The organism is Streptomyces sp. NBC_00988, from assembly GCF_045162645.1.
In the GTDB taxonomy this organism is placed as follows: Bacteria; Actinomycetota; Actinomycetes; order Streptomycetales; family Streptomycetaceae; genus Streptomyces.
Genome location: NZ_CP108730.1, coordinates 11,555,893 through 12,375,414 on the forward strand (window position 1 = coordinate 11,555,893; position 819,522 = coordinate 12,375,414).

General features: G+C 69.3%; 635 protein-coding genes, 36 pseudogenes, 1 CRISPR repeat array and 2 riboswitches. Of the genes and pseudogenes, 347 read left to right on the top strand and 324 right to left on the bottom strand.

Translation table 11 applies throughout. The features are described 5' to 3' along the window. Positions 1-96: 96 nt before the first annotated feature. Both OG496_RS52060 and OG496_RS52065 read right to left on the bottom strand, forming a co-directional pair. Complete coding sequence (locus tag OG496_RS52060) at positions 97-1,104, bottom strand: LacI family DNA-binding transcriptional regulator (protein ID WP_405976016.1); 1,008 nt, start codon at positions 1,102-1,104, stop codon at positions 97-99. Between the two features lie 119 nt (positions 1,105-1,223). Beyond that, positions 1,224-2,477, bottom strand: a complete 1,254-nt coding sequence (locus OG496_RS52065) for an ROK family protein (protein ID WP_405976017.1) — start codon at positions 2,475-2,477, stop codon at positions 1,224-1,226. Positions 2,478-2,616: 139 nt separating this feature from the next. Between OG496_RS52065 and OG496_RS52070 the strand changes: the two genes are divergently transcribed. The 5 genes from OG496_RS52070 (at position 2,617) to OG496_RS52090 (ending at position 7,739) form a co-directional block, all read left to right on the top strand. Further along, entirely contained in the window at positions 2,617-3,903 is a 1,287-nt protein-coding gene (locus OG496_RS52070) for an MFS transporter (protein WP_405976018.1), read from the top strand. A gap of 55 nt (positions 3,904-3,958) precedes the next feature. Further along, positions 3,959-5,395 (top strand): carboxylesterase/lipase family protein, encoded by a 1,437-nt coding sequence (locus OG496_RS52075; protein ID WP_405976019.1) that lies wholly within the window; start codon positions 3,959-3,961, stop codon positions 5,393-5,395. Between the two features lie 72 nt (positions 5,396-5,467). After that, positions 5,468-5,965, top strand: coding sequence for a hypothetical protein (locus tag OG496_RS52080; protein ID WP_405976020.1), 498 nt, complete (start codon positions 5,468-5,470; stop codon positions 5,963-5,965). Between the two features lie 51 nt (positions 5,966-6,016). Further along, positions 6,017-6,613: a hypothetical protein gene (locus tag OG496_RS52085; protein ID WP_405976021.1), complete on the top strand. Its 597-nt coding sequence runs from the start codon at positions 6,017-6,019 to the stop codon at positions 6,611-6,613. A gap of 199 nt (positions 6,614-6,812) precedes the next feature. Then, complete coding sequence (locus OG496_RS52090; RefSeq protein WP_405976022.1) at positions 6,813-7,739, top strand: expansin EXLX1 family cellulose-binding protein; 927 nt, start codon at positions 6,813-6,815, stop codon at positions 7,737-7,739. 11 nt (positions 7,740-7,750) lie between these two features. Here OG496_RS52090 and OG496_RS52095 read toward each other — a convergent pair whose 3' ends face one another. After that, positions 7,751-8,656, bottom strand: coding sequence for a helix-turn-helix transcriptional regulator (locus tag OG496_RS52095; RefSeq protein WP_405976023.1), 906 nt, complete (start codon positions 8,654-8,656; stop codon positions 7,751-7,753). 96 nt (positions 8,657-8,752) lie between these two features. Between OG496_RS52095 and OG496_RS52100 the strand changes: the two genes are divergently transcribed. Together OG496_RS52100 and OG496_RS52105 are read left to right on the top strand one after the other, a co-directional pair. Next, positions 8,753-9,451: an SDR family NAD(P)-dependent oxidoreductase gene (locus OG496_RS52100; RefSeq protein ID WP_405976024.1), complete on the top strand. Its 699-nt coding sequence runs from the start codon at positions 8,753-8,755 to the stop codon at positions 9,449-9,451. A gap of 178 nt (positions 9,452-9,629) precedes the next feature. Continuing rightward, a complete protein-coding gene (locus OG496_RS52105) occupies positions 9,630-11,408 on the top strand; it encodes an FAD-binding dehydrogenase (protein WP_405976025.1) in 1,779 nt (592 codons plus the stop codon). Between the two features lie 69 nt (positions 11,409-11,477). Here the strand turns inward: OG496_RS52105 and OG496_RS52110 are convergent, their stop codons facing one another. Continuing rightward, the gene (locus tag OG496_RS52110; RefSeq protein WP_405976026.1) at positions 11,478-12,134 is read right to left on the bottom strand and encodes a maleylpyruvate isomerase N-terminal domain-containing protein; all 657 of its coding nucleotides are present in this window, start codon (positions 12,132-12,134) and stop codon (positions 11,478-11,480) included. A gap of 60 nt (positions 12,135-12,194) precedes the next feature. Beyond that, a complete protein-coding gene (locus OG496_RS52115) occupies positions 12,195-12,920 on the bottom strand; it encodes a TetR/AcrR family transcriptional regulator (RefSeq protein WP_405976027.1) in 726 nt (241 codons plus the stop codon). Between the two features lie 198 nt (positions 12,921-13,118). On the opposite strand from OG496_RS52115, the gene OG496_RS52120 reads away from it, so the two are divergent. The 3 genes from OG496_RS52120 (at position 13,119) to OG496_RS52130 (ending at position 16,819) form a co-directional block, all read left to right on the top strand. Further along, positions 13,119-15,350, top strand: a complete 2,232-nt coding sequence (locus tag OG496_RS52120; RefSeq protein ID WP_405976028.1) for an MMPL family transporter — start codon at positions 13,119-13,121, stop codon at positions 15,348-15,350. An 84-nt stretch (positions 15,351-15,434) separates the two neighbouring features. Beyond that, positions 15,435-15,887, top strand: a complete 453-nt coding sequence (locus OG496_RS52125) for a MarR family winged helix-turn-helix transcriptional regulator (protein WP_405976029.1) — start codon at positions 15,435-15,437, stop codon at positions 15,885-15,887. Beyond that, positions 15,887-16,819, top strand: coding sequence for an NADP-dependent oxidoreductase (locus tag OG496_RS52130; RefSeq protein WP_405976030.1), 933 nt, complete (start codon positions 15,887-15,889; stop codon positions 16,817-16,819). The genes OG496_RS52125 and OG496_RS52130 overlap by 1 nt, the downstream gene beginning before the upstream one ends. Positions 16,820-16,831: 12 nt before the next feature. On the opposite strand, the gene OG496_RS52135 is transcribed toward OG496_RS52130, so the two are convergent. Next, positions 16,832-17,794, bottom strand: coding sequence for a GlxA family transcriptional regulator (locus OG496_RS52135; protein WP_405976031.1), 963 nt, complete (start codon positions 17,792-17,794; stop codon positions 16,832-16,834). A gap of 112 nt (positions 17,795-17,906) precedes the next feature. On the opposite strand from OG496_RS52135, the gene OG496_RS52140 reads away from it, so the two are divergent. Further along, positions 17,907-18,203: a putative quinol monooxygenase gene (locus tag OG496_RS52140; RefSeq protein ID WP_405976032.1), complete on the top strand. Its 297-nt coding sequence runs from the start codon at positions 17,907-17,909 to the stop codon at positions 18,201-18,203. 99 nt (positions 18,204-18,302) lie between these two features. On the opposite strand, the gene eno is transcribed toward OG496_RS52140, so the two are convergent. Next, on the bottom strand, positions 18,303-19,586 hold the full coding sequence (eno, locus tag OG496_RS52145; RefSeq protein ID WP_405976033.1) for a phosphopyruvate hydratase: 1,284 nt from the start codon (positions 19,584-19,586) through the stop codon (positions 18,303-18,305). Between the two features lie 100 nt (positions 19,587-19,686). On the opposite strand from eno, the gene OG496_RS52150 reads away from it, so the two are divergent. Continuing rightward, positions 19,687-20,553 carry a winged helix-turn-helix transcriptional regulator gene (locus OG496_RS52150; protein ID WP_405976034.1) on the top strand — a complete coding sequence of 289 codons (867 nt, stop codon included), beginning with the start codon at positions 19,687-19,689 and terminating at the stop codon, positions 20,551-20,553. Between the two features lie 62 nt (positions 20,554-20,615). Here OG496_RS52150 and OG496_RS52155 read toward each other — a convergent pair whose 3' ends face one another. Further along, positions 20,616-21,392: an SDR family oxidoreductase gene (locus OG496_RS52155; protein ID WP_405976035.1), complete on the bottom strand. Its 777-nt coding sequence runs from the start codon at positions 21,390-21,392 to the stop codon at positions 20,616-20,618. A 132-nt stretch (positions 21,393-21,524) separates the two neighbouring features. Beyond that, the gene (locus tag OG496_RS52160) at positions 21,525-22,469 is read right to left on the bottom strand and encodes a hypothetical protein (RefSeq protein ID WP_405976036.1); all 945 of its coding nucleotides are present in this window, start codon (positions 22,467-22,469) and stop codon (positions 21,525-21,527) included. A 96-nt stretch (positions 22,470-22,565) separates the two neighbouring features. On the opposite strand from OG496_RS52160, the gene OG496_RS52165 reads away from it, so the two are divergent. Further along, positions 22,566-23,390 (top strand): phosphotransferase enzyme family protein, encoded by an 825-nt coding sequence (locus OG496_RS52165; protein WP_405976037.1) that lies wholly within the window; start codon positions 22,566-22,568, stop codon positions 23,388-23,390. Between the two features lie 130 nt (positions 23,391-23,520). Here the strand turns inward: OG496_RS52165 and OG496_RS52170 are convergent, their stop codons facing one another. Both OG496_RS52170 and OG496_RS52175 read right to left on the bottom strand, forming a co-directional pair. Beyond that, positions 23,521-24,702, bottom strand: a complete 1,182-nt coding sequence (locus tag OG496_RS52170) for a permease (RefSeq protein ID WP_405976038.1) — start codon at positions 24,700-24,702, stop codon at positions 23,521-23,523. Between the two features lie 106 nt (positions 24,703-24,808). Beyond that, positions 24,809-25,399: a DUF2218 domain-containing protein gene (locus OG496_RS52175; protein ID WP_405976039.1), complete on the bottom strand. Its 591-nt coding sequence runs from the start codon at positions 25,397-25,399 to the stop codon at positions 24,809-24,811. Positions 25,400-25,607: 208 nt separating this feature from the next. Between OG496_RS52175 and OG496_RS52180 the strand changes: the two genes are divergently transcribed. From OG496_RS52180 to OG496_RS52200, 5 genes are all read left to right on the top strand, one after another. Beyond that, the gene (locus OG496_RS52180) at positions 25,608-26,186 is read left to right on the top strand and encodes a TetR/AcrR family transcriptional regulator (protein ID WP_405976040.1); all 579 of its coding nucleotides are present in this window, start codon (positions 25,608-25,610) and stop codon (positions 26,184-26,186) included. Positions 26,187-26,239: 53 nt separating this feature from the next. Next, positions 26,240-26,731 (top strand): hypothetical protein, encoded by a 492-nt coding sequence (locus tag OG496_RS52185; RefSeq protein ID WP_405976041.1) that lies wholly within the window; start codon positions 26,240-26,242, stop codon positions 26,729-26,731. Between the two features lie 208 nt (positions 26,732-26,939). Beyond that, positions 26,940-28,025, top strand: coding sequence for an ABC transporter substrate-binding protein (locus OG496_RS52190; RefSeq protein ID WP_405976042.1), 1,086 nt, complete (start codon positions 26,940-26,942; stop codon positions 28,023-28,025). Between the two features lie 85 nt (positions 28,026-28,110). Then, on the top strand, positions 28,111-29,358 hold the full coding sequence (locus tag OG496_RS52195; RefSeq protein WP_405976043.1) for a sensor histidine kinase: 1,248 nt from the start codon (positions 28,111-28,113) through the stop codon (positions 29,356-29,358). Continuing rightward, positions 29,355-30,002, top strand: coding sequence for a response regulator (locus OG496_RS52200; RefSeq protein ID WP_405976044.1), 648 nt, complete (start codon positions 29,355-29,357; stop codon positions 30,000-30,002). The genes OG496_RS52195 and OG496_RS52200 overlap by 4 nt, the downstream gene beginning before the upstream one ends. Here the strand turns inward: OG496_RS52200 and OG496_RS52205 are convergent. The 4 genes from OG496_RS52205 to OG496_RS52220 all read right to left on the bottom strand — a co-directional run bounded on the left by OG496_RS52205 (position 29,995) and on the right by OG496_RS52220 (position 35,452). After that, positions 29,995-32,046 (bottom strand): beta-galactosidase, encoded by a 2,052-nt coding sequence (locus OG496_RS52205; RefSeq protein WP_405976045.1) that lies wholly within the window; start codon positions 32,044-32,046, stop codon positions 29,995-29,997. The two genes, OG496_RS52200 and OG496_RS52205, sit on opposite strands and share 8 nt — an antisense overlap. A 138-nt stretch (positions 32,047-32,184) precedes the next feature. Continuing rightward, on the bottom strand, positions 32,185-33,525 hold the full coding sequence (locus tag OG496_RS52210) for a sugar ABC transporter substrate-binding protein (protein WP_366496277.1): 1,341 nt from the start codon (positions 33,523-33,525) through the stop codon (positions 32,185-32,187). Between the two features lie 46 nt (positions 33,526-33,571). Then, on the bottom strand, positions 33,572-34,522 hold the full coding sequence (locus tag OG496_RS52215) for a carbohydrate ABC transporter permease (RefSeq protein ID WP_328675352.1): 951 nt from the start codon (positions 34,520-34,522) through the stop codon (positions 33,572-33,574). Between the two features lie 3 nt (positions 34,523-34,525). Continuing rightward, a complete protein-coding gene (locus tag OG496_RS52220; RefSeq protein ID WP_399390974.1) occupies positions 34,526-35,452 on the bottom strand; it encodes a carbohydrate ABC transporter permease in 927 nt (308 codons plus the stop codon). Between the two features lie 293 nt (positions 35,453-35,745). On the opposite strand from OG496_RS52220, the gene OG496_RS52225 reads away from it, so the two are divergent. Beyond that, complete coding sequence (locus OG496_RS52225) at positions 35,746-36,741, top strand: LacI family DNA-binding transcriptional regulator (RefSeq protein WP_366496275.1); 996 nt, start codon at positions 35,746-35,748, stop codon at positions 36,739-36,741. A 64-nt stretch (positions 36,742-36,805) separates the two neighbouring features. Here OG496_RS52225 and gndA read toward each other — a convergent pair whose 3' ends face one another. From gndA to OG496_RS52240, 3 genes are all read right to left on the bottom strand, one after another. Next, positions 36,806-38,275 carry an NADP-dependent phosphogluconate dehydrogenase gene (gndA, locus tag OG496_RS52230; RefSeq protein WP_405976046.1) on the bottom strand — a complete coding sequence of 490 codons (1,470 nt, stop codon included), beginning with the start codon at positions 38,273-38,275 and terminating at the stop codon, positions 36,806-36,808. A gap of 144 nt (positions 38,276-38,419) precedes the next feature. Next, positions 38,420-38,962, bottom strand: coding sequence for a hypothetical protein (locus OG496_RS52235; protein ID WP_405976047.1), 543 nt, complete (start codon positions 38,960-38,962; stop codon positions 38,420-38,422). A gap of 54 nt (positions 38,963-39,016) precedes the next feature. Then, positions 39,017-39,550: a GtrA family protein gene (locus tag OG496_RS52240; RefSeq protein WP_405976048.1), complete on the bottom strand. Its 534-nt coding sequence runs from the start codon at positions 39,548-39,550 to the stop codon at positions 39,017-39,019. A gap of 158 nt (positions 39,551-39,708) precedes the next feature. On the opposite strand from OG496_RS52240, the gene OG496_RS52245 reads away from it, so the two are divergent. Beyond that, positions 39,709-40,572 (top strand): endonuclease/exonuclease/phosphatase family protein, encoded by an 864-nt coding sequence (locus OG496_RS52245; RefSeq protein ID WP_405976049.1) that lies wholly within the window; start codon positions 39,709-39,711, stop codon positions 40,570-40,572. Position 40,573: 1 nt separating this feature from the next. On the opposite strand, the gene OG496_RS52250 is transcribed toward OG496_RS52245, so the two are convergent. Both OG496_RS52250 and OG496_RS52255 read right to left on the bottom strand, forming a co-directional pair. Further along, positions 40,574-41,035, bottom strand: a complete 462-nt coding sequence (locus tag OG496_RS52250) for a hypothetical protein (protein ID WP_405976050.1) — start codon at positions 41,033-41,035, stop codon at positions 40,574-40,576. A gap of 197 nt (positions 41,036-41,232) precedes the next feature. Beyond that, positions 41,233-42,816: an NlpC/P60 family protein gene (locus tag OG496_RS52255; RefSeq protein ID WP_405976051.1), complete on the bottom strand. Its 1,584-nt coding sequence runs from the start codon at positions 42,814-42,816 to the stop codon at positions 41,233-41,235. A gap of 8 nt (positions 42,817-42,824) precedes the next feature. Then, positions 42,825-42,998, bottom strand: a riboswitch (cyclic di-AMP (ydaO/yuaA leader). A gap of 334 nt (positions 42,999-43,332) precedes the next feature. Here OG496_RS52255 and OG496_RS52260 point away from each other — a divergent pair. Further along, complete coding sequence (locus OG496_RS52260; protein WP_405976871.1) at positions 43,333-45,423, top strand: DUF1996 domain-containing protein; 2,091 nt, start codon at positions 43,333-43,335, stop codon at positions 45,421-45,423. A 99-nt stretch (positions 45,424-45,522) separates the two neighbouring features. Here OG496_RS52260 and OG496_RS52265 read toward each other — a convergent pair whose 3' ends face one another. The 5 genes from OG496_RS52265 to OG496_RS52285 all read right to left on the bottom strand — a co-directional run bounded on the left by OG496_RS52265 (position 45,523) and on the right by OG496_RS52285 (position 57,563). After that, a complete protein-coding gene (locus tag OG496_RS52265) occupies positions 45,523-46,968 on the bottom strand; it encodes a glyceraldehyde-3-phosphate dehydrogenase (protein ID WP_405976052.1) in 1,446 nt (481 codons plus the stop codon). 157 nt (positions 46,969-47,125) lie between these two features. Further along, entirely contained in the window at positions 47,126-47,452 is a 327-nt protein-coding gene (locus OG496_RS52270) for an SCO5918 family protein (RefSeq protein ID WP_405976053.1), read from the bottom strand. A 64-nt stretch (positions 47,453-47,516) separates the two neighbouring features. Next, a complete protein-coding gene (locus tag OG496_RS52275; RefSeq protein WP_405976054.1) occupies positions 47,517-49,085 on the bottom strand; it encodes a DEAD/DEAH box helicase in 1,569 nt (522 codons plus the stop codon). A 180-nt stretch (positions 49,086-49,265) separates the two neighbouring features. Then, the gene (locus OG496_RS52280) at positions 49,266-49,469 is read right to left on the bottom strand and encodes a cold-shock protein (protein WP_019056860.1); all 204 of its coding nucleotides are present in this window, start codon (positions 49,467-49,469) and stop codon (positions 49,266-49,268) included. A 252-nt stretch (positions 49,470-49,721) separates the two neighbouring features. Beyond that, complete coding sequence (locus OG496_RS52285) at positions 49,722-57,563, bottom strand: SDR family NAD(P)-dependent oxidoreductase (protein WP_405976055.1); 7,842 nt, start codon at positions 57,561-57,563, stop codon at positions 49,722-49,724. Between the two features lie 82 nt (positions 57,564-57,645). Between OG496_RS52285 and OG496_RS52290 the strand changes: the two genes are divergently transcribed. Further along, on the top strand, positions 57,646-58,083 hold the full coding sequence (locus tag OG496_RS52290; RefSeq protein WP_405976056.1) for a hypothetical protein: 438 nt from the start codon (positions 57,646-57,648) through the stop codon (positions 58,081-58,083). A gap of 30 nt (positions 58,084-58,113) precedes the next feature. After that, on the top strand, positions 58,114-59,043 hold the full coding sequence (locus tag OG496_RS52295) for an oxygenase MpaB family protein (protein WP_405976057.1): 930 nt from the start codon (positions 58,114-58,116) through the stop codon (positions 59,041-59,043). A 34-nt stretch (positions 59,044-59,077) separates the two neighbouring features. Here the strand turns inward: OG496_RS52295 and OG496_RS52300 are convergent, their stop codons facing one another. Then, on the bottom strand, positions 59,078-59,884 hold the full coding sequence (locus OG496_RS52300) for a class II aldolase/adducin family protein (protein WP_405976058.1): 807 nt from the start codon (positions 59,882-59,884) through the stop codon (positions 59,078-59,080). A 135-nt stretch (positions 59,885-60,019) separates the two neighbouring features. After that, the gene (locus OG496_RS52305) at positions 60,020-60,469 is read right to left on the bottom strand and encodes an Lrp/AsnC family transcriptional regulator (RefSeq protein ID WP_327398979.1); all 450 of its coding nucleotides are present in this window, start codon (positions 60,467-60,469) and stop codon (positions 60,020-60,022) included. A 177-nt stretch (positions 60,470-60,646) separates the two neighbouring features. Here OG496_RS52305 and OG496_RS52310 point away from each other — a divergent pair, with 177 nt between their 5' ends. From OG496_RS52310 to OG496_RS52350, 9 genes are all read left to right on the top strand, one after another. Continuing rightward, positions 60,647-61,792 (top strand): acyl-CoA dehydrogenase family protein, encoded by a 1,146-nt coding sequence (locus tag OG496_RS52310; RefSeq protein WP_405976059.1) that lies wholly within the window; start codon positions 60,647-60,649, stop codon positions 61,790-61,792. Between the two features lie 76 nt (positions 61,793-61,868). Further along, positions 61,869-62,630, top strand: a complete 762-nt coding sequence (locus OG496_RS52315; RefSeq protein ID WP_405976060.1) for an SDR family NAD(P)-dependent oxidoreductase — start codon at positions 61,869-61,871, stop codon at positions 62,628-62,630. A gap of 69 nt (positions 62,631-62,699) precedes the next feature. Beyond that, positions 62,700-63,839: a thiamine pyrophosphate-dependent dehydrogenase E1 component subunit alpha gene (locus OG496_RS52320; protein WP_405976061.1), complete on the top strand. Its 1,140-nt coding sequence runs from the start codon at positions 62,700-62,702 to the stop codon at positions 63,837-63,839. Then, the gene (locus OG496_RS52325; RefSeq protein ID WP_405976062.1) at positions 63,836-64,804 is read left to right on the top strand and encodes an alpha-ketoacid dehydrogenase subunit beta; all 969 of its coding nucleotides are present in this window, start codon (positions 63,836-63,838) and stop codon (positions 64,802-64,804) included. The genes OG496_RS52320 and OG496_RS52325 overlap by 4 nt, the downstream gene beginning before the upstream one ends. A gap of 13 nt (positions 64,805-64,817) precedes the next feature. Next, positions 64,818-66,140 carry a dihydrolipoamide acetyltransferase family protein gene (locus OG496_RS52330; protein ID WP_405976063.1) on the top strand — a complete coding sequence of 441 codons (1,323 nt, stop codon included), beginning with the start codon at positions 64,818-64,820 and terminating at the stop codon, positions 66,138-66,140. Between the two features lie 130 nt (positions 66,141-66,270). Beyond that, positions 66,271-66,966, top strand: coding sequence for an alpha/beta fold hydrolase (locus tag OG496_RS52335; protein WP_405976064.1), 696 nt, complete (start codon positions 66,271-66,273; stop codon positions 66,964-66,966). A gap of 66 nt (positions 66,967-67,032) precedes the next feature. Next, positions 67,033-67,638: a helix-turn-helix domain-containing protein gene (locus OG496_RS52340; protein WP_366495953.1), complete on the top strand. Its 606-nt coding sequence runs from the start codon at positions 67,033-67,035 to the stop codon at positions 67,636-67,638. Between the two features lie 60 nt (positions 67,639-67,698). Beyond that, positions 67,699-68,103: a RidA family protein gene (locus OG496_RS52345; protein ID WP_405976065.1), complete on the top strand. Its 405-nt coding sequence runs from the start codon at positions 67,699-67,701 to the stop codon at positions 68,101-68,103. Between the two features lie 45 nt (positions 68,104-68,148). Continuing rightward, complete coding sequence (locus OG496_RS52350) at positions 68,149-68,802, top strand: TetR/AcrR family transcriptional regulator (RefSeq protein WP_405976066.1); 654 nt, start codon at positions 68,149-68,151, stop codon at positions 68,800-68,802. A gap of 63 nt (positions 68,803-68,865) precedes the next feature. Here the strand turns inward: OG496_RS52350 and OG496_RS52355 are convergent, their stop codons facing one another. Then, the gene (locus OG496_RS52355) at positions 68,866-69,672 is read right to left on the bottom strand and encodes an SDR family NAD(P)-dependent oxidoreductase (protein WP_405976067.1); all 807 of its coding nucleotides are present in this window, start codon (positions 69,670-69,672) and stop codon (positions 68,866-68,868) included. Between the two features lie 172 nt (positions 69,673-69,844). Between OG496_RS52355 and OG496_RS52360 the strand changes: the two genes are divergently transcribed. After that, the gene (locus OG496_RS52360; protein ID WP_405976068.1) at positions 69,845-70,270 is read left to right on the top strand and encodes a nuclear transport factor 2 family protein; all 426 of its coding nucleotides are present in this window, start codon (positions 69,845-69,847) and stop codon (positions 70,268-70,270) included. An 89-nt stretch (positions 70,271-70,359) separates the two neighbouring features. Here the strand turns inward: OG496_RS52360 and OG496_RS52365 are convergent, their stop codons facing one another. The 4 genes from OG496_RS52365 to OG496_RS52380 all read right to left on the bottom strand — a co-directional run bounded on the left by OG496_RS52365 (position 70,360) and on the right by OG496_RS52380 (position 73,801). Beyond that, positions 70,360-71,403: a glycoside hydrolase family 5 protein gene (locus tag OG496_RS52365; protein ID WP_405976069.1), complete on the bottom strand. Its 1,044-nt coding sequence runs from the start codon at positions 71,401-71,403 to the stop codon at positions 70,360-70,362. 370 nt (positions 71,404-71,773) lie between these two features. Then, positions 71,774-72,601, bottom strand: coding sequence for an SAM-dependent methyltransferase (locus OG496_RS52370; RefSeq protein ID WP_366495947.1), 828 nt, complete (start codon positions 72,599-72,601; stop codon positions 71,774-71,776). A 79-nt stretch (positions 72,602-72,680) separates the two neighbouring features. Next, entirely contained in the window at positions 72,681-72,932 is a 252-nt protein-coding gene (locus OG496_RS52375; protein ID WP_366495946.1) for a DUF397 domain-containing protein, read from the bottom strand. After that, the gene (locus OG496_RS52380; protein WP_399391016.1) at positions 72,929-73,801 is read right to left on the bottom strand and encodes a helix-turn-helix domain-containing protein; all 873 of its coding nucleotides are present in this window, start codon (positions 73,799-73,801) and stop codon (positions 72,929-72,931) included. Before OG496_RS52380 ends, OG496_RS52375 begins: the two co-directional genes overlap by 4 nt. Before the next feature lie 240 nt (positions 73,802-74,041). Between OG496_RS52380 and OG496_RS52385 the strand changes: the two genes are divergently transcribed. Further along, a complete protein-coding gene (locus tag OG496_RS52385) occupies positions 74,042-74,488 on the top strand; it encodes an ATP-binding protein (protein ID WP_366495944.1) in 447 nt (148 codons plus the stop codon). Positions 74,489-74,528: 40 nt separating this feature from the next. Here the strand turns inward: OG496_RS52385 and OG496_RS52390 are convergent, their stop codons facing one another. Beyond that, a complete protein-coding gene (locus OG496_RS52390) occupies positions 74,529-75,815 on the bottom strand; it encodes a PP2C family protein-serine/threonine phosphatase (RefSeq protein ID WP_405976070.1) in 1,287 nt (428 codons plus the stop codon). Between the two features lie 199 nt (positions 75,816-76,014). On the opposite strand from OG496_RS52390, the gene OG496_RS52395 reads away from it, so the two are divergent. The 4 genes from OG496_RS52395 to OG496_RS52410 all read left to right on the top strand — a co-directional run bounded on the left by OG496_RS52395 (position 76,015) and on the right by OG496_RS52410 (position 79,406). Further along, positions 76,015-76,830 carry an SAM-dependent methyltransferase gene (locus OG496_RS52395; protein ID WP_405976071.1) on the top strand — a complete coding sequence of 272 codons (816 nt, stop codon included), beginning with the start codon at positions 76,015-76,017 and terminating at the stop codon, positions 76,828-76,830. 141 nt (positions 76,831-76,971) lie between these two features. After that, entirely contained in the window at positions 76,972-77,850 is an 879-nt protein-coding gene (locus tag OG496_RS52400; protein ID WP_399391024.1) for a SigB/SigF/SigG family RNA polymerase sigma factor, read from the top strand. Between the two features lie 141 nt (positions 77,851-77,991). Beyond that, positions 77,992-78,570 carry a hypothetical protein gene (locus OG496_RS52405; RefSeq protein WP_366495941.1) on the top strand — a complete coding sequence of 193 codons (579 nt, stop codon included), beginning with the start codon at positions 77,992-77,994 and terminating at the stop codon, positions 78,568-78,570. Positions 78,571-78,734: 164 nt separating this feature from the next. Continuing rightward, a complete protein-coding gene (locus OG496_RS52410) occupies positions 78,735-79,406 on the top strand; it encodes a TetR family transcriptional regulator (RefSeq protein ID WP_405976072.1) in 672 nt (223 codons plus the stop codon). A 3-nt stretch (positions 79,407-79,409) separates the two neighbouring features. Here the strand turns inward: OG496_RS52410 and OG496_RS52415 are convergent, their stop codons facing one another. Then, on the bottom strand, positions 79,410-80,195 hold the full coding sequence (locus tag OG496_RS52415; RefSeq protein ID WP_405976073.1) for a DUF2993 domain-containing protein: 786 nt from the start codon (positions 80,193-80,195) through the stop codon (positions 79,410-79,412). A gap of 29 nt (positions 80,196-80,224) precedes the next feature. Continuing rightward, positions 80,225-80,833 (bottom strand): TetR/AcrR family transcriptional regulator, encoded by a 609-nt coding sequence (locus OG496_RS52420; protein ID WP_405976074.1) that lies wholly within the window; start codon positions 80,831-80,833, stop codon positions 80,225-80,227. Positions 80,834-80,940: 107 nt separating this feature from the next. Here OG496_RS52420 and OG496_RS52425 point away from each other — a divergent pair, with 107 nt between their 5' ends. Genes OG496_RS52425 through OG496_RS52450 form a run of 6 tightly spaced genes read left to right on the top strand, consistent with a single transcriptional unit; the run spans position 80,941 to position 88,178 of the window. Continuing rightward, positions 80,941-82,557, top strand: a complete 1,617-nt coding sequence (locus OG496_RS52425) for an MFS transporter (RefSeq protein WP_405976075.1) — start codon at positions 80,941-80,943, stop codon at positions 82,555-82,557. Positions 82,558-82,616: 59 nt separating this feature from the next. After that, positions 82,617-83,579 carry an amidohydrolase family protein gene (locus OG496_RS52430; RefSeq protein WP_405976076.1) on the top strand — a complete coding sequence of 321 codons (963 nt, stop codon included), beginning with the start codon at positions 82,617-82,619 and terminating at the stop codon, positions 83,577-83,579. Next, a complete protein-coding gene (locus OG496_RS52435; protein WP_405976077.1) occupies positions 83,576-85,171 on the top strand; it encodes a bifunctional 3-(3-hydroxy-phenyl)propionate/3-hydroxycinnamic acid hydroxylase in 1,596 nt (531 codons plus the stop codon). Before OG496_RS52430 ends, OG496_RS52435 begins: the two co-directional genes overlap by 4 nt. 10 nt (positions 85,172-85,181) lie before the next feature. Next, on the top strand, positions 85,182-86,057 hold the full coding sequence (locus tag OG496_RS52440; RefSeq protein WP_405976078.1) for an alpha/beta fold hydrolase: 876 nt from the start codon (positions 85,182-85,184) through the stop codon (positions 86,055-86,057). After that, complete coding sequence (locus OG496_RS52445) at positions 86,054-87,076, top strand: VOC family protein (protein ID WP_405976079.1); 1,023 nt, start codon at positions 86,054-86,056, stop codon at positions 87,074-87,076. The genes OG496_RS52440 and OG496_RS52445 overlap by 4 nt, the downstream gene beginning before the upstream one ends. A 31-nt stretch (positions 87,077-87,107) precedes the next feature. After that, positions 87,108-88,178, top strand: coding sequence for a YbhN family protein (locus OG496_RS52450; protein WP_399391037.1), 1,071 nt, complete (start codon positions 87,108-87,110; stop codon positions 88,176-88,178). Between the two features lie 54 nt (positions 88,179-88,232). Here the strand turns inward: OG496_RS52450 and OG496_RS52455 are convergent, their stop codons facing one another. Continuing rightward, positions 88,233-89,018, bottom strand: coding sequence for an SDR family NAD(P)-dependent oxidoreductase (locus OG496_RS52455; protein ID WP_405976080.1), 786 nt, complete (start codon positions 89,016-89,018; stop codon positions 88,233-88,235). Between the two features lie 86 nt (positions 89,019-89,104). Here OG496_RS52455 and OG496_RS52460 point away from each other — a divergent pair, with 86 nt between their 5' ends. Then, positions 89,105-89,956, top strand: coding sequence for a helix-turn-helix transcriptional regulator (locus OG496_RS52460; RefSeq protein ID WP_405976081.1), 852 nt, complete (start codon positions 89,105-89,107; stop codon positions 89,954-89,956). Between the two features lie 6 nt (positions 89,957-89,962). Here the strand turns inward: OG496_RS52460 and dmpG are convergent, their stop codons facing one another. From dmpG to mhpD, 3 genes are read right to left on the bottom strand one after another with little or no spacing between them, the layout of a single operon-like run. After that, the gene (dmpG, locus tag OG496_RS52465; RefSeq protein ID WP_405976082.1) at positions 89,963-90,979 is read right to left on the bottom strand and encodes a 4-hydroxy-2-oxovalerate aldolase; all 1,017 of its coding nucleotides are present in this window, start codon (positions 90,977-90,979) and stop codon (positions 89,963-89,965) included. Continuing rightward, the gene (locus tag OG496_RS52470) at positions 90,976-91,911 is read right to left on the bottom strand and encodes an acetaldehyde dehydrogenase (acetylating) (RefSeq protein ID WP_405976083.1); all 936 of its coding nucleotides are present in this window, start codon (positions 91,909-91,911) and stop codon (positions 90,976-90,978) included. The genes dmpG and OG496_RS52470 overlap by 4 nt, the downstream gene beginning before the upstream one ends. Next, positions 91,908-92,750 carry a 2-keto-4-pentenoate hydratase gene (mhpD, locus tag OG496_RS52475; protein ID WP_405976084.1) on the bottom strand — a complete coding sequence of 281 codons (843 nt, stop codon included), beginning with the start codon at positions 92,748-92,750 and terminating at the stop codon, positions 91,908-91,910. Before mhpD ends, OG496_RS52470 begins: the two co-directional genes overlap by 4 nt. Positions 92,751-92,890: 140 nt before the next feature. Here mhpD and OG496_RS52480 point away from each other — a divergent pair, with 140 nt between their 5' ends. Then, positions 92,891-93,640: an IclR family transcriptional regulator gene (locus OG496_RS52480; protein ID WP_405976872.1), complete on the top strand. Its 750-nt coding sequence runs from the start codon at positions 92,891-92,893 to the stop codon at positions 93,638-93,640. Between the two features lie 59 nt (positions 93,641-93,699). Beyond that, positions 93,700-95,256, top strand: coding sequence for a hypothetical protein (locus OG496_RS52485; RefSeq protein WP_405976085.1), 1,557 nt, complete (start codon positions 93,700-93,702; stop codon positions 95,254-95,256). A gap of 70 nt (positions 95,257-95,326) precedes the next feature. Here OG496_RS52485 and OG496_RS52490 read toward each other — a convergent pair whose 3' ends face one another. Continuing rightward, positions 95,327-96,352: an Lrp/AsnC family transcriptional regulator gene (locus OG496_RS52490; RefSeq protein ID WP_366495927.1), complete on the bottom strand. Its 1,026-nt coding sequence runs from the start codon at positions 96,350-96,352 to the stop codon at positions 95,327-95,329. 115 nt (positions 96,353-96,467) lie between these two features. Between OG496_RS52490 and OG496_RS52495 the strand changes: the two genes are divergently transcribed. The 4 genes from OG496_RS52495 (at position 96,468) to OG496_RS52510 (ending at position 101,906) form a co-directional block, all read left to right on the top strand. Beyond that, complete coding sequence (locus tag OG496_RS52495) at positions 96,468-98,027, top strand: AbgT family transporter (RefSeq protein WP_405976086.1); 1,560 nt, start codon at positions 96,468-96,470, stop codon at positions 98,025-98,027. 55 nt (positions 98,028-98,082) lie between these two features. Further along, positions 98,083-99,267, top strand: coding sequence for a M20 family metallopeptidase (locus OG496_RS52500; RefSeq protein ID WP_405976087.1), 1,185 nt, complete (start codon positions 98,083-98,085; stop codon positions 99,265-99,267). A gap of 96 nt (positions 99,268-99,363) precedes the next feature. After that, a complete protein-coding gene (locus tag OG496_RS52505; RefSeq protein ID WP_405976088.1) occupies positions 99,364-100,104 on the top strand; it encodes a hypothetical protein in 741 nt (246 codons plus the stop codon). Positions 100,105-100,250: 146 nt separating this feature from the next. After that, positions 100,251-101,906 carry a carboxylesterase/lipase family protein gene (locus OG496_RS52510; protein ID WP_405976089.1) on the top strand — a complete coding sequence of 552 codons (1,656 nt, stop codon included), beginning with the start codon at positions 100,251-100,253 and terminating at the stop codon, positions 101,904-101,906. 12 nt (positions 101,907-101,918) lie between these two features. On the opposite strand, the gene OG496_RS52515 is transcribed toward OG496_RS52510, so the two are convergent. Next, positions 101,919-103,136: a chitinase gene (locus OG496_RS52515; RefSeq protein WP_405976090.1), complete on the bottom strand. Its 1,218-nt coding sequence runs from the start codon at positions 103,134-103,136 to the stop codon at positions 101,919-101,921. A gap of 235 nt (positions 103,137-103,371) precedes the next feature. Here OG496_RS52515 and OG496_RS52520 point away from each other — a divergent pair, with 235 nt between their 5' ends. From OG496_RS52520 to OG496_RS52535, 4 genes are all read left to right on the top strand, one after another. Beyond that, on the top strand, positions 103,372-106,746 hold the full coding sequence (locus OG496_RS52520; RefSeq protein WP_405976091.1) for a pyruvate carboxylase: 3,375 nt from the start codon (positions 103,372-103,374) through the stop codon (positions 106,744-106,746). Between the two features lie 148 nt (positions 106,747-106,894). Further along, positions 106,895-107,494 (top strand): isochorismatase family protein, encoded by a 600-nt coding sequence (locus tag OG496_RS52525; protein WP_405976092.1) that lies wholly within the window; start codon positions 106,895-106,897, stop codon positions 107,492-107,494. Positions 107,495-107,504: 10 nt separating this feature from the next. After that, complete coding sequence (locus tag OG496_RS52530; RefSeq protein ID WP_405976093.1) at positions 107,505-108,413, top strand: GlxA family transcriptional regulator; 909 nt, start codon at positions 107,505-107,507, stop codon at positions 108,411-108,413. 90 nt (positions 108,414-108,503) lie between these two features. After that, positions 108,504-109,118: a DinB family protein gene (locus tag OG496_RS52535; protein ID WP_405976094.1), complete on the top strand. Its 615-nt coding sequence runs from the start codon at positions 108,504-108,506 to the stop codon at positions 109,116-109,118. 3 nt (positions 109,119-109,121) lie between these two features. Here OG496_RS52535 and OG496_RS52540 read toward each other — a convergent pair whose 3' ends face one another. The 3 genes from OG496_RS52540 to OG496_RS52550 all read right to left on the bottom strand — a co-directional run bounded on the left by OG496_RS52540 (position 109,122) and on the right by OG496_RS52550 (position 112,734). Beyond that, positions 109,122-110,603 (bottom strand): UxaA family hydrolase, encoded by a 1,482-nt coding sequence (locus tag OG496_RS52540; protein ID WP_405976095.1) that lies wholly within the window; start codon positions 110,601-110,603, stop codon positions 109,122-109,124. A 203-nt stretch (positions 110,604-110,806) separates the two neighbouring features. After that, complete coding sequence (locus OG496_RS52545) at positions 110,807-111,685, bottom strand: SMP-30/gluconolactonase/LRE family protein (protein WP_405976096.1); 879 nt, start codon at positions 111,683-111,685, stop codon at positions 110,807-110,809. A 116-nt stretch (positions 111,686-111,801) separates the two neighbouring features. Then, the gene (locus OG496_RS52550) at positions 111,802-112,734 is read right to left on the bottom strand and encodes a LysR family transcriptional regulator (RefSeq protein ID WP_366495914.1); all 933 of its coding nucleotides are present in this window, start codon (positions 112,732-112,734) and stop codon (positions 111,802-111,804) included. Between the two features lie 137 nt (positions 112,735-112,871). Between OG496_RS52550 and OG496_RS52555 the strand changes: the two genes are divergently transcribed. Next, entirely contained in the window at positions 112,872-114,074 is a 1,203-nt protein-coding gene (locus OG496_RS52555; RefSeq protein WP_365302876.1) for a mandelate racemase/muconate lactonizing enzyme family protein, read from the top strand. Positions 114,075-114,107: 33 nt separating this feature from the next. After that, positions 114,108-114,866, top strand: a complete 759-nt coding sequence (locus OG496_RS52560; RefSeq protein ID WP_405976097.1) for an SDR family NAD(P)-dependent oxidoreductase — start codon at positions 114,108-114,110, stop codon at positions 114,864-114,866. Positions 114,867-114,887: 21 nt separating this feature from the next. Here OG496_RS52560 and OG496_RS52565 read toward each other — a convergent pair whose 3' ends face one another. Then, the gene (locus OG496_RS52565) at positions 114,888-117,218 is read right to left on the bottom strand and encodes a glycosyl hydrolase family 95 catalytic domain-containing protein (RefSeq protein ID WP_405976098.1); all 2,331 of its coding nucleotides are present in this window, start codon (positions 117,216-117,218) and stop codon (positions 114,888-114,890) included. Positions 117,219-117,279: 61 nt separating this feature from the next. After that, a complete protein-coding gene (locus OG496_RS52570; RefSeq protein WP_366495911.1) occupies positions 117,280-118,431 on the bottom strand; it encodes an ROK family transcriptional regulator in 1,152 nt (383 codons plus the stop codon). A 405-nt stretch (positions 118,432-118,836) separates the two neighbouring features. On the opposite strand from OG496_RS52570, the gene OG496_RS52575 reads away from it, so the two are divergent. The 5 genes from OG496_RS52575 to OG496_RS52595 all read left to right on the top strand — a co-directional run bounded on the left by OG496_RS52575 (position 118,837) and on the right by OG496_RS52595 (position 126,615). Then, entirely contained in the window at positions 118,837-120,927 is a 2,091-nt protein-coding gene (locus OG496_RS52575; protein WP_405976099.1) for a fibronectin type III domain-containing protein, read from the top strand. Between the two features lie 52 nt (positions 120,928-120,979). Next, positions 120,980-121,993 carry a sugar ABC transporter permease gene (locus OG496_RS52580; RefSeq protein ID WP_366495909.1) on the top strand — a complete coding sequence of 338 codons (1,014 nt, stop codon included), beginning with the start codon at positions 120,980-120,982 and terminating at the stop codon, positions 121,991-121,993. 14 nt (positions 121,994-122,007) lie between these two features. Beyond that, entirely contained in the window at positions 122,008-122,946 is a 939-nt protein-coding gene (locus OG496_RS52585) for a carbohydrate ABC transporter permease (RefSeq protein ID WP_399391067.1), read from the top strand. A 59-nt stretch (positions 122,947-123,005) separates the two neighbouring features. After that, a complete protein-coding gene (locus OG496_RS52590) occupies positions 123,006-124,355 on the top strand; it encodes an ABC transporter substrate-binding protein (protein WP_405976100.1) in 1,350 nt (449 codons plus the stop codon). 76 nt (positions 124,356-124,431) lie between these two features. Next, entirely contained in the window at positions 124,432-126,615 is a 2,184-nt protein-coding gene (locus OG496_RS52595; protein ID WP_405976101.1) for an alpha-galactosidase, read from the top strand. A gap of 6 nt (positions 126,616-126,621) precedes the next feature. Here OG496_RS52595 and OG496_RS52600 read toward each other — a convergent pair whose 3' ends face one another. Then, positions 126,622-127,866 carry a cytochrome P450 gene (locus tag OG496_RS52600; RefSeq protein ID WP_405976102.1) on the bottom strand — a complete coding sequence of 415 codons (1,245 nt, stop codon included), beginning with the start codon at positions 127,864-127,866 and terminating at the stop codon, positions 126,622-126,624. A 438-nt stretch (positions 127,867-128,304) separates the two neighbouring features. After that, entirely contained in the window at positions 128,305-128,907 is a 603-nt protein-coding gene (gene wrbA / locus OG496_RS52605) for an NAD(P)H:quinone oxidoreductase (RefSeq protein ID WP_366495904.1), read from the bottom strand. 154 nt (positions 128,908-129,061) lie between these two features. Here wrbA and OG496_RS52610 point away from each other — a divergent pair, with 154 nt between their 5' ends. The 3 genes from OG496_RS52610 (at position 129,062) to OG496_RS52620 (ending at position 130,951) form a co-directional block, all read left to right on the top strand. Then, positions 129,062-129,547 (top strand): MarR family winged helix-turn-helix transcriptional regulator, encoded by a 486-nt coding sequence (locus tag OG496_RS52610; protein WP_405976103.1) that lies wholly within the window; start codon positions 129,062-129,064, stop codon positions 129,545-129,547. Between the two features lie 74 nt (positions 129,548-129,621). Next, positions 129,622-130,413 (top strand): acetoacetate decarboxylase family protein, encoded by a 792-nt coding sequence (locus tag OG496_RS52615; protein WP_405976104.1) that lies wholly within the window; start codon positions 129,622-129,624, stop codon positions 130,411-130,413. An 82-nt stretch (positions 130,414-130,495) separates the two neighbouring features. Beyond that, positions 130,496-130,951 carry a MarR family transcriptional regulator gene (locus OG496_RS52620; RefSeq protein ID WP_366495901.1) on the top strand — a complete coding sequence of 152 codons (456 nt, stop codon included), beginning with the start codon at positions 130,496-130,498 and terminating at the stop codon, positions 130,949-130,951. An 87-nt stretch (positions 130,952-131,038) separates the two neighbouring features. On the opposite strand, the gene OG496_RS52625 is transcribed toward OG496_RS52620, so the two are convergent. The 3 genes from OG496_RS52625 to OG496_RS52635 all read right to left on the bottom strand — a co-directional run bounded on the left by OG496_RS52625 (position 131,039) and on the right by OG496_RS52635 (position 134,311). Continuing rightward, entirely contained in the window at positions 131,039-132,580 is a 1,542-nt protein-coding gene (locus tag OG496_RS52625; RefSeq protein ID WP_405976105.1) for a GMC family oxidoreductase, read from the bottom strand. A gap of 94 nt (positions 132,581-132,674) precedes the next feature. Continuing rightward, a complete protein-coding gene (locus OG496_RS52630) occupies positions 132,675-133,553 on the bottom strand; it encodes an LLM class F420-dependent oxidoreductase (protein ID WP_405976106.1) in 879 nt (292 codons plus the stop codon). A 206-nt stretch (positions 133,554-133,759) separates the two neighbouring features. Next, positions 133,760-134,311, bottom strand: coding sequence for a DUF308 domain-containing protein (locus OG496_RS52635; RefSeq protein ID WP_366495898.1), 552 nt, complete (start codon positions 134,309-134,311; stop codon positions 133,760-133,762). Between the two features lie 234 nt (positions 134,312-134,545). Between OG496_RS52635 and OG496_RS52640 the strand changes: the two genes are divergently transcribed. Beyond that, entirely contained in the window at positions 134,546-137,038 is a 2,493-nt protein-coding gene (locus OG496_RS52640) for a flippase-like domain-containing protein (RefSeq protein ID WP_405976107.1), read from the top strand. 154 nt (positions 137,039-137,192) lie between these two features. Continuing rightward, positions 137,193-139,886 carry an ATP-binding protein gene (locus OG496_RS52645; protein ID WP_405976108.1) on the top strand — a complete coding sequence of 898 codons (2,694 nt, stop codon included), beginning with the start codon at positions 137,193-137,195 and terminating at the stop codon, positions 139,884-139,886. Positions 139,887-139,921: 35 nt separating this feature from the next. Here the strand turns inward: OG496_RS52645 and OG496_RS52650 are convergent, their stop codons facing one another. Together OG496_RS52650 and OG496_RS52655 are read right to left on the bottom strand one after the other, a co-directional pair. Then, positions 139,922-140,212 carry a WhiB family transcriptional regulator gene (locus tag OG496_RS52650; protein ID WP_405976109.1) on the bottom strand — a complete coding sequence of 97 codons (291 nt, stop codon included), beginning with the start codon at positions 140,210-140,212 and terminating at the stop codon, positions 139,922-139,924. A 68-nt stretch (positions 140,213-140,280) separates the two neighbouring features. Beyond that, on the bottom strand, positions 140,281-140,748 hold the full coding sequence (locus OG496_RS52655; RefSeq protein WP_366495981.1) for a DUF1003 domain-containing protein: 468 nt from the start codon (positions 140,746-140,748) through the stop codon (positions 140,281-140,283). Positions 140,749-141,007: 259 nt separating this feature from the next. Between OG496_RS52655 and OG496_RS52660 the strand changes: the two genes are divergently transcribed. From OG496_RS52660 to OG496_RS52670, 3 genes are all read left to right on the top strand, one after another. Continuing rightward, on the top strand, positions 141,008-141,472 hold the full coding sequence (locus OG496_RS52660) for a hypothetical protein (RefSeq protein ID WP_405976110.1): 465 nt from the start codon (positions 141,008-141,010) through the stop codon (positions 141,470-141,472). A gap of 327 nt (positions 141,473-141,799) precedes the next feature. Then, positions 141,800-144,613, top strand: coding sequence for an AAA family ATPase (locus tag OG496_RS52665; protein ID WP_405976111.1), 2,814 nt, complete (start codon positions 141,800-141,802; stop codon positions 144,611-144,613). A gap of 33 nt (positions 144,614-144,646) precedes the next feature. Next, the gene (locus OG496_RS52670) at positions 144,647-145,885 is read left to right on the top strand and encodes a PucR family transcriptional regulator (protein ID WP_399391087.1); all 1,239 of its coding nucleotides are present in this window, start codon (positions 144,647-144,649) and stop codon (positions 145,883-145,885) included. Here the strand turns inward: OG496_RS52670 and OG496_RS52675 are convergent. Beyond that, on the bottom strand, positions 145,882-146,877 hold the full coding sequence (locus OG496_RS52675) for a phospholipase D-like domain-containing protein (RefSeq protein WP_366495891.1): 996 nt from the start codon (positions 146,875-146,877) through the stop codon (positions 145,882-145,884). The two genes, OG496_RS52670 and OG496_RS52675, sit on opposite strands and share 4 nt — an antisense overlap. Positions 146,878-147,253: 376 nt before the next feature. Here OG496_RS52675 and OG496_RS52680 point away from each other — a divergent pair, with 376 nt between their 5' ends. The 8 genes from OG496_RS52680 to OG496_RS52715 all read left to right on the top strand — a co-directional run bounded on the left by OG496_RS52680 (position 147,254) and on the right by OG496_RS52715 (position 154,676). Next, on the top strand, positions 147,254-147,784 hold the full coding sequence (locus tag OG496_RS52680) for an FABP family protein (RefSeq protein ID WP_405976112.1): 531 nt from the start codon (positions 147,254-147,256) through the stop codon (positions 147,782-147,784). A 158-nt stretch (positions 147,785-147,942) separates the two neighbouring features. Then, positions 147,943-149,340: a condensation domain-containing protein gene (locus tag OG496_RS52685; RefSeq protein WP_405976113.1), complete on the top strand. Its 1,398-nt coding sequence runs from the start codon at positions 147,943-147,945 to the stop codon at positions 149,338-149,340. 345 nt (positions 149,341-149,685) lie between these two features. Next, positions 149,686-151,005, top strand: coding sequence for an ABC transporter substrate-binding protein (locus tag OG496_RS52690; RefSeq protein ID WP_405976114.1), 1,320 nt, complete (start codon positions 149,686-149,688; stop codon positions 151,003-151,005). After that, positions 151,002-151,955, top strand: coding sequence for a carbohydrate ABC transporter permease (locus tag OG496_RS52695; RefSeq protein WP_405976115.1), 954 nt, complete (start codon positions 151,002-151,004; stop codon positions 151,953-151,955). The genes OG496_RS52690 and OG496_RS52695 overlap by 4 nt, the downstream gene beginning before the upstream one ends. Then, complete coding sequence (locus tag OG496_RS52700) at positions 151,955-152,845, top strand: carbohydrate ABC transporter permease (protein WP_405976116.1); 891 nt, start codon at positions 151,955-151,957, stop codon at positions 152,843-152,845. Before OG496_RS52695 ends, OG496_RS52700 begins: the two co-directional genes overlap by 1 nt. Positions 152,846-152,849: 4 nt before the next feature. Then, positions 152,850-153,488, top strand: coding sequence for a hypothetical protein (locus tag OG496_RS52705; protein ID WP_405976117.1), 639 nt, complete (start codon positions 152,850-152,852; stop codon positions 153,486-153,488). 133 nt (positions 153,489-153,621) lie between these two features. Next, a complete protein-coding gene (locus OG496_RS52710; RefSeq protein ID WP_405976118.1) occupies positions 153,622-154,314 on the top strand; it encodes a DJ-1/PfpI family protein in 693 nt (230 codons plus the stop codon). 50 nt (positions 154,315-154,364) lie between these two features. Further along, complete coding sequence (locus OG496_RS52715; RefSeq protein ID WP_405976119.1) at positions 154,365-154,676, top strand: hypothetical protein; 312 nt, start codon at positions 154,365-154,367, stop codon at positions 154,674-154,676. On the opposite strand, the gene OG496_RS52720 is transcribed toward OG496_RS52715, so the two are convergent. Continuing rightward, positions 154,660-155,586: an ADP-ribosylglycohydrolase family protein gene (locus OG496_RS52720; RefSeq protein ID WP_405976120.1), complete on the bottom strand. Its 927-nt coding sequence runs from the start codon at positions 155,584-155,586 to the stop codon at positions 154,660-154,662. The genes OG496_RS52715 and OG496_RS52720 overlap by 17 nt on opposite strands. Positions 155,587-155,642: 56 nt before the next feature. Here OG496_RS52720 and OG496_RS52725 point away from each other — a divergent pair, with 56 nt between their 5' ends. Further along, positions 155,643-156,164: an adenylate kinase gene (locus OG496_RS52725; RefSeq protein WP_405976121.1), complete on the top strand. Its 522-nt coding sequence runs from the start codon at positions 155,643-155,645 to the stop codon at positions 156,162-156,164. A gap of 9 nt (positions 156,165-156,173) precedes the next feature. Here the strand turns inward: OG496_RS52725 and OG496_RS52730 are convergent, their stop codons facing one another. The 3 genes from OG496_RS52730 to OG496_RS52740 form a co-directional block, all read right to left on the bottom strand. Further along, complete coding sequence (locus OG496_RS52730) at positions 156,174-157,361, bottom strand: acyl-CoA dehydrogenase family protein (protein WP_405976122.1); 1,188 nt, start codon at positions 157,359-157,361, stop codon at positions 156,174-156,176. A gap of 79 nt (positions 157,362-157,440) precedes the next feature. Next, positions 157,441-158,526 (bottom strand): MSMEG_0565 family glycosyltransferase, encoded by a 1,086-nt coding sequence (locus tag OG496_RS52735; RefSeq protein ID WP_405976123.1) that lies wholly within the window; start codon positions 158,524-158,526, stop codon positions 157,441-157,443. Then, positions 158,523-159,359, bottom strand: a complete 837-nt coding sequence (locus tag OG496_RS52740) for a carbon-nitrogen hydrolase family protein (protein ID WP_405976124.1) — start codon at positions 159,357-159,359, stop codon at positions 158,523-158,525. The genes OG496_RS52735 and OG496_RS52740 overlap by 4 nt, the downstream gene beginning before the upstream one ends. A gap of 161 nt (positions 159,360-159,520) precedes the next feature. On the opposite strand from OG496_RS52740, the gene OG496_RS52745 reads away from it, so the two are divergent. Next, positions 159,521-160,726: an RNA-guided endonuclease InsQ/TnpB family protein gene (locus OG496_RS52745; protein ID WP_405976125.1), complete on the top strand. Its 1,206-nt coding sequence runs from the start codon at positions 159,521-159,523 to the stop codon at positions 160,724-160,726. Between the two features lie 13 nt (positions 160,727-160,739). Here OG496_RS52745 and OG496_RS52750 read toward each other — a convergent pair whose 3' ends face one another. The 8 genes from OG496_RS52750 to OG496_RS52785 form a co-directional block, all read right to left on the bottom strand. Next, a complete protein-coding gene (locus OG496_RS52750; RefSeq protein WP_405976126.1) occupies positions 160,740-161,591 on the bottom strand; it encodes a carbon-nitrogen hydrolase family protein in 852 nt (283 codons plus the stop codon). Continuing rightward, entirely contained in the window at positions 161,588-163,054 is a 1,467-nt protein-coding gene (locus OG496_RS52755; protein ID WP_405976127.1) for an MSMEG_0567/sll0787 family protein, read from the bottom strand. The genes OG496_RS52750 and OG496_RS52755 overlap by 4 nt, the downstream gene beginning before the upstream one ends. Next, positions 163,024-164,115: an MSMEG_0568 family radical SAM protein gene (locus tag OG496_RS52760; protein WP_405976128.1), complete on the bottom strand. Its 1,092-nt coding sequence runs from the start codon at positions 164,113-164,115 to the stop codon at positions 163,024-163,026. The genes OG496_RS52755 and OG496_RS52760 overlap by 31 nt, the downstream gene beginning before the upstream one ends. A gap of 10 nt (positions 164,116-164,125) precedes the next feature. After that, positions 164,126-164,647, bottom strand: a complete 522-nt coding sequence (locus OG496_RS52765; protein ID WP_033279770.1) for an MSMEG_0572/Sll0783 family nitrogen starvation response protein — start codon at positions 164,645-164,647, stop codon at positions 164,126-164,128. Between the two features lie 48 nt (positions 164,648-164,695). Continuing rightward, entirely contained in the window at positions 164,696-165,511 is an 816-nt protein-coding gene (locus tag OG496_RS52770) for an amidohydrolase family protein (RefSeq protein ID WP_366495874.1), read from the bottom strand. Positions 165,512-165,569: 58 nt separating this feature from the next. Next, positions 165,570-166,886 (bottom strand): MSMEG_0569 family flavin-dependent oxidoreductase, encoded by a 1,317-nt coding sequence (locus OG496_RS52775; RefSeq protein WP_405976129.1) that lies wholly within the window; start codon positions 166,884-166,886, stop codon positions 165,570-165,572. After that, positions 166,883-167,188 carry an MSMEG_0570 family nitrogen starvation response protein gene (locus OG496_RS52780; RefSeq protein ID WP_399391105.1) on the bottom strand — a complete coding sequence of 102 codons (306 nt, stop codon included), beginning with the start codon at positions 167,186-167,188 and terminating at the stop codon, positions 166,883-166,885. The genes OG496_RS52775 and OG496_RS52780 overlap by 4 nt, the downstream gene beginning before the upstream one ends. A gap of 144 nt (positions 167,189-167,332) precedes the next feature. Continuing rightward, positions 167,333-167,824 (bottom strand): hypothetical protein, encoded by a 492-nt coding sequence (locus tag OG496_RS52785; protein ID WP_366495871.1) that lies wholly within the window; start codon positions 167,822-167,824, stop codon positions 167,333-167,335. 195 nt (positions 167,825-168,019) lie between these two features. On the opposite strand from OG496_RS52785, the gene OG496_RS52790 reads away from it, so the two are divergent. Next, a complete protein-coding gene (locus OG496_RS52790) occupies positions 168,020-170,167 on the top strand; it encodes an MMPL family transporter (RefSeq protein WP_405976130.1) in 2,148 nt (715 codons plus the stop codon). Here OG496_RS52790 and OG496_RS52795 read toward each other — a convergent pair. Genes OG496_RS52795 through OG496_RS52810 form a run of 4 tightly spaced genes read right to left on the bottom strand, consistent with a single transcriptional unit; the run spans position 170,164 to position 173,932 of the window. Further along, positions 170,164-171,447: an NAD(P)/FAD-dependent oxidoreductase gene (locus tag OG496_RS52795; protein ID WP_405976131.1), complete on the bottom strand. Its 1,284-nt coding sequence runs from the start codon at positions 171,445-171,447 to the stop codon at positions 170,164-170,166. The genes OG496_RS52790 and OG496_RS52795 overlap by 4 nt on opposite strands. Further along, a complete protein-coding gene (locus OG496_RS52800) occupies positions 171,444-172,238 on the bottom strand; it encodes an amino acid ABC transporter ATP-binding protein (protein WP_405976132.1) in 795 nt (264 codons plus the stop codon). The genes OG496_RS52795 and OG496_RS52800 overlap by 4 nt, the downstream gene beginning before the upstream one ends. Continuing rightward, positions 172,235-172,990: an amino acid ABC transporter permease gene (locus OG496_RS52805; protein WP_405976133.1), complete on the bottom strand. Its 756-nt coding sequence runs from the start codon at positions 172,988-172,990 to the stop codon at positions 172,235-172,237. Before OG496_RS52805 ends, OG496_RS52800 begins: the two co-directional genes overlap by 4 nt. 9 nt (positions 172,991-172,999) lie before the next feature. After that, positions 173,000-173,932 carry a substrate-binding periplasmic protein gene (locus OG496_RS52810; RefSeq protein ID WP_405976873.1) on the bottom strand — a complete coding sequence of 311 codons (933 nt, stop codon included), beginning with the start codon at positions 173,930-173,932 and terminating at the stop codon, positions 173,000-173,002. 213 nt (positions 173,933-174,145) lie between these two features. Here OG496_RS52810 and OG496_RS52815 point away from each other — a divergent pair, with 213 nt between their 5' ends. Then, positions 174,146-175,336, top strand: coding sequence for a sugar diacid recognition domain-containing protein (locus tag OG496_RS52815; protein ID WP_366495866.1), 1,191 nt, complete (start codon positions 174,146-174,148; stop codon positions 175,334-175,336). Positions 175,337-175,341: 5 nt separating this feature from the next. On the opposite strand, the gene pepN (OG496_RS52820) is transcribed toward OG496_RS52815, so the two are convergent. Together pepN (OG496_RS52820) and OG496_RS52825 are read right to left on the bottom strand one after the other, a co-directional pair. Beyond that, positions 175,342-177,777, bottom strand: a complete 2,436-nt coding sequence (pepN, locus tag OG496_RS52820) for an aminopeptidase N (RefSeq protein ID WP_405976134.1) — start codon at positions 177,775-177,777, stop codon at positions 175,342-175,344. Positions 177,778-177,970: 193 nt separating this feature from the next. Continuing rightward, positions 177,971-178,720 (bottom strand): helix-turn-helix domain-containing protein, encoded by a 750-nt coding sequence (locus tag OG496_RS52825; protein WP_366495864.1) that lies wholly within the window; start codon positions 178,718-178,720, stop codon positions 177,971-177,973. 205 nt (positions 178,721-178,925) lie between these two features. Here OG496_RS52825 and OG496_RS52830 point away from each other — a divergent pair, with 205 nt between their 5' ends. After that, positions 178,926-181,790 (top strand): AfsR/SARP family transcriptional regulator, encoded by a 2,865-nt coding sequence (locus OG496_RS52830; RefSeq protein ID WP_405976135.1) that lies wholly within the window; start codon positions 178,926-178,928, stop codon positions 181,788-181,790. A gap of 25 nt (positions 181,791-181,815) precedes the next feature. Here OG496_RS52830 and OG496_RS52835 read toward each other — a convergent pair whose 3' ends face one another. Continuing rightward, positions 181,816-183,054 carry a CynX/NimT family MFS transporter gene (locus OG496_RS52835; RefSeq protein WP_405976136.1) on the bottom strand — a complete coding sequence of 413 codons (1,239 nt, stop codon included), beginning with the start codon at positions 183,052-183,054 and terminating at the stop codon, positions 181,816-181,818. A 139-nt stretch (positions 183,055-183,193) separates the two neighbouring features. On the opposite strand from OG496_RS52835, the gene OG496_RS52840 reads away from it, so the two are divergent. Next, positions 183,194-183,673: an Lrp/AsnC family transcriptional regulator gene (locus OG496_RS52840; protein WP_405976137.1), complete on the top strand. Its 480-nt coding sequence runs from the start codon at positions 183,194-183,196 to the stop codon at positions 183,671-183,673. Here the strand turns inward: OG496_RS52840 and OG496_RS52845 are convergent. The 6 genes from OG496_RS52845 to OG496_RS52870 are packed head-to-tail and all read right to left on the bottom strand — an operon-like array spanning position 183,670 to position 191,611. Then, the gene (locus OG496_RS52845) at positions 183,670-184,662 is read right to left on the bottom strand and encodes a PDR/VanB family oxidoreductase (RefSeq protein WP_405976138.1); all 993 of its coding nucleotides are present in this window, start codon (positions 184,660-184,662) and stop codon (positions 183,670-183,672) included. The two genes, OG496_RS52840 and OG496_RS52845, sit on opposite strands and share 4 nt — an antisense overlap. Continuing rightward, positions 184,652-186,088, bottom strand: a complete 1,437-nt coding sequence (locus OG496_RS52850) for a glutamine synthetase family protein (RefSeq protein WP_405976139.1) — start codon at positions 186,086-186,088, stop codon at positions 184,652-184,654. The genes OG496_RS52845 and OG496_RS52850 overlap by 11 nt, the downstream gene beginning before the upstream one ends. 5 nt (positions 186,089-186,093) lie before the next feature. Beyond that, positions 186,094-187,446, bottom strand: coding sequence for a Rieske 2Fe-2S domain-containing protein (locus tag OG496_RS52855; protein WP_405976140.1), 1,353 nt, complete (start codon positions 187,444-187,446; stop codon positions 186,094-186,096). Positions 187,447-187,476: 30 nt separating this feature from the next. After that, on the bottom strand, positions 187,477-189,423 hold the full coding sequence (locus OG496_RS52860) for a primary-amine oxidase (protein ID WP_405976141.1): 1,947 nt from the start codon (positions 189,421-189,423) through the stop codon (positions 187,477-187,479). Beyond that, complete coding sequence (locus OG496_RS52865) at positions 189,420-190,961, bottom strand: gamma-glutamyltransferase (protein WP_405976142.1); 1,542 nt, start codon at positions 190,959-190,961, stop codon at positions 189,420-189,422. The genes OG496_RS52860 and OG496_RS52865 overlap by 4 nt, the downstream gene beginning before the upstream one ends. Beyond that, positions 190,958-191,611, bottom strand: a complete 654-nt coding sequence (locus OG496_RS52870; protein WP_405976143.1) for a cyclase family protein — start codon at positions 191,609-191,611, stop codon at positions 190,958-190,960. The genes OG496_RS52865 and OG496_RS52870 overlap by 4 nt, the downstream gene beginning before the upstream one ends. 137 nt (positions 191,612-191,748) lie before the next feature. On the opposite strand from OG496_RS52870, the gene OG496_RS52875 reads away from it, so the two are divergent. Continuing rightward, on the top strand, positions 191,749-192,498 hold the full coding sequence (locus OG496_RS52875; RefSeq protein WP_366495854.1) for a GntR family transcriptional regulator: 750 nt from the start codon (positions 191,749-191,751) through the stop codon (positions 192,496-192,498). Between the two features lie 35 nt (positions 192,499-192,533). On the opposite strand, the gene solA is transcribed toward OG496_RS52875, so the two are convergent. The 13 genes from solA to OG496_RS52940 form a co-directional block, all read right to left on the bottom strand. Continuing rightward, positions 192,534-195,206: an N-methyl-L-tryptophan oxidase gene (gene solA / locus OG496_RS52880; protein ID WP_405976144.1), complete on the bottom strand. Its 2,673-nt coding sequence runs from the start codon at positions 195,204-195,206 to the stop codon at positions 192,534-192,536. Next, the gene (locus OG496_RS52885) at positions 195,203-196,660 is read right to left on the bottom strand and encodes an aldehyde dehydrogenase family protein (protein WP_405976145.1); all 1,458 of its coding nucleotides are present in this window, start codon (positions 196,658-196,660) and stop codon (positions 195,203-195,205) included. The genes solA and OG496_RS52885 overlap by 4 nt, the downstream gene beginning before the upstream one ends. Positions 196,661-196,671: 11 nt before the next feature. Then, entirely contained in the window at positions 196,672-197,523 is an 852-nt protein-coding gene (locus OG496_RS52890) for a creatininase family protein (RefSeq protein ID WP_405976146.1), read from the bottom strand. Between the two features lie 67 nt (positions 197,524-197,590). Continuing rightward, positions 197,591-198,049: a cytidine deaminase gene (locus OG496_RS52895; protein WP_405976147.1), complete on the bottom strand. Its 459-nt coding sequence runs from the start codon at positions 198,047-198,049 to the stop codon at positions 197,591-197,593. Then, positions 198,046-198,810, bottom strand: a complete 765-nt coding sequence (locus tag OG496_RS52900) for an amidohydrolase family protein (RefSeq protein ID WP_365302983.1) — start codon at positions 198,808-198,810, stop codon at positions 198,046-198,048. The genes OG496_RS52895 and OG496_RS52900 overlap by 4 nt, the downstream gene beginning before the upstream one ends. A 12-nt stretch (positions 198,811-198,822) precedes the next feature. After that, positions 198,823-199,806: an ABC transporter ATP-binding protein gene (locus tag OG496_RS52905; protein ID WP_405976148.1), complete on the bottom strand. Its 984-nt coding sequence runs from the start codon at positions 199,804-199,806 to the stop codon at positions 198,823-198,825. After that, entirely contained in the window at positions 199,803-200,816 is a 1,014-nt protein-coding gene (locus OG496_RS52910) for an ABC transporter ATP-binding protein (RefSeq protein ID WP_405976149.1), read from the bottom strand. Before OG496_RS52910 ends, OG496_RS52905 begins: the two co-directional genes overlap by 4 nt. After that, the gene (locus tag OG496_RS52915) at positions 200,813-201,502 is read right to left on the bottom strand and encodes an alpha/beta hydrolase (RefSeq protein WP_405976150.1); all 690 of its coding nucleotides are present in this window, start codon (positions 201,500-201,502) and stop codon (positions 200,813-200,815) included. Before OG496_RS52915 ends, OG496_RS52910 begins: the two co-directional genes overlap by 4 nt. 5 nt (positions 201,503-201,507) lie before the next feature. After that, the gene (locus OG496_RS52920) at positions 201,508-202,578 is read right to left on the bottom strand and encodes an ABC transporter permease (RefSeq protein WP_366495846.1); all 1,071 of its coding nucleotides are present in this window, start codon (positions 202,576-202,578) and stop codon (positions 201,508-201,510) included. Then, on the bottom strand, positions 202,575-203,486 hold the full coding sequence (locus OG496_RS52925; RefSeq protein ID WP_405976151.1) for an ABC transporter permease: 912 nt from the start codon (positions 203,484-203,486) through the stop codon (positions 202,575-202,577). The genes OG496_RS52920 and OG496_RS52925 overlap by 4 nt, the downstream gene beginning before the upstream one ends. Next, positions 203,479-205,134 carry an ABC transporter substrate-binding protein gene (locus tag OG496_RS52930; RefSeq protein ID WP_405976152.1) on the bottom strand — a complete coding sequence of 552 codons (1,656 nt, stop codon included), beginning with the start codon at positions 205,132-205,134 and terminating at the stop codon, positions 203,479-203,481. The genes OG496_RS52925 and OG496_RS52930 overlap by 8 nt, the downstream gene beginning before the upstream one ends. Positions 205,135-205,286: 152 nt before the next feature. Further along, a complete protein-coding gene (locus OG496_RS52935) occupies positions 205,287-206,090 on the bottom strand; it encodes an N-acyl homoserine lactonase family protein (protein ID WP_405976153.1) in 804 nt (267 codons plus the stop codon). Positions 206,091-206,269: 179 nt separating this feature from the next. Continuing rightward, positions 206,270-206,821 (bottom strand): CGNR zinc finger domain-containing protein, encoded by a 552-nt coding sequence (locus tag OG496_RS52940; RefSeq protein WP_405976154.1) that lies wholly within the window; start codon positions 206,819-206,821, stop codon positions 206,270-206,272. 100 nt (positions 206,822-206,921) lie between these two features. Between OG496_RS52940 and OG496_RS52945 the strand changes: the two genes are divergently transcribed. Beyond that, a complete protein-coding gene (locus tag OG496_RS52945) occupies positions 206,922-208,154 on the top strand; it encodes an MFS transporter (protein WP_405976155.1) in 1,233 nt (410 codons plus the stop codon). A gap of 132 nt (positions 208,155-208,286) precedes the next feature. Beyond that, positions 208,287-210,677, top strand: coding sequence for an ATP-binding cassette domain-containing protein (locus tag OG496_RS52950; protein ID WP_405976156.1), 2,391 nt, complete (start codon positions 208,287-208,289; stop codon positions 210,675-210,677). A 44-nt stretch (positions 210,678-210,721) separates the two neighbouring features. On the opposite strand, the gene OG496_RS52955 is transcribed toward OG496_RS52950, so the two are convergent. The 3 genes from OG496_RS52955 to OG496_RS52965 all read right to left on the bottom strand — a co-directional run bounded on the left by OG496_RS52955 (position 210,722) and on the right by OG496_RS52965 (position 215,911). After that, entirely contained in the window at positions 210,722-212,830 is a 2,109-nt protein-coding gene (locus tag OG496_RS52955; protein WP_405976157.1) for a bifunctional serine/threonine-protein kinase/ABC transporter substrate-binding protein, read from the bottom strand. Positions 212,831-212,891: 61 nt separating this feature from the next. Beyond that, positions 212,892-215,069, bottom strand: coding sequence for a bifunctional serine/threonine-protein kinase/ABC transporter substrate-binding protein (locus OG496_RS52960; protein WP_405976158.1), 2,178 nt, complete (start codon positions 215,067-215,069; stop codon positions 212,892-212,894). Continuing rightward, entirely contained in the window at positions 215,066-215,911 is an 846-nt protein-coding gene (locus tag OG496_RS52965) for a hypothetical protein (RefSeq protein ID WP_405976159.1), read from the bottom strand. Before OG496_RS52965 ends, OG496_RS52960 begins: the two co-directional genes overlap by 4 nt. A gap of 287 nt (positions 215,912-216,198) precedes the next feature. Here OG496_RS52965 and OG496_RS52970 point away from each other — a divergent pair, with 287 nt between their 5' ends. The 4 genes from OG496_RS52970 (at position 216,199) to OG496_RS52985 (ending at position 221,825) form a co-directional block, all read left to right on the top strand. Beyond that, on the top strand, positions 216,199-216,816 hold the full coding sequence (locus OG496_RS52970) for a VOC family protein (RefSeq protein ID WP_405976160.1): 618 nt from the start codon (positions 216,199-216,201) through the stop codon (positions 216,814-216,816). Between the two features lie 131 nt (positions 216,817-216,947). Next, positions 216,948-220,709, top strand: coding sequence for a CHAT domain-containing protein (locus OG496_RS52975; RefSeq protein WP_405976161.1), 3,762 nt, complete (start codon positions 216,948-216,950; stop codon positions 220,707-220,709). Between the two features lie 32 nt (positions 220,710-220,741). After that, a complete protein-coding gene (locus tag OG496_RS52980; RefSeq protein ID WP_366495833.1) occupies positions 220,742-221,098 on the top strand; it encodes a CATRA system-associated protein in 357 nt (118 codons plus the stop codon). 10 nt (positions 221,099-221,108) lie between these two features. Beyond that, a complete protein-coding gene (locus OG496_RS52985) occupies positions 221,109-221,825 on the top strand; it encodes a hypothetical protein (RefSeq protein ID WP_405976162.1) in 717 nt (238 codons plus the stop codon). A 169-nt stretch (positions 221,826-221,994) separates the two neighbouring features. On the opposite strand, the gene OG496_RS52990 is transcribed toward OG496_RS52985, so the two are convergent. Beyond that, positions 221,995-222,714: a hypothetical protein gene (locus tag OG496_RS52990; RefSeq protein ID WP_405976163.1), complete on the bottom strand. Its 720-nt coding sequence runs from the start codon at positions 222,712-222,714 to the stop codon at positions 221,995-221,997. Positions 222,715-222,954: 240 nt separating this feature from the next. Between OG496_RS52990 and OG496_RS52995 the strand changes: the two genes are divergently transcribed. Continuing rightward, complete coding sequence (locus OG496_RS52995; protein WP_405976164.1) at positions 222,955-223,908, top strand: helix-turn-helix domain-containing protein; 954 nt, start codon at positions 222,955-222,957, stop codon at positions 223,906-223,908. Here the strand turns inward: OG496_RS52995 and OG496_RS53000 are convergent. Both OG496_RS53000 and OG496_RS53005 read right to left on the bottom strand, forming a co-directional pair. Next, a complete protein-coding gene (locus tag OG496_RS53000; protein ID WP_405976874.1) occupies positions 223,869-226,238 on the bottom strand; it encodes an ATP-binding protein in 2,370 nt (789 codons plus the stop codon). The genes OG496_RS52995 and OG496_RS53000 overlap by 40 nt on opposite strands. A gap of 252 nt (positions 226,239-226,490) precedes the next feature. Beyond that, positions 226,491-228,644 carry a CATRA conflict system CASPASE/TPR repeat-associated protein gene (locus OG496_RS53005; RefSeq protein ID WP_405976165.1) on the bottom strand — a complete coding sequence of 718 codons (2,154 nt, stop codon included), beginning with the start codon at positions 228,642-228,644 and terminating at the stop codon, positions 226,491-226,493. Between the two features lie 92 nt (positions 228,645-228,736). Here OG496_RS53005 and OG496_RS53010 point away from each other — a divergent pair, with 92 nt between their 5' ends. The 3 genes from OG496_RS53010 (at position 228,737) to OG496_RS53020 (ending at position 234,339) form a co-directional block, all read left to right on the top strand. Next, a complete protein-coding gene (locus tag OG496_RS53010) occupies positions 228,737-229,057 on the top strand; it encodes a CATRA system-associated protein (RefSeq protein WP_405976166.1) in 321 nt (106 codons plus the stop codon). A gap of 19 nt (positions 229,058-229,076) precedes the next feature. Continuing rightward, on the top strand, positions 229,077-232,958 hold the full coding sequence (locus OG496_RS53015; RefSeq protein ID WP_405976167.1) for a CHAT domain-containing protein: 3,882 nt from the start codon (positions 229,077-229,079) through the stop codon (positions 232,956-232,958). Positions 232,959-233,496: 538 nt separating this feature from the next. Beyond that, positions 233,497-234,339: an MHYT domain-containing protein gene (locus tag OG496_RS53020; protein WP_366495826.1), complete on the top strand. Its 843-nt coding sequence runs from the start codon at positions 233,497-233,499 to the stop codon at positions 234,337-234,339. Positions 234,340-234,420: 81 nt separating this feature from the next. On the opposite strand, the gene OG496_RS53025 is transcribed toward OG496_RS53020, so the two are convergent. From OG496_RS53025 to OG496_RS53040, 4 genes are all read right to left on the bottom strand, one after another. Continuing rightward, positions 234,421-235,221, bottom strand: coding sequence for an aminoglycoside 3'-phosphotransferase (locus tag OG496_RS53025; protein WP_405976168.1), 801 nt, complete (start codon positions 235,219-235,221; stop codon positions 234,421-234,423). 10 nt (positions 235,222-235,231) lie between these two features. Next, positions 235,232-235,474 carry a helix-turn-helix domain-containing protein gene (locus OG496_RS53030; RefSeq protein WP_405976169.1) on the bottom strand — a complete coding sequence of 81 codons (243 nt, stop codon included), beginning with the start codon at positions 235,472-235,474 and terminating at the stop codon, positions 235,232-235,234. After that, positions 235,474-236,127 carry a DUF2975 domain-containing protein gene (locus OG496_RS53035; RefSeq protein WP_405976170.1) on the bottom strand — a complete coding sequence of 218 codons (654 nt, stop codon included), beginning with the start codon at positions 236,125-236,127 and terminating at the stop codon, positions 235,474-235,476. The genes OG496_RS53030 and OG496_RS53035 overlap by 1 nt, the downstream gene beginning before the upstream one ends. A gap of 136 nt (positions 236,128-236,263) precedes the next feature. Continuing rightward, positions 236,264-237,085 carry a methyltransferase domain-containing protein gene (locus tag OG496_RS53040; protein ID WP_405976171.1) on the bottom strand — a complete coding sequence of 274 codons (822 nt, stop codon included), beginning with the start codon at positions 237,083-237,085 and terminating at the stop codon, positions 236,264-236,266. 175 nt (positions 237,086-237,260) lie between these two features. Here OG496_RS53040 and OG496_RS53045 point away from each other — a divergent pair, with 175 nt between their 5' ends. Further along, positions 237,261-238,451: an RNA-guided endonuclease InsQ/TnpB family protein gene (locus tag OG496_RS53045; protein WP_405976172.1), complete on the top strand. Its 1,191-nt coding sequence runs from the start codon at positions 237,261-237,263 to the stop codon at positions 238,449-238,451. Here OG496_RS53045 and OG496_RS53050 read toward each other — a convergent pair. The 3 genes from OG496_RS53050 to OG496_RS53060 all read right to left on the bottom strand — a co-directional run bounded on the left by OG496_RS53050 (position 238,339) and on the right by OG496_RS53060 (position 241,945). After that, positions 238,339-239,496, bottom strand: a complete 1,158-nt coding sequence (locus OG496_RS53050) for a hypothetical protein (protein ID WP_405976173.1) — start codon at positions 239,494-239,496, stop codon at positions 238,339-238,341. The genes OG496_RS53045 and OG496_RS53050 overlap by 113 nt on opposite strands. 170 nt (positions 239,497-239,666) lie before the next feature. After that, positions 239,667-241,343, bottom strand: a complete 1,677-nt coding sequence (locus OG496_RS53055; protein WP_405976875.1) for an MFS transporter — start codon at positions 241,341-241,343, stop codon at positions 239,667-239,669. 161 nt (positions 241,344-241,504) lie between these two features. Then, on the bottom strand, positions 241,505-241,945 hold the full coding sequence (locus OG496_RS53060; protein WP_405976174.1) for a MarR family winged helix-turn-helix transcriptional regulator: 441 nt from the start codon (positions 241,943-241,945) through the stop codon (positions 241,505-241,507). A 72-nt stretch (positions 241,946-242,017) separates the two neighbouring features. Here OG496_RS53060 and OG496_RS53065 point away from each other — a divergent pair, with 72 nt between their 5' ends. The 3 genes from OG496_RS53065 (at position 242,018) to OG496_RS53075 (ending at position 244,770) form a co-directional block, all read left to right on the top strand. Next, positions 242,018-242,923, top strand: a complete 906-nt coding sequence (locus tag OG496_RS53065) for a PfkB family carbohydrate kinase (RefSeq protein ID WP_405976175.1) — start codon at positions 242,018-242,020, stop codon at positions 242,921-242,923. A gap of 55 nt (positions 242,924-242,978) precedes the next feature. After that, positions 242,979-243,173, top strand: a complete 195-nt coding sequence (locus OG496_RS53070; RefSeq protein ID WP_366495818.1) for a hypothetical protein — start codon at positions 242,979-242,981, stop codon at positions 243,171-243,173. A 130-nt stretch (positions 243,174-243,303) separates the two neighbouring features. Further along, positions 243,304-244,770, top strand: a complete 1,467-nt coding sequence (locus tag OG496_RS53075; protein ID WP_405976176.1) for an FAD-binding protein — start codon at positions 243,304-243,306, stop codon at positions 244,768-244,770. A 14-nt stretch (positions 244,771-244,784) separates the two neighbouring features. On the opposite strand, the gene OG496_RS53080 is transcribed toward OG496_RS53075, so the two are convergent. Next, the gene (locus tag OG496_RS53080; RefSeq protein WP_405976177.1) at positions 244,785-247,562 is read right to left on the bottom strand and encodes an ATP-binding protein; all 2,778 of its coding nucleotides are present in this window, start codon (positions 247,560-247,562) and stop codon (positions 244,785-244,787) included. A 204-nt stretch (positions 247,563-247,766) separates the two neighbouring features. On the opposite strand from OG496_RS53080, the pseudogene OG496_RS53085 reads away from it, so the two are divergent. Together OG496_RS53085 and OG496_RS53090 are read left to right on the top strand one after the other, a co-directional pair. Beyond that, positions 247,767-247,874 (top strand): annotated as a pseudogene (locus OG496_RS53085) (helix-turn-helix domain-containing protein); the annotation flags it as partial. Between the two features lie 79 nt (positions 247,875-247,953). Next, positions 247,954-248,634 carry an FAD-dependent monooxygenase gene (locus OG496_RS53090; protein WP_405976178.1) on the top strand — a complete coding sequence of 227 codons (681 nt, stop codon included), beginning with the start codon at positions 247,954-247,956 and terminating at the stop codon, positions 248,632-248,634. A gap of 55 nt (positions 248,635-248,689) precedes the next feature. Here the strand turns inward: OG496_RS53090 and OG496_RS53095 are convergent, their stop codons facing one another. After that, positions 248,690-250,093, bottom strand: coding sequence for a DHA2 family efflux MFS transporter permease subunit (locus OG496_RS53095; protein ID WP_405976179.1), 1,404 nt, complete (start codon positions 250,091-250,093; stop codon positions 248,690-248,692). A gap of 212 nt (positions 250,094-250,305) precedes the next feature. Here OG496_RS53095 and OG496_RS53100 point away from each other — a divergent pair, with 212 nt between their 5' ends. After that, positions 250,306-250,737, top strand: coding sequence for a MarR family transcriptional regulator (locus tag OG496_RS53100; protein WP_327398829.1), 432 nt, complete (start codon positions 250,306-250,308; stop codon positions 250,735-250,737). Positions 250,738-250,756: 19 nt separating this feature from the next. On the opposite strand, the gene OG496_RS53105 is transcribed toward OG496_RS53100, so the two are convergent. Genes OG496_RS53105 through OG496_RS53115 form a run of 3 tightly spaced genes read right to left on the bottom strand, consistent with a single transcriptional unit; the run spans position 250,757 to position 251,853 of the window. After that, positions 250,757-251,143 carry a fic family toxin-antitoxin system, toxin component gene (locus tag OG496_RS53105; protein WP_365611539.1) on the bottom strand — a complete coding sequence of 129 codons (387 nt, stop codon included), beginning with the start codon at positions 251,141-251,143 and terminating at the stop codon, positions 250,757-250,759. Further along, positions 251,140-251,439, bottom strand: coding sequence for a DUF1778 domain-containing protein (locus OG496_RS53110; RefSeq protein ID WP_329347919.1), 300 nt, complete (start codon positions 251,437-251,439; stop codon positions 251,140-251,142). The genes OG496_RS53105 and OG496_RS53110 overlap by 4 nt, the downstream gene beginning before the upstream one ends. Before the next feature lie 45 nt (positions 251,440-251,484). Then, positions 251,485-251,853: an NUDIX domain-containing protein gene (locus tag OG496_RS53115; protein WP_405976180.1), complete on the bottom strand. Its 369-nt coding sequence runs from the start codon at positions 251,851-251,853 to the stop codon at positions 251,485-251,487. Positions 251,854-252,171: 318 nt separating this feature from the next. Here OG496_RS53115 and OG496_RS53120 point away from each other — a divergent pair, with 318 nt between their 5' ends. The 5 genes from OG496_RS53120 to OG496_RS53140 all read left to right on the top strand — a co-directional run bounded on the left by OG496_RS53120 (position 252,172) and on the right by OG496_RS53140 (position 258,271). Further along, on the top strand, positions 252,172-254,376 hold the full coding sequence (locus OG496_RS53120; RefSeq protein ID WP_405976181.1) for an ATP-binding protein: 2,205 nt from the start codon (positions 252,172-252,174) through the stop codon (positions 254,374-254,376). A gap of 44 nt (positions 254,377-254,420) precedes the next feature. Continuing rightward, positions 254,421-255,374 carry an NAD-dependent epimerase/dehydratase family protein gene (locus OG496_RS53125; RefSeq protein WP_405976182.1) on the top strand — a complete coding sequence of 318 codons (954 nt, stop codon included), beginning with the start codon at positions 254,421-254,423 and terminating at the stop codon, positions 255,372-255,374. Further along, complete coding sequence (locus OG496_RS53130; protein ID WP_405976183.1) at positions 255,371-256,510, top strand: AAA family ATPase; 1,140 nt, start codon at positions 255,371-255,373, stop codon at positions 256,508-256,510. The genes OG496_RS53125 and OG496_RS53130 overlap by 4 nt, the downstream gene beginning before the upstream one ends. 75 nt (positions 256,511-256,585) lie before the next feature. Then, positions 256,586-257,032 (top strand): hypothetical protein, encoded by a 447-nt coding sequence (locus OG496_RS53135; RefSeq protein ID WP_405976184.1) that lies wholly within the window; start codon positions 256,586-256,588, stop codon positions 257,030-257,032. Between the two features lie 111 nt (positions 257,033-257,143). Continuing rightward, positions 257,144-258,271 (top strand): TDT family transporter, encoded by a 1,128-nt coding sequence (locus OG496_RS53140; RefSeq protein ID WP_405976185.1) that lies wholly within the window; start codon positions 257,144-257,146, stop codon positions 258,269-258,271. Here OG496_RS53140 and OG496_RS53145 read toward each other — a convergent pair. The 3 genes from OG496_RS53145 to OG496_RS53155 form a co-directional block, all read right to left on the bottom strand. Continuing rightward, the gene (locus tag OG496_RS53145) at positions 258,268-258,720 is read right to left on the bottom strand and encodes a DUF6884 domain-containing protein (RefSeq protein WP_405976186.1); all 453 of its coding nucleotides are present in this window, start codon (positions 258,718-258,720) and stop codon (positions 258,268-258,270) included. The two genes, OG496_RS53140 and OG496_RS53145, sit on opposite strands and share 4 nt — an antisense overlap. Further along, a complete protein-coding gene (locus tag OG496_RS53150; protein WP_405976187.1) occupies positions 258,717-259,757 on the bottom strand; it encodes a GlxA family transcriptional regulator in 1,041 nt (346 codons plus the stop codon). The genes OG496_RS53145 and OG496_RS53150 overlap by 4 nt, the downstream gene beginning before the upstream one ends. A 129-nt stretch (positions 259,758-259,886) precedes the next feature. Beyond that, positions 259,887-261,854: a Xaa-Pro dipeptidyl-peptidase gene (locus OG496_RS53155; RefSeq protein WP_405976188.1), complete on the bottom strand. Its 1,968-nt coding sequence runs from the start codon at positions 261,852-261,854 to the stop codon at positions 259,887-259,889. Between the two features lie 208 nt (positions 261,855-262,062). Between OG496_RS53155 and OG496_RS53160 the strand changes: the two genes are divergently transcribed. The 5 genes from OG496_RS53160 to OG496_RS53180 all read left to right on the top strand — a co-directional run bounded on the left by OG496_RS53160 (position 262,063) and on the right by OG496_RS53180 (position 265,558). Further along, positions 262,063-263,547, top strand: coding sequence for a toluene monooxygenase (locus tag OG496_RS53160; protein WP_405976189.1), 1,485 nt, complete (start codon positions 262,063-262,065; stop codon positions 263,545-263,547). Positions 263,548-263,561: 14 nt separating this feature from the next. Continuing rightward, positions 263,562-263,816, top strand: a complete 255-nt coding sequence (locus tag OG496_RS53165; RefSeq protein ID WP_366495802.1) for a toluene-4-monooxygenase system B family protein — start codon at positions 263,562-263,564, stop codon at positions 263,814-263,816. Further along, entirely contained in the window at positions 263,809-264,159 is a 351-nt protein-coding gene (locus OG496_RS53170) for a Rieske 2Fe-2S domain-containing protein (RefSeq protein WP_405976190.1), read from the top strand. The genes OG496_RS53165 and OG496_RS53170 overlap by 8 nt, the downstream gene beginning before the upstream one ends. Next, on the top strand, positions 264,156-264,470 hold the full coding sequence (locus OG496_RS53175) for an MmoB/DmpM family protein (RefSeq protein ID WP_405976191.1): 315 nt from the start codon (positions 264,156-264,158) through the stop codon (positions 264,468-264,470). Before OG496_RS53170 ends, OG496_RS53175 begins: the two co-directional genes overlap by 4 nt. Before the next feature lie 80 nt (positions 264,471-264,550). Continuing rightward, positions 264,551-265,558 (top strand): toluene hydroxylase, encoded by a 1,008-nt coding sequence (locus tag OG496_RS53180; protein ID WP_405976192.1) that lies wholly within the window; start codon positions 264,551-264,553, stop codon positions 265,556-265,558. 4 nt (positions 265,559-265,562) lie between these two features. On the opposite strand, the gene OG496_RS53185 is transcribed toward OG496_RS53180, so the two are convergent. The 4 genes from OG496_RS53185 to OG496_RS53200 all read right to left on the bottom strand — a co-directional run bounded on the left by OG496_RS53185 (position 265,563) and on the right by OG496_RS53200 (position 268,465). Next, complete coding sequence (locus OG496_RS53185; RefSeq protein ID WP_399391221.1) at positions 265,563-266,114, bottom strand: YciI family protein; 552 nt, start codon at positions 266,112-266,114, stop codon at positions 265,563-265,565. 84 nt (positions 266,115-266,198) lie between these two features. Then, the gene (locus OG496_RS53190) at positions 266,199-267,203 is read right to left on the bottom strand and encodes an alpha/beta fold hydrolase (protein WP_405976193.1); all 1,005 of its coding nucleotides are present in this window, start codon (positions 267,201-267,203) and stop codon (positions 266,199-266,201) included. A 50-nt stretch (positions 267,204-267,253) separates the two neighbouring features. Continuing rightward, a complete protein-coding gene (locus OG496_RS53195; RefSeq protein ID WP_366495797.1) occupies positions 267,254-267,898 on the bottom strand; it encodes a molybdopterin-dependent oxidoreductase in 645 nt (214 codons plus the stop codon). Positions 267,899-268,045: 147 nt separating this feature from the next. Then, on the bottom strand, positions 268,046-268,465 hold the full coding sequence (locus tag OG496_RS53200; protein WP_366495796.1) for a TOBE domain-containing protein: 420 nt from the start codon (positions 268,463-268,465) through the stop codon (positions 268,046-268,048). A 328-nt stretch (positions 268,466-268,793) separates the two neighbouring features. On the opposite strand from OG496_RS53200, the gene OG496_RS53205 reads away from it, so the two are divergent. The 3 genes from OG496_RS53205 to OG496_RS53215 are packed head-to-tail and all read left to right on the top strand — an operon-like array spanning position 268,794 to position 271,698. Next, positions 268,794-270,122, top strand: coding sequence for a methyltransferase domain-containing protein (locus OG496_RS53205; protein WP_405976194.1), 1,329 nt, complete (start codon positions 268,794-268,796; stop codon positions 270,120-270,122). A gap of 9 nt (positions 270,123-270,131) precedes the next feature. Next, a complete protein-coding gene (locus tag OG496_RS53210; RefSeq protein ID WP_405976195.1) occupies positions 270,132-270,821 on the top strand; it encodes a M24 family metallopeptidase in 690 nt (229 codons plus the stop codon). Between the two features lie 28 nt (positions 270,822-270,849). Continuing rightward, positions 270,850-271,698, top strand: coding sequence for an MOSC domain-containing protein (locus OG496_RS53215; protein ID WP_405976196.1), 849 nt, complete (start codon positions 270,850-270,852; stop codon positions 271,696-271,698). Positions 271,699-271,716: 18 nt separating this feature from the next. Here the strand turns inward: OG496_RS53215 and OG496_RS53220 are convergent, their stop codons facing one another. The 3 genes from OG496_RS53220 to OG496_RS53230 form a co-directional block, all read right to left on the bottom strand. Then, the gene (locus OG496_RS53220; RefSeq protein ID WP_405976197.1) at positions 271,717-272,340 is read right to left on the bottom strand and encodes a dihydrofolate reductase family protein; all 624 of its coding nucleotides are present in this window, start codon (positions 272,338-272,340) and stop codon (positions 271,717-271,719) included. 79 nt (positions 272,341-272,419) lie between these two features. Further along, positions 272,420-272,788, bottom strand: coding sequence for a roadblock/LC7 domain-containing protein (locus OG496_RS53225; protein WP_366495791.1), 369 nt, complete (start codon positions 272,786-272,788; stop codon positions 272,420-272,422). 86 nt (positions 272,789-272,874) lie between these two features. Then, positions 272,875-273,636, bottom strand: coding sequence for a hypothetical protein (locus OG496_RS53230; protein WP_405976198.1), 762 nt, complete (start codon positions 273,634-273,636; stop codon positions 272,875-272,877). Positions 273,637-273,752: 116 nt separating this feature from the next. Between OG496_RS53230 and OG496_RS53235 the strand changes: the two genes are divergently transcribed. Continuing rightward, positions 273,753-275,408 (top strand): IS1182 family transposase, encoded by a 1,656-nt coding sequence (locus OG496_RS53235; RefSeq protein WP_405976199.1) that lies wholly within the window; start codon positions 273,753-273,755, stop codon positions 275,406-275,408. A gap of 102 nt (positions 275,409-275,510) precedes the next feature. On the opposite strand, the gene OG496_RS53240 is transcribed toward OG496_RS53235, so the two are convergent. Continuing rightward, the gene (locus OG496_RS53240; protein WP_405976200.1) at positions 275,511-275,861 is read right to left on the bottom strand and encodes a hypothetical protein; all 351 of its coding nucleotides are present in this window, start codon (positions 275,859-275,861) and stop codon (positions 275,511-275,513) included. A gap of 161 nt (positions 275,862-276,022) precedes the next feature. Between OG496_RS53240 and OG496_RS53245 the strand changes: the two genes are divergently transcribed. Beyond that, positions 276,023-276,388, top strand: a complete 366-nt coding sequence (locus OG496_RS53245; RefSeq protein WP_405976201.1) for a hypothetical protein — start codon at positions 276,023-276,025, stop codon at positions 276,386-276,388. A gap of 471 nt (positions 276,389-276,859) precedes the next feature. Here OG496_RS53245 and OG496_RS53250 read toward each other — a convergent pair whose 3' ends face one another. Next, complete coding sequence (locus tag OG496_RS53250; protein WP_405976202.1) at positions 276,860-277,453, bottom strand: response regulator transcription factor; 594 nt, start codon at positions 277,451-277,453, stop codon at positions 276,860-276,862. Positions 277,454-277,833: 380 nt separating this feature from the next. Here OG496_RS53250 and OG496_RS53255 point away from each other — a divergent pair, with 380 nt between their 5' ends. Next, positions 277,834-278,772, top strand: coding sequence for a hypothetical protein (locus OG496_RS53255; protein ID WP_405976203.1), 939 nt, complete (start codon positions 277,834-277,836; stop codon positions 278,770-278,772). Between the two features lie 36 nt (positions 278,773-278,808). On the opposite strand, the gene OG496_RS53260 is transcribed toward OG496_RS53255, so the two are convergent. Then, entirely contained in the window at positions 278,809-281,673 is a 2,865-nt protein-coding gene (locus OG496_RS53260) for an AAA family ATPase (protein WP_405976204.1), read from the bottom strand. Positions 281,674-281,890: 217 nt separating this feature from the next. Here OG496_RS53260 and OG496_RS53265 point away from each other — a divergent pair, with 217 nt between their 5' ends. Next, positions 281,891-284,752 (top strand): AAA family ATPase, encoded by a 2,862-nt coding sequence (locus OG496_RS53265; protein ID WP_405976205.1) that lies wholly within the window; start codon positions 281,891-281,893, stop codon positions 284,750-284,752. 95 nt (positions 284,753-284,847) lie between these two features. Here OG496_RS53265 and OG496_RS53270 read toward each other — a convergent pair whose 3' ends face one another. From OG496_RS53270 to OG496_RS53295, 6 genes are all read right to left on the bottom strand, one after another. After that, positions 284,848-285,723, bottom strand: a complete 876-nt coding sequence (locus OG496_RS53270) for a sugar phosphate isomerase/epimerase family protein (protein WP_405976206.1) — start codon at positions 285,721-285,723, stop codon at positions 284,848-284,850. Positions 285,724-285,766: 43 nt separating this feature from the next. After that, positions 285,767-286,492: an SDR family oxidoreductase gene (locus tag OG496_RS53275; RefSeq protein WP_366495782.1), complete on the bottom strand. Its 726-nt coding sequence runs from the start codon at positions 286,490-286,492 to the stop codon at positions 285,767-285,769. Between the two features lie 348 nt (positions 286,493-286,840). After that, complete coding sequence (locus tag OG496_RS53280) at positions 286,841-287,536, bottom strand: response regulator (protein WP_405976207.1); 696 nt, start codon at positions 287,534-287,536, stop codon at positions 286,841-286,843. Positions 287,537-287,580: 44 nt separating this feature from the next. Next, complete coding sequence (locus tag OG496_RS53285) at positions 287,581-289,578, bottom strand: FtsX-like permease family protein (RefSeq protein WP_405976208.1); 1,998 nt, start codon at positions 289,576-289,578, stop codon at positions 287,581-287,583. 16 nt (positions 289,579-289,594) lie between these two features. Then, on the bottom strand, positions 289,595-290,278 hold the full coding sequence (locus tag OG496_RS53290) for an ABC transporter ATP-binding protein (RefSeq protein ID WP_405976209.1): 684 nt from the start codon (positions 290,276-290,278) through the stop codon (positions 289,595-289,597). Next, positions 290,275-290,649 carry a DUF4333 domain-containing protein gene (locus OG496_RS53295; protein ID WP_405976210.1) on the bottom strand — a complete coding sequence of 125 codons (375 nt, stop codon included), beginning with the start codon at positions 290,647-290,649 and terminating at the stop codon, positions 290,275-290,277. The genes OG496_RS53290 and OG496_RS53295 overlap by 4 nt, the downstream gene beginning before the upstream one ends. A gap of 153 nt (positions 290,650-290,802) precedes the next feature. Between OG496_RS53295 and OG496_RS53300 the strand changes: the two genes are divergently transcribed. Continuing rightward, the gene (locus OG496_RS53300; protein WP_405976211.1) at positions 290,803-291,978 is read left to right on the top strand and encodes a histidine kinase; all 1,176 of its coding nucleotides are present in this window, start codon (positions 290,803-290,805) and stop codon (positions 291,976-291,978) included. Positions 291,979-292,147: 169 nt separating this feature from the next. Here the strand turns inward: OG496_RS53300 and OG496_RS53305 are convergent, their stop codons facing one another. The 5 genes from OG496_RS53305 to OG496_RS53325 form a co-directional block, all read right to left on the bottom strand. Continuing rightward, complete coding sequence (locus OG496_RS53305; RefSeq protein WP_405976212.1) at positions 292,148-293,176, bottom strand: carbon-nitrogen hydrolase family protein; 1,029 nt, start codon at positions 293,174-293,176, stop codon at positions 292,148-292,150. A gap of 53 nt (positions 293,177-293,229) precedes the next feature. After that, positions 293,230-294,288 carry a nitrilase-related carbon-nitrogen hydrolase gene (locus OG496_RS53310; RefSeq protein ID WP_405976213.1) on the bottom strand — a complete coding sequence of 353 codons (1,059 nt, stop codon included), beginning with the start codon at positions 294,286-294,288 and terminating at the stop codon, positions 293,230-293,232. A 125-nt stretch (positions 294,289-294,413) separates the two neighbouring features. Beyond that, positions 294,414-295,433 (bottom strand): helix-turn-helix domain-containing protein, encoded by a 1,020-nt coding sequence (locus OG496_RS53315; RefSeq protein WP_405976214.1) that lies wholly within the window; start codon positions 295,431-295,433, stop codon positions 294,414-294,416. 106 nt (positions 295,434-295,539) lie between these two features. Beyond that, the gene (locus OG496_RS53320) at positions 295,540-298,014 is read right to left on the bottom strand and encodes a glycoside hydrolase family 2 TIM barrel-domain containing protein (protein ID WP_405976215.1); all 2,475 of its coding nucleotides are present in this window, start codon (positions 298,012-298,014) and stop codon (positions 295,540-295,542) included. Between the two features lie 83 nt (positions 298,015-298,097). Then, the gene (locus tag OG496_RS53325; protein ID WP_405976216.1) at positions 298,098-299,045 is read right to left on the bottom strand and encodes an alpha/beta hydrolase; all 948 of its coding nucleotides are present in this window, start codon (positions 299,043-299,045) and stop codon (positions 298,098-298,100) included. Between the two features lie 164 nt (positions 299,046-299,209). Here OG496_RS53325 and OG496_RS53330 point away from each other — a divergent pair, with 164 nt between their 5' ends. Beyond that, a complete protein-coding gene (locus tag OG496_RS53330) occupies positions 299,210-300,142 on the top strand; it encodes a LacI family DNA-binding transcriptional regulator (RefSeq protein WP_405976217.1) in 933 nt (310 codons plus the stop codon). A 283-nt stretch (positions 300,143-300,425) separates the two neighbouring features. Here the strand turns inward: OG496_RS53330 and OG496_RS53335 are convergent, their stop codons facing one another. The 8 genes from OG496_RS53335 to OG496_RS53370 all read right to left on the bottom strand — a co-directional run bounded on the left by OG496_RS53335 (position 300,426) and on the right by OG496_RS53370 (position 307,007). After that, positions 300,426-300,821 (bottom strand): hypothetical protein, encoded by a 396-nt coding sequence (locus OG496_RS53335; protein WP_405976218.1) that lies wholly within the window; start codon positions 300,819-300,821, stop codon positions 300,426-300,428. 199 nt (positions 300,822-301,020) lie between these two features. Beyond that, the gene (locus OG496_RS53340; protein ID WP_405976219.1) at positions 301,021-302,484 is read right to left on the bottom strand and encodes an aldehyde dehydrogenase family protein; all 1,464 of its coding nucleotides are present in this window, start codon (positions 302,482-302,484) and stop codon (positions 301,021-301,023) included. 51 nt (positions 302,485-302,535) lie between these two features. Beyond that, entirely contained in the window at positions 302,536-303,360 is an 825-nt protein-coding gene (locus OG496_RS53345) for a mycofactocin-coupled SDR family oxidoreductase (protein ID WP_405976220.1), read from the bottom strand. Positions 303,361-303,368: 8 nt separating this feature from the next. After that, positions 303,369-304,001, bottom strand: a complete 633-nt coding sequence (locus OG496_RS53350) for a histidine phosphatase family protein (protein ID WP_405976221.1) — start codon at positions 303,999-304,001, stop codon at positions 303,369-303,371. After that, positions 303,992-304,219 (bottom strand): hypothetical protein, encoded by a 228-nt coding sequence (locus tag OG496_RS53355; RefSeq protein WP_405976222.1) that lies wholly within the window; start codon positions 304,217-304,219, stop codon positions 303,992-303,994. The genes OG496_RS53350 and OG496_RS53355 overlap by 10 nt, the downstream gene beginning before the upstream one ends. A 3-nt stretch (positions 304,220-304,222) precedes the next feature. Then, positions 304,223-304,669 (bottom strand): Zn-ribbon domain-containing OB-fold protein, encoded by a 447-nt coding sequence (locus tag OG496_RS53360; RefSeq protein WP_405976223.1) that lies wholly within the window; start codon positions 304,667-304,669, stop codon positions 304,223-304,225. Continuing rightward, positions 304,666-305,877 carry a thiolase C-terminal domain-containing protein gene (locus OG496_RS53365; RefSeq protein WP_405976224.1) on the bottom strand — a complete coding sequence of 404 codons (1,212 nt, stop codon included), beginning with the start codon at positions 305,875-305,877 and terminating at the stop codon, positions 304,666-304,668. The genes OG496_RS53360 and OG496_RS53365 overlap by 4 nt, the downstream gene beginning before the upstream one ends. A gap of 5 nt (positions 305,878-305,882) precedes the next feature. Continuing rightward, positions 305,883-307,007 (bottom strand): amidohydrolase family protein, encoded by a 1,125-nt coding sequence (locus OG496_RS53370; RefSeq protein WP_405976225.1) that lies wholly within the window; start codon positions 307,005-307,007, stop codon positions 305,883-305,885. A gap of 159 nt (positions 307,008-307,166) precedes the next feature. On the opposite strand from OG496_RS53370, the gene OG496_RS53375 reads away from it, so the two are divergent. From OG496_RS53375 to OG496_RS53400, 6 genes are all read left to right on the top strand, one after another. Next, positions 307,167-307,853, top strand: coding sequence for a TetR/AcrR family transcriptional regulator (locus OG496_RS53375; protein WP_405976226.1), 687 nt, complete (start codon positions 307,167-307,169; stop codon positions 307,851-307,853). A gap of 198 nt (positions 307,854-308,051) precedes the next feature. After that, positions 308,052-308,876: an SDR family oxidoreductase gene (locus OG496_RS53380; RefSeq protein ID WP_405976227.1), complete on the top strand. Its 825-nt coding sequence runs from the start codon at positions 308,052-308,054 to the stop codon at positions 308,874-308,876. Between the two features lie 398 nt (positions 308,877-309,274). Next, on the top strand, positions 309,275-310,534 hold the full coding sequence (locus OG496_RS53385) for an amidohydrolase family protein (protein WP_366495758.1): 1,260 nt from the start codon (positions 309,275-309,277) through the stop codon (positions 310,532-310,534). 250 nt (positions 310,535-310,784) lie between these two features. Next, complete coding sequence (locus tag OG496_RS53390; protein WP_405976228.1) at positions 310,785-311,294, top strand: DoxX family protein; 510 nt, start codon at positions 310,785-310,787, stop codon at positions 311,292-311,294. Between the two features lie 80 nt (positions 311,295-311,374). Next, the gene (locus tag OG496_RS53395; protein WP_405976229.1) at positions 311,375-311,680 is read left to right on the top strand and encodes a DUF1330 domain-containing protein; all 306 of its coding nucleotides are present in this window, start codon (positions 311,375-311,377) and stop codon (positions 311,678-311,680) included. Further along, positions 311,673-312,644 carry an LLM class flavin-dependent oxidoreductase gene (locus tag OG496_RS53400; RefSeq protein ID WP_405976230.1) on the top strand — a complete coding sequence of 324 codons (972 nt, stop codon included), beginning with the start codon at positions 311,673-311,675 and terminating at the stop codon, positions 312,642-312,644. Before OG496_RS53395 ends, OG496_RS53400 begins: the two co-directional genes overlap by 8 nt. A gap of 65 nt (positions 312,645-312,709) precedes the next feature. Here OG496_RS53400 and OG496_RS53405 read toward each other — a convergent pair whose 3' ends face one another. The 4 genes from OG496_RS53405 to OG496_RS53420 all read right to left on the bottom strand — a co-directional run bounded on the left by OG496_RS53405 (position 312,710) and on the right by OG496_RS53420 (position 316,520). Then, on the bottom strand, positions 312,710-313,417 hold the full coding sequence (locus tag OG496_RS53405; RefSeq protein WP_405976231.1) for a TetR/AcrR family transcriptional regulator: 708 nt from the start codon (positions 313,415-313,417) through the stop codon (positions 312,710-312,712). 193 nt (positions 313,418-313,610) lie between these two features. Continuing rightward, on the bottom strand, positions 313,611-314,639 hold the full coding sequence (locus OG496_RS53410) for a TIGR03617 family F420-dependent LLM class oxidoreductase (RefSeq protein WP_405976232.1): 1,029 nt from the start codon (positions 314,637-314,639) through the stop codon (positions 313,611-313,613). A gap of 11 nt (positions 314,640-314,650) precedes the next feature. After that, entirely contained in the window at positions 314,651-315,421 is a 771-nt protein-coding gene (locus tag OG496_RS53415) for an enoyl-CoA hydratase (RefSeq protein WP_405976233.1), read from the bottom strand. A gap of 70 nt (positions 315,422-315,491) precedes the next feature. Beyond that, positions 315,492-316,520 (bottom strand): phosphotransferase family protein, encoded by a 1,029-nt coding sequence (locus tag OG496_RS53420; protein ID WP_405976234.1) that lies wholly within the window; start codon positions 316,518-316,520, stop codon positions 315,492-315,494. Between the two features lie 97 nt (positions 316,521-316,617). Between OG496_RS53420 and OG496_RS53425 the strand changes: the two genes are divergently transcribed. Next, complete coding sequence (locus tag OG496_RS53425) at positions 316,618-318,006, top strand: acyl-CoA dehydrogenase family protein (RefSeq protein WP_405976235.1); 1,389 nt, start codon at positions 316,618-316,620, stop codon at positions 318,004-318,006. Here the strand turns inward: OG496_RS53425 and OG496_RS53430 are convergent. From OG496_RS53430 to OG496_RS53475, 10 genes are all read right to left on the bottom strand, one after another. After that, entirely contained in the window at positions 317,987-318,670 is a 684-nt protein-coding gene (locus tag OG496_RS53430) for a TetR/AcrR family transcriptional regulator (protein ID WP_405976236.1), read from the bottom strand. The two genes, OG496_RS53425 and OG496_RS53430, sit on opposite strands and share 20 nt — an antisense overlap. A gap of 148 nt (positions 318,671-318,818) precedes the next feature. Beyond that, positions 318,819-321,278 carry a CaiB/BaiF CoA transferase family protein gene (locus OG496_RS53435; protein WP_405976237.1) on the bottom strand — a complete coding sequence of 820 codons (2,460 nt, stop codon included), beginning with the start codon at positions 321,276-321,278 and terminating at the stop codon, positions 318,819-318,821. 37 nt (positions 321,279-321,315) lie between these two features. Continuing rightward, positions 321,316-322,170, bottom strand: a complete 855-nt coding sequence (locus OG496_RS53440; RefSeq protein ID WP_405976238.1) for an SDR family oxidoreductase — start codon at positions 322,168-322,170, stop codon at positions 321,316-321,318. 30 nt (positions 322,171-322,200) lie between these two features. Next, positions 322,201-322,605, bottom strand: a complete 405-nt coding sequence (locus OG496_RS53445; RefSeq protein WP_366495752.1) for a MaoC/PaaZ C-terminal domain-containing protein — start codon at positions 322,603-322,605, stop codon at positions 322,201-322,203. After that, positions 322,602-323,033, bottom strand: a complete 432-nt coding sequence (locus OG496_RS53450) for a MaoC family dehydratase N-terminal domain-containing protein (RefSeq protein ID WP_405976239.1) — start codon at positions 323,031-323,033, stop codon at positions 322,602-322,604. The genes OG496_RS53445 and OG496_RS53450 overlap by 4 nt, the downstream gene beginning before the upstream one ends. A gap of 100 nt (positions 323,034-323,133) precedes the next feature. Next, on the bottom strand, positions 323,134-323,817 hold the full coding sequence (locus OG496_RS53455) for a PaaI family thioesterase (protein ID WP_405976240.1): 684 nt from the start codon (positions 323,815-323,817) through the stop codon (positions 323,134-323,136). Positions 323,818-324,009: 192 nt separating this feature from the next. Further along, on the bottom strand, positions 324,010-324,741 hold the full coding sequence (locus OG496_RS53460) for an ABC transporter ATP-binding protein (RefSeq protein ID WP_405976241.1): 732 nt from the start codon (positions 324,739-324,741) through the stop codon (positions 324,010-324,012). Further along, positions 324,738-327,515, bottom strand: coding sequence for an ABC transporter permease subunit (locus OG496_RS53465; protein WP_405976242.1), 2,778 nt, complete (start codon positions 327,513-327,515; stop codon positions 324,738-324,740). The genes OG496_RS53460 and OG496_RS53465 overlap by 4 nt, the downstream gene beginning before the upstream one ends. Positions 327,516-327,545: 30 nt before the next feature. Next, positions 327,546-328,760 (bottom strand): ABC transporter substrate-binding protein, encoded by a 1,215-nt coding sequence (locus tag OG496_RS53470; RefSeq protein WP_405976243.1) that lies wholly within the window; start codon positions 328,758-328,760, stop codon positions 327,546-327,548. 439 nt (positions 328,761-329,199) lie between these two features. Further along, positions 329,200-329,667 (bottom strand): hypothetical protein, encoded by a 468-nt coding sequence (locus OG496_RS53475; RefSeq protein ID WP_366495746.1) that lies wholly within the window; start codon positions 329,665-329,667, stop codon positions 329,200-329,202. Positions 329,668-329,814: 147 nt separating this feature from the next. Between OG496_RS53475 and OG496_RS53480 the strand changes: the two genes are divergently transcribed. Beyond that, positions 329,815-330,285, top strand: a complete 471-nt coding sequence (locus OG496_RS53480; RefSeq protein WP_405976244.1) for a hypothetical protein — start codon at positions 329,815-329,817, stop codon at positions 330,283-330,285. A 63-nt stretch (positions 330,286-330,348) separates the two neighbouring features. Here OG496_RS53480 and OG496_RS53485 read toward each other — a convergent pair whose 3' ends face one another. Both OG496_RS53485 and OG496_RS53490 read right to left on the bottom strand, forming a co-directional pair. After that, positions 330,349-331,782, bottom strand: coding sequence for an SRPBCC family protein (locus OG496_RS53485; protein ID WP_405976245.1), 1,434 nt, complete (start codon positions 331,780-331,782; stop codon positions 330,349-330,351). A gap of 69 nt (positions 331,783-331,851) precedes the next feature. Next, complete coding sequence (locus tag OG496_RS53490; protein WP_399391286.1) at positions 331,852-332,172, bottom strand: ferredoxin; 321 nt, start codon at positions 332,170-332,172, stop codon at positions 331,852-331,854. 251 nt (positions 332,173-332,423) lie between these two features. Between OG496_RS53490 and OG496_RS53495 the strand changes: the two genes are divergently transcribed. Further along, positions 332,424-333,407, top strand: coding sequence for an NAD(P)/FAD-dependent oxidoreductase (locus OG496_RS53495; protein ID WP_405976246.1), 984 nt, complete (start codon positions 332,424-332,426; stop codon positions 333,405-333,407). 57 nt (positions 333,408-333,464) lie between these two features. On the opposite strand, the gene OG496_RS53500 is transcribed toward OG496_RS53495, so the two are convergent. Further along, positions 333,465-335,054 (bottom strand): FAD-dependent oxidoreductase, encoded by a 1,590-nt coding sequence (locus OG496_RS53500; RefSeq protein WP_405976247.1) that lies wholly within the window; start codon positions 335,052-335,054, stop codon positions 333,465-333,467. 86 nt (positions 335,055-335,140) lie between these two features. Then, entirely contained in the window at positions 335,141-335,695 is a 555-nt protein-coding gene (locus OG496_RS53505; RefSeq protein ID WP_405976248.1) for a VOC family protein, read from the bottom strand. Between the two features lie 137 nt (positions 335,696-335,832). Between OG496_RS53505 and OG496_RS53510 the strand changes: the two genes are divergently transcribed. Both OG496_RS53510 and OG496_RS53515 read left to right on the top strand, forming a co-directional pair. Further along, positions 335,833-336,309: a HepT-like ribonuclease domain-containing protein gene (locus OG496_RS53510; protein WP_405976249.1), complete on the top strand. Its 477-nt coding sequence runs from the start codon at positions 335,833-335,835 to the stop codon at positions 336,307-336,309. A 31-nt stretch (positions 336,310-336,340) separates the two neighbouring features. Beyond that, positions 336,341-336,847 carry a MarR family winged helix-turn-helix transcriptional regulator gene (locus OG496_RS53515; RefSeq protein ID WP_405976250.1) on the top strand — a complete coding sequence of 169 codons (507 nt, stop codon included), beginning with the start codon at positions 336,341-336,343 and terminating at the stop codon, positions 336,845-336,847. Between the two features lie 27 nt (positions 336,848-336,874). On the opposite strand, the gene OG496_RS53520 is transcribed toward OG496_RS53515, so the two are convergent. The 13 genes from OG496_RS53520 to OG496_RS53580 all read right to left on the bottom strand — a co-directional run bounded on the left by OG496_RS53520 (position 336,875) and on the right by OG496_RS53580 (position 350,748). Further along, a complete protein-coding gene (locus tag OG496_RS53520; protein WP_405976876.1) occupies positions 336,875-338,020 on the bottom strand; it encodes a homoserine O-acetyltransferase in 1,146 nt (381 codons plus the stop codon). Further along, positions 338,017-339,378 carry a bifunctional o-acetylhomoserine/o-acetylserine sulfhydrylase gene (locus OG496_RS53525; protein ID WP_405976251.1) on the bottom strand — a complete coding sequence of 454 codons (1,362 nt, stop codon included), beginning with the start codon at positions 339,376-339,378 and terminating at the stop codon, positions 338,017-338,019. Before OG496_RS53525 ends, OG496_RS53520 begins: the two co-directional genes overlap by 4 nt. Before the next feature lie 307 nt (positions 339,379-339,685). Then, positions 339,686-340,243 (bottom strand): NADPH-dependent FMN reductase, encoded by a 558-nt coding sequence (ssuE, locus tag OG496_RS53530; RefSeq protein ID WP_366495734.1) that lies wholly within the window; start codon positions 340,241-340,243, stop codon positions 339,686-339,688. A gap of 56 nt (positions 340,244-340,299) precedes the next feature. Next, on the bottom strand, positions 340,300-341,055 hold the full coding sequence (locus tag OG496_RS53535; protein ID WP_405976252.1) for an alpha/beta hydrolase: 756 nt from the start codon (positions 341,053-341,055) through the stop codon (positions 340,300-340,302). A 1-nt stretch (position 341,056) separates the two neighbouring features. Continuing rightward, positions 341,057-342,091 (bottom strand): LLM class flavin-dependent oxidoreductase, encoded by a 1,035-nt coding sequence (locus OG496_RS53540; RefSeq protein WP_405976253.1) that lies wholly within the window; start codon positions 342,089-342,091, stop codon positions 341,057-341,059. Between the two features lie 15 nt (positions 342,092-342,106). Then, complete coding sequence (locus OG496_RS53545; RefSeq protein WP_405976254.1) at positions 342,107-343,447, bottom strand: LLM class flavin-dependent oxidoreductase; 1,341 nt, start codon at positions 343,445-343,447, stop codon at positions 342,107-342,109. A gap of 53 nt (positions 343,448-343,500) precedes the next feature. Continuing rightward, complete coding sequence (locus OG496_RS53550; protein ID WP_405976255.1) at positions 343,501-344,352, bottom strand: ABC transporter ATP-binding protein; 852 nt, start codon at positions 344,350-344,352, stop codon at positions 343,501-343,503. Then, positions 344,349-345,317: an ABC transporter ATP-binding protein gene (locus tag OG496_RS53555; RefSeq protein WP_405976256.1), complete on the bottom strand. Its 969-nt coding sequence runs from the start codon at positions 345,315-345,317 to the stop codon at positions 344,349-344,351. The genes OG496_RS53550 and OG496_RS53555 overlap by 4 nt, the downstream gene beginning before the upstream one ends. Next, positions 345,317-346,219, bottom strand: coding sequence for an ABC transporter permease (locus OG496_RS53560; protein ID WP_405976257.1), 903 nt, complete (start codon positions 346,217-346,219; stop codon positions 345,317-345,319). Before OG496_RS53560 ends, OG496_RS53555 begins: the two co-directional genes overlap by 1 nt. Positions 346,220-346,221: 2 nt before the next feature. Beyond that, positions 346,222-347,253: an ABC transporter permease gene (locus tag OG496_RS53565; RefSeq protein WP_405976258.1), complete on the bottom strand. Its 1,032-nt coding sequence runs from the start codon at positions 347,251-347,253 to the stop codon at positions 346,222-346,224. Between the two features lie 60 nt (positions 347,254-347,313). Then, a complete protein-coding gene (locus tag OG496_RS53570) occupies positions 347,314-348,873 on the bottom strand; it encodes an ABC transporter substrate-binding protein (protein ID WP_405976259.1) in 1,560 nt (519 codons plus the stop codon). Positions 348,874-349,366: 493 nt separating this feature from the next. After that, complete coding sequence (locus tag OG496_RS53575; RefSeq protein WP_405976260.1) at positions 349,367-350,299, bottom strand: DsbA family protein; 933 nt, start codon at positions 350,297-350,299, stop codon at positions 349,367-349,369. Then, entirely contained in the window at positions 350,296-350,748 is a 453-nt protein-coding gene (locus tag OG496_RS53580) for an RrF2 family transcriptional regulator (RefSeq protein ID WP_405976261.1), read from the bottom strand. Before OG496_RS53580 ends, OG496_RS53575 begins: the two co-directional genes overlap by 4 nt. 151 nt (positions 350,749-350,899) lie before the next feature. On the opposite strand from OG496_RS53580, the gene OG496_RS53585 reads away from it, so the two are divergent. The 5 genes from OG496_RS53585 (at position 350,900) to OG496_RS53605 (ending at position 354,698) form a co-directional block, all read left to right on the top strand. Beyond that, positions 350,900-351,406 (top strand): cupin domain-containing protein, encoded by a 507-nt coding sequence (locus OG496_RS53585; protein WP_405976262.1) that lies wholly within the window; start codon positions 350,900-350,902, stop codon positions 351,404-351,406. A gap of 139 nt (positions 351,407-351,545) precedes the next feature. Next, positions 351,546-352,175 carry a TOPRIM nucleotidyl transferase/hydrolase domain-containing protein gene (locus OG496_RS53590; protein ID WP_405976263.1) on the top strand — a complete coding sequence of 210 codons (630 nt, stop codon included), beginning with the start codon at positions 351,546-351,548 and terminating at the stop codon, positions 352,173-352,175. Between the two features lie 233 nt (positions 352,176-352,408). Beyond that, complete coding sequence (gene tnpA, locus OG496_RS53595) at positions 352,409-352,855, top strand: IS200/IS605 family transposase (RefSeq protein ID WP_405976877.1); 447 nt, start codon at positions 352,409-352,411, stop codon at positions 352,853-352,855. Continuing rightward, positions 352,839-354,050 (top strand): RNA-guided endonuclease InsQ/TnpB family protein, encoded by a 1,212-nt coding sequence (locus tag OG496_RS53600; protein ID WP_405976264.1) that lies wholly within the window; start codon positions 352,839-352,841, stop codon positions 354,048-354,050. The genes tnpA and OG496_RS53600 overlap by 17 nt, the downstream gene beginning before the upstream one ends. Before the next feature lie 84 nt (positions 354,051-354,134). Beyond that, positions 354,135-354,698, top strand: a complete 564-nt coding sequence (locus tag OG496_RS53605; RefSeq protein WP_405976878.1) for a class I SAM-dependent methyltransferase — start codon at positions 354,135-354,137, stop codon at positions 354,696-354,698. A 72-nt stretch (positions 354,699-354,770) separates the two neighbouring features. On the opposite strand, the gene OG496_RS53610 is transcribed toward OG496_RS53605, so the two are convergent. Then, a complete protein-coding gene (locus tag OG496_RS53610; protein ID WP_405976265.1) occupies positions 354,771-355,733 on the bottom strand; it encodes an NAD(P)H-dependent flavin oxidoreductase in 963 nt (320 codons plus the stop codon). Here OG496_RS53610 and OG496_RS53615 point away from each other — a divergent pair. Further along, on the top strand, positions 355,732-355,938 hold the full coding sequence (locus tag OG496_RS53615; protein WP_405976899.1) for a hypothetical protein: 207 nt from the start codon (positions 355,732-355,734) through the stop codon (positions 355,936-355,938). The genes OG496_RS53610 and OG496_RS53615 overlap by 2 nt on opposite strands. Here the strand turns inward: OG496_RS53615 and OG496_RS53620 are convergent. From OG496_RS53620 to OG496_RS53645, 6 genes and pseudogenes are all read right to left on the bottom strand, one after another. Beyond that, positions 355,876-356,376: pseudogene (locus tag OG496_RS53620) on the bottom strand (IS982 family transposase); the annotation flags it as partial. The gene OG496_RS53615 and the pseudogene OG496_RS53620 sit on opposite strands and share 63 nt — an antisense overlap. A gap of 252 nt (positions 356,377-356,628) precedes the next feature. Next, positions 356,629-357,228 (bottom strand): TetR/AcrR family transcriptional regulator, encoded by a 600-nt coding sequence (locus tag OG496_RS53625; protein ID WP_405976266.1) that lies wholly within the window; start codon positions 357,226-357,228, stop codon positions 356,629-356,631. Between the two features lie 82 nt (positions 357,229-357,310). Then, on the bottom strand, positions 357,311-358,621 hold the full coding sequence (locus tag OG496_RS53630; protein ID WP_405976267.1) for an MFS transporter: 1,311 nt from the start codon (positions 358,619-358,621) through the stop codon (positions 357,311-357,313). 283 nt (positions 358,622-358,904) lie between these two features. Then, entirely contained in the window at positions 358,905-359,516 is a 612-nt protein-coding gene (locus OG496_RS53635) for a hypothetical protein (protein WP_405976268.1), read from the bottom strand. Continuing rightward, positions 359,503-360,003 (bottom strand): sigma-70 family RNA polymerase sigma factor, encoded by a 501-nt coding sequence (locus OG496_RS53640; RefSeq protein ID WP_405976269.1) that lies wholly within the window; start codon positions 360,001-360,003, stop codon positions 359,503-359,505. Before OG496_RS53640 ends, OG496_RS53635 begins: the two co-directional genes overlap by 14 nt. 42 nt (positions 360,004-360,045) lie before the next feature. Next, positions 360,046-360,453, bottom strand: a complete 408-nt coding sequence (locus OG496_RS53645) for a hypothetical protein (protein ID WP_405976270.1) — start codon at positions 360,451-360,453, stop codon at positions 360,046-360,048. Between the two features lie 216 nt (positions 360,454-360,669). Here OG496_RS53645 and OG496_RS53650 point away from each other — a divergent pair, with 216 nt between their 5' ends. After that, the gene (locus tag OG496_RS53650) at positions 360,670-362,997 is read left to right on the top strand and encodes an FUSC family protein (RefSeq protein ID WP_405976271.1); all 2,328 of its coding nucleotides are present in this window, start codon (positions 360,670-360,672) and stop codon (positions 362,995-362,997) included. On the opposite strand, the gene OG496_RS53655 is transcribed toward OG496_RS53650, so the two are convergent. Further along, a complete protein-coding gene (locus OG496_RS53655; RefSeq protein ID WP_405976272.1) occupies positions 362,985-363,578 on the bottom strand; it encodes an NADPH-dependent FMN reductase in 594 nt (197 codons plus the stop codon). The genes OG496_RS53650 and OG496_RS53655 overlap by 13 nt on opposite strands. A gap of 112 nt (positions 363,579-363,690) precedes the next feature. Between OG496_RS53655 and OG496_RS53660 the strand changes: the two genes are divergently transcribed. From OG496_RS53660 to OG496_RS53715, 12 genes and pseudogenes are all read left to right on the top strand, one after another. Then, on the top strand, positions 363,691-364,527 hold the full coding sequence (locus OG496_RS53660; RefSeq protein ID WP_405976273.1) for a helix-turn-helix domain-containing protein: 837 nt from the start codon (positions 363,691-363,693) through the stop codon (positions 364,525-364,527). Between the two features lie 152 nt (positions 364,528-364,679). Then, positions 364,680-364,826 (top strand): hypothetical protein, encoded by a 147-nt coding sequence (locus OG496_RS53665; protein ID WP_366495711.1) that lies wholly within the window; start codon positions 364,680-364,682, stop codon positions 364,824-364,826. A 79-nt stretch (positions 364,827-364,905) separates the two neighbouring features. After that, positions 364,906-365,334, top strand: a complete 429-nt coding sequence (locus OG496_RS53670; protein ID WP_405976274.1) for an ATP-binding protein — start codon at positions 364,906-364,908, stop codon at positions 365,332-365,334. Positions 365,335-365,382: 48 nt separating this feature from the next. After that, positions 365,383-365,931 (top strand): AAA family ATPase, encoded by a 549-nt coding sequence (locus OG496_RS53675; RefSeq protein WP_405976275.1) that lies wholly within the window; start codon positions 365,383-365,385, stop codon positions 365,929-365,931. 281 nt (positions 365,932-366,212) lie between these two features. Next, positions 366,213-367,277 (top strand): LLM class flavin-dependent oxidoreductase, encoded by a 1,065-nt coding sequence (locus tag OG496_RS53680; RefSeq protein ID WP_405976276.1) that lies wholly within the window; start codon positions 366,213-366,215, stop codon positions 367,275-367,277. A 5-nt stretch (positions 367,278-367,282) separates the two neighbouring features. Next, a pseudogene (locus OG496_RS53685) lies at positions 367,283-367,819 on the top strand (AAA family ATPase). Positions 367,820-367,895: 76 nt separating this feature from the next. Continuing rightward, positions 367,896-368,005: riboswitch (SAM riboswitch) on the top strand. 232 nt (positions 368,006-368,237) lie between these two features. After that, a complete protein-coding gene (locus OG496_RS53690) occupies positions 368,238-369,872 on the top strand; it encodes an ABC transporter substrate-binding protein (protein ID WP_405976277.1) in 1,635 nt (544 codons plus the stop codon). Beyond that, on the top strand, positions 369,869-370,954 hold the full coding sequence (locus tag OG496_RS53695) for an ABC transporter permease (protein ID WP_405976278.1): 1,086 nt from the start codon (positions 369,869-369,871) through the stop codon (positions 370,952-370,954). Before OG496_RS53690 ends, OG496_RS53695 begins: the two co-directional genes overlap by 4 nt. A gap of 3 nt (positions 370,955-370,957) precedes the next feature. Further along, positions 370,958-371,938: an ABC transporter permease gene (locus tag OG496_RS53700; RefSeq protein ID WP_405976279.1), complete on the top strand. Its 981-nt coding sequence runs from the start codon at positions 370,958-370,960 to the stop codon at positions 371,936-371,938. Next, the gene (locus OG496_RS53705; protein ID WP_405976280.1) at positions 371,931-373,616 is read left to right on the top strand and encodes a dipeptide ABC transporter ATP-binding protein; all 1,686 of its coding nucleotides are present in this window, start codon (positions 371,931-371,933) and stop codon (positions 373,614-373,616) included. The genes OG496_RS53700 and OG496_RS53705 overlap by 8 nt, the downstream gene beginning before the upstream one ends. Then, the gene (locus tag OG496_RS53710) at positions 373,613-374,839 is read left to right on the top strand and encodes a dipeptidase (RefSeq protein WP_405976281.1); all 1,227 of its coding nucleotides are present in this window, start codon (positions 373,613-373,615) and stop codon (positions 374,837-374,839) included. Before OG496_RS53705 ends, OG496_RS53710 begins: the two co-directional genes overlap by 4 nt. After that, entirely contained in the window at positions 374,836-375,063 is a 228-nt protein-coding gene (locus tag OG496_RS53715; RefSeq protein WP_405976879.1) for a DUF6059 family protein, read from the top strand. The genes OG496_RS53710 and OG496_RS53715 overlap by 4 nt, the downstream gene beginning before the upstream one ends. Before the next feature lie 60 nt (positions 375,064-375,123). Here the strand turns inward: OG496_RS53715 and OG496_RS53720 are convergent, their stop codons facing one another. Genes OG496_RS53720 through OG496_RS53730 form a run of 3 tightly spaced genes read right to left on the bottom strand, consistent with a single transcriptional unit; the run spans position 375,124 to position 378,687 of the window. Then, positions 375,124-376,119, bottom strand: a complete 996-nt coding sequence (locus OG496_RS53720; protein ID WP_405976282.1) for a DMT family transporter — start codon at positions 376,117-376,119, stop codon at positions 375,124-375,126. Next, positions 376,106-377,653 carry a class I adenylate-forming enzyme family protein gene (locus tag OG496_RS53725; RefSeq protein WP_405976283.1) on the bottom strand — a complete coding sequence of 516 codons (1,548 nt, stop codon included), beginning with the start codon at positions 377,651-377,653 and terminating at the stop codon, positions 376,106-376,108. Before OG496_RS53725 ends, OG496_RS53720 begins: the two co-directional genes overlap by 14 nt. Then, on the bottom strand, positions 377,650-378,687 hold the full coding sequence (locus tag OG496_RS53730; RefSeq protein ID WP_405976284.1) for an FkbO/Hyg5 family chorismatase: 1,038 nt from the start codon (positions 378,685-378,687) through the stop codon (positions 377,650-377,652). Before OG496_RS53730 ends, OG496_RS53725 begins: the two co-directional genes overlap by 4 nt. Before the next feature lie 201 nt (positions 378,688-378,888). Between OG496_RS53730 and OG496_RS53735 the strand changes: the two genes are divergently transcribed. After that, positions 378,889-379,917: a helix-turn-helix transcriptional regulator gene (locus tag OG496_RS53735; RefSeq protein ID WP_366495696.1), complete on the top strand. Its 1,029-nt coding sequence runs from the start codon at positions 378,889-378,891 to the stop codon at positions 379,915-379,917. 109 nt (positions 379,918-380,026) lie between these two features. Here OG496_RS53735 and OG496_RS53740 read toward each other — a convergent pair whose 3' ends face one another. Next, entirely contained in the window at positions 380,027-380,929 is a 903-nt protein-coding gene (locus tag OG496_RS53740; protein ID WP_405976285.1) for a LysR family transcriptional regulator, read from the bottom strand. A gap of 186 nt (positions 380,930-381,115) precedes the next feature. On the opposite strand from OG496_RS53740, the gene OG496_RS53745 reads away from it, so the two are divergent. Both OG496_RS53745 and OG496_RS53750 read left to right on the top strand, forming a co-directional pair. Next, on the top strand, positions 381,116-382,054 hold the full coding sequence (locus tag OG496_RS53745) for a family 2A encapsulin nanocompartment shell protein (RefSeq protein WP_405976286.1): 939 nt from the start codon (positions 381,116-381,118) through the stop codon (positions 382,052-382,054). A 2-nt stretch (positions 382,055-382,056) separates the two neighbouring features. Next, positions 382,057-384,102 (top strand): family 2A encapsulin nanocompartment cargo protein cysteine desulfurase, encoded by a 2,046-nt coding sequence (locus OG496_RS53750; RefSeq protein WP_405976287.1) that lies wholly within the window; start codon positions 382,057-382,059, stop codon positions 384,100-384,102. Positions 384,103-384,193: 91 nt separating this feature from the next. On the opposite strand, the gene OG496_RS53755 is transcribed toward OG496_RS53750, so the two are convergent. Further along, positions 384,194-385,879 carry an ABC transporter family substrate-binding protein gene (locus tag OG496_RS53755; protein WP_405976288.1) on the bottom strand — a complete coding sequence of 562 codons (1,686 nt, stop codon included), beginning with the start codon at positions 385,877-385,879 and terminating at the stop codon, positions 384,194-384,196. A 161-nt stretch (positions 385,880-386,040) separates the two neighbouring features. Between OG496_RS53755 and OG496_RS53760 the strand changes: the two genes are divergently transcribed. From OG496_RS53760 to OG496_RS53775, 4 genes are all read left to right on the top strand, one after another. Further along, positions 386,041-387,027 (top strand): ABC transporter permease, encoded by a 987-nt coding sequence (locus OG496_RS53760; protein ID WP_405976880.1) that lies wholly within the window; start codon positions 386,041-386,043, stop codon positions 387,025-387,027. Then, the gene (locus tag OG496_RS53765; protein WP_405976289.1) at positions 387,024-387,923 is read left to right on the top strand and encodes an ABC transporter permease; all 900 of its coding nucleotides are present in this window, start codon (positions 387,024-387,026) and stop codon (positions 387,921-387,923) included. The genes OG496_RS53760 and OG496_RS53765 overlap by 4 nt, the downstream gene beginning before the upstream one ends. Further along, positions 387,920-389,728 (top strand): dipeptide ABC transporter ATP-binding protein, encoded by a 1,809-nt coding sequence (locus OG496_RS53770; RefSeq protein WP_405976290.1) that lies wholly within the window; start codon positions 387,920-387,922, stop codon positions 389,726-389,728. Before OG496_RS53765 ends, OG496_RS53770 begins: the two co-directional genes overlap by 4 nt. 421 nt (positions 389,729-390,149) lie before the next feature. Continuing rightward, positions 390,150-393,146 carry a helix-turn-helix transcriptional regulator gene (locus OG496_RS53775; RefSeq protein WP_405976291.1) on the top strand — a complete coding sequence of 999 codons (2,997 nt, stop codon included), beginning with the start codon at positions 390,150-390,152 and terminating at the stop codon, positions 393,144-393,146. Between the two features lie 315 nt (positions 393,147-393,461). Here the strand turns inward: OG496_RS53775 and OG496_RS53780 are convergent, their stop codons facing one another. Then, the gene (locus tag OG496_RS53780; RefSeq protein WP_405976292.1) at positions 393,462-395,108 is read right to left on the bottom strand and encodes an IS200/IS605 family accessory protein TnpB-related protein; all 1,647 of its coding nucleotides are present in this window, start codon (positions 395,106-395,108) and stop codon (positions 393,462-393,464) included. Then, a complete protein-coding gene (locus tag OG496_RS53785) occupies positions 395,101-395,676 on the bottom strand; it encodes an IS607 family transposase (RefSeq protein ID WP_405976293.1) in 576 nt (191 codons plus the stop codon). The genes OG496_RS53780 and OG496_RS53785 overlap by 8 nt, the downstream gene beginning before the upstream one ends. Before the next feature lie 148 nt (positions 395,677-395,824). On the opposite strand from OG496_RS53785, the gene OG496_RS53790 reads away from it, so the two are divergent. The 3 genes from OG496_RS53790 to OG496_RS53800 all read left to right on the top strand — a co-directional run bounded on the left by OG496_RS53790 (position 395,825) and on the right by OG496_RS53800 (position 404,688). Next, positions 395,825-400,069, top strand: coding sequence for a carboxypeptidase regulatory-like domain-containing protein (locus tag OG496_RS53790; RefSeq protein WP_405976294.1), 4,245 nt, complete (start codon positions 395,825-395,827; stop codon positions 400,067-400,069). Between the two features lie 23 nt (positions 400,070-400,092). Continuing rightward, complete coding sequence (locus tag OG496_RS53795) at positions 400,093-400,371, top strand: hypothetical protein (protein ID WP_405976295.1); 279 nt, start codon at positions 400,093-400,095, stop codon at positions 400,369-400,371. Positions 400,372-400,521: 150 nt separating this feature from the next. Beyond that, entirely contained in the window at positions 400,522-404,688 is a 4,167-nt protein-coding gene (locus OG496_RS53800; protein WP_405976296.1) for a beta-galactosidase, read from the top strand. Positions 404,689-404,866: 178 nt separating this feature from the next. Here the strand turns inward: OG496_RS53800 and OG496_RS53805 are convergent, their stop codons facing one another. Next, on the bottom strand, positions 404,867-405,133 hold the full coding sequence (locus OG496_RS53805) for a hypothetical protein (RefSeq protein ID WP_405976881.1): 267 nt from the start codon (positions 405,131-405,133) through the stop codon (positions 404,867-404,869). 334 nt (positions 405,134-405,467) lie between these two features. On the opposite strand from OG496_RS53805, the gene OG496_RS53810 reads away from it, so the two are divergent. Both OG496_RS53810 and OG496_RS53815 read left to right on the top strand, forming a co-directional pair. Beyond that, positions 405,468-406,259, top strand: coding sequence for a hypothetical protein (locus OG496_RS53810; protein ID WP_405976297.1), 792 nt, complete (start codon positions 405,468-405,470; stop codon positions 406,257-406,259). 945 nt (positions 406,260-407,204) lie between these two features. Continuing rightward, positions 407,205-408,773 (top strand): MFS transporter, encoded by a 1,569-nt coding sequence (locus OG496_RS53815; protein ID WP_405976298.1) that lies wholly within the window; start codon positions 407,205-407,207, stop codon positions 408,771-408,773. A 272-nt stretch (positions 408,774-409,045) separates the two neighbouring features. Here OG496_RS53815 and OG496_RS53820 read toward each other — a convergent pair whose 3' ends face one another. From OG496_RS53820 to OG496_RS53840, 5 genes are all read right to left on the bottom strand, one after another. Continuing rightward, positions 409,046-410,275: a PP2C family protein-serine/threonine phosphatase gene (locus OG496_RS53820; RefSeq protein ID WP_405976299.1), complete on the bottom strand. Its 1,230-nt coding sequence runs from the start codon at positions 410,273-410,275 to the stop codon at positions 409,046-409,048. Between the two features lie 191 nt (positions 410,276-410,466). Next, positions 410,467-410,892, bottom strand: coding sequence for a hypothetical protein (locus tag OG496_RS53825; RefSeq protein ID WP_405976300.1), 426 nt, complete (start codon positions 410,890-410,892; stop codon positions 410,467-410,469). A 92-nt stretch (positions 410,893-410,984) separates the two neighbouring features. Further along, positions 410,985-412,205 (bottom strand): low temperature requirement protein A, encoded by a 1,221-nt coding sequence (locus OG496_RS53830; protein WP_405976301.1) that lies wholly within the window; start codon positions 412,203-412,205, stop codon positions 410,985-410,987. A gap of 426 nt (positions 412,206-412,631) precedes the next feature. After that, positions 412,632-413,813: a PQQ-binding-like beta-propeller repeat protein gene (locus OG496_RS53835; protein WP_405976302.1), complete on the bottom strand. Its 1,182-nt coding sequence runs from the start codon at positions 413,811-413,813 to the stop codon at positions 412,632-412,634. A gap of 370 nt (positions 413,814-414,183) precedes the next feature. Further along, positions 414,184-414,867: a ScbR family autoregulator-binding transcription factor gene (locus OG496_RS53840; protein WP_366495673.1), complete on the bottom strand. Its 684-nt coding sequence runs from the start codon at positions 414,865-414,867 to the stop codon at positions 414,184-414,186. 1,055 nt (positions 414,868-415,922) lie between these two features. Between OG496_RS53840 and OG496_RS53845 the strand changes: the two genes are divergently transcribed. From OG496_RS53845 to OG496_RS53870, 6 genes and pseudogenes are all read left to right on the top strand, one after another. Next, complete coding sequence (locus OG496_RS53845; protein WP_405976882.1) at positions 415,923-417,161, top strand: IS256 family transposase; 1,239 nt, start codon at positions 415,923-415,925, stop codon at positions 417,159-417,161. Between the two features lie 1,043 nt (positions 417,162-418,204). Next, positions 418,205-418,348: pseudogene (locus OG496_RS53850) on the top strand (BTAD domain-containing putative transcriptional regulator); the annotation flags it as partial. A gap of 658 nt (positions 418,349-419,006) precedes the next feature. Continuing rightward, entirely contained in the window at positions 419,007-419,129 is a 123-nt protein-coding gene (locus OG496_RS53855) for a hypothetical protein (RefSeq protein ID WP_405976303.1), read from the top strand. Then, complete coding sequence (locus tag OG496_RS53860; protein ID WP_405976304.1) at positions 419,126-419,440, top strand: hypothetical protein; 315 nt, start codon at positions 419,126-419,128, stop codon at positions 419,438-419,440. The genes OG496_RS53855 and OG496_RS53860 overlap by 4 nt, the downstream gene beginning before the upstream one ends. Before the next feature lie 144 nt (positions 419,441-419,584). After that, positions 419,585-421,225 carry an IS1634 family transposase gene (locus OG496_RS53865; RefSeq protein WP_405969311.1) on the top strand — a complete coding sequence of 547 codons (1,641 nt, stop codon included), beginning with the start codon at positions 419,585-419,587 and terminating at the stop codon, positions 421,223-421,225. A gap of 73 nt (positions 421,226-421,298) precedes the next feature. Beyond that, a pseudogene (locus tag OG496_RS53870) lies at positions 421,299-422,301 on the top strand (IS5 family transposase). Positions 422,302-422,371: 70 nt separating this feature from the next. Here OG496_RS53870 and OG496_RS53875 read toward each other — a convergent pair. Beyond that, on the bottom strand, positions 422,372-423,043 hold the full coding sequence (locus OG496_RS53875) for a VOC family protein (protein WP_366499007.1): 672 nt from the start codon (positions 423,041-423,043) through the stop codon (positions 422,372-422,374). Positions 423,044-423,233: 190 nt separating this feature from the next. Here OG496_RS53875 and OG496_RS53880 point away from each other — a divergent pair. The 3 genes and pseudogenes from OG496_RS53880 to OG496_RS53890 all read left to right on the top strand — a co-directional run bounded on the left by OG496_RS53880 (position 423,234) and on the right by OG496_RS53890 (position 427,898). Then, a pseudogene (locus tag OG496_RS53880) lies at positions 423,234-424,478 on the top strand (IS701 family transposase). Positions 424,479-424,855: 377 nt separating this feature from the next. After that, on the top strand, positions 424,856-425,737 hold the full coding sequence (locus OG496_RS53885) for an NAD(P)H-binding protein (protein ID WP_405976305.1): 882 nt from the start codon (positions 424,856-424,858) through the stop codon (positions 425,735-425,737). A 793-nt stretch (positions 425,738-426,530) separates the two neighbouring features. Further along, positions 426,531-427,898 carry a cation:proton antiporter gene (locus tag OG496_RS53890; protein ID WP_405976306.1) on the top strand — a complete coding sequence of 456 codons (1,368 nt, stop codon included), beginning with the start codon at positions 426,531-426,533 and terminating at the stop codon, positions 427,896-427,898. A gap of 237 nt (positions 427,899-428,135) precedes the next feature. Here the strand turns inward: OG496_RS53890 and OG496_RS53895 are convergent, their stop codons facing one another. Beyond that, positions 428,136-429,101: a helix-turn-helix transcriptional regulator gene (locus tag OG496_RS53895; RefSeq protein WP_405976307.1), complete on the bottom strand. Its 966-nt coding sequence runs from the start codon at positions 429,099-429,101 to the stop codon at positions 428,136-428,138. A 100-nt stretch (positions 429,102-429,201) separates the two neighbouring features. Here OG496_RS53895 and OG496_RS53900 point away from each other — a divergent pair, with 100 nt between their 5' ends. Together OG496_RS53900 and OG496_RS53905 are read left to right on the top strand one after the other, a co-directional pair. Continuing rightward, on the top strand, positions 429,202-429,567 hold the full coding sequence (locus OG496_RS53900; RefSeq protein ID WP_405976308.1) for a VOC family protein: 366 nt from the start codon (positions 429,202-429,204) through the stop codon (positions 429,565-429,567). Between the two features lie 71 nt (positions 429,568-429,638). Next, positions 429,639-429,809 (top strand): annotated as a pseudogene (locus tag OG496_RS53905) (helix-turn-helix domain-containing protein); the annotation flags it as partial. 350 nt (positions 429,810-430,159) lie between these two features. On the opposite strand, the gene OG496_RS53910 reads toward OG496_RS53905, so the two are convergent. Then, positions 430,160-430,726 carry a class I SAM-dependent methyltransferase gene (locus OG496_RS53910; RefSeq protein WP_405976309.1) on the bottom strand — a complete coding sequence of 189 codons (567 nt, stop codon included), beginning with the start codon at positions 430,724-430,726 and terminating at the stop codon, positions 430,160-430,162. A 131-nt stretch (positions 430,727-430,857) separates the two neighbouring features. On the opposite strand from OG496_RS53910, the gene OG496_RS53915 reads away from it, so the two are divergent. Both OG496_RS53915 and OG496_RS53920 read left to right on the top strand, forming a co-directional pair. Then, positions 430,858-432,105: a sensor histidine kinase gene (locus OG496_RS53915; protein WP_405976310.1), complete on the top strand. Its 1,248-nt coding sequence runs from the start codon at positions 430,858-430,860 to the stop codon at positions 432,103-432,105. Beyond that, positions 432,102-432,800: a response regulator gene (locus tag OG496_RS53920; protein WP_405976311.1), complete on the top strand. Its 699-nt coding sequence runs from the start codon at positions 432,102-432,104 to the stop codon at positions 432,798-432,800. The genes OG496_RS53915 and OG496_RS53920 overlap by 4 nt, the downstream gene beginning before the upstream one ends. A gap of 698 nt (positions 432,801-433,498) precedes the next feature. Here the strand turns inward: OG496_RS53920 and OG496_RS53925 are convergent. Both OG496_RS53925 and OG496_RS53930 read right to left on the bottom strand, forming a co-directional pair. Then, complete coding sequence (locus tag OG496_RS53925; protein ID WP_405976312.1) at positions 433,499-433,975, bottom strand: hypothetical protein; 477 nt, start codon at positions 433,973-433,975, stop codon at positions 433,499-433,501. Between the two features lie 495 nt (positions 433,976-434,470). Continuing rightward, the gene (locus OG496_RS53930; RefSeq protein WP_405976313.1) at positions 434,471-434,755 is read right to left on the bottom strand and encodes a hypothetical protein; all 285 of its coding nucleotides are present in this window, start codon (positions 434,753-434,755) and stop codon (positions 434,471-434,473) included. A 625-nt stretch (positions 434,756-435,380) separates the two neighbouring features. On the opposite strand from OG496_RS53930, the gene OG496_RS53935 reads away from it, so the two are divergent. The 7 genes from OG496_RS53935 (at position 435,381) to OG496_RS53965 (ending at position 443,330) form a co-directional block, all read left to right on the top strand. Continuing rightward, positions 435,381-437,684 carry a glycosyl hydrolase family 95 catalytic domain-containing protein gene (locus tag OG496_RS53935; RefSeq protein ID WP_405976314.1) on the top strand — a complete coding sequence of 768 codons (2,304 nt, stop codon included), beginning with the start codon at positions 435,381-435,383 and terminating at the stop codon, positions 437,682-437,684. Between the two features lie 349 nt (positions 437,685-438,033). Further along, positions 438,034-438,459 (top strand): hypothetical protein, encoded by a 426-nt coding sequence (locus OG496_RS53940; protein WP_405976315.1) that lies wholly within the window; start codon positions 438,034-438,036, stop codon positions 438,457-438,459. Between the two features lie 125 nt (positions 438,460-438,584). Beyond that, positions 438,585-439,022, top strand: a complete 438-nt coding sequence (locus OG496_RS53945) for a TAXI family TRAP transporter solute-binding subunit (protein ID WP_405976316.1) — start codon at positions 438,585-438,587, stop codon at positions 439,020-439,022. A 136-nt stretch (positions 439,023-439,158) separates the two neighbouring features. Continuing rightward, positions 439,159-440,352 (top strand): sensor histidine kinase, encoded by a 1,194-nt coding sequence (locus OG496_RS53950; RefSeq protein WP_405976317.1) that lies wholly within the window; start codon positions 439,159-439,161, stop codon positions 440,350-440,352. Then, positions 440,349-441,008 carry a response regulator gene (locus OG496_RS53955; protein WP_405976318.1) on the top strand — a complete coding sequence of 220 codons (660 nt, stop codon included), beginning with the start codon at positions 440,349-440,351 and terminating at the stop codon, positions 441,006-441,008. The genes OG496_RS53950 and OG496_RS53955 overlap by 4 nt, the downstream gene beginning before the upstream one ends. A gap of 111 nt (positions 441,009-441,119) precedes the next feature. Next, positions 441,120-441,761 (top strand): GPP34 family phosphoprotein, encoded by a 642-nt coding sequence (locus tag OG496_RS53960; protein WP_405976319.1) that lies wholly within the window; start codon positions 441,120-441,122, stop codon positions 441,759-441,761. Between the two features lie 21 nt (positions 441,762-441,782). After that, a complete protein-coding gene (locus tag OG496_RS53965) occupies positions 441,783-443,330 on the top strand; it encodes a carboxylesterase/lipase family protein (RefSeq protein ID WP_405976320.1) in 1,548 nt (515 codons plus the stop codon). Between the two features lie 216 nt (positions 443,331-443,546). Here OG496_RS53965 and OG496_RS53970 read toward each other — a convergent pair. From OG496_RS53970 to OG496_RS53995, 6 genes and pseudogenes are all read right to left on the bottom strand, one after another. Then, a pseudogene (locus OG496_RS53970) lies at positions 443,547-444,122 on the bottom strand (nitroreductase family protein); the annotation flags it as partial. A gap of 385 nt (positions 444,123-444,507) precedes the next feature. After that, on the bottom strand, positions 444,508-445,242 hold the full coding sequence (locus tag OG496_RS53975; RefSeq protein ID WP_405976321.1) for an NADPH-dependent F420 reductase: 735 nt from the start codon (positions 445,240-445,242) through the stop codon (positions 444,508-444,510). Between the two features lie 105 nt (positions 445,243-445,347). Continuing rightward, a complete protein-coding gene (locus OG496_RS53980) occupies positions 445,348-445,941 on the bottom strand; it encodes a TetR/AcrR family transcriptional regulator (protein ID WP_405976322.1) in 594 nt (197 codons plus the stop codon). Between the two features lie 245 nt (positions 445,942-446,186). Further along, positions 446,187-447,026, bottom strand: coding sequence for a helix-turn-helix transcriptional regulator (locus OG496_RS53985; protein ID WP_405976323.1), 840 nt, complete (start codon positions 447,024-447,026; stop codon positions 446,187-446,189). 511 nt (positions 447,027-447,537) lie between these two features. Then, on the bottom strand, positions 447,538-448,287 hold the full coding sequence (locus OG496_RS53990; protein WP_405976324.1) for an SDR family oxidoreductase: 750 nt from the start codon (positions 448,285-448,287) through the stop codon (positions 447,538-447,540). 527 nt (positions 448,288-448,814) lie between these two features. Beyond that, on the bottom strand, positions 448,815-448,970 hold the full coding sequence (locus tag OG496_RS53995; RefSeq protein WP_405976325.1) for a hypothetical protein: 156 nt from the start codon (positions 448,968-448,970) through the stop codon (positions 448,815-448,817). A gap of 255 nt (positions 448,971-449,225) precedes the next feature. On the opposite strand from OG496_RS53995, the gene OG496_RS54000 reads away from it, so the two are divergent. Beyond that, the gene (locus tag OG496_RS54000; protein WP_405976900.1) at positions 449,226-449,414 is read left to right on the top strand and encodes a hypothetical protein; all 189 of its coding nucleotides are present in this window, start codon (positions 449,226-449,228) and stop codon (positions 449,412-449,414) included. Next, positions 449,384-449,776 (top strand): annotated as a pseudogene (locus OG496_RS54005) (Tn3 family transposase); the annotation flags it as partial. The gene OG496_RS54000 and the pseudogene OG496_RS54005, both read left to right, overlap by 31 nt. 75 nt (positions 449,777-449,851) lie before the next feature. Here OG496_RS54005 and OG496_RS54010 read toward each other — a convergent pair. Beyond that, on the bottom strand, positions 449,852-450,328 hold the full coding sequence (locus OG496_RS54010) for a MarR family winged helix-turn-helix transcriptional regulator (RefSeq protein WP_405976326.1): 477 nt from the start codon (positions 450,326-450,328) through the stop codon (positions 449,852-449,854). Positions 450,329-450,396: 68 nt separating this feature from the next. On the opposite strand from OG496_RS54010, the gene OG496_RS54015 reads away from it, so the two are divergent. Next, positions 450,397-451,320 (top strand): alpha/beta hydrolase, encoded by a 924-nt coding sequence (locus OG496_RS54015; protein WP_405976327.1) that lies wholly within the window; start codon positions 450,397-450,399, stop codon positions 451,318-451,320. A 646-nt stretch (positions 451,321-451,966) separates the two neighbouring features. On the opposite strand, the gene OG496_RS54020 is transcribed toward OG496_RS54015, so the two are convergent. Continuing rightward, entirely contained in the window at positions 451,967-452,899 is a 933-nt protein-coding gene (locus tag OG496_RS54020) for an NAD-dependent epimerase/dehydratase family protein (RefSeq protein ID WP_405976328.1), read from the bottom strand. A gap of 131 nt (positions 452,900-453,030) precedes the next feature. On the opposite strand from OG496_RS54020, the gene OG496_RS54025 reads away from it, so the two are divergent. Continuing rightward, complete coding sequence (locus OG496_RS54025; RefSeq protein WP_405976329.1) at positions 453,031-453,708, top strand: TetR/AcrR family transcriptional regulator; 678 nt, start codon at positions 453,031-453,033, stop codon at positions 453,706-453,708. A 299-nt stretch (positions 453,709-454,007) separates the two neighbouring features. Here OG496_RS54025 and OG496_RS54030 read toward each other — a convergent pair whose 3' ends face one another. Both OG496_RS54030 and OG496_RS54035 read right to left on the bottom strand, forming a co-directional pair. Continuing rightward, the gene (locus OG496_RS54030) at positions 454,008-454,220 is read right to left on the bottom strand and encodes a hypothetical protein (protein WP_405976330.1); all 213 of its coding nucleotides are present in this window, start codon (positions 454,218-454,220) and stop codon (positions 454,008-454,010) included. 394 nt (positions 454,221-454,614) lie between these two features. Then, the gene (locus OG496_RS54035) at positions 454,615-455,052 is read right to left on the bottom strand and encodes a MarR family winged helix-turn-helix transcriptional regulator (protein WP_405976331.1); all 438 of its coding nucleotides are present in this window, start codon (positions 455,050-455,052) and stop codon (positions 454,615-454,617) included. A gap of 161 nt (positions 455,053-455,213) precedes the next feature. Between OG496_RS54035 and OG496_RS54040 the strand changes: the two genes are divergently transcribed. The 6 genes from OG496_RS54040 (at position 455,214) to OG496_RS54065 (ending at position 465,627) form a co-directional block, all read left to right on the top strand. After that, entirely contained in the window at positions 455,214-456,311 is a 1,098-nt protein-coding gene (locus OG496_RS54040; RefSeq protein WP_405976332.1) for a substrate-binding domain-containing protein, read from the top strand. Positions 456,312-456,422: 111 nt separating this feature from the next. After that, positions 456,423-456,704: an FmdB family zinc ribbon protein gene (locus tag OG496_RS54045; protein ID WP_405976333.1), complete on the top strand. Its 282-nt coding sequence runs from the start codon at positions 456,423-456,425 to the stop codon at positions 456,702-456,704. A 46-nt stretch (positions 456,705-456,750) separates the two neighbouring features. Continuing rightward, positions 456,751-457,998, top strand: a complete 1,248-nt coding sequence (gene fmdA, locus OG496_RS54050) for a formamidase (protein WP_405976334.1) — start codon at positions 456,751-456,753, stop codon at positions 457,996-457,998. Between the two features lie 39 nt (positions 457,999-458,037). Further along, complete coding sequence (locus tag OG496_RS54055; protein WP_405976335.1) at positions 458,038-459,069, top strand: alpha/beta fold hydrolase; 1,032 nt, start codon at positions 458,038-458,040, stop codon at positions 459,067-459,069. Between the two features lie 2 nt (positions 459,070-459,071). Continuing rightward, positions 459,072-459,656, top strand: a complete 585-nt coding sequence (locus OG496_RS54060) for a DUF1097 domain-containing protein (RefSeq protein ID WP_405976336.1) — start codon at positions 459,072-459,074, stop codon at positions 459,654-459,656. An 823-nt stretch (positions 459,657-460,479) separates the two neighbouring features. Continuing rightward, positions 460,480-465,627, top strand: a complete 5,148-nt coding sequence (locus tag OG496_RS54065) for a family 43 glycosylhydrolase (RefSeq protein WP_405976337.1) — start codon at positions 460,480-460,482, stop codon at positions 465,625-465,627. 388 nt (positions 465,628-466,015) lie between these two features. On the opposite strand, the gene OG496_RS54070 is transcribed toward OG496_RS54065, so the two are convergent. Continuing rightward, entirely contained in the window at positions 466,016-466,744 is a 729-nt protein-coding gene (locus tag OG496_RS54070; protein ID WP_405976338.1) for a spermidine synthase, read from the bottom strand. A gap of 410 nt (positions 466,745-467,154) precedes the next feature. Continuing rightward, entirely contained in the window at positions 467,155-468,159 is a 1,005-nt protein-coding gene (locus OG496_RS54075; protein ID WP_405976339.1) for an NADP-dependent oxidoreductase, read from the bottom strand. 835 nt (positions 468,160-468,994) lie between these two features. Between OG496_RS54075 and OG496_RS54080 the strand changes: the two genes are divergently transcribed. Beyond that, on the top strand, positions 468,995-469,861 hold the full coding sequence (locus OG496_RS54080) for an alpha/beta fold hydrolase (protein ID WP_405976340.1): 867 nt from the start codon (positions 468,995-468,997) through the stop codon (positions 469,859-469,861). A 19-nt stretch (positions 469,862-469,880) separates the two neighbouring features. Here the strand turns inward: OG496_RS54080 and OG496_RS54085 are convergent, their stop codons facing one another. The 11 genes and pseudogenes from OG496_RS54085 to OG496_RS54135 form a co-directional block, all read right to left on the bottom strand. Beyond that, positions 469,881-470,273 carry a hypothetical protein gene (locus OG496_RS54085; protein ID WP_405976341.1) on the bottom strand — a complete coding sequence of 131 codons (393 nt, stop codon included), beginning with the start codon at positions 470,271-470,273 and terminating at the stop codon, positions 469,881-469,883. Between the two features lie 80 nt (positions 470,274-470,353). Beyond that, complete coding sequence (locus tag OG496_RS54090) at positions 470,354-470,926, bottom strand: TetR/AcrR family transcriptional regulator (protein ID WP_399398741.1); 573 nt, start codon at positions 470,924-470,926, stop codon at positions 470,354-470,356. A 506-nt stretch (positions 470,927-471,432) separates the two neighbouring features. Continuing rightward, a complete protein-coding gene (locus tag OG496_RS54095) occupies positions 471,433-472,350 on the bottom strand; it encodes an alpha/beta hydrolase (protein WP_405976342.1) in 918 nt (305 codons plus the stop codon). A gap of 63 nt (positions 472,351-472,413) precedes the next feature. Beyond that, positions 472,414-472,641 (bottom strand): hypothetical protein, encoded by a 228-nt coding sequence (locus OG496_RS54100; RefSeq protein WP_399398738.1) that lies wholly within the window; start codon positions 472,639-472,641, stop codon positions 472,414-472,416. Between the two features lie 276 nt (positions 472,642-472,917). Beyond that, positions 472,918-473,520: a TetR/AcrR family transcriptional regulator gene (locus OG496_RS54105; protein ID WP_405976343.1), complete on the bottom strand. Its 603-nt coding sequence runs from the start codon at positions 473,518-473,520 to the stop codon at positions 472,918-472,920. A gap of 40 nt (positions 473,521-473,560) precedes the next feature. Beyond that, a complete protein-coding gene (locus OG496_RS54110) occupies positions 473,561-474,646 on the bottom strand; it encodes an SMP-30/gluconolactonase/LRE family protein (RefSeq protein ID WP_405976344.1) in 1,086 nt (361 codons plus the stop codon). 125 nt (positions 474,647-474,771) lie between these two features. Next, complete coding sequence (locus tag OG496_RS54115; protein WP_405976345.1) at positions 474,772-475,587, bottom strand: oxidoreductase; 816 nt, start codon at positions 475,585-475,587, stop codon at positions 474,772-474,774. A 281-nt stretch (positions 475,588-475,868) separates the two neighbouring features. Beyond that, positions 475,869-476,408, bottom strand: coding sequence for an NAD(P)H-dependent oxidoreductase (locus OG496_RS54120; protein WP_405976346.1), 540 nt, complete (start codon positions 476,406-476,408; stop codon positions 475,869-475,871). Between the two features lie 90 nt (positions 476,409-476,498). Continuing rightward, positions 476,499-477,479, bottom strand: coding sequence for an aldo/keto reductase (locus OG496_RS54125; RefSeq protein ID WP_405976347.1), 981 nt, complete (start codon positions 477,477-477,479; stop codon positions 476,499-476,501). 377 nt (positions 477,480-477,856) lie between these two features. Continuing rightward, positions 477,857-478,340: pseudogene (locus OG496_RS54130) on the bottom strand (nitroreductase family deazaflavin-dependent oxidoreductase). A gap of 74 nt (positions 478,341-478,414) precedes the next feature. Next, complete coding sequence (locus tag OG496_RS54135) at positions 478,415-479,260, bottom strand: SDR family oxidoreductase (RefSeq protein WP_405976348.1); 846 nt, start codon at positions 479,258-479,260, stop codon at positions 478,415-478,417. Positions 479,261-479,511: 251 nt separating this feature from the next. On the opposite strand from OG496_RS54135, the gene OG496_RS54140 reads away from it, so the two are divergent. Further along, on the top strand, positions 479,512-480,471 hold the full coding sequence (locus tag OG496_RS54140) for a helix-turn-helix domain-containing protein (RefSeq protein WP_405976349.1): 960 nt from the start codon (positions 479,512-479,514) through the stop codon (positions 480,469-480,471). A gap of 333 nt (positions 480,472-480,804) precedes the next feature. Here OG496_RS54140 and OG496_RS54145 read toward each other — a convergent pair whose 3' ends face one another. Next, positions 480,805-480,969, bottom strand: a complete 165-nt coding sequence (locus tag OG496_RS54145; protein ID WP_405976350.1) for a hypothetical protein — start codon at positions 480,967-480,969, stop codon at positions 480,805-480,807. 428 nt (positions 480,970-481,397) lie between these two features. Here OG496_RS54145 and OG496_RS54150 point away from each other — a divergent pair, with 428 nt between their 5' ends. The 5 genes from OG496_RS54150 (at position 481,398) to OG496_RS54170 (ending at position 501,536) form a co-directional block, all read left to right on the top strand. Continuing rightward, complete coding sequence (locus tag OG496_RS54150) at positions 481,398-482,519, top strand: SDR family oxidoreductase (RefSeq protein ID WP_405976351.1); 1,122 nt, start codon at positions 481,398-481,400, stop codon at positions 482,517-482,519. Positions 482,520-482,597: 78 nt separating this feature from the next. Next, a complete protein-coding gene (locus tag OG496_RS54155; RefSeq protein ID WP_405976352.1) occupies positions 482,598-484,181 on the top strand; it encodes a PfaD family polyunsaturated fatty acid/polyketide biosynthesis protein in 1,584 nt (527 codons plus the stop codon). A 37-nt stretch (positions 484,182-484,218) separates the two neighbouring features. Continuing rightward, on the top strand, positions 484,219-490,122 hold the full coding sequence (locus OG496_RS54160; RefSeq protein ID WP_405976353.1) for an SDR family oxidoreductase: 5,904 nt from the start codon (positions 484,219-484,221) through the stop codon (positions 490,120-490,122). Between the two features lie 57 nt (positions 490,123-490,179). Further along, complete coding sequence (locus OG496_RS54165; protein ID WP_405976354.1) at positions 490,180-496,632, top strand: beta-ketoacyl synthase N-terminal-like domain-containing protein; 6,453 nt, start codon at positions 490,180-490,182, stop codon at positions 496,630-496,632. Further along, a complete protein-coding gene (locus OG496_RS54170; protein ID WP_405976355.1) occupies positions 496,629-501,536 on the top strand; it encodes an amino acid adenylation domain-containing protein in 4,908 nt (1,635 codons plus the stop codon). The genes OG496_RS54165 and OG496_RS54170 overlap by 4 nt, the downstream gene beginning before the upstream one ends. A 397-nt stretch (positions 501,537-501,933) precedes the next feature. Here OG496_RS54170 and OG496_RS54175 read toward each other — a convergent pair whose 3' ends face one another. Further along, positions 501,934-502,245 (bottom strand): hypothetical protein, encoded by a 312-nt coding sequence (locus OG496_RS54175; RefSeq protein ID WP_405976356.1) that lies wholly within the window; start codon positions 502,243-502,245, stop codon positions 501,934-501,936. Here OG496_RS54175 and OG496_RS54180 point away from each other — a divergent pair. From OG496_RS54180 to OG496_RS54225, 10 genes are all read left to right on the top strand, one after another. After that, positions 502,238-503,185, top strand: coding sequence for an ATP-binding protein (locus tag OG496_RS54180; protein ID WP_405976357.1), 948 nt, complete (start codon positions 502,238-502,240; stop codon positions 503,183-503,185). The genes OG496_RS54175 and OG496_RS54180 overlap by 8 nt on opposite strands. A 142-nt stretch (positions 503,186-503,327) precedes the next feature. Next, entirely contained in the window at positions 503,328-504,341 is a 1,014-nt protein-coding gene (locus tag OG496_RS54185) for a LacI family DNA-binding transcriptional regulator (RefSeq protein ID WP_405976358.1), read from the top strand. After that, entirely contained in the window at positions 504,341-505,210 is an 870-nt protein-coding gene (locus tag OG496_RS54190; protein ID WP_405976359.1) for a glycoside hydrolase family 43 protein, read from the top strand. The genes OG496_RS54185 and OG496_RS54190 overlap by 1 nt, the downstream gene beginning before the upstream one ends. Positions 505,211-505,555: 345 nt before the next feature. Further along, positions 505,556-506,911, top strand: coding sequence for an ABC transporter substrate-binding protein (locus tag OG496_RS54195; RefSeq protein WP_405976360.1), 1,356 nt, complete (start codon positions 505,556-505,558; stop codon positions 506,909-506,911). Between the two features lie 8 nt (positions 506,912-506,919). Then, positions 506,920-507,894, top strand: a complete 975-nt coding sequence (locus tag OG496_RS54200) for a carbohydrate ABC transporter permease (RefSeq protein WP_405976361.1) — start codon at positions 506,920-506,922, stop codon at positions 507,892-507,894. A 6-nt stretch (positions 507,895-507,900) separates the two neighbouring features. Then, positions 507,901-508,797 carry a carbohydrate ABC transporter permease gene (locus OG496_RS54205; RefSeq protein ID WP_405976362.1) on the top strand — a complete coding sequence of 299 codons (897 nt, stop codon included), beginning with the start codon at positions 507,901-507,903 and terminating at the stop codon, positions 508,795-508,797. A 4-nt stretch (positions 508,798-508,801) separates the two neighbouring features. Beyond that, complete coding sequence (locus tag OG496_RS54210; RefSeq protein WP_405976363.1) at positions 508,802-509,710, top strand: glycosyl hydrolase; 909 nt, start codon at positions 508,802-508,804, stop codon at positions 509,708-509,710. 112 nt (positions 509,711-509,822) lie between these two features. Further along, positions 509,823-512,576: a LamG-like jellyroll fold domain-containing protein gene (locus OG496_RS54215; protein ID WP_405976364.1), complete on the top strand. Its 2,754-nt coding sequence runs from the start codon at positions 509,823-509,825 to the stop codon at positions 512,574-512,576. Positions 512,577-512,670: 94 nt separating this feature from the next. Next, complete coding sequence (locus OG496_RS54220; protein WP_405976365.1) at positions 512,671-515,460, top strand: LamG domain-containing protein; 2,790 nt, start codon at positions 512,671-512,673, stop codon at positions 515,458-515,460. 86 nt (positions 515,461-515,546) lie between these two features. Then, positions 515,547-516,449 (top strand): hypothetical protein, encoded by a 903-nt coding sequence (locus OG496_RS54225; protein ID WP_405976366.1) that lies wholly within the window; start codon positions 515,547-515,549, stop codon positions 516,447-516,449. A 74-nt stretch (positions 516,450-516,523) separates the two neighbouring features. On the opposite strand, the gene OG496_RS54230 is transcribed toward OG496_RS54225, so the two are convergent. Together OG496_RS54230 and OG496_RS54235 are read right to left on the bottom strand one after the other, a co-directional pair. Continuing rightward, positions 516,524-518,911: an ABC transporter permease gene (locus OG496_RS54230; RefSeq protein ID WP_405976367.1), complete on the bottom strand. Its 2,388-nt coding sequence runs from the start codon at positions 518,909-518,911 to the stop codon at positions 516,524-516,526. After that, positions 518,908-519,600, bottom strand: coding sequence for an ABC transporter ATP-binding protein (locus OG496_RS54235; RefSeq protein WP_405976368.1), 693 nt, complete (start codon positions 519,598-519,600; stop codon positions 518,908-518,910). The genes OG496_RS54230 and OG496_RS54235 overlap by 4 nt, the downstream gene beginning before the upstream one ends. Positions 519,601-519,819: 219 nt before the next feature. Here OG496_RS54235 and OG496_RS54240 point away from each other — a divergent pair, with 219 nt between their 5' ends. Next, entirely contained in the window at positions 519,820-521,142 is a 1,323-nt protein-coding gene (locus tag OG496_RS54240) for a sensor histidine kinase (RefSeq protein WP_405976369.1), read from the top strand. Continuing rightward, the gene (locus OG496_RS54245) at positions 521,127-521,819 is read left to right on the top strand and encodes a response regulator (RefSeq protein WP_405976370.1); all 693 of its coding nucleotides are present in this window, start codon (positions 521,127-521,129) and stop codon (positions 521,817-521,819) included. Before OG496_RS54240 ends, OG496_RS54245 begins: the two co-directional genes overlap by 16 nt. Before the next feature lie 69 nt (positions 521,820-521,888). Here the strand turns inward: OG496_RS54245 and OG496_RS54250 are convergent, their stop codons facing one another. From OG496_RS54250 to OG496_RS54260, 3 genes are all read right to left on the bottom strand, one after another. Then, positions 521,889-522,020 (bottom strand): hypothetical protein, encoded by a 132-nt coding sequence (locus OG496_RS54250; protein ID WP_405976371.1) that lies wholly within the window; start codon positions 522,018-522,020, stop codon positions 521,889-521,891. Positions 522,021-522,285: 265 nt separating this feature from the next. Further along, entirely contained in the window at positions 522,286-523,731 is a 1,446-nt protein-coding gene (locus tag OG496_RS54255) for a tyrosine-type recombinase/integrase (RefSeq protein ID WP_405976372.1), read from the bottom strand. 114 nt (positions 523,732-523,845) lie between these two features. After that, complete coding sequence (locus OG496_RS54260; RefSeq protein WP_359614576.1) at positions 523,846-524,112, bottom strand: helix-turn-helix domain-containing protein; 267 nt, start codon at positions 524,110-524,112, stop codon at positions 523,846-523,848. 315 nt (positions 524,113-524,427) lie between these two features. Between OG496_RS54260 and OG496_RS54265 the strand changes: the two genes are divergently transcribed. Next, entirely contained in the window at positions 524,428-524,979 is a 552-nt protein-coding gene (locus OG496_RS54265) for an ATP-binding protein (RefSeq protein WP_359614574.1), read from the top strand. Positions 524,980-525,063: 84 nt separating this feature from the next. After that, positions 525,064-525,672 (top strand): hypothetical protein, encoded by a 609-nt coding sequence (locus tag OG496_RS54270; protein ID WP_359614572.1) that lies wholly within the window; start codon positions 525,064-525,066, stop codon positions 525,670-525,672. Positions 525,673-525,821: 149 nt separating this feature from the next. On the opposite strand, the gene OG496_RS54275 is transcribed toward OG496_RS54270, so the two are convergent. The 5 genes from OG496_RS54275 to OG496_RS54295 form a co-directional block, all read right to left on the bottom strand. Further along, positions 525,822-526,655 carry an aminoglycoside phosphotransferase gene (locus OG496_RS54275; protein WP_359614570.1) on the bottom strand — a complete coding sequence of 278 codons (834 nt, stop codon included), beginning with the start codon at positions 526,653-526,655 and terminating at the stop codon, positions 525,822-525,824. Next, positions 526,656-527,489, bottom strand: a complete 834-nt coding sequence (locus tag OG496_RS54280; protein WP_359614568.1) for an aldo/keto reductase — start codon at positions 527,487-527,489, stop codon at positions 526,656-526,658. Beyond that, the gene (locus OG496_RS54285; protein ID WP_359614566.1) at positions 527,423-528,613 is read right to left on the bottom strand and encodes a JmjC domain-containing protein; all 1,191 of its coding nucleotides are present in this window, start codon (positions 528,611-528,613) and stop codon (positions 527,423-527,425) included. The genes OG496_RS54280 and OG496_RS54285 overlap by 67 nt, the downstream gene beginning before the upstream one ends. A 9-nt stretch (positions 528,614-528,622) precedes the next feature. Beyond that, positions 528,623-528,814: a hypothetical protein gene (locus OG496_RS54290; RefSeq protein ID WP_359614565.1), complete on the bottom strand. Its 192-nt coding sequence runs from the start codon at positions 528,812-528,814 to the stop codon at positions 528,623-528,625. Positions 528,815-529,171: 357 nt separating this feature from the next. After that, positions 529,172-529,474, bottom strand: coding sequence for a helix-turn-helix transcriptional regulator (locus OG496_RS54295; RefSeq protein ID WP_359614563.1), 303 nt, complete (start codon positions 529,472-529,474; stop codon positions 529,172-529,174). Between the two features lie 318 nt (positions 529,475-529,792). Here OG496_RS54295 and OG496_RS54300 point away from each other — a divergent pair, with 318 nt between their 5' ends. Together OG496_RS54300 and OG496_RS54305 are read left to right on the top strand one after the other, a co-directional pair. Beyond that, positions 529,793-531,253, top strand: a complete 1,461-nt coding sequence (locus tag OG496_RS54300; RefSeq protein WP_359614707.1) for a carph-isopro domain-containing protein — start codon at positions 529,793-529,795, stop codon at positions 531,251-531,253. Further along, complete coding sequence (locus OG496_RS54305) at positions 531,250-532,212, top strand: FAD-dependent oxidoreductase (protein WP_359614561.1); 963 nt, start codon at positions 531,250-531,252, stop codon at positions 532,210-532,212. The genes OG496_RS54300 and OG496_RS54305 overlap by 4 nt, the downstream gene beginning before the upstream one ends. Positions 532,213-532,235: 23 nt before the next feature. Here the strand turns inward: OG496_RS54305 and OG496_RS54310 are convergent, their stop codons facing one another. Beyond that, positions 532,236-533,111: a phosphotransferase gene (locus tag OG496_RS54310; RefSeq protein WP_359614559.1), complete on the bottom strand. Its 876-nt coding sequence runs from the start codon at positions 533,109-533,111 to the stop codon at positions 532,236-532,238. After that, positions 533,108-534,487, bottom strand: coding sequence for a helix-turn-helix transcriptional regulator (locus tag OG496_RS54315; RefSeq protein WP_359614557.1), 1,380 nt, complete (start codon positions 534,485-534,487; stop codon positions 533,108-533,110). The genes OG496_RS54310 and OG496_RS54315 overlap by 4 nt, the downstream gene beginning before the upstream one ends. An 889-nt stretch (positions 534,488-535,376) precedes the next feature. On the opposite strand from OG496_RS54315, the gene OG496_RS54320 reads away from it, so the two are divergent. The 5 genes and pseudogenes from OG496_RS54320 to OG496_RS54340 form a co-directional block, all read left to right on the top strand. After that, positions 535,377-535,571 (top strand): hypothetical protein, encoded by a 195-nt coding sequence (locus tag OG496_RS54320; RefSeq protein ID WP_359614555.1) that lies wholly within the window; start codon positions 535,377-535,379, stop codon positions 535,569-535,571. A gap of 206 nt (positions 535,572-535,777) precedes the next feature. Further along, positions 535,778-536,278, top strand: a complete 501-nt coding sequence (locus tag OG496_RS54325; RefSeq protein ID WP_405976373.1) for a hypothetical protein — start codon at positions 535,778-535,780, stop codon at positions 536,276-536,278. 65 nt (positions 536,279-536,343) lie between these two features. Next, complete coding sequence (locus OG496_RS54330) at positions 536,344-537,582, top strand: IS256 family transposase (protein WP_405976882.1); 1,239 nt, start codon at positions 536,344-536,346, stop codon at positions 537,580-537,582. A gap of 456 nt (positions 537,583-538,038) precedes the next feature. Then, positions 538,039-538,950 carry a LysR family transcriptional regulator gene (locus OG496_RS54335; RefSeq protein ID WP_329257962.1) on the top strand — a complete coding sequence of 304 codons (912 nt, stop codon included), beginning with the start codon at positions 538,039-538,041 and terminating at the stop codon, positions 538,948-538,950. Positions 538,951-538,994: 44 nt separating this feature from the next. Further along, positions 538,995-539,246, top strand: a pseudogene (locus tag OG496_RS54340) (pyruvate formate-lyase 1-activating enzyme); the annotation flags it as partial. A 196-nt stretch (positions 539,247-539,442) separates the two neighbouring features. Here the strand turns inward: OG496_RS54340 and OG496_RS54345 are convergent. Further along, complete coding sequence (locus OG496_RS54345) at positions 539,443-540,585, bottom strand: IS630 family transposase (RefSeq protein WP_405969450.1); 1,143 nt, start codon at positions 540,583-540,585, stop codon at positions 539,443-539,445. Positions 540,586-541,005: 420 nt separating this feature from the next. Then, positions 541,006-542,148, bottom strand: a complete 1,143-nt coding sequence (locus tag OG496_RS54350; RefSeq protein WP_405969450.1) for an IS630 family transposase — start codon at positions 542,146-542,148, stop codon at positions 541,006-541,008. A gap of 511 nt (positions 542,149-542,659) precedes the next feature. Between OG496_RS54350 and OG496_RS54355 the strand changes: the two genes are divergently transcribed. After that, positions 542,660-542,797 (top strand): hypothetical protein, encoded by a 138-nt coding sequence (locus OG496_RS54355; RefSeq protein ID WP_405976374.1) that lies wholly within the window; start codon positions 542,660-542,662, stop codon positions 542,795-542,797. Positions 542,798-543,127: 330 nt separating this feature from the next. Then, positions 543,128-543,358, top strand: a pseudogene (locus tag OG496_RS54360) (IS5/IS1182 family transposase); the annotation flags it as partial. A 19-nt stretch (positions 543,359-543,377) separates the two neighbouring features. Here the strand turns inward: OG496_RS54360 and OG496_RS54365 are convergent. Together OG496_RS54365 and OG496_RS54370 are read right to left on the bottom strand one after the other, a co-directional pair. Then, positions 543,378-544,094: pseudogene (locus OG496_RS54365) on the bottom strand (alpha/beta hydrolase); the annotation flags it as partial. Then, positions 544,076-545,021 (bottom strand): annotated as a pseudogene (locus tag OG496_RS54370) (aminopeptidase P N-terminal domain-containing protein); the annotation flags it as partial. The pseudogenes OG496_RS54365 and OG496_RS54370, both read right to left, overlap by 19 nt. Positions 545,022-545,218: 197 nt before the next feature. Here OG496_RS54370 and OG496_RS54375 point away from each other — a divergent pair. The 7 genes and pseudogenes from OG496_RS54375 (at position 545,219) to pcp (ending at position 554,236) form a co-directional block, all read left to right on the top strand. Next, positions 545,219-546,805: pseudogene (locus OG496_RS54375) on the top strand (FAD-dependent oxidoreductase). A gap of 73 nt (positions 546,806-546,878) precedes the next feature. Then, complete coding sequence (locus tag OG496_RS54380; protein ID WP_405976375.1) at positions 546,879-547,775, top strand: dihydrodipicolinate synthase family protein; 897 nt, start codon at positions 546,879-546,881, stop codon at positions 547,773-547,775. A 27-nt stretch (positions 547,776-547,802) separates the two neighbouring features. After that, a pseudogene (locus OG496_RS54385) lies at positions 547,803-548,805 on the top strand (proline racemase family protein). 29 nt (positions 548,806-548,834) lie between these two features. Continuing rightward, the gene (locus OG496_RS54390; RefSeq protein ID WP_405976376.1) at positions 548,835-550,205 is read left to right on the top strand and encodes an aldehyde dehydrogenase family protein; all 1,371 of its coding nucleotides are present in this window, start codon (positions 548,835-548,837) and stop codon (positions 550,203-550,205) included. Positions 550,206-550,329: 124 nt separating this feature from the next. Then, complete coding sequence (locus tag OG496_RS54395; protein ID WP_405976377.1) at positions 550,330-551,046, top strand: GntR family transcriptional regulator; 717 nt, start codon at positions 550,330-550,332, stop codon at positions 551,044-551,046. 53 nt (positions 551,047-551,099) lie between these two features. After that, a complete protein-coding gene (gene pepN / locus OG496_RS54400; RefSeq protein WP_405976378.1) occupies positions 551,100-553,595 on the top strand; it encodes an aminopeptidase N in 2,496 nt (831 codons plus the stop codon). Beyond that, on the top strand, positions 553,592-554,236 hold the full coding sequence (gene pcp / locus OG496_RS54405; RefSeq protein WP_405976379.1) for a pyroglutamyl-peptidase I: 645 nt from the start codon (positions 553,592-553,594) through the stop codon (positions 554,234-554,236). The genes pepN (OG496_RS54400) and pcp overlap by 4 nt, the downstream gene beginning before the upstream one ends. Positions 554,237-554,280: 44 nt before the next feature. On the opposite strand, the gene OG496_RS54410 is transcribed toward pcp, so the two are convergent. Next, positions 554,281-555,258, bottom strand: coding sequence for a hypothetical protein (locus tag OG496_RS54410; protein ID WP_405976380.1), 978 nt, complete (start codon positions 555,256-555,258; stop codon positions 554,281-554,283). 232 nt (positions 555,259-555,490) lie between these two features. Between OG496_RS54410 and OG496_RS54415 the strand changes: the two genes are divergently transcribed. The 7 genes from OG496_RS54415 (at position 555,491) to OG496_RS54445 (ending at position 564,294) form a co-directional block, all read left to right on the top strand. Next, on the top strand, positions 555,491-556,429 hold the full coding sequence (locus OG496_RS54415) for a LysR family transcriptional regulator (RefSeq protein ID WP_405976381.1): 939 nt from the start codon (positions 555,491-555,493) through the stop codon (positions 556,427-556,429). A 106-nt stretch (positions 556,430-556,535) separates the two neighbouring features. Next, positions 556,536-557,519, top strand: a complete 984-nt coding sequence (locus OG496_RS54420; protein WP_405976382.1) for an ABC transporter permease — start codon at positions 556,536-556,538, stop codon at positions 557,517-557,519. Positions 557,520-557,581: 62 nt separating this feature from the next. Further along, positions 557,582-559,327: an ABC transporter substrate-binding protein gene (locus tag OG496_RS54425; protein ID WP_405976383.1), complete on the top strand. Its 1,746-nt coding sequence runs from the start codon at positions 557,582-557,584 to the stop codon at positions 559,325-559,327. Positions 559,328-559,422: 95 nt separating this feature from the next. Next, complete coding sequence (locus OG496_RS54430) at positions 559,423-560,400, top strand: ABC transporter permease (RefSeq protein ID WP_405976384.1); 978 nt, start codon at positions 559,423-559,425, stop codon at positions 560,398-560,400. Next, a complete protein-coding gene (locus OG496_RS54435) occupies positions 560,397-561,425 on the top strand; it encodes an ABC transporter ATP-binding protein (protein ID WP_405976385.1) in 1,029 nt (342 codons plus the stop codon). Before OG496_RS54430 ends, OG496_RS54435 begins: the two co-directional genes overlap by 4 nt. Next, complete coding sequence (locus OG496_RS54440) at positions 561,422-562,456, top strand: ABC transporter ATP-binding protein (protein ID WP_405976386.1); 1,035 nt, start codon at positions 561,422-561,424, stop codon at positions 562,454-562,456. The genes OG496_RS54435 and OG496_RS54440 overlap by 4 nt, the downstream gene beginning before the upstream one ends. Then, positions 562,453-564,294, top strand: coding sequence for an immune inhibitor A domain-containing protein (locus tag OG496_RS54445; RefSeq protein WP_405976387.1), 1,842 nt, complete (start codon positions 562,453-562,455; stop codon positions 564,292-564,294). The genes OG496_RS54440 and OG496_RS54445 overlap by 4 nt, the downstream gene beginning before the upstream one ends. Positions 564,295-564,365: 71 nt before the next feature. Here OG496_RS54445 and OG496_RS54450 read toward each other — a convergent pair whose 3' ends face one another. Together OG496_RS54450 and OG496_RS54455 are read right to left on the bottom strand one after the other, a co-directional pair. After that, positions 564,366-565,067, bottom strand: a complete 702-nt coding sequence (locus tag OG496_RS54450) for a hypothetical protein (protein ID WP_405976388.1) — start codon at positions 565,065-565,067, stop codon at positions 564,366-564,368. A gap of 61 nt (positions 565,068-565,128) precedes the next feature. After that, entirely contained in the window at positions 565,129-566,577 is a 1,449-nt protein-coding gene (locus OG496_RS54455) for an MFS transporter (RefSeq protein ID WP_405976389.1), read from the bottom strand. Between the two features lie 213 nt (positions 566,578-566,790). On the opposite strand from OG496_RS54455, the gene OG496_RS54460 reads away from it, so the two are divergent. Next, complete coding sequence (locus tag OG496_RS54460) at positions 566,791-567,993, top strand: IS110 family transposase (protein ID WP_405976390.1); 1,203 nt, start codon at positions 566,791-566,793, stop codon at positions 567,991-567,993. On the opposite strand, the pseudogene OG496_RS54465 reads toward OG496_RS54460, so the two are convergent. After that, positions 567,959-568,474, bottom strand: a pseudogene (locus tag OG496_RS54465) (potassium channel family protein). The gene OG496_RS54460 and the pseudogene OG496_RS54465 sit on opposite strands and share 35 nt — an antisense overlap. Before the next feature lie 136 nt (positions 568,475-568,610). Continuing rightward, complete coding sequence (locus OG496_RS54470; protein WP_405976391.1) at positions 568,611-571,712, bottom strand: endo-alpha-N-acetylgalactosaminidase family protein; 3,102 nt, start codon at positions 571,710-571,712, stop codon at positions 568,611-568,613. Positions 571,713-571,918: 206 nt separating this feature from the next. Between OG496_RS54470 and OG496_RS54475 the strand changes: the two genes are divergently transcribed. The 7 genes from OG496_RS54475 (at position 571,919) to OG496_RS54505 (ending at position 580,511) form a co-directional block, all read left to right on the top strand. Further along, a complete protein-coding gene (locus tag OG496_RS54475) occupies positions 571,919-573,142 on the top strand; it encodes an ROK family protein (RefSeq protein WP_405976392.1) in 1,224 nt (407 codons plus the stop codon). Continuing rightward, on the top strand, positions 573,139-574,305 hold the full coding sequence (locus tag OG496_RS54480) for a mandelate racemase/muconate lactonizing enzyme family protein (protein WP_405976393.1): 1,167 nt from the start codon (positions 573,139-573,141) through the stop codon (positions 574,303-574,305). Before OG496_RS54475 ends, OG496_RS54480 begins: the two co-directional genes overlap by 4 nt. A 93-nt stretch (positions 574,306-574,398) precedes the next feature. Continuing rightward, complete coding sequence (locus OG496_RS54485; RefSeq protein ID WP_405976394.1) at positions 574,399-575,961, top strand: ABC transporter substrate-binding protein; 1,563 nt, start codon at positions 574,399-574,401, stop codon at positions 575,959-575,961. A gap of 15 nt (positions 575,962-575,976) precedes the next feature. Continuing rightward, positions 575,977-576,930 (top strand): ABC transporter permease, encoded by a 954-nt coding sequence (locus OG496_RS54490; protein ID WP_405976395.1) that lies wholly within the window; start codon positions 575,977-575,979, stop codon positions 576,928-576,930. After that, positions 576,927-577,775, top strand: coding sequence for an ABC transporter permease (locus tag OG496_RS54495; protein ID WP_405976396.1), 849 nt, complete (start codon positions 576,927-576,929; stop codon positions 577,773-577,775). Before OG496_RS54490 ends, OG496_RS54495 begins: the two co-directional genes overlap by 4 nt. Continuing rightward, positions 577,772-578,497: an SDR family NAD(P)-dependent oxidoreductase gene (locus OG496_RS54500; RefSeq protein ID WP_405976397.1), complete on the top strand. Its 726-nt coding sequence runs from the start codon at positions 577,772-577,774 to the stop codon at positions 578,495-578,497. Before OG496_RS54495 ends, OG496_RS54500 begins: the two co-directional genes overlap by 4 nt. Positions 578,498-578,570: 73 nt before the next feature. Beyond that, positions 578,571-580,511: a right-handed parallel beta-helix repeat-containing protein gene (locus tag OG496_RS54505; RefSeq protein WP_405976398.1), complete on the top strand. Its 1,941-nt coding sequence runs from the start codon at positions 578,571-578,573 to the stop codon at positions 580,509-580,511. Positions 580,512-581,617: 1,106 nt separating this feature from the next. Here the strand turns inward: OG496_RS54505 and OG496_RS54510 are convergent. Further along, positions 581,618-581,956 carry a nuclear transport factor 2 family protein gene (locus tag OG496_RS54510; protein ID WP_405976399.1) on the bottom strand — a complete coding sequence of 113 codons (339 nt, stop codon included), beginning with the start codon at positions 581,954-581,956 and terminating at the stop codon, positions 581,618-581,620. A gap of 712 nt (positions 581,957-582,668) precedes the next feature. On the opposite strand from OG496_RS54510, the gene OG496_RS54515 reads away from it, so the two are divergent. Continuing rightward, positions 582,669-584,645 (top strand): protease pro-enzyme activation domain-containing protein, encoded by a 1,977-nt coding sequence (locus OG496_RS54515; RefSeq protein WP_405976400.1) that lies wholly within the window; start codon positions 582,669-582,671, stop codon positions 584,643-584,645. A gap of 843 nt (positions 584,646-585,488) precedes the next feature. Then, on the top strand, positions 585,489-585,971 hold the full coding sequence (locus tag OG496_RS54520) for a transposase (RefSeq protein ID WP_405976401.1): 483 nt from the start codon (positions 585,489-585,491) through the stop codon (positions 585,969-585,971). 83 nt (positions 585,972-586,054) lie between these two features. Here OG496_RS54520 and OG496_RS54525 read toward each other — a convergent pair whose 3' ends face one another. Continuing rightward, positions 586,055-586,690 carry an HAD family hydrolase gene (locus OG496_RS54525; protein ID WP_405976402.1) on the bottom strand — a complete coding sequence of 212 codons (636 nt, stop codon included), beginning with the start codon at positions 586,688-586,690 and terminating at the stop codon, positions 586,055-586,057. A 1,105-nt stretch (positions 586,691-587,795) separates the two neighbouring features. After that, positions 587,796-588,365: an NUDIX domain-containing protein gene (locus OG496_RS54530; RefSeq protein ID WP_405976403.1), complete on the bottom strand. Its 570-nt coding sequence runs from the start codon at positions 588,363-588,365 to the stop codon at positions 587,796-587,798. A 310-nt stretch (positions 588,366-588,675) separates the two neighbouring features. Between OG496_RS54530 and OG496_RS54535 the strand changes: the two are divergent. The 6 genes and pseudogenes from OG496_RS54535 to OG496_RS54560 all read left to right on the top strand — a co-directional run. Further along, positions 588,676-588,909: pseudogene (locus OG496_RS54535) on the top strand (hypothetical protein); the annotation flags it as partial. Positions 588,910-589,291: 382 nt separating this feature from the next. Next, positions 589,292-589,675, top strand: coding sequence for a site-specific integrase (locus OG496_RS54540; RefSeq protein ID WP_405976404.1), 384 nt, complete (start codon positions 589,292-589,294; stop codon positions 589,673-589,675). Between the two features lie 54 nt (positions 589,676-589,729). Next, the gene (locus OG496_RS54545) at positions 589,730-590,179 is read left to right on the top strand and encodes a hypothetical protein (RefSeq protein WP_405976405.1); all 450 of its coding nucleotides are present in this window, start codon (positions 589,730-589,732) and stop codon (positions 590,177-590,179) included. 334 nt (positions 590,180-590,513) lie between these two features. Then, the gene (locus OG496_RS54550) at positions 590,514-590,936 is read left to right on the top strand and encodes a hypothetical protein (RefSeq protein ID WP_405976406.1); all 423 of its coding nucleotides are present in this window, start codon (positions 590,514-590,516) and stop codon (positions 590,934-590,936) included. A 323-nt stretch (positions 590,937-591,259) separates the two neighbouring features. Continuing rightward, positions 591,260-592,087: a hypothetical protein gene (locus OG496_RS54555; RefSeq protein ID WP_405976407.1), complete on the top strand. Its 828-nt coding sequence runs from the start codon at positions 591,260-591,262 to the stop codon at positions 592,085-592,087. Further along, a complete protein-coding gene (locus OG496_RS54560) occupies positions 592,087-592,659 on the top strand; it encodes a hypothetical protein (protein WP_405976408.1) in 573 nt (190 codons plus the stop codon). The genes OG496_RS54555 and OG496_RS54560 overlap by 1 nt, the downstream gene beginning before the upstream one ends. Positions 592,660-592,924: 265 nt before the next feature. Here the strand turns inward: OG496_RS54560 and OG496_RS54565 are convergent, their stop codons facing one another. The 5 genes from OG496_RS54565 to OG496_RS54585 form a co-directional block, all read right to left on the bottom strand. After that, positions 592,925-593,605, bottom strand: a complete 681-nt coding sequence (locus tag OG496_RS54565) for a hypothetical protein (protein ID WP_405976409.1) — start codon at positions 593,603-593,605, stop codon at positions 592,925-592,927. After that, complete coding sequence (locus tag OG496_RS54570) at positions 593,602-594,108, bottom strand: sigma-70 family RNA polymerase sigma factor (protein ID WP_405976410.1); 507 nt, start codon at positions 594,106-594,108, stop codon at positions 593,602-593,604. The genes OG496_RS54565 and OG496_RS54570 overlap by 4 nt, the downstream gene beginning before the upstream one ends. A 31-nt stretch (positions 594,109-594,139) precedes the next feature. Further along, positions 594,140-594,424, bottom strand: coding sequence for a helix-turn-helix domain-containing protein (locus OG496_RS54575; RefSeq protein ID WP_405976411.1), 285 nt, complete (start codon positions 594,422-594,424; stop codon positions 594,140-594,142). Between the two features lie 245 nt (positions 594,425-594,669). Beyond that, positions 594,670-595,332 (bottom strand): response regulator, encoded by a 663-nt coding sequence (locus OG496_RS54580; RefSeq protein WP_405976412.1) that lies wholly within the window; start codon positions 595,330-595,332, stop codon positions 594,670-594,672. Beyond that, positions 595,329-596,492: a sensor histidine kinase gene (locus tag OG496_RS54585; RefSeq protein WP_405976413.1), complete on the bottom strand. Its 1,164-nt coding sequence runs from the start codon at positions 596,490-596,492 to the stop codon at positions 595,329-595,331. Before OG496_RS54585 ends, OG496_RS54580 begins: the two co-directional genes overlap by 4 nt. A gap of 117 nt (positions 596,493-596,609) precedes the next feature. Between OG496_RS54585 and OG496_RS54590 the strand changes: the two genes are divergently transcribed. The 3 genes from OG496_RS54590 (at position 596,610) to OG496_RS54600 (ending at position 599,021) form a co-directional block, all read left to right on the top strand. Then, entirely contained in the window at positions 596,610-597,410 is an 801-nt protein-coding gene (locus tag OG496_RS54590) for a hypothetical protein (protein WP_405976414.1), read from the top strand. A 322-nt stretch (positions 597,411-597,732) separates the two neighbouring features. Continuing rightward, positions 597,733-598,095: a BlaI/MecI/CopY family transcriptional regulator gene (locus OG496_RS54595; protein ID WP_405976415.1), complete on the top strand. Its 363-nt coding sequence runs from the start codon at positions 597,733-597,735 to the stop codon at positions 598,093-598,095. Next, positions 598,092-599,021, top strand: a complete 930-nt coding sequence (locus tag OG496_RS54600; RefSeq protein ID WP_405976416.1) for a M48 family metalloprotease — start codon at positions 598,092-598,094, stop codon at positions 599,019-599,021. The genes OG496_RS54595 and OG496_RS54600 overlap by 4 nt, the downstream gene beginning before the upstream one ends. Before the next feature lie 409 nt (positions 599,022-599,430). Here OG496_RS54600 and OG496_RS54605 read toward each other — a convergent pair. After that, positions 599,431-599,685, bottom strand: a pseudogene (locus OG496_RS54605) (sodium-dependent transporter); the annotation flags it as partial. A 268-nt stretch (positions 599,686-599,953) separates the two neighbouring features. On the opposite strand from OG496_RS54605, the gene OG496_RS54610 reads away from it, so the two are divergent. Then, positions 599,954-600,793: a hypothetical protein gene (locus tag OG496_RS54610; protein ID WP_405976417.1), complete on the top strand. Its 840-nt coding sequence runs from the start codon at positions 599,954-599,956 to the stop codon at positions 600,791-600,793. A 161-nt stretch (positions 600,794-600,954) separates the two neighbouring features. Continuing rightward, entirely contained in the window at positions 600,955-601,863 is a 909-nt protein-coding gene (locus OG496_RS54615; RefSeq protein ID WP_405976418.1) for a hypothetical protein, read from the top strand. Positions 601,864-602,159: 296 nt separating this feature from the next. Here OG496_RS54615 and OG496_RS54620 read toward each other — a convergent pair whose 3' ends face one another. Next, entirely contained in the window at positions 602,160-603,896 is a 1,737-nt protein-coding gene (locus OG496_RS54620; protein ID WP_405976419.1) for a hypothetical protein, read from the bottom strand. Between the two features lie 415 nt (positions 603,897-604,311). Between OG496_RS54620 and OG496_RS54625 the strand changes: the two genes are divergently transcribed. Then, the gene (locus OG496_RS54625) at positions 604,312-605,961 is read left to right on the top strand and encodes an alkaline phosphatase family protein (RefSeq protein ID WP_405976420.1); all 1,650 of its coding nucleotides are present in this window, start codon (positions 604,312-604,314) and stop codon (positions 605,959-605,961) included. 370 nt (positions 605,962-606,331) lie between these two features. Here OG496_RS54625 and OG496_RS54630 read toward each other — a convergent pair whose 3' ends face one another. After that, positions 606,332-607,327: a nuclear transport factor 2 family protein gene (locus OG496_RS54630; RefSeq protein ID WP_405976421.1), complete on the bottom strand. Its 996-nt coding sequence runs from the start codon at positions 607,325-607,327 to the stop codon at positions 606,332-606,334. 570 nt (positions 607,328-607,897) lie between these two features. Here OG496_RS54630 and OG496_RS54635 point away from each other — a divergent pair. From OG496_RS54635 to OG496_RS54650, 4 genes are all read left to right on the top strand, one after another. Then, positions 607,898-609,712: a hypothetical protein gene (locus OG496_RS54635; RefSeq protein ID WP_405976422.1), complete on the top strand. Its 1,815-nt coding sequence runs from the start codon at positions 607,898-607,900 to the stop codon at positions 609,710-609,712. Beyond that, positions 609,700-610,188, top strand: a complete 489-nt coding sequence (locus OG496_RS54640; RefSeq protein ID WP_405976423.1) for a hypothetical protein — start codon at positions 609,700-609,702, stop codon at positions 610,186-610,188. The genes OG496_RS54635 and OG496_RS54640 overlap by 13 nt, the downstream gene beginning before the upstream one ends. Before the next feature lie 282 nt (positions 610,189-610,470). After that, positions 610,471-610,923 carry a hypothetical protein gene (locus OG496_RS54645; RefSeq protein ID WP_405976424.1) on the top strand — a complete coding sequence of 151 codons (453 nt, stop codon included), beginning with the start codon at positions 610,471-610,473 and terminating at the stop codon, positions 610,921-610,923. A gap of 269 nt (positions 610,924-611,192) precedes the next feature. Then, entirely contained in the window at positions 611,193-611,393 is a 201-nt protein-coding gene (locus tag OG496_RS54650; RefSeq protein WP_405976425.1) for a DUF3761 domain-containing protein, read from the top strand. A gap of 415 nt (positions 611,394-611,808) precedes the next feature. Here the strand turns inward: OG496_RS54650 and OG496_RS54655 are convergent, their stop codons facing one another. The 3 genes from OG496_RS54655 to OG496_RS54665 all read right to left on the bottom strand — a co-directional run bounded on the left by OG496_RS54655 (position 611,809) and on the right by OG496_RS54665 (position 614,332). Further along, positions 611,809-612,660, bottom strand: a complete 852-nt coding sequence (locus tag OG496_RS54655; protein WP_405976883.1) for a hypothetical protein — start codon at positions 612,658-612,660, stop codon at positions 611,809-611,811. 326 nt (positions 612,661-612,986) lie between these two features. Then, positions 612,987-613,658 carry a hypothetical protein gene (locus OG496_RS54660; RefSeq protein ID WP_405976426.1) on the bottom strand — a complete coding sequence of 224 codons (672 nt, stop codon included), beginning with the start codon at positions 613,656-613,658 and terminating at the stop codon, positions 612,987-612,989. A 458-nt stretch (positions 613,659-614,116) separates the two neighbouring features. Beyond that, positions 614,117-614,332 carry a hypothetical protein gene (locus tag OG496_RS54665; protein ID WP_405976427.1) on the bottom strand — a complete coding sequence of 72 codons (216 nt, stop codon included), beginning with the start codon at positions 614,330-614,332 and terminating at the stop codon, positions 614,117-614,119. 92 nt (positions 614,333-614,424) lie between these two features. On the opposite strand from OG496_RS54665, the gene OG496_RS54670 reads away from it, so the two are divergent. The 10 genes from OG496_RS54670 (at position 614,425) to OG496_RS54715 (ending at position 627,396) form a co-directional block, all read left to right on the top strand. Next, positions 614,425-615,804 (top strand): IS1380 family transposase, encoded by a 1,380-nt coding sequence (locus OG496_RS54670; RefSeq protein WP_405976428.1) that lies wholly within the window; start codon positions 614,425-614,427, stop codon positions 615,802-615,804. A gap of 738 nt (positions 615,805-616,542) precedes the next feature. Then, a complete protein-coding gene (locus tag OG496_RS54675) occupies positions 616,543-617,802 on the top strand; it encodes an alginate lyase family protein (RefSeq protein WP_405976429.1) in 1,260 nt (419 codons plus the stop codon). A 143-nt stretch (positions 617,803-617,945) separates the two neighbouring features. Further along, the gene (locus OG496_RS54680; protein WP_405976430.1) at positions 617,946-619,106 is read left to right on the top strand and encodes a glycoside hydrolase family 88 protein; all 1,161 of its coding nucleotides are present in this window, start codon (positions 617,946-617,948) and stop codon (positions 619,104-619,106) included. Between the two features lie 106 nt (positions 619,107-619,212). Continuing rightward, positions 619,213-620,847 carry an FtsX-like permease family protein gene (locus OG496_RS54685; RefSeq protein WP_405976884.1) on the top strand — a complete coding sequence of 545 codons (1,635 nt, stop codon included), beginning with the start codon at positions 619,213-619,215 and terminating at the stop codon, positions 620,845-620,847. A 448-nt stretch (positions 620,848-621,295) separates the two neighbouring features. Beyond that, the gene (locus tag OG496_RS54690; protein WP_405976431.1) at positions 621,296-622,198 is read left to right on the top strand and encodes an AraC family transcriptional regulator; all 903 of its coding nucleotides are present in this window, start codon (positions 621,296-621,298) and stop codon (positions 622,196-622,198) included. Between the two features lie 96 nt (positions 622,199-622,294). Further along, positions 622,295-622,993, top strand: coding sequence for a hemerythrin domain-containing protein (locus tag OG496_RS54695; protein ID WP_405976432.1), 699 nt, complete (start codon positions 622,295-622,297; stop codon positions 622,991-622,993). Next, complete coding sequence (locus OG496_RS54700) at positions 622,990-623,868, top strand: LLM class flavin-dependent oxidoreductase (RefSeq protein WP_405976433.1); 879 nt, start codon at positions 622,990-622,992, stop codon at positions 623,866-623,868. Before OG496_RS54695 ends, OG496_RS54700 begins: the two co-directional genes overlap by 4 nt. 61 nt (positions 623,869-623,929) lie before the next feature. Next, positions 623,930-624,337 (top strand): hypothetical protein, encoded by a 408-nt coding sequence (locus tag OG496_RS54705; protein WP_405976434.1) that lies wholly within the window; start codon positions 623,930-623,932, stop codon positions 624,335-624,337. Between the two features lie 388 nt (positions 624,338-624,725). Beyond that, entirely contained in the window at positions 624,726-625,649 is a 924-nt protein-coding gene (locus OG496_RS54710) for a helix-turn-helix domain-containing protein (RefSeq protein WP_405976435.1), read from the top strand. 271 nt (positions 625,650-625,920) lie between these two features. Next, complete coding sequence (locus OG496_RS54715) at positions 625,921-627,396, top strand: aldehyde dehydrogenase (RefSeq protein ID WP_405976436.1); 1,476 nt, start codon at positions 625,921-625,923, stop codon at positions 627,394-627,396. 245 nt (positions 627,397-627,641) lie between these two features. Here the strand turns inward: OG496_RS54715 and OG496_RS54720 are convergent, their stop codons facing one another. From OG496_RS54720 to OG496_RS54735, 4 genes are all read right to left on the bottom strand, one after another. Continuing rightward, complete coding sequence (locus tag OG496_RS54720; protein ID WP_405976437.1) at positions 627,642-628,259, bottom strand: NAD(P)-dependent oxidoreductase; 618 nt, start codon at positions 628,257-628,259, stop codon at positions 627,642-627,644. Positions 628,260-628,389: 130 nt separating this feature from the next. Continuing rightward, positions 628,390-628,821 (bottom strand): ester cyclase, encoded by a 432-nt coding sequence (locus tag OG496_RS54725; RefSeq protein WP_405976438.1) that lies wholly within the window; start codon positions 628,819-628,821, stop codon positions 628,390-628,392. Continuing rightward, positions 628,818-629,264 carry an alpha/beta hydrolase gene (locus OG496_RS54730; protein ID WP_405976439.1) on the bottom strand — a complete coding sequence of 149 codons (447 nt, stop codon included), beginning with the start codon at positions 629,262-629,264 and terminating at the stop codon, positions 628,818-628,820. The genes OG496_RS54725 and OG496_RS54730 overlap by 4 nt, the downstream gene beginning before the upstream one ends. Next, positions 629,219-630,136, bottom strand: coding sequence for an oxidoreductase (locus OG496_RS54735; protein ID WP_405976440.1), 918 nt, complete (start codon positions 630,134-630,136; stop codon positions 629,219-629,221). Before OG496_RS54735 ends, OG496_RS54730 begins: the two co-directional genes overlap by 46 nt. Before the next feature lie 87 nt (positions 630,137-630,223). Between OG496_RS54735 and OG496_RS54740 the strand changes: the two genes are divergently transcribed. From OG496_RS54740 to OG496_RS54750, 3 genes and pseudogenes are all read left to right on the top strand, one after another. Beyond that, entirely contained in the window at positions 630,224-630,781 is a 558-nt protein-coding gene (locus tag OG496_RS54740) for a TetR family transcriptional regulator (RefSeq protein ID WP_405976441.1), read from the top strand. Positions 630,782-630,988: 207 nt separating this feature from the next. Continuing rightward, on the top strand, positions 630,989-631,666 hold the full coding sequence (locus OG496_RS54745; RefSeq protein WP_405976442.1) for a hypothetical protein: 678 nt from the start codon (positions 630,989-630,991) through the stop codon (positions 631,664-631,666). Continuing rightward, a pseudogene (locus OG496_RS54750) lies at positions 631,650-631,865 on the top strand (transposase); the annotation flags it as partial. The gene OG496_RS54745 and the pseudogene OG496_RS54750, both read left to right, overlap by 17 nt. Positions 631,866-632,001: 136 nt before the next feature. After that, positions 632,002-632,560: direct repeats of the CRISPR family, unit length 30 nt; unit sequence GTCCTCATCGTCCCTACGAGGGGTCACAAC. Positions 632,561-632,937: 377 nt separating this feature from the next. Here OG496_RS54750 and OG496_RS54755 read toward each other — a convergent pair. The 6 genes from OG496_RS54755 to OG496_RS54780 form a co-directional block, all read right to left on the bottom strand. After that, positions 632,938-633,249, bottom strand: a complete 312-nt coding sequence (locus tag OG496_RS54755) for a hypothetical protein (protein ID WP_405976443.1) — start codon at positions 633,247-633,249, stop codon at positions 632,938-632,940. Between the two features lie 135 nt (positions 633,250-633,384). After that, positions 633,385-633,681: a hypothetical protein gene (locus OG496_RS54760; protein ID WP_405976444.1), complete on the bottom strand. Its 297-nt coding sequence runs from the start codon at positions 633,679-633,681 to the stop codon at positions 633,385-633,387. Between the two features lie 539 nt (positions 633,682-634,220). Beyond that, a complete protein-coding gene (locus OG496_RS54765; protein ID WP_405856847.1) occupies positions 634,221-634,934 on the bottom strand; it encodes a ParA family protein in 714 nt (237 codons plus the stop codon). Positions 634,935-635,121: 187 nt separating this feature from the next. Beyond that, positions 635,122-635,691: a helix-turn-helix domain-containing protein gene (locus OG496_RS54770; protein WP_405976445.1), complete on the bottom strand. Its 570-nt coding sequence runs from the start codon at positions 635,689-635,691 to the stop codon at positions 635,122-635,124. Beyond that, a complete protein-coding gene (locus OG496_RS54775) occupies positions 635,688-636,332 on the bottom strand; it encodes a hypothetical protein (RefSeq protein WP_405976446.1) in 645 nt (214 codons plus the stop codon). Before OG496_RS54775 ends, OG496_RS54770 begins: the two co-directional genes overlap by 4 nt. Beyond that, positions 636,332-637,207, bottom strand: a complete 876-nt coding sequence (locus OG496_RS54780) for a hypothetical protein (protein WP_405976447.1) — start codon at positions 637,205-637,207, stop codon at positions 636,332-636,334. The genes OG496_RS54775 and OG496_RS54780 overlap by 1 nt, the downstream gene beginning before the upstream one ends. Before the next feature lie 472 nt (positions 637,208-637,679). Here OG496_RS54780 and OG496_RS54785 point away from each other — a divergent pair, with 472 nt between their 5' ends. The 3 genes from OG496_RS54785 to OG496_RS54795 all read left to right on the top strand — a co-directional run bounded on the left by OG496_RS54785 (position 637,680) and on the right by OG496_RS54795 (position 639,946). Further along, the gene (locus OG496_RS54785) at positions 637,680-638,135 is read left to right on the top strand and encodes a hypothetical protein (protein ID WP_405976448.1); all 456 of its coding nucleotides are present in this window, start codon (positions 637,680-637,682) and stop codon (positions 638,133-638,135) included. A 300-nt stretch (positions 638,136-638,435) separates the two neighbouring features. Then, a complete protein-coding gene (locus tag OG496_RS54790; RefSeq protein WP_405976449.1) occupies positions 638,436-639,098 on the top strand; it encodes a glycerol-3-phosphate acyltransferase in 663 nt (220 codons plus the stop codon). 39 nt (positions 639,099-639,137) lie between these two features. Then, positions 639,138-639,946 (top strand): IS5 family transposase gene (locus OG496_RS54795; RefSeq protein ID WP_405976450.1). Its coding sequence is split into 2 segments (ribosomal slippage): positions 639,138-639,486 and positions 639,486-639,946, totalling 810 coding nucleotides; the frame shifts between segments, so codons are not numbered across the junction. An 8-nt stretch (positions 639,947-639,954) separates the two neighbouring features. On the opposite strand, the gene OG496_RS54800 is transcribed toward OG496_RS54795, so the two are convergent. From OG496_RS54800 to OG496_RS54825, 6 genes are read right to left on the bottom strand one after another with little or no spacing between them, the layout of a single operon-like run. Next, positions 639,955-640,968, bottom strand: a complete 1,014-nt coding sequence (locus tag OG496_RS54800; protein ID WP_405976451.1) for a polyprenyl synthetase family protein — start codon at positions 640,966-640,968, stop codon at positions 639,955-639,957. Continuing rightward, entirely contained in the window at positions 640,965-641,597 is a 633-nt protein-coding gene (locus OG496_RS54805) for a glycerol-3-phosphate acyltransferase (protein WP_405976452.1), read from the bottom strand. Before OG496_RS54805 ends, OG496_RS54800 begins: the two co-directional genes overlap by 4 nt. Positions 641,598-641,615: 18 nt before the next feature. After that, positions 641,616-642,494 carry a UbiA family prenyltransferase gene (locus tag OG496_RS54810; protein WP_405976453.1) on the bottom strand — a complete coding sequence of 293 codons (879 nt, stop codon included), beginning with the start codon at positions 642,492-642,494 and terminating at the stop codon, positions 641,616-641,618. A 30-nt stretch (positions 642,495-642,524) separates the two neighbouring features. Further along, positions 642,525-644,774: a PEP/pyruvate-binding domain-containing protein gene (locus tag OG496_RS54815; protein WP_405976454.1), complete on the bottom strand. Its 2,250-nt coding sequence runs from the start codon at positions 644,772-644,774 to the stop codon at positions 642,525-642,527. 14 nt (positions 644,775-644,788) lie between these two features. Then, a complete protein-coding gene (locus OG496_RS54820) occupies positions 644,789-645,718 on the bottom strand; it encodes a class 1 isoprenoid biosynthesis enzyme (RefSeq protein WP_405976455.1) in 930 nt (309 codons plus the stop codon). Further along, positions 645,715-646,308 (bottom strand): hypothetical protein, encoded by a 594-nt coding sequence (locus OG496_RS54825; RefSeq protein ID WP_405976456.1) that lies wholly within the window; start codon positions 646,306-646,308, stop codon positions 645,715-645,717. The genes OG496_RS54820 and OG496_RS54825 overlap by 4 nt, the downstream gene beginning before the upstream one ends. Positions 646,309-646,914: 606 nt before the next feature. Here OG496_RS54825 and OG496_RS54830 point away from each other — a divergent pair. After that, positions 646,915-647,682, top strand: a pseudogene (locus tag OG496_RS54830) (IS256 family transposase); the annotation flags it as partial. Between the two features lie 55 nt (positions 647,683-647,737). Beyond that, positions 647,738-649,821: pseudogene (locus OG496_RS54835) on the top strand (ISAzo13 family transposase). A 15-nt stretch (positions 649,822-649,836) separates the two neighbouring features. On the opposite strand, the pseudogene OG496_RS54840 reads toward OG496_RS54835, so the two are convergent. Together OG496_RS54840 and OG496_RS54845 are read right to left on the bottom strand one after the other, a co-directional pair. Then, positions 649,837-650,632, bottom strand: a pseudogene (locus tag OG496_RS54840) (IS256 family transposase); the annotation flags it as partial. A 911-nt stretch (positions 650,633-651,543) separates the two neighbouring features. After that, the gene (locus OG496_RS54845; RefSeq protein WP_405976457.1) at positions 651,544-652,464 is read right to left on the bottom strand and encodes an aminoglycoside phosphotransferase family protein; all 921 of its coding nucleotides are present in this window, start codon (positions 652,462-652,464) and stop codon (positions 651,544-651,546) included. A gap of 339 nt (positions 652,465-652,803) precedes the next feature. Between OG496_RS54845 and OG496_RS54850 the strand changes: the two genes are divergently transcribed. Beyond that, positions 652,804-653,559 (top strand): DUF5131 family protein, encoded by a 756-nt coding sequence (locus OG496_RS54850; RefSeq protein ID WP_405976885.1) that lies wholly within the window; start codon positions 652,804-652,806, stop codon positions 653,557-653,559. On the opposite strand, the gene OG496_RS54855 is transcribed toward OG496_RS54850, so the two are convergent. After that, positions 653,531-654,652 carry a three-Cys-motif partner protein TcmP gene (locus tag OG496_RS54855; protein WP_405976458.1) on the bottom strand — a complete coding sequence of 374 codons (1,122 nt, stop codon included), beginning with the start codon at positions 654,650-654,652 and terminating at the stop codon, positions 653,531-653,533. The genes OG496_RS54850 and OG496_RS54855 overlap by 29 nt on opposite strands. 264 nt (positions 654,653-654,916) lie before the next feature. On the opposite strand from OG496_RS54855, the gene OG496_RS54860 reads away from it, so the two are divergent. Next, positions 654,917-655,762, top strand: coding sequence for an IS5 family transposase (locus OG496_RS54860; protein WP_405976459.1), 846 nt, complete (start codon positions 654,917-654,919; stop codon positions 655,760-655,762). A 294-nt stretch (positions 655,763-656,056) separates the two neighbouring features. Here OG496_RS54860 and OG496_RS54865 read toward each other — a convergent pair whose 3' ends face one another. From OG496_RS54865 to OG496_RS54900, 8 genes and pseudogenes are all read right to left on the bottom strand, one after another. Beyond that, the gene (locus OG496_RS54865) at positions 656,057-656,572 is read right to left on the bottom strand and encodes a hypothetical protein (RefSeq protein WP_405845571.1); all 516 of its coding nucleotides are present in this window, start codon (positions 656,570-656,572) and stop codon (positions 656,057-656,059) included. A gap of 30 nt (positions 656,573-656,602) precedes the next feature. Next, positions 656,603-657,064 (bottom strand): annotated as a pseudogene (locus OG496_RS54870) (transposase); the annotation flags it as partial. Positions 657,065-657,077: 13 nt separating this feature from the next. Continuing rightward, entirely contained in the window at positions 657,078-659,180 is a 2,103-nt protein-coding gene (locus OG496_RS54875; RefSeq protein ID WP_405976460.1) for an ISAzo13 family transposase, read from the bottom strand. A gap of 52 nt (positions 659,181-659,232) precedes the next feature. Further along, positions 659,233-660,030: pseudogene (locus OG496_RS54880) on the bottom strand (IS256 family transposase); the annotation flags it as partial. Positions 660,031-660,396: 366 nt separating this feature from the next. Then, positions 660,397-661,170, bottom strand: coding sequence for a thioesterase II family protein (locus tag OG496_RS54885; protein ID WP_405976461.1), 774 nt, complete (start codon positions 661,168-661,170; stop codon positions 660,397-660,399). A gap of 435 nt (positions 661,171-661,605) precedes the next feature. Further along, entirely contained in the window at positions 661,606-662,898 is a 1,293-nt protein-coding gene (locus OG496_RS54890) for a condensation domain-containing protein (RefSeq protein WP_405976462.1), read from the bottom strand. A gap of 94 nt (positions 662,899-662,992) precedes the next feature. After that, positions 662,993-665,029 carry a carbamoyltransferase C-terminal domain-containing protein gene (locus OG496_RS54895; RefSeq protein ID WP_405976463.1) on the bottom strand — a complete coding sequence of 679 codons (2,037 nt, stop codon included), beginning with the start codon at positions 665,027-665,029 and terminating at the stop codon, positions 662,993-662,995. A gap of 247 nt (positions 665,030-665,276) precedes the next feature. Beyond that, on the bottom strand, positions 665,277-665,528 hold the full coding sequence (locus OG496_RS54900; RefSeq protein WP_405976464.1) for an acyl carrier protein: 252 nt from the start codon (positions 665,526-665,528) through the stop codon (positions 665,277-665,279). A 337-nt stretch (positions 665,529-665,865) separates the two neighbouring features. Between OG496_RS54900 and OG496_RS54905 the strand changes: the two genes are divergently transcribed. The 20 genes from OG496_RS54905 (at position 665,866) to OG496_RS55000 (ending at position 705,299) form a co-directional block, all read left to right on the top strand. Further along, positions 665,866-666,789 carry a TauD/TfdA dioxygenase family protein gene (locus OG496_RS54905; protein WP_405976465.1) on the top strand — a complete coding sequence of 308 codons (924 nt, stop codon included), beginning with the start codon at positions 665,866-665,868 and terminating at the stop codon, positions 666,787-666,789. Between the two features lie 288 nt (positions 666,790-667,077). After that, positions 667,078-672,480: an SDR family NAD(P)-dependent oxidoreductase gene (locus OG496_RS54910; RefSeq protein ID WP_405976466.1), complete on the top strand. Its 5,403-nt coding sequence runs from the start codon at positions 667,078-667,080 to the stop codon at positions 672,478-672,480. Positions 672,481-673,026: 546 nt separating this feature from the next. Beyond that, positions 673,027-674,457, top strand: a complete 1,431-nt coding sequence (locus OG496_RS54915) for a condensation domain-containing protein (protein WP_405976467.1) — start codon at positions 673,027-673,029, stop codon at positions 674,455-674,457. Positions 674,458-674,517: 60 nt separating this feature from the next. Beyond that, entirely contained in the window at positions 674,518-674,733 is a 216-nt protein-coding gene (locus tag OG496_RS54920) for an MbtH family protein (protein WP_405976468.1), read from the top strand. Continuing rightward, positions 674,730-675,488 (top strand): thioesterase II family protein, encoded by a 759-nt coding sequence (locus OG496_RS54925; protein ID WP_405976469.1) that lies wholly within the window; start codon positions 674,730-674,732, stop codon positions 675,486-675,488. Before OG496_RS54920 ends, OG496_RS54925 begins: the two co-directional genes overlap by 4 nt. A 90-nt stretch (positions 675,489-675,578) precedes the next feature. Continuing rightward, a complete protein-coding gene (locus OG496_RS54930) occupies positions 675,579-678,998 on the top strand; it encodes an amino acid adenylation domain-containing protein (RefSeq protein ID WP_405976470.1) in 3,420 nt (1,139 codons plus the stop codon). 249 nt (positions 678,999-679,247) lie between these two features. Further along, complete coding sequence (locus OG496_RS54935; RefSeq protein ID WP_405976471.1) at positions 679,248-679,859, top strand: hypothetical protein; 612 nt, start codon at positions 679,248-679,250, stop codon at positions 679,857-679,859. A 77-nt stretch (positions 679,860-679,936) separates the two neighbouring features. After that, the gene (locus OG496_RS54940; protein ID WP_405976472.1) at positions 679,937-681,127 is read left to right on the top strand and encodes a cytochrome P450; all 1,191 of its coding nucleotides are present in this window, start codon (positions 679,937-679,939) and stop codon (positions 681,125-681,127) included. Between the two features lie 100 nt (positions 681,128-681,227). Continuing rightward, positions 681,228-682,979, top strand: a complete 1,752-nt coding sequence (locus OG496_RS54945) for a non-ribosomal peptide synthetase (RefSeq protein WP_405976473.1) — start codon at positions 681,228-681,230, stop codon at positions 682,977-682,979. Positions 682,980-682,982: 3 nt separating this feature from the next. Then, positions 682,983-684,386 (top strand): amino acid adenylation domain-containing protein, encoded by a 1,404-nt coding sequence (locus OG496_RS54950; RefSeq protein WP_405976474.1) that lies wholly within the window; start codon positions 682,983-682,985, stop codon positions 684,384-684,386. Between the two features lie 14 nt (positions 684,387-684,400). Beyond that, a complete protein-coding gene (locus OG496_RS54955) occupies positions 684,401-685,381 on the top strand; it encodes an alpha/beta fold hydrolase (protein ID WP_405976475.1) in 981 nt (326 codons plus the stop codon). 24 nt (positions 685,382-685,405) lie between these two features. Further along, the gene (locus OG496_RS54960) at positions 685,406-686,569 is read left to right on the top strand and encodes an acyl-CoA dehydrogenase family protein (RefSeq protein WP_405976476.1); all 1,164 of its coding nucleotides are present in this window, start codon (positions 685,406-685,408) and stop codon (positions 686,567-686,569) included. Between the two features lie 79 nt (positions 686,570-686,648). Then, entirely contained in the window at positions 686,649-689,828 is a 3,180-nt protein-coding gene (locus OG496_RS54965) for a non-ribosomal peptide synthetase (RefSeq protein WP_405976477.1), read from the top strand. A gap of 448 nt (positions 689,829-690,276) precedes the next feature. Then, the gene (locus OG496_RS54970; protein ID WP_405976478.1) at positions 690,277-694,902 is read left to right on the top strand and encodes an SDR family NAD(P)-dependent oxidoreductase; all 4,626 of its coding nucleotides are present in this window, start codon (positions 690,277-690,279) and stop codon (positions 694,900-694,902) included. Further along, positions 694,899-699,479: an SDR family NAD(P)-dependent oxidoreductase gene (locus OG496_RS54975; protein WP_405976479.1), complete on the top strand. Its 4,581-nt coding sequence runs from the start codon at positions 694,899-694,901 to the stop codon at positions 699,477-699,479. Before OG496_RS54970 ends, OG496_RS54975 begins: the two co-directional genes overlap by 4 nt. A gap of 9 nt (positions 699,480-699,488) precedes the next feature. Next, entirely contained in the window at positions 699,489-700,454 is a 966-nt protein-coding gene (locus OG496_RS54980) for a 3-hydroxyacyl-CoA dehydrogenase NAD-binding domain-containing protein (RefSeq protein ID WP_405976480.1), read from the top strand. 41 nt (positions 700,455-700,495) lie between these two features. Continuing rightward, positions 700,496-700,741 carry an acyl carrier protein gene (locus OG496_RS54985; protein ID WP_405976481.1) on the top strand — a complete coding sequence of 82 codons (246 nt, stop codon included), beginning with the start codon at positions 700,496-700,498 and terminating at the stop codon, positions 700,739-700,741. A 78-nt stretch (positions 700,742-700,819) separates the two neighbouring features. Beyond that, complete coding sequence (locus tag OG496_RS54990) at positions 700,820-702,031, top strand: hypothetical protein (protein WP_405976482.1); 1,212 nt, start codon at positions 700,820-700,822, stop codon at positions 702,029-702,031. Beyond that, on the top strand, positions 702,028-704,664 hold the full coding sequence (locus OG496_RS54995; RefSeq protein WP_405976483.1) for a condensation domain-containing protein: 2,637 nt from the start codon (positions 702,028-702,030) through the stop codon (positions 704,662-704,664). Before OG496_RS54990 ends, OG496_RS54995 begins: the two co-directional genes overlap by 4 nt. A 59-nt stretch (positions 704,665-704,723) precedes the next feature. Next, a complete protein-coding gene (locus OG496_RS55000; protein WP_405976484.1) occupies positions 704,724-705,299 on the top strand; it encodes a hypothetical protein in 576 nt (191 codons plus the stop codon). A 79-nt stretch (positions 705,300-705,378) separates the two neighbouring features. Here OG496_RS55000 and OG496_RS55005 read toward each other — a convergent pair. The 4 genes and pseudogenes from OG496_RS55005 to OG496_RS55020 all read right to left on the bottom strand — a co-directional run. After that, positions 705,379-708,756, bottom strand: a pseudogene (locus OG496_RS55005) (amino acid adenylation domain-containing protein); the annotation flags it as partial. A gap of 130 nt (positions 708,757-708,886) precedes the next feature. Next, complete coding sequence (locus tag OG496_RS55010) at positions 708,887-710,059, bottom strand: pyridoxal-phosphate dependent enzyme (RefSeq protein ID WP_405976485.1); 1,173 nt, start codon at positions 710,057-710,059, stop codon at positions 708,887-708,889. Positions 710,060-710,176: 117 nt separating this feature from the next. Beyond that, on the bottom strand, positions 710,177-711,937 hold the full coding sequence (locus OG496_RS55015) for an ABC transporter ATP-binding protein (RefSeq protein ID WP_405976486.1): 1,761 nt from the start codon (positions 711,935-711,937) through the stop codon (positions 710,177-710,179). Next, positions 711,934-713,718 carry an ABC transporter ATP-binding protein gene (locus OG496_RS55020; protein WP_405976487.1) on the bottom strand — a complete coding sequence of 595 codons (1,785 nt, stop codon included), beginning with the start codon at positions 713,716-713,718 and terminating at the stop codon, positions 711,934-711,936. The genes OG496_RS55015 and OG496_RS55020 overlap by 4 nt, the downstream gene beginning before the upstream one ends. Positions 713,719-714,204: 486 nt before the next feature. On the opposite strand from OG496_RS55020, the gene OG496_RS55025 reads away from it, so the two are divergent. The 12 genes from OG496_RS55025 to fxlM all read left to right on the top strand — a co-directional run bounded on the left by OG496_RS55025 (position 714,205) and on the right by fxlM (position 730,479). Then, the gene (locus tag OG496_RS55025; RefSeq protein ID WP_405976488.1) at positions 714,205-715,050 is read left to right on the top strand and encodes a metallophosphoesterase; all 846 of its coding nucleotides are present in this window, start codon (positions 714,205-714,207) and stop codon (positions 715,048-715,050) included. Beyond that, positions 715,047-715,766: a 4'-phosphopantetheinyl transferase gene (locus OG496_RS55030; RefSeq protein WP_405976489.1), complete on the top strand. Its 720-nt coding sequence runs from the start codon at positions 715,047-715,049 to the stop codon at positions 715,764-715,766. Before OG496_RS55025 ends, OG496_RS55030 begins: the two co-directional genes overlap by 4 nt. Positions 715,767-715,890: 124 nt before the next feature. Beyond that, the gene (locus tag OG496_RS55035; protein WP_405976490.1) at positions 715,891-716,685 is read left to right on the top strand and encodes a hypothetical protein; all 795 of its coding nucleotides are present in this window, start codon (positions 715,891-715,893) and stop codon (positions 716,683-716,685) included. 89 nt (positions 716,686-716,774) lie between these two features. Further along, positions 716,775-719,834, top strand: a complete 3,060-nt coding sequence (locus OG496_RS55040; protein WP_405976491.1) for an amino acid adenylation domain-containing protein — start codon at positions 716,775-716,777, stop codon at positions 719,832-719,834. 488 nt (positions 719,835-720,322) lie between these two features. Further along, on the top strand, positions 720,323-720,853 hold the full coding sequence (locus tag OG496_RS55045; RefSeq protein WP_405976901.1) for a transposase: 531 nt from the start codon (positions 720,323-720,325) through the stop codon (positions 720,851-720,853). A 32-nt stretch (positions 720,854-720,885) separates the two neighbouring features. Continuing rightward, entirely contained in the window at positions 720,886-721,275 is a 390-nt protein-coding gene (locus OG496_RS55050; protein ID WP_405971769.1) for a transposase, read from the top strand. A 41-nt stretch (positions 721,276-721,316) separates the two neighbouring features. Further along, positions 721,317-722,297, top strand: a complete 981-nt coding sequence (locus OG496_RS55055; RefSeq protein ID WP_405976886.1) for an IS3 family transposase — start codon at positions 721,317-721,319, stop codon at positions 722,295-722,297. Positions 722,298-722,930: 633 nt separating this feature from the next. Beyond that, positions 722,931-724,397: a group II intron reverse transcriptase/maturase gene (ltrA, locus tag OG496_RS55060; protein WP_405976492.1), complete on the top strand. Its 1,467-nt coding sequence runs from the start codon at positions 722,931-722,933 to the stop codon at positions 724,395-724,397. A gap of 265 nt (positions 724,398-724,662) precedes the next feature. Further along, positions 724,663-724,866: an FxLD family lanthipeptide gene (locus OG496_RS55065; protein WP_405976493.1), complete on the top strand. Its 204-nt coding sequence runs from the start codon at positions 724,663-724,665 to the stop codon at positions 724,864-724,866. A gap of 80 nt (positions 724,867-724,946) precedes the next feature. Next, complete coding sequence (locus OG496_RS55070) at positions 724,947-728,000, top strand: lantibiotic dehydratase (RefSeq protein ID WP_405976494.1); 3,054 nt, start codon at positions 724,947-724,949, stop codon at positions 727,998-728,000. Further along, complete coding sequence (locus OG496_RS55075) at positions 727,997-729,250, top strand: lanthionine synthetase C family protein (protein WP_405976495.1); 1,254 nt, start codon at positions 727,997-727,999, stop codon at positions 729,248-729,250. The genes OG496_RS55070 and OG496_RS55075 overlap by 4 nt, the downstream gene beginning before the upstream one ends. After that, positions 729,247-730,479 carry a methyltransferase, FxLD system gene (fxlM, locus tag OG496_RS55080; RefSeq protein ID WP_405976496.1) on the top strand — a complete coding sequence of 411 codons (1,233 nt, stop codon included), beginning with the start codon at positions 729,247-729,249 and terminating at the stop codon, positions 730,477-730,479. Before OG496_RS55075 ends, fxlM begins: the two co-directional genes overlap by 4 nt. A 268-nt stretch (positions 730,480-730,747) precedes the next feature. On the opposite strand, the pseudogene OG496_RS55085 reads toward fxlM, so the two are convergent. The 4 genes and pseudogenes from OG496_RS55085 to OG496_RS55100 all read right to left on the bottom strand — a co-directional run. Continuing rightward, positions 730,748-731,062: pseudogene (locus OG496_RS55085) on the bottom strand (hypothetical protein); the annotation flags it as partial. 2 nt (positions 731,063-731,064) lie between these two features. After that, positions 731,065-731,634: a hypothetical protein gene (locus OG496_RS55090; protein ID WP_405976497.1), complete on the bottom strand. Its 570-nt coding sequence runs from the start codon at positions 731,632-731,634 to the stop codon at positions 731,065-731,067. Further along, positions 731,631-731,972, bottom strand: coding sequence for a hypothetical protein (locus tag OG496_RS55095; protein WP_405969059.1), 342 nt, complete (start codon positions 731,970-731,972; stop codon positions 731,631-731,633). Before OG496_RS55095 ends, OG496_RS55090 begins: the two co-directional genes overlap by 4 nt. A gap of 5 nt (positions 731,973-731,977) precedes the next feature. Next, positions 731,978-732,919, bottom strand: coding sequence for a conjugal transfer protein (locus OG496_RS55100; protein ID WP_405976498.1), 942 nt, complete (start codon positions 732,917-732,919; stop codon positions 731,978-731,980). 714 nt (positions 732,920-733,633) lie between these two features. Between OG496_RS55100 and OG496_RS55105 the strand changes: the two are divergent. Next, positions 733,634-734,683 (top strand): annotated as a pseudogene (locus OG496_RS55105) (hypothetical protein); the annotation flags it as partial. A gap of 351 nt (positions 734,684-735,034) precedes the next feature. After that, complete coding sequence (locus OG496_RS55110; protein ID WP_405976499.1) at positions 735,035-736,129, top strand: hypothetical protein; 1,095 nt, start codon at positions 735,035-735,037, stop codon at positions 736,127-736,129. A gap of 253 nt (positions 736,130-736,382) precedes the next feature. On the opposite strand, the gene OG496_RS55115 is transcribed toward OG496_RS55110, so the two are convergent. After that, positions 736,383-738,209 (bottom strand): NACHT domain-containing protein, encoded by a 1,827-nt coding sequence (locus OG496_RS55115; RefSeq protein ID WP_405976500.1) that lies wholly within the window; start codon positions 738,207-738,209, stop codon positions 736,383-736,385. Between OG496_RS55115 and OG496_RS55120 the strand changes: the two genes are divergently transcribed. Beyond that, positions 738,153-738,335, top strand: coding sequence for a transposase (locus OG496_RS55120; RefSeq protein WP_405976887.1), 183 nt, complete (start codon positions 738,153-738,155; stop codon positions 738,333-738,335). The two genes, OG496_RS55115 and OG496_RS55120, sit on opposite strands and share 57 nt — an antisense overlap. Positions 738,336-738,486: 151 nt before the next feature. Here OG496_RS55120 and OG496_RS55125 read toward each other — a convergent pair whose 3' ends face one another. Next, positions 738,487-746,403: a SpvB/TcaC N-terminal domain-containing protein gene (locus OG496_RS55125; RefSeq protein WP_405976501.1), complete on the bottom strand. Its 7,917-nt coding sequence runs from the start codon at positions 746,401-746,403 to the stop codon at positions 738,487-738,489. Further along, positions 746,403-755,474, bottom strand: coding sequence for a neuraminidase-like domain-containing protein (locus OG496_RS55130; protein ID WP_405976502.1), 9,072 nt, complete (start codon positions 755,472-755,474; stop codon positions 746,403-746,405). The genes OG496_RS55125 and OG496_RS55130 overlap by 1 nt, the downstream gene beginning before the upstream one ends. Positions 755,475-756,280: 806 nt before the next feature. Between OG496_RS55130 and OG496_RS55135 the strand changes: the two genes are divergently transcribed. Then, on the top strand, positions 756,281-757,312 hold the full coding sequence (locus OG496_RS55135) for a hypothetical protein (protein ID WP_405976503.1): 1,032 nt from the start codon (positions 756,281-756,283) through the stop codon (positions 757,310-757,312). 69 nt (positions 757,313-757,381) lie between these two features. Here the strand turns inward: OG496_RS55135 and OG496_RS55140 are convergent, their stop codons facing one another. Together OG496_RS55140 and OG496_RS55145 are read right to left on the bottom strand one after the other, a co-directional pair. After that, positions 757,382-757,762, bottom strand: a complete 381-nt coding sequence (locus OG496_RS55140; RefSeq protein WP_405976504.1) for a DUF4164 family protein — start codon at positions 757,760-757,762, stop codon at positions 757,382-757,384. A gap of 849 nt (positions 757,763-758,611) precedes the next feature. Then, complete coding sequence (locus OG496_RS55145; RefSeq protein WP_405976505.1) at positions 758,612-761,203, bottom strand: WD40 repeat domain-containing protein; 2,592 nt, start codon at positions 761,201-761,203, stop codon at positions 758,612-758,614. Between the two features lie 305 nt (positions 761,204-761,508). Between OG496_RS55145 and OG496_RS55150 the strand changes: the two genes are divergently transcribed. The 3 genes from OG496_RS55150 to OG496_RS55160 all read left to right on the top strand — a co-directional run bounded on the left by OG496_RS55150 (position 761,509) and on the right by OG496_RS55160 (position 765,105). Beyond that, positions 761,509-761,760: an antitoxin MazE7 gene (locus OG496_RS55150; RefSeq protein WP_405976506.1), complete on the top strand. Its 252-nt coding sequence runs from the start codon at positions 761,509-761,511 to the stop codon at positions 761,758-761,760. A gap of 3 nt (positions 761,761-761,763) precedes the next feature. Next, entirely contained in the window at positions 761,764-762,144 is a 381-nt protein-coding gene (locus OG496_RS55155) for a toxin Doc (protein WP_405976507.1), read from the top strand. 201 nt (positions 762,145-762,345) lie between these two features. After that, positions 762,346-765,105 (top strand): alpha/beta fold hydrolase, encoded by a 2,760-nt coding sequence (locus OG496_RS55160; RefSeq protein WP_405976508.1) that lies wholly within the window; start codon positions 762,346-762,348, stop codon positions 765,103-765,105. Positions 765,106-765,129: 24 nt separating this feature from the next. Here the strand turns inward: OG496_RS55160 and OG496_RS55165 are convergent. Further along, a pseudogene (locus OG496_RS55165) lies at positions 765,130-766,050 on the bottom strand (IS701 family transposase); the annotation flags it as partial. A gap of 56 nt (positions 766,051-766,106) precedes the next feature. On the opposite strand from OG496_RS55165, the pseudogene OG496_RS55170 reads away from it, so the two are divergent. Further along, a pseudogene (locus OG496_RS55170) lies at positions 766,107-767,788 on the top strand (ISAzo13 family transposase); the annotation flags it as partial. Here OG496_RS55170 and OG496_RS55175 read toward each other — a convergent pair. Beyond that, positions 767,788-768,108, bottom strand: a pseudogene (locus OG496_RS55175) (transposase); the annotation flags it as partial. The pseudogenes OG496_RS55170 and OG496_RS55175 overlap by 1 nt on opposite strands. 144 nt (positions 768,109-768,252) lie before the next feature. Next, a complete protein-coding gene (locus OG496_RS55180) occupies positions 768,253-769,185 on the bottom strand; it encodes an aminoglycoside phosphotransferase family protein (RefSeq protein ID WP_405976509.1) in 933 nt (310 codons plus the stop codon). A gap of 1,186 nt (positions 769,186-770,371) precedes the next feature. Between OG496_RS55180 and OG496_RS55185 the strand changes: the two genes are divergently transcribed. Further along, on the top strand, positions 770,372-772,531 hold the full coding sequence (locus OG496_RS55185; RefSeq protein ID WP_405976510.1) for a tetratricopeptide repeat protein: 2,160 nt from the start codon (positions 770,372-770,374) through the stop codon (positions 772,529-772,531). A 39-nt stretch (positions 772,532-772,570) separates the two neighbouring features. Here the strand turns inward: OG496_RS55185 and OG496_RS55190 are convergent. Then, positions 772,571-772,759, bottom strand: a pseudogene (locus OG496_RS55190) (helix-turn-helix domain-containing protein); the annotation flags it as partial. Between the two features lie 415 nt (positions 772,760-773,174). Between OG496_RS55190 and OG496_RS55195 the strand changes: the two are divergent. Both OG496_RS55195 and OG496_RS55200 read left to right on the top strand, forming a co-directional pair. Beyond that, positions 773,175-774,257, top strand: a complete 1,083-nt coding sequence (locus OG496_RS55195; protein WP_405976511.1) for a hypothetical protein — start codon at positions 773,175-773,177, stop codon at positions 774,255-774,257. Between the two features lie 97 nt (positions 774,258-774,354). Beyond that, positions 774,355-774,981, top strand: a complete 627-nt coding sequence (locus OG496_RS55200; protein WP_405976512.1) for a sce7726 family protein — start codon at positions 774,355-774,357, stop codon at positions 774,979-774,981. Here the strand turns inward: OG496_RS55200 and OG496_RS55205 are convergent. From OG496_RS55205 to OG496_RS55220, 4 genes and pseudogenes are all read right to left on the bottom strand, one after another. After that, a complete protein-coding gene (locus OG496_RS55205) occupies positions 774,926-775,969 on the bottom strand; it encodes a beta family protein (RefSeq protein WP_405976513.1) in 1,044 nt (347 codons plus the stop codon). The genes OG496_RS55200 and OG496_RS55205 overlap by 56 nt on opposite strands. Positions 775,970-776,262: 293 nt before the next feature. Next, positions 776,263-776,853: pseudogene (locus OG496_RS55210) on the bottom strand (tetratricopeptide repeat protein); the annotation flags it as partial. Next, positions 776,850-777,248, bottom strand: a complete 399-nt coding sequence (locus OG496_RS55215; protein WP_405976514.1) for a hypothetical protein — start codon at positions 777,246-777,248, stop codon at positions 776,850-776,852. The pseudogene OG496_RS55210 and the gene OG496_RS55215, both read right to left, overlap by 4 nt. Next, positions 777,248-777,523, bottom strand: a complete 276-nt coding sequence (locus tag OG496_RS55220; RefSeq protein ID WP_405976515.1) for a hypothetical protein — start codon at positions 777,521-777,523, stop codon at positions 777,248-777,250. The genes OG496_RS55215 and OG496_RS55220 overlap by 1 nt, the downstream gene beginning before the upstream one ends. Positions 777,524-777,760: 237 nt before the next feature. Here OG496_RS55220 and OG496_RS55225 point away from each other — a divergent pair, with 237 nt between their 5' ends. The 4 genes from OG496_RS55225 to OG496_RS55240 all read left to right on the top strand — a co-directional run bounded on the left by OG496_RS55225 (position 777,761) and on the right by OG496_RS55240 (position 780,556). Continuing rightward, positions 777,761-777,904: a hypothetical protein gene (locus OG496_RS55225; RefSeq protein ID WP_405976516.1), complete on the top strand. Its 144-nt coding sequence runs from the start codon at positions 777,761-777,763 to the stop codon at positions 777,902-777,904. A gap of 259 nt (positions 777,905-778,163) precedes the next feature. Beyond that, on the top strand, positions 778,164-778,394 hold the full coding sequence (locus tag OG496_RS55230; protein ID WP_405976517.1) for a hypothetical protein: 231 nt from the start codon (positions 778,164-778,166) through the stop codon (positions 778,392-778,394). Next, positions 778,387-779,496, top strand: a complete 1,110-nt coding sequence (locus OG496_RS55235; protein WP_405976518.1) for a response regulator — start codon at positions 778,387-778,389, stop codon at positions 779,494-779,496. The genes OG496_RS55230 and OG496_RS55235 overlap by 8 nt, the downstream gene beginning before the upstream one ends. Before the next feature lie 580 nt (positions 779,497-780,076). Beyond that, on the top strand, positions 780,077-780,556 hold the full coding sequence (locus tag OG496_RS55240) for a peptidoglycan-binding protein (RefSeq protein WP_405976519.1): 480 nt from the start codon (positions 780,077-780,079) through the stop codon (positions 780,554-780,556). 233 nt (positions 780,557-780,789) lie between these two features. On the opposite strand, the gene OG496_RS55245 is transcribed toward OG496_RS55240, so the two are convergent. The 4 genes from OG496_RS55245 to OG496_RS55260 form a co-directional block, all read right to left on the bottom strand. Continuing rightward, a complete protein-coding gene (locus OG496_RS55245) occupies positions 780,790-781,692 on the bottom strand; it encodes a replication-relaxation family protein (RefSeq protein WP_405976888.1) in 903 nt (300 codons plus the stop codon). A 460-nt stretch (positions 781,693-782,152) separates the two neighbouring features. Then, positions 782,153-783,067 (bottom strand): hypothetical protein, encoded by a 915-nt coding sequence (locus tag OG496_RS55250; RefSeq protein ID WP_405968985.1) that lies wholly within the window; start codon positions 783,065-783,067, stop codon positions 782,153-782,155. Beyond that, complete coding sequence (locus OG496_RS55255) at positions 783,064-783,621, bottom strand: RNA polymerase sigma factor (RefSeq protein ID WP_405968984.1); 558 nt, start codon at positions 783,619-783,621, stop codon at positions 783,064-783,066. The genes OG496_RS55250 and OG496_RS55255 overlap by 4 nt, the downstream gene beginning before the upstream one ends. A gap of 605 nt (positions 783,622-784,226) precedes the next feature. Continuing rightward, positions 784,227-784,772, bottom strand: coding sequence for an IS1096 element passenger TnpR family protein (locus tag OG496_RS55260; protein WP_405968983.1), 546 nt, complete (start codon positions 784,770-784,772; stop codon positions 784,227-784,229). A gap of 1,203 nt (positions 784,773-785,975) precedes the next feature. Between OG496_RS55260 and OG496_RS55265 the strand changes: the two genes are divergently transcribed. Continuing rightward, positions 785,976-786,917 (top strand): hypothetical protein, encoded by a 942-nt coding sequence (locus OG496_RS55265; RefSeq protein ID WP_405968982.1) that lies wholly within the window; start codon positions 785,976-785,978, stop codon positions 786,915-786,917. On the opposite strand, the gene OG496_RS55270 is transcribed toward OG496_RS55265, so the two are convergent. Beyond that, complete coding sequence (locus tag OG496_RS55270; RefSeq protein WP_405968981.1) at positions 786,881-787,603, bottom strand: LiaF transmembrane domain-containing protein; 723 nt, start codon at positions 787,601-787,603, stop codon at positions 786,881-786,883. The two genes, OG496_RS55265 and OG496_RS55270, sit on opposite strands and share 37 nt — an antisense overlap. Positions 787,604-788,528: 925 nt before the next feature. On the opposite strand from OG496_RS55270, the gene OG496_RS55275 reads away from it, so the two are divergent. The 3 genes from OG496_RS55275 (at position 788,529) to OG496_RS55285 (ending at position 791,404) form a co-directional block, all read left to right on the top strand. Continuing rightward, on the top strand, positions 788,529-789,128 hold the full coding sequence (locus OG496_RS55275) for an RNA polymerase sigma factor (protein ID WP_405968980.1): 600 nt from the start codon (positions 788,529-788,531) through the stop codon (positions 789,126-789,128). A gap of 20 nt (positions 789,129-789,148) precedes the next feature. Then, complete coding sequence (locus tag OG496_RS55280; RefSeq protein ID WP_405968979.1) at positions 789,149-789,724, top strand: hypothetical protein; 576 nt, start codon at positions 789,149-789,151, stop codon at positions 789,722-789,724. A 75-nt stretch (positions 789,725-789,799) separates the two neighbouring features. Continuing rightward, on the top strand, positions 789,800-791,404 hold the full coding sequence (locus OG496_RS55285) for a zinc-ribbon domain-containing protein (RefSeq protein WP_405968978.1): 1,605 nt from the start codon (positions 789,800-789,802) through the stop codon (positions 791,402-791,404). A gap of 50 nt (positions 791,405-791,454) precedes the next feature. Here OG496_RS55285 and OG496_RS55290 read toward each other — a convergent pair whose 3' ends face one another. From OG496_RS55290 to OG496_RS55305, 4 genes are all read right to left on the bottom strand, one after another. Then, complete coding sequence (locus tag OG496_RS55290; RefSeq protein ID WP_405968977.1) at positions 791,455-793,257, bottom strand: tetratricopeptide repeat protein; 1,803 nt, start codon at positions 793,255-793,257, stop codon at positions 791,455-791,457. A gap of 346 nt (positions 793,258-793,603) precedes the next feature. Continuing rightward, the gene (locus OG496_RS55295; protein WP_405968976.1) at positions 793,604-793,933 is read right to left on the bottom strand and encodes a hypothetical protein; all 330 of its coding nucleotides are present in this window, start codon (positions 793,931-793,933) and stop codon (positions 793,604-793,606) included. Between the two features lie 349 nt (positions 793,934-794,282). After that, complete coding sequence (locus OG496_RS55300) at positions 794,283-795,413, bottom strand: endonuclease domain-containing protein (protein ID WP_405968975.1); 1,131 nt, start codon at positions 795,411-795,413, stop codon at positions 794,283-794,285. A gap of 86 nt (positions 795,414-795,499) precedes the next feature. After that, positions 795,500-796,531 carry a hypothetical protein gene (locus OG496_RS55305; RefSeq protein ID WP_405968974.1) on the bottom strand — a complete coding sequence of 344 codons (1,032 nt, stop codon included), beginning with the start codon at positions 796,529-796,531 and terminating at the stop codon, positions 795,500-795,502. Positions 796,532-796,934: 403 nt separating this feature from the next. On the opposite strand from OG496_RS55305, the gene OG496_RS55310 reads away from it, so the two are divergent. The 6 genes and pseudogenes from OG496_RS55310 to OG496_RS55335 all read left to right on the top strand — a co-directional run. Beyond that, positions 796,935-797,069: a hypothetical protein gene (locus tag OG496_RS55310; protein ID WP_405968973.1), complete on the top strand. Its 135-nt coding sequence runs from the start codon at positions 796,935-796,937 to the stop codon at positions 797,067-797,069. 91 nt (positions 797,070-797,160) lie between these two features. After that, a complete protein-coding gene (locus tag OG496_RS55315; protein ID WP_405968972.1) occupies positions 797,161-799,707 on the top strand; it encodes a type II toxin-antitoxin system prevent-host-death family antitoxin in 2,547 nt (848 codons plus the stop codon). After that, positions 799,707-800,279: a hypothetical protein gene (locus OG496_RS55320; RefSeq protein ID WP_405968971.1), complete on the top strand. Its 573-nt coding sequence runs from the start codon at positions 799,707-799,709 to the stop codon at positions 800,277-800,279. The genes OG496_RS55315 and OG496_RS55320 overlap by 1 nt, the downstream gene beginning before the upstream one ends. Positions 800,280-800,594: 315 nt before the next feature. Continuing rightward, the gene (locus OG496_RS55325) at positions 800,595-800,990 is read left to right on the top strand and encodes a hypothetical protein (protein ID WP_405968970.1); all 396 of its coding nucleotides are present in this window, start codon (positions 800,595-800,597) and stop codon (positions 800,988-800,990) included. After that, positions 800,977-801,576: pseudogene (locus OG496_RS55330) on the top strand (caspase domain-containing protein); the annotation flags it as partial. The gene OG496_RS55325 and the pseudogene OG496_RS55330, both read left to right, overlap by 14 nt. A 333-nt stretch (positions 801,577-801,909) precedes the next feature. Continuing rightward, a pseudogene (locus OG496_RS55335) lies at positions 801,910-803,385 on the top strand (Hsp70 family protein); the annotation flags it as partial. A 125-nt stretch (positions 803,386-803,510) separates the two neighbouring features. Here OG496_RS55335 and OG496_RS55340 read toward each other — a convergent pair. Both OG496_RS55340 and OG496_RS55345 read right to left on the bottom strand, forming a co-directional pair. Then, a complete protein-coding gene (locus OG496_RS55340) occupies positions 803,511-803,984 on the bottom strand; it encodes a hypothetical protein (RefSeq protein ID WP_405968969.1) in 474 nt (157 codons plus the stop codon). A gap of 485 nt (positions 803,985-804,469) precedes the next feature. Further along, positions 804,470-805,486 carry a PP2C family protein-serine/threonine phosphatase gene (locus OG496_RS55345; protein WP_405968968.1) on the bottom strand — a complete coding sequence of 339 codons (1,017 nt, stop codon included), beginning with the start codon at positions 805,484-805,486 and terminating at the stop codon, positions 804,470-804,472. Between the two features lie 243 nt (positions 805,487-805,729). Here OG496_RS55345 and OG496_RS55350 point away from each other — a divergent pair, with 243 nt between their 5' ends. The 5 genes from OG496_RS55350 to OG496_RS55370 all read left to right on the top strand — a co-directional run bounded on the left by OG496_RS55350 (position 805,730) and on the right by OG496_RS55370 (position 809,304). Next, positions 805,730-805,873, top strand: coding sequence for a hypothetical protein (locus OG496_RS55350; protein ID WP_405968967.1), 144 nt, complete (start codon positions 805,730-805,732; stop codon positions 805,871-805,873). A 433-nt stretch (positions 805,874-806,306) separates the two neighbouring features. Then, positions 806,307-806,966 (top strand): hypothetical protein, encoded by a 660-nt coding sequence (locus OG496_RS55355; protein ID WP_405968966.1) that lies wholly within the window; start codon positions 806,307-806,309, stop codon positions 806,964-806,966. A 531-nt stretch (positions 806,967-807,497) separates the two neighbouring features. Beyond that, the gene (locus OG496_RS55360; RefSeq protein ID WP_405968965.1) at positions 807,498-807,812 is read left to right on the top strand and encodes a hypothetical protein; all 315 of its coding nucleotides are present in this window, start codon (positions 807,498-807,500) and stop codon (positions 807,810-807,812) included. Positions 807,813-807,822: 10 nt separating this feature from the next. Beyond that, entirely contained in the window at positions 807,823-808,617 is a 795-nt protein-coding gene (locus OG496_RS55365) for a helix-turn-helix domain-containing protein (RefSeq protein ID WP_405968964.1), read from the top strand. A gap of 126 nt (positions 808,618-808,743) precedes the next feature. After that, positions 808,744-809,304 carry a hypothetical protein gene (locus tag OG496_RS55370; protein ID WP_405968963.1) on the top strand — a complete coding sequence of 187 codons (561 nt, stop codon included), beginning with the start codon at positions 808,744-808,746 and terminating at the stop codon, positions 809,302-809,304. Positions 809,305-809,434: 130 nt separating this feature from the next. On the opposite strand, the gene OG496_RS55375 is transcribed toward OG496_RS55370, so the two are convergent. The 3 genes from OG496_RS55375 to OG496_RS55385 form a co-directional block, all read right to left on the bottom strand. Further along, positions 809,435-809,779, bottom strand: a complete 345-nt coding sequence (locus OG496_RS55375) for a hypothetical protein (RefSeq protein ID WP_405968962.1) — start codon at positions 809,777-809,779, stop codon at positions 809,435-809,437. A gap of 420 nt (positions 809,780-810,199) precedes the next feature. Then, positions 810,200-810,469, bottom strand: coding sequence for a hypothetical protein (locus tag OG496_RS55380; protein ID WP_405976902.1), 270 nt, complete (start codon positions 810,467-810,469; stop codon positions 810,200-810,202). 71 nt (positions 810,470-810,540) lie between these two features. Then, positions 810,541-810,672, bottom strand: a complete 132-nt coding sequence (locus tag OG496_RS55385; RefSeq protein ID WP_405976520.1) for a hypothetical protein — start codon at positions 810,670-810,672, stop codon at positions 810,541-810,543. Positions 810,673-810,916: 244 nt separating this feature from the next. On the opposite strand from OG496_RS55385, the gene OG496_RS55390 reads away from it, so the two are divergent. Beyond that, positions 810,917-813,469 (top strand): NB-ARC domain-containing protein, encoded by a 2,553-nt coding sequence (locus tag OG496_RS55390; protein ID WP_405976521.1) that lies wholly within the window; start codon positions 810,917-810,919, stop codon positions 813,467-813,469. A 142-nt stretch (positions 813,470-813,611) separates the two neighbouring features. Here OG496_RS55390 and OG496_RS55395 read toward each other — a convergent pair whose 3' ends face one another. Both OG496_RS55395 and OG496_RS55400 read right to left on the bottom strand, forming a co-directional pair. After that, positions 813,612-814,499, bottom strand: coding sequence for a hypothetical protein (locus OG496_RS55395; RefSeq protein WP_405976522.1), 888 nt, complete (start codon positions 814,497-814,499; stop codon positions 813,612-813,614). A gap of 284 nt (positions 814,500-814,783) precedes the next feature. After that, on the bottom strand, positions 814,784-816,433 hold the full coding sequence (locus tag OG496_RS55400) for a hypothetical protein (RefSeq protein ID WP_405976523.1): 1,650 nt from the start codon (positions 816,431-816,433) through the stop codon (positions 814,784-814,786). Between the two features lie 272 nt (positions 816,434-816,705). Here OG496_RS55400 and OG496_RS55405 point away from each other — a divergent pair, with 272 nt between their 5' ends. Further along, a complete protein-coding gene (locus tag OG496_RS55405; RefSeq protein ID WP_405976524.1) occupies positions 816,706-817,524 on the top strand; it encodes an ETEC_3214 domain-containing protein in 819 nt (272 codons plus the stop codon). Positions 817,525-817,607: 83 nt separating this feature from the next. Here OG496_RS55405 and OG496_RS55410 read toward each other — a convergent pair. After that, positions 817,608-817,784 (bottom strand): annotated as a pseudogene (locus OG496_RS55410) (hypothetical protein); the annotation flags it as partial. Positions 817,785-819,522 lie beyond the last annotated feature (1,738 nt).

Below are 819,522 nucleotides of genomic sequence, written 5' to 3' on the forward strand. Positions count from 1 at the left end.
AGATAGACCTCGACATGCATTTTGGAATGTTCGGAAGTCTGCGCTTCGGCCCGGGCGAGTGTCAAGACATTCGGACCGGATGCGCACGAGTGGCGGTCAGGCGGAGCCGCTCAGCCGCAGTTCGCCCCGTACGACCAGGTCGTCGGCCGCAAGCGCTTCCCCTCCCGAGAGCAGCCGCGCGACCTGCTCGATGGCGAGGGCGCCGAGCCTGCGGGTGTCGAGGGCGACGCTGGTGAGCGGGGGCTCGACGAGCGCCCCGAGCTGCAGACCGTCGAAGCCGATGACCGCCAGCTCCTGCGGGATGCTCCTGCCGAGCCTGCGGGCCTCACGCAGGGCGCCGATCGCGATGATGTCGTTGAACGTGAGGACCGCGGTGACGTCGGGGTGGTCGGCGAGCAGTTCCCTGAGCGCCGACCCGCCGCCGTCGGCCGTCTGGTCCGCGGGGACCATCAGGCCGGCCTCGATCCCGTGGGCCGTAGCGGCCGTCGTGAACCACTCGTGCCGGATGCTCGGCTCGGCCCGGGTGTGGTGGTCGAGCATGCCGATCCGGGTGTGTCCCCGCGCGACCAGGTGGGCGACCGCGGCATGGACCCCTGCCGCGCCGTCGATCTGGATCGCGCTGAACCGCGTGCGCTGTTCCCGGCCGATGAGGACCACCGGCATGCCACGCGTGAACTTCTCCAGTTCGCTCTCGGGACAGCTGAAGTAGCCGATGACCGCGTCCACTTGGGAACTGATCACCTGGAGCGTGCCGAGCTCCTCCTCCGCCCGGTCCCCGGTGTCGTACACGACGACCTGCCAGCCACGGGTCCTGGCCGCCTCCAGCGCGGCGGCCGCGACCTCGGTGAAGAACGGGTTGAGCAGATCGGGGATCACCAGCCCGATGGTCATCGTGTCCTGGCGGACCAGACCCCGGGCGAACCGGCTCGGGCGGTAGCCGAGCGCGCGGGCGGCGTCGAGAACCCGCTGTTTGGTGACGCTGTCGATCTCGTCCTTGTCGTTCAGTGCCCGTGACACCGTCTGCCGGGACACCCCGGCGGACTTGGCGACGTCATTGATCGTGATTTTCCGGGGTTCCGTCCCCGTTGCCGACGGCACCACCATCGCCCACCTCCCGCTTCTCGCGAACGCCGGTGCGCGCGCAGAGCCCGAGTATGCATGTACGAGGGCGACCGGACGAAGCCACGACTGGAAGGTGGGGGACGATTTGTGTGGGCGTCGCGCTACGGGGACGGCACGGGAATCGGGGTCCGGGCGAGCGCCGGAACACTGGTGGGATCGTCGAGCAGGGCGTCCCGACAGGTCTGGAACGCGCCCCGCAGTGTGGCCTCGCCGCCGAGGACGCCGAAGGTGATCACCGGCTGCATGTCGGGCGCCAGGGCACGGCGTCCGGCGAGTCGTGCCTCCAGGCCGGGCATGAGCCAGGAGGCCCAGGTGGCGAGGTATCCGCCGAGGATGATCTCGCCCGCGTCGGTGACACCGGACACACCGAGGACGGCGGCTCCGAGCGCGTGCCCGGCCGTGCCGAGCCCGGCGACCGCGTCCGGATCGCCCGCGCGCAGCCGCCGGTCCAGCTCGTCCAGCGCCGCCTCGCCACCCTCCGACTCGGCTACGGCGTCCAACCTGGCCGCGTGGATGAGGGGTTCGGGGCCGATATAGGTAGCCAGGCAACCCCGTGTCCCGCAACGGCAGTCGGGGCCGTCGAGGGCGATCGGCAGATGTCCGATCTCACCCGCCATACCGTGACTCCCGCTGTGCACACGGCCGTTGACGAGCAGGCCGCCGCCCACGCCGGTGTCGGCCTTGATGTAGGCGACGGTGTCGGGGTGCTCGACGCCGTCGGTCGCGAGGGCGTGGTACTCGGCCAGCGCCGCCATGTTGGCGTCGTTCACCACATCAACTGGGCAGTCCAGCAAGGGGAGTTCGGCGACGACCAGGGCGCGCAGGTCGGTGCTGTGCCAGCCGAAGTCGATGGCGGCGGCGACCAGTTGGGAGGCTCCGACCACGGGTCCGGCCATGGCCACGGCGAGTTGGGCGAGATGGGCGTGCGGCGTCGCCTCTCGCACCGCAGCCTCGGCCGACCGCACCACGCAGCCGATGACCGCGGCCAGGGCGCGCGGATCGCCGTACGGCGCGTGATGGGGGGCCGACTCGCGGTGCAGGACGCGGCCCCGGAAGTCCGCCGCCATCACGTGTACGGACTCCAGAGTCACCTGCGCGGCGAGGATGACCACGCGCTCGGGGACCAGCCGCAGCAGCCGCCGGGGGCGGCCTCGCCCGGCGGACGGCACGGACCCCGCTTCACGCACCAGGCCGCGGTCGATCAGCTCCGTGACCAGCGCGGTGACGGTGGCGTGCACCAGTCCGGTGCCGGCGGCGACCTCGGTACGGGCGCACGGGCCGTGGGCGTCGAGGTACCGCAGCACGAGGGCCAGATTGCGGCGTCGTACGTCGGCGGAGTCGGCGGGGGCGTTCACGTCACCGATTGTGCCCCCGTATGACGGGATCTGGTCAGGGTGGCGAAGATATTTTTTTTCGAGTCTTGAAATAAATAAATCGGCGTGGCCATACTCCCGGCACCGGCAACGGTGCCGGTCCGTCCCCGTGGAGGCGTCCTTGTCCGCTTCGACCTCTTCCGCCCCCGCCACTTCCCGTACGGACGACACTCTGGGCAGCTCCCAGGTGAACGTCCTGATGTGGTCGATGGGTGCGGGATTCGCCGCTCTCTACACCGCCTACGCCGGTCTCGTCGTGGTTCTGCTCCCCGCTCAGATCCAGAACCTCGACGCCGCCGCGAAGGAATCGAACCTCGCGCTGGTGACGATGACCTCCTCCATCGTCACGCTCTTCGCCCAGCCGATCATCGGCGCCATCTCCGACCGGACCCGCGGCCGCCTGGGCCGCCGCACCCCCTGGATGCTGTTCGGCGCGGTCGGCTCGACCCTCGCCCTGCTGGCCATCTCGCACGCCACCACCCTGCTCTGGCTCACGCTGATGTGGGTCGCCGTCCAGGTGCTGCTGAACGTCATCCAGGCCCCGCTCACCGCCGTCATGGCCGATCGCGTCGCCCCGCGCCGGTTCGGCATCGTCTCCGCCTTCGTCGGCCTCGGCTCCAACCTCGGCGCCACGCTCGGCGTGATCGTCGCCGCCCGCTACGCCGGTCAACTCGGCCTGGGCTACGGCGTGATCGCCGCGATCGTCCTGGTGGTCGTGCTCGCGTTCGTCCTGCTCAACCGGGACCGGACCCACCCCGAGCCGCCGGAGCCCTTCTCCTGGCGGGAGTTCTTCAGCGGCTTCTGGGTCTCACCGCGTCAACACCCCGACTTCGCCTGGGCGTTCGTGGCCCGCATGACGTTCATCCTCGGCTACTGGGGCGTCGCCACCTACCAGCGCTACGCCCTCCAGGACTACGTCGGTCTGGACGCCGACGCCGTGGACAGCGCCCAGCAGCTGATGTCCGTGCTCGCCCTTGTCGGCACCCTCGCCGGCGCCATCCCGGCGGCGAAGATCTCCGACCGCACCGGCCGCCGCAAGATCTTCGTGGTCGGCGCGTCCGTCCTGCTCGCCCTGTCCATGGCCATCCCGCTGGTCAGCCCGACCCTGCCCGCGATGTACGCGTACGCGCTGGTCAGCGGCATGGGATTCGGTACGTACATGTCGCTGGACATGGCCCTGATGACCGAGGTCCTGCCCAAGGGCGCGGCGGCCGGCAAGGATCTCGGCATCCTCAACATCGCCACCAACGTCCCGCAGGCACTGGGCCCGATCATCGCCTCCGTCCTCATCACCTCGTTCGCCGCGGGCTCCGACAAACTCCCGGGCTACCGTGTCCTGTTCGCCTTCGCCATGGCCGTCGTACTGATCAGCGCGCTCGCCATCCGGCCGATCAAGAGCGTCAAATAGCGCACCGAGTATCGCCCCCAACCCGAACCCTCCACCTCCACAAGGAAGTTGCTCCGTGCCCCAGTCCGTACTCGCTGCCACGTCCCTGGGCCCCGTCCTCGGGACGTGGCAGCACACCACCGCCCGCTTCCTCGGCATCCCCTACGCCGAGGCCCCCGTCGGCGATCTCCGCTTCGCCGCCCCCGTCCCGACCAAGCCGTGGACCGAACCCCTCGACGCCACCCGGTACGGGCCCACCGCGCAACGCCGCCCTTTCATCCTCGACGGCCCCACCACCATCCCCGAGCCGTCGATACCGGGCGACGGGGTACTGAACCTCAACGTCTTCACCCCGGACCCGACCCCGGGCGCCGACCTGCCGGTCCTCGTCTGGATCCACGGCGGCGGCTACGTCGCCGGATCCGCCGCCAGTCCCTGGTACGACGGCTCCGCCTTCGCCCGCGACGGCGTCGTCCTCGTGTCCATCGGCTACCGGCTCGGCATCGAGGGCTTCCTCCACCTCGACGACGCCCCCGACAACCGTGCCGTACTCGACTGGATCGCCGCGCTGACCTGGGTGCGCGACAACATCGACGCGTTCGGCGGCGACCCCGGAAAGGTCACCATCGCCGGCCAGTCGGCGGGCGGCGGCGCCGCACAGACCCTGATGGCCAGCCCCTCCGCACACGGCCTCTTCCGCGCCGCGATCTCCCAGTCCGGCGCCGTCAAAGCCCCCCAGCACCGCCGAGATGCCCTCGCCGACTCGGCCCGCCTGACCCAACGCACCGGCGTCCCCGCCCTCGCCTCCGCCCTCCGCGACCTCACCGGCGACGAACTGCTCGCCCTCCAGGACGCGTTGGCCACACCCGCGGCAGGCCTCACGCTGGCGCCTTTCGCGGACGGGGAGTTGATCCCGGTCCCGGTCCCCGACGCCTTCGCGAACGGCAGCGCGGCCCCGGTCCCGCTCCTGCTCGGCTTCACCCAGCGCGAGTTCTACCCCCCGCCCGGAACCGCCCCAACACCCGTACCGACCGAGGCCGTTGACGCCATGCTGGCCGGCCACGGCCTGGGTCCCGACGCCGTGACGATGTACACAGCCCTCCAGGACAGGGCGGACCCGTCACTCCGCATGGGCCAGGCCCTGACCGACGCCATCTTCCGCGGCCCGTCCCTCGCCCTCGCCGAGTCCCACGCCCACCACCAACTCCCCACCTGGCTCTACCACTTCACCTGGGGCAGCGCCGCCCACTGCACAGAGATCCCCTTCGCCTTCGACCTCCTGAACGCGGAACGCGTCACGGCGGCGACGGGCCCGAATCCGCCCCAATCCCTGGCGGACGCGATGCACGCCGCGTGGGTCGCCTTCATCCGCGACCTGGACCCGTGTCCCAACTGGCCCCGCTACACCAACAAGCGCCGCACGACGATGACTTGGGACACCGTCCCGGAGGCTCTGGACGACCCGCTGAGCGCCGAGCGCCGTATCTGGACCACACCGCCGACCGCACCTTGAAAACCCGGTGGCGAAACGGCCACCTGGTCGTGGCACGATCGGCCTCCCATCAGCTGGACGGAGGCCGAAGCCATGACCGGGGAAGAGGCCAAGGCGCGGCTCGGGCGACTCGCCAGGGCTCGTGCCTTCGGCTGCCACGTGGGATCCGACCAGCTCATCCAGGCGGGCCTGGACGCACTCCTCGCGGATGTCGACAGCCCGTCCCTCGCCCTCCTGGCCGGCCTCGCACGAAGAGAGGAGCCCGAAGCACCCGAGCTCTTTGACCAAGTACTCAACGAACTGGGGCTGTCCTTCGAACCACCGGCAGACCCTACGGCCGCGCAATGGGCCCACGCCTACTGGCTGGCCGAGGAGATCACCGACGGCAGCCTCGATCCGGCCACCGGCGCCGATCTGATCTGGACCGAGGTCGCCGAGGCGCTCGACTACCCGGACGCACTCGCCCCGATCGTCCACTGCGCGATCGCGCTCGCCGGCCAGGACGACGACCGGACCGCGTCCTTCGAGGCTCTCCGACTCGACGCACTCCAGGCCGCGAGGGACCTGCTGGGCCACCGCCCCCCATCGTGAACAGCCAGATCATGCTTATGCTGCGCTGAGGCAGGGCGACGGGAGGCGTGTATGCACAAGCCCGGCATTCAGGTGCTGGTCAGGGCGACGGCGGCCGTGGTGGTGACGATGACCGCAGCGGCATGTGGGCACCAGGACTCGGCGACGACAGCAGCCCCGTCCGCGACCGCCTCCCCGGATTCCTCCGTGTACACCGCCGAGTTGGAGAAGAGCGACCTCTCCTGGAGCGGCAGCCCCAGCCCGTACAACGCGGAGGTGAAACTCGACGACGGCCGCCGCGTGGCCCTGCACTACCTGGACGGCAAGGGCCTCGTCGAGCAGCACTACAGCCCTCGGGCGAAGGCGTGGACCGAACCGAAAGTCATCTACCGCACCAAGACCGACGCGTGCCAGGGCATCCAACTGCGTACCAAGAACGGAACCGTCGCCGTGATCGCCGACTTCGGCTCCTACTGCTACGACGGTGAACCGCCGACAGAGTCCATCGCCGCCGTCGGCACCAGCAGCCTGACCGAGTGGAGCGTCAACGTCACGAAGGACTTTGATGGTTGGGAGCGGGCCACCGTCTCCGGCGACGGGCAGCAGGTCGTCTTCGGGCAGGACACAACTCTCCGTTGGAGCCGGGCCGACGGGTTCGAACGGCAGTAACTGGGCTTCAGGCCGGTGAGTTCGGTGGCGCGACCGCCGGCGGGGGTTGGTGCGCGTCATGAACCCCATAAGCACGACGACACGACACCTGTCCCCAACTACGCCCCCAGAGAAAGGGCTTGCCGCCGTCGCCGCGAGGCTGGCACGATCGCTGCCTTCCTCACCCCGAACAATGGGTGGCGGTCATCTAGGAGGTCCGGTGTCCAAGCGGTGGCTGTTCCTGTCGGCGGCCGCGGTGCTCATCGTGGTCTCCCTGGCCCTGGTGCTCCTGCCCGGCCACAAGAGCGGCGAGGAGGTCAAGGCCGAAGCCGGAAGCGCTGCGACCGAACCTCCCGCGACCAGCTCCAGCCCGGCCGACTCGCCGTCGCCGACCCGCACTTCCACCGCCTCCGCACGGGCGACCACCGCATCGAAGAAGCCGTCGGCGACCCCGTCCGCCCGCGCGACAACCAAAAAGCCGACCGCCACGTCGGCCACGAAGACCCGCCAACAGGCCTCCGGTACCGCTCCGTTGGCCGGACGTATCCGCCCCGGAGTCACCTACCGGGGAGTCGCCACCTTCTACGACGCGGACGGCGGCGGCGCCTGCCTGTACGACCCGAGCGGCGACGTCATGACCGGCGCGATGAACACCGCGGACTACGAGTCGTCCAAGGCGTGCGGGGCGTACGTACTCGTGCACGCGGCCAACGGCGCGACCATCACGGTCCGCATCACCAACGAGTGCCCGGGAGACTGCGCCCCCGGCCAGATCGACCTCAGCGCACAGGCCTTCGCCAAGCTCGCCGCCCCTTCGGCCGGCCGGATCCCGATCACCTGGAACCTGGCGAGCCCCAGCACCTCCGACACGATCTCGATCCGCTACAAGACCGGTTCCACCCCCTACTGGTGCGGCATCCAGGCGATCGGCCACCGAAATCCCCTGGCCCGCCTGGAAGTCGGCGTGGGCAGCGGCTGGCGTCAGTTGGAGCGCACCGACTACAACTACTTCATCTCCGAGGACGGCAGCGGCTGCGGCGGCGCGATCAGGCTCACCGACATCTACGGCGAACAACTCACCATCCCCGCACTCGCGGTGCGAGCGAACGTCACGCAGCACACGCAGGTCCAGTTCGCCAAGCACTGACCCGCTCGGAATCAGAAGGTGGGCGCGCGCACGCTGTCACCGGCCATCGCCCGCCGCAACCCGGCCTCGTCCGAACTCCCGGGCGCGGCAGTCAAGATGACGATCTTCAGGTCGGAATCGCCGTCCGTCAGGACATCACAGTCCACGTCCACCGGCCCGACCCCGGGATGCTCGACTGTCTTGCGGTCCTCCCGATGTGCGCCCACCGTGCCGCTCGCCCACAACCGTGCGAACGTCTCGTTGCCGGCGGTGAGTTGACCGATCAGCTCCGCCAGGCGGACGTCGTGCGGGAAGCGACCGGTGGCACGGCGCAGGTCGGAAACGATCGCGAGGTCCGAGGCGGCACCGTTCCGCACCAGCACCGGCCACGAGGCGACGCGTACGTCGGCGCCGGACCCGATCGGGAACCGCTCACGCGCGAAGTTCCGCTGCTCGGGCGGCTTGTCCGACGGGTCGCCGAGCAGCGCCGCCCACCCGGGGTTCCACCAGATCAGCTGCCAGTCGGCGGCGAACACGGCGACGGCGACGTTCCCGAGCCGGTTGAGCACCCGGTGCACCCCCGACGGCAGGTGATCGGGAATCGGCTCGCCGTTCGGCGGGACCAGCCCGGCCATGCGGTAGAGGTGCTCCCGTTCCACGGCGGTCAGTTGGAGGGCACGCGCGAGCGACGCGACGACCTGGGCCGAGGGCGCCGTGGACCGTCCCTGCTCCAGTCGCACCACATAGTCCACCGACATCCCGGCCCGCTCGGCGAGTTCCTCACGCCGCAGACCGGCCGCCCGCCGGGCCCGACCGGACGGCAGCCCCACGGCCGACGGGGACAACCGCTCCCGCCAGGCACGGATCGTCGCACCCAGCCCCAGACCCAGCCCGACCCCGACTCCTGACACCGGTTCCAGCCCCTCGTTCTTCGCCATGTCCTCCATCCTCCTCCACCTCCCGATCCTGGTAGTGCCGTTCCTGCGGTCGAGGCGTCCCTGGCAGCGCACCCGCGCGGTGGGCACGATCGACGCATGACCACCACGTTCATCACCGGAGCCAACAAGGGCCTCGGCCACGAGACCGCCCGCCGCCTCCTCGCCCTCGGCCACACCGTGATCGTCGGAGCCCGCGACGAGGAACGGGGTGCGGAGACCGCCGCCGCACTCGGTGCGCGGTTCGTCCGTATCGACGTCACCGACGACGCCTCCGTCACCGCCGCGGCAGCCGACGTCGCCGCACACGAAGGCGTCCTCGACGTCCTGATCAACAACGCCGGTGTGCACGGCCCGCACGGTGATCCCACCGACCTGACCGGCGCGGACGCGCTCGGCGTCTTCGACGTCAACGTCTTCGGTGTGGTCCGGACGATCACCGCGTTCCTCCCGCTGCTGCGCCGCTCACCCGACCCGGTGATCATCAACGTCAGCAGCGGCATGGGCTCGCTCGCCATCACCCACGACCCGTCGCGGATCGAGTCCTCCGTCGTCGCCCCGCTCTACACCGCGTCCAAGGCTGCCCTCACCATGCTGACCACCCAATACGCCAAGGCGCTCAAGGACGTTCGCGTCAACGCCGCCGATCCCGGCTACACGGCGACCGACCTCAACGGCCACAGCGGCCCCCAGACCGTCACCGAGGGAACCGACGCGATCGTGCGCCTCGCGACGGAAGAACCCGGCGCCGGCTCGGGCCGCTTCATCGACCGCGACGGCCCGCTCGCCCTGTCCTGAACCCCGCTCACCGCGTTCTGAACCCTGCTCACCCTGTTCTGAACCCCACTCGCGCAACACGGCCGACACAGCTTGGTTTCCCTGGGTGCTACCGGCGGTAACAACTGTGGTGTCGCGGCACGTTCCACGTGTCGGACACATCTCCCGCACCTCCCGTACCTGACCCGGAAGGCACCCCATGGAGAACTCGGCCCCCACAACGATCAGCAGACGAAGAGCCCTGACGGTGGCCGGCGGTGTCGCCGCCGGCGCCGCCCTCGCGGCGCACGCGGTACCGGCGTTCGCGGCCGACACCTCGTCCGCCGACGCCATCGTCGTCGGCCACGGCCTCGCCGGTCTCGTCGCGACCGCCGAACTGGTCGCCGCAGGAAAGAAAGTGCTGCTCCTGGACCAGGAACCCGAGTCCAACCTCGGCGGCCAGGCCTTCTGGTCCTTCGGCGGACTGTTCCTGATCGACTCCGACGAGCAGCGGCTCATGGGCATCAAGGACTCCCAAGAGCTGGCCTGGCAGGACTGGTTGGGCACGGCCGGCTTCGACCGCGGCATCGACGACCCGACCGGCCAGGACTACTGGGCCCACAAGTGGGCCGAGGCGTATGTGGACTTCGCGGCCAACGAGAAGCGGTCCTGGCTCTACGGCCTCGGCATCCGCTGGTTCCCGATAGTCGGCTGGGCCGAGCGCGGCGGCGGCCTCGCCGACGGACACGGCAACTCGGTGCCCCGCTTCCACGTCACCTGGGGCACAGGACCGGCCGTGGTCGAGCCGTTCGAGAAGCAGGTGCGGGCCGGGGTCGCCAGCGGCAAGGTGACCTTCAAGTTCCGGCACCGCGTCGACGAGATCGTCCGCACCAACGGCGCCGTGACCGGCGTCCGCGGCGCGATCCTCGAACCCAGCACCGCCCAGCGCGGCAAGGCCACCTCCCGCACCGTGGTGGGCGACTTCGAACTCAACGCCCCTGTGGTGATCGTTACTTCGGGCGGCATAGGCGCCAACCACGATCTCGTACGCCAGAACTGGCCGGCCCGGCTGGGCAACCCGCCCAAGACCATGATCACCGGTGTGCCCGCGTACGTGGACGGCCGGATGCTCGGGATCACCGCGTCGGCGGGCGGCCGTATCGTCAATCCGGACCGGATGTGGCACTACACCGAGGGCCTCAGGAACTACGACCCGATCTGGCCCGACCACGGCATCCGCATCCTCCCGGGACCGTCGTCGATGTGGTTCGACGCCACCGGCAAGCGGTTCTCCGCCCCCGACATGCCGGGCTACGACACCCTCCACACGCTGGGCTCGATCACCGCCAGCGGCTACGACTACTCGTGGTTCGTGACCACGAGCAAGATCATCGCGAAGGAGTTCGCGCTCTCCGGTTCGGAGCAGAACCCGGACCTCACCAACAAGGACATCCTGATGCTCCTCTCGCGCATCTGGCAGACGCCGGAGCCGATCGAGAAGTTCAGGAAGAACGGCGTCGACTTCATCACCGCCACCACGCTCTCCGAACTGGTCCTCGGAATGAACAAGTTGACTGGCGACGGCCTGATCAAACTGGCCGACCTCCAGCGGCAGATCGAGGCCCGGGACCGGGAGATCGACAACCCGTACTCGAAGGACGCCCAGGTGATGGGCATCCGCAACGCCCTTTCCTACCCCGGGGATTCACTCAGCCGCACGGCCGCGATCCACAAGATCCTCGACCCGAGCGCCGGACCCCTGATCGCCGTCCGCCTCAACATCCTCACCCGCAAGACCCTCGGCGGCCTCCAGACCGACCTCTCGGGCCGCGTCCTGGACGCCGCCGGTACGCCAATTCCCGGTCTGTATGCGGCCGGTGAGGTCTCCGGCTTCGGTGGCGGGGGAGTCCACGGCTACCGCTCGATGGAGGGCACCTTCCTCGGCGGCTGTCTGTTCTCCGGCCGCCAGGCGGGCCGTGCGGCGGCCGCCGCGATCTGAGTGTTACGGCCGCTCGCCGTCCCCTCGGCAACTCGGTCGGCCTCAGGCCGAGTTGCCGAGGGGACGGGACTATCCCAGGACGAGCGGCAACTTGGCGTCCAGTGAACCCAGTTGGGCTTTCTCCTCGTCGGTCGGAGCGCGCCGGCCGGTGCCGACGAGCAGAGCGGCCGTATCGGAGAACGACGACGGGAACGCGGCACCGGCGATCCTCTCCAGCAACTCCCGTGCCCCGGCGAGCACTTCCGCCGACGGATCCGCCGCATCCGGGAGATGTGCGACCAGGTCGAGGTGATGCAGGGTCCACTCAAGGACGTACGCGGAGAGGTAGTCGCCCGCGGTGAGAACCTCGTCCTGCGTGCTCACCCGCAGGCCGGGATCGACGAGCCGGGCGGCGCGGCCCGCGGCCGAACCGACGTCGTCCAGATGGAACTTGAGCAGCCAGGGCTCCTCGTACGCGGCGGCCAGCCGCACGATCAGTGCGTCGAGCGGGTCGTCGCCGGTGGGCCGTGTCCGCGTGACGGTCCAGTAGGTCACCGCGTCGCGGGTCGGTTCCGTGTCGGCGGGCGTCACGAGGGTGATCAGGACGTCCTGGGCGTCGATGACCAGATGACAGACCAGGTCCCGCACCAGCCACCCGGCACAGCCCGACGGCCGCGCGAAATCCTCGTCCGAGAGGTCCGCCACCGCCGCGAGCAGCGCGGTCCACGAACGTGAGAAGAGATCCACGTCGGCAAGCTAGTGCGACGTCGGCGCGGGCTGCAACCAGCGATGTTCAGGCGGACCGTGTCACGGGATCCTGCGGTGGATGTCCGCGAGCAGGTTCCGCATGGCCATGCGGAAGAGCTCGGCCTGGTGGTCGCCGAGGAAGGACGTGTGCCCGAACACCTCCAGGGCGACGAGGCCGTGCAGGTGCCCCCACGCGTTCATCAGCAGAGCGGTCGCGGGGGCGGGCAGATGTCCGTGGCCGTAGTGCGGCAGTTGCTCCAAGTAGGCCTGGAGCGAGGGCGAGAGCACGGGTACGTCTGCCGCGGCGAGTTGCTCCGTGCTGAACCCCTCGAAGAGCTCGCGCTCGAAGATCTCGCTCATCCGGCGCGAGGCCTGCGTGGTGGGGCCGTCGGCGGGGGCCGCGTAGTCCCGCAGCGGTGTGCCGTAGAGGAGTTGGAAGCGCTCGGGATGGGCGATGGCCCAGCGGCGGTAGCCCTCGGTCGCGATCACCATGCGCGGTACGTCCGGTTCGTCGGACGGGGTGTCGACGGCGGCCTGGACCGCATCGGCCAGGTCGTCGTACGCCTTGGTGACGAGCGCGGTGACGAGGGCGTCCCGGCTCGGAAAGTAGTGGTAGAGCGCCTGCACGGTCATGCCGAGGCTGCGGGCCACCGCTCTCAACGACAGGGCGGCAGGCCCGTGTTCGGTGAGGTGACGCTCGGCCGCGTCCACGATCTCCTGGGTGGCGGCGGCCCGGCGCCGTTCGCGCAACGAGGGCGGTGCGGTGGTGCGTTCGTCGACGGCCATGCGACGACCGTACGACGCCAACTCCTCTCGTGAGCCCTGGCGTTGCAAAGTGTGAGGAAAATCGAACACTGCCAAATCTTCTTGCTCCTCACTAACGTCGTGCACGGCGACGAAGAGTGCCCCGTTGATCAACTCCGGCTGTTTCGCGCCTCTTTCACCGTATGGACATCAAACGTATGGATATCTAAGGAGAACGGCGTGTTTGAACGCATAGCCGAACTGGCCATCCGCCGATCCCGGTTGGTGCTCGTCGTCGCCGTCGTGGCTGTGACCCTCATGGGCGTCCTGGGCGCCGGCGCGTTCGCCAAGCTGCAGGGCGGCGGCTACGACGACCCGGCCTCCCAGTCCTCCCGGGCCGCGAAGGTCATCGACCGGAAGTTCGGCGGAGAGACGAATCTGGTCCTGCTGGTCGCTGCCTCCGAAGGGCGCGTCGACGCCCCGGCTGCGCAGCGGAGCGGCCGGGACCTGGTGGCCGAGCTCAAGAAGGACCAGCACCTTGAGAACGTCATCTCCTACTGGGACACGGGCAGTTCGGACCTCCGCTCCAAGGACGGTCGCGACGCCATGGTGCTCGCCCATGTGAAGGGCGACGACACCCAGCGGGACGAGAACGCGAAGAGCGTCATCGACGCCTACACCGGGACGTACGAGAAGACACTCACCGTCCGGGCGGGTGGCGGCGCCGCCGTGACCAGCGGGATGGGCACCCAGTCGGGCGAGGATCTCGTCCTCGCCGAGTCCATCGCCGTGCCGCTCACCCTCGTACTCCTCCTGCTCGTCTTCGGCAGCATGGTCGCGGCCCTGCTGCCGCTGGCCATCGGGACCATCGCCATCGCGGGCACGTTCGCGGAGCTGTACGTCCTCGGCAGCGTCACCGACGTCTCCGTCTTCGCGATCAACCTGACCACCGCGCTGGGCCTCGGCCTCGGCATCGACTACGCCCTGCTGATGGTCAGCCGGTTCCGGGAGCAACTCGCGTCAGGGGCGAGCGTGGACGACGCCGTCCGGCGCACGGTGAGCACGGCGGGCCGTACGGTCGCGTTCTCCGCCGCGACCGTGGCGGCCGCGCTCGCCGCACTCCTGGTGTTCCCGCAATACTTCCTGCGCTCGTTCGGTTACGCCGGTGTCGGCGTCGTCGTCATCGCGGCCGTCAGCACCCTGTTCGTCATGCCGGCCCTGTTCGTCGTCCTGGGCCACCGGGTCAACGGCGGGCGGCTGCCCTGGGCGAACCGCACGCGTACCGCTACCCGCGCACCCCTGTGGGGACGGCTGGCCGCCACCGTGATGAAGCGGCCCGCGCTCACCGCGCTGCCCGTCCTCGCGGTCCTGCTGGTCGCGGCGAGCCCGCTCCTCGGCATCACCTTCGGCACACCGGACGAACGCGTCCTGCCCGAGAACGCCACGAGCCGCCAGGTCTCCTCCGTGCTGCGCGAGAAGTTCAACGGCAACGACGACTCCGCCCTCCACATCGTCATCGACAAGCCCCTGAGCAAGGCCCCGCTGGAGTCGTACGCGACCGAACTGTCCGGGCTCAAGGGCGTCGTCCGCGTCGAGACCAGCGCGGGAAACTACGCCGACGGACAGCCCGCGGCGACCGCCCCCGGCAACACCGCCCTGGCCCGCCCCGACGCACAGCAGCTCAACGTCGTGAGCACCCTGACACCGAAGTCCGAGGAGGCCCAGAGCCTGGTCCGGGACGTGCGGGCGGTCGCCCCGCCCGCCGGAACACACCCTCTGGTAGGCGGAGTGGACGCCGTACTGGTCGACTCCAAGCACTCCGTCGGCAGCCGGCTCCCGCTCGCTGTGGCCCTGGTCGCCCTCACCACCTTCCTCCTGCTCTTCCTGTTCACCGGCAGCGTCGTCCAGCCGCTGCGCGCGCTGCTTCTCAACATGGTCAGCCTGGGCGCGACCCTCGGCGTCATGACCTGGATCTTCCAGGACGGCCACCTCTCCTCCGTGCTCGGCTTCACGGCACAGCCCATGGACGTCTCCATGACCGTGCTGATGTTCTGCATCGCCTTCGGCCTCTCGATGGACTACGAGGTCTTCGTCACCAGCCGGATCAAGGAACTCCACGACCTCGGCGAGGACAACGAGTCCGCCGTGACCAATGGCCTCGGCCACACGGGACGCATCGTCACCGCGGCCGCCTGCCTGCTCGCGGTGAGCTTCTTCGCCTTCGGGACGGCCAAGCTCAGCTTCATGCAACTCTTCGGCCTGGGCAGCGGGTTGGCCATCCTCATCGACGCCGTCGCCGTACGCGGCATCCTCGTCCCCGCCGCGATGCGCCTGCTCGGCCACGCGGCCTGGTACGCGCCCGGCTTCCTGCGGAAGTTCCACGCGCGGTTCGGTCTGAGCGAGGGCGGGCCCGTGCCCGCGCCGGAGCTCGTCACCGAGCCGTCGTACGGGAAGGACTCGACGCAGGTCTGATCACGCGGGACCACAGGTAGCCAGCGAGATGCATTAGCTCTAATATGATTAGAGCTAATGCATCTCGCTGGAAGGACCCCGTCCGTGGACCTGCGGCAAGTCTTCGACGATCTCGTGCGCTTCGAGACCGACCTGTGGAACGGGATCGACGCCCGGCTCCGACAGGAGTGCGACGTGACCCTGGGCGGCCTGAACGTGATGCTCGTCGTCGAGCGCGAAGGTTCCTGCCGGGTGAACGACATAGCCGCCGCCCTCTCGATCACGGTCGGCGGCGCGAGTCAGGCCGTCGACCGGCTGGAGAAACTCGGCCAGTGCACCCGGCGCCCCCACCCCGCCGACCGCCGCTCCTCGATCGTCGAACTGACGTCGGGCGGGCGGGAGTTGGTGGCGGAGGCGGGTCCAGTGTTCGACCGCGAACTCGTGACACGGCTGTCCGCCCCACTCCCGGACACCGCACTCGGCCACCTGGCCAATGCGCTCGCCGTGCTGCGCGCCACCGCCCCACCCAGCTCAACACCCCTGACGAAGGAGACCTGATGAGCACCACCCAAGCGCGAGCAGTGCGCTTCGACGAGTACGGCGACCGTGACGTGCTCCGCGTCACCGAGGTGTCGATGCCTCAACCCGCCGCAGGGGAAGTCCTCGTGGAGGTACGGGCGGCCGGCATCAACCCCGGTGAGGCGGCCATCCGTTCGGGTGCGATGCACGAGCGGTTCCCCGCGACCTTCCCGTCCGGTCAGGGCAGTGACCTCGCCGGCGTCGTCACCGAACTCGGTGCGGGCGTCACCGACTTCGGCGTCGGTGACGAGGTTCTGGGCTTCTCCTGGCAGCGCTCCAGCCAGGCCACCCACGTCGTCGTACCGGTGTCGCAGCTCATCCTCAAGCCGGATGCCCTGAGTTGGGAGGTCGCCGGATCCCTCTACGTCGTCGGCTGCACCGCGTGGGCCGCCGTCGAAGCGGTGGCCCCCAAGCCCGGCGAGACCGTCGCCGTCTCGGCCGCCGCCGGGGGCGTGGGTACCGTCGTCGTCCAACTCCTCGCCGTACGGGGTGCGCACGTCCTCGGCATCGCCTCGCCCGCCAACGCCGACTGGCTCACCGCGCACGGCGCGACCCCGGTGCCGTACGGCGACCGGCTCGCCGGTGCGCTCACCGCGGCGGCGCCCGACGGGATCGACGCGTTCATCGACCTCTTCGGCCCCGAGTACGTCGAACTCGCCGTAGAACTGGGCATTTCCAGGGACCGGATCGAGACGATCATCTCGTTCCAGAAGGCACAGGAACTCGGCACCAAGAGCGCGGGCAGTGCCGACGCCTCCACCCGGGAGTTCCTCACGGAGATGGCCGACCTCGTCGCCTCCGGCCGTATCGAGATCCCCATCGCCGCGACCTACTCGCTCGACGACGTCCGTGACGCGTTCGCCGAACTGGAGAAGCGCCACACGCGCGGAAAGATCGTGCTCATCCCCTGAAGCGACCTGACATCACTTGCTGCCACGCAGCGCCGACGTCGTCTTCCCGGTGCGTTCGCGGAGGAGCACCCGCAGCGTGTTGGGGTGCTCGTAGCCGACCTTCCTGGAGATGGTCTCCAGGGAGAGGCCGGTGGTGCGCAGGAGGTGTGACGCGCGTTCGATCCGCAGGTCCTGGACGAAACGGATGGGGGACGTCCCGACCGTGCGCTGCACGGCACGCTGCAGGGTCCGTTCGCTGACGCCGATGGCCCTGGCCGCCTCGGGGATGCTGATGGGCTCGGCCAGATGCTCGCGGGTCCAGACCTCGAAGGCCGCGACGGTGGGATCGCTCTGGGCCAGCGCGCTGGGAATCGTGTACGCCGCCTGCGATGGCCGTTCGTCGACCACGAGGTAACGGGCGACCAGGTCGGCGAGCGCGGGGCTGCCCGCCCGGACGATCGCCAGCGCGAGATCGACATGGCCGAAGGCCGCGCCGGCGGTGGTGATGCCCTCGCAGCCGATGACCATCCGGCTGTGGTCGAGCTGGACCTTGGGGTATCGGCTACGGAAGGCCGGCGACAGCCACCAGGTCGTCGTGGCGCGCAACCCGTCCAGCACGCCCGCCTCGGCCAGCAGGAAGGTACCCGCGCACGCCGAGGCAATGGGCGTACCGCGGTTGCGAGTTCGGGCGATCAGCTCGCGGACGGGCAGGGACATGTCGCCGCCGACATGGTCGAGCAGCGCCGAAGGATCGCTCTCCCCGAGTGCCGGTACGACCAGGAGGTCGGCGGCATCGGCGACGTCGAGTGGCTCGGGCGCCACGAGGAGGCCGGCGCCTGTCCGTACCTGCGGAGTCGGGCCGACGAGGGTCACGTTCCAGGTGGGCGAGGACTCGTGGATCTGCCCGCCCAGCGCGTTGGCGTTGCTCAGCACATCGAGGATGGCCGAGAGACCGGAGTCGAACACTCCGTCGTAGACGACGACCGCTACCCGCATGGCGGAAACACTATCAACCGTGTCGTTTCTGCCGCTGATGTGATCACCAGGTGCCGCCATAGGTTCGTTGTGCGCCGGAAGCCCGGCGGTTCGTACGCGAGGAGTGGTCACAGTGAAGGTCGGTCTGTTGGTACGCATCGAGGCCAAGCCGGAGTACGCCGACGAGGTGGAGGCCATGCTGCGCGGCGCACAGGAGTTGGCCGAACAGGAAGAGGGCACGGTGGCGTGGTTCGCGTTCCGCGAGAGCGCCACCACCTTCGGGGTGTTCGACACCTTCGAGGACGAGGAGGGACGCCAGGCCCACCTGGCGGGGCGGATCGCCGCCGCGCTGGGGGAGGCCGCGCAGACGAAGCTCAGCGCGCTCCCGGTGATCGCCCCGGTCGACCTGCTGGGGGCCAAGGTCTCCTGACCGGAGCGGACGCCCGTGCGTCCGTCCGGCTTCGGGAACTCTTGGCCTGCCGCTGCCGAGGTGGTGACCCCGCGCGATGCGCGAGGGTCCTCTCCGGTGTCAGCGGCGCAGCCCCAGCGCGTCGCGCCCCGCGTACTGCGCCTGGTCGCCCAAGTCCTCCTCGATACGGACGAGTTGGTTGTACTTGGCGGTGCGGTCGGACCGGGACAGCGAACCGGTCTTGATCTGGCCGCAGCCGGTGGCGACGGCGAGGTCGGCGATGGTGGTGTCCTCGGTCTCGCCGGAGCGGTGGGACATGACGACGGTGTAGCCGGCCCGGTGGGCGGTCGCGACGGTGGCCAGGGTCTCGGTGAGGGTGCCGATCTGATTGACCTTCACCAGGATCGAGTTGGCGATCCCGTCCCGGATCCCGGCGCTCAACAGCGCCTCGTTGGTGCAGAAGACGTCGTCGCCGGTCAGCTGGCAGCGCTCGCCGAGCCGGGCGGTGAGCGCCTGCCAGCCGTCGTGGTCGTCCTCGGCCATCGGGTCCTCGATCGACGCGATCGGGTAGCGGTCGACCAACTCGGCCAGGTAGTCGGCGTGTTGGGCGGGCGTGCGACGGACGCCCTCGCCCTTGTAGTCGTAGACGCCGTCGTCGAAGAACTCGGACGTGGCCGGGTCCATGACGAGGGTGATGTCGGTGCCGGGCTTGTAGCCGGTCTTCTCGATGGCGTGGACGACGAAGTCGAGGGCCTCGTCGGCGGTGCGCAGATCGGGGGCGAAGCCGCCCTCGTCGCCGACGTTCACGCTGTGGCCGGCGGCGATCAGGTCGCGGCGCAGGGTGTGGAAGACCTCGGAGCCCATCCGGACTGCCTCGGCGAAGGTGGCCGCGCCGATGGGCGCGATCATGAACTCCTGGAAGTCGAGCGGATTGTCGGCGTGCGCGCCGCCGTTGACGATGTTCATCATCGGTACTGGCAGCAGGCGGGCGTCGACACCGCCGATGTAGCGGTACAGCGGCAGTCGGTGGGCGGACGCGGCCGCCTTGGCGGTGGCCAGGGAGACGCCGAGCAGGGCGTTGGCGCCGAGCCGCGACTTGCTGTCCGTACCGTCCAGTTCGATCATGGTGCGGTCCACGGCGGCCTGGTTCTCGGCGTCGAGTCCGATCACGGCGTCCGCGATGCTCTCGTTGACGGCGTCGACGGCACGCCGAACTCCCTTGCCGTGGAAGCGGGTCGGGTCCCCGTCGCGGAGTTCGACCGCCTCCCGGGCGCCGGTGGAGGCGCCCGACGGTACGCCGGCGCGGCCGAGCGAGCCGTCCTTGAGTTCGACGTCCACTTCGACGGTGGGATTGCCCCGACTGTCGATGATCTCCCGTGCGACGACCCGGCTGATGGCGGTCACGGTGCAACTCCTCACGCAGGGCCCGCGTCTCGGACATCGGCGGGCGGTAAGTTCCGTCTGGAAACAAAGTGAGTCCTGAAAAGGAACTTACTATGGGTGCATGAGGAAGCACAACGCCGACGAGACCTGCGGCATCGCCCAGGCCGCCGTGGTCCTGGGGGACTGGTGGAACGTTCTGATCCTGCGGGAGATCGCCCGCGGCCACGTCCGCTTCGACGCGCTGGCGGCCGAGATCGGCCTGTCCCGCAACGTCCTCACCGAGCGCCTGGGCCGGCTCGTCGCCCAAGGCGTCCTGCGCCGCAGCCTCTACCAACGGCGCCCGGTGCGATACGAGTACGTGCTCACCGATGCCGGACTCGCCCTGCTCCCGCTCCTCGTCGCCATGCAGGACTGGGGCGACCGATGGGTGCTCGGCGACGGAAGCCTCACCGCCACGGCTGCCGCTGACAGCGCCGAGCACGCCCGCGTGCACGCCCTGGCCGGCGCCCGCGTACCCGAAGACCTCCAACTCCCGGGCGTGCAGGGCACCGACCTGCCCGTGATCTCGCCGGATGCCGCCGCGACCGTGCTGTTCACCTACCCCGGCACGGGCGTCGACTGGGACGAGCGGATCCCCGGAGTGGCGGGCTGCACCCTGGAGAACCGCCTCTTCCGGGACGCCTGGCCCGACTTCCGCCGGGCGGGCGTGGACGTACGCGGCATCAGCACCCAACTCCCGCACGAGCAAGCGGAGTTCGCCCGCGTCGAGGAGATCCCGTACCCGCTCCTCTCCGACGCCCACCACCAACTGGGCGCGGCCCTACGGCTACCGACCTTCCGGGGCGCCGGCCGCCTCTGCCACAAACGCCTGATCCTGATCGTCGACGCCGAACGGACCGTACGGCACGCGATGTTCCCGGTCGAGGACATCCCGCACGGCGTGACGCGGAGCCTGCGGCTGGCTGAGGATTGCGCACGTGCGACGTGAGGGGGGCGTGGGCATGAGGGGGTGTCTGTCGGGGGCCGTCGCGGAGGTCGGCCGTCCGGGTGCTACGCGAATCCGCCGTTGCTCATGAGGAGTTGGCCATTGATCCACTGGCCTTCCGGTGAGCAGAGGAAGTCGACGAGGTGGGCGGTGTCCTGCGGGGTGCCAAGGCGGTTGAGCGGCGTCTGCCGGATCACGTGCACACGGCCCTCGTTGGTCATCCAACCGGTGTCCACCGGCCCCGGGTTGATGACGTTGGCGGTGATGCCAAGGTGGGCGAGTTCATGCGCGGCGGCCAGGGTGATGCGGTCCAGGGCGCCCTTGCTTGCGCCGTAGGGGAGGTTGTCCACGGTGTGATCGCTGGTGAGGGCGATGATTCGGCCGCTGCCCGGCGCGGCGGCGAACCGTCGGCCGTACTCGCGGATCAGCAGCCAGGTCGCGCGGGCGTTGACCGCGAAGTGCCGGTCGAAGCTCTCGACGGTGGTGTCGAGCAGGCCGGAGTCGACGGACTCGCAGTGGCACATCACCAGGGCCGTGACACCGCCCAGTTCGCGCTCGACCTCGTCGAAGACACGGGCCGGGGTGTCCGGGTCGGCGAGGTCCGCTTCAACTGCCGTGGTGGCGGCGCCGTGTTGAGTGAGGGTGTCGGTGATGGCAGAGGTCGCGCCGGCCTCGGGGCCCCATGTCATGCGTTCGTCGTAGGGGGTCCAGTAGGTGAAGGCGATGTCCCAGCCGGAGGCCGCGAGTTGACGTGCGATACCCGCTCCGATGCCCACGGTCCGGCCTACTCCGGTGATCAGGGCGAGCGGGCGGGTAGGTGGGTGGGCGGGGTTCGTCATCATGGTCGGAGATCGTTCATGACCGGGATTGGATCGGCAACTGCCTTTTGGGCAGGGCTGTTTCGGTGCGGTGTTGGCTGTACCGATGCCTCCACAGAGCAGGTCTGGACACTCACGCCGTTGGGCGCGGTGTGGTCAGGCCTCGATGCGAAGCCAGGTGTCGCCGGCGCGTAGCCAGAGAGAGCCGTCGCGCCCTTGACCGCAGCGCAGGACAACCCGCCCTGGCACTCGGATCTTGTGCCGCTCGGTCACGCTCCAGGTGTCGCCGCGCAGCTCGGCCCGGACGACTTCGGTTGTCGGCTCGTTGTGATCGCGTTTGGTCAGGACCGCCCGATCGCCGCGTACGGCGAATCCGTCCGGTTGGGGCACAGGGCTGGGCCAGCTGGACACCTCGCCCGTGGAGGGGGTGATGCGCGTGAGGAACGTGCCGCCGCGACGGGTGCCGGAGTACCAGATCAGCCACACCCGGTCGCCCTCGGTGGCGGCGGTGCAACCATGCAAAGGCCTGTCGGGGAGGCGGCCTTCAGGGGCCCAGATCGCTTCCCCTACGCCACTCCAGCCGGCAATCCCGCCCGACGACTCCGGATGCCCTCCGTAGATGCCTTCGTCACCGTGGGCCGTCCAGATCGATCCGTTGTGGTCGGCCACCAAAGCCTGGATGTCGTCGCCGATGCAGAAGGAGTCCTGCTGCTTGCCCTGCTCGCCGCTCGTCAGGGAGAACACAGCGGCGTTCGGCTTCCACGAACCCGTGTCCTCCTTGCGCGTGCGACCGCCCGCAACGAGGAGCCGGGAGTCCGGGAGAAGGGCGATGTGACTTGGCCAGACCCGCACACCCCTGATCGGTCGGCGTTGAACTGATCCGTCAGCCTGCCGGATCACCAACACCCCGTCGAACGGCAGCTTCGGGGCCCATCCCACCCAGCCCCTGATGTAGTGGATGTGGTGCAGGTACTTCCGGTGAACGAGCAGAACGGCGAGCTCTCCTGCCGGGCCGACGGTCCACCACAGAGGGCGTCGCCCTGCCCAGAGATCGAAGACAGACGGTGCCCACACCCTCTCGATCTCGGCGACCGCCGACATCGCATCCCCCCTTTTTCGACCGCGGCACGGTAACAGGCCGTCCACGTAAGCTACTTGATCGAGAATCCGCCTTCGCCGGTACGCAAGGAGATCGACATGTCCGCCGACTCCCGCCCGTACTCCGGCGAAGGGGATGCGGAGGCGGAGGAGCAGGAGTTGACCGGCGGCGGCACCGCCCGTGTCTTCCGCGTCGGTGAGACCGTACGGAAGCCGGTCATGCCCTGGAGCCCTGCCGTGCACCGCCTGCTGGACCACCTAGAACGTCAGGGCTTCGAAGGCGCTCCTGCCGCGCACGGCACCGACGAACAGGGCCGGATGATCCTGACGTACCTGACGGGCGACGTCGCCAACTACCCGCTGACCGACGCGATCCGCACCAGCCGGGCGCTCACCACCTCGGCCCACCTCCTGCGCCGCTACCACGACGCGACCACCGACCTGGCCCAACACCCCGGCGGCGACTGGCAGTTCGACGCGCTCGCCCCGGTCGAGGTGATCTGTCACGGCGACTTCGCCCCGTACAACTGCGTCTTCACCGGCGAAAGGGCCGTAGGACTCATCGACTTCGACGCCGCCCGGCCCGGCCCCCGCGCCTGGGACCTCGCCTACGCCCTCTACCGCTACTCCCCGCTCACCCACCCCGACAACCACGACGGCTGGGGTACGACCGAGCAACAGGCGTACCGAGCAAGGGACTTCCTCGACGCCTACGGCTGCAAGCGCCAGGAGCGGCAGTCGGTGATGGACATGGCCGCAACCCGGCTGCGGTCCCTCGCGGACTTCATGCGAGCAGCGGCCATGGCCGGTGACGAGAGCTTCCAGCGGCACGTCGAGGAGGGCCATCTCGCCCTGTACGTACGGGACATCGACTACATCCGCGACCGCGCCGACGTCTGGTCACGGCTCGTCGTCGGACCGTAGGCGGCTGGTTCGGTGATGCCGAAGCGGGCGGCCCTGTGGGTGCGCTTCGCAGTGCCGTGAGTCAGGCGTCGAGCGGACGAGGCCGCTTCACAGCGCGTACGGCCGGACGGATTCCGGCGCCGCACAGGTCCTAGTGGTGGTTGTGCTCGTGGTGCTCAGGCGCGTGTTCCTGCTCGCCCTGGTCCGGTGAGCCGCCCATCATCCGCAGCATGGCCGGGCCGCCGCTGCGCAGGAACCGTACGACCAGACTCGCGGCCAGCAGCAGGAAGACGATGTTGAGCCAGGTCGTGTAGTTCCAGGTGATCCCGTCGTCGGGGATCTTGGCGTCGGCCTGGTCCGGGATGAGCCCCAGGCCGCCGAAGGCGAACTCGACGATGTACCCGGCGACGGCCATCGCCGTGAAGAAGGTGACCAGCAGGAAGCCGGCCATCCGGGCGCCGTAGTACTTCCGGTAGATGTTCAGGATCGGCAGGATCAGCAGGTCGGCGTAGATGAAGGCGATCACCCCGCCGAAGCTGATGCCGCCCTTCCACAGGACCACCGCGAGGGGCACGTTGCCGATCGAGCAGACGAAGGTCGCGATGGCCACCAATGGTCCGACGAGCGGTCCGACCAGCTTCGCGGCGAGGGGATGGTCCGCGAGGAAGAACGTGTGCCAGAAGCTGTCCGGCACCCATGCGGCGATCGCGCCCGCGATCAGCAGTCCGGCCACCAGGTCGCGCAGGATCGCGGCCCACTCCATCACGAAGATGTGCGCCACGGACGTGAACCCGTCCCGCGAGAACAGCCGACGGACGAAGCTCCCCTCGCCCCCGATCGACATGTCCATCGCCGCATGCCCCTCCATGGAACCGGCCAGCCCGCGCTCCGCCTGCTCCTGCGCCCGGTCAAGCAGGCGCTGACGCAGGAAGAGGCGGAACAGCACCGCGAGGACGACGATCATGATCGGTCCGCCGACGAACTCCGCGGCGGTGAACTGCCAGCCCATCAACAGGGCCAGGATCACGCCGAGTTCGACGACCAGGTTGGTGGAGGCGATCTCGAAGGCCATGGCCGCGGTGAAGTTCGCGCCCTTGCGGAACAGGGAACGGGCGAGTGCGACGGCCGCGTACGAACAGGACGACGAGGCCGCGCCGAGCCCGGCGGACAGGGCCAGCGTGCGCGGCCGGTCGTCACCGAGCAGTCGTACGACTGTCGACCTACGCACCACCGCCTGCACGACGGCGGAGAGCGTGAACCCGAGGATCAGCGCCCAGGTGACCTCCCAGGTCATCGAACCGGCAATGGACAACGCGTGCCCGATCGCTCCCATGAACCCGCCCCTCTCCGGTGTGCGTCTGGCAGGACTATACCCCTAGGGGGTATGAAGTGCGCGTGACGGGGCCTGTCCGGTGGGTGTCGGTCGGGTACGGGTCGACCTATCCGATACGGCTTCCGTGGCGCCGTAGAGCGAGACCGCCCACGAGAGCCGCCTTCACCACGACGACCGTCACCAGAAACCCCACGACCCAGCCGGTCCATGGCGTGTTGGCCAGGACGGTTCCGCCGAGCGCGAGATGCAGGGCTACGGCGACGGCCGCCACGCCGATGACGATGAACCTGGTCCGGCCGCCGGGCCGTTGGTGTGGCAGAACTGCTCCCTCGGCGGGCGCGTCGACGGCCGCCCCGGACGCCCGCCACTCCACCCGCAACGGATCGCGCCTGCTGAACCTGCCGATGTGCGTGCTGACGAGATCCTGAAGCCGCTCCAGGTTCTCCTGGCCGTCGGCCTCGACGTGCACCCGCAGTGTGCCGGGGAGGGCCTGCAGGGTGCACTGCCCCCACGGCAGGCGGAGCGTCCCGTCGCTGTCGGTCCACTCGACCTGGATCTGGTCGGGCCGAAGCTCCGGGAGTGTGTGGGTGCGCGGGCGATGGGTCAGGTGGCGGCCCTTGTTGGCGAAGTGCTTGCAGAGTTGTACGAGGTAGCGGCTGGGGCGGTCGGTGAGGATGCGTGCTTCGGCGGTGAGCATGGGTTCGGTCCTCGGTTCGGGTGGGGCCAGGGGTGGGCGATTCAGGCGCGGGTGAAGGTGACCGGTCGGTCAGTCAGTCAGTCGGGCGGTCGGGTAGGCAGGCTTGCCGTCCGTCTCCTCGCCGACTGCCACTCCGACAGCTTTATCGAGACACTCTGTCGCTGTCAATGCATGGTGTCTCGATGGCGTCGAGACGTATGCTGGGGCCGTGCCGAAGCTCTGGAACGAGACCATCGAGGAACATCGCCGCGCCGTACGCGACACGGTGTTGGAGACCACGGCGGTGCTGGTGACCGAGCGTGGGCTGCGCTCGGTGACGATGTCGAAGATCGCCGAGGAGAGCGGGATCGGCCGGGCCACGTTGTACAAGTACTTCCCGGACGTCGAGTCGATCATGACGGCGTGGCACGAGCAGCAGATCGCCGGGCATCTCAAGGAACTCGCCGAACTCCGGGACGGCCCCGGCGGCGCGGGCGAGCGGTTGCGAGCGGTACTGGAGGCGTACGCCTTCATCCAGCAGCGGCGCCACGGCCACGGCCCCGAACTCGGCGCGCTGCTGCACCAGGGCGACCACGTCGTCGGCGCCGAGCAGCACCTCCACCGCTTCCTCCGCGAACTCCTGGCCGAGGGCGCCCAGGCCGGCGACATCCGCGCCGACGTCTCCCCGGACGAACTCGCGACCTACTGCCTCCACGCCCTCGCCGCGGCCGGCGTCCTGCCTTCCAAGGCGGCGGTACGACGACTCGTGTCGGTCACGGTCACGGGGCTGCGTCCGGCGCCGGAATGACCTAACTCCTGTATTTCGGGGGGCTGTTGGCGCGGTTGGCGAGACATAGGCGGTTGCGCCTGCACGCCGCGGACTTGTGCGTGATCGCCGGGGTGGCGGTACCGGACGAGTTGGCTCCCTTGGACGCGAGGGCGGGTGTCATGTCGCGTCAACGCGTCCGGTCGCTGCCCCAGGAGGACCGCACACAGCCGGTACTGGCATCGCGGGTGTACGAACGGTTCGAGCGAGGTCCTGGTGGTGTGCTCCTGCGCATGATCGGCAACCGGAACCTGAGCTGGACCGGGGTGGCCCGGACGTTTCTGTGTCTGACCGGCCGGTACTGGGCCGCGTCCACGGATACAGGGGTGGGCAACGGCCGCAAGGAACTCACCCCCGACCTGCTCGTCGACTTTGCGACGGTACTGAGTGTCCCCGCCGAAACCTTGTCCGTCGTCATCGGTGTCGACCTCCCCGACGACACCCCGCCCCGGAACCCGGCGGCGGCCGACACGGCGGAACTCCTCTTGGACATCCGCCGGCCGGAGGCCGTTCAACCGATCGGTTGAACGCGACTTCAACCCTTCGCACACCCCTCGCTCCGTACGGACGACGCGAACGGCCCCCGGGCGGCTGAAGAATCACGAATGACCATGGCGCCGGGCTTCCGCCGACGCAGCTCATGGCCTTCAAGCCCCCCTCAGAGAGGCCCCCAGAGTGTCCAGTTTTCTCAGTAGGCGACGTGTCCTTGCCGGTGGAGCCGGTGCTGCCCTCGGGATGAGTGTGCTCGGCGCCGCGGCCACGCCCGCCGTAGCCGCCTCGGGCGGGCGGTCCTCGCGGAGTGGTTCCGGAGCCGAGGAGACCCGAACGCTCGACGAGCTGTACCGGGCCGCTCTTGCGGACGGCGGCAAGTTGGTGGTCTATGCCGGGGGTGACACGCCGACCCAGCAGGACGCCACCAAGGCGGCCTTCAAGAAGCGTTTCCCCGCCATGGACCTGACGCTGATCGTCGACTACAGCAAGTACCACGACGTGCGCGTGGACAACCAGTTCGCGACCGACACCCTGGTGCCCGATGTCGTACAGCTCCAGACGCTGCAGGACTTCACGCGCTGGAAGGAGCAGGGCCGGCTGCTGCACTACAGGCCGGCCGGATTCTCGAAGGTCTACGACAAGTTCAAGGACCCGCAGGGCGCCTGGGTCGCCATCGGCGCGGTTGGTTTCAGCTTCCTGTACGACGTCGCCGCGGTCGGTGCGGATGCCCCTAAGACCCCGCTCGACCTGATCGACCCCAAGTGGAAGGGCAAGATCGCCTCGTCCTACCCGCACGACGACGACGCGTCCCTCTACCTCTACACGCTGTACGCGCAGCGCTACGGCTGGGACTGGGTCGCCGCGCTCGCCGGACAGGACGTGCGGTTCGCCCGGGGCAGCAACTCCCCGGGGGACGCGGTCTACGCGGGCCAGAAGGCGATCGGCGTCTCCACGGCCGGCACGCTGGTCTCCTCGAACCCCGTGAAGTGGGTCGTACCCGACGGCCACCCCTTCATGGCCTGGGGCCAGCGCGCCGCCATCCTGAAGCAGGCCAAGAACACGACGGCCGCCAAGCTCTATCTCAACTGGCAGCTGTCCGACGCCCAGCAGCGGGCGTCCTTCAACGGCTGGTCGGTACGGACCGACACCACGCTCCCGGCGGGACTGAAGCCGATCTGGGAGTACCCGAACGCGAACATCGACGGCTTCCCCCGCTTCATGGCCGACCGCGCGGAGGTCGAGCGCTGGAAGCAGACCTTCGCCCTCTACTTCGGCGAGGTCAAGGGTGATCCCTCGCCGGGCTGGCTGGGGCTGCACCCGGGGGCGTGACGGGTCCCTCTGTTCACACCGGTCATACAGGTGGTCGATAGACTCGGGGGTCCTGTCCGGATGATGTGGCCCAAGGGGATCCGCCGTGTCCGCTCGCACTCCGCTGACCGCTCGCGGCAGTCGGCACACCCTGGAGCACGTCTCCCATCTCTCGCTGTTCCTCGTCGTCGGGGCGGGCTTCGTCCGGCTCGCCCTGATCGACGTCCCGTTGTGCTGGTACATCGTGAGCCTCAGCGGAGCGCTGGCCCTGGTGTACGCGGGCGGGCTGACGTGGTGGGACCGGCTCGGGGTGCTCGGCAGGCGCGCCTGGATTCCCGTACTGCTCCTGCTGTGGACCGTGCTGACCCTCCTCACCCAGGCGCCGCTCACCACTGCCTACGTGTGGTGCGCCGTTCCGCTCGCCTGCGCCGCACTGCGCGTGCTCGGCCGGCGGGCCGCCGTAGTGACGGTGGCCGTGATCACCGTCGTACTCGTCGGGTCACTCGTCCGGTCCACGGGCCGGTTCGACGCCGAGGTCGCGCTCGTCCCCGTCGCGGCGGTGTGGGCGACCGTCGCCCTCTACCGGACCCAGCAGCGGGACGCGGCCGTCCGCCAGCGGCTCGTGGAGGAACTGCGGGAGACCCGGGACACGTTGGCCAAGCAGCAGCGCCAGGCAGGTGTACTCGCGGAGCGCACCCGTATCGCCCGCGACCTGCACGACACCCTGGCCCAGGAACTCGCCGGCAGCGTCATGCTGTTGCAGGTGGCCGAGCGCGACTGGGACGAGCGGCCGGACGTGGCACGCACCCGCGTCCGTGCCGTGGCCGACGGACTCGGCGCGAACCTGACGGAGACCCGGAGGATGATCCGCGATCTCACTCCCGCCGCCGTCGCCGAGGCGGGCCTGGAAGACGCGCTGCGGCTGCTCTGCGCCCGGTCGCGGACGGAAGGCGCCGGTGCTCGGGTCCAGTTCCGCGCGGTGGGCGCGTATCAACCGGTCCTCGACGAGCACACGGCCACCACCCTCTTCCGCGTCGCCCAGAGCACGCTGGCGAACGTACGCGAACACGCCCGCGCGGCAAGCGTGTTGGTCACCTATCGGCGACACCGGGACCGGGTGGAACTCGAAGTGAGCGACGACGGGCTGGGCTTCGACCCCGCCGCGGCTTTCACGTCCGGCGTCCGCGCGGACCGCGGCTTCGGGCTGCCCGCGGCGAGGGCGCGACTGCGCGAATGCGGCGGAGACCTCGACGTGAGCAGCATGCCGGGGCGGGGGACCAGGGTCCGCGCCACGGTGTCCGCCCCACCCCGGATCCAGCCCGCCGCGCCTCTCACCGCGGCGAGCACAGCATGACCGCCGCCCCGCTCCGCCTCCTGATCGCGGACGACCACGCCGTCGTACGGGCCGGGCTGCACGCCCTGCTCGACGGCGAACCCGATCTCGACGTGGTCGCCGAGGCCGGCAGTGGTGAGGAAGCCGTGCGCCTGGCAGCCCAGTTGACGCCCGATGTCGCGCTGATGGATCTGCGGTTCGCCGGGCCGGGGAGCGGGATCGACGGTGTCGAGGCCGTACGGAGGCTCGCCCAGCGGGCGCCGGGCGTGGCCGTCGTCATGCTGACCAGCTATGCCGGACGAGCCGATGTCGTACGGGCGTTGGAGGCGGGCGCCCGTGGCTATGTGCTCAAGGCGGGGCCGCCGGAGGAACTCTTCCAGGCCGTCCGTACGGCCGCCGGTGGCTCGGTCGGGCTGGCCTCGGAGGTCGTGGGCGAACTCGTGGGCCAAGTGGTCAGCCCCGCCCAGGAGTTGACCCAGCGCGAGGTCGAGGTCGTCCGGCTGATGGCGGAGGGCCGCAGCAACCGGGCCATCGCCGAGGCGTTGTTCCTCAGCGAGGCCACGGTCAAGACCCATCTCGTGCGGATCTACCGCAAGTTCAAGGTCGACAACCGGGCGGCGGCCGTGTCGGAGGCCGTCCGCCGCGGGCTGCTCGAACTCACCTGACGGGCCGGCTCACTACGGCGACCTCCCTGGGGGAGAGCACGGGGAAACCGTCCTCGCCCGCGCTGCCGACGAGCAGTTCGCCGGACAGTCCGGTCAACGGCACTGTCTCGTCAGTGCGGTTGACCAGGAACAGGTAGCGGCTGTCGGCGTTCCGGCGCACGGTCAGCTCGACAACTCCCCTTGCGGAGTCGGGGAGTTCACTGCCGACACCGGCGGGCGCGAGCAACTCGGGGAGCAGACCGGCGAGGCCCTCGCGGCCCAAGCGCGTGGAGACGTACGCGGCCGAACCCCCGCCCACCGTACGGCGGGTGACGGCGGGGCGGCCAGCGTACGTACCGCTGCTGTAGTGGGCCAGCACCTCCACCTCGGGGTCCGTCACCGTGATCCGGTCGGTCCACAGGGAGCCGGTGACCGTGCCGTCGAGGTCCACCTCGACCGTGTCGCCGTCGAGCAGCGGGCCGAACTCCTCGATGCGGATGCCCAACAGGTCGCGCAGGGCGCCCGGGTAGCCGCCGAGCCAGATGTGGTCGTTCTCGTCGACGACGCCGGAGAAGTAGGTGGAGACCAGGTGGCCGCCCTGTTCGACGTACCGGGTGAGTTCCTTGGAGAGGGCCGCCGGGATCATGTGCAGCACCGGCGTGATCACCACGTCGTAGCGGTCCAGGGCTGTCTGTGCCGTGACGATGTCGGCCCGGACGCCGAGGTCGAGGAGGGCCGAGTACCAGTCGAGCGCCTCTTGGCGGTAGTTGAGGCGGTCGGTGGGGTGCGAGTCCTGCTCGCTCGCCCACCAGGACTCCCAGTCGAAGACGATGCCGACCCGGGCCGTCTCGCGGTCCGACCCGGCGATGGGGGCCAACGTCCGCAGTGTGCAGCCGAGTTCGGCCACCGCGCGGAAGACCTCACTGTCGGCACCGGCGTGCGGAACCATCGCGGAGTGGTACTTCTCGGCGCCGGCCGCCGACTGGCGCCACTGGAAGTAGCAGACGGCGTCGGCGCCGTGCGCGACGTGCAGCAGCGAGTCACGGGCCAGGTCGCCGGGGCGCTTCGCGACGTTGACGGGCTGCCAGTTGACGGCGCTGGTGGAGTGCTCCATGAGGAACCACGGACGGCCGGCGGAGATGCCGCTGACGAGGTTCGCGGAGAAGGACAGCTCGTCGCGGTCCTGCGGACCGGGAACGACGTAGTGGTCGTTGGAGACGAAGTCGATCTCGGCGGCCCAGTCGGCGTAGTTCATGCCCTTGGTGTCGCCCATCACCATGAAGTTCGTGGTGACCGGAACGTCCGGGGTGATCTCGCGCAACAGGTCGCGCTCGGCGCGCAGATGGTCCTTGAGCGCGTCGGAGGAGAAGCGCTTGAAGTCGAGCTGCTGGGTCGGGTTCGGGAAGGAGGCGGCCAGCCGGGGCGGCAGTATCTGCTCCCAGTCGCTGTACCGCTGGGACCAGAACGCCGTGCCCCAGGCCTGGTTGAGCGTGTCGATCGTGGTGTAGCGGGCGCGCAGCCAGTCGCGGAAGGCACGGGCCGCGTCGTCGGAGTAGTCGTAGACGTTGTGGCAGCCGAGTTCGTTGGAGACGTGCCACGCCACCAGCGCGGGGTGGTCGGCGTAGCGTTCGGCCAACTTCCGTACCAGGCGCAGCGCGTGCTCGCGGAAGACGGGCGAGGTGGGACGCCAGTGCTGGCGGCCCCCGGGCCACAGGGTCTCGCCGGCGGCGGTCACCGGGAGGATCTCCGGGTGCTCCGTGCTCAGCCACGGCGGCGGGGACGCGGTGGCGGTGGCCAGGTCGACGCCGATGCCGCCCGCGTGCAGCAGGTCCATGACCTCGTCGAGCCAGCCGAAGTCCCACTCGTCCCGGGCCGGTTGGATGCGGGCCCAGGAGAAGATCCCCAAGGACACGATGTTGACGCCCGCCTCGCGCATCAGCCGGATGTCCTCGTCCCACACCTCCCGCGGCCACTGCTCCGGGTTGTAGTCGGCGCCGTAGGCGAGACGGGGGGTGGCGTCACCGTCCGGCCCGTGCCGCAACTGGGACAGGAGGGTGGAGATCATGATGGTCCTTCCGGTTACTGCACAGGCGGTACGAGATGCGTGGTGGGTTCCGGGCGGGCCGCCGCTGAGCGATCGCTGCTCAGCGGCGGCTCCCGGGGTGGTGCCGGTTACTTCTTCGAGCCGGTCACTTCGAGCGGGTCACTTGTTGACCGTGAAGCCCTGCTCGTTGCCGTACTTGACGGAGGCGTCCTGCCAGCTCTTCAGACCCTGGGCCAGCGTCGTACCGGAGATGTACGCCTTGCCGACGGTGTCGTTGAAGATCGAGTTGGCGTACTGCTGGAAGGGCAGGTACGACCAGTCGGAAGCGACCTCGGACGCGGACTGGGCGAAGATCTGGTTGGCCTTCTGCCCGCCGAAGTACGGGAACGTCTTGTTCTGGAACGCCGCGGACTGCTGCTCCGCCTTGGTCGCCGGGAAGGCGCCCTCGTTCACGCGGGTCTGGATGCCGGCGCCGGCGTTGGCGTACTGGACGAACGCGTAGGCGAGTTCCTTGTTCTTGCCCAGGGTGGGCAGGGTGAGGGAGCTGCCGCCGTTCTCCGCGCTGGCCTTGCCGCCCGCGGTCCACTGCGGCATCGGGGCCGCGCGCCAGTCACCGGAGGCACCGGCGACACCGCTGACGAAGTTGGCGGGCATCCAGGCGCCGGTGGTCAGGGTGGCGATGGTGCCGTCACCGAGGCCCTTGTACCAGTCGTCGGTCCAGCCGTTGATCGGCGCGAGGAGCTTCTCGTCGATCAGCTTCTGCCAGGTCTCCGTGTACTTCTTGGCGCCCGCGTCCTCGAAGTTGACCGTCACCTTGGTGCCGTCGACCTTGTAGGGGCGCGAACCGGCCTGCCACAGCATGCTGGTGGTGAAGCCCGCGTCACCGGCGTCGTTGGCGATGTACGCCTTCGGGTCGGCCTTGTGCAGCTTGCGGGCCGCGACGACGTACTCGTCCCACGTGGTCGGGACGGCGATCTTGTACTTGTCGAAGACCTTCTTGTTGTAGAACATCGCCATCGGGCCCGAGTCCATCGGCAGGCCGTAGACCTTGGAGCCGTCGCTCACCGCGTTCCACGGGCCGGCCGTGTACTTGGAGGCCAGCTTGTCGGCGCCATAGGGCGCCAGGTCGGTCAGGCCCTTGGTGAGGGAGTACTGGCTCAGCGCGAAGTACTCGACCTGGGCGACGTCGGGGACGCCCTTGCCGGCCGCGATCGCGTTCGACAGCGCGGTGTAGTGCTTGTCACCGGACCGGTCGCTGACCAGGTTGATCTTGACCTTGGGGTACTTCTTCTCGAAGTCGGCGGCGACCGTCTTCAGCGTGGGCTCCCAGGCCCAGACGGTGACCGAGCCGCCCTTCTTGAGGGCCGCCTGGATGTCCGAGGCGGAGACGGCCTTGGAACTGGAGCCGCTGTCGTCCGAGCTGCCGCACGCGGTCGCCCCCAGGGAGAGGACGGAGAGGAGGGCGAAGCCGCGCAGCAGGCGGCTGGTGGTTCTGCGCATGGAGGTGCTTCCACTTCTTCGTGGGTGGGACTACTTGAGGGTTGGGTTATTCCTTGACGCTTCCGGCGGCGAGTCCGGACTGCCAGTACTTCTGCAGCAGCAGGAACGCGGCGATCAGCGGCACGATGGTGAGCAGCGAACCCGTGATCACCAGGTTGAAGATGACGTCACCACCGATCGTCTGGGCCTGGGAGTTCCAGGCGTCCAGGCCCAGGGTCAGGGGGTACCAGTCCGGGTTCTTGATCATGATGAGCGGCAGGAAGTAGTTGTTCCACGTCGCGACCGTGGTGAACAGCAGGACCGTCACGACACCGGGCGCGAGCAGCGGCAGCGAGACCTGGAAGAAGGTGCGGATCTCGCCCGCTCCGTCGATCCGCGCGGCTTCGAGCAGTTCGACCGGGATGGCCTCGGTGGCGAACACCCACATCAGGTACAGGCCGAACGGCGAGACCAGCGAGGGGATGATCACCGCCCACGGGGTGTCCGTCAGCCCCATCTTGCTGAACATCAGGAACGTCGGCACCGCGAGGGCCGTACCCGGGACGGCGACCGCACCGATGACCACGGCGAAGATGGCGCGCTTCCCCGGGAAGTTGAACTTCGCCAGCGCGTAGCCGCCGAGGATCGACAGGAAGGTGGCACCGCCGGCGCCGAGCACGACGTAGAGCAGGGTGTTCAGCAGCCAGCGGACGAAGATGCCGTCGTGGTAGGTGAACGTGTCGTGGATGTTGGACCAGAGGGCGAAGTGGTGGGCGAACCACAGGCCGTTGGAGTCGGCGAGGCCCTGCTGTGTCTTGGTCGCGTTGATGACCAGCCACAGCAGCGGCACCACGGTGTAGACCAGGATCAGACCGGTGAGCACGGTCAGCAGCACGCTGCGCTTGGGGCGCCCGGGGGAGTGCTTCTTGCGCGGGGTGCGCAGTCGGGGCGCGCCCTTGTGGCCGCCGCCGGACGGCGCGGATGCGGAGGGAGAGGCGGTGGTGACGGGGGTGCTCATGGCTCAGGCTCCCTTGCGCATGCCGCGGAGCTGCACGACGTAGGCGATGATCATGGTGATCAGCCCCATGATGATGGCGACCGCCGCGGAGTAGTTGTGCTGCTGTCCGTTGAAGGACAGCGAGTAGGTGTAGAAGTTCGGCGTGTAGTCCGTCGTGATCGCGTTGCGCGCCAGCGGTCGCAGGATGCTCGGCTCGTTGAAGAGCTGGAAGCTGCCGATGATCGAGAAGATCGTCGCGATGACCAGGGCGCCGCGGATCGCGGGGAGCTTGATGGCCGTGATGACGCGGAACTGCCCGGCGCCGTCGATCTCCGCCGCCTCGTACAGCGAGGTCGGGATGACCCGCAGCGCGGAGTAGAAGATCAGCATGTTGTAGCCGACGAACTCCCAGGTGACGATGTTGCCGATCGACGCCAGCACCAGGTGCGCGGAGAGCGGGTCGGGAAGCGTGACGTCGAAGGCGCTGTTGATGTCACCCACGAGACCGAACTGCGTGCCGTACATGAAGCCCCACATCAGGGTGGCGACCACGGCGGGCACGGCGTACGGCAGGAAGATCGAGATCCGGAAGAAGTCCCGGCCGAACAGCCGGCCGCTGTCCAGGGCGAGCGCCACGAACAGGGCGATGCCGAGCATGATCGGCACCTGGATCACCAGGAACAGCGAGACCCGCTCCAGGGAGGACCAGAACTGGTCGTCCTGGAAGGCCTGCTTGTAGTTGTCCAGGCCGACGAAGTGGTTGCCGCCGATGAGCTGGTCGCGGAAGAGGCTGAGATAGATCGAGTACGCGATCGGAGCCAGGAAGACGAAGGCGAAGACCACCGCGAAGGGTCCGATGAAACCCCACCCTGTCCAGGAACGGCGGTCTCGTTTCGCCGACGGCCTGGCAGGAGGCCGAGTCGCGGCCGCAGGGGGTTGAAGCGTCGTCATGTAGTTCCTCGCTCGTCCATCTCGGAACCGGCGTCACACGCCGTCGCGATGTCGCGTAACCAGCACGGTCCAGAACGGCCCCGGGCTGTTATGTTTACGTAAACATCTGATGGCGGCATGTCTACACTGCCCCAATGTCGGTGGTCAAGGGTCGTTTGGTGAAACACGGCCCAGGCGATCGGATCGATATGTGAGGGATACAGGTGGACACAGTGGACGGTGCCTCGGGCGGTACGGAGAAGCCACGCAGACGCAGCGGGAAACGGTCGTCGAGACGCGCCCCGAGTGCGTCCATGGCGGATGTCGCACGCGTCGCCGGCGTGTCGTCACAGACGGTCTCCCGCGTGTCCAACGGCTTCGCGGGCGTCAACGAGGAGACCCGGCAACAGGTCCTCGCCGCCATGAAGGAGCTGGGCTACCGGCCCAACAGCGCGGCCCGCGCGCTGAAACGCGGTGAGTTCCGCACCATCGGCGTGATCACCTTCAACCTCTCCACCACCGGCAACATGCGCACCCTGGAGGCGATCGCCACCTCCGCCGCGCACGAGGGCTACGCCGTCACGCTCCTGCCGGTCGCCGTGCCCACCCAGGACGAGGTGCGCGGCGCCTTCTCCCGGCTGGGCGAACTCGCCGTCGACGCCGTCATCGCCATCATGGAGGTCCACCTCCTGGACGCGGCGACCATCTCCCTGCCGCCCCACGTCCAGGTCGTCGTCGCCGACTCCGACGCGGGCGACCGCTACAGCGTGGTCGACACCGACCAGAACGGCGGCGCGCGAGCCGCCGTACGCCACCTCCTCGACCTCGGCCACCGCACGGTCTGGCACCTGGCGGGCCCCGAGGAGTCCTTCGCGGCCCAGCGCCGAGCCGACGCCTGGAGCGCCGAACTCACCGACGCGGGACGGCCCGTGCCTCCCGTCGTACGCGGCGACTGGTCGGCGGAGTCCGGCTACCGGATGGGACTTGAACTGGCCCAACAGGCTGACTGCACGGCCGTGTTCGCGGCCAACGACCAGATGGCACTGGGCCTGCTGCGGGCCCTGCACGAGCGTGGCCGGCGCATCCCCGAGGACGTCAGTGTCATCGGCTTCGACGACATCCCCGAGGCCGGCTCCTTCCTGCCTCCCCTGACCACCGTCCACCAGGACTTCGCCGAGGTCGGCCGCCTGTGCGTCGAGGGTGTCCTACGGCGGATGCGGGAGCGCGGCGACCAGCACGGCACCACGCTGGTGCCCACGCAGCTCGTCATACGCGACAGCACGGCAGCGCCCGTCACCGCCGAGGAGTAGCGGGCGCGAAGAACTCCGGCCCCCCTGCCTGAGCAGGAGGGCCGGAACGTCATGCGTGGACGGCTCAGGCCGTCGTCTCCGGGCGGCCGGGCCGGGACCAGTGCGTGTGGAAGGCACCGGTGCGGTCCGTACGGCCGTAGGTGTGGGCGCCGAAGAAGTCGCGCTGGCCCTGGAGCAGGGCCGCCGGCAGCCGGTCGGCGCGCAGCGTGTCGTAGTGCGACAGCGCGGCGGAGAACGCCGGGACGGGGATGCCGCGGCGGGCCGCTGAGGCGACCACCTCGCGCCAGGGGACCTGCGCGTCGCCGATCTCCTGCGCGAAGCGCTCCTCGCCCAGCAGGCTGACCAGCCCCGGGTCGGCCGTGTACGCGGCACGGATGCGGTCGAGGAAGGAGGCGCGGATGATGCAGCCGCCGCGCCAGATCCCGGCGACCGCGGCGAGGTCGATCGACCAGTCGAACTCGGTCGCCGCGTCCTGGATCATCTTCCAGCCCTGGTCGTAGGCGATGACCTTCGAGGCGTACAGCGCCTGCTCGACCTGGGCGGTGAACCGGTCGGCCTCGGTGCGGCTCAGCGGGGGAGTGGTGCCGCCGGGCAGGCCACGGTAGGCGGCGCGCAGATCGCCCTGGCTGGACGAGGCGCGGGCGAAGGTCGCCTGCGCGATCGCGGTGACCGGCGAACCCAGCTCCAGCGCGGTCTGCACGGTCCAGCGACCGGTGCCCTTCTGACCGGCCGCGTCGGTGACGATGTCGACGAACGCCTTGCCGGTCTCCGCGTCGGTGTGACCGAGGACCTCGGCGGTGATCTCGATCAGGTAGGAACCGAGCCGCCCCTCGTTCCAGCGGCGGAAGACGTCCGCGATCTCGGCCGGGGTGTAGCCGCCGACCTGGCGCAGCAGGTCGTACGCCTCGGCGATGAGCTGCATGTCGGCGTACTCGATGCCGTTGTGCACCATCTTGACGAAGTGCCCGGCGCCGTCGGTCCCGATGTGCGTGGAACAGGGCTCACCGTCGACCTTCGCGCTGACGGACTCGAACATCGGACCCAGCACGGCGTACGACTCCGCCGAACCGCCGGGCATGATCGACGGCCCGTTCAGCGCGCCCTCCTCGCCGCCGGAGACACCGGCGCCGACGAAGTGGAGGCCCTGGTCGCGCAGGGCGGCCTCGCGGCGGCGGGTGTCGGCGAAGTGGGCGTTGCCGCCGTCGATGATCATGTCGCCGGGCTCCATGAGCGCGGCGAACTCGTCGATCACGGCGTCGGTGGCCGGACCGGCCTGCACCATGATCATCAGGCGGCGGGGCTTTTCGAGCGCGGCCACGAACTCCTGTGCCGTCTCGGCCGGGACGAAGGCGCCCTCGTCGCCGTACTCCTTCATCAGCTCATGGGTGCGGTGCGGCGACCGGTTGTGGACGGCGACCGTGTAGCCGTTGCGGGCGAAGTTGCGCGCGAGGTTGCGGCCCATCACGCCGAGGCCGGTGACGCCGATCTGGGCGGTTCCGTCGGCGGCGGGGTTGTGCGGTGCGGATACGTTCATGGGGTGCCTGTTCTCCGAGTCGGTGACGTGGCGGGTCGGCGCTGGGCGCCCATGACCGCAGGTACGTCTGTGATCGCGAAATGACTCGAAGTACGGGACCCCGATTCGTAATTCCTTCAGGCACCGCTTCCTCGGACCGGGCTCTCAGCAGCCCGAACCGGTCGGAGTGAACTCCACGCGCGCGTGCTCGTCCGCCGTGCGTGCCTTGTCGTAGGCGGCGCGCGTGACCTGGTACCAGACGTCGTCCTTGGCGGTGTTGCCGCCGACGTCGTCGAGGCTCACGCACCACCGCTCCGCGCGGACGATACGGGTGTACGTCTCGGTGCCGCTGCGTACCTTCTTGCACTTCCGGTACTGCTCCGTGGTGTACCAGGTACGGGTCTTCTTCTTGGCGCCCGATCCCGAACTGGACTTGTGCTGGACCTTCTTGGTGGCGGGCGTGCACTTGGTGACGGTGTGCGGCCGCGTGCCCTTCGCCGTCTGCCTGGCGAAGTGCCGGAGCGAGTCGCGGAGTCCGGTCACGGTGTCGGGGGTGGGCCGGGCCTTCTGCGGGGCGCTCGAACTGCCTTGCCCGACGCCGGACGCGGATCGCGTGCTGTCGTCGCTTCCGCTCCCACCGCCGCATGCGCTGAGCGCCCCGATCAGAAGTGCTGCCAGTCCGCCCACTACCAGTTGTTTGGTGAACATGCCCCCGCCGCCTGTGAATTGGAAACGGTCAGCCTAACTGATCATGGGGTGGCGTCAGGGGGAGGCGAGCGCGAACTGTCGCTGCGGCGAGGCTCCTACGGCGGCCGGAGCCTCCAACATGCCCTGAAGGCGCCGGAGTTGCCACGACCCGTTCGCCGTCGTCCGGGTCCGACCGCCGGCGAAGACATACAGCCGCAGCAGCAGGAACCGGGCGAGGCCCGCGAGTCCCGAAGCGCTGAGGTACACGACCTGCTCGGTCAGCATCCCCGGCGACGACTGCACCAGGTGCAGGACGAACATCGCGGCGCAGGTCACCCCGTAGGCCGCCGCGGCCGAGCCCGCTGACTGCCAGTGCCGGCGCCATCCGGCGTGCCGGCCCGAGCCGAAGGTGAAACGGGCGTGGAGTTCCGTGCACAGGAGGGTGGAGACGACGGTGATCAGCGCGTTCGCCAGCGCCCAGGGCAGCTGCTCGGCCAGCAGGGTCACGGCGCCGCTGGAGAGGAGCCCGACACCGCCGCCCAGCGCCACGAACCGGGCGAAGGAGGCGAGCGGGCCGGGAGCGGCCGGGGTCCGGGGCGCGTCGTCCATGGCGGTCTCCATCCGCTCCGTACGCTGCGCCTCTGTGATGCGGCCGCGTAAGTTTGCTTGACTTACTCAACTATAGCGGATTGGTTGAGTTACGCAAGTACATTTTCGCGACGGGGGAGCCCATCCCACAGGCGACCTACGTACAATGCGGCCTGATCATGGGTGAGTTACTGGTGAGATGCGCGACGTTCAACGTGCTGCACGGCCGGCGGATCCAGCCGGACGGCCGCCCGAACCCCGATGCCCCCGGCGATCCCTCGGCACCCCTCGCCGAAGCCGTCGCGTCGCTGGACGCCGATGTGGTGGCGCTCCAGGAGATCGACTGCCTCCAGGAGCGGTCGGGCGACGTCGATCAGGCGGCCGTCGCCGCCGACGCGATGGGCGCACGCGACTGGCGATACGCGACCGCGCTGCACTGCCGTTCCGTGCCGGGCCGGGGCTGGGTCTCCGACCCGGCCGAGCCCGGGATGCGCGTCTACGGCCCCGAAGGGCAGCGGCAGCCCGAAGTCCCTTCGCACGGACTGGCGTTGCTGTCCCGGCTCCCGGTTCACGAGTGGCGGGCCCTACGGCTCCCGGCGGCGCCCTTCGGCATGCCGCTGCGGGTGGCCGGGCGGGCCGCTCCGGTGCTGGCCCGGGATCAGCCCCGGGCAGCCCTGGCCGCCGTACTGGAAGGACCGCACGGCCCGTTCACCGTCGTGGCCGTCCATCTCTCGTTCGTGCCGGGGTGGAACATCGGGCAACTGCGCACCGTGCGCCGCTGGATCGCCGATCTGCCCCAACCCCAGATGCTGATGGGCGACTTCAACCTCTTCGGCGCGCTGCCCCGGATCACCCTCAACGGGATGGGGAGACGGCGCTGGCAGGACTCTGCCCGGCAAGCGACCTTCCCTTCGCACCGGCCGCTCGTGCAGCTCGACCACATCCTGGCGACGGGGCTCGGCGCGGACGCCGTAGGGGCAGCGCACGCACCGAGGACGGCGATCTCGGATCACCGGCCGCTGGTGGTGGAGCTGGCGCTCTGAGTCAGTTCCAGAGGGGGTAGGTCACGGTGTGCTGGAACTTGTCGGGCCTCGCGCCGGGGTACGTCAGGGTGATCTCGGTGTACTGCCGCGCCTGCGGGTGCCGCTTCCAGGTCTGCGGGGTGTCGAGCCGGACGGTGACCGGGAACGAGTGGAACTTGCCCACCGCGCAATAGGGATTGCAGTCGTTCACCACGTTGACGCCCGTGGCCGTCGCGGAGTTGTCGTTCCAGGACGTCCAACGCAGCGACGTGAGGCGGCTGTTGCCGTCGCCGCAGGCGAGCATGAAGTCGGTGGGGCGTACCTCGGGATGCCACAGGCAGTCGACCAGCACGGGATCCTGGAGCTGTCGGTGGGCGGTCACCGGGACAGTGGTCGGGGCTGCCGACGAGGAGGTGGCGACGGCCGGCCCGAGCAGGGCTGCGGCACAGAGCGTGACGATTCCGACCATGGTGTGTTTGTGCATGTCCGCTCCCGGCCGCCTCTTCGTCCTCGTCGCCCCGCACCAGCGGTGGGCCCGCCTGCCGGGGCACGGTCGTCGTGTCTCTGCCGACGCTACGACCGTGTCCCAGGATGCACCACTCGTACGGGTCTATGACGCGGTTGGCCGGGAGTGTCGCGGGGTGTGCGGTCAGGGCCGGGAAATGCCCGGCCCCGATCGGATCAGGCGGGCCGTACGGCGCCCCGGATGGCGGCGGCACCGGCGTAGAAGATCGACTCCTCGCGTATCGGCGTACCCGGGCTCGGCGCGTGGATCATCAGGCCGTTGCCGGTGTAGAGGCCGACGTGGTCGATGCTGTCGTAGAAGAAGATCAGGTCGCCGGGGCGGATGTCGGTGAGCGGGACGAGGGCGCCGGCGCCCGACTGTTCCTGGGCGGTGCGCGGGAGGAGGACGCCCGCGGCCTTCCAGGCGGCCTGGGTGAGGCTGGAGCAGTCGTACGCGTCCGGTCCCGCCGCGCCCCACAGGCAGGGCCTGCCGATCTGTGCGCGGGCGAAGGCGAGCGCGGTGCTGGTCTTGCTGAGCGTGGTGGGGTCCTGCAGCGCGGCGGGTGCCGGGCTGATGGTCGGGGCCGCGGGGAGAATGATCTCCGGGGCCATCGTCGGAGCCGTGGGCAGCGTGAACTCGGGAGCGACGGCCGGGGCCGCGGCGAAGGAGACCTCGGCGGCGGGCGGGGTCGGCTGCCACTCCTGCTGCGGCGGGCGCCAGTCCGGCTCCGGCGCGGTGTACGCGGGGGGCTGCTGGGGCACCATCGGAATCTGTCCGGTGGACCAGGCGGGTTGCTCGGTTGCCACAGGGAACTGCCCGGTGGACCAGGTCGGCTGCTCGGTCACCATGGGGACCTGCCCGGTCGACCAAGGCTGTTGTTGCTGGGGCACGAAGGGCATCTGCCCCGTGGACCAGGTCTGTTGCTCGGCCACGACGGGCATCTGCCCGGTCGACCACATCTGCTGTTCGGGGACCATGGGCATCGACCCGGTCGACCAAGTCGTCTCCGGGGCGGACAAGTTCGTCTGCGAGGGCGGCCAGGTAGCACTCGCCGGGGCCGGTTCGGTGCGCGGCGCCGCGATGTACGGGAGCAGCTCCAGGTCCGCGGTGAGCGGATCGAAGGCCGGCGCCGGGGCGGCCGCGACGGCGAATTGCTGTGCCTGCATGGAGGGCGTGGGCGGCACCTCGATGGCGGGCACGGGCGGCAGGTCGAGGACGGTCGCCTGCGGCATCTGAGCCATCTGGGGTGCCTGCGGTGCGGCGGGTGGCAGCGCGGCGATGGGTGCGGCCATCAACTCCGCGACGGGCGCGGCGAGTTGCGGGGCGGCTGGCTCCGGTACACCGGTCCCCGCGGTCAGTTCGGCCACGGCGCGGCCGGGCTGTGCTTCGAGCGCCCAGGCGCCGCCCTCGGACTGGGGGCGTCGTTCGGGGCGCTCGGGCCGGGCTGCCGCCGGACGGGCGGGAGTCCTGCTCGGCGGCAGGGCCGCCGGTACGGTCGGGCCGAGTTGGGCACGGGCCCGGTCGAACCACTGCTTGGTGACGGCGTCGAGGGCGGGGTCGGAAGGACGCGACGCGCTGGGACGGGGCTCGACGCGCTTGCGCGGACCCCCGGACATCTTGCGCGTGGCGTTGTAGTTTCCGGTGGCCGTCTCGGCCCTGTCGTAAAGGGAGTTGATCCGCCGCTGCACTTCGTCACGGCTGGGTCGGTCGTCCACGGTGGGGCCACTGCCTCCGGTGCGCGTACTTCGTTCTGCCGGCATGGCAGACGTGCTCCTTCCGTATCGCGCCTACCGAGTTAGCTGTCGGGTTCGGGCGGCCGATCACGGAAGGATTGCCCTACGACCCTTGCCCGGACGGGCAGTTGGGTCGATTCACCCCAAGTCGGTTGGGTCCCCGGCTCCGGCTGTCGCGAGCGACACACCGGATTCGGCGCAAACCGTGCGGCCCGGCGCTGATCGCCGGAGTAGGTCGTACGGTCTGAGCGTCAACTTAGCCAACGTGTGTGCCTCGTGTGAAGGTTGAAGCGCGATATGTCCGATACGTTTTTGTGACCTTTACCTCTCCCAAACGTGTCCTGGGCTGATGAGCCCGCCGGGCCGGGTGATCCATGTGAGGTCGCTATGAATTTCTGGGACGGTTGAACACACCGGCATCCGGCTCCGTATTGGAACGGGGGATTTCCATGCCGGGACGATCCGGGCCGACCGACACGTGTAGGAGCAACTTCCTTGGCACGCAACACGCGCAGACGCCCCACGGGCGCACGACGCGCGACGATGGCAGCAGTCGCCCTGATGCTGGGCGGCGGAGGACTGGTGGCGGCGAACGTCTACGCGTCGGCGTCCGAGGGCGGTTGGGGCGGTGACTCGTCCCAGCAAGGGTCTCCCGATGCGGCATCGAGCGGCGCGACGATCGACTGCCCGGACATCGGCACCCAGTTGACGACCGTCCCCGACGAGGCGAAGACCGAGGTCGACGCCCAACTCGCGCTTCTGGACCAGCAGATAACCGAGGCCTACCAGAAACTGAAGGACTCGACGGAGTCCATACGCCAGGACGCCTCCTTCGCCGACAACGCGATCATGAATCCGTTGAAGGAGAAGCGGGCCGCGACCATCGGGCGGATCGACGACGCCATCGCGCGGGTCGGGGACCGCCCCGAGGGACTCGATGCGCTCGCCGGCTGCACGCTGATCGCCCCCACGAACGGCGACGAGAACGGCAGCGGGGGTGACCAGAGCGGTAGCGCCGACCCGACCGGCCAGGACCAGCAGCAGGGCGACGGCCAAGGCCAGCAGGGCAACCAGCAGTCCACCAACGGGCCCGTCGCCTCGGACTACGCGGACATCACCTCCGTACAGCCCAACGTGAACACCCCGCAGGAGCAGGCCGACGCCTCCAGCGGCACGTTCGTCACCGCGTGCGGCGTGAACGAGAACGGCCTGTTCAACTCCGACAACGTGATCGTCGCGCCCGGAGTCACCAACGGCGCCCACCACTTCCACGACTACATCGGCAACCAGTCGAACAACGCCTTCGCGAGCGACGACGATCTGGCGAAGGCCGACACGAGTTGCGAGAACCCGGGCGACAAGTCCACTTACTACTGGCCCGTGTTGCGCCTGCAGAACGGCAAGCAGGAGCGGGACGCCGACAAGCCCGGCGGTGGCACCGAGGGCAACTCCGGTCAGATCGTCACCGCGAAGGCGGCCACGCTGACGTTCGTGGGCAACCCGAAGAGCAAGGTCGTCGCGATGCCGCGCCTCCTGCGCATCATCACCGGCGACGCCAAGGCCTTCGTGAACGGCCCGGCCAACGCCAACGCCTCCTGGAGCTGCACCGGTTTCGAGGACCGGCAGCTCAAGGACAGGTACCCGCTGTGCCCCGCGGGCAGTGACGTGGTGCGCACCTTCAAGTTCCAGAGCTGCTGGGACGGCCGCAACATCGACAGCGCCAACCACCGCACCCACGTGGCCTTCGAGGCCGCCGACGGCTCCTGCCCGGCGGGCTTCGAGGCCATTCCGCAGCTGGTGCAGCGGATCGTCTACGACGTGGACGCGCCGAGCCTCCAGGACGGCGGCAAGACGACCCCGCTGTTCGCGGTGGACTCCTTCCCCGAGCAGCAGCACAAGCCCGTCACCGACCACGGCGACTTCATCAACGTCTTCGACGAGGGCCTGATGAAGGACATGGTCAACTGCATCAACGACGGCGAGAAGTGCGGAGCCGGTACGGACAACGACCCCGGGGGCTCGGGCGACGGCTCCGGCTCCGGTGACGGCTCCGGTTCGGGTGGCGGCTCCGGGAACGGTGGGGGTTCCGGTGAGCCGCAGGAGTCCCCGTCGGCCACCGACACCGCTACGGCGGCGCCCACGGCCACCGCGTCCGACGAGCCCGCCGGGAACGGCGGCAACGAGGGGAACGGCGGGAACGGCGGGAACGCCGGGAATGGTGACAACGGCGGGAACGCCGGCAACGGTGACCAGCCCACCGCGGATCCCGCGACGAGCGCCCCGGACACCGAGACCAGTGCCCCCGAGCCCACCGACATCCAGACCACCGACCCCGGTGATCTGACGACCGCCGTCTCGGTCCCCAAGGCCGACACGAAGACCGAGGGGTCCAAGTCGTCCGAGACGCAGGGGAGTTCGGACAACGGCTCCGGCGGCGAGGTCGGCAGCGCCGTGACGACACCGCCCGCCTCGTCCTCGGGCGGGGAGAGCTACGCCGCCGTAGGCCCCAACCAGCCGCAGGCGCAGGGCGGGCTGGCGGAGACCGGCGCGAATCTGTGGCCCGCGGTGGCCGGTGCGCTGCTGCTCGTCGCCGGATTCGTCGTGCTGTACCGAGGTAAGCGCAGTACCCGCTGACACAGCGCACGTCTGTGCATGTCTGTGACAACGACGGCCCGGCCGCCCCCAAGTGGGGGTGGCCGGGCCGTCACACGTTCAGCGCTGGGTCGGACGGCCTCAGACGGCCGGTGCGGGGTACGTCGGGTACTCGACCCCGGAGACGTGCTGGACGACTCGGACGACCTGGCAGGAGTAGCCGAACTCGTTGTCGTACCAGAGGTAGAGGATCGCGTTGTCGCCGTCGACCTTGGTGGCGCCCGCGTCGATGATCGAGGCGTGGCGCGAGCCCATGAAGTCGCTCGACACCGCGTCGGGGGCGGTGGTGAAGTCGATCTGCCGTTTGAGCGGCGACGTCAGCGACACGTCACGGAGATAGTCGAGGACCTCGGCGCGGGTGGTCTCGCGGCCGAGCCGCAGGCTGAGGATCGCGATCGAGACGTCCGGCACCGGGACCCGGATCGAGCTGCCGGTGATCGGCGCCTTCAGGTCGGGCAGCGCCTTGGCCACGGCGGAGGCGGCACCGGTCTCGGTGATCACCATGTTCAGCGGAGCCGAACGGCCACGGCGGTCGGCCTTGTGGTAATTGTCCAGCAGGTTCTGGTCGTTGGTGAACGAGTGGACGGTCTCCACATGGCCGCGCAGCACGCCGTACTCGTCGGCCATCGCCTTCAGCGGTGGCACGATCGCGTTGGTCGTGCAGGACGCGCAGGACAGAATCTGCTCGTCCGGCTTGATCGTGTCGTGGTTGACGCCGTGCACGATGTTGGGGACGTCGCCCTTGCCGGGCGCGGTCAGCACGACCTTGTCGATGCCGGGCCGCAGATGCTGCGAGAGTCCTTCCCGGTCACGCCACTTGCCCGTGTTGTCGATGAGGATGGCGTCCTTGATGCCGTACGCCGTGTAGTCGACCTCGGACGGGTCGCCCGCGTAGATCACCTTGATCTCGTTGCCGTTGGCGATGATCGTGTTGCTCGCCTCGTCGACGGTGATCGTGCCCTGGAACTGGCCGTGGATCGAGTCGCGGCGCAGCAGCGAGGCCCGCTTCACGATGTCCTGCTCCCCGCCCTGGCGTACGACGACGGCGCGCAGCCGCAGACCGTTGCCCGAGCCGGCTTTCTCGATGAGCAGGCGGGCGACCAGGCGGCCGATGCGGCCGAAGCCGTAGAGGACGACGTCGCGGCCCTCGCGGCTCTCGATCTTGTTGGCGCCGGTGGCACCGGCGACGGCCTCGGCGGTGAACTCCTCGACGGAGAGGCCGCGTTCGTCGCTCCGGTGGGTCGCGGCGAGCATGCCGATGTCGATCTGTGAGGGGCCCAGGTCGAGCGTGGTGAGCGTCCGCAGGTAGGGGAGGGTCTCGACGACGGAGAGTTCCTCGCCGGCGATCTGGCGGGCGAACCGGTGGGTCTTGAGGATGCTGACCACCGACTTGTTGACCAGGGAGCGGCTGTGCAGCAGGACCGTGACGTCCCGCTCGCGGTGCAGCTTCCCGATCATCGGGATCATCGACTCCGCGATCTCCTCGCGGGTCTTCCAGTTGGTGAACGAGTCCTCGTTGACAGGCACAGGTTTCTCTTTCGAGCTAGGCGGCGCTCATATGCTAACCCGCTGTTCATCTGCCCGTTCAGCAGGGGTGCCGCCCGGCCTGTAGAAGGCCCGGAACGCCGAGAGGGCCCTGCCGACGCGCGTCGGCAGGGCCCTCTCGGCTGTACTGGTGTCGCTTCTACACGGTCTCCGACACGTCCTGGGTCGCGCCGCTGCCCAGCAGAGCCGACGCGTTCTCCAGCGGAGTGAGGACGTGCACGGGCGCCACCTCGGGCAGGCCGTGGCAGGTGAAGCCGAGCCGGGTCATGGCCCGGACGACCTCGCCGCTGTTGAAGTCACGGGGGTCCTGCCGGGTGATGACCTGCCCCACCTGCTTGACGGGGTAGCGGCGCCGCCCGATGGTCACGGACTCACCCGTGACCAGCTCGGGCTTGATGCCCTTCATCGTCTCCAGGACACCCATCTTGGTGAGGTCGAAGGGATACCGGGCGATGACACAGCGCATGTTGCCTCACAGAGAGAAGGAGGATCGGGGGCCGAACGGGCGCCCGAAGGCGCCGAGTTGGTCCTCAGGCCGCAGGACCGAAGGACGACCGTCGCTGCCCCCGGCTGCCGCTGCCGCCACCGCTGCCGCCGCGTCGCGCCGCACCACCGGCGGACGACCGGCCGCCTTCGCCGGCCGGACGGCCACGACGGCCCCGCGACGACGAGGAGGACGGGCTACGACGGGTGCGCTCACGCTCCACGACCGGGGCCTGGATGACGACCGGGACGCCGGACGGAGCCTGGGCGCCCGTGATCCGGGTCAGCTCCTCCTCGCCCGACCGCACCGAGGTGACCTCGGCGGTGACGCCCGCCATGGTCATCAGGCGGGTGAAGTCACGGCGCTGGTCGGGGGTGACCAGGGTCACGACACTGCCGGACTCGCCCGCACGGGCCGTACGGCCGCCGCGGTGCAGGTAGTCCTTGGGGTCGGTGGGCGGGTCGACGTTGACGACCAGGTCGAGGTTGTCGACGTGGATGCCGCGCGCCGCGACGTTGGTCGCCACCAGCGCCGTCACATGCCCGTCCTTGAACTGGGCGAGCGTGCGGGTGCGCTGCGGCTGGGACTTGCCGCCGTGCAGACCGGCCGCGCGGACGCCGTTGTTCAGCAGGTGCTTCACCAGCCGGTCCACCGCGTGCTTGGTGTCCAGGAACATGATGACCCGGCCCTCGCGCGCCGCGATCTCGGTGGTCGCGCGCTGCTTGTCCGTGCCGTGCACGTGCAGGACGTGGTGCTCCATCGTCGTGACCGCGCCCGCGGAGGGGTCGACGGAGTGGACGACGGGGTCGGTCAGGTAGCGGCGGACCAGGAGGTCCACGTTGCGGTCCAGGGTGGCCGAGAACAGCATCCGCTGGCCGCCCGTCTGCACCTGGTCGAGCAGCGCGGTGACCTGCGGCATGAAGCCCATGTCGGCCATCTGGTCGGCCTCGTCGAGGACGGTGATGGTCACGCTGTCCAGGCGGCAGTCGCCGCGCTCGATGAGGTCCTTGAGGCGTCCCGGCGTCGCGACCACGACCTCCGCGCCACCGCGTAGCGCCCCGGCCTGGCGGCCGATCGACATACCGCCGACGACGGTGGTCATCCGCACGCTGACGGCGCGGGCGTACGGGGTGAGCGCGTCGGTGACCTGCTGGGCCAGCTCGCGGGTCGGTACGAGGACCAGCGCGAGCGGCTGACGCGGCTCGGCGCGGCGGCCCGCCGTACGGGCCAGCATCGCGAGGCCGAAGGCGAGGGTCTTGCCGGAGCCGGTGCGGCCCCGGCCGAGCACGTCACGGCCGGCGAGGGAGTTGGGGAGCGTCGTCGCCTGGATCGGGAACGGGACGGTGACGCCCTCGTGGCCGAGCGCGGCCAACAGCTTGGCGGGCATGTCGAGTTCGGCGAACGACTCCACGGCGGGAAGGCCGGGGGTCACTGTCTTCGGCAGCGCGAACTCGCCCTGCAGGGCGACCGGTCGGCCACCGCCGCCCTTGGAGCGGCGCGGGGCGCTGGATCGGTTGCCGGACGGGGCCGCCGAGCGGTAGCCGCCGCTCTTTGCGGATTCCGGATTTCCATTACGCTTTCGCGAGAAGCGGTCATTCGTACGTGCGCGGTTCAAAATGTGGAACCTTCCTTGATATGGCACGTATCAAGGAATTCCCGCGGTGAATGAACGGCGCAGAGAATCGCAAGAACGAGCCGGTGGCTTCGGCGGAATATCGCCGAAAGCATGGAAAATGCAGCGAGCTGGGGCCCGCACCCCAAGGTGCGGGCCCCAGCTGCGAAGTAAACGTCGTCGTTACGCAGGAACGATGTTCTCGGCCGTCGGGCCCTTCTGGCCCTGCGCGATGTCGAAGGTCACCTTCTGACCCTCCTGCAGCTCGCGGAAGCCCTGGGCGGCGATGTTCGAGTAGTGGGCGAAGACGTCAGCGCCGCCACCGTCCTGCTCGATGAAGCCGAAACCCTTTTCCGCGTTGAACCACTTCACGGTGCCACTGGCCATTTTGTTCTCCTTCGGGGCGGTCAGCGGAGCCCACAGTGTGCGGACTCCGTGTCGCCGTGATGATCACCCCGCCGGAAAGAAACCGGACACACAAAAAAATGCTCCACCGTCCCGGAGGGCGGTGTGGGCATCTGAAGGGTTTGGCAACCACAACTGCAACTGAGATCAATAGTAGCACGGCGCGATCGGTCGTGTGCGGACGTTAATTTCATTTCTCATGTCGCCGACGTAGATATTGGGTTTCGTGCCGGACTACGCCAGCGCGTCGATCCAGTCACGGATGACCTTGGCCGTCGTCGCGGCGTCCTCCTCCAGCACGCTGAGATGCGTGCCGGCGGTGTCCGCGGTGTCCCGCACGCCCGGCCAGGACGAACGCCATTCCCGCGGCATGTCCGCCAGCGGCTCGGAGGCGCGCACGAGCAGGGTGGGCACCTCGGTGGGCTCGGGCTGCCAGCCCCGGAACATCCGGGTGTACGCGCCCAGCGACAGCAGCGTCAGATCGTCCACCATGGTGTCGAAGCTCTCGCCGACCATCAGCGGAATCCGCGCGGGCAGGGACAGCAGCCACGGCTCGGCCTCCCGGTCCGGGGTGACGTGGTACGAGTCGATCAGCACGAGCCCGGCCGGGGGAGCGCCGAGGTCCGTCAGCCGGGTGGCGAGCGCGTGGGCGGCCGTACCGCCCATGGAGTGGCCGACCAACACGTAACGCCGGTCGCCGAGTTGATGCCGTACGGCCGTGGCGTGCGCCTTCGTCAGCGACTCCAGGTCCCGGGCCACCGCGTCTCCGTCGTCGATGCCGGAGTGCCGTACTTCGAAGACGTCCCGCTCGCCCTCGAAACAGGGGGCGAGCCCCGCGTACCAGGGGCGGCCCAGGTTACTGGCGAAGCCGGGAACGCAGACGAGGGCCGGCCCCCGCGTACCGGCGGCCAGCCGCAACGGCGGCAGCGCGTGCCGGGCGGCCTCCTCGGACCCGAAGGCAGGCGCACCGATGGACGCGGTCACCAGAAGATGCATGGCCGATACGACGTCGCCGGTCTTGCAGACCTTCCTGTACAGGGTGGGCAGTGACTGCCCGGCGCCGCGCCCTCGCCCCCGCCCTTCGGCCCGGACCGGCGACGGGACGGTCGCGGCCGAGACCTCGTCCGACAGGCCGCCGCGCAGCTCGCCGTACAGGTGCTGGGCCAGCTGCTCGGTGTCCGGCCAGGCGTAGGCCACGGTGACCGCGAGGGGCGTCCCGGTCAGCAGGCTCAACCGGTTGCAGAGCATGACCCGCATCAAGGAGTCGAGGCCCAGTTCCGAGAAGTCCCGGTCGACCGCGTCGGCGTCCGTGTGCCCGAGCACACCGGCAACCTCGGTCCGGATCAGCGCCCGCAGCGCGGGCAGCCGCTCGGCCACGGGCAGTGCCGCGAGCCGGCCCCGCCAGGACCCGGCGGCACCGTCCGCCGGGACGGCGGAAGAGGCCGACTGCCGCTCCGCGCGCAACAGCCCGCGCAGCGGCGGCGGAACGACCGTCCCGGCCGGAATTGCCTTCGGCGAGCGGTCCAACGGCAGTGGCGCGAGGACCGGTTCACCACTGCCGAGCGCGGCGTCGAAGAGCGCGAACGCCTGCTCAGGGGAGACCGCGCGCACCGAACCGCCGTGAACCCGCCCGCTACGCGCCGCCATGCCCTCCTCGTCCGCCCACGCACCCCAGACCAACGACAGTGCGGGCAGGCCGAGTTCAGCGCGATGGCGGGCGAGTGCGTCCAGGAAGGAGTTCGCCGCCGCGTAGTTGGCCTGACCGGGATTGCCCAGCAGCCCGGCCGCCGACGAGAACAGCACGAACCGCGTCAGCGGCAGATCCTTCGTCAACTCATGCAAGTGCCAAGCCGCGTAGGCCTTCGGCCGCATCACCACCGCCAGCCGTTCAGGAGTCATCGAGGCCAGCACACCGTCGTCCAGGACGCCGGCCGCGTGCACTACGGCGGTCAGGTCGGGCCCGAACGTCTCGACTACGGCGGCGAGTTGGTCCCGCTCGGCGATGTCGCAGGCCACGAGGTCCACCTGCGCGCCCGCCTGCTGGAGAGCGTTCCGCAACTCCCGCGCACCCGGCGCCTGTTCACCACGCCGACTGAGGAGGACGAGCCGCCGAACTCCATGCCGGTCGACCAGGTGCTGGGCCAGCATCGCCCCCAGGGACCCGGTGCCACCGGTGATGAGGACAGTGCCCCCACCGAGAGAGCCGTCGGTCGCCGAACCGGGTGCGGTCGCCAGTCGGGGAACGCTCAACATGCCGTCCCGGACGGCGATTTGGGGTTCTCCGGTGGCGAGGGCGGCGGACATCTGTCGTAGTGACTCGGGGTCGTCGTCGACGTCCACGAGGGTGAGGCGCCCGGGGTACTCGGACTGCGCGGTCCGCAGCAGGCCCCAGACCGTGGCGGCGGGCAGGTCGGGGGAGGCCTCGGCGGCACCGCGTGTGACCACGGCCAGCCGTTTGGAGCCGGCGAGATGTGTTTGCAGCAACTCCATTGCCCGCACGGTCAGTTCGTTTGCTGCGGCGGCCGGGTCCGTGCTCGTGTCGCCGGGAGCGGACAAGGACGCCACGACCAACTCCGGTGTTTCCTCGGCCCAGGACGACTCGTCGTCGGCGGAGGCGAGGAACGCGGCCAGGTTCAGGTCGTCCGTCTCGGACATCGCTACGGCGGGTGCTTCGCCGGCGGTCGGAACGCCTGTCCAGCGCAGCCGGTACAGCTCTCCGCCCGGAGTGGGACCCATCTCCGGTGCCGGTCGAGTAGTCATCGACTCCAGCCGGGCCACCGGCGCACCCGTCGGGGTGGCGAGGTCGAGGGTGATCGAGTCCGGGCCGGTCGTCGTCATTCGGACGCGCAGGGCCGTCGCACCCGTGGCGTGCAGCGTCAACCCCCGCCAGGCGAACGGCAGTCGGGGCGCACCGGTCGGGGGTTCGGCGAGCAGCCCCGGGTGCAGGGCGGCGTCCAGCAGGGCCGGGTGCAGCATGTGGTGCCGGGCGTCCGCGACCGGCAACGGGCCCACCTCGGCGAACAGTTCCTCGTCCCGCCGCCACAACGCCGTGACCCCTTGGAACGCCGGACCGTACGCCAGCCCGGCCTCGGCCACCCGCTCGTAGGCACCGGAGAGATCCACCCGCGTGGCTCCCGCCGGCGGCCACGCCGTGAGGGAGAGCGCGCCGTCCAGGACGCCGGGAACGGCCGGGCCGAGCCGACCGGTCGCGTGCTGCGTCCAGGCACCGAGCGCGCCGGATTCCTCGGGCCGTGCGTACACGTCCGCGCTTCGGCGCCCGGAGTCGTCCGGCTCGCCCAGGACCACCTGGAGTTGGATGCCCTCTTCGTCGTCCTCGGGGAGGAACAGCGGGTTGAGCAGGGCGAGTTCCTCCAGTACGGCGAGACCGCACAGGTCGCCCGCGTGCAGCACGAGGTCGGCGAACGCGGCGCCGGGCACGAGGGCGTGCCCGCCCACGACGTGGTCGCGCAGCCACGGCTGGCCCGCGCCGGACAACCGGCCCGTGCACAGCAGGCGTTCGGTACCCGGCATCGTGACCGTCTGCGTGAGCAGCGGGTGCCCGGAACCGGCGCTCGCGTCGGCACCGGTGTCGGGCAGCCAGTAGCGCTGACGCTGGAAGGGATAGGTCGGCAGGCCGTCGACGCGTCGGGCGCCACTGTCGGCGTATACCCGGCGCCAGTCCAACCGCACACCATGAACGTGGAGTTGGCCGAGCGCGTCGAACACCGTCCGCGGCTCGGCGCCGTCCCGGCGGGCCGCAGGGGCGAAGAGAACTTCCTTGCCGGTCCCGGCCAGGCTCGCCGCGGCCTGGGCCGTGAGCTGGGCGTCCGGCCCGATCTCGGTGAACGCGATGACCCGTCCGTCGTGCGCCAGCCAGTGCACGGCGTCCCCGAACCGCACGGCCTCACGGGCATGCCGTACCCAGTAGTCGGCTGACCGCAGCTCGTCCCCGGTGGCCGGAAGCCCGGTCAGGCCCGACATCACCGGGATGGTGGGGGCGTGGTACGTCAACTTGCCTGCCACCCGCCGGAATTCGGCGAGCATCGGCTCCATGAGAGGGGAGTGGAAGGCGTGGCTGACCCGTAGCCGGACGGTACGACGGCCGCGTACGGCGAACCGCTCCGCGAGCGCGAGGACCGGCTCCTCAGCGCCGGAGACGACGACCGCGCGGGGGCCGTTCACCGCCGCGATCGTGACCCCGTCGGTCAGCTCGGGCGTCACCTCCGCCTCGGTGGCGTCGAGCGCCACCATGGCACCGCCCTCCGGCAGCTCCCGCATCAACCTCCCGCGTGCCGCGACCAGTTCGACGGCGTCCGCCTCGGACAGCACGCCCGCGCAGTGGGCCGCCGCCAGCTCGCCGACCGAGTGTCCGGCCAGGAACTCCGGCCGCACGCCCCAGGATTCGAGCAGCCGGAAGACGGACACCTCGAAGGTGAACAGGGCCGCCTGGGCGAAGTCCGTACGGTTCAGCAGCGCGCCCGCGTCGGTGTCCCGGAGGATTGAGCGGAGCGGACGTTCCAGGTGGGCGTCGAAGCGGGCGCACAAGGCGTCGAAGGTGGTCGCGAACTGCGGAAAGGTGTCGTACAACTCCTGCCCCATGCCCGTTCGTTGAGCTCCCTGGCCGGTGAAGAGCAGGGCCAGGCGGGCGGAGGGGTTGGTGGTGTGTGGCGGGGCGGATGTTGTCAGGGCGTCGAGGGCGGTCAGTGTCGCCGTTCGGTCGTCGGTGGGAACGGTGGCTCGGTGGGGGAGCGCGGCTCGCGTGGTGGCGAGCGTGAACGCCACGTCCGGCAAAGGGAGTTCGGGGTGCTCGCGCAGGAAGTCCGCGGTGCGTGCGGCCTGTTCGCGCAGGGCTGCCGGGCTCGCCGCCGAGAGCAGCAGCGGGGGTGTCACTGGGCGGCGAAGCGGCGGTTCGTCGACTACGGCCGCCTCCGGTTCCTCCAGGATCACGTGCGCGTTGGTCCCACCGATGCCGAACGCCGACACCGCCGCTCGTCGCGGGCGGCCGGGCTCGGGGAGCCACTCCTCGTCCTGGGACAGGAGTCGTACGGTGCCGGACGACCAGTCCACGTGGGGCGACGGCTTGTCGGCGTGGAGGGTGCGGGGGAGTCGGTCGTGGTGCATGGCCAGTACGGTCTTGATGACGCCGCCGACACCGGCCGCGGCCTGGGTGTGACCGAGATTGGACTTCAACGAGCCCAGCCACAGCGGGCGTTGGGCGGTGCGGTCCTGGCCGTAGGTGGCGAGGAGCGCGTGTGCCTCGATCGGGTCGCCGAGTGCGGTGCCCGTGCCGTGGGCCTCCACGGTGTCGATGTCGGCCGGGGACAGTCCCGCGTCGGCCAGCGCCGAGCGGATCACCCGCTGCTGGGCAGGGCCGTTGGGCGCGGTGAGGCCGTTGGACGCGCCGTCGGAGTTGACGGCCGAGCCGCGCAGTACGGCGAGTACGGGATGTCCGTTGCGCCGTGCGTCGGAGAGCCGTTCCAGCAGGACCAGGCCGACGCCCTCGCCCCAGGCGGTGCCGTCGGCCGCCGCCGAGAAGGGCTTGCAGCGGCCGTCCGGGGCCAGCCCGCGCAGTCTGCTGAACGCGATGAACGGGCCGGGCGAGGCCATCATCGTGACCCCGCCGGCGACGGCGAGCGAGCACTCCCCGTCGCGCAGGGACCGTACAGCCGAATGCATCGCGACCAGCGACGACGAGCACGCGGTGTCCAACGTCACGGCGGGCCCGCGCAGCCCCAGGGTGTAGGCGATACGGCCGGAGGCCACGCTGCCCGCCGAACCGAGGGCGAGATGCGCCTCCAACTCGTGTCCGCCGCGGTGCAGTAGACGGCTCGCATAGGTGGCGTGCATGACGCCGACGAAGACGCCGGTGTCGCTGTCGCGCAGACCAGCGGGGTCCATGCCCGCCCGTTCTAGCAGTTCCCAGCCGGTCTCCAGGAGCAGCCGCTGCTGGGGGTCGGTGGCGAGGGCCTCGCGGGGCGACATGTTGAAGAAGGCCGCGTCGAAGTCGGCCGCGCGGTCCAGGAATCCGCCCCGGCGGGTGACCGACTTGCCGAGGTGGTCGGGGTCCGGGTCGTACAGGTCGGCTACGTTCCAGCCGCGGTCGGCGGGGAAGTCGGAGGTCGCGTCGGTGCCGTCGGCGACCAACTGCCATAGATCCTCCGGGGATTCGACTCCGCCTGGGTAGCGGCAGGTCATGGCCACGATGGCGATCGGTTCACCGGGTTCGGCGTCATAACCGTCTCCGGTGGTAAGCGCGGGGCTGTCGCCGTGCAGCGCGTCACGCACCAGGGTCGCCACGGCGGAGGGCGTGGGGTGGTCGAACACCAGCGTCGCGGGCAGCGCGAGGCCGGTCGCCGTGCCCAGCCGGTCGCGCAGCAGGACAGCGCCGAGCGAGGTCAATCCCTGTTCGTTGAACGGCACTTCGGAGTCCAGCTCCCGCACGGGTACGTCGAGAGTCCGTGCCGTCACTTCGAGAACGAGGTCGAGTATCGCGTCGGACGCGGCCGCGAGCCGCTCGCGCAGCGCGGCCGAGGCGGTCGTACGTTCCGCGGCGAGGCGCTCCGGCAACTGCTCGGCGAGGACGGCCCGGGCGATTTTGCCGGACGCGGTACGGGGGAGGGCCGCGGTCGGATAGATCTCGTCCGGCACCTTGAACCCGGACAGCCGTTCTCGGCAGGCGGCGAGGGCCAGCGCCGTGTCGACCCCGTCCGGGCCGGGCACGACGAACGCCACCGGCACCTCGCCCAGCACGTCGTGCCGTCGGCCGACCACAGCGGCGTCGGCGATGTCGGGGCGGGCCAGCAAGACCCGCTCCACTTCGGAGGGGTTGATGTTCACACCGCCCCGGATGATCAACTCCTTGACGCGGCCGGTGACATGGAGCTGACCGTTCGCGTCGAGCCGACCGAGGTCCCCGGTGCGGTACCAGCCGTCGGTGAACGCCTCGGCCGTCGCGTCCGGGCGGTTGTGGTAGCCGGTCATCAGCCCGGGACCGCGCACCCAGATTTCACCCTCGTCCCCTTCGCCGGCCTCGGCACCGGTGGACGGATCGGTGATCCGGACGTCCAGCACCAGCAGCGGGAAACCACGCGAAGGGTCGTCACGGGGGTCGTCGAGCCGCTCGATCGCGATCTTTCCGCAGGTCTCTGTGGAGCCGTAGCCGTCCAACAGGGGCGCGGCCAGGGTCAGTTCGGCCTCGGTCCGCAACTCAGGGGAGCAGGGCGCGCCTCCGCTGACACACACCCGCAGCGAGGGAGGCACCGGACGCGCGGTCTCCCGTAGCGACTCCAGCAGGAGGCGGTAGGTGGCGGGCACCCCGCCCAGGATCGTGAACGGCTCGGCGGTCAGCGCCTCGGCGAGGTTCGCGCCGGGCGCGAGGACGCGCGCGGTCGCACCGACCGAGAGGACGCCCAACAGGCACACGGAGTGGCCGAGGGCGTGGAACATCGGCAACGGCCAGAGCAGCCGATCCTGTTGCTCCAGGCCGAACGCCGGTACGTAGGCCGCCGTCACCGACCACAGTCCCGAACGCTGCGTGGAGACAACGCCCTTGCTCTGCCCGGTGGTGCCCGAGGTGTAGTGGATCCAGGCGGGCTCGTCGATCCCGAGGTCGTCACGGGGTGCCGTACCCGAATCCGTACCGGCAAGACTCTCGAAGGCGATCGTGCCCTCGGGCTGGTCGTCCTGTCCGACGACGATCACCCGCTGTACGGAGGCGAGTTGGGCGGGTGGTTCCTCGCTCACCATCGCTACGGCGCCGCAGTCGTCGAGGAAGTACGCCAACTCCTCTTCCGAGGCGGCGGGGTTGAGGAGTACGCCGATCGCCCCGGCGCGCAGCACCCCGAGCCAGGTCTCCACCAGCTCCACCCGGTTGCCCAGATGGATCGCGACCCGGTCCCCACGCCGTACCCCGAGCCGAGCCAGATGCCCCGCCACCCGGCCGGTGCGCTGCTCCAACTCCCCGTAGGTGACGGCACGTTGGTCGTCCCGGTACGCGGTCTTCCCACCGATCCGAGTCGCGTGCTCCCGCAGGATGTCCGGCAGTGTTCGCACCGACTCGCCCCCGTGAATTGCCATTCCCACCCTTTCGTTCCCCCACCGCGAGCGGTCACCGTACGACAGTCGCCGTCGGACGGCTGCATAGGGCACGCTCTACGGCATGGTGATGTGCGAGTACTTCTCGGCCGCGAGTGACGAGGCCGCCGTGGGTGTCCTCGACGGACCGGGCGGGCCCGACGCGTCGGTGTTCGACGTGTTGTCCCTCAAGGGCATCGACCCGGTGGTCGTGATGGCGCGGCTCGAAGGCATCCTCACCGACTGCACCTACGACGAGGCACGCGCCCGCCCCCGCTCCGGGCAGCTGCTCTCGGACCCCGAGGCAGAAGGAGCCTTTGTCATCAGCGTCTCCGACACGCTCCGGGACGCGCTGGCCACGGCGTCCGGAGAGCGACTGGACCTGGCGGCAGGGCCGTTCGCGGCTGTCGAGGAACTGAGATTCACGCCCACCAAGACGTCGGAAGTGCTCCATCGGTTGTCCGGCCTGGCCAGGAGAGCCGCAGCGGAGAACCGGCGGCTGTACTGCTGGTGGGCCCTGTAAGAACCTCAACTCGGCAGTCAGGAGCGGCCCGTGACCACACCCGGCGACCCGTCGACACCCGAGCCGCTCGGGCCGTCGTCTCTGGCCTGGCGGTACTTCAGCGACTGGCGGGGCATGCTGATCGGCCTCTGGGCCGGGTCGATGCAGAACATGCATCCCGCCCTCGGTGCCGGAGTCGAGGAACACTCAGAGTTCTTCGAGGAGCGCTGGGAACGGCTGCTCCGTTCGCTCTACCCGATCGCCGGAGTGATCTACGACGGCCCGGACGCGGCCCGTACCGCCCGCGAGGTGCGCGACTATCACGTCGGTATCAAGGGAGTTGACGGCCAGGGGCGGCGCTATCACGCCCTCGACCCGGACACCTTCTTCTGGGCGCACGCGACCTTCGTCATGGTCCCGGTGCTGGTGTGCCAGTACTTCGGCCGGCCGCTGACGGAGGAACAGAAGGAGCAGTTCTACGCCGAGAGTCTTCAGTGGTATCGGCTCTACGGGGTCAGCGACCGGCCCGCTCCCGCCAACTGGGCAGGGTTCACCGTGTACTTCGAGCGGATGTGCGCCGACACCCTGGAGGACAACTGGGCGGCACGCGCCGTGCTCGACATCCGCCGCATCGGCAGGCCACCCTTTCTGAAGTGGCTGCCGGACGTGGTGTGGCGGGTGATCCGGGGTCCGCTGACCCGGCCCTTCGTCTGGCTCACCGTCGGGATGTATCCGCCCACGGTGCGCGCCAAGTTGGGCTACCGCTGGTCCCGTCGGAGCGCGGTCGGGCTGTGGCTGGTGGGCCGCACCGTCGCGCTCGGCTGGCACCTCGTGCCGTTCGAGCGGCGCTACCACCCGCGGGCCCGGGCCGGTTGGCGGCGGGCGCGCGGTCTCGCCGTAGGACCGGTCGAGACGCCGCGGCGGAATCTGCCTCCGGTGGAGCGCAGGGGTGATGGCAAGCACTACGCGCCCGATGTGTAGACGTACGTCGACGTGCGGTTGTGGTCGCGGTGTCTCAGCCCAGGACGTCGGGTTCTTCCTCCACCACGAGGTCGGCCAGGAGGTTGAAGTTGTGCCGGGCCATGTTGGCGTTGCTGAACTGCCGGTGGGCCAGGGTGACTTCCTCCTCGGTCATGACGCGGGGCTTACCGGCGGCGTCGGCCAGGAGCTGCATCTGGCAGGCGCGATCCATCGTGATGAACCACCACGCGGCCTCTTCGACGGACCGCCCGACCGTCAGCAGACCGTGGTGGCGGAGGATGGCGGCCCGCCGGTCGCCGAGCCGGACGGCGATCCGCTCGCCCTCGGTCCGCTCCAGCACCAGGCCCTTGTACTCGTCGAACAGCACGTGGTCGTCGTAGAAGGCGCAGGACTCCTGCACGATCGGGTCCAGGAGCTTGTCGAGTGACGCGAAGGCCCTGCCGTGGATGGTGTGGGCGTGTGCCACGGCCACGACGTCCGGGCGGGCCTGGTGGATGGAGGAGTGGATCCAGAAGGCCGCCTTGTTGGTCCGGCGTTCGCCCTCGACGACCCGGCCCTCCTCGTCGATGAGGAGCAGGTCGCTGACGCGGATCTTGGAGAAGTGCACCGCGTACGGGTTGACCCAGAACCTGTCGGGGAACTCGGGGTCCCGCGCGGTGATGTGTCCGGCGATGCCCTCGTCGAAGCCGTAGCGGGCGAAGATCCGGAACGCCGCCGCCAACTGCCGCTTGCGGTGGGCGCGTTCGGCCTCGACGGACTCGCGGCTCTCCGCCAGGCGAGGAATGTCCAGTTCCTCGGTGTTCTCGAAGTCGATGTCGTTGCTGCCGGTGGTGAGGGACATCGGTACGTCCTTTCCGGGTCGCGGCTCATGGTGCGCGGGTCACGAGGAATTTCTTTCAGGCTGCAACCATCTTCCGGTCCGTGTCAACCTCACAGGCAAGAAATGTTGCCTCCATGGTACTGGTGACCCGGCCCTTCAGTCGCCTCTGCGCCACGCGCCCAGCACCATCAGCGTCTTCGTGCCGATCACCGCGCCCGTGCGCCGGAGCCGGTCGATGACGTCTCTCAGGTGCTGCACGTTGGTCACCCGGACGCGGACCAGGGCGTCGGGGTCGCCCGCGACGGTGAAGACCTCCAGGGCCTCCGGGACGCTGGTGGCGGCCATCGTGATCGCCTCGACCTTGACGTCGCCGGCGAACCGCAGCTCGACGAACGCCTCGAAACCGGAGCCCAGCTTGCCGTGGTCGAGGGTAACCGTGTAGCCCGCGATGACTCCGACCCGCTCCAGCCGGTCGACCCGGCGTTTGACCGCCGACGGGGAGAGGCTGACCCGTTCCGCGATCTCCGTCATCGTCCGGCGGCCGTCCTCGACCAGCAGCTCCAGAATCGCGCGGTCGACGCTGTCGATGAGTGCCGTGTCGGTCATGTGGTCCTCCTCCGCGTGCGTGTTTTTTGCGGGTGAGCCTGTTCTGGCTCGGCTTTTTTGCATTACGTGCAAGATACCCGCAACTTAATTGCCAGCGCCTGTGTCCCGCCGGTCCACTGACAACGCCTGCAACTGGTCGGCGACCGCCGTTCGAGGGCGTGAGGAAGGGACCCAGCGGTGAAGGTTGAGCGCGAACTGCTCTCCGGCGAGGCCAGGGAGCTACTGGAGCTGACGGTCGACATCGCGGACAAGGAACTCGCCCCGCGCGCAGCGGAGTTCGAGGAAGAGGGCCGCTTTCCTCGTGAGGTGTTCGGGGTCCTGGGCCAGGCGGGGCTGCTGACCCTTCCGTTCGGCGAGGACGTCGGGGGCGGGGGCCAGCCCTACGCCGTCTACCTGCAAGTACTCGAAGAACTGGCCGCTCGGTGGGCCGCCGTCGCCGTTGGTGTCAGCGTCCACACCCTGTCCTGCCACCCCGTCTCGGCCTTCGGCTCCGCAGCACAGCGACAGACGCTGCTGCCGTGGCAACTCAGCGGCGCCGCACTCGGCGCCTACTGCCTGTCGGAGGAGCACGCGGGTTCCGACCCCAGTGCCATCCGGGCGGGTGCGACACGTGACGGCGAGGCGTGGGTGGCCCGGGGCACCAAGGCCTGGGTCACGCATGGCGGCGAAGCCGACTTCTACACCGTGTTTCTGCGTACGTCCGCGGACCCGCGCAACGGCATCTCCTGCTTCCACGTGGACGCCCGGTCGCCCGGCCTGAGCGCGGGTGCTCCGGAGCGCAAGATGGGACTGCGCAGTTCGACCACCGCGGTGATGCACTTCGACGATGTGCACATCCCCGGCGACCGGCTGATCGGGGAGCCCGGTCAAGGGCTGAAGATCGCGCTCTCCGCACTCGACGCCGGCCGGCTCGGCATCGCCGCGGTCGCGGTCGGCATCGCGCAGGCGGCGCTCAACCACGCGGTCGACTACGCCCGCGAGCGCCGGACGTTCGGCCGTCGCATCATCGAGCACCAGGGCGTCGGATTCCTGCTCGCCGACATGGCCGCGCGCACCGAAGCGGCCCGCGCCACCTACCTGGTCGCCGCCCGACGCAAGGACTCCGGCCAGGAGTTCAGCCGCCAGGCCAGCATCGCCAAACTCATCGCGACGGACACCGCCATGGCCGTGACCACCGACGCCGTACAGGTCCTCGGCGGTGCGGGATACGTCCGCGAGCACCCCGTGGAGCGCTATATGCGCGAGGCGAAGATCACGCAGATCTTCGAAGGCACCAACCAGATCCAGCGCATGGTCATCAGCCGCCATCTCGCCGACTCCTGAACTCGCCCCCGTGTCCTACGACTTGCGCATTCCCTACGACTTGCACGTTCCGACGACTTGAAGGAAGGCGGGCACCGTGACATCTCGCGATGCTGTTGCCGTCATAGCGGGAGGCGGCTCGGGGCTGGGGCGGGCGACCGCACACCGGCTGCACCGGCAGGGCCGTACCGTCGTGCTGTTGGACCTCCCGAACAGCCAAGGAGAGGCCGCGGCCGCCGCGTTGGGGGAGCGCGCACATTTCGTCGCCGCGGATGTGACCGATCCGGGTCAGGTCCGGCAGGCCTTCGCGTACGCGGCAGAGCGCGGGCCGGTACGTGCGGCGGTCAACTGCGCCGGAGTCGCGACGCCCGGCCGCATCCTGAGCAAGCGGGGAGTGCTGCCCGCCGAGGACTTCCGGCGCGTGGTCGAGATCAATCTGCTCGGCACCTTCCACGTGCTCGCCGCCGCTGCCGCTGTCATGGCCAACAACGCCCCGGACAACGGGGATCGAGGCGTCATCGTCTGCACCGCGTCGATCGCCGCCTACGACGGCCAGATCGGCCAGGCCGCGTACGCCGCGAGCAAGGGCGGGGTCGTCTCGCTGACCCTGGCCGCGGCCCGGGACCTCGCCGACTCGGCCATCCGTGTCGTCACGGTCGCGCCCGGGCTGTTCGACACCCCGTTGCTGTCGAGCCTGCCGGAGAAGGCACGGACCCAACTGGGCGCCGCCGTACCGCATCCGTCCCGTCTCGGTTCCCCCGACGAATACGCCGGCCTGGTCACCCACATCCTCGACAACCCGATGCTCAACGGCGAGGTCATCCGCCTCGACGGCGCCCTGCGCATGGCCCCGCGCTGAACCCCCGCACCGACAAAGCCCGTTGACCCGCCCTCCTCGTCGAGAGCGTCGCCCGGAGAGAGAACCCGCATGGCACACGCCGTACAAGACCCGCTGTCGGAAACGTCATTGGCCGATCCACCCATTCAACTGCTCGATCCAGCAGGGAGCTTGGGGACGGATCCTCGGCTGCCGCTCGACCCGGCGACCGTCGACCTCCCCGCCCTCTACCGCGACATGTCGCTCGTCCGCCGACTGGACACGGAGGCCATCGCCCTGCAACGGCAAGGGGAGTTGGGCCTGTGGCCGTCACTTCGTGGCCAGGAGGCGGCGCAGGTCGGAGCCGCGTACGCGCTGAACGACCGGGACATGGTCTTCCCCACCTACCGCGAGCACGGCGTGGCCTGGTGCCGAGGCCTCGACCCGGTGTCGCTACTCGGACTCTTCCGGGGTACCACACTGGGCGGTTGGGATCCCTACGAACATCACTTCAACCTGTACACGCTGGTCATCGGCGCGCAGACCCTGCACGCGGTGGGCTACGCGATGGGCCTGTACCGGGACGGCAGCACCGGCTCGGGCGACCCCGAGCGCGAGACGGCCGTGCTGGCGTTCCTCGGCGACGGCGCGCTGAGCGAGGGCGAGACGAACGAGGCGTTCATCTGGGCGGCCGCACAGAACCTGCCGGTGGTCTTCTTCTGCCAGAACAACCAGTGGGCCATCTCCGCCCCCTACAGCGTGCAGAGCCGGATCCCCGCGGCCCAACGAGCCACCGGATACGGCTTTCCGGGCATCCGCGTCGACGGCAACGACGTACTGGCCTGCCTCGCCGCGACGCGCCAGGCGCTGGACCGGGCGCGAAGCGGCGGTGGCCCGACGCTGATCGAGGCGGTCACCTACCGCGTCAACGCCCATACGACGGCCGACGACGCGACGCGATACCGGGCCGCCGAAGAGACCGAGGACTGGACCGCCCGGGACCCGCTGGAGCGGCTGCGCGCCCATCTTCAGTCGACGGGCGCCGCGACCGACGAGTACTTCACCGACCTCGAAGCGCGCGAACGAGACCTGGCCGAACAACTGCGCGCCGGCTGCCGCGCGTTGGCCGACCCCGACCCGTCCTCGCCCTTCGAGCACACCTATGCGCGGATGCCCGACGATCTGCGCCAACAGCTGCGCCAGCACGTGGAGTTCGTCTCCACCGGCCCACAGGACGGAGACCGGAAATGACCGTCTCCATGGTCAAGGCCCTCAACGACGGCCTGCGCCAAGCCCTTTCCGACGATCCCCAAGTCCTGCTCATGGGCGAGGACATCGGCCGGCTCGGCGGTGTGTTCCGCGTGACGGACGGACTGCGCAAGGAGTTCGGCGACCTGAGAGTGGTCGACACCCCGCTGGGCGAGGCAGGCATCGTCGGAGCGGCGATCGGCCTCGCGATGCGCGGCTACCGGCCCGTCTGCGAGATTCAGTTCGACGGCTTCGTCTACCCGGCCGCGAACCAGATCATCACCCAACTCGCCAAGCTCCGACACCGCTCGGCGGGCCGCATCTCCCTGCCTGTCGTGATCCGTATCCCCTACGGCGGTGGCATCGGCTCGATCGAGCACCACTCGGAGTCGCCGGAGACGTACTTCGCCCACACGGCCGGGCTGAAGGTGGTCACCTGCTCCACCCCGAACGATGCGTTCCACATGATCCAACAAGCCGTCGCCGAGGACGACCCCGTGGTGTTCCTCGAACCCAAGCGGCACTACTGGACCAAGGGAGAGGTCACCCCGGCCTCGGCGCTCCCGCTGGAGCAGGCGGTCATCCGCCGTGCGGGAACGGACGTGACGCTGATCGCCTACGGCCCGAGCGTGCCGGTCGCCCTGGAGGCGGCCGACGTCGCGGCGGAGGAGGGCCGCAGCGTGGAGGTCGTAGATCTGCGCAGTCTGTCTCCGTGGGACGTCACGACCGTCCGCGCGTCCGTGCACCGCACCGGGCGTGCCGTCGTCGTCCATGAGGCCGCCTTCTCCCACGGGTTCGGGGCGGAGGTCGCCGCGCGACTGCAGGACGAGGAGTTCCACTTCCTCGAAGCGCCCGTCGTACGGGTCGCGGGATACGACACCCCGTACCCGCCCAGCCGTCTGGAGTCGGACTGGCTGCCCGGTGTCGACCGGATCCTCAACGCCGTTGACCGCAGCCTGAGTTACTAGGAGGGGCGCCGTCGTGACGAGCCCGCAGCAGTTCTTGCTTCCCGACGTCGGCGAGGGTCTGACGGAGGCGGAGATCCTCGCCTGGTCGGTCCGGCCCGGTGACGTCGTCGAGGTCAACCAGATCATCGTCGAGGTGGAGACGGCCAAGGCCGCCGTCGAACTTCCCTCGCCCTATGCCGGGGTGGTCAGCGCCCTCCATGCGGAGGTGGGGGAGCTCCTTCCGGTCGGGAGGCCGCTCATCACGATCGACACCGAGGCACCGGGAGAGGCGACGAGCGGAGAACCGGACGGCGGGGCGGTGCAGCAGCAGCCGGATGCGGAACAGGCCGCACTGCTGGTCGGCTACGGCCCGCAGGACACCGGTAACGGCCGTCGCAGAAGGCGTCCCGCGCACTCCGTGCAGCCGCAACGTGCGGACAGCGTCGAGGTCAGCGCCCCGGAGTCTGCCGCAGCTCGGCCGGCGGCCAAACCGCCGGTCCGTAAACTCGCCAAGGACCTCGGGGTCGACCTGACGACCGTCGCCCCCACCGGGCCCGGGAACACCATCACCCGCGAAGACATTCACCAGGTCGCCCGAGGCGCGACCCCGCAGACCGCTTCCGCCCTGGCCCCTGACACCTCTCGTACCTCCGAAACTCGCGTACCGATAAGGGGAGTTCGCAAGCACACGGCCGCCGCCATGGTCGCCTCCGCCTTCACCGCACCGCACGTCACCGAGTTCATCACCGTCGACGTCACCGCCACCATGCGGCTTCGTGAACTCGTCGCCGGGCGCCGGGAGTTCCGCCATCTGCGGGTCACTCCGCTGCTGTTCTTCGCCCGGGCGTTTCTGATCGCCCTGGCCAAGACCTCTGAGGCGAACAGCAGTTGGGACGAGGCGGCGCAGGAGATCGTCCTGAAGCACTACGTCAATCTGGGTGTGGCGGCGGCGACCGAGCGTGGCCTGGTCGTGCCGAACATCAAGGGTGCGGACCGGATGTCCTTGCACGAACTGGCCCAGGCGCTGGCGGACCTCACGGCGACCGCCCGCGCCGGCCGCACTTCCCCTCAGGACATGACCGGCGGCACCGTCACGCTGACCAACGTGGGGGTGTTCGGTGTGGACACCGGTACGCCGATCCTCAACCCGGGGGAGGCCGCCATCCTCGCGGTCGGTGTCGTCCGCCGTATGCCCTGGGTCGTCCAGGACGGCGACGGGAACGAACGCATCGAGCCGCGCTGGGGCACCCAACTGGCGCTCTCCTTCGACCACCGGCTCATGGACGGCAGGCAGGGCTCCGAGCTGCTGGCCCATACCGCGCAGATCCTGCACGAACCAGGGCTCGCGATGCTGTGACGACTGCCGTGCCGGTCGGCCTGTTGGCCTGAGAGGCAACTTATTTTGCCCATGAGGTTGACGTGGGTGGGGCCGGACCGTGACTCTGTGGGGAGACCGAGGGGCTCTGGAATCTCAGGAGGAGCGGGCTATGGCTACGTTCGTACTCGTACACGGTTCGTGGGGTGGCGGCTGGTGTTGGGACCGGTTGCGCCCCCTGTTGGAGAGCGCCGGCCACACGGTTCTCACGCCCACGTTGACCGGCCTCGCCGAGCGGAGCGAGCTCTCCGCGCCGGACGTCGGCCTGGGTGTCCACGCGCGGGAAATCGCCGAACTCCTGGAATCCGAAGGGGTGGTGGACGCGATCCTGGTCGGACACAGCTACGGCGGGATGGTGATCACGGGAGTGGCCGCGCTCGCCCCCGATCGGGTCGGGCAGGTTGTGTACGCGGACGCGTTCGCCCCGGTGACCGGTGAGTCGGCGTTCACGATGCTGCCGTGGCTGGAGAAGGCGTTCTCCGAGTCGCCGGGGCCGGCCGAGTGGGAGGTGGCGGCTCTCGACCCCGGGTTGCTCGGGGCGGACGACGAGGCGACGGCGTGGCTTTCGAGCAGGATGACGCCGATGCCGCGCCTCACCCACGAGGAGCCGCTCGGTCCCGGGAGCGAAGACGCTCTGGCGAGCAGGGCGGTCACCTATATCTACTGTGCCGATCAGGCCCTCTTCACCGATATCGCCGCCTCGGCGGAGAAACGGGGATTCCGGGTCGTGGCACTGCACGACATCACCCACGTCGGCCTGCTGACGAGCCCGCACATCCTTGAGCGGGAACTGCTGAACCTCGTGTAGACGGGAGCCGTCCGATGTACCTGGCAGGCCCGCTCTATTGCCTCAGAGGCATGTTATTGTGCCGGAATGCCGATCGAGGACGACACTGATCTCTGGGTTGCCCAACGCCTCAAGGACATGCGGGGCGAGCGTGGCATCACCCTGACGACACTGGCTGAACAGACCGGCATTTCCTCGGCGCATCTCTCGCGCCTGGAGAAGGGCGTACGCAAGCCGTCCATCGGTGCCCTGCTGCAGATCGCCCGCGTTTACGGCGTATCCATCAGCGAGTTGGTGCAGGAGCCCGATCAGGACGACTTCCATCTGGTGCGTGCCGACGCGGCGATGACGCGTGACGGGCAGGACGGCCGCTACACCGTACTGAGCGGGCCGCGGGAAACCATGTCCGTCATCCGGGTCGAATTGGCAGCCGGTAAGAACACCAAGACCGCCCGGCACGTCGGCGAAGAATGGCTGCACGTGCTGTCAGGGGCGATCACTCTCGATATTTCGGGTGTATCGCTTCAGCTCGACACCGGGGATTCGGTGCACTTCGACTCGTCGAAGGAGCATCGTCTCACCAACAAGGACGATGCCGTCGCGACCGTCCTGATCGCATCAACAGCGGCAACCGTTCCGATGCGGCACCCCATTCCGGCGTCGTCACGTCGCAACTCGGCGGACTCGCGCTGAGCATTGCGTGAACGCGCAGGGTGCACGTCGGTGATTCCAGGAAAATGAGGAAGGCTCCCGATGCCGTCACCCGTCGCACTGAATCCTGCCGAACTCCCGCCTCTCACCGGCGTGATCTCCCACGGCCTGGCCATTCCTGACCTCGGACTCCTTTACACGTCCGGGCAGGTCGCGTGGGACGCCAAAGGGGAACTCGTCGGTCGGGACGACCTGGCGGCGCAGTTCAGCAAGGCCTACGAGAACATCGATGCGGTGCTCGCCGCCGGCGGTTCGAGCCGTAGCAAAATCATCAAGGAGACGATCCATCTCGTCGGGTACGACACCGACGACGCGGAGCAGTTGATCGGGCTCATCGCCGGCTCTCGGGTAGCGGGGCAGACGCCGCCCGCGAGTACGTGCGTGGGTGTGGAGACGCTCTTCGCCGAGGGCTATCTGGTGGAGATCGAGGTGGTTGCGACCTTGTGAGCCCCGGCTTCTGCCGGTGAGTGGTGGCCCCGGTAGCATTGATCGGTGACCAAGACGCCAGGCGCTGCCCCGACCAAGGTCGGCATCACACTCGACCGTGTTGTCGAGGCCGCGTTCGTCGTCCTGCAACGGGACGGCATCGCCAAACTGTCAGCGCGGGCGATCGCAGCCGAACTCGACGTCCGGATGAACACGGTCATGTGGCACATCCGGACCAAGGACCGGCTGCTCGGCCTGATGGCGGAATCCATTCTGGGCGAGGTCGACCTGGACAACCTGCGCGGCGACTGGCGCGAGCAAGTGGCCGAACTGCTCCGGCGGTTGAGGCAGGCGATGCTCGGACACCGGGACGGCGCCCTGCTCGTCGCCGGCACCTTTCCCGTCGAGCCGAGCACATTGGCCTTTTCCGAGCGGGTGGTGACGGTCCTCTTCGAAGGCTGCCCCACCCGCAAGTCGGCCGCGTGGACGTCGTGGAGCCTCTTCTATTTCACGCTCGGGCTCGTCCAGGAAGAACAGGCGACACCGGCCGCGTTCCACGACCGTCTGCGGGAAACGGTGGACGAGCAGCATTTCCCGGGCCTCCACTCGGTGCTGGAGGACTACGTCTCGATCGACTACAGCGAGCGCTTCGACTTCGGAATCGAGCAGATCCTTCAGTCGGCCCCGACGACCAAACCGCGGCCTCGCACCGCGAGTTGACGGTGCGTCGGGGGGCGTAGCGCTCGCTGCACTCTGATCGATGATGTGGCGTCGCGCTCAGGGTCAGAACGCGTTTTTGGAGACCTCGTCCCAGTTCCGCCACTCGTCGAGCCGCGCCTCGTACTCCTTGGTGATCCTTTCCAGCGGGCCCTGACCGAAGAAGATCCGCAGGGGCGGCTGTTCCGCGTCGACCACGGTGAGAATCGCCGCTCGCGTCGCGGTCGGGTCGCCTCGCCGGGAGGAAATGCCGCTCATGGCCGCGCGGAAATCGTCGTAGGCCGGAAGGTGTTCGGTCTGCACCGCGGAGGGCCCCGCCCATTCGGTGGCGTACCCGGCCGGTTCGACCAGGGTGACCTTGATGCCGAAGGCCTTCACCTCGGCGGCGAGGCTCGCGGTGAAGCCTTCGAGGGCGAACTTGGACGCGTGGTAGAGGCCGAGTCCGGGCAGCGAGGTGACGCCGCCGATGGACGACACCTGGATGATGCGGCCTGAGCCGCGGGCGCGGAGGTGGGGGAGTACCGCCTGGGTGACCCAGAGCGCGCCGAACACGTTGATCTCGATCTGGTCGCGGGCCTGCTGCTCGGACACTTCCTCGACCATGCCGAACAGGCCGTAGCCCGCGTTGTTGATGACGACGTCGAGCTCGCCGAACGTGTCGACCGCCTGCTGCACGGCCTCGAACGCGGCCGTCCGGTCGGCGACGTCGACGCGCAGCGGCAGCACCGCGTCGCCGTACTTCTCGACCAGGTCGTCGAAGGCGGCCTCGGAACGACTGGTCGCGGCGACCCGGTCGCCCCGTTCGAGCGCGGCTTCCGCCCACTCCCGGCCGAATCCCTTCGAGGCTCCGGTGATGAACCACGTCTTCGCCATGATTTTCCTCCTGGAGTGCATGCTCTTGTTCAGTGACCAACACGACAAGTGAACTTGGTCAGTGACCAAGATGTCAACTCCAAGTGGATCCCTTGTGCGGTGACCAAGTGGTGCGGTACGGTCTTGGTCGGCGACCAAGGTGATTTTGTGTGCGAAAGGATCATTCCGAGCAATGAACGCGACTGTGCGCTATCGGGATTTCTTCCACGGCATGTTCACGTGGATATCCGGTCTGAGTGAGGCCGAGAATGCCGGCACCCTCGACGACATTCACCGATTCTGGGCGGCTGACGCGCGCATCATCACTGGCGGTCACGTCAGGGCGGCCGGTATCGAGGAGCTGCGGAAGCACTTCGGGGTCTATCCCCAGCAATACGAAGAGGTGGAGATCCGGGAGCCGTACTACACGTACCTGGAGTCGGCGGACGAAGTCGTCATCGAGTACGACATCCTGATCCGCGGGCGACATGATGCAGGTGCCGCGGACGGTGGAGATACCGGCCGACAGGAATTCCGTGTGATGGCGATCTTCTCCATCACGGACGGCAGGATCTCGGAAATGCGTCAGGTCCCCGGCGTAAAGGCGGGAGACGCCTGACCGTCGCCGCGGCCCATGCCCAAAGTGCCCTGATCCGTGCCCCCGTCGCACGGGAGACACGGATCAGGGCATCGGATCGGAGCGGTGACTCAGGACTTCACGGGCTTGCCGCGGCCCCATGCCCACGCCAGGCGGTCGGCGCCGGACTGGTTCGTGGTGACCAGCCAGGGGCGGGCCGCGTCGCCGATGAGCTTCTGGATCGAGTACGTGTCGTCCGTGCGCAGGCCGGGCCAGTACACCGAACCCATGTCGAGCTTGCGGAACGTGTCGGTGTCGGCCTGGATGAAGTTGACCGAGTTGTCGGCGGGCGTCGGCACGTTGTAGTTCAGGCCCGTGGTCATCGGGGCGCCGAACTCGTCGGCCACGGTGCGGTTCGCGCAGTCGCCGAGGCGTTCCTTGAGGTCGCTCACCCACTGGTCGTAGGTCGCGTAGTCCTTCCAGAACCCGTAGTGGTGCAGCGAGAGATACGTGCCCTTCAGGCGCGGGTCGGCGCAGACCGTGGTGACGTGGTCGTTGTAGCCGGCGCCACTGACGAAGACGCGGTTGCGCGGCACCTTGGAGTAGGTGTCCAGCCACTTGGCGGCGAGGTCGGCCCACTCGGCGTCGGTGTAGCCGTGCGGCTCGTTCATCGGCTCGAAGTAGACCCGCTGGTTGTGCTGGTACGCCTTGACCACGGTGTTCCACATGGGCCAGTACGTGGCGGGGTCGTCGATGAAGCCGTCCTTGTTGGCCCCCGTCCCCTCCCAGTACGAGACGATGACCTTGAAGCCCTGTGCCGTCGCCGCGTCGATCACCCCGCGGTAGGACTTCCAGTAACTCCCGTTCACCGTGTACGGGTTGATGGGCAGCCGCACCGTGTTGGCACCGAGATTGGCACGGAACGCCGCGATCACCCGGGTCGCCTTGGCGTACGTCTGGGCGTAGCTGTCGGTGAGTGACAGGCCGGACAGGACGACCGGGTCGTCGGCGTAGTTGTCGCGCGGGTCGGCCCAGTTGACGCCCTTGAACTGGGACGTGTTCGTGCTCGGCGCGGCGGAGGCGGGGCTGCCGGCCAGCGTGGTGCCGGTGACCGCGGCGATCGCGACGGCCACGAAGGTGGCCCGCAGGCGGGTTCTGGCGGGGATGGTGCGCATCGACTTGCCCTTTCAGGAATGGCGACTCCGCGCATGGCGAGGCCTGCGCGCGGCTGAGCGGCCGTCGGAACAGATACCGGGCGGGACGGATGACGTCGGCTCGTCGTCCCAAGTCCCGGTGGGCTTGGTGGTGTTGGGGGAGTGCGGGCACGGTGGGCCCTGCTCGCCGGGAGCCTCCTGTCCTCCCTCCTCCACCGGCCGCCACGCGGTGTTTACGTAAACATCCTGCGGTCGGAACGCCGACCGGATCTGTCGGTCGGGCTGGACCTGGAGATGTTTACGCAAACATGGCGGCGCCGGAATCGTGGCATCCGGCACCGCCGTCGTCAAGGTTTCCCGCACGTAACATCGTTGGCGTCCTGCGGCAGGCCTACGGCTTGATGCCCACCCCGGTCCACAGGCTGACCTTCGCGTCCGTGGGCTCGTCCGCCTCGTCACGGTCCCCGCTCACGGGGGCGGGGCGCCAGCGGTGGCCGACGGCGAGGCCCGGGTCGAGCAGGTCGAGCCCGGTGAAGAAACGCGCGACCTCGTCCCGGGTGCGGACCTTCACCGGTGTCCCGCCCTCGGCGTAGATCGCGGTGACCTTCGCCCAGGGCTCGGGGTCGAAGTCCGCGGTGACGTGGCTGATGGCCAGTGCGCTGCCCGACGGCAGGACCGACAGCAGCCGGTCCACGAGCCCGTACGGGTCCTGCTCGTCGGTGACGAAGTGCAGCAGCGCGTTCAGGGACAGCGCGATCGGCTGGTCGAAGTCGAGTATCTCGGCCACTTCGGGGGAGTTGAGAAGCGTCTCGGGGTCGTTGACGTCCGCCTGGACGTATGCCGTGCGGCCCTGGCGGGTGCTGCGCATCAGGCGCTCGGCGTACTTGAGGACCAGGGGGTCGTTGTCGGCGTAGACCACCCGGGCCTCGGGCACCACGGACTGGGCGACCTGGTGCAGGTTCGGCTCGGTGGGGATGCCCGTGCCGATGTCGAGCCACTGGCGGATGCCGTGCTCCCGGGCGAGCGCACGGGTGGCCCGGTGCATGAACCCGCGGTTCTCCCGGGCGGCGACGAAGACGCCGGTGAAGACGCCTGAGACCGCCTCGGCCGCCTGCTTGTCGACCTCGAAGTGGTCCTTGCCGCCCAGGTAGTAGTCGTACATGCGGGCGGAGTGCGGCTTGCTGGTGTCGATGTCCCGCGCGGCGTGGGCGTTGGTCATGCTCTCCCTCTCAAGTGGTGTGCATCGGCGTCTCGGGCGGATCGCAGCCGGGCCGGCTCTCCATCGCCCATGCTCTGGTTCAGCCGGCCATCAGATGATCGGCCAGTCCCCGCTTGACCCCGTCGACGAACGCGGCCATCTCCTGGGGCGTGTAGATCAGTGCGGGTCCGGCGGGATCGGTCGACTGGCGCAACGCGACGCGCCCGTCGGCCAGTTGCTTGGTCTCCACGCACTGGCCTCCGTTGGGACCGCTCCAGGGGCATTCCCAGCCCTGGTCGCCGAGGTTCGACGCGGGCATCCCGTTGTAGACCTTGTCGTCCGTGGTGGTCATGAGTACTCCTTGCGCATGCGGTTCAAGAGCGCCTTGCTGTCCGCGGACGAGGTCAGCAGCGACATCCTGTTGTGCGCCTCCAAATGGGCCACGACATCGGACCGTTGGTCCAGATACATGGAGGCGGAGAGGATCTCGCTGTAGACGATGTCGGGCAGCTCGGGTTCCTGGAACCGGAAATAGGTGAAGGGTGCGCACGCCCCGACGTGGGCACCCGCCGAGAACGGGACGATGTCAACACTGACGTGGTCCAGTTCCGCAACCTCAAGAAGCCGGTCTATCTGGTCCCGCATGACAGCGGGACCGCCCACCACCCGGTGGAGCACGGCTTCTTCCAGCACCGCCCACAGCGTGGGCGAGTCCGGCCTCTCCAGCAGACTCTGGCGGCGCAGACGTAACTGCACCCGCCGTTCAAGGTCTTCGTCGTTGTCGTTCGGGAAGCCGCCGCTCAGCACGCCTCGCGCGTAGTCGTACGTCTGCAGGAGTCCCGTGACGTAGTGCGGCTCATAGGTACGCAGGGTCCTGGCGCCGGTCTCCAGGCTCACATAGGCGGTGAACCAGCCCGGCAGCACATCGCGGTAGGCGTGCCACCAGCCGGGCTCGTTGGCGCGGTCGGCCAGGGCGACGAACTCCTCGATCTCCTGGCGGTCGGCGCCGTAGGTCTCCAGCAGCTTCTCGACGTAGAGCGGCTTGAGGCCGACCTCGGCCTTCTCCAGACGGCGGATGGTCAGGGAGGTCACCCGCAGGGCCCTGGCGGCGTTCTCCAGGGACACGCCCGCACCCTGTCGCCGCTCCTGCAGCCGCCGGCCGAGGATCATGCGGAGAACAGTGGGTGCACCGGCGCCGGTGCCCGAACGAGCTTCGCTCACGCCCAACCTCCTGAGGGACTGTCACCGGCATTAGTCTGACAGCGACTTGCTGATGCCGCCAGACAGAAACCGACGTTCTGAAATTATCAGGGAGTCGGTTGCAGCTTGAACTGAGCTATGGGCATAGTTACTTGTGTGAGCGACCTGGGCCTCTCGTCGGAACACCCCACCTGCGGCAGGCCTGTTGCTGATGCCGCGCGTCTCCCGCCTGCGCCCGCCCCCGATGGAAGGCGAACCACCGTGTCCCCCCACACGACTCCCTCCCCGCAGCTCTTAGACGTCGTCAGGCCGGATCTGGCGCACTGGCTGGAACTTCCCGCGCACCGCTCCGGTGTCCGGACGGCCCGGCACGCCATGGGCGCGCAACTGGCCAAGTGGCGCCTGCCCGAAGGTGTGCGCGACGACGCGGTCCTGCTCATCTCCGAGCTGGCCACCAACGGGGTGTGCCACACACCCAGCGCGAGACTCCTGTGCGGTGTCGGGCTCGTCACCGACCGTAGTCTGCGCGTCGAGGTCCACGACCACGACTACACGGGCAGTGATCTCGCCCGCTGCGAGCCGTGTGTCGACGACGAGAGTGGGCGCGGACTGTTCATCGTGCAGGCCATCGCGGACACTTGGGGGGTCGACAGATCCGCGCTCACCGGCGGAAAAGCCGTGTGGGCCACACTGTCCACCGGCTACTGACGCCGGACACGTGGAGGGGGCGAGGACGCCCGCGGCCTGTTCAGGTGGTCGCGGGCGTCAACTCGGCCAGCAGCAGCGTCCGGTCGTCCGCACCGGGCATCGCCGACGGGGCGCGCAGCAGCCGCTCGCACAGCGAGGGGAACGCCTCCGGTCCGTCGGCCGGCGTGGGCTCGGCGGCGGCCGTGTCGAGCGCCCGGGCCAGACCGGCGATCTCCTGGTCGATGTCGGCGTGCCGCGACTCGACCAGCCCGTCGCTGTACAGCAGGAGCAGTGCCGGTTCGTCGATGGTCAGCACGGTGGCCTCGTAGTTGCCCGTGCCGAGTCCCAACGGGAGCCCCGCGCTGGCGAGCGTCACCGGTACGGCCGGTCCGTGCGGGCCGCGCAGCAGCGGCGGCGGGTGGCCGGCGCCGACCAGGGTGCAGGAGTGCGCCTGGGCATCCCACTCGGCGTATATACAGGTCGCGAAGGACGCGCCCGGGGTGTCGTAGGCCAACTCGTCGAGCCGGCGCATGAGTTCGGCCGGTTCCATGTCGAGCCGGGCCAACGTGCGCACGGCCGTGCGCAACTGGATCATGGCCACGGCGGACTCGGGGCCGTGGCCCATCGCGTCGCCGACGACCAGACCGACCCGGCCGCCGGGGCGGGGCAGGACGTCGAACCAGTCGCCGCCGATGATGTTGCCCTGGCCGGCCGGGAGATAGCCGTGCGCGATGCGGCAGCCGTGGAACGCCTGGGCCGGGTCCGGGAGCAGGCTGTTGCGGATGGCCAGCGCGGTACGGCGCTCGCGTTCGTAGCGGCGCGCGTTGTCCAGGGCGACGCTCGCCCGGGCCGCCAGCGACTCCACCGCCACGGCCTCGCCGGGCAGGAACGGGTCCCGGTCCGGGCCGCGCGTGCAGGCGACGAACCCGACGGTGGCGCCCCGCAGTTGGAGCGGGACGACGAGGAACGAAGCTGTTCCCAGCAGGTCGTCTATGCGCTGCGCGTCGCCGCCCGCGGAGGCCAGCAGCCGCTCGGAGGTGTGCTTGTCCACTCCGTCGAGGACCTGCGAGTGACCGCTGGCGAGGGCGCGGGCGTACGGGGTCTCGCGCGGGAAGACGACGACCTCGCCGACCGGCAGCACACCGTCCCAGCTCTCGGGCGCCTCCGTGCCCACCCGCACCGCCAGCCGACGCGCCTCGATCTGCGGCGGATCCACGGCGGGATACGCGTTCTCCTCCAGCACCCACCGCTCCAGCAGATACACCGACGCCGCGTCGCAGAACCCCGGCGTCAGCGCGTGCACGACATGGCTGCCGGTCAGCCGCAGGTCGAGCTCCGAGCCGATCACGTCCGCGGCGGGGGCGAAGGCCTGCCTGCGGCGTGGGGGCCCGGCAGGGGTTGCGTCACCGTGGTGACTGCGCGGTTGGTTCCGCAGGGTCGTGCCTTTCCGGGTGGGACCGGCCGCGTGGCGTGGGGCAAGCGGTCTGCCGTGCTTTCCTCGGCAACTATATGATGGCGCGTCAAGGAACCTGGGGCGAAAGGGAGTTGTGGTGACAGAGAGCGCAGGTCTGCCGCAGGGGATCGATCCTCGCAAGGCGAGTGTCGCCCGAATGTACGACGCGATGCTGGGCGGTGAACACAATTTCGCCATAGACCGCGAGGCGCTGGCGGCCTTCACCGCGATCGACCCCCAAGTGCGCACCCTGGCCCGCGCCAACCGCGACTTCCTCGGCCGGGCCGTGCGGTTCCTGGTCGACTCCGGCGTACGGCAGTTCATCGACCTCGGCTCGGGCATCCCCACCCAGGGCAACGTCCACGAGGTCGCGCAGGCCGCTAGCCCCGGAGCCCGCGTGGTCTACGTGGACAACGACCCGGTGGCCGTCGCCCACAGCACCTCCCTCCTCGCCGACAACCCGGACGCGGACATCGTCGACGGCGACATCCGCAGACCGGCCGACGTCCTGTCCTCCCCGCAGGTACGGAAGTTGATCGACTTCGAGCAGCCCGTCGCCGTACTGATGATCACGATCCTGCACTTCGTCACACCCGCCGAGGACCCGGCCGGCCTCGTCGCCGCCTTCCGCGACGAACTGCCCGACGGCAGCTGGCTGGCCATGAGCCACGCCACCAACGAGGACCGCCCGGACACGGCCGCGGCCGTGGGCAAGTTGTACAGCTCCAAGGCCACTTCGCCCGTCACGGCCCGTTCCTACGACGAGATCCTCGGCCTGTTCGACGGCTTCGACCTCGTCGAGCCCGGCCTGACCTACGTCCCCCTGTGGCGCCCGGACCCGGAGGACGAGATCCCCGAAAACCCCTCGGAGTACTGGGTCTACGCGGGCGTCGGCTCCAAGAACGCGTAGACCGCGGGTACTTCGGCTGGTACTTCGGTGAGGAAAACGAGGTGCGCGCCCCGGATTTGGCCGGATGAGGGGGAATGAGTCGCGGGAACCGGGGCAGGGGGCTCTTGTCGGCAGTTCCTTCGGACGAATGGGGTGGGCGTTATGGCAGCCGTGACGGCAGCGGAGGCACCGGCCACGGCAGGACGGCGGACCACGGTCGGGGAGGCGCTCCCGATGATCGCCGAGCCGTCGAAGGTGAGCCCGAAGGACGCGCGTGAGCTGTCGCGCCAGTTCTTCGACCGGCTGACCTCGCTGGAGGAGGGCACCCACGAGTTCCAGTACGTGCGCAACACCCTGATCGAGATGAACCTCTCCCTCGTGCGCTACGCGGCCGCGCGCTTCCGCAGCCGCAGCAACAACGAGATGGAGGACATCGTCCAGGTCGGCACGATCGGACTCATCAAGGCGATCGACCGGTTCGAGCTCTCACGGCAGGTGGAGTTCACGTCGTTCGCCGTCCCCTACATCGTCGGCGAGATCAAGCGCTTCTTCCGCGACACCAGTTGGGCCGTCCACGTGCCGCGCCGACTGCAGGAGGCCCGCGTCGAGCTGGCCAAGGCGACCGAGGAACTGCGGTCCCGCCTCGGCCGTACGCCGACCACGCGTGAGCTGTCCGAGCTGATGTGCCTCACCGAGGAAGAGGTCATCGAGGCCCGCAAGGCGTCCAACGGCTACACCTCCTCCTCGCTCGACGCGGCGCTCAGCTCCGACGCGGGCGCCGAGGGCGAGACCGTCCTGGCCGACGTCATCGGCGAGGACGACCCGGGGCTCGAACTGGTCGACGACCTCAGCTCCTTGGCCCCCCTCATCGCCCAACTCGACGAGCGCGAGCGGAAGATCATCCACATGCGCTACGTCGAGGAGCGCACCCAGGCCGAGATCGGCGAGGAACTCGGCATCTCCCAGATGCACGTGTCCCGGCTCATCAGCCGTATGCTCCGCCGCCTCCGTGCGGGGCTGCTCGACCCCGCGGTCGCCTGACGGGCGATCCGGCCCAACAATCCGGGCTGTTGGGTGATTTCACCCTCCCCGGATGTCCGTTCTGCGGCACTCTCGTACTGTGGCCGGGCCGGCACCTCAGGTGCGGGCCCGGCCGTCGCGGGGTTGCCGGAAGGGGGAGTTGTGGCGTGGCGGAGTGAGGAGTTCGGGGAGTCCCACGAGGGCATCGTGGGGGCGGTCCTCGCCGACGGCAGTGAGCCGAAGTCCGTGTATCTGGATGTGGGCAGCGGCAGTTCCATGTTCGAGACGCGTGAGTGGTGGGCCTACAACGGCTGGATGGGCCGGCCCAAGGCAGCCGGCTGGCGGGCCTCCTGCGCGTGCGGTTGGCGTGGGGACAGCCATCCCATCGACTGGGACAAGGTCGAGGGCCACGACCTCGACGACGTGGACACCTCCGACGCGTACGACGAGTGGTGGGAACACATCCACGCGGTCGAACGCCGGACGGTCCCGTTGCCGGAGGAACTCTCCGAGCTGATCGAGCAGTTGGAGGGACGGCTCGACGCGCTCTCGGACGCGGCGCCGGTCGCCGCGCTGAAGGCGGTGGCCATCCTGGAGCGCATGGCCGCCCGGGTCGGCAAGGAGGCGGCGTACGGGGCGCAGGCCGACGACGTGCCGGGCGAGGCACTCGGCAAGGCGCTCGGGCTGAGCGTGGACAACGCCCGGTCCCGGCTCGACCGGTACCTCCGCGCCTACTACTGACGGATGGACGGACGGCCGGCGGACACCGTGTCCTCGGCCGGGGACCGTGGGGGAGACCGGTTGCCGCCAGGGGTGCCGCGCCGCCATGGGGCCGAGTGTGCGTGCCAGACTGGACGTACCGCCCGCCCCCGTTCCGTAGCTCCCGCACTTCACCGAGGTTGTCCGTGACCAAGCCCCCGGCCCGAGTCCCCCAGCGAAGCAACGCGCGCTCCAACCGGGAACGCATCCTGGCCACGGCCCGCCGGGAACTCGGCCGGAACCCCGACATCACCCTGGAAGAACTCGCCCGCGCGTCCGGTGTCGTACGGCGCACGCTGTTCGGGCACTTCCCCGGCCGGGAGGCACTGCTGGAGGCGCTGGCCGAGGAGGCGTCGGAGGCCCTGCGGGACGCGCTGCCCGCCTACCCGGCGCCGTCCGACGCGGTGGCGGAGTCGGCCGAGCGGTCGTTCGCGCGCTTCGTCCTGTCGATGTGGACCGTGGGGGACCGCTACCGGCTCCTCCTGGCACTGGCCCGCCGTGACCTGGGCCAGGAGCGCGTCACCGAGATCCTGGCACCGGCCCGCCACGCGGCCACCACCATCCTGGACCGCGGACAGCGCGACGGCGTCTTCCACACCCAACTGCCGCCCGCCGTGCTGAGCGCCGGGCTGGAAGCCATGACGATCGCGCTGCTCGAAGAGGTCAACTCCGGGGAGCTGGAGGACGACGGGACCCATGCGGCGGTCGCCTCGCTCATCGCGGCCGGTGTGCCGGAGAAGCAGGCGCGGGCCGTGGTGGACGAGGTCGCGCCGGCAGAGGACGTGGCTCCGGCGGACGAGGCCGTCGCGGACGACTGAGACTCAGGCGTTGCCGTACGACGAGTCGCCTTCTACCGAATCGCCCCGCGAGCCGTCGTCGGACCGGAAGGTGACGGACTCGCCCGACAGACGGGCGATCAGCCCGCTCTCCGTCGTGGTGACCGAGCGCAGGAGCAGGCCCTGAGGGATGTTGCGGAGCTGGATCGGCCGCTCGAAGACCTTGCCGAGCGCGAGTCGCCCCACCCCGGGGAGGAGGCCGCCCGTGACCTGGAAGTCCTTGAAGGCGATGCGGTTGCCGGACAGCACGGAGACGGTCGCCGCCACGGTGATGTCGTCACCGGTGGGCAGCGGGACGCTCGCGCGGACCTGGTCGGGACGGGAGCCCCGGGAGATCTCCAGCCCCAGGGCATCGGACACGTCCGGGTAGGACAACAGGGCGGTCGCCTCAGCCGAGCGGGCCAGTGCCTCCGTGTCGTCGTCGGACTTCCTCAACTCCGTCAGCCGGAGGGAGAGTTCACTCACCGGTAGTGGGCCGGCGTTGTCGCTCGCCGGTATGTCGTGCGCGGTGATGTCCACGTGCCGCAGGGTGCCGGCGGCCAACTGCGTCAGCACGGGGAAGCCCCGCACATGGACCTCCGGCGCCGAGGGCGTGTGCATGCCCTCCTGGAACGCCTTGGCCGTACGGGACTCCACCCGCGCGGTCGCGAAGCGGTCGACGGCGAGGGGCACGAGGATCAGCGCGAGCAGTGCGCCCACGGCGATGACGATCGGGCGCCGGTTACTCCGCGGCGGGCGGTGCGCATCCCAGCACTCATAGGGCTCGTACATGGGTCTCCTTCAACGGGAATCAACGGGATTCAACGGGACGGTCGCAGGCGGTGAACCGTGGTGGCCGCGAGGTCGGGTCCGACGCCCATGGCGATCAGGGCCGCGGTGGCGGCGGCTGTGCCGTCGTCGGTCCAGAGGCCGGAGTTGACGCTGTCCAGCAGCGCCAGCACATGTGCCTCCAGGGCTCTGCCGAGCGGGCCCGGCGGGACGGCGGTGTGGAAGACGCCCTGCCGCTGACCGTGGGCGAGGATCCCGGTGACCGTGTCACGGGCCGGGCCGAGCAGCGCGCCGACCCGGTCGGGGCCGAGGTCGCGGTGGGCGAGGGCGATGAGCGTGCGATAGCGGTCGCCGACCGGCCAGAGCGTGAGGAGGAAGTGGGCGAGGGCGGTCACGGCGTCCGCCGCCGGGGCAGGGATGGTGGCGCTCGCCCGCCGAACCGCCTCCCCGGCCTCCGCCGCGAGGCCCTCGACGAGCGCGGCCCGCCCGGCGAAGTGCTCGTAGATGGTGCGCCGCGCGACGCCGGCCGCCTCCGCGATGTCACCGAGGCGGCAGTCGGGGTCGCGGCCCAGTTCCCGCCGGGCCGCTTCCAGGATGCGGGCGCGGGTGGCGCGCGCCTTGGCGCTGCTGCGGCCGGTCACGTCGACACCTCCTGGCGGGGCTGATCCGTCTCGGCATAGTTGCACATCTATGGGCAATAAAATAATCTGCACATCAGTGAGCAATTAATGTCGTCCAGGAGACTCCGATGCCGCTCTTCGCCACCACACCCGTCGACAAGATGACCGGGCCGTACGCACGGCGCTGGTCCGCCCTGATCGTGCTCTGCCTGAGCCTGCTGATCGTGGTCATGGCGAACACCTCTCTGATCGTGGCCGCCCCCGACATGACCGCCGACCTGCGCCTGAGCAGCAGCGATCTGCAGTGGGTCATCGACGGCTACACCGTCCCGTATGCCGCGCTGATGCTCGTGCTGGGCTCGATCGGCGACAAGTACAGCCGTCGCGGCGCGCTCCTCACCGGCCTGGTGATCTTCGCCGGAGGGTCGGTGATGGGCAGCCTGGTCCACGAGACCGGGCTCGTCATCACGGCCCGCGCGGTCATGGGCGTGGGCGCCGCGGTGGTCATGCCGGCCACGCTGTCCCTGCTGGTCGCGATCTTCCCGAAGCGCGAGCGGGCGCGGGCCATCACCGCCTGGACCGCGACCTCGGGCCTCGCCATCGCCGTCGGTCCGCTGGTCGCGGGCTGGCTGCTGGAGGACCACGCCTGGGGCTCCACGTTCCTGATCAACGTGCCCATCGCGCTCGTCGCGGTCGTCGGCGCACTCGTCCTCGTACCGCCGTCCAAGGCGGACGCGATGGGCCGCATCGACTACGTGGGCGGTCTGCTCTCGATCGTCTCGGTCGGCAGCCTGGTCTACGCGATCATCGAGGGCCCGCACTTCGGCTGGGGCACGGGTCCGGTCACCGCGGCCGTCGTCGCTGCTGTCGGCCTGCCCGCCTTCGTTGCCTGGGAGCTGCGTCACCCGCACCCCATGCTCGACGTCCGCAAGTTCGCGCAGCGCTCCTTCAGCGGCTCGATGGCGGCGGTGCTGTTCTTCTTCTTCGGCACGTTCGGCGCGATCTACTACGCCACGCAGTTCCTCCAATTCGTCCTGGGCTACGACGCGTTGGAGACGGGCATACGACTGCTGCCGCTGGCCGGCGCCGTGTTCCTCGGCGCCGCGGTCACCGGGCGGCTGACCCCGAAGCTGGGCATGAAGCCGATGGTCGTGACCGGCATGGTGCTCGGCACCGTCGGCGTCCTCCTCCTCACCCAGATCGACAAGGCCTCCACCTACGGCGACTTCCTGCCCACGCTGATGCTGCTGGGCTTCGCGATCGGGCTGAGCGTCTCCCCGGCCACCGACACGATCATGGGCTCCTTCCCGGAGAACGAGCTCGGCGTCGGCGGCGGCGCCAACGACACCGCACTGGAACTGGGCGGCTCCCTGGGTATCGCCATCCTGGGCTCGCTGCTGGGCACCACCTACAAGGACAAGCTGACCGACCTGGTCGGCGGCCACCTTCCCGCCGCCGCGCTGGACACCGCGAGGGACTCGGTCGGCGGCGGCCTGGCGGTCGCCCAGCAGATCGCGAAGACACCCTCCGCCGGACCGCAGCAGGCGCAGGCACTGGTCGACGCCGTGCACGAGGCCTTCGCCCACGGTGTCGCCCAGACCAGCCTGGTCGGCGGGATCATCATGGCCGCCGGCACGCTGATCGTCCTCGCGGTGCTGCCGGGCCGCCGTGCCACCAACGAGCCCGAGTCGAAGGAGACGGCGACGGAGACCGGTCGGGAGCAGGAACACGCCGAGTCCGTCTGAACACCTCGACACGCACCGCCCGTTGACAGGCCCGCCCGGAGATCAGGAAGCGAGAGACCATGCCCGCCCCGCACCGCATCGACGTCCACCAGCACCTTCTCCCGCCCGCCTACCGGAAGTTGATGGACCGTCACGAGATGACGGCCGGCGGCTGGCCCACACCGTCCTGGGACGCGCAGAGCGCGCTGGCGATGATGGACCGCCGGTCCATAGCCACCGGCATCCTCTCGGTCAGCTCACCGGGCACCCACTTCGGCGACGGCACGGAGTCCCGCGCGATCACCCGAACCGTCAACGAATTCAGCGCGGAACTGGCCAAGGACCACCCCGACCGCTTCGGCTTCTTCGCCAGCGTCCCGCTCCCCGACGTGGACGGCGCGCTCGCCGAGACGGCGTACGCACTGGACGAACTGCACGCGGACGGCGTGGTGTTGATGTCCACCGTCGACGGCCGCTACCTCGGCGACAAGGAATTCGAGCCGCTCTGGGCCGAGTTGGACGCCCGCGCCGCCGTGGTCTTCGTCCACCCCACCGCACCGCCGCTGCCCATGCTGGAGGGCATGCCCAGCCCGCTGCTGGACTTCCCCTTCGACACCACCCGCACCGCGGTGCACATGACGCTCAACGGCGTGATGAGCCGGCACACCCGGATGAAGGTGATCCTCTCCCACGCGGGCGGCTTCCTGCCGTACGCCGCCTGGCGGTTCACCGCCGGCGCCCAGTTCAACCCCGGCACCACACCCCTCGGCATCCTCACCGACCTCCAGCGCTTCTACTTCGACACCGCGCTGTCCTCCACCCCGGCCGCCCTGCCCTCCCTGCTGGCCTTCGCCGCGCCCGGACACATCCTCTACGGCAGCGACTTCCCCTTCGCCCCAGAGGAGAGCGGCGGTCTCCTCGACTCCCTCCTCGACGGCTACGACGGCTTCGGGCCCGGCCAACTCGACGCGATCAACTGCGGGAGTGCGAAGGAACTCTTCAAGAACCGATACGGCAGGGGCGACGAAGTGGCCGCCTGGTGAGCGGAGTTCGAGCCCGAGCCGAGGAGGGAGTCCACGACGTGGCGGTGATCGGCTACGGGCCCACGGGAGTCACCGCCGCGAACCTCCTGGGCGCACTGGGCCTGCGGGTCGTCGTGCTGGAGCGCGACGCCGAGATCTTCACCCGGGCCCGGGCCATCTCCACCGACGAGGAGGTCGTCCGCATCTGGCAGCGCGTCGGCCTGGCGGAACGGCTCAAGCTCGACATGCTCCCCGAACGCCCCGTCGACTTCGTCGACGCCCGAGGCCGCGCCTTCCTCGCCGCGCACCCGACCCCGCGCGGCCATGGCCACCCGCCGCAGATGTTCATCTACCAGCCCGCCCTGGAGCGCGTCCTGCGTGGCGGCGTCGACCGCTACCCGAACGTCGAGATCCTGCTCGGCCACGAGTGCCTGCGGCTCCAACAGGGCCCGGAAAGCGTCGAGTTGACGGTGCTCGACGCCGCCGACGATTCCGTACGACGCCTGCGCGCCTCCTACGTCATCGCCGCCGACGGCGGCTCCAGCCTCACCCGCGCGCAGCTCAACGTGGGCTACGAGGGACGGACGTACGAGGACCGGTGGGTCGTCATCGACACCGAGATGCTCAAGCCGTGGCCGGACCACGACCGGCTGCGCTTCCGCTGCGATCCGGCGCGGCCCGCCGTGGACTGCCCGACACCGCTGGGGCATCACCGCTGGGAGTTCCCGATCCTCCCGGGCGACGACGAACGACGACTGACCACCGACGACGCGGTGTACGAGCTGGTGTCCCACTACGGGATCGGCCGGGACAACGTCAAGGTCCTGCGGGCCACCGTCTACAGCCACCACGTGCGCTTCGCCGCCCGCTTCCGCGTGGGCCGCGTCTTCCTCGCCGGTGACGCCGCCCACGCGATGCCGCCCTGGATCGGCCAGGGCATGGCCGCCGGAGTCCGCGACGCGGCCAACCTGTGCTGGAAACTGGCCTCCGTACTGCGCGGCGAACTGCCCGACACAGCCCTCGACTCCTACGAGGCCGAACGCAAGCCGCACGTCAAGGAGGTGACCCGGCGGGCGGTGTTCGTCGGCCGGATCATCACCGAAAGGCGGCCCGTGGTCGCCCAGTTGCGTGACGCGGTACTGCGCCCGCTGAACCGGATACCGGGCTTCAGTAGTTGGCTGCAGGACGCGAGTTGGATCCCCGTCGCCCACTACGCCGACGGCCTTCAGGCCCACCCGCGCACCAAGGCCTCCGGACATCAGCTCCCGCAGCCCTGGGTGACCGAACCGGATGGGGAGCGCGTACGCCTGGACGACGTGCTCGGCGGCCGCTGGCTGCTCCTGCACGCCGGACCGCCCGTGCCCCAACCCGCCTGGGACCGCCTGGGTGTTCCCTCGCTGACCTTCACGCCCTCCGGATCCCGTCCCGCCGAGGCCACCCTCGTCGACAGCGACGGAGTGCTCCTGCCCTGGCTGACCAAGCACAGGGCGGCCACGCTCGCCCTGCGCCCGGACGCATACGTCTACGCCGCCGCACGCGCCGGGGCCCAACTCCCGCCGCCCCCGGCGGGATTCACCTCGGTGCCGTGCACGACCGCCTCGACCACACAGTGAGGAATCCAGCATGACCATGCGCATAGCTCCGCCTCCTCCGATGCAGGAGTCACTGCTCGACATCGCCGGCAAGAAGATCTTCGTGGCCGAGATGGGGGAGGGGTCGTCCGTACTGCTGCTCCACGGTGGCGGACCCGGTGCCTCCGGGGTCTCCAACTACTCCCGCAACATTGAGGAGTTGGCCAAGGAGTACCGGGTCATCGTGCCCGACCTGCCCGGCTACGGTCGCAGTACCAAGGGTGTCGACGGCGCCGACCCCTTCGGGTACCTGGCCGACGGTATCCGTGGGCTGATGGACCGACTCGGGCTGGACAAAGCCCACTTGGTCGGCAACTCCTACGGCGGTGCCTGCGCGCTCCGGCTGGCCCTCGACACACCCGAGCGGGTCGACCGCATGGTGCTGATGGGGCCCGGCGGTATCGGCACCACCCGAGCCCTGCCCACCCCCGGGCTCAACAGCCTGCTCAACTACTACTCCGGGGACGGGCCTTCGCGGCTGAAGCTGGAGAAGTTCGTCCGCACCTACCTCGTCTTCAACGCGGCCGAGGTGCCGGACGCCCTCATCGACGCGCGCTACGCGGCCAGCATCGACCCCGAAGTGGTCGCCGCCCCGCCGTTGCGGCGGCCGTCTGGGCGTGCTGTCCTGCGCACGCTCTGGAAGATGGACTTCACCCGGGATCGGAGGCTGTCCCGGCTGCCTGTGCCGACGCTGGTGGTGTGGGGTGCGGCGGACAAGGTCAACAGGCCGTCCGGTGGCGCCTTGTTGGCCGACAGGATGCCCAACTGCGACCTCTATCAGGTGGCCAACACCGGGCACTGGGTGCAGTGGGAGCGCGCCGAGTTGTTCAACCGGGTGTGCGCCGACTTCCTGGCGGGTCGGCGATGAGCACATCGGGCGCACCCGACACCGCCTCCGTCTTCGGCTCGGTACACCTCGGCTACATCGTCATCGAGACCGAGCGCTTCGCCGACTGGCGCCGCTTCGGGACCGACGCCATCGGGATGCACCATGACGCGCTCGACACCGGGCTGATGCGGTTCCGTCTCGACGAGCAGGAGTGCCGGTTCCTGGTGCGGCGCGGGCCGGCCGAGGACGTCGTAGCGACGGGGTGGCATGTCGACGACCATGCCGCCTTCGAGCGGATCGAGGCCCGGGTGCGCGCCCATGGCGTCCCGGTCGTCGCGGGTACCGCCGAGGAGGCGGCGTTGCGCGGAGTCGAGCGGCTCGTGCGGTTTCTCGGGCCCAAGGGCATCGCGCAGGAGATCTACACCGCTCCCGTGCGGTCGGTCGAGCCGTTGCGCATGCTGGCCTCCGGGTTCGTCACCGGCGACGCCGGGATGGGCCATGTCGCGATCACGTCCGTCAAGCCGACCCGGGTGCGGGGCTACTTCGACACCGTCTTCGACGCCCGGCTGACGGACTACATCGACGAGACCATCAGCGGCGTCAAGCTCAAGATCCGTTTCCTGCGGGTCAACGAGCGGCACCATTCCGTCGCGATCGCCGGTGTGCGGGGGCTGCCCGTCGATCCGGTCCGCACCCGTGTCCAGCACCTCAACATCCAGGCGGCCGGGCTCGACGACCTCGCGCGGAGCTATCAGCGCGTGTGCGAACTCGGCTTCGACATGGCGCTGTCCGTCGGGCAGCACACCAACGACAAGGAGCTGTCGTACTACGCCCGCACCCCCTCGGGCTTCGAGTGGGAGGTCGGCTGGAATCCCGTCGTCGTCGACGAGGCGACCTGGGAGCCCGCCACCCACCAGGGCATCAGCATCTGGGGGCACACGCCGGTCGGTCGGACCATCATGGATAAACTGGCACAGTTCCGCCTCGGCGCCCGCTCCCTCGTCCGTTCGGAGAACGCCGTCCCCGCATTGAGCGGTGCCGACATCGCCGACGGCTGAAGCTCACTTCACGAGATCGACGGTCCTGCCTGTGCACGCTCCGGACACCACCGCCACCGAACCGGCCGACGTGGCCCCGCATCGCACCAGACGCTGGCTGCGCCCGGCGGTGATCACGGTCCTGCTCGCGCTGTTCACCACCGAACTGGTGCTGGGATGGCCGTCGTTGGCCGCCGCACTGTCACAGCTGCGCGCGCCCCGGTTGAACTGGTTCGCCGTCGCGCTCGTCGCCGAAGTTGCCGCCATGGGCTGCTACGCGCGCATGCAGCGCAGGCTCCTGCGCTCGGCCGGGGTGATCGTGCCGATCCAACGGCACGTCGCCCTCGCCTACGCGGCCCACTCGCTGAGCGTCACCCTGCCCGGCGGGCCGGCCTTCTCCACCCACTTCAACTACCAGCAGATGCGCCGCTTCGGAGCCACGCCCGCCGTCGCCTCCTGGTGCATCGCGCTGTCCGGCCTGCTCTCCGCGGCGGCCCTGGCCGTCGTCACCGCGATCTCCGCGATCGCCTCCGACGGAAGCCTGCAGTGGCACAGCCTCGTCACCCTCGGCCTGGCCGTGCTCCTGCTCACCGTCGGCATCCGGCGCATCACCCGCCACCCCGAGAAGGTCGAACCGGCCACCCGCGCCGCGCTGGCCAAGGTCAACCGGCTGCGGCACCTTCCCGAGACCCAGGGCCTCGACCGCGTCCGCGGCTTCGTCGAGCAGCTCCGCACCGCCCGGCTCGAACCCCGGCACGCCGTCGCCGCCGCCGTCTTCGCCGTACTCAACTGGCTGCTCGACGCGGGCTGTCTGTGGCTGTGCTTCCACGCCATCAGCGACACGCAGATCAGCAGTGCCCAACTGCTGCTCGCCTTCTGCGCGGGCATGGCCGCCGGGACCCTCACGATCATCCCGGGCGGCCTCGGCCTCATCGACAGCGCGCTGATCCTCGGGCTCGTCACGGGCGGCGTCGCGACCAGCACCGCGATCGCCACGGTCGTGCTCTACCGGATCATCAGCTTCGGGTTCATCATCGGCGTCGGCTGGATAACGTGGCTGATCATCCGCCGCCACAACCGCCGGGAACCTACGGGTGAACCCGCAGCTGAACCGGCTGCCTGAACGGGCTGCCTGAATCGGCGGTCCAGCGGATCGCCCAGCCGCTCGCCCCGACCGTCAGGCCCGCGCGCCTCCGTCGACCCGCAGGACCGTGCCGGTCACGAAGGACGCGCGGTCGCTGAGCAGCCAGGCCGCCGCCTGCGCGATCTCGTCGGGGTCGGCGGCGCGGCGCAGCGGGGTGTGCGCCGTGAGCCGCTCCTGGAGGCCGGGGGACTCCACTTCCCAGGCCCGGATCATCTCGGTGAGGGTGTTGCCTGGGGCGATGGCGTTGACGCGGATGCCCTCCGGGCCGTAGGTGACGGCGGCCGACTCCGTGAGGCTGTTGACCGCGCGCTTCATCGCGCCGTAGGCGGGGAGTTCGGGGTTGCCCATCAGGCTGCCGACGGAGGAGTTGTTGACGATGGCGCCGGTTTCGGCGGTGGCCCGGATCGCGGCGACCTGGGCCACCATGGCCAGCCAGACGCCCTTGAGGTTCACGTCGTAGACGTGGTCGAAGTCGCTCTCCGGCAACTCGTCCATCGGGCCGGGGCGTTGGATCGTGGCGCCGTTGTTGAAGGCCACGTCGAGTCGGCCGTACAGGTCGACGGTACGGTCGACGGCCGCGCGCACGCTGGTCGAGTCGGCCAGGTCGCACACCACGTAGTCCGCGGTGCCGCCTGCCGCCCGGATCTCGTCGGTGACCGTCTTCAGTTGGGCCTCCGTCCGGGCCGCGAGCAGTACCTGGGCGCCTTCTCGGGAGAACAGCCGTGCCGCCGCCGCGCCGATGCCGCGTCCGGCGCCGGTGACGAAGGCGACCTTGCCGGTGAGCAGACCGAGGGAGGGATGAGTGGGTGTGTTGGTCATGGCAGCGAGCCTGCGCCGGAGCGTGGGGCTGATCCAGGCACCGGCAGTACCTGGCTGCCCCGCCGACGCGTGTACACACTGGGGGAGTGGACCGACGAGAACTTGGTGACTTCCTGCGCAGCAGGCGTGAGCGGATCACCCCCACCGAGGTGGGGCTGCCCGCGGGACCGCGCCGCCGTACCCCGGGGCTGCGCCGCGAGGAGGCTGCGCAGCTGGCGTACATCTCGACCGAGTACTACACCCGGCTGGAGCAGGCGCGCGGCCCGCATCCGTCGCGCGAGGTACTGGCCGGGCTGGCCCGTGCCCTGCGCCTGACGGACGCCGAGCGCGACCACCTCCACCACCTGGCGGGCGTACCGCCGGGCCCGCCGCCCGGTCCCTCGCGCGAGGTGCGGCAGAGCATCCTCGACCTGGTGCACCGGCTGCCGCAGGCCGCCGCGTTCGTGGTGTCCGCGACATTCGAGGTGATCGCCTGGAACGACCTGGCCGCCGCCCTCATGGAGGACTTCTCGGCCCTCCCGAGGCGCGACCGCAACCTCGTGCGCCGCGTCTTCCTCGGACCGCGTCCGAAGGGACGGCGGTTGTACGGCGTGTCCGACGCCGACGGGTTCGCCCGCCTCGCGGCCCAGGACCTGCGCGCCACCGCCGCCCGCTACCCCGACGACCGGGAACTGACCGAGCTGGTGGCCGAACTCCTTGCCGGGAGCGAGGAGTTCAGCGAGCTGTGGAACTCCCACGACGTGGCCACCGCGCCCACCTTCCGCAAGACCTTCCAGCACCCGATGGTCGGCCCGGTCACCGTGAACTGCGATGTCCTCGACATCACCGACCGGGACCAGCGGGTCGTGATCTACACGACCGTCCCCGGCTCACCGTCCGAGAGCGCACTTCGGCTGCTGTCGGTCATCGGCACCCAGCGCATGGACGTCACCCCCTGAAGCGGATCAACTCTCCGTACGCGCGACCAGGTCCAGCGCGATGTCGGTGATCATGTCCTCCTGGCCGCCGACCATCGCCCGCCGCCCGGCCTCGACCAGGATGCTGCGCGTGTCGAGGCCGTAGCGCGCGGCCGCGGTCTCGGCGTGGCGCAGGAAGCTGGAGTACACGCCCGCGTAGCCGAGACTGAGGGTCTCGCGGTCCACCCGTACCTCGCGGTCCTGCAGCGGTCGTACGAGATCGTCGGCCGCGTCCATGAGGGGGAACAGGTCGCAGCCGTGTTTCCAGCCCATCAGGTCGGCGACCGCGACGAAGGCCTCCAGCGGACAGTTGCCCGCACCCGCGCCCTGGCCCGCGAGGGAGGCGTCGACGCGGATCGCGCCGCCCTCGACCGCGACGACCGTGTTGGCCACGCCCAGCGCGAGGTTGTGGTGCGCGTGGATGCCCAACTCGGTCTCCGGGGCGAGGACGTCGCGGTACGCGCGGAAGCGGTCCCGGACCCCGTCCATCGTCAACCGGCCCCCGGAGTCGGTGACATAGACGCAGTGCGCGCCGTAGGACTCCATCAGCTTTGCTTGACGGGCGAGTTCGGCGGGCTCGGCCATGTGGGACATCATCAGGAACCCGGCGACATCCATGCCCAACTCCCGTGCGGCGGCGATGTGTTGGGCGGAGATGTCGGCCTCGGTGCAGTGCGTGGCGACCCGTACCGATCGGACGCCCAGCGCGTGGGCCTGCTTGAGGTCGTGGACGGTACCGATGCCGGGCAGCAACAGCGTTGTGGGGATCGCCTGTTGTACGACGTCGGTGACGGCCTCGATCCACTCCCAGTCGGTGTGGGCGCCGACGCCGTAGTTGATGCTGGAGCCCGACAGTCCGTCGCCGTGCGCGATCTCGATCGCCGCCACTCCGGCCGCGTCCAGGGCGGCGGCGATCGCGCGGGCCTGGCCGACGGTGTAGCGGTGCCGTACGGCGTGCATGCCGTCCCGCAGTGTGACGTCCTGGACGTAGAGGGACGGGGTCACTTGGCTGCCTCCTTGCGGGTGCGGTCGGCCATGCGTTCCGCGGTGCGCAGCGCGGCCGACGTCATGATGTCGAGGTTCCCGGCGTAGGCGGGGAGGTAGTGGGCGGCGCCCTCGACCTCCAGGAACACCGACACCTTCAGCAGCTCGCCCGCGCCCGGCGCGAGGGTGTACAGCGGGTCGTCGGCTGCCACCTTGTCGTACTGCACCTTCTGCTTGAGGCGGTAGCCGGGCACGTACGCCTGGACGCGGCCGACCATCTCCTCGACGGAGGCCGTGACCGCCTCGGTCGCGCAGTCGGAGACCAGGCAGTGCACGGTGTCCCGCATGATCAGCGGGGGTTCGGCCGGGTTGAGGACGATGATCGCCTTGCCGCGCGCCGCGCCGCCGACCCGCTCGACGGCGGAGGACGTGGTCTCGGTGAACTCGTCGATGTTCGCGCGGGTGCCCGGGCCCGCCGAGCGCGAGGCGATGGACGCGACGATCTCGCCGTAGTGGACCGGCGAGACCGCGCCCACCGCGGCGACGATCGGGATCGTGGCCTGGCCGCCGCAGGTGACCATGTTGACGTTCGGGGCGCCGAGGTGGGCGTCGCCGTTGACCGGCGGGACGACGTACGGACCGAGGGCGGCCGGGGTGAGGTCGACGAGGGTGCGGCCCAGGGGCCGTAGGACCTCTTCGTGGTGGCGGTGGGCGCCGGCCGAGGTCGCGTCGAAGACGATGTCGACGTCGGCGAACTCGTCCAGTTCCACTAGTCCTTCGACACCCTCGTGAGTCGTTGCGACCTTGAGGCGGCGGGCGCGGGCCAGGCCGTCGGAGTCCGGGTCGATGCCGGCCAGCGCGGCGATCTCCAGGGTCTCCGAGAGGCGCAGGACCTTGATCAGGAGGTCGGTGCCTATGTTGCCGGAGCCGATGATGGCGACCTTCGTGGTCACTTTCCGTCCCCTTCTGTGGCTTCCGCTGCGAAGCGGACCCGTACCGAGCCCAGGTCCGAGATGTGGGCCTCGAAGGCGTCGCCCGGCGCGGCCGGGGTCATCGGCCCCAGGGCGCCGGTCAGCACGAGGTCGCCCGCGCGCAGCGGGTCGCCTCGCTCGGCGAGGGCCGAGGCCAGCCAGACGGCGGCGGTGAGGGGGCTGCCGAGACAGTCGGCGCCGGTGCCCTCGGAGACGGTCTCGCCGCCCCGGGTCATGGTCATCGTGACCGTGCGCAGGTCCACGGCGGTCAGCGGTACGGGCGTGGCGCCCAGGACGTACAGCCCGCAGGAGGCGTTGTCGGCGACGGTGTCGACGAGGGAGATGTCCCAGTTCCGCACCCGGCTGTCGACGATCTCCAGCGCGGGCAGCGCGAAGTCCACCGCGCGCAGCACGTCGACGATCGTGCACTCGCGTTCCGGCAGGTCCCGGCCGAGGACCAGCGCGACCTCGGCCTCCACCTTCGGCTGGAGCAGCCGCCCCAGGGGCACCTCGCCGCCGTCGGGCACCGCCATGTCCGCGAACAGCGCGCCGAAGTCCGGCTGGTCCACGCCTAGTTGGTGCTGTACGGCGGGGGAGGTCAGGCCGATCTTGCGGCCGACGACGCGGCGGCCGGCGTCCACACCGCGCCGGACGTTCAGCTGCTGCACGGCGTAGGCGGTCTCCAGATCGCCGCCGTCGAGCAGCTCACGCACGGGCGGGCAGGCGACCCCGGTGCGGGTGGCCTCCGCCAGCAGGTCGGCGGCCTTGGCCACGGCCGGGGACACGGCCTCCGGGCGGGCGCCGTCGGGCTCGGTGGGCACGGGTTACCTCCGGGGGGGCGGTGCGGGTCTGGGGGAGATGTGCGGGTCCAGGGGGTGGTGCGGGTGCACCACCGGTATAGACAGCATCCCCGCGAAGGGACAATGTTTGTTCCGTGACACGGAACAACGCGAGCGGCAGCATGCTGGAGAAAGCCGCGCTCATCCTCGACTGTTTCAGCCCGAGCGGCGGTCCGTACCGTCTGTCGGAACTTTCCGAGCACACCGGACTGCCCAAGCCCACGGTCCACCGGCTGGCCGCCGACCTCGTCCGGCTGGGCTGGCTGGAGCGCTCGGGTCCCCGTTATCTGCTCGGCGCGAAGCTGTTCGAGCTGGGCTCGCTGGTGCCGCACCGGCGCGATCTGCGCGAGACGGCCCTGCCCTTCCTCCAGGACCTGTTCGAGGCCACCCGCGAGACCATCCACCTCGGCGTCCGCGAGGGCATGGAGGTGGTCTACCTCGAGCGCATCCACGGCCACGAGGCACTGCGGCTGCCCTCCCGCATCGGTGGCAGCCTGCCCCTCACCTGCACGGCCGTCGGCAAGGCCCTACTCGCCTTCTCCGGCGCCGAGTTGACCGAGGAGGTGCTGTCCCGCCCGCTGCCGAGCCTCACCCCGCACTCGATCACCGACCCGGCCCGGCTGCGCATGACCCTGGAGAAGATCCAGGTCTCCGGCCTCGCCTACGAGGAACAGGAGGCCGCGTTGGAGGTGAGCTGCATCGCGGCCCCGGTGTTCGCCGGCGACACCGCGGTCGCCGCCCTCTCGGTCGCCGTACCGCGCACCCGCTTCCGGCCCGCCCAACTCGCCCCGGCCGTACGGACGGCGGCGCTCGGGCTGTCCCGCGTCCTGCGCGGCGGAGAGACCACGAGGACCCCACTGTCCTGGCGGTGAACCCGACCGTACACTGACAAGTCACGGTAACGGGGGCGTTGTTGAGCGGGGGGAGAATCATGTCCGGGGATCAGTACGGGTCTGTCCAGGGGTTCGTCGTGCCACCGATGCCGTCGTCTCCACCCCCCGGCCCGCCTGACCGACTCAGATCCGTCGCGGTCGGCCTCCTCAACCTCAGTGGTCTCGGGCTCGGTTACGCGCTGATGCGCCGCTGGCTGCTCATGGCCGTGTGCTGGGTCGCGACCATCGTGCTGCTGCTGGTGGCCCTGCCCGCCGACCCGGACGGCGTCCCGGGCGTCGCCGTCACCCTGTATGTCGTGTTCCTCGTCCTCGCCGCCGTCCACGGCGCGTCGGTGGGCCTGCGTACCCGCCTCGCCTGGCCCTCGCCCACCCCGGTCGCGGTCGTGCTCGGCCTGGTCCTGCTCGCCGTACCCGCCGGGGGAGTCGTCCTCTACGACAACGCCCGCGACGAGGCGACCCAGCAGATGCTCCTCGACCGGCTGGATACGGCCGACCAACTCGTGGCGGACTCAGGGAGGTTGCCGTTCTCGGCGGCCGAACCGCACTATCGCCAGGCGCTGGTCGCCTACGACGACCTCACCACCGCCCACTCCGGTTCGCGGGCGGCCAAGCGTGTGCCCGACCGGCTGAAGACGTTCTACACGACGGTCGCCGGTGCCTACGCGCAGAAGAACTACTGTGACGCGATACCCCAGTTGAAGTACCTGCGGACCGTCCCCGGCACCATCTCCAAGAAGGAACTGGGCACGCTGACCACCTGGCCCGACGACCGGCTGGCCACCTCCCTGTACGAGTGCGGCTCCACCGGTCTTGCCGCCCAACGCGCGGACTGGTCGACGAACTTCGGCGACCTGCTGGCCACGTTCCCGCAGTCGTCGCAGGCGGGTCAGGTCGAGCCGGCCGTCAAGTCGGCTGTCAGCACGGCGGTGAAGGGTGTGACGGGTAGTCAACCGTGCACGGCCGTCAGTGGGTTGGAGAGTCTCTCCACCCAGATCGGGAGTCTTCAGGGCGGTGGGGCGGGTGTGTCCGACGCGCTGAGCGCGGATGCCCAACAGGCGAGCAGTCACGCCGACTCCGGTGCCTATCAGTGCGGCGTCTTCCAGTACAAGGACGGCGACTTCGACTCGGCGCTCTCCACGATGAACGACTTCGTGAAGAACAACACGCACGACAAGAACCGGGCCCGGGCCAAGAAGATCGCGATCGCCGCCGAGGTGGCGAAGACGGTCCCGGCCGCGGGCAAGAAGCTCCCGACCACCGCGTCCGGCGGCAGCATCTCCGTCACGGTCAAGAACGACAGCCCGGACGACATCACGGTCCTGTACACCGGGCCGGTGACCGGCAGCTTCACGCTGAAGGGCTGCGGGAGCTGCACGTCGTACTCCCTCACCACCACCCTGCTGAAGGGGTTCAAGCCGTGCAGCTCCGGCAAGAGCTACCCGCAGAAGACGATCAGCCTGCCCACTGGCACGACGTACTTCGTGCACCGTCCTGACAGTTCGACCGCGACGCCGGCCTCGGACACGGCCAAGCTCAGGTCGGGTTACATCTACACGGAGTGCGCGTACAGCACGGGAGCCTTCGGCACCGGCTGACCGTACGGGGACTGCGAGTTGAGGGCGGCGGGCGCCCCGGCACTTCGGTGCCGGGGCGCCCGCCTCTTGCTCACAGCAGTGTGGGTGCGTGGAACGTGCCGAGGCCGGTGGTGAGGTCGCGGTCCAGCCAGTAGCGGCGCGGTTCGGCGAGCATCACGGCGACGCTGACACCGAGGAGGCCGGGGATCCTGGCCAGTTCGTCGTCGACGAAGAGCGCCAGGGCCGAGCGGTCGGTGACCAGGCCGGTGGCGAGGACCGACATGTCACTGGCGACGTGCGCGGCGAGCCGGGTCTGGGGCAACTGGTCGATGCGGCGCATCACTTCGGGGGTCGCACCCGGCGCCACGCGCAGCCGGAGGATGAACGCGGTCTGGAAGCCGAGCCACTCCGACACGATCTCCAGCCGCGGTTTGGCCCAGCCCTCGTCCAGGACCCGGCGAACCACGCGGTGCGCGGTGGAGGTGGCCAGGTCGGCGGTGCGGGCGATGCTCGCGGCGGACGCGCGGCCGTCCTGGAGCAACTGGGCCACGACACCGCGTTCGGCCTCGCTGAGCGGCTTCGCCGGGGGTGTCGCGGTCGCCGTGCCCTCGGGGCGGGAGCCGGTGAGCTTCAGCAGGTCGGCGCGCTCGGTGTCGGTGAGGAACTGCGGGTCCCAGGTGATGCCCCGGCGCAGCGTGCTCAGCGCGGGCAGGGCGTTGACGCGCCGGACGCCGGGCACCGAGAACATCCGGTCGATCGCCTCGCTGGTCGCCGCCTCGGACGGGGCGTGCACGACGGCGTAGAGCGGGTAGTCGCCCGAGATCTGCGCCAGCAGCTGGAGGTGGGGCAGGTCACGGAGCCGGTGCAGGACCGCGAGGGGACTCTCGCCGGTGATGTCCAGGAAGACGTGGACGGGCATCGCCGTGGAGTGGACGCCCCAGTCGGCCTGCCCGATCACGCGCACCATGCGTGCCTCGTGCAGGCGGTCGTAACGGCGTTTGAGCGTGCTGGCGTCGGCGGCCAGGATCTCGCCGATGTCGTCCCAGGTGGCCCGGGGCGCCAGGTGCAGCGCGCCGATGAGGCGCCGGTCGAGCTCGTCGAGGAGAGGACGGGTCATAGGGCCTCACTCTAAGGTGCTGTTTAATCCCACCGTTACTTCCAAGATATAGAGAATCTCTCACCTGGATGCCATTGTTCGCAGGAACATCCCCCCATCGCGCCAAGAGGTACCGATGAGTGTCACCTCCGCTCAACCTCAGCCCCCGTCCACCGAGCCCCAGTCGAGAGTCCTGCGCACCGCGTTTCGCGGGCTGACGGCGATCGAGAAGGTCGGCAACAGACTCCCCAACCCCTTCTGGCTGTTCTGGATCCTCGCGGGGATCGTCGCCGTCCTCAGTGCCGTCCTGGCGGCGACCGGCCTCAGCGCCGTGCACCCCGGCACGCACGAGACCATCAAGGTGCAGAACCTGCTCAGCAAGGACGGCCTCACGATGGCCGTCGAGGGCGCCGTCGACAACTACGCGGCCTTCCCGCCGCTGGCCACCATCCTCACCGTGATGTTCGGCATCGCCGTCGCCGAGAAGAGCGGACTGTTCTCCGCCCTGCTGCGCCGCATGGTCGCGCGCGTCCCGGGCAGGTACCTCACCTTCGCCCTCTCGATGACGGCCATCGTCAGCCATGTCGCCGGAGACGCCGCCTACGTCACCCTCATCCCGCTCGGCGCCCTGGTCTTCCGCGCGGCCGGCCGCAGCCCCGTCCTCGGCTGTGTCGTCGCCTACGTCTCGATCGCCGCCGGATACGACGCCTCCCCGTCGCTCACCACCACCGACGTCCTGCTCTCCGGGATCTCCACGGCCGCCGCCCACACCATCGACGCGCACTACGTCGTCACCCCGGTCGCCAACTACTTCTTCGGGCTCGGCTCGTCCGTCCTGGTCGCGCTGGTGATCACCCTCGTAGTCGACAAGGTCCTCGCCCGCCGCTCCGACCTGGAACCCGACGAGCCGGTCGCCGCGCTGGGTGCCGAGGAACTGGCCGAGATCGAGGTCACCGACCGGCAGCGGCGCGCCCTGCGCACGACCGGCCTGGTCGCCGTCGGCTTCCTCGTGTTCCTCGCGGCGGCGACGATCCCCTCGTCCTCACCCCTGCGCGGCGAGGGCGGCGGCATCGTCAACTCCCCGCTGGTCGGCGGCATGGCACTCGTCCTGGGCGTGTTCTTCGCGGTGCTCGGCACGGTCTACGGCCGGATGACCGGCACCTTCACCGCCGCCCGCGACAGCATCGGCGCGATGGTGGACGGCACTCGCTCGATGGCGCCGATCCTCGTCCTGTTCTTCGCGATCGCCCAGTTCCTCGCGTACTTCAAGTGGACGAACATCGGCAACATCCTTGCCGTCAAAGGTGCGGAGACCCTGCGTGACCTGCACCTCCACGGATGGACCGTGCTCGTCGGCATCGCCGTGCTGATCACCTTCATGAACCTCGTCATCACCAGTGGCTCCGCCCTGTGGGCGCTGGCCGCACCGGTGCTCGTCCCCATGCTGATGCTCATCGGCATCGAGCCCGAGACCACCCAGGCCGTCTACCGCGTCGCCGACTCGGTCACCAACTGCGTCACCCCGATGAGCCCCTACTTCGTCATGGCCCTGGGCTTCATCCAGCAGTACCGCAAGTCCGCCGGCATCGGCACCCTGGCCTCCTTCACGATCCCGATCGCCGCCGTCGTCTGGGTCGTCTGGGTCGCGTTCTTCGTGGCCTGGTACCTGCTGGGCATCCCGCTCGGCATCAGCTGAACCCACCGTCCCGCAAAGGGACTTGACCCCCCACCGCCGTACAGGAAAGCAGATCATGACCGCATCACCCGCAGCCGTCACCCTCACCGCCCGCGCCCAGGACGTCTCTTCGCGGATCGTCGAGGACATCCTGACCCTCGTCCGCCACGAGACCGGCAGTTACGACCTTCCCGGCCTCGCGAGCGGTCTGGACCTGCTGCGCGAGCTGACCGTCCAGCGGCTCGGCCTGCCCGACCACGAGGAGCGTCACCCCGGGGGCGAGTGCGGTGACACCCTCACCCTGACCTACGGCGGCACCGGCGCCGGGCATGTCGCGCTCGTCGGGCACTACGACACCGTGTGGCCGACCGGGACCCTCGCCGGATGGGAGCAGCCGGAGGCGGCGGGCGACGGGCGGGAGAAGCTCAGCGGGCCCGGCATCTTCGACATGAAGACCGGTCTGGCGCAAGGGATCTGGGCGCTGAAGCTCGCCCGGGAGAGCGGTGCGCCGCTGCCCACCGTCACCTTTCTCTTCAACGGTGACGAGGAGATCGGTTCGTTGTCCTCGCGGCCGGTGATCGAGGAGGTCGCGCAGAAGGTCGACGTCACGCTGGTGCTGGAGCCGAGTGCCCACGGCGCGGTGAAGACCGCCCGCAAGGGCACCGGGATCTTCCACGTCACCGCCACCGGTGTCGCATCGCACGCCGGGCTGGCGCCGCAGGACGGGGCGAGTGCGATCACCGCGCTGTCCGAGTTCGTGGTCGCCGCCGCGAAGGTCGCCGCGCCCGACAAGGGCACCACGATCAACACCGGGCTGATCAAGGGCGGTTCGGCCATCAACGTCGTCGCCGGGCAGGCCACCGCCGGGGTCGACATCCGCGTCAGCAGCGCGGCTGAACAGGCCCGCGTGGACGAGGAGTTGGACGCCATCGAGGTCAGCGACCCGCGCGTCCGCATCGAGATCGACCACGCCTGGAACCGGCCGCCGATGACCCTCAACGCCGCTTCCGCTCCGCTGCTCGACCTGGCCCGCGAGGTCGCCCGCGAGCAGGGGCGTGACGCCCTGCGCGACACGGCCGTCGGCGGAGCCAGCGACGCCAACTTCGTCGCCGCGCTCGGTCTGCCGGTGCTGTGCGGCATGGGGGCGGTCGGCGACGGGGCGCATGCCCAGGGAGAGTTCATCTACCCGGACACCGTGCCCGCGCAGACGGCGCTGGTCGCCGGGCTGCTGGAACGGCTGGCGGAACCGCTCCAGGGCTGAGCCGGGACCGCACACCCGTCATCGGTCGGAACATCCGTGGACGTCCAGGGTGGGGCGCGTCATCCGATCCATCCCTCACCGGGGACAATCGGTGCCATGACGGACGGTACGGACGGTAGGGACGACTCCGAGAGCCGCTTGGCCAGGATCGAGCGGCTGGTGGAGGACGGCGGGCGCGATGTGGTGCCCGCGTGGCGTCGGGTGACGCGCGGCGAGACACGGTGGGCGGTGTCCGCCGTGATCCTGGTGGCGTTCGCCCTGCAGATGGCGGTGCCGCACCGGCTCGCCTTCCAGCCGTACTGGCTGCTGCCGGCCCTCGAAATCGCGCTGATGGTCGGCCTGTTCGTCGCCAATCCCCGGCGGATCGAGCCCGGCACACGGTGGCTGCGCTGGCCGAGCCTGGTCCTGACGGGCGTGATCAGCCTGGCCAACAGCTGGTCGGCGGCCCGGCTGGTGGTGGGCCTGGTCAGGGGCACCGAAGGGCTGGGCGCCGGGCCGCTGCTGCTGACCGGCGGTGCCATCTGGCTGACGAACGTCATCGTGTTCGCCCTCTGGTACTGGGAGTGGGACCGCGGCGGACCGATGGCGCGGGTCATGGGGCACCACCAGTACGCCGACTTCCTCTTCGTCCAGATGCAGAGCCCGGAGACCGCGCCGCCGGACTGGGAACCGGTGTTCCTCGACTACCTGTACCTGTCCTTCACCAACTCCACGGCCTTCAGCCCGACCGACGTGATGCCGCTCTCCCGCTGGGCCAAGATGCTGATGATGGGCCAGTCCACGGTCTCCGTGTCGATCGTCGTCCTGGTCGTCGCGCGGGCGGTCAACATCCTCTGACAGCAGGGGAGTTGAACCGTCGAACGGCTGTCGAGCAGCTGTCGAAACTGTCGAGTCTGTGAGTACGGACGTTCCGCTTGCCGCGCTCCGGCGGTCGCCCGAGCATGGTGCGACTCGCCCGTCCCCCCACTCGACAGGGAGCTCCTGTGCGCTCGCGAGACCTCAACCGCCGTGGCTTTCTCACCGGTACTGCCGCCGCTGTGCTGGCCACCGGCCTCGACTCCGGTGTCGCGTCGGCCGCCGACCGGCGCGCCAGCCGGAGCGCCGACGACCCCGTGACCACGGAGTCCGGCCAAGTCACGGGCGTCCAGGGCGGGTTGAAGGGCATCGTCGCCTACAAGGGCATCCCGTACGGGGACACCACCACCGGCGCCAATCGCTGGCGCCCGCCTCAGCCAGCCCCGTCCTGGGGCGGGATCCGCAAGGCGGACGCGTGGGGCCCGGCCTGCCCCCAGCCCGTCACGGGCATCCCGAGCGACCAGGTGCCGTCACTGAGCGAGGACTGCCTCAACCTCAACATCTGGACCGGCGCGACCACTTCGGGCGACAGCAGACCGGTCCTCGTCTGGCTTCCCGGCGGCCGTTACACCGCGATCTGGACCGGACAGGAGATCTACAACGGCTCCCTGCTGGCCAACAAGGGCGTCGTCTTCGTCAGCGTCAACCACCGCGTCGGCCCCTTCGCCGACCTCGCCCACCCCGACCTGAGCGCCGAGTCCGGGCACGCCGCCTCCGGCAACTGGGGTGCCCTGGACGCCGTAGCGGCGCTGGAGTGGGTGGCCCGGAACATCGCCGCGTTCGGCGGCGACCCGGACCGGGTGACGCTCGGCGGCTGGCAGAACGGCGCGAACCTCGTCAACGTCCTGATGGCCTCGCAGGCAGCCCGAGGTCTGTTCCACCGGGCCCTGTTGCCGTCCGGCGTGCACTACACGAAGGATCCCGCGCTCGGTCAACCGCCTTATGGCTACCGTACGTTGGCAGCCGCCGAGTCCAACGGCACTGCCTTCGCGGCCTACTTGGGCTGCTCGACCCTCTCCGACCTGCGCGCGCTGTCCGCCGACGAGATCGTGGCGCGGACCTACGCCGCCGACGCACCGCCCGACGCCACCAGCTTCGGTGACGTGCTCGACGGCTACGTCCTGCCGAGCACGTACACCGCCGCCATGGAAGCGGGCAGGGAGATCGACGTACCCGTCCTCACCGGCAACTGTCGTGACGGGAACAGCGGTTCACCCACGCTGGCTGAGTACCAGGCCTACGCCGAGAGCCAGTTCGGGCCGATCGGCCTCGCGGACACGTTCCTCGGCCTGTACCCGGCGACCACCGACGCCGAGGCGGCCACCCAGTACAACGCCTACGCGCGGGACGAGGAACGTGTCTCGACCTTCCTGTGGGGCGGGCAGTTCGAGGACACGGCGGGTAATCGCGGCCCGGTCCACACCTACTTCTGGACCCGGGTCCCGCCGGGCCACGACGCCACCAACCCCGTTGTCGGCACCGGCAGTTCGGGAGCCTTCGACGGGGCCGACGTCTACTACCTGCTCGGGTTCCTCTACAACACCGACCGGCCGTGGGCGGGGCGCGACTACGACATCGCCGACACCGCCGCCTCGTACGTGGCGAACTTCGCGGCCACCGGGGACCCGAACGGCGGCAGTCTCACCACCTGGCCGGCCCTGGACACCGGCACCCCGCAGACGATGGAGCTCGGTGACCATTTCGCCACGCTCCCGGCAGCGGACAGCGACGCCAAGTACGCCTTTCTCAAGGCCTACTTGACGTCGCAGCCCATGTCCTACTGATCCCGCCGGAGATCAGCAGGAGCCCTCGTCCTGCCACGGGCCCCACTGGGAGGCACCGGGCACCTCGTTCTGGGTCCACCACTTGGCCACCCAGTTGTGGTTGCCGTACGACACCTCGTTGCCCTGCGTGTAGACGGCCGTGGAACTCCACGCCGTCTTGCAGGTGCCGGGGGTGGGCGTCGGGGTCGGCGTGGGTGTCGTGGTGGGCGGGGTGACGCCCGCGAACTGCACTGAGTACTTGGCGAAGTCCCAGGCGTTCTGCGCCACGCTGGAGCAAGTCCCGGACGTCGTACCGCCGTTGTCGACCGGACTGCACTGGCGGTCGCGGTTGAGGGACCAGAACGTGAAGCGGTCCATGTTGTGGCTGGTGGCGTAGTTCAGGACGGTCTGGAAGTCCGCCTGGGTGAAGTACTCGCCGGTGTCGCTGCGCCCGTTCATCCCCGAGAAGCCCTCGTGGGCGTACGCGGTCGCCTGGTCCCAGCCGAACGTGGACTGGAGGATGGAGTTGAAGTTGGTGAGCGCGCTGGTCTGCGAGGCCGCGCCGCTGAAGCCGCCGTCGAACGGCATGATGGAGAAGTTGTTCGGCGTGAACCCCTGTGACTTCGCCTCCAGCAGCATCTGCTTGCCGAACCAGCCTGTGCCGTCCGCCGTACCGGCCGTGGTGACGGAGACGTACAGGCCCGCGTTGTTCTGCTGGAGGATCTTGGCCGCGCCGATCTCGTTGTGGATGGCCGCGGTGTTCTCGTACTCCGGCTCCTCCAGGTCGAAGTCGATCGCGTGGAGGCCGTACTTGGTGATCACCTGCTGGTACGCCGCCGCCGTCGAGGCCGGGTCGGAGCAGGCCTGGCCGAGCTTGGTGCCGCCGTAGCCGCCGATGGAGACGGAGACGTCGCCGCCCTTGGCGCGGATCGTGTTGATCACCGACTGGACGGCGGTGTCCGAGGAGACCGGTGAGGTGCCGCCCCAGGTGGGGGAGCAGCCGCCGCCGTTGGGGGCGAGGACGAAGGCGAGCTGGAAGGCCTTGAGGCCGGTGGCGTCCATGATGGCGCCCGCGTCCGGCGGGTTGTTGTCCGTCGGCATCAGATAGGGGGCCGCGGCGTACCAGCGGTTGCTGAGCGCGGTGGCCGCGTTGGTGGCGCCCTGGGCGTTGGTCGCGACCAGCGCGGTCGTGCCCGCGGCGGCGGTCGTCACGGCGGCCGCCGCGACCAGACATGCACGAAGACGTGTCACGTTGTGCCTCCGGTGGGAGTGGGGGAGGCGCCCAGCTTCTGGCGCTGTCGCGGCCACGTCAATGGATTGGACTGGACCAAAGCTCACTTTGGACTAGACCATACGATTTCTTTACCGTCGGCCCGGCGGAGCGCATCGCGCGACACGTTTGCGACTAGTGTCCCGGCTCACATGGCGTTATAGGGGCGGCGCCGACACCATGGTGCACGTCATCGGCAGGCTGAAGGGATCGGGAATGTTCCGCAAGGTGCTGGTCGCCAACCGTGGAGAGATCGCGATCAGGGCGTTCCGCGCCGGCTATGAGCTGGGCGCGCGAACGGTCGCGGTCTTCCCCCACGAGGACCGCAATTCGCTGCACCGGCTCAAGGCCGACGAGGCCTACGAGATCGGTGAGCCAGGGCATCCGGTCCGCGCCTATCTCTCCGTCGAGGAGATCGTCCGCGCGGCCCAGCGCGCGGGAGCGGACGCGGTCTATCCGGGCTACGGGTTCCTCTCCGAGAACCCCGAACTCGCCCGCGCCTGCGAGGAGGCGGGCATCACCTTCGTCGGTCCCAGTGCCCACATCCTGGAGATGACCGGCAACAAGGCCACGGCGATCGCCGCCGCCCGCGCGGCCGGCGTACCGGTGCTCGGCTCCTCGGCGCCCTCCACCGACGTCGACGAACTGGTGCGCGCCGCCGAGGACATCGGCTTCCCCGTCTTCGTGAAGGCCGTGGCCGGCGGTGGCGGGCGCGGTATGCGCCGCGTCGAGGACCCGGCCACCCTGCGCGAGTCCATCGAGGCGGCGGCCCGCGAGGCCATGTCCGCGTTCGGCGACGCCACGGTGTTCCTGGAGAAGGCCGTCGTCGACCCCCGTCACATCGAGGTGCAGATCCTCGCCGACGGCGAGGGCAACGTCATCCACCTCTTCGAGCGCGACTGCTCGCTGCAACGCCGCCACCAGAAGGTCGTCGAGCTGGCCCCCGCGCCCAACCTCGACCCCGAGCTGCGCGACCGCATCTGCGCCGACGCCGTCCGCTTCGCCCGCGAGATCGGCTACCGCAACGCGGGCACCGTCGAGTTCCTCCTCGACCCGCACGGCAAGCACGTCTTCATCGAGATGAACCCGCGCATCCAGGTCGAGCACACGGTGACCGAGGAGGTGACCGATGTCGACCTCGTCCAGGCTCAGTTGCGGATCGCCTCGGGGGAGACCCTCGCCGACCTCGGCCTCTCGCAGGAGACGGTCACCCTGCACGGCGCGGCCCTCCAGTGCCGTATCACCACCGAAGACCCCGCCAACGGCTTCCGCCCGGACACCGGCCGGATCAGCGCCTACCGCTCGCCCGGCGGCTCCGGCATCCGTCTCGACGGCGGAACCACCCACGCGGGTACGGAGATCAGCGCGCACTTCGACTCCATGTTGGTCAAACTCACCTGCCGGGGACGGGACTTCACCACCGCCGTCAACCGCGCACGACGTGCCGTCGCCGAGTTCCGCATCCGCGGTGTGTCCACCAACATCCCGTTCCTCCAAGCGGTGCTGGACGACCCGGACTTCCAGGCCGGACGCATCACCACCTCGTTCATCGAGCAGCGCCCGCAGCTGCTGACGGCCCGTCAATCGGCCGACCGCGGAACCAAGTTGCTCACCTATCTGGCCGACGTCACGGTCAACAAGCCGCACGGCGAGCGCCCCGACCTGATCGACCCGACCACCAAGCTGCCGCCGGTTCCGAGCACCGAACCCCCGGCCGGTTCACGGCAGTTGCTCGCCGAACTCGGCCCCGAGGGCTTCGCCCGCCACCTGCGCGAATCACCTACCATCGGCGTCACCGACACCACCTTCCGCGACGCCCACCAGTCGCTCCTCGCGACCCGCGTCCGCACCAAGGACCTCCTCGCGGTCGCCCCGGTCGTCGCCCACACCGTGCCCCAGCTCCTCTCCCTGGAGTGCTGGGGCGGCGCCACCTACGACGTCGCACTCCGCTTCCTCGCCGAGGACCCCTGGGACCGCCTCGCCGCCCTGCGCGAGGCCGTCCCCAACATCTGCCTCCAGATGCTGCTGCGCGGCCGCAACACCGTGGGCTACACGCCGTATCCGACCCAGGTGACGGACGCCTTCGTGCAGGAGGCCGCCGCCACCGGCATCGACATCTTCCGCATCTTCGACGCGCTGAACGACGTCGGCCAGATGCGCCCGGCCATCGACGCCGTACGCGCCACGGGAACGTCGATCGCCGAGGTCGCCCTCTGCTACACCTCGGACCTGTCCGACCCCAACGAGCGCCTCTACACGCTCGATTACTACCTCCGCCTGGCCGAACAGATCGTAGAAGCGGGCGCACACGTCCTGGCCGTCAAGGACATGGCGGGCCTGCTCCGCGCCCCGGCCGCCGCGACGCTCGTGTCGGCTCTGCGCCGGGAGTTCGGGCTGCCGGTCCACCTGCACACACATGACACGGCAGGGGGTCAGCTCGCCACCTACCTCGCGGCGATCCAGGCCGGCGCGGACGCCGTGGACGGCGCGGTCGCCTCCATGGCGGGCACCACTTCGCAGCCGAGCCTCTCGGCGATCGTCGCCGCGACCGACTACTCCGACCGCCCCACCGGCCTCGACCTCCAGGCCATCGGCGACCTTGAACCGTACTGGGAGAGCGTCCGCAAGATCTACGCCCCCTTCGAGGCGGGCCTCGCCTCACCGACCGGCCGCGTCTACCACCACGAGATCCCCGGCGGTCAGCTCTCCAACCTGCGCACCCAGGCCATCGCGCTCGGCCTCGGCGACCGCTTCGAGGACATCGAGGCGATGTACGCCGCCGCCGACCGCATCCTCGGCCACCTGGTGAAGGTCACCCCGTCCTCGAAGGTCGTCGGCGACCTCGCCCTGCACCTCGTCGGCGCCGGAGTGAGCCCCGCCGACTTCGAGGCGTCCCCCGACCGGTACGACATCCCGGACTCCGTGATCGGCTTCCTGCGCGGCGAGTTGGGCACCCCGCCCGGCGGCTGGCCCGAGCCGTTCCGCACCAAGGCACTCCAGGGCCGCGCCGCCCCCAAGCCCGTACAGGAACTCAGCCCGGAGGACCGCACGGCCCTCGGCAAGGACCGCCGCGCCACCCTCAACCGCCTGCTGTTCCCCGGCCCGACCCGCGAGTTCGAGACCCACCGCCAGACCTACGGCGACACCAGCGTCCTGGACAGCAAGGACTTCTTCTACGGCATCCGGCCCGGCAAGGAATACGCGGTCGACCTGGAACCGGGCGTCCGGCTCCTCATCGAGCTGGAGGCCGTCGGCGAGGCCGACGAACGCGGGCTGCGCACGGTGATGTCCGCGCTGAACGGGCAACTCCGGCCGATCCAGGTCCGCGACACCGCCGCAGCCTCCGACATCCCCGTCACAGAGAAGGCCGACCGCGCCAACCAGGGGCATGTCGCGGCGCCGTTCGCGGGCGTGGTCACCCTCGCGGTCGAGGAGGGCGACGAGGTGGAGACCGGTGTCACCGTCGCCACGATCGAGGCCATGAAGATGGAAGCGGCGATCACCGCTCCGAAGTCCGGCCGGGTCGCCCGCCTCGCCATCAACCGCATCCAGCAGGTGGAGGGCGGCGACCTGCTCGTCGAACTGAGGTAGGTGGTGCGGCGGCGGGCGGCTCACCCCGGTGACCGGAGCTGAGGCAGTCAGTACGGCGGCAGGCCGCTCAACCCGGTGACCGGATCGGTCCGCTCCCGGACCCGATGTGGCCTGTCGCCGGCCCGCCCGCACGGCGCAGTCTTGGGGCATGACCCGAGCACTGATCGTCATCGACGTCCAGGAATCCTTCCGCGCCCGCCCGCTGTGGGAGACCATCTCCGACCCGAAGATCGCCGAACAGGCGAACCGTCTGGTCCAGCTCGCCCGCCGGGCCGGTGACCTCGTGGTGTGGGTGCTGCACTCCGAGCCCGGCAGCGGCGACGTCTTCGACCCGGCCCTCGGCCACGTGCGGCTCATCGACGGACTGGAGCGCGCGGATGGCGAACCGCTCCTCCATAAGACCTCGCACAACGCCTTCACCACCACCAACCTGCAGCAGCTCCTCACCGAGCACGGAGTCCGCGAGATCACCGTCTGCGGCATCCGCACCGAGCAGTGCGTCGAGACCACCACCCGGGTCGCGAGCGACTTCGGCTACCAGGTCACCTTCGTCACCGACGCGACCGCCACGAACCCCATCCCGCACCGCGACGCCCCGGCCGACCAGACCGTTGCCGAACTCCTGGCCGACCCGCGCACACTCCCCGCCGACGAGGTCATCCGGCGCACCGAATACGCCCTCGCCGGCCGCTTCGCCACCATCGCGACGGTCGACGAACTGGAGGCCGCCGCCGCACATCAGGCATGATGACCGGATCGTGAGCCACGTCGTCTTCTTCCTGGTACCCGGAGTCCACCTGCTGGACCTGGCCGGCCCCGCGCAGGTCTTCTCCACGGCGGCCGACTTCGGGCACCCGTACACGCTCTCCTACGTCGCCGAGCAGCCCCAGGTCACCAGCGCTCAGGGGCTGCCGCTGGCGGCCGGGCTCGACTGGCCCGAGCTGGGCCCCGAGGACCTGATCGTGGTGCCGGGGTGGCGTGCCGTCACTCTGGCCGACGCACCCGCTATCGGTGCTACGGCTCTGCGTGTCCTCCGGGATCACAACGCCCGGGGCGGGACGGTCGCCAGTGTCTGTGCCGGAGCCGACGCGCTCGGCCGGGCCGGACTCCTCGACGGCCGCCACTGCACCACCCATCACGACGTCCAGGACGAACTCGCCCTGCGCCACCCGAAGGCGACGGTCGTCCGAGACGTCCTGTTCACCACCGACGACCGAGTCATCACCTCGGCGGGTATCGCCAGCGGCATCGACCTCGCCCTGCACATCGTCGCCACCCGGCACGGCCCCGCCGTAGCCGCGCAGATCGCCCGGGACATGGTCGTCTACGCCCGCCGCAACGGCCACGAGCCGCAGACCAGCGCCATGCTCCGGCACCGGTCCCACCTCGACGACACGGTGCACCGCGCCCAGGACCTCATCGACACCCGCTTCGACGAGGCGCTTCCACTGCCCGCCCTCGCTTCGGCGGTCGGCGTCAGCGAGCGCACCCTGACCCGCCTCTTCAGCCGGGCCACCGGGCTCACCCCGCTGCGCTACCAGCAGACCCTGCGCCTCGAACGCGCCGAGCACCTCATCAGTCACGGCGCCACGATCGACGCCGCCGCCCGCTCGGTCGGCTTCGAGGACCCACGGATGCTGCGCCGACTGCGGGCCCGCACCCCGTAATGGGGAGGCGGCGGGACGGGCGCGCTGTTAGGTTGCCGGGTCGGCAGACCGCCGTATCGAAGCCCGACCGGCTTGCCTCAGGAGTGACCCGTGATCCCACCCCGTCTGGCTCCGCTGCTCGACCAGTTCGACTTCGCGTGCGAACGCCTCTCCAGCCGTATGACTGGGCCCGTCATGGACAGCGGCGACGGCACGGACACCCGGGTCGGGCCCATGACCGACGCGGAGTACTTCTGGGAGCCGGTGCCGGACTGCTGGTCGGTGCGACGGTGGACGGACGGCCCGGGAACGCGGGCAACTGCCTTGACGGGACAGGGTGATTGGGGGCGCGATGCCGCCGCCTATCCGCACCCCTGGCCCCCGCCCTTCACCACCATCGCGTGGCGGCTGAGCCACCTCACCGAGCTGCTGACCCTGCGCGCCGACCACACGGCCGGCAGTCGCTCGTTGACCCGTGACGACTTCTCCGTCAGCGGTGATGCCGTCGGTGCGGTCGATGCCTTTGACACCGGTGCGGGTGCCTGGCGGGAGGCGCTGGTGAGTGCCGACGAGGCCGCGCTCGACACCGTGGGGTACTGCACCTATCCGCACGGCAGCGACGCGGAGGAGCCGTTCATCGACATCGTGTGGTGGGTCAACCAGGAAGTGCTGCACCACGGTGCCGAGATCGCCATGCTGCGTGATTTGTACCGAGAGCGTGGTTGATCGTCACAGGACCGCTCCCATGCGCCAGGGGACGATCTCCTCCGTCCCGAACCCGAGGGCCTCGGACTTGCTCTTGGTGCCGGATGTCATGTCCACGAGGGCCTCGAACAGGGCCGTGCCGTACGTGAGTTGATCGGTGTGGCTCATCGCGGGCCCGGCGTCGAAGTCGATGTCGCCGCGCATCCGCTCGTAGAGCCCGCTGGTGGTGCTGATCTTCAGGCAGGGGACGGGCCGGGAGCCGAACAGCGAACCGCGTCCGGTGGTGAAGGCGAGCAGGTTGGCACCGCCGGCGACCATGCCGGTGGCCGACACCGGGTCGTAGCCGGGGGTGTCCATGAAGGTGAGGCCTGGCGCGGTGACCGGCTCCGCGTAGTCGATGACGTCGTTCAGCGGACTCGTCCCGGACTTGAGTACGGCGCCGAGGGACTTCTCCCAGATGGTCGTGATGCCGCCGGCCCGGTTTCCGCGGGACGGATTGTTGTCGAGAGTCGCGCCGTTGGTTGCCGTGTACTCCTGCCACCAGGCGATGAGTTGGTCGATGCGGGCCGCTGCCTCCGGGGTCGATGCCCTGTCCCGTAGGAGGTGGTGGGCGCCGTAGATCTCCGGGGTCTCGCCGAGTACGACCTTGCCGCCGGCCGCGACGAGCAGGTCGGCCGCCACGCCTAGCGTGGGGTTGGCGGTCAGGCCGGAGTAGGCGTCGCTGCCGCCGCATTGGAGGCCGAGGGTGAGTTCGGCGAGCGGGATCGGTACGCGGTGGGCTTGCGTGATGCGCGCGACCAGGTCCTCGATGCGGTCGAGCGCTGTGTTCAACGTGGCTGCTGTGCCGCCGAGTTGCTGGATGGTGAGCATCTCCGTGCCCGTGGTGTTGCTGTCGCCGACGATGTTCTCCGGCTGGTTCACCTCGCAGCCGAGGCTGATCAGGAGGGCGCCCGCGACGTTGGCGTGGCCGAGGTAACCGCGAAGTGTTCGTCGCAGGATGGCGTCCCCGGCAGTGCCCTCCGCCATTCCGCAGCCGAGGTCGTGCGGGAGCGCGATGACGCCGTCGAGGCCCGGTGTTCCCTTGTGGCGCTCGTCGGCGCGCAGGGCGATCATCCGGGCAACCGTGGCGGAGCAGTTCACGGTCGGGACCACGACGATGTAGTTCCGGGTGGCCGCGCGTCCGTCGGGCCTGCGGTATCCGAGGAAGTGGTCGCGGGTGGGGGAGACGGCGGTCGGTCGCGTGCGGGTCGGCGACGGGCTCGCGGTCGGCTCCTCCCAGGGGCCGACTCCCAGGTTGTGCACGTGGACGTGTCCGCCTGCCGGGATGTCGGCCAGGGCCACGCCGATGACCTCGCCGTACTTGCGGACCGGTGCGCCCTTGGGGATGTCGCGCAACGCGACCTTGTGTCCGGCTGCGATGTCCTCGGCGGCCGGGGTCGTGCCGTCGGCGAGTTCGAGGAGGGTTCCGCGCGGCACATCGCCGAGGAGCAGTCCTATGTCGTCCACGCCGGGACGAGGCACCAGCGGCCTGATGGTTGCCGCCGGTCCTGGACCCGGTCCCGGTCCCTCTGAGTCACGACGTTCACGGTTCACGTGATCGACCGTAGGACGCCAACACCCCACAGGGGAAAGACGGTTATCGATGGTCCGTCATCCGGAATACGAATGCGCGGTGCCCCAAGGGGAGTTGGGTCGGAAAGTCAGTCGGGTCAGGCGCGGAACGGCCGGACAGGGACCCCCTCCGTCCCGGTCTCGACGACGAACACGGAGCCGGACAGCGGGGAGTTGGTCAACTCCTCGGCGGAGAGGCCGTTTCGGGCGGAGGTGATGAACAGGCGGCCGTCCGCACCGAAGGCGCAACTGGTGGGCTGGAGCACGGGCACCGGTACGAGCCCGACGACGCGGCCCGTCGGGTCGTAGCGGCGGACTTCGCGTCCGCCGTGCATGGCCACCCAGAAGCAGCCCTCGACGTCGACGGCGAGGCCGTCTGGGACGCCGACTCCCTCGGTCTTGGTCAGCACCTCCAGGCGGCCGAGCTCTCCCGGCTCGGGGTGGAAGTCCGCGCGGTACAGGAGGTTGGCGTAGCTGTCGGCGAGGTACATGACGGTGTCCTCGGCGTTCCAGCCGAGCCCGTTCGGCAGGACGAGCCCGTCCGCGACGACGACGCTCGGGCCGTCGCCGTCCCAGCGGTGCAGTCGGCCCTGGCCCGGTGCGAACTCCATGTCGTTGCTGCCGGCCCAGAACCTGCCGAGGGAGTCCACCTTGCCGTCGTTCATGCGCAGGTTCGGCTCGGGGAGGACCGGGTCGACCAGGGTCAGCCTTTCGCCGGTGACGTAGCCGAAGCCGTCCGCCACCGCGACGGCGAAACCGTCGTCTGTCGCGCGCGGTGCTACCGCGCCGATCATCGTGCCGACGTCCGTGACGGTCTGTCGCCCTGTGGACAGGCTGTCTTGAAAAATCTTGCGGCCGTAGATGTCGACCCAGAGGAGATGCCCGGTGCGAGGATCGAACACCGGCCCCTCACCCACGTCCGACGTGTCATTGCGTACCGCCACATCGAGATTCGTGTACGTGCGGACATCAGCCATCGCGACTCCCTTCGTTCTGCCCCTTGTTTTCTCTCAACCTCGCCCGGGTCACTCGTGATCGTCAACGTCGATTAACGGATGTGGGGGATTCGTTCCGCGAATGGGCCCGGGCCGAGTCACACCGGTGGAACGGCGGTCGTGCCTTCGGGCCTCGGCGCCTTTATCACCGCTCGGATGAATGCTTGTGCGGCCGCGCCCAGCGGTCGTTCGGAGTGCCACCAGATTCCCACGTCCCGATAGCGGTTGAGATGCTGAATGGGGCGCATTTCCATTCCCTCGCGCAGGATCATCACCGCGCCCAGATAGTTGATGATGCCGATTCCGTGTCCGGCGCGGACCATGGCACCGAGAGTGGTCGGCTGATGGGAGACGGTTCCGGAGGGTGCGACCAGGTCCTTGATGCTCAATTCGACCTCGGCCTCGTATCCGACGACCGTATTGGCGAGAGGGTCGCCGATCGTGATGACGCGTTGGTCCGCGAAGTCCGCGAGTTCGATCTCGCTCTTCTTGAGCAGCGGATGGCCGGTCGGGGCGAGCATGACGAAGGGTTCCCGCCACAACGGGCGCATGGTGAAGCCGTGGTCGTGGGGTTCGGGCCGGACCGGGCGCAGGGCCACCGAGACCCGGCGCTCTGACAGCGCCGCCTCGATGAAGCCCGCGTCGCCGTCCAGGACCGCCACCCGGATCCGCGGATGCTCCTTCTGCAGTGCCGTGATGACCGCCGGGAGGAATTCCGAACTCCCGCTGGCGAAACTCGCGACCGTGACGGTTCCGGAGATGTCGCCCCGGTCGGTCTGGCGCGCGGTGACCAATTCGTCGGCGGCGGCGAGAACCGACCGCGCCCGCGCCAGGAGAGCACGTCCGTCGTCGGTGAGGGTGAGCGGTCGGATACGGCGTTCGATGAGCAGACAGCCGAGTTCGCGTTCCAGATTCGCGATGTGCGCCGAGACGCGAGGTTGCGACAAATGCAGCTTTTCGGCCGCTCTGGTGAAACCGCCGGTATCCACGACCTCGACCCAGGTACGCAACCAGGCCAGTTCGAGCGTCATTGACCGAACCTCCTCTCCTCGCGGCCGGACCGCTGTCGGCCGGGAATTCCCGCTGTCGGCATGTCATCTGCGCGGCAGATCATGTGTATTCGTATTTCGCTGTTGACGAGTTCCGGCGACCATGGCCGACTTGGACAATGACCGATCAGACTTCTTTCGGCACCGCCCGCGGGCTGCTGTCCGCGCATGGAGCGGACCTTCTGCGCGGCGACGACGGTGCCGTGATCACCTCCGTGGAGACCTACGCCCTCGCCGTGCCCCTGAAGCGGCCCATCGCCGACTCCACGGCCGCCATGGCGCACTGGACGGTGCCCGTGGTCGAGATCCGCACCGCCGACGGCCTGGTCGGGACGGGGATCTCCGGTGTGCACTGCGCTCCCGAACTCCTCTCCGACGTGATCCTCTCCTACTACGCCGACGCCCTCCTGGACACCTCGTCGGAGGACATCCTCGGCACCTGGAAGCGCCTGTACTGGCTGCCCACGCACTGGATCGGCCGGGCCGGTGTCGTCCACATGGCGCTCGCGATGGTCGACATCGCCCTGTGGGACCTCGCCGCACAGCGGGCCGGGATGCCCCTGTGGCGGTTGCTCGGCGGCACGCAGGAGAGCGTCGAGGCGTACAACACCGACGGCGGCTGGCTCAACCTCACCGACTCCGAACTGGTCCGGGATCTCACCTCGTTGGTCGACCACGGCTGGTCCCGGGTGAAGATCAAGGTGGGGCGCTCCGACTGGCGCGAGGACGCCCGACGCGTACGCGCGGTCCGCCGGGCCCTCGGCGACGACGTGACCCTGATGTGCGACGCCAACCAGCGCTGGGACCTGTCGACGGCGAACCAGATCATGCCGGTCCTGGAGGAAGCGGCCATGGACTGGGTCGAGGAGCCGGTCCACGCCGACGACCTCCAGGCCCACGCCCGCCTCCAGTCGTCGACACGGCTGGACGTGGCGGCCGGCGAAAGCATCTACTCCTACCACCAGTTCGCCTCCTTCATGGCCGCCGACGCCATCCGCGTCGTCCAGGCCGACGTCACCCGGGTCGGCGGCGTCACCGAGTTCCTGCAGATCGCGGCGCACGCGGCGGCACGGGGCCTGCGGTTCGCGCCGCACGCCGGCGACATGATGCAGGTGCACCAGCACCTGGTGGGCACCGTCCTGTCGGAGGTGCCGCCCCTCGTCGAGTTCATCCCCTGGACGCAGGAAGCCTTCGTCGAGCGCAGCGTCGTACGCGAGGGGCTCATGGAGCGTCCGCACGGTCCCGGCGCCTCGACGGCGATCGATCCGGCCGCGCGGGTGCGGTGGCAGATCCCCGGAGCGGGCTCGACCAGGACCCTCTGAGACCACCGCCCATCCATCGACGGAAGGACCGAGATGACCGAGTCGCCTCTGAAGGACACCGAGGAGCGTGTGGCCGTCGTCACCGGCGCGGGCCAGGGCATCGGGCGCGCCATCGCCGTGGCCCTCGCCGCCCGTGGCGTACGGGTCGTCGTCACCGACCGCAACACCGAGACCGGCACCGCCGTCGCCAAGGAGGTGGGCGGTGAGTTCCTGCCCCTCGACGTGTCCGACGCCCGGGCCGTGGCGGGGGTGGCGGGAGAGGTCGTACGACGCTTCGACCGCGTCGACGTCCTGGTCAACAACGCCGGAATCGCCCACGAGGACGACGCCCTCGACGTGACGGACGAGGTCTGGTACCGCGTCCTCGACGTCGACCTGACCGGCACCTTCGTGGCCTGCCGCGAGTTCGGCCGGCACTTCGTGCGCCGACGGTCCGGCTCGATCGTGAACATCTCCTCCATCGCCGCCTTCATCGGCTCCAACCCCGAGTACCACGTCGCCTACGACGTCGCGAAAGCCGGGGTCTCCCAGCTGGCGAGATCCCTCGGCGTCGAGTGGGCGCAGTACGGAGTGCGGGTCAACGCCGTCGCGCCGGGCCGGACCCGCACCCCCATCCTCGACACGGTCGGGATGGACGACCCCCAGCGGATGACGCAGTGGATCGGCCAGATCCCGATGGGCCGCCTGCTGGAGGCCGAGGAGATCGCGTCCGCCGTCGCGTTCGTGGCGCTCGACGCGACCGCCATGACCGGGCAGACCCTCCTCGTCGACGGCGGCCAGATCGCTCAGTGACGCGGTCACCGGCGCCTGCCCTCAGCCGACGCCGAGGGCAAGCGTCTCTCCCTCGGCGAGGTGCACGTCGAGGACGTCGGCGCCGTAGCGCAGTTGTACGTCCGCAGCCCGTGACGCCCGGATCGAAGCGGCGGTCAACTCCCCGTCGCGCCAACGGATATCCACGGTGAGACCGCCCCGGGCCCGCAGTCCGCACACACTTCCATCCGGCCAGTCGGCGGGCAGCGCGGGAAGCAGTTCCACGTTCCGGCCGTCGGACTGGAGCAGCATCTCGGCGATCCCCGCCGTGCCGCCGGAGTTGCCGTCGAAGGAGTAGATGTTCTGCGCCGCGCCCGCCACCCCGCCGGCGGAGAACGTCATCAGGTTCGCCTCACTGGCGTCCGCGATGAGGCTGGTGAGGTGCTGCAGGGCCGCGTCGCCGTTGAGGAGACGGGCGTAGTAGACGGTGAAGTTGGCCTCGACCCACTCGGTCTGCTCCCAGCCCGGGGCCTGTTGCCTGCGTTCGATCGTGACCTCGGCGGCGCGCGCGAGGTCCGGTGTCTCTTGTGGACTGATCTGGCGCTCCGGGAACAGCGCGCTGAGATGCGAGGTGTGCCGATGGCTCGGCTCGGCCTCGTCGTAGTCGTGCAGCCACTCCTGCACCTGCCCGTGCCGCCCGATCCGGAGCGGCGGCAGTCGGCGGCGCGCGGCGGCGATCCTGGTCCTCAAGTCGGCGTCGACACCGAGCAGTTCGGCACTCTCCGCGCAGATCCTCAGCACGGCCTCCATGAACACCCGGTCCGCGGTGGCGCCCATGGACACCGAACACCGGCTGCCGTCGGGCGCGAGATACCAGTTCTCCGGCGACTCCGACGGTCCCGTGACGAGCAGACCGTGCTCCGGCTCCTCTACCGCGTAGCCGAGGAGAAACTCGGCGGCCCCGCGCAGGACCGGATACGCGCGCTCCCGGAGGAACGTCTCGTCCCGCCCGTACTCGAAGTGCTCCCACAACTGGAGCGCGAGCCAGGCCCCGCCGGTCACGTTCATGCCCCAGCCGATGCCGGAACCGGGTGCCGTGTACCCCCACGCGTTGGTCACCGTGTGCGCGACCCAGCCTGGCGCGCCGTACAACTCCCCGGCGGTCGCCCGGCCTTGGTCCGCCAGGTTCTCCAACAGTCCGAACAGCGGCTCGTGGCACTCGGCCAGATTGGTCGACTCGGCGGCCCAGTAGTTCTGTTGGGTGTTGATGTCCAGGTGGAAGTCGTTCGTCCAGGGCGCGCTGCTCGCCAGACCGTCGTTCCACAGACCCTGCAAGGCAAGCGGCAGAGGGGAGTTGGCCCGGGAACCGGCCATCGTCAGGTAACGGCCGAACTGGAAGTAGAGCGCTATCAGTTCGTCATCGGCCTTCCCGGAGGCGAGCCGCTCGCGACGGGCGTCGGTGGGCAGAGCGGTGAGTTCGGATGGCGCCGAACCGAGATCCAGGGAGACCCGTCGCATCAGCGCCCGATGGTCCGCGATGTGCGCCGCCCGGACCGCCTCGTAACCGGCCTCCAGGCCTGCGGACAACAGCGATTCCGCGCGCACTTGGGGGTCCGCTCCTGCCCAGTTCGTTCCTACGACGACGTAGACGACCGCGCTGTCGGCGCTTTCCAGACGAAGCGCATCGCCCGTGCGGTGGACGGTGCCGCCCTCGGCTTCGAGGTGGGCGCGGATCTCCAGCGCGACACCCTGCTGTCCGTCGCTGTGCAGGCTCTCGTACGCGTGGCCGTTGAAGGTGACGGCCGAGTCGGCTGTTGTGGTGGTCCCGGGGAGTACGCCGTCCCGAATCGCGAGGGTGAAGGCCAGCGATCCGGGCCGGTCCGCGGTGAGCCGGATCGCGATCAGGCCGTGCGGGTTGGTGGCGAACACCTCGCGGGTGAACCGGACTTCGCCCTGTGCGTAGGTGACCGTGACCAGGCCCGTGTCCAGGTTCAGCGTCCGCCGGTAGTCGTTGGCCGGAACCCCGTCAGGGAAGGCGAGTTGTACTTCGGGCAGGGGCAGGTTGGTGCCGAACGACGGTGCTCTGCCCGGGAGATGCTCGGCGGCGAGCCGTTGCGCCTCGGCGTAGTCGCCCGCGAAGAGGAGTTCGCGGATGCGCGGGACCTGCTGACGAGCGGTCGGGCTCAAGTCCGTTGCGGAGGGGCCGCCCGACCACGCGGTCGACTCGGAGAGCTGGATCCGTTCCCGGTCGGTGCCGCCGTAGACCATGCCGCCCAGGCGGCCGTTGCCGATGGGGAGGGCTTCGAACCAGCGGGTGGCGGGGCGGTCGTAGCGGAGCGTTCCGGGTGGGACGCGGACATCACGGAGGTTCTGGTCGGAGAAAGCCTTCAGCATGGCATGCGCTTTCGTGACGGTGTGAAGGGGCGGCTCAAGTCGAACTCGGCTGTGCAGCTGGCTACTTGGCGGGGGCGAAGACGTGCTGCGCGGCTACGGCGGCGCCTCCGCGGGCCCATTCCTCGAAGGGGAGGGGTCTGACGACGAGGTCGCAGTCGGCCGCGGCGCCGAAGGCCCGGGCTGCGAAGGTGGTGCGGATCTGGTCCTCGTAGAGGTCGTAAGTGGCCACGCCCTCACCGGAGATGATGATGCGTTCCGGGCCGATGAGGTTGGCCACGGACGCAAGGGCCAGGCCCAGGGCGTGGCCCGCCCGGGCGAAGACCGCGCGGACGTCGGCGTTGCCGGCATGGGCGAGGCGGACCGCGCCGTCCATCGTCAGGGCCGGGTCGCCCGTCGCCCGGCGGGCCTGTTCCGTGATGGCCTGGGTGGAGGCGACCGCTTCGACGCAACCGGTGTTGCCGCAGGTGCACACCCGGTCGGTGCCGCCCACGGGAAGGTGGCCGACCTCTCCCGACACGCCGTGCGCACCGGAGACGACCCGGCCGCCGATGGAGATGCCGCAGCCGATGCCCGCGCCGACGGTGACCAGCGCGAAGGACGACAGCCCGACCCCGACGCCGAACCACTGTTCCGCGACGGTCAGGGCACGGACGTCGTTCTCGATGACGGTCGGCAAGTCCGTTGCGGACTGCACGAGTTGGGCCAGCGGGACGCGGCGCCAGTTCAGGAAGGGGGAGTACTGGACGGTTCCCGTGTGGCCGTCGACGTCTCCCGAGATCGTGACGCCGATGCCGTGGAGCGCACCCGGTGCGTGTGGCGCCGCCTTCGCGTTCAACTGGTCGACCAGCCGGGCGACGGCCAGGACGACCGTACCGACGTCACGCGAACCGAGAACGGCCCGCGCGGTGGCCAGGGGTCGTGCGGTCAAGTCGGTGAGCGTGCCGATGAGTTCGTCACCGGTGATCTTCACGCCCACGAAGCGGGCGCGCTCGCCACGCACCGCGATGAGGGTGGCCGGCCGGCCCTGGGTGCGCTCGGTCGAGCGGCCCAGCTCGTTGATCCAGCCGTCGGTCAGCAGGGGAGTGGCGACCTTGGTGACCGCGCCGGGCGACAGACCGGTACGGCGCCCGATCTCGGCGCGTGTGAGCGGGCCGTGGGCGAGGAGGGTCTGAAAGAGCAGAGCGGCCGCGGGTGGCTGATCGGCGAGCGTCATGCGGCGACCATACATTTCCATTGGAAAAGAAGATAGAAGAAGGGTCTCGGCGTCCTGTGCCCGTCTTCTGCACTCATCGCCCGAATCCCGGTCCATTCCTTCCACGAATGTCGATGATTCGCGCTGCGCAATATGTTGACGCTGGAAGAAAAGCCTGACTACATTCGCGGCACCTCACGACAGGTGGATGGGACGTCCACCGACGCAGGTGGCGGCCGGTTTCCTCCTCGACCGGCCGCCCAAGTCATCGCGGGCCGCGCTCTCCAACGGGCGTTGCCTTACGGCCACTTGGGCGGATCCGAACGCCCACTCACCAATTCCCCATGCGGCTGACCGTGCAAGGGGCACCTTCCGGTCCTTCCCAGGGCCCCGCCGTGCCTTTTCGCGCCGAGATGGAGTAAACACATGGCTCGTCCAGCAGGACCCGTATCCGCCGTACGCCACAGACTCCGTGCGGGCGGTGCGCGCCTCCGGCACCTGCCCGTCCTGGCCGCCACCGCACTCGTGGTGTCCCTCGCGGCACCCACCGCCGCGTCGGCGGCGGACTCCACCCCGGCGCCGACGAGCGCGGGCCACCAGCAAGACGTCCTCGCCGCAAAGCCGTACATGGGCTGGAGCAGTTGGAGCCTGGAGGCCACCAGCTATCCCGGCTACGGCGGGGTCAGCTGGCTCACCGAGGCGCACGTCAAGCAGCAGGCCGACGTGGTCGCCTCGAAGCTCAAGTCCCATGGCTACGAGTACATCAACGTGGACGCGGGGTGGGTGAACGGCTTCGACGAGTACGCCCGCCCGAAGCCGAACGCCACCACCTTCCCGCACGGCATGAAGTCCCTGGGCGACTACCTCCACCACAAGGGCCTCAAGTTCGGGCTGTACCTGGCAGTCGGCCTCGACCCAGCCGCGTACGGCGACGGGACGACCGCGATCCACAACGCCCCCGGATGCACCACCTCCGACATCGTCTATCCCGACCTGCGCAAGACCAACGGGTGGAACTCCGCCTACAAGATGGACTTCGCCAACCCCTGCTCGCAGAAGTACATCGACTCCCTCGCCGACCAACTGGCGGGCTACGGCGTGGACTTCCTCAAGGTCGACGGCGTGGGCCCGGGCTCCTTTCAAGGCGGTGCGGACCACGACAACACCTCGGACGTAAAGGCCTGGCACACCGCACTCCAACAGACCGGCCGGCCCGTCCAGTTGACGCTGTCCTGGTCACTGAGCCACACCCAGGCGGCGACCTGGAAGGCCAACTCCAACGGCTGGCGGATCGACACCGACGTCGAGTGCTACTGCGACACGCTCGTGACGTGGAACAACTCCCTGAAGGTCCGCTGGAACGACGTCGTGCAGTGGATCGACGACGCCGGACCCGGACACTGGAACAACCTCGACTCCCTGAACGTCGGAGTCGGCGCCATGGACGGCCTCACCGAGGCCGAGCGGCAGAGCTACACGACGCTGTGGGCCATCGAGTCGGCGCCGCTGTACTCGGGTGACGACCTCACCAAACTCGACGCGTACGGGCTGAAGTTGCTCACCAACGACGAGGTCATCGCCGTGGACCAGGCAGGTCATCCGGCACGTCCCGTCAGCCAGACCACGAACCAGCAGACCTGGTACGCCCGTAATCCCGACGGCAGTTACACCGTCGCGCTGTTCAACCTGGGCTCCCAAGCCGCAGATGTCACCGCTGACTTCGCCGACCTCGGCATCAGCGGAACGGCCGCGGTCCGTGACCTGTGGCAGCACAAGAACCTCGGCGGCGTCTCCGGGCACCTGACGGAGAACCTGCCGGCGCACGGCTCGCGGCTCTTCACCTTCACGCCGAACCGGCAGGGCGCCGACCCCGGTACTCCGCTGGGCGTGCACGGCACCGCCGCCACCGCGACGAGCGTCTCGCTGGCCTGGGACAAGGCCAACACCGGCACCTCGCCCGTCACCCGCTACACCGTCTACGCCGACGGCCGGCCGGTGACCACCAGTACCGGCACCGCAGCCACCGTCACGGGGCTGAGCGCGGCCGACGCCCACACCTTCACCGTCGTCGCCCGCGACGCCAAGGGCCGAACGTCGGCGCCCAGCAAGGCAGTTGAAGTCACCACGCCCGCGTCCGGCGGACCCACCGCCTACGAGGCCGAGGCCCCCGGCAACACCCTCACCGGCAACGCCACCGTTGCGGGCTGTGACGGCTGCTCCGGCGGACAGAAGGTCGGCAACCTCGGCGGCGGGGAAGTGGCCGTCAACCACGTCAGCGCGCCGAAGGACGGCACGTATCTGCTGAAGCTGGACTACGTGGACGGCGACTCAAGTCGCGTCATCGACCTCACCGTTGGCGACACCACGCTCCAGATCCCGGTGCCTGGCACCAACGACAACGACTGGGGTGCCCCGCAGTCGCTCACCGTCCCCGTGCCGCTGAAGGCCGGGGACAACACCCTCCGCTTCGGCAACGCCACCGACTACGCACCCGACATCGACAAGATCACCGTCTGAACCACGCCCGATGCTCCACCAGTTGGACACGCAACGCACGAAGGAGGGTGCTGTGGTGGTCACATCACAGGGCAACCACGCAACGCCGGTGAAACCGCGGTCCGGTGAACCGGGCGCGGTGGCCACCACGGCCACCTCACCGGGCAAGGGCCCGACCAGGAAGACACGGCGCGCCACCGCCACGAGGTCGGCCGCCGCGCGACGCCGGGACCTGCCGGTCGCCCTGCTGCTCATCCTGCCCGCCGTCGTCGGCTTCGCGACCTTCTACGCCTATCCGACCCTGCGCGGCATCTACCTCAGCTTCACCGACTTCCACGTCCTGAGCCCACCGCAGTGGGTCGGACTGGCCAACTTCCGGGAGCTGTTCGGGGACGACGTCTTCTGGCACTCGCTCCTCGTCACCGTCTACTTCGTCCTCCTGTCCGTCGTCTTCGGCACGGCGATCTCCCTCGTGACCGCGGTCGTGCTGCACCGGGTGACCCGGTCGTCGGTCCTGCGCGGCGTGATCCTGCTGCCGTTCCTGATCTCCAACGTCATCGCCGCCCTGGTGTGGCAGTGGATGCTCGACCCGACCCTGGGCATCGTCAACATCGCCCTCAAACACCTGACCGGCCACTCCATCCTGTTCTTCGGCAGCGGCGGTTGGGCGATCCCCTCCCTCGCGGCGATCAGCGTCTGGAAGTGGATGGGCTACTACGCCCTGCTGATCTTCGCCGGCCTGCAGACCATCCCGTCGACCATCTACGAGGCCGGCCGGGTCGACGGCGCGAGCGAGACGCAGATGTTCCGCCGGCTCACGGTGCCCCTGCTGCGGCCGATCCTCGTCATGGTGGTCGTCCTGACGGTGATCAACTCCTTCCAGGTGTTCGACATCGTGCAGGTCACCACCAAGGGCGGCCCGGCCAACGCCTCGAACGTGCTGCAGATGTACATCTACGACAAGGCCTTCCGGCAGTTCGACTTCGGCTACGCCGCCACCATGTCGCTCGCCCTGTTCGCCCTGCTCATCGCGGTCACCTTCACCCAGCTGCGGCTCGCCCGCGCCAACGAATCCGACCTGAACTGAAGGAGGCCGCCCTCATGGCTGTCACCATCGCACCCGGCCCGGCGGCCGCCCCGCGCCGCCCGGCGCGGAACACCGCCCGCAGGTTCGCACCCGGCAGGGTCGTCGCCTGGACCTACCTCGGTGTCATCGTCCTCGTCACGCTCTTCCCGTTCTACTGGATCCTGCGCACCGCGCTGTCCAACAACTACAAGCTGGCGACCCACCCGTCCTCGCTGCTGCCGGTCGGCTTCACCTGGGGCGCCTTCGAGCGGGCCCTGGGCATCGCCTCCACCGCGTCGGCCCAGGCCCAGGGCGGCTCCGGCGCCTCCCTCGACTTCGCGCTCTACCTGCGCAACTCGGTGATCTACGCGTCCGTACAGACGGCGATGATCGTGCTGATCTCGGCGGCCGCCGCCTACGCGTTCTCCCGGCTGCACTGGCGGGGCCGCGACCTGGTGTTCAACATCCTGATCAGCGCCCTCATGGTGCCCAGCGTGTTCACCCTGCTGCCCAACTTCGTCCTCGTGAAGGACCTCGGACTCACCGACACCTTTGCCGGACTCATCCTCCCCGGCGGCCTCTTCCAGGCCTTCACCCTGTTCTTCCTACGGCAGTTCATGCTCGGCCTCAGCAGTGAGGTCGAGGAGGCCGCCATCATCGACGGCGCGGGACCGCTGCGGATCTTCTTCCGGATCATCCTGCCGATGACGTCCGCGCCGATCGCCACCGTGTCGCTGCTGATGTTCGTCAACGCCTGGAACGACTACTTCTGGCCGCTGCTGATCGCCAACGACCAGAGCGTCCAGCCCCTCACCCTCGCCCTCGGCGTCTTCAAGCAGTCCTCGCCCCAAGCCGCCCCCGACTGGGCGGGGTTGATGGCCGCCGCCCTCATCGCGGCGCTGCCGATGCTGCTGCTCTTCCTCGCCTTCGGTAAACGCATCGTCAACTCCATCGGCTTCTCCGGCCTCAAGTGACCGGCGAAAAGCCTCCAGCGACCGGCGAAAGCCTCAAGTGACCAGCGAAAGAAGGAACCATGAGAGTTCGCAAGGCCGTGGCACTCGGAGCCGCGCTCACTCTGACGGCCCTCGTGTCCGCCTGCTCCTCCAACTCCAGCAGCAGCTCCGGTTCTTCGACCCTCAACTGGTGGACCTGGGACGACAAGCAGGCGGCCGCGTACAAGGTCTGCGCCACGGACTTCGAGAAGGCCAACCCCGGCGTCACGGTGAAGATCTCCCAGTACGGCGTCACCGACTACTTCACCAAACTCACCGCCGGCTTCGTCGCCGGCAAGGCTCCCGACGCGTTCCAGAACAGCGTCCAGTTCTTCCCGCAGTACGCCGACCAGCACCAACTCCTGTCGCTGGACGACTACATCAAGAAGGACAAGTTCGACCTGTCGAGGTTCTCCGTCGGCGTCGACTCGTGGAAGTACACCGACGGCCACCAGTACGGCCTGCCCCTGGACTGGGCGGCCACCGGCCTCTACTACAACACCGACATGCTCACCAAGGCCGGCTACACCACCAAGGACGTCCAGAACCTCAACTGGAACCCCGACAACGGCGGCACGATCGGCAAGATGATCGCCCATCTGACCGTCGACTCGAAGGGCCGACGAGGTGACCAGCCGGGATTCGACAAGGCGAACATCAAGACGTACGGCTTCGGTCAGCTGGCCGCCAAGGACTTCCTGGGCCAGACGACCTGGAGTTCCTTCGTCTCCACGACGGGCTGGCGGCTCGGCAACAAGGCCAACTGGCCCACCCAGTTGAACTACGACGACCCGCGCCTGGTGAAGACCATGGACTGGATCCGCACCCTGGTCACGAAGGGATACGCCCCCAAGATCGGCACGTTCACCAACACGGTGTCCGACGTAGACCTGTTGTCCTCGGGCAAGGTCGCGATGGAGACGGGCGGTTCGTGGACGGCGTCCACCTTCGCCAAGATCCCCGACATCAAGGTCGGTATCGCCCCCACGGTCCTGGGCCCCGACAACAAGACCCGTGCCGTCTTCAGCAACTCCAACGGCAACACCATCTGGGCGGGCACCAAGAACCCCGACCTGGCGTGGAAGTGGGTCTCCTACATGGGCTCCGAGGCCTGTCAGACCAAGGCGTCGGCGACCGGCACCTTCTTCCCGTCCATCCCCGCCTCGATGGACGCCTCCGCCAAGGCCCTCAAGGCGCAGGGCGTCGACCTCTCGGTCTTCACCGACATGCTCAAGAACAAGGAGCTCTACCCGTCACCGGACTTCCGCAACGGCGCGGCCCTGCAGGACGCGATCGAGCCGCTGATCGAGGGCTACTTCGGCGGCCAGAAGAACGACAGTGTCTTCGCCGACATGCAGTCCAAGACCAAGAGCATCCTCACCCAGAAGTAACAGCCGCCCCCTGGCGCCCCGCGGCCGGACGCGTCCCCTACGGCGCGTCCCGCCGCCCTCCCCGAAAAGAGACTGCATGCCCGCGACCCCCTCGCGCATCGTCAGCCTGCGCGCGGCCGGCACCTGCCTCGCCGTGGAACTCACCGAACCGGTGCCCCGAGTCCTGCACTGGGGAGCCGACCTGGGCGACCTCACCCCCGACGACCTGACCGCCCTGAGCCTGACCGCCGAACCCGCGATCCTCAACAACGCCCCCGACATCCCACGCCGCTTCACCGTCTGGCCCACCGAGGCCGACGGCTGGTCCGGCACCCCGGCCCACCACGGCCACCAGGCAGGCACCGCCACGGCGCCCCGCCCGACCCTCACCGGGTCCACCCACCACACGAACCCCGACGGCGGCGGCGTACTCGAACTGCACCTCACCGACGCGGCATCCGCACTGGACATCAGTCTCACCTACACCCTGGACGCCCACGGCATCCTCACCGCCGACGCCGTCATCTCCCGCGCGGACAGCGCCGATTCGACGCCCTACGACCTCGCCGGCGCGCTGACTTTGCTGCCCCTGCCGCGCCGGGCCACCGAGATCCTGGACTTCACCGGGAAGTGGAGCCGGGAACGCTCCCCGCAACGCCACCCGCTGCACCACGGCGCCCACGTGCGTGACGTACGCCGCGGAAAACCAGGCGTCGACTCGCCGCACCTCCTGACGGTGGGCGTACCCGGCTTCGGATTCGGCACCGGCGAGGTGTGGGCCGTTCACGTCGCGTGGAGCGGCGACCAGCGCTACCTCGTCGAGCAACTCCCGGAAGGAGCAGGCGTCCACGCCTCCGCGCTCGGCGGTGGCGAACTCCTCCGCGCGGGCGAGATCCGCCTGGCACCCGGCGACACCTACCGCACCCCGCGCTGCCACTTCGCCTGGTCGCCGAACGGCCTGGACGGCATCGCCAACCGCTTCCACCACCATCTGCGCGCACGACCCCAACACCCGCGCGGTCCCCGTCCCTTGGTGCTCAACAGCTGGGAAGGCGTCTACTTCGACCACGACCTCGACCGGCTGCGCGCCTTGGCCGAGCGGGCCGCCGCGGTGGGGGTCGAGCGGTTCGTGCTCGACGACGGCTGGTTCAGCGGGCGCCGCGCCGACACCGCGGGCCTCGGCGACTGGCTCGCCGACCCGACCGTCTGGCCCGACGGGCTCAGCCCGCTCGCCGACCATGTCCGGTCGCTGGGCATGGACTTCGGCCTCTGGGTGGAGCCCGAGATGGTCAACCTCGACTCCCACCTGGCGCGCACCCACCCCGACTGGATCCTCGGTCCCGCCGCCGGCCTCGGCCCGACCGCCCGCCATCAGCACGTCCTGGACCTCTCCCGCCCCGAGGTCTTCGACTATCTGCTGAAGTCACTGGACGCGCTCGTCGGGAGCTACGACATCGCCTTCCTCAAGTGGGACCACAACCGCGAACTCCTCGAAGCCGTACGCGCTTTGGGCGATCGTCCCGGAGGCCATGCTCAGGTCGAGGCCCTGTACCGGCTGCTGGACGCGGTCAGGCAACGTCACCCCGGACTGGAGATCGAGAGCTGCGCGAGCGGCGGCGGCCGGGTCGACCTGGGCGTCCTCGACCGCACCGACCGCGTGTGGCCCTCGGACTGCAACGACCCCGTGGAACGGCAGTCGATCCAGAGCTGGACCGTCCAACTCCTCCCACCCGAACTCGTCGGCACCCATGTCGGCGCCGCCCGCAGCCACACCACCGGACGCGTCACCTCCGACACGTTCCGCCTGATCACGGCCCTCTTCGGCCACGCGGGCATCGAGCAGGACCTCGCCGAGTGTTCGGAGCAGGAGTTGACCAGGCTGACCGCCTGGAGCGCCCTCTACCGCGAACTGCGCCCGCTCCTGCACAGCGGTCGTACGGTGCGTGCCGACCTGGAGGACGAGGCTCGGGTACTGCACGGAGTTGTTGCCTACGACGGCTCAAGGGCGCTGTACTCCTGGGCGAGGCTGGCCACTTCGCCCGAAGGACAGTCGGGTCGGACGCGTTTCCCTGGTCTGAGTCCCGACGCTCGCTACCAACTCCGGGTGCGCACCGAACTCGGCCTGCCGTCCTTCCACCAGATCGCGTCGCCCGCGTGGTTGACGGCCGCGCAGGAGGACTGGCTGACCCTGTCCGGCTCGGTGCTGGCCACCGCAGGCCTGCCCATGCCCACCCTCAACCCCGAGCAGGCACTCCTCATCGAGGTCCGTCGCCAGGACTGAAGTCGCTCAGCACAGAGGCGAGTTGGAGTTCCCGGCGGCCACGACCGACACGGGAAGCCGCCGCACTCCGTGCATCAGCAGGCCCGCCGTCCACTCCAAGTCGGCGGCGTCCACGGCCAGTTGCAGACTCTCGACGCGTTCCAGCATCGCGGTGATCGCGACCGTGGCCTCCATCCTGGCCAACGGCGCCCCCAGACAGTGGTGGACGCCGTGCCCGAAGGCGACATGGCCGGCCGAGCGTCCGAGGCGGAAGGAGTCCGGCTCCTCGAAACGGGCCGGGTCCCGGTCGGCCGCGGCGAGGGACACCAGCAGCATGTCGCCCCGGCGCACGGGTACTTCACCCACCCGCATGTCCTCGGTGGCGAAGCGCTCGGTCGCCGTGAGCACCGGCCCGTCCAGACGGAGGAACTCCTCCACCGTCGCGGGCACGAGCGAGGGGTCGGCCCGCAACGCCTTGAACAGGTCCGGCTGTTGGGCGAGTCCGAGGAGTACGGCCCCGATGAGGTTGGCGGTCGTCTCGTACCCGGCGATCAGGAGGAGGAAGGCCATACCGACCAACTCCGGGTCGGAGAGCCGGTCCTCGACGGTGTCGTTTGCCAGCGCGCTCAGCAGGTCCTGTCCGGGGTCGGCCCGCTTGGCCGCGATCAGCTCCGCCAGATACCCGCTCATCCAGACGTACGCCTCCTCACGGTCACTGCCGGCGACCGGGGACACGATCTGCTCCGATGCCCAGCGGAACCTGTCCCAGTCGTCCAGCGGCACGCCGAGCAGTTCGCAGATCACGGCGATGGGGACGCGGGCAGCGAAGCCGTCGACCAACTCCGGTGCCTCCAGGGCGAGTACATCGTCGGCGAAGCGGCCCGCGAGCTCCTGCGTGCGGGGCCGTAGGAACTCGATCTGCTGTGGAGTGAAGGCGCGTGTCACCAGTTTGCGAAGGCGGGTGTGGTCGGGTGGGTCCACGGTCAGCATGTAGTCGATCCCGACCTCGTCGCGGACACCGCTCATCAGCCAGCCCGGCTCCAGCCCCGCGCGTTCGCTCCGCTTGGACACGCGGGGATCGGTGAGCACTTGGCGTGCCGCGTCGTATCCCGTGACCAGCAACTGCGGGGGCGCACCGTCCGGTTCGCAACGATGGGCGGCTCCGGAGTCCGTCAACTGCCGCAGCACCGCGTGCGGATCCGCCTGGAACGCGACGCCTTCCAGTACCGCCCGCAGCGGGCCGCCCTTGTCGTCCGGGGTGCTTGTGGTCATCGCGGTCTCCCACCCGAAGTTATTGCTTTCGTCGGCAAGCATTACGTCGGAGGGAGGGTGTGTCAAGGCGTGCCGGGGTCGGTCGGGGGAGGGGCAACTGCCGTGGAGATCCGGCCGGTTGGTGGTTGCGGTCACGGCCCCCGTCGGATGACGGAAGTCGTGACCGCATGGCAGGAGAGACCGTGACGCCGGCGAAACCCGCCCGTTGGACGCGCCCCGGTCCGCGAGGAGCCGACATGCCCGTCTGCACCTGCACCGCGGCGCAGGGAACCCTGACACAGGAGTCGAAGGCCAGACCGGCCCCGTCCGCTGTGGAAGGTGGTCAGGTGTTGCCCGAACCGGGCTACGAGAAGGAGTGGCCGGCGCGCCGGGGCGAAGCATGAGCGGCGTGGATCCGGGCCACGAAGACCCTGAGCCTGGCGCTCAACTACCTTTCCCCTACGCGTCCTTGAACCGCGCGGTGACCGCGGCCACGCGCTTGCCCTGGTACACGGCGGCGGCTCGGGCCGTGTCGTCGACCGGGATCGCTCCCTGGCCGTTGACATGACTGGTGCCGTACGGGTTGCCGTCGGCGAACTTCACCGGGTCGGTGTAGCCCGGGGTGACGATGATGCCGCCGAAGTGGTGGACGGAGTTGTAGAGGGCCAGCAGCGTGGACTCCTGGCCGCCGTGTGCCGTGGCGGTGGCCGTGAAGCCGCTGTAGATCTTGTCGGCCAGCTTGCCCTGTGCCCACAGCCCGCCGAGGGTGTCGATGAACTGCTTCAGCTGGCTGGCGATGTTGCCGAACCGGGTCGGGCTGCCGAAGATCACGGCGTCGGCCCACTCGATGTCGGCGCCGGTCGCCACCGGGATGTCCTTGGTGGCCGCGGCATGCGCCGACCACGCGTCGTTGGCGGCGATGGCCTCCTCGGGGGCGAGCTCGGACACGCGCAGGAGTCGTACCTCCGCGCCCTCCTTGCGGGCGCCGTCCGCCACGGACTCCGCCAGCTCGTGCACGGTGCCGGTCGACGAGTAGTAGATGACTGCGATCTTGGGGGACATGGGGAGTTCCTCTCGTTTGCCGTCGCGCGGAACGGCCCGGCTGGTGCGCTAGTGCTTGCTCTGGCAAGTATCTTCACTCGCTCGAAAATGCTTTGTCAAGCAAGTAATGGTTGTGCTTGAGTATTCCTACAGCTTCGGGAGGGAGGGGAAGAGAATGGCTCCCGTACCAGAACCGCTGACCAGCGCGGAGGACCGCCTTTGGCGCTCCCTGCAGAGACTGCTCGTGGCGCTGCCCCGGGCGCTCGACGAGGATCTGCTGTGCTCCACGGGCCTGTCGCTCAGCCAGTACATCGTGCTGATGCGACTCTCCGAGGCGGACGGTGACCGTATGCGCATGACCGATCTGGCCGCCGCCACGGCCCTGTCCGCGAGCCGTGTCACCCGGGTCGTGGAGACGCTTCGGGGGCACGGGCTGGTGGTCAAACGACCGCACGCGACGGACGCCCGGGGGAGCGTGGCCGTCCTTACGGAAGCCGGTCGGCAACGGCTGCTGGGCGCCTGTCCGGCCCATCTGTCCAGTGCGCGCCGACGTGTCCTGGACCAGCTCGACCCCGCCCTGATGCAGCGGCTGGCCGGGGAGCTGGAGGCGGTGGCCGAGGGCCGCAGGGCGACGTCCGTGTTCGGAGAAGCAGTCACGTGACCCAAGCCGGGACGGGTCGCCGTGGCGAAACATGGTGCCGTTCGGGATCGACCTTCCGCTGAGGAGGCACCCTCATGCTCCAGGGCTACACCTACCCCCTGTCACCACGCGGAGAGGCGAACCTCGCCTCGGCCCCGCCGTGGCACTACGCCGGCGACATCGTCGGCGTGGAGTTCTGGACGGACCCGGCCGCCGCCGAGGTGACACTCCCCGAGGGGCTGACCCCGGACCCGGACTCCGACGGGCGCGCGGTCGCGCTGTTCGCCGACTGGCAGTTCTCCGCCGGGCACGACGAGTACCTCGACCCGGTGCGCAGCCAGTACCGCGAGTTCATGGTGCTGGTGGACGCCCACTGGCAGGACGAGCCTGTGTCGTGGTGCCCGTACATCTACGTCGACAACGACCTGGCCCTGGCCCGCGGCTGGGTGCAGGGCTTCCCGAAGAAGCTGGGCTCGGTCCGCCAGACCCGCGTCTTCGCGGCGCCCGGCAGCGCGTCACCGGCCCTCGCTGCGGGCGGCCGGTTCGGTGCCTCCCTGTCGGCGGCCGGGCACACCCTCGCGGAGGCCACAGTCACGCTCCAGCAGCCGGCTTCCGACCCGGCCGCGTTGTTCGCACGCCCGACCGTCAACCTCCGGCACTTCCCCAGCCTGGTCGCCGACGAGTACGACAAGCCCGCCGTGCACGAACTGGTGATGGCCGAGTCCGACGACCGCCGACTCGCCGACGTGTGGACCGGTACCGGAGACATCACACTGTTCGCGGCCCGCGGCGAGGAACTGGCGGACCTGGCTCCCGTGCGCACCGGCGCCGGTTTCCGCGCCTCGATGTCGTACAGCGTGACCGACGTACGCCGGCTGGGCGTGTAGCGGGACGGGCGACGCCCGTGGGATGTCATGGCTCAGGGTTCCTTGCTTGAGGTTCTTTGCTTGAGCACGCTAATCTGCACGGATGACCGCCGCCGAGGATCCCCTGACCGCACAGGAAGAGCGTTTCTGGCGTGCCCTGATGCGGGTCATCGTCGCGCTGCCGCGTTCGCTGGACGACGATCTGCTGCGGGCGACGGGACTGACACTCACCGAGTACGTCGTCCTGATGAGCCTGTCCGAGGCCGAGAACCAGGAACTCCGCATGGCGGATCTCGCGGCGGCGACCGCCCTGTCGGCGAGCCGAATCACCCGTGTCGTGGACGCGCTGCAGAGTCGCGGCCAGGTCGTGAAACGGCGCTACGAGGGGGACGCGCGCGGGAATGTCGCGACCCTCACTCCGGAAGGGCTCAAGCGGCTTCAGGCGGCCTACCCGATACACCTCGCGAGTGCCCGCAAGCGCGTGATGGACCATCTCGACGGCCGGTCGCTGTCGGCCATGGTGCGGCAGTTCGAGACAGTGGTCGAGAAGTTCGACTGAGATCCGGAACGGTCACTGTGCACGCGGAAGGTCCCGGACACACTCCTCGTGTCCGGGACCTTCCGCGTGACGTGACGCCGAGCGGCGTCAACTCCCGTACACGCGCCGGGCAATGTGCTCCGCGATCATGATCGTCGTCGCGTTGGTCACGGTCGACGGGACCTCGGGCATGATCGAGGCGTCGACCACGCGCAACCCGGTCAGCCCGTGCACCGCCCCCGACTCGTCGACGACGGCCCACTCGTCCCCGGGCCCGCCCATCGGCGCGGTCGAGGTCGGGTGGCCGTAGGTCGAGATGCCAGCCGCGATCGCCGCCTCCAACTCCTCGCCGTCGCCCACTGATTCACCCGGTACGAGCTCGAACGCCACCGCACCCGCGAACGGCGCGGTGCTCGCGAGCCGGCGTACGAGCCGCACGCCCTCCAGCATGCGACTGCGGTCCTTGGGCGTCGCGAGGTAGTTGTTGTCGATCACCGGGGCGTCGTGGGGATCCCGACTGGCCAGCCGCACCGAACCGCGCGACTCGGGGCGGGTCACGGCCGTGGCGAGGAGGATCGCCCCGCCGGTCGGGCTGAAGGAACCGTCCGGGAGGTGGGTCGCGACGATGCTGAGGTCCAGCTCGCCGGCCCGCGCCTCGGGCGAGGCCAGCCACAGATGCGCCGCGAAGGCCGACGTCAGGGTCTGGTGCTCGGGCGCGAGGGCGAACAACGCGTGGAAGAAGGGGTGATCCTGCAACTGGCGGCCGACCGGGAGATCGGCGACCACGTCGATACCGAGCTCCCGCAGATCCGCGGACGGGCCGACACCGGAGCGCAGCAGGATGGCCGGGCTGCCGTAACTCCCCGCGGAGAGCACCACTTCACCGGCCCGGAAGACCGACCCCGACGCGCTCACCACACCCCGCGCCACACCGTCCTCGACGATCACCTTGTCGACCGTGACGTCACTCAGCACGGTCAGATTGGGGCGGCTGCGCACCTGCGGTGTCAGATACACCAGCGCGGAGTTCTGGCGCACCCCGTCGACGATGTTGACCGGGTAGCCGCCGGTACCGTCCTGCCGGGCGCCGTTGAAGTCGTCGTTCCGCCGGAACCCCAGACCCGCCGCGCCGTCCACGAACGCCCGCAGCGAGGACGTGAGTTGGTCGTACGTCCACTGCCGGACGGGGAAGGGTCCGGTACGGCCGTGGTAGGTGTCGTCCCCGGTGGGCGTGTTCTCCATCTCCCGGAACGTCGGGAGGACTTCGTCGTACGACCAGCCCTTGATCCCGTACCGCTCGCCCCAGGCCGCGAAGTCCGCAGCGCGCGCCCGGATCGCCACCCCCGCGTTCACCGCCGAACTGCCGCCCATGGTCCGGCCGCGCGGCGCCGGAATGCTCGGGGCCAGGTCGGTGGCACGTGCGGTGTAGCCCCAGTCGTGGTCCGGGTCGGCCAGGACGTGCGGGGTCAACAGGCCCTCGGGGAGGCGGTCTTGGGGGTAGTCCGGGCCCGCCTCGATCAACAGGACCGTTCGCCGCGGATCCGCACTGAGCCTCGCGGCGAGTACGGCACCGGCGGAGCCTCCACCGACGATCACGACATCCACGGCATCGTCGGTTCCGGGCCCGGGGTGTTCGCTCGTGGTGCTCATTGGACTTCTCCTCGTATCTATGTGCTTTCGCAAGCAACTAAAATGCGCGTCATACGCAGTGACTCTGGCGCGCGGTGGCCAGATGCTCAGGTGGTCAGGCGTTCAGGACTTCCGGTACGACGCGCTCGCCCAGCAGCCGCAGTGCGGCCAGCTGGTCGGCTCCCCGGATCGGTCCGATGACGTGGTCGAAGCCGAGGTGTTCCAGTCGGCGCAACTCCGTGAGGAGGGCGTGAATGTTCTCGCCGCGCGTGCCGGGGTCGAGCGGGAGCAGGACCGTCTTCTCGATCTCGTCGTAGTCGCGCCCGACCTCGTCGCAGTGCCTGCGGAGGACGTCGAGCTTGTGTCGGAGGTCGGGTCCGTGGAAGAGGTTGCAGGCGTCCGCGTACTCCGCGACGAGCCGGAGTGTCTTCCGCTCGCCGGAGCCGCCGATGAGGATCGGTGGGCGCGGACTCCGCACGGAGGCGGGGGAGTTGAGGGTGCGTTCCAGTCGGTAGTACCGGCCTTCGAAGGGCTTCTCGTCCTCGCTCCACATCTGCAGACAGATCCGCAGCGTCTCCTCCAGCCGCTCGAACCGCTCCGTGACCGGCGGGAAGGGCAGGCCGAGTCCGCGCGCCTCGGCGAGGTTGAAGCCGGCGCCGACGCCGATGCCGAGGGCGGCGCGGCCCTCGGAGAGGACGTCGAGGGTGGTGACCATCTTGGCCAGCAGGCCGGGTTCTCGGTAGCCGACCGAGGTCACGAGGGCGAGGAGTTCGGCGCGTTCGGTGGACGCGGCCAGGTAGCCCAGCGTGGTGTACGCCTCCAGCATCTCCTGCTCGGAGGCGCCCACGATGCCGATCTGGAAGAGGTGATCCATGACGGCGATGCGGGTGAAGCCGAACTCCTCCGCCGCGCGGGCGAGTTGGCCCACGAGGCGGGCGATGCCTGCCGGGCCGCCGGGCCGGGTGAAATCCGCGATGGCGATGCCGAGGTTCATGCGGGCCTTCCGTCGTGCGAACCGCTGGATCGATCACCATCGAGTATGCCGGGCGCGATATATGCTTTGTCAAGCAAGGAAATGGACAGAAAGAAAGGGGTAGAAGGGAAGGGACCGCAGGACGATCGATCCCCTCCCGCCCGGTACCGCGTGGCGCCGTTTCCACCGGGCCGGTCGGCGCCACGCGGCGGTCCGTTGCCGGAGGCTCAGGCGCGGACCGGTTCGCGCTGGCTCGCCGCGTGCCGGCGGCGCCGCTCCTCGAAGGAGGCGAAGACCGCCGAGACGCCGTAGACGAGGCTGAAGAGGCCGAAGACGGTGGCGAGGGAGACCGCGCCGATGTCGGGGCGGACGAACAGGGAGAACGCGAAGACGAGCGACACCGCGCCGGTCAGGAGGTACAGGGTGCGTTCACCCGCCGTCTCGTCGCGCTGGAAGGCGAGGGCTATCTCCATGGCGCCGGTGGTCAGTGCCCACGCGGCGATCCAGATCGTCAGCGCGAGCGCCGTGATGCCGGGCCACGCCAGTGCGACGATGCCGCCCGCCAACGAGAGCCCCGCGAGCAGCAGCCAGCCGAGGACGGGCCCCACCCTGTCGCCGGCGAAGGCGCGGGCGCTGTCCGTCGCCGCGGTCATGAACGCGTACACGGCGAAGAGGATGACGAAGGCGTTGATGGTGATGCCGGGCCAGGCGACGGAGACCGCGCCGAGGGCGACAGCCAGCAGACCGCGCCAGAGGAGCACGTTGGGTGAAGTGAACATGGTCACCTTCCACATACGAGGGTGTCGCCTCGTTCTTCGCCCGAGGCCGGGATTCGCCAGGAAGGCTAGAGTCGCGCCTCCCCGCCGCGATCTGTCATACGACTGCATCCGCTACTTCCTTACTCCCTTACCGTCGTCACAGAAACCCGTGCGGTCATCTGACCGATGCGCGGGGCGGGCCGGGGCGCCAGCATCAGTACCTCCTGGCCTACGGCCTGTCGACAAGGAGCCGACGTGATCAGTGGGACCGACGGCCGTGACAGCCCGCCGACCTCGGTCCCGGTGATCGAGGATCCGCCGCGCCGGACCGTGCGGCGGGCGGTCGATCTGTGGCGCCTGCTGGTGTCACTGGCCGTACTCGTCGCGACGGTTCTCCTGGCCCTCGCCACGCGCGACTTCGTCCGCGCGGCCCAGCAGGGCCTCCTCACCACGGCGACCGCACTGCCCCCGGCCCTGCGGGACGCCCTCGTGGGAACGGTCCAAGCCGTCGCCCTGCTGGCGCCGGTTGCCTCCTTGGTGGTGTGGTGCGTACGGCGACGGATCGAGCCTGTTCTACGGGTTCTGCCCGCGGCGGCGCTCGGTGCGCTCGGCGCGTGGACGCTCACGCGTCTGGCGTTGGAGCGGGGGAGACCGGACGCGTGGCCGGAGGTGTTGGACGGCCGGGACGGCTTGGTACAGGCGGGCTGGCCGTCGGCCGTGTATCTGGCGGCCTGCGCGGCGGCGGTCGTCGCGGCGGGGCCGTGGCTGGGGGCGCGCCAGCGGCGGGCGCTGTGGTTCCTGGCCGTCGGCTGCGGCGCGCTGAGTGTCGCGGCCGCGGCGATCGTTCCGCTGGACGCCTTCGCCGCACTCGCCGTGGGCGGCGCGGCCGGGTCGGCCGTCCTGCTGCTGGCCGGGGCTCCCGCCGACCGCCCGCCGATCCAGGCGGTCGCCGACGCCCTCGCCGACTCCGGGATCTCGGTCGCGAAGCTGGGTGAACTGCCCCTGGCTGCACAGCATGTGGGGGAGGGGACCGTCTACCGTGCCGTGACCACCGCCGGTTCGCGGCTGTCGGTGCGGGTGCTCGCCGCCGAGGACCACAACCGTGACCTCTTCCGCCGGCTCGCCCGGCGGACGCTGCTGCGCCATCCCGCCGACGCCACCGCCCAGTTGCCGCTCGGAGCCGCCGAGCACGAGCTGCTGATGCTCGTCTTCGCGGCCCGCACCGGCGCCCGGGTGGACGAGCCGGTGATGGCGTACCCGGTGGCCGGCGGCGGCGCGCTGGTGGCGACGGTCGATCGGGACTCCCGCGCTCTGTCCGCCCTGCCGGAGGGGGAGTTGACCGATCAGCTCCTCGTCGGAGTGTGGACCTCCGTGGCCCGGCTCCAGGAACACCGGCTGGGGCATGGGGAGTTGCGCCCCGAGCACATCCGCGTCGAACCGGGCGGCGAGAGCCGGCTCTCCGCGTTCGCGCGCGGCCGGCTCAACGCGCCGCCCGACATGCTCGGCGCCGACATCGCCGAACTGCTGGCCACGACCGCCGTACGGGTCGGCCCCCAGCGTGCCACCGCGTGCGCGCTGGCCGGGCTGGGGCCGGAACTGCTCGCCACCGCGCTGCCATACCTCCAGCCGCTCGCGCTGATGGGACCCGCGCGGCACGCGGTCGCCCGGTACGACCAGGCCCGCGCGCGGGCGGCCAGGGAGAAGGCCGGACGGCGCACGCTGCGTGCCGGAGGACGGCCCAGCCTGCTGCGTGATCTCGCCGCCGAGGTCTCAACTGCGAGTGACACTAAGGCAGTTCCCATCGCGCATCTGGCACGGTTCACGTGGAAGAGCGCCCTGGGACTGGCGGGCGCGTTCCTCGTACTCCACCTGGTGCTACCGCAGTTGGCCAATGCACCGGCGGCCGTCGACGCGCTGCGGGACGCGAACTGGTGGTGGGTGCTCGCGGTGTTGCCCATCACCTTCCTCTCACAGGCGTTCTCGACCTGTCTGCAACTGGGCACCATCCCGGACCGGTTGCCGTTCGGCCCCACCTACCAGGTGCAGTTCGCCAGTTCGTTCCTCAACCGGATCACCCCGAGCAACGTGGGCGGCATGGCGCTCAACCTGCGCTATCTGCAGAAGACAGGGATCGAGACCGGGGCAGCCACGGCCTCGGTCGGGCTGCAGAGCCTGGCCGGCGCGCTCTCCAACACCGTTGTCGCCGCCGTGTTCTTCGCCTGGGCGGGCCGTGGTCACACGGGAGTTCATCTGGATCTGTCCGCCGGGCGGTATGTGCTGTGGGCCATCGCCCTGGTGCTCGCCGCCGGGGGCCTGCTCGGCTTCACCCCGCCCGGACGGCGCTTCCTGCACGACAAGGTGTGGCCGTTCCTGCGCGCGGCCGGATCGACCATCGCCGGGCTCGCCACCGAACCGGCCAAGGTCGTCGTGGGTGTCGTCGGCGCGCTGGGCCTGCCCCTCATCCAGGTCGTCGGCCTCGCGATGAGCCTTCACGCGCTGGGCGGCGGCCTGCCCTTCATCCAGGTCGGTGCCGCGTACATGGCGGCCCGGCTGATCGCCAACGCGGCTCCGGTACCGGGCGGGCTCGGAGCGCTGGAGGCCGGGCTCATCGCCGGGCTGACGACGCTCGGCGTGGCGGCGGGGGCGGCCACTTCGGCGGTGCTCGTCTACCGGCTGCTGACGTTCTGGCTGAACGTGCCGCTGGGTGCGTTGGCGCTGAGCTTCGTGCAGCGGCGGGGCTACGTGTGACGGGTCGGCGTACCGGGGAGTCGTACGCTGGACGGGCCGGGCGGCGCCGCCTTGCAGTTCAGGGCGCGGTCACATGACCGAAGCCCTGCCGTGGGGGTTCTCCTACGATTCCGCTGGTGAAGACATGGAGTGTCCTGGAAGTCTGGGGAGACGCGTGCACGAAGCCGGGCTCCTCGGCCGCGACCGGCAGGTGAGGGTCCTGCACGACCTGCTGGACAGGCTGCCCGCCGCAGGTGGCGCCCTGGCACTGGAAGGCGGTCCGGGCGTCGGCAAGTCCGCGTTGCTGCGGGCCGTGGCGGAACGCGCCCGGTCGGCGGGATGGCGGCTGCTGGAGGTGGCCGGGGGCCCCGACGACACGCCCTTCAGCGGTCTACGTGAGTTGCTGCGGCCGGTGCTCGGCGCGGCGGAATCCCTGCCGGTGGGGCAGGGCGGCATCCTGCGGTCGGCGTTCGACGGCCGTTCCGGACCGCCGCCGGAGACCCTGCGGGTGGCCCTGGCCGCGTTCAACCTGCTCACGGCGGCAGCGGCCGAGCGGCCTGTAGTGCTGATCGCCGACGACGTCCAACGGCTCGACGGGCCCACCCGGGATGTGCTGGCGTTCCTGGCCCGCAGGGTCGACGACAACCCGATCGTCGTCCTCGCGGCCCTTCGCGCGGGACGCCCCCTGCCGGGCGTTCCCGCGCTGGACGTGCCGGCCCTGGACGAGCCCTCGGCGCGACGGCTGCTGGCCCGTCACGCGGCCACGCTGCCTCCCGCCGTCCGCGAGCGCATCCTCGGCGAGGCGCTCGGCAACCCGCTCGCACTGGTCGAACTCCCCAAGGCGTGGCGCCCGTTGGGGCAACCGGGATCGTGGACCCACCTTCCGGTGAACTCCGCACTGGAGACGGCGTTCGCGGCCGACCTCGGCGAACTGCCGGACCGGGCAAGGGATGCCCTGTTGGTCGCGGCCGTCGACCAGGTCGGAGACCTCTCGGAACTCCTGGCGGCCGCCTCCGTCCTCGCCGGGCGCGCGGTCGCGGTGGACGTGCTCGACGGCGCGATCGCGGCATCGCTCGTACGGCTCGACAGGACGACCCTGCGTTTCTGCCATCCCGTGGTGCGTTTCGCGGTGTTGGGGGCGGAGACCCAGGTCCGCCGACAGGCCGCCGACGCGGCTCTGGCGCAGGTGCTGACCGACGACCCGGACCGGCGCACCTGGCATCGCGCCCAGTCCGTCAACGGCCCCGACGACGAGCTCGCGGACGAACTGGCGGACGCCCACGCCTCGTTGCTCCGACGGCACGGAGTCGTCGCGGCCATCTGGGCCCTTGAGCGCTCGGCGCAGCTCACCACGGACTCGGTCACCCGGGGGCACCGGTTGCTGGCCGCGGCCGAGCACGCGTACGGCCTCGGGCGTATCCGCCTGACCCACTCGCTGATCGAGGCGGCGGAACACCAGCGACTCGGCGCCTCGGACCGGGCGAAGGCCTGGTGGCTGCGGGACCTCTCGGACGCCGAGCCGCAGCCGGGCCCGGCACGGGCACAAGTGCCGCCGGACATCGGTGAGTTGTCGGCGTGCGAACCCGACCTCGCGCTCGACCTGCTGCTGAGTGCGGCACTCCACGTTCACCGCACTGCCGCCGATCCTGCCGCGCGCGCCGGGGTCGTCGAGGCCGCCGAGCGGCTCACCTCCACGAACGACCCCCGCCGCCTCGCGGCCCTGGCACTCACCGAACCCGTGCGCCACGGCCGGGCGTTGGCCGACCGGCTGCCGTCGCACGAGACGGTCTGGTACCGCCCCGACGCCGACGGACTACGGCTGCTCGGCATGGCCGCGCACGAGATCGGCGATCCGGTCCGCGCGGTCGACCTGCTCGGCCGGGCGGCACCGATCCTCCGCGCACAGGGCAGACTCGGCCTGCTCGCGGAGACCCTCCTCACCGAAGCCGCCGACCTGCTGCTCCTCGGGGACTGGCCGCGTGCCACTCAACTCACCGAAGAAGCACGCCGGATCGTCGCCGGGACCCGACAGCCGGCCATGGTCGCCGCGCTCGCCGCCACGGACGCGATCACCGCCGCACTGCGCGGACAGGCCGTACGGGCACAGGAGTTGGCCGACACGGTGGCCGCATGGCAGCGCGCCGATCTCGTCCCGACGCTACGGCTGGCCCGTGGGCTGGCGAGGTTGGGGGAGGGGCGGTACGCCGAGGCGTACGACGAGTTGCGGCCGTTTCTCGACCGGCCGCCCGAGGGCCTGCGACAGCCGGGCTTCGCCGCGCTGACGCCGTTCGTCGTGGCGGCGGACCGGGGCGGCGACCGTCAGGAAGCCGCGCGGATCCTCATGGCCGTGGAGGAAGCCGCACGGGTGACTCCGGCCCCGCTGCTGCACGTCCAACTGCCGTACGCCCGTGCCGTGTTGGCCCCCGATGGGTCGGCCGAGGAGCTGTACCTGGCCGCCTTGGACCAGGACCTGTCCCGCTGGCCACTGGTCAGGGCGCGGACGGAGCACGCGTACGGACAGTGGCTGCGACGCCACCGCCAGGCGGCCCGGTCCCGCGCGCTGCTGCACTCGGCGCGGACCGCCTTCGACCTCGTCGGCGCCTCCGACTGGGCGGGCCACAACGCGGCGCAGGGAGCCGACAACGCGCTTCCGTCCGTCGCCGAACTCCTGTCGCCGCAGGAGGTGTTGATCGCGCGGCTGGCCGCGGAGGGGCTCTCCAACCGGGAGATCGCGGAACGGCTGTACCTGTCCCACCGCACGGTCGCCGCCCATCTGTACCGGGCCTTTCCCAAGCTCGGGATCACCTCGCGCAGCGAGCTGGCCCCGCTGTTGAAGGCGCCCGGTGAGGACGGTCCGGCGGTCGGATGACGCGGGCCCGGAGCCGTACCTGAGGTGCTCCAGGGTTATTTACGCCTCCGCCTGGGCGCACGGGGGGTCCGCAGCAGCGCGCTGCGTTCGCCTTCCGACAGGCCGCCCCACACGCCGTAGGACTCGGGGCCGTTCATGGCGATCCGGGCGCAGACCTCGATCACGGGGCAACTCCCGCACACGGCCCGGGCCTTCTTCTCCCGCGCCCGTTTCGCGGTGCCGCGCTCGCCGGGCGGGGAGAAGAAGACGGAACTGTCCATGCCCCGGCAGAGGGCGTGCTGTTGCCAGTCCCAGTAGGCGGCGAAGGGGCGGTGGCGAGGGATCATGACGCTTCCTCCCGGTGACGGGTCGATCCGGTGCGGATCATCGTCGTCGCCGGGCCTGCGTCATGGCTTCAGTCGATTGACCGATGGGCGGTCGGTATCGGCTCGGAGTCGTTCATTTTCGCCCGGTTCTCCGCCAGGAGTGTCTTGACGTCCTGCTCGACCTGCTCGGCGCTGATCCCCAGGACATGGCCCATGTGGGCCGACCACACCTCGGAGCGGATATTGGTCTCGAAGTCCAGGTCGGCGCGGACCTTCTCACGGATCGCCTGGCGGTTCTGGCTCACCATCACGAAGGTCGACAGGAAGATCGCCTCCAGGCTGACGATCATCGTGAGCAGTCCGAAGGGGTAGGGGTCCCAGATCGCGGAAGGGCCGAACAGCCCCTCGTTGAAGGTGATCCAGACCGCGAACCACAGCGCGTGCAGATACACGAACTGCATGGTCCCGGCGAAGGTGGTGATCGCGTCGGCGATCCGGTCCTGGGTTCCCCGCATGCGCGCGAGCACGGCCTGCTCGTTCGGCAGTCGTATGTCCAACCCATTGGTTCCAGGGGGCACGGGCACTCCTTGATCCGCTGCTCACGAGAGACGCCCGTCAGCGTAGGGACGGACCGGGCGCCTTCCTTGGGTCAAACGACTGCGGGCATGGCCGCACCGCAGGCCTGTACGCCGCCCATTGAGTCGATTGACCCAAGCGGGGCGGGGCGGCGCGACGGAAGAGTGACGGGCAGTTGAGGCGTGTACCTCGGTACCTCGCGTCAGCGATCAGCACGTATCCGTCAAGGAAGGGATCACCATGTCGGACCCGACGCCGCAGAAGAACGCCACCTCGGACGGCCCCGCCGGCCGCCTCGCCGAGCTGTCCCAGAAGGCCCAGGATGCCCAGCGCACCGTGGCCGCGAGTGTCGCGGAGGACCGGCAGAAGCTGTCCGCCGCGGTGGCCGACGCCAAGGACAAGGCCGAACAGGGCGCGCAGCGGCTGCAGTCGAGCGGTCAGCGCGCCAAGGCCGACGTCACCGGAAGCTGGAACCAGGTACAGACCTCCTGGCAGGACCACGTGGGCTCGGTCCGCACGAAACTGGAGGACCGCAAGGCCGAGCGCGACACGAAGCGGCTGGGCCACGCCGCCGACGACGCCGAGGACTACGCCGCCGACGCCGTCGAGTTCGCGATCGCGGCCGTGGAGGAGGCGGAGTACGCCACGCTAGACGCGGTGCTGGCGAGGGCCGAGGCGGACGAAGCGGCCGAGGCCGCGCAGTAGCCGTCGACCTCTGACGCACCCCGCGGGTGCGGCGGCCGGCCGGGCCACCGGGGCAGCGGGTCGTGGGACACCACCCACGGCCTGCTGCTTCTGGCGAGCAGGTACGGCGCGATGCCGCCTCCCGCTCCGTCGTCGCGCGACGGTTCCGACGCGACGGCGAGGCGGCCGTGTGGGCGGTCACTGTCGTCGGCTCCCAATGCTGTGACCGGGAACATCGACCCCTGTCACTGGATCAGCGACGATCTTGTTGTAGAGGGAGAGCACGCGCATTCCCTCGCGCCGACTGGATATATTTCTTTAGGCAAGCAACTTGATGGAGGGAAGTCGGTGACCTCACGGCCTGGAGCGGACCTGGTCGGTCGCACGGCCGAGTCGCGGCTGCTGGACGCGCTGTCGGCCGGGCGTGACGGGGGTTGCCCCGGCCTGCTGCTGCGCGGCGGCCCGGGGGTGGGGAAGACCGCGCTGCTCGACGCCGCCGCGGCACGGGCCGTGGACGCCGGAACGCGGGTACTGCGGTCCTCCGCCGTGGAGTTCGAGGCCGGGATGACCTACTCGGCGTTGCACCAACTCCTCTATCCGCTGCGGCGGTACGCCGAGCGGCTCGCCGGGCACCATCGTGATGTCGTCGACCGGATCTTCGGACTCGCGCCCGGACCGTCACCGGATCCGTTGGCCGCCGGGACCGCGGTACTCGCCCTGCTCGGCGAAGTCGCCGTGGAGCGGCCGGTGTTGATGGTCGCCGACGACGTGCCGTGGATCGACCGGGCCAGTGCGACCGCGCTGGGTTTCGTCGTCCGCAGGATCAGCGACCAACCGATCGTCTTCCTGGCCGCCGCACGGACCGGGGCGGACAGCTTCTGCGACCAACTCGACCTGCCCGTACGGGAGATCGAACCCTTGGCCGAGCCGGAGGCGGTCGAGTTACTGGACGCCCGGTGGCCCGAGTTGGGGCCGTCGGTACGGCTGCGGATGCTGGCCGAGGCCGCGGGAAACCCGCTCGCACTGCGGGAGTTGCCGAAAGAGCTGAGCGTCCGGCAGCGCTCCGGCCACCTCCCGCTCCCCGCGCTCCTGCCCCTGTCCGGCCGACTGGAGACGGCCTTCGCCTCCGCCGTCGGGAGACTGCCCGCGCCGACCCGAACAGCCCTCCTCATGGCCGCACTTGATCCCGGGATCGGCCGGGCCGTGATCCGGCGGGCCGCGGGGGAGGCCGACGGCTCCGACGTCCTCGCCCCGGCACGGGAGGCCGACCTGCTCCAGGTCGATGCGCGCGTCGGCCGCATCACCTTTCGCCACCGGCTGACCCGCGCCGCGATCGTGCACCTGGCGTGCCCCGGCGAACGCCGTCGCGCCCACCTCGCCCTGGCCGCGGCCCTGACCGACGTACCCGAGCGCCGGGCCTGGCACCTGGCCGAGGCCACGACCGGACCGGACGAGACGCTGGCCAGGGCGCTGGACGAAGCGGCCCTGCCCGCCTGGCGGCACGGCGAGCCCGCCGCCCCCGACCGGCGGCGCGGTGCCGCGTCCGCCGCCGTGGCCGCGCTCGTGCGGGCCGGTGAACTCAGCCCACACCCCGGCGACCGGTCCCGCCGACTGGTCGAGGCCGCCTACTTCGCGACGTTCACCGGCCAACTCGACGACGTACCAAGGCTGTTGGCCGAAGCCGGACGGGCCGCCGACCCGCCGACCGGGCTCGCCTTCGCCGCCACCGCCCAGCTCCTCACCCACGACGAGGGTGACATCGACGCCGCCCACCGCCTCCTCGCCCGGGCGCTCGACGACAACGCCGCCACCACCACGGACGACGAATGGGACCACAGCGGCATCCTGTACGCGCTGCTCCTCGTCAGCGTCCACACCCACCGACCCGAGCCGTGGCGACTCCTCAAGACCGCGCTGGACCGGTTCGAACCGACCGAGATGACCGCGATCCGACTCTGCTACGAGGCGTACGTTCACCCCACCACCGCCTCCGACGCGCTGCGCAAGGGCCTCGCCGACGCCTTCGCGGCGCTGCCCGCCGACGCGGCGCCCTGGGAACTGATCCCACTGGCCTGCGCCGCGGTCGCGATGGACGCCCTGTCGGACCACCGGTACCTGGTCTCCCGCATGATCGAACGCGAACGCGACGGCGGCGCGATCGCCATGGCCGTCCCCGCGCTGATGCTGCTCTGCAGCGACTCCTACGCGCACGGCCGGTGGGACGAGGCCGAGGGACTGGCACAGGAGGGGCTGGAGCTGGCGGCGGCCCACGGCTACCGCTTCTGGGAGCGGCAGATCCGGGCCCTGCTCGCGACGGGCGCGGCGGCGCGCGGAGACGGGGACCTCGCCCGGACCCGCAGCGAGGAGACCACGACCTGGGCCGCACCCCGCGGCATCGAGGTGACGGAGGCCTACGCCCACTCGGCCCGCCACCTCGCGGCCATGGGCCAGGGCGACTACGAGGAGGCCCACGTCCAGGTCGGCAGGATCGATCCCTCCGGCGCACCGAGCGCGGGCATCCCGGGCCGGTGGCTGGTCCTGGACCTGGTCGAGGCGGCCGTCCGCACCGGGCGTACGGACGAGGCCCGCGCGCAGGTCGCCGCCGCACGGACGGCGGGCATCCACCGGATCTCCTCGCGCACCGCGCTGATCTGCGCCGGAGCCGAGGCCGTGGCCGCCGACGAGGACGACGCCGGGCCCCTGTTCGAGGCGGCCCTCGCCCTGCCCCACGCGGCCCGGTGGCCGTGGGAACACGCGCGCATCCAGCTCGCCTACGGACAGTGGCTGCGCCGCACCCGCGACCACCACGCCCGCCGCCATCTGAGCGCCGCCCTCGAAACCTTCGACCGGCTCGGCGCGAAGGCCATGGCCCAGCGGGCCCGCAACGAACTGCGCGCCACCGGCGTCGTCACCCCCAGCGGGCCCGCCGCAGAGGCCGCCGCGCTGACCGTGCAGGAACGGCAGATCGCCGAACTGGCGGCCGTGGGCCTCACCAACCGGCAGATCGGCGAGAGGCTGTTCCTCTCCCACCGCACGGTCGGCTCCCATCTGCACCGGCTGTACCCCAAGCTCGGCATCACCTCACGCGCCGCGCTCCGCGCCGCCCTGGAGGCGAAGCCATCCGGAGCCACGGCACGGGCCGCGGGTCCGGCGGTACCGTAGAAGAAGTCCCTCTGATCGGTAGAACAAGCCCCCGTGATCGGTGAGCCGGAGAAGACAGTGGTCGACAAGGAGATCAGAGCCCTGGCGACCGTGCTGCTCGAACGCGTCGGGGAACTGGCGAAGGAGATGGCGGCACGGATCCGCGCCGGCTCACGCGAGTACCACTACGACGCGGTGCCCCAGGAGGACCTGGAGGAGGCCTGCCGGACCCACGTGAGCAACGCGCTCCAGGCACTGACCGGACAGGTACCGCTGGACACCGGGGCCGCCGCCGACATCGGCCGTCGGCGCGCCCGGCAGAACGTGCCGCTGCCGACCGTGATGACGGCCTACCGCGTCGGCGTGAAGTACTTCTGGGAGTCGGTCGTCGCCGAGGCCACCACAACTGCCCTGGTGGGCAACGACGTTCTGGTCGCGGCCGCCACCGCCATGTGGGAGATCCAGGACGGCATCACCGAGGCCATGGTCACCGGATACCACGACGCCGTGGCCCAACGGCTCCTCGCCGGCGACCAGGAACGCTCGGCGCTGGTGGAAGCCCTCCTGGAGGGCAGGAGCATGGACGCCGACGCCGTGTGGTCCGCGGCGGAGGTCCTGCGCGTGCCGCGCGGCGGTCCGTTCACCGTGGTAGCCGCCGAGGTGCCGCAGATCGGCCGACAGGCCCTGCCGGACATCATGGCCCTCCTGACCCGGCGCGGCATCCGCTCCGCCTGGCGGCTGCGCCCCGACCTCCAGCTCGGCATCGTGCACCTGCGCACCCCGCGCGATCTGCCCGACCTGGTCGAGGTGTTGAAGGAGCACGCGGAGCGACGCGTGGGCGTGAGCCCCTCCTACGACGACCTGTGCCGCACCGGCGACGCCCTGCGCTTCGCCAAGGTCGCGATGCGCGGCGGCGACGCGGAGACCGGCGCCGTGACCGTCTTCGACGACTCACCGCTCGCGGTCGCCACAGCCGGCGCACCCGACGTCATGGCCCGCGTCGCTGCCAAGGTCCTCGGCCCCATCGAGGCCCTGCCCGCCGACGAACGCGCCCTGCTGCTGGACACGTTGGACGTCTGGTTCGACTGCGGCGGCTCCGCCGAGGAGGCCGCCAAACAGCTCTACGTCCACCCCAACACCGTACGCACCCGCCTGCGCCGCATCGCCGAACGCACCGGCCGCTCCCTGACCGACCCCCGCGGCATCACCGAACTCGCCCTCGCCCTGCGCGCCGTACGCCAGACTCCGAGGCCCCCGACCCCGGAGTCGACCGACGACACACGCAAGCCCTAGGCGGCGGTACCGCCCGCGTAGTCGCTCTTGAACGTGGTCTCGATGGTCGTGGCGACGGACTGGGCCACGCCCGTGCCGGTGAGGATGATGCCCAACTCCCGGTTGTTCGACAGGGAGTTGCTGCTGATGTTCATCGAACCAGCCTCCACCTCCTGGGTGGACAGGCCGTAGTCGGCGACCATGGCCTTGGCGTGGATGTAGAAGCCGTCGGGATCGGAGTAGCCGACGACCGTGCCGCCGGCCGCCTTGATCGCGGACACCTCGCTGGAGTAGTCGCCCGGGGTCTCCAGCACCACCCGCACGGTCACGCCCGCCTTCGCTCTGGCCACGATCGCGTTGACCACCGTGCTGTCGCTGAACTCCAGCTCCTCGACGTCCAGCGTCGTGGTGGCCGCGTTGATCACGGTCAGCAGACGGCTGCGCGAGTCGGTGGGGGACCAGAGCAGGTGGTCGCCGTCGGTCGGGGTGACCGAGGTGCCGGCGTAGTCCGCGTTGAACACCTTCTCGATCGCTGCGACATCACGGGTGTCGTCGGTGAAGACACCGTAGTCGCGGCCGGTCGAGTAGTACTGCGAGGTCAGATTGCCGGTCAGGACAAGAGACTTGGTGGCGTCGACCGTGATCGTCTTCTGGTGGGTGTAGACGAAGCTGGACGGCGACCACACCACGCCCACACCCGCGTTCGTCAGCGCCGTGTACGCCGAGCTGTTGGCGGACTGGTGTGCGCGGTCCAGCACCACCCGCACGGTGACGCCCTTGTTCTCCAGTGCGATCAGGTCGTTGACGGCCGTGGTGTCCTCCAGCTCGTACATCGTCATGTCGAGCGAGGAGGTGGCCGAGTTGATGAAGTCGTAGATGGTCGGCTGGGTGGTGCCGGCCTGCGAGAAGGCGAAGGCGGTGTACGTCGCGGCGTTGGCGGGGACTGCCGTGACGAAGAGGGTGGCGCCGGCTGCCAGCGCGACACCCGCGCGGCCGAGGAACGTCCTCAACATGCGTGACTCCTAGTCGAGTTGATGCCCACGTGGGGGGTGGCGGGCAGGTGCATGACACCACGCGCGTAGAACGCGGTGGAAGAGCACCTCGGTGAACTCGGCGTTGCCGGCCGCGAGTACGGCCGGACAAAGGGGACTTCGCCCAGGTGGGGGCCGGTTCATGAGGTCCCCGCGAGTTAGCAAAAACTTCGTAGCCGGCGAATTCCGGGTCAACTGGAGCGCCCCCAAAGGGGCGTGGCTGTGTTGATGTGCGGCTGCGCCACGTGGGCGCGCCCTGCCACGACGGCGAGCCACTGGAACGACGGCATATCGGGGCACTTCCAGCGGAGCGCCTAGGCTGCGCCCCGACGCCCGCATCGACCACAGGAGCACACCCGTGTCCGACCTCCCGTACCCCGACGCCCACCACCCGGACCAGAAACCCGTCCCCCACCCCCTGCTCACCCCCGTACTCGCCCTCCTGGGCCACTGGCACGGCCGAGGCGAGGGTGAATACCCCACGCTGGACGGGGACTTCGCCTACGCCCAGGAGGTCACCTTCACCCACGACGGCCGTCCCTTCCTGCACTACGAGGCCCGCGCCTGGATCCTCGACGCCGAAGGCGCACCGCTGCGCCCGGCCGCCCGCGAGAGCGGCTGGTGGCGCCTGCAACCCGAAGGCCGGATCGAGGCACTGATCACCCAGCCGACCGGCATCGCGGAGATCCTCGTAGGAAGCGCCACCGACGGCACGGTCGACCTCGCCACCCACGAGGTAGCCCTCACCCCCACCGCCAAGAAGGTCACCGCCACCCGCCGCCGCTACACCCTGACCGACGCCGCCACACTCACCTTCGCCCACGACCTGGAAGCCGTAGGACAGCCGCTGCAACACCACCTCGCGGCGCAGCTCCACCGCACGGGCTGAAATGGACTGATCAGAAAGCCTGTTCACGGCGTTGCTTTCCGAATATCCGATCGTTGATCTCCTCATGCAGTGAGCGGTGCCCGAGCGGCATGGAGGCGTGGATCGACAGTGGTGCCCGGCGGCCTCCCGTGGGCAGGCGAACGGAGAGCCCTGTGCGCATGAGTGACCTTCAACGGTGCGAGATCCGGCCCGGACGACTCGTCGAGTGGACGCTGCACCCGACGGCCGTAGGGGCGGCGCGGGCCCTCCCGGACGACGCGCGGCCACCGGCGTACGTGCAGGAGTCCCACATCCGTACGGCGCGTTCGGTGCGCGAGGACGGGCTGTTCGTGCCGACCTGGCTCGGTACCGCCTTCGACATGCCGGGGCGGATCGAACTCGACGTCCTCCAGGGCGCGTTGCGGTCCTGGATGCTCCGGCACGAGACGCTGCGCAGCGGCTTCAGGTGGGCCGGTGACGAGATGCGCCGCTTCACCCTGGACGCCGACGCGGTGGCCCTGCACCGCGAGGACGTGGGGGAGTTCGCGGACGCGGTGACGCTGACCCGGTACCTGCAGGACCGTTTCGATGTGACGGCCGACGCGCTCACCTGGCCCAACTTCCTCTTCGCGGCGGTCGTCCGCGACGACGGCACGAGCGTCTACCTGGCGTTCGACCACAGCAACGTCGACGCCTACTCGCTGCATCGCATCGCGGGCGAGGTCCACGAGCTGTACGCGGCCGGCCTCGCCGGGAAGGCCGTCGAGTCGGCGCCCGTCGCCAGCTACATCGACTTCTGCGCGGGCGAACGCACCGACGCCGACCAGATCGACGACACCCACACCGTCGTCTCCCGCTGGCGCGAGTTCATCGCCCGCTGCGACGGCAAACTGCCGAACTTCCCCGTCGACCTCGGCCTCGACCCCGAAGGCCCGCTGCCCACCCAGAAGTTCCTCCAGGAGATGCTCGTCGACGACACGGACGCGGCGGCCTTCGAGGCGTACTGCCGCCCCCACGGCGGAAGCCTCGTCGGCATCCTGGCGGCCGTCGCCCTCGCCGCCCGCGAGATCAGCGGCCTCGACGTGTACCGCACCGTCGTCCCCTTCCACACCCGCGCCAAGTCCCGCTGGGCCGACTCGGTCGGCTGGTACGTGGGCGGCGCCCCGATCGAGATCCCCGTCCAGCACGCCACGGACTTCGACCACGCCCTGCGCATGGTCCGCGCCACCCTCCGCGAGAACCGCCCGCTGGCCCGCATGCCCATCGCCCGCGTCCTGCGCCTGCTGGGCGCCGACTTCCGGCCCACGTCCCCCGACCTGTACTCGATCGTCTCCTACGTCGACTCGCGCGCCCTGCCCGGTTCGGAGCGCTGGCAGGAGCTGAAGGCGTACGGACTGATCCGGGTGTCGTACGGCGACCAGGTGTGCGCGTGGGTGACCCGGGTCCACGAGGGACTGCAGTTCGCGTGCCGCATCCCGGACAACGTCATCGCGGACAAGAACATGCGGCTGTGCATGGAGCTGGTGCGGGAGCGCGTCGTCGCGGTGGCCCGGCAGGCGTCGGCCGTGCGTCTCTGACCCCTCCCCGCACGTCTCTGGCCCTCACCCCTTTCCCGCACGGCTGGCGAGGCCTGATCCGACCTGGGGCGCGTGTGCCGACCGGCACACGCGCACCCCATGTCCGAACAAACATGTGCTGCAGCACCGTTGACCGACCGGACGGACGGGATCTACGTTCTTTGCAAGGCGAAAGCGCTTGCCATACCCCCCGCCGTTCATCCAGCACGGCCCGACGGGTCGTGCTCTCGTGCCATGCCGTCCGTCCGTTCCCCCCACTCTCCGCCGGACCGGGCAACAACTCCTGACCTCAGAAACTCCTGACCTAAGACAACGATGTCCACGCCCCACTCAGGAGGCATCGCCATGACGCCACCCAGTTTCCGGAGACGAGCTGTCCTCGGCGCCGCCGCGGGCGCCCTGTTCGCCCCCCTTCTCGCAGGCTGTTCCGACGGCGGCGGAGCGAGCACGGCGGCAGGCGGGAAAGTGACACTCACCTTCGCCTGGTGGGGCAACGACGACCGTGCGCAGCGCACCAACTCCGCCGTGGCCCTCTTCGAGAAGCGTCACCCGAACATCACGGTGCGCACGTCCTTCGCCGGCTACCCGGCGTACGTGCAGAAGCTCGCCACCCAGGCGGCGGGCGGCGACCTGCCCGACGTGGCGCAGCTCGACTACCGGCAGATATCCCAGTACGCGGGCAGCGGCACCCTCCTGGACCTCGGCCCCCACCTCAAGAACGGCACGCTCCGGACGGCCGACTTCGACAGGACCCTGACCCGCACCGGCGTCTACGACGGCAAGCAGTACGCCCTCTCCATGGGCAAGGGCACGACCGGAATCGTCTACGACGCCACCGTCTTCAAGAAGGCCGGAGTCGCGACCCCCCGCCCCGGCTGGACCTGGGACGACTGGGCCGAGGCGGGCAGGAAGATCAGCGCGCTCGGCATGAAGGGCCCCAACGGGCATGCCTACACAGGCCTTTCCGACCTCGGCGTGAACGAGGACGCCTTCGAGACCTGGCTGCGCAGCCGCGGCAAGGAGTTGTACGCCTCCGAGCACCGACTCGGCTTCACCGCCGACGACTTGACCGCCTTCTGGACCTTCACCGACAAGCTGCGCCGCGCGGGCATCGTCTCGCAGGCCAGGGACACCGCCCAGGTCGGCGGCGCCGTCGAGGACACCCCGATGGGACGCGGCATCGCGGCGACCGACTTCAACTGGGACGCCCCCTTCCTCGGCTACCCGCCCCTGCTCGGCGACCAGGTCCACTTCGCGCCCGTCCCCACGACCGACGGCAAGGTGGGCCAGTACTTCAAGCCGACCATGCTCATCGGCGCGGGCGCGGGGACCCAACACCCCAAGGAGGCGGCCGAGTTGATCGACTTCCTGCTCAACGACCCCGCCGCGGGCAAGATCCTCGGCGTCACCCGCTCCACACCCCCGAACAAGAAGATCGCGGAGGAGATAGGCAAGGACCTCACCGGCCCGGAGAAAGAGGTCTACGACTACGGTCGCACCATCGCCGCCCACGGCACCTCGGCCCCACCCATGGCACCACCCCGCGGCGATGTCGTCCTCCAGGTCTCCTTCACCCGCGACTACCAGCGCGTCTCCTACGGCATGGAGAGCCCGCGAGGCGCCGCCGAGGAGTACGTCGCCGAGGCGAAGCGGGAGCTGCGATGACCACCACAGCCACCTCACCGCCCCGCACCGCACGTGCCACCGCGACACCACAGGTGAGCCGGAAGCGGGGTCAACGCAGCGGCCCCGCCTACATCTTCCTCTCCCCATGGATCCTCGGAGTCGTCCTCCTGACGCTCGCCCCCATGGCCGTGTCCCTGTATCTGTCGTTCACCGACTACAACCTCTTCGACCCGCCCAAGTGGGTCGGACTGCGCAACTACAGCGACATGTTCACCGCGGACCCGAGGTACTGGCGCTCGGTGGGCACCACCCTCCTGTACGTCGTGGTCGCCGTCCCCCTCAAACTCGCCCTCGCACTGGGCGTCGCGCTGCTGCTCAGCAACACGCGCAAGGCCAAGGGTTTCTACCGCTCGGCCTTCTACGCCCCGTCGCTGCTCGGCGCGAGCATGGCGGTCGCGCTGGTCTGGCGGGCGCTCTACAACGACGGCGGCACCGTCGACGAACTGCTGTCCTCCATCGGCATCCACACCGGCGGCTGGGTCTCCGACCCGCACCTCGCGGTGTTCGTCGTAGCGCTGCTCTCCGCCTGGCAGTTCGGCGCCCCGATGGTCATCTTCCTCGCCGGGCTGCAGCAGATCCCGGCCGACCTGTACGAGGCCGCAGCACTTGACGGCGCCGGACGCTGGCGGCGGTTCGTGTCCGTGACGCTGCCCATGCTGTCCCCGGTGGTCTTCTTCAACCTCGTCCTGGAGACCATCCAGTCCTTCCAGGTCTTCACCCCCGCCTTCGCGATCAGCGGCGGCAACGGCGGACCGGCCGACTCGACCGAGTTCTACACGCTCTACCTCTACGAACGAGGCTTTACCGCCTCGCACATGGGCTACGCCTCCGCCATGGCCTGGGTCCTGCTCCTGGCCATCGGCGCGGTCACGCTCGTCCTCTTCAGGACCTCGCGCTCCTGGGTCTTCTACGCCAACGAGGGGGCCTGATGGCCACGACCGTGCCCGACCTCAAGAGTGCCGCCGGCCCCAAGACCAACGCCGGCCGCACGCGCACCGCGGCGATCGCGAAACACCTCGGCCTGGTGGCCGTACTCCTCGTCCTGCTCTACCCGTTGGTCTGGCTGCTCGCCACCTCACTGAAGCCGGCGAACGAGGTCCTCACCAGCCTCAAACTCCTGCCGAGCCACATCGAGTGGTCGAACTACACCACCGCCCTCGACGGAATCAGCGGCGTCTCGATCACCCGCCTTCTCCTCAACTCCCTGCTCATCAGCGTCGGTTCGGTCATCGGGAACGTCGTTTCCTGCTCGCTGGCCGCCTACGCCTTCGCACGGCTGCGGTTCCGGATGCGGGGCCCGATGTTCGGCTTCATGATCGCCACGATGATGCTGCCGCACCACGCCGTGCTGATCCCGCAATACATCATCTTCAACAAACTCGGCATGGTGGACACCTATTGGCCGCTGATCCTGCCCAAGTTCCTTGCCACAGAGGCCTTTTTCGTCTTCCTCATCGTCCAGTTCATGCGCGGCCTGCCCCGCGAACTGGACGAGGCCGCCCGCATCGACGGCTGCGGACCGTTCCGCATCTTCTGGTCGGTCGTCCTCCCGCTGACCCGCCCGGCCCTGATCACCACCGCGATCTTCACCTTCATCTGGAGCTGGAACGACTTCTTCACCCAGCTGATCTACCTCTTCGACCCGGAGAAGTTCACGATCACCCTGGCCCTGCGCAACTTCGTCGACCAGTCCAGCACCTCCGCCTACGGCCCGATGTTCGCGATGTCGGTGATCTCGATCGTGCCCATCGTGCTGTTCTTCTTCGCCTTCCAGCGCTACCTGGTGGAGGGCATGGCGACCTCCGGACTGAAGGGCTGACCCGATGAGCGCCTCCTTGTCCCAACGCCGGGAACCCGGCGAGCTGTTCGGCCCCCGCTTCACCCTCTTCGCCGACATGCTCGCCGTCGGCCTGGCGGCGACGGTCGCCTCCCTCCCCCTGATCACGGCTCCTACGGCGTTCGCCGCGGCCTGCGCCGTCCTACGCCGGTCGATCCGTGAGGACCGGCCGGTGAGCATGGGGGAGTACGTCGCCGAGTTCCGCGCCCATGGACTCCGCCGTGTGCTGCTCGCGGGCGTGACGGTGCTCGCGGCGGTGACCCTGGTCGTGCTCGACCTCGCGCTCGCGGGGGCGGGACTCCCGGGGGCCCGTCCGATGTCGTGGGCGCTGACCGCTGTCGCGGTGGCGGTGGCGGGACTCGTCGTAGCCTTGCGCGCCGCCGCCGATCCGGAGGTGGCACGCGGCTGGCGCCCGGCCCTGAACCGGGCCGTGACCCGCTCCGCCACGGACCCGATGGGGTGCGCGCTGATCGTGACGGCGTTGGGACTGTGCGTCGCGTTCGTGTGGATGCTGCCGCTGCTCACCCTGCTGCTGCCGGGGCCACTGGCTTTTGCGATCACGGCAGTTGAGCTACGCGTCGAGCCTGCTTACGACGATGACGCCGACGTCGGTTCGGGAGGCTGACGGGCACCTCTCGGTGCGTGGCGGGATCCCGTCGGACCCTGTCACTGCGCCCTCTGGTTGCCTTCCGTACCCCCTTCTACGGTCGAGGGAGAGGCCGGCGAACGCCGGCAACTCCTCCCACGGAAGATGCCACATGCACGTCCAGATCGTTCTGTTCGACGGCTTCGACCCGCTCGATGTCGTCGCTCCCTATGAGGTCCTGTACGCCGGTGGTGCCGCGTCCGGTGGCGCGGTCACCGTGGAACTGGTCTCGGCCGAAGGACCCCGGGAGGTTGTGAGCGGTACCGGTGGCCTGATGTTGCGGGCCACCGGAACTCTCGACCCGACCAGCTCCGGCCTCGTTCTCGTACCGGGGGCCTCCGGCCGGGTGGGGGAACCGGGCGAGGTGCCCGACACCGACGCCGGCGGTGAACTGGTGTGGCGGCAGGACGAGTTCATCCCCGTCCTGCTCGGACGCACCCTGACCACTCAACTGCCCGGTCTGCTGAAGGCCGCCATGGACAATCCGCGGATCACCATGGCCGCCGTGTGCGGTGGCTCGCTGGTGCTGGCCATGGCCGGACTCATCGAGGGCCGCAACGCCACCACCCATCACCTGGGCCTGGACATGCTCGAAGCCACCGGCGTCCAGGCCGTTCGCGCCCGTGTCGTCGACGACGGCGACCTGGTCACCGGCGCCGGCGTCACCTCCGGCCTCGACCTGGGCCTGTACCTGCTGGAGCGAGAGGTCGGTCCGCGGATCGCTCACGCCGTAGAGGAACTGTTCGCGCACGAACGCCGGGGCACCACCTGGCGGGCCCAGGGTCCGGCCCCCGCCGCCCTGTAACGCCTGATCGGCATCTCCCAACCGACTCCGCCACAGAGGAAGAATCACTCATGTCCGTTGAAGGCGTCTGGGACCTGACCATCGCCACACCCGTCGGCCGCATCAAACCCGTCGTCGAACTGAGCCGGGAAGGCGACGAGTTCACCGGAGTCGCGCACGGCGTGGGCGAGGAGGTCCCCCTCCGTGACGTCGTCGTCGACGGCGACCGGATCACCTGGAAGCAGGCGGTCACCAAGCCGTTGCGCCTCAACCTGACCTTCGCGGTCACCGTCGAGGGTGACGCCCTCACGGGCACCTCGAAAGCCGGCCGTCTCCCTGCCTCCAAGGTCACCGGCCGACGCCGGGTCACCGGGACGGATTGACCTGCTTGGCCCAGCCGCTCCAGTCGGGGATCGCCTCGCACGCCTCCCGCCACGCGGACGGGATGCCACCCGTGCCGGTGCGGGCCGCGACGACACCGCCCGCGATCGCGCAGGTCGTGTCCCGGTCGCCCCACCCGGCGACGGTCTGCCACAACGCCTCGGGCAGATCGTCCAGTTGACCCGCCGCGGACCACAGGGCGAACGGCACGGTGTCCGGAGCGGAGATGAGCGTCCCCGACCCCAGCACGGACGCCGCGTGCCGCACGGACGTCCGCCCGGAGAAGTTCGCGGCGACCAGCAGACCGGAGCGGACATCGCTCTCCGGCACATGCGAAGCGACCTCCCGCAGGAACTCGGCGCGTGGTGCGGCCTGTTGACCCACGCTGGCAGCTGCCAGCGCGCCGGCGACCGCCACGGCCACCGCCCCCGCTATGGCCTCCGGGTGAGCGTGAGTGGTCAGCGCGGACAGCCGGGCCTGCTCGGCGGCGGCCTTCAGGTCGTTCCGGAACCAGGCCCCGAGTGGCGCGACCCGCATCGCGGCACCGTTGCCGTAGGACCCCTGTCCGCCGAACTGCCCGGTGGTGACCGCCTGCCAGTCCTCGCCGTCGCCGATGCGGCGCAGGATGCTGTGCATGGACGGGCCGTACCCCCGACTGTGGTCCCGCCTGTACTCTGCGGCGAACTCCCGCGCCAGGGCGTCCGGTTGGACCTCACCATGGGCCACCAGGTGGGCGAACAGGACGAACGCCATGGCCGAGTCGTCCGTCCACAACCACGGCGCGGGGCGCAGTTCCCGTGCGGCCCACAACTCCTCGGCGTCCTCGTCGGACCGGGTGAACCAGCCGTCGCCGAAGGCATCACCCATCACCAGCCCGTCGAGGGAGGCGTGGGCGTGGTGCGGACTGCTCATGGCGGGGCTCCTGTTAATGATCGGTGGGCTCGGCACATCGTAGTTAAGGTGCGTGGATGGAGCGGATCTTGGTGGTCGGGGTCACAGGCGCGGGCAAGTCGACGCTCGCGCGGGCCGTGGGCGACCGGCTCGGCGTGCCGTACCACGAGATGGACGCCCTCTACTTCAGCGGCCCCGACTGGACCGTCAACGAAGGCCTGACCGACGACGTCCTGCGCCTCACCTCAGAACCCCGCTGGATCATCGACTCGATCGGCTCGCCCGAAGTCCGCGATCTGCTCTGGGAGAAGGCCGACACGGTGATCTGGCTGGACTACCCGAGACGCGTGATCATGCCCCGCGTCCTGCGCCGTTCCCTTCGGCGTACGGTCACCCGCGAGAGCATCTTCGGCGGCAACAGGGAGACTTGGGCGGGCTGGCTGAGCAGGGAACACCCGGCCTGGTGGGCCTGGTCCCAGCACGCGGGGCGGAGGAGCGAGATCGAACGCCGTATCCGCGAACCCCGCTACGCCCCGCTCGCCGCACACCGGTTCGCCCGGCCCCACGACACCGCCGCCTGGCTGGCAACTCTGCGTTGAAGGGCCCGGTCAGAGGAACGGCGTGCCCGCGTCGAGTCCGGCCAGCACCCGGCCGTACAGCTCCAGGTTGGTGGCCGGGTTGACGAAGGAGTGCAGGCTCAGCGCGTGCAAGTCGCGTACGGCTCGCTGGACGGGGACGTCCCGGTGGAGGGAGGACGCTCCGGAGGCGGAGGCGATGAGGTCCACGGCCTCCTTGCACAGGCGTGTTGTATAGCCGCTCTGCGCGCGGATCCTGGCCCGGTCCGCCTGGGTGTACGACGGGTCGCCGTTCTCCGTCGCGGCCTCGATCCGGGCGACGAACTCGCCGGTCAGCAACTCGGCGCAGGAGATCTTCATCGCCGCCTCGGCGACCTGGAGATGCGTGACGCCCGCCTCGTACTGCCGCTCGTGGAAGGTGTACGTGATGCCCCGATGGTGGATCCGCTCGGTGAACTCCGCGAGGGCCGCCCGGGCCAGGCCCAGCGCGTTCGGCGCCGTCCAGGCACAGAACAGCAGCAGCACCGGCATCCTGTAGAAGGGGTCGTCAGCGTTGGCCTTGGAGGCCAACTCGCCGCGCAGCAAAGATCCTACGGGCAGCACGCGATGGGCGGGCACGAACACGTCCCGCGCGACGACGCTGTTGCTGCCGCTCCCCGCCAACCCCGAAACGTACCAGTCGTCGAGGATCTCCAGATCGGACATCGGTACGGCGGTCCACAGCACCTCGGGCGGGCCGCCGTCGGACTCGACCCGGGCCGTCAGGAGGTGCCAGTCGGCGTTCTGGCAGCCGGTGGCGAAGGCCGAGGTGCCGTTGACGACGTAGCCGCCGTCCGTCTCGACCGCGACGGCGTCCGGGATGAGCGTGCCGCCGACCCGGACGTCCGGACTGGTGAAGATCTCGTCCTGGGCCTGGTCCGGGAAGAGCGCGGCGATGTAGGAACAACCCGCCTGGATCAGCGCCATGAAGCCGGTCGAACCGCACCCGGCGGCGATCTCGCCCAACACCTCGACCTGCGTGCTCAACCGGCTCTGGTAACCCCCGTACCGCCGGGGGACGTTCATCCGGTAGACCCCGGCGTCCGTCAACGCCGCCACCACTTCCCCCGTCACCCTTCTCTCCTGCTCGGTGCGCAACGCGTGCTCGCAGAGGAGGGGTTGTATCGCCTGCACACGTTCGACGAGGCAGGCGTCTGACGGGGGCGTGGATAACGGAGCCATGGACGACCTCCGGGCACGACGGGCCCTCACCGTGACGCGGATCGGGTGAGGTGTCAACGCCCGTGTTGACAGGGGCTGTTCACGAGCGACGGTGCAGGGATCGGTAGAAGTCGAGGTGGCTGCGGGCCGCCGCGTCCCACGTGTGGCGGGCGGCGAGGGAACGTCCGGCGACGGCGCGGGCCGGGTCCTCGGTCGTGAGGGCGTGGCCGAGTTTGCTGGCCAAGTCCTTTGGTGTGGCGGCGAATTGAGCGGCCCCGCCGAACACCTCCCGCAGCACGGGCAGATCCCGCACGACCAACGGGACACCCGCCGCCAGCGCCTCCATGGCCGCGAGACCGAAGCCCTCCTTGAGCGACGGGAACGCGAACGCGTCCGCCGCCGCGACCAGGGCCGGCAGCTCGTCCTCGTCCACCTGCCCCAAAACCACCGGGTCTACGGCCAGTTCGGCGGCCCGCGCCTCCCACCTCGCCCGGTAGTCGCGGTAGTCGAAGAGCGTCTCGCCGCCGGCGATCACCAGCCGGACGTCGGGACGGGCGGTACGCAGGAGGGCGTAGGCCTCCAGGAGGTCCAGTGAGCCCTTGCGGGGTTCGATGCCGCCGACGGTGAGGATGTACGGGCCGAGGCGGGAGCGCCAACTCGCACGGGCGACAGGGTCGGTGGTGGCGAAACGGTCGTAGGCCACGCCGTTGGGGATGACCTGCGCCTCGATGCCCCAGCCGGCCGCCAGTTCACCGGCGACGGCCCCCGACACACAGACATGTGCGTACGGCTCGACGATCGCGCGCTCGTGGCAGACGGCCAGTTCGGGGGTGGTGAAGTGGTCGAGGTGGTGGACCGTGCGGACGCAGCGGCCGGCCGCGTTGGCGCTGATGCAGTCCTGCGCGTGGACGACGTCGTAGGGCGTGGGGTCGAAGGCGGTGCGGAGGGTGGCGATGGAGCGCAGGATGCGTTCGCCGACCGTCTCCTCGGGCGGGCCGTCGGGGAACGGGACGATCTGGACGCGGACCGCCGGGTCCACCGGACGGAAGAAGCCCGCGTCGCCGCCCCGGCCCAGGGCCCATACCGTGACGTCCTCGCCCAGGGCCGCGAGGGCCTCCGCGAGGGCGAGCGTGTGGACGACGCCGCCGCGCGGCTTGGTGGAGTAGCTGAGCAGGGCGATCTTCACGTACGGGACTCCCGGTAGGCGTCGGGACGGCGTTCGTCGAGATGGCGCAGGACGCGGCGGGCGCGGTCGGTCTCGGCGGCGACGTCGATCTCGGCGACGGCGAGGCCGGCCTTGGACCAGGTGCGGGCGAGGATGTCACCGCCCGGGCCGACCACCTTGGCCTGGCCGAGGAAACGCATGCCGCCCATCGCGCCGGTCTGGTTGGAGGAGGCCAGGACGACCTGGTTCTCGGCGGCGCGCGACTGGTCGTACAGGTCGAAGAGGCGGGCCTGGCGGTCCTGGGCCATACGCGGGGCGCGGTTGGTGATGCTGGTGGGCCAGGCGGAGAGGCAGGCGAGGATCTCGGCGCCGTCCAGGGCCAGCGAACGGGCCGACTCCGGGAAGGTCTTGTCGTAGTCGATCAGCATGCCGAGGCGGCCGACCGGGGTGTCGAAGGCGTCGAAGCGGTCCCCCGCCGTGTACGCGGCGACCTCGCCGGCCGGCAGGTGGACCTTGCGGTGCCGGCCCAGGACGCCGTCGCCGCTGACGCACACGGCGGCGTTGTAACGCTCGGTCCCGCCGTCCTCGCAGTAGCCGACGCACACCACCATCTCGGCGGCCAGGCGCGCGACTTGGAGGATCAGCGGGTCGTCCGGCTTGAGCGCCGGGGGCAGTGTCTGGGGGTCGGGGTGGCACAGGTCGGCGAGGTAGCCGCCGAGCGTGGCGTCCGGCAGCACCAGCAGTCCGGCGCCGTTGCCGCGGGCGTCGTCGATGAGTTTGGCGACGCGGGCCAGGTCGAACTCCAGGTCGCGGCCGAAGTGGGCGGCCGCGGCCGCGATCCGGATGGTGCTCATCGGGGCTCTCCTTCGTGGATACCCCCGGCCTCGGCCGGGGGAGGAAGCGAAGCTCCTGCGGAGCTGGGCAGGAGAAGCTGGTTCGCCGTCAGGGCGGACCGGTGTGCACCGTCCACCGGCCGACACCCGCCGCTCACACGGGGGTTGATACGGTGTGAGGTATGGCGCGGCAGGTCAAGCGGGCGTTCAAGTACCGCTTTTACCCCACGAACGAGCAGGCAGCTGAGTTGTCGCGTACGTTCGGCTGCGTCCGCCTCGTCTACAACAAGGCGCTGGAAGAGCGCACCCGGGCCTGGTGCGGGGAGCAGCGCCGCGTTTCCTACGTCCAGTCGTCGGCCGCGCTGACTCAGTGGAAGAAGACCCAGGAACTGGCCTTCCTGACGGAGGTGTCCTCGGTCCCGCTCCAGCAGGCGCTGCGGCATCTTCAGACGGCGTTCGGGAACTTCTTCGCCCAGCGTGCGAAGTATCCGCGCTTCAAGTCCCGGAAGAAGTCGCGGGCGTCGGCCGAGTACACGCGTAGCGCCTTCACGTGGCGCGACGGACAGCTGATTCTGGCGAAGATGGCCGGTGCGCTGGACATCCGCTGGTCGCGTCCGCTGCCCGAGGGGACGGAGCCGACCACGGTGACGGTGTCCCGCGACGCGGCGGGTCGCTGGTTCGTGTCGCTGCTGTGCGAGGACAGCATTGCTCCGCCTCCGGCCACGAAGAACGCGGTCGGTATCGACGCCGGCATCACGTCCCTCGTGACCCTGTCCACCGGCGAGAAGGTCACCAACCCGCGTCACGAGCGCCGTGACCGCGCTCGTCTCGCCCGGGCGCAGCGGGAACTGTCCCGGAAGGCCAAGGGCTCCGCGAACCGCGAGAAGGCCTGCCGCAGGGTCGCCCGCGTGCATGCGCGGATCGCCGACCGGCGCCGCGACTTCCTGCACAAGCTGTCGACTCGTCTCGTCCGTGAGAACCAAACGGTCGTGATCGAGGACCTCACCGTCCGCAACCTGTTGAAGAACCACACGCTCGCACGCGCCATCTCCGACGCGTCGTGGACTCACCTGCGCTCGATGCTGGAGTACAAGTGCGCCTGGTACGGGCGCGAACTCGTCGTGATCGACCGCTGGTTCCCCAGCAGCAAGCTGTGCGGGGCCTGCGGCACGATCGCGGCGAAGATGCCGCTGAACGTCCGGGAGTGGACGTGCTACTGCGGCGCCGTACATGACCGCGACATCAACGCGGCCCGCAACATCAAGGCGGCCGGGCTGGCCGTCTCGGCCTGTGGAGACGGTGTAAGACCTCAAGGGAGTACTCCTGGCGGGCAGTCGTCGGTGAAGCAGGAACCCCCGCGGGCGACCGCTGGAATTCCCCGCCTTTAGGCGGGGGAGGAAGTCAAGCGGTGACTGCTCCCGGGGCTGGTCCGTAGGTCTCGGGCCGCCGGTCGCGCAGGTGTCCCATCGACCGGCGGGCGGTCTCCAGGGCCTGTGCGACGTCGAGTTCGGCGACGGCGATGCCGGCCGTCACGCCCGTGTCGGCGAGGATCTCGCCGCCCGGGTCGACGACCTTGGCACTGCCCACGAAGCGTAGCGACCCGAACGTGCCCGCCTGGTTCGCGGACAGCCACACGATCTGGTTCTCCAGCGCGCGGGCCCGGTCGAACAGGTCGAAACGCCGCTTCCAGCGGTCCTGTTCGAGATCGGCGCTCGCGTTCGTGCGAGCGCCCGGCCAGGCCGACACGCACACCCCGATCTCGGCGCCGTCCAGTGCCAGGGCCCGCGCCGACTCCGGGAACGCCTTGTCGTAGCAGATCATCATCCCGAGCCGACCGACCGGTGTGTCGAAGGCGTGGAAACGGTCGCCCGAGGCGTAACTCGCATCTTCGCTGAGCGGCTGGTGGACCTTGCGGTGGTTGCCGAGGACGCCGTCGCCGGTGACGCAGACGACGCTGTTGTAGTGGGCGTCCCCGGCTGCCTCACAATATCCCGCCACGACCGTCAACTCCCCTGCCAGGGAGGCCAGTCGGCGGATTTCCGGGCCGTCGATGGCGAGCGCGGGCGGGCCCTCGTCCAGCTCGCTGTCGTCGTCCAGGCTCAGCAGATAGCCGCCCAGGCACGCCTCCGGGAGCGCGAGGAGTCGTACACCCTGCTCGTCGGCCTCCTTGATGAGCCGTTCGGCGATCGCGAAGTCCTCTTCCAGGTCGCGGCCGAACTCGGCGGCCACGGCCGCCATCCGCAGCGTGCTCATGCCGTCCCCATTCCGGTCACCGCGGAGGCGACCGCCTCGGTGATCTCTCCGTCGGGCCAGCGCAGCCCGACCCCTTGCCCAGTGGTCAACTCCCCGCATACGGCGCCCGTTGCGGGTCCGGCGGGCAGCGGGGGCGCGTCGGGTTCGTCGGCGGTGAGCATCGCGAAGCCCGGGAAGCAGGTCAGCCAGTCGCCCATCGAGGCGTTCGTCGGACGTGGCACTTCGGCCACGTCGAGCACCGCCCCGCAGCCGCTCGCCTCGGCGAGCATTCCCAGCGTGCCGGCGATCCCGGCCATCGACACGTCCTTCGCGGCGGCCGGTCGCGCGGCGGCCACCGCCCTTGTCATCGTGCGCAGTTCGTCCGTACGGCGGTGGGTGGTCGAGTCCCACTGGCGGCCCCGGTAGCCCGCGCGCCAGCCGCCGCCGAGGTCGGCCGTGAGTCGTACGGCGTGCCCTGGGCGTCCACCGCCACCGGGCACAGGTCGGTCGGTGCGGCCGAGCGCGGTCACCGACAGGGCGGCGGGGACGCCGAGTTGGGTGTGGCCGCCGAGTACCGGGACGCCGTAGGCCTGTGCCGCACGGGTCAGTCCGGCGAGGACCAGCGTGGCGTGCGCCGCATCGCGTGCGCCCAGCGCGTCCAGCAGCCCGACCGGTGAAGCACCCATCGCCGCAAGGTCGTTGACGTTCACCAGGACCGCGCACCAGCCCGCCCACTCCGGGTCCCGCTCGACCATCGACGGCACGATCGCGTCGCACGCGGCGATCACGTCGGTACCGGGGACGGGCGCGCCGTCGTCACCGACGAAGCCGGGCGGTGCGGGGAGTTCGGTGAGCAGTGGGCCCAACGCGGCTTTCGTGGCCGCGACTTGGGCCGCGATCCGTGTGATGGGCCGGCGCATCAGGACGTGTGGCGTACCGGCGACTTCCGTGGCCCGTACCGACTGCCAGCCGAGGCGGCGGAAGAGCACCTCGTTGCGGGCCTGTACGGTCGCGTCGAACCGCAGGACACCTTCCGCCTCGGCGCGTGCGCAGGCCGCCCGGACCAGTGCCGCGCCGATTCCGTGCGGGCCGCGTGCCTGCGGGGCGACGACGAGTCGACCGCCCTGCCACCAGCCGAGGTCCGGGCCGTCGTCGACCGGGCCCAGCCGCACCCCGCCGATGACCGTGCCGTCCGGGGCCCGGGTGACCAGGACGACGGTACGGGCGTCGGCGTCACGGTCGTCGAGGTCGTCGCCGGTGAAGAGCCCCTGTTCGTGGACGAAGGTCTCCGTGCGCAGCCGTCGGTAGGCGGCCAACTCGGCGTTGTCGGCGGCCTGTTCGATGTGGAACGCGGGGCGGCGGTCGAGTGTGCTCCGGTCGCCGAGCAGCGCCAGGATGTCGACCGGCCCGTCCGTCACGAGGGGTGCCGTGGAGCCGTCGAGGTACACGGCCATCACCCGCCCGCCGACTGCAGAACGCTGCACGCACCGCACGCCGCGCAGCCCGCCTTCTGGTCGGCGCCGCTCATCCCGGCGGCGCGAAGTTTCGCCGCGACACCCTCGGTGACGTACGTCAGGAGTTCGGCACTCGGTGCCGGGATGCCGTCGCGGGCGGCGAGCGTGCCGGCCATCGGGCGGAAGGGCACGACGAACGGGTATACCCCCCGGTCGATCAACTCGCCCGCACCCGCGATGAGTTCGTCCGGGTCCTCGCCGAGCCCGACGAGGAGATAGGTGGAGACGCGGTTCGGTCCGAAGACCCGTACCGCCTCGTCCCAGGCGGCCTCGTAGTCGGCCATGGGGACGGTCGACTTGCCCGGCATCCAGCGCCGCCGCACCTCCTCGTCGAGGGACTCGACATGGATGCCGATCGCGGTGGCGCCGGCGTCGTGCAGGGCGCGGATCCAGGCGAGGTCGCCGGGCGGTTCGCACTGCACCTGGATGGGGAGGCCCGGGACCGCTTCGAGGACGGCGCGCACGGAGCGGACGAGGTTGCGTGCGCCCCGGTCGGGGCCGGTCGTCGTGCCCGTGGTCATGACCATCTGCTTGACGCCGTCCAACCGCACCGCCGCTTCGGCGACTTCGGCGAGTTGCGCCGGGGTCTTGGCGGCGACCGCGGCGCCCGAGCGCAGGGACTCCTCGATGGTGCAGAAGCGGCAACGGTCGGACTCGGCGTAGCGGATGCAGGTCTGGACGACGGTGGTGGCGAGGACGTCGGCGCCGTGGAGGCGGGCGATGTGCTCGTAGGGGGTGCCGTCGGCGGTGGTGAGGTCGTAGAACTCGGGGCGGCGTACGGCGGTCAGGGCCAGGCCGGTGTCCTGGTCGCCGAGCCACACACTGCCGTCGCGTACGCGGTAGGGGCTGGCCGGGTTGGTGGGCAGTGCGGCGTTGGCACCGTCGACGAGGACGTGACCGTCGCCGCTCGGACCCGCGCCGTCGGGCCGCCGTACGGGGGCGTCCAACGCGACGCCGTGCAGGGCGAGTTCGGCGCGGGTCAGGATGCGCACATCCACCGCCGTACTCGTCGATTCGGTGCCAACGCTCACAGCGGCCCCCTTAGAGCTGGTAGGTGGAGTTGATGATGGCGCCCTTGCGCGCGTAGTGGATCAGCGCGTCCTGGACGTCGAGCGGGTGGGTCGGGATGACGCCCTCGATGAGGTCCTCCTCGCGGGCGCCGTGCAGGGAGAGGCCGAAGCGGCAGCAGAAGACCTTGCCGCCCTCGGCGATGAACGTCTTGAGCTGGTTGTTGATGTTGTGCTCGCCGGGGAACGCCGAGTTGCCGGTGGTCGGGAAGCCGCGCGTGGCAAGGCAGTTGAGGGAGCCGGGGCCGTAGAAGTAGATGGCCGTCTCGAAGCCCTTGCGCAGGGCGCGGGTCGCCTGGAGGACGGCGACGAAGGAGACCGACGACTCGTGGGCGATGCCGTGGACGAGCGTGAAGTACGTCTCGCCGTCCTCGGCCTTGTAGTCGGGGAACACCTTGGTGGCGCCGTAGATGCTGGTGCCGTCGGGGAGGGACGGGTGGGGGATCTCGTTGAGGGACTGCTGCTCGATCTCGCTGAGTTCGACGGTTTCGGACATGGCTGTCTCCTTGTGCGTGCCGGACTTGAGACTTGAGAGGGGAGTCGGTCAGTCGTAGAGCGTGGCGAACGTGTCCCGGAAGACCAGGTCGCCGAGTTCGCCGCCGCCGGTCGCTTCGGCGAGGCGGGCGTACTCGCCCGTGAAGTCGCCCCACGGCTGGTCGCTGGCGAAGAGCACCCGGTCGTGGCCGATACCGCGGCGCTCGATCTCCTGGGCCAGCCAGCGGGGAGTGAAACCGATGGCCCAGGAGAGGTCGGTGTAGACGTGCTTGCCGGCGGTGATCCAGTCGAAGAACCGGGAACCGGCGAGCTTGATGTGGCCGCTCATCCCGCCGCCGAAGTGCACGAGATGGACGGGGACCTGGTCGGCGTACCAGTCGACCAGGTGGCCGACCTCGTCGATGTCGGAGGCGGCGCCGGGGGAGGTGTGGACGTGCACCACCAGCCCGTGCCGGGCCGCCTCGGCGAAGATACGGTCCAGGTGGGGGCGGCAGGCCGGGTCGGTGGGGCGGCCGCCGAGCAGGAAGCTCAGCTTGAGCGCCTTCACGCCCCGCTCGCCCGCCAACTCCAGTGCCTGGGCTGTGCGTTGCTCGTCCTCGGGGCGTGGTGAGACCCACAGCCCTGCTCGGATACGGTCGTCGGTCTGGGCGGCCTCGATCGCCAACTCGTTGAAGGAGAAGGCGATCGCGGGGTCCGGGACGCCGTAGTTCGGGATGACCAGGGCGCGTTCGGTGCCCTCCGCGTCCAGGTCGGCGATCAGCTGCTTCACGGTGGCGCGGGCGGTGGTGTCGGGGTTGACCGGCGGGCCGCCGTAGAAGGGGTAGGCGGGGAGGACGCCGATGTGGCGGTGTGCGTCGTAGACCATGAGTGTCGTCCCGTTCCTCGTCCTTGTCCTCTTCTTCTCCTCTTCCTCTTCCTCCGCCTCAGCCGATCGGGAGGGCGGAGGCGAGGTCGGTGGGGGCGCCGGTGAGGGTGCCGCAGACGTCGGCCAGGCGGCGTGACGCCTCGATGTGGTTCGCCAGGAACTCCGCGTCCCTGCCCACCGCTTCGAAGCGTCCCGAGCCCCACGAGTGCTGCCAGGGCAGGCCGAGGAAGTACAGACCGGGGACGCTGGTGGCGCCGCGCCAGTGCATCGGGTAGCCACGGCCGTCGAAGACCGGTGCCTCTATCCAGCGGTGGTCGCGGCGGAACCCCGTGGACCAGACGACGGACGTGATGTCGGCCTGGTTCAGGTCGAGTTCGCGCGGCTGGTCGTCCGGCTCCCACACGGGTACGTAGCGGGGTTCGTCCGGTGCCGCGATGCCCTGGGCGGTGATGTGGGCGTCGATGGCGTCCTTGATGCCCTCCGCCACGGCGTCCGCGTGGTCGAGGTTCACCTTGAGGTCGTCGGCGAACTCCAGTGCCGTACCGCTGACTTCGGTGAGTCGGCCGTACAGCCGCATGCCGTCGCGGGCGAAGGCGCGCAGGTCGATGTCGCGGCCTCCGTCGCGTCCGGTGACGTAGTGGTTGACGCGCATCCGGACCGCGCCGGCGTCGCCGAAGTCGTCGATGCTCTTCGCGTAGTGGCCCATCTCGTCGAGCCAGGCCACACAGTCCCGGCCGCGGTAGAAGCGGGCGACGCGCGGGGCGCTGCCGACGGCGAGGTGGACCTGGCGTCCGGCGAGGTGCAGGTCCTCGGCTATCTGGCAGCCGGACTGGCCGGTGCCGACCACCAGGACGGTGCCCGGGGGGAGTTGGGCCGCGTTGCGGTAGCGGGAGGAGTGGACCTGGGTGAGGGAGGCGGGCAGGCGCTGGGCCATCGGCGGGAGGGAGGGGGTGTGGTAAGGGCCGGTCGCTATGACGACTTGGTCGGCGCTGAAGTCCCCTTCCGTCGTGGCGAGTTCGAAGACTCCGCTCGGGGAGCGGCGCAGCCTGGTGACCGTCACGCCCTCGACGAGCGGTGGGCGGAAGTGGGCGACGTAGCCCTCCAGGTACCGCACGATGTCGTCGCGGACCATGAAACCGTCGGGATCGTCGCCTTGGTAGGGGTAACCGGGCAGCCTGCACTGCCAGTTGGGGGTCACCAGACAGAAGGAGTCCCAGCGCCGCTCGCGCCACTCGTGTCCCACCCGGTGGGCCTCGACGACCACGTGGTCGATACCGCGTTCGCGGAGCTCGTGGCTGACGGACAGTCCCGCCTGGCCGCCGCCCACCACGGCCACCGAGTAGTGCGCGCCGGCCAGCCGCACGGCCGGGCTCATCGGGGGCTCCCGTCGGCGCCGGTGAGGGCCTCGACCGTGACCTTGGCGCCGCTGGCATCGCCGTACGAGGCGGCTTGCCGTTCTATCCGGGCGAGTTGGTCGGAGGCGCCGGTGCAGAAGAAGCCGAACTTCTCCCGTACCCGCTCCCCGGCGATACCGAGTGCCGTACGGCTGCGCTCGACGAATTCGGTGAGCTCGTATTCGGCTCCCGGGGTGAAGTAGTCCTCGACTATCGTGGAGGGTGAATAGCAGCGCTGGGTCAGTCCGTCGGGCCAGCGCACATCGAAATACATCTCGGGCATGACATCCTCCATGCCGCGCGCCGAGGTCTTGCCACCTCGCCGCTCTCCATGGCGACCAACTTCAGCCCTGCGGATTTCCGAACGAAGTCATCGGGAACAAAGGGGAGTTGCGAAAACCTCACCGCGACTCGGGGGCGGTGTCAGCTATTCGTCACCGCCCGTTGAGGTCTCGGCAGACGGCCAATGGGCGAGCGAGATCATCCCCATCACCCGGCGTATCAGGTAGAAGGCCAGCGGCAGTTCGACGAACAGTGCCAATGCCGCCGACCACCAGACCTCCGGCGTGCCGAAGGCGAGGGACACGTCGAACCACGCGTCGCAGATCAGCAGTACCGACGTGGTGAGCGCCGCCAGGATGACGGCGCGGTTCCGTCGCCAGCCGAGCAGCGCGGTGGACGCCATCGCGACCACGAGCAGGACGTCGAAGCCGACCCAGGTCAGGCGCCACTGGTGGACCTCGTATCCGGACGGCAGTGTCACCGCCAGCAGGACCGTCCACGGGATCAGTCCCACGGCGCAGACGGTCAGCAGCTCCAGGGTGTGGCGCCGGTGCCGGCGTACCCGCTCCAGCACGTCGGGCGTCGGAGAGGGGGCCTCGACCCGGTTGCGGGTGTCGGCGTTTATCGCGTCGCTCACCTCGACTGCTCCGTTCTCAGACGTCCGATGGTGATCCAGCAGGGCAACGCCTCCTTCGGCGTCGTTTCTTCCCGAGGGCGGCGGGTGCGGATTCCACGCCTCCGGATCGCCGCAAATCGGGTGTTTCTCTCCAATGGCGGAGGAAGGGAGCGGCGGACTAGACTCGCGCAACCAACGATCCGGGGAAGGTCCGGCATGCGACGGTGGGCGGAATTCGTTCTTCGGCATCGCAAGGCGGTGGTGGCGTTCTGGGGTCTGGTGCTGGTCGCCGGCATCCTGCTGGCCGGTCGCACCACGGACCGGCTGACGATCGACTTCTCCCTGCCCGGCCAGCCCGGCACCGTGACCGCGCACAAGATCGAGGACGCCTTCGGCAGTGGCGGCGACACCAATCCCTATCTGGTGGCGGTCACCCTGCCGGCCGGGCAGACGATCACCGGTCACGAGACGGACGTCGGGAAGGTGTTCACGGCCGTCGGCACGGCGGTACCGGGTGTGCGGGTGATCGACGAGGCGAACACCGGGGACAAGGCCTTCCGGACGAAGGACGACCGCACCGCCTACGCGCTGGTGTTCTACCGGTTCAACCCGTCGCCCAGCCAGAAGCCGCTGACCGATCCGATCCGCGCGGCGGCCGAGCAGGCCAGGCCGGCGGGCGCGGCGATCGGCGTGACCGGCGAGGACCCCCTGGCCTCCGGCGGCGACGACGGGGGCGGACCCGGAGTGCTCGGCGAGACACTCCTCGGTGCCGTCGGCGCACTCGCCGTCCTCGCCTTCGTGTTCGCCTCCTTCCTCGCCCTGCTGCCGCTGCTCGTGGCCGCGGTGTCGATCCTCGCGACCTTCGTGATGCTCCTGCCGCTCACGTATGCCACCGACGTGTCGTTCATCGTGCAGTTCCTGGTCGCCCTGATCGGCCTGGGCGTGGCGATCGACTACTCGCTGCTGTTCGTCACCCGCTGGCGCGAGGAGCGCGACCGCGGCCGGGACAACCACGAGGCGGTCGTGGTCGCGATGCAGCACGCCGGACACGCGATCGTGTTCAGCGGCGTCACGGTCGCCATCGGCCTGCTCTCCCTGGTCGTCCTGCCCGTCCCGTTCCTGCGCAGCATGGGCTACGGCGGCGCGCTCATCCCGCTCGCGAGCGTGCTGACGACGCTCACCCTGACCCCCGCGATCCTGGGCGGCATCGGGCCGAAGGTCGACTGGCCCAAGATCCGGCACGAGAACCGGGCGAGCCGGTTCTGGAGCCGCTGGACCGCCGCCGTCGTACGGCGCCGCTGGATCGCGGCCGCCGCCGCGCTGGCCGCCCTCGCGGCCCTGGTCGGCGTCTTCCTCGGCATCAAGATCGGCCTCGCCTCCTCGGAGTCGCTGGCCAAGAACGGCCCGGCCTACGACACCCTGCAGACCCTGGAGCGGGGCGGCGTCCCGACCGGCGCCCTGACCCCGATGGAGGTCCTGGTCAGTACCGACCGGGCGAAACCTGTCGCCGCCGAGCTGGCCAAGGTCGACGGTGTGACCAGCGTGCTCGTGCCGACCGGGCCCGCGGGCAACCGGGGCGGACAGAGCATCGTCGTCGTGATCCCGGACACCGAGACGGTGAACTCGAAGAGCGTCGACGTGGTCCGACGGGTCAAGACCGCCACCGAGCACCTGCCCGGGGTCGTCGGTGTCGCCGGCGTCGGCGCGGCACAGATCGACTTCCTGCACGCCGTCTACGGCAACTTCCCGCTGATGCTCACGATCATCGCGCTGCTGACGTACGTCCTGCTCGTGCGCGCCTTCCGCTCGCTGCTGCTGCCGTTGAAGGCGGTGCTGCTCAACCTGATCTCGCTGGCGGCGACACTGGGCCTGATGGTGCTCTTCTGGCAGGACGGCCACGGCTCGAACACGCTTTTCGGCATCGCCGCGACCGGGGCCGTCACGTTCTGGATCCCGATCATGATCTTCGCGTTCCTGTTCGGACTGTCCATGGACTACGAGGTGTTCATCCTCTCCCGCATCCGGGAGGAGTACGACGCCGGCCTCTCCACCGACGACGCGGTCGTCGAGGGCATCGGCCGCACCGGCCGACTCGTCACCAGCGCCGCACTCATCCTCTTCCTCGCCTTCGCCGCACTGGCCTCGGGACCGGGCACCGATCTCAAGACGCTGGCGACCGGCCTGGGCATCGGCATCCTGCTCGACGCGACCATCGTGCGGATGCTGCTCGTTCCCTCCCTCGTCTCCCTGTTCGGCGGCTGGAACTGGCACCTGCCCGCCTGGGCGGCCCGCCCACTGCGGGTACAGCCGTCCTCACCGCACCCGGAACCCTCCGCGCCTGAGCCGACGCCACCCGCCGACTAGGCCTTCGCCCAGGGCCCCCTGCCGAAGCGGAACGGCGTGAGTGCCTCGGGGCGGCGACCGGTGCGCACGTACTCGGCGAGCCGGTGCCCGGTGACGGGCCCCAGGGTGACGCCGAGCATGCCGTGCCCGGTCGCCGCGAACGCGTTGTCGTGCCCGGGGACGCGGTCGATGACCGGAAGCCCGTCGGGGAGGAAGGGCCGGCCGCCCACCCAGGGGTCGCGGATGAGGCTCACCAGGTCGTCGGGGTCGTCGAACCAACGGCCGAGATAGTGCCGGCTGGCGAGCGCGACGGCGACGATGCGGCGCCAGTCGAGGCGGTTGTTGTTGCCGCTCAGCTCCATCGTGCCGCCGATGCGCGTAGTGGGGCCGATCGGCGAGGCGACGGCCCTGCGCTCGCCGAAGTACAGCGTGTGCCGGGGCGCCGGATCCAGGTCGACCGAGAAGCTGTAGCCCTTCCCCGCCTGGAGCGGCAGGGGATGGCCGAGCGAGCCGAGCAGGTCCGAGGAGCGCATGCCCGCCGCGATGACGAGGGACGAACACGGGATCTCACCGGTCGCGGTGCGCAGCGCGGTGACCCGGCCGCCCTCGGTGCGGAACCCGGTGGCCTCCGTGTTCTCGTGGATCTTCACCCCGGACGCGGTGAGGGCCTCGCCCAGGGCGCGGGCGAACGCCTCCGGATCGACCACGCCCTCGCCCTCGACCAGATAGGCGGCGCGGACGCGGTCGGACAGCGCCGGGTCGAGCAGGCGGGCCGCGTCGCCCGTGACCACGTCGTCCGGCATCGGATAGCGGCCGTGCGCCATCTGCCGCTGGACGGCGAGGTGATGGCGGGCCTCGGCGGGGGAGAGGAACGCGTGCACCATGCCCGGCCGGGTCAGACCGGTCTCGACCCCGGCCGCGCGCAACCCGTCGAAGAGGTCGAACGTGGTGCGGTTCAGCTCGACGATCGCCGTGTAGCCGCGCCGGAACGCGGCCGGTGTGCTGCTGCGCCAGAACCGCCACAGCCACCGTACGAACGCCGGATCGGGCAGCGGCCGTAGATACAGGGGCGAGTCCGGGCGCCCCAGGGAGCGGAGCGCGTAGCGCACCACGCCGGGGGCCGGGATCGGTGTCGAATGGCTGAGGCAGACCCAGCCCGCGTTGCCCCGGGACGCCCCGGAACCCAGGGCGCGCCGCTCCACGACCTCCACCTCCAGGCCGGCCTCGGCCAGGTAGTAGGCCGTGCACAGGCCCACGACACCGCCGCCGACCACGACGACCGGACCGCCGTGCCCGGTCATGACGTCGATCCGTAGGAGGCGAGGAACTCGCGGGTGCGGGCCTGTTCCGGGTGGTCGATGACCTGGTGGGGACGGCCCTCCTCCACGATCCGGCCGCCGTCGACGAAGACGACGTGGTCGGACACCTCTCGGGCGAAGGGGAGTTCATGGGTGACCAGCAGCATCGTCATGCCGTCCGCGGCCAGTTCGCGCATCACGCCGAGCACCTCGCGGGTGGCCTCCGGGTCGAGGGAGGAGGTGGGTTCGTCGAAGAGCAGCACCTCGGGCCGGAGCGCCAACGCGCGGGCGATGGCGACGCGTTGCTGCTCACCGCCGGAGAGCCGGTCGGGCAGGGCGAGGCCGCGGTGGGCCACCCCGACCCGGCGCAGCAGACTGACGGCCCGCTCCAGGGCCTCCGACTCCGGTACGCCGGCCTTGCGTTGGGCGACCACGATGTTCTCCACGGCCGTCAGATGCGGGAAGAGGTTGAAACGCTGGAAGACCATGCCGACCGTGCGGCGCAGTCCGGGCAGGTCCCGGCAGACGATGCGGCCGTCGCGGTGCACGACCTCCCCGGCGACCTCGACCGTGCCCCGGTCGGGGCGCTCCAGCAGGTTCACGCAGCGCATCAGCGTCGTCTTGCCGCCGCCGCTCTGCCCGATGACGCTGACGATCCGGCCGCGGTCGACCTCAAGACTCACGTCGTCGAGCACGAGCCGGCCGTCGAAGGACTTGCTCAGCCCCTCGATCCGAACGATCGCTTCCGCAGGGGCAGTTGGGGCGGTCTTCGCCGTGGTGACGGGCTCGGTCATACGGCAGACTCCTTCAGGTTGGCCCCCGTGCCGAGCTCGGCGGCGAGCAGCGCCCGCGCCGTACGCACCCGGCGCCGTCGCCAGGGGGACAGCGGGACGCCCGCGCGCACCTTGCGCTCCAGCAGCAGAAGGAGTTGGGAGAGCGGATAGCACAGGGCGAAGTAGATGGCCGAGATGACCAGGTACACCTCCAGCGCCCGGAAGGTGGCGGACGTGATGAGCCGTCCCTCCGACATCAACTCGGCGGCGGACACGGTGACCAGGAGCGAGGTGGACTTCAACAGGTCGACCAGCATGGTGTTGGTACCGGCCAGCGCCTGCCGGACCGCCTGCGGCAGCACGATGTGGACGAAGATGCCCACCCGGCCCAGCCCCAGCGCCTCACCGGCCTCGGTCTGCCCGTCGTGCACCCCGCTGATCGCGGACCGGAAGATCTCGGACAGATAGGCGGCGTAGAAAACGACGAGACTCAGACACCCGGCAGTGAACACGTCCAGCCGGACACCGGCCGAGGCCAGACCGAAGTAGGTCAGGAAGATGATGGCGAGGAGCGGGACGTTCTTGAAGATCTCCGTGTAGACGGCGGCGACGGCCCGCGCGGGCCACGCCTTGCTGAGCCGGAGCAGCGCCACGACCAGGCCCAGCACGACCGCGCCGGTGAAGCTGACCACCGTGTACGAGACCGTGCGCCAGAGCGCGTCGATCAGGTCCGACCGGTAGTCGGACCAGGGGACTTGGAAGAGACCCGACATGTCAGTTCCTCACTTCCCGATGGACGGCGGTGTCCAGTCGCCCGACCGGTCCACACCGCGTCGGGCGGCGGCGACATCGGCGGCGGGCTTCAGGAACTGCTCGGGATCGCCGCCGTACTTCTTGACGAGCTTCGCCAACTCGCCGTTCTTGTACATGGCGTCGATCTGCGCGGAGATCGCCCGCTCCAACTTGCCTGCCTTCTTGGGGAGATAGAAACCCGTCTGGTACGGCTCGAAGTACTGGAGGGCCGGCTTCGCCTTCACCTCGGCGGCGGTCGGCGGGGTCAGGTACTCGGTGGCGATCTTCAGGTCCGGACGCTGCTTCTGCGCCGCGATGATGATCAGCGGGTCCAGGAAGCCGACGTCGATCCGGCCGGCGCCGAGGTCGTCGAACACCCCGTTGGCGTCCGGGTAGGCGTGCAGTTTCGCCCCGGGTACGGCCTGGATCGACTTGACCCAGACATAGCCGTCGACCGTGCCGAGGCTGCGGCCCTTGAGGTCGGCGACCGTCTTGTACGTCTTGCCGCTGCGGACGGCCATCGCCGGGGGCGAGTAGTACGGCGGGTCGGTGAACAGCCCCTGTTTCTGCCGGTCCGCGGACCAGGCGACACCGCCGACTGTGATGTCGACGCGGCGGGACTGGACCCCGGCGAGCATGCCGGCGAAGTCCGTGACCTGGGGCTTGATCTCCAGGCCCAGCTTCTTGGCCACGTAGGTGAGGATGTCGCCGTCCAGCCCGACGATCTTCCCGCCCTGCTCGGTGGTGTAGGGCGCGTACGGCTGGACGGCCACCTTGAGGACGCCGGGCGTGAGCGTGCCCAGGGCGGCGGTCTTCGCGGAGACGTTCTTCGGGGCGTCGTCGCTCCCGGAACCACAGGCGGCGACGGTGGACAACATCAGCGTCGCGGACAACGCGACGGCGAGCGAGCGCACACGGATCATCGGCACGGGCCTTCCGTATCGGCACTGAGGGATCGGCACTGAAGGGACCCGCCGTTCACCGCGCTGTGCCCTCGGCGGGAAGTGATTGGGCCCATACGCTAGGCATCAGCCGACCGTGCGTCATCGTCCACTTCGTACGAAGTTGTGGCCGGATTCGCGCGGTCCGCTGTACGGTGCGTCCAATCCGGCTCGCCCGCGACGGGAGGAATCCCCGTGCTCAGCCCGTCACTCGCCCAGGAGATCGCCGGGGACACCTCCGCCGTCATCGGCTTCAACGTGCTGATCACGGACGCGGAGGGCATCGTCATCGGCAGCGGAGACAGCAGCCGCGTCGGCAGCTTCCACGAGGCGTCCGTCGATGTCGTCCGTACGAAGGAACCAGCCACGCACAGCGCCTCCCAGGCGCAGCAACTGCGCGGCGTACGCCCCGGGATGACCCTCCCGCTGATCACCAACGGGCAGGCCGTGGGCACGGTCGGCATCACCGGCACACCCGCCCAGGTCCGCCGTTTCGGACTCCTCGTCAAACGCCAGACGGAGATCCTGCTCCGGGAGTCCGTGATGCTGCGCTCCCGGCTGCTCGCCGAACGGGCCGCCGAGAAACTCCTCGCCGACATCGCGTCCTACGACCCCCAGGTCGTCGAGGGCGACTTCCTCGTGTTCCGTGCCGCCGAACTCGGCTTCGACCTGCGTCTACGACGGGTCGCCGTCGCCTTCGAGGTGAGCGTGCCCCACCCCGCGCCCCGCCGCCAGGGCGGCACCCAGAGCCGGGACATGGCCCTGGTCCGCTCCGAACTGCTGCGCACCGTGGGGGAGATCTTCGCCGACCCCCAGGACATCGTCGCCTCCACCGCGCCCGGGTGGATCGGAGTCCTGCACCGGCTCCCCACCGGATGCTCCACGACCTCCCTCGTCGCCGACTGCCGACGGGTCACCGATCTCATCGCGGCCCAGGACGGGCTCGTCGCCCGCGCCGGTATCGGTGAGCCCGCCACCTCCGTCGGCGGCCTGCACGACTCCTACCAGGACGCGTGCGACGCGCTGCGACTCGGTGCCCGGTTCGCCGAGGCCGCACCCGTCCACCTGATCACCGACCTACGGGTCCACCAGGTGGTGACGGCGGTGAGCCAGGCGGCCCGCAACCGCCTGCTGGACCTCACCGCCACCGAACTGCGCGCTCAGCCGGACTGGCCGGCCCTCCGCGACACGGTGACCGCCTGGTGCGAGAGCGGGTTCAACCTCGTCCGTACCGCCGAGGCCCTGCACATCCACCGGAACACCGTCGTCTACCGGATGAACAAGATCGAGCAGATCACCGGCCGCTCCCTGCGGGAGTACCGGACGGCCATGGCCCTCTATCTGGCGTGCCTGGCCGACCGGTTGGGTGGTGGAACGGGCCGCTGAGCGCGTCAGGCCGACGTGCCCCGGGCGCGGAGCATCCGGCTCACCTCGTCCGAGCGCTCCAGGAGCGTGAGGCGGACCACCGGGACCGCCTCACGGGAAGCGTCACGGGCCCGCTCGATGTACGTCGGGTCGATGGCGTGCAGCGGGAAGAGGCGGTGCGTGTAGCTCATCGCCAGGATCATCCCGCCCTGGTGCAGCTTCGGGACCGCCTCCAGGTAGCGCTCGGCGTAGGGCGCGAGCAGCTCGTCCTGGCCGGGGCGCCAGAAGGCCGCCGCGACCAGGCCGACCGAGTTGATGGGGACCGTACGGTCCACGACCAACTGCTGCCAGACCTCCGCCTTCGTGGCCGCGTCGGGCAGGGCGGCCCGTACGGTGAGGGCGCGGAGCCAGGCGTCGGGGTCCGGGTCTCGCGCGAGCAGACGGTCGGATTCCGCCGTGACGTCGCCGCCCAGTTCCGCCTCGCGGATCAGCGCGCGCCAGTGCAGGTCCACGTCGTCACCGGCCTGTTCGCGCAGCCAGGCGAGATCGTCCGGCGTCGTCGCGGTACGGGCCAGCCCGCGCAGCGCGACCTGACGGCGGCCCGGGTCTCCGGCGAGGTCGCGACAGGCCGCCGCCACCGCCGCCGACAACTCGGCGCGCTCGGCGGGCGGCGCCCACAGTTCCGAGACGTTCGCGGCGAGGGTCAGATAGGGCTCGATCACCGCGTCGGACGTCTCGGCCGTCAGCACCGAGGTGAGGCACCGCCCGGCCTCCGCCGCCGTGGCCTCGCCGGTCGTCAGCATGTCCCACACGGTGGCCGCGGCCACGCCCCGGGAGACGGCCGTGGGCAACTGCGCCGCCGTACGGAAGAGGGCGTCCCTGGTCGTGGGGTCCGGGCGGGTCGTCGCGAACGTCAGATCGTCGTCGTTGATCAACAGGACGTCGGCGTCGGACGGGAGGCCGGTGACCGTGGTGCGGGGCTCCGTCACCTCGACCCGGACCAGCGCCCGGCGCTCCAGCGCGTCGCCGTTCCGGGCGTACGCGCCCACCGCCAGGACCTGCGGACGCGGGTCGGCGGCGGCCACCAGCGTGATCGTGTCGCCGTCGCGCTCCAGGGTGAAGCGGTCGGTGCCCGCCGTCTCCAACCAGGCGGTGCGCCAGGTGTCGAGGTCGCGGCCGCTGGCCTCGGACAGGGAGTTGATCAGGTCCTGGAGTGTGGTGTTGCCCCAGGCGTGGCGGGCGAAGTAGGCGGCCATGCCGGTCCTGAAGTGGTCCTCGCCGACGTATGTCTTGAGCTGCTGGAGGACGGACGCGCCCTTGGGGTACGTGATGTTGTCGAAGATCGACGCGGCCTGGGCGACGTCGTGGATGGGCTGGTGGATCGGGTGCGAGGCCGGACCCTGGTCGGACAGGTACGCGCTGATCTTGCCGATCATCAGATGGCTCGCCCACGCGTCCGTGTGCCGGGTGGCGCGCTCGGCCGCCCAGTGGCAGGCGAACTCCGCGAACGCCTCGTTCAGCCAGAGGTCGTCCCACCAGCGCATGGTGACGATGTTGCCGAACCACATGTGCGCCATCTCGTGCAGCAACACCCGTGCCAGCAGCCCGTGTTCGGCCGGGGTCGGCGCGGCCCGGCGAAGGAACGCGTCCGACCAGGTCACACAGCCGTAGTTCTCCATCGCCCCGCCGAACTCGGGCATGAACACCTGGTCGTAGCGGCGCTGCGGGAACGGCATCGCGAAGGCCTCGGCGTAGAAGGCGAGACCTTGGTGGGTGAGGGTGAAGATCTCGTCGGCGTCGCGTTCGAGGACCTCGGCGAGTGAACTGCGGGAGTACAGGCCCAGGTTGTGGCCGTCGACCTCGCGGCGGACCTCGTGGAAGGGGCCCGCGTTGATCACCGTGTTGTACACGGACAGGGGTGGGGTGTCCGGGAAGGTCCAGCGGCGGGCCTCGTCCAGTTCCTCGACGCGTGCGTCGCCGGAGTTGCTGGTGACGGTCCAGGCGGACGGGGCCGTGACGGTGAAGGCGTGCGGGGCCTTGAGGTCCGGTTGGTCGAAGCAGGCCCAGACGAAGCGGGCCTCGTCCGGTTCGAAGCTCATCCACACGTACACCTCGCCGTCGGCGGGGTCCGTCGCCTTGTGCACGCCCTCGCCGGCCGTGGTGTCGGCCTGCACGCTCTCCACCCGCAGCACGTTGTGCTCGGCGAGGCCGGGGAGCCGGATCCGTCCGTCCTCGGCGGGGGCGAGTCCGACCCCGTTCAATGTCGCGCTCAGCACCCGTGCCGCGCAGTCCACGAAGGTCTCCGCGCCCGGCTCGCGACACGTGAACGCCACGGTGGAGACGCAGCGGACCTCCGGCCCGTCGGGCAGTGCGGTCAGATCGACGTCCACGTCGTACCGCTCGACCGCGACCAGCGCGGCCCGGCGCTCGGCTTCGGTGCGGGTCAGGCTTCGGATCCCCATGTGTGTCCTCCCTCGGCAGACAGCGGCCGTCAGCGTACGACGTGGATCGGCGGGGAACGCAGGGGTTTTCGGGGGTGTCGGCTTCGGCCACGGTCGATCGACCGCCGTCTCGTGCGGGACGGCGGTCGATCACCTGGAACGCCACGCCGGGCGCCCGGCCCCTGACCGGGTGCCCGGCGTGTTCGAGGACGTGTCACCGCCCCCGCAACCCCGCGCTGATCACCCGCCCCGTCCGGCGCGCGGTCTCCGCGAGCCGTTCCAAGTGGTGGGCTGGGTCGGTGAGGACGCACAGGGCCGCCACGGGAGTGCCGCGCACCCCGAGCAGCGGAACTGCCGCGCAGCACACGCCTGTTACCACTTCCTCCCGGTCGAACGCGGCACCGCGCTCCCGTATCGCGTCGGCGTCCCGCGCCCAGGACGCGGGCAGCGGCCCCAGCAGGGGTGCCGGCGCGGCCGTGGCCACCAGGACCTTGCCCGCCGCGGTGAACCACGGCCAGGTCATCCGGGTCTCCAGCGGATCGGGCCGCCGGGCGTCCTCGGGACACCACTCGACCATCAGCGTCTCGCCCTTCCACAGGACGGCGATCCCCACCGTCGTACCCGTGAGCTGAGCCAGCCGCCGCATCGGTTCCCGTGCGGCGGCGCGCAGTTGGGGATGCGGCTGCCAGGCGCTCCCCAGGCGGAACATCCGCGGGCCCACCCGGTAACTCCCCCCGCACCGTTCGACCGCGCCCAGGTCCGCGAGTTGTTCCAGCAGCCGGTACGCGGTCGTCTTGGGCAGCCCGCAGTCGGCCGCCAGCCTCGTCGGCCCCGCCTCCACGGCCCGCTCCACCGCCTCCAGCAGCGCGAAGGCGCCCTCCAGAACACTCCTTCCGCCGGCGTTCCCCGTGGCGGCCGGTAAGGTCTCCGGCCGCGGTACCGGCACCCGTGTATCAGGTGCCATCACTCCCTGTGTGATCACACGTCTCGCCCCCGTTTGCCTGTTGCGCAGCCGCCAGGCGACGGCCCTGCCGTCGTGCATGGACGGGACGCGGTCGGCGCCCCGTCCCTTCCCCAGCAGATTCGCACCGGTGTGTGGCGGGAAACCTTGTCGAAGCCTTGTCGCGCCGCACACGCGTTCGTGAAGAAAAGGAGGAGGCTCTGTGTAGGTGGAGGTGGACACCATGGTGGACGTGCAGTTGCTCGGGCCGGTGGAACTGTCGGCGTTGGGGCGCGCGGTGGAGGTGGGCCCGCCCCAACGCCGCACCGTGATGGCCGCGTTGGCCGTGGACGTCGGCCGGCCCGTCGCCGTCGACGTGGTCATCGAGCGGGTCTGGGGCCCGCGCGCGCCGGACGGCGCGCGCGGCGCGGTGCACGCCCATGTCGCCCGGATACGTCGGATGTGCGAGCAGGCCCCCGAGACCGCGCGGGAACCCTTATTAGTGGTGCGCCGTTCCGGCGGATACCTGCTGGAGGCCCGCCCGGACCAGGTGGACGTGTACCGGTTCCGGCAGTTGGTCGACCAGGCGAGGGCGGCGGCGCCCGCCGAACCGGCGCGGGCGCTCCTGCTGCGCGAGGCGCTCGACCTGTGGCGCGGGGAGCCGTTGTCCGGGCTGAACGGGGAGTGGGCGGCCCGGATGCGCGAGGCCTGGCGGCGTCAGCACCAGGACGCGGCTGTCGGCTGGGCCCGCGCGGAACTGCGCCACGGTGAACCCGCGTCCCTCATCGGCCCGTTGACCGGCCTGCTCGGCGAGTACCCGCTCGCGGAACCCCTGGCCGAAGCCCTGATGCGGGCCCTGCACGAGACCGGCCGCAGCGCGGAGGCCCTGGACTGCTACGCCGCCGTCCGCAAACGGCTGGCCGAGGAACTCGGCACGGACACCGGACCGGCGCTGCGCCAGCTCCACCAGTCGATCCTGCGCGGCCACCGTTCCGCGTCGCCCCCGCGCCCCGAGCCGTCGGCGGTCATACGACAGACCGGGCCGTCGGCGGTGCTGCGACACACCGAGCTTCCCGCCCAACTCCCCATGGCTGTACGAGGGTTCACGGGCCGCGACGGGGAACTGGCCCGGCTCGCCGCGATCCTCGCCTCGGCCGAGGGAGAGTCCGCCGCCGTGGTCATCTCCGCGGTGTCGGGCATGGCGGGCGTGGGGAAGACCGCCCTCGCCGTGCACTGGGCGCGGAGGGTCGGAAGTGCGTTCCCCGACGGGCAGTTGTACGTGAACCTGCGAGGGTTCGACCCGCAGGGATCGGTGGTGCAGCCGACCGAGGCCGTACGCGGGTTCCTGGACGCGCTCGGCGTACGGCCGGAGCGGGTGCCGCCGGGATTGGAGGCCCAAGTCGGCCTGTACCGAAGCCTGTTGACGGGGCGTCGGGTGATGGTCGTACTCGACAACGCCCGCGACGAGGAGCAGGTACGCCCGCTGCTGCCGGGTGCCGTCGGCTGCATGGCGCTGGTGACCAGCCGGAACCGGCTGACCGGGCTGGCCGCGACGGAGGGCGCCCATCTGCTCGCGGTCGACCCGCTGACACCGGCCGCCGCACGGGACGTACTGGCGGAACGGCTCGGCGCGGGCCGGGTCGCGGCCGAACCGGCGGCGGTGGCGGACGTCGTCACCTGGTGCGCGGGACTGCCCCTCGCCCTGGCCGTGGTCTCGGCACGCGCCGCCGCGCAACCGCATCAGCCCCTGGGAACACTCGCGGAGGAACTCCGGGAAGCGGGCGGCCGGTTGGACGCGCTCGACGGCGGCGAGGAGTCCAGCCAGGTACGGGCGGTGTTCTCCTGGTCCTACAGCGCGCTCAGCCCCGCCGCGGCCCGGCTGTTCCGCCTGCTGGCACTGCACCCGGGACCCGACCTGGACCAGCGCGCGGCGGCCGCGCTGGCGGGAGCACCGCCCGAGCGCGTCCGTGCGCTGCTGGCCGAACTGACCGGCGGGCACCTGCTGGTTGAGCACGCGCCGGGGCGATACGCCTTCCACGACCTGCTGCGCGTGTACGCCGGGGAACTCGTGACCGCGTACGACGACGAGTGGGAACGCCGGTCGGCGGTGCACCGGATGATGGACCACTACCTGCACTCCGCGCGCGCGGCCGACGTCCTGGTGACCCCGCAGCCCAATCCGGTGGAGGTACCTCCTCCCAGGCCGGGCGCGAACGTGTCGCAGCCCGAGGACTACGGCCAGGCGCTGGCCTGGTTCGTCGCCGAGCACCCGGTGCTGCTGGAGATCGTGCGGCACCCGCAGCCCGGCTTCGACGGTCACGTGTGGCGGCTGGTCACGGTGCTGGCCACCTTCCTGGACCGGTACGGATACTGGCAGGCGTTGCTCACTGCCGCGCGCAGCGCTCTGATGGCTGCCGAACGGGAGGGCGCCCTGGCCGGCCGGGCGGGCGCGCACCGCGCTCTGGGGCTGGCCCTGGACCGGTTGAAGTGTCCGGAGCCGGCCCGGGAGCACTATCTGAGGGCACTCGAACTCTTCGCCGCGCTGGGCAGCGACGCGGGCCAGGCCCGGACCCATCAGCATCTCTCGCGGATGTCGGCAGAACAGGGCAGTTCCGAGCTCGTGCTGGAACACGCGTACCGGAGTCTGGAGCACTACCGGGCCGCGGGCGACCGGGCGGGACAGGCCGCGGCGCTGAACCACATCGGCTGGCGACAGGCGAACCTCGGCGACCATCTCCGCGCGCTGGCACACTGTGAGCAGGCCCTCGAACTCGCGCGGGCGGCCGGAGACGTGGCCGGGCAGGCCCACACCTCCGACAGCCTGGGCTACATCCACCATCAACTGGGCCGTTACCAACAGGCAGTCGACCGCTACCGGCAGGCGGCCCGGTTGTTCCGCGCCACCGGGGACCGCCACAGCGAGGCCGCCTGTCTCATCTGCCTCGGTGACAGCCACCGCGGCGCCGGCCAGTCCGACGCGGCCCACGAGGTGTGGACCCGTGCGCTCGCCCTGACCACCGAACTCGGCCTGCCTGACGACGATCCCATCCGCGCGGGGCTGCGGGAGCGTGTCGGGGACGGTCCGCCGTCGTAGCGGCTGGTGCTGCCGGCTTCTCAACTCAGGTGCACTTTGCGGCCGTTGCGTCCGGCACTGGGGCCTTGGTCCGCGGCCTCAGGCGACGGCTGAGGGCGATGCCCGCGGCCGTGCAGGCACAGGTCAGCCACCAGGTGGAGTGCCAGTCGCCGGTACGGGTGGCCAGCCACGCGGCGGCGGTGGGACCGACGAAACTGCCGGCGTTGAACAGCTGTTGGATCAGACCCATGGTGGCGGGAGCGGAACCGCCGGCCGGCGTCAGCTCACCGATCATGCGCAGCAAGGTCGCCGGTATCGCACCGCCGGTCAGCGAGAAGACCGTGACACACACGAACTGCCAAGCGGTACCTGCCGGGAGGCCGTGCCAGTCGACGGCGAACGCCAGCACGGAAGTGACGGCCATGAGGACGAACGCGGGGACGATGAGGGAGCGGGTGGGCAGGCCGCGCTTCATGAGCGCCGCGGTGGCGATCGAGCCGACGGCGTTCGCCGCACCGACCACCGCACTGAGGATGCCCGGCCAACTGCCCGTCATCCCGCCGTCACGGTAGATGGTGGGCAGGAATCCGACCACCGCCATCCACGGCAGGGTGTAGCAGGCGAAGACGAGTCCTGCCGTCCAGGGGCCCGGTGCCCGGACGGTACGGCCGATGCGCGCGAGGGCTGCCGCCGCGCCACGCACACCACCCGCGTCGTCCCGGGGAACCCTGGCCAGGACCCACGGCAACGGCAGCAGCGCGATCACGGCCATGCCCCACCACCACACCCGCCAGGGCATCTCCTGGAGGGCCAGCGCGCCGACGATGAGACCGGTGAAGGTGGAGATGCCCTGGTAGGCGCCCCAGAACCCCATCGCCGTGGTGAAGCGGGCGGGCGGAGCGGTGCGCCGGATCAGCCCCGGGCCGGTCACCGCCACCAGGATGAAACCGGCTCCCTCGACCGCCCGCGAGGCCAACAGCGGCGCGGCCGACCAGGCGAATCCACCGCCCGCCGAACCGAGGAACAGCAGGACCAGCCCCGCGCTCAGACAGCGTCGCTCACCGATCAACTCGGCCAGCAGCGAGACGGCAAGTCCCCCGAGCATCCCGGCCAGTTGGACGATCCCCAGCAGGGTCCCGGCCTGGACCAGACTCAGCGACAGGTCGTGCCGCAGGAACGGGAGCGCGGGCGGCACCTTCCACACCTGCAGCCCGGCAGCCACCCCGGCGGCGACGATGACGACCCAGGAGCGACCGGTACCGGCGGGGTGCGAACTCAAGGCCATGGCGGGCGGTCCTTCATCAGGGCGGAGGCGTGGAACGGCTCACCACCTTGACCACACGACAGGGCATTCGCGCAATACAGACTCTTCTCGCTACGACAGATGCTCAATGGTTAAGGGACCCGGTGGCAGAATGCGCACCATGACACTGATGGACCCGCTGGACGCCCGGATCGTCCTGGCCCTGGACGACGACCCGGACGCGACGATCCTCGCCCTGGCTCAGACCCTGGGCGTGGCCCGTAACACCGTTCACGCGCGGCTGCGGAGGATGGCCGCCGAGGGTGTGTTCAAACCCGTGAGTCGACGCGTCGACCCCGCCGCCCTCGGGTACGGCCTGGTGGCGTTCATGTCGCTCGCCGTGAGCCAGGCCGAGCCCGAGAGCGTGCACGAGGGACTGCTCGACCTCCCCGAAGTCATCGAGGTGCACTACACCACCGGCGACGCCGACCTCCTCGCCCATGTCGTCGCCAAGGACACCGCGGACCTGCACCGCATCACCAAGGCGATCCTCGCCATCGACGGAGTCGACCGGACCAGCACCGCCATCTCCTTGGCCGAGGTCATCCCGTACCGGCCCCGGGCCCTCCTGTACCGCCTGGCGAAAGGGCGAACCACCTAGAGGTCCAGCTCCAGCACCGAGGAGTCGCAGCGGCTCACGCAGATCATCATCGTGGTGGCGGTGGGGCGTTCGGACGGCTCGATCACCGTGTCGCGGTGGTCCGGGACCCCGGCCGTGACCGGAGTCTCGCAGGTACCGCAGTAACCCTCCTCGCAGGAGTACGGCACGTCCGGGAGCTTCTCCCGGACGACGTCCAGCACGGAACGGTCGGCGGGCACGGTCAGCCGCAGGCCCGAACGGCTGAGTACCACCTCGAACTCCCCGCTCGCGGCGTCGAGTTGGTCCGGGATCGCGTCGGCGGGCGCGGCCGCGGTGAAGCGCTCCAGGTGCAGTGACCGCGCCGGGGCAGCCGTACGGCACAAGGTCGTCACCGCGTCGAGCATCGGTTGGGGGCCGCAGGCGTAGACGGCGTGCGTGGGCGGGGTGGCGGCGAGTTCGGCCGCCAGGTCCGGTAGGCCCGCCTCGTCCTGTGGCAAGAGCAGCACGCGGTCGCCGCCCAGCGCCGCCAACTCCTCGGCGTACACGAGCCGGGACCGGTCGCGGGCGCCGAGGATCAGTCGCCAGGGCAGGCCGCGGGCGGTGAGTTCGCGGGCCATCGGCAGCAGCGGGGTGACACCGATGCCGCCGGCCAGCAGCAGATAGCCCGGCGCGGGCACCAACGGGAAACGGTTGACCGGTCCGCGTACTTCCAACTCCCGGCCCACCAAGGCGGTTTCGTGGATCTCCCGGGAGCCGCCACGCCCCTCGGGCACGCGGTGCACGGCGACCGTCCAGGCCTCGGTGTCGGCCATGTCCCCGCACAGCGAGTAGGCCCGCCGCAACCCCGAGGGCAGGGTCAACTCCACATGCGCGCCCGGCTCCCAGGCCGGCAGGGTGCCGCCGGTGGGCCGGGTCAGACGGAGTTCCAGCACCTCGTGGGCGATCCAGCGTGCCTGTCGGACCAGGAGCCGTTCGGTCGTCGCGCAGGGGGTGCCAGGGTCAGAAGACACGGAAGTACTCCCGCTGTTCCCAGTCGGTCACCTCTTGGCTGAAGCGATTGATCTCGGCTCGCTTGATGCTCGTGTAGTAGGCGACGAAGTCCTTGCCGAGCCGGTCGGCGAGCATGCGGTCGGACTCCAGTGCGTCGAGGGCCTCGCCCAGTGAGCGGGGGAGTGGTTCGGCGCGTGCCGCGTAGGGCTCGTCGGCGGCCGGTCCGGGTTCCAGGCCGCCCGCCACGCCCTCCAGTCCGGCGGCGAGCTGGGAGGCGAGATAGAGGTAGGGATTGGCGGCCGGCTCGCCGATCCGGTTCTCCAGACGGGTGGATGACGGTCCGTCACCCAGAACCCGAACCATCGCCCCGCGGTTGTCGCGCCCCCACACCGCACGGTCCGGTGCCAACGACAGCGAGCGAAAACGCTTGAAACCATTGAGAGTCGGCGTCGAGAACGCACTCGTGGCCCGCGCGTGCCGCAGCAGCCCACCGAGAAACGCCGTCCCGTACGGCGACAACGGCGGCCCGGACGCGGTGAGTTCGCCGCCCTCCGGCGCGAAGACACCCACGCCGTCCCGCACCATGCTCTGGTGCAGATGCCAGCCGCTGGAGAACACGCCGGGCAGATGGGGGCGGCACATGAAGGTGGCGTGGTGGCCGTGGCGGGCGGCGACCTGCTTCACCGCACTGCGCAGCAGCACCATCGCGTCGGCCGTGCCCAGGCCGTCGGCGGGCTGGAGCGTCAACTCGACCTGGCTCGGGCCGAATTCCACCTCCAGGCTGCGCAACGGGAGGCCCAGGCCCTCGATGTTGGAGCGCAGGACGTCCAGGATGGGGTCGAGTTCGTCGTAGCGCAGCTCGCTGAGGTACTGGTAGCCGTGGTTGAGCATGCCGACCTCGGGCGCGGCGCCGGGCTGGCCCTGGTCGCCCGGCCCCAGACGGGGATCGTCGAGCCGGAAGAGGTGGAACTCCACCTCAAGACCGGTGCGGTAGGTCAGTCCGTCGGCCTGGTCGAGGACCGAGCGCAGCAGCCCGCGTGTGCACAGCGGGACCGGTGCGCCGGTGGTGAAGCGCAGGTCGCACAGCAGCCAGCCCGTGCCAGGCGACCACGGCAGCATCCGGAAGGTCAGCGGGTCCGGCACCATCACCATGTCGGCGGCGCCGCGCAGTTCGGGCAGCCCGAGTGGCGTCTCCTTGGTGAACAGCGGGAACACGGTCCGCCCCGAGGTGTCCTTGGCGAGCAGGGACGAGGCGATGCCGGTGCCGTCGCGCAGCACGTTGGGGAGTTCGCCCATCGTGACGGTCTTGCCGCGCAGCAGACCGTGCTGGTCGGCGAAGACCAGCCGTACCACCGTCATCCCGCCGCTCTCGGCGCGCTCGCCTATCTCCCGTGCGGCGGCGGCCTGTTCGGCGTTCCACAGGCCGTGCCGTTCGATGAATCCCACGCGGCTCAGCCGTCCGTTCCCAGCGGCTGCGCCCAACTGCTGTCGGCGCGCTGCTTGTCGGTGACGGCCGTCCAGTGCTCCAGCCAGCCGTCGGTGGGGCCGATCCCGTCCAGGGCCACCGGTCCGTGCAGTTGTCCGGCCTCCTCGGCGGGCAGCACCAGCGGCGGGTCCTCGCCGCGCTCGACGGCGGTGATGGCCTCGCCGAGCATTCGCCGGTACATCACGATGGCCTTGTCGGAGCGGCCCAGATGCTCACGGGTACGGTCCTGAACGGATCCCTGGCCCTCAACCGCCCACTGGTCGTGCACGTTGATGTCGAAGCCGAGCCCGGTGTACGTCGTCGTCCGCTGTTCCTGCGGGTCGTAGCCGTAGCCGTTCGCGCGGCCGAAGCGCGGCCGGTAGTCGGGCAGGGTGACCGCGCCGACCCGCTGCCGGCGCATCTCGTCCTGGTCCACCGGGCCGCCGACGCTGGTGAACAGGGCATACCAGTAACTGGAGTTGTCGTCGATCGGCACATGCCACTGGGTGATCGCCGTCTCCGTGTCGAGCGGGATGTGGAAGGCGTGCGGGAACACCTGGTGGGTGATGCGGACATGGGTACGGCTGCCGTCCATCGGCAGGCCCTGGGTGTCCGTGCCGTCGAGCGTGCGCCGGGCGGTGAGGCGGATGCCGTACGGGGTGCGGGCCGCGTCGATGTCGGGGCGGCCGTACTCGCGCAGGATCTTCGTCATCGGGAGGTCGGTGCCCTGGGAGGCGGCTCGGAACTGTTTTCCGTAGCTGTCGGCGGGGTCCTCGTCCTGGAAGAAGCGGTGGAGGTAGGAGGCGTGGGCGGGGTCGATGCCGACCTCCAGGGCCTGGAGCCAGTTGCACTCCAGCAGGCCCTTCCAGGCGAAGGCGTGGTCGGCGGGCGCCTGGAAGCAGTCCAGGGCGGGGAGTTGGGGAGGTTCGCCGGGGCCGAGGTAGCCCCAGACGATCCCGTTGATCTCGCGAACCGGGTAACTGCCCAGCCGCACCCGCGACTTGAGCGGACTGTCGACCGGCTCGGCAGGCGTGTCGAGACAGGAGCCGTCACGGGCGAACAGCCAGCCGTGGAAGCAGCAGCGCAGTCCGCTGCCCTCCAGCCGGCCGAGCGCCAGGTCGGCGCCCCTGTGTGGGCAGCCCCGGTCGACGAGGCCGAGTTCGCCGTGCTCGTCGCGGAACAGGACCAGGTCCTGGCCCATCACCTTGGGCGCCACCAGCGGCCGTGCACCGTCGAGTTCCTCGCTGAGGGCGATCGGCTGCCAGTAGCGGCGCATCCACTCACCGGCCGGGGTACCGGGCCCGGTCCGGGTGAGCCGTGTGTTCTCTTCCTCGCGCATGGGACGCCTTTCGGGGGAGGGGAGGCGCGGTCAGCCGCAGCAGTGGTCCGGTGCCGTGGGGCTCGGCGTGTGGCAGGAGTTGGGGGCGGGCACGTCCAGGGCCGGGTTGCGGTCGAAGAAGCCGTCGGGCTCCAGCCGCAGCCGCGCCTTGGCCACCGGCATCACCGGCCACTCCTCGGGGCGCGGGAAATGGTGCGAGCCGACCGTGGCCCAGAGCACGAGGTTGGTGCCGTCCAACGACCGGTTCTCCTCCTGCCACTTGTGGACACCGTCCGCGCCGGGCTCGGCCTGGTTGGGGTATTCGCCGCCGACGAACCGCCGGTCCGCGTCGTAGGCCGTGGCCCACAACTGCCGTCCCACGAACGGGGCTCGGCGGGCGCAGACACTGTCCTCGCGCACCGGCAGCACCGCCGTGTTCTCCAAGTGCACGCGGTACGCGGTCGGTTCGCCCATCCGGTTGCGGGATTCGGTGCTCTCCACCCGCCAGTGCAGCCCGCGGGACGGATCGGTGCGCCGGGCGCCCTCCGCCTCGCTCAGGATCGGCCGCAGCACGGTCCGGGCCGCGTTGCCGTACGGATCGAGAACCGGGTCGGGCTCGTGCTCGGCGGTGACCTCCACCAGCCGGTTGGGATCGCCGTCCACCGCCATGTCAAGGCGGACGCTGAAGAAGTGCTGGTGGTTGGTGACCGCGACGTTCGGCGCGACCCGGCGCGCGTACGGCGTCGCCTCGTCCTCCTCGACGCCGGTGGCGGAGAGGATGCCGGTCATCTTGATCTCCAGCATCACCGAACCGTCCTGGTACAGCGACCAGTAGAAGCCGTAGTCGTAGTTCGCGACGGTGGCGAAAGCCGAGATGATCAGCCGCCGCGAACGGCGCACCTCCGTACGGCCCGTGCGCCCGTCATGGTGCTTCCACAGAATCCCGTCGTCCTCCTCGTGCACGCACACGGCGTTGGGGATGAGCCGGGGGACACCGTCGCCGCCGAGCACCGCCGCGTCGAAGTACTGGATGACGCCGAGGCAATCGCAGCCCAGGGCAAGGGAGTTGGTGAGCGGGCCCGCGCCGTACTCGCCCCAGTCGAAGAAGTTCTTGCGGTACTGGGTGGAGGCGGTGTCGAAGTACGGGACGTACATCTCGTTGACGGCCGCACGCCGGATCACCTGCCGAGGAGCCTTCCCGGCCGCGGCGAAGGCGAGGTCGTGCAGCACGAGCCCCTCGCGATGACTGAAGCCGACCCGGACCGACCACCCTTGCCAGTCGATCCGCTGGCCGGTGACGGTGAAACTCGGCCCCTCGGGCTGGACGACCTCCAGCGGCTTCAGCCCCGGTCGTTCGTCCACCGTCCCGGCCGCGAACACGCCCGACTCCTCCGACAGCGGCACCACCCCGTGATCCTCGATGTGCAGGATCTCCATGGTCTCCATGTCGATGATCGGCACGACTCCCTGCACCGGGCGGGCATAGCCGTTGTCGTCCTCGGAGGTCCTGTGCCAGACACTGCCCCAGGTCAGCCGGCGGCCCGCGTACTCGGGCGGCTCGAATCCGCCGATCGACTCCGGGTCCACCATCACCAACGACACGTCGTGGATCCCGCGCAGCGCCAGCGCCTCCCGGAAACGCGGGTCCGCTCGGCAGGCCGCCGCTGCCTGCCGCGCCTCCTCGGAGGAGCAGCCCGGACTGCGTACGTCCAACTCCCGCCAGGCGGTGGTCTGCGGCTTGTCACCGAGTTCGAGATCGACCTCGAAGGCGTGGCGCGCGGAGGTGGAGAACACGACCGCGCGGGCCCGCCGGGTGTCCCCGGGTGCGGCATGCCGGGCGTGGTCCTCGTCCAGCGCCACACCCCAGAAGCGCGCGTCGTCGGGGACCCGGGTGTCCGCTCTCAACACGCTTACGGCGGTGGCCAGTTCGGTGACGGTAAGGGGGTCCAGCGGATGGGGTGCGTCGGCCGGTACTGGTTCGGGGGCGAGAGTGCTCACGGAGTGCTTCCTTCCAAGACGATGCCGCCGTCGGCGCGGGGATCGGAGGCGCCGTCCAACTGGCCGGTGGCGGACAGTCGTACGGCCTGGGTGTGACCGGCCAGATCGGTACGGCCCGGCGCCACGACGACCGGAACCGCCGCTGGGAACGCGCCCGCCGGGACGGAGCCGGGCTCGGCCAGCAGGGTCGGCGCCTCGTAGCCGATGTCGCGGGCGCCGACCACCCACCGGGGCCGGTCGAGGACGGCGACCGGATCGGCGGATGGGTCCATCAGGTCGGGCACTGTCTGGGCGAGGATCTGCGGCTGCGCCCGGCCGCCCTGGCAACCGGCCGAGAGCAGCAGCTCGGCGGACCGGCCGAGCACCGGGCAGAGGGTGTGCGGGGGCCGCAGCCCCGGTCCGATCAGAGCCGGATGGCCGGGCAGCAGGCTGAACGCCGAGCCGCGATTGTGCAGCACGATGCCCGTCTCCGGTTCGCAGATGCCGGAGCCGAAGGTCTGGTAGACGCTCTGGATCAGGGAGACGGCCAGCCCGGAGGCGTCCACGGCGGTGATCGCGACGGTGTCCCCGGCGGGCCGGAAGGACGGCTCGGGCGGGCGCGCACCGGCGAGTGGAGCCGGGCGGAGCAGTCCGTCCAGGTCGATGGGCGAGGGGCCGAGCGGGTCACCCAGCAGCAAGTCCCGTGCTGCCGAGGCATCTTGGCAGCGGGCGGCCAGCACGCCGGTACGCTCCGGCTCGGACAGCTTCGCCGCCGACGCGGCGGTCTCCAGTACGGCCAGGAGACTCGCCCCCTGGCTCGGCGGCGGCGCGGTCCACCAGCGAGTTCCGGCCACGTCCAGCGTCAACGGCTCGACGCTCTCCGCCTGATGGGCCGCGAGATCGCTCGCGGTGAGTGAACTCCCGGCCCGGTGCAGGCCGTTCGCCAGTGTCTCGGCGACCGTGCCCCGGTAAAAGGACGACGGATCGTCGGCGAGGGTCCGTAGTACGGCGGCCAGTTGGGGTTGGGGGAGCGGGTCGGCCTCGTCGAGCGGTGTGCCGTCGGAGCCGGTCAGCAGTGCGGTGAGCCCGGGGTCCGCGCCGATCTGCGGGGCCCGCTCACGGATGGCGCGCGCCAGACCGGCCGACACGGTGGCCCCGCCCTCGGCCAGCTCGGCGGCGTCCCGCAGCGCCTCGGCCAGGGCACCTGGCGTGCCGTGGGCGTCGGCGAGCGCGGCCCAGCCCGCCACCACACCAGGCACGGTCACCGTCTGCGGCCCCTGCGCGGGCATCCGCCGGTCGGCGGCGCGCAGCGCTTCCACGTCTACGGCCTCTGCTGCCGCCCCCGCCGAGATCACCGCGCGCACCGAGCCACCCGGGGCGTGCACGAGCGCGATCAAGTCGCCGCCCAGGGAGCACTGATGGGGGTAGACGACGGTGAGGGCGGCGGCCGCCGCCAGCGCCCCGTCCACGGCGTTGCCGCCTCGCTCGGCCGCGCGGCGGGCCGCCGTCAGCGCCGCCGGGTGCGGTGCGGCCAGGATCAGCGGGGAGGCGGCTGTCACGCCGCGTCCCTCGGGAGGAGCACAGTACGGGAGGGGGCGGCTTCGGCGCCCTGGAGGGGCAGGGGGAGGGAGAGCATGTCGTAGACCCCGGCGGGTGCGTACAGAAGATCTACGACCTCCAGGATCAACACCTCGGCGGCGCACAGGAGTTGGTGGGTCTCCCAGTGGGTGGTGTAGGCGACGGCCTCGATGCTCAGGTAGTCGATGCCCGCGGTGCGCACCCCGGCCTCGATGAGCCGTTCCGCCCCGTCGGGGGCCAGTCCGACCCACTCCCGGGCCTTCCACGGGCTGCGCAGCACGCCCTCGGAGTTGCTGGTGCGCAGCAGCACCCGTTCCTCGGTGCCGAGGCCGGCCGCGTCGAGGTCGGCGGCGGTGATCTGCTCTTTCACGTGGGTGAGGTCCAGCACCCGCGCGGTTCCGTTCAGGGCGGTCAGGTCGAGCCGGTCGACCGTCTTGCCGCCGTCGATGAAGTGGGCCGGAGCGTCGATGTGGGTGCCGGTGTGGGCGCCGATGCGCCAACGGCTGACGTTGGAGGGATCGCCGGCGGTACGCGACTCGACGATCTCCACCTCGGGGCGGCGGCCCCAGTGGAGCATGCCGGGATGGATGGGAACGGACACGTCGATCGCCTTGGCGAAGTCCAGATTCATGCGGCCCTCCTATTGGATGCGGATATCATGGAAGTGGATCCAAAAATGAGCGGCTGTGGACGCCCCCGGCCGCGTGGGAAACTGCTCCACCACCGCGCAGCCCCCAACCGCCCCCGAGAAGGGTTTGACCGACTCCGATGACGCCTGAGACTGACGAGAGTCCCCTCGTCGACGACATCGCGGCCCGCATCCGCGCGCGGATCATGAACGGCGAGCTGGCGATCGGCAAACCGCTGCGCCAGGCGGCGCTGGCCACCGAGTTCGGGGTCAGCCGCACACCGGTGCGCGAGGCGCTGCGCCAACTGCAGAACGGCGGGCTGATCGAGATGCAGCCGAACCGTGGTGCGGTGGTGCGGGTGCCCGCCCCCTGGGAGGTGCGCCAGGCCTACGAGGTGCGTGCCGAGCTGGAGGGAATGGCCGCCCGGCGCGCCGCTTCCCGCATCACGGAACGTGGGCTCGCCGCGCTGCGCGAGCACAACGCGGTTCTCTGCGAGGCGGTGGTGCGGGCCGCCGGTGAGGGGACGCGGGGCGGGAGTACGGAGGGTGCGCATGCGGAGCGCGGGAGTACGGCGGGTGGGAGCACCGCGACGACCGCCGCCAACGACTGTTTCCACACGGTCATCTGCGAAGCGGCCGACAATCCCTGGCTGACCCGGATGATCGACCGGATCAACGAGAGCTTCCCGCGCAACGTCTCCTCGCTCGCCCTCGCCGGCGACGAACGCCACCGGCAGCTGAACATCCGTCAGCACGAGGCGGTGATCGACGCGTTGGCCGCGCACGACGCCGACCGTGCCGACGCGTTGATGCGCGAGCACGTCATCAGTTCCGGCGAGCATCTGACGGCCTGGTACGAGCGCCGATCCCAGACGGTCTTCCACGGCTGAGCGGCGGGTCCGGGGTGTCTTCCCGGTGCGGCCCTTCACGGGGTGCCACCGGGAAACAGCCGGGCCGGGGAGAGGAAGTCCAGGTCCGGGCGGGCGATTCCGCACACGAGGTCGGCCAGTGCCTCGCCGATCGCCGGTCCGAACTTGAACCCGTGCCCCGAGCACGCCGACGCGACCAACACTTGCGGTACGCCCGGCACTTCACCGACGATGAAACGCCGGTCGGCGGTCATCGTGTAGAGGCAGGTCAGGCTCTCGGTGACTGGTCCGGCGCCGGGCAGCACTTGGGCCACCGCCTCGGCGAGCAGGGCGAGTTCATCGTCGGTGGCTCGGGGGCGAGGAGCGTTCGGGTCCCAGGACGGGCCGCTGTCCAACCCGGCCTTGAGGCCGCGGCCGTCGGTCGCGGGGAACCCGTACAGGAGGCCTTGCGGCAGGTCGACGGAGAAGCTGCCGAGGCCGGAGGCGCCGAGCGGCCCCGCCGGGTCGGCGGCGAAGTAGGCGTTGACGATACGAGTGACCGTCAGATGCGGTGCCAGGGAAGGGACTTGGGCCGCCGTCCAGGGGCCGGTGCACAGCACGAGGCGCCGCGTGCGCAGGACTGCCTTGCCGGTGCGGACCACGACCTCGTCGCCGTCCGGTTCCCAGCCGAGGACGGGGGCGTGGTCATGGATGTGCGCGCCCGAGCGTTCGGCGAGGGTCAGTTGGGCGCGCAGCGTCTCCTGCGCGTCGATGATGCCGGCGCGCGGGTCGTGCACCGCGGTGAATCCGGTGGGCAGCCGCAGTCCCGGGAAGATCCGTGCCGCTTCCCGGGAATCGACTTCACGGCAACCGGGGCCGCGAAGGGGATCGGGTCGGTCCTCCGGCGCGGCGTACAACCCGCCGGTGATGTCGAGTAGTTGGGCCTTCGAGGCGCCCTCCAGCTCCGACCAGGCCCGGTAGGCGGTGTCGACCAGGGCGTCCCATTCGGGGTGCGGATAGGCGCGGCGGATCATCCGGGTCGCCCCGTGCGAGGAGCCCAAGTCGTGGTGCAGGCCGAACTGTTCGAGCCCGAGGACGTCGAGTCCGCGCGCGGCCAGGTGACGTAGAGCGGCGCTGCCGTGCACGCCCAGGCCGACCACGATCGCGTCGTGGCAGCGGGAGTTGGGGTGTGGGGTGTGCGGGGTGGAGGCGGGGACCGGTCCGGACACCGGGGCTGGGGGCGCGGGCGCAGGTTCCGAGGGCGATGCTGCGGAGCCGAAGCTCGGCGCCAGGCCCGGTGCGCCCGTGGGCGTGAGTGTGGGCGTGGCCCGAGGAACCGGGAGCGGCGGCACGGGCGTTGGGGGATCGATCCCCGGCTCCGAGGCCTCCGAGCCTGAATCCCCTGACCGCGAGCCCTCCGCCCCTGAGACCTCCGCCCCCGTCTCCCTCGGCCCCGCGTCCTCCGCCCCGGAGTCCCGCCGCCCCATGGCCGGCGCCGTACCGCGCCCGTGCAGGCAGACGATCTCCCGCACCGCCTCCACCAGCGCGTGCAGATCGTCCTCGTCGTTGTAGACGTGGACGGACGCCCGGACGACCTTGGTCAGGCCCCGGTGGTCCATGTCCCAGCGGCCGTGGCCCGCCGGTACCGCGATCAAGTGGACGCGGCGGTAGGCGAGTTGGCGTTGAACTTCGGAGGCGTCCAGGCCGTCGATCACGAAGGTGACGATGGCACCGCCCGCGGCGGGCGGGTCGGTGACGTGGACGCCAGGGAGGGCGGAGAGGTGTTGCCGCAGTGTGGCGGCGAGGCTGGCCAGGTGGCGGGCGACGGTGTCGACGCCGAGCGTGCCGAGGTCGGTCAGGGCGGCGCCGAGGCCGAGGCGCAACGCGTGGGCGGCTTCCCAGAGTTCGAAGCGTTTGGCGTCCGGGACCAGTTCCCAGCTTCGCTCGGCGGTCCAGCGGGCGCCCCGGACGTCGGGCGCCTCGGGGGCGAGCCGGTCCAGGAGCGGGCGGCGGACCGCGAGGAGGCCGGTGCCGCGTGGGCCGCGCAGGAACTTGCGGCCCGTTCCGATGAGCAGGTCGCAGCCGATGACGCCCATGTCCACCGGCAGTTGGCCGAGCGACTGGGTCGCGTCCAGCAGGAAGGGCACCCCGTGGGCACCGGCCAACGCGCCGATCCCGGCGGCGGGTTCGACCAGCCCAGAGGACGTCGGCACATGCGCGGCCGTCACCATCGCGGCCGGTCCCGCGCGCAACGCTGCCTCCAGGGCCTCCAAATCCACTGCTCCGTCAGGGCCGTTGGGAAGCAGCTCGACCAGGACGCCGTGGTCGCGTTCGACCGACAGCAGGTGCAGCGCGCTGCTGACGTAACTGGAACGGGCCGCCAACACCCGGTCCCCGGGCCGCAGTCGCAGCGCCGACACGGCCCGTTGCCAGCCGGCCGTCGCGCTCTCGACGAGGGCGACCTCCTCCAGCCGGGCGCCGAGGAGTTCGGCGGTACGCGCGTAGACGGCCTCCAGGGCGGGGGCGGCGTGTTTCGCGGCCTCGTAGCCGCCGGACAGGCTCTCCGCGCGAAGGTGGTCGATGACCGCCTCGACGGTGCCGTTGGCGAGCAGGGCGGCGCCCGCCGAGTTGAAGTGGTGGCCGGTGAACGAGCCGGGCGTACGGGCGCGTTCGGCCGCGACGTTCAGGGTGCGCGGGGGCGGTGGGTTCGGGGGCGAGGCGGCCGTCCCGGCCGTCACGGGCGCGCTCACAGGGCGATCGTCACGCTCTTGAGCTCGGTGAACCCGTCGACGGCGGCGTCGCCGAGGTCCCTGCCGAGGCCTGACTGCTTCATCCCGCCGAAGGCCACGGCGGGGTCGAACTCGTTGTACGTGTTGACCCACACGGTCCCGGCCTCCAGCGCGGCGGCCGTGCGATGGGCACGGGCCAGACTGCCGGTCCAGACGCCTGCGGCGAGGCCGTACTCGCTGTCGTTGGCCAGCGCGATCGCCTCCTCCTCGCTGTCGAAGGGCATGACCGTGGCGACCGGACCGAAGATCTCCTCCCGCGCGATCCGCATGTCGGGAGTGACCTCGGTGAACACGGTCGGCGGCACGAACCAGCCCGGGCTGTCCGGGAGTTCACCGCTCACGGCCACCTCGGCGCCCTCTGCGCGCCCGAGTTCGACGTAACCCGTGACGCGGTCGAACTGCTCCTGCGACACCAGCGGACCGATGTTGATACCGCCCGTGAGGCCGGGACCGATCCGCAGCGCCTCCACCGCCGGCACCAGCCGGTCCAGGAACTCCTTGACGACCGTGCGCTCCACCAGCAGCCTGCTGCCCGCCGTGCACATCTGCCCGGAGTGCCCGAACACCGCACGCACGGCGTTCGGTATGGCCGCGTCGAGATCGGCGTCGGCGAAGACGATGTTGGGGGACTTGCCGCCCAGTTCGAGCGTGAGCCGCTTCAACGACGGTGCCGCCGCGGCCATGATGTGCCGCCCGACCTCGGTGGACCCGGTGAAGGACACCTTGGCGACACCGGGATGGGCGACCAGTTCGGCGCCCGTACGACCGTCGCCGGTAAGGACGTTGACCACGCCCTCCGGCACGCCCGCCTCCAGGCACAGCGCGGCCAGCCGCAGCGCGGTGAGCGGAGTCTGCTCGGCCGGCTTGACGACGACAGTGCAACCCGCCGCCAGGGCCGGGGCGAGCTTCCAGGCCGCGATCATGAAGGGGAAGTTCCATGGCAGTACGGCGGCCACCACGCCAACCGGTTCGCGGACGCTGTAGACATGCCGGTCGGGACCGGCCGCGTGCACCGTGCCCTCCAGCCGCGTCGGGGTGCCCGCGAAGTGGCGGATGGCTTGGAGTCCCAACTCCACATCGCCCCGGGCGCGTTCGATGGCCTTGCCGTTGTCCAGGGTGTCCAGCACAGCCAGTTGCTCGGCGTCGCGCTCCACCAGGTCGGCGAGGCGCAGCAGGATGTCACGGCGCTGCCGGGGCGCCAGTCCGCGCCAACGGCGGTCCCGGTGTGCGGTGTTGGCGGCCTCGACCGCCGCCGATACCTCGGCGGAGCCAGCCTGGACGACGGTGGTCAGCTGCTCCTGGGTGGCGGGGTCGAGCACCGGGATGCGTTCCGTCGCGGTGCCGGTGGTCCACTCGCCGCCGATGAGCATGGGCTCGCAGTCCGGCAGTTGGGGGATGTCGATACTGGGGTCCACCTTGCTCTCCTTCACGCCTGGCGTCCGGGACGGTGAGTGGGGTCGGGCCACGGCTCGCGCACCGCCGTGGACACCGCGCGAGCTGTGGTCAGGACGCAGCGGTCGAACTCCGCCTCGCCGTGCTTGGAGTTGGCGTCGGTCACGTCCCTGCCCCAGACCCCGGTCTCGCTGACCTGGTCCATGCGGTAGTCCCAGAACGAGTCGACGTCGACATGGGAGGTGGCCCGCTCCATCCGGACCAGCTCCGGCGCCAGGTGCAGCATCACGGACGTCTCGAAGAAGTTGGCGTGCATCAACGCCCGGCCGTAGGTGACGTGTCCGTCGACCTCGGGACCCGGGTACATCGTCACGTACCCCAACGCGCGTACCCGGGCGTCCCGGTGACGGACCCTCAGTTTCTCGGCCGACACGTCGAGCGCGCCGTTGTTCCAGATGTGCCCGTTCAGCAGCACGAACTGCCGTACCCCAGAGGCGTAGAGCGAGTCGATGACGTCCTCGACGACGGCGATCATGGTCTCCGGCCGCAGGGCCACCGTCCCGGCGAAGTCGCCGTGCGACGCGGACACCCCGAAGCTCAGGGGCGGGACGACAGGCACGCCGGTCAGGGCGGAGACGCCGAGGGCGACCGCCTCGCAGATCCTGGTGTCCACGGCGAGGGGGAGATGGGGGCCGTGCTGCTCGGTGGCGCCCACGGGGATGATGATGGCGTCCTGGGCCGCGGCCGTGGACTCCGCCTCCGCCCAGGTCAACTCCTCCCACAGCACCGGCGATCCGGAACCGCCCAACCGCGCTGCGAGTTCGGGGACATCGAGCCCGGTGGGGACGGTTCGTCCGGACGGACCGGTGACGAAGACGGACGACATGGCTCTCCTCTCCTCGGGACCGATGGCGTTCGTCATCGGCGTGGACTCTTCTCGGGATCGACGGCGTTCACCATCGGCGTCGGCTCTTCTCGGGCAGCAGGTCCAGGGCGCGCAGCGGGACGGGCTTGTCCCCGTCGACCGTGGTGACCCACACGGTGGCGTCCGGGCAGTAGTCGCTGATGAGTTCGCGGCACACCCCGCACGGCGCGATGATCCGGAACCAACCCGCTGGCTTGATCTGCACCGAGACCACCGACGTGATGTTCAGCTCCGCCCCGGCGGGCAGGGCGCCCCGGGCGGTACCCATGGCCACCCCCTCGGCACAGATCGAGCTGCGCCGGCAGGAACCCTCCACATGGACCCCGGTGTGCACCCGGCCGTCGGCCGTACGCAGCGCGGTCGCGACCTCGTGGCGGCCCGACTGCCACACCTTGGCCAGCAAGTGCTGTGCGGTGGCGAGGAGTTCGACGTCGTCCTCGTCCATCGACGCCGGTACGGACACGGGCCGCACGCCCAGTGCGCTCATACCGTCAGCCCCAGCAGCCGGGCCATGTTGCCGCCCTCGACCAGCGCCCGGTCCTTTTCGTCCTCGACCGCCTTCGCGATCTTCATGCGCTCCAGGTCGAAGTCGGAGCCGGGCCACTCGCTGCCCATCAGGATCTTCTCGGGGCCCAGCCGCGCATAGGCCCGCTTGACGTCGCTCATCAGCGTCGCCGACGTCTCCAGGTACACGTGCGGCTGTCGTTCGGCCACGATGATCGCTTCCGGCACGTTCCAGACCGCCCCCATGTGCGCGATGATCGTGGGGACTTGGGGGTGGTCCCGGGCGATCTCCTCGATGGCCAGCGGCGCGCAGAACGCGTCGTCGAGAGCGTTGATCAGCACCAGCAGCCCGCGCCGCGCGCACGCCTCGAAGACCGGGTCGAGCAGGCCGTGGTCGGCGACGTGGTAGCCGTGCAGGCTCGGGTGCAGCTTCAGCCCGACCAGGCCCGCGTCGGCCATCCGGTCGATCTCGTCGAGCGCGTCGTCGGCCTGCGGCATCACCTGCCCGAACCCGAAGAAGCGGTCCGGGTACGAGGCCACCAGCGAGGCTATGAAGTCGTTCTCGATGCGCTGCGCGAGCGAGCACACCATGGCCATGTCCACCCCGGCCGCGTCCATCCGGTCGAGGATGCGGCGCGGTTCGAAGGGTTTGTACGGCGGCGGGGCCTGGCCTTTGCGGGCGCCGGTGAGGTAGTCGGAACGGCCGCGGACGTCCTGGGTGGTGTTGTACGCGTCGATGATCAAGGTGGTTCGTCCTTACTCGCTACTCGCGACGTGCTGCTCGCTGGAGACCAGGGGCAGATGGCAGCGCACACTGCGGCCCGGCGCGATCTCACGCAGCTCGGGCGCGCTGGTACGGCACCGATCCGTGGCGATCGGGCACCGGGTGCGGAACAGGCAGCCCTCGGGCGGATTCGCCGGATCGGGCAACTCGCCCTCCAGCACCTGCTGTTCGCGCGTGTCTCCGGGCCGCAGCACCGGAACGGAGGACAGGAGCGCCCGGCTGTAGGGGTGCGCGGGGGCGGCGAAGAAGGCGTCGCGGGAGGCGACTTCGATGATCTGGCCGAGGTACATGACCGCGATCCGGTCGGCGATGTGCCGTACGACGCCCAGGTCGTGCGAGATGAACAGCATCGTCAGGCCGCGGTCGCGGACCAGGTCGGAGAGCAGGTTCAGTACCTGGGCCTGGATCGACACGTCCAGTGCGGAGACCGCCTCGTCGGCCACCACGAACTGCGGTGACGAGGCCAACGCCCGTGCGATGCCGATGCGTTGACGCTGGCCGCCGGAGAACTCGTGCGGCCTGCGCCCGCCGGCCTCGGCGCCGAGACCGACCAGGTCGAGGAGTTCGGCCACCGCCTTCGCGGCCTCGGCGCGGGTGGCTCCGCGTGACCGCAGCAGCGGTTCGGCGACGATGTCGGCGATCCTGCGGCGCGGGTTCAGGGAACCGAACGGGTCCTGGAAGACCATCTGCAACTCGGCCCGTGTACGGCGCAGTTGGCTGCCACGGAGCCGGGTGAGGTCGGTGCCGTCGAACTCGATCCGGCCCGAGGCGGGTTCGATCACCCGCAACAGGGCCCGGCCGAGCGTGGACTTGCCGCACCCTGACTCGCCGACCAGACCGAGGGTCTCGCCCTGGAGGATGTCGAGGTCGACGTCCCGCAGTGCCCTTACCCGGCCGCCCGCCCGGCCCGGGTACTCGACGCGCAACTCGCGGGCCTGGATGAGCGCGGCGGTCATGCGATGCCTCCCTGGGAGCGGGCCGTGGCGCGGGCGGGCGAGGGCAGTACGCAGGCGTCGAGGTGCCCGTCGTCGCCGTGCCGCTGCCGCAGCACGGGCCGCTCGGAACACGCGTCGTGGACGAAGGGACACCGGGGCGCGAACGCGCAGCCGGCCGGCCGGTCCACCCCGGTCAGCGGGCTGCCCGCGATGGTCGGCAGCCGTCGTACGACAGGACCGTCGATCGGCGGGACGGAGCCCAACAACCCCATGGTGTACGGGTGTTGGGGGTGGAACAGCACCTCCTCGCGCAGTCCCTGCTCCACGATCCGGCCCGCGTACATCACCGCCACCCGGTCGGCGACCTCCGCCACGACACCCAGGTCGTGCGTGATCAGCAGGACGGAGGTGCCGTGGTCGCGCTGGACGCGTTTGAGTACGGCGAGCACCTGGGCCTGGATCGTGACGTCGAGGGCGGTGGTCGGCTCGTCGGCGATCAGTACCGCCGGATCATTGGCCAGGCCCATTGCGATCATCACGCGTTGGCGCATGCCCCCGGAGAGTTGGTGGGGGTAGGCACGTGCCGTGCGGTCCGGGCCGGCGATTCCAACCTCGCCGAGCAACTCGACCGCCCGGTCCATCGCCTGACCCCGCGTCACATCGCGGTGGGCGCGGATCATCTCGGAGACCTGGGCGCCCGCCCGGTGCAGCGGGTTGAGAGCGGCCAGCGCGTCCTGGAAGACCACCGCGATGTCCTTGCCGCGCACACCGCGCAACTCCCGCTCCGACGCGGCCACCAGGTCACGGCCCTTGAAGGTCGCCTCACCGCTGATGTGGGTGCGCGGGCCGCGGTTCAGGCCGACCAGGCTCATCGACAGGGCGGACTTCCCGGACCCCGACTCGCCCACCAGCGCGAGGACTTCACCCTGGTGGAGGGTCAGGTCCACGCCGTCGACGGCGGGCAGTCGGCCGCCCGGTACGTCGAACTGGACGCGCAGGTCCCGGACTTCGAGCACCGGCGCGGACGTCATGAGCCCTCGCCCACGGCCACGGCCGCCGTGTGGATCAGGTCGGCCACGCGCTCCGGCCAGACCAGGGTCGTGTAGTGGCTGCCCGGCACGTGCTCGACGGTGGCCTTCATCCGGGCCGCCATGTCGTTCTGGATCTCCGGGCGGAGCGTGCGGTCGTCGTCCGCGACCAGGTACCAACTGGGCAGCGTGCGCCAGGCCGGTTCGCCGGTCGGCTGCGTGAAGATGAGGTTGTCCGCCTTGCGTCCCTCCGCCTCCACCACGGCCCGCTGCTCCGGCGAGAGATCGGGACCTATCTCCGCCCAGAACTCCTCGCTCGTCTCGGACTTCCACTCACCGTTCGGGCCGCGCCGCATGTACTTGGAGATCTCGGCCTCCTCGTACCGCTCGACGATCTCGTTGACCGTCTCGCCCTCGTCCGGCCCGAACGCGGCTATGTAGACAAGCCCCTTGACCCGCGGATCACGGCCCACGTTGCTGATGACCGCGCCGCCGTAGGAATGTCCCGCCAGCAGCACCGGGCCCGTCGTCTCCGCCAGCACGGCCGCCGTGTTGGCGACATCGTCCTCCAGCGAGGTCATCGGGTTGGTGACGGTGAACAGCCGGTGACCGCGGGCGGCCAGCAGGGGCTGCACCGCCGACCAGGTCGTCGGCCGTCCGCCGGCGCCGTGGACCAGCACGATGTCCATGCGGGTCATCCTTTCCGTAGCCGCGGATCGAGGACCGTGTACAACAGGTCCACCGCGTGGTTGACCAGGGTGAAGAGGAGGGCGATGGCGAGGGCGGCGCCCTGCACGACGGGGTAGTCGCGTTGCAGGACGCCCTGGACGAGCAGGCGGCCGACCCCGGCGTACGAGAAGACCGTCTCGGTGATCACCGATCCGCCCAGCAGCGAGCCGAATTGGAGCCCGAGGACGGTCACGATGGGCAGCCAGGAGTTGCGCAGCACGTGGTGACGGATCACCACGCTCTCGCTCAGGCCCTTCATCCGGGCGGTCCGCACGAAGTCGTCGTCGAGGACCTCCAGCACGGAGGCGCGCACGATGCGGGTGATGAACCCGGCCATCGACAGCGCCAACGTGACGGCGGGGAGGATCAGATGCTGGATCCAGGGCCACACCAGCTCGGGGCGGTTCTGCAGGATCGCGTCCAGGAGAACGAAGTTGGTGGTCGGGTTGTAGTCGAGCGAGCTGGGCAGTCGGCCGAGTACCGGGAGCCAGCGCAGCCATACGCCGAACACGACGATGCCGAGCACGCCGAGCGCGAACCAGGGCAGCGAGAAGCTGACCGTGGCGACGGCCCGCGTCGACTGGTCGATCCAACTCCCCTTGCGCAGCGCCGCGATGACACCGGTGACGACGCCGAGCAGGACCGCGATCGTCATCGCCGCGAGCGTCAGCTCGATCGTGGCGGGGAGCGCGTCGCCGAGCAGACCCAGGACGCTGTTCGAGCCGTAGAACGAGGTGCCGAGCCGGAGATGCACCAGGTCGTTGAGGAAGCTGCCGTACTGGACGAGGAGGGGTCGGTCGAGGCCGAGTGCCTTGTTGACGCGTGCCTCGTTCGCCGCCAGTTCGGACGCCGAGAGGTTGTTGCCGCCTGCCGCGAGCGAGGTCGCCGGTGAGCCGGGGAGCAGGCGCATCGCGAGGAACACCAGGCTGGCCAGCGCGAACAGGACGACGGGGATGACCGCGAGCCGTCGGAGGACCAACAGGGCTGTTCCCGCTGCCCACTTGGGCCGGGGGAGAGGGAGCAGGGCGGTGGTCATGCCGGCCCCCGTACGTCGAGGGCGTCGCGCAGGTCGTCGCCGACGAAGTTGCAGGCGACGACGAAGAGAAGAGTGAACGTCGCGGGGAGGACGACCAGTCGGGGTGCCGTGTAGAGGAACTCCTGGCCCGCCTGGACCATGTATCCCCAGTCGGGCTGCGGGGGTTGGATGCCGAGGCCGAGGTAGGAGAGACCGGCGGCGAAGCCGGCCGCGATCGAGAGGGTCATGACGACCTGGGCGAGCATCGGTCCTGCGATGTTCGGGAGGAGTTCGCGGGCGAGGATGCGCGGGGTGCGGGTGCCGCCCAGCTTGGCGGCGACGACGTAGTCCCGGGCCGCCTCGCGGGCGGTCAGGGCGCGGGCCAGCCTGGCCAGACCCGGCGCGAGGGACACCCCGATCCCGAAGACCAGACTGACCGTGCCCGGCCCCGCGGCCGCCACCAGCAGGATGACGAGAAGGATGGACGGGAACGCGAGCGCGAGGTCCACGATCCGCATCAGCACCTGCTCCACGACACCGCCCGCATACCCGGCGACGAGTCCGATCCCGGTGCCCACGACGGCCGCCAGCGCGGTCGCCGCGAACGCCACCAGCAGCAACGGGCGGGCGCCGTGCACGAGTCGGGCCAGCTCGTCACGGCCCAGGTCGTCCGTGCCGAAGAAATGCCCCGCTGACCCCATCGGCAACAGTGCCGACGAGGTCTGACGCAGCGGATCCGCCTGGACGAACAGCGGCCCTACGGCGGCCACCAGCACCAGCGCGATCAGGACGGCCCAGGACAGCACGGCCGGCCAGGACCGTGCCAGCCGGCGCCGACGCCAGGCGGCGAGGACGGACCGCCCGGCGAGGGCGGACGGAGAGGCCTGCACGGTCGCCACGGGTGGTGGAGCGGTCGTGGTGTCAGACACTGGCCTTCTCCATGTAACAGCGGTGGTTGGCCAGCGCCGCCGTGTTCATGTGCTTCACGTGAGAGCCGCTCACCACGAGGTTGGCGAAGCAGGCCAGCATCGACAGCACCATGTAGTCCTCGGCCCAACGGCGCTGGATCTTCGTGTAGGCAGCCGTGCGCTGCGCGCCGAGGGGCAGGTTCTTGGCCGTGTCCAGCTCCGCCTGGAGCGACGCGACGTCCTTGAGCGTGTCCATGCCGGTGATGGTCGCGCCGTAGAGACCGGTGGGGCTGGCCATGGCCCCGACCATGTCGTTGGCGTCCGGGACGTAGGTGTTGCGCTCCCAGATCATCAGGTCGTGGTAGTCGTCCTTGCCGTCGAGGAGCCGGGTGAAGTAGGTGGCCGGGTCGACGGAGGTGGTGACCACCTTGAAACCGACGTCGGTCAGGTTCTGGGCGACGATCTGCGCGGCCTTCGGGTGCCAGGAGTCGCTCGCCGCCATGAGCCGGATACGACGGCCGCCCGCGCCCGCCTCGGCGACGAGCTTCTTCGCCTTGGCGACGTCCTGCGTGCTGAGGTCGGCGAGGCTGGTGTCGTAGCCGCTCTGCGCGGGCGGGATGGCGTAGCCACCGGGCAGGGCGCCGACGCCGTAGAAGGCCTGGTCGAGGATGGACTTGCGGTCGATCGCGAGGTTGATGGCCTGGCGGACCTTGAGTTCGGGGACGCGGCGGGCGTCGATCATCAGGATCGCGTTGGCGTTGTACGGCGTCTTGTAGACCGTCACCGAGTCGTCCTTGCGCAGCTGCGCGGCGGCGGAGTACGGGGTGAACTGGGTGGCCGAGATGTCGCCGCTGAGCAGCGAACTGACGATGGTCGACGGGTCCTGGACCTGGCGCAGCACCAGCCGGTCGACGGGCGGTCTGCCGAGGCGGAAGTCGTCGAAGGCCGTGAGGGTGATCGACTGGCCGGAGGTGGCGGCGGAGAAGGCGAAGGGGCCGGTGCCGACGAGGTGCTTGCCGATGTCGGCGCCGTACTTCTTCAGCGCGGCCTGGGAGATGATGCGGCCGCCGATGTCGGAGAGCTGGCCCAGGGTGGTGCGGTCCGGCTTCTTGAGGACCATCTTGACGGTGAGGTCGTCCGGGGCGGTCAGCGAGGCGACGTTCGCACCGAGGTCGGACAGCGGGCGGGTGGCGCCCTTGGGCAGTGTCTTGTCCTTCTCGTCGAACTGCCGGCCGAGGCTGGCCAGGACGTCCGCCGAGGTGAGCGTGGTGCCGTCGTGGAACTTGACGCCCTCGCGCATGGTGAAGGTGTAGGTGAGCTGGTCGTCGGAGATCGTCCAGCTCTTGGCCAGGTCGGGGGTGGGCTCGTTGGTCTCGAAGGAGATGAAGGTCAGGCCCCGGCAGATGCAGTCGACGGCCATCCAGTCGCCCAACGAGGTGTAGAACGACGGGTCGTTGACCGCGCTGGTGGCGTCGATGGCCAGGGTCAGCGTGCCGCCCTTGCTGCTTCCCTTGGCGTCGTCGGCCGCGGCACCGCAGGCACTGAGCAGGGCGGGGAGCCCGAAGCCGACTCCCACGCCGAGGAGCCCTGCGCCCCGGAGCATGGTGCGGCGCGACGCCGTCGACGGGGCGGAGCCGGGCGAGGACGATCCAGCTGACTGGTCCGGCATGTGGGCCTCCTTGGGCACCGATCCTCGAATAATGGATCTCAAAGTGTCGAGATTGGATCCAAAAACATGTTCACGGGCCACAGAGTCTCTCTCGTGTCCCGGGTGTTAAAGGCGTGTGAACCGAGCTGTGGTCGAGATCCGGTCACTACCGGCTACGCGCCGGACAGTCCTCGACGGCTCATCAACTCCGGCCAGACCACGGGGTCATGGCCGGGGATGAGTTCGTAGCCGCGTTCGGCGGCGATGCGCTTGAGGCGGCGGATGGGCTCGACGGTGCTCTCCGGATCGACACCGATCGAGGAGCCGATCGGGCGCTCGTGCTCGATGTTCTCGGTGAGATCGGCGGCGTCGAAGGCGAACACGAAGCCGCCGCCGTCCGCGAGGTCGACGACGAAACTCTGGTGTCCGGGGGTGTGCCCGGCGGTCAGCACGCAGGTCACGCCGGGCGCGATCTCCGCGTCGCCGTCGGCCTGTTGCCACTCGATCCGCGGGTCGTCGAAGTCGACGCGGAAGATCGAGTGGCGCTCTACGTCGGGCCGCCCGGACAGGCCGTAGGAGAGTTCCTCGCGTTGTACGTGCACCGGCACCCGCCCCGCGAAGTGCTTGAGCCCGCCCGCGTGGTCGGCGTGCAGATGACTGACGGCCACCGCGTGGATCGCGTCCATCGGGATGCCGGCCGCGTCGAGGGCCTCCTCCAGGGGCTCGCCGGGGCCCGGCAGGATCGGCCGGTAGTTGGGGGAGCCGTAGAAGCGGCGGCGCAGGGCCGGGTCCCGGATCAGTGCCGTGTTGAAGCCGGTGTCGAGCAGCAGCCAGCCGCCGTCGCACTCCAGGAGCACGGCCGGTACGGGTTCACGCAGCCGTTCCTCGTACGGGGCGCCGTGCACGGAGACGGACTTGGGGAGTTCCTCCCAGCCCAGCAGCAGGGGCACGATCCTGCGTACGCCGTGGCGGGTCATGAGGGGTGCGGGTGGGGCGGCTGGCGCATCGGCGTGATCCGTTCCGGGAGTGCATCATGGACGCCTGCGGGAGTGGGGGCTCGCCTGCGCGGGGATGGGCCATGGGGATCCACACTTTAAGTATGTGGATCCCAAAGGCGGTTGCGGAGAGGTGAACAAGTTCTCTCCCCATTCCCTCCTCAGCCCGTCCTGACGCGCAGCGTCTCCTTCTTGGCCCGGTTTCCGCAGGTGCCCATGGAGCACCAACGGCGGTTTCCGGGGCGGGAGATGTCCAGGAACAGGGCTCCGCAGGTCGGGCCCGCGCAGTTGCGGAGCCGGGTGAGCGACGGGGAGGTGACCAGGTCCAGGGCATCGCGGGCGACGAGGGCGAGGGTGGCCCGGACGGGGTCGTCGGCGTGCTGGGCGAGGTGCCCCGCCGAGGTGAGGTGCGGTACGGGGACGGCGTGCGCGGCGGCCGAGTTGACCCGGTCGCGGGAGGGGGTGTCGGGTGTCCGGCCGGCCCGCGCGGCGGTGATCAGGGCGTGGACGGCCTCCCGTAGCTCCCGCGCGTTCGCGGCATCGGGACGCCCTGTGGCGTCGGCGCAGGGGCCGCACTGCCGCACCCACGCCAACAGGGCCTCGGCGTCGGGGAGTTCCTCCACCACGTCGAGCGAACCGCGGTGCCGCAGGGTGCGGACGAAGTCCAGGCAGAGGCGCCCGGCGCCCTGGCGGAAGCGGGGAGTTGCTGGCACGGGCCCACCCTACCTCCGTAGAACCGGTTTAAGCGGTGCCGCGGGACAGGCTCGCCTGCTACCGTCACCCGAACCAGTCAAACCGGTTCTCACGTGAGGTGTGTCCGTGCCCCGCTGGGTGATCCTCGTCCTGTCCCTCGCCTGTGGTGTGGGCGTCTCGACCATCTACTTCCCGCAGGCCATCAGCTCGCTCGTCGCCGCCGACCTGCGCGTCTCCACGGGCTCGGCGGCCCTCGTGGTGACCGCGGCCCAGTTCGGCTACGCGGCCGGCATCTTCCTCCTCGTCCCCCTCGGCGACCGGCTCCCGCACCGCCCCCTGATCGTCACCCTGCTCACGCTCACCGCCGCCGGACTGCTCGCCGCGAGCGCCGCGCCCTCGCTCCCCCTGCTCGTCGCCGCGAGCGCGGTCACCGGCGTGACGACCGTCGTGCCGCAGATCATCATCCCGATGGCCGCCGGACTCGTCCCCGCCGAACGCCGCGGAGCCGTCACCGGCACACTCCTCAGCGGCCTGATCGGCGGCATCCTCCTGGCCCGTACCTTCAGCGGCACCCTCGGCGAGAGGTTCGGCTGGCGGGCGCCGTACGTCGTGGCCGCGGTGATCGTCCTGGCCCTGGCCGCGATCCTCTCCCGGGTCGTCCCGGACACCGAGCCGTCCACGCGACTCAGTTACCCGTCCCTGATAGCCGCGCCCCTGAGCCTCCTGCGCACCGAACCCGACCTGCGCCGTTCCTGCCTCTACCAGGCCACCGTCTTCGCCGGCTTCAGCGCCGCCTGGACCACGCTCACCCTCCTTGTCACCGGACCGACGTACGCCATGGGCGCCCAGACGGTGGGCGTCCTGGGACTGGTCGGCGCGGCCAGCATGTTCAGCACCCCGCTCGCCGGACGCCTCGCCGACCGCAGGGGTCCCGACACGGTCAGTCTCCTCGCCATGCTCGGCACGATCGCCTCGGCGGCCGTGCTCGTACCGGCCTACGGCGGCGGCACCACCGGCCTGCTGGCCCTGGCCGCGGGCATGCTGCTGCTCGACGTGGCCGTCCAGTCCGGCCAGGTCGCCAACCAGGCCCGCATCTTCGCCCTGCGGCCCGAGGCCCGGGCGCGTATCAACACCGCGTACATGACCTGCGCGTTCCTCGGCGGCAGCGCGGGTTCCTGGCTCGGCGTGCGGATCTACGACCGGTTCGGCTGGCGGGGTGTGACGGGTCTGGTCGCCGCCCTGGCCGTGGTCGCGCTGGCCCGGCACCTGCACCACGTACGCCGTGCGCAGCGCGGCAAGCGGCGACCGGACCGGGCAGGATTCGAGAAGCGCGAATCCACGCGCCGCCCGTAGCGTGACCGCCATGGACGTCACCGCGCATCGATGCCGGAAGCGGACGTACCGCTCGAAGCCTGGTTGGATCGAGCGGGGCGATGACCGCCGAGGGGCTCTCGGCGGCCCGGCGCAAACGGAGGGAAGAGCACGATGAGCAAGGCCACGAGGACGGATACGCGGTCGTCCGTGCCGCACGCTGCCGACAGCCATGACCTGATCCGCGTGCACGGGGCGCGCGAGAACAATCTCAAGGACGTCAGCATCGAGATCCCGAAGCGTCGGCTGACGGTGTTCACCGGTGTCTCCGGCTCGGGCAAGAGCTCGCTCGTGTTCGACACGATCGCCGCGGAGTCGCAGCGGCTGATCAACGAGACGTACAGCGCCTTCGTGCAGGGCTTCATGCCGACGCTGGCGCGGCCCGAGGTCGACGTCCTCGACGGGCTGACCACCGCGATCATCGTCGACCAGCAGCGGCTTGGCGCCGACCCCCGCTCCACGGTCGGCACCGCCACCGACGCCAACGCGATGCTCCGCATCCTCTTCAGCCGGCTCGGCAAGCCGTACCTCGGCTCGCCCAAGGCCTTCTCCTTCAACGTCGCCTCGATCAGCGGCGCGGGCGCGGTCACCATGGAACGCGGCGGACAGCAGGTGAAGGAGCGCCGCAGCTTCAGCATCACCGGCGGCATGTGCTCGCGCTGCGAGGGCCGCGGCTCGGTCACCGACCTCGACCTCACCCAGCTCTACGACGACTCCAAGTCCCTTGCGGAAGGCGCGATCACCGTCCCCGGCTACACGGGCGGCGGCTGGAACTCCCGGCTCTACAGCGAGTCCGGCTTCTTCGACCCGGACAAGCCGATCCGCAGGTTCACGAAGAAGGAGTTGCAGGACTTCCTCCACCGCGAGCCGACCCGGATGAAGATCGCGGGCATCAACATGACCTACGAAGGTCTGATCCCGCGCATCCAGAAGTCGATGCTCGCCAAGGACCGGGAGGGCATGCAGCCGCACATCCGGGAGTTCGTGGACCGCGCGGTCACCTTCACCGTCTGCCCCGACTGCGACGGCACCCGCCTCAACGAGGGCGCCCGCTCCTCCAAGATCAAGGGCGTCAGCATCGCCGACGCCTGCGCGATGCAGATCAGCGATCTGGCGGACTGGGTGCGCGGCCTCGACGAGCCGTCCGTGGCACCGCTGCTCACCGCACTGCGGCAGGCCCTCGACTCGTTCGTCGAGATCGGTCTCGGCTACCTCTCGCTGAACCGGCCGGCGGGCACGCTGTCGGGCGGTGAGGCGCAGCGCGTCAAGATGATCCGCCACCTCGGTTCCTCGCTCACCGACGTCACGTACGTCTTCGACGAGCCCACCATCGGACTGCACCCGCACGACATCCAGCGTATGAACGACCTGCTGCTGCGCCTGCGCGACAAGGGCAACACCGTGCTCGTCGTGGAGCACAAGCCGGAGACCATCGCGATCGCCGACCACATCGTCGACCTCGGCCCCGGCGCCGGTACGGCGGGCGGCACCGTCTGCTTCGAGGGCACCGTCGAGGGACTGCGCACCGGCGGCACCATCACCGGCAGGCACTTCGACGACCGGGCCTCCCTCAAGGAGTCGACGCGGAAGCCCACCGGCGTGCTGGAGATCCGGGGTGCCGCGACGAACAACCTCCAGGAAGTCGACGTCGACATCCCGCTCGGGGTGCTCGCCGTCATCACCGGGGTCGCGGGTTCCGGCAAGAGCTCGCTGGTCCACGGGTCGATCCCGGCCGGCGAGAACGTGGTGTCCGTCGACCAGGGCGCCATCCGCGGCTCACGCCGGAGCAACCCGGCGACGTACACCGGACTCCTCGAACCGATCCGCAAGGCCTTCGCCAAGGCCAACGGCGTGAAGCCGGCCCTGTTCAGCGCCAACTCCGAGGGCGCCTGCCCGACTTGCAACGGCGCCGGGGTCATCTACACCGACCTGGCGATGATGGCCGGCGTGGCCACCACCTGTGAGGACTGCGACGGGAAGCGGTTCGACGCGTCGGTGCTCGAGTACCTCTTCGGCGGCCGTGACATCAGCGAGGTGCTCGCGATGTCGGTGACCGAGGCCGAGGAGTTCTTCGGCGCGGGCGAGGCGGCGACACCGGCCGCGCACCGGATCCTGACCCGGCTCGCCGACGTCGGCCTCGGCTACCTCAGCCTCGGCCAGCCGCTCACCACCCTCTCCGGTGGCGAACGCCAGCGCCTCAAGCTGGCCACGCACATGTCGGAGAAGGGCGGCGTCTACGTCCTCGACGAGCCCACCGCCGGCCTTCACCTCGCCGACGTGGAGCAACTGCTCGGCCTGCTGGACCGGTTGGTCGACTCCGGCAAGTCCGTCATCGTCGTGGAACACCACCAGGCGGTCATGGCCCACGCGGACTGGATCATCGACCTCGGCCCCGGTGCCGGACACGACGGCGGCAAGATCGTCTTCGAGGGGACACCGGCCGACCTGGTGGACGCGCGCTCGACGCTCACGGGGGAGCATCTGGCGGCGTACGTGGGCGCGTGACCGTCATGCAACTTCCTTGAACTCAAAGGGAGTTGTACGACGCCTCACGTTTTCTTGCCGATGTCGGCGGAGCGCGCCATGAAGCGGGCGGCTCCGCCGGTCACCCGGAACAGGAACCCTCCACCGTCGCCGCGGGCCTGGAAGAACTGTGTGGAGGCGTCGAAGCTCATGAGGCGGGTGATGCCCTGCCAGGGGCGGCGCAGGAGTTCCGAGCGCAGGGCGGTGCGGCCGTCGTCGCCGACGGAGGCCAGGCCGTGGGCGGCGAACCGGACGGCGTCGTACGCCTCGGCCGCCCAGGGGCCCGGCGCGTGTCCATGGCGGGCGCGGAACGCGGTGGCGAACGCCTTGGTACGGGTGTCGGTGTTCGCGTCGGTGTAGCCCGTGGCGATCCTCCAGTCCTCGCCGGCGGCGAGGAAGGGGGCGCCGAGGACGTGCTCGCCCGCGACCCGGGCGCCCCGGTGGCCGGCGTCCCGCAGCGCGCGGGCGCAGGCCGCGGCGCGGTCCGGACTCACCCCGCCGAAGAAGACGGCGTCGCGAGGGCGGGCGGCGATACGGTGGGCGGCCCCGGTGAAGTCCTCGTCCGCGGCTACCTCCTCCACCGTCGTCCCGCCGTCGAGCACGCCGTTGACGGTGATGTTGCGGACCGTGGTCAGACTCTCCACCTCGGTGGCCAGGTCGTGCACGACCACCGTGCGGGCGGGTTTGACGACCCGGTTCAGATAGATCACCGCCGCGAACGGGCCGACGATCTGGGTGACGCGCAGCACGAGGGCGCTGGTGGTGTTGACGACGTCGAGCGCGCCGGTGTCGGCCCGGGTGATGAGCACGGTCAGCCGGGCCCTCGTACACGGCGGCAGCACCGCGGGCACGGTCGCGTTCCTGCCCGCGGCGATCACCACGGACACGTCCGGGTCGGCGGCCAGCCGCGCGGCCGCCGCGGCGGAGCCCGCCGCGGTGCCGCCGTCGTCGGCGGTGCGCAGCACGAGGTCGACGGTGCGTCGGGCGTCCTGGTCGTGCTGCTCGACGGCGAGGAGGGCGCCGCGCTTGTGGTTGGTGAAATAGGGGTCGTTCGGGCTGCCGAGCAGCGTGACCACGTGGCGGTCGCGCCGTACGGAGCCGGTGTTCGCCGACGTGCCGGCCCGGCCCCACTCCCACCACGCGCCCGCCCCGGCCACCGCGGTGACACCGAGTGCGGCTCCCGCGACGAGCAGGCGCCGCCGGGTGGGCGAGGGCGGCGCGTCCGCGGGGGAGGGGTCGGCGAGCATGGTGGGGTCGGGCACGGGCAGGTCGAGGACGCGTGCGGCACGGGCGGCGACCAGAGCCGGCAGCCCTTCGGGCAACCACTCGTCCACGGCGAACTCGCCAAAGGTGTCGAGGAGTTCACGGGTGCTCGGGCGGCGCTCCGGTTCCTTCGCCAGACACCGTCGTACGGTCCGGTCGAGGCTCTCCGGTAGTCCGTCCAGGTCCGGTTCCTTGCCCACGGTCCGGTACAGCACGGCCACGGCGCCGCCGGTGCCGAACGGCGGCCGGCCGGTGGCCGTGTGGGCGAGGACGCAGCCGAGCGAGAAGACGTCGCTGGGCGGACCGACGGTGTGCCCGCGGGCCTGCTCGGGGGAGAGGTAGCCGGGGGAGCCCACGACGGAGCCGTCCGTGGTGAGCGCGGTCGCGCCGACGGCCCGCGCGATCCCGAAGTCGATCAGCCGCGGCCCGTCCGCGGCCAGCAGCACGTTCGCGGGCTTCACGTCCCGGTGGACCAGCCCGGCCGCGTGCACTCCGTCCAGCGCCTCGGCCAGCACGGCACCGAGACCGCGCAACTGCGCCTCGGGCCAGGGTCCGCGCAGCGCGACGGCCTCGGCGAGGGACGGGCCGGGAACATAGGCGGTGGCCAGCCACGGGGAGCGGGCGTCGGCGTCGGCCGCGACGACCGGCACGGTCCACCGGCTCGTGAGGCGCGCGGCCAACTCGGCCTCGCGGCGGAAGCGGGCGCGGAAACCGGGGTCGTCGGCGTACTCCTCGCGGATCACCTTCAGCGCGCACCAGGCGCCGTGCGGCGAGCGCGCGAGGTAGACGACGCCCATGCCGCCCGCGCCGAGCCGTCCGGCGAGCCGGTGACCGCCGATCACGGACGGATCGGCGGGCAGGAGCCGTTCCACGTCGGCCGCCTCCGTTTCCCTGTCGTTCCCGCCTGCCGGTTCCGGGCCTCACTCCAGCACTTCAGCCCTGGCCCTGCGCCGCGCGATTCAGATCGCCGAGCGATCCCAGTTGCCTGAACCGCCCGCCGCGGACCACGTGGACGAAGGTCTCGTCCGCCCAGCCCGTCGAGCTGTTGTCGTACTGGTGGAAGTCGCCGAAGGCGTACGTCCGGGCGATGCCCCGATACTTCACCTTCGCCAGCCGCACGGCGAGATCGGCCCGCACCGGCCGCCGACGTGCCCCGGCCGGGACCGTGCGGGCGAACTCGGCGAGCAGCATCCCCACGCTGTCGTAGGCCTCGGTCGCGCACGGCTCCGGAGTACTGCCGTAGCGCTTCCGCCAGGCCGCGGTGAAGTCCTTGGCCCGCCTGGTCGTCAGTACGGAGGGGTCCACGGCGTCCGTCACCACGAACCAGCCGTCGCCCGCCGTACCCGCGAGGCGTGGGAAGTCCGAGCCGTACAGCTGGTGCTGCATCCAGCGCGGTCCGGTGAAGCCGGCCGTGGCCAGGGTCTGGGCCGTGCGGACGGTGGCGTCCAGGGCGCCCAGGTACACGAAGGCCTCGACACCGGCGGCGAGCAGTTCGCGCACCGCCTTCGGGCCGTCGTCCGTGTCCTCCGCTACGACGCGGGGCACGACCTCGCTCTTGAGGATGTTGCGCCAGTTGCCGACCACCTGGGTGCCCTCGTCCTGCATGGCCGAGCCCCCGGCCCGGTCGATCACGACGCCGGCCGGTACCACCTGCTGGGTGATGTAGGCGTGCAGTCCGATCCAGCCGCCGAGCGCGGCGTGGGCGGGTCCGGTCTGGAAGGAGGTCTTCGGCGACGTCAGGAAGTAGTCCTGCTGGCCCGTGCTGCTGGAGACATGGGTAAGCCCCGCCGCACCGTAGACGGCCGCGGCCCTCTGCATGGGGAGCTCGGCGACCGGTCCCAGCACGGCGACGACGTCCCGGTCGGCGGTGAACGTGCGGGCCACTTCCTGGGCGGTGTCCGCGTCCCCCCGGTCGGCGAGGACCTTCACCTTCAGGTCATAGGTGCGCTTGGGCGTGGCGTTGTGCTCGGCGACGGCGAGGCGGGCGGCGCGTTCGGAGGCCCGGCTGACGGCGGCCTCGGCAGTGCCGGTGGTCGTGTGCACGCCGAGGACGTACACGGGACGCGTGACGCTCGCGGACGGTTTCTCGTCGTCCCCCGACGCCCACACCGCCGCTCCGGTCCCGCCGCCCGCGAGCAGCAGCGCGCCGCCGGCCAGCAGCAGGCGGCGCCGTCCCGGGTGCCGGGCGGGGACGGCCGGGTCGTCCACGACGGTGGGTTCGATGTCCGGGAAGGCGAGGCTCTCGGTGGCCCGCGCGGCGACCATCCGGGCGACGGGGTCGGGAAGCCAGCCGCCGGAGGCGTCCGGAGTGTCGTCGGCGAGCAGGTCCCGTATGTCCTCGGCCGTGGGCCGTGTGGCCGGGTCCTTGGCCAGGCAGCGCTCCACCAGGGTCCGCAACTCGCCGTCCAGACGGCCGAGTTCCGGCTCGTCGTGGACCGTGCGGTACACCAGGGCGTCCGGCGTCCCGGTGCCGAAGGGAGGAGCGCCGGTCGCGGCGTACGCCAGCACGCAGCCCAGCGCGAAGACGTCGCTCGCGGAGACGGCGGGCTGACCCTGGGCCTGCTCCGGGGCGAGGAAACCGGGGGTGCCGACCACGAGCCCGGACGCGGTCAGTGCCGTGTCGTCGGCGGCGCGCGCGATGCCGAAGTCGATCAGGCGCGGCCCGTCCAGGGCGAGCAGGACGTTGCCAGGCTTGACGTCCCGGTGGACGAGCCCTGCGGTGTGCACGGCAGCCAGCGCCTCGGCCAGCAGCCGGCCCAGGACACGTACGGCGGGCGCCGGCAGCGGGCCGTGGTCGGCGACCGCCTCGGCGACGGACGGACCGGGGACGAACGCGGTGGCCAGCCACGGCTCGCGTGTCTCGGCGTCCGCGTCCAGGACGGGGACCACCCAGGGGCTGTCCACTCTCCGCGCCAGCTCCACCTCCCGCGCGAAGCGGGCCCGGAAGTCGTCGTCACCGGCGCTCTCCCCCCGGATCACCTTGACCGCGGCGAGTGCCCCGGAGTCGGTGCGCCCGAGGTAGACGACGCCCATGCCGCCCGCGCCGAGTCGCCGCAGCAGCCGGAACTCCGCGAGGCGGGACGGGTCGGACGACCGCAGCGGTTCGCTCACTGCCCCGCCTCCTTCTTCTCGGTCGGTTCCGCGGTGGCACCCGCATCGCCCGCCTTGCCCCGGCTGTCGATGCTCGCCGCGACGAAGGTCATTCCCTTGCCCATGTCGGTGGTGACGGTGGAGTCCTCGGCCTTGGTCCGGCCCGAGCCGTGCCGCGCGGTCGCGGCCAGGGTGACCGGCCCCAGCCGGAACTTGTACCAGTCGAAGGGATGCGCCTTGCCGTCGGCGGTGACCCAGTTCCCGCTCTCCGTCAGGTCGTCGTCGGAGATCACGGACCGCCCGTCGGCGAACGCGTCGACCCGGGAGTACAGGCCACGCACCCGGTCCGTGGCGTTCAGTTGCTGCTCGGGGCAGCGCAGCGCCTCCTCCAGCGACCCGGCCATGTCGCGCCGCGCCGCCACGACGTCCGTGTGCACGGTGACGGTCAACGACACGTACACCGGCCCCTTGCCGTCCTTCGCCGGCAGCTCGTACGCCCGGGTGAGACTGGCCAGTACGGTGTCGGGCAGCCCCTCGCGCCGCCACAGGCAGTCCTCGCCGAGTACGGCCCACTCGGCCGGATCGCTCTCGAAGGGATCGCGCTTGCGGTACCCGGTGCCGAAGTAGTCGGGGCGCACGATGAGGTCACGCACGAACGTGACAGCGTCGGCCCGGGTCCTCGGCGCCCGGTCCTCGGCGAGCGAGTACGGCTCGTTCACGGGCGACGCCGAGGCCGAGGACGACGCCCCGGCACTCTTCTCCGGCGTCTTCTGCGCCTTGGGCTCGTCGTCCGACCCGCTGCTGCACCCCGCCAGCAGCAGCACCCCCGCCGCCGCGGCTAAGACTGGTCTCCACTCGGCCATCCGTCGCTCCCGCCCCTGTGCCCGCACCCTTGTCATGAGTGTGGCGCACGCCCGCGTTCTTGGTCGCCAACTACCCCTATAAACATGAGTAGTTAGGGGTTCTGACGACGACGCACGGGGCTCCGGTTGCACATCGGCGAAGGGGAGGGGCGCAGCTGCCGGTCGGCAGCGTGCAGCGCGTCCCGGTACCCGGCCGTCACACAGGACCCTTCGTCCGCGGTGCGAACCGGGCCGTAGGGGCGAAGCTGGTGGAGTCGGAAGTTCGTCCGAGAACGGAGGCGCACCCCATGGACATGAAGCTCGAAGTCGTCGTGGTGCCGGTCGGGGACGTGGACCGGGCCAAGGGTTTCTATACGGCGCTGGGCTGGCGGCTCGACGCCGACGTCGCCACCGGCGAGAACTTCCGGGTGGTGCAGATGACCCCGCCGGGCTCGCCGGCCTCGGTCATCTTCGGCACCTCGGTCACCTCCCAGACACCGGGCTCGGCCCAGGGCCTGCACCTGATCGTGGACGACATCGACGCCGCCCACGACGAACTCAAGCGGCTCGGCGCCGACCCGAGCGACGTGTTCCACGACGAGGGCGGCGTCTTCCACCACGCCGGGACCGACGCCAGGGTGCCCGGTCCGGACCCGCAGCGCAGCAGCTACGGCTCGTTCCTGTCGTTCGGCGACCCGGACGGCAACGGCTGGGTTCTCCAGGAGATCACCGCCCGGCTCCCGGGCCGTCTGGACCCCGCGACCACGGCATTCGCCTCCGCCGAGGATCTGGCGGGCGCGCTGCGCCGTGCCGCCGCGGCGCACGGTGAGCACGAGGCGCGTATCGGCGCGGAGGATCCGGACTGGCCCGACTGGTATGCGCAGTTCATGGTGCGGGAGCGGGCGGGTACCGAATTGCCGACGTGAGCGCGTCGGCCTCCCGCCCGCGCCGTCCGGGCGTCCCGCTGCCGTGAACACCCCTGGGCACACTGGGGGGTTGTTTGTCGGAGATTTCCGGATGATGACCAAAGCGGGCCGGGGCCGGGAAGACTGGCGGTGTGTCAGAGATACGAACAGCCGTGGATCGTCTGCTGGTGCGTGGTGAGGCGGCGTGGACACCGCACGTCGAGCGGCATGTGGCCGGCGCCGGTGAGAATCCGGACAGCTGGCTGCCCGCCGCGGCCGGGCTCCTGCGTGCCTCCTGGGCCGAGGGCGGCCGGGACTGCGCGGTGGCCGCGGTGGCTGTGCTGGAGTACGCGCTCGACGTGGGGGAGCGGCGGGATCCGCGGCGGCCCCGCTGGGTGCTGCACCTGTGGCTGGCCGAGCGCACGCTGTCGCAGCGGTTCGAGGACCACCGGTTGTCGAACGAGGTCCATCATCATCTCGCCGCCCAGACGCAGGGGCGGCCGACGGACGATCCGGTGGCCGTCGCGGCCACCTACCCGGAGGAGCCCCCGCCCAGCCACTTCGAGCCGCCCCGGCCGTCGCATCCGCACGCCGTACGGCTGGCCGAGGGCCTTCCGGCGGCCGATCTGGTCCGGCCCTGTCTGCTGGCCCGGCTCGCGCAGTCCGCGTTCTTCCGCATCGAGTCGGGGGACATGGCTGTCCTTGAGGACGCCGGACGGTGGGCCGAGACGGCGTTCGCCGGCATCACCGCCGACCATCTGGAGGCCGGCCTCGTCAGCGCCACCGTCGTCCACGCGTCCCTGGTACGCCTGCGCGACAGGCCGAGCGACACACGGCCCGTCGACCTGGCGCTGCGGGGCGGCCGGTCGGCGCTGCGGGCGGTCGAGTACGCCCGGCGCCACGGCACCGCCCCGGTCGACGCCGAGGCCGCCTCAGCGCATCTCATGTTCTCCCTCGCCCTCACCATGTCCGTGCCGTTCCATCCCGAGGAGGAGGTGATCGACGAGGCCATCGCCCAGTTGGAGGCGTTCCGGGCCTGCGGGCCACCCGACGACAACGGGATCTACGCCGGGAACATGCCGGCGCTGCTGAGCGCGAGGGCCCTCCTCACCAAGTCGCCCGCCGACCTCCGGCGTGCCGACGAACTGTGGGCCGAGCTCCAGCGGGACCTGCCGCCGGACCACCCCCTGCTACCGCACATCGCCGACAAGCGCACCGCGTCCGCCGAGTTGGCGAAGATGCTCAAGTGGATGCCGATCGACGGCGCCCAACTGCTCCGGCTCGTGGCCCCGATGCTGGGACGGCTGCTGAGTGGGGTGCAACTGCCGCCCGTCCGGATGTCCGCCCCCATGGGCCGCCCCGGGGTACGTTCGCCCGGCCCCGGCCCGGCGGACTTCGCCCGGTTCACCGGCGGCCCCCGGCCCGCCTCGGCCGACGCCGGACCCGGTCGCACGCGAACCGCCGACCTCGGCTGGCCCCCCGGGCCACCCGCTGACGCCGGGCCCGCGGAGCCGGCCAACGCGGCGGACCTCGACGGGCTGCCACCGGACGCCGCGGCCGTGCGGGCCGCCCTGCTGGGCGCCGGTGCCAGCGATCCGCGTCGACTGGCCCTGGCCGTCGACCAGTTGAAGGCCGCGCTGGCCGGGCCGCTGCCCGACGGGCGGCGCGGCTTCTTCGCCTCCACCCTCGTGCAGTTCCTGGCCGCGCAGTTCACTTTCAGCGAGCGCCACGAGGACCTGGAACGGGTGGTGCGGTGCGGCGACGAGCAGCTGGCCCTGCTGTCGCCCACCAGCCCGCGGTACATCGAGCTGCTGTGCTCGGTGGAGATGCACCGGCACGCCTACGGGATGGTGCGTCAGGACGAGGCGACGGTCGCCCGGGCCTCCGACGCGCTGGCCTGGGCGGTCGGCCGGCTGCCGGAGATGTCGGCGACCTGGCTCGGCTGCGTCATCCTCTACGCGGACGCGCTGTCCGGCGTCTCCTGGATGCGCCGGGACGTGTCCGGCGCCCAGGAGGCGGTACGGCTCGTCGAACTGGCCGCGCGGGCCCTCGAAGAACTGCCGGGCCGGCCGGAGTACTCACCCGAGCTGGCCGCCCTGCGCGAGCAGCTCCGCCCCGCCCTGGCGACCGTCACCGAACTGGTCCGCACCGCCTTCGACGATCTCACCGGGTACCGCTACGGCGATCCCGAGCCCAGCTCCTGGGACCCGGCCACCGAACGGGCGCTGCCGCCCCGGGCCCGCTTCGAGAACGCGCGGACCGCGCTCGGGGCGGCGGTGAACAGTCGGAACTGGGCCCGGGCGACCGACGCCGCCGAAGCCGCGCTGGAGGCCCTGCCGCTGGTGGTGTCCCAGGCGCTGCAACGCGACGACCGCCAGGCCGTCCTGCGTGCCGCGCTGCTCGGCCGCCGCTATCAGGGCCCGGGCGGTTCCGGCCGCTCCGCCGACCTGCCGGACCGGCTCGCCGGGACGAGCCTGGCCCGTACCGCGTGCGCGGTGGCGCTCGCCGCGGGCCGCACCGAACAGGCGGCGGCCCTGCTGGAACAAGGGCGGGCGGTCCTGATGGGACAGGACCTCCAGGCCCGCAGCGACGACGCCGACCTCGCCGCGGCCCATCCACAGGTGGCACGGGAGTTCGCCGCCCTCGCCCGCCGGCTGCGGGAGACGGAGAGCGGGAGCGCGCCGGGCCGGGCGGGCACGGCGGGCGCGTCCGGCGACGCCGCGCGGATCCGGGAGCAGCACGCGGTGACCGAGGAATGGCAGCGGCTGCTCGCCCGGATCCGGGGGCTCGCCGGGTTCGAGTACTTCCTGCTGCCGCCCAGCGCCGAGCAGATGCGGCGCGAGGCGAAGGAGGGGCCGATCGTCCTGATCAACATCGACCGGCTGCGCTCCGACGCCCTCGTCGTGACCACCGGGGGCATCGAGCTGGTGCCCCTCGACGTCACCGAGGGGCGCCTCGCATACACCGCGCGGCAGTTCCTCGCGGCGGTCTCCGTGGGCGTCGGCGAGACGCGCGCCCAGCGCAAGGAAGCCGCCGAGACCGTGTTCGACACCCTCGCATGGCTCTGGGACACCATCGCCGAACCCGTGCTGGACGCGGCCGGCCTGACCCGGCCGATCCCCGAGGGCGCCCAGCGCGGCGCCGTACCGAGGCTGTGGTGGTCGGCGTCCGGACCGCTGGCGCATCTGCCGCTGCACGCGGCCGGTCATCATCGGGCGGCCGAACTCGGCGACGGGCGCTCGGTGTTGGACCGGGCAGCCTCTTCGTACACGCCGAACATCAGGGCGCTGCGGCACGCCCGGCAGGCCCCGGCGACGCGCGGGGGCGGCGGCCCCTTCCTGGCCGTACGGCAGCCCACCGGCGCCGACGGCATGGACGGCGCGTCCGTGGCGGAGGTGCAGGCGATGGCCCACACCCTGGGCGGACTGCGGATCGTGCAGGGTGCCGACGCAACGGTCGAACGGGTCCTCACCGAGCTGTCCTCCGCGGCCACCGTGCACTTCGCGTGCCACGGCCTCAGTGACGCCGAGGACCCGTCCAAGAGCCGTCTGGAACTCGCCGACGGACGGCTCACGGTCCGGGACGTGGCGCGCGGACATCTTCCGCACGCCCAGCTCGCCGTGCTGCTGGCCTGCCACACGACCCGCACCGACCGCCTCCCCGACGAGGCCGTGCACCTGACGTCCGCGTTCCAGACGGCCGGGTATCCGCAGGTGGTGGGAGCGCTGTGGGAGGCCACCGACCTGGTGTCGGTACGGCTGACGGACCGCCTGTACCGCGACCTGCGGACCTACGGCGGCGGCCTCGACGTCACCGACACCGCGCGGGTCGTGCACGGGATCGTACGGGGCCTGCGGGAACGGCATCCCGGCTCGCCGCGCGTATGGGCGCCGTACGTCCACACCGGGCGTTGACGAGTGACGACGGACCAGGGGAAGGAACAGGCGTGAGCACATCGGAGGGGGCGGCCGTGATCGACCGGGAGACGGCCGACGGGGCGCGGCTGGCGCTGGAGCTGATGCTGGAGGAGTGGCGGCTGCCGCCCGAGGGATGGGTGGAGATCGCCGAACTGCTGGACGAACTGTCGACGGCCGTCGCGGCGGGAGACGCGGCCAAGGTGAACGCGCTGACCGGCGAGCTGGACGAGTGGTCGGGCAGCAGGGTCACCCGGATCCAGGGCACCGGGGACGGGAGGGTGCCGCTGCCCGAGCCGGACCGGGAGCGCGTGGTCGCCCTCGTGCACGCGCTCAAGCCGGACTCCCCGCCCGGCGGCCCGCACACCGCGCCCGCCCGGCGGACCTGACGGCCGGCCGATGCTGTCGGTACTCGCCAACGTCGCGATCGGTCTGCTGACCAGCCTCGTCGGCCTTGGCCTGGGCACGCTGTGGGAGCGGGGACGGCGGCGACGGAAGCTGTACCGCAGGGCCGCCTTCTTCGGCACGCGGCCGGGCGAGCACTGCGTGATCGTCGTCGGCACCAAGCACGGGCAGCCCGGCACGACCCAGCAGCGGGATCTGCGGGCGGTCGTCGAACTGGCCGTGCTGCTCAGCGAGTTGGGCTGCCGGGTGAGCGTGGAGACCGGCGATCTGCGCGGCACCAACGGCGACCGCACCGAGTTCTGTGTCGGCGGGCCGATCGGCGGGTCCAATCCGCGCACCGGCGGACATCTGACGGCCCATCTGCCCGGGGTGACGATCACTCCGTTCAGCGACCGCCCCGACTCGGTGGCCATCGCGGTCGGCGGGGAGCGCTACTACTTCGACCGCGGCCACCAGGAGTACGCGGTGGTCGCCAAGTTCACGCCGCCCGAGTCGAGCCGCCCGGTGGTGCTGGTGTGCGGGCAGAGCTCGGTCGCGAACCAGGCGGCCGTCCACTTCCTGCGGCGGGAGTACGCGCAGGTGGTCCGGTCGGTGGCGTCGGTCGACCGCTACTGCCTGCTGGTGAAGGTCTCCGACATCGGCGTCTACGCCTTCCACCGGTCGGTACTCGAACGGGACGTGTCCGCCGAGGCGTTCGCGGCCGTTGGCTGAACACCCGGACGGGACAGGCGCGTCCGCATAGACGAGCACCCGGTCCCCTGCGCCGGGTGCTCGTCGGACCGTGCGGATCGCGGATCTTCCGGTTCGCCTTGATGCGCTGTCGGCAGACCTGACAACTGAGGCCTCGGCCCTGTGCTTCGCTCCTCAGCAGCCGGTCGGCTCAGAGGCGGGACGGGGGCAGCGGGATGAACGGACGCAGTTCGTCGGCGACCCAGTGCACGGGTGTCTGGAACACCTCGCCGATCTGCGTGTAGAGGTCGTGCAGGGTGTCCGCCGACGTCGATTCGAAGCGCGCCCGGGTGGGGTCGGTGTCGCTGGTCGGCGCGTCCACGACGGTCACGAAACGGTCGTCGCGCGCGGCGGTGACGTAGACGACGTTGGAGTCCGGAGCCTCGGTGATCCGCGCGATCCGACGTAGTTCTCCCGGTGCGAGCGGCGGGATCCGTGCCTCCTCGGGCGTCGGCCCGGGCCGGCCCACGAGCCAGGGCTCGGAGCGGTTCTCCTGCCAGAACCGCCAGTCGGCGGCGGACAGCCGGTTGCTCGGCACGCCGTGCGCCCGGAAGAACTCCAACGCGGCCATCCGTACGGTGTCGTAGGCCGGGCTGGTGAAGTCGGAGCCGACCAGGTTCCACACCGTGCGCGCGGCGCCGAACAGGGCGAAGCCACCGGCCGGCAGCACGGCGTCGGCCAGCGCGCGGGCGAAGTCCTGCGGGTCGGACTGCGCGAACGGCAGGTACGGCGCCTGGAGTTCGCCCCACACGTCCGAGGCGTCGATGTCGGTGCCGACGGGGTCGAACTCGAAGCGGCCGAACCGCTCCATCCGTGACACCACGTCACCCGGCAGCCGGGCGGCGCGGGGCGTCCTGGGGAACAGAGACATGGGACTCTCCTGGCACAAGAGCGGGAACCGGCCGGTGCGAGCCCACCGGAGCCGGGCGCAACCTGTGTAACAAGGGCAGGAGTTCGCACTCAACAGTTCTCCGGCGAACCGGACGATCCCCGGAAAACCCGGACGGCCGGCGGGCGGGTCCGCAGGACCGGGACGACGCGTTCGGCCCTGTGCGAGACTCGGCCGCGACACAGGCGGCAACGCCGTTGCGTGGCAAGGGGGTTGCGTACGATGGGGCGTCCGCAGAAGGAGATCGTCCTGGACGGATCACCGGCCCGGCTCTTCGCGTACTGGCTCCGGGACCTGCGCGGATCGGCCGGACTCACCCTGGACCAACTGGCCCGCCGCACCGGGTACGGCAGGACGACCGTCAGCGACGCCATGCGGGGCGAGAACCACCCCACCCGTCCGGTCACCCTGGCGATCGTCGGCGCCTGCGGGGGCGATGTCCGGCGGTGGGGCGAGTACTGGGCGCAGGTGCGCCGTGCCCTGGACCCCGACAGCCCGGACGGTCCGGACGGAGTCGTCCCGCCGCCCTGGGACGGCCGGGCGGACCGCGCGAACGGAGCGCATGCCGAGCGGTGTCCGCCGGGCTGCGGGCGCGCCGAGCCGCACGGCTGGTACACCGAGTCCGTGTCCACCCGGCTCAGGCTGGACACCCCGGCCCCCGAGGCGCTGGAACGCCGGATCGTGGTCGCGACCTGCGACGGCCTGGCCCGGATACCGGTCGGCGTCAGCGTGCCCCGGCGCGCCGGCGACACCACGCCCGGGCACGAGCTGGAGATCTCCGTCGTCCAGGGAGGACACCTGGAGGACGGCGGGCCGCAGTACGAGAGCTACTTCGAACGGTTCCTGGTGCTGCCCGCACCGCTCAAGGCCGGGACACGACACGCGTACGAACTACGGCTGCGCATCCCGCCGGACCAGCCGATGGCACCGCACTTCGTGCATGTGCCGCTCACCCGCAGCGAGCACTTCCGGCTGCGGGTCTGCTTCGACCCGGCGCGACCGCCGCACACGGTGTGGCGGCTGGCCGGGGTGCCCACCGCCGTGATCTACCAGCAGAACCCCGGCACGCCGACGCTCCGCCCCGACGAACACGGGCTCGTGGACGTCGAGTTCGGCGCGATGAAGGTGGGCTACGGCTACGGGCTGAGCTGGCTGGAGGCGGGCACCGGAGGATAGTCCGCCGCCGTGCGCAGCTTGGCGCGGACCGGTTCGGCGTCGGGGTGGTGCAGATCCTCGAAGAGCGCGAGGGCCTCCTCCCACAGGGCCCGCGCCTCCTTGCCCCGGCCGAGTGCCGCATGGGCGTCCCCGAGGTGCTCCAGGGCGTGGGCCTCGCGGAAACGGTCGCCCAGGGCGCGGTCGAGGTCCAGGGAGACCTCGTAGTGGCCGATCGCGGCGGCGGGCCGGCCGAGCCCCTGTTCGGCGCGCCCCATGCCGATGAGGATGCCCGCCCGCCCGTCAAGGTGGCCGAGCCGGGTGTAGAGGTCCAGGGCGCGGCGCGCGTGATCGAGGGCGACGGTGTGTTCTCCCAGCCGTTCCCACTGCTGGGCCACGGAGGTGAGTCCGTCGGCGAGGGCGACCGGGTCCCCGGTGCGCTCCGCCATGGCGAGGGCGAGCCGGGCGTGCGGCATCGCCCTGCGGGGGTCGCCGCAGGAGCTGTACACCCGGACCAGCGAGAGCCGTACCTCCCGTACGCCCTCCGCATCGCCGAGGTCACGGCAGGTGCGCAGGGTCTCGTGCAGCAGGTCGAGCGCTTCCCTGGTGCGGCCCAGGCGGGAGAGGGCGTCGGCGAGCCGGCGGCCGGCGGTGGCATGGGCGGCGCGGTTTCCGGCCCGGCCCGCGGCGTCGCGGGCCAGCGCGTGCACGGCGGCCCGCTGGGCGCGGCGGCCGGAGCGGCGCAGATGGAGGGCGCAGGCGTCGGCGAGCCGCCAGGCGTACGGCTCCAGGCCCGGGGTGGCGGCGGCCTGGGCGATGACGGCCTGCAGGGAGGGCAGTTCCGACTCGAACCAGCCGGTCGCCGAGGCATGGTCGCCGATCGGAGGCAGCGCGCCGGTGAGCACCGGCGCTCCGCCGGGTGCCGGACGCCAGGGTTCGAGGTGGTGGTCGGCCAGGCGCGCGGTGTCCAGGTAGTGCCGCAGCAGCCGTTCGGTGCCGTCCCGGCGTTCCTGGGGTGAGCCGCCGTCGAGGAGTTCCACGGCGTAGAGCCGGAGCAGATCGTGCAGGGTGTAGCGGCCCGGGGTGTGCTGGCGGACGAGGTGGGCGGCGGTGAGGGTGTCGAGGAGAGCGGTGGGCGGCTCCGTGTCGCCGATGAGGCCCGCGCAGGCCGTGGCGTCGATCTCGGGTCCGGGGTGGCAGCCGAGGAGCCGGAAGAGCCGGGCGGCCGGCGCCGGCAGCAGTGCGTACGAACCGTGGAACACGGACCGCAGGTCGACATCCGCGTCCAGCACCCCGAACAGGTCCAACGGCGCCCGGGCACGCCGCAGTTCGCGGACCAGAGCGCCGATGGAGCCGGCCGGGGCGGCGGCCGTGCGGGCGGCGGCGACGCTCAGCGCGAGCGGCAACCGGGCGCACAGATCGACCAGTTCATCGGTCTCGCGCGGTTCCAGGGCGATCCGCGCGGCGCCCATCTGCCGCTCCAGGAGGGTGCGGGCGGCGTAGCGGGGCAGCACGTCGAGGGCTATGCGCAGGGCGCCTTCGCGTATCACCAGGCCGTCGAGGCGATTGCGGGTGGTGACGACGGCCATGGAACCGGAGTCGGTGGGCAGCAGCGGCCTCACCTGGTCGGTGGAGCGGGCGTTGTCCAGGACCAGCAGCACCCGGCGGCCGGCCAGCAGCGTGCGCAGCAGTCCGGAGGCCACGGCGGTGTCGGTCGGGACGGCGGCGGGGGTGACGCCGAGCGCCTGGAGGAAACCGTGCAGGGCCTCGCCGGGGTCCATGACCGCCTCGTCGCCGAAGCCCCGCAGATTGACGTAGAGCTGGCCGTCCGGGAAGTGGCCCTGCGTCCGGTGCGCCCAGTGCAGGGCGAGCGCGGTCTTGCCGACGCCCGCGGTGCCCTCGACGACGGCGACCCCGGCCCGGCCCGGGGCGGGGTCGCCGGACGGGCTCCGCACCGCGTCCAGCCGGCCGAGTTCGGCGTCCCGGGCGACGAACACGGGGTGGCTCAGCGGGAGTTGGCGGGGTACGGCGAGAGCGCCGGGGGACCGGCGGGCGGCGGCCGGGCGCAGCCGCCGGGCGGCGTCGACCTCGTCCCGCAGGGTGGCGAGCCGGCCGGCCTCGGGTCCGGAGACGCCCAGTGCGGCGAGGAGCGCGTCGAAGACCGCGGTGCCGGGCAGGGTGGTGCCGTTGAGGTAGGCGTACAGGCTGCTGGTGGAGACGTTGAGGCGGCGGGCGAGTTCACGGCGGTCCAGCGTTCCGCCGAGCCCCTTCTCGGCCCGGACGACGGCCCGGGTCAGTGCGACCGCCAAGCGTTGTGCCAGGGTGTCCGCGCTCTCGCCGGACGGCCGGGACATCTCGTTCACCACCGTTCCTCCGAGGGGCCGTTCACGGATCCGCACCGCGCGGGTCCAGACGTTTCCAGTGTGTTCCAGGACCGCGGACGGCCGGACGGATCCGCGTGTTTGCCTGCGGATTCCACACCGAGGGGATATCGGCCCTCGGCCGGCCGCAGGAGGACGACAGCCGTGCAGACCCACTGAAACCCGCGCCGCATCCGACTCCGGCCCTCCACGTACACAGGGGAGACGTGGGGGGCCGGTCGCGGGTCAGGCGGGTTCGTCGGGGCGGACGCAGCCGAGCACGGTGGCGGCGGCCGCGGCCCAGGTGCAGCGGGCGGCCATCTCCTCGCGGAGTTCGGCGGCGTCGCGGAAGGCGGCGGGCAGGTTCCGCATGACGGCGTGCACGGACTTCTCCCACATCCGGACGTCCGTCTCAAGGTCCCGTACCGTGGCGGCCACGTCGACCACGGCCTGTTGCGCGACCGGCAGTTGCCTTTGATCGAGCAGCAGCACGCCGAGCCCACTGCGCCCGCTCACCAGCACGGGCACCCCCGCGGCGATCGCCTCCAGACCGACGAGGCCGAACGCCTCCGCGCGGGACGGCATGAGGACCAGACTCGCCCGCGCCACGTCCTCCATGATGTGTCGGGGATCCGCGGAGAACGGACGAAGGGTCACATCCACCGCGGGGGTGCCGATCCAGTTCTCCACCTGCTCGTACAGTTCCCGCGACTTCTGGTCGGGCACACCGCGGATCAGCAGTTCCCAGGAGCCGTGCTCCGCTCTCTGCGGTGCTGCCGCCCCCAGCGCCCGGCAGGCGATGTCGAGCCCCTTGAGCGAGGCGTCGTCCAGTCGGCCCATCATCAGGATCTGCGGGATCTCGTCGCGGCCGGGAGCCGTGGCGGCGGGCCTGCCGTCGAAGCCGGGGTCGACGCGCACCACGGGCGCCAGATCCCGGGTACGCAGATGACGCCGCAGGTTCCTCGCCAGCCGAGGGCCGACCGCCACCGAATGCAGGGCGCCCTCGCAGAGTTCGAGTTCCCGCTCCGTGCGCTCCTGGGCGCGGACCGCCAAGTCGGCTTCCGCATACGGCTTCTGGGCTTCCGCGCGGTCCGGCTCCACGTGCAGGAAGTGCAGTCGCCCCGCGTTCGGGAAGTACTCCTTCACCTGTGCCCGGGCGGCCAGCCCCATGTCCCTGCCGTGCCCGATCACGAGGTCGGGCTCGAAGTCATCGGTGAACGGCGGCCGCAGGAACAGGGACTCCTTCCCCTGGACGCCCGGCCGCGCCGCGTCGACGAGCAGCACGTGGTGGTCGGTCGCGTCCGCGCGTTCCGCCGGAGTGGAGGACACCACCAGGACACGGACCTCCGCGGCGGCCTCGGCGAGTGCGATGCACAGCGCACGGTTGAAGGCGCTCAGGCCACCGTGGGCGGGGAACCACTCGTCGACGACTGCCAGCACCCGGTCCCGCCCCGTCGCCTGGGGACTCCGCTCCCGTGCCGGCCCCCGCAACGGCTGTGCCGGGCCCGCCAGTTCACGGAGGGCGAGGAGGTCGTCCAGCCGCCGGAGGAACGACGAGCCGAACCGCCGGTCCGCCCCCAGCACGGCCTCGCCGTCGAGACCCGCGTCCTCCAAGGCGTTCTGGGCGTTCTCCTGGAGCGTCTCCACCACGCGCCGCATGAACCGGAGTTCGGCCTCGGCACCCGTCAACTCGTAGTGTCCCGCGCCCCAGTACGGCAGCCGCACCTCGGCGAGCGTCCCGTCCTGCCCCGCGGCCCTCGCATCGCCGAGCGAGTGATGCGTCGTCCACTGGTGACGCAGGGCGGTCATGTGCATCAAGTAGCGGACGAAGTGCGGCATTTCGGGACGGTGGCCGTCCGACCACGCCCAGGCTCCGAGCCGCGGATCCGCACCGACCCGCCCCAGCATCCGCAACAGCCGCCACCGCTGCGACGCCTCGCCGCCCTCCGGCTCCGACAGATCGACGTCCCCGAATGTTCCCTCCGGACGTTTCCCCAACTCCAGTGTCACCGCGCCCAGATGACACGCCCCGAGCGGACCCGCGATTGCCTCCACCCGCTCGCGCAACCCGGACCACTCCCGGCCCGGACCGGCGCCGAGCAGGACCGACAGATTGAGGATCTCCCCGTGCTGTCGCAGGATCGCCTGGTCGAGCCGGTCCGCGGACTGCACGCCCGCCACCACGACCGTGCTGTGCGGCGCGGGCAGGGGATCCGGCACCCGGACCGGCAGCGTGGCGTACAACTCCCGGTCGGCATGCTGCAGTTCACGAAAGCGCCCCCACATCGCCCGGACGGAGGCCATCCCTTCCTCGGCGCGTCCGCCGTACAGCGGGACGAAGACGTGGACCGTGACCTCCTGCTCCGTGACCTCCCGCTCCGTCGACTCTCCCTCGGTCACGTGCCGGTACACCCCCGCCTCGCGTCGCCACTCCCGGCGTTCTCGCTACAGTTGAGCCCATGCAGTCTAGGGCGGATTCACCCGGAACGAGCATGGATGCCGTGTTGCTCACGCGGGCCGGCGAGTTGCTCAAGGACATCCCCAAGTGGCGCCTTCCGCAGGCCGCTTGGTCCCGGCCCGCCGCCGCGGTCGAGGCGCTCGCCGCAGCGTACGACGCGCAGGACGGGCCCGCCGTCAAAGTCGCCGTCGCCCGGCTCGAAGTCCTCAGCCCGAACCGGGTGGACCGCATCGCCGACCCGGCCGACGTTCCTCCGCCACAGCCCCTGCAGGAGCGGGTCACCGTCCTGGTGCACCTCATCGCCGACCCGGACGAGAGCACGGCGGGGGAAGCCGACGGCACCGACCGGCGCTGAGGCGGGGCGGGCGACCCCGGTGAAGCCGTCGCCGTACCGCCGCCTGCGGCTGGCCCTGGCGCTGCGGTGTGCCCGCCGGGCGACCGTGGACGGCCGCTTCCCGCGCCGTACGGACCGGGCCGTCGGCCTTCTGGAGGCCGTCCTCGGGGGTGCCGGGCGGGAGGACCGGGTGTCGCTGCTGGAGGGGATCGCCGCGTTGCACGCCGAGTCGGCCCGGCGCGGTGGTGGTGCCGCCGCGGGGGTCCGGTCGGTGGAGGCGCTGCGCCGGGCCCTGGCCGACGCGGGGCCGGACGAGGCGGTGGTCCTCGGTCAACTCGCCGAGGCCCAGGCCGCGTTGCACGCGATGACGGGCGACACCGGGCTGCTGCGGGAGGCCGTCGCCACCGCGCGCCGGGCGGCGGACCGGGCCCCGGACGACCCGCTGTCCCGGATCATGGTCCTCTCGTCGGTGGCCGAACTGCTGCTGCAGGCGGGATCGGACCTCGACGATCCCGAACTGTTCGAGGAGGTCGTCGTGGTGATCGGGGACTCGCTCGCTGCGGGCGGCGGTTCGCTGCTGCACCTGGCCCAGGCCCACCGGATGCGGTACGAGCACGACGGCAGGGCCGAGACGCTCGCGCGTGCCGAGGCGGCGGCCCGGGACGCCGTGGGACAGTGCGAGAAGCACGGCCTCGACGCGGCCGACGAATACGCCGAACTCGCCCAGGTCCTGCGCTACCGCTCCGGCCGCAGCGACGATCCGCGCCTCGCCCGGGAGGCCGCGACCGCGGCACGCGACGCGCTGGACCGCACGGCCGACGGCGACGAGGAACACGCCAAGCGGGCCTGCCTGTTGGCGGGCGCCCTGACCGAATGCCACTACGCCGGGGACCCGGAGGCACTGGCGGAGGCGGTCGCGGTCGTCCGCGCGGCGACGGCCTCCGAAACGGTGCGATCGGGTGCGGTGGCCGACCTCCCCGGGACAGCGGGCCGCTCGGCCGGCGACACCCGGCCCGCGGGCCGTTCCGACGTGTGGCAGATCGCCGCCACGGTGCTGTGCGAATGGGCCGACCAGCACGAGGACTTCGGCGTGGCGGAGGAGGCCGAGGGGGCGGCGCGGACCGCGCTGGCCCTGGCCGGGGACGACGAGCAGCGTCGGGCCGACGCACTCGACACCCTCGCCGACGTCCTGCGCTGCGCGTATCTGCTGAGCGAGGACCCCGGATCGCTGGACGAGGGGATCGCGTACCGCGAGTCGGCCGTCCGGATCGAGGCCGGCCCGCCCGGCGACCGTGCCGGGCGCATCGGCAACCTCGGAGTCCTGCTGCTCCTGAGGTACGCGGAGGAGACCGGCGAGCCCGCCGAACTGGACGCGGCGATCGGCCGGTTCGGCGAGGCCCTCGCCCTGCTCGGCGACGACCACCCCGACGCCGGGATCCACTTCAACAACCTGAGCGCCGCCCTCGCCGCCCGCACCCGGCTGCACGGCGCCGACGACGAACTGGACGCCGCGATCACCGCCGGCCGGGCGGCCGTACGCGGCGACGGTCCCGCCCACCAACGGGTGCTACGGCTGAGCAACCTCGGCGGGGCGCTGTACGCGCGCTACACCCGCGACGGCGACCTCGCCGACCTCGACGAGGACATCGACCTCCAGCGCGAGGCGCTGCACCTGGTCCCGGCGGGCCACCCCGAACGTCCCAGTCTGCTCAGCAATCTGGCCACCGCCCTCACCGAACGCCACGAGGCGCTCGGCGTCCGGGACGACCTGTCCGAGGCGCTCACGCTCCTGGAGGAGGCGATGGCGGCGGGGCCGGCGCCCCGGCGGCTGGCGACGGTCGCGGGCGCCCACGGCCTGGCACTGCACGCGCTCCACAGCATCACCGGCGACCAGGACACGTTGGAGCGGGCCCTCGCCGGTCTGCGCACGGCCGTGGCGGCCACCGTGCCCACCGATCCACATCTCCCGCTCCAACTCGCCAACCTGGCCGCGACGTTGAGGGTGGCGTCGACGCATCGCGCGGCGGCGGCAGCGGAGGCCGTCGACGCGGCGCGCGGTGCCCTGACCACCCTCGACGAGGGCCGGTCGGCCACCGCGGTCCGCGGCAGCCTGCTCCTCGCCCTGGCCGCCCGGTCCGGCGACGGGGACCTCGACCAGGCGGTGACACTGGCCCACCGGGTGGTCGTGGACACTCCGCGGGACGATCCCGGCCTGAGCCGCTCACTGGCCAACCTCGCCTACGTACTGAACCTGCGGCACGAGTCCACCCACGAGGCGGACGACCTGGCAGGCGTACGCGACGCACTGCGCGCCGCCGCCCGGACCGGGACCGGCCCGGCGGACGTACGGCTGTACGCCGCCCGTGCAGAGGGCCGGCTCGCGGCGCTGACGGGCGATGCGCGGGCCGCGGCCGATGCGTTCGCGCTCGGTGTGGAACTGCTGCCGGCCGCCACGCCCCGCCGGCTGGAGCGGCCCGACGCCCAGCGAAGGCTCGCCGAGGCCGCCGGGCTCGCGAGCGACGCGGCCGCGATGTGCCTGGCCTGCGGGGAACCCGAGCGGGCGCTGAGCCTGCTGGAACTCGGGCGCGGAGTGCTCCTCAACCGCCGGTCGGGGATCCGCGCCGACCTCGCGGACCTCCACGACGCCGACGCCGGCCTCGCCCGCCGCTTCGAGGAACTGCGCGACGCCCTCGACCGCCTGGACCATCCACCGCTGACGCTGCCGGACCTTCCGCCGGCGACGGAGGCAACGGGCCTGGAGCGGGAACGCCGCCGGGATCTGGAGGCCGAACTCGCGCTCGTCGTACGCAGGATCAGGGCGTTGCCCGGGCAGGCCGGATTCCAACTGCCGCCGTCCGTCGAGTCGTTGCTCGCCGAGGCCGCGCACGGTCCGGTGGTCGTGGTGAACGTCAGCGAGTACCGCTGCGACGCGCTGGCGCTCACCGACGAGGGGCTGCGGCACGTGCCGCTGGACGGCCTGGACGCGGACGAGGTGGAGGAGGCGGGGGACGCGTTCCACACGGACGTCGTCACCGCGCTGGATCCCCGGGCCACCCAGGACGAGGTCGACGTCGCCAACGAGCGCGTCACCGCGACGCTCGACCTGCTGTGGCGGGAGGTGGCCGCCCCGGTCCTCGCCGCGCTGCGGGTGACCGATCCGGACGCCCGCGTCTGGTGGGTGCCGACCCAGGCGCTGTGCCGGCTGCCGTTGCACGCCGCGACGGCGACGGACGCCCAGGACGCCTCGGGGATCCCGAAGTCGCTGGTGGACCGCACGGTGTCCTCGTACACGCCCACGGTCACCGCGCTGCACTACGCGCGGGCCCGTGGGTCGGCACCGGACCGTACGGTGGCGGCCGTCGTGCACGCCGACGTGCGCCGACCGGGACTGCCGGAACTGCCCGCCGCGCGACGCGAGGCCCGAGCGGCGGCGGACAGCCTCGGCGTCGAACCGCTCGACCTCGCCGAGTGCGGGCGGGACGTCCTCGTCTCCGCGCTGATCACCTGCACCCATCTGCACATGGCGCTGCACGCGGTGGCGGACCAGGACGACCCCGGCACCAGCCGCTTCCTGCTGCCGGACCTCGATCTGACGTTCGCCGAGATCGCCGCGCGCCGGGGTGGCTGGGGCCGTCTCGCGTACCTCTCGGCGTGCGAGACGACGTACACGCCCCGCGACCTCGCGGACGAGGCGATCCACCTCACGGCCGCGTTCCTGCTCGTCGGGTTCTCCGGGGTGATCGGCACGCTGTGGCGCGTACCGGACGCCGTCGCCGAGACGACGGCCCGCGCGTTCTACGACGCCCTGGACACCGCCCACGACCAACCGGCCGTCGCCCTGGCCCGCACGGCGCGACTGGTCCGCGTCCACTACGCCGACGCCCCCGCGGCGTGGGCGGCCCATCACCACGTCGGCATCTGAGAACCCTGGGGCCTGCGGCGGACCTGGCGGCAACGGCCGGATACGCACCCGCAGTTCGTCCTCGACCCCAACGGCGGTCAGCGCGGCGGAAGTTGAACCCACAGCAGCCGAACTCGCCATAGTGGTGGGCTTTGTGTGCAGTGGTGGCGATGTATCGATTCGGCTAACACCTATCCGGTTTGTGCAGGAAATGTGTGCACCTTGTGATTGAATCATGCACAACTCGGCCAGGTGGCCAGATCTCGACCGTTCGGTTCCCCGTGTCCTGTGGCCCAACAGCAGGACGTCCGCGCGCTCCTGCAGGTCAGTCCGCCCGGCCGAGCCGGTACGAACGTGCGGCAGGGGCGGGAGTGGTCGATCCGCGCGCGCCCCTGCCGTAGCGCACCCTGTGTCCCCGCGCCCTCCCGACCGGAGGACCGCGCCCGGCAGGAACCGCAAGCGTCCGCGGTCCGCCGGACGGGAGCGTGCGCCACGTCACCGTGCCGGCACACCGCGACTACGGTGCCGCCTGCCGTCACGTACGTGAAGGGAACCCTCCATGACCACAGCCGCCGCCGCGACTGTCTCCGACTTCTACTACGGCGCGGTGACCCCGGTCGCCGCCTATCTGATGGCGTGCCTGGGAGCGGCCCTCGGGCTGCGCTGCACGACCCGTTCGCTGCGCCGCCCGCAGCACAGAGCCCGCTGGCTGGCGCTCGGCGCCGTCTCGATCGGCTGCGGCATATGGACCATGCACTTCATCGCCATGATCGGCTTCAGCGTCGAGGGCGCGCTCGTCAACTACGACGCCACGAAGACCCTCTTGAGCCTCGCCGTGGCGATCGCTGTGGTCGCCGTGGGAGTGTTCCTCGTCGGTTACCGGGGCGGCTCCCCGCTGAACCTGGGTGTGGCCGGCGCGGTCACCGGGCTCGGAGTCGCGGCCATGCACTACCTCGGCATGGCCGCCATCCACACGAACGGCACCCTCCACTACGACCCCGTGACCGTGGCGCTCTCCATCGCCATCGCCATCGCGGCCGCCACCGCGGCGCTGTGGGCGGCGGTCTCCATCCACGCGCTGTGGGCGAGCCTCGGCGCGAGCCTGGTGATGGGCGTCGCCGTGACCGGCATGCACTACACCGGCATGGCCGCGGTCTCCGTCCACCTCACCAACGTGGCCGGTTCCTCGCAGTCCTCGGCCGACCTGGTCGCCTTCCTCCTCGTCATGCTCGCCGGCCCGCTCCTCGTCCTCCTGGTCGCCGCCGTGATCGTCATGTTCGACCCGGACATGATGCTCGGCGACACCGAGGCGCAGGCGTCGGAGCCCGAGCCGGCACCGCTGTTCGGCGGCGACTCCGTGTTCCCGGCGAGGGAGCCGTCGCAGACCCACACCTCCTGGTGACCTGACTCCCACACCGCGAGCGGACACACGGCCGTCCTCCGAGACCCGAACCGCTTCACCGCACCATGCCGGTCCATCGGCTCAGTCCGACAGCTCCCACAACAGCCGGTAGTACCTGATCCGTTCCGGGTCCGGCTCGACTCCGTAGGCTTCGAGCAACGGCTCTTCCCAGCCGGGACCGTAGTTCCACCGCGTACTCCACGTCGCGACGGCGAGGTCGGCCCAGCGGTCGGCGACACCGAGCTCGCCGAGGTCGACGTGACCGCTGCACCTGCCGTCGTCGCCGATCAGGGTGTTCGGAGCGCAGGCGTCGCCATGGCAGACGACGAGCTCATCGACCGGCGGGATGTCGGCGAGCACCCCGAGCGCACGTTCGACGGTCCCGAGGTGCTGAAAGTCCTCGGGCCGGTCCGCCGGATCGATCCGGCCCGCCGCCGCTCGGGACCGCACCGCCTCCAGCCGTTGCCCGGCCGACCAGCCGAACGGGCAGTCGGTGACGGGCAGTTCCTCATGCAGGGCGCGCAGCCCGGTACCGATGGCGCGTACCGCGGTGCCGGGGTCGCGCTTCCAGTGGTCGTCCACGGCCATGCGCCCGGGCAGGCCAGCTGTGACGATCCAGGACCCCGTCTCGTCCGCGCCCTCGTCGACGACGCGCGGCACCACGGCGAACGCCACCGCCCAGCGCAGGCGCACCACCTCGGCCGAGAGGTCGATGCCGCTGCCCGCCGGCGTCCACTTCACGAACTGCCGCGCATCCCCCAGGCCGACCTGGAACGTCAGACCGCCGACGTCGTTCTTCCATACGGCCCGCACCGGCCGCCCCGCCGCGAGCTCGGTGACGATCCGGGGAAGCTCGACCGGCCCTTGGGGCGACGTCGCCATCACCACGCCGTCACCCGTTCCCGTGCCGCGGGCGGTGGGTGAGGAGGTCGCCGGGCTGGCAGTCGAGGACTTCGCAGATGCGGGTCAGGGTGCTGAAGCGGATGGCCTTCGCCCGGCCGTTCTTGAGGATGGACAGGTTGACGTTCGTGACGCCCACCTGGGCGGCCAGTTCGGCCAGGGTCATGCCCCGTTCGTCCAGGATCCGGTCGAGGTGGACCTCGATGGCGTGCGGGTCCGCCTCGGCGGGGGACATCAGACGACGCCTTCGAGGTCTTCGCGCATCACGGCGCCGACCCGCATGATCCGGGCCAGGGAGAGCAGCCCGATGCCGGTGAGCAGCGCGAAGTACGGCATGCCGTGGTCGACGTCGTAGAGCAACGGCCTGTGGTCCGCTGTCCGCAGGGAGTTGAGCAGGGCGGCTCCCGCGACGCTCTCGGTGACGTGGCAGACGAGGCTGCCGACGGCCAGGTACCAGCCCAGGAGGCGTAGCCGGCCCGCGGTGCGGAAGGTGTACGGGCCGTCCTGGCGCGCGGCGCGGATCAGCCAGTACAGCAGGAACAGGGCGCCGATGTAGAGGGCAGAGGACGGCAGCTCGGTCAGCGTGCTGAGCAGACGCGCGCCGCCGCTCGGGGAGTAGTCGCAGTACCGCGGCGTGAACGAGACCTCGATGCCGGGCCTGGGCTCCATGACCCGGCTGAACCAGTCCTCACCGCCGCCCTGTGTGGACGGGTCGGTGGCGCAGACCGAACCGTCGCCCCAGCCGAAGACGCCACCGATCCCGACCGCGGCGTACGCCTTCAGCACCAGGAACACCGCGACCAGCGCGCAGAGCACGGTGACCACGCCGGCCATGGGTTCCAGCGGGTTTCTGCTGCCGTTCCTGGCCTCGGTCGATTCGTCGGTCATGGCGGACCGCCCCCCTGTGTATCGTTTATCGATGTTATCGAAAAACGATACAGCGGTGGGTGTGCGGGAGGCAAGCAGCCCGCGCACCCACCACCTTGGGCCCTGCATCGTCCAACTCGCCCCGCCGGAAGGGGTGTTATCGCACCTCTGCCCACGCGGCCACGAGTTCCGGGACGTACACCGTCGCCTGCACCTCCATGCACGCGCGCGCCATGCGAGCCCGCAGTGTGTCGATGTCGACCTCCTCGGCAGTGGCGATTCCGCCGCGCTCCATCACCGGCAGGAGGCTGCGCGCCGACTCGGCGATGAGAGTCACCGCCGCCGAGTCCGGACCGCCCGTGGGCACGGCGACCGCCACGCTCGGATCGGACAGCCCCGAGAGCCGCAGGACGTCGGCCAGTTGCTCACCCATGTCGGGGTCGCGGCGGCCTTCGCGCAGTGCCGCACTGATCCATCCCACGGACTCCGTCACCAGCGGTACCGCGGGTATGGCGCGGGTCCGGGAAATGCTGAAGTCCTGGAACGTGACCACACCACCGGGACGCACCAGCCGTGTCAGCCCCTTCACCGTCGCCACCGGATCGTCGAGATGAATCAGGATCAGCCGTCCCACAAGGGCTTCAAAAGGCTCGGATATTTCGAGATCGGGGAGCATGCCCTGCTCGAAGGTGACATTCCCGAAGCTCGACGCGGCCGCATTCTCTCGGGCACGCTCCAGGACTCCCGGGTCCATGTCCACGCCGAGAACGCGGCCGCTTGAACCGGCCACGCGCTCGGCGGCCAGCGATACTTCGCCGGTACCGCAGCCGACGTCGAGAACGCGCATTCCCTCGCGCAGCCCCGCCGTCCGCAGCAGATATTCGGTGTGCCTGTCGTACAGCGAGGCCTGTATGCCGAGCCTGTCCGCCTCCTCTAAGGTATTTCCCATCACGTAGGAACCCGGGTCTTTCTCAGTCATTCCTGGTCCGTTCATCGGGCTCTCTTTCGTGGATACTCCCGGCTTCAGTCGGGGGAGGAATCGAAGCTCCTGCGGAGCGGGGCAGGGAAAGCTGGTTCGCCGTCAGGGCGGACCAGCGTCCACCGTCTACCGGCCGACACCTGCCACTCACATGGGGTCTGATAGAACGTGAGGCATGACGCAGCAGGTCAAGCGGGCGTTCAAGTACCGCTTCTACCCCACGGACGAGCAGGCGGCCGCGCTGTCGCGCACGTTCGGCTGCGTCCGTCTCGTCTACAACAAGGCGCTGGAGGAGCGCACCCAGGCCTGGTACGGAGAGCAGCGCCGCATCTCCTACGTCCAGTCGTCGGCCGCGCTGACCCAGTGGAAGAAGACCGGGGAACTCGCCTTCCTGGCGGAGGTGTCCTCCGTCCCGCTCCAGCAGGCGCTGCGCCATCTTCAGACGGCGTTCGGGAACTTCTTCGCCAAGCGCACGAAGCACCCGCGTTTCAAGTCCCGGAAGAAGTCCCGTGCGTCGGCCGAGTACACCCGCTCCGCCTTCACGTGGCGCGACGGCCGTCTGACGCTGGCGAAAATGGCCGGTCCGCTGGACGTCCGCTGGTCGCGTCCGCTCCCGGAGGGTTCGGTTCCGACGACGGTGACCGTGTCCCGTGACAGTGCGGGCCGCTGGTTCGTGTCGATGTTGTGCGATGACCGCATGGCTCCGGCTCCGGCCACGACGAATGCGGTCGGTATCGATGCCGGCATCACGTCGCTCGTGACCCTGTCCACCGGGGAGAAGGTCACCAACCCGCGTCATGAGCGGCGTGACCGCGCTCGTCTCGCGAAGGCGCAGCGGGAGTTGTCCCGCAAGACGAAGGGCTCGGTGAACCGGGAGAAGGCCCGCCGCAAGGTCGCTCGCGTGCATGTGCGGATCGCCGACCGGCGCCGCGACTTCCTGCACAAGCTGTCGACTCGTCTCGTCCGTGAGAACCAAACGGTCGTGATCGAGGACCTCGCCGTCCGCAACCTGCTGAAGAACGGCAGGCTCGCCCGCGCCATCTCGGACGCGTCGTGGACGCAACTGCGCTCCATGCTGGAGTACAAGTGCGCCTGGTACGGGCGCGAACTCGTCGTGATCGACCGCTGGTTCCCCAGCTCGAAGCTGTGCGGGGCCTGCGGCACGGTCGCGGCGACGATGCCGTTGAACGTCCGCGAGTGGACGTGCGATTGTGGCGCAGTGCATGACCGCGACATCAATGCGGCACGCAACATCAAGGCGGCCGGGCTGGCCGTCTCGGCCTGTGGAGCTGGTGTAAGACCTCAAGGGAGTTCTCCTGGCGGGCAGTCGGCATTGAAGCAGGAACCCCTACTGCGCGAGCCGTAGGAATCCCTCTCTTCCAGGAGGGGGAGGAAGTCAATGCTCTGGAATTTCTGCGGTGCGCAGTCAGCAGTAACGGAGTGTAGGAAGCGCCCGGTTGGCGGTCTTCGGCGAACAGGGGGTGCAGCCGCTCCCGGCTGTCGACGAGGCTCGCCTGGAGCCAGACGTCCTCGAACGACGTGGCGCGGCCGCCCTGTGACGCGACGGCGAGGGCGCGCTCCGCGTCGGCGATGCTCATCTCGGCACCGGCGAGCCCGGACCGGTCGAGACCGACGCCCACGCGCGCGTCGTCGCCGGACAGGCTGATCACACGGGTGGCCAGGTCGGCTGGGTCGACCCGCTGGGTGATCGCGACCATCAACTGCCCGCTCAGGCCGCAGGAGACCCGTCCGGCAAGCTGCCGTGCCGCACGTTGCAGCAGGCCGAGGTGTCCTTCCGCGGCCCACGGGGCGGCCGGTGTGCACAGGGCGCGGAAGTCACCGTCCGGGTCGAATCCCAGTTCACGGGCGATCTCGGCGGTGTGCTCGCGGGGTGTCCCGCCGGTGCGGAGCAGTTCGAGGAAGCGCTGCCGGAGACCGGCCTCGCGCCCGTACCGTGACCCGGCCTCGTCCGCGAAGGCGTCCGCGACGACGCCGCTTGCCGCCTGGACCCACATCCACAGTGGTGCTACCAGCTCGATGGCGGTGTCCTCGGCCGCCGTACCGCGTGCCGCGGCCCGCAGTTCGTCCCACAGCCGACGGGCGCCGATGTGAAAGGTCGCGAGCGCGTCCTGGACGGGCAGACCGTAGTACGCCCTCCTGCGTGACTCGGTCTGGAACTCCAGCAGTTGCCCGGCCGTCGGTTCCACATCGAGGGCGAGACCCCGCAAGAGGGCGTGCAGCCGGCTGTGCACGGTCGCGCGCTGCTCGGCCAGTGGCAGCGCGGCGTACGAGGGGAGCTCGCGCCTGATGTCGTCGGTGACGGTGTCGCTGAGCTCGTCGAGCCGCGACAGCAGGGACTCGCACAGCGCACGCAGCGGATGCCCGTCGGGCCGAACAGGAGAGGACGTCACGCCCGACACTGTCGAATCGACGAAGCGTCCATGTCAATCCGCCTCACGCGGAGTGACGGGTGCTGAACGCGTGATCATGAGCGGCCTCCGGCTGGGTCCGGCCCGAGGCCGCCGGGCTTGGAGGGATCGACGACTTCCCCCTCACCTGCCGCGTGGCACCAACTCGGGTCCTACGACGGCCCGTTCGGCCCCGCTTGTGAAGTCTCGGGTGTCTCCGCCGGGGCGGGTGGCCGATCCGCCGGTGACGGTCCGGGCTCCGGGTCCGGCTTGTGGCCGCCGCGCAGGGCCGAGGCGACGGCGGAGACCAGGGCCATGCCCGCGGCGACGCTGAAGACGATGGTCAGGCCGTGGTGGAACGGGCCTGAGACCAGCTGGGGGAAGAAGGTGTGGCCGGTCAGGACGGCGCGCTGGGCGGCGGTGACGTGGTCGAGGGTTCCGTTGGACGCGAGCAGGTGCTGGATGGGGTTGTTGCCGAGGAACGTGGCGAACAGCGTGCTCACCGGAGGCAGCGACGCCGCCTGCTGGGCCGCGCCGGCCGGTACCCCGTGCATCTGGAGTCCGTGGCTCAGCGTCCTGGGCAGCGAGGTCGCGAGCCCGGACACCATCAGGGAGAAGAACACGCCGATGGACAGCGCGGTGCCCGAGTTCTGGAAGGTGGACCGCATGCCCGAGGCGACACCCCGGTACTCGCTCGGCACGCTGCCCATGATGGACGACGTGTTCGGCGCGGAGAACATGCCCTGGCCAAGACCGTTGAGCAGCAGCAGCGCCGCGAACATGCCGTAGTCGAAGTCGATGGGCAGCGCGAGCAGGCCGAGGAAGGAGAGCGCGACGACGATCAGCCCGACCGTCGAGAACATCCGGGCGCCGAACCGGTCCGACAGATATCCGGACACGGGCCCGGCGATGAGGAAGCCGACGGTGAGCGGGAGCATGAAGATGCCCGCCCACAGCGGGGTGTCCTCGTAGTCGTAGCCGTGCAACGGCAGCCAGATTCCCTGCAGCCAGATGATCAGCATGAACTGCAGCCCGCCCCGCGCGATCGCGGTGAGCAGGGCGGCCAGGTTGCCCGCGGCGAAGGCGCGCACCTTGAACAGCGCCAGGTTGAACATCGGTTCGGCGATGTGCGTCTCGACGTAGCAGAAGACCAGCAGGAGTACGACGCCGCCGATGAGGCCGCTGAGCACCCACGGGTTTCCCCAGCCGGTGGCGCTGCCGCCGTAGGGCTGGATGCCGTAGGTGATGCCCGCGAGGAGGATGCCGGCGCCGGCCGCGAAGGTGAGGTTGCCGAGCCAGTCGATGCGGCCGGGGCGGCCGGCCGAGGTCTCGCGCAGACTCAGGTACGACCAGATCGTGCCGGTGATGCTGATCGGCACGCTCACCCAGAACACCGCGCGCCAGTCGACGACGGCCAGCAGACCGCCGGCGAGAAGGCCGAGGAACTGGCCTGCCAGGGCGGTGATCTGGTTGACGCCGAGCGCCATTCCGCGCTGCCGGGCGGGGAAGGCGTCGGTGAGGATCGCGGCCGAGTTGGCGGTGAGCATGGAACCGCCGAAGGCCTGCACGACGCGCCAGAGGATCAGCCACATCGCGCCCGCTCCCGCGCGGAACGGGTCGAGGGACAGCGCGACGGACGCGCACGCGAAGATCAGGAAGCCGATGTTGTAGATCTTCACCCGGCCGAACATGTCGCCGAGCCGGCCGAGCACGACGACCAGCACCGCCGAGACCAGCAGATAGCCCAGGATCATCCAGAGCAGATAGCCGATGTTGCCCGGCGCGAGCGGATCGAGGCCGATGCCGCGGAAGATCGCGGGCAGCGAGATGATCACGATCGAGGCGTCCATCGTGGCGATGAGCACGCCGAGCGTGGTGTTCGACAGTGCGACCCACTTGTAGTTCGGCCCCGGGGGAAGGTCCTTACGGCGCCCCGAGCGCACGGCGCTCAGCAGCGACGGCCGGTCGCCCCCGTTCTCCTGTCCGTCGCCGGGTATGTGCGCGCGCTCGGTCACAGTCGCTCCGCCAGTCGGTCGAGGAGGGGTAGGGCCGACGCGAGGGTCGCGCGCTCCTCCGCGGTGAACTCGTCGAGGACGGCCCCGAGCCGGTGGACCGACGCGGAGCGCCGCTCGGCCAGCACGGCGCGTCCCTCGTCCGTGATCGCCACGATGCTCCGCCGCCCGTCCGCGGCATCGGGGCTACGGCCGACCAGCCCGCGCTGTTCGAGCACCGCGAGGGTGCTGGCCATCGCCTGCGGGCGTACTCGCTCGGCCTCGGCGAGCGATGTGGGCGACTCGGAGCCGTCACGGGCGAGCCGGGCCAGGACCGAGACTCCGGAAAGTGACACGTCCCCCACGGCGTGCGCCTGACGCAGGCGCCGGGTCACCCGGCCCACCGCGAGCCGCAGCTCGGACGCGAGCCGGGCGGTGTCGTTCGGGCTGTTCACCTTCATGGTTACTAACAGTAGATTTATCAGCCTGGACTGCTCAACCAATTGTTAGTAAATCGCGCGAGGAGGTCGTCGGTGGAGAGAGGACGCCCCACAGGACTGTTCGTCGGTCTGTGCACCCTGGACGTCATCCAGCTCGTGGACCACGCACCCGGCTCGAACGAGAAACTCACCGCTCGGGACCAGGTCGTCGCCGCGGGCGGCCCGGCGGCGAACGCGGCCGTGGCCTTCGGCCACTTGGGCGGCGCGGCCACACTCCTGACCGCAATTGGCGCCCACCCGTTGGGAGTTGTGGTGGCGGCCGACCTGGACGCGCTGGGCGTGACCGTCTCCGACCTGGCCGCCGACTCGGCGCAGCCACCCGCGGTCTCCTCCGTCCTGGTGACCGCGTCCACCGGAGAACGCGCCGTCGCCTCGACCAACGCCACGGCACACCGGCTCGCCCCGCCCGACGACCTCGACGCGCTGGTGGCCGCCTGTGACATCGTCGAGTTCGACGGCCACCACATGGAACTGGCCGTCGCCGCGGCCCGCTCCGCGCGTGCCCTCGGCCGTAAGACCCTTTTCGACGGCGGCAGTTGGAAGCCCGGCACCCAGAGGCTGCTGCCGTTCATCGACGTGGCCGTCTGCTCGGCCGACTTCCACCCACCCGGCACGAGCACACCCGCGGACACGCTGCGCTTCCTGCGGGAACACGGGGTCGTCCGGTCGGCGGTGAGCGGGGGAGCGGACCCCGTCGTCTGGGCGGGCCCGGACGGCGAAGGCACGGTGGACGTGCCGTCGGTGAAGGTGGCGGACACGGTGGGCGCGGGTGACGTCCTGCACGGTGCGCTCGCGTACCACCTCGTGGGGGACCGCCCGACCTCGGAGGGCTTCGCCGAGGTGCTGCGCGCGGCGGCCGTCGTGGCCTCACGGGCCTGCGCTTCGTTCGGCACGCGCGCGTGGATGCGAGAGGGGAGTTTCGGCTCGCCCAGGACCTGAGAAGATCACCAGGAACGTACGTGTCACCGGACCGTACGCGACAGGGGTGGGAAACATGATCGGTGCAGTGCTGCTAGTCCTCGTGGTGCTCCTCATCGGCGGGTGCGCATGTGTGTTCTGGGCCGAGCGCGGCGGCCCCCGCTGGGCCCGTGTCATCGCGACCGTGACCCTCTCCGCGAGCGAACTCCTGCGCAGCTCCGACAAGAAGCGGCGGTGGGGCCAGAACTCGAACAGTCAGGGCGACGACTAGCAAGGTCAGGTCGCCGCGACAGGTGTCGAACCGGTCGGGGAACTCGCCGGGACGGAACCCTTCTCCGTGCCCCAACATGCCTAGACTGAGCCGTCGTTGATCGTTTCACGGACGGTCTCAGGAGGACCACATGCCCCGCACCCCGTCTCGACGCACCGCTCTGCGCGGCCTGGTCGCAGGCTCAGCCGTGGTGATCGGCTTCGATCCCTTCACGCGCAGCTGGGCGGTGACCGACACCGGCCGGCCGCTCACCGGCCTCCCTCATCTGGACGGGACGCTTCTCACCGACGAGGCCTCGCTCAGCGCGGACGCCGACGACTTCGGGCACATCGTGCACCGGCGCCCGGCCGCGGTGCTGCGGCCGGGCTCAGTGCGGGACGTCGTCGCAATGGTGCGGTTCTGCAATCTGCACGGACTCAAGGTGGCCCCGCGCGGACAGGGCCACGGGACGAACGGGCAGGCGCAGGTCGAGGGCGGCCTGATCATCGAGACCGAGCCGCTCGCCTCCATCGGCCCGGTACGGACGGGGAGTTCACGCGTCACGGTCGGCGCGGGCGCCAAGTGGAGCGACGTCGCCAAGGCGGCCATCGCCCACGGTCTGACCCCGCCCGTCTTCACCGACTACCTCGAACTCTCCGTCGGCGGCACCCTCTCCGTCGGCGGCCTGGGCGGCCAGAGCCACCAGCAGGGCGCGCAGGTCGACAACGTCCTCGAACTCGAAGTCGTCACCGGAGCAGGGGAGTTGCTCCGCTGCTCCCCGACCCGCCACCCCGACCTCTTCCACGCCGTGCTCGCCGGCCTGGGCCAGTGCGCGGTGATCGTCGCCGCCACCCTGCGCCTGGTCCCGGCCCCGGAGACCGTACGGCACTACCTCCTCCCGTACGACGACCTCCAGACCTTCCTCGACGACCAGCAACTCCTCGCCACCGAGGGCCGTTTCGCCTACCTGGAGGGCCAGGTCGGCGCGGATACCGCCGGAGCCTTCAACCAGTTCGCCATCGAGGCCGTCGCCTACGGGCCGCCGGTGGGGGACACCCCCGACGACACGGTTCTCCTGCGAGGTCTGCGCTACGTCACGTCCGGCGCCCAGATCACCGACCTCGGCTACTACGACTTCCTCGACCGGCTCGCCGCCTCCGTCGCCGCCCTGAAGGAAGCGGGCCTCTGGGCCTACGCCCACCCCTGGCTCAACCTGGTCATGCCGGGCCGTAGGACCGCCGACGTGGCCGGCACCCTGCTGGAGGCGCTCACCCCGGCCGACCTGGGACCTGGCGTCGTCCTCCTGTACCCCCTGCTGCGCGAGCACCTCCACACCCCGCTGCTGCGGATGCCTGACGATCCGATGCCCTACCTGTTCGCGGTCCTCCGCGCCGCGCCGCCCGAGGACACGGCGACCGTACAGAGACTGCTGGCCGCCAACCGGTCCGCGTACGAGACGGTCCAGGCGGCCGGCGGCACCCAGTACCCGGTCGGCTCGATCCCGTTCCAACACGCCGACTGGAAGCGGCACTTCGGGCCGGCCTGGAAGCGGTTCGCCGAGGCCAGGAAGACGTACGACCCGAAGGGGATCCTGGTTCCGGGGCAGGGCATCTTCTGAACGCCGATGCCGTTCTAGTCGGGAGGCAGGTCCGCCAATGCGTCGCGCAACGCGGCGCGGGAGGCCACGCCCAGCTTCGGGAAGAGCTGGCGCAGGTGGGCGGCGACGGTGCGGGGCGAGAGGAAGAGGCGCTCGGCGATCTGTTTGTTGGTGAGACCGGCCGCCGCGAGGAGCGCGATCTCCCGTTGCTGGGGCGTCAGTGACGCCGCTCCGCTGAACCCGGCGGTTCCGACGGACAGGCCGGTCGCCCGCAGCTCGTTGCCCGCCCGGGCCGTCCAGGGGCGGGCACCGAGCCGCTCGAACGTGTCGATGGCGTCGGCGAGTTGGGTGCGCGCCTCCGTCGTGGCTTTCACCCGGCGGAGGCGTTCGCCGTAGGCGAGCCGGACCCGGGCCAGCTCGAAGGGCCAGCGGTCGGTGCCGGGTACGGTGAGCGCCTCCTCGAACAGGCCGAGCGCTTCATGGTCCACGGCTGCGATCGCCGCCGACGCCTTCACGAGCAGGGCGAGCCGTGGCGAGATCGCGGCGATGCCGGCCTCATCTGCCGCCGCTGCGTGGGCTGTTGCCTCGGAGGTCCGGCCCGTTCTGACCGCGGCCTCGACGAGATCCATGACGACGAACAGGGCCGGCGGGACGTGCGAGGCGAGTTCTCCCGCGCGGCTGATGGCGCACGCGTGGCGGTAGGCGTCCTCGAACCGGCCCTGGCCGAGCGCGGCGAGCGCCCTCGCGTGCGAGGCGCACGACAGGTAGGAGCCCACACCGCGCGGTGTCGCCCACAGGGTCATCTCGTCCGTGAGGGCTTTGACGGCGGTCTCGTCACCCCGGGCAGCGGCGACCAACGCACGTTGGTACAGGAACTCCGTCGACAGCAGCTGGTAGCTGTGCTCTTCACCCAGGTCCCGGCCCTGCGCGGCCTGCGCCTCCAACTCGTCCCACTCACCAGCCGCGAAATGGTCCCGGCCCAGATACACCAGCCCCTGGATCTCCACGGTGAGCGAGCTGTTGTCCCGCCCGTCGCGCAGCACGCGCCGCAGCGCCGTCCTGCACGCCGGCAGCCGGTCGACGTAGAGAGAGGTCATGGCGAGCCGGATGACGCGGACCGGGTCGGCCTCCTGGTCGAGGGAGGCGATGGCCTCGTCGAGCCTTCCGAGCGCGGGCGGTGCCGTGCGCGCCGGGTCGGCCATCGTGCTGAGGGTCAGGGCGAGTTGGTCCGGGACCTCCGGTTTCAGCAGACCGAGCGCCCGGTGCAGCGGCTGCCACATCTCCGTGCGCTGACTGCTCTGGCACAGCCAGGCGAGCGTGTACAGCGCGTCGATCATGGTGGGATCGGCGGCGTCGTACGGCTGGTGCTGCATGTCGATCGCGCCGACGAGCAGCCGGTGGGCGGTGTCGAGGTCGCCCTCACCGCTGAGGAGGATGTGGTGCGCGGCGGCGACCGCGGCGACCAACGGACCCGCCCGTCCGCCGTCGGCCAGGCGGGCCTCTTCGAGCAGCCGGGGCACGTCGCGCAGATCGCCGGTCAGATCCGCGCCGAGATAGGCCGCCTCCGCGATCCGGCGACTGCGCTCGTAGCCGCGCGGGCTCAACTCCGCGGCGCGCAGCAGCGCGGCGATGGCACCGCCCGCGTCACCACGCCGCACGGTGTCGCGCGCCACTTCCTCCAACAGGCTCGCGACTTCCTCGGTGGGCTCGACCGTGGCATGGGCGAGGTGCCAGGCGCGTCGCTCGGGGCGGTCGGACCAGTACTCCGCCAGGGCGCGATGCACCTCGCGACGCTGCTCGCTGGTGGCGAGTTCCACGACGGCCGAGCGCGTGAGGGGATGGCGGAACACCAGTCGCCCGGTCGTCGCGTCCACGAGTCCGGCCCGTTCCGCGTCCGCCAGGTCCTCCATGCCGGTCCGCTCGGAGGTGGCCGAGGTGAGGACGCGCAGATCGCCGGTGCCGTCCAGGACCGCGTACAGGAGGAGCAGCCGGGTCGACGCGGGCAGCGTCTCGACGCGGGACGCGAACACGGCCTGGAGACGACGGCTCAGCGGCAGCAGCTCGGGGACCGCGGCTCCGGAGCGCTGCGGTGCGGTGAGCGCGACGGGCAGTTCCAGCAGGGCAAGGGGGTTGCCCTGCGCCTCCGCCAGCAGCCGCTCCCGGACGCGCGGGGCCAGGGACGGGGTGCGCGCCTGGATCAGCGCCGCCGCAGCCGTCGTATCGAGAGGTCGTACGTCGTGATGGGGCACCCCGCCGCGCTCGAAGAAGCTTCCTTCCCCCGACCGGTAGGCGCCGAGAAAGCCGACGCGGCTGCCTCCCAGGCGGCGGGCGACGAAGCCGAGCACCACGGCGCTGGCACGGTCCAGCCACGGGAGATCGTCGACGATCACCAGCAACGGGCGCTCCGCGGCGGCCTGGACGAGCAGGGTCAGCGCCGCGTTCGACACCAGCAGCTGATCGGAAGGTGCGCCCTGGTCCAGCCCCAGCGCGACGCTGAGGGCGGTGCGGTACGGGTCGGTCAGGCGGTCGAGCCCGGGCAACAGCGGCTGAAGGACCTGGTGGAGACCCGCGAAACTGATCGTGCTCTCGAACTCCACACCGGCGGCACGCACGACCCGCGCGCCCATGACACGAGCCTGTCCGGCCGCGGCATCCAGCAACACCGTCTTGCCGACACCGGCGTCCCCGGACAGCAGCAGCGCCCCGCCGGAGACCATGGCCTCGTCGACGAAACCCCGGACCAGCCCGAGGTCGTGATCACGGCCGACGAGCAGCTCGGCTGCATTCGACGCGGGAAGCCCGTCCCCATCCATGCGCGTCTCCCTTCCGACCTCGGACTTTACGCCCGCCCCTCATCGGGGCTCTCCTTCGTGGATACCCCCGGCTTCGGCCGGGGGAGGAAACGAAGCTCCTGCGAAGCAGGGCAGGGAAAGCCGGTTCGCCGTCAGGGCGGACCGGCGTCCACCGTCTACCGGCCGACACCCGCCACTCACACAGGGGTTGATACGGTGTGAGGTTTGGCGCGGCAGGTCAAGCGGGCGTTCAAGTACCGCTTTTACCCCACAGGCGAGCAGGCGGCCGAGTTGTCGCGCACGTTCGGGTGCGTCCGCCTCGTCTACAACAAGCATCGACTCCCGGCTGCGGGCCCAACTCCATCCCGGCGAAGGGCCCCCGCGCCGGAACGGCGTGCAGATGTGGCGGGGCATGAGCCGGTACCCGCACATCCTCGGTGGCCGGGCGATCGTGGTGGCCGGCGGGCGCCCCGGGGACAAGTTCGTCGCCTACCCCGTCGCCGACCCGGCGGTCGAGGGCGGACCCACGCTGATGAACTGGGTGCTGGAGATCCGTCGGCCGGAGTCCGGTGAGGGACTCGACCGCTCCAACCGCCCGATCCCGACGGCCGAGGCACTGGCCGAGCTGGCCGGATGGGACCTGCCCTGGGTCGACCTGCCCGAACTGGTCCGCAGCTCCACCGGCATCTACGAGTACCCGATGGTGGACCGGGCCCCGCTGCCGCGCTGGAGTTCCGGCCGGGTGACGCTGGTCGGCGACGCCGCCCACCCGATGTACCCCATGGGCATGAACGGCGGCTCCCAGTCGATCGTCGACGCGCGTGTCCTGGCCTGGGCGCTCTCCCGGCACGGCGATCCCGTACGGGCCCTGGAGCAGTACGAGAACCTGCGCCGCGAACCCCTGAACCAACTGGTGCTGGCCAACCGTGAGTTGGGCCCGGAGAAGATCATCGCCATGGCCGAGGAGATCGGCGGTCCAGTGCCCGCGGAGCATGTGACGGCGGTGTCGCAGGGGTACAAGAGGCTCGCCGGGTGCACGACCGCCGTGCTCAACTCCAGGGATTCCTGGTCGATTTCGCCGGTGACGCCCTGAGAGCTGGTCGCCCCCTGAGTGTCGGTGCCCCCTGAGCGTCGTGGTGGAGCGGGCCTCAGTGCGCCTCCTCGTGTCGGCGTCGGGGCCGGGCCGGGGCGTTCCCGCCGCTCGACGCGGTGGTGCCGCGTGCGGCGGCGCGGGCCGGGCCGTCGGGGATCGTGAAGGCGAAGACGGTGGTCACCGCGGCGAGGGCGGCCAGGGTCAAGTAGGCATGCTGGTAAGCGGAGATGGGTGGATTCGCCGCGGCCGCCGTGGGCGTGCTCAGGACCAGGGCCGTGGTCACCGCCGCCGGCGCGAAGGCGCCACCGGTCTGCCGTACGACCGTGTTGAGCGTGGACGCCTGGGACAGGTCCTTGCGGGACAGGGTCGCCAGCGAGGCCACCGTGGTCGGCATGAAGACGCCGCCCATGCCGATGCCCAGCAGGAACATGTAGCCCCGGAAGGTCCAGAGGCCGGTGTCCTGGTCGCAGGTGGCGAGGAGCAGCAGGACCGCGCTCACCATGGCCAGGCCCGAGCCGATGATGATGCGCGGGCCGACCCTGGAGTAGAGGATCCCGGCGACCTGGACGGTCAGCAGGACGCCGAAGGCCTCGGGGAAGGTGCTCGTGCCGGACTCCAGCGCGGAACGGCCCTGCCCCTGCTGGAGGAAGAGCGGGCCGAGGTACATCGCGCCGAGGATCGGCACCAGGCCCACCAGATTGATCAGGTTGGTGTCCCGGAAGAGCCGGTCCGCGAAGAGCCGGAGCTTCAACAGCGGCTCGGTGACCCGCAGTTCGAAGACGATGGCGGCGGTGAGCAGAACTGCGCCTACGACGAGGGCGGTGACGACGGACGGGGAGGTCCAGCCGCGGTTGGGTCCCTCGCAGACGCCGAACATCACGCCGCCCAGAGCCGCCGCGCTCAACAGCAGCCCGGTGAGGTCGAATCGGCCGGGACGATGCCCCCGGTGCTCGGCGAGGAACAGCGCCCCGAACGCCACGGCGGGCAGGCCCAGGGGCAGGTTGACGTAGAACACCCAGCGCCAGGACAGATGGTCCACCAGCAAGCCGCCGAGCATTGGCGCGACGGCCGGGGCTATCTGCTGCGGGATGATCATGTACCGCGAGATCCGCACCTGCTCCCAGGAGTTGAAGGTGCTGTAGAGCAGCGAGGACGCGGCCGGGAAGAGCACTCCGGCGGACATGCCCTGCACCGCGCGGGAGGCGATGAGCTGACCGAGGTTCGCCGCCGCGCCGCACAGCAGTGACGAGACGAGGAAGGCGCCGAGGGCGGTGAGCAACACCCGCTTGGCGCCGAACCGTTCGACCAGCCAGGCGGAGGCGGGGATGGCCATGGCCAGGCAGACCGGATAGACCACGACCACCCCGTCCAGGGCAGCGGTCGTCAAGTGGAACTGGCGCGCGATCGACGGGAGCGCGACGGTCGTGATCGCTCCGTCGACGATCGCTATGAACGTCACGCAGACGCACATGACGGGAACGACGAGACGCTGGCCGGGTCGGCGGAGGCGGAGCCGGCGGAGGTCTGGAGCGCGAAGGCGAGGGGCGAGGGGGACGGGAGGGCGTCGGAACGGCAGCACATGCTGAGCATACTCACTATGTGAGTGCTCATTGTCGCCGCCCGGGGCTCGTACAATCGGCCCTCACCACGGAACGGGGAACGGGGAACGCCATGGCAGTGCACGGCAGCAGCGACATCCTGGTCGACGAGCTCTACGAGACGACGCACCAGCTGCGCCAGTTCGTCGAGACCCGGCTGCGCGCCAACGGGGCCTCGGTCGCCCGACTGCGTGCCCTGCGGATGCTCGCGCACGCCGAACAGCCCCTCCGTATGCGGGACTTGAGCGAGATGACCGGCGTCGCGGCTCGGACCACGACCAGCATCGTCGACAGCCTGGAACGCGACGGTCTGGTGGAGCGCGTACGCCATCCGCACGACCGTCGCGCGTTCCTGCTGCGCCTCACCGACAAGGGCCGGGAGTGCCACCGCGAGGCGGAGGAGATCGACGGCCTCGCGCTCGCGGAGGCGACGGCCGAGCTGGACACGGAGGACCGGGCGCAGCTACGGACCCTGCTCGCCCGTATCCGGAAGGCGACGGCCTGAGAGTCGAAGGCCCGTGTGCTCAGGCGGTGGTCCAGTCGCGGAGCTGGCGGGCGATCCGGGGGAGGCCCAGTTCCCCGGAGGCGGCGTCGCGGACGAGTGCCACGGCGGCCTTGGGCGGGTAGTCGAGGCGGCGTTCGTTGAGGATCAGATAGGCCTCGGTGGCGTGCCAGGCGAAGGCCTCGTTGGAGTGCTCCAGGCACGGCAACTTCGCCAGGGTCTGCAACAGCGCGGCCGCCTTGAGGTGCAGGGAACCGTAGATGTCGCGCTCCATCGCGCGCGCGTCGACCCGGGCGGCCGCGGCGTAGAGCGGCCCGTAGTCGTCGACCTGGGGATCGCGGTCGAGGAGCTCGGCGGCATGCAGCAGGAAGGTGACGTCGAGCGCGTGCGGCGGTTCGGGCTGGGTCACGCGGCGTGCCCCTGCTCCTGGCGCTCAAGTTCACGAAGGGCGTCCGCCTCGGCCGCCCGCTGCTCCGCGCTGGGATCAGCGCTGCCGGGCTCGGCCGCGAAAGCAGCGCCACTGCGCGCCATCGACTCCTTGAAGCCCTCAAGGAACCGCTCTTCGACGGCCGTCGCCCGCGCATAGGCGGCCGAGAGGATGTACTCCTGCAGGCTGACCCCGGCCTGCTTGGCGGCGGCCTCGATGGCCGCGCGCTGCCGGGGGTCTCGGAAGCGGAGGTTCATGGCTTTCGGCGTGTTCGGCATGACGTCCACGGTACCAGTGGTACCACGCGCGGGAACCGGCATTTCCTACACCGGTGTATGGCCCTCCAGATAGGTACGCACGGCTGTCGGCAGCCCGGTGGCGATGGCATCGGCGAACGACGCCCAGCGCAGCTGCCCCGCGGTGAGCTGAGCCTCCCCCGACGGGTCGTCGCTCAACAGCTGGCACACAACGGCCGACCCACCCCCGGACTCGGACTCCAGAAGGCTCGTTCCGTCCACGAGATAACCGGTGAGTTCGTACACCGCCCGCGCGGCAGCGGCCTGCGCCGTCTCGGCCTCCTCGGGAACACCGGACGGCAGACTCCAACCACCCTGCACATCCACCAGCAGTACACGCCCGTCATTCACGACGAGCGCGTCCACCGCGTCCTCGGCGGCCTGTTCCAACGCCATGTCCCAACCGTCCCTTCGCGCACGGCGCGACCGTTCGTCCGGCCACGTCCGAGCCGGTTTCCTACCCGGGACGGATCGGTTCACGCGGTACGGACGCACCCCGTGACCTCATGGGCATCGTCCCGGCAACGGCGGCTCGTGCATCGGACGCGTCCCATGCGGTTCCGGCCACACTCCAGGGGGCATTCTCAGCCTGGGCATCACGTGGAACACGGCACCCTCGCACGAGCGGGGGAGACGCGCGGCCCGGCCGCGCTCGACGGCCGACACGAAGCTCGGGCATCAGCACCATCGGAATCCGCAAGGGCGGCATGAACGATGAGCGTGACCGGAATCAGCAACAAGATTTCCAACGGGGTGTTCTTCTCCACCGTCGTCCAAGGCCGCCACATCACCATCGAGTTACCACCGCAGGTATCGCCGGCGCTGCACGGACTCCCGCCCGCGTCCCCCGTGTTCGTCGGCCGCGACCCCCATCTCGACGTCCTGCTGGGCCGTTTGGACCCCGCCGCCGGAGCGTCGGCCGGCAGCGCGGGCGGACCGGTCGTGATCGTCACCGCGGTCGGCGGCCTGGCCGGCGTCGGCAAGACCGAACTCGCGCTCCAGTCGGCCCGCACCGCCCTGGACCAGGGCTGGTTCCCGGGCGGCGTCCTGTTCGTCGACCTGTTCGGCTACGACGACGTCCGCCGCGTCGAGCCCGCACAGGCGCTGGAGGGATTCCTGAGGGCACTCGGTGTGCCCGGCGAGCACATCCCGCACGGCGTGCAGGACCGGCAGCGGCTGTACACCTCGATCCTCGCCTCGTACGCGAAAGAGGGCCGCCGCATCCTCGTGGTGATCGACAACGCCGCGACCGACGAGCAGGCCAGGGCTCTGCTGCCCGCGGACAGTTGGACGGGCGCCGTCGTGACGTCCCGGCACACCCTCGGTATGCTGAACGCCCGTCTGCTGGACCTGGATATTCTCCTCATGAATGACGCGGTCAGGCTTCTCGACAGCACCCTGAGGATGGCGCGTCCGCACGACACCCGTGTCACGGACTCGCCCGAAGACGCCCTCAGAATCGCCGATTTGTGCGCAGGACTGCCGCTGGCGCTGCGCATCATCGGTGCCGTGCTGATCTTCAGACCCGACCGGCCGCTCGCACGGATGGCGGACGAACTCGCCGACGAGAAGGCGCGGTTGGAGGCGCTGCGGTACGACGACATCGCCGTGGGTGCCGCATTCGAGCTGTCGTACCGTCAACTGCCCATGCGGCACGCGCGGTTGTTCCGCCTGTTGTCATTGAACCCGGGGCCGGACGTCTCCACGGACGCCGTCGCCGTGCTCGCCGGCACGGACGGCGACGCGGCCCGCAGGGACCTCCAGGACCTGGCCCGCGCCCACTTGGTGGAGGCCGGTACGCCGTACGGGCGTTGGCGCATGCACGACCTCGTCCGTTCCTTCAGCGACCGGCTCGCCGCAGAGGACGAGGAGCGGTGGCCGGTGTTGGAGAACCTGTTCACCTGGTACACGCACTCCGTGAACATCGCCGACCAGGTCATGCGGCCCGGGCGGATCCGCCCGGACCTCGGCGAGCCGCCCGGACCCGCACCCGCCGCGTTCCCCGACCGGAACGGGGCCCTCGCCTGGTGCGAAGCCGAGCAGCCCAACCTCGTGGCGGTCGTGCACAACGGCGTCTCCGAGGGGATGGGCCACCTCGTGTGGACCATCCCGCTGAGCATGTGGGGCTTCCTCACCCAGACGCTGTCCTGGGACCAGTGGATCGAGGCGCATCAGGTCGCCGCCGACGCGGCGGCCCGGTGCGGCGCCCACTCGGGCCAGGGCTGGCTCCTGAACAACCTCGGCACCGGCTACCGCGCCATCGGCCGACCGGAGCGCTCCCGCGCCGCGTTCGCCGCTGGGCTGGACGTCCGGCGCGGACTGGGCGACCTGCACGGACAGGCCGACTCCCTCAAGGACATGGCCATGACCGCACGGGTCTGGGAGGACTGGGAGGAGGCGCTGCGGCTCTCGTACGAGGCGCTCGACGTGATGGCCCGGCTCACAGTGCCCGACCGCTCCGGCAACGCGGCGGCCCTCGACACCATCGCGGTCTCCCTGGCCCACCTCGACCGCCTGGACGAGGCCGCCGAAGCGGCCGCCGGTGCCCTGGCCATCTGGGAGGACCTCGACGGACGGCGCGACGACCGGGCCTGGGCCCGTTGCAAGCTGCTGCACGCGGGCATCGCGCGGCGACGGGCGGAGTACGGGCAGTCGATCGGACACTGCCTGGAGGCACGCGAGGTCTTCGAGCGCATCAACGACATCCGGGACGAGGCCGAAGTCCTGCGTACTCTCGGCGAGTTGTACGTCGCGACGGACGATCCGGCGTCGGCACGGGTCCACTGGCAGCGGGCGGTCGAGCTGTTCGAGCGACTGGGCGACACCGCCGCCGTGGAGGCACTGATCGGCGACCTCGCGAACCTGCCCGGACCCGGCACCGACGAGGAACCCGACGGCGCGTCGGACGGCGAGGCCTGACGGCGACCGCCGCCGGCCCGTGTGACGAGCGTTTGGACGAGCCCATGAAGATCCTTGTCACCGGCGCGGCCGGATACGTCGGCCGGGCCGTGGTGAACGACCTCCTCGCCCATGGCGAAGAGGTCGTCGCCGTGGTGCACGAGCACGAGCCCGACCTCCCCGACGGCGTCGAGACACGGCACGCGGACCTGACGGACCACGCCGCAGTGTCGGCAGCCGTCCGCGGCACGGACGGCGTCTGCCACCTCGCGGGACTCGCCCGGGCCCGCCTCGGCTCCCGACCACCCACGCGCTACCACGCCGTGAACGTGACGGGCACGGCCCATCTCCTCGACGCGATGGCAGCCGAGACCGAGCGCACAGGACGCCCCGCCGGCCTTGTCTTCGCCTCGACCGGCTCGGTCTACGGCCGTCCCGCCCGCGTACCCGTCGACGAGGCGACACCACGCGACCCCCTCCACGCCTACGCCGCGTCGAAAGCCGCGGCCGAGGACCTCATCGCCCGGCAGGCGGCCACCGGAGTCCTCGGCGCCACCACGCTGCGGATCTTCAACGCGGCCGGCGCCTCGGCGGGCCGCGCCGACCAGGACCTGACACGGATCATCCCGCGCGCCGTCGCCGTGGCCGCCGCGACCCGGCCCACGTCCCCGCTGGAGATCAACGGCGACGGCACGGCCGTACGCGACTTCGTCCACGTCAGGGATGTGGCGGCGGCCTTCACGCGGGCGTTGCGCGCCAACTCGCCCGGGCGGCACGCCGTTTACAACCTCGGCGCGCATCCGGCGAGCGTCCGGGACCTGGTCGCGTCGGTCGAACGGCTGACCGGGAATCCGGTGCCGCTGCGCCACCTGCCCGCCATCGCCCAGGAGGCCAGGGTGCTGATCGCGGACACCACGGCGATCAGAACGGCGCTGGGCTGGGCACCGACGACGCTAGGCCTGGACGATCTGGTCCGCGACCAGTGGCGGACCGCGCGTCGAGCCGAAGCCACCCCGTGACGGACGAACCGCTCGGCGACGACGAGCCCTTCGACGACTGGCCCGTGGACAACGCCATTTCGGGTGGCCTGTTCCTGTCGTGGGTGATGCAGGGCCGCGACGTCACCTTCCGCATGCCGTACGAACTCCCGCCCGCTCTCACCGCGTTGCCCGCACCGACCCCGGCATTCGCGGGGTACGACGACGAACTGGCCGCCCTGAGTACCCTCTTCGCGCGCGACACGCGGCAGGGCGGTCCCGTGGTGGTCGTCGGCGGCCCGACCGGCAGCGGAAAGACGGAACTCGTCCTGACGGCCGCTCACCAGGCCCTCGCCCAGGGCCGGTTCGCGGGCGGCGTGCTGTTCGCCGACGTGTCGCGGCTGCACGGCTCCGCCCTGCTCGGCGGATTCCTGCGGGCGATGGGACTGCCCGCCGACCGCGTGCCGCCCACGCGCGCGGCGCGGTCCGCTCTCCACGCCCTGATCCTCACCGAACTCGCCCGCAACGGCAGCCCGTTGCTCATCGTCCTCGACGACGTGACGCATGCCGACCAGCTCGCCGGACTACTGCCCGCCACGGCCCCGGCGACCACGATCGTTACGACACCGGTGCACCTCGACGGTCTGGGGACGGACCACATCGTCCTGAGCCCATTGGCCACGGCCGACGCGACCCGGCTTCTCCACCACGCCGTGACGATGGCCCACCCCGACGACACCAGGATCCTCGACCACCCCGAGGACGCCGCACGCGTCGCCGACCTCTGCGACGGCCTGCCGCTCGCCCTGCGCACTGCCGCGGTCCTGCTCGCCGAAAACCAGTTTCGCCCGCTCGCGGCACTGGCCGCAGACCTTGCCGACCCGCGCACTCGCCTCGCCGAACTCACCCATCCCGACCGTGACTTGCGCACCCGCCTCGATGCCGGCCACGCCCGCCTGGATCCGACACAGACGCGGCTGCTGCGCCTGCTCGCCCTCAGCGACGCACCGGAGACGACCACATCGACCCTCGCCGCACTCTGCGCCGAACCCGAGGACACCGTCCGCGGCCGGCTCACGTCACTGCTGCACCTGATCGAGTCCGGTACGGCGCCGGACAGGTGGCGCATGCGTGGACTCGTACGCCTCTACGTACGAGCCAGACCTGGCACTCCGTGACCGGCGGGAACCGGAACACCCCGCCGAGCGTTCCCCACGACAGGAGTGGTGACGCCCCGTCAAGGATGGTGCCAGATGGACCCGGTGTCGGTAGGACTGCTCGCGTCGCTGGCCGGCGGCGCGGGCGGCGAAGTGGGACGACAGATGTGGACGGCCCTCGCGACTCTCGTACGCCGCCCGTTCCACCGCGGCGACGACACTACGGGCGGGCCCGGCCCGGGCGAGGACGAACTGATGCGCCTCCAACAGGCCCCTGGTGACGAGACCCGGGCCCACGCGCTGAGCACGGCCCTGGCCGTACGCGCGGCACTTGACCCCGACTTCGCCACCGCCCTCATCGCCTGGAACGAACAGGCCAAGCTGGTCCGCACCGGCGACGGCTCGGTCAACAACGCGATCAGCGGCGGCAGTTATTACGCCCCGGTCCTCCAGGGCCGCGACTTCCCGAACACCACCTTCAACGTCCGACCGCCACAACGGCCCGATGAGCCGGACGCTGGGGGAGTGATGCCCCGCACCTGACGGCGCAGTCGCACCGCACGCCCTGACACACGCCCCTCGCTGTCTGCCACGACGCCCAGACATCAGGACACGACCGACAGCGCTGCCCCCACCCCGACCTACGTTGGGGCCATGATCCGCTCCACATCCCCGCGTTCCCCGTCGCCCACGGCCCCCAGCGCAACCCGCCCACCCCTCAGCCCCAGCTGGTTCGCGGCCGTGATGGGCACCGGCATCGTCGCCAACGCGGCGGTCACCCTCCCGCGGAGCCTCCCCGGGCTGCGGACCGCCGCCACGGTCGTCTGGGTGGGTGCCGTACTGCTGCTGGTGCTGCTGGCCGTCGGGTACCTCCGGGGTCGGGCGCTGCGGTCGCACGTGGGGGATCCGGTCGTGGCGCAGTTCTTCGGCGCACCGCCGATGGCCCTGCTCACGGTCGGCGCCGGGGCACTGCTGCTCGGCCGGCGGGTGATCGGGCTCGACGCCGCGCTGGACGTGGACCGGGTGCTGTGGTCGCTCGGCACCGCACTCGGCCTCGCCACGGCCTGCACGGTGCCGTACCTGATGGTCACCCGGCACCGCTTCGCGCCGGACGCGGCGTTCGGCGGCTGGCTGATGCCGATCGTGCCCCCGATGGTCTCCGCCGCGACCGGCGCCCTGCTCGTCCCCCACACCCCGGCCGGTCAACTCCGACTCGCCCTGCTCCTCGCCTGCTACGCGATGCTCGGCCTCGGCCTCGTCGCCGCCCTGCTCGTCCTGACCATCCTCTACGGCCGTCTCGTGCACCACGACGCACCCACCGGCGCCATGGTGCCCACGGTGTGGATCGGCCTCGGGGCCCTGGGCCAGGCGGTGACGGCGCTCGGCGCGCTCGCCGCGGCGGCACCGGGCACACTGCCCGCGCTCTACGCCCGGGGCGCCGAGGCCCTCGCGCTGCTGGGCGGAATCCTGGTGTGGGGCTTCGCCCTGCTGTGGCTGGCGCTCGCCACCGCCCTGACCGCACGGACGATCCGCGCCGGGCTGCCGTTCGCGCCGACCTGGTGGTCGTTCATCTTCCCGTTCGGCGCGCTCGTGACCGCCACCAACGCCCTTGCGGCGCGCACCGGTTCGGTGTTGTTCGTCTGGCCGGCCGTGGTGTTCTACGCGCTGCTCGTCCTGGCGTGGATCGTGGTGACCGGCGGCTCCCTGCGCCACGTCGCCGTCACCAGGACTGCGCGGTCGGCGACGCGGGAACTGAGCAACTCCCTTACGCAGCCAGGCTAGTTGACAGCGCCGTTGCGCAGTGCCGCGAGGCGGGCCATCTGCTCACCCATGCCTCGGGTTCCGGCCAGCGGGGTGAGGGCGTGCGGCCAGACGGAGTGGACGAGGCCGACGTGCCGGGCGCCGCCGAGGGCTACGACCGGGTCGAGGAGGACGATGCCACGAAACGTCGCCTGGTCCAGGATGAGTTGGGACGTCACGGCATCCGTCGTGCCGTGCGGGGTGTCGTACGGCTCGACCACGTCGTCGAGGTCGAGCAGGCCGTACCGCGCGGAGAGGATCAGCAGCCTGTCGGGTCGTAGCGCGTCGGCCGCCTTGCGGCACGCGCGGTGGTACGAGCCGGTGTACAGGTCGGCGGCGCGCGCGGGCCGGTCGAGTTTGCGGCTGCCGCACGGGATGACGACGAGTTCCGGCTTGAAGTAGTCGAGTTGGAGTTTGTCGTTCGGGGTCATGCCTGCCTGTCCTGTTCTGTGTTCGCGAAAGCCGTGTTCGGGGCTGTGCCCGTGCCCGTACCGGTCGTCCGGAAGGTCGTGCGGAAGGCGCCCGGCGTCACCCCCAACTGCCGTACGAACGCCCTCCGGAGCGACTCGGCCGAGCCGAACCCGGTGTGCCGCGCCACCACCGGCAGGGAGTCGTCACCGGTCTCCAGCAGCACCTGGGCGGCCTCCAGCCGGACCCGCTCCACATACCGGGCCGGGGTCGTCCCCACCTCCTCGTCGAAGAGCCGGCTCAGATGGCGGACGCTGATGCCCGCCCGGCGGGACATGGCGGCCAGGGTGTGGTTGGCGCCGGGGGCCGCGACGACCGTGTCCAGCACCCGCCGGAGCACCTCCAGTCGGGAGTACGGGAGTCGGGATCGGACGCTGAACTGCGACTGCCCTCCCGGCCGTTGCATGAAGACGACCATGTCCTTGGCGACAGCCCGCGCGACCTCCGCACCGAAATGCTCCTCGACGAGCGCCAAGGAGAGATCGATACCGGCCGAGACCCCCGCCGAGGTCATCATCGGCCCGTCCCGCACGAAAATCGCGTCCGGTTGGACCCGCACGGACGGGAAACGCACGGCCAGTTGCCGGGACTGCCGCCAGTGCGTCACGGCCCGACGCCCTCGCAGGAGTCCGGCCGCGGCCAGCAGAAACGCGCCGGTGCACACCGACGCCGTACAACGCGCCATGCCGTGCAGCCGCCGCACGGCATCCAGGAGCGCGTCGTCCTTGATCGCAGTCTCCCATTCGGGGCCCCCCGGCACCACGAGGACGTCGTACGGCTCGCGTACGTCGTCCACGGCGAGGTCGGCGCCGATGCGGGTCCCGGCTGAGGTGATCACCCCGGCGCCGTCCTCGGACGCGACCTGCATCCGGTAGCGCCCGCCGAACTCGTTGGCCGACGCGAACACCTCGATCGGGCCGGTCACGTCGAGCAGCCGGACGCCGGGGAAGACGAGGACGGTGACGGTGAGGGGGCCCGTTCCGGGACGGTTGTGGTTCATCGAACAGCCAGCATGCGTCGGTGAGCAGTGCTGGTGCCACGACCGGTTTCCTCTCTGCTGGGAGGCGGCGCCTCCCAGCAGGCCGCCCCGGAACACCGGCCCCCGCGGTTGAGGCCTCTCACCCGAGAACTACGGGGTGGGCAGGCTCAGTTGACCGACGACCGGCAGCCGTAGGGACGTGCGCGCCAGATCGACGTTGATCGTCGGGCGGTCGGCCGCGCGGGCGGCGATGCCCCAGTCGGTGCTCGCGACGATCAGGGCCAGCCGGTGCCCGGCCGGGACGACGTGGTCGACGCTCGCGAGCGTGAGGGTGAGGGTGTACGGCTTGCCGGGCGTGAGCGGCTGGACCTTGTGCGCGTCGGCGGCGGTGCCCAACGCGGCCCAGCCCCGGCTGAAGACGGTGCTCGTGACGTGCTTGGTCTTGGCCGCCGTCTTCTTGTAACAGCCACTGTCCTGGGCTGAGTTCGCGCCCCAGCAGGATGATCCGGAGACCGTGGAGATGCCCAGACCGGCCTTGTCGTAGTCCCGGATCGTGTCCGGGCCCAGATCGACGAGGACCGCCGACAGGTTCGCGGTCGCCGTCGTCGAGGTGGCGGTCACGGTCACCTGCGAGGCCCCGGAGACGCGCAGTGATTTCGTGAGGGGCTTGGTGACGAAGCCCGCCTTCTCGCCGGTCGACTGGTCGATGTGCGCGGCCCAGTCGAGCTCGGACTTGTCCTGGGCGTCGGTGAAGGTCTCGGTCCCGCTGCTTCCGGGTGTCGTGCTGAGTGTGCCCACGCCCGCCTGTGTGCCCTGAACGGGGTTGAGGGTCACGGGAGTTGTGGACTTCGGCGGCCAGACGGTGTCCGTCGTCCAGTGGTCCGGGGTCCGCTCGATGTCGGCCATCGGCGCGCGGTCAATTCCATTGTCGTAGCCGAGGAGTTCATGGTCGAACCAGCGGTGCAGGGTGTCCACCCACTGCGTACGGCGATAGTCGAAGGGGTCTACGTGGCCGGTCTGGGAGAGCCAGATCTTGCGCTCGACGCCGTTCGCGGCGAGGGCGTCCCACCACTGGCCGACGTTCTTGGTGCGGACGGTGAGGTCCTGTTGACCGTGCACGACGAAAACGCTCGCCCGCACCTTCTTCGCGTCCGCCACATAGTCGCGTTCGGCCCAGATCGGGGACCAGTCAGCGGACTTGACGGCCGCGTCGCCGAGCGGCTTGTTCACGGCGGCGCAGCGCTTGCCGGTCGCGTCGCTCTCGACCGTGCGGATCAGCGCGCCAGGGGTGGGCGCGTTGCCGACCAGCCCGGCTCCCTGGGAGAAGTAGGCGTCGTACCAGGAGGAGATGGAGCTGATCGGGACGATCGTCTTCAGGCCCTTCACACCGGTCGCGGCGACCCCGTTGGCGATGCTGCCGTCCCAACTCTTGCCGATCATCCCGGTGTTGCCGTTGGTCCAGCCGGCCTTGGCCGGGGTGGTGCCGGTGTGCGTGGTGTAGGCGTGGGCGCGGCCGTTGAGCCAGTCGACGACCGTCTTCGTGGACTGGATGTCGATGGGGCCGCCGGCGTCCGTGCAGCCGTCGGAGCGGCCGGTGCCGGGGAGGTCGACGGCGACGAAGGCGTAACCGCGCGGGACGAAGTAGTTGTCGTAGAAGAGCGGGAAGCCGACCGGCCGGCCCTTGGCGTCATAGGTCTTCTTCTGGCTCTCGTTGCCGCGGCCGCAGCAGGAGTAGTACGGGCTGGCCTCCATGATGACCGGTATCTTCCGGCCCTTGGCGGCGGGTTCGGCAGGGCGCACGATGTCGACGGCCACCCGGTCGCTCTTCCCGTCACGGTCGTCGTCGCGCCCGGTGTCGACCCAGACGGTCTCCCGTACGGCCTTCTTGTACGAGTAGACCGGTTTGGTCTCACCGGAAGGGCCCGCCGAACTCGGCGCCCCCGCTCCGGTCTTCGTTTCCGTCGAGGCCGCGCCGACCTCCTTCGCGACCGTGGGGTTCGCCGAGGAGGAGCAGCCGACCAACAGGGCGGCGACCGCGGTCGCGACGAGGGCCGACAGGGCGAACTGCCTCCGGGGAGGGCGTTCGTGGGATGAGGTCGTGGAGAGGTTGGGGTGCACGTATGGGTAACGGGCCGGTGCTCGCCGGAGGTTGTCGTGACGGCGGCGAAAGTTTCCAAGTCGCTCTGGGCTGACCAGTACTGACGTAGCGTCAGCGTGATGGGCGATTGTCGGACATGTGCCCCGTTCTGCTGGCAGCGGGTGGTATGCCGGTGGAAAATGCGGCTACGAGGCAGCCCGCGCACCATTCCATCAGGATGTGATCCGCATGCTTCTCACCCAGGACGACTGGTACGAGACCTCGCGCGACCTCGACTGGACCTTTTCGTACGTGGACCGTGCCGCCGCCTTCCCCGCGGAGTGGACCGGCGCCGAAGGCATCCCGGAGGACGCGTGGGACGCCTGGGAGGAGCCGTTCCGCGTCTCGTACCGGGACTACGTGCGCGTCCAGCGGGAGAAGGAGTCCGGGGTCAAGGCGGTGAGCAACGCCCTTCAACGGGCGGGGAGTTACGACCAGTTACCCCCCTCCCATGTCGCCGCCTCGCAGATGCACATGGGGCTGATCACGATGGTCGAGTACATGGCCGTCACCATGCAGAGCCGGTTCTGCCGCTTCGCCCCCTCCCCGAAGTGGCGCAACCTCGGGGTGTTCGGGCTGCTCGACGAGACCCGGCACGCCCAGCTCAGCCTGCGCTTCTCGCACGCCCTGCTGAAGCACGACACCCGCTTCGACTGGGCGCAGAAGGCGTACCACACCAACCAGTGGGCGGTCGTCGCGGCGAAGAGCCTCTTCGACGACATCATGCTGGGCGCCGACTGCGTGGAGGCGTGCCTCGCCTCGAACCTGACCCTCGAACACGGCTTCAGCAACATCCAGTTCGTGGCTCTCGCCTCCGACGCGATGGCCGCCGGTGACGTCAACTGGTCGAACCTGCTTTCCTCCATCCAGACCGACGAGGCCCGCCACGCCCAACAGGGCTTCCCCACCCTGGAAGTGGTGATGGCCCACGATCCACAACGCGCGCAGCGCATCGTCGACGTGGCGTTCTGGCGCGCCTCCCGGATCTTCCAGACGCTCACCGGACCGGCGATGGACTACTACACGCCGCTCGACAAACGGAAGATGTCCTACAAGGAGTTCATGCTGGAATGGATCGTCGACCAGCACGAACGGGTGCTGGAGGACTACGGGTTGAAGCGCCCGTGGTACTGGGACGACTTCCTGTACTCCCTGGACAACGGCCAGCACGCGATGCAACTCGGCCTGTGGTTCTACCGGCCCACCCTCTTCTGGAACACCAGCGCCGGTGTCTCGAAGGACGAACGGGCCTGGCTGAACGACAAGTACCCCCAGTGGGAGGAGAATTGGGGCGTCCTGTGGGACGAGATCATCCGCAACATCAACGCCGGACACATCGACCGCACCCTCCCCGAGACACTCCCCGCCTTGTGCAGCGTCACCCAACTGCCCCTCGGCACCGCGATGTCGCGCGATCGGCTCCACCCCGTCTCCCTCGTCCGCGACGGCCGCATCCACCACTTCGACAGCGAGATCTCCAAGTGGTGCTTCGAGCAGGAACCCGAGCGGTACGCGGGCCACCGCACGGTCGTCGACCGGTTCATCGGCGGCGACATCCAGCCCATGGACCTGCCGGGCGCGCTGGCGTGGATGGGCCTCACCCCGGACGTCATGGGCGACGACACGGACGGCTACAGCTGGGCGCGCGAGTACGCCAACGACCCCAAGGCATAAGGGGATTCACCCACATGGCACTGTTCCCCATCGTCGGCAGACTGGTCGGCGACTTCATCCCGCACCTGGTGGCCGTCGACACCGACGACACCATGGACACCGTCGCGGCGAAGGTGGCCGTGCACAGCGTCGGGCGACGGGTGGCGGCTCCACCCGGCGTCCCGTCGTACGACGTGTATCTCGACGACCGGAAGATCGACCCGTCGGTGACACTCGGCGAACTGTCCCTGCTGCCCCTGCAATGGCTGGACGTGCGGTTCCGTGACTGAGGAGGCGCCCGACTATGTGCCGGTGGCTCCTCAGGACGCCCTGTGGGACGGCGAGATGGAGCCCTTCGAGGTCAACGGCACGGAGATCCTGCTCATCCGCGTCGAGGGCCACTACCTCGCCTACCAGGGCACCTGCCCGCACCAACGGCAGTCCCTCGCCGAGGGCGATCTCGACGGCACCGTCCTGACCTGCGCCTTCCACCTGTGGGAGTTCGACGTGCGCACCGGCCGGGGCATCAACCCGCGCGGCTCCTGCCTCGTACGCCACGCCACCCGCATCGCCGACGGCCAGGTGTACGTCAGCCGCCGCCCGTCCGACGAAAGGCCGGCACCCACCCCATGACCGTCTACGAACTCGACAGCGACGCCCCGCTCGACCCCGTCCTCGTCGGCCCGGTGCTGCGCTCCGGACCGCTGGCGGACGCCGTCATCGAAGCGGTGGCCGACGACAACCCCGACCGGGACGTGTACGTCGTGGACCGCGACGACTACGTACGCGTCCACACCCCGCACGAGTGCCGGCTGACCCGGCGCAGCCTGGAGGAACACCTCGGCGGGACCTTCCAACTCTCCGCCCTGGAGATCGAGATGCCCTCCTTCAAGGGACGGATGCGCTCCCGGTCGCAGGAATACATGTGGTTCCACAGCGAGTGACAAGGCAGCAGTCAGTCACAAGGCAGTCAGTCACAGGGCAGTCAGGGACAAGGCAGTCAGGGACAAGGTCAGGAGAAGCCATGGCACAGCAGCGCGACCGGAAGCGCGCGACCCGCCTGCGCACCTGGAGCGCCTTCGGCGACCTGGGCCGCCGGCCCGGTGAGTACGAGGTCCTCACCCACGGCATGAACCACACCATGGGCGCCACCCCGCTGGAACTCCCGCCCGAGGCGCACGGCAACCGCTGGCTGCGCGACCACCGCGACGGCATGGCCCTGACCGTGCCCGACTGGGACGCCTTCCGCGATCCCGACCGGGTGACGTACGGCAGCTACGTCGCCATGCAGGACGACCGCGAGACGTACGTGGAGGGACTGCTCGAACGCTTCGACGAGGAACAGCACGACGAACGCCTGACGGCCCGTCAACTCGACCTGCTGGCACTGGCCGTGACCCCGGCCCGCTACCTCGTCCACGGCCAGCAGATGCTCTCCGCCTACCTCCAACAGCTCGCCCCCGGCAGCTACATCGCCACCTGCGCCGCCTTCCAGACCGCCGACCAGCTCCGCCGCGTCCAGCTCCTCGCCTACCGCACCACCCAGCTCGCCCGCACCCACCCCGACCGCGCCTTCGGCCTCGCCGAACGCACGACCTGGGAACACCAACCGGACTGGCAGCCGTTCCGCCGGGCCGTCGAGGAAGCACTGGTCGCCTACGACTGGGACGTGGCCCTGGTCGCCTTCCAGCTCGTGGTCAAACCGGTCGCCGACGCCGTACTCCTGCACGGCCTGGCCCGCCGCCTCGACACCGTCGGCGTCCCCCTCGACTCCCTCATCACCGACGACCTGGGGCGCGACGCCCACCGCTCGGCCCGCTGGACCCGGGCCCTGCTGACATTCCTGACCGACGCGGACCCGGGAAACCGGGCGGTCCTTCAGGGCCACCTCGACATCTGGGCCGCGCACGGCACGGCCATGGCTGCCGCGGGTGCCCGACTCCTGGGCGCTCCGGACATCGAGGCCACGGCGCTGGAGGCGTGGGAGGAACTGCTGGCGACCGGTGGGCTTACCCGCCCTCGGACGCCGTAGGCGCTCAGGACGGACGCCCGCCGAACTGCCAGTCGTGCACCTCGATGTCGGCGTACCGGTCCCGGGTCAGCACGGCGCGTGCCGTCTCCGGGTCCGGTGCCCGGAGCAACGCCGCTGTGCCCAGCCAGGTGTCGCCGTCGTCGGACAACAGGGGCCCGTACGCGATGAGTTCGTCCCGGCCGGGCGGCACCGCCAGGTCCGCGGTCTGCCCGGTGCCGAAGCCGAACACCAGGTACCGGTTGCCGCCGGTCCGGCCGCCGGGGAAGTCCCACATGGTGCGTCCCAGGGTGTTGCGCCATCGGCGCAGCAGTACGTCCCGGTAGACGCCGGCCTGGTAGTTGGGCTCGTCGAAGGCGAACGCGCGGGCGGCGGCCGGATCGGGCAGGTCGAGGATGTGCACGCTGCCGGTGGGGGTGTCACCGTCGTCGGCGAGCGTCGGACCCCGGGCGATCATCTCCTTGGCGTACTGGTCCATGTAGGACCAGTGCCGTTCCACCAGTTCGTCGCGCAGGGTGAGGGATCCGGGCCGGTCGCGGTGGTAGCAGAGGAACTCCATGCCCGAAGGATCTCCTCGTGGAGGTGACCGGGTCGAGCGGGTTTCCCCGCCCGACCTCGCGACCAGGTCATGCGGATCAGACGGTCACGACGCGTCTGCTTCCGTTCCCGGGCCATCGTTGGCGGCGTTCTCGCAGGTCGTGAGGAAGTCGATGAGCGCCGCGTTCACCTCGGCGGGGCGTTCCTGCTGGGTCCAGTGTCCGCAGCCGGGCAGCTCGATGGGGGCGCGTACCAGGCTGGGCATGAAGTTCGGCAGCTGGTCGATGACGTCGCGCGCACCGGGGAAGGCGGGCACGAGGTCCCGGTCGCCGAAGATGTACAGGGCGGGCCGGGTGACGACGGCGTTGTTCCAGGGCGCGGTCAGGTCCCAGTTGCGGTCGAGGTTGCGGTACCAGTTCAGGGCGCCGGTGAAGCCCTTGGAGAAACTCTCGGTGAGCGTGTCGAGATCCTCCTCGGTGAGCCACTCCGGCAGCACCTCGGGATCCTCCATGGCCACGAGCCAGCCCTTCTCGGGATCGACCAGCGGCTGCATGATCTCGCCGGAGGGCGAGGCCGAACCGGAGGCGGAATAGAGGAACTTGCGCAGCGTGGTGCGGGTGTCCCTCGCGAACTCGGCGTCGGCGACGCCCGGTTGGTTGAAGTAGTTCCAGTAGAAACGGCCCTGGAAGATCTCCTGCATCATGGCCAGCGGACGCTGCGTCCCCCGGTACGGCGGCGGCACGCTCAGCCCGGCCACCCCGAGCACCAGGTCCGGCCGCAGCAGCGCGGTGTGCCACGCGACCGGCGCACCCCAGTCGTGCCCGACGACGTACGCCTTCTCCTCGCCCAACTCCTGGATCAGACCGACGACATCGCCGACCAGGTGGAAGATGGTGTACGCGTCGACCTCGTCCGGATGATCGCTGCTGCCGTATCCCCGCTGGTCGGGGGCGACCACATGGAACCCCGCGTCGGCCAGTGCGCCGATCTGGTGGTGCCAGGAGTGCCATGACTCCGGGAAGCCGTGCAGGAGTATCACCAGGGGGCCTTCGCCCTGCTCGGCGATGTGTAGCCGGATGCCGTTCACGTCGACAAAACGATGCGTAACCATGCGGACGAGGCTACGTGTCGTGCCCGTCGAGCCGCGTGGCGGGTTTCGGCCTAACGGCCGGGAGGCTGTGCCTCGTCGTCGCCCTGCTCCTGGTAGGAGTAGCGCTGCTCTTTCCATGGGTCGGCGATGTTGTGGTAGCCGCGCTCCTCCCAGAACCCGCGCCGGTCCTCGGTGAGGTATTCGATGGCGCGCAGCCACTTGGGGCTCTTGTAGCCGTACAGATGCGGCACCACCAGCCGCAGCGGGAAGCCGTGTTCGGCGGTGAGGGGCTCGCCGTTGTGGTGGGTGGCCAGCAGGGTCTGCGCGGCCGTGAAGTCGGCGAGACGGAGGTTCGTGGAATAGCCGTACTCCGCCCAGGCCATGACGTGCGTGACCTCCGGCGCGGGCGGGACCAGGTCCAGGACAGTGCCTGCGGGGATGCCGTACCACTCGTGGTCGGTGGAGGTCGGGCCGGACGCGCAGTGCAGATCGGCGACGACCGTGACATGCGGCAGCGGTGCCAGCTCGTCGAACGTCCAGAGGCGCTCGGCACCGTCGGCCGTGGCGCCGTGGACGCGCAGGTTCCAGCGCTCGGGACGGAAACGGGGGACGGGCCCGTAGTGCGAGACCGGCCAGCCGTGCACATGACGCTGGCCGGGCGGAACGGGGCGGGACGCGTCGGCGGCCTCGGCCGTAGCTTGTCGGTCGCTTGCCACGGGTGACGCCCCTTCTCCGCTGGTCTCCTGGTTACGGCTGCCTTCCCCGAGCAGCGTAGGCGCTCACGCGCGACGGGGCCGACGCCGGGTCCCGGTGCGCGCCCACGCGTCGCCCGTCCCTGGAATGCCGGCCACGGCGGCCCCGCGTCAGACGGTCGCCAGGGACACCTCGGTCGACTTGATCAGCGCGACGACCGGCGAACCGGTCCGCAGACCCAGGTCGCCGACCGCGTCCTTCGTGATCGCCGCGGTCAGCTCGCCCCCGTCGACCGTGACCTTGACGACGGCCATCGCCCCGCCGGTGGCGACATCGCTGACCGTGCCGGGCAGCTGGTTGCGGATGGACACCCCCTCCACCCGGCTCGTGGCGAGCGCGACCTCGGTGGACTTCATCATGGCGCGCACGGCCGTGCCCTCGGCGAGCCCCAGCTCCTTCACGGCCTCCAACGTGATCGCCGCGGTGAGGTCCTGGCCGCCGTCGAGGCGCACCTTCACGGTCGCCATCACCGCGCCGGGCGTGACAGCCGTGACGGTGCCGGGAATCTGGTTGCGGATGCTCAAGCTCATGACGGAACGCCTCACAGAGAAGAGGAAAGGTCTGGATTGCCGGATTTATTACCGACTGTGCGTCCACAAGCTAGCCGCTCCCGCCGCGCCCGTCACAGACCCCGTCGCATCCGCCACCTGGGAGTTTGCTCTGCCCTGGCAAATCCGAGGAACCCGCGAAGAGCGACGGCGAGCATGGGGATTCCGCCGCTCTGTCGGTGGCGTTCGTGCCTGCCGGGGTGATGAGGAAAATCGGCTGGCAGATACGAGGTGACCTGGGCCAGTGCCCTGGCATCCGCGTTTCGATCCGGGCGTCGTCCGGGTACGGTCGAGCGGGAGGTGGTGGCCTGTGATCCAGATCGTGGAGCACGCACCGCAGGAAGGCTCCTACGCCATCGGCGCCGCGATCGAGGCGGCCGGGCTGCCGACGCGGGTCTGCCGGACCTGGGCGGGCGACCCGGTGCCGGACACGGCCGGCGACCTGGTGGGCCTGGTGGTGATGGGCGGGGCGATGGCCGCCTACGAGGACTTCCCCAGCCGTGGCGCCGAACTGGCCCTGCTGCGGGCCGCGTTGGAGGCCGAGGTCCCCGTGCTCGGGGTGTGTCTCGGCGCGCAGTTGCTGGCCGTCGCGGCGGGCGGAGTCGCCCGGCCAGGTAATGGCACGCAGGTCGGGTGGGCCGACGTACGGATGACGGATGCGGCGCGCGCCGACGCCCTGTTCACCGCCGTTCCCGAGCGGCTGCGGGTGCTGCACTGGCACGGCGACACGATGGACCTGCCGGCCGGGGCGACACTGCTGGCCTCCTGCGACCGGTACCCGGTGCAGGCGTTCCGGATCGGCGGATCGGCGTGGGGCATGCAGTTCCACCTGGAGGTGGACGAGGCGGCGGTCGGCGCCTTCGCCGACGCGTTCCCGGAGGAAGCGGCCACCGCTCCCGGAGTCGTGGAGGACGCGCCCGCCGAACTCGCCGTGCTGGCCCGTCACCGCGACGGCGTGTTCCAGCGCTTCGCCGCGTTCGTCGCGGCGCGTGCCGAGCGGACGGCGACGCGCGCGTTCTTCACCCGGCGGGCGGCCACCTGGGAGGAACGGTTCGCGGACGACGGTCCCCGGTACGCGGCGGCTGTCGAGCGGATGGGATTGCGGGTCGGCCAGCGTGTCCTGGACCTGGGCTGCGGCACCGGCCGTGCGCTGCCCGCCCTGCGCGCACAGGTCGGCGACGCGGGCTTTGTCGTAGGCATCGACCTCACACCCGCCATGCTCACCGCCGCGCTCCGGGAAGGCCGCGACAAGGACGGGTGCCTGCTCCTGGCCGACGCCTGCCGGTTGCCCTTTCCGACCGCGGCGGTGGACGCGGTCTTCAGCGCGGGCCTGGTCAACCACGTTCCCGACCCGGCGACGGCCCTGCGTGAATGGGCCCGAGTCACCGCTCCGGGCGGCACCCTGCTCCTGTTCCATCCCTCCGGCCGCGCCGAACGTGCCGCCCGTCACGGCCGACCCCTCGACCCGGACGACCCTCTCGCCGAGGAGAACCTCCGCCCCGCCCTGCGAACGGCCGGATGGGACCTGTCCCGCTACGAGGACGCCCCGCACCATTTCCTGGCGCGCGCGTCACGCGGCGTCGGGTGCGGCGAGCCCGCCGTAGGGAATCACGTTGCCGAGAACGATCTAGCTGGCTAGGTTCGCCCCATGGCTGATGACGAACCCACGCGGGCCGCGGGCCTGCTCGATGCCCAGGCCAAGGCCGCGCTGCTCTTCTCGGAGGTCGAGGAGCGCGGGCTCGTGGCGCCCGGCGAGGGGGAGCGGGCCGTCAGCGACCGGGTTCGTGACCTCGCGAACGAGTTGTTCGGCACGACCCGGCACTGGCACAAGCGGATCGTGCGCTCGGGGCCGAACACGCTCGCGCCGTACAAGGAGAACCCGCCGGACCGGGTGATCGGTGCGGACGACATCGTGTTCGCCGACTTCGGGCCGATCTTCGAGGAGTACGAGGCCGACTTCGGGCGGACCTTCGTGCTGGGCGACGACCCGGTCAAGCACCGGCTGCGCGACGACCTCCCCAAGGTGTTCGCGGCCGGCCGGCGCTTCTTCGAGAACACCCCGGACATCACCGGCGCGGACCTGCACACCGAGGTCGCCCGCCTTGCGGACAAGGCGGGCTGGGAGCTGGGCGGTTGGCATGCCGGGCACCTGGTCGGCGAGTTCCCGCACGAGACGATCGAGGGCGCGCACGTCGAGTCGTACGTCACCCCCGAGAACGACACCCCCATGCGGCGCACCGACAAGGCCGGCCGTGCCTGCCACTGGATCCTGGAGATCCATCTCATCGACCGCGAGCGGGGATTCGGCGGTTTCTACGAGGAACTCCTCACCCTCTGACGGTAGTTGGGTCGGCAATAGTTGATCCATGGGGACTGTGGCGGCGCTGTACCGGTATCCGGTGAAGTCGATGTTGGGTGAGGCCGTGATCGCTGTCGCGGTGACGGAGAACGGGCTGTCCGGGGACCGGGTCTATGCCGTCCTCGACGGGACGGGCGCGGTGGGCAGTGCCAAACACCCGCGGAAGTGGGGCGAGTTGCTGCGCTGCCGGAGCCGACTCGACGACTCCGGTGTGGTCCGCGTCGTCCTGCCCGATGGCACCGCACTACCGGTCCAAGACCCCGGCCTGGACGCGGAGTTGTCCAAGCTGCTGGGCCGGCAGGTGTCCGTCTCCGGCGTCGTTCCGGAGCACGGCCGGCTGGAGCGCGCCGTGCCCGAGTACGAGGGCGGAGTCCCGGATGTCGTACGGGAGTCGGCGACCGTCGACGCGACGGGGGAGCGCATCACGACGGGCGGTGTCGCGCCGGGGACGTTCTTCGACTTCGGCCGGGTCCACCTCGTCACCACGGCCGCCCTGGACCGGATGCGGAGCGTGTATCCCGCCGGGGACTTCGACGCGCGCCGCTTCCGGCCGAACCTGGTCGTCAACTCCCTTGGCGGGCCCGGCTTTCCGGAGGACGACTGGGTCGGGTCGCGACTGCGGGTGGGGGAGGCGCTGTTCCGCGTACTGGTCCCGACACCTCGCTGCGTGATCCCCACCCTCGGCCACGACGAACTCCCGCCGGACCCGGGCCTCATGCGCGCGGTCGCCCGGGAGCACCGCATCCCGGTGTTCGACCTCGGCCGGCTGTCGTGCCTCGGTGTGTACCTGGACGTACTGGAGGCGGGGACGGTGCGGGTGGGTGACCCGATCGCGTTGGAGGAGACGGTTGGGTGACACCCTCCCCACGACGGGTCAGTCTCCGGCCCTGTCGAAGCGGTACTTCAAGTGCGTGGCGAGGGGAGTCTCGACCACCCTGACCGGCTCGACGCGCTGCGGTCCCGCGCCCGGGCTCTCGAAGAGCCGCAGGCCCGCGCCGAGGAGGGCGGGCACGACATGGAGCTGGAGTTCGTCGATGAGGCCCTCCCCGAGGTACTGCCGGACCGTGTTCGCACCGCCCGCGACGTCGACGTTCCGGTCACCGGCGACGGCCTTCGCCCGGTCGAGCGCGCTGTGGATGCCGTCGGTGACGAACGTGAAGGTGGTGCCGCCCTCCTTGACGAGGGTCGGTCGGGGGCGGTGGGTGAGGACGAAGACCGGGGTCCGGAAAGGCGGGTTGTCGCCCCAGAACTCCTCCCCGGTGTCGTACATCATCCGGCCCATCACCACCGCTCCGGTCGCGTCGAACCACTCCCGCATCAACTCGGAGTCACGGTTCTCCTCCCCACCGGTCATGCCCTGGCGCTCCCGCCAGCTCGCCAGATCGTGGATCCACTCGAAGAGCGGCTCGGCGCCGTCGCCGCCCGGGTTGTCGATGGTCACGCCGGTACCGGCGATGTAGCCGTCGAGGGAGATGGCGAGATCCGCGGTCACGGTCACGATGGTGCTCCTGAGTCGTGGAGGTGCTGGTGCTTCCACCCTCACGTCGATCGGGAACCGGCGCATTCGACGTGGCCGGCTACACGTCCTCGTCCAGATGCCGGCGCAGTTTCGCAGTGACGGCCGGGATCTCGCGGCGGAACGCCGCCTGGTCCAGACCGTCGTCCGCGACCACGGCGAGCAGCGCCCGTTCTCCTACGGCCGTCACGATCACGTGGCCCGTGCTGCAACGCGCGCTGATCTCGCGGAGGTGGCCGGTGCCGCCCTGGTCGGCGAGGCGGTGGCCCAGGGCCAGGGTCGCCGCCGCCACCGCTGCCATGGACTCGGGGTGGGTCTTGGTCGTGTCGCTCGCCACGACGAGCCCGTCGCTGGTGGCCAGCGTGGTCTCGGTGACTCCCATCACGTTGTCCCGCAGGGCGATGAGGAGGTCGGTCACGGGGTCGCTCATGGCGTCTTCTTCCTGTTTGCGTGCAGGCGGTGGGAGAACGAGGCAGGAGGGGAGCCCGGTGGGGACATGGCTGCGGGAGGGGCGGTTCAGTCGTGGGGCCGGCTGGCCGGCGCGGAGTTCCGGCTGGGAAGGCGACGCGGGAGCGATGCGGAGTCGAGCGCGGAGGGTGGCGCCAGGGGGGAGGGGGGCACCGTGGAGGGTGCGACGCGCGCCGCCGTGCTCGGCCGGCCGTTCGGCGAGGATATGTGCGGGCGGACGAGACCGCGGTCCAGCAGGTGTCGTAGGTCGATCATGACGGCGAAGAGACCCCGGCCGAGGGCGAAGGCGATGTCCCTCGCCGTCCTGCGTCCGTCCGCGGCGGCCAGGACGGCCCGGTGCCGGGCCGGGAGCCTGTCGGCGGGTTCGGGGAGGTGTGCGGTGGACGCCGGCTGCATACGGGTGCGGGCGAGAGCGGCGACCGAACCGGGCTCCCCGGCAAGCAGGTTGACGCGCCGGGACACCTCGCCGAGGAGTCGCTCGGGGGTGACACCGGCATTGCGGTACAACGTCGGTACGGGCTCGGTCACTTCCCAGCTGTCGGGTACGGCGAGGGAGAGTGCGAAGGCGGCGTCGAAGAGCGCGCCGAGGCTGATGACCTCCAACTCGGCGGCGCCGACCAGCCCCCGGTCCACGAGTTCGGCGGCGAGGTGTTCGTGGGTGGTGTCGGAGGCGCGGACCGCCGACCACGCCTGCTCACCGATCCGGCCCGACCTGAGCAGCAGCCCCTCGATGCCCGGTGCGCCGGGGGTCTCCATGGCCACCACAAGGCCGTCGCGCACATGGATCGAGCCGCCCGGGGTGCCGGTCACGACCACCGTGCAGGAACGCCGTGACTCTGTTGGCGATCTTGCCGGGGGTGCTGACAGGTCGTCTGTTCGGCAGTTTCCTGGAGTGAGGCGGGGTGGTTCCGGGGAGAGGGCCGGGGATGTCCTTGCGGGCCAGGAGTTACCAACGGATCCCGACGCGAACGGTGTTGACAGCGTGGGCGGCGTGCCCGAAAGGCACGCCGGCGATGCTGATGCGGGACCGGCTGGATGTGGTGTTCAAGGACGAGGAGTTCGCGGACCTGTTCCCCAAGGACGGGCGGCCGGGCTTGTCGCCGGGGCAGTTGGCGCTGGTGTCGGTGCTGCAGTTCGCGGAGAACCTGTCCGACCGTGCGGCCGCGAACGCGGTCCGCACCAGGATCGACTGGAAGTACGCGTTGGGCCTGGAGCTGGATGATCCCGGCTTCGATCATTCGGTACTGTGCGAGTTCCGGGCCCGGCTGGCCGAGGCCGACGCCGCGGACCGGCTGCTGCAGGTGATGCTGCACCGGCTGACCGAGGCCGGACTGCTCAAATCCCGCGGACGGCAGCGCACCGACGCGACCCACGTGCTCGCGGCGGTGCGCACTCTCAGCCGGCTGGAGCTGGTCGGCGAGAGCCTGCGGGCTGCGCTGGAACAGCTCGCCCAGGCGGACCCGGACTGGCTGCTGCCGCTGGTCGAGCCGGAGTGGGACAAGCGCTACGGGCGCAAGGTGGAGATCGGCAAAGTGCCCGGCGGGAAGGCCGGGGTCACCGCCCTGGCAGAGGCCACCGGCCGGGACGGGCAGAAGATCCTGGCCGCCGCCTGGGCGGCCGACGCCCCGCCCAAGCTCCGGACACTGACGCAGGTGGAGATCCTGCGCCGGGTCTGGGTGCACCACTATTACTGGGACGCCCGCGGGCTGCTGCGCTGGCGCGACGGCCACGCGCTGCCACCCGCGTCGCTGCGGTTCGACTCCCCGTACGACACCGATGCGCACTACTGCGTCAAACGGGACACCGTCTGGTCCGGCTACCGCACCCATTTCACCGAAACGTGCACGTCAGACCTGCCGGAGGTGGTCGTGCACGTGGCCACCACGATCGCCCCGGTCCAGGACGGCAAGCTCACCGCCCAGATCCACGACGACCTCGCGGCGATCGACCTCACTCCCGCCGAGCACGCGGTCGACACCGCCTACGTCAGCCCCGCGCAGATCGAACGCGCCCGGCGGGTACACGGCATCACCCTGCTCGGCCCGGTCACACCCGACCACAGCCACCAGGCCAGAAGCGGAGCCGGGTTCGACAAAGCCGCCTTCACGATCGACTGGGAGTACCGCCGGGCCACCTGCCCCCAAGGCAACCTCAGCCGCGAGTGGCGACCCCTGCACATCAGCGGACACGACTACATCCAGGCCAAGTTCGACAAGGCCACCTGCCTGGCCTGCCCCGTGCGCCCCCAGTGCACCGACGCGGTCAGTGGTCCGCGCTCACTCGCGCTGCTGCCCACCCGCGAACTGCACGAGATCCAGCAGCACAACCGTCTCGACCAGCACACCGAGGACTGGCAGCGCCGGTACGCGATCCGCGCCGGCATCGAAGCCACCCTCTCCCAGAACGTCCGCGCCCACGGCCTGCGCAGAACCCGCTACCGAGGCCTGCCGAAAACGCACATCGGGCACGTCCTGACCGCACTGGCCTGCAACGTCACCCGCATCGCCGACTGGATCGCCGAACCGACCCGTCCCCGGCGGGCACCCAGCCACTTCCACGCCCTCTGCACCGCCCCCAGCTGACCCCGGCAAGATCGCCAACAGAGTCACGCCGTTGGGTCCGGAGTGCCGCCAACAGGGCGGGAACGTTGCGGGAGTCGGCGAGCGGTTCCTCGGTGCCTTCCGTCATGCCAGCAACTCGTCGGCGTGCAGCCTCAGTTCGCGCAGCGCCGAGCTGAGGTTCGTGCGGTCGCGGTCGACGGTCGCGCACAGCAGCAAGGGGTCGCCCTGCCGCGGGAGTTGGATCGTCACGAGATGCCGGGTGGAGGTCGTCACGACGACGCTCTCCAACTCCCCTGTCGCGCCTGCCCGAACGAGGTGCGTGCGGGCCAATTCCGCTATTTCGCACGAGTCCTGACTGGCACTCATATCCCCCGACTCCGCATAGGAGAGGCCGGTGACGGCATCGAGTACCGCGGCTCCGCTGATGCCGGGCGTGCTCAGGGCGCGGCCCAGCGCGGCGTCGAGCGATGACAAAGGTCCCCCCTTCAGTCACTTCGGCGAGCAGACTACTTTATTTGCCAACTATCGCAACTCTGACCAAAGATGGTGTTGTCTGTTACCCGAACGGTTCGCATTGAGACCGTTTTCGTGGCGAGATGCCGAATCTCGCCGGGGTGAGGGGAACGAGGCACCACGTGAACATTGAGGCGACACTCAAGGAAGCGATGACTATCGACGGGGCCCTGGGGGTGTCCCTGGTCGACTACGAGAGCGGCATGACGCTGGGGTCGCTGGGCGGCGGGCCGCATCTGGACCTGGAGATCGCGGGGGCGGGCAACACCGAGGTCGTACGGGCCAAGCAGCGCACGCTGAAGGCCATCAACGTGGACGACCGCATCGAGGACATCCTGATCACCCTCAGTCAGCAGTACCACCTGATCAGGCCGCTGGCGAGCACCCGCGGCTCGCTCTTCCTGTATCTGGCGCTGGACCGGGAGCGCAGCAATCTGGCGCTGGCGAGGCATAACCTCAAGCGCCTTGAGTCCAGCCTGGAGGTATAAACACCCCTGGGCATATGACGATTGAGTATTCTTCATGTCGGCCCGGTCTCGGTGGGGCAATATGCGCCGAGAGCGGGCCGGGTCCTGGAGACGCCGTATTCCGGGGCATCACCCGGGGGTTGAAGCGGCTTAATTGTCTAGTCCACTAATGTCTAGTCCTTTATCGAGCTTTCGCTCGGCCGAGCCGTTTTTCCGTATCGCCGGGCGGACCGGCAGGAGTACCGCCGACGGGTGTTCCGGGTCATGGAACACCTCCTGGTTCCCGGCGCGGAGCGTCGTGGCCGTCGCCCTGGGTTCACCGGTGCCCGGATTGCGGTTGTAGCGGGGGAAAGCGCCCGCAGATCATGGTCGACGACCAGATCGCGGGTGAGGGGCGGGGGAAGGCGCAGCAGACGCTGGGTGAGGTGGCTGCCCAGGTTCATCGGTGTCTCCTCCGTCAACTCCGGTGCAGGAGGCCGATGTTACGGGGGCTCAGATCAGTCCGGCCCGTATGGCGTACGAGACGGCATGGGCGCGGTTGCGTGCCCGCAGGCGCTTCATCGCGCCGTAGAGGATGTATCTCACCGTACGCTCGGAATAGGCGAGTTCCGTCGCGATCTCCTCGCATTGCCTGCCCTCGGCGATCAGGCGCAGTACGGCCACCTCGCGCGAACTCAGTGGCGCTCGGCCGACGGTCTGTTGTCGAGGTGCGGAGGGCTTGGTCCCGTCCTCGCCCGCCACGGCGCGCACCGTGCGGACGAAGACGTCCGGGCTGCAGAAGTCCCACCACACCACGGCTCGGACACCCCGGCGCCGGGCCGCCGACACGTCGGCCTGCCAGCGCTCGCTCACGACCACCAGGAAGCGGGCACGCGGGTTGTCGCTCAGGCTGGGGAGCAGGTCCAGGACGGAGGCGTCCGCCACGTCCACGGCGACCACGATCGCGTCGGCCTCCCGGATCCTGTCCCGCGGCACCTCGCGCAGCCGCGGCTCCATGGCGACGAAGCCGGCCAGTCCGGCACGGATCAGGGGAGCGGGGGCGTGGATCGCCACCCGCAGGCTCTCGCCGAGTACTCGCTGAGGCATGTGCCCCCCAACTCGCGACTGAGGTGGTCCATTTGGTTCGGGAGGACGATGGTGTCACCGGCGGAGATCACGCATGCGCGCCACCGGCCCGTCGCGCGCGAGCGGAGGGAAACCTGGCGCGAGTCGCCGAGGTGTCCTGATCCCGGTCCGCATGTCACCACGGTCCGGGGCGGAAGATCCCGTCAACTCCCTGTACGGAACGGCAAGGTTGGCGGTTTCGCCTTTCGCCGGAAACGGCGGGCGCGCGACGATGCCGTAGGAAGCGCGTTCTGACGCCCTTCGTCCACCGGTTCGCTTCGCCGTCGCCGTTCCAGGCCGTCGGCCCGCGTCCCCACGGCCGGTGACTGTCTCTGACAACTTCTAGCGACAAAGGTGGCCGCATGATCGCGTCCATTGCCCTGTGCGTGGGGCTCGGCCTGTTACTGCTGCTCGGGGTCGCGCTGATCCGGCGGAGGCGCAACTCCACCTCCGCGCAAGGTCGTTCGGCACTGTCGGGCGCCAGCCGCAGGGCACTCGAAACAGTCGCGCTGGGCCTGCGGGCCGTGGCCGCGGGGCGTCCGCAGAGCGGGCGCCCGCTGCCGGACATCCACGTCGTCGTCCACTCGGGGCAGCGGCTGACGTTGCGGCTCGCCGAGGCGGACGACGACGCACCCGCGCCCTGGACCGCGGACGTCTCCGGGAAGGAGTGGTCCGTGGACACGGCGAGGCTGCGCCGAGGGGGCAGCGCAGGTGACGGGCCCACGCATCCGTACTCCCTGACGGTCACTCTCGGCCTCCACAGAGGCGAGAGGATGCTGGTCGACCTCGCACGGCTGAGCGGGCCGATCGCCCTGACCGGAGACGACAACGATGTCCTGCTCCTGGCGCAGGCCCTCATCTCCGAAGTGGTCTCGGGGCCGGTCGGGACCCTCGCCACGGTCGTCCTGGTGGGCTCGGCGGCCACTCCCTCGGTGACCGACGGGCTGGGAGCGCGATCGGCTCGCCTGCACACCGCGGCCAGCCGGGGCGAGGCACTGGCCGTCGGGGAGAACAAGCTGCCCGGACAGCGCGGGGGACCGTCATCCCTGCAGACCCTGCACATGGGCAGGGACCGGGGCGCGGCGAACTCCCGGACCCACGCCCGCCGGCTCTTCGTGGTCACCGCGGCCCAGTACCGCAACGAACGCTGGGGCGACACCCCGTTGCGCGGGACCGACGCGCTGCTGGTGCTCGGCTACATTCCCGCCCTGGAGTGGAACCTTCAGGTGAAGCCCGACGGCGCCCTGCTCACCGGTCGGCTCGGCGTCCCCGTCGACACGCACACCGCCCGCCTCAACTGACCTGACGGGCAAGGTTCTTGGGCCGGTGGTCCGCAGCTACGGCCGTCTCGCTCCGCCCGGGCCCGGCACGGGACCGCCGGCTCTGGGCGGCGCGCCGTCCGGCACCAGAACGCGGCGGGCGAGGCTGCCGTCCAGCCAGGCCGCGGCCAGTTCCACCCGGGAGCGGCACCCGGTGCGCCGGAAGAGGCGGCTGAGCCGCCGCTCCACGGTCTTCTCGCTCCACGCGAGCCGCGCCGCGATCTGCCGGTTGGTCGCCCCCTCGCTGACCATCGTGGTCAGCCGGACGTCCTCCTCGCCGAACTCGTCCCCGGCCGGGCGCGTCCTGGGCAGCCCGAAGGTCCGCCGCCGCGTCATGTGACCGAGCGTCGTACGGGTGGCCCGCCCGATCCCCAGTGACTGCGCCGTCTTCGAAGCCTCGGCCTGCCACGGTGCGGACTCGTCGCCGATCTCCATCAGGGACAGGCAGCAGAGCAGGCCCAGATAGGCGTCGCCCCGCAGGCGTACCGACCGGAGCGCGGCCAGGGCGCTGTCCGTGTCGCCGTGCACCAGGCCGCGGCCGAAGAGCACCGCCTCGCGCGTCATGGGAGAGCCCACCACCTCGTGCAGCGCCTCCAGTTCGGCCAGCGCCTCCGGCATGACCTGTGGCAGGCCTGCCACCAGGGCGAAGGAGACGTACCGCAACAGCACCTTCTCCGTGCCCGAGTGCAGACCCCGTTCGCGAGCCCGTCGTACGTCTCCCAGGGCGCCCGCCAGCGCCTCCTCCCGCTGGCCCGACCAGTACCGCACGCCCAGCCTGGCCCAGACGACCAACGGGTGCGACACGGCCGCCGGAATCAGCGCGAGCCAGTTCTGGGCGAGCCTCAACTCCCCACGTGTGCAATGGATCTCGGCCGCGAGCGCCCGGGCGGGCTGTGCGGCGCCCGCCGTCGTACCCCGGGTCCGGCTGCGTGCCTCGATCCGACGGGCGGACACCAGGGCCTGGTCCCAGTCGCCTTCGAGGTAGTCGCGGACCATGGCGTGATACCAGGCGGCGGTGCTGTTTCCCGACCCCGTGTACCGGTCACCCAGCACGGCGGACAGGGCGCCGGTCAGGTCGGCGTGGACGGCGGCGGTCCGCAGCCGGTCCAGGTCCGGTGTGCTGTCCGCATCGGCCCGCAGGGTGCGCAGAGCGGCCGACAGCTCGGAGTGGCTCCCCGCCGCGGCGGCCAGCAGCTGTAGTTCCGGTACGGACGGCAGTGGCCCGGATCCCGTCCGCTGTCCGGTGGTCGACGGCCGGGGGGTCTCGGTTCCCGACCGGGGCGGCACCGGTCCGAGCCCGAACGGACCGACCAGCTCCACGAGTTGGGCCACGGCGGGCATCGGACCCTGGGCATCGACGTCAGGGATGTCCTCCGGCAACCGGTGTTCGTGCAGCGCCGCCAGAGCCCACACCTCGGCCACGAAGTCCAGCGAGCCCCGGTTCCGCTCCTCGGCCTGTGTCGTGGTGAGGTGGGCGAGCAGCGGTTCGCCCAGCGCCAGCGCACCGGTGTGGTCGGCGTGGCGCAGGCTCAGTTCGGCGGACTCGCGCAGGACGCCGGCCGTCCGGTGGTCGTGCGGCTTCAGGCGCCGCAGCGCCGACGCGTAGGCGCGGACGGATCGGGGCCAGTCCGACCTGGCGTCAGCACGGGCCGCCGCGAGCAGCACATCCACCGCGAGGGCATCGTCCAGCTCGCCCCCGGCGGCGGCCACGTGTTCGGCCAGCCGCGGATAGCAACTGCCCGCCGTCTCCGCGCCGAGCCGGTCGGTCAACGACCTGGTGATCAGGGCGTGCAGCGACGACACGTCGTGGTGGGTGGGCAGTACGCGCAGCGTCGCCGCGAGCGCCGGGACGGCGAACGCCATCCGGCCGTCCCTGTCCACGGTCAGAATCCCGTCCCTGACCAGCGGGGTGACCGCCCGGTCGACCAGACCGGCCCGGCGCGGACCCCCCGGCTTCAGCCGGAGCAGATCGTCCAGTCGCACTTCGGCATGTCCGACGCTGCGTGCCACGGCCGCCGCGTCGTCCAGACTGTCGGCGTCCGGCGGGGATTCGGGCCAGCAGAGTCGGCTCAATTCCGTTGTGTCGGTGGTGAAACGCAGTGCGCGCTCCGGCTCGGTCAGGCACACCTGCCCGTCGAGCTCCAGGAGGTCGCCGTGCTCGTCCATCGCGTCCAGGATCGACAGTACGGCCGCGGGGGTGCCCGCCATCGGGCCCAGCGCGGCCAGCACCGCCGTCACGAGTGCCGGCTCGACCGGGCGACCGAGCCTCCGTACGACGAGTGCCTCCAGGTCGGCGGGCCGCAGCGGTGGTAGTTCGAGCAGCCGGTCGGCCGCCGCTGCCAGCGGCGAGGCACCGTCGGCTCCGGGGCGGACCGGCCGGCCGGCCATCACCATCGGTACCCCGGCCGGGCGGAAGACGCGCAGCAGCAGGCCGAGGGCGGACGCCGTCGGGCGCGGCATTCGTTCGACGTCGTCGACCACCACCGCGAAGGGGATGTGGGCCGCGGCGTCCGCGAGGATCTCGCCCAGTACGGACAACAGCGCCAACTCGCCGTCCTGGCCGGTGGATTGCAGCCGGATCCGACGGACGGCGCCGACGCGGACCGGGCTGCGACGGTCGTGGAACTTGGCGAGCACCGAGTGCACGCCGTCGGCCAGGGCGGCCGCACCGGGTGGGCTCCCGGCGTCGTGACAGCGCAGCCGTAGGACATGGGCGCCTTCCCCGGCCGCCGCTCGTCGGGCTTGTTCCAGCAGGGCGGTCTTGCCTGTGCCCGGGCCCCCGACGAGCAGGAGAGTACGGGCGGAAGCGCCGGTGGACAGCAGGGTTCGCGTCACATCCCGGAGTTCGGCGTCCCTGCCGATGACAGGGTCTCCTTCCCGCACGTCCACCCCTTCCGGGTTCGGTGCTCCGCGCGTGAACGGCCAGCGGTGGCAGGCGAGTTGGCGGCGGTGTGCGGAGCCGGCCGTCCGACGGAGACGGCCGTGTGAATGTGATCATAATGTGGATGCGGGGCAGGTTTCCGAACGTATGGCCGACCGGAGACGTCCGGGCCTGTCCGTGCCCGCCCGGGCCATGTCGTCGAAGAGAGAGCGGTGGACCATGACCGTTCCGTCCGAGAGCCCGTGGCCCGTACGTGGCGGTACGGCCGCGGGTGGGAGCCCCGCGACCGACGGTCTGATGGGCCGCGAGCGGGAGTTGGACATGGTCCATGGACTGTTGACGGACCCGGGCGGGCCGCGCCTGGTGCTGGTCAGGGGTGAACGAGGTGTCGGGCGCACCGTGTTCGTGCACGCGGTCGCCGAACGGCTTTGCGCGCAGGGGGTGTTGGTGCGCGCCGTGAGCTGCGTTCCCGGTGATGGCGCACGGCCGTTCCTGCTGGCGCTGCGGCTCGTCATGGCGGTGGAGGAGCGCAGGCCCGCGGAGGCGCTGCGGGCGGCCGGGCGGCGTGACGGGACGGCGATGGCAGCACTGCTGCGCGCCGCTCTGGCGCGGCCCGCTTCGGTGGTCGTGGTGCTGGACGACCTCCAGCACGCCGACGCCGACTCGCTGGCCCTGCTCGGCGGGACCGACTTCGCGGGGGTGTCGTCCGGTGTCCGGCTGCTGGCCTCTGCGGTGGGGCGCGGGGACGGGACCGTGGTGCAACTGGCGGGTGTTCGGGGAGCTCGCGCGGTCATGCTGTCCCGGCTCACCCCGGACGAGACCACCGCCGTGGTGACGAGCCGGGTGGGAGCGGTTCCCGACACCGGTCTGGCCCGGTGGGTACGGAACCTCACGCGCGGGCTGCCCGGGGCGGTCGACACTCTGCTCACCGAGTGGGCCCGGCAGGGGGCGATCAGGGTGGCGGACGGCCACGCCTTCGTCGGGGTGCGCACGCCGATGCCCGTACTGCCGCACAGTGACCGGTTCCTGCGGGCGCTGGACGTGCTGGGCGAGCCGTGCCACACGGTGGCCGGAGCGCTCAGCGTCCTGTGGCCGCTCGGCGTACGGGCCGTGGCGCTGATCGCGGGGTCGGCCGGGCTGTCCACCGACCAAGTCCGGGACGCCGTAGGTGAGTTGGTCGACGCGGAGATGGTCGAGGACCTGCCCGGTCCGGAGGGCGGCGCCGCACAAGGGTGGACGTTCGTGGTTCCGCTGGTGGCGCATGCGCTGCGGGAGCGGCTCGGGCCGCTGGAGCGCAGTCGGCTGTCCGCCACGGCGGTGGAGACACTGTGGGCGGACGCGGACGCGGACGCGGCGGGCATCACGTCCGGGGCGACACCGCCGACGACGGTCGGGCTCGACGCGGCGGACGCGGTGGCCTACCTGGCGGACCGGATCGCGGAAGCGGGGACCCTCGTCGAACGGGGCCGCGCGGTCCGCGAGTTGACGGCCGCCGCGGAACGCCTGCATCCCGACTCCGAGGGCCGGGGAATGCTCCGGTGGTGCCAGGCGGCCGGCCACCTGGTCGAGCGTCCCGCAGACCGGGTCCCGGCCCTCCAGCGGTACGCCGTCGCCGCCTACTTCGCGGGCGACTTCTGGACCGCGCGGACTATCGCCGAGTCGATCCTGCGCAACCGCCCGGACATCGTCGGCCGACTCGAACTGCAGGAGACCGCCACCCTGTTGACGGCGGCGACGGCCGACGACCTGGACTGGCGGGCACTCTCCCGACTGGCCACCGAGCAGTGGTGGGACGAGCTGGCGCTCCCCGTCCTGGCCGCCACGACCGGCCGCGCGCTGGCCCTGTGCCTCCTGGCGCGATGGCGTGAAGCGCTGGACCTCCTGACCCGGACGGAACCCGTCTGGACCACCGAGGTCCGCGCCCGCGCCAATCCCGCGTGCTTCCGCGACGCGGCGGAACTCGCCCTGGGCCGACCGGAACGCTTCAGACGGTCACTGACCGTCCCGGAAGCGCCGCACATCGGTCCCGACCACGCGTACACCCTCACCGTCGCCAAGTTCGACGAACTCCTCAACGGCGGTGACCTGCACGCCGGGGAAGCGCTTCTGGCCGCGCAGGGCCTGACCCCCGAGGTGCTGCCCCGGTCCAGTCTGTTCCTCCGGCGCCATCTCGGGGGCGAGTGGGACGCGGCGCTGGAGCCGAGCCGCTGGATGCTGGCGAACAACCAGTTCCACACGTCCGCGATCGACAAGTACCTGATTCCCGCGCGGACCGCCGCGATCCTCCTCGCCCGGGGCCGCGTCACGAGCGCCCGCCGCGTGATCGACAGCGTGCGCGCGCCGGGGGAGGGCCCGCCGGAGCACTCCCTGGACGCGGGCCAGGCAGCGGTGCTGCGGACCCTCGGCGACGCGGCCGGCGCCGAGGAGTCGCTGCGGCGCGGCTTGGCCGCGGCGCGGGTGCACGGGCTGATCGCCGGCACCGACGAACTCTGGGCCCCGCTCGCGGAGTTGCTGGCACAAGCGGGTCGCACGGCGGAGGCGACGACGTGCCTGGACCGCCTGGAACACGTCTCCGACCGGATGGGCACCGGAAGAGCCCGGCTGAGACACCTGCTCGCATCGGCCCATGTCCTACGGCAGAACGGTTCCGCGACCGTCGAGGGGCAGCTCCGGGAGGCCGTGGAACTGGCACGCACCCGCGGCCAGCCGTACGAGACGGCGATCACCCTCGTCGCTGCCGCCGACGCGGGCGCGGGCTCACCCGCACTGCTGCGCGAGGCGTACGAGCTGTTCGGCCGGTGCGGTGCCGCACTGGACCGCTTCCACACCCTGACCGCCATGCGTGCGGCCGGGATCACCGTCCCCGGCCGCAAGCAGGCCACCGTCGAGAGCGAGCAGCTGCTGGCAACCCTGATCGCCGAGGGTCTGACGAACCGTCAGATCGCCACGGTGCTACGGGTCAGCGAGGACGCGGTCGCCAACCGGCTGTCCCGGCTGTTCACCCGCACCGGGCTGCGGTCCCGCACCGAAGTGGTCACCGCTGTACTCACCGGCTACCTCGCCGTCACTCCGGCTGGGTGATCGACACGGTGTTGTGGCGCGGGCATTCGTCGATGCCGGCCCGGCCGCCCTCCTCCATGGTGTCCTGCTGGGTCCGGGGAGATCCTCGTCGACCCTCAGGTCCAGGCTTCGGCCACGAGCCGACGGCTGGCTTCGAGGATCCGATGAGCGCGCTCGTGCGGTGGGATTCCGGCTCGTTCGAGGCGCTGGAGCGGTACTTCGGCGCTGATGGTCACCTCTCGGGGGATGAGCGCCAGAATCTCCACGAGGGGAAACTCTCCGTGTCCGGGAACGAGACGGTCGTTGACGGCTTCGTCCAGGTAGGCCGAGAGGCTCTCGGACACGAGGAGGCCGTCACTCAACTGGCAGTATCCGATGAGCTGTTGGTCGATCTCCCGGACGTCGGCCGGGCCCTCCCCGGCTCGTACGAGGTGGAGTGTGTCGAGGAGGATCCTCAGGTTCGGCTGGTCGAGCTGTTCCAGCAGTCCGACGGCCGCCGCGAGGGACGGCACGTGGGAGAGCGGGGTGAATTCGAGAAGCACGTCCACCTGGGCGGTTCGTGCGACTCCGCAGAACTCACCCAGGAGATCCGCCACCAGGGCCGGGTCGCGCGCCACCTGTACGTCGGGCTCGAAAGCGCAGGCGTTGGCCAATGGGGCGCGGGTTTCCGCGAGAACGTCGAGCTGACGCCTGAGGCCGTCCAGGTCGCCCCCGGCCCTGAGGATGAATCCGTCGCCCATGGCCACCGGGATGTTCAGCGCGTCGAGCCGCGCCAAGGCCTCACGCAGCACTTTCCGGTCGACGACATCGGGGTGGTTGACGCTCAGGCAGACACTGTCGGCTCCGCCCGCGGCGGCAGCGGCGACGAAGACGGGCAGCGGTTCCTGTCGAAGACTCAAGTGCTCAAGGCCGACCGGTGGACGGTGGTGCTCGCTCTCGCCGACGGGGCTCATGGTCACGTCCAATGCGGAGGTCGACGGGTGGCTGATCATCTGCCTGAATAAAAGAGTGTGCTTATTGGGCTCGCTGCTGATATCAGGCGCCGAGCATCAACAAGCCGCCGTTCACGGCGATCAGCTGCCCCGTCATGAACCGCGCCCCGCTGCCGGCCAGGAACACCATGACCGGCCCGAGGTCGGTCTGCGGATCGCCGAGTTCGCCCCTCAGTGGCATGGCCGTCCGCAGGTTCTGCTGGAATGCCGCGGCGCGTTCCTCGCCGAGGTGATCCCACAGCCGGTCGGCACCCGGTGTCCGTACCGCCGGTGCCAGGGCGTTCACGGTGATCCCGAATGTTCCCCACGCCGAGGCCACGGAGCGGGTCCAGGCGTGGACGCCGGCCTTCGCCGCCGCGTAGTGCGGCGCCAGCGGGTTGCCGCGCACGCCCTCGCTGGATCCGAGGTTGATGATCTGTCCGCCGCTGTGCCGCATGTGCTCGAACGCGGCCTGGTTGGTGAGGACCGTGGTCCGCAGGTTGGCGTCGATGATCAGGTCGAACGCGTCGTCGGACAGTGACTCCGGCGAGCCGGGACGCCAGGTGCCCGCGGCGTTGAGCAGTACATCGAGCCCGCCCAGGATCGACGCGGCCCGGTCGAAAGCGGTCGTGACCGAGTCGCGGGACCGTGCGTCGCAGGCCAGCCAGTCGCACTGTTCACGGAGCTCGTCAGGGGGCGGCGTCGAGTGGAACAGGCCGACGAGACGTGCCCCGGCCGCGAGGAACGCGGACACGGCCGCCGCGCCGATTCCACCGGCCGCCCCGGTCACGACCACACGCCGCCCGGCGAGCGGCAAGCCCGGAAGGGCCGCCGGCCCGCGGCTATCCACGGGGGTGTTCCGGAGCGAGGTGAGCCGCCGCGCCGCTGCCCGCCGGCGTCCGGCGACTGAGGGGTTCCCGTGCTTCCGCCACGCCCGCACACCTCCGTTGTGGTGGCGCGGACCGGAGTTGCCGATGCCCGCGCACCTTCGTGAACTCGGGCTCACTCTAACCGCAGTGAAGTGAATTAAGTATACTCAGTGCGCTTCTGGTGGGGCTGCGTAGGGACGGACAAGGGTTCGACGGGGACACCTGCTCCGTCGAACCCGGGCTCATGCACGTCATCACGCACGGGCGGTTCAGGGACGCGGCCGCACCTGACCGTGCTGCCAGGCCCAGGCCGCGATCTCGACACGGTTCCGCGCGGCCAGTTTCAGCTGGACGCTGGAGAGGTGCGTCTTCACCGTGGACAGGGAGACGTACAGCTCGGCGGCGATCTCGGCGTTGGTACGGCCGAGGGCGACCAGGCGGACGACCTCGGCCTCGCGGTCGGTGAGGGGCTCGCGCAGTACCGGGGCGCGCGGGGCCATCTCGGGCGGTGTCCCGGCCGCCGTGGTGGTGAGGTGCTTGAGCAGGCGGACGGTGACCGAGGGGGACACCAGCGAGTCGCCGGCCGCCGCCGCGCGCACCGCCTCCGCGAGCAGGACCGGCCCCGAGTCCTTGAGCAGAAACCCGCACGCGCCGCCGCGCAGCGCCCCGTAGACGTACTCGTCGAGGTCGAAGGTCGTCACCACGACCACCCGCAGCGGATCGGCCACATCGGGACCGGCCAGCAACCGGGTCGCCGCCAGTCCGTCCAGTTTCGGCATCCGGATGTCCAGCAGACACACGTCCGGCCGCTCACGCCGGGCCAGTTCCACGGCCTCCTCGCCGTCGACGGCCTCGGCGACCACGGTGATGTCGGGCTGGGCGTCCAGGAAGAACCGGAATCCGGTGCGGACCATCTCCTGGTCGTCGGCGATCAGCACACGGATGGGCGGAGCGGGGGTGGTCATGGATCGATCATGCCTCAGGAGGAGGAGTGGTTCGGGAGCGGCCGTCAGTCCGTCGACTGGGCCGGGTTCGCCGTGACCGCACGCAGCAGCGGGCGGCTCGCGCCGATCGCGGTGAGCATGGCGAGGGCGCCGAGCGTTGCGCAGACGGTCAGTTGTACGGCTCCGGAGGTGTTGATCTCGCTGCCGGCCGCCTTGTCGACCTGGACGGCGGCATACAGGCCGGTCGCGGTGGTGGTGCCGGCCAGGACGAGCAGCGGGAGGACCGTCTCGCGGACCCTGGCCCGGTCCAGCACCTTCAGCGGGGTGCCGGACAGCCGCAGCAGGCCGTACGTACGACGTCGGTCGAGGACGTTCGCGGCGGCGGTCAGGCCCGCCGAGGCCGTGGCCACGAGGAAGCTCACGGCGAGCGTGGCGGTGCCGAGTTCGGCGAGGCGGTCGGTGACGGCGGTGTCCTGCGCCTGCGCGTAGGCGCCGGTGTACGGGAGTCGGCCCGCGCCGAGCGGCTGGAGAGCCGTGACGGTCGTGTCGAGCGCGGCAGGCCCGCCGGGGACATGCGCGACCAGACCGTCGCCACCGCCGAGCAGGAAGTCGTCGTCGGCCGTGCCGACGGGCGCCTCGACGCCCGCAGCCCGCAGCAGCGTGCGGGCCTCGCCGACCGCATGCCGGGTGGCGGACGCGCTCGCCAGGGGTACGGCGACCTGGCCGCGCTGGTCGAAGCCGACGATGCCCAGATGGCCGACGGTGAAGAACCCGGCGACGAACCCGGCCAGCACCAGGCCGCTGACCGTCCGCCAGGCACCGCGCGGGTCGTCGCTGAGCCGACGCGCGGCCAGCAGCGTCGCAGGGCGCCGGGCGAAGCGGCCCGCGATCCGGCCCAGCCGGTCCACGACCCAGGGCCCGAACATCCAGAAACCGCCGTAGAACAGCACCATCAGCGCGACCAGCGTCCCGGGCTTGAGGGTGTTGCCGCCCGTGCTCATCCGGATGTAGACCAGCACCGCCACGAACAGCACGAGCCGGATCAGCCGGGTACGGCGCGGATCGGACTGCTGGGCGACCCCGAGCGGCGAGGACGCCACCCGGCGCAGCATCGACATCGCGCTCACCGCGATCAGCGCGGCCACGCCGAGCACGATGGTCGCCACCCATGGCAGTCCCACCCACAACTGCCCGGTGTACCAAGTCCCGATGCCGTACGGGATCTCGGCGAGCGCGGGCAGTAGCGCGCCGTAGGCCACCGCACCCGCCAGGGCACCGGCCGCACCCACCGCGGCCGCCTCCACGCCGGTCATCGCGAGGATCTGCCGGGGAGTCGCCCCGGCGAGACGCAGCGCGGCCAGCCGCTGTTTCCGGCGGGCCGCACCGAGCCGCCCGGCCGCCGAGGCCAGCACGATCACGGGCACGACCAGGAGACCCACGCCGAGCAGGACAGCACTCTGGTCGTCGGCCGTGAACACGCTCCGCCGGGTACCGGAGAACCCGGAGACCACCGCGCGTTCGGTCAGCCCCTGGTCGTAAATGCCGTACCTTCCGGCCGACTTGGAGACCGCGGGGTCCGTGGGCGCGCGGCCGACGACGGCCACGAGGTCGTCGGGCGAGGCGAGTCCGGCGGCGCCGATCGTGCCGTGGGACGTCGACTTCGGGAAACGGGCGCCCAGTTGGGAGCAGGGGAGGCCGTGGAGGAGCTTGGCGAGGGCGGGGGAGACGTACAACTCGCCTTGTTCCGGGAAGGTGGTCAGGCCGGGTGGGGCGGGTGTCCGTCTGTGGTCGGGAAGTTGGGCCAGGGAGACGACCGTGATCGGCTGGTCGCGGGCGTACGTCGTGGTGAGGGCCTGAATCGCGGTGCCGTGGCGGTCCGCGTCCGGGGTGCGCCAGGCCGTGCGGTCGGCGCGGGCGCCCGCGCCGAAGTAGGCGGCGAGCAGGGTGAGCAGGACGAGTGAGCCCACGGCGGCGGCCGCGGCCGCGAGGAGTTGGCTCTGCAGGCCGCGGCGGCCGGACGCCTTCGCGAGGTGCCAGGTCAGGGGCAGGACGGGGGAACGCATTGAGGGCTCCGGAGGATCAACTGGCGGTGAACTGGCTGTAGGTGGTGATCCGGCCGTCGCGGACCTGGAGGATCCGGTCGCAGTGGGCGGCCACATCGGCGTCGTGCGTGACCACCACCAGGGCGGCACCCTGTTCACGGGTCACCGACGTCAGCAGCCGGACGACCTCCGTGCTGGTCGCCTGGTCCAGGGCGCCGGTCGGTTCGTCGGCGAAGACCACGTCCGGCGCCACCGCCAACGCGCGGGCGATGGCGACCCGTTGGGCCTGCCCGCCGGACAACTGGCCCGGGCGGCGCCGTTCCAGACCGTCCAGGCCGAGCGGCGCGAACCAGCGCCGGGCGCGCTCGACCGCCCGCGTGCGGGGCAGGCCCTCCAGCATCAGCGGAAGGGCGACGTTCTCCTCGGCGGGCAGCTCCGGCAGCAACTGGCCGGACTGGAACACGAACCCGAAGCGCTTGCGGCGCAGGGCGCTGAGCCGGTTCTCGCCCAGGTCGTCTATGCGCTCGCCGCGCAGCAGCACCTGGCCGCCGTCGAGGCGGATGATTCCGGCGAGCGTGTGCAGCAGTGTCGACTTGCCGGAGCCCGACGGGCCCATGATCGCGAGGGAGTCGCGGGTGCCGACCTCCACGTCCACGCCCGCCAGAGCCGTCGTGGAGCCGTACGTCTTGGTGAGGCCGACACCGGCCAGGACCGTGCTCATGAGCGGTCGAACTTCCACGTGACGGACTCGGCCGAGGCTTTGACCACGGTGACGGGGATGTCGACGGTAGAACCGTCGCTCTTGCGGCCCGTGCAGGTGACGGTCGCGCCGGCGACGGCCTTCAGGCCGGTGGGGCACGTGACATCGGAGACCTTGTCGCCGACCCAGGGCAGCGGGTGGTACCTGCTCTGCGCCCGGCCCGCGACGATGTCCGCCGACAGCGCCTTGTGACCGTCCACCGACACCGTGCTGTGCGCGTCGAGTTCGGTGGTGGACTGGGTGCCGGAGAGCAGATGGGTGCCGAGCGCACCGAGAGCGACCGCGGCCGCCGCGCCGCCGATCACTCCGAGGACGAACCTGCTGGACTGCATCACGTACTCCTGAAGGGTCGGAGAGGAGGAAGTGGTCCCACTCTCGCCAGCCCGGACCCGCGTCCGCCTCGGCCGAACGGCCAGGGTTCACGGCACGCTCGCTCGACCGATCGGCCGATCCCGTCCCACCGGGCCTCGCATACCGTGACCAGCATGAAATCCGTAACCGGCCGGGGCTGCGCACGGGGGCTCGCCGTGGGCGTCCTGCTCGGGTTCGTGGCCTACGACCTGAGCTTCACGGCTTCCACCGGACACGCGACCTGGCCGGCGGTCGTGGTCCTCCTCACCGGTCTGGCCGCCATTCTGTGGCCTGTCGCCCGGCGTCCGCCGTGGTTCACCCCACAGCTGCGCACCGCCGTGCCCGCCGTCCTCTCGCTGGCGTACAGCGCGGGCGCGATCCTCGCCGGACGGTCGCAGCTGTTCGGCCCCGGCGAAGTGGTGATCCTGCTCGTCCTGACCTTCATCGCCGTACGGCACTGTGCGCAGCGCTGGGCCGTGGTGTGCGGTGTCCTGGACGGACTCGCCCTGCTCGCCCTGCCGGCGCGCTACCTCCACTCGGTCACGGACGAGAACCTGCTGCTGCTCACGGCAGTGGGCCTGGTGCTGCTCGGCAGCAGCGCCGGGCTGGGCGGCTATCTGCGCTCGCTCGACTACCGCCGTACCGTCACGGTCACCGAGACCCGGCGCGCCGAACGTCTCGCCATCGCCGCGGATCTGCACGACTTCGTCGCTCACCACGTCACCGGAATCCTCGTGCAGACCCAGGTGGCCCGCATGATGGCCACCACCCGGCCGGACGACCTCGACCCCGTCCTGGCGGGCATCGAACGCGCCGCGACCGAGGCTCTGGCCTCCATGCGACGCACGGTCGGTGTGCTGCGCGACGCGGGACCCGACGCCGCGGACCGACGCCCGGTCGGCGACCTGGCGGCCGTCGCCGACCTCGTCGACGGTTTCGCGAGCCCCGTCCAGAAGGTCACCCTGTGCCGCGACCCCACACTGCCCGACGACCTCCCGCACGAGGTACAGGCCGCCGCCTTCCGAGTCGTCCAGGAAGCCCTGACGAACGTACGACGGCACGCGGCCGACGCCACCGAAGTCACCGTCGGGCTGCGCCGCACCGGCGGACGACTGGAGGTCACGGTGACGGACGACGGTCACGGCGGCACCCAGCTCCCGGACGCGGCGCACGGCGGAGGCTTCGGCCTCGTCGGCCTGACGGAACGGGTCACGGCGCTGCGCGGCGAACTCCACGCGGGTCCGCGCGAGGGGAGAGGGTGGGAGGTTCGGGCGCTGTTTCCGACGGGCAGGGTGACGGGCCCCGGGTGAGCAGCGGCATCGACGCAGGTCCCTGGGCGGGATCATGGCCCAGGGGCAGGACGACGGCGGTGCTGGTGCTCATCGCGTCGTTCCTTTCATGGAGGCATGCCGGATCGCGCGGACAGGGCGGTCGAGTTGATGCGGACCGGCGGATCGCAGAGCTCTGTCCGTCCTGTGCTCAGTCCAGCGTGATCTCGGCATCGCCGCACTTCTTCTCCCCGGCGACAGCCGTGTCACCGCTTGCGGCAGGGCTCGGGCCGACGGGCTTGACCGCGTGCTGGGCGTTCGGGTTGAACGTGAGGCTGAAGACGTCCGGGCGGGAGTAGTGGCCCGCCGGGTCGTAGGCGTTCTTGGCGATGGCGAGGAGCGCGAAGTCGAGGTCGGCATAGAGGATGCCCTCCTCGGTCTCGGGGAGGGGCTTGGCCAGTTCGCTGCCCTCGGGGCCGTAGATGCGGGTGAATCCGCCGCCCTGCAACAGGAGTTCCTTCTTGGCGTCGGTGTCGCAGAAGAGATCCTGGGCTGCCTGGCCGACCGTGGCGCAGGGCGCCAGGACGAAGGTCTGGCCCTCGACGGCGTACACCAGGCTGACGGCCGTGTTCACCTCGGGGCCGAGCGCCGTCGCCTTGCCGCGGTAGACGGAGAAGCTGGGCCAGGAGGCGACGTGGATCTGCTCGCCCTTGCTGAACATCGTGTACTTGGTGAGCGGCTGCATGTGCTCCGCGCAGTTCAGTGCGCCCAGCCGGCCGAGTCTGGTCTCGTGGACCTGGATGTCGCTGCCGTCGCCCTCGCCGTAGACGGTGCGCTCCGCGTGCGTCGGCTTGAGCTTGCGGCGTACGGAGAGAACGCGGCCCGTGTCGTCGATGAGGGCCTGGGCCATGTAGAGGCTGCCGGTGATGGTGCGTTCGGCGAAGCCGAGGACGACGAAGACGTGGTGCTCGGCGGCGGCCGCGGCGATGCGGGCCAGGTGCTCTCCGTCGCGGGTCATGGAGTTCTCCGCGTACCGGGGGACGTACGGCATCCCGGAGAGGGGGGAGTCGAGCCAGATCCACCACGGGTAGCCGGGCAGGAACACCTCGGGGAACGCGACCAGTTCGGCCCCGCCCGCGGCGGCTTCGGCGATGAGGTCCACGACCTGGGCCACTCCGGCGTCGAGGTCCAGCCACTTGGGTTCAGCCTGCACGGCCGCCACGCGCACTACGGAAGACACGTCTCGTACTCCATTCGATCAGGTGTGCGGTGTGTGAGCGGTGTCCTGCCCGGTCAGCCCAGCGGGACCGTGACCATGTTCTTGCGCTCGTGCTCGGGGTCGGGCACGCGCGGCCCGGGGTGTGTCCGGGCCAGCAGCCGCAGGACGCCGTAGGACGTCTCGCCCTCGGGGTCGGCGGTCTTGGTGGTGAACGCGCTCGGGTCGACGGTCGCGTACAGCAGGTCCTCCTTGCCGGTGACCGACGTGACCAGGAGCTGTCCCCGCGGGTTGAGCACCGCCCCGTACCCGGCTGACGGGAGAAGGACGTAGCAGCCGCCGTTGATGGCGTGCATGCGGGCGGCGGACAGGGCGACGTCGACGTCCTCCCACCACTGGACCGCGCTGCCGGGCGGTGAGTTGTAGGGCCACGCGGCGATGTGCACCGCCTCCAACTGGGCGAGCATGTTGTACGTCATCTCCGGGTGGAGGTGCTCCCAGCAGGACAGGGCGCCGATACGGCCGAGTTCGGTCGTGCGGACCTCGATGTTGCGGCCGAGGTCGTCGTCGGAGAAGACGGTGCGCTCCGATCCGGAGGGACGGATCTTGCGCCGTACGATCAGCGGCTCGCCGTCGGGGCCGAAGAGGGCCTGCCCCATGAACAGGTGCTTTCCGGCACGTTCGCTGTAACAGATCTCCACGGTGATCCGGTGCTTGCGGGCGGCCTCGCGCAGGCGCTGCCATTCCTTGCCGCCGACCGTCAACGACTGCCTGGCGTAGGCTGGCAGGCCTGTGGCCAGCCAGTTCGGGTCGTAGTTCACGTCCTTTGGATAGCCGGGCAGCCACAGTTCACCGAACGCGATCAGCCGGGCCCCGTTGTGCGCCGCCTCCTGGATGAGGGTCACCGCCTTGTTGACACCGGCCCGCAGGTTGAACTCCACCGGGGCCGCGGTGACCACGGCCACCTTGTACGGTTCCTTGCCGATCGTGACCGCGTCGTGCGCGGACGCCGTGTCCCGGGCGGTGGCCGCCGCGGCGGGGGAAGAGAGGGCCCCGAGTCCGGTTCCGACGGCGGCGGTGGCACTCGCGGCGGCCGCGGTGCGCATCAGGCTCCGCCGGTCGAGGGGATGGGGCATGGTGCCCTCTTTCGTCGTGTGGATTCGCGGCGGCGTGCGCCCCCGGGGCAGGGAGAAGCTAACCGGGGCCGTACGGGCCGTTTCGGCGTTGCGTGCACGGGTGACCGGCGAAGACCGCACGAGCCTCACTTCGGCGAGCGGCTGCCGGAGGTGGTGGCCATGGAGGCGGTGCCGGCGGTGGGCGGAGTCGCGGCGCGGTGTTCCGAGGGGGTGCGGTCGTAGGCGCGGCGGAAGGCCCGGGTGAAGGTGGTGAGGTCGGTGAAACCGCTGCGTCGGGCGATGGCCGCGATCGTCAGGTGCCGGTTCGAGGGACGGCTCAGCTGACGGTGCGCCAGCCGGAGCCGCTCCTGGCGGATGTGGGCCGCCGGGGTGGTGCCCGTCCCGGCGAACAGCGCGTGGAGATGGCGCAGCGAGACGGAGTGCCGGGCGGCGAGGGTGGCCGGGGTCAGCTCCGGGTCGGCGAGATGTTCCGTGATGTGGGCCTGGATCACTCGGAGAGTCGCCGTGCGTCCCAGCGCCTGCGGGCCGTGTGCCGGCGGCCGGAACGCCGTGTCGAGCACCGACGAGAGCAGTTCCCCCATCGCCCAGCCGACGCTCGGGTCGGGCGCGGGCTTCCACGCGGGCCCGGACGCGTGCTCCGAGGCGGCTTCCTCCGGGACGCGCAGGATCTCGGTCATCATCGCGCCGAGCACGCGCAACGCCGGGATGTCAGCGCTGATGGCGTGGCCGCAGCGTTCCCGTGACTCTCTGTCCCCGTGCCCGAGCAGTGAGCGCGGCACCTGGAGGACGAGCTCCCGGATGTCCGTCTCAGGGAAGGAGAGGGTATAGGGCCTGCTGCTGTCGTACAGGATGCCGCCCCGGATGGGCAGCAGGGCCCGGCGGGAGTCCTGCTCGACGAAGCCCACGCCGCCCAGGTGCACGACGAACAGATAGTCCTCGCTCGGGGTGCTCCGGGTCAGCCGGGCCGTCCGCAGCACCTGGGAGGCTCCGGACCGGACCTCGCTGACCGTGACACCCGGTGTCACCGGGACGCGGGTGACACTGCCCCGGAAGCCCTCGCTGATCCGGCCGACCCGCAGCGGAACGAAGCTCTCCGAGCAGATCTGCTCCCAGGCGTCGGCGGACGCCGCATGCGCATCTTCCATGCCGGGAGCCTGCCAAAGTTCCTTTTCCCGGCCATTTCGGGTCGACTCTTGGGAGGTTAAGCGGCGACTCGGTGCGTCGTCCGCCGCTCGACCAGCGACTGCCTGCCTACTCGACCGTGACGACGACGTCGGCCGGGGCGCACTCCGATGCCGAGGCGGTCAGGTGGATCCTGCCCGGGCCGGTCGGGCGCAGGACGGCGAGGACGCGGCCTTCGTAGCTACGGCGTTCGGTGGCGTCGAAGCGTTCCTCGGAGGCCGGATCGGCGCTGCCGAACCCCAACAGGACGCCCGCGCCGGTCACTTCGAGGCGCACCGGGCGGTCGGCCGCGGTGTTCAGGGTGCCGTCCGGGTCCGTCAGGGTGAGGGTGACGTACGCGAGGTCGCCGCCGTTCGCGCTGACGACCGGGCGGTCGGACTCGGCCCGCAGGCGCAGCGGTCCGCTCGCGGAAAGCAGGCTGGTACGGCCGGTCTCGACGCCGTCGCGGTAGGCGATCGCGAGGAGTTCACCGGTCTCGTACGACGTCTCGAACTCGGTGCGGAAGCGGTGCTCCGGGCCCACCGGCTGTCGTCCCAACGAGCGTCCGTTGACGAGGAGTTCGGCCTCGTCGGCGTCGCCGTAGACCTCGACGGTGACCGGTTCGCTCTCGAAGCCGGGCCAGGTCCAGGTGGCGACGGTGTCGCTCCACGCCCAGGGCGATCCGGCGTAGGCCCTGCCGTGGTGTTCGGGGCGGCGGACCGCGATGTACGGCTCGGTCCGCAGGCCGAAGACGATCTCGCGGTAGTAGGAGGCGGGGCGGCGGTGGCCGGTGATGTCGAGGTCGCCGCAGCCCGCCAGCAGGTAGGGGTAGGGCGCGGTGTGGACGGGGCGGGGCGTCTCGGGGGTGAGGTACTGGGGTCGGCCGATGCCGACCTCGCCGAGGTAGTCCCAGCCGGTCCAGGTGAAGTCGCCGATGACGTGGCCGTGTTGCATGACCAGGCGCCAGTTGCCGTCGATGCGGGTGGGGAACGTCTCGGTGCCGAGGATGATCCGGTTGGGGAACAGCTCGCGGTCCATGGCGTAGCGGGCCTCGGCGTAGTTCATGCCGGCCACGTCGAGTACGGCGAACGACTCGGCTGTCTTCTCCGTCACGAGGCTGGAGGCGCTGATCGCGTTCATCATGTCTCCCGCGTCGGCCATGAGGGAGTTGATGCCCTTGCCCTCGGTCCCGGCCCCGTCCGCACCCGCTTCCACGGCCTTCTTCTCCTGTGCCTGCTGGGCCGGTCCGCCCAGTTCGGACATGACGGAGAGCATGCCGTTGACGGCGTTGGTGACGTAACGGGTGGAGTCCAACGACCGGACTTTTTCGGCGAGTTTGCGCCCCCATGCCGCGCCGGAGGGCGAGCCGGTCTCGGGAATCTCGTTGCCGATCGAGTACATGATGACGCTGGGGTGGTTGAAGTCCTTGGCGACCATCGCCTCGACGTCCCGCTCCCACCACTCGGGGAAGTCCAGGCTGTAGTCGAACTCGCTCTTGCCCGACGTCCACACGTCGAAGGTCTCGTCCATGACGAGCATGCCGAGCCGGTCGCACGCGTCCAGCATCGCCTTGCTCATGGGGTTGTGGGACATGCGGAGCGCGTTGAAACCGGCGTCCTTGAGGAGTCGGACCCGGCGTTCCTCGGCACGGGCGAAGGTCGCCGCGCCCAGCACCCCGTTGTCGTGGTGGACGCAGGCACCGCGGAGCTTGACGGTCTCCCCGTTGATCCGCAGCCCGTGCACCGGGTCCAGGCGCAGCGAACGGATCCCGAAGGTGACGGTCTCGGTGTCCAGGTCCTTCAGTGTCACGGTGGCGGTGTAGAGGGTGGGCGCGTCCGGGCTCCACGGCAACGGGTCGTGGACGTACAGGCGTTGGCGTACGGTCGCGGGCTCGCCCGGCAGTACCGTGACCTTCGAGAAGTCGCTCGCGACGACATTCCCGCCGCCGTCGCGGATCTCGGTGACGACGTCGACCGTACGGATCGCGATCGAGTCGTTCTCGACCCTCGTCGCGACCTCGACCACCGCCCGTTCCGCGTCGATGTCCGGGGTGGTCACACGGACCCCGTCGGGTGCGATCCGCACCACCTCGCCGACGAGCATCCACGTGTCGCGGTAGATGCCCGCGCCGGTGTACCAGCGGGAGTCGCGGTGGGCGCGGGCCTCGACACGGATCTCGTTGTCCCCGTCCGTGCCGTAGCGCAGGAAACGGTCGGCGTCGATGTGGAAGTGCGAGTAGCCGAAGGGGCGCTGACCGGCGTAGTCCCCGTTGACGTGGACGACGGCGTCGCGGTAGACGCCCTCGAACTCGAAGAGGATCCGTCGGCCCCGGTGCTCCTCGGGAACGGAGAAGGTCTTGCGGTACTCGTACGTTCCGCCCGGGAAATAGGCGCCCGCGCCGCCCTCCATCGTGACCTCGCCGGCGGGCGCCGTACGGTCCTGCTCGATCATCGCGTCGTGCGGCAGCGTCACCGGCCGGTAGGGGACTTTCGCGCCGGACAGTTCGGCGAAGGGGTTGACCTTGGGGCGGCTGTGCCAGCCGTCGTTGAAGGACGTGCGGATCATGGGGTCTCCGTGAGGTGCGGGGGTGTGTCGGACCGGCATGACCCGGTGCGGCTCGGGGCCCTGTGGCCTCGTGCCGCTCGGGCCTACGCCTTGCCGGGGGCGGCCGGGGCCGGTCCGGTCAGCCGCGCGCCCAGCCAGGCACGGCCGCGTGCCAGCAGTCCGCGGGCGATGCGGGTGCCGGGGGCCCAGCCCTCGAAGCCGTGCGGAGCGCCGGGGACGAGGTCGAAGGCGCAGTCCACGCCCGCTTCGCGCAGCCGGTCGGCGTAGGCGCGGCACTCGTCGGTGAACAGGTCGATGTCGCCCACGCTGATCCAGGCCGGGGGCAGACCGCCGAGGTCGGCGCGCCGGGCGGCGACCGCGTAGGGGGGAGTGTCCGGGCCGCCGGGCGCGGCCCGGAGGTAGGCGCCCCAGCCGGTCCGGTTCGCGGCGTTGTTCCACACCAGGTGCCGCGCGGGGTCGAGTTCGCGGCGCGCGGCGGTGCGGTCGTCGAGCATCGGGGCGAGCAGCCACTGCGCGACGGGCTGGGCCCCTCCGGCGTCGTGCAGCCGCTGTGCCAGGCAAGCGGCCAGGCCCGCGCCGGCGCTTGAACCCCCGAGGGCGACGCGCTCCGGGTCGATGCCGAGCTTCCCGGCCGACGCCTGCAACCACTGCCAGGCGGTGAAGGTGTCGTCGAGTGCGGCGGGGAAGGGGTGCTCCGGGGCGAGGCGGTAGTTCGTCGAGACGACGACGATGTCGAGTTCGTGGGCCGTCGCGGAGCAGAGGGCGTCGTCCTGGGCGATGTCGCCGATGAGGTATCCGCCGCCGTGCACCCACAGCAGCGCCGCCCCTGAACCGCCACCGGCAGGGGCGTACAGGCGGATGCCCTGTCCCTCCTCGACATCCGTGATGGCGACGCCCGCGGCGGGCTTGCCGATCCCGCCCCGGCGGACCAGGGCGCGCGCGATGCGCCGGCCCACCTTGCCGCGGACCGGCAGCCGTGGCATCCGCCGGACGGCGCGGCGCAGCTCCGGGTCGACCAGGTCGAGCTTCATGGGCGCCTCTCCTCGCATCAGGTCCACAGCACGCATCCCGCAACAGGTAAAACGTATTACCAACTGCCTGCGGTACGGTATCCAGCGCATCCCGCACCGCACAAGCCCCAGATCAGACCGCACGCAGGAGACCCGGCCGCCGGGCCCCGTTCCGAGGAGCGAGAGTGAGCAGGTCCACGCGCGCGACAGCCAAGGACGTCGCCCGGGCCAGTGGTGTCTCACAGACCACGGTGAGCTTCGTCCTCAACGGGGCGGCCGGGCATGTCTCCGAGGAGACACGGGAACGGGTACGGCAGGCCGCGCGCGACCTCGGTTACGTACCGAACGGCTCGGCGCAGGCGTTGCGCAAAGGGGCGTCCCGCATCGTCCTGCTCAACGTCGAGGGTGTGCCCACCGGCAGCGGCCTCGGCAGCTACATCAAGGGCCTCGACGCCGAACTCGCCGTACACCAGCACGTGTTGCTGGTGCTGCACGGCCATCTCTCCTCGCAGGCACTGTCCGATGTGGCGCAGGCCGTCTCCGCGCGGGCGGTGATCGATCTGGGTGACGCGGGCCGCGCGGACGACATCGTCGCCGACGCCGAGACGTCCCTCGACGCGTTCTCCGCGCAGGCCGACGTACCGGTCCGGTACCTGGTCGACCGGGGCCACCGGCACCTCGCCGCCGTCATGCCGGACACCCCGGAACTCCAGGCGCTGGCCGGCCTGCGAGGGCGGCTGATCCGGCAGGCCACGCACGCCGCGGGCCTGCCTGACTGCCCGACACTCGTCCTTCCCGGCGGCCTCGGCGCCGCCGAGGAGAGGCTGCGGGCATTCCGTACCGACCACCCGGACGTCACGGCTGTCCTCGCCTACAACGACGACCTCGCGCTCGTCATGCTCGCCGCGATGCGGAACATGGGATTGCGGGCTCCGGGTGACCTCGCCGTCGTCGGGTTCGACGACACCCCGCACGGAGCGCTGTTCTCACCCGCTCTGACCACCGTGCACCTCGACGCGGAGGCCATCGGCCGCAGCGCCGCACGTACCGCCCTGGGCCTGCCGGCGGTGGACACCGCGTCGCGACCGGCTCGGGTGATCGTCCGCGAGTCCGCGTAGCCGACCACCTCCACACCTGCGGAAGCGACGGGCGGACCGGCCGGCTGCCGGATCGTCGGAACACTCCGGGAGCTGTGCGACCAGGGGCCGGCCGTGAGTCGGGCCTGTCGTCCGGCGCTCTGCCGGGCCTGGTGGTCGCGGAGTTGGCGCGGAACGGCCCACCGGCGTTCTTGGCCGGCGGCCATGACGCCCCTGCTTGCGCTCGCGTGGCATGGGCTCGAAGGCACCGCCGGGGCGTACCTACCCCGTTCCAGGGCTGGTCCGGCGGATCGTGCCGCGGTCGCTATGCCCGGTGCCGGCCTACGGCTGCGGTGGGCTTGCGGTGGTTGGCGAGGAGGCCGCCGGCCGCGCCGAGGGAGACCAGGCCCATGCCGGCGGCGGTGGCGATGCCCTTGACGCCGTCCATGGTCAGGTAGCAGAGGGCGGCCACGGCGCCGTTGAAGAGGAACAGGAACCACAGCGTCGACGACTTCGACAGGAACGCCTTGATCCTCGGCTTCTTCGCGATGCGCGAGCCGGCCAGCATGGAGACGGCGATGCCGGTGTAGGTGGCCAGGTTCTTCGCCGTCCCGTCCAGGACGGCGCCGGAGGCGGTGCTCGCGGCGAGGCCGCCGACGAAGGACGACCACAGGAGCAGGTCGGCGACGAACGACTTCACGGGGGCGGGTTGCGACTTCACGGGAGTTTTCCTTCGGGGAGGGGACGCGTGGACCGCTTTCGATCTCTGCTGACCACGATCCCCTCGCCCGCTCGCCGCCACGAGGGACCGACCTCCCGAACCCGGGGTGTAGCCCACTGCACCCCGGTGTGCGGGGCCGGCCCGAATCGCCCGATGCGGTGGCCTTGTCCGGGACCATTGCTCCGCGGACCTCCGGCCCTCACTCGGGCTGGATGATCGACACGGTCTTGTAGCGCAGGAACTCGTCGATGCCGGCCCGTCCGCCCTCCTTGCCGTAACCGCTGAGGCCGAGCCCGCCGAAGGGTGTGTGCGGGAGGTTCTGCCGGGCGCCGTTGACGTAGACACCGCCGGCTTTCAGGCGTTCGGCGACGCGGTGGACACGGGTGAGGTTCGTGGACTGGATGTTGGCGCCGAGCCCGTACGGCGTGCTGTTGGCGAGGGCGACCGCCTCGTCCTCGGTCGCGAACTTGAACACCAGCAGCACGGGTCCGAAGACCTCCGTCTGCGCGATCTCGGACTCGGGGTCCACGTCGACGATGATCGTGGGCTCGACGAAGTTCTTGTCGGCCAGGTCACCACCGGCCCGGTTGCCGCCGAGGGTGATGCGCCCGGCCTTGTCCCGTCTGGCGCGGTCGAGCATCCCGCAGACCCGCTCGACGGCCGCGGCGTTGATGAGCGGCCCCACCTTGACCCCGGGATCGAACGGATCCCCCATCCGGTAGGTCGCGGCGACCTCGGTGACCCGCTCGACCACCTCGTCGTAGATGTCTTCGTGCACGATCAGCCGGGTCGGCACCACGCACCCCTGGCCGGCCAGCACGCCGATGCTGTCCCGTACGGCGCGGTTCGCCACCGCTTCCAGGTCACCGGCGTCCGGGAAGACGATGCTGCCCGTCTTGCCGCCCAACTCCAGTACGGCGGGCTTGAGTTGCTCGGCGCAGGCGTGCATGATCCGGCGGGCCGCGACGGGGCCGCCGGTGAAACTCACCTTCTCCACCTTCGGGTGACGCACCAGGGCCTCGCCCGCCTCCGCGCCACCGCTGAGGATGCTGCACACCCCGTCCGGTACGCCTGCCTCGCGCAGGAGCCGGGCGTACAGGTGCGGCGCGAAGGGGGTGAACTCCGAGGGTTTCACGACCACGCAGTTCCCCGCGGCCAGCGCCGGGACGACCTTCATGCCCAGGGAGACGACCGGGCCGTTCCAGGTGACGATGATGCCGACGACGCCGTACGGCTCGGGTGTCGTGTAGGAGAGGTAGCCGCGGGTGTCGAGCGTCGAGATCAGCTCGCCGGAGAGCTTGTCGCACCAACCGGCGTAGTAGCGCGTCCAGTTGATCGAGTTGTCGACGATCCGTTCACCGAAGTGGGTCGGAGTGCCGCCGTCGAGCGCCTGGAGGCCGACGAACTCCTGGCGGTGTTCGCCCAGCAGCTCGGCGAACCGCATCAGGACCTCGCGCCGCGCCTCCGGCGTCCAGCGGCGCCAGGACTCCGCCTGCGCGGCGGCCAGTTCGACGGCCTCGTCGATCTCTGCGGCTCCGGCCAGCGGGATCGCCGCCTGCACCTCGCCCGTGTACGGGTTGCGATGCTCGAAGACACCGCCCGACCCGGAGTCGAGAACCTTGTCGCCGTAGCGGAGTCGGACGTGCGGAGCGGTCACGGTCATGGGTCGTGTCTCCCGGTGAACTCTTGGCCGGCGCGGTCGGTGGCGCGCGGCTCAGCGGACGGCGAAGCCCGCGTCGAGGGGCAGTTGGATACCGGTGATGTAGGCGGCTTCGTCGGACACCAGCCACGCGACGGCGTTGGCGATGTCCTCGGCCCGCAGGATGTCGATCGGCAGGGCGTTCCGCATCTGGCTGATCGGGTTCTGCTCGCCCTTGGCGGCCTGCGCGTGGAGTTCCTCCATCACCGGGTTCAGCGTCATGCCCGACAACACCCCTGTGGGATGAATGGTGTTGACCCGGATCCGCTCGCCCGCGTACTCGTTCGCGAGCACCTGCATCAGGCCGACCAGGCCCCGCTTCGCCGCCGTGTAGGCCTGGCCGCCCGCCTTGTCGTTCGCGCCGCCCTTGAGCCCGGCCACCGAACTCGTGATGACGATCGACCCGCCGCGCTCGCCGGCCCGGATCGCGGGCAGCACCACCTCGATGGTGCGCCAGACGCCCGTCAGGTTCACGTCGATGACGTCGGTCCAGGTGCGGTCGCGGTCGCCGCCGGGGGAGAGGCGGATGATGCCGGCGTTCGCGAGCAGCACGTCGACCCGGCCGAAGCGTTCGACGCCGTGGTCCAGGACCCGGCGCAGATCGTCGTAGCTGCGCACGTCCCCCTTCTCGGCGACGATCGCCCCACCCGCTGCCTCGACGGCCTTGACCGTCGCCCGGAGGTCGTCCTCGGTGGCGTTCGGGTAGTCCATCGACTCGATGTCCTCGCAGATGTCGAGACCGATGATGTCCATGCCCCGGGACGCGAGTTTCACCGCGTGCGCGCGGCCCTGACCGCGGGCGACACCGGTGATGAAGGCGACCTTCCTTCCTGACTCCATGTCAGCCCCTATCTGTAGGTGATGAGTTGAGGGGGCAGATGGGAGTGCTCGTTGAAGGTGACGAGCGTGCTGCCCCGGCTGCCCACGACGACCTTCGTGACGCCGCTGTTGACCGCCACGCGGTTCAGCGCCGACCACTGCGGCTCACCGCCGCCCAGCAGCGACGCGGCGACCCACCCGATCACTCCGGCACTGGTGAAGACGACAGCGGTGTCGCCCGGGCCCAACTCGGCGGCCAGTGTGCGCAATGCGCTGTCCACGCGCTTCGCGAACGCGGGGAAGGGCTCCGTGTAGTCGTGGTCGTGCAGTCCCGACGACCATCGCGGAATGGCCCGGTCGAGCGGCTCGGCGTCAGGTGTGTCCACCGTGCGATGCGCCGCGACGACGTCCTGGTGGTCGAACTCGTTCCACGCTTCGTCGACCTCCGCGGACGTCGGCCACTTGGCGGCGCCACGTGTGCAACGGGCTGTCTGCTGCTGGCGGTTGAGACGTCCGGTCAGCATGCGTGTCACGGAGACACCGCGCCGGGAGAACGCCGCCCCGAGGGCCTCGGACTGCAGTCTGCCGGTGCCGGAGAGCACGTCGTGGTCCGCCGCGCCCACCGATGCCTGACCGTGCCGGACGAAGAGGATCACACCCATGGCCGTGCCCTCGCCGAGGACGTGTGGAGCCGGGCAAGTCGCAGTCCCTCGGCCTGGGTCGGCGCCTCGATGTTCCACTCGCCACAGGAACACCAGCACCGGTAGCGGTCACCGTCGGGAACGATGGCCTGGCCGTCGCAGGAACCGCCGCTGTTCGCCACGCTCGTCAGGAATTCGAGCGGCTTCTCCGCCAGCGCGCTCTCGTGGTCGTCGCCCATGCCTCACTCCTTCTCGGCGTCGGTGGCCACGCGGAACACGGGCAGCAGCCAGCCGTCGGTGATGGGATGGAAGTCGACGGTCAGCGCCAACCCGATCCGTACGTCCGCCGGTTCGACCCCGACCACATTGGTGACCAGCCTCGCGCCGGGCGCGTCCGGCATCTCCACGACGGCGGGGACCAGGGTCAGATCCGGCAGCCCGGGATAGCCGTGGACCACGGCGAAGCTGTACACGGTGGCGCGGCCGGACAGTTGGGGCCAGTCGACCGCCGTGGACTGACACTCGGGGCAGAAGGGGGTGGGCGGCAGCCGGAAGGTTCCGCAGTCGCCGCACCGCGGCGCCACCAGCCGCCGTTCCTTCGCGGCCTGCCAGAACGGCTCGGTCACGGCGTCCGTCGCGATCCGTACGGCGTCCGACGGCAGGGCCGTCGCGAAGCGCGCCCCGGTCACCGGTCCCGTCCCAGGATCAGGCCGCTGACCGGCAGGCTCGCCGGACCGCCGGTGCACAGGGCGAACTCGGCGTCGGCGACCTGGTTGATCGCGGTCCCGCGCATCTGCTCGACGCCCTCGACGATGTGGGTCATCCCGATGATGTACGCCTCGGAGAGCTGCCCGCCGTGCGGGTTCACCGCGATCGTTCCGGGTTTCCGGCGGGGGGAGTAGCGGATCGCGCCGCTCTCGACGAACGGGCCGCCATCGCCCTTGTCGCAGAAGCCGTAGTCCTCCAGCTGCATGAGCACCATGGGGGTGAAGTGGTCGTAGATCAGGGCCACATCGATGTCCTGGGGCGTGATGCCCGCCTGTTTGTAGAGGCGTCCGGCGATCGGCTTGTGACCGGACGAGGCGAAGGTCTCGTCCGGCATGCCGTACCAGGAGAAGCCGCGGCCCCAGTCCCGGGTGCCGCCGTGGGCGACGGCGACCACGGGGACGGGGCGTTGGCGCAGGTCGCGGGCGCGGTCGGCCGAGGTGGTGAGGACGGCGACCGCTCCCTCCGTCTCCAGGCAGAAGTCGTAGACGCAGAGCGGTTCGGCGATCATCCGCCCGCTGAAGTACTCCTCGCGGGTGAGGGGTGTCCGCTGGATCGCCTTGGGCCGGTTGAGGGCGTTCTGCCGGGTGGAGACGGCGATCTCGGCGAACGCGTCCCGGGTGGTGCCGTACTGGTGCATGTGACGTCGTGCCAGGACCGACATGAGATGGCCGGGACCCGCCAGTCCGGACGGCTGGAGGAAGGAGCTGACCGGGGTCACGGGCTTGGCGGCTATCACCGTGCCGAGGCGTTGCTTCTGCTGTTGCAGGGCCATGACCGTGACGACGACGGTCGCGTCGCCCGCGACAATGGCGGCGCGGGCAAGGCCGATTGCCCCTGCGGAGCCGCCGCCGCCGTTCGTGAGGGACGCCGAGAAGCGGACCTCGGGGATGCCGAGGGTCTCCATGAAGTCGACGGACTCCATCTTGTCGCCGTAGCCGGCACCGGCGCCCGAGTAGAAGGCGAAGCCGTCGATCTCCCTGACGGAGAGACCGGCGTCGGCGCAGGCGGCGAGGATGGCCTCGCCGGCGAGGTGCGTGATGCTCTTGCCCGCCGACTCGCCCCGCCGGTAGTAGGGCGTGGCGCCGACGCCGACGATCGCGACGTCGCGCAGGCCCGAATCCCGTGGCATCCGGCTCAGACCCCGCTCGTGGGGACCGGGGGCACCTGCGGGAAGAGTTCGAAGAACGCACCCTGGGTGATCCGCAGCCGGGTCTCGTCCGAGACGCCGTCGAACAACGACTTCAGGGTGTCCTGCGTGTGCCCGAACGTGCCTTCCATGTGCGGGTAGTCGGAGCCGAACATGACGTTCTTGTAGCCCATCGCCTCGAACGCGGCGACCGCCGTCTCGTCGTGCTGGAAGGAGGCGTAGACCTGGGTCATCAGGGTTTCCTTCGGGTCCCGTTCGAGTTTGGGACGCACCGCCATGCGGTGCTGGCGGTAGCCCTCCAGCATGCGGTCGCCCAGGAACGGGATCCAGGTGGCGCCGCCCTCCGAGATCAGCACCTTCAGATCGGGGTGCCGGTCGAGGGCGCCGGAGGCCACAAGTTTCATCGCGGCCCTCTGGCCGGAGAACGTCGTCTCGGCGTAGTTCATGACCGCTCCGCCGGGGCCGCGGTAGACCAGGCCAGCGCCGCCGGTCGTCATGTCCACCGGGTCGGTGCCGATGTGGAAGGCGAGGACCATCCGCGCACGTTCGGCGGCGTCCCAGAACGGCTCCCAGTCGGTTCGGTTCCAGTCCGGCGCGCTGGGGTGCGGAGTGGTGGGCAGGAACACGGCCCGGAAGCCCTGCTCGGAGGCCCACTCCAGTTCGGCGATCGCGTCCTCGACCACCAGAGTCGACACCTGTGCGGTGACGACGTAGCGGTCGGACACCGCCGCGATCTCCTCCAGTGCCCACTCGTTGCTCGCCCGCATGCAGGCCTTGAGCAGCTCGGGCGTCCGGAACGTCGAGGACCACATCCCCAGCGACGGGAAGATCACCTCGCCCCAGACGCCTTCCTGGTCCAGGTCGTTCAGCCGCGCCCGCGCATCGCGGATGCCCTGCGCCTTCCGGCTCTCCTCCAGGAACTCCCTGGCCACCGAGGTCGGCAGCTTCCGACGGAACGACTGACCGTCGACGTGCACCGTCTCGTACTCCCCGTCCGGGTCCTTCTCGGACTTCGGCGTCAGGTCGGCGAGCCGCTCGGGCAACCGCGACTCCCAGAGATCGCTCGGCTCCAGGAAATGGGAGTCGCCCGAGTTGGTCCAGATCTTCGGCATGGTGTGAAGTCCTCCGGAAGTAGGGAGGGATGAGGCCTGCGATGCCAGGTCTTCGCATCGAACTGTTCCATCGACAGGGCCCACTGTCCAGGCTTTCTAATACATCTCCATTAGTTTTGACGTTGCGTGAGCCGCTCCGCATCTACCACCATGAGGACCATGGCAGTGGAGGAGAAGGCCGAAGGCCGCAGACGCCGGCACACCACGGGGGAGGCGACCCGTGAGCTGCTGATGACGACCGCCGAGCGGCTCTTCGCCGTTCGCGGGGTCGAGGGCGTGACCCTGCGGGAGATCCAGATGGAGGCCGGGCAGTCCAACTCGTCTGTCATCACGTACCACTTCGGCTCCAAGGCGGGCCTGGTCCGGGACCTGATCGCCTTCCGCTACCGGACCATCGACGCGCGCCGCGCCGTCCTGCTGGAGGAGGCCCGTGCCGACGGCGTGGCCGAGGACCCCCTGGCGGCGGTGTGGCTGGTGGTGCGCCCGCTGATCGAGAGCATCGAGGCCGGCGAGATGTTCGTACCGTTCCTGGCGCGGCTGGCGCCCGCGAGCGCGGACGCGGAGTACTGGCCGCGGAAGATCGAGGAGGCCACCGACGTACTCCAGGAGCTGGTGCCCGAACTGCTCGGCGCACTGCCCGACCGGGTACGGCGTGGCCGCGAGGTGCAGCTCTACAACAGCGTGCTCAACCTCCTGGGCGACCACGCCCGGAACCGGCACCCGATCAGCGACGCGCAGCTCAACAACTACATCGACGGGTGGGTGGGCATGCTCGTCGCGCCCGTCTCGGCGGTGACGTACGACCTCATGGAGGACGAGGCCCGGGTGAAACAGCGACGGGGCTGACCCCGGTGATTTGATCTCGTTGGGGCGTGGGGACCGCGTCCGGGAGATCGCCCTGTCCGCCTGACCAAGCGGTACGTTGGAGTGCGCGGAGCGGGCGGTACGAGGCCTGCCCCAGCAGGCACAACAGGCGGCCCGCCCTGGCGTCGCTGATCGCGGGAGTATCGTCCCACGGCGGGTTTCCCCAGTGAGGAGTTGCGCATGACCACGGTAGGGGTCGCCACCGGTGTCGGTCAGGGGACGGGTGAGGCATGCGCGCGACACCTCGCCGACATGGTCGACGTGTTGTTGCTCGCCGACCGGAACGAGGCGGCGGCGGCCGTGGTCGCGAAGGACCTGGCCGGGTCCGGGAAGCGAGCCGTCGTCGAAGCGATCGGGGTGGATGTCACCGACCGCGACAGTCTCTCCCGGTTGGCCGGACGGGTCCGGGAGTTCGGCACGCTGCGGGCGGTCGCGCATGCCGAGAACGTGGCGCCGGAGGACGCCGACTGGCGCCGGATCATCGAGGTGGACTTCGTCGGGAGCGCGCTGCTCGCCGAGGCGCTTCGCCCGCTGGCCACCGCCGGCACGGCCTTCGTGTACTGCGCCTCGGTGTCTCCGCTGATCGCTCACGTCGAACCCGATCCGGTGGCCGCTGCCGCCCTGGAGAACCCGGTGCGGGAGGGATTCCTCGATCGGATCCGTGAAGCGATCGGCCCGGCCGTCGAGGATCCCGCGTGGGCATACCCATGGGCCATGTACGGAGTGCAGCGTCTGGCCCGCGCCGAGGCGGTGCGGCTCGGGCCGCTGGGCGCACGCGTCTGCTCCGTCTCGCCCGGCGCGATCGACTCCCCGCAGACCCGGTCGGAGGCGGCGCGGCATGAGTCGGTACGACAGTTCATCCAGGACACGCCCCTGGGCCGTGCCGGTCGCTACGAGGAGGTTGCCGCCGTCGCCGCGTTCCTGCTGTCGGACGGGGCGAGCTTCGTGACGGGTGTCGACATCATCGTCGACGGTGGCTTGTGGGCCTCCGCGCAGGCCGATTAGGACGGTCGCAGCCGACGCGTCTTCCCGGCCCGGCGACGTGAAGGGCCGCACCTCGCACTCGGGGGAGTGCCCTCTTGCCGCGCCAGTCGGTTTGCCGCATCGATGACCGGCAGCGAGATGTCCGATGCGGCGGCAGCCGTTTCCTCGACCTGGGGATCTCCGGCTGTCTGAGAGACGCCTCGGGCTTAATGGAATGAGCCTAGGGGCAGGGAATAGACCACTCGGTCGTATGTCAGCTGCACGTCAGTCCAGGGGCAGCATTCGGTGGTCGTTACGCGTGTCAAGTTATTGACTGGACCGATCGGTACAGTTAACTTGGGTCTCATCTGGGGGTTGGCCTTCTGGCTGCGGACGACGGAGTTCGAAGAGAGGTACCGCCTGTGTTCAAGGAATTTGTGGTGTCCGGCGATTCGCACATCATCGAGCCGGTCGATCTGTTCAAGACCCGCCTGCCCAAGCAGTTGCGTGAACGTGCGCTGTGGGAGGAGGAGTTCACGCTGGACGAGCCGATCGTGCCGGGTGGGCACACGGAGTTCAAGAAGTTGCACACCATCGGGTTCGACGGGTGGACGATCTCGAAGTACCGCCAGACCGGCGGGGAGACGCCGGACGGCGATCCGGAGCACATCGTCCGGGACATGAACTTCGACGGCGTCGACGCGTCGGTGATGTTCCCGAATCTGTCGCTGTTCGTGCTGTTCACGGACGATCACGAGCTGTCGATGGCGCACGCGCGGGTGTGGAACGACTACCTGGTCGAGCGCTACCTGCCCTACAGGGAGCGGTTGCGGCCCACGGCGGCGATCCCGATCACGGATGTTCCCGCGGCGGTGGCGGAGATCGAGCGGATCGCGCGGCTGGGGCTGGGGGCGATCCTGTTGCCGGAGATCCCGCCGTTGCCGTACTACGCGCGGGAGTACGACCCGGTCTGGGCCGCGGCGCAGGCGCACGGCCTGCCGGTGTTCATCCATGTCGCGACGGGTGGGGTGAAGGTCAAGGAGCAGGTCTCCGGGACGGCGCAGACCGTGCGGGGGCTGATGACGTCCATGAACATGGGCAAGGGGAACCTGACCGACGACATGGTGGCGGGGCGGACGATGGGGTTCGCGGCCGGTGCCGGGGTGGCGGGTCCGCAGGGCATCATCGCCAGCCTGGTCGGCGGCGGGGTGTGTGAGCGTTTCCCGGACCTGCATTTCAACCTGATCGAGTACACGGCCGGCTGGCTGGTCTCCTTCATGGGGTACATGGACAAGGCGTGGAAGACGGGCACGGGTCAGGATCCGGACTGGTGGCTGGGTTTCTGGGACGACAACCACCCGGCGAGTGAACAGCCTTCCATGGGGAGGCTGTTCGCGATCAACGACAAGTGGCCCTATCCGCTGAAGCCGACCGAGTATGTGCGGCGGCAGATCCATGTGCAGTTCGCGGACGACCCGACGGCGGTCAAGGCACGCCACATCACGGGTCTGTCGACGGTGATGTGGGGCAATGACTATCCGCATGCGGAGGGCACCTTCCGCAGCAGTGCGGAGTGCGTCGCGGAGAACTTCGAGGGTGTCAACGACGAGGACCGTGCGGCCATCCTGGGCGGCACCCTCGCCGACGTCGTGCACTTCGACAAGAGCCGGAAACTCGCCCCCGCCACCGAAAACGCCTGATCGAGGCCGAGCCGCAGATCGCTCGTCGCCCGGCCCTCCTGAAAGGGGGCCGGGGGCGACGTAGCCAGCTCTCGCCTCCTCCGGACAGGCCTCGCCGTCTCCACGCCGATGCCGGCGTGTCTGTCGAGGCCTCGTCAGGCGCGAGATCGGGCGAGGAGACAGGGCGTGCTCGGCGGCGGGACCGTGGGGCGTGCGGGGATTCGAAGAGTCCGCGCCCCGAGCGGATTGAGACAGGGAGCTGGGGATCGTCATGGCCCATGACCTAGGCATGCTGGTGATCCGCTTGGCTCTCGGGCTGATGCTGGTCGCCCACGGGGCGAACAAGGCCTTCGGGTCCGGCGGACTGACCGGTACGACCGCCTGGTTCGCTTCGCTCGGACTGCGTCCGGCGTGGCTGCACGCACGGCTCGCCGCCGGCACCGAGATCGTCGCGGGAGTACTGCTCGGCCTCGGTCTCCTGACGGGTGCGGCCTGTACGGCCTACGTGGGCCTGATGCTCGTAGCCGCCCTCACCGACCACCGGGGCAAGGGCTACTTCGTCTTCAAGGGCGGCTGTGAGTACGTGCTGCTCGTCGGGCTCGTGGCCGTAGGCGTCGCCTCGGCCGGCCCGGGCGCGTGGTCGCTGGACAACGCGCTGGGACTCGACAGCGCCGGTGTCTGGTGGTCCGCGGGTGCGGTAGTGGCGGGCACGGGTGCCGCGTTGGGTCTCCTCGCCACGTTCTACCGGCCGTCCGACGGCGCGGAAGGGCAGACCGACTGAGCCCTGCCCCGCTGCCGGTCAGACCCGGCTCGGAGCCAACGCGAGAGATCCTCAACTTGCTTGTTCTGAAGGAGAATTGGATGCCCAAGGGATACGTGGTCCTGACCGAAGCCATCAAGGACAGCGCGGGGATGGCCGCGTACAGCCAGGCCGCGGCGCCCTCCATGGCCCACAGCGGTGCCACCCCGCTGGTCGTCGACGGACAACCCCGGGTGTTGGAAGGCGAATGGCACGGAAACCGCACCGTCATTCTCGAATTCGAGTCGGTCGAAGCGGCCCAGGCCTGGTACGACTCCGATTCCTACGCCACGGCCAGGCCCCTGCGGCAGGCCGCGGCAGAGTCGAACGCGGTACTGCTGAGCGGTTTCGAGATGCCTCGTGACTGAAGTCGAGCTGTCGTGCGGGCTGCCGCCGGGGCCCGACTTCGCCGATCTCGTGGTGCTGGCCGAACAGCTCGGATACACGCGGGTGTGGATCTACGACTCGGCGCCCCTGTGGGAGGACCCGTTCGTCCACCTGGCGCTCGCCGCTCGACGTACCAGCCGTATCGGGCTCGCTACGGCCGTTCTCATCCCGACACAGCGCGACGTGATGGCGATGGCCTCGGCGATCGCCACCGTCGCCCGCCTGTCCGGCGGACGGTTCCGGCCCTGTTTCGGCACCGGCTTCACCGCCCGCCTGACGGTCGGACAACCGCCCATGAAACTCGGCGAGTTGGGTGACTACGTGCGTGCGTTGCGCCAACTCCTGGCGGGCGGGACGACGCTCGTGAACGGCAAGGCCGTGCGGATGCTCCACGCGGACGGGCTCACGCAGTCGCGCCCGATGGACGTCCCCCTGTGGCTCAGCGCGTTCGGACCGAGAGGCGCCGAGCTGGCGGCCGAAATCGCCGACGGGATCATCGGACCCGTCCACCCCGACCTCCCCACGGCGACCATGGTGTCCGGCACCGTCCTGGACCCGGGCGAGGCCCCGGACAGTGAGCGGGTGCGCCGGGCGATCGGGCCGTGGCGGGTCCTGGACTGGCACAACGCCTACGCGTACGGCGGAGCCGAAGCCGTGGACGCCCTGCCCGGTGGCCGAGCGTGGCGAGACACGGTCGAGGCGCTCGAACCGCCGGAGTCACGCCATCTGCTGACCTTCGAAGGCCACGTCACCCACCTGCCGGATCGTGACCGTATGTTGCTGGAGCACATCGATCACACCGCCATGGTCGGCGACCCGCACAGCATCCGACGGAGCGTCGAGCACCTCGTCGGTGAGGGCTTCAGCGAGGTCATCTACACGCCCAGCGGGCCGGACACAGCCCGTGAACTGACGGCCTTCGCCGCCGCCGGAAACGCGTCCTGACAGCGAAACTCCTGATGCGCATTCGCCGGTGGCTGCGGTCGAGGGCGCGTGACAACGCGGGTCCGTCAGCTCGCGACGTAGAACGGCATCCATTCCGCCTCGGGGTCCAGTGGTAGGTCTGGGCAATTCCGTTTGAATGCCGCCGCCTTCTCCTCCATATCCGTCAGGTCTGCGTCCGGTGCGCCGAAGCCGCGCAGCAGGGTGTCGCAGTACTCGCGGGACAACTGCGCTGGGTTCCACTCGCCGTCCGGCTTCACCCACTGGTAGGTGTGGTTGTGCAGGTTGAGGAACTGCAGGGTGGCGAGCCGGGGCGGCATCGTATGGAAGGCGCCTTGTCGAGCGGCCTCCGTGAACAGTCTCCTGACCAGCCCTTCGAATTCGGCGCGCTGGGCAAGCAGGGTGTGGAGGTGGTCACCGGTGAGGTTGCGGTAGTCGTGTTCGTAGACCCAGATGTGGTCGAGCCTGCGGAAGATGGTCGTCAGCAGTGACTCGGACAGCAGGCGCAGTCGCAGCAGCGGGGCCTCGTCGAGGGCCGCGATCTCCTTGGCGCGGGCCAGCAGCGGGCCGAGCACCCGCGACTGGATCTCGATGAGGACGGTCTCCTTGGAGCCGATGTAGTAGTACAGGGCGCCCCTGGCGAGCCCGACCGCGCGTCCGAGGTCGTTGATGGAGGTCGCCGCGTAGCCGTGCCGCGCGAACAGGGACGCCGCGGTGTCGATGATCTTCCGACGTCTGGCCTCGAAGCCTGGCCCGTGACCCGGAGGACGTGACATTACTTCTCTCCCCACCTGATCTGTCGAGGTTTCGTACACGCCTGTGTCCGAATTCAGGCTGGCTCTGGCGCACCAGGGGGAATCAGGTCCCGGGACATCATTTATCTTATGCCTGGATTGTTTACTAGACCAGTCGGTACATTACAAGTGTGATTCGTGTGGTGTGGTCCCGTGCCGACCCGGGAATGGGGATCTACGGTGACGGAACCACAGCGGTCTTCTTCAAGGCGCGGACGACGTCCGCGTGCCAGTCGGGATCCGAACCGGGTGGGAGCGTGAGTCCGACCCGGTCGGCGTAGCCGCCGATGTGCCGGTGGATCGCCTCGGCGAGCCCGTCCGGCTCCGCGACGATCGCGAAGGCGTCGACCACGTCGTCGTCGATGAGGGTACTCATCTCGCTCCATCGGCCTTGCCGCGTCAGTTCCCGCAAGTCGGTCTGCAGTTCGCCCCAGCCGTGCAGGTCGAGCACGGGGCGGTACGACGGGGTGGAGGCGTAGAAGGCGATCTGTTCGCGGACCGCGGTGATCGCCCGCTCCCGATCAGGTCCGTCCGGTGCGGTGACGACGAACGGGCTGGCCCGCACTTCGAAGCCGTTCCTGTCCCGGCCCCCGACGGCGAGTCCGTGGTCGATGGCGGGCTGGGTCACCTCCCGCATGTACCGCGCGGTGGTGAAGCTGTGCAGGATGAGCCCGTCGGCGACCTCGGCGGTGGCCTCGGTCATGCGTGGCCCGACCGCCGCGACGAAGACGGCGGGCGGCGGGACGTCGAGCGGACCCGGGTCGAACCTCGGTGGCATCAGCGTGTGTTGGGTGAAGTCGCCGCGGAAGTCCAGCGCGGTTCCCTCCTGCCACGCCTGCCAGATGGCGCGCAGCGCGCCGACGTACTCACGCATGCGCTCCGCCGGCCGGGACCAGGGCATGGCGAACCTGCGCTCGATGTGGGGGCGCACCTGGGAGCCCAGGCCGAGTTGCAGCCGCCCACCGGAGAACCGCTGCAGATCCCACGCGGCGACCGCGGTGCTCATCGGGCTGCGGGCGAACGCCACGAGGATGGACGTTCCGAGGGTGATCCGGCTGGTGGCGTCAACCGCCAACGCGACCGGGAGGAGCCCGTCGTGGGCCACCTCCGGGACGAGCGCGGAGTCGTAACCGAGTTCCTCCAGCGTGGACGCGCCGGCGCGCGCTTCGGCCAGTCCGCCGTCGAGTCTTCCGTCGACCTGCACGTGGTGTCTCCTCAGCCCCGTAGTTGGTCCCGGTTGCGGGCCATCACCGTGGCGCGCCGATCGTCGAGCAGGCCGAGGTCGGGCCGGTTGGACTGCGAGACCGACTGCTCCACGGCGAGCGCCGCCCCGATCGTCGGCGCGCCGCCCTCCTGGTAGATGTGCTTGAGCGCGCGCATCGTCTCGTGCGGTGTCTCGCTCACGGCGGTGGCGAGTTCGAGCGCGCGGCCGAGAAGTGCGTCGTGCGCGACGACCTCGGTGACCAGCCCGATGCGCAGGGCCTGGGCCGCGCCGACGACCTCGCCGGTGAACGACATGCGGCGCGCCCACGCCTGCCCGACGACACCCGGCAGCCGTGCGGTCATCCCACCGGCGGGCAGCACTCCGACTCGGGCATGCGTGTCCGCGAAGACCGCGCGCTCGGAGGCCACGAGGAAGTCGCATCCGAGCGCGATCTCCAACCCGCCCGTGAACGTGGCGCCGTTGACAGCACCGATGACCGGAGTGGCCATCCGCGCCACCTGCTGGACGCAGGGTTCCTCGCGATGCCGACGGAAGTAGGCCTCCCCTTCACGGGCGGCCTGTTTGAGATCCACACCGGCGCAGAACGCGGGATCGGCGCCGGTCAGTACGACGGCGTGCACGTCGGGATCGGCGTCCGCGTCGAGCAGTCCCCGGTACAGGGCGCTGATCAACTCGCCGCCGAGCGCGTTGCGTACCTCGGGCCGGTTCATCGTGAGGACGCGCACCGAGCCGATGTCGTTGACGAGCAGCGTGTCACTCACGTGGGTGCCTCCGGCCTGCTGAGGGTGGGGACCGCTGCCCCGCACGAGGTCGGAGTGCGGTTCATCGCGCCTACGCTCCGGCGACGAGTTCCGCCGCGACCCGTCCGGCGTCGAGGATCGAGTCGTTGTAGTGCGCGACCTTAGGATTGTCGACCTCGCCGTTCAGATAGCGGGCGTAGCCGCCTTCGAGGACGATGGCGAGCTTGAAGTTCGCGAGCACCTGGTAGTAGCGGTAGTGGTCGAGCGGGTTCCCGGTCAACTCGCGGTAGATGTCGACCATTTCGTCCCGGAGCGGCATCCCCGTGTAGTCGACGTACCTGCTGTGGACGTCCTCGGCGCGCGCCGGCCACTGTCTCATCAGCCAGGCCAGATCGAGGACGGGATCGCCGACCGTCGCCATCTCCCAGTCGACGACGGCGGCGAGCGCCGGTTCGGGGCCGTGCCGGAACATGACGTTCAGGAACGAGTAGTCGCCGTGCATGATGCCGGGGGTCCACCGCGAAGGGACGTTCTCGCGCAGCCAGGCGCCCGCTTCGGTGAGACCGGGGATGTCGCGGAAGCGGAATCGGTCCCAGTGCGCGGTCCACCGGTCGACCTGCCGCTCGTGGAAGCCGTCCGGCCTGCCGAAACCCGTGAGGCCGCGTGCCTGCCAGTCGACCGCCGAGAGGGTCGCGAGGCCACGGACGAGTTCGAGGGCGAGCCGGCGGCGAGGTGCGACACCGTGTTCGGGCGCGAACGGCTCCGGCCAGAACATCGAAGCCGCCGGGGACCAGCCGTCGACCTCCGACATCACATAGAACGTCGCGCCGAGAACGTCGTGATCGGTGCAGAGCGCCAACGGCGTCGCGTGCGGGACATCGGTCCCCTCCAGCGCGGTCAGCAGCCGGAACTCGCGTTCCATCGCGGCATCGCGGCCGTCGGGGACGATGCGCGGCGGGCGCCGCAGGACCATCCGGCGCGTGCCGTCGCCCAGCCTTGCCACGATGTTCTGGTTGCCGCCGCTGATCGGGTCGACGACCAGTGCCTCGGGCCGGTCCACGAGGGACTGGCCGGCCAGCCAGGCGGCGAGGCGTTCACGGTCGAGCTCATCGACGGTCATGACCCCAGGAACCTCCGGCGTGACGGAATCTATCAACGCGGCGTTGACGAGAAGAGTATCCTCATTAAAAGTGAGTTGGCAACGACGGAGGACAGGCATGGTCGACTTCTCGATCGACGCGGAGTTCCAGAAGAAGCTGGACTGGATGTCGGACTTCGTGGCGAACCGCATCCGCCCCTTGGAGTACGTCTACGACTACGACATCGACGCCGCCTACGACATCGGCAACCACGCCCTCCGCAAGGTCGTCAGGCAACTGCAGGGCGAGGTCAAGGCGCAGGGCATGTGGGCGGCCCACCTGCCGCCCCATCTCGGCGGTCAGGGGTTCGGGGCCGTCAAGCTCACCTACATCAACGAGCACTTCGGCGGCTCGTCGTTCGGACCGGTCGTCTTCGGCTGCCAGGGGCCCGACAGCGGGAACTCCGAGATCCTCGCGATGTTCGGCACGGACGAACAGAAGAAGACGTACCTTGAGCCCCTTTTGGCCAACGACGTCTTCTCCTGCTACGCGATGACCGAACCGCAGGGCGGCTCCGATCCGACCAACTTCCGTACGTGGGCCGTGCGGGACGGCGACGACTGGGTCATCACGGGCGAGAAGTGGTTCGCCTCCAACGCCAACCACGCCGCCTTCATGATCGTGATGTGCGTGACGGACCCGGATGCGCCTCCGCACGGTCGCGCGACGATGTTCATCGTTCCCACCGACGCGCCCGGCTTCGAGGTGGTGCGCAACGTCGGACTGTGGGGTGACAGTCCCGGCAGCGGTGGACATCCATGGCTCCGCTTCAACGGTGTGCGCGTACCGGACAGCGCGCGCCTCGGCCCGGTGGGGGAGGGCTTCAAGGTCGCGCAGTCACGGCTCGGCGGCGGACGGCTGCACCACGCCCAGCGCACCGTGGGCCACGTCAAGCACATGCTCGACCTCATGGGAGAGCGGGCCCTGAGCCGGGAGTCGTACGGCGAGGTCATCGCGCAGAAGCAGGCCGTTCAGCATGACCTCGCGCGGAGCTTCATCGAGTACCAGCAATTTCGGCTGCTGGTTCTCTACACGGCGTGGATGTTCGACCAGCGTGCCGAACACGGTCGCGAGGGCCGCAAGATGATCTCCGCCGTGAAGGCGGCGATGGCCAGGATCGCGCAGGACGTCACCGTCCGCGCCGTCCATCTGCACGGCTCCATCGGTGTGTCCAACGTGATGCGGTTCGGCCAGTACATGGCCCTCGCCCTGCACGAGGGGATGGCCGACGGCGTCACCGAACTCCATCTCTCCTCGGTGGCACGGGCGTTGCTGCGCGACTACGAGCCGGCGAAGGGTAACTTCCCGACCGAGGTGCTCTTCGAACGGAAGGCCTGGGCGGCGCGACAGCTGCAGCCCGTCCTCGACCAGGTGGGCGTCACGTTCGAGGAGAGCAGAGGGACCGTCGACGTGCTTCCCGTGGCCCAGCCCTGGCAGCCGCCGTCGGTCACGGCGCCGGCCGGGTGACGAGTCCGGAGAGCGCGATGTCCGCCAGGCCGTCGGCCAGATCCTGGGCCGAGAGCGTCCGGCCGGGCTCGTACCAGCGGAAGGTCCACGCCACGAGACCGATGATCGACTGCGCTACGACCCCCACAGGAAGCGTGGTCGTGAACTCGCCCGACGCGACCGCCTCCTGCACGAAACCCTCGATGAACTCGAACTGACGCTGGGACAGATCGATGATCGGTTCCAGATCGCTCTGCTTCACCCCCTCGAACCGGGACAGGTCCTCATGCACCCAGATGTAGAGGTAGGGGAAGTGGCGGTCGTAGTGCTTCATCAGCACCCTGATTCCGGCCCGTAGCTTGTCGGCCGCCGACTGCTCGGACGCCGACACCTTCGTCAGGTCCTCGTCGCTCTCGACGAGGGCGCGGTGCACCAGGTCCGCGAGCAGTTCCTCCTTGCCCGCCACGTAGTAGTAGATGCTGGCGCGGTCCGTGCCGAGCTCCTCGGCCACGTCGCGGAGCGTCATGTCGTGAAATCCCTTGCGGCGCATGACAGTTGTCGCCGCGAACTCAAGCTCCGCGCGTCTGCGCAGATACGTCTCGCTGGGACGTTTCCGGGCCTTGCTGCGCCGGCGGTCGATGTGACTGCCCGCCTCGGCACCGCTGTTGTCGTCGGCCGTCCCCATACCGTGGATCCTACGGTGTGCGCGTTGCCCCACCACCGGTCACCGGCCGGTGTGGGCGCCGAGCGCGCCATGTCGTTCAGGTGGGCACGGCCGGGTGACGCCGGTGGTGCGTCGTGGGAGGTTCCTGCGTCTCGCCCCGAACGTCACGTCACCGTACGACCCCCGCGTCACGAAGACCGGCGATCCGCGCCTGGTCGTAGCCGAGCGCGCGCAGCAGGGCGTCGGTGTGCTGGCCCAGGGTGCAGCCCGCCTCCGGATTGGTCGTAGATCGGGAGAAGCGGTTCAGCGGTGCGAGCCGACGGTGCTCGTCGAAGACGGGGCTGACCGCGTCGACGGCGTAGCCCGCGGCGTAGAACTCGTCGCCCTGCATGTGCCGTTCGGCCGGTTCCTGGGTCACGGCGACGCAGCCGACGTCCTTCGCCGTGAGGTCGGCCTCCCACTCGGCCTTCGTCCGGGTGGCGAAGATCTTGGTGAGCACCTCCGCGAGCGCGTCGTCGTGGGCGGCACGCGACCGGCTCGTGGTGAAGCGCTCGTCGGCCAGATCGCCCGGGTCGCCGAGCCCGGCGACCAGAGGAGCCCACTCCCGCTCCGCCGGCGCGGCGAGGAAGAGCCAGCCGTCGGAGGCGGGGTACATCCGGTACAGGGCACTGGTCCCTCGGAACTCGGCGTCGACGCGAGGCTGTGCGGGACGCCCCGCGTAGCTGGTGTTGTGCGCGATCAGCGCCTGCGTGCTCGTGCCCAGCATCGTGGCGGCGATGTCGGTCAGTTCGATCCCGCGCTGCTTCGCGTAGATCCCGAGGAGCAGGGCGGAAGCGACGCCGAGGGCGGCCATTCCGTCCGACTGGACCGCCGGGACCGTCCCACCGGCGTACAACTTGCGTGCTTGGCCCAGCAGTTGGTCGCGATCCTCCGTGGGTTGGCCGACCACCTGCGCGTCGGTCACGGAAACCCCTGACGCCGCACCGATGGACGGCGCGTAGGCGGGCTTGGAACCGTACGGTCCGTCGATACCGTAGCCAGGAGCGTTCACGTACACCAGATCCGGATTGACCGCCTTCAGCGAGACCTCGTCGACACCGATCCGGGCCGCGACGCCCGCCCGGAAGCACTGGAGCACCACATCGACCTGACCCACCAACTCCCGCAGGATCTCCAGCCCTTCGGGGGACCGGAGGTCGACGGCGATGCTCTCCTTCCCCTGGAGGGCCTTCGCGCCACCCGCTTCGGGGAACGCCATGATGGTGCGGATCAGGTCGCCTTCGATCGGCTCGACCTTGATGACCCGCGCACCGAGATCGGCGAGCAGGGTGGCACCGTACGGCCCGGCGTACATCACGCCGAGTTCGAGGACGGTCACGCCGGCGAGAGGGTGTCCTGAACGGCCTTGCTGTGTCCCGGTGTTGGAGAGTCCGTCACCACGAGTCGCAGCCAGACGGCGCAGCTCCTGGGTGTGCTCGCCGAGGCGGGGTGCCCGGCGAATCCTCGTGAGCGGCCGACCCGCCGCGTGGACCAGGGTCGACGGCTGGCGTACCGGGCCGAGGTCCGGATCCTCTACGACGACCACGCGGCCCTCGTGCACCAACTGCGGGTGGTCCAGCGCCTCGTCCGGGGTGCGGAACTGCTCGCCGAAGACGTCGGGATTGCGGGCGAACACCGCTTCCCACTCCTTGAGTGTCCGCTGCCCGACCTTCGAGACCATCTTGTTCCACCACTCGAACCGCAGCTCGGGCGTCGGAAGCATCGGAAAGCCGTCCCACTTTGGATCGGCGAGTTCGGCGCTCAGCCCGAGTTCGTCCAGCCAGGCGCGCATCAGCCGTGGCGCGGTCTGCGCGAACTGCAGCCAAGTGCCGTCCGCCGTCGCGGCGATGAGCATCGCGTACAGCAACTTGGTCTGGGGGCGGCCCTGTTGGTCGAAGGCGGCACCCATCGGCTGGAACGCGTCGGGGAAGCGGCCGAGCACCAGCTCGTAGAACCAGTTGTACGGGTCGTACGCACCGACCGCGGTCACCAGATCGGACTCCACCACCTGGCCCAGGCCGCTCTCCTCCCGTTCGAGCAGGGCCGCGAGGATGCCGTGGACCGCTGCCTGCGCGGCTGCGAAGGAGGCGTAGGGAGTGGTGACGTAGGCGGGGTCCGGGCCGGTGGTGAGCTGGTGCTTGGAGTGGAGGACGCCGCTCTTGGCGAGGATCAGTGCTTCGTAGCCCTTGCGGTCGGACCATGGTCCGTGGGTTCCCCAGCCGGTGATGAGCGCCGTGACGAGGCGCGGGTGCCGGGCCGCCAACTGGCCGGCGGTGAAGCCGAGTCGCGCCGCGGCGGCCGGGCGCATCGTGGTGACGGCGACGTCGGCGCGCGCGAGAAGGCCGTCCAGCGTCGCGCGATCGGTGTCCTCGTGCAGGTCGAGTGTGATGCTGCGTTTTCCGCGCAGGAGGCCCGGCCAGCCGGGGTTCGCGCGCAGCCGGCTTCCCTCGGGCGGCTCGACGAGAATGACGTCTGCTCCCGCGTCCGCGAGGAACTGCGTGGCCTGAGCGCCGGGCAGTGTCGTCGAGAGATCGATGACGACGATGCCGTGGAGCGGGCCTTCGCCGAGGTCGTCGTTCCGGTCGGGCATTCCCAACTCCCTTGGACGGTGCGGGTTCACAGCACTTTCAGCTGAACCGGGTCGTCGCGAGGATGCCTCCGTCGACCAGCAGGTCGGTCCCGGTGATGTACGACGCCCGGTCGGACGCGAGGAACTCGATGGCGTCGGCGGTCTCGGTCATCGTGCCCTCGCGGCCGAGCGGCGACTGGCGCAGCATGGTCAACTTCACCTCGCGGTGGGGTCCTTCGAACTCCAACGCACCCATCGGGGTGGCGATCGGGCCCGGCGACATCGAGACGATGCGGGCACCTTTCTGCCCCCACGCCGCCGCACGCTTTCGGCACATGCGGAGCAGCGCGTACTTGGTGAGCCGGTAGGCCTGGAGCGGGGTGCGCTCCGGCACCAGCTTCTCCAGGCGCTCGACGAAGTCGGGGGCCAGCGGGTCGTCGAGCACCGCGGTGATCTCCGGATCCGGCGGTTCGGCGAGGTGTCCGGCGGAGGAGGACACGAAGACCGCGGCCGTGCCCCGCACGGCCTGTCCGAGGCTCATCCGCTCGATCAGCCGCGCCCCGACGAGGTTCACCCGGAGCAGGGTGCGCCAGCCACCCATCGACGGGGACAGCGCCGCGACATGTGCGACCGTGCGCAACCGCCCGTGCGAAGCGACCAGTTGACCGAGTTCCGCGACCGAGTCGGGTTCCGTGATGTCGCACCGCGTCACCACCGCGTCGATCCCGTCCTCGCGCAACGCGGACTCCCGCGCCGGGATCCTGTCCGCCGACAGACTCGCCAGCACGAGCCGGTGGGACTGGCCCAGACGGCGCGCCGCCGACATGCCGATACCGCCCCCACCGATCACCAACGCGACGGGCAGATCCGGGCGTTGGCTCTTCCCGGTCTGCAACTCGGCGTCAATTCCCATGAATTACCCCTTCTCCGGTCCGAGGGTTCATCACGTCAGCGCGAACTCGGCGGAGCCGTCGACCACGAGCGCGCCGTCGTCCTTGCGCAGCTGGATCGCGAGCTCCAGCCGCCGCTCGTCGCCCTGCTGGAAGAGCCGTACGACCTCGGCCGACGCGACCAGCCGATCCCCGCGGTACACCACCTGCGTGAAGCGGGTGCGGAAGCGCCGTACGCTCTCCTCGCCGAAGTGGTCGGTGCAGTACGCGGCGAGCCAGCCGGCGCCGAGCATCCCCGCGCTGAAGGCGGCGGGATATCCGACGGAGCGGGCGAGTTCGTCGTCGTGGTGCATCGGGTTCATGTCGCCGCTCGCGCCCTGGTAGCGCACGATGTCGGTCATCGTGACCGGCCCGAACGTACGCTCCGGAAGCCGGGCACCCTGCGCGAGGTCGATCACGACGCCTCCTTGCGCACATAGGCGGACGTGTACCGGCACTCGGCGCGCAGGAGTCCCTCGTCGTCGTGGAAGGAGACCAGGAAACGGACCAGCACCATCGGTCCCTGCCGGCCCTGTTTGATCCGCACGTCGTACAGGCGCTCGGAGTTGTGCAGCGTCTCGCCTGCCCGCGGCACCGGGCCGTGGAAGAAGTACTCCTGCTCCAGCGAGAGCAGATTCCGTACGTCGGGTTCGATCCCGACCGTCGCGCACGCTTGCGCGACCTCGGGCGCGCGCACCGTCTCGCCGATGGTGCTCCAGTAGATCACCGTGGCCAGGAAGGTCGGCGGAATCGGAGCGTTCGGGTCGTCGAGGTAGGCGGGGCGGGCCGCCGCTGTCGCGGTGGCGTACTCCCGTACTTTGCCCCACTCGATGGGCATGATCGCCATGTCTGCTCCTCGCCGGAGTAGGTCCGCATCGAACTATTTCGTCGACGGAACCGACCGTCAATGCTTTCTAAGAAATCTTCATTAACTTTTGCGGTTCGGGTCAGGGCTGACCGGGATTGAGGACGATGAACAGCCCCTCCGCCTCGGCGCAGAGGACTCCGTCGTGGCGGATCTCGGCCCGGAGGACGCGCTTGCGGCCCTCCTCGCTCACGAACCAGCCGTGCACGTCGAGTTCCGCCCCGATCGGCGTGATCGACCGGTAGTCGGTGTGCAGGTAGGCGGTGCGGGCCCGGGTGCGGCCGGCCGAGCCGGACAGCCGGCCCAGGACCTCGTCGAAGAGGAGCGGGACGGCGCCACCGTGGACCGCCCCGTTCCCGCCCAGGAAGTACCGGCCGAAGCGGACCGTGCCGCGGACACTGAGCCGGTCGGCCTCGTGGACCCGGAACGACGGCGCCATCGTCTGGCCGCGGCCCGGCATGTCGTCCCGGTGCCCGAAGACCTGCTCGCGCTCGGGAACGGCCGCGTCGGCGAGCCGCTCGGTCCAGGCGCCGAGGTCGTCCGAGAGCGCGGCCACCGTGGCGGGGTCCAGGCGTGCTGCCGCGACATGATCCAGGAAGCCGCGCAGGCGCGCGATCATCCGGCCGTACCCGTCTCCGCCCGCGCCGTCCGGTCCCGCCGCCCGGGTCCACGACTCGACCTGGGGGGTCCGCTCCGGCTCGGGGATGCCCAGCCCGAGCGCCGGGTCGTCGTACGGCTTGGTGCCGGGAAGCCCGGGCGTCTTCACGCCGACACGCTTCGCGCGTGGACCCCGGCCGGGTGCGCACCCGGTCCCTGCTGCTCCTCGGTCGCGACCTCACTGTTCGTCATGTTCCGTCCTTCGTTCGTTCCGTCCCCGTGTCGCGTGACCCGCGACGATCCCTCCGTACCCGATCGCCTTAATGAGTATCCCCATTAAGGCGAATCGGACGGATAGCGGTTACGAGACGGTTTCCGGTGCCTGCTCGCCGAGATAGGCGCGCTCCAGCAGACCGGGGTCCGCCGCGAGTCTCGCGGCGGACCCGCTCAACACCGTTTCCCCGTGCACCAGGACCACCGCCCGGTCCGCCACGTCGAGGGCCAGCCGGACGTGCTGCTCGACCAGCACGACCGCCGTGCCGGTGTCCTCGGCGATCCGCCGGACGACCGGCAGCAACTCCTCGACGATCACCGGCGCCAGCCCCATACTCAACTCGTCGACGAGCAGCACCCGAGGGTCCTGGATCATCGCCCGCCCCAGCGCCAGCATCTGCTGCTCCCCACCGGAGAGCATCCCGGCCGCGACCTTCAGCCGTTTCCCCAGCGCCGGAAAGAAGTCGAGCACCTGGTCCACGCTGCTGCCCCGACGCCGCCGCGCGAGCGTCAGGTTGTCCCGTACGGTCAACTGCGTGAACAGCGACCGGTCGTCGGGCACCAGGACCAGTCCCCGCCGGGCGACCTCACGCGCCCGCCCGCCACGGATCTCCCGCCCGTCCAGGGCGACCGACCCGCCCAGGCGCGGCAGCAGCCCGGCAAGGGTCATCAACAGCGTTGTCTTTCCCGCTCCGTTGGGCCCCAGCAGGGCGATGACCTCTCCGGCGAGCAGCTTCAGGTCGAAGCCGCGTACCACCGGCCGGCCCTTGGTGTAGCCCGCGTCCACGCCCTCGCACGTCAGCAGTTCCTGCCCGGTCACTGGACGACCTCCCCGCGCACCTGGTCCGAATCGACGTTCGTCGCACCGAGGTAGGCGGTCGCGACCCGTGGATCTGCCTTGATCTCGGCGGGAGTTCCGTCCGCGATGACCTTTCCGATGTCCAGTACGACGATGCGGTCGCACACGTCGAGCACCAGCCCCATGTCGTGGTCGATGAGCAGGACCGTCACGCCGTCGGCCCGTACGGCCCGCAGCCGGTCGCCCAGCCAGCGGCTCTCGGAACTGTCCAGGCCGGCCGCGGGTTCGTCGAGCAGCAGCATCCGGGGGCGACCGGCCAGGGCTCGTGCGATGGACACCAACTGCCGTCTGCCCTGGGAGAGTTCGCGTGCCGGCTGGGCCCGGAACCGGCTCAGGTGCAGCGTCTCGAACAGCCGGTTCCGCAGCTCCAGCCCCTGAGTGGAGCCGACATGGTCGCCGCCGTGCAGGGCGGCGGCCTCCCCGACCAGCACGTTCTCCTCCACGCTGAGGTCCTCGTAGAGCTCGATGCCCTGGAAGGTGCGTCCGAGGCCCGCCCGGCCCCGCTGGTGCGGCTTCAGCGAGGAGATCACCCGGCCGTCGAACTCGACTGTTCCCGTACTGCGGTTGTAGCCGCTGACCGCGTCGAGGAGGGTGGTCTTCCCGGCGCCGTTCGGGCCGATCACGCCGACGATCTCGCCCGAGCGCACGTCGAAGGTGACGGAGTCGACGGCCACCACACCGCCGTAGCGGACCCCGACATCGCGGACCGCGAGGAGCACCTCGCCCGGTTCGGGAACGGGTGGGCGGGAGGACGGCGCCGACTCGGCCAGGACGTCGGCGTCCTGGCCGAGGGCGGCGGGACGGCGCTTGCGCCGTAGCCGGGCCGACAGTTCGTGCGCCGGGCCGACAAGGCCTTCCGGGTTCGTGATCACGGTGAGGACGAGACCGATGCCCATGATCACGTCGTACCACTCGCCCAGGGAAAGGGCCCGGTCCAGGAGGACGGGCAGCAGACCGCCGGCTCCCATCACCCCGGCGACGAGGCCGCCGGACAGCGAGGTGATGCCGGCCAGGTAGGCGGTGGCGAACAGGCCCAGACCGCCGATCGCGGTGAACATCTCGGCGTCGGCGACGGTCTGTTGGTAGCCCAGCAGGGCGCCCCCGAGCCCGGCGATGAACGCCCCGATCGCGAAGGCGACGATCTTCGTACGGGCGACGTCGATGCCCGCCGCCGCGGCCGACCGTTCGTTGGCGCGTACGGCGAGCATCGCGGCGCCGAGGCGGCTGCGGCGCAGCCACGCCACGCCCAGGCCGACGAGCAGCAGTACCACCAGGCACAGCAACGCGAACGGGATGCGTGGATAGTCGTCGCCCGCTCCGATGCCCAGGTCGATCCCGAACAGGCGGGGCGAGGGCACCTTCGAGCCGCCCAGGCCGCCGTTGAGTTGGGTGTTGCGGAACCAGAAGGCCTCCAGAGCCACGGCCAGCGCGACCGTGACCACCGCCGCCGGCAGGCCACGGATCCGCAGCGCGGGCAGCCCGATCACCACCCCGATCACCGTCGCCGCCAGGGCCGCCAGCAACGGAGCGAACGGAAAGGGGACACCCCAGTCGACGCTCAGCCTGCTCAGGCTGAACGCGCCTACCCCCGCCAGCGTCAGCTGCGCGAGCGAGATCTGCCCGGCGAACCCGGTGACGACCACCAGCGACAGCGAGATCACCGCCAGGGTCAGCGAGGTGATCACGGCCGCGCGGATGCTTCCGGTGGTGGCGAAGAGGACGACGACAGCCAGGGCTGTACTCACGACCGCCGGGGCCAGGATGCGGTCGGGCCGCGGTGCCCGGCCCAAGGCCTGCTGGATCAGCGAGCCGCGCGTGGGCAGCGGCCGTCCACGGACCACGAGGTAGGCCAAAATGACGGCCAGCGGCACCAGTTGGGCCAGGCCGGCCTGGGGCAGCCACGACCACTTCCCCTGGAGGAACTGCACCTCCGACTGGAGCATCCCGATGACCAGCCCCGCTCCCACGGCCGGGATCAGCGCGGTGAAGTTGCCGACCAGCGCCGCCGCCAGGGCCGGCACGATGAACAGGGTGTAGGAGACCGGGACCAGCGGCACGATCGGGGCGATCAGGATGCCGGACAGCCCGGCGACGGCCGAGCTGAGCGCCCAGTTCGCCACCGCGATCCGCTCCGGCGACAACCCGCTGACCAGCGCGCCCTTCTCCGACTCCGCCACCGCCCGGGCAGTGAGCCCGAACCGGGTCAGCCGGAACACCAGCGCCAGGACGACGGTCAGTACGACGATCACCGCCGCGAACCACAGCCGGTCGCCGGGGAGGAGCGAACCGCCCCATGGCACCGGGTCGTTGGGCAGGATCGCCTTGACCGACACCGCCCCCGTACCCACCGCCGCGGCGAGCACGGCCTGGATCACCAGCATCACCCCGATCGAGGCGACAGCCTTCGCCACCGGCGGCGCGGTGCGCAGCGGCCGGAAGACCAGCCCGTACAGGACCACCCCCAACAGGGCAGCGAGGACAAGGGAGATGACCATCGCCGGGAAGAGGCCGAGGGCACCGCCGAGTCCGACCTTCTTCGGCACCCCCGGCAGCGGCACCAGCAACTCGCCCTGGCGCAGGAACGCGTAGGTGTACGCGCTGTACAACGCGATCGCACCGGTGGCGAAGTTGACCACTCCGGAACTGCGGAAGGTGAGCACGAGTGCCAGCGCGAGCGCGCCGAACACCGCCCCGCTTCCCAGTCCCAGCAACAGAAACACGACGTACTGACTCATCGGTGAGACCGTCCCTTCCGGCTGCTGCGACTACCGCGCGAACAACGAACTGGGATCGACGACCCGCATCTGTCCCAACTTGCCGTCGGACACCGTGCCGGTGACCTCCGGTGCCGAGCAGGCCGACGGCAGCACCGGTACCGCCTTGGAGTCACAGCTGAACGTGATGCCGTGGCCTGCGGGCAGTACGACGTCCTTCGCGGAGCGCAGCGCCGCCGTGATCGTCTTCGACGAGACCGTGCCCGTCAGGCCGTGCAGGGCGCGCACCAGACCGAGCACGCCCTGGTACCCGATCGCCGCGTACCCCTGGGTCGGTGTGCTGGGGCTGTACTCCTTCATCACCTGGCGGTAGAGCTGGGCCTCGATGTCGTCGCTGGCCACGTCGAAGCTGCTGAACACCTGCAGGCCGTCCATGCCCGCGCCCACCGCGTCGACGACCTCGGGGGCCACGCACGACTGGACGGACATCCGCGCGATGCCGGCCCCGAGCGTGCTCATCGCCTGGAGCACGGAGGTGCACACGGTCGACTCCCCGACGACGGCGACGGCGTCGGGCTTGTTGCGCAGCGCGGCACTCACTTGAGGAGACGCGTCCGGTGTGCCCGCCGCTATGGTCACGATCTGCAGGCCGACACCGGCCTTGGCGAAGACGGGCTTGCCGATGGCCTCGACGCCGCTGACCGCGGCGGGCGCGTCGATCACGAACGCGGCGACCTTCTTGTAGCCCTTCTCCTTCGCGTACGCGGCCATCGACGTCATGGTCGTCGGGAAACCGCCCGTCCAGGAGAACGCGTTGGCGGTGGTGCCCTCGGAGTTGCTCGCGGCGATGGACGTCGTCCAGGGAATCCCGGCCCCGGTCACGATCGGCACCATGGAGTCACCCAGACCACTGCTGGTCAGGACGACCGCGTCGACCTTCTTCTCGACCATCTGGTTCGCGCAGTCCCGAGCCGTCGCCGGCTCCTCCTTCGTCTTGCAGATCACGAACTGGATCGGCCTGCCAGCGATGCCGCCGAGGTTGGCGTTGGCGTACTTCCGGGCCGCTTCCGCGGCCTCCCTGTTCTCGGGCTGGCTGGTGGTCGCGCCGCCCTCATTGGTGATGAGGCCGATCCTGACCGGGGCGCCGGTGGCCTTCTTCCCGGGGAAGGCGCTCGCCAGCGCGGTCGGTATTTTCGTGCTGCCCGCGGCGGCGGTCGCGCCCCCACCGCTGCCGCCGCATCCCGCGAGCAGGACCGTGGTCGACACCAGCGCGACCGACGCTCGCGACCGGGGTGAGGAAAGGGCTCGTCCGACCGACTCGATCATGTCTGCGTCCCAACGTGTCGGCGAGTGCCCGGCACTCGCTGCGATCAGCGACCGGCGGCGCCGTGCGGCGACGCTGCCGTCCGAGAAAGTGAAGAGAGAGCCGCGAGTGGAGGTCGAACGGCACAAGGGCCGGGCGCCGCGGCAGACCATGCCGGCCGGCGTGCCGAGGGCTTGCCGAGGTTCCACGACCGGCGACGAGACGGACCCTGCTCCGATGCGGGGAGAGGGGCGGCCGATCCCCGCAAAGAGTGGCCGCAAGCAAGAAGAGTATACGTAATTGAGCCACCCTGGAATGGGTCGTACGGGACTTGTCCATGCAGTCGGCCCCTCTTCCGGCTTGACGCCTGGAATGAGGGGCCGAAATATGCGGGTGGGCTGGTCAATGGCCGCGGTGCACCCAACCCGCGTCGTGCCAGTACGTCTCAAGGTTCTCCATCGGCTCGGGCCAGGTCTCGACGTAGGTGACGCCCTCCGGCCCGGCCGTCATGAGATAGGGGGTTCCGGCCTCGCTGATCCAGAACTCGCCCGGACCGATGGTCCGGCTGCCCTCTTCCCCGTCCTTGCCCCAGGCGACGTGGAACTCGCCGCCGAAGACGATGATCAACTCGTCGAGGTTGTGATGGTGGCGGGGGACCGCGAAGTCCGGTGCGCACCGCAGGCCGTTCAGGTTGAACGACGGGTCCACCTTCGTCGACCACCACATGTTCCCTTTGAAGGTCTGCTCCATGTCGACCGGCGCATCGGCCAGGAGACCGCCCTCGCTCCACAGATACGTGGGAGCGGACTGGTCGACCGGCAGCTCGATCCAGCCCTCGTCCGACAGCAGATTGAAGAACTCGATTCCCATGCCCCGATACTGGGGACCGGGGTGGGACGTGTCATGCGTGAATCCCGTTGGCCGGGACCGGAGTCCGGACCGGAGCCCCCGTCGGGTGGGTCCCGATGAGCGGAACCTCTCCACGACACGATGTCCGGCCGCGCCTACGGTCGCCGCGTGACTCTTACATTCGGTGATCTGGTGGAAGACGCGGACTGGGTTCCCATGCCCCTGGAGCAGCAGGGCCATCCCCAGTACTTCTGGAACGACGGCGGCCTGCTGCGGGACGCACCCGTGGACTTCGCGGCGACGTTCGACGGGGCGATGTGGGTGACCACCAAGCCCATCGACGTACCGCACTTCAACCGCAACCCGCTGCGCGTACGCCCGGACTTCACGGTGCCCCGGCACCATCACAACGTCGACGAGATGCTCTTCGTCTTCGCCGGCGAGTACCACATCGAGCACTACGAGGCGGGCGAGCCGCAGACCGAGCGGGTGGGCCCGGGGGACGTCTTCCTGAGCCGGGCCGGCACGCCGTACACGATGACGGCGGGACCCGAGGGGGTCACCTACATCGAGACCTGGCCCAAGCCGGTGCGGGAGTTGGAGACGTACTGGCACGACGTCGGCTGGGTCCGGCGGTAGGTCGCCGACACGATCGCGTCCCGGCCCCTGGGGGCCGGGACCACGGATCGGGCGTCGGACGGGTCAGTCCGTCCAGAGGAACCGGTCGGCCACCCGGTGATGGTTGTAGATGGTCATCTCCTGCTCCTCGCTCAGCCGGTGCCCGTCGAAGCTGGGGGAGTGCATGCCCACGGTCACCTCCTTGGCGTTCATCAGGTCCTGCGTGAAGATCTCACCGAGGTCGGCCTCACGGAAGTCCTCGAAGAACTGGGGCTGGAAGTCCCGCTTCTTGTCATAGTCGGCGACGGGGACCTGGTCCAGGCTGAAGATCTCGAACAGGCAGCTGTCGGGGTCGAGTCCGTTGGGGCGCGCCCGGTAGCCGAACACCGAACCCTGGTTGGGCAGCAGGATCGTGTTCGGGAACACGTTCCACGCCGTACCGGCCTCCGCCCACTGCTGGGGCGTGATCTCAGGCCAGTCGTAGCCCTCGGCGAGCGACAACTCCTTGTACAGCTGGAGGTAGTACTGGCCGGCGGTCATCCCCTCTGGCACGTCCGCCGTCTTCAGCGCCTCGGCGGCCCGCCGGCTCCGCTCGTTCTCCAGGCCGCGCATGTCGTCGGCGATGTACTGCACGCTCAGCGCGACGGCGAGCCGCTCGTCGGTGATGCCTCCCGTGCCGCCGCGGTCCGTCGGATCCTTGGCCGCGTTCTCGGGAGCCGTCTTCTCCTTCGGGCCGACACTCGAATAGTGCGCGTGCCGCTCGTACACGGTCGTCGGCGCCCACATCCGGTTCTCAAGTTCCTTCATCGAGGCGATGTTGGTGTTCGACTTGTCGAAGCGGTAGAGCTGCGGATGCGTCCCCGCCACGTGATAGGCCTCAAGGAATCCGTCCAGCGCGGTCTTCCAATTGCACGGCAGCAGCACGCTCTTGTGCCACCGGTACCGCATGTTCTCGAACTGGAACGGCGCGAAGATCCGCGGGATCGGGTCGAGGTATTCGAGGAGCGGTTTCGCCTCCGGGTCCATGTTGATGAACACGAACCCGCCCCACTGCTCCGCCCGTACCCGCACCAGACCGAGGTCGTCGTCCGAGCGCGGCACGAACTCCTCACGGTCCAGCACCAGCCGGATCGAACCGTCCAGGTTCCAACGCCAGCCGTGGAAGGGGCAGATGAGCGAACCGACCCGCCCCCGGCCCCGCGCCAGCCGCGTACCGCGATGCCGGCAGGCGTTGAAATAGGCGCGGATCGAGTCCTTCGCCTCCCGCACGATCAGGATCGAATGACCACCGATCTCGTACTCGACAAAGTTCCCGACACCCGGCAGTTCCTCCAGACGGCAGGCGAGCAGCCACGCCCGCGTGAACACCTTGTCCAGTTCCAGCTTGAGGAACTCCGCGTCCAGATAACGCCCCTTGGGCACGAAAGCACGCGAAAGCCGGTACTTCTCCGGGACCTTCTCGGCGGGCACATCGCCCTCGAACCACGGGACTCGACGGTCCACTCGGGGCTCAACCACTGCAGACACCTCTGACCACTCCTCAACTCGACATGCGTGTACGGCTCCAGGCCCGGCCGCAAGGTGATCTCAGCCGGCGTCGGGCCCGGCGACCTCGGTCCCGTCGGCGCGCCGCACCACGTGGATGCAGTTGCCCGGGCACTCGTCCGCGGCGTCGATCACATCGAGACGCAGCCGATCCGCCACATCGGCCTGCGAGCCCTCGGGCGTCAGCAGTTCCCCGTCGGCGGCGTTCTTGACGTAGGCCAGTCCGTCGCCGCCGAACTCGAAGACATCGGGGGCGTATTGGGTGCACAGTCCGTCACCCGTGCACAGTTTCTGGTCGATCCACACCCGTACCTCATCGCTCACGAGCCTCGCCCTCCTCGTCCTCGGACAGCCGCGCGTCATCGCCGTTCGTCCGTCGGTCCGTCGTCGCGGCGACGGTGAGAACGACTCTCCACGCGGTGTCCGAGACCGTCCACCGGCCGTCCCATCAGCCGGGACCTGCGCGGACAGCCCTGCTCGGAGCCGCCCTACACTCAGCCGGCCGACCGCCCCCGCCGAGCCGGGTTCCCGTCCGCCGTGCCCGTCGTCGTACCGCCATCCGTGCGCCACGGCGCCGGAGCGCGCCCCGTCCACTCTCCCCAGGAGGCCGGCCCGTGGCCGAGACCGTGACCACAGACATCCTCATCGTCGGCGCCGGCCCGATCGGGCTCTACGGCGCCTACTGCGCGGGCTTCCGCGGACTGCGGACCGTCCTGGTCGACGCGTTGCCGCAGTGCGGGGGCCAGATCACCGCGCTCTACCCGGAGAAGGAGATCCGCGACATCGCCGCCGTCCCCGGCACCCGGGGCCGCGACGTCGTCACCGCCCTCAAGGACCAAGCAGACGCGTTCGACCCGGCCTACCTCCTCGGCCGCCAGGCCATCGACCTCACCCACACGCCCGACGGACGCCCCCAGGTCACCCTCTCCGACGGCACCACCGTCGACGCCGGAGCGGTCGTACTGACCGCCGGGATCGGCACGTTCACGCCGCGCACCCTCCCGGCCGGGGAGGAGTTCCTCGGGCGCGGGCTGAGCTACTTCGTTCCGGACCCGGCCGAGCACGCCGACCGTGACGTCCTCGTCGTCGGCGGCGGGGACAGCGCCGTCGACTGGGCCCTCGCCCTGCACCCGATCGCCCGCTCGGTGACCCTCGTGCACCGGCGCGGCACGTTCCGGGCCCACGCGGCGAGCGTGCGCGAACTGCACGAATGCGGGGTCGACATCGTCACCAACGCCCAGGTGGAGACCCTCGCCGGCGACGACCTGCTGCGCCAGGCGCACCTGAAGGTCGACGGGGAGGAGGAGGCCCGGGTGCTGAAGGTGGACGCGGTCGTGGCCGCGCTCGGCTTCATCAGCAACCTCGGACCACTCGCCGACTGGGGCGTCGAACTGGAGCGGCGCACGATCGTCGTCGACACCAGGATGCGCACCACGGTCGACCGGGTCTACGCCGCCGGCGACGTCACCGCGTACCCCGGCAAGGTGCGCCTGATGTCCGTCGGCTTCGGGGAGGTGGCGACCGCCGTCAACAACGCGGCCGTCGCCCTGGACCCCGCGCTGTCCCTGTTCCCCGGCCACTCGACCGAGTCCGCCTGAACGCCCGACTCCCTCTCGAAGAGCCTTTCTCCGAGAGGGAGTTGAGGAGGGCCGGGTCTAGCGGCTCTCGTCGGCCATGTCGACGGCCGCGATGTAGGAGAACGCCATCGACGAACCCACGGGACCGCCCGCGCCCGGGTAGATCCGGCCGGACATCGGCGCCATCGTGTTCCCCGACGCGTAGAGACCGGAGATCACCGAACCGTCGGGCCGCAGCACGCGCGCCTGCTCGTCCGTCTTCAGGCCCCCCTTGGTCCCCAGGTCGGACAGCACGATCGTGGCCGCGTAGAACGGCGGTTCGTCGATCACGCCCAGGCAGGGGTTGGGCCCGTCGGTGTGCGCCCCCGCCATGTGCGTGATCATCAGGTCCCAGGGATCCTCACCGCGGCCGAACTGCTCGTCCTTGCCGTTGCGGGCGTACCCGTTGAACTGTTCGACGCTCTCGGTGAGCGCACCCGCGGGCAGGCCGATCAGCTCCGCCAGTTCCTCCAGCGTGTCGGCCCGCTTGAGCACACCCGCGGCGAGGAACTTCTCGACGTCGAACCAGCCGGGCACCTGCGGTGCGACCGGCAGCCCGGCGAACGCCCGCTTGTTGTCGAGCTGGCGCTGGTCGAACACCCAGTGCGTGGGCAGGTGCGACACGTGCGAGGACCGGTGCGCCTTGAGCATCTCGTGGCCGGCACGGTCGTAGGGGAGACGTTCGTTCAGGTAGCGCTGTCCGGCGGCGTTGACCCAGATGCCGCTCCAGACCGACGTGTAGAACACCGGGCGGGTGTCCGGTACGACGAGGCCCGGTGCGAACCACGACTCGTCGAGCAGGTCGGTCGCGGCGCCGATGTCGATGCCCGCGGTGAGGGCGTCGCCGGTGTTGCCCTCGCAGCCCTGGGTCCACTCGTCGGTGACCCCGGGCTGGAAGCGTTCACGCAGCGCGCCGTTCCGCTCGTAACCGCCGGCGGCGAGCAGGACGCCCCGCCCGGCACGGAAGGTCACCGACTCGCCCTCGCTCAGGGCCTCGACCCCGACGACCGCACCGTCCTCGACGATCAGGCGCTCCAGCGCGGTGTTCGTGCGCACGGTTCCGTTGCCGGTCTCCATGAACGCGAGCAGCGCGCGGCCGATGAGGGCCTGCCCGCCGATCATCTCCGACGGGACCTCCACTCCCCAGCGTTCCGTCCACAGCGGCCTGCGCACCAGCGGTTCCAGGTCGCCGAGTTCGGAGCGGTCGAGGTTCTCGGGGAAGATCGTGCGGCCCTGGGGCAGGCTCCCGGGGCGGCCGACGAAGTAGTCGGGCACGCCCTGCCAGAAGAACCGGCCGAACCGCGGGTTCTTCTCCAACTCGTCGATCAGGGTGGGACCGGCCTGGAGGAAGGCCTCCCGCAGTGCGGCCGGCGAGTCGTCTCCGACGATCGCGTCGAGGTAGGGGCGTGCGACGTCCGGGCCGTCCTCGACGCCGGCCCGCTGCTCGGCCGCGTTGCCGGGCAGCCAGATCCCGGCGCCCGAATAGGCCGTGGTCCCGCCGACGTACTCCGTCTTCTCGATCACCAGCGTGCGCAGCCCACGGGAGGCCGCGGCATACGCGCCGACCAGCCCCGCGCCCGAGCCGACGACGATGACATCGTAGGAATCAGCTGCGCCTTCGCCGCTCATGACGGTTCCTCTCGTGAAGTGTCGAGCATCGGACGGACACGGCCGGCTCATGCGGAAGCGGACCGTGCCGAAAGAGAACAGCGCACTCAGTCACGGATCGCGTTCGACGCCGCCTCAAGGTGCGCGAAACCCTGGGCGGCCTCCTCGTCGAGCTCCATGACCTCGACGAAGTGCCCCAGCTCGGCTGTCATGTCGAGGTACCCGAACCGGATGGCGCCACTGTCCCCGTACTGCTTCCACGACCTGCCGCTCGCGGCGACGATCGCGGACGCCTCGTCGAAGTCGTCGACGCGGAAGCCCAGATGATGCAGCGTCGCCGGCTCGCCGGGCCTGACGGCCCCGCGATAGAGGTCGACCATGCCGCCGACCGGGCGGATGATCTCCAGGTTGGTCGGACCGGCGTTGACGAGGGCGACATCGATGACCCACTCGTCGGCGGGCACCCCGTCCACCACGACGAAGGTGCCGCGCGGGTCGTCGGCACCGGCGGGCGGCAGACCGCCGCCGAGCGACGACTTGAAGTGCTTGACGCACTCGACCGTCCCCAGCCTCGACTCCAGGAACGCGGCCGCGGCGTCGATGTCGTCGGTCACGTATCCGAGCTGCATGAAGTTGCGGAAGAGGTCACTCAACGATCGCACTCGGCACCCCCTTGTTCTGATCGGCCCGATTGACTACGGGGAACGACTGTCCCCCCGCCCTCCGTGGTCGTCCATCGCATGTCCCACCAGACGGAATCGGCCGCGTGGGCGCGGCTCCGGAGTGGCACGATGCGGCGATGACCACATCGAGTGCGGGGACGGCGCAGGTGACCGTGAACCAGGCAGCGATCGAGCACCGGCTGATCACGATGCGCAAGTCGGTCGTGCAGCTCGACTCGCTCGGACGGCTGGACAGCGCGCGCCTGGCGAACGACCCGGGCACCGGGCTGGCGGTCGAGCGTGTCCTGGCCCTTCTGAACGACCTCGCCTCCACCATCAACCGGCATGTCTCCGAAGGGGTGTTGGGCGAGGCGCCGCCGCAGACACCCGCCGCCTCGTTCGGTACGGCCGCGCGGGCCGGGCTGATCGACGCCGAACTGGCCGCCGCCCTCGCGCCGGCGGACGGACCGCACCACGTCCTGGTGCAGCTCTATCTGGACGCGGAACCCGAGGAGGTCGCCGCGGTCGTGACCGCCGCGCGGTCCGGCTACCGGGAGTACGTGCGACAGGTCACCGACTGGATCAGCGCGAGCACGCCCGGCCGCGCGGTGTGAAGGTTCAAACGGCGGCGGCTACAGTGCGACCATGACCACGACGCCACGCTGGCTGGATTCCGAGGAGATGCGGGCCTGGCTCGCCTACGTCGAGTTCTCCACCCTCCTCTCCGACCACCTGAACCGTCAGCTGCGGCGCGACGCGGGGATGACGCACTCCGACTACATCCTGCTCGCCCACCTCTCCTCGATTCCGCAGGGCAGGCTGACCATGTCGGAGCTGGCCGAGCGCCTCAAGATCACCCGCAGCCGGCTGACCCACGCCGTGACCCGCCTCCAGGACGCCGGGTACCTCGACCGCCACGAGGACCCCGAGAACCGGCGCAGCCAACTCGCCGTACTCACCGCACAGGGACGCGAGTTCCTGGAGCGCGCGGCCCCCGGCCACGTCGAGGCGGTCCGCCGAGCGGTCTTCGACGCGCTCACGCCCGAACAGGTACGCCAGTTCGCGGAGATCGGCGAGGCCATCAACGCCGCACTCCATCGCGAAGAGGACTCCGGGGACGATCAGGAAGCGCTGCCCTGGCGTCGGCGGTAGGGGCGGGGCAGTCGTGAACTCGCCCTGCTAGCCGAGGAGTTCGCGAACGAGCCCGGCCACCTGCTCGGTCTCGATCAGGAACCCGTCGTGGCCGTACGGCGACTCGATCAGCCGGAGACTGTCCGCGGACGGGATTCCGGCCGCCAACTCGGCCTGCTGGTACGGCGGATAGAGCCGGTCGCAGTCGACGCCGGCGACCAGGGTCCTGGCCGTCACCCGGCGCAGCGCGGCCCGCGTGTCACCCCGGTCGCGGCCGATGTCGTGGCTGTTCATGGCCTCGGAGAGGGTGACGTAGCTGCCCGCGTCGAAACGGCGTACCAACTTGGCGGCGTGATGGTCGAGATACGACTCGACCTGGTACCGGCCGCCGTTCCACGGGTCCTCCGCCCCCTGTGCCGTACGGCCGAAGCGGACCGCCAACTCCGGCTCGCTGCGATAGGTGACGTGGGCCAGGCGGCGGGCCAGACCGAGTCCCGCGTGGGGGCCCCGGCCGGAATCGTGGTAGTCGCCGCCTTGCCAGTGCGGGTCCGAACGGATCGCCTGGAGCTGGATGTCGGCCCAGGAGATCTGCTCGGCACTCGCGGCAGCGGTGGTGGCGAGCAGCAGCAGCGCGTCCGTCCGCTCCGGATATGTCACGGCCCACTCCAGCGCCCGCATCCCGCCCATGGAACCGCCGACCACCAACGCCCAACGCTCGACGCCCAGTTCATCCGCCAGACCTGCTTCTACGGCGACCTGGTCGCGCTGGGTCACGAACGGGAAGCCTCCGCCCCACGCCCGCCCGTCGGACCGGAGCGAGGACGGCCCGGTGCTGCCCTGACAGCCGCCGAGCACGTTCGGCGCGACGACGAACCACCGTTCCGTGTCGAGGACTTGACCGGGTCCGACGAGCGCGTCCCACCAGCCGGCCGTGGGGTGACCCGGCCCGGCGGGTCCGGCGACATGACTGTCACCGGTGAGCGCGTGCAGCACCAGCACGGCGTTCGAGCGGTCCGGCGCGAGACGCCCCCAGGTCTCGAACGCCAGCCGCACACCGGGCAGTTCACCGCCCGCCTCCAGTGCGAGGGGCTTCTCCCGGGTGTGCCACTGGCGGCGCCCGGGCGGGTCCCCCTCCCGCCAGGCCCCGGAGGCCGGCGGAAGGGGAACCGCTGACGGTGTCGGTACGGTGCTCAGGACGCGCCCTTGGCCGCGCGGAACCCGGCCTCCAGGTCGGCCTTCAGATCGGCGAGGTTCTCGATGCCGACCGAAAGCCGCACCAGCCCCGGCGAGGTGCCGGTCGCCGCCAACTGGGCCTCGTCCAGCTGACTGTGGGTCGTGGAAGCGGGGTGGATGATGAGACTGCGTACGTCGCCGATGTTGGCGAGATGACTGAACAGCTCGACGGCGTCCACGAACCGCTTGCCGGCCTCGACCCCGTCCCGCAGCTCGAAGGCCAGCACCGCTCCGGCACCGCGCGGAAGGTAGCGCTGCCCGGCCTCGTACCACCTGTTGGACTCAAGTCCCGGGTAGTGGACGGCGGCCACCTCGTCGCGCTGCTCCAGCCACTCGGCCAGAGCCTGCGCGTTGGACGAGTGCCGCTCGATGCGCAGGCTCAGCGTCTCCACGCCCTGGAGGAGCAGGAACGCCGAGTGCGGCGAGATCGCCGGGCCGAGGTCGCGCAGCAACTGCACGCGCAGCTTGATGGCGAAGGCGCCCGGGCCGAGCGCCGGCCAGTAGCGCAGGCCGTGGTAACTGGGGTCGGGCTCGCTGAAGTCGGGGAAACGGTCGGCGTGCGCGCCGAAGTCGAAGGTGCCGCCGTCGACCACGACACCGCCGATCGTGGTGCCGTGCCCGCCGAGGAACTTCGTCGCCGAGTGGACGACGATGTCGGCGCCGTGCTCGATCGGCCGCAGGAGGTACGGGGTCGGCACCGTGTTGTCGACGATCAGCGGCACGCCCGCCTCGTGCGCGACGTCCGCCACCGCACGCACGTCGAGCACGTTGCCGCGCGGATTGCCGAGCGTCTCCGCGAACAGGGCCTTCGTGTTCGGCCGGATCGCCGCCCGCCAGGCCTCGGCGTCGTCCGGGTCGTCGACGAACGACACCTCGATGCCGAACTTCGGCAGCGTGTGCCGGAAGAGGTTGTACGTCCCGCCGTAGAGCGACGTACTGGAGACGAGATGGTCGCCCGCCGACGCCAGCGTCAGGATCGCGAGGGTCTCCGCGGCCTGCCCGGAGGCGAGGGCGACCGCGGCGACTCCGCCTTCGAGGGCGGCGACGCGCTGCTCGAAGACGTCCTGGGTGGGGTTGTGGATCCGGGTGTAGATGTTGCCGGGCTCGGCCAGCGCGAACAGGTTGGCGGCGTGCTGGGTGTCGCGGAACACGAACGAGCTGGTCTGGTAGATCGGCGTCGCCCGCGCCCCGGTCGTCGGGTCCGGTACGGCACCGGCGTGGACCTGCTTGGTCTCGAACGACCAGGCCGAGGTGTCGGGACCTGCGGGCTCGTCCTCGGGGGTGTGACCCGCGGCGACGGAGTCGATGGGCTGGCTCATGGTTCTCCCTTGTACGGAGCGTGCGGGGGTGCGGGTGTGCGTGAAGCGACCGCGGGACCGATGTCCGGACCGGAGAAGGGCAGGACGGAGGACGGCGCGGCGCGCTGGTGAAGAGGGGGATCGAATGCCGGAGCGGAGCGTCAGCTCACGGCGGAACACCCCGTGCTGGTGACACGCACGTAGTCGACGTGGCGGCGGGTCACGAGCACGGTCATGCACTGAGAGAACCACAGCCCTTGCCGGAGAACCAGCGTGACGTGGGGAGTTGACACACGACTGCCACAACCACGCCGGCCCCCGGTCCCGTTCACCCCGTGGACGCGAGCAGCGCCGTACGACCGCCCAACGCACTGGAGAAGTGATCCGTGACCTGCTCCAGCGCCGTGGCCGCGGCGGCTGCCACGGTCAGGGTGCCGTCCTCGCCGACCGTGATGTCCTTGTCGAGCGTGAACCAGCCCGGCACGATGTGCGAGGGCCCCATGGAACTCAGCACCGGCCGCAACGCGTAGTCGATCGCCAGGACATGGGCCGTACTGCCGCCCGTGGCCAGGGGCAGCACCGTCTTGCCGGTCAGCGCGTACTGCGGGAGCAGATCGAGGAGCGACTTCAACAGGCCCGAGTACGCGGCCTTGTAGACCGGCGTACCGATCACCACCCCGTCCGCCTGCTCGAACAGCGCCGTGGCGGCGGCGATCGCCGGATGCCCGAAGTCGGCGCCCAGCAACGCCTGCGCTGGCAGGGTGCGCACCTCCAGCGGGGTCACGTCATGGCCCTGGAGGCGGAGCCGGTCGTCCAGGTGACGCAGGAGCCGGGTGGTGCGGGAGGTGGGGGAGGGGCTGCCGGAGACGGACAGGATCGAGGCCATGACGGGACCTTCCGGGATCGGGGTTCAGACGACGTACCGAGCGGACGGACGGACGCTCACCAGGCGCTCGACCGCACCGTGATCAGCGGCCGCAACTCGTTGCGCAGGTTCTCCAGGAAGGTGACGACCTCGGCGGCCACCGACCGGTGCTGAAGGTCGTTGAGGACATCGTGGTGAGCGCCGTGCACGACCGAAAGCCGGGCGCTGGCAAGGGACTTGGCTGTCCGGGCGAGCGCCTCGTGGTCGGCGAGGGGATCGGCGTCGCCGACGAGAAGCAGGGTCGGTACGGCGGTCTCACTGTCGTATGCGGCGGTGAGCACGGCCTCCGGTACCGCGGCGTCGAGCGAACCGCGCCGCACCTCGGGGTCCTGGGTGAGGGCACCCCGGTGGGCGGGGCAGGAGGTGCGGACGTCGAGTTCCTCGTCCCAGGTGCCGGTGGTCCTGGAGGTACTCGGGGCCAGGCCGGGCAGACCCGCGAGTACTACAGCGTCGGGCCCACCGCCGGCTGCTTGCCCGAGCAGTGCGGCGATCGCGGCGGCACCCGAGTCGGCGCCGACGAGCACGAGGGGCCGTACGACACCGTCGTCCACGGCCGTGCCCTCGGCGGCGTCGGCCAGCCGGGCGGCGAGGCCGGTCAGGTCCTCGGTGGCGAGGTCGGGGACGTCGATCACGCGGACCCGGTAGGCGTCGGCGGCGAGCCGTTTGCCGAAGCGGGCGTAGGCCGCCCGGGTCTCGCCACGGCCGGGGACGACGAGGACCGTGCCCCGGACGCGCAGGCCCTCGGGGCCGAAGTAGTCGCTGTACTGGGTCACTTCACACTCCTGCGGATACGGTCGCGGCCGCCTGTGCGGGCTTCCAGCCCAGCGCGGGTGCCACCTCGGTCGCGATGAGTTCGAGGGCGCGGACGGCGGCGTCGTGGTCGGGGATGGCCGGGTTGAACTGGGTGATCAGGTCCGTCGCGACGGGCAGCACCTTCTCCTGCCCGAGTGCCGCGACGATCTCGTCGGGGTGGCCGTAGAAGGAGTGGAAGCGGCGCAACGCCTCGTCCTGGTCGAGGCCCTTGGGGAACGCGCCGTGCTCCGCCATGCGCAGCGCCGCCCGGTGGACGTCGTCGCCGATCGCCGCGAGCGCCGTACGCCGGTCCTTGGCCGGGAACACGAACCGGGAGAGGCCGATGCGCGGGCGCCGCGGCTGGCCCCAGGCGGCCGAGTAGGCGTCGGCCCAGGGGCGCTGGACTTCGTCGGTGGGAGCGTCGAAGCCGTAGGCCGCCCGGTTGAGCAGGAGATTCGCACCGCCCTGTGCGGCGTACTCGGCTCCCTGTTCGCTGAACACCCCTTGCCAGACACGGTCGTTGAAGTCGCCCGGCCGGGGCTGGATGCGGAAGCCGGGTGTGCCCACCTCGCGCCTGTCGAGGGCCTGGCGCACGATGTCGAGGTTCTCGCTGGTGAGTTGGCGCTTGCGGGCCACGTCCTTGCCGAAGGCCGCGTACTCCACTTCACTCGATCCGCTGCCCACCCCGAGCTCCACGCGGCCCCCGCTGAGGGTGTCGACCGTGGCGATGTCCTCGGCGAGCCGCACCGGATCCTCCAACGGGAGGATGGTGATGGCGGTGCCGAGCCGGATACGGTTCGTGCGCGCCGCCGCGTGGGCCAGGAACGTCCACGGCGAGGACAGCCCGCCGCCCCCGAGGGGGACGTGGTGCTGGGCGACCCAGCCGACGTCGAAGCCCAACTCGTCGGCCACGACGAAGAGTTCCTGGGCGTTGCGGTAGGTGCGGGCGATGTCGTCGTCGCGGCCCTGGACGTGGGTGAGGAAACCGAGCCGGAAGCGTGGTCTCTCGGTCGTCATGGGGTGCCGGGCCTCTCAGTCGTTCACGAGCTGGCGCTCGCGGGAGTGGCGGTTGGCCGGGATCGGCAGGCCGAGGTTGCCGCGCAGGGTGTCGGACGTGTACTCGGTGCGGAACAGGCCGCGCTTCTGCAGGAGCGGGACGACGCTGTCGACGAAGTAGTTCAGCTCCTCCTCGGTGCGGAAGGCGAGGTTGAAACCGTCGAAGGCGCGCGCGTCGAACCACTGCTGGATGGTGTCGGCCACGGTCGTCGGGTCCCCGACGAACGGTGACTGACGGAACTGGTTGATGGACTCGGCCACTTGACGCAGCGTCAGGTTTTCGGCCTTGGCCCGCTCGATGAGTTGCGTGGCACCCGTGCGCCCGCCCTTCTCGGCGAGGTGGGCGACATCCGGGAAGGGTGCGTCGAGGTCGTGCACGCTGAAGTCGTACGCCCCGAAGGAACGGCCCAGCAGTGCCAGGTTGCGGCCGAAGTCGTCGTCCTCCTCGAAGATCTCGCGCTCGCGACGGCGGGCCGCCTCGTCGGTGGCGGCGACGACCGGGCCGCCGTGGATGAGGATCTTGACGTGGTCGGGGTCGCGGCCGTAGGCGGCCGCGCGCTTCTTGACGTCGGCGTAGTAGTCCCGCGCCGACTCCAGGGTGCCGCCGGGCGCGAAGATGCCCTCGGCGACCTGCGCGGCGAGATCACGGCCCTCCTCGGACACGCCGGCCTGGAAGATCACCGGCTGGCCCTGCGGGGAGCGGGAGAGGTTCAGCGGGCCCGCGATCTTGAAGTGCTCGCCCGCGTGGTCGAGTTCGTGCAGCTTGGCCGGGTCGAGGAACACGCCCCGCTCGACGTCGGCCGGGAACGCGTCGTCCTCGTAGGAGTCCCACAGCCCCCGGGCCACCTGCACGAACTCCAGGGCACGGCCGTAGCGGGTGGCGTAGTCGAGGTGCTCGTCGAGACCGAAGTTCCGCGCGGTGCCGGTGTCGAAGCTGGTCACCACGTTCCAGCCGGCCCGGCCGCCGCTGATGTGGTCGAGCGAGGCGAAACGGCGGGCGAGGTTGAAGGGCGAGTTGTACGTCGAGCTCGCCGTGCCCACCAGGCCGAGGTGCTTGGTGTGGGTGGCGACGGCCGACAACAGGGTCAGCGGTTCGAGGCGGTTGAGATAGTGCGCCGGGTAGGTGGAGTTGATGAACTGGCTGTCGACGATGAACAGGGCGTCGAACAGGGCGTGTTCGGCCGCCTGCGCCAGCCGGATGTAGTAGTTGATGTCGATGCTGGCGTTCTTCGCGACGCGCGGGTCCTTCCACAGTCCGTGCTGGCCGGGACCGCCCACGCCGTAGGGGTGCAGGGCGAGGTGGAGCGTGCGGGACATGGCTGTTCCTTTTCTGTCAGGGGGAGCGTCTGTCAGGGGGAGTTGATGGAGTGTCAGGCGTGCAGAAGGGCGCGTAGAGCTTCGCGTTCGGCCCGGTCGGCCGCCGCGCTGTGCAGGGTGGGCGCGGAGCGGACGAGCAGGCGTGTGTAGGGGTGCTGGGGCTGGTTGATGACGTCGGCGGTGGCGCCGACCTCGACCAACTCGCCCTGGTACAGCACGGCGATGCGGTCGGCGACCCCGGCGACGGACCCGAGGTCGTGGGAGATGAAGACGAGGGCCACCCCGTCGGCGCGGAGTTCCTTGAGGATCTGGAGGATCTGCACGCGGTTGGCGGAGTCGAGGGCGCTGACCGGTTCGTCGAGGATGACGAGACGCGGTTCGGTCACCAACGCCCGTGCCACCGCGACCCGTTGACGCTGACCGCCGGACAACTCGCCGGGCAGCCGGTCGAGCAGGTCGGCGGAGAGCCGTACCCGGTCGAGGAACGCGTGCACTCGGGTCGCCGCCTCCTGCCGGGACACGCCCTGGATGAGCAGGGGTTCGGCGAGGGACGCCTCGACCGTCACGTCCGGGTCGAGACTGCGCAGCGGGTCCTGGAAGACGTACTGGACGACACCGCGCCGACGCAGCGCGCGCCACTGGCGATGGCCGTACGAACCGACTTCCTCGCCGTCGATCACGATCGACCCGGCTGAGGCGCGCACCAGCCCGAGCACGGCACGCGCGAGTGTCGACTTGCCGGAGCCGGTCTCGCCGATGATGCCGACGGTCTCACCCGGGGCGATGCTCAGGGAGACCCGGTTCAGGGCCTGGCGGCGGCGCCGGCGGAGGCCGTAGTGCACCTCCAAGTCGGTCACGTTCAGGACGGGTTGGTCGGGCTGTGGGGCCGGGCGGTCGGTGCTCACGCGTCCTCCTCGACGGAGTCCAGGGCGTCGGTTTTCGCGGGCTCCGCGGACTCGGTGCCGAGGAACTTGTCCAAGCCGTACTGCTCGTGCTCGGCGATCAGCAGCCGGGTGTATTCGTGCTGGGGGTTGTGCAACACCTGGTGTGTCGGGCCCTGTTCGACCACTTCGCCCTGCCGCATGACGAGGACCTCGTCGCAGAGTTGGGCGACGACGGCCAGGTCGTGGGAGACCAGGACGAGGGCGAGCCCGGTGCGCTCGCGCAGGTCGGCCAGCAGGTCGAGGATCTCGGCCTGGACGGTGACGTCGAGCGCGGTCGTGGCCTCGTCGGCGATGAGGATGCGCGGGTCGGCGGCGATCGCGGCGGCGATGAGGACGCGTTGGAGCATGCCGCCGGAGAGCTCGAAGGTGTACTGGCTGTAGACCAGTTCCGGGTCGCGCAGATGCACCGCGTGGAGCAGGTCGATCGCCTGCCGGCGCGCCTCGCGTCGCTTGAGTCCCTTCTTGACCTTGAGGACCTCGGCGATCTGGGCGCCCACGCGGATCGAGGGGTTGAGATACGACGCCGGGTCCTGGAAGACCGCGCTGATCGTGGCGCCGCGCAGTGCCGTCCACTGCGCCGACGAGAGCCCGGAGATGTCCTGGCCGTCGATCTCGATCGAGCCGCCGGTGACCTCGAAGTGCCCGGGCAGGATGCCCAGCGTGGCCCGGCAGGTGAGGGTCTTGCCGCTGCCGGACTCGCCGACGATGCCGACCGCCTTGCCGGGTGTGAGCGTGAAGGTGACGCCGTGGACGATCTCGTCGGCGGCGGCCTGGTCGCTGATGCGGACGTCCCGTACGGACAGGACGGGCGTCGAGGGGGAGGCCTGGTGGACGGGCTCGGTCGTGCCGGTCGTGCCGGTCTCCTCGACCTCGGCCCTGCTGTTCTGCTCGGCCTTGGTGAGGACCTTCTCGGAGAGAGTTGCCATCACGCACCTCCGGCGTGAACGTGAGCGGCGTCGGTATGGATGGTGTTGGCGAGCCGATTGGCGCGCGCCTTGCGGTTGTTGACCAGGGCGCGGCCCGCCTCGCCGGAGACGTCGCGGATCGCGTCGGCGAGCAGGTTGCAGGCCCAGACGGTGACCATGATCAGGAGGGCGGGGACCAGTGGCGCCCACGGTTTCTGGGTGAGATAGCCGAGGTCCGAGGCGAGCAGTCCGCCCCAGGTCGGCGCGGGCGGCTGGACGCCGATGCCCAGGAACGTCAGCGTCGAGACGATGACGAAACCGACGCCGATGGTCTGGGCGAGCGCGACCGCGATCGGCGGCAGCACCTTGACCCAGACATGTCGACGGACGACCCACCCGATCGACGCCCCGGAGATCAACGCGGCCTCCACGTACGGCGATCGGGCCACCGCCAGCGTGGCGGCGCGGGCCACCCGGTAGAACAGCGGGGACACCAGCACCCCCGTGACCAGCATCGCCTGGGTGATGCCGTTGCCGAGCAGTGCGACCACGGCGACGGCGAACAGCAGGAAGGGCAGGGCGACCAGCGTGTCGGTCAGCCGGAGGGTGACCCACTCGAAGACCCGGCCGAAGTAGACCGACAGGATGCCGGGGATCGCTCCGACTCCCAGTGCCGTGAGGGCGACTTCGAGCGAGCCGAGCACGCTGACCCGGGAGCCGTCGAGCAGGCGGCTCAGCACATCGCGGCCGAGGTAGTCGGTGCCGAGCCAGTGCGCGCCCGACGCCTCGGCGAGGGTGTCGGAGCTGGTGGCCAGCGGGTCGTGGGGCGCGATGAACGGCCCGAGGACGGCGAGCAGGGCGATCAGGGTCAGGATCACCAGGGCGATCCGGCCGGACGTCAGGGAGAGCACGCGGCGCACCATGGTCACACCCCCCGCTGCGACGCCGGCGTCACACGCGCCAGCACCAGGTTGACGATCAGGTTGAAGGCGACGACCAGGACGATCGACACCACGAGGACTCCCTGGACGGCCGGTACGTCACCGGCCTGGGCGGAGTCGTTGGCGAACCGGCCGAACCCCTGGAGCCCGAAGATCCACTCGGTGACGACGGAGGCGCCGACGAGGGTGGGGAACTTCAGGCCGAGCGTGGCGAGCGTCGGGCCGAGGCCGTTGCGCAGCACATGGCCGAAGAAGATGCGGCGTGGACTGAGGCCCCGCACGACCGCGCCGGTCACGTAGTTCTCGCGGTAGGCGGCGATGAGGCTGGTGCGCAGTTGGCGGGCGACGTCGGCGATGACGTCGAAGCTCAACGCGACGGCGGGCAGGGTGATATGGGCGAGCCAGGGCCCGACCCCCTGCGCCGCCGGGACGTATCCGGCGGACGGGAACACATGCAGTCCGACCGCGAACACCGCGACCAGCACGATGCCGACGACGAACGCGGGCATCACCGAGATCACCGTGACGAAGCCCGTGATGGCGCGGTCGATCCAGGTCGTATGGCGCAGTGCGGCGAGCGTGCCGAGGGCGAAGCCCGCGACCACGCCGATGAGCAGCGCGAAGAACGCCACCGACAGGCTCACGCCCAGGCCGAGTCCGATGAGGGTGGAGATGTCGGCGCCGTTGGTCCAGCTGGTGCCGAGCTGCCCGTGCAGGACCCCGCCCAGCCAGTCCACGTACTGGACGAGGAAGGGCCGGTTGAGCCCCCAGTGTGCTTCAACTCTCGCTACCGCCTCGGGAGTTGCTTCCTCGCCCAGCTGGATCCGCGCCGGGCTGAGCCCGCTCAGTGATCGCAGCGCGAACGTCACGAACGTCGCGACCAGGAACACGGGCACGAAGATCGCGATCGACCGGGCGAGGGTGACCAGGACGCGGCCCACGGTGTGCCGCGTCCCGGTCGTGGCGATCCGGTGACGGACGTCGGGTGGTGTGGCCGGTGCCTCCGTCGTCGTCATGGCTTGCCCCCTCTCTGTAGTGGCTGTACGGGTAGTGCCTGCAAGGGATGTGACGGAACGTCAGTTGGAGCCGATGGTCACGCCGGTCCAGTCGATGTGGGCCGGGTTCTTGGGCAGGGCGGAGATGGACTTGCTCTTCGCGATGAGGTTGGGCGAGGAGTACGTGAAGACCAGCGCCTTGCTCTGCAGACCGGCCCGGGTCGCCGCCTGGAGGACCTTCGCGTAGTCGGGGGAGTCCAGCGGTGTCTGCCGCACCTTGGCGATGGCCGCCTCGAAGCCCGAAGGCTCGTACGGCGTACTGAGGTTGAGCGGGCCGTTCGGACCGAAGTGCGCGGTGAGGGTCTGTGCGGCGGAGTCACGCCCCGTCGTCCCGTAGATGGAGAGCGTCAGGTTCTTCGCGAAGAACGGGGTGGCCCAGTTCTTGTCCACCTTGATGTCGACGGTGATGCCGACCTTCGCCAACTGCGCCTGGACGATCTCCGCCGAGGGGTCTTCCGCCGGGATGACCAGGCTGAGCTTGATCTGGCCCGCCTTGTAACCGGCCTCGGAGAGCAACTGCTTCGACTTGGCCGGGTCGTAGGCGTAGTCGTTCGCGGACTGCGGGTCGTAGGCCACATAGCCCTTGGGGAACGGCTGGTTGGTGACCGAGCCGTAGCCGAAGGTCAGCTTGTCAACGAACTCCTGGCGGTTGATCGCGTAGCGGACCGCGTCGACGACCTTGGTGTTGTTGAACGGTGCCTTGTTGACGTTGAGGCTGATGTTGGAGGCGTTGAAGCCGGGCTGTACGAAGACGTCGAGTCCGGCCTTCTTGGCGGCCTCGGCCTGACTGGGTGCGATGTCGGCGAAGTTGTAGACGCCGGTCTGGAGTCCGGAGACGACGGTCGCCGCGTCGGGGGCCGAGGTCAGTTCGACGTTGTCGATGTGGATGTCCTTGGCGTCCCAGTAGTCGGGGTTCTTCTTCAGCAGCACCTTGGTGCCCGGGACGAGCTGGGTGACGGTGAACGGGCCCGCGCCGACCGGGTTCTGGTCCAGCTTGGTGGGCGACGCGGCCGCCTTCGGGCTGGCGATCTGGAGCACGCGCTCGCCCAGGAGCTGGGGGATCTGGTAGTCGACCTGGCTGAGGTGGAGCACCGCGTCCAGCCCGTTGGCGTCCACCGACTTGATGGAGGTGAGGTCGCCGAAGAGCGCCGAGTTCTTCTGCTTCTGGGCGCGCACGATGGCGGCCTTCACGGCGGTCGCGTCGACCGGCGTACCGTCGCTGAACTTGAGGCCCGGGCGCAGATGGAACGTGATCTGATCGCCCTTGGCGTTGTACTCCCAGCTCTTGGCCAGGTCGGGCACGGCCTTGCCGGTCGCGTCCGTACGGGTCAACGAGGCGTAGACCAGGGCGAGTTCACGGAACTGGGCGCCACTGCCGCTGACGACCGGGTCCCAGTGGGCGGGGAAGTAGGAGGAGGCCCACTTCAACGTTGCGCCGCCGCCGGCCGTCGAGGCGTCGCCGCCGCAGGCGCTGAGGGCGGGGACGAGCACGGTGGCGAGGGCGGTACCCAGGGCGGCGGCGCGCAGCTTGCCGGGGCGGAAGGCCGCCCGACGGCTGCGGGGCGTGAGTCGTCCGGACATCTTCGTTTCTTTCTTCGAGGGCTCCCGGCCGCGCCGGGGCAGCGGAAAGGAAGCGAGGGCGGCACACCTGGGGTCCGGACACCACGGAGACCGGGACGACGGACATGCCGGTGCGGCTTCGATATGCACGGAGGCATGCCGCGCCCAGAGCAGGGGGCGTCGGCGGATCGCGGGGGAGGGCCCGGGACACGGAGGGAGGCAGAGGAGGCGACGAAACGCGAGAGGGGGCGCGAGGAGACGGCGCTGGGCGGCGAGCCGGCGGAGTGCCGGTGTCTACGGGAGCGGGGTCAGGCGCCTGTGGGCCGGGGTCGGCGGGTCAGCGACAGAGAGCGCTGCAGGTGCGCCGCAGGTCCACGTAGCGGCACACCACACCGGGGTGCGTCGTGAGCATGCTGCACATCCTGGGGCCAGCCGTCCGAGGCTGTCAATGGACACCAATTGGTGTCTCATTGGGCGGGACGGTCTCTGACCCCTGATCAGAGCCCTGTCAGGGTCAGGAGGAAGGGGCGGGGGCTACCGCGGGATGTGCCGCGGCCTCCTCCGGGTGCAGCCACAGCGGCCCGTTGCCGGTGTCGACCCGGACGGCCCCGGCCGGAGGCCATGGGCTGCCGTCGGTCAACGACGTGCGCTCGGGTTCGGTCAGGGTCCGGTACCGCGCGAGCGCGTCCGCCGGCTCCAGCGCCGTGGGCGCGGGCAGCAGCCTGGGGCCGAGTTCGGCGACGGCCGAGACGTACTCCTCGTACGGCCGCCAGCCGGGTACGACGCGATACCCGGCGGCGGTGCGCAGGAGCAACGTCGGCAGTGCGTACCGGTGTTGGCCGTCCGGAGTCTCCTTGGCGGCACCGGGATGGGGCGAGCCCTCGGCGCGCACCGACAGCACGTCGTCGACCGGCCCGCGGGCTTCGGCACGGTCGGCTCGCACTCTCTCCAGTACGTCGGCCGATGCCGCGTCGGTCGCGAGCCGCCCGGCATCGAGACCGGGCACGCCGGACACCACCGACAGCGCCGACGCGGGGGTGTCCGCGGGCTGCCCGAGCACGAACACGCTCTCCCGCAGCCGCCGTAGCACCCGGTCCGCCACGTCGGCACCCTGTGCTTCGGCCGCCTTGGCGACCAGGGAGGCCGGCCAGGAACTCGCGGCCACGCGGCTCAGGTGACGTGCCCGCGGGGCGTGGGTGTGGGCGCTGATGTCCTCGACATAGCGCGCGTACCAGGCGGTTTCCGCGGCCGGGTCGGGCGCGGGGTCGTCGTCGTGGTCGAAGAGGATGCAGTACGCGCGGCGCCAGTGAACCTGTCCGGCGAAGGCCGCGCGCAGCCGGCGGAAGACGGGTTCGGATCCCCAGGCCCAGGGACACAGGGGGTCGGTGTACTCGACGACTTCGAGGACCTCGGAGGCCTTGGCGGCGTGCTGGTCCGGGGCCGTCATGCGGCTCCCTGGCGGGTCAACTGCTCCTCCACCGCGTGCTGTTCGCCAGCGGAGGCGGGCAGCAGGGTGGCCAGCGTCGTGCCACTCAGGACGGCGGCGGCCTCGGCCTCGATCCGGCGCCACACCCCCGGCAGACCGGAGGCGGGGCCGGGGTAGTCGAGTCCGGCGAGGGGTTCACCGCGGAGGGTGATCAACTCGCCGTCCACGGCACGGGCGACGTCGAGGAGCGTGATCTCGTCGGCGGGCCGGCCGAGCCAGTAGCCGCCTTCGCAGCCACGCTGGCTGCGGACCAGGCCGGCTCTGCGCAACTCGCCCACCACGGACTTCAGGAACCGGAACGGGATCTGCTGCGAGGAGGCGATCGCCTCGCACGTGAGCGGACGGGCAGGTTCGCAGGCGAGCTCCAACAGGGCCCGCGTGGCGTAGTCCGCCTTCGCGGAGATATGCATGCGCACATAATGCCCGACGCGGGCCCCGCGACGAGAGGTTCCGCCGCTTCCCCTCCCACCTCTCCTCATACATTGCGGGAACATTGCCGCAGGTGAAGGACAATGGACACCTCTTGACATCCTTTTCCGGGCGGCTCTAGCGTCCCTCAGCATGAGCGAGCCGCTGACAACGCCCGGCGAAGGTTTCCACCCCCATCTCCACGACGCCGCAGGGCAGTCCACCGCCCCCCTGCGCAGCCGCCTGCACCACGTCCGCGCCGACGCCCTCGACGGCGACACGGCACAGAGCGGCGGCATGCGCAGGTTCGCCGCGGTGAGCGGGAAGACGGTCGGTTCCGAAAAACTGTGGATGGGTCAGACCCACGTCGCCCCCTCCACCGCCTCCTCCGACCACCACCACGGCGAATCCGAGACCGCCATCTACGTGGTGAGCGGCCACCCCGAGTTCGTCTTCCTCGACGACACGGGCCCACAGCTGGAGGAGATCCGCCTGCGCACGTCCCCGGGTGACTACATCTTCGTACCGCCGTTCGTCCCGCACCGGGAGGAGAACCCGGACCCTGCGGACGAGGCCGTGGTGGTGATCGCACGCAGCACACAGGAGGCGATCGTCGTGAACCTTCCGGGGCTGTACGTGCTGGGGGCGGGGGAGGGCTGAGATCGACTGCTGCGGGGGCGCGCGGCTCACCCAACGGCTGTGATGTGTACAGCAGTTGGGCGGTTGATCACTGCCCTCCGATCGACGTCCCGCCATTAATTCCCTCGCGATGCGGTCGGTACGGGCCGAGACTCGTGTCATGACTGACATGGAGGCGTTCCGGGACGCGGTCACCGCGTGGGCGACGGGTGGCCCCGGCGACACCGCGCGCTCACTGGCCGCACGGTTGCCCGTCCGGACGGCCGTCCTGCTCGAAGGGCCCAGCGACGTCGCGGCGGTCGAGGCGCTGGCGGAGAGCCGCGGCCGGAACCTGGCGGCCGAAGGAGTCTGCGTCCTGTCGATCGGTGGCGCGATGAGCGTCGCGCACTACGCCCGACTCCTCGGTCCACCCGGACTGGGCCTCCGCCTCACGGGACTGTGCGACGAGGCCGAACGCCCCTACTACGCCCGCGGCTTCTCCCGCGCCGGCGCGGCGGAGCAGACCTTCTTCGTCTGCGCGGCGGACCTGGAGGACGAACTGATCCGCGTCCTCGGCGTGACACGGGTCGAGGAACTCGTCCGGGCAGAAGGCGACCACCGCGCCCTGACCACCTTCCTGCGCCAGCCCGCCCAGCGAGGCCGTGACCCGCAGCAGCAGTTCAGACGCTTCCTGGGCACGAAGAAGGGCCGCAAAATCCACTACGGCCGCGTCCTCACCGAGGCCCTCGACCCCGAACACGTCCCGGCACCGCTGGCCGCCCTGCTCACCGCCGCCTTGGCGCCCGCCTAGGAAGGCATACGTCGTGTCCGACCCGGACAGTCAGATTCCCTACTGGGACGCGGCTGCGGCAACGAAGACCTTCACTCATCCACTCCATCAGCTATCTAGCGAGGGGATCCGCGCGTTTAGGCGTGGGGGGAATCGCTTCTCAGGGCTGCTCTGACATCAACTGTGCACACGAGTCTGCACTGTTGGCCCTCACCGACTAGATGCCCGTCACGTGTATAGTGATCGTTGTGACTGTGGCGCGGAAGGTTCGCCGGTATTCCGGTGGTGTGTACGACTTGGGGCTGCATGTGGTGTGGTGCCCCAAATACCGCCGCAGGGTTCTCGGCGGCCGGGTCGCGGTCCGGCTGCGCGAGCTGATCGAGGCCAAGGCCGCAGAAAAGGGCTGGGAGATCATCGCCCTTGAGGTGATGCCCGACCACGTACACCTGTTCGTCAAGCACGAGCCGAAGGCGTCGGCGTCCTACGTCGCGAACCAGTTCAAGGGCTTCACTTCGCGCGTGCTCCGTCAGGAGTTCCCGCACCTGAAGTCTCAGATGCCCACCCTGTGGTCGTCGTCGTTCTTCGTCGCCTCGGTCGGCGCGGTCAGCGTGGACACGGTGGAGAAGTACATCAACACCCAGTGGGAACGCCCCTGGACGAAGAAACAGAAGGAGGAAGCCGAGCGTGCACCGCGCGTATAAGTTCCTCCTGCGCCCCACCGTCCGCCAGGCGCAAGCCCTGTCCGAGATGCTTCGGGATCACTGCTCGCTGTACAACGGGGCGTTGCAGGAACGTCGTGACGCCTACCGGCACGCTTCGAAGACGAGCACCAAGTACGGGCAGCAGTCCGCGCAGCTCAAGGAGATCCGGGCGTTCGACCCGGAGCGTCAGGGCCGCTGGTCGTTCAGCTCGCAGCAGGCGACCTTGCGCCGTCTTGACAAGGCCTTCGCTGCGTTCTTTCTCCGGGTCAAGTCCGGCGAGAAGCCCGGATATCCGCGTTTTCGTGGGGTGAACTGGTTCGACACGGTGGACTTCCCCAAGGACGGGGACGGCTGCCGCTGGGACTCCACCCCGCACGACCCGGTCACCCGTGTGCGGCTGCAAGGCGTCGGGCACGTCCGCGTCCACCAGCACCGTCCGGTGCGCGGCCGGGTCAAGACCGTCAGCATCAAGCGCGAGGGGCGGCAGTGGTACGTCATCCTCGCCTGCGACGAAGTCCCCGCCGAACCGCTCCCCGCGACCGGCACCGTGACTGGCATCGACATGGGCGTAGCCCACTTTCTCACCACCTCCGAGGGTGAGCACCAGCCCAACCCGAGGCATGGACGGCGCAATGCCGAAGCCCTCGCCGACGCTCAGCGCGCGCTCAAGGAGTTCCCGCGCCGTAAGCGGGAGAACCGCACCGCCCGGCACCGCCGGGCGGTCGAGAAGGTCGCCGCTCTGCACCGCAAGGTGCGCCGCCAGCGCACCGACCACGCACACAAGACCGCTCTCGCGATGGTCCGCACCTATGACGTCATTGCGCACGAGCGCCTGAGCATCGCGAACATGGTCCGCGCCCCCAAGCCCAAACCTGACACCGGGAATCCTGGCGCGTTCCTCCCGAACGGAGCCGCCGCGAAGACCGGCCTGAACAAGAGCATCCACGACGCGGGTTGGGGGGTGTTCCTGGGCATCCTCGCGCACAAGGCTGAAAGCGCCGGTCGCAAGCTGATCCCGGTGGACCCCCGCAACACCTCCCGCACCTGCCCCGCCTGCGGGCACGTGTCCGGCGAGAACCGCCCCACGCAAGAGAAGTTCGAGTGCACCCAGTGCGGTCACACCGACAACGCCGATCAGGTAGGCGCACTCAACGTCGCTATCAGGGCCGGGCTGGTCCTTCCGGACGTGGCCTAGCCATCGACAGGAGAAGCCCCCCCGGATTTATGCGGGGGGAGGAGTCACCCACCCTGGCTGGACGGGCTCAGCAGACGCGCCGCGATTCTCGACTACGGATGCGGCTACGGCCGCACCATGGAGGAACTCGAACAGCACGGCTTCGACAACCTTACGGGCGCCGACACCTCACCGGCCATGATCGAACGAGCCCGGCACCTGCACCCCACCCTCCACTTCGCCACCCTCGACGCACCCCCGGCGTGGCCCTCGCCGCGCGCCGCCTTCGACGCCGTGCTGCTCTTCGCCGTACTGACCTGCGTCCCCGCCGACGAAGCACAACTCCGCCTGATCGCCGAGCTGCACCGCATCCTCAAGCCCGGCGGAATCCTCTACCTCAGTGACCTTCTCCTCCAGGACGACGAACGCAACCGCTGCCGCTACGACCGCTACGCCACCCGCTGTGCGGACTACGGCGTGTTCGAGACCGACGACGGTGCCGTCTGTCGCCACCACTCCCGTGCATGGCTCACCACCCTGCTGAGCGGCTTCGAAACTCTCACGACCCGGACCATCGCGGTGCCCACGATGAACGGACATGAGTCGACGGGGATCCAGATCCTCGCCCGCAAACCCTGTGTTCAATCAACTGCCGTCTCTGGCCGGTGAGTTCGGTCATCCGCGTCGAGGCGCAGCGAGTCGGATGCGCTGCCGACAAGGGGTGTCCTCACCTTTCGTCCCTCAACCCCTGCCCGCCCGGGCGAGCGCGTCCTCGGCCTGCGTGGCAAGGGTGTTGACGAGGTCGGCGGCGGACGGCAGGTCGTCGATGAGGTCGACTGCCTCGCCGGCCCAGATGGGCAGCGCGGGTATGTCGCCCCGGGACAGGGCGAGTTGGTAGTCCTGTCTGGCGTGGGGGTCGTCGGCGAGTTCGGTCTCCCGGCCGCGCCATGCGTCGAGGAAGGGATGGCCGAGCGTGCGGGCGGTGTATGCCGACGGCCAACTGGAATCCCGGGCGATGTCGAGGACGCGGTTCCGCTCGGTGTCCTCACCGTGCCCCTGGACGATGGCTGTGGCGGTCGCGGGAGGGATCAGGGCTTCGGTCGTGGCCTGGAAGCGGGTGCCGATGAGCGCTCCGGCGGCCCCGAGGGCGAGCGCGGCGGCCACCCCGCGCCCGTCGGCGATCCCGCCGGCCGCGAGCACGGGCACGGGAGCCGCAAGATCCACGACGACCGGCACGAACGGCAGCGTGGATCGACCGTGCCGGGCTCCGTGCCCGCCGCTCTCGGATCCCTGCGCCACGATGACGTCGGCGCCCAGGTCGACCGCGCGCCTCGCTTCTTCCAGATCGGTGACCTGGATGATCAATGCGGTACCGGCCCGGCGGACGCGCTCGGCGAACGGGGTCGGGTCCCCGAACGACAGCATCACCGCGGCAGGGCTGTGTTCCAGCGCGTGCTCGACCGCGTCGACATCGATCTGCCAGGTGAGGAAGCCGATGCCCCACGGCTTCGTCGTCTGCTCGGCGACGATGGCCAACTCGCGGGCCAGCCAGTCGCGTTCACCGTTGGCGCTGCCCAGCAGCCCCAGCCCGCCACCGCGGGAGACGGCCGCGGTCAGCGCACCACCGGCCGATCCACCCATCGGCGCCAACGCGATCGGGTGGTGCACACCGAACAACTTCGTGAACGCCGTCGACAGTGTCATGGCCGCCATCATCACCCTTGCCGCCGGACGAGGTGAAGCGCCGCGGACAGGAGTGGCTCGGCCGCGCGGCCCGAACTTGGATGATCAATATCTGCATGACACGGGCAACGACAGCGCCGGGTGTGCGTCCTCGGTGCTGTTCGAGATCGAGCATGGTCTCGCGTTCGTCGGCCTTGGCGCCGGTCAGGGCGAAGGCGACGGGTAGGTCCTGGGGGTGCGCACCAGGTGCAGCCGCAGGCTCCAGAAGAAGCGGCTGTGGCTGGCGCGGTAGCCGTACTCGGCCCATCCGGCCAGGTCGGAGCGTTTGACGGTCTGGCGGGAGCGGCCGCAGTCCACCGGGCGTGGAGTCCACGATCCACACGGCGTCGCTCCACACCGAGGTATCGCTGGCCGGCAGCCGGGTGGCTTTCGGCAGGCACGGGAAGAGGTGCCGCAGGTGGGAACGGGCGTGGCGGAGTCATCTGGCCTCGGCGGTGAAGCCGGGCATGGCCTGCGTGATCGCCAGGGTGACCAGCTCGGCGTCGGTGAGCCGCGGGGTGATCCCCACGGCAGGCCGCCATGGTGCGAGCTGCGGGGATGCCTTCCGCAGGTCGTCGGTCTTCGCGGCGAGTGCGGTCGCGAGGATGTCCAACTCTGTCTTCACGCACTGACGTTGGACGCCTTCGTCCCATGCGCGCAGCCGATCCCTCGGAATCGATCATCTGGTGGTGCTGCGTCGGGAAACCGGCGGACAGACGTCGGCCGAGCGGGCCGCGGCGCACCGGCCGGGGATCGGGCTCGACCGGAGTCGGCGGCCCGGTGCGTTGGCCTAAGCCGCTCTACCGATGCCGCGTCGGTATCCCTGGCGCACCGCGTGGTTCACCCTCTCGGTCCCGCCCCGCGTGCCGAGCGCCGCTCATGCCTCGGCGGATGCGCCGGTCGCCGCCGCGATCAGGGCGGTCGCCGCCGCGCGGGAGGCCGCGGCCACTGTGGAGGCGGAGTCGTGGTCCATCAGGGCGGAGATGCCGGCGCCGTCGTAGAGGAGTTGGAGCTGGTGGCCCAGGGCGTCGGGGTGGGCGGCGCCGGCCTCGGCGGCGAGGTGGGTGAAGAGTTCGCGCATCCAGCCGCGGAAGGCGTCCGCCGCTTCCTGGACCAGCCCGCCGGGGCCGGCCTCGGCGCCGGCGCGGATGAAGGCGCAGCCGCGGAAGTCGGGCCGGTCGAACTGCCGCCCCTGGGACTCGAAGACCGCCAGCATCTGCTCGCGGGGCGTGTCGTGCTCCGCGACGGCCCGGGTGATCCGGTCGGCGGTGCCCGCGTGCCGGGTGTCGAGGTACGCCCGGACGAGCTGCTCCTTGCCGCCGAAGGTGTTGTACAGCGACGCCTTGGCCACGCCCGCGTGCTCGATGACCCGGTCGATCCCGACGCTCTGCACGCCCTCGGCGTAGAACAGCTCGTTCGCGGACGCGAGCAGGCGCTCACGCGCCGACGGCTTCGAGGTGCTCTGGACACTCGCCATGACGGTCACTCCTTCAGACAGATCTGTCTACATTGTGCCCCGGCCGCGGCCCATCGGCCGAGTCCCGGCCGGAGGTCAGCCCTCAGGCGTTGCCGCCGACCCGCTCGCCGGGCAGGACCGCCGCCCCGTCTCGGCCGCCGCGTTCCAGCCTGAGCAGTGCGAACGCCGCGAGGACGATCACGGCGACGCCGTACTCCTGCGCGGTGGCGGTCAGTCCGCCCCCGTGGACGACGAGGAACCCGGCGATCACGGCAGGCACCCCCATGCCCAGGTAGGAGACGATGAAGAGCAGCGACAGCACCCCGGAACTCTCGTGCGGCCGGGCCAGCGGCATCACCGTACGGATGCCGCCCTGGAACCCGCTGCCGAAGCCGACGCCCGCGACGGCGGTGCCGACGAAGAAGCCGGTGGCGGAGGAGTCGCGGATCGAGACCAGGGTGAGGGCCACCCCGGCGATCAGCGCGAGGATGCCGGTGAGCATCACCGTCCGGGTCGCCGCTTTCCGCAGGACCAGCACCGAGACGGCGGCCACCCCGGCGAGCACGAACAGGCTCAGCCCGCCCAGGACTTCGGACCTGGAACCGGTCAACTGCCGTGCGAGGGACGGGCCGAGCGATCCGTACAGCCCGGCCAGCGCCCAGACGGCGAACAGCACCGGCGCGGCCACCAGCATCGGGCGGCGTACGGCGCGCGGCAGCTTGATCTCCGGCGCCAGGCTGGCCAGCGCCCCCGGCTTGCGGGTCACCGTCTCCGCCATCAGCGCGACGGCGACGGCCTGGAGGACGAAGACCGCCAGCAGCCCGAGGTAGACCAGATGCGTGGGGGCGGGCAGGAACTGGACGACAAGGCCGGAGACCAACGCGCCGGTCGCCGTGCCGATGCCCGGGACGACCGCGTTCGTGATCGTGCCGCGCGGCCGGTCGATGTCCATCATCCCCGCCCCGATCGCGCCGAGCGCGGCGCCGGTCGACAGTCCCTGGACGATCCGGGCGATCATCAGCCCCGACACGCCGTCGGCGGTGGCGAACACGACCATCGAGGTGGCCTGCGCCGCCAGCGCGGCCAGCAGCACCGGCCGCCTGCCGACGTGGTCGGAGAGCTTGCCCATGGTGAGCAGCCCGAGCAGCACGGCCACCGCGTAGACGCCGAAGACCACGGTGGTGGTGATCGGGTCGAAGCCCCATTCGGCCTGATAGACCGCGTAGAGCGGGGTCGGCGCGCTGGAGGCCGCCAGGAACGAGATGGTGATCGAGGCGAGTACGTACAGCGCCACGTTCGGCGGCAGCCGCCGACCCCGCGCGGATACGGCAACGGAAGCGGATCCGGCGTCGGCAGGCGCCGCATCCGAGGTGCGCGCCGGTTTGGACGCCGGGACGACCGAGAGATTCGTCATGACCATTCCCGTCCGAAGTGTGAGTAGACCTGTCTGTCTAGTCGTGCATCAGATTAGACAGACAGGTCTACTCAGGTCAAGCGGGAGAGGTGAGCGGCGCTCGGGGCGCGCTCACGGGCTCGCGGCTCACGGCGGACTTCGGAGCGGTAGGGGACACCGCCGTTGTGACCGCGGCACTGCGCACCGGAGCCGACCCGGAGCGGGCCGACAGCGAAGGCACCACGCCTCTCCGGCGACAGTCGCCCTCCTCACGGCAGCGGGCGCAAGTGGGAGCCGATAGGGGCTAGTTGGGGTTGCGGACGACGATCGAGACGTACTGGGTGAGCTGGCGGGACGAAGTCGAGGTCCCGCAACTGGCCCACAGGGTGGGCCTGTTGATCACGGGGCTGGTCGGGATCCTGACCTTGGCCTCGAAGGAGCCGGTGGGGAGTGCGTCGACCGAGGAGAGCTGGTGTGTCCCGGCGGCCGCGGCGGTCGCCTGGGGGTGACCCGGTGATTTCTTCTGTTCCTCCGTCGAGGGACTCAGCTTCGCACCGCGATCCCAGCGGATCCCGAGGGTCACCGCCTTCCCGGGCGCGCAGCCCGTGCCCGTGAGCGTGACGGTGCCGCCCGGCACGGTCTCGGCCGGTGAGGCGAGCAGGGGCTCGGCGGGGCCGGTGGGTGTGGGCGGGCGGGTGTGGGACGCCGTCGGGCCGGGGGCACTGGTTCCGGATTGTTCCCGGGCGACCAGGGGGAAGACCGCCAGCACCGCGGCGGCTACGGCCGTGACGGTCGCGACCTCGCGCACGGTGCGGCGGCGCCGGGCGCGATGCCGTAGGTCCGCGAGGGGTGGCCGCCGTGCGGACCGGGTGCCTTCCTCGACGAGTTGCCGTAGACCGTGTTCAGGGTCGGCCATGGTGGGACAGAGCTCCTTCCGGGTCGGCGGCGAGGTGGCGGGCGAGGTTCGCGCGGGCGCGGGCGAGCCTGCCGCGCACGGTGCTCACCGGCAGGCCCAGTTGCTCGGCGACCTGCTCGACCGGCAGATCCAGTACGTCGTGCAGCAACAGGACAGGGCGCTGGTTCACCGGTACCCGCCGCAGGATCTCGGCGATCTCGACCGTCTGCGGGGTGAGTTGGGGCAGCGGGCGCTGCGCACCCAGGCGCAGCAGCGCCGCGGCGCGTCGGCGCAACCGCCGGATCTCGCTGACCGCGAGGTTGATCGCCACCCGGCGCACCCACAGTTCCGGCACGTCGTAGGCCTGGATCCGGGGCCAGCGGTCCAGGGCCCGGATGAACGCCTCCTGCACGACGTCCTCGGCCTGTTCGAGACTGCCGGTGACCGAGAACAGCTGACCGACCAGCCGCGCGTACGCCGACTCGTAGAACTCCTCGAAGTCCGTCACGCCGGTCCGCCGTCCTCGGGCACCGCCACTGTCACGCTCCACTCAGTCCGTGCCCACCGGTGCCGGCGCCACGCGCTTCTCGGCGGGAGTCAGCGCCAGCCAGGCCAGCTGCGCGGCGGTGGCCCTGCCCTGCGCCTTCAACTCCCCGACCAGCTTGTCGGCTTCGGCGACCTGGGCCCCGGTCGGGCCGGCGGGCGTCCTCTTGATCTCCATCTGGATCTTCAGGAGCTGTCGGTTCTCCTCGGAGGACTGGTTCTTGGTCTGGGTCTTGGTCCTGTCGTCGGAGGTCGCCTTCTGTCGCGCGGCATCCTTGGCCACCGTCTGCGTGTGCTCGACGGTCCGCGCTGCGGTTCCGTGGCCGGACGAGGCCGGTGCCGTCGTGGCCAACACGGCGCACAGGCCCGCGGCGGCGGCGCCGACAGCGGCGAATCCCAACGTGCGGTGCTGCATTGTCCATCCTCACGTTCGTCGTGGAGGGAAGGTCCGAGAGGCTGACCCGTCGGGGCGGGCCCGACCGCCGTCCCACCACCCCCACGCCCCGGACCATCACGCGAGGCACATCGCGCGGGCCTTCGTCATCGAACCGTGACCCAGCCGCCCTGAATGCCGGATACTCGTGATCGGCGGGGCACGTGGGTGTTGTGCCGACAGGAGGTGCGCGGGCGCATGGAGAAACCTCGGCGCGTCCTGGGCGGGCGGATCCCCACCTGGTTGCGCGACCACGATCCGGGACTCGTGGCGACCCGGCGGGCCGCGCGCACCGCGCTGGTGATGCCCGCCCTGTTCGCCCTGTGCAGTCAGGTGCTGGATTCCGCGACGATGGCGACCTACGCGGCGTTCGGTTCGTTCTCGATGCTCCTGCTGGTGGAGTTCACCGGCCCCATGGTGCAGCGCCTGCGCGCCCACGTGGGGCTGGCCGTGGCCTGGGCGGTACTCATCTGCCTCGGCACACTGGTGGCCCGCACGACCTGGCTCGCGATCACCGCCATGGTCGTGGTGGGCTTCCTGATCCTCTTCTCCGGCGTGGTCAGCTCCGTCCTCGCGGGCGCGACGACCGCACTGCTGCTGGCCTTCATCCTCCCGGTGACCTCGCCCGCCCCGCTGTCACAGCTCCCCGACCGGCTCGCCGGAGCGGGCTTCGCGGCGGCGGCCGCCATGCTCGCGATCTCCTTGCTGTGGCCCCGGCCCGCCGCGGACCCGCTCAGCGCACCCGCCGCCCGGGTCTGCCGCGCGGCCGCGGCGCAACTGCGTACCGACGCCTCCTGGCTGGCCGGCGGCCCGGACGCGCCCACCGTCCGGCAGTGCGAGGTCACGGCCGGCCAGGCCGCCGCAGCGGCGGCGGACCTGCGCACCGCCTTCGACGCCACGCTCTACCGGCCCACAGGCCTGTCCGCCGGCTCCCGCGCCCTGGTCCGGCTCGTCGACGAACTGACCTGGCTGAGCGCCATCGTGGCCGACAGCGGACCCCCGGGCGAGGATCCCCGGGCCTGCGACGCCGACGCCCACGCCGTACGGCGTGCGGCGGCCACGGCCCTGGACGAGGCCGCCGACATCCTCGACGCCCCGCGCGACGCTCCCGACGCACTCCGCGCCGCCCTGGCGAACCTGCGTACCGCCATGGACGGCATGGAAGCGCGTGCCACCCACCGACTGCCCGTGCACCGGCCGAAACCCGGCACGGAGTCGGAGGTCCGCGCCTTCATCGCCACCCTCGACCTGTCCTTCCGCGCCCAGGAACTGGGGTTCGCCACCCTCCAGATCGCCGGAAACGTGGACCTGGCCGCGGCCGCCGAGCGCCGCAGCTGGCCCGAGCGGCTGCTGGGCACGGAACCCGGCGCACTGACCCAGCCGCTGGCCTCCGCCGTCGAGCGCGCCGCCGCACACCTGGAGCCGCGCTCGGTCTGGCTGCACAACAGTCTCCGGGGCGCGCTCGGCCTCGGCATCGCCGTGGCCCTGGCGAACGTGACGGGTGTCCAGCACTCGTTCTGGATCCTGCTGGGGACCCTGTCGGTGCTGCGTTCCAACGCGCTCAACACCGGCCAGAACGCGCTCCGCGCCCTGGGCGGCACGCTGGTCGGTTCGCTCATCGGGACCGGACTGCTCCAGCTCATCGGGCACCACAGCACCGTGCTCTGGTTCCTCCTCCCCGTCGCCGTACTCATCGCCGGCATCGCACCCGCCGCCATCTCGTTCGCGGCCGGCCAGGCGGCCTTCACCGTCACCCTCGTCATCCTGTTCAACATCGGCCAGGACCCCGACTGGCACATCGTGCTGCTGCGGATCGAGGACATCGCCCTCGGATGCGGGGTGAGCGTCCTGGTGGGCCTGTTCTTCTGGCCGCGTGGCGCCGCGGCCGCCGTCGACCGCGCACTGTCGGCGGCGTACACCGAAAGCGCCCGCTACCTGGCCGACACGGTCGAGTACGCGGCGAGTCGCTGCAGCATCGGCTGCATCCCGACCGATGCCCCGGTGGAGGCCGGACGGCAGGCGGCCGCCGCGGCCCGCCGGCTCGACGACGCCTTCCGCAGCTACCTCGCCGAACGCGGCGCCAAGCCGGTGCGCCTGTCCGACATGACCACCCTGGTCACCGGGGTCGTAGGACTGCGCCTCGCCTCGGACGCGGTACTGGAGCTGTGGCAGCGCAACGGCGGTGAGGAACGGATCGAACCCGATCGCTCCGAGGCCCGGCTCACGCTGCTCGACACGGTCGGCCGGCTGGCCGACTGGTACCGGGACCTGGCCGCGGGACTCGGCCGGCACACCGCCGTACCCGCTCCGCTGCCCCGCGACCCCGACGAGGAGGCACGCCTGGTCCACTCCCTGCGCCGCGATCTCCGCGGCGACGACGGGCACGCCACGGCGACGGCGGTCCGCATCATCTGGACCGCCGACCACCTCAACGCGGCCCGCCGCCTCCAGCCCAGCCTGGCGGCCGCGGCGAAGCCGAGCGAACCGGCACGTGAGACGAGGGCCGATCCACCTCACCCCGGGTAGGGAACGGCCTCGCGCGCCGATCGCAGCGCGATCGCCCACCAGGCCAGCTGGTCGAGCACTGTCCGGGCGTAGGCGGCGGACCCGGGATCGAGCGGACGACCGTCCTGCCACGACGTGAAGTAGTTCGGAAAGGCGAGACCGTCGCGAACCGTCACCGCGTGCAGTTCGGTCAGCACGTTCTCCAGGTGCAGCACCGCGTGCCGGCCACCCGCGGCACCGCCGTAGCTGACGAAGGCGACCGGCTTGGCCGCCCACTGCGTGAAGTGCCAGTCGATGGCCGCCTTCAGCGACGCGGGATAGCTGTGGTTGTACTCCGGCGTGACCACGACGAACGCGTCGGCGTTCGTCAGAGCCGAGGTCAGCGCAGCCATCCCGGCCGGGCGGGGGTAGTCGTCACGGGCGTGCTTCGGTGATGCCGCGGGCAGCGCCAACGGGACGTCGATCTCGGCCAGATCGACGACTTCCACCTTGAATACACCGTGCAGACCGGCCTGTTGGGCCACCCACGAGGCAACGACCGGGCCGAACCGTCCTTCACGCACACTTCCGACGATGATCACCAGCTGAGGTCTGTTCTCCATGCCCGCCACGATCGGACGCCGCCGCGCTCCCAGCCAGACCGTGTTCAGGCTGGCCCCCGCAGGGCCATTCCGAGCACTCCGCGACGAGCGGGCAGCGCCGTAAACTCGCGCTATGGGTTCGCCGTTGGGGGATTTCATCCGGACCAAGCGAGACAGCATTCAGCCCCAGTCGCTGGGATTGCCCGATCGCGGCCGCCGCCGGTCACCGGGTCTACGGCGCTCGGATCTCGCCGCGCGGGCCGGCATCAGCGTCGAGTACCTGACCCGCATCGAACAGGGCCGCGACCGCAATCCCTCGGTGGCGGTGGTGCACGCCCTTGCCGACGCGCTCGGCCTCAACTCGTCGGAGCGCGACCATCTCCGCCACCTCACGAAGATCACCGGCGGCGAATGCTCCGCCCACCTTCACCCCGGGCCGCCGCCCCGCGAGGTCCGTCCGTCCATCCTGCGGACGCTCCGTCTCCTCGAACCCGGAACCGCCCTGGTCACCAACCGACTTGGGGATGTCCTCGCCCACACCAGCGGCTACGAGTCGCTGGTACGCGGGACCGGACTGCTCGACACCGACACACCGAACCTCACGCGCTACGTCTTCACCGACCCCCGCGCACGGACGTTCTTCACGGACTGGGACGACGTCGCGGACGAGCAGGCCTTCGACCTGTGGCTCGGACCGACCGTGGGGAACTCCGAGTGGTTCACCACGGAACTCGCGTCCGTCGCCGGCCCCGACTTCACGCGCCGCCTGAACCGGCATGTGGTTCCGCGACGCGGGACCCTCCGCGTCGCCCACCCGTCCGGGTGCGCACTCCACCTGCTCCGTGAGACGCTCGAACTCCCCACGGACGCACAGCAGTTGGTCGTGCTGCTGCCCGCGGACGACAGCACGGCGCAGGCCCTCGACGAACTCCGTCGCCGGTCGCACGGTCGGCTCCGGGCCATCTCCTGACACACTCGGACCCCGGTGGACGGGCTTGTGGTGCCGCTTCGCCGCAGGGCGGTCGCGCGCCCTGTACCAGGTGACATGGCTGATCCGACCCGGCCGGGGTAGCCGGGACAGTGAACAGTTCGATGCTCGTCGGACCAGAGGAGAGGAGCGTCATGTCGGGCGTAATGGAGCGCATCAAGCAGTTCGCCAAGAGCCCCCAGGGGCGACGCACGGCGGACCAAGTACGCCGAGCCGCCGCCGATCCGCGCCGCCGGGCCCAGGCCCAGCGCCTGCTGGCCAAGCTTCGTGGTCGCCGCTGAGAACACCCGCCCCACACCGGTGGGTTCCACGGGGGACCGGGCTGAGCGGCGGCACGCTACCGAGGGAGGACTGATCGCTGTGGAAGGTTCGTCGCTCCGGGCAGTGGGCTGGGCCCGCACACTGCCGTTGGACAGCGAGGTGAAATCGGCCCGGGACTGGGCGCGCAAGCATCTGGAGGCGCTCGACTGGACCACCACCGCTCCGGAAACGGTGGACGCCGTACTGCTCACCGTCTCCGAACTGGTCACCAACGCGCACCGGCACGCCCACAGCAGCGCCCAGTTGGTGATGACGTGCGACGACCACTGCCTGCACGTCTCCGTCCACGACAAGTCCAGCGACCTGCCCACTCCGCGCGAGGCGAGCACGGAGCGCCTCGGCGGACGCGGAATGCTCCTCGTGGACGCGGTGGCCGACACCTGGGAGTCGCACTCCTGCCCCCACGGCAAGTCCGTCAGCGCGTGTTTCCATGTCCCCGACGCGTCCGCGCCATCGCGGGACCGTTGACCCGACGCACGTCCACAGCAACGGCCCGAAAGGCTCCAGGGGTTCACGATGAAGCGGTACGTCCTCACCGGTGCGCCCGGCGCCGGGAAGACAACGATCCTCCGTCGACTGCGAGAACGCGGCTTCGACATCGTCGAAGAGGCGGCGACCGCGGTCATCGCGGACGGGCAAGCCGCAGGGGAGGCCGAGCCCTGGACCCGGGCCGACTTCGTCGAGCAGGTCGCCGCCCTCCAGCGCCGACGGCAGATGACGTCCGCGACGGGAGACACGACCACGCAGGTCTACGACAGGTCTCCGATCTGCACACACGCCCTCAGCGTCTACCTCGGACGACCCGTCCCCGAGACGCTCTCCGCCGAGATCGACAGGATCACCCGCGAGCGGGTCTACGAACGGCACGTCTTCTTCGTCCGCACCATCGGATTCTGTGAACCGACCGCCGCACGCCGGATCAGCTACCAGGAGTCCCTGGAGTTCGAGCGGATCCACGAACAGAGCTATCGGCGGTTCGGCTACGACCTCGTGGAGGTGCCGGCCGGTGACATCGCCGATCGGGTGGCGTCGATCGCGGAGACCATGGCGCGGCTCTCGGTGTGATGACCCCGCCGACCCGGGGCGCATTGACATTGGGGTCGATGCCTCGGAAACTCGATCACATGACCGAGGTCCTGCTGCTCACCAAGGAGCGCTGCGTCGACCTCGTCCGCGTGTCCAGCGCCCTGTGTTGATCCTCTGATCCACGGCTCGCAGATCCACAGATCCACGCCGCGTTCCCCTCCTCCCGGCCGACCTCGGCCGCGGTTCGACGGACGCCCCCTGCACTCACCGACCCGGGCACCCCTCGGTCCGCCGTCGGTCACGCTGCGATCGGAAGCACGATGAGCCCGGAATTCCTGTGGTACATCCCCAACACCGTCGAGCCGGGCCACCGCGGCGACGACACGACGGACGGCTGGGGCTCCATCGAGTACTCCACCGACCTCGCGCGCACCGCCGAGCGGCACGGCTGGGGCGGCGCGCTCCTGGGCACCGGGTGGGGACGTCCCGACACCTTCACCGTCGCCACCGCGCTCGCCGCCCGGACCACCACCTTCAAGCCCCTGATCGCGATTCGTCCCGGCTACTGGCAGCCGGCCCACTTCGCCGCCGCGGCGGCGACCCTGGACCAGCTCAGCCGCGGCCGGGTCCTCGTCAACATCGTCAGCGGCCTCGACAACCTGGCCGCCTACGGCGACACCCGCAGCGATCCGGCCCAACGGTACGCGCGCACCCAGGAGTTCCTGCATCTCGTACGACGACTGTGGACCGAGGAGGACGTGACGTTCGCCGGTGACCACTTCCAGGTGAGCGGCTCCACGGTCGCGCCCCGCCCCTGGACGACGGCCGGCAGAGCACATCCGACGCTCTACTTCGGCGGCGCGTCCGAGGCCGCCGAGCGGGTGTCGGCGGCCGAGGCGGACGTGCAGCTCTTCTGGGGCGAACCCCTCGCCGGACTCGCCGAACGCGTCGACCGGCTCAGGGCGTTGAGCGACCAGGTCGGCCGTCGGCACCGGCCACTCGAATTCGGCCTGCGGATCACCACCGTGGTGCGCGACACCACGGAGGAGGCGTGGCGGGCGGCGCAGGAGAGGGTCGCGCGCATGGCGGCCGGCCCAGGTGACGAGCTGACCTGGACGGGGAACCGGAAGGCGGCCGTCGGACAGCAGCGGCTCTACGACCTCGCCGCCCGGGGCGAGGTGCTCGACACCTGCCTCTACACCACACCGGGCAGGTTCGGCGGCGGGGGAGCGGCGACGACCTGGCTGGTCGGCTCCGCCGCCGCCGTGGCCACGGCGCTGGACAACTACCGCAAGCTCGGCATCACCCACTTCGTCCTCTCCGACACGCCCTACAAACAGGAGATCATCCGCGTCGGAGACCAACTCCTGCCCCGGCTGCGCTGATCCGCGTGCTGTCGAACGCCGTCCTCGTCGTCATCGGCGGACTCCCCGGCACCGGGAAGACCACGCTGTCCCGACTCCTGGCCGCACGCATCGGGGCGGTACACCTGCGCGTCGACACCATCGAGCAGGCCCTCGTCCGCTCTGGCCTGGCGCGGCATCCCGTCGGGCCGGCCGGCTACGTCGTCGGGTACGCCCTGGCCGAGGAACACCTCCGGCAGGGTCTCACCGTGATCGCGGAGTCGGTCAATCCGCTGGCCGTCACCCGCGACAGCTGGCGCGACGTGGGGGCCCGGGCGGGCGTTCCGGTCGTGGAGGTCGAAGTGATCTGCTCGGATCCGGCCGAGCATCGGCAGCGGGTGACATCCCGGTCGGTCGACATTCCCGATCTGCCGCTTCCGGACTGGCAGCAGGTCCGCCGGCGGGACTAAGAACCCTGGAACCGTGACCACATCACCCTCGACACCGCCGGGGACCGACCGCGGGAATCGCTCAACTCCCTTCTCCACCACCTCGATCGACTCCAGCTCCTGCCGCGGCGGTGAGTGCTTTCCCCTCGCACCGGTGCGAGGCCCGGGGGCGTCTTGACGCCGGAAGAACAGTCGATCTACGGTGAGCGCGAGCTACGAGTTCCGGTGATCAAGCCCTGGCTGGCCGGACGGCAACCCTCGACGCAGTGGGGTGCCCCAGGTGACGGCTCGGCGGATGTTCCTGTTCTGCAAGTGCGTTCCCACCGGCCTCAGTTGCCGGCGACACCCCTAGGAGGACGACGTGGCAACCGGCCTCGTGCTGTGCTCCCGGCGTCATGTGGATCTGCTGCTGGTCTCCAGCTGTCTCTGTCACAGCTGACCCGTTCCTCGCGCGGCACCTCCACCCTCACCCTTCACGCGACAGCGCGCGCCCGGCATGTCCTGCCGCCGCACCCCTTTCGCGCACCCACCCATGCGGAGACAGAGACCAGCCATGGCACACTCCAGCACCCACAGACCTCTTCGGCCCCTCGGCGCCCTGTCCCTCGGCACGGCCTTCCTGGTCGCCCTCACCGGCTGCACCAGCAGCAGGACCACCGCTGCTTCCGGCGGTCCGACGATCACCGTCGGCACCACCGACCAGGTGACCAGCCTCGACCCGGCGGGCGCCTGGGACGCGGGCTCCGGCACCATCGAGAGCGAGGTCTACGCGACCCTCCTCAGCGTGAGGAACGGCGCCACCGAGGTCTCCCCGGACCTCGCCACCGGCATCGAACTGACGGGTCCCAAGCAATACACGGTGACGCTCAGGAAGGGCCTGAAGTTCGCGAACGGTCACCAACTCACCTCCTCCGACGTCAAGTTCAGCTTCGACCGGACCCTGAAGATCGCCGACGAGAACGGCCCCTCGTCGCTCCTGTACAACCTCGCCTCGGTCGCCGCCCCGTCACCGACCACGGTCGTCTTCACCCTCAAGTCCGCCAACGACACTCTGTTCCCCCAGGTGTTGTCCACCGCGGCCGGCTACGTCGTCGACGAACAGACCTTCCCCGCGGACAAGATCCTCGACGACAAGGCCATCGTCACGGCCAAGCCCTGGAACGGCCCGTACGGCGTCACTGACTACGACAAGAACTCGCTCGTCTCCTTCACCGAAAACAGCGCCTACGGCGGCCAGTTGGGCACCCCGAAGACCAAGAACATCCAGCTCAAGTACTACACCGACGCCAGCAACCTGAAGCTCGACGTCCAGCAGGGCACCGTCGACGCCGTCTACCGCACCCTCACCACCGCCGACCTCGACGACCTGGCCAAGAAGAAGGACATCAAGGTCCACACCGGCTCCGGCAACGGCATCCGTTACATCGTCTTCGACCTCCAGACCCAGCCCTACGGCACCAAGACCAAGGACGCCGACAAGACCAAGGCGCTGGCCGTCCGCCAGGCCGTCGCCGACTCCGTCGACCGGGCCCAACTCGCCCAGCAGGTCTACAAGAACAGCTACCAGCCGCTGTACAGCTCGGTGCCCGACGGACTCACCGGCGCCACCGACTCCTTCAAGTCGCTCTACGGCGACAAGAAGGGCGGCCCCGACAAGACAGTGGCCGCCGCACGGCTGAAGGCGGCGAAGGTGACCACTCCCGTCACCCTCAACCTCCAGTACAACAGCGACCATTACGGCTCGTCCTCGGCCGACGAGTACGCGCTCGTCAAGACCCAGCTCGAAGCGACGGGGCTGTTCAAGGTGAACCTCCAGTCCACCGAGTGGACCCAGTACGGCAAGGACCGCGTCAAGCACCTCTACCCGCTCTACCAACTCGGCTGGTACGCCGACTACTTGGACGCCGACAACTACCTCTCGCCCTTCTACTCGGCCAACAGCTGGGTCGCCAACGGCTACGACGACCCCGCCGTACGGTCGCTGATCCAGAAGGAGGAGACCGAGACCGACGCGGCCAAGCGCGCCGAACTCCTCAAGCAGGCCCAGGACAAGGCCGCCGCGCAGGTGCCGCTGCTGCCGCTGCTCCAGGGGTCCACCGCGATCGTCACCCGCACCGATGTCGGCGGTGTGCCGGACGCGCTGACCAGCGCGTACACCTTCCGCTGGGCAGGACTGTCGACGAAGTGAGCGCCCTGACCCAGGAGACGACCCCCGGCGTCGTCGGCAGCCCCGCCGACGGCGCTGGCGGGTACGGACTCGCCCGCTACCTGCTGGTCCGCTTCCTCCTCATCCTCCCCACCGTGTTCATCCTGGTCAGCCTGGTCTTCTTCCTGATGCGCGCCACCGGCGACCCGATCAGCGCCGCCTTCGGCGACCGGCTCACCCCGGACCAGCTCCACGCGAAGCTCCACCAGGCGGGCTACGACCGGCCGTTGCTCACCCAGTACCTGGACTACCTGAAGTCCCTGGCGACCGGCGACTTCGGCCGCACCGTCACCGACAACGAACCGGTCACCCACGTCCTGGGCACCTACGGCGCCGCCACCGTCGAACTCGCCTGCTACGCCCTCCTCGTGGCCCTCGCCGTCGGCGTACCCCTGGGCATGGTCGCGGCCTCGTACCGGGACCGCGCGCCCGACGCGGCACTGCGCCTGTTCGCCGTCCTCACCTACGCCACCCCCGTGTTCTTCGTGGGCCTGCTGCTGAAGCTGGTCTTCGCCATCCAGCTCGGCTGGCTGCCCGCGTCCGGCCGGGCGAGCACCGATGTCCAGCTCTTCCTGCAGAACCAGACCAGCACGACCGGCTTCTACCTCCTCGACGCCGTCCGCAGCGGCGACGGCGCGGCCGTCACCGACGTGCTCAAGCACGCCGTACTGCCCGGCCTGGCGCTGGGTCTGCTCGTCGCCGGCATCCTGCTGCGGCTGGTCCGCACGAACCTGATCGGCACCCTCGGCGCCGACTACGTCGAGGCCGCCCGCTCCCGAGGCGTCGCACCCTTCCGCCTGGTCACCCGGCACGCCACCCGGCCCGCGCTGATCCCCGTCGTCACCGTCCTGGGACTCCAGGTCGCCGGGCTGCTCGGCGGAGCGGTGCTGACGGAGACCACCTTCGAGTGGAAGGGCCTCGGCTACGAACTCGCCCACTATCTGACGGTCCGTGACTTCCCGGCGGTACAGGGCATCGTGGCCCTGTTCGCCGTCGTCGTGGCGGTGACGAACTTCCTCGTCGACGTGGTCGCGGCCCTCATCGATCCCCGAGTGAGGAACTGAGCCGTGGCCCAACTCCTCGTGCGACGGCCCACCTTGCTGCCGGACCGCCTGCGTGCACGGCTGCGCACCGGCGGCTCGGTACAGCGCGCCATGCTCCTCACCGGCGCCGTACTCACCGTGCTGTTCGTCCTCACCGCCCTCCTCGGGCCACTCCTCGCCCCGTACGGATACGCCCAACTCCAGGAAGGGGGACGGCTGTTCGGCTCGCAGCAACATCCCAGCAGTGCGCATCCGCTGGGCACCACCATCGCCGGGTACGACGTGCTCTCGCGCACGGTGTGGGGTGCCAGGACCGCGTTGGAGATCATCCTCGCCGCGCTGCTGCTCTCCGTGATTCCCGGCACCGTGCTCGGGCTGGCCTCCGGCTATCTCGGAGGGCGCCTTGACCGGCTGCTGGTGGGGCTGGCCGACGCGCTCTACGCGTTCCCGCCGCTGCTGCTCGCCATCGTCATGTCGATCGTGATCAGCGGCGGACAGTCCAGCCTCGTCGGCGGCCTCGGCGCGGCGGCCTGCTCGGTCGCCGTGGCGTTCGTACCGCAGTACTTCCGTGTTGTACGGGCCGAAGTGACCCGGGTGAAGGCCGAGCCCTTCGTCGACGCGGCCCGGGTGATCGGCACCGGCACCTGGCGGATCATGTTCCGGCACGTGCTGCGCAACTCCGTCCGCACCCTCCCGCTGATCTTCACCATCAACGCCTCCGAGGCGATCCTCACCCTCGCCGGGCTCGGCTTCCTCGGCTTCGGCATCGAACCCAACTCCGCGGCCGAATGGGGCTACGATCTCAACCGCTCGGTCGCGGACGTCACTTCGGGGCTGTGGTGGACCGCGATCCCACCGGGCCTGGCCATCGTGCTCACCGTGCTCGGCACGACCCTGCTCGGCGAGAGCCTCACCGACCTCGCCGACCCGCGGCTGCGCCGACGCGGCGGCACGACCGCGAAGACGACCGCCACCGGAACGGACGGAGGCGCGGACGATGACTGACCTCCTGCGCATCGAGGACCTGCACGTCACCTTCGCCACCGACGCCGGCACCGCCCCCGCGGTGAAAGGGGTCAGCCTGTCCGTCGCCCCGGGCGAAGTACTGGCCCTCGTCGGTGAGAGCGGCAGCGGCAAGACCGTCACCGCCAAGTCGGTCCTGGGACTGCTCCCCGCCACCGCGACCGCCCGCGGCCGGGTCCTGCTCGGCGACGGCACCGCCGACCCGGCTGAGGACGTCCTCACCGCGTCCCCGGCCCGACTGCGCGCCCTGCGCGGCACCCACGCCGCGATGGTCTTCCAGGAACCCTCCACCGCGCTGAACCCCGTCTTCACCATCGGATGGCAGCTCACCGAAGGCCTCCGAGCCCACGGACACGGCGGCAGCAAGGCCGAACGGCGGGCCCTGGCCGTCGACTGGCTCGACAAGGTCGGCATCCCCGACCCCGCCACCCGCGTGAACCACTACCCCCACCAGTTGTCCGGCGGCCAGAAGCAACGTGCCGTCATCGCCATGGCCCTCGCCCTCGGCACCCGGCTCATCGTGGCCGACGAACCCACCACGGCCCTCGACGTCACCGTCCAGGCGGAGATCCTCGAACTCCTGCACCGCTGCCGCACCGACTTCGGCACCGCCGTCCTCCTCATCACTCACAACATGGGCGTCGTCGCCGACCTCGCGGACCGGGTGGCCGTGATGAGCGAGGGCGTGGTCGTCGAACAGGCCCCGGTCCGCGACCTGTTCGCGGCGCCCGCCCACCCGTACACCCGCGAACTGCTCGCCGCCGTACCGGTCTTCGGAGAGCAGAGCCGGACGCCGACCTCCGCGACGGGTGACGGGCAGCCCGTCGTGCGGGCCGCCGGGCTGGTCGTGGACTACCCCGGGCGACTGGGGAGGACGGGCTTCCGGGCGGTCGACGGTGTGAGCTTCGAGATCCGGCCGGGCGAGGTGCTCGGGCTGGTGGGGGAGAGCGGCAGCGGCAAGACCACCATCGGCCGAGCGGTCGCCGGTCTGACGGCCGCCACCGGCGGTGAACTCACCGTGTTCGGCGAGCCGTTGACGACCCGCCGCCGCACCCGCGGCCGGGCCGGCCACATCGGCTACGTCTTCCAGGACCCCGCCGCCAGCTTCAACCCGCTCCTCACCGTCGCCGACAGCATCGCGGAACCACTCACCGTCCACCGGCGCGAACTCGGGGCCGAGGCCATCCGAGCCGAGGTCGAGGCGCTGCTGAACTCCGTCCATCTGCCCAGCAGTTACGGCGACCGCTATCCGCACGAACTCAGCGGCGGCCAACGGCAACGCGCGGCGCTGGCCCGGGCGCTCGCCCTGCGGCCCCCGCTGATCGTCGCGGACGAGCCGACCTCCGCCCTCGATGTGTCCGTCCAGGCCAAGGTGCTCGACCTCTTCACCGAACTGCAACGGGAGTTGGGCTTCGCGGCCCTGTTCATCAGCCATGACCTCGCGGTGGTCGAGCAGGTCGCCGACCGTGTCGTCGTGCTGCACCGCGGCCGGATCGCCGCGTCCGGTTCCACGGCCGCGGTGTTGGGCAGTCCACAGGACGACTACACGCGGCGGCTGGTGGCCTCCCTGCCCGTCGCCGACCCGGTACGGCAGAGCCGCCGCAGGGACCGGACCGTCGATGCCTCCGAGGCGCTGGACGAAGGAGTGGCACGCGCATGAGCGACACCGTGGTGGACCTCGTCGAAGAGGTACTGAGCAGCACCCCCGTCATCGACGGTCACAACGACCTCCCCCTGGCGCTGCGGGCCCGCTCCGGCTACAGCGTCGAGGGGCTGGACGACGGCCGCCCCGACCTCCACACCGACCTGCCCAGACTGCGCGCCGGAGGGGTCGGCGCGCAGTTCTGGTCGGTGTACGTCTCGTCCCGACTCCCCGAACCCGAGGCCGTGGTGGCCACGCTGGAGCAGATCGACGCCGTGTACCGGCTCGTCGCCCGCTACCCGGACGCCCTGCGGATCGCCTACACCGCGGCCGACGTAGAGGACGCGCTCGCCGACGGACGGATCGCCTCCCTGCTCGGCATCGAGGGCGGCCACAGCCTCGCCGAGTCACCGGGCGTCCTGCGGTCCTACGCCCGGCTCGGCGTCCGGTACGTGACCCTCACCCACAACGACAACACCACCTGGGCGGACTCGGCCACCGACGAGCCCGGCGTCGGCGGTCTGAACGACACGGGCCGCGCGATCGTCGCCGAACTCAACCGCACCGGCGTGCTCGTGGATCTCTCCCACGTCGCCGACTCCACCCAGCGCGCGGCGCTCGCCGCCTCGACCTCCCCGGTGCTGTTCAGCCACTCCTCCGTACGCGCCCTCAACGACCATCCGCGCAACGTCGCCGACCCGGTCCTGGAGCTGCTGCGGGACAACGGCGGTGTCATCCAGCTCACCTTCGTTCCGTACTTCATCTCGGCCGAAGTCGCAGAATGGGCGCAGGAGTTGCAGGCCGAACGGGAACGTCTCGGGCTGCCGGCGCACCCCTGGACCTGGCCACGCGCACCACGGCCGGGCGAGGACCCGGCCCAGGTCGCCAAGGAGCTCGCGGCCGGTTTCGCGGCGTCCGCCGACGACCGGCTGGTGCGCTGGACCGAGGAACATCCCCGGCCCGAGGTGACGGTGTCCCAGGTCGCCGACCATGTCGAGCACGCCCGCGAGGTGGCAGGCCGCGACCACATCGGCCTCGGCGGTGACTACGACGGCGTCGACCATCAGCCCACCGGACTCGCCGACGTCTCCGGTTACCCGGTGCTGCTGCGCGAACTCGCCGACCGCGGCTGGTCCCGGCCCGACCTGGAGGCACTGAGCGGCCGCAACGTGCTGCGCGTTCTGCGCGAGGCCGAGCACCGCGCGACCGAACCGCTGTGGCCGACGGCACCGTTGCGGTGAGCCGCGCACGCCGATGGGCCGACGCGTTCGCCCGGTGGACGCCGGGTCTGCTCGCGGTCGGCTGCTGCCTGGGGGGACTTCCGGTGCCCGAGCTCTCGGCCCACGCGAAGAGACCGGAGCCGTACGGCGGACTGCCGTCCGGCCACCCGGAGTGTCTCGCCGGACACATCCCGCTGACGGATGTGGAGCGGGAGTTGTGGTCCGCTCTCGATCAAAAGGTCTGAGAAGGGTCCGGCGGTCCGCTCATGCCCGGGCACTGGGCGCGGGCGGACCGCCGACCGCGTTCAGTCCTGCGCCAGCACCGGCCCTGAGACGTCGGCGGTCTCACCGCGGCCCTCGCCGACGGACGCGGGCTGAGGAGTCGGCGACGAGGCCGGTTCGGGTGTGGGGCGCGGCTGACGGCGTGAGAGGCCCACGCCGAGCAGGCACAGCGCACCCCCGGCGAAGGCCAGGCCGGAGGGGAACTCGCCCAGCGTGGGCCAGGCCAGCAGGACGGTGAGGGCGGGCACGATGTACGTCACCGCTCCCAGCCGCCCCGCCGGCATGTGCGCCAGCGCGTACGACCAGGTCCAGAAGGCCAGCGCCGTCGGAAGCAGCCCCAGGTACACCACGCCCGCCCAGGCCCCGGCCGACGCGTCGCCCAGATCCGTGACGAGCTGACCCGCGAAGGGCAGGCAGGCGACCGCGCCGATCGTGCTGGCGTAGGCCGTGACCTGCAACGGCGATGCGTGCGAGAGCGCGGGCTTCTGGAAGATGACGCCGACGGCGTGACCAGCCGCCGCTGCCAGGCAGAGCAGCACACCGATGAGAGCCGAATCGCCGCCCCCGCTGGACGCCCCCGCCAGCGCCGCGCCCGCGAAGGCCACCGCGAGGCCGATGAGCAGGGGACGCGGGAAGCCCTCGTGCAGCAGGAACCCGGCGAGCAGCGCCACCAGCAGCGGACCGGCGCCGATGAGCAGCGCCGCCGTCCCCGCGTCCGTGTGCTGCTCGCCCCAGTTCAGCGCCACCATGTACAGCCCGAACCAGAACACGCCCATGCCGGCGATCCCGGGCCACGCGGCACGCGGCGGCAGCCCCTCGCGCCGGAACGCCACGACGGCGAGGAGCGCGACGGCGCCGACGAGGAGACGGCCGAGCGCGAGAGGGCCGGGGCGCACGCTCTCGCCGATGTGCCGGATCGCCACGAACGCCGAGGCCCACAACACCATGGTGAGTACTGCGGCGGCCAACGCGCTGGGCGGTGTCTTCGCGGTGGCCGGGGACGTCTCATGCTGTGCCATCGGGCAACTCCCTGTTCGCTCCGCGCAGGACGCGGCGGAGAATCTTTCCTGTGCTGTTGCGGGGCAACGCGTCGATGAACTCGACGTCCTGGGGGACCTTGTACCAAGTGAGCTTCGACGCGGTGGTCGAGCGGATGGTGGCCGCCAGCGTGGCGGGCCGGTCCACTCCGGGCTCGGCGACGACGTAGGCACGCAGGCTGGTCGTGCCGTCGGCCCGGCGTACCGAGCAGACGGCGGCCTCGCGTACCCCGGCGATGCCGGTGATCAGGTCCTCCACCTCGATGGGGTGGACGTTGGCTCCGGCGACGATCTCGATGTCGTCGACCCGTCCGAGCAGCCACACCAGACCCTTGGCGTCGACGCGTGCGGAGTCCCCGGTGGCGAACCACTCGTCCGGGCCGAGCCGGTGCGGCGGCAGGCCGCCGCGCCGCACGCCGGGGCCGATGCCGGGGCCGGAGATCTGCAACTGCCCGACCTCGCCGTCCGGGACGGGCTCGCCCGCGTCGTCGACGACGCGTACCCGGTACGGCGGCAGGATGCGGCCCAGGCTGTACGGGTGGATCTCGTCCGGGCCGTTGGCCAGGACGGCGTGCCCGATCTCGCTGGTGCCGCAGATGTTCAGCAGCCGTGCTCCGAGGACGCGGCGCAGTCGGTCCTCCAGCGGCCGGGGCAGCGTCTCGCCGGCGACCAGGGCCAGCCGCAACCGGCCCAGCAGGTCAGCCGTTCGCGGGCGGGCGAGCAGCCGGGCGTAGAAACTGGGCTGGGCGTAGAAGACGCTCACACCGTGGCGTTCCAGGAGCCGGGGGACGTTCGTCTCGTCCGCGCGCTGCGGGGACAGGACGACCACGGCGCCGCGCTGGAGGGGCAGGAGCACCGAGTTGCCCAGCCCGTAGGCGAAGTACATCCGCGACACGGAGTAGCAGACCTCGCCCTGGCGGAGCGCGAGGACGCCGCCGATCGCCCGGTCGAAGTGGAGGGCGTCGCCGTGGTCGTGGAAGCACAGGCGGGGTGCGCCCGTGGTGCCGGACGTGAACACGGCGAAGGCGGGGGCGTCCGACGCGAGCGGCTCCGGAGCGCCGGCGCCCGCGGGGTCGTGGGCCTCCGTCAGTTCTCTCGGGGTCACGCTGCGGCCGCGGAACTCCTCGCGGAGCGATGCGTCGGCGACGACCAGTGAGGCCTCGGCGATCTCCTCGCTGGAGCGCAACTCGTCGGCGTGGAAGAAGGTGTTGACCGGTACGGCCACGGCGCCGATCCGCAGGACGGCCAGGAACGTCACCACGAAGGCGACGCTGTCGGGAAGCGCCAGCAGCACCCGGTCCCCGCGCCCGACACCGAGGCGGCGCAGGGCCCCCGAGGTGCGGCGCACCTGCTCGTACACCTCGCCGTAGGTGTAGCGGTGCGTGCCCTGGAGATACGCGGTCCTGCCGAGCCAGCCGTTGCGGCGCGCGAGGTCCTCCAGCCGTACGGAGAGGTTGCCGTCCGCCGGGACGGTCTCGGCCGGCGCGGCGGGTATGTCCGTGAGGATGTCCGTCATCTGCACACTCCCTCGATCTCGACCAGCAGGTCGGGCCGGCAGACCGCGACATTGAAATACGAGATGTCCGTGTCGGCGGGGAGCGACGACTCGCAGATGCTCCGTACGACGGGAAGGTGCTCGGCGTCGCGCACATAGACCTTGACCTGGTCGAGGTCCTTGACGTCGTACCCGGCACCGTCCAGGCCGTGGGCGCGGAGGTTGTCGCCGCCGACGAGTGCCTCGATGTTGCGCAGCGTCTCCTCGGTCTGCAGGGCAGCGTTGTCGGCGTGTACCGTGTCGTCGCCCAGGATGCTGGCCGTGCCCGAGACGAAGAGGGTCCCTGTTACGGCCTCCGGGCTGCCGACGTCCTTGAGGAACGTGGCCCGGGCGAAGCTCGGCGACTTCGGCCCGTACTGGGAGGGGTACTTGTAGGCGGGTGTCTGCCGCGGGTTCTCCAGGTGGACGGCCCGCCCCGGCTTCGCCGCGAGGAAGCAGACGTCGACGCCCGGCGAGAGGGTGCCGATACCGGTGGCGGCCGACAGCTGGGGGAAGCGGTCGGCGTAGGCGGCGAACGCCTCCGCCCGGCCCACGCAGAAGTCGCGGTAGATCTCCAGGCCGTCCGCGTTCGGGCTGGTGATGCCGCCGATGAGGTTCCACATGCGGACCAGGTCGGTGTAGCCGCGCTCCCAGGCGAACTCCAGGGCGTTCTCGTACAGTTCGCGCACCGGTCGGCGGTACACCGGCTGGGGGCCGAGGCGTACCGCGTAGAAGAGGTGCTCGCCGTCCTCGGCGAACACGGCGTCGCCGGCGCTGCCGCTCCGGACGGGCAGAGCGGTCCGCCAGATCTCCTCGACGGGACGGACGTGCTCGTTGGTCATGTGGGTGGTCAGGAGCGGAGTGGCGTCGTCCAGGGCGGCTTCGGCCGGGGTGTGGGTGAAGCGGATCCGCCCCAGGACGGTGCCGCGCGAGGTCGGTGGCCGCTCCGGCGCGGCGACGGGAACCAGGTCGGACCAGAGGCCCTGCAAGCGTGCCTCGGGCTGACGGTTGCTCATGAATCTCCTTGTCTCTGCCGCTGCCGTCCGGGGTGTGGTGGCTGCGGTCAACCGGCGTGCGCTGCCCAGGTGTTGCGGGACGGTGAACAAAGCGCCCGAGGGTCCGGCGCAAGATCTGTTCCTGTTGAAGAATCCATGCGGGGGCCCTTGCCGGGCAGCCGCAGACTTGCGTCAGGCACGATTACGAGGGGGAGACGAACCGTGAGCATCGACGCCATAACGGACCTGCCGGACGTCCCGCAGGCGGGCACCGCGACCAGCGACGTGTATACGCTCGCCTTACGGAGCGACTACGTCGACATCCAACGGTGCGTACGGGATCTCGGGATCTCCGCGGCGGAGGCAGCCGCGGCCATCGAGGATCTGGTACGGCTGCGGCTCCTGCATCTGGTGCACGGCTGCACGTATGCCTACGTCGCCGTCAACCCGATGTCCGCCTCCCTGCAACTGCTGGCGGTACAGGACGAGGCGCTGCGCCAGCGGCAGCACGAACTGGAGCGGCTGCGGCAGCAGATGCACAGCCTGCTGCCGGTGTACCGGGAGAACTTCTCGGGCGAGCCCCAGCATCCGCACGTGCAACGGGTCGAGGACCCCAGAGCCGCGCGGGGGATCCTCACCACGATCACGGTCGAGGCGAGGCGGGAGATCCTCTTCTCACTCCCCACCCAGGATCCCTGGGAAGAACCCGCGGACCTGGACCGCGGGGGGTGGCTGCGGTGCGCGGGGACGCGTTCCGAGCTCCTCAGGGTGCTGTTGCCGGAGGCGGCCCGGTTCGACGTCCGGGTGCGCGAGCGGGTGGAGACGCTGATCGGTGACGGAGGGCAGGTGCGTACGGCCGTCCCCGCTCCGGCGTGGCTGCTGGTCGTCGACGCCGAGGTCGCCGTGGTCCCCGTGGGGGAGGGGCCGGGGCTCAGCGTGGTGCGCGAGCAGTCCGTGGTGGCGGCGCTGCGGCGCACCCTGACCGGCGCGTGGGACGAGGCACGGCCCTTCGACGGCAGCTACGACCACGACAGCGCACGCTCCACCTCGGCCCTGATCGACGAGGCCATTCTGCGCATGCTGCTCAACGGTCTCGAAGACAAGGTGATCGCCCGCCGTCTGGACATCTCCCTGCGCACCTGCCAGCGGCGCATCGCCGACCTCATGGACGCGTTGGGTGCCAGGACGCGCCTCCAGGCCGGCTATGTGCTCGGGCAGCGCGGACGCGGCGGCGAGCGGAAGGCGGCGTAGCCGGGACGTCGAGGGAGACGTTCGACTTCTCAACTCGTGCGCTCAGAAGCCTTGTTCGTGACTTTCGACAGCTGTCTCGGTATCAGCCGGACCACACCCGCCCCTGCCGTCAGGACGGCCACTCCGGTTCGGAGACGGTCGCGGCGAGTGCGTCGAGGAGCACCTGGGCGGGTTGGGACGCGGGCGGCTTGCCGTACACCGCGGCCACGACCTGTCTGCGCATGCCGGCGATGCGGTGCAGTCGGACACCGGGGTGCCGGTTGGCGAGGAGGGTGAGGCCGGGCAGCAGGCTCACGCCGAGGCCGGCCGCGACGAGGGCCTGTACGGCGACGTAGTCGTCGGTCTCGAACTCGACGACCGGCTCGAACCCGGCCCGCCCGCAGGCCGCGACGAGGTGCTCACGGCAGCGCTCGCACCCGGCGATCCACCGTGTGTCGGCGTAGGTGGCCAGCTCGGCCGGGGGGCCGTCCCACGCGCGGTCGGCCGGTGTGACCACGTACAACGGTTCGTCGAGCAGCGGCGTCATGGTGGTGTCGCGGCGATCGCGCTGGGGCGGGTCGCCGTGCTCGAAGACCAGCGCCACGTCGACGTCGTTGTTGCGCAGGGCGTTGAGCGCGTCCGGTGGTTCGGCCTCGCGCAGGGTCAGCTCGATACCGGGATGCCGGTCGGAGACGCGGGCGGCGGCGAGCGGCACCAGGGTGGCCAACGCCGAGGGAAACGCGGCCAGTCGGACCCGGCCGGTGCGCAGTCCGGCCAGCTCGTCCAGTTCCGCGTGCACCGATTCGACCTGCGCGAGGATCGACTCGGCGCGGTCCACCAGCAGCCGGCCGGCCTCGGTGAGCCGGATACCGCGCCCCATCCGCTGCAACAGCGGCATGCCGACCTCGGCCTCGAGCTTGGCGAGTTGATGGCTCACCGACGGCTGCGCGTAGTGCAGTGCCTCGGCGGCCGCCGTGATCGAACCCTCGCGGGCGACGGCGACCAATACACGCAACCGACTCAAGTCGATCATTTGCGAATCATAGACCGCGTCGATGACGGCCTCGAAAACACGCATTGGACCATTACCGGACCTACTGCGACGGTGAATCGATAGTGGGTGCGAGAGATCGCGGCCGCACACCTTCCCGTCGGTGACCGCCGGTGATCTCACCCCGTCACGCGTGCCCGGCCTCCGGGCGCGGAAAGGAGATGCCGCATGACCACGGCTGTGAATCCACCGTCGCGATCGATGTCGGTGAGCGACAGCGCGGCGCGAACCCTCGCGAACGCCACCAAGACCGTTCCCCAGATGAGCTCCATCACGCCTCGCTGGCTGGTGCATCTGATGTCCTGGGTCCCGGTCGAGGCCGGCATCTACCGGGTGAACAAGGTCGTTCACCCCGAGTCGGTGCGCATCGAGTGCGACAACTACGACGAGTCGCCGCTGCCGGACACCTTCGTCGACTACGAACGCGAACCCCGCGAGTACCGGCTCAAGGCCGTCCAGACGGTCCTGGACCTCCACACCCGGATCTCCGACCTCTACTCCAGCCCGCACAACCAGACCGCACAGCAACTGCGGCTGACCATCGAGGCGGTGAAGGAGCATCAGGAGGGCGAGCTGATCAACAGCCCGGAGTACGGGATGCTGGCCAGCGCGGCGGAGACGCAGCGGATCTCCACGTTGGCGGGGCCGCCGACGCCGGACGACCTGGACGCCCTCATCACGAAGGTGTGGAAGCAGCCGGCCTTCTTCCTCACCCATCCCGAGGGGATCGCCGCGTTCGGCAGGGAGTGCACCCGGCGCGGTGTACCGCCGGCCACGGTCAGCATGTTCGGCTCGCAGTTCCTGACCTGGCGCGGACTGCCGATCATCCCGTCGGACAAGGTCCCGCTGGAGAACGGGAAGACGAAGTTCATCCTGCTGCGCACCGGCGAGTCGCGCCAGGGCGTGGTCGGACTGTTCCAGCCCGGGCTCTCGGGCGAGCAGGGGATGGGCCTGTCGGTGCGCTTCATGCAGATCGACCGCAGCGCCATCGCCTCCTACCTGATCTCCCTGTACTGCTCGCTCGCGGTACTCACCGAGGACGCGCTCGCCGTGCTCGACGACGTCGAGGTGGACAAGTTCCATGACTACGCGCCGAGTTACCGGTAGCCATGACCACGCCCTCACCCACCGGTAACGAAGCCGCCCCGGCATGGCTGCCGGACGAGGAGACGCTGAGCCGCATGGCCGGGGAGTTCTTCCGAGCACTCCCCGGCCATGCGGGGGACGCGGAGGCGCCGACTCCGGCCTTCGACGGCCGGCCGGAGTGGCCGACGCCCACCGGCCTGCCGCTCGCGGACTCTTCTCCTACGGCGCCTGCGGGGCCGTCGGCTGCGCAGTCCGTTCCTGCGGTGCCCACCGGTCCGCCGGCCCCGGGCCCGTTCCCTGCCCAGCCGGCCGGAGCGCCGACGGCGGATTTCGCGCCTGCGGTGCCAACCGGCCTGCCTGCTGCCGAATCCGCTTCCGTGCTGTCCACCGGCACGCCGACTGCGGACCCGCTTCCTCCCGTGCCGACCGGCCTCCCCTCCATGGACCCGCCGCCCCCGGCGCCGACCGCCGGAATGAGCCCGCCGTCCGGGCCGCCACCGACCAGCGCCCCGGCCACGTTCATGGCGAGCCCCTATGCGGTGGGTGCGCCCGGCGCCGCCGGACCCACCCCGGAGCCACCGGCCCCGCCGGTACCTCCAGCCTCACCACCCGCCCCATCGCCGGCCGCACCGGCCCGACTCCCGGACCCCGGGCCGTACTACTTCCTCACGGAGGCAGCCGGGTACCCCGCCCAGGCGCCGGAGCTCCCCGGCTTCGGGCACCTCGGGCTGCCGCCGCTTCCCGACCTCATGTCACCGACCGCGACGACCGCGCCGTACTACTTCGTCCAGGAACCCGACGTGTCCGGCGCGCCGTTGGGACTGCCGGTCGACCAACACCCGGCCTTCGACGTGCAGGCGGTCCGCCGGGACTTCCCGATCCTGTCCGAGCTGGTCAACGGCCGTCCGCTGATCTGGCTGGACAACGCGGCGACCACGCAGAAGCCGCAGGCCGTGATCGACCGGCTGGTGGAGTTCTACTCGCGGGAGAACTCCAACATCCACCGCGCGGCGCATGAACTGGCCGCCCGGGCGACCGACGCCTACGAGGGCGCCCGGAAGACCGTCGCCCGGTTCGTCGGGGCCGGTTCCGCCGAGGAGATCGTGTTCGTCCGGGGCACCACCGAGGCGATCAACCTGGTCGCCAAGGCATGGGGTCCCGCGCACATCCGCGCGGGCGACGAGATCGTGCTCTCCCACCTGGAGCACCACGCCAACATCGTGCCCTGGCAGATGCTCGCGGAGCAGACCGGTGCCGTGATCAAGGTGATCCCGGTCGACGACAGCGGTCAGTTGCTGCTCGACGAGTACACCGCGCTCCTGTCGGAGCGGACCAAGCTGGTGGCGGTCACCCAGATGTCCAACGCGCTCGGCACCGTCGTACCGGTCGAGCAGATCATCGGGATCGGACACCGGGCCGGGGCGCGCGTGCTGGTCGACGCGGCACAGTCGGTCCCGCACCTGCCGATCGACGTCAGGGCACTGGACGCCGACTTCCTCGTCTTCTCGGGGCACAAGCTGTTCGGACCGACCGGGATCGGGGTGCTCTACGCCAAACGCGAGGTACTTGAGGACATGCCGCCGTGGGAGGGCGGCGGCAACATGATCACCGACGTGACCTTCGAGCGGTCCACCTTCCAGCCGCCGCCGGGCCGGTTCGAGGCCGGTACCGGCAACATCGCCGACGCGGTGGGGCTGGCCGCGGCCATCGACTACGTCGAGCGCGTCGGCCTGCCGAACATCGCCGCCTACGAGCACACCCTCGTTGAGCACGCCACCGAAGGCCTGCGCGGTGTGCCCGGACTCCGGCTGGTAGGCACGGCCCCGAACAAGGCGAGCATCGTGTCGTTCGTCCTGGACGGCTACGAGCCCGCCGAGGTCGGCACCGCGCTCAACGAGGAAGGCATCGCGGTCCGTTCGGGCCACCACTGCGCGCAGCCGATCCTGCGCCGGTACGGACTGGAGGCCACCGTCCGGCCGTCGTTCGCCTTCTACAACACGCACGATGAGGTGGACACGCTGATCGCGGCGGTCCACCGGCTCGCGGACCGCCGCGGCGGGCGCCGCTAGTTCGCACGCACCTCCTGAACCGGTACGGCGGAGACCTGTCCGAGGTCTCCGCCGTACCGGCACGACGCAGGCCGGTCCATCGTCCGGCGGGTCACTTCTTGAGCCAGCCGACCTTCGTGTAGTCCACGTCGGCGAGGCCGTTTGCGCCGTAGTTGGCGAGGTTCGAGCGGACGGCGAGGACCTGGGGGCGCTGGTAGACCGGGATGGAGTGGCCCAGTGCCCAGATCTTGGCGTCGGCCTCGTTGTAGAGCTTGTTCGCCTCGGTGGTGTCCGTGGTCTCGGTGGCCTTCTTCAGCAGGGCGTCGATCGCGGGGGAGCCGACGGAACCGTAGTTCTGGTAGAGGTTCCTGCCGGACGGCTCGCGGTAGATCGGGTACGCCTGGGAGCGGAAGATCTGGTCGACCCAACGGAAGCTCGTCAGTTCGAAGTTGCCGATCGTGACGTACTTGGAGAAGTAGTCGTTCGACGGCACCTTCACGATGTTCAGCTTGATCCCGACCTGCGCCAACTGCGCCTGCACCAGCTCCGACTGGTCCACCTGCGCGGAGGTGGAGCCGGCGCTGAGCGTGTAGCCGAGGGTGAGCTGCTTGCCGCCCTTGACCCGCTTGCCGGCCTGGAGCTTCCAGCCCGCCGCGTCCAGCAGCTCGCCCGCCTTCTTTACGTCGTACGTGCCGTAGGTACCGGAGTTGTCCTGGTAGCCGGCCTGGTTGGGCATGAAGAAGTGGCTTCCGTACGGCTTCAGTTGGACGGGGAGGTCCTTGCCGAAGGCGGCGGCGATGGACGTGCGGTCGATGGCGTGCTGGAGGGCCTGGCGGACACGGACGTCCTTGAGCGGGCCGCGTGCGCCGTTGAACTCGATGTGCACCTCGTCCCAGCGGGCGCCGACGCGGATGTCGGTGCCGGGCGCCTTGTACAGCCGTTTGTAGTCCTCGGGCAGGAGCGCGCTCGCGGAGTCGATCTCCTTGTTGAGGTAGGCGTCCGTCCAGGCGGAGTAGTCCAGGGCGCGGAAGACGATCGAGTCCAACTTGGGCTTCGTTCCCCACCAGTTGGGGTCAGGGACCGCCGTGACGGTCTGGGCCGTCCTGTCGTACGAGGAGATCTTGAAGGCGTTCGAGGTGATCGGGATCCGCTGCGTCCAGCCCTTGTTGAACTTGTCCGGGGTGTCGATCCCGGCGGCCGGCAGCAGTGGGTTGAACAGGTGCTTCCAGTCGGCGTAGGGGGTGGAGAAGGTGACCTTGACCTGGTGGGCGTCGGCGCCCTGTTCGACCTTGCCGATCTGTTCGTAGCCGGAGGTGTCGGCGGCCTCGTACGCCTTGTCCGTGCCGTTGTTCGCTGTCCACAGGGCCTCGAAGTCCCGCCAGCCGATGGCCTTTCCGTCGGACCACTTGGCCTTGGGGTTGAGCTTGTAGACGACCGTCTGCGGGCTGGTCGAGGTCACCGAGGCGGAGAGCAGGAAGTCCGTGTCGGGGTGGGACTCGCCCTGGGCGTCCGCCCAGAACAGCCGGGGCTCCACGAGTTCGTTGATGTCCGTCGCGTCGCCCTGGTTGCCGTTGGCGGTGTAGCGGTTGTAGTCCGCGATCCACTGCGAGATCGCCAGCTTGAGGGTGCCGCCCTGCTGGACGTCGCTCGGCGGACGGGCGTTGATCTCCTGGCTGCCGGCCGGGGCCGCGCTCCGCTGCGCGACGGGTTTGCCGTCGCCGGAGGAGCCGCAGCCGGTCACCAGCAACGCGGTGGCCGCGGAGGCGGCGATCCAGGCTGCGGCGGAGGTCTGTCGCATGTCGGTGTCCTTCGTGAGGCCGGTGGTCATCGGTGGGCGCGCCGGGACGTCAGGTGGATGCACCGAACGTAGAGCGGCCTACGACCCCCGGGGGAGACCTCCTGGACACCTGACATGTTCTCTTCATGATGTGGCAACAAGACGCCTGGACCATTTCTTCTGTGCCCGCCTACCTGGCCAAACGACTCGGCTACTACGCCCTGTTGCTCCTGGCCGCCGTCTGCCTCTCCTACCTGCTGGCCTCGCTCGCGCTCCACCCGCGCGAGTACTACGCCGGCCGGCAGCCGCCCATCCCCGTGGCCTCGGTGAACCACCATCTCGACGAGATCGGCGTCAACGACCGCACCCCGCTGCTGAACCGCTTCCTGCGCTGGCTCGGACACGCGGTGCGCGGCGACCTCGGCGAGACCATCGACGGCACCTCCGTCGACGCCGAGTTCGGCCGCAGACTCGGCGTCAGCCTGCGGCTGCTGCTCGCCGGGACCGTGTTCGGCACGGTCGCGGGCGTACTCGTCGGGGCCTGGACGGCCGTACGGCAGTACCGGTTCAGCGACCGGGCCGTCACCCTCGCCTCCTTCGCACTGCTCTCAACTCCCGTGTTCCTGCTGGCGATTCTCCTCAAGACCGGCGCAATCTGGTTCAACCAGACCACCGGCACGGACCTGATCCAGTTCACGGGAGAGAAGAGCCCCGGCGTGACCGGCGGCCTCTGGACCGTCATCGAGGACCGGAGCGTGCACCTGCTCCTGCCCACCCTCTCCGTCGCCCTCTTCGCCGTCGCGAGCTACAGCCGCTACCAGCGCAACACGATGCTCGACGTCCTCGGCTCGGACTATCTGCGCACCACGCGGGCCAAGGGCCTCGCCCGCCGCACGGTCTTCCTCAGACACGGACTGCGGACGGCCCTCATCCCCATGTCGACCTACTTCTCCTACGGATTCCTCGCGCTGTTCACCGGCGCCATCTTCACGGAGACGATCTTCGGCTGGCACGGCATGGGGGAGTGGTTCGTCGCGTCGATCGGCAAGAACGACGTGAACTCCGTGGTCGCCGTGAACCTCTTCGCCGCCGTCACCGTGCTGCTCTCCGGATTCCTCGCCGACGTCCTGCACGCCGCGCTCGACCCGCGCATCCGGCAGGCGTCATGACCACGCCCCTCATCGCCGAAGAGGCACCCGTCGCCGCCCCGCCCGCCGGCCGCGCCACCGTCGTCCTGCGCCGCTTCCTGCGCAACCGCACCGCCCTCGCCGGAGCCGCCGTCCTGGTACTGCTGTTCCTGCTGGCCTTCGTCGGTCCCTACGTCACCCCCTGGTCCTACAGCCACATCGACTACACCGCGCTGCGGGCCGCCCCCGACGCCGACCACTGGTGGGGCACCAACCGCATCGGCCAGGACGTGTTCGCGCAGACCGTGCGCGGCCTGCAGAAGTCCCTCGTCATCGGACTGCTCGTCGCCGTACTGGCCACCGGGCTCGCCTCGCTCGTCGGCGCCTGCGCCGGATACTTCGGCGGCTGGACCGACCGGCTCCTCATGTTCCTCGTCGACCTGCTGCTGGTCTTCCCCTCCTTCCTGATCATCGCGATCGTCTCGCCCCGGCTGAACTCCAGCGGCTGGTTCGCCCTGGTCGGACTGCTCGGACTCTTCGCCTGGATGATCACCGCCCGGGTCGTGCGGTCCATGACGCTCTCCCTCAAAGAGCGCGAATTCGTGCGCGCCGCGCGGTACATGGGCGTCGGCCCGTTCCGGATCATCTGGCGGCACGTGCTGCCCAACGTGGCCTCCTTCCTCATCATCGACGCGACCATCCAGGTCGGCGGCGCCGTGATGAGCGAGACCGCGCTGTCGTACTTCGGCTTCGGCGTCCAGCCGCCCGATGTCTCACTCGGCACGCTGATCGCCGACGGGACGAGCGCCGCGGTCACCTACCCCTGGATGTTCTTCTTCGCGGCCGGACTGCTGGTCGTGTTCGTCCTGGCGGTGAACCTCGTGGGCGACGGGCTGCGGGACGCGCTGGACCCCACCTCGAAAGGCGCCTCCCGATGAGCCCGCTGCTCCAAGTCACCGAACTGGACGTCGACTTCGACGGACGACCCGCCGTACGCGGGGTCGGTCTCACCCTCGAACGCGGTGAAGTCCTCGGCCTCGTCGGCGAGTCGGGCTCCGGCAAGTCCGCGACCGCGCTCGCCGTACTCGGCCTGCTCCCGGGCAACGCGACGGTACGCGGATCCGTACGGCTCGACGGTCAGGAACTCGTCGGCGCCCCGGAGCGGCAGCTCACGACGGTTCGCGGCAGCCGAGTCGCCATGGTGTTCCAGGACCCGTTGTCCGCGTTCACCCCCGTCTACCGGATCGGCGACCAGATCGCCGAGGCGGTACGCGCCCACCAGGACGTCTCCCGAGAACAGGCCCTGAAGCGATCGGTCGAACTGCTCGACCTCGTAGGGATCCCCGAACCCGCCCTGCGCGCACGGGCGTTCCCGCACGAGTTCTCCGGCGGCATGCGCCAGCGCGCGATGATCGCCATGGCGATGGCCAACGACCCCGACATCATCCTCGCCGACGAACCGACCACCGCCCTCGACGTCACCATCCAGGCGCAGGTGCTCGACGTCCTGCGCACCGCGCGGCGCGAGACCGGGGCCGCGGTACTCCTGGTCAGCCACGACCTCGGTGTCATCGCCGGGACGGCCGACCGGGTGGCCGTGATGCACGAGGGACGGGTCGTCGAATCGGGCACAGCCGTCGACGTCTTCGAACAGCCCCAGGAGCCGTACACGAAACGGCTGTTGGCCGCCGTACCCCGGATGGACACCCCACGCGCACCCCAACCACCCACCGGCGAAACGGTGTTGAAGGTCCGCGGACTCACCAGAACCTTCCCCCTCCTCAAAGGGACCGCCTTCAAACGCCGGATCGGCTCCGTGTACGCCGTCGACGGCGTCGACCTCGACATCCGACGCGGCGAGACGCTCGCCCTCGTCGGCGAATCGGGGTCAGGGAAGTCGACGACCCTCTTCGAACTGCTCGAACTGGCCCGCCCCGAAGGCGGATCGATCGAGCTGTTCGGCAGGGACCTCGCCGGGCTCGGCAAGGCGGAGGCGAAAGCCCTGCGCCGCCGCGTCCAGATCGTCTTCCAGGACCCGATGGCCTCCCTCGACCCACGGATGCCCGTGGGGGACATCGTCGCCGAGCCGCTGCGCACCCAGGGCGCCGACCGGGCGACGACCGGCCGCCGCGTGCCCGAACTCCTCACCCAGGTCGGCCTCGACCCGGCACACGCGGAGCGCTACCCGCACGAGTTCTCCGGCGGCCAGCGGCAGCGCATCGGCATCGCCCGCGCGCTGTCCGTCGAACCCGAACTGCTCGTCCTCGACGAACCGGTGTCGGCCCTCGACGTCTCCGTCCAGGCCGGCGTGCTCGAACTGCTGCAACGCCTGAAGGAGGAGCTGGGCCTCGCCTATCTCTTCGTCTCCCACGACCTGTCCGTCGTACGGAACATCGCCGACCGCGTGAGTGTGGTCTACCTCGGGCGCACGGTCGAGGCCGGCCCGGTCGACGAGGTCTTCGAGCGACCCCGGCATCCCTACACCCAGGCACTCCTCTCCGCCGTACCCCTGCCGGACCCGGCACGTGAGCGGGCACGGCAGCGGTCGCGCATCCTGCTCGCCGGGGACCCGCCCAGCCCGACGCGACGCTACGACGGCTGCCGGTTCCGGGCGCGCTGCCCGCTCCACCCGCAGCTGGGGGAGGGGGAGCGGAAACGGTGCGACCAGGAGGTTCCGCTGCTCGACGGGGACGGGGCGGCCTGCCACTTCCCGCGTGTACGGGAGGTTGTCCTGCCTTCCTAGGGCGGGTCCGAGACGGTCGTCGTGGTGCGGGCCGTCGTGGGCCCGGGCACTCCTGTCGTCCCGGAGGATCACCTTCCCTGCGTGCCCGGGGCGTGGGCTCGTGGACTCCCACGTGAGGGGGTGCCTGAGCCTCGGCTTCGGGGGCAGACGGCGATGGATCGAGTGCGAACGCCACCCGGTCGTGGACGTGGCCGGCGGCGACCTGGCCGCCGCGGTGGCGACGGTGCACCACAACGGCGATGGCACGTGTTTGACGATCCGTCAATAACTGACGCTGCCTCAGAACTGTATGGAACGGCAGAAGTTGGCCCGCCCGGGCGCGGTCAGTACGGCGATCGTGGCATGCTGCGATGTCGAGGCCCGCACGGGCAGCCGGCGCCCGGGTCGCGCAGACCCCGGGCGGGGCGGGGAAGGCGGTCGGATGGAGCGCTCCGCGGAGGACAGCCTCCCGCGCGTGCCGCCCGGCGTCAGCGCTCCGCGATTCGTCGGCCGAGCGGCCGAACTGCACCGGCTGACAGACGCCTTGGCCCGGCCACCGGCCGCGGTGCTCGTCGAGGGCGAGGCCGGAATCGGCAAGAGCAGACTCGTCCAGGAGGCACTGGACGAGCCCGGTATCGCCGCCCGACGGCCGCTGGCCGCCCTGTGCCCTCCGTTCCGGGAGGCCCTCACCCTGGGCCCGGTCGTCGATGCCGCCCGTGATGCCCGGCCCGACGTGGCGGAGCTGGCCCTCACCCCCCTCGCCGGGGTGCTGCGGCCGCTGTTCCCCGAGTGGGCGCAGGACCTGCCGCCGGCCCCCGAGACACTGTCGGACGCAGGCGCCGCCCGGCACCGGCTCTTCCGCGCACTGGCCGAGCTGCTGGACGCCATGGACGTCGGCGTGCTGGTCCTGGAGGACGTCCACTGGGCCGACGAGGCCACCCTGGACTTCCTGCTGTTCCTCGCCTCCCGGCGCTCCCGCCGGATGAGCCTGGTGCTGACCTACCGTCCCGAGGACGTGCCGCCGGAGTCCGCGCTGATGCGGCTGACCTCCCGGCCCCCGGCCGGCACCGGGTACGTACGGATCCGTCTTGGCGCACTGGACGTGCCACAGACCGCCGAGTTGATGTCGTCGATGCTGGACGGGGAACACGTCTCCGAGGCATTCGCGTCCTTCCTCCAGGAGCGGACCGACGGTGTGCCGCTGGCGATCGAGGAGTCCGTCCGGCTGCTGCGCGACCGGGCCGATCTGGTCCGGCGCGACGGCGAGTGGGTGCGCAGGACGCTGGCCGACATCGCTGTGCCGCCCACCATCCGGGACGCGGTCGCCGAGCGCGCCGCGCGCCTCACCCCGGTCGCACAACGCGTGCTGCAGGCCGCCTCCGTGCTCGCCGAACCGGTCGGCCCGGCCGTCCTCGCGACAGTGAGCGGGCTCCCGAACAACGTTGTCGGCCAGGCCGTGGACGCCGCCGTACGCAGCGGACTGCTCGGCGAGGACCGTGTCGGCCGGGTCAGTTTCCGGCACGCGCTGGCCGCCCGTGCGGTCTACGACATGACGCCCGCGCCCGACCGCCGAGCCCTGCACCGAGAGGCGGGCCGCTCACTGCGGGCCGTGACACCGCAGCCGGTGGCCCGGCTCGCCCACCACTACCGAGAGGCGGGCGACACCGGGCGGTGGCGTCAGTACGCCGAACGGACCGCGGACCTCGCTCTGGCCTCCGGGGACCACCGCACCGCCGTCGGACTGCTGCACGAGCTGCTCACCGAGAGCGATCCGCCCGCCGCCTCGGTGGCCCGGTGGGCACAGAAGATGCCGGTCCTGGCCTTCAACGGGCTCGTGGGCCGCGGCGATCTGACCCGCGCGCTGCGCAGGGTGCTGGACACAGAGGCGCTCGCCCCGCACGACCGCGCGGCCGTCCGCACCCAGCTGGGGCGGATGCTGCTGCACGCGGGCGAGTACGCGGCCGGCGCGGCGGAACTGGAGAGGGCACTGCCGGATCTGGCCGGCGAACCGTTCCAGGCCGCCTGGGCGATGAACACCCTCGGCAGCCCGCCGAGCACCCTGATGTCCGCCGGGGAGCACCGCCGTTGGCTGGACCGAGCGGCCGACGCGGCCCGGCTTCCGATGACGACGGACCAGCGGCTGGCACTGGTGGTGGACCGGGCAACCTCCTTGCTCGACATGGGCGACGACGCCGGCTGGGCCGTGGCCGCGGAACTCCCCGACACCGCGGCGACCTCGGAAGGAATGATGCAGCTGGCCCGCAGCGGACTCAACATCGGCAACGGGGCCATGCGTTGGGGCCGCTACGACGAGGCCAGACAGCTGCTGACGACTGCGCTGGCCAGGGCCGAACAGCACGGGTACCAGCGGCTCCACGACATGATCCTGGTGACGCTGGTGCACCTGGACTGGTTCACCGGCGCCTGGGACGGACTGGCCGAGCGAGCCGCCGCCCTGGCAGCGGTGGACGAGGAACCCCTGCTTCAGCTGGACGCCCTGCTGATCACGGCTCTGCTGGACGGGGCGGTCGGCGGCCACGGAGCGGATCCCGGCCCCGCGGCGGTGACCGAAGGCGGGATCGGGACCGCCGAAGAGCGGCTGCGCCAAGTGCTCGACGCGGGGCTGCGACGCGGCATCGTGGATCTGCCGCTGGAGCCCGCGGCCGCCCTGGCACGGATCCGGCTCGCCGAGGGGGCGGCCGCCGAGGCGCTGGAGCTGACGGAGGGACCGGCCGCCGTCGTGGCCCGCAAGAACATCTGGCTGTGGGCCACCGAGTTCGCACCGGTACGCACCGGCGCGCTACTCGCGGTCGAACGGCCGGACCAGGCACGGCGGTTCGTCGCGGACCTGGCCGAAGGGCTCCACGGCAGGAACCTGCCGGCAGCGGACGCGGCCCTGGAGACGTGTCGCGGAACGCTGGCACAAGGAGAAGGCCGCAGCGCCGAGGCAGCTGCCGCCTTCGGCCGGGCCGTCACCGCCTGGCAGCGCCTGCCCCGGCCGTATGAGGCACTGCTGGCGGCCGAACGCCGGGCCGGCTGCCTGCTGACAGCGGGGGACCGGGACACCGGACTGACCGAACTCGCCCACGCGCAGGCCGGATTCACGGCTCTGGGAGCCCGGACGGACGCCGACCGGATACACCTCGCGCTTCGCGCGGCCGGGGCGCCCGTACGACAGGTATGGCGCGGCGGACGGCGCGGCTACGGCGACCAACTGTCCCCACGCGAGCTGGAAGTGGCCCGGCTGATGCTCACCGGTCTGACCAACCCGGCCATCGCACGAGAACTCTCCCGATCCCCGAAGACCGTTGCCGCGCAACTGAACTCCGCGATGCGCAAATACGGAGTGACCTCGCGCACCGCACTCGCGGTCACCCTCACACAGGCCGGAATCACCCCGCCGGAAGGCCACGTCACCGGCGCGCGCTCCGATCTTTAGGTCATCCGCCCCATCGCGAGGACACGCGGCGACCATCGATACTTAGTGCGCGCACGATCCCCGAGCCGGCCTGCACCTGGGCATGACCGGAAGGGCGTCCATCCATCGGATGAGCAGCACACCCCCCGAACCGAAGTCCGGCGCACCGAGCGCCCGTTGGGACGGCGCCGACAGTCCCGCCGGTGTCGGCATGGGAGCACATCGACGTGCTGCCCGCCGGAGAACGACACCCCGAACCGACGCCTGCTGTACGGGGCGTTGCCGACGGCAGGCCCCGCCTGCGCGGACGACTCGTACAGCGGTTACGAACCATTCCTATTCAGTGAGCAGGAGTGAGTCTTGGACCCACATCCCGGCACTGCGCGCGTCCCGAACGGTTTTGGATGCGCTGGTTGCCCGCATTCCCTGTGGTGTCTCCGCTCGGGGTCGTGCATCGTGTGCACGCTCCGTGACGGGTGGGCGGGTTCCCTCACGCCTTCGTGTACCCGGTCTGGCCTGGACGGTCCGATGCCCTGCACCATCACTCTGGTGGTGCAGGGGCGGTGTCGTCCGTCGCCGGATCGGGTGTCCGAGGGCGCGTCGTCCGATCGCGATACCGGCGGCATCGTGACGGGAGATTTTGCGTCGTGGGGTGGTCAGAGGCTTGCGCCAGTGCTGGGCACCCCACAGGGAGGTGTATGCCGAGTCGACGGCCACGATGGACAGGTCCATCTCGGCGGCCATGGAGACGAGACGGGCTTTGAGCTTGCCGGTGGGGATGCCGGAGATGAGCTGCCGGAACTTCTTCTTGAGGCCGTGCTTCTCGCGGGTCTGCTCGGTGGTGAAGTCCAGGTCTTCGATTGCGATGGCGGCGACGCCGCACTGCTTGGCCCAGTGCAGAGTCTGAGTGATGGCGTGCCGGATCTGCGCGTCACGGTGTTGCACCGAGCCGGACAGGTCGTAGTGGAAGCGGCGGGGGGCTGCGACCGGGTTGCCGTGAGTGTCGAGCCAGTACGCGGCGAAGTGGTCGGCGTTCGTATCGACACCGATGATGCCCTTGGCACAAGCCGCATCGAGCGGGATGGTGTTGACGGCCGGGCGTTGCCAAGACGCGGTGAGGTACCAGCGTCCGCGGGCCACGTCCAGGTGGATGCGGTAGGCAACGGCGCGGTTGGCCTCGATCCGGTCAGCCCACTCCTGACCCCGGTGTGCGAAGGCCACCTTCGAGGCCAGGACGTACCGGCCGTGTCGGGCGTTCGCCAGGTGCGTCAGCGGTGCGGGCAGCTTGATGGATACGTCGCCGTCCGAGGTGACGCGGATCGTTTCGTTCCCGAATCGCTTCCCCGACTCCCCGTCTGCGGCCAGGAACCAGCGCACCGCCTCCCAACGCTTGCGCCATTGCGTCTCGGTGAGCTGCGCTGCGGCCAAGTTATGTCGGGTGTTGAGCATCTGCCGCCCGCCTCGTACGACGTGCACGACACCGGCCTCACGCTCCGCGCGGGCCACGCCGAGCCTGTTTTCCAGCATGCGCAGCCGACGGGACTTTTGGAACCACTCGGACTTCGAGCGGTAGCCGCCCGCAGCCCTCTTGGTGCCCTTTTGCCCAATTGGCTGGGACAGCCGGTGCATCACCGTCCGTACACCGGCCTCAAGGGACTGGATATGGGCCAACTGACAGCGGCGCGAGAGTGCCCACTGATCGTGCGTGGCCTTCGTGATGCTGCCTGCCCAGCGGGACGACGATGAGGCGGTCAGGCCATGCTTGCGCGCCGCCCACTTCGGCGAACTGTGGTTGTTGCCGTCCGCGCACCGTGCTGCGAGATCCAGGGACGCGAGGTGGCCCAGGTGCTCACCGACGAGTCGCAACACCTTGTCATCCTCGGGCGTGAGGTTCTTGAGGCGGTCACGGATCGCCGTTCCACACGGCCTCAGAGCGACGAATGGCGCTTCGATGGTGCGAAGTTTCTTCTTCGGCTCAGCCATCGGCAGCCGCCGCTTCCAACGCCTTCCTCGCCCGGTTGTTCGCGGAACGCCAGCCGTACAGGCGGGCGCAGAACGACGTCAGCACCTCAGCCATGTCCCGCACAAGGTCGCTATCAACCTCACCGGCGTCAAGGACAACCAGGCGACGTCCAGCAGCCTCGAGAGCTGTTTCTGCGAGTTCGGTGTTCATCCAGCCCAGCCGGTCCCGGTGTTCTACCACCACAGTCGTCACCTTGGGATCGGCCAACAGGCGACGGGCCTTCGTGCGGCCGCCGTTCATACCGGACGCGATCTCCGACTCGACCCGCACCACATGGTGACTGGCCTTCGCCCACTGCGAGAGCCAGCCGACCTGACGTTCCAGATCCGCCCTCTGGCCATGGGAAGGAACGCGAGCATACCGGACCACACCGCCCGTCGCGGACGGCGTGGAGTTCGCCTCAATGTTCCCCAAGATCGTGCACGGTCCCACGTGCTCCGCAGGGACCGGAAACGTCCTCTCACGGAAGCACCGATAGGCGGTATGCGGGTGCACACCGTTTGCTACCGCCGATTCCTTGAGGCTCATACCAGCGACCGTAACACCCACTCAAAGGCGCCATACGTACCAGAGTTCACTCACGCCCAAGCAGTTCGCAACCCCTCTGATGCCGGCCCGACCGGGTCCTGAACGCGACGAAAAGGGTGCCCCCTTGCTGTCCTCAAGACGTGCGCGCATGCGTGCTCCCCTCTCCCTTCTCATAGCCGGCTGTCTCGGCGCCGGAGTCCTCGCCGCGATACCACCGGCCGCCGCCGCCGCGGCCGCCACCACTTCCTCGGTCTCCTCGTCCGACGCCGGCTCCGCCAAGTCCTCCGACCTGCTCAACGCCGTGCCGCAGGACAACGTCCCGCAGAACTACGTCCCGGCCGGCTGCAACAACCCGAGCCTCAAGGACGGCGTGGCCCAGTGCTTCGCCGACGTGCGCACCGGTTCCGACCACATCGTCCGGCCGCAGGCGAGCGCGCCCCCGTCCGCGGCGTTGGGTCCGGCCGACATCCAGGCGGCCTACAGCCTTCCCGCCGGAGGCGAGGGCAGGACGGTCGCGATCGTCGACGCGTACGGCGACTCCCACGCCGAGGCCGACCTCGCCGCGTACCGCGCGTACTACGGGCTGCCCGAGTGCACCACCGCCAACTCCTGCTTCCGCAAGGTCGATCAGAGCGGTGGCACGGACTACCCCGCCGACAACGAGGGCTGGGCACTGGAGACCGCGCTCGACCTCGACGCCGTCTCCTCCGCCTGCCCGGCGTGCAACATCCTTCTCGTGCAGGGTGATTCGGCAAGCCTCGACGACCTCGGCACCGCGGTCGACACCGCCGTACGCCTGGGCGCCAAGTACGTCTCCAATTCCTACGGTCTGCCCGGCGAGAGCGCCTCCGAGACCGCGTACGACCACCACTACGACCACCCCGGGGTGGCGGTGGTCGCATCCACCGGCGACACCGGCCATGTCCAGAACTGGCCCGCCACCAATCCCGACGTGGTGGCCGCCGGCGGCACCCGGCTGACCCGCGCCGCGGACACCGAACGCGGCTGGACGGAGTCCGCCTGGACCTCCGGCGGGTCGGGCTGCTCGCTGTACGAGGCCCAGCCCACCTATCAGCGGGGGCTCGCCACCGGCTGCGACACCCGGGCGACGGCCGACGTTTCCGCGGTCGCCGACCCCGCGACCGGCCTCGCCGTGTACGACACGGTGGGCAGGGACGGCTGGCTGCAGGTCGGCGGCACCAGCCTCTCCGCGCCGCTGATCACGGCGATGTACGCGCTGGCGGGCACGCCCGTCGAGGGCACCTACCCGGTGACCTACCCGTACATCAACGCCGCCGGGCTGACCGATGTCACCGAAGGGGCCAACGACGACTGCGGCACGGTGGTGTGCACCGCCGGCACCGGCTGGGACGGACCGACCGGTCTCGGTACTCCGGTCGGCGTGTCCGCGCTGGCCTTCGGCGTCCACGGAACGCTGTCCGGACGAATAACCGACAGCGAGTCAGGCGCCCCGCTCGCCGGTGCGGCGCTGGCCGTCTCCGAAGAGGCGACGGGCGGCCGGGAGTACCGCGTGACCACCGACGCCGAAGGCGCGTACAGCCTTCCCGTCGCGGTGGGCGACTACCGGATCACCGTCACCGACTTCGGCTACCGGGAGAACACCCGCTCCGGAGTGGGTGTCGCCGAGGACCAGAGCACCACCGCGGACCTGACTCTGGTGAAACTGCCCACCCGTACGGTGTCCGGCACGGTGAAGGACGGCAGCGGGCACGGCTGGCCCCTGTACTCGAAGATCACCATCGACGGCTATCCGAACGGAGCGCTCTACACCGACCCGTACACCGGCAGGTACAGCGTGGACCTTCCTGAGGAGGCCACCTACGCCGTCCATGTGGCCCCGGTCTACCCCGGCTATCGGAGCACGGACCTGAGTGTCCCGGTGGGCACCGCCGACGTACGTGCCGACGTGGCGCCGGACGTGGACCTGACGGCCTGCGTCGCACCCGGCCACGCGTACCCGGGCGCGGCCGACTTCGGCGGCTGGACCGGCACGACGCCGGAGCACGGCTGGACGGTCGTCGATCACGGGACGGACGGCGCCACCTGGGACTTCGCCGACAGCTTCCTGGCCAACTACACGGGCGGAACCGGCAATTGGGCGGCCGCCGACCCCTGGGGCCGGGGCGGTGTCCATGAGGACACCGAACTCGTCTCGCCCGCCTTCAGCCTGGCAGGCCAGAACGCACCCGTCCTCGGTTTCGACGCCCTCTACGCCCCCAGTAAGGACTCGGTGGCCGACGTCGACCTCAGCCTCGACTCGGGTGCGACGTGGACCACGGTGTGGCATCGGGACACGGCCGAGTACCTGGGCCATGTCGAGGTTCCCCTGACCCAGGCGGCAAACGCGAAGCATGTGAAGGTGCGCTTCCACTACTCCGGCAGCGGGCTGTCGATCTGGCAGCTGGACACCGTCACCGTCGGCTCCTGCGCAGCGGTGAGCGGAGGCATCGTCGCCGGACGGGTCGTCGACGGCAACACGGGCGACGCCATCACGCCCGCCACCATCACCGACACCGCCGACGGCTACGCGACGGCGACCACCGTGGCGACCCCCGACGACCCGGCTTTGGCCGACGGCTACTACTGGCTGTTCAGCGCCCCCGTCGGACGGCACACGTACCGGACTGCCGCCGACCGCTACACCACCTCGACCGGCACCCTCACCACGCGGCCGGACAAGGTCAACCGGTTCGACCGCACACTCAAGGCGGGCCGCCTCGCGGTGAGTTCGGCCGGTCTCTCCGTCAGCGAGACGCTGGGCGGGTCAGGGAGCAAGAAGGTCACCTTCACCAACAAGGGGCAGGCGCCGCTGCACGTCAACCTCGGTGAGCAGAGCACCGGTTACACCTCACCGGACGGCACCTCCACGTACACGTCGGACTCCTCGCCAGGCGCCCCGACGCTGCGCGTGAAGGGCAACTACTCACCCGGACCCATGAGTTCCACCTCCTCGGCCCCGAAGAGCACGTCGAGCGACCCATCAGTTACGGCATCGACATCGACCGGCCCCTGGACCGGTATCGCCGACTACCCCGAGTCCGTCATGGACAACGCCGTGGGCACCTACCAGGGCAAGGTCTACTCCGTCGCCGGAGTCTCCAGTCTCTTCGGCGGGGAGTACCTCGACCGCGGCTATGTGCACGACCCGTCCACCGACGCCTGGACCCCCATCGCCGACCTCCCCGAGGCCCTGGAATCACCCGGCGGGGCGTTCGTCGACGGGACCATGTACGTCGTCGGCGGCTGGACCGCGGACGGCGCCCGCGCCACGCTCTACGCCTACCACCCCATCACCGACACCTGGACCCGCCTCGCCGATCTGCCCCAGGCGATCGGCATGCCCAATGTGACCGTCCTCGACGGCAGTCTCTACGTCATCGGAGGCTGCACCGGATCCGGCTGTGGAGACAGTGTCAGCACCGTCTACCGCTACACCCCGGCCACCGACACCTGGACCCGCCGCGCCGACTACCCGTTCACCATGGAACGCGGGGCCTGCACCGGTATCACCGGTGAACTGGTGTGCGCCGGCGGCATCACGGTCGTTGGTGGAGGGGTCGCTCCCCGCAAGGGACAGACCTACCGCTACAGCCCCTCCGCCGACACCTGGAGCCGTGCGGCCGACATGCCCTACGCGAGCTGGGGCGCTACCGCCAGCGGGAACGACGGCAGACTCCAGGTCGTCGGCGGCATCGTCGGAACGGTCGCGGTCAACACCGTCGTCGAATACGATCCGGTGTCCAACTCCTGGTCCAGCCTGCCCAACGCGGGCTCCGCGGTCTTCCGGGCCGGCGGCGGCTGCGGGATCTACCGCATCGGGGGCATGACCGCGGACCTGGGCACCGCCTCCTCGGCCGAGGTGCTGCCCGGGCACGACCAGTGCGACGGTGACGACGTCACCTGGCTGTCGGCGGACAAGACCTCGTTCGATCTCGCCCCCGGCCGGTCCACCACCGTCACCGTCCGCGCGGACGCCTCGGCCGTGGCCACGGCCGGCACCTACACCGCGCGGCTCACCTACAACACCGACGCCCCCTACGCCGGAGCGTCGGTGGAGGTCAGTCTCAAGGTCACGATCCCGCGGACCTGGGGGCACCTCTCCGGAACGATCACCGACAAGCGCACGGGAGCACCGCTCGCCGCAGCCACGGTCCTGATCTGCCCGGTGGCGCACGCCGGAACGAACGGCTGCGGCCACCTCGTACACACCGTACGCACGGACTCCGACGGCCACTACGGCCTCTGGCTCGACGCCCGCCCGAGCCCGCTGCGGATCACGGCCTCCGCTGCCGGCCACCGCTCGGCAACCAAGGAGGTGACCCTGCTGCCGGGCCGCGCCACGACGGCCGACCTGTCGCTGACCGCGACCTGACCCCACCGCCACCCGTTCACGCCGTGCCCACCCAGACGCTCTGTCCGGGTGGGCACGGCTTCGCCTTCTCCCTGCGCACCCCGAGACGGATGACCCTCGGCTCGGTGGGTGTGGCTGGTCTGCGCCGCCAGGAACTGACCATGCTCGCCCGGGTGGGCCAGTCGTACTACGCGCGACTGGAGCAGGGGCAGTCCATCGCCGGGCCGGAGTTCCCGGAGGTGATCGCCCAGGCCGCTGAGCTGACACCACTTCCCGACCGGCCCCTCAACGGCGGTTCCGGCAACAGGCGTTGGCCCACCTGACGATGCCGGGTCGGGTCCCGGACATGAGCCCGGGACCCGACCTCTCGTTTGTGTCCTTCCGACCCATTGTGGTTGGGCCCGCGCCCCCTTACTGTTCGACTTTGCCTGAGTCTGTTTGATGCTGTTCGCCCAGTCGGTCTGGAGGCCGCCGTGCGGGATGGTCGGAACGGTTCAGAGGGTGCGAGACCCGGTCGCCGTCGCTGGTGGAGGGCGATCCTCGCGACAGCCGCGACCATCGCCCTGGCGGCCGGCCTGACCGCGCCGGCCACGGCGGCGGCGCAGGACGTCGGCGAGCAGCCGCCCGCCGCCAGTCCGCAGGCGCACACCGTGACGCTCGACGGCTACTCCTTCCTCGTCGACGGCAAACGCACCTACCTGTGGTCCGGCGAGTTCCACTACTTCCGGCTCCCGAGCCAGGACCTGTGGCGCGACATCTTCCAGAAGATGAAGGCCGCCGGCTTCAACTCCACCTCCCTGTACTTCGATTGGGGCTACCACTCACCCAAGCCGGGCGTGTACGACTTCACCGGAGTACGGGACGTCGACAAGCTGCTCGACATGGCCCAGGAGGCCGGCCTCTACGTCATCGCCCGCCCGGCGCCGTACATCAACGCGGAGGTCGACAGCGGCGGCCTGCCCGGCTGGCTGACCACCAAGGCGGAGGACAACCGCAGCGACGACCCGCGGTTCCTGAAGTACGCGGACGAGTGGCTGACGCAGATCGACCGGATCATCGCCCGCCACCAACTGACCAACGGTACCGGGTCAGTTATCGCCTACCAGGTCGAGAACGAGTACTACAACGGCTCGGCCGCAGGCCGCTCCTACATGCAGCACCTGGAGGACAAGGCCCGCGCCGACGGCATCACGGTCCCGCTGACCGGCAACAACAACGGCACCTTCAACTCCGGGACCGGCGCCCTGGATGTCGACGGCCCGGACTCCTACCCCCAGGGCTTCGACTGCTCCAACCCCTCGAAGTGGAACGGCGTCCCCGACATCAGCTACGACCACCCGGCCGGAAAACCGCTGTACTCACCGGAGTTCCAGGGCGGCGCCTTCGACCCCTGGGGCGGACCGGGTTACGACAAGTGCGCCCAGCTGATCAACGACCAGTTCGCGAACGTCTTCTACAAGCAGAACATCGCCGTCGGCGCGACCGCGCAGAGCTTCTACATGACCTACGGCGGCACCAACTGGGGCTGGCTCGGCATGCCCGAGAACTACACGTCGTACGACTACGGGGCCGCCATCCGCGAGACCCGCCAGCTCGATCCGAAGTACGACGAGGACAAGCTCATCGGCTACTTCACGCAGTCGGTCGCCCCGCTGACCAAGACCGAGGCGATCAGGGCCACACCGCCGGACGACTCCGCAATCGTCGACACCGCCCGGATGAACCCCGACACCAAGACACAGTTCCACGTCCTGCGGCACGGCAACTCCACCTCCACGGCCGTGGACAAGACCCACATCTCCCTGGACTTCAACGCCCAGCCGACCAATGACACCACCTACACCTGGGACGACCCCGACTCCGCGCTCCAGTACGCCGGTTCGTGGTCGCACGTGGCCGACACGAGCTACACCGGCGGCGACTACAAACACACCGAGTCGTTCTCGAACAAGGCCGGTGACTCGCTCACCGTCCCCTTCGACGGCACCGCGATCCGCTGGATCGGCTCGAAGACCAACAACCACGGCAACGCCGACGTCTACCTCGACGGCACCAAGGTGGCGACGGTCGACGACTCCGGCAGTGAGAGCCAGGCGGTGCTCTTCCAGAGGACCGGCCTGACACCCGGCGCGCACACACTAAAGATCGTCGTCGCCGGGAACCACAGCTCGGGATCCACGGACAACTACGTGGCCGTCGACGCCATCGACGTACCGACGGCCGCCACCGCCGAGCCGACCTACCCGGTCGTGCCGCAGCAGCCCGGCACCGCGATCACCCTCGACGGCCGCGACTCCCACGTGATCGTGGCCAACTACCGCCTCGGTGAAGCACAGTTGCAGTACTCGACCTCCGAGATCATGACCAGCGCGACCATCGGGGACCGCGACATCGCCGTGCTCTACGGCGACCAGGGCAGCGACGGCGAAACCGTCCTGCGCTACGGCGCCGAGCCCACCGTGACCGCCACCGGCGGTACGGTCACGACCAGTTGGGACCCGGCCACCGGAGACCTGCGGCTCAACTACACGCACAAGGGCCTGATCCGCGTCAGCATCACCGGCGACGGAAAGCGCCCGCTGCTCCTGCTTCTCGGCGACAAGGCCACGGCGAAGACCTTCTGGCGGCAGGACACGGCGAGCGGCCCGGTGCTCGTGCGCGGCACCCACCTGCTGCGGACGGCGACCAGCCTGCACGGCGGCCACGCCGTGGCGCTCACCGGCGACAACGCCGACGACAAGAACATCGAGGTGTTCACCTCCGCCGCCCAAGTCACCTGGAACGGCAGGGCGTTGGGCACTCCGGCAGTCAACACGGGAAGCCTCACCGGGAAGATCGCGGTGGCCGCCCCGATTCACCTGCCGACACTGACCAGTTGGAAGCACGCCGAGGAATCGCCTGAAGCGGCTCCCGGTTTCGACGACACCAGCTGGCAGGTGGCCGACAAAGCGACCACCAACAGCGTCTCCGGCGCCAACTCGCTGCCGGTGCTCTACGCGGACGACTACGGCTTCCACACCGGCAACACGTGGTACCGCGGCCGATTCCGCGCCACCGGCAAGGAGACCGGCATCCACCTGGTCTCGGACTCCGGGGGAGGAGCGCAGGCGTTCTCCGCCTGGCTGAACGGCACCTTCCTGGGCAGCTCCACCACGGGCAGCGGCGACTTCACCTTCCCGGCCGGCTCCGTGAAGTCCACCGGCGACAACGTCCTCTCCGTGCTCACCGTCAACATGGGGCACGAGGAGGACTACAACTCCTCCAACGGCAACAAGACCGCACGCGGTCTGACTAGTGCCTCCCTCGTCGGTGCGCCGCTGACGTCGGTTACCTGGCGACTCCAGGGCGTACGGGGCGGAGAGGACCTCCAGGACACCGTCCGCGGCCCGCTGTCGACGGGCGGCCTCTACGGCGAGCGGGCCGGCTGGTCCCTGCCGGGCTACCCGGACGGCGACTGGAACCGCGTGTCCCTCCCGACAACCGACACGACACCCGGTGTCTCCTGGTACCGCACCGACGCCAAGCTTGACCTGCCGCACGGCCAGGACACCTCGCTCGGCCTGACGTTCACCGACGACCCGTCACGCAAGTACCGCGCCACGATCTTCGTGAACGGCTGGCAGGTCGGCAACTACGTCAACTACCTCGGCCCGCAGCACACCTTCCCGGTCCCCAACGGCATCCTGAACCCGAACGGCCACAACAGCATTGCCATCGCCGTGTGGAACCTCGACGGCAGCACCGGCGGCCTCGGCAAGGTCGCACTGACCAACTACGGCAGCTACGCCTCGTCCCTGCGCGTCGCGCAGAACGACAGTCCTCGCTACGACGCCCGGACCTACGCGATGCCGAAGCGTCCGGGAGCGGACGTCACCCTGGACGTGCCGGACACCGCCCAGCCGGGACAGGCCTTCACCGCCCGGACGACCGTGCGGGTGCCGAAGGACCGTCAGTCCGCCTCCGGACTGACGGCGTCGCTCACCGCCCCCGACGGCTGGAGCGTGAGTGACCCGAACCCCACGTCGATCAAGCGCGTGCAGCCCGGCACATCGGCCACCTTCACCTGGAAGGTCCAGCCACCGACCGGCACGCTGCCCTCCGCCTCGGCACTCACCACCACGGTGCACTACCGGCAGAACGGACGGCAGGCCGTCAGCGCCGACGAGCGCATCGTCGGCGGAATACCGCCCGCTCCGCCTGCCGGGAAGAGCGACGTGAGTGCCCTGCCGTTCTTGTCCTCCACGAACGGATGGGGCCCGGTGGAGCGGGATACCAGCGTCGGCGAGCAGGCAGCCGGGGACGGCCGCCCGATCACCATCTCCGGCGTCGGCTACGCCAAGGGCCTGGGCACCAACTCCGTCAGCGACGTCGAGCTCTACCTCGCCGGACAGTGCTCGCGGTTGACGGCGGACGTCGGCGTCGACGACGAGACGGGCGGCGCGGGCACGGTGACGTTCTCCGTGATCGCCGACGGCAAGACCCTGGTCACCACGCCGACGATCCGCGGTGGGCAGGCCGCGGTGCCGATCGACGTCGATGTCAGCGGTGCCCAGGTGATCGACCTGAAGGTCGGCGACGCGGGCGACGGCAACGGCAACGACCACGCGGACTGGGGGGTGCCGACGCTGACGTGTGAGTGATCGGGCGTCGGTCCGTTCGCGAGATGCGGTCGACGACCGCGTTCCGGGTGACGTCACGGTGCTGGCTTGGGCCTTGTCTGTGGAAGGGCGGCCCTCGGCCAACGGACGGACCGCCTGAGCCGGCCAGTACGTCAACGCCGTCACGGCGGCCGGCGGGACCGACCCGGGAAGCCCGTTCCTACGCGGGGCTCGAATCGTCGAGGAAGTGAAGCAGCACGGCGGCCTCGGCACGGAGCCGTGCGGTCCGGTGCGCGTGCGCGGGAGCGGTCAACTGTGCCGCGGCCTCCAGACGTTCGGCGGCTTCGGCTTTCACGATCTCGACCACACTGTGCTCGCTCAGCTCACGCCGAGCCGTCTCCGTGACGCCGACACCGAGCGGCGATTGCTCAAGCGCCAAGCCACGATGCTCGGTTTCCCGCACGGGCACGGCCTCGGCGTTGTCCAGCGCGCCAAGGGTTGCCTGGCTCGTGCGAAGGAGAGACCGGGAGCGTCGGAACTGATCGGCTGCGTCAGCGTTCGGTACGGCGAGGAGATCGATGGCATCGACCTGTTGCGAAGGTTGGGCCTGTTTGTCGGTCCGCGTCGCAGCGCGGATCTGTGAGGAACTCGGTCCGTCTTCGTTCGCGAGCCCTGGTCGTCTCCCTGCCCGGCGGATGCGGGCTTTGGTTCGAAGAACAGGGCAACCGGGACCGTCCTTCACGGGTCTACCCACCGATGACACACCATCAGGTTTCGTCGTGCGGGGAGGCGGCGAACCCAGTGTCCCGAGGGGGGACTTCATGCGTATGCGCCCGGCCGTGGCCGTCACTTTCCTGACGGCCGCCCTTTCAGCGTCGGTGCTTCCGACAACCGCCCAAGCGGCGGGCACGGCCGCTGCCGACGACACCACGTTCTCGAACGTCGTGGTCAACGGAGGCAAGGACATCGTGCTCGGCCTGACCACCAGAAAGACCGTCACGATCACGTGGACGGCCCGTGACCCGGAGGGTGTTGCCGCGTCCTGGGCCTACCTGTGGCACGGTCCCAACACCGACGACGCCGACGGCATCCTGCCGCTGTACCCGCCGGCGGGAACATGCGTGGTGTCGCGAGCCGACCCGACCACCTCCACCTGCAAGGTGAGCATCGCGGTGAGCGCCGCGCGGGACTTCGACCACAACGGCCTCGCCGGCGCGTGGAAGGTGCTCGCCGGGGCGCAGGACACCACCGACAACTGGACGGAGATCGACGTTGCCGGCACGGCGAACTTCAAGCGGTACGCCAGGGTGACGGTCAACGCCTCGCCCGAGCCGGTGAAGAAGGGCAGGACGATCACGGTCACCGGGAAGCTGACCCGCGCGAACTGGGACAGCGGCACCTACACCGGCTATCAGGGGCGGACGGCCCAACTGCAGTTCCGTAAGAAGGGCAGCTCCGTCTACACCGCGCTGAAAACCGTCACCACCGGCGTCGGAGGCACGCTGAAGACCACTACCAAAGCCAAGTCCGACGGCTACTACCGCTACGTCTTCTCCGGTACCCCCACCACCGGACCGGCCACGGCGACGGGCGACTTCGTCGACGTCAGGTGACGAACCGCACCCGTTCCGGCTTGTCGGCGCGGTGTTGCGGTCGCTCGGGGGAGACCGGCGTCCATCCGGGGTGGACGCCGGCCTTCCTTCGGTCGGAGGAAGCGTCGGGTGAACGTGTCGGCCACCGCTTTCGCGCAGGTCCCGGCGGAGCGGAAGGGACGGGTCGTCGGCTCGTCCGACCGGCCGGTGATCGTGGCGCGGTCGCCCGGGTGCTCGATCCGGTTGCCCCCCGGCGGGTGCACGAGCAGACACGGTGAGGCGGCCCGGTCGCTGCCCGGCGGCGGCGTCGCGGTCGGCCTCGGTGCCGAGTTCCATCGCGGGGACTTCGCCCGGCAGCGGACGTGTGACGTACTGGCGGCCGTTTCCAACCTGCTTGGACCAGGCGAGCCCAAGGGCGCCGAAGAGGTGGCATCTCCCCCTCGCCACCGTGCCGAGGAGCGGCGGATACCGACATCTCACGGCGAGGCCGGGCCGGCCGACGGATGCGGAAGCCGCAGATGGAGGCGACCATGAGCCTCATCGAGGCGAGTGGAGATGCCCGTATGACGTGTTCCGCCGAACCTCTTCGCTATGCCCTGTGCCGCCTCGCGCCGACCCCAGTGCGCGCCGAGGTGCCCGGCGCCGCAGGGGGACCGTCGGCCCTGCTCGCCGGCACCGTCGCGATGCCTCTGTCCGGCAGGCGTCGGCAGTCTGCGCGGACACCGTCGCCGAAGTTTTGGACAAGGCTTCCGGACGCTGCGGGTGGTCCGACGGCCTTCGCGAGCGCTGAGGCCGGCCAGATCATGCCTGGAATCAGGGCCGACCCGTCGGCCCGTCCCGGACACCGCCACGGCGGCCCCTGATCGGGCCTGCCCGCGACGAGCTCCTCCCACGGTCGGCCCAGCCGACGGGTTCGGACCACGGGACTGCTCACCCGTAAGCGCACACGGCTCGGAAAGGACACCGATGTCCGGAACAGGAACCTCCTCCTCGCCCCGACGGCTGACACTGGCCGCGATGATCTTCGCGGTGGCGATGACGTTCATCGACCAGACGATCGTGTCCATCGCCGCACCGAACATCCAGGCGGAACTGGGGCTGACCAACACCGGCGTGCAGTGGGCCATCAACTCCTACCTGCTGGCGATGGCCGCCCTGTTCGCCTTCGGGGGACGGCTGGCCGACACTGTCGGGCACCGGCGCATGGTCATCCTCGGGGTGATCGTCTTCGCCGTCGCGTCCGCACTCTGTGGGCTGACGCCCAAGGGCGGCGCCGCCGAGGGATGGCTGATCGCGTTCCGGGCGCTTCAGGGGGCGGGCGGAGCGCTCATGTACCCGGCCGCCCTGGCCATCGTGGTCAACTCCTACGCGCTTCAGGAACGCGGCAAAGCCCTCGCCCTCTTCTTCGGCATCGCGGGCGGTCTCACCGCGGTCGGACCGATCCTCGGCGGCTGGCTGACGCAGTGGACCTGGCGGGCCATCTTCTGGGTCAACATCCCCGTCGCCGTCGTGGCACTGGTGCTCATCGCGATGGCGCGTCCCGACGCCCCGCACCGCCCGGCGCCGATGGACTACCGCGGACTGGCCCTCATCGTGGCCGGCGTGGGCCTGAGCATCTTCGGCTTCCAGCAGTCCTACCTGTGGGGCTGGCACTCCGCGGCGACCTGGCTGTGCATCGTCGTGGGCCTGCTGCTGCTCGTGGTGTTCGTCCTCGTCGAAAGGCGAACGACCCATCCCCTGCTGGACGTTGAACTCTTCCGCGACCGGGCCTTCCTCGTGCAGAACATCGTCCTGGGCGTGGCCATGGCAGCCTTCGTGCCCGTGTTCTTCTTCACGAGCGTGTACGCCGAGGTCGCCCTCGGGAAGAAGGCCTCCGAGGCCAGTCTCGACCTGCTCTACTTCTTTCTCGGTTTCGTGGTGGCCGCGCAGGTCGGCGGACGGATGCTCGACCGCATCGGCGCCAAGCGGCCCGTGGTGCTGGGCTGCGCACTGTCCTGCGTCGGCTTCTTCCTGTGGGCGGGCCGGGTGACCGGGCTGAGCGAGAGCCGCATCGTGTGGTGCATCGTGCTCACGGGAGCAGGAATGGGCCTGATGCTGGGACAGGCCAACACCGACGCGGTCAACCGGGTACCCCAGCTCTCTTACGGCGAAGCGACCGGAGTCACGCAGACCGTGCGCAACTACGGCTCCAGCCTGGGCCTGGCCGTCCTCGGCACGATCTTCGCCTCGGCGCTGCAGTCACGGATCACCCGGACCCTGACCGCGCAGGGCATGGGCCACGACGCGGCGAGCCGGGAGGCCAAGTCGATCTCCCAGCTGAGCTCAGGACAAGGCAGTGGTGGTACCGCGTCCATTCCGCACTTCGTCCGGCTGGGCGTGGCCGAGGCCACCCGCTCGGTGCTGCTCGGCATGGGCGTGATCATGGCCATCGCCTTCGTCGTCGCCCTGTTCGGCCTGCGGCGCGGAGTCCAACAGGAACTGCCCGCCGACAAGAGGGAATCGAGGATGGCCCGGGCACCGGAAACGGGAGACTGACGGGACACCACGACAGGCAGCACGAGCGGGCATCGGAGCTGTCATCCGCGCGGGGCCGCCGGGACGCCGTGCCGGGCCACAAGTTCAGGCCAGTCGCGCAGTCCGCCGGCCGTGTACGGAGGTGCCGGGCTGCCTTCAGAGGAGGCGTTCGATTCCGACATGTCTCAGGTACGGCCTCGCCCGCGTTCCCCTTTCCCCGCTGAGACCCGGCGTCTACGCCCACACCCTGAGCCCGCGGCAGGCCGACGGTTCGCTGTCGGGCGCAGCCACCGTCACAGCCGCAGGACGACCAGGGCCGTGTCGTCGGTGTTGCCCTCTGCGGGGAGCAGGTCGGCGAGCAGGGCGTCGGCCAGGGGCTCGGGTTCGGCTTGTCGGTGGTGGGCGAGGGAGTCGGCGAGGCGGGCCAGACCGCGGTCGATGTCCTCCGTACGGCGCTCGATCAGCCCGTCGGTGTACAGCACGAGGCTGGAGCCTGCGGCGAAGGGGACACTCGACTCGGGCCGGCCGAGATGTTCGGGTCTGGCGCCCAGGGGCGGGTCGGTGGCCTGGTCGAGGAAGGTCACCGTGCCGTCGGGGTCGAGCAGCGCCGGGGGAGGGTGGCCCGCGCAGCTGTAGGTGATGGTGTGGTCGCCCCAGTCGATGAACGTCGTCACCGCGGTGGCGGACTCGGCGCCCTCGACGAAACGGGCGTAGAGACCGAGGGCCTCCAGGGCGGAGCCCGGTCCGTCGGCGACCCGGCAGGCCGCGCTCAGGGCGCTGCGCAGCTGGCCCATGGCGCAGGCGGCCGCCAGACCGTGCCCGACGACGTCACCGACGGCGACCGCCATTCCGCCGTCCGGCAGGTCGACGAGGTCGTACCAGTCGCCGCAGACGTTCAGGGCGTCGACGGCGGGCCGGTAGCGGACGGCCGCCCGGTGGTGGCCGACCGGTCGCGGCGGGGGCAGCATCGCCGCCTGCAGGGTCAGGGCCACCTCGCGCTCATGGGCGTGTGCCCTGCGCAGCCGCTCGTTGACCTCCTGCAGCTCACGTGCCCGGGTGTACAGCTCGGCTTCCAGTACCCGGGCCCGGCTGTCGACGGCCCGGCCGCCGATGGCCCGGACGAACTCGGTGACCTCCTCCACCCGGTGGACGATCAGCGTCACTTCGCCGTTCTGGCCCCGGATGGGCGCGTTGACGGGGCTCCAGAAGTGCTCCACCCATCGGCCGGGCCGCAGGGGGTCCTCGATGTCGTAGCGGAGCAGGGCCATGGTGTCGCGTTCGCCGGTGGTCGCCGCGCGCAGCATCGACTCCCGGGTCTCGCGCATGCCGGCCGCCGCCGGGTCCTTGGGGTTCTCGGGGAAGACGTCGAAGATATAGCGGCCGACCAGCTCCTCGCGCTTGCGTCCCGACAGGCGCTCGAAGTCCTGGTTGGCGTCGACGTAGACCAGCTCGGGAGTGAGCAGCGCCACCATGCCGGGCAGGTCGCGGAAGACCGCCTCGTAGTCGATCTCCGGATCCTGCATGGCCTGCCCGCTTCGACGCCGAGGGTCACTGTGTCGTTCCACGATAGGAGGGATCTGGCCATGAAGCCCGGAAACGGGTCTTTTCGGTTTGGTGAGCAGTGACGATGGTGTCGGCCGTCACCCGACCGAGTGGCCTGCTCGGGGAGGCCGCCCTGGGCGGCCGCACGATGGTATGGCTCGGAGCACGCCGTTCATGATCCGGTCTGTGTCGAGTCGCCGATGTCCGTGGTGAGACGGCGGTAGGCGGCTCGGGCGTGGAGGAGTCGGGCCAGGGCCGTGCCCGCCAGGGCGGCGGTGAACAGGCAGGCGAGCCAGAACGCGTCGCGGTGTCCGGCCCAGGTGAGGGTGCCGGCGGGCGGGACGGCGAAGCCGTTGAGGAAGAGCCAGCACAGCACCGCGGTGCCGGGGGCCGCCGTGAAGCGGGCGCACAGGCCGAGCAGGACCGAGAGCAGGGACAGCGCGGCCAGCGCCGGAGAGGGCCGATCGGTACCTATCAGCGCATTGAGCAGTGCCACCAGCACCAACGCACCGCCGGACGCCGCGGCCCAGACCAGTGGCGTCGCCAAGGGCGAGGGGACAGGCCGTGCTCCGGTACGGAGAGGCACCCAGTCGATCATGCTCGTGACTCCTTCTGGTCGTCGCGCTCCTCCTACGACGGGGAAGACAGCCTGCCCGAGTCCACGCCACCGGTACAACCTCGCCCCACGGCTCAAGTCCCGGTCCGCACCGCCCTCTTGGACGGCGTCGTCGCCCGCCGCTCGTAGAGGACCGGCCACAGGGTGATCAGGACGAGCAGCCAGACCACGGTCACCGTGCGGACATGTGCGCCGAACACCGCCAGCAGCAGGGGCAGTACGCAGCAGGGGAGGGCCACGGACAGCAGCCACCGCTGTTCCCGACCGGCTCGGCCGAGCCAGGCAAGTCCGCTGAGCGCGAAGTACCCGGCCAGCGACGAGCACAGCAGCCACCGGGTGGCGTCCGGCAGCGTCTCCAGGTGTCCGGCCACGGCTCCCAGTGCGGCGGCCAGGGCGGCGAGGCAACCGGACACGAAACAGTGCAGGGGCAGCGCGGCACGGGCGGGCAACACCCCTGCCGCCAGGTGCGGCACCCCCGCATAGCCGTGCCCGAAGGACAGCGTCCACAGCGTGGCCAGCAGGAAGAACGCCGCGACGGCGAGCATGTACAGCTTCGTGTCCCACTCCGCGTCCGAAGTGGCTTCGACCACCTGGGCGACGCCCTCGCCCAGCACGATGATGACGAAGAGGCCGAGCCGCTCGCTCAGGTGCTCCGTCTGCGACCGCGCGAGCGACGTGCCCCGTGCGGAATCGCGCCGGGCGGTTCGTTTGTCGCGGCGCTCCCGGGCCTCCTGGTGCTCGGCGATGTCGCGTGCGGAGACCGCGAACGTGACGTACAGATCAAGGGCGATACCGAGGGCCCAGAGCCAGTAGCGCGTCGGATCGTGCGCCCAGAGGGAGACGGTCCACGGGATCACGCCGAGCGACATCTGAGCGGCCGGCCAGTCGACAAGGACCTGGCGACGGTGCTGCCAGGCCCGGCTCGCCAGGACCCGGACCAGGACGTAGGCGAGGGCGAACACCCGCGCGTGCCGGTCGTCCCCCTCGTGCACCCCCGACACCGCCGCGGCCATGACGGCCATGCCGAACATCGCGGCCAGCACCGTCCGGGTGTGGGTGTTCTCGTAGGCCACGTTCGCGTACAGGGTGAAGCAGATCCAAGCCGTCCAGAAGGCGAGGAACAGCAGCGCGTACAGACCGAGGTCGGACGCGTCCGGGACGCCGTGCAGCAGATGCGCGATCTGCGCCACACCTGCCACGGCGACCAGATCGAAGAACAGTTCCAACCAACTGGCGTGCCGGTTCTCCTCCGAGGTCGGTTGCGGGGCCGGCGGGGTCGTGTCGTCGTCGCTCACCGCATCACCATGCCCTGTCGCCGACGACCTACGAGCCGGAAATCGCCTGCGACCGGTCGCCGGGACGGACCCTCGCCCCGCCGCCTGGAGCCGCTCGCCGCCGGGTCGGCAGTCCTGCCGTGCCATTTCGAGGCGCGGCCATCACACAACCGCGGTCAGAACCAGGACCGTTGTCGGCTCGGTCGGTGCTGAGCACCGCTGTGGGCTTCGGGGCTGCCGGAGTATGGGCAGGTCCGGCCATGAGGGCTCCGGAGGCGGTTGGTCGACTGCTGTCGGTGTGGCCGCCGTGGCTTCGGCTGCGGACTCCGTTGTTGCGGCTGCCGTGGTTTTCGAGGCCCGGTTGATCCTGCTCGACACCGTCGGCCGGTTGTCCGACTGATCCTGAGACCTGGCCGCAGACCCTGCTGACAGCAGCCCGCTTCCCGGTCAGGCGCGGACGCCCAGCAGACGCCCGTTCTGGAGGCCGAAGTACAGCACGCCGTCGGCCACCGCAGGCGTGGAGAAGACCGGGCTGCCGGTGTCCGCCCGCCATCGTTCCTCGCCCGAGACCGCGTCCAACGCCCACATACGGCCGTCGTTCGTGCCGACGTACAGCGTTCCCTCCGTCACCACCGGAGCCCACCGCACCCAGACACCGACCTTGCGACTCCACCGTCTCTCGCCGGACACCGCGTCGACAGCCCACAGATATCCGTCGCCGGTGCCGAAGTAGACGAGGCCGTTCGCCACCGCCGGCGTGGACTTCACCCAGGTGCCGGCCGGGAGCTTCCACCGGACCTGCCCCGATGCCGCGTCCACCGCCCAGAGGTGCCGATCGGCGCTGCCGACGTAGAGGATGCCGTCGGCCACCACCGGCGAGGACCACAGTCCGCTCAGCGTCTTCAGTTGCCACCGCACCTGGCCGGAGGCGGTGTGCAGAGCCCACAGAACGCCGTCGTCGCTGCCGACGTAGACCGAGTCGCCCACCACGGTCGGTGTGGAGCGCACGCCCGTGCCGACACGGACCTGCCACCGGCTCTCCCCTGAGACGGCGTCGACCGCCCGGAAGAAGCCGTCGTTGCTGCCGAAGAGGATCATGCCGTCGGCGATGACCGGCGTGGACCGCACCAGGCCGTCCGTCCTGACCCGCCACCGCTCCCGGCCCGAAACGGCGTCCACCGCCCACAGGCATTTGTCCCAACTGCCGATGTAGACAGTGCCGTTGGCGAAGGCGGGCGAGGCGGCCACCACACCGCCGACCCTGCACTGCCAGCGTTCTTCGCCGGACAGGGCGTCGACGGCCCACAGGAGGTGGTTCCAACTGCCCACATAGACAGTGCCGTTGACCACGACCGGTGACGATTCCTTCACCGCTCCGCCGGTGTCCAGCTGCCAGCGCACGGCGCCGCGCCGCTGTCCTTCTTCCTGCTCGCCATCTCCGTCGGCGCTGCCGGCGGAGACGAGGACATAGGGCTTGATGACGACCGGCAGGTAGGCGAAGTAGCCGATCACCTCGATCGCGTTGAAAATCCCCAAGGGCACGAGGACCAGTGCCCACCACGGCGTGAGGTGGCCCACGAGGATGGTTATCAGCGCGGCGGCGCAGCCGAGCCCTGAGCAACTGGCCACGAGAAGCTCAAGGGCTCCTTTGGCGCGAAGGCCTCGAAGTAGCATGGCCGACAACATATGATCACTCGGCCGCCGAATCGGTCAAGATTGCGGAAAACGTCAACACCCGCCGATCGGACGGAACTTCCGTACGGTTCCGGTGCGGTCGAGGGTCACGGCGGCCGGTTCAGGAGCGTCGAGCACTGAACGCGCGGTCGAGCCTGGTTCCCGTCGCTCGGAGGCCACCTCTTCCTCCAGCCGCGGCCATCACACAACTGCTGTCAGAATCACGACCGTTGTCGGTTCGGGCGCCGCCGGTGAGTACCGCCACGAATCTCGGGGCTGCTCGCATACAAGCGGGCCGGGCGGATCAAGAGGGCCCCGTGAGCGGTTAGTTGTCCGCTGCCTCCGTCGTCGCCTCGTCCGGTGCTGCGGCTGCCGTGGTTTCGGCGTGAATGGCGTGGCCGCGTTGGGGGGTGAGGTCGAGGGAGGTGAGGACCGAGGAGTGGACGATCGAGGGGAGGGTGTGGCGGAGGAGAGCGGAAACGCTGGTGGGGAGGTTCTGGTAGTTGGTGGTGGCCTGTGACATGGCTTGGACGCCGGCGAAGGCGCCGACAAGCACCTGAGCGGTCTCGGTGGGGTTGACGTGGGGGAGGAGTTCGCCTTGTTTCTGGGCCTTGTCGAGGAGTTCGTCGGTGACGGCGGTCCAGCGCTGGAAGGGACCGGTGCGGTCGAGGCCGTCGGCGCGTTGGTCGAGGGTGAGACGGACGCCGGCCCGGACGAGAGGGTCGGTCTGGAGGCGGTAGGCGTGGAGCATGGTGGTGTCGATGAGTTCCTGGATTTTGCAGGGGCGGTCGGGGACGACGAGTGACTGATCCTGTCCGGCGAGGACGCCCAGGGCGAGTTGTTCTTTTGAGCGGAAATGGAAGTAGAGGGCGCCTTTGGTCACGTTGGCGGTGGTGAGGATCTCGCTGATGGTGGCGGCTTGGTAGCCGCGTTCCTCGAAGACCGTGGCTGCGGCCATGAGGATGGTGTGGCGGGTGCGAATGGCCCGGTCCTGCTTGGGTTCTGGCACGTTCGGGCCCCTTTCGTCACGGGTCGGGTGGCCGTCCGTTAAAAATACCGTCCAGTTCGTATAGTCTACGGCGCTGCAGTTGCCGTTGAGTCGTGCCGCCGTATGGGTCGCCGGGCCGCGGGGGAGTGGGGCGGGGAGGGCGGCCCGGTGCGTCGGGTGCGGGGTGCTGCGTTCGTCGGGTGGGCAGGGCGCGGCCAATTGCAGTGATGTGCCCTCCAGTTCGCGAACAGTCCGCGTGAGGCGGAGAGCTCGCCGTCAAGGGCGGCATCGACCAGTTGGTCGGACGCTCAGCGGGCCCGACCGGACCCGGCCCGGCCGACGGTGAACGTGAATCTCTCGGAGGAGACCGTGAGGCGGTCGGTGCCCACGCCGAGGGTCTCGCAGGCACCTGGGCGTTGGCGGGTTCTGCGTTCGGGGGACTCGGCACCAGGGACCGTGTGGCTCCTTCGAGTTGGCGGATGGGCACAGGGTTCGGCTCGGGGACGAGCACGCCGAACCACGCTTGACGAACTCGGAGCAGCCACGCCGGGCGACCTCACAGCTGACGGCGGGTCACTCGCAGTCGGCGACCGGATTCACGGCCCGAGCTCCAATTGCCGGGCAGGTATTCCATGTTGATCAACCTGTCCAGTACACCAGCGAGATCACGTGGCCCGAGGTCTTCGGCCCGTGGCAGTCGCGATCTTCGCCGACTGTCACCACGGAAAGTCGGTGATGTTCTCGGCGGCTGGCTTGTCGTTCGGCAGTGTGTCGTTCGGCTGGAAGGCGGTGGCGCGGACGAGGGAAGAGTCCTGAATCGTGTCGTCGTGGCCACGTACAAACCGGGGCGGGACAACCCTCTGATGTCGAACCTGTGGCCGCCTCACATCGAGCGCGGGCCCGGTCTCGTCATGCAGATGGTGTCCCTCGTCGTGGTGTACGGGATCAGCGGCCGGAAGTGCGCGGGCGTTTGCCCGGGGCGCACTTCCACGGGTGAGTACCGCTCCCTGAACAGGAGGCGGGCCATCGCGTAACTCTCCCTGGTGAACGCCCAGTTCAACCACGAGGAGTGCACGATGGCCCTGTCCCAGTCTGAACTGATACGGCTCCTTGAGTCACTACGCTCGACCGACGGAATCGAGCTCATCCGCGCCATCGCCGAACGGATGGTGCAGGAGCTGATCGAGGCCGAAGCAACGGCCCACATCGGCGCGGAGTGGAACGAGCGCACGCCGACGCGGACCAACGTCCGCAACGGGCACCGCGAGAAGGTGCTGACCACGCTGGCCGGCGATCTGGACCTGGAGATCCCCAAGGTCCGCACCGGCAGCTTCTTTCCCTCACTGCTGGAGCGACGGCGCCGGATCGACCAGGCCCTCTACGCGGTCATCATGGAGGCATACGTGCACGGCGTGTCCACTCGCAGCGTGGATGACCTGGTCAAAGCCCTCGGCGGGGACAGCGGCATCTCCAAGTCGGAGGTCTCACGGATCTGCGCGGCGCTGGACGAGCCGCTGACCGCGTTCCGCACCCGCCCGCTGGATCATGTCCGCTTCCCCTACGTCTACCTGGACGCGACCTACTGCAAGGCGCGGGTGAACCATCAGATCGTCTCGCGGGCCGTGGTGGTCGCCACCGGCATCACCGAGGACGGAGGCCGTGAGGTCCTGGGCCTGATGGTCGGCGACAGCGAGAGCGAGGTGTTCTGGAAGGAGTTCCTGCGCTCCCTGCGTGAACGCGGCCTGTCCGGTGTCCGTCTGGTCGTCACCGACCAGCACGCCGGGCTGGTCGCCGCGGTCCGCAAGGTGATGCTGGGCGCCGCCTGGCAGCGGTGCAGGGTTCATTTCCTGCGCAATGTCTTCAGCGTGATCGACCGGGATTCCGGTGAAATGGTCGCCGCGACGATCCGCACGATCTTCACCCAGCCCACCGCCGGCCTCGTGCGCACTCAGCTGGACACCGTCGCCGACATGCTCGGCGCCCAGTTCCCCAAGGTCAAAGCAATGCTGTTGGAGGCGAAGGAGGATCTGACCGCGTTCGCGGACTTCCCGCCCAGGCACTGGAAGAAGATCCAGTCCACGAACCCGCTGGAACGGGTGAACCGCGAGATCAAGCGCAGGATCGACGTCGTCCAGGTCTTCCCCAACGACGACGCGCTCATCCGGCTGGTCACCGCCGTGCTCTTCGAGATGCACGACGAATGGATCGCCTTCCCCCGCCGCTACCTCCCCGAAGGCAGCATGAGCGAGATCTACCGCGAACTCCCCGGAAGCGCTCCCGCGCTACCCAACACCCCGAACACGCCCACCAGTTGATCCCCAACACCACGCCGAGGGACACGACCGTCATGCAACTTGCGCCACTGTGCCGGGTGTTGCGTCTCGCCGACTTCGATGCAGGTTCAGCAAGGGTAATCGAGCGCGCTAGGAGCCACTCGTGGACCGCCGCGACGCCACTTGGCGGACTGCCTCCAGGGGGCGCCGGCTGTCCTTGGCCCGGGGCGGATGGTGTCCGGGCGAGTGGTGTAGCAGCTATCGCCTCTTAGTTCGCGCCTACACCAGCCCCTTGGTCCGCGCGACGCAAAGGCTCGGCAAGATCGCGCCACTGTGCGGGACGTGACCTTCTCCGCCGCTTGGGGCGTTCCGGGGGGCACCTGCCGGCCGTGGTCTGGGCTCGTCGACGGGGGAAAGTCGAGGCCAGCACGTGTTTATCGACTCCCGCGGGGATCCTCCGGTGTGGTTGGGGTGGCCGCATCTGTGTGCCCTCTGGCGCCGGAATGCCCTCTAACATCGGCAAACCGTCCGTGCTGTTTTATCGAGTGGTTCCGGTGCTGTGACGGTCCGGGCGCCCGGTGCCTGGCGGCTTGAACGCGAGCCGCGCATCTGCTTTCTTGGCGGCCTCGTGGGGGAGTCGAGTGTGGACGTCGAGGTGCTGGGCCTACTGGCTCTCCATGTCGACAAGGTGGTGCCGGTGGTCATGTTGGTGGAGAAGGTGTGTGTGGTGGGCACCCTGCGGACCTACGTCCTGCGGCTGCCTGAGTTGATCGGTACGGCGCCGGCCGCGCGGGAGCGGGAGGGCGGGAGGGCGGGAATGAGGCTGAGGGAGCGGGGGGGCAAGGATATTCGGGCCGTCGTGCGCTGCGGCTGTCGGCTGCAGAAGCGTGGCGGCATGATCGACCATCGGGAGTTCGAGCGGCCTGTGGGCACGGGATACCGGGCTATGGACGCCGGGGGCTGCGGAGTGGACCAGCGCTCACCGGTCTGCGGGCCGGGGCCGGCAGCCGGACCGACATGGAGGTCCGGAGGTTGGGGAGTCCCGCCTGCGCCCGCTGGCTCGGCGCATCGATACCGATCTGCATCTGGGCCGCCACCGTGGGCTGCTGCCGGACCTGACGGTGCCGGTCAACCAGCAGCGGATGCACGAGAGTCCGCACGGCCGGTTCATGGTGGCGCTGCATGGTGCGGGTCGGCACGGCGAGGCTCTGGGCGTCCACCGGCGGCTGCGCACCAACCTCGTGGCGGAGCCGGGCCTGGGGTCCTCGGCGGCGCTTGCAGTGCTCCATCCTGGCGGCCTTCCCCGACGGCATCTCCGTGACCGTCCCGGAGGCGACCGTCCGGGTCACCGCCCAACCCGCCATTCTCACGGGCGAGTTGCCGAAAATGACCCGGTCCACGCTTCGTACGGCGGAGGGCGGTGCACGGCGTACCCCGGACCGATCCCGCATTGTCCTTGCCCCCTCAATGCCTCTGTCGAGGTTCCGTGGACATCCCCGACCCGGCTCGTCCTGCTGCTTGGCTGCGAGTTCGGCCGAGGTGCGGGTCTTCCTGACGGCCGGCCAGATGAGCCGGATGCGGGAGCGTCGAGGTGTGCGAGGGGTGGCCTCAGAGACGATCGAGGAGCGCCCTCGACCTGGCGGGGATTCAGTGGACGTGCGCTTCCCGGCCGGCAGCCGGGGACTGAGCGCCGCCCCACTGGACGCGCCAACCTCGGCTGGAGGCTGGCCCGGACAGTCCAAGGTGCCGCGGACCGCTGGGCACCTAGTACTCCAGCTGTAGATCTTGATCTTGCTGCAGGGCGGAGGAGCCACTTGGCCTGGTCGGCTGCATGCCGGCGTCCTCCTACAGGTGCGCTGGGACCTGTCGAGCAGGCACTATGCCCTGGTGAGCACCATCATCAAGTTCTTCGTGGCGCCGGACCACGATGCTGCTGCCGTCGTAGAGGTCGGACCCGACGGCGTCTTTGAGTCGCTGGCGTTCGGGAACTTCGACGCTGAGAGGCATTGATCGAGTGGGAGAGCATCTTCACTGGTCAGGCCTTCGGGGGCCTCGTCGCCGTTGATGTTCCCGAAGTCGTCGCCGATCCTGGCGATGATGAAGGCCCGGTGGTCCTCGCGGCCTCCCGGGCTCTCCAGGACGCCCTAGCCGGTACAGAAGAGCAACGGCTTGTCGATGTCAGCCGACTGTGGGTCGCGGAGCAGTCGGCGGACGGCGAGGTCTTCGACGAGGGGATTGCCGTGTGGATCCCAAGCGGTCTGGCTGGCCTGGCCCGTGCCATCGGCCAGAAGCCAGAGGGCCTGTACTGCCGGATGGCGTAGATCGATGACCCTCTAGACCCGGATTTCGCACGTGCCTCGTTCGGTTGGAACGGGGCGTGTGCGGTGTCGGGTGGGTGGTGTGGTCGTTGATGTGATGTGTCGATGATTTCGCGTGCCAAGCGGCCACGGGTGCAGCGTCCACGGATGAACGTGGAGATCGCGCCTGTGGTGGAGAGGCGTCTGGGTGCTCTGCCCGCCTCTGCCGAGTTTCTGCGCCGGCTGGACGTGGCCGGGATCATCGACGGGCTGTGTCCGGTCCGGGAGGTCGCGCATCTCACTCATGGGCAGGTCATCGAGGTACTGGTCGCCAACCGGCTTTCCGCGCCCGCGCCGCTGGTGCGGGTCGGTGACTGGGCCCGCGAGTGGGCTGTTGAGGAAGTCTTCGGGATCGAGGCGGACCTGCTCAACGACGACCGTATCGGCCGTGCCCTGGACGCCATCGCGCCCGAGCTGGAGGCCATCGTCGGCAGTGTCGGGGCGAGCGCGATCGCCGGGTTCGGGATCGATGTCTCGCGCCTGCACTGGGACATGACCAGCATGTCCCTGCATGGCGCCCACGAGAGGCCGGAAGAGGGGTTCCCGCAGGTCAAGTACGGTCATCCCAAGGACCGCCGGGCGGATTTGAAGCAGATCCAGGCCGGGATCGCGATCTCCGCGGACGGCGGCATCCCCGTTTTCCATCGTGCTTACGACGGCGGGGCCGGCGAGGTCTCCCAGGTCGTCGGGGCGATGACGGCCCTGCGTGAACTGGCCGCGCCCCGCGACTTCCTGATGGTCGGCGACTCGAAGCTGATCTCCTACGGCAACCTGCTGGCCCTTCAGGAAGCCCAGGTGAAGTTCATCGCCCCGGCGCCCGCGGCCAAGATTCCCGATGGCCTGTTCGCCGGCCTCGACGCGGGCCGGGCCCGCCTGGTCGACTACACCGCCGGGCGGGACGCGGGCAAGCCACCCGCGCAGCGTGGCCGCTACCGCGTGCTGGAAGACACCCAGACGCTGGCCGGTCCACGCAAGCGGGACCCGCAGGTCACCGTGCGCCGGATCCTGGTCCACTCCAGCGCCAACGCCGCTGCCCAGCAGGCAGCCCGCACCCGGCGCCTGGACAAGGCCCGTGAGGAACTGGACAAACTCCAGTCCGCCTGCGGCGGCCGGCACTACGCCACCGCCCAGAAGGTCACCGCACGGATCGGTGTGATCACCAGCAAACGCCGTATCGGCTCCTGCCTGGTCACTTCCATCAGCACCGACGAGACCGGCCGACCCGCCCTGACCTGGCACTACGACCAGGAAGTCCTGGCCGCCCAAGCCGCCACGGACGGCTGGTACGCGCTGCTGACCACCCTCGATCCCGCAGTGGCCGACGCCGCCGAGGTCCTCATCCGCTACAAGGGCCAGCCGATGGTCGAGCGCCGCTACAGCGACTTCAAGGGCCCGCTCGCCGTGGCCCCGGTCTTCTTGCACCACAACCGGCGCATCGCCGCCCTGATCACCGTGATCTGCCTGGCCCTGCTCGTGTTCTGCCTCATCGAACGCCAGGTCCGCCAGGCCCTGGGCGACGACCAGAGCATGCGCGGCCTCTACCCCGACAACCGTGCCCTCCGGCCGACCGGACGCATGATCCTCTACCACCTCGCCGACCTCCGGATCCGTGTCGGAACAGCCACCGACCCACCAACCATTCTGATCACCCGCGCCGTTCAAGCCCACCTCCTCGAACTCCTCGGCATCGACGAAACCCGCCCCCGCTGGCTGGAGACCTCAAACCCCACGTGCGAAATCCGGGTCTAGGGCCTGTGTGATGTCGTGATCAATCGTGCCGATCTGGATCCGTCTGGAACGCGGATCCGGTAGGAAGGCGTTCGTGACGCGCAGGCAACTCAGCGACGAGCAGTGGCAGTTGATCGAACCGTTCCTGCCGATAGGCGATTACGGTCCGTACCCTGAGCGGCTGCGTAAGCAGTTCGAGGGGGTGATCTGGCGGTTCCGCACCAGCAGCCAGTGGCGGGAGATGCCGGGCGAGTTCGGCCCATGGCCGACGGTCTACGGCCGCTTCCGCGTCTGGAGGGACGCCGGCGTCTTCACCGCATTACTGGAAGGCATGATCGCTGAGGCCGCCCGCCAGGAGCAGGCCGACTTGTCCCTGGTCAGCGTGGACTCCACCACCGTCCGTGCCCACCACGACGCCGCCGGGATGCGCATCGGCAAGGAAGTCATGGACGCCCTCGAGGAAGCCGCCGCCGACCAGGAACGGGCCCGGCAAAGGGGGCGGCCCGCCGGAACAGAACGGACAGGACGGACGCGACGCCCCCGGCCGGGAAGAACTGCGGCACCTCAGGCGACGGCGCAAGCTCCGTCTGAAGGAAGCCCTGCTCGGCAGGTCCCGAGGCGGGCTGACGAGCAAGATTCATCTCGCTGCGGACCGCAAGTGCCGTCCCTTGTCGTTCGTCCTGACCGCGGGACAGGCTGCTGACAGCCCGCAATTCGCCCCCGTGCTGCAGAAGGTGCGGGTCCGTCTGCCGGTCGGCCGTCCCCGAACCCGGCCCGGGGCTGTCGCCGCGGACAGGGCCTACTCATCCCGCGCCAACCGCTCCTACCTGCGCAAACGCAGCATCAAGGCCGTCATCCCGGAGAAGAAGGACCAGGCCGCCAACCGGAAGAGGAAAGGCAGCCGGGGCGGCCGGCCCACAGGTCACGACGCCGATCTCTACAAGGAACGGAACACCGTCGAGCGCCTGATCAACAAGCTGAAGGCCTGGCGGGGCATCGCGACTCGATACGACAAGACGCCCGAGAGCTATCTCGCCGGCCTCCACCTCCGCGCCTCGATGATCTGGATCAACGACCTGCTGCAAGCAACCGCTTGATCACGACATCACACAGGCCCTAGAGCTTGCGCACACGCCGCTAGCCCCGCGTTCTGCCGCCTACGACGCGTCAGTCACGGTCCTGCCATGTGCACACGCAGACTTCATTGCCCTCGGAGTCTGCCAAGACCCAGAATGCTCGCGCACGGTCGTCGCTGACGAGCCGACCGCCGGCCGCGAGGGCGGCTTCGACTCGGGCAACGGCATCGTCGTGCGGAACAGTCAGATCAAGGTGCATTGTGTTGCGCTGCGTGCGCGGTTCGTCCATCTGCTGGAACCAGAGAGACGGACCGCCATAGGACGGGTCCACTAGGTCGGCGGGCGCAGTGACGTCGTCATACCCGAGTACCGCCTTCCAGAACGGGCGCACTGCGGGGATGTCCATCGCATCGATCGCGATTGCAAGCGACTGAACCGAATGGTGAGCAGGGTGCGCGACCGTCTGGTAACCGGCCGTGCGAACTGCCTTCGTGATAGAGCGGGCCAGATCAACGTCCTGCGTAGTCACTCGAAATTTGCCACGTGTCTCCAGCGTGAGTTCCACTCGGTCGGCGGTCGCGCGCAGGCGCAGATGGTCGTTCGCGTGTGGGCCGGCGATGTCGACCGCAGCGCGGATGACTTCGCACGCGTCGAAGAGAGAGTCGACCGTGACAGCGGTGGTGAGGCAGTCGAGGAGGTACCGCCAGCCGAGGTCTTCAACTGCCAGCGACGCTTCGCTTTCCGTCAGAATCGTGTCAGCCATATGGTCATGCTCTCCAGTGTCGTCGTGGCTTCTCTGTACCCTGCTCGGTCGTTTCGTGGAGGCGTGGTAGCAGGCAGAAGGACACGGCCACCGTTGATCATCGTTGGTTGTGTGGACAAACGAAGATCAGCCGGTGGCCGTGGGCCAAAGCGTAGACCCTGCCCGGTGGCAGCCGGCGTTAAAGGACCTGATGGCGCGGATCGTGGGGCGGTTCGCCCGGGTGGAGCCGCGGCGCCGAGCACGGGCGTTCGTGCTGGGCCTGCTTGCGGAGTTGCCGCGGAAGAACTGCTGGCCGATCGCCGAGCATGCCGGTGACGCCACTCCAGCCGGCATGCAGCACCTGCTCAACCGTGCGTCCTGGGACGCCGGCGAAGTCCGTGATGACATACGCGACTTCGTGGTCGAGTACCTCGGCAACGAGAACGCCGTCCTGGTGGTCGATGAGACCGGCGACCTGAAGAAGGCGACAGCGAGCGTTGGGGTGCAGCGCCAGTACACCGGCACCGCCTGGCGGATCGAGAACGCCCAGGTTGCTGTCTACCTCGCCTACTCCTCCCCGGCCGGACACGCTGCCATCGACCGGCGCCTGTACGTCCCGCGTTCCCTGGACACAGGACCTCGACCGGTGCCGGGCAGCGGGGATCCCCGAGGACTTGGGGTTCGCCACCACGCCCGCATTGGCCACCGAGATGATCACCCAGGCCTTGGACGCCGGCGTGTCAGCCGCATGGGTCACTGGCGACGAGGTCTGCGGCGGCGATCCCCACCTGAGTGCCGAACTGGAGAGACGTGAGGTGGGCTACGTCCTGGCCGTCTCGTGCAAACGGCCGATCCCCACGCGCGCGGGTGTCTTCGATGCGGGCGTGCTGGCTCGCTGCCGGCCGAAGAAGGCCTGGCAGCGGCTCTCGGCCGGAGACGGTGCCAAAGGCCGCCGCTATTAAGACTGGGCCCAGGTCGAGATCGACGACCCGAAGGAGGGCGCTGGCAACAGGTCGCTGTTGGTGCGGCGCAATCGGCGCGCGGGCGAACTTGCCTTCCACCGTTGTTACTCGACCGCTCCGGTGCCATTGACCACGCTGGTCAGGGTGGCTGGTCGCCGCTGGACCATGGAGGAGACCTTCCAGGCAGCCAAAGGGTTGGCCGGGCTGGACGAACACCAGGTTCGCCGCTGGACCTCCTGGCACCGCTGGATCACCCTGGCGATACTCGCGCACGCCTTCCTCGTGGTCACGGCCGCCATCGAACGAACCGCCGCGACCTCACCTTCGGGCTCGCCCCGCTGGCCTGTGGCGAGATCCAACGCCTGTTCGCCGCATTCGTCTCCCAACATGCCCAAGGGCTGGCGCATCGACTCAGCTGGTCACACTGGCGACGACGACACCAAGCCCGTGCTCGCACAAGCCACTACCAGCGTCAGATCACTGAAGAGTCTTGATCAAGATCTACAGCTGGAGTACTAGGACGGGGGACACCTACGACCGTGGACGCAGGTCGGCCATGCACCAGGTCGTCGACAACACCCAGTCCGGTCGCCCTCCAGCGGCCGGACTCCGGGCTCGCCCCGATCCTGCGTCGCCGCCTCCGGTCTTCTGCGTCCGATCAGCCCGAAGACCCGATAGGAACCGTCCGGCCCGGATCTTGCCGCGTCCGGGTCGACATCGTCCCAGCAGGCTTGTCGGGCAGAAAGCGGGATAAAGATAAGAATCTTCAGCAAATGGGCAGAAGCGAAGAGCGTATGGAGAGATGGAGGCGTGGAGGGTTGGTTGACGACGGAAGACGGGGTCGTGGCGGGCCGGGCGCGTGGAGGGCCCGGTGATCCTGGTGACGGGCGCGACGGGGACGGTGGGGCGGGAAGTGGTCCGCGGCCTGCCTGCCGGCCTGCACGTGCGGGTCATGACCAGGGACCCGGCGAAGGCCGTAGGAATGTTCCCGGGAACGGAGGTGGTCGTCGGAGACTACGCGGACCCGTCGTCGCTGGCCCGGGCGCTGCAGGGGGTGCGCACGGCGTTTCTCGTCACCACGCGAGTCGACGGCGACGACGATGCCCGCTTTGTCTCGGCCGCCCGCGCCGCCGGGGTGCGGCGGGTGGTGAAACTCTCCGCGGCGGCTGTCCTGGATCCCGGGGCCGACGACCTGATCACCCGCAGACAGCGCGCCAACGAGGACCTGTTGCGCGGCTGTGGCCTGCAGTGGACCCTGCTGCGCCCGCGCGCGTTCATGTCCAACTCCCTGTCCTGGGCCGCCCCTGTCCGCCACGAGCGCACCGTCCGAGCGCTGTACGGGACGTCGCCCAACGCCTGCGTGGACCCCCGCGACATCGCCGAGGTCGCGGTACGGGCCCTGACCGAGGAGAGCCACGCCGGACATGCCTACACGTTGACCGGACCGCGGGCCCTGACCGCCGTCGACCAGACGCGTGAGCTGGGTCGGCTGCTCGGCATCTCCCTGCGTTTCGAGGAACTGGCCTCGGACGAGGCCCGTGCCGCGCTGAGCGGGCGCTGGCCGCCCTCGGTCGTGGAGGCGCTTCTGGCGAGCGCGGAGCGGCAGAGGGCCGGCGCCAAGGCCCGGGTGGAGGACACCGTTGAGATGGTAACGGGGAGTCCGGCCCGTTCCTTCAGGTGGTGGGCTCAGGACCATATCGAGGAGTTCACCGCGACCCCGGACGAGTCCGGGACGCGACAGGGGACGGTTTAACGCCCGTCCCGGGACAGGGGGTTGGGCTGCTGTTGGTCCACCGCGTGCCGCTCCGGCAGGTCATGCCGTTGACCCAGTAGGTCGACTTCCGCACGGCGTTGGCGGTGCGGCACGGTGGAGGCGGCCGCGACGTCCCCGCAGGCCCTGAGGCGGGAAGGGGCGCGCCGTGTGTGTCCGGTGGCGAAGGGGCTCGTGGCCGAGGCAGGCCGCCCCTGGACGGCACCGTATCGGCCGGTGGCCATGCCCGCCTGGGAGTTCACTCCTCGCCGGTGCTGCGACCGGAAACGATCACGGGTTGCTGTAACTGACCTCGTGTCGATGGAATGTGACGACTCGTCCGACCCGGAGTTCGGCGCCCGGCTGGACCGGATCGAGTACGTGATCAACGAGCGCCCGGACAGCACCTTTGTCGTCGACGGATACGGCCCCCTGGGGATCCGTCCGACGGCAGGTTCGCGCTGGGCCGAGCAAGGAAAGCCAGACCGGGTTTCCTTGCTCACGGAGCTGTGCTTCTCCGAGGGGTTGATGCCTGACATCACTCGCGCCGAGTTGGAGACCGCTCTGTGCGACCTGCGCGCCCGCGACCGCCGTTACGGCGCCTACCCCGCCCGACCCCCGCGCCCCCGAACTCCCCCTGTCTCTAAGGAGAAGCCCGGTGACCACACACAGTGGGCATCGGGTTTTCCGTCTGTCCCGCCCTGTCCCGCCGGCCGTCCGCCGCTGGCGTGCCGAGGCGTCACCCTTGCTCTGCTCCCGGGACGGACTCACCCTACGGAGACGGAGACCCATTGCCATGACCACCCATCAGACCTCCTCCCTCCTCCTGGGCCTGGCCGCCATCGTGCTGCTGGCCCGCCTGCTGGGCGCGCTGGCCCGGCGCCTGAACCAGCCCGCGGTGATCGGCGAGGTCCTCGCCGGCATCGCGCTGGGCCCGACCCTCTTCCACGGGGCGCTCTGCGACGCGCTGTTCCCGGCCGGCATCCGGCCGTTGCTGGGCGCCCTGGCGGCAGTCGGTGTGGCGTCCTTTATGTTTTTGGTCGGCCTGCAGTGGGACGCCGCGACGATCCGCGGCAGCGGGAGCCTCGCCGCGACCGTGTCGTTCAGCTCCATCCTGCTGCCGTTCGGCCTGGGCATGCTGCTCGCGCTGTATCTGATGGATGACTACGGCACCGGTGACCGGACGGCGTTCATGCTGTTCATGGGCATCGCCATGTCGATCACGGCGTTCCCGGTACTGGCCCGCATCCTCACCGACCGGGGCATGACCCGCTCCCCGCTCGGCGTGGTGGCGCTGGCCTGCGCGTCCATCGACGACGTCCTGGCCTGGTCGCTGCTGGCCGGTGCGGTCGCCGTCAGCGGTTCGGCCGGCCCCGACCAGTGGCGCATCTTTCTCGCCGTTCCCTACCTGCTGGGCGTGCTCTTCGTCGTACGGCCCCTGCTGCGCCGCTTCGTGGCCCGCTGCCCCGCCCTGACGCTGACCCCGACAGTGTTCGCGGCCGTCCTGGTAGGCCTGCTGCTGTCGGCCGCCGCCACCGAGTGGGTGGGCCTGCACTACATCTTCGGTGCGTTCCTCTTCGGCGTGATCCTGCCGCGCACCGGCGGCGAACGACTGCGCGCCGATGTCCACGAGCGGCTGGGCGAGTTGAGCGACACCCTGCTCCTGCCGGTGTTCTTCCTGATTGCCGGTCTCCAGGTCGACCTGTCCCGCCTGGACGCGGCTGGGCTGGGCACGCTGGGGCTCATCCTGCTGGTGGCGGTGGGCGGCAAGTTCACCGGCGCGTTCGCTGCGGCCCGTCTGAATCGGCTGCCGGCGCGGCAGTCCGCCGCGCTTGCGACGCTGATGAACACCCGCGGCCTGACCGAGCTCATCGTCCTCAACGTCGGCCTGCAACTGGGCTTCCTGGGCCGGGACCTGTACTCGCTGATGGTGGTCATGGCCGTCGTCACGACCGTGATGGCGGGCCCGCTGCTGAGCTGGATCATCGGCCGCCCCGCGGACACCGGCCCCTCGACTGGGATGCTCTGTGCTGCGCTGGTGACCCCGAGCAGCAGCTCGTCGTCTGGACCGCCGAACCCGGCACCCCCTCCCACGACGCCCTGCGCCTCCTCGCCTCCTGGACGGCGAGCGCCGACCGCTCCGCAGCCGACCGGTAGGACGTGACCGGCCTACCCCAGCATCCTCGTCCTGAGGGGTCTGGAGGGCCTCACCAGGTGACCGGCCACCGGCTCGGCACCCTCTGCGAGCTCGGGCCCAGCACGAACGACGCGGTCGAGACGGCCCCGGCGGTGAGGCGCCCGCCCTCCGGTCGTCCCTCGTCCGCAGCGTCCGGCTCACGCAGGGCCGAAGGACTCCGCTCTCTCGGCTTCGTCTGCGCCACCAGGCTCTGGCTGTTGCGGGTCAGGACGTTGGTGACGGCGCGTAGTGGTGGGCAAGATGGGTGGCGAGGTGGCGGAGGTGAGCCCTGGCTTCGGTGGGGCCGTGCACAGTGATGGCGCTCCCGAACGGCAGCAGTGCTCGCACGTCCTCCAGATGCAGGAAGCGGATCGTTACCCTGTGGCCGGTGGCGGATTCTTCATGGTCGTCCGGGACGAGTCGTAGGCCGAAGATCCGTTGCGCTCGCTCGATCTGGGTCTGGTCGATGGTGGCGCTGACCTCTATCGCGTGGTTGTGCTCCCACTGGCCAATGAGCGCTGCGGCGACGGTGGCCAGGGTCTGGCTCTCGCGGATCCGTCGCGGCTGGTCGACTTCTTTCCACGTCGTGATCCGTTCGAGTCGGTACATCCGTGGCACTCGGGCGCAGTCGGCGACGAGGTACCAGATGCCGGCCTTGGCGAACAGCCCGTAGGGATCCACGACCAGGTCGCGTGGGCATGACTCGCGTGGGCTGTCGTACTCGATCCGTAGCCGGCGACCTCGCCGCACTGTGCCGATCAGCGAAGCCGGAGTCGTGCCGGAAGCTCGTGCCTGACGCCAGGGACGGCTGTCCACGTGCACTACGTCGGTGAGCGGCAGGAGCTTATGAACTCGGCGTGGCTGTGCAGCGGCGATCTTGGAGAGCGCGCGCCGGCTTTCGCCCGATGCGTCGAGCTCCGCACGTTGCTTCTCATCCAGCCCGGTGAGCGACAGATGATCACGCTCGCCCGGTGTGAGTCGCGTGAGGTCGAGCCCGGACCCGGGCAGCATGGTCACGCCTCCGAGGCGGCCCCGGTGTGCGGTCACCGGCAGACCGGCGTCGCGGAGCCAGTTCAGGTCTCGGGTGATGGTTCGAAGGGACACCCCGAGCGCTGAGGCGAGTTCCTGTGTGGTCACTGCATCCCTCGATTCGAGGAGCAGCATCAGGGTGAAGAAGCGGTCTGGGGTCACGCACCAATTTTTTCAGGAATTGCGACATGATGCGGCGCATATCCCGGTCAGGCTGGCGGATGCGTACCTACCACCTGCGAGCCTGTGAGAAGGAACAATCATGACCACATCCGTCGTATCCATCGTCTACGTGAACGACGCTCCCGCCGCGGCTCGTTTCTACGGCGACCTCCTCGGCATGAGCCCCTCGTTCGAGACTTCGGGATACATCACCTTCGACCTCGGGCCAGGCGCTGACCTCGGTCTGTGGTCCGGCCAGTTCGAGGATCTGTCACCGGACGTCCCGCGCACCAGTGAGGTGTGCCTGGCCGTCGACGGTGGACCCGACGAGCTCAACGCGACCTTTGAGCAGTGGAATTCCAAGGGGGTCACGATCCTGCGCGAGCCTTATGATGCGGGGTTCGGGCTGACCTTCCTCGCAGCCGATCCTGACGGGAACCGTATCCGCGTCGCACCGCGGGGCTGAAAGGCCGCAATGCGACAGGCGCGCACGACAGGTGTCGCGCCTGCCGTCGTCCGACTTCGAGAGGACGACGAGTGCCCCACGCGAATGCGCCCCTGAGCGGCGAGGGCCGTAGGCGGCTTGCGAAGCGGTGCCGGACGCGTCCCATCGCTCACGGCGCCGCCGAGATGGGCATCTCTCGCGCATGCGCCGGCACGTGGGTAAATCGCCGGCGGCTACACGGTGATGCGGGATTGCGCAGCCGCGCAATCAGCTGATCCAGCTCACGCACCCTCCGCTCGTAAGCAGCCTGCGCCGAGGTGAGGTTGGCCGGCGCAGCGGACTCGGACTGCGCCGCCTGACGGGACAGCTGTATCGCGCCCATGCCCGCCCTCTCCCTTGGGCTGCCGACCCCCTGTCGTAGCGCTGCCGAGCCAACTGCGGCACCGGATTAGGGACAGACGTCACCAACGCCACATCCCACTGCACACCTTCACTCCACACGCCTCAGACGGCTCAGGTGCCCCGGCGCGATTAAGGGCTCAGCAGACAGTCAACGCGGGAGAGTTGGAAGATCCTGCGCGACTGCCGTGTCGTGCGGCTGTGGTGGTTGTGGTTATGGGGTGTGGGTGGCGCGGTGTACGAAGGCGGGTGGGAGGTTCGCCCAGACCACGGTCGAGCGTTCCAACCGGCTGTAGCGACGGGAGAGTTCGGCGGTGAAGTGGCGGGCGGGTGGGGTCCAGGCCGCGTGGAGGTAGGCGAAGGTGGTGAAGCGACCGCCTGGCGTGAGGACTTCGGTCACGGCGTCCAGGATGTGCTTGCGCTGTTCGCGCGGCATGACGGTCCAGGGCAGCCCGGAGACCACCGCGTCGGCAGGTTCGCCCACCGTGGTGGCCAGTTCGGCGGCCGAACCCTGTTTCACGGTCAGGCGTGTGTCGCGCCGGGTGGCCGACAGGCGTGCCGCGAGTGCCGGGTTGAGCTCGATCGCGACAAGTCGCGCGTCGGATGCGAGCCGGGCGAGGATCGCGTCGGTGAACACCCCTGTTCCCGGGCCGAGTTCGACCACGAGCCGGGCCTTTTCGAGGCCGATGCCCTCGGTCATCGCGTACGCGAGCCGTCGTGAACTGGCTGCTACGGCACCGGTCATGAGGGGGCGTCGGAGGAATTCGGCGGTGATCGACATGGCGGCCATGGTCGAAGCACTTCGGGTGGCCGTGCGTCGTGTCCTCGGCCGGTCCGTGTACGACCATGGGAGGACCCCGTGACGCCCGCCGGGAGGATGTGGGGGAGTGGCCCCGGCCGTAGCGTGAGGTGGTGTATCGGCTGATCGAGACCCTGTCCCGCCTGCGGCGGGGCCGCCCGTGGCTGACGGATGTCCTGCTGGTGGCGCTCGTGGCGGTGCCGCCGGTGATCCGACCGCAGCCGGGCTGGCGGCCGGTGTGGGCGCAGGCGGGTGTGTATGTAGCCCTGGTGTTGCCGCTGTTGTGGCGCCGCCGTCGGCCTGTGCTCGTCGCGACCCTGGTGACGGCGGCGTTCTGGGCGCAGTTCCTCGGGCAGGTGTGGGGACAGGAACCAGGACGCGGCGCTGTCGCCCTGGCCGCGGTCGTGGCCACCCTCACGGTGCGTGGCCTGCGCCGCGCCGCCGCGGCGACGGTGGTCTGTGCCGCCGGCTGCGTTGTGCTGTGGATTCCCGCCTGGCAGCGGGACTACGGCGGCCCGGGCGCCCGGGGGGCCTGGCTCACTCCGCTCGCGGTGGGGCTCCTGCTGGCCGGGGCCTGGGTGTTCGGGGAGTACGTCCGTGCCCGGCGCGCCTACATCGCCGAGTTCGAGCGGCGGGCCGTGCTCGCCGAGTCGGAGCGCCTCGCCCTGGCCAGGGTCGCCGTCGCCGAGGAGCGGGCGCGCATTGCCCGGGAGATCCACGATGTCCTCGCGCACAGTGTCAGCGTGATGGTGCTGAACGCTGAGGGCGGCCGGCTGATGCGGCACGTCGACCCCGCCGTCGTCGATCGCACGCTCGGCGTCATCAGCGCGACCGGCCGTGAGGCACTGGGCGAACTGCGCCGGCTGCTGGAGGTGCTGCGTACCCCCGACGCGGACGCCTCGATCGGCGACTCGGGCTCCGGTGCGGCTACCGAACACCTCCCGGCCGATCTGCGGCGGCTGGTCGAACGCCTCAACACGAGCGGCAGGCGCGCCCTGCTGGACCTTCGCGGAGAATACGGCGGCCTTCCGGCGGATCTCACTGTGCAGACGTACCGCATCGTGCAGGAGGCGCTCACCAACGTCGTCAAGCACGCGCCGCCGGACGCCACGGTTCATGTGCGGGTCGACACCGGCAGGCAGGGGCCCGGGCGGCTGGTCCGCGTCAAGGTGGAGAACTCAGCCGGAGCAGCCGGGCGTCCCGCCCCGCTGCTGCCGTCCGGTCGCGGACTCACCGGCATGCGTGAGCGCACCGCCCTGTACGGCGGGCGTGTCGACGCCGGGCCCACACCCGAGGGCGGCTACCGGGTCGCCGCAACCCTGCGCCCTGGCGTCCCGGAGCCCACCAGGGTGACCCCATGACCGACCCGACCCCGACCTTGAAACGCACCGTGTCATCGTCCCGGGTGCTGATCTGCGACGATCAGGAACTGATCCGGATGGGGCTGCGCATGGTCGTCGACAGCCAGCCCGATCTCACCGTGGTGGGCGAGGCCGCCGACGGCGACGCGGCGATCGCGGGGGTGGCCGCCCTGAAGCCGGACCTCGTCCTGATGGACGTACGCATGCCCGGTCTGGACGGGCTCGCAGCCACCGAACACCTCTGCGCACAGCCCGACGGGCCCCGCATCCTCGTCGTCACCACCTTCGACCTCGATGAATATGCCTACGCGGCCCTGCGTGCCGGCGCGAACGGCTTCCTCGTCAAGGACGCCCCCGCCGAGGAGATCCTGGTGACCGTCCGTGCGGTGCTGCGGGGCGAGGTCATGGTGGCGCCGTCGTTGACCCGGCGCCTGGTCGAACGTTTCGTCCTGCATGCCCCCGCGTCCGTGTCCGCCCAGCGTGGCCGTCTGGCGGCTCTCACCGAGCGGGAACGGGACGTCCTTGCCCTGGTGGCCCGGGGACTGGCCAACGGCGAGATCGCGGGCCGCCTTTTCGTCGGGGAGACGACCGTGAAGACCCACCTCGGCAGGATCCTGACCAAACTCGGCCTCCGGGACCGTATCCAGGCGGTGATCTTCGCCTACGAGAGCGGGCTGGTACGGGTCGGGGACTGAGCCGATGACAGGCATTCCGCCGGTGGCCCGCATCGTCGCGGTGAGCGTATGAGAGGTCGTATCGCACACTGCGTGCAGAGCGGGTGGGGAAGATCGCGGGCTGGATTCCTGGACTGCACACAGTGTGTCCGGAACCCTTACTTCGTGCCGAGGCCCTAGCAGCCGGCGGAGGCGCTCGTGTTCGGCGGCCATCTCCGCTGTGGCGAGGATGTCGTCGGGGTACAAGCGCAGGGGAGTGCCGGTCGGGCCGGTGCGTGGCCGGCGGCAGTCGGCCGTGTGGCTGCGCGGGGACGAACAGGTGTGACGGGGCTGCGGTCGCCCGGATCTCGCCGGTGTGGGTTCCCGTGACGATGAGAGCCACGTGTGACATGGGGGGCGAGGCCGTTGCTCCAGGCCGCCGCCTGAACAGGGATTTTCTCGGTGCCGAGAACGCCGAAGGTGTGTTCGGGGGGTGTACGCGTGGTGCGCGGCGCTCGTGGGAATCTCGCGACTGGTACGGCGTCGCTCCGGGTGGAAGCCTTGCGGGGTCTTATCCCGGTGCGGCCAGGGCGTCGTCCGCCCGGAGCGACGGTTCGGTTCTCCGCAGGCGCGGGTGCGGCGGCTCCTGGAAGTCGGTGGAGATGCCGCAAGAACATGACAGATCGTCAGGCCCATCAGTCCTTGCGGCATCGGGAACGAATCACTCACTCACGGCAGGCTCAGCTGAAGACGAAGGGCCCAGGCGTCTGGGCGGCGTTCGACGTACAGGTGACGGAGATGCCGAAGATGACCATCTTCAGTGAGCCCTTGTAGAAGTCCAGGCTGTCGCCGACGGCCACGGTGCCGGGAAGCGGACCGACGGTGACCGCGCCGCCGGCGGGTATGGCCGGGTTCACGGTGCCGCTGAACACCCGGTTGGCGCCGGTGGAGTTGGTCATGGTGAGCGTGGAGCTGATGGAGTTCGCCGACAGGGCGAGCGGCGTGGTGATGGCGGTGGAGCTGAGGGTGATGGTGGCTGAAGTACTGCTGACCTGGGTCGCGGTCAGTGTGGCCGTGCCGCCGCCGAAGATGCCGCAGGCGGCGGTGATGGTGGCGGAGCCTGGGGTGACGGCGGCGGACGCGGAGGGCGCGAAGGCCAGAGTCGTGGCGGCAATGAGCCCAGCCGTGAGTGCCGCACCTGTGGTTAATCGCTTCATGGGAGTCGTGTTCCCTTCCCGGTGGTGGGAGTGCCATGTGTGGGATGGCGACCCCGGGCCGAGTGGGTGCGGGCACACTGCGGGGGATCGAATCTGACGGTCCGTCGGAACTTGCGCTCCCCATTGATACGCGAGCAACACGGAACGGCATAGTTGAAATCTGGCCGACTGCGTACGCGAGGAAGCAGATCGGATCAGCGACGTGGATTGTCCGGTGGGCCAAAGGTTCGCGCCACTGGTGTGCACGGTGGGACGGTGGCGTGGCTTGTACGGGATCGTGCGTCCCTGCCCTGAACTAGCCTTCCTGTCACTGCAGTTGGAGTTCCTGGACGTTGTCGGTGCGCGACGAGCACGAAGCCCGGCAACTGGCCCGCGTGATGCCGCCGCATGCCTGCATCCGGTGCCTGGACCTGTCACGCGACGCGGATCGCCTCAAGTCCTGACGACACCTGCTCGGAGTGGGACAGCCCGTACTTTCCCGGGTTCGAGTTGGAGTCAGAGCGGAAGATCATCGGCGCAGCCGCCCGTCCAGCGTTCCGCTCTCTGCCGGGTCCGGTGTTCCCGGACCGCGACGCCGTCCGCGTTGTCCAGGCCGCTGACATCGTGACCCCACTCCGTCAAGGCTTCCAGCACGCGGTCGCGTCGGCGGCGGTGGGTGCTGGTGGTCAGCGGGAAGCGGGCGTGGTCGGCCAGTTCATCCCGGTGCCCGGTGAGAAGCAAGTGCCGGGCCAGAGGGATGGTGGCGACGAGGGTGGCCTGCCTCCTCGTGATCGTCCCCAAGGAGTGAGCGCACAGCGCGGTAGAACACGGGTCGCAACGCGCGGAACGCGCTGTCCGGGGTTCGTTCATCGGAGGCGACGCACGCGTTGTCGGCGTCGTAGGCGGTGTTGCCCAGCCAGTCCAGCAGGGCCGCGCGGGTGGGGTAGCCCGGGACCGGCCGGCCGGTCGCCCCGGCCATCGCCGACGGCGTGAAGGCTTCGCACCGTCCCACCGCCCTGACGGTAGCTGTGGCGCCCGCGATGGTCGCCGCACCAGTACCACCGGTGACCGCCGCGCCGCCGGCCACTCCTGCCGAGGCCCCGGTCTCCGTGAAGCCTCAGGCCTCAGATGTGCCCCGCGCCCTCACCCGTGAGTGGTCCGTCCTTCCGGTTTCCGGTGGGGGTCGGCCGCCTGCCGAGCGCGGAATGCGCGGTGAGTAACGCGAACGCAGGCAACTGCAATACATCGGAGGAGTCAAGAACTTCGACCAAAGATCTTGGGGTGGGCATGCAAATGTCCGACACGCATTCTCGCTGCTTTAGTGACTGATTTGCTCGCCACCTGAGTCGTTGACAGGTGTACGGAGCGTGCCTAGGTTCCTCGATACACCCGATGTATTAGGGACCGTCAGTTCTGGAGGACGATGATGACCTCGCAGCCGGGGAAGCACTTGCCGGTGCCCCGCAGAGTCGTACTCGGCACCGCGTTGGGAGGAGTTGCTGCGGCCCTGCCCGGGACCGCCCACGCCGAAGAGCCCGTGCCGGTGTCCCGGTCCGGGAAAAGCGCTTGGAGACTTCGCGACACCATGAGCACCGACGGCGCTTGGGAAGGATTCCTGCGGGGCCAGGATCTGCTGTGGAGCAGACTGCCCACTGTCTGGTACGAGGGGCCGTTCCTGGGCGACGGGCTGCTCGGCAGCATGGTGTACCAGGAGCCGGGCGCCAATCAGGTCCGCTTCACCGTCCAGCACGGCCGTGTCCAGGACCACCGGCCCGAGTTCGGCAGCGGCTGGGGCACCTGTCGCCTGCCGGTCGGCCACCTCACACTTGAACCGCTCGGCACCATCACGTCCGTCGACTGGCGGCTGAGTCTGTGGAACGCCGAGCTCACCGGTACCGTCACCACCACCGCGGGCACGCTCACCCTCTCCGCCCTGATCCACGACGAGGTCTTCGCCGCCCGTGTGACGGCCGGCGGCGGCGAACGGGTCACCTGGACGTTTCACCCCGAAGAGGCCCTCAGCCCTCGGCACATCAGTGAGGCCCCGCCCTCCGGCTACACCGCCAACCCGCCCTGGATCACCCGGAGTTCCGCCGATGGCACCGAGCAGGTGCTCCAGCCCCTCACCGGCGGCCAGACCGCCACCGCTTACCGCCGCACCGGCCACGACCTGCTGCTCAGCGTCGGGCACAGCTCGCCCTCGGGCACGGCCGCCGAAGCCGACTCGCTGCGCAACCTCCGGCGTGCAGCGTCCTACAGCGCCCTCAGGCGACGCCACACTCAGTGGTGGCACACGTTCTACCGCAAGAGCTTCGTCTCGTTCCCCGACCAGCGTCTGCAGAGCTTCCACTGGATCCAGCTCTACAAGGTCGCCTCCGCCAGCCGCGCCGACGGCCCCGTCATGGCCACCTCCGGGCCGTGGCTGGAGCCCACACCCTGGCCCGCGGTCTGGTGGAACCTCAACGTCCAGTTGGAGTACTGGCTCATCCACGGCTTCAACCACCCTGAGCTGGACGCGCTCGCCACCACGCTGCGCCAGAACCAGGAACAGCTCGCCGCCAACGTGCCCCCCGCCTACCGCGCAGACAGCTCCGGCATCGGCCGCAGCTCCGACATGTTCGCCAACCGAGGCGTGGGCGAGCCCGGAACCGGCGCCGAGACCGGCGACCTCACCTGGGCGCTGCACAACGTGTGGCTGTCCTACCGGCACAGCATGGACAAGGCGCTGCTGCGCGACACGATCTATCCCGTGCTGCGCCGGGCGATCAACTACTACCTGCACTTCCTCACCCCGGGCAGCGACGGCAGACTCCACTTGCCCAGCACGCTCTCGCCCGAATACCCCGTCGTGCCGCCACAGGACACCAACTACGACCTGGCCCTGATCCGCTGGGGCTGCCAGACGCTCATCGAGTCCGCCGAACTGCTCGCAGTCGACGAGGAGTTGATCCCCCGATGGCAGGAGGTGCTGGCCAGGCTCACGCCGTACCCGGTCGACGACAACGGCTTCATGATCGGCGCCGACACCCCGTACGCGCAGTCCCACCGGCACTACTCGCACCTGCTGATGGTGTATCCGCTCTATCTCGTCAACTGGGACCAGCCCGGCAGCCGCGACCTGATCGCGAAGTCGGTGACCCACTGGCACGCGCTGACCGGCGCCCACCGGGGCTACAGCTACACCGGGGCCGCCTCGATGTACGCGATGACCGGCGACGGTGACACCGCGATCACGTACCTGCGGAAGTTCTTCGACCCCGCCACACGCTACCCCTGCCGTGCCAACACGCACTACACCGAGGCCGGTCCGGTCATCGAGACGCCGCTGTCCGCCTCGCAGTCCCTGCACGACATGTTCTGCCAGAGCTGGGGCGGCGTGATCCGCGTCTTCCCGGCCGTCCCGTCCTCCTGGTCGGATGTCACCCTGCACGACTTCCGGACCCAGGGCGCTTTCCTGGTCAGCGCCGTCCGAAGAGCGGGGGCCACCCGGTTCATCCGGATCAGGAGTCTGGCGGGCGAGCCGCTCAAGCTCCGGCACGGTCTCACCGGGACCCTCACCGTGCTGCTGGACGACGGTACTGCCGCCCACACCCGTGATCTGGGCGAGGGCATTCTCGCCGTCGACCTGCCCCGGGGCCGCGAGGTCCTCGTCCACTCCGGCTCCCGCCCCGACCTCGTCATCGCGCCCGTCGCCGTCAGCGAGCCGGGCCCCGCCTGGGGCCTGCCGTAGCGGACCCGGAGTAACGCCGACGTGTTGTGGAGTCCGAGATGGCCTACCAGGTGGCCGCACAGCTCTCAACGGGCTCCGGTCCACTTCGTGTGAGTGTGCACGCAGGGCGACTGTCGATCTTCGGGCGATGGCAGTTGAGGTCGCCCGAAAACCGCCCGGCTGGACGGTGGTGTGGTCGACAGTCCTTCGCCGTGAAGCAACTTCGGCGGGGGAGCCGCCTTGGGCTGGTGTGCCTCTCAACTGGCTGATAGTCCGCAGGCGTCCGTGCTCGTCCGCCGTTGTCCGTCGGCGTTGTCACGCAGTTGGACACTCACCCGCGCCCATCTCGGAACCGTGAATGGTGCGTTCGATGTCGTGTCATGTCGTGCACACAGCCGAGCTGAGATCCACCTCCTGTCTCCCCTGGGCGGGCTCCGCGCTGTTCGGAGCTGCTACGGGTTGCGTCGCCTGGTCCCTGACCGTCTGGGCGCGCGCATACTGCGACGCGGGTTACGACGCCGGCGGACGCTTCGAACTCAACTTCCTGTTCCCTCTTGTCGTGGGAGGCGAAGCACTCGTTGGGCTCGTGGCTCGGGCCATCGGCCGCCGCCTGGTGCTTCCCGCGCCGACGGCGGTCCGCGTCGCACTGCCGACGCTGCTGGTGGTTGTCGCGACGGTGTGGTTGGCATGGTGGTTCTTCGCGACCCGGGGGACGCTGGACGGCTATCCCGGCGACTCCGGCCTCTGCCCCGTGAGTAACGTTCCGCCATCGTGGCCTGACTGGATCCCCGTCTGATCAGCCACACCTGATCACCGGTAGCCGGGACTTGCGGCCGCCCAAGCGATCAACTACCGGACGGGGGTGGCTGCTGCGGTTGGGGTGCTGCGCCGTTGTACTGCAGGTTCGCGATGGGGGTGACCATGGACCCGCTGGCCGACGCTCTGAGAGCGGGCTCGGTCGACGCGTTGCTCGTGGCGGGCGGCGTACTGCTGCCGGCTCTGTCCGAACTCGATAACCGGTTCGGTCTGCGTTTCCTGCCGCTGGCCGGTCTGCTGCCCCGGCTGGGCGGACAGGGCGGCCAGGCGGGCTCGGGCCTGGAAGAGGTGTCCCTGCCGCAGGGCGCGTACCGGGCGGCGGGCGGGGTCGCCACCATCGGAGTGTTCAACCTGCTGGTGTGCCCCGAGCTGCCCCGCAGCGTGGCCGAGGCGCTCACCCGTCTGTTGGTCCAGCGCGCAACCGAACTCGTTCCCCCCAACGCCGTCGGCACCCAGTTCCTCGACGTCCGCAGCCTCATCGGCACCGGCGCCGTCCCTCTGCACCCAGGGGCGATCGCGGCCTACCGTGCGCTGCACGGCTGAGCCCTGGACGACGTTCCGGGCATCCGGCCGGATCGTCGATGACGACCTTGCCGGTGTATCGCGGTACCAGTGACCAGCGCTCATTGTGACCTGCGGGTCCACGGGTCGCGCCGTGGCCGCTGGATAGGGTGGGGGAGTGGACCGCAGCAGCAGACAGCCGGGCGATGTGTTCGCCGGGGAGGCGCGGAGCGAGCTGTCGCCGCGGGCGGTGCGGGCGCTGTGGTGGGGGTCGGCCGGTCTGGTGCTCGCCGTACCCGGTACCGCGGTGCTCGTCGCCGGCGCGGAGCGCGGTTGGCGACTGTTCGTGGCCGTGGCCCTGGTTCTTGTGCAGGTCTGCGCCCTGAGACGGCAGGTGCGGGCCCCGGTCGCCGTACTCGCAGTGAACGCGGCGACGGGGATCGCGGTGTGGTCGCTGCTGCCCTCGGTGTCCTTGACGGGGGCGCTGCTCGCGGCGCAGGTCACGTTGTGCGTGCTGTCGGCCACCAGGCCGCGGCGGGCGTCGGTGCGGGCGCTCGCGGCAATGTGCTTGCCGGTGCCGCTGGCGTTCGGGGCAGGGGGTGGCCCCACGGGGGTGGCGGTCTGTCTGCTGGCGGTGGTCCTCGCGTGGACCGTGGGCCAATGGCGCCGGGCGCAGCATGCACGGACGGCAGCGGAGATGCGCCGGGCCGTGGTCGAGGAACGGGCGCGGATCGCGCGCGAGGTGCACGACGTGGTGGCGCACACACTTTCCGTGATGCTCATCCAGGCGGGTGCCGCGGACGATGTGTTCGCGGAACGCCCCGACCAGGCCCGTCAGGCGCTGCGGGCCATCGAGGCGGGCGCCCGCTCGGCGCTCGGGGAACTGCGCCTGCTATTACAGGCGTTCGGACCCGAGCCCGGGGAGGCCGAACAGGCCGGGGGCGGCGGGGCGGCCCGTGAGCAGCTGGAGCCGGGGCCCTCGCTCGCCCGCCTGGACGGGCTGGCCGACCCCGTGCGGGCGACCGGGATGACCGTGAGCGTGCACCGCGAGGGCGCCTTCGACGGGCTGCCGGCCGTGGTGGACCTGGCGGCGTACCGGATCGTCCAGGAGGCTCTCACCAACACGCTGCGTCACGCGGTCGGCGCCGACGAGGTGGGCGTGTGCGTGACGGTCGAAAGGGAGTGCGTGAAGATCTCGGTGGTCGACAACGGGCGTACGCCACAAGGCCGTTCGGACGCGGCGGGAGCGGGACGCGGTCTGGTGGGGATGAAGGAGCGGGCACGGCTCGTGGGTGGCAGCCTGCGCGCCGGTCCGTTGCCCCAGGGCGGGTTCGAGGTGGCGGCGCGGCTGCCGGTGGAGCGCGTGTCATGACGCTGCGTGTGGTGGTGGCCGACGATCAGGCCCTGGTCCGTACCGGATTCCGCATGATCATCGACGCCCGGGACGACCTGGAGGTGGTCGGTGAGGCGTCTGACGGCCGGGAGGCGGTGCGGCTGACGCGGGAACTGGCACCTGACGTGGTGCTGATGGACGTACGCATGCCTGTCATGGACGGCATCGAGGCGACCCGGCGGATCGCGGAGTCGGGCAGTGCGGCCCGGGTGCTCGTGCTGACCACCTGGGACCTGGACGCGCACGTGCTCGCCGCGCTGCGGGCGGGGGCGAGCGGTTTCCTGCTCAAGGACATGCGCCCCACCGAACTCGTCGACGCGATCCGCCTCACCGCGCGCGGCGACGCGCTGCTGGCACCGGCCGTGCTGGGCCGCGTCCTCGACCGGTTCCTGCGCACCACGCCCGACGCGGCGGCGCCGCCCTCCCTGCGGGATCTCTCCGGCCGCGAGCGGGAGGTGTTCACCCTGATCGGGCAGGCGCTGTCGAACGCGGAGATTGCCGAGCGGCTGCGCCTGTCGGAGGCCACCGTCAAGAACCATGTCACCGCGGTACTGCGCAAACTGGGCCTACGCGATCGTGTCCAGGCCGTCGTCGCCGCCTACGACCATGGCCTCGTGCAGCCGCACCGCCCCTGACAACACCTCCTCCTCAAGGAGGAGGCCGGGCCGCGGTCCTCCTACGTTCCCAGTGCCCTTCCGTTCCCGTGGCCGATCCGGGGCCGGGGTTCCCGGCCGTAGCGTCGAGGTGTGAACGACGATCTGGCCTGCCTCATGTATCTGCTCGCCCACGACGACGCGGCCGAGGGCCCCTACGACCGTTCCCGCACCCGATTGCTGGTGCGTGCCGCCGCCCTGGTCGACCTCGCGTCGCGCGGCCGGCTGCAGGAGGACGGCGGCGGCAAGGTCACCGTGTCCGGAACCCGGCCGACCGGTGACCCGGTCCTGGACGGCGTGCTGCGCGACGCCGCCGCCGGGCACGGCTGGAAGAACCTCGTCCGCCGCCACCGCAAGCAGACCCTGACCCAGGTGGAGGACCGGCTCGTCGCGACGGGAGTACTCACCGTGCAGGCGCCCCGCATCCCCTTCGGTACCCGGCGCCTGACCGTGACGGACCGCGCCGTGCCCGCCGTACTCCGCGCCCGGGTGTCCGAGGCGCTGCACGGAGACCGGCCCGTCCGGGAGCTCCCCGCCGCCGATGCCGCGCTGCTGGCGCTGGCCGCGGCGGGCGGCATCCGCTCGGTGGTCCCACGGCAGGACCACAAGACCTTCCAGGCCCGTATCGACGCCTGCACGGGGTCGCTGGCCGCCCTCGCGCCGGGCCTGGAGAAAGCCGTACGCACTCTGCCGATGACCATGATCGCCGCGAAGGGCGGCATGGGCGGCAGCTGACCGAACGGGGAGACGACGACCATGCACCGCGTCCTGACCACCCTGGGCTGCGCCCTGACCGCCGTTCTCGCGACGGCCTGGTCCGCAGCGCCGCCGACCCGGCCCGCCGTCACCACGGTTCGTATCCACGACGGCCTGGTGCGGGGTACCGCCCACAACGGTTACCGCACTTTCGAGGGCATCCCCTACGCGGCGCCCCCAGTCGGCAGCCTCCGCTGGGCGCCGCCCCACCCCGCGGCCCCCTGGCCCGGGGTGCGGGACGCGACCCGGCCCGCGAGCGCCTGCCCGCAGCCGGCCGGCGAGGTGCCGGGCGGCAGCACCGACGAGGACTGTCTCCACCTGAACATCACCACGCCCGACGACGCGGGACCCGCGCACCCCCGCCCGGTGATCGTGTGGCTGCACGGCGGCGGCTTCACCACTGGGGCGGGCAGTTCCTACGACGCCCACCGCATGGCCACCCGCGGCGACGTCGTGGTCGTCACCGTCGACTACCGCCTCGGCGCCCTCGGTTTCCTCGCCCACAGTGGGCTGCCCGGCTCCGGCACCTTCGGCCTGGCCGACCAGCAGGCGGCACTGCGCTGGGTCCGCGCCGAGATCGGCGCCTTCGGCGGGGACGCGCACAACGTGACGCTGGCCGGTGAGTCCGCCGGCGGCTACAGCGTCTGCGCCCAGCTCGCCGCACCCGCCGCCGCGGGCCTCTTCGACCGGGCGATCATCGAGAGCGGCCCGTGCACAGGCCGCCCCGACCGTCCCTTCGCCCCGTCCTCCGTCCCCCTGTCCACGGCGCGCGCCACGGGCACGGCCTTCGCGGCAAAGGTCGGCTGCGGCTCCACCCACGACGTCCTGTCCTGCCTGCGGCGCGCGTCCGCCCCGCGCCTGCTCGCGGCCCAGGCCACCGACCAACAGCCCGCCTACGCCACCCCGTTGCTGCCCACCGACCCCGCGGCGGCGATCACCGCCGGCCACTTCCACCACGTCCCCGTCCTCATCGGCAACAACCACGACGAGGGCAACGGCTGGGCCGCCGGGATCATCCAGGCCGGCAACCCCGTCACCGCCGACACCTGGCCCGACGTCGTGTCCGCCTTCTTCCCCTCCGCGGGGCAGGCCAGGGCGATCGTTCGCGAGTACCCGGTGCACCGCACGGACGGAGGCCCGGTGTTCGGCGCGGTCATCGGCGACGCGAACTTCGCCTGCCCGACGGCGCGCACCGACGCCCTGCTGGCCGCTCAAGTTCCCACCTGGCGTTACGAGTTCGCTGACGAGCACGCCCCACCGCTCACCTCCGGCACACCGCCGTTCCCACTCGGCGCACCGCACGCGAGCGAACTGCCCTACCTGTTCGACCTGGGAGGCCGCCCCCGCGACCTCACCGCGGCACAGCACCGACTGGCCGACACCATGATCGACTACTGGACCCGCTTCGCCCGCACCACCGACCCCAACGGCCCGTCATCACCGCACTGGCCCCGGCGCACCGTGCTCTCCCTCGCACCGGACCACATCGCCCCCACCCACACGGCGGAGTCCCGCCACCACTGCGCGTTCTGGAACACCCACAACTGACCCCCCATGAGGGCCTGCCGCCCCGCCCAACAAACAAGCCCCAGGCCACTGACCTGGGGTTTCAAAAAGAGCGGGTGACGAGAATCGAACTCGCACTCTCAGCTTGGGAAGCGACGGCGCTTGTCGGGACGGATGGCTTCTGACCTGGGCATACGCGCTCAGGCGTGGTGTCAGGGAGCGCAGGATCGCACCGTTGTTGACCGTGGTTTGCCGGTCTTATGGGCACGCTTTGGGCACGCAGTCGGGTTGGAAGTGTGGAGGCCCCGTCTTGGCGGCTGACGAGCGGCCGAGCCCTGGAAGCGATCGTTTGTCGGGAGGCCGCCGTTGCAGGAGTAGATGGAGGAGTTTGAGCTCCGCGGGGACACCGAGGAACTCGCGGACGGTGTCGGCGTAGACGCCGAGTACGGTCTGCGGGATGCCGGCCAGCCCCCGGGCCGCCAGCGAGAGCAGTAAGTTCTGCGCGTACATGCCCATGTCGCCGGCCGTCCGTACCCCGTCGCCGAGTGGCGGCATGAACAGGAAGGCGGCATGGGAAGCGCCGTAGATCTCCAGGTTCTCGCGGACCGCCGCCCTCCTGCCGTCCCGGTCCGAGCGCTCGATGCCCCGGGCCTGGTAGACACTCGCGTCCAGGGCCTGCGACCGCTCAAGGTAGATGCTCTCCTCGCTGTAGCCATCGGTGAAATCCTGCGAGGTCCGCCCCTCCTCCTCGGCCCGGAGCAGCTCTTTGCCCAGGGCGTTCCGCGCCGCACCCGAGACGACGTGCACCGTCCATGACTGGGTGTTGCTGTTGGAAGGGGGCCGTCTGTGCGGATTCCATTACGCCGCGGATGTCCAAAAGGGACAGGGCGGTGGGCAGGAACCGCCGGGGGAGCGTCGGGAGCGTGCGATGTCGGTGAAGGGTGATGCGGTGCCGGGCAGGGGGGTTCCTCTCCCTGCCGCAGCAGTCACCGCCACGACGGCCGCGGCAGAGCGCGGTACGGCAGGCCATGCGACGAGGCAGCTGACGTAAGGGCTGGGCGCGGGACGCACCCTCTGCGGGCACCGGCAGGCAGCGGCGTGCCGGGACTGCGGGTCGCAGCGCGGGGGATTGTGCGCTCTTCGTGTTCGTCGTGTGTTCGTGGGCTGCCGACGCTGACGCTCTCGTGCCGTTGCGTGCACGAGAGCGGCGTCGGGTGTCTCAGCGGTGGGCGGCGCGGTTCATCTCGACGACGTCGTCGACGGTGGGGTTGGCCGGGAGGGCGGCGAAGCGTTCGGGGAGGCTGTCGCGGATGGCCGCGTCCTTGACGCGGTCGGCCGCGGCCAGGGCCGCCGGCAGTTCGTCGAGGGTCAGTTCGGTGCAGTAGGCGGGGCCGTTGGGCTGCTGGCGCCAGGAGTCGGCCAGTGTGCCGGTGTCGTAGGGGTCGAAGCCGGTGTCGTCCACCAGCTGCATGGCCACCTTCCGTGCCTCCTCGGAGTCGCCGGCGACGGGGATGGCGAGGCGGCCGGGTGTTCCGGCCGGGACGCCCTTGGTCCGCTGGGTTTCGGCCAGTGCGGCGTTCCACGCCTTGACCACGGGGCGGCCGAGCAACTCGGCGGTGTACACGCTGTCGATCTGGCCGTTGTCCACGGCTTCGATGTGCCCGTAGAGGTGCGGGTAGTAGTTCGCGGTGTCGATGACCACCGTCTCGGCGGGGACCGACGCGAACAGGTCCGCCAGCTGGCCCGCCACCCCGAAGGGGATGGCCAGGACGATGACGTCCCGGCCCTGGACGGCGTCGGTGAGGTCTCCCGCGCGGGCCCCGGACTCCAGCACCTCGGCCCGGACGGCCTCGGGGCCGCGGGCGTCGGCCACCTGGACGTCGTGACCGGCCGTGCTGAGCTTGGCGGCGAGGTTCCCGCCGATGGTTCCGGCGCCTATGACAGTAATTTTCATGATTCGTTCCTTAGGGGGTCATGCCGCCGCTGAGGGCAGCGCGATGTGATGGATGGGTGGTGGTGCGCCCCGGCGTTGCGGGGGCGGAGCGGGGTGCCTGGCGATTTACGCCTGGGTGTCCTGCTGGAGGTAGCCACTCGCGATGAGCGTGCGGAGCCGGTCGAGCGGCTCCCTCTCGGTGCCGGTGCCCTTGATCCAGGCAACGGAACAGGCCGCGAGGAACAGGTCGTGCCCCCGCACCGACGCGCGCACGCGCCCCGCAAGCTGGGCGGCTCGCACGTATTGATCGGTGGCGGTGATGAGGATGTCGCAGGGGATGGTGAGGGGGTTGTCCGGCTCCTGTGCCCTGGCCGCGGCCATGAGCGGGTCCGGCAGTCCGCTGAAGGCGCTGAAGTACTCCTCCATCGCCCGCAGCCACTGCTCCAGCGCCTCGGCGGGGTCGCCGAGTTGCTCGATGTCCGCCTGGCGGGCCACCAGTTCTTCGGAGCGCGTCTGCAGCACGGCCGCCAGCAGCGCCTCCCGGGTGGGGAAGTGTCGGTACAGAGTGGCGGGCCCGACGCCTGCCTCCTTGGCCACCGCCTCAAGGGAGGTGCCGACCCCGTGCCGCAGGAAGTGACGCTGCGCGGTCTCCAGGAGGGCCGCGCGGTTGCGCTGGACGTCCGCGCGGGGCTTGCGTTCCCGCAGTTCACCGGCGCTCATGCGCCCTCCTGCCTGCCGTGATCGTGCGGCCGCATCAAAACGGATGCTGCCTCCGTATATATTGGAGAGTAAAGCGGAGGCAGCATCCGGTCAAATGGGCGGCCTGAGCGCGGAGCCCGGACAGCGCAGGGGGCCGACATACTTGGCCGTAGAGCGCGGGGCAAAAGCCGTGCGGGCTGCACCATTCCAGGGTGCCCTTGTCCGGCCCCTCCCGCGTCGAGCCCAACCCGGTCCCCGTTAGGACGTCAGGGGGTGAGCTGCTGGTGCCCTATGACGGAGAGCAGTTCGAGTTTGCTGTGGCTCTCCGTGCCGGGGCGAGTGGTCAGCACCACCAGAGTTTGGGCGCGGTTCTCGGTGTACAGGAGCTGGGCGTCGACGTCGATGCGGCCGAGTTCGGGATGGAGGACGGTCTTGCAGTCGTCATAGCGTCGGGCGACCTCCTGAAGTTCCCACATGCGGACGAACTCGGGGCTGTGTTCCTGGAGTTCGGCAAGGATCCGGGCGGCTCGGGGGGTGTCGCTGCCGGCCGTCAACGCGGCCCGCAGGCGCGCTGCCTGGGCGCGGCCGTGGCGCTCGCGGTTCTCCTCGGGAACCATCAGACGTTCGGCCGGGTCCATGAACCAGCGGTAGTAGGCGCTGCGGGCCAGGCCGGTGTGGCGGGTCTGGTCGCCGAGCAGCGCGACGGCCAAGCAGTTCATCGCGAGGGTGTCGACCAGATCGGTCTGCACCATGGCCGGGGAGTCGTCCAGACGGTCCAGGACCCGCATCAGGGTCGGGCTGACATGTTCGGAGCGGTGGAAGCGAGCCGGGGCGTTGTGGCCGATGAGCACGAAGAGATGGTCGCGTTCGTCCAAGGACAGCCGCAGCGCCCGGGCGAGAGCCGCGGTGATCTGGACGGAGGGCTGTGGGGCACGCTGCTGTTCGAGGCGGGCGTAGTAGTCGGTGGACATGCCGGCGAGCTGCGCGACCTCCTCGCGGCGTAGCCCTTGCGTACGCCTGCGCGGTCCTTCGACCAGCCCGACGTCTCGGGGGCGCAGCGTCTCACGCCGGTGGCGCAGGAATTCCGCCAGTTCCTTCTTGTCCATGCCCCCATCCTCGCCGCATCCCGCCCGGCTATCCAGAGACCGCCGATCCATGGCTGAGCACACCCCTCCCATCCGCGCAAAGCCGCTCGTACGGGCGACTCCGCTAGCGCTCGCAGCGAGACGTCCCGATGGTCACCTGATCTGCATGAACCGCTGGGAAATGCGTCGACCGTCGGCGGCGCGCCGCAGGCCGACGGCAGGGAAGACGGCCCGCCACGACGGTCCCCGTCGAGGACGCCCGACGCCTTGGACGGGCCCCGGGCCTCGCCGCTCGGCCTGGCGGACACGACGATGTTCGCCGTGTCAGACGGGCGCTCGCGTGTCTCTCGGCGCTCAGGACGAAGCCGGTCGCCTCCCGTGGGACGAGCGGGGCGAAGCCGAAGACGCTTCCCTACCGTTCCGCGTCTTCGGTGAGGACCGCCCGAGGCGGGTCCAGCTCGCGGTCGTCCCTGATGTGGCCCCCACAGGACCTGCCTGCGTGCTGTTGTTCCGCGTCGGTCCTACAGGTCGGTCAGCTGCCGCTGATCATGGCGAGAACATCGTCGTAGGAGTCGTTGGCCACCGCGTCGCGGATGAACCTGGCGCGCTCGACGACAAGCTCCTTCGCGTCGGGCTTCTTGCGCAGCAGGTCGAGGGTCTCGGTGAGGAAGTCGTCCAGCGGCATGGACTGGTCGCTGTCCTGCTGGCCCAGCAGGGTCGTTCGCACGCCCGGCGGGACCACCTCGATCACCTGGACGCCGGCGTCAGCACCTGAGAGCTGGATGCGCAGGCTCTCGGAGAAGGAGTGCAGCGCGGCCTTCGTCGCGCTGTAGGTCGGGGTGCTCGGGAACGGGACGAACGCCAGCGCGGAGGTGACGTTCATGACGACCGCGTCGTCCTTGCCCATCAGCAGGGGCAGGAAGGCGTACGTCATCCGGATCGTGCCGAGCAGATTGGTCGCGATGTGATCCTCGGCGACCGGGAGTTCGGCCGGGTCGAGGAGGTTCTCCAGCAGCATGATGCCGGCGTTGTTGACCAGGACGTTCAGTCCCGGGTGGCTCGCCGCCACGGTCTTACAGGCCTGGGCGATCGAGTCGGGGTCCGCGACGTCGAGGACGAGCCCGTCGATGCCCGGGTGCTCGGCCGTGATCTCGTCGAGGAGTTCCTTGCGCCGGCCGGCGACGACCACCTTGTTGCCGGCCTCGTGCAGACGCAGGGCCAGACCGAGGCCGATGCCCGAGGTTCCGCCGGTGATCAGGATCGTGTTGCCGGTCAACTTCATGGGGACTTGCTCCTTCGGTACAGCGGGCCGGTGAGCGCCCGCAGCCTCGACCGTAGGAGCGCCCGCGCAGGGGCGGGAGAGGAAGGTTTATCCATGGATCGGCGGTCTCTGCCTCAGGAAGTGCCCCCGTGCAGCGGATCTGGTGCCGTGGACGATGGAGGTGGCGGCGATGGTGACGTCGATGCCGAGACGGTCGGCTCGGATGAGATGACGTCCAGCGCGGTGACCGAGCCGCCCAGCCCCTCCATGGTGGCTCTCAGTGGGATACCGCGTTGCCTGCCGTGCGACTTCGAGCCGGCTGGTCATCGAGTAGAAGACGCTAGGCGTGCTCACGGAAGGGTCCTCATCTGTCCTGGTGCGCGGCGGCCTGGGGGATGCCGCTGGTGGGTGACGTATATGCCGTCGAGGGGTGACTGCACTCGACGGGCACGGCTACGTGTCCGTGCCGACCTCAGGGCGTCCACGATGACGCAGGCAACGGTTCGTGCCACGTACTCCTCCAGGTCGGATCGTGAAGTGGGTGCGGGTCAGATGGTGAAGTGCTCGGGGTCGGCGGCTTTCCAGTCCCTGTGACCACCCAGCATCTCCAGCATCCGCCGGGCGCCGGACGGCCAGGAGAAGACCCGGCGCACGCCGAGACCGTCGATGCGGCGCACGCCGACTTCGGCGCCCCTCAGTAGCACGACACCGTGCCCGCCTTTCCCATAGGAATCGGTACACATGCACCGGTCACACCGTGATGAATAATCCGGGCAGCAGCCGTCTGAAAGGATCCACCGCCTGAGGAGATTCATGGATCACCTCGTTGTTCATGTCCGGGCCGTCGAGGCTGTGATGCTCGCAACCGCGCTTTTCGCCCTGCTTGCTTTTCCGCTGTACCTGCGCCAGGCATACCTGTGACCGCGGCTGCCGCCGCCAATGCGGATCCGCTGTCGGGAGTGAGCGCGCCGATATCGACCTCGGACTGTCTGGCGAAGGCGAAGTCGTGCGGCTACTCGCCCCCGCAGTACCGGACCGCGTACAACCTGGACCCGCTCTACCGGGTCGGAATCACCGGCAAGGGCCGCACGATCGTGATCGTGGACTCCTACGGCTCCCGGTCGACGACACCTACCGCCGTCAGATGAACTGGCAGCTCACCGTCCAGGAATCCCGCCACCGCCTGGCCCGCGCGATCTGCCGCGGCGGACGCGGCCAGATCCGCCAGGCGTACCGAGAGTGCCAGGAGGAGCAACTCGCCACCCTCGGCCTGGTTCTCAACGCCGTGGTGCTGTGGAACACGCGCCACCTGGACGCCGCCGTCGCCCAGCTCCGCACTGAGGGCCACGGCATCAAGGACGAAGACGTAGCCCGGCTCTCCTCACTCAAGGACCGGCACATCGACTTCCTGGGCCGCTACCTGTTCAACATCAGGGCCAGCGGCCCTGGCCAAGGCCTGTGCCCCTTCCGGGACACGGGCGCCGTGGAGGATGCCGAGGACGAGGACTGATACCGCACACCTGGCCCGTTGGGCTGTTTGTTGCACCCCGTGCGGGCCGGGCGCCGCTGCCCGGGGCCGAGCCCGTCAGCCTGTGGGCGTGCCGACCTGGTTGCGTTCGAGTACGGAGCGCAGCTTCGAGAGAGCCTGTGCAGCGGCCGAGGCCGAGGAACTCTCGAGAGTGCCTCCGATCAGCTCGGCCACCGCATCGGTGAAGGTTTTCTCCGCCGCGTCAACAAGCTGCGAACCGTCGTTGGTCAGGGCCAGGAGTGAGGACCGGCGATCGGATGGATTCGGCTGCCGGACTGCCCATCCCTGCCTTTCTAGACGGTCGACGGTCTTGCTGGTCGCGCCGATGCCGATAGCGAACTCGGTGGCAAGGTCCGCCACGCGGGACTCCGGGTGGTCGCGCAGGTAGCGCAGTGCCTCGAACTGCGAGGTGACGATGCCGTGCCGCTCACGGAGACGGTCGTTGAGGGCGTTGTACAGGCGCGTCTCGCATCGGACCAGGTCGGCGAAGAAGCCCGGGAGGTCGACCGTCTTACCGCTCGCTTTAGATGCCACGGCATATAGTCTACACTAGATGCCGTGGAATATAGTTCTGAGGAATGCATTTACGAGGGGGCAAGCATATGAGTAAGGAACAACGTGCGCAGATCGACGCGATGCTGCGGCAGCCGCGGCCCGAGGGCCCCCGGTCGGTCGAGGCGATCCGAGCCGGATTCAAGGCGCTGATGGCCCAGATGATCGTGCCCGACGGCATCCGCACCGCGCAGACAACTCTCGGCAACCGACCCGCCCTGCATGTCGAGCCGGACAACGAACCGCACGCCGGGACGATCCTGTACTTCCATGGCGGCGGATGGGTGTACGGCTCCCCCGAAAGCGTGCTGTCGCTGACGGGACACCTCGTCGCCAAGACCGGCTTCGGGGCGTACTCGCTGGACTACCGGCTTGCCCCCGAGCACCCGTTCCCGGCCGCGATCGACGACGCACTGAGCGCCTACCGCGCTCTCCTCGACAGCGGTCAGGACCCTTCGGCCATCGCGTTCGCCGGGGACTCCGCCGGCGGCGGCCTCACCGTCACGACCTGCCTGGCCGCCCGCGACGCCGGCCTCCCGCTGCCCGCCGCCATCGTGACGTTCTCCCCGGGCCTCGACGCCACCCGCACGGGCAAGAGCATGGACACCAAGGAGGGCATCGACCCGATCCTCACCCGCAAGTCCGTGGAACACACCGGAGCCATGTACCTCGCCGGACAGGACCCGCACCAGCCCATGCTCAGCCCGGCAGTCCTCGCCGACCTGACCGGCTTCCCCCCGATGCTCATCCAGGTGGGCACGAACGAGATCATGCTGGACGACTCGACGCGCCTGGCCGCGCGCGCGAGGGCAGCCGGAGTGGACGTCGTCCTGGACATCACCGCCGACGTGCCGCACGTGTTCCAGTCGTTCGCCGGTGTCCTGGACGAGGCCGACGAGGCACTGGACCGCGCGGCTTTCTTCCTCGGCCAGCGCATCCGCGCCGGGGGTACAGCACACACGTCAGCAGGGTAGGGCCACCCCCGGCCTCACTCGGGCTATGACCTCCGCCCCGGGCTTTGCCGCCGTTACCTTCCAGACGGTCGGCCCGAGGCCCATCCTTCCCCGGGGCCTCCATCCTGAGTCGCAGAGAAGAGCGATTCCCCTAGGAACGGTCCCAGTCAATCTTGAGAGGGCGTCAAGTCCCGTTCTGATGATGTGGTGTCGCCCTTGTGTGGGTCATGAGACGGTTCCGTCCTCGTGTCATGTCGTGGTTCTTGTCCCGGCTCATGCGCAGGGCCGCGGTGCGCCGGAAATCGTGCATCGTGCAGTTGGTGTCGAGGGCAGCGTTGATCCGGCGGAACACTGCCCGCAGGGCCTCGTAATTCATGAGCTGGAGCCGTAGTCCATCTGCGGCGTCGAAGCGTCCACCAGATCGGGCAGTTCGGCTCCAGTGGTGCGAGTGCCGCCAGATAGAGGCGGAGCCAGGCGAAGGAGTCTGGACTGGCCGGCAGCCATTGCGCATCGCCGCTGCCCTTGCGGCTGACTCGCACCAGCTGGTCGCCCCAGTCCAGGTCGACGCCCCGGATCCCGAGTACCTCGCCAGCTCGGGCCGCGTTGCTGATGTCCAAGGAGAGGATCGCGCGAGCGCGGCGCGGGGGACGGCGTTGCCAGTGGCGAGTCAGCGTGCGGCTGAGGTGCGCAGGCCGTTGATGGTGTCCCGCAGTGCGTCGTCGGTTGGGGTGGGTTCGATTCCGAAGGCGGCGGTGGCAGCGGACGAGTCGAGGATGAACGGTTGCTGGAGCTGGTACTGGATTTCAAGCATTTCCCGGGCGGCTGGGTTGATGAGCCCGGCAAAACGAAGCAAGAAGGTGGGCATCTTGGTCACCCGGGCAGATGGCGCTTCCGCGAGTTCGGCGGCACGGGTGGCCAGCGCGCGGATGGACAGCGCCGGGGCGGTGGGTACGTGCCAGGGCCGTCCCCAGGCGTTCTTGTCGGTCGCGACGGCGGCCAGGGTGCGGGCTACGTCGCCGACGTAGGTCCAGCTGTGAGGGGCGTCGAGGTCGGCGGGCATGGAAACGCGTCTGCCGACGAGCACCTTGGGTAGAACCATGGCGCTGAATGCGCTCATCGAGCCCGCGCCGAGGTAGTCCGATCCGCGGACCTCGGCCGTGCGGATTCGCCCGGCTTGGTGCGCGGCCAGCGCGTCGGCCCACAGGGCGGCCCGCACTTGGCCCTTCACCGAGTTGGGGCGCTGCGGCAGTTGTTCGGTCATCGGGGCGTCGACCCGGCCGTAGCCGTAGAGGTTTCCGGTCGTGACGAGTACGGCGCCGCTGAGTTCGGCGGCGTGCACGAGTGCCGCGCCGAGCGGTGGCCAGTCGGTGGTCCAGCGGTGGTAGGCCGGGCCTGCGCAGCAGTACAGCGCGAGGGCGCCTTCGGCATGCCGGGCGAGCGTGTCGGCGTCACTTGCGTCCGCGGCACGGCGCTCGATCCCTGGGTGCTCCGGGCCGCCGCCGCTTCGGGTGAGCAGACGGACCTGCTCGCCCTTGTCGGCGAGTAACCGGGCGGTGGCCGTGCCGACCGGGCCGGCTCCGACGATGACATGAAGGGACATGATGGACACCCTCTCGACTCAGGCGAGAACACTGTTCTCGGGTAGGTGCACCGTACCCAGGCGTGGCAGCCGGGTCAAGAACAGTGTTCTCGCCTCGATCTGGTGTTCTCGATCTGTGCGACACTGGGGGCATGTCAGCACCGTCGTTGCGCGCCCGGGTCCGCTCGGAGATGCGCCACGAGATCCTGCACGTCGCGCGCCGCCACCTCGCCACGGACGGCGCGAATCTGTCCCTGCGCGGCGTGGCACGAGACCTCGACATCGTCGCTTCGGCCCTGTATCGGTACTTCCCCAGCCGCGACGCCCTGCTCACCGCGTTGATCATCGAGGCCTACGAGGAGCTGGGCACGGCGGCGACGGAAGCCGACGCAGCCTTGCCCCGCGACGACCGGCGCCGCCGGTGGCTGGCCGTCTGCCACGCGGTGCGCACATGGGCGCTCGCGCATCCAGCGGAGTACGGCTTGCTCTACGGCAGCCCGGTGCCCGGTTATGCCGCGCCGCCGGAGACCGTTCCCCTGGCCGCGAAAGTCGTCCTGCTACTCGTGGACATCGCCGGTGACGCCGCGGAACAAGTGGAGTCCGCGCCGGTTCCCGAACCTGTCCGCGCCGACCTGCGCCGCCTGATCGACGAGTACCCGGGTGACCTGCCGGAGGAGCGACTCGCCGGCGTGTTCGCCGGCTGGACCCACCTGTTCGGCCTGATCAACTTCGAGGTGTTCGGTCGCCTGGACGGCTTGATCGAGGCACGTGCCGAATATTTCGACCACCACATGGCTGTGATGGCAGACCTGGCCGGAATCCCGCGCTGAACCTGCAGCCGGACAGCCGAGCACCGCCGTGCTGTCCCGCGCTGTCCTGGACGAGGCCGCAGCGGAGCTCTCCAGTTTGTACGACGACCTCATGCGGATGCACGCAGACGGTGCCGCGGCGACAGTCGAGGTCCGCAACGCCCTAATCGCTCTGCGGCGACGCCTGCGCGGCCGACGCCCTGGCTGAGCCGCAATGAATCATCGTGCGAAGGCACGGGGGGGCAACCGCCGCTGACGCTTCCTGATCAGGCGGCTTGCCCTGCCCAGGGGAGGGGGCCTGCCCAGGGTTGCCCATCTGTTCACCGCGGCTTGCCCATGGAACCCGATCGCCTCAGTACCGAGGCGAGAGCTCCCATCGCAGCGGCCGGCAACGTGAGCACGGCCAGGAACGCGGTGGCTGCCCGGGTAATGGCGGCGGGGTAGGTGGCGCCGTCCATGCGGGCGAGGGTGCCCGCTGCGGCGGCAGCCAGCAGGGCCAGAGCAAGCAGCAGCCCGACACCGAGCACGGACACACCAAACTCCCTGAGGATGGTGCGGTGTTGACGTGCCCCAAGATCCTGGAAACGCTGTTCGGGGAGGTTCGGCCGGATGAAGATGAACACTGACGACCACGCCGAGCCGGGGACGGATAGGCGCATGACGAGCAGGGCCAACGCGACGAGGCACTCATCCAGCTGCGCGGGAGGCTGGCCGATGGGCTGTCACACGCTCGGCTCAGTAAGACGCAGCTCCTCCGCCGTCTCGGCGGCACCACGAGGCCGGTGGTGTCGGCGGAGTGTTTCTCAACCCGAGGCGTCATGCCTGTTCTGCCTCCGAGCGGAAGCCGGGCCAGCCGACCTGCGGGGGTGGGGTTGTCATCTCGGCGGACACGTGCGGCAGCCGGCCTCGGCGCCCCGGGCGGGCACGTCAGCCCAGTCGCCTCGATGCGCGCTGGAGCAGTGTCCGCAGCAGGGCCGTCTCCTCGGTCCCAAGGGCGGTCACTATGTGGTCCTTTTCGCGTTCGACCGCAGCGGTCCAGCGGGGGAGTGCCTCGTTTCCCCGCTCCGAGGCGAAGACCAGGACGCGCCGCCGGTCGGTGTCGTCCACCCGGCGCAGGACGAGGCCGAGGGACACCATGCGGTCGACGACCTTGGTCAGGGTCGGTGCCGTCAGCAGGGCGAACTCGGCGACTTCGGCCATGGCGTGGCCGGTGTCGTCGGCGAGGAACGACAGCACACGCCACTCCTCCAGCGTCGCGCCCTCCGCCTTCAGTGCCTCACCGAGCCGTTGGACGACGCTCCGCTCCACGAGTGTGAGCGCTCGCGCCAAGTCGAGTTCGGATACGGCCGCCGGGGTCGTGGTCATCGCCCTGCCCAGTGTCGTCGTGGTGTGGGGTGAACTGCGGCCGTAGCGGTCGTGCACGCTGTGCGCCGCAGAGAAGGTTCCCGTGGAATGGTTCCACGATACAGTCATTTCCTTATCGCCGTGAAATATTCTCGTAGCAACCAATCGCTAGTGTGAGCTCTATGATCGAGAAGGCGTCTGTCCGGCTCGGCTCTCCGGCAGGCCGGACCCGGGACGCGTTGGACGTCGCCCTGGTGATACCGCTCCAGGGGCCCGCCGGGATCTTCGGGCCGTCCTGCGAGTGTTGCGCCCAGCTCGCGGCCGAGGAGGTCAACGCCGGCTCGGGCGTGCTGGGCAGGGAGTTGCGGCTGGTGCTCGTCGACGGCGGGGCGCCGCCCGAGCAGGTGGCGACCGAGATCGACGCGCTGGTCTCCGGCGGCGTCGTCGACGCGGTGGCCGGCTGGCACATCTCCGCCGTCCGTGAGGTGGTCGCCCCGCGCATCGACGGCCGTGTGCCGTACGTCTACACCGCCCTCTACGAGGGAGGGGAGCGGTCGCCCGGGGTGTTCCTGACCGGCGAGACTCCGGGCCGTCAACTGCGGCCCTCGCTGCAGTGGTTCGCCGGTGAACTCGGTATCCGTCGCTGGACGATCGTCGGCGACGACTACGTCTGGCCCCGCTCCTCCGCCCGCGCCGCGCACCGCTATCTGCGGGAGCTGGGCGGCGAGGTCTGTGACGAGATGTATGTGCCGCTGGGCACCAAGGACTTCGGTCCGGTCCTGGCCCGGGTCGCGGCCAGTGGCTGCGAGGCCGTCCTCATGCTGCTGATCGGCGACGACGCGGTGCACTTCAACCGTGCGTTCACCGCCGCCGGACTCGACCGCGATCACATCCGGTTCAGTTCGCTGATCGAGGAGAACGTCCTGCTGGCGACCGGGCCGGAGAACACCCGGGGACTGATGACCTCGGCCGGCTACTTCGAGGACCTGCCCACCGCGTCGGGCCTCGACTTCGCCGCCGCGTACGGACGCCGGTTCGGCCCCGCGGCGCCGGTGCTCAACAGCCTCGGCGAGTCCTGCTACGAGGGCGTGCGCATGCTCACCGAGCTGCTGCGCAGGGCGGGCGGCGCGGACATGGAGAGGATCCAGGCGACTGCCGAGGGCCTTGAGTACGAGACTCCGCGCGGCACCGTCCAGATCCGCGACCGCCACCTGCACCAGCGGGTGTTCCTCGCCGCGGCCGACGGGCTGCAGTGGGACGTGCTCCAGCAGCTGCCCTAGGCGGCACAGCGGCGCAACCATCCTTTTACGTGCACGTAACGCGGTGAGCTCTTGCCGAATTGCTTCGGGTAGAAATATTTTCGTCTCGAAGCATTCGGAAGCGAGTTGTCCATGGCGACATACCAGTACCGCTGCCCGGGCTGCGGAACCTTCGACGTGAACCGTCCGATGGGCCGCGCTCTCCCCGAGGAACCATGCGAAACCTGCGGTGAGCAGTCCCGCCGCGTCTTCACTGCCCCGATGCTCGCCCGCACCGGCGCCCCCTTGGCCCGAGCCCTCCAGTTTCAGGAGGCCAGCGCCCACGAACCGCGAGTCGTCACCGAGGTACCGCCGGCTCGCCGCCACCCCACCTCGGCAGCCGATCCCCGACACGCCCAACTGCCCAAGCCCTGACGCCTGTTGCCCGAAACGCGACCCACCTCTTCTTGGAGGCAGTCCTATGCCCGAAGTCGTCTTCAGCGTCGACCAGGCCATGTCCATGCGGGACCAGAAGGTCCCCGGCCACAACCGCTGGCACCCCGAGATCCCGCCCGCCGTCACCGTGAAGCCGGGCTCGGACTTCCGCATCGAGTGCCGGGACTGGACCGACAACCAGATCGGCAACAACGACTCGGCCAACGACGTACGCGACGTCGACCTCAGCCACGCTCACATGCTCAGCGGGCCCATCGCGGTGGAGGGTGCCGAGCCCGGTGACCTGCTCGTCGTCGACATCCTTGACCTGGGCCCCGTACCGCAGTCGCAGGGCGACGGTTCCGGGCAGGGCTGGGGCTACACCGGCGTCTTCGCCAAGGACAACGGCGGCGGCTTCCTCACCGACCGCTTCCCTGACTCGTACAAAGCCGTCTGGGACTTCCACGGCCAGCAGGCCACCTCACGCCACATCCCCGGCGTCCGCTACACCGGAATCACCCACCCCGGGCTCTTCGGCACCGCGCCCTCCGCCGAACTGCTGGCCCGCTGGAACGCCCGCGAGCAGGCCCTCATCGACACCGACCCGCACCGGGTGCCGGCACTCGCCCTGCCGCCGCTGGCCGAGAACGCGCTGGCCGGGACGGCGAGCGGCGAGGCCGCTTTCCGTATCGCCGCCGAAGGCGCCCGCACGGTCCCGGCCCGCGAGAACGGCGGCAACCACGACATCAAGAACTTCACCCGCGGCTCCCGGGTCTTCTACCCCGTCCTCGTCCCCGGCGCCCTGCTCTCCGGCGGCGACCTGCACTTCAGCCAGGGCGACGGCGAGATCACCTTCTGCGGCGCGATCGAGATGGGCGGCTACATCGACCTGCACGTCGACCTCATCAAGGGCGGCATGGAGAAATACGGGGTCACCACCAACCCGATCTTCATGCCCGGCAACGTCGCACCGCAGTACACCGAGTTCATCTCGTTCGTCGGCATCTCCGTCGACCACGACACGGACACCAACCACTACCTCGACGCGACGATGGCGTACCGCAACGCCTGCCTCAACGCCGTCGACTACCTCACCACCTTCGGCTACAGCGGCGAGCAGGCCTACCTCCTCCTCGGCTCGGCCCCGATCGAGGGCCGGATCAGCGGCGTCGTGGACATCCCGAACGCGTGCAGCACCCTCTACCTGCCCACGGCGATCTTCGACTTCGACATCCGGCCGACGGCCGAAGGACCGCGGAAGGCCGACCGCGGCCAGTGCGCGGTCACGTCGTGAAAGGCCAGTTCCCTGCCGTTCTCCCCGAAAGGACTTCCCATGAGTGAACATCTCACCTTCCAGCTGGGTGACTTCACCACCCAGCACGGCGCCACCCTGCGCGGTGCCACCCTCGCCTACACCACGTACGGCGAGCTGAACGCCGACAAATCCAACGTGATCGTGTACCCCACCTGGTACTCCGGGCGGCACTGGGACAACGAGTGGCTCATCGGTTCCGGCATGGCCCTGGACCCGGACACGTACTTCATCATCGTCCCGAACATGCTCGGCAACGGCCTGTCGACCTCACCGAGCAACACCCCGCCGCCCTACGACCGCGCTCGCTTCCCGCACATCACGGTGTACGACCAGATAGAGGCCCAGCACAAGCTGGTCACCGAGGAGTTCGGCATCGAGCGGATCGCGCTGGTGACCGGCTGGTCGATGGGCGCCGGGCAGACCTACCAGTGGGCCGTCAGCCACCCGGAGATGGTCGAGCGGATCGCACCCTTCTGCGGCTCCCCGCGCACCAGCCTCCACAACAAGGTCTTCCTGGAGGGCGTCAAGGCTGCGCTGACCGCTGACGCGGTCTACAACGGCGGCTGGTACGAGGGGAAGTGGCCGACCACCGGACTACGGGCGCTCGCCCGGGTGTACGCGGGTTGGGGCTTCTCCCAGGCGTTCTACTGGGAGAAGGAGTACGAGAAACTCGGCTACACCTCCCTGGAGGACTTCCTCGTCGGCTTCTGGGAGGGCTTCTTCCTCGACGACCGCGACCCGAACAACCTCCTCACCATGCTCTGGACCTGGCAGAACGGTGACGTCGGGCTCACCCCGGGCTTCGACGGGGACACCGAGGCGGCGCTCGGCTCGATCCGGGCGACCACGCTCGACATGCCCGCCGAGAAGGACCTCTACTTCCCGCCGGAGGACGAGGCCTGGGCCGTCAGCCACATCCCCGGCGCCGAACTCCGCGTGATCCCCGGTATCTGGGGCCACTTCGCCGGCCACGGCAGCAACCCCAAGGACACCGAGTTCATCGACACAGGTCTGAAGGAACTGCTGGCCAAGCCGGGTGGATTGGCATAATCATGCACATCGGACGCATCAGGCTCCCGCACGAGGTCAGCGCCTCGATCGTTGCCTTCGCCACCGTCTTCCTGCTGATGAGCCCGCTCAAGATGCCGACCTGGGCCATCTTCATCACCTGGGCAGGAACCTTCCTCCAGGGCGGTCCGAGCCGCTCCAACGCCCTCGCCATGGTCACCGCCACCACCACAGGGGCGGGATTCGGGGTGGTGGCCGTGCTCCTGAACCGTGAGACGGGCACCATGTTCGGCACGGGCGCGTTCGCCCAGACCCTCGCCCTGGCTGTGGTGATCTTCATCGTCAACGGCACTCTGCTGGCGACCGGTAGGCTGAAACCCTTCGCTCTCATCCCGGGCATGTTCTTCGGCTTCGCCTCCCTCTTCGCCACGTACTTCGGCGGCTTCGGCTACGACGCCGGCCACCTGGACGCCGCCTTCGTCAGCTCCGCCGCGATGTGCGCCTTGGGCCCCCTCTGCGCCACCCTGGGGCTACGGCTGATGCTCGTACCCCCACCCGCCGCACCCGAGCCCGTGGCGCAGTTCGGGGCGGAGGAGGTGACAGCCTCGGTCAACGAGGCGCCCGCCTGACACAACTGCTTGCGCATACCGCCTCGCAGGGCGGGCCGACCACCGGCCCGCCCTGCGACGGCTTCGGGCAAGCTCGACGCACTCGCGGCGGTTACCGCGCATCTCCACGCTGAGGACCAAGCCCTGCGGAAGAGAGCGGAGGAGAGTCGACAGCTGTCTGACCAGGCGCTGGGGGTGCGGTTCCTGGCGGTGCAGTAGGTGCTCGTCCCACCTGCGCCTGTCTCGCACACCGGGTGAGGTGCTATCTCTTCACCTCACTCAGGACCAGGTCGGTTATCGGCCCACCGATGTGGCCGGTGCCCCAAGACCGGCCGTCCGTCCCGGAGCGGGGAGTCCCCGCGCCGCTTTCTCACCGTCTTCACCACCACGCCAACGGGCCGCGCGACGCCCCCGCTCGAGCTGCCGTCGGCGGACGCCAGGATGATCCGGGCCCGTTCAGCCGGCCGCCGATCCGGTCATCCCGCCCGCCGAATCAGCTTCGCACGCTCACTCTTGAACTGCGGATTTCTGCGGGGACGGGCCGGATGCGACATGCCAACAGGTCCACTTACCGATCCCCGGACTCCCTTCCACGTCACGTTGGATCGTCCGACCGGCCGCACATGCGCTCTCGCCTCTTGACGCTGTACCACGCATCGTTTGACACTCTCGAAACACAACATCACATCGTCGAAATGCCGCACCGTCGGCCTTTCTCTGCCCCCGATCAACCGTGGAGGAAAACCCGCCGATGTTGCATCGATTTGTCATGTCTAGATCAAGCTGGAACGCGCCCCGGAGCCGGTCCCGGAGCCGTAGGCTCGCCGCGGTTGCCCTAGCCGCGATGTGCATGACGCTGCTGCCGACCACCGCACACGCCACGAACCCGGCAGCCACCGCGGGCTCCTCGGAGATCACCGACGGCCTCGCCCTCTGGTACAAACTCGACGCGGCCTCCGGTCAACTGGCCGCCGACTCCTCGGGCCACGGCCGCGACGGCACCGTGAACGGCACCGCCGGCTGGAACGCCGGCGACGGCCTCACCCTCAACGGGTCCGACACCTACGTCAAGGTGCCGGACAACATCTTGAGCGGCATGAGCGCGATCACCGTGTCGCTGGACGTGCAGATCGACTCCGCGCAGGCCAGTCCGTACTTCATCTACGGATTCGGTAACTCCAGCGGCTCCAGCGGCAACGGCTATCTCTTCACCACCGGTAACACCTTCCGTACCTCCATCGCCTCCGGCAACTGGTCGACCGAGCAGACCACCGCGCCCGCCGCCTCGTACAACCTGCCGCGCTCCGTGTGGAAGCACCTCTCCTACACGCAGACGGCAGGCGGCACCGGCGTGCTCTACGAGGACGGTGTGGAGGTCGCCCGCAACACCGCCGTCAGCATCACGCCCGGTTCGATCGGCGGCGGCACCACCACCGCCAACTCCATCGGCCGCTCGCTGTACTCCGGCGACAAGTATTTCAAGGGAAAGATCAAGGACTTCCGGGTCTACGACCGGGCGCTGGACGCCTCCGAGGTCGAGCAGCTGGCGCTGCCGATCGCCACTGACGGGGTCGCGCGGGACAAGGCCGCGCTGAGCCTCGGCGACGGCACCGACGCCGTCGTGTCGGACCTGACGCTGCCCACCGCCGGTACGGCGGGCGGCAGTTCGATCAGCTGGTCCAGCGACGCGCCGTCCGTGGTGTCGGCGACCGGCGCCGTCACCCGCCCTGCGAGCGGTGAGTCCGATGGTCACGCGACGCTCACCGCGACGCTGAAGAAGGGCGCGGTGGCCGACACCAAGTCCTTCGACATCACCGTGCTGGCGGACTTCGACGACCAGCACGCTGTGGACCAGGCCGCAGCCTCGCTGACCGTCCCGAACATCGACGACGTACGCGGGAATCTGACGCTGCCGGCGAACGGCGACTACTCGACCGCAGTCGAGTGGTCGTCCGCCGACCCGTCCGTGGTCTCCGCCGACGGGGTGGTCAACCGCCCGGCCGCGGGCGACGGTTCGACCGCCGTCGAGCTGACCGCGACCGTCACCCGCGACGACGCATCCGCGACCCGCACGTTCACCGCCAAGGTGCCCGAACTCCCGGTGCTGGAAGCCAAGTCCGGCTACCTCTTCAGCTACTTCACCGGCGAGGGCACCGCCGACGGCGAGCAGGTCCACTTCGGCCTGAGCAAGGGCAACGACCCGCTGAACTGGCGGGAGATCAACAACGGCAACCCGGTGCTGACCTCGACGCTGGGCGAGAAGGGGCTGCGCGACCCGTTCATCATCCGCTCTCCCGAAGGCGACAAGTTCTACCAGATCGCCACCGACCTGCGGATCTACGGCAACGGCGACTGGGACGCCGCGCAGCGCACCGGCAGCCGGGCGATCATGGTGTGGGAGTCGACCGACCTGGTGCACTGGACCGACCAGCGGCTGGTGACGGTCTCGCCGAAGGAGGCCGGCAACACCTGGGCCCCGGAAGCGTATTACGACAAGTCCCTCGGCTCGTACGTCGTCTTCTGGGCGTCGAAGATCTACGACAACGACGCGCACACCGGCGACACCTACAACCGCATGATGTATGCCACCACCCGTGACTTCCGCACCTTCAGCAAGCCCAAGGTGTGGATCGACCGCGGCTACTCGGTGATCGACTCCACGATGATCGAGCACGACGGCCAGTACTACCGCTTCTCCAAGGACGAGCGGAACAACACCTCCTCCTCCCCGAACAGCAAGTTCATCTTCGAGGAGAAGGCCGGCTCGATCCTCGACGCCGACTACGACCCCGTCGCCGAGGGCATCGGCAAGGGCACGATGAGCGCCGCCGAGGGACCGCTGGTCTTCAAGTCCAACACCGAGGAGAAGTGGTACCTCTTCCTCGACGAGTTCGGGGGCCGCGGCTACCTACCGTTCGAGACGACCGACCTCGACTCAGGCGTCTGGACCCCGTCCACCGACTACTCGCTGCCATCCACGCCACGCCACGGCACCGTACTTCCGGTCACCGAGGCCGAGTACAACCGGCTGCTGCGCGCCTACCAGCCCGACCAGTTGGTGGAGAGCGCCGAGGACGTCACCGTCTCCACCGCCGTCCGCAGCGCGCCGGTGCTGCCCGCGACCGTCATCGCCAAGTACGCCGACGGCATCACCCGCCCGGCCCCGGTGACCTGGGACGACGTCCCGGCATCGGCGTACGCCTCGGCCGGGACGTTCACCGTGAACGGCACCCTGCCGGACGGCGCCACGCTCCGCGTCCAGGCCCATGTCACGGTGTCCAAGGACGGCGGCACCGACATCCCGTCGGGACTGGTCCTGCGCTACGACTTCGACGAGACGTCCGGCCATGTCGTCCGGGACTCCAGCGGCCACGGCAACCACGGCACCTATGTCAACACCCCGGCCTTCGGGACCGGTGTGCACGGCGGTTCGTTCGTGATGAGCGGCGGATCCAGCTCCTCCACCACCTCGCCGTACGTCAAGATCCCGAACGGCGTGCTGAAGGACACCGACAGCGTCACCGTCTCCACCTACGCCAAGTGGGATCCGACGTCGACGGCGGTCAACCAGTGGCTCTTCGGCCTCGGCCCGAACAGCGACAAGTACCTCTTCGCGACACCGCAGAACGGCGGCGGGAGCCTCTACTCGGCTGTCACCACCGGGAGTTGGGGCGCCGAGTCGAAGCTGTCGGCGGGCTCGAAGCTCACCGCTGGCCAGTGGAAGCACATCACCGTCACCCTCAACGGCGCCACCGGGATCGCGGTCCTCTACCTCGACGGGGTGCAGGTGGCCCGGACCACCGGGGTGACGATCAAGCCGTCGGATCTCTACGACGCCTCGAAGGGCTACAGCGGCTACATCGGCAAGTCCCTGTACACCGCCGACCCCTACTTCGCCGGCCAGGTGGACGACTTCCGGATCTACAACCGCGCGCTGTCCGCGGCCGAGGTACTGGAGCTCAGCGGTAACACCACCGGTATCGCCAGTGCCACGCTGCCCGAGCTGAAGACCGACGCGATCGTCACCGACACCCAGAGCCGGATCGTGCTGCCGGTCCAGGAAGGCACCGAACTCACCGCTCTGGCACCAGAGTTCACCCTGGCCAACGGCGCGACCATCAGCCCCGCCTCCGGCACGGTCCGGAACTTCACCAAGCCGGTCAAGTACACCGTCACCGGCTCGGACGGCGCGACCCGCGTCTGGACCGTACAGGCGATGCAGATGAGAAGTCCCGTACTGCCCGGCCTGAACGCCGACCCGAACATCGTGGTCTTCGGCGACACCTTCTACATCTATCCGACCACCGACGGCTTCCCCGGGTGGAGCGGCACCCAGTTCAAGGCGTACTCCTCCACCGACCTGGTGCGCTGGACGGACCACGGCGTCATCCTCGACCTGGGCCCGGACGTCTCCTGGGCCGACAGCCGGGCCTGGGCGCCGACGATCACCGAGAAGAACGGGACGTACTACTTCTACTTCTGCGCGGACGCCAACATCGGCGTCGCCGTCTCGGACTCCCCGACCGGCCCCTTCAAGGACGCGCTCGGCAAACCCCTCCTCGCGGCAGGCAGGTTCAGCGGCCAGATGATCGACCCGGCGGTCTTCACCGACGACGACGGGACGTCGTACCTCTACTTCGGCAACGGCGGCGCGTACGTCGTCCCGCTGAACGACGACATGATCTCCCTGGACACCTCCAAGGTCACCACGATCACTCCCGACGGTTTCCGGGAGGGCGCGTTCACGATCAAGCGGCACGGCGTCTACTACTTCATGTGGTCGGAGAACGACACCGGCGACGAGAACTACCAGGTCGCGTACGCCACCGGCAGCTCGCCGCTGGGCCCCTGGACCAAGCGCGGCGTGATCCTGTCGAAAGACGTGGCACTCGGCATCAAGGGCACCGGCCACCACTCGGTGGTCCGGGTCCCCGGCACCGACGACTGGTACATCGCCTACCATCGGTTCGCCATCCCGGGCGGTGACGGCACCCACCGCGAAACCACCATCGACAAACTGGAGTTCGACGCCGACGGCCTGATCAAGCCGGTGGTCCCGACCCTCACCGGCATCGACCCGGTGACCGTCGCGCACGCCGGTCCCGACGCCTCCGGACCGGAGGGCAGCGCCATCGCCCTCACCGGCACTCTCTCCGGCGCGGACGTCACCCCGAAGTGGCGTGCCGAATCCGGCGCCCCGTGCGCCATCGCCCACGCCACGACCCTCACCCCTGCCATCACCTGCACCGACAACGGCACTTACGAGGTCACCCTCACCGGCGGCCGCAGCAGCGACACCCTCTCCATCACCGTCACCAACGCGCCCCCGGTGATCCGCGACGCCACCAGGCCCGCCAAGCCGGTGTCGGTGGGCGCGAAGATCACCCTCACCGTCCAGTACACCGACCCGGGCCGCAGTGACACCCTCAGCTGCTCCGTCGACTGGGCCGACGGCACAGCCCTCACCTCATGCCGCGCGGGCCACACATACCGCAAGGCCGGCATCTACCACCCGACCGTCACCGTCACCGACGACGACGGCGCCGCCACCTCCAGGACCCTCACCGACCTGGTCGTCTACGACCGCGCGGCCGGCCCGGCCGCGGGTACCGGCACCTTCGTCTCGCCGGCCGGCGCCTACCCCGCCTCCCTGCGGCTGACCGGAAAGGCAGCCTTCTCCTTCGACCTCTCCTACGGCAGGAACGCCACCACCCCCACCGGCAGGGTCGCCTTCGACGTCAAGGCAGCGGGCCTCAAGTTCCGCTCCACGGCGTCCGACTGGCTGGTGGTCACCGGCTCCCGCGCCCGCTACCAGGGCTCAGGCACCCTCAACGGCGTCAAGGGCTACGGCGTCAGCATCACCGCCACCGACTCTCCGGACACCTTCCTCATCAACGTGTGGAGGAAGTCCACCGGCACCACCGTCTACGCCGGCCCCACCGTGGCACTCGCCTGCGGTATCACCATCGGCCACCACCCCGCGGCGCACTGACCGCACCGGCCTCAGCCGCCGGACGGCCCTGCAGTGCAGGGCCGTCCGGCGCGCGTGCGCTGTCAACCACTGAACTTGAACTCGTGCTGCCGGGGCTGTCGTGCGTCGGATGCGGGCCCCTGAGTTGCTGCACCGGATGTGCGAGTGTGTCCCCGGCGGTGGTCAGTTCCTCGTCGCCGGACAAGGCATGCTCGGGGTTCCAGATGGCGATTTCGAATCGGGCGAAGCCGCACAGGTCAGTCGTAGTGCAGAGCCTCCAGAGAGGTTGAGGCTCCGCAGCAGGGGACCACCACGGCGAGGGTGGCGCAGCCGTCGTCGCTGTGGGCTTCGCGCAGGTCGGCCCACCACTCGGTGTCGATCGACGCCCCGCAGCGCGGACAGCCGCTCTTCAGGGACTGTCCGGTGCTTTGCCGGCCAGGTAGACGGTGTTGGTCGAGGTACCGCCCTGTAGTGGGTTGTCGAAGGCGACGACATGGGCCGCTGTTTGTGCGAAGACCTCGGTGAGCGCGGAGGTGAACTGCGCGTCGGGCGGGTCGTTCGACCACAAGGCGAACACCCCGCCGGGGTGGAGGTGACCGGCGAGTGCGCGGAGCCCGGCGGGCTGGTAGAGCGCCGCGTGGCGTGGATGGAGCACATGGCGCGGCGAGTGGTCGACGTCCAGCAGGATGGCGTGGAAGCGGCGGCCCGGCTCCCTGGGGTCGAGACCGCACGGACCGGCGGCCAGTGCGAAGAAGTCTCCGTGCAGCAGGCGGCAGCGGGCGTCAGAGGACAGCGCTGCACCGAGGGGCACCAAGCCCCGCTGATGCCAGTCGATGACTTCGGCGAGCGCATCGATCACCATCAGTGTCCGCACCCGTGGATCGTCCAGGACGGCCTGGGCGGTGTAGCCGAGTCCGAGTCCGCCGACGGCTACGTCCAGCTCGGTGTCCGGCAGTTCGGCCAGCGCGAGTTCCGTGAGCGCGATCTCGCCGGTGGTGAAGAGGCTGGACATCAGGAACTCGTCGCCGAGCTTCACCTCGTACACGTCGTCCCCCGAGACCGGGTGGCGGCGCCGACGCAGACTGATCTCGCCGATGGGTGTCTGTTGCCAGTCGATCTCCTCGAAGCGCAGGCCCATCCGTTCACCTTTCTGACGTGCGGGGAGGCACGGTGCTGTTGCGGATCGAAACATACTCCGCCCCGGGGTGGGAGCCGGGCGCTGCTGAGGTGACGGCCCGGTCGGGCGTCGGTGATGACGGGGATGATCAGGGACTTGCGCCGTTGGGCGCGGAAGGCGCAGTTGGCGAGGCGCGTGCGACGAGGTGTTCGAGCTGGTGGGCGTCGCCGACGCTGTTCTGGCCAGCGTTGGCCAGCGTTTTTTCGATGACGGGGATGCCCGCCTGGTCTCGGCGTTGTACTGCTCTCCCGCCTGCCGCAAACGGGCCTGGCACGCGTGGCGGCTGTTCCGCTCAGGGCACTTCTCGTTGCCGCAGACGGCGTCGTTCCGACGCTCGTGGAGGACCTTGATCGGTCGGCAGTACCGTTGCCTCACGTCATCTTGACGACGACCTTGCCGGCCTTCGCACGCCCTGCTTCGACGTACTCCAGCGCTTCTCGGGCCGACTCGAACGGGAACACCGTGTCGACGACGGGTCGGATCCTGCCGGCCTCGATGAGATGGGTGAGCTCGCGCAGCTGGTCCCCGCTGGCCTTCATGAACAGGAACGAGTACGTCACGTTGCGGCGGCGGGCACTTCGCCGGATCCGGAGACTCAGCGCGGACATCACCAGCCGGACGATCGGATTCGCTCCCAGCTCCCTGGCGAAAGCGGCGTCGGGCGGGCCCGCGACACTGATGACCTTCCCGCCGGGCTTGAGTACGTCCAGGGACTTCTTCAGCGTCTCGCCGCCGAGCGAGTCCAGGACGACGTCGTAGTCGTGCAGCACCGTCTCGAACGCCTGCGTCTTGTAGTCGACGACGACGTCCGCGCCCAGACGCTCCACCAGCTCGACGTTGGCCGTGCTCGTGGTGGTCGCCACGTGCGCACCCAGTTCCTTCGCCAGCTGGATGGCGATGGTGCCCAGGCCGCCGGAACCCGCGTGGATGAGGACCTTCTGGCCCGGCTGGATGTGCGCCCGCTCGACCAGCACCTGCCACGAGGTCAGGGCGACCAGAGGAAGGGACGCCGCCTCCTCCATGGTCAGCGTGGCCGGCTTGATCGCCACGTCGTCCTGGTGCACCGCAATGAGTTCGGCGAACGTGCCGATCCGGCCCTTGTCGGGCCGCGCGAAGACCTCGTCGCCCACCGCGAACCGCGTAACGGCCGCACCCACTTCGACCACAACCCCGGCCAGGTCGTTGCCCAGGACGAACGGGACCTTGTACGGCAGGATCGCCTTCATCTCCCCGTCCCGGATCATGCGGTCGAGCGGGTTGATGCTCGCGGCGTGGATCCGGACCAGCACGTCGTCCGCGCCCACCTCCGGGTCCGGCACGTTGCCGACACGCACGCCGGCCTTGTCGCCGTAGCGCTCTACCGTGAAGGCCCTCATCGTCGGCTCCTCATCTCGCCCGCAAGCGGACGGTGGTGCTGTTCATCCCGAACTTCGTTTATTGGTGAAGGGTCGAGCGCCCTGGGTGACGATTACGCATGGGGCGCGCCGGGCGTGGCGTCCGACGTTTACCTCCGTTGGCAGGACCCTCCGGCGACACCCTGCCAATTAAATTATGCTCGTAATTCTAAATGGTCGACCGGCGGCCCGCAAGTGGACCCGCTCCTGATGGGGATGCCGCACTCGCGGTGGACGCGGGACTGATCGGCGAGGTTCGGCCGTCGGCGAGTTGTCGCCCTCGAAGCCTCGCGGAGGCGCTCGTCTTGTGGCGAGGAGTTGATGCGGCATGGAGTCAGTTGGTGCGCCGCCCGGGCGTAAGCGGGTGCCTCGCAGTGCGGGCCAGCGCGTCCCGCGGGTACGTCGATTCGGGGTCCTGGCATGCTCACGCTAGGCGCCTGGCGGTGCGACGGCGTTGCGGATGCCCTGCTCAAGGAGGTCGTCAGAGAGATGCCCGCCGACAGGGGTGCGGGAGGGTTGTAGCGCCCCGGCCGTCATGACGTAAGCGCTGGGCGTCCTGATGCGGATCGAGATCCGAACATGACGTCATCTCGCTGAGTGCGCCGACTTGCAGGCAAATAGAAGTACGGTCATACTTTAATTATCGACGCGATGCTGCGGGGCTGGACCACTCAGGGTCCGACATCCACCGTCTTTGACCGTCGACTCCGCAGACTGCAGCCGCAGTCGGGAGACGCGGGTGACTGCTCTACGCGCCCTTCCGTGAGAGAGGGGTCTGCACGCGCTCGCAGGAACCCCCACGCCGAAGGGCACGACCGTGAATGACTCACAAGAAGTACGAGGCGACGTGGTGACGTCGTACCAGAACGCACCGAACCGCACCCTCACCGCCGGGGGAGTGACCTTCGCCTACCGCGAGCTCGGTCCCCAGTCCGGCGTCCCGGTGGTCTTTCTCACCCACCTCGCCGCGGTCCTCGACAACTGGGACCCCCGGGTCGTCGACGGCATCGCCGCCCGGCGCAGGGTCATCGCGTTCGACAACAGGGGAGTCGGCGCTTCCACCGGTTCGACGCCGCGCACCATCGAGGCGATGGCGAAGGATGCCGTCACGTTCATCCGGGCGCTCGGGCTCGAGTACGTCGATCTCCACGGTTTCTCGATGGGCGGCATGATCGCTCAGGTGATCGTGCAGACCGACCCGGACCTCGTCCGCAAGCTGATCCTCACGGGTACCGGTCCCGCAGGCGGCGAGGGCATCAAGAACGTGACCCGGTTGTCCCATCTCGACACCGTCCGAGGACTGCTCACCCTTCAGGACCCGAAGCAGTTCCTCTTCTTCACCCGCACTGCCAACGGGCGCCGGGCCGGGAAGGAGTTCCTGGCCCGCCTGAAGGAGCGCACCCACGACCGGGACAAGGCGATCTCCCTCACGTCGTACGGCGCCCAGCTCAAAGCCATTCACCGCTGGGGGCTGGAGCGGCCCCAGGATCTCTCCGTCATCCACCAGCCGGTGCTCGTCGTAAACGGTGAGAGCGACAGGATGGTTCCGTCGAAGAACTCGGCCGATCTGGCGCGGCGACTGCCGAACGGCGAGTTGGTGATCTACCCCGACGCCGGCCATGGCGGCATCTTCCAGTTCCACCGGGAGTTCGTGGAGACGGCTCTCGCGTTCCTCGAACGGTAGTAGGCGCGAAGCATGGTCGTCAGTTGAGCCGAGGACGCCGCCTCAGAGCCGTGGCGCACTTTGGGCGAGCGGCTCGAATCACCTGATCGGAATTGCGGGCTGAGTCCTTGCCGGTCGCCCGGCGATGTCGTGCTTGGCGTGATGGACGCCCCGTCATTGAGGTGGGCGGCAGTTTGGTGATCTTCCAGACGTCCAGCCAGGCGAAGGCGTGCTGGGCGCGGGAACGGGCTTTGCGGTGTGAGCGGTTGCGTTCCTCCCGCCGAGCCGAGAGTTCGGCCTGGGCGCGCTCGCGACGGTGCGCGATGACCAGGCCGGTGTCCTGGTGGCCGCCACCCGTGACGATCGCGGTTCTGCTGACGGTGTCCTTCGCATCGGACGACCCCCATGCCCTGGAGTCGCTGCCGTCGGCCATATCTGCCTCCCCGCTGGTCGGCGCGAGGCAAGCCGGGAGAAGACTTCCGGCGACTCTTGGGCGGCCGTGGGCCGTCCCCCTCAGCGCATGAAGGCGAGGGCGTTCTCGATTCCCCGCTCAAGGACCTCATCGGCGAACTCGCGGTCGGAGAGGGCGCGGGACAGTTGCAACGACCCCACCAACATGGTGAAGAGCCCGATGGCCTTGCCGCGAGCGGACTGCGGATCCTCGGGTGTCAGGCGGGCGGCGATCTCCTCCACGATGTTCCGCGCGCCGTCGGTGTAGGCCTGCTTGGTCCCGTCTCCGCAACGGCCGATCTCGTCGAGCAGGGCGGCGGAGGGGCATCCGAGGCCGGGGTGGTCCCGGTGCTCGGGCGACAGGTATTCGCGAACGAAGTCCTCAAGTCCCGGGCGACCGGGCCGCAGAGTGCTGTACCTCGCGGCCTGTGCGCGCAGTTCCTCGGCCACGACTTGGGCGACGAGGTCGTCCTTGGACGCGAAGTGGGCGTAGAAGGCCCCGTTGGTGAGCCCGGCGTCCGACATCAGCGTGGAGATGCCCGAACCGTCGATGCCGTCCTGCTTGAACCGATGGCCGGCCGTCTCGATGATCCGTTGCCGCGTCACCTGCTTGTGCTCCTTGGCGTAGCGCGCCACAGGGTTCCTCCATTCGCTTCGCGGGGCCATTGCGACGCACTCCATCCTAATCGATGGCCTGACGAGCATAATATTACGGTCGGCAGATCATTGACGGTCGCCCTGCCGCCGAGGCGCGAAGCTCCGGACCACCGAAAGGGCGCCGAAGAGGTGGGGGTTCATCTCCAGGCGGATGTCGTCCAGTTCGGCTGCGCACCGGTCGGCCATGGGGCGACCCCGTGTTGTTGATCACGAAGGTGAAGGCCGTAGTAGCTCCGGCGTGTTCCCCACTGGCGCATACTGCGCACCGGTCGTGCCGCAAGCAAAACGCGAAGGGCCTGCCGTGCGTACGGCAGGCCCCTCGCGCGGTCAGTCGAGGCGGACTCAGATGTTGACGATCATCTTTCCGACGTATCCGACGTTCTCGCCCCGCATCAACGCGAGGAAGGCGTCCAGGGTGTTGTCGAGGCCGTTTCTCACGGTTTCGCCGTAGCGGAGCTTGCGCCAGCCGAGTCGGTACCGCTCAGTCAGATCTTCGTCTTCTCCCGGACCCACGCACCGATCTGCGCGATGGCTGCGTCGGTCTCCGGAATCCGGCCGGCACCGTAGACGTAGGAGTGCTGGCCTCCGGGGACCACCACGGTCGCCGTGTCGATTCCGGCGTCCTTGACGCGGGCGGCGAACTCCTCGTCCTCGCCGGCCAGGACCTCGTACGTTCCCCAGGAGACGAGGGTCGGGGGGAGACCGCTCAAGTCCGCCCGGTTCAGATTGATCCGGGTGTCCGTGAACTCGATGCCCGTGCCGCCGATCCAGGCGTCACGGAAGAACTCCAGCAGACCCTTGCTGAGGATCTTGTCCGTCTCGGCGTTGGCCGTGATGGTCTCGTTGGCGATCTCGAGGTCGCACCATGGCGAGATCGACACGACGGCGCCGGGCAGCGGCTGCTTCTTGTCGCGGAGGCGAAGCGCCAGGGCGACCGCGATGAACCCGCCGATCGAGTGGCCGATCGTGATGATGTTTCCCGGCTCGTACCCTTCGGAGAGCAGCCAGTTGAAGGCCGCCTCCGCGTCGTCCACCTGAGCCGGGTACTTGTGTTCCGGTGCCCGCCGGAAGTCCAGGACCAGTATGGGGGCCCCGGCAGCCTTGGCGATATGGCCGGCGAGCTTTCGGTCGACGTGTGCTGACGCCAGCACGGAGCCCCCGGCGTGAGAGTGCAGGAGGACGTAGTCGGCGTTGGCGTCGACGGGTTCGCACCAGATTCCCGGCACGCCACCCGCGTCCACCTCCCGATAGGTGACCCCTTCCGGCTCACGGGCCGCGAGATGGACCTGCTCCGCCTGGATGCGCGCCGCGTCCAGCTCGGACGGGGGATTCGCCCCTGTGGCCAACCATTCCGCGAACTGGAATGCTTCGGGGCTCAGTTCAACGTCAGTCTGCTCAGACATGTGGTACCTCCATGGGGCAATTTGGGCATACAGGCCCGCGAGGACCGGTATCACCGGGGTTTGTCAGGCGGTGTGGGCGGGGTGGTCGGTGGCGGCCTCGCCGCAGTCGTAGAAGGTGGCGGGGCCGGGGGTGCTCAGGGGCGCGCCGGTGCGTACGCGCTCGACCAGGTCGGGGTTGGCGAGGGCCATCACGCCGACGTTGACGATGTCGGCCAGGCCGTCTTCGATGTCCTTCGCGCGGGTGGCGATGTCGGTGTCGGCCCCGTTGAGAACCAAGGTGTTCGGCCACAACTTGCTGAGGGTGTGCAGGAGTTGGTCGCGGCCGTGGCCGATGTGGAGGTAGGCGGGGTGGGGGCTCGCCCGAGTGCCGGATGCAGCTCGTGGGTGTTTGGTCTCCGCGATGTCGTTGGACGGGTTTCCGGGAGGGACCCGGAATCCGGTGCGGTCGACGCCGATCTCGTCTGTCGGAGCGGTGGCGACCGCGACGGCGAAGCGGATGCGGTTATGGAGGGACCACCGAACCCTGTTCGACCGGGCCGGCCCCGTGATCGATACGCGGATGGCGTCTCAGTCGTGCTGCTCGGCATCCAGTAGTGCGAGGGCGTTGTGGATGCCCTGTTCGAGGAGTTGGTCGGCGAGTTGCCGGTCGGTCAGGGCGCGGGAGAGCTGAAGCGTCCCGGCCATCATGCCGAGGAGGCTGAGTGACTTCAGACGTGCCGACGGCGGATCATGGGGTGCCAGGCGGGCGGCGAAGCCGTCGATGAGGACCAGCGCGCCGTCGGTGTACGCCTGCCTGGTGGGATCCGTGGAGCGTCCGATCTCGTCGAGCAGGGCGGCGTTGGGGCAACCGTACTCGACGTTGTCGCGCTGCTCGGGGGAGAAGTACCAGCGAATCAACTGTTCGAGTCCGGCACGGCCGGGCGCCGCCTGCGCGACGATGCTCTCGTGCTGTGCGCGCATCTGGTCGGCGACCGCGGTGGCGACGAGTTCGTCCTTGGACGCGAAGTAGGCGTAAAAGGTGCCGTTGGTCAGCCCCGCGTCCTTCATGAGCGTGGCGACTCCGGAGCCGTCGATGCCGTCCCGCTTGAGCCGGCGACCGGCCGTCTCGACGATCCGCTGCCTTGTCTCCTGCTTGTGTTCCTTCGTGTACCGCACGAGGCGTTCCTCCATCGCAGCCGGGGCTTGCGCTCCGGATACATCCCTGGTCGAGTCAGTGTGCCGCGTGGGCAAGGAGAGCAGCGAAGTTGATCCTCGCTGTCTGGAGTTTCGGGTCGTGGGGCTCGGGGACCCCGCCGTCGGTGATGTACAGCCGGTCGCCGCGGACCGCGGTCGCGGAGGGCGAGGCGAGACCGTCCGCGCTGGTCAGGACGGGCTTGTAGGTGCCGTCCGGGTAGATCACCACGACCCTGTCCGGACCGTTCTGCGAGGAGGAGCCGTTCTGCGCCGCGAACACCACGTCAGAGCGGGGGGTGAGGAAGCCGAGGTCGTCGATGTTGGGCAGGCCGCCCGTGACGAGGTGGATGGGACCGGCCGTGCCGGCGGGGGTGACCGGTACCCGCAGCAGTGTTCCCATGTTGAAGTTGCTGATCCACAGGGCACCGTTGTGGAACCTGAGTCCGTTGGCACCGATCGGCAGGGCTTCAGTCGGTACCGGCGCGAGAGCGGCGTCGGTCAGCCAGGGGGTCGCCGGTCCGCCCGCGGCCGGGACGGACCAGATGATGCCCTTGAGGCTGTCGGCGATGTAGAGGGTGCGTCCGGCCGGGTCGACGGCCAGCCCGTTGGGGCCCGCGTCGGCGGGCAGGGCGGCGATGCGCTGCGGGGCACCGTCCGCAAGCAGCTTGTACACGCCGTTCCTGGCCGCGTTGCCCGGGGCCCACACGCTGTAGTAGACGGTGCCGTCCCTGCCACGGGTGTTGCCGCTGATCGCCTCACCCACCTGCCCGGTGGCGAGCACCGTGCGCTGTCCGGACGCGGAGATACGCATCAACTCCGGCCCATGAGTGCGCTCGCACACCGCGCAACTGCCGAGCAGGGACAGGGCCACCGAGCCGTCGGGGTCGACGGTGATGTTCTCGGGGATCTCGCCGACGGCGAAGTCGAACTTCGCCACGGTCCGTACGTCGGTGACAAGGGGTCCGCGGTGCGAGTGTCCCGTCCACGCTGACGCTGACGCTGACGCGGACGGCGCCGACGCCAGGGCGGCCGCCGTCGCGGTCACCGCCAGCGCGATGCCGACGTTCCTCTTCAGGAAACGTCCTGCGCCCGATGCACTGCGCCGGGCCGTTTGTTGCTGCATGACTCTCCTCGGCAAATCAACGCGTGACTGATCAATGGACCTTCGGAGACACCAGTGATGTCGGGTACGCGGGTACGCCAGAGACATCCAGGCGGAATGGGCGCCCCTGAAGCCGGACCGGGATGTCAGGCGGGCATCCGGTTGAATTTGCGGATGCCTTTGTCGAAGGTGCCGGCGGGGGCGAAGCGGCGCAGCGCCCTCATGCGCGCGGCGAGGGGGCCCGCGGTGTAGCGCAGCTTCGGCTTCTTGTCGGTGGCCGCGGTGACGATCACTTTGGCTACGACGGCGGGGTCGTCGCCGGCCTTCATCGCATCCGCGATCACCTCGTCGAAGACGCGCCGTCGCTCCGCGTACAGAGGCAGCGGGGTGTCGGGCTGTGCGGCGTTGGTGTCGAAGCTGGTCTTGGTATAGGCGGGTTCGACGAGGAGGACGCGGATGCCGTGTTCGCGGACTTCGTGGTCCAGGGACTCGGAGTAGCCCTCGACGGCGTGTTTCGCGGCGGCGTAGAGCGCCATGTAGGGCTGGGGGATCAGGCCCAGGACGGACGAGATGTTGATGACGCGGCCGCCACCACGGGCGCGCATGTGCGGCAGGACGGCCTTCGTCATACGGATGACACCGAGGACGTCGACGTTCAGGACGTTCTGGGCCTGGGCGACGGAATTCTCCTCGACCGCGCCCGCCGAGCCGATGCCCGCGTTGTTGACCAGGACGTCGATGCGTCCGAACCGGTCGATCACCTTTCCGACCACGGCGGTGGCCGAGTCGTCGTCGGCCACGTCGAGATCGAGGTATGTCACCCCGGCGGGCGGGGTGAGTCCGGAGGTCTTGCGGCCGGTTCCGATCACCTCGAAACCTGCCGCGACGAAGGCGCGGGCCGTCTCCTTGCCGATCCCCGATGAGGCACCTGTCACGAGCGCCACCGGCCGAGTTGTCGCCATCACGGACTCCCTTGGATTGCCTTACGTTCGTATGCCTTACGTTCGTACGACCATACGATGGTCGTGGGTCGATGGCAAGTAGTCACGTCCGGTGCTCCAGCCGGCTCCACCGAGCCGGCGGCGCTCGGCGACGAGCGGTCGCTGTTTCACGACGCGGTCGCCGCCGATACAGATCTCTGGTCGCCTGGCGCCGATACGGCGAAGAGCGACCGGAGACCGCTGGGGCACAGCACCGCTGCGTCGCGATTGGCGAGGGGCGGGCTGTCGTTGTGAGAGTGCGGTCAGGCGGCGAAGGAGGCGAGCAGTTCGTTGTACTGCTTGGCGGCGGTGGCCAGGTCCTCGTCGGAGAGGCCGAAGGCGGTGCCGTAGAGCTTGACCATCGGCTGGATGTCGAACTGGCACAGCCGCAGGGTGGCGTGCCAGTTGCTGAGGAGGGTCTCGATGGTGGCCTGGTTGGCGCCTTCGGGGGTGTAGTGGTCGGCGGGGACGCCGGTGGTGACGGCGACGACGGCCTTCTTGCCGGCCAGCCGCGAGGCGGAGCCGTCCATGGTGAAGGCCCAGCCGAGGGTGAAGACCTTGTCCTGCCACTGCTTGAAGAGCGGGGTGGTGTTGTACCAGAACACCGGGTGCTGGAAGACGATCACGTCGTGTTCGGCGAGCAGTGCCTGTTCGGCGGCGACGTCGATCTGGAAGTCGGGGTAGGCGGCGTAGAGGTCGTGCACGGTGACATGGGCCAGGTCGCTGACGGCATCCACGAGCGCCGCGTTGGCCTTCGACTGGGACAGGTCGGGGTGACCTACGACAAGGAGAACTTTGGACATGATGAGGAACCTTTTCAGTGATCAGTGAAATGGGTGAACGGATGCGGGTCGGTCAGGTGCGAAGGGTCAGCAAGTCGTCAGGGCGTCAGATCACCGGTCGATGCTGGCCATGTTGACCTCGTCGTGGCGTTCGCCCGCGGCCGGTGTGAGGTTGTTGAGGCGGTCGAGCTGTACGGCGCTGAGTTCGACGGCGTCGGCGGCGGTGTTCTCCTCGACGCGCGTAACCCGGCGGGTTCCGGGGATGGGGGCGATGTCGTCGCCGCGGGTCAGCAGCCATGCCAGCGCGGTCTGGGCCGGGGTGGCGCCGATCTCGGCGCCGATGGCCTGCACTTCGTCGACGATGCGCAGGTTGCGCTGGAAGTTCTCGCCGGTGAAACGCGGGTTGGTCTTGCGCCAGTCGTCGTCGGTGAAGTCGTCGACGGTGCGGATCTGCCCGGTCAGCAGGCCGTGGCCGAGCGGCGAGTAGGGAACGAACCCGATGCCCAACTCGCGCAGCAGCGGGAGGATTTCGGCCTCGACGTCGCGGGTCCACAACGAATATTCGGTCTGCAGCGCGGCCACCGGATGCACGGCGTGTGCCCGGCGGATCGTCTCGGGACCGGCCTCGGAGAGGCCGATGTGGCGCACCTTGCCCTCGGCGACCAGCTCGGCCAGCGCGCCGATGGTCTCCTCGACGGGGGTGTTCGGGTCGACGCGGTGCTGGTAGTAGAGGTCGATGTGGTCGGTGCCGAGCCGCAGGAGCGAGCCTTCGACCGCGGCCTTCACGTTGCCGGCGCTGCTGTCGATGACGCCGGGGCCGCTGCCGGCGTGGGAGATGAGGCCGAACTTCGTCGCCACGACGACGTCGTCGCGGCGGCCCTTGATGGCCTTGCCGACGATTTCCTCGCTGTGGAAGGGGCCGTAGATCTCGGCGGTGTCGATGTGGGTGACCCCGAGGTCCAGCGCCCGGTGGATGGTGCGGATCGACTGGGCGTCGTCGAGTCCTCCGCCCGTGGTGTAGGTGCCGGCCATGGTCATGGCTCCCAGGCCAATGCGGGAGACATCGAGCCCGCCCAGTGACACGTGCTTCATCAGGTACTCCTTGTCGTGACGGCCGTCAGGACGGTCGGTGGTCATGAGGGGGTGCGCCACCAGTTGGTGGGCCGTGCTTGGGTGGTTCGCGCGGCGCTGACGCGGGCGTCGTTGCCCGGTGGCGGCTCAGCGCCCTAGGTGCACCCGGCGGCTTCCGGCCTCGGCCGGGGCACGGTGCTCAGGAGCGGGTGTAGTCGCAGGTCAAGCTGCCGAGGACAGCGATGCCGCGGTCGTCCGTGATGTGCTTCGTCCAGGCAGCCGGGCGCGCCTGGCCGACCATGGGGGGCGAGCCGGCCGCTGTCAGGTGAGGACCGGCGCTGGTGTTGCCAGGGCCAGGCGGCGGGGGAGATCCGCGGGGTTGAACCGGCTGCGCCGAGTCAGTGCTCGTGGGCCGCCGGCTCCAGAACGAGGACGGGGATCTCGCGGTCCGTGTTCTTCTGGTACTCCGCGTAGTCGGGGAACGCCTCGACGGCTCGGGCCCACCACACGGCCTTCTCCTCCTCGGTCACCTCGCGGGCCAGCATGTCCTGGCGCGCCGGGCCGTCCTGTAGCTCGACCCGGGGGGTCGGCCACCGCGTTGTGGTACCAGACCGGGTGCTTGGGGGCTCCTGCCATGGAGGCGATGACGGCGTAGGAGCCGTCGTGCTCCACCCGCATGACCGGGGTCTTGCGGATCTTGCCGCTCTTCGCGCCCAGGGTGGTCAGGATGACGACCGGCAGGTCCCGGAGCCTCTCGTCCTCTTCTCGTGCGACCAGGGCAGTCAGCGTCGTTCCCTGCGGACCGCCGGAACTCTCGTACGGCTCCACTTGGTCACGTACAAACTGCGCCTTGCTCGGCTCGTACTCGCCTTTGAGGGGCATGGTGGCTCTCTCCGTGCTGTCGAAAACGCGCCCGGCAGCGGTCCTCCGTCCCGGCCGGGTGCGGGACATGGTGTTCAGGCGTGGGCGTCGTCGTAGGCCAGGCTGTCGCCCAATTCGCGGGATGCCTCAGCCTGGGCGAGGAGTTCCTTCGCCTTGGCCTCGGCGGCCTCGATGGCGTCCGCGCCGGCGACGAAACGTGGCAGCGGCTTGTCCTGGCCGGCGATGGTGAGCAGGGCGCGGGCGAGCTTGGCGGGGTCGCCGGGCTGCCGACCGTTCATGGTCTTCATGCCCTCGATCCTCGTGGCGGTGCGCGGGGCGTAGTCGTCGATGGACAGCTCGGGCCAGTTGGTGGAGCCGTCCACGAGGAGTTCGGTGCGGAAGTAGCCGGGCTCCACGATCGTGGTGTGGATGTTGTACGGCTCGACGTCGTAGCGCAGGGACTCCATCCAGCCCTCTTCCGCGAACTTGGAGGCGGCGTAGGCGGAGGTGAACTCCATGCCGACCAGCCCGGCGGTCGAGGTGATGGTGATGACGTGGCCGGCACGCTGCTTGCGCAGGATCGGCAGGACGGCGCGGGTGACGTTCATCGGGCCGAAGAGGTTGGTCTCGAACTGCCGGCGCATCTGCGCGGGCGAGATCTCCTCGAAGTAGCCGGTGAAGAGGTTCCCGGCGTTGTTGATCAGGACGTCGATGCGGCCGAAGCGGTCGACGGCTGCCTGCGCGGCGGCCTCGGCGTCCTCCGGGCTGGTGACGTCGAGCTTGGTGACCAGCAGGTTGTCCTGCGGCCCGCCGAGGGTCTTCTCGACCTCTTCGGGGCGGCGGCCGGTGGCGACGACCTGGTGGCCTGCGGCGAGGGACTCGCGGGCGATGTCCGTGCCCAGACCGCGTCCGGCACCGGTGACGAGAATGACCTTGCTCATGGGGGGTCCTTTCAGGCGCCGTGATCCGGCACCCGCTGTGTGCTGGGGAGGTTCGTGATGCGTGCAGCGTCGACAGCGCTGCAGAGGGGGCTGGGACTGGCGGCACAAGCGCCGTCCGTCCGGACGGTTCACACCGCCGTGGGCGGTGCACCACCAAGAGAACCGCTTGTCACGCGCGTGTGGGAGTCCCTCTTGAGGGGGTCACTGATAGGGACCCCCAGCCCGGCGGAAGCACTCGTAGAGTGAAACGCATGGCAGGCAGAAACGACCCACAAGGCACCAACCGCGACATCCGGGATGATTTCCGCGCGGAGATCCGGGAATTCCTCGGCACGCGACGGGCCAGGGTCACCCCCGAACAGGCCGGACTGCCCCTGTACGGCGGAGAGCGCCGACGGGTCACCGGGCTGCGCCGCGAGGAGGTCGCCCTCCTCGCGGGCATCTCCAGCGAGTACTACATCCGGCTGGAGCGCGGCAACGCCACCGGCGTCTCCGAGAGCGTCATCGACGGCATCGCGCAAGCACTCCAACTCGACGAGGCCGAACGCATCCACCTGCTCGACCTCCTGCGCGGCGCCGGCACGACCCGTCCGCCGCGCCGCCGCCCGGCCCAGCAGCGGGTGCGGCCCGCGGTGCAGCGCGTCCTCGACTCGATGGCCGGCACACCCGCGTTCATCCTCAGCGGACGCGGGGACATCCTGGGCGCCAACCACCTCGGGCGCGCCCTGTTCTCCCCCGTCTACGCCGACCCGGCACGGCCGCCGAACAACGCCCGGTTCGTCTTCCTCAGCCCGCACGCGACCGAGTTCTTCCGCCACTGGGACGAAGTCGCCAACGACACGGTCGCCATGCTGCGCGCCGAGGCCGGCCGCGACCTCTACGACCGGCGGCTGACGGACCTGATCGGGGAACTGTCCACCCGCAGCGAGGAATTCCGCCGCCGCTGGGCCGCCCACAACGTCCGGATGCACACCACCGGTGTGAAACTCCTCCACCACCCGGTCGTCGGCGACCTCGACCTGCCCTTCGAAACCTTCCCGCTCCCCGACGGCCCCAGCCAGTTCCTCCTCACCTACACCCCCGAGCCCCACTCACCCACCCAGGACGCCCTGAACCTGCTGGCCAGCTGGGCCGCGACCAACGACGACATCGAGCGGTCCGCGCCGGCCGACGGCTCCCAGCCCGCCGACTCGGCCGAGACACCGGACTGACCGACGAGCCACGCGAGACGATCTGCGGCAACTTTTGCGGAGCAGCGGCAGCATCCGCTACCGACATCGAGGCCAGGACAGCGCAGCCGTCTACGCGTGGCTCTGTCGGTGAGTCCACCAAGAGATACGCGGCCAGCTACGCGAGACCGCTGGGGTGACGTTGCACTCCGGCTCGCGGCACTGTGGGCAAACGGACAACTGCCAACCCCCGCCATAACTTGGGCTCCGCCACATGATCCAGCGGGATCGGCGGTGGGCGTGGCGAGCATCGGATCCGGGGCAGGGCCTTGTCCGGGTGCGCGGCGTGTACGTGCTTCACGGCGATGGTGGTGGCTATGCCTGCTGGTTCGCGATGCCTAGGTAGGCGCCCAGGTTCCGCTCGATCTCCTCGATGTCGATCTCGGCGATGAGCTTGCCGAGCTGCGGCACGCGCGCCTGGAATCCCGGCCAGTTGACGGACTCCGCGAACTCCGCCCAGGAGGCGCGCAGGTCGGCCACCGGCGGCACGGTCGACCGGTTGATCTGCGCTTTCGCGCCCAGGACGGATTCCGGGGCGGCGCGGGAGGAGTTCGCTCAGGAATTCCCAGCGGCCAAGCGGTGGACGCGGTCGGCGGTGGTGTCACGCGTGGGGTAGGCCATCAGGCGAGCGCCGCCTCAACTGCCGGGCGGATGACGGAGAGAGTGCCCAACTCGCGTATGACGTCCTGGAGTTCGCCGATGTCGCTGTGTCTGCTCCGGCGCAGGTAGCGTGACTTCTCTCGGCGTCCTTTCAGCTACCGACGGCGCTACGTGACAGACTCGGAACGAAGCACCCGCGGGCGGCCCTTGGCGCCCAGGCGGCTACCTCAGCGGGAGCCGTGTTCACCCCGCTTCATCGAAGACGACGGTCTGATCTCCGTCCCTCTGAGGCTTGGAGCTACCCGACAGTGGACGTCGCTCTCACCGGTGCCACCGGGTTCCTTGGGTTACGCCTTGTTCGTGAACTGCTCGGTCGGCACCGCTCGTTGACCGTCTTCGCGCATGCCGGATCCGACAGCGCCCTCGGGCGCATCACCCGATTCCTGGAACTGACCGACACTCCGCCCGAGTTGATCGCCGAGCTGCCCAAGAGACTCCGTGTGGTGGAGACCGATCTGGGACAGCCGCGGATGGGCCTCTCCGCCGCTGATTTCGAGCGGCTGGCCGACGAGCTGGACGTGGTCTGGCACAGTGCGGGCAACATCAACCTGGACGACGACCTCGCGCAGCTGCGCCGGGTCAACGTCGAGGGCACCCGGAACGTTCTGGAGCTGGCTGCCGCCGGCTGCCGTAGACCGATCGTCAACCACATCGGAACTGCCTTCGTGGGCGGAGCGCGACGCGAAGGGGTGGTCTACGAGGACGAGTTGGACGACTCGCACGGTTTTGAGAATGGTTACGAGCGGTCCAAGTACGAGGCCGAGGTCCTGGTGCACGAATGGTCAGCGGCGCATGGCCGTCCGGTCCTTGTACTGCGCCCGAGCATCCTGGTCACCGACCTGCCGGCGCACCCGGAGCTGCCGGAGCATCCGCTGCGGTTCATCGATCAGATCCTGCGGGCCTCACTGAGCACGGTCGGTCTCGCGGAGGCGCTCGTCCCGGAGAGGGAGCGGCCGGTGATGCGGCTGCCCGGTCGGCCTCACGGGCACCTGAACCTGATGCCGGTGGAACACGCCGCCAGGGTCATGGTGCAGTTGGCGGACGTGAAGGCCTCCGGACGGGTCGACACCTACCACGTCGTCCATGACCATGACGTGCAGACCACGACCATCACCGCGTTGATGGAGCTGCTCGTGCCCGTCAGGGTGGAACTGGTCGAGAAGAGGCTGCTCGACCCGTCCCCGCTGGAGGCCATGGCGGACCTCTACCCAGGATTCACGCCGTATCTGAGCCACCGCCGTCGTTTTGACGACACCCGTGTGCGTACGGTGCTCGGGCCGGAGTTGTCCGGGATCCGGGTGGACCTGGACTACCTGCTGGCCGGCGTGCGCTCGAAGCAGACGACGGAGTCCAGTCCCCGGTGGCCGTGACAGATCCCCGTTGCCGGCCGCCTTTCCGCAGCACATTCCGGTTCACGCAAGACACACACTTCCTGAGGGAGTTTGCCCGTGTCCGTCGTAGCCCGTCCTGGCGCGGTCGTCACATCTGCGCCCGCCTTCGCCGCTGAGGACATCGCGACCTGCGTTCGGCGGATTCGGGAACAGCTGCACATCGTCGCCGATTCCACCGGCCGCGAGCTGGGCCTGGCGGTGGGGCACCGGCCCGCGGGCGAGGTCGTGGGAACGCTGCCGCCGCTCTATCCCGAATGGCTGGGAGAACGATCCTTCTGCGAGGCCCACGGCGTCCGATTCCCTTATGTGGCGGGGGAGATGGCGAACGGCATAGCGACGACGCGGATGGTGACGGCGATGGCTCGCGCCGAGATGCTCGGGTTCTTCGGAGCGGGGGGTCTTGGCCTTCCCGAGGCCGAGCGCGCTGTCGAGGAGCTGGCCACCGAGCTGGCCGGTCGGTCGAACTGGGGGGTGAACCTGATTCACTCGCCGAGCGAGCCCGACCTGGAGTACCGCGTCGCCAGGCTGTTGCTGCGGCACCGCGTCCCCTGTATATCGGCGTCGGCTTTCATGGGACTGACCCCGGCTGTGGTGTTGTGCTCGGCTGCGGGGCTGAGCCGGGATCCGGACGGCCGGATCGTCCGGCGCACGCGGCTGTTCGCCAAAGTGTCACGGCCCGAGGTCGCCGCGAAGTTCCTCTCGCCGGCCCCTCCGGACCTGTTGCGCGCGCTGGTGGAACGAGGGGAGCTCAGTGCCGAGGAGGCCGAGCTGGCCGCGCGGGTGCCGGTGGCCGAGGACATCACCGTCGAGTCCGACAGCGGTGGGCATACCGACAACCGGCCGCTGGGGTCGTTGCTGCCGAGAATCGTTCTCCTCCGTGACGAACTGACCCGGCGTTTCGGTTACACGCGGGCGGTCAGGATCGGCGCTGCCGGTGGGCTGGGGACCCCGGCCGGGATCGCCGCTGCCTTCGCGCTCGGGGCGGCGTACGTCGTGACGGGGTCGGTGAACCAGGTCGCCGTGGAAGCCGGCATCTCCGAGGAGGCCAAGGAGATGCTGGCCGACGCGGACGTCGCCGATGTGATCATGGCGCCTGCCGCCGACATGTTCGAGCTGGGCGTCAAGCTCCAAGTACTGCGCCGCGGCACCATGTTCGCGCCGAGAGCGGCTCAACTCTACGAGGCGTACCGGGAGTATCCGTCGCTGGAGGAGCTCCCGGTACGGCTGCGCGCCAAGATCGAACGGGATGTACTACGGGCCCCGATCGACGAGGTCTGGTCACTGACCCGGCAGTTCTGGCAGCAGCGCGACCCCGCGGAGATCGCCCGCGCGGAGGCCGACCCCAAGCACCGTATGGCACTGGTGTTCCGCTGGTACCTGGGCAACTCCAGCCGCTGGGCCATCACCGGGGACACCGCCCGGCGCACCGACTACCAGATCTGGTGCGGCCCGGCGATGGGCGCGTTCAACCGGTGGACCGCGAGCAGTTTCCTGGCCGAACCCGCGAACCGCTCGGTGGTGCAGATCGCTCTCAACCTGCTCGAAGGCGCCGCTGTGACCACTCGCGCACACCAGCTCCGCACCTATGGCGTGTCCGTACCGCCGTCGGCGTTCGTGTTCACGCCGTACCGCCTCGCCTGACCGCCTCGGCCGCCAAGGAAGAGCAGGAAGAGAGACCATGTCCCACACTCGCCCCAGGCAGGTTCCCGTCGCCGTGGTCGGTATCGGCGCGCTGCTGCCCGGTTCGCCGGACGCCGGAGAGTTCTGGCGCACCGTGGTGGCGGGCAGGGACCTGATCACCGACGTCCCCGCCGGCCGCTGGCTGACAGAGGACTACTACGACCCCGATCCCACCGTGCAGGACAAGACCTACGCCCGACGCGGAGCGTTCCTGCCGGAGGTCGGGTTCGATCCGCTGGCCTTCGGCATCCCGCCGAACACGCTGCAGGCGACGGACACCGCGCAGTTGCTCGCGCTCATGGTGGCCGAGCAGGTCCTCGCCGACACCGGCGGACTGTCGGGGACGGACCGTGAACGGGTCGGGGTCATCCTGGGCGCGGCCTCGCTGGAACTGCTGCAGCACATGGGCGCGAGAACCCAGCGTCCGGTGTGGCTCAAGGCCCTGCGGGAGAACGGCATACCCGAAGCGGAGGCGCAGGCCGTCTGCGACAGCATCACCGACCACTACGCCCCCTGGACCGAGTCGACCTTCCCCGGGCTGCTCGGCAATGTCGTCGCGGGGCGGATCGCGAACAAGTTCGACCTCCACGGCACCAACCACACCACCGACGCCGCGTGCGCCAGCTCCTTCGCGGCCCTGTCCACCGCGGTCAGCGAGCTTTCACTCGGCCGATCCGACCTGGTCATCAGCGGTGGCGTCGACACGGCGAACGACATCGCCATGTTCATGTGCTTCTCCAAGACGCCCGCGCTGTCTCCCAGCGGTGACTGCCGGCCCTTCTCCGACGCCGCCGACGGCACGATGCTCGGCGAGGGCATCGCCATGTACGCGCTGAAGCGGCTCGCCGACGCGGAACGCGACGGCGACCGTATCTACGCGGTGATCCGGGGAATCGGCACCTCCTCGGACGGCAAGAGCACGGCGATCTACGCGCCGCTGCCCGAAGGACAGGCCAGGGCCCTGCGGCGCACCTACGAGGAAGCGGGCTACGACCCGGGGACCGTCGAGCTGGTGGAGGCGCACGGCACCGGAACCCACGCCGGGGACGCCGCGGAGTTCGCCGCACTGCGCGAGGTGTACGGCGAGTCCGGGCGTGAGGACCGGCAGTGGTGCGCGATCGGTTCGGTCAAATCGCAGATCGGTCACACCAAGTGCGCGGCGGGTGCGACGGGACTGCTCAAGGCCGTACTCGCCCTGCACCACAAGACACTGCCCCCGATGATCAAGGTGGACCGGCCCAATCCCGCGCTGGAGATCGGCGACAGCCCCTTCTACGTGAACACCCGGACTCGTCCCTGGGTACGCTCCGCCGGGCATCCGCGCCGGGCCTCGGTGTCCAGTTTCGGCTTCGGCGGCAGCAACTTCCACGTCACGCTGGAGGAGTACACGCCGTCGGTGTCGGGGGAGTCCGGCGGTCGTACGGCATGGCGCACGCGTACCGCCCCCACCGAGTTGGTGCTGTTCAGCGGTCCGTCGCCCGTCGCCCTGCTGGAACTGCTGGAACCGAAGGTCAGCGGCGGCCGTTCGCCGGCTGAGATCGCACGGGAGAGCCAGGAGGGATTCGGAGCGGGCGATCCCGTGCGGCTCGCCGTCGTCGCCTCCGACACCGACGACCTGTCGGCGAAGCTCGCACAGGCGGCCACGCTGATCCGGCAGCGGCCCGACAGGGCGTTCACCACTCCGACAGGCGTCCACTACGCTGCCGGTCCGGCCTCCGCCGGGAAGATCGCCTTCCTCTTCCCGGGGCAGGGAGCCCAGTACGTCGGTATGGGGGCCGATGTCACCATGCTGTCGCCGGCTGCCCAGGCGGTCTGGGACCAGTTGGGCAGCTCCGAGTTCGGTGATCGGCCGCTGCACCGCGTGGTCTTTCCGTCGCCGGCCTTCAGCGACGAGGAACGGGCCGCCCAGCAGGCGTTGCTGACCAGCGCCGAACTCGCGCAGCCCGCGCTGGCGGTGCACAGCCTCGCGCTGCTGGAGGTGGTGCGCCGCCTCGGCCTGGAGCCGGACTGCGTGGCAGGCCACAGCTTCGGGGAGCTGGTGGCCCTGCACGCCGCGGGCGTCCTGGACGCGGAGTCCTTGGTGGGCCTCGGGCACAGGCGTGGTGAGCTGATGCGCGAAGCGGCCACCACACCAGGGGCGATGCTTGCCGTCACGGCAAGCCGTGCCGAGGTCCAGGCTGTCATCGCCGGCAGCGGTCCGGATGTCTGGCTGGCCAACCACAACTCGCCGAGCCAGGTGGTGGTCTCCGGCGCGACCGCGGCGATCGAGGCCGTCGAGCGGAGGCTCACCGCCGACGGCATCAACACCCGGAGGCTGAACACCGCGACCGCTTTCCACACCCCTGTCGTCGCCTCCGCGAGCGAACCGCTGTTCGAGTTCTTGCGTGAGCTGGCGGTCGAGGAGCCCCGGATCGACGTGTACGGCAATGCCGACGCCTCGACCTACCCCTCGGCGCCCGCGGAGATCCGGCGCAGGATCGCCGATCACCTGGCCTCGCCGGTGCTGTTCAGCGACGAGATCGAGGCGATGTACGCCGCAGGGGTGCGGACGTTCGTCGAGGTGGGCGCCGGCGCCACACTGACGGGCCTCGTCGGGCAGATCCTCGGCGACCAGGAGCATCTGGCCGTGAGCCTGGACCATGCCGGACGCAACGGAATCACCACCTTGCAGGACGCCCTCGGCCGACTCGCCGTGCGCGGTGTCCAACTGGACTACGACGACCTGTGGGCGCCCTACGCGCCGTCCGGGACAGCGGCGAAGGAGAGCAAGCCCAAGATGACCGTCCAGCTCAACGGAACCAACTACGGCCAGTCGTACCCGCCCGCGGGCGGGGCTGCCGCGCTGCCCGCACCGAATCCGCCCCGGCAGCCGGCGGTGCCCAACCCGCCCACCCCCGTCGCGGAAGCTCCGGCGCCGATGACCGCCGCCGCGCCTGTGTCCGTTGCGCCTGGACCCGTCGCGTCCGTGTCGGCTGTGGCTTCGGGGCCAGTGGCCGCCGCCTTCGTGCCGTCCACTGTGGATGCCAACTGGTTCGCCATGATCGAGAGTGCGCAGCGGCACACGGCGGAAGCCCACGCCGCCGTCCACCGCATGCTGACCGACAGCCACATGGCGTTCCTGAAAATGACGGAGACGACCTTCGCCGCGATGCTGGGCGCGCAGAGCGGCGGTGGTGCGACCGCTCCCGCAGATCTCATATCGCCCGCGGATCTCATATCACCCGTGCCGGCGGTGCTGCCCACACTGCCCGAAGTGGCATTGCCTCCAGAGGCTCCGATGCCTGCCGCGGTGCCTGTTGTGCTTCCGATCCCCGCGGCCCCCGCGCCCCCTGTGCCGTCCTTCACCCCCTCGGTGGGGTTCGAGGAGTTGTTGCTGTCGGTGGTGGCGGAGCGGACGGGTTATCCGGTCGAGATGCTGAACGCGGATATGGAGCTGGAGTCGCATCTGGGGGTGGACTCGATCAAGCGGGTGGAAATCCTGTCCACTGTGCGTGAGCGGGTGGGTGATCGGCCGAGGGGTGACATGGCCGAGTTGGGGAAGCTCCGCTCGCTGCGGGAGATCATCGACGCGTTCACCGCCGGTGCCGGTGCCGGTCCTGTGCCGGCAGCCGTGGCGGCCCCGGAGATCCCTGCCGCACCCCAGGAACCCGCCGAACAGGCCGTGTTGAGCAGGCTCACCGTTCGTACGCTGAACGCTCCCGCGCCCGGCTTCGCGATGGCCGGTCTCGGTGAGGGGCCGATCGCGGTCATCCAGGACGGGTCAGGAATCGCCGAACTGGTCGTCGGCAGACTGACCGACCACGGTATCCACGCCACCGTCGTGACCGGCCCCGCCACTGACGCCCACGGGGTCGTACACCTCGGTGGCCTGGCGGAGATCGACTCGCCGGACGACGCGTTGGAGCGCCAGCGGGACGCCTTCCGGGTGGCGCGTTCGGCCGCGTCGCGGTTCGCCGCCGAGGGAGGGGTGTTCGTGACGGTGCAGGACACCGGCGGTGACTTCGGTCTCGACGGCCGGCAGGCCGACCGTGCGTGGCTCGGCGGTATCGCCGCGCTGGCCAGGACCGCGGCCGAGGAGTGGCCCGCCGCCTCCGTCAAGGCGATCGACTGCGAGCGCGGCGGACGCGGCGCCGACGCCGTCGCCGAGGCGATTGTCGGGGAGTTGCTGGGCGGCGGACCGGCGACGGAGGTCGGACTCCGTGCTGACGGAACCCGTACCACCCTGAGTTGGGTGCCGGAGCCGGTGAAGCCCGGCCGGACGGCGGACATCGGACCGAACTCGGTGATCGTGGCCACCGGTGGGGCACGCGGGGTGACGGCCGTCGCGCTGTTGGATCTTGCCAGGACCCACCGGCCCAGGATCGTGCTGCTCGGCCGCACCGAGCTGGCCGCAGAACCCGCAGGGCTGGCGACGGCCACCGACGAGGCAGCGCTCACCCGTGTTCTCGCCGAACGGTCCAGCGGCACCTCTCTCGCCGAGGTCGCGGCGGAAGCCCGCAGGATTCTGGCGACGCGTGAGGTCCGGTCGACGCTGGCCGCGCTGGAGGGCGCGGGGTCCCCGGTCCGGTACCTGCCGGTGGACGTCCGGGACAGCGGGGCGCTGTCCCTGGCGCTGGAGGAGACGCGCGGGGAGTGGGGGCCGATCACCGGGATCGTGCACGGTGCGGGGGTGCTGGCCGACAAGTTGATCGCCGAGAAGACCGACGAGCAGTTCGACCAGGTCCTGGCCACCAAGGTCGGCGGCTTGCGCGCGCTGCTCGCGGCGACCGCGGGTGATCCGCTCGAAACGGTCATCCTGTTCTCCTCGGTGGCCGCGGTCTTCGGCAACGCCGGACAGAGCGACTACGCGATGGCCAACGAGGTGCTCAACCAGGTGGCTTCGGTCGAACGTGTCCGGCGGCCCAGGTGCCTGGTGCGTTCCATCGCGTGGGGCCCGTGGCACGGAGGAATGGTCACCCCCGCGCTGGCCGAGCACTTCGGCCGGTCCGGTGTCGCTCTGATCCCCACCCGGCAAGGCGCCGCCGCCTTCACCGCAGAGCTGGGCGGTCCGGCCGAGGGCGCCAGGGTGGTCGTCGCAGCCGGTGACGGCCTAGGTTCGACGGCCGCCGTCACCGAGCCGGGAAAGGCCGAGGTGCGGATCCACTCACGCACTCACCCCTACCTCACTGATCACGCCATCGACGGAGTGCCGGTACTGCCGATCGCGATGGTCCTGGACTGGTTCGTCGGCGCCGCCACGGCATGGCGGCCGCATGCCGGCGGCGTAGTGCTGCGCGACCTCCGCGTGTTCAGCAAGGTCGTCCTGCCGCGACTGGGCTCCGAAGGCCACCGGCTTACGCTCCAGGGTCGTCGCGCGATGGTCGGCGCGCCGTCGGACCTGGAGGCCGAACTGCTCGGTGAGGACGGCAGGCCGCACTTCCGGGCGGCCCTGGGGTTCGAGGCGGACACCCCGAGCGGGGCGGACTGGGACACCCCGGAGGGGCTGGTCTCCTTGCGGCGCGGCGAGATCTACGACGGCCGGGTGCTCTTTCACGGACCGCGTTTCCAGGCCCTCCGTTCGGTTCACGGAGTCTGCGACGACGGAGCGGAGGCGACCCTGACCGGCCTGCACGGGCTCGGCTGGAGCGCCGACAACCGGCACCTGGATCCGGCCGCTGTCGACGGTGGTCTGCAACTCGCGCTGCTGTGGGCCGAAAGCGTCCTCGGTGACGCCTCACTGCCGATGGCGGTCGCGGAGTGCCGGGTGCACCGGCGCGGCCCGGTCCGGGACACCGTGCGGTGCGTGGTGCGGGCCCGGAAGGTGCACGACACCGGGGCGCGGTGCGATCTGGCGCTCATCGACCACGACGGGGCTCTCAGGGTGGAGCTGATCGGCGTGGAACTGGTGCGACGCCCCTTCTGAGCCCGATCCGCCGGCATCCATCCGTGTTCGTGAAGTGAGACTGGTACGGGAACTGGTATGGGATTCGAACCGATCGCCATAGTCGGCCGGGGGTGCGTGTTCCCCGACGCGCTCGACCCGGACACGTTCTGGGACAACATCGCCGCGGGCCGGTGCAGTCTCTCGCCGGTTCCGGACGGCCGGTGGCGGTTGCCGCACCGGTGGGCCATGGGAACCGTCGACGACCACCTCGACCGTTCCTGGACCGACGTCGGCGGCTACGTGCGGGGCTTCGACGCCGCGTTCGACCCGAACGGGTTTCTCGTGGACCCCGAACAGATCATGGGTCTGGACCCGCTGTTCCACTGGGTGCTGGACGGTGCCCGGCAGGCGTTGCGGGAGGCCGGACACGACGGGCCGTTGCCACGCGCCGGACTGGTGCTGGGAAACCTGTCCTACCCGACGAGCGCGGGCACCGCCTTCGCCGAGCACGTGTGGCTGTCCGGCGGGGAGCCGTCCCTGCTGTCCGGGGGGCGGCAGGCCAGGCCAGACGCGCGCAACCGGTTCTCCTCGGGGCTTCCAGCGCACTTCGCGGCCAAGGCACTGGGGCTCGGGGCGGGGGCGTTCGCGCTCGACGCGGCCTGCGCGTCGTCGTTGTACGCGATCAAGCTGGCATGCGACCGCCTGCACGACGGTACGGCGGACGTGATGGTGGCCGGAGCGGTCAACCGGGTCGACAACCTGTTTCTGCACGTGGGGTTCTGCGGGCTGTCCGCGTTGAGCCGGACCAGCCGCAGCCGTCCCTTCCACCGGGACGCCGACGGATTGCTGCACGGCGAGGGTGCCGGATTCGTCGCCCTGATGCGGCTGGGGGACGCGCTCGCCGCTGGAGCGCCCGTTCTCGGAGTGATCCGGGGGATCGGGCTGTCCAACGACGGACGCGGCCGTGGGCTGCTCAGTCCGGCGGAGGAGGGTCAGGAGAGGGCGATGCGCCTGGCGTACGCCAGGGCGGGTCTCGCACCGGAAACCGTCTCGCTCGTCGAGTGCCATGCGACGGGGACACCGGTCGGGGACGCGGTGGAAGCCCGCAGCATGTCACGCGTCTTCGCGGACAGCGCCGACGTTCCCATCGGTTCGGTGAAGTCCAACCTCGGGCACTTGCTGGCGCCCGCCGGCGCCAGTGGGCTGCTGAAGGTGCTCGGCGCGATGCGGGCGGGCATCCGTCCGGCGACGCTCGCCGCCGAGGAGCCCCTAGCCGAGCTGCACGGCACGCCGCTGCGCGTACTGGGTGCGTCCGAGCCGTGGCACGGGCTTCGCCGTGCCGCGGTCAGCGCGTTCGGTTTCGGCGGCGCCAACGCCCATCTGATCGTCGATGCGTGGGACGGCGCTGCCCGCGCCCGGGCGACGGCGCCGCCCCCGCGGGTTCCCGGTGGGCCGGTGGCGATCGTGTCCATCGGAGCCCGCGTCGGGAGCGGGCCCGACGCCGCGGACTTCCGCCGCGCGGTGCTCGACGGCGAGCGGCGCGGTCCGGCGACGGACGTCGAGGTGGCGCTGCCGGGTCTGTGCTTCCCTCCGCTGGCGGTGAAAGACGCCGGTCCGCAGCAGCTTCTGGTGCTTGAGGCCGCGCGGGAAGCGGCGTCGGACGTCGCCCTGCCACGCGAGCGCACCATGGTGCTCGTCGGGATGGGTGTGGACGTGCAGGTCGCCACCGCGACCGCGCGCTGGCGGGTGCCGTCGTGGCTGGAAGAGGCCGGGATCCGCGCCGACCCGGGACTGGTCGCCCGGCTGCGTGACGCCTTCGCTCCGCCGATGGCGTCGGAGTGGATCGTCGGAAGCCTGCCCAACCTCGTGGCGAACCGGATCAACACCCAGTTGGACTTGGCCGGCCCCGGGTTCACTGTGTCGGCCGAGGAGGCGTCCGGCCTGGTGGCACTGGACATCGCGGCACGCGCCCTCAGGACCGGCGAGACCGACGCCGCGCTCGTCGGCGCTGTGGACCTGTCCTGTGAACCGGTCCACCAGGCGGCACTGCGTGAGCTCGGACGTGAAGCCACTCCGGGGGACGCCGCCGTGGTGGTCGTTCTCAAGCGCCTCGCAGACGCCCGCCGGGACGGCGATGCCGTGCTCGCCGTGCTCGATGACGAACCCGCCGCCGAGCCGGACCTGGTCGTCGGTGACGGCGCGGACGCCGGGTTCGATCCGGCCGGGCTCTTCGGTCGTGCTCATGCCGCTCAGGGACTGCTCGGGGTCGCGGTCGCGGCGATCGCCCTTCGGCATCGCGCGATGCCGAAGGCGGGAGGGTCCGCCGAGCCCGATCCGGGTCTGCGTACCGCGGCCGTCACGGTGTCGCCGTTGGGAGCCCCACCGGCGAGCGTCCGCCTGCGGGCCGGTGACGCCGAGCCCTGGATGACCGGACCGGCACCACGGCTGCACGTCTTCTCCGGCCGTGACCGAGAGGAGGTCCTGGCCGCGCTGGAGACCGGAGTCGAGTCCTCCGACGGTCCCGCACGGCTGGCCCTGGTGGCCGACAGCCCGCACTCGTCGCAGCGAGACGCCGCCCGCCGCTGGCTCGCAGACGGCGGCGTCAGACCACCCGGCGTGCTCTACCGGGACACACCGGTGCCGGGGCAGATCGGATTCGTGTTCACCAACGGCTCGGCCGCCTACCCGGGCATGGGCCGCGAGGTGATGCTGGCCCTGCCCTCACTCGGCGAGGCCGTCACGGCCGCGTTCGGGGCAACGGCCATGCGATTGAAGTCCGGACCGGAGCCGGCGGTGGTCGACCAGATCTGGGGGGCCGCCCAACTGGCCACTCTCCATGCCCAACTCACCCGAGGGCTACTCGGACTGAAACCGGATGCCGCCATCGGCTACTCGTCCGGTGAATCGGCCGCCCTCGTCGCTCTGGGGGCGTGGCAGGACGTCGCGGACCTGGAGCGGGAAACCCGGGAGAGCGGCCTTTTCACCAGAGACCTCACCGGTGAACTTCGGGCGGTACGCCGTGCGTGGGAACGCCTCGGCGTGCAGGGTGATCACTGGTCGAGCTACCTGGTCACCGCACCTCTCGACCGAGTCCGCGCCGAACTCGGGGACGAACGTGCGGTTCACCTGATGGCGATCAACGCCCCCGGCGTATGCGTGGTCGGCGGCGAGTCGCGGGCCTGTGGCGTCGTCATGGCGCGGCTCGGCGCCGCCAACGTCATTCCGATCGACTACGACCTGGCCGCTCACGCCCCTGAACTGGCCGAGGTCCGCGACCGGTGGTGGAACCTCCACCACCGTCCCACCACCGACGTGCCGGGGGTGCGGTTCTACAGCGAGGCCACCACTCACTGGTATACCCCCACGGCCGAGCGGGCCGCTGACGCGGTCACCGCGCAGGGCGTCGGCACGATCGACTTCGCAGGCACGATCGAGCGGGCGTGGGCCGACGGAGTCCGGATCTTCGTCGAGCACGGACCCCGTGGCCTGTGCAGGGGGTGGATCAAGCGCATCCTCGGCGACCGCGAGCACGTGGCCGTCGCGCTCGACGCCCCGCAGGGCAGGGGACTGCGGCAGCTGTGCCTCGCCGTGGCCGAACTCGTCGTCGCCGGCGTGCCCATCCGCGCCGACGCCCTCTTCGAACAGCTCCGGGCGGTCGCACCCGTACAGGAAAAGGGCGTACCCACCATCAAGTCGCCCGCACACCGGGAGATCAGCTTGCCGTCCGTCGAACAACCGGTGGTGCTCATGCCGAGGGCTCCCCAACTGGCCCCGGCCCTGGCAGCCGAGATCGCCCCCACCGTTCCCACCCCCACCCCTGCCCCCGAAGCCACCGCCGTGTCGCAGCCGGCGGACATGCGTGCGCTGGTTGCCCAGCACAGCCACCGCGTGATCGCGCTGCACCAGGACGTCGTCGCCCAGCACATGCAGTCGCACCAAAGGTTCCTGCAGACCAGAGCCCAGATCCTCACGGCACTGGTGAACGCCGCGGCGGGAACCACGCCGCCGGTGCTCCCGGTCGCTGCGCCGCCGGTCACCCCCATCGGTTCCCCGGCGCCGAAGTCCTTGCCAGGGCCGAAGTTCGATCGGATCGCACTGGAACACCTCGCCGCAGGGCGGATCTCCACCCTGTTCGGTCCGAAGTTCACCGCGCAGGACGAGTACCCGGTGCAGACCAGGATGCCCGAGCCGCCGATGCTCCTCGCCGACCGGGTCACCGGAATCGACGCCGTACCCGCGGTGTTGGCCGAGATCGGCCCTACGTGCGCCACCGGCACGATCTGGACCGAGACGGACGTCCGCCTCGACAGCTGGTATCTCGACGCCACCGGACGGATTCCGGCGGGCCTGATGATCGAGGCGGGCCAGGCGGACCTCTTGCTGATCAGCTGGCTCGGCATCGACCTGGTCAACCGCGGCGAGCGGGCCTACCGGCTGCTCGGCTGCGAGCTGACCTACCACGGCAGCCAGCCCCAGGCGGGGGAGACGCTGCGCTACGAGATCCACATCGACCGCCACGCCCAGCACGACGGTGTCCGCCTGTTCTTCTTCCACTACGACTGCTACGTCGGCGACGAGCTCCGGCTGAGCGTCCGAAACGGACAGGCGGGCTTCTTCACGAGGGCCGAGCTCGACAACACCGACGGAGTGCGCTGGGATCCCGCCGACCGCTCACCGGCCGACGACGTCCCCCTCGACGCCCCGGCGGTGCGCGGCGCGGCGTCGAGCTTCACCGCCGAGCAGGTGCTGGCCTTCGCCGGCGGACGGCCGGCGGACTGCTTCGGCCCCGGCTGGGAGGCGACCAGGGCGCATGTGCGTTCACCTCGTATCGACGACGGCCGGCTGCTGTTCCTGCACGAGGTCACCGAGTTCGACCCGGACGGCGGGCCGTGGGGACATGGCTACCTGCGCGCCGAGACCCCCGTCTCGCCGGACGACTGGTTCTTCGACGGGCACTTCAAGAACGACCCCTGCATGCCGGGAACGCTGATGTTCCAGGGCGGCCTCCAGGCGATGGCCTTCTACCTGACGGCCATGGGTTTCACCGTCGCCAGGGACGGATGGCGTTTTGAGCTGGCCGGCGGGCGGCCTTACACCGCCCGTTGCCGAGGGCAGGCCACCCCGGCCAGTAAGCGGGTCGTGTACGAGGTGTTCGTGCACGGTGTCCTGGCCGGCCCGGTGCCGACCCTGTACGCCGACGTGCTGGGCACCGTCGACGGAATCAAGGCGTTCCACGGCCAGAACATCGCGCTCCAACTGGTGCCGGACCGGCCGCTGTCGCACTGGCGGCAGCTCGGCGGGCACGCGGAGCAGACCAGCGGCACCCCGGTACCGCTCGCCTCCCTCGGCGGACTGGTCAGCCACCGCGAGCCCAAGCCGGTGGCCGTGTCCGACGGGTTCGCTTTCGACTACCCCTCGTTGCTGGCGTGTGCGTGGGGAAAGCCGAGCGAGGCGTTCGGCGCCGCGGCCGAGGCCTTCGACGGCACGCGCAGGATCGCGCGGTTGCCCGGGCCGCCCTACCACTTCATGAGCCGCATCGTCTCGGTGGACGGGGCGCAGGGCGCCATGCGGCAGGGCAGCAGCGTGGTCGCCGAGTACGACGTGCCCGACCAGGCGTGGTACTTCGAGCAGAACGGCGGCGCGGTCATGCCGTTCGCCGTGCTCATGGAGATCGCGCTGCAACCGTGCGGGTGGCTGGCCTGCTACGTCGGCAGCCCGATGACCACCGAGATCGACCTGCTCTTCCGTAACCTCGACGGGACGGGAACGGTCACCGGTGAGGTCACGCCGACGACCGGGACCGTGCGCACCCGGGCCGAGTTGACCACTCTCTCGCGGAGCGGCGAGATGATCATCGCGTCGTTCGCGGTGCGGTGTTTCGCCGACGACGAAGAGGTCTTCGCCCTGTCGACGGTGTTCGGGTACTTCCCGTCGTCGGCCTTCGACGACCAGACCGGACTCCCCGTCTCTTCGGGCGACCGGGCCCGTCTGGAGGCTCCCTGCGACCACACGGTCGATCTGAGGACGAGTCCCGCCCGGTACTTCGACGGCCCTGCCCGGCTGCCCGGCCCCATGCTGCTGATGCTCGACCGGATCACCGGCTACTGGCCGGAAGGAGGCAGCGCGGGGCTGGGGCGGCTGCGGTCGGAGAAGGACGTGGACGCGGGCGAGTGGTTCTTCAAGGCGCACTTCTTCCAGGACCCGGTTCAACCGGGTTCACTCGGAATCGAGGCCATGTGCCAGCTGCTCCAGTTCTATCTGATCGAGCGAGGGCTCACCGCGGGTGTACCTCATCCCCGGTTCGAGCCCGTCATGCTCGACCACGAGGTGATCTGGAAGTACCGAGGTCAGATCACCCCGGCCAACCGGTTGATCAGGGTGGAACTGGAGATCCTGGAGGTCGGCGAGGACACCCGGGGGTGCTACGCGCTCGCCGAGGCTCGCCTCTGGGGCGATGACACCTGCATCTACCACGCCCGAGGAATCGGTATGCGCGTCGTGTCGGTCGTGCCGGGAGACGACACCGTGCCGGTGGTGACGCGACCGTGAGGGACATTTTCATGGCGGAGCGCGAGGAAACCCGGTCGGACCTGATGGCCGGGCAGCTGGGGATCTGGCATGCCCAGCAGCTGGCCCCCGACGACCCTCGCTACAACATCGGCGAGTACTTCGAGTTCCGGGGCCCGTTGGATCTCACCGCGTTCGAGGAAGCACTGCGGAGGACACTGCGCGAGGTCGACGCGTTCCATCTGCGGTTCGGTGGTGACGGCGCGGACGTGTGGCAGGTCGTGGGGGACCGCGACGACTGGAATATGCGCCGGGTGGACGTCAGCGCCGAGGCCGACCCACGTGCGGCGGCGGAGGAGTGGATGCGGGCCGACATGGGCTGCCCCACGGATCTCCGGGAGGGCCCGCTCTTCACCACGGCGCTCCTCACCGCCGGCGACGACCACTACTTCTGCTACCAGCGGTGCCACCACATCGCCATCGACGGGTTCAGCGCCTCGATCATCCTGGCGCGCGTCGCGCAGATCTACGACGCGTTGACGGCCGGCGGCGACCCGGACGAGGGGCGGCTGGCGCCGGTTTCCGTCCTGTTCGAGGACGAAGGCGCCTACCGCGCGTCGGCGGACCGCGCCGAGGACGAGGCGTACTGGAGGGATACACTCGCGCAGCCGCCGGCGCCGCTCGATTTCGGGGGACGCCGCACCGCGGGTGCCGGGTCGCGGGCAACGCTGCGTGCGAGACGCCCGATCGGTCCGGCCGAGTCGGAGGCACTGCGCGGGGCGGCCAGGGGGCTGCGGACGAGCCTGTCCGGCCTGGTCATCGCCGCCTCGGCGGTGTACGCGCACCGAGTCACGGGGGCGGAGGACTTTCTCGTGGGCGTCCCCGTGCTTGGCCGCTCGGGGGCCCGGCGGCTCCACATACCCGGCATGACCTCGAACGTCCTTCCCGTTCGCTGCCGCGTGCAGGCAGGCATGTCGCTGGGCGAGGTGGCGGCGGAGGTCACGGCGTCGGCGCGGCGCGGACTGCGGCACCAGCGGTACCGCTACGAGGACATGCTCCGCGACCTGAGGCTCGTCGAACGGGGCGGTCTCGCCGGCTTCCGCGTGAACGTGATGTCGTTCGACCACCCGGCGACGTCCTTCGGCGGGTGCCTGGTCAGCGGCCGGAACCTGTCGAACGGGCCGGTGGAGGACGTGTCGCTCGCCGTGTACGACAGGCGAGGCGGTGACGGCATGGAGATCGTCGTCGACGCCGCCGCCGACAGGTACGACGCGCACGACGTCGGTGAGCACGCCGACAGGTTCCGGCGCGTGCTCGACTGGGCGGTCCGGTCCGGGGCCGACGCGCCGGTGGGCGACGCCGAACTGCTCGACGACACCGAACGCGACCGCGTCCTGGCCCTGGGCCGCCGTCCGGCGCCGAAGGTGTCCGGAGCGGCGCTGTCGGAGTTGTTCGAGGCGCAGGTGGCACGCGCTCCGGGAGCGACGGCGCTGACGCACGGCGCCCAGGCGCTGTCGTACGGAGACCTGAACGCGCGGGCCAACCGGCTCGCGCGCCTGCTGCGGTCCCGGGGCGCCGGCCCGGACACGCGCGTGGCCGTGGTGCTGGAGCGTTCCGCCGGGCTGGTGGTGGCGATCCTGGCGACGCTGAAGGCCGGCGCGGCCTACGTGCCGGTCGATCCCGGCTATCCGCCGGAGCGCATCGCCTCCTTGCTGGAGGACGCCACGCCCCTGCTGGTGGTGACCGACGCCGCGTCCGCCGGTGCGGTATCGGGTGGGGTGCCCGTCGTGGTGTCGGACGATCCGGGGACGGCCGAGCGGCTGGCGGGGCTGAGCGGGGCGAACCTCACGCCGGGCGTGGACGTGCGACAGTCCGCCTACGTGATCTTCACGTCCGGTTCGACGGGGCGTCCGAAGGGGGTCGCCGTGACGCACGGCAGCGTCGTGAGTCTGTTCGCGGCGACTCGTGAGCGCTTCGCGTTCGGCCCGCAGGACGTGTGGACGCTGTTCCACTCGTTCGCCTTCGACTTCTCCGTATGGGAGCTGTGGGGGGCACTGCTGCACGGCGGCCGGCTCGTCGTCGTGCCGTTCCCGGTCTCGCGTTCGCCGGCGCGGTTCCTCGCGCTGCTGGTGCGTGAGCGGATCACGGTGCTGAATCAGACCCCCTCGGCCTTCTATCAGTTGCTGCGCGCCGACGAACAGGCGCCGCGGTTGCCCGCGCGACTGGCGCTGCGCACGGTGGTCCTCGGCGGCGAGGCACTGGACCATGCGCGTCTCGACGGGTGGTTCGCCCGGCACGGCGCACAGTCGCCGCGCCTGGTGAACATGTACGGGATCACCGAGACGACGGTCCACGCGACCTGCCAGGAGCTGCCTGTGGAGTCCGGCTCGGCGCGGGCGTCGAGCGTGATCGGTCCGCCGTTGCCGGGCCTGGAGGCGTACGTGCTGGACGCGCGGCTGCGGCCGGTGCCGGTGGGGGTGGCGGGCGACCTCCATCTGGCGGGTGCCCAGCTCGCGAGCGGTTACCTGGGGCGCCCGGGCCTGACGGCGGAGCGGTTCGTCGCCTGTCCGTTCGGGGAACCGGGCAGGCGCATGTACCGCACCGGGGACGTCGTCCGGTGGAACCGTGAGGGGCGTCTTGAGTACCTCGGGCGCTCCGACTCGCAGGTCAAGGTGCGCGGTTTCCGGATCGAGCCGGGCGAGGTGGAGGCGCGGCTCGCCGCCCACCCCACGGTCGGCGAGGCCGCCGTCGTGGTACGCGAGGACTCCCCAGGCGACCGGCGTCTCGTCGGCTACATGACCTCGACCGGCGGTCTCGGCGCCGGTGTGCTGCGGGCGTGGGTGGCCGCGGCGTTGCCCGCGCACATGGTGCCCGCTGCCTTCGTAGAGCTGCCCGCCCTCCCCCTCACGGTCAACGGAAAACTCGACCGGGCGGCGCTGCCGGCTCCCGATTACGCGGCAGCCCGCGACGACGCGCGCCGGGAGCCGTCCACGCCGGACGAGGAACTGCTGTGCACGACGTTCGCGCGGGTTCTCGGCGTCGACCGGGTGGGTGTCGACGACAACTTCTTCGAGCTGGGCGGCCATTCCCTGCTGGTGGTACAGCTGGTGGAGGCGTTGCGCGTCCAGGGGATGCGGCTGGACGTCCGCGCCGTGTTCTCGGCGCCGACCGCGGCCGGCCTCGCCCCGGCGCTCCGCGCGCCAAGCGCCGGGACAGAGGTACCGCCGAACCTGGTGACGCCCGGGACCGGGGCGATCACCCCGGACATGCTGCCGCTCGTCGAGCTGACCCAGGGGGAGATCGACCTGGTGCTGGCCACCGTCCCGGAGGGGGCGGCGGGCGTGCAGGACATCTATCCGCTGACCTCCCTCCAGGAGGGCATGCTCTTCCACCATGTCCTGGCGCGGGAGGGTGACCCGTACGTGATCTCCGGGCTGCTGGCCGTCGACTCGCGGGAGCGGCTCGACGCGTTCCTCGACGGACTGCGCAAGGCCGTCGAGCGTCACGACGTCCTACGGACCTCGGTGGTGTGGCGGGGACTTCCGCTGCCGGTCCAGGTGGTGCGGCGCCGCGCGGGGCTGCCGGTCAGGTGGCTCGGGCCGGGCTCGGTCACGGACCTGGCGAGCGCTGTCGACGCGCGCCGGTACCGGATGGATCTCGAAGCGGCACCGCTGCTGCGGGTCTCCACCATGTTCGACGCGGAACACGGGCGCTGGCTCGTCTCGCTGCTGCTGCACCATCTGGTGGACGACAACACGTCGTTGCAGTTTCTGCTCGCCGAGATCGGCGCGCACATGGCGGGCACCGGCGGGCGGCTGCCGGACCCCGTGCCGTACCGCACGGTGGTTGCCCGGTCGGTCCTCGACGCGGAGGAGGCGGAGCACGACGGGTTCTTCCGGCGGATGCTGGCCGGGGTGAGCGGGCCAACGGCGCCGTTCGGCGTTCTGGACGTGCAGGGGAACGGCCTCGGTGTCGACGAGGAACGGACCTGGCTCGACACGGAGCTGGCCGCGCGCGTACGGGGGGCGGCACGAGCAGCGGGGGTTTCGCCGGCGACGCTGTTCCACGTGGCCTGGGGACGGGCGCTGGCACGCACCACCGGCCAGGACGACGCGGTGTTCGGCACGGTGCTGTCCGGGCGAGGCGGCGCGGACGCCCAACGAGGGATCGGTGCCTTCATCAACACGCTGCCGGTCCGTGTGGCGGCGGGCGCGCGAGACGTCGCCGTGTGCGTGCGAAGCACGCATCGGCTCCTGGCCGAGCTCATGCGCCACGAACACGCCTCGCTGGCACGGGCGCAGCGGTGTGGTTCGGCGGACGCCGGACTGCCGCTGTTCACTACCGTCCTCAACTACCGGCACGCCACGTCCGTCGTGCTGGAACCGGGCGTGACGGAGATCGTGCCGGGCGTCAAGCTACTGGCGGGCGAGGAGCGGACGAACTACCCGGTCTTCCTGTCGGTCGACGACTCCGCGGACGGTTTCCTGCTCGTCGCCCAGGCGCTGCCGTCGATCGGCACCGACTGGGTGTGCACCGCACTGGTCGAGGCCCTGCACCACGTGGTCTCGGACCTGGAGTCCACACCGAATGCGCCGACGACCCGGGATCACGCCCCGCCGGAGACCACGGCGCCCCCTCTCCCGCCCTTGCTCGCCCCACGTACCGGCCGGGTGACTTCGGCAGGCCCGGAGGCGGTCCTGTCCAAGCTGTTCGCCGAGATGCTCGACGTCCCCTCCGTCGGCGCCGACGACGACTTCTTCGCGCTGGGCGGGCATTCGCTGCTCGCCCTGCGGCTGACCGGCAGGGTACGGGCCGAGCTGGACGTCGAGCTTCCGGTCCGCGCCCTGTTCGAGAACCCGACCGTCGCCGGGCTCGCCCGCCGACTCGACCTCGCTTCGGAGCAGCCACCCAAAGGCAGTCCACTGCCGCACACAGCTTGTCCGTAACGTGAGCCGGCCTCCTTCACCGCGGAGGTGCATGCGACTGGTCATGGCGACGCGAGTGATGAAGTGGGTTCCGCTGGGCGGCGTCTCGTCGATAGCGGTGAGGACTTCACTGAGCCGATGGACCAAGAAGAGACGGACGAGAACGGCGACCCGCTCAGCGAACTCAACCATCCCGACGAGCCTGGACAACCCCACCTGAGCCGTGGGACCCGGAGCCCCCCGTCGCGACAGTCGGGCCGCCTGCCTGCCCGGATCCCGAAAACCACCACCAGTCACACCACACAGGGCCCGTCAGCAAACTGACAGATCCTCATGAGCGATCGAGGCTGACCCACTTGGGCGCTCCTACTTTCCCGGGATAGTCCACGCCCGTGGGTCTGGGAAAGCGCAGGCAATATCAGGTGCTGATCTGGTTCAGGGGGCGGCGCTTCAAGGTGGACGCGCCCGCGCAGACGAAGCCGATCAAACAGGGATAGACACCGCAGCGTTCGACGAGACCGATGAGGACGGTGGCTCCGGAGCCACCGACGACGAGGAAGGCGGCCGTCGAGACGAGGCCGAAGATTCCGAGCGCGATCATGGCCCTTCCCGAGGTCCGGGACGCTCCGAGAAGCCGGTGTCGGCGGCCGAGAAGGATGGCGAGCACGTTGCCGCTCACGATGCTTCCGAAGGCACCCAGGCCATGAAAGGCGATGGTGCCGTTGTCCATTGCCGCGCTGGATCCGTGGAAGAACGTCACCGACCCGCAGGACGTCGCCTCCACGGTTCTGGGCAGCATCGGAAACCAGGACCTACAGATCATGGACCGCCCGGCGTCCACCCGTGACGTCCGGAGCCGGCTCGTCGAGACCCTGGCTGATCACGACGTCGTCCTGATCCTGGACAACTGCGAGCACGTCCTCGACGCTGCCGCGAAGCTGGCGGAGTTCCTGCTCGGCCGATGTCCCTGGCTGAAGATCCTGGCTACCAGTCGCGAACCGCTGGGCATCGTCGGAGAATCGCTGTGTCCGGTGCTGCCCCTGGCGACCCCGGAGCCCGGGGCCGCCGACCGGGCGGTGCTGAACACCCCGGCCGTGCGGTTGTTCATCGACCGGGCCGCGATGGTCCGGCCCGGATTCGCCGTCACGGCCGCGAACACGGCCGCAGTGACCGAGATCTGTCGTCGGCTCGACGGTTTGCCCCTGGCGATCGAGCTGGCCGCGGCCCGACTGCGCAACCTCACGGTAGAGGCGGTAACGGCGCGGTTGAACAACCGGTTCCGGCTGCTCTCCGGCGGCAACCGGACGGCGATGGCGCGACACCGGACGCTCCGCGCCGTGGTGGCCTGGAGCTGGGAGTTGCTGACCGACAGCGAGCAGACCCTGATCGAGCGCCTCTCGGTGTTTCCGGGCGGGGCCACCGCAGAGACGGCCGAGGCGGTCTGCGCCGGTGGTGCCGTGCTGCCCGAGGACGCAGTAGGTGACCTGCTGATGTCGCTGGCCGACAAGTCATTACTGGTCGTCGTCGAACCCCCTCCACGCCCCCGGCACTCACCGACGTCCCGGCTTCGCAGCCTGTCCCGGACACGAACAGCCCGCTTCGGCCCGGTTCGCGGTACACGGTCGTCGTCCGGATCCCGCACCCGGCACCCCACATCCCGCAGGCGATGAAGCAAGGCGGGCCGGAGGTGCCGGTGAACTCGGCGTTACGTATTCGTTGCGACCGACCGTTGACCGTGCCCTACTTTATCGTTAACTTTAGCCGCGATGTGAGCCAGTTCACCGCGAACACCCAGCCCATGAGGGAGGCGTTGTGCCCGACCGCGTGACGATCGCGCAGGTGGCCGAAGAGGCAGGCGTCTCCGCGATGACCGTGTCGAACGTGCTCAACGGGAAGCCCGGAGCGTCCGACGACACCCGCCGGCGCGTCATGGAGGTCGTCGAGCGCCTCGGCTACGTGCCGAACGTGTCCGCCCGGGGTCTCAAGGGCGGCCGGACCGGGCTGGTCGGGGTGCTGACCCTGGACCTCACGATCCAGTACGGGCTGGAGATCGTGCGGGGGATCGCCGACGAACTGGCCAGCGTCGAGTTCGAGGCACTGATCAACGCCAGCTACCACGACAGCTCACGCGAACGGGAGCGGATCGAGTTCCTGAGCCGTGGACTCGTCGACGGTCTGCTGATGATCGCGCCGGTGCTGGAGGACCAGACGATCTCGCTGCTGCGCAAGCGCAAGATCCCGACCGTCATCATCGACCCGCGCCGTATCGACGTCGACCTGCCGAGGGTCACCGTCGACAACTACCAGGGCACGCGCGGCGCGGCCCAGCACCTCATCGACCTGGGGCACCGGCGGATCGCCTACATCGGCGGCAACCTCGACCTGGAGAGCTCCACCGTCCGGTACGAGGGCTTCCGTGACGGGATGCGGCTCGCGGGCCTCCCCGTGGACGAGGACATGGTCGCGTACTGCGACTTCAGCTACGTCTCCGGCTTCCGTACCGCGTCCCGCATCATCGAGGAACACCGGCCGACCGCGATCATGACGGGCGCCGACCTCATCGCCTTCGGAGCGGTCGACGCCGCCCGCAAGCAGGGTCTGAGAGTCCCCGAGCAGCTGTCGGTCGTCGGCTTCGACGACCTTCCCCAGGCTGCGCAGTCGTATCCCGGAGTCACCACCGTCCGCCAGCCGCTGCACGACATGGGGCAGACCGCGGTCCGCGCGCTCATGTCGATCATCGAAGGCAACGCCCCCGTGATGGAGCACATGCACATGCCCACCTCACTCATCGTCCGTGGCACCACCGCACCACCCGAGCGTGGCTGATGTACGTGGTCTCGTACTTCACGGACGCCGACGAGGCGCTGCACCTGGCGGTCAGCCAGGACGGCCAGGAGTTCAGCCCCGTCAACGAAGGCCGCCCCCTCCTGCGGGGAACGGTCGGCACGGGCAGGCTCCGTGACCCCTTCATAGGCATCGGACCCGACGGGCTGTTCCATCTGCTGGCCACCGACGGCTGGACCAGTCCCAGCATCGTCCACGCGACCTCCGCCGACCTGCTGACCTGGTCGGAGCAGGAGCTGCTGCCGGTCATGGCCGGGGTCGACGGGGCGCACAACGCCTGGGCCCCGGAGTTCTTCCTGGATCCGGCGACCGGGCTCTACCACCTGATCTGGTCGTCGGTGGTCGAGGGAGCCGGCAGTACGGCCGAGGGGCGCGACTTCGCCAACGTCGGTCAGGACCACCGGATCTGGCACTGCACGACCAGCGACTTCGTCGGCTACTCGCCGGCCGAGCTGTTCTTCGACCCGGGCTACTCGGTGATCGACGCGACCGTCACCCACCACGACGGCCGGTTCGTGATGGCCTTCAAGGACGAGCGCGGCACCAACGACCCGTCCACGGACCACAAGTACATCCTGGTCACCACGTTCTCGCAGCCGGGTACGGACTTCACCCGGCCGACCGGACCGGTCAGCCCGGCACCCGTGGAAGGGCCCGCCTTCTTCCGCCGGGGCGAGGAGTGGGTGCTGCTCTTCGACCACTACCTGGAGGGCCGGTACGGCGCCGCGTCCAGCCCGGACGGGGTGCGGTGGACGCGTTCGGAGATCTCCCTGCCGAACGGCATACGGCACGCCTCCGTGCTGACCGTGCCGGGGGAACACGCGGCGGCGCTCGACGGAGCGGGCGTATGAACCGCCCCCGCACAGCCGCTCCGCACGGTCCCGGCAACCGATTAGCCACGACGAGCCACCGCAGTTCCACCAGCGTCGCCTGACCGTGTAAGCAGCCGGTCCGGCACCGCGCGCGCCGCGTCACCCCGCCGCCGCCCGAGGACATCGGAGCCGGCCGGCCCCGCCGCCGGCCCGCCTCATCAGGCGGCTCCCGGCATCCGAGTCATCTCTGCCTGAGCGCCCCCACAGCCTGTGCGCCCATCGACATCCCCACACAGGGCGATCGGCCATGCCGTCATGCGTGACGCCGACCCCGGTCTCTGCCCGTGGTTCCACCAACAGGTCCTATCAAAGGAGTTAGGCACCATGCAGCACTCACAGGCTTTCAGCAGGCGCTCGGTCCTCAAGAGCGTGGGTCTCGTGGCCGGAGCGGCCGCCCTCAGCGCCTGTTCGGGCACCGCGTCCTCGACCTCCGCGGCCTCCGTCAAGTCGCCCAAGAAGGGCACCCTGACGATCATGAGCGCCCAGGGCGAGATCACCTCCGCCGAGATCGCCGCCTTCGAGAAGGCGTACCCGGGGCTGAAGATCAAGCTGGTCCTCACCGACCCGACCCGCCTGAACGCCATGCTGGCCGCCGGCGACCCGCCGGACCTGGTGCGCGACGCCGGAACGGACGTCACGCCGTACATTGCGAGCCGCGGCATCGCCCTGGACCTGGACGAGTACTTCGCCAAGAGCAGCGTCCTGAAGACCGCCGACATCCTGCCCATCAACAACTGCTGGCGGTGGGACGGCAAGACCCAGGGCAAGGGCGCCCGCTACGGCATCGCCAAGGACTGGTCGCAGGACGCGATGTGGTGGTACAACTCGGACCTTTGGTCGGCCGCCGGGCTGACCGCTCCGGACCCGACGAAGCCGATCACCTACGACGAGCTGTTCGAGGCCTCCAAGAAGCTCACCAAGTCGGCGCACGGCAAGACCAGCGTGTACGGGCTGTACACCACGACACCCGGCATGGACCAGATCGCCGCGATGGTGGCGACGGCCGGCGGCCGGATCATGTCCGAGGACCTGGGCACCGCGGACTTCACCTCCCCCGAGGCGATCAGAGCCCTGACCTGGCTGGTCGACGTGGCGAAGGCGAAGGTCGGCTACTCGGCGGTCAACCCCAGCCCGGACTGGGACGGTCCCGAGTACCTCGCCGGCAAGCAGGCGACCGCGGGCCAGGGCTACTGGTTCAACGGCTTCGTCGCGAGCACCGCCCCCGCCTACCAGTCCAAGACCGTGTTCGCGGCGGCCCCGATGCTGGGCGGCAAGCGGGTCAGCCCCTCATTCGGTGCCGTGGGCTACTGGATCCCGGCCAAGTCGAAGAACCCGGGTGCCGCCTTCGAGTTCATGGAGTGGTACTGCGGCGGCGCCGGCGCCGCCAAGCGGATCGCCGCCGGAAACGGCCTGCCCTCGATGAAGCCGATGCTGTCCCTGGTGCCGCAGAAGACCGAGTTCCAGAAGGCCTCCTTCAAGGTCCAGACCGCCGAACTGCCCTATGTGTCCGTCATCCCGGTCGCCACCCCCTACGCCCTGACCACCGCGCTGAACACCACCCTGGCCAAGGACTTCACGGCCGCCGTGGGCGGCGGCAAGTCGGTGTCGGCCCTGGCCGACCTGCTGACCAAGGACGTCAACGCCGTGCTGGCGAACGGCAAGAAGCTCGCAGGAAAGTAGGCACGGTCATGCGACTGCAACGCGTCCGGACCGCCGGGCCGGCCAAGAGGCGCCGGTACGGCAGCAGCAAGGGTGAGGCGCTGGCGTTCTACGGCTTCCTCTCACCGTGGATCATCGGCACCGCCGCGCTGACCCTGTTCCCGGTGGGCTACGCCCTGTACCTCAGCTTCACCGCATGGGACGGCGTCTCCGTCTTCAAACCATGGGTGGGCCTGGCCAACTACCGCGAGGTGCTCACCTCGTCGGACACCTTGTCGTCGCTGTCCAAGACCCTGCTCCTGGTCGCGATCATCGTCCCGACGACGATCGTCGGGAGCCTGGTCCTGGCCGTACTGCTCAACGAACGCGTCCGCGGGCGCACCTTCTTCCGGACGCTGATCTACATTCCGGCGATCGTGCCCCCGGTCGCGAGCGCGCTCATCTGGAAGGTGGTCTTCGACCAGAACTCCGGAGCCGCGAACCGGGTGGGGGCGATGTTCGGCGCCGACGCGGTGAACTGGCTCACCGGCAACCGGGCCTTCGTCGTCCTGGTCGTCGTCCTGCTGTGGGGTGTCGGCGCCGGCATCATCATCAACCTGGCGGCCCTGCAGACCGTACCGATGGAGCAGCTGGAGGCCGTGAAGCTGGACGGCGGCAACGCGCTCACCGCCTTCCGGCACGTCACGCTCCCGGTGATCTCCCCGGTCCTGCTGTTCCAGACCGTCCTGGTCACCATCACCACCTTGCAGACCTTCGTCCCGGCCCTGCTGCTCTCACCGATCAGCACCGGCGGCGGCGACGTCTACACCAACATCCCGAACGCCAACCGCGTCTACATGGTCGACGTCTACTCGCAGTTCTTCGCGTACTCCAGGTACGGCTACGGCTCGGCGATGCTGACCGTGTTCTTCCTGGTCATCGTCGTCCTGACGGTAGTGATCTTCAAACTCGTCGGACGCAGCGTGTTCTACGCCGTCGATCCCACCGCGTCCGGGAAGGGCTGATCCGCCATGGCACTCGACGAGAAGACCCAGCTCCCCGTGGCCCCGCGGACACCCACGAACACCGCGGCGCGCACGGCCTGGCACCAGCGGCGGCCCAAGCACCCGGTGATCTTCACCGTCCTGCTGATCGTCTCCGTCCTGATGGTCCTGCCCTTCGCGGAACTGGTCATCAGCTCGCTGCGGTCCACCAACGCGGTCAACGAGGACACCTGGCTCCCCTCAGTCTTCGAGTGGAGCAACTACAAGAAGGTCGTCACCCTCATCCCGTTCTGGCGGTTCGCCCGCAACTCGGTGGTCCTGTCGGCGCTGTTCGCGCTGCTCACCACCCTCAGCTCCGCGGTCGTCGGCTACGGCTTCGCCCGGCTGCGCGCCCCCGGCAAGAACCTGCTGTTCGGCCTGCTCATCTCGACGATGATGGTGCCGCAGATCGTCACCCTGATCCCCACCTACCTGCTGTTCGCCAACTTCGGCCTGGTGGGCACCTATTGGCCCTGGGTGCTGTGGGGCACGGCCGGAGCGCCGTACGCGATCTTCCTGTACCGGCAGTTCTTCTCCAGCTTCCCCAAGGAACTGGAGGAGGCGGCCGTCATCGACGGCGCCGGCCGGATCCGGATCTTCGTGCAGATCTTCCTGCCGCTGTCGCGCCCGCTGCTGGTGACGGCGTTCGTGCTGGCCTTCAACACGGTCTGGGGCGACTTCATCGCACCGAACCTGCTGCTCGACCAGGACAACACCACGCTGGCCGTCGGAGTCGGCAACGGCTACGTCATCAACCAGGGCTTCCCGCTGCCGAACCTGATCGCGGGCGGCGCGCTGCTCTACGTGGTGCCCGTCGTCATCCTCTTCCTGGCCGCCCAGCGCAGCTACGTCCGCGGCTTCGCCAACTCCGGACTGAAGGGCTGAGCGCGTGTACCGCGACCCGATCCTCGACGGGGCCGCCGACCCCACCGTCATCTGGAACCGGCAGGCCGGCGAATGGTGGCTGATCTACACCAACCGCCGCGCCACCGCGCCCGGTCCGGGCGTGGCCTGGGTGCACGGCACCGACCTCGGCGTGGCCGCCTCGACGGACGGCGGCCGGACCTGGACGTACCGGGGCACGCTCACCGGGCTGGACTTCGAGTGGGGCCGCAACACCTTCTGGGCGCCCGAGGTCATCTGGCACGACGGGCTCTACCACATGTACGTCAGCTACATCCGGGGCGTTCCCGACGCCTGGACGGGGAGCGCCCGGATCCTGCACTACACGAGCACGGACCTGCTCGACTGGACCCTCGTGGGGCCCCTCGACCTGGGTTCCGACCGGGTGATCGACGCGTGCGTGTACCCGCTGCCGGACGGCCGTGGCTTCCGTATGTGGTTCAAGGACGAGCGCCACGGTTCGTACACGTACACGGCCGACAGCCCCGACCTCTACGACTGGAAACCGGCCGGCCCCGCCGTCACCCACCGTCCGCACGAGGGCCCCAACGTCTTCGAACTGGGCGGCCACTACTGGATGATCGTTGACGAGTGGCGCGGCCAGGGCGTCCTGCGCTCGGCCGACCTGCGGCACTGGGAGCGCCAGGGGCTGATCCTCGACACCCCCGGCACCCGCCCCGACGACGGCACGATCGGCCTGCACGCCGATGTGGTCGTCCAGGGGGACACCGGCTACGTCTTCTACTTCACCCACCCCGACCGCGGACCCGCCGGAGACGACGGCACGTACCCGAGCCGCCGGTCGTCGATCCAGGTCGCCGCGGTGCGGGTCGTCGACGGTGAGCTGCGGTGCGACCGCGACGAGCCGGTCGAGCCGGACCTCACCGCCCTCTGAGCGACCGCCCGCAGAGTTCCCGTTTCCCGAGTGCCCCATCCGTTCACGTTCACGTTCAAAGAGGAACGCAATGCGAAGATGGCCACGCCGCTTTGCCGCGGCCGCAGGAACCGTGACAGCCGTTCTGGGCGCGATGATCCTTCCCGCCGCGCAGGCCCACGCGGCGACGACCTGCACCACGTACTACGTCTCGTCCAGCGGTGGCAGCGACAGCAACGACGGCTGCACCAGCGCCACTCCGTGGAAGACGCTCACCAACATCAACGCGACGACCTTCACCGCGGGCAACCAGATCCTCTTCCAGGACGGCGGTTCCTGGACCGGCGAACTCCAGCCCCAGGGATCCGGCACGAGCGGCACCCCGATCGTGATCTCCAGCTACGGGTCGGGCGCCGCGCCCATCCTCAACGGCGCGGGCGCCGCCGCGACGGTCTATCTGCACAACCAGCACGACTGGACCGTCCAGAACCTGGAGATCACCGACACCGCGGCGACCGCGGACCTCCGCAGCGGCATCCAGCTCCAGAACGACACCACCGGCATCCTGCACGGGATCCACCTCCTCAACAACAACATCCACAACGTCAAGGGCTACTGGGCCGACGGCACCCAGCCCAGCACGTCGTCCGGTATCGCGTTCAACCTGACCGACGACAACACCACGAGCGGCTGGGACGACGTCCTGATCCAGGGCAACACGCTCACCTCCGACGACGCCGGAGGCATCTACCTCGGCTCACTCGTCGGTCTCAACCACGACGTCTCGTCGACCAACGTCGTCATCCAGAACAACACGCTCACCGACATGGGCGGCAACGACATCGTCTGTGTGTTCTGCGCCTCGCCGGTCGTCCAGTACAACGTCGCGACGAACAACGGCTACCGCTACTCCGGCGCCGGCCTGTGGACCGCGTGGTCGACGAACGGCCAGTGGCAGTACAACGAGGTGGCCCGCCAGTGGCGTTCCCTCGTCGACGGCCAGGCGTTCGACATCGACAACCACTCCAGCGGCACCGTCGTCCAGTACAACTACAGCCACGACAACCCGTTCGGCTTCCAGGAGTACTGCTGCGCCAGCGGCTTCGCGGCCAAGACCTCGGTCGTGCGCTACAACATCAGCCAGAACGACGGCGCTTCGAACGCGGTGTTCCCCCTGCTCAGCGGCGTCGACACCGGAAGCACGGCCCAGGTCTACAACAACACGGTGTACCTCGGCCCCGGCGACAACGGAGAGATCACCGACGGCACCCCCAACGGGACCCTGACCTTCTCGAACAACATCATCTACAACCTGGGCACCGGCGGTTACTCGACCACCGGCACCACCTGGACCCACAACCTCTTCTACGGCAACCATCCCGGCACCGAGCCGTCGGACTCGGCCAAGGTGACGACCGACCCGCTGTTCGTGACTCCCGGCGGCGCGGCCTCCGGCCTCAGCTCGGCGGCCGCCTACAAACTGCGGACCGGCTCCCCGGCCCTCGGCGCGGGCGTACTGGTCTCCGGCAACGGCGGCCAGGACTACTTCGGCAACACCGTCTCGTCCACGGCCGCACCCAACATCGGCGCGTACAACGGCAGCGGTGTGGCCGCACCCACCGCCACCTCCGGCGCGTACTGGCCCCTCGACGAGGGCAGCGGGACCAGCTCCCGGGACGCCACCGGCGACGCCAACACCGCCACCCTGAAGGCCGGTGCCTCCTGGACCACCGGCAAGGTCGGCTCGTCCGCCGTCAGCCTCACCGGCGGCAGCACCAGCTACGTCGACATCCCGACCACCGCGGTGGACACCAGCGCCAGTTACTCGGTCTCGGCCTGGGTCAGGCTCAACAGCCTCACCGCCAACCAGACCTTCGCCAGCATCGACGGCACGAACATCAGCCCCTTCTACCTCCAGCTCAACGGCAGCGGGCAGTTCGCCTTCACCGTCCGCAGCGCCGACTCCACGGGCGCGTCCTACCAGCAGGCGGCCGGCACCACCGCCGCGACCGGCACCTGGTACCACCTGACCGGTGTCTACGACAACAGCGCCCACACCATCGCGCTGTACGTCAACGGAACCCTCCAGGCCACCACCGCGTTCTCCTCCGCCTGGAAGGCCACCGGCAACACGGAGATCGGCCGCGCCAAGTGGAACGGCTCGAACGTCGACTTCGCCAACGCGGCGATCGACGACGTACGCATGGTCGGCAGGGCGCTGACCGCTCGTGAGGCCTACGCCCTGGGGACCGGGGCGGCCGGCTACTTCCAGCTGGACGAGGGGACCGGCAGGACCGTCACCAACCTCCTCGGCAACACGGCCGACGGCTGGCTCGCGGGCGACGCCGCATGGGCCGGCAGCGGCAGGATCGGCAGCAACTCCCTGAGCCTGGACGGCACGACCGGAACGTCGGCATACGTTCCCGCCTCGGTGATCAACACCGGGCAGAGCTACTCGGTCGGAGCCTGGGTGAAGCTCAACAGCGTGAGCGGCACCCAGACCTTCGCGAGCCTCTACGCCAACAAGGTCAGTCCGTTCTACCTGTCGCTGACCGGCGGCAAGTTCAGCTTCGCCGTCCGCAGCGCCGACTCCGGCAGCTCCACCGCCACCTCGGTGTCGGCGACCGCGTCCGCCAGTACGGGCACCTGGTACCACGTGCTCGGGGTCTACGACAGCAGCGCGTCCACCATCGCGCTGTACGTCAACGGGACGCTCCAGGGCAGCGCCGCGTTCAGCTCCCCCTGGACGGCGGCAGGCGCGACATTGATCGGCAGCGCCGAATGGAACGGCGGCCCGGTCGACTTCACCAACGGCCAGATCGACGACGTGCACTTCTACAACCGGGTCCTGACGTCGACCGAGATCACGACGCTCGCCACCGGCTGACAGTCCCTCCTGTGCGGCCGGTGCGGGTCGGCCCGCTCTCCAACAGCTCCCGCACCGGCTTTTCCCATCCCTGCACGATCGGAAAAGGAGCACCATGCGAAGTTGGTCCCGAAGAATCGTCGCGGCAGCCGCCGTCGCGACAGGCGTCCTGGGTGTCCTGGTGGCACCGGCCACGACCGCGTCCGCGGCGACGACCTGCACCACCTACTACGTCTCGTCCGCCAGCGGCAGCGACAGCAACGACGGCTGCACCAGCAGCACTCCGTGGAAGACGCTCACCAACGTCAACGCGACGACCTTCACCGCCGGCAACCAGATCCTCTTCCAGGACGGCGGCTCCTGGACCGGCGAACTCCACCCTCTGGGATCCGGCGCCAGCGGCAACCAGATCGTGGTGTCGAACTACGGCTCCGGTGCCGCGCCGATCATCGGCGGCGGGGGCGCCGACGCGGCGGTCTACCTCGACAGCCAGCAGTACTGGACGATCCAGAACCTGGAGATCACCAACACGACCACGACCGCGGCGGTCCGCAGCGGCATCCAGCTCCAGAACGACACCAGCGGGATCCTGCACGGGATCCACATCCTCAACAACAACATCCATGACGTGAAGGGCACTTGGGGGGCCGGGCCGCAGCCCAGCACGTCGTCGGGTATCGCGTTCAACCTGAACGACAACAACAGCACCAACGGCTGGGACGACGTGCTGCTCCAGGGCAACACCCTCACCAAGGTCGACGCCGGCGGCATCTACCTCGGCTCCCTCAACGGCACCGGGCACGGCATCCTGACGTCGAACGTCGTGATCCAGAACAACACGATGACCGACTTGGGCGGCAACGACGTCGTCTGCGTGTACTGCGACAACCCGCTGGTCCAGAACAACGTGGCGACCAACAGCGGCTATCGCTTCTCCGGCGCCGGGTTCTGGATGGCGCTGAACAACAACGGCATCTGGCAGAACAACGAGATCTCCCGCCAGTGGCGCGCCCTCTGGGACGGCGAAGCGTTCGACATCGACCATGACAACACCGGCACGATCATCCAGTACAACTACACCCACGACAATCCGTTCGGGTTCCAGGAGTACTGCTGCAGCTCCACCTTCGGCGCCAAGAACTCGATCGTCCGCTACAACATCAGCCAGAACGACGGATCGATCAGCTCGGTGCTGCCGACGCTGGAGGGCGTCGTCTCGACCGGCACCGCACAGGTCTACAACAACACCATCTACCTCGGCCCCGGAGACAACGGCGGAGTCGACGCCGGCACACCGGCGGCGAACAACATCACCTTCTCCAACAACCTCATCTACAACGCGGGATCCGGGGGCAGCTACTCCTCCTCGGGAACCTGGAGCCACAACCTCTTCTACGGCACCCACGCGAGCGGTGAACCCACCGACGCCAACAAGGTGACGACCGACCCGAAGCTCGTCGCCCCCGGTGGAGCGAGCTCGGGCCTCAGCTCGGCGGCGGCCTACAAACTCCAGCCCGGCTCACCCGCCATCGGCGCGGGCGTACTGGTGTCGGGCAACGGCGGCCTGGACTACTTCGGCAACACCGTCTCCGCTACGGCCGCACCCAACATCGGCGCGTACAACGGCAGCGGTGTGACACCGACAGCGAGCTACGGCGCCCGCTGGAACCTCGACGAGGGCACCGGGACCACCGCCGCCGACACCACCAACGACCACAACACCGGCACGCTGCAGTCCGGGGCGTCCTGGACCACCGGCAAGGTCGGCGCGAACGCGGTCAGCCTCACCGGCGCGAGCAACAGCTACGTCGACGTACCCACCACCGCGATCGACACCAGCGCGAGCTACTCGGTCTCGGCCTGGGTGAAGCTCAACAGCCTCACCGGCAACCAGACGATCGCCAGCATCGACGGCAGCTCCATCAGCCCCTTCTACCTCCAACTCACCGGCGGCACCTTCGCGTTCACCACGCGAAGCAGCGACTCCACCAGCTCGACCGCGACCCAGGTCACCGGCGGCACCCCGGTCACCGGCACCTGGTACCACCTGACCGGCGTCTACGACAACACCGCCCACACCATCGCGCTGTACGTCAACGGAACCCTCCAGGGCACCACCGCCTTCTCCTCACCCTGGAAGGCCACCGGCCACACGGTGATCGGCCGCGCCAAGTGGAACGGCAACGCCGTCGACTTCACCAACGGCGCCATCGACGACGTACGCATGTTCAGCAAGGCGCTCAACCGCCAGGAGGCCGTGGCCCTGGCGACCAACGCCACCGCCGACTACGAACTCGACGAGGGCACCGGCTCCAACACCTCGGACTTCATGGGGAACAGCGCGTGGGGCGGCCTCAACAGAGCCGCCGCGTGGGCCGGCAGCGGCAAGGTCGGCGGCAACGCCGTGAGCCTGGACGGCACGGCGGGCACCGAGGTGAACATCCCGGTGACACCGGTGGACACCAGCGCGAGCTACTCCGTCGCGGCCTGGGTGAAGCTGAACAGCGTCAGCGGCAACCAGACCTTCGTCAGCGTCGACGGCGGCCTCATCAGCCCCTTCTACCTGCAACTGACGGGCGGCAAGTTCGCCTTCGCCGAGCGCGGATCGGACTCGACGACCTCGACCCTCACCTCGGTCACCGGCCTCACGCCCTCCACCGGCACCTGGTACCACGTGGTCGGCGTGTACGACAGCAGCGCGTCGACGATCTCCCTCTACGTCAACGGCACCCTCCAGGCGAGCACGGCGTTCTCCTCCGCGTGGAAGGCGGTCGGCCCGACGCAGATCGGCAGCGCCTGGTGGAACGACTACCAGGTCGACTGGACGAACGGCCAGATCGACGACGTCCACTTCTACAACCGGGCCCTGAACACCACCGAGATCAACCAGCTCGCCGCCGGCTGACGGATACGAGCAGGTGACGGAGTCCGGCCCGCTCTCCCGGGCCGGACTCCGCCACCACCACCCACGGCGCCCGGGAGGAGCCAGGAATGACCACGTCGACCCGCCAGGCCCGCAGGACCGCAACCGCCACCCGACCGAAGACCACGGCCCGCCCCAGAACCACGCCCCGTCGTGTACTGCCGTGGTGGCTGCTCGCGGCCGTCGCCCTGGCCGTCGCAGCCGCGATCACCGGCCTCTCCCTCCTCACCGACGGCGGAGCCCGACGCCAGGCAACCGCCCCTACCCCATCCCCCTCACCCACAGCGGTGATCGCCACGATCGACGGCCAGACCATCCCCGTACGCGAGTTCGCGCTCTACCTCGCGCAGGAACGCTCCGCCACCTTCACCCACTTCCAGAACACGTTCGGCGCCCAGGACGGCCCGCATTTCTGGACGACGTCCTACGGCGGCAGCACCCCCACCGACTACATCAAGAAGCAGGCACTCGCCGACGTCACCCGCACCACCGTCCAGCAGCAGTTGGCCCACCACTACGGTCTTCTCGCGGACCCGAGCTACGCGACCTTCCTCCTCAACTGGACCAAGGAGAACCAGCGTCGACAGCAGGCCGTCGCCGCGCACCAGGTGATCTACGGGCCCGTGCAGTACACCGAGGCGAACTACTTCGACTACGTACTCAGCAACCTGACGTTCGACCTGGAGAAGAAGCTGGCGGACGCGCACGTCATCACCACGGACGACAAGGCGCTGCGCGCCTACTACACGGCACACAAGAGCGACTTCCGACGGGCGAAGAAGTCCGGGGCGGTAAGCCTGACCTCCCCCAACGGCAGCACGCCGATCACCACCCCGCCCTTCGCCCAGGTACGCAAGCAGGTGAAACAGGCCTACCTCGACGACCGCTACAAGGCGAAGGTGACACAGCTCGTCCGCTCGGCGCGGGTCGCCGTGGCACACGGCACTTTCCAGGCGGTCACGGTGAACTAGGTCGTTTCGGGGGACGCACTCGTCATGTGCAGGTCTCGGGTTCGAAGTCGGCTCCCAGGGTGCGCGCTGACGGCCTACTCCGTGCGAAGCGCCGTCGCCGTGCGGGCCTTGGCCGCCCAGCCGGCCGGGAGCAGCGCGCCCAGCATGGCTATCGAGATGCCGGCCAGCCCCAGCAGCACCAGCTGCGGAGCGTCGTACACATCGAGGACCGACGGCGGCAGATCGGTGCCCGCCGCGTGCCCCATCACCGGCAGCACGAAGCCGTGCAGCGCGAACCCGAGAGGTACCCCGATCAGTCCGCCGAGCACGCCGATCCCGGCCACCGAGGAGAGTACGAGGCTCACGGTCTGCCGCGGTGACATACCGAGTGCCTTGCAGACGCCCAGGTCGTGGACTCGTTCGCGGGTGTCGAGGACGACGGAGTTGAGCACACCGAGGCCTGCCACGGAGACCAGCATGAGGGTGAGCAGCACCGCGATCGCATCCAGGACGAGAATCATGTTCTCCTGCTGCGAGGGGGAGTTGGCGATGACGTCGCCGCCCAATGGCTCCACCACCGCGTGGAGCTTCTCGGCGTACGCGGCGGGGGAGACGCCCGGCTTCACCTCGATCTGGAACACCTGGGGCTTGGTCCCGGCGAAACTGGCGAGGTCCGCGTGGATCGACAGGCCGTCGTTCGAGGTGTCGAAGGCCTCGCCGACGATCTTCAGGGTCTCGGTGTCCTTCCCGAGGGTCACCCGGACCGTGTCGCCGATCTTGGTGTCGGTCCGGTCCAGGAAACCCGTGGGCACGACGACCTGCCCCGCGCCGGTGATCCAGTGCCCGGAGATCATCTCGTAGCTGCCGGGACGTGAATCGCCCTGGTACAGGGTGGCCTGGACCGAGCCGGAGATCCCCACCACGGTGACATCGTCCTTGGACATGCCGTAGTACGAAGCGGTGCCGGCCTGCGCTTCGATGGCGGCGCGGACCTTCGCCGGGTCGGCGGACGGAGGACTGGCACTTCCTTGCCCGGGGCTCATGTGGCGCACTCCGCCTCCGGCACCCGGGACGGTCGGCCCGCCGACGACGGCGGTGACCGCCGCGCGGTCCTCGGGATCCGACGCGCTGCCGACCGCGTTCAGGGACGAGGTCAGTCCCACCGCGAAGGTCGCCGCGACCGTGCCGAAGGCCACCGCGAGCAGCATCGCGGCCGTACGGACCGGATGTGCGAAGGGGCTGGCGAGGCCGTAGGTCACCGCCCGCGGCAGCGGCAGCCGCCCGGCCGCCCGGTGCGCCCACTGGCCGCGCCCGGTGCGGGGTGCCCTGCCGATCGCGATGGCCTCGACCGTGCGCAGCCTCCCGGCCCGCAGCGCGGGGACCAGCGCCGCGATCCCGACGACCAGCAGCGTGACGGCCGGCACGACGACGTCCACCCACCAGGCCACCGTCAGCGAGGCGGTGCCGTACACCTGCTCGGTGTCCTCCAGCAGGGGAACGGCCAGCACATTGCCCAGTACGACCCCGAGTGCGATACCGGCGCCGGCCGGGATCAGCGCCTGGGCCACATAGGCCCGCACGACCTCGCGCGGGGTGAAACCGATGGCCTTGAGGATGCCGATCCTGCGCAGGCCGGCGCCGACCGCGCCGCTGATCACGCTGCTGATGATGATCACGGACATCACGATGCCGAGCACGCCGAAGGCCACCATGAACGGGATGGTCGCCGCCGCGCCCGTGTCGGCGGCACGCTTGGTGTCCAGGTAGGACTGGGTGCCCACCAGGGCCCCGGACGGTACGGCGGCGGTGAGCCTCTCGCGGTCGGCGGAGATCTGCGCCTTGGTCCCCGCGGAGTCGAAGCGGTAGAGCATCTGACTCGTGACCGGTGTGTCCTTCGAGGCCAGCGCGCTGACCTGCCCCGGGGTCGCCCAGGCATCAGCGGTCCTGCCGGCCGACACGGCGAAGCCGACGACCTTCAGGGTCGGGCCGTCGGCGGCATCCGGAACCTTCAGGATGGAACCGACCTTGAGGACGGGGCTTTTGAACGACGCGGAGAGAACGATCTCGCCCGGCTTCGCGGCCCACCGGCCGGACTGCAGGTCCAGGTCGTCCACGTCGCCATGCGGACCGGACCGCCCGACCAGACTCAGGTCCGGCAGGTGCCCGCCGTCCGGATCGACCGGGCTGATGGTCGTCGACGGATACGGCCCCGCGCTCGCGGTGACGCCGTCCAGCCGCTTCGTCGCCTTCAACTGCGCCGCACTCACCTTGGCCGGATCGAACTGCGCGGTGATGTGCGGTCCGTGCTGCTCCGCGAAGGCGTGGTCGAAGGGAGCGTTCGAGACGACGATGAGCGACCCGGCGATCACGGCCGCGGCGACCGCCATCATGGTGGCCACGGCGATCACCACCGTCTGCACCCGGCGCCGTCCCACACCGGAGCGTACGACCCGGCCGAGCGCGCCGGAGCCGAAGAGGCTCATCGGACGGCCTCCGCATGCGTGTCGAAGGAGACATGGCCGTCGACCAGCTGAAGGGTGCGGCTCGCGCACGCCTCCGCCAGCGCCATGTCATGCGTGACCAGCACGAGGGTCTGCCCGCCGCGGTGCAGCTCCATCAGCACCTCCCGTACGTCGTGGCCCGAGGCGGTGTCGAGCGCGCCGGTCGGTTCGTCGGCGAGCAGCAGCGCCGGCCGGTTGACCAGCGCCCGGGCGACCGCGACCCGCTGGCGCTCGCCGCCGGACAGCCGGCCCGGGTAGGCGCGGGCGTGCCTGGTCATGCCCAGCAGTTCCATGAGCTCGTCGGCGCGGGCCGCCGCCTTGCGCCGCGTGGTCCCGGCCAGCTGGGCGGGAAGCTGGATGTTGTCGGCGACGGTGAGGTCGTCGAGCAGATTGAAGAACTGGAAGACCATGCCGATCCGGTCGCGGCGGAACCGGGCCAGCGCGTGCTCGCTCAGCTGGTCGATCCGCTGCCCGTCCACGGTCACGGCGCCTTCGGTCGGCTTGTCGAGGCCGGCGACCAGGTTCAGCAGCGTGGACTTTCCGCTGCCGGAGGGACCGGTCACGGCAAGCGCCTCGCCCTGGGCGACGCCGACGTCCAGCGGTCCGAGTGCGGGCGCACCGGCGCTGTCGTAGCGCTTCGTCACGCCCGCCAGTTCGATCACGTGAGTCATGGGTGTGGTCCGTCCTTGCGGTCGAGAGGGAGATGTCTGTGCCGGCCCAGCGAAGGTAGGGCCGCGGTCCTGTGGGGCGCGTCGGCCGCGGCACCGACATCCGGGCCTCCCTGCGAAGGAGGTGCCTGCGGCCTCATCCCTGCGAAGTACGCCTGAGGGACGGCGATTTGGCCGCGCAGGGGGACGCGGAAGGGGGTGCGGAAACCGCACAATGAGCCGGTGGAGACGGAGGGGCGGCAAGGCTGGCGTCGGCAACTGCGCGACGCGCTGCGGTCGGAGGCGGAGGATGCCCCGCGCTCGCGGCGGGCTGTGCGCGCCGATGTGGTGCTGGCGGTCGTGCTGACCGTTCTCGCGCTGATCGCGGCATCGCGCTATCCCGGCGACGGGCCGGTCCAGGTCAGCTCGAAGGTCGAGTCCGGGTATGCCCGGGACGGGTCGCCGGTCCCGCGCCCGCCCACGCCCCCCGTACCGGGTGCGCGGGTCGCGGAGGGCAAACCGTCCTCCCCGGCCTGGCCGCTGGTCGTCCTTTCCGCGCTGCCGCTGGCGGCCCGGCGCAGGTATCCGCTGGCCACGTTCGGGGTGGTGCTGGGCGCGGCGCTGGTCATCGGCGAGGCCACCTCCTGGATCAACGTGCTGACCTGCGTCATCGGCGCCTACAGCGCCATCATGTACAGCCGTCACCGGGCGCGGGCGACGGCCGGGCTGGTCGTCGCCGCCGTGCTGGCCGGCCTCGCGTTCCAGGACACGGATCCGGTGTTCCCGGGATGGTCGAGCCCGGCGGTCGTGCTGCTGGTCGCCGGGGTGCTGGCCAGCACCGTCCGCTTCTGGCAGCGGCGGCTGGCGGCCAGCCGGGACCGGTACACACGACTGCAGCAGGTCCAGGAGGAGAGCATGCGCCAGGCTGTCGAGGAGGAGCGGGCCCGGATCGCCGCCGAACTGCACGACGTCGTGACCCACAACGTGAGCGTGATGGTCATCCAGGCGGGCGCGGCACGCAAGGTGATGGACGCGGCACCGGAGCGGTCGAAGCAGGCCCTGCTGGCGGTCGAGGCCGGAGGCCGGGCCGCGATGGCCGAACTTCGGCATGTGATGGGCCTGTTGGCCGCCCCGGACACCGGCCGCCCCGACAGCCCCGCCGACGGCCTCGAACCCCAGCCTGGCCTCGGGCAGCTCGACGCCCTGATCGAGCGGGTACGTGCCGCCGGGACACCGGTCGGCGTCGCGATGTCGCTGCCGCCCGACCCGCTGCCGCCCGGGGTGGACCTCGCGGCCTACCGCGTCGTACAGGAGGCACTGACCAACACCATCAGACACGCGCCCGGCGCCGACGCCTCCGTCACCGTCGGACACACCGGAGACTCACTGGAGATCGAGATCACCGACACCGGAGCCACCCGCGACGCCCCTCGGGCGGACGGCAACGGCCGCGGGCTGATCGGGCTGCGGGAACGGCTGGCGGTCTACGGCGGCGAACTCACGGCCGGTCCTACCCTCGCCGGCGGCTACCGCATCAAGGCCCGAGTCCCGTGGCGGACGGCGTGAACCGGCCGGCGCTGCGCGCCGTCATCGCCGACGACCAGGCCCTCGTACGCACCGGCTTCGGAATGATCCTCGCCGCGGACGGCATCGAGGTGACGGCCGAGGCGGCCGACGGAGCCGAGGCGCTCGCCGCGGTCCGGCGCACCCGGCCCGACGTCGTGCTCATGGACATCCGGATGCCACAGATGGACGGCATCGAAGCGACCAGACGGATCCTCGACGACGGGCCGGACGGCACCAAGGTCATCATCCTGACCACCTACGACCTCGACCACTACGTCTACGCCGCCCTCACCGCCGGCGCCAGCGGATTCCTGCTCAAGGACGTCAGCCCCGAGCACCTCGTCGCCGCCATACGCCTGGTGCAGTCCGGCGACGCCCTGCTCGCCCCCGCGATCACCCGCCGCCTGATCGAACGCTTCGCCCAGCGCGAAGAGGACCAGCCGACCGGTCCCCACCGCGACCTGTCCGGCCTGACCCCGCGTGAACTGGAGGTGCTCCGCCTGCTCGCGACGGGCCTGAGCAACGCCGAACTCGCGGACCGCCTGCTCCTCAGCCCGACCACGGTCAAGACCCACATCGGCCGCATCCTGTCCAAGCTGGACCTGCGCGACCGCGTCCAGGCCGTCGTCCTCGCGTACGAGACGGGACTTGTCTCCCCGCGAGGCGGGGGCGCCTAGCCACACCCGCCGGACGACGTCAACGAAGCGTTCAGGGTAGCCAGTTGCAGCGGGACCTTGTCGACGGCGTCAAGCGGTGTACGAGGTCTGGCGACATTCGCCGAGTGAGACGAGGACCAGGCTGCCCTTGAGGACGGCGTGCCAGGTCGCGCAGGTCGTTGCAGACGCGGCCGGGGTGGTGTCACGCACGGGGTAGGCCATCGGGCGAGCACGCCTCAACGGCGGGGCGAATGAGGGGGAGAGTGCCCAACTCGCCTGCGGTTTCCTGGAGTTCGCCGACGTGGCTGCGTCCGCCCTGGCGACGACCGGCGGTCAGGACGTATCGGAACAGTGATCGAGGGTGCCATGAACCCCCAGGTCGGACGCCGCTTCCGTGGGATTCCCCGGGGACCTTCCGGGGATTCTCCACCGCGTGGGCAAGGAGGCCCCTGACAGCGCCGAAAGATAAGAACGCGCTGGTCAGGACCTATACCGTCAACACATCGATGATGTTCACCGCAAGCCCGCCCGGAGCCGTCTCCTTGTACTTCACGTTCATGGTGGCCCCGGATGCGATCAGTTCCTTGACCTGCGGATTCGGGGTCAGCTTCTTGATCCATCCGGTGAGTAGGGACTTCTCAGGGACAATCTGCGGCTGGTCCTGTCCCAGCCACGAATCCATGGCGGCCAGGCCGCGTCGACCGGCACCCGGCATGAAGTGAGCGTAGTGGTCGAGCGTGATCTTCGGTGAGGCGTGCCCGAGCCACACGGACAGACTCACGACCGACTCGCCAGCCTCCAACTGCACACTGGCGTAGGTGTGCCGCAGGACATGGAACATGTCCTCGCGCGGCGCTGCGTAGATCGGAGTCCGCCGGATCCGGCCGCCGTCCCGGCGGACCTTCTCGCCGACGGCCTGGATGAGACCAGCTCCTGCCAGCGCGGGTTTCCAGCTCTTGTCGTTCCACGTCCGGTAGTAGATCCGGTTGCCGTGCGAGGTCGTGAGCACCAACTGCACGGTGATCGGCTTGCGTTGCTTTGTCTCCAGGGCGTTGGTCGGGGGCTCTGGGTTCCGCCATGGCAACGTGCAGGCGGTGGAGGGGAAACGTCGGAAGTGGTCGTGCGCCCGGGCGGCGAGGTTGGGAGGCAGCGGCACCGTGCGCGTCTTGCCGCCCTTGGGGAGGCAGAAGTACGGGCGTCCCTTGATGTCCCACCTGAGCTGGCGCCGGATATGTACGACGCCCGCTTCGAAGTCGAAGTCGTCTTCGGCCAAGCCGAAGGCTTCTCCCTGGCGCAGACCGAGGCCAAGCCCGAGGTCGACCGCGAACCTGTAGCGCGCTTGGAGGTGGGAGCGAACTGCGTCGACGATGGGTCGCGCCCAGGCCTTGGCCTTCTTCTCTGTACGCCGTGGCGGCTTGACGCTTCGGTGGACCTTGATGGGATTCCGCAACAGTCGCTGGTCGTCGACCGCACTGTTGAGGATGGACGAGAAGTGACCCCAGATCACTTCGGCCGTCGTGTCCTCGACCCGGGTGAGCAGCGCTGCTTTGAACGAGCGCAATGCCGAGGCATCGATGTCTCGGAGGGAGAGGTCGCCCAAGATCGGAATGATGTGGTTCCAGATCCGGCTGCGCATCGGCCCCGCGGTCGATGGCTCGTCAGTCCGGCTCGGCCACCAATGGTCGACGATGTAGTCGGCGAGAGAGATCTCGCCGTCGCGCGGGTCGACGAACTCGCCGCGCTTGGTGTCGGTCTTCGCGGTGGCGAGCCATTGCTTGGCGTCCTCGCTCGTCTCGAACGAGCGGTCCTGGACCCCAGGTATCCCCTTGACCCGGTAGCGTTTTCCCGTGCCGTAGAGAGTGGTCCGCTCCCTCTTTCCGGTTCGCTTATCGGGCCGCTTCTTGAGCCAGCGGTCTTCTATGTAACCGGCCAATTTCAGGTCCTTCGGGTGGTGCGTCGGTCATGAGCTGGTTGGTCGTAACGCACTCCGCGCCGGGTTCTTATCCCCGTTGCGGAAGGTTCTTGCAGGAGATCTGAAAGCGCCGGGCTACTTGACCGATTTCGAGCGACGCTGCGGCTTGTGTGTCAGTGGATTCAGAGCGGAGTTGGACCGCGAATCCGCCTGCTCCTGAGCACGCACCCATGCGTCGAGGGCGGTGATGCGATACATCACACGCCGCCCCATGCGGAAACTCGGAGGCCCCTGTCGACGATGACGCCAGACATAGAGGGTGTTGGGGGAGATGCCCAAATATTCGGCAGCCTTCGGGAGGTTCAGGAAGGCGGTCTCGGATACGTGGCTGACCTGCGGCACGGGGGCACTCCTGTCGTGGTGACTGTGGCGACAGGATGAGGATCCGTAGAAAGGACGGCTTGGTGGTGCCGGGATGTTCTGATAGTCGGCACCGTTCAGCGGTTGGTGGGTTCCGCCGACATTGCGTTGGTTATATCACCGCTGAGATAGGGGGCCGGGCCGTCCGAGGTAGATGGTGGTCGTCCGCCGTTTCCCGGGCTCTTTTCGACTTCTTGGCTGCCCTGTGCACTGCCTTGTGAAGGCGCTGAGCGATCCGTTCACTCTCGGGAAATCGCGTTGACTCCTTGGCCCCTGCCCATCGAGAGGTTCCCAGTTATGCCGCGCCCGCTCGAAGAATCGCCCTACGCCTTCACCGTCCCGGCTCTGGTCGAGGCGGTGCCAGCAGCGCGGGACCGTGTAGCGGATCGTGTTCGAGGGTTCGGGCTGGACCTGGACCAGGAACTGATCCACGACTTGAAACTGCTTACCGGGGAACTGGTCGCGAACGCGGTCACGCACACGCGGGCCGCATGTGTGGTGTGCGTCCGGTGGACCGGAGAGCGGCTACGAGTCGAAGTCACCGATGTCGACTCGAATTTGGCGGTACCCACGCAGGCCCTGTCCACGGACGAGCATGGGCGCGGTCTCTTCCTCGTGGCCGCAATGGCAACGGAGTGGGGATCACAACCCTGTGCAGCGGGTAAGAAGACCTGGTTCGAACTGGCGGTACCCGTCTCCGTGGAGGACACCACGACTGTGACGTCCTCGCTCAGTGAAGCGCCTGGTGAGCAGGCAATCATCATTGGTGAAGACAGCGCCCGTCCAGCTCTGGTGGAACCCGTACCTATAGCCGGCGAATATGTACGAGCCGCGCATCAAGCAGCCTGAGAGTTTCCGGCGAACTCGCGCTCGATCACCCAGATCCAGGTTCCCGCCCCCGGATCGCCCAACACGTGACACCATCATCTGCCCATGACCGCACGCAGCCTCGCCCAGCAGCTCGCTGCCCACATTCGGACCGTCCTCGGCGACGGCCCGTTCCCTCCGCCAGGCGGCTGGACGCATATGGGCGCCGTGATCTGCGACGCCAGCTTTCAGGCGCGTCGTAAGTACGAATCGACGATCCGGCCACGGATACTCCAGCTCCAAGCGGCATGGCCCGACGCCGCGACGGTGCGCGGATTCCAGACACGACTCGCCACGGAAGACCTGGCTGTCGCCATGAACTTCAACAGTCCTCGCAGGGTCGCAACGGCCCATGGAATTACCGACCTGCTGGTTGCCAACGGGATCAACACACGCAACGACCTCCACGCCTGGCTCGACCATGAAGTCGGGCGTACCGCTCTGCTCGCGGTGAAGGGCGTAGGACCGAAGACCGTGGACTACATCGGAAACCTCGTCGGCCGATCGCAGATCGCCGTGGACGTACACCTGCGAGCCTTCGCTGCCGAGGCCGGTGTCTCCGAGCTGAAGTACGAGCACCTGCAAGAGGTGTACGAGGAGACCGCCGCGCTGCTGGGACACGAACCTGGTGGGCTTGAGCACGGTGTCTGGCGGTTCATGTCGCAGAGCGGCTAGCTCGTCAGGCCGGAGAGCCGGTGGCCGACGTCCGCTCGGTACGGAAGCTCACGATGAAGCCCTGTCCTCCGGCTACGGGGGGGAGCCGAAGGGCAGGGCGGCTCATCATCGGAAAGGCCCGCTGTGCAACCAGGTTCCGGCGTCTCTACCTAACGCAGATCGCGCAGCAGCGAAGCAGCGACATTGGCCATGGTGTCGGTCAACGGCGCCTTCCTGCCCGTTCGTTGAAAGGCGCGCTCGACGTTCGCGCACAGCAGCAGGCGGGACAGCTTGCCGCTGCGAGTCGACAGGATGGTGGAGAAAAGGGCCTCTACTTGTTCGGCGAGCGTCGGCACGGTTAGGGAGGCGGACCACAGGCAGGCCTCGTCCCATCCGACCGGACCCATGCCCCAGCTCTCCCAGTCGATGATCGACAGGCGGGGGCCGCAGAGGTTGGCGTAGCCGAGATCGCCGTGGGCGCAGGCCCAGTCGGTGATCGTGGTGTCGATATCGGTTCCGTAGACCTCGTGGATGCGGCGGGTCAGGTGGGCCTGGCCCATGGCCACGCGGTCCGTGGAGTGCACCGAGAGGTTCATGAGCGCGGTCCGGAGGTCGCTCCACCACTGCTCGGGCAGTCCAGGATCCGTGGTGATGTCGCCGGTAGGGGAGAGGGCCCCGTCCTCCACGAGCGTCATCTCGTCCGCACGCCACACCACGCCACGCCCTGGGTCGGTCCAGACGGCTGCCGCTGACCATTCGGGCCGGGGGACGCCTTCGATGACGGCTGCGGCCTCGAAGCCGGTCCAGGCCTGGGTATCGATCTTCTCTGTGCGTCGCCAGGCGAGCCGGACCCAGGTGGCCGCATCGGTTCGGAAGCCAGCCGTGCCGTTGTACTTGCTGAAGTGGCCGTCCTCGCGCTTGAGTTGACGTCCGAGCCGCCGCTCGACGTCGTCGAGGACGTCGTCGAGCGGAACGGTCGAGAGGTCATCCAAGGTGGCGTGCACTTAGGGGTCCTTCCTGGATGGGGCTCCTGCGCTCACGGTAGCCCGCTCGCGCAGCAGTGACCGATATGCCGTCACCGTCTCGCTGTTGATCTCAAGCCGTGCGCCACCGACGGCTTCGGCGAGGTGCTCGACGTGAGAGGTGCCGACCGCGAGACGGGTGACCTCGGGGATCGCGAACGCGGCGGCAACGACTGCTTGTAGCGCACTGGACTGCTGCCCTGGGATGAGGAACGTGGCGGTATTCACGGTCTGCCAGATCGAGTCGTCAGCGTCTCCCGCGAAGGGCGCCATTCCCCATAGATCCGTGATCCCTGCGCGGTCGACCAGTTCATCCACCGAGTCGAGGATCCCCACCGGGACGGTGAGGCCGGCGCGGACCATCGCCACGTCCGGGCGCGGGATCTCCCAGTCGGATTCGAGGAGGGGCCGAGGGTCCCAGGTCGAGAGGCCCCAGGTCTTGCAGAATCCTGCCTCGCACATTTCCAGGAGCACGGCGCACGCGTCTGCGAAGCCGCGGACCGAGGTCTCGGGGTTGTGCAGGAGCACTGTGTCCGGAGTATGGCCGAGTTCCTCCGCCGACCGCTCGACCGCAACACGGAGCCGTGCCGGATCGAGGTCGTGGCCGTCGGGGAAGTAGCCGACCTTCGTGGAGATGGTGAACGAGGGGAGCAGGTCGTCGGCGACTGCCGCGAGGGCCCGGTGGGAGGCGAAGTGGTGGTAGTTGAAGGCGGTGTCGAGGTCGGTGACACCCTGCTCCAGGGCGCCTTCTAGAAGATGTCGGGTGGGACCAGTCCGGTATAGGCCGAGAGCGATTCGGCGGTCAGCGGTGCGCACAGCCCCTCCAGGATCAGGTGCTCGGCGAGCGGGATGAGGTCTTGGTCGTCGTCGGTGAGGTGCACTGGGTGTCCGGACAGGAGGCTGCGAAGGGCGGGTTCGGCGCGGCCGTGGAAGGTGAGGCGCTTGCCGCCGCCGACCACCTGGACCGTGTCGTCGGCGGGTGCGATGACCGGTTCGAACTCGGTGACGGCAACGGCGTATTCGAGTGGGCCGAACACCGGGACGTGGGGCAGGTGTCGAGCGGGCGGCGTGTTCGCGCGCAGCTCCGCGAGGTAGCGCTCGGGGTCGTACTCGCGGGCGAGTTCGGCCAGCCTCTTGGCGAGCATGTCGCCGTCCACGGTGTCGTCGCTGCGCTCCAGGTCCGTACGGAAGTCCTCGTCGGCGCGGGCGGCGTCGGACAGGAAGTTGGCCCAGGTCACGCCTGTGCGCTTGGTGAGGCCGAAGGTCACGTGGAGGGAGTGGCCGTCGTCGCCGGAGCCGATCCTCGTCGCGGTGTGCCAGAAGCCGCGGGGTATGTGCATGACGTCGCCGGCCTGCATGACGCCTTTCCAGAGCACCTCCTCCGACGGAGTGCGGTTGCGTTCGGCGTCGCGGTACATGGGGGCTGGACGGGAGGGGCCTCGGACCTCCCAGGACTTCTCGCCGGAGAGTTGGACGGCGATCACGTCGTGGTCGTCCCAGTGCAGGTTGAAGCCATCCGTGTCGCCGACGGCCAAGTAGGCGTTGGCGGAGGTGAGTTCGCCCGACCACCAACCCAGGGCGCGGCAGGCGACTTCCAGGGTCGGGTCGAAGGAGTCGACGTGGTCCAGCACCACGGTTCCGCCGTCGTTGAGGATCCGGCCGAGGGCCGCCATGTCGGCCTGGCTCACGGCCTGCCTGCGCCGGTTGACGTTCGTGGACAGGAAGAGCGAGGGGTGTACCTCGTCTCCCTCGGCGTAGCAGCGCAGTTGGGGGTTGGCGAGCTGGCGGTGCCGGATGGTCTCCAGCAGCCGGTTCGGGGTCATCAGGCGGGCGATCAGGTCAGGGTCGGCGAGCTGCCCGCGAGTGAACGCGGTGCCCACGGGCCCCGGCCCGTCCCAGCCGAACGCCTTCTCGATACCTGTGACGAGCCGGTGCTCCATGGGTTCCTCCTACTCCTTGGGAAGGTTCAGGTCGCGGTTGTCGCCGTCATCGCCCGCACTGTTCTGCGAACTGGTGACGTCGGACCGCTCCGCTTCACTGCGGTCGTGGGCCACGGCGAGCTGCTCGACGGCGACCAGCAGGCCGACATCGGTCCCACCGCCTTCCTTCTTGGCCTTCGTACTCTTCGGGGTTGTGGTCACTCGGCTCTCCTCTCATCGGGACCTCTCGGCAAGCGAGGGGCCTGGGGATCCTGCGGATGCACGGGAGGCAACTTCTGAGCGGCGGTGCAATCTGGTGCGGCGAGCATCAGCGCCGACCTCGACGGCCGAGGTGTTACGGGTACTGAAGGGCCGGTGCCTACCTGCGATGCGATGCGCCGCCGTTGTGCGCCACCGACGTGCCTGTGCTTGTGAATTGACCTGCTCCCAGGCGTAGGCCGCAGAAGCTCACGAGCTCAACTCTGGTTCTGGCGAAGGCACTTCGCACATCACGATCGTGATATCTCTCTAGTGATCCAGCTCGTGAACAGAACCGCGGTTCGCTCAGTGCCCGTCACGTCATGCCTGTCCGGTGAGCGGGCGAACCCGAAGCATGGGGCCCGTGAGTTCTGGCGGTACCTGAAGACCTGCGAGCAACTCGACGACCTTGTCGATGCTGGTGAGCCTGCGCCGACCCGACTCCAACATCGACAAGTAGGGCTGGCTCAGTCCCGTCAACAGCGCCAAGTCGTCCTGGCGCAGCGACGTCAACTCGCGCAGTCGGAGGCACAATGCCCCGAAGTCGCGTTCTACCAGTGCCTGTTGGGCCAGAGGATCACCCCAGACCTCCGGTGGAATCCCGGGTACGGCTGCCTCCGGCATCGCTACGCTCCGGCTGCACGTGAAACAGCGAGGGCTGTCGTTGTACCGGTTCAGACGGCATCCGCACTCGGCGCAACGGCGAGCGGGGCCCGGAGGCCGCGTGTTGATGGTTTGTGCGGCCAGCACGGACGGCCACTCCTTGCCTGCAGATGGTGAGGTTCGTTTCCCGAAGCTCCAGGACACCGGATGCGTGGGGGTGCCGTGCAGGCCATCCAGCGGTCAACTCGGTCAACTTCGCGACGCGTTGGTGGGTTGGGCTCAAACGGGGAATGCCCGAGCAGAAGCGTGTTTTGCTGCACCGAGGGAGAGGAGGTGGCGATGCCGGCGACGAACGGCAGGCACAACGCGGTGTTGGCGGAGTGTCTGGACGAACTCGGGTGGAGCCCCAAGGCTCTTGCTCGAAGGCTGAATCGTGTGTTCGGCGCGGGGAGCGTCGCTGAATCCGCCCCGTACCACTGGCGGGACTCCGGCGGTGTACCTCGTTCTCCGCTGCCGGCGATGACGGCCCATGTTCTGTCGCAGGAGTTGGGCCGCCCGATTTCCGTTGAGTATCTGTGGCAGGGCGAGGCTCTCGACTCGCCGCTCCTGTTGGCCGCGGACGCGAACCTGGATCACCCGTGGAGCGTCAAAGGACTTGATCAGATCGTGGGGGACTGGGTGCTTGGCGGCCTTCTCGACCGCCGTCGATTCCTGGCCATCTCGGGTGCAGGACTGCTCGCGGCGGTCTCGCAGTATCTCGACGGAACGGCAGGGCAAGGTACGTTCACCCCGCGGATCACGGACGACGGGTCGTCCGACCCCCTCGTCGCCCAGGTGGAGCAGAACCTGCCGTTGCTGCAACTCCTCGACGACGCCAACGGCGGCGCACGGCACCTGCCCTACGTAGGAGCCCAGTTCCGGGCGGTCGGTCTGCTGCTGCACGAGGGCGGACTCTCCGCGGAAGCCACAGTCCGGTTGATTCGTGCCTTCGCGGAGATCGGCCAGCTCGCCGGCTGGATGGCCTTCGACTCCGCCAACCACGGCCTCGCCCAACGGTACTTCGTCACGGCCCTACGAGCCGCGCACCAGGTCAACGACAGACAGTTGTGCGCACACATCCTGGCGGACATGTCGTTTCAGGCATCCAGCCGACGCCACTCCGCGGACGCGATAACTCTGGGGGAGGCCGCCCATCGCGCGAGCGGCGGTGGGACCGCGAGCGTTCGAGCATCGGTCCTGTCCCGCCTTGCGCACGGATACGCGGCTGCCGGGCATACGGCGGACTTTGAGCGAGCCAGCGGACTCGCACGCGAGCTGATCGAGACGCGCTCGGGAAACGAAGTCGAGCCGCGATGGATGTACTTCCTCACGCCCAACCATTTGGAATGCCAGACCGGCTACTCGATGATCAACCTGGGGCGATCGGCCGTCCACGAGGGGAACAGGTCGACCGGGCGTCGCTTCGTACGGCGCGGTGAGCAATTCCTCGAAACAGGGGCGCACTTGGTGAGCAAGGGGGATCCAAGTCAACGAAGGGCCCTGTTCGAAGGAGCCTGGCTCGCTCTGGGCTACAGCACATCCGGCGAGTTGGAACGGTCCTGCCAGATCGCGAGCACCGCCGTCGCACGTCTGGAGACGGTTCGGTCTCCACGCAGCACCGAACTCCTCCAGCAGCTGGCTGTCGAGTTGCGTCGACGCCAGCGGAATCCCCACGTCAAGACGTTCCTGCCCGAACTGGAGGAAGGGCTTCGCATACACGCCGGAACAGGTCCTGGCCGAGCGGATACCGTCGGGGTATGACAGCAGATCGGTCGATCGTCATCATCGGCGCGGGCGTCTCCGGCCTCACGACAGGAGTGGCACTCCTCGAAGCGGGCCTTCCCGTGCGCCTGGTGGCAGAGGAAGTACCAGGCGTGACGTCGCTGGCGGCGGGCGCGATGTGGGGACCGTACTTGGTCGAGCCGTGGGGGCGCGTGCGCGAATGGAGCCTCGCATCCCTACGCGTCTTCGAGGCTCTGACCGAAGATCCCTCGACAGGGGTACGGATGGTCAGCGGGATCGAGGCGGCCCGTTCCCAGGTGCCGGCGCCCGACTGGAGCGACCTGCTTCCCGACTTCCGTACCTGCGCGCCGGAAGAACTGCCCGCGGGGTTCGCGAGCGGCTACCGGTTCACTGTGCCGCTCATCGACATGCCGGTCTATCTGCAATACCTGTTGGACCGCTTCCAGCGGGCGGGCGGCGTAGTTCAGCACCGGACTATCCGTACGCTGGACGAGGTCGAAGGCGCGTCCGTGGTCGTGAACTGCGCAGGCCTGGGAGGTGGCGATCTCGCCGGAGATCCCGGTGTCCGACCGATCCGTGGTCAGCACGTGGTGGTGGAGAACCCTGGTGTCACGGAGTTCTTCTCCGAAGACACGGGACTGTCCTCCGAGCTTCTGTGCATCTATCCACAGGGCGACACCGTCGTGCTGGGTGGCACGGCGATTGATGGTGAGGGGGACCTTCGAGACGATCTCGAAGCGGCCCGTGCCATTGTGGACCGATGCGCCGAGATCGTGCCGGAATTGGCGAAGGCACCCGTCGTCGCACACCGAGTGGGAGCTCGACCGACCCGATCTGAAGTCCGAGTTGAGGAGGAGCGCCGCGACAGCGGGATCACGGTGTTCCACAACTATGGCCACGGTGGGAGCGGCGTCACCCTGTCATGGGGCTGCGCGGCCGAGATCACCGAGTTGCTGTCGACCGTGCAGGACCGCTGAGGAGGCGATGGCCGCCGAGTAGGTCAGGCGGCACGCCACCGGGCTTCACCGTCGTGGTTCCTGATCGTCTCGATGCGGTACGACAACTGCTGCGCGGCAGCTGAATCCCCGTGATCCGCGCGCCGGATGTAGGACCCGAGCGTGTGCAGATCCCGGATTTCGCAGAGGACAGGGAGCCCGGGCCACCGCCTGATGTCGTATCCGTACCGGTGGCTGAAGTTGCCGAGTTCTTCGGCGGAGCGTCCGAAGCGCACCCCCTGGAACGTATTGGCCAGATCGATCTCGCGAGGTCCAAAGGCGGCTTCGTCCCAATCGCCGAGGCGGACACCCTGATGGGCCCAGAGGGTATTTCCCGGATACGCGTCACCGTGGATATGTCCTTGGCCCAGCGGGAAGTCGAGCTGTGTGTACGCGTCCAGGAGCTCTTCTCTACGGGCTGTCAGCCACGATCGCGAGCCCGGCGTCAGGTAGGTGCTGGAGTCGACGGTGTTCTTGAGCGTCGAGAGCGGTTGGTACTTCGGGAGGGGCAACGGCGGCGCCGGAAGGTCGTGAAGGGCGCGCAGCAGGCTGCCCAGATGCTCGGCCGGTGGTGCACCCTTCGGGGGCTGCGGGTAGTGCTGCCAGAACGTCACGGCGTACGGCTCGTACGCCACCGGCTGGCGAACGCCCAACGGTTCCGTGGCCGGGAAGTCGTTGTCGACGAGCCAGCGCGTCAGAGCCACGGCCGTTTCGAGCTGCTGCCGTTGTGAGATCGCGCTGACGCGGACGACGACGCCCTCTTCGGCGAGAAGGAACACGGAGGTGGCGTGTTCGTGGAGCTGGACGAGGGATCGGTCTGCCAGGCCTGACGCCCGGCAGGCCTGGCGGGCCGCGGACTCGGGTGAGACCGTCGTGGTCATGGAGCGAGAGCTTTCGTTCGGGTGTCGATCGCCTGGTATCCGCGAGTTGCGTCCGCGAGCGCGCGGGCGACGGGGCTACGAGCGAACCGCGGTTCTTCCAGCAGCCTAGTCACTGCCCGCATGGCGTCGCCGAGCTGCCGGATCCGGCGGTCGGCGGGAAGCTCCAGAATCGGTTGCAACTGCTCGCCGGCTCCCTCGATCTCTCCTACGGCGATGCGCGCGGTCACGATGTCGAGGCGGGCGAGAGCTTCGTCACCGTACGACCGGTGTTCGTCGGGACCGCTCTCGTACAACTCGATTGCGGAATAAGCGTGTTGCTCGGCGAGCTGGTGCTCGCCGAGCAGCGCGAAGGTTCCCCCGATGTAGTACTCCTGCTTCGCCTCGGGAAAGCTGAGAAGGCCTCCGAAGCGGGTCAGCGCGTCGGGCGCGGCTTGCTGGTCTCGGGCATGTTGGAGATCCTCCATCGCGGCCAAGGCCGTGGAACGATCTCCGACGCGTGCTGCGGCCCGGGCTTCGATCGCTGCGATCCGGATTCGTGTCTCCCCACCGTGCGCCAGTTGGGCCGCCTGGCGTGTGTATTCCAGGGCCGTCTGCCGGCGAGTGGACCACTCCGCGATGAGGGCGGCCGTGCCCTTGACCCAGGCTCGGAGGTCGTTGTGGTCGGCCTGTTCCGCGAGTGTCCACGCCGTTTGGAGCTGAGCGATCGCAGCGTCCTCGTCGCCGAGGTTCTGCGAGGCGTGCGCAAGCAGGAGACAACTGGTGCCGGCGAGGAGATGCAGTTCACGGGTCTGCCCCAGGGGTTGGCGGCCGTTCAGTAGCGCGAAGAGACGATTCCGTGTTGTGACGAGGTCCGTGAAGATCCGGTGCAGTGGAGCGTGGACGTAGTCGCCGGCGATCTGAGTGAGGGTGGATTCAAGACCTTCCAGTTCGGCGCTGCTCACGTTGGTCTTGGCGATCTCGTCGGTGAACTGTAGGGACCGTACGGCGGCATGGGCCGCAAGATCGTTCAGATCCGCGATCTGGTGCACCGAAGGTCGGGCGTCGTGGCGGCCGAGCGCTGGAAGCGCCATATCGGCAGTAGCCGTGGGTGGCGTCTGTTCACGGAACGGCGGGGCAAGCAGGGCTTCCGGTGTTCCGATGCCTTCCAGGAACCGCGCGGCCTTGTCGAGGCTGGTCAAGCGGCGATTGCCGGCTTCGAGCATCGAGAGGAAGCTCTGGCTGAGTCCGGTCATGAGCGCCATGTCGTCCTGGCGGAGAGCCGCTCGTTCGCGGATGAGGCGACTCGCGAGGCCGAAGTCCCAGTTGGCGATGGCAACTTGGATAGCCGGTTCGAGCCAGACCTCGTCCGGGACACGGGGGCCCGTGCGTGCGGCCATTCGCCTGTCGCGGGAGCACGTTGCGCACCGGTCTTCCAGGTTGTACTGGCTCAGGTGGCATCCGCAGTCGGCGCATACGCGAGCATTTTTCCGCATCGCACCCCCATTTCTCCTCTGCGTACGTCAGCGTACGGGCGGACCCTGACAGCCCGTATTACTCACGTGATACGCGCAGTTGGGGACGTGCTTGGCCTATCCGGAACCGGAATCGCCGGAGTGATATCACCCTCGGTATGTGCGTAATCGCGTCTAAGCAAACAGTCTTGGGGATCTGCCAACGTCCTTGTGGGAGCGGTTACTTGGTCGTGAGGCTCAGCCATGAATCCGCACGCACAGGAGATCCCGGTGATTGCCTCGCAAGGCCGAATTGGAACCGCCCCTGATCCGGGCTCCGTTCGGGAGCACATGGCACCCGTGGGGCCTCTGGACGGTCGGCGCCAGTGGCACGGCCACCCCACCACCCGGAGTCGATCTTGCCGTGTGCGCAGACCGAACTGCCCTGGAGGATCCAGCTCGCGTCACGTCCGCTGCCGCGACTCGGGCCCGTCGACGTCGTGCAGGCGGGACTCCTCGTCGGTCTACGTGCTGTCGAGGGCGCCCGAAACTGGGGACCCTCATATCGGGCCCATGCTTTGCTGCCCCGCGCACGCCCAGACCCACATCCCGGTTGAAGCGGGAACGGCCTACCAGTGGCACGTTCCGCAGACGGTGTGCCGTGCGGGGCGCCTGTGGGAATGCGCGCTCGGCAGTCAGGTGGTCGGGTACTCGCGCTGCTCGACGGTGTGGCTGCTTCCTCCTGATGGACATCCAGAACGCACCGACAGTGCCACGCTCCTTCACTGGTTTGCCCTGACATGGTCGGGCGGCGCGCGCAACAGGGAGGACCTGCATGGCGGTTAGCGTCTCGGCTGTCGTACTCCTCGCGATCATCACGTTCCTGCTCGTCAAGAAGGGTGGGTTGAAGGCGGCGCACGCGATCGTCTGTACGCTCTTTGGCTTCTACCTCGCCAGTTCATCGATCGCGCCAACGATCTCCAAGGCCGCGACGAGCATCGCGAACATGATCGGCCAGATCCGTTTCTAGGACGGCCGACTCGGTATCCAGCCTCCCGCCGCTCGGACAGCACGTCACCCGTGCCGTTCGCGGCCCCATCCCCCCACCTGTCTAAGGCCCTCGATGACACTCACGTCCATTCCAGAGAGAGCGCCAACTCGTACGGTCCGCACGCATGAGAAGAGCGGTCCCGATCTCACTCGCCGGCGTCGCATCGTCCGTGGTGAGGAACTCTGATGCGTCTCGTGTATCACCCGGCCGGCCATGACGACGACCTGCGCGTGGCCCTGGTCGAACTGGAGGCGGGGCGTTGGAGAACGGCCCGGGATCTGCTGTCGAAGACAGACGGGCACTGGGCTCTGCGAACGTCGCGCACTCAGCTGCTGGCAGTGGCGGCTGCCCGGTCGGACGTGGTCAGCGTCTGGCTCGACGAAGAGCCGGGCAGCTACGACGCGCAGCTCATGAGTGTCCGCGTCGCCGTCGAGCGAGCGTTGCGGGCGCACCGCCAACAACATCCGCAGACCCCGGAGTTCGAGACCAAGGCGCGACGCGATGCCTTGTTGGCGGCTCGTCGTGCGCCGCGCGATCCCGTGCCGTGGGTGTGCCTGATGGCGTTGGCGCAGATCGACACACGCCAACTGCGATGGTGTCCCTCGTCGTGGTGTACGGGATCAGCGGCCGGAAGTGCGCGGGCGTTTGCCCGGGGCGCACTTCCACGGGTGAGTACCGCTCCCTGAACAGGAGGCGGGCCATCGCGTAACTCTCCCTGGTGAACGCCCAGTTCAACCACGAGGAGTGCACGATGGCCCTGTCCCAGTCTGAACTGATACGGCTCCTTGAGTCACTACGCTCGACCGACGGAATCGAGCTCATCCGCGCCATCGCCGAACGGATGGTGCAGGAGCTGATCGAGGCCGAAGCAACGGCCCACATCGGCGCGGAGTGGAACGAGCGCACGCCGACGCGGACCAACGTCCGCAACGGGCACCGCGAGAAGGTGCTGACCACGCTGGCCGGCGATCTGGACCTGGAGATCCCCAAGGTCCGCACCGGCAGCTTCTTTCCCTCACTGCTGGAGCGACGGCGCCGGATCGACCAGGCCCTCTACGCGGTCATCATGGAGGCATACGTGCACGGCGTGTCCACTCGCAGCGTGGATGACCTGGTCAAAGCCCTCGGCGGGGACAGCGGCATCTCCAAGTCGGAGGTCTCACGGATCTGCGCGGCGCTGGACGAGCCGCTGACCGCGTTCCGCACCCGCCCGCTGGATCATGTCCGCTTCCCCTACGTCTACCTGGACGCGACCTACTGCAAGGCGCGGGTGAACCATCAGATCGTCTCGCGGGCCGTGGTGGTCGCCACCGGCATCACCGAGGACGGAGGCCGTGAGGTCCTGGGCCTGATGGTCGGCGACAGCGAGAGCGAGGTGTTCTGGAAGGAGTTCCTGCGCTCCCTGCGTGAACGCGGCCTGTCCGGTGTCCGTCTGGTCGTCACCGACCAGCACGCCGGGCTGGTCGCCGCGGTCCGCAAGGTGATGCTGGGCGCCGCCTGGCAGCGGTGCAGGGTTCATTTCCTGCGCAATGTCTTCAGCGTGATCGACCGGGATTCCGGTGAAATGGTCGCCGCGACGATCCGCACGATCTTCACCCAGCCCACCGCCGGCCTCGTGCGCACTCAGCTGGACACCGTCGCCGACATGCTCGGCGCCCAGTTCCCCAAGGTCAAAGCAATGCTGTTGGAGGCGAAGGAGGATCTGACCGCGTTCGCGGACTTCCCGCCCAGGCACTGGAAGAAGATCCAGTCCACGAACCCGCTGGAACGGGTGAACCGCGAGATCAAGCGCAGGATCGACGTCGTCCAGGTCTTCCCCAACGACGACGCGCTCATCCGGCTGGTCACCGCCGTGCTCTTCGAGATGCACGACGAATGGATCGCCTTCCCCCGCCGCTACCTCCCCGAAGGCAGCATGAGCGAGATCTACCGCGAACTCCCCGGAAGCGCTCCCGCGCTACCCAACACCCCGAACACGCCCACCAGTTGATCCCCAACACCACGCCGAGGGACACGACCATGGACAGGGCCTGCTCTGGATGGGAGGGCAGGCGATGCGGAGCTGGGCATCCGAGATTGCTGTTACGGAGCGAAGGAGGCCGGTTGTTCATTGGTTGCCGCGATGTGATCTGACTCGTTCCTGGGCGAGTTCCCTTGGCCCGCCTCCCTCCCGGTGAGCACGCTTCAGCCAAAGCCCACAGGCCGGCACTGTGCCGAACCGAGTTTCCCAGCTCAGGCCTCGCGGTCGCGAGTGGGTTCTGTTACGATCACTAGATCGATATAGTCGAGGTAGGCGTGTTGCCCGATGTGACCCTGACGGTCTTCCGCTCCGTCAGGGTCTGCCGTCCGGGTTCGCCGCCTGCGAGGTGGCTCCGCCCGACTGCATCGCCCCATGTTCGACGCGGCCCGGAGGGACACCGGTGCCGTGGACGACCGGAGGACCGCCATGGACCGCCTGCTTCTCATGCGTTGTTTCGTCATCGTTGCCGACCTCGGCAGTTTCAGCGGCGCGGCCAAGGCGCTGGGGTCGTCGGGATCACTCGTGTCGCGGCATGTCGCCGAGCTGGAGCGGCAGGTCGGCGTCCGGCTGGTCAACCGCACGGCCCGCTCGGTGAGCCTGACCGAACCGGGCCTGCGCTACGCCGAGTTCGCCTCCCGCATCATCAAGGAGATCGACGCCGAGGACGCCAACATCGCGGACCTGCACGACCGGGCGGAGGGCGCGCTCAGCATCATCTGCCCGAAGTGGATCGGGAGCCTGGACCTCGGCGACGCCATCGCCGCCTTCTCCGCCGCGCACCCGAAGATCCAGATCCGGTTCGAGCTGGGAGGCATGTCCGACCGGACCTACGACTTCCTCGACGGCGGTTTCGACCTCGCGTTCCACACCAGGGACCTCCGGGACTCCAACGTCCGGCTGAAGAAGATCGCCTCGCTGCCCTTCGTCCTGTGCGCGTCGAAGACGTACATCGACGAACACGGCCCCCTGACGCACCCCAACGACCTGGCCGCCCACGACTGCCTCGTCCACGTCAACGACCCGGTCTGGCGCATCGGGCACGGCCCCACCTCCACGCTGCACAAGATCCGCAACGTCGCCTTCTCGTCCAACTCCTACATCGCCCTGCAGAAGGCGGCCGTCCACGGGCGCGGCATCGCCCTGCTCCCACAGCGGTCCGCGTACGACGATCTCGTCTCCGGGGCCCTCCAGATTCAGCTGCCCCACCTGGCGGCACCCGACCGGCCGCTCTACGCGATCCACGGGCCCGGGCCGGGAACCCAGCGCAAGATCACGGTCTTCCTGGACTACCTCGCCCAGTGGTTCGCGGAGAACCCGATTCCCACGATCGGCCGCTGACGTCCGCCGACACTTGCGCGGAGCGAAAACTTATATTCTGCCCCCCCATGCGGATCCAGTACGTCTTGGCCCCTGGCTGTACCGACGACCTGGAGTTCGTGGACGCCCAGGCCGGCTTCGTGGCGGGACTCGGCGCGGTCGAGCAGGTCGACGTACTGCCCTTCCATAAACTCGGCGCCGCGAAATACGAAGCCCTCGGCCTTCCCTTCCCGCTGCTCGACAACCCGGTGCCCGACCCCGACCTGATCGAGAACGTTCGCGAGCGCTTTATGAGGCGCGGAGTCCAGGCTTACTGAGCGCCGAGCCATGGCTGGCATCAGCTTCATGTGCGGCGGTTTGACGGTGACGACAACTGTGGACGCCGTCATGGTCGGTTGGTAACGCGGCCTTCCCCACCGGATCACGGGGCGCCCGGCACTCGGTTGTCGGCCGCGCTAGATGTCGCCTGAAGGTAAGAGCGAGCAGCCCTAGTGTCTCGTGATCCTGATTGCGTTACTTCGAGTTGTTATTGACGAGTTTCTTCACGCTGGTCTGGACGAGTCGGACCTTGGCGAGGATCTCGTCGGCGGTGGCGGTCCAGGTGAAGGGTGTCGGGTTCTCGTTCCAGGAGTTGATGTAGTCGCGGATCTGTTTGACCAGGACGTTGACGCTTGCGAACGTGCCGCGGCGGATGGACTGCCGGGTGATGATCCCGAACCAGATTTCGATCTGGTTCAACCACGAGGACCCGACAGGGGTGAAATGGAAGTGGACATGCGGGTTCTTCGCCAGCCACTCCTTGACCTCCGGTGTGGTGTGCGTGGACAGGTTGTCCAGGACGATATGGATCTCCTTCCCCGCATGCGGCTTAACGGCTTTCTTCAGGAACGCCAGGAAGTTCGCGCCGTTCCGGTTCGCCTTGCACTCGCCGAATACCTCACCGGTCGTGACATTCAGCGCGGCGAACAGGTTCGTGGTGCCGTTCCGCACATAGTCGTGGGTGCGCTTCTCGGCGGCCGCGAAGGCCACCGGCAGTACCGGCTGGGTTCGGTCCAGGGCCTGCACCTGCGTCTTCTCGTCGACCGACAGCACCACGGCGCCACCGGGCGGGGCCAGGTACAAACCGACGACATCGGCGACCTTCTCCGCGAACGCCGGGTCTTTCGAGATCTTGAAGGTGCCGTTACGGTGCGGCTTGAGCTGCTCCTCGCGCCAGATCCGCGCGATGTAGTGCCAGGACACGGTGACGTTCTCGGTCCGCTTCAGGTACTTCGCCAGCTCGCGCGTCGACCAGTGCGAAAGCCCGGTGCCAGCCGGCGGTGTCATACGCGTCAGCGCAATCACCCGCGCCCGTACCCGTACCGGTACCTGGTCCCGGGCCCCGCCGGGGCGATCGCCTTCCAGCCCGGCCACCCCGTGCTGGGAATAACGGGTCTTCCACCGGTCCACAGTCGGCAGCGACACCCCCAGCAACTCGGCAATGTCCTTGCGTCGCCGCCCCTCACCCGACCACAGCACGATCCGCGCCCGCGTCGCCAAATCCGCAGGCACATCCCGACTGTTCGCCAACTCCCGTAACTCGGCGGCCTGTTCCACGGAAAGCTCCATACCAACAGCAACGAGACATGCAAGATCACGTAACGCTGACGGGATCACGAGACACTAGGTCGACTATCTGCCTGTGAGAGGAAGCGACACGGAATTGCCTCTGGCATTGTCGATGCTTGTCGGATCCGTAGGGGGAGCTCTGGGTGCGGGGATGTCCATGCCTTGTGGCGTTGCGGCAATGGGTGTGGCGGGTGAATAACGGTGGCAACGCTTGCGGCCATGGCGTTCTTGGTGGCCGCTTGGTGGCCGGACGCCTCTGGACGGTGCGTCACGGGGCGGTACAGGACAACCGGCCGTACATGCTCTGATCAGGCCGAACGTCACTGGGCAGCACGACGAGGCACCGCACAACACGATCGCTCATGGTCTTGTAATGCGTAGGTATTGCCACCTACCTATGAGTGCGGGGAGCACATGTTCGTCTCGGCTACCGGGAGCCCGGACTAGTGTCTCGTGATCCTGATTGCGTTACTTCGAGTTGTTATTGACGAGTTTCTTCACGCTGGTCTGGACGAGTCGGACCTTGGCGAGGATCTCGTCGGCGGTGGCGGTCCAGGTGAAGGGTGTCGGGTTCTCGTTCCAGGAGTTGATGTAGTCGCGGATCTGTTTGACCAGGACGTTGACGCTTGCGAACGTGCCGCGGCGGATGGACTGCCGGGTGATGATCCCGAACCAGATTTCGATCTGGTTCAACCACGAGGACCCGACAGGGGTGAAATGGAAGTGGACATGCGGGTTCTTCGCCAGCCACTCCTTGACCTCCGGTGTGGTGTGCGTGGACAGGTTGTCCAGGACGATATGGATCTCCTTCCCCGCATGCGGCTTAACGGCTTTCTTCAGGAACGCCAGGAAGTTCGCGCCGTTCCGGTTCGCCTTGCACTCGCCGAATACCTCACCGGTCGTGACATTCAGCGCGGCGAACAGGTTCGTGGTGCCGTTCCGCACATAGTCGTGGGTGCGCTTCTCGGCGGCCGCGAAGGCCACCGGCAGTACCGGCTGGGTTCGGTCCAGGGCCTGCACCTGCGTCTTCTCGTCGACCGACAGCACCACGGCGCCACCGGGCGGGGCCAGGTACAAACCGACGACATCGGCGACCTTCTCCGCGAACGCCGGGTCTTTCGAGATCTTGAAGGTGCCGTTACGGTGCGGCTTGAGCTGCTCCTCGCGCCAGATCCGCGCGATGTAGTGCCAGGACACGGTGACGTTCTCGGTCCGCTTCAGGTACTTCGCCAGCTCGCGCGTCGACCAGTGCGAAAGCCCGGTGCCAGCCGGCGGTGTCATACGCGTCAGCGCAATCACCCGCGCCCGTACCCGTACCGGTACCTGGTCCCGGGCCCCGCCGGGGCGATCGCCTTCCAGCCCGGCCACCCCGTGCTGGGAATAACGGGTCTTCCACCGGTCCACAGTCGGCAGCGACACCCCCAGCAACTCGGCAATGTCCTTGCGTCGCCGCCCCTCACCCGACCACAGCACGATCCGCGCCCGCGTCGCCAAATCCGCAGGCACATCCCGACTGTTCGCCAACTCCCGTAACTCGGCGGCCTGTTCCACGGAAAGCTCCATACCAACAGCAACGAGACATGCAAGATCACGTAACGCTGACGGGATCACGAGACACTAGGGACCATCCCTGCAGATGCAGGGAGCAGCCGATCTCTTCGGACGTGGCGGACAGCACGCTAGGACCAACCCCGCGGGCGTGGGGATGGTCCCCCGCCGTCGGCGGGGACGTTCGAGCCGAAGGAGTGCTCCCCGCACCCGCGGCGACGGTCCTCAGAACCGGGCTGTGCCCCTGCTCAAGGAAGCGCACTCCCTGGCCAGATGCCCTCTCTCCCAGCCTCGGAACCCGTCCCAGGCCAGGGACATCCCAGGGACTTTTCAGGGACTTTCACGCCTGTCTCAGGGACTTTTCAGGGACTTTCCGCCGCGTAAGCAGGGAAGGCCCTGACAGCGCTGAAAGACAAGAACGCGCTGGTCAGGGCCTGTACCTTCAGCATTCGATGATGTTCACCGCGAGGCCCCCGCGCGCCGTCTCCTTGTACTTCACGTACAAGTGTTGTGATCTCTCGGGAGCAGCGAGTTCGTGGGTGCAGTGCAAACCGACGTAGGGCGTCATTGGTAGATGCCCCGCGCCCTGTCCGCGCTCGGCCGCCACCTGCGCCGGGGCAGACACAGCGACATCGGCGAACTCCACGAATTCGCACGCGAGTTGGGTGCTCCCTCCGTCATCCGCCCCGCCGTCGAGGCGGTGCTCGCCTGATGGCCGACCCCGCGCGTGACACCACCGCCAGCCGCGTCTACCGCTTGGCCGCTGGGAATTCCTGAGCGAACTCCTCCCGCGCCGCCCCGACGGCCGCTGCCACCGAGTGAAGAAGGCTGCGAAAACACCGTAAGCCACCGCCATTTCAGGTCAGCCGCACTCTCCACTTGCTTGATCAAGGCATGGACGAGCACGCTCACAAAAGCGCGAGGCTTAGAGACCACCCGATAGATCACGCGACAGACCATCAATCCCGGCGATAACAACCCCCTACCAGTGCGAGTACCCCGAGTGCCATGCCAGCCCGCCCACCAGTAGCTTCAAGTTGGAATTCGCTCAAAGGGGGAGAAGGCGCCTATTCAAGTCAGTCGGCGTTGGCACGTCGAACGCACTCACGCGTGGCAGAACGCCTTTTGCCGTCTCGCCCGGTGCTGCGAACGTCGCGTCACTGTCATTGACGCCTTCTTCGACCTCGCCGACACAATCATCACCGTGCGCAGCCCAATTCGGCGGTCCTGGACAACTCACCGCTGGGACGAACGCCCGAACCGCCGTCCGTGATCCTTCGATCCCGCTCCGGTCACTTCGTCAGATCGGCGGAGAGGAAGGGATCGAGGAGTGTGAACAATGTGTCGGGGCGGTCGAGGGGGATGATGTGGCCGCAGTCCTGGAGGTGATGTCCGACCAGGTCATCGGCGATGGGACGGAGTTGGCGTTCGAGCCCGGTGCCGACGGGGTGAGAGCCGACGGCCATGGTGGGCATGGTCAGCCGAGCCGTCGCGGCAGCGTCCTGAATCTGCTGCGCGCTGGTGGGCAGGGCCCGGTAATAGGAGAACGCGCAGCGCAGGGCCTCGCTCCCGGTGTACGCGTGGACGAAGGCCGCGCGGATGTCGTCGGGTACTCCTCGCCCGAGCGTCCCCGAGTCGAGGAAGAAGTTGATGTACGGGGCCTCGTTGCCGGCCAGGACGGTCTCGGCGAGGCCGGGGACGGCGTGGAATCCGAACCACCACGGGGCACCACCCGCGACGACGTGCTCTGCTCCGGGCAGGCGGCCGAGCAGCGCCTCCATCACGACCAGGCGCCGGACCAGGCCGGGTCTGCGCAGCGCGAGAAGGACGGCGGGGGCGGCGCCCGCGTCGATGCCCACCACCGCTGCCGAGGGCTCGCCAAGTGCGTCGAGCAGCCCTTCGGCGTCGGCGGCGAGGGTGCCTGCGTCGTACCCCTCGATGGCACGTTCACTGGCACCGAAGCCTCGGAGGTCCGGGGCGATGACCCGGTACTGCCCGGCCCGACCGCCGCGATGCCTGCCTCCTGGGCTTCGTACACGGCGTCGTAGATCTGGCGCTGAAGTGGGGTGAAGGTGCCGCTGATGGGAAGGGTGCGGGTGATGTCGCCGGTGTAGAGCGAGTGGGTCTCCACGCCCGCGTCGAGCAACAGCAGCTCGCCCGCGCGGATTTCGCCGTCGTTGCGGACCCAGTGCATGATCGTGGCGTGCTCGCCCGCGGCGCAGATGGAGCCGTAGCCGATGTGGTTGCCCTCCAGGCGGGCGCGGCGGAAGAAGGTGCCCTCGACCCAGCGCTCGGATGTGGCGATCGCGGTGGCCAACTCCCTTACGACATCGGTGAATCCGCGCACCGTTGAGTCCACGGCCCTGCGCATTTCGCCGATCTCCCACTCGTCCTTGACCAGGCGCAGTTCGGACAGGGCGGTCTTCAGCTCGGTGTCGCGTTCCTCGTCGCTGTCGACAGCGGCCTCCAGGCCCGCGTCGTAGTCCCGCACGATGCGGGTCGGGACGCAGGGTGCGTCGCGCAGTTCCTCGGCTGCCTCGCGTATGTCGTGGCAGGGCAGTTCGAGGCGCCGCTCGCCCTCGGCGAGGGAGAAGCGGCGGCCGGTCCACAGCTCGCCGCGACCCTGCCAGAACTCGCCGTTCTCGCGGTCGGAGCGGGGCAGAAGGTAGACGTGAGCGTCGTGGCCGCCGTCCTCGCGCGGCTCGCAGGACGAGCGCGCCGTCCCGGGTCTGGTCGCCGGTGAGGTGGACGTACTCGCTGGAGGGGCGGAAGGGGTAGTGCGTGTCGTTGGAGCGCACCTTGGGGTTTCCGGCCGGCACGACCAGGCGCTCGCCGGGAAAACGGGCGGAGAGCGCCGCGCGGCGCTTGGCGGCGTAGGGGGCCTGTTCCAGGGGGCGCAGGTCGTGCAGCTCCGTGTCCGCCCACCCCGTTCTCATCAGCTCGGCCAGCTCGGGGGAGACGGACGGGTACAGGCCGTTCTTGCGGACCGCGGTCTCCTTGGGATCCCTGGATACCTTCAAGCACCTTCTTCTTTGTGGGGCAGCCGTGAGGCAGTGGTGATCGCCGTCGTGAGATGGCGAAGCGCAGCCTAGAGGGCCTTGGCCAGAAGAGAAACATGTGACATTGTACTGGCGTGAACAACCGACTGACCTGCGACGTCGTGGTCGTCGAGGCCGGAATGGTGGGTGCTGCCAGCGCCCTCTTCGCGGCCCGGGCGGGCCTGACAACCCTCCTCGTGGACCGGGGGCCCGTGGCCGGCGGCACCACCGGAGCGGGCGAGGGCAACCTGCTGATCTCCGACAAGGAACCGGGCCCCGAGCTGGACCTCGTCCTGCTGTCCCGGCGCCTCTGGGGCGAACTCGCCGCCGACCAGGGGGTACGGGTCACGCTGCTCGATTCCGCCGCCCGGGCGGGAGGGCGGTTCTACCGTCGGCCGGGCGGCGGACTCGGCGCACGCAAGCCGCGTGCCCTGCACCACGCCTGGGGCACTTGGGAGAAGCTGCGGGACCGGCGGGCGCACATCGCGGCGGGGCGGAACGCGCATCTGGCGGACCGTCATGTGTGGTGTGTGGAGCGGGACTTGGATGCTGGGGAGGTCTGGAGCGAAGGGGGTTTCATCGTGCATGCCCTGCTCGGGCCCGAGCAGGTGGAGCCGGAGGTGGTCACCGCCGATGCCGTGCTCCTGGCAGCTGGCGGGTACGAGAAGGTGCTGCCGTTCCCCGGCTGGACCCTCCCCGGAGTGGTCACCGCGGGCGGCGACCCGGCCATGCTCAAGGGCGGGCTCGTGCTGGCGGGCCGCACGGTCGTCGTCGCCGGCACCGGACCGCTGCTGATGCCGGTCGCGGCGGGACTCGCCGCAGCGGGCGCCAGGATCGCCGCGTACGTCGGGTCCGCGCGCCCCATGAGCGTCGTACGGCATGCCCGGACGCTCGCCGCCAACCGGGCGAAGGTAGCCGAGGCGGTCCAGCACACTGCCCAACTGCTGCGCCACAGAGTGCCAGTGACGGTCCGTCAAGTCGTGGCAGAGGTGCACGGCACCGACCGCGTCGAGGCCGTCACCGTCGCCGCGCTGGACGCGGACGGCCGGGTCAGGCCGGGCAGCGAGCGGCGGATCGCCTGCGACACCCTGGCCGTCGGGCACGGCATGCTCGCGCACACCGATCTCGCCGAGTCGCTGGGCTGCGCGATCGACGCCACCGGCGACCCGTTCGTCGTCACCGACGCCGAGCAGCGCACCGACGTCGACGGCGTCTGGGCGGCGGGCGAGGCCACCGGCATCGGCGGAGCGGCGTCGGCACTGGCCGAGGGCGAGATCGCCGGACACTCGATCGCCGCCCACGTCAAGGGAGTTGAGCCGAGGCCCGCCGACCGGGCGGTGCCCGCCAGGACCCGTGCCCGGCTGCGGAAGTTCTTCGCGGCCATCGACACCGCCTGCGTTCCGCCCGCCCACTGGACGGAACAGGTCACCGACGACACCGTCGTCTGCCGCTGCTAGGAGGTCCCGGCCGCGGCGGTCCGCGAGGCCGTCGAGGAGCTCGGCGCCACCGATCTGCGGACCGTCAAGCTCCTCACCCGCGCCGGGATGGGCTGGTGCCAGAGGCGGATCTGCGCTCCCGGGGTCGCCGGCGTCGCGGGATGCGCGATGGGGCCCGCCAAGCGGCCCTTCGCCCGGCCCGTATCCCTTGCGGCGCTGGCCCAAGAGCCCGCCGGCCCATCGTGACCACTTCCTCAAGATCCACCATCGGCATGACCCACAGTAATATGTCACACTCCACAAGAAGGTCGAGATTCTGATGAGCATCACCGAGAACCCTGTCTGGCGCGGTGTCCTGGTCGCCACCGCTCTGCCTCTCCATGACGACCTGAGCGTCGACTTCGAAGCCTTCGCGGACCACTGCCGGTGGCTCGTGGCGAACGGCTGCGACGGTGTCGTCCCCAACGGCTCGCTCGGCGAGTACCAGGTCCTCACCGACGAGGAGCGTGCCCGGGTCGTCGAGGTCGCGGTCGCGGCGATCGGCGGGGACAAGGTCATGCCGGGCGTCGCCGCGTACGGTTCCGCCGAGTCCGCCCGTTGGGCTCGGCAGGCCAAGGACGCGGGCTGCGCCGCCGTCATGCTGCTGCCCCCGAACTCCTACCGGGCCGACGAGCGTTCGGTGCTCGCGCACTACGCCGCCGTAGCCGAGGTCGGCATCGACATCGTCGCGTACAACAACCCGCACGACACCAAGGTCGACCTGACTCCCGAACTGCTCGCCGAGCTGCACGCGGCGGGATTCATCAAGGGCGTGAAGGAGTTCTCCGGCGACACCCGCCGCATCTACCAGATCGCCGAACTCGCCCCCGAACTAGACGTGTTGATCGGCGCGGACGACGTCCTGCTCGAACTGGCCCTCGCCGGAGCCAAGGGCTGGATCGCGGGCTACCCCAACGCCCTGCCCAAGTCGACGGTCGAGCTGTACCACGCCGCGATCAAGGGCGACCTGGCCACCGCCGTACCGCTCTACCGGCAGTTGCACGCACTGCACCGCTGGGACTCCAAGGTCGAGTTCGTCCAGGCGATCAAGCTGTCCATGGACATCGCCGGCCGCCGCGGCGGACCGGTCCGCCCGCCGCGCGTCCCGCTCCTTCCGGAACAGGAGGAGGCAATCCGCGAGGCCACCGAGAAGGCCCTGGAGCTCGGCCTTTCCTGACCCGCCGGCAGAGAGGATCTCCCGCCCATGCGCAGTGAACTCGTCCTGCACGTCGTGGACTCGCACACCGAGGGCATGCCCACCAGGGTCGTCACCGGAGGCATCGGCACCGTCCCCGGCGCCACCATGAATGAACGCCGTCTATGGTTTCGCGAACACCGCGACGACGTAGGCGACTTCCTGATGAACGAGCCGCGCGGGCACGCCGCGATGAGCGGGGCGATCCTCCAGCCGCCCACCCGGCCCGACTGCGACTACGGCGTCCTCTATATCGAGGTCTCCGGCTGTCTGCCGATGTGCGGGCACGGCAGCATCGGAGTGGCCACCGTCCTGGTCGAGACCGGCATGGTCCCCGTTCTCGAACCGGTCACCACCCTCCGCCTCGACACCCCGGCCGGACTGGTCGTCGCCGAGGTGGCGATGGCGAACGGAGCCGCCAAGGCCGTCACGATCCGTAACGTGCCGTCGTTCGTGGTCGGCCTCGATCGCAAAGGCCGTTCTCGCGGACGGCCGCACGGTGACGTACGACCTGGCCTTCGGCGGCACCTTCTACGCCATCCTGCCGCTGGATCAGTTCGGGCTGCCCTTCGCGCGCCAGCACAAGGACGAGATCCTCGCCGCCGGGCTCGCGCTGATGGACGCCATCAACGCGGAGGATCCGCCCATGCACCCCGAGAACCCGGCCATCAACGGCGTCCACCACGTGTACCCCGCCGCCCCCGGCTCGAACGTGGAACGTTCCCGGCACGCCATGGCCATCCACCCGGGCTGGTTCGACCGCTCGCCCTGCGGGACCGGCACCTCGGCCCGGATGGCACAGCTGCACGCCCGCGGTGAACTCCCCCTGGACCAGGACTTCGTCAACGAGTCCTTCATCGGAACGTCCTTCACCGGCCGCCTCGTCGAGGCCGTCGAGGTCGCCGGACACCCCGCAGTGGTGCCCACGATCACCGGCCGGGCCTGGATCACCGGGACCGCCCAGTACCTGCTCGACCCGGCCGACCCGTTCCCGGCCGGCTTCGTCCTCTGACCTCCGACCCCTTCCGAGGAAGGAACGCCATGACCGCGACCGTCATCAGTCACAACCCTGCCCACCCCGACGAGATCCTCACCGAGATCCCCGCCACCGGCCGGGCCGGCGTCATCGCCGCCGTCGACCGGTCCCGTACCGCCGCCCGCTCCTGGGCGGAGGGCGGCGCCGGCCGCCGGGCCGCGGCACTGCACGCCGCCGCCGACCGGGTGGAGGCGGCGGGCGACGAACTCGCGAGCCTCGTCTCGCGCGAGGTCGGCAAGCCGATCACCGAGGCGCGGGGCGAGGTGGCCCGTACGGTCGCGATCTTGCGGTACTACGCGCAGCAGCCGTACGACCCCGTCGGCTCCGTCCACGAACCGGCCGCCGGCGCCGGGCTGTTGTTCACCCGGCGCGCGCCCTACGGGGTGGCCGGGCTGATCACACCGTGGAACTTCCCGCTGGCCATCCCGGTGTGGAAGGCCGCACCCGCCCTCGCCACCGGCAACTGTGTCGTCCTCAAGCCCGCCGAACCGGCCACGGCCTGCGCGCTGCGGCTCGGTGAACTCCTCGACGAGGTACTGCCCCGCGATGTCCTCACCGTCGTCCCGGGCGGGGCGGCGGAGGGCGGCGCGCTCGTCGACAGCGCGGACGTCGTCTCCTTCACCGGCTCAACTGCCGTAGGCCGGGCGGTCGTTCAGGCCGCGACCGCACTCGGCACGCCCGTACAGGCAGAGATGGGCGGGCAGAACGCGGCCATCGTGCTGCCCGACGCCGACATCGGGGCCGCTGCCGCCCAACTCGCCGCCGCGATCGCCGGATATGCCGGGCAGAAGTGCACCGCGACCAAACGGGTCATCGCCGTCGGCGACCCCGCACCGCTGCGGGACGCCCTGGTGGCCGCCCTCGAAACGCTCGCCGTCGGCGACCCGGCCCGGTCCACAACCGCCTGCGGCCCGCTGATCTCCGAGCAGGCCCGGGACACCGTACTCGCCGCGGCCCGATCCGGCGGCCGGGTGCTCACCGGCGGCAGGTCGCCGGCCGGCGAACACGGCTGGTACGCGCGGCCGACCCTGGTCGACGAGCTGCCCGACGGGCACCTCCTCGCCACCGAGGAGGTCTTCGGGCCCATCGCCGCGTTCAGTTCCGCCCCGGACCTGGATACGGCCATCGCCCGCGCCAACTCGGTCGCCCATGGCCTGGCCGCCTCCGTGCACACCGCCGACCTGGACGCCGCCCTGCGCTGCGCCGACCGCCTCGACACCGGCCTCGTCAAGGTCAACGCCCCCACCACCGGCGTCGACTTCCACCTCCCCTTCGGCGGCGAGAAGGCGTCCAGCCACGGCCCGAGGGAACAGGGCAAGGCGGCCCTGGACTTCTACACCCGCACCCGGACGGTCACCCTCCTCGCCGCGGCGTGAAGGAGCCATGAATACTGGTGGCACGTGACATTGCATCCCACACTGTGTGTCTGATCCGCGCGGCCCAGCGACGCACGTTCCGCCCGACCGCACAGACGCACATTCCGTCCAGGAGGACCACCGCATGGCCGCTCAGCGCAACGGGGACAAGGCCGCCAAGGGTTCCAAGGTCTCCTCGGGCGGCGCCGGACCGGCCCTGCCCACCCTTGGCGGAGCGCGCCCCAGTTACCGCGAGCGTGTGGCCGACGCCCTTCGTGCCGCCCTCATCGCCGGTGAACTGAGCCCTGGCGAGGTCTACTCCGCGCCGATGCTGGCCACCCGGTTCGGAGTCTCCGCCACACCCGTACGCGAGGCCATGCTCGACCTCGTCAAGGAGGGGCTGGTCGACACGGTGCCCAACAAGGGCTTCCGGGTCACCGCCGTCTCCGAGCGTCAGCTCGACGAGTACACCAACATCCGGTCGCTGATCGAGATCCCCGTCGTCGTGGGCCTTGCCACCAGCGCCGACCCCGTGGCACTGGAGGCCCTGCGCCCGGCAGCCGAGGAGATCGTCACCGCAGCCGCGGCCGGCGACCTCATCGCCTACGTCGAGGCCGACCGCCGCTTCCACCTCGGCCTGCTCGCCCTGGCCGGCAACGAGCATCTGGTCGAGGTGGTCGGTGACCTGCGGAAGCGGTCACGGCTGTACGGGCTCACCGCGCTGGTCGAGCGGGGACTGCTGAAGTCGTCCGCCGAGGAGCATCTCCAACTCCTCGACCTGCTCCTCGCCCGTGACGAGGACGCCGTACGCGAAGTGATGACCCGGCACCTCGGCCATGTCCGGGGCCTGTGGGCCCACTGAACGGGCCCAACCGGACCGCCCCCCCCGGTCCACCCAACACGTTACGGAGAAGGATGCCCTCGCTGACCCGCGCCGAGGCCGAGACCCGCGCACGCTTCGTCGAGGTGGAGCGGTACACCGTCGACCTCGACCTCAACCGGGGTGAGACGCACTTCCGTTCGGCGACGACCGTACGCTTCACCGCCCGTACCGTGGGCGACACCTTCGCCGAGCTGAAGCCCGCTGTCCTGCACCGGGTGGCACTCGACGGTCACGCCCTCGACCCAGCCCTGCTCGCCGACGGCCGGATCCCCCTCACCGGCCTCACGGCCGGACCGCACGAGCTGTACGTCGAGGCGGACATGGCCTACTCGCGTACGGGGGAGGGCCTGCACCGCTTCACCGATCCGGTCGACGGGGAGACGTATGTCCACAGCCAGTCCTTCCTGGACCAACTGCCGCGCATCACGGTGTGTTTCGACCAGCCGGACCTCAAGGCCGTCTTCGAGGTGACGGTCGCCGCACCGCCCTCCTGGACGGTTCTGGGCAACGGCGTCAGCACGCGCGACCCGGCCGCCGAAGGACGGGGACGGTGGTGGATCGCCCCGACCCCGCCGATCAGCACCTACCTTTTCGCACTCGCGGCTGGGCCATGGCACTCCCTGCGCATGGAACACACCGGATTGCCCTTCGGTCTGCACTGCCGCCGCAGCCTCGCCCCGTACCTGGACGCCGACGCGGACGAACTGTGGAACATCACATGCCATGCGTTCGACCGCTACCACGAGCTCTTCGACGAGCCGTACCCCTTTGACTCCTACGACCAGGTCTTCGTCCCGGAGTTCACCAGCGGCGCGATGGAGAACCCGGGCCTGGTCGCCTTCCGCGAGGGCTTCCTCTTCCGGTCCGCGGCGAGCGGCACCGAGCGGCAGAACAGGGCACGGGTCATCGCGCACGAGATGGCGCACATGTGGTTCGGTGACCTGGTCACCATGCGATGGTGGGACGACCTGTGGCTGAACGAGTCCTTCGCCGATCACATGGCCTACCAACTGACCGGCGCCTGGACCGAGTTCGCCGTCACTCGCAAGACCTGGGGCTACGACGCCGACCAGCGCGCCTCCACCCATCCCGTGGCACCTCCACCGGACGCCGTACCCGACACCGGCCACGCACTGGCCAACTTCGACGGCATCGCGTACGCCAAGGGCGCCGCAGCCCTGCGCCAACTCGCCGCCTGGCTGGGCGAGAAGCCGTTCTTCGCCGGAGTCAACGACCACCTCACCCGACACCGCTTCGGCAACGCCGCCCTCGACGACCTCCTTGACTCCCTGACCCGTACGTCGGGCCGCGACGTCCACGCGTGGGGGGAGGCCTGGCTGCGCACGACCGGCGTGGACACGATCGGCGGGCAGCGGTCGGAGGTCAGTCGCCCGCATCGCGTCCGGTTCGGCCTGTACGACTACGACGCGAACAGCCGACTCGTCCTGCGCGAGCGGATCTGGGCCGAACCCGGCTCCGACCCCCCTGTTTCCGACAGTCGTGCCCATGCTCCCGGCCTCACCGGTCGCCATGCCTCCGACCTCACCGGTTCCCGCGCCCCCGCCCTTCTCCTCCCCAATGACGGTGACCTCACCTACGCCAAGATCCGTCTGGACGAACACTCCTGGGCCGCAGTCACCGCCTCGCTCTCCACCCTGGACGACCCACTTACCCGCGCCGTGCTGTGGACCACGGCCCGCGACATGGTCCGCGACGCCGAACTCCCGCCCGCCGGCTACCTGGACCTCGTCACCCGGCATCTGCCGTACGAGACGGACGCCGCCGTCGTCGACAGCGTCCTGGCCTTCGCGCGTGGGCCGGTCGCCGACCGCTACCTCGCACCCGAACTGCGCCCCGCAGCCCTGATCGCCCTGGCGGACGTATGCCGCGGCATCCTGGACGACCCGGCCCGGCAAGCTCTCCACCTTGGGGCCCTGCGCACCCTCGTCGACAGCGCCGAACCCGTCCCGGAGGTCCCCGGAGACGATCACGAACTGTGCTGGCACGCCCTGTTCCGCCGGTGCGTGCTAGGCGCTGCGGACGAGGCCGACATCGCGAACGAGGCGGCCCGCGACCGGAGTTCGGCGGGCGAGGAGTCCGCCGCCCGTTGCCGTGCAGCGCTGCCCGATCCGGCGGCCAAGGAGGCGGCCTGGAAGGCCATGTTCGAGAGCGACGGCCAGTCCGTCACCCTCCTCAGGGCACGGGCCCAAGGCTTCTGGCAGCCAGAGCAGACCGACCTGCTCGCCCCCTATGTCCCGCGCTGGTTCGACGCGGCCACCGACCTCGCCGCCCGACAGGGCCCGACCGTCGCCGCCACTCTGGGCCGATACGGGTTCCCGGCACACACCACCGACCCGGCCGTCCTCGTGGCCGCGGAACACTGCCTCGCTCACAGCGCCCCCGTACCGGCGCTGCGCCGCTGGCTCTCCGACCAGTGCGACGACCTCCGGCGAGCGATGTGTTGCCGGGCCGGAACTGAGGCTGTGGCCAGGGGAGTTGGAACCGAGGCCGAGGTGTCGTCGACATGACCAGAGTTCTCCTCACCGGCTTCGAGCCCTTCGGCGGTGAAGCGTCCAACTCCTCCTGGGAGGCGGTCACTTGCGCGGCTGCCGAAGCCCCGCCCGGCACGAACATCACGGTGACCCGCCTGAGTTGCTCCTTCGGCACAGCCCTCGACGAACTCCGGGCCGCGATCACGCGAGCGGAACCGGACCTCGTGCTCTGCACCGGCCAGGCGGGCGGCCGCCCGGACCTCACGGTGGAGCGCGTCGCGGTCAACGTCGACGACGCCCGCATACCTGACAACGCCGGACGGCAACCGATCGACGAGGCCGTGCTCGACACGGGCCCCGCCGCCTACTTCGCCGCCCTGCCGGTCAAGGCATGCGTCGCCGCCGCCCGCTCGGCCGGTGTACCGGCCTCCGTCTCGCAGACGGCGGGCACGTTCGTGTGCAACCACGTCTTCTACGGTCTGATGCACCTGATCGCGACTGAACTGCCGGGCCTGCGCGGCGGCTTCGTCCATGTCCCGTACACCCCGGAACAGACGCTGGGCACCGCCCGGCCCTCCCTTCCGTCGTCCCTCGCGGCAAGGGGACTGCGAGCCGTGCTGAGCACGGCCGTGTCCCGCGAGGACGACATCCGGATGGCGGGCGGTGCCACTCACTGACAGCGACACTCAAGGACAGCGCCGCACGAGACCTCCGGCTCGGACTACTCGGAGACCTTCCAATGGGTGTTGGCGGTCACCGTCGTGAAGTCCAGGCCGGCGCAGTAGTAGTCGGACGGACTCGGTGTCGTCGACGGATAGACGGTGGTGTTGGAGGTCGTGGCGTCGGCCCAAGTGCCGGTGCCGGTACGGATCTTGAGGTTGCTGCTCTCACTTGAGTGACCGGCGTAGCCGTCGCAGAGGTAGGTCTCGCCGTCCGTGTCGAGGTACGAGTAGAACTCGAACTCGTCCCAGCCGAAGGTCGCCGTACCGCCGTCGGTGCCGCTGCTCGTGTAGTACGTCTCCCACGCGCCGGTCTTGTAGTCGTAGAGGTAGGCGGTCCAGGTGTTGGCCGAGGAATCCGTCTGCAGGATCTGCAGGTTGTAGCTGGCCACGCCGTTGACGGTGGTGGTGTACGTGCTCAGGAAGCTGCTGTCGATGGTCAGCCGCACCCCGATCCCGGGGTCGGACGCGCACCAGTCGTACGCCCACAACTGCGCGTAGGTCTTGCTGTACGCGGTGGTCGACTCGATGCACGCGCCCTGGCGGGGCTTGGTGGTGGGGGAGTAGAGGTAGTCGCTCGCGTCGGTCATCCGCAACGCGGAGTTGACCGAGTGCGTGGCCTGGACGCCGCTGACGGTGGCGCTGCCGGTGGTGAGTTTCACGCCCCACCACTTGTGTACGTACGTGGAGGCGGTCGTGGCCTCCGACGCCGGGGCCGGGACGTCCTCGTCGCCGGCGTTCTCGGCAGCCGCCGTCTTCTCGTGAGCGGCGGTGAATGCCTGCTCCGCCTTCGCCATGCCCGTGCGGGCGGCGCGGCCGGTGATCAGGCCCTTGACGGTGCCGTGGTGGGGGGCGTCCCAGGCGGGTGCCGGGGTGGTGGTGCCGAGGGCGGCGGCGCGGTCGGGCCCGGTTCCGGTTCCGGTGACCACGCCGAACAGGGCAAGCCCGACGGCTAGAGCGGCCGATATTGCTGCGCGCATGACACTTCCTTCTGGTGAGGCGGAAGAAGAGGTGAAGTGCGGGTGGGGGGGTGTTCGCCATGCCGAAGATGTTCGTGATCTCGAACTCCGGCGAGAGTAGTGTCACATGTGACATTGCACTAGAGGGTTCCGTCCACAGGCTTCACCCAGCAGCCGCCCAGCGCTCACCCACGTTCGTCCAGCATCCAGACGTTCCCTGGTCCATCGGTCAAAACCGCCCTACGCTGCGCGGATGCAGCTGGATCTCCGTCATCTGCGGATCGTGCAGGCGGTGTCCGACCACGGGAGCCTCAACCGCGCGGCCGCCACGCTCGGGGTCTCGCAGCCCGCGCTGACCGCACAGCTCAAGCGGATCGAGGAGTCCCTCGGTGCCCCGGTCTTCCTGCGCGGCCCGAAGGGCGTCGAGCCCACGCCCTTCGGGGAGTTCGTCCTGTCCAGGACCCGGACCGTGCTGTCCGCCTTCGACGACATCCTGACCGCCCGCCCGCAGGACGCCCCCGTGCCGACCGTCCGCCTGGGCAGCGTCGCCAGCCCGATGGTCGTGGAACTCGCCGACCGGCTCGGCTTCCTGCTCTCCGGCGTGCCGGTCACCGTACGCACGGACCACTCGGTGCGGACCCTCCTGGAGATGGTGGCGAGCCAGCAGCTCGACTGTGCGGTCGTCGGGGACTACCCCGGTTACGACGCCCACCCCGAACCCTCGGTCGAGTACCGCCTGATCGCCGTAGAACCGGTCTTCATCGCGCTGGCGGCCGGGCATCCGCTCGCCGAAGGGGACGAGGTCGCCCTGGAGTCGCTGGCCGACGAGGACTGGGTGCTGCCCGCGTCCGACGGCATGGGCTGGCCCGAGCACCTCATCGACACCTGCGCCTCCCGCGGCTTCACCCCGCGGACGCGCTACCGCCTGGCCGACAACTCCCTGCGCCGCGAACTCATCGCCACCGGCCGGGCGGTGAGTCCCGTACAGCCGACCTTCCGGGCGGACGCCGGGATCGTGGTGCACCCGATCGCCGGCGACCCGATGTGGATGCGCTACCACCTGGCCTGGCACGGCAAGGGCCCGCTGGCACCGTACGGCGACGACATGCTCCGGCTCGCCCAGCGGGCGTACACCGCCTCGATGGAGAACGCTTCCGGCTATCTGTGGTGGGCGGCCCGGCGCGGGGTCTGACCACGGCCCACCCGGCAAACTCCGGGCGTCCGGGAGGTTATAACCCCCAGGCGTTATAACCAGCTGGGATTACCTGGCGTTTACCGTACGTGCCAGGCTCCGCGCCATGTCCAGCACACTTTCCGCCGAGACGAGCGAGCGGTCGGCCCCCGTGCGAGGGCTGTCCCCGAAGGCACTGGCCTGGCGTCGGCTGCGCCGGGACCGGGTCGCCGTGGTGGCCGGGTCCGTGGTCGCCCTGTTCCTCCTCGCGGGTATCGGCGCACCGCTGATCGCCGCCCTCTACGGCAAGGACCCCTACACCGTCTATGCCGACCGGTACCCCGGCCTGCTCGACGACTACGGCTTCCCCACCGGGGCCAACGGCGGGATCAGCGGCGCCTTCTGGCTCGGGGTCGAGCCCAACGTCGGCCGTGACGTGTTCACCCAGCTCCTGTACGGCATCCGCACCTCGCTGCTGATCGCGGCGGCGGTCGTGATCATCGTGACGGTCGTCGGCTCGCTGATCGGCGTCGCCGCCGGCTACTTCGGCGGCAGGATCGACTACGCGATCAGTCGCGTCATCGACGTCACGATGGCCTTCCCGTCCACCCTGTTCTTCATCGCGATGACGCCGGTGGTGATGTCCTTCCTCGTCTCGGACGAGGAGAACACCCCCACCTGGGTCCGGGTCGCCACCCTGATCGTCGCCCTGTCGATGTTCGGCTGGACCAGGGTGGCCCGACTGCTGCGTGGCCAGGTGCTCTCCCTGCGTGAGCGGGAGTTCGTCCACGCGGCGAAGGTGTACGGCGCGAGCCCCTGGCGGATCATCACCAAGGAGCTGCTGCCCAATCTCTGGACGCCGATCCTCGTCTTCATGACCCTCGACCTCCCGGCACTGGTCACCACCGAGGCCGCGCTGTCCTTCCTCGGCGTGGGCATCATCGAGCCCACCCCGGACTGGGGCCGCATGATCAAGCGCGGCGCCGAGGTCTACCTCAACGACATCACGTACACCGTGATCCCCGGCATCTCGATGCTGGTCTTCGTCGTCGCCTTCAACCTCTTCGGCGACTCCCTGCGCGATGCCCTGGACCCCCGGTCCGACCGCTGAACCCAGCTGTCCCGCGGCCCGCCACCACCCTCAACTCCCGTACCCAGAACGGAACTCCTGCCATGGACCGCCGTCTGTTCCTCCAGTCCGCCGCCGCGATGGTCGCCGGCACCGCCCTCACCACGGCGTGCAGCTCGGGCTCACCCGGTGGCGGTGCCTCCACCGCGCCCAAGGCCAAGGCCGTCACCGGTCTCAAGGTCAGACTGGGCACCGCCGCCGACTCCAAGGGGCCGCTCACCGTCGAGGGCGCCACGAAGGGCGGCACCGTCAAGGTGCTCCAGCCGTACGACTTCGCGCACCTCGACCCGCAGCGCGTCTACGCCTCCGACGGCGGCGTCGCGGCCACCCTCATCCACCGCCGCCTGGTCGCCTACAAGCGCGTCGGCGACGAGCAGATCCTCTGCGGGGACCTGGCCACCGACACCGGCACCGCGTCGGACGGCAACAAGACCTGGACGTACACGCTGAGGGAGGGCGTCAGGTTCTCCGACGGCACGGCGGTGACCTCGAAGCACGTCAAGTACGGCATTGAGCGCGCCTACGACGCCGAGATCACCGACGGCCCGACGTTCATCCCGGCCTGGCTGTCGGGCGACGACTACCGCAAGGAGTACACGGGCCCGTCCGGCGGCAAGTCGCTGCCGGACTCGGTGATCGAGACCCCCGACGACCAGACCATCGTCTTCCACCTCAGGGAGCCGCAGGCCGACTTCCCGTTCGCCTGCGCCTATCCGATCACCGCCCCGGTGCTCGAATCGGCCGCGAAGAAGGGCGACTTCGACCAGCTGCCGACGGCGACGACAGGCCCGTACAAGGTCAAGAGCCACGACGACGCCAAGATGGTGTTGGTCCGCAACGACCAGTGGGACGCCGACACCGACCCGGTCCGCGCGCAGTACCCCGAGAGCTTCGAGATCACCTTCAACGTGGCCTCGCTCGACGAGTCGCAGCAGCTCGCCGCCGCCGACGGCGAAGCGGTCATGACCTTCAGCGGTGTGGTCGACGCCTCGTATCTGTCGCGCACCACCGGCGAGTTGAAGACCCGCACGCTCTCGGAGGGCGGCATCACCAGCCGCGTGCTGGGCATCAACTGCAAGCGGGTGACGGACGTCGAGGTCCGCAGGGCGATCCTCACCGCCTTCCCGAAGACCGGCTGGCGCCGGATCTACGGCGGTCCCGTCTACGGCGACATCGCGACCGACATCCTCGCCCCGGTCGTCGTCGGCTTCAGGAAGAACGACGTGTACCCGGTCACGGAGGCGGGCGACCCGGCCGCCGCGAAGAAGATCCTGAAGAAGGCGGGCAAGCTCGGCACCAAGCTGGTCTACGCCTGGGGGCAGACCGACCAGGGCGACAAGGCGGGGATCATCGTCGCCGAGGCGCTCACCCGGGCCGGCTTCGAGGTCGTCAAGAAGCCGCTCAACTCCACCACGTACTTCACGGAGATCGGCAAGGTCGACAAGCCGTACGACATCTTCCACTCCAGCTGGTCCCCGGACTGGCCGACCGGCTCCAGCGTCATCCCCGGCTGCTTCGACGGCCGGACCATCGCCGACGGCGCGACGAACTACTACAACTACGACAACGACGAGGTCAACGCCGAGATCGACCGTATCAAGGCGCTCACCGACGCCGACGAGGCCAACACCGCCTGGGCCGGGCTCGACGCGAAGATCATGAAGGGCATACCGATCGTGCCGCTCGCCTACGAGGCCAAGACGTACCTCATCGGCGGCAAGCTCGGCGGCGCCTACGTGACCATGTCGCCGACCGGCTGTCAGCCCTCGCACGTGTACGTCAAGGCGTGACCGGACTCCGCCGGGCCCCGCTCGCCGACGCGGGGCCCGGCGGCAACTCCCTTTCCCGCCCGGGCAATTGACCCACGCAAACGAAAGTCCTTCCCATGGCCCGCTATCTCGTCCGCCGCGTCCTGGGCGCGCTGGTGATCCTGCTGGTGGTCACGGCAGTCACGTACTTCCTCTTCTTCACCGCACCCAGCGACCCGGCAAGACTGTCCTGCGGGTCCGTGTGCACCCCGGCCAGCTATCTGCAGATCAAGCACAACATGGGTCTCGACCAGCCCGTGTACCAGCAGTTGTGGCAGTACCTCAGTGGCATCGTGGCCGGCCGTGACATCGGCTCCTCGCACTGCGACGCGCCCTGCCTCGGCTACTCCTTCTACAACCACAAGCCGGTCTTCGACACCCTCAGCGGACGCTTCCCCGCGACGCTCTCGCTCGTGTGCGGCGCCGTGCTCGTCTTCCTGGCCCTCGGAGTCGGCGCGGGCCTGATCGCCGCCGCGCGCCGCGGCAGCGCCACCGACAAGGCGGTCTCCGTCTTCGCCCTGGTCGGCGCGGCCGTACAGATCTACTTCATCGGCATCCTCGCCCGGTACTTCTTCGTGGACCGGCTCCGGTGGCTTCCCCAGCCCGGATACCAGCCCTTCACCGACGGCCTCGGCGACTGGTTCGGCGGCATGGTCCTGGCCTGGCTCGTGCTGGCCGTCGTCTACACCGCGAGCTACTCCCGCTACACCCGCTCGTCCATGATCGACGCACTGAACGACGACGCCGTCCGCACCGCCCGCGCCAAGGGCCTGCCGGGAAGCACTGTCTTTTTCAAGTACGCGGGCCGGGCCGCGCTGACCCCCGTGGTCACCATCTTCGGCCTCGACCTCGGCCACCTCCTGGGCGGCGCGATGATCACCGAGACCACCTTCAACATCGCCGGCATCGGCCAGACAGCGGTCCAGGCCGTGGAACACCAGGACCTGCCGACGCTGGTGGGGGTCACCCTGATCGCCGCGTTCTTCATGGTCCTCTTCGGCCTGATCGTCGACCTCGTCTACGGCCTCATCGACCCCCGGGTGCGCCTGTCATGACCGACGCCTTCCTGTCCGTACGCGATCTGCACGTCCGCTTCGCCACCGAGGCCGGCCCCGTGCACGCCGTCAACGGCCTCAGCTTCGACCTCCAGCGTGGCCGCACCCTTGGCATCGTCGGCGAGTCCGGCTCCGGCAAGTCCGTCACCAGCCTCGCCGTCCTCGGCCTGCACAACCGCGCGAAGACGAGCGTCGAGGGCGAGATCCTCCTGGACGGCCAGGACCTCACCACCCTGCGTGAGAAGGAGCTCGAACAGCTCCGGGGCCGCCGCATGTCCATGATCTTCCAGGACCCGCTGACCGCCCTCTCGCCGTACTACACGATCGGCAACCAGCTCGCGGACGGCTACCGCACCCACACCGGGGCGAGCCGGAAGGCGGCGCGGGAACGGGCCGTCGACATGCTCGCCCGGGTCGGCATCGCGCAGCCGAGGCAGCGTGCCGACGCCTACCCGCACCAGTTCTCCGGCGGCATGCGGCAGCGCGCGATGATCGCCATGGCGCTGATGTGCGACCCCGATCTGCTCATCGCCGACGAGCCGACCACCGCCCTCGACGTCACCGTGCAGGCCCAGATCCTGGACCTACTGGCCGACGTGCAGCGGGAGTTCGGCACCGCGATCGTCCTGATCACCCACGACCTGGGCGTCGTCGCGCAGACCGCGCACGAGGTGATGGTGATGTACGGCGGCCGGTGCGTGGAACGCGGCACCGCGGAGGAGGTCCTGGTCAACCCCCAACACCCCTACACCTGGGGCCTGTTGGGCTCCATGCCCACTCTGGACGGCGATCCCGACGCCGACCTCACCCCCATCGAGGGCACCCCGCCCTCACTGCTCGACCCGCCGCCCGGCTGTGCGTTCCACCCCCGGTGCACCTACGTAGACCGGGTCGGCGAAGCCTGCTGCACGCGCCGGCCGGCCCTGGACGGCGCAGGCCATCAGGCGGCCTGCCACCTCCCGGCCGCCACCCGTGAACAGATCCTCGTCACGGAGATCAACTCCAGGCACGGGAGCGACGTATGAGTACTCGTCAGAAAACCCCGCTGCTCGAAGTCAAGGACCTCCAACAGCACTTCCCGGTCAGGGGGAACGGCGGTGTCTTCGGCCGCACCGTCGGCGCCGTGCGCGCCGTGGACGGCGTAAGCTTCACCGTCCACGAGGGCGAATCCCTCGGCCTGGTCGGCGAGTCCGGCTGCGGAAAGTCGACCACCGGCCAGATGGTCGCGCGGCTCCTGGAACCCACCGGCGGCTCGATCTCGTACCGGGGGCAGGACATCACCCACGCCTCCCGGCGCGAGTTGAAGCCGGTGCGTTCCGAGATCCAGATGGTGTTCCAGGACCCCTACTCCTCGCTCAACCCGCGCCAGACCGTCGGCTCGATCATCGAGGCGCCGATGGAGGTCAACGGCATCGCCCCGGCGGGCGGCCGCGCGGCGCGCGTGCAGGAGCTGCTGCGGACGGTCGGTCTCAACCCCGAGCACGCGCAGCGTTTCCCGCACGAGTTCTCCGGCGGCCAGCGCCAACGCATCGGCGTCGCCCGGGCGTTGGCCCTCGACCCAAAGCTGATCATCGCGGACGAACCGGTATCGGCGCTCGACGTCTCCATCCAGGCGCAGGTCGTCAACCTGCTCCGCAGACTCCAGCGCGAACAGGGCATCTCCTTCCTGTTCATCGCCCACGACCTGGCCGTCGTGCGGAACTTCTCGCACCGCGTGGCGGTCATGTACCTCGGCAAGATCGTGGAGATCGCCGACCGCGATGCCCTCTACGGCGCCCCGCACCACCCCTACACGCACGCCCTCCTCTCGGCCGTGCCCGAACCCGACCCGCGCAGGCGGGGTGCGCGTGAGCGCATCCGCCTCACCGGTGACGTACCGAGCCCCGCCAACCCGCCGTCCGGCTGCCGCTTCCGCACCCGCTGCTGGAAGGCGCAGGACATCTGCGCCGACCGGGAGCCACCACTCGCGGCCGTGGCCGACGGTCATTTGACGGCCTGTCACTTCCCCCAGGCGCCTTCGCAGACCACCGACTCCCTTATGGAGGACGCACGTTGAGCAAGCACACGAGGACACGCAGACCCGCCTTCGCGGCCCTAGTGGCGACGACGGCGTCGCTGCTCGTCGCAGGATCCCTGCTGTCGTACTCGGCCGCGGCGGACGACGACACGAGCACGTCGAGCCAAGCAGCCGAACAGCACACCGAGTTCAGCCCCGCCGACCTGAAGACCCAGCGGGCCCGAGCCGAGGCGACCGGCAAGCTCGTCAAGGGCGAGGCCGCGGCCACCGCCAACGGCTCCTCGAAGCGCGTCGAGTACGCCGACGGCAAGTACGCCGAGACCGCCCGCACCACGGACCGCATCTTCGTACTGCCCGTCGAGTTCGGCGACACGGTCGACGCGGCCTACGGCGGCGCGGCCGGCCCGCTGCACAACACCATCGCCGAACCCGACCGCACCACCAACACGGCGACGGTGTGGACCTCCGACTACAGCAAGTCCTACTACCAGCACCAGATCTTCGGCGACGCCACCGCCGGCCAGGACACCCTCATGTCGTACTACCAGCGGCAGTCCTCGGGCGCCTACTCGATCACCGGCACGGTCCAGGACTGGGTGAAGGTCGACCACTCGATCTCGTACTACGGCACCGACAGCTGCAAGCGTGCCGGCGTCGCGATCTCCACCTACTACTGCAACGAGCAACTCGTCACCGACGGCCTCAACACCTGGTACGCCCAGCAGTTGGCCGCAGGCAGGACCGCCGCCGAGGTGAAGGCGTACCTGGCGAAGTTCGACCAGTGGGACCGCAACGACTACGACGGCGACGGCATCTACAACGAGCCCGACGGATACCTGGACCACATCCAGATCTACTACGCCGGCGAGTCCCAGGCCAACGGCGGCGGCGCCTACGGCACCGACGCGATCGGCTCCCACAAGGGCACCGTCTCCTACCTCCAGACCGGCGCGGACACCCTCGGCCCCGACAACGGCAACCTCGACGGCGGTTCGGCCATCGGTGACACGGGCATCTGGGCCAACGACTACGTCATGACCAACGAGAACCACGGCCTGGCCACCATCGCTCACGAGTACGGCCACGACCTCGGCCTGCCCGACCTCTACGACACCTCGGGCGGCGAGAACTCCACCGGCTTCTGGTCGGTCATGTCCAACGGCTCACTGCTCAGCAGCGAGAACGAACTCTCCACCTACCCGGCCGACCTCGGCGCCTGGGCGAAGCTGCAACTCGGCTGGCTCGACTACGCCACCGCCGAGGCCGCCACCCCGGCGCGCTACACCCTCAACCCGCTGTCGGTGAAGGCCTCCACCAAGGGCTCCGAGGCGGTCGTGGTCACCCTGCCGGACGACACTGCCGGCAATGCCCGCTACTACGTGGTGGAGAACCGCCAGTACGTCGGCGAGGACCGGTACTTCAAGGGCGGCCCGTACAACCTCGGTTGGGCCTCGACCGTGCCCAACCTCACCGAGCACCTGAACTACGAGAACGGCGTCCTGATCTGGTACTGGAACACCAAGTACGCCAACAACAAGACCAAGACGAACAGCGGTTACGGCGAGATCCTCCCGATCGACGCCCACGCCACCCCGGCGCTCGCCACGACCGGAGCGACGATCCGCAACCGACTCCAGTCCTACGACGCCCCGTTCGCCCTGCACGCCACCAAGCCCGTCACCTTCCACCTCAACGGCGTCGAACAGACCATCCCCTCCCAGCCCGGCGTGCCGACCTTCGACGACCTCAACGGCACCTACCACTACGCCACCAACCCGTACGGCTCCAGCTACGACGCCGACTTCGGCACCACCATCACGGTGACCAAGGAGTACAGCGACGGCCGGGTCGCCATCGCGGTGGGCGCGTCGTCGTAGACACAGGTCGTCCGCTCGACCCCTCCGGCGCCACAGCGGCGGGCAGGCACACCGCCTGCCCGCCGCGCCCCTCACCTCGTGAACGCGTGACACCACCCCGTTCCGTCTTCACTCCCTGCTAGGCGTCGTGTCGGGATGGTGCCGGTCCGCTGCCCAGGGCGCGGGTCATGTTGATCATTCCGCCGCCGGTGCCGGCCAGTTGATGGGGGACGGCGCTCATGACCGTCTCGTTGTTGGGCGGCGAGGACGATCAGCGTCGCGCCCGCCCAGCCCGGTGCGGGGAGTCCGGAGAACACCGAGACGCCGCCCAGCAGGAGGGTGACGGCGGTGGTCAGCCACGCGGTGCCGGGGAGGTCGAAGCGGGTGTCGGTGGCCCGTTCGGTGGTGCGGGGCAGGAGGTAGCGGCCGAGGATGATCGCGATGACGCCGAGGGGCGGTCCCAGGGCCAGGCCGAGTGCCTGTCCTGCGGCCTGCACTCCGAGGGCGCCGCGGAGCCGGTCGCGCGGGGCGGCGAGGGTGAAGATGCCGAAGCCGTAGAGGTAGACGTGCTTGCTGCCCAGGAGGTCGGAGTGGTGGCCGACGGTGACCATCACCGCGGTCAGCACCAGCAGGTAGTCGAGGGACACCCACTGCACGGTGGCCAGCGGTGCGTCGAACTCCCGTTCCAGGCTGGGGTAGGTGAGGGTGACGATGCTGGCGTCGAGCTGGCTCATGAAGGCGGCGAAGCAGACCGTCATCACGGCCGGCTGCCAGGCGTACGGCGGCTTGCGCACCCGGCGCGGGCGTTCCCGCTCGTTCAGCAGCCGTCGCTTCCAACCGCGCCCGGTGTCCGTGTCAAGTACGGGTGCCTCCTGGTACGCGGCTGAGCGGGGCGGCGACTTCCTCCAGCGGGGTGCCTTCGGCCTTGACGCCGATGAACGCCTCCAGCAGTCCGGCGGTGATCATGATGGCGGCGGCGAAGAGATAGCCGTAGAGGAGCCGGGTGGGGTCGGGGTGGGCCTGGTCGCCGATGAGGGCGGCAAAGACGGTGGGGCCGGCGGCGCCGACGAGCTGGCCGATGGCGAAGAACAGGGAGATCGCGCGGGCGCGTACCCCCAGGGGGAAGATCTCGCTGACCGTCAGATATGCCGAACTCGCCGCCGCCGAGGCGATGAAGAAGACGATGACCCACAGCACGGTCTGGGTGGTGGCGGTCAGTACGCCGGCGTCGAAGAGGAAGCCGCTGACCGCCAGCAGGACGCCGGAGACCAGGTACGTGCCGCTGATCATGGGTTTGCGGCCGATGGTGTCGAAGAAGCGGCCCAGGAGGAGTGGGCCCAGCAGGTTGCCTACGGCGAAGGCGAACAGGTACTTGGGGGTCTGGTGGTCGGGGACGTCGTAGAAGTGGGTGAGGACGAGGGCGTAGGTGAAGAAGATCGCGTTGTAGAGGAAGGACTGGCTGATCATGAGGGTGGCGCCGAGCAGGGAGCGGGTGGGGTAGTCGCGAAAGAGGGTGCGGGCCACGGTGGTCAGCGGGGTTCTGGCCTGGGCGCGGATCTCGATCGCGCGGGCCGGGTCGACGGGGGGCAGTGCCCGTGCGCCGTCCTCCATTTCGGCGACCGCGTCCTCCGCCTCCTTGTCCCTGCCGTGCAGCAGGAGCCAGCGCGGCGATTCTGGGATGCGGCGGCGCAGTGGCCACACGGCGAGCGCGATGAGCGGGCCGATGAGGAAGCCGAGGCGCCAGCCGACGTCGGAGGCGAGGAGGTCGGGGTCGAGCAGGACGTAGGTGCCCAGGGTGCCGATGATCGAGCCGAGCCAGTAGGTGCCGTTGACGGCAAGGTCGGTGCGGCCCCGGTAGCGGGCGGGGATCATCTCGTCGATGGCGGAGTTGATGGCCGCGTACTCGCCGCCGATGCCGAGCCCTGCCACGAAGCGTAGGACGAGCAGGATCCAGAAGTCCCAGGACAGTGCGGTGAGTCCGGAGGCCGCGAGGTAGAGGCCGAGGGTGACGAGGAACAGTTTGCGGCGGCCGAGGCGGTCGGAGAGGTCGCCGAAGACGAGGGAGCCGGTGACCTGTCCGATCAGGTAGACGGTGGCGGTCAGGCCGACCTGGTAGGAGTCGAGGTGGAGGGTGTCGGCGCGCTGGAGGATCGGCCCGACCGCGCTCGCGACGGTGATCTCCAGGCCGTCCAGGACCCAGGCGATGCCCAGCGCGATGACCATGCGGGTGTGGAAGGGGGACCAGGAAAGGCGGTCGATGCGGGCCGGCACCAGGCTGCGGACCATTCTGGTGGTGTCGGTCATGGGGTCTTCCGTAAGTTGTTGGGTGGCCCGGGAGGGCCGGATGTGGCTTATGGGGTCTTGCCTTCAGTGGCTTGCCAGGAGTGGCCGTCCGGTTCTCCGGGGCGCCCTGGCTGCTGATTGAGATGTGCGCGCCGTGTGCGGTCGCTGATTACGGAGATGACAGCGGGGTGTTCCTCGGGCCGACGGCATGCTGTGCGGAACGAGGAGGGACAAGTGGACGAGCGATGGGCTCGGGTCTGGGTCGGTGTCGACGCGGGCAAAGGCCATCACTGGGCGGCGGTGGTCGACGAGGCCGGGTCGACCCTGTGGTCGAAGAAGATCGACAACGACGAGTCGGCGATCCTGGCCGCGCTCGGCGAGATCCTGGACCTGGCGGACGAGGTGTCCTGGGCGGTGGACATCTCCGGCACGGCCTCCGCGCTGTTGCTGGCTCTGCTCGCGGCTCACGGCCAGAGGGCCGTCTACGTGCCCGGGCGCACGGTCAACCGCATGTCGGGGGCCTACCGGGGTGAGGCGAAGACGGACGCCCGCGACGCTTATGTCATCGCCGAAACGTCCAGGCAGCGGCGGGACTTCAGCACGATCGACGTGCCCGCCCAGCTGGCCGCCGACCTCGCGCTGCTGACCGCCCACCGCACGGACCTTGTGGCCGACCGGGTGAGGATGATCAACCGGTTGCGCGACGTGCTGACCGGTGTCTTCCCCGCGCTGGAGCGGGCCTTCGACTACAGCTCGCAAAAGGGCGCTCTGGTACTGCTGACGGGCTACCAGACCCCGGCCGCGATCCGCCGCCGCGGCCGGGCCCGGCTGACGGCGTGGCTGGCCAACCGCAGCGTTCGGGGCTCCGACGCGGTCGCTGCGACCGCTCTGGAGGCCGCGCAGGCCCAGCAGACGGCGCTGCCCGGAGAAGACGTCGCCGCTCAGATCGTCGCCGACCTGGCTGAGCAGATCCTGGCCTTGGACGACCGACTGAAGCGGATCGACCAGCAGATCCGCGAGACGTTCCGCAGCCATCCGCAGGCGGAGATCATCGAATCCCTGCCCGGCATGGGCCCGATCCTCGGGGCCGAGTTCGTCGTGGCCGCCGGCGACCTGACCGCCTACACGGACGCCGGCCACCTGGCCTCGGCAGCCGGGCTGGTGCCCGTCCCGCGCGACTCCGGCCGCCGCACCGGCAACCTGCACCGGCCCAAGCGCTACAGCCGCCGTCTGCGCCGGGTGTTCTACCTGTCCGCGCAGACCAGCATCATCCGCGAAGGACCGAACCGCGACTTCTACCTCAAGAAGCGCGGCGAGGGCTGCAAGCACGTCCAGGCTGTGATCGCCCTGGCGCGCCGACGGGCGAGCGTGTTGTGGGCTCTCCTGCGCGACAACCGGCTCTTCACCCCCGAGCTGCCGGTCGCGCAAGCAGCTTGACTTGGTCATTGAGACTCCTGTCGTCGAGCAGGCGTTCGATGCGGTCGAAGCGTTCGTGCAGGGCGTGGGCGCTCTCCTCGCGCAGTGCGTGCGCGGCGCGTTCCGCGTCCTGGACGAGGTGGTGGTGGCGTTTCTGGTCGCGGCTGACGAACCAGGTCGCGAAGGCCGCGGTGACCATGCCGTATGCGGTGATTCCGACGACCATCACCACGGAGCCGATGACCCGGCCCCACAGGGTCACCGGGTAGAAGTCGCCGTATCCGACGGTCGTCGCGGTCTCGATCGATCACCACAACGCCCTTGGGTAGGTGGTGATGTGGGCGCCGTGCGCGCCGTGTTCGGCGGCCACGACCGCGTAGGAGCCGGCGGCCATCACCGACACGAGGACGGCACTCGCGCCGCCTGCGGCTTTCACGTGCAGCGAGCGGCCTTCCCGGCCGAGCAGCAGCCCGACCGCCCTCGTCAGGAATCCGGGCAGCATGCCCGGATCCTGCGCGACGGACGGTCGATGACGGGTGCCCGGCACGCGTCCGCCCGCCGTGCTTCACCCCAACGGCGGGCAGCTTGTCCGGAGCTGGACGGCAGCCGCGTAACCGGACAAGTTGCCGTCGGCTGGCTCAGTCGTCGTTGTCCAGGGCGGTGACGGTGAAGGCGTCGAGGGTGAATTCGGCGGTGGAGTTGGTGCCGGTCTTGGTGAGGCCGACCCAGGTCTCGCCGGTGTCGGGTGCGGTGAACTCGTAGGTGAATACGGTGGGTTGGGTGGCGGCGGGCAGGGGAGTGCTGGTGAGTTGCCGGGTGGTGGGGGTGTCGACGGCGGTGGTCCAGGCGTACTGGCCGGCGGAGTCGTTCTCGTAGCGGAAGGTGACCCGGTAGCGGTGGCCGGGTGCGAAGCGGACGGTGTGGGGGAGGGTGCGGTAGACGGTGCCGAGGCGTTCGCCGCGGGACTTCAGGGACCACTCGCCGTCGATGACGTCGTCGATCGCTTTGCCGTTCCAGCCGCGTTGGGTGTAGGTGGTGTGGCGGCGGGCCACGTGGGTGCGCGGGTCGTTGGCGGTTCCGGTGCCGGGGCCTTCGACGAACGGGCCCCAGCCCTGCGGGACATGCTCGAAGTCCTCGAAGACCAGAGTCCCGGCGGCCTGCGGGCGCGGTGCCGCGACGACGCGCAGGTTGTCGAAGACGATCCGGGCGTCACCGGCCGCCGCGCGCAGGGTGAGGCTGACCGGACCGCCGCCCGCCGGGACGGTGAAGTAGGTGAACATGCGCTGGGCGCGGGTGCCGTGTTTGCTGTCGGCGTTGACGTAGTTGACGGCGGTGGAGGTGTCGGTCCAGTTCACGGCGGTGATGCCGTCGGTGGTGGCCAACTCCAGTGCTGCCCGCCGCAGTTCACCCGCGCTCGCGCCGATCTCGACCTGTACGGAGGCCGCGTACGGACCGGGCGGCAGCCGGCGCAGCCGGGTGGTCAGTGCGGCCGCGTCGCCCCCTACGATGACCAACTCCCGGTCGCCGAGGGCGTTGCGTACGACGGAGGCGGGGCCGATGACCTGCCAGTGCTCCAGGCGGCCGGAGAGGAAGCCGGGGTCGTGGAGGGGGGTGCCTTCGCCGAAGGCGGGGTCGGGCTGGGCGGGTGCCGGGGTGCGGTGGACGACGTAGGGCTGGGCGGGATCCGCGGTGATGGTCACCGAGCCGTCGGTGACGGGGAGTTCGACGGCGGGGCCGCGGCCGGTGTCGGAGAGCGGGTAGGCCCAGATCCTGCCGGTGGTCGGCCACTTGCGCGGGAGGCGCCAAGTCGTCGTGCCGCCTGCGGGGTTGTAGTGGTAGAGGCGGTCGGGGTTCGCGGCGTTGCGTGGTTCCCAGGGCAGCAGGTAGGTGCCGTTGTCGTAGACGAGGCGTTGGTCGGTGGTGATGCGGCGGCTGCCGGTGGTGTCGTCGACCGTGGTGGCGTGCGGGCCGAAGAAACTGACCTGATGCTCGTCCCAGCGCCTGATCGGGTACGCCTGGAGGTATTTCGCCGGGAGGTTCTGGGTCCAGATGTTGGCGTAGAAGGCGTTCCAGTCGACCTTGCCGCGCCAGCCCTCGTAGGCGACGAGGCGGGCGGTGGGCAGCAGGGGCCACTTGTCGGCGAAGACGTCTTTCTGGTGGTGGCGCAGGAAGCGGATGAGCTGGGAGTTGATGCCGCGGGAGGTGTCGGCGCCGTAGTCGGTCTCGTTGGCCCAGTGCGACCACAGGGCGGAGCGCTCCAGGCCGTGACCCCATTCGGTGGCGATCATCCAGCCCTGGGCGTGGAGTTCGCGCTGGAGGCGGTCGGAGGTCCAGCCGGATTCGCGGAAGACGTCGAGGTAGATGGTGTTGAGGGCCGGGTCGGTCTCGGCGCGGAGCTGGGCGAAGCGGGCGGCGATGGTGCCTGCGGTCAGGTCGCGGCGGGAGTCGATGCGGTAGGACAGGTCGAGCCAGTCCCACTGCGGGTTGGCCGGGTCGGCGAGAGTGTCGGTGAAGTGCCGGGCGGCGGGGTACGCCTCGGTGGCGTTGACGTGGACGGCGAAGTCGCTGTGCCAGCTCTTTCCGGCGCGCAGCAGGGTGTTGAGGTCGGTGAGGCCGCCGGCGCGCTGGTTGTAGTTGCCGCCGTAGTCGGGGTGCGAGGAGTCGTGGCCCTCCGCCTGGTAGCCCTTCAGGAGCGTGAACTGCCGTAGCCCGTCGGTCGCGAGCGAGATCCGTTTGACCTGGTCGAGGGCGGCGAGGAACGGATTCGTGGCCTGTGAGGCGAAGTTGTAGGAGATGTGCGAGGCCACCCGCAGATGCTGCTCGTCCGCGCCCGGCGGTTCGACCATGATGTCCCGCAGCGCGATCGCCGCGTCCTGCCAGTCGATCACCCCGTCGTCGTTGCGGTCCCGGGTGAGGATCACGGTGGCGTACGGCAGCGGCTCGGTGTCCGGCGCGTCGGCTGCGCGGTAGGTCCACTGCCCGCAGGAGATGCCCAACTCGACGGTGCCGTCCGACAGTTGCCGCGCCCGGCGCCGGAAACGCCCGTTCTCCCAGGTGGTGTCGGCGGCGGTGGACACCGTGTCGTAGACGCTGTTGTTCTCCAGTGCCACGCCCAGCTCGGCGGTGTGCGCGACGATGTACGCGCAGCCCAGCGGTTTCGCGTCGGCCGGTGTGGACGCGGTGACGCGGATCGTCGTGTCGGCGGTGACGGCCTTGTTCAGCCCGACCCGCGCGGCCATCACCGTCGCGGTGTCCTGGTCGGAGCGCACGCTGACGAGGTTGTGCCCGGGAATCTCCAGCGTGCCCACCCGCAACGCCTCGGTGTCCGTGACGGAGGTGACCTTGAACGTGACCGTCCAGCCCTCCACCGTGATCTCCGCGCCGATCAACACCCCTTCGGCCAGGGCAAGTTCGTACTCCACCCGGTCCGCGCCGACCGTCGCGGCGACCTGCGGGGTGTAGGTCTGGCCGTTGACCAGCAGGGAGGTCAGGGGATCCGCGCGGCCGTGGATCACGGAACCGGTGCCGCGGTCGGTGTACGACACGATCCTCGGGAACGTGGTGTCGGCCACCACGTCCAGCTCGGGGGAGTGCAGCACCACGGTGCCGGCGTCGTCGGCCCGGGCTGTGCCGGCCGTGGCGAGCGACCCGGCCAGACCGGCGGCGGCCGCTGTCACGACCACAGCGCGTCTGCTCGGGCCTACAGGACGACTGGCTTCGGGCAGGTTCGTCTGCGGCATGGCCACACTTCCTTTCCGGTGCATGACAACTACAAGATCGTGATCCAGTCGCGCCCCCGTGTCCGTCGCCCGCCCGGGCTTCACCCGGACACGGGTGAAGCCGAGTTGAGCCCTGTCCACCTGCCGAGATCTTTCGCGGAAGTCATTGCGCGACTTCCCCATTCTGACTTAATTTCTGAAATTAAGTCATGGAGAAGGGGTGAATCATGAGAGCGGAAGGCATGCGCCGCGGCAACGCCTCGGCTGTGTTGCGCGCCGTCGTCGCCGACGGCCCGCTCTCGCGCGCCGACATCGCCCGTCGTACGGGACTGTCGGCGCCCAGCGTCACCAAGTTGACCGCCGTCCTCGTCGACGCGGGCCTGCTGAGCGAGCAGGCCCCGCTGGAAACCGCCCAGGGCCGGCCGCGCGTCCCCGTACGCATCGACCCACGGGGACCGGTTGCCCTCGGGATCCACATCGGGCTGCTGCGCACCACGTTCGGCTTGGTCGCCCTCGACGGCACGGTGCTCTCGCAGCGGGTCCTCGACCACGACGGCGACTTCGGCCCGCGCCGGATCGCTGAGCAGGCCGTGACCGGCGCCGGCGGCTTCCTCACCGAACGGCTGGGCGGGCGGCGCCTGTTGGGCACCGGTATCAGCCTCGGCGGCTGGGTCGACGGCGACGCGGGCACGGTCGTCGAGCACAGTGCGCTGGGCTGGACCGACGTACGCTTGCTGGACCTGCTGGGCGACCGGCTGCCCGGGCCCGTGGTGCTCGACCAGAACGTACGGGCCGCCGCCCGCGCCGAGTTGTGGTTCGGGGCGGGCCGCGAGGTCGACGACTTCGTGTACATCTTCTTCGGGAACATCCTTGGTGCCGCCGTGGTCGTCGAGCGCACCGTGCACCGCGGCCCCGGCGCGGCGGCTGGCGGCATCGAGCATCTCCCGGTGAGCGGGGTCGAGGACACGGCGTGCGCGTGCTGCGGTGCCGCGTGCCTGTCGGCGGTCGCGAGCGATGCGGTACTGGTCGAACGAGCCTGCGCGGAGGGGGTGTTGGCACCGGGCGACGCGCATCTGCCGCTTCCGCTGGAGCGGCTGATCGCCACCGCGCGCCCGGCCGGAACCGGCTCTGGAGACTTGCGCGCCCAGCAACTCCTGCGCACCCGGGCCGAGTTCGCCGGACGCGCGGTGGCCACGATCGTCGATCTGCTCAATCCCAGCCGGGTCGTCCTCGCGGGTGGCATCGTCGTCGCCGACGAGTATCTGCCCGACCTGCGCGCGGCCGTCACCGACCGGGTGCACCGGGGCTGGAGCGCCGACGAACGCATCGTGACCAGCACCTTCGGCGCGGGCACACTGGTCGTCGCCTCGGCGATGCCATTGCTGGAGTCGGTCTATCTGGACCCGCTCGCGCTCGTCGAGGACGGCGGAGCGCAGGAGGCGGCGTGGTGACGGGGCTGCCACGCGGCGAGGTTGTCGTGCCGGGGTCGGCTCCGGCCCTGCCTCCCGCCGAGGACTGGGAGTTGTTCCGGATCGCGGTGAGCGCCCGCACGGAGTGGCTGGTGCTGCGCGTGAGCGACCAGGACGGTGCGTACGGCTACGGCGAGTGCTCGGACGCGGGTTCCCTCGACACCGTGGTGCGTGAACTCCGGCGGTTCGCGGGCCCGTTCGACCCGGTCGCGCCGAGTTCCGACGGCCCTGGTGACTTCTACGCCCGCGACGACTTCGCTACGGTGACCGTGCTCGGCGGCGTCCAGCAGGCCCGCCTCGACCGCACCGCCCGCCGGTCGGGCGTGCCACTCCGCCGACTGCTCTCGCCCCAGGACACCCTGGACAGCATCGAGTTGTACGCCAACCTCAACCGCGCTCCCGGCGGCCGTGCTCCGCGTGATGTTGCCGCGACTGCCGAAGCCGCCGTACGCGACGGTTTCACCGCCGTGAAACTCGCTCCTTTCGACACTCCGGACCCGACCGGTCGGCACGACCTCGCGCGCATCGGCCTCGACCGGGTGCACGCTGTCCGCGCGGCCGTCGGCGACGGCGTCGACGTCATGGTGGACGCCCATCAGCGCCTCACCCTCGATGAACTCACCCCGCTCCTGGACCCGTTCGAGGATCTCGGCCTGCACTGGCTGGAGGACGGCGTCGGCATCGAGCGTCCCGGCGAACTCGCCGAGTTGCGCGCCCGTACCGAACTGCCGCTGGCCGGAGGCGAGTTCGCGCGACGCCGGAGTGACATTCATGCCGTGCGCGGTCTGCTCGACGTCCTGCTGCCGGACGTGAAGCACGCCGGCGGCCCGCTCGCCGCTCTCGACCTCGTCAACCAGATGGCGTTCAAGGCGCGGATCTCACTCCACAACCCCTCCGGCCCCGTCGCCACCCTGCACGCCGCGCACATCGCGCCCACCGACCCGGCCCTCGCCGAACGCCTGGAGTACGCCTACGGCGAGGTGAGTTGGCGTGCGGACGTGGTTCACGGCGCCGAGCGGATCCAGCGCGGCCGGCTCACCCTGCCCGACGCCCCCGGCATCGGCCTCGAACTCGACACCGAGCACCCGGCCGTCACCCGGGTCTGGAGCGGACGCCTCGAACCGCGCCCCTCCTGTTGTCGCTGAACCCGCCTTCTCACCCTCATGCCTGACGGCTCGTCATGCCGTCCAGTGCCTCTCGCAGTCCTCATCTCCCTTCCTGCCCACCGGAGTTCCGCCATGCCCGAAAGACTCGCCATATCCCGCCGCAACCTCCTCGCCGCGATCGGTGTCGGTGGCGCGCTGCTCGCCGTGCCCGGCTGCCGCAGTGCCGCCGACGAGAGCACGAAGGCGTCCGGCGCCGCGCAGAAGGGCGGCACGCTGAAGATCGCGCAGAGTGCCGACATCGCGCCCGCGACCCTCTTCGGCCAGAACAACCCGAACTTCTCGCTGGCCCGCACGGTCTTCAACACCCTGACCCAGTACGACCACAAGACCCTCTCCCCGAAGCCGTCCCTCGCCGAGTCCTGGACGCAGACGGCGGACGGCAAGTCGATCACCCTCAAGCTGCGCAAGGGCGTCACCTTCCACAGCGGACGCGCCTTCACCTCCGCGGACGTGCGCTTCGCCCTGGAGAACCTGACGAAGGACACCACCGCGTCCCAGCTCAAGCACGTCGCTCTCGCCATCTCGAAGATCACCGAGGTCGACGCCCACACGATCACCCTCGACCTCGCGCACCCGGTCAGCAATCTCTTCGACCTCTTCGAGATCCTCCTGATCGTCGACAAGGAGTCGATCGACGAGCTGCTCAAGGGCACGAAGATCATCGGCACCGGCCCGTTCGAGGTCGCGAGCTACACGCCGGGCACCGGTTACGAGTTGAAGCGCAACACCTCCTACTGGAAGAAGGGCGCCCCGCTGCTCGACGCCGTCGAGGTCTCGGTCGTCGGACAGTCCGCTGCGATGGTGTCCTCCCTGCGCTCCGGTGGCACCCACCTTCTCGTCGACGTCGCCCCGCTCGACGCGGCCTCGATCAAGAGCGACGACCAGTTCGAGGTGACAGTCTCGGACGCCCACGACTCCGGCTTCTACATCGCCTCCAACGTCAAGGTGCAGCCCCTCGACGACAAGCGAGTGCGCCAGGCCGTCGCCTGGGCCGTCGACCGCGACCGCGTCCTCAGCCAGGTCCTCGGCGGCATCGGCACGGTCACCTCCCTTCCCTGGGCGACGAGTTCACCGGCTTACGACAAGACGAAGGCCGCGCACTACACCCGCGACCTGACCAAGGCCAAGGCCCTCATCAAGGCAGCGGGTGCCGGCGGCAAGACCGTCAAGGTGCTCTACAACGCGGGCCTCGCGACCAACGCGAAGATCGCCGAGATCGTCCAGTACGACCTCACGCAGATCGGCCTGAAGGCGCAGGCGGAGCCGCTCCAGGCCGCCGACTTCCTCGCCAAGCTCCAAGCCGGCGAGCTGCCGGGCCTGTTCATCAACGGTCACGGCTTCGGACAGCTCCACCCGGCGACCCTCGTCAAGGGCGCGTTCCCGTTCAACGCGGACAAGAACGCTTCCAACTTCGACAGCGACAAGTACCGGGAACTCGCCGACCAGTTGTGGCAGGCCGCCACGGACACCGCAGCCAAGGAGGCCGCCGACGCGGTCAACGACCTGCTCCTGGAAGAGCAGTTCGTCTCCGACCTCGTCGCGAGCTCCCACACTTTCACGATCACCAAGAAGGTCCAGGGCCTGAGTTGGACGATGTACGACTACCTCGACCTCGACCAGACCTCGATCGGCTGAGGCGGGACAGACGTCATGTTCCGCTACGCCCTCCGTCGTGTCCCGTCCGCCTTGCTGGTGCTCCTGGTCGCGTCCGTGCTGGTCTTCGGCATCCTCCGGCTCGCACCGGGGGACCCGGCCGTCGTACTCGCCGGCCCCGACGCCTCCGCGGCCACCGTCGCCCACGTCCGGGCCTCCCTCGGCCTGGACTCCGCACTGCCCGTGCAGTACTGGACCTGGCTCACCGGCCTGCTCACCGGCGACCTCGGCACTTCCTTCATCCTGGGCGCACCCATCACCACCCTCATCGGACACGGCCTGGGCAACACCCTCGAACTCACCGCCGCCGCGCTCCTGTTGGCGCTGGTGGGCGGGGGAGCGGCCGGTGTCCTACTGGGCACCGCCCGCCACAAGGGCGTACGCGCGCTCCTCGGCGGTGCGGTGAACCTGGCGCTCGCCGTCCCGCCGTACGTCACCGGCGTTCTGCTCGTTCTGCTCTTCGCGGTCACCTTCCACGTCCTGCCCGCCTCCGGCCACGCATCGCTGCTCGCCGACCCGGTGATCGGCGTCCAGTACCTTCTGCTGCCCGCCCTGTGCCTGGCCCTGCCCACCGGCGCGGTCCTCGCCCGCTTCCTCGCCGCCTCCCTCCGCAAATCGGGCCAGGAGGACTACGTCCGCACCGGCCACGGCAAGGGCCTCACCGAACGGCGCCTGCTGACCCGGCACACCCTGCCCGGCGCCCTGCCACCGGTGATCACCGTCCTCGGCATCCAGATCGGCCAACTCCTGGGCGGAGCCGTCGTCGTGGAAGCCGTCTTCGCCTGGCCGGGCATCGGACAGCTCCTCCTCCAGGCCGTCCTCGGCCGCGACTACCTGCTGGTGCAGGACCTGCTGCTGTTCGCGGTCGGGGTGTTCGTGGTGCTCCAGACACTGACTGACCTGGTGCAGGCGGGACTTGATCCGCGGGTGCGGATCGGGGGCGGTGTATGAGTGCCGTGGTGACGGTAGAGGGGCGGGTGCGGCTGGCCGCCAACTCCCGCGCGCTGAGCGCGCCTTCGGCCCGCTGGGGTCTGGCCCTGGTTGTCCTGCTCGTGCTGCTCGGCATCGCGGCTCCGCTCCTGACGTCGTACTCGCCGCTCACTCAGGGCCCCGACGCGCTGCTCGGCCCCGGCGTCCAACACCCGCTCGGCACCGACGAGTTCGGCCGCGACCTGCTCGCCCGCACGCTCTACGGCATCCGGCTCGACCTGCTCGTCGCCGCCACCGCCGTCCCGCTCGGCGCCTTCACCGGCATCGCCCTCGGGGTGCTGTGCGCCCTGCACCCGCTCGTGGACGTCGTACTCCAGCGGGCCTTCGATGTCATGCTGGCCTTCACCGCGCTGATCCTCGGCGTCACCCTCGCCGCGATCCTCGGCCCGGGCGCGGCCGCCGTGTTCTGGACCGTCGCCGGCATCAACGTCCCGCTGTTCGGACGGATCACCCGCGACGCCGTACGACTCGAAAAGGACCGCGAGTACGTGCTCGCCGCCCGCGCCCTGGGCGCCGGACGACTGCGCATCCTGGTCGGCGACATCCTCCCCAACATCCTCGACGCACTGATCGTGCAGGCCGCGCTGTCGCTGTCCACGGCTGTGTTCGTCGAGGGCGCGATGAGCTTCGTCGGCATCGGGGTCACCCCGCCCACCCCTTCGCTCGGCGCGTTGCTGCGCTCAGGCGCGAGCTTCCTCGATCAGAATCCGGCGTACGCGCTCGGTCCGGTCACCGTCGTCACCGGGCTCGTGATCGGCTTCAACCTGCTCGCCGACGGACTGAACAAGGGGCTGCTGAAACGATGACGACCACCGCTGTGGTGACCGGTGCCGCCCGCGGCATCGGACGCGCGATCACCGCCGAACTCGCCGACCGAGGCCACCAGGTCGTCGCCGTGGACGTCCTGGAGTCCGTACGGGACACCGCGAGCGACCGCATCGAGCCGGTCGTCTGCGACCTCACCGACCCGGACGCCCCGGAGCGTGTGCTCGGCGGGCGAGAGGCGTCCGTACTCGTCAACTGCGCCTTCGCGGAAGAGCGTTCATCTCTCCTCGACGGAACCGAGTGGGGCTGGCAGCTCACGTTCGACGTCAGTCTGCACGCGGCCGTACGCCTCGGCCGTGCCTTCGCCGCTCGGCTGATCGCGGCGGAGCGGCCGGGCGCGATCGTCAACGTGGCGTCCGTGCATGCCCAGTTCGCGGCGGAGGGATTCGGCGCGTACTCCGCCGCGAAGGCCGGCCTTGTCGCCTTCACCCGTACCGCCGCACTCGAATGGGGACCGCACGGCATCCGCGTCAACGCCGTGGCCCCCGGCCTGATCCTGGTCGAGCGCAACGCCCATCTCGCCGACAGCCCCGAGGAGTTGGCCGCTCGGGTCCGGCCCTACCCGCTGCGCCGCCCCGGACTGCCCCACGAGGTGGCCCGGGCCGTCGCGTTCCTCGCCGGAGACGACGCCTCGTTCGTCACCGGTGCCGTACTGCCCGTAGACGGCGGACTGTCCGCCCGCACCCCGGAGGTGTCCCTGTGACGACGACCCGATGTAAGGCAACGGCCCATCCCACGCAGCCCGTTGTCGTCCTCGTCCTCCACGGAGCCCCACCATGCGCCTGCGCGCCAGCACCGCACTCCTCGCCTGCCTGACAGCCCTCGGTACCGCCCTCGCCGCGGCCCCGCCCGCCCAGGCAGCGGCCACGACCTACTACGTCGACTGCTCCACCACCGCAGCGGGCAGCGGTAGTTCAGCCTCCCCCCTCAACACGCTGGCCTCGGTCAACGCGCTGACCCTGACGGCCGGCGACGAGGTCCTCTTCAAGCGCGGTACGGCCTGCTCCGGCCAACTCGCTCCTGATGCCACCGGCACTGCGGTCGCCCCGGTCGTCATCGGCGCATACGGCACCGGCGACCTGCCCGCGATCAACGCGGACGGCGCCGTGAACGCCGTACTCCTAGACAACACGCCCTACACCACCGTCCAAGAGCTGGAGTTGACCGCCGACGGCGACAACACCGCCTACCGGCGCGGGGTTTACGTCTACGCCTCCGACGCGGGCACGGTCAGCGGCATCACCCTCCAGCGCCTGAACATCCACGACGTACGCGGCATCATGCCCTCGGCCACCGCCACCACCGGCGACAGCGGCACCGGCAAATACGCGAACGCCACCGGCGGGATCGTCATCGAGGCCCAGGGCACCACCACACCCACCGCGTTCGCCGACACCCACATCCTCGACAACACCATCCACTCCGTCGACCGTGAGGGCATCTACACCTGGTCCAACTGGTGCCGGCGCCCCCAACTCGCCGCGTTCTGGAACACGTTGTGCAGCGCGGCCTGGGACGCCTCCACCGGGCTGCTCGTGCAGGGCAACATCCTCACCGACATCGGCGGCGACGGCATCGTCGTCAAGGGCAACGACGGCGCGCTCGTCCAGCACAACCGGCTGACCGGCTTCAACGAACGCTCGGGCAGCCCCAACGCCGGGATGTGGACGGCCAACAGCACCGGCTCCGTCTTCCAGTACAACGAGACCTCCGGCGGCAACACCACCTCCGACGGCATGGCCTACGACGTGGACCACTCCACCTCCGGCACGGTCTTCCAGTACAACCTCTCGCACGACAACGCGGGCGGGTTCTTCCTGCTGTGCCCCTACGACACCCCGACTGCCGACTTCACCATCCGCGACAACATCTCCGTCAACGACCGCACCCGCGGCTTCCAGATCTGCGACGGCGAACTCAGCGACGGCCGCATCTACAACAACACCATCGCCATCGGCAGCGGCCTCAGCCCCGCTCTCGTCACCGAGTCGACGTCGGCGGCACTCGACGTGCGGTTCACCAACAACCTGATCCGCAAGACCGGTTCAGGAACGGTCAGTTGGAAGCTCAGCGACTCCGCTTTCGTCATCGACCACAACGCCTTCTACAACGTCACCGTCCCCTCCACCGCCACCAACTCCCTCACCACCGCTCCCGGCCTCGCCGCCCCCGGCGTCCGCGACCCCGCCGGCTACCAGCTGATCACCGGCTACCCCACCATCGGCGGCGGCACCCCGATCAGCGACAACGGCGGCCTCGACTACTACGGCAACCCCGTCTCCGCCACCACCGCCCCCGACATCGGCGCCTACAACGGCACCGGCGTCACCACCCCCGTCCTCACCGACCTCTTCGACACCCTCTCCTCGTCCTGGACGGTGACCGGCACCGCGTCCCTGGCGACCGACCCGTCCGGCGACCTGGGCAACTCGGCGCTCCTGACCGGCACTTCAGCCCTCACCCGCACGATCGGCGGCACCACCACCCGCCGCGTCTCCGTACGCGTCCGCTCCGACTCCACCATCCCCCTCACCGTCGAAGCCCTCAACTCCGCCGGCACCGTCATCGCCTCCGCCACCCCCGACGAGACCACCGCCGACACCTGGCACCTCGTCACCTTCACCGCCCCGCCCAACGCCACCCAACTCCGCCTGCGCACACCGACACCCGGCACCTACTACGCCGACGACGCCTACGTCCAACCAGTCACCGGCTGACCCGACGACCCCAGCGAGCCATTCACCAGGGGGGCGGTCCTGGCCGGCGCCCGGCGCGACCCCGCTGGACGACGTCGGCGCTCGGTCGCAGCGACGACATGGTCATGATCCGCACGCGGGCCGGGGGACAGCCACGTGGTCGCGCAGGGGCGCCCCGGGCCCGGTGTGGCCCAGTACAGCGGGCCCGGCGGCAGATGTCCGCCGCCGATGGGGTCGTCGTGCGGGAGGGGGGAGGGGGGCCGAAAACGACGCCGAAAAGACCAAGTCCTCGCTGCCCGTCATCGTGCCCACCGACCTGCTCCACTGCCGTCGTCACGACGCGGCCGTGCAGACGGAGGCGCGGGCCTACCAAGGCGCCTCCGTGGCCCCCACGTCACCGACCTGGCGTACATCTGCGGCGGTGGACTGTCGGGGCTCAGCAACTCCCGGTCTGTCATGCCAAGTAGATCACCGTACGTCGATATTGACGTCTCGCCCACCGGATCGGGAATGCGTGGACGCGAGCTGCGTCGGAACCTCGTGCGGTGCGAAGGACGGAGCGGGCGCTTAGAAGGCGCCTGGCGGGAGCATGGCTGGTGTGCCGTTGACCTGCCCTTGCACGTCGCTCTGACCGGCCGTCAGCGAATCTTCCGACGTTCTTGGGAAGAGCCCCTTGGTCTCGGCTCCTGCCAGGTGTGTGGCCGTCCCGTGAGCGGGACGCCCAGCGTCACGATTGCCCCTGCCTTCCGGTGAGAGCGGCGGCACGGTGGAGGCGAACATGGCGCGGGGAACCCGTGAGCGTGCGGGAGTGGCTGCGGAGCCTGGAGGTGTTCACGGGACCGCCGGCGGACTTCGATCCCGCTGGCGCCCCGGCCGATCCGGTCCAGCTGTTCCTCGCCTGGCTGCGCGAGGCGGTTCCGCGGGGGTGCCCGGATCTCCGTGGTGCCCCGGCACGCCGTACGGGGCTTCGGAGAGGAAGTCGCGCTGGACGTCGATCACATGAGGGCGGAAGTGTCGAAGTGCGGTTCGGCGCAGGCGTCTTGGAGACCGGGCTCGGCCGTAGCCATGGCACGCCCCCTATGGGGCCACCGCAGCCAGGGCTGCGACCGCATGGGGCATCGGTCGCGTCATACCTTGCCGCCGAAGAAGACCTGCACCTCCTTGATGAGCCCGTCCCGCACAGTGATCGCCTCGACGTTGCGGTACCTGCCGCCCGCCGCGAGCTCGTACTCGTAGTAGGCGAAGACGAGTTCTTCGTCTGCGCGGGTGACGTGCAGCAACTGCTGCTCCTTGAACCGGTCGGCGGTCGGAAAACACCGCTCGAAGAAGGTGGCCTTGTCGATGTGATCGTCCTGCGGACTCGTGAACGTGAAATCGCCGGCGTAGAGCGGGTAGGCCGCGTCGCGGTCCTGCGACCTGTAGTACTGAAACGCCGCTTCCACGATGGCTGTCGGGCTGTTGGTCATTCGAGCTCCCCGGTCGGACGACTGATCCTGTTCCGCACTATAGAAAGGGGCGTTGGTGCCTCTGGAAATTTCGTCGCATGCGCGTGTCTGCATTGGTTGCAGAGGTCCTGGAGCGCTGCACGCCATTGGAGAGTGCGTTCCGATAGCGTGGCAGCCCGGGTCCAAGTAGCTTGCTGGCGTTGCTTGTTGAGCCATCGTCCGACGTCCTGGCCGTGGATCGTGACGCCGGGCAGAACCTCCGTCTGGTCCTTATCGCGCACCAGCGACCGCGGCTCGGCGTAGTGGCGTTGTCAGTCGGTCGGCCACTCCGGATTCCAGTCCGGGTCGATCTTCTTGAGCGCGCTCTTCCACTCCGGCTGGCCCCGCCAGTGCGCCGGGCTGGCGGAGGTTGGATCGCCACTGCCCGATCGGCCGGTCGAGGACGCTCGCGGTCCGCGGCGCGCACAGCGTCCAGCGTTCCTCGTAGTACCCGGGAGCAGCCTCCAGGTTCTCCTGGACCGCTCGTCGGCCAGGGGCCACACCATGCCGAGCTTCTCCCGCCGCCGAGTCCGCAGACCCTGGCGTCCGCGGTCGGCATGCATACGGCCCACGCGCTTCGCCCGACGGGACGGCTTTACGTTCAGTCCGCAACCGGGCGTTCGCGGACTGCGTCATACGCGCGTGACGGCGGCGGCTATGGGGCCGTTGTGCTTGCAGACGGGCGGAAGCATCAATGAGCGGGATTCTTCGCACGGGGGCCGTGATGGCACTCTGTGCGGCGATGGTGGCTGTCAGCGGGAACGTGGGGGCATCGGGTTCCGCGCGGGCGGCGTCGGCCGACGTGGTGCCCGGGTCGGTACCCGCCGCGGTGGGCACCGCCACTCGGGTGGGAACCGCGCCCGCGTCGCAGCGGCTGACGGTCCAGGTGTGGCTCAGGCCAGACGTGACGCGCGCTGCCGCGTCCGCGGACGCGGTGGCCACGCCGGGCAACCCCGACTTTCACCGCTACCTGAGCCCGGACGCCTACACCGCCAGGTTCGGCCCCTCCGCCGCGCAGGCCGGGGCGGTGGCGGCGTGGCTCACCGGCAGAGGACTGACGGGGGTTCAGGTCGACGGCGGCCGCGACTACGTGTCGGCGAGGGGACCGGTGTCGGCGGTCGAGTCGGCCTTCCAGGTGCGGATCGGCCGGTACCGGGCCAGGGATGCCGCAAGCGGGCCGGCCGGCCGGTCGGCAGTGTTCACGTCGAACGACCGCGAGGTGTCGGTGCCCGCCCCGCTGGCTTCCCTCGTGCTGGGTGTGACGGGGCTGAGCAGCGCGGCCGCCACATCACGGAGCACCACGACGCTGACCTCTCAGAGCCGCGCGGCGGCCAAGACGGCGACGTGCTCCCGCTACTGGGCGCAGCACACGCATGCCCTGCACCCCGCTTACAAGGGGCTGACCCGGGTCTCGCTGCCAGTGTGCGGGTACTCCGCCGCGCAGCTCCGCGCCGCCTACGGGGCGACGTGGCGGGACACTGGCAAGGGCCAGACCGTGGCGCTGACCGAGAGTGCGCCGCCGACGGCGATGTTCCGGACGCTGACTGCGTACGCCCGCAGCAACCACCTTCCGCTGCCGAAGCGTTTCCAGTTCCGGCAGGTCCAGGCCGGGGCCTGCCAAGCGTCCTCGGCGGTGGCGGACCGTGCGGCGCAGTCGTCCACTGTCGACGTCGAGGCGGAGATGGACTCCGAGGCCGTCTACGCGATGGCGCCGGGGGCGAACCAGGTGATGGTGGTGGGCGACGGCTGCGACGAGGACCAGGCGTTCCTGAACGCGGCTTCGGCCGTGCTGACCGGGGACGGCCACCATCCCTTGGCCTCCATTGTGTCGAACTCGTGGCAGATCCCGCTGGGAGTGGTGTCGCCATGGATCGTGCACGCCATCGACGTGCGGGCCGCAGCCGAGGGGGTCGGCATGTACTTCGCCTCCGGCGACACCCCGGGCCTGACCGTCACCGACTCCGACCCGTACGCGGTGGCGGTCGGCGGCACCACCCTGGGCATCGGGGCCGCGAAGAACCGCGTGTTCGAGACCGGCTGGTCCGACGACTTCGGCTCGCTGGATGGCGGCAAGTGGAGCGACCTCGGCGTCAGCGGAGGCGGCGGGGGCGTCAGTGACGTCTACCGGCAGCCGTCATATCAGAAGGGCGTCGTCCCGGCGTCGATGGCACGGGTCAAGGTGGCCCACAAGACGGTGCTCGGCCGGACCGTGCCCGACATCGCAGCCGACGCCGACCCCGACACCGGCATGCTGACCGGCTACACCGACACGGACAGCCACGGGAACCCAGGGCGCTACCGCACCGTGTCGAGCGCCGGCACCAGCCTGGCCACCCCGCTGGTCGCGGGCCTCGTCGCCGACGCCCAGCAGGGCCAGAAGTCGCCTTACGGCTTCATCAACCCGCTGCTCTACCGCCTGGCCCGCACCCATGCGTTCTACGACTCCCTGCCCATCAACACGTCTACGCCGCAGCAGAACCGGGCCGCGTACATCGCGCCCGACGACACCTCCACCAGCGCGAGCGTCGACGTCTTCGACGCCCAGAAACGCTCCGACACCCAGCAGGTGACCGCCAAGAGCTACGACACCATGACCGGCATCGGCACCCCGAACGGCGCCGCCTTCATCGCCGCCCTGCGCCGCGGCCTGTGGATACACCCCGGACAGTGACGTGCTCATCCGACCCCATGCCAGTGACACTGGGCTCCCGCACCGGTTCGGCAACGTCGATCACGCCCCGTTGTGCCGGTGACAGTTGTCGCGACCAGGCCGGTCTTCTTGGGCCACTTGAGACGTCCTCGTCCGCTGCGCGGAAGCTGTCCAGCTCGTACGGCAGCGCCTCATCCTGTGGGCAACGCGGTCATCGCCCGTGTCCCTACCTGTGGCCGGGGCGGGCACCGGGGTGTGGCGGCGCGTCCGGGGGTGGGTCCAGGTGCTTCTGGGGGTGTTGTCAGTGGCGGGTGCAAGGCTGGCGAGGTGATCAGTCAGAAGCTGGCCGTGCAGTACCTGGCCGACGAAATGCGCGGTTCTCTCACCCCGTGGCGCCGGAGCACTTTCGCCGGAAGCGTTTCATCGAACACGATTTCGTGTTCTTCGGGCATCAGTCAGTGCGGGCCTACAAACATGCCAACCGCTGGCAGTTCCACGAGCCAGACGTCCGCGGCGCGGCACGCTCGCTCGCCCTGCTTGCCTGGGACCCCGAAGATCTCATCGCCCCACGGCCTGACGGTGGCGGTGAACCACCGCCCCCTGCCCCTGCCCCTATAGGCTGGCGGGCGCAGATCCAGATCGTGGCCGACAGCGCTGCCGCGCGCAGCGCAAACGGATGTCGGGTGGCTCTGAAGATTTCAGTAGCGTACGAAAGAATTCAGTACGCTCACGGAATGTGATTGCTGCCCGCCTGGCAGAGACGTTCGTGCTGGGCAGCGGTGACTAGCGGTGGTTTGTTGACGGCGGATCGGGGCGGTAGTACGTCGGAAGTGAGAGTTCCAACTCGCCTTCGTAGAGCCCCAGATGACGAAGCGGCTGCCATGCCCGCCCGCGCCCGGTCCGCTGGAAGCCTACGCCGCCCGCTTCGATGATCTCTTCGAGACCCTGGCGCAGCGGCGTGGGTTTCGCGAGTATCTGGCCGGGCTGCTGCTTCCACGGGACCGGAACAAGACGCTGACCTGCCTGGCCGGCAGCGAGCCGGTGGTCGGTGCCCAGCATGCGGCGGTGCAGCGGCTGCAGTTCTTCCTCTCGGAGTTGACCTGGGACAACCACCAGGTCAACGGGCGCCGCCTGGAGCTGCTGCTGGCCGATCCGGCCATCGCGCCACACGCAAGCGGGGTGCTGGTGATCGATGATTCCGGGGACCGCAAGTCAGGGACGGCGACCGCGCACGTGGGCAAGCAGTGGCGACCAAGTGCGGAACCGCAAGAATCCCCGTGGCGGCCGGCCACCGACGTTCGACCCGGAGGACTGCAAGGCTCGGCACGTGGTCGAGTGCGGCAATAACCGCCCCAAAAGGCATCGCGCGGTGGCCACGGGATACGGCAAGCTCCCAGTCGGCTACGCGGCGACCGTCCTCGTAGCAGTCATCACCGAGTGGCCGTGACCAAGCGACTCAGGACGGGAAGCACGCCGCGCAGGTCGCTGTCGTCCACCGCGGCGGTCGCCGCAGCCCGCGCTCCCGCCGAGGCATTGAATGCCACGCTCAACCCGACGGATGCGAACAGGGGCAGATCGGAGCGGCTGTCCCCGACGGCTCCGCACGAGCGGAGAGCCAACCCCAACTCTCGCGCCTGCGAGAGGGCGAAATCTCGTTTGTCGTACTCGTCGAAGTGACGGGCGACCCGGCCCGTGAACCGGCCGTCCGTGGTCTCCAGCAGAGGTCCGCTGAACGCGTGGAAGCCGAATCGGTCGGTCAGGTAGCTGCCGACCGGCGACCAGGCGAGGGTTGCCAGCACGGGCACCAAATTGTTCCGCCAGCACCAGGCCACGGTCTCCGTGATGCCCGGGACCAAGGGAAGCCCGTCGAGCCAGCCAGAGACTTGTTCTTTGGACATGCCCGCCCAACCCGCGGCATCCAGCTCGGAAACCTGCCGATTGTCCAGGGCGCCGGAGGCGTAGGCGTCCTCGGCCTTGGCCAATTCGTCCCGATGGCCAAGGAAGCCGGCCAGGAAAACCGACGAACTCGTACCTGGGACGAGGGTCCCGTCGACATCGAAGAACACAGCGCCCACATGATCGGATGAGAACACCGGCTAAGGATGCCACCAGCACGCGAGACGACGGATCGTGGACGTCCCCGCGTACGTCCGATACGCGCCCTAACTAAGCGGTGGGTTCCGGAACGTCACCCCGAGATCGGCCAGCAGCTGGGAGACCTTCTTGCTTGTCATCGAGGTGCCGGGGTCTGCGTGCACGGTGTCGGGCACGATCTGGTTGCGCACGATCCGCCATGGCGGACGGGCGGGACGGGCCCGTGCCGTCGAGGCAATGAGTGCGCGTTCAAGACACTGACGTGCATGGCCTTGCCAGGCTTGTCCGGCTACAGCTCGGGAGGGTTCGCAGACGGCGGGGTGGGCTCCCAGATGCCTTGACGAATCAGGCGTCGCTGACGAGCCCGCTCGTAAATCGCCGCCAAGTAGTACGTCAGGCCGAGGAGAGCACCGACGGCGATCCCAACTTCAATGTCCACGGCCTGTGTGCCAGAGGGCATAACAAGCAGTGCAAGGAAGAGCAAACCGATTGCGACAGCCGGGGCCAGGGGGTGGTGCCCGACAAAGCGCTGGAAACGGGTTGGCGGTCGATTACCTCCCATGTAGCGATCAAGTACCCAAAAGCCCCTCACCAGGGCTCGCAGTATCTTCGACATGCCGGTGACAATAGCGAAGCGGGCCCAGTGCACCCGCACCACCTTTGCCTTGCCTTGCTTCGGGAATAGCCCCCGCCCCCACCACGACGGACAGGCCGTCAGGCTGATGCACCTGCGTTACGGCGGTAGCGCCGGCACCTGGGGCTTCGCCCTCTAGTTCGCCAGCAGCGACAAGTACGAAGACACAATCCTGTCCCACCGGCAGCCCGGAGGATGCCTTGGACTGCGCCTGCAGCCTCTGCCTCGCCATACCTGAGAGCTGACCGACCGCCACTGTCAACACACGACAGAGACCCCGGAGGCAACCCTGAAGGACTTCCGGAACCGACCGGTAAGGTCGTCACCCAGCCATCACGAGAGATCAAGATCGCGCGTTCGCTCCCGCCTGGTGAGGTCATGGCGTTGACCGCGCGGTGATCCCGCGGCACACCGATCGAGGTGCTGTTTGCTGCCGCTGGGTCTCAGCCGCTGTCCTTGCGGTAGTGCTGGAAGAGTGCCAGGGCCGCTACTGACGGAGCGTCCTTGAATCGGCCTTCGGCGATCAGCTGCCACACTTCCGCCTCAGAAAACCAGCGACTGACCAAGCCGGCTTCTTCGTCGTCCAGGTGGGGTTCGCCACGGGTGAGATCCGTGGCGAGAATGACGTGAAATCCCTGGTCGCAGTATCCGTAGGCCTCGAAGAGGTGTCCCAGGGGCGTCATCGTTCGAGCGGTGAGGCCCGTCTCCTCCGCAAGTTCACCGCGCGCCAAGTCCAGCGGGTCTGCGTTCGGTCGGCCTTCCCACGCGCCCTGGGGGAACTCCCAATAGCGGGCCTTCACCGGATACCGGTACTGCTCGACGAGGTGGTAGCCCCCGTCTTCATACGGAATGATCAAAGAGAAGTCAGGTTTGTGCACCACGCCGTACAAGCCCTCTGCGCCGTCGTGGCGCAGCGTCTTGTCCTCGCGAACGGTCATCCAGCGGTTCTGGTAGACCACGGTCGAGCTGGTGGCTGTGAGCTCATGCTCGGGTAACGACGCATCGGAGATCATGTCGTGACGTTAGCCGAGACTCGTTGACGACCTGTTCGACGAGATCGCCCCCCGCCCCGGTCCTCAGGATCCGTCCCATACCCCCAGTCGCTTGAGCCTGCGCTGTCGGCGCCGCTCCGAGACGGCTGTGAGGCTGAAGACAAGTCCGATGAGTAGGCCTAAGACCGCAGCGAACAGGGGATCGTCGGGCTCCTCCTCGCGCGACAGCATCAAAAGGAAGAGCGTGAAGGGAACGGCGACGCAGAGACCGGCGCCGATCGGATGCCGGGCCACCCTTTTCTGCACCCGAGTTGGACGCCGCTGCCCACCCATGGCCCGATCCAGAGCCCAGAACGCCTCGCTCAGGGACCGCCACCTGTTCCGGCGCCATTCCCAGCACCGGCTACAAGTCATCTCGCCCGACCGGGTCCGCGAGCTCCTGACCGAGCATGCGCTGCGGGTCGGCATCGTCGACGGGGCACCGCTGAGGTTCACGCCGCACGATGTCCGCAGAATCTTTTCGACCGAGACGGTCAACGGCGGCCTGCCGATCCACATCGCCGCGAAGGTGCTCGGGCATCTCGATCTCAACACGACTCAGGCTTACGTCGCGGTCTATCCCGAGGAGGTCATCCGCCGCTACCGGCAGTTCGTCGACCAGCGCCGGACGCACCGTCCCAGCGAAGAATATCGCGAGCCCAGCGACACTGAGTGGCACGACTTCCGTGACCACTTCAGTCTCCGGAAGGTCGCCCTCGGTACTTGCGACCGGCCCTATGGGACACCTTGCCAGCATGAAAATGCCCCGTTGACTGAACGAACCACGTTGATGGTGCAGTTCAGGGCACGGGTGAGGTTGTCGCCCAGTACGGTCTGCGGTCGTGATGAACGATGGTGTGCCCGAGCGGAATCTGTCGAGGTTGACCGTTCCTCGGTGGGGTCGGCTGATGAAGACCGGCGACCGGTACGAGCCCTACCGGCTCGTCGACGCCGACGGCGCGGCCGTGGTCCCTGCCGCAGTGTTCTTCCAGGAGCTGCTCGCAGCTGGGAAGACGGCGGCGACCGTCCGCTCCTACGGCCTGGACCTGCTGCGGTGGTGGCGGTTCCTGCACGCGGTCAAGGTGCCGTGGGATCAAGCGACACGCATGGACGCTCGGGATTTCAGCTGTTGGATCCAGCTGGCGGTCAAGCCGCGAGCGACCGCAGCCAGGCGGCGGCCGGCCCGTACAGTCGGCGCCCCGAAACCGGTGACCGGGGAGACGAGCCCTGGGCTCGGGTGGACCGACAAACTTCCGGCGGTACGGCGATCGACCTCGGCATGCCACGCATAGCCCCAGCTCAATTTACCCAGGTGGAGGGAACGGCTTCGCTGGCACAATCACTGGATGACCAGCAATGACATCCGGTTCGACTGCCGGCAGCGTGGCGACGGCGGCCCGCTCGTGATCGTCCCCCGCATCGACGGAGCACCACTCACCGAGCTGATCGATGGGTTCGAGATCGCGGCCGGGATGCAGCCCGCAGGCGATGCCTACGGCGGTCTGATCCCGGAGTTCTTCCGGTTCGGCCCGATGCAGGATCACTTCCTCGGACGGTCCACCAATGCGATGGGGCCGAAGACACCCGTTCTCGGTTGTGAATGCGGCGAATGGGGATGCTGGCCCCTCATGGCCCTCATCACCGCGACAGCCGACCTCGTGATCTGGGACTCCTTCGAGCAGCCCCATCGCAAGACCCGCGAGTACAAGGCATTCGGTCCGTTCCAGTTCGACCGATGTCAATACGATGACGCCCTGCGCGCGCTGAACGCCGTAATCGGCCCCGACGAGACGTAATCCGCACCCGCCACCGATAGTTCAGAGAAGCTTGCGTCCGATGTTCGCTCCTTCGCCCCGAACCCTCCCAGCGAGACCGTCTGACCGAGATCTGCGACAACCTGATCGACAGGATCGCCGAAGCTCAGCGGGAGGGCTGGCTCGGCGAAGTCGAAGGCCTGGGAATCAGCCTCGCCGGCGCCGAAGACGAACTGTCTCAGCTCGACGCTGCTCTCAAGCCCGCGGTCACTCACCTGGGCCTGCCCACCTTCGCCAACATTGCCGGACGTACCTCCCCGGACCAGCCTTGAATACTCGTAGCCGCCTCGAAGACGGACCACCTAGGCTCCAATCCATGCGCACAGTGTTCGTGTTCCCCGCAGGTGAGCGAGCTGAGACCATCGCCGCACTTGATCGACACCTGAACCAGCAGCGCCATCCCTGGACCGTGGACGGCAACCTCTACATCGACGTCGACGATGAGCAGAACGGCTGCCTCTTCTCTGACTGGGAGCCCGACCACGTGATGGTCCTCGACGGGGCCGTCGGATTCCACCCCACCTGGGCAGTGCAGATCGACATCTCCGGTCGGATCGACGGCACCGCAGAGGTTCACCAGCTGATCGCGCTGCTACTTGAACACGGAGGCGTGGCGATCGACGACTACTCCGCCCACCCCTGGACCCTGCAGGAAATCCAGTCCGGAGCAGTGATCGACGGCCTGCGCTTCTTCTTCCGTGCCTACCACGAACTCAACCGGGAGCCGGGACGCTCCTGACCCAACGCGCACCCTCGTGCCGACCCCGTAGTTCGGAGAAGGGCCGTTATGCGGCAGCTGCAACACGCCGGAAGGCCAGGGTAAGGAATTCCTCGCCCTGACCGGCGGCGTCCGGCATCTGCTGCAGTGCAACGGCTGCCGAGCGCGGCACGCCCTGCCACCGCACCACCGACTCGCCGCGCTGTGCCGCCATCTGCATCGTGAACCGGGCGCGGACGGCTGCGACTGGCCGATGCACATGTGCGTAACGGTCACCGAAGCCGCCACCAGTCATCCGCGCTGAAGAGCGGGAGAGCGGTCCGTGGCCGCTGATCAGTGAGCACATGGACGGCGAGCCCCGCTGGGTCCACCCCGATGTCACCAGCTCACGCGTGCCCTTCATCCGGGAGAACAGGAAGCGGGTCCGGCGTGACCAGCTCGACGTGCCCGATTCCTTCGGCGCGGGGGTGATGTGCCTGATCGACCGCAACGGCTCCTACCCGTCCGCCTGTTCAGCCGTCCCCCTGGCCCCGAACAAGCTGCTGCACACCGGGCCCCTTGAGGTGTTCGACAAGGCCAGCGCTGGTATCTACCTCATCGACATCCCGGCGTGGCCCCGCACGGACGTGCCGCACCCGCTGGGGCGGATCATCGATCGGCCCGACGACCAGGGCCGTGTGTGGGTCACCACCCCGCACATCAAGCTGCTCGTCAAGCTCGTTCGCGACGGCCACCTCGCCGCCATGCCGGCGATCCACGACTCGTGGACCGGAAAGGCCAACGAGTCGCTGTTCAAGCCCTTTTACGCTGCTGCCCGGCAGGCACGCTCCGAACTCGTCGAGGCCGGCGGTGACCCCTACAAGACGTACAAGACACGGCTGTCGATCGCGCTGCGTCTGCTGTGGCCCAAGCGGCAGGAACAGCGCTCCCCGTTCTGGCGGCCGGACTGGCGCATGAGCATGGCCGCCGAGGCGTCCGTCCGTCACTGGGTCGCGGCCTTCAACGCGGTCCTGGCGGGCCACGTTCTCATCGCGCTGCGCAACGTCGACGCGGCTGTCTTCTGGACGCCGCCCGGCACGCCCCCGGACACGTACCGGATCGGGACTGGCTTCGGCGAGGTCAAGGCGAAGTTCATCGAGCTGGGCGAGATGATCCCCGAGGGTGACGACTGATGGCCGGGCCCACCGGACGCGGCGGATCCCTCGGCGCCGCCCTCAACGACCTCCTGCGCGCCCAGGTCACACCCCGCCACCGGCTGTCGACATACAACGCCAAGTACTGGCACGCCCAGCTCTCCCAGCTCACCGGAACCCGGCGCGGATACGAAGCCCTGGAAACCGCCGGCCTCGACGTCCGGCCCGACACCCTCTTCAAGTGGCTGTCGGATCCCGAGTACAACGTCCGCCGCGGCTACCGGGACCTCATCCATACCGCCTACGAGAACGTCGCGATCGCCCCCGCCGACCCGATCCCCGACCACGTCAGAAACGGCCAGTACGAGATCAGCGGTTCCGTCACTACTGTCACTGACGAGCGCGTACGCGGAACACGCGACGCCGCGCCCCTGCGGATCGACGGGAGCCGGGGTGGCTGGGACGCGATCGAGGAACTCTGGATTGCCGGCGAACTCACCGACGACGAGTTCGAGGACCGCTTCATCGAGGACGTCATCGAGCAGGACATCGGCGCAGGTTCCGACGGATGGGAGTTCGGCGGAAGCAGCTACTCCGTCGAACTCAGGTAACGCACGAGACTGGAGGTGGCCCGCGTATGAGCGCCAGACCTGAACTCGACGTTGCCCTCCCTGGCCGGACTCGGGACGGTGCTCGCGGCCGAGATCCTCGGTCATGTCGGCGACGTCGGCCGCTTCCTTTCGGAGCACCACTTCGCCAGACTCACCCGGGCCTTCCGCAGAGGTCTCGACCATCCGATCGCAGCCGAGGCCGCCGACACCGTGGTCCTGGTCGTCTCGGAACTCGTCACCCACAGATCACTCGCGGGTTCGGACGTCAGTCGTGCGTCGGCGCCTGGGTGGTGCAGTTCAGGGTGACGCCGGTCGGGACCAGGCGCTCGACGGAGCCGGGTCGGCCCCCGCTGGCCGCCAACTGGGCGGCGTTGAGGTAGCCGATGAAGAGCTGCTTGCCCGCGGGCATCGCCGAGGGGGTGAACACCAGGTCGACCCTGCCGTTGTTCTGCCGCTCGCCTTTCATGACCTGCGTGACTCCGGGGCCCTGGCCGTGGTCCAGGCTCGCGTCGTCGCCGGGCCCCAGGCAGAACTCGCCGACCTTGATGATCACCGGGAGCCCGGCCTTGGCCAGGGCAGCCTGGAGGCCGGCGTGGTCGCTGAAGTACTTCGCCTTGTCCCAGCTGACGTGGACCGTGCCGTCAGTCTTGGTGTCCACACTGAACGCGACGGTGTGGACGTGCACGGAACCCGCCCCGGTGCTGTTCCCAGCAGCGGGCGGCGCGGTCGCCGGATTGCCGTAGCTGCTGACGCCGAGCGCCAGCCCGGCCGCCGCCGCGGCGACGACGGAGACCTTGGCGAGGCGCTGCCGCCGGGACCGGGCCCGGCCTGCCGCGGCGATCCGCTCGACCGGGGCGTCCATGGTGACGCCGTCCATGGACTGCCGCAGGGCGCCCAGTACCTGCTCGGCCTCGATGGTGTCCTCGTTCATGCTGTGCAGGCTCATGGCCTGACCTCCAGATTGTCCGTGCTCACGAAGTGGCCGCGCAGGGTCGCTACGGCCCGGGCCAGATGGGCGGTGACGGTTCCGGGTGCTATCCCCAGAGCCGCGGCCGTGGCCTTGGTGTCGAGGTCGAGGAAGACCCGGAACGCGATCACCTCGCGCTGCCGCTCCGGCAGGCCGCGCAGCGCGGCGAGCAGGTCGGGGTCCAGCCCTGTGTCCGGACCGCGGTCACCGGTGGCGACCTCCGGGGTGTCTGGGACGACGTCGATGGCGACCTCGCGCCGCCGTCTGCGCCACCACGACACCCGGGTGTTGAACGCGGTCCGGACCACCCAGGCGCGGGGCGCGGGGTGCCGGCGCACCACGTGCCACGACGTCCAGGCGCGGGTGAACGCCTCGGCGACCAGGTCCTCGGCCAACTGCCGATCACCCACCCCGGCCAGCACCGCCCGTAGGCAGACGTCCCGATTGGCCTCGTAGAACTCGTTGAACTCCAACTCCTTCACACCCCCTGAACGCTTCGGGGCCGCGATCGGCTTACCTACTCCGGTGGCTGGCTCCAACGGCAGTCGTCCAAGGCGGAGTTGAAGCCAGCGTGACAGCGGGTCGTCCGGGTGGGGCCAGGCTGAACAGCTCCCGGGCGCGGGGTAGCCGGTACCTCAGGGCGTCGGGCTGGATCGTCAATCGTTGCGCAGTCTCGCCGACGCTGCCCACGGCGCCCAGCCATGCGGTGAGCGAGGCGGCGTAGGCGGTGCCCGGGTGCGGTCGTGGTCGGCATGGCGTCGATGCCCGGGTGGCGCAGCCGCGAGCGGCCCTCGTCATGTCACGGCCGCACCTCGATCAATCGCGGGTGAGGTCGATAGACCGACTCGGCGCACCACCAGGGTCTGCCCCCAAGTGATGCCTCTTCGCAGTCCGTAACTGAGTGCCGTAGGCCGGGACGAGCGTCTACCCGTCCCGTGCCTGGACGCGGGGTCATCGCATCCGCCGGCCCCTGACGACCGGCCGACCTCACACAACGACACCCGCAGCCCGATAACCGATCACGAGAATGGCGAATCTTCAGGCTATCCGCCGTGCGTGCGCAGCTGGTGTTCGTAGGCGAAGATCACGACCTGGACCCGGTCGCGGAGCTGCAGTTTGGTGAGGATGCGGGTGATGTGGGTCTTGACGGTGGCCTCGGTGAGGAAGAGACGTTCGGCGATCTCTGCGTTCGACAGGCCGGCGGCGATGAGGTGGAACACGTCCTTTTCGCGGGCCGTCAGTCGGGCGAAGAGTGCGCCCGCGTCGTCTGCGCGGGGCCACGGGGCGATCTGGGCGAAGCGGTCGACGAGACCGCGGGTGATGCGCGGGGTGAGGACGGCGTCGCCGGAGGCCACGGCCCGGATCGCCGCGTGGAGCACGGCCGGGACGACGTCCTTGAGGAGGAATCCGCAGGCTCCGGCGCGGAGACCCTCGAAGGCGTACTCGTCGAGGTCGAAGGTGGTGAGGATGAGGACGCGGGAGGCTGTGTGGGAGGTGATGCGCCGGGTCGCTTCGATGCCGTCCATGACCGGCATGCGTACGTCCATGAGCACCACGTCCGGCCGCGTGCGCCGCGTGAGGTCGACCGCTTCCTGTCCGTTGGCGGCTTCGCCGACGACGGTGATGTCCGGCATCGTGTCGAGGAGGCTGCGGAAGGCCATGCGGATGAGTGCCTGGTCGTCGGCGAGAAGGACCGAGACTGTCATCGCGGTTCCTCCAGCTTCAGCTCGCCCGAGACGACCCACCCTGACGCGGTGGGTCCCGCCCGGAGGCTGCCGTCGAACATCGCGACCCGTTCCCGCATCCCGGTCAACCCGTTGCCGGCGTTTTCTTCGGAGCCGCCACTCGGGGTGGGCCTGCCGTCGTCGGTGACACCGAAGCCGACCAGGTCGCTGCCGCAGTGCAGGACGACATCCACTCTTGATGCGTCCCGGGCGTGCTTGACGACATTCGTGAGCGACTCCTGCAGGATCCGGTAGAGCGTCGTCTGTGCCTCCGCGCTCAGGGTCTGCGGGCTGCCGGTCTCGGTCAGCCGGACGTCCAGGCCGGTGCCGCGGGTCTCGTCCACCAGGGCCTTGAGCGAGCCGAGGTCGGGCTGAGGAGCCCGGTCGCCACCGTCATCGGCCCGCAGGACACCGAGGAGGCGGCGCATTCCGGCGAGGGACTGCCGGCCGGTCGACGCGGCCTGGAGCATCTTCCCGCGGGCGCCCTCGGGATCGGTCGCCGTGGTCGCGGCAGCGGCCTCGGAGAGAGCGACGACGACCACCAGACCGTGGGCGACGATGTCGTGCATCTCCCGCGCGATCCGGGTGCGCTCGGCCGCCGCGGCGAGCTGCGCCTGCTGGGCTCGCTCCTGTTCCAGGCGTTGCGCGCGGTCCTCGATGGAGGCGAGGTAGCGGCGCTGGGCGCGCACGGTGGTGCCGAGGAAGAACGCCGCGGCGGCCAGCCCGCTGAGGATGACGAAGGCGTCGTTGATGCTTCCGGCCGGCGCGAACCGCACCGCGACCAGGACGACACCGAGCTCGACGGCCGCCGCGGCGGTAAGCGAGTGCCGCAGACTGCGGTGGGCGGCGACGGTGTACAGCGCGACGAGCACCGCGAACTCGGAGAACGAGACCGTGTCGAGCGCCCACGTCGCCATTGCCACGCCCCAGCAGAACCAGAACACGACGACCGGTGCCCGGCGGCGCAGCACGAGGGGACAGATCACCGCGATCGCCAGCACCCAGTTCAGTGCGCCGGACCGGTTGTAGAGCAACTCGTGCGACGCGGCGACGGCGCACAGGACGGGCGGCCCGAGCAGCAGTACGAGGGAGAGCGGCGGGCGGTCCCGGAACAGTCGGTGCGCCGGCTGGAGGTGCTTCACCCCGCCGACATTACGGACGGGCGGTCCCGGGGGCGTCAATCGAAGGTCTTACATCCGCCGGAAAGTGACCACCATCGTTGGATGTGCCGGTCCCGGGGTCGCTTCTAGCTTCGCGATATGAGAACACGACCAGCGACCATGGCCATGAAGGTGCCGGAGATCACCCTCATCTTCTGGATCGCGAAACTCTGCACCACTGGATTCGGTGAGTCCTTCTCGGACTACGTCTTCTTCAACGACTACATCGGACAGCATGCGGCCATGCTCATGGGCCTCGGCCTGCTCCTCGTGTGCCTGGCCGTGCAGTTCGCCACCACCAAATACACCCCGTGGGTCTACTGGCTCGCGGTGACGGCCGTGAGCATCTTCGGGACGATGTCTGCGGATTTCCTGAACAAGGATCTGGGGATGCCGCTCTACGCCTCCACGCTGATGCTGGTGGCCGTCCAGATCGGCGTCTTCGCCGCCTGGTACGCGACCCAACGCACCCTGGACGTGCATAGCATCAACAACCGTCTGCGTGAGCTGTTCTACTGGCTGACCGTCCTGTGCACCTTCGCCCTGGGAACAGCCGCGGGCGATTTCGCGGCCGTGACCCTGGGGCTGGGCACCTTGGCCTCGTCCTTCGTCTTCCTGGGGATCATTCTGATACCGGCAGCCGGCTATCGCTGGTTCCGTCTCAACGAAGTCCTGGCATTCTGGTTCGCCTACACCATCACCCGCCCCCTGGGCGCCTCCGTCGCGGACTGGCTTTCCGTACCCGCCCCTTATGGGGACGGACTTCAATTGGGCACCGGACCCATCAGCCTCGTCCTTGGGATTCTCCTCGCGGGAGTCGTCGGAATGATCGGATCACGACACCGCCGGGCCGACTCCCTGGAAGCGGCGCCTATGGAGGCGGTCGCCGAGGAGCGTTGACTACCTCCTGGTGTTTCAGGCGGTAGCCGTGCCCCCGCAGGGCGGTGACGCGGGGGCAGGCTGCTGGAGTGGGCCGAGACGTCGGTTGGCCATGGTGACGGTGAGATCTCGCGGATCCACCGCCGACCGGCGGCCGCGCGCCTTCCGCGCTCCAGCAACGGCCTGTGCCGCCGGATGTGTCCAGGATGGCGAGGGGAGAGCGGGATCCGTTCGCCCCCATCGCCCGACGCGCGTTCCGTCCGTGGGCAGCGCCAGGTAACCGACTACAATTTTGTAGACCGTCTGTTGAACGGCAGACGTTGGCGGAGTGAGGACGTTCCCCATGACCGACGAGAGGCGGCCGGCCGGTGAGCTCGAAGCCGCCGTCATGGCTGTGCTGTTGACCGCCGGTGTCCCGCTCACGCCGGGGCGGGTGCAGACCGGGCTCGGCTTCGGACTGGCCCGCACGACGGTGACGACGATATTGACCCGGCTGCATGAGAAGGACGTCGTCAGCCGTGAACGGCAGGGCCGGGGATACGCCTACTCTCCCGTGCAGGACGCTCCCGGTCTCACCGCCCGGCGCATGCACACCGTTCTCGACCGGGACGCCGACCGGGAGACGGTCCTGGCCCGTTTCGTCGCCCAGCTCAACCCCGGCGACGAGGAGTTCCTGCGCCGGCTTCTGGAGGGTGACGAGCGATGACAGCTCTGCTGCTCGTACCGTTGGTCCTGCCCTTCCTCGCGCCGATACTGGCCCGCCGAACCTTCGACCGCCTGGCCCCCGCCACCGCGCTGTGGGTTCTTACCGCCTCGGCCCTGGCGCTGGCCGGGGCCTGCGTCGCAGCTCTCGGGGCCCTGGTTCTGACGGGACTGCTGAAGTTCCCCGCTTTCGCCGCCCTCGGCGAACTCGTTCACCCCCTGCGCACCCCCTCGGACTACCTCGTCCTCCCCGCCGCCGCGGCGGCCACCGGAGCGCTCACCCTCGGCGCCTGGACCCTCGTGCGCTCGGCCTTCCTCCAGACTCGCGCCTTCCGTACCGCCCGAACACAGGCCGACCGCCGCCCTGCCGCCGGCGACCTGTGCGTCGTCGATTCGCCACATCCGGACGCGTACGCCTTGCCCGGACGGCCCCACCGGATCGTCGTCACCACCGCGATGCTGCGCAGCCTGGGACCTGACGAGCGCGAAGCCCTCTTCGCCCATGAACGCGCCCATAACCGGGCCGGTCACCACTACTTCCTGGCCGCCGCCGAACTCTCCGCCCACTGTCACCCCGCGCTGCGCGCCGTCCGCGACACCCTTCGGCTCGCCGCCGAGAGGGACGCCGACGAGGCCGCGGCCGGCGCCATCGGCGACCGGCGCCTGATCGCCACGGCCATCGCCCGCGCCGCTCTGGCCAGCCACACCGCGCGATCCGCCCGCCCGGACTTCGCGCCTGCGGCGACGACCGGCCCGGTTCCGCAGCGCGTCACCGCACTCCTCGAATCCTCCGAGGGGCGCTCGCGCCCCACGCGCTGGACCGCGTTCCTCCTCGTGGCCTGCACGGTCCTGTCCGTCGTCGCCGGAACAACCGGCGTCGTCGCCTTTCACCACCAGGTGGAGATAGCCCAGGGCGAAGAGGGCCCATGACCGGTTCGGCCCGGCGACCGATCGGCGCGCTCTTTCTCGTGCCGCGCACTTCACGCTGTGGGACTTGAGCTTCTCCCGATACGGCGGGCAGGTCGTCGGTGTCCACCTGCCCGCCGCCGTTCACGCGGGTGTTGCCGTGAGGGGTCGGGTGGCCGCGAGGGCGGTGCCGTAGCGGCGCAGGGCAGGACGACGGTGGTGAGGGTGAGTCCGGTGTGGGCGGAGCCGCTCGTACCGCCGAGTGTCTGTGCGTAGCCGCCGCTGAGCAGCGGTGCCAGGGTCGCCAGCAGGAGTGGTGTGGTGAGGGGGCTGAGCAGGGTGGAGGCGGGGGACCAGTCCGACCATGGTCGGACTGGTCCCCCTCGCCCCTGCTGGTCCATACGGTGGCGCTGGCGGCCACGGGCATGGCCACGATCAGGATCATCGCGGTGAGCAGTCCACTACCGCCGCCGGAGTCGGGCGTGCCGCGCAGCAGGAAGGCGCCGAACGGAACGACGAGCAGCGGAATCGCCAGATGCAGGGCGAGTTGGGCCAGCATGGCCTTGGGGCGTCGCAGCACGCGGCCGAGCGCACGGACCGGTACCTGGATCCCGGCCGAGAACAGCACCAGGGACAGCAGGAGCGAGGTGGTGGGCACTGTCAGGTGGGCCGGTCCGCCCAACGGCACGGCGTGCGGTCGGCGCAACCACGGGCCGACACCCGGCAGGAGTAGAGCGGCGGCGCAGGAGACGAGGACGGCGCGGTCGGGCCGACGGCGCAGGGTTCACGGCGGCCTTCTTCCGTCACGAGGGCAGGGGCGGGACGGGACGCCGATATGCGCCGGTGGCACAGGTGGATGTACGTGGGGGCATCCTTCTCGGACGGTACGTGTGGGGCAGGTGATCAGCACGGGCAGTCAGGATGCGTTCAGGTATCCACTGGCACGGTCGGGTCTCATGACCTACGAACTGTCCGACACACCGGAAGCCGAACGGGACGCCAACGGTCCTACCCGGCACGCACACCACCTCCGCCTGAACAAAGTCCCCGAGATCACCGTCTACTTCTGGATCATCAAGGTCCTGTGCACGACGGTCGGCGAGACCGCGGCGGACCTGCTCAACGAGAAGGCCGGGCTCGGCCTGACCGGCGTGTCGGTGCTGATGAGCGCGCTGCTCGCGGTCGTCCTGGTCGTCCAGTTCCGTACGACCGCCTACCGCGCGGGCGTCTACTGGCTCGCCGTCGCCCTGATCAGCGTGGTCGGCACCCTGATCAGCGACAACCTCACCGACAACATGGGCGTCCCGCTGGAGACCACCACCACGGTGTTCGGGATCATCCTCGCCGTCGTGTTCGTCGTCTGGTACCGGCGGGAGCGGACCCTGTCGATCCACAGCATCGACACCACCAGCCGTGAGGCCTTCTACTGGCTGGCCGTGCTGTTCACCTTCGCCCTCGGTACCGCGGCCGGAGACCTGGTCTCCGAGCGCATGAACCTCGGCTACTGGCTGTCCGCGGTCCTGTTCGCCCTCGCCATCGCCGCCGTGGGCATCGCCCACTTCACCCTCGGCCTGGACGCGGTGTGGAGCTTCTGGATCGCCTACATCCTCACCCGCCCGTTGGGTGCCTCGATCGGCGACTACCTCTCCCAGCCGACCGGCGACGGCGGCCTTGGACTCGGCACCGTCGTCACGAGCGTCCTCTTCCTGGCGGTCATCCTCGGCATGGTGGTGTTCCTGACGGTGACCCGCAGGGACGTCATCGACCGCGAGCCCGTCGCGGGACAGGCGGCCTGAACAGCGCGGAGGCGTTCAGGAAGCGTTCAGGAATTGATCGACAGAGTCGGATACCACAGCCGTCTTCCGCGGCCGGACCATGCGTTAACAGGGCGCCTGTTTCCCTCACGGGAACGGGCGCCCTTCCACGCCCCCCCCACAGAACAGGAGTGTCCGACACCTTGGAGATTCCGGAAGCCCTCACCGACACCGACGTCGCCCCTGCGCACCAGCGGACCGTGGCCACCGCCAAGTCGGTGATGAAGAAACTGCCCGAGGTCACCCTCGCCTTCTGGATCATGAAGATCGCGGCGACGACCCTGGGAGAGACGGCCGGCGACCTCTTCGCCCAGACCCTGAAGCTCGGCTACTTCCTCACCACGATCGCACTGTTCCTGGTCTTCGTGGTGACCCTCGTGGTGCAGTTGCGCTCCAGGCGCTACAACCCGTTCTTCTACTGGACGGTCATCCTGTCGACCAGCATGGCCGGCACCACGATGTCCGACTTCATGAACCGCGACGCCAGCACCAAGTACCTCTCGAACGGCGCCACTTCGCTGGGCTGGGGACCGCAGGGTCTCGGCCTCGGCTACCCGACGGGCGCGGCGTTCCTGATCTCGATCCTGGTTGTCATCTTCGCCGTGTGGAAGCTGACCGGGATGACGTTCGTCATCCGGGACATCGTCAGTTTCCGCGGGGAGGCGCTGTTCTGGTCGGCGATCCTCGTCTCCAACACCCTCGGCACCTCCATGGGCGACTTCCTGTCCGACAGCTCGGGCCTCGGATACGCCGGCGGGGCCGCCCTCGTGACCGGCCTGCTGCTGGTGCTGCTGGCCCTGATGAAGGTGCCCGCGGTGCCGAACGTGCTGCTGTTCTGGATCGCCTTCGTGCTGACCCGTCCGCTCGGCGCCACCGCCGGCGACTTCCTCACCAAGCCGGTCGCCAAGGGCGGCCTTGACCTGGGTACGCCGGGTTCGTCGGCCGTACTCCTGACAGTCCTGATCGGCTTGATGGGGTACGCCCATGTCCAGGAGCGTCGGCGCCCCGCCTTGTCTCTGTCGTCGCCTCCGCGGCCCGGCGCGCGCGACTGAGGCACTCGGCGGACGGACCGACCGGTTCGGATGTGCGAGTCCGATGCGCCTGGCCGTCACGCGAAAGAACGTCACCCGGCCGGAGGTCGCCATCGGCCGGGTGACGTGAGTGGTGCGAAGGACGTCCAGCCCGGCGGGTGGGCCGTGGCCTTCGTACCCAGTGGCAGTGATCGTGTCTTCGACCCTTAATGCGGGCCGATCGTGCGCACGGTCCCCCCACGGCAGTCGTCTGTGGATCGCTGCTTCCCCGGCAGGCGCCGAGTTCCCCGCTCGGCTGCCCCTCACCGATTCAGGGCCTACTTGGTGACCTCGATGCGTGCGGTGCTGATCGTCATGGGTTTTGCGGTGACGGCGATGAGGTACATGCGCTGATGCACGCCGGGCAGTGCGCGGTGGCCGCCGACCGGTCGTACGACATACACGGCAGTGCTGTGCGGGGCGAGGGCGGCGGGGCCCGAGGTGATGGTCCACCAGTTGGAGGCGCCCTGGCCGACGCGGCTGGCGAAGTGCGGGGTGAGGGCGGTGCCGGTGATGTTCGCCGCCCGCACCGTGACGGAGGTGACAGCGGCGTGGGACCGGCCCGTGAGGTGAGCCGTAAGTGCCATACGCAGGGGCGGCGGGCTGGCTGCGGCGATACAGGCGCACAGCAGTGCCGGGGTCACCAGCGCCATCGCCGCGGCGGCCTTCGCGGGGCGGCCGGTGAGGCGGGGGATACGCGGCTGCCAGGCATGGGCCAGGGCCGAGGAGGGGACCGCCGCGGCGGCGGCCAGCCACAGCGGGGTCATCATCAGGAAGTAGCCGTCCTGGGAGCGGGTGGCGAGGTAGAAGGACAGCCAGGGCAGGACGGTCAGCGCCGTTCCCAGGCGCCGGGCGAACAGCAGGGTCGCGGCGAGCAGGCCGACGAGGAGCAGCTCGCTGGCGTAGGAGTAGTAGTCGAGGCGGCTGCTGCCGTCGGTGAAGTAGTAGGAGATGCCCATCAGGCCCTGGCCGTGCAGGATCGCCTTCTGGGTGAGGGGCAGCAGCAGTCCGTGCAGCCAGGCGGAGAAGCCCTGCGCGGCGAAGTAGGCGTTGATGCCCGCCCACGTCAGTGCGGCGACTCCGGCGAAACGGGCCAGCACGGCCGCCGCGGGACGGGCCCCGAGTTCGCCGCGCCGTACCGCGTACAGGCCGATCAGCAGGAACGGGGCGAAGAACCAGGCCAGTTGCTGAGCGGCGCAGGCGGCCCCCAGGCACACGGCCCGCAGCACCCCGCTCCGTCCCAAGCGTTCGCCCGCTCCGGTGGCCGGCCAGTAGACCGTCACCGGGATCAGCAGGGCCAGGGCGACGATCGCCGGGTAGCCGGAGCGGGCATAGCCGGGGAGGATGCCGAAGCCGAGGCACACGGCGGTGGCCGCCGAGCGCCAGGGGGCGGGCAGCAGCAGCCACAGCGTGACCGCTCCGGCGATCAGCGTGCCTGTGGTGACCAGGGTGGCGGCTGCCGGAGTGTGCAGGATGGCGTGGACCGGTGCGGCGAGCAGGGCGGTCAGCGGTGGATAGCCGTAGGTGTAGTCCGCCGAGCCGGACATCGTCTTGGTCAGGCCGGAATTGGACGTACCGAACAGCCAGGGCCAGGGCTGTCCGTAGACGGGGCGGCCGTGCGCGATCTGGTTCGCGGCCTGTGCGGTCAGTACGCCCTCGTCGGTGCCGATGTGGTTCAGCCAGTAGCCGCAGACCACCAGGGCCACCGCGAGGACGAGAACTCCGGCGTCCACCCCGACCAGGGCCCGCCGACTCCGTACGGCGAATGCGAGTACCCCGCACGCGAGGATCCCGGCGTAACAGACGGAGACGACCGCGGCGACGGGCGGATCGGAGAGCATCCCCTGGGTCCAGGCCGAGCGGGTGCCGATGAACAGGCTGATCGTGCCGATCAGCGTCATGCCCCGGTGCCACTGCTGGGGGTTTTCCGCGTCGTCGGAAGCCCGCGGCCGGCCGGCGGTGGGCGGGCGTTTGTAACGCCGCCGCACCTCGGTGTCGACGGTATGAGCGGCCATATCCACCTTCTCCATACTCAGCTACTACAGCATGTAGGAGGTTGGGTGGGTGCTCCAAGTTCGTCCAGATGAGGTGAGAGGGTCATAAGAAAGTGGTCCGATGTTCAGGACGTGCCGCGTCCTCCAGGCGCGCGACACGATCGCGGAGCACCTTGTGATATCCGTCCGCGTGACGCCTGCACCCTCGGACGGAGCTGCCCAGGGTCTCTCGCCGTGTCGGTGCGTGATGGCGTTCGGGAGTGTCAGCCCGCCCGGTCCGCGGGTGTCTCTCCTTCTTGGGGAAAACCAGGCCTGCTTGGTGAAGACCCGACCGCTCCTTCCGGGCGTGTTCACGCATGGGCCGTTTCCGGTACACAAGGCGGGCCTCTGATGAGCCCGGCACCCGCAGCCCGCCCCGAACACCCGGGAGAGACCAATGTCCAGACGTTACGTCAGGTCCGCAGCCGTCCTCGCCGCCACCGGAGTGCTGACCGGGGTGACTGCCGCCCAGCCCTCCGCGTTCGCAGCCTCCCACCACCGGACGGACGCCAGACACGTCCTGCTGGTCTCCGTCGACGGACTGCACCAGTCGGACCTGGCCTGGTACATCGCCAGGCACCCGAAGTCCGCGCTGGCCCAACTGGTCGGCGACGGCGTGGAGTTCACTCATGCCAACACCACCACGCCGTCCGACTCCTTCCCCGGCATGGTCGCCCAGGCGACCGGCGGCAGCCCCGGCACCACGGGCATCTACTACGACGACACCTACAACGCCGCGCTCCTACCGGCCGGCACCACCAACTGCAAGGGCGTCAAGCCCGGAGTCGAGGTGGACCTCACCGAGGATCTCGACACCGACAAGACCTCCATCGACGCTGGCCAGGGCCTCGCGGGCCTGCCGGGCAGCATCCTGTCGATGACCGGCCACCCGGCGAGCCTGATCAACCCGTCGAAACTCCCCGTCGACCCGAAGACCTGCAAGCCGGTGTACCCGCACTCCTACCTCAAGGTGAACACGATCTTCGAGGTGGCTCGCCAGGCGGGTCTGCGCACCGCATGGTCGGACAAGCACGCCGCCTACGAGATCCTCAACGGCCCCTCGGGCACCGGCGTCCAGGACCTGTTCACCCCGGAGATCAACAGCGACGCCCTCGGCTACGCCGCCGGCAACGACTGGACCACGGACAACAAGGCCACCGAGCAGTACGACGGCTACAAGGTGAAGGCCGTCCTCAACGAGATCGACGGCTACGACCACAGCCGCACCCACAAGGTCGGCACCCCGGCGATCTTCGGCCTCAACTTCCAGTCGGTCTCCACCGCGCAGAAGCTGCCCACCTCGGACGGCCTCACCGGCGGCTACACCGCCAAGAACGTCCCGGGCCCGCTGCTGGTGAAGAACCTGGACTTCGTCAACACGGAGATCGGCGCCCTGACCGCCGAGATCCGCAAGCGGCATCTCTCCGGCAGCACCACCGTCATCCTCTCCGCCAAACACGGCCAGTCGCCCACCGACCCCGCCGCGCTCACCCGCGTCGCCGACGGCCCGCTGCTCGACGGCCTCAACGCCGCCTGGAAGAAACTCCACCCCGGCGCCGCCGACCTGGTGACACACGCGGTGGACGACGACGCCATGCTGCTCTGGCTCTCCGACCGCTCCGCGGCCGCCACCGCCTTCGCGAAGAAGTACCTGCTCGCGCAGAACGGCACCGGCACCGACATCAACGCCAAGCCCACGACCTACACCCACAGCGGACTCAGCAAGGTCTACGCCGGCAAGGCCGCCGCCGACTACTTCCACGTCAAGGCCGGCGACGCCCGCGTCCCGGACCTCTTCGGAGTCGCGCAGTACGGCGTCGTCTACACCGGCGGCACCAAGAAGATCGCCGAGCACGGCGGCGGCCACTCCGACGACCTCGCCGTACCCCTCGTCGTCTCCGGAGCCTCCGTTCCCGACGGCGTACGCGACTCCGCGAGCGTACAGACCAAGCAGATCGCACCGACGATCCTGAGCCTGCTCGGTCTCGACCCCCGCTCCCTGCAGGCCGTCCGCGAGGAACACACCACCGAGCTGCCGATCCGCTGACCCGCCCGTCAGGAAAACTGAGAGGCCGCCCAGCCGACAGTCGGCTGGGCGGCCTCGTGCATGGCGCGGGCTCAGCCGCCCGGCCCGGCCGGGGTCGTGGCCGTCTTGGTGGCGCGCCCCCGCGACTGGACCGCTCCACCCCGAGATCACCGAAGCCGGTTGACCGCCCGCGCTCACATCCACACGTGATGAGGTTCGATGAGGCACATCCGCATACTCCGTCGCGCCACGGTGGCTCTGGCCGCAGCCGTCACCATCGGGCTCGGGACGACGACGGCTCACGCGGACCCCGGAATCCCCGACGTCGGCTATGGCTACCCCGGCCCAGGAGTGTCGGTCCGCTGCGTGCAGTTCTTCGTGAACAACTACCTCAACCCGCACCTTCTGGAAGACGGCAAGTTCGGCCCCCAGACTGGTACAGCTCATCAGCATCGCCAGGATTGGCCGGGACTGGTTCGTCGACGTAGACGGGTCCATCGCTCGGCGCCAAAGGCGCAAGGTCGAAAGGACGTACTACCCGGCGCCGCGCTATGCGCCAGATCCCTCCCTCGCACCGGTACTCGTCCTCGTAGGTACCTCCACCGGCAATCCAGCGGTGGTCGGGGAGTTGGGCCAGGACCACGACGTCCGATCGTCCGGTCGCGGCAGCGCCGTCGATTTCCACCGTGTGGTTGGCACTGGCATGCTGCATGATCGGGAATGCCTGCCACTGCTGCTCGACCGCCGCGCGGATGGCTTCGTTCCCCGTGAATATCTGGTCCGAGCTGGTCTCCCACACGGCGTCCGCTGTCCAAATTGCCTTCCAGCGGACTGGGTCGCGGTGGTCGGCACTCACGCAGTAGTCGTGGGCCAGCCGGTGCAGTGCGAGTTCGGCCTCGACTCGGTCCAGGCGAGCGGCGAGATCTTGTAGCGTCGTCATTCCTGGGAGGCTACTGACGGTTGAAATGGCCCGCAGGGCGGCCGCCTCACCCCTGCAAGTGCCGTCGCAGGGCGAACAGTTGGCCGTGTGCCGCAGCGAGAGCGGCCTGCAGTTGGCAACTTTTTCACGGTGTTTGCGGCGATCGGCGGCCAGCTGCTGAGTGAGGCGGCGAACCAGCGTACTGGCGGCAGCCTCAGCGTCGGGGGCGTGAGCTGCGTCGCCCGGGACGGCATCGCGTCGTGCCCGGCGGAGCGCCTCGACCTGCGGGCGTAGGACGGGATGTCGGTAGATGAAGTCGGTGGACACTCCGGCCGCCCTGGCGATGGAGGTCACGCTCACCGGGGTGCGTGTCTTGCGGGCTGCCTTCAGTGCCTTCTCAACGGCGGACTCGGTTTGTTCCCGGCGTCGGCGGGTGGCTGTGGCCAGGGCTTCGATGCTGCGATTCACGTGTTCTGCGCGGTGTGCTCGGCAGCGGTGTCACCGGAGAGCCGTCGCTGGGGCGCCGCCCCACTTTGGTTGGCGGACCTGGACATCCTGGACATCACGGAGGCGGTTCGAACGGCAGACCCGTGCGATGCGGGAACTCAGCCGACATGTGTTCCCCGAGCCTGACCATGCGCTGGCCCCGATGGAGGCAGTCTGTGCCCAGCACCGCTGTGAGGCCGGCGCCACCCGAGCACGGCGTAGGAGGGTGGCCGTTGACGCCGGTGCCGATCGCGGTCCCTCCGAGTTTGGACTTCAGCGGTAGGGCGGTGGCCTCAGAAAGGCGTCGGTGGTTCTCCTCGATAAATGAGGGCGTACGTGGCGAACTGCTGGTGCTGCGCTGATTATTGACGGGGCGCCAGGGACGATCGGGCGATGGATTCGTGCAGGTCAGCGCCCATCAGCCCTCCTCTTCTTTATGTGTCCTTTAGTCAAAGATCGTTGTTTGTTTAAGTAAGTGATCTTTACGATCCTCCGGCATGGACATGCCTCCCATCGGGGAGCGAATTCCATGAAATATAGGGGGGTTCACATATGTTGCAAGCGAGACGCACAAGACACAGACGTCTGTCCCTGGCCGTCGTCTTCTTCACGGTCCTTGCCGGCTTCGGCCTGACCAGCATCGCCCAGGCAGGTGCCACCACTACGAGCGGGAACTTCTCCGCTATCTCGCCCTCTGCCAAAATCGTTGACACGCGCTCGGCGCTCGGCGTCGGCAGCGCGCTCGGTGCGGCTTCGACCGCCGCCTTCCAGGTACTGGGGCAGGGTGGCATCCCCAGTTCCGGTGTGTCGGCCGTGTCGCTGGACATCACCGCGGCCAACGCCACCTCGTCCGGCAGTTACCTGGAGCTGTGGCCCGACGGCACCACCAGGCCCAACCCGGCGTCCGTCATCAACTTCTCCAGCAGCGCGGACGCAAGCAACTCGGCCATCGTGGCAGTCGGTTCGGACGGGAAGATCGACGCCTACAACTCCAGCGGCACCGTCGACCTCGTCGTGAGCGTCAATGGCTATTTCACCTCCGACGGCGGCACCGCCTCCCCGGGCGGGTACGTTCCGGTCACGCAGTCACGACTCGTCGACACCCGTGACGGCACCGGCGCCACACAGGCGAAGATCGCACCCGGTGGCACGCTGAACGTCCAGATCGACGGTAAGGACGGCATCACCGACGAGGGGTCGGTCTACGCCAACATCACCGTCCCCTCTCCCGGCAGTGCCGGGACCCTGTACGCGTACGCCACCGGAGGATCGGCCGGGCAGCCGGTCGTCGACTACAAGAGCGTCACCACGTCGCAGGGCGCGGTGATCCCCGTAGGCGCAAATGGCCAGATCACCCTGAAGAACGGGTCGTCCACCCAGTCGGTCGACGTGGTCCTCGACGTCTACGGCTACTTCACCCAGGCAACTTCCGGTGACGGGGTCTTCACCGCCACCCAGGACCGCCTGCTCGACACCCGCACCACCACCGCCATCCCGGCCGACAGCAGCGTCAGCGTGACCGTGGCGGGCAATGACGGTATCCCCACCTCCTTCGGCGCGGCCGTACTCAACCTGACCACGACCGGACAGCAGAACTCCGGCTATCTTCGCGTGTGGCCGACCGGGCAGCCGATGCCGTCGACGACGTCGGTGGACAACTTCCAGGCGAACACCTCGACCACCGACCTGGTGATTGCCCAGCCCGGTGACCAGGGCGCGGTGAGCATCTACAACGCCAGCGGTGGCACCATCCAGCTCATCGTCGACCTCCAAGGATGGTTCTCCATCGACGGCAACGACGACGACGGCACGCTGACGACGCTACCGCCGGTCGATCCCGCGGAGACGGACCTCACCGACGCGCCTACGGACCCCGCGGCCGTCACATCCGAGCCGGCGGCCCCCACGGACACGCCTAACGGCAATGCACCTGCCGGTCGGTTCTGCGACTCGGGCGGCGTCTACCGGCCCACTCACCTCGGAGGCAGATACATCCGCGCCATCGGCGCCCCTCAGTCCAACTACAACGGCACCAGCAGCAAGGAGAGCACCACGTTCTCGGCCGAGGCGTCAGGGACCGTCGGCATCAGCTTCAGCGGGTCGCTGAAGGTCACGCTCAGCGAGCTCGTCTCGCGCCAGGAAGCCACCTTCGGCGTCAACCTGTCAGCATCACTGACCGCGAAACTGGGCAACTCGGTAACCTCCGCCATCCCGGCGCACAAGACCCTCAACGCCAAGTACGGCGTTTGGCGACGACGTGTCACCGGCACCAGCTACTACGTGTACAGCAACTGCGAGAGCTCCAAGCCTTCGACAATCGTCTCGTACACGCCTTACACCGTCGGCTGGTACACATGGATAAGCTGACCAAGGTCCGTGCGGCAGTGACGATCGCCTTCGCGGCGAGCGTTCCCCTCATCGCGGGCTGCACAGCGCACAACGGTCAGAGCTCACCGCGCAAAACCCCGACCGCCTCAGCATCGCCTTCCCCTCGTTCTTCCGTCATTGATCTGACGAAGACTCCGCCCGACATCTCCGGTTCGGCCAAGGCCCTCATCCGTCTGGCGAACAGGACAGGATCGGAAGAGGTGGCCGTGATCGGGAACATCAAGGCGGGGACGGTTGCCGTGGCGACCGAATGCACCGGCGAGGGGAAAACGACCATAGCCATCGGGAAACTGGCCACCTACACCATCCCCTGCGCCGCCACACCCTCGACGACCTACAACGAAATCGGCTTGGGCAGCAGCAAGCAACAGGTCAAAATCACGGTTACGGCCAGCCCTGGAGTCCACTGGGGACTGTCCGTCGGATGGCGCTCTGGATTCCAGCGTCCGTCCTGAACCATGCCGCTCCGTGCATTGGGCCCCGGGGATGTCACGACTGATTCTCCGGGGCCCGGAGTGTTTTTCTGTTGGGCTCTGGCGATACTCCTGCCGCCGGAGAATGTGCGGGTGATCTTGGAGCCAGTCCGGCTGCTGTGGGCACGTGTGGAGCGTCCCGCCGCCCACCGCCTGGCGGAGGCTGCCACCGGTCATGAATCTGAGACACTGCAGGTCAGCGGGCCTGCAGAGGGCCACTGATCCAGTCTGGACTACGACCGCTCCCTCTGCGATGGTGTGGTGGTGACCGAGGGGGAGCGGGAAACGCTGGCCATCGCGTTGGATCATGCATGGCGTTGGTACGAGAACCGACGTGGCCGTGCCGTCCTACTACTTCAGATCCTCATCCTGTGGCTGGCCATTCTGGGCACTGCGTACGGGGTTGTCGTCCAGGCGAGGTTGTACGGTCTTGCCGGCTCTATCGGGGTGCTGGCTGCGGTCAGCGTCGCGGCGACAGACTTGGAGGCCTCGAAACTGCGGACCTCCGCGGGGCTAGCTGCCGAAGCCGTTGCCGACCTCCAGGGCCGACTTGCCGATGCGCTAGCCATGGAGTCGATGCGGCTCCAGCAACGTGAGCAAGCTGGTCATGCTCCGACGCCGACCTTCCTGGGTTTCGACTCGGGGCGATGGTTGGCATTCGTCAGCATCGTCGTTGCGCTCGGAGCTTCCCTCTACACGTGGGTAGCCCTGCCGTAGAAGCCTGCTGGGGCCCTCGCCACAAATGCATAGTCACTTCGGGCCGCTGCACGAGATCAAGAAGCTGATCCGCGGTTCTTGATGCCGGGTGAGGGGCGCCGCCGCAGAGTTAGAAGCGCCCCTGGCCCGTCCACTTGTTTGCGCGCTTCGAACCGAGTGCGACGGCCGCGCTACGACGGTCACTGCTGCGTGACGGTCCGTCCGGTCTGCCCGGCTGCCGAAGTCGGCGGATGCATGCTCGCCTCTCTGAACCACCAGAAGGGGGAATCATGCTGACGATAGTCCGGGGCGCGGTCGCGGCCGATGCGGCGGCCGCGTCGTGCGCGCGGCACACGACGGGTGTCTGCAAGGCGAACTCACCGCATCCGCGTGGCGCTGCCGCGAAGTGCAAGGACGACTCGTACTCCTACAGTGCCCACGCCCGTGGGACGTGCTCGCACCACCGGGGCGTCAAGTACTGGTACCGGTAGACGGCAAGCGGCGCCGCTGCCCGGAGGTACTCCGCGCAAGGGCTGCGGTGGATTCCGCCTCGAAGGCAACCTGGGAATTGGATCCGCGGTACTCAGGAGGGCCGTTACGACCGCTCGCCCGATCCCGAGCTGTATCCCGCTCACCTGTTCCCCCGGTAGGACTGCCCGAGCCGGAAGTACAACGCGCGGAACTTCACATGCCTCTCAACCGGCACTGCAGAAAAGGGGTGGTCGAAGTGGGCGTGCAACTCGCTCGGTCCCGCTTGTTCGACCTCGGCGATCCTCCGGTCCAGTGACCGCTGGCATCGCGTGAAGGCAGCTCCGGCCTGCCTGCCCCCGGCGGGCGGCGGGCCGGAGTCAGGGTCAGCCGGCGAGGTGATCGTGTCGCGCTCGAAATCGGCCGCGTCTGGTCTGCTCACTCCGGCTGGTGGTCGGGCCCCCCGAAGTCCGGGCTGCTGAAGTCCGGGCTGGAAAAGCTCGGGCGGTGGCCCGGTTCCGGGCCGTCGTCCGGGCTGGGGATACCTGGGCGGTCGTAGCCGAGGTTCGGCATGCGACTTGGGGCCGGGGGTGTCGTACGGCGGAGTGGCGCCGTGCTCGGAGCCGCGAGTGCCTCCTGGAGGAACGGCAGGATGCCGCGTTCCAGGAGGGCGTCGTGCCAGGCCTCCCTGGCGCGGGCCACTTCGCCGCCCGACTCGCCGTAGGGGCCGGTGTCGAGCGAGGGCCTGTTGCGCAGGGCGGTGAGCAGCAGGCCGACGGCTGCCACGACAACTGCCGCAGCGGTCATGGCGCCGAACACCCAGCCGACCGTGAGCAGGGTCTTGGCGAAGGAGGGCTCGGGGTTGAGCATCTTGAGGATGTAGCCCACGAGCAGAAATATCGCCGCCAACGTGCCGGCGAGGACGGGGGTGAGGACGGCGGCGACGGCGACGGCACCCGCACCCCCAGCCGCCTCTCCCAGGGTGGTGGCAAGCCCCTTTGCGTCCGTACAGGGTTCCGCGGAGCCGGTCTCGTGGACGGCCGACGGGGTGGATGACGCCGGCCGGCGCAGTTCCTCGCGGACCTTCACGTAGTGCTGGTACTCGGTCGCCGCGGCCGCCGTGATGAGCGCGGTGGCGTTCAGCGCCATGGTGCGCAGCTGTTCGGGGTTGAGCCGCTTGCCGACAGCGGCCAGTTCCGGGCGGGTAGGGGCGGAGCGCAGCGCCTCGTCGAGGATCCGCTCGTACTCCTGGCGGTCCCCGCTGTGCAGGTGCTGCGGAACGCTGTTCATGCGGACTCTGGTGCCAGTTGGTCGCGGACCCGATCCACCGGCCGGGGGCAGGCGCTGGGCGGGCGAGGGAGTGTCGTCGTCCAGGGGGTCGTCGGCCGGGGAGGCTTCCCGGATCTGGTCGATGACGTCGGTAGGGGGCAGGGCTACGGTCGGTGGGCTGGTGGGCTGCGGATGGGCTGGGCGTACACGGATGCCGAGGACCGAGGCCAGCAGTCGTCGCCGGATCGGGAGGCCGCGCTGCTGTTCGGCTGTCGGCGGAATGTGTCCGGGGCGACCGACGCCCAGCACGCTGGCGGCCACACGCGTCGGCCAGGAGGGGCGAACCGTCACGTCGTCCCCTCCTCTTCCAGGGGCCGCGTACGAGGCGGCGGCGCTACAGCGGGGCTGGTGCGTCCGCTCGCCGGTTCCCTCACGACGTCAGCCGGCCGTCCGTTCGACTGCGCCTGCAGGCCGTCTGCCCGTCTCTCGGCCGGGACCGGCGACGGGAACTCGCCGAGGTGTGCGGAGGCCTGCGTGGGCACCGGGAGTTGGGGCGGTGTCACCACCGGAAGAGCAGGCGCTGCGGAAGTTGCTGGGGGCTCGGGGGCGGGCGGATCACGGTGTGCCGCGGGTTCCGGCATCGCGCCGTCGGAGGTCATGCCGGGCGGAGGGCTTGCGGTGAGCGCGTCGCTCACCGACTGGACGCGGCTGAGCTGCGTCAGGATGACCGGTGCGGAGATCCCGACCACGATGGCCGCGTACGCCCCGCTGATCTGTCCCGTGGTGCCGAACAGTACGGCGGCGGCGGCACCCAGGCCGCTGTGGACCACCGCGGCGACAGGGTCGCCTACCGGATCGAAGTACTGCTGGAACCGTGGTGGTTCATCCTCCTGGCCGGACGGTAATCGCCGATGGGCGCGGCGGTCCGACTGCCAGTCAAGAAACCGGGCGTAGACGTCCAGGAGCCCGCGCAGTACGCCGCCGGCAGCCCCCAGCAACATCAGCGTCGACACCGTCACGTTGGCCCCCGGCAGCACATATGAGGGCTTCGCCCTCCGCCCCGTGCCATTGAGCGTAGAGCCACCCGCGCTTCCCCAGAAGGGGACCGGAGACCACCGCCTCGCCGGCCATCACCGACAGAACCGGGGCAAGCCATCGTGCGCTCGCAGTCCAGACGCAGTAGATCTTCAGCGGTACGGGCACGGGGGTCAGCGTTCGCCTCCGGTGCCCCGCCGCGAGCGTGTACAGAACCGAGCCGACAAGGCCGGTCAGGGATTGCCATTTGCGCTCACACTCAGTCGAATTAGCCTCGCGCTTTCACCGAGCGGACGAGGGATGAGTGGCCAAGTAGAGAGGAAGGGGCGGTGAGCTGGGGTGACAGGTTAATACCGTCTCGTTGCGACGTCCTGTCGCTCTTCACTCTGAAAGTGTTCCCGGCCAGCGCCTACTCGCGTGCGAGTCAGGCAGTTCCGGGTATCTACCGTTGCTTGGCCAGCATCCGCGCCGCTTGCGAGAAGCAGATCAACGCAAAGCCGAAGCCGACAGCCAAGGCGGCATCGCCCCTGCCCGCGTGCTCTCCCAGCAGGAACCAGGAACCTCCTGCAACGAGGAGGAGGGCTCCCGTTGCCAGCAAGCCAATGGTGATTCTGCGGTCGCTCATCTCGGGCCTCGCCTCGTCCATCGTCGTGCCCAACAGGTGTCCAGAAAGGTGAAGAGTACTCCTGACCTGCAACGATGGGACTTGTCGAGGGTCCTGTCAGCTGCAAGGAAAGAAGCACTCTCCAGGTGAAGAAGCGTAGTGGGTCGTATCCGCGTGTTCGTGTCGAGGGCGGCGGCCGTGGGGTGGTCTCGCAGGCCGGGTCGGTGCTGCTGGTCGAGACGGTCCGCAAGTTGGGCCTGGACACGGCGATATCGGCGGCGCTGGCACCGTGGCGCAAGCCGCGGACCGTGCACGATCCGGGCAAGATCCTGCTGGATGTGGCCCTGGCCGTCGCACTCGGCGGCGACTGCCTGGCCGATGTCGCCATGCTGCGGGCCGAGCCCGTCGTGTTCGGCCCGGTGGCCTCCGGTCCGACGGTCTCCCGGCTCGTCGACGCCCTCGCTGCGTCCGGCCCGAAGGCTCTCGCGGCGATCCGGGGCGCACGTTCCGAAGTACGCACGCGTGTCTGGGAGTTGGCCGGCGCGGACAGTCCGGCCGCCGACGGCCAGGTGATCGTGGACATCGACGGCGTGCTGGTGCTCGCCCACTCCGAGAAGCAGGACGCCACCGCGACCTGGCAGAAGACCTTCGGCCATCACCCGCTCGTCGCGTTCGTCGACCACGGCCAGGCCGGTTCCGGGGAGCCGGTGGCCGCTCTGCTGCGGCCCGGCAACGCAGGCTCCAACACCGCCACCGACCACATCACCGCCACTGGGCTCGCCCTGGCCCAACTCCCCGGACACCTGCGGCGAGGACGGCAGACACTGATCCGCACCGACTCCGCCGGCGGCACCCACGCCTTCCTCGACTGGCTCTCCAAGCCGGGCCGGTGGCTGTCGTATTCCGTTGGAATGACCATCACCGACACCATCCACCAGGCCGTCCTGAAGATCCCGAAGAAAGCATGGACGCCCGCTTACGACGCCGGCGGCACCGAGCGGCCCGGCGCCTGGGTCGCGGAGATCATCGACATGCCCGACCTGCGCACCTGGCCCAAGGGCATGCGGCTGATCGTCAGAAAGGAACGGCCTCACCCCGGTGCCCAGTTGCGCTTCACCGACCTCGACGGACTGCGGCTGACCTGCTTCGCCACCAACACCAAGGGCGGCCAGCTCGCCGACCTGGAACTGCGTCACCGCAGACGGGCACGCTGCGAGGACCGCATCCGACGTGCCCGCGACACCGGCCTGCGCAACCTGCCCCTGCAGGACACCGCACAGAACCGGATCTGGCTGGAGATCATCTCCCTCGCACTCGACCTCCTCGCCTGGATGCCCATGCTCGCCCTGACCGGCAAGACCCGCCGCTGGGAACTCAAACGGCTTCGCCTGCGGCTGTTCTCGGCTGCCGCCCAGCTCGTCACCACCGGCCGCCGCCACTGGCTCCGCCTGCCCGCCCGATGGCCATGGACCGACGTCTTCACCCACGCAACCGAGCGGCTCCATGCCCTGCCGAACCCCGGCTGACCAGCCACTTCACCCATCCCGACAACCCGCATCACCACACCAGGCAGTGGAACCCGGCGCCCACCCGACGCGAGAGCCGGGCCATCAGCCTGACCGCACCGTGAAAACTCCACCACGCCCAGCCACAAAGGGTCCCTCAGCAAGCTGACGGACCCTCATGAACGATCGAGGTTAAGGGTGTATCACTCATCCGGACCGGTGCCCACATCAGCCCCGTGACCAGCAATTCCAGGATGGACAAGGCTCATTGGGCGGGCCCGGAGGCTGCTCGGGCCCGACCGCGCTGCCCAGCCCCGCGTCCTGATCGCCGCACTCGAGGGCCTGCGGATCCAATGGCTCAGAGCCCCCTCCGCCGACATCGTGGGTGACCTCAAAGCCGTGGACAGCGCACTGACCAGCGGCTGCCAGTCGGCTCGCGACATGTAGGGCGCGGCCAGGAGAACGCTGCCGACGGGGTTATGAATGCCGTATGCCCTGAGCTGGTTGGTCGAGTTCTGGAGAGCGGTCGGCGTTGGCGACATCGCCCTCGACAGTGCCCGCGACGCACGTAGTGTCCTGGCGTCCCAGACCGCGCGGGACGTGTGATGGTGCAGCCGCAGGCTGCCCGCAATGTTGGTCTAGACCTTGACGCCCTCGTTCCTGCGCGACTACCTTCCGGCATCAGCGGTTCACAATCGCATTCACTGTTCACGTATAGGAATTCCGTAGCGGCAGTCGCCTCATGGAAGGCCATCCCCCATGCGTTCAACAGCCCTCTCCCGGTTCGCCTGCCTGTCCGCCGTGCTCGGCGCTGTGGCGGCCGCAGCCGTCATAGCTCCCGCCTCGGCTTCCCCGGCACCCACGCCGGAAGCCGCCACGCGGGCCACGACCGTTCAGCCCGGCACCGTTAAAGCCGCAGCCGTTGCCGCATCGCCCGCGGTGTTCGTGCACCCGGGCGTGAACCTTGACTCCGCCCAGCTCGACTTCGTACGGGCCAAGGTCCAGGCAGGGGCCCAGCCGTGGAAGACCGCGTACGACAGCATGATGGCGAGCCCGTACGCCTCACTGTCACGCAGCCCCAAACCCCGGGCGACCGTGGAGTGCGGCCCCTCCTCGAATCCCAACAACGGCTGTACCGACGAACGCGAGGACGCGATAGCCGCGTACACCGACGCGCTGGCCTGGTACATCAACCGCGACGACCGCTACGCACAGAAGGCGATCCAGCTCATGGACGCCTGGTCCGCGACCATCCATAACCACACCAACGACAACGCCCCACTGCAGACCGGCTGGACGGGCTCCTCCTGGCCCAAGGCAGCCGAGATCATCAAGACCGTGCGCGGTAACTGGCCCAACGCCGGCCGCTTCGCGACGATGCTGCGCACCGTCTACCTCCCGCTGGTCGTCAACGGCTCCAACCGCACCGGCAACTGGGACCTGACGATGCTGGAGGCGGCCGTCAGCATTTCTGTCTTCCTCGACGACCACACCAGTTACGACACCGCGATCGGCCACTACCTGCAGCGCGTCCCCGCCTTCGTGTACCTCTCCTCGGACGGCGCGCTGCCCAAGACCGTGCCCAGCCAGCACCTCACCACTCGCGACCAGATCGTCAACTTCTGGTTCGGCGCAAGCACCTTCACCACCGGCATCACCCAGGAAACCTGCCGCGACCTCACCCACACCGGCTACGGCATCTCCTCGATCTCCCACGTCCTGGAGACCGCCCGCATCCAGGGGCAGGACCTCTATCCGCAGGTCGGTGAACGGCTACGGCAGGCACTGGGCTTCCAGTCGAAGTACGAACTCGGCGCGGCCATCCCGTCCACCGTGTGCGGCGGCACTCTCAAACTCGGACTCGGCCCCATCACCGAGGTCGGCTTCAACACACTGAACACCCTCCACGGCGTCGCGATGGCCAATACCCAGACTCTCACCGAGCGAAACCGCCCGGCCGGCACGAACAACCTCTTCGTGGCCTGGGAAACCCTCACCAATGTCCGCAACCCCAACTGAGTTCGCCCTGCACGGCCGATGGCGATCCGCCGCGCCGATTCCCGTAAGGGGGCTCCTGCACAGCAGCAGCCGACCCTCCCCCCAACTCCGGGGAATCCGCCCCTCCTCAAACATGAAAGGCCCAGGCCCCCATGGACAAGGACATGGACCGACGACGCTTCCTGACCACCACGGGCGGCAGCGCGCTCGCCGCTGTGGGGCTGTCCGCCCTGACCGGCATCGCAGGGCCGCGCGCAATGGCCACCCCCGCCGCCGTGCCCTCGTCCACTCTGCCCTCGCGCGCCGCAATCATCACCGTGCTGCGCCGAGTCGCCGACCACTGGATCGCCGCCCACGCCAACCCGGGCAACAACCAGTGGGCCAACGCGACCTTCTTCTCCGGCCTGCTGTCCCTGTACTCCCTGACCAAAGACGCCCGCTACCTTGGCTACGCCCGGTCCTGGGCCGAGCAGAACAACTACGCCCTCAACGGGGGCTCCAGCACCCGGATCGCCGACAACCAAAACGCCGGACAGGCGTATCTCGACCTCTACGCGCTGGAACCCGACCCGCACAAGATCAGCGCGATCGAGACCTCGCTGCACCGCATGACCTACACCGACCAAGTCGACAAGAACGACGACTGGTGGTGGGCCGACGCCCTCCACATGGCGATGCCGCCCTTCGCGCGCCTCGGCACCCTGCGCGGTGACGCCCGCTACCACCAGAAGCTGTACAGCTTGTACCAGCACACCAAGCACGCCGAGGGAGGCCCCGGCCTGCTGAACCCGGCGACCGGCCTGTGGTACCGCGACAAGAATTTCCTGCCCGGCCACATCGTCTCGCCCTCGGGCAAGCCCGTCGTCTGGTCGCGGGGCAACGGCTGGGTGGCCGCCGCCCACGTCAAGACCCTCAAGGCCCTGCCGCCCGCCCAGTCCAACACCGCCGAATACCGCGACACCCTCACACGCCTGGTGACCGCCCTCCCCCCGGTCCAGCGTCCCGACGGTTTCTGGAACGTCAACCTTGCCGACCCCGCCCACTTCCCCGGCCCCGAGAGCAGCGGCACGTCCTTCTTCGTCTGTGCCGTCGCCTACGCCGTCGCCACCGCCCTCGTCTCCCGGGCCACCTACCTGCCCGTCGCCGCCCGTGCCTGGAACGGCCTGGTCGCCACCGCCGTCCACCCTGACGGCGTCCTCGGCTACGTCCAAGGCGTCGGCGACCGCCCCGACTCCAGCCAACCCGTCACCTACGACACCACTGCGGACTTCGCGGTCGGCGCTTTCCTCCACGCGGGAGCGGAGCTGGCGACCCTCGCCTCCTGAAGAGCATCGGCGCGCCGCGCCCCGAGCGGGTCATCAGTCCGGAGAAGGCGCTGCCGCTGCTCGGGTCCGCGGCGGCAAGCTCATCCTCTCTGTCGCGGGCACTGCCCTGATCTTCCCGGTGCTCATCCTCATCGGCACGGCCACCCGACTGGCAGCCGCCCGCCGTGAGCAGCGCTTCGCAGCGATGCGCCTGGTGGGCGCCACCCCGGGGCAGATCTCGTTGATCTCAGCCGTTGAATCGACAGTCGCCGCGGTCATCGGCACCACTGTCGGCTTCGCCCTCTTCTACCTCTTCCGGACGCAGCTGGCGGCCGTCAACCTCACGCGTACGCTGTACTTCGCCAGCGACCTCACGCTCCGGGCCGGCGACATCCTGCTCGTCTCCGTCGCCGTCCCGGTGGGGGCCGCGATCGCGGCCCGGATCGCCCTGCGCCGCGTGCACGTCTCCCCGCTCGGAGTCACCCGCCGCATCACACCGGGCCCGCCGCGGGTCTACCGGCTGATCCCGCTGGCCGCCGGCATCGCCGAGCTCTCGTACGTCATCGGCCGGGTTCCCAGGAGCACCAACGGCCAGATCTGGGTCTTCGTCGGGGGGATCCTCCTGGTCCTCACCGGAGTTGTCATCGCGGGCCCCTGGCTGACCATGGCCGGAGCCCGCGTCCTGGCCAGGCGCACCAGCCGGCCCGCTCTGCTCGTCGCGGGCCGACGACTCGCGGACGATCCGAAGGCCGGCTTCCGCGTGGTCAGCGGTCTCGTCCTCGCCCTGTGCGTCACCAGCACCGCCGTCGGGATCATCGGTTCATTGAACGCCGAGCGGGGCATCCCGAAGAGCACCCCGGCGATTGGCAGCGCCCTGGTTGCCGACTACGTCCAGGGGAGCGACGTAAGTGTGCCCCCGCTCTCGCCGGCCGCGCTGAGCGACCTGAACTCCATACCGGGCGTCAATGGCGTGCTGACGATCCACACGAACCCGCTCGGCACCGCGGACCCATCCTGGGCCGGCCCTCGGGGCTCCGGGAAACCGCCGGTGGCGGGCCTGGCCTCCTGCGCCGAGCTCGCGAAGATGCCGGCCCACAGCGCGTGCGCGCCCGGAGCCGAAGCGGCGTCGGTCAGCCGGGACTACGGCACCTTCGGTACGTACTCCTGGGAGCACTGGCCCACGGAGTGGCCCGCCGCCGGTATCTCCGCCCAGCGACTGGCCCGCCTGCCGGCCCACGAGATCGTCGTGGCCACCGACGGATCGACCTCGACGATCGAACGCGCACGCACCATCCTCGCGAACACGTATCCCGACCAGGACGTCCCGTGGACCGTCCGTGAGGACCATGCCCAAAGTGGCGCACAGCTCGCCGGATACCAACAACTGGCCAACGTGGTCATCCTGGTCAGCTTCCCCATCGCCGGCTGCAGCCTGGCGGTGACCGTGGCCGGGGGCTTGCGCGACCGCAAGCGCCCCTTCAGCCTGCTGCGGCTGACCGGTACACAACTCGGGGTGCTGCGGCGGGTGGTACTGCTGGAGAGCGCGGTCCCGCTCGTGGCCGTCGCGGTCGTCGCGATTGGAATAGGTTTCCTGGCCGCCCAACTGTTCGTACAGGCCCAGTTCAACTACTCGATCCGGGCACCGGGAATCCAGTACTACGCGATCGTGGTCGCCGGGCTAGTGGCCTCGCTGGCGGTCATCGCATCCACGATGCCGCTGCTCAGGCGGATCACGGGACCCGAAACAGCACGCAACGAGTAGCAGGAATGACGGGGTGTTCGGACCGGCTGGGTCAGCCGGTCCGAGCCCTCCGTCGTTCAGAGCGGCTTGGCCCACGAGCTCGCGCCGGATCCCGAGATGCGCGGCCCGTCATCGTGCCGAGCAGCGGCCCGCACGGGTGGCATCCCGTCGATGTCGACGACGGCCGGACGACGTCCTTCAGTTCGTCGCCGATGGCCGGACCGGGAATCACTGTGATGGCGGAGCCGCTGACGGACGTCTGCTTCATCACGTCAAGGCCTGGGACTCGATGTCCACGCGCGGCCAGGCGCCCGCCTTGAGAGTCCAGCGCTCCACAAGCTGTCGTGATCGGTGTGCCGCTGGGCCGGGGTTGCGTGAACCGCCCGGCCGGCCTCGCGATCACGGGCTACGATGACTCGAATGCCCGGTCTCCTGCCGAGTGGTCCGACCGGCATCGGGGGAGTGTCTGATGCTCGTTCGCACGTCGACGATCGAATCCGTGCCGCAGGACGAGGTGACGGTATCGACGTATCGCTACGCCGAACTCGGTCCCATCCATATCGGTGAGGTCGATTTCAGCGGCGAGCTGGGGCTGGAGGCCGAGGACGTCGGCACGGGTTTCTACGTGCACGTGCCCATCGCGGGGCGTTTCGAGTCACGTCACCGGGGTGTGGACCTGACGGTGAGCCGCCTGGGCTCGGCTCTGTACCGGCCGGGTGGCGGCGCCGTTTCCGCCCGTTGGCCTGCCGGGTACCGCGGGCTGTGCGTCCGCATCGACATGCCCGCGGTGGAGACGATGCTGGCCCGGCTGGTCGGTGACCGTACCTCCCGCCGTGTCAGCTTCGACCCGGTGATGAACTACGCCGACGGCTTCGGACGCAACTGGGCCGAACTGCTGGTGTCCGTCAACCGGCAGATCGCGGCTCCGGGCAGTCTGCTGTCGCAGCCGCTGGTGGCCGGGCCCCTGGCGGACAGCATCGTGAACGGATTCCTCCTGGCGGCGACGCACTCCCACCCCGAGGCGCTCGGTGGGCCCGTCACGCGTGCACGGCCCGTGTCGGTCCGTACGGCCATCGACCTCATCGAGTCGGACCCGCAGGCGCCGCTGACGCTCTCGCTCCTCGCGGACCGTTGCGGGGTCGGACCGCGAGCTCTGCAGAAGGCGTTCCAGGCGCATCTGGAGATGTCACCGATGGAGTACGTGCGTGACGTCCGGCTGCGTCGGGCGCACGAGGAGCTTCGTGCGGCCGACCCGGCCACGGATTCGGTCGCCGCCGTCGCCCGCCGCTGGGGTTTCGCTCATCTGGGGAGATTCGCCGCCGCGCACGAAGCGAAATTCGGTCAGAAGCCGCTGCATACGCTCCGCGGATAGCCCGATTCGCGTGCTGGACATTTTCTTTGCCGACGGAGGCCAGGTTGCTAGATTCCGGATCGCCAAGTCCTTCCGGCAACCTCTGGGAATGCAAACATGAGCAACGAACCGCTTGCCGACGTACGTGACATGTACATGGCCCACGCGATGTTCCGTCGTGAGTTCGGACTCGCCCCGGCACTCATCCGCGGTGTGGCCGACAACGATGTCACACGCGCCGCCGTCATCGCCGATCACCTGCAGATCGTCGACAACGGCCTCCATCACCACCACAGCGCCGAGGACAAACACCTGTGGCCGCGGCTGCTGGAGCGGAACGCGGCGAACGCCGAGTCCATCGCGCAGCTGATGGAGAAACAGCACGCACACATCGACAGGGTCCTGGACGAGGTGCGCGCCGGGCTGGCGCACTGGCGCGGTACCGCGGATGCCGCCCAGCGCGACACCCTCGCCGTGTCGATGGCCCAGCTCTCCGACCTTCTCAAGGAGCACCTCGCGGCGGAGGAGGACCACGCCGTACCGCTTCTCGCCCAGTACATCACCGCTGCCGAGTGGGGGCAGATGCTGGCCGACGGCGCGGGGGACATCGCGCCGGAACAGGCCCCGCTGATCTTCGGCATGATGGCCTACGAGGCGGACCCGGACACCGTCCGCGACATCGTCGCCCAGATGCCGCCCGAGGTCAGCGGCATCATCGGCGGTCTGGCCACGGAGGCCTACGCGGCCCACGCGCAGCAGGTCTACGGCACTGCCACGCCGGAGCGTGTCGGTGCGCGCGGCGGGGTGAGCCGATGACCACCGGCACAGTGAGGTTCGGCGCCCTGCTGGAGCCGAGCCCGGGCCACCCGCAGGACGTCGTGGAACTGGCCGTACTGATGGAACAGCTCGACTACGACGTCGTCACGCTGTCCGATCACCCGTACTGGCCCGAACGGCTCGACACCCTCGCGTTGTTGACCGCCATGGCCGTCAGGACCGAGCGCATCACGGTCATGTCCAACCTGCTGAACCTTCCGCTGCGTCCGCCTCCAGTGCTTGCCCGCACCGCCGCGACCATCGACATCCTCAGCGGCGGCCGATTCGAACTCGGTCTGGGCACCGGCGCCCAGCAGATGTGGGGGTCCATCGCCGCGGAGGGCGGGCCGGCACGCACCGCCGGGGAGTCCATCGAGGCGCTGGTAGAGGCCACCCAGCTCATCCGCGCGTTGTGGACGTCCAAGACGGATGTCGCCTTCGACGGCAAGCACTACCGGCTGGACAACGCGAAGCCGGGGCCCGAGCCGCGGCACGAGATCGGCATCTGGTTCGGCGCCTACCAGCCGCGGATGCTGCGGGTGGTCGGGACGATCGCCGACGGTTGGATCCCGAGTTCCCCGTTCCTCCCGCCAGTCGCGCTGCCGGACGCCAACCGGATCATCGACGAGGAGGCGCTCGCCGCAGGCCGCTCGCCGCGGGACATCGGCCGCGGTTACAACATCGAGGGCATCTTCGGCACCGGCTCCGGCTTCCTCGAAGGCCCCGCGACGGTGTGGGCCGAGCAGCTTGCCGAGCTGGTCCTGAACAAGCAGGCGGACACGTTCTTCCTCTACCGCGCGGCCTCGGCCGACTTCCTCCGCCAGTTCGCGGCAGAGGTCGCCCCTGCGGTTCGCGAACTTGTCTCCGTCGCCTGATCGCTCTGTATGTGGAGCGCAGGCCGGGCAGCCGCGCAGCTTGCGTTTCAGGTTCCTCATCATGTCGAATCCCGGGCAACTGGCCGGCGTCTTCGGCGTGTTGCTGAAGGAGAGGGCCGACGGCCTCCTGCCGCCACTGCTCCGTGATCGCGTCCAGCCGGGGCAGGATCGCGGTGCAGCCGGTCACTGGGCGGAGATCTCGTGGACGGTGGTGTCGTCGGGGTTCAGCCGACGCCCGTCCGCAGACAGCACTTGCAGTGCGCCCCCGAGTTGGAGGCAGCTGGAGGAATCTCACCAGGCCGCGGAGGAGATGCGGATCACCCGCAGGACGCTGCTGGAACTGCCCGAGCCGGCCGCACCCCGGCAACTGCCGGACCATCCGGCTTACCAGCAGATCATGGCGGTGTTCACCACGGTTGACGCCCAGCTGCGGGCCGCTCGCACACCTGCCGCAACAACACCAGCGTGAAGCTCAAGCGGCTCGCCGAGCGCGGGTCCTCGCCGAGACCGAGCAGGGCTTGCTCACCCAGCCGCGGCCGGAGGCCGCCCGGCGCCGCCGCGACCTGCCAACTCACACCGGACGAAGCAGCGCATCGAACATCAGGTCCCGTACCACCCTCTGACACTCGGGCCTGCAAAGGCGCCAAGGCCGCCGCTGGCACCCACCGGGCCACCCTCCGTGAATATCGTGATCGGCCGAGCGACAGTGGCGAGGACCGACAACACCGCGGCTCGATGAGCGGACCTGCTCGGAGGGCCCAGCCCGAGCGAGGCCCCCAGCTGTGCCGGTGACAGATCCGCTGGGGGGTACTGAGCGTGACTCGTTGGCGGGCGAGCCGCGGCGTACCGTCAATTGCATGAGCGATGGCAAGCAGGTCAGCCCCGGGGTGCGGGAAGAGATTCGCGCGTTCCTGGCGACCCGCCGCGCACGGTTGACCCCCGAGCAGGCGGGTCTCACGGTGTTCGGCGGCGATCGGCGGGTCAAGGGTCTGCGCCGCGAGGAGGTCGCGGCACTGGCCGGCATCAGTGTCGAGTACTACATACGCCTTGAGCGCGGCGACGCCACCGGTGTCTCGGAATCGGTCCTCGACGGCATCCATCACGCGTTGCAGCTGACCGACGCCGAGCGGGCGCACCTGAGTGACCTGCTCCGCGCCAGGCGCTCCCGTCGACCCGCGCCGCCCACTGCACGGCCGCGGCTGCGGCCGCCGGTTCAGCGCATCCTCGACTCGATGACCACCACCGCGGCGCTCGTGTTCACCGGCTGCCTCGACATCATCGGCGCCAACGCGCTCGGCCGAGCGCTCTACGAACCGATGTACGCCGAATCGGGTCGGCCGGTCAACACCGCCCGCTTCGCGTTCCTCGACCCGGCGGCCCGTACCTTTTGGCGCGACTGGGACAGAATCGCCGATGACTCTGCCGAACTGCTGCGCGCCGAAGCCGGCCGGACGCCGTACGACACGGAGCTCACGACCCTGATCGGAGAGCTGTCGACGCGTAGTGAAGACTTCCGGGTCCGCTGGGCTCGTCATGACGTGCGCTCGTACGCCACTGGCGTCAAACGCGTCCACCATCCGGTCGTCGGCGACTTCGAGCTCGCGTACGAATCGACCCGGCTGGCCGACCCCGGTCAGCTAATGATCATGTACACCCCCGAGCCGGACACCCCGTCGGAGGACGCGCTGCGGATGCTCGCCAGTTGGGCGGCGCCGAAGCCGGGCGCGGATCAGCCACACCCGGCGGCCGACCCGCACGCCACCGAGCGCGAACCCGGATAACCGTCTACGCAGAGCAACTGTTCGTCTGCGACCCGTCTTCGGACGGCTGCTCGCCGTGCCCGAAAACAGCCGACCGCGTCTCCGGGCGGACGACCCGACCGCTGCGTCTCCCGCTCGGACATCTCTCAGCCTTCGCATTCGGCGGGTGCACCGCGACTCCCACCATCCGCGCCGTTCCAGCCTGCCCGCACACACCGCGGCCGCGTCACCCGACCAGCAGTTCCGAAGCAGTCCCGACTCTTTCCGAGCCGTCGCTTACCAGGAGATTCCCATGAACACCGTCCAGAACCAGACCCCCTTCGACCGGCCGATGTTCTTCGTCGGCGGCGACTGGATCGGCCCCAGCACCGATGAGCGTCATGTGGCCTTGGAGGCCGCCACCGAGGAACCCATCGGCATCGCCGCGATGGCCGGCCCCGCCGACATCGACGCCGCCGTCGCCGCCGCCCGTGCCGCCCTGGAGAGCGGGCCCTGGGCCAGCAGCACCGCAGCGGAGCGCGCCGAGGCCATGCGCCGTTTCGCCGACGCGTGGGACAAGCGAGCAGACCTTGCCACCACCCTCGTGAGCCGCGAGAACGGGATGCCCATCGCCCTGTCGCGACAGACCAACGGGCTCGGGCCGGCCGGTCATCTACGCCGCAACGCCGATCTTGTCGAGAATTTTCCCCTGGAGGCGCTTCGCCCCAGCATGCGGGGAGCCACCATCGTGCGCCGCGAACCCGTCGGTGTCGTCGCGGCGATCACCCCCTGGAACTTCCCGCTCGGACTGGCGCTGAGCAAGCTCGCCCCGGCCCTCGCGGCCGGCTGCACCGTGGTGCTCAAGCCGTCGCCGGAAACCGCGCTCGACAGCTATCTGCTGGCGGACGCCGCCATCGAGGCCGGCCTGCCCGCGGGTGTGCTCAACATCGTGCTCGCCGACCGGGAGGCCGGCGCCTACCTTGTGAGCCATCCCGGTGTCGACAAGGTCGCCTTCACCGGCTCCACCGCGGCCGGGCGCGCGATCGCCGCCGAGTGCGGGCGTCTGATCCGTCGTTGCACTCTCGAACTCGGCGGCAAGTCCGCCTCGATCGTGCTCGACGACGCCGACCTCGACACGTTCGTCGCCGGTCTGGACGGCGCCTCCTTCATGAACAACGGCCAGACCTGCACCCTCCAGTCCCGGATCCTCGCACCGCGCTCGCGCTACGACGAGATCGTCGAGGCCGTGGCCGGCTTCGCTTCCAGCCTCGTCGTCGGCGACCCGCTGGATCCGGCGACGACCTGCGGCCCGATGGCCAGCAAGACCCACCAGGAACGGGTGCTCGGCTACATCGAGGCCGCCCGCGCGTCGTCGGCCCGTCTCATCACCGGCGGCGGGCGCCCCTCGGGGCACGACCGCGGCTGGTTCGTCGAACCGACGGTCTTCGCCGACGTGGACAACTCCGACCGGCTCGCCCGCGAGGAGGTGTTCGGACCGGTCCTCGCCATCATCGCGTACGACGACGAGGCCGACGCCGTACGGATCGCCAACGACTCCGACTACGGGCTGGCCGGGTCCGTCTGGACCCAGGACGAGGCACGCGGCATCGACGTGGCCCGGCGGATGCGCACGGGCACGATCGGCGTCAACTACTACGCGATCGACTTCAACTCCCCGTTCGGCGGCCTGAAAGCGAGCGGCATCGGCCGCGAGTACGGTCCCGAGGGGCTCAGCAGCTACCTGGACCACAAGTCCATCTACACCAGCGCCGATCATCTGCCCGCCTGACACCGCCTCTTGTGGCGGTCGCCATCCGACCCGAGGCCGGCGACCGCCACAGAGCCGGCTTCAACGGTGATCGGGGGACAGCGGCCTGATGCGCACAATGGAGCGGGCAAGAACACCCGGTTCGGCGACACCGGCGTTGGCCGCACGTTCATAACGGGCGGCGGCTTCAGGAGAGGCGTTGTGGTGCAGCACGCCGACATGGGCGCGGCCCGGCACGACGACTCCGGAGGGTACGGCGGACGTGGTCAGTTCTGCACGTAGACGGACTGATTCAGGTAGCGCTCCTGTTCCAGATTGTCGAGCATAAAGTCGGTGAGGTCGGCTCGGGAGATCCTGCCGAAGATGGACCGGCCTCGGTAATCCCCTTGCCGGTAGGCGCCGGTGGCGGGGCCGAAGGTGAGGGTGGGCGGCTGGACGATCGTGTACGTGAGGCCGGAAGCGCGAACCAGCGCATCCTGCCGTTCCTTCGCCGAAAAGCTGGAACGGGCGAAGAGGCGGACTGCGCCCACCATGCCTCGCATCGCGGGGTTGAGTCGGCGTCGGCTGATCACGCTGGTACCGAATCCGGTGAGCGCCTCCACGCGTTGTACGCCGGTGTTCCGCATCGCGGCGAGTATGGCGCGGGTACCTGTGTCGCAGACGGCGTCGCCGAGGCTGATGATCACCGCTTGAGCTCCGGCGAGGGCCTTTTCCAGGGCCGGCACGCAGTCGAGTTCGGCGATCGCGACCGTCAGATTCGAATGAGGGAGCGTGATGTGGGAGGCGTCGCGGGTGACGGCGATGACCTCGTGCCCCCTCCGCAGTGCTTCGGGGATGAGCACGGAGCCGACACTGCCGCTGGCGCCGAAGACGGTCATTCTCATGGCGGTGCCTTCTCCAGGTCCGTGATGCAGGTGTGACACTGCCGAGATGCCGACCGGCGACCGGGACGATCCCGGCAGTGTCCATGGGTGCCGGCCGGGATCATCGGTCGCGCCGGTACGGCTCGCTGTGTCAGGAGGGGGAGGGCAGGCTGGTGATGCCGAGCTGCAGGAGCATGGCGAGGATGTCCTCGACGAAGGTCGCCTCGGCGATCTTGCCGTCGTGGATGCGATAGATCCCCACGCCGTTCCACTTTGCAGGCTTGTCCGTGGCGGGCATACCCATGAACGGGCCCGTGTTGACGCCGCTGTTGGTGAACAGCGCGACGACGGTGTCGCCGTCGGCCAGGAACCGCTGCGGCTCCAGGTGCATGCCGCTGAACGCGTCGGCGGCGTTGGCCTCGGCGAACTTCCTGAAGTCCGCCAAGCCGTGATACTCGCCGAGACTGCCCCCGCGCCAGACCATGTCCTCGGTCCAGTACCGCTCCAGGCCGGAGAGATCGCCCCCGTTGAGGGCGGTTTCGATGAATTCCTGGACGACGGAGATGTTGTCCTGCGCGCTCATGGTGGTGCTCCTGCGGTCGGTGGATCAGGCGGAGAGACGGGCGTTGAACCAGGAGGAGATGCGGTCGAAGACAGAGCGGCCGGTCCTGGGGCCATGTTGTTGAAGCCGTGGACGCCATGGGGCCATACATCGAGGTCGGCGCGGCTGCCGGCGACCTGCCAACGGGCGGACATGAACAGGCTGTCGTCCAGAAGAGGATCGAGCGTGCCCACGGTGAACAGAGCAGGCGGGAGGCTGTCCAGCTTCGCGAAGAGCGGGGAGCGGGACGGGTCCCGCAACTGTTCGTCGTCAAGGCCGGGGAAGGCATGGGCAACGAAGCCGCGGACCCAGTGGCTGGGCAGGACGAGGGTGGCGTGGTCGGCGAAACGCCGGCTGGGGCTGCGGCCTCGATGGCATATCAGGGCCGGAAAGCGACTCCGGTCAGCCGTTCGCTCTCCGCCCACAGGCGTGCGCCCTGCTGCGGATCGTCCGCGCCGCGGGGGAGCTTGACCGGCTTTGGTGTGCCGGAGGTCTGATCGCGTCCCGAAGGGCCGATGAACTGCCCGCTCACCACGTCGGGGGTGCTGGCGGCGTACAGCGACGGCCACGCGGCGCCCTCGGCCGAACCCATGAGCAGGCGCTCGGCAATCGGGGTGAACACCCTGGCCAGGGCGCCATTGCCGTGCTGCTGAAGGTTGGTCATCGCGGCCCCCGGGTGGACCACCAGCGCCTTGAGGGGCGTGCCGGCGGTGCGCCGGGCGAGTTCGAGGGTGTAGACGATGTTGGCGCGCTTGGATTTGGCGTAGGCACCCATGCCCCGGTAGCTCTTCTCGCTCATCAGGTCATCGAGCCGACCCATGGGCCAGCGCGCGGCGATCGCACTGACCGTGACCACCCGAGGGGCCGGGGAGCGGAGAACGGCGGGCCACAGCTGCGCGTCGAACGCGAAGTGGCCGAGATGGTTGGTACCGAAGGTCATCTCGAACCCGTCGCGCGTACTCTGACGGGTCGGCAGGTTCATCACCCCGGCGTTGTTGAACAGCAAGTCGATCGTCTCGGTCTCGGCGATGCGAGAGGCCGCCTCGCGGATCGAGGCGAGGTCCGACAGGTCGACCACCAGCGTGCCGGTCTCGGCCTTCGGCGCCACGGCGAGCACCTGCTGTACCGCTTTGTCGAGGTTGGCCTCACTGCGTCCAGCAAGGATGATCCGCGCGCCACGCGCAGCTAGCACACGTGCAGTCTCCAGCCCGATGCCGCTGTTGCCGCCTGTGACGAGGGCCGTGCGTCCAGCCTGGTCCGTGATTGCATCCGGGGTCCAGTGACTCATCGTGATCATGCTCCCTTACTGAACGATTTTTCAATAGTCATCGTGCGGGTGGCGCGAAGCTTTGTCAAATGAACGTTCATTAATTAAAGTGGGCGGATGCGCACCCGGGATCCCGAAGCCAAGAAGCAGTTGCTCTTCGAAGCCGCGTTGGCGGAGTTCGCCGAGTTCGGCCGGGCAGGAGCGCGGATCGACCGGATGGCCAGACGTGCGGGTATCAGCCCGGGGCTGGTCTACTCGTTCTACGAGGGCAAGGCCGAACTGTTCGACGCGGTCTTCGACCGGATAGTCGACCTGATCATCGCGTCCGTACCGATCGACGCAGATCGCCTGCCCGAGTATGCGGGCCACCTGCACGACGCAGGCAGGTCATTCCCCGACGTCATGCGGTTTCTCAAGTGGTACGACCTCGAACGCGGCGACTCCTCGCAGCGCACCGCCGTGGCCGCCTCCATGTCCGAGAAAGTCGCGGCGATCACCGAGGCGCAGCGGCGCGGGACGGTGACGACGGCGCGGCCCGCGACGCACATTCTGGCCCTGGTGCTGACCTTGGCAAACATGTGGCACTTGCCCGGAGAGGACGTGGCAGGCCTGGTGCCCGAACCCGAACGGCGCGCCTTGGTGACCTCTGCGGTCGCGGCGTTGGTCACGCCCTGATGCGCGACCCGCGCTTTCCATCGGCCGCCAGGTCAGTCGCGCTGATCCGCTCCTACCGGGTCTTCCTCGACCAGCGGCGACACGGCTCGCAGATCATTTAGCCCAGCAGGCCGCGCCTGGTAGCGCTCATGTGCGCGTCGTCGACGTTGGCGCCGACCGCCTCGCTAAGGGCCCGCAAGGCGTCATCTCCGCAGCAGCCTGATCCCCGTGTCCCAGGTCTCCATCCCCGACACCACCGTCACCGACTACGACGGGCAGGGCCGGGCCGGCCTGGTCACCGAAGAACACAACGGAGCCAAAACCTGGACCAACACCCTCACCACGGCGCCAGGCTCCTACTGGCAGTCCTTCGGCTACTACGCCATCGGCGACCGTCGTCAGACCATCGACCACGCCATCGGGACCACCGGCAGCACCGTCACTACCGCCTACGCCGACGGCTGCACCACCAACTGCAACTCCACAGGCGCCCAGCCACACACCCTGACCGCCACGACCGGCGGCACCAACCCGACCGCGTTCGGCTACGACGAAGACGGCAACCTGCACACCCGCACCCCCACCACCGGACCCGGCCAGACCCTGACCTGGGACGACGAGGGCCACCTGGCCCAGGTGGACACCACCGGCAGCAGCCCCACGACCACCAAGTACCTCTACGACGCCGACGGCAACCAGCTCATCCGCCGCGACCCCGGCCAGACCACGCTCTTCGTCGGCGACACCGAGATCGTCGTCAACACCAGCGTCACCCCCAACACCCTGCTCGGCGCCGTCCGCACCTACAGCCACGGCGGTGCAGGCGCCCCCGTGGCCATGCGCTCTAGGGTCCGTCTTCAAAGATCATTGAGTGGTGGATCATGGTCGGGTGATACGCCGCCATGAACTCACCGACCTGGAGTGGGAGTTACTTGCTCCGCTCATACCGCGTGCCGCGACGGGACGACCGCGCGTGCCGGACCGGCAGGTCATCAACGGGATGGTCTACAAGATCCGGACCGGGGTCTCCTGGCGTGACCTGCCGGAACGTTACGGGCCGTGGCAGACGGTCTGCACCCTCTTTCGCCGCTACGCGTTGGACGGCGTGTTCACCCGGGCACTCCAGCAGATCCAGGCCGGCGCGGACGCTGTCGGCGACATCGACTGGCTCGTCCAGATCGACTCCACCATCGTCCGCGCCCACCAGCACTCGGCCGCCACCGGCCGAAAAGGGGGATCAGGTCCTCATCGTCCCTACGAGGGGTCACAACACGACCAGACGCATGCCGCAGTCGTCGGCGTGGGCCGTCCTCATCGTCCCTACGAGGGGTCACAACTTGACGATGGCGGACATGCCGAGGACGTGGTGGGTGGTCCTCATCGTCCCTACGAGGGGTCACAACAGGTGCTGGCCTCGGCTGGCGGCAATGTGCGGGATCGTCCTCATCGTCCCTACGAGGGGTCACAACACGAGGAGGACTTCCGCCTTGTACGTGGTGTGGCCCGTCCTCATCGTCCCTACGAGGGGTCACAACACGATCTGCGCCCACGTCGAGTCGAGGGACAGGAGGGTCCTCATCGTCCCTACGAGGGGTCACAACGAGGCGGACGTCGAGGCGGCTACGAACCGGCTGTGGGTCCTCATCGTCCCTACGAGGGGTCACAACCCAGCCACGGCCGCGACAACGGCGGGCCGCTCCAGGCGTCCTCATCGTCCCTACGAGGGGTCACAACCCGCGAGCGACGCCCGCGACACCAGGGCTGTGGCGCGTCCTCATCGTCCCTACGAGGGGTCACATCTGTTGGCCGATGCCGAGGTGGGCGAGTGAGCGGAGTTGGGTGTAGCTCCTTTCAAGGGACAGGCTGAGCTGGGCATTTGCCTCACCGGCCGGGCCGAGCACCGCATAGATCGTTTCGAAACCGCCAGGTCACGCTCGGGGCCGGATCAAGATCGACTGCCTGGAAGTCACGGATCGCGGCGACGCCCTCCTGGGGACCCGGTTCGATCACCCGGTCGCGCGCCAAGCCGCAGTTCATGCAGGTAGAGCCGTCCCTTGAAAGGAGCTACGCCCAATCGGTATTGGCTCCCCGAGAAGCGAGAGTTGTTCGGCGACGGCGTCCGGGTCCGCGCGCCGGAGTACGACACCCTCCGGGGGGGATTTGCTCGGCTGCCGGGTTCACGGTCTGTCGGCCTTGGAGGGGGTGAGGTCGGGCGGATAGCCCTTGGCCCGAAGGAACATGTCGAGAGCGAGTGCAACGATGTCGCCGTGCGCGGTGCCTGTGAGGGCGTTGTAGCGACGGACGCGCTGTTGGAGCTGGAGCGCGTTGGGGACGGCGTAGTTGAGTTGACCGCGTCTGGTACGGCGGCTGTTGATGACCTTCAGTGTGTCCGGGTGGGGGATGAGCGGGTCGTCGGTCGCCTGGGATTGGGCTTCCAAGGCGTCTGCCATGTCGCGCAGTTGGCGGACGTGGTGCGCGAGATCGGGCATGGGTTGCTCCGGTCGGTTCCGCTAGCCGAATAGTGATCAGCCTATTGGAATATTGGAATAGCGGAATAGTCGCCGGGGGGCGGGTGGCCGCGAACGAGTCGTGTGCTCGCGGCCACCCGGACGCCGTATGGTGCGTCAGAAGCCGCGGGTGGTGAGCCACTCGTCCATCGCGACAGAGACGATGTCGCCGATCGGTAGATGGTCGAGTTCGTTGTGCAGCGCGAAGTATTTGATCCGCCTTTTCAGGCGCAGCGCTGCGGGGACCGAGGAGTCGAGGCTCTCGCGCGCGATGACACGCTGGTTGAGAACGACAGCAGCCTCAGGAATGTCCGCAGGCTGGCCGGGACCCTGTGTCCAAGGCGCCCCCTCGCTCGGCACGGCTTCCGAACGGACGTCCTGCTCCCGCTGGGATACCGGTATCTCGCTCTTCACCGGGAACGCGGAAGCACCAGCAGCCGGAAGGACCGTCGAGCGCACGGCTACCTCGGCACTCTGGGGCGCGTGTGAGGCGGGAGTTGGCCCGTCCTGAGGTACGCCGCCACGCAACTGGCCGGCCTGAACCTCAGGTACTGCGGAGGTAGCGGTCTGAACCTGCTGTTGCTCCTGTTCACCGTCGGATACCTGCCGCGAGTCGGAACCGACGGCAGCGAGGGACGACTGGTCGGGTACCGGTTCCTGCCCTGGGCTGGGCAGAGGGCCCTGAACGCTCGGCGTGACGGACGCCTGCCCTATCTCGGCCACCTGCTCGCTCCGGCCTTGCGCAGGCCCGTCGACGGAGATCGTGGAGGGCACAGGCTGGGCTTGCTGCTCGTGCGCAGCAGGCGCGATTACCCCCTGGACGCCGGCCTGTTCGGCAGCAAGCTGCTCCCGAGTGAGCTCGGCGGCCGGGGGCGGCGGGGGAGGAGAAGTCGTCTTGTCGGCGGAGTTGAGGGTCCGGCCGGTCCGGCGGGTAGGGGGCTTGGGTCGATCGGTCATGCTGTCAGCTCCTTCATCAGCGCGGTGTATTCGCTCAGGTCGGTGGGGATCTCGCCGAAGGCCTCCATGTAGTGCACCCAGGAGTGGATGACGGTGTCGGCGAGCGGGAACGCCTCGTCCCGATCCGGTCCGATTCCCTCGCCGATGGCGGGGTTCAGGAGCTTGTCCTTGGCGGTGCTGGGGAGACTGGTGCGGTCGTCGGCTTTGACCAGCACCACGTGGGCGGCGACGCCGCGGGTGTTGCGGGCTGCGGCGCGCTCTGCCTCGTCGAAGGTGGCTACGAGCTTGCGGCGCTCGATCTTGGTGGGGGCAACCGGCACGATCAGCCGGTCGGCCTCGGTAACAGCCTCGTGGAACAACTTGGCGCTGCCGCCACCGGCGTCGACGACGATCGCGCCGAACTCCGAGCGCTTGGCGCGTATGTATTCGGCGAGGTCGTCGAACGGGTAGCGCTCGATCACCAGGTTGGCCGGGATCTCGAAGCCTGCGGCCTGCGCGACCTTGAACCAGTCGTAGGCGGACTGGCTGGTCGCGTCGGCGTCCAGCAGCAGGGTGGGCAGTCCGAGGACGACGGCGTAGTAGAGGGCGATGAACCAGGCGGAGGTGGTCTTGCCGGTGCCGCCCTTGAGCATGCCGACGACGATGACGAACGCGTCCCAGACGGCAGCTGTGGTGGCCGCCAAGTTCTTTTGACGGGTGTTCTCGTTCACGTGTGCTTGATCTCCTCAAAATGGAAAAGGGCATTGATCTTGTTCAGGGAGCCGACGGTGTCGGCACGTGCCCGGGGCGCTGCCAAGGGAGGGGCCCTTGGCGCGGAGCCGAGGCCGGGATCGTGGGCGGGTGAACCCATGACGCGAATCGCTCCCCGGCGGGGATCCGCGAGAGGGCAGGCGTGGATCACCGCTTCTTCACCCGGCCAGAGGGGCCGTGGCGGTGCTTGGCCCGCATACGGGTGCCCGCCTGGTGCAGAAGCCGGTAGACCGTGCCGACGGAGTACCTGCACTCCTGAGCGAGTTCCGGGACCGTGGCACCCGCCTCGTACTTCGTCCGCAAGGACTGCGCGAGCTTCTGCCGCTCGGCGGCACGCGCTGCGAAGCGGATCTGCAGCGTCTGCTGCGTCGTGCGCACGGTGCCGCCAGCCTCCACGAGCAGGCCTCGGGCGACGGTCCTCGTCTCTCCTGCGGCTGAGGCGAGTTCGGTGAGGGTCGCGCCGTGCTTCTCGTAGAGGGTGCGCAGATGGGCGGCGAGACGCCGGCGCGCTTGAGGGTCTGCGCGCATGCGGCGGGTCTGCCAGGAGGTCCGCATCACGGTCCCGGCGCCCTTGAGCCGGTTCAGGAGCGTGCCGTAGGACAGGCCGCTGGCGGCCATGAGCTCCTCGACCGTGGCACCGGACTCGTACTGCTGCCGCAGAATCTGCGGGGTCGGCCGGGTACCGTCGGGGGACGGGCCTGGGGGGCGTGGGTTCATGCTGCGGACTCCCATTCACTGAGGGCTTCGGCATGGGCGGCGGCCAGCTCGTCGTAACTGCGCTGGTCGGCGGGGGTGATGAGGATCAAGCGGCCATCGGTCGCGATCCGCCAGTCCGGAGTGGGCTGTCCGGTGACCGGATCGAGGACGCATCCGTTCCGGGCCTGTACGGAGGACGGGACCTCGTCGGGGCGCGGGGCCGGAACGAGGATCTGGCGGCCGTCGCGGATGATCACCACGGCGCTACTGCGATGCCCGGCAAGTCGGTCCAGCGCCGCCCGGTAGGCCGTCCGCTCGGCCGCGTGCAGGGTCCGTCGGCGTACCGCCAGGCCTGCGGTTCCGTGATCAGCAGCGACCGTGTCCCAGCCGCGTGAGAGCACGAGGTGCGGGGCGGTAACAGCCTCCGGAAGGCTGTTACCGAAGCCTTCGAGGGCCTTGGGGGCGAGGATCCAGGTCTCGCCGATGTGGTGCACCAGGCCGTGGCTGGCGAGGCGGTCGAGACTGCGGTAGACGGTGGCGCGGGAGACGGACGAGGTGATCACGAGGTCACCCGCGGTCTGGGCCGGGCGGGCGTGCAAGGCTCCGATGATCATGAGGGCGGAACTGCCCAAAGCGCCGTGGGCGAAGGCGTCGTGGGCCATCAGATGGGAAATGACGGTGGAGTCGATATCTGCCGAGAGCGCTGTCTCAGGAGTGGTCCACTCCTCAAGTGCCGGGGAGGGGGGAACTGAGTGGTCTGTGTGTGAGAAGTCCAGCCGCCTGCCGTCACGTTGAGGCCGTTGCCGAGGTACCAGGACGAGCCCTCCTTGCCGCGCCCGACCTTCAGCCGGCGCAGCCACCCCCCGGGTTTCAGGACCCTCTCGTAGGCGTGGCGGAGCGTCTGCCGGGAGATCCCGGCTTCCTCCGCGGCCTGCCGCTCACTCGCGGCATGCAGCCGACCGCCGGCAGCCTCCGCGAAGCTGAGATGCGCCCGCAGCACACGCAGCGCGGTGCGTCCCCGCTCCCCACGCCACGGCGTGACCTCGATGCGGTCACGCAGGGCCGCGAGGTCTTCGTACACGTCCTGTCGCGACGCGACCCCCACGGTGCTGGTGACCGTGGCGCTGGCGTTCCTCCACACACGCTCGATGTAGGCGAGAGCGCGGGCTTGACCGGAGCGGAGGGCGATGTGCCGGGCGTGCCTGCCGCCCTCGTGATCCGGGTGCAGGAGGAGGTGCGTCAACTGGCTGACGTTGCCCCCGTGCCGGGCCACATGGCAGGCGATCGCCGCGGTGATGCGGTGACCGTGCTCGGCCAGGCCCGTCCGGACCTGACGCGGGACTACCTGTCCCTCACGATCGAGCCGGCTGTAACTCCCCGCCGCGTAGCGGCCGGTGAGGTCACCGAGAAGGACCAGACCAGCCGCCGCTGGCGGAAGCTTCGCGAGACCATGTCGCGAGGTGTGGGTGCCTGTGACTGCCTCTGGCTGGGGTGAAGTGTGCTGCGAGTAGTGCGGAGCCGGTATGTCGTATGGCATTCTGGAGACGTCTCGCAAAGACGTGGACACCACCAAGGCCCGCTAAAACCACGGGTGGTGTCCGGAACCGACCTCCAATCGGTGCCAAGCGAAGCCTCCAGGATTTCCGGTCCTGGGGGCTTTCGTATGCCTGGCTCCGACGAGAGGCAGGCTTCTCCATCGCGGCTCGGCCGGGGCGAAGCGAAGAGCGTCGAGGTGGTGCCCTGATCGAGCCGGCCAACTCGGGTCCGCTCGGAGCCAAAATCAGAGGGATCGCCTCTGACTGCCTCCGAGCGACCCGGGTCGAACCGGGGTCGAATCAGAGCGTTTCCCTCTGACTGCCTCCGATCGCCTCTGCAACCCGTCCTAGCAGGTCACAGCCGTTTCGGCCCCCGTAAGCCCAGGTCAGAAGGGTGCGGCAGGATTACCGCCCGTACAGCCTCTGACTCTGCCTCCTGTCGCTGTTTGTGCAGGTCAGGTGGGTGTGTTAGGGGTGCATGAAGGTGTCGGGTCGAATCCGGGTCGAAGTGGCTGCGCAGTAAACGGCAATTTTCTGGTCGTTGACAGGATTGTCATCCTGAAAGTTGGCGACTGGCGAATGCGGATCGGTTCCGGCTCGAACAGAACCCACACTCTGGTACGGCAGTTCGCTGCCATGCTCGATGCCCGCGACGCCGCCCCGCTGCCGGACTGGCTCGACCAACTCGCGGCCTCTGGCCTGTCTGCCTTGGCGAGTCTGGCCAACGCCATCCGCGAAGACCAGCCGGCAGTGCAGGGGATCACCACCCCGTTCAACTCCGGCGTCAACGAAGGCCGTATCACGGACCTGAAGCTTCAGAAACGGATCATGGCCGGCGTGACGGAGCGTCACCGGCGCACGGTGGCACAGCCCCGCTTCACGAAAATCTTGCCAGGATCACGTTCAGGTGTACGCCGACACCATCCGTGAATGAAGCCCTGAGGTAACCGTCCAGGACAGGCGGGTGATCGGCGAGCACCACGACAAACCTCTGGGCCTCCGCCGACAGCTGGTCACCCTCGGTCAGTACCAGGTCGATCACGCTCTGCGATTGCGTGGAGGGAGGTGTCAGGGAGGGCCGTCCGCGCTTGTCCATGCGGTACCCGCCCGGTGACGATCGAGTTGCCGGTGTTGTCCTGTCCCATTGCGCTCTCCTGCAGAGCGGTTCAACGCCTAGGTCTTGGGAAAGGCTCCCATGCGCTGGACATGGTCGGGCCTTGGGAGCTGTCAGTGACTGACACCGTCATTTTCGGAGGCACGACACGAGTAGCGGTGATTGGTTCGGGACTTCGGCGGGCAGGGTGCTCTTTCCTTATCGGCGCGCTGCCGTCCGCGCAACTCGCGGCGAAGTTCGTCTCAGGGATCGACCTTCGTGCGGTCCATCCGGAGTCCGTGTCTGCGACGGGGGCGTATCGGGCTGCGGGGCTGGCACCGTTCGTGATCGTGTCGACGCTGGACGTTGCAAAGGGCTACGTCGCCACCAGGTTGGCCGGGCCTGGTCAGCGCTCGTTGGCCTTGCACGCGGCGCTTGTCGTCGCCGGACACAACTGGTCGCCTTTCCTCCAGGGAGCTGGTGGCCGCGGCATCACGCCGACGATCGGAGTCTTGCTCGGCAGCGATTGGAGAGGGGCCGTGCTGATCCTCGGGGGTCCCGCCTTCGGATATCTTTGCCGCGAAACCGGGCTTGGAGCCTTCGCTTCCCAACTCCTTCTTCTGTCCGCTGCGTTGCTTTCGCGCGAGCGCCGAGCCGCTCTGCCCTCGACTGTGGCCGTCCTGGTGCCGATGTGGGCCAAGCGGATCCTGGGCAACGAACTGGAGGTCCATGCGGACCTGCCTCTGGCTCGATACGTGGAGCGCCTGGTCTACGACAGGGACTCCGCGGGTCCCGGTTAAGAAGCCATCTCATTTGGGTGACTCGGTATTCTGTGAGTCATGGTGGGGATCGTTGAGCGGCTTGTGCCGGATGAGTTGTGGGAGTTGTTCCAGCGGGTGGTGCCGGAGGCACCGTCGCGGCCGCAGGGCGGTGGTCGGCGTCGGCACGGCGACCGGGAAGTGCTGGCCGCGATTGTCTTCGTGGCCACGTCGGGTTGTACCTGGCAGCAGCTGCCTTCGGCGTCGTTCGGCCCGTCCGGAGCGACCGCCCACCGGCGGTTCTCGGAGTGGTCGAAGGCCAGGGTGTGGGCCAAACTTTACCGCCTGGTCCTCGACGAACTCGGTGCCCGCGGCGAGCTGGACTGGTCGCGGTGCGCGATCGACTCAGTGAACATGCGGGCCCTGAAAAGGGGGACCTGACAGGTCCGAATCCTGTCGACCGGGGCAAGTACGGTTCGAAGATCCACCTGATCACGGAACGGTCGGGTCTGCCCATATCCGTCGGCATTTCCGGGGCCAACCTGCACGACAGTCAGGCCCTGATCCCGCTCGTGAAGGGGATCCCGCCGATCCGCTCGCGCCGCGGCCGGCGACGGCGCAAGCCCGGCAAACTCCACGCCCACAAGGGTTACGACTACGCCCACCTGCGGCGATGGTTACGCGAACGCGGCATCACCCACCGCATCGCCCGCAAGGGAGGCGAGTCCTCGCAACGGCTGGGCCGCCACCGCTGGACCGTGGAACGCACTATGGCTTGGCTCGCCGGTTGCCACCGCCTCCACCGACGCTACGAACGCAAGGCCGACCACTTCCTCGCTTTCACCAGCATCGCCTGCACTTTCATCTGCTACCGCAGGCTCGCCAAATGAGATGACTTCTAAGGCCGTTCACTCGCCATCGCGGCAAGAGAACGGACGAATTCCTTCATGCGGTCGGCTGCGTCCTGGCCGCCGGAAGACAGAGCTGTGACGTCCCGTTCGATCTCGCCCGCTCTGTTCTGGATCTCTTCCTTGAGGAGAGCGGCAACGGAGTAAGAGGACATGAGATTCAGGATCCACTGCGGACCGTCGCTGTCGGGCTTCCTCAACCGCGATGCCACAAGGTCGGCAAGGTCCTCTCGGTCATCCACGCACAGGAGTCCGATGAGGATCGCGACTGGCCTGGTGAACTTTCCCTCGCGGAGATCGCTCGGTACGGCGGCCTGGTCATGCAGGAACATGTCGTTGTAGTCGTCCACCAGTTGGTAGAGCGTGCCGACGTGGTAGCCGAGTTGCTCCACCTCAGCGCGCGTTTCGCTGCTCTTGGCACTGACCACGGCGGCGCCAGCCGCGACGCAGGCGAAGGGGGCGCCGGTCTTCAGGCGGATCAGCTCCTCGTAGGGAACAGACCTGAAGTCGTACCAGCCCTGGTGCCAGCCGATGTCCATGCTCTGTCCGAGCGGCACCAGCGTCGCCATCATGTCCAGTTGGCGGCGGGTACCGTCCTTCTCCGCCAGGGTGAGGTCGCATTCGTGGAGGGGGTAGTGCGAGAACGACCGTACGATGCAAGCGAGGTTTATCGCATTGCTGACGTTTTCGCTGACATGGACGGCCTGATCGCGGTCGCGGAAGGCTGCATTGTCCTGGACGTCATCCAGCACCAGCGACGCGGCGTGATACAACTCGACAGCCGCCGCCAACGGCTGCGCCTTCTCCGTGGCGCCACCCAGCAGTTCGCAGCACAGTAGCGCGAACAACGAACGAAGCCGTTTACCCTTCCGGGCCAGCTGCCGTTCCACCAGAGCGCGCATCCGGTCATGATGGCCCCATGGCCAGAACTCCAACCCAGCCCGCATGCGGTCGTCGATTCCACGCAACTGCTCTGCGAAGTGGATGTTCAGTCCGGCGTTCATGCGGCCGCCTTGTCTCTGGCCGGATGAGGCCAGCCCCTGGCCAACCGAGACCGGTAGGCCGCGTAGTGGACGAACCCTAGGATGATCAGTGAGAGCCAGCTCATCAGCGGCTGCTTCAGCAGCACCATGGAAAGCGCGGTCAGGTTAATGGCTGCGACCGCACTCCTGGCTGCCGCCTTGCGTGCCACGATTCGCCCGCTCCACACCTGCGGAAAATAGGTCACGGCGAAGATTGCCACGATGTCGGCCATGACGAACCAGTGAAACGCCAACACGGCCCCGAGCGATGTCGCGATGCCCATCCCTCCCCGGAACCTCATCTGTGCCGGCCAGATATGCCCGGAGACGACGGCCACGATGGCCAGGGTGACCACGACATCCCCTACCCCCAGGTGGACACCGCCGAGGACGACTACGTAGCCCTTCAGCATGTCCAGCAGAAGGATGACCACGAACCATGGCCGGCCGAGCACCTTCCCCACGTTCTGTGCACCGGCGTTGCCGCTGCCGAGGTATCGAATGTCCTTTCCGATGCGCGCCTTCGTAATGTAGTAACTGGACGAGACACAGCCGAGCCAATAGCTGAGGATGACATAGCCCACTACCAGCGCGATGTGAATCGTTTTCATCTGGTATCCATCGCAATCTCATTTCAACAGGGCCAGCGAGAACAGGCCGGGAAACCAGGCCAACCGCAGGATGAGCAGTGATCGTGCCGTCGACCGGTCTCGGTCCGACCAGGACCAGAGGATGTAGGCGCACGAGCACACCGGCGCGACCAGAAAGGAAGCTGCGCAGCCGAGATACAGCGACGGCTCCGAACTGACAGTCGCGCCCACGGCGAGCACGGTGGCACAGAGAATTGTGGCCACGGTGGTGTAGGCGGCAACGCTCGCACCGGGTTCGAAGACCGTGGCGAGAGTACGAAAGCCGGCTTTGTTGTCCGCGTCGCGATCCTGCAAGGTCTTGACGATCTCGTAGCCGGCCACGAACAGCAGGACTGCCCCTGCCGCGACCCATGGTCTCAACGACACTCCGCTGCATACCACGGCACCGAACAACAGAGTGCCGCAGCTGACGGCGGCGACGACGAGGTTGCCGACCAGCACGGTGTCCTTCAACCGGTAGGAATAGGCGAAAGCCAAGAACAGGAGGGCGGAGGCGAAGAGCGTTTCGGCCGGGCCTAGCGCGGCAGCAATCGTCATCGTGAGTACGGTCAGCCCCGACACCAAGCACCAGGCGGTACGGATCCTCACCCGGCCCGAGGCGATCGGCCGCCAGGGCTTACCGATTCTGTCGGCGGGCAGGTCGACGATGTCGTTCACGGCGTTCGCGACGCCCAATACCCCTGCCATACACACCATCGCCAGGACCCCGCGACCCCGGTCCGCTCCGAAACGGTCCGCCGCGATATAGCTGCCACATGCGGCGGACCCTGCGGCCAGCACGCATGTAATCGGCCGCATGATCCTGCACGCGTCGACGATTCGATGCCCCGTGCCGCAGGGTGAAGCGCTTTGCACCATGGATGGACTACCGTTTCCTTGCCTGCTGAGCTAGAGCAGAGGTCCGCGTCGATGGACACGGCCTGTCGTGCCGTCCACGGTGATGACGTCGCCGTCCCTGACTGCTTGTGTCACCGAGTGCAGCGCGACGACGGCGGGTACGCCGTACTCGCGTGCGATGACCGACATGTGCGCGGCCACACTCCCCATGTCGGCGGCGACGGCTCCAGCTCGTGCGATCAGCGGAGCCAGCGCGGGCACGAGGGACCGGACGACGAGGACGTCACCGGCCGCCACTTCTGCATGTGCGGGGTGGTCGACGAGCCGGGCCCGGCCAGTTGCCACTCCGGGGCTCACACCGATCCCCTCAAGCACGTCATCGGAAGTGCGTCCGTCCGCCTCCACCAGCGGGCGCCCAAGCAGCAGTGGTAGCAGGCAAGCCGCAGTGCCGAGACTCAGGGGCGGTCGCAGAGTGCGTTGTTGTGCCCACGCTGACGTCCTGTGGGCAATCTGCTCCTGCCTATCCGCGGGGGAGCGTTGAGCCAATGCTGCACTCAGTTCCTGATAGGTAAGGAAGTGCACATGCTCTGCATGGTCGAGAACGCCCTTCTCCGTGAGCACAGTGCCCAGTCGGTGGAGCGCCTGTCGGAGAATCGGCCAAGGTTCGGTCAGGTTGTCTGTGTGCCGTTGCCTCAAACGCGCTGTGCCACGGGCGAGGGCGAGCAGGCGGTTGAACGACTGCGGGGCTGTCTTGTGCCGAGCGAGGACCGAGAGGCAAAGCTCCTTGAGTCGGTCGGCGTCGTCGTTGTCCGCCAAGGACCGTGGCTCCGGGCGGAAATCGTCCGAGACCTCCCCGAGAGTCGGGCGGTACCAGTCGAGGGTTGAGACCGAGTGACGGGCGACGTGTTTGGCCTGCGTTCGGTCGACCAGTAACCCGTAATACGGTTCCTCCAGGTCGGGGAGAAGCGTCTTGCGGTAGTAGCGGGCCAGCGCCTGCTCCGCCCGCCAAGCACTGCCGCCCACCAGGAACATTGGCCAGAGGTAATCTCCGACGAGCTCGATCGCACGGTTTATGAAACTGACCACCGATTGTTCGGACATCCCGTTGAAGCCTGTGGCCACGCTGCCGAGCAGCGCGCGACGACTGAGCGTGTTGTTCTCAAGGGCAGCCGTCTCCTTCGAGATGACGATCCTGTTCGTGATCGACGGCCAGCGCCTGCCGGCCAGCATGGCAGAGGCGAAGACAGGATGCGTGAGCATCCCCTCAAGGAGTGCGGCGGAGCGGCGCTCGCCCAGCGGCGAGTGGTAGTACCAGCCATGAACGAGTCGGTACGACGGTTTGGGCACGAGGACGCCGCTGTGTTGCCATTGTGCTCGCCGGAACCGTAGGTCCACCGTCGGCAGGAACCATGTGGCGAACAACGGGGTCACGGGTTCTGGCAGCCATTCGCCGAGGCGGATATCCCGCCGCCACTCGCCGCGTGTGGGCGTGGGCCAAGCGACCGCGTGCTTGTCGACGGCGGTCGTCGGCCGAGCCTGCAGCAGCGTGATCCTGCCGTCCAGGAGAGCCCACTCGATCTCGGCGCGGCAGGACAGACGGGCGGAGACCTGTCGAGTCAGATCGGCGATCGCGACGGCTTGGTCGGACGTGATGGCGTCGTAGGGTTTGCGCACACACGTCGCGGCCGAGATCGTCACTGTCCACTCGTCGGCGGTCGTTTCGCCCTGCATCAGCCGGTCCCCCCGGCCTCGCACCGCGGAGACGGACACGGCTGTTGTGGCGCCACCCTCCGGGTTCGTGACGAATGCGGCACCGGCGGCGTCAGGTTCAAGCATCCGTTGCACCAGGACGGCCATGGGCGGCAGTTCGGTGAACGTTTTGTACTGGGAGAGAGCCGCATGCCCGGCGGACGCCCAGCACTTCAGTACCGCGGCGCGCAGCGCTTCGGCTCCACCGACGTCCAGCGCACTCGTGTAGAGGCCGGCATACGACGCCTCAGCCATGTCCTCCGCAGTGCTGGAGGAGCGGACCGCGAGCAGATCCGTGCGATAGACGTCCGTGATCTCGTCCAGGGCACGTTGAAGATCTGCCAGCGATGCACCGTCGTCCGATCCGGTCTTGGCACGCCCTTGGCGGTGGTGATGGATCCAGGCCGGAATCACCATGCCCCCGGCGCAGGGAAAGCCGGATTTCAGCAGCTGTGCCAGCATTGCTGCCTTGCGACCGGTCACCCTCGGGTCGGTTGCCCGGTCGTCGGTGAGGGCCACTGCCGTTCTTGGTGCGGCCGACGGTCTGTCCATGCAGAATTCCTTCTCTAAGCTCGAGCGGCCGTCAGCCGGTCTGTCTTGGAACGATGACCGCTGCGGCCCGGCTCCATTATCAAGTCGGCGGCGATGCGTAGCGTTTTCGAGCGAATAAGTGCGTAGTGCTTCTCGTAAAGGTGAGTGAACTCGGCAAACCCCTCGGGGCACATATGGCGCCATCGTTTCTCATTCATCCGAGTCCTCGACTCCTGGGCATGCGTCAGTTGCCGGGCCTCATTCGGGTACCGGGCGACGATGGAGAGGAGAATGTTGCCGGCGCCTGTCTCGTTGTCCTGGTGCCAGTCCCTCAAGTCGTCGGCAAATCTGCAGGCAAGGCCGAGCGCATAGAAGTCGTCGAGGGCGGCCTCAGGTGGGGCTGTACCTTGAAACAAGCTCATGATCTCGGCGAGTTGTCTCATCACGGCACCACAGTCCACGGCGGCGTCCTCGAGAAGATCATCCACCGACGGAGCGGCTCGCCGGTTCTCAATCGACGTCGCGTAGCGCCGGTACTCCGTGTCGACGGTCCTGCGGAGCGTCCGCCGGATCAGGTCGCACTGGGCCGGGTCGCAGGTACTTGCCAGATACGCCCGCATGTCAGAAATGGCACGGTCGACCGTCGCTGTCGCGGCCAGATCGTCGAAGTGAACAGATTCCTTGCCGACTTGGTGCTCGAATTCGTCATCCAGCAGGAACGCGATCCTGTTGACCAGGATGAGTAATTGTGCCGTACCTTGCCGCACTTGCCGCCCGGTGATTTCGCCGAATCCCGACAGGAGCAGGCTGAGGAAGAGGTCGTAGGCGGCGACCTCCCGCCCCCGGCCTCCTGTCGTGGAGGAAAGGCCCGTCCGGTAGGGGTGGAACAGTAAGTGCCGCCCGTAGATGGGAAGGAGCCGGAGTGTAGTGCGCGAGCGGCTGCCAGTCCGCGGGAGTACCGTCATCGGGAGACCCATTCCGCGGGTAGTTGTGCGGACATGGTTGTGGCGACGACTCGTCTGCTCTCAGGGAACAGCGTGCCGGAGCAGGTCGCCATGTGCTCTGGATGGGCAGTGAAAAGCTGAGTTAGGTTCGCTTTTGTCCGGTAATCGGCTCCGGCGTGTCGGGCTACGAAACGCTCACAGTCTTCTGAAACTGCTTCCCAGTCACCCAGTTCGGCGCCGAAGAGCATCAGGGAATGGCGTAGGTATCGCCAGTAGCGGTGGCAGTCGTCGACGTTGAGAGTCAGCTTCAGGAAAGTCGCTGTCCGTAGGCACGACAGGGCGATGACGCCGGCGAAGAAGTCGAGATATTCGCCGTGCATGCCTTGGAAGTCCCGGTGAAGATTGCCGAGATCGGTGAGTAATCGACGAACCATGGGGTTGGCGATGCCGCCATCCGGCACAGACTGGTCACCGATACCAATGAGGCATACCAGGAATTCCTTTTCTCGCCCGCCTCCGACGATCCTGCGCAACATCGGCGCCCCGTGCTCGTCGGTCGATCCCACATGGCAGAGCAATGGGAGGGTGACGTAGGTTGTGAAAATGAACATGCCTGCGCCCCCCAGTATTCTCGGGGCCGTCCAGATTCTACGGACAGCACGCAGGTCGCTCGCGTACTCCGCAGACTCCACATACCGAAGAACTCCCTCGGGCATGCTTGCATCCCCCCGATCGCCCGCATGAATAATGAGGGTCCCCCCATTTTTCACCGCGGTCAATAGGCTGGATACTCGAACCTTCGTTCCAGTGAAGGTGGATGGGCCGCGTGCTGGCGAGCAGTGAAGGTGCGGTCCGACGCCGGACAGTAAACGGCGCGTCGCTCGCAGGCTCGACGGCTTCCGCATGCGCGACATGGGAACCGCCGGGTTCGACGGGTTCCTCGACTGGCCGGAAGGGCACAGTCCATTTCCTCAATCGCGAAGGCGGCCACGGCGCCGGGCTGATGGACGAGCACCTTCCAGGTGTTGTGCGCTATATCCGAGATGGGCAGTCCTCGACGATGGTGTCCCGCCGAGTGGTGTAGCCGGTCAGGGCCCTGGAACGCGCGGGTGTCTGCCCGGGGCGTGCACCCGCTGTGGGTGACTGCTCCCTGAACAAGGGTCGGCCATCGCGCAAGTCTCCCTGGTGAACGGGCAGTTCAACCGGAGGAGCGCACGATGGCCTTGTCCCAGTCTGGCCTGATCCAGCTGCTTCAGTCACTACGTGCGGCCGACGGAGTTGAGACGATCAGGATGCTCTGCGAGCGCATCCTGCAGGAACTCATCGAAGCCGAGGCCACCGACGCCATCGGTGCCGCCCCGGGCGAACACTCCGACCAGCGCACCACGTGGCGCAACGGGCACCGCGAACGGCTGTTGACCACCCAGGCCGGCGACCTCGACCTGAAGATCCCCAAGGTGCGGACCGGATCGTTCTTCCCCTCGCTGCTTGAGCGGCGCCGGCGCATCGACCGGGCCCTGTTCGCCGTGGTGATGGAGGCATACGTGCACGGCGTCTCCACCCGCTCGGTCGATGACCTGGTCAAAGCCCTGGGCGCCGACACCGGGATCTCCAAATCCGAGGTGTCGCGGATCTGCGGCGAACTGGACGCCGAACTGACCGCGTTCAAGGAACGGCCGCTGGATCACACCGTCTTCCCCTACGTCTTCCTGGACGCGACCTACTGCAAGGCCCGGGTGAACCACCGGATCGTCTCGCAGGCGGTGGTCATCGCGACCGGCATCTCCGCCACCGGGCACCGCGAGATCATCGGTCTGATGGTCGGCGACAGCGAGTCGAAGCCGTTCTGGACGAAGTTCCTGCGTTCCTTACGGGCCCGCGGCCTGGACAACGTCCAGCTGGTCATCTCCGACAGCCACAGCGGCCTGGTGGCCGCGATCCGCACCGTCTTCCTCGGCTCGGCCTGGCAACGATGCCGAGTTCACTGAAGCCGTCAAGGAACAACCCGTTGCTTTCATAGGACAAGCCCGTTGCTCTGGTATGAGCTTCGCCGACAACGTTCTGGACCAGCTCGCGCTGCGGTTCCAGGTCGTGTTGCCGCATCTGAACGAGCGCCAGCGGCGTCTGATGCTTGCGCAGGAGGCGCGCCTGCTCGGACACGGCGGGGTACGGGCCGTGGCGTGGGTGGCGGGGTGAGCGAGACCACGGTCCGCAACGGTGTGTTCGAGCTGGAGGCCGGTGAGGATCCGTTGCAGGAAGGGTGCGTCCGGCGTCCCGGGGGTGGCCGGAAGCCCGCAGAGGAACAGGATCTTTCCCTGGTTCCGGCATTGCTGCAGCTGGTGGAGCCGGACGAGCGGGGCGATCCGATGTCGCCGCTGCGCTGGACGACCAAGTCCCTGCGCAACCTCGCAGAGGAGCTGACTGGGCAGGGCCACCCGGTCTCCGCTCCGACCGTCGGCCGGCTGCTGAAGAGGCAGGGTTTCAGTCTGCAGGCCAGCGCCAAGACGCTGGAGGGCAAGCAACACCCCGACCGGGACGCACAGTTCCGCTACATCAACGAACAGCTCAAGGAGCATCAGTCCGGCGGTCAGCCGGTGATCAGCATCGATGCCAAGAAGAAGGAGCAACTGGGTCAGCTGCCGAACCCCGGGCGGCAATGGCGCCCCGCCGGCGATCCGGTACAGGTGGAGGACCACAGCTTCTACTTCATCGGCCCCGACGTCGAGGTGGCGATACCCTTCGGCATCTACGATCTGGCCCGCGACAGCGGCTGGGTGAACGTCGGGACCGATCACGACACCTCGGTGTTCGCCGTCGAGTCGATCCGCCGCTGGTGGCAGGCCCGTGGCCAGGTGGACCATCCGGATGCCGACCGGTTGTTGATCACCGCGGACTGCGGAGGGTCCAACAGCTACCGCTACCGGCTATGGAAGGCCGAACTCGCCGCGTTCGCCGCCGAGATGGGCCTCACGGTGAGCGTCTCTCACTTTCCGCCGGGCACTTCAAAATGGAACAAGATCGAGCACCGGTTGTTCTCCCACATCTCCATGAACTGGCGTGGCAGGCCCCTGACCAGCCATGAAGTCGTGGTCAACAGCATCGCCGCGACCCGCACCCGCACCGGCCTGCACGTTCACGCCGAGTTGGACACCGGGACTTACCCGGTGGGAATCTCCGTCAGCCGCGAGCATGTGCGCTCACTGCCGATCACGCACCATGACCGGCACGGATCCTGGAACTACACGATCGCTCCGGCCGGTGCCACCGGCGACTGCGCGATCAACGCCAGCGATCGCGACCAGACCAGGTCGCAGGTTCTTGCGATGCTCGCCGACCCGCGTCTGAGCGGCATGACCTCACCCGAACTGGACGCACTGTGCGCCCAGTTGGCTCCCGCTCAGGCCGCCCGGGCCGAACAGCGCAAGTTCCAGCAGCGCGGCGGCCGACGCCTGCAGGCCCCCGGAGCACACGGCAAACCCCTGCTCTCGAACGCCGACCGCATCCTTGTCACGGTGATCTACCTGCGCCGCGTCTGCTCCCAGAAGGTCCTGGTCGACCTGCTCGCCATCAACCCGGTCACCATCGGCCAGGTCATCGGCGAGACCCGCACCCTCATGGACGCGCAGAAGATCACCGTCACGCAGACCGCGCACTATTTCGCCTCCGCCCAGGAACTGCGCGACTGGGCGGAGGACGGTGCGACCACCAGCCGAATGGATCTCTCCCAGACCCTGTCCCACCCCGCACTCACCGGCATGTCCCGTCCGGACTTCCAGGCGCTGGTCGACCGGATCACCGTGCCCTACCAGGCCGCGCTCGAACAACGCCGGCATCACCAGCGCGGCGGCGATCGACGCCCGGGGACCCGTGGCGGCGTCTTCCGTCAAAAGATTACCGACGCGGACCGGATCCTGGCGACGGTCCTTTCCCAGCGAAATCTATGCAACCAGCAGACCCTGGCCGACCTTTTCGGTGTCAGCCGCGGCACCATCCGCAACGCCATCGAGGACGTCCGTCCCCTCCTCGAACAGGACACATACGTCCCGAGGCTCGCCGACCAACGTTTCGCCACGGCCGCCGACGTACTCACATCCGTCACAGAAGACAGCAAAACACCATATTGAATCCTTACGGCTTCAATGAACCCTGCACCGCTGCCAGGCGGCGCCCAGCATCACCTTGCGGACCGCGGCGACCAGCCCGGAGTGCTGGTCGGTGACGACCAGGCGGACACCGGACAGGCCGCGTTCACGCAGGGAGCGCAGGAACTCCTTCCAGAACACCTCGCTCTCGCTGTCGCCGACCATCAGGCCCAGGACCTCACGGCCTCCGTCCTCGGTGATGCTCCCCCAGCCTCCGGCCGGGGGTACCCCCAGTGGCGACCACCACGGCCCGCGAGACGATCTGATGGTTCACCCGCGCCTTGCAGTAGGTCGCGTCCAGGTAGACGTAGGGGAAGCGGACATGATCCAGCGGGCGGGTGCGGAACGCAGTCAGCGGCTCGTCCAGCGCCGCGCAGATCCGTGAGACCTCCGACTTGGAGATGCCGCTGTCCCCGCCGAGGGCTTTGACCAGGTCATCCACGCTGCGAGTGGACACGCCGTGCACGTATGCCTCCATGATGACCGCGTAGAGGGCCTGGTCGATCCGGCGCCGTCGCTCCAGCAGTGAGGGAAAGAAGCTGCCGGTGCGGACCTTGGGGATCTCCAGGTCCAGATCGCCGGCCAGCGTGGTCAGCACCTTCTCGCGGTGCCCGTTGCGGACGTTGGTCCGCGTCGGCGTGCGCTCGTTCCACTCCGCGCCGATGTGGGCCGTTGCTTCGGCCTCGATCAGCTCCTGCACCATCCGTTCGGCGATGGCGCGGATGAGCTCGATTCCGTCGGTCGAGCGTAGTGACTCAAGGAGCCGTATCAGTTCAGACTGGGACAGGGCCATCGTGCACTCCTCGTGGTTGAACTGGGCGTTCACCAGGCAGAGTTACGCGATGGCCCGCCTCCTGTTCAGGGAGCGGTACTCACCCGTGGAAGTGCGCCCCGGACAAACGCCCGCGCACTTCCGGCCACTGATCCCGTACACCACGACGAGGGACACCATCAAAGCGATGAGCTGGCGATCGCGACCGCGCGGACACGCTCTCGGGTCTGTACCCTTCCGCGCACGCCCGAGTGACACTCAAACTCATCGAGGCCGGCCAACGCGTCGGCCGGCCGTACGGTCGTGCGCGGTCTGCGGTTCCTCCCGCCCGGCTCCGTCGGACAACGGATGCCTCCAAGCCCTGTAGGCATCCAAGGGGGCCAGTAAGGACAAGCGAGTTGGCCAGCTTGGCCAGCGAGGACTACCACCGTGCTCTCGCCGCCCACCGGCCGGCCGCACCAGCCCGTCCGGCAGACCGGGACATCGCGGAGGCGGCCGAACGACAGACCAGAGCGATGCGCGAGCTCAGCCAACGTGTATTCCCTAAACCGGAGTTGGAACCAGAGCCGATCAGGACGGCTCGCGCTCGAAGCCGTCGTGGAGCAGAGAAGAGCCAGACTGCTGCCCTGCGCCGTGCGTGGAAGGAACGGGCGGACCGTACCGGAGTACCGACGGCCGGTACGCAGGTCGGGAGTGCGCCGCAGTCGGCGTGAAACGGGACGGGGTGTGACGGAGCAGCGTTGTTTGCGAGTGATCGCTGGGAAGGGCCTATCCGGGGGCCTGGTGGTGCGCGTTAGTTTGCGAGTTTGGCGGGCCGAAGTTCGCGAGCCTGCAGTCGCGTTGGTCACCGACGTGACGGCTGGGCGGCCCGGTAGGGCATTCGGTCAGGGTGTCGTGCAAGGCCAGGCGAAGTTGTATCGAGCAGCGTTGGACTACGGTCGCTTTCCAGGTGCCGCCCTCCAGCTCTGAAGAACACGATCGAGTGCCCCCTGGCCTACGGGTCCCCAGTTCGGCTTGCCGCCGGGAAGGCCCCGATCTCCGTTCTGTCCCATGAGCATCAGGAAAAGGCTCTTCATAGCGGCCAGCCCGCGGGCGCGCCGGATCGCCGCCTCGTCCGCGTACGCGTACATGTCGAAGAACCGTGAAGCCGTGCCTGCGGGCAGCAGTACCCATGCGGCGGCCAGGTCCCACGCCGGATCGCCGGCGCACATGGCACCGAAGTCGACGATGCCCGAGAGCGTTCCGTCCGAGACGACGACGTTCGCGGGATGAAGGTCGCCATGCACCCAGAGCGGTGGGCCCTCCCACTCTGGCGCCGCGACAGCGTCGTCCCAGACGGCCCGGACATCGTCGGCAATGCCGCCGGGGACAACGGCTTCAAAGAAGTAGTCGAAGCCGTTCGTGCACTTCTTGGGGTGAGCGCCGAAGTCCGAGCTGATCGGCGCCTCGGCGGGCGCCTCCACGTGGAGTGCCCGGAGGAAGCCCGCCAGTGTGTCGGCCGCGTGGTCGCCGCGGCTGATCGAGCCGTGGTCCAGCGGCTCGCCGGGAACCCACGTCATCACGGTCCAGTGCTTGGGGAAGCGCTCGGACGGTTCGCCGAACCGCACCGGGGTCGGCACCGGCAGCGGCAGGCGCGGAGCGAGCACGGGTAGCCACCGCCGCTCCTTGAGCTGGAGCTCCGGGGTGGGGTCCATGCGCTGCATACGCACGGCCAACTCATCCCCGAGGCGCCACATCTGGTTGCCCCAGCCGCCCGCCACCTCGCGGATGGCCAGCCCTGCAAGGTCTGGATGTTGCTCCTGCAGCAGGTCACGGACCAGGTCTACGGTGATCTCGATCTCGGAGTTGGTCATGCGAAGTCACAGTATCGGGGCAGGCGGGGCAGCTCTCACTCTCCGGAAGATCTCGCCACTCAACCTTCCAGGCGAGAAATCAGTCGCTGGCCACACGTTCGCAAGCTGTCGGGCCCCTCGCAAACTGTCGGGCTCCGTCACACGGGGATGGCTGGTTTGAAGCGTGCAGACCAGCACAGAAAGGGAACATGTGTTTCATTTATGAGGTAGTGGATACGGGGCGGGCGTCGGATGGTTGGATGCCGGTATCCGGTGGTGCGACGGTTCGTTGGGCTTACAGCGGGCCTCGGTTGTGCCGCCGGTGCAAGGGCTCGGTTCGAGGGGATGGAGGGCCGGCCGGTGAGTGACCGCAGTGCGATCGAGTGGACCGAGGCGACATGGAACCCGACCACGGGGTGCGACCGGGTCTCCGAGGGGTGCGACAACTGCTACGCGTTGACGCTGGCGAAGCGGCTGAAGGCGATGGGCTCGCCGAAGTACCAGGCCGACGGTGACCCGCGCACGTCCGGGCCCGGCTTCGGACTTACGGTGCACCCGGAGGCGTTGCGGGTGCCGTACGGGTGGAAGAGCCCTCGCACTGTGTTCGTGAATTCGATGTCGGACTTGTTCCATGCGCGTGTGCCGCTGGACTACGTGCGCCAGGTCTTCGAGGTGATTGAGCAGACCCCGCAGCACACCTATCAGGTGCTCACGAAGCGGGCTCGGAGGCTGAGGCAGATCGCTGACCGTCTTAGGTGGCCCACGAATCTGTGGATGGGTGTGTCCGTGGAGAGCGCGAAGGAACTTTCCCGTGTCGGCGACCTGCGGCAGGTTCCGGCGGCGGTCCGGTTCCTTTCCTGTGAGCCGCTGCTCGGGCCTTTGGACGGCCTGGACCTGACGGGTATTCACTGGCTGATCGCGGGCGGAGAGTCCGGTCCCCGGTTCCGTCCTGTGGACGAGGAGTGGATCACCGGTATTCGGGACGCTTGCATACAGGCTGACGTGGCCTTCTTCTTCAAGCAGTGGGGTGGCCGCACTCCGAAGGCGTCCGGCCGGACTCTTCAGGGCCGCACCTGGGATCAGATGCCTATGCACGGACCTGTGCCTGCAGGCTGACGCGGCTCTTCGTAGTGAGTTTGCCCGGAGACTGGACGACCATGAGACCGTCCTGGCGCATCTGTCGGGCCGCCTTGAGCGCGTGTTTCGGCATCCAGCGGCTGGTCTCGGTGAGCAGCCACTCGCCGATCGTCTCCACGGTGGCGGCTCCGGCGACCAGGCGTTGGGTGACAAGTTCGACCAGCTCGTCGTCGACGAGTCCTGCGGCCTGGAACAAGTCAAGCTGACCGTCTGCTTTGGCTCCACGGGTGCGGGGGTCGCGGAAGCTCTCTCCATCGAGGTCGTCGACGTTCCACATGGCGTCTTTCATTGCGTTCAGGCCGGCGGGGCTGCCGGTGCCGAAGACGAGGTAGAGGGGCTGCCCGGTGCGGGGGACGAGTTCGAACTGGAGCTGGTAGCCGAAGCCGGCCCGGCGTAGTGCATCGCGGTAGGTACGTAGCCAGACGCGCCATCGTTCGTCGGAACGTAACTCTTCGGCGGCCGCGGACCAGTGGTCGCGGCCGCCGAAGACCGTGTCGAGGATGTCCGCGTTGAGCTCCTCGCGTCGGCTGAACCAGTTGGGTCCGAAGGTGGTGATGACCTCGCTGGAGCGGTTGCGGGCGATTCGCCTCATCACGTCCAGAGGTACGTTGACGCTGCCCCAGCTGTCGAAGATGCCCAGGACCGGGTTCCCCCAGGAGCCGAGTTCGCTGAGGATCGCGAGACTGTCGCGGCCGGCTTCCACGCGCCGTATCTCCACCCGTACGGGCAGGTCCTTCAACGGGCCGAAGCGGGAGTTGAGTTCTGCCCGGAGGTGCTCGTGGCGGGCGCGGTCCTTCTCGATGAAGATCAGGTGGACTCGTTGGGGGCTGAGGTGCATGCGGTCGACCGCGTTGTGGTGGAGGAGGCGATCGAGGATGAAGACGGGTGATCCTGGTTCGCCGTCCTCGTAGCGCCCGGGGCCGGCGAAGGCATCCAGGAGGGTGACCCGGGGCCGGGAGTAGCCGGTGCGCTGGGATGTCTGGAGCAGGATCGGCCACCAAGCGTCCAGATACCGCTGGTACAGCCGGTGTTTGGCGGCGGTCGCCGGTTCCAGCTTCCACAGGACGTCCATCCCTGCCCCCTGTCTGCCATGGGTGGCTGGCACGTGCCAACTGCACCCCCTGGTAGCAGATGGTGAGCGCTGGCGTGTCGAGCGTAAAGACCGCCTCTCGGCCGTCCATGGCCGTGGGGGAGAGGGCACGCCTCCGGTGTCGTGGCGGGTAGGTCCCTGCGCGGGCGCCTGGACGGCGACAACCATCACTAGAGGGCGTCTGAAAAGCCTGCCCAGTGGGCAAGTTGCCTGGTAGCGGGGTGGTGCGCACTTTCGGGGGCTGGGGTGTGCGGGCTGCGTACCCGTTACTCGACGGATCTGTCTGATGCGGAGTGGGAGATCCTCCGTCCGTTGGTTCCGGCGGTCAAGTCCGGTGGTCGGCCGGCGAAACACATGCGGCGGGAGATCCTCAACGCGCTGGCGTACTGGCTGCGGGCCGGATGCGCCTGGAGACTGTTGCGGCATGACCTGCCGCCGTGGCAGACGGTCTATCACTACTGGCGGCGATGGCAGCAAGAGGGCGTGTGGGAGCGGATGTTGACGGCGTTGCGCGAACGCGAGCGGGTGCAGCTCGGCCGCGAACCCACTCCCAGCGCTGCCATCGTGGACAGTCAGAGCGTTCGGGCCAGTGAACGCGGTGGCCTGCACGGTTACGACGGCGGCAAGAAGGTCAGCGGCGTCAAGCGTCACCTGCTCGTCGACACCCGCGGCACCGTCCTGGTCACCTGCGTGAGCCCGGCCAACGTCGGCGACCGCGACGGTGCCGCGGTGCTGTTCTCCCTGGCCGCCGATGCCTTCCCACGCCTGCAACACGTGTGGGCGGACCAGGGCTACCGCGGCGCCGACTTCCACGCCTGGGCCCGGGAAGCCACCGGCATCACCGTGGAGGTCGTGCAGCGCCGCGACGGAGGATTCCGCTCAACCTGGGCTCGGGTGGGAGCACCGCCTCCGGCAGTACCCCTCTTCACGGTGGTCCCTCGCCGTTGGGTGGTGGAGCGGACGTTCGCCTGGCTGGGACGGTGCCGCCGCCTGTCGAAGGACTACGAGTACCTGCGCGTCTGCTCGGAGAACGCCATCTACCTCACCATGGCCATGCTCCTCGTGCGCCGCCTCGCAAGACCAGCCAACTGACAGGCTTTTCAGACGCCCTCTACCCGTCGCCGAGACCCTGGCCGATGCAGCGGCGCTGGCAGTGGAGTACGCCCACACCAGGTGAACAGCGCGGAATTCCAAGGGACTTGAGACAGGGCCCGAGACTCGCGAGTCGTCATGACGTCGAGAATCTGTTCATGCCACCTACGGGTTGGGGCGGAGCCTGCGAGAGCCCGGCCCGGTGAGGCGGGGGAGCCGAGGATGCCGATCTCCGGCGTCTCTCGAGTAATTGTCAAGATGTGTGGATGAGGAGGCTGGGTAAGGCTTGTCTCGTCAGTCGGCCATGAGGGTGCTCGATTCCTCCCCGCGATAAGGCATCCATCGGTATCCCGGCCGGAACACTTCGTAGTCGGCGCTGAGGTCAAGTTCCGCATGTAGGTCTTCGCTGAGCACGAGCCCGTGGATGCTGCCGTCGTTCAGTTCATCTGACCACTCGCACCTGAGCTCAGCAGGGTCCAGGAATGATTCCGGATCCCAGCCGACCTTGGCGGCGACATAGCCGTGGAACTGCGCGAGCAGTTCGTAGAGTTGGTGTCCCAGTTCGGTCAGCTCTGCTGCGGTGAGCTGAAATCTGGGGAGGCTGCCGTCCAGGCCACAACCCCAGCTGACGGCCATGGGTAGAATCGAGAGCTCGATGTACGAGCCCACCTTCGCCACCAGCGGCCGGTGGAGAGGGATGCGGTGGGCGCCCGCGCGAAGCACCCATGGCTTGGGGTTGATGCGGGCGGCAGCCTGTGCCGCCTCGGCGTCCTCGCCGAAGTTCACCACGAGCTCGAAACAGATCGCCACGGTTCTTCCGCCTTCCCCGGCCCCGCGACCTCACGCAGCCCGTGTTTCGGTACGTTCGACGAGGATGCCATTCTCGAACCTGGCGCCCGCGCGAACCAGGGGCACCAGATGGGGTCCAGTGATCGCCCGCCAGCGGGCCTGGGCGGATTCGACGAGCTTGAACACCATCGCGAGGGCTGCGGCCGGGCTGCCGGCGCCGCGGGTGACCTTGGTGCGGAGCTTGACCGTGGAGAAGGTCGACTCAATCGGGTTCGTGGTCCGTAGGTGGATCCAGTGCTGGGCCGGGAAGTCGTAGAGCGCCAGCAGTTCCTCGGTGTCGTCGGTGATCTTCGCGACGGCCTTGGGGAACTTGGCGCCGTAGGTCTTCGCGAACGCCTCGATCGCCTTCTCGGCGTGGGCGCGGTCCTCGGCGTTGTAGATCTCCTGCATCGCCTTCGTCGCGCCCGGCTGTGCGGACTTCGGCAGGGCGTTCGTGACATTGCGGGCCTTGTGGGGTCGTAAAGATTCAACGTGGCGATATCGGTGCGTCCGGGTTGTCCTCGTGCTCTGCGATGACGCTCAGGAGGTCGGCGGCGGTGGAGTACATTCTCGCGGAACGTGTTGTGGTGTATCCGTCCTGTTCCAGCAGGGGGCGGACCCACAGGACTGCGTTGCCGATGGTGCGTCGGCTCACCTGGAAGAGGTCAGCCATCACGTCGCGGCTGCACACCTTGCGCAGGCAGAGGATGGTGGCAAGGACGCGCTCGGCGTCGGTGATTTTCTCGGAGAAGATCCCTCCGCGGGCTCCGAACTGCCGGTCTGCTCCGCGCTGCCGATGCTTGCGCCGTTCAGCCTCGGCGGCCTGTTGCAAGGACAGCCGCCCGATCAGCTTCGCCAGGTCTTGCCGGCTCATCCCGGTCAGCGCCGGATCACCGAGGGCCGCCAGGCGGTTCGGCCGTGTCGGCACAGTGTCGGTGGCCAGGAAGTCCCGCAGCGCAGCCGCGCTGGTGAAGCGCAGGACCGTGGGCTCGATGCCGTGTTTGCGCCTGGCCAGCAACTTGCCGGTCTCGACGACCGCGGCCGCAATCGGGCCCGTACTGACTTCCAGCAGCTCGGACAGGACGAGCTGGGAGCAGACCTGCCGCAGGTAGACCACGGCGATCAGGACCCTGTCGGCGTCGGTGAGCAAAGGCCGGCCGTGGCTTCCCTTGACCTGGCGCCGTCTGCCGCCGCGCTGCTCGAAGTACCGCTGTTCGGCCCGCGCTGCTTGTGCAGGAGCCAGGCTGGCGGCCAGCTCATCGAGGTCGCCCCGGCTCATGCCGGTCAGCCGCGGGTCGGCCAGGGTATGCAGGGCCGCCGACCGGTTGCGGTCCCGGTCGCCGGGCCCGACGGCGGCCTTCGTGCCGGTCGCGGCGGGACCGATGGTGTAGTTCCACGTCCCGCGCTCGGCATGGGGCGTGATCGGCAGAGCCTTCATCCGCTCCGTGCTCACCGACACGCCGACGGGGTAGTCGCCGGTGTCCAGCACGGCGTCCACCCGCAGTCCGGTGCGGGTGCGCGTGGCGGCGATCGTGTTGACGACGATCTCATGGCTGGTCAACGGTCTGCCGCGCCAGTTCATCGTGATGGCCGAGAAAAGCCGGTGTTCTATTTTGTTCCATTTGCTCGTGCCTGGAGGAAAATGACACACCGTCACAGCCAGGCCGGTCTCGGCAGCGAAGTCCGCGAGCTCGGCCTTCCACAACCGGTAGCGGCAGCTGTTGGAGCCGCCGGCGTCCGCGGTGACCAACAACCGCGTCGCATCCGGATAGCCTGCCTGGCCGCGGGCCTGCCACCAACCGCGGATCGAGGCGACGGCGAAGACCGAGGTGTCGTGGTCGACCCCGACGTTCACCCACCCGCGGTCGGCCGTCATGTCATAGATGCCGTACGGGACGGCGTGCGGCACATCCGGGCCGGTGAAGAAGAAGCTGTGGTCTTCGACCTGGACCGGATCGCCTTTGGGCCGCCACTGTCGACCGGCGTTCGGAAGATCGCCGAGCTGTTCCTTCTTCTTCGCATCGACACTGATCACTGGCTGGTCGGCCGCCTGATGTTCGATGACCTGCTCGTTGATATAGCGGAACTGGGCGTCCCGGTCAGGGTGCTGTTTCCCCTCCAGTGTCTTGGCGTTGGCCTGCAGGCTGAAGCCCTGCTCCTTCAACAGCCGGCCCACCGTCGGTGCCGACACCGGATGTCCCTGCCCGGTCAGTTCCTCGGCCAAGTTGCGCAACGACTTGGTCGTCCACCGCAGCGGCGACATCGGATCCCCGCGCTCATCCGGCTCGACCAACCCCATCAACGCCGGCACCAGCTGCGGGTCCAGATCCTCGGCCAAACGCCGGCCCCCGCCAGATCTTCTGACCCGCCCGTCCGGGAGCGGATCTTCGCCGGCCTCCAGCTCGAACACTCCGTTGCGGACAGTGGTCTCGCTGACCAGGGCCGCCCGCGCCACCGCCCGCACCCCGCCGTGCCCCAATAACCGGGCCTCCTGCGCCAGCACCAGCCGCTGCTGCCGTTCGTTCAAGTGCGGGAACAGCACCCTGAACCGCAGCGCGAGCTGCCCGCGGACTTCCCTCGATATGCCCATGCCAGCTCAACGAGTCCCACGAGGAAAGACAACGTGTTGAATCTTTACGACCCCTGTGGACCCAGCACCGCTGGTGGCGGGCAGCCGGGAACACCTCGGCCAGCGCCTTCCACAGGCCCATCGCGCCGTCGCCGACGACCAGCTCGGGATCGCGCATGCCGCGCCTGCGGCAGTCGCGCAGCAGGTCGGCCCACGACTCGGTGGACTCACGCAGCCCCTCGGCCAGCGCAATCAGTTCCTTGGTGCCGTCCAGGCGCACACCCATCAGCACCAGAACACAGGAGTGCGCCTGCCCGAGCCGCACCTTGGGGTGCACCCCGTCGGCCCACACGTACACGTAGTCGCTGTCGGCGAGGTCGCGCTGCTGGAAGGCGGCGTGGTCGTCGGTCCACTGCTTCGTCAGCCGGGTCACCGTGGCCGGCGACAGGCCGGCCGCCGAGCCGAGGAACTGCTCCAGCGCAGGCACGAAGTCCCCCGAGGACAGACCGTGCAGGTAGAGCAGCGGCAGCACCTCGCTGACCTTGGGCGACTTGCGGCACCACGGCGGCAGGATCTTCGAGGAAAACCGCATCCGCTCGCCGGTCGCCGCGTCCACCCGCTTGTCGTTCACGCGCGGGGCCGAGACGTCGACAGGACCTGCGGCGGTGGTCACGGTGCGCGGCCGGTGGTGGCCGTTGCGCACCACCAGGCGGCGCCCAGCCTCGTCCGTCTCCCCCGCCAACTCGGCTATGTACTGGTTGACTTCGGCCTCCAGTGCGACGGCGAGCATCCGCCGGGCGCCCTCGCGGACGATCTCGTCGAGCAGAGAGCCGGACTCGGTGGAGCCGTCGCCATTCACTACGCTGAGCACGGGCGTGCCTTCCCGACCCGCGCTGCGAACGCGGGCCTACTCGGTGACCATCAAAGGATCATTCGGGAAGGTACGCCCTTCGCGTCCCGTCCCGAAGCCCGATCCACAGGTCTTGAGCATTGCTCGCGTCTCTCGCGTGTTCCGTCCGTCGTGATCGACCACAATCGACAGCAGGACGAGAGTCCACAATTTCCTCCCCTGACTGGCTATCACTCTCTGCACAAGTCTGGGCCCTATCCCCTCCCGTACTGCACACTGACCCTGCGTATGCATGATCGAGGCACAACGGTCGGGGGACGACATGCTGGATCAATTGTCTTGCTTATAAAACTCTATTGCGATGCACTGAGGCTACGTGTTGGCCGGTCAGTGGCCGACGGTCCGGAGCGCTCGGGCGACACTCCGGAGGACGTTCTCCCGCTCGCCGTTGAGGAAGAGGTGACCGCCGGGGAAGATCTCCACCTCGGCCGGGCCTGTGGTCAACTCCACCCAGCCCTTGAGATGTTCGACGCTGACCCTGGGGTCCGCGTCGCCGCCGAAGGCCGACACGGGGCAGTTGAGAAGCTCGCCCGGGCGGTAGACGTAGCTGGCGAAGAGGGAGAGGTCCGCCCGGAACGTCGGCAGGATGAAGGTGACGAAGTCCGGATTCTGCAGTAGTTCCTCGGGTGTGCCATTGAGGCGGCGGAGCTCATTGACCAACTCCTCGTCGGAGAGATCCAGTTCATCCAGCGTCCGTGACTCGTGGTACGGCAGCGCGCGGCAGCCGGACACGACGACCCGGACCGGCTCCAGGCCCTTCTCCTGCTGAAGCCTTCGGGCAAGCTCCCAGCTGACGATGGCGCCCATGCTGTGCCCGAAGAAGGCGAAAGGGCGGTCCAGGTAGGGGAGGAGGGCCGGAACGAGCATGTCCAGCAGCTCGTCCAGATTCGCGATGGGCCGGTCGAAAATGCGGTCGTCCCTACCCGGCAACTGCACGGCGAAAGCCTCGACTTCTTCCGGGAGCCCGACGCCCCACTCACGGAAGACCGAGGTGCCGGCCCCGGCGTACGGGAAGCAGAAGAGCCGAAGGCCGCCGGGCGTGGTCCGGCCAGGAATCGGTCGGACCCAGCTCGGGGCCTTCTGCGGTGATGCAGAGTGCATGGTGTTCCGTTCCTACTGGTCGAAGCATTGAGGTACGCGACGGAGAGCCGTACAAGGACTTCCACAGCGCCGCGCTGCGGTTGGCGATGACCGAACTGCACGCGCGGCGGTTCATCGGGTCATCCGGACACGGCCCGGGATCCACTTTGTGTCGTGCGGGGAAGCTCGGTGTGCCTCGTGGTGAAGTCAGCCAAGGAAGCGAAGTATCCGCATCGACGTAGGACTGCACCGGTGCGAGAAGCCGACCGTCGACGCTCTTCCCAGAGCGGAATCTTCTTCCATTCACCGACCGCCTATCAGTACAGTCCATAGGCAAGGAGGTGTTACCGATGAAGAAGCGACTTCGCGGCGTCTGCGCCGGATTCTAGGACTGGCTCGCACCAGCTCCGGGAAGTCGGCTGGCGGGGAATACATTTCCCCGCCAGCCGCAATCCCTCAGACAGCTCTCGATGGAAGGCTGTCCAAAGAGACCTCACCCAGAGAACCCTCCGAGCCCTTGGACATATTGACCAGTCCGGCTTCGATCGAGGCGGCGAGGGCGGCGGGGAGATTGCCTTCGAGGTAGTCGCAACTCGCGCCCACGCCAATGAGAATCCCCTTCCCGGTGGCCACCGCGAGATGAAAGTTCGGCCCGGATCGCTGCGTGGACGGGCGCCACTGGATCCCGGTGTGCAGGGCAGAGCCGGCGTCGGGCTCGTTGTCCACGTCGCCGAGGAAGTTGAAATGCTTGGCGAACGCTGTCGTGTCCTCCTCTTGCCGACCCACCTCCTGAAGATCGGTTTTGAGCGCGTCGACGTCGTAGCAACCATTCACGTAGGCGGTCATGCACTGGAGGTAGCCGGCCCGCAGATACTCCAGGGGGTTGGCCTCCTCGTCGATCGTGATCGTCACCGGGGCGAACTGGTTGAGTGAACTGACCAGTGGCACCCACCGAGCGGTGAGGCGGTTGGCGGCCATCAACGCGAAGGTCACCTGCTCGGTCTGCTTGAGTCGTGCCAGCGCGAGCGCGCCGACGCCGAGCACCACGGACTGGACCGAGATCTTCAGGCGTTCGGAGAGATCTTGCGCGGCAGTGAGAGCCTCGAGACTGTACAGCGAGGCTCGGCGACGTTCACTGGTGTCACCAGGATCCCGATCTGCCGGGACGAGTTGGGTCCAGGCCTCGACCCAGTGCCGGACGCTGCGCGCGGCCGGCTCTTCCTGCTGGGCCTGTGCCATGTCCAGCGGCTGGACGACCGGTCCGAGCGTCCCGCCGTCCAGAAGGCGGCCGAACTGCTCCTCCAACACGCGCAACGCACCATTGTCCGCAGCCACGTGATGGATCACGGTGACCAGGTGGAGTGCATCCCCCTGATGAGTCGTGACGAAGGCACGCCAGGGCAGTTCGGCCTCGATGTCGATCGGCTCGGCTGCGGATTCGGCGGCCAGCCGAAGAGCAGCCGCGAAGCTGTCCTCGGCCAGCTCCACCACCTCCACCTTGGACGGCCGGAACGGGTGGACCGTCTGGGTCGGTGAGGGGCCGCTCCGTGAGTAGGTGGTCCGTAGCGACTCATGCGCTTCGACCAACTGGAGCCAGGCGTCCATCACTTGGGCCGCCCCGACGCCGAACGGGACCTCCCAGGCACTGATCAGATTGGCCACGGACTGCTGGTCCGGTCCGTGGGTCTCGAGCGAGCGCAGGACCGACAGCTGACCGTAGGTCACCGGTCCCGTCCGGCGATCGCTCACAGCCCGACCTCCCAGGTGGTGAACAGGCCATCGACGGCCTCCCGCTCGGTCAGCCGACATGCGGACGCCGAGTGTTCATCACGGGGGACTGTCATCAGAAGGCCGCCCCTTCCTGGGAAGAGGGGTCGTAGACAGCGGACGGTCCGAACATTCGGGCATGCTTGTCCGCGGCCAGGGCGAGCGTGCCGCTCTCGTCACGGGCGCTCGCGACGTCGGCCAACTGGTTGACCACAGCAGGCTTCGCCAGTTCCTGATCACGCAGCTCAGGGGAGCGAGACATCAGGACCATTGACGTGGTGCTGTAGCCCGACTCGAGCCAGGAGTCCCAGATCTTGTCGCGATCCCGCTCCTGGTCCGCGAAGAGATCCTCGCGGCGGGGGTGCCGCTGTGCGGGGGCGAGGCTCCTGGTCTGGGCGTCTGTACGCAGCTGGACCCGGCGGCCGGCGAGGTAGGCAACGGCGGCACCCTTACGGATGGCGAAGTTGAGGGCCTGTGCCGCCGTGTCGACAATCGGCTCGCCCTTGTCGTTCAGGGACGTGTTGCACAGCATCGGGACCCCGGTGCTCTGTCGGAACGCCTCGATCGCCCGGTGCAGCAGAGGATTGGTCTCGGAGGTCAAAGTCTGGCGCCGAGCCGAATTGTCGAGATGGAGAATCGCTGGAACCAGGTCTCGCTTTTCCTCGCGAACGTACGCCGTCTCGAGCATGTAGGGCGAGGGCCAAGGGTCCTCGAACCACTCACCGCTGTGCTCCTCCAGAACGATCGGAGCAACGGGTCGCCACCATTGCCGGCTCTTCCAGTCGTTGAGCAGATCCTTCGACCGAGCCGAACGGGGATCGGCAAGGATGCTGCGATGGCCCAATGCCCTGGGACCGATCTCGGCTGCCCCGTCCACCCACACCAGCGGTCCACGGGAAATGTCCTCGACGAACTGAGCGTCCGTGAAGTCCTGAATGTTCTCGATGAAATCGTCGAAGTGCTTCAACGCGACCTCGATGTCCGTCGCCTCGGAGCCGAAGTAGGGGCTCTTGAGACGGAACTCGGCGTCAGGGAGCCGGCCTGTGCCAAAGAAGCCGAGAAGGCCCATTCCAAGAGCCTGCCCGGTGTCGTTGGCCGACGGAGGAATCAGGAGGCCCTTGAAGCTGTAACGGCGAAGGAGGAAGGAGTTGGTGGGGCAGTTGAGGGCAAACCCTCCGCTCAGCGAGAGGTACGCCTCGCGTGGGTCCACCGCCCCCGAACTGAGCAGCTGATCGATGTTGCGTATCATGACGAGCTCGCACGCCGTCTGAACGACCTTCATCACCGCAGACTGAAGGTGTTCCTCCTCGGTGAAGCGGCTGTCCAATTCGAGCGACGGCAGCTGGGATTCGGCTGCACGTATGACGGCCTCGACAAACGGCAGGGTGTCGACCAGCGGCACCCGCCGACCTCCGAAGAGCTGTAGTTCCTGTACTGCTGCCTCGGTGTCGAAGGTGATCTCGGTGGGGCAAGCCGACGCCAGCGCCATCAGGGTGCCGGGTTCCTTGGAGAAATGGGTCGACGCGGCGTCATAGATGGGAGCCGGTGACTCGACGGGAGAGAAGTCGACGTCGCCCTTCTTGGAGACGCAACCCGTATACCAGTACTTCTTGCTCGACTGGTCGAGGCCGAAGTCGGGTCGACCGTCCAGGGCCAGCCCAACGATGGTCTCGTTCCGGAACACCTCAGAGTCGAGAAGCAGGCCACTGTAGAGATGGGAAAGACTGTGCACCGGAAAGTCGTCGCTACCGGCCGGCAACTGGATTTCTGAGTGATGGGGCAGTCCGGGCGTGCCCCACGAGGCACTGACATCGTCGAGAGTCAGACCCTCGGCGGCAAGCAGCTCAGTCAGTACCCGGTTGTATCGATCGACAGTGAAGAGAGGCCAGAAGTGGTGCTTCTGCCCGCTGAAACGCTCGAGTTCCCATACCCTGACCAGTTCGACACGCGAGTCGCAGCTGCGCCACAGCGCAATGTTCTGATCATGCCGCGGTGCTATGACAGACATTTTGCCCGGCGGCGAAATGTAACTGGACAGGAAGTATGTTGCGTCTGAGCGCGCGGCCACGATTTCCCCTTTGATGGTTGAGCAGTGGCGTTCATTTGGATTCATGATGTCGGTGTCGGCTGGGATCGATGGTTCGAGATCCGACCAGCCCGGATGGGGTAGCCGAGGATCAGATGTGGGCGCGGGAGGAGTGACCTGCCTCGTGGCGTCGATGTGGTGTCTGCCACGGCCTTGTTCCGGAGCATCCGTTTCGGCTGCCGCTTAACCCGTACTCGGCTGTGCCGAGGCTGACCGCTGGACGCGTGCCGTTGGCGAAGTCAAGTCGAGAAGGACTTGCCGGCATCGACCAGAATTACTTGGTGGCGATTCCCGACTGGGCCATACGCTCTTCGACGAGGCGAATGAATTCGCTGACATCGTCTACCGTGAACATGTCGACCACGTCAAGATCGACATTGAATTTACTCTGCATCGCGACCATCAGGCGAAGCAATGAAACAGAGGTGGCGCCGAGGTCGGCAAAAGTGCTGTCACGTGAGACCTCAAGAGGAGCAAATACTTCAGAGATCTCGGACATCAACGCATCTGACTGTTCGTTCGACATTCGGCGTTTCCAGATCCTTGTTACGTTCGGGAGCTGTCGATTCCGGTGATCTTATTGGGCTGGATGGGGAGCGTCAACCCCTGACATGTTAAGCGGTTGACAGTCGATTTGGTGTCTCCCGAAAGTACTCAACTCGCGTGATGTCAGGGGAAGTTCAGTGGCCTACGGGCCGCCCTGTCGGTATCGGGATGGCCGAGTTCAAGGGGCGGTGTACGGGGGCAGAGCAAGGGCGTCAGGCATCGATGTGTGACATACGCAACGACTCTCCTTGCGGGCTTTTAATCTAGGGTACTGTCCCCCGACGACTCATCAAATATCCACAGCACTAGGGGTACCGATGTCAGAGGTTTCCTTTCGTCCTCTCACGCCAATCACCGGCGCAGAGGTCACTGGCGTCGATCTCACGGTTGATCTGAAGCCGACTGTCGTCGCGCAGCTGCGCGAGGCCCTGCTTCGCCACAAGGTCCTTGTCTTCCGCGATCAGCCCATGGACGACGAGCGCCACGTCGCACTGACTGAGGCCTTTGGTGGCGCCACCGCAGCTCATCCGATCGTCAACGGCCTGCCCGAAGCGCCTGCCGTGCTGCGCACCGTACTCTCGGAAGACCGTCCCAAGTTGGTCGAGTCGGTGGGTAATCCTCTCAGCGGGACCGCACCGCGGCGCATCCGTACCGAGTGGCATATCGACAGCACCTTCGTCGTGAACCCCACCTCCATCACGATCCTGCGGGGCCTGCAGATTCCCGAGGCGGGAGGTGACACGCTCTTCGCCAATCTTGAAGCGCTCTATGCCGGTCTGTCCCCTTCCCTCCGGAAGTACCTCGACACCTTGCAGGCCATACACTCGCGGCACAATCCGTCGCCGACTCCCCGCCTCGACGGCAAGCCGGCAGGTCCCTTCGCGGCTCTCCATCCGTTGGTGTCGGTTCATCCTGAGACCGGGGAGCGGAGCCTGTACGTCAGCACCGTGTTCCTGCAGGCGATCCGAGGCCTCAAGCCCCGCGAGAGCGTGGCCCTGCTGGACTTCCTTCTCGATGAACTCGCCGGGCGCGACGAGATCCATGCCCGGGTCCGCTGGGACCAGAACACCCTCGTCATGTGGGACAACCGCTCAGTGGCCCATGCCGGGCCGGTTGATGGCCTCATGTTCGAGGAAGAGCGGATAGTGCACCGCACCACCGTCGTCGGCGATGCGCTCCGTGGGCCTGACGGCTTCGTGTCGCGTTCCCTCATGGGCGGCAAGTTCGAGGCGCTGGGGTGAACACCACCGCCCGACGAACTCAGTAGGTGCACGGGCACTGAACGAGACACCTCCGAGACACTACCCGTAGCGATCAGGTGTGTCCGGGTCCGGCTCTTGAACGCGATGAGTCCCGTGGTCACTTGGGGAAGCCGTGACGGGCCGTGGCCCGCGAAGCCCGACCCGTGTCCGTCGGGCGGTGACAGGCCAAAGGTGAGGGTCGGCGCGTCCGCCACCTCCGGCCTGAGCAACGCAAAGAGAAAATGCAGCAGTGGCGGCGGCATCAACGGCGCAGAACGGCAAGGAACCATGATGACAGCTGAGTTCACGGATCTCCCGGTGCAGAACGATGTCGCGATCGTCGGGATGGCGGGGCGGTTCCCCGGAGCCAGAGACCTCGCTGAATTCTGGTCGAACCTTCGCGACGGCGTCGAGTCGATCGTCGCCCTGGCCGACGCGGAGCTGACGGCGGCCGGTGTGTCACCCGAGGACTTCGAGCAGCCGCACTACGTGAAGGCAGCGCCCAAGTTCGAGGGCATGGACCTGTTCGACGCAGACTTCTTCGGGTACTCCGCCCGCGAAGCCAAGATCATGGATCCGCAGCATCGGCTCTTCCTGGAGACGGCCTGGGCGGCGCTGGAGCACTCCGGTTACGATGCCGCCCAGTACGACGGCAGTGTGGGGGTGTTCGGCGGAGCGGGCACCACCGCCTACCTCGGGAACATCCTCAGCAACCTGGAGCAGGGCGAGGGCATCAAGGGCGAGAACGTCGGCCTGGGCTTCGAACTCGCCTTCCTGACCAGCCGAGTGTCGTACAAGCTCGACCTGCGGGGCCCGAGTTTTCCTGTCCAGACCGCTTGCTCGAGCTCCCTGGTCGCACTGCATGTTGCCTGCCAGAGCCTGCTCAACTACGAGTGCGACATGGCTCTTTCGGGTGCCGTCTCCTACAAGGTGCCCGAGAACACCGGCTACCCCTACCAAGAGGGAGCCTTCCTGTCTCCGGACGGACACATCCGCCCGTTCGACGCGGATGCGCGGGGCACGGTCTTCGGCAACGGTGTCGGGGTCGTGGCGCTCAAGCGGCTGGAGGACGCGCTGGCCGACGGCGACGCCATCCACGCCGTGATCAAGGGGTCGGCCGTCAACAACGACGGTGGCGTCAAGGCGAGTTTCACGGCTCCGACCGCCGCCGGTCAGGCCGAGGTGATCACCGAGGCGCTGGCTGCCGCGGAGATCGCTCCCGAGAGCATCGATTACATCGAGGCGCACGGCAGTGGCACCGTTATCGGAGATTCGATCGAGGTACAGGCGCTGTCACGGGCATTCGACAACGCCGGATCCTGTGCCCTCGGGTCGGTCAAGGGCAATGTGGGTCACCTCGACGCTGCCTCCGGCATCGCCGGCCTGCTGAAGACCACCCTGGCACTCAAGAACGAGCTGCTGCCCCCCTCGCTGCACTACACGCGGGGCAATCCCGACATCGACTTCGCCAACAGCCCCTTTCACGTCCAGGCCGAATCGGCTCCCTGGCCCCGTGCCGAGCACCACGTACGTCGTGCCGGGGTGAGCGCCTTCGGCTTCGGCGGCACCAACGCGCATCTCATCCTCGAAGAAGCCCCCGCCCTCGAAGCCTCTGCCGCGAGCCCCCGCCCCACCGAGACGCTGATCCTCTCGGCCCGTACTGCCGAAGCCCTGGAACAGGCCACTGACCGGCTCGCCACCCACCTGCGTCGCGAACAGCCCAACCTCGCCGACGCTGCCTACACCCTCGCCGTCGGCCGCCGTGCTTTCCCGTATCGCCGCACCGTCACCGGACGCGATCCCGAGTCCGTAGCAGCTGCACTCGAGACCCGCGACCCGGCCCATGTCCTCTCCAGCCACGTCGCGAGCAACGCTGCGCCGCTGGTGTACGTCTTCAGCGGCCAGGGCTCCCAGCACTCCGGCATGGCTCACGATCTGTACCTGCAGGAAGCCGCCTTCCGCGCTTGCGTCGACGAGTGCGCCGAATTCCTGCGGCCCGAACTGGGCGCGGACATCCGCGACATCGTCTTCACCCATGACAGCCGCCTCGACCAGACCGAGTGGGCGCAACCCGCCCTCTTCGTCATCGAGTACGCCCTTGCCCAGCTCTGGAAGTCCTGGGGCATCACCCCCACCGCGATGATCGGCCACAGTCTCGGAGAGTGGGCCGCGGCCTGCCACGCGGGCGTCTTCAGCCTTCCCGATGCGCTGCGCCTCGTCACTCTGCGTGGCCGCCTCATGCAGGCGCAGGCCCCTGGCGCCATGCTCAACATCATGGCTGACCGCACCGCCGTGGAAGCCGCCCTTACCGAAGGCCTGTCGCTCGCCGCCCACAACGGCCCTCGCGACTGCGTCATCTCCGGTTCCCACGAAGCGATCCAGTCCTTCACCACGCTCGCCGAGGAGCGCGGCTGGGCCACCCAGCCCGTCGCCACCTCGCACGCCTTCCACTCCGTGCTGATGGAACCGATGGTCGCGGAGTTCGCCGCTGCCGTTGCCGGCGTCGGTCGCCAGGCCCCGCACACGCCGTTCGTCTCCAACCTCACCGGCACCTGGATCACCGACGAACAAGCGACGGACCCCGATTACTGGGGCAGTCACATCCGCGCCACCGTCGAATACGCCACCGGAGTCCGGGCGGCCGCTGCCGAACCAGGGACCACCCTGCTCGAAGTCGGCCCCGGCCAGACGCTCAGCAGCCTTGCCCGCCGCATCCTCACCGGCGCGGGCATCGAGGCCACCACCCTCGCGTCCCTTCCCCACAAGCGCGACCGCCGGACGCCTTCGGAGACGATCCAGCGCACCCTCGGCACCCTCTGGCGCACCGGCACCGCTCCCGACTGGGCGGCCTACTACGCCCAGCAGGAGCGTCACCGCATCCCCCTTCCCACCTACCCCTTCCAGCGCAAGCGTTACTGGCTGGAGCCTCAGGTACCGCAGGCTGCGGCGCAGCACACCGCCGGTCCGCACCCGTTGCTGGACCAGGTCCTGCTCCAGACCATGGGGCAGTCTGTGTTCGCCACCGAGTTCTCGCTCGAACGGCACTGGGTGCTTGCCGAACACAAGCTGCTCGGCGAGGCGATCGTCCCCGGGACCACCTACCTGGAGATGGCGCGCGCTGCCGCCTCCCTGCACTTCGGCCGGTCGGTCACCGAACTGCGCGACGTCACGTTCCTGGTCCCGCTGCTGGTGCAGGAGAATGTCCCGCGCACCGCACACCTGACCATCCGGGAACTCGACGACACACAGGCGGAGTTCAGCGTCGCCAGCCTCGACCCGGCGGGCGAGCGTTGGACGGTCCACGTCCAGGGCACGGTCGGAGTCAAGCCGCTCACCACGTCGGCGCCGCAGCAGGACCTGGAACGACTGCGTGAGGTCTGTTCGCTGGAGAGCGTGGACATCGCCCTGAGGCAGACCGAGCACAAGGTGATGGAGTTCGGCGACCGCTGGCGCAGCAGCCTTCCGACCGTGCACGTCGGCAACCGCGCCGCGCTCGGCGTGCTCGACCTGCCTGAGGCCTACCGGGCCGAGTGCACGGAGTACCCCCTGCACCCGACGCTGCTCGACCAGGCCACGGGCTTCAGCGGCTTCGCCGTTCTGGAGACAGCCGAAGAGCGTCGCCTGGCCCTCGGCGACCGGGACTTCTTCCTCCCGGTCGGCTACGACTCGCTGGTACTGCACGGCCCGCTGCCGGCTCAAGGACTGAGCTTCGTCCAGCCGCATCCCGGCTACGCGAACAGCGCCGAGTTCCGCAAGGTCGACGTACTGATCTGCGACGAGTCGGGGGCCACCGCGGCCGAGATCCGCGGCTTCACCGTCAAGCGAGTCACGGATGCCAAGCGCACGGTCGCGCAGCTGCGCCCGCACTCCCGCCATCACACCCTCAGGTGGGTACCGGCACCGGCGCCTCAGGGGCAACAGAGCCTGCCTGCCCGGATCCTGGTGATAGGCGAACAGGGCAGTGTCGGCAGTGAGCTGACTGCTGCGCTGCGCGCAGAGGGCGTCCGTGTCACCGAGGTGGCACTCGCGGACCAGTGGCAGTCGCTTGCCCCGGACCGATACGACGTGCCTCCCACCCCTGATGGTTTCGGTCGGTTGTTGGACGCGCTCGACGCGGAGCTTCCGGAGGAGGTCGTGCACGTCGCGGCCCCGGCCGGCGACGGTGTGCAGCAGGATCTGACCGTCCTGGAGACCCGGCTGGCCCACGGCGTCCACAGCCTGTTCCATTTGGCCCGCAGCTTTTCCGAGCGCGGCATCGCCCCGACCAGGCTCAGCGTGGTCGCGCCTTCCGTTGCGCGAGTGACCGGGATCGAGCAGGACACGGCTGCCGTCCACGCGACGCTCTTCGGCCTGGCGAAGGTGATCGGCCAGGAGTACGAGAACACCGATGTGTTCTGCCTCGACATTGCCGAGGACACCGGGCCCGAGGCCGTCTGCGCCGAGCTGCTCGGCGCGCGTACACCCACCACCGTCGCGCTGCGGAACGGGCTGCGGTACGTAGCGGAACTCGGACCAGTGCACCTCGGTGAGGAGCCGACGGCCCCGCCGGTTCGGGTGGACGGCGTGTACCTGATCACCGGTGGTCTGGGCGGGCTCGGTCTCACGGTCGCTGACCATCTGAGTCGCACGATCCCGGGTGTCAGGCTGGCCCTGGTAGGCCGCACCGAGCTGCCTCCGCGCGAGCAGTGGGACACGGTCACCGACGCCAAACTGAGCAGGCAGATCCAGGCACTGCGCGCCCTGGCCGCCAACGGCGCCGAGGTACGCAGCTACTCCTGCGACGTCACAGACCTGGCGGCGATGGAGCGCCTCGTCGCCACGGTCCGCACCGAGCTGGGTTCGATCGGCTGCATCATCCACGCGGCCGGGGTCGCCGGAGACGGCTTCCTCTTCCGCAAGGACTGGGACACCTTCCGCCGTACGCTGAACCCCAAGGTGCTCGGCGCCACCGTGCTGGACCTGGTGACGCAGGACGACCCGCCGGAGTGCATGGTCAACTTCGGCTCCACCGTGGCGATCTTCGGTGCGGCCGGGCAGAGCGACTACACGGCTGCCAACGCCTACCTGGACGCCTTCGCCGAGGAGCGCGGCGCGCGTGGCAGGTGGACGGTGACCGTCGACTGGAGCGACTGGCTGGACACCGGCATGGCGTTTGACCATGGGGTCCAGCAGGATCAGGGCTTCTTCCGGTCGGTGTCGATCGAGGACGGTCTCAGCAGCTTCGAGGAGATCCTGGCCTCGGCCTGCACGCCTGTGGTGGTCGGTGAGATCAACTACCCGAAGCTGGGCGGTTCCGGCGGGCTCACGCACATCATGCGCAGCGCGCCGCTGGTGCTGGCCGCCCCGATCGAGCAGGCGGTCGCTGCTGCCCGCAGCGCCGACACCGGGTCTGCCACGGGAGCAGAGGCCGCGCCGACCGATGACGGCCCGAAGCTCTTCGGCAACGACAGCGGTGAGTTCAGCGACACCGAGCGGGCACTCGCCCGGATCTGGGCGCGCGAGGTGGACCTGACCGAACTCAACGTGCACGACACCTCGTTCGCGCTCGGTGTGGACTCGCTGGCCGCACTCCGGATCGCGCAGAGCATCCAGAAGATCATGGATGTCCGCGTCTCGATGGTCGACCTGTACCGCTACGTGACGATCGCGGACCTCGCCGAGTACCTCGACACCAGAGACGCCCAGGGCTGACCCTGCTGACCCGATCGCACTCTCACCAAGCCGGTGTCGCGTGCGCTTCGAACGGCAGGCGTGAGCGGCACGGACAAGCCTTGGTCCGTGCCGCTCACGCCTGCTGGTCGTGATGACGGGTCGTTCTTGTTCCGGGGGTGAGTCCGCTGGTCTGAGCCCCTTGACACGAGGAAGAAGGGCATAAGAATATGTATCCCACAGTGGATGAGATGTGCCGCTTGCTCGCCAGTCGACATCCGTCTCGAATTGTTCCCACACAAGGTAGAGGCCTGTGTCGGATGAACTCCGCGGACGTACTGGCCACCCTCATTTGACGAGGCCTGTGGGCCTTCGTGCCAAGTCGCGATTCTGAGCCTCGATGCGCTGCCCGTTTCTCTGCACGAGTTCACGGTTGCGGTGCGAATTTTTCGCTGACCATTGAAGTAGAGATTGGCTGGCTAAGTGGAAGACTCCGATGACGTCGCCGATGAACGTCGAGAATTCGGCAATGGCGTCGGCGAATTGGGAACATCGGGGCGTTGTCCCGGTGCCACGGTCCCCAGCCAATTGACCGGCGCCGACCACGCGACACGTCCCGCCGCCGCAGACGACCCGTCTGACGGGGGAGCTGAGGACGACCGGTCCTGGTTCGAACTATGGAACGTCCAGCAGGGATTGTGGATCCAGCACCAGCTGGACGAGGGCCGCGCGGATGCCAACCTGCCCGTGTGGCAGCACTTGTACGAGGCGGTGGACGTCGGTGTCATGCGTCGTGCCGTGGCCTACCTCGTGGACCGGCACCAGGCGCTTCGACTGTCCTTCAGGGACACCCCGGACGGCCCGCGCCAGGGGGTTCTGGCCGAGCACGGCCTCGAAGTCCCGCTCGTCGACCTGACCGGTGCGGCCTACCCAGAGGCCGAGGTGGGCCGCCTCATCCGGGCTGAGAACGCGATCGCCTTCGATGACCTCGGCACGCCGCCGACCCGGGTGAAGATCTATCGGCTGGCGTCCGAGCACTACTGCGTCTATGCGAACCTGCACCACATCATCTCGGACGGCACCAGCATGGGCATCCTGCTGCGCGAACTCCTGCTTGTCTACCGGGCCCTGATGGCCGACGAAGAACCGCCGCTCGCCCCGCTCCCGACGACGTTCGAGGAGTTCGTGCAGGACCGGCACCAGTGGCTGTCGGGTGCGCAGAGCCAGGCAATGGAGACGTACTGGCTCGAGCGGTTGGCCGCCCCGCTGCCGACGCTCCGCATCGGAGACCATGACGCACCGGCCGAGGAAGTGGTGAACGAGACGCTGGAATTCGGCGTCGACGCCGATGTCACCGAGAGCCTGACAGTGCTGGCCAAGGAGCTGCGCGTCACCCTGCACGTCTTGCTGCTCAGCGCGTTCGCGGTCGCACTGCGGGACATCACCTCGGACGACGACATCGTCGTCTGCGTCCCGTTCTCCGGTCGAGACACCGCCAAACTGGACGGAATGGTCGGCAACTTCGTCAACCCGCTCTCCATCCGGATGACGATGTCCGGCGCCGACGCTTTCGACGACGTCGTGCGCCGAGCCCGAGCGGCGAGTGTCGGCGCATACGCGAACAGTCGCTATCCCTTCACCCGACTGCTCGAAAAGCTCGATGTCGAGGCCCGGCCCGGCCGGAACCCGGTGTTTGCGACCTCCTTCCAGTTCGCGGACTTCCTGCCGCCCGCGAACCAGACGTCGCAGCTCGACCTCTGCCTGTTCGGCAGGCCGGACGGGAACCGGCTCACCTTGCGGGCCAACTACAACTCCCGGCGACTCGCGAAGTCCGAGGTCCAGGAGGTCCGGTCCGGGCTCGTGGCCGTCTTGCGACAGGTCGTCGCGGACCCGTCGATCCGCCTGGAGGACTTGTCGGAACCCTTGTTGCTGGCGCGCAGGGCAGCGCAGACCAGGACCGGGACTCGCCGTCGGCTGGGAACGCTACGGGCCTCCCGACCCACGACACCGAACGACTGAGCCCGCAGCGGGTCTTGGCGCCGACCGGCACCGGGTCGTTTTCACCGAGAGGAAGAATTCATGGACGAGCAGCGTCACGGCGACGAATACGTCGTGGTGATCAACTCCGAGGAACAGTATTCCGTCTGGCCCCTGAGCCGCGAACTGCCCGCCGGCTGGCGGGAAGCGGGCAAGCAGGGCTCGAAGGAGGCCTGCCTCGCGCACATCGACGAGGTCTGGACGGACATGCGACCGCTGACTCTGCGCCAGGAGATGGCAGGTAAGGCCGGTCGATGAAGGCGTTCGTCAGGCCACTTGCCAACCGTCCCCAGGCAGACACACGCCTGTTCTGCTTCCCGTACGCCGGGGGCGGCGTCTCGGCGTTCCGGGACTGGGCCGCCCTGCTACCCGACGACATCGAGCCGTGGGCGATACAACTCCCGGGCCGCGAGGACCGGTTGGGCACGCCCCCGCTCGACCGGATGGGCGATGTGCTCAACGCTCTGGTCCCGGCGATCATCCCGTACCTGGACCGTCCGTTCGCCTTCTTCGGGCACAGTATGGGCGCCCTCGTCGCGTGGAACCTCACCTGTTCACTGCAGCGCATGGAAGCTGGTTCACCTACCCGACTGTTCGTCTCGGGCTGCGCGGCGCCGCAGGTCAGGGGCGATGCCGCAGTGCAGTTCCATGGGGCGCCGGACGACGAACTCATCGAAAAGCTCCGTTCCTGGCGCGCCACTCCGGAAGTCGTGCTCGCCGACCCGGAACTGATGAACCTGCTCCTCCCGGTGATCCGGGCCGATCTGGCCGTCGTCGAGACCTTCCGGTTCCGTGGTGGGCCGCCCCTGAACTGCCCGCTGTCCGCATTCGGCGGGACCGAGGACGATCCCGAGGGCAACGCCTCCCTGCCGCGCTGGGGTGAGCTGACGGCCGGTGGCTTCGATCTGCGGATGTTCGACGGCGACCACTTCTTCCTGCACTCCGCTCGTCCGGCCGTACTCGCGGAGATCGTCGGCCGGCTCAGTGCGACGAACGAGCGAAGCGCTCGTTGACCCGAAGCTCTCCGAAAAATCTTTGTTCCTCATCGACGGAATAGGTGGAACGACATGTCTCAGCGGTCCGTATCGGACGTTGTCTCTGATGTGTGGAGGACTGTCCTGCGGACCGAGATACCCGGTCCGGACGCCAACTTCTTCGCGCTGGGCGGCAATTCGCTGCAGGGTGCCCGGATGATCAGCCGGCTGCGCGAGGAGCTGGAGATGCGCATTCCGCTGAGCATGCTCTTCGAAGCGCAGACCATTTCCCAACTGACCACGGCCATCGAGGGGTTGCGGGAGGCGCAGCAGACGGCGGCCTTGACGATCGAACCGCTCGAGGAACGCTCGGACGATGTCTTTCATGCCCCAACCTCGTTCACACAGCAGCGCCTGTGGGTGGACGAGCACATTCAGGGGCCGAGCTCCCGGTACAACGTGCCTGTCGCGAATGAGCTCGTGGGCCCGCTCGACGTCAGTGCGCTGGAACAGGCCGTCCAGGCACTGGCCGACCGCCACGATGTTTTCCGTACCACCATCAAGGCTGTCGACGGTGTACCCGAGCAGGTGATCCGGGCCGGAGGGGACCTTCCGCTGACCGTGGTCGACCTCCGGGACGAGCCGGAGGAGAAGAAGGAGCAAGTCCTGGCCGACCTGCTCCTCGACTCCGCGCAGCGGCCGTTCGACGTCGGGCAGGGGCCGCTGCTCCGGGTCGAGCTGTACCGACTGGACGAGCAGTGGCACGTTCTGCTCATCAACCTGCACCACATCATCACCGATGTGTACTCCTTCGAGCTCACGATGTCCGAGCTGCTCGCCCTGTACGCGGCAGCCTCCGACGGAGCCCTCCCGGTCACCGAGAAGCCCCCGGTGCAGTACGCCGACTATGCCGCTTGGCAGCGGCGCACGATCAGCGGAGACGCGCTCGACCGGCAACTCGACTACTGGAAGGACCACTTGCGCGGCCCGCTGCCCGTACTTGACCTTCCGACCGACCTGCCGCCCCGGGAGAACACCGCGAGTCGCGGGGCGACCGTGAGCATCGAGCTGCCCCGGGCAGTGTCGCGGCGGATCCGGGAGCTGTCCCAGGAGAACAGCGCCACTCCGTTCATGACCGTGTTCACCCTGCTCAACGTGCTGCTCAGCCGGTACAGCGGTCAGACGGACATCGTGGTCGGCATCCCCAGCGCCAACCGCGACCTGCCGGAACTGGAGTCCATGCTGGGGTGCTTCCTTAACACCCTTGCCCTGCGCAGCGATCTGTCCGGCGATCCGACCGTGACCGAATTGCTCGGCGGCGTACGGGCGCGGATGACGGAGGCCTTCGCGCACCAGGACGTTCCCTACGAGCGGGTGGTGAACGCGACCTCCACCGACCGTTCCTCCCGGCAGGGGCCGTTCCGGGTGATGCTGGCCTTCCAGCATGAGGTGCCGGCGCCGGAGCTGGCCGGGCTCACCGTCAGCGACGTGGACCTGGACCTGGACTTGAAGGCGGTCAAGTTCGACCTGGTGTTCAGGGTCGTCGAGACCGAGTTCACGTACCGGCTCGCACTCGACTACAACACGGACCTGTTCGTGGAGGACAAGGCGTGGCGCATCCTGGAGCATCTGAGCGTGCTCGCGGCCGATGCGGCGGCCTCGCCTGCCAAGCGCGTCTCCGAACTCACCATCCTGCCTGACGCGGAGCGGCGCCAGCTGGAGAAGTGGTCCACCGCGGCCTGCGGTCCGTACCCTACTGATCTCTTCCTGCACCGGTTGTTCGAGGAGCAGGTGCGCAAGAGCCCCGACGCCGATGCGGTCGAGAGTGGGGACGATCGCGTCAGTTATCGCGAACTCGACCGCAGGGCAGCGCAGTTGGCGGACGAACTGGCGGCGCGCGGGATCGGCACCGATGATCTGGTCGGACTGTGCGCGGACCCGTCGGTGGACCTCATCGTGGGGATCCTCGGCATCCTCAAGGCCGGGGCCGCATACGTGCCGATCGATCCGCTCGCGCCGGTCGACCGGATGGCGTACGTCGTCTCGGACAGCGGGATGAAGATCCTGGTCACCACCCCGGAACTGCGGGAGCAGCTGCCGGAGGCCGTCCGGGCGAGCGTGGACGTGGTGGATGCCGGTGCGGTCGGGGAGACGGCTGCCACCGGGCCCGACGCCGGGGAGACGGGGAGGACCGACCGCGGCGTCCACCGGCCCGCACTGCACCCGTCGCAGCTGGTGTACCTGATGTACACGTCGGGGACCACCGGCAACCCCAAGGGCGTAGGACTGCCGCACACCGCGATCACCCCGTGGATCCAGTGGGCGCAGGACATCCGCCCCATCGGCCCGGGCACCCGGGTGGTGCACAACCTCTCGTACCACTTCGACTGGTCCGTCGAGCAGATGTTCCACGCGCTGACCGCCGGTGCCTGCCTGGTCATGCTGCCACGGGAGGTCCGGGCCGACGGCCGGGCCACCGCCCGCTTCATCGACGAGCGCTCGATCCACATGCTGTATCTCACACCGACTCAGATGCGCGGCATCACGGACGCGAACCTCGCGATGCCCACGCTGCGCCACGTGTCCATGGGCGGGGAGAACCTCGACGCCGACCTGGTCGCGCGGACCCGGAAGGTCGTCTCCGCCCAGTGTGAGATCTGGAACGAGTACGGGCCGACGGAGACCGCGGGTGCGGCGCTGGTCGGCCGCATGGGCGACGAGCCGGTGGAGCGCAGCTCCATGCCGCTGGGCGAGTTGATCGCCAACGCGTCGTGCGCAGTGGTCGACCGCTGGGGAAACCCGCAGCCGATCGGTGTGCCCGGCGAGCTGTGGATCGGCGGTGACGGCGTCGCCCGCGGATACCGCAATCGGCCGGCCCTGACCGCCGACCGTTTCGCCCCGGACCCTGCGCGGCCGGGCCGCCGCCTCTACCGCACCGGTGACCTGGTGCGCCGCCTTCCCAACGGGGAGATGGAGTTCCTGGGCCGGGTCGACAGCCAGGTCAAGATCCGTGGCGTGCGGGTCGAGCTGGAGGAGATCGAGTCGGTCCTTCGAGGGCACCCGGACGTGACCAACGCCGTGGTCGTCCTGGAGTCCGGCCAGCGGTTGGTCGCCTATGTGGCACCGGTGCCGGGCAGCCAACTCGACGAATCCGCGCTGCGCACCTACCTCGCCCCGAAGCTGCCCATCGTCATGCAGCCGGCCGTCTTCATGTGGCTCGACGCCATCCCACTCTCGCCGACCGGAAAGGTCGACCGTCAGCGTCTGCCGCGGCCCAGCGCCGCTCCGGTCGTCGAGCTGGCCGTGGTGGCGCCGAGCACCGAAACGGAGTGCACCGTCGCTGCTGCCTGGGCGGATGTGCTGAAGCTGGACGTGGTGAGTGTGCAGGCCAACTTCTTCGAGTCCGGCGGGGATTCGTTCTCGCTGCTCGCGGTCGTCAGCAGGCTCAGGAACGAGTTCGGGCTCGATATTCCGGTGCGTTCCCTGGTCGATACGCCGACCATCGCAACGCTGGCCGCACAGATCGACGTGCTGCGCTCGACGGCATGACCCGGGGTGAGGGGCATCCCCCGCACCTCGGCTGCCCCGCCCTGCGCGCGATGGCGGGACCGCTCCAGCGTGTTCCCGCCGACCGCGTCACATCGCACCAACCAGTTCCAAGAGTTCTAGCTCATACCCGGAGGGGAAGCCTTGTCCGCCCAGCAAGTCAGGATCGTGGGAGTCGAGTTCGGCCGTGAGCTGATCCCTCGCTCGTTCACCACGCTGCTTCCGTCGGAGCTGCAAGCGAGCTACGTCCGGGTGGATCCGCTGGACAACCCTGCTCTCCACGGAGCCATCTGCCCCATCGAGCGCCAGGCGGATCACTGGGCTGCCGAGTTGGCGGCTGATCCGGTACTGCCGACCGTGGTTCTCGGCTACTGCTCCGGATCCGGCTTCGCTTCCGAACTCGCCGCCCGGCTCGGCGGCGATCCCACACTGATTCTCGTCGATCCTGGTGCGCCGGATGCCCACGAGGCACAGGAGCTGCTGACCGAGCTGGCCACCGCCATGGACGAGGACCTGGCGCCGGAGAACGTGCCCGACATCACGGGCCGAAGTCCCGACGAAGCTCTGGCCGTGATCGGTGACTTCCTGACTGCGACAGTGCAGCGGTGCGCTCCGGAGCTCGAACAGGATCTCGCCGAGACCCTGACCCGTCATCAGCACGGCTGGATGAGTTACACGCTGGCGGCGGGCGCGCACGGCGGTGCCCTGCCGAAGGAACCCGTGCAGGTACTGCTGAGCGAGACGGCCGAATGGAAGCACAGCGGGTCGGGCGAGGTGCATCGCTTCCCGGTGGATCCGGTGACCCTGTTCTCCAGTGCGGCGGCTGCCGAGACCGTCACAGCGGCGGTTGCGGCCCGCCGTTAGAAGTCTCCGTCCGTAGCCACCGCACCCATCCGGGCGGCGATCGGTCTGCCTCGCATCCACGCAGAGGGGTCAACACCATGGAACTCAGCTGTCCCTACCGACAGCACGACGGGCTGATGCCGATCGATCCGTGCATGGACTATCTGTCCATCCGGGACGCCGAGCCCGTCCGGCGCGACGATGACCTCGGGGTCTGGATCGTCACCGGCCTGCGTCAGGTGACCGAGCTGCTGCGCAGTCCGGCGCTTTCCTCCGCCTGGCCGGAGCGCGGCAGGACCCGGCTGCACGACGAGCAGTCGGGCACGGCGGACGGCATGCGCACGGCCGACATCGTCCGGCGCTGGTTCATGTTCAACGACGCCCCGCGGCATCAGCGCCTGCGCAGCCTGATCGCCCCCCTCTTCTCCGCGAACCGGATCGCCGATCTCCAGCCCTTTGTCGAGGAGTGCGTGGACGTTCTGCTCGACGCTGTCACCGAGCAGATCGACATGATGTCCGAACTGGCCGTGCCGCTGGCGAGCCGGGTCGTCTGCCGGGTGATCGGGCTGCCGCAGGACGTGGCTCCCCGCATCGCGGTCTGGGCCTCCGACATCGCGGCACTGCTGGTAGCGGACTATCTGCCGGAGGTGGTGCAGCGCGGGACCCTCGCGCTGGAAGAGATAGAGCAGGTGGTGGCTGCCGCGCCGGCATCCGTGTCTGTGGGGACGGCTCTGGAGATCCTCAGAGGCGCTCACCGCGACGGCAGGATCGAAGAGCAGGACATCGCGGCCACAGCGAGCCTGCTGGTCTTCGCCGGGTTCGACACCACGTCGTCGTTCGTGGGGAAGGCAGTCCGCGCTCTCATGCACAGCGGTCAGTGGGACGCCGTCACACCGGAGCGGATCCCCACGCTGGTCGAGGAACTGCTGAGGTTCGACACCTCGGTGCAGCAGGTCGCCCGGGTCGCGGTCAGCGAGGTCGACATCGAAGGTCACCGGATCCAGCCGGGCGACCTGGTGCTGCTGATGCTCGGTGCGGCCAATCGCGATCCTGAAGTCCTTGCGAACCCGGATGTGTTGGACGCCGAACGGCACAACAGCAGGCACCTCGCCTTCGGTTATGGAGCCCATTACTGCCTCGGCTCCGGGCTGGCCAGGCTCGAGGTCGGCGCGGCACTCAACGGCCTGGTGCGACGGTGGAGCCGGGTGGAGCTGGCCGAGCCTCCCGTGCTGCGTCCGCACCACGGCGTCGCCGTCATGGAGCACTTGAGGCTGAACGTCCACAGCTGAACGTCCGGCTGAATCAACGTCCGACCGAAGCTCCGTCCGGTGCTGTCCCGAAGCCGTCAGAGCTGTCTGAACCCTCAGATTAGGAGTGATTGTGAGTGGGATGACCGCACAGCGCACTGTGCCGCAGTTGATCGCGGACTGGGCGGATCACAGCCCCGACGCGATCGCCGTCGTCCTCGGGAACACGACGGCCGAGTCGCAGAGACTGACCTACGGCGAACTGTGGGACGCCGCCGGAGTCATCGCCGACCGGATGGTCACCACAGACTCCTTCCGCCCCGGGGCGCTCCTCGCCACCCAGTTTCCGCGCGGAATCCAGGGCGTGGTCTGTCAGCTCGGCATATGGCGCGCGGGTGCCGCCTACCTTCCTGTGGACGGGGCACTGCCCGCAGCACGGCGCGCTGCGATCCTCAGCGACGCGCGGCCCCTCGGAGTGCTCTCGCCGGGCGGTAGCGGACCTGCGGACGTCTCGCTCGACCTCTTGACCGACACCGCATCGGGCGATGGGCAGCACGGTGTCGGCGCGTCGGCCGATGCCGACGTGGCATACGTCATCTACACCTCGGGTTCCACCGGCACCCCCAAGGGGATCGAGGTTGGGCACGCGAGTCTGGGCAACCTGGTCGGCTGGCACCGGGAGACCTACCGGACCGGACCCGGCGTCCGCGTCGCGGCCTTCGCCGGCCTGGGGTTCGACGCCTCAGTGTGGGAGGTGTGGTCGACGCTCGCGAGCGGTGCCACGCTCGTACTGCCCGACGGCGTCGCCACAGTGGACATCGACGCAGTGTGCCGCTTCATCGACGACCAGCGCGTGGAACAGTGCTTCTTGAGCACCCCGCTGGCCGAGCAGGCCTTCGCGGTGAGCAGTCCGCCTTCGTCGCTCAAGGTCCTCACTACGGGCGGTGACCGGCTCCGGGTCGGCCCGCCGGTCGACTTCCCGGCGGCCGTGTTCAACCACTACGGCCCCACCGAGGCAACCGTGGTGACGACGGCCAGCGGTGATCTGCGTAAGCCGGCGCAGCACGAGGTGCCGGTCATCGGGCGCCCCATATCCGGTGCGGAGGTCCGGCTGCTGGCGGAGGACGGATCGACCGTGACGGAGCCGGGCGAATCCGGAGAACTGCTGATCGGAGGGAAGATCCTCGCCATCGGCTATCTCCGTGACGAGGCGCTCAACCGCAAGCAGTTCGTGCGGGACCCGGACGGCGCCCGCTGGTACGCGTCCGGGGACGTGTGCCGGTGGACCGCGGATGGTGAGCTGGAGTTCATCGGGCGCCGTGACTCCCAGGTCAGCCTGCGTGGACACCGTGTAGAACTCATCGAGATCGAGCAGGCGGCCCTGCGCGTGTCCGGGGTCGACCAGGCTGCGATGGTCGTACGTCCTGACCAGGACGGGGGAGACCTGGTGGGGCTCTACTCGGGTACTGCAGCCGCCGACACCGTGCGGGCCGAACTCGCGGACGTGCTGCCCGCGTACATGGTGCCGTCCACCCTGCTGCGGCTGGACGCGATCCCGCTGAACGCCAACGGGAAGATCAACCGGGCCGAACTGCTGGGTCTTGCTCAGCCGGGGTCCGCACCGGCCGGGAAGCCAGTCGCGGTCGCCCCGACGGCGGTGGATGCGATGCAGGAGAAGCTGTCGGGGATCTGGAACGAAGTACTGGGACGGGTGCCGACGGACAGCGACAACTTCTTTGAGATCGGGGGGCATTCGCTGAAGGCCGCCCGCGTGCTGAACCTGACCCGCAAGGCCTTCGACATTCCGCTGCCGCTCGAAGTGATGTTCAGCAGCCCGGTCTTCGCGGACTTCACCGCACGGGTCGAGGAGCAGCTCCGAACCAAGGGGAACTGACGCATGGAGACGGTCTGGGACCTGGTCCGCGACCAGGCGGAACGAACCCCCGACGAGCCCGCCGCCGTGGGCGTACAGGTGCACTCCTACCGGGATGTGACGCAGCGGGCCGAGGCTCTGGCGGCTCTGATCCGGCGGACGGTGGAACCCGGGGCGTTGCTGGCACTGGAGACGTCGAGCCCGGTGAGCGGAGCGATCGCACTCCTCGCGGGTGCGCAGGCCGGCTGCGCGATCTTGCCGATGAATCTGGAGAGTCCGCCGGCCCACCGGGAACTCATCTTGGACGACGCCCGTCCGGCAGCCGTGATCCGTGCGCTGCAGGAGGCCGTATTCACTGTCGATCGCCTCGACATGGAGCCGGCCGCGGACACCGCCGGGCGAGACCTGCACGACGTGGCCTACATCCTGTACACCTCTGGCTCGACAGGACGGCCCAAGGGAGTGATGGTCCCGCACGACTCCCTTGCCTCGCGCATCCGCGCGCTGGCCCAGGTTCCCGGTATGAGCGCGGGTGAGACCATCCTTGCGATGACGGCGCTGTCCTTCGACATCTCGCTGGCGGAGATGCTGGTGCCGTTGATCGTCGGTGCCAAGTTCGTCGCCGTGCCGGTCGAGGCGCGGACCGACCCCGACGCCTTCGCGGACTTCCTCGCGCTCCACTCGCCGGACGTCATCCAGGCGACTCCGAGTTTCTGGCGGCTGCTGCTTGCCGCCGGTGACGATGACCTCGCTTACGGGTGCCGGATCTGGTGCGGGGGAGAGGCGCTGACCCCCAGCCTCGCCGCCGCTCTGCTGACGCGCAGCACGGAGCTGTGGAACCTCTACGGGCCTACCGAGGCGACCATCTGGGCCACCGCAGCGTGCATAGAGCGCGCCGACGCCATCTTCCTGGGCGACCCGCTGCCGGGCTGCGGTCTCTTCCTGGACGAGGAGGAGATCTTCCTCTACGGCGAAGGCCTGGCGACCGGCTATCTGGGCCGGCCGGAGACCACCGACGAACGATTCTCCGTCCGTACGACACCGCAGGGGCCGGCGCTCACGTATCGCACCGGTGACCGCGGCCGGTGGGCGGCCGACGGCTCCCTCGAGTACCTGGGGCGGGTGGACGCACAGATCAAGCTGCGGGGCCATCGGATCGAGCTCGGCGAAGTGGAATCCGTCATTGAGGAGCATCCCGCGGTGACGGAGGCGGCGGTACTGGTCCGGCATGCCGACCGCCCGGAGCGTGCCTTCATGGCCGCTTTCGTCGTCACCGCCGAGGACCTGACCACTCAGGCACTGAACAGCTGGATCCGTTCCCGGCTGCCGGGGAGTCACTGCCCGAGCAGGACCCGATTCGTAACCTCGCTCCCCCGGAACAGCTCCGGCAAGATCGACCGTGCCGGTCTGGCCCATGCCGACCTGTAACGAAAGCACATGCGATGAACTCTGAAACGGCAGCGGTCCGTACCGCAGTCCTGCAGGCGTGGCGCGACACCCTCGAAGCCGACCCCGCTTCGGATGACGAGAACTTCTTCGAAGCGGGCGGCAATTCCATTCTGGCCGTCGCACTCCAGCGGCGGCTGGCCAAGGCGCTCGGCCACGCCGTTCCGCTGCGTCAGATCCACGACAACCCGACGGTGGCCGGCCTGTTGGGCATAGGTACCACGAACCTCGCGTCCGGCCCGCAGCAGGCGGTCGTCGAGAGTGCGGCACTGACGCTCTACTGCCTTCCGTACGCGGGTTCCTCGGCACGCATGTACGCGCACTGGGACGGCTTCCTGCCTGCATCGGTGACGGTGAAGCCGCTGGAACTTGCCGGGCGAGGTGCACGCTGGTCCGAGCCGGCGCTGAGTGCGATGCCCGCCCTGCTGGACGATCTGGCGGGAGCCATGGACGAGGCGCGGCACACGCCGTACGCCCTGTTCGGGCACAGCTTCGGCGGAGTGCTGGCCTTCGAACTCACCCGGCATCTCGCGGAGCGCGGATTTCCCGCGCCGCAGCGCCTGCTCATCTCCGCCTGTCTGGCCCCGCACGAGGCCACGCCGGTCGAGACCACCCATGACCTCTCGGACGAGGAATTCACCCATCGGCTGCGGAAGTTGCGAGGCACCCCGGAGGAACTCCTGGAGAACGAGGAGCTGATGGAGCTCTACCTGCCGACCCTGCGCGCGGACTACACGATCTTGGACCACTACCAGGCACCCCAGATCGCTCCGCTGGAGTGCCCGGTCTCCGTGTTCCACGGACGCGACGACCAGGACGTCCCACGGGAATCGGCGGGAGAGTGGGCCCTCTACAGCAAGGACTCCTTCGCCGTCGAGGAGATTGCCGGCGATCACTTCTTCCTTCGCGACTCCGAGGATGAGCTGCTGACCAAGCTGGCGCTGCACCTCAGGTGCGGGTCCGCCGAAGACAAGTAACCCCCGACAGCTAGGAATTGCGCGATGACCAGCCGCCTCACCGACCAGCAGAAGCAGACCTGGGCGTCCTTCCGGGAGTTCGCCGACGAGTTCATAGCGCCCGAGGCACGAGCCGCCGATGAGCAGCAGGTCCTGTCGCGGGACCTGATCAAGAAGCTCGGCAGCGCGGGATGGCTCTCCGTGCTGCTGCCCGAGGAGTGGGGCGGCCGCGCCCTGGACTGGGTGAGCTACGGCTTGATGGCCGAGGAGATGGGCCGCACCTGCCAGAATGTCCGCAACTTCGTGGCCTGCGCCGACATGGTGTCTCATGCCATCTGGAAGTGGGGGACCCAGGAGCAGAAGGACCGGTGGCTCAAGAGGATCAGTTCGGGCGAGGCCGTCGCGGCCTTCGTGCTCACCGAGCCGAAGGTCGGCAGCGACGCCAAGAGCGTGCAGACCGAGGCCCGGCTCGATGGATCCGACATCGTGCTGCGGGGCGTCAAGAAGTGGATCAGTTTCGGTGAGATCGCCGATGTGTTCCTGGTGTTCGCCCAGTACGAGGGACGGCACACCGCGTTCCTCGTCGAGCGGGAGACCCCGGGACTGCGGGTCGAGGCGCTGCAGGGTCTGCTGGGACTGCGCGGATCGTCGCTCGGCGAGATCTCTTTCGACGACTGCCGCATTCCGGCGAGTTCCATGGTGGGCCAGCCCGGCTCCGGGCTGGTGTTCGTCGCGTCGACCGCCCTCGACATCGGCCGCTACAGCACAGCCTGGGGCTGTGTCGGACTCGCACAGGCGTGCCTGGAAGAGGCTTCCGCGTATGCGCGCGGACGGGAGCAGTACGGCACGGCGATCATCGGCCACCAGCTGGTCCAGCGCATGCTCGCCGACATGCTCACCGGCGCTACCGCATCCCGGCTGATGTGTTTGGAGGCCGGACTCGTGAAGGACGCCGGCGGCATGGACGCCGTGAACCGGACGTTGATGGCGAAGTACTTCGCCTCCACCACGGCGAACCGGGTCGCGGCGGACGCGGTTCAGGTGCTCGGCGCCTATGGCATCGGAGGGGATTCCTCGGTCGCACGGCTGTTCAGGGACGCCAAGGTCATGGAGATCATCGAGGGTACGACGCAGCTCCACCAGGCGATGCTCGGAACTTGGAGCGCCCATGTCCCGCACCCGGCCGGGACCTCCGCGCGCCCGCTCTGAGCGAAACGGCCCAGGTTCCCGCCATGACCCCCGCCGCCACGAGCGGCGCGTCTTCACCACGATCCTCGAGGCAGTCTCCATGACACACCCTTCCACGCGGAAGCCGTCACCCCTCTCACCCGCTCGTCAACAGGCCTGGTTGCTCGGCCTGCTGGCGCCCGGGAGCCCGCTCGTGCACGTACCGATGGCGGTCCGTTTGACCGGCGCGCTGGATGAGACCGCGCTGCGGGACGCCGTGCGGAGCGCCGCGGCAGCCGACCCGGCACTGGGCGAGTGCTTCACCGTCATCGACGGCGTGCCGGCGCCAACCGTGAGCACACAGCCATGGCTCCCGCTGACCCTGCACGACGTGAGCGGTCTTGACTCCGACGAGCGGACGCGGCGGACCGAGGAACTGGTCGCCGAGGCCGCACGAGCGCCGTTCGACCTGGCCGACGGCCCCGTCGCACGGGCCGTCCTCATCCGGGCCGCCGCTCAGGACCACACCCTGGTGGTCGTTGTGCACCGCGCCGCCGGCGACCACGCGTCCGTCGGGGCGCTGCTCGCACGTGCGGTCGCGGCGTACGGTGCGCCGGATCGTGCGCTTACGCCCACCGTTGCGCTCGTGCCGGGTTCAGCGGAGCACGATGCGGCAGCGGCGCCCCGTGACCTGCCGCCGGTACCGGAACTGCCGCTGGACCGCGCCCGTCCGGAGCGTCGCAGCCTTGCGGCCGAGGCCCTGCCGTTCGACGTGCCTGCCGCGACCGTGGACGCGCTGACGGCGCTGGGCGCCGCCGACGGAGCGAACCTGCGCACCGTGCTGTTCGCCCTCTATGCGGTTCTGCTGCACCGCTACAGCGGCCAGCAGGACATCGTCGTCGTCACCGAGGCCTCGGCGCGTCCGGCGGACGGGGGCGCGGCGGGCCCGCACGAGACCGCCGCCGTCGTCGTACGATTCGAGGTCACGGGGGAGGAGTCGTTCAACACACTGCTCAGCACCGCGCGGCGTGCCCTGGAAAGCGGGGCGGGCAGAGGGGCACCGGAGTCACCCGTCGCTCTGCTCGGGCGGCCTGGATTCTCGTTCCGCGAAGCCCCGCGACTGAGTGAAACGGCCGATCTCGGCGCGGAGTTCATGCCCGTGCACAGCGGCGCGGCGTTCGGAGACCTGGCCCTGGACTTCACCCGAGACGGAGACCGGCTGACCGTTCGGCTCTGTCACGCCACCGATGTTCTCGACACCCCGTCGGCCCGGCGCATCCTGGATCACTACCGCACGCTCATGGCCGGCGCGCTCGCCGCACCCGACCGGCCCCTGGCGGAGCTGCCGTTGCTCACTGTGCCGGAGCGGGACATGATCGCCGCACGCAACGGAGACGCGGCCTACGTGCCGGAAGGAACCTTCCACCAGCTCTTCGAGGCCCAGGTCGACAAGACGCCCGACGCGATCGCGGTGCGATCGGCGCAGGCATCCCTCACTTACGGCGAGCTGAATCGTCTCGCCAATCAAATGGCCGACCTGCTGCGGGAGTCCGGTGTCGGCCCCGAGGTGACCACCGGAATCTGCATGGACCGCAGCGTCGAGCTGGTCGTGGCGGTCCTGGGCGTGCTCAAGGCAGGCGGAGCCTACGTACCCGTGGACCCGCGCGACCCCGCCGAACGCAGGGCGGGCATCCTGCGCGATGCCCGGGTCAAGGTCGTGGTGACCTCCGGATCCATGGAGCTGCCAGAACACCGAGTCATCGAGCTGGACAAGAACTGGACGGTTCTCGCGGGCAGGCCCATGGAGAACGTGCCCACACCGGCATCCGCCGCGTCGAACGCCGCCTATCTGCTCTACACCTCTGGATCCACGGGCACGCCCAAGGGCGTCGTCGTGGAGAACCGGCAGCTGGTGAGCTACGTCTACTCCGTACTGCAGCGCCTCGGGATCGATGGTCCGCTGCGTTACGCCATGGTGCAGCCGCTCACCGTGGACTCCAGCGTCACGGCGCTGGTACCGCCGCTGTGCACCGGCGGCGAGGTGCATGTGGTGTCTCGAGAGTGTGCCCTCGACGCGACGAAGCTGGCCGACTGGGTCCAGACGCACGGCGTGGACGTCCTGAAGATCGCGCCCTCCCACCTCCGTGCCCTGCAGGCCTCGCCCCGCTTCGCCGATCTGCTGCCCGGCCAATATCTGATCATCGGTGGTGAGGCGTCGGACTGGCGTTGGATGAGGTCCCTTCAGGAGCTCGCCCCGCAGTGCAGGATCATCAACCACTACGGACCCACCGAGACGACGGTGGGCGTACTGACGCTCGCCGTCGCCGACCACCCTCACGCGCAGTGGGGCATCACACCGCTCGGCGTTCCGCTGCCGGGGACCCGCGCCCACGTCGTCGACGGGGCCGGGCGGGAGGTGCCCGTCGGGGTCACGGGTGAGCTGCTCATCGGCGGTGCCAACCTCGCCCGTGGGTACCACGGGCGGCAGGATCTCACCGCGGCTGCTTTCGTCCCGGACTCCCTGAGCGACAGTTCCGGCGAGCGCCTGTATCGCACGGGCGACGTCGTACGGCGCCTCGACGACGGTTCCATCGAGTTCCTCGGGCGCCGTGACGACCAGGTGAAGGTGCGTGGCTTCCGGGTCGCTCTCGGAGAGATCGAGGTGGCGCTCAACGGACACGGCGAGGTCAGCGGCGCGGTGGCCGTCGTCCGTGAAGACGTTCCGGGCGACCGGCGCGTGGTGGCCTACGTCGCACCGCGGACACCGGGAACCTTCGATGCCCAAGACCTGGAGCGGCATCTGCGCGAGCGTCTTTCCCCACACATGATCCCGCAGGCCGTGATGGTCCTCGACGAACTGCCGCTCTCCGCACACGGGAAGGTCGACCGCAGCGCGTTGCCCGCCCCGGTGGCCGGACCGGGCCGGCCGTCGTTGCCACCGCAAAACGAACTGGAGCGTCTGGTCGCCGAGATCTGGACGGAGCTGCTGCCCGGTGCATCCGTGGGCATGGAGCAGAACTTCTTCGACATCGGTGGGCACTCCCTGCTCCTGGTGGCTCTCCAGCACAAGCTGCGGGCGATCAGCGGGCGGGACATCGAGTTGCTCGATCTGTTCCGACACACCACGGTGCGGTCCCAGGCCGACTTCCTCGGTGAGGGGGAGAACGCGATCGCGCGGGCCGCGACGGCTGCGGGCTCTGCGGGGTCGCGGACCGCGAAGGGCGCGGGTGTTCAGCAGAATGCTCTGATGAAGCGCCGTCAGCAGCAGTTGAGGGCGCGGCGGGGCCGTCCCGAAAAATGACGGACAGGGGCGTCCGCCACCCCGCTGACCCGGCAGTTCCCCGAAAAAACGGCCGTTGACAACGGATACGCAAGTCTTAAGAATAGGCACCTCACGTTGGTGCACTGTGGGTATGCGACGTTGTTCCGTACGGATGCTTGGTTCCGTACGGATTTTTCATACCCGCGGCCGTGTCCGAGGCCCTTTCGCCTCTGCCTTCGTCTCGGGATCGCGCTCCTGCGGCGACACGTCGGTGGGTCGGCGACTCCGTCCGCACCCTCTGCAGACCACGGAGTCTGCGTCGCCCACGCCCAACTGAGCGGCAACCGTTCTCGTCGAGGGTGGATCGACGCCTCCCCGTATCCAAGGCCCCCGGCGGACCGCCCTTCCCATGTCGTACGAACGCGATGCCCGCCGTAGGTCTGTGTGCGTAGTGCGCAATAGAAACTGCAAACGAAGTGAGGTCACCATGAGCGAGTCGTTCCCCGACCCGGCGCTCCATCCGGCCGGTGAATCCGGGAGCCTCGACCCGGCCGACGTCGCTGCCACGTACGAGGACAGCCTGGACATCGCTGTCATCGGCATGGCCGGCCGCTTCCCGGGAGCCGACTCGATCGAGGAGTACTGGAGCAACCTCAAGGCCGGTGTCTGCTCCGCCACCCACTTCGAGGACGAGGAACTCGCCGCCCGCGGCGTGGACGCGGCCACCCTGGCCGATCCTGACTTCGTCCGCGTGCACTACCCGCTCAAGGACAGCGACAAGTTCGACGCGGCCTTCTTCGGCTACTCGCCGCGTGAGGCCGAACTCATGGATCCGCAGCACCGCGTGCTCCTCGAATGCGCATGGACCGCGCTGGAGAGCTCCGGACACGACGCCGAGCGCTACGACGGCCTCATCGGTGTCTACGCGGGAGCGGGCAACAACACCTACTTGCTGCACAACATCGCCACGCAGCCCGGAGCCGCGCAGATCCTCGCCGACAAGCAGACGGTGATCGGCAACCGGCCCGACTTCCTCGGCAGCCGGGTGGCGTACAAGCTCGGCCTGCAGGGCCCGGCCGTGAACATCCAGTCGGCCTGCTCCACTTCCCTGGTCGCGGTGGTCGAGGCATGCCAGGCGCTGCTCGCCTACCAGTGCGACACCGCACTGGCCGGAGGTGTCGCGGTCGACCAGACACGGAGCAACGGCTACACCTACCGGCCGGACGGGATCTTCTCCCCGGACGGCCGCTGCCGTACCTTCGACAGCCGCGCCCAAGGGACCGTGGGCGGCAACGGCGTCGGGATGGTGGTACTCAAGCGGCTCAAGGACGCCATCACCGACAACGACCACATCCACGCGGTCATCAAGGGATCCGCGCTGAACAACGACGGTTCCCAGCGTGCCGGTTTCAGTGCCCCCAACGCGGCCGGCCAGGCCGCCGCCATCTCCACCGCGATGGCCAACGCGGACGTCACGCCGGACACCATCCGCTACGTCGAGCTGCACGGCACGGCCACCATCCTCGGCGACCCGATCGAGTTCTCCGCCCTCGTCTCGGCCTACTCCGGTGTCGGCGCCCGCAGTTGCGCCCTCGGGTCGGTCAAGACGAACATCGGCCACCTGGACTCCGCCGCGGGAGTGGCCGGACTGATCAAGACCGTGCTCGCGGTGGAGCACGGCCAACTGCCACCGAGCCTGCACTTCGAGCGGCCCAACCCCCGTATCGCGCTGGACGGCAGCCCGTTCTACCTCAACACCGAGCTGTCGCCCTGGCCCGACGAGGAGGGCCCGCGCCGCGCCGGCGTCAGCTCCTTCGGACTCGGCGGCACCAACGCCCACGTCATCCTGGAACAGGCGCCGAACCTCGCGCGCCGGGACGAGAGCACTCCCGAGGAGCAGCTTCTGGTGCTCTCGGCCAAGAGCCCCGAGGCCCTGGAGGCGGCGACCGACCGACTCCAGGACCATCTGCGCGCACACTCCGAACCCCCGTTGTCCGACGCCGCTTTCACCCTCCAGCAGGGCAGGCGGTCCTTCGAGTACCGGCGCATGCTGGTCTGTTCCAGCACCGAGGACGCGCTGCGTGCCCTGGACGCACGGGAAGACGGGCGGCTGCTCACCGCGTCCGCACCCGAGGCGGCACGCCGCTCGGTGGCCTTCATGTTCACCGGCTTCGGTACCCAGTTCCCCGGCATGGCGCGCGGGCTCTACGCCCAGGAACCCGTCTTCGCCGCCGCGCTGGACGAGTGCGCGGAACTGCTGCGGCCGCTCCTGGGCGAGGACATCCGCCCCGTGATGCTCACCGCCGACGAGCGCGCGCAGCCCGACGTCCCACAGTCATTCGACATGCGCAGGCTCCTGCAGCAGCCGGAGCCGAGCAAGCACCCGCTGGACCAGCCGCTCCTCGGCTATCCCGCGGTGTTCGCCCTGGAGTACGCGCTGGTGCGTCTCTGGGACTCCTGGAGAGTGCGGCCGGAGGTGATGATCGGCCACAGCCTGGGGGAGTACGTCGCTGCCTGCGTGGCCGGGGTGTTCTCGCTCCCGGACGCGTTGCGTCTCGTAGTGGAGCGCGCGCGCCTGATCGAGGAGCAGGGCGGCGGCGCGATGCTCGCGGTGCCGCTGTCCGAGGAAGACGCCGCCCGCCACATGGCTGACGGCGTTTGCGTCGCCGCTGTCAACGGTCAGCGGACCTGTGTGCTCTCCGGCACCGTCGACGGCATCGAGCGCGTCGCCCGGGACCTCTTGGAGGCCGGTGTCGTCAGCCGTCGGCTGACCTCCCGTTTCGCCTTCCACTCCCCGATGATGGACCCGGTCGTCGAGAGCTATGCCGAGCTGGTCGGCTCGGTCCGGCTCAACCCGCCCTCGACGCCCTTCGTCTCCAACCTGACCGGCACCTGGATCACCGCCGACGAGGCCACCAGCCCCGACTACTGGGCCCGGCACGTCCGTCACACCGTGCGCTTCGCGGACGGCATGAGCACCCTGTGGTCCGTTCCCGACCTCGCGATCATCGAGATCGGTCCCGCGCCGACTCTGACCACGGACGCCCTGCAGCACCCGGCAGCCGTCGGCACCGACCGCGTCGTTGTCCCCTCCTTGCCGGGCCCCTTCCTCGGCCAGAGCGACCGGAACTCGATGCTGTCGGCGGCAGGGCGTCTCTGGCTGGCCGGTCGGGAGAACCCCTTCCCGGACGCGCCCGCCGGCAGCAGGCGGACGCCGCTTCCCGGCTACCCGTTCGAGCGGCGTACCTACTGGCTCGAGCCCGGCACCGCTCCGGTCGTCGATGGTGCTGTGCAGCAGCGGCGCGGTTCACTGCCGGACTGGTTCTACGCACCCTCCTGGCGACGCCTCGCAGCCTCCGCGCCTGGCGCCGCAGATCTCGCGGACCACCGCTGGCTGGTCTTCGCGGACGACACCGGGGTCGGTTATCGACTCGCCGAGCGTCTCGAGGAGGTCGGCGCCTCCGTGTGCACCGTGTCGGCGGGGAGCGAGGGAAGCGCATGGAGTCGTAAGAGCGCACGCGAGTTCGTACTCGACCCGGCCCAGGCCGCCCATTTCACCGAACTGGCCGCGGCACTGCGGGCCGAAGACGCACTGCCCGATCGCGTGGTGCACTGCTGGAGTGTGGGGGACGACTCCGCTCACGCGACAGCGCCGGAGGATGTCCGGGCTCTGGTGTACCGCTCGTTCGACAGCCTCGTGCACTGGGCCCAGGCCACCGAGTCCGAACTCATGACCAGGCCGCAGCGCTGGGACGTCGTGTCCAGTGAGGTCTACACGGTCCACGGAGACGAGCCGTTGTGCCCGCCCAAGGCCACGGTCCAGGGCCTGTGCAAGGTCCTTGGACAGGAGTATCCCTCCCTCAGCTGTGCCCACTTCGACCTGCGCCTCGACGGCCCGCACAGCGAACAGGGGACGGTCGACCGGCTCCTCGCCGAACTTGCCGCGCCGGTCGGTGAGCGCACTGTCGCTCTGCGCGGACACCATCGCTGGGCCCCCACTTATGTGGCCAGCACACCCCCGGTGCGCACGGCCTCTCCGGTCAAGGAGAACGGTGTGTATCTGATCACCGGCGGTCTCGGGAAGATCGGCCTGCTGATGGCCCGGGCCCTTGCCGAGCAACAGCGGGTGGCGCTGGTCCTGCTCGGGCGCACAGGACTGCCGTCCCGTCAGACCTGGGACGATGCGCAGCACCCTGAAGCCACCCGGTCGGTGATCGAGGCCGTCCGGGAGCTCGAAGCCCTCGGTTCGAGGGTGCTGGTCACCGCCACCGACGTCGCGGACCGCGCGGCCATGCTCGCGCTGAAGGAACGCGTCCTGCGAGAGTTCGGACCGGTCGACGGCGTACTGCACTGCGCCGGTACCACGGGACCGGCCGCTCACCGGGAGGTGTCCGTCCTCGATTCGGAGGCAGCCGGCTGGCACTTCGGCCCGAAGCTCTACGGGACCCAGGTCCTGCACGAGATCCTGGCCGACCAGCAGCTGGACTTCGCGGTCCTCGCCTCCTCCATCGCCTCCCTCCTGGGGGGCCTCGGCTTCGGTGCCTACGCCGCCGCGAACGCCGCCCTCGACGCCTTCGCCCAGCGCAACCACTGTGCCGAAGTGCCGTGGACCAGCGTCAACTGGGAGGCCTGGTACTTCGCGGCAGGGGATCGCGCCACCTCCGACCTCGGTGCCGCCGTACGGGAGCTGGCGCTGACGCCGAAGGAAGGCCGTCAGGTGGTCGACCGGATCCTCAACTCCGTACCGCAGCCCCAACTGGTCATATCCACAGGCGACGTGAGTCACCGTCAGGCGGTCTGGTCGGACCCGGTCGCGGACGTGCCGCCGCCCGCCCAGCGGCATGAACGACCCAATCTGCGCAACCCCTACGTCGCTCCGAGCGGGGAGACCGAACACGAGGTCGCGGGCATCTGGCAGGAACTACTCGGATTGGAGAGCGTGGGCGTGCACGACAACTTCTTCGAACTGGGCGGCAGTTCGCTGCTCGGCCTTCAAGTGGTGCACCGCCTGCGGCAGGAGGCCGGTGTGTCCGTGCCGCTGACCATCGTCTACGAGGGCCCCACGGTCCGTACCCTCGGTGGTCTCATCGACAGTCTCCGGGCGGCGCAGTGAGCGCCGACGACGGCGACATCGCGATCGTCGGCATGGCCGGGCGCTTCCCCGGCGCAGGAGATCTGGACGAGTTCTGGGCGAACCTGCGCGACGGCGTCGAGTCCGTTGTCGCCCTGAGCGACGAGGAGTTGACGGCGGCAGGCGTGGCTCCGGAGGTCTTCGGCCGGGAGAACTACGTCAAGGCCACTCCACGGTTCGCCGGAAGCGATCAGTTCGACGCCGAATTCTTCGGCTACACGGCCCGTGAAGCCGAACTGATGGACCCGCAGCACCGACTGCTCCTGGAAACGGCTTGGGAGGCGCTGGAGCACGCGGGGCACGATGCAGCCCGTTACCCGGGGCGTATCGGCGTCTTCGCCGGCGCGGGTACCAACCGCTATGTCCAGCACATCTATTCGCACCAGCAGATCGTGGACACCGTGGGCCGGACCCAGGTCCTGGTCGCGAACGAAGTCGGGTTCCTGGCCTCCCGGGTCGCGTACAAGCTGGACCTGAAGGGCCCGGCCATCTCGCTGCGCACCGCCTGCTCGACAGGCTTGGTCGCCGTGCACACGGCGTGCCGGAGCCTGCGCGCCGGGGATTGCGACATGGCCCTGTCGGGCGGCGTCCATGTCGATCCGGAGCCGGGAACCGGCTATCTGCACCAGGAGGGCTCCTTCGTCTCCCCTGACGGGCACGTCCGCCCGTTCGACGCAGAAGCCCAGGGGACCGTCTTCGGGACGGGGGTGGGCGCCGTGGTGCTGAAGCGGATGGCTGACGCGCTGGCCGACGGCGACACCGTCCACGCGGTGATCAAGGGCTCCGCCGTGAACAACGACGGGGCGGTGAAGGTCGGGTTCACCGCCCCCAGCGTGACCGGCCAGGCCGCGGCCGTCGCCGCGGCGCTGACCGATGCGGGGCTCGCCCCCGTTGACATCGACTACATAGAGACCCATGGCACCGGCACCGCACTGGGTGACCCCATCGAGGTGCAGGCGCTGGCCCAGGCCTTCGGCACCACGGGATCGTGCGCGCTCGGCTCCATCAAGGGCAACATCGGGCATCTCGACGCCGCTTCGGGCATCGCCGGGCTGATCAAGACAACGCTCGCCCTGGAACACGAGGCTCTGCCGCCTTCGCTGAACTTCAAGCGGGGCAACCCGGCCATCGACTTCGCGGGCGGACCTTTCCGCGTCCAGTCCACCCTCGCCGACTGGCCTCGCACCGACCGGGTGCGTCGCGCAGGGGTCAGCGCCTTCGGTTTCGGTGGCACCAACGCTCACATCGTCCTCGAAGAGGCGCCCGCGTCCGGGCCTGCCTCTGCGAGCTCGCGCCCCACCGAGACGCTGGTAGTGTCCGCCCGCACCGCAGAGGCACTGGAAGCAGCCACCGACCGGCTGGCCCAGGCCCTGCGCCGGGACCGGCCTCAGCTCGTCGACGCCGCCCACACCCTCGCCACCGGACGTCGTGCCTTTCCGCACCGACGCGCTGTTACCGGAGCCGACACGGCAGCCGTCGCGGAGGCCCTGGAGACCCGCGATCCGGCCCACGTCACGACCACCCTCGCGGTGCAGGAGGGCGGCCCGCTCGTCTTCCTCTTCACCGGCCAGGGCTCTCAGCACACAGGGATGGCGAAGGACCTCTACGACCAGGAACCCCACTTCCGTGCCACCGTCGACCACTGCGCCGAACTGCTGCTGGCCGTCCTCGGCAGCGATGTCCGAGACGTCATGTTCACGGAGGACGCGCGGCTGAGCGAGACCAAGTGGGCCCAGCCCGCCCTCTTCGTCGTCGAGTACGCGCTGGCCCAACTCTGGCGCTCCTGGGGCGTCGTGCCCACTGCCATGCTCGGCCACAGCCTCGGTGAATGGGTCGCTGCCTGCATCGCGGGCGTCTTCTCTCTGCCCGACGCCCTGCGACTGGTGGCCCTGCGCGGCCGCCTCATGCAGGCGCAGACCCCGGGTGCCATGCTCAACGTCATGGCCGACCGTGCAGCGGTCGAAACCGTCCTCAGCGCTGATCTCTCGCTCGCCGTGCACAACGGCCCGCGCGACTGCGTCGTGGCCGGCCCGCACCAGGCCGTCGAGGAGTTCGGCCGGATCGCGGCGGAAAAGGGCTGGGCCACCCAGCCCGTCGCCACCGGACATGCCTTTCACTCCTCGCTCATGAGCCCGATGGTCGACGAGTTCACCGCGGCCGTCGCCACCACCGAACGGCATGACCCCGACACACCGTTCATCTCGAACCTCTCTGGCCGGTGGATCAGCAATGAGCAGGCCCGCGACCCCCAGTACTGGGGTCGGCACATCCTCGCCACGGTCGAGTTCGCGGCGGGCGTCGTCACGTCTGCTGCCGAGCCGCACACCGTGCTGCTCGAAGTCGGCCCCGGAAAGACCCTGGCTAGTCTGGCCCGGCGCATCGTCACCAGCGCGGGTCTGAAGGCCACCACCTTCGCCTCGCTGCCCCACCAGCGTGACCATCGCAGCGCCACGGAGAGCGTGCAGCGTGCCCTCGCAGGTGTCTGGCTCACCGGCAACTCACCTGACTGGACAGCCTACTTCGCCCACCAGCAACGCCGTCGCATCCCGCTCCCGACCTACCCCTTCCAGCGCAAGCGCTACTGGCTCGACCCCCAGACCGCCCCGGCCACCGCCCCTGGTGTCTCGCGCCGCGATTCCCTCACGGACTGGTTCTACTCTCCCTCCTGGCAACGGGCCGCACTCCCCGCTGGGAAGCAGCCCGACCGCACCCAGCACTGGCTGGTCTTCGCTGACACTCTGGGCGTCGGCGACGCGGTGGCGGAGCGGCTGCGTCTGACGGGTGCCGCAGTGAGCGTGGTCGCGGCGGCCGGCGCCTGGTCCGAGGCACCGGACGGCCGCTTCACCATCGACCCGTCCGTCGGCACCGACTACGGCCGGTTGATCACCGCTCTGCGGGACGGCCCGTCGGGTGTGCCCTCGCGGATCGTGCACGCCTGGAATGTCACCGCGGACGACGAGGACACCGGCGGTGCGCAGGCAGCAAGCGAGAAGGCAGGGCTGCAGCTCGGTTTCGAGAGTCTGATCCATCTGGCGCAGGCCCTGACACAGCACGCGCAGCCCGTGGCGCGCCATGTCTGGGTACTCAGCAACGGCCTGCACGACATCGTCGGCACCGAGCCGCTCTCGCCCCTGAAGGCCACCCTCCTCGGCCCGACCCGGGTCCTGCCCCGCGAGCTGCCCGACACGGTGTGCCGCAGTGTGGACCTCGACTGTCGTGCGGCTCCCACTGGAGCCCAACTGACCCGCCTCATGGCGGAGTTGGCGACCGAGTCGGGAAAGGGGTCGGAGACGGTGGCCCACCGCGGCGGCCACCGCTGGATCCAGCACTACCTCCCGCAGCCGCTTCCGGTGCACGACAGGGCGGAGCGGGCGCCCGTGATTCGTGAGGGTGGCACCTACCTCGTCACCGGCGGCACGGGCGGCCTGGCGCTCGCTCTTGCGGGCCATCTCGCCGCCGCAGGCGCGCGTATCGTGCTCACGGCCCGCACCCCGCTGCCGCCTGCTGCGGAATGGGACACATGGCTCGCTCGCAACCCGGGCGATGGGGGTGTCACCCACGTCGTGCGCGAGCTGGCGCGGCTGCGGGACGCGGGTGCGCAACTGCTCGTGCTGCAGGCTGATGTCAGCGACCTGGAGGCCATGCGGGAGGCCGTGCGGCGTACCACCGAGCGCTGGGGCGCTGTCCACGGAGCATTCCACACGGCCGGTGTGCCGGGGGGCGGCCTCATCCAACTGACGGACTTGTCGGCGGCCGCCGAGGTACTCCGCCCCAAGGTGCGCGGAACATTGGTCCTCGAAGAGGCCCTCGCCGAACAGGACCTGGACTTTCTGGTGCTGTTCGGTTCCAACGGGGCGAACATCGGCAGCGTGGGTCAGGTCGACTACTGCGCCGCGAACTGCTTCCTCGACGCTTTCGCCCACGATCGCGGACGACGCCACCGTGTGATCACCATCGACTGGGGCCCCTGGAGGGACGTCGGCATGGCGGCCGACGCGGCCGGTTCGGCCACCGCGGAGCAGGTGAAACAGCGTGGTATGTCAACGGCAGAAGGGTTGCGCGCACTCGATGCGATCCTGGCGAGCGCCTCGGAGGCGCAGATCGTAGTGTCTCCCGCCGAACTGTCGGCCGTGTTCGCGGACGCGGTCTCCCTGGACACCGAAGTGATCGTCGAGCGCACCGAGCAGTCGCACCAACGGCCGGACATCCTCACCGAGTTCGTCGCCCCACGTAACGATGCCGAGCGCACCGTGTGTGAGGTGTGGCAGGACCTGCTGGGCATCGAGAAGGTCGGGATTCAGGACAGCTTCTTCGACCTCGGCGGCAATTCGCTGGTGGCCATCCAGCTGGTAAGTACGGTCAACTCCCGGCTGGGGACGACCATCACACTCGGCGATCTGTACGAGGGGCTCACCGTGGCGCACCTGGCCGGCCTCGACCAGACGCCGCCCAAGGAGTCGACGCCTCAGAGGGCCATGGCCCTGGAGGACCGCAGAGCCAACATGCAGCGGCGCCGTCAGCACCAGCAGCGGCGCCGCACGGCCCGGGGAAGCGACTAGCGGCTACCAGTGCCGAGCGAGGCGCTGTCGCTCTCCGCGCCAAGGCGCGATGTGAGGGCCCACCCCATGCCCTGGAAGTCTCCGGAGCACCCCCCTACCCGCAACTCCAGAAGGTGGTATCGAGTGAGTATCCGTACCGTAGGCGTGATCGGCGCAGGAACGATCGGCCGCGGCGTCGCTCAGTCGTTCGCGCAGGCCAAGTTCGAGGTGATCCTCGTGGACACCTCGCAGGGCCAGCTCGACAGCGCGCTCGCCCAGATCGGACGTGACGTGCTGGTGCACGCCATGCTCCTCGGACAGCAGCTGCAGGAGAGTGCTCAGAGCGTCCTCTCCCGCATTCGTACCTGCACCGAGTACGGGCCGCTGGCAGACGCCGACTTCGTGGTCGAGAACGTCACGGAGAACTGGGACATCAAGCGCGCGGTCTACGAACAGATCGACGCCATATGTCGCCCCGGCGTGATCTTCGGCGTCAATACCTCGGCGGTGCCGATCACACGGGTCGGGTCGGTCACCAAGCGCCCTGCCGAGATTCTCGGACTGCATTTCATGAATCCCGTCCCAATGATGAGTGCCGTCGAGGTGGTGAGCGGACACTTCACCTCCGAGGAGACGCTGGACATCACCCGGGGAGTACTCAAGGATCTCGGCAAGGAAGGAATCGTCGTCCAGGATTCCCCCGGATTCATCACCAACCGGGTCCTCATGGTGACCATCAACGAGGCTATCTTCTGCGTTCAGGACCAGATCGCCTCGGCCGAGGACGTCGACAAGATGTTCCGTGAGTGCTTTGGCCACAAGATGGGCCCGCTGGAGACCGGTGACCTGATCGGTCTCGACACGATCCTGAATTCCCTCACCGTCTTGTACGAGAGCTTCCGGGACAGCAAGTTCCGCCCGGCCCCGCTGCTCCAGAAGATGGTCGACGCCCGACTTCTCGGCCGCAAGACCGGCCAGGGCTTCTACACCTACTGACCCTTCCATACCGCTGAAACCTCCCAAGGAGAAACGTCAGAATGACGCACGAAGAAACCCGCGACCGGGTCCGCGCATTTCTCGCCCCCCAGGTAGCGGGCCAGCCTCTGGCCGACAGCGATGACATCTTCGCCCTCGGCTACGTCAACTCCCTCTTCGCCATGCAGCTCGCGCTGTTCCTGGAGCAGGAATTCGGACTGAGTCTCGGTCCGGAGGACATGAACTTCGACAACTTCCGGACTGTCGACGGCCTCGTCCGTCTGGTCACCTCCAAGGCCGCGGTCTAGGCCTCTTTCCCGGCGCGTGGCGGCCTCGTGCCGACGTGCGCCGGGCCCGTTCTCTCCATCGGCGAGGAAGCAATCACCATGAAGTCCCCGAACGAAGTCCAGACCCGGATCGAGCTGCAGACCCCGATTCCCGAGGCGCTGGCCCCCGAGATCGAACGCCGCCTTTACTTCGTTTCGCCCGAGATCACGCGGTTCGAACTGGTCGTGAAGGACGACGAGGTGCACGGCATGGTCCTGTACTCGGCCGGGCCGCTCGACCACGCAGCCCTGACCGCCAAGGTCGACTACATGGTGAACAACGACGTCCGCAAGCAGCGGGTGACTCCCGCAAGGTCGGTCTGGACATCGCCGCACCAGCGCACGACACATGACGGCATCTTCGGTCTCCTCGCGCAGTCCGGTGCAGTGACCGAGGTCGGCGAGGGCCAGGTGGCCCTCGGAGAACCGCTGCTCTCCCTCTTCACGTACTTCGACAATGCCGTCTGCGACCTGCTGGCCCAGGACTTCGACGCCCGCGAGTACCAGTACCCGACACTGATCCAGACCAAAATCCTGGAAACTGCCGGCTACATGAAGTCCTTTCCGCAGCACCTCATGTTCGTCACCCGGCTCCGCAACGATCTGGATGTCTACCGCGACTTCCAGGATTCGCACGCCGTCAACGGCATCGACTCCGGGATCCTCGACTCCTGCGGAAACGTCGACTACTGCCTCCCGCCGACGATGTGCTACCACACGTTCCACCAGTACGGCGGACGGACCCTGGAGGAAGACCGGCTGCACGTCGTCACCGCGCGCGGCAAGTCGTTCCGGTTCGAGGCGGCGTACGCCACGACTCTGGAGCGACTCTGGGACTTCACCATCCGGGAGATCGTCTTCATGGGCTCCAGGGAAGAGGTGCTGAACGCCCGCGAGCGGTTCATGCGCAAGGTCTTTGCCTTTGTCGAGACACTGGGCCTGAGCGGCTTCTGCGAAGTGGGCAACGACCCGTTCTTCTGCGGCACGGACACCTCGGAACGGATCTGGTCGCAGCGTCTGATGGAGCTCAAGTACGAGCTGAGGCTGCATGTCGCACCCGAGCAGACGATCGCCGTGGGCTCCTTCAACTTCCACGACGACCTGTTCGGCAAGACCTTCGGTATCGACCACGGTGCCAACGGCCCGGTCCGCAGCGGCTGCGTCGGATTCGGCCTGGAGCGGCTCGTCTACGCGTTCCTCTGCCAGTACGGCCTGGACAGCGCGGACTGGCCGGCCCAGGTGCGCTCCGCCGTTGCCGGGAGCCGAGGGTGAACGAGAGCCAGGGGCGTGACCCGCGCACTCCGCAGGAGGAGATCCTCTGCGCCGTGTTCGCCCAGGTTCTCGGCGTGGACCGGGTCACCATCGACGACTCCTTCTTCGAGCTGGGCGGCCACTCCCTGCTGGCCACCCGACTTGCCACCCGGGTCAGGGCGGCCCTAGGCATCGACTTGCCGGTGCGTACGGTGTTCGAGTCGCCGACGGTCGCCCAGCTCGCTGAGCACTTGGAGAACGGTGCTGCCAACCGACGCCCAGACCTGCGCAGGTTCCCTCGGCCGGGAGAGATCCCGCTCTCGCAGACTCAGCGTCGGTTGTGGTTCCTGAACCGCCTGCACGGCGCGGCGGGGCACTACAACATGCCCATCGCCTATCGGCTGCGCGGTGAACTCGACGTACCTGCCCTGCAAGGCGCACTCGAAGACCTGGTGACGCGGCACGAGAGCCTGCGTACCGCGTATCCGGACTGGGACGGGCAGCCCCAGCAGATCGTCCTCGAACCCGACGAGGCCCCGGTCGAACTGCCCCTCACCGCCGTTACCGAGGATGAACTGCACGGGGCCCTGCGCGAAGAGGCCAGTTACGCCTTCGACCTCACCGCCGAGACAGTGCTGCGCTCGCAGCTCTTCAGGCTCCAGCCCGACGAACACGTACTGCTGCTGACCATCCATCACATCGCCTGTGATGGGTGGTCGTTGGCACCACTCAACCGCGATTTGGCATTCGCGTATTCCGCACGCCGTCAGGGAGCGGTGCCGGACTGGGACGAACTCCCCTTCCACTACGTCGACTACACCCTGTGGCAGAACGAACTGCTCGGCACAGAAGCCGACCCGAACAGCCTGCTCAATCGGGAGACGGAGTTCTGGCGGGCCGAACTGGAGGGGCTCAGCGACCGGTTGCAGATCGACGTGGCAGCGCCGCGGCCGGAGGCCCCTTCCCATCGGGGCGGCCGGGTTCATACGCAGGTGCCGCCCGCGACCCACGAGGCTCTGCAGCAGTTGGCACGGGACACTGGCACCAGTGTGTTCATGGTCGTTCAGGCCGCCCTCGCGGCCCTGCTTACCCGTCGAGGGGCCGGCACCGACATCGCCATCGGTATCCCCACCGCCGGGCGCACCGACGAGGGGCTCGACGACCTCGTGGGATTCTTCGTCAACACCTTGGTGCTGCGCACCAGGACCGACCGGGATCCCACCTTCCGCGAGCTGCTGTCGCGGGTGCGCAGCACGGACCTCGCAGCTTTCGCGCATCAGGACGTGCCGTTCGACCATCTCGTCCAGGCCCTCAACCCCCCTCGGTCTCCCGCCTGGCACCCGCTGATCCAGGTGATGCTGGCCTTCCAGAACAATGCGATCGCCGACCTCGAACTGCCGGGACTCGTCGTACGGATGGAGCCGGTGGACGAGGGAATCACCCGCTTCGATCTGCGCTTCGAACTGTTCGAGCGCTTCGTCGAGGACCGCACCCCGGCCGGCATCGACGCCAGCCTCAGCTACGCCCTCGACCTGTTCACACCGACGGACGCCGAGCAACTGGCACAGGACTTCACGGACCTGCTGCACGTGGTGGCCACGGCTCCGCAACTGCGGTTGAGCCGGCTCGACAAGGCGCCCCTCCCGGAGGCGGCCACGGACGGCTTCGCCGAGTCCGCCCCCGCGACCGAGAGCGCATTGAGGGCCGCGTTCGTGTGCTCCCCATACGGCCAGCAGTGGGTGGGCATGGGGCGGACCCTCTTCAGGGTGGAGCCTGCTTTCCGTGCCGTCCTCGAGGAGTGCGACAGGGAATTGGCGCGCCACACCGGCTGGTCGCTCGTGCATGAGCTCTTTCTCGACGAACCGGACGCCAGGACGGGAGACGTCGGCGTCATGCAGCCCATCATCTTCGCTGTACAGGTGGGCATCTCCCGCTGGCTGGAGTCGAAGGGAGTCCTGCCGTCCGCAGTCGCGGGCCACAGTATCGGCGAGATAGCCGCCTGCGTCATCGCGGGCATACTCGACATTCCCGACGCGGCCCGGCTCGTCCACCACTACAGCGACCAGCAGCGCCGGGTGGCCGGCCCGACCTGCGGCATGGCCGCCTTCGAGCTGTCCGCGGCCGACCTCACCCCGCATCTGCGCACGGGAGTCTCCATTGCGGCCCGCAACGGGCCCCGGACCACCATCCTGGCCGGCGAGCGCTCGGTGCTTGAGGCTATCGTGGCCGAGCTGCAGGACCGCGACGTGTTGTGTGCCATGGTCCGTGTCGACCTGCCCGCCCACAGCCCGGCCATCGACCCGATCATGGCCGATCTGGAAGCCGCCGTCGGCACCCTGACGCCCAAGCCGGGCCGCATTCCCATGGTGTCCTCCGTGACCGGCGAAGAGCTCGACTGGCAGCGGGCCACCGCTGGCTACTTCGCCGGCAACCTGCGCCACCCCGTGCTGCTCGCCGACGCCACCAGTCGGCTGCTGCGCGACCACGAGGTTCTCGTCGAGATCAGTGCGCATCCCGTCCTGGCCCCCGCCCTGCAGCAGAGCGTCGACGACTCCGGCACCGACGCCACAGTCGTGACGACCATGCGGCGAAGCGACGACGACCGCACAGGTCTGCTCGAGGCACTGCGCACGCTGGAGCGCCTCGGAGTGTGACCGGAGAACCCTTGTCGGAGGCGTGAGGGCATCGAGAACAGCAAGGGAGAGCGATCCGCATGACTGGACACCCCGAGACCGAGAACCATGCATCTCCGCTGAGCCAGCTCGTCGCCGACATCCGCGCGGCGGTGCAGACATGGGTGGCTGACGATCCGATGCGCAGCGGCCTGCGCGTCGCGCAGTCAGTCGCTCCCCATCTGCAGTGCGCAGGTCTCCTGACATTCAGTCAGATGCAGTCCGACCGCGGGGCGTACAAGCAGCATGTGCTGCATGTGGAGCCCGACGGATCGTTCTCGGTCGTCGCGCTGGTATGGCTGCCGGGGCAGCGGACCACCATTCATGACCACGTCGCCTGGTGTGTGACGGGGGTCTACCTCGGGGCCGAGCAGGAGGTCCGCTACCACCTCGTGGAAGAAGCGGATCAGCCCTATCTCGTTCCGGCCGGCACCACGATGAGTGCGGCCGGAACGGTCGACTTCCTCGTCCCGCCGGGCGACATCCACGAGGTCCGGAACGTGGCCGACCGCACGAGCGTGTCCCTGCATGTCTACGGAGCCGATTTGAGCAGGCGTGGCTCCAGCATCCGGCGCACCTACGATCTTCCGGTGCGGTCGGAGGAGGTTGTCGTCTGAGCGCACGGCGAACGAAAAGAGGGGGGCGGCCCCCGAGACCATGGTCTCGGGGGCCGCCCCCCTCTTTTCGTTCGCCGTGTCAGGCCTCGGCGGACAGCAGCGAAGCGATCCTCGGCCCGATCTGCTCCAACGCCGACGGCGACATCATCTGCCCGTGCGTACACGCCAGCGGAACCGTCCGGATCTCTCCGGTGACGTACGGTGCCCAGCCGTCCGGCTTCCCGGCTCTGTCGCTGCCATGGGCGGCCGTCCAGAGCAGTACATCGCCGTCGAAGACCGTCGGGCGGAAGGCATGTGCAAGACCTACGTTGGTCCGGAACGCCCGCGTCATGGCGTCGATCTGCTCCTGCTCCAGGCCTGCGAGGACCCCGTCATCGCAGCCCGGCTCCGGCGCGCCACCCAGTGAGTCGAGCAGCTCACGCAGCCCGGAGGCCGAGCTCAGGACGGGTTCGTCGACCTGATGCAGGGGATACGAGTCAAGCAGCGCCAGCAGGGCCACCCTCGCACCGTGCGCCTGCAGCCGAGTGGCAATCGACTGTGCTAGGAGACCGCCGAACGACCAGCCGAGCAGATGGTACGGGCCGGTCGGCTGAATGGCCCGTATCCGTCGGACACAGCTCTCGGCCAACTCCTCGACGTCGGCTGCGGGTTGGGCCCCCGTAAGGGCGCCGTCCTGGAGGGCATAAACCGGCTGATCGTCGTCGGTGAACCGGAGCAGTCCCGAGTAGACCCAGCCGACTCCGGCGGCCGGATAGAGACAGAACAACGGGGGGAGACGGCCTCTGGTGCGCAGCGGCAGGATGCTCGCGAGCGGGTTTCCGTCGGTGCCGCGGGCCAGGAGTTCCGCGAACGCGGCCACGGTGGGGGCCGCGAACAGACTTCGGACCGTCAGTCCGCTGCCCAGCGCCTCACGGATCCGGGCCATCAGACGGATCGCGTCGAACGAGTTGCCGCCCAGCCGGAAGAAGTCGTCGTGGATACCGAGGCCGGGTACACCGAGTACGTCGGCGAACAGCGAGCAGAGCAGTTCCTCGGTCGCGTCACGTGGGGCGACCGGCGCTCCGGCGGACCGGAGCCGGGGCGCGGGCAGCGCTGTCCGGTCGAGCTTGCCGTTGGCCGTCAGCGGCAGCGCGTCGACGATCACGAAGTGGTCCGGAACCATCTGGGCGGACAGGCGCAGTTCGGCCTCTCGACGCACATCGTCGATGTAGAGATCAGGAGCCGACCAACCCGGGACATGGTGCACCGATGCGGTGGAGTCTCGGCACTCGGGGGTCAGTAGTTCGTCGCGGACGGCGTAGACGGTGACAAGACCGGTCTCCGAGAGCATCTCGAGCCCCTCGATGGTGACCCGGTAACCTCGCTGTTCGAGATGGTCCTGGATCCAGTCGAGCCGGTCCGGTGTGTTGTGCGCCTCGACAACCAGCTGGCGGATCAGGCTCCAGTGCTCCTCGCGGAGCCCCAGGAGCACATCGCGTTCGCTCTTCTCCGCGTCGATCTTGAGCAGGTCGATGCGGTCGACTCCGGTCTCGTCGATGACATCCGACAGCGTGCGCAGCTCGCAGGTCACATCGATGTGTCGCAGTCGGTCGGTGAGCAGGCTGTCGAGATCCGCCGCACCGCCCTGCGGAAGGGCCTCCCGCAGCGGCTGCTCATTGCGGACGAAGGCCTCCAGGACATCGCGCTCCTCGTCGACGTCACCGAATCGCCCCGACATGATCGACAGTTGTGGGTAATACGTGAACGAGGCCGTGCCCGGCGCGTCGGCCAGGCCGCACGCGAACAGTCGCGCATCGACGCCGTGCAGTCGGGTGTTGAGGTCGAGCATGCGGAAGAGTTGCGGGATCGGCTCGAAGGAGTAGATGACGCTGTCGGGGCAGGAGCGGGCGACCGATAGAGAGAAGAACCCGATGTGGGCGCCCACGTCGAAGACGCAGGCCCCGCGCTCGGGCAGTACGACCCCGTGCCGCAGATACTCGTCCTGCTCAAAGATCTCGCGATATAGGAAGTCTGTCTCGGCCCGGTTCGGTCCTACGGCGGCCATCGCGTTGGGCAGCGTGTGCAGTTCGTCGCGATCGAGGAGGCCGTCCGCTTCGAGACGGCACAGGTTCCGCAGCGCTCCGGCCCGGTCCGGATCCGGTACGAGGTAAGCGGTCAGACGGGTTGCGCCGTCCTGGTCGGGGGCAGCCGTCACCACGGCGTCGGCCACTCCTGTGTGCCGGGTCAACGCCGCCTCGACCTCGCCGAGCTCGATGCGTACGCCGCCCACCTTGACCTGGTGGTCGTTGCGGCCCGCGTAGTGCAGGACACCGTCCGCGTCCCACCTGGCGAGATCCCCGGTGCGGTACATCCGGCTGCCGTCGGGGCCGTAGGGATCGGGGACGAAGCGCTCGGCCGTCAGCCCCGGTCGGTCGACGTAGCCCCGGGCGAGCTGGATGCCCGCGATATACAGCTCGCCCGTGACTCCGGGCGCGACACGGCGCAACTGCGGGTCCAGGACGTGGAGTCGGGTGTTCCACACCGGCCCGCCGATGGGGACGGGGCCGGGCGGGTCGCCGGGGCGACAGGGCCAGTAGGAGACGTCCACCGCGGCTTCGGTGGGACCGTAGAGATTGTGCAGTTCGGCGTCCAGGACCCGGAAGAACCGTGACCGCAGTTCGCCCGAGAGGGCCTCGCCGCTCGCGAACACCCGGCGCAGTGAGCCGCACCGGGCGGCGGCAGGCTCCTCGAGAAACAGCCGCAGCATCGACGGCACGAAGTGCACGGTCGTGATCTGCTGCGAGCGGATCACATCGGCGACAGAGGCGGGGTCACGGTGTGCGTCCGGCTCGGCGATGACGAGGCATGCGCCGACGCTCAGCGGCCAGAAGAACTCCCATACGGACACGTCGAATCCGGCGGGTGTCTTCTGCAGTACGCGGTCGTCGTAGCCCAGCGGGTACTCCGCCTGCATCCACCGCAGTCGGTTGACGATGGCCTCGTGGGAGACAGCGACCCCCTTGGGTCGGCCGGTCGATCCCGAGGTGTAGATGATGTAGGCAACGTTCGACGGGTGGGACGAGGGCCGTTCGCACTCTGTGTCCGCCGGGCCATCCGTCTCGGACACCCGCCGGACGTCGTCGATGCCGAGTGTCAGCAGCGGTCGTGAGTCCTCGGTCATCATCCGTATCCGCTCGGACGGCAGCTTCGGGTCGACGGGCAGATACGCGGCCCCAGCCCTGTGCACGGCGTAGAGGGCGATCAGCAGCTCCACGGAGCGTGGCATCGACACTGCCACGACCGTCTCGGGCCCCGCCCCCTTGTCCATGAGTAGCCGTGCCATCCGGTCTGCCCTGGCGTCGAGTTGGGCGTATGTGAGGGTTACGTCGCCGCAGACGACTGCGATCGCGTCGGGGGTGCGGGCCACCTGGGCCGTAAACAGATCGGGCAGGGTCTTTGCCGCGGTGTCGTGAGCCGATGTGTCGCTCATGACGTCACTTCCCATCGTTGTCGAACCGGCGTGCCGAGCGGGGCAGGCGCGGGCGAGGCCGCGAGGCACCTCGGTCCGCGGTACGGAAGGAGGGAGGGCCGCCCCGTCCAGGCGCTGGTCAGAGGCCGTCGATCATCCGGCTTCGGCCGGTCAAGTTGACGAGGACGGTCTGGTCCGGGCTGATCTGCCCGGTTGCTGCTCGGTCCCGAACAGCGGCGATGGCGGCGGCCGACGCGTAGCACACGTCGACGTCCTCGAGGTCGCTCAGCAGTCGACGGGCCGTGAGCAGGTCCTCGCGGGCCGCGGAGACGATGGCGCCGCCGGTGGCGATGGCTATGGAGTGCAGGTACGGGTAGTACGGCGAGGCGTCCCCGAGGAGGATGGCGGTGGCCAGGCCCCGTGGGGTCTCGATGCGGTCGGCTTCCGCGAGCTCCGTACGACCCTCCTGCCAGCCGCGCGCCGAGGGGGAGCAGGACTCCTCCTGCACCATGAGGAACGAGGGCATCCGGGAAAGCTCACCCATGGCCAGGTATTCCTGCGCACCCTTGTGCGCGGCGAGCACGCCCATGCCGCTGCTGATCGCCTGGACCACCAGGTCCGGAGTGCGGTCCATGGCATCGAAGGCCTCGAGATAGGCGAGTTTCAGGCCTTCCCTGCGGGCCCAGTTGAAGAAGCCGGCGTCGAAGTGGACGCCTTCTTCCGCCGCGTACCTGCGAGCCTCGACGGAGGCGTCCACATAACTTCCGTCCACCACGCTGAGGGTGGTCCGGTTGTCCTGCGGGATGTCGTGGTTGTCGACGAACTCCCTGCCGCAGAAGAACCGTGCTCGCATCGTGGGGTCCATGCGCACGGCCCGGGCCAGCGCGGTCGAGCTGTTCCCCGTGCTGGAGCCGACGAATTCCTTCACTCCGAACTGGCGTAGCACGGCGGTCACCAGCGAGGCCAGACGGTCCTTCGTGGTACGGGTCGGCTGCTGGGACTCGTCCTTGATCCACAGGCCGGGGACGCTGATGGCCTCACCGAGACGCGGCGCGGGACGGCACGGGGTCCGCACGGTCACCCCGCTGTCGAGGAAGTCCCGCGAGGTCAGCGGCAGCAGGTCGAAGTAGACCTGCTCAGGGTCGGCGTGGTCGTGACGGACCATCGCGGACACGTCGTATCGAGGCTCCAAAGCGCCTTGGCACTCGGGACATCGGTATGTCAGGGCTGGTGCGAACTCGCTCTGACAGAGCATGCAGACCAGGGCGAACTTGGCGCGCATGGTGCGCTCCTTCGGGGCGGAAATGGACACGGCTGAGATCTTTCGCGTGGTTCTCGGATGGGCAGGCCAGGGCAGGCGGGGCAGACATGAGTACGCCCCCGGGGCGCTGAGTGCGCGGGCTCCCGGGGGCGTACGAGCGGCGAGGACTCAGCTTTCGCCGTTCCATGACCGCCACAGCGCCGAGTAAGGTCCCCCTGCGCCGACCAACTCGTCGTGGGTTCCCAGTTCGACGATGCGGCCGGACTCCATGACGGCGACGCGATCGGCGTCATGTGCCGTCTGCAGTCGGTGGGCGATGGCGATGACGGTGCGGTCCGTGCGGACGGCGGCCACTGCGCGCTCCGCGTGCCGGGCCGTGGTCGGGTCGAGCAGGGACGTGGCCTCGTCCAGGATCAGGGTGTGGGGATCCGCCAGGTGAACTCTGGCCAGGGTGAGCTGCTGCGCCTGTGCGGCTTCCAGTTCCACTCCGCCCGAACCGAGCTGGGTGTCCAGGCCGTCCGGCAGTTCGGCCACCCAGTCCGCCTCCACCATCCGCAGGGCAGCGAGGATGGTCTCGTCGTCGGCCTCGGACGCCGCCATGGTCATGTTGTCGCGCAAGGTGCCCATGAACACGTGGTGCTGTTGGGTGATGAGGACGATGCGGTTGCCCAGTTCGCCCGCGGCGGCCAGGTCGGCGACGGGAACACCACCGACGCGGACGCTGCCGGTGTCCGGGGCGTCCACGCCGGACAGCAGCTTGCCGAGGGTCGACTTGCCTGCCCCGGATCGACCCACCACCGCCAGCCGCTCGCCTGGACGGACCTGGAGCTTGACGTCCGTGAGGACCTCGTGCCCGGGGACGTAGGAATATCCCACGCCCTCGACCTCGATGAGGTCGTCATCAGGGGCGGGGAGCTGGGGGTTGGCCGTGTGCGCGACCAGGCCGACGCCCTTGATGCGTGCGAACGAGGCGCCGCTGCGCTGCAGTTGTTCGACCCAGTACAGCATCTGATTGAGCGGGTCGACCAGCTTCCACATGTACATGCTGCCGGACACCACGACGCCGAGAGCCAGATTCCCGTGGAGGTAGCCGAGCCCGCCGACGAGCAGGATGAGCGCCATGGGCAGGGTGTGCGCGAACTCGGTGAGCGGGAAGAGTACCGTGCGCAGCGAGAGGGTGCGCGCATTGGCGTGGTAGGTCGTGTCGATGGCCTGGTCGAGGGTGTGGTTCTGCCGCGTCTGCAGTCCGTAGGCCTCCACGGTGCGCGCGCCGTGCGCCGTGGAGTTGAGGATCTCAGACACCTCTCCGGCGGCTGCCCCCTCGGCGAGGTAGGCGTCGCGGGAGCGCGCCAGATACCAGCGGCTCACCCACCAGACGAGCGGCAGGCCGACGATGGAGCAGAGCCCCAGCAGGGGATCGAGGAAGAAGACCGCGCCGAACATGAACACCACCTGGACACCGGCGACGAAGATGTCCGGTGCTGCGTTGCGCAGCGTGGCCGCGACGGCCGAGATGTCCAAGGTGGAGCGGGTGACCAGGTCGCCGGTGCCCACTTCGTCCGCGATCCGTCCTGGCAACGCGAGCGCGCGGTCGATGACTTCCTCGCGAAGTCGGGCGAGCGTGCGCTCGCCGAAGCGGTGGGACAGGGCACGGGCCCAGCGTGTCAGCACCAACTGAGCTGCTGCGAAACCCAGAACGGAGGCCGCCAGGGAGTCGACCTCGGACACGGCCAGGTCACCGGCCTGCACCTTGCTGACGATGCGTCCGAGAAGCCATGGGCCGGCCACGCCGGCCAGGGCAGCACAACAGGTCAACAACAGAATCCCGAAGACGGCGCCGAGGTCTTCCTTGAACAGTTGGCGGACGGCCCGCCGCACAGTTTTGGTGTCGGCGACCGGTAGACGCGGCGTTTCGTAGGGTCGGCTCATCGGGACTCTCCTTCGGCGTGCGGGACCACGGCGGTGACGGCGTGGGCTTCTGTGCTCCCGCGGAAGACGAGCTCCGCGTAGGCGGACTGCCCGGCCAGGAGTTCACCGTGTGTGCCGGTCGCTCGTACCTTCCCGTCCACGAGGTAGGTGACGTCGTCGGCCTGGTCGAGCACGAGGGGCGAGGTGCTGACGACGAGGGTGGTGGCAGCGCGGCGGTACTCGGCCACCCGGGCGGCGACGGTCGCCTCCGTGTGGGCGTCAAGGGCGGACGTCGGCTCCAGCAGGAGCAGGACCTCCGGGGCGGCGAGCAGCGCCCGGGACAGGCGCAGTCGCTGACGCTGTCCGCCCGAGACATTGCGGGCCCGGTCCTCCAGGCGGCTGTCCAGCCCGTCGGGCAGTGCCTCGACGATGTCCGTCGCGGCGGCGGCGTGCATCACCTTTCGGATGTCGTCGTCGGAGCGCTCCGTATGGCCCGAGAGGATGGTGCGCAGGGGGCCTGCGAACATATAGGCATCGTTGTCGGCGAGGAGGACGTGGCGACGCAGGGCCGCACGGTCCCAGTGGGAGAGCTTGGTGCCGCCCCAGGTGACATCGGAGTCGGTGTAGCCGGCCAGCCGCTCCGTCACTGCGCGTGCTTCGTCGGGGCGGGCGCTGACCAGCGCCGTCAACTTTCCGGGGGTGATTGTCAGGCCCGACACGGGGTCGTGGAGTGCACCGGGTGCCTCGGGCGGTTCGATGCGGGTGCGGTGCTCCTCGGGGGCGGGGGCCTGCGCCAGGATGTTGACGACCCGTCGCGCGGAGACGAGGCCGCGTGGCAGGTCATCCGCGCCTTCGATGAAGGACGAGACGGGCACGAGCAGTGCGGAGACATAGCCGTAGACCGCGACCAGTTCGCCCACGGAGATGGTCCCGCTGGCGGCCATCCGCGCGCTGATCCAGGTCACGACGGCGAGAAAGACCACCGGGAGGCATGCGGTGAGGGCTTGAATCCAGCTGGTGATGCCTGCCACGCGGTATCCGACCGGGATCAGGGCCCGTGAGCGTTGCCGGTAACGCGCGGCGAACATGGGCTTGCCGCCGATCCCGTTGAGCACGCTGAGTCCGGACACCATGTCGCCGGCGAGCGCGGTCAGGGTGCCCTGGTCCTCCCGATAGTGGCCCTCGGCGCCATGTAGCTTCCCCAGCAACGGGCCGACGGTCACCGCCAGGGCTGGGACACCGAGAAGAACGACCACGGCGATGACAACCGAGATCCGGAACAGGAGGACGGCGGTGGCCACATAGGCGACCACTGCGCCCACTCCGGGACCGGTGATGGTGAGCGTCTGGGCGATCCTGCTGATGTCACCGGCCTGGAGGTGGGAGAGCTCTCCTGCGGACACCTGCCGCGGCAGCGTCGATCCGAGTCGGGTGACGTGTCGTGTCACCACCTGAACCGTCCGGTATGCCGCGTCCACGCGGATGCGTGTCATGGTGCGGTGTCTCAGGATGCCGAGGGCCGCAATGCCGGCTCCCGCGACGACCACGGCGCCGGTCCAGAGCAGTAGCGCCGTGGTGTCGCGGGCGATGAGCCCGTCGTCGATCGTCTTCGACAGCAGATAGGGCGGCAGCATGAGCGCACACATCCACGTGACGCCCCAGAAAGTGCCGAGCAGCACCCGCCTGTGCTGGCTCGTCGTCAACCACCACAGAAACCGCAGCGGACTGCGGTGATCCGGGAGGCCGGGGGACTCGTAGGGGACCCGGCGCGCGCCCGTGGGCAGGTCTGGTCCATGGCTCATCTAGGCCATCCTTGCGTGGGGTTGAGGAACGGGTCCGACTGCGCGGCGGCATCGGGGTCGCGCGCGGTTCCGGAGGCGGGGCCGGCGGAACGTGTTCCGGTGAGCGCTCCGGCTGTGGGTTCCGTGCGCAGAAGAAACGTGATAAGTGCGACGGCAACCGAATGGCAGGAAGTCACAATACGCCAACGTGGGACCCATATTCTTAGGGTGCAGGGATCTTGTCAATGCGCTGGAGGACCCAGTTGGGGTCCACGTCGACGCGGCGGACGGCGCGCACTGTAGTCATAGCACCACTGCCAGCGCATGCGGGCTCTGCGGGTCGCTTATTACAACTTCGTGCCCTGTGCACGTGAACGTGTACTGAATCACAGTCTGTTGACGTCCGGGTTCGAGGGCTGAGACGATCATGCCCAATAGAGTCCTTCGAAGTCCTTATTCGGGTCTGCATTCCGGGATTCTTGGGCTTGGTGAAAGTTTGGTTTTTCTATGGGCGAGCTGCTGGCCGTAAGCGATTCGCATGTTCATTTCAAGGAGAACGGGCGGATCGTCGAAGGGCTGAGGCCCAAATCGGATGAAGACTGGCTCCTCGTGGCTGATGGCATAGGCGATCGCAGTGACGATGTGCTGTGGGGCCTCGAGTTGTTCGGCAAGAATTTCTCAAAGGTTTTCTGGGTTCCGGGGAATCATGAACTTTGGACCAGGCCCGACGACCCGATAAATCTGCGGGGAGAGGCTCGCCATAGATATCTTGTGGATAATTGCAGATCCGTGAGAATTGTCACCCCTGAGGACCCGTTTGTGACGTGGGAAGGAACGGCGGGGCCGGTTATGATTGCCCCAAATTTTCTCCTCTATGACTATTCCTTCCGTGCTTCGTCACTCGCCAAGGAAATGGCCCTCGAGGTCGCAGAGCGAGCCGGGATCGTTTGTACCGACGAGTATGTGCTGCACCCTGACCCATATCCCAGTCGTGAGGCCTGGTGCCGGGCGCGGCTGGAGTACACCGCGGCGCGCCTGGACGACGTTCCGCAGGATATGCAGACCGTCCTGATCAACCACTATCCACTGATCCGGGAGCCGACGGAGATTCTCCGGTGTCCCGAGTTCGCTCTGTGGTGTGGCACCACGGCCACCGAGGACTGGCCGAGCCGGTACCGAGCGGCCGCCGTGGTCTATGGACACCTGCACATCCCGCGGTCCATCAGCAAGGACGGGATACCCCACCACGAGGTGTCGCTGGGCTACCCGCGGGAATGGATGCCTCGCGCCGCCCCTCCGCGCAAACTCGTTCGCGTCCTCACGGGGCCCCCGGCAGTCGGATGCGACGCATGATCCGGGATGTGACGCTGCCGGGGGTCGCGGCGGTCGACTCGTTCGGAAACCCACCGTCGACTCGCACCCTGTATCCAGAGGAGAGCGCACTCGTGGCCCGGGCGGTGGACAGACGCCGCAACGAGTTTGGCGCGGTGCGGGAGTGCGCTCGGTCGGCCATGGCCGAGTTGGGTTTTGCCGCCGCCCCCGTGCTGCACGGCCCGGCAGGCGAACCCATCTGGCCTGCGGAGCTGGTGGGGAGTATGTCTCACTGCGCCGGATATCAGGTAGCGGTACTCGCCCGCGCCAGCGAATTCGCGCTCGTGGGGGTCGACGCGGAGCCTGATGAGCCGTTGCCCGAGGACGGAATGCTGGAGATGATCGGGTGCCCTGCCGAGCGCGCCATGATCGCCGAACTGACACGGGAGCATCGCGGCATCAATTGGGGCCGTCTCCTGTTCAGTGCCAAGGAAAGCGTTTACAAGGCTTGGTATCCGTACGCCCGGCGATGGCTGGGCTTCGAGGACGCCGTCATACGAATTGATCCCTGGATGGGTACGTTCACCGCCCGACTTTTTTCGGCAGGTCCGGTAGTGGCGGGTACCGAACTGAGCATGCTGACGGGACGTTGGATTGCCAGACGGGGACTTCTGCTGACCGCGATCACCATGCCGGTGCCACAGGCTGGCGATGCCGACACCCGTTCCCCGCAGGCGTGTAGCAGGTCTTCGGGCTGAAAACCAGGTGCCGCGAGCGCCTTGAGGAGCAGTGCCCGCTCCTGATGCGGAGCCGATCAACTGAAATAACGCCTGGACGTACGGTCTTGTTCGTGATGCCCAGGAAGTAGTGCTGGGAGTTTTTATGGATGGTTGTCAGAGCGAAGCATGTCCGAGCTGTCAGGCCGAGCTGTCTCGGGCGACACAACGGCCAACCGGCCAACTGATTGTCTGCGTGAGCTGTTTCGAGAAATTCAGAGCCGACCTGCTGGCCGTCCCGGATCTGTACCGCAGGTGCGAGGCGGCGTTGGCCACCGCGCCTCCCGATGCCGAGCGGGTCTCTGGTACGCGTTCCTTCGGAATCAAACTCAATACGGCCGCCGTCGAGGCCCGCGACCTGGTCAGGGCACGGCTGCGCTCCTGGAGTGAGTTCGTGAAGGCTGAACACGGATGTGCGCCGTCGAGCCCGTCGGTCACCGGGCTGGCATCCTTTCTTCGCGGGCACGCGGACTGGCTGTGCAGTCACGAGGCGGGGGGCGACGCGGTCGCCGAGATGGCGGAGACGACGGCCGCGGTTCGGCGGATCGTCGATCCGAACCGGGTGCGGAGGTTCCGCGTGGGGCGTTGCGTCACGGGCGATTGCGAGGGGTCCCTCGTCGCAGCGGTCCAGGCGAGTGCGGATCTGCTGCCCGGCGAGGTGCGCTGTGACGTCGACCCCGAGCACGTGTGGACCTCGTATCAGTGGCGGGAGCTGGACCGGCAGGTGAGCCAACGCCATCAGTCGGGACTGCCCTGGCTCACACCCAGGCAGGTCGCGGACCTCTGCCAGACGTCGATGAGCAACGTCTATCGCCTCGCGTCGGAGAAGAGCTGGCGCCGGCGCACCGATGGCCGCCGCGTTCTCTACGCCAAGGCGGACGTCCTCGCATCGGTGAGCTGACGACCCAGAACATCGCCAGGCGTCGCAGACAGAGCAGAAGTGGACAGATAGTGCCTGACCAGAGAAGTGCGAGCACACCACGGTCTCTCGTGGAAGCTTTTGCCGCCAGCGCTGCCCGATTCCCCGACCGAGTCGCGGTCATGTGCGGAACGCGCAGTGTCACTTACGCCGACCTGGACCGCTGGTCCGACCGGTTGGCCGCGGACCTAGCGGGCAGCACGGAAGCGAACGGCCGTCCAATAGGGATTCTCCTCGAACGGTCCGTCGAGATGGTTGTGGCCGCGCTTGCCGTGTTGAAAGCGGGAGCGTTCTTTCTGCCCCTCGATCCGACCGCTCCCATGACGCGGAATGCCGTCATCCTCGAGGACGCCGCGCCGCCCGTCGTGGTGACGTCCCGTTCCCTGGCCAGTCGGCTCCCGGAAGGTCTCTCCTGTTGTCTCGTGGAGGAATCGGAAGACGACCGGGACGCCCCCGCGTTCGTACCCGGAACGCTCGCACCGGATGACCGGGCCTACATCATCTTCACCTCCGGCACGACGGGCCGTCCCAAGGGAGTCGAGGTCAGCCACAGGAACGTACTGCGGCTGTTCTCCACCACCCTGCCCCTCTTCGAGTTCACCGAGGACGATGTCTGGACCGTCTTCCACTCCTTCGCGTTCGATTTCTCGGTCTGGGAGATCTGGGGTGCGCTGCTGCACGGTGGGTGCGCCGTGGTGGTGCCCGACGAGGTGGCCAAGGACCCGGTGTCCTTTCGGCAGCTGCTTGACGAGCGGAAGGTGACGATCCTCAGTCAGACGCCGTCGGCGTTCCAACAGCTCTTGGCGGAGGACAGTCGACACGGTGGGCACGTGCCGCTCCGCCTGGTGGTGTTCGGTGGCGAAGCCCTGCGCTTCGCCGAACTCGAACCCTGGACGGACAAGTACGGAACTGCCGTGCCCGCGCTGGTCAACATGTATGGCATTACTGAGACGACCGTCCACACCTCCTACCATCACGTCACTACGGCGGACGTGGCGAGGAGCGAAAGCGTGATCGGGCGGCCGTTGCCCGACCTCGACATGTTCCTCGTCGACCAGAACCTGCGCCACGTGCGGCCGGGGGAGACGGGTGAGATCGTGGTGGTCGGCCCCGGGGTGAGCCTCGGCTACCGAGGGCTGCCCGAGCTGACCGCACAACGTTTCGTCACACTTGAGGACTACAACGGTGATCCGGTGCGTGGCTATCGGTCAGGCGATCTCGCGCGTATGCGCCCAGACGGTCTGCTGGTCTTTTGCGGCCGAGCGGACAGCCAGGTCAAGATCCGGGGGTTCCGCATCGAACTCGATGAGGTGGAGACCGCGTTGATGCGTCATCCCGTGATCAGGCAGGCCGCGGCCTCCGTCAGGGAGTCGCGTGACGGTAGCTCGATGCTCGTCGCCCACGTCGTGCCCCGGGCCGACGCGGTGCCGGACATCGGGATCCTGCGCGAGTTCTTGGCCGAACTACTGCCTCACTACATGATCCCCTCGGTCGTCGGAGTACTGGACGAACTGCCGCTGACGGGAAACGGCAAGCTCGATCGCGCCGCGCTGCCGGAGGTGGCCCGGCCCTCTTCGCCGCCGTCGACGACCGGAACGGGGACACCCCGATCGGGGAACGAGGCCGTACTCTGCGAGCTCTTCGCCGAAGCATTGGAACGAGACGCCTTCGGCCCGGACGACGACTTCTTTGCCTGGGGCGGCCACTCTCTGCTGGCAATCGCACTGCAACGCCGGGTACGCACCGCGTTCCAGGATCAGAAGTATCCGTCGCTCCCGCTCTCCCAGCTCTACCGAACCCCCTCCCCTGCGGGAATCGCGCAGTGGCTGGAGCAGTCGCACACCGAGCCCGAACCGTTGCCGACTTGGCGGGAAGGGGAGACATTGCCGCTGTTCCGGCAGCAGAGCGACAAGCTGATCAGGCATGTGCTCGATCCCGACGATCTCACCGACCACTGCGCGATGGGCTGGCGGGTCGAGGGCGAGGTCGATACCGACGTGCTGGCCCGAGCCGTAAGCCATGTGCACGACCGACATGAGGCTCTGCGTGCCCGGTACCGACTGGAGAGTGAGGCGGTCGTGGAGCCGGCCGACACTCCGGCGCCGGATGTCGTCCTGCTACAGGCAGCCACTGAGGACGCGGCCCACACAGCCCTGCGGGAGGCCATGGGACGGCCCTTCGATCTGGAGCAGGGTGAGATCTGGCGGGTCGTCCTGGTGACCGTCGGTGCAGGCAGGGCGCACCTCCTGTCCGTGGTCGTTCACCACATAGCCTCCGACGGATGGTCCGAACCGATACTCGCGGCAGATCTCTCGGCTGTGTACGAAGCGCTTCGGGTGGGTGGCCGGCCGGAAGGCCCCCCAGCCCCTGGCCTTCGGCAGATGGCCGAGGTTCAGTTGGCCCCGCGCGATTCCGGCGTATGGGAAGAGCAGTGCACACACTGGAAGTCCGAACTCGCTGAGATTCCCTCACTGGACTTTCCGTACCCCGCGTCCGGCGGCCTCTCGTCCGCACCACGCTGTCAGAGGTCCTCGCTCCCCGAGTACCTCATGCAGCGAGTCGAGGAGCAGGCGCGGCGGCATGGAACCACTCCGTTCACAGTCCTGCTGACTGCCTACGGAAGGGCCTTGTCGGAGCTCACCGGGGCGAGTGACTTCGGCGTGGGAACGCCAGTGGCACTGCGTGGGGACATCCGCGTGGAGAGCGCTGTGTCCTGCCTGATCGACGTGCTCTGCATACGGATGCGTTTTTCGACTGAGGTTCCCGAGATCGACGATCTGCGGCGTGTCGCGGGCACGGTCCGTCGCGCGTTCGCGGCCCAAGACGTCCCGTTCAGCGAGGTGGTGCAGCTGGCCAACCCGCCACGCGGCACGCGCCCACCGCTGTTCCAGAACATGTTCGCGTTGCAGAACAACGCGATCCCCGACTTGCATCTGGCCGGTGCGCGAACCGAGTTTTTCCGACCGCTGCCGTTCGGCCTGCCGACCGAGCTCGTCACCGAAGTGCGGCCAGAGGCCGGCGGAGGGGCAGAACTTAGCGTCAGCTACCGCCCGGATCGTGTGGATGGCGCCTTCGCGCGTGCGCTCGGGAATGCATTCGTTGCGCACATCGAGAAGCTGACCAGTAGCTGAGCGTCTGGTCGTGGTCCCCGAGTATCTCCACCTCGGGGCGAGTGGATCGGGACATCGCCGTCCCATGTGTCCCTCTCGCCCCTGACATCGCGCTACGTCTCCGGGGGCCTCGGCTCGCTCATGTAGTGGCAGTGCCTCGGCAGTGAAGTTTCTCCATGGACGCAACCCCGATGTCTGGGCGAATGTTTAGGGTGCGGTCGAGGTGAAGTGGCCGTGCCAGAAGCAGATTTGGGTTCCTCGCCAGGTGCCTGGACGGGGCATGGCCGGTCTACGCGTGAGTGCGGGCACTACGTGATCACTGGCCGCGCCGACGGGACCGTATGTGTGCCGTCTCGGGTGTCCGCCGACCGGTGAAGCCCGGACTTAGCTTGGCGTTTAACCTCGCCGGGTCACCCGACCTGCTGATCATGGCTTCTTCGTGGGACAGCAGGGCGGCCGTTCTTCACGCTTCGATGTGTCGAGCAACGTCGCGTGAAGGAACGGCCGCTGTGAAGAGTCTGGCTTCTGCAGGTCCAGCTGACGCCGCGATGAGCGCGCTGTCCCACTTTCGTGTCGAGTTCTACGACTGCCTCTACAGCCGGGCGGATGCGCTCTTCGAGCTGAGCGACGCGGTGCTGTGCGCGGACGGCGCGGTCACCTCGCTGGTCGAGTTGACACTGACGGCCGAGTCTTGGCTGGTGGGGCGGAACTTCTTGTCGTGCGACCGTGAACGTGATCTTGAGATGCCGCGGGATGTGCAGGACTGGCTGCCGCCCGAGCACCTGTGCTGGAAGGTGCTCGACGTCGTCGAGCTACTTGACCTGTCGGCGTTCGAGAACAGCTACCGTGACGACGGACGGGGCGGGATGGCCTACCCTCCCGCGAGCCTGATCGCGTTGCTCCTGTACTGCTACAGCAAGGGAGTGCGTTCCTCCCGTCGCATCGAGCAGGCTTGCTGGGACGACGTGGGCTGCCGAATCATCACCGCGAACCGGCCCTCTCTGACAGCCTCGGCTGAGGCACCCGTTTTGTCGGGTTAGCCTGGATAGGCGAGACAGGAGTACAGCCCGGCATGGCCAGCACCACCCCCACCAGTTCCGGATCGGATCCGGCACCGCGTCCGAAGCGACGCACGTTCACCGCCGAGTACAAGCTGCGCATGGTCGCCGAGTACGACGCCGCCCCAGCAGGGGAGAAGGGCGCGGTCCTGCGCCGTGAGCGGCTGTATCACTCGCACATCATCGAGTGGCGCCAGGCCCGCGAGGCCGGTGCGCTCGGTGCGCTGACCGACCGGCGGACCTCGGCGGTGCGGCCGAAGAAGGCGGCCGAACAGGCCGAGCTGGAGCGGCTGCGCGCGAAGGTGGCGCGGCTGGAGAGGGACCTGGCCCGCCGCGATGCCGCGCTGGAGGTCATGGGAAAAGCCAACGCGCTTTTGGAACTGCTCTCCGAGAGCGCGGACTGAAGCATGCCGCCGACCCGGTCGTGGATGACGCGTTCACCGGTGTGCAGGGGCAGTTGGGCATTGCCGCTGCCTGCCGGCTGACCGGACGCTCACGCGCCACCCACTATCGTCACCGGCATCCGGTGCCCCGGGTGCGCAGACCGCGCCCGACACCAGCCTCGGCTCTGTCGGCCGCCGAGCGGGCCCAGATCCTGGCCCTGCTCAACCGGGCCGAATACGCAGACCTGCCGCCGGCCCAGGTCTGGGCGCGTGAACTGGACGCCGGGCGCTACTGGTGCTCGGAGCGCACGATGTACCGCATCCTCGCGGCGGCCGGGCAGTCCGGCGAGCGCCGCCGTCAGGCCGCCCATCCCGCCAAGGTTGTCCCGCAGCTGCGGGCAGACGCCCCGTGCCAGGTCCTGACCTGGGACATCACCAAACTCCGTGGCCCCGACAAAGGCGAGTGGTACCACCTCTACGTGATCATCGACATCTTCAGCCGCTATATCTGCGGGTTCACCGTCGAGCGCGCCGAGTCCGCCGAGCGGGCACGTGAGTTGATACGCGAGACCATCGAGCGCAACGGGATCGTGCCCGAGACCGTGCACGCCGACCGCGGTACCTCGATGACCTCGAAGAAGGTCTCCCAGCTGCTGATCGACCTCGGGGTCACCCGGTCGCACTCACGCCCGAAGGTGTCTAACGACAATCCCTTCAGCGAGGCGAACTTCAAGACGATCAAGTACTGCGGCGAGTATCCGGAGTCCTTCAACTCCCTTGCCCACGCGAGGGAATGGTGCGAGGGCTTCATCTCGTACTACAACCACGAGCACCGTCATTCCGGCATCGGCCTGCACACCCCCGCCTCCGTCCACTTCGGAACCGCCGACCTGGTCCGTGAACAACGAGCCGCGACACTGGCCGAGGCATACGCCCGCCATCCCGCACGCTTCGCGCGCCGACCCGAACCACCCGCCATACCCGAGCAGGTCTGGATCAACGAACCGAAACAGGAAACAGAACCCGCCCGACAGAACACATAGCCTCAAACCGTCTCATTTGACTTGACAGCTTCGTGCGCCGTGGAAAGCGCTGTTTGACCGAGTGGAGGTGGAAGACCTGCGCCGCGAGCCCCGTCGCAGCGGGGCGAGCGTAGCTGACGGCAGCCTGAACCGAGAGGTGTCGGGGAGGGCGAGAGCAGCCGTGACAAAGCCGGGACGGCCCAGCACTGCCAGATGGGTCGGGTCCGGCGAGCGAGACGCAGAGGTGTACGCGAGGAACCGGCGTTTACGTCCCGTAATGAGTCACCGGCTCAAAAACCTGGTAGATCCGGGCCGGATGGCGGCGCGCAACCGCTTCCGTAGTCAGGAAGGCGGGGAACTTCCGGGCAGGTCTGGAGTTGCAGGCCCGGGAGGTCACGGTGAAAGTCTGCGGCGTAACCGTGGCGATGCCGCCGGGACAGAGTCGGGCACCTCCTGCGACGAACGGTCAGCAGTGAACACGGGAACCCTCCCGCATCCGCCACAAGTCCGCGACACCAGCGCGGAGTTCGAGGCTGGACCCACCGTCGGTCGACCGGTGTGGGAGGGGGCGGAGCCGCCGTAGTACTCGGAGCCGGGGAGAGCCCGGCGCAAGGGGAAGGGCGGCAGCAGTTCCATGAAGGGAAGGAGGCTGTAATGCCAGAAGACGCACCGCCGAACGGCGGCGCTTCGGAAGAAGATTCCCCGGTGGGGGCCTTCGGCCGGGTACTGGAGATGCAGGCCAAGCTTCACCGTTGGGCGGTGGCCGACCCCGGCCGCCGGTTCGACGACCTGTTCAACTTCGTTCACGACCCGGCGACGCTCATCGTGGCGTTCGACCGGGTCGCGGGCAACCAGGGAGCCCGGACCGCCGGCGTGGACGGCATGACCGTCGCCGACGTCGAGCGGGACATCGGGACACCCGGGTTCCTGGACGGTCTGCGCTCGGACGTGAAGTCCGGCGCGTTCCGGCCGCTGCCGGTGAGGGAGCGCAAGATCCCCAAGCCGGGCGGGGCCGGAAAGGTGAGAAGCCTCGGGATTCCTTCCGTGGCCGACCGCACCGTTCAGGCCGCACTGAAGCTGGTGCTCGAACCCATTTTCGAGGCCGACTTTCTGCCGGTCTCCTACGGGTTCCGGCCCAAGCGGCGGGCTCAGGACGCGATCGCGGAGATCCAGCGCTTCGGCTCCAAGGGATACCACTGGGTGCTGGACGCCGACATCGAAGCGGCCTTCGACAACGTCTCCCACTGCGCCGTCATGGACGCCGTGCGGAAACGGGTCAAGGACAAGCGTGTTCTGGCGCTGGTCAAGGCGTTCCTCAAGTCGGGCATCCTCAGCGAGGACAGCCAGCGAAGGGGCACCCACACCGGCACCCCGCAGGGCGGCATCCTCTCCCCGCTGATCTTCAACGTCGCGTTGTCGGCGCTCGACGAGCACCTGCACCGCGACTGGCTGCCCGGCGGGCGGATGGATGGCCAGTACCCGCGCCGCAAGCGCCGTCGGCACGGCCTGCCCAACTGGCGAATTGTCCGCTACGCGGACGATTTCGCGATCATGGTGCATGGCTCCGCAGAGGACGCGGCGGCCCTCCAGGACGAAGTAGCCTCCGTGCTCGAACTCTTGGGGCTGAGGCTGTCACCAGCCAAGACCCGAATCGTGCACATCGAGGACGGGGTCGACTTCCTCGGGTTCCGCATCCGGCGGCGCCGCAAGCGAGGAAGCAACAAGTGGTACGTCTACGCGTTCATCGCCGCGCGGCCCATCCGTTCGGTGAAGGACAAGATCCGTGCCCTGACCCGCAGGACGTCACAGGCTGACCCCAGGGACGTGCTGATCCGGCTCAACCAGATCATGCGCGGCTGGGCCAACTACTTCCGGCATGCCGTCGCGAAGCACACGTTCCGCATGCTCGGGGCCTTCCTCTGGCATCGCGTGATCATGTGGCTCAAGACGATGCACCGCTGGTCGTGGAAGGACGTCCGCAGTCGGCTCCTCGGCCCGCACGGGTCATGGCTGCCGATCACCGCGGACGGGGTCGAACTGATCAACCTGGCGCGGACACCGGCGATCACCCGGTACCGCTACCGGGGAGACACGATCCCCAGCCCCTGGCCCACAGCCTGACAATCAGCCCGATGGCGGGAACTGTGGAGAGCCCGGTACTCGGAGACGGGTACGCCGGGTTCGGAGAGCGGTCTGGAGAGACGGGCCGGTGGCAACACCGGAACCGCGCTTCAGGCCGACTCAACCGCTCGGTAAGGCCGCCGACCACAGCGTGGCCAGCACACGGCGGTATGTCGCCGATGCCAGCTGGGAGACGGTCGATGACGCACGTCGGCCGGGCAGCACAACGAACCGTTCGGATCATCCCGACAGAAGAGGAACTGCAATGACTGCAACCACGCTCAGCCCGATCACGACCGCCACCACCGAGGCGTCTGTTGTGACGGCCGTTCTCAAGCTGCCGGCCGACCCATTCGACATCGACCTGACCATCGTCACGGAGATCGACTCCGACCTGCTCCCCAAGGCATGTGGCACCGGTGACGGATGTAAGCCGTCCTGTGCCTCGTCCTGCGCGAGCGCCGTCTAACGGCGGCTTGGGTACGGGGTCGGGAGCGCTGCCGCTCCCGACCCCGCAAGTTCACAGCACTGATGGCGGAGGAGCCGGAAATGGGAAGCGACGGAAAGCTCTACCAGCACACGGGCACCGCCCTGCTCCGGGCCGCCGCGATGCCGTTGACCGATCTACCGGGATGGTGGCCCGATCCGTCCGATACGGACGCGTGCGTCAGGTGGCTGATGCAGGTGTGGGCCGATGCGCGGTTCGCCGACGCAGTCCGGCAGACGAGCGGTGATCTCGCCACGCGCGTCGACGCAATCTGCGCCGGACAGCTGGCACGCCCCAAGCAGGTCCGGCGCGCTGCCATGGCCACCGTCCGCTACGTGCTGCGCGCCGCGGGGCGGCCGACTCCGTTCGGCCTCTTCGCGGGGGTGGCCCCGGTCAGCGTGGGCTCCAGACCGTACGCGAGATGGGGAGACACGCACCGGGCTGTGGCGCGGGTGGACACCGAGTGGCTGGACGACGTCATCGTCCGTCTGGAGGCGTGCCCCGCCCTGCTGGAGCGTCTGGACGTGGTCCTGAACAACCTGGCGGTGCATCGCGGCGGACGCCTGCACGTTCCGCACGGCGGACCGATGGGGGCCACCGTCCGACGCACCAGCGCGGTCCGTGTGATCGAGGACGTTGCGTACGGGCCGGTCCGCTTCGCCGATCTCGCCGAGCAGTTGGCCGCCTCCTTCCCCCGAACTGAGCCGAAGACCATCGGCGCCCTGCTCGGCACGTTGGTACGCGAGAAGTTCCTCATTACCAACCTGCGCGCGCCGATGACGGACACCGATCCGCTCGCCCACCTGATCGCGCGGCTGCACGGCGCAGACGCGGACACGGTTCCCGAAGCCGCACAGGTTCTGCACGAGCTCGAAGCGGTGCAACGCGCCATACACGAGCACAACCGACTGCCTGCGAACCGCCAGGAGCCCCAACGGCAGGCGCTGGCAGCGCAGTTGCGCCGGCTCTCCGACGCGGGCCGAAGCCCTCTGGCCGTCGATCTGGTGCTGGACGCGGAGGCGCGGATCCCCGAGAGCGTCGCGCAAGAGATGGAGAGGGCGGCCGACGCGCTGCTGCGGTTGACGCGTCGGCCGACGGGCCAGGGCGTATGGAAGGAGTACCAGGTCGCATTCTGGGAGCGGTACGGCACCGGCACCCTCGTGCCGGTGAAGGAGGTCGTCGACCCGGCGGCTGGGCTCGGATACCCGGCCGAGTACCCCGGCAGCCGTATGACCGCGCCGCTACCGGAGCTCTCCGGGCGAGACGAGAGGCTGCTGGCACTGGCTTGGCAAGCACTGGCCGACGGCAGCAGGGAGATCGTCCTCACCGACGAACTGATCGACCGCATTGCCGACGACGGGCCGACCTGGCAGGAGGCACCGCCCCACGTGGAGATGTGTGCGCGCCTCCACGCCGACAGCCTGTCCACCCTGGAGCGCGGGAACTTCATGCTCACGGTGACACCGGCACGCTCCGCGGGAACGCTCACCTCCCGGTTCACTCCGGTAGCCACCGGCACGGGACTGGACGAGTTGTACCGTCGACTCCCCGCCGGCGTCGAGAACGCGCTGACCGCGCAGCTGTCCTTCCCGCCGTTGTACCCGCATACCGAGAACGTCGCCCGCGTCCCCGCGTATCTCCCGCACGTGATCCCGTTGGGCGAGCACCGCGGCCTCGACGACACTGCGCCGACACTCATCGACGTCGACGACCTCGCAGTCACGGCCACGCACACCCGCCTCTACCTGGTCAGCATCTCCCGCCGCCGTGTGGTGGAGCCGCAGGTCTTCCACGCCATGGCCCTGGACAAGCAACCCCCGCCCCTTGCCCGCTTCCTTGCCCACCTGACCCGCGCCTTCGGCCCTGCCTGGACCGGCTTCGACTGGGGGCCGCACGGCGCACGGCTGCCGTTCCTGCCGCACGTCCGCTACAGGCGGGTGATCCTCTCTCCCAGCCGCTGGAACCTCACCGCCGACGCGCTGCCGGGCAGTGGCGCTGACACGGGGGAGTGGGCGGACGCCCTCGGCCGGTGGAGGAAGCGGTGGCACTGCCACGGTGCCGTCGAGTTGAGGGAGGACGACCGGACACGGCGGCTGCAGCTCGACGTGCCGGCCCACGCCGCCGTCCTGCGTGCCCACCTGGACCGGGAAGGCGAGGCCGTGCTCACAGAGGCGCCGCCCGAGGAGAGCTACGGCTGGATCGGCGGCCACGTCCACGAGAGCGCCCTGCCGCTGACCAGCACTCACCCACCGGCCCCCGACCCGCTCTCCGGCTTTCTGCCCGTGCTTACCAACAGCACCCTCGGACCCGTACCGGGGTCGGGGCAGGCACCCTGGCTGAACGCCAAGATCTACACCCACCCCGACCAGTTCGAGGAGTTGACCGGCACTCACCTCGCGGGGCTCGTGGCCCAGCTCCCCGACGCACCGGAGTGGTGGTTCGTCCGCTACCGCGCTCCGCACGACCTCGACCACCTGCGCCTGCGCATCCGCACCCGTAGCCCCGGGCAGCACACCACCTGCACCGAGCTGGTCGCCCGATGGGCCGCCGGGCTGGGCCGCGAGGGGCTCAGCAGCAGGCTCGTGTTCGACACGTACACCCCGGAGATCGGCCGTTACGGCCGAGGCGCCGCCCTGCGCAGTGCCGAGACGGTGTTCGCGGCTGACTCGGCCTACGTCCTCGCCGCCCTACAGAGCCTGGGAACCGACGGCATGGACGGTCGCGCGCTGGCCGCGGCCGGCATGGTGGATATCGCTTGCGCCCTGCTCGGCCCCGACGAGGGCATGCGGTGGCTGACGAACCGCCCTGCTTCTCCCGCCCACGTCGAACGAGACGCCAGCGACCAGGCCATCGACCTCGTTCGCCGCAGCACGCCACGTGCCCGCGGCTGGGGCGACGCGGTCGCCCAGGCGTGGCACCGGCGCGCCGTTGCCTTGGCGCTATACCGCGAACGCCTTACCGAGAGCATGGACCTCGACTCCGTCCTGGAGTCTCTCCTCCACATGCACCACAACCGTCTGCGCGGCGTAGATCGGGAGGACGAAAGGATCTGCCGGCGCCTCGCACGGCAGTCCGCCGTCGCATGGGCCGCTTGGCCGGGGGAGAGCAGCCGATGAACAACGACGCGCTGCCGACACCCACCATGTCGGGCTGGGGCCAATCGCTGTACTCAGGCGCGGCGGGAGTCGCCCTGCTGCACGCAGTCAGCGCGCACACCGGTGAAGGGGACCCGGACGCGCTCCGGCCGTGGGCCGCCGCCATGCTCAAGGGCCCGATCCAGGCAGTCCCCGAAGCGTGCGGACTCTACGAGGGTGCCCCAGCTGTTGCCTACGTCCTCAGCTTCTCGCACACGAACACCGCTGAGCGCTCCCTGGCGACCCTGGACAGGTACCTCGCCGATGTCACACGCCACCGCCTCGGGCAGGCACACACCCGCATAGACCGCGGTGCCCTGCCTACCCTGGGCGAGTACGACCTCATCAGCGGACTGACCGGGCTGGGCGCGTACCACCTGCACCGCAGCAACCAGGCGGAACTAGGAGACACCCTTGCCTACCTGGTGCGACTCACCGAACCGATCACCGTCGACGCGCAGCCGCTGCCAGGCTGGTGGACCAGCGACAGCCCCGATCTGAAACCTTCGCCACGATGGCCTGGCGGGCACGGCAACCTCGGCGTCGCCCACGGCATCACCGGACCACTTGCGCTGCTGGCCACGGCTCTGCGCCGCGGTCACACGGTGCCCGGACAAACGCGAGCCATCATTCGGATCTGCGACTGGCTGGATCGCTGGCGCACAGGCACCGGCTCGCGTGCCTGGTGGCCGGGCCTGATCACCCGCGACGAACACCGGCGCGGCAAGCTCCAGAGCCCAGGACCGACACGCCCGTCCTGGTGCTACGGCACCCCCGGCATCGCCCGCGCCCAACAACTCGCCGGCCTCGCCCTCGGCGACCGCGACCGGCAACGTCAGGCCGAACAGGCCCTCTCCGGATGCCTGGCCGACGATCGGCAGCTCGCCCAGCTGACGGACGCATCCCTCTGCCACGGCTGGGCGGGGCTCGTACAGACCGTCTCCCGTGCCGCCGCCGACGCCATCGACGACGAACTCGCGGCGCGTCTGCCCCACTTGAGGAGCACCTGGACCACAACGGACTACCACATGGAGCCGGTCTCATGGACGGCACGGCAGGCATCCACCTGGTCCGTCTCACCACCGCCGTCAATACGGCGGTCTCGGTCCCCTGGGACCACTGCCTGCTTCTCGCTGGATGACGTCGCGATCGACACCCGCACACCAGAGCAAATGAGTACGCTCTGCCCGCGCCGTACGCACGGCCGGGCACCTTCCGAAAGGACGCGATGAACACGGACACGGGCGCCTCCCCCGAGGACCTGCGCAACCGCCTGGTTGACGCCATCCTGCAACAGGACCCTTCCGGCCTCCGCGACGCACGCATCGAAACCGCCATGCGGACCGTACCCCGCCACGCCTTCCTCCCCGACGCGTCCCTCCAGGAGGCGTACGCCAACAAGAGCGTCACGATCAAGGAGAACCCCGACGAGGACGCACTCCCGCTGAGCTGCGCCTCCCAGCCCGACGTCGTGCACTTCATGCTGGTCCAACTCGCGGTCCGCGAAGGGGACAACGTCTTCGAGATCGGGGCCGGCACCGGCTACAACGCCGCCCTGCTCAAACACCTCGCCGGACCGTCGGGGCAGGTCACCACGTGTGACATCGCCCCCGATGTGACCGCCTACACCCGTCGGATGCTGGATGCGAACGGATACGGTGACGTTCGCGTGGTCACGGGGGACGGCGCCCTCGGCGCCGAGGAGTTCAGCCCCTACGACCGCATGATCGCCGCCGTCGGCATGTGGGACCTCCCCGGAACCTGGTGGGACCAACTCGCCGTCGGCGGACGCCTCGTGGTCCCGCTGCGATGGCGCGGGCTGTCGCGGTCCGTGGCGTTCCGACGCGAGAAGGACCGGATGACGTCCGACTCCGTGAAGATGTGCGGCTTCCTCCCGGTGATCGGCCAGGACGGAGAGCGGAACGACTACATCGACGACGACCGGCTCGTCAGGCTCTACTGGGACGAGGACCAACCCATCGTCCCGGAACTCCTGCGCGACGCCCTCACCCGACCGAAGTCGGTCGTCTGGACCGACGCGATGGTCGGCCCCGTCGAGTCCTTCGACGGTGTATGGCTGCGCCTGAGCGCCACCGAGCGAGCGACCTGCCGTATCACCGCGAAGCCCGCGGCGATGGAGGCCGGCCTTCACCGTCCTGCCTCACCCGCCCTGAGTCCCGCCCTCGTCGAGGGCGACTCGCTCGCGTACCTGACCCTGGAGCGCACCGCCGAAGACCCGGGTGCCGAACCTCGGTTCCGACTCGGAGCTGTCGGCTACGGCCCGGCCGGCGCTGATCTCGCCGAGCGGATCTGCACGCAGATCTGTGCTTGGAGCCCGGCCAGGACCGTTGAACCCACGATCACCGCGTACCCCGCGTACCCCGCGGACACACCGGACAGCGAACTCTTCGACGCGGCCGTGATCGACCGGCCTTCCGTGCGGCTTGCCATCACCTACTGACGCGGGCGGACGCGGTCGTGCAGGCTGGCCGCGCCCATCGAAGACAGGCGGTGCAGGGGCCCTGCAGCCAGGAGCGCTGCCGGCATCCTCTGTGTCGGTAGCCAACTCTCCCGTACAAAGGCGGCGTTCAGCGCCGTCTATTACCTCCCGCGGGTCGGCTTCGTCACCGCGAGACCGATGAACCCGCCTATCTCGACGAACTCGATGGCGAAGCCGCAGAGCGGTTGATCCGGGGGCATTGGAGTCTCCTGCAAGACCACTTGCGCGGTCAGCCAGCCTGAAGCTCCTGGATAACCCGCTCGACCATGCATCGGGCGGGTTCCAGCCGAGGATCCTCCGGATGCGCGTATGGACCGAGGATCTTCGAGCAAGCGAACAACGTCATCAATTTGCCGTCCCGGCTTTCGAAGTCGGACCGGCGCTCGTGCTGTACGCGATCGGCCAAAGCCGGGGCAGCAAGGGAACTCGCCCACAGGGAGGCCGCATCCAACCCCAGTGGCGCGTTACCCCAGTCCTCCCAGTCGAAGAGACTGAACGCCGGAGGGGTCATGTTCGCCCAGTTCAGGTCCGCGTGGGCCGGCACTCTCACCGCACATCCCCGCTCTGCGCGGCCAGGGAGAGCAGCTGCTGCACACCCGACACCGGACCCACCGGTGCAGCCGGTTCTGTGTGGCGGCGTGCAGAGGAGCGGGCGGCAGCGGTGCTCGCGTGCGGTGACCGGGTGGTGCGCTGTACAGCCGCGCGAGACGGTGCGCCGCCGGTAGCGGGTGTGGGCGTGTCTTCGATGGTGAAGCCGCCGAGCAGGGGGTGCGCGGCGCGGTCGCGGGCGGCGCGGCCGCCGATCCGTCCTCCGCGTGGTTGTCGGCCCAGCAGCAGCCAGCCCAGGGCTGCTTGCATCGGGGCGCGGCCCCGGATCTTCGGGTGGCGCACGGTCCAGATCGTCAGCAGCCAGGCCGCGATCGGGACCGGCCCCGTCCACGACCACCACGCGATGGTTTTGACGAGGAGGAAGCCGCCGATGACGGCGAGCGTGATCTGTGCGGGCGTGTACGGGCCGAGGGGGATGCGCCAGTCGGCGACCTTGCCCAGTACCCAGGGGTGGCGGCGGGCGGTGGTGTAGAAGCGTCCCACCCGCGCGGGAGCGGCCGCGGTCACAGCCGGTCTTCCGTACTGGGCGAGTGGTCCCGGACGGCCGGGAGCTGGGACTGGACGATGGCGGGGACGGTGGGTGCGCCGTTGGACGGGTTCTTCACCTCGTCCTGGAACATGTTCGCCAGGTCGTTGCGGGAGTTGTAGAGCCCCAGCGCGATGACCATCAGCAGCAGGGCGCCGATCCCGGCTTTGAGACTGAACTTTTGGATCATGGTCGCGACGACCAGGCAGACCAGACCGGCCTGCAGGCCATTGGTCGCCCACTCCTTGAACATGCTGATCCAGCTGTTGCCGGAGTCTTTGAGCAGCCCGGCGAGTAGCACGCTGTGCACCGTGTTCACCGTGTTCACCGCGCACCGCCGATCTGAGCGGTTCCGGACTCTCCGGATTCCAGCGCGGCAACTTCCCACCGGCCAGAGCGGGCCCGGAGGGTGAGCTCGTATGCCAGCGGCCACCGGCCGCCGGTGTCCCGGGCCTCCACCTGGACGAGGACACGTACCGTCGTGCCGTCGGCCGGTACCTGCTCGGCGGCCGCCGTCTGTTCGGCGGCGGAGATCTGCTGGACGGACACCGCCGTGTAGGGGGCGGGGGAGACGGCCGACAGTGTCACGCCGGGAGCGAGGTAGCGGCTCACCTCTCCGGAACCGGTCAGGTAGGCGGCGAAGAACTCTCCGAGCGCGGACGACAGATCGCCGTCAGGGACGCTCACGCCGTACGGCGACTTCGCCGCCTCGATGTGGTCCGGACCGGCCACCACGCCCGGCGCACCGGTCACCGTGAACGAGGAGCCCGCACTGCCGACGGCAACCGGCACGGTGTAGTAGCGCACCGACCCGTCGGTGTACTGCGCAGCCACCGTCACCGACCACGCGCCGCCGGCGCGCTGCGTACTGCGTACCGCCGTCACGGACTGGGGCGCGGGCTGCGCATCCGCGGCCGGGTCGGGCAGCTCGACGTCCGGCGCGAGTGAGTGCGCAAGACGGGCCTGCGCACTCGTGGCGTCGTCGGTGCTGCTGCGCAGCCACGCACTGACGAACACCTGTGCATAGCCGCCCGGTTCGGCGGGAGCCGCCTCGGTGCGCACGGAGGTGGGCGTGGCCGGGGTGGCCGCCTCGACCGTGGTGGGGGTGGAGGCGACGGCGACGGCCAGGGCGATCGGGCCGGCCGCGATGACGGTCCACACCGCCAGGCGCGAGAGGCGCACGCGGCGCCGCATCGCTTCCAGCCGGGCGCCGGCCGCCATCGGTACAGGGGCCTCGCTCTCTGAGGCCTGCTTGCCAGGAGACATGGTCAAACTCCCAGGTCAGAAGGTGTGCTTGCTGACTTGAGGAAACCCGTCGACCCCGACCCGACCACCGACCACGAGACCCCGACCACGGTCACGATGGAGACACGAAGCCCGTGGTCGGGCTCATGGTCGGGCCGGCCACCGGCCCGACCACGGGCTGACCGGGGAATGGTCATCGTGTCCGCCCACGGTCCCCGGGCCGGGGCCGGGCGACCACGCGCCCCACGGACAACGGCCCCTACACACCGATGCGCAGACAGAGATCACCCGGACCTCGTCAGGCTCCTGCGCAGTGCGCCGCCCGTACCCTGCGCAGCTGTAGATCAGAATTCTTGGGCCGGTTGCGCAGCCACACCGCACGCGGTGACTGCGCACGATCCCCGGCCGGTTGCGCAGCCCGGTTGCGCAGCCCGGTTGCGCAACGCCGGTCCGCGGCTGCGCAACCGGGATCCCGGCGCGACCGCGTGGCCGGCTGACGGGGCGTGGTCGGCCCGACCATGAGCCCGACCACGGCAGCCGGGCGGCCGCGTTGCCGGATCGTGACCGATGGTCGGGGCTCATGGCCGCCGCTCTGGTCGGGGCCGGCCGGTGAGCTGACGCCATGGAGCACACGCACGACCGTGCACCCGGGCCCGCCACCCGCCCCGTCCCGGCGGGCTCGGAGCGCTGCCCCGGACACCGGACCCGGTCCACCTCGAAGACATCACGGTGAGCCGCTTCGGGGCAGGAGTCCGCCGGGGGGTGATGGCGGCCGACGGTTTCACGCAGGCCGCCAACGGCCTGTTCCGGGACAGCGAGTTGTCCTTCAAGTCGAAGGGGATCTTCGGGTACGTCTCCACGCACCGGGACGGCTGGCAGGTCACCGTCGCCGAACTGGTGCGCCGGGGCCGCGAGGGCGTCGACGCCGTCACCACGGGGCTTCACCAGCTGGAGCGGAACGGATTCCTCTGCCGCACCCGCGAGCGCAACCCCGACGGCACGCTCGGCCAGGCGCTGTACGTCATCACCGACCTGCCCGCCCTGCACAACCCCAGCTCACCACCAGAGTCGGGTTTTCCAGGATTGGCCGAGCCTACGTTGGCTGATCCCCGCACTAAGAACACCATCAGTAAGAAGACCAACGAGCAGAACACCAGACCCCTCCGTCCATGCCGCGACGAAGCGCCGCAGACAGCGGGACGGGCGGACCGGCCGCACCCACCGACGTCGCCGTCGGCGCCGCCCGCGGCGGATGACATGCATCCGGGGATCCAACTGCTGCTCGAACTCGGGGCGGCGTGCCCCGAGTTGCTGCTGACCGGGAAGGCGTTGACCGGCCAGGGCCGCGTCGCGACCGTGATGCTGGAGGCCGGCTGGAGCCGCGAGCAGCTGCGCCACGTCATCACCGGCAGGCCCCTGCCGCACCCGGTGCGCACCACGGTCGGCGCGATCATCGCCGCCCGCCTCCACGCCGCCCAGGCCTACCCCCCATCCGCTACCGCGGCCGGCCACCACGACGAACCCACTCGGGACGCCCGGGCGGCCGTCCCCGCCGCCGCGAGCACCGTGAGCGAAGCCCTCACCCACCGCGCCCTCGTCGAATGCGCCGGCTGCGGCAGGCCCGGCACCGCCCCCGGTGAGGACCTCTGCCCGGCCTGCCTCGGCTGGCCGCTGTGCCGCACCTGCCCCGGCCCCACTCCCCGCCGCGCCCGTCCCGATGGCGACGGACGCTGCGCCACCTGCTCCACCACCCTGACCGCCCCTCTGGAAGCGAGCACCTCATGACGGACACGTTCGATCCAGCAACCTGGACCGTGCCGCAGTACCACGCCCGCCCCTTTGCCCGCGATCCGAAACGGTGGGAGGAAGAACGATCCCGCGCGGTGCAGTTCGGCCACGTCTGCTCCGACACGGGGTGCACCAGCACCTGCGAGCCGGCGATCGTGTACGAGCGCACCAGGTGGGGGTGGCTGGCCTGGAACGTGCCCGATGACGGCACCCTGCCCGAGCGCCCCTGGCAGATCGGGGTGCTCCCCCCGGACGCGACGCTGACACAGCGAGTCGCCGTGCGCTGGCTGACCAGGCGTCGCGCTGACCTCTACGAGCCCCGCCTCCCTGCGGCTTTCAGCCGTGGTCGTGGTGGTCATCAGCCTCTTCGCCGCGATATCCGCCCTCGGCCACGGCATCCCCGCCGACCTTGTGCTGCCAGGGGCGCTGCTCGCCCCGCTGCTCGCCGAATACCTGCCCGACCGGCTCGACGACCGGGCAGCCGGACACCTCCGCACTGTCGAAGGAGACGCTGCCTGCCAATACCTGCAGCGCCTCGCCGCCCTGCACACCTACCTCGTCCAGGCCGCCGCCGACAACGACCACCACGCACTGCGCCGCTCGGCCGAGATCGGCCAGGACCTGATGTGGGACACCGCCGGTCTGCTCCAGACCCAGGACACCCGCTCGGTCTCGTCTCAACTCATCGACCGTGAGCGGCTGATGGTCCAGCTCACCGACCAAGTCGCCCAGATCCTGGAGCGCACCTGCGCCGAGGCCCGCTCCGGCCCAGAGGACCAGCCCCGCGGACACGAAGGCCCCTTGGGCCGCCCTTACCCGCCCGGCTTCGAACCGGCGCAACGGCCGACACCTCGACGCGAGCCCGGCGCGTCACGGCCGAAGGAATACCTCCCCGTGCCCCACGACCAGCCCGACGACGAGATCCGCACCACGGACGTCTACCTGCTCTTCGCACACGAGCCGTACTACCTCGGCGTCGGCACCCAAGAGATCAACACCACCCTGGTAGCCGCTGCCTCCCTGCTCCACCCTCGGGTGCGACAGCCCGACGGAGCGCAGATCCACAACCGCCTCACCCAGGGACGCTGGCCGGGCGAGATCGTCCCGCTGTCCACTCTCACCCACGAACTGGGCGGCGGCGCCGACTGGCCGACGGTCGGCGACTGGGAGCACGTCACCGCCGACCTCGTGCAACTCGTCCGCACCGCAGGGTGTGACGCCCTCAGCCTCGGCCTCGCCGAGATCGCGCGCGCCCTCGTCTGCGTCGGTCCGCTCAGCCACGTGCGTGTCTTCGACGCCACAGCCGACCAGTTCATCGTCTACGGGCCGCAGGAGCGCGCCGCCGTCCTGGCCGAGGTCGACATGGGCCTCTCCGGGCTCGTAGCCGAGCGGGAATTCTGGCCGGGAGACGGCCTGCTCTCCCCGCTCTTCCAACAGGCGTAAGACCACCACTCCTTGGGTGCGGCGACGGCCGCGACCGCGAAGCCCGCTGTCAGCACGGGCCTATTCGCTGGCCGCCGCCGTCCCGCGCCACCGTACGCTCGGAAGCTGAGTCACATTCTCTATTCGCGGGTCGGGGCGGTGACTTGGCGGACTTGATGGCGCGCTGTTCTCAAGAGCGTCATGACGACGCCTTCCCACACGGAGGCTCACTCCGGACTGACGTTTCGGCTAGGCCTCGGCAGAGGCTGTGTCGTCAAGGCACGGATGGGGGCTGGGGGTGCTGGCGTAGCCAGTGCTGGAATTCACGGTGACGGTACTGGTAGGCGGGGCCGCTGTAGCGCATGAGCCCTGCGGTGACGGCCCAGTCCAGGAACCGGCCGAGCCGGAACGGCAGACGCCGGCGCGAGCAGAGCAGGAACACCGCATACCGACACGAGGCCCGCGCATAAAACGCGAGCCCGGCCGCGAGCCCGGTGGTGAGCCCGCTCGCCAACCCGAGCGAGAGCCTGCCCGTGAGCCCAACCGAGAGCCTGGCGGTGAGCCCGACCGCGAGCCCGACCGCGAGCCCGAACGTGAGCCCACCCGAAAGCCCCACCAGGGCGTCCGTCCTGATGGCGGTCCGTGCTCCGAGATCTGCGCTCGGCTCCCGCGCGAGCCCGCCTGTGAGTCCGACCGCAAGCCCCAACGCGAGCGAGAGCGCGTACGCGAGCCCATCCGCGATTCCGAGTTGGAGCCCGACCACGAACCAGAAGGCGAGCGCCAGCCCAAGCCCGAGCATGCCCGTGAGTATGAGCACGAGTTCCCTGCGCCCTTGAGGGGTCCTGAGCGGGTTCGACGGACTCTTGGGGCTGCCAGTTGCAATGGCGAGAACTCCGGGTAACACGGAAGACACGCTGATCAGGACGGCGAACGGTCGAGCCAGCGACTGTGGGACCGTCGAGACGAGGAGGAGGGGGGTGAGGACAGTGAGGACAGTGAGGAAGGCGTCGGTGGTGCGGACGCGGGTGCGTCCGGCGAGGGACCACAGTTCGTGCAGGACGAGGTCGGTGGCCTCCGCGCCCTGGGTGGCCGTGGCGGGGAGGGCGCCGGTGGGGTCGAGGTGGATGGTGAGGTGGTGGAGCCAGCGGTGAACGTCCTGGGGCGTGTAGCCGCGTGGGTTGGGGATGGTGCGGGTGGCGGCGGGGACATAGCGGGCCAGGAGGTGGCGGTCCAGAGCGTCGGCGTCGGGGAAGGCGAGGAGCTCGCTGGGGTCACCGTCGTGGTGGTAGACGGTGGCGGTCAGGCAGAGCCGCCAGGGGGTGGACAGCACGGTTGCCAGCGGCCCGCCAGGGTGGGTGGCAAGGTGGTTGAGCAGGGGCTGCCAGCGGGCGGCATCGAGGGTGCGGTCGGTGCGGTAGGTCCGGGCGCCGTCGGTATCGACAGGGGCGACGGCGATGTGAGCGGCGTCCAGGACTCCGGTGTTCGAGGTCAGGGCGTCGTAGTGGCGGGTGCGGCAGGTCAGGATGAGAGGCCCGGCATCCCGGCCGTGCTGGTAGGGGTTGAGGGCCCGTACGACGGCGGTGGCGCGGGGCGCGGCGGGATCCGGGGAGCCGTTGACCAGAGGGTCCATCTCGTCGAGGCCGTCCAGGACCGGCAGGATGAGGTGGTGGCGGACGAGGCTGGCGGCCAGGTCCGCGGGCCAGTCGTAGGCCTCGGTCAGCCGATGCTGGAGCAGTTCGGGCAGGGACTGGCGTTCGGTGTCCCAGCGGGACAGTGGGATACGGACGGGGACGGGTTCGTCGTCGCTACGGCCATCGATGAGGGCCAACAACAGCTCCAGGGCCAGCACAGTCTTGCCGGCCCCGGCGGCACCAGTGACCACCAGGCGCAGCGGCCGGGTGGAGCGGTAATAGGTGACGATGTCCGGCAGTGTCGCCGGACTGGCCCCGTCGGCGGTCAGGCGGCCGGCGGCTGGGGCTGCGGCCGAGCGGACCGTGGTGGAGCGCAGGACGTCGACCTGCTCGCATGGGCCCGCGTCCTCCTGCTGGACGGCGAACTCGCCACCGCCGAGCCGAAGAAGCTCCGCTACCGGCTGCTGCACGTCGCCGCACGCCTCACCCACGGCGGCCGACGCCTGCACTTGCGGATATCAGCAACCTGGCCCTGGAGACACGAACTCACCACCGCCTTCAACCGCCTCGCCACACTGCCCCGTCCCGCCGACTGACCAGCAGACCCCTACCCGCACACAACCCGAAAGACCTTGGAGAACCCGACCACCGCGCCGGGACATCGCCATGCCCGAGCAGTGAAAACACCCAGCCCACACGACAGTTGACGATCACCCACGTCTCAACACCCCAACCGAAACGGCGAGGCTAGAAGGCCTTGTTCCACAGCCATGCGGCTCCGCGTCCGATGCCCTTCCCCAGGGCTATGGGAACGAACACCGGGGCCGTCACGACCGCTGTCCCTGCTGCGCCGATTGCTCCCCACGTGCTGGAGCCAGTGAACCTCTCCACGGCAGATCCACCAGCAGCGGCAACGTCGGAGATGGCCGTGTTCTCATTCGTGTATTCGCCGATCTTCCAGCCAGCGGCGCCTGCTCCAATGACGGCAGCTGGCGCTGCGATAACGGTTCCCACCGTGGCGAGAGCCGTGGAGCCGACGGCGGTCCCACCCAGGGCCAGACCACCACCCGCGAAGCTGGTTCCGTTGAGAGCGGCGGAACCCCACCGACCTTCGGAGATGTCCTCACCGAACGCGTAGGCGGAGTATGCCGTGCCGCCCACCGACAGCGCTATTCCACCGACGCGAAGGGCGGTGCTGACTCCCGAGGCCGGCGCGGATACGGGTTTGGAAGCGCCAGCAGCACCTGCTGCCGCTTCCAGGTCGGCTGCTGCGGTCTTGGCGAAGGTCTCGGGATGTGGCGCTGCTTCGGGCGTCCCTGCACTGGCATTCGCGCCGCCCGACACCTGTGTCGGAGTCTCTGGCGAGAGGATCTGCCCAGTCTTGAGCGTTTTGGGGGCTGAGCGGGGTGCGTTCGGTACGCGTTGAGGCATGGCACCCGCTGCTTCGAGCTGCTCAGAAGACGCGAAAACTGCGTCCAACGCATCATCTGGAGACAACCCTGCCTCACGCAGTTTGAAGAACGACTTAATGTCCTCAAACCAGGGGGATACCGTCGCCGAACGAGATACTCCAACACTCGTCTCTCCGGAGGCGTTGATCTGCACACGCCCGGTCTTAGCGGGCGTGCCGTTCGCGTCCGTTCCCCACTGAGCGCGGTTCAACGCCGTCTCGACGCGCTGTCCACCCGCGTCGTTGTAACCCGGGCTCTTGGTACTGACAGAAAGACTGCTCCTGAACTCGGCAGCAGACGCTCGGCTTGCCCCAGGCCCGGCGGTTCTCGATGCAACTTGGTGTACGTGGTCACCTCGGATGGTTCTATACGGTCCAGATTGGAGTTCGACCGGATCACGGCCAGAGGGGTCTGTCATCGCAATGGGGTTCAGGTCACAGAACGAGTATCGGTTCGGATGGGCCACGGGGTCGCAACTCGTCCACCGCCCGAGCCAAGGCGCGTAGTAGCGAGCTTCGTGGTAATAGAGCCCGCTCTCCTCGTCCTGTTCCTTGCCTGTGTATCGATAGCGCTTCGTCGCCTCGGTCTGGCTCCGGACGGCCTGGTAGGACGACGATCCGTACGGCGTGTACTCCTCGTATGAGATGATCTTCGCTTGGTCGTCGAGTTCCAGGGCCACCGAGCCCAGGTGGTTCGCCAACGGGAACCGCACCAGTCGCGCCGGGACTCCGGGCTCGACGCCGGCGAGGCGTGTCTCCACCAGTGCGACCCGCTGCTTGCCGTCCCTCAGGTGCAGCGATTCGCGGACCAGCGGGCTACCCCCGCGCCGCTCGTAGACCTCGCATGGGCCTGCGTAGAGCCGCGATTCCTTGATCACCCCCGACCTGCTCTCGGTGACCTTGCGGACGCGCTGTCCCGAGGCGTCGTATACGTACCAGGTACGTTCCCCCGCATGCGTGATGCCGTCGGCGTCCTTGGCGTCGACGGCCTGCCTGCGGGTCATCCGGAGCTGGTCGCGGTGGTCCCAGTGCATCTCCTGCAGCTGGGGCATTCGCAGCATGCTGCCGTGCTGGTCGTAGCCGTCGCCTGCCGCGCTGAAGACTTTGGTTGTGCTGCCGATGGAGCTGGATGTGAGCCTGTTTCCAGTCTTCGCAGGTTCGAGTCGGCTGGCCTCGCCATACGTGAAGTTGCGGGTCCAGCCGGGGTTGGCCCCGTCGCTCCCTCGGTGTTGCAGCGACTGGATGTTGCCCGCGGCGTCGTACACGTATCGCTCGAGGTAGCGGCCCATGGCATTACCGTCGCCCGGGTGCAGCAGCCCGATGCAGCCGACATCGTTGTAGGTGCTTGGCAAGGACGCGCCGTTCTGCCCCAGGTGCTCCCGCCCGGTCGCCTCGATCAGCCGGTACGTCGCGTCGTAGAGGTAGTCGCTGCCCGGATCGATGCGGGAGTTGCGGAAGAAGACGGTCTGCTGTGCGTCGTCCCGGATGGCAGTGATGTTGCCGGTCGGTTCGTAGGTGTAGGCGAGATCCTGCACCGTGTCACCGTCGCGCCGCGTCGTGAGGCGGGCCAGTCGGAGCGTGAATCGGTCGTAGGCGTAGTCACTGACCACACCGTTGCCGTAGCCGATCCGCTGCCGTTGCCCCTTGGCGTCGTAGTCGATCCCTGTCACCGCGGCGAGCGACGCCGTCGCCGGGTCCAGCAGCGCGTTCGGCTCCGCGTCCAGCTCAAGCCACGAGTCGACCCGCTCCAGCAGGCCGGCCTCGTTGTAGGACCGTTGCACGACGCTTACGGGGGTGCCCGCCAGGTTTGCGCACGGTGCTACCTCCTGGACCGGCCGGTTGAGGGCGTCGTAGCGAGTGCGTTGCACCATCGGACCCGGCAGGAGGTCCACGTTCCCGGCCCAGTCGAGCGTCGCGTCGTAGACCCGCGCCAGTTGGCGGGCCCGGTGCAGCAGGTTGCCCTTGAAGTCGTATTCGTCCGTAGTGACGAGGCCGGCCTGATCACGGACTTCGATGGCGCGGGTCCGCAGATTGCGAGCCTCAGGTGCGGGTACGGACTCGCCGAAGAGGGTGGATCCGATCAACACCTCGGCTGCATCGCCGTCTTGGAGGAAGGTGCGGACGGGTCGGCGCAGCGCATCGTGCTGCGTCCGGGTCTGATGTCCGCGGTCGTCCCAGTTGTACAGCACCGCACTCCCGACGTCGGTCAGCGACCAGCGGTGCCCACAGTCCATGCCGGACTGGTGGATGCGGCGTCCAGCAACGTCGTGGTCGTAGCGCATCACCACCCGTCCCAGCGCATCGATCACCTCCCGCTCGTTGCCTTCAACGTCCAGGACCGTGCGGGTCAGGAACTTCTCCTCGACGGGTGCCGACCCGTCGGGGGCGTTGCTGTACGTGTACCGGTTGTGCGCCACGGCGAGCACGGCCCTGCCAAGAGAGTCCGCGTGCGTCACCGCTGGTGTCGCCGCGTGGACGCCGGTCTGCGTGGCCGCGCGCTGCTGCGCTGCCAGGTTTCGCGGATCGGGCCACCGCGCAGTCCGTTCGGCGCCCAGCCCCGGGGCGGTGCGCAGCTCATACCAGGTTGGCCGGACATCTTCCGCAGGCAGCCGGGCAAGCAGACCGCCGACGTCGGGATCCGTAATCGGGTCGGCGATCAGCACGGTGTCATTGACGTCCCACGCAGACTGCTGCCAGGGGTCGAAGACGACCTTCTCCCAGCTGTGATCGGGGTGCACGGTGACGACGATGCGTCCCATCGGATCGTGGCAGAGGATGGGGGTGACCCCGACCCGGGTGTCGGGCTCGAACTGGTGCGTGTCAGTGAAGAAGGGCTCGTACGTGCGGACCGGGTTCCCCTTGTTGTTGTAGACGGTCCAACCGGTGCCTACCCACCGAGCTGACACGCCTGAGGTCATCACCAGGAGACCATTGGCGCCGAGCACGATCTGGCCGTCCGCGCCCCGCGCTGGCACCTCCCCAGCTTCGGCCTGGGCTTTTGACTGGATCTGGCGGCCGAAGCCGTCTGAGTAGGCGAAGGCGCCTTGGATCCGTAGCGGCGCAGGGTCCGGCACATGCGTCTCACGGGCCAGAGTGAAGGACCACGCTGGTTGGGGGTGAGCCGAGGTGGCCGATCGACGGTACGCGTGAAGGTCGTGGACGAAGCGCTGGCTGGCATCGCCGAGGAGAGACTCTGCGAAGGCGCCCAGGGGATTCGAGAAGAAGACCTCCCGCTCGGAGTCTGTCAGGTCGGGGATAAGATCTGCTGTGATCCGGTCACCTTCGGCCGGAGCCGCAGCGGCCTTGCCCATTACTGCCGTGGCCACCACGAGTCCGAGGGCGTCGTAGGCGGCAGCGGCGCGATTGCCGTTGGGGTCGGTCACCTCGGCAGGCTGGAGAACGCGGTAGTCGATCGATGACATCGCGATCATGTTTCCGAGTGCATCGGTGGCCCGCTCCGGCAGCAGCCGGTGTACGTCGTAGGTGACGGTCGACTCGGTTGGTATCGCAGCGGTATGGAACGGGTCCCGGTGCCGGTGCGGCAGGAAGAACGCGTCGATGGCGAATGCCAGCTCCTGATCTGGCGTGTCGCTGCTGTCCGGTGAGAAGTAGGTCGTGCCGGAGGGGATCCACCAACCTGCCGTTCCGATCGGCTGGACATACCTTCCCTCGATTCGCAGCATCGCCTCGGTCACCCGGTTGCCGAAAACGCCGGCGATCTGTCCAGTGGTCAAGGCGAGCCGGTAGCTTGCGTAGGCAAGTCCTCGCGATTCCAGCGTGCCCGTAGGCAGCGGCCGGCTGAGATCGTCTGCCCGGTAGAGGTTTCGAGTCCGCTCGATAACCCGCTTCTGTAGAATTCCCGCGGAAGGTCGTATCTCGCTGTCGATCGGAATGGCGGCGCTGATCGCGTCGTCGATGGTGCTGCGGCTGTAGCACCCGCTCGGCCCGGTGGGGGGCGCGAGCCCGGTCAACTCGAACGTGGTCAACTCGGCCGAGAGCGGCGTGCGGTGATCGTCGGCCTCCTCGACAGCATTCGTATAGGTGGTCTCGGCTGCCGAGATCCAGATCTTGGCCTGCGCCGTCCGATCGATTGGGTCCAGTGCCGGGTCCGGTTGACGCCGTCCGTATCCCACGGTGGCTGACCGTTCCACGTTCCCGTAGTCGTTGACCGCGAGCGTGAACGCGTGAGTGGTGCGTGGATCTGTCGGGATGCGTTCGTAGTGGCGGGAGATCGCCTCCAGGGGGTGGGTGAGGAACACGGTATGTCGGTTCGGGCCGCGGTCCTGCAGCAGCCGGATCGTCACGTTCTGCTCTGTGACCGTGTACGGGTGGATGGCCTGCGGTGTGCCGTCGTCGGCGTAGACCTCCTGGCGCAGCATGGATCCCTTGAGGGCCCGGCAGGCCTCGCGCCTCGCGCTGGTGTCGAGCCCCTGCGGCAGTACCGTGTCGGGCAGCAGCATCGCTGTCGCCTCGGCGTCGGTAAGCCCCGGTTCGCGGTAGTACTCGGCGGCGAGGTGGGTCGAGACCTGTTCGCCCGGGCGGAAGATCCCGGTGTGGTACCAGGTCACCGTACGTGCCGGCGGGACGTGGGAGACCTCGTCCTCGTTCGTGGCCGCGGTGCCGTGGGCCAGGTCCGGGTAGGTCTCGGTGTCCGACTGCTCGACCCGGCCGAATCCACGGAACTCGCGTTCGAAGCCGTCGAAGTATCCGTGGGCGTAACGGAACCGGCTGACGAACCGGTTCCCGCTGATCCGGTCGGTGGTCTCAACCCGGCTGACGCAGTGCACTGGGAAGGGGAGCCGGGTGGCCCATGGCCGGTCGGCGTTCAGATCATCGAGGTAGAAGCGGGTGGACGGCGTGTACTCGACCGCGGTTTCGGTGCCGAGATTGTTGACCGACCGGATGAGGAGATGCGGCTTGGTGCCGCCCATCAGGTCGATGTACCGCACCGGCGTCCGGGTGTCTGCGGGTGCAGGCGAAGACCACACGAGGCACGCCGTGCCGTTGCCGAGCAGATCCGCGACCTGGACCGCGCTGAACTGGCTGACCGGCGGAAAGCCCCGCAGGCGAAGCGGATCCGTCAATCGGTTGCCGGATTCATTGACATAGAGCCGTACGCCGTCGCGGCCGAGGTAGATGATGTCCGTCGCGTTCGAGCCGTCGATGTCGGCGAGCCGGATCCGCCGCTGGTCGAAGGCCTCCGTGGTATCGAACCAGGGCGAGTTGCGCAGGATGATGCGCGACCCGAACCGGCCGTAACCCAGACTCGGCCAGTAGGCGACCTGCCCGTTGCGGATGCGCACCAGGTCGACGAGCCCGTCGCCGGACATGTCGGCCAGGTACACCGCCTGCTCGCCGTCGGCAAAGACCAGTCGCGGCCCAGCACCATCGTCGTCCGGCTGAGGAACCCGTCGCCCGGCGGCGAACCCGCCTTCACCGAGCGATCCGTACCAGGTGAACGAGTCACCTTCAGTGACCAAGATGTCGGCCAGTCCGTCGCTGGTCAGGTCGACGAACCGCAGATTCGGATCATCGAACCGGACCGCGGGGACGGCGCTCAGCGCTCGGTACGCCGTCCAGCTGCCATCCTCAGTGCGGCTGCTGAAACCCGGCGAAGGCCCGTCCAGCACGGCGGCGTCCAGGCGTCCGTCGCCCTGCAGGTCCAGCAGTTGGCCGCGGCCGGTGCCCGGAGTGACCGCGGCCGGCGCATCGCGCAGCGGAGTCAGCGGCCCGAGCCGACCGTCACCGCGATTCGCCTTCCAGTACCAGGTTCCGCTCTGCACCGTCAGCACCCCTGGCAGACCGACGCCATCCAGGTCGATCCACTGGTAGACGTGCCCATCAAGGCCGATCGGCAGGTTGCGCTGGCTCTCGTCGTCCAGGGTGTGCACGGTTGGGTCGATCGCCGGCTTGCTGTAGGTGAACTCGACCGGCGGCAAGGTACTGCGCAGGTAGCGGCCGTCCGGCTGGCGGGTGTAGCCGGACTGGGTGACCGACATCAGGAACGACGCGATGCGCGTGCTCCCTTGATGGGTGAGTTCGCTCTCGGGAGCCACTTGGCCGTCGTCCACGAGGTTGCGGTAGTCGAACTCGGTCGACCGGACCAGGTAGGGATCCGGGCCGAGGTCCGGGATCCGGTGGAACATCAGCACGGCGGTGCAGCGGCGATGGGTCCGGATCTCGAATCCTGCCCGGTTGCTGGAGAACGGATCGGGCCGCACCGGCCACGTGCCGGACGCATCGACTGATGCGTCGGCGTAGTGGTGCTGTGCGTCCGCCGGCACTCCGGGAGCGGGTGGGCGATGCGCGAGATGACCTTCGGCGTAGTCGAGAACGGCTTCGAACATCCAGTCGCTGGCATCGGCCTGGACCAGACGCGAGGTCCGGTTGCCGTAGAAGATCCGCTTCAAATACCGCGTGCGGACGTGGTCTCGGACAGCACTGCCCGGCAGTGGCGGCTCGACGCCGCGATTGTCCTCGGGCACGTACTCGTAGACGATCGCATTGCCCCGGTCGTCGTGGCTCTCGCAGATCAGCCACTCGAATGTCCGTGTGCCGTCCTCGATCCGGCTCTCGGGGGTGCGGCCGTAGAGCGTGGTCACGTTGTCCCGGCTGATCGAACGCCAGTGTGTCTCGCCGGTTGTTGCATCCACCCAGCGCTCGATCCGGGCGAAGAGCCCCTCGATCCGCGGGCGGTACCGGTGAACGCTGAACCCCGGGAAGGTGGTGGTGTCTGCGTGCCGCGTGCCATCGGTGTTCAGCACCGGCACGAGATCCTCGGCACCGGAGATGAGGAACACATCCGACTCATCCGTATCCGCGTATCGCGGCAGACCCTTGTCGGTCTTCCGCATGATGGCCGGTGTGTTCAGGGACCAGCCGAATCCCCACACGCCGTTGCCGTTGCCGGAGTCGTAGCCCAGGGAGAGCGATGGCCCGAACCCGGACCGCCCGGGTGACAACGGGATCGGAATGCTCATCGAGGCCGTGCCGGTCACGGGATTGGTGCCGAACTTCTCACCGATCCCCTTGATCGCGCCGCCTCCCTTCGGCGCGCTAATTACTGGAAGTGCGGGTTGCGGGCTCGCTCCGGCACCGGTCGCGGTGCTGCTGTCGGAACTGACGTCGGCGCCTGATGAACCACTCGGCTGACCCGGCGAAGGCATGCCCGGCTGGCCTGGGGCCTCCGGAATCGCACCGGGCGGGGGCGCCATCACAGGAGGGTGAAGCGCTCGACGACCCAGAACTGGGTGATGCTGGCCGCGAGATCGGCGATGGTCAGCTTCAGGCTGGTCACGGGCGCTCCGACGTCGTGAGCTGCGAAGACGGTGAGGTCATCTCCGGCGGGCGCACCGTTGGTGAAGGAAACATCGACGCCCCCCTGGACGGCAGTGACCTGGTCCGGTGTGAGATCGCCTTGAACGAACAGGTAGATGTCGCTGGCCACGACCTTGTCCGGGTCCCGCCCCTGGGTGAAGAACGGCAGCGTGCGCGTGATGTCGGGCAGATCGACGACCCGCTCGGTGGCGGCCGCCGGTGGGTGCATCCCGGCGTACCAGGCATCCGCGAACTCGTTGATCACGTCGAAAGCCGTGGAGAGCCCTTCGTTCTGGCCGAGGTCCTCGACGTCCTTGACCCAGTCGAGCAGAGCGCCCTCCGCCGCCGTGCGCAGCGCGTCGCCGCCGTCTCGGCTTGTGTACCGCAGCCGCATGGTGACGTCGGTGATGGACCGGTAGTCGAACTGGCGGAAGTTCCGGGGGAGTTCGAGCCGCCAGGAGCTGATCGCGCCGGCGCCCTCCCCGAACAGGAATCGCTCGCTGTTCAGGTTGAGGTCGAAGGCGGCGTTCTCCGAGTCGGCCGAGCTGAACGCTGCCGCGGTGAGCGGAATGTTGGTGGTGGCGAAGCGCGGATCGTCCTCATCGGTGCTCTGCGGGTAATCACCAGCGTTCCTGGCCTCCGGGGTGGCCCGGTACTGGTGCTTGAGCAGTCGGACGGTCGCGTTCAATCCGGTGTGGGGGCCGATCGTGCACGGGATGCTCAGGCCCACGGTCTTGATCCGGCGCTGGTAGTGCCCGCAGTAGTCCATGTCGAAGAGAACTTCCGGCAGCGAGAACTCGCAGGCGCCGGTCTCGCGCAGGGTCATCAGTGCGGCGGGATCGAGCTGGCGCAGCGAGATCGACTTGGTGATCTCGAAGTCGTGGCCGCGGGAGTTCTGGTAGGCCGACTCCAGTTGTTTCAGCCCCTGCCAGAGCTTCTCCCCGGCCAGCAGTCCGTCTCGGGCCGGATCCCAGTAGCCGAACTGGATGAAACTCGGCCCGGTGTAGGCATGTTCGAAGCGGAACAGTTTTTCGGCCTTCTTCGCCAGCTCGTAGGCGAGCGTGTAGGCCTGATAGTGCAGGCCACTGAGCTGGACCTCCATCCAGGTGTAGAGCGCCGGCCCGCTGTACTTGCTCTCCAGGAAGTCCAGCACCGCCTGTGAGTTGTCGATCGTGGCCTGCTGGTTTGTGATCTCCTTGCTGGCGATGTCGATCCGGATGTCCTGCGCGACCAACTGCTTGTCGATGTTGGTGATCTCGTGCCCGGCGATGTTGGCCTGCTGGACCCGGTCCTGCAGCTGCCTCTGCAGGGCCGCCTTGCGGCCGGCGTTGGTCGACTCGAACGACGTGCGGTTGGCCGCGACCTGCAGCTCGCGCGCGATGGCCTGGGTGAGATTGCCGAGATTCGAACCACCCCAGGAGAGCTCAGCGCCGACGCCGAGCGGCGTCGCGTGAGCGCCCACCAGTGGAATCGCGTGGAACACGCTGGCCAGGGCCTCGATGTGACCGATCGCGGTCTGCCGGTCCCGTGCCTCGGCGGCCTTGTCCAGCTCCTGCTTCTCGAGCAGATTGACCTTGAGCCCGCCGACGTCCACCGGCGCCTCGATGAGGTCGGGTAGTTCGGCGTAGTCGGTTGTCTCGCCGGGCAGCTTCGACAGATCCTCACCGAGCAGGTGCAACTGGTGAGTGAGCCGGTACACGGCTGCCACCCGGCTTGCCGCCAGGGTGTCCCGCGCCTTGGTCGCCTCCTCCAGTTGCTGCGTCCGCACCTCCATGACCAGTCCGTTGATGGCGTGTTCGTGAACCACCCGCAGATGCTGCAGTTCCTCACCGTCGCCCTTCTCCTTCGCCGCGAGGAACGCCGCGCCGAGCGCTTTCAGCTCACTGCAGCTCTCCAGCGCCTTCTGGATCAGGTACATGAACCGGTAGTCCGGGATCGGCGTGTCCAGATCGTTGAGCACGCTCGAGATGCTGAGTCCCGCGGCTGCGGCCGCCACTAGCAGGTTCGGATCCAGCGGTGCCTCGAACAGAGGGAGTGGCGAGTAGACGCCGTTGATGTCCTGGCACGCGCGGATCTTCGCGAGTCGGTCGTCGATCGTTGTGCGCAGTGCCTGGATCTCGGGGTTGGCCGGGATGCAGAAGTAGAGACTGGACGCCGACCCGAACAGGTTGGCCGGTTGCGGCTCGGTGACCGTGTGGCCGTCGGGAAGATCCGTGGGGTCGGGCAGGTCGGGCTGGTTGGTGAACGGGAAGGCCAGCTCCAGTTCGACCAGCGCATTGCTGAACGCGTCCCACCGGTCGAGCAGTGAGCGATACGTGGCCGGCTCGGTCTTGCCCCGCTTGGGGATCTCCTGCCCGGCTGGGCCGTAGAGGTGCGACGCCATCACGTAGCACTGGATGGCCATCGGAATGGTCTCGAGCGTGTTCTGCCGGAAGTAGTAGTCGCCGTACTCGATCCAGATCCGCACGTACTGCATGGCGGCCCAGCGCTTGTAGGCCGAGATGCGTCCCCGGGCCACGACATGTGGGTTGAACGGGTTCTTGCGCCACTCGCTGATGTCCGTGTCCGGTGTGTTCGGCTGCAGTCGCAGGAACAGGTCCTGGGCGTCCCGGTCGATCTCGGTCAGCCGCAAGGGAAGGAATCGCCATACCGGATCCTTATCGTCGCCCTTCGCCATCGGACTGACGATCCAGTGCATCACGTGCAACGCGTCATCGAACTGCCGTGCACTGAGCAATCGCTGCGCCAGCAGCATGAGCGCATGGAAGCCGAGTTCCCAGGTGTAGAGGGAGACCGGCGACCGCAGCTCGTGGAACAGTGCGGTGGCGTTCTGCTGGTACTGGCCGTAGCGCTCGTCGAACGCTGCGGCGCCGAGGTAGTACTGGAACAACCCCTCCACGCCCTGCGTGTTCAGCGTGCCGAGCAGCGGCGGCACGTCCGCGTCGTCCAGGTGGTCATCGGCAGCCCAGTCGTAGAACAGAACTATCGAACGCAGATCACGCAGTGCGTAGGGCCGGTCCGTGTGCAGCGGGCCGCCGGTCTCCAGGGCCTGCATGGACCTGAGTGCATTCGTGCTGTCCCAGTGGAAGGTCAGCGAGGGGCGGGGGGTCCAGTCAGCTGCGGTCCCGCTCGCGTCCACGTGATGACCGCTGAACTCGAACCGCCCCACTTTGCCCGCGTGGCCGGGGTAGACGTCGATCAGCACGGAGTCGATGGTGATCCGGGGCACGAAGATGTACGAGCCGATGTCGGGCAGCACGGCACCCTGCTCCGAGTACAGCGTGCTGGTGGACAGCCGCTTGGGCGACCACTTTCCGTTGCGGAACTCGCTGTAGTTGAGCTTGATCTCCCAGGACAGCACGCTCTGCGTGGCGCTCACCGACTGGCCGGCGACCGTGTTGTATGAGTCAGTCGTGGACGCAGCGGCCGGCGGGTCCGTTTTCCGGTTGAACTGGGGGAAGAACATCAGGAGCCGGCCCTGGAAGACGACCGGAACGAGGTAGCAGCCGTTCACATTCGCCTGCCCCCGGATCACGTCGTAGCTGGGGACGTCGACCGGGACCCGCTGCCAGGGGGACCAGCGGATGTTCTCGGTGTCCAAGATCCGGTAGTAGAACAGGTGGGGTGCGGACTGGGTGCGGGCGAAGATGTGCACCGTCTGCGTCGCGTTGTCGACGAAGAGGCCGGCCGGTTCGAGCCGGGCAACTTCGTCCAGCCCATCAACGTAGGCCCGCAGCGCCGCCTCGATCGTGTCCTGGTTGATGTCCTTCTGCAGCAGCTGTGCCTGCAGCGCGTCGAAGATCTCAGAGGTGTCGTCGCGCAGTTCGGCCCGCAGATAGCTCTCAGGATTGACGAACACCTTCCGGTTCGCCTCCCAGACGCGGTACTTCTGCATCCACTCCCAGCGACCCCGGTCCAGCACCTTCGCGTCGACCCCGTGGTCACCCTCCAGGCCCAGCAGGCACCGCTGGACGAAGGACTGGACGCTCGAGATTGCTTGCTTGATCCGGGATGTGTCCCGGCAGGTGCCCATCTCGACATCGATGAGGAAGAACTCGAAGAGGCTGGCGGAGTCAATCACGCCCCACTCGCGCAACTCGGGCTGCGCGACGAGGTGGTCGACCAGAGCCCCGCGCTGATGCGATCGCAGTTCGTCGTACAGCGGCTCGACCGCCTTCTCCCAGTCCTCCTGGGTGAACCTGCCCCGATAGGCGGCCTCGATCCCGCAGGCCAGCGCGTGCGCGGGCCAGAACCGCGAGCCCGGATCGGCCCACGCGAACAGCTGCTGTACCTCGGCTCTTGAGGCATCTACGACCTCCACCGCGCGGGCCATCCGGATCAGCGTGATCTCATTGCGGAACGACGCGGGATCCTGAACGTCGAACCCGGCTGGCGCGAGCAGCCCCGAGACCAGGACCGGATCCCACCCCGTCGCCGTCACGATCCGGTCGGTCAGCTGTGCCGGGTCGGGTGCCGTGCTGCAGGCCCAGCGGAACAGGGCAACCATGGCTTCGCCATTGCTCGTGATCGTGCTGCGCAGATGGGTGTACGCGGCCAGCCGCCGCCAGCCATCGAGCCTGGGGCCATCGAAGTCCCAGCCACCGAAGTCGCTCTGGTGCTGGTCGAGCCAGCTCGTCTCATCGGCACCGAGGCCGTGCGCGTTCACCAGAACGCCCGTGCGCCAGAGCCTGGCGAGCACCTCGCCGACTCCGGCCGCCATGTGCTCGGCGATCAGGGCCGATCCGGGAATGGCGGCGGTCGGGCGTCCGGCGGTCCGCCACTCCACCTGAGCCAGCGGGATGTCGTGGGTGTCGAAGGGGACCAACGTGCCGGAGCGCAGAGAGATCGGCTGGCTCTGCCACACATTGGAGGGATCCTGCTGCTGGGTGTCCAGCGGCAGAGCATCACCATCGATCGACAGAGCGGCCGGCTCGGTGTCGAAACCCGCGGCCACGAAGACGTATTGGTCAGTGGCGGGCACCATCAGATAGCCATGGAACCCCGGTCCCGCCGAACCCGTGTTCCTCAGGGACAGCAACGCGTCCATGGCCGATCCACCGGCCGCGCTGCTGAGCACGTCGGAGAGCAGGACGTCGGTCACCGGACCGTCGATACCCGCAGCGCCGGAGACGGTGTCGACGATGAGCTTGTGCGCCAGGCGCTTGCGCAGTTCCGGGAGCAGCGCCTGCAGGAACGCCAGCCGCTTCAGCACCGCGCTGGAGGGCTCGGTGGGTGGCGGTTCGCCCACGCCGGGGACCGGCCAGACGTCACCGCCCAGCAGGACGCCGGCCAGCTCCTGCTGCGCTGCCGGATCCGCGGCCAGCGGCGCGATCGTGGCCTCGAAGAACGCCTTCGGCTGTGCCGCAAGCCGATCCAGGGCAGAGTGCCATCCCGGTAACGGGGAGAGCGCCTCCACCAAGGCGCGGTCGTTGGCGTCGAGGATCCCGGTCACCGAGAGAGTGGCGGACGGCGCCAGCTGTCCCGGCTGGACGGCCGGTGATGCGTACATGACCCGTCCCGTCAGCGCTTCCGGGACCTGAATGGCCAGGCCTGCAGGGGCATTCGTGATCCAGGACCAGTTCCCCTGCAGTAGGCCCACGATCTGGTTCACGACCGGATCGTCGAACAGCAAGCTGCTCTCGGTGCGGACGCGCTCCACCGTCGCGAGCGCCTTGTCGTCATTGCCCAGATCCGCGTGCTGCTGATCGATGGCGGTCAGTCCGTCGTAGAGCGTCTTGGTCAGCCGGAGCACCGCGCCCGACGACGGTGCGAGCGGGCGCCGGATGTCGTCGTGCGCGGTCAGGGCGAAGTCGAGCTGTCGCAGCGACAGTCCGGCCTCGTCGGCGCGCTGCCAGTCCTCGAGGCAGGTCCAGGTCTTCTCGGCGTTCACGAAGGGATCACCGAACACCACCCGGAGTCGGACCAGGTCCGGTGCCTTGAGCCTCAGCCATCGCCCCAGCACCGCGTAGCGGAACAGCGCGGAAAGCGTGTGGACCGTGAGCTCGTCCGGTAGGCCGAGTTCCGTGATCAGGACGGTGATGTCCTGCGCTCCCATACCGAGCGCGGCCTGGAGCCCGGCGAGGTGATCTGTGATCGGCCCGGCGTCCACCAGGACCTGGCCGTTGGCGTCCGGGCGGAAGACGTCATCGGTGCCCAGCACGTTGTGGCGCAGGAAGATCCGTGTATAGAGCGAGTCGTCCCCGGCCGAGTCGATGTCATCCCAGAACGTCAGCACGCGGTCGAGGTCGAGGCCCGTTCGCTCCATGATGCGGCTGACGAAGGTGATCTCGTGGAGGAAGCCCGTGCTGATCCGGGCCCGGCGGGGGAGCGGCGGGCATGCGGCGTCGTGCTTGCCGCACTCTCCGGTCGAGCACCCACAATCGTCCTCGAGATCCCATGCGGTGGAGCCGGTCTCGTCGCTGTCTTCGGTCTCGTCCGGATCTTCCTTTGCTGGGCCATCGCCAGCGCCCAGTCCGGCCAGCGCCTGGTCCGTCTCGGGCACGGTCCAGGCGAGCGCTCGCCACAGCCGGGCGAAACGCTGGAGCCGCCCGTACTCCGCCTCGGTGACGACCGACCCGTCCAGGTGGATCAGCCGCACCGCGTCCAAATCGCACGAATCAGCCGGTGACAGCCAACGGATCCGTGAGCCCGGCCCGGTCTCACCCGGCGACTCCTCCTTGGACGAGTAGGGTCGGACCAGGAAGCCGTTCCCATCGGTCTCACCGATGACGAACCCCTCGGAGCTGTGGATCTGGATACTGCTCAGCACCTGCCCGTCATCCAGCATCGCCTTCCCATCCGGACCTACGTTTCCATAGGGAGCGCCCGCGAGATCGGTGATGGAGCCGTCGTGGTCAAGACGCCCGAACTTGCCCCAGTTCTCCTCACCGAGGAGCCCGTACAGATCACCAGCGATCGGCAGACGCGGGCGTTCGCCGGAGTCCAGCACGATCAGCCGGCCGAGCCGCTCGAACCAGCAGTGGACCCACGCCGTGATCTCCGCGCGGGTGAGCCTGTCCTCCTTAGCCGGCGGACCGCACGGTTCGTCCAGGCTCAGCCGCCGCCAGAGCCCTGGAACCACACCCTGCTGGGAGACCAGGAACTCGATGACCTTCGCGAAACGCCGCTTCGGATGGGCGGTTCCAGCGTCGACCAGGGTCTGCAGGAATTGGTAGCTCGCCTGGATCGCCAGCGTCAGCCCCAGCGCGGGCCCGCTCGGCATCACCGGGTTGACGAACCGGGTCCGCAGCACGTCGACGAGTTCGGCGTAGGTCAGGCCGGTACGGGGCAGGAACTGGTCCTTCACGAACGTGAGCCCCAGGTGGCGGGTCTCGTCGGCGTCCAGCATGTCGTTCACGGACCCGTACCCGTAGTACTCGTGCACCGGGCGGACACCGATCCGCCGTCGGTACTGCCGGGGGCTGATCGTTCCGCCAGTGCACAGTTCGAGAAACGTCCGGGGCGGGAACGCCTCACGGGTGAGGATGACGTACTGCTCCTGGGTGAGACCGAGGAACTCCGCATCCGCCGCGCGCTGCCGCAGTGCTGCCCAGAGTTCCCGGATCTCCGGAAGGTCGTCCGGGTCCGCGTTCTTCGTGTCACTGCCCGGCGGCCCGCTGCGGAACCGGTCGAGCACGTCGAACCGCGTAGTCTTCATCGCGCGCAACCAGATCCGCATCCGGTCGATCGGCTGGTGGTAGGGCAGCCCGATCGGGAAGACCGCGCTCTTCAGGATGCAGTAAGCCTCCTGGTTGATGTGCTGCGGCTGCGCCTGCAGTTCGCCACTGGTCTCGGTCCGCACGTTGAAGGTCTCGAGCGTGACCTGCTTGGGATCGTGCGAGTCCTGAGCGTATTCGCCGAGGTGGACGACGAAGCTCTCCATGATCTCGTTGACCAGGTCGATGTACGGCAGCACCACATTGGTGTTCTCACAGGAGAGTTCGAGACAGCCCAGATCCGGCCGGCGTCGCAGCAGCTTCTCCAGCGGTGTTCCCACGATCCCCGGCACGGACGGCTTACCCGGGTCCAGGTTGTTGTTCCGCAGATACTGCAGCAGCTCCACGAAATAGGCGGCCGGGCTGTAGACCGACAGGCAGGCGTCGCACTCGCAGAAGTCCAGATCGCCGAACAAACCCTGGATGTCGAGGGTCGCCCCGGTTGCGTCGGCTGCCTTCTGTACCCGGTCGAGCCGCTCGGGCTGGGAGAGCGTGCCGTCGGCCAGCTGGATCCCGGAGCCGGTGATCTGCTGGCGCATCGCCGCGAGCGCGTCCTCGTTGCGGATCTGCACCCGCACCGCAGCCTCGTGAGTCGCAACGGCCGTAGCCGGATCCAGCTGGCCCTCCACCCGGCGGAGGAACTGGTCGCGTGGCGTCATCGCCACAGCCATGGCCGACCGGTTGCCCGTGCCGATCACCGCGGCCACGGCTTCCGGCGTGGGGCTGATCGCCTGCACGCGCTGCAGAGTCTTCAGGCGCTCGATCACGCCTTTGCGCTGATCCTCAGGGACGCCGTCCAGGGCATCCGGAGCCCGGAGGGCGGAGGTGAGCGAGTTCCGCCGCAGATCGAACCCGGCGCCCAGATTCCCGAGCACCCGCACCACGCCGGCCTGCTCGGCGCCACCACCGACGGAGATCTCGTCGTCCTGCACCATCCGCTGGAGGACCGCGGTGGGCTCGCGCCGGAACAGTCCGGTGCGAAGCTGCCGGGCGAACGCCGTACGGCGCTTTTGTGCCGTGTCGCCGGGCAGGCCAGCCGGCAGCGCAGACCGGCCGAGCGCCACAACTAGGTCATCGAGTCCGTTCTGCAGGGCGATCGTCCGGAAGCTGGGCACGGCACCCGGAGCCGCCAGCGCCGTCTCGAGTGGCCGGTGGGCGCCGCTCCAGGCGACGAACTGTTCGGCCGCAGAAACCTCGTCGGGCTTGGTGTCGTCCGGGGCCAGCCGACGGATGGCGGCGTCACGAGCGTCCATGCGAAGTCCTCGGGCGTCGGGGCCTCCTGGTCGGCTTACGCGATCCTGAGTTGACCAGGAGCAGCGCCTCGATCGTGGTGTGGCAAACCGCGCCGACCCACGTGACTGAACCCAGGAGCGAGGGGTTGAGGGTCAGTCGAACGCTGCCCCGGGCGGCGGGTGGCAGCTCATCGGCCTGCGGGAATGCCTTTGAAGACGAGATCTCTACCGACTGGGCCTGCACGGCTGCATCTGCCTTCGGACGGATCTCGAAGACTGCATCACCCCTGAGCCCACCGTCCGGTTTTTGGTGTCTGGTCGGGTTGGCAGGCGGACGCACTAAGTCCGCTTTTCGTGAGAGAAGAATGGCGAGTTCGAATTTGGCCTCGCAGCCGGTCTTCGGTGGCCAGGAGCGCATGACTAATTGACTCGCGGCCATTCCCCACCCCCGCGCCTTCTTGACGGCCATGTCGAGTGCTCTGCGATTCTGCAGTATGGCCGGGAGCTGGGGTGAGCACAATGCGACGTTCGGCGTATGCGAAATCGGCGATCTCTCTTCGTCCACCGGGAGTCGGGTCGCGTAGGGACTTGATCGAAAAACGCAGCGTGTGGACTCCACGGGCCATGCCGCAAGAGGGCGGTTTCTGTTGTCATGTACCAATCATATGCACCCATTCATCCGCGACCACGGTGCGTTCAATAGTCGCGCCGAGTGAAGATCGCGGTCGTGAGATCAGATTTCGCACCCCTCCCGAGCGAGGCGCTATCCATGATTCTCGTTGCCCAGAACATTGACCAAGTTGAGCTTTCGCAGCACAGTTCTCATCATGGATCGATCAGGGGGACCCTTCTGGCCCGGCAAGCTGCGCTCAGCACTAATCGCAGTACCGATAGTATTGATCGGATTGCTGGTGCTACTGGGCGTGATGCACGCGAACGCAGACTGGCCAAGTGAAAGACACGAGGGAACGGTCCTGATCGGGATCCTATTCCTCACAGTTCTACCGGTACTGCTCGTTCTCCTTGGGAGCCTTACCGGTGGTGGAGCAGTTGAAGCATTCGGGATTCGCATCCAGTTCCCCGAAGCAGAGCGTCAGTCTCGAGAAACGGAAGTCTCACCACGCATGGGCCTCGCCCCCGGAGCCACGTTAAACGACAGCAGCACGACAGCAATCCTGGATACCCTGCAGGAAGCGGCACGTAGCGAAGTGGCGGTCATTGACCTGCAGGACGGTACAGCGTGGTGGGAGACACGGCTCTTGGTACTTTGCGCCGGCGCCGTGCGACTTGGACGGCCCGAGGCGATAGTGTTCTTGGCGACCGACGGTGATTCCGGTACTGGCGCATTTCGCGGTTGGGCTACGCCAGATTTACTTCTTGACCGCTTGCTTGCACGCCCTGCTTTGCGTAGGTCATACGAGCGAGCCTTGACAGTGAGCCGTCAGTGGGATCAGGCCATACCTGACGCCGAGGCCGACACCCCTCCTGCTCTTCCCTTTACCTCTCCGGTCTCCGAAGAGTATAAAAGATTTTTCTTCCCCTCCTCGGATTGGAAGCGAAATCCATTTGCCTTCGAGCAGGTCTTGGCCGTCGAGGTCGGAAAGTTGGAGGCGAAGCGAGAGCACGGCGTACTTACGACCACACGCCTTGATGAACTATTCGGGTCAGTACTGCGGCGTACTGCCGCAGTTATTGAGGCACAACCAGACAGTTCGGAGTCCTGGCAGCAGAGATTGATGGACACGGAGAAGCCGTTCATCCCTCTTGTTCACAGAGGAGGGCGCTACCAGTGTCTTCTTCCCAGGGAGCGAGCCGTCAATGAAATTCTGCGTTCCCTCTCCACCGCCAAGACGAACTGACTGAGCCCGTTCGGCGTGGCCATTACTGTAACCAGATGGGCGGCGTAAGTGTCTGCAAACGACTGAAGGTTACAGGTTCTCGGATCGGATCATGTGTCGCAGGCTGGTCCGTGCGCTGGCCAGGTCGTCCTCGGTCTCGGTGAGCTTGCTCGTCAGCTCCTCGATGCGGGCCAGGCCCTGGGCGAGATCGTCGCGCAGCCTCTCTTTCTCCGCGGTGAGTTCGTCGACCCGCGTGCCGAGGTCGGCGGCGCCGAGCTGGTCGAGTTGCTGTCCCAGGCTCCGGCGGACTGCCGCCTTGAGGCGATCGACTTCGGCGCGCAGGCGTCGGTTCCCCTCGCGTACGATCTCCTGTTCGACCTTCCAGCCGGCAGGGGCCTTGGCTTGGCCGCGGGCCTCGCCGCGCGCGGTGCGGGACTGGCGTTGGCGAGCGGCTTCTATGTGTTCGCGCACCCCGTCGGCGTAGACCAGCCAGTGCGAGACGTTCGCGGCGCGGGCGGGCGTCGAGCAGGCGGCCCAAGTGTGCGCCGGCCAGGTCCGGGTCGTCGAAGACCGTGGTATCCCCGGTGATGAACCGGGTCGCCTCGGCCACCTTCGCGGTGATCTCCGCCCGGCTGCGCACCTCCAACCCGAGGGTGACCCGGTAGATCCGCCCGCGGAAGCGGCGCTGGACCCGTCGGTCGGCCCAGACCATCTCCGCGAGCGTGGTCTTCCCGAAGCCCCCCCGCGCCGTGCAGTCCGGCCGCAGCGGTGATCCCCACCGACCGCAACCCCCGCTGGCGGCCCAGCTCAGCCGCCACCTGCCGGGCCTGCGCACGGTCGACCACCCACCGCGGTATCTCCGGGGGCGCTGGCGGTGGTGGGTCCTCGGCCTCCGACGAAGACTTGACCTCGTGGAACAGCGCATACAAGGCCAGCAACAGGGCCAGCGCCAAACCCACGCCCAGGACGATCCACGCGTGCCGCCGAATCTGGTCGAGCGGACCCGGCCACCGGTCCTGACCGGTGGCCGCGTTCTCCGCCGCCGAAGTCACCGCACTGACCAGCGCCGTGATCACGGCCGACGCAGCAAGCCCCTGCCACCGACTTCCCGCCACGAGCCCCCCAACACCTCACGCACCGTCACAGGAGGCTACTGCCGGGCCGACTCTTCGCACTGACGAACTCCACGATCCGACACCGCCCGCCAAGGGAATACCGCGAGGGTGGAATACGTACCCGGTACCAGCAGTTCGGGCGGACCTCACAAGCGGCGACGTCCCCTTGTTAGGTCAGGGGGAAGACTCCGCTGGCAGGTGAGACTCAAGCAGCGGGTGGAGTTCCGGGGGCGAACCTGTACACGTAGAGGCCAAGCCCGCCCGCCACGGCCAGGGCACGTCCGTCAGGCATCCATGCCAAGGCACGCAGTTCGCTCTCCGTGCGCATGACGGTGGCTGCTCTCCCCGAAGATGTTTCCCAGATGCGCACCGTGCGGTCGGTGCTGGCGGTAGCGAGCCATGTGCCGTCGGGAGAGATCGCCACCGCCTCCACCCAGCCTGTGTGGCCGGTGAGGGTGGCCGTAGTGGCGCCGGTGGCGGTGTCCCAGATCCGTACCGTGCGGTCGATGCTGCCGGTGGTGAGCCATGTGCCGTCGGGAGAGATCGCCACCGCGCTCACGAACTCGGTGTGGCCGGTGAGGGTGGCCGTAGTGGCGCCGGTGGCGGTGTCCCAGATCCGTACCGTGCCGTCGCCGCCGCCGGTGGTGAGCCACGTGCCGTCCGGCGAGATCGCCACCGCGCCCATCCTGCCGGTGTGGCCGGTGAGGGTAGCCGTGGCGGAGTGGCTGGGAAGGCAATTCCAGATGCGCACCGTGCGGTCGATGCTGGCGGCGGCCAGCCACGTGCCGTCCGGTGAGATCGCCACCGCGCCCAGCCAGCCGAAGTGGCCGAGGGTGCCCGTAGTGGCGCCGGTGGCGGTGTCCCAGATCCGCACCGTGCCGTCGCCGCCGCAGGTGGCGAGCCACGTGCCGTCCGGCGAGATCGCCACCGCGCCCACAGACTCGGTGTGGCCGGTGAGGGTGGCCGTGGTTCGGCCCGTGGCGCGATCCCAGATCCGCACGGTGCCGTCGATGCTGCCGGTGGCGAGCCATGTGCCGTCCGGCGATATCGCCACCGCGGTCACCCATGCGGTGTGACCGGCCAGTACCCAGATCACCGCGGGGTCTGGGATGTCGGGCAGCGGCCACCGGTTGTGGAGCGCGGGTTTGGTGGACCGCCAGGCGCTCGCCTGGGAACGCCAGGTGTCGTATCCGGCGAGCCGACTGCGCAGGACGGCACCCAGTGCGTGGGTGGGTGTGAGCGGTCCAAGTAGATGTGCGGTGCGGGCGAAGTCGCTAGCGGCCTGCCGGGCCGGGGTGGTGGGGATCTGGTCCAGGTCGGCCAGGGGTGCGGTTGCACCGCCCTGAGCCAGTCGCTGTTCGATCCATCGCAGGTCGAGCGCCAGCGCCTCGGCGTCACGGACGCGGCCGGCTTCCAGGAGGTGCGTCACGAGGTGGTTGGCGAGGTATTGGTCGGGGTGCTGCCACCATGCGTGCACCGGCCCGGCGGCGTCGCCCGGCTGCGGCTCGGCTAGAGGCAATTCTGTGGCGACGGCATCGACTAGCGCGCCGCTCACCTGATGCGCGCCCGCATCACCCAGACGGGTGCGCAGGAGGTCGCGGATGACGTCGTGCAGGCGGACGCGCCCGCCACGGGCCGGGTCCAGCTCCAGAAGGGAGAGGCCGGCGAGTGCGGCGCACAGGTCTCTGGACTGCTCTGGGCGCATGGACACGGTCGCCTGCCACAAGGCGGTGACGAGAACTATGGGGATGTATTCGTCCTCGGCGAAGACGCCCAGTTCTGTGAAGCGTTCGAATCCGCCGGGTGGCAGCAGCGCGGTCCCGGCCTCGACCGCTGCCACCACAGCGGTCTGGCGGGCGCGCGGATCGTTGAGATCGACTGGAAGCGCGGGATCTAGGCTTGCGGGCCCGTCGAGACGCAGTCGCCGGAGGATCTCGGCGGCTGCGTCGGAGGCCGCCATACCGGTCTCCGTGCGGCGATGGACGTACTGGTTGCAGATACGCAGCAGTAGTGGCCAGCGTCCGGTCGCCCGCAGCAGACCGAGCACGGTGTCCTCGGGCAACCCTTCGGACAGGCCGAAGGCGAGGACCTGCCGGGCCTGGGCCGCCGACATCTGATCGACCCTCACCCGGTACGTGCCGCCGGGCAGCAGCTCCGGAAGCCGGGTGGTGATGAGCCGGCGGCAGTTGGCACCGCCGATCAGGAACGGCGCGAGCTGCTCGGTGCTCCACACGTCGTCTAGGAGCAGGAGCATGGGCGGTCGCGCGTCGAGCAGCCGTCCCAGGTGGGTGCCGGCCAGGTCCGGGTCGTCGAAGACGGTGGTGTCGCCAGTGATGAACCGGGTCGCCTCGGTCACCTTCGCGGTGATCTCCGCCCGGCTGCGCACGTTCAGGCCGAGGGTGACCCGGTAGATCCGCCCCCGGAAACGGCGCCGCACGCGCCGGTCGGCCCACACCATCTCGGCCAGGGTGGTCTTCCCGAAACCTCCCGCACCGTGCAGCCCGGCCGCAGCCGTGATCCCCACCGAACCCCGCCCCTGACGCCGCAGCAACTCACCCGCCACCTTCCGCGCCTGGTCCCGGTCGACCACCCACTGCGGAATGTCCGGCGGCCCGGGCGGCGGCGGATCCTCGGCAGCCGCCGAGGATCCGACCTCGTGGAACACCGCGTACACGGCCAAGAACAGCGCCAGCACCAGGCCTGCAGCGAGGACGATCCACGCGTGCCGCCGGATCGCTTCAAGCGGTCCCGGCCACCGGTCCTGACCGGTGGCCGCATTCTCCGCAAGTGACGTCACCGCACTAACCTCCGCAGTGATCACCGCCGAGGCAACTAACCCTGGCCACCGACTCCGCGCCACGAGCCCCCCAATACCTCACACACCGTCGCAGGAGGCTACTGCCGGGCTGACCCTTCACACTGACGAACCCTGTGATCCGGCACCACCCGCCAAGGGAATACGGCACGGGAGGAATACGTACCCGTTACCAGCTGTGCGGGGAGACCTGATGCCCGAGATGCTCGGAGAAGGGCACCGACCGACGAGGGCCGTAGTCCCCTGATAGGTATTCGCAAAGGTACCCATGGGTGCATACTCGGGGTATGGCTGACACCACCGTGAAGGTCGACTCGGACACCAGGGACCGCTTCGCTGCGGTCGCCGCAGCTCGCGGGCAGAGCGTGCGCGCCTACCTGGCCGACTTGGCCAAAGACGAAGAGAATCAGATCGCCCTCAGTAAGGCGACGGCCGTGTTCCGCGACATCATCGCCCGCCCCGGCCTGGCCGAGGCGTTCGACGAGGCATTCCCGGACGACGCCCCGGCTCGGCGGAGCACCGTGGGGCGGGCGGCCTGACCGTTGGAACTGCACGTCGACATCCGCTGGCTCCTTGACCGGCAGGAGGAACTGCTCGGCAAGGAGCTCGGGGTTCGGGACTATTCGGGCTTGGTGGCCGCCGTAGCTCGGCACAGGGTGAACACACCGCAGCTGGATATGGGCGATCCCGACGTCTATTGGCGGGCTGCCGCCCTGCTTGAGCAGCTGGTCCTGCTGCGCCCGCTGCCCGCCCGCAACGCGTACTTCGGGTACGGCGTGGCGGTGGCGTACATCCGCGCCTGCGGGGAGGAGGTCGACGACTCCTTCGAGCCGTGGCGGGATCTGCTCACCGATATCCATGCCTTGCGGCTCACGGTCTACGACATCGCCGACCGACTGCGCTCCTGGCGCAACAACGGCTAAACGGCACCGGATCGAACTCCCGCCCAGCGGGCCCGGCCGGCTCTCCGCGCCGGTCTGGCCCACTACTTGCTGCCCGAGGGCACCTGATCGCCGGGGCGAGCTAACGATTGAACGACTGCGTCTTCCACCGCGCCGAGCGGCATCACCGGTGCGCAACAATCAGCAACGCACGAGACGTTGTGAGGAAGTCATGGAGGCACAGTGGGCGAAGGCGCCACCAACCTCGGAGTGGTGTTCATCCATGGGCTCTTCTCGTCCGAGGAGACATGGGATCCGCTCGCCGGGCTTCTCGAATCCGATGAGGAGCTGGCTCATGTCGCGGTGAGACGGTTTGGGTACGCGACACCAAAGTTCCGTTTCAGACCCGACCGTCGTACTCCCGACTACAACGACCTCGCAGACCGGCTGAAGACGTTCTTGCACTACGAGGCGGCCGGGCACGACCGCCTGTTCCTGGTTGCCCACAGCCAAGGCGGCCTGATCGTTCAGCGCTACCTCGCGCGGATGATCCACAGCGGGCAAGGGCAGCAACTCGCCAAGATCCGAGGCGTCGTCCTGTTCGCTTGCCCCAACAGCGGCTCCGACTTCGCGATGCCGCTTCGCAGCGCGTGGTGGTCGAAGAATCCGCAAGTGCGCGCACTGGGACCACTGAACGCTGAAGTGAGGGACGCTCAGCAAACGGTCCTTGGCCAGATCGTCTATGCGAAGGGGGTGGGAACGTCCTCGTGCCCCATCCCGTTCTGGGTCTTCGGGGGAGAGGAGGACAAAGTCGTCGTTCGTGCCTCTGCTCAGGGGAACTTTCCCAAGGTCTTCATGCTGCCCGGAGATCACTTCAGCATCATCCAGGCCAAGACGCGCGAGCATTCCGCCTACGTCGCTCTTCGCACCCATCTGCTGGAAGTTGAGCAGCCAGATCCGGAGAATCCAGGCGCCGCGGCTTCGAATTCCTCCTCCGCGACCCAGCCCGAACCGAGGGCCCGGCCGGGACGGCTGCTGTCCTCCGGTCTGGACCCGTTTGCCTTGGAGGTGCGGCGTGCCATCGACTCGCCGCCCGGTGACAAGGCGGATGTGCTGCCGACGTATGTACCGCGCGCCCATGATCAGCATCTCGCGGACGTTGTGGCGGCCGCAGCGATCGAGGGGAGGAGCGGCATTGCGCTGCTGGTCGGCGGATCCTCCACGGGTAAGACCCGCGCTTGCTGGGAGGCGCTCGCCGCCCTGAGAGAGGCGGGTGGCTGGCGGGTCTGGCACCCCGTCGATCCGAATCCGGAGACTATGCTCAGCGAACTCCCGGTCCTAGCACCGCGTACCGTGCTGTGGCTGAACGAGTCTGAACGATTCCTGCTCACCCCCGGCACTGCCGTCGGTGAACGGGTCGCAGCGGCCCTTCGCACTCTACTGGCCGATCAGGACAGGGGCCCTTTCCTCATTCTGGGGACCATCTGGCCCCGCTATTGGGCCGAGCTGACCGCCCTCCCCTCCCCTCCGCCAGGTCCCGATCCACACGCCCACGCACGGTATCTGCTGGCAGGTAACGAGATCCGAGTCCCTGCAGCTTTTACCAACATCGACCTCGACCGGCTCCGCACCAAAGCAGTAGGGGACTCGCGGCTTCAGCAGGCGGCCAGCCACTCCGCGGGACAGGTCACCCAATACCTCACTGGCGTTCCGGAGCTGATCAGGCTATTTCGCCACGCCCCGCCCGTGGCCGCCGCACTCATCCAGGCCGCCATGGACGCGCGCAGGCTCGGCCATCCCCACGACCTTCCCCATGATCTGCTCGTCCACACCACCGCCGGATATCTGGACGACCTCACCTGGCACCAGACCAGCGCCGACTGGTTCGACCAGGCCCTGTCCTTCACCTCCGCGCCCTGCCACGGCCTCCCCGGCCCCCTTGGGCCTGTGCGGCCGCGGCCCGGCAGCACCCCCGGCTGGAAGGGTATTCACTATCGTCTATCGGACTATCTCGAACAGACTGGCCGGATTGAACGAGCTGGGATCGTCCCTCCGCCGGCGTTCTGGGAGGCAGTGGCGGCCACCCTCACCGATCCGGCCGTCCTGACGGTCATCGGCGACCAGGCCCGCATGCGCTGCCGCTTTCAGCACGCCGTGAAGCTGTACCGTGCGGCGGCTCGCCTCGGCAGTATCGATGCCCTCGTCGCCGAAGCCACTATCAAAGAACAGGCCGGCGACAGAGTGGCGGCCGAGGAGCTCTTCCGCGCGGCGGCCGAACACGATCATCCCGTTGCGCTTCGTCGGCTTGGGCGTCTCCACGAGAACCGAGACGACTTGCAGCGTGCCAGAGAGCTGTATCGCCGCGCAGCCAAGCAAGGTGACGAACAGGCAGTTGATCTTCTGGGGAGCCTGGATTGGAGATCCGGAATCAGCAGTCCTGAGTCGAACATCATCCTTGCCGCTCACCATGGTGAAACGTACGCGCTCGAAGAGTGGGTCTCCTACTGGACGAGCCTCGGGAACGAGGAACTGGTAGAGCTCTCCATAAAACGGTTGGACGAATGGCTGAGTGGTGATGGGTGGAGGCCAAAGGGCCCTGAAATCGCTGGCAGAGTGTGCAAGTTGGAGAAAGCTGGTGACCGCGCGGCTGCTGAGGCCGCCGCAAGAGCAGCCGCTGCCGACGGCGACACCATCGGGCTCTCCGACCTGACGAAATTGCGGCATGAAGCTGGAGATCATGAAGGCGCCAGCGTCCTAGCAGTGGAAGCCACCACCTACGGCGACCGCCACACTCTCGTCAACTACGCCCTGAGACTTGAACAGGAAGGCGAACCTGCACGAAGTCAAGCTCTATGCGTAGTTGCGTTGAACCACGGATGCGGCGAGTATGCCCACGACCACCTTGTTGGCATCCTGGAGCGATCCGGTGATTCGGTCGGAGCCGAGCGGCTTCGAAGCTTCGGACTCACCGACGACGAGATACCGGCCCAAGAACTCGCCTAATACTCCAGCTGTAGATCGTGATCTTCATGTCTGGGATGCGGCTTGCCGCCTGTAGTGACTGGTGCGTGATCGTGCCTGGTGGCGGCGGCGCCAGTCGGACCAGGCAAGGCGGTGGGCCGCGTCGCGAATGGGCCGGACAACGAGCGCGATGAACAGGCGGCAGATCTCGTTGCAGGACAGCGGGATCAGGTCGTCCCGCGTGGGCCGGTGTGCGTGTTCGTCGGCGCGGACGACGGCAAGGAAGGCGTGGGCCAGCATCGCGAGGGTGACCCAGCGGGTCCACGAGGGGTAGCGGCGGACCTGGTGCTCATCCAGCCCGGCCAGTCCCTTCTCCGTTTGGAAGGTCTCCTCCACCCGCCATCTGGAACCTGCGACCTTGACCAGGGTGGCCAGGGATGTCGGCGCGGTGGAGTGGCAGCGGTAGTAGGCGAGTTCACCAGTGCTGCGGTTGCGGCGGATCAGCAGTTGGTGGCGGCCCGGTGCCGGCTCGGCGAGGTCGATGACGGCCCAGTCGTAGAACCGCTGTCCCTTCGCGCCGCGTCCGGCCGACAGCTTCTGCCAGGCCCGCTTCGGAACCTTCTTCGCCAAGGCATCGGCGCGGAACTTGCCTGCGCCGGTAGGCACTTCGGCCGAGCAGGCCACCGCGAGGACATAGCCGATGCCGCGTTCCTCCAGAGCCGTACGCAGTTTCGGATTGCCGCCGTAGACCTCGTCCCCGGTGACCCAGCCGACGTGGTGTCCGGCGTCCAGGAACCGTTCGATCATCGTGCGGGCCAGTTCCGGCTTGGTCGCGAAGACGGTGTCCTCGCCGAGTCCTGCTGCCCGGCAGCGGTCCGGGTCGCACGTCCAGGAGCGTGGGATGTACAGCTCCCGGTCCACCGCCGCGTGCCCGCGCTCGCTGGCGTAGACGAGGTAGACCGCGACCTGGGCGTTCTCGATCCGTCCAGGGGCCCGTATTTCAATAAGTGCTCGGCACAGGGGTGTTGGTGGGAGTCTGAGATATGACCCCGTGTCTGTCAGACCGCGTTGCCGCTCGTGCTCTGCGGGCCAAGATCGATCAGATCCTGCCGCACTTCGATGAACGCCGCCGTCGGCTGTACCTGGCCAGTGAGGCTACGGCCCTCGGCCGCGGCGGGATCGTCCGGGTCGCCGCCGCCTCCGGCACCAGCACTGCAACCATCGCGCGAGGTATGGCCGAGTTGGCCGGTCGCTCCTCACCGACCCTGCGGGTCCGGGCTCCGGGCGCCGGCCGCAAGAGGCTGACAGACACCGACCCTTCTCTGCTGCCCGCGCTGGAGTCGCTGATCGAGCCGCACACCCGAGGCGACCCCGTCTCCCCGTTGCGATGGACCACGCTGTCGTTACGGGCCCTGGCCTCGACCCTCACCACACAGGGCCACCCGATCAGCGCTTCAACCGTCGGCCACCTGCTGCACACCCTGGGATACAGCCTGCAGGGAACCGCGAAGACAACAGAGGGCATCAGCCATCCGGACCGCGATGCCCAGTTCACCCACCTCAATGCCACCGCCGCCGCCTTCCTCAACGACGCCCAGCCGGTGATCAGCGTCGACACCAAGGCCAAAGAATGGCTCGGCAACCGGGACCGGCCCGGTCGCACCTGGCGGCCGGGCAAGAACGCGATCAAGGTGGACTGCCACACGTTCACCACCAACGACCAGCCCATGGCGATCCCCTACGGGATCTACGACATTGCCCACAACAGCGGATGGGTCAACGTCGGCACCGACCACGACACCGCCCAGTTCGCTGTGGAGTCCATCCGCCGCTGGTGGCAGCGCCGCGGACGGATGGACCACCCGCATGCCGGCAGGCTCCTGATCACCGCCGACTCCGGCGGCTCCAACGACCCCCGCCGCTGGACCTGGAAAAGCAATCTGGCCGCCTTCGCACGAGAGAGCGGCCTGGAGATCACGGTCTGTCACCTACCGCCCGGAACTTCGAAGTGGAACAAGATAGAACACCGGATGTTCTGTCACATCACCGCGAACTGGCGGGGGCGGCCGCTGACCAGCTACCAGGTCGTCCTCGAGACCATCGCCGCCACAACAACCAAGACCGGCCTGACCATCGGGGCCGAACTGGACACAAGCAGCTACGACCTCGGCATCAGCGTCACACCCGCCGAGTTCCACACCCTTCCGATCACACCCAACACCTTCCACGGTGACTGGAACTACACTCTCTCTCCCGTTCCACCGCGAGCGCCAGACGCGCCGACAACGACACACCGGACCGACCCGGCCCTGACCGCAATGCTCACCGATCCGGCCCTGACCGGCATGTCACGAACCGCCTTCGAGTATCTGGTGGCGGTCTCGGAGCCATTCTGGGACGCCATGGCCGAGGCAGCATTCCAGCGACGCTTCCATCGACCGCGCAGCTACCGCCACCCACAGACCAGCAGCGTGGACCACACCCACCGGCTCCTGGCAGCCATCCTGCGCCGCCGCAGAGCGGTGACCATGACGTTCCTGGCGCAGCTACTCGGCGTCAACCGCACCAACCTGTCCATCCAGTACCAGGACGCAAAACGGCTCCTGGACCTGCACCGGATCCTCGTCACGCCCATACCCGGATCGCCCGCCCGCACATTGGACCAGCTACACACCCGAATAACCCTCGCGGAAACCCGTCGCTGACAGTTATTGAAATACAGGCCCCAGCCGTTCCGGTGTACTGGCGCTGGACGGCGACCGTGTGGGTGCCCTTCTTCACATCGCCGGTCTCGTCGACTACCAGCACCGCTGCCTCGTCGTGGAGGTGCTCGACGACGTATTCGCGCACGTCATCACGGACGCTATCGGCATCCCACACGGCCCGGCACAGCAGATGCTGCATGCCGTGCAGGTTGGCCTCCCCGGCCCACTCCGCGATCGTCCAGCAGTTCTTCCTCGGCAGGTCCGACAGCAGTCCCAGCACCAACCGCCCGGCTCGCAGGCGGGGTTCGACCCGGGCGAACCGGGCAGCGATCCGACCCATGGCAACCTCGAACGCCTCCCGCCAACGGACGGGATCTATGCTGTGACCTGCGGCCACCGTCTCTTCGTAAGTCCACACAACTCACGATGATCAACGGTGGCCGCACTTGTCTCCGCACCCGCCCCAGCCCAGCGAGATCACGACCTACGAGCGTTCGGTGAGCAACTCCGCAAGGCGGTCAGCGAATTCGGTGAGCCAGTCCAACTGCGGTCCGCTGCGAGCGATGCGGAATCCGTGGCGGCGGCCCCAGAACGCAGCCTGGACGGCATGGAACTGGGCCCAACGCTGGACACGTTCGCGATCGACTTCCGCAGCCTCGGCGAAGACGTCCAGGGTGCGGTGGACCGCCTTGCGCAGGTCGTCCGCCTCAAGAAGCGTCAACGCGCGCGACTTGAGCAGCGTGCCGCCGTCGTAAGCGGGATCTCCTGCATATCCCTTGGGATCGACGGCCAGCCATGGCTCACGGTCGGCACGCAGGATGTTCCCGGCGTGGAGGTCACCATGAATGAGGGTGTCCGGCTGGACGCGGCCCAGCTCGCGGACGGTCGCCACGGCGGCGCCCACCACGTTGCGCGACAGTGCATGCGTCAGCTCCTCAGCATCCTGGCGCAGTTGCTCCTCCCAGACATTGGACTGCTCTCTCAGCCGGGGCAGGCCCGGCGGCGCGGGAATGGCCAGCCGGCGGCTGATCCGTCCGGCGACCGTCACAACCTCGTCGCCGTCTTCCACTCCGGCCAGGGTTGACGCCTGGACTCGCTCAAGCAGCATTGCGAACCGCTCGTCGTCGCGCTCGTGCAGCAGGACCGCTCCGCGCCCGCCCCACGCCGCGAAAGCGTCCGGCTCGTGGACATTGCCAGGGTGCGGAAATGACACCTTCAGCACAGCAGTACCTTCGGCCCGCTGCCGCACGGGGATGATTACCCCGACGCCCCCGTGCATCACCTTCCCGTCCGGCACACACTCCCAGCGCCCCAGCAGCTCTTCCACGATCCTGGCCAGTTCGCCGAGCCACGCCGCTCCGGGCTCTCCTTCGCGCTCAATCGTGCTCTGCGCGAACGCCTCTGGTATCTCGATCACCCGGGCACCTTACGCGCCGGTCTGACGCCGCCACCCAAGCCCGAGCCAGCCACTACCGCCCCCAGGCAGTCCCCCGAACATGAAGATCACGATCTACAGCTGGAGTACTAGGCTCCCGCCACACGCGCCCGCGCCGAGCACCAGCCGACCAGCTGAACCCACCCCGAGGCCTTGATCTCTGCCGCTGGCGACATCTAGGGTCAGGCGATCCGACTTCTCCCCTGGAAGTGTTCATGCCTCGCCGGTCACCGGGCGAGATCAGAGCGCAGCTCCCGCCGCGCCACACGCACCACCGGCGGACACCCGTTATCCGTGGGCTGTCCGCCACGGCCAACAGGCAGATAGCCGTATTCGAGCGCTGTCACGGTCTTCCCGCGGGCGAGGTCGCACACGCGTTTCGCCGGTGGAGTGACGTTGCCCGACGGCCTCGCGAGAACGCGGATCGGTTCTACGCATGCGATGACATAGACCTCCGTAACGGCATCTACCACGTTCGCACCCTGCTGGAGATCACGCTCCATGCGTTGAGAACCAAGGCACGACGCGAACTTGCCGCAGCCATCGGCCCCGCAGACGACAGCAACCTCCGGCGCACAGTCAACAACCCCTTCGCAGCCACAGGCCTGCCATGGTGGATGCGTCGAATCGATGTCTGACCGCCCAGCCGTTTCTACTTCTGACCGACATTCCCGAGCCTCTCGGGCCAGAACCGCTGCCAGCACTCACCGACATTCGTTCCTACGTCTCACCTACGTAGCCACTCGATCGTGTCGGCGATCAGCACCGGCAGATGTTCCATGGCCCGCTCCATGACCTTCTCGATCGGCACCGCATGCCGACTGCCGTCCACGAGGCGGCCCCTGTCTGGCGGGGCTGGATCCCCCACGACAGCCAGCGCGGGCCGACTCTACGATTCCGGCGATCACCCCGGGCTTGGCGTAGCAGGCGCAGCCGGTCAGCCCGGCCGCCACGCGGGCCAGACGGCGCAGGAAGCGTGCGCGCCGGGTGCGCCTGGGGTGCACCTCCGTACGCCCTGCTGAAGACGCGCGTCCGTCTTCAGCATGAGTCGGGGAGGTTGCTCATGGGGTGGATCCGGCGATGGCCTCTCTGGCAACTGGGGGTCTTACTCGTGGGTTCCGCGGTCGCCGCGGCCGAGTTCGTGGCGAGGCAGTGGCTTCCAGGATCCATGGCGGCGGCCGTTGTCGCCGCCATGGGCGGGATCCGGCAGCGGATCGAGTCGGCAGCTACAGCGGGCATTGCCCGGGACGAGGGCCTGGACCGCGGGCGCGTCGAGCATTTCGCGGCGCTGCGTCGAGGCCGCTTCCAGAGGGTTGAAGCCATCACGGATCACCAGGCCGGTGTCGCCGAGACGGTCCAGCTGAGGCGCGCCGGGCGTCATGACCGTATGCCTCCGTACGTGCGCCGTGACCACGATCCGGGACTGCGAAGCAGCCTCCGAGCCCACCGGTTCATCCTGGTCATGGGGGAGACCAAGGCCGGCAAGACGCGTTCTGCTTTCGAAGCGGTTCGCGAGCAGTTTCCCAAGCACCGCTTCGTTCGACCCGCCTCCGCTGACGGAATGTCCTCCCTGCACGCCCTCGTGGACCGGGCCAGGCCCTGCATCGTGTGGCTCGACGACCTTGAGCACTACATGCGCCCCGGCGGCTTGACCCGCCAGATCCTGGACGACCTGTTCGTGTGGGAGAACGTGATCGTGGTGGCCACGCTCCGTCGAGAACTACTCAACACGTTCTACCCTCTCGATGATCCCTCCGAGCCTGCTCGGACGCGGTGGCGCGAGGCCCGCAGTGTGCTGAACGCCGCGGTCCAGGTCGATGTGAGCGCGTACTGGTCGGCAGCTGAACGGGGACGGGCGCGGTCGGGCGGCGATCCACGGCTCTATTCGGCTCTCAGGGCTCCCGACCATCGCGTCGGCCTGGGCCTGGTCGCCGGCCACGAACAGGCCCAGCGCTGGACGGCCGCCCGCTACTCGACCAGCCATGCCAGGGCTGCCGCCGCGGTGCTGGCTGCCGTGGATGCCCAGCGGGTCGGTTTGTACCGCACTCTTCCAGAACACCTTCTCGAACGAGCACACGCCGCATACCTTCCGCACACCGGCAGCACCGTCGAAGCTGGGTACGAGTCATGGGAAAATGCGCTGAACTGGGCCCAGCTGCCTGCGGAGGATGCGGGGTGCATGCTCCATCTGTACAGCGACGGCACGGTGCGCGCGTTCGACTACCTTGCGGAGGTGCTGCCCGTGGAGCCCGTACCCGAAGAAGCCTGGCGCACGTGGCTCGACGCTGCGACACCCGAGGAGGCCTTCGTCATCGGCCAGAACGCCGCGGCGGGACTGGAGTACGGCCGCGCCCGCCGGGCGCTGAGCAAAGCCGAAGCGGCCGGAGTGGACGGGGCGAGCGCCGCACTGGCTGTGGTCACGGCCGAGGAGGGCCGCCCGGCTCGTGCTCTGCCGGTCCTGCACAGCCGCGCCGAGGAGCTGAGGCAGCGTTACGGCAGCGACGACGTCAGTGTGCTCCGCGCAGAATACGACCTTGCTCTCTACACGGGTGAGGCTGGAGACGCCGCCCGCGCGGCTGCCCTCTTCGCGAGCCTGCTCCCGCGATGCAGGCAGTTGCTTGCAGCCGAGCACGACCTGGCCCTGGACGTGCGCCACCAGCTGGCGACCTTTACCGGCGAGGCCAGCGACGCACCCACGGCAGCTGCCCAGTTCACCGACCTTGTCGAAGACCTCAAGACCATGCGCGGAACACACGACCAGCGCACGCTCTCGGCCCGACACCAAGAGGCCAAGTTCATCGGCGTTCAAGAAGGCAGAAAGAACAAGGAACGAGCGGCGTCGCTCTACCGGCAGCTTGCCGACGACTGTGCGCAGACGTTCGGCCCCACTCACCCCGAGACCCTCACCAACCGCCACCAGCACGCCGCCCACACCGCCGCAGCGGGCAACACTGCGGCGGCGGCGCAGCTGTTCGACGACCTGCTGCCCACGTACGCCGCTGTCTTCGGCACAGACCACCCCGCCACACTGTGGACCCGTCTGCAGTGCGCGCTGTACCCGCCGCTCTCAGCCCCTGCGGCCACCATCCGGCTGCGACAGGTCCTCACAGACTTCGTCCGGGTCCAGGGACCAGAAGACCCCGACACCCTCCAGGTCGAATTCGAGCTGGCGTTGGCCCAGCTCAGGGAGGGAACCCCCGCGGGTGAGATCACCGTCCGGCTGCGAGACGTCCTTTCCAGGCAGGAGTCCGTCCTGAACCCCGGTCATCCCGCACTCGGACGCACCCGAGCAGCGTTGGCACGCCTGGAACCACCGGCTGCCCTCTGAGGGCACGGCCACCTCCAACATCCCAGCACGTTCGCAGCACTCCGTCAGCGCGGCCGACGACTGCACGTAGGAGATGCGGCGCTGCTCTCCGTACCAGGCCCGGGTGCGCTCCTCCAGCGCCTTGTTGTAGACGAGACGCACGCAGCCGAACGTGCGCGACAGCTCGGCCGCCTGCTCGTCCGTGAGGTAAAGGCGGTACTTGAACGCCCGCTTGACCTGCTGCGTCATGCCTCACGTTCTATCAGTTCCCGTGTGAGTGGCGGGTGTCGGCCGGTAGGCGGCGCACACTGTTCCGCCCTGTCGGCGGACCGGCTTTCCCTACCCTGCTTCGCAGGAGCTTCGTTTCCTCCCCCGGCTGAAGCCGGGAGTATCCAGGAAGGAGAGCCCCGATGAAAGACAGACGATCGCAAGAGCACGGACACAGACCGGACGTCAACGAGTCCACCGTGGCCGCCAGGGCAGGAATTCGTGCCCACGTCCCCGCCGGCGGCCGCAGTACGGCACCGCCGCTGGCTCGCTGCCGGCGGCACACACTGCAGGGCCTGACCGGCTCAAGCCGCGCGGTTGCCTCACGATGGCGCCGGCCCAGGGCCCACATCCTGCTGGACGGGCACTCCAGCATGGCCGGCCAGGGCCGACGTCAGTGGTTGCTGGCATCCTTAACAACTACATCCACATGCACGTCACTTGGGGGTTTTCGGTGCCGCTCGTTGTGATCCAGCCGTCGTACGGCAATCCTGCTGCTCGCCGTCACTGGAGAGACACACTCGATACGGTCGTCGACTTCACCACCCACCCCCGTGCGAGCCTGCTCACCTCCGCTGAGCGCAAGCAGCTGGAGACCTTCCATCCCAGCGGGTGCGCCCGCTTTTGGGGAGCGACCAGCAAACAAGACAGGAAGATGCAACGCTTCAGCCCCGGCGACATCGTCTTGTTCACCGGCCAAAACTACGTCCGGGGCATCGGTGAGATTGGCGCCCTCTTCCGCAACGCCCCCTTCGCCGACAGCATGTGGAGCGCCGACGCGGACAACGGCAGCTGGCACAACGTCTACAGCCTGCTGTCCTTCACGCCCACCGAGATCCCCTACCAGGAGATCTGGGCCCTGCCCGGTTTCAACACCGGGGACAACTTCATGGGGCTGCGCATTCTGGACGCCGAGAAGGCCGCCACCATCCTCGACGGTCTGGGCATCGAGGCCCAAGCCACCGCGGGCGATCACCCCGGCGTGCAGGAACCGATCGCCCGCGCGCTGCGCACCCACACCGACATCGTCGACGGTGAGGCCCTGCACACGCCGAGCACGCGCTACCGGCTCACCGAGCACGAGCTTGTCGTGCACCGCACGGAAGCCTTCCTCGTTCAGGAGTACACCGCCTTTCTCGGCATCACCGCCCCCAAGCGGCTGCGCACCCCCGCCGGGATCACCGACGTGCACGTGGAGTTGACGCACGGCAGCGAGATCGTCGAGGCCAAACGCGCAAGCAGCCGCCGCTTCGTGCGCGAGGCATTGGCGCAGCTGCTGGACTACGCCCCCCACACCCCCGAGCCGGCCGTGCGCCTGACAGCGCTGTTTCCCCTGCGCCCCGCGGATCACGATCTGGCGCTGTTGCACCGCTACGGCATCGACTGCGTCTACCGCACGCATCCCCGCACTTTCGAACGCGAACCCGCCCCCCACCAGGCGAGGGCGAGCATGATGGTGCTGTGGCAGCACCAGCATTGAACAGACCGCCGCGTGGGCGCGCTTGCTCGCACGCAGTCCGCCCCGGCCAGCGGGCGGGGCGCTGCCCAGAGGGGTGAGGGGGTTCTAGAGTGCCGGGATGAGTGCGCGTGTGCAGCGGATGAGAGACCCCGACGTCCGCCCCCGCCTGCGGGAGTGGATCTGGGAGCAGCCGGAGGGGAAAGATGCTGTGCTGCGTGAGGAGTTCGGCCTGTGCAACGGCGAGTCCCGTGCCGACATGGCGGTCCTCGCCCCCCGCCTGACCGGCTTCGAAATCAAAAGCCCAGGCGACCGCCTGGACCGCCTGGCCCGCCAGGTCAGCTACTACGACCAGGTCTTCGAACACTCCTGGCTCGTCACCACCGACCACTACCTGCACCAGGCATCAGTGCTGGCCTCACCGTGGTGGGGCGTGCTGCTCCTCGATGCCGCAGACGGGCAGCCGTCCCTGCGGGTGGTGCGCGCGGCGCATCCCAACCCGGCCCGCGAGCCGCTGGCGCTGGCCCGTCTGCTGTGGCGGGAGGAAGTCCTGGCCGAACTCGCCGCGCTCGGCCGGCACACCGGCACCAGCCGGCTGCCCCGCCACCGGCTGTGGCAGCTGCTGGCCGACGCCCTGCCCATGGCCCGCCTGGCCCAGCAGGTCCAGCACGCGCTGGCCGCCCGCCCGCCCGCTACCGCGCCACCTGCTCCACCGTCTGGGCCAGATGCTGCGTATGCCCGGCCCTGATCCACCGCTCGGGAAGACCCGGCGACTCCTGTCCTGCCACACAGTCGGCGAGATAACGCTCGCCCTCGCTGAATCCCCGGCCGCGGAAGGCGGGATCAGTGGTGATACGGGAGGCCAGTGCCGGCATCTGCGCAGTGCCGTACACCGCCATGTTCCGCCCCTTGACCACCAGGAAATCCTGCGGATCCGAATACAGCACCCGGCCCAGAATCGTCACCGGCCCCGTCGTCGTCTGCGCCGGCTTGCCGGGGTGCACGACCGAATAGTCCCCATACACCAGCCGCTCATCCAGCCCTGAGTTCTCCCGCACCGCACGCCATACGGGCACCTCATGACGGGGCAGACGCGTGACCTGGTCGCGCGCCAGCTGCTGCAGCGACGCCGGGAACGACCCGGCCAGCAGCACCACACTGCGCCAGGGCCGCAGCCGGCCCAGTTCTGCTACTGCACGGGCGCCGTACTCGCCAGCCTGGGCCGCGTCGGCGATCGCCCCGAGATCCAGCAGCAGGTCCATGGCCTCGACCGCGACGGCGCTGCGCTTGGCCAGTTCTGCCACCTGCTCGGCCGCCTCCGTTACCGGCAGGCCCCTCAGGTCCAGGCGCAGCCCCAGCCCGTTGCTGAAGGTGTCTGCCAGTTCCTGGGCCAGCGCCTGCTGAGCGGGCGGCCGTTCAGGACCGGTGACCGGCGCCGCGGCAGTGAACAGCCCGAACTCACCCCACAGCGCGTCCCCGACCATCTTGGGGTCCTCCTCGGCATGCCGGGTGTCGATCCAGCTGCGCCCCGAACCGCTCACCTGCCGCAGCTGCTGGGCCGCCTTCTGCAGATGCTTGACCCGATCCCTCACCGAGGGAGCTTCACCCGTCCTCAGGTTGATCACCGGGACGGTCCACAACGGGGCCATCCGCGCCGCAAGGTCCGCGGCAACATCCCTAAAGCCCTGCACGTCGCCCCGCTTGACGGGTAACGCAGGCACATACTGAAACGACATGGCCCCCCATTCCCGATCGTCAACTGATCGCAGAGTGACACGCGACACCAGGACGCGAAAGAACGCCTCACCCCCAGACGCAGCAGCAGGCTCGCCTGTCGGCCATCCCCTCACCTACAGAGAAGACGCTCTCGAGCGGGCGCCAGTGAAGAAGGCGCCGCAGGCACACTGGCCGTTGCAGAAGCACCAGCCGCCTGCGCCGCTGTGGAGCCGGCCACAGTCGTTGCTGCCCATGTGGTCGTCGAAGCGGCCGGTGAAGGTGTGCCATCCCGACGTTGATGAAGGCGTGGCCCTGCTCGGCTCAGGCTATCGCCCGCAAGGCGGGCGTCTCCGAGGTAGGCGGTGACCGTGGTCAGGCCGTGGCCGCCGCCGAGGCGTTCGTCGGCCGTGCTGACGGCTGCGGTGATCTGGCGCACGACGTCCACCTCCTCCGTTCCGACCACGGAGATGCCGGTGCGGGCACGGAGCATGCGGGCGGTGGCCTCGTGGTCGTGGGCGAGTGGCATGGCGACGCCGGCAGTGGTGAAGGCGGCCACCGCGAGGAGGCGGCGGCGCTCAACATCGGCCCGGCCGAGGTCCGTTGCGGCGAGAACGGGATCCCCTTCGGCCGGCTCCTCGCCATCGGGTGCGCGTAGGCCGATCTCGGTCTGGGTGATGATGCGGCCCGTTCGACGGGAGAAGGCTTCGGCGAGGTACTGGCCGCTCCGGCCGGTGGGCTGGCGGGTGCCGTTGGCCCAGTAGGAGACGGCCGATTTGTTGGTCTGGAGGATCTCGCCGTTCTCGGCCGCGATGCGCCGGACGTCTCTCGCCAGGGCCTGGTAGGTGCAGCCAGTCGCGGCACTGGTGTCCTGGTTCGGGGGTGCCTTCCGACGCGGGGTGGTTACTGGCCGGGGTGGACGGCCTGGACGCCGGTGCCCGCGTACGCCTTGGGGGTCAGGGTGAGCAGGAAGCGTCCGGCAGGGAAGGCGGCGGAGGGTCTGGCGGCGTGGATGGCGTGTACGGCGGCCCAGGAGTGCCCGAAGCGCAGGAGCTCGGTGGCAGTCACCGCGGCGTCGGTGTCGAATACTTCGATCTTGACGAACCGCAGCCCCTTGATGTAGCTGAGCAGGCCGCGACGCTCCGTGTCGCCGGCCGTCAGCGACAGCACCGGCGCATACAGCGTCCCCAGCCCGCCCGAGGCCTGCACGTAGAAGGCGCTGACTGCCTCGTTGAACGGGTCCTTCGGGTCGTACAGCGCCGTGGCGGTCGTATGGTCCAGGACGACCGAGATTGCCCCCACTACGCGGTTGCCTGAGGACCCTGCAGGGATGCGCCTAGGCGCTCCAGGAGATCGCGGGCCTTCGCCTCGGCTTCCGGGCTCGGTGCGTTCCCGAGAGCGGACGCGAGCTCGGCACGGGCCAGCTCCGCACGCTCGGCGTACTCGGCCCGAGTTGGAGTGCCCTGTGCGAGTTCCTCGACAAGGCTGCGGAGGGTCGTACCGCGCTCGGACGCCAGGACGGCCAACCGGTCACGCGAGGCCGCACTCACCTTGATGCTCGTCTCGTCTGCTGCCATGTTCCGACCCTACCCCACGGCTCTACTGGCAGTAGAGGATTCCGCCGGCTTCCGGCAGCGAGGGAAACCGGCATCTCGGATCTTCCAAAGTTCTGACACCAAGGAAGCAGGCCGAACCGGCTGTGAGTTCTCACCTGATGTCCGCCTCGCCCTTGGGCCCGGCTGGCTATCTGCTGGATTCTGCCGCAGACGGTCCTGACGCACGTTCTGCAACACGCGACCAAGTACTGGGCCGCAGTGGGCACGATCCTCACCGGTTTCATGCTCACCTTCTGCCCGCCGTTTCTCGAACGCGTTTCGGACGGCCAGGTGATTGAAGTACGAAAATTGCGAAGGTGGCGGATGCCCGATCCGCATGACATCACCGGGCCGGTCGGGTAGCGGAGCTGTCCGCGGATGCCCACGTTGCACGCAACGCACTTGGCAACGATCTTGCCGCAGGTCTATGTGGCCTGGGTAAACGCTGCACTTATCTGGTGCCGCTGCGGTGTGCAACACCGCGGTTCGGGTGTTGCGCTGCCGATTACGGTACGCAACGCGTCCGTCGCACTCCATCCTATGTGTCACCCAGACGGCAATCCGCCGCGTGGGTGATGGGCTTCCCCTGCCGCATGGTGAGGGGCGGGTGGATGGAGACCGTATGGAACGGCCCTTGTTAACGACCAGGGCAGCGCTGGTGCTTCTGCTCGCGATGCTCAGTGGGGGTGCTGCAACGGCACTGTCCTGGACCGCGGGTGAGGGGCTTTCCCGCAGTGTGCTCGCCGGCCTTGCAGCGGCCGGGCTGGCTGTTTCGTTCTTCAACCGGCTGATTGCCGGTGACGGGGTACGCGGCTGCGCCTCCGACGGGGCGGAGGAAGAGGAGCGTGGGTGAGTTGAGGCCACTGGGCAGCGACCTTCCTGACGCGACGCGTGCTCTGGCTCAAGCGCTCAGGGAACTGTTCGAAGGACTGGGAGTCTCGGTGCGCCGGTACGCGGCGCGTCGGCAGTGGGACCCCGGCACGCTCTCTCGGTACCTCAACGGCACCCGGATGCCACCGTGGAGGATCGTGAGGGAGCTGCTGGCCGATCTTGGTGAGCACCGAGGCACTGCCGTGACACCCGAGGCTGTCGAACTCGTCCGGGAGTTGTACCGGGCCGCGATCGATGCCGGATCCTCGCAGCATGATGCGATGGAGGTCATCGAGGACCAGTTGGCCGACGCTGACCGCAGGTCCCGCCGTTCCAGCGTCCAGGGAGACGTCTTGGGTGACGCCCTGCTGGAGCGGACAAACCGTATCCACGACCTCGAGGTGCGGCTCTCGCAGTTGGAGGCGGACTGGAGGGCCGAGCGGGGCCGGGCCGACGAGCTCGCGGCCGCCCACCCCAACGTCTCTCAACTGCTTGAGGAACGTGACGTGCTTCAGCAGCAAGCCGCCAGACTTGGTGAGGAGCTGAGAAGTGCACGTGAGGAGCGGGCCGCCGCCGAAGAGCGCTGTCAGCTGCTGGAGCGGCAGCTGGAAGCCCTGGAGCGTCCAACCGTGCTGCCGACAGTGCTGGACGCAGGCATGCCGAAGATCCTCATCGTTGACGACCAGCCCGACAACCTCCTGGCCATCACCGCTGTCCTCGGCACGCTGGACCAGGACCTCGTCACCGTCTCGTCCGGACGGGATGCCCTGAAAGCCCTCCTGGACAACGACGACTTCGCCGTCATCATCATGGACGTACAAATGCCTGACATGGATGGATACGAGACAGCTGCCCAGATCAAACGTCGGCACCGCAACCGAGACGTCCCCATCATCTTCCTCACCGCCATGGGCGCGGATCCGGTACACGCCAGTCAGGGATACCTTGCAGGTGGGGTGGACTACATCACCAAGCCCTTCGACCCATGGGCCCTACGGGCGAAGGTGGCAGTTTTCACGCAGATTCATATCGAGCGGCGCGTAACGCTCAGAACGCTCGCCCGCGACACCTCAACCCAGCAGTGATCGGCCACTTGCCAAGCGGCGCTGGCCGACAGCTGCGTGATCGGTGAGCTGAATCCGTACCTTCGACGTGTACTGGTTCGGTCGGCCCAGGAGATGGTTCGGGTCGTTGGCCGCGGTGACGGTACCGGTCACAGTCGCGGACTTGACCGAGAGCTTCGAGAACGCGGTGCTCGCCGTGAGCGGCCTGCCTGCGCTGCTGTCGGCGTTCGCGGTGGTAGCGGTCTTAGGGCTGCCGCACGCGGCGTCAGCAGGATGGCGGCGATGGGCAGGACGGAGCAGCGCACGAGTCCCCCTCGACTGTACGGAAGGTACGTGCGGACACAGAGTCAGCAACGTGGGCAGCATGGGGTGTTGTTGCCGGAACATGACGATCAGTGACAACAGGGCGCCAACGGCTAAGCCGATGATGCTCGTGGGGTGTCAGTGCCTGATTTCGTACATGGGTGCGTATCTGCTGGAACGTCACTGCTTATTGTGCGATATGTGAACTGTCGGTGAAGGTTGCGGAGTTGGTAGGTGCACGTCCCGCCTCGCTGCTTCTCAGACGATACGGGTGTGCCCGATTCAGAAAGGGGCATCCATGCGCGTTCGCCGCATCGCCGCCGTCCTCACGGCCGCCAGCATCCTCACCCTTGGAGGCGTCGCCACCACCGCTTCCGCCGACGGCTGGAACGCCGGCACAGGCCCGAGGGCCGTCAGCTTCCACGACCTCGAACGCCCCGAGTGCACCAACCTCCGGATGGGCGCTTCCGGCTGGTGCACCGTCGCCCTGCAGACCACGCTCAGCCAGGTCGGCTACAAGGTCGCCATCGACGGGAAGTTCGGCCCCGTCACCAACGCCACGGTTCTGCTCTTCCAGCGGGACAACCACGCTCGGATGCAGGACGGCATCGTCGGCCCCGAGACCCGCTACCTGCTCGGCGCCGCCATGGACATCGCGGTCTCGCACAACAACGTGGCCAAGCACAACGACGGCCGCTGGCCCAGCATCATCTGCTCGCCGTTCAAGATCTTCGGCATGACCTGCGAGGACCTCGTGGGCGGCTCGCCGGCCTACTGACCGACGTCGGCACGGTGCCCCCTCCCCGGAGTCGGGGAGGGGGCACCGTGCCGAGGCGCCGAGGTGCGGGTTGTCACGGCTGCCTGCACCCGCGACTGCCGCGGTGTACTGCACCCCGGCGACGAGTCGCGCTCCCGTCGGGACCCGCTCACAACGATGCTGCGCCGCAGATAGGGAGCTGGGGCTCAGCCTTCGCGGCGGTCAGGGCGGGGGGCCGGTCCGTCCACCGGCCGTCAGGTTTGCCGGGGCCCGGACTCGGTCCAGCCAACTCGCCGGTCGGGGTCGTGGATGGGGTGCCAGACGGGTGCGGTGGGGCCGTGGTGGAGGAGGTCGGCGAGCGGTGCTACGAGGACGGGGACGTCGTAGGAGAAGCGGGACGGCGTCAGCAGTCCGGCCCCGGCGCGCAGGGCGGTGATCCGGTTGGCGACACCGGTGGGTCCGGTGGCGTCCAGGACGAACAGGAGGCGGGGGAAGAGCGGGTAGCGCCGCCGCCACTCCTCAACTGCCGCCTCCTGGGGGGTCGGCCGGCGTCCCGGGACCATGGGCACGTAGCGGTGGAGGCGTTCGTAGGCGGTGAGTTTGGCGGCGAGGCGTTCGGGGCCCATGGTGGCCCGGTCGACTTCGACGAAGGCCCGCAGCATCGCCCCGCCTGCGCCGTCGGCGGGGCCGTGCCGGTAGTACAGGAGCGCGTCGGGGATGACGGCCTCGCCGCTCCCGATCGGATGGTGGACCTCGGTCATCCAGTCCAGCGGCTCGCACACGTCGCCGCGGCGGCGGGCGTCCTCGAGGAAGACGAGCGCGGTCTCGGTCACGGTCAGCGCGTGGCTGGCCTTCAGTCGTACGGCGGTGGGGTCGGACACGGTTCTGGAGGGCCGCCTCCCGCGCAGTTCGGGCCACTCGGAGGCGAGTTGCACGCCGTACGCGGTGGGGAACCAGACCCGGGTCCGTCCGGCCTGCGGCAGGGTGATCCGGTCGACCAGCCCCTCACCGCGCAGCCGGGCCAGCCGCCGCCGCGTCTGCTCGATACGCACCTCGGGGGCGATCACCCGGTGCATCTGCCCGGTGGTCGCCATCCGGTACTGCGTCAGCACCCCCAGCGCCAGCCGGTCCCCGCCGCCCACGTCCACACCGATCATCATGAAGTTGCTCGCTTCCCGTACGGTGCAGCGCCGTCCTGCCCGCCGCCGTGTACCGGTCACGGCAGCAGCCGGCCCCGGCCGGAAACCCGACCGTGAAGGCCCGACCACGGTCACGAAGCGACAACACCACCGTGGACCGCGCCGACATCCCCTCCGGCAACCCGGCCGACAACCGTCCGCGCTCTCTGCCGCGCCTGCTCGCAACCCTGCAGGTCACCATGCTGGTTGGGGCGTGGCCGGGAGGCCGACATCCCCTCTACGCCCCCCGAGTCCACGCCCCACAGCAGGAAGAAAGAGAAGTGGGTGGGTGGGACAGGCCCCGGACTGCGAGCGAGGGGACCGGGCGCCGCCGGTGTTCCTCGCGCGCGACGGCCGGGACCGCGCGCGACGGCTGAGCTGAGAGTCGGTTTCGCGAGCAGCCTGGGAGGCCGGGCCTCGCTCGATACCGGAACCCAGTTCACGCGCACGCGAGGTTGTCGGGGATGTTGGTCATGCCGCGTTGGGTGATCACGTAGATTCCTGGTGCGGTCTGGACCGAGTCGAGCTTGAGCAGTTCGATGTCTACGTAGGGCGGCCAGCTTGTGGATGTCTCTGACCACCACAGCCCGTCCAGGTCGACCTCTGCCAGGTTCGCCCGGCGCAGGTCTGCGCCGATGAAGTCGTTCAGGAGGCTCAGGAGCGTCTCGTAATCCATGTGGAGGCTCTCGCTGAGACCAAGGAGAGTGACGACCTCTGTGGTCAGGGCCCGCAGCAGGTCCTGAGCTCGAGCGAGGGCACCTTCCAGGGCCTGGGCGTAGTGCGCGTGACCGTGCTTTTCGACGTACTCGAGCACACACAGCAGGTCATGTGCACACAGGACAGCCTGGGCGGGAAGTGCTTCGACGTCGCAATCGACAAGGAGCGCACGAGTGCAGTTGACAGCCATCATCCGGTCGGTGTCGAACTGGTGATTCGGACCGGGGCCCTGTGGTTCGCACTGGCTGCGGGCTTCCTCCTGCTGCGCCTGCTCTTGGGCGCGTGCGAGAGAGCGGACCGTTGCATGAGACAGGTGCAGGGCGTGCGCGACAGGAGACGTCCGAACAGCCAGGCGGGCCTCTACGGGCACCGCCTCAAGCCACGGGCCGGAGTCCTGGCCCGGATGTGCAGAAGCGGTTTCAACCGGCACGAACCCAGGCGCGTCAATGTTCCCTGCCAGAATGGCCGCCAGTCCTCCCGACAGATCCAGCACGTCTTCCAGCCCGGATTCGAGTTGCGCCTGGTCCCTCTCCAACGAGATCTCACGCAGGCCTGCCTTGAGGTCAAGAAGGTCGGCCAGCTCCGTGTCGAACTGCGTGTTCTGCTTCGCCCACAACCGTTCGAACAGGTCTGTCATCGGTCTTCACGCTCCTCACGCGGTGCCAGGCGAGCAGCAAGCATGAGGCGGGCCTTGCGGAGGCTGGAGCGTACGGTTTCAGGACTGATGCCCAGCTCGTCGGCGATCTCCGTAGGTGAGTGACCGTAGTATTTCCAGGCCATGATCTGCCGCTGGCGGGGAGGGAGATCGGCCAGCAGCCGCAGGAGGTCCTGCTGCTGCTCCCATTCCACAGCGGCGTCCGGTGAGGAAAGGAGCGGGGAAGGCTCTGGAACGTCCTCACAAAGATCCGCTTCGGCGCGGCTGAGGTGCCGGATGAGTTCCCGGGATGCGACCCGCCGCGTCCAGGCCGGCGGGTTGCTGATCTCCGCCCACTTCCGGAACGCCTTGAGCATGGTGTCCTGGGCGATCTCCGCTGCTATCGGCAGACGCGCTCCCTGCCTGACGAGGAAACCGACCAGCTTGGGTGTGAACTCCAGGTAGAAGGCCTCGAATTCTTCGGTGGAGGGGAAGGTGGAGGCGCTCTGGGCTGGCTGTGCCGTGCCCATGGCTTCCCGCGGCTCACGATCACTCATGCTCGCTGCTCCCGTTCACGACCAGACGAAGCCGAGTTCCGTCCCCACACTGTCCGTCGAACCGCCCTCCCTGGGGGAGGGCGTGAGCGATATCAACGAGGTAGGCACCGCGCGCCTGCTCTTGCCGCACGCGCCAGCGAAGGCGAAGCCACAAGGCCAGTGGGCCGGTGGCAAGGCTTCCGACCAGGCCCAGAGTTGTGAAGTCCATACTAGGTAGAGGGCTTTGAGACGGCGAGCGTGAACTGCTCCCCGCAGATTGCCTGACGACAGCTCCCGGAAACGGGAGCCGGACATGCCCCGCAAGGACTGCGCCCGCGTGCGCGAAGGAGAATCACCCGCCCGGGAGCACCACTGCGAGTCCCCACCCAGTCGCCGTGGTCGGGGCGACCATGGACGCCGACCACGACTCCCGTTCGCAGCGCCCACAGCCCGACCACGGCTGCGCAGCGCGGTGGGCCGCGATCCTGGGACTCCTCGACCCGCTGGGGCTCGCCCTGGACGACGGCCAGCGGCCAGTTAGATTTCCCCGCTCGCGGCCACTTCAGCTCCCCACCATGGCCACTTCGATTCCCCACGGGCGGCCACTTCGCGTACGCAGCGTGAGGTCATCCTCGGCGGCGCTCTCCCCACCACGGCAGGATCGGAGGCAGGTCACTGAGTCCGCGGGCGGGCCGCTTCGGCATCGGAGACTCCCCATCGTCCCCGTCCCAGCGGCGTGCGTACTGGTCCGGAAGACTGCCCCAGCCCCAGTATGGAACCGGGTGGCCGGGCACCTCTCCGAGTTCAGCAAGGGGATCGATGCGCTTTTCCGCCACCGTGCACAGGTGGGCCCAGTCGTCGCCCATGTCGAAGACGTAGGCGAACTGCTCGCCGGCTTGCAGCCTGCTCAGCTTGGTGGCATGGCCATCCATGGTGGCGTCGGGGGCCTCGTCGTGCCACCAGTCCAGAGGGCTGACCCGGGTGCCGTCGGACAACGTGAACAGGTGCAGATGGGCCAGGTCCCAGCGGCCGAAGGCGACATCGATGGCCGTGGCGAACTCGGCGAAGGAATGCGAGCGCGCGGCGGCGAAGACGCGGCCGGGGCGGGGCCACAGGTCTGCACCGTGCCCGGAGACCAACTCCACCCGGATCGACAGCCAGGTCCGTGCCACGATCACAACCCCTTCATCCGCCAGGTCCCCGAGCCTGCACCAAGGCTACTGAGTGTGACTGCCAGATGGGGAATCGAGCTGGCCGTACGTGGGGAATTTTCACTGGCCGCCGACAGACGTCCTGGACCTGGCCGTGCGCGCGACCAGCGACCAGCGCTGACGCCTGCGCAGTTCCGCCCGGTCAGTCGCACCACCAGACCGCACACGCCGTGCAGCGCCGCGGTGACCAGCACCTCGAAGCCCTCGAATAGCACGTCCTGCCAAGAGATTTCATCATGGCCCATGCCCTGGACGTCGACACCGGCGAGACGATTCAGCCGACACCAGCAGAACGTGACGGAGCGTCAGAGACGCCGATTTCCGTCCAGGCACACCCCGGCTCACGGATCCGATTCGAACAGCCCTTTCATCGACCGTGACGGCTCCCCGTGATCGCTGACAGACCCACGATTCACCCGTCGTCGACGCACAGAAGCAGGGTTTCTGCGCTGAGTTGTGGAACGGGTGCATGAGGTGCGCTCGATAGGGACGTGCGCCGCAAGGGAAACGAGAGGGCCAGGCACAGAGCGAGGATGGCGAGCGGGCTCGGCAGGTTTCCGGGCCGGGAGGGTATTCAAAGACCGGTGGGATTGCGGGTCGCAATCCCACCGGGGCCTGTTCGAGGGCCAGTTGAGCTGGTCGGCCGACCGTGCTGTGTGAAGTCGGTGCCCCGGCCGGCCGTGGGAGAACGAGGCGCCGGCTATGGTCCTCTCTCTCCCCTGCAGCGTGGGGCGATGAGGTGCAGCGCATGGCGCCGAGGGCTGCCTGCCCCTACTCTCAAGGCCCTGCGTCCTTGCCGTGGGAGGGCCGATGCCGCCTCACAGACCCCGTCCCCTGTCCCGGATGGGGATCCTCCGCCTGCTGCTTTATGTGACGCCGGCGTTGGGGCAGGACAACCAACTGCCCGGACATCTCAGGGGCAGCGGCGGCACCTTGTGGGTTGTCCGCAGTTGCCGATGCGGAAGTATCAGCCGGAAACGGCCCTCGCATGCGTGCATGCACGCGGGAACCAACTGGGTACAGATCAGCGAAGGGCGAGACAACCTGACCATCCGATGCTTCGATCCCGTCTGTGACGAGCCGGTGTTCATAGCGAAATACAGTCGGGCCACGCACACAGCGGCGACGATCAACTGTGGCCGGCACGAGGGGAGGTGACATGCGGTGAGCCAGCTCGGTTCGCTCGGCTTCACCGATGCCGATCTCACGCCGCGGCTCAAGTTCGTCAACATCCTTCCCTCGGTGGTGTTTTTGATGACCGTGGGAGCTCTCTGGCTCGGCGGAGCCCCCGCGCAACCGCCGGCCTTCACCGTCCTGAAAGAGAACGTCGAAGACATCAACTGGCCCGGAGCGCTGGTCCTCACCGCATCCGCGCTGGTTATCGGGCTGCTGCTGCAGCCCCTGGAGTTGGCTTCCATCCGATTCCTGGAGGGCTACTGGAAGGCATCTGGGCCCCTGCAGCAGCTGGGCGAACGCGGACGATGGATCCAGCAGCGCCGCAAGGACCGGCTGGTGTGGCTGGAGGAGGAGTTGAGCCAGAGCGCATACGAGGAACTTGTCGAGCATGTGCCCCGTGAACTTGCGTCTTTTCCCGACGGCCAGCAGGTGCTGCCCACGGCGCTGGGCAACAGGCTGCGCGCTGCCGAGGAGAGGGCGGGCAAGGCGTACTCCCTCGATGCGACGCTGACGTGGCCGCGGTTGTACTTCGTACTGCCCCCCGACGTCCTGAGGTTCGTCTCCCAGTCCCGCAACGAACTCGACACGGCGGTCCGGCTCTGCCTGTCCTTCGCTCTTACGTCTCTGGTGAGCGCAGCGCTGCTGCTGCGCCACCCGGTGTGGCTGGCCCTGCCCCTGGGGTTTGCGCTGCTGTCGGGCCTGGCCTACCGGGCGGCCGTCCATGCGGCGCAGGCGTACGGCGTCACCTTCACCTCCGTCATCGACGTCTACCGGTTGAGGCTGCTGAAAGAGATGTCCGTCAAGATGCCGGCCGACTCTGACGACGAGATCGCTATCAACGACAAACTCCGGCTGCTCTGGGAACGGGAGGGGCCGCTGGAGGAGCCCGTGCCCTACGCCGCGGGCGAGCCGTCGCCGCCTGCTGCCTGAGCGACCCGCACCTCCAGCCCGGCCAGGAACGTCATGGCCGTCACGTGCAGGAACGGCCGCTCCTGTGCCTCCACCCCCACCCCGGGGGGCGTGAGCACCTCGATCTGGCGGCCGAAGCGCTCATACTTCACCTCCCAGCCGACGGGCACCCGGATCTCGACACCGCCGAGGAAGGCGGTGACGTCGATGCGCGCACGCTGGTTGAGGGGACTGGCTTCGCGCAGGTCGATTACGCATCCGCTGGCCACGGCTGTGAGGGATCCGAGCGAGAACGTCCCCACCGGCCAGACGATGTGCCGTGACTCGGCCACGCTCACCAGCCGCAGGATGACCGAGCCCTCCTGCGCACTCGGTCTGCTGACGGCGACGCCGACGAGCATGCTCACGCCTGCCGCCACCAGCAGAGCTGGCCACAGCAGCGGCCGTACAGAGTCGGGAAGGGGGTCGGTTGTCACCACAAGGGCAACCAGGCCGACGAGTGTTACGAACGCGGGTCCACGCAGGGCTGTCCTGGTGGCGAGGGTGAGCCGGATTCCTCCGCCACACCCCAGGGCGACGAGTCCCAGCGGCCACCAGACGGCCAGCCGTTGCCACACATGGGCCGACGGGGCGAGCCGGTCGACGAGCACCAGCAGACCTGCGGCGAGCAGCATCAGCGCGATCCAGATGCGCAGATGACCTCGCACGGCGACCTTTCCCGGACCATGGGCTTCCCAGTTCGGGGAACGTTAGTACATTCGCTGCCGCCGTCGACCCAGAGGTTCGCGACGCCTTCCGCTTCAAGCAGCCACCACACCACCCGACACCACTCCCGGGCCTCACCTACTTCCCCTCGTCTCCGGTCTGGGCGCGCCCGTATGCGGCTTTCCCGCACCGCCCTGAAACACGGTGCTCGCCACGGGGTGCGCCCCTCACTCGGCTCTGACTGTCCTTCACATAGCCGTTCACGATCCCGGATTTCCGGGCAGAGAGCAGCAGGGAGGAGGACGGCGGGTAGATGTCCGGGCCCTGCCGTCTCCGGCCGGAGTGGGGAATTGTTTTCAACTGCTCGCCGTCTGGCCCCGTGCGCACACGATCGAGCGCCGGGAGGCCAACGCCGCGACACCGCAGCGCAGTTGGCTGACAGTGGGCACCGGCGGCCGGTGTGCCTGGAGGGGCACTGAATGCTCGGGATCGAGCTAGCTCTTCCACGAGCCCTCTGCGGCATATGCGGTGGCAGGCTGCGAAACGGGCGCAGACCGATAGGAGGGCCCGACGCTGTCCTGCGCAACTGCCGACGGGGTCGGGCTGGTTGCGGGGCGGTGCGAAGGAAGTGCGGGCAACAATGGCAGCGCTCGCGGGCTCCCGTTCGATTCAGGGGCATGACGGTTGGTGTAGGGCACTTTGTGTGGGGGCTGTGGTCGGCGGCATCGTGGCATGTCTGGGCTGGCGTCTGCGTGGTCGGAGCTGTGATGAGCGGGTGCGCCTGGCTTGCTGAACGAGGGCGCCGGGCCACGCTGGTAGCGCTGCTGTCGCATGCGCCGCCGGGAACGGTGGTGGTACAGCAGCGGGGCATGGGCAGCCCTGCGATGGAAGTCCGCCTGGGGGGCGGCAACGAAGGGGGCGACAGCGATGAGCCGGCGGATCTCCGAGCAGACGGCGCATGAGATATCCACGCTGTGGGACTGCGAAGCGATGCTTTTGCTGCGCTATGCCATGGTCTTAACCGGAGGTGCACAGCCGGCCGCGGAAGACCTGGTGCAGCGGGTCTTCATGGCGGCGGCCCAGCAGTGGGAATCCCTCGCCACCGCAAGCGCGTTCACCACGGCCCGGAAAATAGAGGCCGGCAGATACCGCGCATGGCTGCGCCGGGTGTGCCGCAACCTGTGGATTGACGACATCCGCAGATCACAACGACTGAAGCAGCTGGGCGCCGAACTGGCCCGCGACTACCTCTCGCCGCCGCCGGATCCCGCCGACGTCATTCTGGCCAGGGACGCTCTGGAACGCTGCTGGACGGCGATCCGCGGCTTTCCCGAGCGACGCCGGCAGGTGGCCCTCCTGTATTTCGCCGAGCAGCGTTCGACGGCGCAGATCAGCGAACTGCTGGGGATCGAGCCATCAGGGGTCCGCAAGCACATTGCCCTCGCCCGCGCCGCACTGCGCAACGCCGTCAGCACCCCACGGCCCATCACCGAACCGGCCACACCACGACGGGAGGGACAGCTGTGACAGATGACCAGCACCACCGCATGCACGACGACCCGCTTGCCCACCTCCTGCAGAACGTCGAAGTCGCTGTCGATATCGATCCCGGCAGCCTCCAGCAGCGCAAGCACGCACTGCGGGAGTGGATGACTGATGCGGACTGCACCAGCCCACCCGCGGCCGCCACCCCGCCCACCAGCCACACGCAGCCACCAAGGACCCGCCCCCGCTTCATCGTATGGAATCCCGAACTCACGCTGAAACCACTCGCGCCCGGCGGCGCCACGGAGGCAAGACTGCGCCGCGCGGTCGGTGACCACGCCCACGCCGCCCCGGCAGCCAGCAGCCCTGGGCATCGGCAGACCTGCCGGGACGAAGCCGCCGAAGCCGCCTTGAACGCGGTCAGTGAACTGCGCAACCGCCTGACGCTGCTGAGACCTGCCGCGTCCACGCGACTGCTGCAGCGAGTACTCGCCGATGCCGAGGACGAGCTCACTCGCACCGGCCAGCTTTCCGCCAGGCTCCATATGCGCCTGCGCACGATGCTCGCCGATACGTCCTTGAACCCCGAACTGCAGGCACCGGCCGGCGTGGTGGCACGGCTGCTGGCAGGTGATTGAATCCTCCCCTCCTTGAAAGGGAGGGGAGCGCGTGAGGAGACAAGAGTCATGGGTAAACGGCGAAGTGCTACCGAAGTGGCTGCAGTTCGTGCTCGGCTGAAGGCCGAGTTCGTGTCCAACTTGTCCAGCCCGGGTACGGCGTTGGAAGACATACCGCTGTCCTCCACCGACCGGTGCCAGTGGCGCTGTTCGGCGGAAGGGTGCGATCACGAGTGGCGCACCCGGTTGCAGTTCCGCACCCGTACCGTCAACCCCTCGGGGTGCCCTGAGTGCGCGAAGCGCCGCAACCGGGCCCCAGGGCCGGGAGAAGCGCTGGCCGATCTGAATCCTGCGCTGGTACGGCAGTTCCGCCGCAACCTCAGCCGCCCCGACCGTGGTCCGGACACCCTGCGCCCTCAGTCCCACGACCTGTGCGAGTGGGAGTGCGCCCAGGGACACATCTGGCCTGCGACACTCGCCAACCGCACCAACGGGCGCGGCTGCCCGGACTGCATCGGTCACGGCCGCTCCCCGTTCGAGTGCAACGTCGCCATGCTCGTCGAGGCCGCCTCAGGGTTCAGCGTGGAACTGGACCACCGTCTCCGCCTGCCCGGGCGCAGTCAGGACCGATTCGACCTGTACCTGCCCAAGCCGGCCCCGGGCCTGCTGATCGACCTGGACCCGGAATGGACCCACAGCAGACCCGGAAGCCTGGAGCGTGACACCGCGAAGACAAAGGCAGCATTCGCTGCCGGACTCGACATGGAACGCATCCGAAGCTGCGGGCTGCCGCCCGTCCTGGTACCCGGACTCATCCACCACAAGGCCGGCCCTGGGGTGGATCCCGAAGACTGGGCGGAGGCGGTGGGCGTCGTACTTCGACACCGCGGCCTTCCCTGGCGGCAGCTCACACCGGCCGAGGTCACAGCGGCTCTCACCAAGGGGGTGCAGCTGTGGGAGAGAGTCGTTGCTGGCCCCGAGGTGTCGGCGGCGGATGTGGCTCCGCACTTGGAGGCGGAGTTTGTTGCGAACCTCACGAACCCGGGCCGGGGACCCGACCGTATGCCGCCCGGCTGCAACGACGTGTGCGTCTGGCGATGCGGGCAGCCGGGCTGCGGTTACGAATGGCAGGCTGCACTGCACAGCCGGGCACTTGGCGGCCGTGGCTGCAGCCGGTGCGCTTCCGCAAGGGTGGGCGTAGCGAACAGCAGGCCCGGAGCCGGTGAGTCTCTCGCCGAGGTCAATCCGGCGATGGCGGCAGAACTGATCGAAGTCGTCGACCACATCGGCTGGACCGCGTTCGACCTGCTTCCGGGGTCGAACAAGACGTGCCGGTGGAGGTGTTCCGACTGCCGGTTTGAGTACCCCGCTCCGCCGAACCGCCGCACGGGCCAGTCCAGCGGATGCCCCCGATGCGCTCGCCAACGCACCAGCGCCGGCAGGGTGCGCCCCAAGCCCGGCAAATCCCTGCAGGACGTGCACCCTGTCCTCGCCGGCGAGCTTGTCGAGGTGATCGACGAACCGAACCTGACCGCGAAGGAGCTGAGGCCGAGCTCCGCCAAACTGTGCCGGTGGGCCTGCTCGAAGCCCGGCTGCCCGGGGAGGTGGGAAGCCACGCCCGATCAGCGCTCCCGCCGCGGCGGCACCGGCAAACGCTGCCCGATCTGTCACCCGCCACGCAAAAGCCGCACCCAGCAGTGACTCCCGGCCCGTACCTTGCGCCTTCTCACCGCGACGCCGGTCGTGCCGCGTCACCGCGTCGCGTCGCCGCCCGCCGGCCCGGTCGGCGCGGCCGGGCCGCGTGTGCGCCTCCACCAGCGCCACTTGTGCTGCTCTCGCCAGCTGCGCAGCCGGTTGTCCACCGAGATTGTGTACGGATGGTGGGGGCCGAAGGTCGCCCGGTAGCCGGCGAGGGAACGCTCCAGCACACCGATGGCGGTCGACCTGTCGCCTTGGGACCAGTGCAGGAGGGCGAGGTTGGCCTGGCCCGTGAGGGTCGCCGGATGCGCCCAGCCCAACAGCCGTTGACGAACGCTGACGGTGTCCTTCAGCAACCCAACGGCGCTCACGGCCTCCGGGCCCGCAGCGGGCCGTGACCCTTCAAGAACCAGCCGGTTGTCCTGGTAGGGAAAGTCCTCTTGCAGTACGGCGAAAGCCTCCTTGCGAAGAGGACCGCAGATGCAGACCAGGGCGAGCTCACGCCGGGCAATGAGCGTCGAGGGATGAGCCCGGCCCAACTTCCATTCGCTGGTGCCCACCAGCCGCCGCCAGTAGGGGACCGCCGCACCTTGTGCCATGTTGCGCCCGGCCCAGCGCAGGACGTAGTGGCCGTCGACCTGCCACAGCAGATCCCCTGAGCATCCGTCGAGGCTGTCGATGTTGGTCAGCAGCGCGGCCCTCGTCTCATGATCGCCCCAAGGGACCTCGTCGCACAGTTCCGTCAACGCGTCGGCAGCGGTCTTCACCACCTCTGGTACTGCGGCATCAGGGGTGCACTCGCGCACGGCGCGTGCCGTCAGGGCGTGCAGTCGCACGGCCCGGGAGCCGGCCTGCGCGTGATCGGTGAGCAGACCATAGCGGTGCAGGAGCCGCAGTGCTGCCCGGGCCTGGGCGGGACCGATTGCCGTGGGAGCATCGTCTGGGGGCGTGGTGCGCTGGGTGCTGAGGTAGCGCATGGCCGCGTCGCTGGCCCACAGGGAACGGGGATGGCCGGCCGGGTCCAGGACCGCGGCCAGACGCATGACCGGAACGGCCAGGCCGACGGGCTCGCTTGCCTGCGCGACATCCAACGAGAGCAGGAGAGCCGCGGCCACCTGCCGCCCGTACCCCTCGGTGTCCGCCGCGCGCGGCAATAGATCGTCCAGGCGCGCGGCACTGTCGTTGAAGCGGTGCAGATACTCCGCACACGCAACGTCCTCGTTGACCATGAAGGCGGCGGCGTGCGACAGCGCCAGCGGCAGGAAACCCAACGTCTCCGCCAGCACGGCGGCCTGTGCGTCCAGGAGATGATCCGCATCTGCCGAGCTGAGCCGCTCTTGCAGATAGGCCTCGGCTTCCTCGGCGCTGTAGGTGTCGATGTCCACCACGGCCCGGCCGCCGCCGGACAGTACCGCGTCATGGCGGCGGGTCGTTGCCACGACGCGGCCGCACCCGAAAACGGAGGACGGCGGCCACCACGCTTGCATCGCCTCCGGGTCGGTGAGGTCGTCGAGAACGATCAGCCATGAGCGCCGGGTGGTCGCCAGCCACTGAAGGAACAGTCCGGCGTCGGACTCGGCACTCTTGCCGAGGAGATGATCGGAAGCCGCCTCCACAGCGTGCGCGGCGTGTGCATAGCGTGCCAGGACCTGCTCGATGTCACTGGCGTCGACCCACACCACCAGGTCGACGCCGTCCACCAATGCCTGATGGGCGTAGGCGGCGGCGAGTTGGGTCTTGCCCACGCCCCCGCCGCCGGACAGAACCTGGGCCAGCACCACCGTGGCATGGCCGTCCCTGGCACGATCGATCCGCTCCCGCACCGCAGACCGCGCCTGGAACGCGGACGCCAGCACCGGCACCGGCACCCAACCGGATGGGCCAGCCCAACGGCCTGCTCGGTGGCGGAGCAGAGAGCAGCACCTGGCTGACATGGCCGCTGATGGCCACCGCATGGGCGCCCATGGCGACCGCGTCACCCGACCGTTCCACCTGCACAGCCCCGCCACCCGCCGAGGCCTGACGCCCCGAACCTCGATAGCCGCTCAGCGCATCGCCACCATCCGCAGCAGTGGCATCACCGCTCTCAATGACGCTGACGGACGGTACCGCTGCGCCCGTGCCCTCCCGGGCAGCCGACGAACGCCCCTTCCGAAACCGTTTCATCGGCCCTCCCGCCGTCCACCCGTAGCCACGGCAGCCTTAGCCGGTGTAGTCGATGCCGGTGCCGGCATTGCTTCCCTGCCCGCGGGCGACCGCATCCCCGCTCTGCTCAACACGAGCCGCTCCGCTGCCGCCGGCACCACGGCGGCGAATGCCGGTATGGGCACTCCCGCCCCCGCTCGCCTCGGCCCGCCCCGTGCGCACGGCGCTGTCCCGTGCCTCGGCGGCCGGCTGGATCCAGGCCCACACCAAAGCGCCCACACCCGTGGCGGCCTGCACCGAGGCCCCCACCAACTGCCCCGTATACGGCCCGTCGAACAGCCAGAAAACCGGGGTCGAAACGATCACCAACACGGCAGCAACCGTCACCGCGGCTCTCCGCCCACCCGACATGCTCTGCCCCTCCTCTCACAGCGTCGCCGCTGTCCAGCACCAACTAACCGGCCGCACGAAGTAGGGACGGTTCATGCGATCACGGCAGTTCCCGTGCTCCCTGACCAACTGCCCTCAAGGCACGACAGCGGCCCGGGACCGGAACGGCCAGCGCATGGTGACGTCCTGTCACTCAGGATCCTCGGGGGAGGGGCGGGACGAAGGGTGACGATGGGATATTCGTGGCGCGGGGTCTCTGCTGCCGCTGCCTACCCGATGGCGACGTCCGGCCTCAGCGGGCATGTCGTCTCCGGTGGCGGCCGAGGGCGACATGCCCGGTACCCCGCTACAGTCCGGAGCTGATGGCTTCGTCGACGAACCGGCGTACCAGAAGTTTCACTTCGTCCGCTGGGACGGTGACGGACCATGCAAGCTCCGGGTGATGCTGATAGCACCGGAATCGGGCCACGACCGATCCGTCGTCCTCGACGTAGAACCACCTCCAGGACAGCTCGTGTGTACATGCTGCGTGTGGTTCGAATACGGCAAGGCGGCGGACGATGTCGGCGTGGTGCTGGAGGGGGAGGGTCTGCTGAGCGCGGCAGTGGGTGCACTGCAGAAGGTGCTCGATCCCTCCGGGACGGTCGATGAACCCACGAGTGCCCTCGGAGTTGTTGCACTTCACGCACAACGGTCCGCGGAACAGATCGTGGGAATGGCAGTGGTCCCAGTACAGGGCCCGCCGGGGTTCAGGACACATCCGGCACAGGAAAACCTCGGCGGGAGAGCGTTTGGCGAACCCCTTCGTGTACGGGCGGCCTCGCAGGTGGCCGGTATAGGGCCTTGAGGCCCGGGCGGCACACGACGGGCACAGGACGACGAATCCCGCGGCGCTCGAAGAACGCCACTGCTCGCGGCCGGCCGGCGCTCCGCAGCCGCTGCACACGTCGTCCTGCGCCGCGAGGCCGGCTTCGACCTCCTCGGCCCGGTCCAGCACAGCGGTATAGGCGCGAGGAACCAGCCACTCCTTCCCTGACCAGACCATCAGCGGCAGCGGCCGGGTGCTTGCGATGGTCCGCCGAGTGAAAGCTTCGGGCAGTTGCTGCCCGGTGAAACCTTCAGGTAGGACACCAGGGCCCTGCACCTGGGGAAGCTCGGACTCGTAGGTGGCCTGAGAGATCCACTGCCGGACGCGAGAGCGCCAGGTGTGTGACCCGCTGTCTTCCAGGCCGGCGTCGACGAGGTCGCCGGGGTCGACCCGGAGTCCGGCGAGCCGCTTGCCGGACTTCTGGATGTCCCGGTCGAGGAAGCGCCATTGCTGCCGGTGCTTGTAGCCGGGCACGGCCGTATCACCGATGAGCACGTGGCTGGCAGCGGCGAACGTGTAGCGGTTCACATGATCCAGATACCCGGGGACCGTCGTGTGATGGGTGAGGTCGGCAAGCCTTTGGTGTGCTGTCTGGAGTGAAAGCCACATGAGGCACAGCTCCTTGAGATCGCTGATAGGGACAACGGGCGAGTCGCCGAGCAGGCCGGCGGGGTGGCACTGCCTCGTGTGTGGGGCTAGTCGAAGAGGGTGTCCTGGACGGGACGGACCGAAGGGCGGGGCCGGGGGAAGGGGACGGACGGCGGCTGCGGTGGGCCGGGGTCGGTGTGTGCGAGAGCCGTCGCGGTGAGGGCGCGATGACAGGCGGCTCGCAGGTCGGGCAGCGGCAGCCGTGCACCCAGCAGCCCGAGGAAGTCCTTGATGTCCCAGTCGATGAATGCACCTTGCCGGGAGAGATACAGGCCGACCCGGTCGATGGTGTAGGTGTTGTGGTAGTCGAGCAGGAGATAGCCGGCGAGCTGATACAGCGCGGCGCGGCCCAGCCGCTGAGGCCGGATGGTGGCTTTGCAGTCGATGAGGCAGCCACCCAGGATGAAGTCTGCGTCCGCGCCGCCCACATGCATGCTGCCCTCGAAGACCGGCCCGCAGATCCGCTGGTGGGCCGGCAGCTCCCGCAGGGCGAGGAAGGGGCCGGGAGCGGCGGCCAGCATCGTCTGACGCCGGATGTCCTCCACAACAGAGCGGGGAACGGCTGCCAGCAGGTCCTCAAGACAGGCATCTGGCGCGCATTGCCCCAGGCTGTTGCCGTGTACGAAGCCGCCGCACCGGTAGATCGTTTCGAAACCGGACGCGGTATGACACAGCCGTACCAGACGGTCCTCCGCAGCGGCATCGGCCAGCGGCAGGGGCACACCGTCAGGCCGCTCGTAACCTGCCAGTTCGGCCAGCAGATCCCGCCCGGCATCCTGAACGGCCAGGATCACTTCCGGGCTGGGCCAGCCCGCGTCATCGATCCGCGCCAAATCGACTCCGCCGGCGATGGGACTGCCGGTGGGCGCTCCTAAGCCGACGCGCAGCCGGTGATCGATGGTGTGTCCGATGAGTGCAAAGTCCGTGCGCTGCCCGTCATGCTCCGGTTCGACGGGGGCGGGAAAAGGAGCGAGGCGTCTTCGTAAGTCCTTCACCACCTCCTGAGGGCGAGGAAGGTAGGCGGAGAGAAAGCGAGACAGCGGCGAGTGGGGATCGGCCAGTGAAGACGTCAGACTCATAGCGCCGCATCCTGTCGCCCGGGTCTGACAATCGGGGACGCCCAGCAGCGAAATCCCGCTGCACAGAGAGACGATCAGGCCATCCCGGACACACCGGAATCCGACCGCCGTACCTGGAACACGCTGCTCAGCGACTCAAACAGGGGCCTGCGGGAGGCGAGGGAAGCAGATTTGCGACAAAACGCGATGCCGCCGTAAGAGTGAACCCGACAGTCGATCGCGGTGAGATGCCTCGACGGGATGGCGAGGGGCTGTCCGGCGGCATGTTCTGGGCAGTCGGCAGGAGAGGGACAGCCCGTATGGCGTTTACGGGTGTCGGGTGATGCCGCGCGGGACGGCACCACGGCAAGTCCGGCTGGCTCTTCCGAGGATCGTGCCCGTTGCCGCGGTGTAGCCGATCAAGGTGTGGGAGTGGGCGGGCGTCTGCCCCGGACACACCGGCCGTTCCACGAATCTGCACGTCACGGCCGGCGAGGCCGGGGACATCCTGTCGCGCATCGTGCAGAACGCGCTGCTGCAGACCCCGGCGGACAGGTGAGTGAAGTCTTCAGGAAAAAAGTGTGAGCCTGATCAATTTAGTGAGTGAATTTTGCTACTGTCGTGAGGAGTTGAGTGTTCTGGGAGGGTGAGTGAGTCAGAGTCAGAAGCCGCCGGCCGAGACCGCAATGACCGCGACCGAGGCCCGTACGGAGCTCTTCACCCTGGTGAAGCGTGCCGAGAAGGACGGGGTCTCGACGCTGATCCACAAGCGGGATGATCACGCCCTGCTCGTGCCGCTGGCCCGGTTTCCGGCAGCCCGGCAGCCTGGCGCGTTCCCCTCCCACGTCCTGAGTGCGGCACAGAGGGACTTCGGTGATCTCATCACGCTGGCGGCTCAGGGCCAGCCGCAGGTGCTCCGGCGCAACAGCACACCGGTCGCGGTACTGCTCCCCGCCGACCCCGCCTCAAGTGCCCTCTCGACCGACACGGCCGCGCACCCCGGCGCGGCGACCGCAGGAGGTGCGGTGAACAGCCAAGCCGACCAGGACCGCGGCACTACGCCGCGCAGGCTCGCCACGCTCGGTGACGCCGTGTCCGTCCTCGCCTCCGTCCTCACCGGAGGCCCCACGTTCGGACTGGCCGGGCTGGACGCCGCGACGGGCGGTCTGCAGCCGGGCCGGCTGACACTCGTGGCGGCCGCCCCGAACGTCGGCGGAAGCCTCCTGGGACTCGCGGCCGCGCGGCAGACCGCGCTCGTGGACCGTCGTACGGTCCTGTACGCGGCGTCGGGACCCAACCGGGACGACATCTTCCGCCGGATCGTTGCCGCGGAGACCGGGGGCGACTACCCGCGTCTGAAGCAGGGCCGCCTCACCGAGCACGAGCAGGAGGTCGCCCACCAGTTGGTCCAGGCGGGCGACCTGCTGATGATCGACGACGGCAGCGATCTGACCGCCGTGGACGTCGCGGAGACCGCCCCGCACATGGAGGGTCTGGCCCTTGTGGTCGTGGACCGTTTCCAGGCCGCCCGCAGCGCCCGTCTGCCGCTGTCCGGGGACCGGCTCCCGGACGCCTCCCAGGTTCTGGCCACGCTTGCGCGCACCCTGCACGTGCCGGTCCTCGCCATCGTGGACAGTGACGACCCCGCGCTCCTGGGACTTCTCGACGCCGACGTCACCCTGACGCTCACTCCGACCGAGGACCCGGCCAGGGTCCGGGTGACGGTCGCCGAGCGCGACCTGGGTGTGATCGGCTCGGCGTACCTGAGCCCCGATCTGCTGCACGCCCGCTTCCTCGACGCCGGCAGCGCCCCCGCCGTCCGTACGGCCGGTGAAGAACCCGCGCGGCCTGTGGGCAGTGCCGTGGAACGGGAGTTGGCCGAGGCGGCGCTTCCGTACACGTCCGGCGCCCGGCAGGGACTGCCCGCTGCCGTCACTCATGTCCTGGCCGCGCTGCGCACCGCACTCACGAACGGCAACCGCGAGGCCCTGAACGAACTCGGGCCATCGCTCGCCGAACTCGCTGCGGCACCGCCCCACCTGCCAGACACCGACGAGGGACGTCGCCTCGCCGCCGCGCTGAACGCCTACAACACCACCACCGCTCCCGCCGACGCCACCGAGCAGTCTGTCGCCGTTCAGTCCACCGCGGGCAGTAGCGGGCACGGCCCGGGCGACGAAGACGACGAAGACGACGCAGAGGGCGAAGTGGAACTTCGGCCGGGGGATGAGGAGGACGAGCCGGAGACAGCGGTCTTCCCCGCGTTGAAGATCCTCAAGGACGCGGTCGGCCGCTCGAAGATGCACCCGGTCTCGGTCATCGGCATCGAGGCGCGGGAGAGCGGTCCGTGGCCGCTGATCAGTGAGCACATGGACGGCGAGCCCCGCTGGGTCCACCCCGACGTCACCAGTACGCGCGTGCCCTTCATCCGGGAGAACGGGAAGCGGGTCCGGCGTGACCAGCTCGGCGTGCCCGACGCGTTCGGTGCGGGGGTGCTGTGCCTGATCGACCGCAACGGCTCCTATCCGTCCGCCTGTTCCGCCGTTCCTCTGGCCCCGAACAAGCTGCTGCACACCGGGCCCCTGGAGGTGTTCGACAAGGCCAGCGCCGGTATCTACCTCATCGACATCCCGCAGTGGCCGCGCACCGACATGCCGCACCCGCTGGGGCGGATCATCGACCGGCCCGACGAGCAGGGCCGTGTGTGGGTGACCACTCCGCACATCAAGCTGCTCGCGAGGCTCGTCCGCGAAGAGCACCTCGCCGCGATGCCGGCCGTCCACGACTCGTGGACGGGGAAGGCCAACGAGTCGCTGTTCAAGCCGTTCTACGAGGCCACCCGGAAGGCGCGTACCGAGCTCGTCGAGGCCGGCGGTCAGCCGTACAAGGCGTACAAGACGCGGTTGTCGATCGCGTTGCGGCTGCTGTGGCCCAAGCGGCAGGAACAGCGCTCCCCGTTCTGGCGGCCGGACTGGCGCATGAGCATGGTCGCCGAGGCGTCCGTGCGTCACTGGGTCGCGGCCTTCAAGGCGGTCCAGGCCGGGCACACGCTCATCGCGCTGCGCAACGTGGATGCGGCTGTCTTCTGGACGCCGCCCGGCACGCCCCCGGACACGTACCGGATCGGGACTGGCTTCGGCGAGGTCAAGGCGAAGTTCATCGAGCTGGGCGAGATGATCCCCGAGGGTGACGACTGATGGCCGGACCCACCGGACGCGGAGGATCCCTCGGCGCCGCCCTGGGCGACCTCCTGCGCGCCCAGGTCACACCCCGCCACCGGCTGTCGACATACAACGCCAAGTACTGGCACGCCCAGCTCTCCCAGCTCACCGGAACCCGACGCGGATACGAAGCCCTGGAAACCGCCGGCCTCGACGTCCGGCCCGACACCCTCTTCAAGTGGCTGTCGGATCCCGAGTACAACGTCCGCCGCGGCTACCGCGATCTCATCCACACCGCCTACGAGAACGTGGCGATCGTCCCCGCCGACCCGCTCCCGGACCTCATCACGGAGGGCCAGTACGAGATCAGCGGTGTCGTCAGGACCGGGACCGACGAACGGACGCGCGGCACGGTGGACGCCGCGCCCCTGCGGATCGACGGCACCCGGGGCAACTGGGACGGGATCGAGGAACTCTGGCTCGCCGGCGAACTCACCGACGACGAGTTCGAGGACCACTTCGTCGACGACGTCATCGTGGAGGACATCGGCGAAGGCACCGACGGCTGGGAGTTCCCCGGTGCCTCGTACTCCGTCGAAGTCAGGTAGCCGCGCGCACGAAGCAGGGGAAGGCCGGCGGCGGCTTGATGCATCGTCACCAGCGGGCCGGGAACGTCACGGAGAGGAAGGGCACGTGGCTCAGCTGAAGATCCGGGACCTGCACGGTCTTCTGCGCCAGGCGCCCCGGCGGCAGGACCTGGAGAAGGACGGCATCCGGCTCGTGTACGACGATCTGTCATGACGGGCGGGCTGAGCCATCATCACGCGTAGCATCGGAGGCGCGCGGCGGTAGTTGGGCGGGAACGACGTCAACGCGCAGGTGGCGACGGGAGGTCACTGCGTCGTGAGGGGGAAACCGGGGTCATGACGATGGAATGCAGACTGATCGTTGCGGGCAGCAGTCCCGGAGAATCGGCACGACTACTCACATCCCTGGCCGCATCGCTGCGTTACGAGGAGGACCTCAGAGGGCGGACCCGGCTGGTCCAGAGCGAGATCGCGGCCGGGAAGCTGGGCGGACTTCCGGAGGCGCTGGCTGTGGCCCTCTCTGCCAGCGGCGCAGCAGGTGTCCTCGCCCGCGCCGTCGTGGAGTGGGTGAAGCAACGCAAGAGCGATGTCACGGTCAAAGCTGTGAGGCCCACTGGAGAGAGCTTCGAGTTCGACCTGCGGCGGGTTGCCGATCCGGAGAGCGTGATCGCGCAGCTCCGGCTGTTTCTCGATGCCGGGCAGCCGGTGGCCGACCGCGATGAGACTGCCTGACGGCGATCGCTCCCGTGTCGTCCTGATCGGTACCTCAAGCCATCTGGTCGACCTCGAGCTTCCCGATCTGCCGTCCGTGCGCAACAACCTGACCGATATGGCTGCGGCTCTCGGGGAGCCCGTCCACGGCTGGTTCACGCCGCACACCTGTACGGTCATCGACAATCCTCACACGCCCCAGGAACTGGCCAGCCAACTCGATGCCCTCACGCAGGAGGCCGAGGATCTGCTGCTGATCTACTTCGCCGGTCATGGGCTGCTCGACGATCAAGGGAACCTGTACCTCGCCCTCGCCGAGACCCGGCGCGGCGGTGCCCTACTGAGGTATACGGCCATGCCGTATCGGGGTGTGCGGGACCTGGTCGTCGACAGCCCTGCACGTAACCGCGTGGTCATTCTCGACTGCTGCTTCTCCGGCCGCGCCCTGAATCTGATGGCCGCGCCCGATCATCTCGTTAAGGGCCAGACCGCGATTTCCGGAAGCTACATCCTCACCGCCACCGCAGGAGACAGGGCCGCGCTCGCGCCGGCTGGTGAACGCAACACCGCCTTCACCGGCGAACTGCTGCGCCTCCTCAAAGAAGGGGACCCGGAGGCGTCTGCCGAACTGCTGACCCTGGACGACATGTACCGGTTCCTGTTGCAGAGCCTGCGCGGCCGCGGCCTTCCCCGGCCGCGCCGGCAGACGGGGGACACTGTCGGAGACCTGGCGATCGCCCGGAACATCGGCTACCGGCCCCCTCCCATGGGCGCCGGGACGGTCCAGAACTCATCCCGGCTCCTCCTGGATGAGGAAGAGCGGGTCGGGCACGAAGGCGATCCGCCTGAGGCAGCCCGGCGGTACGCGGACATCGCCGCCGTACTCGTGCGGGTTCACGGGCCCGACGCCTTCGTGGTGCACGCCGCCGAGGCGAGCCGGGTGTACTGGGCGGAATACGCGACCAGCGTCGGACCTTCCCGAACCGCCGTTGCACACCGAGGGATTGGCATCGATCTGGGCACGACCAACTCCGTCGTCAGCGTAATAGAAGGCGGAGGGACCGTCGTCATCACCAATGCGGAAGGATCCGAGACGACTCCCTCGGTCTTCGCCTGGTCCGCCGAAGACACAATTCTTGTGGGGGCCTGGGCCGCCCGTCAGGCCCTCATCAACATCGACCGCACGGTCCGTCTCCCCACCTACCGGCTGGGCGCTGACTGGAGTACCCGCATCGGGGGACACACCTACACGCCCACCGAGGTAACAGCCCACATCCTGCGCAAGCTTAAACGGGACACCGAGCAGTACCTTGACGAGACCGTGCAGGACGTCGTGATCACAGTGCCGGCCCTGCTGGACAACGCCGGACGACGCACCGTCGAAAAGGCAGCCCAGATGGCGGGGCTGAGCGTGACATGTCTGCTCGCGGCGCCCTGCGCGGCCGCGCTCGCCTTCGGGTTGGACTGGGGTGAGGACGCAATCGTGCTGGTCTTCGACCTCGGGGGCGCCACCCTCGACGTCTGTGTCGCAGAAATCGGCGACGGCGTCGTCGAGATCCATGCCGTCAACGGCGACCAGCACCTCGGGGGCGACAACTGGGACCAGTGCATCGTCGACCACCTTCTTGAAGAGTTCCGCTTCCTCCACGGCGTGGACCTGTCCCGAGACCGGATGGTGGTGCAGCGGGTGCGCGAGGCCGCCGAGAACGCCAAGATCGAACTGTCTTCGGCCACAGAGACCTCGATCAACCTTCCCTATCTCACTACCGTCGCCCAGGATCCACTGCACCTTGACCAGCAGCTCACGCGCGCCCAGTTCCAGCAGCTGACCAGCGACCTCCTGGAGCGCTGCAAGACACCTGTCCACAACGTCATCAAAGACGCTGGAACCCGCATCGACGCTATCGACCACGTCATCCTTACCGGCCGCGCCACCCGCATGCCCGCCATCACCGAACTCGTCGAAGAACTCACCGGCAAGACGCCCCGCAGAATGCTTCACCCCGGGACGGCCTCCGCCGTCGGCGCCGCGCTCCGGGCCGGCATCAACAAGGGGGAGGTCAAGGACATCCTGCTCCTCGACGTCACCCCGCTGTCCCTCGGTATCGAGACCAAGGGCGGCAGGATGACCAAAATCATCGAGCGCAACACCACGATCCCGACCAAACGCTCTGGAGTCTTCACCACGGCCGAGGACAACCAGCCGTCTGTGCAAATCCCGATCTACCAGGGCGAGCGCGAGATCGCGGCTTTCAACAAGAAGCTCGGCATGCTCGAACTGGCCGGCCTGCCGCCATCACCCCGCGGCACACCGCAGATCGAGGTCGCCTTCGACATCGACTACGCCGGCCGCATCCACGTCACGGTCACCGACCTGGCCACCCAAAACACACAACGTACGGCTCTGGATGCCGGCGACTTGGCCAGCCATACCCAGACCACTCACGACGTCTCCCGGCTCCTAGTCCCACCCTCTCCCTCACCCCAACCCAACCCACCACCTCCGTCCAGTCCCGCAGCAGGCACCTGAGCTGGTCCTAGTCACGGGGTGGGGTAGGGGCGTGGGTGACCGCGTCGGACGTAGTCGTCGGCCGATGCGGCGACGAACCCCAGAGCTCCCTGGCGTCCGTGGGCTTCCAGGAGCATCACGGCCATGCAGACCGTGAGCGCGTGAATCTGAGCGGTCGTCGGAAAGTCCTCCAGCCCGCTGGAGGCCAGTCCCGTGCCCGCAGCAACACCTTTGCGCACCGCGGTCGTCATCATGAACTCGCAGTCCACAGGTGCCAGGGCGGCGACCGTGTCCAGGAGCAGCACGGACATCGACGGCTCGCCCAGGTCGTCGAACAGCCAGTCGTGGTCCCGGGCTTGCCATGCGAGCGTGTGCGCCAGCTGGTCACTGTCCAGGCCTACCAGTCCGGTCCTGACCCGGGTCCGGTCCTCGGTGAGGTAGGCCCACATCAGGTCCGTGGCCCGCCACATCCCCTCCGTCAACGCCGCCTTCTCATCCGCCGCCATGGCCTTCTTCTATCGGACCCGTACGGATCGCGGCAGCAGATCCCACCAGGTTCAGCACAACGAGACACAGGCCACTTCACTCCGCCGACGGCCCTCCCCGAACACCTGCGACACACGCTCCCGGCGGGCTACCAGCGGTCCGCGATGGCCTGTGCGGCTTACTCGACGCCGGGTGTCGAGCGGGGAGGCGGCGACCGGAGCTGCCCCATTTCTGCGCTGTACATGTATGGCCAGGACTCCGAGCTCGTCGCCGAGGCCCGGCGCATCCTTGTAGAAGCGAACATCGTGCACCGCGCCGTCGACCGGGACGAGATTAGTGCCCGCGCGGCCGCCGTACGAGAGACCCTCGACCAGTTCATCCAGCACGCCGCACAACTAGCTAGTTCGCTGACACCGAGCTGCTTCCCAAGCCCCGCGACCCAGTCCGGCCAACGGCGCCAGCAGCGCAAAAGGCGCGGTCAGCCACTGGATCTCTCACACATCTGTCAGGACAGGCGTGCTGCGAGCAGGACGGCATCGTCGTGCTGATGTTCCTGAACCAGGACGTTCATGGCCACGTCGACGAGGCCTTCGAGCGGTGGGAGCTGCGAGCCGGCGGCCGTCTGCGCATCCGACAGAGTCGTACTCAGCCGCTCGATGCCCTCGCTGATGTCCATCGTGGGTGACGAGACGAGCCCGTCGGTGAGGAGGAAGAGCGTGGTGCCCGGGGTCATCTCGAATGTGACGGTTTCGCAGAGACTGGGTGCGACACCGATCGGCAGCCCGGTTGATACGTCCAGGAAGTGGCTCTCGCCGTCAGGGAACAGCACTACGGGCGGTACATGGCCGGCGTTGGAGACGTCGAGGCGGCGGGTTCGCGTGTCGTAGACAGCGCAGACACACGTGGCCAGCTGGTCTCCGTGCAGGCGCTGCGCCTGATCGCTGAGCTGGTTCAAGGCCTCGTGCGGGGGAAGCCCGAGTTGGACCAGGGCATTGAGTGCGCTGCTCAGTTGCCCCATGAGAGCGATGGAGAGCGTGGAGGATCCCATCACGTCCCCAGCCACGAGCGCGACGGTGGGGCCCGGCAGGGGCACCGCATCGAACCAGTCCCCGCCGAACCGCCGCAGATCAGACGCCGGGCGATAGCGCCATGCGATGTCCACGCCCTCCAAGTACGGAACCTCGCGGGGCAGAAACGCGCGTTGTAAATGGAGCGGGTTGATGTCTGACTCCGGCGGAATGACGGCCCGCGCCCGAGGCGCTTCCTGGTCGTCGCTCTCCTGAGCGGCCCGAAGCCACACCTCGTGGAGCACTCTCTGATCGTCTTCGGGACGGCCGCCCGGCGCTTGGGAGGACAAGACCTCTACCAAGGCGTCGATCACCTTCCACTTCGGCAGCCGCTGGCTGCAGAACGCGTCATGAACGGTGCTCCGGGAGATTCCAGCCCCGCGCAGGACCCGAGCGACTTCCGTCAGGCTCGGGCGCCCGGCCAGCAGGTGCAACCGGTGCAGCGCCGCATTCAACTCCTGGTGCGCACCGGACAACTCAGGCTTACGAAGCTGCCCAGCACGCCCCATCCCGACCCCCCGTCCAAAACCATCCGAATCCGTCCAGGAATCATGCCACCGCGTACGACTTCGGCGGGAGTCATCCGAAGACATCGCATTCCAACAGGACGCCGTCCAAAGGCAGTTGGCGTAGCGAAACATCGACACCGCGACGACCTTCTCTTCACTCCCACAGGACAGCGCGCGAAGGAGACCACGATGACTTCGAAGCAGAACAAGACGCCCGCCAGGACACTTCGCCGCCTGGCACAGAGCGCACTATTCGGCATGGTGCGAGGAGCATCGGCGGCAGCCGGCACCGCGTTGTTCGCCGCCGGAGCCTGGTGGTGGGGCAATCACTGACGACCGCCGGGACCGTGGTACGGCGTCGTACGCCAGGCCACCCAGCTCGATCCCGCCCGCCGGCCCCAGGACATGGCGGCCTTACCAGAGCTGCCCGGTCTCTGCGCTGTACGTGTGCGGTGGTCGCGGACGCGGACGTGGCCGAGAAGGGGGATTCCGGTGGCGGCCTTATTGGCCCCACCGCACGGACGAACCCGGACTCGGGCCACGGCTGGGACCTGCTCGGCCATGGCCCTGACGTCTTCGGGAAGATGTCACAAACGCACCTTGTGACATGCGAGTTCCTGTTCGCTGATGAATATAGGAATGTCGCTCACGGGACAACCTGCGCAGGTTGTGGACGGCTTCGACGAGTGGTGAGGTTGGTTTCGCGCGGTCGGCGCTGGCCAGCACTCCACCCTCACCCAATCCCTCGTCAGGAGTCACCGTCCCCATGTCCCCGTCCGTTCCGCTCTCCCCGTGTACCAGGCGCCCGTACCGGCGCGGTGGCCGCCCCCGGCGCCCCGTCCACCCGCCCGGCAGTGCCCAAGGCCGTCTCGCTGCCGCGCTGGACGACGTACTGCGGGGATGGACCGACGCCGAGGTCGCCATACACGCCACCGCGACCGTCCTCCCGCTCTCGGCCGCCACGGTAGGCCGGGCACGCAGCGGCAGGTGCGTGCCCTCGGCGGAGACCGTGAAGGCGCTAGCGGCCATTGCCGGAGTCGACCCGGGCAAGCTGTTGCGCTTGAGGACCGAGGCGATCTGGCAGCCCTTCGCTCCCGTTGACCGTCCCGGAGTGACCCGGAGGGTGATCATGTGGTCGCTCGGGCAGTCCCTCGAAGCTCTGCGCCGCCGCGGCCGCACCGCCGTTCCGTACCGGGTGCTGGCCCGCCGGGCCGCGCTGCCTGAGGCGACCGTCCGTGACCGGCTTGCCGGCATCTGGCCCGCTGGCTTCCGGCGCCAGGTCCGGCTCCTTCTCCAGCTCGATGCACTGCTGCGCGCTCTCGGCGTCCCGGACACAGCCATCTACCTCTGGCACGGTCCGGTCCGGCTGGGGCTCGCCCGCACCTCGCGGTGGGGCGTGACTCGGCGAGGCCGTTGGTTGGGCTGAAAGGGCCGCATGACGAGGGCCGGTGGCCGTTGTCGGGCGGCGGCCACCGGCCCAATCTCTCTTGGGCCGCGCGCCAATCGCGGCCCGATAGATCCCCAGATTGATGTGTCAGCAGCAATTCAGGGGTGCGCTCGCGGGGACCGTCGGACCGCGCGAGCAACGCTGTCCATGATGCGTCCGCAAATAGGCGCCCGTCGTGCTGTTAAGGGGGACAAAGTTGGAGCCAATCCCTCACGCACAGGCGAAGCGGCAGGTCAGAGCTTCCGGTAGGAAAGTCCCCGCCTTGGACGGATGTTGAGCCAACGCCAGGTGCGTCCGTGAAGACGCTCCAGTTACGGAAGTCTGGCCTCCGGCGGTCCCCACGCCACTGCACCGGACTGTACGCCGACAGCCCGCGGCCCACGGACCACCCGAATCCCCATCGCGCACGGGGCGGAACGCCAGACCGCCCCGCGATCCACCAGATTCGCCCTGTCAGCAGCGAGAGCGGCGGCCGCCGTAGCCGGCCCTCTGAATAATTCGGGAGGCATCATGCCCCAGCAGAACGCCCAGGCGACCACGCGCGCGTCCGAACCCGTCCCCGAAGGCGTGACGTCGCCGAGCCCGGCGGCTCCGGCCGGCATCGGAATGGCGCAGGCCCTTGTGGTCCTCGGCTTCGTCGCGGCCGCCGTCGTACTCCGACTGGCCGCGGGCATGAGCATGCGCGACTCCGTCACGCTGCTGGCCGCCGCTGGCGCGATTGGCGTCGCAGTGCTGCTCGCCGTCGGCTTCCCGCGCGGTGGCGGGGGACGCAGTCTGCTGCGGCGCCTGCTGAAAGCCGCGCTGACGCCCGGCTCCGGCAACTGACGGGCGGGCGATGATGGCGCGCCCGGAAACGCCGGTCGACCACACCGTGCCCGCCCTGGGCATGCTCGCCGAGTACCTGCGCCAGCTCCGACGTACGGCGGGCCATTCGTACGACGAACTCGCCGTACGAACCAATTACTCGGCCGCCCACCTCAAGCGGGCAGCCAGTGGCAGAAGCCTGCCTGCTCGCCCGGTGATGCTCGCGTACGTGGGGGCATGCACGGGGAACTTGAGGCCGTCCCTGATCACCCAGATCTACTACTCCGAGGCCGTGCAGGGTGTCACGCAGGCCAAGCGGGACTCCCGCCGGTCAAGTGTGCAGCCCAAGCCGCAGTTCGTCAGGGACGTCGCCGATCTCAGCGGCGCCCTGCGCGACGCCTGGGCGTACGAGGGGCGGTCGGGGGCACAGAGGATGGAGTTGTCCTCCAGGCGGTTGCCGCGCAGTACCGCCCATGCCATTACAACCGGCCGCACCGTCCCACGGGACTTCCGGCAGTACGTCGCCTTTCTGCAGGCCTGTGGGATCAACGACGAATCTCTGGCGCCCTGGTTCCGTGCCTGGTTCAAGGTTTCTGGTCGGCCGTCCGCTCAGGCGGCGGCCACCACGCTGGAAACCTTGGAGGCGAGCTACGACGCTCTGCAGACCTATCTCGTCGTGTACCTCGAAGAGGCGTCGCCTTCCGACGAAGACTGGCAGCATCTGGTGGGCATCGTGCAAAAGTACGCCTGGGAATCCGAGTGGACGGTGGCTCCCCCGGACGTGGCCCGGCTCCTCGGGCACGCCACACGCACGCCCATGCCCTGAGTGGGGTCACTGAGCGCCAGCGATTACCAGGCGACGGAACCATCACCTCCCTCGGCAACAGCCATGCCCGTGTGGCCCGTTGGCGTGGGGGCCGGCCCGCTGGTAGGGCTGCCCTACGCTGTCATCGTGCGGAACACGAAGGCGTTCAAGGAAGCCGTTGCCCAGACCCTGGCGGAGCTCGCCCACCGCGGTGTGACGCTCGCGCCGGCGATGGTCGAGGACACCATCGAAAAGAACATCCGCACGGTGGCCGACCGCCTCGGCATCCAACTGCGCTCGGCCTGGCGGTACTTCGACGCGGGCACGCTCGCTGACCGCCTCGCCGACAGCGCGCGGACCTTCGAGGACAGCAGCGCCCGCCAGGGGGTGGGGCAGGCGCCGATGCCGCCGCTGGACAATCCGGAACTTGCCCTGGTCCTCGCGGGTGTTCCGAACACCCTCGCCCAGACCGGCGGCGACCTGTACGGGGTCATCGTCAACGTCGCGGTCAACGCCTGGATGGCCGGCCACATCCACGGCGAGGACGGGTGCACCGGCTGCGACGGCAGCCGCGGGCCCGGAGGCCACGACTGGGACGCCCGGATGCGCACCATCACCGAGGCGCAGCCCGACATCAGCAAATGGTTCGACCGGGACGTGTGGACCCGCGCGGTCAACGACACCGGCTACACCGTCACCCGCCACTGACGCGGGTTCAGCTGCCCGCAGTTCCCGCGCCGCGGCCACGGCTCGGGCGGAGGGACCTCGAAATTGTGGTCTGGGGCACGGGTGCAGAGCCTTAGGGGCAGCGTGGTGAGGTTGCAGGTCGCTTTATGGGTTATGGGGGTGATGCGGGTGGCGGGGTGGCGTTCGGTGGGCTGGATGGGCCTGGATCGTCGGTGGGCGTGCGAGCGGCTGGGGTGTCTTGGTGCATCCGTTGGAGGTGTCCCAGGCCTGTTGCCGCGTCGGTGACTTCGCTGAGGAGCCGGTCTTCGTGCTGGCGTCGCACTGCTTCCGTTCGGAAGCGGGAGATGCCGATGAGCGCCTCGTTGAAGCTCCGGGTTGCCACGGTAAGAACGCTGGGCAGCACGAACGCGAGCGCGACCCACAACGGGGCATCGCCGATCGCCGTCAGGCCGGCGACGGACAAGTTGAGGACGTCGGGGATACGGGGCGCGGTCATCGTGGGAACTCCAGGAGCCAAGGCGGGGCTGCGTGGTGCTAGGCAAGATAGCCATGGTTCGAGAGGGCTAGGCGACATGCGGGAAAGTTGCCCTGTGGTGTGTGTGATGGGGAGGAGTTGACCGGTGGGAGGTCCCGGGCGGGGTGTCTCGTCTACGACCCACCACTCGTCCGTGTCCGCTTCGTCGAGATCCAGGACGAGGCCGTCGAACGCCCTCTCTTACCGCGCCGTGGGAGGGGTGTAAATGGCCCTGGCCAGCGGCTTCCACTCCAGTACCAGTGCCTTGCTCCGGACTGCCAACTCTTCCAGTTCCAGGCGCTGTTCCTCCAGACTGCTGGGTGCCGAGCGGCTCTGATCGGCAGGAAGGCGCATGGGGAAGCGAGGGGCGCGCCTTGTCCAACGTCGGCCCCCCAAGGGCTGCTAACAATCGTTCACTTCGCGGTGATTCTTCCGGCTCGTAGATCTCGTCGTGGTCAACAAGCTGGACCAGGTACCCGACGCTGAGTGTGTCCTCGACCTCGTCCGCTCCCTGACTGACTGCGCCGCCATGCCGCTGGCCGGGCGGCCCTGGGAGGCCTGGTAGCGCAGGAGTTGGGCGTCGTCCGTGATGAAGACGAGGTCCTCCTCGCCGGTGCGCAGCTCGATCGCGCCGACGAGCCGGTCGCGGTCCTTGAGGGTGATGACCTCCAACTTCTCACTCCTCACATACGGGAGACCGCAGGTGAGGGAAGGCCCAGTGCGTCGATTGAGAAACGACGGGCCTAGTGGTTCAGGAGCCAGCTGATCCAGGCGCGTACGGCGCCTGCGATGGCTGCGGCGGCGATGCGGCTGAGAGCGGGGAGGAGTTCGTCGCGGCCGGAACGGCGTGTGGTGGTGGACGGGTCGTGCGGCATGGGGGCCTCCGTGGGTCTGGCCGGCCACTCGGTGGGGCCGGTGTGGGCCTTCATCGCTGCACGTCCGGGGGCCTCCTTTGGGCCCCCGGAAGGTCTCCGGCCTGCTGGAGGCGTCCGTGTCGGGTTTTCCGGGGATGCCTAGGTCGGAAGTCGGAAGTCGGGGGTTGGGGGCAGCGTGGAGGGGCATGCCGAGCGGTTCTGGGCGGAGTTGGCGAAGACGTACCAGGCGGCGGGGTCGCCCCCCTTGAAGAAGTTGGTCGCCCAAGGCGGGCGCAGGCAGCCGCCGGTGCGGTCGTCGGATGCCACGATCAGTGACTGGTTGTCGGGCAAAACCGTTCCGGGCAAGGGGAGTTCCGAGTTTTTCCTGTTCGTGGTGGTGTGGATGGAGAACTACGCCGCGCAGGGGGGTGGTTCCTGGAGGGCGCGGGACCGAGCCTGGTGGGAGCATCTGCTGGATCGGGCACGCGCCGAGCGGACGCCGGCACCCGAGGGCGGTGGGCCCGCCGGTCCGGTGCAACTCCCCACCCCTGATGACCTGTTCGTGGGTCGGGAGGAGCCGCTGCGCGCGCTCATGGCCTGGCTGGAACCGGGAGCGGGGCAGTCGAAGAGGCTCTCGGGGAGTGGGCGGGGAGGGCAGGGGCTGCAAGACGGTTCGGCGGCGGTCGTACGCACCACGGCATCGGCGGCCGCCTTGGAGGTCACGGGCATGGGCGGGGTCGGGAAGACGACGCTGGTGGTAGAGGCGGCGCGGCAGGCGGTAGCGCGCGGCTGGTACTCGGGAGGCGTCCTCTTCGCCGATCTGCGCGGTCACAGCCCGATCGCCGACGCCGCACCGGACGAGTTGCTGGACGCGTTCCTGCGCACGCTCCGACCGAGGAGGGAACCGCCGCCTGTGCTGACGGAGAAGGTCCGGTGCTGGGGTGAGCTGCTGGAGGAACTCGCCGCGCAGCAGCGTCCGTTGCTGATCATTCTGGACAATGTGCGGGAGGCCGGTCGGTTCACCGAGTTGCTTCCCCCGCTTCCGCACCGTGCGCTGCTCACCTCCCGTCACACTCACCTGAACACGATCCGGCACCGGGTCGTCCTGGCTCCGTTCCCGTCGGCGGAGGCCGAACTCTTCGTCCGGCTCAGGCTCCGGGAGCCAGACCATGGCCTGGTCACCGCGCAGGACCAAGGTGCCACGCCCGCCCACGAGGAACAGGTGCGCCGTATTGCCGAGTTGTGCGGCCAGCTGCCGCTTGCGCTGCGGATTGTCGTCGCTGTGTTGCGGTCAGAGCCTGATCGCTCGCTACGCGAACGGGTGGATGAGCTGGCGCGCAACCTCCTGGACGGCATGGAGGACGACGACACCGACGTCGAGGGGCGGCCGTTGACCGTGCGGGCGTGCTTCTCGTTCTGCTATGGGCATCTGACGGCGTCCCGGGCACGGGTGTTTCGGCTGCTGGCGGCAGCTCCCGGCCGGGACATCTCCACCGCCTCAGCCGCGGTTCTGCTTGGCCTCCCGATGGACGTGGCCCGTCTGGCCCTGCGCGGCCTCGCCGGCATGCACCTGCTGGAGCGCGCCGGGCGAGGACGGCACGAATTGTCAGAGGCAGAGCGTGACCACTGGTCGATGCATGACCTCATCCGCCTGTACGCCGAGGAACGTGGGCGCGCCCACGCGGCGGAGGACAGCCGCGAGGATGCGGTGGTCCGGCTGCTGCACCACTACCGTGATGTGGCCCGAGCGGCCGCCGGGATCCCCCTCGTTAGAGGGATAGAAGAGGCGTTGATCGTCTCCCAGGCCCATCGCCGGGCACAGGTCTGGCTGGAGACGGAGCGAGTCAACGTGGTTGAAGCGGCCGTCTCCGCACCCGCTTCCGCGTGGCGGGTGGACCTTGCCCTGGAGTTGGCCGAGTTCTTCAGGATCCGCCGCTATTACGCGGAGTGGGCACGCCTCGCCGCGTCCGCGGTCGACGCCTGTCGCCAAGGGCATGGCGACCGGTACAAGGAGTTCCAGGCGCACGGCACCCTCTCGGACGCGCTGACGGGGCTGGGCCGATTCGAGGAGGCACTGGCCACGCTCGACGACGCCGACGCGATAGCCGCGTTACTCGACGACCGGGCCCGTGCTCTTGTCGCCGAGGAGCAGGGTGTAGTCCTGACGGAGGCGAGCCGGTTCGACGAGGCGATGCGGTCATACGAGAGGGCGGCCGACCTTTTCCGGGGGGCCGGTGACCCAGCTGGTCTGGCAAACACCTTGCGTCTGCTCGGCGACACCTCGCTTCTCTGCGGCCAGCCTGAGAAAGCCGAAACTGCCTGCCAAAAAGCGGTGGCCTATTCCCGCATGGCCGATCATCGACCCGGGGAAGCAGCGGCGCTGGCCTCGCTCGGCAACGCGCAGTCCGTGCTGGGCCACCACGAGGAGGCGATCGAGGCATTGGCGATCGCGACCCAGTACGCAGACGACACCATTGACGTGCCGAGCCACATCGAACGCCTTCGTGACCTCGGCCTGGCCCTCCACCGCGCTGGACGACCACGGACGTCCCTGGAGAAAATCCGGCGTGCAGAAGAGCTGGCCCGCATGTTCATTTATCAGGAGGACCAGTTGGGAGCTGTCCTGCTCTGTCTTGGCCTGGTGCTCACTGAGCACAGTCGACTCCGGGCGGCGCAGTCGGTGTATGCCGAGGCTGCTGATGTCTTCCATCAACTGGGTGATGCGCAAGGCGTGTCCGAGGCTGAGCTAGCTCTCGGCCGGCTGCGCCGGATCTTAGAAGGTATCAACACGTATGGTGCAAACGGTCGCTTTCCTTGAGTTGGCCAGTCCAGGCGTCTGCCCCACTCGCATGCCGACACGTGGCGAGCGTAGGACGGGAAGCCCGCCGACCGCAGGTGTGACGGGCGGAGCGGGGATGCCTGACCCGAAAGGCTGGCCAGGCCCGTGCGTCATCGCGTCTTCAGGGTCTGTAGGCCAGGGGATGGGCGGTGAGGAGGGTGCGTCCGTAGTGCAGGAGCCATCCGTCGCGGGTCGGGTGGCTGACGGTGCCGGCGAGGCCGATGACGGGGTCGGTGAGAGCGGTGTGGAGGTCTTCGGGGTGGGGGTCGGAGTCCCAGTGGAGGGTGCATTGGTTACCTTCGACGGAGAGGCGGCGGTGGTGGGCGTGTCCGCGGTCGGGCCGGTCGGTGAGGTCGTTGAACCACGTGCCGATGTCCCAGCTGCCGTCCGGGGCGTGGATGCAGAGCCGTGCGGCCAGCGCGGCGAGCAGGGTTTCGGTGTCGGCGGTGAGGTGGGGGAGTGCGTTGAGCGTGGTGTGTTCCTCGTCGCTGACCGGGATGTCGCTTGTCCAGAGGCGGGAGTAGTTGCTGTCCGGATCGGGTGGGCCTTGCAGGCGGCCGTCGGGGTCACGGGTCACGGTCATGGTGGCGCCGGTGGGCAGGTGACGCAGGCGCCATCCCTCCTCGTATGAGCTCTCCACCCGCAGTCCGGGCAGCCCGATCGTCGGGAGCCTGTCCCGTCCGACCAGCCAGCAGGCCACGTTGTAGGGGGCCCGGGCGGTGATCACCAGGTCGTCGTGGCGAGGCGAGACGACCAGGGTGTAGCGGGTGATGTCGGCCAGACTGACGTGACGCGGCCACAGGCTGGTGGGGCCGTAGTTGAACATGCCCAGGGCCAGCAGCGCGCGTAGCCGCCGCTGCGGAGCTGTGCAGACGTCGAGGCCCAAGCCGCTGCCCGCGGAAGGGGTGTTGCGGCTGTGGCGGGGGATGCCGGGTGCGGCGAGGGAGGGAGTCTCCCGGGTGTAGGTGGCGCGGAGGTTGGCGGCCTGGCGGCGGAGGGAGGCGGGCACGGTGAGTCCTTCGTCGCCGCCCGGCCGGCGGGATCACCACGCGATGCGCGTCTGAAGGGCAAGAAGATGCGAAGTGGGTGCCCCACACCCTCTGGCGGTGACGTGGAGCGTCCGGGACAGCTCCGACACACGGTCCAGTCCTTCGCAGACCGGTGCTCGGACGGTACCGCCACACGTAGATGGTGGCTGCTGGGGACACGCATGGCGCGCTGGGGGTCACCCGACCGGGCCACGCGGTGAGGCCGCGCAACACGCGGTTGAGCCGCTTACAGGTTCCGCGCTTGCTACGGCTGTTCGGTGCCGAGGTAGCGTACGGCCGGGGTGTGTTCGGCCAGCCGCATGATCACGGTGGCGTGTCCGTGTTCGGCGAGTTCGCGCTGGGCCTCGGGCATGTTGAGGATCTTGTCCATGGTGTAGGTCTCGGTGCAGGGGCCGAGGTCGATCTGGTGGTCGCCGAGGGTGAAGATCATGGACTCGTATCCGGCGGTGAGGCGGAACATCCCGTCGCGGATGCCTGCCAGTTGGTCGAGGCCTTCGGCACTGATCACTTCCGCGGACACGGTCTCGCCCCGCAGGATGGTCTTCTCTCCGTCGAGCAGCGCGTGGATCTCTTTGATCTCGCGCGCGTCCTGCTGGGTGAAGTCGTCTGGGACGGGGAAGTAGCGGCTGGTCCTGCTCTGCAGGCGGGCCAGGTCGTCGTACGCGTCGGCCCAGAACTGGGCTTCGCCAGCCTCCCAGCCGGGCGGGGTCATGCCGGTGGTGATCGGGGCGCGCATCCCGCCGGTGGTGTCCCCGGCGAAGACGAGTGCGACGAAGCGGCCGGGGTGGCTCTCGGCGAGTAGCCGCAGCACGGGCACCATGGCCGTCGGCATCGCGGTCTCGGGCGGCTCGAAGGAGAACGTCAGCCGGCCGGAGAGGTCGCGGTGGTTGAAGCGCAGCCGTACTCGCATTAGGCCGGTCGCGTCGCTGCCGTGGAGGGTTCCGCCGGCCGTGCCGAGGACGCGGTGTGTGAAGGTGACGGACAGGGACGTGACCGGGATGCCGGAGGGCTGCTGGACGATGACCTGTCCGCGCAGCGGCGGTGTCACGTCCTGATGGGGTGAGGTGATGCGCACGGTGCCGAGCGTGAGCTGTTCCAGCCCGAGCCCGGCGGGCCCGGCCAGGCCGGCTTCGGTGAGGTTGTCGGCGGTCAGTTCGACCTCGCCGCCGAAGCGCAGGGTCTCCTCGAACTGGCGTTGGCGCTGTGCCTCCTGCGGGTCATCGGCGGGGAAGCGGATGCGGCCGGTGAAGCGGATTGCCGCCTGTCCGTCGGGGGCCGGTCCCTTGGGTGTCAGGCGCACGACGGTCTGCCCGTCCGCGTCCTGCGTGGTGTGCACCGCGTAGTGCGGGGAGATCTCCTGGGCCCGTGCATGCAGCGCGTTCGCCCGCTTGATGTAGTCGGGAAGCCCGCCCAGCAGCACGTCGCGCTCGGCGCGGGCCTCGGTGATGCGTTCCAGGATGTAGTCGCTGGACTCCTGCAGCGCGTAGCGCACCAGATCGGGATGGGCCGCGAACTTCTCGTCCAGCCAGCTGCGTCCTCGCCACTCCCGTACGAACGGGAAGTCGACGCGCAGGCCGTCGAACCACCGCTGCTCGGCAGGGGTTTGGTCGATCGGCACGAGGAGGTCCCAGTGGTCGGGTTGGTGGCGGGCTGCCGACATCAGCGAGCGCACCACTTGCCTTCGCCGACCTGGGGTCATGCGGCCGGTGAACGACTTCGCCTCGTAGACGGTGAGTTCACCGCCTTCGGTGTACTCGAACAGGTCCCGGCCGCCGTCTCCGCCGCTCCCGTCGACTGCCCGCGCCCGCGAGTGAAGGCGCAGCATCAGGAGGGTCACCAGCGACTCGGACGCTTTCGGGCTCTCGGCCAGCTTGTCCCACGCAATCTTCACCACACACCCACCCTACGAACGTGCACAGGCATCACGATGCGCGGCTGCGAGGTCTACCAGGCAAGAGCCTTGTACTCGGGTATGACGAAGGCCCTCACCTGGTGACGGGGCGAGGGCCTTCGGGGTGAAGCACCGACCACGACTTGCACCTGGACCTCCCGACCGGAAGCCGGGCGAGAGCAGGGCACTTTCGGTGCCTGCGTTCTGGTGAATCTGTGAGGCGCGCCCCTATCCGTTTCCAAGGCCGGTGCCCGTTCTCCGTACGCTGGGTGGCGATGACATCCCGGGATGTAGGCGGCCATGCCGCGCGATTCGATCGGTTGGTCGGGCGGAGCCTCCTCCTGAAGGTCGTGCTCTTCGTTGCCGCGCTCGTTACGGCAGTCAGCACGTTGGCGACTGCCGTGGTGACGATCGTTGAGTGGAACAAGTCACGGGAGGACTGGAGGCCGGCCGAGTATGCGAAGTTGGGCAACCTGCGGGCAGGCCAGACGCTAGAGCACTTCCGGGTGGTGCTTGGTCCTCCGCTCTACCGGGAAACGCCGCCGGGCTCCGGATTCTCGTACAGCACCTTCCGGCCGAGGGCCGACTACTGGGTTGATGTCGTCAGCAATGCGGATCAGGTGAGCGTGGCGTTCGCTGTCACTTCGTGCAGCGAACGCTTCCAACCTGCCTTCCGGAACAGGAGCGTGACCGGACCTGTCGTTCTGCAACGGACGCGGTTCACCGATGTCCCTGAGAACCGGGAAACGCAAGTCAAGGCGTATGACGGGATGACCTCGTCCAGTTACGCCTTCCTTGTCCTCAGCCTGGGCAACCCCTCCAGCTACCGATCCGTGGCCTGGGGGGTCAACGACACCTGCGCTGCGCTGGCCGGCCAGGACGAGGAACAACGCCTTCGTCCTTGGGCGGACTGGTCCGGGAGGAAACAGCCGAAGGGTGAGATCAACCGGTCCTGGAGCGAGTTCAGCACTTCCGAGCGCGAGAAGCTGGGGCGCGCAGAGGTCAACACATACGCAGAAACCAGCCCGTCCACCGAGATCGCCAAGGTCTTCCCGCAGCAGGTCGGTGTCGACCGGATCGTGGTCCGTCCGTAGGCACTGGCGCTGCGTGAGGCTACTGTCGTTCGACCACCTGCCAGGCCGCATGCCAGTCCTTCCGGCGTTGTTCCAGGGCCCTTTCACGTTCGAGGGCTCGCGCTCGTGCGAGCACATAAGGTTTGTGCGCCTGAGTTCCGATTCCGACTGACGAGGCAATCATCGCAGCTGCCATTGCAATCCATGGCACCGCGAAAAACGCGATTACTACAGCTCCTACGCACATACAGATGACCAGCAGGTAGAGCAGAAGAGATGTGCTCTTGAGCAGGACATCATTCCGGTGCTCGCTACGATCTCTCCGTAGTTCGGCCGGCAGGGGAGGCGGGACGTCGTTTGTGGGAAGCGTATTGTCAGCCATGCGGTTCCTCCTCAGGGTGTGACCGCACGAGAGGGCTTCGGGCGGTGGGATCTTGGCAGAGACTGCGCTCGAAGCCCTTCGTGCTGCTTAACTTTTGATGTGGCATTGGAGGCGGTTCAATCGGTGGAATTTCACCCTGAAGCGTCAAACAGCAGAGCTGTTCCGGTCCCCTTGGCGGGGAAGCAGGCGCGTAGAGCCTGAACGTTCTGTTCGTCGTTGAGGAGGCGTAGGTACTTGTCGTCCGGCATCCCGGTCTGCGGCGTGTCCAGGGGGTGGGTATGGCCTTGTGGGCTGCTCCAACAGTGCACCGCTTAGTCCTGCTGGGAGCGGTACGCGTACTCCAGCGCGAACTCTATTTGCCGACACCGCCCGTCTCCCCGTGCTGTCCAGTGCCGCGGCACGCAGGAGTTCCGGGATCTCGTAGCTTCCGTTCTCTAGGACGTGCAACAGGTCGTTGGGTAGGTCGATGTCGCTCTTGTCGAGTTCGTCGGTGAACAGCACCCGGGGACAGCAGGGGAGCAGAGAAACTGTGCCTGGGGGCCTGAGGGTGACCAACTCCCCCAGGGACAGCGGTCGTTGAGGGTCCAGACGGGGTGGGATGTCTGCCGAGGCTGAGCCTTGCAGGCGGCGATGACTGGTGCTCGTTCCAGTGCGTCGTAGACGTAGAGTCCGTCGCGCAGTGTGGTGCGGCTGCCGATGTTCCATTCGAGGACCCGTCCCAGGCCGAGTTCGCGTCCGATGAGGTACGCGAGAGTGGACTTGCCGATGCCTGGCGGTCCGGTGACCAGCAGTGGCCGGCGCAACTGCAGTGCCGCGTTGACGATGTCGGTCTTCTCGGCACCGAGTTGGCGGGTGGTGTTGCGGAGCCTTAGACGACGGAGTGAGGCCACGGAACGGTCGGCAGGGGAGAGGCGCGGGCAGTTGGAGCGGTTCGCTGGGGGTGCGTCCGGTGGCATAGGACGTGTGCCAACTGGCCTTGTCTGTCTGCTTGTATGCGGTCATACCGGTGTCTCCTCGGCGGCGCGAGATTCCTTGGGCGGGGTTGTGGATGTCGATGAACTGGTTCGGGTCGTCCCAGAAGAGAGCGATGCGATGCTCAGCTGGGGGCTGTCGGTGGTTAGGCGGGTCGTTAGGTGAAGAGGGTGTATTGCCGTAGGCGGATCTGTGCGGGTGTTTACACGGACGCGAGCTCAACGCACCGAACCAGAGAGTGTCACGACATCTTCCAGCCTCCGTTCCTGTGCTGGGCCGAGCTGCCGGAGGCAGGCCCAACCCCTCACCCTTCACAGGGAGTCGGGACCCCGGAGGGGCCCCTATTCCCTCATCCTGGTATTCCGTGGTTTACTTATTCTACGGAACACAATCAAAAGGCCTCGACTTTAAAGGAATCGGAGATTCCCCCAACCTCCACCCAGGAAACCGAATATGACACACTCTCAGCTAAACCACCGTCAACCCACAAGTAAAACAAGCCTCTTTCCGTGCCGGAGGCACGCCAATTCGCCATCTTTTCCGTTCCGGAGGAACACGAATCCCCCCATTCGCTTTTCATTCCGGAGGAATGCACGTTATGGAATGCCCGGAGGGCAATTCCATAACGCCCCCGCCGGAGGCGGGAATTCGCGCGGGGACGCGCG

Bases quoted from the DNA above. Each gene is read 5' to 3' on its own strand.
- OG496_RS52990 (WP_405976163.1), bottom strand. From the start codon at position 222,714: ATGTCTCTGTTCCCCAGGACGCCCCGCGCCGCCCGGCTGCCGGGTGAC.
- OG496_RS52130 (WP_405976030.1), top strand. From the start codon at position 15,887: ATGAGCACCACCCAAGCGCGAGCAGTGCGCTTCGACGAGTACGGCGAC.
- OG496_RS52325 (WP_405976062.1), top strand. From the start codon at position 63,836: ATGACCGTCTCCATGGTCAAGGCCCTCAACGACGGCCTGCGCCAAGCC.
- OG496_RS54435 (WP_405976385.1), top strand. From the start codon at position 560,397: ATGACCGACGCCTTCCTGTCCGTACGCGATCTGCACGTCCGCTTCGCC.
- OG496_RS55275 (WP_405968980.1), top strand. From the start codon at position 788,529: ATGAGCCGGCGGATCTCCGAGCAGACGGCGCATGAGATATCCACGCTG.
- OG496_RS52890 (WP_405976146.1), bottom strand. From the start codon at position 197,523: ATGTCGTCCGTCTTCGTCACCGGTCCGTCCGGACGAACCGTCCCCACC.
- OG496_RS54285 (WP_359614566.1), bottom strand. From the start codon at position 528,613: ATGGAGCACCGGCTCGTCACAGGTATCGAGAAGGCGTTCGGCTGGGAC.
- OG496_RS54910 (WP_405976466.1), top strand. From the start codon at position 667,078: ATGATGACAGCTGAGTTCACGGATCTCCCGGTGCAGAACGATGTCGCG.
- OG496_RS53720 (WP_405976282.1), bottom strand. From the start codon at position 376,119: ATGGCACAGCATGAGACGTCCCCGGCCACCGCGAAGACACCGCCCAGC.
- OG496_RS53900 (WP_405976308.1), top strand. From the start codon at position 429,202: ATGACCACATCCGTCGTATCCATCGTCTACGTGAACGACGCTCCCGCC.
- OG496_RS53025 (WP_405976168.1), bottom strand. From the start codon at position 235,221: ATGGCGACGTCGCCCCAAGGGCCGGTCGAGCTTCCCCGGATCGTCACC.
- OG496_RS52685 (WP_405976113.1), top strand. From the start codon at position 147,943: ATGAGTGACCTTCAACGGTGCGAGATCCGGCCCGGACGACTCGTCGAG.
- OG496_RS52610 (WP_405976103.1), top strand. From the start codon at position 129,062: ATGGCTCCCGTACCAGAACCGCTGACCAGCGCGGAGGACCGCCTTTGG.
- OG496_RS52085 (WP_405976021.1), top strand. From the start codon at position 6,017: ATGCACAAGCCCGGCATTCAGGTGCTGGTCAGGGCGACGGCGGCCGTG.
- OG496_RS52245 (WP_405976049.1), top strand. From the start codon at position 39,709: ATGGGTGAGTTACTGGTGAGATGCGCGACGTTCAACGTGCTGCACGGC.
- OG496_RS53300 (WP_405976211.1), top strand. From the start codon at position 290,803: ATGAAATCCGTAACCGGCCGGGGCTGCGCACGGGGGCTCGCCGTGGGC.
- OG496_RS52675 (WP_366495891.1), bottom strand. From the start codon at position 146,877: ATGTTGAGGACGTTCCTCGGCCGCGCGGGTGTCGCGCTGGCAGCCGGC.
- OG496_RS53440 (WP_405976238.1), bottom strand. From the start codon at position 322,170: ATGGGAATTGACGCCGAGTTGCAGACCGGGAAGAGCCAACGCCCGGAT.
- OG496_RS52415 (WP_405976073.1), bottom strand. From the start codon at position 80,195: ATGTACGAGCCCTATGAGTGCTGGGATGCGCACCGCCCGCCGCGGAGT.
- OG496_RS54690 (WP_405976431.1), top strand. From the start codon at position 621,296: ATGCTCGTTCGCACGTCGACGATCGAATCCGTGCCGCAGGACGAGGTG.
- OG496_RS55220 (WP_405976515.1), bottom strand. From the start codon at position 777,523: ATGGCAGCAGACGAGACGAGCATCAAGGTGAGTGCGGCCTCGCGTGAC.
- OG496_RS54380 (WP_405976375.1), top strand. From the start codon at position 546,879: ATGAGCATCACCGAGAACCCTGTCTGGCGCGGTGTCCTGGTCGCCACC.
- OG496_RS54775 (WP_405976446.1), bottom strand. From the start codon at position 636,332: ATGGCCCACGACGCCTTCGCCCACGGCGCTTTGGGCAGTTCCGCCCTC.
- OG496_RS54560 (WP_405976408.1), top strand. From the start codon at position 592,087: ATGGCCGGGCCCACCGGACGCGGCGGATCCCTCGGCGCCGCCCTCAAC.
- OG496_RS53865 (WP_405969311.1), top strand. From the start codon at position 419,585: ATGAACGTGGAGATCGCGCCTGTGGTGGAGAGGCGTCTGGGTGCTCTG.
- OG496_RS54425 (WP_405976383.1), top strand. From the start codon at position 557,582: ATGGACCGCCGTCTGTTCCTCCAGTCCGCCGCCGCGATGGTCGCCGGC.
- OG496_RS54600 (WP_405976416.1), top strand. From the start codon at position 598,092: ATGACAGCTCTGCTGCTCGTACCGTTGGTCCTGCCCTTCCTCGCGCCG.
- OG496_RS54990 (WP_405976482.1), top strand. From the start codon at position 700,820: ATGAAGTCCCCGAACGAAGTCCAGACCCGGATCGAGCTGCAGACCCCG.
- OG496_RS53395 (WP_405976229.1), top strand. From the start codon at position 311,375: ATGCCCAAGGGATACGTGGTCCTGACCGAAGCCATCAAGGACAGCGCG.
- OG496_RS52725 (WP_405976121.1), top strand. From the start codon at position 155,643: ATGGAGCGGATCTTGGTGGTCGGGGTCACAGGCGCGGGCAAGTCGACG.
- OG496_RS52215 (WP_328675352.1), bottom strand. From the start codon at position 34,522: ATGAGCACCCCCGTCACCACCGCCTCTCCCTCCGCATCCGCGCCGTCC.
- OG496_RS53990 (WP_405976324.1), bottom strand. From the start codon at position 448,287: ATGAAGTTGACCGGCAACACGATCCTGATCACCGGCGGAACCTCGGGC.
- OG496_RS53615 (WP_405976899.1), top strand. From the start codon at position 355,732: ATGGCCGCCATCATCACCCTTGCCGCCGGACGAGGTGAAGCGCCGCGG.
- OG496_RS53030 (WP_405976169.1), bottom strand. From the start codon at position 235,474: ATGTCCCCCGCCGAGGCGGACCCGCACGCCATCGAGGTCCACCTCGAC.
- OG496_RS54165 (WP_405976354.1), top strand. From the start codon at position 490,180: ATGGGATTCGAACCGATCGCCATAGTCGGCCGGGGGTGCGTGTTCCCC.
- OG496_RS54500 (WP_405976397.1), top strand. From the start codon at position 577,772: ATGACGACCACCGCTGTGGTGACCGGTGCCGCCCGCGGCATCGGACGC.
- OG496_RS52660 (WP_405976110.1), top strand. From the start codon at position 141,008: ATGTCGGACCCGACGCCGCAGAAGAACGCCACCTCGGACGGCCCCGCC.
- OG496_RS53180 (WP_405976192.1), top strand. From the start codon at position 264,551: ATGGCACAGCAGCGCGACCGGAAGCGCGCGACCCGCCTGCGCACCTGG.
- OG496_RS54695 (WP_405976432.1), top strand. From the start codon at position 622,295: ATGAGCAACGAACCGCTTGCCGACGTACGTGACATGTACATGGCCCAC.
- OG496_RS53965 (WP_405976320.1), top strand. From the start codon at position 441,783: ATGCACCGCGTCCTGACCACCCTGGGCTGCGCCCTGACCGCCGTTCTC.
- OG496_RS54945 (WP_405976473.1), top strand. From the start codon at position 681,228: ATGACCGCACAGCGCACTGTGCCGCAGTTGATCGCGGACTGGGCGGAT.
- OG496_RS52545 (WP_405976096.1), bottom strand. From the start codon at position 111,685: ATGGCTGATGTCCGCACGTACACGAATCTCGATGTGGCGGTACGCAAT.
- OG496_RS53235 (WP_405976199.1), top strand. From the start codon at position 273,753: ATGTCCTTGCGGGCCAGGAGTTACCAACGGATCCCGACGCGAACGGTG.
- OG496_RS53825 (WP_405976300.1), bottom strand. From the start codon at position 410,892: ATGATCGACTGGGTGCCTCTCCGTACCGGAGCACGGCCTGTCCCCTCG.
- OG496_RS54075 (WP_405976339.1), bottom strand. From the start codon at position 468,159: ATGAGGGCCTTCACGGTAGAGCGCTACGGCGACAAGGCCGGCGTGCGT.
- OG496_RS54305 (WP_359614561.1), top strand. From the start codon at position 531,250: ATGACAGCAGATCGGTCGATCGTCATCATCGGCGCGGGCGTCTCCGGC.
- OG496_RS52825 (WP_366495864.1), bottom strand. From the start codon at position 178,720: ATGGCACCTGATACACGGGTGCCGGTACCGCGGCCGGAGACCTTACCG.
- OG496_RS53290 (WP_405976209.1), bottom strand. From the start codon at position 290,278: ATGAGCACGGTCCTGGCCGGTGTCGGCCTCACCAAGACGTACGGCTCC.
- OG496_RS54045 (WP_405976333.1), top strand. From the start codon at position 456,423: ATGGCGACATACCAGTACCGCTGCCCGGGCTGCGGAACCTTCGACGTG.
- OG496_RS53425 (WP_405976235.1), top strand. From the start codon at position 316,618: ATGGTCGACTTCTCGATCGACGCGGAGTTCCAGAAGAAGCTGGACTGG.
- OG496_RS53790 (WP_405976294.1), top strand. From the start codon at position 395,825: ATGCGTGCTCCCCTCTCCCTTCTCATAGCCGGCTGTCTCGGCGCCGGA.
- OG496_RS52150 (WP_405976034.1), top strand. From the start codon at position 19,687: ATGAGGAAGCACAACGCCGACGAGACCTGCGGCATCGCCCAGGCCGCC.
- OG496_RS54885 (WP_405976461.1), bottom strand. From the start codon at position 661,170: ATGCACTCTGCATCACCGCAGAAGGCCCCGAGCTGGGTCCGACCGATT.
- OG496_RS52105 (WP_405976025.1), top strand. From the start codon at position 9,630: ATGGAGAACTCGGCCCCCACAACGATCAGCAGACGAAGAGCCCTGACG.
- OG496_RS54140 (WP_405976349.1), top strand. From the start codon at position 479,512: ATGGCAGGCAGAAACGACCCACAAGGCACCAACCGCGACATCCGGGAT.
- OG496_RS52910 (WP_405976149.1), bottom strand. From the start codon at position 200,816: ATGACGTCCGCGCCGGTGCTCGAAGTCCGGGACCTGCGCGTCCAGTTC.
- OG496_RS54845 (WP_405976457.1), bottom strand. From the start codon at position 652,464: ATGACCAACTCCGAGATCGAGATCACCGTAGACCTGGTCCGTGACCTG.
- OG496_RS53215 (WP_405976196.1), top strand. From the start codon at position 270,850: ATGGGGACTGTGGCGGCGCTGTACCGGTATCCGGTGAAGTCGATGTTG.
- OG496_RS53340 (WP_405976219.1), bottom strand. From the start codon at position 302,484: ATGACCGTGACCGCTCCGCACGTCCGACTCCGCTACGGCGACAAGGTT.
- OG496_RS55150 (WP_405976506.1), top strand. From the start codon at position 761,509: ATGGCTGACACCACCGTGAAGGTCGACTCGGACACCAGGGACCGCTTC.
- OG496_RS52855 (WP_405976140.1), bottom strand. From the start codon at position 187,446: ATGCGCGAGGAAGAGAACACACGGCTCACCCGGACCGGGCCCGGTACC.
- OG496_RS55070 (WP_405976494.1), top strand. From the start codon at position 724,947: ATGGGAAGCGACGGAAAGCTCTACCAGCACACGGGCACCGCCCTGCTC.
- OG496_RS55035 (WP_405976490.1), top strand. From the start codon at position 715,891: ATGGATGGTTGTCAGAGCGAAGCATGTCCGAGCTGTCAGGCCGAGCTG.
- OG496_RS53745 (WP_405976286.1), top strand. From the start codon at position 381,116: ATGACCACGGCTGTGAATCCACCGTCGCGATCGATGTCGGTGAGCGAC.
- OG496_RS52175 (WP_405976039.1), bottom strand. From the start codon at position 25,399: ATGCTCACCGCCGAAGCACGCATCCTCACCGACCGCCCCAGCCGCTAC.
- OG496_RS54780 (WP_405976447.1), bottom strand. From the start codon at position 637,207: ATGCCATACGACATACCGGCTCCGCACTACTCGCAGCACACTTCACCC.
- OG496_RS54950 (WP_405976474.1), top strand. From the start codon at position 682,983: ATGGAGACGGTCTGGGACCTGGTCCGCGACCAGGCGGAACGAACCCCC.
- OG496_RS54455 (WP_405976389.1), bottom strand. From the start codon at position 566,577: ATGACCGACACCACCAGAATGGTCCGCAGCCTGGTGCCGGCCCGCATC.
- OG496_RS54520 (WP_405976401.1), top strand. From the start codon at position 585,489: ATGACGAAGCGGCTGCCATGCCCGCCCGCGCCCGGTCCGCTGGAAGCC.
- pepN (WP_405976378.1), top strand. From the start codon at position 551,100: ATGCCCTCGCTGACCCGCGCCGAGGCCGAGACCCGCGCACGCTTCGTC.
- OG496_RS53250 (WP_405976202.1), bottom strand. From the start codon at position 277,453: ATGCCTCAGCGAGTACTCGGCGAGAGCCTGCGGGTGGCGATCCACGCC.
- OG496_RS54190 (WP_405976359.1), top strand. From the start codon at position 504,341: ATGTACGTGGTCTCGTACTTCACGGACGCCGACGAGGCGCTGCACCTG.
- OG496_RS52650 (WP_405976109.1), bottom strand. From the start codon at position 140,212: ATGATCCCTCGCCACCGCCCCTTCGCCGCCTACTGGGACTGGCAACAG.
- OG496_RS52635 (WP_366495898.1), bottom strand. From the start codon at position 134,311: ATGTTCACTTCACCCAACGTGCTCCTCTGGCGCGGTCTGCTGGCTGTC.
- OG496_RS53255 (WP_405976203.1), top strand. From the start codon at position 277,834: ATGATCGCGTCCATTGCCCTGTGCGTGGGGCTCGGCCTGTTACTGCTG.
- OG496_RS54895 (WP_405976463.1), bottom strand. From the start codon at position 665,029: ATGAATCCAAATGAACGCCACTGCTCAACCATCAAAGGGGAAATCGTG.
- OG496_RS52720 (WP_405976120.1), bottom strand. From the start codon at position 155,586: ATGAGCAGTCCGCACCACGCCCACGCCTCCCTCGACGGGCTGGTGATG.
- OG496_RS53975 (WP_405976321.1), bottom strand. From the start codon at position 445,242: ATGAAAATTACTGTCATAGGCGCCGGAACCATCGGCGGGAACCTCGCC.
- OG496_RS52060 (WP_405976016.1), bottom strand. From the start codon at position 1,104: ATGGTGGTGCCGTCGGCAACGGGGACGGAACCCCGGAAAATCACGATC.
- OG496_RS55255 (WP_405968984.1), bottom strand. From the start codon at position 783,621: ATGAGTGATCGTGAGCCGCGGGAAGCCATGGGCACGGCACAGCCAGCC.
- pcp (WP_405976379.1), top strand. From the start codon at position 553,592: ATGACCAGAGTTCTCCTCACCGGCTTCGAGCCCTTCGGCGGTGAAGCG.
- OG496_RS53590 (WP_405976263.1), top strand. From the start codon at position 351,546: ATGACTGACATGGAGGCGTTCCGGGACGCGGTCACCGCGTGGGCGACG.
- OG496_RS54825 (WP_405976456.1), bottom strand. From the start codon at position 646,308: ATGTTCATTTTCACAACCTACGTCACCCTCCCATTGCTCTGCCATGTG.
- OG496_RS52895 (WP_405976147.1), bottom strand. From the start codon at position 198,049: ATGAGCGCACTGGGCGTGCGGCCCGTGTCCGTACCGGCGTCGATGGAC.
- OG496_RS53765 (WP_405976289.1), top strand. From the start codon at position 387,024: ATGACCACGCCCCTCATCGCCGAAGAGGCACCCGTCGCCGCCCCGCCC.
- OG496_RS52950 (WP_405976156.1), top strand. From the start codon at position 208,287: ATGAGCAAGGCCACGAGGACGGATACGCGGTCGTCCGTGCCGCACGCT.
- OG496_RS53060 (WP_405976174.1), bottom strand. From the start codon at position 241,945: ATGAAGGTGAACAGCCCGAACGACACCGCCCGGCTCGCGTCCGAGCTG.
- OG496_RS54710 (WP_405976435.1), top strand. From the start codon at position 624,726: ATGAGCGATGGCAAGCAGGTCAGCCCCGGGGTGCGGGAAGAGATTCGC.
- OG496_RS53100 (WP_327398829.1), top strand. From the start codon at position 250,306: ATGGCAGTGCACGGCAGCAGCGACATCCTGGTCGACGAGCTCTACGAG.
- OG496_RS54740 (WP_405976441.1), top strand. From the start codon at position 630,224: ATGCGCACCCGGGATCCCGAAGCCAAGAAGCAGTTGCTCTTCGAAGCC.
- OG496_RS53980 (WP_405976322.1), bottom strand. From the start codon at position 445,941: ATGAGCGCCGGTGAACTGCGGGAACGCAAGCCCCGCGCGGACGTCCAG.
- OG496_RS52995 (WP_405976164.1), top strand. From the start codon at position 222,955: ATGGGGCGTCCGCAGAAGGAGATCGTCCTGGACGGATCACCGGCCCGG.
- OG496_RS53110 (WP_329347919.1), bottom strand. From the start codon at position 251,439: ATGCCGAACACGCCGAAAGCCATGAACCTCCGCTTCCGAGACCCCCGG.
- OG496_RS52255 (WP_405976051.1), bottom strand. From the start codon at position 42,816: ATGCCGGCAGAACGAAGTACGCGCACCGGAGGCAGTGGCCCCACCGTG.
- OG496_RS54595 (WP_405976415.1), top strand. From the start codon at position 597,733: ATGACCGACGAGAGGCGGCCGGCCGGTGAGCTCGAAGCCGCCGTCATG.
- OG496_RS54620 (WP_405976419.1), bottom strand. From the start codon at position 603,896: ATGGCCGCTCATACCGTCGACACCGAGGTGCGGCGGCGTTACAAACGC.
- OG496_RS54235 (WP_405976368.1), bottom strand. From the start codon at position 519,600: ATGACTCACGTGATCGAACTGGCGGGCGTGACGAAGCGCTACGACAGC.
- OG496_RS53565 (WP_405976258.1), bottom strand. From the start codon at position 347,253: ATGACGACGACGGAGGCACCGGCCACACCACCCGACGTCCGTCACCGG.
- OG496_RS53270 (WP_405976206.1), bottom strand. From the start codon at position 285,723: ATGATCAGCCACCCGTCGACCTCCGCATTGGACGTGACCATGAGCCCC.
- OG496_RS53040 (WP_405976171.1), bottom strand. From the start codon at position 237,085: ATGACTGAGAAAGACCCGGGTTCCTACGTGATGGGAAATACCTTAGAG.
- OG496_RS52705 (WP_405976117.1), top strand. From the start codon at position 152,850: ATGAGCGCCTCCTTGTCCCAACGCCGGGAACCCGGCGAGCTGTTCGGC.
- OG496_RS52155 (WP_405976035.1), bottom strand. From the start codon at position 21,392: ATGATGACGAACCCCGCCCACCCACCTACCCGCCCGCTCGCCCTGATC.
- OG496_RS54025 (WP_405976329.1), top strand. From the start codon at position 453,031: ATGTCAGCACCGTCGTTGCGCGCCCGGGTCCGCTCGGAGATGCGCCAC.
- OG496_RS54115 (WP_405976345.1), bottom strand. From the start codon at position 475,587: ATGGCGACAACTCGGCCGGTGGCGCTCGTGACAGGTGCCTCATCGGGG.
- OG496_RS52715 (WP_405976119.1), top strand. From the start codon at position 154,365: ATGTCCGTTGAAGGCGTCTGGGACCTGACCATCGCCACACCCGTCGGC.
- OG496_RS54540 (WP_405976404.1), top strand. From the start codon at position 589,292: ATGAAGACCGGCGACCGGTACGAGCCCTACCGGCTCGTCGACGCCGAC.
- OG496_RS53555 (WP_405976256.1), bottom strand. From the start codon at position 345,317: ATGGCAACTCTCTCCGAGAAGGTCCTCACCAAGGCCGAGCAGAACAGC.
- OG496_RS54905 (WP_405976465.1), top strand. From the start codon at position 665,866: ATGTCAGAGGTTTCCTTTCGTCCTCTCACGCCAATCACCGGCGCAGAG.
- OG496_RS53435 (WP_405976237.1), bottom strand. From the start codon at position 321,278: ATGCCCGACCGGAACGACGACCTCGGCGAAGGCCCGCTCCACGGCATC.
- OG496_RS55365 (WP_405968964.1), top strand. From the start codon at position 807,823: ATGATGGCGCGCCCGGAAACGCCGGTCGACCACACCGTGCCCGCCCTG.
- OG496_RS52200 (WP_405976044.1), top strand. From the start codon at position 29,355: ATGACCGCCGCCCCGCTCCGCCTCCTGATCGCGGACGACCACGCCGTC.
- OG496_RS53655 (WP_405976272.1), bottom strand. From the start codon at position 363,578: ATGGAGAACAGACCTCAGCTGGTGATCATCGTCGGAAGTGTGCGTGAA.
- OG496_RS54655 (WP_405976883.1), bottom strand. From the start codon at position 612,660: ATGAACAGCGTTCCGCAGCACCTGCACAGCGGGGACCGCCAGGAGTAC.
- OG496_RS52430 (WP_405976076.1), top strand. From the start codon at position 82,617: ATGCCCGCCCCGCACCGCATCGACGTCCACCAGCACCTTCTCCCGCCC.
- OG496_RS54200 (WP_405976361.1), top strand. From the start codon at position 506,920: ATGCGACTGCAACGCGTCCGGACCGCCGGGCCGGCCAAGAGGCGCCGG.
- OG496_RS52280 (WP_019056860.1), bottom strand. From the start codon at position 49,469: ATGGCCAGTGGCACCGTGAAGTGGTTCAACGCGGAAAAGGGTTTCGGC.
- OG496_RS52810 (WP_405976873.1), bottom strand. From the start codon at position 173,932: ATGATCCGTGTGCGCTCGCTCGCCGTCGCGTTGTCCGCGACGCTGATG.
- OG496_RS53725 (WP_405976283.1), bottom strand. From the start codon at position 377,653: ATGACGGACATCCTCACGGACATACCCGCCGCGCCGGCCGAGACCGTC.
- OG496_RS54625 (WP_405976420.1), top strand. From the start codon at position 604,312: ATGTCCAGACGTTACGTCAGGTCCGCAGCCGTCCTCGCCGCCACCGGA.
- OG496_RS53660 (WP_405976273.1), top strand. From the start codon at position 363,691: ATGGGTTCGCCGTTGGGGGATTTCATCCGGACCAAGCGAGACAGCATT.
- fmdA (WP_405976334.1), top strand. From the start codon at position 456,751: ATGCCCGAAGTCGTCTTCAGCGTCGACCAGGCCATGTCCATGCGGGAC.
- OG496_RS54675 (WP_405976429.1), top strand. From the start codon at position 616,543: ATGCGTTCAACAGCCCTCTCCCGGTTCGCCTGCCTGTCCGCCGTGCTC.
- OG496_RS52620 (WP_366495901.1), top strand. From the start codon at position 130,496: ATGACCGCCGCCGAGGATCCCCTGACCGCACAGGAAGAGCGTTTCTGG.
- OG496_RS52495 (WP_405976086.1), top strand. From the start codon at position 96,468: ATGAGTGTCACCTCCGCTCAACCTCAGCCCCCGTCCACCGAGCCCCAG.
- OG496_RS55050 (WP_405971769.1), top strand. From the start codon at position 720,886: ATGGCCAGCACCACCCCCACCAGTTCCGGATCGGATCCGGCACCGCGT.
- OG496_RS53650 (WP_405976271.1), top strand. From the start codon at position 360,670: ATGGAGAAACCTCGGCGCGTCCTGGGCGGGCGGATCCCCACCTGGTTG.
- OG496_RS52205 (WP_405976045.1), bottom strand. From the start codon at position 32,046: ATGATCTCCACCCTCCTGTCCCAGTTGCGGCACGGGCCGGACGGTGAC.
- OG496_RS54110 (WP_405976344.1), bottom strand. From the start codon at position 474,646: ATGCAGCAACAAACGGCCCGGCGCAGTGCATCGGGCGCAGGACGTTTC.
- OG496_RS53405 (WP_405976231.1), bottom strand. From the start codon at position 313,417: ATGTCACGTCCTCCGGGTCACGGGCCAGGCTTCGAGGCCAGACGTCGG.
- gndA (WP_405976046.1), bottom strand. From the start codon at position 38,275: ATGAACGTATCCGCACCGCACAACCCCGCCGCCGACGGAACCGCCCAG.
- OG496_RS54715 (WP_405976436.1), top strand. From the start codon at position 625,921: ATGAACACCGTCCAGAACCAGACCCCCTTCGACCGGCCGATGTTCTTC.
- OG496_RS54810 (WP_405976453.1), bottom strand. From the start codon at position 642,494: ATGGTGCAAAGCGCTTCACCCTGCGGCACGGGGCATCGAATCGTCGAC.
- OG496_RS54070 (WP_405976338.1), bottom strand. From the start codon at position 466,744: ATGGGCCTGCGCTTCGAGGAGATCGACTGGCAACAGACACCCATCGGC.
- OG496_RS53545 (WP_405976254.1), bottom strand. From the start codon at position 343,447: ATGTCCCGCACGCTCCACCTCGCCCTGCACCCCTACGGCGTGGGCGGT.
- OG496_RS54470 (WP_405976391.1), bottom strand. From the start codon at position 571,712: ATGCCGCAGACGAACCTGCCCGAAGCCAGTCGTCCTGTAGGCCCGAGC.
- OG496_RS54515 (WP_405976400.1), top strand. From the start codon at position 582,669: ATGAGCGGGATTCTTCGCACGGGGGCCGTGATGGCACTCTGTGCGGCG.
- OG496_RS53310 (WP_405976213.1), bottom strand. From the start codon at position 294,288: ATGCCCCATCCCCTCGACCGGCGGAGCCTGATGCGCACCGCGGCCGCC.
- OG496_RS54545 (WP_405976405.1), top strand. From the start codon at position 589,730: ATGACCAGCAATGACATCCGGTTCGACTGCCGGCAGCGTGGCGACGGC.
- OG496_RS52305 (WP_327398979.1), bottom strand. From the start codon at position 60,469: ATGACCGACACGGCACTCATCGACAGCGTCGACCGCGCGATTCTGGAG.
- OG496_RS53645 (WP_405976270.1), bottom strand. From the start codon at position 360,453: ATGCAGCACCGCACGTTGGGATTCGCCGCTGTCGGCGCCGCCGCCGCG.
- OG496_RS54505 (WP_405976398.1), top strand. From the start codon at position 578,571: ATGCGCCTGCGCGCCAGCACCGCACTCCTCGCCTGCCTGACAGCCCTC.
- OG496_RS55135 (WP_405976503.1), top strand. From the start codon at position 756,281: ATGGATCGATCAGGGGGACCCTTCTGGCCCGGCAAGCTGCGCTCAGCA.
- OG496_RS55320 (WP_405968971.1), top strand. From the start codon at position 799,707: ATGGCCGGACCCACCGGACGCGGAGGATCCCTCGGCGCCGCCCTGGGC.
- OG496_RS54855 (WP_405976458.1), bottom strand. From the start codon at position 654,652: ATGGACGTCCTGTGGAAGCTGGAACCGGCGACCGCCGCCAAACACCGG.
- OG496_RS53420 (WP_405976234.1), bottom strand. From the start codon at position 316,520: ATGACCGTCGATGAGCTCGACCGTGAACGCCTCGCCGCCTGGCTGGCC.
- OG496_RS53945 (WP_405976316.1), top strand. From the start codon at position 438,585: ATGGACCCGCTGGCCGACGCTCTGAGAGCGGGCTCGGTCGACGCGTTG.
- OG496_RS52170 (WP_405976038.1), bottom strand. From the start codon at position 24,702: ATGGGAGCGATCGGGCACGCGTTGTCCATTGCCGGTTCGATGACCTGG.
- OG496_RS54230 (WP_405976367.1), bottom strand. From the start codon at position 518,911: ATGAGCCTCTTCGGCTCCGGCGCGCTCGGCCGGGTCGTACGCTCCGGT.
- OG496_RS52115 (WP_405976027.1), bottom strand. From the start codon at position 12,920: ATGGCCGTCGACGAACGCACCACCGCACCGCCCTCGTTGCGCGAACGG.
- OG496_RS53890 (WP_405976306.1), top strand. From the start codon at position 426,531: ATGACCACCCATCAGACCTCCTCCCTCCTCCTGGGCCTGGCCGCCATC.
- OG496_RS53750 (WP_405976287.1), top strand. From the start codon at position 382,057: ATGACCACGCCCTCACCCACCGGTAACGAAGCCGCCCCGGCATGGCTG.
- OG496_RS54875 (WP_405976460.1), bottom strand. From the start codon at position 659,180: ATGGGCATATCGAGGGAAGTCCGCGGGCAGCTCGCGCTGCGGTTCAGG.
- OG496_RS53010 (WP_405976166.1), top strand. From the start codon at position 228,737: ATGGATGCCGTGTTGCTCACGCGGGCCGGCGAGTTGCTCAAGGACATC.
- OG496_RS54065 (WP_405976337.1), top strand. From the start codon at position 460,480: ATGTGCATGACGCTGCTGCCGACCACCGCACACGCCACGAACCCGGCA.
- OG496_RS52560 (WP_405976097.1), top strand. From the start codon at position 114,108: ATGACCGAGTCGCCTCTGAAGGACACCGAGGAGCGTGTGGCCGTCGTC.
- OG496_RS53120 (WP_405976181.1), top strand. From the start codon at position 252,172: ATGAGCGTGACCGGAATCAGCAACAAGATTTCCAACGGGGTGTTCTTC.
- OG496_RS55000 (WP_405976484.1), top strand. From the start codon at position 704,724: ATGACTGGACACCCCGAGACCGAGAACCATGCATCTCCGCTGAGCCAG.
- OG496_RS53115 (WP_405976180.1), bottom strand. From the start codon at position 251,853: ATGGCGTTGGAACAGGCCGCCGAGGACGCGGTGGACGCGCTCGTCGTG.
- OG496_RS52805 (WP_405976133.1), bottom strand. From the start codon at position 172,990: ATGTCGGGTCTCTTCCAAGTCCCCTGGTCCGACTACCGGTCGGACCTG.
- OG496_RS53280 (WP_405976207.1), bottom strand. From the start codon at position 287,536: ATGACCACCCCCGCTCCGCCCATCCGTGTGCTGATCGCCGACGACCAG.
- OG496_RS55385 (WP_405976520.1), bottom strand. From the start codon at position 810,672: ATGCCGCACGACCCGTCCACCACCACACGCCGTTCCGGCCGCGACGAA.
- OG496_RS53325 (WP_405976216.1), bottom strand. From the start codon at position 299,045: ATGAAGCTCGACCTGGTCGACCCGGAGCTGCGCCGCGCCGTCCGGCGG.
- OG496_RS53540 (WP_405976253.1), bottom strand. From the start codon at position 342,091: ATGACGACCGAGAGACCACGCTTCCGGCTCGGTTTCCTCACCCACGTC.
- OG496_RS52730 (WP_405976122.1), bottom strand. From the start codon at position 157,361: ATGGCTCCGTTATCCACGCCCCCGTCAGACGCCTGCCTCGTCGAACGT.
- OG496_RS53500 (WP_405976247.1), bottom strand. From the start codon at position 335,054: ATGAGCGGCGAAGGCGCAGCTGATTCCTACGATGTCATCGTCGTCGGC.
- OG496_RS53820 (WP_405976299.1), bottom strand. From the start codon at position 410,275: ATGCAGGATCCGGAGATCGACTACGAGGCGGTCTTCCGCGACCTGCCC.
- OG496_RS53510 (WP_405976249.1), top strand. From the start codon at position 335,833: ATGACCACATCGAGTGCGGGGACGGCGCAGGTGACCGTGAACCAGGCA.
- OG496_RS53935 (WP_405976314.1), top strand. From the start codon at position 435,381: ATGACCTCGCAGCCGGGGAAGCACTTGCCGGTGCCCCGCAGAGTCGTA.
- OG496_RS53475 (WP_366495746.1), bottom strand. From the start codon at position 329,667: ATGGGAATCGAGTTCTTCAATCTGCTGTCGGACGAGGGCTGGATCGAG.
- OG496_RS54040 (WP_405976332.1), top strand. From the start codon at position 455,214: ATGATCGAGAAGGCGTCTGTCCGGCTCGGCTCTCCGGCAGGCCGGACC.
- OG496_RS54315 (WP_359614557.1), bottom strand. From the start codon at position 534,487: ATGGCCGCACGCACGGGCCCCCGTGTCCCGGACGAGGTCTGGCTCGAA.
- OG496_RS54510 (WP_405976399.1), bottom strand. From the start codon at position 581,956: ATGACCAACAGCCCGACAGCCATCGTGGAAGCGGCGTTTCAGTACTAC.
- OG496_RS55355 (WP_405968966.1), top strand. From the start codon at position 806,307: ATGTCCCCGTCCGTTCCGCTCTCCCCGTGTACCAGGCGCCCGTACCGG.
- OG496_RS52225 (WP_366496275.1), top strand. From the start codon at position 35,746: ATGGCGGATGTCGCACGCGTCGCCGGCGTGTCGTCACAGACGGTCTCC.
- OG496_RS54925 (WP_405976469.1), top strand. From the start codon at position 674,730: ATGAAGGCGTTCGTCAGGCCACTTGCCAACCGTCCCCAGGCAGACACA.
- OG496_RS54120 (WP_405976346.1), bottom strand. From the start codon at position 476,408: ATGTCCAAAGTTCTCCTTGTCGTAGGTCACCCCGACCTGTCCCAGTCG.
- OG496_RS54390 (WP_405976376.1), top strand. From the start codon at position 548,835: ATGACCGCGACCGTCATCAGTCACAACCCTGCCCACCCCGACGAGATC.
- OG496_RS53575 (WP_405976260.1), bottom strand. From the start codon at position 350,299: ATGACGGCCCCGGACCAGCACGCCGCCAAGGCCTCCGAGGTCCTCGAA.
- OG496_RS53125 (WP_405976182.1), top strand. From the start codon at position 254,421: ATGAAGATCCTTGTCACCGGCGCGGCCGGATACGTCGGCCGGGCCGTG.
- OG496_RS52135 (WP_405976031.1), bottom strand. From the start codon at position 17,794: ATGCGGGTAGCGGTCGTCGTCTACGACGGAGTGTTCGACTCCGGTCTC.
- OG496_RS54725 (WP_405976438.1), bottom strand. From the start codon at position 628,821: ATGAGCGCGCAGGACAACATCTCCGTCGTCCAGGAATTCATCGAAACC.
- ltrA (WP_405976492.1), top strand. From the start codon at position 722,931: ATGCCAGAAGACGCACCGCCGAACGGCGGCGCTTCGGAAGAAGATTCC.
- OG496_RS52370 (WP_366495947.1), bottom strand. From the start codon at position 72,601: ATGACCAACGCCCACGCCGCGCGGGACATCGACACCAGCAAGCCGCAC.
- OG496_RS52500 (WP_405976087.1), top strand. From the start codon at position 98,083: ATGACCGCATCACCCGCAGCCGTCACCCTCACCGCCCGCGCCCAGGAC.
- OG496_RS53140 (WP_405976185.1), top strand. From the start codon at position 257,144: ATGATCCGCTCCACATCCCCGCGTTCCCCGTCGCCCACGGCCCCCAGC.
- OG496_RS52445 (WP_405976079.1), top strand. From the start codon at position 86,054: ATGAGCACATCGGGCGCACCCGACACCGCCTCCGTCTTCGGCTCGGTA.
- OG496_RS53810 (WP_405976297.1), top strand. From the start codon at position 405,468: ATGCGTATGCGCCCGGCCGTGGCCGTCACTTTCCTGACGGCCGCCCTT.
- OG496_RS52740 (WP_405976124.1), bottom strand. From the start codon at position 159,359: ATGAGCACCATCCGGATCGCGGCCGCGGCCGCCCACTTCGGCCGCGAC.
- OG496_RS52525 (WP_405976092.1), top strand. From the start codon at position 106,895: ATGACCCGAGCACTGATCGTCATCGACGTCCAGGAATCCTTCCGCGCC.
- OG496_RS55250 (WP_405968985.1), bottom strand. From the start codon at position 783,067: ATGACAGACCTGTTCGAACGGTTGTGGGCGAAGCAGAACACGCAGTTC.
- OG496_RS53225 (WP_366495791.1), bottom strand. From the start codon at position 272,788: ATGAGCGACCCCGTGACCGACCTCCTCATCGCCCTGCGGGACAACGTG.
- OG496_RS53755 (WP_405976288.1), bottom strand. From the start codon at position 385,879: ATGCGACAGACCTCCGCCGCAGCCTGGATCGCCGCCTCCGCGGCCACC.
- OG496_RS52930 (WP_405976152.1), bottom strand. From the start codon at position 205,134: ATGCCGGACCAGTCAGCTGGATCGTCCTCGCCCGGCTCCGCCCCGTCG.
- OG496_RS55125 (WP_405976501.1), bottom strand. From the start codon at position 746,403: ATGGCGCCCCCGCCCGGTGCGATTCCGGAGGCCCCAGGCCAGCCGGGC.
- OG496_RS52970 (WP_405976160.1), top strand. From the start codon at position 216,199: ATGGACATGAAGCTCGAAGTCGTCGTGGTGCCGGTCGGGGACGTGGAC.
- OG496_RS52935 (WP_405976153.1), bottom strand. From the start codon at position 206,090: ATGACCCGCCACGGCGTACGCAGGATCGTGCCCCTGCTGCTGGGCTGG.
- OG496_RS53045 (WP_405976172.1), top strand. From the start codon at position 237,261: ATGACGCAGCAGGTCAAGCGGGCGTTCAAGTACCGCTTCTACCCCACG.
- OG496_RS53070 (WP_366495818.1), top strand. From the start codon at position 242,979: ATGATCGGTGCAGTGCTGCTAGTCCTCGTGGTGCTCCTCATCGGCGGG.
- OG496_RS53185 (WP_399391221.1), bottom strand. From the start codon at position 266,114: ATGGAGTTCCTCTGCTACCACCGCGACCGGCCCGGATCCCTCACCCTG.
- OG496_RS54125 (WP_405976347.1), bottom strand. From the start codon at position 477,479: ATGAAGCACGTGTCACTGGGCGGGCTCGATGTCTCCCGCATTGGCCTG.
- OG496_RS54475 (WP_405976392.1), top strand. From the start codon at position 571,919: ATGAGAGCGGAAGGCATGCGCCGCGGCAACGCCTCGGCTGTGTTGCGC.
- OG496_RS52915 (WP_405976150.1), bottom strand. From the start codon at position 201,502: ATGGACATCGTGCTGGTCCACGGCGCCGGCGGACGGCCGACGACCTGG.
- OG496_RS53390 (WP_405976228.1), top strand. From the start codon at position 310,785: ATGGCCCATGACCTAGGCATGCTGGTGATCCGCTTGGCTCTCGGGCTG.
- OG496_RS54575 (WP_405976411.1), bottom strand. From the start codon at position 594,424: ATGACGAGGGCCGCTCGCGGCTGCGCCACCCGGGCATCGACGCCATGC.
- OG496_RS52375 (WP_366495946.1), bottom strand. From the start codon at position 72,932: ATGACCACCACGGACGACAAGGTCTACAACGGGATGCCCGCGTCGAAC.
- OG496_RS54320 (WP_359614555.1), top strand. From the start codon at position 535,377: ATGGCGGTTAGCGTCTCGGCTGTCGTACTCCTCGCGATCATCACGTTC.
- OG496_RS52625 (WP_405976105.1), bottom strand. From the start codon at position 132,580: ATGAGCACCACGAGCGAACACCCCGGGCCCGGAACCGACGATGCCGTG.
- OG496_RS54060 (WP_405976336.1), top strand. From the start codon at position 459,072: ATGCACATCGGACGCATCAGGCTCCCGCACGAGGTCAGCGCCTCGATC.
- OG496_RS54055 (WP_405976335.1), top strand. From the start codon at position 458,038: ATGAGTGAACATCTCACCTTCCAGCTGGGTGACTTCACCACCCAGCAC.
- OG496_RS52210 (WP_366496277.1), bottom strand. From the start codon at position 33,525: ATGCGCAGAACCACCAGCCGCCTGCTGCGCGGCTTCGCCCTCCTCTCC.
- OG496_RS53285 (WP_405976208.1), bottom strand. From the start codon at position 289,578: ATGCGTTCCCCCGTCCTGCCCCTGACCTGGCACCTCGCGAAGGCGTCC.
- OG496_RS53090 (WP_405976178.1), top strand. From the start codon at position 247,954: ATGAGCCGGTACCCGCACATCCTCGGTGGCCGGGCGATCGTGGTGGCC.
- OG496_RS54970 (WP_405976478.1), top strand. From the start codon at position 690,277: ATGAGCGAGTCGTTCCCCGACCCGGCGCTCCATCCGGCCGGTGAATCC.
- OG496_RS52400 (WP_399391024.1), top strand. From the start codon at position 76,972: ATGGCAGCCGTGACGGCAGCGGAGGCACCGGCCACGGCAGGACGGCGG.
- OG496_RS52905 (WP_405976148.1), bottom strand. From the start codon at position 199,806: ATGACCGCCGCGCTCATCCAGGCCCGCGAGTTGCGCGTCGAGTACCCG.
- OG496_RS52100 (WP_405976024.1), top strand. From the start codon at position 8,753: ATGACCACCACGTTCATCACCGGAGCCAACAAGGGCCTCGGCCACGAG.
- OG496_RS54485 (WP_405976394.1), top strand. From the start codon at position 574,399: ATGCCCGAAAGACTCGCCATATCCCGCCGCAACCTCCTCGCCGCGATC.
- OG496_RS53705 (WP_405976280.1), top strand. From the start codon at position 371,931: ATGACTGACCTCCTGCGCATCGAGGACCTGCACGTCACCTTCGCCACC.
- OG496_RS52565 (WP_405976098.1), bottom strand. From the start codon at position 117,218: ATGCTGAAGGCTTTCTCCGACCAGAACCTCCGTGATGTCCGCGTCCCA.
- OG496_RS54650 (WP_405976425.1), top strand. From the start codon at position 611,193: ATGCTGACGATAGTCCGGGGCGCGGTCGCGGCCGATGCGGCGGCCGCG.
- OG496_RS52480 (WP_405976872.1), top strand. From the start codon at position 92,891: ATGCTGGAGAAAGCCGCGCTCATCCTCGACTGTTTCAGCCCGAGCGGC.
- OG496_RS55015 (WP_405976486.1), bottom strand. From the start codon at position 711,937: ATGAGCCGACCCTACGAAACGCCGCGTCTACCGGTCGCCGACACCAAA.
- OG496_RS55375 (WP_405968962.1), bottom strand. From the start codon at position 809,779: ATGACCGCGCCCCGTATCCCCGACGTCCTCAACTTGTCCGTCGCCGGC.
- OG496_RS55100 (WP_405976498.1), bottom strand. From the start codon at position 732,919: ATGTCTCCTGGCAAGCAGGCCTCAGAGAGCGAGGCCCCTGTACCGATG.
- OG496_RS54020 (WP_405976328.1), bottom strand. From the start codon at position 452,899: ATGTCCCTTCATGTCATCGTCGGAGCCGGCCCGGTCGGCACGGCCACC.
- OG496_RS55300 (WP_405968975.1), bottom strand. From the start codon at position 795,413: ATGTGGCTTTCACTCCAGACAGCACACCAAAGGCTTGCCGACCTCACC.
- OG496_RS52870 (WP_405976143.1), bottom strand. From the start codon at position 191,611: ATGAATCTGGACTTCGCCAAGGCGATCGACGTGTCCGTTCCCATCCAT.
- OG496_RS53730 (WP_405976284.1), bottom strand. From the start codon at position 378,687: ATGAGCAACCGTCAGCCCGAGGCACGCTTGCAGGGCCTCTGGTCCGAC.
- OG496_RS54160 (WP_405976353.1), top strand. From the start codon at position 484,219: ATGTCCCACACTCGCCCCAGGCAGGTTCCCGTCGCCGTGGTCGGTATC.
- OG496_RS52260 (WP_405976871.1), top strand. From the start codon at position 43,333: ATGGCAGCAGTCGCCCTGATGCTGGGCGGCGGAGGACTGGTGGCGGCG.
- OG496_RS53940 (WP_405976315.1), top strand. From the start codon at position 438,034: ATGTCGTGTCATGTCGTGCACACAGCCGAGCTGAGATCCACCTCCTGT.
- OG496_RS53690 (WP_405976277.1), top strand. From the start codon at position 368,238: ATGGCACACTCCAGCACCCACAGACCTCTTCGGCCCCTCGGCGCCCTG.
- OG496_RS52300 (WP_405976058.1), bottom strand. From the start codon at position 59,884: ATGTCCCTCACCACCGGCAGCAACGACATCGACTTCGAGAACACCGAG.
- OG496_RS55075 (WP_405976495.1), top strand. From the start codon at position 727,997: ATGAACAACGACGCGCTGCCGACACCCACCATGTCGGGCTGGGGCCAA.
- OG496_RS54960 (WP_405976476.1), top strand. From the start codon at position 685,406: ATGACCAGCCGCCTCACCGACCAGCAGAAGCAGACCTGGGCGTCCTTC.
- OG496_RS55200 (WP_405976512.1), top strand. From the start codon at position 774,355: ATGAGTGCGCGTGTGCAGCGGATGAGAGACCCCGACGTCCGCCCCCGC.
- OG496_RS52345 (WP_405976065.1), top strand. From the start codon at position 67,699: ATGCCGTCACCCGTCGCACTGAATCCTGCCGAACTCCCGCCTCTCACC.
- OG496_RS53815 (WP_405976298.1), top strand. From the start codon at position 407,205: ATGTCCGGAACAGGAACCTCCTCCTCGCCCCGACGGCTGACACTGGCC.
- OG496_RS54035 (WP_405976331.1), bottom strand. From the start codon at position 455,052: ATGACCACGACCCCGGCGGCCGTATCCGAACTCGACTTGGCGCGAGCG.
- OG496_RS54640 (WP_405976423.1), top strand. From the start codon at position 609,700: ATGGATAAGCTGACCAAGGTCCGTGCGGCAGTGACGATCGCCTTCGCG.
- OG496_RS53610 (WP_405976265.1), bottom strand. From the start codon at position 355,733: ATGACACTGTCGACGGCGTTCACGAAGTTGTTCGGTGTGCACCACCCG.
- OG496_RS53190 (WP_405976193.1), bottom strand. From the start codon at position 267,203: ATGGTTACGCATCGTTTTGTCGACGTGAACGGCATCCGGCTACACATC.
- OG496_RS53380 (WP_405976227.1), top strand. From the start codon at position 308,052: ATGACCACGGTAGGGGTCGCCACCGGTGTCGGTCAGGGGACGGGTGAG.
- OG496_RS52795 (WP_405976131.1), bottom strand. From the start codon at position 171,447: ATGACCGGGCACGGCGGTCCGGTCGTCGTGGTCGGCGGCGGTGTCGTG.
- OG496_RS52775 (WP_405976129.1), bottom strand. From the start codon at position 166,886: ATGAGCCCGGCCGTGCGGCTGGCCGGCGCGCACTACTCGGTGGCCGTG.
- OG496_RS55245 (WP_405976888.1), bottom strand. From the start codon at position 781,692: ATGATCGGTGTGGACGTGGGCGGCGGGGACCGGCTGGCGCTGGGGGTG.
- OG496_RS52095 (WP_405976023.1), bottom strand. From the start codon at position 8,656: ATGGCGAAGAACGAGGGGCTGGAACCGGTGTCAGGAGTCGGGGTCGGG.
- OG496_RS54770 (WP_405976445.1), bottom strand. From the start codon at position 635,691: ATGAACCCACGCCCCCCAGGCCCGTCCCCCGACGGTACCCGGCCGACC.
- OG496_RS53315 (WP_405976214.1), bottom strand. From the start codon at position 295,433: ATGGAAGATGCGCATGCGGCGTCCGCCGACGCCTGGGAGCAGATCTGC.
- OG496_RS53135 (WP_405976184.1), top strand. From the start codon at position 256,586: ATGGACCCGGTGTCGGTAGGACTGCTCGCGTCGCTGGCCGGCGGCGCG.
- OG496_RS55205 (WP_405976513.1), bottom strand. From the start codon at position 775,969: ATGTCGTTTCAGTATGTGCCTGCGTTACCCGTCAAGCGGGGCGACGTG.
- OG496_RS53000 (WP_405976874.1), bottom strand. From the start codon at position 226,238: ATGTCCCGGCCGTCCGGCGAGAGCGCGGACACCCTGGCACAACGCTTG.
- OG496_RS54755 (WP_405976443.1), bottom strand. From the start codon at position 633,249: ATGCCCGATCTCGCGCACCACGTCCGCCAACTGCGCGACATGGCAGAC.
- OG496_RS54700 (WP_405976433.1), top strand. From the start codon at position 622,990: ATGACCACCGGCACAGTGAGGTTCGGCGCCCTGCTGGAGCCGAGCCCG.
- OG496_RS53355 (WP_405976222.1), bottom strand. From the start codon at position 304,219: ATGGGCGACGACCACGAGAGCGCGCTGGCGGAGAAGCCGCTCGAATTC.
- OG496_RS52790 (WP_405976130.1), top strand. From the start codon at position 168,020: ATGCGACGGTGGGCGGAATTCGTTCTTCGGCATCGCAAGGCGGTGGTG.
- OG496_RS52165 (WP_405976037.1), top strand. From the start codon at position 22,566: ATGTCCGCCGACTCCCGCCCGTACTCCGGCGAAGGGGATGCGGAGGCG.
- OG496_RS52160 (WP_405976036.1), bottom strand. From the start codon at position 22,469: ATGTCGGCGGTCGCCGAGATCGAGAGGGTGTGGGCACCGTCTGTCTTC.
- OG496_RS52700 (WP_405976116.1), top strand. From the start codon at position 151,955: ATGGCCACGACCGTGCCCGACCTCAAGAGTGCCGCCGGCCCCAAGACC.
- OG496_RS52505 (WP_405976088.1), top strand. From the start codon at position 99,364: ATGACGGACGGTACGGACGGTAGGGACGACTCCGAGAGCCGCTTGGCC.
- OG496_RS53785 (WP_405976293.1), bottom strand. From the start codon at position 395,676: ATGAGCCTCAAGGAATCGGCGGTAGCAAACGGTGTGCACCCGCATACC.
- OG496_RS52875 (WP_366495854.1), top strand. From the start codon at position 191,749: ATGACGCCTGAGACTGACGAGAGTCCCCTCGTCGACGACATCGCGGCC.
- OG496_RS52590 (WP_405976100.1), top strand. From the start codon at position 123,006: ATGAGAGTTCGCAAGGCCGTGGCACTCGGAGCCGCGCTCACTCTGACG.
- OG496_RS54635 (WP_405976422.1), top strand. From the start codon at position 607,898: ATGTTGCAAGCGAGACGCACAAGACACAGACGTCTGTCCCTGGCCGTC.
- OG496_RS52985 (WP_405976162.1), top strand. From the start codon at position 221,109: ATGCTGTCGGTACTCGCCAACGTCGCGATCGGTCTGCTGACCAGCCTC.
- OG496_RS53160 (WP_405976189.1), top strand. From the start codon at position 262,063: ATGCTTCTCACCCAGGACGACTGGTACGAGACCTCGCGCGACCTCGAC.
- OG496_RS54440 (WP_405976386.1), top strand. From the start codon at position 561,422: ATGAGTACTCGTCAGAAAACCCCGCTGCTCGAAGTCAAGGACCTCCAA.
- OG496_RS53665 (WP_366495711.1), top strand. From the start codon at position 364,680: ATGTCGGGCGTAATGGAGCGCATCAAGCAGTTCGCCAAGAGCCCCCAG.
- wrbA (WP_366495904.1), bottom strand. From the start codon at position 128,907: ATGTCCCCCAAGATCGCAGTCATCTACTACTCGTCGACCGGCACCGTG.
- OG496_RS52800 (WP_405976132.1), bottom strand. From the start codon at position 172,238: ATGACCGAGCCCGTCACCACGGCGAAGACCGCCCCAACTGCCCCTGCG.
- OG496_RS52600 (WP_405976102.1), bottom strand. From the start codon at position 127,866: ATGACCACAAGCACCCCGGACGACAAGGGCGGCCCGCTGCGGGCGGTA.
- OG496_RS53675 (WP_405976275.1), top strand. From the start codon at position 365,383: ATGAAGCGGTACGTCCTCACCGGTGCGCCCGGCGCCGGGAAGACAACG.
- ssuE (WP_366495734.1), bottom strand. From the start codon at position 340,243: ATGGCCTCGATCCTGTCCGTCTCCGGCAGCCCCTCCCCCACCTCCCGC.
- OG496_RS53035 (WP_405976170.1), bottom strand. From the start codon at position 236,127: ATGACCGACGAATCGACCGAGGCCAGGAACGGCAGCAGAAACCCGCTG.
- OG496_RS53515 (WP_405976250.1), top strand. From the start codon at position 336,341: ATGACCACGACGCCACGCTGGCTGGATTCCGAGGAGATGCGGGCCTGG.
- OG496_RS54580 (WP_405976412.1), bottom strand. From the start codon at position 595,332: ATGACAGTCTCGGTCCTTCTCGCCGACGACCAGGCACTCATCCGCATG.
- OG496_RS52585 (WP_399391067.1), top strand. From the start codon at position 122,008: ATGGCTGTCACCATCGCACCCGGCCCGGCGGCCGCCCCGCGCCGCCCG.
- OG496_RS54735 (WP_405976440.1), bottom strand. From the start codon at position 630,136: ATGATCACGATGAGTCACTGGACCCCGGATGCAATCACGGACCAGGCT.
- OG496_RS53165 (WP_366495802.1), top strand. From the start codon at position 263,562: ATGGCACTGTTCCCCATCGTCGGCAGACTGGTCGGCGACTTCATCCCG.
- OG496_RS52360 (WP_405976068.1), top strand. From the start codon at position 69,845: ATGAACGCGACTGTGCGCTATCGGGATTTCTTCCACGGCATGTTCACG.
- OG496_RS54955 (WP_405976475.1), top strand. From the start codon at position 684,401: ATGAACTCTGAAACGGCAGCGGTCCGTACCGCAGTCCTGCAGGCGTGG.
- OG496_RS55350 (WP_405968967.1), top strand. From the start codon at position 805,730: ATGACTTCGAAGCAGAACAAGACGCCCGCCAGGACACTTCGCCGCCTG.
- OG496_RS52335 (WP_405976064.1), top strand. From the start codon at position 66,271: ATGGCTACGTTCGTACTCGTACACGGTTCGTGGGGTGGCGGCTGGTGT.
- OG496_RS53490 (WP_399391286.1), bottom strand. From the start codon at position 332,172: ATGACGCGCGGCTGTCCGAGGACGAGGAGGGCGAGGCTCGTGAGCGAT.
- OG496_RS54610 (WP_405976417.1), top strand. From the start codon at position 599,954: ATGACCTACGAACTGTCCGACACACCGGAAGCCGAACGGGACGCCAAC.
- OG496_RS52965 (WP_405976159.1), bottom strand. From the start codon at position 215,911: ATGGCCGAGTGGAGACCAGTCTTAGCCGCGGCGGCGGGGGTGCTGCTG.
- OG496_RS54195 (WP_405976360.1), top strand. From the start codon at position 505,556: ATGCAGCACTCACAGGCTTTCAGCAGGCGCTCGGTCCTCAAGAGCGTG.
- OG496_RS54265 (WP_359614574.1), top strand. From the start codon at position 524,428: ATGCCGCGCCCGCTCGAAGAATCGCCCTACGCCTTCACCGTCCCGGCT.
- OG496_RS54965 (WP_405976477.1), top strand. From the start codon at position 686,649: ATGACACACCCTTCCACGCGGAAGCCGTCACCCCTCTCACCCGCTCGT.
- OG496_RS53585 (WP_405976262.1), top strand. From the start codon at position 350,900: ATGAGCGAGCCGCTGACAACGCCCGGCGAAGGTTTCCACCCCCATCTC.
- OG496_RS55065 (WP_405976493.1), top strand. From the start codon at position 724,663: ATGACTGCAACCACGCTCAGCCCGATCACGACCGCCACCACCGAGGCG.
- OG496_RS54015 (WP_405976327.1), top strand. From the start codon at position 450,397: ATGAGTAAGGAACAACGTGCGCAGATCGACGCGATGCTGCGGCAGCCG.
- OG496_RS55340 (WP_405968969.1), bottom strand. From the start codon at position 803,984: ATGGCGGCGGATGAGAAGGCGGCGTTGACGGAGGGGATGTGGCGGGCC.
- OG496_RS54720 (WP_405976437.1), bottom strand. From the start codon at position 628,259: ATGAGAATGACCGTCTTCGGCGCCAGCGGCAGTGTCGGCTCCGTGCTC.
- OG496_RS54495 (WP_405976396.1), top strand. From the start codon at position 576,927: ATGAGTGCCGTGGTGACGGTAGAGGGGCGGGTGCGGCTGGCCGCCAAC.
- OG496_RS53265 (WP_405976205.1), top strand. From the start codon at position 281,891: ATGACCGTTCCGTCCGAGAGCCCGTGGCCCGTACGTGGCGGTACGGCC.
- OG496_RS53910 (WP_405976309.1), bottom strand. From the start codon at position 430,726: ATGTCGATCACCGCCGAATTCCTCCGACGCCCCCTCATGACCGGTGCC.
- OG496_RS53020 (WP_366495826.1), top strand. From the start codon at position 233,497: ATGACCACAGCCGCCGCCGCGACTGTCTCCGACTTCTACTACGGCGCG.
- OG496_RS52920 (WP_366495846.1), bottom strand. From the start codon at position 202,578: ATGACCACCGCCCTGCTCCCTCTCCCCCGGCCCAAGTGGGCAGCGGGA.
- OG496_RS53955 (WP_405976318.1), top strand. From the start codon at position 440,349: ATGACGCTGCGTGTGGTGGTGGCCGACGATCAGGCCCTGGTCCGTACC.
- OG496_RS54410 (WP_405976380.1), bottom strand. From the start codon at position 555,258: ATGCGCGCAGCAATATCGGCCGCTCTAGCCGTCGGGCTTGCCCTGTTC.
- OG496_RS53985 (WP_405976323.1), bottom strand. From the start codon at position 447,026: ATGGACAAGAAGGAACTGGCGGAATTCCTGCGCCACCGGCGTGAGACG.
- OG496_RS52190 (WP_405976042.1), top strand. From the start codon at position 26,940: ATGAGTGTGCTCGGCGCCGCGGCCACGCCCGCCGTAGCCGCCTCGGGC.
- OG496_RS54680 (WP_405976430.1), top strand. From the start codon at position 617,946: ATGGACCGACGACGCTTCCTGACCACCACGGGCGGCAGCGCGCTCGCC.
- OG496_RS53175 (WP_405976191.1), top strand. From the start codon at position 264,156: ATGACCGTCTACGAACTCGACAGCGACGCCCCGCTCGACCCCGTCCTC.
- OG496_RS53080 (WP_405976177.1), bottom strand. From the start codon at position 247,562: ATGGATGGGGACGGGCTTCCCGCGTCGAATGCAGCCGAGCTGCTCGTC.
- OG496_RS55360 (WP_405968965.1), top strand. From the start codon at position 807,498: ATGCCCCAGCAGAACGCCCAGGCGACCACGCGCGCGTCCGAACCCGTC.
- OG496_RS52425 (WP_405976075.1), top strand. From the start codon at position 80,941: ATGCCGCTCTTCGCCACCACACCCGTCGACAAGATGACCGGGCCGTAC.
- OG496_RS54420 (WP_405976382.1), top strand. From the start codon at position 556,536: ATGTCCAGCACACTTTCCGCCGAGACGAGCGAGCGGTCGGCCCCCGTG.
- OG496_RS53150 (WP_405976187.1), bottom strand. From the start codon at position 259,757: ATGAACCACAACCGTCCCGGAACGGGCCCCCTCACCGTCACCGTCCTC.
- OG496_RS53845 (WP_405976882.1), top strand. From the start codon at position 415,923: ATGGCCCTGTCCCAGTCTGAACTGATACGGCTCCTTGAGTCACTACGC.
- OG496_RS54430 (WP_405976384.1), top strand. From the start codon at position 559,423: ATGGCCCGCTATCTCGTCCGCCGCGTCCTGGGCGCGCTGGTGATCCTG.
- OG496_RS54325 (WP_405976373.1), top strand. From the start codon at position 535,778: ATGCGTCTCGTGTATCACCCGGCCGGCCATGACGACGACCTGCGCGTG.
- OG496_RS55130 (WP_405976502.1), bottom strand. From the start codon at position 755,474: ATGGACGCTCGTGACGCCGCCATCCGTCGGCTGGCCCCGGACGACACC.
- OG496_RS54205 (WP_405976362.1), top strand. From the start codon at position 507,901: ATGGCACTCGACGAGAAGACCCAGCTCCCCGTGGCCCCGCGGACACCC.
- OG496_RS52595 (WP_405976101.1), top strand. From the start codon at position 124,432: ATGCCCGCGACCCCCTCGCGCATCGTCAGCCTGCGCGCGGCCGGCACC.
- OG496_RS54800 (WP_405976451.1), bottom strand. From the start codon at position 640,968: ATGAACGCCGGACTGAACATCCACTTCGCAGAGCAGTTGCGTGGAATC.
- OG496_RS52250 (WP_405976050.1), bottom strand. From the start codon at position 41,035: ATGCACAAACACACCATGGTCGGAATCGTCACGCTCTGTGCCGCAGCC.
- OG496_RS54310 (WP_359614559.1), bottom strand. From the start codon at position 533,111: ATGACCACGACGGTCTCACCCGAGTCCGCGGCCCGCCAGGCCTGCCGG.
- OG496_RS54220 (WP_405976365.1), top strand. From the start codon at position 512,671: ATGCGAAGTTGGTCCCGAAGAATCGTCGCGGCAGCCGCCGTCGCGACA.
- OG496_RS52440 (WP_405976078.1), top strand. From the start codon at position 85,182: ATGACCATGCGCATAGCTCCGCCTCCTCCGATGCAGGAGTCACTGCTC.
- OG496_RS53055 (WP_405976875.1), bottom strand. From the start codon at position 241,343: ATGGACGCCTCGATCGTGATCATCTCGCTGCCCGCGATCTTCCGCGGC.
- OG496_RS54590 (WP_405976414.1), top strand. From the start codon at position 596,610: ATGAGAACACGACCAGCGACCATGGCCATGAAGGTGCCGGAGATCACC.
- OG496_RS53625 (WP_405976266.1), bottom strand. From the start codon at position 357,228: ATGGCGAGTGTCCAGAGCACCTCGAAGCCGTCGGCGCGTGAGCGCCTG.
- OG496_RS53875 (WP_366499007.1), bottom strand. From the start codon at position 423,043: ATGGCTGACACGATTCTGACGGAAAGCGAAGCGTCGCTGGCAGTTGAA.
- OG496_RS54135 (WP_405976348.1), bottom strand. From the start codon at position 479,260: ATGAGCAAGGTCATTCTCGTCACCGGTGCCGGACGCGGTCTGGGCACG.
- OG496_RS55305 (WP_405968974.1), bottom strand. From the start codon at position 796,531: ATGAGTCTGACGTCTTCACTGGCCGATCCCCACTCGCCGCTGTCTCGC.
- OG496_RS54395 (WP_405976377.1), top strand. From the start codon at position 550,330: ATGGCCGCTCAGCGCAACGGGGACAAGGCCGCCAAGGGTTCCAAGGTC.
- OG496_RS52080 (WP_405976020.1), top strand. From the start codon at position 5,468: ATGACCGGGGAAGAGGCCAAGGCGCGGCTCGGGCGACTCGCCAGGGCT.
- OG496_RS54415 (WP_405976381.1), top strand. From the start codon at position 555,491: ATGCAGCTGGATCTCCGTCATCTGCGGATCGTGCAGGCGGTGTCCGAC.
- OG496_RS54295 (WP_359614563.1), bottom strand. From the start codon at position 529,474: ATGCCGGAGGCAGCCGTACCCGGGATTCCACCGGAGGTCTGGGGTGAT.
- OG496_RS54490 (WP_405976395.1), top strand. From the start codon at position 575,977: ATGTTCCGCTACGCCCTCCGTCGTGTCCCGTCCGCCTTGCTGGTGCTC.
- OG496_RS52695 (WP_405976115.1), top strand. From the start codon at position 151,002: ATGACCACCACAGCCACCTCACCGCCCCGCACCGCACGTGCCACCGCG.
- OG496_RS55230 (WP_405976517.1), top strand. From the start codon at position 778,164: ATGGAACGGCCCTTGTTAACGACCAGGGCAGCGCTGGTGCTTCTGCTC.
- OG496_RS52455 (WP_405976080.1), bottom strand. From the start codon at position 89,018: ATGACCAACACACCCACTCATCCCTCCCTCGGTCTGCTCACCGGCAAG.
- OG496_RS53370 (WP_405976225.1), bottom strand. From the start codon at position 307,007: ATGCCGAAGATCTGGACCAACTCGGGCGACTCCCATTTCCTGGAGCCG.
- OG496_RS53580 (WP_405976261.1), bottom strand. From the start codon at position 350,748: ATGCATATCTCCGCGAAGGCGGACTACGCCACGCGGGCCCTGTTGGAG.
- OG496_RS52290 (WP_405976056.1), top strand. From the start codon at position 57,646: ATGGTGATGTGCGAGTACTTCTCGGCCGCGAGTGACGAGGCCGCCGTG.
- OG496_RS52235 (WP_405976047.1), bottom strand. From the start codon at position 38,962: ATGTTCACCAAACAACTGGTAGTGGGCGGACTGGCAGCACTTCTGATC.
- OG496_RS52220 (WP_399390974.1), bottom strand. From the start codon at position 35,452: ATGACGACGCTTCAACCCCCTGCGGCCGCGACTCGGCCTCCTGCCAGG.
- OG496_RS52750 (WP_405976126.1), bottom strand. From the start codon at position 161,591: ATGAGCACGCTGCGGATGGCGGCCGTGGCCGCCGAGTTCGGCCGCGAC.
- OG496_RS52555 (WP_365302876.1), top strand. From the start codon at position 112,872: ATGACCGATCAGACTTCTTTCGGCACCGCCCGCGGGCTGCTGTCCGCG.
- OG496_RS54085 (WP_405976341.1), bottom strand. From the start codon at position 470,273: ATGGCCGACGGCAGCGACTCCAGGGCATGGGGGTCGTCCGATGCGAAG.
- OG496_RS54565 (WP_405976409.1), bottom strand. From the start codon at position 593,605: ATGAGCCTGCACAGCATGAACGAGGACACCATCGAGGCCGAGCAGGTA.
- OG496_RS54105 (WP_405976343.1), bottom strand. From the start codon at position 473,520: ATGGAGGAACGCCTCGTGCGGTACACGAAGGAACACAAGCAGGAGACA.
- OG496_RS53570 (WP_405976259.1), bottom strand. From the start codon at position 348,873: ATGTCCGGACGACTCACGCCCCGCAGCCGTCGGGCGGCCTTCCGCCCC.
- OG496_RS52575 (WP_405976099.1), top strand. From the start codon at position 118,837: ATGGCTCGTCCAGCAGGACCCGTATCCGCCGTACGCCACAGACTCCGT.
- OG496_RS55240 (WP_405976519.1), top strand. From the start codon at position 780,077: ATGCGCGTTCGCCGCATCGCCGCCGTCCTCACGGCCGCCAGCATCCTC.
- OG496_RS53560 (WP_405976257.1), bottom strand. From the start codon at position 346,219: ATGGTGCGCCGCGTGCTCTCCCTGACGTCCGGCCGGATCGCCCTGGTG.
- OG496_RS53920 (WP_405976311.1), top strand. From the start codon at position 432,102: ATGACCGACCCGACCCCGACCTTGAAACGCACCGTGTCATCGTCCCGG.
- OG496_RS53925 (WP_405976312.1), bottom strand. From the start codon at position 433,975: ATGAAGCGATTAACCACAGGTGCGGCACTCACGGCTGGGCTCATTGCC.
- OG496_RS54335 (WP_329257962.1), top strand. From the start codon at position 538,039: ATGGACCGCCTGCTTCTCATGCGTTGTTTCGTCATCGTTGCCGACCTC.
- OG496_RS53775 (WP_405976291.1), top strand. From the start codon at position 390,150: ATGGAGCGCTCCGCGGAGGACAGCCTCCCGCGCGTGCCGCCCGGCGTC.
- OG496_RS53345 (WP_405976220.1), bottom strand. From the start codon at position 303,360: ATGGAGTCAGGAAGGAAGGTCGCCTTCATCACCGGTGTCGCCCGCGGT.
- OG496_RS54355 (WP_405976374.1), top strand. From the start codon at position 542,660: ATGCCCCGCGCCCTGTCCGCGCTCGGCCGCCACCTGCGCCGGGGCAGA.
- OG496_RS52320 (WP_405976061.1), top strand. From the start codon at position 62,700: ATGGCACACGCCGTACAAGACCCGCTGTCGGAAACGTCATTGGCCGAT.
- OG496_RS54900 (WP_405976464.1), bottom strand. From the start codon at position 665,528: ATGTCGAACGAACAGTCAGATGCGTTGATGTCCGAGATCTCTGAAGTA.
- OG496_RS54985 (WP_405976481.1), top strand. From the start codon at position 700,496: ATGACGCACGAAGAAACCCGCGACCGGGTCCGCGCATTTCTCGCCCCC.
- fxlM (WP_405976496.1), top strand. From the start codon at position 729,247: ATGAACACGGACACGGGCGCCTCCCCCGAGGACCTGCGCAACCGCCTG.
- OG496_RS53525 (WP_405976251.1), bottom strand. From the start codon at position 339,378: ATGAGCCAGCCCATCGACTCCGTCGCCGCGGGTCACACCCCCGAGGAC.
- OG496_RS52520 (WP_405976091.1), top strand. From the start codon at position 103,372: ATGTTCCGCAAGGTGCTGGTCGCCAACCGTGGAGAGATCGCGATCAGG.
- OG496_RS54330 (WP_405976882.1), top strand. From the start codon at position 536,344: ATGGCCCTGTCCCAGTCTGAACTGATACGGCTCCTTGAGTCACTACGC.
- OG496_RS52710 (WP_405976118.1), top strand. From the start codon at position 153,622: ATGCACGTCCAGATCGTTCTGTTCGACGGCTTCGACCCGCTCGATGTC.
- OG496_RS53365 (WP_405976224.1), bottom strand. From the start codon at position 305,877: ATGCCACGGGATTCGGGCCTGCGCGACGTCGCGATCGTCGGCGTCGGC.
- OG496_RS54300 (WP_359614707.1), top strand. From the start codon at position 529,793: ATGCCGGCGACGAACGGCAGGCACAACGCGGTGTTGGCGGAGTGTCTG.
- OG496_RS53145 (WP_405976186.1), bottom strand. From the start codon at position 258,720: ATGACCCCGAACGACAAACTCCAACTCGACTACTTCAAGCCGGAACTC.
- OG496_RS53710 (WP_405976281.1), top strand. From the start codon at position 373,613: ATGAGCGACACCGTGGTGGACCTCGTCGAAGAGGTACTGAGCAGCACC.
- OG496_RS53635 (WP_405976268.1), bottom strand. From the start codon at position 359,516: ATGGCCGACCCTGAACACGGTCTACGGCAACTCGTCGAGGAAGGCACC.
- OG496_RS53770 (WP_405976290.1), top strand. From the start codon at position 387,920: ATGAGCCCGCTGCTCCAAGTCACCGAACTGGACGTCGACTTCGACGGA.
- OG496_RS55325 (WP_405968970.1), top strand. From the start codon at position 800,595: ATGACGATGGAATGCAGACTGATCGTTGCGGGCAGCAGTCCCGGAGAA.
- OG496_RS53465 (WP_405976242.1), bottom strand. From the start codon at position 327,515: ATGAGTCAGTACGTCGTGTTTCTGTTGCTGGGACTGGGAAGCGGGGCG.
- OG496_RS53630 (WP_405976267.1), bottom strand. From the start codon at position 358,621: ATGACGAATCTCTCGGTCGTCCCGGCGTCCAAACCGGCGCGCACCTCG.
- OG496_RS53200 (WP_366495796.1), bottom strand. From the start codon at position 268,465: ATGAGCTTGAGCATCCGCAACCAGATTCCCGGCACCGTCACGGCTGTC.
- OG496_RS52745 (WP_405976125.1), top strand. From the start codon at position 159,521: ATGGCGCGGCAGGTCAAGCGGGCGTTCAAGTACCGCTTTTACCCCACG.
- OG496_RS53350 (WP_405976221.1), bottom strand. From the start codon at position 304,001: ATGGGTGTGATCCTCTTCGTCCGGCACGGTCAGGCATCGGTGGGCGCG.
- OG496_RS52570 (WP_366495911.1), bottom strand. From the start codon at position 118,431: ATGACGCTCGCCGATCAGCCACCCGCGGCCGCTCTGCTCTTTCAGACC.
- OG496_RS54095 (WP_405976342.1), bottom strand. From the start codon at position 472,350: ATGTCTGAGCAGACTGACGTTGAACTGAGCCCCGAAGCATTCCAGTTC.
- OG496_RS54555 (WP_405976407.1), top strand. From the start codon at position 591,260: ATGGACGGCGAGCCCCGCTGGGTCCACCCCGATGTCACCAGCTCACGC.
- OG496_RS52835 (WP_405976136.1), bottom strand. From the start codon at position 183,054: ATGGCCTTGAGTTCGCACCCCGCCGGTACCGGTCGCTCCTGGGTCGTC.
- OG496_RS54530 (WP_405976403.1), bottom strand. From the start codon at position 588,365: ATGATCTCCGATGCGTCGTTACCCGAGCATGAGCTCACAGCCACCAGC.
- OG496_RS52485 (WP_405976085.1), top strand. From the start codon at position 93,700: ATGTCCGGGGATCAGTACGGGTCTGTCCAGGGGTTCGTCGTGCCACCG.
- OG496_RS54820 (WP_405976455.1), bottom strand. From the start codon at position 645,718: ATGACGGTACTCCCGCGGACTGGCAGCCGCTCGCGCACTACACTCCGG.
- OG496_RS52240 (WP_405976048.1), bottom strand. From the start codon at position 39,550: ATGGACGACGCGCCCCGGACCCCGGCCGCTCCCGGCCCGCTCGCCTCC.
- OG496_RS52365 (WP_405976069.1), bottom strand. From the start codon at position 71,403: ATGCGCACCATCCCCGCCAGAACCCGCCTGCGGGCCACCTTCGTGGCC.
- OG496_RS52690 (WP_405976114.1), top strand. From the start codon at position 149,686: ATGACGCCACCCAGTTTCCGGAGACGAGCTGTCCTCGGCGCCGCCGCG.
- OG496_RS52270 (WP_405976053.1), bottom strand. From the start codon at position 47,452: ATGCGCTGTGTCATCGCCCGGTATCCCTTCGACCTCACCAAGATGGGT.
- OG496_RS53430 (WP_405976236.1), bottom strand. From the start codon at position 318,670: ATGGGGACGGCCGACGACAACAGCGGTGCCGAGGCGGGCAGTCACATC.
- pepN (WP_405976134.1), bottom strand. From the start codon at position 177,777: ATGGGGATCCGAAGCCTGACCCGCACCGAAGCCGAGCGCCGGGCCGCG.
- OG496_RS52840 (WP_405976137.1), top strand. From the start codon at position 183,194: ATGACACTGATGGACCCGCTGGACGCCCGGATCGTCCTGGCCCTGGAC.
- OG496_RS54550 (WP_405976406.1), top strand. From the start codon at position 590,514: ATGCGCACAGTGTTCGTGTTCCCCGCAGGTGAGCGAGCTGAGACCATC.
- OG496_RS52630 (WP_405976106.1), bottom strand. From the start codon at position 133,553: ATGAACCTCGGCATCGCCATCGCGGATTTCACCCGGCCCGGCGGCCCG.
- OG496_RS54920 (WP_405976468.1), top strand. From the start codon at position 674,518: ATGGACGAGCAGCGTCACGGCGACGAATACGTCGTGGTGATCAACTCC.
- OG496_RS53780 (WP_405976292.1), bottom strand. From the start codon at position 395,108: ATGGCTGAGCCGAAGAAGAAACTTCGCACCATCGAAGCGCCATTCGTC.
- OG496_RS54225 (WP_405976366.1), top strand. From the start codon at position 515,547: ATGACCACGTCGACCCGCCAGGCCCGCAGGACCGCAACCGCCACCCGA.
- OG496_RS52770 (WP_366495874.1), bottom strand. From the start codon at position 165,511: ATGGTCTACGACGCACACCGCCACATCGGCGTCCTCCCCGCCTACCCC.
- OG496_RS52550 (WP_366495914.1), bottom strand. From the start codon at position 112,734: ATGACGCTCGAACTGGCCTGGTTGCGTACCTGGGTCGAGGTCGTGGAT.
- OG496_RS53320 (WP_405976215.1), bottom strand. From the start codon at position 298,014: ATGATCCGCACGTCCTTCAACGACGGCTGGCACAGCCGCCCCAAGGTC.
- OG496_RS54270 (WP_359614572.1), top strand. From the start codon at position 525,064: ATGACCGCACGCAGCCTCGCCCAGCAGCTCGCTGCCCACATTCGGACC.
- OG496_RS52340 (WP_366495953.1), top strand. From the start codon at position 67,033: ATGCCGATCGAGGACGACACTGATCTCTGGGTTGCCCAACGCCTCAAG.
- OG496_RS54175 (WP_405976356.1), bottom strand. From the start codon at position 502,245: ATGGACAACGGCACCATCGCCTTTCATGGCCTGGGTGCCTTCGGAAGC.
- OG496_RS52355 (WP_405976067.1), bottom strand. From the start codon at position 69,672: ATGGCGAAGACGTGGTTCATCACCGGAGCCTCGAAGGGATTCGGCCGG.
- OG496_RS55025 (WP_405976488.1), top strand. From the start codon at position 714,205: ATGGGCGAGCTGCTGGCCGTAAGCGATTCGCATGTTCATTTCAAGGAG.
- OG496_RS52780 (WP_399391105.1), bottom strand. From the start codon at position 167,188: ATGCCCGAGATGTATTTCGATGTGCGCTGGCCCGACGGACTGACCCAG.
- OG496_RS54815 (WP_405976454.1), bottom strand. From the start codon at position 644,774: ATGGACAGACCGTCGGCCGCACCAAGAACGGCAGTGGCCCTCACCGAC.
- OG496_RS52490 (WP_366495927.1), bottom strand. From the start codon at position 96,352: ATGACCCGTCCTCTCCTCGACGAGCTCGACCGGCGCCTCATCGGCGCG.
- OG496_RS54250 (WP_405976371.1), bottom strand. From the start codon at position 522,020: ATGGCCTACCCCGTGCGTGACACCACCCCGGCCGCGTCTGCAACGACC.
- OG496_RS55020 (WP_405976487.1), bottom strand. From the start codon at position 713,718: ATGAGCCATGGACCAGACCTGCCCACGGGCGCGCGCCGGGTCCCCTAC.
- OG496_RS53450 (WP_405976239.1), bottom strand. From the start codon at position 323,033: ATGGCGATCATGCCCATCGAGTGGGGCAAAGTACGGGAGTACGCCACC.
- OG496_RS54940 (WP_405976472.1), top strand. From the start codon at position 679,937: ATGGAACTCAGCTGTCCCTACCGACAGCACGACGGGCTGATGCCGATC.
- OG496_RS53295 (WP_405976210.1), bottom strand. From the start codon at position 290,649: ATGCAGTCCAGCAGGTTCGTCCTCGGAGTGATCGGCGGCGCGGCGGCC.
- OG496_RS53680 (WP_405976276.1), top strand. From the start codon at position 366,213: ATGAGCCCGGAATTCCTGTGGTACATCCCCAACACCGTCGAGCCGGGC.
- OG496_RS52615 (WP_405976104.1), top strand. From the start codon at position 129,622: ATGCTCCAGGGCTACACCTACCCCCTGTCACCACGCGGAGAGGCGAAC.
- OG496_RS54805 (WP_405976452.1), bottom strand. From the start codon at position 641,597: ATGAAAACGATTCACATCGCGCTGGTAGTGGGCTATGTCATCCTCAGC.
- OG496_RS53740 (WP_405976285.1), bottom strand. From the start codon at position 380,929: ATGATCGACTTGAGTCGGTTGCGTGTATTGGTCGCCGTCGCCCGCGAG.
- OG496_RS55280 (WP_405968979.1), top strand. From the start codon at position 789,149: ATGCACGACGACCCGCTTGCCCACCTCCTGCAGAACGTCGAAGTCGCT.
- OG496_RS53075 (WP_405976176.1), top strand. From the start codon at position 243,304: ATGCCCCGCACCCCGTCTCGACGCACCGCTCTGCGCGGCCTGGTCGCA.
- OG496_RS55405 (WP_405976524.1), top strand. From the start codon at position 816,706: ATGACATCCCGGGATGTAGGCGGCCATGCCGCGCGATTCGATCGGTTG.
- OG496_RS54705 (WP_405976434.1), top strand. From the start codon at position 623,930: ATGTCGAATCCCGGGCAACTGGCCGGCGTCTTCGGCGTGTTGCTGAAG.
- OG496_RS55030 (WP_405976489.1), top strand. From the start codon at position 715,047: ATGATCCGGGATGTGACGCTGCCGGGGGTCGCGGCGGTCGACTCGTTC.
- OG496_RS55185 (WP_405976510.1), top strand. From the start codon at position 770,372: ATGGCGGCGGCCGTTGTCGCCGCCATGGGCGGGATCCGGCAGCGGATC.
- OG496_RS53210 (WP_405976195.1), top strand. From the start codon at position 270,132: ATGGCTGATGACGAACCCACGCGGGCCGCGGGCCTGCTCGATGCCCAG.
- OG496_RS52285 (WP_405976055.1), bottom strand. From the start codon at position 57,563: ATGGCAATTCACGGGGGCGAGTCGGTGCGAACACTGCCGGACATCCTG.
- OG496_RS53375 (WP_405976226.1), top strand. From the start codon at position 307,167: ATGGCAGTGGAGGAGAAGGCCGAAGGCCGCAGACGCCGGCACACCACG.
- OG496_RS52765 (WP_033279770.1), bottom strand. From the start codon at position 164,647: ATGTCCGAAACCGTCGAACTCAGCGAGATCGAGCAGCAGTCCCTCAAC.